Origin of the sequence: Pantoea ananatis PA13 (assembly GCF_000233595.1) — a bacterium.
Lineage (GTDB): Bacteria > Pseudomonadota > Gammaproteobacteria > Enterobacterales > Enterobacteriaceae > Pantoea > Pantoea ananatis.
The window spans coordinates 1,722,905-2,645,650 of sequence record NC_017554.1; the positions used below are offsets into that span (position 1 = coordinate 1,722,905).

Genomic DNA, 922,746 nt, shown 5'->3' on the forward strand with positions numbered 1-922,746 from the left:
CAGCCTGAAATCGCGGTCCTGCCCGCCCGCGCAGGCCGTCAGCCAGTCGCTTGACGCGCTGCGCTGGCTGCAGGCGCAAGGCTGTGAGCGCTTTTATTTTAAATACTGCTCCACGTTCGACAGCACCTCCGCGGGCAATATCGGTCCGGTGACGGATGCGCTCATGGCCGCACTGGATGAGACGCTGACGGTGATCTGCCCGGCGTTGCCGGTGAACGGGCGCACCGTTTATCAGGGTTATCTGTTTGTGGGTGAACAGCTGCTGTCGGATTCCGGCATGCGCCATCATCCGGTCACGCCAATGACCGACAGTAACCTGCTACGGCTGATGGAGAGCCAGAGCACGGGAAAAGCCGGGCTCATCTCTGCGACCACGATAGAGCAGGGTGCAGGCGCGATATCACGGCAACTTGAGCAGCTGCGTGCTCAGGGAGTGAATTACGCGGTGCTTGATACGCTTACTGAGCAACATCTGCTGAACCAGGGCGAAGCACTCACCTCGATGCGGCTGGTCACGGGCGGCTCCGGGCTGGCGATTGGCCTGGCGCGCCAGTGGTCAACGACCCACCGCGATGACCCGCAAGCACAGCGCGCGGGTTACCCACAGGGCCAACGGGCGGTAGTGCTCTCGGGCTCCTGCTCACAAATGACCAACCGCCAGGTCAATGCCTATCGCCAGCAGGCATCCGCCCAGGAGATCAGCGTGTCGCGCTGCCTCAGCGACGAAAAGTACGCCGAGGCGTTATGCGACTGGGTCGCAGAGCATGCTGATGAGCCCCTCGCACCCATGCTCTATGCCACAGCGGATGCGCAACAGCTGCAGTCGATTCAACAGCACTATGGCGCACAGCGCAGCAGTGAGGCGGTGGAGCAGCTGTTTGCCCAGATAGCTCGCACGCTGAAGTCCCGGGGCTGGCAGCGCTTTATCGTCGCAGGCGGCGAAACCTCTGGCGTGGTCGCCCAAAGCCTGGGCGTGACTGCATTCCATATTGGTCCGGTGATTTCGCCCGGCGTGCCCTGGGTGAGAGATATCGGGCAGCCGTTGTCACTCGCGCTGAAGTCAGGCAATTTTGGTGATGAACAATTTTTCCGCCGCGCACAAACGGAGTTTTCCCATGACTGAACAACAGGCCCGTGAAGAGATGGTCAGGCTGGGCGCATCTTTCTTCCAGCGCGGTTATGCCACCGGATCGGCCGGTAATCTTTCGCTGCTGCTGGACGATGGCACCCTGCTGGCGACGCCCACCGGCTCCTGCCTGGGCGAACTGGATGCCCAGCGCCTGTCTAAAGTGACGTTACAGGGGGAGTGGATAGCCGGGGATAAACCCTCAAAAGAGATCGCCTTTCACCGGGCGCTCTACCTGAATAACCCCGACTGCCGGGCAGTGGTTCATCTGCACAGCCACTATCTGACCGCGCTCTCATGCCTGCAAAATCTGGACAGCCAGAACTGCATCCGCCCGTTTACGCCCTACGTGGTAATGCGGGTGGGCGATGTGCCGGTGGTGCCCTACTATAAACCCGGCGACGCGCGACTGGCGGAAGATCTGGCTCTTCTGGCGCCGCGCTACCGTGCTTTCCTGCTGGCGAACCATGGTCCGGTGGTGGTGGGCAAATCCCTGCAGGAAGCCGCGGACAATACCGAAGAGTTGGAAGAAACCGCACGCCTGATGTTTACCCTGGGCGACCGGGCCATTCGCTATCTTACCGCCGACGAAGTCGCCGAACTCAGGAGCCGATAATGCCAACGTTTGCAGCTAACTTATCTACCCAGTTCAATGAGGTGCCCTTTCTGCAGCGCTTTGCCGCCGCTGCACAGGCGGGCTTTGACGCGGTTGAATTTCTGTTTCCTTACGACTATCCGGCTGAGCAACTGAAAACGCTGCTCGATGACAACGGGCTTAAACTGGTGCTGTTCAATACCGCACCGGGCAACGTGGCTGCGGGGGAATGGGGGGTTTCAGCCATTCCCGGCCGGGAAGCGGAGGCAAGAGCCGATATCGACAGGGCTCTGGACTACGCGCTGGCGCTGGATTGCCCACAGGTGCACATCATGGCGGCAACCGTCCCTTCCGGTGCCGATCGCCAGCAGTATGTTGAGACGTTCATCGGTAATATGCGTTATGCAGCAGAACGCTTCGCCCCACACAACATCCGGTTGTTAATCGAAGCGTTAAATCCCACCACCAAACCCCATTATCTCTATGCCAGCCAGTATCAGACGCTGGAGATGGTTGAGCTCATCGATCGTCCCAACGTCTTTACCCAACTGGATCTGTTCCATGCCCAGATGGTGGACGGCAATCTCAGCCACCTCATTCGCCACTACGCCGGGCGTTATCAGCATGTGCAAATCGCCGCCGCGCCCAGTCGCCATGAACCTGACGAGGGCGAGATCAACTATCCCTGGCTGTTCAGCCTGCTTGATGAGGTGGGTTACAAGGGCTGGATCGGCTGCGAATATTTCCCGCGCGGGGACACCGTGGAAGGGCTGAGCTGGCTGGCGCCCTGGGCGAAAAACCGCTGAGTTAAGGTTAAAAAATCACACCGGTGCTGCGGCAGCGGTGCAGTTCTGGTCGTCTTTAAAACGGACCAGCACCAGGTAGAGCTGTAGACAAAAAACGCTAAAAAAGATAACTATTCCAGAGGTTTACTATGACGACTGCGTTGCTGTTAGCCATTGCGACCGCCAGCATTGTGATTTTGCTGTTGCTGGTCATTAAAGCCAAAGTCCATCCCTTTGTCGCCCTGTTGATTGTCAGCCTGCTGGTGGCGATCGCCACCGGTATTCCGGCTGAAAAAATCATGGAAACCATCATCAGCGGTATGGGTGGACTGCTGGGGCACATCACCATCATTATCGTGCTGGGAGCCATGCTCGGGGCGATTATCGAAGCTTCGGGCGGCGCCGAGTCGCTGGCCCAGCGCTTCAGCAAAACGCTGGGCCTGAAACGCACTGTTGCTGCACTGACCATGGCCGCCTTTATTCTGGGCATCCCGGTGTTTTTTGAAGTGGGTTTTATCATTGTTATCCCGCTGATCTACGGCTTTACCAAAGTGGCGCGGGTTTCTCCCCTGAAGTTTGGCCTGCCAATGGCCGGTGTGATGTTAACGGTACACGTGGCGCTGCCCACCCATCCGGGTGCCGCGGCCGCTGCGGCCATTTTGCACACCGATATGGGCTGGCTGATGATGTTGGGGATTCTGGTCTCGGTGCCGGTCGGCATTTTAGGTTATTACGTCGCAAAGGTGATGAACCGTCGCCAGTATCATCTGTCGGTCGAGGTGCTGGAGCAGCTGCAGATGGCGAAGCCGGAAGGCGCGCAGAAGAAAAATGAACCTGCACCGCCGGGTGCGCTGACCATCAGCGGTTTGATCGTGGTGCCGATTGTGCTGATTGTATTAGGTACGCTGTCTCACTCGCTGCTGGCGCAGGACAGCCTGCCAGGTAAAATCATGACGGTGATTGGCACACCGCCCATAGCGCTGCTGATTGCGTTGGGCCTGGCCGCCTGGCTACTGGGCATCCGCCGTGGCTGGAGCAAAGATAAGCTGGAAGATCTGACCGGCCGGGCCATCCCCGGATCGGCGAGCGTGATTCTGGTGGCGGGCGCGGGTGGGGCCTTTGGGAAGGTGCTGGTGGAGTCCGGCGTCGGTAAAGCGCTGGCGCTAGCGCTGGAAACGCTGCACCTGCCATTAATCCCCGCGGCCTTTATTCTGTCGCTGGCGCTGCGCGCCTCGCAGGGGTCGGCTACCGTCGCGATTCTTACCACCAGCGGACTACTGACGCAGGCCGTGACCGGCATTGATGATATGCACCGTGTTCTGGTCACGCTGGCAGTGTGCTTCGGCGGGCTAGGACTGTCTCATGTCAACGATGCGGGCTTCTGGGTGGTGACGCGCTATCTGGGCCTGTCGGTAGCGGATGGATTAAAAACCTGGACGGTACTGACAACCCTGATGGGGATGACCGGTTTTGTTCTGACGTGGGCGCTGTGGTTTGTGATTTGATATGTTGGCCGGGAAAGGCGATTCGCGTTTCCCGGCCAGTCTGAGCGTCAGGACACCAGTTCCTGCGCATACAGATACAGCGCTTTTAACTGGGCCAGCTTTTCCTGATCGCTTTCATGCAGGCTGGCCAGCGATTCCAGCTCCATCAAAAACGACTGCACCTTATCCGGATTCAGTACTTCGCGACGGTGCTGCAGCCAGCGCTGTTGTTCAGCATCATCCAGGGTGCCGGGGAAGTTCCGCGCCCGATAACGAAACAGCAGCTTCGCCACGCGCGGACTGTCAAACGTCAGATCCAGCGCGGGCAGGTTAGCCGGCGCCGTCTGGCGAATAATGTTCATGCCCGCCCGATCGGCATCGCTAAAGAAGCCATCGTAGAGCTGGGTATCCACATCATCCGACGGCGTAAAGGGTTCCGCATCGGCAAATATCGCCACCAGCTTTTCACGTATTTCAGGATGCTGACGCAGCGTCGCCAGATTATCCAGACAAGACTTGCGATCGATGCCCAACCGCCCGGCATCTTCAGGCCGCAGGGTATTCGCCGGAGCCAGCACGGGGCACTTATTGATGTGCACCAGCTTAACGGGAATGGCTGATTGATCGCCCAACTCGCTTTTGCGCGTGTAGAGACGTTCGCGCAGGCTGTCGGCATCCAGTGTCAAAAGCGGCGTCATATCCCCGGCCAGGTCGACCACGATTAGCGCATTGCGGTTATCCGGATGCCAGGCAAGCGGCACCACCCAACTGGTATTGCCGCGTGCTGCGCCAAACATGCCGGAAACGTGCACCAGCGGCTTCATCTGTGGAATATCGATCAGGGTCATGAGTTTGTTTTTGTTGCGATGCGTAAACAAAAACTCGAACAGCTTAGGCTGTTTCTCTTTCACCAGTTTCGCCATGGCGAGTGTGGCATAGACATCCGACATCGCATCGTGGGCGTTTTCATGGGCTACGCCGTTGGCTTTGGTCAGGTGCTCCAGCCGGAAGCTGGGAAAACCGTCTTCATTTTCGGGCCAGTTGATGCCTTCGGGCCGCAGCGCATAGCAGGCACGCATCACGTCCAGCAAATCCCAGCGAGAGTTACCGTTTTGCCAGCTCCAGCCATAGGGATCGTAGAAGTTGCGGTAGAAAATATTGCGTGTCACTTCATCGTCGAAGCGCACGTTGTTGTAGCCCACCACGCAGGTTTGTTCGGCGGTGAACAGGGCATGAATGCGGGCGGCAAACTCGGCCTCGCTGACGCCCCGCGAGGCGGCAATTTGCGGCGTAATACCGGTAATCATTACCGCTTCAGGCTGGGGCAGATAGTCGTCCGGCGGACGGCAGTAAAACACCTCTGGCTCGCCAACCGGATTAAAGTTGCTGTCGGTACGTAACCCGGCAAACTGCGCCGGACGATCCCGTGACGGACTGGTGCCGAAGGTTTCGTAATCATGGAATAAGAAAGTGAATTCAGAGGCGGGCACGTCGCTGTCCTGTCTGCAAAAAAATCAACGTTCAGGATAGTCTTCTGCGCTCGCCAGCACAACCGTACTGACCAAAGCTGCGTGGTGGCACCCGGCAGTTCATATTTTTTTTCAATTTAATTAAACCTTCTTAAGGCTTTTGCCGTAAAACGTCCGGCTGTTCCCGTCTGTTTTATTTGTGCAACTAAGGATGAAGTGTTGAAAAGGCGTCTGTTAATTACCGTAACTGTTTTTTGGGCTTCGCTGGCACAGGCCGACGATATGCCGTTTCCCGTGACGCCACCAGCGATCGATGCCGCATCATGGGTGCTAATGGATGCCACCACGGGGCAGGTGCTTACGGCGGGCAATCCCGACGAACGCCGCAATCCGGCCAGCCTGACCAAGTTAATGACGGGCTATGTCGTTGACCGCGCCATCGATCAAAAGAAAATTACGCGCGACGATATGGTCACCGTGGGGAAAGACGCCTGGGCCGCAGGCAATCCGGTCTTTAAAGGTTCATCGCTCATGTTCCTGAAACCGGGCGATAAGCTGAGCGTGCGCGACTTAAGCCGCGGTGTCATTATCGATTCGGGTAACGATGCCTGCGTGGCGCTGGCCGATTATGTCGCGGGCAGCCAGGACAACTTTGTGAAGTTGATGAATCATTACGTAGAGAAACTGGGCCTGACCAATACCCATTTCGAAACCGTCCACGGTCTGGATGCGCCAGGACAGTTCTCCAGTGCGCTGGACATGGCAAAGCTGTCTCGCGCCATCATCGACGGCGAGCCGGATTTCTATGCCATGTACCGTGAGAAAACCCTGACCTGGAATGGCATCACTCAGAACAACCGCAATGGTCTGCTGTGGGATAACAGTCTTCACGTGGATGGTCTGAAAACAGGTCATACCGAAACCGCAGGATTTAATATCATCGCCTCAAATGTGGTCGGTCAGCATCGCCTGATTGCCGTGGTGATGGGCGGTAAAAGCGCGAAAGGGCGCGAAGAGCAGGCGCGTAAACTGCTGGTCTGGGGCCAGAATACGTTCGACACGGTCCAACTGTTCCATGCGGGCAAGAAGATCGGCAGCGAACACGTGTGGTACGGCAATCCGCATCAGGTTGAGGTGGGCACGGCAAATGATGTTTACCTGTCGCTCCCGCGCAGTGAAATTCCGAACGTGAAAGCCAAATACGTGATTAACCGTAGCGATCTGGAAGCACCGCTGAAAGCCAATGAGAACATTGGTGAGATTCAGGTTATGGATAAAGACAAGCAGATTGCCAGTTATCCGCTGGTGGCGCTCAGTGCCGTTAACGAAGCCGGCATGTTTAGCCGCCTCTCCGACTATCTGAAACGTAAGTTTTAATCTCAGGCCACGCGCACCTGCCTGCCGGGCAGGTGCCGCGAGGGCTCGCATCGCAGGACCCTATTGCCACCTGAACGTTTTATTTTGCTGATTTACCGCCACAGGTTGGTGATAATGGCCCAATGTGTCACGTATTGACTAAAATATTGACGGCGCGCCAGGACTCACACGGTGCATCGCGTAGAATCACCTCTTTACCCGCGGACAGCTATCTTGCGCTCTGATAAGCCCATCTCTAATCTGGAATTCTGGTTATATCGCCATTACCGTAGCGTGCACGGCTTGCGCATCGCGGTGGCGTTTCTTTTTGCCTTTTTGTTTGTGCGGATGACCGGCATTCCCGAAGGCACCTGGCCGCTGATTACGCTGGTGGTGGTGATGGGGCCGATTTCCACGTGGGGCAATGTGTTTCCCCGCGCCATTCAGCGCATTGGCGGCACGATTGCCGGGTCAATTTCGGGATTGATTGCGCTCAAGCTGGAGATGATTTCGCTACCGGGCATGCTGGCCTGGTGCGCGCTGATTATGTTTATCAGCGGCTATCTGACCCTGGGAAAGCATCCCTATATGGCGCTGTTGATTGGCATCACGCTCTGCGTAGTGGTCGGCGCACCAATGGGGGATTTCACCGTCGCCATGTGGCGTGGCGGCGATGTGATTTTAGGCTCGCTGCTGGCGCTGATATTTACCGCTGTCTGGGCACAGCGCGCCTACATTCACTGGCGTATACAGCTTTCGGATACGCTGGGCGAGATGGCAAAAATCTATCATGCAGGGTTTTCCGCTAACCTGGTGGAAAAGCCGCGACTGAATAAGCCCTTTGGGAAGTTGCTCTCCAGCGTCATCAAAATGCGCGCGCTGCTGGAGCCGTCCAGCAAAGAAACGCGTATTCCTAAATCGGTATTTGAAGCGATTCAGACCATAAACCGTAATATGGTGTACACCATTGAGATGCAAATTAATGCCTGGTGGGCATCGCGGGAAAGCCATTTGATTATGCTGAATGCGCCGACGCTGCGCCGTACCCAGCAGATGACGGAAAACGCGCTACGAACGTTGTCGGAGATGGCGGTGAAAGGGGAAACCTATGACATCATCGCGGCCAACCATGAGTTAACGGAAATCGTCAATGAACTTAAGCAGTTGATCGCCAGCGGCAGTGACCGTCTGGAGGAAACGCCAATTTATGGCTATGTCTGGTTGAGTCTGGAGCTGGCGAAGCAGCTGGAGCGCATGACGGACTTACTGCGTCTGGCGCTGCGTAAATAATCACCTCAGACAATGACTTAATGCGAAACCCGGTTTTTTTGCGCTAAGATAAGAGCCAGTCCGAATTTAGCTGTGAGAATTGCCCTTAAGGCTGGCTAGCCGCTAAGCTGATCGTTTTGACTCTCTCCCTGCTTTAGCAGGCTTAAAGAAAGGTGCCATCATGGAAAATGCCAAGCAATCATTTCAGGACGTACTTGAGTTTGTCCGTACGTTTCGCCGCAAGAACAAACTGCAGCGTGAAATTGTCGATAATGAGAAGAAAATTCGTGACAACCAAAAGCGTGTTCTGCTGCTGGACAACCTGAGCGAATACATTAAACCCGGCATGAGCGTGGAAGCGATTCAGGAAATCATCGCCAGCATGCGTGCGGACTATGAAGATCGCGTGGATGAATACATCATCAAAAACGCCGACCTCTCGAAAGAGCGCCGTGAGCTGTCTAAAAAGCTCAAGACCATGGGCGTGGGTGAAACCAAAGCGCCGTAAGGGTGCGCGAATAACGGAAACCCTTCGCTGCTGATAACCGGCCCGCGCAACCTTCAGGTTGGGCGGGCTTTTTTTATGGCTGAGAGACGTCGGTGAAGACTTAGCGGGTCAGCTTACGTGCAATCTGCTGGAGTTGACGCGCCAGATCCGATAAGTCCAGGTTTTGGCTGGCGGGCGCTGCGGTGGTTTCTCTGATCACCAGCATCGGCTCCAGGGTACGTGACGCCACCGCTTCACCCCGCAGTTCGGCCAGCACCTGATCCACGCTATGGGTGCCGAGCTGCTGAAGATCCTGGCGAATGGTGGTCAGTGGCGGCTGGTACCAGGCGCTTTCTGCCGTGTCATCGTAGCCGACAAGAGAAATATCGCCCGGAATCGCCACGCCGTGCTGATGTAGCGCCCGCATCGCGCCCAGCGCCATCTCATCATTCGCCACTAAAAGCGCCTGGGGCAGGGCATTCGGGAGTTGCGCCAGCATCGCCTGATAGCCGGATTTGGCGCTCCAGTCGCCGCGCAGGACGCAGCAGGGAGATAACTGATGCTCTGCCAGCGCCTGACGCCAGACCGCTTCGCGCTGACGAGCCGACACTGAGCGCACCGGGCCATTCAGCAGGCCAATTTGCCGGTGCCCGAGCGCAATCAGATGTGCAACGGCGGCACGCGCCCCTTGTTCGTTTGAATACTGGCAATGAGATACGAGAGCATGGGGATCGGCATCCAGAAACAGTACCGGCTTTTTACCGCACATCACGCGGATTTTTTCCGCCTCGGCCGCCTCTAACGGCATATTGATCAGCACCGCATCCACGCGCTGGGCCATCAGTTCATTCACTGTCGCTTCCGCATTATCCTCACTGTCCATCGCGATCACCAGGTGATAACCGGCGCTGGCGGCGCGCTGCTGAATGGCCGAAGCAATCTGCGCCGGGGCCATCAGGGCCAGGTTACTGGTTGCAAGGCCTAAGGTTCGGGTCGCTTTTCCCGCCAGCTGCTGTGCGACCCGATTGGGCACATAGTTAAGCTGCTGCATCGCCGCTTCAACTTTTTCACGGGTGCGGGGGGAAACCTGCTCAGAGCGGTTAAGCACGCGAGAAACCGTTTGATAGGAAACGCCAGCCAGTTGGGCAACATCATCAAGGGTCACAGAGCGGGACGTCATTATTCCTCCAAAAGATGAGGCAGCGAGTGTAACAAAATTCCGTTACTCGCGCGTCCTGCGACGACGCGGCTGCTTTCCCATCACATCCGTGTTTAACGGTTCTGTTGATAGATTTGCAGGTTAACATTCACCGCATTCAACAGTGGCACAGTCATACTATGATGGCTGGCTCGTCGTAGCAGGTCGCCAATGATCGTATCGGCTTCAATAGCAAAACCCTGGGTCAAATCACGATACATGGAGGAGGTCATCGGCGTCGACGGATCGTTCAGCAATTCATAAATTTTTGCGGTAACGGCAGGGCGGGGCTGATAGCCCTCCGCGCAGATAACCTGAAGCACCTCGCTGTAAATGCCCTGAAGCAGCATCTCGCCACCGGCCTGGGCCAGTATCTGTTGCGTGTTCCCCCGCGCCAGACAACACACCGCGCCGAGCGTGCTTAACAGCAGCCATTTTTCCCATAACTCACCGATAATATTGTCGGAAAAAAACGTTTCCACGGCACTACCACGTAGCGCGGCATCGACCTGCTGCAGTCGGTCATCGTTGTTGCCATCCAGTGCGCCGTAATAGATCTGGTGTAAGGGCGTCAACTGCACCACATGGCCTTTATCGTTCAACGTGGCGTTGATTTTGCACAAGCCACCGATCACCCGATCGGCACCGAAGTGGGTGAGCAAGGTGTCAATATGTCGCATGCCATTCAGAATCGGCATGATCAGGGTTTGTGGCCCGACAGCCGGCTGGATGTCGTGAATCGCCTGCGCCAGGCCGGTACTTTTAACCGTTAAGATGATTAAGTCGTAATGCGCGTCAAGCCTGGCGGCGGTGACCAACTGGGGTTCAAGCGTTTCCTGCCCTGAGCGGGTTTGCAACACCAGGCCGGTTTGTTGTAACTGATTAAAACGGCCTTCACGGACCAGGAAGGTCACATTCTGCCCGGCCTGTATCAGCCGCGCGCCAAAATAGCCGCCGGTTGCCCCCGCACCTACAATCAAAATACGCATCCCTTCTTCCTCCATTGAACGCATCTGCCCAGATGCAGGGCAGTGATTTACGTTATGCGTTAAAACCCAATCTGCCCGCAAGCATTATTACAATTTGCACCCACACAGAATAGTGCACTGACCGCAGTCAGGTCAGCGCAAGCTATGTCAAAATTCTTGAATGTAGCGCTTAAGGATATTCACTATCCGTCACGGCGCGGCTGGCGTAACCTTATTTCATTGAGGTTTATCACGCGAAAGCATTGTTCTTTCGTCAGGAGACGTTACAGATGAAAAAGATTGGTTTTCTCTCATTCGGCCACTGGACGCCATCATCGCAGTCCGCCACGCGTTCTGCTCAGGACGTGTTGCTGCAGTCTATAGATTTAGCGGTAGCGGCAGAAGAACTCGGGGCCGATGGTGCCTATTTCCGTGTGCATCACTTCGCCCGCCAACTTAGCTCGCCGTTTCCACTGCTGGCAGCGGTCGGCGCACGCACCAAAAAAATTGAAATAGGTACTGGCGTTATCGATATGCGCTATGAAAATCCGCTCTATATGGTGGAGGATGCCAGCGCTGCCGATCTGATTTCCAACGGTCGCCTGCAGTTGGGCCTGAGCCGCGGCTCGCCAGAGCAGGTGATTGAGGGCTGGCGCTATTTTGGTTATACGCCGCAGGAAGGCGAGACGGATGCGGACATGGGCCGTCGCCACACAGAAGTTTTCCTGGATGCGCTGCGTGGCGAAGGTTTTGCCAAACCGAATCCACAGCCGATGTTCCCTAATCCACCGGGCCTGCTGCGTCTTGAGCCGCTGTCTGAAGGCCTGCGCGATCGCATCTGGTGGGGTTCGGGCTCCAACGCCACGTCAGTATGGGCGGCGAAGATGGGCATGAACCTGCAAAGCTCGACGCTCAAAGATGATGAAACCGGCGAGCCGTTCCACATCCAGCAGGCAAAACAGATCCGCGCCTACCGTGAAGCATGGAAAGCGGCGGGGCACTCGCGTAAGCCACGGGTTTCCGTCAGTCGCAGCATTTTTGCGCTGGTGAACGATATGGATCGGGCTTACTTTGGCCGCAGTGGACAGGATCAGGATTCAGTCGGTTTTCTGGATGAGAAAACCCGCGCCATCTTTGGTCGCAGCTATGCCGCCGAGCCGGAAAAACTGATCAAACTGTTGGCAGAGGATGAGGCGATTGCCGAAGCGGATACACTGCTGCTCACTGTACCGAATCAGTTGGGCGTGGACTACAACGCACACGTCATTGAATCGATTCTGAAGTACGTGGCACCGGAGCTGGGCTGGCGTTAAGCCTGCTTGATCTTGCCAGATTAACAACCCCACACAGTCATCGCTGCGTGGGGTTTTTACTAAAATAATAATGCCTCTTCTACTGTAATATTTCTCACATTCCCCGCCGATAATATTGCTGGCCAGTGCAGCGAGATGTTTAGCGTTATTAACCTCTGAAACTATCAGCCGCTGAAAACATCAGCTTTCAGATTTATCTCAATAATACATTGTTAGTTGTAAATTAATTGACATGAAGTTGTGTTAATTTTATTAATGTATAAAGGCCTTCAAGGTTAACTGTATTCTGGTTACCTGACATATTCATATTTACTGAGAAAATTCTCAGGCGTTACTATTTCTGTTAGCACGATGCAACAGCATTGATATGCTGCTGCCTGTTTCTTAATGCAAATGGCTCTAAATTCTGTCTGAACCTGCCGAATATAACGGATTGCAACACCCGTTTCATCATTATCACAGCGTAATCGGAAAAAATTAATGGCGATTGATATTTATTTGAAAGTTGAAGGGACTACTGGAGAATCACAGGACAGCAATCATAAAGGATGGACCGACGTGCTCTCATTTAACTGGGGGGCTTCGCAACCCGGTAATATGGCGGTAGGTGGCGGTGGCGGCTCAGGAAAAGTGAATTTCAACGATCTGCGTGTTAAAGCGTTAATCGACAAATCCACTGCTGCCATTCTTAAATACTGCTCCAGCGGAAAGCATGTTTCAAAGGTAGAACTGTCGGTTTGCAAAGCCGGTGGCAACCAAATTGAGTACACGAAGATTGTGCTGGAAGATGTACTGGTTACGGCAACGGATTTTAACGGAGTAGGGCAAGGTGACACCATTGTGGTGGACTACGCCTTTCAGGCATCCAAAGTGTCTACCAGCTACTGGGAACAAAGTGCCAGCGGTACCAAAGGGGCGGAAAGCAAAGCTGGTTGGGATATTAAACAAAATAAAGAGAGCTGAGTTAATCCGCCCTTAAAATAAAGGTGAAAAATGGCTATTGATATCTTTTTGAAAATAGATGGAATTGAAGGTGAGTCGCAAAATGCAAACCATAAAAAATGGATAGATGTTCTGTCATTTAACTGGGGCGCGCAGCAACCAGGTAATATGTCCGTTGGCGGTGGTGGCGGTGCGGGAAAAGTGAATTATCGCGATTTAAGCGTTGAGGCATTGATCGATAAGGCCACACCGGCGTTAGTGAAATATTGTGCCAGTGGTAAACATCTGCCAAAAATTCAGCTGTCTGTTTGCAAGGCAGGCGGGCAGGAAGTGGAATATACTCGCATCACGCTTGAAGATGTGCTGGTTACGCAGACTGACTTTACCGGCATTGGTCACGCGTCCACGCTGGGTATGCAGTATTCCTTTCAAGCCAGCAAGGTTGCGCTGGAATACTGGGAACAGGCTTCTCAGGGAACGAAAGCCGCTTCTGTGCAGATGGGTTGGGATATCAAGCAAAATAAAGAAAGCTAATCAAAGGAACTGTTACATCTTAAAAAGAGGTTATTATGGCATTTCCAGGCATACATGTGATTGAGGGACTCACGACGAATCCCAGTTTAAATTCTGATACTTCAGGCAGCTTTTTACCCTCTGAAATTCTCAAAGAATCATTGATTCTGATGAGTTCGCTTGAGCCGATGGAAATTGCCAGTCTTTCTAAAAGAGAAACCAGTGTTATTGCCAGTGCGTTGAACGATTATAAAAATAACAGTAACAGTCGTTTTAAAAATCCTCCCACAGAGCAGGCTACAGGGCGGCGGCCGAATGGTGAGATAAAGCATATTAACAATCGCATACTCGGCATTCCTGTACAGCATTATAATACCACTTCAATGGGAGCCGTTGCGTTAAGTTCAGCCACCTTATTGGCAATCTTTTGGACCTCAACTGCAGGTTTATTTAGCATCGTTGGACGAAGTATCGTCCCTGCTGTGGCGAGTCTTGGCGGAATTGGTTTATCGTACCATTCAAATAACCGCACCCTGTCAATTAATCAATTAGCTGCGCATTTGAAAAATCTGGCAGACAATTTTAACAGCGCGCATGATGCGCTCGTTGCTTTTTCTCAGAAGGCAAAGTTGAAAAAACATAATTTTAAACCCTCCAAAGACACAGAGCCGACTTTTGCAGGGGAGGTCATATCTAAAAACCCTATTCCAGCAGCACACCGTGAAAGAATGTCGTATATTTTAAATCAATTTACTTTTACAGAGTATCAGCGCGTCGAGCTCATTGGTGATAGTGCGAATTTTGTGAAGCTGTTTTTTAATCAGAATGAGCAATTGACTTTAACAAAGATTGAATATGGCTACCTGACTGCGATGGATATTCCCTAATTCCGCGCCCGTCAATCTAAACCTCCAGATGGTGCATTTTAACGCTTCGGCAACCCGGATGAATGATCCTTGATAAAAGGGGCATAAGTCAAATTGTGCGAGCCGGGTTCCAGCACCTGGCTTGTTATCATCTACTTTAGGCGCTATGTTTTATCTGCTTTGTAAAAGCAGATAACGGGACGCTAAAAACGCTACTGGCCAGACAGCCAGCATAAATTTTTAACAGATATGCTTTTAATTTTTTACAGCCATGGCTGGCGCATTGTGTAAATACACCATCATCAAATAAGGGAGATTATTCAATGTCTGTTACCACGCTTAATCTTGTTCAGAAACCGTCTTCCGCGATTTCAAAAACTCAGCGCCGGTACAAAGTCGGCTACGTACCTAATTTTGGCGACACCAGCACGCCTGCGCTGAATATCAGCGGCAAATGGTTGCGTGAAGCCGGATTTGATACCGGCACGCGGGTCTCGGCAGAAATTAGCGAAGGATGCATTGTGCTGCGGGTCGATAAGTCATAAAACGGAAAGGTGTGATTGATTGCTCACTTCTCAAAGGCAGCGTTGCGGGTTGCCCCTTGAATTCAGGTCAGGTGAGCATAAAACCGCCTGGCCTACTTTATTGGCAGAACAAGCAGATAACGCGGTTTCCTTCACCGCGTGAATTCAGTTGCCAATAAGGAAATGCCATCCGTTTAACCTCCTCAGGGTGCGACCCGGCAGGGCCGCAAACCGCCGTCGTTAACACTGCAAATACACAACATGCGTTTGCAGATATTCCTCGAGCCCATGACGACCATCAGCACCGCCGATGCCAGATTTACGCCAGCCGGCATGGAATCCCTGCATGGCTTCAAAATTCTCACGGTTAACGTAGGTTTCACCAAACTTCAGCTGACGCAGGGCGGTCATTGTGGTGGTCAGGTTCTGAGTGTAGATTGAGGAAGTCAGGCCGTACTCACAGTCATTGGCCAGTGCGATAGCTTCTTCGAGCGTTTTAAAGGTCATTACAGGAAGCACCGGGCCAAAAATTTCCTCACGCATAATCTCCATCTCTTGGCGCACGCCGGTAATAATCGTGGGCTCGAAGTAAAAGCCCTCGCGACCCGCCCGTTTACCGCCCAACACAACCCTGCCGCCTTCTTCTACTGCCCTGGCAACTTTTTGCTCAACCCGCGCCAGCGCGGCGGCGGTGATCAGCGGCCCCATATCGATATCGTTTTTTTCAGCCGGATTGCCAAACGTCACGTGTTGCATCGCCTCTGTCAGTGCGCTGATAAAGCGGTCATAAATCCCTTCCTGCACATAAACCCGCTCTGCGCAGTTGCAGACCTGACCCGTATTAATGACGCGTGAGCTGACAATCGCCTTCACAGCCAGATCGAGGTCGGCGTCATCCATCACAATGGCCGGCGCTTTACCCCCCAGCTCCAGAGAGACTTTGGTAACGTTTTTTGCTGCCGCTTCCATGGCGGCAATCCCGGCATTAACGCTGCCCGTCAGGCTTACCAACCCCACTTTTTCGTTGCCAGCCAGCTCCTGACCGATCTCAGGGCCGTAGCCGTAAACAACATTGAACACACCTTTTGGCAGGCCGATATCCGCAACGATCTGTGCAAACAGGGCCGCGTTATTGGGCGTCAACTCACTCGGTTTTATCGCAATCGTATTGCCGGTAATCAGTGCCGGCGCCGCTTTACGCGCAATCAAAAAAAACGGGAAGTTCCACGGTAAGATGCCGGTAGTAACGCCAATCGCTTTTTTAAAGACGAAAATATTTTCATTAGGACGATCGCTGTTCACAATCTCACCTTCGTAGCGTCGCGCCCATTCGGACATGTAGTCCAGGTAATCAGCGGTAAACAGCACTTCGGTTTTTGCCAGCCCCTGGGTTTTACCGCCTTCTGCCACGATAGTGGCGCTGAGTTCGGGTTCACGCTGACGAATGGCTGTGGCAATTTTACGCAGCCAGCTGCCGCGCTCCACGGCCGGTAAGGCTTCCCAGCCCGGCTGCGCGGCATCGGCAGCGGCGATAGCGTCTGCGGCGTCCTGACGCGTGCCTTGAGGAATGCGTGACAGTAGCGCTTCGGTAGCAGGATTAATCACTTCAATCCACTTATCGCTGTGATTAGGCACAAAAACACCATTAATGAAATGTTGATGATGTGTTGTCATATGCAGGGCTCCGCTTTTAACTCGTTAACGTTATGTGAAAACAGAGTGAAACAGATTACGACGATACACCTTTTTATCTTTGCCAAAGCCACACTGCAGATGGCAGGGAAGGGAAGAAAGACACGACGAAGCCAGCATTTCCACGGCGTGTTTTGTTATCTGAGCGGTCAGCGTCTTATAAAAAGGGTCGACGGGCTGAAACCCTGTATTCGCCAGCAAATGCCGGAACGCCTGGGATGGCGATAAGCCCGTGCCTGCCCGCGCAGTCAATGACGAAGCGGTAGGCTTTTGACGGGAGGCATCCCCGGCCAATTGTCCTTTCGGTTTGCCCTGCCACGCAAACGTCTCATTGCGTGACTGCAGTTAATAACATGCGCAGCGACTACTGCGCTGAATCGTAGAGTGCTTATCCAACATCATGCGATCTCCCGCTGATCACAGTATCCCCACTAGCCTTGAGTCATATCACAAACCTTTTCTGCCGACCGTTTTCCCTCTTCGTCCGCCAAACCATCTTTGCAGCGAACCCGCAGCTCAACTTTATGTCATTGCCACGTTAATAAGCGTGCTGGCAGTAAGATTAAAACTGTGCCGATCAACACAACAAACAACAAAAATATCTCGAATAATAAGCGGGTTAGGTAAAACGTCCGGTTACTGTCCTTAAATGTGAATTTGTGATCTTTATGTTGAACATTCACCGGATTTTGCCAGCGACCTGTGTTTTCCGGCAGCCATTCAAAGGCTGAGTGAAAGCAGCTCCCACTAGACTGCTGCTTATCAGGAAACGTCGGTTTCCTGTTTGGCCTCAACCTTGCGAAGGAATAACAATGAACAGTGCCATTATTGCCGGTATTTTCTGGCATCTGGTGGGTGCCGCCAGTGCCGCATGTTTTTATGCGCCGTTTAAACAGGTCAAAAAATGGTCATGGGAAACCATGTGGGCAGTAGGTGGCTTGATGTCGTGGCTGATTTTGCCATGGGCAGTCAGTGCCGTGCTGCTGCCGAATTTCTGGGCGTACTACAGTAGTTTCAGTCTGTCACAGCTGCTACCTGTGTTTTTGTTTGGTGCAATGTGGGGCATCGGCAATATTAACTACGGCCTGACCATGCGCTATCTCGGCATGTCGTTAGGCATCGGTATTGCTATCGGCATTACGTTAGTCGTCGGGACACTCATGACGCCGTTGCTGCAGGGCCGTTTTGTCGCACTCTTTAGCTCGGCTGGTGGCCGTATGACGCTGCTTGGCGTTCTGGTCGCGCTGATTGGCGTGGCAATTGTATCGCGAGCCGGTTTGCTGAAAGAGCGCGCGCTGGGCATTAACGCCGAAGAATTCAATCTGAAGAAAGGGCTGATACTGGCGGTTATCTGCGGTATTTTCTCGGCCGGCATGTCCTTCGCTATGGATGCCGCAAAGCCGATGCATGTTGCGGCAGCTAATCTGGGTATTAATCCGCTGTACGTGGCGCTACCCAGCTATGTGGTGATTATGGGCGGTGGTGCGCTGATTAACCTGGCGTACTGCTTTATCCGCCTGGCGGTTAAGCCGGAGCTCTCCCTACGCCGGGACTTCTCCGTGGCAAAACCGCTGTTAATTGCCAATATCGCTTTCGCTATTCTTGGCGGCACCATGTGGTATCTGCAGTTCTTTTTCTATGCATGGGGCCATGCCAAAATTCCACCGCAATATGACTTTGTCAGTTGGATGCTGCACATGAGTCTGTATGTGCTGTGTGGTGGTCTGGTCGGACTGATGCTGAAAGAGTGGAAATCTGTCGGGCGTCGTCCGGTTAGCGTCCTGTCGATTGGCTGCATAGTCATTATCATCGCTGCCAATATTGTCGGGCTTGGCATGGCTGCCTGACTCCGCAGAGATAAAAGCCTGATGCGTTAACGCGTATCAGGCTTTTGCGTTATCAGTTAGCGTGGCGCATTGCGGTACAAAACGTTGCCGCCAGGCACTGGGCGTCATGCCGGTTTCACGCGTAAACACCACCGAAAAATAGTTACTGTCATCAAAGCCGCAGCGTGAAGCAATCTCGCTGATTAAACTTTCCTGGGTGCGCAGTAAGTATTTTGCCTGACAGAGTTGAAGCTGACGCAAATAGTGGCCAATTGTCATGCCGGTTTGCTGGCGAAACAGCTGTTTAAGCGCTCGCTCGCTGAGTTGGTGCTGCTCGCAAAAGTGGGCGAGGTCAAACGGACGGCTGATATCGGCCAGCAGCGACGACATCAGCAGATCAAGCTGTTCGCCTTCCGGTAGCGCCCAGGAACGATCGGCCGCGTAACCGTGGCGGCGCAGAATCAGCGCCAGCTGTAAAAACAAGGCTTCAGAAAGCTGAATGGACAAGGGATCGTTTTTGCGGCTTTCCCGCTCCAGTTGGCTGATGACGCCACGCGCCAGCGCCATACCGTGGGTGGTTAATCGCCAACCGGACTGAGCATTCTCTTCCTGAGGCGGTATAAGCTGGCTCCAGTCAAGATCGAGCCGAAAGCGATCGCGGCAATAAAGAATGTTGTCGAGCGCCAGGTCATGGACGCTGTCATAGCTATGGCAGTCGCTGTCGCGAATATAAAACACATCGCCGCAGGTAATCAGCCAGGGGCGATCGTTGAGGATGTGCAGCCCGTTGCCGCGCCAGACAATTACAATCTCGCTAAACCTGTGTTGATGAGGCGGGAAAGAGGGTTGTGGCATACGTTCGGCCACTGCAATGGGCAGGTTTCTGGCAGGAAAGTAGTCCTCGCGCGACAGAATTAGCGACATATTAAAAGCTCCAGTTACCACATCTGTTGACGCTCCATGCGGGGCGCGTAGCCAAATTCACGCCGGAACAGCGTGGAGAAGTGGTTGCTGTCACCAAACCCACACTGATAGGCGATGTCCGTTATACGCATATCGCTGTGGCGAAGCAGATGACGCGCCTGCAATAACCGCAGCCGATTCAAATAACGCTGTGGCGTACTGCCTGTCTGCTGCTTCATCTGGCGGTGCAGCGTACGCAGCGACAGTGAAAAGCTGTCGGCCAGCGCCTCCCATACGATCTCTTCACTGTAATGCTCATTCAGCCAGTCAAGCAATCGGTGCAGTCTGGCTTCCTGGTCCTGCGCGTTGTCATTGCGAGCGGCCTCACGTAGCAACACCAGCATTTGCAGAAAGAGTTGCTCCTGATGTGCCTGACGTTCCAGTGACCACAGAGGTTGCTGCTTCATCTGTGTCACCAACTGCGAAGCATGACCCATCACTTTTTGATTAATGCGCCAGTGCGACGCGTACCGTCCGTCCTCTTCACGCGGCAATAGTGCCTGCAGCCCGGAAAGAAAGCGGAACGCCCCCGGGCTTCGGTACAGCACATTGGTCAGGCACAGGTTGTCGGTTTTTTCATACAGATGGCGATCGTGGTCGCGTATAAAGCACACGCAACCGGCACTCAACGCCTGCGGCTGACCATTAAACACATGAATACCGGACCCCTGTTCAACCAGCACAATTTCATGGAAATCATGGTGATGCTCTGGAAAAGCCTGCTGTGGCACGCGTGGCTCGATGGCAATGGCGTAATTTCCGGCGGGAAAGAAATCCGCGCTATGCAGAACGGTCATGGCTTGCTCTCCGTTAACAATGTTGCAACTGAGTCTACGCAGGCGCTGCGGACATCACCTTGAATTTTGAACGGGGCGGCGCAAGAAAATGGCGAATTATTTAAGATCGCCTAAGTGATTGATAGAAATGCGGCAAAGCTCACAACTCTATCGTCACGCGGTTCTGTGAGCTGTCTCACGAACACCTTTGCAAACCTGCCAGCGAAGATCCTCTGCTGGCACTGCGCCTAAGGTGGCAGGCCTGCAGGCTTTTTATTCTGTAGCCATGTCATTTCAGGAAAACATGCCATGAATATGCGTAACATCGTTGCCATTGATTTAGGCGCATCCAGCGGGCGCGTCATGCTTGCGCAGTGGACGTCGGACAGCCAGAAAATCGCCCTGCGTGAAGTCCGTCGTTTCGCGAATCAGCGGGTTCAGCGCGGCGGCTATGACTGCTGGGATCTGGATCGTCTGGAGCAGGACATTCGCGCCGGACTGCAGCAACTGGATGATGAAGGCATCGTGCCGGACAGCATGGGTATTGATACCTGGGGCGTTGATTTGGTACTGCTGGATGCAGACGGACATCGCGTTGGCGAAGCCGTGAGCTACCGTGACAAACGCACCGAGGGCCTGATGGCCCAGGCGATTGACGATCTCGGCCAGCAGGCGATATACCAGCGCACCGGCATTCAGTTTCTGCCATTTAACACTTTATATCAGCTGCGCGCGCTACATCTGCAGCAGCCGGACTGGCAGTCGCAGGTGAAACATGCGCTGATGATTCCGGACTATCTACACTATCGTCTCACCGGCGAAATGAACTGGGAATACACCAACGCCACCACCACGCAGTTACTGAATATTCAAAGTGGTGAGTGGGATCGTGACTTGCTGGACTGGGCTGGCGTCGACTCCGCCTGGTTCGGCACACCGCATGCACCGGGCAATAACGTGGGTTACTGGGCCAGCGCCAGCGGCAAGCGGATCCCGGTGATTGCCGTAGCCACGCACGATACGGCCAGCGCGGTGCTGGCCACGCCACTGATGCACGACGATGCAGCCTATCTCAGTTCAGGTACCTGGTCGTTAATGGGGATTGAAAGTCTCCAACCCTATGTGAATGCGACTGCTTTACAGGCCAACATAACCAATGAAGGCGGCGCGGAAGGTTACCGGGTGCTGAAAAACATTATGGGGCTGTGGCTTTTACAGCGCGTCTGTAGCGAACTGAACATCCGCGACTTGCCCCTGCTTATTGCGGATGCCGCAAAACAGCCAGCCTGCCGCTCGCTCATAGATCCTAACCACCCTCGCTTTATTAACCCAGACAACATGGTGCAGGCAATCCAACATGCCTGTGCTGAACAGGCGATGCCGATACCGCACACTGCGGCCGAACTGGCACGCACCCTCTTTGACAGTCTGGCGCTCTTATATCGTCAGACAATCCTGGAACTCGGCCAGCTACGCGGCACACCGCTACGGCAGCTGCATATCGTGGGCGGCGGCAGCCAGAATCCTTTACTCAACCAGCTGTGTGCCGATGCCTGTCAACTGCCGGTGATTGCCGGTCCGGTAGAAGCCTCCACGCTGGGAAATGTGGGTTGCCAGCTCATCGCGCTAGGTGAACTGCGTGACGTCGCGGATTTGCGCCGCTGCATCAGCCGTAATTTCCCGTCAGACATCTTTGAACCGCTCGACAACAGCGCGTTTGCGGCCCATCAGGCGCGCTTCACCGCGCTGCTCCAACCTGCTAAGGAACTTGCATATGACAAAGCTGATTGAACAGGCCTTTGACCTGGCGAAACAACGTTATGCTGAGAATGGCGTTGATGTGGACCTTGTGATGGCGCAACTGGATGAGATCCCGGTCTCGATGCACTGTTGGCAGGGTGATGACGTGCGCGGTTTTGAAAATCCCAACGGGCAACTCACCGGCGGTATTCAGGCCACCGGCAACTATCCGGGACGGGCACGCAACGCCGACGAATTGCGCGCCGACATTGAAAAAGCCATATCGCTGATTCCGGGCGCCTTACGTCTGAATCTGCACGCGATCTATCTTGAGAGCAGCCAACCCGTTGAGCGCGATGCCATCGAGCCGAAACACTTCAGCAACTGGGTAGCGTGGGCAAAAAGCAACAGGCTGGGGCTGGATTTCAATCCCACCTGCTTTTCACATGAAAAGAGTGCCGATGGCTTTACGCTGTCGCACGCCGATTCAGGTATTCGCCAGTTTTGGATCGACCACTGTAAAGCCAGTCGCCATATTTCGGCTTACTTTGGTGAACAGCTCGGTACGCCTTCCGTGATGAACATTTGGGTGCCGGACGGCATGAAAGATCTCACCATCGACCGCTTTGCGCCGCGCCAGCGCCTTGCCAGCGCGCTTGACGCGATCATCAATGAGCAACTCAACCCGCAACACCATATTGATGCTGTCGAAAGCAAACTATTCGGGATTGGTGCGGAAAGCTACACCGTGGGTTCCAACGAATTCTGCCTTGGCTACGCCAGCAGCCGGCAGATTGCGCTGACGCTGGACGCCGGGCATTTCCACCCGACTGAAGTGATCTCCGACAAAATCTCTACCGCGATGCTGTACGTGCCGCGCCTGCTGCTGCATGTGAGCCGTCCGGTACGTTGGGACAGCGATCATGTAGTGCTGCTCGATGATGAAACTCAGGCGATTGCCCATGAGATCGCCCGCCAGAAACTCTTCGATAAGGTGCATATCGGTCTCGACTTTTTTGATGCCTCAATCAACCGCATTGCCGCCTGGGTCGTTGGTACGCGTAACGCCAAAAAAGCGTTGCTGCGGGCGCTGCTGGAGCCCAGCGATCGGCTGCGTAGGCTGGAGAGTGAAGGGGATTTCACCACACGGTTGGCCCTGCTGGAAGAGCAAAAGTCGCTGCCGTGGCAGGCGGTGTGGGAAGCATGGTGCCTGCGTCATGACGTTCCTGCCGATGCCAGCTGGCTGAGCGACGTCCGTCATTACGAACAACATACTTTGCGTCAACGCTAAGGGATAAACCATGCAAAACATTCTGACATCCTGGTTCGTACAGGGGATGGTAAAAGCCACCAGCGATATGTGGTTGAAAGGCTGGGATGAGCGTAACGGCGGTAACGTTAGCCTGCGCCTGCTTCCCGAAGAAGTGCAGGACTTCGCCAGCGACTTTTATGCCGAACCGCGCTGCATTGAACTGAGTAAACCGGCACCGGCGTTAGCTAACGACTGGTTTTTAGTGACCGGGTCTGGCAAGTTTTTTCGTAACGTGCAGCTCGACCCGGCAGACAGTCTGGTGCTGCTGCAGGTGGATGACCAGGGGTTGTCGTATAAAATTCACTGGGGATTAAGCAACGGTGGGCTGCCGACCTCTGAACTGGCGGCGCATTTCCAGTCGCACAGCGTACGCAAGCAGGTGACTCAGGGAAGCGATCGGGTGATTATGCACTGCCATGCTACTCACTTTATGGCGCTGAGCTACGTTGTAAATCTGGATTCGGCACGCTTTACGCGCCTGTTGTGGGAAGGCAGCACAGAGTGTCTGGTGGTGTTCCCGGACGGGGTGGGCATTTTGCCATGGATGGTGCCGGGCACTGACGGTATCGGTCAGGCAACGGCAGATGAGATGGCGATCCACAGCCTGGTCATGTGGCCCTTCCACGGCATCTTTGGCGCGGGTCCTAATCTTGATGAGACCTTTGGCCTGATCGACACCGCTGAAAAATCATCGGAGGTTGTCGTAAAAGCTCTATCTATGGGCGGTATTCGTCAGAGCATCACTACCGCGCAGCTGATCGCGCTGGGTGAACGCTTTAATGTTAAACCCTGGCAGGCAGCACTGGATGCGGAGCGCAGCGATGTTACGTAAAGCTTTTGTCATGCAGGTGCATGCTCACTGCCACGATGAATACCTGCGTCGCCATTCACCCATCTGGCCGGAACTGGAACAGACGCTAAAAGCGCATGGTGCCCATCACTATGCTATCTGGCTGGATGCAGATCGTAACCTGCTGTTCGCCAGTGTTGAGATTGAATCAGAAGCCCGCTGGCTCGCGGTGGCGCAAACCGAGGTTTGCCAGCGCTGGTGGGCATCGATGAAAGATTTAATGCCGTCTAATGCGGATAACAGCCCGGTGAGTTCAATATTAAAGCCGATGTTTTATTTGCCTTAGAGAGCTGATGAACAGAACGACACAATCCCGAACCGCGCATAACCAAACCCGCTAGCCATAACGCGCTAGCCAAATGGCAAAAAACATAAAGCCCGCTCGGGTTTCCCTGAGCGGGTTTATCGATACAGATCGTAAAACGCTAAATGTCCTCGTAGCCATTCACTTAAACAACCGAATGCGCCTTCAGCTTTGCAGCAATACCGTATGAACCCCTCATTCCTTCGCGCCATACTTCTCTTTATCGCTTTACACCTATATAGCATTTAACCTATATCCCGGAGTTGTGTGGCCGATTAAAACAACGGATACGTTTGACTGCTGGTTTACCTCGCTTAGCGATATCGACAGGGCTGACGTGCTTGCAGCATTGTTGGTCCTGCGGGAGAAGGGGCCGGGTTTGTCCAGACCTTATACCGATAAGCTCAAAGGCTCCCGCTATAGCAACATGAAAGAACGACGTATCCAGAGCCGGGGCTATCCTTTACGGGCATTTTTGCCTTTGAGCCGGCCCGAACCGGCATTGTGCTTTGTGCTGGAAATAAGGTCGGCAATGAAAAACGTTTTTACGACGCGATGCTCCCGGTTGCTGACCGGGAATTTACGAACTGGCTTAACGCATTAAAAAATAAGGAGTAACGCGATGGGCAGAACGCTGGAACAGCTTATTGCGGATGAAAAAAATGACGTCGTGGATGAAGCTCAGGCGATGGCGACGGACATCCTGCTCAATATTCACCTTGCCGAACTGCGTGAGAAAGTACAAAAAACGCAGGTAGAAATGGCGCAGGCGCTGGGCATCAAACAACCTACCGTTGCAAGAATGGAAAAACCGGGGCACGACCTGAAGCTGTCCACGCTCAAACGCTATGTTGAAGCGACCGGTGGCAAGTTTCGCCTTGATGTTGAACTGCCGGATGGTTCTCACTACGGTTTTGTGCTTTAAACCCGCAGGGCCGTTCAACGTAGCCAGCCGATCGTTTCTTAGGGTTTTGCACGATGCCTGCGCGACGGCCCCAACGCATTTTCCATTCGCGCGGCGACGCTCTCAGCCAGGTGTTGCTGCGCGAGACAGCTATTCTTTGTCAGTCGTTAACGGATAAACTCGCGCTGCTTGCGGGCACCGGAAACAAAGTAAAGCCTGCGGACGGGTACTCGCACAATATAGGGCTCTTTTCGGATGAGGCGATAGTTGAATACCAAAGACGTGAATCGCCTGAATCAACAAGCAGAGACGGACCATAAGAATCGGTCAGTTCAGGGGTTTTGCAAGACGTGATACGACGGATTTTCAGGGCTGAAAAGGGACAGGTTTGTCGTGCCATTATCGAAATGAAATAAAAGGAATCGTACAACGCATTTCGCCGGACGCGTAGGGTAGGTCGATACGCGTCGGGGAAGATTTTCACGCTAACTTACGGCAACCTGGCTGAGCAGGTACGTTTCAGTAGGCCTGAAAACAGGAAGATGGCTCCTCTGACTGGACTCGAACCAGTGACATACGGATTAACAGTCCGCCGTTCTACCGACTGAACTACAGAGGAATCGTTTGAACGGGGCGCATATTATCGACGTCCCGCAGGCTTGTCAAAGCTCTTTTTCACAAAACTGTCTAATTGCTGAAATACTCGCCAACTCCCGCGTTTTAACCGTTTCGCTTAGCGTACTGACGCAATCGAATAGCTGTAATTTTGCACCTTTTATTCAGTAAACAGAATCTCCGTTTCATTTTTATAAAGCTTTGCACGACATTCCCTCACGAATGTTCTTTATGTTCGTCACATTTATTTCATTTTTAAATTGAAATACTCATAAATGGAATTTAAATTTCATTTAATCCTTTCTCTGTCAGCCCGGAGTTAAAATGAACAAAGTCAGAATCGGCATGATCGGCAGTGGCTATATCGGTCGTTGCCACGCGATTGCCTATGCCCAGGCACCCGCGGTGTTTGCGTTAAAAGGGGAGATCGTGCGTGAAATGCTGGCAGAGGTTAATCCCGAACTGGCCGCAAAGCAGGCCGCCACCTTTGGTTTTTCCCGCTCTACGGGCAACTGGCGCGAGCTGGTGAGCGACCCGAATATTGATGTTGTGGACATCTGCGCGCCCAATTTCCTGCATAAAGAGATGGCGCTGGCCGCCATTGCTAACGGCAAACACGTGTATTCCGAAAAGCCGTTATCCCTGACGGTGGCCGATGCGCGGGAAATGGTTGAAGCGGCCAATACAGCAGGGGTTAAAACCCTGGTGGGCTTCAACTATATGAAGAATCCGACCAGTCAGCTGGCAAAAGAGATCATCGCGCGCGGTGAAATCGGCGAGGTGGTGCACTTTTACGGCACGCACAACGAAGACTATCTGGCGAAACCGGAAACGCCACTCGACTGGCACTGCCAGAAAGCGCTGGCCGGGTTAGGCGCGCTGGGCGATCTGGCGGCGCACATCGTCAATATGGCGCACTACCTGGTGGGCAATATTGCGGAAGTCAGTGGGGATATGATGACGGTGATTAAAACCCGTCCTGACCCAAAGGATCTCAGCCGTCAGTTGCCGGTTGAAAATGAAGATCAGGCCAGCGCCTTGCTGCGCTTTCACAACGGTGCGCACGGTGTGATTGAAACCTCGCGTATCGCCTGTGGGGCCAAGATGGGGTTGACCTATGTCGTGACCGGCACCAAAGGTACCCTGCGTTACACTCAGGAGCGCATGGCCGAGCTGGAGCTGTATATCCATGATGAACCGGCGGGGCGGCAGGGCTTTAAAACCCTGCTGACCGGGCCTGCGCATCCGGACTATGCTAACTTCTGCGTCTCAGCAGGTCATGGTATTGGCTTTAACGATCAGAAAACGGTAGAAATTCGCGATCTCATTAATGGCATTGCCGCTGGCGACCCTATGTGGCCTGATTTTGCAGAAGGATTGCAGGTGCAGAAGGTGCTTGAGGCCATCGCGCTGTCGGCGGCAGAAAGGCGCTGGATGGCGGTATAGCCTTTAAGTGACATTATACAAAACCAGTCCATGATCCGGATGTGGCCCCGGGCTTAGTGCCGGGGCCGGTTGATGCTGATCAGGCTGAGACTTTATCCCACCACAGTTTATCCATCGCATAATAGCGATCACGCTGACTAACAGGCTGAGACAGATCGCGCTGCCACGGCTTATCCAGAATGTAATGCAGGTTCTTCACCTCTTCACATTCCCACAGCTTATCGTGCTGGAAACGCAGCGTTTTTAGGGCATTGTAGACATAGGAGAGCGGCAGCCACTGGCCTTTAAAAGCCTCGTTCAGCAAATCCTGCTCTGAAAAGGCGTACTGGCTCAGGTCCTCTATAGCGGCAATGCGCGCTTCAAGTTTTTCAAAAACGGCGTTATCAGGCTCCAGCACCAGAAAGCCGCCGTTGAGGTAATAATCCACATGTGCGGGCGGCGACTCCTCACGTTCCTGCCAGGTGTAGTGGCAGAACTCGGGCTGCCAGCTGTCGGGATAGGCCTCGATCTGATTCGGATTGCAGCGGCAGGCGTGGCAGGCGGCCAGCGCATGGCCACCCAGATCCAGCGAGAACAGCTCATCCATGTTCTGAAGTACCAGCATATCGGCATCCAGAAAGACCACCCGCTGATAGTCGGTCAACTGCCAGGCGCGCAGTTTGGTCCAGACTTCACCAAAACGTTCAGATGCATACTGCGGGTTCAAATCGCTGTGCGGATAAAGCCCCTCCACATGTTGGATTAAGCAGCCTTCCTCTTCCAGGATCGCGCAGTCTTGCTCATCAATGGCAGCGGTTGCCATCACGACCAGGGGCCAACGCGTTTGACTTTGAGTGAGTGAACGGCGCAGCGCTTTTACGCCGACCAGATAATCCGGTTGCGTCAGTAAGGTTACCCAGGCAAACATATCATCCCTTATCGAATTGATTAAACAGTGCAGCGGTGTAGTCGTTGCTCAGACGGCCTTGCGGATCGAACTGCTCACGCAGAGCACGGAAGGACGCCCAGTGCGGGTAGAGATCCTGCCAGCGGTACAGCGAGGCGTCGTAATACTTGCCCCAGTGAGGGCGACCGCCTTCTTCTGCCAGAAGCTTCTCCACCTCACTTAAAAAGTGCAGGCCCGCTTCTGAAAGGGAGCCGTCGTCGGCGTAATACACCACAAAGCCAAAGAAGCAGGTGGGCTGGTCAAAGGCCGGGCTGAGCCATGCCGATGACGCACCTGTACAACGCAGGATGATGGGATAGTGCATATGCGGGCGATTGTCGGCGTACCAGCGTTTAATCTTGCTGATGACTGCTGGCGTTTTTTCCAGCGGTACGCCAATTTCGACGTTGATCTGCGGCACGGCGATACCGCGACAGAACAGCTGATAGATGTCGCCTGTCACATCGGTAAAATCCCGAAAGCGCGTTACGGTACGGAACTGTTTGCCGCCCTTGCCGTGAATTTGGGTGTCGCGATGCATGTGTTCCAGCGTCTGATCGATCGTGTCGTTGAGGCTGTCGTCGCCTTCATCGGCGTGTTCCATCACCTCACGATCGTTCTGCGCATAATGGTGGATCTCCTCCTCGCTGGCCTGATGTGCATTCCAGACGTGGATAAAATTGTCATCCACAAACCACCAGGCTTTGCTGAGTTCGTATTCATCATTCCAGCGCAGCAAATCACTTTCCAGGCTGTCCGCCGACACCGCATTTTTATGGCAGGTGAAAATACGAAACGGCTGCGTGCGCAGGGTCACTTCGGTCACAATGCCCAGCACGCCCAGCGACACCAGTGCGGCAGGAAAATCTGCATCGCCACGTGACAGCTCACGGATCGAGCCGTCGCTCAGCACCATGCGAATGTGCTCAGCCTCATCAGCAATGGAACTCTGGTGCAGGCCCTGACCGTGAGTGCCGGTAGCCATTGCGCCCGCCAGCGTCTGAACCGAAATCACGCCGGGTGAGGAGGCGAGCATACGATCCATTTCCGTTAAGGTACTGTAGATTTGTTCCAGCGGGGTCGCGCCGGCGAACGTGACGCTATGTGCATCACTGCGGATCAGGCCGGACAGTGCACTCAGATCCAGCAGCAAATCATCGGGGTGCACGGCCAGCATTCTGCCTGGAGAGTAGGTTTTACCGGTTACGCGCACCTTGCCGCTTGACTCACGCAGTAACTGCCGGAGTGCGGCCTCGTCAGCAGGACGTTTAACCTGCTGCTGCGCACCAATCTGTGCGTTTTGCGCCCAGTTCCAGACTGCATCATCTTGTGGATCAAGGTGGGTCTGGCGAAGCGGATAAAGGTTGGCGTCTTTGCTCAAACTGCTTTCCTTACTTAAGTGATATTAAGAATACCCCTTAAGCATAGACTATCGCTTTCAACGCCCTGTGAGCCTACTGATGCCGACAGATATAACGCAGCGTGGCCGTCACCGCTAACTGGCGATTGCGGCTGATAATATCCTCTTCACTTTTGTCCGGACTGAACAGCGTATTAAACGTGAACCGGTTAGAAACCTGATGTACGCAGATACTACTGATAAGGCGATGTACATCCAGCGTGTCCAGCGGCTGAATAAACAGCCCCTGCTGCTGACCGCGCGTCAGGATGTCATCCAGCAGATCCAGCGCGCTGCGGTTAAGCTGGCTCAGCCGCACGGATTGTGAGATGTAGCGTCCGCGAGAGAGGTTCTCCATGCAGATCAGCCGAATAAAATCAGGATGCGAAACGTGATAATCGAAGCTGGCCTCAACCAGTTTCGTAATGGCCTGTCCGGGTTCCATTGCCGCCAGATTCAGGCCGGTTTCATGTTCCCTGATCTGCTGATAAACCTGCTCCAGCACATCAATATAGAGCTGCTCTTTATTGCCAAAGTGGTAGACCACCATGCGTTTCGTCGTCTGAGCACTCTCGGCGATCTGCTCCAGCCGGGCGCCCTGCATGCCGAACTCAGCAAAGATTTTGAGTGCGCCAGCCAGAATGCGTTTTTTAAGCCCTTCAGGATCGTTTTTGCGTTTTGTCGTGTCCGTCATAGTGCTCAGTGGGTTGCCAGGTAACGAGAAGGTAAGGGGGCGATATTACCACAGCGTAACCATGCGGGTGGGGATACAGCAGTAAAATCCCCTTTAAGCAGGATTAATCAGCCTGTTCTGAAGCCCCGTTATCCACAAGGCAGCCGTCACCTACCTGTTATTTCACCTGGTCGCTCAATTACAGCGTTTTAACAATCATACCCATGGCGGCCAGCAGCATCATCACGCCCACGACCCGGTACATGATCCGCAGCGAGCGCGGGCGGGTCAGAAACACGCGGACTTTCACCGCCGCCAAAATAAACATCGCGCCCACGGCCAGTAATACGGCAGCGGTAACGGGAACCAGTACGGCACCCCAGAATTTCAGTGAAATTGCCTCCAGGGAAATAACGAGCGGCAGTATTGCCAGATAAAAGGCAATCGTTTTGGGGTTGCCCAGCGTAATACTCAGCCCCGACAGCCAGGCGGAGACCAGTTGCTGACGGGTAACCTTCTGGTCAATGCTGATAGCATGGGGTTGATAAGACCAGAACTGCCAGGCCAGATAGCCCAAATAAAGCGCCGCCGCCCAGTTAATCAACGTAAAGAGCGCGGTATAGGTCTTGGCCACAATGCCCAGACCAAATACGGCCAGGGTTAAATAAAACACATCGCCCATTATCACGCCGATAAGCGCAGCAAAGCCTGCCAGTGAACCCCCATTGATGCTACGCGCAACGATCGTCGTCATCCCAGGGCCCGGAATCGCGGCGGCCAGTCCCAGCGCCAAAATATAAGGCAGTAATTCAGTTTGAAGCGACATGATGTTTCCTTCATTCAATAGGGATAAGAACGTTGTTTACAGGCGTGATTGCGTTAACAGAGCGTGCATTCTGGAAAGAATGCGATGCCGCTTGCTCATCCCGCTTCTGAGCATAAGAACCTGCTCTGTGCCGTTTAATGCCATTCCTCTGCTGCGCAATACAGCCTGATTAAAGTATGCCTGAGCTGGGCAGAAATACGTTGTCTGAATATCGCTTCTGTGCCGTAATTATGGCAATAATTTGCCTGTAAAATAGGTTAAACAGAAAGGATATGACTGATATGCCGCTTGATAAGACAGAGGTGAAAATTTTAAGCATCTTGCAGGATGATGCCCGGATGACCAATCAGGAGCTTGCCGATAAGATCGGTATGTCTGCCTCGCCCTGCTGGCGCAAAGTCCGCAAACTGGAAGAGCAGGGCGTGATAAAGGGCTATCGGGCAGTGCTGGACCGTAAGAAAACCGGCTCGGGCGTTATGGTTTTTATTCGGGTGGTCATTGACTGCCACAGCGAAGCTGAAGCGGAAAAGTTTGAGCAGCAGGTGACCGCGCTGGAGGATGTTGTGGCCTGCTACAGTATCGGCGGCGATGCCGATTTTTTGTTACAGGTGGTGGCAACCGACCTCGACTCTTACGCCGAGTTTGCCATGTCGGTGGTGCGCAGGCTGCCGCGCATTAAAGAGATGCAAAGTATGTTTGTTTTGAAAGAGATTAAACCGCTGACGGCCTATCCGGTTAAAAACCCCCGATGAGATGATTGGCTCACGCTTATGCCGTGTTTGTCAGAAGGCCTTTGTTATTTTAATGCGATATTGCGACACGGCGCTTAACGTGCAGGTCTGTTTTAGCCGGTGAGTTATAATGTCCGGTTTTTGCACCCTAAAGGCCGGTAAAAGACGTTCGCCCTTTAGGGATTTGAATACGGCTAGCGCGTTTCTACGACAGGCAGGCGAATATCATCATTGCAAACTCACAACGCGATATCACCTGCCTTTGTCATTTAAATACGCCATTGACGATGACGTGTTAAAGGCTCGGAAAATCGCGGGCTGTTTTAAATGGCCCGCCCGATTTTTTTCGTGCCTTTCATGTAGTAAAGATTGTGATAGTGACCATTTGAATAAATCACCACGAATCTGCGCGCGCCAACATAGGCGCCAAAACTGTTTTTTGCGTTAATCACGCCCGGGATGACCCAGCCAAACATCAGTTCTTCTTTATCCTCGGGCACATTCATTACCCAGGTATACCCTTTAAAAGGTTTAAAAAAGCGATAATGCGCGCTGTAAGGATCTTTCAGGTGATAATAAAACGTATTTCTGACATCCGTTTTATAAGTGTCTGGCAGCGTACCGTAGTTGGCGAGCTGCACCTGGAGGGGATCGGGTTCATGGGAGCGTGCTACACATCCTGTCAACATCATGGTTAAAGCAAAATATAGAATGGGATTTCTCATCCATAGCCTCTTAGGGGGACGTTTTTTATTATAGAGCGAAACACTAGCACCCGGTTTATATTTCGGTCTATAAACCGTTGATGAACGGATAATTTATATTCAGTAATCAGTTGGTCATGTGCATGGATCAAATGGGAAAAAGCGAAGGGTGTACTGGCTTGTTCTGGGAACCTGATGTTGGCAGCAATCGTCGTTCAGAGGCGACTGGAGAGTATAAAGATCAACAAAAAGCCCGCTCAGGTTTCCCTGAGCGGGCTTCTTTAAATCTGGCTCCTCTGACTGGACTCGAACCAGTGACATACGGATTAACAGTCCGCCGTTCTACCGACTGAACTACAGAGGAATCGTGCTACAGGGCGCATAGTAATGGAGTCGGCATGCTGAGTCAAAGCGGTTTTACCCGCTTTCGGATCGTTTGCTGAAGGATTCAGCAGCCTGGTTGTTTCATCCACAGTTTACCGCATGGCAGGGCCGTTCAAATCGTCAGGAAAGGCCAGTTTAAGACGCCGAAACAGTCTTATATAGATCATGTTTTCTGCAGGTTAGCCACTGTGTCGCAGCGCCGCAATGTGCCGCCTGTTCCGTGATAAACGGCTATGGTTAAAGAGAGCAAACCCAACCATGGAGATGCGAATGAACGAGCAACTGAAAGCGCAGATAGCCTCAAGGCTGGCGATTACGGCCGGGCAAAGGCAGCAGACGCGCACTGCGCTCAGCCAGGGCCAGCAGGCGGAACCGGACTCACGACGAGCGCAGCGCTATGCGTTTCAACAGCGGGCCCGCCAGAGCGTCATTATGGGCGCTAACGACTTGCTGCCGGTGTCATTTTTACAGCAGGGGTTACGCGCAGCCCGCGCCGTCGCGCTGGTCAGAGAAGATGGCATACCTAAGGGAAGTGGATTTCTGACCTATGGCAACCTCTTCGTCACGAATCATCACGTGCTGCCTGAAGCCCCCATTTCGGGGCGCATCACGCTGCAGTTCGGTTATCGCCAAGACGAATCCGGCGAAATTCTTCCGGGACGTCTCTATGCGGTGGATGCCGACAGCTTCTGGCTTTCCAGCCCGACGGAGGCGTTCGACTGTACGTTAATAGCGCTTGGCGAGGCGCTTACCGACAGCGGTGAGCCACCGCTGCCGCTGGCACTTAACGATCGTAATGATAAACATGCGCTGGGCATCAGCCTCAATCTCATTCATCATCCGGGTGGTGCGCCACAGCAAATCACGCTGCGCAACAATGCCCTGTTAGCACGTCACGAACAGTTTCTGCACTATGAGGCCGACAGTGAAGGCGGCTCGTCAGGTGCACCGGTCTTCAACGACGGCTGGCAGCTGGTGGCCCTTCATCATGGCGCCACAGAAGACAGCGGAAAATGGGTTAACGAAGGCATTCGCATGAGTGCGCTCACCGACTGGCTGAAGGGCGAGTTGCCAGCGCTGTCCCCGCATGGGCAGGCAATCCTGATGCAGGCGCTCACGGCCGATAATGCACCGCTACTGCCTGAGTCCAGTGCCGCCGCGCCAGATGAAAACTACTCTAATCGCGACGGTTTTCAGACAGACTTTCTGGCGGACAATCCTGTCGATCTGGCACAGATTATCGCGCCGCGTGCAGGGGAAGTCGCCCCTCTGCGTGACGGGCGCAACGGCGCTGATGCCAGGCTGAATTACGAGCACTTTTCTCTGCTGATGAATGCCGAACGACGGCTGGCTTTTTTTACCGCCACCAATATCGATGGGGCACGTTATATCAACATTGACCGTGGCAGTGGGCAACCTTCGCTGTTGCCCGAAGGTGACCGCTGGTATGAAGACAGCCGCATCGACAGCCGCTATGTTACTGGTCAGTCGTTTTATAGCGCGTTCAGTCGCTGGTTCGATCGCGGTCATCTCACCCGCCGCAGCGATCCCACCTGGGGCACGGCGGCCGAGGCGGTGCGCGCCAATAAAGACACGTTCCACTTCACTAATTGTTCCCCGCAGCATTTTCGCTTTAACCAGAGCGTGCAGTATTGGCAAGGGGTTGAGCGCTATATCCTGGAATACGGCGTGTTAAAAACCAAACAGCAAATTAGTGTACTGACCGGCCCGGTACTGAACGATCAACATCGGCAGTACGGGGATTTGCAGGTCCCGCTGCTGTTCTGGAAGGTCGTTCTGCGCATCGGTCCACAGGGCACGCCGCAGGCCACCGCACTGCTGGTCAGTCAGGATAAGCTGCTGGATGAGCCTCGCCGCGTGTTGCCGCTTTTACAACCGGAAGCGGTGCCGCAGGTGGATGAATATCGCGTGGCGGTTCGTTCACTGGAAACCCTGACCGGGCTTGATTTCAGCGCATTTCGCGACTGGGACAGCTGGCAGCCCGATCCCAGCCTGCTGGCCGAGCCTGTGCAGGCAAAGCTGATTATGACGTGGCCGGAGCTATTGTAAACGCGAAGAAAACGTCACTGGCTGACGCCTTAAGCTGGGGCTGCATATTCCCAAGGCGTGCGGTATGGGGATCTGCGGCACCTGCAAGGTGAAATGCCTGGAAGGGGAAGTGGAGATGAACCACAACGGCGGCATCACAGATGAGGACGTGGAAGAGGGCTATATTTTGTCGTGCTGTAGCATTCCCAAATGCAATATTGTCGTCGAGTTTTAAACCCATGCAGACGAAGGCTTGCGGGGAGCATCCTCTTTTTTCCGACGTTGAGGCGTCAGTGAACAGCGAACCTCATCGAGATTCGCTGTGTAATGCCATTGTAAAAAGCAGGCGGGAGCGCGTGAAAGGGGGGCTACTCCGGGTGTGGCGATTGTTGTCATACGTGCGCAACAACGGCAGCAATGCCAGCCTGAACCCTGTGATTTTCTGTGCTGTGGATCAGGGCTTTATTCCTGTGCCGGCACCCGTTGAACCGGGATGCTCTACGAAAACAGAAAATATGCTTCACCATGAACCCACAACCCGTTCTCAGACATGAAACGCCGCTACCATACCGCGCAGCGCCTGCGCCTGTTCAGACAGCGAACGCGAGGCTGAAGACGACTCCTCGACCAGCGCCGCATTGTTCTGCGTCACGCCGTCCATCTGACTCACCGCCACGCTGACCTGTGAAATCCCCTGCATCTGCTCGGAGGACGCCAGAGAGAGGGAGTCCATGGCCTCCGCCAGCTCGCCGACCATCCCGACAATTTTGATGATGCTCTGCCCGGTCGAGGAGGCCACGGCAACGCCGCTTTCCACTTGCTCAACGGCCTGTTCAATCAGGATCTTGATATCGCGGGCCGCCGTGGCGCTGCGCTGCGCCAGCGTGCGCACCTCACCGGCCACCACGGCAAAACCGCGGCCTTCCTCGCCGGCGCGCGCCGCCTCCACCGCGGCGTTCAGGGCCAGGATGTTGGTCTGAAACGCGATGCTTTCAATGACCGAGGTAATGTCCCGGACTTTAGCGGCACTGACGGAAATATCCTGCATCGTGCCAGACATCCGCTGCACGTCGGCCTCACCCGAACGGGCCAACTGGGCCGTATCGCGGGCCGATTCAGCGGTTTGCTGCGCGCCAGCGGTGTTGCTCTTCACCGTGGCGGTCAGTTGCTCCATGCTGGCAGCGGTTTCCTGCAGGGCGGCCGCCTGCTGCTCGGTTCGTGACGACAGCTCGGTGTTGCCCTGGGCGATTTCGTCGGCCGCCAGCGCCACGGAAGTGGAAGCATCCTTTATCTGCGATACCAGGCCGCGCAGCCTGGCCTGCATGCTGTCCAGTGAGGCAAGCAGGCTGCTGGTGTCGTTGCGACGCAGCAGCACGGTGGAGGTGAGGTCTCCGGAAGCGATGGTCGCGGCCAGCGCCTGAGCCTGTGCAGGTTCACCGCCCAGTTGGCGCATCAGCTTCCTGCTGATGACGAGACAAATCAGGGCGCCGGAAATGACGGTTGCAATGATGAGAACAATAAAGGTTTTGATAACGCGGCTGGCGGATGCGTTACTTTCCACGGCGGTGTTTTCAGCAAAGGCACGCTGCATGTCCGTGAGTTCGTTGAGACTGGAGATAAGGATTTGCTGAGGGGGACGAACAACGTTGGTCAGATAATCTGCGAGGCCATTCAGTTGTCTCTGCCTGCCCATGTTTGCCGCCGTCGCGAGTGTCGTGAGCGCGGCCTGTTCATTCTGCTGTACTTTCCTGAGTAGGCCAATTTCCTGCTGGTTATGGTCGCGTTCGATCATGGATGCGAGCTCAGTGCGTTTCTGGGTATAAACCCCTTTCTGAGTTTCAAAGCGGCCCCACTCATTCTCAATTGCTTTTTGATCAGAGAAGAGCGCCATGTTTCTCACCTCAACAAGCATGTTTCTCAGCGCCGTACCTGCATCATTAGACAAAGTCACTTTTTTAAGGTTGGTGTTGACGATCTCATCAATATTCTGACGCGTCTCAAGCAGATTGCTGATTGCAACCGCTGAACTGATGACGAAAAGCAGTATCAAAAAAGCAAAGCCAGCAGACAGTCGTGTCGATACCTTCATCATTCTCTCCGGTTATGGTGTTGTCGTACCCATGTTGTTTTCGGCAAAGAACGAGTGAACCTAAGTGTCCTTTTCAGAAACCGCAGAACGACGCTTTTTTAAGACGGAGGGGATATCGGTAGGGGCTGACGCCATAAAAGCCATTATTTTTATATCAACACATGACTCAAGACTTCTGTTGCCTGTAAACATACCTGACCACGCCAGCGCTATGGGTAGCGCTTCCTTGCCCAATGCTGTCGCGGACAGCGCCACGCTTTACAAACAGAAAGCCTTAGCCTTGTAGACGTTAGCCAAACCGGGCGCAGAACAGCGCGGAAGAGCCCAGCTTTCAACAGGATACCTCCTTTTACTGCGCCAGCCTGCAGGTCGGAATCTGAACCAACTTTTCCAGTTTAGTGCGGTTATGCGGGATTGATCTTCTTTTTCAGCCAGTTACGCATAGCGTCGCGCGGATGGCAGACGGAGTCAGTGACGGGCACCTGATGCAATGCGGGATTCTTTTTGGTCGAGGCGCTCTCGGAGAGGACAGCGGCGTGAACCGTCAGGATGGACAAGCAGAGAAAGACGCTGTGAATCAGTCAGTATAAAAGGCGATCACAAGGGGGATGCTGAGGCTTTTCACGTAGGGCTGGGGAACAGATTTATGACGCTATTATCGAGCGGGAATGATGCCAATCAGACTTGCTGTTTTGCCGAATGCGCAGGTTAACCCCACTACGCATCGGAAAAATTTCTCACGCAGACGTAATAAAACCGGATTGAAAGGCTTTAAAGCATGCCTGAAAACAAGAATTTGGCTCCTCTGACTGGACTCGAACCAGTGACATACGGATTAACAGTCCGCCGTTCTACCGACTGAACTACAGAGGAATTGTCAGAACGGGGCGAATAGTAGCGGCGCCGGTTAGGGATGTCAAAGCCCTCTTTCATGGTTTGCGTTTAAGTGCTCGTAAAAGCAGCGTATTGGTGAATATCAGACACATTCGCTTGCTTTTCAAACTGCTAACAGGATCTCACTTTAACGCCATTTCTCAGTAGATGTTAGACGCATGTCAAAGTTTTGTTATTTGACGATATCAAAACGCTTGTTTCAGTGCTTTTATGATAAAAATTTCAAAAAAGAAATATATGGAATAAACAAACTGCTTGGCGCCTGAAAGTGGGATGGACGTACCAGCGCCAGGACGATACCGTCAGCATGTTAAGTAAAATCATGCGGATAAGAAAAGCAGTGGTGATTTTAGCAAAAGCATCAACGTAGTCGTCTTACCTCAAATTTTCCATAAAAACGCCGGCGAGGCGGTGTGAATGTAAAAGATATTTTTCATTCAAAACGTAAATCGCTAGCAAGTTAACAAATAAGAAGGGTCCCTATGAACATCAAAAAAACGATTGTTGCCTCACTGTTAGCCTGCATGTTGCCCGCCGCTGCGATGGCGAAAGATATTTCCGTGGGTGTTTCTATGGCGGTGTTTGATGACAACTTTCTGACGATTGTGCGTAACGCTGTACAAAATGAGATGAAAAAAGATGGCGTCAAAGGCCAGATCGAAGATGCCAAAGGCGATGTGGCCCAGCAGCTCCAGCAGGTACAGAACTTTATTGGACAGGGCGTTGACGCCATCATTGTTAACCCCGTCGACACTGACGCTGTAAAACCCATTATCGATCAGGCGTCCAAGGCCGGTGTGGCGTTGGTATTTGTTAACCGTAAACCCCAGGCCCAGCTAGGCGACAAAATGGCGTTTGTGGGCTCTGACTCTGAACTGGCGGGCCGTCTGCAGATGGAAGCCCTGGCGAAGGCGATGAACGGCAAGGGCAACGTTGCCATTTTATTAGGTGATCTGGCTAACGAATCGACCCGCGAACGCACCAAAGGCGTGGAAGCCGTAGTGGCGAAATACCCGAATATTAAAGTGGTGCAAAAGCAGACGGCGAAATTCAGCCGCAACGATGCGGTAGATGTCGTGAGCAACTGGATGACCGCTGGCGATGATATCAATGCCATCGCGTCAAACAATGATGAAATGGCGATTGGTGCCATTCAGGCATTAGGCAAGAACGATAAACACATTCTGGTGGCAGGCGTGGATGGCACACCGGATGCGTTGCAGATGATCAAGAACGGCAAGATGGTGGCCAGCGTATTCCAGGATGCAAAAGGGCAGGGTGAAGGCGCTGTTCAGACCGCAATCAAACTGGCAAACGGTGAAAAAGTGCAGAAGATTGTTGATATCCCATTCCAGCTGATCACCAAAGACAACTACACCAAATATACCAGCATGAACCAAAAATAAACGTCTGAACCCGTAGTACGGAGGTGATGTATGACCGCTTTTGCGCTTGAAGCCGAAGGCATCAGCAAGTTCTTTCCGGGTGTGAAGGCACTGGACAATGTGTCGCTGCGCGTCCGCTCTGGAACGGTACATGCTTTGATGGGTGAAAATGGCGCGGGCAAATCCACTTTAATGAAGTGCCTGATCGGGATTTACCGTCCCGATCAGGGCACCATCAAGATTAAAGGGGAGCCAGTGCAGTTCAGGGACACCATGGATGCGTTACGTTCGGGTGTGTCAATGATCCACCAGGAGCTGAATCTGGTGCCGCACATGACCGTGGCCGAGAATATCTGGCTGGGGCGGGAGCCGATGAAATTTGGTTTTGTCGATCATGCCCGGCTAAATAAAGACACGCAGGCGCTGCTTAACCGGCTCAATATCAAACTGAAAGCCGACCGCATGGTAGGCGAACTGAGCATCGCCTCACAGCAGATGGTGGAAATCGCCAAAGCGGTGTCCTGGGATGCCGACATTGTCATTATGGATGAGCCCACCTCCGCGTTGACGGAAACCGAAGTCGCACATTTATTTACCATCATTCGCGATCTGCGCGAACAGGGTAAAGCCATCGTTTATATCAGTCACAAAATGGATGAGATCTTTTCCATCACGGATGAGATCAGCGTGTTTCGTGACGGCAGTTGGGTGGGCAGCGACAGCACCAGTGCGTTCACGCGCCAGTCTCTGATCACTAAAATGGTCGGGCGTGAGCTGACACAGCTTTTCCCTAAATTCAACAATGCCATCGGGGAAGAGGTGCTGACCGTTCGTCATCTGAGCTGCAAAGACCGCTTCACCGACGTCAGTTTCGGTGTGCGCCGGGGAGAAATTCTCGGTGTGGCAGGCCTGGTCGGAGCCGGGCGCAGCGAAGTGATGGAAAGCCTGTTTGGCATGACGCATTTTGACAGCGGCGAAATTCTGATTGACGGCATCCCGGCGAATATTGACTCACCGTCGGTCGCCATCGAAAAGGGCATGGCATTTTTGACTGAAGATCGTAAAAAGTCAGGATTGTTTTTGGTGTTGTCGGTGCTGGAGAACATGAGCATTGTCAACATGCCGGAATACAGCGGCAAAAGCGGCTTTGTCAGCCATGTCAAAATGGCTCAGGACTGCATGGATCAAATTCGCCGTCTGAATATTAAAACCCCTACCATGGATCAAATCATCAATAACCTGAGCGGCGGCAATCAGCAGAAAGTGCTTATCGCCCGCTGGCTATTGGCTCAACCGAAAATCCTGATCCTGGATGAGCCGACGCGCGGCATTGATGTTGGGGCAAAAGCAGAAATTTATCGTTTGATTAGTGAGCTTGCCAACCGTGGCGTTGCCATCATTATGGTGTCCTCAGAGCTGCCTGAAATTCTGGGCATGAGTGACCGCATCATGGTGATGCATGGTGGGCGCATTACCGGCATCCTCGATAAAGAAGAGGCCGATCAGGAAACTATTTTGTCGTTAGCATCCGAATGAGGCGCGAAACCACGATGAGTAATATGAAAGCCACGGCCGCTCAGGCTTCTGAGCAACAACCCTCTTTCCTGGCAAGCCTGCGTCACCGGGTTCCAAAGGATACCGGCATCTTTGTGGTAATGGTGGGGATTGCCTTAATTTTTGAAATTTTTGGCTGGTATGTTCGCGATCAGTCGTTCCTGATGAACACGAACCGCCTGATTTTAATCGTATTGCAGGTCGCTATCATCGGTATCATCGCCGTCGGTGTAACCCAGGTGATCATTACGACCGGTATCGATCTCTCCTCCGGTTCGGTGATTGCGTTGACTGCGGTGGTGGCTGCCAGCCTGGCGCAAACCTCAGATACGCTGACGCCGATGTTTCCATCCCTGGTGAATATGCCTGCGGCCGTGCCGATTGCTGCCGGCATTGGCGTCGGTTTACTGTGCGGGTTGATCAATGGCGTATTGATTACCCGCACCGGCATCCCACCTTTTATTGCCACACTGGGCATGATGGTTTCTGCGCGCGGTCTGGCGCAGTATTACACCCAGGGTAACCCCATCAGTTTTCTGTCCGATGGATTCACCTCTATTGGTCAGGGTGCCATGCCGGTGGTGATTTTTCTGGTTGTGGCGCTGGTGTTTCACGTTGCGCTGAAACATACCCGTTATGGCAAATATGTTTATGCCATCGGCGGCAATATGACGTCGGCCAAAGTGTCCGGCATTAACGTCAACAAATACCTGATCATCGTTTACACCATTGCGGGTGCGCTGTCAGGCCTGGCAGGCGTAGTGCTGGCGGCACGCGTCAGCAGCGGCCAGTCAAGCATGGGCGTGGGCTATGAACTGGATGCGATTGCCGCAGCGGTGATCGGCGGCAGCAGCCTGATGGGTGGTGTGGGCCGTATTACCGGCACGCTGATTGGTGCGGTAATTCTTGGTCTGATTAAAAGCGGATTCACCTTTGTTGGGGTGGATGCCTATATCCAGGACATCATCAAAGGCATCATCATCGTCGCCGCAGTTACCATCGATATGCGACGCAATCGCGCTAAACGCTAAAATACGCTGCCGCCTTTGCGCCGTAGCGGCGTTGGCACCAGGCGCTTATCCCAGTCACATAGTTTACTATGCTCCTGGGCCTAAGCGCCCGGCGCCGCCTTGCTACAACACAAATGCGTTTGCGTATTCGCCTTTCTGACCTTTTTAAAAAAACGTGAGCGTATTGAGCGTTACAGGTGGGAAGACGTTTCGAATCGATCAACCGCTCAGGCAATAAACCTGTTTCTCCTCAGCCAACAGTCTTAGACTTTTACGCAGCCACGCAGCCACGCAGCCACGCAGCCACGCAGCCACGCAGCAACCTAGCAACGCATCTCACTCTCTTTCTGCTTTTTCTCCTGCATAACCGGGCCGGACGCTGGCACGTCGATAACCTTTGCTGGCACAGGGCCGACGCTGCACGCTGGTTTGACATGTTTCGCACTGTTGCGGTGCAGCTCACCCTGTGTTGCCGCCTGAATGCGGCGGTGCTCCCCGACTTACCTCTTTGGAGGTACAGAGAAACGCTGTTTATTCTGATGCTTAGCAATTATTTCCCGACATGTTTCGCGATCTGAATAAACCTGGTCTGCATATTGCAATTCATCTGTATACAGGCTGGTTGATACGGATCAGCCAGAAACCTTGACGTAGCAACGGAGGCAAGATGAATTTAAGACGGCTGAAATACTTTGTGAAAATCGTCGATATCGGTAGCCTGACGCGGGCAGCAGAAGTGCTGCATATTGCCCAGCCTGCGTTAAGCCAGCAGGTTGCTACGCTTGAAGGTGAGCTGGAGCAGCAGCTTCTGAATCGCACCAAACGCGGCGTAACACCTACGGAAGCCGGAAAATTACTCTACAGCCATGCGCGCGTTATTCTGCGACAGTGTGAGCTGGCACAGTCAGCGGTGATGAATGCCGGTGAAGTGGTGAAAGGGCAGGTTTCCATTGGACTGGCTCCCGGAACGGCCGCCTCCTCGCTGACGATGCCATTGCTGCAAACGGTACGGGAACAGTATCCGGATATCATTGTTTATCTGCATGAAAACAGCAGCAGCGCCCTGAATGAAAACATTATTAGCGGGCAGCTGGATATGGCCGTGCTGTATGACCGTGCGCCGACGGCAGGGATCAACAGTCTACCGCTGCTCAAAGAAGATCTGTATCTGGTCGGCACCACCGCCTGTCCGGGTACCAATGTGGATCTGGCTGAAGTGGCACAGATGAGCCTGTTTTTGCCACGCGATTACAGTGCCGTGCGTCAGCGCGTTGACGAGGCATTTTCACTGCGCCGCCTGAGTGCGCGTATTATTGGTGAAATAGAGTCGCTTTCCACGCTGACCGCCGCGATATCCAGCGGGATGGGCGTCACCGTATTGCCGGAATCCGCCGCCCGGGCGCTGGTGGGTTCCACCCAGGCATGGATGGCGCGTATTACCAGCCCGACGATCAGCCTGCCGTTATCGCTCAACCTTTCACATCGGTTACCTTTATCGCCCCCGGCGCAGGCCGTTAAAAATATCCTGCTGTCGCTGCTGAACAAACCGCTGACGGAAAAACGGGAACTCACCCTGGTCAGCTAGAACGCCTGTCCTGACCCACTTTCTCTGAAGCAGGGCGCGTAGATATCGCGCCGCTGCCCTTTCTGTGACTGTCCATCAGGATGCAGCTCAACGTCTCCCGCCCTGTTCTATATGCTTCAAATGCATAAATAAAACTTTTTTAGTATTTCCAGTTATCGAAAATCCTTTTTACCCTCTGTTTATCGGATTGTGTAAAGAGAGGTAAATAGTGTGAATTTCCAGCAACTTAAAATTATCCGCGAAGCGGCACGACGGGAGTTCAACCTTACAGAGGTCGCAAGCACGCTATTTACCTCGCAATCGGGCGTCAGCCGCCATATTCGCGATCTGGAAGATGAGCTTGGGGTTGAAATCTTTATCCGGCGCGGCAAGCGGCTGCTTGGCATGACAGAGCCCGGGAAAGCGCTATTAACCATTGCGGAGCGCATTTTGGACGAAGCCGGTAAAGTCCGCCGTCTGGCTGACGTGTTTACCAATGAATCCAGCGGTATCCTTTCCATCGCCACCACGCATACGCAGGCGCGTTACAGTCTGCCGCCCGTCATCAAGGCGTTTCGCCAGCTTTATCCCAACGTCAGACTTGAACTGAACCAGGGCTCGCCGCAGGAAATTGTGAACATGCTGCTGGCAGGCGAGGTGGATGTCGGAATTGCCAGTGAGATGCTGGTGAATAACAGCAGCCTGGCGGCGTTTCCGTGGTTTAGCTGGCATCATGCCCTGCTGGTGCCGCACGATCACGAGCTGGTGCAGCAACAGCCGGTATCGCTCAATGCGCTCAGTCACCATCCGCTCATTACTTATCGCCAGGGGATTACCGGGCGTTCACGTGTGGACCGGGCCTTCCAGGGGGCAGGCTTAAAGCCGGACATCGTGCTCAGCGCACAGGATTCCGATGTGGTGAAAACCTATGTCAAACTTGGCCTTGGTGTCGGTATTCTGGCCGATCAGGCCTGTGAAACCGAACCGGGCGGTGAGCTGGTCAGGCTGGATGCCACGCATCTGTTTGAGGCTAACACCGTGTGGCTGGGGCTGAAACGGGGCCAACTGCAGCGCAACTATGTCTGGCAATTTCTGGAGCTGTGCAACGCCAACTTATCGCTTGAAGAGATTAAAGAGCAGGCACTGTCCTCCGCGGGTGACGATGAGCCGGTTATCGATTTTCAGATTTAGCGACCCTGAACATCCAGCGCCCTGGCGCAACGGCATAAAATTTTTTTTCTGCCGTAAATCTTCACAGCGAACGCTTTCTGGCCGGCAATAACAACATCCTGCGCTTCTCCCCTCCCGATAAAGTGGAAAGATCTGAACAAGGGGGGATGCGATGTCACGTATACAACTAAAAGATCACACGCTGTTGCGTCAGCAGGCGCTGTTTGCGGGTCAATGGCAGAACGGTTATCAGGGCGAAACGCTGCCGGTTATCGATCCGGCAACCCGTGAGACGCTGGCGACAGTTCCGGCGCTGGGGCGGAAGGAAACCGAGGCGGCGATCGATCATGCGGAGTCGGTACGCCATGACTGGGCCAAAACACCCAATGCCACACGCGCCGCACTGCTGGAAAAGTGGTATCAGTTGATTGTCGATAACGCCGACGATCTTGCCATCATCATGACGGCCGAGCAGGGCAAACCGCTGGCGGAAGCCAGAGGCGAAGTCTTGTACGGCGCCAGTTTCGTTAAGTGGTTTGCCGAAGAGGCGCGTCGCATTTACGGCGATACCATTCCCGCGCCCACGTCCGACCGCAGAATCATCGTGTTAAAACAGCCGGTCGGCGTAGCGGCAGCCATTACGCCGTGGAATTTTCCCATTGCTATGATTACCCGCAAGGTGGCGCCTGCGCTGGCGGCGGGTTGTCCGATTATCGTTAAACCTTCTGATCTGACGCCGCTGTCTGCCCTGGCGCTGGCGGTTCTGGCAGAGCGCGCCGGCTTTCCGTCCGGTGTTTTGCAGGTGGTCACCGGTATGCCGACGGAAATTGGCGCCGCCCTGACTGAAAGCCGCCTGGTGCGTAAAATTTCATTCACCGGCTCAACCCGTGTGGGTCAGTTACTGATGAAACAATGTGCCGACAGCGTAAAACGGTTGAGTCTGGAACTGGGCGGCAACGCGCCGCTAATCGTTTTCGATGACGCCGATATTGAGATCGCGGTGGCTGGCGTCATGACCAGCAAATTCCGTAACGCCGGGCAAACCTGTGTCTGCGCCAACCGGATTCTGGTACAGCGCAACATCTATGAACGCTTTTCCGCCCGCTTACTGGAAGCCGTGGCCACCCTCAAGGTGGGCGACGGATTTGCGGCCGGTAGCACCCTCGGGCCCCTGATCAATACCGCCGCGGTTGAAAAGGTCAATGCACATATCGACGATGCCTTACAGAAAGGGGCGACGCTGTTAACGGGCGGCATCAGCAGCGGAGCGGGAACCTGGGTTCAGCCTACCGTTCTGGGGCAGGTGACGAGTGAGATGCGCATTGCGCAGGAAGAGACCTTTGGCCCGGTGGCACCACTGTTTGTGTTTGACGATGAGGCGCAGGCATTGGCGATGGCGAACGACACGCCTTATGGCCTGGGCGCGTATTTCTTTACGGAGAATATTCGACGCGCCTGGCGGGTAGCGGAAGCGCTGGAATTTGGCATGGTAGGATTTAATACGGGCGTAATCTCTTTAGAAGTGGCGCCCTTTGGCGGCGTTAAATTATCGGGAATCGGTCGTGAAGGTTCACGTTACGGAATTGATGAATATCTGGAACAAAAAACATTCCATCTCGGCAGTTTGTAATTTAAGACGTAATACCTGAATTCAGGCGCCAGCATAATCGTTATGCTGGCGCTTTTTTTTGTGCATCAGATCTGGTTTTTTGCGCCTTTTCTCCTTTTTAGTGCAAGTTTCATGCGCAATGCACCAAAGCAAGGCGGGTTTTTTGTGAGGTAAATCATCTGTTTAACGCTTCGGCAATTCCGCAATAAATCCGTCATTAATACGGCAGAAAAATTTTTTTGCGTCGTTTTAAACGCATTTTTATTTTTTTAACGGCTGGCATACTTTCTGCATTACCTAATTACTTATTCAGAAAAGCATTGCCGAAATTTAACCAATCCAGAGTGTGATGGGTGTAACAAATAAGGATTCTTCCATGTTGAGTTTCGACCCGGAAAGCGTGCCACTCCCGTTAGGCCATTATATCGGCGGGAAACATGTGCAAACACAAGGCGAATCTTTTGCCGTTAAACGCCCCTCAGATGGTCGTGTTTTTGCCACCCTGCATGAAGCCCAGGCGGACGATGTTGATCGTGCCGTGATGACGGCGCATCAGGCATTAAAAACCAGCGGCTGGTCAGGTTGTTCCCCCCGTGAACGCGGTCGGGTTTTGCGCCGCTGGGCGGACTTAATCGAACAGGATCTGCTGCTGGCCCAGCTTGAAGCACTTGGCTCAACGCGTCCGATCGCCGACGTGGTGCAGCATGAAATTCCCTTCACCGCCGAAGCCATTCGTTTCTATGCCGAATGTGCTGACAAATACAGCGGTGACCTGTTTCCCACGCGGGATAGCAGCCTGGGAATGCTGATTGCCGAACCCTATGGCGTGATCGGGGCGATTACGCCCTGGAATTTCCCCCTGTCGATGGCCTCGTGGAAATGCGGGCCGGCCCTGGCGGCAGGAAATGCGGTGGTGCTGAAACCCTCTGAACTCACGCCGCTTTCTACCGTGCGCATGGCAGAGCTGGCGGTTCAGGCTGGTTTACCCGCAGGCATCCTGAATATCGTGCAGGGCAGCGGGGCGGTAACGGGCAGCGCGCTCGTCAGACATCCGCGCGTGCGCAAAGTGTCTTTCACCGGTTCCACCCTGACCGGCGCGCGCATCATGAGCGATGCCGCACAGTTTGGCATGAAGCCCGTTACGCTGGAGCTGGGCGGTAAAAGCCCCCAACTGGTTTTCGATGATGCAGGGGATATTGAGGTGCTGGCGCAGCGTATTCTGCGCGGCTTCACCGCAAATGGCGGCCAGGCCTGCGTTGCGGGTACGCGCTTAATCGTGCAGCGCGGCATTGCCGATGCGCTGACGGAACGGCTGGCGGCGTTATGTCGTGAGGCCAGGCCAGGCGTTACATGGCAGGACACCTCGCGTTATGCACCGCTGATTGATGCGCGCCAGGGCAATAAAGTGCGTTCGGTCATTGAAGATGCCAAAGCGCAGGGCGCTGAGGTGCTGGTGGGCGGCGAACGCTTCGCGGATACCGATGAGGGCTGGTTCTGGCAACCCACGCTGTTAAGCCAGGTGAAGCAGGATAATCCGGCGGTACAGCAGGAAATTTTTGGTCCGGTACTGACCATTCAGACCTTCGACGATGAAGAGCAGGGGCTGGCGCTGGCAGCACATGATACGTACGGCCTGTGTGCCGGTGTGCATACGCTGAGCCTGCCACGGGCCATGCGGGCGATACGGGCGATTGACGCCGGTACAGTGTGGGTCAATCGCTATGGACGCTCCGGCGATTTCATCATTCCAACCGGCGGTTTTCTGGGCTCGGGTATTGGTAAAGATTTGGGACGCCAGGCGTTCCAGGCCTGCCAGCGCCAGAAAAGCGTACTTATCGATTTTTAAGCACCACACCTGACAATAACGAGGTTAATTCCATGGCACTGTTTAAACCCAAATTCATCACTTTTGATTGTTACGGCACGCTGATCTTTTTTGATATGGCAGGTGCAGCAAAGCGCTGTTTTGCGGAGCGGGTGGACGCGAATGCCATGGATGCCTTTGTCGCTGACTTTTCGGGCTATCGTCTGGATGAGGTGCTGGGTGCCTGGAAGCCTTACTACGACGTGGTCAGCAATGCGATTCAGCGCACCTGTAAAAAATGGGGCGTGAAATGGGAGCAGGCAGACAGTGATTTTATCTACACCGACTGCGCCACCTGGGGACCGCATCCGGATGTGCCCGCCGGATTAGCCAAAGTGGCGAAAGAATTTCCGCTGGTGCTGCTGACCAACTCGATGAACGACCTGATTCCGCATCACATTCCTCGTCTTGGCGCGCCTGTGCATATGGCGATTACGGCGGAAGAGGCCGGTGCCTATAAACCGCAGATGAAAGGCTTTGAATACATGCTGGAAAAACTGGACTGCCGTCCGGACGAAATTCTGCATGTGTCATCCAGTTTCCGTTATGACCTGATGACCGCGCACGACCTGGGCATTAAGCATAAGGTCTGGGTCAATCGCGGGCATGAACCGGCCAATCCCTATTATCAATACACCGAAATTAAAGATATTGGCGGCCTGCCTGGCGTCGTCGGTCTTTGAGGACACCGTCATGAAACTGGAATCGTACTGGCAAGCCACCGCCCCGTCGTTCAGCGCCGCCGCTAAAGCCCCCTTACCTGCACAGGCCGATGTGGTCGTGATTGGGGCGGGTTTTACCGGTGTGTCCGCAGCGCTGACGCTGGCGCGTAGCGGAATTAATGTGGTGGTGCTGGACAGCGGAGAGGTGATGAGTCAGGCCTCGTCACGCAACGGCGGCCATTGCAACACCGGCGTGGCGCAAAACTTTGCCTCGCTGGTTGGCAGCCACGGACTTGACCAGGCCAGTCGCTTCTACAAGGCATTTGACGATGCGGTGACCTATGTTGAGCAGTTAATTAAACAAGAGCAGATCGACTGCGATTTTCGTCTGTGCGGCAAGCTCAAACTGGCCAGCAAGGCATCCCACTTCTCCGGCCTGCAGGACGCCTGGACACTGATGCGCCGCACCGTGGATCCTGATATCCAGTTACTGAGCAAAGATGAGGTTCAGCGGGAAATTGGCGGTGGCGACTTTCATGGTGGACTCTTGCAACAGCATGGCGGCCAGATGCACATGGGCAAGTTTGGTGTGGGCCTGGCCGAAGCTGCGGTGCGCAGTGGCGCAAAAATCTATACCCATCATCACGTCACTCAGCTGGTACGGCTCGACGGCTATCGTCACCGGGTGGTCACCAGCCAGGGCGAAATCCTGGCCGACAAAGTGCTGATGGCAACCGGCTGCTCCAGCGAAGGCCCGTTCCCGTGGTTTCAGCGTCGTATTGTGCCGGTGGGCAGTTTTATTGTCGTCACTGAGCCACTGGATAACGCGCTGCTTCATGCGCTGCTGCCCGAAAACCGCAACTACGTGACCTCGATGAACATCGGTAACTACTTCCGTACCACGGCGGATAGCCGTCTGGTGTTTGGCGGCAGGGCGCGCTTCGCCATCAGCAATCCGACGTCGGATTCACGCAGCGGCGACATCCTGCATGCGGCAATGGCGAAAATGTTCCCCCAACTGGCTAACACGAAGATCGACTACTGCTGGGGCGGCATGGTGGATATGAGTGCCGATCGTCTGCCACATGCCGGTGAACAGGACGGGGTGTTTTATTCGCTGGGTTACAGCGGGCATGGCACGCAGATGTCGGTATGGATGGGCCGGGTGATGGCCGATCTGATAAGTGAGAAATCTCGCGATAACCCCTGGCAGCGCGAGGCATGGCCTGCACTGCCGGGCTATCACGGAAAACCGTGGTTTTTGCCGCTCGCCGGGCTCTACTACAAAGCAAAGGATCGCCTTTCATAAATTCACACTGTTTTTCAGGCCGCTCTGGGCGCGCAGTGAATGACGACTCGCCAGCCCGGCAGCGGAACGGCCAGCCAGTATGCGCCGTCTGAATGACGCAGGGGATGTTTCCATGTTCTCTCGAACACGTAATGAGGGTGTACAGATGAGTAAAATTGATAATAAAGAATCTGACGTAACCAATCCTGCTCTGACGCGGATGATCACGGAGGGCACGCTGTCCCGTCGCAGTTTAATGAAGCTGCTTTCCGCCGGTGCGGTGATGAGCACCGGACTGATCGGCTTTCCCGGCATGGCGCTGGCAGAAAGCAAACCGGTTCAGGGCGGAAAAATACGTGTCGGCATGTCTAACGCGTCTGCGACTGATACGCTTGATCCGGCAAAAGGTAGCAACAGCGCCGACTACACGCGCCAGTTTATGTTTTACAGCTGTCTGACAGAGGTCGACAAGTCAATGTCGGTTAAGCCCGGCCTGGCAGAGTCGGTGGATTCGGACGACGGTATCACCTGGAGCATCAAACTGCGCAAAGGCGTCACGTTCCACGACGGTAAGCCCTTTACCGCGAAAGACGTGATTTTCTCGCTTAACCGCCATAAAGATCCCGCCGTGGCCTCAAGTGCATTCAAGCTTGCCGAACAGTTCAAGACCCTTACAGCTGTCAACGACAATGAAGTTCAGCTTGTTCTCGTGGCACCCAACTTTGACCTTCCTTACATGCTGACGACATCTCCCTTCCTGATCGTTCAGGATGGCACCAAAGATTTCAGCAAAGGGATTGGCACCGGCCCCTTCGTGTGCAAAAGCTTTACGCCCGGGGTCAATACCGTGGGCACCAAAAACCCGAACTACTTTAAACCGGGGCTACCGCATCTGGATGAAGTGGAACTGCTGGGTGTGACCGATCAGGCCGCCCGCGTCAACGCGCTGCTGTCGGGCGATATCCAGGTGGCCTCGGGCCTGAAAGCGCCGGACAGTATGCGCATCAGCCGTACGCCGGATCATGCAGTGCTTGAAACCAAAGGTGGCATGTACACCAACCTGATTATCCGCACCGATATCAAACCCGGCAGCAACCCGGATTTCGTGCTGGCGATGAAATATCTGCAGCCCAGAGAAATCATCGTGAAAACCGTGCTGCAGGGCTTTGGCGACGTGAGTAATGACACGCCGGTTCCACCCTGGCATCCGCTGTTTAACGCCGACCTTAAACCGCGTCCGCTCGATCCCGAAAAAGCCAAATTTTATATCAACAAAGCGGGCATGACCGGGCAGACCATTGAGATTGTGACCTCTCCGCCGCTGGAAGGCGCAACGGAAGGGGCACAGCTGATTCAGCAGGTAGGACGCAATGCAGGCCTGAACGTCAACGTGCGTCGCGTGCCTTATGAAGGCTACTGGGGCACCCACTGGATGAAAGATCCGGTGGGCTACGGCTCGATCAACCCGCGCCCAACGCTCGATATGCTGTTCTCACAGTTCTACCTGTCAAGCTCATCCACCAACGAGAGCGGCTGGAAAAACCCTCAGTTCGATCAGTTGGTGATTGCGGCACGTGGCGAACGTGATAAAGCCAAACGCAAGCAGATGTACGGCGATATGCAAACCCTGATCTATGACCACTGCGGTACGCTCATCCCGGCATTTATCAGTTCCATGGACGGTTACAGCAAGAAGGTTAACGGACTTGAAGCCTGGCCATCGGGCATGCTGATGGGCTATCGCTTCCATGAGTTCGCCTGGCTTTCAGCCTGATAATCGTCTGAAGAAGGAGTTCGCCGATGAACCGATACATGATGTTCCTGATTGCCCGGCGCATTGGCGCTGGCATCCTGACCTTGCTTATCGTCTCGGCGGTGGTGTTTTTTATCACCAGCCTGCTGCCGGGCGATGCGGCGCAAATGATCCTGGGGCAAAACGCCACGCCGGAAACCGTGGCGGCCCTGCGCCAGCAGTTGGGCTTAGATCAGCCCCTGCTGGTGCGCTATTTCACTTGGCTTGGCGGTATGCTGACAGGGAATTTTGGCACCTCATTTGCCAGTCATCTGCCGGTAGCACAGCTGGTGGCGCAGCGCTTGCCTGCCACCTTTGAACTGGCTGCCACCACCACGGCAATTTGTGTCCCGCTGGCGCTGATTATTGGCATCGCGGCGGCCATGAATCGTGGCTCAAAACTCGATCGTGCCCTGGTGATTGGCACCATGGCAACGGTTGCGGTACCGGAGTTTCTGGTTGCAACCGTCGCGGTCCTGATTTTTGCGGTGAAGCTGCACTGGGTTTCGGCCATGTCGCTGGGCAGCCCCAATATGGACTTCGCCAGCTACCTTAAAGCCTATGCGCTGCCGGTGATGACGTTATGCTGCGGCCTGGTGGCACAAATGGCGCGCATGACCCGCGCGGCCATTATTAACCAGCTCGACAGCCCTTATCTGGAAATGGCCTTGCTGAAAGGCGTTTCCCCGATGCGGGCGGTGCTCCGTCATGCCTTACCGAATGCCGTTGGCCCTATCGCTAACGCCATTTCCCTCAGTCTTTCTTACCTGTTTGGTGGGGTCATCATTATCGAAACCATCTTCAGCTATCCCGGCCTGGCCAGTCAGATGGTCGATGCGGTCAGCAACCGCGATCTGCCGGTAGTTCAACTCTGTGTGATGTTGTTTGCCAGCTGCTATCTGCTTCTGCTGCTGGCGGCCGATATCCTGACTATCGCCTTTAACCCGAAATGGAGGAGCTGATGAAAATATTGCTTCCCTGGCGCATTTTTCAGTCACTGTCTTTATCGGGCCAGTTAGGCCTGGTGGTGACCTTGTTCTGGCTGATTATCGCGCTCTTCGGCACCTGGTGGGCGCCCCATAATCTCGACGACATTGGTGCGGGCCCGTTAATGGGGGGATTTACGCATGAAAACCTGCTGGGTACGGATTACCTGGGGCGGGATATGCTCAGCCGCATTATGTACGGGGCGAAATTTTCCCTTGGCCTGGCGCTGGGCGCTGCGGTGCTGGCCAGCCTGATTGGCACCCTGCTGGCGCTGTTAGCGGCGGTGACCGGGCGCTGGCTGGAAGAGCTGCTGGGCCGTATCAACGACGCCATGCTGGTGTTACCGGGGAAAATCCTGGCGCTGATGATCGTGGCAGTGTTCGGATCTTCATTGCCGATGCTGCTGATTACCGCGGTATTCACCTACTGGCCTGGCGCATTTCGTATCGCCTTTGCCCTGGCCAGCAACTTGCGCAATATGGACTATGTCCGCGCCTCCCGCCTGCGGGGAGAAAGCCGCTGGTACATCGCCATCCACGATATTCTGCCCAATATGGTGCACCCGGTCCTGGCCGATTTTGGCCTGCGTTTTGTGTATATCGTTTTACTGCTGAGCGGGCTGAGCTTCCTTGGCTTGGGCGTTCAGCCACCTTATGCCGACTGGGGAACATTAGTGCGTGAAAATATTCAGGGGCTGTTTGATGGTTCACCCGCCGTGTTGATGCCCGCGGTGGCCATTGCCAGCCTGACCATCGCCGTTAACCTGTTTATTGACAGCTTGCAAAGCATGCGTCCGTTGACGCTGGCAAAGGAGGGGGCATGAACGTGACGCAACATACGGCAATGCCTGTGATATCTGTCGATAACCTGCGCGTAACGGCGCATAACGACAACGGGGATGAGCTGGATATCGTGTCCGATATTCGCTTCACGGTGCAAAAGGGCGAAGTGCTGGCGCTGATTGGCGAATCCGGCTCGGGTAAAACCACCATTGCGATGGCGCTCATGGGCTATGCACGCCACGGCTGTAAAATAGCCGAGGGCAATATTCATGTTGCGGGGACCAACATCATGAATCTTACCCCCGCACAGTTGCGTGTTTTTCGCGGCAACAAAGTCGCCTACATTGCCCAGAGTGCGGCTGCCTCTTTTAACCCCGGCATGAAAATTATCGATCAGGTCATTGAACCGGTCGTGATTCACGGCACAATGACGCGCAAGGCGGCGAAGGCCAAAGCGCTGGCGTTGTTTCGTGAGCTGGCGTTACCCAACCCGGATACGATTGGCGATCGCTTCCCCCATCAGGTCTCGGGCGGGCAGTTACAGCGTTTGATGACGGCGATGGCGCTGATCAGCGATCCGGACGTGGTGATTCTGGATGAACCCACGACGGCGCTGGATGTCACCACCCAGGTTGAAGTGTTGAAAGCCTTTCGTCGGGTGGTCAAACAGCGCGGCGTAACGGCAATTTATGTCAGTCATGACCTGGCCGTGGTGGCACAAATGGCCGATCGCATCCTTGTTCTGCTGCAAGGTAAAATCGCTGAGTACGGCACCACTGCGCACCTGATTGGCGCGCCGCAAGCGGACTATACGCGCCTGTTGATGGATGCGGCTCAGCAGAAAGAGCGCCCCAGCCACTGGTGCCCGGCGAAAGCCGGTGAACTGCCGCTACTGGAAGTGCGCGATCTGTCTGCCGGTTACGGCCCGAAAGGCAGCGATGGCTTACCCAAAGTGCGCATCCTGGAAAACATCAATCTGACGCTCTGGAAAGGTCAGGCCATCGGCATTATTGGTGAATCCGGCTCGGGCAAAACCACCCTGGCTCACGCTATCGCTGGCCTCAATCCGGCCTGCCAGGGGCAAATCTTGTTTAATGGCTACACGGTGGCCGATCAGATGCAAAAGCGCACGGATAACGAGCTGCGCCGTATTCAGTATGTTTTCCAGATGGCGGATACGGCGCTCAATCCGGCGCACAGTGTGGAGCGGATTCTGTCTCGTCCCCTGACGCTGTTTCATAGTCTGAGCGGCATCGCCCGGCAGAACCGGCTGTATCAACTTCTGGATCTGGTGAAGTTGCCGCGCACGGTACTCTCGCGCCGTCCCTGGTCGTTGTCCGGTGGGCAAAAGCAGCGTGTGAATCTGGCACGTGCCCTGGCGGCAGAACCGGATGTCATTCTCTGTGATGAGGTGACCTCGGCGCTCGATACCGTAGTGGCCTCGGCGGTGCTGGATCTGATCAGTGAACTGCGCCGTGAGCTGGGATTGTCGGTAATGTTTATCAGCCACGATATGCACGCCGTGCGTGCCGTGTGTGACGAGATCGTTGTGATGCGCAATGGCGCTATCGTGACCCAGCTGGCACGCGGTAACTACGATCAACCGACCAGTGAGCTCTATTTCGAACGCCTGAAACGTGCGGTTCCTGAGCTACGTCAGGGCTGGCTGGACGAGCATGAAGAGATTCTGAAAGCCGAATAACCGGCACCGCCATTTTGGCAAGCAAAACTCATTTTGGGGCAGCTGAACCAGGGTCATTCTGCCCCAATACACGACGAGGTTGTGACGTCATGCCTGCACCGATTCGTTATGTACAGGACAGCCCGGACTTCCCGGATGCCGCTGATGTGGTGGTGATTGGTGCCGGTATCGCCGGTGCCGCTGCCACCTGGTATCTGGCAAAGCAGGGCCTGAAGGTGGTGCTGATTGAGAAGGGCCTGGTCGGGGCTGAACAATCCAGTCGCAACTGGGGCTGGTGCCGTCAGCAGAATCGCGATGAACGTGAACTGCCGCTGGTGATTGAAGCCTTACGAGGCTGGGAAGAACTCAGTGTGGAAACCGGTGAAGAGCTGGGTTTTCGCCGCAGCGGACTGGTTTACGCCACCCGCAATGAAGCGGACATCGCCGCCTGGGATACATGGGGCCAGATGGCCAAACAGTATGGCGTACGCAGCGACATATTAAATGCGCAGCAGGCGAAAGCCCTGACGCCGGGCAGCACTACAAACTGGCTGGGCGGCGTTTCGGCCCCCACCGACGGTGCAGCAGAGCCCAGACTGGCCGCGCCGGGTATAGTGATTGGCGCACAGAAAAAAGGGGCGCTGGTGTTTCAGCAATGTGCGGTGCGCGGGCTGGATATTTCAGCAGGACGCGTCAGCGGCGTGATAACCGAACGGGGAGTCGTCAAAGCCCCCCGCGTGATCTGCGCAGCGGGTGCATGGACGTCGATGTTTTGCCGTCGGCACGGCATCGATCTGCCGCTGGGGAATGTGATTGGCACCGCCTTTCGGACTCAGCCCATCGAGCAGGCCATTGCCGTTCCTTTTTATACCGAAAGCTTCGCCTGTCGGCCGCAGCTGGATGGCAGCTATACCGTTTCCGTATCGGGCCGTGGACGGCTGGAGCCCGGTGCTCAGGGCTTGCGATATCTGCGTCAGTTTTATCCCACGTTCAAAAGTCGTCGTAAAAATCTTACCCTGAATCTGGGGGTGAAGCCGTTCTTTCACGGCCCTGAGGCAATGGGGCGCTGGGATCTGGATGCCGTTTCGCCTTTCGAGCGGATGCGTATTCTGGATCCGGCTGCCGATGCCTGGGTCGTGGAAAGCGGACTGGCCGCCATGCGCCGCGAATTTCCTGCCCTGGCGAATCTCAAAGTCGCCCAGGCCTGGGGGGGAATGATTGACAGTACGCCGGATGCTATTCCGGTTATTTCAACGGTGGCAAAACTGCCTGGCCTGGTGCTGTCGGCGGGGTTCAGCGCACACGGTTTTGGTATTGGCCCCGGCGCGGGCCGCCTCGCCGCTGAACTGGCGACGGACGCGACGCCGGTGGTGGATCCCACCCCGTATCGTTACAGCCGTTTTATTGACGGCAGCGGACTTGATGCACCTGGCATGATGTAAGGAAAGCAAAATGACATTTGATATTCGTAGCATGACGACCGAAGACATTCCGCAGGTTTATGCGATGAGCCAGACGCTAAACTGGCCGCACCGCCATGAAGACTGGGCGATCGGCATTGAGCTTGGCGAAGGCGTGGTGATTGAAGATCAGGGTGAAGTGATTGGCAGCGCGATTCTCTGGCGCTGGGGCGACAAAGCCGCCACCATCGGTCTGGTCATTGTCGCAAACTCACATCAGGGGCGCGGGCTGGGCAAGCAGCTGATGCTGGCCTTGTTAGAGAAAGTTCCCGGCTACAATGTGCGTCTGCACGCCACCGAGATGGGGAAAGGCCTGTATGAAAAGCTCGGCTTCGTTGCCTGCGGTAAGATCCTTCAGTACCAGACGCCATCCCTGACGACGCTGCCCAGGGTCGCGATCCCGGCTGGGTTGACGTTGCGCAGCGCCACCCTTGACGACCGGGATGCGCTGGTAAACATGGACCAGGCCGCCCACGGGCTTTTCCGCCCGGCGCTGGTGGCGCATCTGATTACCGACAATCAGACCGTGATATTGCAGGATGATGAGCAACGCCTTAAGGGCTTTGCCAGCCTGCGCCGTTTTGGCCGTGGCTGGGTCATTGGTCCCGTTATTGCAGAAGATTTTCCGGTTGCGCAGGCGCTGTCGGCTGCGCTGATGCAGGGCATGAAGGGCGAGTATTTGCGCATGGATACGGATGCGGCTTTACCGCTGGCTCCCTGGCTGGAGAGCCTGGGCCTCACGAATGTTGATGCGCCCGTCACGATGGTGCGCGGTGAGGTCTGGGTAGCGCAAGGTATGCAGGCGTTTGGTCTGACCACGCAGGCCATGGCCTGATGCACGTTGTCTATAAATCTGAACCCCAGCGCGGCCTTTACTGGCAGCGCTGGCTGGCTGAACACGCGCCCGATATCCACTTACATCTCTGGCCGGAAACCGGTGATGCGGCTCAGGTTGATGCCCTGGTCGCCTGGTTGCCGCCGGATGACCTTATGGCCTGTTTTCCCAATCTGAAAGTCCTGTTTTCTGTGGGCGCAGGGGCTGAGCAGTTTGATCTGTCCACGCTGCCTGGCCACATCCCGCTGGTCAGAACGATTGAACCTGGCCTGACGCAGGGCATGGTGGAATACGTCACCTTTGCGGTGCTGGGGCTGCATCGCGACATGCCACGCTATTTCCAGCAGCAACGCCACCAGCAGTGGCAGGCGCATCTGGCGATGCCCGCCAGTCAGCGTCGCATCGGCATTATGGGCCTGGGCGAACTGGGCCGCGCGGCGCTGGCGCAGCTTCAGTCGATGGGATTTGACTGCGGCGGCTGGAGCCGTACGCCGCACCATATTGCGGGCGTGCCGTGCTGGCATGGTGACGATCAGCTGTCCGACTTTCTGGCGCGCAGCGATATTCTGGTGTGCCTGCTGCCGCTAACGTCCAGCACCCAGGGACGCCTGAATGCCGGGCTGTTCGGCCAGTTGCCTGCGGGAGCCGCACTGGTTCAGGTGGGACGCGGCCCTCAGCTAAATCATCAGGACCTGTTGGATGCGCTCGACAGCGGCCAGTTACGGGCTGCGGTGATCGATGTCACCGATCCCGAACCTTTGCCTGCCGGTCACGCATTTTGGACGCACCCGGCTGTGTGGTTGACGCCGCACATCGCCAGCCAGACGCAGAATGACAGCGCGATTAAGGCGCTTCTGGCTAACCTGCGTCGCTTTCAGCGCGGCGAGCCGCTGGTCGGCGTCGTTGATCGTTCACGAGGATATTGAAATGGACCCTTTAGTGGCATTGCGCCGTGATCTGCACCGTCATCCGGAGCTGGGCTTTCATGAAGCGCGGACCAGCGATATTGTCGCGCGGTTTTTAGAGGATCTCGGCATTGAGGTGCATCGCGGCATCGGTAAAACGGGCGTGGTGGGCGTACTGAAAAAAGGCAGCGGTTCACGCATGATTGGACTGCGGGCTGATATGGATGCGCTGCCCATGCAGGACAACGGCGAGGTGCCCTGGACCAGCCAGACGCCGAACTGCAGCCACGCCTGCGGTCACGATGGCCACACCATTATGCTGCTTGGCGCGGCAGCAAAGCTGACGCGCGAGGTCGAGTTTACCGGCACGGTCTGCTTTATTTTTCAGCCAGCAGAAGAGGGCCTGGCGGGCGCGAAGGCCATGATTGACGACGGTCTGTTCCAGCGCTTCCCCTGCGATGCGGTGTTTGCCCTGCATAACTGGCCTGAATTACCCTTGGGTGAAATTCAGACTCGCCCCGGTGCCATCATGGCCGCGGCAGACCGATTTGATATCACCCTGAAAGGGCCTGGCGGCCATGCCGCACAGCCTCATCTCACGCACGATACGCTGCTTGCCCTCAGTGAACTGGTGGTGCAGTTAAACACTCTGGTGCCCCGGGCGCTTGATCCCTGCGAACCGGCGTTGCTGACCGTGACGCGCATGCAGGGCGGATTTTCTCACAATATGATCCCTGCGGAAGCCAATATCACCGGCACGGTACGCACGTTCAACCCAGCGGCACAGGACATCATCGAATCACGTCTGCGGCACATGGCCGGGCACATCGCGGCGGCGCATGGATTGGACGCCGAGGTGAATTATTTGCGTTATTACCCAGCCACCATCAACAGCGAGTCTGAGGCAAGTCAGGCCCTCGCGGCCTTGCAGGCGGCAGGCATGACAGCCCGGCTGGCCCCTCAGCCTGCGCTGACCTCAGAAGATTTTGCTTTTATGTTACAGGCAAAGCCTGGCGCTTATTTGTGGATAGGATCGGCACCCAGCAAGCCGCTCCATCACGCCGCCTATGATTTTAACGACGCGCTCATACCCTACGGAATCCAGGCCTTTGTCACGCTGGCCTGTTATGCAACAGGGGCAACATTTCCCGGCTGAAATCCGTGGGATTTTGACACGAAATGCCGCGGCTGACGGAATTACGGCAGCGTCATTGACCAACAGATTGCGATACTTAAGCCAACCGAACACGACGTGGATGAGGTATAAAAATGCAGAATGTCCTGGCAGAGCAGCAAACCTATGCGGACAACAGCCAGTTGCTGGATGTCCGAGATCACAATGTGCCGCGTGGCATTATTACCGCTCATCCGCTGGTGATTGAGCGAGCCAAAGGCAGCGAAGTATGGGATGTGGAAGGCAACCGCTATCTGGATTTTGTGGGCGGTATTGGCGTCCTTAACGTAGGCCACAACCATCCGGCCGTGGTTAACGCCGTCACCCGCCAACTGGGCATGGTGTCCCATGCCTGTTTTCAGGTGGCGGCCTATCCGGGATACATTGAGCTGGCCCAGCGTCTGAATAAGCTGGTGGGCGGTGACGAGCACTATAAAAGCGTGTTTTTCACCAGCGGTGCAGAAGCGGTAGAGAACGCGGTGAAAATCGCCCGTTCTTATACGCAACGGCCGGGCATCATTGCGTTTGACGGGGCTTTCCACGGACGTACCCTGCTTGGCGTGACGCTGACGGGCATGTCTGCGCCATACAAACAGAATTTTGGTCCGTTCCCGGGGGATGTTTATCGCCTGCCGTTCCCGAATCCGTTGCACGGTGTGACTGAGGCCGACTGTCTGAAGGCACTTGATCAGCTGTTTTCTGTGCAGATTTTGCCGGAGCGCGTCGCCGCGATTATCATTGAACCCGTTCAGGGCGATGGCGGCTTCTTACCTGCAGGCCCGGCATTTATGCAGGCGCTGCGTCGTATTACTACCCAGCACGGCATTATGCTGATCTGTGATGAAATTCAGAGCGGCTTTGGCCGTACCGGTACCATGTTTGCCTTCCAGCAACTCGGCATCAAACCCGACATGATCACCACGGCGAAGAGCCTGGCCGGTGGCTTGCCGATTTCCGGCGTGGTGGGCAAAGCCGAGATCATGGACAGTCCGGCCCCGGGCGGGTTGGGCGGCACCTATGGTGGTAATGCGCTGGCCTGTGCGGCGGCACTGGCTGTACTGGATATCTTCGAGCAGGAAAACCTGCTGGCGCGCTCCTGCCAGTTGGGCGAGCAGTTAAACCAGCGTCTGCGCCAGCTTGCGGATAAATATGCCTGCATCGGCGATGTACGCGGCGTGGGCTTTATGCAGGCAGTAGAAATTCTGGATGTGGATACCCATAAACCCGACAGCGCGCTGACACAAAAGATCCTCGACAGCGCCTGTCAGGAAGGCCTGCTGCTGATCAAATGTGGTTTGCATCGCAACACCATCCGCTTCCTTGCACCGTTAGTGACCACCGATTCGCAACTCGAAGAAGCGCTGCATATCTTTGATATTGCGCTGGCGCGTGCGACCGGACGCTTAGGTTAGCCGCTCTCTCTCATTGGAAAGGCATCATCCCGGCAGTGCCGCCAGCGTGCGCGCAGCCGGGGTCAACGCTGGCGCATTTTTTGCAAAGCGTGACAGGCCGGGAATTTTTTGTGTTACAAAAAAGTGGCGCACTTGTTATTTTAAAGTGGCGTATTTTAAGTATTTCTAAAAGTGCGCTTTACGCTCGTGTACGCAGATTATCGCCGGGTAGGAGCGAACATCCAGTACAGCTGTAAACAATGAGGGGTGCTATGAACGGCTTAATGAAACTCGACCGCATCGATATCAATATTCTGGTGCAACTCCAAAAAGATGGCCGTATCAGCAACGTCAATCTCGCCGATGCAGTGGGGCTGTCCCCGAGTCCCTGCCTGCAGCGGGTAAAACGGCTGGAGCAGGCCGGCTTTATTACCGGCTACGAAGCGCACGTTAATATCACCAAAATTACCGATTCCGTCACCGTGTTTACCGAAGTCACCCTGAACGGACATCGTCGCGAAGACTTTATGAAGTTCGAAGCTGCGATGCGTGAAGTTGATGAACTGATGGAGTGCCACTTGATTACCGGCGGCTACGATTACCTGTTGCGCTTTATTACCCGCAGCATTGAGCATTATCAGGATGTGATTGAGAAGATGCTGGATGCGCAAATTGGTATCGATAAGTACTTCAGCTATATCGTGATTAAATCACCCGTCATGAAAAGCAGCGTGCCGCTGCGCTCACTGATTAGCAAGCATAACCCGATGGAGTTCGGCGTCTGACTTTTGGTTAAGCGCGCAGGAATCTGACAACCTCATTCCCTGCGCGCGCCTTGCCAGGGCTTATCAGGTTCAGAGCAGCTTAATACTGAGTCGTGTCGCGCTGCTGACAGGTCGAGCCTGATAGCCTTCGACAATGATGCGACTAAAGTGCGCCGCAAGTGAGCCTGCCTGCATCAACGGGATCAGATCGCCCGCTTCGGGACGATAGCCTTTGACAAACTTCACCAGCAGCGTCCCCCCCGCCACTAAAGGCCCGTTCACGATGAGACGGCCACCGCCCTGACCATCAATATCCAGTTCAAGACTGGCTTCGGGCAGCGCCGTGTAGCTCTTCACCTGTACCGGCGACAGGGCAGCAATACGCACGCGGCCCTGATTGCCCACATAGAGATCACCCACGCCAAAGGCGCGGGCTGAACCGGCTTCCAGCACGCCACCCTGAACCTCCGTACCGCCGCTGTAGCGGTTCGCGCCAGTCAGCCTCAGGGTGCCTGAACCCTGTAAGGTCAGCTTTCCCTGACCGCCGATCGCATTCCGCCAGCTGTCGGACTGATTAAAACCGCCTTTAGCGGCGTCCATTGCCACTTTAACGTTGCCGGTAAACTGACCATATCCGTCGGCGGCGGCCACAATGTTCAGGCGTCCCCAGCCCTCAGCATCGTCCATGATCGGGTAACCTGAGGCCAGCGCGGTAGTTTTTAATACCACGCGCCGTTGCAGGGCGCTCAGATAGGGAAACCGGGTTTCCAGCAAAATCTCGGCCCCTTTGGGCACCACGGGGGGACGGTGGCGAGGGCCGATGGGGGCGAAACCAAAGGTCATGCGCCGCAGCGCCTGAAGGCGGTTAAGGGTGGGATCGGCGAAGCGATCGGCGCTCGGCGGCGCGGCATGGGCATAGGCAAAGAAGGTGGCCGGTTGCGTCGCGGTGCGTTGCCATAATGCCTGATGCGCCTGGGTGAAGGCACGCCTGGCATCCTCATGATAAGCCGTCAGATTTGCGGTGGTCACCGCCAGCGCCAGCATGCGCCCGCCGATGACGTCAAGAGGCGAGTGCATTCCGGCCACGATCCGGTTTTCGCCCAGCTCCATACCGCGGCTGACCATCTCCTGATAGCGCTCCGGCACCAGCCACGCCATGGTAAGGGCATCTCTGACGGCTTCCGCCGTGTGGCCGCTGATAAATCCGCCGTCGGTGGCGGGCTGTGGATTTTCCGCAGGCACAAGGGCAGGAACAACCTCCACCGCCGAACGCCAGCGATACGGACGCGCATATTTATAGAAGCGCTTCACCGGTTCGGTCGAGGCGTTGTTGCCCATTTCATTGAGAAAATCCACCACCAGACCGAAGTCGCGATTGCCTTCCTGACTGCCCACGCCGGTATTGTTGCCCTTATCCACGTACAGCACGGTGGTGGCATCAGCCGGAATGCGTGTCAGGGTTGTGACCTGCTGGGCCGCACTGCGCCATGCGCCCGTCAGTGGCCCCATGCCATCTGTGACGCTGTAGCCTTTGCCACGACGGTCGTCGTAATAGGCCGCCTCAGCCTGGGCTGCCGTGCGGCGTCGTGTCGTTGTCACCACATACTGAACATTCGCGGCCAGGACGTGAGAATTAAGGATTGTGCCGCATACGGGGGCTTTGTCAGGCAGTCCCGTACAGTCAGAAGGCGTAATGGCTGCAAAACCCTCACGGGCCGGCGCGGTAACTCCCGCATCGACCTTCAGCGTGCGTGGGCGCCACAGGGCAAGAAAGCCGGATACCACGCGCACGCCGGCATTGGTGTCGAGCGTCGCAAACCGGGCATCACCACGTTGGTTGGTGGCGATATTGTCGATAAAAGCGGGCACGTCTGCCGCAGGCGCGCTGTCGGTGAAGCCCGGATCCCTCGGCGGGACAGGCCGTGCGGTAGCGGGCCGATCCTGACCCAAAACAGGCGTCGAAACCATGCCAGAAAACAGCGCCAGATAAATGCCAAAACGAACAGCAGCAGACATGTTGAAAACCTTCCGGGCGAATGATGGCCCGGTATTGTGGCCGCAAAGCGTTAATGACACATGACAATCCCGTGACGATCTGACGTGAAAATTGCTTTCCAGATGGAGTTATAAAGTTTCCCATTTGTTGTGCAGTCTGCCCCACAAGCGTGCCCTGAACCGCCGTGACGCTGCCGGGGGTTCAGCGCGTCTTATCATAAGAATTCGATCTTGTATCCAAGGCCGTATCCCGACGGGCATTTACGCCCCATGACGTCGCGGCGGCGATTCCTGGCATGCTTCATGCAGTTTCTGTCCGGTAAGCCCTATCCAGTAGAACACAGGCGTGGAAAACGGATTAACACCCCGGCAAGGCGGCACGTCAACGCCACGCAATGCACACATGTCGGCGGCGATACGGCACGTTTTTCGTCATAACGATGGCGAGTACAGGATGAAAAACAGTGCCCCAACGCGGCTACCCGTGGACTGACATTGACCAGGAACTGACAAATGAAAAAACAGGCTTCCCCAACGTTAGAACAGGAGTTTGAGCACGAACCTGTGCCGCTCTCACATCGCCATCCGACCCGGTCGGTTTCGGCCGTCTGGTTTGGTTTTCCTATGATCCTCACGAATGCGCTGTTTGGCGGCATCATCACCTGGCACCTTGGCTTCTGGCCTGCGCTGCTGGCGATTGTGATGGGCAATCTGGTGCTGTTTGCCTACGTCGGTGCGCTGAGCTGGTTTGCCGGTAATACCGGTATGAACTTTGCCCTGCAGGCGAAAAGAACCTTTGGCAGCAAAGGTTACATCCTCGTGTCGGGCTTCCTCTCGACCGTGGTGATTGGCTGGTACGCCTTTCAGACCGGACTGACCGGTACGGTGATTCATGAGACTTTCGGCTGGAATGCCCTGTCGGTGACGGCATTTGCCATGGTGCTGTTTACGGCCGTGACCTTCCTGGGCGTGCGCGCCTTGTCGGTGTTGGGCATGATTGCTGCGCCGATGTTTGTGATTCTGGGGTTTGTCGCGCTGTACTTCGTGGGGCAGACGCATGAATTTTCCAGCATGTTTCACTGGAAAGGCAGCCCGGCGGTGGCGGGGGCCATGAGCATGGGCACGGCGGTCACCATGGTGGTGGCGGGTTTTGCCGATTCCGGCACCATGACCGCCGATTTCACCCGCTGGTCGAAGAGTGGACGTGCTGCGGTCATTGCCGCCTTTTCGGCCTTTCCGGTCGCGAACCTGATCGCCTATCTGTTTGGCGTGGTTATCGTTTCGGTTGGCGCGGCGGTCGATCCGCTGACCAACGGCGGCAATTTTCTGCCCATGCTGATGGGCCATGGTGATGTCCTGACCCTGGTGGCTTTCCTGTTTGTGTTTATCAACCTTGGCTCGGTATGTACGCACTGTCTTTATAACGGTGCAGTCGGGTTTAGCCATCTCTTTAACAGCAAGATGCGCCGCTGGACCCTGATTCTTGGCGCCATCGGCGGTCTGCTGGCACTGGCAGGCGTCTGGTCATATTTTCTCGAGTGGCTGAGTCTGCTGGGCGTGGTGGTGCCGCCGTTTGGTGCGGTCATGATTGTTGATCTGATTTTTATGGCAAAGCTGAGTGAACAGCGCCCGGCGCAACGCTTCCATGGCGCGGCTTTCGCGGCCTGGGCGCTGGGAAGCCTGTGCGCGGTCGTCGCGCATCTGGCGTTCCCCCAGTTTGGCGAAGCGGTCATCGGTCTGGTGACGGCCGCACTCAGCTACACCCTGATTATTAAATTACGTTCCCCCACGCCGCGACTGGAGAAGAACAATGCCTGAGTACAGTGTGAATTCCACCCCTTATGCCTGGCCGTTTGATGGCCATTTTAGTCCGGCCGACACGGCTCTCCTCGTCATTGATATGCAAACCGATTTTTGCGGCCCGGGGGGGTACGTTGACAGGATGGGCTACGACATTGGCCTGACGCGTGCGCCTGTCGAACCCCTTAAAGTGTTACTGGCACGTATGCGTGCGCTTCAGTTTCCCATCATTCACACCCGGGAAGGGCATCGCGCGGACCTGAGTGACTTACCGGCAAACAAGCGCTGGCGTTCGGCCAGGATGCAGGCGGAGATCGGCAGTGCAGGGCCGTGCGGCCGTATCCTGGTGCGCGGTGAGCCGGGCTGGGAGATTATCCCCGAGCTCGCCCCCTTAGCAGGAGAAGTGATCATTGATAAGCCCGGTAAAGGATCCTTTTATGCCACAGACCTTGAGCTGGTCTTACGCAGTCGCGGCATTCGGAATTTAATTATTACCGGTATCACGACGGATGTATGTGTTCATACGACACTGAGAGAGGCCAACGATCGCGGATATGAGTGCCTGGTTTTGTCCGACTGTTGTGCCGCCACAGAGCAACGCCATCATGAAGCCGCGCTGAGCATGATCCACATGCAGGGCGGCATCTTTGGTGCCGTTGCCACCTCTGCCGCGCTGCTGGACACGCTCGGTCAGCCTTAGGTTGTTCTGCCAGCCTGTCGCCCTGAGCGGGACAGGCTGGCGCAAATTCATTTTTACGTCACCGTCTCGTCACCTCGCTGTCATCTGATCCCGTCACTCTGTTTCCATCCCGCAGCATCTTCGCTGTGAAATCCCTCTACTGATGTGAGGATTTAATTGTGATGGAGTTATCCAGACATCCGACCACTGTCTATCAGGCTGTTGCCGCGCAACTGGAGCAGGCTGTTCAGGAACGCTACCGCAGCGGTGACTATTTACCCTCTGAGCAGCAGCTGGCCGATCACTATGCGGTGAACCGCCACACGCTGCGTCGGGCGGTAGACGAACTGGTGAACAAGGGCCTGCTGCAGCGTCGCCATGGCGTCGGCATTTTAGTGCTGATGCGCCCCTACGACTATCCGTTACACGCTCAGGCTCGCTTCAGCCAGAACCTGATGGAGCAGGGCAGCGATCCCACCAGTGAACGTCTGCTGGCGGTGCTGCGCCCGGCCAGTGCCGACGTGGCCGCCGCGCTTGGCGTCAGTGAAGGCGATAACGTTATTCACCTGCGAACCCTGCGCCGTGTAAATGGCCTGCCGGTCTGCCTGATCAACCACTTCCTTGCCGATCTCAGCTGGTGGCCACAGCTGCAGCGCTTTAACAGCGGCTCACTTCATGACTATCTGCAGCTGTACACCGGTAAGCAGCTGGTACGCAGCCAGACGCGCATCAGCACCCGCCGGGCCCAGGCCAAAGAGTGTAAGCAACTGGAAATCGCGCTGCACTCTCCACTGTTGTGCGTGCGGACGCTGAATAAAACCACCGATGGCGCGATGGCGGAATACTCCGTCAGCCTCACGCGTGGCGACATGATCGAACTCACTCTGGAGCATTAATGAAACAGCAAACGGCCCGCCAGCACTGGCTTTCGGTGTTGGCACACAGCAGCGCAGCCGAGCTTGACGCGTACTGGCAGCCGCTCAACCTCAAGCCCGAATTTACCCTGATTCGCCCGGCCGAGATTGGCCTGACGCGTCTGCAGGCCCGCATGGGCGCCACCGGCAAACGCTTTGTGGTGGGCGATGCCACCGTGACGCGTGCGGTGGTGCGGCTGAACGACGGCACCCTGGGTTACAGCTATCTGCTCGGCCGGGATAAAGCCCATGCCGAACGCTGTGCCCTGATGGATGCCCTGTTGCAACAGGCCGACACCGCTGAACTGCTGCAGGAAAAAATGATTATCCCGCTGGCGGCCTCACGTGAAGAGCAGCGTCAGCTGCGCGCACGTGAAATCGCCAGCAGCAAAGTGGACTTCTTTACGCTGGTACGCGGAGACAATGAATGACTTTACTGGCAAGTTTTAATCACCCGGTTGCGGACGCGCAGCACGCCTTCCGCCGCATCCTGAAAGCCATGAGCGAGCCTGGCGTGATGGTTTCCCTGCCGCTGCAACAGGGCTGGGGCGCACTTTCGCCTGCCGCCACCGCCGTGCTGCTGACGCTGGTGGATCAGGAGAGCCCGCTGTGGCTGGATCCCCAGGTCGATAATCAGGAACTGCGCGATAACCTGCGTTTCCATACTGGTGCGCCCCTTACCGACAGCAATGACGCAGCCTTTGCGCTCAGCCACGCGACCGCTCAGCCCAATCCTGCAGACTTCGCCGCAGGCGACAATCTGGCACCGGAAAAAAGCACCACGTTGATTATTGAGGTGCCCGCACTGAACGGTGGGCTGGCGCTACGGTTGTCTGGCCCGGGCCTGCGTGAAGCGCGCGCCATTGCGCCCCAGTTGCCGGAAAGCGTGCTCGAATACCTGCGTGCCCGACCGCATCCGTTCCCTCAGGGCGTGGATCTCATCTTTACCTGTGGCGAAGCGATGATGGCGGTGCCACGGACAACCCATGTTGAGGTGTGCTCATGTACGTAGCGGTTAAAGGGGGCGAAAAAGCCATTGCCAATGCCCATCATCTTCAGGCCGATCTGCGTCGGGGCGACCGTGCGGTCGCGGAGTTATCCTGCGATCAGATCGCGCAGCAGCTTGGCCTGGCGGTAGATCGTGTGATGACCGAAGGCGGCATTTACGATCCCGCGCTGGCGGCGTTAGCCATTAAACAGGCCAGCGGCGATCTGGTTGAGGCCATTTTTTTACTGCGCGCCTATCGCACAACCTTGCCTCGCCTGGCGCAAAGCACGCCGCTGGACACCGGCAACATGCGGATCGAGCGGCGTATCTCCGCGGTTTATAAGGATTTGCCTGGCGGTCAGGTTTTAGGCCCAACCTATGACTACAGCCACCGGCTGCTGGACTTTACCCTGATGGCTAACGGGGAAACGCCTCTGCCGCCGCGCAGCGAGCAGGCGCTGCCCGAACACTGCCCGCACATGTTCAGCATGATGAGCGACGAAGGCTTAGCAGAGCGTGAAAGCGACGACGGCAGCGAACCCACCGACATCACCCGAGAGCCGATGGGCTTTCCCGCCTCACGTGCCGCACGACTGCAACAGCTGGTGCGCGGCGATGAAGGTTTTCTGCTGTCGCTGGGCTATTCCACCCAGCGCGGCTATGGCCGCACCCATCCGTTTGCCGGAGAAATCCGGACCGGTTATGTCAGCGTCAGCGTTTGCCCGGAAGAACTGGGATTTGAGCTGGAAATTGGGGAAATGCTGCTGACCGAGTGTGAAATGGTCAACGGCTTTACCCACGATGGGGAAAGCGCACCGCACTTCACGCGCGGCTATGGACTGGTCTTTGGTCGGGCAGAGCGTAAAGCCATGTCCATGGCGCTGGTGGATCGCGCCTTACAGACGCGCGAGCACAATGAACGTATCACCAGCCCGGCGCAGGATGAGGAATTTGTTCTGTCTCATGCGGATAACGTTGAAGCCGCAGGCTTTGTTTCCCACTTAAAACTGCCGCACTACGTCGATTTCCAGGCGGAACTGGAACTGCTGAAACGTCTGCGTCAGGACTATCAGGAGCAGCAAAATGGCTGAACTCAGCGGCTATAACAACGGCTACCTTGACGAGCAAACCAAACGCACTATCCGGCGCGCCATCTTAAAAGCGGTGGCGATTCCCGGCTATCAGGTGCCCTTTGCCGGACGCGAAATGCCGATGCCTTACGGCTGGGGCACCGGCGGGATTCAAATCACCGCCAGCGTCATTGGCGACAAAGACGTTCTGAAAGTCATCGACCAGGGCGCGGACGATACGACCAACGCCGTCTCCATCCGCCGTTTCTTCCAGCGAGTGAGCGGCGCGGCCACCACGGAACGCACGGTGGATGCCACGCTAATTCAGACGCGCCACCGTATTCCGGAAACCCCGCTGGAAGAAGATCAGATCCTGATTTTTCAGGTGCCGATTCCCGAGCCGCTGCGCTTTATTGAGCCGCGCGAGACGGAAACCCGCACCATGCATGCGCTGGAAGAGTACGGCATCATGCAGGTCAAACTGTACGAAGATATCGCCCGTTTCGGCCACATCGCCACCACCTATGCCTATCCGGTGAAGGTCAACGATCGCTATGTGATGGATCCGTCGCCGATTCCCAAATTCGATAACCCGAAGATGCACATGATGCCCGCCCTGCAGCTGTTTGGTGCCGGACGCGAGAAGCGCATCTATGCCTTGCCGCCTTACACCAAAGTTGAAAGCCTCGACTTCGACGATCATCCCTTCACCGTGCAGCAGTGGGACGAACCCTGTGCGCTGTGCGGATCGCGTCACAGCTATCTGGACGAGGTAGTGATGGACGATCAGGGAACGCGCATGTTTGTGTGCTCAGATACCGATTTTTGCCACCAGCAGCAGGAACAACAACATGCACAGTGAACAACCGCTGCTCGCGGTCAATAACCTCACGCACCTTTACGCACCGGGCAAAGGTTTCGAAGAGGTCAGCTTTGATCTCTACCCGGGCGAGGTGCTGGGGATTGTGGGAGAGTCCGGTTCGGGTAAAACCACGTTGCTGCGCAGCCTGTCTGCCCGGCTGGCCCCGCAGGCAGGCGCAATTCATTACCTGCAGCGCGATCTTTACCAGATGAGCGAAAGCGACCGTCGCCGCTTACTGCGCACGGAGTGGGGCGTGGTACACCAGCATCCGCTGGAAGGACTGCGTCCTCAGGTCACGGCGGGCGGCAATATCGGTGAACGTTTAATGGCCGTCGGCCACCGTCACTATGGCGAGATCCGCGCCGAGGCGAGTCACTGGCTGCAGGCGGTGGAAATCGCAGCGAACCGTATCGATGACCTGCCGACGACGTTTTCCGGCGGCATGCAACAGCGTCTGCAAATCGCCCGCAATTTAGTGACCCAGCCGAAACTGGTGTTTATGGATGAACCCACAGGCGGGCTGGACGTCTCGGTGCAGGCGCGACTGCTGGACCTGCTGCGTACGCTGGTGCGCGAACTGAATCTGGCGGTGATCATTGTGACCCACGATCTGGGCGTGGCGCGCCTGCTGGCGCATCGGCTGCTGGTCATGAAGCAGGGCCGGGTCGTGGAAAGTGGTTTAACGGACCGCGTGCTGGATGATCCGCATCATCCTTATACGCAACTGCTGGTTTCATCGGTGCTTAACTAATGGCGACAGCGACTATGAAGACGCAACTGCGCGTGGAAAATTTGTGCAAAACCTTTGTGCTGCACAATCAGAACGGGGCGGCTCTGCCGGTGCTGCAGGATGCCAGCCTGGAAGTCAGTGAGGGCGAATGCGTGGTGCTGCACGGGCATTCGGGCAGCGGAAAATCGACTCTGCTCCGTGCCCTGTATGGCAACTATCAGGCCAACAGCGGCAGTATCTGGGTGCAGCATCTGGGCGAATGGGTCGATATGGCACAGGCACCCGCCCGCCAGATTATTGCCATTCGCCGGGATACCATCGGCTGGGTCAGTCAGTTTCTGCGGGTCATCCCGCGCGTGCCGACCCTGGAGATCGTCATGCAGCCGTTACTGGAACGCGGCGTTGAGCGCAGCTTCTGCGAAGCGCGCGCCAAAGATCTGCTGACCCGGCTCAATGTCCCGCAACGCCTCTGGTCCCTGGCACCCTCGACGTTCTCCGGTGGAGAGCAGCAGCGCGTCAACATCGCCCGTGGCTTTATTGCCGATTATCCCGTGCTGCTGCTGGATGAGCCTACGGCATCGCTCGACAGCGTTAACAGCGCCGCAGTCGTGAGTTTGATTGAACAGGCGCGCGCGCGTGGCGCGGCCATTGTCGGTATTTTTCATGATGAAGCGGTGCGGGAGCGTGTGGCCGATCGCCTGCACGTGATGCAGCCCTTCAAAACAGGGGCAGAAGCATGATCATCAATAATGTAAAGCTGGTGCTGGAAAACGAAGTGGTAGAGGGATCGCTGGAGTTTCGTGAAGACCGCATTACGAACTTTAGCGAAACCGCCAGCCAGCTCGCCGGCGCGCTGGACGGAGAGGGCGCGTTTCTGTTGCCCGGCCTGGTCGAGCTGCACACGGACAACCTGGATAAGTTCTTCACCCCGCGGCCTAAGGTTGACTGGCCGGCCCATTCCGCCATGAGCAGCCACGATGCGCTGATGGTGGCCAGCGGCATCACCACCGTGCTGGATGCCATCGGTGTAGGTGATGTACGCGATGGGGGGCACCGGCTGGAAAATCTCAGCAAAATGATTGGCGCGATTCGTGACAGTAACCGCAAGGGGCTCAACCGCGCCGAGCATTTATTACATCTGCGCTGCGAACTGCCGCATCACACCACGCTGCCGCTGTTTGAGGCGCTCATCTCCTCACCAGAGCTGTCGCTGGTCTCGCTGATGGACCATTCACCGGGGCAGCGCCAGTACGCATCGCTGGAAAAGTATCGCGAGTACTATCAGGGAAAATATCAGCTCAATGACGAGCAGATGGACGAGTTTGAGCGCGATCAGCTGGCGCTGGCCAGAGAGTGGTCACAGCCCAACCGCCTGGCGATTGCCGCGCTGTGCCGGGAACATGGTATTGCGATTGCCAGCCACGATGATGCGACCGAAGCGCACGTGGAAGAGTCGCACGGCGTGGGCAGCGCGATAGCTGAATTCCCCACCACGCTGGAGGCGGCGAAGGCGTCACGTTATTGCAATATGCAGGTGTTAATGGGCGCACCGAATATTGTTCGCGGTGGTTCGCACTCTGGTAACGTAGCCGCCTGGGAGCTGGCATCACACGGGATGCTGGATATTCTGTCATCGGACTATTATCCCGGCAGCCTGTTGGATGCGGCCTTCCGCTTAGCGGCGGATGAGCGGAACACGCTGTCACTGTCCCAGTCTGTTGCGCTGGTCACCTGTAATCCGGCGCGCGCGTTGGGGCTGGAGGATCGTGGCGTGATTACGGAAGGCTGCCGCGCCGACCTGGTACTGGCGCATACCCAACATGGTCATCCCCACATCCGCCATGTCTGGAGCAAAGGCCGGCAGGTGTACTGATGGCCCGGCTTATCTGGCTCATCGGCCCGTCCGGCTCAGGAAAGGACAGCCTGCTGGACCTGCTGCGCGAGGCGCCGCCTGAAGGCCTGCTGATTGCGCACCGCTATATCACCCGCCCTCACGATGTGGGGGGCGAAAACCACGTGGCTCTGACGGAAGCGGAGTTTATCCGGCGCAAGGCGCTGGGGTTATTTGCGGTCAGCTGGCAGGCCCACGGTTTTCATTACGGTATCGGGAGTGAAATCGATGGCTGGCTGGCGTGCGGGCAGAACGTGCTGGTAAACGGCTCCCGTCAGCATCTGGAACAGGTTCGTGCGCGTTACGGCGCACGGCTGTTGCCGCTGTGTATTGAGGTTTCGCCATTGGTGCTGGCCGCGCGTTTACGACAGCGGGGACGTGAGAGTGAAGAGGAGATCGTTCAACGACTGGCGCGCGCGGCACAACATCAGCCAGAGGGCTGCCTGCGGCTAAACAATGATGGTGCGCTGGTGGATACGGTACAACAGTTACGACAGTTGCTGGCGGAATTCCCATGAAACTGACCTTGCTTGGTACCGGCGGTGTGACAGGCGCGCCGGTGTTCGGTTGTGACTGTCATGCCTGTTTGCGCGCCCGCGACGCTTCCCGCTATCGCCGCGCGCCCACCAGCGCGTTAATTGAGGCCGGACGCGAACGTATTTTACTGGATGCCGGTTTGCCATTGCTGGCCGAGCGCTTTCAGCCTGGCGAAATTAACCGAATTTTGCTGACTCATTATCATATGGACCATGTGCAGGGGCTGTTCACTCTTCGCTGGGGCGAGGGCGAATCTATTCCTGTGTGGGGACCGCCGGACGACAAGGGCTGCGATGACCTGTTTAAGCATCCCGGACTGCTGGATTTCCGCCCCGCTTTAACGCCTTACGTGGCACATCAGTTCGGTGAATTACAGGTGACACCCCTGCCGCTTCAACATTCACGACTGACCCACGGCTATCTGTTTGACTGGCATGGATCGCGTCTGGCCTGGCTGTGCGATACCTGCGGTCTGCCGCCGGACACCGCCGATTTCCTGCGTGGACAACGGCTGGATCACCTGCTGGTAGACTGTAACGATCCCCCCGGGCAGGGCGGACGCAATCATAACGATTTGACCGCCGCGCTAAACATCATTGATGAACTGAAACCGCACCAGGCCTGGCTGATTCATCTGAGCCATCACATGGATAACTGGCTGGCAGAGCACGCCTTACCCGATGGGGTTCGGGCAGCCTGTGACGGCTTGTCGCTGTCTCTGGGTGCCGATTTGCCTGTCACAGTTTAATCATCTAACCGTAATACAGCCTTCATCCCCCGTGTTCTTAATATAGCGGTCTCTCGTCAGGTTCCGGCGGCGTGAGCCACAAACGCAAGATAATGACTCTCGCCAGACAGTACCGACCAGATGGGTTAATGGGGCGCGGGTACAGAACGTAAACTGCAATAACGGAGAACATCATGGCACAGGCACTGCTTAAAACGGTGGTCGATAACGTCTCGTCATTGACCCAGTCAGGCGGGCAAAAAGTGTTATCTGTTCAGGGACTGAGCAAAGCTTACGGTAACAACAAAGTCCTCGATAATGTCAGTTTCGATTTGCATGCGGGTGAACTGGTAGCGGTAATCGGTCGCTCTGGCGCAGGCAAATCGACGCTGCTGCACATGCTGAATGGCACAATCTCCGCCTCACAGGGCGCCATCGTCAGCCTGCACCACGGCGAAGCCGATCGCGATGTGGTGAATCTCAGCAGCCGCCAGATGCGTGAATGGCGCACCCAGTGCGGCATGATCTTTCAGGATTTCTGCCTGGTGCCTCGCCTTGATGTGCTGACCAACGTGCTGTTGGGGCGTCTCAGCCAGACCTCTACGCTGAAATCGTTTTTCAAAGTGTTCTCTGACACCGACCGCGCCCGCGCCATTCAACTGCTTGAGTGGATGAACATGCTGCCGCAGGCGTTACAGCGCGCCGAAAACCTCTCCGGCGGTCAAATGCAGCGCGTAGCGATTTGTCGGGCGCTGATGCAGAACCCCAAAATTCTGTTAGCGGATGAACCCGTTGCCTCGCTCGATCCTAAAAATACCACCCGTATTATGGATGTATTGCGTCAGGTCAGCGATCAGGGCATCAGCGTGATGGTGAATCTGCACTCGATTGAATTAGTAAAAAGTTACTGCACACGCGTGATAGGTATTCAGCGCGGTGTGGTGCTGTTCGACGGTCATCCTTCCGCACTTACCGACGGCTTGCTGCATCAGCTGTACGGCGACGAATTTAACCAGATCCACTAACTATCACAGCAAGAGAACAAGGCTAATGAAAATGAAAGCTTTCGCGTTATTGACTACAGCACTGCTTACCTTTGGCGTTAACGCAGCGGACGCACCAAAAGAGCTGAATCTGGGTATTTTAGGCGGTCAGAACGCGACTCAGCAGATTGGTGATAACCAGTGTGTGAAAACGTTCTTTGATAAAGAACTGAACGTGGATACCAAAATCCGCAACTCTTCAGACTATTCCGGCGTGATTCAGGGGCTGCTGGGCGGTAAAGTGGATCTGGTATTAAGTATGTCTCCCTCCTCGTATGCGTCCGTGTATATTCAGGATCCCAAGGCCGTCGATTTAGTGGGCATTGTGGTGGATGACAAAGATCAGTCTCGCGGTTATCACTCCGTGGTGATTGTGAAAGCCGACAGCCCTTATAAGAAGCTGGAAGATCTGAAAGGCAAATCTTTTGGTATGGCGGATCCCGATTCCACATCCGGTTTCCTCGTGCCAAACCAGGCGTTTAAGAAAATGTTTGGCGGCAACATCGACAATAAATACAACAACTTCTTTTCAAGCGTGACCTTTTCAGGTGGTCATGAGCAGGACATCCTGGGCGTGCTGAATAATCAGTTCGACGGCGCGGTGACCTGGACCTCTATGGTCGGTGATTACAACACGGGCTACACCTCGGGTGCCTTTGGCCGCCTGATCCGCATGGACCATCCGGACCTGATGAAACAGATTCGGATTATCTGGCAGTCGCCGTTAATTCCTAACGGTCCTATCCTGGTGAGCAATAAACTGCCAGCGGATTTCAAAGCGAAAGTCATCGCCGCGATCAAAAAACTGGATAAAGACGATCACGCCTGTTTCACCAAAGCCGTAGGGGGCCAGCAGCACATTGGCAAGACCTCGGTAGCGGACTTCCAGAACATCATCGATATGAAACGCGAGCTGATGAAAGGCGCGCGCGGCTAACGGCAGGGCAGTTTGCTTGCACTCATCGTGCCGCCCTGAATAAGGGGGCGGCACGACCTCACCGGCGGGCTAGTCTGCGCGTCAACCTTGCCTGGATGGCTTTGTAACACATCAATCTGAGACACCTCACGTGACCGACTTCGAACGCTATTATCAACGTATCCGCCGCCAACAGAAGCGTGACTCGCTTATCTGGTCTTTGGTGCTGGTCGTGATTTATCTGGCGGCGGCCAATATGGCAGAGTTCAATCTGGTGACCATCTGGCAGTCGTTGCCGCACTTTTTCGATTATATCCGTGAAATCATGCCCGTTTTGCATCTGCCGCTCCTGTTTGCCGATGGCAAAACGGAAGGGTCGCTGGCCTACTGGGGCTATCGTCTGAATATTCAGCTACCGCTGATCTGGGAAACCCTGCAGCTGGCGCTGGCCTCCACGCTGGTTGCCGTGGTGATTGCCGGTATCCTGGCGTTTTTTGCGGCCGATAATACGCAAACGCCCGCCAGCCTGCGCATGGGCATTCGCGCCTTTGTCGCATTTTTACGCACCATGCCTGAACTGGCCTGGGCGGTAATGTTTGTGATGGCGTTTGGCATCGGGGCGATTCCCGGCTTTCTGGCGCTGGCCCTGCATACTATCGGTAGCCTGACCAAACTGTTTTATGAAGCCATCGAATCGGCGTCGGATAAGCCGGTACGCGGGCTGGCGGCCTGCGGAGCCAGCAAGCTGCAACGGATGCGCTTTGCGTTCTGGCCCCAGGTCAAGCCCACCTTTTTGTCTTACAGCTTTATGCGCCTGGAGGTTAACTTCCGCTCATCGACCATTCTGGGGCTGGTCGGGGCAGGCGGGATCGGCCAGGAGTTAATGACCAACATTAAGCTGGATCGCTTCGATCAGGTCAGCATGACGCTGCTGTTGATTCTGATTGTGGTGTCGTTACTGGATACGGTTTCTGGCCGCCTGCGCCGCCGTGTCGTGGAGGAATAAATATGGTTACTCTCGCGCCGGATATCACGGCGATGAAGCAGCAGCATCATGAACTCTTCGCTGCGCAGCACCGCTATCTGCGCCGTCTGGCCATGCTGGCGCTGGCGCTGGTGCTTTATTACGTCTTTTTCTTTATGGTCTACGGTATCGAGTGGGGCCGCCTGCTGGTTGGCTGCCAGCAGCTGGGACGCTACTTTCTGCGTATGTTTGTCTGGCAAGACTTTACCAACTGGCCCTTTGGCTACTATTTCTCTCAGGTCGGGATTACGCTGGCGATCGTGTTTGCCGGCACGATAACCGCCACGCTGCTGGCGCTGCCGCTGTCCTTTCTGGCGGCGCGTAATGTGATGCACGATAAAGTTGCCAGACCGATTGCTTTCCTGATGCGCCGCCTGTTCGACATGCTGCGCGGCATTGATATGGCGATCTGGGGCCTGATCTTTGTGCGTGCCGTCGGCATGGGGCCGTTAGCCGGGGTGCTGGCGATTATCCTGCAGGACGTTGGCCTGTTAGGTAAGCTCTATTCGGAAGGACATGAAGCGGTGGAGCGTTCCCCGAGTCGTGGGCTGGGTGCACTGGGGGCGAACAGCCTGCAGAAACACCGTTTCGGCATCTTCACCCAGTCGTTTCCGCAGTTTCTGGCGCTCAGCCTTTATCAAATCGAGTCGAATACCCGCTCAGCAGCGGTGCTCGGCTTTGTTGGGGCGGGCGGTGTCGGCCTGGTTTATGCTGAGAATATGCGTCTGTGGAACTGGGATGTGGTGATGTTCCTGACGTTGATTCTGGTGGTCGTGGTGATGATCATGGATGCCATCTCAAGCCGCCTGCGTAAGCGTTATATCATTGGGAAACCGGTGCCGTTGTGGCAGCCTGGCGGGCACGATTAAGCCTTGCACTCCGCTGCCAGGCGCGCTGCAGCGCCTCCACCAACTGTGCCGCCTGCCAGGGTTTCGCCAGCCGCTCACACAGCGGCAGCGTAACGGGCTGGTGGCGCAGGTCCTGGCCGCTGATCAGCAAGGTTGCCAGCTGTGGCCACTTTTGCTGCGCCTGACGAATGACCTCTGCGCCGTTTATCTCACCGGGCAACATCAAATCGCTGATTAACAGATCGATATCGGGTGTCTGGTGCAACAGCGCCAGCGCCTCTTCGCCGGTCGCGCACTCCAGCGTCAGATAGCCGAGTTGATGCAGGTGCTCGCACAGGGTTTGCCGCACCGCCGGTTCATCATCCAGTACCAGAATCAGACGATCGTCTGCAGCCGCGGGGTGAGACGGGGCATGGACGGGGGGCCGGGCGGCTGCGGCATCGGGCGCGCGCGGCAGCAACAGCCGCACCGTTGTGCCCTGACCGGGGGCCGTTTCCAGCTCCACCTGTCCACCCGACTGGCGGACAAAGCCGTACACCATCGACAGTCCCAGCCCGCTCCCGGTTCCGGTGGTCTTAGTGGTGAAGAAGGGTTCGAACACCTGAGCACGCACCTCGTCGGACATGCCGCAGCCGTGATCGATCACTTCGATGGTCACCCGGTCACGTTTTTCCCCTTGCTCGCTTCGCCGCTGATTCCAGATGCGCAGGCGGATTTCGCCGCTTTGGCCACCCATCGCATCCCTGGCATTGACCACCAGATTCATCACCGCATTCTCCAGCTGGCTGGCATCTATCCAGGCCGGCCAGCCGGGGCGCTGGGCATCGATGATCAGATGCTGACCGGGCAGCAGCGAATGCTGAAGCAGCCCCTGTAGATTCTCGATCAATGTCACCACGGAAACCGCGTGGGGATTCAGGGTTTGTTTGCGTGAAAAGGCCAGCAGCCGTTGGGTCAGAAGTGCCGCTCTGTCCGCCGCCTGGCGGGCTCGTTCAATCCGGCTGGCGACGGGGCCGGGTGCCAGTTGCCCCTCGGTTAACGCCAGGCTGCCGATGATAACGGCCAGCAGGTTATTAAAATCATGGGCGATGCCGCCGGTCAACTGGCCCACCACTTTCATTTTCTGACTGTGCACCAGCGCCTCTTCCAGCACCTTACGCGAAGTGCGCTCCAGCACCGTATTGACCATTCCGCGCCGTGGTACCGGGCTGAAACGCAGTTCCAGCGTGCGGCCGTCTGCCAGCCTCACTTCCTGGGGTTCCGCTAAATCGTGCAACTGCACATTAAGCGGCTCCAGCAAGTGCTGATAGTGCAAACCGCGATGCAGATCGCGGGGAGCGATGCCCAGCAGTGCCGGATACTGCGCATTCCATACCACGAGTTCTCCGCTGTTATCAAACAGGGCAAAACCGTCACGCATGGCCAGGAAGGTTGACTCCAGTTGGGTGCTTTTTTCTTTTAGCAGGCGAGAAGTCTGGGCCAAAGAGGCGGTATTTCGCGCAAAAACGTTAAACGCGCGCGCCAGTTCACCCAGTTCGTCCCGACGCTGTAATCCCGGCACGCTGACGTTCTGCTCTCCCTGTGCCAGCCGGGTCATCGCACCGGCAATGGCGGTAAGACTGGAGCCCAGATTGCGGTAAATGTAGTACCCGGTATAGAGGGTGATGGCCAGCGCCAGCAGGGCAGACAGCATGATAAAGCCGCTAACCGAGTCGAGTTGATGATGGGTGGTGATGTTACGCCTTTCCGTTTGCTGCGCGACCTGCTGGACGTAAGCGGTAATGTCATCATTCAGCGCCGCCACCAGCGCCTTGATACGGTAAGTCGCATAGGCAATCGCCAGGTCACTCTCCTCCAGCTCTGCGGCCAACGGGACCAGGCCGCGCTGTGTTTCCAGCAACTGCTGTACATTGTCGCCCAGTGCACCTGGCGCGACCACGCTGCGCCATTGCATCATCACCTGTTGCAGGTGCTCGATGACCGCCGTCGATGACGGCGTGCGAATCGCGATATCCAGTAGTCTGCCGGTTTGCTGGCGCAGCGTTAAATCGGGTGCTTTGATGCCGTCGCGCTGTGTCAGATCATTAATGCGTTCAAGCAGCAGTTGTGACTGCCACAAGCCGCTTAGCACCCTGTTGCGCTGTAAATGGCGTTCATGGCCTTGACGCAACAGCATACTCACCGACTGCTCAAGCATCAGGCTACGCGCACGCAGGCGCGCCACGCGCTCAGGCTCACGCGCGGCAAGTGGCGTGCTCGCCAGTAAAGAGAGTGAGTGCTGTAGGGCCTGTTGGTTCTGCTGTAAACGTCGTGATTCGCTCTGATACTCAAGCGCACCGACCACCTGGGACAACCGCACTGCCGTGATGGCCACATTGGAGGTATCGCGCGCCAGGGCAAGGCTGCCGTTCATATCAGCCAGCGTTTGCGCCTGGGCCTGGGCCTGAATGGTGCCCGCATGGCGAAAACTGGTCACCGCCACCACGCTCACCATTAAGGTGACGCACACCACCAATAAATGAGACAGCAACAGGCGACCGCGCGCCCCGACCTGCCACGGTGAACTGCGTTGCATAAAGACTCTCCGCTCGTGCGACGATGAGCCGAGTATAGGAGTGAGGACGAGGCGAAATATGACAAATATGAATGGCCTCTGACATTTTCCATTTATCTGACACTGCTTAACTCGCTGCTATCCATAACCAGCAGGAGCGGGTAGATGACAGCAAAGCCGATACTTGAAATGCGCGAGATCACCCGACGCTTTGGTAATTTTTACGCCTTGAAAGGGGTGGATCTCACGGTGTATCCCGGTGAGGTCCATGCCCTGATGGGCGAAAATGGCGCGGGTAAAAGCACCCTGATGAAGATCCTGGCGGGGGCCTATGCGGCCAGCAGCGGCGAGGTGCTAATTGATGGCAAACCCTGGCAGCTGAAAGGCCCTAAAGAGGCGTTAGCCGCCGGAATCACGCTGATCTATCAGGAAATCAATCTGGCGCCCAATCTTACCGTGGCGGAAAACATCTTTCTGGGCAGTGAAATTACCCGTGCAGGCATGGTGAAACGTCATCAGATGGCGGATGAGGCGCAGCAGGTGATCAACCGGTTGGGCGCGCAGTTTAGCGCCACCGACAAAGTCAGCAGGCTGAGTATTGCTGAGCAGCAGCAGGTGGAAATTGCGCGCGCTTTACACCGTAACAGCCGGATTCTAGTGATGGATGAGCCGACTGCCGCACTCTCGAACCGTGAAACCGAACAACTGTTTGCCCTGATCAAGCGCCTGCGTAGCGAAGGCATGGCCATTATTTACATCAGTCATCGTATGGCGGAAGTGTATGAGCTGTCAGATCGCGTCAGCGTGCTGCGTGACGGGCAGTATGTCGGCAGCCTGACGCGCGACAATCTGAATGCCAGCGAGCTGGTGCGCATGATGGTGGGGCGGCCGCTCAGCGACTTGTTCAATAAAGATCGCACGATAGCGCGCGGGGCCGTCCGGCTGGCTGTCAATCATCTGTCCGACGGCGACAAAGTGCATCCCAGCAGCCTTGAGGTTCGGGCGGGCGAAATCGTCGGCCTGGCCGGCCTGGTGGGCGCGGGACGGAGCGAGCTGGCGCAGCTGATCTTTGGCGTGCACCGGCTTAAACAGGGCGACGTCTGGATCGATGGTCAGAAGGTGGATATTCACTCGCCACGTGAGGCGATTGCGCACGGCATTGGTTTTCTTACCGAGAACCGTAAAGAGCAGGGGCTGTTTCTGGAGATGGCCGCGCAGGAAAACATCGTCATGGCCACGCTGGAGCGTGATGCCCGCTACGGCATGCTTAACCGCGGTAAATCGCGGAAAATTGCCAGCGAAGCGATCTCCTCGCTCAATATTCGCGTGCCCCACGCGCTGGTGCGTGCGGGGGGCCTGTCGGGCGGCAACCAGCAAAAGCTGCTGATTTCCCGCTGGATCGCCATCGGTCCCCGTATTTTGATTCTGGATGAGCCAACGCGCGGCGTTGACGTCGGCGCGAAAAGCGAAATTTATCGCATGATGCAGGAAATGGCGCGTCAGGGCGTAGCCATTCTCATGATCTCCAGCGAATTACCGGAGGTTGTTGGCATGAGCGATCGGGTTTATGTGATGCATGAGGGTGCCATCGCCGGTGAGCTGGCGGGCGATACGATCACTCAGGAAAACATCATGACGCTGGCAACCGGTGCGCACAGCGCATCACCGCTTGAAGTATGAGGATAAAACAATGACACAAACGGCACGTGTTAATCCACCGACGGTCAAACGCGCTCTGATGGGCGACATTATGCAGACCGTGGGCATTTTACCGATTTTGATTTTAATCGTGGCGGTCTTTGGTTTTGTCACGCCTAACTTCTTTACCGAAGCCAATTTGCTCAACATTACGCGTCAGGCCTCCATCAATATCGTGCTGGCCGCAGGCATGACCTTTGTCATCCTGACGGGCGGTATCGATTTGTCCGTGGGCTCGATGCTGGGCACCACGGCGGTGGTGGCGCTGCTGACGTCGCTGGACCCGATGCTGGCGTCGCTTACAATTCCGATGGCGCTGGGCGCCGGGCTGGTGATGGGATTGTTTAACGGCATTCTCGTGGCCTGGGCCGGACTGCCTCCGTTTATCGTCACGCTCGGCACCTATACTGCACTGCGCGGGGCGGCCTATCTGCTGGCCAACGGCACCACGGTGATCAATTCCGATATTAACTTTGAGTGGATAGGCAATGGCTATCTGGGGCCAGTGCCCTGGCTGATCGTCATCGCGTTCGCCGTTATCGCGATTTGCTGGTTCATTCTGCGTCGCACCACGCTGGGCGTTCATATCTATGCGGTGGGCGGCAATATTCAGGCCGCGCGACTGACCGGCATCAAAGTGGGCCTGGTGCTGATATTTGTGTACGGCATGAGCGGATTGCTGTCGGGGTTGGGCGGGCTGATGAGTGCTTCGCGGCTCTACAGCGCCAACGGCAATCTGGGCGTGGGTTATGAGCTGGATGCCATTGCCGCGGTGATTCTGGGCGGCACCAGTTTCGTCGGCGGTATCGGCACCATCACCGGCACGCTGATTGGGGCGTTGATTATCGCCACGCTGAATAACGGCATGACATTAATGGGCGTCTCCTACTTCTGGCAGTTGGTTATTAAAGGTGCGGTCATCATCATCGCCGTCCTGATCGATAAATATCGTACTCGTCATCATGTGGGCTGACAGCCCCCATGCGCAGAGCAAACAAAGCGCCATTCAGCAGTTGGCAGATAAATCACAGCAGGAGAAGATCTATGCGTTTTAATCCGATTGTAACCGGGCTGCTGGCGGCAACGCTGCTCAGTGCCGGTGTGGCTCAGGCAAAAGAACTGAAATCGATTGGCGTAACGGTAGGCGACCTCGCTAACCCATTCTTTGTGCAGATCACCAAAGGTGCAGAGATGAAGGCGCGTCAGCTGGCCGGGGATAACGTAAAAGTCACGCTGGTGTCGAGTGGCTACGATCTCGGGCAGCAGGTGGGACAGATTGATAACTTCATTGCGGCAAAAGTGGACATGATTATCCTGAATGCCGCCGACTCAAAAGGGATTGCCCCTGCGGTCAAGCGCGCGCGTGATGCGGGTATCGTTGTGGTTGCGGTCGACGTCGCCGCAGATGGCGCTAACGCCACCATCACCTCTGATAACACCCAGGCGGGTGAAATGGCCTGTAAATACATCGCCGATCGCCTGAAAGACAAAGGCAATGTGGTGATTATTAACGGCCCGCCGGTCTCTGCCGTACAAAACCGCGTGGAAGGCTGCATGACCGAACTGAAACGCCATCCGGATATTAAGCTGCTTTCCTCTAATCAGAACGCCAAAGGCAGCCGTGAAGGCGGGCTGGAAGTGATGACCGGCCTGCTGTCAGCCAATCCAAAAATCGACGCGGTTTTTGCGATTAACGATCCGACCGCGATCGGTGCCGATTTGGCGGCAAAACAGGCCCAGCGTAACGAGTTCTTTATCGTCGGCGTGGATGGTTCGCCGGATGGTGAGGAAGCGCTGAAACGTAAGAACTCGCTGTTCGCCGCTACGCCAGCCCAGGATCCGCAGGTGATGGCAGCTAAAGCCGTCGAGATCGGTTACGACATCCTTCAGGGCAAACCGGCACCGGATAAACCCGTGCTGATCCCGGTTAAATTAATCGATCGCAATAACGTCAGCAGCTACAAGGGCTGGACAGTGAAATAAAACCGGCGCGCGGCATCGTCGGGTGCCGCTTTAACGGGAGAGCTGACGATGCAACGCTCCGAAGTGAATGTGTTTTTGCAAAACACGCGGGACTTTTTTACACGCCAGGATATCAATCTGCCGCCCTGGGCTGATTACGACCTCAGTCAGTGGCGTCAGCAGCAGGGCGACATTGAGGAAATTATCGCGTTACGGCTGGGCTGGGACCTCACCAGCTTTGGCGCCGATGATTTTCTGCAAACCGGCCTGACGCTCTTTACGCTGCGCAACGGCTCGCCGGGCGGCAAGCCCTGGCACAAACCTTATGCTGAAAAAGTCATGCACGTGCGTGAAGGGCAGGTCACGCCGATGCATTATCATCCCCGTAAAATGGAAGACATCATCAACCGCGGGGGCGGCAATCTGATCGTCGAACTGTATAACCGTGAAGGCAATGAGAAGGCGAACTCGCCGGTGACGGTATCGCTGGATGGCATCACACAAACCCATGCGGCCGGTTCGCAACTCAGGCTGTCTCCAGGCGAAAGCGTGACGTTAATCGCCGGCGTCTGGCACAGCTTCTGGGGCGAAAACAGCTTTGGCGATGTGCTGGTTGGCGAAGTCTCGATGCCTAACGATGATGACAACGATAACGTATTTTTGACGCCGCTGGCGCGCTTTAACGCCCTTGATGAGGATCAGGAACCGCACCGGCTGCTCTGTAACGACTATTCCCACTGGCTCAATCTGAGGAGTGAATAATGGCTTTGATCTCTCTGGCACAGGGGCTGGCCCATGCGCAGAAGCAGGGGTACGCGCTGGGCGCCTTTAACGTTCTGGACACGCATTTTCTGCGCGCGCTGTTTGCGGCCGCAGAGCAGCAACGCTCGCCTTTTATCATCAATATTGCGGAAGTGCATTTTAAATACGTCACGCTCGACCAGCTGGTTGAGGCGATAAAGTTTGAAGCGGTGAAGCACGCGATTCCGGTGGTGCTCAACCTGGATCACGGTTTGCACTTTGAGGCGGTGATGCAGGCGATTCGTCTGGGATTCACCTCGGTAATGTTCGATGGCTCAACGCTGAGTTATGAAGAGAATATTCGCCAGACGCGTGAAGTGGTCAAAGCGGCACATGCCGTCGGCGTGTCGGTTGAGGCAGAACTGGGCGCGGTGGGCGGAGACGAAGGGGGCGCGTTATTTGGCGAAGCCGACAGCGAAAAATTTACCGATCCACGGCTGGCTGCTGAGTTTGTGCGTGAAACCGGCATTGATACGCTGGCGGTGGCTATCGGTAACGCCCACGGGAAATACAAAGGGGAGCCTAAACTCGACTTTGACCGGCTGGCGGCTATCCGCGAGCAAACCGGCGTACCGCTGGTGCTGCACGGTGGCTCAGGCATCAGCGACGCGGATTTCCGGCGGGCGATCTCACTCGGCATCCATAAAATCAACTTCTATACCGGCATGTCGCAGGCGGCACTCGACGCGGTGGAACGCAGTCTGGCCTCACGCAACACCCGCTATGACGAGTTTGCCGAACTGCTGATGGCGGTGGAGAACGCAATTTGTGAAACCGTGATGCAGCAGATGAAGATTTTCGGCAGCGTAGGGCAGGCGTAAATGGGCGCGCGGCGCGGCATTCTGGCCGCTGGCGTGATGCTGGTGGATTACGTTCATCGTATTAGCCACTGGCCGGAACAGGGCTGGCTGGCTGAGGTACAGCATAGCGAAAAAGCGGCAGGCGGCGCACCGCTGAATGTTTTACTTACCCTTTCGCGCATGCAGTGTCAGCTTCCGCTGGTGGCGATTGGCCTGCTGGGCAATGACGCCGACGGTGATTACCTGCTGGCTATCATGCAGGCGTCGCAGATCGATCATCGCTGGGTTCAACGTACCTGCGATAAACCCACCGCGATGACGCAGGTGATGACCGCACCGGACGGGCAACGAACGTTTTTCTTTTCCCCTGGCGCAAATGCCCTGCTGGACAGAACGCATTTCGCCGCTGTAGACGATGCGCAGCGCATCTTTCATCTGGGCTATTTACTGTTGCTTGAAACGCTGGACGGCGCGGACAGCGAATTCGGCACGCGCAGCGCCCGTTTGCTGGCCCAGATGCAGCAGCGTGGCTATTTTACCTCGCTCGATCTGGCGTCCCGGGCCGGGGATTACCGACCACAGGTATTGCCTGCGTTGCGCTGGTTAGATTACCTGGTTATTAACGAACTGGAAGCCCAGGCGTTGTCTGGCGTCGTTTTGCGGGATGATAACGGTATTCAGCCACCCGCAGCCTTTTCCCTGGCTGCGCAGTGGCTGGCCGGGCAGGGGGTGCGTCAGCGCGTGGTGATACACGCGCCCGAAGGCGCATGGGGGCAGGAAGTCGGCGGCGAGGGCATCTGGCAGCCTGCGTGGCAGCTGGCACCCAACGAGATTGTGGGCAGCGTTGGCGCAGGTGATGCATTTTGTGCGGGTGTACTCTATGCCAGCCATGAAGGGGATGACATGCTGTCAACGCTGCAACTTGCGCACACCTGCGCCCGGTTTAATTTGCGCGCGGCCAATGCAATCGACGGTATTCGCCCGTTGACCGACATGCGGCAGTGGATGGCTCAGGCCGTTTGCGTGGAGAGCCGCAAACCTTCAGGTTTGACCACGTCCGCCGAGAAAACATAACCCAGCCCACGAATCGTGCGGATCAGGCCGGGCTGATGGGGATTTGCTTCGATTTTGCGCCGCAACCGCATAATCAGCACATCGATGGTGCGGTCAAACACGTCCATCGTTTCGCTGTGGGTGAGTTCCAGCAACTGGTCGCGCGTCAGGACCTTACGCGCGTGCCGCACCATCGCACGCAGCAAGGTATATTCACCCTGCGTTAACGGCACGGTTTCTCGCTGCGGATTAAGCAACTGGCAGCGCGTTTCATCAAGCAGCCAGCCATTAAAGCGCCATCCCTCATGGTCAGTTTCCGGCAACACCACGCGCCCGCTGCGCCGGAGAGCCGCCCGCGCCCGGGCAACCACAACGCGTGGATTAAAGGGCTTGGCGATATAATCATCCGCCCCCATCTCCAGGCCTACCACCATTTCCGCTTCCGAACCCATACCGGTCAACATAATCACGAGAATATCAGGCCGCAGTCGCTGCAGCTGCTGCAAAACCAGTAAACCGTTGGTGTCGGGCAACATCATATCAAGCATAACCAGGGAAATATCCGGATGTTCGCACACCCTCGTCAGGGCATCTTTCCCTTGATGGCAGCGATAAACCAACAACGCATGTTCACTGAGTGCGTCCTGCAACAAATCGCAGACGGCATGATCGTCATCCACCACCAAAATTGCTGGCTTCATCGTGTGACCTCAATGTTACTGAAGGGTTAAATGCGAGTTTACACATTCCAGCATGGCCTGCTGATTGATGCAGCTGAAACGTGACCAGCGTCGCCTGACAAATTGCTGAAGCGTGCGGAAACGCATAATTTTGCCGGGCAGGGAGGTAAAAGGAAAACGATTGCGCATTTAGGGGGCAATGCACCATAATCGCGCCCTGATCTGGTTCAGAATTATCTTAAGGCTCGCTGACGCGTATCCAGGTAATCGATTGCGTATCGGGCTGGCACAGCAATTGCTTTAGCCTTTGCAATTGCTCATGTGACAAAGGAAAGCGAAAACCGTATTTCGGGTGGTCGGGCTGGCATGCGACAGCACTGGCGGCCCCTCAGTATCACAACAAACAGCATGACCATAACCTTGGCAAGAGAACGCGCACCTGAGTGACGTCTCTATCATCGAGAGATAATGATGTTAGAAAAACTATTTAAATTAAAAGCGCACAACACAACTGTACGCACTGAAATCATCGCCGGTATCACTACCTTCCTGGCGATGGCCTACATTCTGTTTGTTAACCCCAGTATTTTGGGTGCAACCGGCATGGATAAAGGGGCTGTTTTTGTCGCGACCTGTCTGGCAGCCGCAATTGGTTCGGTGTTAATGGGACTGATTGCCAACTACCCGATTGCGCTGGCACCGGGCATGGGGCTGAATGCTTTTTTCACCTATACCGTTGTCTTGCACATGGGCTACAGCTGGCAGATTGCGCTGGGCGCGGTATTCCTGTCCGCAGTGATTTTTTTCGCCTTATCGATATTTAAGATTCGCGAGTGGATTATCAAGAGCATTCCGCTGCCGCTGCGCGCCGGTATTGCCGCAGGGATCGGTCTCTTCCTGGCAATTATCGCGTTGGAAGGCGCGGGTATCGTTGTGGATAATCCGGCTACCCTGGTGGGGATTGGCGATCTGACGAAGCCGGGCCCCTTACTGGCGATGTTAGGGTTTATCATCATCGTGGTACTGGAAGCGCGTCGCGTCACGGGCGCGGTCTTAATAGGCATTCTGATCATCACCTTTATCTCGATGGGCATTGGTCTGACGAAATTTGGCGGTGTATTTTCTGCACCGCCTTCAATCGCACCAACGTTCATGCAGTTGGATATTGCGGGTGCATTTAACGTTGGCTTAATTAGCGTGATTTTCGCGTTCTTGTTCGTGGATGTGTTTGATAACACCGGCACGCTATTGGGTGTAACCAAACGCGCCGGGCTGGCTGACGAGCAGGGCAATGTGCCCAAAATGGGACGCGCGCTGGTTGCGGACAGTGCGGCTGCGCTATTTGGTTCGCTGCTGGGCACCTCTACGACCACCAGTTATGTCGAGTCTGCCGCCGGAGTGAGCGCAGGCGGTCGTACCGGCCTGACGGCGATTGTGGTTGCGGTGCTTTTCCTGCTTGCGCTGTTCTTTTCTCCTCTGGCGTCAAGCGTGCCGGTTTATGCCACCGCGCCAGCATTGCTGTTTGTTGCGGTTTTGATGACGTCCGGGCTGGCCGAAATTGACTGGAAAGACATCACCACTGCTGCCCCGGTAACCGTGACCGCGCTGACGATGCCGCTGACCTACTCCATTGCTAACGGTATTGCCTTTGGCTTTATTACCTGGACCCTGGTGAAGTTGCTCAGCGGACGCACCAAAGAGATTAATGCGGCACTGATTGTTCTGTCTGTATTATTTGTGATTAAACTCGGCTGGCTGAGCGCCTGATTAATCCAACCGTTACAGCATATTGAATATGCTGTAACGGTTTTAACATTAGAACTCAAAAAGCGTTTGCGGTTGTTTTCTCTGTTATTTTCCATCATTGTGCGCACCCTTCCAGAATATCGATCTACGCCCTTTTCTTCGCGCGGCCGTGCTTTTATTCTTTGACTCAACATTGTGAATAAAGGAAAAGAACAATTCCCATTTTATTTTTCCTTTTTATTCAATCAGGTAATGTTTATTGCGCAAGACTTTGCTTCAATAATGCTGAAGCAGGTTGCGACTTACGTTAATGGATTAAGTTAATCCGCCTGTCAGGAAAAGCTCATGGGCAATCTGTATGGAAAACGGAATCGCGGTAATCCGCATTTGACCCTCAGTCATCGCTGGACAGGAGGCAAAAAGAATGGAAAATTTTGAGACGCGCTTTGAGCGGCTTGAAGAAGACAACCATCAAATAAAAATCGACCTGGCGCTTTTTAGCGGGCAGGCTATGGCGTTTGCGACCAAAGCCGATCTTGAGCTTCTGCGTGCGGAACAGGCGGTGTTTCATGTTGAAAGGGTTCAGCGATTCACGCTGCTGGAAGAGAAAGTCCAACAGTTTAGCATTCGGTTTGACGATGTTGATGGCAGGCTGGTTAGCATCGAAGGCAAACTTTCAGCAATCGATGGCATCTTATTCAATTTTACTAATAAATTTAATGCTATCGAGGTAAGTTTTAACATTATCAATGCGAAGTTTGATGATGTTTACAAAGAATTCGCTGCTAATGAGGTGAGATTTAACGGCATTGACGCTCGGCTCGACGCAATGGATATACGGTTTGATGGCATCGATAAGAGGTTCGACGGCATCGACAAGAGACTGGACGGCATTGATATGAGACTGAATGGTATTGATATCAGGCTTGATGGTATCGATCGGCGACTGGATGCGATGGACCGGAGAATGGATGCCATGGATCAGCGATTCGACAGGATTGATGAACGATTCGATAAACTGGATTTACGCTTTGAAAGCCTTAATAACCGCCTTATCTGGACGCTCATGGTACCGGCTATTCTTGCGGTGTTTGCCTGGTTCATCAATACCGCCGTTCTGAACGCGGCCTGATTCGTAATATCGTCTTAATTAACGAGACGGTATTAACGGGAAGGTTTTTCGCATTAATACCGTCTTTTTCATTCATTATTGTTTAACGGAAAGGCGGTTCGTTAAACGTACGTAACTTACGTGAATGCAACTTATCACCTTCGGCGCGCAATAATTCAACCGCGCGAATACCAATCTGTAAATGCTCTGAAATCGCGCCGTCGTAAAAGCGGTTTGCCTGGCCCGGCAGTTTGATTTCACCGTGCAGCGGCTTGTCCGAAACACACAGCAATGTGCCATAAGGCACCCTGAAACGGTATCCCTGAGCAGCAATCGTTGCACTTTCCATATCGACAGCCACGGCCCGGCTCAGATTAAAACGCAGGGCAGAGGCTGAATAGCGCAACTCCCAGTTACGATCGTCTGTTGTCACAACGGTTCCGGTGCGTAGCCGTTCTTTTACCTCCTCGCCTGGCATACCGCTCACGGACTTGGTTGCGTCATACAAAGCCCGCTGAACTTCGGCAATGCTTGGAATCGGAATGTCGGGCGGCAGAACGCTGTCCAGCACGTGGTCGTCGCGCAGGTATGCATGAGCCAGCACGTAGTCACCAATGCGCTGACTCTCGCGCAGGCCGCCACAGTGCCCTATCATCAGCCAGGCGTGAGGACGAATGACCGCCAGATGATCGCAGATTGTTTTAGCATTGGACGGGCCCACGCCGATATTGATCAACGTAATGCCCCGGCGATTGGGTGAGGTCAGGTGCCAGGCTGGCATCTGATGCTTTTTCCAGGCCAGGTCAGACAGCATGGCTTCATTGTCTTCTGTACTCGCCGTCAGAACGACATCGCCCGCGCACACAAGGCTGTCGAAAGGGGTTGAAGGATCGCGAACCTGTTCAATGGCCCAGCGTACGAATTCGTCTACGTAGCGCGTGTAGTTGGTAAACAGGACAAAGGGTTGAAAATGCTCAACCGCCGTGCCGGTATAGTGGCGCAGGCGGGCAAGCGAAAAATCTGTGCGCAACGCGTCAAAGTGAGACAGAGGAAAGGTCGCATCGGCATGAAATAAACCATCTGCCGTTTCATCACCAATCTGCGACAGTTCAGTCGTTGGAAAGTGACGCGCAATCCCCGCACTCATGGTGCGATCCAGCGACAGATCGGACCCGTCTATGACGTAAGGATAGGGAATTTCCTGACGCGAAGGACCGACGTCGATCGTCACCTCATACTCTTTTTCTAGCATGGCCAGCTGTTCAGAGATGTAATGGCGCAGCAGAGCAGGGCGCGTCACCGTGGTGCTGTAACTGCCAGTATGGGTAAAGCGGCCCCAGGCTCGGGTGCGATTCTGCTGAGGCCCGTCGCCCTGCCACGTAATGCGTAGTTCAGGATAAACAAACAGACCTTGCGCGCGGGCAACGGGATCGGGTAGCGAGCCTTCTTCCGTATAGGCCTTAATTGATGCGCGCAGAGCGTTGACGGCTTCATCATACATCTGCTCAAGCGTATCAAGAGCCTGCTGGCGTGTCAGATTTTTCCGTTGGGCTGGCATAACCTCTCCTTTAACGTTCTTACGACAATTTCCCCAAGCTTAGCGGGTTTAACGCAGGATTTGGTGAAGAATCTATGATCAAGCGCATTTTGCTGCCGCCAGTTATGGGCGAGGCTTAGCGCTGGTGCGTGGGTTTACATCAAAATGCAGACAAACCTGACGCCTGCCTCCGCTTTTTGGTAAAGAAGAGGGCCGTTTCCGGGCATGATCGTGCGATGACATCGGCAACGCGATGATTCAACGAGGTGAGGAAAAAGGTAAAAAAAGTGTGTAACGATGATTTAACAGGAATGCAAAACGTTTTGCATATTTGCCCGCAGGCTACCATCATTAGAGCTCTTTCCCCGACTTCTTCATATTTGGTACTCCTTTGCAAAATCCCGGCGTAGCAGTGGTGCAGGCGATTAAGCGCACGGCGTGGTATCCCAAACGTCGTTCTTACCGCACGCTGTACTGGCGTGAAATTTCGCCTCTTGCAGTCCCGATCTTTTTTGAAAATGCCTGCGTGCTGTTAATGGGCGTGCTCAGTACCTTCCTGGTCAGCTGGCTAGGTAAAGAGGCGATGGCAGGCGTTGGCCTGGCTGACAGTTTTAATATGGTCATCATCTCCTTTTTTGCCGCCATCGATCTGGGCACAACGGTGGTGGTCGCTTTCAGTCTGGCAAGGCGTAATGGTAAACGGGCGCGTGCCGCTACGCGGCAGTCGCTGGCGATGATGACCATTTTGGCGCTAATTCTGGTCATTGCGATTGAGTTCTGGGGCCATCTGATTATTGACGCCATTGCCGGCGCTGCCGAACCGAAAGTAAAAGCGCTGGCGCTGAGCTATCTCCAGGTTTCGGCATGGAGCTATCCGGCAGCGGCCATCACGCTAATCGGCAGTGGCGCGTTGCGTGGGGCAGGGAATACCAAGATCCCGATGCTGATTAATGGCGGGATGAACATCCTCAATATCATGATCAGCAGCGTACTTATTTACGGCTGCTTTTCATGGGATGGACTGGGGTTTGTCGGCGCTGGATTAGGGTTAACCATCACCCGCTACATCGGCGCTTTCGCCATTATTTATGTGTTAATGATTGGATTTAATGCTTCGCTTAAAATCACGCTTTCCAGCTATTTTCGTCGCTGGAACAGCAGCATACTTTATGAAGTACTGAGCATTGGCGTGCCTGCCAGTATCGAATCTGTGCTGTTTAACGGCGGTAAATTGCTGACCCAGGTATTTGTGGCTGGCATGGGCACCAATGAGATCGCGGGTAACTTTATTGCGTTTTCTGTTGCCTCGCTGATTAACCTGCCGGGTAACGCGCTTGGATCGGCTTCAACCATCATCACCGGAAAGCGGCTGGGTAAATACCAGGTATTTCAGGCTGAACGACAGGCGAAGCATGTTTTTTGGCTGGCAACCATTTGCCTGTCGTGCGTTGCGGCCCTGACCGTTCCGCTGGCGGGCTTGTTGGCACGTTTCTATACCAGCGATCCTGAAGTGATAAATGTCACGAAACACCTCATCTGGCTCAATGCCTTGTTTATGCCGATTTGGGCAGCGTCGTGGGTTTTACCGGCTGGGCTGAAAGGCGCGCGTGACGCACGTTACACGATGTACGTCTCTATGTTTAGTATGTGGTGTGCAAGGGTCGTGGCTGGCTATTTGCTGGGCATTGAACTGGGAATGGGCGTCATCGGCGTCTGGCTTGGCATGTTCCTCGACTGGACAGTGAGAGGGCTGTTTTTCTGGGGAAGGTTCACCAGCGGTAAATGGCTGAATAATTACCGTAAAATGATCGCGAAAGCCGGGCCATCCTAATTCCTTTTCCTGATTTGTTATCTCTGTCGCCGCTTTAACCCGGGTGGCGACGATAAATACTGCCATTCAATGCCTGAGTGATTTCAGCCCATACCGCTGTTCACATCGGGCCATTGGCACGTCCTGCGCTTATGCAATCCACCGCGGCTTAGTCTCTGGCTGTATTAAAATCACTCACATTGCCTTTTATTGATCCAGCTTGCGGCTAAAACCAACACTGCTCCCCGATATATTACTTAAGATAATTCTTAATTTAGCAATACTTAAAATATTTAACTTTTTGTATTTATTGGTTTTTTAATAAATGACACGCTTCGTGTTTTCTAAAAATTTGACTTAATTACGATCTCAGACTTAAGAAAATCAGCTTCAGGGCGCTTCGCTGGCCGTTTTATCCCTTTTTACCATGATTAAATATTCGTACTACTAATGTTTAATTATCTAAACGAAGCGGCTGGCAGGGCTAAATCGGGGTTTTTTATCGCCTCGATAGCATTTGGTTAACAAGTGCCTGAAGTTTGAGATAATACTATACATTAATATTTTTACTATTTAAGCTCGCTCGGGGCTGTGTTGAATTTTTTAAGGCATTATGTAAAGCTGTGTAAGATGTTAAGAAATGGAAAAGAACTTTACACAGGCGAGCAGGATGTTGAGGCTCGTGCGGTAGCTATGGTGTTGCAGTTTAATTTGTAAGCCATTGATTTATTGCTATTTGTGTGAGATCGACTGGAATTTAAGCAGGATGTTGCCATTCTCCCCACACTTATAACGATTAATCAGCCTTATTAAACTTAACGATTCAGCTTTATGAATCGTTTTTGCGCAACGCTTAACCAGGCTGCCTTAATGACGTTTGCGTTTAGGAATTTGTCAGTTTGCTGAATGTTTAACCGCGAATTCAGCCGTCTTGTTCCGGTCATCAGGTTTCATGGGCAGTTTCACACCTGCTCACTCTCATCGAATAGAAAATTTTAAACTCACTACCTCATCTCATTCAGGCAAATTGTGTTGTTAATCAGTGTATTGGCTCCAGATGGCAGCCAGCATCGCTCGTTCTGCAACAGGGTTTGCTTAACACCGGCCAATGGCCACTTGTTTGGGTATTAATGGAACTAAATATGAAGAAAATGGTGAACTTTCGAATTGCATTAAGCCTGATGTTTGTCTTTGCTGTTGCAGGCTGTAAAACACCGCCAAAAATGACTGATGACACAATGGTGAGCAGCACCGTTGATGGCACAACCCTGATCCATCGTCATGCCGTTGCTGCGCCGGCGCAGTTCTCCGCATTAAATGAATCCTATCGCGCTTTATATCCTGCATCGGTGATGACGCGTCCGGACTTCGGCGGCAAAGTCGTCGAAACCCTGAAAACAGGTGAAACCTACACCGTTGTGGGTCAGGTTGAAAATAACTGGCTGGCATTAGGTGAAGAAGCGCAGGCTGAAGCGCCACCAGCAGCCAGCGATGCCAAAGCCACTGACAGCAAAGCGGCACCGGCTCAGGCCACAACCAGCGCGATAAAAGTTGTTGGTTATGTGCCTTTCCGCGCTGTGGTGAAAAGCGATTTGTACGATCAGACCGTTAAAGCCGATCAGCCGAAACGTCGTGCGCGTGCCGCCGCCAAGAAAAAAACCTGTGTTTCTGTAGATGGAAACAGCCAGGCGTGCCAGAACAAGAATAACGGTACCTGGATCATCAACTAAGTCAGGGGCAGGGAGGGACAGAAATGGCACAAACTTACTTTCGCGTTGGCCTGGCAAAATGGATCTGGCCCTTCCTGCTGCTTCTGCTAACGGCATGCAGTAGCAGTAAGCCTGATATTGCGCGATACAACCTGCACTTTCAGGCTCATCCTTCCATCAATTCGGGCGCACCTCTCAAAGTCCGGGTGATGTTGCTGACGTCTGATGCAGAATTTATGTCCGCCGACTTCTTCACTCTGCAGAATCAACCCGCTACCGCACTGGGAAATACGCTGCTCAACAATCAGCAGTTTTTCCTGATGTCCGGTCAGCTCAGTAAAACGCTGAGTGCCAAAAGCCTCCCCGACGCGCGCTTTATCGGCATCATGGCGGAATATCAAAAGCTGGATGGCAAGGTGTGGCGACTTGCGCTGCCTTTCCCAGACAGTGACAGCAGCTCGTTCTGGCAGTTCTGGAAAAGCAATGATGGTGAGTTAAACGCCAACATTATCGTTGACGATGCCGGCATGCGTCCCGTTAAGCAATAAAACCGTCTTCAAAGGATGATTATGAACAGAGCCGAAAAGGTTGTTTGGGCGGAAGGGATGTTTTTACGTCCTCACCATTTCCAGCAGGCAGAAAACTTTCTGCAAAGCTCGCTGCGTGAATGGGGCCAGTCGCAACGCCCTTATGTTTGGGGATTTTTCGATCTCGAATTTGATGAAGCGCTGTTGCGGCAGGGTAAACTGGCACTGAGCGCCGCCAGTGGATGCCTGCCGGATGGAACGTTTTTTGCCTTCAGTCAGCCACAACACGGCCCTGCGCCGCTGGACGTTCCCAGCAATACCGACCGCGCCAAAGTGGTTTTGGCCATTCCCGCTCGCCGCAATGGTCGCGAGGCGGTGACGTTTCAGGACGCGCCTGATTCGCTGGCTCGCTATCTGGCCTGGGAAGCGGAAGTTGAAGATGACAATGCGCAGGCTGTCGGAACGGCCACCGTTCAGTTTGGCAAGCTACGCCTCCGCTTGATGCTGGAGCAGGATCTCACGGCGGAATGGACGGCGATGGGCGTTGCTCAGATAGTTGAAAAGCGCAGCGACAACCATATCCGTTTAGACAATGATTATATCCCTCCCACGTTAACCCTTGCTGGCAGTCGTCCGCTTCAGAGCATGATGACCGACCTGCACGGCATGATTCAACAACGTAGCCAGCAGCTGAGCCAGCGCGCACCCGGAACGGGCCGCTTTAACAGCGCGGATATGGTTGATTTTATGCTGCTGGCGTTGCTTAACCGCCAGTTGGGCCTTCATGCGCATCTGCAGCATCTGCCGCTATTACATCCCGAAACCCTCTACAGCCACTGGCTGCAGCTGGCTGCTGAGCTGGCAACGTGGACAGAGGCGCGCACGCCGGATGCTTTCCCTCTCTATGACCACGACGACCTGCAGGGTTGCTTCTCCCGCCTGACGCTATTACTCCGTCAGGGCCTGTCGCAGGTGATGGAAGAGAGCGCCATTCAGTTGCCGCTGACGCAACGCTCACACGGCCTGAACGTGGCGACCGTGCCGGATAACAGCATGGTGCGTGAATTCGGTTTTGTGCTGGCCGTAAAAGCAAACGTCCCGGCCGACGCGCTGAAAACGCATTTTCCGGCGCAGATGAAAGTCGCCCCCGTCACCAAAATTCGCGATCTCGTCCAACTGCAGCTACCGGGCCTTGCCCTGAAAGCCATGCCGGGTGCGCCACCGCAGATCCCATGGCACGCAGGATACAGCTATTTTGAGCTGGATAAGAACAGCGAGCTATGGCAGGAGATGGAGCGATCGGGTGCCTTCGCGCTGCACCTTGCCGGTGAGTTTCCGGGCCTGAACATGGAGTTCTGGGCCATTCGCAGTCAGTCAGAATAATTCAAACTGAGCAGGCATGATGCAGGAACAAAATAAACCGAACAGTGATGCTTTTCAGCAGGATCTTAGCCACCAGAATAGTTTGGTGGCTGCAGCGAATCCGCTGATTAACGCGATTCCACAGATTCGTCACTCCGTCTCCCATGACGATCCCGCACGTTTACGTCAACAGCTTATTGACCAGATCCGCCGTTTCGAGCTGGCCTGCCAGCAGTCCGGACTGAGCTATGAGGTGATCGTTGGCGCGCGCTATTGTCTGTGTACGGCGCTTGATGAAGCCGCAGCACTGACGCCCTGGGGAAGCCGTGGCGTGTGGACCAGTAATGGCTTACTGGTCACCTTCCACAACGAAACCTGGGGCGGGGAGAAATTCTTCCAACTGCTGGCGAAACTGTCGCAAAACCCGCGTCAGCACATCCTGTTACTGGAGCTGATCTATTTCTGCTTACTGCTTGGTTTTGAAGGGCGCTATCGGGTTCTGGATAATGGACGCTCGCAACTGGATACGATTAAACAGCGTCTGTTGCAGATGATCAGGAGCGTCAGGGGCAGCTTTGCCGCCGCCTTGTCGCCGCATCCGACCGATCAGCCGGTTCTGCGTAAACTCTGGCGCCCCATGATTCCGCTGTGGGCCTGTGCGGCTCTGGCGGGCCTGGCTGCCTGCCTGTTCTATATCGTGCTGAACTGGCGTCTGGGGGATTACACCTCGCCCGTGCTGGCCAAAATCTACCAAACGACGCTGCCAGAAGTGCAGATTCGTAATCCGGCACCGCCGCCGCCGCCGTCACTGAACCTGAAGTCATTCCTGAAACCTGAAATCGACGAAGGCCTGGTGGCCGTGCGCGATGAGGCAGATCAAAGTGTGGTGACGCTGAAAGGCGATGGCTTGTTCGCATCCGGTTCGACAGAGGTTCGCGGACGTTATGATGCCGTTATCCAGCGTGTAGCTGAAGCCATGAATAACGTCAGCGGGAAAATCCTGGTGGTGGGCTACAGCGATAACGTACCGATTCGCAGTGCCCGATTTGCCTCCAACTATGAGCTGTCTCTGGCCCGTGCCCAGTCTGTTCAGACGCTGTTACAAAAACAGCTGGCAAAACCATCACGCGTTAAAGCGGAAGGGCGGGGTGAAACGCATCCGTTGGTGCCGAATACCAGTGCAGAAAATCGCGCGCGTAATCGTCGTGTTGAAATTACGCTGCAGGTTGCACCTGATACGACGCAAGCTGAAGTTAACGGCCTGGCGAGAGGGAACTAATCCATGCTGAATGTACTATTTGCGGTACTGACCAGCCGTCTGGCCTGGGGCTTTGTCGGTATCACCGCACTTTCGTTTATTATCTGGGTCATTGGCCCGGTGTTCTCGATTGTGGACTCCCGTCCGTTGGAGTCAGAACAGAACCGCGTAATCAGTATTGCGCTGCTCTATGTTGTCTGGGGCCTGAGCCAGGCGATTCCGCGTGTCTATAACTACTGGCTCAACCGTAAGCTGATGTCCAGCCTGGAAACCAGCAAATCGGATACGCCGGAAGAAGACCGCAAGCGACTGACCAGTGAAGATCAGGTGCTGGCCAGCCGCTTCTCTGAAGCGACTGAGATGCTGAAAAAAGCACACTTCCAGCGGCAGAGCAGCAAAGGTGCGCCTTTCTGGGCGCAGCGCTTCAGTCATCAATATCTCTATCAACTGCCTTGGTACATGATCATCGGCGCGCCAGGTGCCGGTAAAACCACCGCTCTGGTGAATTCTGGCTTGCAGTTCCCACTGGCGGACAAGTTCGGTAAGGCTGCGCTACGTGGGATCGGCGGGACGCGTAACTGTGACTGGTGGTTTACTAACGAAGCCGTGCTGCTGGATACGGCGGGGCGCTATACCACGCAGGAGAGCCAGCAGGAGCGCGATGCCGGCGAATGGCATCAGTTTCTCGATCTCCTGCGTAAATACCGTGGCCGTCAGCCGGTTAACGGCGTCATCGTCACCTTGAGCGTGGCAGACCTGTTATCACAGTCGCCCGAGGCCATGCGCAATCAGGCCGTGGCGCTGCGCCAGCGTCTGATGGAGTTACACGATCGGCTCGGTATTCGCTTTCCGGTGTATGTCCTGGTCACCAAAACCGACCTGTTAAAGGGGTTCCGCAGCTATTTTGCCAGCCTGGATAAGGCACAGCGCGAGCAGATTTGGGGCTTTACCTTTCCGTGGGCCAAAGCATCAACGGCTGAATTTGAACTCAGCAGCCAGTTTCAGCAGGAATATTCGCTGCTGCAGCAGCGCCTGGATGCCGGACTTGCCGATGTGCTGCTGGCGGAAAGTGATGCCCAGGCACGTGCCGAAAGCTACCTGTTTCCACAGGAGTTTGCGGCATTGCGCCCTCAGTTGGCTGAGGCGCTGGACATTCTGTTTGCGCGTTCCGATTTCGAAACGCAGTTCGCTCCGCGCGGCATCTACTTTGCCAGCGGTACGCAGGAAGGCTTACCCTTTGACCGCGTAATGGGTGAACTGACGCGCGCCCTGCATCTGCCAGGCCAGCAGCAGAGTGAGTCGGGCAGTTGGGACAAAGTGGATAAAGACGCGCCGATCCCTCAAAACAAAGGTCAGAGCTTTTTTCTTAAGGGCGTGCTGGAAAATGTCATCTTCCAGGAGTCCGGTCTGGCCGGCAGTAACCGCTGGTGGGAGCTACGTAACCGCGTGGGCCTGTGGTCGGGTTATCTGGCGTTACTGGTTATCGTACTCATTGCCGGTGCACTGTGGCTGGTGAGCTATAACAAAAACAAAACCTACCTGCAGGAGATGGCGGCGAAAAGCCCCCAGGTTGAGCAGCTCGGTGACAAGTTACAAAAAGAGGTGAACGGCAACCTCTTTGCACTGGTGCCTTACCTCAATACGCTGCTGCACCTGCCTGAAAGCGCCTCCTTTTCTCTGGAGCATCCGCCGCTCACGCGCCGGATGGGGCTATATCGCGGAACGGAAGTCAGTGATGCGACCCAGGCCTTGTACGAAAGGGCGCTGAAACAGCTGCTGATGCCGCAGGTTGCGCAGAATATCACCCGCTGGTTACGCAATGATACGGGAAGTGACGCTGACTACAGCTATGAGGCGCTCAAGGCTTATCAGATGCTGTACCAGCCAAAACACTATGACGGTAAGTTTCTTCAGGCGTGGATGATGTTAAACATCTCGCGTGAATTGCCGCAGGACGTGACTCAGGCAGAGGTGAAACAGCTGGCGTGGCATCTGCAACAGCTACTGGAAACGCAGATTCAGTCCTCGCCCTATGCGAAGGATGATGCGCTGGTAAAGCGCGAGCAGGCGCTGATTAGTCAGATGCCGCTGTCACAGCGCGTTTACGGACGCCTGAAACGCCTGCTGGAACGCGATGGCTCAATGTCACCGGTTACCTTGTCCGCGCTGGGTGGACCGCAAAGTGAACTGGTGTTTTCCCGTAAAAGCGGTAAGTCTGTCAATGAAGGTGTTTCCGGGCTCTTTACGCCAGACGGCTACTGGAACCATGTGGATAAACAGATCGCGCCAGTCACGGATGCGCTCTACAAAGACGATATCTGGGTGCTGGGTGCAGAGACGGCCCATGAAGACAGCAAACAAACCGACCTTGCGGTGCGCCAGCTCTATATTCAGGATTACATCCGCCAGTGGGAGCAGTTTCTCAGCGATATTCAACTCAACAGCAGCGCCGATTTGACCCAACGTATTAATACGGCGCGCCTGCTGTCAGGGAATCATTCGCCGCTGCGGCAGTTAGTGATTAACCTGAGCAAACAGCTCACGCTCACCCGGGCGCAGCCTGAAGACAAGAATGCCAAAGATACGGCCGCGTCATCGGATAACAGCGCCACACGAACGCTGCAGGCACTGTTTACCTCGCCGCGCGCAAACGGCGAGCAGGCGGTGGTGCAGCAAACGCCTGAGCAGGCGGTGACCGCGCACTTTGCACCTGTCATTGAGCTGGCACAGCCGTTACAGCAGGGCAGTAAGGTCCTGGCCGTTGATGATTTTCTTAAGCAGATCGACGATCTCTATCGCTATCTCACCGCCGTGCAGGATGCCGCGAATAGCGGTATGCCACCGCCGGCGAGTGATGCCATTAGCCGTTTGCAGGCCAGCGCCGGACGTTTGCCCGGTTCACTGCAAAATATGGTGTCAGGCATGGCAGTGGGCGCCAGCAGCGATGCACAGCGTCGCGACATGGATAACGTTCGCAAGCGCATCACCATGGAAGTCGGCAGCTTCTGCCGTCAGGCGATAGCAGGCCGTTACCCGCTGGTCCGGAATGCACGCAGCGAAGTCACGCCTGATGACCTGGCGCGCATGTTTGCGCCGGGAACCGGACTGATGGACAGCTTCTTCCGCGATAATCTGGCCAGCAAAGTGGACACCACGCGCGCGGCATGGCGCTTCACGCCCGGCATTGATGGCAAAACCTTGCCAGGTGGCGAAGCCTTGCTGCGTCCTTTCCAGCAGGCGCAGTCGATTCGCGACGCCTTCTTTGCCAATGGGGCCACTACGCCATCCTTCCGCGTCACGTTACGGACGGTGAAGATGGATAACGATATCCTGAATATGACGCTGGATGTCGATGGACAGATTTTGCGCTACAGTCATGGACCACAGGCAGTGCAGTTAGTCAGTTGGCCCGGACCAGGTGGAACCAGTCAGGTGCGCATGCAACTGGGGCTAACGAACGGCACGACCTCAACCCTGACCACCAGCGGCCCATGGGCGCTTAATCGCTTCTTTGATCGCGCACGGGTGACGTCGGTAGGTGGACTGACTCGCGAAGCCAGCTTTAGTGTGGACGGCCATAATGTGACGCTGTCATTCACGCCAGGCAGCATTCGTAATCCTTTCCAGCTACCCGCATTTAGCTGTCCCTGAAACAGGACCTGACTATGACCCATTACGCAGCACCTGGCTGGTACGGCAAACTGCCTAGTTCGGGTGATTTTGTTAAACGACGCTTTCCCGATACCTTGCAGCGCCAGTGGTCTAACTGGTTTCAGGTGGGATTGCACCACTGGAAGACCAGTGCTGAAGGCGAAAATGCGCCTTCTCGGGCTTTTCTTAAAGCCCCGGTGTGGAATTTTGTGGTACCACCGATGTTGGGCACGCAACTGATTCAAATGGGCTGTCTGACGGCCGCACGCGACAGCGTGGGTCGCCATTATCCCCTCTGTGCCCTCCGTTATTTTACCCCAGCGGAGTGGATGCCTTTGTTGCTGACGCGTTCAGGCGACTGGTATCACCAGATGGGAAATACCTTATTGCGGGCGGTTCAGGATGGCGGTACGCCCGAACAGTTCGATCAGGCGCTGTTGAGCATTCCACTGCCGCAGCCTCAGCAGGATGAGGCGTCATCAGATATTCTGGCGGTGATCGGCAACGGTGAACAGGATTCAACACTGAGCTGGCATCTGCCGTCCCAAAGCTTTGATCCGCAGTTCCAGACCAGTTTCTGGTGGACGAATCAGAGCGACGGTTTTCCGCTTTATACCCATGTCCACAGTGGAAACTTAACCGCGCAGTTATTTTCCCTGTTGTTTGATCCGGCAGGCGGTGCGAAGCCGGGACGAAACGGACTTTATCCCCCGATGTTTGAATCCTGAGGCGAAGCGGATGAGTATTGATATTGACACGTTGCTGATACCGGTAAGCCACGATAATCCGTGCGGTGAAAACCTGGAGTACGACGCGGACTTTCAGGCGATGGAGCAGGCCAGCGTGGGAAAAGCCGAACAGCAGTTCGGTAACACCATTATTCCGGCTGAGCCAGCGGACTGGAACAAAGTTGAAAAGCTCGCGCTGGAACTGATGAGCCGCAGCAAAGACCTGCGTGTCATGCTGACCCTGACACATGCCTGGACGCGCCTGAAAGGGTTACCGGGCTATGCACAGGGCCTGCAACTGATTGAACAGGCGATGTTGCAGTTCTGGGAACCGCTCTGGCCTCGCCTTGAAGAAGACGGTGAGCACGACCCGTTTTACCGCATCAACGCGCTGGCTGTGCTGGGCGACCAGTCGGCACTCACGGCCGCCGTTCGTCAGTCATGGCTCATGCGCTATGCGTCCGACGGTATTACGCTGCGTGATGCTTCGGCGCTGTGTGACGGCAGTAAAACAGAGGTACCAGATTATCCGGGTGGACTGCCGCGTCTGAATGACGAACTGGCACGAGGGGAACAACCGGGCATCGCAGCGATTCAAAACATTGCCGAGCGTTTGCAAAATATTCGCCGCATCGTGATTGAAAAGCTGGATGAAACGGCCTTGCCGGATATGAGCCAGCTGCAACGCAGCATGGCAATGCTGAATGAGCGCTGTCAGGCCACGGATATGGAATCGTTACACTCCCTGGCGGCGGCGATGCAATCCGCACCCGCAACTGAGCAGCAGCCCAGCGTCGCTGCACCACGTGCGGCTACCGACTGGCGCAGTGCCCAACTGAATTCGCGGGCAGAAGCCCAACTTATGCTGGAAAAAGTCAAACAGTACTTTAGTCAGCATGAGCCGAGCCACCCGGCACCGCTGATGATTGACCGGGTACAGCGCCTTATCGAACTCGATTTTATGGACATCATTCGCGATCTCGCGCCCGATGGTGTGCATCAGTTAGAAAACATTTTTGGACGCCGCGACTAAGCTAACAGTCAAGCCTTTACGCAGCGAGACCTGCGCGCCTCCTGCGAGCCTATACCCGCGCATTATTTATGGAGAGAACCATGCCAACAATGAAGTCCAGTGGGCAGAAATTTATCGCCCGCAATCGCGCGCCACGCGTTCAGATTGAATATGACGTGGAAGTCTATGGCGCAGAACGTAAAATTCAGCTGCCATTCATCATGGGTGTTTTGGCCGATTTAGCCGGTAAACCGCTGGAGCCGCAGGCCAGCGTTGACGACCGTAAATTCATGGAAATCGACATCGACAATTTCGATGAGCGTATGAAAGCCATGAAGCCACGTGCGGCATTCCAGGTAGACAATACGTTGAACGGTGACGGCAAACTGAACATCGATCTGACCTTCGAAAGCATGGACGATTTTTCTCCCGATGCCATTGCCCGCAAAGTCGATCCACTAAACAGCCTGCTTGAAGCACGTACCCAGCTCTCCAACCTGCTGACCTATATGGACGGCAAAAACGGCGCCGAAGAGCTGATCGGCAAGATTTTACAGGATCCGACACTGCTGCAGGCGCTGTCACACGTGCCTAAGCAAACGGATGCCCCTGAAGGTAAGGAGGAGCAGTAATGAACCAGACTTCTCAACAACCACAATCGCAGGGCGGCGCCAGCTTTAGTCAGGATGAGTTCAGCGCGTTACTGAACAAAGAATTCCGTCCTAAAAGCGACCAGGCACGCGAAGCTGTAGAAAGCGCGGTGAAAACGCTGGCGCAGCAGGCGCTGGAAAACACCGTGACCATGTCCAGCGATGCCTACCGCACCATTCAGGCACTGATCGCTGAGATTGACGAAAAGCTGTCTCAGCAGGTTAACCAGATTATTCATCACGAAGAGTTTCAGAAGCTGGAAAGCGCCTGGCGTGGTCTGAGCTATCTGGTGAATAACACCGAAACTGATGAGATGCTCAAGATTCGCTTTATGAGCATCTCCAAGCAGGAGCTGAGCCGCACCCTGAAACGCTATAAAGGCGTGGGCTGGGATCAGAGCCCGCTGTTCAAGAAAATCTACGAACAGGAATATGGCCAGTTTGGTGGTGAACCTTTTGGCTGCCTGGTGGGCGACTACTATTTCGATCACAGCCCGCAGGACGTCGAGCTGCTGGGCGAAATGGCGCGTATCGGTGCTGCAGCACACTGTCCGTTTATCACCGGGACAGCCCCAAGCGTAATGCAGATGGAATCCTGGCAGGAACTGGCGAATCCACGCGATCTGACCAAAATCTTCCAGAATACCGAATATGCTGCCTGGCGCAGCCTGCGCGAGTCTGAAGACGCGCGCTATCTGGGCCTGGTGATGCCGCGCTTCCTTTCTCGTCTGCCTTACGGTATTCGCACCAACCCCGTGGACAGCTTTGATTTTGAAGAGCAGACCGACGGTTCCGACCACAGCAACTACAGCTGGACCAACGCGGCTTATGCCATGGCGGCCAACATCAACCGTTCGTTCAAAGAATACGGCTGGTGTACATCCATTCGCGGCGTGGAGTCGGGTGGGGCGGTTGAAGATCTGCCTTGCCACACGTTCCCAAGCGATGACGGCGGCGTAGACATGAAATGCCCAACGGAAATCGCCATCAGCGATCGCCGCGAAGCCGAGCTCGCGAAGAATGGCTTTATGCCGTTAGTTCACCGCAAAAACTCTGACTTTGCCGCCTTTATCGGCGCCCAGTCGCTGCAAAAGCCTGCGGAGTACCACGATGCTGACGCCACCGCCAATGCGCGTCTGGCAGCGCGGCTGCCTTATCTGTTCGCCTGCTGCCGTTTCGCTCACTATCTGAAGTGTATTGTGCGCGACAAGATTGGTTCCTTCCGCGAGCGCGACGAAATGGAACGCTGGTTGAACGACTGGGTGATGAACTATGTCGATGGTGACCCGGCTAACTCTTCTCAGGAAACCAAGTCTCGTAAGCCGCTGGCTGCTGCAGAGGTGAATGTGGAAGAGCAGGAAGACAATCCAGGTTATTACGCCGCGAAATTCTTCCTGCGTCCGCATTACCAGTTGGAAGGGTTAACCGTTTCGCTGCGTCTGGTATCGAAACTGCCTTCGCTGAAGTCGAACGAAAACTAATCGTTGAAACGCTAAGCACGCTCTTCGGAGCGTGCTTCTTGCGAGCAAATGCACTAAAGCATGAAAACATGCCGTATATAAAACAATGGCTGATGTATGTCGTCCCTCATACTTTGATTATGCTGATGAAGCGGAATAAACCTTTTCCTAAAGTGATGTCTTTGGCGAATGGCTGGAAGCTTTCATCATAGATTTATCAGTATAATGATCGACCTGTGTTTAAAATATAAAAACGTCGACTTTGGCAAGCTGAAAATTATTTGGTCTTCTTTAATCGTTTTTTTTTGACTTTGTTCCAGCAGAGTAATTTTCTTGAAACAAAGTGCGCAACATAATCGGGTTGCCCCATAATTGTCGTGGCTTTTTGCACAATGACATTAATTTGAAATACGAATACAGCAAAAAAATCTCCTGCTATAGCGGTTAATTGTGGTGGGATACTTCGGAGAGCCTGTAGCAACCTCCCGAGTCGAGGCAAAAGTAAAATATGGACTGTTTTATTCAGCCCCATGCTTTTCTCTTTGCCATATAGATGCTTTTTCGAAAGCGACAACTTTTTCCATAACGAAGAGTAAATATTATGGCTATTGATATGTATTTGAAGGTAGACGGTATTACTGGTGAATCTAAAGATTCAAACCATACCGGCTGGATTGATATTACCTCTTTCTCCTGGGGCGCTAATCAGCCGGGTAATATGAGCGTGGGCGGCGGCGGCGGTGCTGGTAAAGTAAACTTCAACGACCTGCACATTAATGCCAAAATCGACAAGGCTGTCACTGCGCTGTTGAAAAACTGTGCCAGTGGTAAGCACGTCACTAAGGTTGAAGTTTCAGTTTGCAAGGCTGGCGGTACGCAAATCGAGTATACCCGCATCACCCTGGAAGACGTGCTGGTCACCAACGTACAGTTCGTGGGCTCTGAGCACGACGATACCCTGGGCGTGACCTATGCATTCCAGGCTGCGAAAGTGAAACAGCAGTACTGGGAGCAGAGCTCTTCCGGTGGCAAAGGCGCAGAAAGCAGCGCTGGCTGGAATATCAAAGAGAATAAAGAAGCGTAATGATATGGCAGCCCTGAAAGGGGCTGCTTTTTTAAATAAACTCAATTGCATGCAAAAGGAATTTTGATATGACGCTCTTACGCTTAGGCGATCGAGGTGATGCTGTTGCAGTTTTACAAAAAATGCTTGGAGAGAAAAATTATAAAGTCTCAATAGATAAGGTTTTTGGTAAAAATACAGAGTTAGCCGTAAAAAAATTCCAAACTGATAATAAATTATATGCAGACGGCATTGTTGGAAGAAAAACCTGGGAAGCACTAGGAAAAAGAGTTGTAGCTCCCGTTCCTCCGCCTCCGTTAAAAGGTGTTCAGGGACGGCAGTATGTTAGCGGAATGAAACTGTCGGAAAGTGGGATTCAGGCACTTTTTAAATTAGAGTCTTTGCGCGGCGTCAGTAATCACTTGCATTGGCCTGGAGGTAAAAGCGGTGTGACTTTAGGTGCTGGCTACGACATGCTTGAAAGAACACAAAGTGAGATAAAGCAAAAACTTATTTCTATCGGCATTGATGCAACTTCTGCTGCTAAAGCGGCTGAGGGAGCAACTAAAAGTCATAAAGACGCGTCCGATTTTGCTGTGCAAAACAAAAATCTTATAGATTTATCAAGGCAGCAAGAAACTGATTTGTTGAGATTGACTGTTCCACATTATGAAACATTAATAAAAAACAGGATTACAGTCCCCTTAACACAATATGAGTTTGATGCACTGGTTTCGTTTGCATACAACTCTGGCGGTGTTTTAAATAAAGTGACCAATGACATTAACAACGGAAATGTTGGTGATGCAATGGCGATGATTAAAAAAATAATCTATAGCGGTGGTAAAGTCTTTAAAGGTCTGGTTAACAGACGTAACTCTGAAGTTAAACTTTATCTAGAAGGGATTTATGACGTATGAACAATAATAAAGGTTTGCTTGTATCTACCCTTTTAGGTGGTTTAGTGGTTATGACGTCTTGCCACGCCAACGGAAATATAGAAAGCGATACAAATGGGCAGTGGGTTGTTAAAAACGTCTATGTGAACAGTAATAACGCCTCACGACCTGATATTATTAGTGATGATCCAAATCTAGTTGGCCGAATCATAAATTTCGACAAAAAAGGTATTTCTGGATCAATTCTGGTGGCGAAGGGGTGTGATTCACCTTCTTATAATAAAAAAGAATCTGTTACGGCAGGTCAGTTGCTTAATCTTACTGCAGGTGAGGATGAAAAGTCGAACAATAATCTTGCAAGTGATTACGGATTACCTTTATCGGCTAAAGATCCAGTAAGTGCTTATGAAGTCACCTGTAAATCAGGCATGTTTGGCCCTTCAGGTGAAAAAGTTGGTAACTGGATTATTGAGAAAAACAATAATGAACTTCTTACCAACTGGAATTCACAAACTTATTTGTTGTTAAAAAAACTGCCCTCTAATCCTAAACCAGCACCCTCATTCGACTGTGCGAAAGCCTCATCAGATACAGAGAAGGCTATTTGTAGCAACGTTGAGCTTTCCGGCTGGGATAAGAGTGTTGCACAAGCCTATAGCATCGCTGTAAAACAAATAAAAAGTATTGATGTTGATGTCAAAGACAAGCTCGCCACGCTTCGTTCTGCGCAAAGTAACTGGATCAAAAAGCGCAATGAATGTGGCGGTGACGCGTCGTGTCTCTCTGAAAAAATGCAGAGTCGGGTTTCTGAACTGGTTGAAGCCTCAAAATAAAGTATTAATCATTTCTTTACTCTCACATCATGCAATCATGATGACATTAAGGCTAAAAGGATTTATTCATAAATGAAAAGGGTGTATTGCAGAGCCACATCCTTTTCATTTTTATTGCTGGTTTTTAAAGTAAGAATCTTAATGTCTCATGATTGAATGTTTTGCTTATCAAAGAGCCTTTTCTTAAATAATGTCACGGCAAGATTTAAAAAAGAGCATGAGATGACAGGGTTTAATATTGACTCCCATTTGAAAAGTGAAAAATTGTAATGAAGTTTGAGGTAAAATATTCGGAATGTAGCTTTCATTTATCTGCTTTTTTTAACTTCATCTTATGCAGAAGTTATGCGCACACCGTATTTAATAACGAGTGCGTCGCCAGGCTTGATGAGTTACGCACGAAAGAATTATCAGAAATGCCCTACGATTAATTTTCACGGGGTGGCTATCTGCAACATTAGGGTTGCGTTTATCTTCCGTACCATTGACTACGCCTCTATATCCCGCCTTTCTCCCCGAGAGACGCGCGATATAGATGTCGAACAGCTAACCGCAGGAATCCGTGATGCGCTTTACGATAATAACCGCTAAACCCGGCCATGAACCGCCGCAAATCAGTTTCGATTTTCTTCCTCCAGGCGGCACTATTGGTCGAGGCGTGGATAATAATCTGATATTGCCCGACGACGATCGCACTATTTCTCGCCTGCAGGCTATCGTGCATATTACTGCAGAGGGTGAATGTCGCCTGACCAACCGCGGTAACGTTACGCGCGTGCTGCTGAATGACATCCCGCTTGAACGTGGACGTCAGGTGGAGTTGCAGGACGGAGATATTCTCGGCATCGACGACTATCGTCTGCTGGTTAACGATCTTAATGGCGAGCAGCAATCGCAGCAGCCTCCGTTGACCGCTGCAGCCGCACCTAAGCAGCAGCCCGTACCCAATGCGGTCCCTGTACAGGCGCCGGCTGCCAGCACGGCTGCCATTCCCAGCGAGATCTGGGACAGCCTTGCCAAAGAGTTTTCAATTTCTGATGATTTATCGAAACGTAAAAGTGCTGCGCAAGAAATGCCGGAGGCAAATCCGTTAACCTCTACAGCAGCAAACCGTAATCCCGAAGATCCGCTGGCTCAGTTAATGAGCGATAAACCGCTGGATATCGGTCAGCAACCTAAGACAAGCAGCCTGTTTGATGAAGAGGATGCACTGTTTGCTCAGGAAAGCATTTTTGATGACCGCACGCCCAGCACCTTGTCGGCAAAACAAAATGCGCAAGGGCAGCCCAAAATAGAGGAAACCTCCACAGACGTGGACCCGTTAAATCTGTTTGGCAGCCAGACCACGCCGGACCCGCGTCATCATGACGATCCGCTGGGGTTAATGATGAGCGGTGCCGTGCCGCTGGCTCAGCCAGATATGCCGGTTTCGCAACCTGTGGCTGCGCCATCGCAGCCGAAAGAAAACCATCAGTCTGCACCCTTGCAGCAGAAAGAGCCCCATCAAGCGGCGCCATTACAGCAGAAACCTCATCACCAGCCGATGCCTGATATCCTGGATACTGCACCGGTTGAGTTGGCTGATTTAAGCAGTTCACCGCTGTTTGATCACACTGAAACGCAGGTCACTCACGATCCCGCTTTCGATCCTCAACCGCAGCCTGCCCAGCCTGAAGGAGCGCAAAGCCCGATTGATTACGGCGGCATTACCTTGCCAACACCGCAGGCGGTGCAACGCACGCCTTCGCCCACGCCAAAAGGGCGGCTGCGCATCGATCCGGTTGCCTCGCACAATAACAGCGGTGGGACCGAGCAGAGTGGCAATGCCAGTAGCGGTGATGCCTTAAAGGGCGAGTTGCTGGATGCACTGCTGGAAGGTATGGGCCTGCAGGATCTGCAACCGACACCGCAGTTCGATCGTGAGCAGATGCGGCAGTTCGGCCAGATGCTCAGCATGTTCTCGCAGGGAACGGTGGCACTGCTGTCTTCCCGGTCGATTTTAAAACGCGGTGTAAAAGCCGACATGACCGTGATCCTGGATGATGCTAACAACCCGTTTAAGCTGCTGCCGTCAGGTAAAACCGTATTGATGCAGATGTTTGGCAGCCGTATGCCAGGTTTTATGCCGCCACGCCAGGCCGTGCGTGACGCACTGATTGACCTCCAGGCGCACCAGTTAGGGATGATTGCCGGTATTCGCGCCATTATTGCTTCCATGCTGCAGTCCTTTAACCCCGATCAGCTCGAAGAAGAAGCGCGTCAAAACGGTTCCGTATCGCGCATTGGACTACCCGGCAGCCGTAAAGCCGCGCTGTGGGAGCATTTTATCCAGCGCTATGGCGAAACTGCCGGTGAAATTGAAGATGACTTCCATACCTTGTTTGGCGAAGCCTTCTTGCACGCGTACGACATGGAAGTAAATCAGTATAAAGACTCACAAACCCACACGGATGACGCATGAATATCTCTACTGCTTCCACGTCGAATCAGGGCGACCGCGCCAGCAATCAGGATCAAACCGGTGAGAGCATCGGCGAGCGTTCGGCTTGCTTTGTGGTGTGTGATGGTGTGGCAGGGTTTCCCGGCGGTGACGTTGCAGCAAAAATTGCACGCAGTAGCCTGATGGAAGCCTTTGATGGCAATGCGCATCTCGATGCGCAAACCATTCGCGATTACGTGAATTATGCCAATGGCGCCATTCGGCAACAGCAAAAGGCAAACAGTCAGCACAGCCGGATGGGCACCACGCTGGTGAGTTTGTTTATCGACAGAGACTATGAACTGGCCTACTGGGCGCATGCAGGCGACAGTCGGCTTTACCTGTTTCGTCGGGGCTATCTCTACCACGTGACCACAGACCACAGCCTGATTCAGCAAATGAAAGATGCCGGGCACCAGACAGAAGGCATTAACAGTAACCTGCTCTATTTTGCATTAGGCATGGGCGATGAACAGCGGGATGCCAGTTACAGCGATGTGGTGCCTATTGAGGATGGGGATGCCTTTTTGCTGTGTACGGATGGTTTCTGGCATGGCGTGACGCTGGAACAAATGCAGCAATCATTGCATATGGTGAATACGCCAGAAGAGTGGCTGACCCTGATGCAACAAATTATCAAAAACAGCCAACCGCAGGGGGGTCAACAGGACAACTTCAGCGCCATGGCTGTGTGGGTAGGTTCACCAGAAGACACCACCTTATTGCACTCGCTGTCTGATGCGGCGCAGTTTTTCCCTCTTCGAGATTGAGAACGCCAACATGAAATATGGATTAGTGGGCCTGACTGCATTGCTGTTGAGTACACATGCCTTTGCAGAGAACTATCGCATTGTGCAGTCGCCAACTCAGAAACTGGATGTCTGGATTGATGATGTAAAAGATAACCAGCTGTCGAGCTGGTGTAAGAGCACCGTAAACCTGCGCATTGTGACGCATGGCGATAAAGATGCGTCGGTGCTGAGTGATTTCCTGCCGCGCGTTGCGGGCTTGATGGCCTCACAATGTAAGCCGTTACAGCAGCTGCACTGGCAATTAACCGATACCGAGGGCGCCGCACTGGCCAATGGTACGGCCGCGAAAGCGCAGCAGTGGAAATCGGTGGTGACTCCGCCTGCCGCTGCACAGCCCGTTCAACCGGTTCAGCCCGCCCAACAGGCGCCCGTCAGCCCGCCCGCCGCGCCTGTCGTGCTGAATTCGCCAGCGGCGGATACCACACCGTGGCTCCAGTTTAGCTTGCTGGACGGTTGCCATTTCCGCACCTGGTGGCATCAGCCCTCGCAGGCCAGCGCCCTGTTTGTGCCGGCTAAGCAGGGCGTCACCTGCGGCAAAGATGGTTGGTTAAGCGGGCACAGCACGCTGACCCAGACGGGCAAAGACGCGACCAAATCCGTTGCCGTGAGTTTTCTGCAGGGGTTCCCGGTTGCGGGCCTGAACGATAAACAGCAGGTTGATGAACTGACCATTACCACGGTTAACAGCGAACGCATGGTGCTGAGTGATGAAAAGTCACCCGACAGCTGGCTGGTGTTGCCATTTAGCCAGCAGTTTAACGGCTGGCAGGCGATAAACCAGGTGGTGGTTGAGATGCCCGCCAGTGAAGCGGCAGACGAAAATGCGCTGCGTGCGCGCCTGCAGGAAGTGCGTAAGATCTGGTCACCCTGGTTAAGCAGCCCTGCATCCATTAAGGTGCAGTTGGTGGAAAAACTGCATCCGGAACTCAAAGATCCGGCCGCAGCCGTGTATCGCACCATCAACTAAGGCATAAGGAGTTTGAATGGACTCACTACAACAGCGACTGGCCAATGCCACCCTGGCGGAAAACCTGTCCAGCATCACTGCACAAATCCAGGCGAATCCGGCTGATGCGGATTTACGGGCGGCATTTGTGCAACTCCTGTGCCTTGACGGTAACTGGAGCAGGGCGCAGACACAGCTGAAATCCTGGCTGGCCATGCTGCCTCAGGCGCAGCCCACCGTGACCTTGCTGCAACAGGCCATTGAGGGCGAACAGAAACGTGCAGCGGTTTTGCGCGGTGAAGCCGAGCCGCAACTGCCAGGAAGCGCCTGGCCGTGGTGCCAGGTCTTACTGGCCGCGCTGAAAGCGGACATAGCGGGCGATAAGGCCGTCGGTGCGGCACTGCGTGCTCAGGCGCTGGAAAGCGCAGAGGCGAGCGCCGGTACGGCCACAACCCAGGAGGGGGAAAGCCCGTTCGCCTGGATAATGGACGGTGACAGCCGCTTCGGACCGGTCTGTGAAGCCATCGCCAATGGACACTATTACTGGATCCCGTTTGCTGCCATCAGCGAAATAGAGTTTCAGGCTCCGGCAAGCGTCACGGATCTGGTCTGGCGCCATACTCGCCTGCAGCTGGTGGACGGAAGTGAGCAAATTTGTCAGATTCCGGTGCGCTACCCGCTTCAGGACAAGGCTGATGAACGCTTCCTGCGGGCAAGCGTAACGGAGTGGCAGGAATCAGGCAGCGATGACGGTCAGTTTATCGGTCACGGGCAAAAGATGTGGCTCAGCGATGAAGCAGATTATCCCTTACTGACGCTGCAGCAGCTTATTTTCAACGAAACTGAGTTACCTCATGAGTCGTAATGACAATTCGTCCGGTGACGGCTATTCGCAGCTGCATGGCGGCTATCGTGCGCGCAAAAATCGCGACACGCTGACGGCGCGTGACAAACTGCAGTCGTCCCTGCTGGACAGGCTGACAGACGACGCGCCAGATAAAACCACCGAGTCAGGCAACAGTTCGATTATTACCCACAGTACGCTGCGACGTAATGTTCTGCGCGATCTCCAGTGGTTATTCAACACCATCAATAACGAGGCGCAGCACGATCTGAGCGACCTGACGGAGGTCCAGCGTTCCGTGCTGAATTTTGGCGTGGCCCCCCTGGCCGGACAGAATATCTCGGACATCGAATGGCAGGATATGCAACGGAAAATGACCGATGCCATTCTGCACTTTGAGCCACGCATTTTACCCCAGGGCTTACAGGTTCGCTGCGTAAGCGACCTGACCTCTCTGAGTCTGCACAACGTACTATCGATTGAGATTAAAGGCCGGTTATGGTGCGTGCCGTACCCGCTGGAGTTTCTGTTCCGCACTCAGGTTGATTTAGAGAGCGGCCATTTTGAACTACAGGATGCAGGTTAATCATGGACAGCAAGCTGCTTGATTACTACAACCGTGAACTGGCCTATCTGCGCGAGATGGGCGCGGAGTTTGCTGCCCAGTATCCCAAGGTCGCCGGGCGGCTTGGTATGCGCGGCATTGACGTCGCCGATCCTTATGTCGAAAGACTTATGGAGGGTTTCGCGTTTCTGACGTCACGCGTGCAGTTAAAGATGGATGCCGAGTTTCCACGCTTTTCTCAGCGGATGCTGGAAATGGTGGCACCGGGCTACCTTTCACCTACGCCGTCGATGGCCATCGCCCAGCTCACGCCGGACAGCCGCAAAGGCGATATCAGCAACGGTTTCTTAGTGCCGCGCGGCACAATGATGGAAAGCCAGAACCTGAAAAAAACGGGCGTCACCTGCAGCTATACCACCGCGCACGATGTGATGTTACAGCCCCTGCGTATCAGCGATGTGTCGTTAGGTGGCGTGCCAGCGGATATCCCGTTAGGCGAGTTGAAAGCGGGCGGCTCGACGGCGGCGTCCAGCGCCCTCCGTATCCGCATCACCTGCGAAGGCATTTCATCGTTAAGCCAGCTCAGTCTCGATGACGTGATGTTTTTCCTGAGCGGACCCGATATCCAGGCCCTGAAACTGATGGAGCTGCTGATGCAGCATCGTGTCGGAATCATCCTGCAGTCCGTGGAAGCAAAACCGCAACGTCAGGTTCTGCCGGATGACGCGCTTCAACAGGAAGGCTTTTCGACCGAGCAGGCCCTGTTGCCCGACGATCTGCGTAATTTTGACGGCTACCGCCTGCTGCAGGAGTATTTTGCATTCCCGGCACGCTTCCAGTTTATCAGCCTGCGTCAGCTGGCGCCTTTCCTGCAGCGCTGCGATAACGCCCTGTCGTTTGACATCGTCATCCTGCTGGATAAGGCCGATGCGGCGCTGGAAAGCGTTGTCGACAGCGCCCATCTGGCCCTGCACTGCACGCCGGTCATTAACCTGTTCCCGAAAACCGCCGAGCGGCTTAAGGTCAGCGACAGTCAGCACGAGTATCACTTGGTGGTCGATAACATCCGTCCGCTGGACTATGAGATCCATTCGGTGAAGCGCTTGTTTGCCTCTGTCGAAGGGCAGCGCGAAGAGCAGATCTTCCGGCCGTTCTGGAGCACCTTCAGCCATGACGGCGGGGATTATGGCGCGTATTTCTCCCTGCGTCGTGAACAGCGCACGCTCTCTGAGCACGCGTTGCGCTATGGCACCCGAACAGGCTATATCGGTTCTGAAGTGTTTCTCTCCCTGGTGGATCAAAATCATACACCGTGGAACAGCGATATCCGCTATTTGTCTGCGGAAGTGATGTGTACCAGCCGTGACCTGCCTTTGATGCTGCTACAGCAAGAGCAGGCCAACTTTGTAATGCCGGATTCCATTCCTGTCGGGCAACTTAAATTGTGCAAAGGCCCGACGCCACCGCGTCCGGCGCTGGCTGAAGGGCTTTCAGCATGGCGACTCATCAGTCATCTGCAGATGAACTATCTAAGCCTGATGGACAGCAGCGATGGCGAAGGGGCTGCGGCACTGCGCCAGATGCTGAGCCTGTATGCCAGCCTGGCCGAAACGCCGCTAACGCGTCAGATTGACGGAATTCGGCACTGCAACCTCAAAGCCGTTCACCGCCGGGTGCCCGAGCCGGGCCCCGTGGTGTTTGCGCGCGGGGTCAGCATTGCGCTTGAGGTGGATGAGCAGGCGTTTTCAGGTGCCAGCCCCTGGCTGTTCGGCAGCGTGCTGGAGCGGGTCTTTTCTCGCCTCGTGGCGCTTAACAGCTTTACCGAATTCACCCTGAGCAGCCAGCAGCGCGGCGAAGTGGGCTACTGGCCGCCGCGCATGGGCAAAAAGGCGCTGCTATGAGTGAGACGGCGCACGTTATTCCCCTACAGCGGGCGGTGCGTCTGCCTGACGGTTTCTGGCAGGCCGTGATGGCCGCGCCCTGGCGCTATGATCTGTTTCAGTTGTTACGCAAGCTGGACGCCCAGAGTGGGCAGCGTTATGCCTTAGGTAAAGCGCCACTGCCCAAATTTGAAGCCGTGCGTATTGGGCAAAAGCCATCCCTGGCCTTTGCACCATCGACCGTGTCACAGGTTAAAGCGCGTGAGCAGGACGAACGCTACGACGTCTCCATTTACAGCTTTGGGCTGTTTGGTCCCAACGGTCCTCTCCCTACGCACCTGACGGAATATGTACGCGGACGTATCGATCACCATCAGGATCACAGCCTGAGCGCTTTCGCCGATCTGTTTCATCATCGTGCCACGCTGCTGTTCTACCGTGCCTGGGCTAATTCACAGCCAACCAGCTCCCTGGATCGCCGCGACGATCGGCGGTTTCAGGATTATCTGGCCTGCGTGGCCGGTATTGGGTTACCGGCCCAGCAGAAAGCCAGTTCGCTGAGTCTGCATGCGCGCCTCATGCTGTCAGGGCATCTCAGCCGCCACGGTCACGATGCCGAAGGGCTGGTACGCATTTTGCGTCACTACTTTGCCGTTCCGGTTAAGCTGCAACAGAACGTGCCGCAGTGGTTATCCCTGGACAGCCGCGATCAGGCCCGTCTGTCGGCCGGTCGCCATATGCCGCGCCTGGGTGAATCGGCCTTTCTCGGTGTGGCCGTTCGTGATGTACAGCATCGTTTTCGTCTGCGCATCGGTCCACTGAGCGCCGAGCAGTACGAACGTTTTTTACCCAACGCGCAGGGCGCTTGCGAAGTGCGTGACTGGGTGCGCCACTATCTGGGTATTGAGATGCAGTGGGATCTCAGCCTGATTCTGGCAGCCGATGCCGTTAAGGGCTTAACCCTTGGCGGTCAGGCGCGGCTGGGCTACACCAGTTGGCTTGGACAGCAACCGCAGCCTGTCGATCGTGAAGATTTTGCCTTTGAGGTTGAAGCTACGCCGTCATAGCCCAACCGCTTTCCCCGATAGTTAGCCCGCTTCTTTCAATAAAGAGAACCGATATGTCAGAGATCAGCCGTGCCGTGCTATTCGGCAAACTGGATACGCTGTTATTTACCTCGCTTGAGAGTGCGACCGCCTTTTGTAAACTGCGTGGCAACCCCTATGTTGAACTGGTGCACTGGTTGCATCAGCTCATGCAGCAGCAGGATGGCGATCTTCAGCAGGTGATTAAGCATTTTTCACTGGATGAAAACGCGCTGACGCGGGATATCGTCGCTGCACTGGACCGCCTGCCGCGCGGTGCGGGTGCGGTGTCCGATCTCGCAGAACACATCGACAGCGCCGTTGAGCGCGCCTGGGTTTATGCATCACTCAAATACGGTGCTACCCGTATTCGCGGTGGTCACCTGCTGATAGGTATGCTGAAGACCTTTACGCTCGCCAGCGTCCTGAAAGGCATTTCACCCCAGTTTTCACGCGTGAACGCCGATGCTTTACTGGAGCAGTTCGATACCTTGCTGGCGAACAGTAAAGAAGTTCAGCAGGCGCTGGTTCAGCCCGCAGGCGATGCTGCCGCCCCTCCGGCGGCGGGCGACAGCACGTTAGCGCAGTATGCGCAGGATCTGACCGCGCGAGCGCGCGACGGAAAAATCGACCCGGTTGCGGGCCGTGATGAAGAGATCCGCCAGATGGTGGATATCCTGATGCGCCGTCGCCAGAACAACCCGTTACTCACCGGTGAAGCTGGCGTGGGTAAAACGGCGGTGGTAGAAGGGCTGGCGCTGCGCATTGCCGCCGGTGATGTACCGGCACCGCTTCGTGACGTGCAACTGTGGCTGCTGGATATTGGCATGTTGCAGGCAGGCGCCGGCATGAAAGGCGAATTCGAAGCGCGTTTACAGGCCCTGATTAACGAAGTGCAATCCAGCCCTACGCCGATTGTGTTATTCATTGATGAAATTCATACCCTGGTCGGTGCAGGCGGTCAGCAGGGCACAGGCGATGCCGCCAACCTGTTAAAGCCGGCCCTGGCGCGCGGACAGTTGCGCACGATTGGCGCAACGACCTGGGCGGAATACAAGAAATACATCGAAAAAGATCCTGCATTGACCCGCCGCTTCCAGACCGTTCAGGTGCAGGAGCCGGATGAAGCAAAAGCGATTCTGATGCTGCGCAGCACCGTGAGCGCGCTGGAAAAACACCATCAGGTGCTGTTACTGGATGAAGCCGTCAGCGCCGCCGTTAAGCTCTCTCACCGTTACATTCCTGCCCGCCAGCTGCCGGATAAAGCCGTAGCCTTACTGGATACCGCCTGTGCACGCGTTGCCGTCAGCCAGGGCGCACAGCCTGCCGCGCTGGAAGACTGCCTGCACCGTCTGGCCGCGCTGGAAATCGAAGCGGAGATCGCCGAACGTGAAGTCAAAGTGGGGCTGGGTGATGAAACCCGCCAGGCCACGATTGCCGCCCAGCGCGCTGCCCTGGAAGCAGAGCGCGATGCGCTGGACGCCCGCTGGCAGCAGGAGCGTGAGCTGGTCGAACAGCTGATTGCCCTGCGCGCGCGTTGCGTGACCGAAGGCGAAACTTCCCTGCGCGAGCAGCTCGATGAAACCCGACAGAAGTTGCATGCGGTTCAGGGTGAAGCCCCGTTACTGTTTGCTGCCGTTGACGCCAGCGTCGTTGCCGCAGTGGTATCCGACTGGACCGGCATTCCGCTGGGCCGGATGGTGAAAAACGAAATTGACGCCGTGCTTAACCTCGCGGACACGTTGAATCAGCGCGTAATTGGGCAGCGTCATGGGCTGGATCTGATTGCCAAACGCGTTCGCACCTCACGCGCCCGACTGGACAATCCCAATAAACCGGTCGGTGTGTTTATGCTCTGTGGCCCGTCAGGCGTCGGGAAAACCGAAACCGCGCTGGCGCTGGCCGAATCGCTTTATGGTGGAGAGCAAAACATCATCACCATCAACATGAGCGAGTTCCAGGAAGCGCACACCGTTTCAACGCTGAAAGGTGCCCCTCCAGGCTATGTAGGTTACGGTGAAGGCGGTGTGCTGACGGAGGCCGTGCGTCGTCGTCCTTACAGCGTCGTGCTGCTGGATGAGATTGAAAAAGCGCATCCTGATGTGCATGAGCTGTTTTTCCAGGTATTCGACAAAGGCTGGATGGAAGATGGAGAAGGGCGCCACATTGATTTCCGCAATACCATTATCATCCTCACCTCTAACGTCGGTACGCAACTGATCAGTGCGCTCTGTGCCGATCCGGAACTCATGCCGGATCCCGACGCGCTCAGCACCGCTTTACGTAAACCCTTACTGGAGGTGTTCCCGCCTGCACTGCTGGGCCGTCTGCTGGTGGTGCCTTACTATCCCCTCAGTGACGAGATGCTGGCAGAGATTGTTAAGCTGCAACTGGGGCGCATTGTACGCCGCCTGGAAGAGAACCACGGTATTGAAGCCATTATTGACGATTCGGTCGTCAGCCAGATCGTGCAGCGTTGTACGGAAGTGGAGTCTGGAGGTCGCATGGTCGATGCCATCCTGACAAATACCCTGTTGCCGCAGATGAGCCAGATACTGCTCAGCGGCCATGCTCGTGATGAACGTTATCGTCGCGTGCAGGTCAGCTGTGATCAGGGCGAGTTTGTTTGCCAGTTTGCTGTCTAAAGCCGTTTGTTATCAGAGAGCTTTCGAATATGTCGGAAAATGATAATCACCAGAATGTACCCAATGCCCTCCCGATTGGTTACCGGTTTAATGAGTTTGAAATCAAAGATGTCATCGGCGGTGGCGGTTTCGGCATTGTCTATCGTGCCTGGGATCACCAACTGGAGCGCGATATCGCGATTAAAGAGTTTATGCCCGCGTCGCTGGCCGTGCGCAGCGACGACCTGAACCTGGTATTGCGGAGTGAGCGATTCAGTAAAACTTTCCATGCGGGCCTGAACAGCTTTATTCAGGAAGCCCGTCTGCTGGCACGTTTTAATCATCCGAACCTGCTTCACGTTCTGCGCTTTTGGGTGCAAAACGATACGGCCTATATGGGCACGGTGTTTTACAGCGGCACCACGCTGTCTAACATGCGTGAACGCCATCCCCATCTGATTGATGAGAACTGGATACGTCGCCTGCTGCCACCGCTGCTGGGTGCCATCAAGACCATTCATGATGCGGGCTATCTGCACCGCGACATCTCGCTGGATAATATTCAAATCCAGAGCAATGGCGATCCGGTATTACTGGATTTCGGCTCCGCGCGCAAAACCATCGGTAACCTTTCTGATGAAAGTGAAACCATGCTGCGTCCGGGCTATGCGCCGATTGAACAGTACAGCGATAACGATGAAAGCGAACAGGGCGCGTGGACGGACATTTACGCGCTGGGGGCCGTGCTGCACACGTTAATCACCGGCGCACCGCCGCCGGTCAGCGTGGTGCGCAGTATTGAAGATAATTATCAACCGCTCGTGCAACGCGCACCTGCGGGTTACAGCGCAACGCTGCTGGCAGCGGTCGATAGCGCCTTGTCCCTTAAGCCGGAAGATCGCCCGCAGAGCATTGATGCCTTCGCGGCCTCAATGGTACTGCCAGAAAAAGCGCCTGAACCACTGCCTGAAATGAAGCAGAGCGGGCCGGGGACCATGTTGGTACCGGTTCAGGAAGAGGATGAGGCGGCTGCCACTCCGGCAACACCGCTGAAAAAGCTGATGCGTCACCGCTTTGCTCTGCCGGGCCTGGTGGCTGCAGGTGTGTTGGTGGGGGTTTGCGTCGGTGTCCTGATGGCGGGCGGCGACAAAGAAGGTGATCCACCTGCCAATGTCGCACAGACCGAAACGGCCCCAGCCACTCAGGCACCGGCTGAACAACCTGCTGCAACGCCTGTGCAAACCCAGACCGCCCAGGCCGAGCCGGAAAAACCTCAGGAGCCGGTGGCACCACCGCCTGAACCTGTGGCGCAGGTTTATATTAAGCTCCAGCCCGGCGAGCGTGTTCAGGTGAATGGCAAGCCTCAGGCAGTGGTTCCGGCAGCCAATGGTTTTGCGGCACTGCAGCTGGCACCCGGCAACTACACGTTTTCTGTAACAGGTCAGGGTGGCGAACGTGAACAAACGTTGACCATTAATCAGCAAGGCGTCTGGTTACTTGATCCCCATAGTTAACAGGTATGTCTATGTTCTCACGTATTACTGTACAACTTCCCGCACAAGGACTGCTGTTCCGACGTCTGAGCGGCAGCGAAGCGCTGTCCCAGTCGTTCGTGCTGCAAGCGGAGCTGCTCTCCACCGACGCGCGCATTGATCGTAAGTCGTTGCTGGGCAAGCCGGTCACTTTCACGCTGCCGACGGATGGTCTGCTGAGCGCGGTGAATCCGCGCTACATCAACGGCAAAATTACTCAGATAGGCGTGCGCAGCGAGGAGCTGGGCGGCGTGCGCTACGCCGTTTACGGGCTGACGGTGGAGTCGGATCTGTGGCCGATGAAGCGCGACCGCAACCTGCGCATCTTCCAGAGCCAGACGGTGCCGCAGATTGTGCAGACGCTGCTGAAGGAGTACGGAGTGAACGTGGAAACGCGCCTGGCGGGCAGTTACCGGGTGTGGGAATACTGCGTGCAGTATCAGGAGAGCAGCTTCGACTTTATCAGCCGGCTGATGGAGCTGGAGGGGATTTACTACTTCTTCCGTCACGAGGCGGACAAGCACACGCTGGTGCTGTGTGACGCGCCGGACCAGCACCAGGCGTTCCCGGGCTACGAAACCATAGCCTACCACGTGACGCCGTCGGGCGGCAGCGTGACGGAAGAGGGCGTGAGCCAGTGGGCGCTGTCGGAAAGCGTGACGCCGGGGATGTACAGCACGGACGACTACGACTTCCGCAAGCCGAACGCGTGGATGCTGCAGGCGCGGCAGAACCCGGTGTCGCCGACCCCGGGCTCGGTGGACGTGTACGACTGGCCGGGTCGCTTCGTGGAGCACGGTCACGGCGAATACTACGCGCGTATCCGCCAGGAGGTGTGGCAGGTGGAGCACCACATGGTGAGTGGGAGCGGCACGGCGACGGGCATCGCGCCGGGCTACACTTTTTCGCTGCTGAACGCGCCGCACTTCAGCGACAACGGCAAATACCTGGTGACGTCGGCGCACTACGACTTTGAAGAGAACAGCTACGCGAGCGGCGACGTGGGCGCCACGCGGCACAACATCGACTTCACGGTGCTGCCGGCGGCGGTGACGTACCGTGCGAAGCCGGAGACGCCGTGGCCGAAGACGCACGGCCCGCAGACGGCGAAGGTGGTGGGGCCGAAAGGCGAGAGCATCTGGACGGACAAATACGGCCGGGTGAAGGTGAAGTTCCACTGGGACCGTCTGGCGAAGGGTGACGACACGAGTTCGTGCTGGGTGCGCGTATCGAGTGCCTGGGCGGGTCAGGGCTTCGGCGGGGTGCAGATCCCGCGCGTGGGCGATGAAGTCGTCGTCGATTTTATCAACGGCGATCCAGACCGGCCAATTATTACTGGCCGTGTCTACAACGAAGCCAGCATGCCACCCTGGGATCTCCCCGGCGATGCTACACGAATGGGCTTTATGACACGGAGTAAAGACGGACATCAGGCCAATGCCAGCTATCTGTTCTTTGAAGATAAGCCGGGCGGTGAACTGCTGAATATGCATGCTGAGAAAGACATGAATATTTCGGTGGAGAATGATAAGACCGTTGCCATTGATGGATCCCGGACCACCACTATTGGCAAAGAGCAGAATGACGAAGTAACAGGTGATGCGACTTTTCATTACAAACAAAAGCGGACGATAACAGTTGACCAGCTCGAGTCAAAAAATTTTAATAACGGTGAAAGTGTTAAAGTAAAAAATGGTCGCAAAACCATCATTTCTAGTGGTGGGAGCCACAGTGAAGTAACAGGTGATAAGTTTTTAAAACTCGACGGCCATTTTTCCAGAAAAATAAGTGGCAACGATGAAGAACACATTAAAGGTAGCAGAGCGGCCACTATAGATAACGGTGATACACTAACCATTACAAATGGAGGACTTAATGTTAACGTAAATGGCTTATGGCATCAGAGTGCAACCGCAGGTGTGAAAATTGAATCGCCGCAAGATATTACTATAAAAAGTAGTACTAAAGTTTTTATTGATTCACCTGTTTTTGAAAGAAACGATGTCCAAAAAAATAGCTTTGCACAAGATGCAATGGATTTTATTAGTAAGTATGTTTCATTTTCGGTAGGAAGTGTGGCTTTCAAAGGTGTCAACTATGGCATGACAGGTGTGAATATATCACATCAAGGGTTTGCTTTCGGTCGGACCATCATTAATGCTCAAAGAGTTGAAGCCGCTCGTGTTGACAGTGGAAGCCTGAGGACAGCATTGTTTGCTCTCCACATGATTATGTAAAGAGGATTTATGTCGATATCAGGTATTGTGAATGTTGTTTTAACTATTCTGGTTATTTTTGCATGTTATTATTTTGCGAATAAGATAGTGCGAGGCTCACAGCAGCGCGAACAAACTATTATTGAGAATGGCAGTGACGTGCAGATAACTATACTGTCGATGAAGCAGAACGGTCTTTTTCTTAATAATAATCCAGTAGTGGAAATGAGCTTGAGAGTAACGGACTTACATGGGAAAAGTTGGTTAGTCGAAAAACACGAAGAAACAGTATTGCTAATTGCGCTTGATAAATATCAGGTTGGCGATGTGTATGACGGTAAGTTCGATATAAAAACCAGTAGCATTTTATTTGTTAAAGATGAGAGCGGGAAACCAATAAGGGCTAAATAATAATATTAGGCTCTGGTTTTATTGATGCCTTTGTATCTTTACCTGGTCATGTATAAAAGCAGATTATGACTGATTTTATATGATTTTGCGCTGATATCTTTAATTTTTAAATGTTGTAATCATATTGATTTTTGTTTTTAGTGAATTATACCTTTTGATTAACGTAACGTTCATAATGGCTGAACTAATCAGGTTATATATATGACTTTTTTAACTGAGGCCCCTTTTTTGATTGGCGTTATCATTACGCTTTGTGCGATTGCGATATCATTCTCTGTGTTGAAGCCTGATAAATCACAATTGAAAGGGATTAAAGAGTGGGTTACTCGTGACGATTGGTCAGGTGACGTGATCATCGTATCTGCGTTAAATTGGTGTCAAAATGATACCAAGTACGGCGATGATTATTTTTATACTTTTTATTTTAATGCTACCATTTATGGTGTTAAGAAAAGATATTCTGCTATGTGTGCCGTTAAATCCAGTCAAATACATAAAATAAAAAAAGGAATTAAGCTTTCTGTGAAGTACAGTTGTGGTGATCCACCTAAAATGGCTGTGGTTAATCTCGAATAAGATTCATTGCCCTATAATTTTGACAGCCTTCAAGAATAACCTTCATGCGGTGAATGACTATGTTTGGGTATGAAAATATGCTTCAGAGGTTGTTATGAGTGCATCAGAGAAGGGATGGGCAATTTTTGCTGCAGCCGTTTCAGTCGTTGTTCTGTTTCGTATGGTAAACGTTTCCACCAGAATTTTTTTGCCGCTTATTAAAAATGGTTTCGTGCAAGCTAATATTATCAAAACAGGTATTGCCGCTAATGCTGATATTATCTCCACACAACAGACTACGGTTTGGAGTGGTGGTCAACCTGTTTATACAATTTGTGTTAAATTTAGAACCTTAGAAAATAAACAGATTGAGGCCAGTATAATGCGGAGCTTAACGTTTGAAGAGATTGAACGGTTTAAACCAGGAAATGGTACGACCATAAAATATGATGCTAAAAATCCCAAGAGAATTGCGCTCTATGATAAACCTCTCATATTGTAAAGGTAACTTTCATCAGGCTTTAAGAATTTTTTGTAATTAAAAATTCGCGTTTGTTTCCTAATTTTATAGCATGCTATGGGGTTGGCGTAAATTATGCAAAGACGCATAATGTTAGTGCGAGTTTGCCTTAGGTATAGGAAGTTGTGTTATTTGAGCGGAAAACTAACCGCTATAAAAAGTCGGTAATGAATTTAGCCTCATTGTAATGAAAAACAGCCAGGCATCATCAAACTGAATACCGTCGGTTTAACAGAGTAACAAAAATATCTTGGTTGGTTTTTGACTGACATCTCGTCCTGTTCTTTGACTGAAATCTTGGCCGGGATAGCCGGGTCTTAGTTCTACACGCTTTATATAAAGGAAACCCAGGCATGAAAATTATTAAACCTCTCCGCCTGAGCGTACTTAATCGTCCTTTTCGCTGGCAGGGTAAAAACCATCTTGGCGTCACCGTGCTGGCATTAGCCGATATGAGTGACAATCCTAAACTCCGCCCGGAAATGGAACTGTGGCAACTCGCCGCCAGCGAATTACAAACCAGCGGCGGCGTCCTCGATTTAGCCATGCCAAAAGTGTGCGCCGAATTTCTGGCGACCGGCCATGCCTACACGCATCATCAAAGCGATAAAACCGCCTGCGCAGCAAAGATCGAAGTCGATACGCTAAGCAAGTCGCTGGCGGTATTTGGCGATCGCTACTGGGTTGGAAATAACATCACAGCGCCGCAGCCCTTTGAACAGATGCGACTTGACTGGAGCCGGGCTTTTGGCGGCGAAGGGCACGATGACAATCCCTATGGCATTGGCATTCATCCCGAAATACATCAGGGCCATGAGTTCGTCCGCCTACCTAACATCGAAGCGATGAGCGGACGTCTTACGCAGCCTAAACAAAAGCCTGAACCTGCTGGATTTGGTCCGCTGGATATTAGCTGGCCACGACGTTTTAGTCGTATGGGAAAAAAATACGATTCCAGTTGGTTACAAAATGATTTTCCCGGTTTTGCGCGCGATATCGACTGGAAAGTCTTTAATGCTGCCAGTCCTGATCAATGGTGGGTAGATCGCGATACCTTACCTGAACAAGCCGCCTGGCGAATCTGGAATATGCATCCGCAAAAGCCGGTGCAGGAGGGCAAACTCCCTCCCTGGCAGGCACGCTGCTTTATTAATCGTCAGCGCGAAGATGAAACACTGTTTGAGGAAATTTCACTGCGGGCAACCACGGTGTGGTTCTTTCCTCATCTGGAGCAAATGGTTCTGTTATGGCAAGGGAACACGCGCATCAATGAAGATGACGCGGCTGATGTCTTGCAGTTGATGCCCGCGCTGGAAAAACGGGGTTCGCCGCGCTCGGTCAACCATTACCGCAAGGTGCTCACGCAACGCCTGGACAAGGAAAGCGGGGCGCTCTTTTCATTCCGCGAAAAGGATCTTATTCCAGATGACACGATCGGCCCCTGGATTGATAACCAGGTTGAGCAAACGCCCAGTCCGATGCGGGATAATATGCAAACGCGGGCAAAACTTCTTCGTGAGCAGCACCGTGCGCGTATTGAGGCATCCGGTGGAGATATAGGTGACTTACTCAACGAACCCGATGAGCCCGAACTGCCGAAGCTGGAAGACCTGCCGGAGTTTATCGAAAAAATGGAGCGCCAGGCCGAGGAGATGAAGGCACAGGCAGATCAACGTAAACGCGATATTGAGGCTCGTTATCCGCAAAATGAAGGTGACGAACATCAGCCGCGTGGTCCGGAAACGCTTTTTCGTATGCAGGAAATGCTCCAGCGCAACAAAGCGAGCTTAAGTGAGAAAAAGCTGGCACAGATGCGTGATGCTCTTCATCAAATGTACCTCATGTCCGTCAACAGTCAGCCACCCGCCCTGCGCCTGAAGGGCGACCTGGCACAGATCATTCGTCAACGTGCGGAAAGGACGCTTGCTCAGGGTGGAAACTTTAGCGGCATGGATCTGACCGGCGCGGACTTTTCGGGTATGGATCTTCGCGGTGCCGACTTTAGTAAGACGCTGCTGGAATGTGCCGATTTAAGTCACTGCCAACTGGACGGGGCCAATTTCAACAGCGCAATGTTGGCGCGAACCGAATTGCACCATAGTTCGCTACGCAACTGTAATTTTGAACGTGCCAGCTTTGCTTTAGCCCAGTGTTGCCAAAGTGATTTCTCGGGATCGTACTTTAAAGATACACAGTTGCAAGAAACGCTTTTCGATAACTGTACCTTTAATGAAGCGACCTTCTGTGAATTGTTGTTCCGGGAAACCTGGTTTACCCAATGCCGTTTTCAACGCGCCATCCTTCAGGCTTGCGTGTTTATGGAACTCGATTTGCCGGGTCTTGATTTTACAGAGGCGAAACTCAGTAAAACGACATTTATAAAATCCACACTGGAACAGGCTGTTTTTAACCGTGCTGAATTAGAGAGCTGCTCATGGGTGGAAACGCAGGCTGACCATGCAACTTTCAGCGGCTCAATATGGTTGACCTGTGCGGTGGCTTCCGGCAGTTCCCTTAATGATGCAGATTTCACGCACGCCACGCTGCGGCAAAGTAATCTGCGCCAGACACCCCTTAACGCTGCGGTGTTTATCCAGGCAAAACTGGAGAACAGTGATTTGAGTGAGGCAAGCTGTAAAGGGGCTAATTTTCAGCAAGCGAACCTAGCAGGCAGCCTGTTTGTGCGCACGGATTTTCGCGATGCAGACTTCACTGATGCCAATCTGATGGGCGCGATATTGCAAAAAAGCCAGTTAGGTGGGGCATGTTTTCGGGGCACGACGCTTTTTCGCGCCGATCTGTCTCAGGCTTTTACCAGCGAAACCACGGAACTTGATGGCGCCTTTACAAAGCGTATCAAAACGTTGCCGAAGCGTGATGGAGAAATTGTATGACAGCGCTCACTCCAGCGGAGCTGCATCGGCGAATCAAACAAGGTGAGGTCGTCAGCGAGTTAAACCTGAATGGCCTCAATCTGCAGGGATATGATCTTTCTGGTGGGATCTTTCAGGACGTGTCCTTAACAGGGGCGAATCTGCAGGGTGCCAATTTAAAAGAAACGGTTTTTACTGAATGTGAGCTTGACCAGGCTGATTTGCGCCAGGCAATAATTGAGCAGAGTGTCTTTAACCAGTGCGAAATGTCGGGGTTAATGGCAGATGAGACAAGCCTGAGCGAAACCGTATTTAACCAGTGTGCGCTTACCAATAGCAGTTTTGCGCGTAGCACCTTGTTGAGCACGCAGTTTATGCAATGCCCGCTCGCGCAAGCTCAGTTTAAACAGGCTCAGTTTGATCGCTGCGTCTTTTTTGATTCAGTGCTGGATGGAACAGACTTTGAGGGCTGCAAAAGTCTGCTGACGACCTTTTACAGCATTGACCTACGCCAGACAGTCCTGAGTGCGGGTGAGTTTGAACGCACGGTATTTTTTAAATGCGACCAACGCGAAAAGAATTATGCACAGCAACGGTTTATTGGTTGCCAGTTCATGGACTGCGCGCTGGATAAAGCGCTGTTTAATGGTGCTCAACTTTCGCAATGCAATTTTAAAGGCGCTTCGCTTAAAGCCGCTCAGCTTAATCAGGTAAACGCCAGCCAGGCGCTGTTCATGGAAGCCGATCTCACTGGAGCACAATGCAAAGGAAGCCTGTTTGATCAGGCCATTTTCGTTGGTGCCATGCTTGAGCGCACTGATTTTACAGGCAGTCGTTTTTTCCAGAGCATCCTGCACCAGGTAAAGGCCTCTCAGGCGCTCTTCATTCGCTGCGACCTGACATACAGCGACTTTACCGCAGCCGATATCAGCATGGCAGACCTACGCGGTGCAACCTTTTCCCGAACGCGCATGCATCGGGCGCGCCAGGAGAACGCGCAGTTCTCTGGTCGTCAGGGCATTCTTGAATTTGATGAAGAATTACTGGCAGCTGAAGCCTGGAGCGCGCAGCGCCAGAGCCGCAGTTGAGGAGATCAAACAATGAATAATGTCAATCATACGCTGGCAAAAGCCATTTTACCGCCGGTGCAGGCCGCGGGTGTTGTCACGCACTGCTTCGTCGATGGCAGCCTGACAGTTGAATGTGAAGGGCGAGGCTGGCATTGTCGCCGGGCAGCAAGTTGCGTCATTGTGCCGCAAACGGGTGACACAGTATTAGTTACCAGCGTCGAAAACCAGATTTGGCTACTGGCCGTGCTGGAGCGTAGCGATCCGCAAAAGGCCGAACTCAGCGTACCGGGCGATTTACATATCAATAGCGCCGGCGAGCTGAGCTTAAGCAGTGCCGCGCTGCGCGTCAGCGCTGAGCAAGGGGATTGCCATATCAACGAGATGAATTACAGTGGTGACAAACTGTCTGCCTGGGTCAGTCTTTCTCGTATCGTGGGCAAACGTGCAGAATCCGTATGGCAAACCATCACCCAGATTAGCCATAACCTGCTGCGTACCACGCATAACACAGAGCAGGTCCGTGCCGGGCAACTTGATATGAAAGCGGAAGATTACGCACGTTTGCATGCTCACAATACGGTAATCACCTCGAAAGCGATAACTAAAGTGGATTCTGAACAGATCCATATGGGTTAAGGAGAAACGATGTTTGCAAACTGTCAGCTTTTTGGTGTGGATCTGGCTTTCCCGGATGTGTGCCTGACGCCGACGCCCGCACCGGTGCCGATTCCTTATCCCGATATTGCGCTGGGGCCGACGGCAATCCCAAATGCGCTCAATATCCTTTTCATGGGAATGCCTGCGCATAATATGGCAACCGTAACGCCACTCACCAACGGCGATAACCCAGGCGTCGCAACCGGTGTGGCATCGGGAACGGTCATGGGACCTTCGCGTCACCTTACCGGTTCATTCACGGTGTTATTGAAAGGCACGCCGGCAACGCGGCTTACGAGCATGAGTCTGCAAAATTCAACGAATGCGATCGGCATGCGTATTGTTCCCAGCCAGTTCAAAGTATTGATGCTTGCGCCTTAACGCGTTAACCCTTTTTACCAACCCCTTTTCTGACAGGGATGAATTTTATGTTTTCACGTATTACAGTCCAGTTACCCGCACAAGGACTGCTGTTCCGACGTCTGAGCGGCAGCGAAGCGCTGTCCCAGTCGTTCGTGCTGCAAGCGGAGCTGCTCTCCACCGACGCGCGCATTGATCGTAAGTCGTTGCTGGGCAAGCCGGTCACTTTCACGCTGCCGACGGATGGTCTGCTGAGCGCGGTGAATCCGCGCTACATCAACGGCAAAATTACTCAGATAGGCGTGCGCAGCGAGGAGCTGGGCGGCGTGCGCTACGCCGTTTACGGGCTGACGGTGGAGTCGGATCTGTGGCCGATGAAGCGCGACCGCAACCTGCGCATCTTCCAGAGCCAGACGGTGCCGCAGATTGTGCAGACGCTGCTGAAGGAGTACGGAGTGAACGTGGAAACGCGCCTGGCGGGCAGTTACCGGGTGTGGGAATACTGCGTGCAGTATCAGGAGAGCAGCTTCGACTTTATCAGCCGGCTGATGGAGCTGGAGGGGATTTACTACTTCTTCCGTCACGAGGCGGACAAGCACACGCTGGTGCTGTGTGACGCGCCGGACCAGCACCAGGCGTTCCCGGGCTACGAAACCATAGCCTACCACGTGACGCCGTCGGGCGGCAGCGTGACGGAAGAGGGCGTGAGCCAGTGGGCGCTGTCGGAAAGCGTGACGCCGGGGATGTACAGCACGGACGACTACGACTTCCGCAAGCCGAACGCGTGGATGCTGCAGGCGCGGCAGAACCCGGTGTCGCCGACCCCGGGCTCGGTGGACGTGTACGACTGGCCGGGTCGCTTCGTGGAGCACGGTCACGGCGAATACTACGCGCGTATCCGCCAGGAGGTGTGGCAGGTGGAGCACCACATGGTGAGTGGGAGCGGCACGGCGACGGGCATCGCGCCGGGCTACACTTTTTCGCTGCTGAACGCGCCGCACTTCAGCGACAACGGCAAATACCTGGTGACGTCGGCGCACTACGACTTTGAAGAGAACAGCTACGCGAGCGGCGACGTGGGCGCCACGCGGCACAACATCGACTTCACGGTGCTGCCGGCGGCGGTGACGTACCGTGCGAAGCCGGAGACGCCGTGGCCGAAGACGCACGGCCCGCAGACGGCGAAGGTGGTGGGGCCGAAAGGCGAGAGCATCTGGACGGACAAATACGGCCGGGTGAAGGTGAAGTTCCACTGGGACCGTCTGGCGAAGGGTGACGACACGAGTTCGTGCTGGGTGCGCGTATCGAGTGCCTGGGCGGGTCAGGGCTTCGGCGGGGTGCAGATCCCGCGCGTCAACGATGAGGTTGTCGTGGACTTCATCAATGGCGATCCAGATCGTCCGTTGATCATTGGCCGCGTTTATAACGAAGCCAGTATGCCGCCATGGGCACTACCGGCTGCCGCCACACAAATGGGCTTTCTGAGTCGCTCGAAAGACGGCACTGCGGATACCGCGAACGCATTACGCTTTGAGGATAAGGCGGGCGAGGAGCATTTGTGGATCCAGGCGCAGAAGAACATGGATACACATGTTAAAAATGATTCCAGCCATTCCGTTGCCAACAACCACAGCCACTATGCAGGCGGTAACGAACTCTATCGCGTTGAAACCAACCGTGTACATGGCGTGAAAGGTGGAGAAGAGCGTTTAACGGGACAAGGGAAAATCGACAATGTTGTTGATACCTATGTACTGGGCTCAGGTACTAAGTTACGGCTTGAATGTGGCGAAAGCGCTATCGAACTTAATGCTAATGGTCATATCAATATTGTCGGTAAGGGCTTCAATCTGTTTGTGAACGGTGATGGACACATCACTACATCAGGCGGAAAACTCAATTTAAATACATCCGGTGCGCAGCCGGGTACGGGTGCACCTGGTGCTGGCCACAAAGGCAACATCAATCAGGCCGTTGTGAATCTTTTCCCCCCAAAGCAAAAGGGGCAGGCGGCCCCGGCAGCACCTAAAGCGAAGGTTGAGCATGCGAAATCCCCTTCCACACCAGTAAACAATAAAACTGAAAAGAAAGTGCGGCCGTTACCTCCCGAAAAACAAGCCTTTTTTGATAAGGTGTACGCCGCAGCTCAAGCTGATGAGAAAAAGACAGGCGTCCCTGCACAGGTAACAACTGCTCAAGCCATATTGGAATCTGACTGGGGAAAGAGAGTGCCGACTGACGTTAATACCAATAAGGTCAGTAATAATCTTTTTGGGGTAAAAGCACACGGCTCGCCAAATTATGTGGAATCATGGACTCATGAAAACATAAATGGCAAACGAGTACCTGTTTTAGACAAATTCGCGAGTTATGACTCAGTAGATGAAAGTATTGAACAGCATTCTCAATTTTTGATTAAAAATCAGAGGTATAGTAGTTTGTTTCAGTCATCGGATCCTGTTGAGTGGGCCAAAGGATTACAGGATAAAGGCTATGCAACGGATCCCAACTATGCTAAAAGCTTGATTTCAGTAATGAAAGGTAGAGGCCTCCTATGACCAGGACTTTAATTGCTTTACTTGTTGCTTTGCCCTTTTTTTCTTCAGCTAATGATATTTGTCAAGACCTTGATAGCACGGCAACAAAGAAAGGCATAAGTTTTGATAATACTGATAATGTTTTCAAAGTAGGTGGGGAAGGCCGGTTACAGTTTTACTCTGCTCCAGATAAGAAATGTTTGGAAAAAGGAGTTTTCGTCATTCCGGGTAATAGCCTATATGCCTACGTTGAATATCATGGTTATTACAGTGTCATGTATCTTTCTGATGACGGTGACCAAGTTACTGGCTGGGTTGAAAAAGACAGATTAATTGATATGCATAAAGGTATTGCTCCAGACTACAATCAGGATGCTCAGCAAAAAAAGAGTAATTAGCTGTAATTTAATAAACAAGGGTGCTTAAAGTTTAGTACCCTTGTTTTCTTGTTTGGTTTGCTGTGATGATGCTTTTTGATTAATATGAATTTTTATATTTATAAGGATTTAAGTTTTTTATTGATTAATGAAGGCGTTAGGTTTTATGTGACTGGCGCGAACGTGTAGTAATTTGTTTAAAATTTAATCATGATTGATTTTTTTGCTGCCTCAAGTCCTGATAATTCTCAACTTATACGGTGCGTCTTGATAATGCCTCGTTTTTCTTTAATTTTAATTTTTTCTTTATCTGTTTTTCTAATAAGTAGCACCAGCAAGGCTAATGAAAAAAATCACGTCACACTTAATGATGAAGGGCGCATTTTCTTGGTCTGCTTAAGTAAAAGTAGCGCAACGAATGAGAAATTAAGTAATTGCTACCGCAACGAAATCAAGCGTCAGGATGCACGGCTGAACCAAAACTACCAACATTTTTTGGCAACGCGCCGTGAAGATGCCAGGCAGCGTTATGTGGAGGCGCAGCGTCAATGGGTTAAATATCGTGATACTAACTGCAACGCGCAAATTGCTAACGCAGCAAACGAGGATGCTGAATTAATTGCAGGCGATCGCTGTTATTTAAAAATGACAATTAATCGTGCAGATGAGTTAGCTCCTTCAGCACCTTTAACGGGCAGTTGGTATGGAGAGAGCGAAAAGAACGGTACGCTTAATGTGACGCTGGTACAGCATGGCGATGATATTACCGGCACCTACTGTTATATGAATGGTACTGAGCAGATAGATTGTCCTGATGATGATAATCCCCATATATTGCACGGACGCGTGAGCGGTAACACTGCTATGCTTTCATTCCCTTCCTCGTCAGGTGAACCCGACCGCAGGAAAGCCAGAGTCACCTTAAAAGGGGCAAATCTTTCGTGGCAACTTGTTGAAGATCGTGATGGTAACCTAATGCCGACACCGGTTTCATTTGATACTCTCGTGCCTTTACCATGATAAAAGCACAATGTTCATAAATCGTCTTTTCAGCAGCTTATTGTTTGTGGCTGTCCTTATGTTGGTATCGTGCCTTGCCAGGGCTGAATCCACTGCAGAAACCGTAACTCCCGCTTTAAATGAGGGAGATTTTTCCGTTCTGCTCAACGACTACGCTTTCACCCCCGGCGACGCATGGAACAACCAAAGCTTCATACGCGCAGGCAAAGCCCTGAGTTCCGTTGTGGCCGGAGAAGTCGTCATCAATGAGCAGCGGTACAACTATTACCAACATACCTATGAAGGCTTTCAGTTATTCAGCGCGACGGCGGTAGGAAACGCCAGCCATGCAATTCTGGCAGAGATCCTATTGGACGGTGCCAGCGTGCCGACGGCTCGTAACATAATCGTCGGCGATAGCGTGGAACAGGTTCAGAAAGCCTACGGACCCGGAAAAGAAGATAACAGTGATAATCAGCACTGGCTTATCTATAAGATGGGTGAGAAGCAGTTGATGTTCGAAATTGACCAGCAAAAAGTCAGCCACATCATGTTGAATACCACCATGAGTGCAGAGCAACATGAAGTCAGCGCTGATCAGGCTATCGCCTTAGCGACGAACGCGATTCATACTTATCACCTCACCGCGCTTGATGATCAATGTCTGAGATACGACCTGGATGACACCAGCGAGAAGGCGTTCTACATCATCACGGTTCGTGAAGACAACCATGACGTCAGTTGCGGCGGGGACCCGGATATTTCTCCCCGGCTTTTTGATATCAAAGTTGCTCGTGATAACACACAGATACTCACAAATGCCGATAACGCGGATGGCGATTATCGTAGCCTGGTTCCACCCGCCACAAACAATCAATAAAACGGACATCCTATGAATTATCAGTTTAATGAAGGCGCTTTTGCGCTGTTTCCTGCCGCCTGGCAGGACACGACCATGAATATTTTGCGGGATGACGCCAGCGGACTGGCATTAGTGGTGAGCCGTGGTGTGATTCCTGAAGACAGCGATGCGGAAAAAGAGTTTCAGCGCCAGTGGGACACGTTGCGCAGCCAGATGGGCCATATTCAGCAGACGGAATTTGTTCGGGTTACGGCTGGCGCGGATAACGCTTTGCGTGCGCTAGAAGTTGAAACCGCCTTCGATCGTAACGGACAAGCCGTGTGGCAGCGACAGTTGGCGACCCGGGTTCCGGATAGCAACATCTTAATGATTTTTACCCTCTCCGCGATGCGCGCTTTCAATGAAGAAGACGGACAGCGTTGGAGTGCCTTCAAACAAAGCCTGAGTCTGAACAACCCACGGAAAGCATAAGCTATGGATAACCGTGCGGCCCGCGTGGGCGATGAGATCATTCATTCCAGCATTTTCGCTGATATCACCAGTATTGTCGCTGAGGGCGCAGCCTACGCGGTGATCGGTGCGGCGGTCGGTGCGGCGGCAACAGCAGCAGCACCATTGCTGGGGGCAGGAATGGCTGCGGCAGGCGTCGCAGCCATTGGTTCCAGCTGTCTGCTCAGCGGCATTATTGGCGGTGTATTAGCGAATGCTGCGGGCATTTCGGATGACATCACTAAAGCGGCCGATGGGCTGGGAGACATGATATTCCCGCCTTCTCCAGCCGGTGTGATCGCCAGCGGATCAGAGAATGTTCACGTGAATGGTCTTTTAGCTGCACGCGCGGCCGGGATGCTTACGCCCGGAGATACGCCGCCACCGGAACCGCAATCGCCCAAGAGTTTCGCAGACTATGGCGGCATGCTGCTCTCTGCGGTGGGTCAGTTTGGCAGTGCAATGTGGCAACCCACGGTAGCCTCCGCCGACGCTGGCACCTCTCCGCTGGAACAGGACAAAGTGGCCTGTGAAAAGCACAGCGCACCGCAATATCTGGCGCAGGGATCGAAAAGCGTCTTTATCAATGGCCAGCCTGCGGTGCGCGCAAAGGATAAAACCACCTGTGATGCCACCGTGAGTGACGATGTTTCCCCCAATGTCATCATTGGTGGTGAAACCGTCACTGTAAGAGAGATTAAAAGTGGCAAGGTGCCAGGTCTGGCCGTGATGATGATCGGCCTTTCCCTGATTCGTGGTCGCCCCAGCCAGATTCTGAAAAACATGCCCTGCGCACTTGCTGGCGCGGTCGGTGGGATGATGGCGGATATGGCGATCAACGCCGCCTTCTCATCGCTGTTTCCGGTTCATGCCTCCACGGGCGTCAAAGTGCTTAATGATGATGCCGAGCGCGATTTCTCCCTTCCTGGTCGCTTCCCGCTCAGTTTCCAGCGTAGCTATAACAGCCTGACCCAGCGCAGCGGATTATTTGGTCTGGGCTGGGCGACGGTGTTTGACAGCTATATAACGCTGGATGGCAATCAGGCGACCTGGTTTGATGACAACGGGCGCGAGCTGAGCTTTGCGGTTCCCGGTGAAAAAGAGGTGCTCTACAGCATCAGCGAAGGGCTGATGGTAAGGCGCAACGAACTGGGTGATGTCGCCATTGCCGACGACGACGGTGCGGTATGGCGTCTGTACAGACGTACGGCCGCTGATCCGCAAGTGCTGCGGCTGGCTTCTCTGAGCGACGAGTACGGCAATGCGCTGGAGATGGGCTGGGACGAGCAGGCTCGTCTGGTGCGCATTCATGACGCGCCGCTGGCTATTGATGTCACCCTGCATTACGACGACAAACAGCATGCACAGCGCCCGACCTCGGCCAGCCATTTTGATGGTGAGCAGCAGTGGCCATTAACGCACTGGACTTATAATGAACAGGGCCAGCTTGCCAGCGTCACCGATGCCGCAGGCGTTGTCTCGCGTCGTTTCCGTTACAACGATGACGGGTTAATGGTCTGGCATCAACTGCCGGGCGGGCTGGAAAGCGAATATCGCTGGCAGAAGCTGGATCACTGGCGCGTCGTTGAAAACCGCACCAATACCGGTGACGGCTGTCACATGCATTATGATCTTGATGCTGGCATCACGCGCGTATCGACCTATGACGGTCAGCAGCGAGAACATCACTGGAATGCTGCAGGGCTCATCACCTGCTTTATTGATGAGCGGGGCGAGACCTGGCGCTATGAGTGGGATGAAAACGAACTCCTGACGCGCCGTATCGATCCGCTGGGTAATGCGGTGAGCTTCACCTATGACGATCTCGGCAACCGTGTAGAGGAGAAAGATGCGGACGGCGGTGTACAGGCGGTGCAATGGCTGTCACACCGTTCTCTGCCCACGGTCGTTGCCGGGGCTGACGGTGCCACCACGAAATACTATTACGATCCCCATCATGGCCTTGAGCGCGTGGTTGATGCGCTCGGGCAGAGTACCTTCTATAAGCGGGATGAGTTTGGGCTGGTTGTCGAAGAGATTGACGCGGCAGGCAACAGCTATCGTCGTGAATTCAATGATGCCGGCCAGGTTATCCGCGAAACAGACTGTTCAGGGCTGACGACGCGCTACCGCTATCATCCCCTTGGCTGGCTCAGCTGTGTGACTGCGCCGGATGGTGAAGAAACCCGGTATCACTATGATGCAGCGGGCCGTCCTGTTCTGCTGGAGCGGGCAGAGGGCTGGGAAGAGCGATTGCGCTGGAGCGACAACGGCCTGCCACTGGCCCACGAGTCAGCGGATGGTAAACGTAGTGAATTCCGCTACGACAACGTCGGACGCTTAATCGCCAACCGTAATGCCCAGGGCGAGACGGTTCAGCGCAGCTGGGACAGCCGTGGTCGGTTGACAGCGCTGCAAAACGAGAACGGCGAGCAGTATCAGTTCGAGTGGGGCGCAGATTCCCTGTTGCTGGCCCAGGTTGGGCTGGATGGCGTTGCCACGCGATATGACTATGATGCGGCGGGCCGTACGGTATCACGCACCTTTGCCGCCGGACATCCTCAGTCCATTACCCATCGCTATCACTGGAGCCGGGCGGGACAACTGCTGGCGCGGACCACGCCGGAAGGCCAGACGCGCTATCACTACAGCGGTGGTGGGCAGTTAAGTAAAGTGTCGCAGCATCTGCCGCTGTCTGACACCGAGTGGAGCCAGCAGGCCGAGCAGGAGATTGCGTTTACCTATGATGCGCTGGGCCGCATCCTAGGTGAGCAGGGTGAACAGGGCGCGCTGGCCTGGGATTACGACGCGCTGGGTAACTGCACGGCCTTAACCCTGCCGGATGGTCGCAACCTGAAGCAGCTTTACTACGGCAGCGGCCATTTACTGAGCATCGCGCTGGACAACCTGCCGGTCACCGAGTTTACCCGTGACACATTGCATCGGGAACTCAGCCGCACGCAGGGCGGCCTGACCACGCGCAGTGAGTATGACCGGTTAGGCAGGCTGCGCCGCCGTGACGTTTTCAAAGGTGAAGCACAGCGTCCTGCGCCGCGCGTCTGGTCCCGTCGGCGGGACTTCGATTACGGCAACAACCTAATCCGTGAAGAGCGCGACGATAACCCGTTCAGCCAGACATTATGGCACTACGATAACGCCGGTCGGCTGCTGTCTCAGGAAGGCGCGCAGCCGGGTAATGAGCAGTGGCGCTGGGATGGCGCAGGCAACCCGCTGGATCGCCATGCCGCTTCCCATATCATGCATAACCGTGTCACTGAACTGAACGGTATCCGCTGGCAGTACGACATTCATGGCCGCACCACCGAAAAGGATGACGGCCAGACCCGCTGGCGCTACCGTTACGATGGTGAGCACCGCCTGACGGATGTCATCAGCGAACCGCGGGACCGCAATAAGCCACGTACTAAGGTGAGCTTCCGCTACGATCCGCTGGGTCGACGCATCAGTAAAACCCGCCAGCAACTGTTACAGGGCAGGCCGTCTGGCAAGGCCATCACAACGCGCTTTGTCTGGGAAGGCTATCGTCTGCTGCAGGAGATCCACGACGATACTCCACTTACCTATGTGTACAGCGACAGCCAGAGCTATGAGCCGCTGGCCCGTATTGATGGCGTGGAAAGCCCGGAGATATTCTGGTTTCACTGCGCCGCGAATGGTACGCCCGAGCTGCTGACCGACGTTGAAGGCCAGAAGACCTGGGAAGGTGTGAACAGCCCATGGGGCAAACTGCTGCGCGAGTCTAACCAGCGAATTCCGGTGGTGGAGCAGAACCTGCGTATGCAGGGCCAGTACCTGGACCGTGAAACCGGGCTGCACTATAATCTGTTTCGCTACTATGACCCGGACAGCGGCCGGTTTACGCAGCATGACCCGATAGGGCTGGCGGGCGGGATCAACCTTTACCAGTATGCCCCGAATGCGCTGGGCTGGGTGGATCCGTTGGGGTTGATGAAGTGTAAAAATCCTTCTAAGGAAGCAACAAAATGGCAAGGTCCAAAAAACCCCGATTACCCTGGAATTGACGTTTACAAGAATAGGAAGCTTAAAAAAGGTACAATTCTCTATGCTCTTTACCCTAACGGTGACCAGCAACCTGCATATGTAGTGACGTTCCCTACAGTTAATCAGTATAGAGGAGATCCGTTAGGTTATCATCAAGCATTGCAAGTTAAATTGGACCCACGCTGGCCTATGCGTACGAAATTAAGAGCATTTTATGTAAGCGAAGACATTGACGTTGCTTACGGTAGAGCTGCAGCGAATAAAATGTATGGCGATGGCGGGGGACTTCAGTTCTTCATACCAGAGGAATTGAGACATTTGTTAATCCCAGGGAAAATTATTGATATATGAAAAAATTAAAATTTGATCCAATTACAGGCGCAATGATTTTAGATGAATTAGGTTTGGATGTTACAGATGAAGACATTTTTTGTGAAAGCGATTTCTATAAAAAAATGAATAGTCATGGCTTTATAAAAAAAAACCTTCCTCATCATTATCTAATCGATTCAATAATTTTTTTTAACAAAGAATTTGAAATGCATATAAGGCCAATATGTTTTAATTTTCCGTTTATGGTGCAACTTATAGATAAAAAAAGTAAATATTACGATTCCTTAAGTAATTGGGATGAACGAACCAATATTGAAATGTTAAATGACTCAGTAAAAAACTTATCTAATTGGCTTTGTTCATCATTAGAGTTAAGAGAGCCTGATTTTATTTCAAATGATGTAGTAAGGTGGGAGTTCTCTTGGGGGGATATTTCAGTTTCCTATGAGACAAGATCATTCAACCATGGTATATACATGACATGGAATACTGGGGAGTAATAAAAACCACAATAACGATTAAGTTTATTTAAGGTTAACGGAAGCAAAGATATAGTCTTGCTACAGATGAAGAGATGGAAATCTGGAAACAGTTATTTAATATTTGGTAGTGAAACTTGAATTAATTAAATTTTATTTGAATTATGCATTGATTTTACGGTAGATATTATGACGAACTTAATAAAGGAAAAAATTATGGGAAGGTGTTAAGAGCACATGGAATAAACTTGCTGCCAAGTTGTAAAAATCAAGTGGAATCAGATGACTAATATATCACAATTTAAAGTTAAACCGGGTTCTGTAATCCTCGAAAGAAGGGCATCTGCTCAAGGTGCCGGGTTGCCAGGTGGTCAGACTCAAAAATACATAACTGATCTCGCAAACTTATTAGATTTATGAAATGACAAAATTAAATAAAGCAGTTGCAAAGATTCAGAAAGCTATAGATGAGCTTGATAAAGCTATCCTTACAAAAGATGAGAAGGTATTATCTGTAAGCTCAATAAACCAGCTCTCAAAATTTAAAGAAAGCTTTTTAACAGTATTAAGGTTGATTCAATCAGATAATACCCCCCCTAAAAATAAAAGAGTTTTAGGTATAGCAAGAGTCGTAGCTGATCAGTGGCCTTTTAACTTTGAGCTAGGAAGTATTATTATCGATGCAGAACAAGCTTATAAAGAAATATAATTAAAAAGCCGGAAGCAATCCCCGAACTCCTTCCGGCTTTTTACTTTTAGCCGCCGCCCGTCAGGCCAGCGCTGCCCTCATCCGTTGGAGCGCCTGTTCCAGTTCACTGCGCAGCGCCTTGTAAGCATCCCGGTAAACCGAACCATTCACTTTTAGAGATCTTCCGACATACTGATTATGTCCTGTGAGGAGATCACCATGCGTAAAGCCCGATTCACCGAACACCAGATCATTGCCGTTCTGAAGTCCGTCGAAGCCGGACGTACCGTTTAGGATGTCTGCCGTGAAGCCGGTATCTCTGAAGCCAGCTATTACAACTGGAAAGCGAAGTTTGGCGGTATGGAAGCCTCTGATATAAAAAAGATGAAAGACCTGGAGGATGAAAACCGTCGCCTCAAACAGATGTTTGCTGCTCTCAGCCTTGAATGCCGGGCACTTAAAGAAGTCATCGAAAAAAAGCTTTAAAACCAGCGATAAAGCGTGAGCTCGTCGGTTACCTGACTGCGCAATTTACCATGAGCATTCGCCAGGCCTGCAGGACGTTATCGCTGAGCAGGACGGTCTGTTTTTACCAGCCCGATACCCGGCGTGATGAACCGGTGATCCAGGTGCTGACTGAGCTGGCAGAGCGCTACCCGCGATACGGCTTCAAAAAGCTGTTCCAGCTGCTGCGCAGGCAGGGTAACACCTGGAACCATAAACGCGTTCACCGGATTTACTGCCTGCTGAAACTGAATTTTCGTCGCAAGGGAAAACAGCGTTTACCCGCACGTAACCCGGTGCCACTGGCTACGCCGGAAGCGCTTAACCAGAGCTGATCCATTGATTTTATACATGATGCGCTGGTCTGCGGCAGACGCTTTCGGACCTTTAATGTGGTTGATGACTTTAACCGCGAGGCCCTCGCCATAGAAATCGATCTGAATATCCCGGCACAGCGGGTGGTCAGGGTGCTGGACAGAATCGTGGCAAACCGGGGTTATCCACTGAAACTGCGGATGGACAACGGACCAGAACGGGTCTCACTGACGCTGGCACAGTGGGCTGAAGAGCATAGAGTGATGCCGGAATTTATCAAGCCGGGAAAACCAACGCAGAACGCCTTTATCGAACGGTTTAACCGGACGTACCGAACAGAAATCCTGGATTTTTACCTGTTCAGAACGCTGAATGAAGCCCGGGAAATCACAAGTCGCTGGCTGATGGAATACAACATCGAGCGGCCTCATTAATCCCTGAATAACCTGACGCCGGAGGAGTACCGGCTGATGGCCGAAAAACCGGAAACCTCAAAAAGTGCGTGGAACTAAAACGGGTGTGCTTGCAGTTCATTCATTTCTACAACAAGTGCAGATAGTAGTATTCAAGCTAAGATTGATGCTGCATTGCTACCAGCATGGAAAAATACCAGACAATGCGAACCTACAATATTGGTGCCTAGGGGGACTATATTACAGATTGGTGAGGTTGCACCTCAAGTAACAAAATCCGGTGCAATAATAGTTGCTGGGAAAGCTGATCAAATAATCCTTCCTCGAGACTGGGATCAGAGTTGGATTTTAAACATTAGAAGAATTAATACTCCATAGGTTGTCTACATGAATAAGAATGAAGTTATAAAAATATTAAAAGATACGCTGAGTTTAATCAAAAGTGAAGCTTTAGGGCATGGAAAAAATAAGCTTGATGACATCATTAAAAAATATGAATTAATAATTAAAAAGATAGAGGCTGACATCCTGGATCATAATGACATACACAATTCAGTAAAAGCTTATTTGGAAATTTATAATGATTACGATAATCCATTACTTTTTAAAATGTCAGATGCTGAAAAAGCAGTATCTACTTATCTTGAATTTTAGAAGTTATCGATGATTTTAATGAGACCTATAATAGCTTAAAAACTATTAGCTATATCAAATGCTTCTAGATAAGGTGGGGAGCTAGAAGATGTGGAGGATAGCACAGGTAACCGACTCAATTATTCTGTCGCCACATCATTTGATGCATAGTCACGTTATAGTACTCAATACTAAATTATGTAGGTAGCATCGAGATTAGAGAAACATTTTATACTCGGTTGTGGGCTCTTGAACATCCCTGTTTTTATTAGTATGCGCCAATTGCGCTGGGATGGTTGAACTGTGGGGGGTGAGTAGGTGTAAAGGTGATTATAAATAAGAAATGGTTAATAATCCGGGCCTTTGGCAAAAATTAATGGGAATTCAGCTTCTGATTCTGTACCAAAAGTACACATAGACCTAGCAGTAAAACCAAAATGGATAGATAAAAATGGTATATTGACAGACAACTTTCTAATTGAATCTGTATACAAGTTATTTATTCCTAAAGGGACAACTATTTATAAAGGGCCTGTACGCTATCAAGGGGAGTTTATCTGGGTGAATAGAATATAAATCAAATATTTGTTGAGCAACCGTGGCGACTAAGTGGAGTATAAGTGCTTGATAGTTGGCCGTTGAGGTAATTATATGGATTGTAGAAAGATATTTGCCGATTTATTGATTGAATTTGAAATTCTGAAAAAAATCCTTGAGAAAGAACATGAAAAAAATTGGATGAGAGGAGTGTTGGCAATAATTGAAAAACTTGATATTTGCTTAAACAAGGAAGGTACTTCTGAAAAAGAGAGCTTAGAGGAAGCTTGTGATACATGGAAAACAATGGAGCAGGGGAATGGTTCTTTTACTGATTTTTATATTTGGCGCGATGATGAAAAAGAAAGGAGTGAAGCTAATAAATTTTTGGATTCTGTAAAGAGTAAAATATGGAAAATAATAAATGATAATAATCTTTAAGTTTTAAATGAGTAAAAAAATTGTAAAGCCTAAAGTCAGACGTAAGTTATTATTGTGAGTGCTGATAGTGAGGAATACCCAGCAATATTAAAATGTTATTTGGCTATTTTCTCAAGATGGCGTGCAACTTGGTAAAGGTCACTGCTGCTGGGACAGTTCGGGCAACCCGCTGGATCGCCATGCCGGTTCCCACGACGAGCATAACTGCATAACTGCATAACTGCGTGACCGACCGGAACGGGATTCGCTGATGGTACGATATCTAGGGCTGTATCATTGAAAAGGATGACGGCCAGACCCGCTGGCGCTACCTACCTGTTGCAATAGTTCTGATGCTGTTGCTGATCGCCTTTGCATTTAATTTGCTGACATTTCTGCACGCGTTACCTCAGCTCAGCCCACAGGTACATGCGTTGAGTTTTTTTGTTCCCTCAATCGTCATTATTGGCGCGATACTCACGGCCAGTTACCTGCTTGCGCGGTGTTATACAACCGGTGTGGCGGGGTTAGTTTATCTCTGTGCGATGTTGATGATATCGACCATTTTACTACTGGCCTACAGCGTTATTTCGGGTAGTCACTCAGGCCTGTGGCTGCTTCTGGCACTCGCTGCTCTGGCTGGTGCTCGCTGGATACTTAACGGACAAGCTTTCATTCTGTTTGCCGTTTACTGCCGGACACAACGCCTCGCCAGAGTTGGCCGGCAGCGTCGCATGATATAGCCCGCAGGTTGGTCTGTGGTATCCTCTTTGCAGACCAACTCATTCCCCCATTCCGCCCACATCCCCTTTTTTATCCTCGCGTTGAATCGCACTCAACACGATAACGCTGTCTCCCGTCTTCTAAAATACACCACACATCTCCAAATATATCCCTTCCTGTCACCCTAAATAGGTTTCGGCCTTACTTACTTCTGTTAAACCTTCCCTTATCAAATCAAGTGATCTCACGCTCATAACGTTTTTTTATTTAGACAAAGCTCCCATTTCTGGCCCGCTCTGCCGCAGACATCTTCCGCACCATACCGGAAACCGCTTGTGTTTACATACCTTAGGTTTCGGTTAGGATTTTCATCAAGGTACGGAACAATCCGGCAAGAGGGAAAACATGCTTATTGATCGCGAAAGCATATTCTTAAATAAAGCATTTACCAGCAAAGACGAGGTCTTTGATTTTATTGCTTCGCACGCGGTTGCACAGGGATGGGCGCTGAGTGCAGATGACATTAAAACGGATCTCTGGCAGCGCGAGCATGAATATTCCACGGGTTTTGAAAGTCAAATCGCCATGCCTCATGCCAAAACGGACAACGTAATAAAAGCCGGCGTGATTTTTATTCGGCTGAATGACGCAATTGAATGGCAAAGTCTGGATGGCGAACCCATCAAAATAATCTTCGCACTTTTGGTACCAAAATCTGGCGCCAGTCTTCTGCATTTAAAAATCATAAACGCGCTGGCAAGCCAGATTGTTGATGATGATTTCAGGCGAGCCTTATTTACGCTCGAAAACAGGGATGCCCTGTTCCAGTTTATGGTGCAACGAATCCAGTTTAAGGAGGAAGCATGAATATCGTAGGCGTCACGTCCTGTATTGCGGGCTTAGCCCATACGCCAATGGCAGCCAAATCGCTTGAGAAAGAGGGAAGAAAGCAGGGCCATCAGGTGCATATCGAACAGCAAGGGGCGATGGGGATGATCGATAAATTAACCCCGCAACATATTGCTGAAGCGGACTTTGTGCTGATTGCCGCCGATCGCTCGATTGAAGAAGAAGAGCGCTTTGCCGGTAAGACCGTCATTAGGGTGAAAATCAGTCAGTGCGTCGGACATGCAGCCGAGGTCATTGCAAAATGCGTGGCGGCTGTCGAGGCGCGCCGTAACCCGTGATATTGGTGACACTATGAAAAAAACTATGGTCAATATCAAAAACCATTTAATGACAGGGATCTCTTTTGCGCTGCCCGTCATTATTGCCGGCTCGTTAGTCGTCGCCGTGGCTAAGATTATCGGCATCATCTTGGGTGAACCCAATCTGGACAGCTTTGCCCACAGTAGCGGGCTGGAAAAATGGCTGTATCTTGCCCAGGATATCGGCTTCAAAATCATTGGATTAATGAATTACGTATTAGGTGCTTACGTTGCCTATTCAATAGCCGGGAAAAAAGGGCTGGCGCCAGGTTTTGCGGCGGGGCTGATTGCCTCTGTTACCGGATCCGGTTTTCTGGGAGCGGTACTGGGCGGCTTACTGGCGGGTTATTCTGCGGAATGGGTATCACGAAAAATCCGCATCACCGGTTCTGCCGCTTCGTCCGTGCCCCTAATTATCCTGCCGTTTATTACCGTTGGGCTGCAGGTTGTCGTGATGCTGTTGCTACTGGGCGATGTCCTGCACTGGCTCAACAGTTCGCTGATGGCCTGGGTGCAGCGCATGACCGAAGACGGCACCAATACCGTTGTGCTGGCTGCGGTACTGGGTGGGATGATCTGTTTTGACCTTGGCGGGCCGGTTAATAAAGCGGCATGGGGCACGGGAAATGTGTTGTTTATGAGTGGCGTTTATTTACCGGCTATTTTGGTCAATGTCGCGATTATTATTCCGCCATTAGGCTATGCCGCTGCCCGCTTTATCCGGCCACGTAACTTCAGTGAAACCCTAAAAGAAGCCGGTAATGGCTCGGTGATTATGGGCATTCTGGGAATATCCGAAGGGGCAATACCGTTTACGTTAAAAAATCCCGCGCGATTAATTCCGTTAAACATACTGGCGGGCGCCATGGGTTCAATGACGGTGGCGCTGTTTAAAGCCTATCCCATTATGCCGCCGTTGGGGGGCTTGTACGGTGGTTTTACCGTCGGGAATCCGTGGGCCTATTTTCTTGGCGCGCTGGTGGGCACCTTGGTGATCGCAATAGGCGCTAACGTTTTAGTGAATTTTAATGAGACGGATGCGAACAGCGAGAGCATCAATACTTCCCCAGACGATATTGAAATTAAATTCGACTAAAGCGGTTTTTAGTAAGGTTAATAATATGAAAAAGCGGACAGTTCATCTCTATACGCACACGCACTGGGATCAGGAGTGGTATTTTACGTCTTCACGCTCGCGGATTTACCTGTATAACCATATTAAAAATCTTATTCAGGTACTGGAAACCCATCCTGAGTTTCCCTGCTATTTATTAGACGCACAAAGCTCACTTATCGAAAGCTATCTTCAGTGGGCTCCTGAGGATCGAGCCAGACTCACGAAACTGATCGCCGATGAACGTTTGCTGACGGGGCCGTGGTTTACCCAAACGGATCAGTTGGTGATTCATCAGGAGTCTGTTGTCAGGAATTTGTTTTACGGTATGGAAGTGGCTCAACGCCATGGCAACGTAATGAAGCTAGGCTATGTTCCGGACTGTTTTGGCCAGGGCGGCAATATGCCGCAACTCTATCGCCAGTTCGGTATCCATCATGCCTTATTCTGGCGCGGCATCGCCGATAATACGCTGCACGAAACAGAATTTTTCTGGCAGGGTGATAACGGTGACCGGGTTTTTGCCCTGCAGATGCCGTGGGGTTATCACTACGGCGGCTTGCTGGATGAAACGCCTGAAACCATGAAAGCCTTTCTTGATGAGAAGATGGCTGCAATAGAAGCGCGCAGTCATCGCCAGCACCTGCTGTTTCCTCATGGCTTCGACCAGGCTCCCGTGCGCCGCAACTTGCCAGAATTAGTCGAGCAGTTTAATGCCCGTGATGATAGCCGCGAGTACCTCATCAGCAATCCGCTGACTGTCGTTAAGATGCTGGAACAGGAAGCCGGTGCAGAGGCTCGAACGCTAAAGGGTGAACTGACCGAAGCTAAGCATTCGCGCGTGCACAAAACGATCTTCTCCTGTCGTGCCGACCTGAAACTGTTAAACAATGAAGTTGAATCGCTGCTGGTGAATACGCTTGAGCCTGTGCTGGCGATAAGTCAGAGCCTGGGCAATGCCTATCCCAAACATATTGTCGCAACGATATGGAAACTGATGTTTTACAACGCCGCCCATGACAGCATCGGCGGATGCAACAGCGATGATACCAATCAGGATGTCTTCTTCCGCTATAAAGAAGCCAAAGGGCTGGCGCAGAATTTACTGGAGTTACATACCCGACTGATCACACAGCGCATTCCGCGCCAGCATGATTTTACCTTCACCGCTTTTAATCCACTGCCGTGGAGTGTTGCTCCAGACATAACCTTTGAGGCCTGGCTGCCGGGGCTGCCGTTTACCTTGCGTGACGGCAACGGCAAAGCAATCCCCTGTGTTATCGAGTCGGAAGAAGACCTGACGCAATACGTACTTAATCAGACGATTCGCCTCGATCCGGGTAAAGCCTGGCATAAACCTGAAAAAGTCTGCCGTACGCGTCTGACCGTTAACAGCCCGGTATTACCGGCACTGGGCTATGACCGCTGGTACATTGATTTCAGTGAGGATAACGCCGCGAGGCCAGCGCTGAGCCAGGAGACAACGGCTGAAAATGACGTTTACCATATTCAGGCGGAAGCCGATGGCCTGTTAACCATTACCGATAAACGGAGCGGTAAACGCTATCCGCGGCAAATGCTGTTTGTGGAAAACGGTGATGATGGGGATTCATACAATTATTCGCCGCCTCGGGCCGACTGGATGATTACGTCTGAGGGCACCATGACGACCGTTCAGAAACAAAAGAGTACCGTCAGCCAGGGCCTGATACTTCGCTACGCGCTCAAGGTCCCGGCTGATTTAGCCGAAAGGGCGGCAGGCACTGCCACGACAACCCTGAACCTCAAGGTAAAAGTCGTTCTGCAGAATGACGATCTTATTCGCTTTAATGTGGAAGTGGATAACAACGTTCTGAGTCATCGTCTTTGTGTGCACTTTGCCACTGATATTGCGGCCCGGGTTTCCTGTGCCGATCAGCTGTTTGGCGCGGTCACCCGACCGGTGCAACTTGGCAAGGCGCTGCAGTGCTGGGAAGAAGAGCGCTGGCAGGAAAAACCGATCTCGATTGAACCGATGCAAAGCTACGTCAATCTCCACGATGAGCAGCACGGCTTTACGCTGCACACCAATGGTGTGCGTGAATACGAAATCGTCGGGGATGATTTCAATACGCTCTCGCTGACGCTGTTCCGCACATTTGGCTTTATGGGTAAAGAAAATCTGCTTTATCGGCCGGGCCGCGCGTCCGGTGAAAGTATCGTAGAAACGCCCGATGCCCAGCTGTTGAAAACTATGACCTTCTCATTTGGCTGGCGAACTTACCTCGGCACATTCGATGAGGCCCAACATGCGCGCGTGTCGAAAACCTGGCTGACCGAGTTTCCCGTTTATCAGGACAGCGACTTCCTGAACGGACGACTGCGTTTTTGTCTGAATGACGAGGTGCGGGATTATCCCGAAACTTATAGCGCGCTAAGCCTGCCAGCAACACACCGCGATGCCCTGGTCAGTGCGGTGAAATGTGCGGAAGACCACAGCGGAATCATCATCAGATTTTATAATCCCCATCTGGAAACCGATGTCGTGATTCCGCCTCTGCAGGACGCGCGCTGCGTAATGCTCGATGAGATGACGCCCATGCAGGCACGGCAGACGCTCAAGCCTAACGACGTGCAGACGGTGCTGATTAAACGGATATAACCATGAGACTGTTCACCAGCAAACGGGTCAGGGACATCTTCATGACACTCGCGCAGGGCGATATCACGCAGGCCGCCCTGGCAAAAGAGATGAAGGTGTCAACAAGAACCATCCGTACTGACCTCAAAGAAGTGGGTGACATCGTCAGCCAGTCTGGTAACCGTCTTATCTATTCGCGAAAAAACGGCTTCTCATTACAGATTAGCGAGCCTGAGGCTCTGCAGGTTTTACTGAATCAGTGCCAACGGCCATGGAATGAAACACGTTCGGGAGCACAACGTCGCGCTGCCATGCTGGAGGCACTGCTGTTTGATGAGCAGGGCGTGAGTCTTGCTGAGCGGGAAGCCGAGTGGTTTATCAGTATCTACAGCTTAAGAAATGATATTACGTTGCTGAAGCGTCACGTCTCTCTCTATCAATTGCGTATTGTGTCGGAGGGTGAGGACATCTTTACGCTTAAAGGCAGCGAAATTGCCTTTCGGCGTTGCATCTACGACCACCGACTGCGCCTGACTCAGGCAACTGACGAGGACAGTTATGTCGGCCCGGTTACGGCATACCCGGACTGCAAAAACGCATTGAGCCAGTGCCTTGCAGAGAAAAGGATTGCGATAAGTGACGCGAATCTTCGCTTTTTAAGCCTGATCACAGGGATTGCGCAAGAGAGGATGGCGCGAGGCAAATGGCTACGGGATTTTGAATTTTGCGATGCGGAACCTGGCTGGAAAACGCTGGCTGAAGCCGTACTCCAGTCTTTGTGCGCTAACCCGGCGATGCCGTTTTCGCAAAGTGAAATTGACTTCATGGCCATGAATCTTGTCGCCTTTTGTACCACAACCTCCAGCCACAATCTGGTCTCTGAACAATACGCTGTTGAACGCACGATAATGAATCACTTCCTGAGCTACGTGAGTACATCGTGGTTTATTCATGTCAATTATGACGCGCTGTCCCAGGCGACGCTGCTAAGCCATATCAGAGCCATGCGCATTCGCGTCAACAACGCGATTACCATTGTTAATCCCTTACTGGAACAAATAAAACGCCACTATCCGTTAATGTATGAATTAACGCTTAGTGCATTCAGCGAACTGGACCAGTTCTTCAAGGCGACCATCAGTGCCGATGAAATCGGTTACCTGGTCATGCATATTGGCGCCATTCTGGAAGACAGTATCAGCCATCAGAGTGGTCAGGGGATGCGGGCGCTGGTGGTTAGCGATCAGGGGATGGCCTCGACGCGAGTCGTGTGTCAAAAAATCCTTAGCATGTACCCGGGGTTAGATATCGTCAGGCAGATCTCCGTTGAGCAATATAGTCTGCTGCCTGAGGTTTACGAAGATATTGTCATCAGCCTGGTCAATATCGTTGAGAAGAATAAACGTATTATTCTATTGCCCCCGTTTCCAGAGAGAGGGCAGCTCGAAAATATAAAATATTATTTGGTGTCTGAAACACAGCCTGTCAACGCGATGCTAACGTATTTTTCTGCTGATAATTTTTTTGTATTAAATGCGAGAGATTATACCCGTTCATCATTAATTACGTTTCTTTGCGACAGGTTAACCGCGCAAGGGCGGGTTACCGATCATTTCTTATCGTCGGTATTAGATCGTGAAGCGCGGGCGTCAACGCTGCTGGATGATAAAATCGCCATCCCGCATCCGTTAGGGCCTGTTGCCCTACGCACCACAGTCTCTGTCGCCATCTTTCCCGAGGGCATTGAGTGGGATCGCGGTAAACAGGTAAAACTTGTTTTCATGTTGGCCATCAGTGAGGACCAGTTCATTGACAGTATGCTGATATATGACTTCCTCACCAATATTCTGGACGACGATATTATAGAAAAAATAAGTCAGTGTAAAAATTATAACGAATTTATTACAGCCTCAAAAAAGCACTTCCTTTAAGAAATTTATTCACTCAGGGTTATTTAGCATAAGGAGTTGGTTATGAAATACCGGCATTATGTCTGGGGACTGGTTTTTATCTCTTCCGCTTCATTTTCCTCGATAACGTTTGATACAGAACAAGGCGCGCTGAAACTCTATGGTGATGTTGAGTTCAATCTCGATGGTGCAAGCAGAACGGGCCAAATTACCTCATTAAAAACCCGTGCTGATAAAAACTGGAAGGCAGGAGAAGCGGAACGCTGGGACGTCAATGGCCGAATTTTAATCGGGCTGGACGGTTACCGAAGCATGGCGGATCAATCCTTTGCAGGCTTTACCGTGCAACCGCTTGCCGATCTCTCTGGCGGGCTTGAGTTAGACGACGCGGCTTTCTTCTTTGGTCAGGAAAAAGACTGGAAAGTGCAAGTAGGCCGCTATGAAGCCTTCGATATGTTTCCGCTCAATCAGGACACGCTTATCGAATATTCCGGCAACACGGCCAACGATCTCTACGAAGATGGCTATGGCTATATCTACATGATGAAAGAGGCGCGCGGACGGGGATCGGCGGGGGCTATTCAGCTAAGTAAAACATGGCAACGTTTTTATTTTGAATTAAATGCCATGGCGAATGACGGAACGAGGTTGTTCCAGAATGGGGAATACCATGGGAATACAATGGAGCATAAAAAGAATGTTATTTATTTGCGCCCGGTTATCGCCTGGCGCCATAGCGACGTCACGGCGGCTGTCGGCATGGAAAGCAACGTGGTGAACAATGCCTATGGTTATACCGATAACCGGGGGCAGTTTAAGGATCAGTCTAAGCGCAATGGATATGTCGCCACGCTGAGCTGGGACGGGCAACGTGCGAATCCAGATTCAGGGGCGGTCATCAATCTCAGCACGGCCTATATGGATGCGACGGAAGAACAAAACTTCAGTGCTGGGCTGAATGGACTATGGCGCGACTTTCAGCTTGGCTATATCTACGCGCGTAACGATGTGAAAGCCTTTACGATACAGTATATCAGCGGAGCCAGCCTGAGTGACTTTATCTTAGGCAAGTATGATATCCATACCATCCACTCCTCTTACCGTTTTCGCAATGTCATGAAGATGCAAAATTTCGATATTTACCTTGGCGCTTACTGGTCGCAGATTAATGCCGAAAGGCACAGTGGCGATAACGAACGTTACGGGGCACGCGTCCGGTTTAAATACCATTTCTGATAGGCAATAAGCCGCTCCCGGTTGAGATGACATGGCATTTTTACAGGGCGCGGCGCGTCACTCAACATCGTCAAAAAGGCACCAGGTTCTGGCCCGCCAGCTGCCAAAAAAATTTCGTTTTCATCCCTTGAAATCATCCAAAAAGATCCTATAAATTTTTGTGAGAAACGGGGAGGGTCCCCACTCAGATGAGCTTTTGAATGAACGATTAATTCAGGAGGTTATCACCATGGCATTACGTAATTTTCCACTGTTTCCTTCTGTTGCAGATTCTGCATTCTCAGACCGGTTCAACCGTATCGATCGGCTTTTCAGCCAGTTGACCGGTGATGCGCCCGTGTCGGTTTCACCCTCTTATGACCTCAGACAAACGGATAATGAGCACTATGAGCTCACCGTCAGTGTCCCCGGCTGGCAAGAACACGAGCTGGAGATCGAGGTGGCGGGCGGTCGCCTGACGGTTACCGGCCAGAAAGAGGTGGTTACAGATAAAGAGGCGGACAAAGAAGGCCAGAACAGCGGCTGGCTGCATCGGGGCATCAGTCGTTCAGACTTCCGTCTGAGCTACAGCGTGCCTGAACATATGAAAGTCACCACCGCACGGCTTCAGGATGGACTGCTGCGGGTCGGTTTGCATCATGAGGTGCCAGAAAGCGAGAAACCTCGCCGCATTCCGATTGAACACCGCACCTCAGAGGCGATTGAACATCAGGCTTAATGGCAGTTTGACCCGACAGCGGGGAGCGTGAACAGCGCTCTCCGCACTATGTTATCAAGCGGAGAATCAGGAGGCTGTTATGAGAGTCATCAGCGTGCCCGAAGATCGTAGCCTGTATCCTAAACTGGTCGGCGAGACCGTCATGGCTGCCAAACTGCAGCTAGGCAGGACCCGCTTGTCGGTGAATTACAATAAAGTGCCAGGCGGAATTCTGCCTGTGCTGGTGGTGGATTTTTACAACGAGAAGGGCAAGCTCTACACCCTGCGCTACAACCTGCCACCGGATACCCCAGAGCGTACCGATCGCCGGGTATCGTTGCTGATGCGCTTGATTGAGAAAGAGGCCAACGAGGAAAAGTTGGCTGAGGCAGTGTGACCGCTCAGGACAGCGGTAAACGCGAGGAAGTCGTTATGTTGAATACCTTTATGCTGCATAGCGCTCTGGGGGCAGGCATGTTAGCGATGACGGCCAGCCTGTTGCATAACCGATTTAAATAGCCTGTTCCGTCATTCGTTATCCCTGTCTTTAAGTGCCGCGTCGTCGGCACTTTTTTTCATGTCAACTGGGCGCTTGTTATTCTACCTTGCCATTGTTATGTTATAACGTAACATAAAATTGAGGTGATCTGATGCAGCCAGAAATACTACATGCCAGTGAATCAATATTGCGGGTGGGCATTGGGACGCTGTGCAAACCTGATGGCGGCTGCCTGCTCAATAACATCACTTTCGGCATCGGGACAGGGGAGCGCCTGGCAATTATCGGGCCGAACGGCAGCGGCAAAACCTCATTGCTGCGGGCGATCAGCCGTGAGCTGGCGGTGCAGAAGGATGAGATAACGCTAAACGGTCGCTGCATCAAAACTTACACACGGCAGGAGTTAGCCACATGTATCGCCGTCATGGCGCAAAACGACGTGCCTGACCTGAGGCTGTCGGTTGAGGATTACGTTGGACTGGGTCGTCTTCCTCATGTGCGCGCCTGTCCACATTCTGTCAATCAGCGCGTTGTGAGTGAGGTGCTAGAGGAAACAGGGCTGGCGGCGTTACGGCGACGTTCACTAGATGCGTTATCAGGCGGTGAACGGCAAAGAGCGGCCCTGGCGCGCGTTCTGGCCCAAAAGCCACAGCTGATTCTGCTGGATGAACCGACCAATCATCTTGATCCCCTTGGCCGACATGCGCTGCTGACGTTAATCAAAAACAAAGGCATCACGGCCGTGGCGGTCTTGCACGATTTATCACTGATAGATACGTTTGCCGACCGCGTGCTGATTCTGTCACAGGGGGAGCAGGTAGTATGTGATGCGCCCGCTCGCGCCCTGTCATCCCGCTATCTCCGGCCGGTATTCGGTTTAAACAGTTTTACCGTATCGCATCCCGCGAACGGGAGTCATTTACGCATTTTCGAGGTGCCAGACTGTGCCTGATTCGTTGTTAAGGCTCTGCTGCGCGGCATGGCTGGCGAGCATTCCTGTTGGACAAACCCTCGCGGCCGATTTCCCGGTCACCATTGAAAGCTGCGGTCAGCCGGTTACCTTTAATGCACCGCCTGAGCGGGCGGTCATTAACGACCTCAATATGTCAGAAATGGCCTTTGCGCTTCATTTGCAGGATCGCATCGTCGGGCTGACGGGCATTAGTGGCTGGTACAAGATGACACCGGAATTTAAGCAGGCGATGGGGGCCATTCCTGAGCTGGCGCCTAAGTATCCCTCTCTGGAAACGCTGGTGGCGGTGAATCCTGACTTCTTTTTTGCCGGCTGGAATTATGGCATGAAGGTGGGCGGCGACGTGACGCCAGCCTCGTTAAGTCAGTACGGCATCAAGACGCTGGTGCTGAGTGAAAGCTGCGTTTTTACCCAAAAGGACAAGCATAAAGCCAGCATGGATCTGCTTTATCACGATGAGCTGACGTTAGGTAAAATCTTTGGCAAACAGGCTGAGGCGCAGGCTTTAGTTGATCACTGGAAGGAGCGCCTGAGAATGATTCCTCAACGGCCCAGCGCGGTCCGGCCGTTAAAGGTCTTTGTCTACGACTCCGGGGAAGATAAGCCGTTTACTAGCGGAAAATATGCCATGCCAACCGCCATCATTGAAGCCGCCGGCGGAACCAATGCGCTGGAGGGGCTGGATATCAGTTGGGGCACCACGTCATGGGAAAGTGTGGCGGCAACCGAACCTGATTTCATTATCTTGCTGGATTATCAAACCGGCGGCGGGGCGGATGCCCTTCGGCATTTCCTGGAAAGTCATCCGCTGATGAAACTCACGCCAGCCGTCAAACATCATCGTTATCTGAAGCTGCAGTATGCTGAGCTGACGCCAGGCCCGGCTAATATTGCCGCGGTGGAGAAACTGGCGCGCGCCCTGTATTCAGGAACCGCGCCGTGAATGCTACACCTTACCGTTTTTATTGCATCTTGTGCTTTTGCGTCCTTCTGCTGGCAGTGCTGATGTTAATCAGCGTTGCCAAAGGCACGGTCGCGTTATCCCTGACGCAGGTGTTGGGCGCACTGGAACTGATCGCCATGCCTCAGTCTGAAATGATCAGCCGGATTGTGATCGATCTCCGCCTGCCGCGCACGTTGCTTGCAGCCTTGACCGGTGCCGGGCTGGCGATGGTGGGAGCGCTGCTGCAAACCACCACCCGCAACGATCTGGCCGATCCTTTTCTTTTTGGTCTCTCTTCCGGTGCTTCGGCTGGTGCGGTGCTGGTCATCACCCGTTTTGGTAACGGGTTAGGTGAGCTGACCTTGCCGGTTGCCGCCTTTGCGGGCGGGCTCTGTTCTGCCGCTGCGGTCATGTTGCTTTTCTACTTCAAAAAACTGCGCAGCCCAGCACACCTGATCATCTGTGGGCTGGCTGTGTCTTTTCTGTTTGGCGCGCTCACCAGCTATTTTATTTTCTCTGGCGATCAGCGAGCGGCCAGTTCGGTGATGTTCTGGTCGCTGGGTGGCCTGGGGCTGGCCAGCTGGCAGAATCTGCCTGTTGCGCTTGCTGGTGTTGTTCTGCTGAGTGGCTTTGCTCTGATGCGTCATCGCTCGCTGGACGGGCTGCTGGCGGGCGAACAAACGGCGCTGTCGCTGGGGATTAACGTCAGTCGTTTGCGGATTGAAGTCTTTCTTTGTTGCGCGCTGACGACCTCAATGCTGGTCGCGCTCACCGGGGTGATTGGTTTTGTCGGCCTGATGGTACCGCACCTGTGTCGACCGGTCACAGGGGTAAAGCACCGTCTGCTGTTACCGCTGTGTGGCCTGGGCGGCGCGGTTTTGCTCTGTGGCGGGGATATCATCAGCCGAACGCTGCTGGCACCGCAGGAGCTGCCGATTGGGATTATTACGGCAGGCATCGGGGGGATTTTTGTGATTCTGCTGCTGACCGGTGCATCGAATACCTGAAGCAAAACGAGGCCAGTTCAGCCCGGAATATACGGATGCTCACCGCCTGTCACTAAGTAGCAAAATTTCACTCTTCTCTCAGGCGTGACAATTGGCCTCTTTGCGCTATTAAGTGAATTAAAGGCTGTAAACCTCTTCGAATCAAAGATAACGAATACTGATATGTCTTATTCGAAAGTATCAGGAAGTATTAATAATAGTATTCTTGCGAATGTAGACTTTGAAAACGCGTGTTTAGATAGCGCTCTTTTATGCAAAGCAGAAATAAAAAGATGCAATTTTTCAAAAAGTAAACTAATAATCAATATGGATGATGCAGTGTGTGAAGAAAGTCATTTTGTCAAAGCAAAGTTTGTGGCTGGATCCTCCGGAATTGAGTACGGTGGTCGTCGCGTAAGATTTGTAGACTGTGATTTTACCGGCACTGTTTTTGATCGAGTTGAGTTTAGAGCAACGAAATATATTAATTGCACCTTTACTGATGCGAAATTAAAAAAATGTGACTTTCGTGGAGTTAAGTTTGAGGGTGGTATTTTACCAATAATAACCCAGTTTGATAATATGGATATACCTTCTCAGTTTATTTGATTTCGCAAATAAAGCCGAGAAAGAGAACTCAGCCTTACTCGGTTTTATTATTTAGTGTGGTTGGATCCTTTGAATATACCTGCACTTAATCTACTTAATCATCTGCTTAGTAAAATTAAAATACTCGCGCACTTCGTTGTTATCTGTCACTACACAGTGTATCTGCTAATATTTTAGCCCTACTTGCGGTTGGGCTATAGCGATAAAGCCTGCAGCATTCAATGTTGCAGCCAGGCTTTGCCAGTCAATAAGCGCATTTCTCAGTGCTGCAGCCTTCAACATCGCAATCACCCCACCGTTTCATTCTCAAGCTTCTGCCTTTTGCGCAGATTCGGAAACAGCGTCATCCAGAGCCCGACCACTACCAGCGTCCCGACGCCGCCAATCACCGCGGCAGGCACCGCGCCCATCCATGCTGCTAACAGCCCCGACTCAAACTCACCCAACTGGTTTGAGGTATTGATAAAGATGGCGTTAACCGCATTGACGCGGCCGCGCATCGTATCCGGTGTATCCAACTGAACCAGCGCGCCGCGAATCACCATGCTCACCATATCGAAACCGCCCAGCGCCGCCAGCGCCAGCAGTGAAAGCCACAGTTTGGTGGAAAGGGCAAACAGCAGCGTCGCCAGGCCAAAACCCGCAACGGAGCCAAACATAATCATGCCGACGTGCTTTTCCAGCTTGTTGCGGCTCAGCCAGACGCCGACCAACAGCGCCCCTACCGACGGCGCACCCCGCAACAGGCCAAGGCCCCATGGCCCGGTGTGCAGAATATCCTGGGCGAAGATAGGGAGCAGTGCAGTAGCACCGCCCAGTAGCACGGCAAACAGGTCGAGCGATATCACGCCGAGCACGTCTTTGCGTTCGCGAATAAAGCGCACGCCCATAAACATGTTCGACAGGGTCATCGGCATACGTTCCTGAGGAGGACGTTCGTAACGTAGGCGACTGACTAAGATTAGCGACAGCAAATAAAAGAGCGCTGAAACCCCGTAAACAACCTCGGGACCGGCCACGTAAAGCAGTCCGCCTAACGTCGGCCCGACAATCACCGCGGCCTGACCGCCGACGGAACTGGCCGCCATGGCGCGCGCCAGAATCGATGGCGGGACCAGCGCAGGTAGCATTGAGGTAATAGCAGGCCACTCAAGTGCTTTAGCCAGGGCGATCAGGAAGACCAACCCCCAAATTTCAATCTTATCTGCCCAGTGCAGTAGCGTCAGCGCCACCAGGGCGAGCAGGGCGGCCCATTCAATGAGTTGCCCAATCACCACGATACGACGACGGTCGAATTGATCTGCCAGATGCCCTGCGGGCAAGGCTAACAGCACCGAAGGCAGAAACTGCATCAGGCCAATCATGCCCAGTGCCATGGCGCTGTGGGTAATCGCATAGATTTGCCAGCTGACGGCCACGGAAAACATCTGAAAGCCAAACGAAGAACAGGTACGGGCCAGCCAGAAGGCCACAAATGACCTGTGTTGCAGCAACGCATCTTCGCCTGTAGAAACCCCTTTATGCATAATGATTCCTGTCCCGAACCGCCTGTTGGCGAAAGTGGTTGCATCAGTCTGATTCATGACCGTATTCGGTCTTATTTTGTCCTGGCTGAAGCACAGTGAATGTGCTGCATGATCCGACTCGCTCGCCAGACCTTTCTGAACTTAAGCGGAATCGGGCAGCACGAGCATAGACGTCTAAATATTAGCATGCTCAATATTCACTTTGATAAATCGAAATATCGACAAGATGTGATAGTTCCCCCCTGAATAGTCAGGGGATTACCCGATCGTTTTGTCATCAGTTATGGCGATAAAAAGCACGAACCGGCCTGGAGGGCGACAGGACTTATCAGAGCTATTGGTCGTTTGCCAGCAGGGCGATGGTAAGATACGACCCACTGTTTTTGACTCCTCAGGCAACGCAGAGTTAAAAACTAAAAAAGGCGGTGTCGCTGCGCGTGGTGGTATTCACTGCCTGAAAATGTATTGAAGCGCGGCGAGCCAGATTTACTTTTTTGCAAACTGTCAGGTGCGCTTGCGTGTTTTCATTGATGGCCTGTACCGACAGCCCGGGGCATATGGCCGTGTCGGAGACAGCAAAGGGCGTTGAACGTTGACTCAGCGGTCGGTGCCGATCCGAAGGGTGAGTTAAGCTGGTTTTCGTTTCGCCTCCGCGCACGCCAGCGGCCAGGACGGAGGTGATGATGTCCTTGAGTGTGCTACAGTGTTCAGGCACTTTTTTTCCATGGGTTTTCAGAGGTCCCAGCTAATGACGAATAAACAGGGTGTTTTAATTGTTAACCTTGGAACACCAAAAGAACCCACAACTGCTGCGGTTAAAACGTTTTTATCTAAATTTTTGCACGACTACAGAGTGGTCGATTTACCCAGGATCCTGTGGTGCCCAATCCTGCATGGCGTGATTATTCCGCTGCGCGCCAAACGCGTGGCCAAACTGTACTCCTCTATCTGGATGGACGAAGGTTCACCGTTGATGGTTTACAGCGTTCGCCAGGCTCGCGCACTCGAAGCGCTGACGGGCATGCCTGTCGAGTTAGGAATGAGCTATGGCGAGCCCAGCATTGGCGGCGCCATTGACAAACTGCTGGCCAAAGGTGTCGATAAAATTATCGTCATCCCGTTGTATCCGCAGTTTTCCTCGTCCACCGTCTCTTCCGTCTGGGACAGCGTCAGCCGTCACCTGCAGACGATGAAAAACCGTTACACGCCGGCGATCAACTTCATAAACGATTATGCCGATCATCCTGCCTACATCGAGGCGTTAAAAGCCTCTGTGCTGGAATCATTCGAGGCCAATGGCGTGCCGGATACGCTACTGGTCTCCTACCATGGCATACCGGTCAGGTTTTCTAACGAAGGGGATAAGTACCAGGATCGCTGTGCGTTAACCACCAAATTGCTCACCGAAGCCCTTAACATGCCATCGTTGAAGATTGTGATGACCTTCCAGTCACGATTTGGCAGAGAGCCCTGGCTAACGCCGTACACCGATGAAACCATCAAAAATCTTCCTGCGGAAGGGGTAAAAAACCTGCAGGTGATTAGCCCGGGTTTTGCGGCAGACTGCCTGGAAACGCTGGAAGAACTGGATGAGCAGAACAGAGAAATCTTCATGCATGCAGGGGGAACGTCCTTTACCTATATCCCTGCGCTTAACGATAAGCCTGTTCACATTGAGATGCTGCGACAGCTGGCAGAGGGCGCGAAATAGCCTCCGGCGCGTGCTGACATCAGCCCTCCGGCTCATAACGCCAGCCGTGACGGGGCCAGAATGTGTGCATTCTGGCCCCGGCTTTTTAGACGCGCAATGCCAGGAGGATACAGTCCGCCGATTCGCGTCGGAAATGCAGTGCTGGACGGTTCGTAACAAACCAGAACTTGAGTTTAGTGCGTAACGTTTCTACCGGTATTTTTTGTATAAGTGTTTTATAACGCGTGGCAAAACCTTCGATGGTTTTTTGTAACTGGTTGAAAGCCTTACCGTTGACATTCTCCCTGCGACCACTCCCCGTTTCGAGCCTGAATGTACGGAGCTTTGTCGTTACTGCCTTGCTATCACGCAAACTCTGTCGGGGCTGGGATTTGCCTCTGAAACGGAGAAGCACCTTAGCTGCCTGCTGTATGAACTGATCAACTATTTCGCTGCCGAAATGGAAGCCCCGCGCTGGCTCCGCACAGCCGACGGCGTGAAGTTTATCGGCGAGGTGACGGCATGACACAACAGGACTGGCATCCCGCCGACATTATTGCGGCCCTGAAAAACGGGAAACGTCGCTGGCGGCGGTTTCCCGTCAGGCAGGGCTAGCGTCCCCCACACTGGCTAATGCGCTTACCCGCCGCTGGCCCAAAGGCGAAAGATTGATTGCTGAAACGTTAGACGTCGAGCCTGAAAAAATCTGGCCTTCGCGCTATCGCTGATGTTCCTCCGGCGCAGCCCGGATACGGAAGCTGCGCCGCATTTCGTTTATCTGATCCGTCATAATCCTTTGAACCGCAAAAACAGTTTTCTATTATCGGCCTTCTTACCACGAACTAAGTTCCTGACTGCACGAAGTGCTTCATGATCTGAAAGAAGCACCTGATGTATCAGGATGGTCGCCGTTTTACCGGCAATGCCGCCTTTGAAAACTGCCGGATCTGTCCTCTGATGGATTAAGGTTTTCTTCACGCTTTATTACGTTAAGGAAATCACAATGAATCTGATGAATAATTGTGCATCGCCTGCCGCAGATGTTATATTAAAATATAATATTCGGAGGTGCTCTATGTATACCACTCGTCTGAAAAAGGTTGGCGGATCTGTCATGCTGGCGGTCCCTCCCGCCGTGCTGAAAACGCTGGGGCTGTCGACGGACAGCGAAGTGGGCATGACCATTGATAGTGGCTGCCTCATAATTGAACCTCAAAAACGTCCCCGCTATTCACTCGAAGAACTACTGGCGCAGTGCGATCCGCACGCTGAAATAAGCGAAGAGGGTCGGGAATGGATTGATGCGCCTGCGGTGGGCAAGGAGCTCCTGTAGATGGACAGAGGGGAAATCTGGCTCGTTTCACTAGATCCGAATGCCGGGCATGAACAAAGCGGAAGGCGTCCAGTACTGATTGTTTCTCCGGCGTCCTTTAATCAGTTTACGCGGCTACCTGTGGTTGTTCCCGTGACCAACGGCGGAAACTTTGCCCGCGCAGCGGGGTTTACTGTTTCACTGGATGGCGCAGGAACGAAAACAACGGGGGTAATTCGTTGTGACCAGCCCAGAACCCTTGATATGGAAGCCCGGAACGGCAAATATCTTGAACGAATACCTGAAGTTATTGTGAATGAAGTGGTGGCCAGACTGGAGGCCATTCTGAGCTGAGATTTTAGATGTAAAAGGTAAACGCAGAAAAGCAAAAAACCTGCTCAGTTTCCTAAGCAGGCTTCTTAAATCTGGCTCCTCTGACTGGACTCGAACCAGTGACATACGGATTAACAGTCCGCCGTTCTACCGACTGAACTACAGAGGAATCGTGTGAACGAGGCGAATAGTAACGAGGTCGCCTCAAGGTGTCAACTGTAAAAAAGCGTTTAGCATTCAACTGGCTAGCTTTAATGCAAAGCGTTCGCGAAGTAAACAAATCACCGATCAGTCATCTGGATTCTGCTTAACGGATCCTGCTGGTAAAATTGCTGGAGATGCCCATACATCGCGGGAAAGCGTTCAGCTAACAGAACCGGCGCGGTAAAAAAATACTCGGATAACACCGCGAAGCATTCCGCAGGATCGCTGGCGGCATAAGGATCGATACTGGCGGCCTGTTCCCCGACCAGCTCAACCTCATTTTCAACCTCAGCCATGGCCTCACGCAGGTCTTTTTCCCACTGGGCGACGCCACGCAGAGGAATCAGTGGAACGCCGCTGGTGTAGCCGCTACCGCGGGCATCCAGCTTGTGTGCCACTTCATGAATGACCAGGTTATACCCTGACAGATCGAAGGAATCCTGAATATCCAGCCAGTTAAGGATCACCGGGCCCTGCGTCCAGCTCTGGCCCGCATGAACGGCAGGCGCGTGATGCACAAGGCCGTTTTCATCCTGCCACTCATCCGCCACATTAAAGGGCTCAGGATAGATGAGCACTTCATGAAAGCCATCCAGCCAGTCGAGACCCAGTTTCAACACGGGTAAGCAGAACAGCAGGGCAATACGCACGCTACGTAGCGCATCAAGTTGGCAGCCTTCAAGCGGAACCAGCTTTTTTTGCTGCAGAAAGCGCTGGGCCAGTTCTGTCAGCGACTGCTGTTCATCCTGTGTGAGAAGGGTAAAGATGGGCTGTGCCAGACCGGCCTGCCAGGGCAATTCGGTGACGGCGGTATCGCTATGCGTTTTCCATGGCCATTTTAACATCGTAAGTTCCGCACTGAATGCTGCTGTCGCAGAATCCTGAGAGACCAGACAGGAAAATGCCAGCATCGAAACGTCATGCTGGCATTGTCGGGCTTCAGGGATGAAGACGGTATATTCAAACCGTTAGCGAGGAGATTGTCTGTGATTTAGCCCGCAAAGCGCAGGCTAAATTTACTCACGCCCGGCGCGCTCAAACTCAATGACCCACACCCACGGGTTTACCTGCCAGCTGGTTGCACCGTACTGTTTCTGCCATGCCTTGCGATAGGCTTCTTTTGGCATTTCTGAATTCACATTCATGGTGAAAAAGTTATTCAGAAAGTGCGAGTCGGTTTGGACCCCTTCAGCCATGATGTCATCTTCACTGATATCCTGAATCTGCTCCACACGCACATCGGTAATGAGCAGATTGATACGGCTGGCCCAGCGCGGCATATGAATGGCCGTCTGCCAGCCAAACTGCTCGTCATCCGGGCCGCTCAGCGTATGCTGACCCAGTTCATTGCTGTCAGCACGGTACTGGCAAAATTCCGGCGTGCGGAACGGTACGGGATCGCGCTCGTAATCCGCCAGGGCATCCTGCGGCACAATCGGCCCACGCCAGGTTTCGCGCACCCAAAGCACGTCGCCCGGCATACCGTACGGGCAGTGATAGCGAATGTCATTCATCGACATCATTTTATCGCCATGCAGGTGGTTAGCCTGAACGTCAAAAGCATGAACCCCTTCGTGGTGATCCTGCCCCGGGCCAAAAGCCTGCGTTTTCATTATGCGCCGGGTTTGCGTTTGTTGGCCAACTAACAGGGCACGAACCCGCTGTTCGGAAAAAAGAATCGGCCGCTCTTTCATGGATTACCTCTTTTTATTAGTAGAACCCGGTTACTGCTAAAACAACAAGGGCATCTAAATGGTGGCAATATCATAAAAACTATAAATCATTACCCTTAACAATTTGCCGTCTCATAGTCATCTGAGCATTGGTGATTTTTGTCCCGAAAAACGGGGGCGGATAAAAAATCAACAATGCTATTGTCAATGCGCGTTCCGGGACATCTGATAGTGAGAATACAGTACGTTATATCGGCAAAAATAGGAACCTTTTCAGATTTATCTGTGTGTAACTTTTGCCGATTTTAATGATAAGTGCGAACAGGTTATGTCATGTTTTTTGTTACTCCCCGAGAAAATGCCTATCATTAATCATTACATTTATTAAACTAATTAACCTGCCCGCAATTAAATCAGTCAAGGCTGAAAAAGCAGCAAACTGACGTTTTAATTACGGCAAAATGCTATAAAAATGATCAGCGTCGCATTTTTTTTCGAAATTATCCTGGGGCAAGGGCGATATTCCTCTGCTGTGTAAAGAAAATGTCATTAGCCATTCGCTATGATGGTCGGGCCTGAGCGCGTAATTCATCGTCAGTCAGGACGGACGTCAACCCAACAGGAAAGAGAATATGTCACTTACGCTTTGGCAGGCTCGCTATGAGACCTGGTTTGAAAACAACTGGATTCATGATGATGGCGCGCACGATATCGCACATTTACGCCGCGTATGGATGAGCGCTCAACGCATTATGGCCGGCACCCAGGCCGATCCGCTGGTGGTCCTGACCGCGTGTTATTTTCACGATGTGGTGAATTTACCGAAAAACCACCCTGAGCGTCACAAGGCATCCACCTATGCCGCCAGTGAAACGCAGCGCATTTTACAACAGGATTTCATCGATTTTCCTGAGGAATTGATCGAGCAGGTCATGCATGCGGTTCAGTCGCACAGCTTCAGTGCCGCCATTACGCCAAAAACGCTGGAGGCAAAAATTGTGCAGGATGCCGACAGGCTGGAATCGCTCGGTGCTATCGGTCTGGCGCGGGTGTTTTATACGGCAGGTTCCATGAATCGCCCCTTGTTTAACAGCGAGGATCCGCTCGGTAAAGATCGGGAACTCAATGATGTTAAGTGGACGCTGGATCACTTTCAGACCAAGCTACTGCGGTTGCCAGAAACCATGCAAACCGAAGCAGGGCGCAGGCTGGCAGAACACAATGCGGACTTTCTGGTGCACTATATGGCCAAGCTGTGTGCGGAACTGCAAGGCAACTTAGTCAGTCTGGATGAGTCAGTACTCCACGACTTTAGCCCTATACACGCTGAATATTAAATTTTTATGACAGTATAGGAATCGATACAGTCATCCGGTAGCGTGGCAGTAATAACAATAAAGGAGTGATGAAATGACCGAAACTGTTAATTTAACGATTAAAATTGATCCTGCACTGAAAGAACACATCAAACAGTTGGCGCTGGAAAATCAGGTGTCAATGAGTCAGGAAATCGTGCAACGGCTTCAGTCCAGCCTCAATGCGCCTGCTCAGCCTGTCATTGACAGCCAGAATACAGAGGAAGACACATCGGATGCATTAAGCTCCAGCGAAATCAAGCAGCTGCGCACGCTGCTGAAGAAGCAGAGCAAGAAAAAGAAATCGTAAAATTCGGTGTTTGTCCCCGCAAAACGATCAAAAGCCGCCTTTAACACTGGCGGCTTTTTTACATCCAAAGCTTAACGGCTACAGGGTGATACGGAACTGCTGCACGCTTTCGGCCAGGCGCGCGGCCTGCTGCTGTAGCGTATCGACCGTGCGGCCCTGGCGGGCGGTGAGGCTTTCGTTCGTCTGAAGCTGTTTATCCAGCGCCACCACTTCTGCAGCAATGCCCGTCACGCGGCGGCTTTGTGCGGTGGCGTTTTCCTGCAGCTCTTGCAACTGTGTCACAACGGCGCTGACCGACTGGCTTATCTGGTTAAACAGCGCCTCAAGCGATTTCACCTTATTGAAGCCCTCTGAAATGTGCAGTTGCGTATGATTAACGAGACCGTTGATCTGCTGCGCCGATTCGCCACTCTTGTTTGACAGGTTGCCCATCTCTTTCGCGACCACGCCAAAACTTCGTCCATACACGCCCGCATGAGCGGATTCGATGGCGGCATTGAGCGCCAGCAAACGCGTTTGCAGTGACAGGCCGTCCAGCATCTCAACGATACCCGCGATTTCGCCGGAGGAGGCGACGATATGGCGCATCTGAACCTCCATCTCATCCACCTGAAGCGTACATTGCTGCATCAGATCGTCGGCGAAATGCGCCTGTTCAGAGGCCTGCTGAGAAAACAGGGTGCTGTTTTCGACTTCTTCAGACACGCGATGCAGGCGCTGGGAAATATGGCTAAAGCTGCTGTTTTGCGCTTGATACTGTTCGCTGACCTGCTCATTAGTATGCTGCATTTCACGCGTACCTTCGGCCACGCTTGCCGCAATCGTGTTAATTTCAGCCACGATGGTGCGCAGCCCCTGGCGCATCTCCGCCACTGCGTTGAAGAGTCTGGACGTTTCCAGCGATTGCAAACGCGGTGGAACCGGGCAGTTGATTAAATCACCGGTTGCGATGTCCTGTAACTGTCGACTGGCCAGACGTAAGGGGACGATCACACCACGCAGCAGCAATATGCCGCCGGTCAGCAGCAGGACAAACAGCAGTCCTGTCACCATTAGCGCCAGGTTGCGGCTTTCCATGAGTGTCTGAAGGGTCAGGCTGTTAACCGCAGTGAGTTGTTTATTGGTCTGCGTAATCTCGTTAAACCAGGCGCTATTGAACTGCTGCTGGTAAGCCTGCATCGGTACCATAAAGAAGGCGTCAATGTTATTCCCCTCCAGACCTTTTAGCTGCTCCTCCAGTCCCTGTTTCAGCAACGTAAAGCCCTGCTGCAGTTCGCCGCCGGGTGCGGCGTGATAGCGAGCAAAAAGCTGTTCAGCATGAAGCAAAGACGATTTGGCTGTTTCTGCCAGACTTTTCCAGCTGTCAACCGATCCACTTTTCTGATCTTCCATTAAATACAGCCCGGCGCGGTGGCTGTTATCACTGGCCGTAAGCAGCTCGACGCGTGCGCGGTCCAGCAAGGCCAGCCGGTCACGCATGGCGCTGGCCTGGGTGAGGTTGACTTTGTTCTGGCTCACCTGAGCGGTCAGCAGAACAATCCCGATGGACTGCAGCAAACAAAACAGCACCACGAACAAAATAAAGTTCCCGCGCAGGCTGGTTAGCCAGGTGGGGATCGCCGGAAACCTAAAGCGGGAACGTCTTTTCAGCACGTGCCGCGACAACAAAGTGAGAGGTGACATCATTCTACCCATCCATTGAAAAAGCAGCAGTATTCTGGGCTTGCATGACGGCGTTGTGACAATCCCGCCGGACGGCAGGAAAAGAGAGGAATTGTTGCGCCTAAGCGCAACTTTTAGCGGGAATTATGCGTTCAACTGGCGGATATAGGGCGAAAGCAACTGCGCCACGGCGGCAAACACCGGTACCACCACCGAATTGCCAAACTGTTTATAGGCCTGCGTATCGGATACCGGGATGCGGAAGGGATGGCTGTCTGCACTATCAAATCCCATCAGTCGCGCGCATTCTCGCGGCGTTAACCGACGGGGCCGCCGCGCCATATTGGCGGCATCAAGAAAATCGGCTTCCCCTTTTTCCCGATCCCAACCGCGATCGATTAAAATTTCTGAGCCATCTTTATAGTATCGGGCTGACAGGGTGCGCACGCAGCAATGCACATTGTGTGGATCATTCAGGCCAAAGCCGAACCCGTTACCCCGTGCTTTATGCTTCTTAGCGTACTGGTAGAGGTAACGCCACAATACGGGTGACAGGATGTATTTGTCGTCGGGCTGCGGCTCCAGCAGGCTCTGTAGGCTGGGCACCTGGGCGGGGAAAAATTGGCGAATGTCGCGCAGGCTAAACTGCGCTGAGCCAGCAATATCCCGCCGGATGCCGACCAGAACGATACGTTCACGATGCTGCGGCAAAAAAAAGCGTGCATCAATCACCTTCGGATCGGGCGCGCCAGCCTGGGCATCCGCCACGTCATAGCCCAGCTCGTCCAGGGTTTCCATAATCACCGCAAACGTCCGGCCTTTATCATGGCTTTTGAGATTCTTCACGTTTTCCAGGACGAAGAATGGCGGTTTCTTTGCCGCCAGAATGCGGGCGACGTCAAAAAACAGTGTGCCCTGCGCCTTACATTCAAAGCCATGAGCCCGGCCCAGCGCATTTTTTTTACTGACGCCCGCCAGAGAAAAGGGCTGGCAGGGAAAGCCCGCCAGCAGCACCTGATGGTCGGGAATGGCCGCATCAATCGACTGATAGATCGCCTGTTCGTCAGTAAGGCCGGCTGGCTGCGTGACCTGGCGAATATCCGTATTAAAGTGGTGCTCTGCCGGATCGCTGTAGTGATTCGCCCGATAGGTGCGAATCGCCTCTTTATTCCACTCACTGGTAAATACACATTTACCGCCGATGCGCTCGAAGCCACGTCGAATACCGCCGATGCCGGCAAACAGATCGATAAAGCGGAAATCGGGAGAATCATAATGGGCAGGACGTGCAGGCAACAAATCCTGCAACAGCGATAGTTCTGCGGCGGCCAGCGAGGGTAACGCGCGCTTGCCCTGACGAATAGCGTTCAGCAGTGGCGGCGTCCAGTGCGGAAAGCCTGCCTGATGCAAACGTGCGACAACGTCCTTAACGGAATAGATCGACAGCACCTGTTGTAACATGTTCAGTTCATCGGAATGCAGAACAGCAGGGAGAAGAGGTTCAGCGGTTGCGACAGCGTGCATGCAAATATCCTTAACAGTGAAGCGCGTATGCTAACACTCCTTGCCCGAGGAGGAAATCTGCGGGCGCAGGTCAGAATAGTGTTTCAGTGTGCGCCAGCGTCAGAAAGGCACAATTGCCCGCGTCAGATCAAAACGGCGCGGGCTGGCGGTGAAAATATTTTCTCTGCTTTTATCTGGCCGACTTTCACTTTTCAGGGCGACGACTAAAGTTGAATAAGTCGCTATTAAGGAGGTGCTATGGCCGACGTTCACTCCAGCGAAACGCGCAGTAAAAATATGCGCGCAATTCGTCAACAGGACACTGCCATAGAGCAGCGAATCGCCTTGCTGCTCAAAGATCGTGGATTCAGCTATCGGGTACAGGACAAAAACCTGCCAGGCCGCCCTGACTTTGTCGTGACCTCGCATCAGGCGATTATCTTTGTGCATGGCTGCTTCTGGCACCGCCACCACTGTTATTTGTTTAAGATCCCCGCCACGCGCACCGAGTTCTGGACGGGCAAAATAAACAGTAATGTAGAACGGGATCGGCGTTATGTCCGGCAGCTGCGGGAGAGTGGCTGGAAGGTGCTGATTATCTGGGAATGCGCGCTACGCGGTAAACTCAAACTGGACGATGAAGCCCTGCTTGAACGTCTCGAAGAGTGGCTGCTGGCGATGAATGACAGCGCTGAAATCGATCATCAGGGAATTCATCATTACCGAGAGGATGAATGATCCCACCTTGCTAATCAGTAACATAAAATGTTAGATAGACGCTTTTCCGTGACCGGGAGCCCGCAATGAGCAGCATAAAACTGACGGTTAAACGCCTGTATCAGATTCGTGATGAGCGCATGGTGAATACCAAAGCGACCGCCAGAATCTATGCTGGGGAAACGCTGGTGGCCACGGAAGAGATAACCGGCATGACGGAAAGCCCGGTCAGTAAATATCTGCACATGGATGGACTCGCAGGACAAGCGGTGCGCGTCGAATGGGATTGTGAGGGCATCGCTGATATGACCGTGACAGAAATTGAACGATGCCCATGTTGTCAACATAACGAACCGGAATAGGCACGACGGGCTGCACTGTCACGCGCTTCGTCGAGGATGACGCGTTGCGGCTGATGCAGACATAACCCGTTGCTGATGACCGAATAAGGGAAATACTTTGGCAGGAACCAGTTTATTAACGTTGCTCGATGATATCGCCACGCTGCTGGACGATATCTCGGTAATGGGAAAAGTCGCCGCGAAGAAGACGGCAGGCGTGCTGGGTGACGATTTGTCACTGAATGCGCAGCAGGTGAGTGGCGTGAAAGCCAATCGCGAACTGCCGGTCGTATGGGGCGTAGCCAAAGGCTCGTTCCTCAACAAACTGATACTCGTGCCGCTGGCATTGATTATCTCTACGTTTGCCCCCTGGCTGATTACGCCACTGTTAATGATTGGCGGTGCGTACCTCTGTTATGAAGGGGTGGAAAAGGTCCTGCACAGTCTGCAGCATGATAAACAGCAGAACTCGCCAGAGGCGCGTCAGCAACGCCTGGATAAGCTGTCAAAACAGGACCCGCGCGATTTCGAAAAGAAAAAGATCAAAGGCGCAGTGCGCACCGATTTTATTCTGTCGGCTGAAATCGTGGCCATTACCCTCGGTATCGTCTCCGAAGCGCCCTTGCTGAATCAGGTGCTGATCCTGTCAGGTATTGCGATTCTGGTCACGATTGGCGTATACGGCATTGTCGCCGGCATCGTTAAAATCGATGATTTAGGGTTCTGGCTACGTGATAAATCGTCACGCGTGGCCCAGGCGCTGGGCGCAGTATTACTGGCCGCAGCCCCCGTATTGATGAAAGTGTTGACCGTTGTCGGTACGCTGGCCATGTTCCTGGTCGGGGGCGGCATTATCGTCCACGGCCTGACGCCGTTGCATCATCTGATTGAAAATGCGATCGCACCCTTCAGCGGCCTGGTTGCTGGCCTGCTGAGCAACGGCGCAAACCTGGTGATTGGTTTTATCATTGGGTCGATCGTGCTGTTAGTGGTTAACCTTATTGCCAAACTGCGTGAGTAATCGGTATAAAAGCGCATTCTTTAACGCGTTCAGGGGAGAAAACGATGAGCGATGACATGTTTGAATTTGATATTGATGCTCAGTTAGAGCAGGCCGAAGCGAAGGCAGAAAAAAAGGCGGGCGAAGTGCCAGAAGACCTGATTGATGATGCCGATTGTGAAGGCTGCAAAATCTAATCCACTCAGCGCCTCAGGCGGATAATTCTTATCCGCCTGATTTGTTTTCGACATATCTCTCTACGTTATTCTGAATTCGCCATTTTTATGCGCGTCTTAACAGCAGCAACTCTTTTACCATGCTATAAAGAAATGGTTTCAATGACAGTCATTTCTCAAAGAGGGCGCAACATGGTTTTTGCAATCAGTGATGAAGTACAGCATAAGGAAGGCGGGCAAACGATGGTGGTGACCGGACATGCCAGCGGCATGGTTGAATGTCGATGGTACGATGGTTATGCGGTCAGGAATGAGGCTTTTCGCACCGATGAGCTCAGCCATTCCAGCGAATCGCAGCTCCAGTTTACTTCCTGATTTCTGTCAGTCAGGCCGTTAACGACGGCGGCCTGACTGGATTTATTACACTCTCCATCCTCACTGGCGCGATGCCTGCAGCGTTATACGTTGCCGTCGTTGTCCTCTTCTACCGCTTTATAAATACGCTGCAGGATATCCGGAAAGGCCGACTGAACCCGACTCCAGCTGGGAATAAACGGCTTGTCGTTCGGGCGCTCGATAAAGGACTGACCGGCATCCAGAATCGACTGGGTGAACATTTCGACGGCCGCTTCTTCAACATGCTGGTCGAATTTCAGGCCGTTCATTGCCGCCTCATGGTTATAGATTTCCATCATATCCAGCGCATTACGGTAATAGGTCGCTTTCAGTACCCGGAATGAGTCACTGGTCAGCGGCACGCCCATGGTTGCCAGCTTACGCAGCAGCGACTGGACAATATCGTTGCTCATGCGCTTAAGGCCACCGGTGCCATCATCTTCTGCCAGCGGCTGATGCTTGTGATCATAGTGATCTGCAATCTCCACCTGACACGACTGGCGCGTGGTGTAGTTACGGTAAATTTCAGAGAGCACGCCAATTTCCAGTCCCCAGTCGCCGGGGATTTTAATGCCGTTGAGCACGTGCGTGCGCATCGCAAACTCGCCCGAGAGCGGATAACGGAAGCTGGACAGGTAATCGAGGTATTCGGAGTGGCCATAGACTTTTTGTAACGAGCGCAGCAGCGGGCCTACCAGCAGGCGGCCCACGCGGCCATTGAGTTTACCGTCAGCGACGCGTGCGTAAAACCCTTTGCAGAATTCATACTGAAAAGCGGGGTTAGCCAGCGGATAAAGCAAGCGTGCCAGCATGCCGCGTTCGTAGGTAACAATATCGCAGTCGTGCAGTGCAACACAGCTGGTGCGATCCGAGGCCAGCGTATAACCGGTACAAAACCACACGTTGCGTCCTTTGCCCGGATGGGTGGGCGACAACCCCTCTTTATCCAGTTCCGCGTCAATGGCTTTGAGTCTGGGGCCGTCATTCCACAGGATGCGGTGCCGTTGCGGCAGTCGGGAAAAAAACTCGCGGGCATGCAGAAACTGGTCACGGTCAGCCCGATCTAACCCGATAACGATTTCATCCAGATAGGGGACCTTAGCCAGTTCATCAACAATTTTTGTCAACGCCGGACCTTCCAGCTCGGAAAAGAGGGAAGGCAGGATCAATCCCATTTTGCGCTTACGGGCAAAACGCACCATTTCTTTTTCCAGCGACTCAACGCTGCGGTGCGTAAGATTATGAAAGTTAGTAATTACGCCATTCTGAAAGAAATCACTCATTGCATCATCCTTATGGTTTTGCGAGAGGAACAACAGCCTTTCATGGCTGAGTCAAAAAATGGTCCAGCCCTTCACGCCAGCCTTCAGGGCCGTGATGTGTCGTGCGGAATACGTTGGCATCCTCCGCGCGCTGTAAGGTAACCGGTGTTTTACTGAAGCCTTTGATCACCACGGCATAGTCAACCGCATCCAGCATCGGGGCATCGTTCGGGCCATCGCCCAGGCCAAGGGTGGTAACGCCTTCCCGGTCGGTGTGAGACAGCAGCCAGCGCAAGGCTTCTCCTTTGCCGCTTCTGGCAGGCATGACATGCCAGAAGCGGCCGCCCTGCGTCAGGGAAAGATGATAGTCGGCAAGTGCCTTGCGAAAGCGGTCAAAGGCCTCATCGGTATCCCGCCAGACAATCACCTCTGAAGCATCACGCTGACGGGCGAGGGCGGCATCCGCTTCACTCAGGCCGGTCATGGCGGAAACATCGACATCGCTGAAGTCATGGAAGCCGGTAAAGCGAAACTGCTGTTGTAACGCTGCCAGCACCCGGCAGATTGCGGCATAGTTCATCTTGTCGTCCGGAATGCGCACGCTTTTACTCTCGTTGAGGTACAGCACGGCGCCGTTTTCAGCAATAAAGGCGGTGCCGGCAATACCGAGCTTACGCTGCAGTGGCAGAATCTCAGCGGCGGTTTTGCTGGAGCAAATAATTAAGGGAATGGCGTGCGCGTTGAGTGTATCAAGCCAGTCTGCTGCGGCATCCCAGTTATAGTCGTGGTGGTCAAGCAGCGATCCATCGAGGTCGGTCACTATCATTAGCGATTCATTCAGATTCGGCATCCTGATCTCCTTCACTCCAGTTCGACATTAGTTTTAGTGTAGTTGAGTCTACAGCAGGCTTAGCATTGCGCACCGCAACCCCTATAACCAGGAGGATTCCTAAAACCCGAAGGATAAAATCGGCGATGCCGTCATTTCGTGCAGCGAATATCGCTGAAATAACAAGGCTCAGGGTGAAAGTGGCCAGTTTGAGTTAGGGCGAAATGAGTGAAACGCGCACGGGAAAGGCTTGTTTTGGCGAACGGGAAGCGTACTCTGAACGAGCAATATGAATTCCCTGGTGTAACGAATTGACTGCTTACCTGGCTCGCGCCGGGTATTTTTTTGCGCCAAATTCAGTGCTGCTGCGCTGCCTAGCGGTTTATCTCTGTATAACGACAATCATGAATATCCATTTCAAACTGCTCCGCAGGTTCACGGCACAGCCCTGGCCGAGGGGCATCCGCCCCCGTCACTGACTGCGAGTGTGGGGAAAAGTAGTCCTGCAGTTCACCGGTGCTACCGGGTTCAATAGCCTGCAGCAGGGCGTCCATTTCTTTATCCCGCTCATGCTTTTCGGCTGGGTGGGGAAGCGACATCGCAAACCTCCATCGGCTGGATTGGGTAATAAACATACAATTTAGCGGAAAATGAGAGGGCGGGACAGAAAAAAAAGCCCGCGCTGCGCGGGCAAATGATCCTTGTTACTTTGGGTGTGTTGTATTTCCTGGGGAGGAAAGCAACGAAAAAAAGTTTACCTGTTGTACCTGTTAAACGTCTCGCAGTGAAGTGTCAGGAAACTGAAAATGCGTATTACTCAGATTTACCTGACTTTCTCAGTAATCTGCTAAAAAGGGACTATATTTGATAACAAAACGGTTTTTTATCAATACCTAAAGGAATGGTTATGGACTTACTTCGAATTCTAATCGCAATCTTACTCCCCCCGCTTGGTGTTTTTATGCAGGTAGGTTTTGGGGGAGCATTCTGGCTTAACATCCTGCTGACCCTGTGTGGATACATTCCAGGCATCATTCACGCCGTGTGGGTCATCGCGCGTCGCTAACGCCTGCATTACCCAGGCTCTTCGATTAAACTGTTAACAGGAATGTATCGGGAGAGTGGTAAATGAAGGTAGACGATCGCGTCAGTGTGAAAACGGATGGTGGGCCCCGTCGTACAGGCACCATCCTGGCTGTTGAACCATTTAGTGAAGGCACCATGTTTCTGGTGGCCCTGGAAGATTACCCGCAGGGCATCTGGTTCTTTAACGAGAGCGGTCATCAGGACGGTGTGTTTGTCGAGCCTTATCCTGCCGACTGACCTTCATATTTAACTGCCAGACCATCACAAAATCGCCCTCTGGCCTGTTCGGCTCAGAGGGCGAGTGTTATTGACAGCGCCGTCAGGCAATGCGCTTCAGCGACGTCGCTGACTCACCGGTCTGCTTTGGCTAAAACGTTTCCCAGTTCTCATTGCCGCTTGTGGCGGCAGCGGGGCGCAAGACAGGCGCAGGCGCCTTAGGTGCGCTATCGGACTGATGAACAGGTTTTGCTGCTGGCGTATCCTGCAAACGGAAAGCCGCCACCGCCTTGGTCAACTTACCAGCCTGATCTTCCAGAGAGGCAGCCGCAGCCGAGGCTTCCTCAACCAGTGAGGCGTTTTGCTGCGTCACGTTATCCATCTCTGTAACGGCCTGGCTGACCTGCTGGATACCGCGGCTTTGTTCGTCGGACGCGGCGGCAATTTCCGACATGATATCGGTCACGCGACGCACGGCCTCAACAATTTCGCTCATGGTCGTCCCGGCCTCACCTACCTGATGTGAACCGCTGCTGACTAACTTCACTGATTCAGCAATCAGCGATTCAATTTCTTTTGCCGCCTGCGCACTGCGCTGAGCCAGGTTACGGACTTCGCTGGCGACCACGGCAAAACCGCGGCCCTGTTCGCCCGCGCGGGCAGCCTCGACGGCGGCATTCAGCGCCAGAATGTTCGTCTGGAAGGCAATACTGTTGATCACGTTAGTGATCTCAGCAATTTTCTTCGAACTACCGGAAATATCGTTCATGGTTTTCACCACGCCGCTTACCATATCGCCGCCGCTGCGCGCCTTGCCGGACGCATCTGCTGCCAGTTGGCTGGCGTGATGGGCGTTATCTGCGTTCTGTTTCACCGTCGCGGTGAGCTGTTCCATGCTGGCCGCAGTCTGCTCAAGCGCGGCTGCCTGTTGCTCGGTACGCGATGACAGGTCGGTGTTACCCGCAGAAATCTCACTTGATCCCTGGTAAATGGCGATAGCCCCTTCGCGGACGGTACCTACCGTTTTGATTAGCGACTGCTGCATACGTTGCAGGTTGTCGAGCAACAGACCTATTTCGTTACGGCCGTGCGGGACAGTGGGTGCCGTTAAATCCCCTTGAGCAATACGTTCTATGTGCGCCACTGAATTGCGCAGTGGGTTAATGACGACACGACGTAAAAACACAAAGGTGAGCAGCACCAGCACAAGAGCGGCAACAAACGCGGAGCCCATTGCGATAAATCCAATCCGTGACTGCTCTGCCGCCTGATCGTTGATCTGAGCGGAGCGAACATCACGAAGCTTAATCGCCTCCATCAGAACGGCTTTATAGGCGTTGTCCAGTTTGCGTGTCGTATCGGTTTCCTGAGCAATAATGCTTTCGAAGCTGCCCTGTTTACCCGATTCGATCATCGGCATCAAACCCTTCGTCACATACTCTTTGAAACGCGCCTGTAACTGCTCATCCAGCTTGATGCCTTCTGGTGTTTTGCTTTTACGATTCAGATAGATTTTAAGGCCGGCTTCAGCCTGCTTGATACGATCGGCCGTAGCCGCAAGATTGGCGTTGAATTCATCCATCTCACCGATACGCGCGGCGGCGCCTGCCTGAATGATATTCAAACGGGCAGAGCGCATATGCGATGAGCTGTCGATAAGCCCGTTTCTAACCTGGATCTCATCGGTAGCATCTTTAAGAGACTGATTACTGAGAATAAGAAAGTAGCTTGAGATAGCAATACAGAGTGCGAACAGAAACAATATCCCGCCGAATATTAAACTAAACAGAGGAACGAGGCGGATGTTTTGCCAAAGACTAAGTTTGGAATGCCCTTCATTAACCAGCGTTGTGTTCATTTCCTTGCTCTCTTAGGAGGTTATTCTGTTGAACAAAACATCGGCAAAAGAAGAGAAAGGTTTACACCCGAAAGTGAGATCTGGATCGCTAATCCATAAAAAAACCGGCCTTTTGGGCCAGTTCTTAGAGGGGAGGAGGTTACCTTACGTTGACATAGATACCGGACGTCACGTTATCGGTTAAACGCACCACATGATAGATCACTTGCTTGTTATGCGTTTTAATTTTTCGCTTTATATTGCCTTTATGCGAAGAAACGGTTTTCGCTTTGATTTGCATTTTATCTGATATCTGGATGGTATCATGGCCTGACATCCACATTTTCAGCATATTTGACTCTGTCTGGCTTAGCGTAAGAGGGTGGACATCAAGACCCGAAGAAATACGCGGCGACATATTGAGTTTTTTCTGCAAATAAGTACTTAACAATGAATCCAGCGTCGAAGGCTTAATTGCTTTGGATGTAATAATCAAATTTTTCCGAACATACAAATATTCTTCAAAATGAATATTACTAATGGCCATAAAAATAAAAAACAATGTTTCGGGATGCTGGTTAATAACGCTGCGAATGCGCTCGCTGGAGTCGGTTTCATGAATGAAACAGTCTTCGTTAATAAAGACGACGCCAGGTTTTAACTGCTCACATCTTTGCTGTAATTGCTCAATGTCAGATACAGAAGTAATATTTTTCTTCTTAACTCCCTTAGAAGACATATAATCTGATAATCCCAGGCGTGTGTAGTTGCAGGAATCCATAATAATCGTTGGCATGTTAGCGACCCTCACCAATTTGTTATCCGTTTAAATCAACGATGAATTACGCGTTGCGGTACGAGAAGATTTCCAAAGCGCTTTTTTTATTCTGCTGATGCAGCGTGGCAATGGGCAATAGCCCATAAAAGTCCTCTTCCCTGACCCGGTCTGCAAAAAATTTGTGTTGCTCTGACCTCACACCTGACCTGATATCAACATGATAAGTCGATACAAAGTCGGACTGAGCGAAATGCAGTTTTTTGGGAGCGCTGTCACTATCGCTGAAAACCCAGAGTTTTCTGATAGGACAAATCTTAAAAACATTTATTTCACGAAAGTGTGAAGTCGGTTAGCGAGTTGACAATGCCGGAAAAAACATTTTCTGACAAGAAAAATCACATAAAAATTTTTCTTTAGTAATTTCAACGCATTGCCGATTTTGTCACCAAAACAATCTTGTTGATGACTCGGTTAACCGCCTGACTAAAATACGCGAAGCGCGGTTTAATAAGAATAATTTTAAGACTTTCCGCACGTTTATCAGAATATCCTTAGTTGATTTCTGGGAAATGTGGTTTGAAAAATGTGCGGATAGTTATGCGTTTCTTAAGTATCAAATCAGGATAATAGTTAGATACTTAATGTTCAGACAGGGGACAGTTCTGTCAGGAACTGGGCCAGAAGATCGAATATTTCGCCGAACAGGTGCTCGCAGAAGGGGGCAAGGAGAGGCATCAGCAGGCTGATGGTCAGAATGCCTACTGATAAGGTAATCGGGAAGCCGATCGCGAAGATTGATAACTGTGGTGAAAGACGGTTTAACAAACCCAGGACCATATTTATCGTGAGTAGCAAAACGATCAACGGCAGCGCTAACATCATGCCATTAAGGAAAATCATGCTGCCGGATTTCACCAAAGCCATAAAGGCATTTGCCTGAAGAGGCTCGCCGCCGATAGGCAACGTATGAAAACTGTCCGACAGCAGGGAAATAAGCCACAGGTGACCGTTGAAAGTCAAAAATAAAAGCATCGCCAGCATGTCGAGAAAGCGCGCAAGAACGGGCATATTCAGTCGACTGGCGGGATCGAAAAAGGTGGCGAAAGACAGACCCATCTGCAATCCAATCAGTTCACCGGCGGTACGAACCGCGGCAAAGGCGAACTGCATGGTAAAACCAATGGCAATCCCAATCAGCATCTGCTGAATCAGCAGCATAAAGCCGGCAGGTGAAAACAGCGTCACGTTCACCGGGGGTAAATTTGGGATCAGTATCCAGGTGATCATGGCGGCAAGACCAATCTTCACGCGTTTACTCACCGCTTTTTCACTCAGTACCGGCGCGGTAGCAAGCAGTGCCAGAATACGCACCAGTGGCCAGAAAAACTGACTGACCCAGTGTACGAGTTGGCTACTGTCGAGAGTGATCATCAGCCGATGATATAAGGCAGATTAGAAAAGACGGTGCGGATGTAATCCAACAGCACGTTCAGCATCCAGGGGCCGGCAATGATACCCGTGGTGGCCACTGCAATAATTTTTGGAATGAAAGACAGCGTTTGTTCGTTAATCTGGGTCGCTGCTTGCAGCAAACTCACCAGTAAACCGCTGACCAGCGCGGCCAGAAGCATAGGGGCAGCCAGCAGCAGGGCAACGCGCATGGCTTCCTGTCCCATTACCATTACCGATTCAGGTGTCATGAATTTCTCCTGTGCAATAGAGAGGTCAGGAATAGAAACTTTGCGCCAGCGAGCCAACCAGCAATTGCCAGCCGTCCACCAGAACAAACAACATTAATTTGAACGGCAGCGCAATTGTTGCCGGGGGAACCATCATCATCCCGAGTGCCATTAACACGCTGGCAACCACCAGGTCGATAATTAAAAAAGGAATAAATACGGTAAAGCCAATCTGGAATGCGGTTTTTAATTCACTGGTCACGTAAGCCGGCAACAGAATACGCATAGGTACGGCTTCCGGACCCGCAATCGGCGCTGTATTTGCCAGGCGGGCAAATAACGCTAAGTCAGCCTCACGGGTTTGCCGCAGCATAAACTCCCGCAGCGGCTGTGCGCCTTTATCGATCGCCACATCCATGCTGATTTTATCCTGGCTAAATGGCAGGTAGGCATCCTGATAAATTTTATCGAAGGTCGGTGCCATAATAAAAAACGTTAAAAATAAGGTCAGGCCAAGTAATACCTGGTTAGGCGGCGCGGAAGGCGTGCCCAGCGCATTACGTAGCAGGCCGAAAACAATAATGATGCGGGTAAAGCTGGTCATCATTAACAGAATGGCTGGCAGGAATGTTAACGAAGTAATAAAGACCAGCGTTTGTACCGGCAGTGACCAGCTTTGGCCACCGTTAGCTAATGGCTGACTAACCAGGCCCGGCAACTGGGCATGGGCAACCGGTGCCAGCAACAGCAGCGGCAGAAGAGGGAGCAGTCGACGCATCATGGATTTTTTCCGGGACGTTTAACCAGATTTTGTAATAGCTGACGAAAATCCTGCGGCGCAGCTTTTACCGGTGCGGTTTCATCAGGTGCACCTGGCGGCAACGTATGCAGGTGAGTAATTTGTTGAGCTGTCACGCCCAGCACCAAACGCGCATCCGGCGTATCAACAATCACAACGCGTTCGCGCTGGCCGACCTGCACACTGGCCGTGAGTGTCAGCTCACGGCTGCCCACTTTCTTAGGGGCAAAACCCATGCGGCGTGCCAGCCAGGCACATGCCAGAATCAACAGAATAATGACGACCAATACGCCACTGACCTGGGTCAATACTGAACCTGCCGAAATGGGCGGTGCCTGAGGTGTGGCAGGTTGCAGCGTATGATTCTGGTTATTCATCTTAACGGCTCAGACGACGCATACGCTCTGACGGCGTAATGATATCGGTGATGCGAACGCCATATTTATCGTTGACCACGACGACTTCACCCTGTGCGATCAAATAACCGTTGATCAGGATGTCCAGCGGTTCACCCGCCAGCCCATCCAGGGAAACCACGGAGCCCTGCGTCAGACGCAGCAGTTCTTTAATGGTCATTTTGGTGCGGCCAAGCTCGACGGTGAGCTTCACCGGGATATCCATAATCAGGTCGATATCCTGCAACGAACCTGACGCATTACTCGTTTCAAAGCTTTTAAAAACGTCATCACTCTGTGAGGCAGTCGTAGCGGAGCCAACCTGCTCATTCATTGCTTCAGCCCACAGATCGTCCGCAGAGATAGTATCATCGGACGGTTTCTTGCTGTCAGTCATGGGGCTGTTCCTCGTTAAGCGAATTCAAAATCGGGTTAATCAAATGTTCAACACGCAGGGCATACTGGCCGTTAAGCGTGCCATACTGACTGGTTAAAACGGGCACACCGTCCACATGGGCAATAATGCGCTCTGGCTTTTCAATCGGCAGGACATCACCGGGTTTCAGCTGTAAAACGCGCGACAGGCGCAGCGACGTTTCGGCGAAATGGGCAATCAGTTCCAGCTCAGAGTGCTGAACCTGCTTCACCAGATTGTCGCGCCAGTGTGTATCTTCTGACCGCGAGTTTTCCAGCGGTGGATTCACCAGCATTTCACGCAGCGGTTCAATCATCGAAAACGGAATACAGATGTTGAACTCACCCACAAGGTTACCGATTTCAACCTGGAAAGGCGTATTCACAACAATATCGTTAGGTGATGTGGTGATGTTGGTGAATTTCACCTGCATTTCCGAACGCACATACTCCACATCCAACGGATAAATGGCTTTCCACGCATCGCTGTATCCGTCAAGCGCCAGCTTCAGCATGCGGCGAATGACACGTTGCTCGGTATGGGTAAACTCCCGTCCTTCAACTTTAGTCGGAAAGCGGCCATCACCGCCAAAAAGGTTATCGACCGCAATAAACACCAGGCTTGGCGAAAACACGACTAATGCCGTACCGCGCAGGGGCTTCAGATGGATCAGGTTCAGGTTGGTTGGCACCGGCAGATTGCGTGCAAACTCATGGTAAGGCTGAATCTTGATCGCGCCTACGCTGATATCCGGGCTACGACGCAGCAGGTTAAACAGCGCCATACGGAAACTACGGGCAAAACGCTCGTTAATAATTTCCAGCGCCTGCAGACGCTCGCGCACCACGCGACGCTGGGTATTCGGATCATAAGGGCGAATATCGCCCTCAGGTCCGTTTTGTTTCTTTTCTTCTTCCGCGCTGCCGCTGTCGCCGTTAAGTAGCGCGTCAATTTCAGCCTGGGAGAGAATGCTGTCGCCCATTGATTCACCTCAAAATGAAGGCAGTAAACAGTACGTCGTCTACGACCTGCGGAGGTTGACCTTTTACCAGTGGTGGTGCCAGCGCCTGTTTGATTTGATCAACAAGCGCTTGCTTTCCTTGCTCCGTCGCCAGTGCAGCTGCGTTCTGACGAGACAGCAGCAGTAACAGACGACTGCGAACCTCAGGCAGGTAGTCACTCATCCGACGACGCGTTTCTTCATCCGGCAGACGTAGCGTAAAGCCTACGTACAGTACGCGGTCTGGGTCGTTGTCGGGATTGACCAGGTTAACCGTAAATGTATCAAGTGCAAAAAAGACCGGGGCGGGAGGCGGTTCAACTTTCGCGACCTCCGGCTTATCACCCTCATGTTTATTCATCATTCGCCAGACTGCATAGCCTGCCACGCTGCAAGCGGCCAGCGCGACAATCAGTAACACTGGTATTAAAAGTTTTCGTTTGCGGCCTTTGGCTTTCGCGTTATCAGACATTTTTGCAGTAACTTCCTGTGAATTATGGGCAAGCCTCTCGGCTTGCCTGAACAGATTATCGCGTGTCTTAAGTCAAACAATGGCAAGAAAAGACACGGGTTTTACGCTTACCTTCAGCGTTTGTCGCTGTCAGGCAAATGTGTCGACTGCGCCTTTGCCGGTTAACCGGGCCTGAAGAGACTGCGGTACGGCAATGGGTGTAATGTCGCTATCACTGTCCTGGGTGAGGGAGAAGCTGCCGTGCTGTCCGTCGCGACGCGCCTCCTGTTGCTGCTGGAAGCTCTGTCCCTGCGAGAAACTCTCACTGCTTACCTGACTCTCACCCAGGTTAATCCCGCTTTCCGCCAGGGCATGACGCAACTGGGGAAGCGCAGCTTCCAGCGCGGCCCTGACATGGCTATGGCTGGAAACCATATTTAACTGTGCCTGATCGTTATTCAGTTTCAGGCTGATCTGAATCGCCCCCAGGTCTTCAGGATGCAATCGCAGCTCTGCATTCTGCTGGCCATTACGGCTGAACATCACAATTTGCTGCCCCAGTGCCTGCTGCCATTCGTTGCTGCCCAGGTGGGCATTCAGCGTCGGCGTTGACGGTGAGTTCATCGTCGCTGAGGCGCCAGATGACTGCAGCAAGCTACTGGTACTGCTCACCGGCGCGCTGAGAATGGCCTGGTTATCGCTGGCTGCCGCTAACGGACGATCGTCCTGCTTACTGACGCTGCTCAGTATCTGCTGAAAACTGCCGTCGGTGGTCAGAGCCGCAGGCGTCACCGCGGTGTTATGACTTGTCGCGGCGGTTGGGCCGGTCACGCTCTGGCTAACCAGACTGGCTTTATTGGCCAGGTTGCCGTCCTGCACCTTCGTGTTTTGGCTCTCTTTGCCATCACCTGTTAGTGCCGTAGTGACCGCCTGCGTCAGCGCTGACAGCGCTGAACGGGGCGCATCCCCTTGCAAATCCGCACCACGGTTCGCTGCGTTGTCTTTCACCGCCTGCTGCAGTCCCGTCGCGGGTAGCATGGCAAAGAGCGCCTGTATATTCTGCATGTCGCTATTGTTAAGGGCGGTGGCTGTCAGCTCATCTTTATCATCGGCTGATTTTGTGCCGGCTTTAATCTTTTCCGGTGTAAACAACGCACTAAGCGCAGTCGGCGTTTCCAGCGAAGAGAGTAATGCATTCAACGAGGTGGCCGTTTTATGCTCCGTCTCTGTTGTGACATTTTTATCTGTAGCCGCAGGGGTTTTACCGTGCAGCTTCGCCAGGGAAAGCAGCTGATTTCCCAGGGCGGTGATAAAGTCCTGTGGCAGCGTCTCACCACTGCTTAACAGGTCTGTGGTGCCTGATGTGTCAGCAGTGCCGATGGCTTTCGTCGTCAACGCGGTGTTTGGCAGCGTAATCATTCGCCTTTCCTCAGTGCGGCCCGTTGGGCAAATTCATCCATCCGTTTCTGGTCGAGACGGTTTTCTTGTCGTAATGCATTTTCCTCTGCCCGGGTGATCAGAGTTTGATAGGCGTTCAGGCGCTGCTGTTTCTCACGCCAGTTGACCAGCGCCTGTTCCAGCCGTTGGTTCCATTGCTGTAGCTGGCTGCGGTGTTGCTCAATCGCCTTCTCCAGCGTCTGGATAAACTGGTGATAGTTGGTCCAGCGATTGCTGGCAATTCCGCTGGACATGTCACTGTTCAGCTTATTGCGGTACTCGTCCTGGTAATCGAGCAACATGGAGAGCTGCTCGTTAGCCGCCTGCTGACCCCGGCGCATATCGCCCAACAACACGGCGGCGCGCTCCAGGTCCTGCTCCGCTAAATCGCGAAGCGTGTCAATAGCATTGGCTGTTTTCATTACGATGTCCTCGTATCAAACGCGCTGACTAGCCAAACAAGGCGTGCAAATGCAGGCAGGCGTCGTCGTACTCACTGCGTTCAAAAATGCCTTGTTGCAGGAAGGCTTCCATCTGCGGGTAAAGCTGAATAGCTTTGTCCAGCATGGGATCGCTGCCTGCGGCATAGGCGCCGACGCTGACCAGGTCACGGTTGCGCTGAAAACTTGAAAGCAACTGCTTGAACTGGCGTACGCGTGCATAGTGATTTTCATCAATCAGTGATGTCATGGCACGACTGATTGACGCTTCAATATCAATAGCCGGATAGTGTCCGGCCTCCGCGAGGCGACGTGACAACACGATGTGTCCGTCGAGGATTGCGCGGGCAGAGTCTGCAATCGGATCCTGCTGGTCGTCGCCTTCGGTCAGAACGGTATAAAAAGCCGTAATGGAGCCGCCGCCATCGATACCGTTACCGGCGCGCTCAACCAGGGCCGGGAGCTTAGCGAAAACAGACGGTGGATAACCTTTAGTGGCCGGTGGCTCACCGATTGCCAGGGCAATCTCACGCTGGGCCATGGCGTAACGCGTCAGGGAGTCCATGATTAACAGGACGTGCTTACCGCGATCGCGGAAGTCTTCTGCAATACGTGTGGCATAGGCTGCGCCCTGAAGACGCAACAGCGGGGAGACATCGGCCGGCGCCGCAATCACCACGGAACGGGCACGGCCTTCCGCGCCTAAAATGTTTTCAATAAAGTCTTTAACTTCACGACCACGCTCACCGATTAACCCGACAACGATCACATCGGCCTGGGTGTAACGCGCCATCATGCCGAGCAGCACGCTTTTACCCACGCCTGAACCGGCAAACAGGCCCATACGTTGACCACGGCCAACGGTGAGCAGGGCGTTGATAGCCCGAACGCCCGTATCCAGGACATCAGTGATGGGCGTGCGCTGTAAGGGGTTAAACGGCGGAGTATTTAGTGCCGCACGGTAGCCAGTTTCCGGTGACGGTAAGCCATCGAGCGGCCTTCCGCTGCCGTCAAGGACACGGCCCAGCAGTTGTGGTCCGAGTAAAAGCTGCTTTCCGGCCTGCGGGTTTTCACCGGTAGCCCGGGCATAAACGCGCGCCCCCGGCAGAATGCCGTCCACTTCTTCCAGCGGCATCATCAGCAGTTTCTGACCGTTGAAACCGACGACTTCACTTTCGATTTCGCTGATGCTCTTACCGTCGTTGCGCTCAATCACACAGGTTGAACCCAGGGGCAGCTGCAGGCCGGTCGCCTCCAGTACCAGGCCGGTGGCACGGGTCAAACGCCCATAACGACGAATCGGTTGTACCTGAGAAATACGACTCTCAAAGGCATCAAGCGAGCCAAGCCAGCGGTTCAAACGTGTGGTCATTAAAATTCTCCCGGCGCCGCCAGGCGACACAGTTCCTGCCAGCGAGTGGCGACGCTGGCGTCGAGATCGCCATCTTCGGCGCTGAGCTTGCAGCCGCCAGGGTGCAACGTGTTATCTGCCAGTAAACGCCAGCCGTGAAGATCAAGCGTCGGACCTAAGGTTTGTTCGATTCTCAGCAGATCGTCCGGATGAACGCGCAGTTGAGGTTTACCGCTAAACATCGGCTCCTGCTGAAGCAGGCCCTGGATCTGCCGAAGCAGGGCGCTGCCATCCACCGTTGTTGCCTGCCCAATGACTGAGCGTGCGGCTTCCAGCGCCAGCTGCATCAGACGGGCGGCGATCACGCTGTCCAGGGATTCCAGCGTGTTCTGGAATTCGGTAACCAGCTGCTGCATGCGTGCCTGTAAAGGCGCCTGCTGCTGCTGTGCATCGGCCAGACCTTGCTGAAAGCCCGCGTCGTAACCGGCCTTCTGGCCTTCAGCAAACCCCTGCAGATGACCTTCGCTATAGCCTTGCCCGTGCGCCTCTTTACGCAACTGCTGCTGCATATGTTCAAACTGCTGCTGTTGCTCATCTTCTTCAGATTCAAAGATGGTAACCTCGGCTGGCTCTGCTGACATGGCAACGGGCTCTTCTGGACGCCCCAGTTCAACCGGCTGCCACAGCTGCCATGGACGGGCAGAAAATGCATCAGACATAGGTTTCCTCGCCACCACCGATTACCATCTCGCCGGACTCTGCCAGGCGACGAACCACCAGCAGGATCGCTTTTTGTTCGTTCTCGACCGCAGACATACGCACCGGGCCACGGTTGGCAAGATCGTCGCGCAGAATATCTGCTGCACGTGCCGACATGTTTTTGAGGAACTTCTCGCGCAGAGGCTGCTCTGCACCTTTCAGGGCGATCAGCAACTGCTCGGACTCCACTTCCTGCAACAGACGCTGGATACTGCGATCGTCCACTTCCACCAGATTTTCGAACAGGAACATCTCGTCGATGATTTTCTGTGCCAGCTCGCCGTCGAAGTCGCGAACCGCTTCGATGACTGCTTCTTCCTGCTGCGTTTTCATCAGGTTGATGATTTCTGCCGCCGTTCTTACGCCGCCCATCTTCGCGCGCTTGAGGTTGGTGCCGTCGAGCAGGCTGTTCAGCACTTCGGTCAGTTCTGCCAGTGCGGCAGGCTGTACGCCACCAAAGGTCGCAATACGCAGCATAACGTCATGACGCAGGCGTTCATCAAACAGCGCCAGGATATCTGCAGCCTGACCGCGTTTGAGGTGTACCAGAATGGTCGCGATAATCTGGGGATGCTCGTCGCGAATAAGGTCGGCAGCCGCCTGCGGCTCCATGAAGTTGAGCGTTTCCATCCCGCTGGTGGTATCACGGGTTTCAAGGATATCTTCCAGCAGGCTTGAAGCACGTTCTTCACCCAGCGCACGGGTCAACACGGAGCGCAGGTAGTCGTTGGAGTTCAGGCTCAGCGCCGCGAACTGCTCGGCATCGGCTTCGAACTCACGCAGCACTTCAGTCAGCTGCTTATGGGATACCTGACGCATGCTGGCCATTGCCGAGCTCAGATGCTGCACTTCACGTTGGTTCAGATGCTTAAACACTTCCGCCGCGCGTTCTTCGCCAATGGTCATCATCAGAATGGCGCTTTTTTCAGTACCGGTCAGACTCATAGTTCGTTACCCATCCATTCACGAATAACCAGCGCCACGACGCGCGGATCGTTTTCAGACATGTCGCGGATACGCTGGCTCATGACTTCAGCGCTCATGCGGTTGTTAGTTTTGCGTTCCTGCTCCATCTCATCTTTGCTGAGCTGGACGCTGTAAGCTTCCTGATCGTTTTGCTGTGCAGCTCGGGCAGCCATCGCTTCTGCAGCCGCTTTCTCAGCTTCTTTCTTACGCAGTACATGTGGACGAACCGTTTTGCGATACAGGATGAAGGCAACCAGTGCCACCAGCAGCCACTTACCTGCACTTATCAGCTGGTCAAAGAAGGCCTGCTGTTGCCAGAAGGGCAGTTCGCTGACAGTAGGTTCGGTGGTATTGAACTGCGAGTTCACCACGTTGACGCTGTCACCACGCTGTTGTGAATAGCCCATGGCTTCACGCGTCAGGTCTTCAATCTGCTTCAGCTGCTGCTCGTTAAGTGCAAGCGCTTTGCCTTTATCATCTTCGCGATAGTTCACCACCACGGCGACGGACAGACGCTGCACATCTCCCACATTCATTTTGGTATGGCGAATGGTGCGATCCAGCTCATAGTTCACCGTGTCATCGCGGCGAGAGTTGGTTGGCACGCTGCTGGCCGAGGCAGTACTGGTACGCTGACCATTCGCGGCATTGTTCTGGCCATTCGCATTCTGCCCGTTGGCCGCGTTGGTGTTCGGCGCATTGACCGGCGCAGTATTCGCGGGCGCTGGCTGATTAGACAGCGCGCCAGGCACGCCGCCAGGATAAGGGCTGCCAGACTGCTCGCTGGTGCTTGTCTGCTGTGAGCGGATTGACGCATTTTTGGGGTCGCCATTTGGCTGATACTTCTCGTCTGTCTGCTCGCTGGTATCAAAGTTAATCTGCGCGGTAACCTGTGCATGCACGTTGCCCTGGCCCAGAATCGGATTCAGGATAGCTTCAATGCGTTGCTGATAACGGGCTTCCACTTCGGCAGCATATTTAAGTTGTGCGTCATTCAGGTCACGACCCACCGCATCAGAACGCGTTAACAGATGACCGCTCTGATCCACGACGGTGACGTTGCCCGGAGGTAAACCCGCCACGCTGCTGGAAACCATGTGGGTAATCGCCTGAATCTGACCTTCGTCCAGTGCGCGACCCGGTTGCAGCGTTAAGGTTACGGACGCAGAAGGGGCCTTTTGCTCACGCACAAACAGAGTAGGTTTAGGCATGGCCAGATGCACGCGTGCGGTTTTAACCGGTCCCAGTGATTCGATGGTACGTGCCAGCTCGCCTTCGAGGGCGCGCTGGTAGTTAACCTGCTCACTGAACTGGCTGATACCGAACTTCTCTTTATCCAGCAGCTCAAAGCCGACGTTGCCACCCTTAGGCAGGCCCTGTTCAGCCAGACGCAGACGCAGTTCATGCACTTTGTCTTCAGGGACCATCAATGCGCCACCGTTATCGGCAAAACGATAAGGTACATTCATCTGCGTCAACTGCGTGACAATGGCGCCGCCATCCTCGTTTGAGAGATTGCTGAACAGCACGCTGTAGTTAGGTGTCTTGGCCCAGAGGACCAATGCAAACACCACTGCAATAGCAGCGGCGGCGGCGACGATTAAAGGTATGCGTGGATTAGCACGCAGGCGAGCGAGAAGGTCACCGAAGCCTTTCTTGTCTTGATCTTGTGTGGCGGCTGCACTCGCATTCATGACCGATTCCTGCCTGACGTAATTGACCGGGTTAGTTGTGATGGCAAAACAGACTCCCTGACCTGCATAAATAAAATTTCCACTTCAATGCCTGGCATTATTTGATGAAACGCAAAATTCGATGGGTGAATAAGCCACGGTTTTTAGCGCCATTTAGGGGCTTTGTCTTATTGACAATGTGTTAACTTCTCCGCACATCAAAAATCTTCATCTCTTTTCAGTGAGGTAACAGCCATGTCAGTGCAGGCAATCGAGGGTGTTTTACAGCAGTTACAGATGACGTCGCTCCAGGCCAACAACAAGAGTAACGACGTCACCAGCCATATCGACTTCGGTGCGACCATGAAGGCCGCGCTGGATAAAATCAGCGAAACGCAGACTTCTGCACGCACCCAGGCGCAGGATTTCGAAATGGGTAAGCCCGGGATCGCGCTGAATGATGTGATGGTCGATCTGCAGAAATCATCCATCTCAATGCAGATGGGGATTCAGGTCAGGAACAAGCTGGTTTCGGCTTATACCGACATCATGAATATGCAGGTGTAGTCACGTCACTGACGGGGGAATATCAGGTTCGTGCAAGGTGGACTTTGGGTTGTGGTAGAGCCAGGGCAGAGTGCGTGTTTGTGATAGGGCATCCAGCGCTGCTTTTTCTTATCCTTATTCCTTATCCACGCCGTCATACACCTGATAACCCCTCAGTGAAGGAGTTTGCCGCGGCTGACTGGACAACAAATTCAAAAGTGTAAATCGATAAAAACAGACTGACCGACCTTTATACTGGCCAATAAGCTGGTTAACTCACGTCTGACAACCCGCCAAACGTACGCCTTAAAATTTATTGCCTCCGTAAGAGATAACCTTTATTTACATCACCTGTGCTATCGCAAAAAAAAGAATTTTTATCCTGACTGGAATTAACGCGCCTGAGTGAAAACAATTATCCTTCACAGGGTTTTGTTTAATTTTCATTTAACTTCCAAACTATTTTTCAAGAGTGTTGCCGCGGTATCTCGAACAGCAATATAAGGTTTTCTTCAGTTTCAATCCGATGACATCGCTGAGAACAGAAAGATATTTTTCGATAATAAATAAGAAGGGTCGCGGCGGTACGAATGAAAGATGGGCTTGGTTTATTTAAACTCCTTTCGATAAAAACGCCGTGTTAATGTGGGTGGCGGTATAGAGGTAAGGCTGTGAACATGTTGCCTCATCCCGCAGTGAAGGCACCTCTGGCAGGGCGTGAGCAGTAAGCCAGGCACGGCCTGTCAGCATAAAGTGAGAATGAGCAGGTTTATAAGAAATAATATCTGATTAAAAGATTTAACTTTTTAAAAAAAGTGCTCCGCGTTAATGTAATATCCTTGTTCACCCATCCTTTGGTTAAAATGAAATACTTGATTCAAACTCTGCTCGCTAACTCAAATAGCGGGGGGCAGATTAAATATGAGATTTATTCTGACGTTCAAGGCTCTGACTCTTTAAGCAAGATCCCTGAAGGCACATGCAGGGTGATTTCATATAAGCTGGTCAAGGGCTCTATTCAGTTACTGGATGACGATCTGGATTTGCAGGCGTTATTTGATGCTAACCGACCGGCGCAGGGCGTGTTTTATCCAGATGGCCCTCACCGGGTTAATCTTGAAATGCTGGTGGACTACCTTCATAAACAATCCTGAGTGACGGCGAGCCGTATTTACTTAAAAAGGCGTGATGGCATGCTAACGGGATGCAAACACATCGTTGCGCTTTTTTTTGGCTTTGTAATCTAAATTGCATGCCTCACTCTTCATGCATTTCCTGGCGATAAGGATTACGTCAGGCGAAGTTAAAAATGATACAGGTCTGTTACTGCAGGGACGATACGGATGTAAATATAGGGTATTCGATGACGTGCTTTTTAATGATGAGGCATTGATTGAGCAGGTAAAAGCATGCCCCGGCGCGGAACATGCTCGCGATAAAACCACTCAGGACGCTTTAAAAGGGTCTTTTTTATCATCCTGACTGTCATCATTTTTTCTCGGGACTTCCCCGTGATCCTTAGGTGCATCCTTAGCGGGATGATCGTCTTCCTCATAGGCATTGCCTGCATTAGGTGCCGCTTCGGGTAAACCTTTGCTGACATCGCCCTCATGTTTACGCTGTTCGTTACTGTGATGTGTATGCATGCTTCGCTCCTTTTTGAGTCTGTTAAGTCTAGTCCAGCTAAACCAGACCGTCACAATTCCCCTCAATCAGTGGGGCTCGCTCAAAAATGGGCACCCTTAATGATAACGACTAAGCTTACGCATTGACGCTTTGCTTTTATGGTGCTTACTCATCCTACCGTCTTCCGCTCATGTCACTCACGCTAGTGAGTTCCGATTATTCCTAATGCAAAGTCGCTATATTGTTCTACCTTTAAATCTCGAGGCGACATTTTCATTGGATAAACAACCATAAGGAAACACAGCATGACTGATTCAATCGAAACCAAAAGCAAAACAGATTATCTGCGTGACGTGGCATCTCAGCTGAAAGAAATGCGTCACTATGCACAGACGAACACTGAGACGCTTTCTGCACATTGGTTAGCCTTTGACGCCGGCGAGTATAAAGATGAAGGAAACGCAGCCCGCATTGACGCGCTGCTGAACAAACAGGGTACGTTACTGGAAGATCTGGAGACGGCCATTCAGGATATCGAAATCGAAATTAACCACAGCGAGCAGGAGAGTTAAGCGATCCCCCGCTGACTGAGGCGGTGGCGATTAACGGATTAATCAGCCACCAGCCAGAATTCTGCTTCATCAAACATCTCTTCCACGAGGCGCGCTATTGTCGCCTTCTCGTTCTTACTGAGATCGGTCTCTATCGCATTCCGCTCCATAGGCTTGACCTTAACCTCGATGTCAGGGAACACGCGATGCACCCGTTTCTCTAATTCTGCTAAAATCATCTCACGCGCTCCTGGCAGGCCCGCGACATTACGTTTATCGTAAATTAACTCTACAAACATGTTAACAATCCCTTAAGGGCAAAATCGCCTCGCCATTTTACTGTAAATAAAAACAGTATCAAGCTGATGTTTATCTTAATTCGTTTTTTCCGCGTCGCGTAGAAAAGCACCGTCATCTGGTTTACTCTGAGTGCGTTCACAACACTAAGTGCGCTCACTCACCAGGAGAAGTGCAATGCGACAATTGGTTATAGATATTCTGCTCAAACTAGCAAAAATGGATGTCGACGCTAAGGAACTGACTGCGCAGATAGAAGCACAGTCATTGTTGGTGGCAGCTTTATTGGTCCAGGCGAAACAAGATAACGCATTAACCATCTCCGAAACGGTTCAGGATGCGATAGTGACGGCTTCACGTTCATCATCTGAATTCATGCAGTCGGATATTGATTTACTGCTTACTCACATTAACCGGCTGCTGGCCGTCGCTAAGTATGTTGAAGTGAGAGGCAAAATGGCGCAGGAAGAGTAATGGCAAACGCTGGCGATAAGTGTGTTGTCTGTCGCCAGCGACGCCGAAAAAAGGAGAGGCTCAGCGAACCCATCCTGATGGTTAACAGGGCGATGACATCAGCGGTATTTTCATTGTCCCGCTAAGACCTGCTCACTACAGTTCATTTTTAATACAGAATTCTTCCCAGCTCATTCCCAGTGATTCCGCATGCGATCTGAGATAACGTTCTATGGCCTCGGCAGCGACGGCTTTATCCGGCTCAGCCAGCTGGATCGAGAAAATCATACCATCAAGGTTCTTCTGGCGTAAAAAAGCCGCGTAGATGCGTTCAGCATGCCATTCACGTAGTTCACGCAGTGACATATTGGCGGCGCGGGCATCGCTCTCGGTGAGTTCGTCTAATGCTGCCTGGAAATCCGCGTGGGCGGTAAAAAACAGGGCGCGAGCCTCGGCGTAATAAGCTTCTGGAGTTTTCATTGCAGGTTTCCTGATAGGTAGTGCAGGGCGACAGTGTAGCCTGTTGCGTCTGGCTTGTCAGGCTAAGCGGGGCAGGATGAAAAACGGTCAGTTCGCGGTGCTGATATTGATAAATGTTGCCCGTGCGCGATGAAAGCGTCAGAAAATGCAGTTTTACGCTGAGGGCAGCATTCAGATAGCTTGCGCACCTTACCGTAAAAATTATAACGTAGCCGCCATTGACCGGATTTTAGGGATTAAAAAATGAAAAACTGGATGCTGATTGCCACTCTGGCGCTGAGTGGCTGCGCACAAATCAATAGTTATGAGAGTGCGGTGCAAACGCCTGCTCCGGCAAATTTGCAGGGTAACTGGCAGACAGTAGGGCCACAAAGCGATCTGATTAGCGATAAGGCGATTGCCAGTCTGATCGTCAATGCCGATGGCAGCACTCTGGATTGCCGCCAGTGGCAGCGTGTCATTGCAAAACCAGGCAAGCTGACCCAACTCAATGGCGATTATGTCAATGTGACGCGTCAGGTGCGGGTGATGACGCTGGACGTCGATAACGGTGAGCTGGAATACGATGGTCTTACCCTGCGCAAGGTCGAAAAGCCGACCGTTGAATGCCAGAAAGCAGAGCAGGAAGTGGCAAAACAGCCTAATGCCGACGTTATTCAAAATATCGAGCCTGAAATTATGCGGCCGGCATTAGCAAAATAATTTGCTGAATGCGGTCCAGAGACCGCACTCAGCATAGTCACACGGGTGAATCAGTCAATCTGGTGGCGTTGGCAACCTCTGTTTATGCTTCAACAACCCAGACGCTCACGCTGCCACCATTACAGCTAAACAGCGCGCTGCCATTATCATCGGTGGTAATGGTCTCTGACTTATGCCCAAGATAGTCACGCCACACTTTTCCGGCATAGCCTTCACCCATCGCAATATGTTTTTCTCCCGCCTCACCGTTTGACATGATCACCACGCAACCAGGCTTTTCCGCCGTGCCGCTTCGGCTAAAGGCTACACAGTTTGGATGATCGAAATAATCGGTTTGTGCGCCCCAGCCAAATAGCTGGCGGGCTCGGATCAGACCTTCGAGTTCAGGAATAACGGGCATATCGACTTGGTGAACGTCGCCATCACCGCCCTCATCCTGATAGCTGGCACCGAAAAGATCGGGATAGAACACTGTCGGTACACCTTGCTCACGTAACAGAATAAGCGCGTAAGCGAGCGGTTTAAACCAGGCTTCAACAGGGGCTTCCAGCGACTGTAACGGTTGCGTATCGTGGTTTGCGACGATGGTTACGGCATGCCAGGGATCGGCCAGAACCAGTGAGTTATCAAAGATTTTGCTCAAGTCGTAGGCGCTGCCCGCTTTGGAGGCCTGATGAAAGTTCATATGCAGGGGTGCATCAAAGAGCATCGTTTTGCCGTCAACCTGGTGGATATATTCCTGCAGTTTGTCGGTTTCAAAAGACCAGTATTCCGCCACGATAAATAAAGGTTCGTTGGCGACTTCCTGAACGTGGTCGATCCACGCTTTATAAAACCACGCCGGGATATGTTTTACGGCATCCAGTCGGAATCCGGTGCAGGGCACCTGTTCCATCACCCAGCGCGCCCAGTATTTAAGCTCTTCGCTCACAGCATTATTACGGAAGTCAATATTGGCACCCATCAGGTAATCGAAATTACCGAGCTCGCTGTCTACCTGGTCGTTCCAGCCCTCTGCGGTGTAATCGTTGATGATCTTAAAAACGCCATTTTCATCGGGGTTTTCAATATGATCGACACCGCTGAAACATTTATAGTCCCAGATGAATTTAGAATACTGTCCTGCCCGGGCAGGGAAGTTAAATCGTGTCCAGGCTTCACACTCTATAACATCAGGGTATATTTCATCGCGATTATCGGGATTAACCCGATTGACCCGAATCTGCTCTTTTTCGTCAGCGCCCATTTTATGGTTCACCACAACATCCAGCAGTACGCCGATATCGTGACTGCGTAACGCATTTACCGCATCCAGTAATTGCTGTTTATCACCGTATTTTGTGGCTTTACTGCCTTTTTGTTCGAACTCGCCTAAATCGAACAAATCATAGCTGTCATAACCCACCGAATAGCCACCGGATTCACCCTTATAACAGGGGGGGAGCCATACCATGTTGATGCCTATATCATTGAGCAGTGAGGCTTTTTCCGTAACTTCCGGCCACAGTTTGCTGCCATCGGGATAATACCAGTGGAAAAACTGCAATAGGGTTGGGTTGTGCATGACGCGTTTCCAGTCAGAGGAGAGGGAACTGGAAGTATGGGATAAGAGTGGAGAAATTACGCGGGTGAATTAAAAATATAGTTTCCACCCGCTAAAGCCGGGCTTTACTGCTCTTTAGGATAAAGAATATTGCCTGCCATATTACCGTAAGAGGTCATGATGTTCTGTTGCTGCGTTGACGTCGTGACCAGAGAGCGCAGCTCTTGCATGCGCTCACCTAATAAGGTTTTCAGCGTAGTTTCGTTATTGAGAATTTGCTCAAGTACGGGGCGAATCTGTGCCCGTTGTAACGCCGAAAGCACACCGGCATCGTTATCACGAGCCACACGCTCGACGCTGCTAACATAGGTGGATTCACAACTCAGTAATGCCTCCCATTGCCCTTGTCTGGCATTTTCCAGCATAGCATTACTGAGCGTGAGTAATTCCTGATACTCTTTTAGCAGCGCGAGTGGGTGACTCATTAAAACGTATCCTGCTGTGGCTGATAGTTAGGACCAATCTGTTTCCAGGCATCGGCGATGTTATTCAGCAAGCCTTCGACTTCCGCAATGGCTTCAACGTCATTATTGAGGTTGGCCTGTAACAAACGGCGGGTCATATATTCATACAGGTTATCAAGGTTGGCAGAAATCTCACCGCCTACTTCATGATTCAGGCCTGCACGTAAGCCATTAGTGATGATATTAATGGCTTTAGATAAGGCGTTTCCTTTACCCGGGATATCGCCTTGCTCAATTAAGATAGCTGCTTTTTTCATGGCGCTCAGCGCGCCATCAAACAGCATCACAACCAGCTGGTGCGGGCTGGCGCTTAACACCGCGCTCTCCACGCCGACCTGGGCATAGGCCTGGGTACCGGACTTAGCGTACATGCTTACCACTCCTGTTATAGTTTAGCGAACTGCTGGGTCAGATAGTTGCCGGTCTGCGTCATAGAGCTGACGAGCGTTGACAGGCTGGTGAACTGCGTTTTGTAACGCGCCATCGTTGCAGCGATTTGGCTGTTCACATTGTCATATTGATCCGACAGCTTTTTCAGTGACGTATTAATGCCGTTGGTGGCATTTTGTACCTGTCCGTCGCTGGCCAGAATTTGTGTCAGCTTGTTATTGGTTTGGGTTGCAAAACCGGTGGTTTTACCGTCACCCGTCAAAAAGTTCAGAACATCTGTTGGCTGATTGGTCAGGGCGTTGTTCAGCTTAGTGCTGTCTACGGTCAGCTTGCCGTTGACATCCTGCGTGATGCCCAGCTGTGACAGGGTGGTCAGGCTGCCGCCAGACTGTGCGCTGGATAACTGACTGCGCAGGCTGGTCTGAATATTACGCAGCGTGTTATCCCCTAACAAATCCCCATTGCCCGTACTCTGCGTCTCACCCGCTTTAACGGCAGTGTATTTCGTTTGGTTACCGATCGTGGTCTGCAGCGAATTGTATGCATCAACGTAGGCCTGAATCGCCGCGGTCATGGGCTGATTATCCGTGGCCACCGTTAAGGTTTCTGGCGTATTCGCTGCGGTGGTTTTCGTCAGGTTGAGCGTGACGCCTTCGGGGGCATCAGTAATGGTATTGCTGCTGCGTGTGATGGACACGCCGTTAATCTTTAACTGTGCATCTTTTGCGGCAACCTGTTCGGTCATCGCGTTACTGCTGCCGCCCTGACTGTAATTAATATACTGCGACAGACTGCCATCATTTGAGCTTACCGTCATGGCATTCGCCGTGCCGCTGTCACGCGCAGTCAGGGACAGATAATAGGTATTATCATCGGCTTTAATGATGCTCGCATTGACGCTGCCTTGCTGCTTATTAATCGCATCGCGAATATCGGCCAGGCTGGTTTGATCTTTCGTCAGTGTCACGGTTAGCGGTGATTTTTGACCGGACTGCGAGATGGTAATGGTGCGTGAAGCCAGGCTCTGATCGCCCAGATCGGTATCTTTACTGGTAGCAGCTTTAGACAGCAGGGACTGAGAAGAGGCCAACTGGCTCACTTCTACAGAATAGTTACCTGCGGAGGCTTTACTCGCCAGCGTGGCAGTAAACGCGGTGTTTGTGCTGGTCACTTTAGTGGCGGCAATAGTCGATGCATTTTGCAATGCCGCAGCAGCGGTCTGGAATTTTGACAGGCCTGTTTTCACCACGCCCCAGGCGGTAAGCTGGGCATTGTAAGAGGACTGTTGCTTAGTAATTGGCGTCAGCTTAGTCTGTTCAGCTGTTTCCAGACTATTGTACAGAGTATTGAGATCGAGGTTAGTACCAGCACCGAGTGAACTTATACTTGCCATGGGTTAATCCTTTACGGGTTATACGCTAAGTAGATTGGGTATCGGCAGCGAGTGGCAAAAGATTAGCCTGTTTTTGATAAATTTAATGCGCCAATAAAGAACGCTTCTTTAATTGTCTTCGCGGGTTTGCCTGCCAGAAAATTCCTGAAATTTTTCCCTAAAGGTTGCTCAGAGGCTGACGATAATCAGGTTGTCGGTGAGCAAACCGAATTCAGACGCCTTAATCTGGCTCAATTTTTAAAGGAAAAACATCATGGCAGTGATTAACACTAACACCCTGTCTCTGGTTACTCAGAACAACCTGAGCAAATCTCAGTCTTCACTGGGTACTGCGATTGAGCGCCTGTCTTCCGGCCTGCGCATCAACAGCGCGAAAGACGATGCAGCCGGTGAAGCGATCGCTAACCGTTTCAGCTCTAACATCAACGGCCTGACCGTTGCTGCCCGCAACGCCAACGACGGTATCTCTCTGTCGCAGACCGCTGAAGGCGCGCTGACCGAAGTCAACAACAACCTGCAGCGCGTACGTGACCTGACCGTTCAGGCGCAGAACAGCTCTAACTCAGCGTCTGACATCGACTCAATTCAGGCTGAAGTTAACCAGCGTATGCAGGAAATCGACCGAGTCACCAAGCAGACCGACTTCAACGGCATCAAAGTACTGAACACCGGTTCAGGCAACACCACTTACAACTTCCAGGTTGGCGCCAAAGACGGCGAAACCATCGGTATCACCATCAGCGCAAGCGACGGTTTTGACCTGGCCGCTGCCGGTCAGTCTGGCACCACCCAGAACACCAGCTCAACAACCGGTCAGACCGTAAACGGTAACGCGCGTACCACTTCAGCGATCGGTTTCGACGTGCTGAAAGGTGCCGTCACCGGTGGTACCGGTGGTACTGCAGCAGGCACCACGCCGCTGGCCGATATCGATAAGGCGATCAAAGCGGTAGACAACCAGCGCAGCCTGCTGGGTGCGTCTCAGAACCGTTTTGAGTCCACCATCAGCAACCTGAACAACACCGTAACCAACCTGACCGCGGCCCGCAGCCGTATCCAGGATGCGGATTACGCAACGGAAGTGTCGAACATGTCCCGCGCGCAGATCCTGCAGCAGGCTGGTTCTTCTGTACTGGCCCAGGCCAACCAGGTTCCACAGACCATGCTGTCTCTGCTGCGTTAATCGCCGCAAAACCTGTATTAATAAAAACGCCCTCAGCAATGAGGGCGTTTTTTTATTGCCGCGGCAGGCTGATGACAACCTCAACGGATTAGGCGCGCGGTAAGGTATTGAACAGCGTTTTGAGGCTCTTTTTGTACGAAGTGATGTCCGCTTTAGCAGTACAGGCTTAGGTTTTTACGGCAAAGTAATAAAAAACGACACGAAGAATTAAAGTTTCAACCAGAGCGGGCGATAACAATATTGAAGGCAATAAAGCCGCAGGCCAAATACCTGACCCTGACTTTCTTATTAAAGGACATTCATCATGGCAGTCATTAATACCAATACCCTGTCTCTGGTTACTCAGAACAACCTGAGCAAATCTCAGTCATCACTGGGCACTGCCATTGAGCGTCTGTCTTCCGGCCTGCGCATCAACAGCGCGAAAGACGATGCAGCCGGTGAAGCGATCGCTAACCGCTTTACGTCTAACATCAACGGCCTGACCGTTGCTGCCCGCAACGCCAACGACGGTATCTCGCTGTCGCAGACCGCTGAAGGCGCGCTGACCGAAGTCAACAACAACCTGCAGCGCGTACGTGACCTGACCGTTCAGGCGCAGAACAGCTCTAACTCAGCGTCTGACATCGACTCGATTCAGGCTGAAGTTAACCAGCGTATGCAGGAAATCGACCGCGTCACCAAGCAGACCGACTTCAACGGCATCAAAGTGCTGAACACCGGTTCAGGCAGCAGCACCTACAACTTCCAGGTTGGCGCGAAAGACGGTGAAACCATCGGTATCACCATCAGCGCAAGCGACGGTTTTGACCTGGCCTCAGCCGGTCAGTCTGGTACCACCCAGAACACCCGCGCAATGACCACGGGCGACACTGTAAACGGCAACGCGCGTACCACTTCAGCGATCGGTTTCGACGTGCTGAAAGGTGCCGTCACCGGTGGTACCGGTGGTACTGCAGCAGGCACCACGCCGCTGGCCGATATCGATAAGGCGATCAAAGCGGTAGACAACCAGCGCAGCCTGCTGGGTGCGTCTCAGAACCGTTTTGAGTCCACCATCAGCAACCTGAACAACACCGTAACCAACCTGACCGCGGCCCGCAGCCGTATCCAGGATGCGGATTACGCAACGGAAGTGTCGAACATGTCCCGCGCGCAGATCCTGCAGCAGGCTGGTTCTTCTGTACTGGCCCAGGCCAACCAGGTTCCACAGACCATGCTGTCTCTGCTGCGTTAATCGCCGCAAAACCTGTATCAATAAAAACGCCTTCAGTTATGAAGGCGTTTTTCATTTGTGTCATATAAATATCCTTCTCAAACGAGTTTGCTCCCGTTTTGCTTTTACCTCATCCATTGCTTTTTGTGTCGGGCATTCATAGCCCAATGCGAAACAGCGCAATGGCTTTTATGTTGCTGATGAGGTTATTCAGCTACGCCTGAGATTCCATCTGAACAGGTTTTCCAACGGACGATTAAAAAAACCTGCGTCCTGCGTAAAGTTTTGCTCATGACGGGCGATAACAATATTGAAGGTGATGAAGCCGCAGGCCGAATCCAAACCCTGTAATTTTTATATAAAGGATAATTATTATGGCAGTTATTAATACCAATACCCTGTCTCTGGTTACTCAGAACAACCTGAGCAAATCTCAGTCTTCGCTGGGTACTGCGATTGAGCGCCTGTCTTCCGGCCTGCGTATTAACAGCGCAAAAGACGATGCAGCCGGCGAAGCGATCGCTAACCGCTTCAGCTCTAACATCAACGGCCTGACCGTTGCTGCCCGCAACGCCAACGACGGTATCTCTCTGTCGCAGACCGCTGAAGGCGCGCTGACCGAAGTCAACAACAACCTGCAGCGCGTACGTGACCTGACCGTTCAGGCGCAGAACAGCTCTAACTCAGCGTCTGACATCGACTCAATTCAGGCTGAAGTTAACCAGCGTATGCAGGAAATCGACCGCGTCACCAAGCAGACCGACTTCAACGGCATCAAAGTACTGAACACCGGTTCAGGCAGCACCACTTACAACTTCCAGGTTGGCGCCAAAGACGGCGAAACCATCGGTATCACCATCAGCGCAAGCGACGGTTTTGACCTGGCCGCTGCCGGTCAGTCTGGCACCACCCAGAACACCAGCTCAACAACCGGTCAGACCGTAAACGGTAACGCGCGTACCACTTCAGCGATCGGTTTCGACGTGCTGAAAGGTGCCGTCACCGGTGGTACCGGTGGTACTGCAGCAGGCACCACGCCGCTGGCCGATATCGATAAGGCGATCAAAGCGGTAGACAACCAGCGCAGCCTGCTGGGTGCGTCTCAGAACCGTTTTGAGTCCACCATCAGCAACCTGAACAACACCGTAACCAACCTGACCGCGGCCCGCAGCCGTATCCAGGATGCGGATTACGCAACGGAAGTGTCGAACATGTCCCGCGCGCAGATCCTGCAGCAGGCTGGTTCTTCTGTACTGGCCCAGGCCAACCAGGTTCCACAGACCATGCTGTCTCTGCTGCGTTAATCGCCGCAAAACCTGTATTAATAAAAACGCCCTCAGTGATGAGGGCGTTTTTTTATTGCCTGAAAACATGATGTCTTCATGGCTGTGGGTGAAAAAGTGAAACGCTTGCTTGAATGTTACAGGGATTCATACGGCATTTCACGTCGGTGAGTCTCTGGCAGGTCAGCTCACAGCGTTGAGTATCGAACGCTGACGTAAGGGAATAGACAGAAATATGCTGCGTTGAGGGCCTGGGCTAAAACAGGTGCATATCCTGATGCTGATTCGTTCCTGAAAGTGGTTCTGGCAGGCACGGCTATGACATCTTGCGTTATATCCGTTCATGTTCAGGCCGACTGGCTTTTAAAAGGGAAGCGGTTTGACATGAGATGATGAATAGCAATTATTAACGCAATGTTATTATCACGCCTTTCTGGGAATGGATTATTGAAGATGGAATGCTGAAACAGGTTGCCCGAACAGGCACTGAGATATCACGATGTTTCTTTATTGCAGAAATAACATTTTGTCTCGGTGGTGGCATCATATTAAAGCGGAGCCACTTTTCAATAAAACCGGTAAGTGAAAGGTTTTAATACGGAATAAATAGGCGAAAAAATATAACCGCCTATTTAATAACGTTTTTTAATACAGGGGAAAGTGAGCAGGGGAGCGCCTGCTGCCAGGAATACGGTAAGTTTACGCTTCAGTACGGCCCGACCTTGACCTGGGAAGCCTTTTGTAAACAAATTTCAGTTGTCCTCTTTGGTAAAAAAAAAGACTAAAGCATAAAGTTTTAAGCCAGGAGGGCGATAACAATATTGAAGGCGATGAAGCCGCAGGCCAAATCCGAACCCTATAATTCTTTTATGAAGGATAATTATTATGGCAGTTATTAATACCAATACCCTGTCTCTGGTTACGCAGAATAACCTGACCAAATCTCAGTCATCACTGGGTACTGCGATTGAGCGCCTGTCTTCCGGCCTGCGCATCAACAGTGCAAAAGATGACGCAGCGGGTCAGGCGATTGCCAACCGCTTCAGCTCTAACATCAACGGCCTGACCGTTGCTGCCCGTAACGCCAACGACGGTATCTCGCTGTCGCAGACCGCTGAAGGCGCACTGACCGAAGTCAACAACAACCTGCAGCGCGTACGTGACCTGACCGTTCAGGCACAGAACAGCTCTAACTCAGCGTCTGACATAGACTCAATCCAGGCTGAAGTTAACCAGCGTATGGAAGAGATCAACCGCGTCACCAAGCAGACCGACTTCAACGGCATCAAAGTGCTGAACACCGGTTCAGGCAGCAGCACCTACAACTTCCAGGTTGGCGCGAAAGACGGTGAAACCATTGGTATCACCATCAGTGCAAGTAACGGTTTCAACCTGTTCAATACCTCTGGTGCGACGTCTCAGACTACAGGTCAGACTATCAATGGCAACGCCCGTACTACCGCTGCAGAAGGCTTTGACGTACTGAGCGGTACCGTAACAAGCGGTGGCAGCACTGATGGTGCGCCGCTGGCCGATATTGATGCTGCCATTAAAGCAGTCGATAACCAGCGCAGCCTGCTGGGTGCGTCTCAGAACCGTTTTGAGTCCACCATCAGCAACCTGAACAACACCGTAACCAACCTGACCGCGGCCCGCAGCCGTATCCAGGATGCGGATTACGCAACGGAAGTGTCGAACATGTCCCGCGCGCAGATCCTGCAGCAGGCTGGTTCTTCTGTACTGGCCCAGGCCAACCAGGTTCCACAGACCATGCTGTCTCTGCTGCGTTAATCGCCGCAAAACCTGTATTAATAAAAACGCCCTCAGAAATGAGGGCGTTTTTTTGCTTAATCGCTTTAATTAGCCCGGTTTACTGTAGCTAATGTCCCGCTAAGTTAGTCGCTTACACTTCTACAATAGTCTGATATGGGTGATCTATGTGCGTGCAGATTTTGCTGATGCACAACCAGAGGATATCAGATGAGCAGGCTTTTAATTAGCATCGACAGATTCGAGCACTTTTCCATTCACGTTAATGAAGCGCTCGATATCATTGATGTTTTTTTGTCCTTAGGATGGCAGGTTGACGTTGTTACCAGTACGTACGGTAAGACGGTGTCATTTGAACTGGAAAGGCTCAGACAGAATCCAGACTTTCGCATCATCAGCGAAAAGCTGGGCACTTTGGCCGATGAGTATGGGCTTATCCTGGTTTACAAAGGTTTTTTTAGCCAGAAACTCCTGTCTTCTGTTGGGTTATTTTCCAGAACCGCGCCCGTTATTTTCCGGCATTTTTACGACTATCACGATGTTTATATGCCATGGGGCGTTGAGCTTGAGAATCAGCTTGCTTCACTCTCTCTCAGCCTGTCGCCGGCGATCTCTGAGCGATTACTCCAGAACGGCCTTCTACCCGGTCAGGTAGAGGTTTTACCCTATACTTTCTCCCCTGCATTCAATGCATTCGGGCAGCGTAGGATTCGCACAGAATTGAAAAAGGTGCTTTATTTTGCGCCTGATATTTCTGCCGAAATGTATGAACTGCAGCAGCAGCTCAAAGCACAAGCAATCAGCCTGGAATGGTTCGATTGCAGCCAGCCTGTTAGCCGTATTGAGCCTGAGTGGCTCAATAATTATGATGCCGTTATCGGTAGTGATGAGATTGTGGCGAAATCACTCATCCTCGGTATTCCTGTGTTTCTCGCCTCTACAAATTATGTTGAAGGCTATTTAGGCGAGCATAATTTTAGTGAGTTCGATAAATCACATTTTACTGTCGTTAACCTGCAGTTTTGTCCTGATGCGGATGAATGGATTGAATTACTCAAACGTGGCTTCAAGGATGCACTGCATTGGACGCTTGCAAATGAAGACCGCTTCCGGAATCAGTGGGACCTGTCTTGTGCCATCGACAAAATCATTAGCCTGCCACTTGTAGCCAAAAAATGGTCTATGGATGAACGCGCGCATCACGCTTTGCGTTTCCATAGCCAGTCAGTGTTGTCATGGGTAGACAAAAACTATTCTATAGAGCAGTGGCTTAAAGAGAGGCGTATTACGGACGCCCGTCGGGCAGCATTACTCTCGTTTATTGGAGCCGTTCCAGAAAGTGGTCACATCGGCGTCGTCATCGTTAATGAAAAAGGCAACGCAGCTGACTGCAAACGTTCTCTGGCTGCGGTCAGGGAGCAAACACTGCCGCCCTCGACAATAAGCTTATTAAGCGATGATGATGTCGTTTTAGATGAAGGAACTTTTGCGCGATGTGAAAAGGGCTGGCTGGCTGAACTTAACCACTTGCTCAAAGACACAAGCGCCCCTTCCGCATTTATTGTTGTCATGGCAGGAGATGAGCTTTTACCGGATGCCTTGTTGCTCATGGCTGAACACCGTTTGCGCTATCCTGATACCGCCTTCTGGTATTGCGATGAGAGCTTTAACGATGAAAACAATGAACCCGGCGTCATACTGCGACCCGCGCCTAATATCGATCTGTTAAGAAGCACGCCTTACGTGGGCCGCACGCTGATGTTTGACAAACATAAGGCGCAGGCAGCAGGGGGGATCACCGATGAAATGAATCCCCTCGGACTTTATCAACTTCTTTGGCAATGCATTGAACAGCAAGGGCCGGGTGCACTTGGTCATCTGTCAGAAGTGGTGGTAAAGAGCAGTAAAGATAACGGCCGCTGGTTCGAGGAAAGCCATTACAGCGCAGCCTATCAGGACGTTGTTAAAGCACATTTACAACGTTTAGGGATTACGGCATCACTTGACGCCGGAATGAATCTGGGCACGATGCGGGTGCGTTATCACTGGGATGCTAAACCGCTGGTTTCAATTATTATTCCCACCCGCGACCACGCCGCCTTATTACGTACCTGTATTGATACGTTGATGGAGAAAACGCGCTATCCCTATTATGAATTGCTGATTGTTGATAACCAGTCAGTGGACGAACAGGCGTGTGCATTTCTTAACGATCTTGAAAAATTAAATATCGAACAAATCAAGGTCCTACGCTACGACGCGCCGTTCAACTTTGCAGCCATAAATAATCGTGCTGCGGAACAGGCACGAGGCGACATACTGCTGTTTCTCAATAACGACTGCCAAATTACCCATCCGGACTGGCTTGATGCACTGCTCGAACATGCCTTGCGTCCGGAAATTGCCTTGGCGGGCGCTCGTCTGGAGTATCAGGATGGCCGGATACAGCATGGCGGCTTTCTGCTCGGCGTACAGAATGGTGTAGACAGCCCCTGGGATGGGGTTGATGGTAAAGCCAGAGGCTTCCAGCGTTATCTGCAAACTGAGCACAACCTGGCCGCGGTAAGCGCATCTTGCATGATGGTTCGCAAATCGGTCTTTTTTAGTCTGGGTGGATTTGCTGAACAAGAGTATCCCCTGTATTTCGCGGATGTTGATCTGGGCCTACGCGCTTTACAGCAAGGTTACCTGAACGTCTGGACACCATGGTCGCGCGTTCGTCATATGGGCGGAGCAACCCGACTGATGACGGAAAAATTCCATGTGCAGGAAAGACCTTTTCTTCACGATTACAGCAAGCTTCGCAGCCAATGGCGATCGATGCTCTTGCGGGATCCCAGCAATAATCAACAAATGCAGCGGGCAGGTAAAGCGTTCACGCTTGGCGCAGGAACGGCGCGTTTCCAGCAGCCGTTACCGGGGCGCCCCTTGCCGGTTGTGTTAGCGCATCACGTTGACTGGCAGGGATGTGGCAATCACCGTATCGTCCAGCCATTTAAAGCGCTGGAAAGTAATCTGCTGTTAGAAGGCGGTATGACCCAGCAGATTCCCGGCGTCATGGAAGTGGCGCTTCTGCAACCAGACATCATTTTGCTGGAGTCATTAAGTGGAAGCCGCTTCCCTTCAATTATGAAGCAGTATCGGGACGTCAGCGACGCGAAGATCGTGGTGGAATATGATGATTTCCTGCTGAACGTGCCGTTAAAAAATGGCAACCGCAACCACTTTCCCCAGCAGATCGTCAAAAATCTTCGCAAAGTGATGGAGTCCGCAGACTGGGTTGTCGTTTCCACGGCGCCACTGGCTGAGGCTTACAGCCGCTTTCACGCCGATATACGGATCGCGCAAAACCGACTGGCGGAAGCACAGTGGGGGCACTTATTGAGTCAACGTGGTGTCGGGCGTAAGGTGCGTATCGGCTGGGCAGGCGGCAGCACGCACACGGGCGATCTGCAAATTTTATTGCCAATTATCAAGGAACTGGAAGATAAGGTTGAATGGGTGTTCATGGGGATGAAGCCCCGGGGCGTTCACTGCGAATTCCATCCAGGCGTGCCTTTTGAGATGTATCCAGAAAAACTCGCCAGCCTCAACCTGGATCTGGCGCTGGTTCCTCTTGAAATCAACCAGTTTAATGAATGCAAAAGTAACCTTAGGCTGCTGGAGATTGGCACCTGCGGCGTGCCCATTATCGCGACCAGTATCGAGCCTTATCGCTGTGGATTGCCTGTGACCTTGGTTGAAAACCGCTTCAAAGACTGGATGGGCGCTATCCGCTCGCACTTAGGCGACATGGAGGCCACTTATCATCTGGGCGATCAACTCCGTGCTGCCGTCCATCAGGACTGGTATCTAAGGGAGAATGGATTAGATGAATGGCAGAAAGGTTGGCTTTCTGCCTGAAGCGGTTGCGGCGCGTCGTCTTGATGATGACGCCGTCGTTACATGACTGGACATAAGGTCTCCGTAGAGACACACGACTTTCAGGCAACGCCAGCTTTTCATTGTCGCGCCTGTAGAAAAAGAGGCTGTTATGCGTGGGTTCACCTTTCCATACTTACTTCTGGCACCTGATTACATCGAATCGTCATCCGGCGTTCAGGTTATTCATCAGCTCTGTCATATGATTAACGAACAGGGCGGTAAAGCCTGGATGGTTAATTGCCGGGTAAATCCAGAATGGAATACGCCGGTGATAAACAGTGAAGACTGGATGGTTATTCAAAACAGCGGACAACCCTGGATTGCCATTTACCCTGAAATCGTGTCGGGAAACCCTCTCTCCGCGCCCGTTTGTGTTCGCTATATGCTGAACCGGGAAGGCGTGATCATGAATAATCGGATACATGAAGGACCAGAAGATTTATTTTTCTGGTACCGCAACGAATTTGCTGAAAAAGCGGTTGATCCACAGATATTGGGAATTGAATCGTTTGATCTGCAATTATTTTGTGACGACAACCCGGAGAAAGACCTTAATATTCTCTACCTGAATCGTGTGCCTGAATCGGTTGTTGATTTCAGCCGACTCCCTGCAGATACCAAAATCTTGTCTATGGCAAACCCACTGCCTCTGAAAGAACTTGCCGTTGTGCTCAAGCGTACGCGCGTATTTTATTCGTATGAATCCTCGGGCACCTGCGCAATGGCGATTTTATGCGGAAGTCCCGTAGTTTCGTTAACCGCACCGGGTTATGAAAAGTATGCCATTACGCAGGAAACCGTGCGTGACAACGGTGGCGCTGGATTTTGCTGGGAAAACACCCAGGAAGCGATTGATAACGAGCGCCAGAATTTATGGAAGATGCGTGAATATTTTCTGGTCCGACGCGCGCGAAGTCAGCAACAGTTTGAAAACTTCGTTACGTTGACACAAGAAAAGGCCGAGCAACGTGCCGCGCATGATAAGCGACACGCTTTGAATGACTGGCTGTATAAGCGTCTACTTCCAGTTCCTGCTGAAAAGGTGCAGAGTATTGCGCCACCGCCAGGCCTCAGAATGCTGATTGCCGTGCAGTCAGGTCGCGCAGAAGACATGAACACGACGCTGAATACCTTACTGCCTCAGTTAGATCATGTAAAAGGATGCGCTGTTTTACTGGCGGCTCATCAGGAAACGCGACACGTTTCTGATGATCGTGTCGTTCAAATCGGGCCTGAGGTATGGTTGGGCGAAATTAATCGTTATCTGGAGCAGAACGTTTACGACTGGATATACGTCGTCCCTGCCGGATGCCAGTTTACTGCGGAAAGTTTACGACTCATGGCTGAAGCCTTGAGCAGCAGAACGGAATGCGCTTTTGTTTACGCGGATGAAGGCCTCTCTGACAATGAAGGGAAAATTCATCCCCATTTTAAGCCTGCATTTTGCCCGGATCTTTTTCTGAGTCAGCCTTCACTCTATCTCAAGCGCGGGATCTTCGCGCGAAACGCCATGATGGCTATTGGCGGGTTTAATGCTGATTTTTCGGAGTGCTATGAACTGGATGCGGTTACACGGTTGTTAGCCACGTACGATCGCAATGCCTTTGGCCATGTTTCAGAAGTCTTTACCGTGACTGCTCTGAACAGCTGTGTGACACAGGAACTTCAGCAGGAACATGCTGTGTTGCAATCTTATCTTCAGCAGCAGGGCTTCAGCCAAGGTGTAGTGGAGCACCAGCCGGGTAAGCCGTGGCGGTTAAAATACAGCATGGAGCCGGTTATTTCGCTCAGCATCATACTTGTCGCTGGCACGGATATTCATCAACTGCAGTGTTGCATCACCACGTTATTTGAACAAACCTATCAACCGCTATGCCAGTTGATTGTTATTGTGACGCCAGCGACCTCTGAGGCTATCACGGCCTGGCTGACGACAAATTTGTCAACAGCATCGGTTAACATCCACATCCTGAAAAGTCATGGTAGCCAAACCCAGGAAGCTGCGATTAATGAGGTAGCAGGGCAGGCTGAAGGCGAGTTTCTGCTGTTGTTGGATCCCAGTGTTTTATTTGTCAGCCGCGGCTGGCTGGAGGCGCTGGCATGTCATGCTCTACGGCATGACGTTGTCTGCGTCGCGCCTCATATTATCAACCTGGACAGTCAGATCTTATGTGCCGGAGAAATTCTTGGGGTTCGGGGCCTGGCCTTCCCCGTCGGTTATGCCGAAAGATGGGGCAATGCAGGCTACCTGTCACGTTATCAAAGCGACTGTAGTTATTCGACGTTGCCCACAGACTGTTTGTTAATCAGAAAAGACAGATGGCTGGAGATCGGCGGATTTGATACGGCTTACACACAACCTCTGCTGGCCAGACTGGACCTGAATCTGCGACTGGTTCAGCAGGGCGGTCGGGCAATATGCACACCCTACAGCGTCGTAGCGAAACAGGAAGCCGTGACGGACTTTCCGCCAAATTACGCGTTGTCGCCTTCACAGGACCTCGACCGTTTCTATCACACCTGGCTCCCTGTTCTGGCAGATGATCCGGCTTATAATAAAAATTTAAGCCTGAACAGAACCCTTTTTACCGCAGACAGAACGTTAGTCACGGGCTGGAATCCGCTCAAACATAGCGAAACACGCACCGTCATTTTTATCGCGCAGGATCAGAATGATACTGGCGTGCAGCGATTTATCACCGCTCTGGACAGGCTAACGAATGCCGGCGGCGTCAAAAGCGTGCTTCTTGAACAGATACCCTCCGCGCCAGAATTATTGCGGCATCATCCTGACGAGCTCGTTATCAGCGGCGAACTGTCGGATCTCGCCTGCCAGACAATCAGGCAACTCAAAAACGCCGTAACCTGTCGTGTTCATTATCTTATTCAGGACGATCCGAATGCGCGGAAATATAAAAAATTAATTGAAGATAATGTTATCGATAACTGGCTAACGTACAGCGATGCCCTGGCCAATTGGCTCAAAAAGCGCCATAAACCTGTCGTTATTCTTCCCAATGTTTTAGTGCAACCCTGTCAGGATAGGGTTAAGCAGAAAAAAGACAAATGCCGTGTCGTGTGTTTCACATACGATCTCAGGAAGAAAGAGTGTGAATTACTGACTTCAGCGATAATGGCAAGTGCTGAAAGGCTTGACTGGATTGTCATTGGGCATTGTCCGCCGGAATGGCTGCCTTATATCAGGGAAACGTACCGTTTTCAGACTGAGGCCCGCCTGGTCGCGCAGTTGCTGCATTGTGAAGCCGATATCGCCGTGCTTCCGCGCTGCAACAATGATGAAAACCGTTACAAAGATAACAACGTGCTCATGCAGTTAGCGGTTATGGGGATACCGGCGATATATAGCGATCATCCTACATTCGGTGAATCCGTTCCCGGCTGGAAAGTAAAGCATAACCCGAACGCCTGGAAAGAGGCTATCGCAACACTTTGTGCAGAGACGTCGCTCACTGACACGATGAGTCAGCAGTTGAAAGAAAAAGCTTATGACGAGGTAAACCAGAACGCGCTTATGACACTTTTCGGCCGGATACAGGCGTTATCTGAAGCAACTCAGGCATAAATGACGTGCAAAGACAGCGAGCCAGATAAAAGCCCTGTACGCATTCAACAATTATTTAAGGTCAGGAAGTTATCCGATGAAGATAAACAAGCCCTCATCAAATGTGCTGGTGACAAGTCCTCTTCTGCCGCCCTTGGAAGAGTTCCTGCCTTATTTAGAACGTATCTGGGACAGTAAACAGCTCACAAATGGTGGTCCCTATCACCAGGAGCTGGAACGGGCCCTTGCCGATTATCTCGGTGTCGAGCACCTCAGTTTGTTCGCGAACGGTACCCTGGCGCTGGTGACTGCGCTACAGGCGCTCAGAATCACGGGGGAGGTGATTACCACGCCATATTCTTTCGTCGCGACATCCCATTCCTTATTATGGAACGGCATAAAACCCATTTTCGTCGATATTGATCCTGTTACCTGCAATATCGATCCTGAAAAGATTGAGTCCGCCATTACGCCAACCACCAGTGCAATTTTACCCGTTCACTGCTATGGCATTCCCTGCGATGTTGACCGCATTCAACGTATTGCCGACAACTACGGTCTGAAAGTCATTTACGATGCCGCGCATTGTTTTGGTGTTAAACAAAAAAACGTCAGTATCCTAAATCACGGCGATCTGTCTGTTTTAAGCTTCCATGCAACGAAGGTATTTAATACGTTTGAAGGCGGTGCCATTATCTGCCCGAATGAAAAAATCAAACGACGTATTGATTATTTAAAGAATTTTGGCTTTGCCGATGAAACCACGGTGGTTGCGCCGGGTATCAATGGCAAAATGAATGAAGTTCAGGCGGCTTTTGGATTACTCCAGCTGAAGCATGTGGATTCAGCGCTGGCTAAGCGTAAAGTCATTTATCAAAAATATCAGCAGGCATTAGGGCATATACACGGACTTACGCTACTACCGCTCGTTGATGAAACCGACTGGAACTATGCGTATTGCCCGGTCTTTGTTCACGCGGGATTATTCCCGATGACGCGTGATGAACTGTATCATCACTTCAAAAGCCAAAATATTTATGTCAGACGGTATTTTTATCCGCTCATCTCCGATTTCCCGATGTACAAAGGCTATGAATCATCGGCTCCTTCAAATCTGCCGGTGGCCAGTCAAATTTCTCAGCAGGTGTTGTGTTTACCAGTGCATCCGAACCTGGCGGAAGAAGATCAGGATGAGATTATTAACATTATTATGCGCGCCAGCAATGTGAATGCTGCGTAAGTCATCAATCCGGATCTTTGCAAGCCCGTCATGCAAAAGTGAACATGCTTTTGCATGACGCTGCAGATCTCACATGCATTCCATCTGCACGATCTCGCTTTCTTAATCGGTTCTCATCTCAAAAATCGTTGCTGACAGCGGTACATTGACAGCAGCCTGAAAAAGAAACGGGAAGGGCACAGACGACGGATACAGGTAATGAGAATAACTCTGCCCGGTTGATACTCGAGAGCCGGGCTGATGCAAAGAAAAAATCAGGTAGGAATCGCGTACAACACCAGTTCAAAAGCATGAACAGGATGATGTGCGCGGAGATAAAACCGATACCCGGGCATAATGCTTTTAATATAAGCAGGGATCTTTATAAGATCATCCGGTTTATGATAGGCGCTGATTGCCAACAGTGGGTAACAGCGTTGAATACTGTTTTTCGCCCCCTCCAGCGCAGAAAGCTCAGCACCTTCAATATCCATTTTGATAAATGTCACCTTACTGTCCGCAATAACGCTATCGAGCGTGGTTAATACGATACTGTTAGTCGTGACCTTTTCGGTGATTTTTGAATCCAACGCTTTTCCTGATTCGAAATACAGCGTTGTCTCTTCACTCCATACGCCTGCCTGGTGGCATTCACAATACGCTTTATCCGCTGTAGCGGCACACAGCAACGGGTAATTGACCTTGTCTGGTTCGAAGGCAAAGATTTTTTTCGGCAAAGGGAGTCCGCGGGTTGCCAGTGCGGCTTCGAAAGCATTCACGCTGTCACCATTATAAGCGCCACAGTCAACAAAAACCTCGGACTTACTCAACGCGACAATGTCGATTGGGAAGTAATGGTTCTCATCATATACTGCTTTAATATAGTCAGAGCGTGCGCTAATACGCTGATTCATGAATGCGATAAACGTCTCGCGAGATTTATCATCACCAAGACTTTCATATAAGGAATGCAGTGCATCAGCATGAGTCTGACAAAAATCATAGGAGATAATTTCTTCGGTGTTCACGCCTGTGAAAGAGGGATCATAGACCAGGACTTCAGATTGAACGTCTGATAGTGAATTTAAAAACGTCTGATCGACATACTGTAGTGCAATAATAAAATTGTATTTCTTATTGGTGTTGAGCAAGTTTTCTAGAGGCACAACAGTCAGTTCGTTTAACGTTTGACCAGGAGAAAAATACATTTCATTGACCGCAACATAATCGATATGCAAGTGATTACGCGCCATATATTCACTGGTCTTAGTAGCCAGACAGCCTGCGCCAATGAGGACTACCGGATTGCTGTTTTGGTACATTTTCTCCAGCGTAACGAGAAAATGGTTATTTTTCTCGACTATTTCACTAAGAAAATTCATGAGAAACTCCGTTATATTTTATCTTTTTATTGTTTAAAGGGTACATTTTTGCAGACTTGTTGCACTTTTCGCGGCACTTTCGAGAAAGTGAAGCCCGCGAGCCGCAACGTCTGAACCCATCACGTAATCGTTAGGTTCCCCTCTCAATGCAGAGGCAATGTCAGCATAATAATTGGCAAATGCTTCAATAAAGCCAGCAGGGTGACCCGCTTTAAAACGGCAGTAACGTGCATCAGCAGCAACAATATTGTCATTGGCTGTGCGATCGATAACAGTACGACTGCCTTGCAAACCGCTGACATAAAGGAATTCAGGATCCATTTGGAGCCATTCTGCACTGCCCTGACTTCCCATGACGCGAATCCGCAGGCCATTTCGGTATCCCAGGGCGGCTTTGCCATACCAGTAATTACATGTCATACCGCTTTGATAACGCGATAAGAGATGTACGGTGTCGATGACGCCGGGGATTTTGGCGTACGTATCATGGATCGCATAAATATCGACTGCGTGATCCCCGGTGATAAATTCAATTAGCTGGTGAACATGAACGCCAAGATCGAGCGAAACGGTTGGAATGACGGCATCCTGCTGCCGCCATCTCTGCGGTTTTGGCACATCGCCATGTTGATTATGTCGTGCAAAACCTTCCTGAGGCATTTCAACCATGACTTGCTGAATGGCCCCGAAATCGCCCCGCTGTACGCGTTTTTGCAGTTCGCGCACCATGGGATAGCCACTGTAATTATAAGTGACAAACAATTTTGCCTGATGTTGGTGCTCGCTGTTCATCACGTGCAAAGCGCTTTGATGGCTTTCAACCATAGCCTTTTCGCAAATTACAGCCAGACCGTTTTCGAAACAGGCGGTGATAATTTCATGATGGTCAGGGGTGGGTGTTAACACCGCAACTGCGTCAAGATGGTGGCGCTCCTGCATAATAAATGCCTGAATACTGTCGTAGATACGTTCAGGATGAATATTCCAGCTCTCACCCGTGTGGCGATTCTGCTCAGGATTGCGGCTAAAGCAGCCCGCCACAAGTGTAAAATCCCCGTCGAGCTGTGAGGCAATTTTATGGGTAAGACCAATAGCCGAATTCGCGCCACCGCCAATAAAACCAAGTTGTAGTTGTTTTTTCATATCGGTTTCCTAGTACTTACTGAGCGTAAAAAAATTTTTTAATTGTGGTGTGAAGCTGGCCAGTTCATCACGTTGGTGGAATTCAGCAAAAATAAGCGCGGCGCGATCGTGAGGCGCGCGCTGGATTCTCTCGCCTGTTTTCTTCAGTGGCAGAAAGGAAAGGATATTGGCCGGTAATGCTGCGAAGTTGACGGAGGTAAAGGTTTCTTCCTGATCAACGGACAGGGTATGGCGAGCGATTAATCTGACGTGCCCGGGGCGCCGATTGGCTGGCGTAAAAGGTGTGCCGGTAAAGGCATGGGTGAACCAGAGTGAATAAGGCGTGTCTGTAGAATATTCAATAAGTTGATTATAAAGATCACCCGGGCATCGGCGTGTCATTTCTATTAGAGAAAAGTCTTTACCGTCCGAGATAAACTGAGTGTGCAGTAAACCATCACAAAGCCCGAGCTCATCAACGAGTGCCTGTATACAGTCGCTGACCTGGTCTTTTATCGACGCAGAAAGATTGAGGCTGAGACTACTACTGTTTACCTGCCAGGAGTAAACGGTACAAAATTCATCAACAAAATATTCGACCGCCACTTTTCCATTCACGATAAAAGCGGAGTGGCTGTGCAAATCACCGGCTATCCAGCGCTCTATAAGTGCCTGGCCACAGGATGATGCTGCACAGGCGTCTCGCCAGGCGGCGGAGATATGTTCGCGCTCAGTCACCAGTGAAATCCCTAATCCGCTGTATGAGTCGACAGGTTTTATCATCAACGGTAGCGGAAGTGGCGCCGCCTCTTCAGGACAGCTCACGGCCACAGGGACTGGATAACCCTTATTCTGTGCCCACTGGCGGAAAACGTCTTTTTTAAAAATAATTTCTGCTACATCAGGGCGATCAAAACCGCGTAAGCCCATTGCTTCAGCGACACTGGCACCCGTAAGGTAAGACACATCGGTAACACCAGGCAGAAGTGAAGTGATATTGAGTGATTTCGCCAGGGTCAGTACGTCCTGTACGTTGGCATAATTCAGGCAAAAAGAGTGGGCCGCGAGTTGATGACCCGGATCCTGCGGTTTGCCGCTGCATACGGCTGTTTCATAACCGGAATGCTTAAGTGCCATCAAAAGAGGCATGGCAGCAAAACCGGCATCCAGCATAAGTGCTTTTTTATTACTGCTCATTATGATTTGCCTGAGGTGGTGCAGCTAACACATTGTTTAGCTAGCGAAGTTTTTCCTGGTATGAATGGGGTGCCAGGCGCGCTTTTATAGCAGATTGTAATCCCGGCAGGCCGAACTGATGCCGTAAATAAAGCCCTTTTTAGTGTGTATTTAACGCAAACGGGGACAGGCAGGCACTCCAGGAACCGCGCTTCTTTCTGGCGTCAACCTGAGCGTTGTAAGCAGAATCATAATGACCGGAATGGCAGAGACAGGCCTGACGCAACAAAGCGATATAACGCTGTATTAATACGGTAAAGCAATATCGCTGTGTTTATTGCGCGGCCTGAACAATATCGTTTTCTGTGCTGATAAGCCTGATCGATAAGATGCAACTTCAGGCTTACAGCATAGCTCAGAGGTTTTGATAGCCGGATTTCAGACTGCGGTAATAGGTAGAACGCAGTAAGGCTTCTGAGAGTTGTTCACGCGATTGTGAAGAAAAGAAGTGATAGTTAATTTTACAGGCCAGAGAAAGCCCTGTTTCGCGCATCATAAAATAATGCTGTTCGCCACTGCCTACCTCTGGAACAATATAGTTTTTAAGCAAATCGTTGCCGCCCAGATCGAAGTTCTTATTCTCTTTAAATAAATCAAAAAAGATTGCACTAAAGAAAATGCTTAAATGTTTATTATTGGGGTGGCTTACCGTGCTGTAGCAACGTTTATCTTTTAACAGGGCATCCCGATAAAAGTCTGAATAATCAAACGCCACCTTCCCCTCTTTGAACAACCGCTGGTAGCGATTAGCGTCGTCCATGATCATGTTATGCTGCCTGGCAGCATCGTAACTGACATTGTGGTACGCAGCAACGGCATCCATACAGGCATGTGCGGTCAAATAAAGATGCAAAAAACGGTAATCAACATACACCATTAAATCGGGCACGGCAGCAGAATAATACCCTAGTTGCGGTGCTGATACGCTTGATTCCATTGTGGGTAATATGCGGATATCGAAATACTCAGTCAGTTTTACAGTTGAAAGCAAACCCCAGCGTTCAGAATGATACTGCATATAAATATGATCGCAGCTTTCAAGTTCGTGCATCAGATTGATAATGTCTCGCTGAGCATCAAGTTTATACAGAGGTGTATTAAAAACTTGTGTTATTGCGCCACGATGAAGCTCAGAATAATTACTTAATAACTGACCAACGACTTCGAGCTGACAGTTACCAATCGTTGCTACTTTCATTCAATTATCTCCTTATAAAGTATTCGCGTAGGGAAAGGGGGTCGCCAGGTGATTCAGACAGAGGCGAAGTTTATCCTGCCAGTCTGAAGGGTGGATGCCGATGGTGCTGAGAGCGTCGCTGTTCATCACACTGCGCGCAGGCCGAATCGCCGCAGACGGATAGTGCGAGCTGATAATGCCATGCACGACCACGTCCTGTTGCGCCGCGACAAATATTGTCTGAGCGAATTCGCACCAGCTAACGGCAACATCGCCACAATAATGGTAAAGACCGCGCTTTTCGGGCATGTCGGCGAGCGTGATCATGGCCTGGGCTAAATCACCCGCGTAGGTCGGACAGCCATACTGATCGTTCACCACATGTAACTCGGAACGCGTCTGCGCCAGACGAAGCATCGTACTCACGAAGTTATTACCGTATTCGCTGAACATCCATGAGGTTCTAATCACAATGGCTTCTGGCAATACCTCAAACACACGCTTTTCACCTTCCCACTTGCTTAAGCCATAGAAATTAATCGGGCAGGGCGGATCATTTTCGCTATAAGTCGTTTTCTTTAACCCATCAAAAACATAGTCAGTCGATATATGAATCAGGCGTGCGTTGACCAGTTTTGCTGCTTGTGCCAGATTTTCAGGACCAATCGCATTCACCTTCAGCGCGCGGGTACGATCGGTTTCTGCTTTATCGACGGCCGTGTAGGCCGCAGCATTCATGATGACATCAGGTTTGAATTTTTTGACGACGCGCATAACCGCACAGCGGTCAGTAATATCCAGTTCTGCCGAACCACACGCCAGCGTGATCCAGTCAGCGGGAAAACGATCCAGCAAGCAACGCCCTAATTGGCCATAAGCCCCTGTAAGTAAAACGCGCATTACACCAACTCCTGCAGTGATAGTCCTTGTTGATCTTTTACCGACAATATCGGCTGTTCTACAGGCCATTGAATTGCAAAATCAGGGTCATTCCACATCAGGCAGGCTTCATCCTTAGGATTATCATAGTGAGGACAGGTATATTCAAAATCAGCAATGTCCGGGCGCGAGACGAATGGATGCAAGTGCATCAAAAGCGAAAGGGGAAGAGAGAGCATGGGTTTGTCATAGAACGGTAGCAGTTGCTCAGAGACGCCGCAGGTTACAGGATGTAATCGAGAACCTGTTCCACCAGCCAGCACTATGCCTTTCATCATTCACTTCCTCTATACCCGATCTGCATCTGCAGAGTGATGGTGAAAGAATACGAGTGTGCAAGTGAAATTAATGGCAAGAATAACCGATAAAAAAGCAGGTAAAGTAAAGGATAAGAACGCCGCGCGCCCCTGAACAGAGAGGGAGATAAAACAAACAGGCGTGTTTTGTGTTGCACTAATGCAAATGTTGCAGAGCAAAACGAACGGATTTTGGTCTGGGCCGTAAACAATAAAAAAGTGAACTCAGCGTTACAGTTCATCTCCGCTATGCCGATAATTCCCTTCAGAATGGCTCTAATTTTGATATTACTTTTCATGTTCTGGGGTGGTTATGCGCTTTAACTATGACCTGCTACCGGGCGAACGTCTCTCATTTGAAGAGATCGCCCTACGTTATGCACAACAATACCCTGATGAGAAAGAACTGACCGCGCGTGCGTTGCTGAGTCCTTCAACCAGCTATCGGACGTTAAAAATTCGCGCTGTCTTTGCTCAGGAAGAGAGTAACAGTCCGCTGGAAGACCTGTTGTTCATTGCCAACGATAACGAACGAAAAAATTATCTGCGCCGTTTTGAGCACTATCTGAAACAGCAGCAGCCTTTTCACTATTTTCGTCGGGGACACGAGGATAAAGAGAACAACCGGTGGAAAGTGATTGGGCAGAGCTACGTCTATGCGATGGTCGATCCGCACTCCGCTCAGGCGCAAAACCTGATCAACAGCCGGGGCTATAAGCTGGTTCTGATGCGCGAGGACGAAGAGGATGCCTGGTGGCAGCTGTTCAACGTTCAGTCTAATCCTTGCTTTCCACAGTCACGCCGTATCCAGTTTATTGTGGTACTAAGCACGCCTGAGCACAGAACGCCCGCTGCAGTTATGCCTGGTACGGAAGTCGGGCGGCGGGTGAAAGCCAAAGTGTTGCAGAAGGCCAGCCAGTCAGAGTTTATGGCGGCGGTTAAGGCGCGCTATGGGGCCTGTATCATTACCGGAACCAGCCTTCTCGATCAGCATCAATGGCCCTGGGTCGAAGCCTGCCATATCGATACGCGCGAAAACGAAGAGGGATTTCTCGCAGACAATAGCGTGGATAATGGGCTGTTCCTACGCAGCGACTTACAGCGGCTTTTCATCAACAGAATGATTAGTATCGATGGTGATTCCGGGCAGGTCCGTTTTCACACGGATGATAAAACACGTGAAAGCATTAGCCCGTTTTATCAGGAGATGGAAGGCCGGGTTTGCGCGCTATGGGAAAACGTCCCCGTAGCCACACGGCAGCGTTTGCTGACATTACGTTAGCCTTCCTGTTCAGAGCGGAGACTTCCGCTCTGAAACATCACAAATTTGAAATAACCTCGGTTTATCCCGCCTATTCTGCCAATCAAAAGCCCTACAGAATTGCATAATCATGCCGATAACTTCATTAACGCAGGGTAGTCAACGTGAACGATCTCTATACCGCCGAAGGCGTGATGGACAAACATTCGCTCTGGCAGCGCTACGTACCACTGGTACGTCATGAAGCACTGCGCTTGCAGGTCCGCCTGCCAGCCAGTGTTGAACTTGACGATCTGCTTCAAGCCGGGGGCATTGGTCTGTTGAATGCGGTGGAGCGCTATGACGCACTCCAGGGTACCGCCTTTACCACGTATGCAGTACAGCGCATCCGTGGAGCCATGCTTGATGAGCTTCGCAGCAGGGACTGGGCACCACGTAGCGTCAGACGAAATGCTCGCGAGGTTGCGGGAGCCATGCATCAGGTTGAACAGATGCTGGGCCGCGCTGCCTCTGAGCAGGAAGTCGCGCAACAGTTGAATGTTTCGATAGAAGAGTACCGGCAGATTCTGTTGGATACCAACAACAGCCAACTCTTTTCGTACGACGAGTATCGGGAAGAACACGGTGACAGTGCGGAACTGGTGACGGAAGGGCACGAAGAGGCCAATCCACTTCATCAGTTGATGGAAGGGAGTCTGCGTGAACGCGTCATTGAAGCGATCGAGGCCTTGCCCGAACGCGAAAAGATGGTGCTGACACTGTACTACCAGGAAGAACTGAATCTGAAAGAGATTGGCGCGGTTCTTGACGTGGGGGAATCCCGAGTCAGCCAACTGCACAGTCAGGCGATAAAACGCTTGCGTGCCCGACTTACGGGAGCGCGCTAGAAGGCTCAGTTCCTGGCGATCTATAAATAATAAGAAATCGGGGACTCAACAGTGGGAGCCAAAACCAAAGCCAGACCTTTAAGTCGTTATCTTAAAGACTACAAACACAGCCAAACCAATTGTTCACACTGTGGCAAAGTTTTAGATCGTATGGCGCTGGTCTTCCGAGGTCAGATCATCAATAAAGAGGCCATCGCACGCATGGACCAAATGATTGATGAGCCGCTTTGGCTAAAACTTCAGCCTGAATTAACGGCGCTTTGCCGTTTTTGCAGCGATATTTTTTGTAATACACATCCTAACTACTTTGACATTATGGCGTTTAAACAATATCTGTTCGAACAGACGGAAATGAGCCCGAGCACGATTCGTGAATACGTGGTTCGCTTACGTCGGCTTGACGATATGCTGAAAGCCAGAAACTTTCCGGCTGAAAAACTGACAGGCAATAGCTGGCATCAATGCCTGGAAGAAGACTTACCTGATGCTGGCAATAATAATTATCGTATTGCGCTGCGAAAGTACGACCAGTTTTTAGGCTGGCAGCAACGTTAAGGGACACAGTGAAATGTCAGAGAGCGTTGCCACTGACATGATGTCTCCCACCCCCATTTTTCCCACTTCGCGGGGGAAAATGGGGATGTTGCGCTGCAGCAGGCTGACCTCTCTTTTCCCCCGCATTTGAATTCAGGATGATCCTTTCCGCATCTTCTGTAACACTGTAAAGATCACTGCCTTGTGCCCAACGGGAGGCCGCATTGTCCTTACATCTTATCCATCAGTTTCCTCGTATCGAACTTCTGGGCGCGCCGACGCCGCTGGAATATCTGCCCCGTTTATCTGACTATCTTGGTCGTGACATCTTTATCAAACGTGATGACGTGACACCGCTGGCTATGGGCGGTAACAAGCTGCGCAAGCTGGAGTTTTTAGCCGCGGATGCCCTTCGTGAAGGCGCTGACGTGCTGCTGACCGCCGGCGCCATTCAGTCTAACCATGTGCGTCAAACGGCGGCCGTTGCGGCCAAACTCGGCCTGAAATGTGTGGCCTTGCTGGAGAACCCGATAGCAACGCACAGTGAAAACTACCTGACCAATGGCAACCGCCTGATGCTGGATCTCATGGATGTCGAGGTGGTGATGGTCGATGCGCTGACCCAACCTGCCGCGCAACTGGCGGAACAGGCGGAGCGGCTTGAAGCGCAGGGCTTCCGGCCTTACATTCTGCCGGTGGGCGGTTCGAATGCGCTGGGGGCGCTGGGCTATGTGGAATGTGCCCAGGAGATTGCTCATCAGAGCGAAGGGGTGGTGGATTTTGCGGCAGTCCTGGTCGCATCAGGCAGTGCCGGAACGCATGCCGGTCTGGCGGTTGGGCTTGAACAGCTGCTGCCGGAAACTGAGCTGGTTGGCGTAACCGTATCGCGTAACGTCGCTGAGCAACGGCCTAAGGTTGACGCACTACGCCAGGCCCTGGCAACGCAGTTAGCCGTAGAGGCGAAGGCACCGGTCACGCTATGGGATGACTATTTTGCTCCGCGCTACGGCGAGCCGAATGAAGAAGGCATGGAAGCGATCAAACTGCTGGCGCGTCTTGAAGGGATTTTTCTCGATCCTGTTTATACCGGTAAAGCCATGGCGGGCCTGATCGATGGTATCAACCAGAATCGTTTTCGCCGGGAAGGGCCGCTGTTGTTTGTGCATACAGGCGGCGCGCCCGCGTTATTTGCTTATCACCCTTCGGTCTGAGACGCAGCGCAAAAAAGGGTTATAATTCAGCCGTTATTTTAACGCCTTAGGTAAAATAACGCCCATAATGACAGAGCGGCAGGCCGTGATGCGCCGCTCAACAGCTCACTTACAAATAATAAACGGGGTAAACATGGCTTTCTCACAGATTCGTCGCCAGGTGGTGACGGGAATGATGGCGGTCGCGCTGGTGGCAGGCTTCAGCGTTAAAACGTTTGCGGCAGACGATTTACTGGCGCAGGTTAAAAGCAAAGGCGAGCTGCGCGTCGGTCTGGAAGGCACCTATCCTCCTTTCAGTTTTCAGGATGAAAAGGGCAAGCTGACGGGCTTTGAAGTGGAGTTTGCTCAGGATCTGGCCAAACACATGGGGGTTAAAGCCGTCCTGAAGCCGACCAAGTGGGATGGCATGTTAGCGGCGCTGGATTCGAAACGCATCGATGTGGTCATCAATCAGGTGACGATCTCCGATGAGCGTAAAAAGAAATATGATTTCTCTACGCCGTATACGATTTCTGGCGTGCAGGCGCTGACGCTGAAGAAAAACGCGGGCAGCATCACTAAGCCAGAAGACCTCGCTGGGAAGAAAGTCGGTGTGGGCCTGGGGACCAACTACGAGCAGTGGCTGCGCGCGAACGTAAAAGGTGTGGATATCCGCACTTATGATGATGACCCAACCAAATATCAGGATCTGCGTTCTGGTCGCGTTGACGCGATTCTGGTGGATCGCCTGGCTGCTCTGGATCTGGTGAAGAAAACAGGCGATACCATGGCGGTAGCCGGTCCGGCATTCTCGCGTCTGGAAGCGGGCGTTGCGCTGCGTAAGGGCAACGAAGATTTACTGAAGGCGATCGATCAGGCCATTGCGGAAATGCAGAAAGACGGCACCCTTAAAAAGCTGTCAGAAAAATGGTTTGGCGCGGACGTTACTAAATAATGCAGGAAAGTTTACAACTGGTGCTGGACTCAGCACCCTTTCTTCTTAAGGGCGCGCTGTTCACGCTGCAGCTCAGTATTGGCGGTATGTTTTTCGGGCTGATACTGGGCTTTTTGCTGGCGCTGATGCGCCTGTCCCGCTTCTGGCCCGTGAACTGGCTGGCGCGTATCTACGTGTCCATCTTTCGTGGCACGCCGCTTATCGCCCAGCTGTTTATGATCTACTACGGTCTGCCGCAGTTTGGCATTGAGCTGGATCCCATTCCCTCGGCGATGATTGGGCTGTCGCTTAACATGGCGGCCTATGCCTCAGAATCGCTGCGCGGCGCGATTGCGGCCATCGAGCGCGGCCAGTGGGAAGCGGCGGCCAGTATCGGCATGACGCCGTGGCAAACGCTGCGTCGGGTTGTTTTACCGCAGGCCGCCCGTACCGCACTCCCGCCTTTGGGTAACAGCTTTATCAGTCTGGTAAAAGATACTTCGCTGGCTGCCACGATCCAGGTTCCGGAACTGTTTCGTCAGGCGCAGCTGATTACCTCACGCACGTTGGAGGTGTTCACCATGTATCTGGCGGCTTCGCTGATCTATTGGGTGATGGCAACCGTATTGTCAGCATTGCAGAACCGACTGGAAGCGCACGTTAACCGTCAGGATCAGGAGGCGAAATGAGTGCTATTGAAGTTCGCCAGTTGGTGAAAAAGTTTAACGGACAAACGGTACTGCACGGCATCGATCTCGATGTCGCCCCGGGCGAAATCGTCGCGATAATCGGCCCCAGTGGCTCAGGTAAAACCACGCTGTTGCGCAGCATCAACCTCCTTGAGGTCCCGGATGCTGGCCGCATTAAAGTGGGTGATATCACCATTGACGCCAGCCTGGGCATGAACAGACAGAAAGAGCGGGTGCGGATGTTGCGTCAGCAGGTGGGTTTTGTCTTTCAAAACTTCAATTTATTTCCGCATCGTTCAGTGCTGGAAAATATTATTGAAGGTCCGGTGATTGTGAAGCGGGAAGCGAAAGCGGACGCGGTTGCCCGCGCGCGCAGCCTGCTTGAAAAAGTTGGACTCAACGGCAAGGAAGACAGCTACCCACGGCGCCTGTCCGGTGGTCAGCAGCAGCGTGTCGCCATTGCCCGTGCGTTGGCGATGCAGCCAGAAGTCATTTTGTTTGATGAACCGACCTCTGCGCTGGATCCGGAACTGGTGGGTGAAGTACTGAACACCATTCGCGGACTGGCTCAGGAAAAACGCACCATGGTTATCGTGACGCACGAGATGAGCTTTGCCCGCGACGTCGCCGACCGCGCCATTTTTATGGATCAGGGCCGTGTTGTTGAACAGGGCCCTGCTAAGGCACTCTTCAGCGATCCTCAGGAGCCGCGTACCCGGCAGTTTCTGAATAAATTTCTTAATCAATAAACCCGGTGCCGCCAGAAGTTGGCGGCGCTTATTGCGCTGTCTCCCACCTTTATTCTTCTCAGTTTCTTCCGAAAATTTACATTTTGCATAGGTTTAATTAACTGATTTTAAAGGTTATTTGCCATCACCTCGCGTCCTGAGGTAACAGATTGTAACTTTTAAGAGCCGCCTGATTGAGACTTCCCGCTAAATATTAATAATTCTTCACAAATTCATTGCACGATCGGGAAGACATAATGAACCAACCCAGGAAGGAAATCCTCTGGATCAATACCCTAAAAGGGGGATGCATTTTACTTGTGGTACTGCATCACTCCATCATTACAACGTTCGCGCCAGCGCTTCATCATTTGACAGCCGGTATCGTACCGGCTCATGCGTGGGTGGCGTTTAATACCTGGCTTTCCCCCTTACGGATGCCGGCATTTTTCTTTGTATCCGGCCTGCTGGCCAGTAACTCGGTGATCAATAAACGCTGGAAAGCGGTCTTCACTAAAAAGTTCAGCAACATCGTTTACCTGTATCTGCTGTGGGGCGTAATCCAGTGGCTGAGTATCCACTACATTTCAACCCACCTGGGCGAGCGGCTGTCCAGCAGCAAAAACGCCGCCTATGCGGATTCGCCAATGGAGTTTATTAAACTGCTGATGCTGTCGATGACCAGCCTGTGGTACCTGTATGCTCTGGCGGGGTTTTTTCTGGTCACTAAACTTTTCCATCGGCAGAAGATGCTGCTGGTGGCTGCGGCAATAGCGGCAAACTACGCCGCGCAGTTTAGCCTGATCCCCGGATGGGGCCCGGCCAGCGTGGCACAGAACTATCTCTATTTCTTACTGGGCGTGTTTTTTAGCGCAACGTTAATCGAACTGAGCGGTTTAAAAGGTCGTCACTGGCTCTGGCTGGGCGCAATCGCCGCGATCGGCATTGCCCATCATCTGGGCGGGATATATAAAAACCCGTTCTACAGCCTGCTGACCATCGTCTTTGGTATTGTGCTGTGCCGTTTTCTTAATGCGCATTTCAATATGGCGTGGCTGAACTATATAGGGCGTAACACGCTGCAGATTTATGTTTTGCACCGTATCTTTATCGAACTGGTGGGGCTGAGCGCCATCTCACTGGCGCTGCACTACGGCTGGTTTGGCAACGCGGGTTTTAGCTGGGCATGGGCATTGCTGATGCCGTTAACCGGCGTGGCGGTCTGCACGCTCCTGTCTTTGATGGTCTGGTCGCTGCTGAACCGGGGGCCGGGACGGATGCTGTTTATTCATCCACGTTTAATCAGTAAACGGCAGCCAGAAACTCAAGCCTCATCATCCTGACGTACCGGGCCAGCATGCTGGCCCGTTTCGTATCCTTTCTCTGGCGGGCACCGCAGGGAGTGAGCATTTCTCCCCGGTTAGCCTGTTCCTGTCGCGTCAGCTGACAGGGCGAGAAGCCTCAGTCGCCTCTGGTCGGGGAAGGGACACTTCATGTTGAGGCTGCTCTTTGCGTGCCGTGTTATGCCGGGAGACAAATGCCTTTGATGACCAGGTGCTGAATCAGAATAATGGTTTTCGCGTCAATGATGATGCCGGCATCAATCATCGCAAGCGCCTCTTGAATCGGCACCTCAATGACTTTGATATCTTCACCTTCAGCAGCAAGGCCTCCGCCCTCGTTAATCCGCATTTCGCGGGTAAAAGGGGCGATGAAAAAGTGCAGACGCTCAGTGACGGAACCCGGGCTCATGAATATCTCGCCAATCTTAGTGACCTCATTCAGCTTATATCCGGTCTCTTCTTCGGCTTCACTTCTTATTGCCTGAATCGGGTCCCGCTCATCAAGCAAACCGGCGCAGGCTTTAATCAGTTCGTAGTGATGACCGATCAAAAACGCAGGCAGGCGGAACTGGCTGGTAAGGATGACCGTTCTGTCATCGCGGTTGTAGAGCAGAATAGTCGCACCGTGGCCGCGATCGTAAGCTTCACGCGTGAAACGCTGTTCTGTGCCATCGGAACGGACATAGGTCATATCGTATTTGGTCAGGGTGCCCCAGTCGTTTGCCAGTATCTGCTGGTTGTTAACGGTCGCGGTGGTGGAAACGGGCGTATAATGCGCATGCTTCATATTGAGATTCCATTGGTAAGTAAGTCTGGAAGAGCCATTCAGACACAGCGTGCCGAGTGGACATTGAAAAAATCACCCCTAAACCTAAACCTAAACCTAAACCTAAAAATGCACTTTTCACCTGTTAGCGATATTTCCGAAAGGAACACCTAAGCGAATAACGTTTAGCGGTGTTTTATCCACGCCCTGTCTTTTTTAAGGTGATATTCGAACCTGAAATAAAGATACAGGCAATAATGCAGGAAAAAATTAGCCGAAAAGGGCATGAACGAACGATTTTACCTGGCTGAATAAGTCACTCGCGCTAATCAAACACGCCCAGTAACGTTACCTGTACTTAAGATGAGTCACCTGACCTGACATAAAGCCAGAAATAAGGTTAAGCAAGCGTTGAGTGTGAAAATTCGCCGGGACGTCATCGTGCGGTGTGGCATCGCGCGATGAAACGTTTATCTGTTGCCGCAACGATAAAGTCATGGCACTGTTGGGGCAGTATACGCGGGGCCTTGGGGCCTTTGCGGCAGGATGCCTGCATAGCGCCGCACGGCTTTTGCAGCGCGCGTTCACGCAACAGCGTAGGGCCATGGGATAAAATACCTCGCCTGTCCTGCGCGACCCAGGCCAACTGATTTAATAAGTGACCTGATGCTTAACGGGCAGCAACACCTGGACATTTCTTATTTATTCAGATAAGAACACCTTATTTATTCCGTCGTCTGACAACAATTCCCTGCGTTGAAATTAAATCCGGGATAAATGTCAGAAAACATCCTGTATTGTAAAGTACGGTTTTAAACCCTTCCGGGAGGGGGACTTTAAGACTTTCGCTACATTCAGGAGTGCGAGCATAGGGAATACTTTTCGTATAACGATAACGTCGGCAGTTCGAATAACTTGTTTGTACATGACACAGCGACGGAAAAAGCCTGATGACGAAAAGTGAAAAAAAAGATATTGCATGGATTAATACCCTAAAGGGAATCTGTATCCTGCTGGTCGTCCTGTATCACACGGTGTTACCCGGTTTTGAAAGCCGGGTGAAAGATCTGGCCGCAGGTGAATGGGTGGCAGAGATGTGGGTGCAGTTTAATACGTTATTATCGCCGCTGCGCATGCCCGCGTTTTTCTTTGTGTCGGGTTTACTGGCCAGAAATGCCATCATTGACCGCCCCTGGAAACGTATCGCGACCAGCCGGATGACAAATCTGTTTTATCTCTATCTGCTGTGGGGAGCCATTCAGTGGGGGGCCATCACGGGCATTTCAACGGAAATTACCGGGCAGCGTATTTCACAAAATATCAATGCGGCCTATGCGGGAACCTTTTCTGAGTTCCTGACGCTGACGTTTCTGGCGATGAGTACCTCATGGTATTTATATGCCCTGGGGATCTACTTTCTCCTTGCCAAACTTTTTCAACGTTACAACCTGCCTTTGTTGCTTATGGCCGCAGTGCTTAATTATCTGGCGGTTGAAAAAATCATTCCCTACTGGGGCCCGCAGAGTCTGGCGCAGTATTTTGTTTTCTTCATGCTCGGCACGTTCTGGTGTTCGCAGATACTGCGTTTAAGCGAGTGGCGAAGGCAAAACGGACTGCCGTGGTTGTTACTGCTGCTGCTGGCGGGCCTGCCCGCTCTGTTCGATTTCGACAGAAGCCTCTTCTTATCTGTTCTTGCCATCCTCATCAGTGTGGCGGCCTGTCGCGGGTTAAATCAGGTCAGTAGCATGGCGTGGCTCAACTGGATTGGCCGTCACACCTTGCCTATTTACGTCCTGCATCGCATCTTTATTGAGTATTTCGGCATGACGGCCATTTTGTTTGCGCAGCGCCACCAGCTCTTTGCGCTGGCATGGTTTTCGTGGCTGTGGGCCTGCCTCTATCCGCTGGTCATTGTCGCCCTCTGCTCACTGGCGTCCGTTGCCGTCTGGTCGCTGACAAATCATGGCGTCGGGCGCGCGTTGTTTCGCTTCCCGACGCTGATAAAACGGCCTGTGTACCCGGCGGCGTAACCGGGGCAGGTGGCGCAGGATGCGGGAACAGAAAAAGGCGTGGTGTAAAAAGCGCAATGAAGCCGGCCGCTGATAGCGGGCCGGATTGCGGTCAGGCTTAGTTACGCGCGCGCATCACCTGATAGCGGCGCGTGAAATACTCGACCGGCGCGCTCCAGATGTGCACAAGGCGGGTAAACGGAAACACCAGAAAAATCGTCACTCCCAAAATCAGGTGAATACGATCAATCCCTTCCACCCCGTCAAGCCCGCGTGAGGCGTTGCCCCGCAACATGATCACCACCTGTGCCCAGCCGACCTGTTTCATCATGCCAGGGCCGTCCATATATCGCCCAATGCTCAGCGCAAAAAAAAGGTTCATGCCCGGGCATGAACCTTTAACGTAAGCGATCGGCCTGAAGGACGTTACCCGATTGTCATCAGGCTGGCATTGCCGCCCGCGGCTGCGGTGTTAACGCTGAGCGAACGTTCAATCAGCAGACGTTCCAGCAGCAGATTAGTTTCGCCGCGCGCAAAACCCTGCACCGAAACGATGGCACCTTCGCGCGCCGCAACCTGTTCGCACAGGTTGCGGAGCTGGTCGGCATCACCGTGATAGATAACGGCGTCAAAATGCGCAGACAGGGGATCGTTGGAGAGCGTAATGCGGTTTTTCACCGCCGCCGGTAAGGTGCCCAGCAGTGCGCGGTGCAGCTCATCGTCCTGCCACAGTGCCTGGCTGCCTACGCTGGTGACCGCCGCCAGTTGAATCAGAGCATCCTGCTCGTTATCCGCCAGACAGAGTACCTGCTCACGCGGCAGCAACAGGAAGGTATTGCGTTCGCCTGTTGGACCGGGCAGCAGGCGTACCGTGCCTGCCTGAGCCAGCTCGGCATAATGCTGGCACAGTGAAGACAGCTGAGGCTTATCTTTTGCCCACTCGCTCAATGCCTGATGCGCTGCCAGCAGCAGCTGACGCTGGGCATGGTCGGCCGGGCGCTCAGCATCCTGACGGGCGAGGGTGGTGCTGAGTGCGTTGTCCGGGCGATTCGCCAGCAGGCGATACAGATAAAGCGGGCCACCCGCTTTCGGACCGGTACCGGATAACCCCTCGCCGCCGAATGGTTGCACGCCCACCACCGCGCCAACCATGTTGCGGTTAACGTACAGATTGCCCACTTTGGCCGCTGCGGTGACCTGCATGATGGTTTCGTCAATGCGGGTATGGACGCCTAACGTCAGCCCATAGCCCGAGGCGTTAATCTGTTCGATCAACTGCGGCAGGCCACTGCGGGTGAAGCGTACAACGTGCAACACCGGACCAAATACCTCTTGCGTCAGATCGCTGACCTTATCCAGTTCAATCAGCGTCGGTTTCACAAAGGTTCCGGTTGCCCACTCTTTGCTGTCCTGTGGATGATCCTGCGCCGTTTGAAACACCTTAAAGCCTTTATTGCGCATGGCCTGAATATGGCGCTCAATGTTGGCTTTGGCCTCTTTATCGATCACCGGGCCGATATCGGTGGACAGGCGCTCCGGATTGCCCATACGGCACTCCGCCATCGCGCCACGCAGCATTTTCAACGTATGTTCCGCGACGTCCTCCTGAACGCACAGCAGACGCAGCGCAGAGCAGCGTTGACCCGCGCTGTCAAAGGCCGAGGCGACGATATCTATCACCACCTGTTCTGTCAGGGCGGATGAATCGACAATCATGGCATTCATGCCGCCGGTTTCAGCAATCAGCGGAGTGGGGCGGCCTTGGGGATCCAGCCGACCTGCCAGATTACGTTGCAACAGGGTGGCGACCGCCGTGGAGCCGGTGAACATCACGCCACGAATGCGTTCGTCTCCGGTGAGCTGTGCGCCCACGGTTTCACCGAGGCCCGGCAGCAGTTGCACGACGCCAGCCGGGACACCGGCACTCAGTAAGATCTCAACGGCCTGCGCGGCAATCAGCGGCGTCTGCTCGGCAGGCTTCGCCAGCACGCTGTTTCCGGCCGCCAGCGCGGCTGCGACCTGACCGGTAAAAATGGCCAGCGGAAAGTTCCACGGGCTGATACAGACCACAGGTCCCAGTGGGCGGTGCGTTTCGTTGTCAAAATCAAGGCGGACGATGCCAGCATAGTAATAGAGGAAGTCCACGGCCTCACGCACTTCGGCAATGGCGTTGCTGTAGGTTTTACCGGCTTCGCGCACCAGAATGCCCAGCAACTGCTGTAGCTGACCTTCCATTAACTGGGCTGCACGCTCAAGGATGGCCGCGCGCTCCTGCGGCGGAGTGGCAAACCAGATAGGACCGGCATTGACCGCCGCCTCAATGGCCTGGGAAACCTCCTGTTCTGAGGCATGGCGAACGGTACCGACGACGTCCGACGGCGCGGCCGGATTCACCACATTCTGGCTTTCTCCGCTACCAGCAGGGCCGTCAATAAGCGGTTGTGCCAGATAAGGCTCACTCGCGCCGCTCAGCAGAGCACTGGACAGGGAAGCAAGGCGGTGCTCGTTAGCCATATCCAGACCCGCAGAGTTAACCCGGTCGCTGCCATATAAGTCTCGCGGCAGCGGGATCTTTGGATGTGGCAGGCCCAGGGTGCCTTCGCTGGCACCCAGTTTTTCAATTTCACTCACCGGATCGGCGACCAGCTCGTCTATCGGCATGGACGTGTCGGCAATACGGTTAACAAAGGAGGTATTCGCACCGTTTTCCAGTAGGCGACGCACCAGGTAAGCCAGCAGGGTTTCATGTGTACCTACGGGGGCATAGATACGGCAGGGACGATTGAGCTTGCCGTCTGCCACTTTGCCTACCACCTGATCGTAGAGCGGTTCACCCATGCCATGCAGGCACTGGAACTCATACTGTCCGGGATAATAGTTATTGCCCGCCAGTTGATAGATCGCGGCCAGCGTGTGCGCGTTATGTGTGGCAAACTGCGGATAGATCAGATTGGGCACTGCCAGCAGTTTACGGGCGCAGGCCAGATAAGAAATGTCGGTGTACACCTTACGGGTATAAACCGGATAGCCTTCCAGCCCTTCCACCTGGGCGCGTTTGATCTCGCTGTCCCAGTAAGCGCCTTTCACCAGGCGAATCATGAGACGACGACGGCTGCGTTGGGCCAGATCTGTCAGCTCATCAATCACAAACGGGCAACGCTTCATATAAGCCTGAATCACGAAACCTATGCCGTTCCAGCCTTCAAGCTCGGGTTCAAAACACAACCGCTCCAGCATATCGAGAGACAGCTCTAAACGATCGGCCTCTTCCGCATCAATGTTAATGCCGATGTCGTAAGAGCGGGCCAACAGGGTCAGCGACTTCAGAATCGGATACAGTTCATCCATCACCCGATCATACTGCGCGCGGCTGTAGCGCGGATGGAGTGCGGACAGCTTGATAGAAATGCCCGGGCCTTCATAGATGCCCCGACCGTTTGAGGCTTTACCAATGGCGTGAATCGCCTGCTGATAAGAAACCAGATAGGCTTTGGCATCGCTGGCCGTCAGGGCGGCTTCACCCAGCATATCGTAGGAGTAACGGAAGCCTTTTTCTTCAAGCTTGCGGGCGTTGGCCAGGGCTTCGGCGATGGTTTCACCGGTCACGAACTGTTCGCCCATCAGGCGCATCGCCATATCCACGCCTTTCCGGATGAGCGGCTCGCCGCTCTTGCCAATAATTCGGTTGAGCGAGCGCGACAGGTTGACTTCATTGTGCGTTGAGACCAGACGGCCCGTAAACAGTAATCCCCACGTCGCGGCGTTCACAAACAGTGACGGGCTGCGGCCAAGATGTGACTGCCAGTTACCGTTGCTGATCTTGTCGCGGATCAGCGCATCGCGGGTGGGCTTATCCGGGATACGCAACAAAGCCTCGGCCAGGCACATTAATGCCACACCTTCCTGAGAGGAGAGTGAAAACTCCTGCAGCAGGCTTTGCACCATGCCGGCACGGCCGGTCGCCCCTTTTTGGTGCCTCAGCTTGTCGGCCAGCTGGTGCGCCAGCTGCTGCGTTTTTTCTGCCAGGGCGGCGGGAAGGCGCGCTTGCTCAAGCAACATGGGAACAGCATCAGTTTCAGGACGGCGCCAGGCGGCTGTCACCGCAGAGCGGGCGACCGACTGCGGCAAAATGTTTTCGGCGAATTCAAGGAAGGGCTGAACCATATCTTCCGGGGCAAGCTCATCGGACGCTGAGTCGTTAAGCTGCAGGGGGATCTCATCCACCGTTTCACCCGCATCTAACTGGGTCAGATAATTAAAGATCGCCTGTTTGATCAGCCAGTGTGGCGTGCGATCGAGTTTCTGCGCCGCCAGTTTAATACGGTTGCGGGTGGCTTCATCCAGCTTCACCCCCATGGTTGTTGTTCCCATGATTTTCTCTTCCTTAAAACGGTTTTGACCAGAGCATGGGCTGCACTATTACCCATGTTGCAACTTTGTGCAACCAGGTTAAATGTGACCTCGGTTGCACACTTTGAAACCCCTTTTTTAATTAACATTTAAAAGCGGCACAAATCTTGCTGCAAAAAACTCGCCAAAGTTGCAACCTCATTCAATTTAAAGGGTGAAATCATTGCAAAGGTGCAACTTTATTGTGAGCGGGCGCAACCTGTGAGCATTAAAAAGGGATTGAGAGGTGAAACTGATGTGACGGATGTGTTAAATGCATTGTGTGCGCCGTGCCTTTACGGCAGGATACCGCGCCTTAAGGGAAATCGCTTTCTCTTGATGCGGTAACAGCCTGACGCCTTCACGTTCCGAGGGGGGCAGGAAAAAGATTTCTCTCAAGAGATCGGATAATAACGGAGAAACAAATGACAGTAAGTACGCCAATGTTGGTGACCTTTTTAATTTATATCCTTGGGATGGTGCTTATCGGTTTTATTGCCTGGCGCTCAACGAAAAACTTCGACGACTATATTCTGGGCGGACGCAGCCTGGGCAGTGTCGTGACTGCGCTGTCCGCTGGAGCCTCCGATATGAGTGGATGGTTGCTAATGGGATTGCCGGGTGCCATTTTTCTTTCCGGTATCTCTGAAAGCTGGATCGCCATTGGCCTGATTATTGGTGCATGGTTTAACTGGAAGATTGTCGCGGGGCGCTTACGGGTTCAGACGGAACATCATGATAATGCCTTGACGCTGCCTGACTTCTTTACCAGCCGCTTTGAAGATCGCAGCAAAATCTTGCGGGTCATTTCTGCCGTGGTGATTCTGGTGTTTTTCACTATCTACTGCGCATCAGGCGTGGTAGCGGGCGCGCGTCTGTTTGAAAGCACCTTTGGTATGGATTACTCCACCGCCCTCTGGGCCGGTGCCGCCGCCACCATTCTGTATACCCTGGTGGGCGGATTCCTGGCGGTGAGCTGGACGGATACCGTTCAGGCCAGCCTGATGATCTTCGCGCTGATCCTGACGCCAGTCATCGTGGTTATCGCCGTGGGTGGCTGGAGCGATTCGATGGCGGTGATTGAGGCCAAAAACGCTGAAAACGTCGATATGTTCAAAGGCCTGAATTTCGTGGCCGTGCTGTCACTGCTGGGCTGGGGACTGGGCTATTTCGGTCAGCCTCATATCCTGGCACGTTTTATGGCGGCGGATTCACATCGTTCCATTCGTACCGCGCGCCGTATCGGCATGGCGTGGATGATTCTCTGTCTGGCGGGCGCGGTGGCCGTGGGCTTCTTTGGGATCGCCTATTTCCACAATAATCCTTCTCTGGCTGCGGGCGTTTCACAGAATGGAGAGCGCGTCTTTATTGAGCTGGCACGTATTCTGTTTAATCCGTGGATTGCCGGTATTTTACTGTCTGCCATTCTGGCGGCGGTCATGTCCACGCTCAGCTGCCAGCTGCTGGTCTGCTCCAGTGCGCTGACGGAAGATTTGTACAAAGGCTTTTTACGCAAGAATGCCAGCCAGAAAGAACTGGTTTGGGTAGGGCGCCTCATGGTGCTGCTGGTAGCGTTAGTGGCCATCGCGCTGGCGTCGAATCCCGAAAATCGGGTGTTAGGCCTGGTCAGCTACGCATGGGCCGGTTTTGGCGCGGCATTTGGACCGGTAGTACTGTTTGGCGTGTGCTGGAAACGCATGAACCGCAACGGTGCGCTGGCGGGAATGATTGTCGGTGCGGTCACGGTACTGGTATGGAAACAGTATGGCTGGCTCGGCCTGTATGAAATCATTCCGGGCTTTATTTTTGCCAGTATCGCCATTGTGGTCTTCAGCCTGGCAGGCCGGGAACCTTCTGCAGCGGCCATTGAACGCTTCGATGCTGCCGAGGCAGAATTCCAGACTAAATAAGGCGTGAACGTGTTGAAAAGCCTGCCCTGTAAAGGGCGGGCTTTTTTTTGGCCTGCGTCTGGCACAGACAGTTACGAAATTATTTCACGGAGGAACTTGTTTTTTTCTGAGTGGTAATGATAATCGGTATCGTTCGTTTTTACGTAAATTTACGTCCCATTTACGCTGCTTAACATTTAAGAGGTCGGCGATGTTTGTTCCCTTTCTCATCATGCTGCGTGAAGGCCTGGAGGCAGCGCTCATCGTGAGCCTTATTGCCAGCTACCTGAAAAGGACGCAGCGCACACAATGGTTCCCTGCCATGTGGGCGGGCGTGTTTATTGCCGCTGCGCTTTGCCTTGCGCTGGGCATCGTCATTAACCAAACCACAGGGGAGTTTCCTCAGAAGCAGCAAGAGCTTTTTGAAGGCATTGTTGCGGTGGTCGCGGTCGTCATCCTGACCTCAATGGTGTTCTGGATGCGCCGGGTGGCGCGCAATATCAAGCTGGAACTTGAGCAGGCGGTCGATCAGGCTTTACAGAAATCAGCCGGGGGCGGCCTGGCCCTGGTCCTGATGGTGTTTCTTGCCGTCGCCCGGGAAGGGCTGGAGTCAGTGTTCTTTTTACTGGCCGCCTTCACTCAGGACGTCGGTTATGCGCCGCCGCTGGGGGCCGTGCTTGGCCTGGCGACGGCCGTTGTGCTGGGCATGTTGATCTACTGGGGCGGGGTTCGTCTGAATATGGCGCACTTTTTCCGCTGGACCAGCCTTTTTATTCTTCTGGTGGCCGCGGGGCTGGCAGCTGGCGCTATCCGTGCCTTTCATGAAGCCGGGCTGTGGAACCATTTTCAGCAGGTGGCCTTCGATATGAGTAACACCTTATCGACCCATTCACTGTTTGGCACGCTGCTTGAAGGCATTCTGGGTTATCAGGAAGCCCCCAGCGTAAGTGAAGTGGCCGTCTGGCTGCTTTATTTGATTCCGGCATTATTACTGTTTGTTATGCCTGCACGTGCTGGAACCTCAGCCGCTGCGCGCTAACGCGTTTACCAGGCGCGTCAGGCGCGCCTCTGACTGAATAGGGAAAAATATGAAGAAGCGTTTTCGTCGTCACGCGGTGCTGGCTTCGCTGCTGGCGGTTTCCGGCTCCACACTGGCTGCAGCCATTCCACAGGTTAGCGTGAGTGTCACGGACAAGCAGTGTGAACCGATGTCACTGACGGTTCAGGCGGGCAAGACTCAGTTTCTAATCAAAAACAACAGCCAAAAGGCGCTGGAATGGGAAATCCTTAAAGGGGTGATGGTGGTTGAGGAGCGCGAAAATATTGCGCCCGGCTTCAGTCAAAAACTGACCGCCAACCTTGAAGCGGGCGAATATGAAATGACCTGCGGCCTGCTGACGAACCCGAAAGGCAAGCTGATTGTCCAGGGCGGCGCGGGCAAAAACGTACAGAAAGGTAAAACAGAACTGATGCAGCTGGCGGGGCCAATCAACGCCTACAAAGCCTACGTGACGGACGAAGTCAACCAGCTGGTGGCGGGAACCCAGGCCTTTACGGATGCGGTGAAAGCCGGAGATATCGAAAAAGCCAAAGCGCTGTTTGCCCCCACGCGCCAGCATTACGAACGTATAGAGCCGATAGCTGAGCTGTTCTCCGATCTGGATGGTCGCATTGACGCCCGTGAAGATGATTATGAGAAAAAGGCTGAAGACCCGAAATTCACCGGTTTTCACCGGCTTGAGAAAGCGTTGTTTGCCGATAATAGCACCAAAGATATGGCGGGCTATGCCGAGCAGTTAAACAACGACGTGCGCGATTTGCAGAAACGCGTTAGCGAGCTGGCGTTCCCACCGGCCAAGGTCGTGGGCGGCGCCGCAGGGCTGATCGAAGAAGTGGCTTCCAGTAAAATCTCCGGCGAAGAAGATCGTTACAGCCGTACCGACCTGTGGGATTTCCGGGCGAACGTGGATGGCGCGCAAAAAATTGTCGAGCTGTTGCGCCCCATCCTGAAGCAGGCAAATCCAGCGCTTCTGGCAAAAGTGGATGCCAATTTCGCGAAAGTTGACGCGATTCTGGATAAATACCGCAGCGGTCAGGGTTATGAATCGTATGAAAAACTGACGCCAGCCGATCGAACCGCGCTGAAAGGGCCGATTACTGCCCTGGCGGAAGATCTTTCTCTGCTGCGTGGCACCTTAGGCCTGGATTGATGATGGATAAGGATAAGGCGTTAAGCCAGCCATCGCGCCGCCGTTTATTGAAAGGACTGGGGATGCTGGGCGGCGCGGCGGCCGTCAGCGGTGGGTGTCCGTTTCATGCCGCGGCCGCCGAAAACCCGGACAGCTTTTCGCCCGGCACGGTAACGCCGAACGCGCGTCAGCAAGTGCAGCCCTTTTATGGCGTGCATCAATCCGGCATTACGACGCCACAGCAGGCGTCAATGATGCTGGTCGCGTTCGATGTGCTGACCCGCGATAAGCAGGAACTGCAGCGTTTGTTCAAACTGCTTACGCAGCGCATCGCGTTTCTGACCCGGGGCGGGATGGCGCCCGCGGTGACCAACCCACAGCTGCCGCCGCTGGATTCAGGCATTCTGGGCGCCGAGATTGCCCCGGACAACCTGACGATGACGGTTTCCGTCGGTCATTCCCTGTTTGATTCGCGCTTTGGTCTGGCGGCGCTTAAGCCGGCCAAACTGCAGGCCATGAGCCGTTTCCCTAACGACTCTCTGGATGCAAATCAGTGCCACGGCGATCTGCTGTTGCAAATCTGTGCTAACACGCAGGACACGGTGATTCATGCACTCCGTGATGTGGTGAAACATACGCCCGATTTGCTCGGCATTCGCTGGCGACGGGAAGGTTTTATTTCCGATCATGCCGCGCGCAGCGCGGGAAAAGAAACGCCCATTAATCTGCTGGGTTTTAAAGACGGCACGGCCAATCCCGATACGCATAACATGGCGTTGATGGATAAGCTGCTGTGGGTAACGGAAGAGCAGGCGGAACCCGCGTGGGCCCGTCACGGCAGTTATCAGGCAGTAAGGTTGATCCGTTTTCATGTGGAAATGTGGGATCGCACGCCATTGGGTGAGCAACAAACGATCTTTGGTCGCGAGAAATTAAGCGGCGCACCACTGGGCATGAAAAACGAGCACGACGTGCCGGATTATCGCCAGGATCCTGATGGCGATGTCATTGCGTTGGATGCGCATATTCGGCTGGCGAACCCGCGCACGCCTGCGACCGAAAGCAGCCTGATGCTGCGCCGGGGCTACAGTTATTCGGCGGGTATTTCAGCGTCAGGCCAGATGGAAATGGGCTTGCTGTTTGTTTGTTATCAACATGATTTAGAATTGGGTTTTCTGACCGTACAAAACCGTCTGAATGGTGAAGCGCTGGAAGAGTATATACGTCCCTTTGGCGGCGGATACTTTTTTGTATTACCCGGCGTTATCAATGAAAATCATTATTTGGGCCAGTCCTTACTTGAAAGCTGATTAAATTTTAATCACGGCATTCTGTGCCTGACCGCCCAGTGTGCCGTATTTCTGTCTCAGGTTTTTTATCTCCCGCCAGTGTTTTCGCGCTCCGTTTTAAACCGTTGATGCCGCATTGAAAAATAAACTAACTCTCTGTAATACTTGCGTAATTTAATTTAAGTAAGGTTGGCGATAACGCACGGTTGAATATTTATTTTTCAAGAAAGTGAAAATACTGTTGCAAAATACCAATAAGATGGTTCACTTTACTATGAAAGCGTAATCGGGCGTGTTGATGTCTCACACTGGAGTTCGCGCATGGATAGATGTTTTTACAGCCGTTCAGCAGTAAAAAATATCGCATTTACCCGTGAGGAGATTTCTTCCTCAACCGCTTTTACACCGCAATGTGTTTTCTCTTTTCAACCTCACTCCTTTTTTACCGGTATACGGCCTGGCTGTTTTGCTGCCGGATATCAATCGTCATGGCCTGTCACGGCTCTAAAGGAAGCCAACTGAAACCTCTAAAGCGTTCACGTAATCGCATCGGGCTTGTTGCCTGAGCGGGAAATGAAACCAACTGTAAGGTGCCACTATGGGAAGACAGAAAGCAGTGATCAAAGCGCGTCGAGAAGCAAGACGAGTGCTTCGCAATGACTCCCGCAGTCATCGTCAGCGTGAAGAAGAATCGGTCACTTCGCTGGTGCAAATGGGTGGGCTGGACTCGATTGGCATGGCGCGCGATGTGCGCGATCGTGCTCCGATTGAAGCCCGCAATGAAGCTCAGGCGCACTATCTCAACGCCATAGAATCAAAACAGCTTATCTTCGCTACCGGCGAGGCAGGCTGCGGCAAAACCTGGATTAGTGCTGCGAAAGCGGCAGAGGCCCTGATTCATAAGGATATCGACAGGATTATCGTTACGCGCCCGGTGCTGCAGGCGGATGAAGATCTGGGATTCCTTCCCGGGGATATCTCAGAAAAATTCGCCCCGTATTTCCGCCCGGTTTACGACATTCTGGTTAAACGTCTTGGCGCATCCTTTATGCAATATTGTCTGCGTCCCGAAATTGGCAAAGTTGAAATCGCGCCCTTTGCTTATATGCGCGGTCGTACCTTTGAAAATGCAGTGGTGATTCTCGATGAAGCGCAGAACGTTACCGCTGCGCAAATGAAAATGTTTCTGACCCGCCTTGGCGAAAACGTCACGGTGATTGTTAACGGCGATATAACCCAGTGCGATTTGCCCGCTGGGGTGCCTTCTGGTCTCGCGGACGCGCTGGCGCGTTTTGAAGAGGACGAGATGGTGGGCATTGTCCGTTTTGGCAAAGAGGATTGCGTGCGTTCCGCGCTGTGTCAGCGCACTTTGCATGCTTACAGCTAGCGTTCGATTGAGTCATGTAGCGACCAAAACCCGGCTTCGGCCGGGTTTTTTATCTCCGTGATGGGGCGCTATTCGCCGCTGCCGATTTGCCAGATAAAGGTAGGATCGCGCCCGTTGACTTCCCAGTCGCCCACGTTACGGCTTTTATAGATCACCGGATTGTGCGAGCCAATCGTTCGGGCATTGCGCCAGTGACGGTCCAGCGCTTTACTCACTCGCGTATCTGACGCGCCAAGCGCGTTAAACAGCTCACTGGCCGCACGCGTCACCCAATCCACGGCCACGACCTGCGCCTTCGCAGCCTCCACTTCTGCCTGGACGTTGGCGGCATGAATCTGCGTTTCATCTTGTCCCTGAACGTGCGTATCAAAAGCCTGTTGCAGCGCGTGCGTGGCCCGCTGCACGGCGGCATCGGTTGCCCATATCCAACTGCTGATCTGTCCCACCACCTGCAAGACCTGCACGTCCTGGCTGACGTGACGGGCATTACCGTGGCTGTAGATTCGTTTTCGGTTTGCTACGCCCTGTGACACGTCCCGCACGATAGCCCGGCCGATCCCGGCCAGCGTCGCCAGTAAGACATGCTGATAGAAGGCGGTTTGATATCGGAAGCGCTCGCTGAAATCATAGACATGGGCAGGTTCCACAACGGCCTGATGAAAACGCGTGGTTCCGCTACCGGTAAGACGTTGACCAAATCCGTCCCAGTCATCCTCTCGCACTACCGCATCCTGATGTGTACTGACCACCGCAATGACATCGCGCTGGTTGTCCGTACGCTTAGCGTAAACATCAATCCAGTCGGCATACAGCGTGCCGGTGCTGTAAAATTTTTCGCCCTCAAGCCGCCAGCCGTTGGCGGCGGGCGACACCTGCGTATTCACGTCTCCTAATCGAACGCTGCCTGTTTCACTCCAGCCGCTCCCGACAATATCACCGTCGATAAACCGATTAAACCAGCGCTGGCGCGCCTCACTGTCGGGCTGGTTAAGACGATCCTCGACAAAGGCCATGTGCGCGCGCAGCGCCTGAGGCAGGTTAGAATCCGCTTCTGCCAGCTCGGTCAGTAAGCGGAACAGTTGTGGCAGCGAGGCACCCAATCCGCCGTTTGCTTGTGGAATACGCAGTGTGCCAAAACCCGCCGCCTTCAGCCAGCGAACCGGCTCGTGAAGCAGGGTACGATTCCGTTCGCGATCGGCAGCGCCTTCGGCGATGCGGGCAAAGATGGGGCGGAAACGCGCCGCCAGTGAGGTGTAATCGGGCTCAGACATGGTGTTCTCCGTGTGTTGACTGGTCATCGATATCGTGACGAGTGGGTTCAAACCGGACGACTAACAGGAAAATGATGGGAATGAGGGCGGCTAGTGACACGATCCAGAACATATTGGTGCCATAAGCCGCCTGCAATATGGGCAGAATGAACAGCGCCAGCGCGCTCCCGATGCCCGAGACGGAACGACTAAAACCGACGCCGGTGGCCCGAATGTGCGTGGGATAGGAGAGGGCGGGATAGATCATTAACTGCGCTCCTGGCCCAAAGCCCTCAGCAAACAACCATAGCCCCAGCAGTAAAATGGCAAATACGACGCCGTAGGTTGCAACAGGATGGCCAATCAGAGCCAGTGAGATCAGCGCAATAAACTGCAGGGCAAATCCGGCAATCGCAACATGGCGTGACGGAAATCGCCAGGCCAGACGCATGCCAAGCAGGCCGCCGGTAAAGGCGAACAGCGCGTTAAGTCCTAGCGAGGCGGAGATCGTTTCAAAGACGCCCGCCCCCAGAAACTGCGCCAGGATAGAGGGCAGGAAAAAGGCGATCGCCGTATATTCGAATGAAATACAGGCGTTCATCACCGCCGCCACAACGGTGCGCTCCCGGTAAGGTTTTTGAAACAAGACGCGAAAACTGACCGCCTGGGCGACGGGTTTGGCCGCCGGCTCAGCGCGCTTATCTTCGTGCGCGTGAATGCCGTACGAATCGCGCAGGATTCGCGCTGCGCCGCTTAAATCCCCCTGGTTTGCGGCCCACAGCGGAGACTCATTCATAAACCTGCTGCGCACAGCAATGATGAGCAGGGCAGGCACTGCGCCAAACAGCAATGAAGCGCGCCACAGCCAGTCGAGGTGCTCTGCAGGCAGCAGAAAGTAAAGGCCAAAAATAATCAGAAAGCACACCGAAGACGCGGCATACCACATGGGGCACCAGGCGGCGAGCCGCGACGCTTTATTCCCCTTTCCGGAGAATTTCGAAAATTCGGCCAGATAGGCCATCGCGACAGGCAAATCGATGCCCACACCAACGCCCATCAAAAAGCGCGCGCCAATCAGTACCCAGACGTTCGGCGCCAGGCCGGCCGCAATAGCGGACACCACAAAAAAAAGCATGTCCGCCATAAAGACGGAATAGCGGCCATATTTATCCGTCAGCCAGCCCCCGACCAGATTACCGACAATGGTGCCAATCATAATGGATGAGGTGACCAGTCCGGTTAATGTGGGCGTTAAGCTGAATGTTTTCACGACATCATCAATGCCGTAAGACAGGGTGGTCAGGTCGTAGGCATCCAGAAATACGCCGCCTAACGCCAGAAACACGATCCAGCGTGCGTAGCTGTTTTTCTCACTTTGCGTATTAATCAACTTTGCAACGTCGCTGACGGAGCGAATGGGCGTTGAGTGAGGTAAGGGGATCGCGGCATCGTCATCGATATTTAATGTGCTCATTTTATCCTCGTTATTGTCTGTACAGGTGACGCCTTTATATGCAGGAATCGCGATGTAAACAAACAACAAAAAGTGATAACTATTACTTTAATTTCAATAAGTTAATTTGATTTTTGTAGATAAGGGAAATACCGGGTGCGCTGTGACGCATCCGGTAAAATTAGCGGGCAAGGGGACGTGATGTCAGTCTGCTCAGCGGCAGACGGGCTATCCGAGCAGATCGTTAAATCCCCTCATGATGCCTCCGCAGGCACAACCCGGCCTGATACCGAGGTTGTGCGTCGATATCCTGCGCCGGGATGAGGATGCTCAAGGCGGGCGCCCTTAGCAAACAGCTTCTCTCTCAGCGTACCGGGTTGGTAATCCTGTTTATAAACGCCACGTTTTTGCAGTTCCGGCACCAGCAGATCGACGACATCAGCAAAGGTTTCATGCGTGAGGGCATAGGCCAGATTAAAGCCATCCACGTCCGTCTCCTCCACCCAGCTTTGCAGTTCATCGGCAACGGTTTCTGTGCTGCCCACCAGCAGGGGGCCAAAGCCGCCAATGCCCACCCAGTCGGCCATGTTTTGCACCGTCCATTCACGCTGCGGATCGGCTGTGGAGAAGCTCTCTACAACAGACTGAATGGCATCGGTATGCAGATGCTTAAAAACCTGATCGGGTTGGTACTGACTGAAATCGATGCCGGTCCAGCCGGAGATCAGCGCCAGTGCGCCTTCATGGCTGACATAGCGTTTGTAATCCTGCCACTTGGCCTGGGCCGCTTTATCGGTTTCCCCCACAATGACCGTTTGCATATTGAAAATCAGAATACTGCGCGGATCGCGACCGGCCTCCTCTGCACGACGACGTATATCAGCCACGGTTTTCTTCAACAGCACTTTAGACGGCGCGGCAACAAATACGCACTCGGCGTGTTGTGCGGCGAAGGCTTTACCGCGGCTGGATGCGCCTGCCTGATACAGCACAGGCGTGCGCTGGGGCGAAGGCTCACACAGATGAATGCCCGGTACCTGGAAAAACGTTCCCTGATGATTAATGGGATGCACCTTATTGGGATCGCTGAAAATATGACGCTGGCGATCGCGTATCACGGCATCATCCTCCCAACTGCCTTCCAGCAGCTTGTATACCACCTGCAGATATTCGTCGGCGTAGTCATAACGCGCATCGTGGCTGGTTTGGCTGACCTGTCCCAGATTGCGGGCTCCGCTTTCCAGATAGGAGGTAACGATATTCCAGCCGATCCGACCTTTGGTCAGATGATCCAGCGTCGACATGCGCCGGGCAAACGGATAGGGATGCTCAAAAGAGAGTGATGCGGTCAGGCCAAAACCGAGGTGCTTTGTCACCATCGCCATCGGCGTAATCAGAGCCAGCGGGTCATTGACCGGTACCTGGGCGGCACTGCGAAGAGCAGCATCATTATTCCCGTTGAAAACATCGTAAATCCCCAAGACGTCGGCGATAAACAGGCCGTCGAACTTACCGCGTTCCAACAGGACCGCCAAATCTGTCCAGTATTCCAGATCTTTGTATTGCCACGAGCGGTCGCGAGGGTGCGCCCACAGGCCAGGTGACTGGTGACCCACACAGTTCATATCAAACGCATTAAGGCGGATTTCACGTTGTTTAGGCATAGCAAACTCCTGAGCGGATGCGGCACTGTCGGGCCGCCCACTTCGTTGGGATGAAAAAGGGGGGTAAATTAATTAGTCAGAGAAAGGGGACATCGCTCATGACGCGTGTCATCAGTGAGGTTGAGCAACTGGCGTGCGACGGCCTCAGCATGTGTGGCAACCTGCGGCAGGCCCATTAATTCACCAAAACGTCCGCGCGCCGCAGGCCCGACCACATACAGATGAGGATTCGCCTGGCCCTTGGGGTTTAGCGTCTGTGACCGGGCATTGACATGAATTCCCAGCGCCAGCGGATCGGACTGAATAACGCCATCCTGAGCCAGCTGGTTGAGTAACGCATCGCGCTCAATCAACGCGCCATGCGCAGGACCGGTGGTGACGATGATCTTGTCCACCTCCAGCGCCTGTACGCCGCCGAAACGCGGTTGCAGGCTGAGCCTGACGGCAGAGGGCAACGCCGCCGCCGCGGTCAGTCGTGCTGCGAGCACGCGGAGTGTGCCGCTGCGTTGGTGGTGTTTTAACACCTGCCCAACCTGGGGGGCAATCCGATAACGGTGAACGTCCCACCATGGCCGCAGATGCCGCAGGAAACGCCGTTGTTCATCCAGCGACAGGCTTTGCCAAATCGCCTGACCGTTGTGACGGACTTCATCGAACACCACCTGCCACGGGATGTGCCTGGCCGCCGCCTGGCGAATTTCCTGTCTGATCCGGCGTAGCCATGCGCGAACGCCCAGAGGTTTGCTGAAATCAATACCAAGATGCCAGCTGAAATTGTCCTCAGTGAGGCTGGAACGCGGAAGCTGACCGCGTCGGGAAAAGACGGTGACTGGCCCGCGATGTCCCTGACGGTCCAGGGTCGCAACCATGTCTGACATGGTTAAGCCGGTACCCACAATGGCAACCCGGTCGTCAGGCGCAATCTGTGACAGGGCACCTTCCCGCCAGGGATCGGCAATCAGTGCAGGGTGAGGTGCCAGCGAAGCCAGGGCTGAGGGAAGTTGAGGCGCGGGATGGCTGATGGCCAGTACCACGATATCAGCATCGAGATGCGCACCGGATGCGGTGCTGACCGTACCTTGTCGCAGCGCAACGGCGCGGTCCTGCACATGCAACAGCTCAACAGGAGAATGCTGTTTTACTGCATCAAACTGTTCACTGACCCACTGGCCAAACTGCCTGCGCTGCGGAAAAACCGTGCCGTCGTGCCATTCAGCCGCCGCATCCCTGGCAAATGCGGCAGAGGCACGGAACCAGCGCTCAAAGCTGCCTTCCTCGTCGCCGGCGAGTTGCATACGCGAGGCGGGCACGTTGGTGCGATGCGCCGGGTCGGTGGTCGAGTAAGCCACACCTTGGGCCAGCTGCGCGCGGGGTTCGATGACCGTGACGCGCAGGCCCGCGCCGCCCAGACGACCAAGATGAACGGCCAGCGCCGTTCCGCTGAATCCTCCACCCACAATGACAATATGCTGCTCGGACATACACTGCCTCTCTGATTAGCTTGCACTGGCCTGTTTTTCGGGACGACGGTCGCCTCCGATGGTTTCGCCAAAAGGACCGGTATTAACCGTGCGCTGTTTATTTCCCGCAGGGGTTGAAAGCGGCAACAGCGGCATCAGCAAATCGGCAACCCGGTGTGCTTCTTCGAGATGCGGATAACCGGACAGAATAAAGTTATCAATGCCCAGCGCCTGGTATTCCCGAATCCGTTCCGCGACCTGCTGCGGATTTCCCACCAACGCGGTACCCGCGCCGCCGCGTACCAGACCGACGCCAGCCCATAAGTTGGGACCGATGCGCAGTCCATCACGCGAGCCACCGTGGAGTGCGCTCATGCGAGCCTGTCCGGTCGAATCCATTCTGGCAAAGATTTTCTGGGCGGCGGCGATGGTGTCTTCATCCAGATGTGCGATCAGCTTATCCGCCGCGGCCCAGGCTTCTTCCTCGGTTTCCCGCACGATGACGTGCAGACGAATACCGTAGGAAAGCGTCCTGCCGCGTTCCTCTGCGCGCTTCCGCACCCCTTCAAGTTTAGCGGCAACCTGCGCTAAGGGTTCGCCCCAGGTCAGATAGGTATCAACCTGACGGGCTGCAACGTCAACCGCTTCATCGGATGAGCCACCGAAATAAAGCGGTGGACCTTCGGCCTGTACCGGTGGAAAGAGAATTTCAGCCCCTTCCACGTGAATATGTTCCCCGTGATAGTCCACTTTCTCTCCTTTAAGCAGGCGGGAATAGACATCAAGAAACTCACGGGTGACCTGATAACGTTCTGCGTGGCTGAGAAAAATGCCGTCGCCCTTGTTTTCAACCGGATCGCCGCCGGTCACCACATTGATCAGCAAACGTCCTTCAGACAGACGATCCAGCGTAGCCGCCATGCGCGCCGCCAGGCTGGGTGGCTGCAATCCCGGTCGGACGGCTACCAGATAACGAAGCTGTTTGGTAATCGGCACCAGCGCAGAGGCTACCAGCCAGGCATCTTCGCAGCTTTTTCCAGTGGGAATTAAAACGCCATAGAAACCCAGATTATCGGCGGCAAGGGCTACCTGTTGCAGATAGGGCAGGTCTACCGCTCTGCCGCCTTGGGTGGTTCCCAAATAACGCCCGTCACCATGTGTCGGTAAGAACCAAAAAAGATTGATGTTTTTTTCAGCGGTATCAGGCATTAGTAGATTCCTTTATAACGATATTTGAAATTGGCAATTAGAAAATTAATTTTCAGTTATATAGCTTTAAGCAGGATACGTGCCAACAGGTTAAGTGTTTTTTATTTTTTAATATCAATAAGATAGATTTTTATTGCGGCGGCGGCGACTGCTGCAAATGCAGCAATGTGTGACGGATGCTGCTGTATTTGCAGCAATTCACGCTGGGCAGCGGCTCGTTTCTGGCCGCAACAAGGGATATCTTTAGCGCTCTCTCACTCACTCAGCAGGAACGCGCTATGCAGCACGCTGGCCCCGATTTAATTGACCCTGCTTCCCTGGCGTTCAGGCATATTCTGGATCAGCTGGCGCCCACGGACGCGACCGTATTAATCATTGGTGAAACCGGCACGGGCAAAGAGGTGATGGCGCGCTATCTGCATCATCACAGCCCGCGCCGCCATGCGCCCTTTATGGCAGTGAACTGCGGTGCGCTAACGGAGAGCCTGGCAGAATCAGAACTCTTTGGTCATGAGAAGGGGGCATTTACCGGCGCGACCGACCGTCATCGTGGCTGGTTTGAGGCCGCGCAGGGCGGGACGTTACTGCTGGATGAAATCGGCGAGCTGAGCCTGCCGCTTCAGGTCAAACTGCTTCGCGTACTGCAGGAAAGGGAAATTACCCGCGTGGGGTCTTCTCGCGCAGTAAAGGTTGACGTCCGGGTGATTGCTGCGACGAACCGCGATCTGACGACTGCGATAGCCGAGCGGCGGTTTCGCGAGGATCTCTACTACCGGTTAAACGTCGCCAGCGTTGCCTTGCCGCCGCTGCGCCAGCGGTGTGAGGATATCCCGGTTCTGGCTAACTATTTTCTGCAAAGCTATGCGCGCCGACTGGGGCGACCGCAGCTGCGCCTGAGCGACGAGGCAATGGAAACGCTCAAGGCCCATTCCTGGCCAGGGAATATACGGGAACTGGAAAATACATTACACAACGCGGTGCTGCTCTGTGAAACACCGCAGGTAGAACCACAACAGCTGCGGCTGGGCACGGTGACGGGCACGGGGCGGGTACAAAAGCAGGATGCGCTTGATGATTTTATTCGCCAGCAGATCCAGTGCAGTGACACGCCACTTTATCCCCGCGTCATTGAGGCACTGGTGAGAAATGCCTATGAACTAAGCCAGGGCAACCAGTTACAGGCCGCGGCGTTGCTGGGGATTAGCCGTAACAGCCTGCGTACGCATCTTGGCCATTACGGCATCATCAAGCCGCGTCGCAGCCTGACGTCAACCCTTCGCACCGCGTCAACAACGGGCGCGCAGGAGCGCGAGTTGCGCATTGGTTATCAAAAGTTTGGCAACCTTGGCATCCTCAAAGCGCGCCAGCAGCTTGAACAGCAGTTGGCCGGGCAAAACGTCAGCATCCTGTGGAGCGAATTTCCCGCCGGGCCTCAGCTGCTGCACGCGCTGAGCCATCGGGAAATTGATTTTGGCACCACCGGCGAAGTGCCGCCGTTATTTGCCCAGGCCAGTCACTGTTCTCTGGTGTACGTTGCCTGGGAGCCGCCCGCGCCACGGAGCGTGGCGTTGCTGGTGGCTAAGCACAGTCAGATAAACCAGATGGCAGACTTAAGAGGCAAACGTATTGCCGTAAATAAAGGTTCCAACGTGCATTTTCTGCTGCTGCAAATCCTTGATGAGGCGGGGATGACGCCAGAGGACGTGCGGATTGTGTACGCGCCGCCTAAATACCCGCTCACGCCCAGCGATCTGAATGCCGTTGATGCATGGATGATGTGGGATCCTCTGCTGAGCGAGGCAGAAAAAGGGGAACAGCTCCGGGTCATTGCCGACGGCGTAGGGCGGGTGAATAACCATCAGTTCTATCTTGCCGATCGCCACTTCGCGAACCAGTCTCCAGACCTTTTAGAAATACTGGTAACCGCGCTGGAGCAGACGGGGCGCTATATTGATGCCCATCCTAAAGAGGCCGCCGGGCTGCTGGCCGGGGAGCTGGGGATGTCTGATCGCGCGCTGCGCCTGGCGCTGGCCCGGCGGAGCCACCAGACGCAACCAATGAATCTGGCGATCATTCGTGAGCAGCAAAGAATCGCGGATCGTTTCTACGCGCTGGGCCTGTTTCCCCGCGCGATTAACGTACGTGACGCGGTGTGGTCGCAATGACGTTTTATGACTAAAGATAGAAGTTTTACGCATTAAGGCGTTGAGGCCTGATTTGCTATGTTGCGCTGACGACAACACCACTCAGGAAAGAGACATGAAAAAAATCATATTCAGCGCACTGCTTGCGGTCGCGCACATTAGCAGCATCGTGACGGCACACGCAGAAGAGAAACCCAGGGTAGTGAATATCGGTTTTCAGAAAGCCAACATTTTTGCCTTACTGAAATACCGGGGCACGCTCGACAGTGAATTCAAAAAGCAGGGGATTGCCGTGCACTGGGTGGAATTTCCGGCGGGACCGCAAATGCTGGAAGGGCTCAACATAGGCAGCATCGATCTGGCCGCAACGGGTGATGCGCCGCCAACTTTTGCGCAAGCCGCGCAGGCTGACCTGGTTTATCTGGGCCATTCACCGGCAAATCCACAAACCGAAGCCATAGTGGTGCCTGCGGATTCGACGATAAAAAGTGTCAAGGATTTAAAAGGCAAGCGCGTCGCCCTGAACAAGGGATCGGATGTGAATTATCTTCTGGTATCAGCCCTTGAGCAGGCGGGGCTAAAATACAAGGATATCACGCCGGTTTATCTTCCTCCTGCTGATGCGCGAGCGGCTTTCCAGCGAGGCGCTGTAGATGCATGGGTCATCTGGGACCCTTACCTGGCGGAAGTAGAAACCACCGCCGGCGCGCGGCTGCTTAAAAATGCCGAGGGGCTGGTACCGCACTACACCTTTTATCTGGCCAGCCGCAAATTTGCGGAAGGTCATCCAGACGAGGCCAAAGAGGTTCTTTCAGAGCTGCAAAAGCTGAGCAGCTGGGCCAATAAAAACCAGGGCGAAGCCGCGAAAATTCTGTCTGGCTCGACTGGCCTGCCCGAACTTATCTGGCAGCGCGCGCTGGCAAGAATGCCCTTAGGGGCCGAGCGCATGACGCCGGATGTTTTCAAAGAGCAGCAGGCACTGGCAGATAAATTTACACAAATCGGTTTATTGCCGGTGAAGGTCGATGTCCGCAGCGCGACATGGTCGCTGGATAAAAAGTAACGGGTGAATATGTTAAAGGGCCTGCCGGGTACACCGGCAGGCCCTTTGTATTGGTAGGGGATACATTTCGTAGCGCGTAATTTTTTGGGGAGCGGCTCGCACTTCGCGTACGCAAGGCGTGAACAGGTGAGTGGGGAATCTGAATCGCTGATAGTGTGGGCGGGTGTTATTCATGGCCAGCGGTAATGGCGATGCGCACCGATTGGATTTCTTGCTTTTTTACAAATAGCTTTAGATCCATTTGGACGTAAGACCAGGGGCCTTTGGCTTGTGAAGTGTAGTAATCATTACTATAATTCTCGCCATAACGAAAAGGGACTTTTCATGGGTTTTACGCTTTATGTTCATAAACGTTTTGACAGAGTGTTTAAAAAAACGCGTCTGACAGACAGCGTCCTGTGTTACGCAGCAGGTGACGTTTTTACTGGCGTGTTTGAGGCTGACTTAGGCGGTGGCGTTATTAAAAAGCGTCTTGCTCTTCACCAAGGCAAGCGTGGCGGCGCGCGAACGGTCATCTTCTTCAGACAAGGCACCAACCTGGTTTATTACGATGGATGGGTCAAAAACTTGTCGAGGAAATACGCCAGGGAAATCGATGAAGATCAGCTGGATACCTACAGGGATGTGGCAAGAATGTTTTTCCGTGCAAATAGTGAAGTGATGAGCCTGCTCGTCAGAAGCGGAATGGTCAGAGAGGTTAAATGTAATGAAAACTGAACCCGCCGAATTGAGTGAACTACTTGAAGATGCGAAAGCGTTTCACGCGTTAGGACTGGCAACAGATGAAGAAGTGGAGTCCATAGCAAAGCGCGCAAAAAATCGTGAACTCCGTGCCCGTATTGCATCAGTAAAGCCCATGACAGCAACTGAAATCAAAGACGTGCGCATGCGTTGGGGAATGTCGCAATCGCTTGTGGCTCTCTCATTTGGCATGACGGTCGATAGCGTATCGAAATGGGAGCGAGGTGAAATCACACCGAGCCCACCGGTGATGCGGATGCTGCAACTCCTTCGCGATAACGGCCCTGAACTCTTTACCTCTAAGCATCAAGGTATCTAGACGCCGAACCCCGGTCGGGGCTTCTCATCCCCCTCGGCGGAGAATATATAAAAAAAAGCCTGAACGTGAGTTCAGGCTCTTCTTTGAAGATGGCGGTGAGAGGGGGATTCACTCGCTGCGCTCGCCCTTCGGGTGGCCTTGCGGCCATGCAAAACGGCGGGCCGTTTTGTCGAACCCCGGTCGGGGCTTCTCATCCCCCTCGGCGGAGAATATATAAAAAAAAGCCTGAACGTGAGTTCAGGCTCTTCTTTGAATATGGCGGTGAGAGGGGGATTCACTCGCTGCGCTCGCCCTTCGGGTGGCCTGACGGCCATGCAAAACGGCGGGCCGTTTTGTCGAACCCCGGTCGGGGCTTCTCATCCCCCTCAGCGGAGAATATGTAAAAAAAAAGCCTGAACGTGAGTTCAGGCTCTTCTTTGAATGTGGCGGTGAGAGGGGGATTCACTCGCTGCGCTCGCCCTTCGGGTGGCCTGACGGCCATGCAAAACGGCGGGCCGTTTTGTCGAACCCCGGTCGGGGCTTCTCATCCCCCTCGGCGGAGAATATGTAAAAAAAAGCCTGAACGTGAGTTCAGGCTCTTCTTTGAAGATGGCGGTGAGAGGGGGATTCGAACCCGCGAACAAACCGCCGCAATACATTGTAATAAATAGCATTTTTCATATCCCATTCTCCCACGTGCATTTTACGTGCACTTTCTTTTCCATAACCGTTTATTCGCTGCCTGACTTCAGTCCGGGCCGTGAAAGATTCCCGTCATAGTCTGCCAGGTACGAGCCATAGTTTCTGAATAGCATATCCGGTCCCTTATGCCCCATCTGCTTACACAACCAGAACAGGTTTACGCCCGCGCTGATATGCATTGTCGCGAACGTGTGCCGGGTTTGGTAAGGATTGCGGTACCGGATTTTTGATTCCCTCATGATGTGGCGCCACGCTTTCTGTCGAATGTCGCCCGAACCTGACCAGGGCTGGCCGTTGCTCGGATCCTCAAAGACAAATTCACTCTTCATCAGTGTGAACTGTTTTTGTTCGTTCAGTGCCTGGATTGCCTCGTCATTGAGTTCAATTTTGCGGGTACCGGATTTGGTTTTTGTCCCTTTGAAAATGCCTTCAACAATGGCGTTCTGAACAAAAGCAGTACGTTTCTGAAAGTCGATGTCTGCCCATTTCAGCGCGCACAGTTCGGATGGCCGGACGCCGGTATTGAATGCAAACTGAAACGTGGTTTTCCACTGCAGGTATTTGCAGTTCAAATAGATGATCCTTATCTCGTCTGGCGTGAAGGGGTCTACCTCATACTCTTCAGTATTGCCAGACTCGACCGAGAAATAGCGAGATGCGCTGATATGGGCAACTGGATTGTCAGGTATCAGGCCATCTGTAACGGCTTCATCGATGGCGCTGCGCAAAAATGACAGCCGGTTACGGATGGTCTTCAGTTTGGTTTTTCTGCTGGCCACCCAGTGTTTCAGTGCTGATGGCGTCAGGTCGGTTACACAGATTTTGTGTAGCTCACTGAGCGCGCGCAGGCATTTGCGATAACCGTCCATGGTGGAGGGTGAGAGATTCCGGTTTTCGCAGATCACCAGATACTCTTCCAGATAATCCTTCACTGTTTTTTTCTTTTTTTCATGACCGAAAAGAGCCGCTTTTTTGGAGCGGGGGAAATAACTCAGGTAGTGAAATTCCCCCGTAGCGATCCGGTTTTGTATTTCCCCCAGGTACCTCTCAGCGTATTTAATATTGCGTGGGTTAACTTCCATTCCTGAAAGGGGCTCACGGCACAGAACCCCTTTATAAGTGAATGTCAACTGAAGTGTGTCTCCGGTTTTGTGTTTCCGCACGGTTATTCCGCGCGGTAAAGCGGATCCCTGCTGTTTCTTGCCCATCTGTTCACCTCATCAAGATCAATCCAGCGTTCACGGACGCCGTCCACTTTTAATACGTGTACGCCCTCCCTCCAGATCTTCCTTTGTATCCGTTTGTTAATGGCTTCGATGGATTCGCCAGTGTTCTGGCAGTACGTTGAAATAGGCACGCAGTGAAGATTCATGCGATTTTCTCCTGTGAAAGAGGCGAACACATTTCCGGCAAATTAGCCCTTACGAGAGCCTCAGCTAAGGGTGGGGGAACGGCGTTGCCACATCGGGCAACCTGTTTATCTTTGGCATATTTGGTACCGCGATAATCCCGATCAATGACATACCAGGAAGGGAAGCCCTGTGCAGCATAGAGCTCATGCGGCTGGAGCATACGCATGCCGATATCGACAATCTGATAATCGGTGCCATCGACCGTGACCAGACCAAAGCGGTCGTTTGTTGTCACCGTTCCCAGCGGTTCGTCCAAGCCTACGCCGCCTTTTTCATTCCCGTAATACTTCATCAGGAACGCCCGAACCTCGCCCAGGTGATTACCGTTTGCCGTGATGGTGTGCGCCGGGCTGTCAGTTTTCTGGCCCGTATTGGTGCCGCGAAATTTAATCAGGTTGGATGTGACGACAGCATGGTGATTTCCGGTAGTCACGGTGTGAGCGGGTTCCTCAACGGAGCCGCCCGGCTGGCCCGTGTTATTAACCATGATGTTAGCTGTAACCAGAGCATGATGATCCGTGGTGGTGACGGTATGCGCTGGCCCATCAACCGCGGCGCCGGGGCCGGTATAGTTGCCGCCAAAATGCTTAGCCAGGAAAGCAGACACAAGCGCATGCTTACAGCCACCTGCAACAACAGTTCCGACCGGTTTATCCAGCCCCGGCACCCTGGGTTTCTGTCCAGGTCGCTCACCATAGCCCGTTTGAATCATGGTTGGCATAATCAGATCGCTTTTACCTCCGCCAGAAGCTGTCACGGTGCCTGATGGTGAATCAACAGAATGTCCGGTGCTTTTACCAAATTGTCTTACAACCACTGGCGTTATCAGGCAGGAGTGATTTGTGTTGACCACAGTATTCATCGGCTGATCTGTAGGCCGTGGTTTAGCTGAGTATTTCGGGCCACCTGCACCAATGATAAATGGTGTCAGGTGAGTTATTACCATGCCCAGCGCATGACCATTGCCGCCCGGTCGCTTTGAGGTACCTGCAGTAATGGTCGGTACCGGATCAGTAATTTCCTGCCCGGTTGCGCCTGTACGGAATTTTGTCAGATGAGGTGTGACTACTGCGTAACCATGGGTTTGCGTGATTGTCTTAAGCGGGGAATGAAGCGACTGGCCCCGAAAACAGTCGTACTTCGTCTTTGTGCTTGTGTGATTGCACTTGACGATAAACGGCGTCGGGTTATCCAGCACGAATCGCTGTATGCCGCGCGCAATCCGTTTCATCGTGTTCTCTGCCAGCGGCTTACTACGCCCAAATATGCTCGGGCAGGGGATAGACCAGTCGATACACTCTGCAGCTGTCCGCCATGGCTTGAGGTGTCCGGACTGCACCGCCAGGCTTTTCGGATCACCGTGTGATGGCTCCGGCCACGTTACTGGTTCCCCGTCACAGCGCATGACCATAAAAAAGCGTTTGCGGATGGTTGGCGCGCCGAAATCGCAGGCGCGCAACTCACGGTGCTGAACTGCATAGCCCAGGCCTTTAACCAGTTTTTGCGCGTCAGAACTGTGCCGGCCAATTTGCAGGAAGTCGCATACCTCATCCAGCGCAGGGTGATCCGCATGTACGCCGTTACCCAGCATGCCGACGAAGGCGGCAAAGGTTTCACCCGCGCGGGCCGGATCCGGTCGTTCCTCCGTGGGTAACAGTGGTCCCCAGGTTTTAAACTCTTCGACGTTCTCAAGCATGATGACGCGAGGCCGCTTTGCCAGAGCCCAGCGAACAACAATCCATGCCAGACCGCGTATTTCTTTTTTAACCGGCTTACTGCCTTTGGCTTTGCTGAAATGGCGGCAGTCAGGTGAGAACCATGCCAGACCTACGGGCGCGCCTGCGGTAGCTGCCACCGGGTCAATGTCGAATACAGACTCACAGTAATGAAGCGTGTCAGGGTGGTTGGTGGTGTGCATGGCGATCGCGTTTGGATCATGGTTAATGGCGATATCGACGCTGCGGCCGGTTGCCATTTCAATGCCGGTGCTGGCTCCGCCGCCCCCGGCAAAATTATCGACAATGATTTCTCTCACAGGGTTTGTTCTCCGAAAGTGGCCGTCAGCGACTGCGCTGCAGCAATGATTTCTGTTGAGGGCTGGCGCTCCAGCAGCATACGGTTCATGTGATGCATGACCTTGCGCTGGTGCTCGGTAGCGAGTGATTTAAGGTCTGGCAGTTGATCAGCTAATAGCTGTACTTCGGCTGGCCAGACATCATTCGCTGACTCTGGGATGGGGATCGGAATGCTTCTCGGCGCCAGACGTTGCGCTGCTCGTTCAATTTGAGCCATAAACGCGGCGCCGCGGGCTTCCAGCTGATCACGACTGATGTAATCGAACTTTGGCCCTCGCCATGATTTATCAAAAACAGCAACAGCAGCACCGAACCCGGCAGATGATTCACTGGGCTGGCCTTCCTCTGGCCGGTACCATGCGGGCAGGTCAAAACTGATTCGGCCTCGAATGAATGCGATATGTTCGGCGTCTTCGGGCCACCAGACTTCGCCAGTTGCCGCTTTAATCAGAAAGACGTAGCGACCGCCAGCCTCACGCATTGCCAGCGTATGGGCCATTATCTGGCGCATGCCGGTAATGTACTGCCCGTCGTACTGCGAGGCGCGGGAATAGGGTGGGTTAGCGTATGCTGCACCGTTTAGCTCTGCCAGGCGTTCCGACCAGTTCTGCGAAAGTGCGTTATCTTCGGCGCTGTAATACGCGTCGCATTTGGCATTACTCTCATCGGCGAAGAGGTCCAGCACGAACGGACCGAACATCGAATTTATTCCCCACCAGAGACGATCGGGCGAACGCCACTGATCGCCAATCTGTTTTAGCTGATGGGTAGGCTGGGCGCGCAAAGTTTCAAGCGCCAGGCAATATGGCGATAGTTGGGTTGGTTCCATACGTGGGATACCTCAAATCAGCGTTTGAATTTTCTTGATAAATCAATCTGGTAGTAAGAGCAAAAGTCCACTACGTGCGGGCATTCGGCGGGAGTTTCGGTTTCGTTCACTACGTCGCAGCCGCCTTCATGAAGGCAAATGCAGTTCAGGCAGCTGAGACGATTTTCAAAGCAGTTTTTTGCCATCTGGTAGCCATTGCATCGGCCTCCGCTAAAGCGATGCGGGAAATCATAGGTGGAACAGCAGCAGGTGACCTGCCGGCCGTTCCAGTAGGCTTTCCCTCAGGTGACTGAGTTTGCATTAGCTCACCTCACTGGAGATAAAGCTCAAGACAAATCATTGCCATGAGCAGCAGGATCCAGACGCATCCAGAAACGGACACGTCATAAAGGGGTTTGTGCCGCGCGTAATGCGCAAGGAATTTTGTTTTCATCGGGATAGGGGGATAAAAAAATCGCGTTCGCGGTTTAGGGTTGATCAGACACTTTTCCATCCAGGGAGAAGCCGATCTGTTTTACTCTGCTCAACAGAGAAATGGTCATATGCGAAGTTAAACGCTTCATTCTCTGAAGCAAACAAGCGGTCGCTGATGGGTTGCCACAGCCTTTCATCGCTACTGAGGATTAATGCCATCCACCCAGCATCGACAGGTTTTATCATGTACCCAGGAATGTAGAGATATTCCTTGCCTAAGTTTGGCTCAGTGTCACCCTGATCCAGAAAATAGAAGGTTAAACCGCCGCTGACAAACCTGCGCATACATACCACCAAATAACTGTTTATATATACAGTAATTTAGCGCCTGACTTCCGCACATTCAAGTTGAGAAATCGGCTCTCTTTTAAGCAACTGTTCTTTAACGTGTTCACATGCGGCCAAGGTTGGATAGATGTCTTCGCTTACAGGGACGGGCAGTACAGAAGAAATAATAAGGACGAAGCCGATCAGCATAGCGATTCCTTATTTTCTGGCGGCTTTACATAGCCCGCTCTCACCAGTTCTACCAGCGACACGCCCAGCGCATCAGCATATTTTTCACAGGTCGCGATGCTGGGCGAGTCACGGTTTATGTTTTGGTAAACTGCACGCTGTTTGTCACCACAGTTGACCGCCAACTGGTGGATAGAAAGGCCGTTTTTGCGGCAGATTTTTCGCACTGCTAGGTTGAGCGAAAATTTCTCAGTCATGCTGCGCGTTCCTTTTGATGCGATGCAGGATTAAGCTACAGAGATAAAGTTTCTCTAAGCTCATAAAGGTTTCGCATGAATTTTTAGCGTAAAAAAACCTGCCGGAGCAGGTTTCTGTTAATCTTCTTCGTCACTAAGGTCTTCATCATCACAATATCTAAACTCAAAAAATCTTCTACTAGCCGTCCATAATGAACTTGCCTCTATTTGCTCCATGGTTGGCTCTTTAGCGTCTATTGAAGCCGGCACCATGTCACACATATAGGCATTAACTTCCTCTGTAAGCTGATCGCGGAAGTACCTTATGTATTTTGAAGTTAGCTTTTTATCATCGGTCGATACCTCTAAGATTCTGCTTTTGGCAGAAGCTAGAGAATGCGCTACATTCGATGCTTGAGAAAAACTAAGTTCAGAAGGGTATCCCTGCCTCGCATTATCGTTAGCTCGCTCTGCATCGGCCCTGAGCAGTTCATATAGATGCTTCTCTCGCTCAAAATCATGTAGCTCTTTCTGGTGAATTCTAGACTCTTCCTGTAACAGCCTTGACTCCCTTGCACTTTTGTTACTTTGCGATGCGGCGTAAGCGGCTATGAAGGCTGCGGCGAGAGTGCCTGCTGCTGAGATAAGGTCTATATAATCTCCGTGATGCCAACTCAAACCTTATCCTCCTTAAAATAAACCGGGTCAGTGCCGCGTGGATACTGCAGCGAAGCGTTCCTGTAATGCTGCAATCTCTCTTTGAAATAATCCCTCATCGCTTCAGGCTGCTGCATCTCCACTTCCATGGGGATAACCGGCATATTCATACGTTCCTTGTACGCAACGCCAGACGCGGCTAAATCCACGTTAACTTTATCGCGTTCTTCTTTGCTTTTTGCTGCTATGTTGTGTGACATCGAATATTCCGGTATTTTGATTTTTTACTTAAAGAGATTATAAGCGTGAATAAATTTCCTTTCGATAAAAGATACGAATTAAAAGATGTTGATGGTGAAGATTACTTTATTGATTGTGACGAATATATCAGACGATCAAAAGATGCTATTCCAGCCTTTAGGCTAGAGGAGAATGAGGTGTATGTTTATGGAAAACCGACAAAAACCATTGGTTATCTCAAAGGTAAAAAAATATTAGACTTTGATGGAAATGAGATCATCCGTTTTATAAATGAGGATGAGTAAGTGTCACACTGCGCACACCTTTTTCTGTTGAGCTGCTGGATTAAGCCACAGACATTCGGTACGAAGCTTTGTCCCTCTGCCTGCGCTTATACGTGACGATTTTTCAGTCTTCTTCCAGCCTTTGAGCATGTCGTTGTAAACCGCGGAGTCATACCCGCTGATCATTACCATTCCCCCCAGCTATATTCGGAAGCAATTGGCCCAGGGGATTCACTGGCAAGGAATCGTGAATCGCCCGGCGCGCTAAGCACCTTTCCATCCTGAATGTATCCGGCGATGCTCAGCCCTTTCAGGCACATTTCGACTGTTTCGGCAGTCAGGCGAAGTCGGTTTAGCTGGTAGGTTTTGCGGTAAACGAATGCCCGCATCGCTTCTTCTTTCGACAGGTGGTAGCCAGAACGAGCGGCATGTTTAAGGCAGCGTTTAACCTGCTTGTCACCTGGTTTACTGCGATACGTTCTCATCTGCTCGATCGACATATACGGCATGTCATGTGTATGCCAGAAGGTTCTTTCCGTCTCGCGCAAAATCACGTTTTCCCAAAGCATGACGATAGGGCGTCCCTGGCTATCGTTGCCTTCGACGTAGCGATAGCAAAATTTTTTCTCTTCCATTATTCACCGTCCTTACCTTTCAAATCGTTGTAACGTTGAAGGAAAAGCACACGTGCCTGTCGTGGGTTTAGCGGGGCGATAATGAATGTGGTATCTGCTTCAACACCATCCAGCATGGGCCAATGCTTGCCATCGTCTAAATCAAGGTCACGGCGTTCTGTCGCGAGCATGACCATATCCGCATTCTTAACCGGGGCGCTCATTGCGTGGGGTAAGCCGAATTTATCCGCTATGGCTTCCTCAACCGATTTGATCATGAGACGGTAATCAGGCAGCAATTGCTTAAGCTGTGAATTTATGTCGCTGCAGTAAGCTTCGGCGGCATCGTGCAACAGGGCTTCGAGCGCGAACTCTGGCTTTACCAGGTAGCTGACGTGAACGGAGTGCTGCGCAACGCTGTAAAAGTCCTGCACGTGTCCGGTGAAGCGGCAGATATTGGAAAGGGCGCAGGCGATGTCTTCAATGCAGATAGCATCCGCTGTCACATTGGTGTAATCGAAGTGCTTGCCCGACTGAGTGGTTATCCATGACATAGTAAAATCTCATAAAAAAACCGCCTCAGATGCAGGCGGTTATGGTGAACGGTAATCAAAATTAAGAGCGTTTTTTGTACTTCGTTAGAACGGAATATCGTCGTCGAAATCAGGTAAAGGCTGAGGGGAATTATTGCGATTGGCAGCAGCCTGCTGGAGTTTAGATTGAGGTGCAGCGCCGGTGTTCTGATTTGCGTAACGGTTACCGGTTGGCGCGCCGCGCTGAGCAGTATTTTGCCCGTTACCAGCAACTGGCTGGCGCTTATCAACATCTTTTAGGCCCAGCATTAGTTTATCAATGGCTTCGGCTGGAAGTTTTTCTGCAAACTCGGCATAGGTCAGGCGCGTGCCTGGCTGGAAGACATGCCGGATATTCATCTGGTAAGTGTCTGAGCCATCAGACTGTTTAGTACGCAATTCTTTTTGAAGCACTAGGCCGGTTTTTTTGTTGGTCAGCGCAGGAAATACCCACGCAGTTCCCTCGCTTGTCTGCTGCTGTTCGGGAATAAGGTCGCGGACTCCAGCTGTCCACATCAGGGCGTTCACGAGGTCCATACCGAAAGTGGGTTCACCGTCGCGACCGATAAAGTTGATTCGCAGATAATCGGATTTGGCGCCGTTGGATTCGAAGCGTAATTCCAGTGACTGCGACTGACTATCGGTACCGAAACCAACCTGTGCATGAAGAATAATTCCTTCGTAAGCACCCGTTTCATTGATGATTGCTGCGGATCCAGCTTTTTTAGCTGCTTCGGGATCGAACTTAAAGCTCATAGGTTGCATTAAATGTCTCCTTCGGACATGAAGTTGCAAATGGCCTGGTCTACAGCGAACAGGTCATTTTCCATTTCGTTTTGATCGGGGAATAAGTCTGGTGGGGCTTTGGCGGTATCGTTGTCATCGCCCTTGATCAGAAAAACGTGTTTGCCATCTTTTTTTATGGCGCGGAGTACGATCGAGAAATAGCCTTCTGGCGTAAGCTTCTCATTCAGCATCTTGCCAGCCGTTTTCATCCTGATTTTCCCCTCCGATTCCTCGGTGTGAGCCAGAAAATAAACGCGGATATCATCGGGCAATTGAGTTGCTGCTGTGATAATTCGCCAGATATGGTCGGCCATCTCAGTGAATTTGGTGTAACCAGTTTGATAGGCCCGCAGCATGTTTTCGTGCTGCATCACTACCTGAAAATCATCGATGATCAGCACACGTCGATTTTTTGAAAGCACCATGCGCTGAATTTTGTCTTCAATATCAACCCAGTCATCTGTGCGAAAAACATTACCGCGCTGAGGATTGCCACCTTCGTCTAATTTGCCGTGGACTTTCCAGGTGCCTTTATGCCGGAAAGGCAGCATCTTGGGGATGCACTGAATAAGCAGGCAATCGTCTGGGTTGAAGTTTCTTAGGCTGTAGGACTTGCCCGCGCCGCTGTCCCCCAGAATCAATACAGGGGTTCCCATTCAGACCTCCAGATAATGTTGCATGGTAAATTTCTGGTCTTCATCCAGATCCATATTTGCCAGCGCCCAGCGGAGATAACCCTGGTCCTGTCCGGCAATCTCTTCGAAGGTTTTGCCCTTATGCTTGCCAAAGCGCATCGTGTGAAGCAGGGAAGGCCGCGCGGATATGTCGCGCATCTGGGCTATCGTCAGGCGCGCGTCACGGTTCAGTCGCAGCAGAAGCGCCGCCGTAACGTAACAGTCGTACAGCGCCCGGTGCGCGTGCAGGTTTTCAGGCACATCAACATCGAGCATGAAGTGATAACGCAAATACTGGTTGGAGTGGCTTTCCAGCTCCGGATAAAGCTTGCGGGCCAGCTTGAGCGTGCAGATCCACGGCGCGGTTATCTGTGGCAGCTTTGGCCGGTCAAACGCTGCGTTGTGCGCCACGTAAACGTCGGCACCCAGATAACGGTCAATTACATCGCTGAGCGGCGGGGCATCGGCAACCATCGCATCAGTGATGTGATGCACTGCCATGGCGCCAACGGTAATCGGCTCGGGCGGCTTAACAAAATCGCTCATCGGGTTACACAGCTTACCGCCAACGATGTCGATGCTGGCCAGCTCACACACGCCACCCTCAAAGCTGGTTGTTTCAGTGTCGATCACGCGAATGATGGTGGACATTCAAAGCTCCTGATTTAGCGTCCGCGTTTGCTTCACGCTGGGCCAGCTGGTGGGCCAGCATTTCCAGATCTGCCGGACTGATTTGATTTTGTTCGCACAGCGTGAGGATGGTGCTCAGCGCCAGCGAACGCATGGCCTCGTTGAGGGCGAATTCAGTGGGGATTGTTGTCACTGTCATAGCAAACACATTCCCGCCACCACACACAGTGCGATGAGCAACGGCGTCATCCAGTGGCGTGGCTTCGGGTGGAAATCAGCGCCCGTCAGGCGATGTTTGAACTGCAGGCGATCTACAGGGCTCATGAGATACGTCTCCTTGGTTTGCCCTGGCGCGCTGCCGGGACGCGGATTGTTTGCTGGTAAAGAAGGGCGCAGCCTTTGTCGCTGCAGAATGAACGGACCTCGCTGCGGTTCCAGAACCTGATAGCCACTTGATTTATGTCCGTTGGGTGCCGGAACCGGGCGCAGTATTCGCACAGTTCCGATTCAATAAATTCCGTGCCTGACTCGAGTAACAGCCATTCGAAATGGCGTTCCCGCTGGCCGTGCGCATTGATGTAATACACAAAGGTTTCATCCTCACCCTTGTAATTCGGCTCAATGCTGCAACCGTCGAAAATGACGACGCGGGCACCGATACGGATCGGCGTTCCCTCGGGCAGTTCGCTGATGCGCTGCCGGGTCAGTTTTGGGATGAAATGCATGGATACCTCGGAGCGCTGATAGGTAGTCAAAAAAATGCCCCCGAGGCGGGGGCCAAAGACTACACAGCAATGTAGGGTTGTGGCGCCAGGTGCTGATCTTCTGGTTGTCTCGATGGACTGCAATTCACCACAACGGATAGAGCACTCTTCGCCGGCTTAATGGTGCGCCTCCAAATGCTCTACCCTGTTGTGTGCTGGCCCCATCCTCCAGCTTCAAGCCCGCGTTTACTTTTTAGTCCAACTGCATATCTGCGGGATTCCGGACCTTGCCCTGGTGAGGCGTTAATCTTTTTTTGGCAGGGGCTAAAGCTTCGCAAAACTCGGCAAAGCTCAGCACTTCTTCGCCTTCTTTCAGGCTTTCAAAATATTCTTCGTAGGCTTTATCCATCGGTCAATCCCTCATTTGCAAAGGCGGTCAGTTCGTTTTGATGCTGCGCCTGCTATCTCACGCAGCTCAAAAAAAACTGAATCACCACACTGTCCGCCGCATGCCTGGGATGCCTTTACCCCGTGAGGTCAGGGAATGCCAGGGTGCTGAGTTCGGGCCTCTCAGCCACCAGCGCGGTGATTACATGTTCACTTGTTAAAGAGCAGAACAGCTCTCTGCGGTGGGCTGCGTCGTGCTGTGACTGCAATATAACAATAGGTATTTTATCAATCAATACCTTTGGGTATGAATATTTGAACTTAAAGTAATATGTTTTTGTAAAATATATGAATTTATTTTTTCTTGAGGAGGAGGGATGTTTATTGGTTGATGGTTGGAGATTTACCGTTGCGCTTTAGTTGGAAATTTTACTGTACTTATATACAGTATTTAGAAAATTAGCTAGGATTGTTCTAAACGAAAAGCGGGGGCTCTATGCAAGTCGGCTACATAAGAGGAGATAACGGGGGGTACGAAAAAATTCCGGCAGCATGTTTACATATCGCTACCGGATTAAACGTTTATCGATTGAATTTCTTAGAAATGTATACAACAACACCTATGATTTTTGCTGTCTCTCCCACTTTTAAAAGAGAGGCTCGGGGATCAGAAGGGGAAAGATAACCTCCCTCATCTCCGGGGAGAAATCTGTATACGCTGTAGGAACCATGAACACATGCAAACACATAATCATGCACTTTGGGCTGTTCATTTACATCAACAACCACGACAGAATTCAAAGTTGCTTCAGGAAATCCCGAATCATGATCGAGAAAAAAGGCACGACATGATTCCGCGTTCAGCTCTTTGGGAATTGCCTGTAAATCCTTAGTTTTCTCTTCTTCCTTCCAAATATGCACGAATTTCACATCTGGCGTTTGTGGTGGGGGGTATGGCGCGTCGTAATTACTCTCATGGCTTTTACGCATTGGTCCCTCGTTAAGCGCTAACCATTCAGGTCTTACCCCAAGCGCCTTAGATAAATGGACTATGTATCCAGAATTTTGAGATTTACCTGACAAAATTTTGAAAATGCTAGGCTGAGCTATTCCCACAGCTTCAGCGAGCTGTGCCTGACTCATCCCTGCTTCTTTCATTGCCAGCTTAAGCCGTTCGGCGAGAGTTTCTGTATTCATGCCCGCGAACATATAACTGTGGTTATCCACCGTCAAATATCCATGGGTATTTACTTTATTTGAACTCATAGTTATTATTCTCGCTTTACAGACTAAAGGGTATAAGCATGGTTAATAAAGCTATTCAAAAAGCGATCCAATCTGTTGGAAGCCAAAAAAAGCTAGCCATACACGTAGGTGTTAGCCAGCCAAACGTATGGAGTTGGTTGCATAACAAAAAAAGGGTTTCTCCTGAAAATGTTAACGCGATTGTAGAAGCAACTAACGGAGCAGTTAAAGCCTATGAGATTAGGCCAGACCTACCTCAACTCTTTCCACATCCTATAAACCTGAGCTCCAAATAAGGAAAAATTTAAATGGATTCAATCACAACGTCGCGCAACAAAGCGCGTGACATCGAGAGTGAGATCGTGAGCCGTATTGCCGCCGAGGGGGTAACGGCAGTTGCGAAGAAATTGGGGGTCGACAAATCACAGGTTAGTCGCTGGCAGAGTCGAGGCGGTTTGGTTGAGAAGGCCAGCCGTTTACTTGCTGCTTTAGATTTCCAACAACCAGCAGGCATGGTGATCATCAAGGGCGATGAAACCGGTGAATTGGCCCAATGCCTGATTGGCATGCTTGAGCATATTCGTTCTAAAGAGGGGGGCGCCGGTGGATGAAAGGTTTGTTGAAACCGACAAGCGCTTTCGGGATAAGCGCGGCGTTATCGTGCGCATCATCAGTTACGACAGGCAGGAGCGTAGGGTCATCTTCATGCGGCCTGATTACGAACATCTGTGCTGTGTGCCCAAATGGTACTTCGAGAAGTATTTCATTGAGGTGGGAAAGAGCGACTGAACAGCGCCAACTGTCCAGTCGTGTACAGCGTTGCTTTTGGGAAGCGAGGTTAATTATGCGACAAAAACGGCGTAAGCCGCAACAGGAAACTACTGTACATAAAGACATGGCGCGCGAAGAGTTAGTGCGCCAGCATTCCCCTGAAGTCGGACGTCAGCTGCGCCAGGTACTGGAGCAGGTAAAGCGCGAGAGGTCAGGGCATGAGTAATACTGCTGAAATTATCCATTTTCGTGCTCACAAAGAGCATGGGGAGCTACGCATGGCCGATACCGATGACGGTTATACACGGCTGGCTAATGAGCTGTACGAAGAGCTGATCGGCGCTAACCTCACCCGTAACCAGGCGAAGGTAGCGCATGCTGTTTGCCGCAAAACTTATGGCTTTAACAAGAAGCTGGACCGTATTTCTGATAGCCAGATTTCTGAGCTTACCAAGCTGCCACGCCAGAAGGTAAACAAGGCCAAAAATGAGTTGATCGCCATGCGCGTTCTGCTCCGTGTAGGGATGCATATTGGCCCAAATAAGCACCTGTCTGAATGGCAAATACCGCAATGTCACCAAGATGGTGTCACTGTCACCAAATCAGTGACAAAAAGTGTCACCAAAACAGTGACAGGGTTGTCACCAAAACAGGGACACACAAAAGACACTATTCAAAAGACAATAAATACAGATCCCCCTAAAGCCCCCAAGGGGGAATTTTCGGAGGAAGTTTTATCACTGGCAAAACAGGTCCTGGATTATTACAACGAGGTCACAGGCACCACCTGCCGCTCTGCAGAAGCCTTTGCCGTTTTACTTACTGAACGACCATCCCGCGAAGCCTACACCGTTAATGACCTCAAGCTGGTGGTGCGCTGGGTCGCGGAGACGTGGAAACGCCGCAACGGTACGGTCGCCAAGCCCACGAACATCTGCCGTGTGAGCCGGTTCGACGGCTATCTGGCTGACGCCACCCAGTGGGATGAAAATCAGGTTGAGGTTGATTGCGATGCCGTGATCGATGCTTACAACGATTTAGCGGCCGGCCGTCTGATGTATGCCGAAATTGACGAAGACAGAGTGAAGGCTATCCGCCGTCTCGCTACACACTTCCCCCGTGAAAAAGCTGCAAACGAGTGTTTCCGTAATTACTTCAGTGCTTTTTTCAATGAGGCCCGCGCTTCCTATTTCGGCAAAAGCAACAGCGGCTGGCATGCCAACTTCGACTGGCTGATGAAGCCTGACACATTGCTTTTGGTGCGGAGGGGTAACCATGTCTGATCTGTATCTTGAAGCCAGCGTGCTGGGTTGCCTGCTTCATTCCGGTTTAACGCCTGATGCCTACGACGTGCTGGCTACCGTCGAGCCAGCAGCATTCACGAACCCGTTTTACTCAAGGCTGTATACCGAGATTAAGCGCCAGGCGACGCAGAAAAAAATGATTGATGCGCTACTGGTGGCTGAGGCCATGGGCAGTGAAAACGGTATTTTTGCTGACGTTATGGAAACCATGAAGATGGTGCCCAGTGCGGCGAACATGAAGGGCTATGCGAAAAGCCTAAATGAAAAATACATGGTCCGTGGCTTTGTCAGCCTCATGGAGAGCCATTACGAGAAAATCACCAGCGCTTACAACCACGATACCGCGATGGAAGGTATCCAGGACTTTACGCGCCAGCTGATGAACATCAGTCGGCCAGATGAAGAAGTGTTGCCAATCCGAGCCAGTGAGTTGCTTAACGGGTATATGGACACGCTCGAAAAACGCGTTGCCGGTGATGAAGAGTCAAACACCATCAAAACGGGCATCGATGATCTGGACGAAATCACAGGTGGTTTAAACGACACGGACCTGATCGTTATCGCTGCCCGCCCGGGAATGGGTAAGACCGAGCTGGCACTGAAAATCGCCGAAGGCATAGCCCAGCGCACTGTTTCACTCGGAACTGAGCGGGTGCAGCGTGGCGTTCTGATTTTCAGTATGGAAATGCAGGCAGGCCAGATCATTGAGCGCCAGCTGGCGAACGCGTCCAACGTATCCGTTTCCAAACTGCGCAAAGCCAGCCACCTCGATGATGAGGACTGGGGCCGGATCTCCATGGGGCTGGCTGAGCTTGCCAATCTCGATGTCTGGGTTGTCGATGCGACAAACCTCAGCATTGAACAAATCAGAGCGGTGGCCACTCGTCACAAAAACCGTTATCCGGGCCTGTCTCTAATCCTGGCTGACTATCTGGGGCTCATCAAAAAGCCATCGGCAGAACGTAATGACCTGGCGATCGGTGAGATTACACGCGGCCTCAAAACCATGGCGATGGAGCTTAATACGCCCGTTATTTGCCTCAGCCAGCTGTCGCGTGAAGTGGAGAAGCGGCCGAACAAGCGTCCGTTAAATGCCGATCTGCGTGACAGTGGCAGCATTGAACAGGACGCAGACGGCATCTGGTTCATTTATCGGGATGGTGCCTATAACCCAGACAGCCCGGCCGCGCACCTGGCTGAAATCATTATTGGAAAAAACCGTCATGGCCCACAGGGCGGCGTGGTTTATCAGGAATTCCGAAACGGCCATTTCCGTGAAACGGATAAGGCTATAGCGGCGCAGCTTGCCCGCGAGAAACCGGCATACAAAGGCAACGAATCTATGGGGAAATTATTTTGATCAGAATTTATGACATCACGCCGCTGGGCAAGCCCCGCCAGACTCAACGTGACCGCTGGGCAAAACGGCCGGCTGTTCTCCGGTACCGGGCATTTTGCGATGAAGTGCGCTTTAACCAAATCCAGCTGCCTGACAGCGGCTGTCACATCACGTTTGTATTGCCCATGCCCGACAGCTGGAGCAAAAAGAAGCGTGCGCAGTTCAGCGGCCAGCCCCACCAGCAAAGGCCCGATGTCGATAACCTGCATAAAGCGTTGATGGATGCCGTGTTTGAAGAAGACAGCGCCGTATGGGATGCACGTATTACAAAAATCTGGGGAGAAAAAGGGCAGATAAGGATCGAGAGCATTGCCTGAAATTATAAACGCAGCAAAATTCAGTAAGGAGAATCACCTTGAACCTTGAAAGCACGATAAAATTTTTCGCACCTAAATCACCGATGTTCAGAGATTCTCCACGGGCAACGGCCAGTGACAGCCTGGATATTTCAGATGTGATGGCATCCTTCGGGCTGACTGGCGCGCAGGCTCGTTTCGGATTTGAATTATTCCTGTCCAAGCATGGCATCACGTCCAGTGATCGCGCCGTTAAAATGTTAACTGAATTTGGTTTGAGTAAGGCGGGGCTTTTCCGGGCAGTCGCCGAACTCGATGAGAATATTAAACGCGAATTTGTGCAATTGCTCGCAACGTTTGCCTACATGGACTATTCGCGCAGCGCCGCAAGCCAGCGCCCCTGTACCTGTTGTAATGGTACCGGGTTTATCGACACGGAGGTATTCAGCACCAAATCACATATGCCCTTCGCGGCGCGTGATCTGGTCAAAGCCTCTGTGCGCTGGGGTGTTAAAGATTTCATACCATCCAGTTATGAAAAGGTCAGAGAGGTAAAAGAGATTCAGCGTGTCCGTTGCGGCACCTGTGAAGGGAAGGGCGTGATCAGCAATGCATGTCGCTGTCATGGTAAGGGTAAGGTGCTGGACATTGAGCAGAGCGAGATTCAGGGCGTACCTGTCATGAAAACCTGCACCAAATGCACCGGCCGTGGCTATGCGCGCCTGCCTGCTGAAACTGTTCGCCGTGCTGTTGGGTATGCCGTTATGGCAGTAAGCCAGCCAACGTGGTCACGCAATTTTAAACCGTTCTATGAAGCGCTCATTACCCAGTGCCACAAGGAAGAGTCCATAGCGGGCGATATGCTGCAGCGCGTGACCGGAAACAGCGAAATCAGGCACACGAAGCAATAAGATTTATCTCATGTATTGACGGCGTGAATAAAATGGACCATTATCACGCCAATGATGGGATTTCTCCGCGCTGTTCATCAGCCCATGCTTTACGAAATCACCTCAAACCCTAAATTAAGGCTCGCCACTGGCGGGCCTTTTTCATTTGCGCCTGCCCGTCATTTCCCATTACACGCCTTGTAACGAAGGGGTGGTGCGCAATCCATAACTGACTGTGCAAACACAGTTTCCATTCATTGGCTACCCAGCGGCAGCGCGGTGCTTTTTCATTCGACACGAAAAAGGCTAACCGGGCTTGTCCAGTTCAGAAAGTAGACAATTCCTAATTGGACAAGTCCCCGCACGGGGGTGGATATGAAAATTATGCCTGACAAAATTGCATCAGGGGTTACCTACTGCGCGTCGGGTGGCCTGGTCTGTAACGGCCTTTTCAACTGGTACGACTGGGTTTATCACCTGGACTGGAATTTTATCGGTCTGGTCAGTGGCGTGATGCTCGGGATCGCGACCTTTGTCGTGAACGCGTATTACAAGCGGAAAGAGAGCAACCGGGAAGAACTGGCCAGAAAGTTTGAGGCGGAGCAGGAGAGTTTACGCACTGCGGCGATCCAGAGTTATTTAAACCGATCACCCTCGCATGACGAGGACAAAGCGCCAGAGGTGGTTGATACGGTCAACAAGGCTTTGAAGCTGGCGGAGAAAGCATAATGGCTATTTCACCCGCTTTGCGTAAAAGCCTCATCACAGCTGCTGGTGGCGGTGCGTTAGCCATCGCGGCTGTTCTGATCCCGAGCCTCGAAGGTAACTCTTACACGCCATACCGTGACGTCGGCGGCGTCTGGACTGTGTGTAACGGCATTACCGGACCGGATGTTATTCAGGGGAAAACCTACACGCAGAAAGAGTGCGATGCGCTTCTGCAAAAGCACCTGAAACCCTATGCCCGGTCGGTGGAAAGGTCCGTAAAGGTTCCGTCGAATGCATATCAGAAAGCCGCTCTTATCAGTTTTAGCTATAACGTCGGTGTTAATGCATTCGAGCACTCATCGGTACTGCGCAACCTTAATGCCGGCCACTATCAGCAAGCCTGCGATGGCCTTCGCAGTTGGGTATACGTTGACCGCGTGAGGATTCAGGGGCTGGCGAACCGCCGTGACGTTGAGCGGGAGATCTGCAACTGGAGCCTGAACCCATGACATGGCTACTGACTAACTGGCGTGTTGTGCTGGCGTTTCTGCTGGTGGTGCTCTTAGCCGGGTTGCTACTAGCTGTGGGGCGCTATCGCGATAACGCCGTTCATTTTCGCGATCAGCGCGATACACAAAAAGCAGTAGCGGACAGCCTCCAGGTGACCATCAATGACATGCAGCGCCGCCAGCTGTCTGTCGCGGCGATTGATGCCAGATACACGAAGGATTTAGCCGATGCGCAAAAAACCATTAGCGATCTGCGTAGGGATGTCGATTCTGGGGCTAAGCGCCTGCGCGTCTCAGCCAAATGTGATCGGCCAGTGTCCGGTAAATCCTCCGCCACCCGCGTGGATGATGATGACGGCCCCCGACTTACAGACGCCGCTCAACGGGATTATTTCACCCTCAGAGAGCGAATCGAAACCCTCACAAAGCAACTGACCGGCCTACAGGATTATGTGCGTCAGGTTTGCTTAACTCCCGCACCCTCAAAAGGTAAATAAGCCCATGTACACCACTACCGCACTCATTACGTGGGCGCTGATTGCGCTCGTCACTGGTTTTGCCGCTGGCTGGCTGGTGGGCCTGTTCCGCTGGAAAAACAGCCCTGTTAAAGCTGAGGTCGAATCCACTGCTATTCGTGACGGCTGGCACGATGTAGAGCAGCGCTTTCAGGCCCAGATTGACGAACTGAAAAGCAAACTGGATGAGCAGGCAATCGCTCAACCGCAGGAGGCGAAGAGTGAAGCGCCAAAAAAGATTTAACCGATGCCCTGTTGCAGATGAACAGGAAACTACCCATGAGAGAGGAAGTAAAGATGCCCGATGAAGTAATTGAAGACAGCACCCTGAATACCGCCGTACCGGCTCCAGTCATTGCATCGACCGATAACACCGATGCAATTCTGGCTAAGGTGAAAGAGCTGCTTAAGGTGGCTGGCCATGACGTCGAAGCGCTGTTCGACGATGTGGTGGCACTGGCTAAAAAGCTGGCGTAAGCATCACAAGGCGCATTTGCGAGTGCGCCTGATGATGATAATCGGGCAAAATACCTTCATTAAATAAATGGAGGTACAAGTGAATTATATCTATCAACTGTTGATTGGCCTTTTATCAGGGTCGTTCGCCGCATGGTTAACAACGTTTCTGGCCTTGAGACGTTTTTATAATGAAAAATGGTGGGAAAAACGAGCCTCCGCTTTCATAGAAATAACTGATGCAGTTTATAAAATTAAGACTGAGTATGAGTATTATTGTGACCGCACCGAGTTTAGGCGAGCGCCTGATGAGTTCCCAAATTTTATATTGTTAGATGAAACACGCATGGCTGAGATGCAAAGCGAATCATCTAAAGCAATGAGCGTAATAAATAAATATAGTCAGGTTGGTCCGTTGCTTATAACTCAACAGGTATCAAATCTGTTAAGCAACTATCTAAAAGCAGAGAGAAAAATTAATAATGAGGTTTACTTTGAAGGTTTAGACGCTGACGAGGCTGAGGCTAATTTGTTAGAGATAACGTCGAAGCTACTTTTAGATTTAGTACTGGCTTCCAAAAAAGAGTTAAAGTCAGACTAACCGCCTACGGGCGGTTTTTTATTGGAGTAAATATGTCGCGCCTTAAAGTCGAAATCTTCCCTCCAGCCAATGCAGACGTTAACGCAGTGCTGGATGAGATAGAACGTAAGTATGCCTGTAAAACTGCCGGGCCAGAAACCATTGCCGATATGGAACGCGAGGCCGCCAGGCTGATTCGCCGTCTCATAACCACCAAAGTGACTTTCGTCAGGAACTGATATGAGCGAACGACCCATGCCGCCAGAGCATTTAGTAGAGGAGTTTAAGCCGTACATTTCTCTCATTCCTGCTGATGAGGTCTGGTATTGGGTGCAGGAGCAAATCATCAGCAGTGATGGCCGGTTGCATAATTCCGATCATGCGCATCTGGCTGAGGCTGATATAGCGTTTTTGTGGGCCGCTACAGCATTCACCAAAAAAGGGCGTACCGTTCTGGGGCAGGCTGAGGAAGTGATGATGCGTGCCGGGGGCTGGCAAAAAGCCCGAATGGAACAGCAGATGTATGAATGGTTTGGCCGTAAGCCTGATTTCATTATTACCCTGGCTGCTGATTTCTGCATGAACTGTAGTGATCTGGAGTTTTGCGCGTTGGTTGAGCATGAGCTTTATCACATTGCACAAAAAACAGACGAATTTGGCGCGCCTGAGTTTACGCGCGACGGCCAGCCCAAGCTTTGCATGCGTGGGCATGACGTTGAAGAGTTTACAGGCGTTGTTCGCCGCTACGGCGCCAGCGAAGAAGTTAAGCAGCTTATCGACGCTGCCAGCCAACCAGCAGAGGTGGCATACATAGACATAGCCAGAGCGTGCGGTACATGCATGCTGAGGCTCGCATAAACCAGGACAGAGTAGGACGGATGGTAAACTATGGCGGCGCTTAAACCAGAAGTTAAAGCCTTTATAGTTCAATCCGTTGCGTGCTTTGATACACCTTCGCAGGTGGCAGAGTCCGTCCTGAAAGAATTTGGCGTGAAGATTAACCGCCAGCAGGTTGAGCAACACGACCCTACGAAGGCCAGCGGCAAGAAGCTGGCAAAGAAATGGGTGGACATGTTCAACGACACGCGCAGCAGGTTTCAGACGCAAATAGCTGACATCCCGATCGCCAATAAGGCTTACCGGCTTCGGACGCTTGACCGCATGGCGACGCGCACCGAAACCATGAAGAACTTTGCGCTTACTGCTCAGTTGATCGAGCAGGCGGCGAAAGAGGTGGGCGACGCGTACACCAACAGGCTGAAGGTGGAAAGCACCGGGGCTAATGGTGGGCCTATCAAAACCGAGAATGTTTCGCTGACCTCTGACGACGCCGCAGAGCTATACCGCAAGATGATGGGATAACTTCATGAAATAGCGGTTACGTTCCCTTTTTCGCCTATGCATTTTCGGGCCACTTTTATGCACCGTTTATGCAGTCCTTTTTCAGCATTTTCGCAATGAAATCATCAGGAAATACGCCTTTGGCAGCTAACTGCGCGTGAGTGCTGTTTCGCCAGGTCGGGTAATGTCCATTATGTTAAATAGGGCTGAATTCAGCCCTATTTATTATTTTCAATTATACGGTTTCATCACGGATGTCAGTTGTGGGGCCATTCCTTTGAACGGACGCAATACCGGTTTGACAATCCTGTTTTGATGAATACATTTTGCTTGTTGCGATAACATCATGGTCATCGGATTTTAAAACAAAATAATATTGGGGTCCGTCTCCCATCAGTACTTCACCCAGTAATGCTTCACCTAGTTCAGCGTTGCTTTTTTGTATAACGTAATAGCCCATGAGGTATCTCCTTATTCCGTCGCACAATGCGGCGGTAAAACAATATTCAATCATTCACAAAACTGATCAATTGATACACCTCAATATTTTAGGTAAATCTGATGCCGATCCCATTTCCGTTCGATTTCAAGAACCCTGACTATACGCAGGTGTTTGAATGGCGGATGGAAAGGCTACAACGCATCCGTGCTAAACCCGAAGTGCTGCCAGCGCTAAAAGCGTTCTACCGCGACAATCCTGCCCAGTTCATTATCGACTGGGGTATCACGACAGACCCGCGAAATCTTGATTACGGCCTGCCCGTGTCCATCCCGTTCCTGCTGTTTCCCAAACAGGAAGAGTGGATTCAATGGATTATGGACCGCCGCGGCAAACACGAAAACGGCATCACCGAGAAAAGCCGTGAAATGGGCCTTAGCTGGACCTCAATCGGCCTGGCCTGCTCAATGTGTCTCTTCAATAAAGAAATGGTGATCGGTTTCGGTTCGCGTAAAGAGGAATACGTGGACAGTACCGGCGACCCGAAGGCGCTATTCTGGAAAGCGCGTAAGTTCGTCGAAATGCTGCCCGTTGAGTTTCGCGGAGACTGGAGCGCGAAGAAGCATGCGCCCTACATGCGTGTTGAGTTTCCGACTACCGGCGCAGTGCTCAAGGGTGAGGCGGGCGACAATATTGGGCGTGGTGACCGTACCACGCTTTATTTCGTGGATGAGGCCGCGTTCCTGATGCGTCCCATGCTGATCGAAGCCTCTCTGTCACAAACCACGCGTTGCCGTATCGACCTTTCATCGGTTAACGGCATGGCTAACCCGTTTGCGCAAAAGCGTCATGGCGGGCGCATTCCGGTATTCACCTTTCACTGGCGCAGCGACCCGCGCAAGGATGACGAGTGGTACCGCAAGGAGTGCGAGAAGATTGATAACCCGGTTGTGGTTGCTCAGGAGCTTGACCTCAACTACGCCGCATCGGCTGAGGGCGTGCTGATACCGAGCGATTGGGTGCAGGCCGCTATCGATGCGCATATCCATCTGGGCATCCAGCCCACCGGGAAACGCCTGGGCGCCATGGACGTGGCCGACGAGGGCAGGGATAAAAACGCCTTCTCATCGCGTCATGGCTTCCTGCTGGAGAACATCCGCGAGTGGTCAGGCGTAGGCAGCGACATTTACGGATCGGTAGAGAAAGTCTTTGGCTACTGCGAAGAGGACCAGCTCGAAGAATTTCGCTTCGACGAGGACGGCTTAGGCGCGGGCGTGCGCGGTGATGCGCGTGCCATCAACGAACTGCGCAAAGTGGCTCGCCGGCCGATGATACTGGCCACGCCGTTTCGTGGCAGCGGTGGCGTGTTCGATCCGGATGATGAGGCGGTCCGCGGCGACAACGGCCAACAGGCCAGACTGAATAAGGATTTCTTTGCCAACGCCAAGGCCCAGAGCTGGTGGTATTTGCGCAAACTCTTCCAGAACACCTATCGCGCTGTAGTCGAGGGGATGGCCTACAACCCCGATGAAATCATATCGATCAGCAGCGCCATGCCGAACAAAGACAAACTGGTCATCGAATTGTCTCAGCCGACCTACTCAATAAACGGCGTGGGAAAAATCGTCGTGGACAAACAGCCTGACGGCACCAAATCGCCTAACCTGGCTGACTCAGCGATGATCAACTATGCCCCAATGAACAGCGATCTGGACATCTGGATGCGCCTGTAACGAGGAAACGATGGCACGTAAACAAAACAGCAGCGCCGCGCGAACTCCCCAGGCTACGGCGGACAGTTACGACAACTTCATGGCCCGTGTGGGCATGCAGCAGCAGAACCAGCATGCCGCATCGTCATACCGGGCTAACTTCACCAGCCGCAACCGGCTACAGATTGAATGGGCATACCGCTCATCGGCCATCATTGGCTCTGCGGTTGATGCGGTCGCTGATGATATGACCCGTAAGGGCATTCGCATCACCTCCGAGATTGAACCGAAAGAGCGTGGCGTAATTGAGTCATTGTTCGATGAGCTGGAACTGTGGGACCGCCTGAACGACACGATCAAATGGTCGCGCCTCTATGGCGGAGCGGTCGGCTTCATCATGATCGAGGGCCAGGCTCCGTTTACGCCTCTGCGGCTGGAGACTATCGGCGAAGGTAAGTTCAAAGGGATTCTGCCGCTCGACCGCTGGATGATTAACCCTAACCTGCAGCGTCGCATTAGGGATATGGGCCCGAATCTCGGGAAGCCGGAACGATACGACGTGGTGACTACTGCAACGGGGATACCCGCCTGGAGCATTCATCACAGCCGCCTGATCCGCTTCGATGGCGTAACACTGCCTTATCAGCAGGCCCAGACAGAAAACGAGTGGGGCATGTCCATCATCGAACGCATCTGGGACCGACTGACCGCGTTTGACAGTGCAACCATGGGCGCGGCTCAGCTTGTCTATAAAGCCCACTTAAGAACATACAAGGTTGATAAACTTCGAGAAATTATCGGATTGGGTGGTAAGGCGTACGAAAATCTGCTGAAAAATTTGGATCTCATACGCATGTACCAGAGCAATGAAGGCATGACCCTCATGGATGGTAAAGATGTCTTCGAGACTCACCAGTATTCGTTTGCTGGTCTTGATGACGTGATCAGCCAGTTCGCTGAGCAAATAAGTGGCGCGACGGGGATCCCGCTGGTGCGTCTCTTTGGCCAGTCGCCCAAAGGTTTTTCTACCGGCGATGCTGACCTGTCGAACTATTACGACACCATAGGTACGCAGCAGGAGCGCCGTTTGCGTCAGCCACTGCGTAAGCTGTTCGACGTGATGTATCGCTCTGAGCTGGGCAAGCCGTTGCCCGATGACTTCACGTTTGAGTTTAACCCGCTCTGGCAGATGTCGGACGTTGACCGTTCGACGGTCGCGACCAACACTGTTAACGCCATCGTGGCTGCCGTTGATGCCGGGCTGATGACCGTCAAGGCTGGCATGACTGATTTGCGTGAAAATGCAGACGTCACCGGCGTGGGCGCATCCATCACCGATGAGGATATCGAGAATGCGGAAGATGAAACGCCGCCAGGGTTCAGCGAACGGACTGACGACCCGGAGCCTGCCGAAGCAGGCGGAAAACCGGTACCGGACCAGCCTACGGCGGATAGCGCAGGCGGTGGGCGACATCGTAAATGGCCGCTACGATGGTTCAAATGACAGCGTTACCGACATCATGGACGCGCTTGAGCGCTACAGCGATATCATTGACGGCTGGGCCAACCGTGTTGCAACAGGCTTTGCTACGGATCTGGAACGCCACAGCGAAAGGGAGTGGCGGCGTAACAGCCTGCTAATCGGGAATGAGCTTCGCCACATTATCAGTAGTACGCCCACAGGCCAGGTGATGCAGAGCATCGTCGCTGAACAGGTGAAGTACATAAAGTCGCTGCCGCTTGAAGCCGCTGATCGCATCTACGATATCCAGAACAAAGCCATTGAGGCCGTTGCATCGGGCCGCCGTGCTGATTCTTTTGCGAAGGAAATAGCGGCATCCGGTGATGTGGCAATCTCCCGGGCAAAACTCATCGCACGGACCGAAACAGGTCGGGCGGTCACCGCCCTGACGCAGGCCAGAGCGCTTGCCAGTGGTTCAGCAGGCTACATCTGGCGCACGGCAGATGACGGTGATGTGCGTCACTCGCATCAGGAGATGGAGGGAAAGTTTGTTAACTGGACTGACCCGCCCACTCTTGATGGCATGACTGGCCACGCTGGCGCGTTACCCAACTGTCGCTGCTGGTGTGAAGTCATATTCCCACAAAATCAACAGGCCGCTGAATAGCGGCTTTTTTTATGCCTGAAATCCGCAGGTGAACAATGAAATACCTTTTTAATTCCCGTCTGGGTGAAACCCGCTTCCGGCTTGCTGACGGTTCATTGCTGTGCAAAGACGTCCCGATCGCCCGCACAGGTTCACAGCTTTACAGCGCGCTGGACCTGCCAAAGCTTGAGGCGGATTCAGACGGCGAAATTGTTGTCGAGCGCACCGATGATGAGGTGTTCAACCCCGAGACGCTCGCATCCTTCGAGGGTATGACCGTCACCATCCTTCACCCGGAGGATGGCGCAGGGAATATCAAATTTGTCGATCCGGAGAACTGGCGCGAACTGGCCGTTGGTCATGTTCAGAACGTACGGCGCGGTAGCGGCTCACAGTCAGACCTGATGATTACTGACCTCATCATTAAAGATGAAGAGGCAATCGACTACATCGAAAACGGGCTGCGCGAGGTTTCGTGCGGTTACGACGCCGAGTATCAGCAAACCGCCATAGGCAAGGCAAAGCAGTACCAAATCACCGGAAACCATGTGGCTCTCGTCCCAAATGGCAGGGCCGGATCACGTTGCGCAATTGGAGACAGAAACACGATGGCAACTAAACAAAACTGGTTCACTCGCTTAAAACGCGCTGTGAAAACAGGCGATGCAGACACCATGAATGAGCTTCTGGAGTCGCCGCCGTCGAGCATGACGGGCGATGAAGGTGGTGATTTACCGCAGGGCGTTAACCTCAGTATCAATCTGGCGCCACAGCATCCCATGCCGGACCGTGATCCGGAAATGGGTGGGCTCAAGACTGGCGACAATGAAGAGCAAATTCCGCCCTGGGCGGCGGCGATCATCGCGCGTCTCGACAAGCTGGAGGGTAAAACCGCAGACAGCAGCGATGACGAAGAAGATAAGCGCAAAACGGGTGACTCAGACGATGAGGACAAAGAGAAGCCAGTGACCGCAACGGGCGACTCTGCTTATCGTGCAGAACTCATCATGCCCGGTATCGACCTGACCCAGGCAATGAAGCCCACGGCGTTTAAACGTCATGTGCTGGCCTCAGCTGATCAGGCGCTGGTGCGTCAGATTGTGGGTGATGCGGCTATCAAACAGTTGCCGAAAGCGCACGTAGAAATGGCATTCACCGCCGTTTCCGAACTGGCGAAAGGGCGCAACACGCAGGCCATCCGCACCGGCGACAGCCTGCGCCAGTCAGGCAACTCGAATGCTGACCTCAATCAGCAGAATAAAGACTTCTGGAATAAACGCTGAGGCAACTCCCAATGAATAACACGATTCTTTACCGGATGCCTGTTGGCATCGCCGGTGCAATCTCACGCCCGCAGGATCTTACCGTTGAACCGGTAATTATCAGCGCTTCAAACGCGTTTTCGGCCTATGGCCTGGCGGGAAAATTTTCAGGTGGCCTTTTCGTGCCGCTGGCTGACGGTGATACCGCTGATTTGATTCAGGGGATCTACGTTCGCCCGTATCCGACCACCTCAACGCCCGATCTGGTCCGCCAGGTGGGTTCAGATAAAAACTTTGCGGGCGATGCGCTGAAACGCGGCTACATGAGTGTGTTTGTGGGTACCGATGCCACCGCCATTACAAAGGGCGCGCCTGTATATGTGGTGTTGAGTGCCGATGCCAGCATTACCGTTCCGCTGGGCGGTTTTATGGCGACGGCTGTCAACGGCAAAACGGCGGTGCTGCCAAATGCGCAGTTCACTGGTGCGGGCGATGCCAACGGCAACGCTGAAATTTCCTACAAGATTTAAGGACACAAAATGCAGACTTTTGACCAACGCACCATTGACGGCACCGGTGCTTTCCTGGTCGGCGAGCTTGAGCGTCTCGACCAGACGCTGAACGCGCCGCTGGTAAGCTACACCTGGACGCGTGACATTCAGTTACGCGAAGACGTTTCAATTGCAGATGACATATCGAGCTGGACCAATACCAGTTTTGCCGCAGCCGGTTCAGGCGCGAATCCCAACGGGAAAAACTGGGTAGGTAAAGACTCCACGGCGATCGCCGGTGTGAACGTCAATATCGACAAAGCCGGTAACCCCCTGAACCTCTGGGGCATGGAACTGGGCTGGACAGTTATCGAACTTAAGGCTGCTGAGCAGGTCGGGCGCCCGATCGATACCCAGAAGTATGAGGGTATGCAGCTGAAATGGCAGATGGACAACGACGAGCAGGTTTATATCGGCGACAGCGCGCTCAACCTCAAAGGGTTGCTTAATCTCGATGGCGTGACGCTGAACAATGCCCCTCAGACATGGGCAGCCTCCACCAACGACCAGATTCTGGACAGCGTGAACTCAGTGCTGACAGATGCCTGGAAAGCGTCGGCGTATTCGGTGGTTCCGACAGAACTGCGCGTGCCGCCAGAGCAGTATGCGCTGCTGGCCAGCCGTAAGGTGTCGGAGGCGGGCAACATGTCGCTGCTGACCTACCTTTCGACCAACACCATCGCTTTCCATAACAACGGCCAGCCTCTGGAAATCAAAGCCATCAAGTGGCTGAAAGGGCGCGGCGTGGGCGGCAAGGACCGTATGATCGCCTACACCAACGATAAAAAGTATGTCCGTTATCCGCTGGTGGCGCTGCGCAGCATCCCGATCCAGTATCGCGGCCTTTATCAGCTGGTGACCTACTACGGCAAGCTGGGCGCAGTCGAGCCAGTTTACCGTGAAACCATTGCCTATAAAGACGGCATCTGACCCCCTTTAACAAGCCCCTTCGGGGGCTTTACCGGAGCCTGACATGGCAAAGAAAACACAGGTAGAAATTCTGGTTCACACGCCGTTTGTCTTCACCGACGCGAAAGGGGAGCAGACGGGATTTCTCGTCGGCCGTCACAGCGTTGATAAAGACGTCGCTGAACACTGGTTTGTTGTGGCCCATTCTGACCAAACCGGCAATGTAACAACCTCGGGAAGTGACGAAGAGTTACTGGCCGAGATTGACGGCCTTAAAACGCAGCTGGAGCAGCAGACAAAAGTAATCGCTGACCAGACTGAAGAAATTCAGGCGAAAGGCAAGGCGCTGGAAATGCTGACTAAAGAGCTGGAAGCTCTTAAACAGCCGAAGGAAAAATAAAAAATGGCGAGAAATGTGTCACTTCCGACAGTGGCCGACTTTCGCCACGATTTTCCCCAGTTCGCTGACGAGGCGAAGTTTCCCGATTCCCAAATCACATTCCGCCTGAATCTTGCCGATCGCCTGCTCAATGAAAACGTTACGGGCCGCGAGCTTTTCCCGTATTTCACCGGGCTTTTCGTGGCGCATTATCTGGTGCTCTTTGCTGCCGATCGTCGTGCGTCACTCACGGGCGGTGCAGGCGGTTCAACCAACGGTGTGCAGGCGTCCAAGTCGGTGGACAAGGTGAGCGTGAGCTATGACACCGGATCCACGCTGAATGCCGATGCCGGTTTCTGGAACAACTCACGCTACGGTGCGGAGTTCTGGCAGTTGATCATGATGTTCGGCGCGGGGGGGCGGCAACTGTGAAATCCGGTCTTGTTCTCCGTGCGGACAATGCACAGGCGGTGCTTGATGCGCTCAAAACGCTGGGTAAGCGCGACGTGCTGGTGGGTATTCCGTCTGACCGCGCTGAGCGCACTGACGGGATGGAAATCAACAACGCCGAACTGGGCTACCTGCACAGTTTTGGCGGCACCATCCGCGTGCCGGAGCACATGACCACCGTTTACCGCCAGATTGATGATGACGGCAGCTTTAAACGCAACGGGCAGTTTGTGCAGCAGGCGAAAAGCAACTTTGCCACGCAGCATAAAGTCGCTGCCTACAGCGTGCAGCTGCCGCCGCGTCCGTTCCTGCACATGGGGGTGGCGCAGTCGCGCGAAAAGGTGGCTGCGCTGATGAAGCAGGCTGCTTTTGAAGTCCTGAGCGGTAATGCGTCCGCTGCCGAAGCCATGCTGAACCGCGCAGGGACTGAGGCGGTAAACGCTGCCAGAAACGTCATCACGGCAGGTGACCAGCTTACCCCGCTTGCCGAAGCCACGTTACGCGCCCGCCGCAGCCGGGGCCGCAGCGGCACAAAACCGCTCTATGACACCGGGCAGCTTTTACGCTCGATCACCTACGTCGTGAGGGATAAAAATGCCGGATCTTGACGTAACAGACATCCTTTTCGATCCCGACTTCTGCGACACCACCTTAGTTGTAAAGCGCCGCAGCATGGCCGTGAATGATGATGGGTTCGGGAAAAATACCGTCACCAGTTCCCCGTTTGCGGGCGTGGTAACGGTGGACAAGTCGCTGGAAAGCCGCAGGCTTGAGGCGGGGCAGGTGGTGCATGGTGCGATCCTGATCGTCACCACAGAACGCCTGACGCAGGGCCAGACCGGACGGGATGCGGACATTGTGACGTATCAGGGGCGCGATTACCGCGTGTCGTTTGTCGATCCGTACACCGCATACGGCGCGGGCTTCGTTCAGGCGCACTGCGAACTGTTGCCGTTTGACGGAGGTACGCCCGTTGAGCAGTAACACCACCGGCCAGCCCGGCTGGCTCACCCCGCAGCAGGCCACGACTGACTACGACACGCCGCTGGACGTGCACCTCAGCCAGTGGATCCGCAACGTTTCAGGGCTGGCAGCCGGTCGCGTCATTGCCCGCTGGCAGCCTGACCAGCCCGCCATTCCCCCTGCCGATGTTAACTGGTGTGCATTCGGCGTGACGGGCATTGCTGCCGATGCCGGTCCCGCGTTTATTAACCAGACAGAGTCTGACGCCGAACAGTGGCGGCATGAGCTGGTGGAGTGCCTGGCATCCTTTTACGGGCCAGCTGGCCAGCAGGTTGCTGCGCAGTTTCGGGACGGGCTCGCCGTGAATCAGAACAACGACACGCTGGGCCAGTGGGGATTAACCCTGGCGGACTGCGACAGCATCCGGCCCGCGCCGGAACTAATTAACAATCAGTGGGTACGCCGTTACGACGTGATGGTTCGCCTGCGCCGCAAAGTGATCAGCACCTGGGGTATCCAGTCGCTGACCGACGCCCCTTTCAGTATTTCAGGAGAATAACCCATGCCGCAGGGCTTACCCGTTTCAAACGTTGCCAGCGTGGACATTATTATGTCGCCGAGGGCGGCGGCGGGCCGTAACTTTGGCTCACTGCTCATCCTGGGTAGCGCAACCATCATTCCGCTGACCGAACGTATCCGCCTGTATACCTCGGCGGCAAGCATCGGAACCGATTTCGGCACCAATAGTGAGGAATACCTTGCTGCCGTGGCGTACTTCTCACAGTCGCCGACGCCTTCGCAGGTGTATGTCGGTCGCTGGGCGAAAACGCTGGCGGCGGCAGAGGTCGGTAAGGTTGAAACTTTACTCGATGGCGTGAACGCCTGCCTGGGCTTTACCAACTGGTACGGGCTCGGGGTAACGTATGACGCCGATCGTAAAGATGACGACCTGCTGCCGGTATGCGCCGCGATTGAGTCCTCATCGTTAAGCCGCATTCTCGCAGTCACCACGAAAAACACCGATGCTCTGCTCACTACAGTGAACACCGATATCGCGTCGAAAGTGAAAGCGGCGAAATACAGCCGCACGTTCGTGCAGTATTCATCCACCAGTAATTACGGGGCAATTTCGGCGTTTGGCCGTGCCTTTACCGTAGATTTTAACGGGTTCGGTACCACCATCACGCTGAAATTCAAGCAGGAGCCCGGCATCACCTATGAAAGCCTGACGCCCGCACAGGCGGCCGCGCTGGATGCGAAGAACTGCAACGTTTACGTGTACTACGCCAACGACACGGCCATTCTGCAGCAGGGCGTCATGGGCAACGGTGATTTCTTCGATGAGCGCCACGGCCTCGACTGGCTGCAGAACTACGTACAGACCAACCTCTTTAACCTGCTGTACACCAGCGGAACGAAGGTGCCGCAGACCGATGCGGGTAACACGCGCATCATGGCAAACGTGGAAGCCTCAATGGACCAGGCGGTGAACAACGGTCTGATCGCCCCTGGCGTCTGGAACGGCGGCCAGATTGGCCAGCTTTCCCCGGGCGATACCCTGACCAAAGGGTATTACGTCTACATGGCTGCGATTTCATCTCAGGCACAGGCTGACCGCGAAGCGCGTAAGTCGGTACCGGTTCAGGTGGCCTGCAAGCTGGCGGGAGCAATCCATTACGCCAGCGTTCAGATTAACGTCATGCGCTGAGGAAAATAATCAATGAGTGCATACAGCTTTATGGATATCACGGCCTCGCTGACGGGGCCGACCGGCATTATTGACCTTGGCTATGGCTCCGCAAACTCTGATGAGGGGATCGTGGTCACCATGTCTGAGGCCAAAAACACCATGACGATCGGCGCTGACGGCGAGGTAATGCACAGCCTGCATGCAGGCAAAGCCGGGACCGTCACCGTCAACCTGCAGAAAACGTCACCCGTGAACAAGAAACTGTCCCTGATGTACAACGCGCAGTCGGTTTCGTCCGCGCTGTGGGGCAATAACGTGATCGTCCTGCGTAACAAGTCGTCCGGTGACATCGTGACCGCACGCGCCTGCGCGTTTCAGAAACAGCCAGACTGGAACAACCCGAAAGTTGCCGGCAACGTCTCCTGGGTGTTTGATGCGGGCAAAATCGACGAAATCTTAGGGGAGTTCTGATTATGCAGTTTGAAATTAAAGGCATCCGCTACAGCGCCCACAAACTGAGTGTGTTCGACCAGCTTAAAGTGTCACGCAAGCTGCTGCCTGTGCTGGCCGGTTTGCTGGCTGAATTTGGCAGCATCCAGAACCTTTTGCCGAAATCTCAACCGGTGCAGGGTGCAGACACAGAAAAGGCGAGCGAATTTACCCGCTATGCCCCGGTGTTCGAAAAGCTGCTGCCAGTGGTGGCGGACAAACTCGCAATGCTGAGTGAAGAAGATACCAACGCGATCATCTTTCCGTGCCTGGCAGTGGTACAGCGTGCGCACGGTAAAGATCGCTGGGTACCGGTTGCGCAGGGCAACGACCTGGCATTCGACGATATTGACCTGTTCAGCATGCTGCAGATTGTCGGTCGCGTGGTGGGCGACAGCCTGGGAAATTTTTTGCCCGCACTCCCAGAGAAAGAGACGGAGGGCCAGCAGTCACAGGGCTGACGCTCGACACGTTGCCGGATGGCGAGGATTTTCTGATGCGCCCTGTCATTGAGGGCGTGTGTCGCTATGAATCCCTCACAGACGGCACGTTAGACCTCGCCGATTTTGCACGTATGAACGACTGGTTGGATTTAAAGGCCGACAACGAAGCCCGCATAGCCCGCTGGAGAGCCGCGAATGAACGCTGATGTTATCAAGGATTTTTTAATCTCCCTGGGTTTTCAGGTGGACGAGTCCGGCGCGAAGAAGTTTGACGCCACGATAGCGGCTACAACGCTGCAGGCGGTAAAGCTGGGCGCAGCGGTCGAGGCGGCGGCGCTGTCGGTGGTGGCGTTTACGGCCAAAATCGCCAGCGGGCTGGACAACCTCTACTGGATGTCGCAGCGCACCGGGGCAACGGTGGCGGGCATTCAGCAGATTGGTTTTGCCGTGTCGCAGCTGGGCGGTACCGTTGACGGGGCGCGGTCATCGCTGGAAAGCCTCGCCCACTTTATGCGCAACAACCCGGGCGCGGAGGGCTTTCTCAACCGCCTGGGCGTGCAGACGCGTGACGCCAGCGGCAACATGCGCGACATGGCCAGCATTTTTACGGGCGTCGGCGATAAGCTGCGCAATATGCCGTATTACCGCGCCAGCCAGTACGCACAGATGCTGGGCATTGATGAAAACACGCTGATGGCAATGCGCCGTGGCGTGGGCCAGTTCTCCGCGCAGTATACGCAGATGGCAAAGGCCATTGGCTATAACGCCGATACGGCCGCCGTGAGCTCTAACCGTTTCATGACCTCTTTGCGGTCGTTCGGTGAAATGGCGGGCATGGCGCGGGATAAAATCGGCTCAAACCTTGCGGGCGGTCTGGCGGGCTCCATCGACAGCCTGCGCAAACAGGTAATCGATAATTTTCCCAAAATCGAAGCGGCGCTGACGGGCGGGATAAAACTCATTCTCTGGCTGGCTGACACCATAGGAAAAGTGGTTTTCCGGCTCATCGAGGCGGCGGGCGACATCCGCGACTGGTGGAACACGCTGGACAAGAGCACGCGCCAGCTTATCGAAATTTTCGGCGGGCTGGTGGTTGCCTGGCGCGTGCTGAATTCTGCATTTCTGATGTCGCCGGTGGGGATCGTCACAGCGTTAGGCCTGGCAATCTTCGCGCTTTATGACGATTACAGGGTGTGGAAGGAAGGCGGCAAAAGCCTGATCGACTGGAAAAAGTGGCAGCCGGATGTTGACGCTGCCCTTAAAGCCATAAAGGAACTTAAATCATCGCTCAGGGACGCGGGCGATCAGGTTGCGCGCCTGCTCAACATCGACCTTAAAAACTGGACGCTGAAAAGTGATATTGCCAGCCTGACAAAGCAGTTTGGCGAGTTCGGTAAAATGCTGTCGATGATCGGCGACCTGCTCAGCGCCATTAACGAGGGCCGCTGGTCTGATGCCGCCCGCATTGGCAGTCAGATACTGCACCAGGGTAAAGAAAATCCCGATGCGATGCCTGTCGTGTCATCCAGCGCAAACAATGCCGCCGACTGGTTTAAAGACAAAACCGGCTTTGATCCGCGCAGCATAGGCCAGACCGTTAACGGCTGGTTTGGAGACGGCAAGCGTCCGCAGCCGACAAAAGACGGCGCCGCGCTGCTGGGCTGGATGCAGCCTGCGATGCAAAGGCTGGAACAGCTTTACCGGCTGCCGGAAGGACTGCTGCGGAGTGTGGCAATAGCCGAATCATCCGGTAATCCCAACGCCGTTTCCGGTGCCGGTGCGCAGGGGCTTTTTCAGCTGATGCCGGGTACCGGTCGCGATATGGGGCTGGGCCGTGGTGAAGCGTTCGACCCGATGAAGGCTGCACAGGCGGCGGCAAAGTACCTTTCTCAGTTGCTGAAAGCCAACGGCGGCGACCTGACCAAAGCGCTGGCCTCGTATAACTGGGGCCTGGGCAACGTCCAGAAGTATGGTATGGCACTGATGCCGCAGGAAACGCGCAACTACGTTCCCCGCGTGCTCAGCAATATGCCGGGCGGTGCCTCAATGCATCAGGAAACGGTCATCAATATTCACGGCGTTTCGGATCCGCGCGAGGCAGGTAACATTATTGCCGACAAACAGAACCAGGTTAATTCTCGCGCGACACAGCAGATGAACAGGGGCAACTGATGGACATTCTCTCGGTACTGCTGCACCAGCGGTCGCGGAAAATCGGCATCATCATCCCCGATGTTGTCATCAGCGAAAAGCACAGTGACGTGCTGGAGATAACCGAACATCCCGTTGAACGGGTGACATCTGAGGCCGCAGGCGCAAGCGCTGACGGCGCAGGATTTGTTGCCGATCATGCCTACCGGCGCGCCTCTGAACTGGTCATGGAAATTGGCTTTTCCGGTGGAGGTTCTGTACTTGATCTGCTCAACACCTCAGCTATCGGCCTCTCGCTGGGTAGCAGCCCTAAAGAAATCTACGCACAGTTGCTTGATCTGCAGCGCTCCCGCCAGCCGTTCGACGTGGTAACCGGTAAACGGCTTTACAGCAACATGCTGATCCGCGTGCTGGACGTCACCACGGACAAAGCAACGGAAAATGTGCTTATGGCCACGCTGACCCTTCGCGAAGTCATCACCACGCAGGCGCAGACCATTAAAGGCGCACCAAAAGAGAATATGGCGCTGGGCGTTAACACCAGCGCGGTTCAGGACAGCGGCGTCAAAACGCCTAAACAGCCGTCTGAATCCATCCTGAGATCGGCAGTATCCGCAGCGAAAGGGTTTTTTTCATGACCATTACCGAAATGCCGCTACAGCCTCAGAACCAGACATTCAGCACCACGATAGCGGGAAGCCTCTATAAGGTCACCGTTATCTGGCGCGCCGGTTGCTGGTATCTGGATTTAAGCGACAGCACGGGGGCGCTGATAGCGGGCGGCATACCGTTGGTGACCGGCGCTGACCTGCTGGCACAGTATGCGTATCTGAATCTGGGCTTTTCGCTGTTCGTGGTCTGCGATGCTGACGATCATGATTATCCCGGCGAGAACGACCTCGGGATCCGCAGTCACCTTTTTATCCGCACGGAGTAAAGAATGTCACAGAACTGGATGCGCCATTTTGAATTACAGCTGCTGAATGACAAGGGCGACGGGATAGCGCTTACCGATCTGAAAGTCACCTTTAATGTTCAGAAGATGCCCGCGACGATTTTTAACGGATTCGTGGGCGACTTTAAAATTTACAACCTGTCATCGGCCACGCAGAACCGCATCATGTCGCAGGAATTCACCCGCATTCAGGTAATCGCCGGTTATAACGGTAACCCTGATGAAGCGGGTAATTATCCCGACCGCAATGTCGGCATGATTTTTAACGGCGACATCCGTTTCACCGTGGCCGGTAAAGACAACGTTACTGACTCCTGGCTACTACTGCAGTGTATTGACGGCTGGCAGGGGCATTTATATGCTTCCGTCCGCACCACTGTGGCTGCCGGCTGGAAATATTCAGACCTGTTCGAAGCGGGGATGAAGACGTATCAGCCTTACGGCATCACAGCGGGATCGGTACCCGATTTCCCTGATACGGTTTTCCCTCGCGGGCGCGTGCTGGTGGGTAACACGTCTGATGTGATGTACGGCATCGCCAGAAAGTGCCAGGCCAACTGGTGGTATGAAAATAATCAGGTGAATATTGTTCCTGATTCGAAATACATCGACGAGGTGGTGGTACTTAACTCCAGTACCGGCCTGATCGGGATGCCACAGCAGACGATGGGGGCAGGGGTAAACGTCCGGTGCCTGATTAATCCAGCCATCAAACTGGGCGGTCTGGTTCGCCTCGATCAGGCATCCGTCTATCGTGTGGCTCTCAGTAATGAGCAAATCGGGATGTCACCCGCCAGGCTGAATGAAAGCGCCAGCGACGGCAATCTATATGTCGATGGCATTCCCGGTTCGCAACCGGCCGCAATAAATACTGATGGTGATTACACCGTAGGCAGTATTGATTATACTGGGGACACGCGCGGGCAGAACTGGTACATGGATTTGCTCTGCCTTGCAAAAGGCGCCAAAGAACTACAGAGCGTGTCAACCATTGCAAAAACAGGGAATATTTAATGATGCATCGCTTATTGATTGGTCTTTTTTTGCCTCTGAGTTTAGTTTCATGTAGCTGGGACCCTAACGGCATTAAGGCTCAGCAAAAATGGTTGGAAGAAAAAAAAGCTGAAAAAATAGCCTATGATAAACAGCTTGTTGAAAATCAAGCGCAAGCGGCAAAATCGCAAGCGCTTGAAAAAGAAAATTTTGAAAAATCTCATCCAGAAGTTTTGGTAAACAAAGAGAAATTTGGCACCGGTTCTTCAACAGGCGATGATCTCAAGAATGCTTTATACAGCTTTGATTTTGTCACCAGATACCCAAGTGCTACAACGGCAGATAACGCATATGTTCATGTAGGAAGAGCACTTCTCACCGCGCGGGCAGTATCGAATTCAATCACAGCATATATGGCACAATGTAATAGAGTTTCAGCTTACACAGGTGATAACTATAAGCAAACCTGTACCAGTGTGCTGGCTAAGGGAATCAATGATTTCACCTCGGTTTTGAAAGACAGAAAGATACCGGCACTAACCAAACAGGCCGCGCTGAGCGAAGCTACTTTTGGCGACTTAATAGACTTTGAACATGCAGCTAGATTAGCCAGAATGCATACTTCACTGTGTGAGCAGCAAGGAAACAAGGGGTATGTGTCGATGGTAACCATTTCAGCACCTTGCTCTGGTTACAAAGGGGCTGGCATCGAAAATTAAAACTTCAACGTCGAAGTAATCCGCAAGAACATGGACGAGCCTCGGCAGTTCTGGACCTATGACTGCGTAAAGTTAAATTAGCTCGTAGTAAGCCTGTTAATCCAATTAATACCCATTATTTTCAAGACATTATAAATGTAACGTGAATTAACACCGTTATCAACTTGCTTGTATACATATACTGTGTTTTCATACAGTATAACTACTGATCATAATCACATCTAACATATAAGCCTTTTTTAATAATAAATTAGATGTTTCTTATTACTTTGGGCAAAGATTTATGGTCAGCGAACAAGCAATTTTCACCTTTTATAAGGTACATAAAGCTGGATTTTATCGTCCGGGGGGCTCAGAACCATCCTTCGGTTCATTGGGGGAGATTTTAGCTGATCTTAACGGTTGGGCCGCACAAAAGACCCTTAAAGAAACTAAGACCTTTGAAGCAGATGAAGAAAGATTTCCTGCATATCTGGTTGATGCCAAAAGCGTGGGGGATGACTGGATAATGTTATTGTGGAACGAAGTCCCCAGTAACGGTCAGCGTATGCCCTCTTTGAGTGAAAACGCTAGATATGGTGCAGATCCCGAAGTGGTTATGAGCCCCATTCCTGAAGGTAATATTCCAGGATTTGCAACATATTTCTGGTTTATAGCCGACAGAAATTTGATGGCTACTGTTAGGCTTCACAACAAAGTAACAGCACAAGGTACGCTGCAAAAATATATTCGTTCATTTCTTAAACAGTCGTCTCAGCATGCAAAATCTGAGGTGGTGGAACTTGAAGACGGTTCACATGAATTGCAAGTTACAGGTTATATGCTCGATATTCATGATGATCAAGAAGAGAAAAAATATTATCAGCCTAGGTTTAATACTGGAATGCTTAAAAATCCAGGTAAGCATGAAGAGATAAGGCAAAAGGCGAATTTCATTACTAAAATCGAGCGTGTTTTAGAGCTGAATTTAAGCACGGTGCCTGATTTAGCTCTCTGGCAAAAATTATTGGATAAGTTAAATGCTCGCAATGCTCAGGCACCTAATGATACAACCAAAGTTAAGTACATTGTTTCGCCTGATGTAGGTCTACAAGATGTTAACGATATGATCACTCAATGGGAGCAAGACCCATCAGAAGTTAACGATTATGGATTCGTATTTAAAGGCGAGCCTGAAAAAATTTACTGGCTTAGTAACTCTCTTTCACGAACTAAATTTGAACTACGTATCGAAAGAGAGAATGATGAGATTGTAAACCTTCAGTCTTTACTTGCTGAAATTGTTAGCAAAAAAGATTTGATCTTTAGAGGTTCTGGATTGCAATGAAAGTTAAAGTGACGTTAATCATATGTATCTTGGCTCTGATAGGGAGTGCAGGATACTTTGGGCGTCACATTGCTTTTGCTCTGCAATGGCCATTGTTTGAAGCGCTTAGAACAACCGCATCAATAATATTCGCTGTAGTTGGTGCATGGTTCGCGATTATCTATCCTGAGAGATTGAAAAAATCTTTTCGTGGCGGGGATTCAGGAGGCGGTGGATCGGGGATTCATAATCTTTTTACACCAATCGTTCATTCGACCGCTATTCTTGCAGCTGTACTATTGGTAGGAATTGGAGCGCCATTACTCAAACAATTCGACTGGATTTTAGCACATCGCACAGTATTCAGAGGCATATCATACGGTTTGTTAGTATTCTTAACTATGTGGCAACTGTTGACTGTGGTTTTGAGTCTTACAGGCCCTGATATATTGAAGCGATTTACATCTAAGCAAGAAGCTTCTAAAAAAGCCGCTGAATCAATGCTGAATCCAAAAAATAAAAAAACATGATGCACCTGCTTGTTCGAGAAATGTAATTTTTTAATCCAAACCCGCTTAGGCGGGTTTTTTTATGACCGGAGAACCACAAATGCCTGTCTCATTGAATTCTCAGGTTGGCAGCAGTGAGCACATGAGTTCGCAGCTGTACAACACCATATTTTCTATGTTGCGCGTCTCTCTGCCCGGCATCGTTCAGTCATTCGAACCGGCGACATGCACCTGCACGATTCAGCCCGCTATTGCAGGTCAGGGAGTAGATGAAAAAGGGCAGATTCAGTCAGCGCCACTACCATTGCTTACTGATGTGCCGGTTATCTTTCCGCGTGGCGGCGGTTGCACCATCACTTTCCCGGTAAAAGCCGGCGACGAATGCCTGGTGGTGTTTTCCGATCGCTGCATAGATTTCTGGTGGCAGAATGGCGGCGTTCAGGAACCTGTGGATCCGCGTCAGCATGATTTGTCAGATGCTTTTGCCATCGTTGGCCCACAGTCACAGGCGCAGAAGATATCCGGCATCAGCACCACATCTGTGCAGGTTCGCACCGACGATGGCAGCAGCTTTATCGAACTGATGCAGGGCGGAAACGTGAACATCACCACGCCACTGCTTACAGTGAACGGCAACGTTCAGGTCAACGGTACCGTGACATCAACCGGCGATCAGGTGGCGAAAGGCATCAGCCAGACAGGACACGTTCACTCTGGCGTGCAGCCGGGCAATAGTCAGACGGGCGGCCCGCAATGAGATACCGACGCGAAGACGACGACGGCGACTATACGTTTGGCCGTGGCGATGATACCTGGCTGATTAACTCACCCGACGCGGTGGCGCAGGCAGTGAAAACGCGGTTTCTGCTCTGGTACGGTCAGTGGTTTCTTGATACCACTGCGGGAACCCCATGGATACAGTCGGTACTCGGTAAGCAGAAGCCGGAAACGTACAGCCTCGCCATACGCCAGCGCATCCTTGAGACACAGGGCGTTAAATCTCTCATCTCCTTCGATACCAACCTTGACACCACCAGTCGCCGGGTAATCTTCACCGCGACGATTGACACCATTTACGGGACGACCACCGTTACAAGCGAGGCTTAATGGCTCTCAACCTAGACACGCTGGGGCTATCGGCAACGGTAACCGCCCAGGGCATCAGTGCGCCTGCTTATCAGACCATCCTCACCACCATTACCGGCTACTTTCAGCAGATTTATGGTACCGACGCCTATCTGGATCCAGACAGTAAAGACGGTCAGATGGTGGCGCTGGTGGCGCTGGCCATTCACGACGCTAACAACACCGCCATTGCGGTTTACAACTCGTTTTCGCCGTCAACAGGTATGACCGACGCGCTTTCACGGAACGTTAAAATTAACGGTATCAGCCGCCGTGCGGCCACGAACTCAACCGCTGACCTGACGCTGGTCGGTACGGCGGGTACCACGATTACCAACGGTTCGGTTAAGGACGCCAACGGCATTATCTGGAACCTGCCTGCGAGCGTGACTATCGGCCCGGGCGGTACCGTGATCGCCACTTCCACCTGTGCGGTGTCGGGCGCTGTCGCCGCTGTGGCGGGCTCGGTCAGTAAAATTAACACGCCCACGCGCGGCTGGCTGAGCGTGACCAATGCGTCAGCCGCCACGGTGGGCAGCGCAGCAGAAACGGACTCAGAGCTACGTATCCGTCAGCGGCAGAGCGTTGCGCTTCCGTCCCTGACGCCTTTTGCAGCGTTAGATGGGGCAATTGCGAACGTCACCGGCGTGACACGTCACAAACTCTATGAAAACGACACCGGAAGTCAGGATGCAAACGGACTGCCCGCGCACTCCGTTGCGGCAATCGTGGACGGTGGAGACGTTAACGCCATTGCTCAGGTGATTCAGGGCAAAAAGGGGCAGGGCGTCGCCACGTTTGGCAGCACCTCCGTAACCGTCCCTGACGCGTGGCAAAACCCCCACACCATCAGTTTTTCACGATCATCACCGGTACCCGTGTTTGTGGCTATCACGCTAAAGGCGTTTCAGGGCTACACGACACAGGTCGGTAATGACATCAAAAAGGCGATTGCGGATTACGTTAATTCGCTGGATATCGGCGATGACCTGCTGCTGAGCCGCGTTTATTCCCCGGCAAATCTTGGCGTGGTGAGCGGAGGGGAAAGCCGGTATTACGACATCAACAGCCTGCAGATCGGGCGTTCGGCGGCGACGGTCGCACCGGCCAATATCGTGACGGCGTTTAACGAGGCGGTGACCTGTTCAGTGGATAACATCACTGTCACGGTGGCTTCATGAGCAAATACACCGACCTGATAACCAATTATCACCGGACAAAGCCACTTTTCACACAGCACGTGGATCTGTCCACAAGACCCCTGACGGATGCCGCCGGTGCAATGGACGGGCTACTGACGGCCTTCGATATCGATCAGGCCGCGGGCGTGCAGCTGGACATACTCGGGGAATGGATTGGCCGTAGCCGCACGGTGGCCGTGCCTATCTCAGGGGTTTATTTCTCCTTTGATACGGATGGTCTGGGCTGGGATCAGGGTGTCTGGCAGGGACCGTATGATCCGGACAGCGGTTATACCCGCCTCAGTGATGAAACCTACCGGATTATTCTCAAGGCCAAAATCGCCATTAACAACTGGGACGGCACCAACGGTTCGTTAAAAGGGATCCTGGATAACGCGCTGGACGGTTCCGGCCTGACGATGCAGATCGTTGACGGACAGGACATGACAGTCGGGCTGTGGGTGTTTCCTGAAAAGGATATCAGCCTGGTGTCGAGGGAACTTATCGCGGCCATCCGTCAGGGCTATCTGACAGTAAAAGCGGCGGGCGTATATGCAGGCAGCATTCAAATCCCCTCAGTAATTACGCCGTCTGAGGGAAGTACGTTTTTTGGGTTCGATATGGATAACCATTTTATATCGGGCTTCGACAGTGGTTCATGGGAGAAACAACTCTGATGGCAGCAAACAATTTTAAACCATTTGCGACCGGGGCAAACGCAAACGTCACGGCTCAGGCAGATTATGAAAATCTGGCTGCGCTGGCCACCGGGTTTCAGTCAGGAAAGGCATCATCCGCGCAGATCAACAAGGCAATCCGCCAGGCGTCGTTCGTGGCGGCGGCAATTGCGCAGAATATCGCGAGTAAAACCGGCTCTGACGTACTGGACAATGGTGATATTGGCGGATTTGTTCAGCTTTTTATTAATGCGCTGCAAAAGGATTTTCAGATCGTCAACGCGAACCTGAATTCGCTGTCGGGCCTGCAGTCGGATGCTAACAAACTCCCCTATTTCATCGGGAAGAACGCTGCTGCAATGACGGACTTCACGCAGACCGGACGGGATATCGTGGGGAAAAGCAGTATCGGCGACGTTATTGCCTATCTCGGACTGGGGCAGCTTTATCAGCCGCTCAACCAGAATCTAATCGCTTTATCCGGTTTACAGTCCGACACTGACACGCTGACTTATTTTTTTGGACCGAACAAAGCTGCTCTGACTGCATTTACTGCCTTTGCACGCGACATCGTAGGTAAAAAGAGTACAGCAGAACTGTTCAACTATCTGGGCATCGGCACGGCGGCGAACAAAAACGCGGGCAACGGCAGTGGACAGTTGCCGGATATGTCGTTTTTCGACAGCAACTTTGGCGTTAACGGATACCAGAAACTCCCGTCCGGACTGATTATTCAGTGGGGCAGCGCACCGGCCACAATCGGCACGCTGAGTACAAAAGCCTACCCTATTCAGTTTCCTAACGCCGCGTTGCATGTCGTGCTGACGCACAACGTTGCCAATGACGCGAACGGAATAGGCATCAGCGGCGCTGACGTGAGCTCGTCGAATACGAGCCAGTTCACCTATAAACCGCAGGGCATCCAGATCAGCGGTAACTCTGTGAGCGCGGCCTCAGCTGGTTCAGGCGCAATCACTTTTCACTTTCTGGCAATAGGATACTGATATGGGGAATATGTTTTTTAGCGCCAGTCGCATGGCATTCTGCCCGGAAGACATGAAGCCGGACTATGAGAAAGGAGTGGGCTGGCCACAGGACGCGGTAGAGGTGACGGATGATGCATGGCATGAATTTATATCGGTGCCGCCCGAGGGAAAAATCCTGGGTTCAACGGGTGAGGGGATGCCCTGCTGGGTTGATAAGCCTGCGCCCACGCAGGAAGAAATCCTTGCCCAGGCTGCAAATGACAAACTGGTAAAAATCTCTCAGGCCAATGACTTCATGAACACACGTCAGTGGCCGGGCAAGGCTGCGCTGGGACGTCTGAAAGGGGATGACCTGACGGCCTATAACAAGTGGCTGGATTATCTGGACGCCGTGAATGAGATAGACACATCCAAGGCACCCAACATCACCTGGCCGGACAAACCAATAAGCTGATTTTTTGTTACATATAGACACAAACAGAAAAGCCTCTGACGTTAATCAGAGGCTTTTTCTTTGAGCCCAAAGTGCGCGTGCATTTCACGTGCATTATTTTGTGCTTTTTTTGTAGTGCCGTTGTCTCTGTGTAGTCTCGGAAGCCAGTCTACACGGGACTTTGTCCCTGTAACGTCCTACTATATGTGGCGGTGAGAGGGGGATTCGAACCCCCGATACGTTGCCGTATACACACTTTCCAGGCGTGCTCCTTCAGCCACTCGGACACCTCACCGCAAATTGTTGCTGACCGCGCTGGGTCAACGGGGCGCTACTATAGGGAGTCGGCCTGAAACGGTCAAGCACTATTTTTCTCTTTTTTTCTATTCGCTTAAGCTCTGAACGAATCGCGTTAAGGCTGCGCAAATCGCGTTTTTTTGGCGCCAAAAACGCGATATTGCACAGCGTAACAGAAGGGGAGATTCGCTGGGTTGCCTGAGCTTACTGCGCGCTTTTTACGCGGTTGGCAAAACTCTTGCGCAGCTTTTGCAGTTTGGGGGGAATCACCGCCATGCAGTAACCGTTGCGCTGACCGGCGCCTTCCCAGTAATCCTGATGATAACCTTCAGCGGGATACCAGGCTTTTAACGGTTCAATGGTGGTCACAACAGGCTCAGCATGATCCTGTTGGGCACGCGCGATGGCCGCTTTGGCTTCGGCTTCCTGCTCCGGCGTCTCAACAAAAATCGCGGAACGATACTGTGTACCGATGTCATTGCCCTGACGATTGAGCTGGGTCGGATCGTGGGTCGCAAAGCTGATGTCCAGCAAATCGCCATAGCTGATCTTTTCAGGATCAAAACCAATACGAATGGCTTCGGCATGACCGGTTGCGCCGCTGCACACCTGCTCGTAGGTGGGATTAGGGCGCGCACCGCCGGTATAACCACTTTCCACTGACTCAACGCCGATCACATCTTTAAAGACCGCTTCTGTACACCAGAAACAGCCGCCTGCGATCACTGCATATTGGATAGCCATAAAATTACTCCTGTCTGGTCTGAAGGAAAGAGGTGGGGATGAGATCGATCGTTTTCAACGTCACACAAGGCATTTCAGGCCGTTGCCAGGTTTTAGCGGGGTGATGGCATGGCGTGAGACGAATGATTTAGCGTAGCAGGGATCGATCGCCTGCGCCTGGCGGGCAGCCTGAAGGCGCGGCAGGTTAATGTTTCCTTAATATAAGGAAGCGATACTGCATGAAACATCACTGGAGAGATCGATGAAAACCCCCACCGTATCCGTCAGTTCTGTTCCGTCTCGCAGCCTCAGCGAATATCTAGCCGTGATTATTGCCGCCGGCACAGTGATTGCGTTTCTGGTCTGCTGGTTCAACGGCTAAATCACGCAGTAGCGAAGTTTACCCTGGCGCGGCAGCCTGAACGATCTGGGCGATTTTCCAGCAGGAATTGTCCGCCATGGAGCTGGACAATCCGGCTGACAATGCTCAACCCCAGGCCAATGCCGCCGTAGCCGGTATCCATGCGTACAAAGGCTTTACTCAGTTCACCGCGCATACTTTCATCAATGCCGTTCCCTTCATCCTCAATGATGAGCGACAGCCCGGCTGTTGCCTCAATACGCACCGTAATGTTTCCGCCCGATGGACTGTAGCGATGAGCATTCTCTACCAGGTTACGCAGTAGCATTCTCAGCAAGATGGCATCGCCCTTCACCCGGAACATGTCCTCGACCTCCAGGGTCAGAGTCTGCTCGCGCGTCTCCAGCATGGCACTCAACTCAGCCTCCATCGGCAGGATGACTTCCTCTACTATCTCAACATTCTGATAACTGCCAGAGGTGAACTGCTGACCTGCACGCGTGAGTTGCAACAGTTGAGAGACATTGCCAGACATCTGATCAAGCCGCTGTAATAACGGTTGTGTATCGACGGCCTGGTTGCGCTGTAACAGTTCAAGATGTAAACGCAGCCCAGCGAGCGGCGTACGCAGTTCATGAGCAACATCGGCAGTAAAGAGGCGTTCGCGTTCAAGACTGGCGGTTAACCGCGCAACAAGTCGGTTAATGGACTGCGTGACGGCATCAATCTCCTGAACGGAGCCTTCAAAGATAATCGGCTCGAGGTTCACCTCACTCCGGCTTTCCAGCTCATGCTGCAGTTGATAAAGCGGGCGAGTGATCCATCTTACCGCCTGATAGCACAGCAGTAGCGTCAGGCTAATCATGACCAGGCTGGGCAGCGCCAGGCTCAGGATGGCTTCACGGACCTCTTTATCCACGTGCTTATCCATGTTGCGGTTAAGCAGGTTGGCTTCCACCAAAAACTGCACCTGCTCTTTACTCTCATGCCAGAGCCAGGCCACGCTGATCAACTGAAAAAACAGCATGATCATGCCAATCGTGAGCATCAGCCGGAAACGCATGGTATTGCCAGAACGGTAGGGATTCATTCGGGTGATGACTCGTTTTCTGCGCGCGGCTGAGATAAGGCATAGCCAAAACCGCGAACCGTTCGGATCGTGGCTTTGCCCACCTTGTCGCGCAGGTTATGAATATGGACTTCCAGCGTATTGGTGGAGGGCTCATTATCAAAGTTGTAGATGTCCTGATACAGCAACTCACGGTGAACCGGATGGCCTGCTTTCAACATCAACCGGGATAGAATGGAAAACTCTTTGGGCGTCAGGTCGAGCAGCACGTCATCCAGATGAATCTGGCGGTGGGTCATATCCAGTGACAGATTACCCACTTCGAGGCGGGAATCGCCCTGGTTGACGTGACGCCTGATCAGCGCGCGAATCCGTGCCAGCAACTCATCCAGCGCAAAAGGCTTAATCAAATAGTCATCAGCGCCGGCATCGAGTCCGGCTATGCGCTCTTCAATGGTATCGCGTGCGGTCAGGATTAAAACGGGCTGCATCTGCTTTTGACGACGCAGGCGTTGCAGTAAATGCAGGCCGTCTTCGTCCGGCAGGCCGATATCCAGCAGCACCAGGCTGTAAAGTCCGCTGGCAAGGTGGGCTTCGGCAGAACGGACCGTTGAAACACCATCGCACACGTAGCCTGCACCTTCCAGTGCCAGTACCAGCCCCTGAAGTAGCAGGGCATCGTCTTCAACAATCAATATTTTCATAAGTTCTGAAACCCTTTACGAATCGGCGCTGGCAGTGAGAAAGGCAGATAAAGCGTGTTTGAGTCCCCATCGCGGGGGTGAACAGGACAAGCGCCCCGGCTATTGTGACCGAAAACAACGTAAACGCCTATTGCGTCAGGGAATCTCACCCTGTTAATCGATGGCAAACGACGCGTAACCTTTACCGAATGCCGCGATAACGCTGAGAGATTGCCTGACGCAATGCCACATGGAGACGAATGGCAACGCCGTATGACGAAAACCTTGCCAGGGCAATAAAGCTGTCGCGATATAGCAAAACATAAAATGCCGCATTGCCAAAAGGACGTAATCAGTAATAGGGGAAAGAGACGCAAAAAAAATGATTTCATACGGAAAGGAATTATTAATCCGGGACGGATGAAAAGTCATTAATTACTATTATCACCGATTAAAAAGCGTTCATGAAACCAACAAAAGACCGTCCATCCGTGTACGCGCGAATGAGTTGACAATAATTTTAAACAGTCTGCTGATTAAAGATTAAGAAAACCTTAAACAGGGCCAATTATTACACTTTTATTTCACTGTTGAGCGCTTGATAAAAAGACGGGAAGCACTCAGGGATCGGTCCGGGCCAGTCCAGGGCATTGGAAAGCGAGACGGCTGGCACAGGAAATGCATATTTCTGGCAGAATGAAATTTAGCGACTACACTTTATGGGGCGACAATAGCAGCCAGCGGATTTATCAGCATCAAAACACATTTGTTTTTTGAAAAAGGGTTGTTGAATTGCAGGGTTTTACCACGCAGTCTCCTTACTTCACATGGCCTTGAGCCAACCTCTTGCTGAAACGTCCTCTGCTGTGATGTCCTGATGATGAACCTATTTACAGGAGAAGACACGTGACCCAGATGGCAGATAGTGATGCCTCATTTCCGTCATTGAGCGGCGGTCTGTATGCCTTCTTTTTTGATGTCGATGGCACGCTGGCAGCGATTCAGTCCCAGCCCGATGCTGTTTTCATTCCAGAAAATGTCGTCGCAGAACTGCAACGGCTCTCATCGTTATGCCATGGCGCACTGGCGCTGGTTTCTGGCCGACCTGTCGAACAACTGGATGCGCTGGCGGCGCCTCTGCGGGCACCGGCAGCAGGCGTGCATGGTGCTGAACGGCGTGATGCTACAGGCGAACTGCATCGGGTGACTTTGCCAGATGATGTTGAACGTCCGCTCAAACGCCTGCTTGAGGAGGCGATGGAGCAGTGGCCGGGTACGCAGTTGGAAGCCAAAGGCATGGCTTTCGCGCTTCATTACCGTCGCGCGCCGCAGCACGAACAGGATGTCATGCAACTGGCTCAGGCTGCGGTGGCGCGTTTTAACGGCCTTGCGCTGCAACCCGGCAAATGCGTTGTAGAAATCAAACCCTCCGGGATTGATAAAGGCGCAGCCGTCCATAAATTTATGCAGGAAGCCCCATTCTCAGGCCGTATCCCGGTGTTTATCGGGGATGACCTGACCGATGAAAAAGGATTCGCTGCGGTGAATGCCCTGCAGGGAATCTCTATAAAAGTGGGGGAAGGCCCCAGTCAGGCGCATTATCGTTTACATGACGTTACGGATGTCTATGCCTGGCTTGAAACAACACGATTACAATTAGAGCAAGACAACATTGGTAAGGAGTGTAGGTTATGAGTCGTTTAGTGGTTGTATCTAACCGTATCGCCATGCCAAATGGGAACAAAACCGGTGCTGGCGGCCTGGCCGTCGGCATTCTGGACGCGCTGAAGAGCACGGGCGGACTCTGGTTTGGATGGAACGGTGAGATCAGTGAGTTTTCAGGTGAAGAAGAAAATCCGGTATCGGTAATGGAACATGACGGTATTGAATATGCCTCTTTCCCTCTGAGCCAGAACGAATACGATCTTTACTACTGCCAGTTTTCAAACACCGTTATCTGGCCCGCCTTTCACTACCGGTTAGACTTAGTTCAGTTCCAGCGCGAAGCCTGGGAAGGCTACTGTGAGGTCAATGATGCGGTCGCGCAGCGATTAAAGCCGCTGATTAAGCCGGATGACATTCTGTGGATCCACGATTACCACTTTTTACCTTTTGCCGCTGCATTGCGTCGGGCTGGCATTAACAACCGTATCGGCTTCTTCCTGCATATTCCTTTCCCTACGCCGGAAATTTTCAACGCGCTGCCTCCTCATAAGGAACTGCTGGAGATGCTGTGCGAATACGATCTGCTGGGCTTCCAGACAGAATCAGATCGTGTGGCTTTCCTCGACAGTGTCAGCCAGTTGACCCAGTTGCAGAATAAGGGTGACAAGAAACACCGCGCCTATGGCAATACCTTTATGACAGAGGTCTACCCGATAGGGATTGAACCCGACAGCATTAAAGAGATGGCTGAAGGGCCGTTGCCACCGAAGATGGCCGCGATGAAAAAAGAGCTGGGCGATGCCCGCAACATCATCGCCTGTGAGCGTCTGGACTACTCCAAGGGGTTACCAGAACGTTTCCTGGCTTATGAGGCGCTGCTGGAAAACTTCCCTCAGCATCACGGCAAAATTCGCTATTCCCAGATTGCGCCCACGTCACGCGGTGATGTGCAGGCTTACCAGGATATTCGTCATCAGCTTGAAACGGAAGCAGGGCGCATTAACGGTAAATACGGGACACTGGGCTGGACGCCGCTGTACTACCTTAACCAGCACTTTGACCGTCGTCTGTTGATGAAAATCTTCCGTCTGACCGACGTGGGGCTGGTGACGCCGTTACGTGATGGGATGAACCTGGTTGCGAAAGAGTATGTTGCGGCACAGGACCCGGATGATCCGGGCGTACTGGTACTGTCCCGCTTTGCCGGTGCGGCGAATGAGCTGACCTCGGCATTGATCGTGAATCCCTATGACCGGGATGGGGTGGCCGCTGCGCTGGACAAGGCCATTACTATGCCGCGCACGGAAAGAATTTCTCGCTATAACGATATGATGGCCGTTCTGCGTAAGAACGACATCACCGCATGGCGCGAAAGCTTCCTACGCGATCTCGAAAAGATTGCGCCACGTAGCGCCGATCATGGAATGGCGAATAAAGTGGCCACATTTCCAAAACTCGCCTGATGCCGCAGCAAGCCAGGGATGGCTTGCTGTTTGTCGTATTTGGCCCTCGCTTGCCGTCTGCAAACTCTCCTTATGTTTTAATCAGTTACCCTTAACTCAAAGGCGGTCCCGTACCGCGGCAGGACACTATTCCGGCACTTTTGCTGTCAAAATGACCCATTAAAATGTCAAAACACTATTTTTACCTGGTTAAGCTAAAGTTTTGGCGATCCGCGCCGATACTCTTAGTGCACAAATCTATCTTGCCTGCAATTCATTCACGTTATTAATGTAACTCCTTGTTACATGGACGATCACACTCTAAACACCTTGCTGTCACCCTTTACAACGGATTGCCAGAACGCGCCTAATCCCCATCGCCTGCCGGACATGGCTGTTGCCCCTTATTCTGCAGTAAAACGCTAACTGACTAATTTAAAAACAAATAATTGTTTCTGTTGGCAGCACATTCCACTGCTTTTATGGTTTTGAATGGTTCTAAATAGGGTACAAATTGCATTCGTGAACATAAACCTGACCTCAACGGTCTGATTTGGCTTTTGCGGCGGTTTTGTTGCTAATTAAGTCCTGGTTAGGACAAATCCCTACAAAAAAAACGTAATTTCGCTCAAAAAACACACAGCTAAAATGTGATCGTAAAGTATTTCTGAAGAAAAAAGGCTCAAAAGTGTGACCTGTGTCACACTTTATCCAAAATTTCACTGAACTGTCGTTGTATGTGAGGATCAGACGATATAGATTTGCCTTGTTTTCGGATTAGTCTTAAAAAATGTATGAAGGCCTCACGGAAGAAGGTTGAAGACTTAAGAATAAGGTGGACTGAAAAAATTGACTTCTGACCCAAAACACAGGGTCGTAAAAAGAAGCAGCACTCAGAACCATTTGCCTTTTATGTTTAATTATTTTTGCCATCTTTAGATTTACCAACCAGCAGCTCGATACGCAGAGATGTTATCTGCGGTAAGTTACGTCGCGTCTCTCAGGATGGAAAAATGGGTACATCTGAATTACTAAAACATATTTACGATATCAACTTGTCATATTTACTGCTCGCGCAGCGATTAATTAACCAGGAAAAAGCTTCGGCAATGTTTCGCCTCGGGATTGATGAAAAGATGGCAGATGCGTTGTCAGAATTAACCTTACCTGAAATGGTAAAATTAGCTGAGACCAATCAACTTGTGTGTCAGTTTCGTTTTACCGATAGCACCGTTATTAATCGCCTGACGCAGGAATCTCGCGTGGATGATTTGCAACAGATCCACACCGGGATTTTGTTATCCAGCCGTTTATTACGCAGCGCGTCTAAAGACGCCGCGCCTACTAAAAAGAGGGCGGTATAATGGGTGAAAAAAGTATTGTTCAGGAAGCGCGCGATATTCAGCTCGCCATGGAGCTGATTACCCTGGGTGCGCGGTTACAAATGCTGGAAAGCGAAACGCAGCTGAGCCGCGGTCGCCTGATTAAACTGTATAAAGAGTTGCGTGGTAGTCCACCACCTAAAGGCATGTTGCCTTTCTCTACTGACTGGTTCATGACATGGGAACAAAATATTCATGCTTCCATGTTCTGTAACGCCTGGACTTTCTTACTGAAAACCGGTTTGAGCAAAGGTATTGATGCGGTAATCAAAGCCTACCGCCTCTATCTTGAGCAGTGCCCGCAATCGGACGAGGGCCCGCTGTTGGCGCTGACACGCGCCTGGACCCTGGTGCGATTCGTCGAAAGCGGTATGCTGGAATTATCGGATTGTAAAAGCTGCAACGGCAGCTTTATTAATCATGCACATCAGCCTGTTGGCAGCTTTGTCTGCAGCCTGTGCCAGCCACCATCACGTGCCGTAAAAAGACGTAAACTTTCTGCAGATACTGCCGATATCTTTCCACAACTGCTGGATGAACAGGTTAAACACGCCGTTTAAATTTGTTCGCAATGTGGAAGTCATCCAGCAGCGGTTAATCCCGCTGCTTTTTTTTTGCCTCCACGTGGTGAACATCACCTGGGTTTCTGGCTTAACGTCGACCAACACGTTACGGACGTAAGGATTTTTTGTGCTGATAATTTTAGGTTACATCGTTGTATTAGGTTCCGTGTTGGGCGGATACGCTTTAGTGGGCGGCCATCTTGGCGCGCTTTACCAGCCTGCAGAACTGCTGATGATCGCCGGGGCGGGCGTCGGTGCGTTTCTGGTGGGCAACAACGGTAAATCGATCAAGAAGACCCTGAAGGCCCTGCCGCTCCTGTTTCGTGGCTCGAAATACAATAAAGCGGTCTATATGGATTTGATGGCGCTGCTGTATCGCCTGATGGCGAAATCACGCCAGCAAGGCATGTTGTCACTGGAGCGCGATATTGAAGATCCCGCTCAGAGCGAAATTTTTGCTAATTATCCCCGCATCTTAGCCGATAAACAGTTAGTAGATTTCATCACTGACTATTTACGCCTTATGGTCAGTGGCAACATGAATGCCTTCGAAATCGAAGCATTGATGGATGAAGAGATTGAAACCTACGAACACGAGTGTGAAGTTCCTGCGCAAAGTATCGCAGCAGTGGGCGATGGTCTGCCAGCTTTCGGTATCGTCGCCGCGGTGATGGGCGTAGTGCATGCCCTGGCGTCAGCCGACCGCCCAGCCGCAGAGTTAGGTGCGCTGGTTGCCCATGCAATGGTGGGAACCTTCCTCGGGATTTTACTGGCATACGGTTTTATTTCGCCGCTGGCGTCAGTGTTACGTCAGAAATGTGCAGAAACAACCAAGATGATGCAGTGCGTAAAAGTGACGCTGCTTTCAAGCCTGAACGGCTATGCGCCACAAATCGCCGTCGAGTTTGGCCGTAAAACGCTTTACTCCGCCGAGCGTCCTTCGTTCAGTGAACTGGAAGAGCACGTACGCAACGCGAAGAACCCGGCTAAACAGACTTCGGACCAGACCTCATGAAACATGGCAATCGCCCAATTGTGCTGATTAGAAAGCGCAAACATAAGAAACATGAAGGAGGGCATGGTTCATGGAAAATCGCTTATGCCGACTTCATGACGGCGATGATGGCATTTTTTATGGTGATGTGGCTGCTGTCGATCGCCAGCCCACAGCAGTTGATTCAGATAGCGGAATATTTTCAGACGCCCTTAAAAGTGGCGCTGACGGGGGGACAACGCAGCAGCGACAGCAGCAGCCCTATCCCGGGTGGCGGTGACGACCCAACGAAGAAAGAGGGTGAAGTTAAGAAGGTTGTGGATATGGATGCGCAGAAACGCAAGCTGGATGAGATTCGCCTCAACCGGTTACGTGAAAAGCTCGACCAGCTGATTGAAGCCGACCCGCGCCTGAAAGCACTGCGTCCGCATTTGATCATCAACATGGTGGAAGAGGGGCTGCGTATTCAGATTATCGACAGTCAGAATCGCCCAATGTTTAAAACCGGCAGCGCAGAAGTTGAACCTTATATGCGCGACATTTTGCGCGCGATTGCCCCGGTTCTGAACGACATCCCAAACCGAATCAGTATCGCGGGGCATACGGATGATATTCAGTACGCCGGTGGTGATAAAGGCTACAGCAACTGGGAGCTCTCTGCTGACCGCGCCAATGCGTCACGTCGGGAACTGGTGATTGGCGGGCTGGATGGTGGAAAGATTCTTCGTATTGTCGGCATGGCTGACACGATGAAACTGAAAAACCGCGGGGGGGATGATGCCGTGAACCGCCGTATTAGTTTGCTGGTGTTGAACCACGATACCGAAGCCGCCATTGAAAAAGAGAATGCTGAAAGTGATGCCGTGCAGGTTAGCGATCCGGCTGCGTTTGAGAAAATTACCGAACCTTCAGCCTCCATCGGTACAGCAGCAGATAAAGCGGGTGCAGTGAAAACCGCAACCTCAGCACCGTCCGCCTCGGCAGGCGGTGCGATGAAAACGACAGCGTCTTCGCCGTCCGCCCCGGCGAAAGGCACAGTGAAAACAGGCACTTCCACGCAGCCCGCGTCTTCAGCGGGTGCGGTGAAAACAGCAACGTCCGCACAACCAGCGTCTTCGACTGGTGCGGTAACAACCGTATCTCCCGCGCCGTCAGCCTTATCGACGGGTACGGTGATAACAGTAACCTCTGCACCGCCAGCGTCATCGGCTGGTGCGGTTAAAACAACCTCCGCGCCGTCAGCTTCGTCGGCTGGTGCGGTCACTACAGCAGCCCCCTCACAGCAGAGGTGATTCCCGTGAGCATGGACATCAGCGATTTTTACCAGACGTTTTTTGATGAAGCCGATGAGCTGTTAGCGGATATGGAGCAACACCTGTTGGGACTCGATCCCCAGGAACCTGACTCTGAACAGCTTAACGCCATCTTCCGCGCCGCCCACTCCATTAAAGGCGGGGCAGGAACCTTTGGTTTTACGGTTTTACAGGAAACAACCCATATCCTGGAAAACATTCTGGATGGTGCTCGTCGCGGCGAAATGCAGCTCAGCACCGACATCATCAATCTGTTTTTGGAAACTAAAGATATTATGCAGGAACAGCTCGATGCTTATAAAACCGCGCAAGAGCCTAACGCGGAAAGCTTCAAGTATATCTGTGAAGCATTACGCCAGCTGGCGTTAGAGGCTAAAGGTCTGCCGGTTGAAGCGCCGGTGGTGGTTGCCCTTGATGCACCGGTCAGTCAGGCAGAGTCCGCGCAAGCAGGCGCCGATGGCGTTCATCTGCAACTGGTCGATCTGAAAGAAAAAGACATTGATTTGATGCTGGAAGAGCTGGGTAACCTCGGCACAATCAGCGATGTCAAGAAAGGCAGCAACTCGCTTGAGTGCCACATTACGGGCGTTGGCAAAGACGATATCGTCGCCGTGCTCTGTTTTGTGATTGATGAATCCCAGATTCGCTTCCCGGAGGCGGGCGACGCAGCCCCAGCCGCGACAGCGCGCGCCGCTGAGCCTGAGGTGGCCGAAGTACAGACCGCGACCGTTACCGAATTGCCCGTTGCCGCAGCCAAACGCGAAAGCAAGCGCGTTGCCGCACCGGCGAAGACCAGCGAATCCAGCAGCATCCGTGTTGCCGTTGAGAAGGTCGATCAGCTGATTAACCTGGTGGGTGAGCTGGTGATCACGCAGTCAATGCTGGCACAGCGCTCTGGCGAACTGGATCCGGTGGCGCACGGCGAGCTGCTGAACAGCATGGGCCAGCTGGAGCGTAATGCGCGTGACCTGCAAGAGTCGGTGATGTCGATTCGTATGATGCCGATGGAATACGTATTCAGCCGCTTCCCGCGTCTGGTTCGCGATCTGGCCAGTAAACTGGGCAAAGAAGTCGAACTGACCTTACTCGGCAGCTCGACCGAACTGGATAAGAGCCTGATTGAACGCATTATCGATCCGTTAACGCACCTGGTGCGTAACAGCCTGGACCACGGCATTGAATCGCCTGATAAGCGTATTGCCGCAGGAAAAGTCGCGACGGGCAACCTGACGCTGTCCGCAGAACATCAGGGCGGCAACATCTGTATCGAAGTCTCCGATGACGGTGCGGGCCTCAACCGTGAGCGTATTCTTGCTAAAGCACTGTCATCCGGTCTACCGGTTCATGAAAACATGAGCGACGAAGAAGTCGGCATGTTGATTTTCGCGCCAGGCTTCTCCACCGCAGAACAGGTCACGGATGTGTCCGGCCGCGGCGTGGGCATGGACGTTGTGAAACGGAATATCCAGGAAATGGGTGGTCATGTCGAAATTGCCTCTAAACAGGGCAAAGGCACCACAATCCGTATCCTGCTGCCGCTGACGCTGGCCATCCTTGATGGCATGTCTGTACGCGTCGCGGATGAAGTCTTTATTCTGCCGCTGAATGCGGTGATGGAATCATTGCAGCCTCGCGCAGAAGAATTGAAACCGCTGGCGGGTGGCGAATGTGTTCTGGAAGTCCGTGGCGAATATCTGCCGCTGGTTGAACTGTGGAACGTCTTTGATGTGAAAGATGCCAAAACAGAAGCGACACAGGGCATCGTGGTCATTTTGCAAAGCGCGGGCAAACGCTACGCCCTGTTGGTAGACCAGTTAATTGGTCAGCATCAGGTTGTTGTTAAAAACCTGGAAAGCAACTATCGCAAAGTACCAGGGATTTCAGCCGCCACCATCCTCGGCGATGGCAGCGTGGCGCTGATTGTTGACGTTTCGGCGTTGCAGTCACTTAACCGTGAAAAACGTGTGGCCGGCGCTGCCGCCTGATTGATAACGAAAGGGTAAATAACATGAGTGGAATGGCAACCGTGACAAAAATTGCTGGCGAAACCGTGGGCCAGGAGTTCCTGGTGTTCACGCTGGGTGATGAAGAGTACGGCATCGATATTCTTAAGGTTCAGGAAATTCGTGGTTACGATCAGGTAACCCGCATTGCCAACACGCCGGATTTTATTCGCGGCGTAACGAACCTGCGTGGCGTGATTGTGCCTATCATCGATCTGCGTGTGAAATTTGCACAGGCAGACGTTGAGTACAATGAGAATACGGTCGTAATCGTTCTTAATCTGGAAAACCGCGTCGTCGGTATCGTGGTTGATGGCGTGTCTGACGTGCTGTCGTTGACGCAGGAACAGATCCGTCCTTCACCTGAGTTTGCCGTGACAATGTCCACCGAGTACCTCACCGGTCTGGGTGCGCTCGGCGACCGCATGTTGATTCTGGTTGACATCGAGAAGCTGCTGAGCAGCGAAGAGATGGCGCTGGTCGACAACCTGCGTACGGCATAATCCTTCTTCACGGGTCAGTCCAGGCTGGCCCGTGAGGTTCTGTGTCTTGTGTACAGCCTGAATCAGTGTGATCCGCTTAACCCACGCATCGCTTCCACCTCTCATTTTTCCCCTGTTGTCTGTGACCTGGGCCACTAAAAAACACCCTCAGCTGATATCAATAATTACAAAAGCCCTAATTGCCGCTTTTTCACTGAAGTTGACTAAACCCTCTCTCTTTCCCGCCGATACAGCCCCTGCACTTTACTTTTTATGCTCGGGGAAAAAGATGTTAAAACGAATAAAAGTCGTGACCAGTCTTATCGCGGTACTGATGCTTTTCGGTGCCATGCAGCTGCTGTCAGGCAGCCTGTTCTGGTCAGCGCTGAATAATGATAAAGAGGCCTTTGCGCTGTCACAAATTTCCACCCGGAACGTTGCGGCGATGACCGATGCCTATATGGCGCTGAACCAGTCTCGTACCACCCTCAACCGCGCAATGTTGCGCCTGCAAACCAGCCTGGCGTCTCAAATGAACGGCGGCCAGCTGGACAGCCTGACAGAGAAAGCCGTTAACGAGGCGAATAAAGGTGAGCAGTACCTGGCAGAATTTAACGCGATTCCGGAAACACCGGGCGCAGATACGGAAATGCGCGATCGACTGCAAAACGATTTTAAGGCCTATCTGACCGGTCTGCGCGGCATGATCGCCAGCCTGAAAGCGAAAGATCTGGAAGGCATGTTTAAACAAAATATTGAACAGAAGCAGCAGGCGATGCAGGCCACCTATTCCGCATGGCGCCTGAAGCAAAGCGAACTGTCCGCACACGGCGCAGAGCAGAATCAACAGGCCTTCACGCAGATGATGTGGATGCTCGGCATGGTGGGCGTGCTGGTGATTGTGGTTATTCTGGGCTGCTGGTTTGGACTGCGTCAGCTCTTGATTCAACCGCTTCAACGTCTGCTGGTGGATATTCGCACCATTGCTTCTGGCGACCTGACGCAACCCATTCTGGTGGAAGGCCGCAATGAGATGAGCCAACTGGCCGCCGGTATCCACGAGATGCAGCATTCGTTGGTATCGACCGTGGGTGAGGTTCGCAGCGGGTGTGATGCCATTTTCACCGGCGCCAGTGAAATCGCGGCCGGGAATAACGATCTGTCTGCGCGTACGGAAGAGCAGGCAGCTTCGCTTGAACAAACGGCAGCCAGCATGGAGCAGTTAACGGCGACGGTAAAACAGAACGCAGATAACGCACGTCAGGCTTCTCAACTGGCACAAACCGCATCCGAAACCGCGCTGCAGGGCGGTAAAGTGGTGGATGGCGTGGTGACCACCATGCAGGAAATTGCCGGCAGTTCGAAGAAAATCGCAGACATTATCAGCGTTATCGACGGCATTGCTTTCCAGACCAATATTCTGGCGCTTAACGCTGCCGTAGAAGCGGCGCGTGCCGGTGAGCAGGGCCGTGGCTTTGCCGTGGTGGCGGGTGAAGTCCGCAGTCTGGCACAGCGCAGTGCTCAGGCAGCAAAAGAGATCAAAGGGTTAATCGAAGATTCAGTGGCGCGCGTTAACAGCGGCTCGCTTCAGGTTGAAAGCGCGGGCAGCACCATGAATAACATCGTGGGCGCGGTAACACGCGTGACAGATATCATGGGCGAAATCGCTTCTGCATCTGACGAGCAAAGTCGCGGCATCGATCAGGTGGGCCAGGCCGTAACGGAAATGGATCGCGTGACACAGCAGAACGCCTCGCTGGTCGAAGAGTCAGCCGCCGCGGCCGCCGCGCTGGAGCAACAGGCCAGCGCCCTGTCCCAGGCCGTATCCGTCTTTAAAATCTCGCGCGTTTAAGTTTTCCCAACCTCTTTTTACGGCCAGCGTGAACCTGTCTTCACGCTGGCCGTAAAGTTCCGCACGTCCGGGCCGATAAACAGAATCGAATTGCTAATGAATGAGGTTTCTATGTTTAGTCGAGTACGTGTTGTCTCCGGTCTTCTCTGTGTATTGGCACTGTTCGCGCTACTGCAAATTTTTTCGGGTGGCGTGTTCTATAAGACGGTGACAGAAGATAAAGAAAATTTTGCCTATAACCAACGTCTGAGTACGCTTCAACGCGCCATGGGCACCTCTTGGGTCGCACTGGTACAGGCGCGAAATACCTTAAACCGCGCCGGGATCCGTTATTTGCAGGATGGGCAAATGGCCGGCTCAGGTGCCACCGTTAAAGAGCTGGTGGCGCTGGCAGATAGTGAATTAAAGCGTGCGGAAGAAGGCTATGCCATGTTCAATGCCAATCTTTCTGAGAAAGGCAAAAGTGCAGAAAACGTACTGACGCTGCAGGCAAACTATAAGCAATTCCATGACGGACTCGCGGAACTGATCGTATTTCTTGGCAACGGTAACTTTAAAGGGTTTGTAGACCAGCCGACGCAGAGCTATCAGGACAAATTCCAGAAAGACTACGATGCCTGGCTTAACTACAACCTTCAACTCAGTCAGCAGGGCGTGGATGCCAACAATGCCGCCTATCAACGCATGATTATGCTGGTTGTAGGGACGCTGTTGGTCACGCTGTTGGTGATTGTGCTGGTCTGGAATCTGATGCGCAGCCTGCTTATTCGACCGCTCAAAGAGAGCATTGAACATATTCAGCACATCGCAGGCGGCGATCTCACGCAGCCCATCAACATTAGCGTACGTAATGAAATTGGCGATCTGCTGACCTCGCTGCAGGACATGCAACGTTCTCTGGTGCGCACCGTCAGCACCGTGCGAGACGGCGCAGATGCAATTTATACCGGGGCCAGCGAAATCGCCGTCGGTAATAACGATCTTTCTTCCCGAACCGAACAGCAGGCGGCATCGCTGGAGCAAACGGCGGCCAGCATGGAAGAACTTACCGCGACCGTAAAACAAAATGCGGAAAATGCCCGTCAGGCTTCAAAGCTGGCGCTGAATGCCTCTGAAACCGCGCAGCAGGGCGGCAAAGTCGTTGATGGCGTGGTCACGACCATGAAAGAAATTGCCGGCAGCTCACGGAAAATTGCGGACATTATCAGCGTCATTGATGGTATCGCTTTCCAGACCAACATTCTGGCGTTGAACGCAGCGGTTGAAGCCGCGCGAGCTGGCGAACAGGGACGAGGCTTTGCCGTGGTAGCTGGTGAGGTTCGTAACCTGGCCCAGCGCAGCGCACAGGCGGCAAAAGAGATTAAAGGCCTGATTGAAGACTCCGTTGGTCGCGTTAACACCGGCTCAGTGCTGGTTGAGAGCGCGGGCGATACCATGAATGAGATCGTCAGTGCGGTGACGCGCGTGACCGACATCATGGGTGAAATTGCTTCTGCGTCGGACGAACAGAGCCGTGGTATCGACCAGGTCGGTCAGGCGGTGACCGAGATGGATCGCGTAACACAACAGAACGCCTCGCTGGTGGAAGAGTCTGCTGCAGCCGCCGCGGCGCTGGAAGATCAGGCCAGTAACTTAAAACAAGCGGTTTCTGCCTTCAATATTGGTAAAGAAATTGTCACGCAGGCCGTTAACAAGACTACGGCGGCAAAAAATTTACGTTTAGAAAGTCCGTCAGAAGGCATTCGCCAGCCATCACCGCGCGGTGATGAGAACTGGGAAACCTTTTAATTGCCTGGATGGCCCAGCCGCTGAGACGCGGTTGGGCGTAGCAGCAGATGTTCAACAGGTTTAGTTCAGGCCAGGTGCAAAGATGAAGAAATCGACGTTATTAGATCAACCGGAAGCGACGACGCTGCTGTCACAAATGGTGCAGCGTCTGCCCCTGTCCGATACCCATTTTCGCCGTATCAGCCAGCTCATCTATCAGCGTGCAGGTATCGTGCTGGCCGATCACAAGCGCGAGATGGTTTACAACCGTCTGGTTCGTCGTCTGCGCACGCTGAATATCGATGATTTTGGTCGCTATCTGGCCCTGCTGGAAAATGATCCAAACAGTGCTGAGTGGCAGGCGTTTATTAATGCGTTAACCACTAACCTGACAGCGTTTTTCCGCGAGGCGCATCATTTTCCAATCCTTGCGGAGCATGCACGTAAACGTCAGGGAAATTTTAGCGTCTGGAGTACGGCAGCGTCCACCGGCGAAGAACCTTACTCTATCGCGATTACGTTGGCTGAAACCTTAGGCATGGGACCGGGTAAATTCCAGGTACATGCCAGCGATATCGATACCCAGGTTTTGGAGAAAGCCGTGGCGGGTGTTTACCGCCAGGAAGAGCTGCGTACGCTGTCGCCCGCGCAGTTACAGCGTTTCTTTTTACGCGGTACAGGTCCACATGCTGGCATGGTTCGTGTCCGTTCCGAACTGGCGAACATGGTGAACTATACCCAGCTTAACCTGCTGGCAAATGACTGGGCCTTACCGGGACCGTTCGATGCGATCTTCTGCCGCAACGTAATGATCTATTTCGATAAAGAAACACAAGAAAAAATTCTACGTCGTTTTGTTCCTCTGCTTAAGCCCGGCGGCATTCTCTTTGCCGGACACTCAGAGAACTTCAGCCAGATTAGTAAAGAGTTTTGGCTGCGTGGGCAAACCGTGTATGGACTGACGAAGGAAAGATGATGAGCAAAATTACCGTGATGTGCGTAGATGACTCTGCGCTGATGCGGCAACTGATGACCGAAATCATCAACAGTCATCCTGATATGGAAATGGTGGCTACGGCCCCGGATCCGTTAGTGGCACGCGATCTGATTAAACAGTTTAATCCGCAGGTGTTAACGCTGGATGTTGAAATGCCGCGCATGGACGGCCTGGACTTTCTTGAAAAACTGATGCGTTTACGGCCCATGCCCGTGGTCATGGTGTCATCCCTGACGGGACAGGGCTCCGAAATCACGCTGCGCGCGCTGGAGTTAGGTGCGATCGATTTCGTGACGAAGCCGCAGTTAGGTATTCGTGAAGGCATGCTGGCCTACAGCCAGATGATTGGCGACAAAATTCGCGCGGCGGCCCGGGCGCGCCTGCATGTTCGTAACGTTATGCCCGCGCCGGTCACGCTGAAAGCCGGCCCGTTGCTGAGTAGTGAAAAGTTGATTGCCATTGGTTCATCAACCGGTGGCACAGAGGCGATTCGCCACGTTTTACAGCCGTTACCGGCCACCAGTCCGGCACTGCTGATTACGCAACATATGCCACCGGGCTTTACCCGATCATTTGCCGAGCGGCTGAACAAGCTATGCCAGATAACGGTGAAAGAAGCGGAAGATGGCGAGCGTATTCTTCCCGGCCATGCCTACATTGCGCCTGGCGCAATGCACATGGAACTGGGGCGCAGCGGGGCGAACTACGTGGTGAAGCTGAATGAAGGCCCCCCGGTTAACCGGCATAAACCTTCAGTGGATGTCTTGTTTAAATCGGTTGCGATTAACGCCGGGCGTAATGCCGTCGGCGTCATCCTGACCGGTATGGGTAACGATGGGGCAGCAGGCATGCTGGAAATGCATCGTGCCGGCGCCTGGACCATCGCGCAAAATGAAGCAAGTTGTGTCGTTTTTGGCATGCCACGCGAGGCGATAGCCAGCGGCGGCGTGAGCGAAGTAGTAGATTTAAGCAACATCAGCCAGCACATGCTGGCGAAAATTAGCGCCGGACAGGCATTGCGTATATAACCAGGCCCGTCCTGCCGGGCGAGATAACACAGGAGTAGATATGGCTGATAAAAACATGCGCTTTTTGGTAGTGGACGACTTCAATACGATGCGTCGTATTGTACGTAACCTGCTGAAAGAGCTTGGTTTCAATAACGTAGAAGAAGCGGAAGACGGCGTTGATGCGCTAGGCAAGCTGAAAGCAGGTGGTTTCGATTTCGTTATCTCTGACTGGAACATGCCAAATATGGATGGCCTGCAACTGCTGCAGACTATTCGTGCCGATGCTGCCATGGCGAGCCTGCCAGTTTTAATGGTGACGGCAGAAGCGAAGAAAGAAAACATTATTGCTGCCGCTCAGGCGGGTGCAAGCGGCTATGTAGTCAAGCCGTTTACTGCAGCCACGCTTGAAGAAAAGCTGGGCAAAATTTTTGAAAAACTGGGTATGTAAGGAGATGTGATGAGCGACCTTCCGAAATCAGCTGAGCAAGCCGCGGCACACGATATCATTTCCCGCATCGGTTCACTGACCCGCATGCTGCGTGACAGTCTGCGTGAGCTGGGGCTGGATCAGGCCATTGCAGAAGCTGCTGAAGCCATTCCTGACGCCCGCGACCGTCTGGACTATGTAGTGCAAAAGACCGCTCAGGCGGCCGACAGGGCGCTGAACAGCGTCGAAGCAGCGCAACCGCACCAGGACAAAATGGAAGCGGGCGCGATTGCGCTGAAAGGACGCTGGGATGCGTGGTTTGAAAATCCAATTGAACTTGCCGACGCGCGGGAGCTGGTGACGGATACGCGTGAGTATTTAGGGGAAGTGCCTACGCACACCTCTTTTACTAACAAGCAGTTGCTCGACATCATGATGGCGCAGGATTTCCAGGACCTTACTGGTCAGGTCATCAAGCGCATGATGGATGTGATCCAGGAGATCGAGCGCCAGCTGTTGATGGTGCTGCTGGAAAACATGCCAGAAGTGAGCGCCGAGAAACGTCAGGTTGGCACAACGCTGCTCAATGGCCCGCAGGTAAACGCTGCTGCGCCGGGCGTCGTGGCGAATCAGGACCAGGTTGATGACCTGCTGGACAGCCTGGGTTTCTAACCGCGAGTCTGTCTGGTCATCGCCGATCCGTTAACGGTTGGCGATTGCCGCCCCTTCTAAGATGGCCTGTTTCTGACAGGCCACTTCTCTTTTCTCTTTTGCCATCCGTGAAAGAGCGCGCATTTTTCACGTTTTATCCACGCTTTAACCAAACCCAAATTTGGCATTCTATGCTCAGAATTCCTGCCAACCGAGGTTTGTGGTGTCAGAAAATAGCGACGAAGAAAAAACAGAATCGCCCACGGCCCACCGACTTGAGAAAGCACGTGAAGAAGGCCAGATTCCGCGTTCGCGCGAGTTGACCTCATTACTGATGCTGTTAGCCGGCATCATGATTTTATGGGTCGGCGGTGCCATGATGGCCCACCGGCTGGCCGCGATGGTGTCAACCGGATTACGATTTGACCATGCCATGGTGACCGATGACAAAATCATCATTGCGCATGTGGGCAATCTGATTATGCAGGCCATTGCGGCGCTGCTCCCGCTGCTGGGCGGGCTGGTTCTGGTCGCGATTGCCTCGCCAATGCTGCTGGGCGGCGTGGTGATCAGTGGAAAATCCATTAAGGTCGATTTTGGCAAACTGAACCCGCTGTCTGGTTTAAAGCGTATGTTTGCCGCTCAGGCCTGGACCGAACTGTTTAAAGGCATCCTGAAGACTATTCTGGTCGGTTGTGTTGCAGGCTGGTACGTCTGGAGCCACTGGCCCGATATGCTGCGTCTGATTGCCGAATCACCGACAACGGCACTGATTCACGGCATGGATATGATTGCCATCTGCTGCTCGCTGGTCATGCTCGGGTTGATCCCCATGGTGGGCTATGACGTTTTCTGGCAACTGTACAGCCATTTTAAAAAGCTGCGCATGTCGCGTCAGGAAATTCGTGATGAACACAAACAGCAAGAGGGTGATCCGCACGTGAAAGGGCGCATCCGCCAGCAGATGCGCGCAGCCGCCCGACGTCGCATGATGGCCGATGTTCCCAAAGCCGATGTTATCGTCACCAACCCAACGCACTACTCGGTTGCCTTGCAATATAACGAGAAAAAGATGAGCGCGCCGAAGGTCATCGCCAAGGGCGCAGGGGATATTGCCTTACGCATTCGTGAACTGGGCGCGGAACACCGTATTCCGGTTCTGGAAGCGCCGCCACTGGCGCGTGCGCTGTACCGACATACTGAAATTGGACAACACATTCCGGGTGCGCTCTATGGCGCCGTCGCGGAAGTGCTGGCCTGGGTCTGGCAGCTACGTCGCTGGAAGCGCGAAGGCGGCCTGATCCCGGTAAAACCTAAAGACCTGCCGGTCCCGGCAGAGATGGACTTTGCAGGAGAGAACACAAACGATGGCTAATCTGGCCGCTAAATTACGCCTACCGGGCAACTTCAAAGATATGCAGTGGCAGGTGCTTGCTGGCCCGGTACTGATCATCATGATTTTATCGATGATGGTTCTGCCGTTACCGCCATTCATCCTTGATCTGTTGTTCACCTTCAACATCGCCTTGTCGATCATGGTGCTGCTGGTGGCGATGTTTACCCAGCGCACGCTGGAGTTTGCGGCGTTTCCAACCATCCTGCTGTTTTCGACCTTGCTGCGCCTGGCGCTTAACGTTGCCTCAACCCGTATCATTTTACTGGACGGCCACACCGGGGCCGCCGCCGCCGGACGGGTGGTGGAAGCCTTTGGCCACTTCCTGGTCGGGGGCAACTTTGCCATCGGTATTGTGGTGTTTATCATCCTGGTGATTATCAACTTTATGGTTATCACCAAAGGTGCCGGCCGTATCGCTGAAGTGGGCGCGCGCTTTGTTCTTGACGGGATGCCCGGTAAGCAGATGGCCATCGACGCCGACCTGAATGCCGGTCTGATCGGTGAAGATGAAGCGAAACGCCGCCGTGCTGAAGTCACCCAGGAAGCCGACTTCTACGGTTCAATGGACGGTGCCAGTAAGTTCGTACGTGGTGATGCCATCGCCGGCATTTTGATCATGGTAATCAACGTGATTGGCGGGCTGTTGGTCGGTATCGTGCAGCACGGCATGGATGCAGGTCATGCGGCAGAAACCTATACGTTGCTGACTATCGGTGATGGTCTGGTTGCTCAGATCCCGGCGCTGGTTATCTCGACTGCGGCGGGTGTTATTGTGACGCGCGTGGCAACCGATCAGGACGTCGGCGAGCAGATGGTTGGCCAGCTGTTTAAAGATCCTCGCGTACTGATGCTGAGCGGCGGCGTAATCGGATTGCTGGGCCTGGTGCCGGGCATGCCGAACTTCGTTTTCCTGCTGTTTACGGCGGCCTTACTGGGGCTGGCATGGTGGTTACGCGGCCGCGAAATGCAGCCGAAAAAGAGTGTCGAATCACCCAGCAGCCTCACCAAATCTATGGAAACACCCGCATCGGCCGAAGCGTCCTGGACCGATGTACAGCTGGAAGATACCCTGGGAATGGAAGTGGGCTATCGCCTGATTCCGATGGTCGACCATAATCAAAACGGTGAACTGCTGGGGCGTATCCGCAGTATCCGTAAGAAGGTGGCGCAGGACGTCGGCTTCCTGCCACCGGTGGTGCATATCCGTGACAATATGGAATTACCGCCGGCCCGCTATCGCATTTTGATGAAGGGCGTAGAAATTGGCAGTGGTGACGCGTATCCGGGGCGCTGGATGGCGATTAACCCCGGCACCGCAGCGGGCACCTTGCCGGGTGAAGCCACCGTCGATCCGGCGTTTGGCCTGGCGGCCGTGTGGATTGATGGCGCGCTGAAAGAGCAGGCCCAGATCCAGGGCTTTACCGTGGTCGAAGCCAGTACGGTGGTGGCAACCCATCTTAATCATCTGATAGGTCAGTATGCCAGCGAGCTGTTTGGTCGCCAGGAGGCGCAACAGCTGCTAGATCGCGTCTCGTCTGAAATGCCTAAACTGACTGAAGATCTGGTGCCGGGCGTCATTACCCTGACAACCCTGCATAAAGTGCTGCAAAACCTGCTGGTGGAGCGCGTCTCTATTCGCGACATGCGCACCATCATTGAAACGCTGGCAGAGCACGCGCCGGTTCAAAGCGATCCGCAGGAGTTGACCAGCGTGGTGCGTGTCGCGTTAGGTCGCGCAATCACCCAACAATGGTTCCCGGGCAACGGTGAAGTTCAGGTTATTGGCCTGGATGCTACGCTGGAGCGCCTGTTACTGCAGGCTCTGCAGGGCGGTGGTGGGCTGGAGCCGGGCCTTGCCGATCGTCTGCTGGCCCAGACGCAGGAAGCCTTACAGCGTCAGGAGATGATGGGCGCGCCGCCGGTCTTACTGGTAAACCATCCATTACGTGCGTTACTGGCGCGCTTCCTGCGTCGCAACATGCCGCAGCTGGTGGTGCTGTCCAACATGGAATTAAGCGACAATCGTCAGATTCGCATGACCGCCACCATCGGAGGCAAACAATGAGATCGATGATGCTGTTTGCACTGCTCCTGCCGCTGTCTGCCCAGGCCGCTGACGGCGCCTGGAGCGCCAGCGCGGCGGGCCCGCTGATGGCCAATCGCGGTAGCTGGCAATCCTCACTGCCCTTAACGCCGCCGGGCGACGTAAAAGGGGTAATGACTGTGGTGAACTGGCGCTATCAGCTCACCCGGCCTGCGCCATCGGGCCTGCAGGTCCGGCTTTGTGCGGCGCAGCGCTGTACCGAACTGGACGGTGCCAACGGCGCGACGCGGGGTCTGACCGGCGTGACCGCGGATGAAACATTGCATATGGTGTTTGGTTTCGCTGGAAGCGGCAGCTTACCGCCCGGGCTGAAAGTGGTCAGCACAGACGTGACGGTTAATTACCAGTAAGCCTGATTATTTCATTGTTAAGACAGACCGGCAGCGATCGTGCAGGCGTGCACGATCGCTCCCGGTCTGCATAATGAAGTCATTTTCGCATTGAATCAGTCTGTGCTTCGCAGCAGAAAACGAGAGATCAACCCGCCAGCCACACCGCCCACCATCGGCACCAGCCAGAACACCCACAGCTGCTGCAAGGCCCAGGTTCCCTGGAACAGCGCCATCGCCGTACTGCGCGCCGGGTTTACCGACGTATTGGTCACGGGGATGCTAATTAAATGAATGAGCGTTAAGGCCAGGCCAATGGCGATGGGCGCGAAACCCGCGGGCGCACGTTTTTCGGTCGCCCCCTGAATAATGATCAGGAAAAAGGCGCTGAGTAGCAGTTCAGTGACCACTGCTGCACAAAGGCTGTAGCCCCCGGGAGAATGTTCGCCAAAGCCGTTAGCCGCGAACCCGCTGGTGGTGGCATCAAAATCAGACTGACCACTTGCAATCACATACAGCACGGCCGCCGCCGCGATACCGCCCGCGACCTGCATAATGATATAGGGCAAAATGGCCTGATATCCGATACGGCCGCCCGCCCATAAACCCAGCGTGACGGCAGGATTAAAATGGCCGCCCGAAAGATGACCCACAGCAAAAGCCATCGTCAGTACGGCAAGGCCGAAAGCCAGAGCCACTCCGGCAAAGCCAATCCCGGTTTGCGGAAAGGTTGCCGCCAGCAGGGCGCTTCCACAACCCGCCAATACTAACCAGAATGTGCCGATGAATTCGGCAAACGCTTTTTTAATCATCAACTTAGTTTCCTTTCTCGTTAACAGGTCAAGACCTGATGAAATGCGGGCTTATAGTAGAGCGCGCGCATCAGAAAGGAATAACCCCATGATCTTACGCAGATAAACAGGACATTATGGCAGCATGGGCCAGTTTGTCCGTTGCTATGCATCATGATGTCTGGTTTTCAGGCGATAGCGGGCCGATTCATATCGTGGGCAGAGCAGGCGGCGAAAACAGCGGTCGCGGAAATCATGACGCGGCGGCGGGGAAGGCAGGGAAGGCAGGCGCCGGGCCACGGTGGGCACTCAGCGCCTGAAGAGGTTACATGCGATCGACGGTTTTGATACCCAGCGTGTCCAGCCCCAGTTTCAGGGTTTTGGCGGTCAGGGCAGCAATCTGTAACCGGCTCTGACGGGTCGCTTCATCTTCGGCCGCCAGAATCGGGCAATGCTCGTAGAAGCCGGAGAACAGGCCAGCCACGTCATAGAGGTACGCACACATCACATGCGGCGTGCCGTCACGGGCAACCTGAGTAATGACTTCTTCAAACTGCAGTAGGCGTGTAGCCAGCAGGGCTTCACGATCGTCCGTCAGGGTGATGTCGGCCTGAATCGCGTCGGCTTCAATACCGGCCTTACGGAATACCGACAGGACACGCGTGTAAGCGTACTGCATATAAGGCGCGGTGTTACCTTCAAACGCCAGCATGTTGTCCCAGTCAAAGATATAATCCGTGGTGCGGCTCTTTGACAGATCGGCATATTTTACAGCGCTGACGCCGACGACTTCCGCAAGTGCACGCCGCTCTTCTTCGCTCATCTCCGGGTTTTTTTCGCTGACCAGCGAGTAAGCACGATCGTAAGCTTCATCCAGTAGATCCGAAAGTTTGATGGTGCCGCCGCTGCGGGTCTTAAACGGACGACCGTCTTTACCCAGCATCATGCCAAATGCATGGTGCTCAAGCGGCACAGATTCAGGCACATAACCGGCTTTACGCACGATGGTCCACGCCTGCTGTAAATGCTGATGCTGGCGCGAGTCGATGTAATAAATCACCCGATCGGCATGCAGCGTTTCGTAGCGGTATTTGGCGCAGGCAATATCGGTAGTGGTGTAAAGATAGCCGCCGTCTTTCTTCTGAATGATGACGCCCATAGGCTCACCTTCTTTATTCTGGTATTCATCCAGAAAGACCACGGTCGCACCTTCGCTCTCTACAGCTAACCCTTTCGCTTTGAGGTCGGCAACAATACCCGGCAGCATGTCGTTGTAAAGGCTCTCGCCCATGACATCTTTGCGGGTCAGCGTGACGTTAAGGCGGTCATAGATATGCTGGTTCTGGCTCATGGTGATATCAACCAGCTTTTTCCACATCTGACGGCAGTAGTCATCGCCGCCTTGTAACTTCACCACGTAGCGACGTGCGCGCTCAGCAAATTCCGGATCTTCATCGTAGGTGCGCTTGGCTTCACGGTAAAACCCTTCTAAGTCAGCCAGCGCCATTTCGGCATGGTTTTCGTTCTGCTGTTTCTCAAGGAAAGCTATCAGCATACCGAACTGCGTTCCCCAGTCGCCAACGTGGTTGGCACGGATGACGTTATGGCCCAGAAACGCCAGAGTGCGGACAGCGGCATCACCAATAATGGTGGAGCGGACGTGGCCGACGTGCATTTCTTTCGCGACGTTCGGGGCAGAGTAATCTACGACGATAGTCTGAGGTTCAACGCGGGCGACGCCGAGTCGCGGATGCTGCAGGGCATTCCTGGCATGTTCTGCCAGCCAGCCACGATCGAGAAAGATGTTAATAAACCCGGGTCCGGCAATCTCAACCTTGCTGGCAATACCGGTAAGATCCAGATGTTGAATAACAGTTTCAGCTAATTGTCGCGGCGCCTGGCCCAGTTTTTTAGCCACGGCCATGATGCCGTTTGCCTGATAATCACCAAACTGAACTTTGGCCGACTGGCGAACCTGAGGTTCGCAATCGGAGGGAGCACCAGCCAGCACCATAGCCTGACTGACTTTTGCGGAAAGAAGCGCCTGAATATTCACCGGGTTACCTTACATATGCTAAGAAAAGCACGCTGACAGCGCAGCGCGCTTCATCCTCATTCTGCCGGAGGCGATAACCAGAGTCATCACCAGGCAGAACGGAAAAAAATGAGGGGAAAAGTATACGTGAATTGTCAGCTTGAGTCAGTAACTGGATAAACGCGGAGAAACAGAGCTGAGAATGTTTCCGAAAGGATTAGCGGCGGCGCGCGCGGCGCGCATTTTTAACGCTTTTGTCTTCTCGCACCTTCCAGTGGCGCGCAAGGGCAAATCCCATCAGTGCGATCAATGTTGCCACTACGATGAGCATAGTCATAAAAACTTTCCTTATAATGGTATTGATGCAAATTTATAAGAAAGGTGACGCGGCTGCAATCATGTTGGCGGTAAATGGGAATTGTCTTATGGCATTAATTAACGTCAATTTAAACAGATGGTTAGGTGGTTTTTGTCAACTTAAGGGTGGATCTAAAAAGAAGATAAGTCTGAATTGAAAGCGTAATTTATCTGCTTTAATGGAAAAGAATCACGCAAATAAGATGAATCTCACCATTATGTCGTTTAGGATTTAATGCTAACAATGAGTTACGATATTTAAGTCTGTAAATTTTAGAGGGGCAGAGGCAACCGTGAGCACCACCTTTCCATCAGAACTGGACGATTTACGCGAAGATTTGGCCGCTTTCGAACAACGGTTACAAAGTTTTTCACAGCGACTCGGATTAGATAATGCCGGACTCGATGTCGATCATGTCGCGGTTCGCTGTCACCAGAACACCACCGCCGAACGTTGGCAGCAGGGTCTGGCGAAAATGGGCCAGCAATTTTCGGCAGCGATGATCAATGGTCGTCCTGTCTGCCTGTTCAAACTGCATCAGCCGCTCCAGATTGCCGGCTGGCATATCGACGTGGTGGAGTTACCCTGGCCCGGCGAGAAACGCTATCGCCATGAAGGCTGGGAGCATGTGGAAGTGGTATTAAGGGGCGAGCCAGAAACGCTTGGGATGCGAGCAATGGCGTTGCTGTCCGACCATGCGCTGTCCCAACCCGGTATTTCGTTCAAGACCAGCTCGCCAAAAGGGGAAAATGAACGTTTGCCTAATCCTACCCTCGCAGTAACCGACGGGGAAACCACGATAAAGTTTCACCCGTGGAGCCTGGAAGAGATCGTGGCCAGTGAGCAGTCCTAACCCAAGGCGTCAACCGCGCGTTTAAGCCGCTTTGCCGCTTCTTCCAGCAGCGCGCGTGGGCAACCGAAGTTGATACGCACGAAACGATCATCGCCAAAATCGCGACCCGGTGAGAAACCCAGCCCGTACTTTTCAAAATAGAGTGCCGGGCTGGCAACCGGCAATGCGCTGGCATCAATCCAGCCGAGATAGCTGCCTTCTGGTGACACCATCGAGAGTCCGGGGAGCGCATTGACCTGTTCAACCAGCCAGTCACGATTACCGCGCAGATAGTCCAGCTGTGCATCAAGCCAGTCATCATTGTCGCGCCAGGCAACCTCTGCGGCCACCAGTGCCAGAATATCAACCGAGGGAACGATGCCCTGGCGGACGGCGTTGAAACGTTCACGCAGTGCCGGGTCAGGGATGATGGCGACGGATGCGCCCAGGCCTGCGATGTTAAAGGTTTTCGAGGGCGAAAGCAGCGTGACGCTGCGCCGGGCGGCATCGTCGCTCAGGGAGGCGAACGGGATGTGTTGCAGGCCCTGTGTTAACAGCAGGTCGCAATGGATTTCGTCAGAACAGACAATCAGGTCGTGCTGCTGGGCAAACGCCAGCTGGGCCTCCAGCTCTTCCCGGCGATAAACCGTACCGCCAGGATTCTGGGGATTACACAGCATCAACAGCTTTTTGTCCTGCATTTTCCCTTCGGCCGCGCTCAGGTCCATGACCCAGCGCCCGTCCTGTAATATTAATGGCAGACTCAGCTGGTCGCGTTCCGCCAGTTTTGCGGCAGAGCGAAAAGGGGGATAAATCGGTAAGGGCGCCACGGTACCTTGCGGTGGCTGAGTAAAGGCGCGGACCGACAGATTTAAGCCGCAGACAACGCCGGGCAAGACAACAACCCATTCGGGATCGACCTGCCAGTGATAACGTGATGCACAGCGGGCGATAAGGGCCGCAATCAACCCCTGGGGCTTATCGCCATAGCCGAAAACGCCGTGGTCAACGCGGGCTTTAATGGCTTCAATGATACGCTCAGGCGATCGGAAATCCGTATCGGCGACCCACAGTGGCAGAATATCCTGACCCGCATATTTGTGCCATTTAAGACTATCACTGTGACGGCGGTCTATCCGTTGGTCAAAATTGAATGTCATAGTTAGTTTTCCACGTAAACTGTTCTAAGGGATAAGCGTACCTGACGAATTTGGCGTGAACAGGAAGCCATGTAAAGGAGAAGACAATGACGACACTGGAAATTTGTTGCTATGGGGTGGATTGTGCATTAACCGCCCAGCAGGCGGGAGCCGATCGCATAGAGCTTTGCGCCGCGCCGCGTGAAGGCGGGCTGACGCCTTCTGCAGGCATGCTGGAGGTCGCCCGTCGTGACATTTCAGTTCCGGTGCATCCTATTGTTCGCCCTCGCGGTGGCGACTTTTGCTATTCCAGCCGTGAATTTGAAACGATGAAGTCAGACGTGGCGCGTATCCGTGAGCTGGGTTTTCCCGGCATCGTTCTGGGCATGCTGGATGAAGATGCCAATATCCATGCCAGTCAGATGCGACAAATCATGGCCCTGTGCGACGGGATGGCGGTGACTTTTCACCGCGCCTTCGATCTGTGCCATCGGCCCAAGCGTTCGCTTGATGTGCTGACGGATTTTGGCGTCAGGCGCATCCTGACATCTGGCCAGCAACAAAGCGCGGAAAACGGAATTGCATTATTGAGGGAACTTAATGAATACAGCGCAGGTCCAATCATTATGGCCGGTGCTGGCGTTCGCCTCAGCAACCTGCAAAAGTTTCTGGATGCGGATATTCGCGAGGTACACAGCTCGGCCAGCCACCTTGTGGCATCCCCGATGCGCTACCGTAAAGTGGGTGTTTCCATGTGTTCCGAAGCCGAAATTGATGAGTTCAGCCGCTACTGCGTCGATGGCGATGTCGTTGAGGCAATGAAAAGTGTGATGCAAATGAATACCGCCCGGGTGGCTTGACTCATGACCAGTTTTGCCGCGCAGCACGCCGATTGATGACGTGATGTTTGCAAGTACCAAACCCCAGTAAATTTGCTGGGGTATTTTTTGCCCAAAATTCCTTCAGCGCCCTTTATCGTCGTGCCCGCGAGGCTGAATTCAGTCGCTGCTGGCGCTGAGAGAAGAATTCCGCTTTCCATCATCCGTCGGTTCCTGCTATTTAGGGTAAACCGTTTACGACATTGACGTCCGAGGTGCACACCATGCGATGCGTTCTGCTGTCCGCTGTGATTACGTTATTCTCCTTTCCCACCGCCTGGGCCGCAGCCTCATGTCAGCCATACAGTAAAGCGGTGACCAACAGCAATAACTGGATCCTGCTGGGCGGCAGTGCCAAAGGTCAGGTGCGTCAGGTGATCGCCGGCGAGTTTGGTAAAGACGTCAACTCACAGAAACGGGTACTGGGGCAGTTTGATCGCTGTGGCGATCTGCTGGTGGCGGACATCAGCTATGACAAAAATGAGCGTAACGTCATCCTGAGCATGGAACAGCACCTGGTTCGGGTTCAGGACGGCTGGGTTGCGGAATATGCCTATCTGGTTAAAGTCATCAAGCAGGGCAGTGAAGTGGTGGTCGATAACCGTCAGGGCACCATTCAGTGGCAGAAGGGCAAAAACGGCAACATCATCAGCGCATCGGATAAATTTATCAGCATGGGTAAAGACGGGTTTACGGATACGACTTACCGTTATGATAAACGTTTCCACTTACTAAAAAGTATTGCGCGAGGTACCGATCCCGTCAGCAACGGGGAATACCGTTATGAGTGGAATCCACAAGGCCTGGTCACCCGTTCGACCTCTGCCCGCCGCAAAGATACCTACACCTATGATAACCAGTGGCGGGAACGGCGCCTGAATGGCACCGCAACGACAGACGTCAGCACATTGCGCACCGTGGATGAATGCCAGTTCTGGGATGAGAAGGGCAACTGCACGCTGAGTTATCTGAATGAAACGGAAGTGTTCGAGAAAGGGACGATTCAACGCCACCTCAGCGCAGTCTATAAATACCAGTACTGGGATAAACCCGCTGAGGTGACGGAATAGCCGTTATTTTACCGTTTGACTGAACGCATCCAGCCCCAGCAGCGCATGGGCAATTTGCTCCGGTGCCAGGTTGGGGTTAAGGTTTTTCAGCGTATCGCCTTCACTGTTTGCCAGTGCGCCTATTTTCACCAGATTTTCCCAGCTTTCGCCCTCCAGATGCATCTCTTTCAGGGTGGTGGGCATCTTGATCGAGCGATAGAAACGGATGTAGCGTGCGATCTCCTCGTCCGGACGCTGCTCCAGCACCATCTGGGTTAAGGTACCGTAGGCCACTTTCTCGCCGTGGGTGAGATGATGGATATCGCCTTCAATAGCAGTAAAACCATTGTGAATGGCGTGCGCAGCTGCCAGGCCGGCATTTTCGAATCCCAGGCCCGACAGCAAGGTATTCGCTTCCACCACCGCTTCCACCGCCGGCGTCACGCGTTTTTCCGAAACGGCAACATAGGCACTGTAACCCCAGGTCAGCAGGGTTTCCTCACAGGCACGGGCGATGGCCAGCCCGGCAATGGTCGGATCGCCATTGACCATCGATTTGGCATGGCTGCGGGCTACCGCCTGGGCTTCCACCCAGGTTGCGAGGCCATCCGCAATGCCCGAGGCAAACAGGCGGGCAGGCGCAGCGGCACAGACGGCGGTATCCACCAGCACCAGATCGGGGTTCTTATTGTAGAAGCGGTAGCTCTCAAACACGCCGCTGTCAGAATAGATAACGGAGAGTGCGCTACAGGGCGCATCGGTAGAGGCAATCGTGGGAACGATCACCACCGGTTGTTGGATCTCATCAGCCACTGCCTTAACGGTATCCAGCGTTTTACCGCCGCCCAGCCCGATGACCACGTTGCAGTTCTGCTGTTGCGCCTGCTGGCTCAACCGGGTGATTTCATTACTGGACGCCTCGCCGTTGAACTGCTGGCGCACCACGTTCACGCCCGCCTTTGTGAGCGTGGCCTGAGCCCGTTCACCGATCAGTCCCCAGACGACATCGTCCGCGACCACAAAAGCCTGAGTACCCAGTTCGGTGACGTAGCTCCCCAGTTCATCGAGTACGCCTGCACCTTGCACATATTTGCGCGGTGACGAGAAAATAAATTTCATAAACGTTGCTCCTGATTGCATAAATCATGGCCGTGACCGGCCCGTTGATAAAGCCCTTAAAAGGGTAGCAGCTAATGGGGTTTTGCTGGCTGTACAGACAAAAAACCGCTTGTTATTGTGAGCGGATGTTTACCGGGGATACGCTTATGACGGCTTCGTTGCTCTCTTTCCTACTGGCTATTATTATTTTGACCCTGACGCCGGGCTTTGATACGGCGTTGATCCTGCGATCGGCCGCCGCACAGGGCTGGCAGCGTGCCAGTGCCACGGCGCTGGGCGTGGCAACCGGCTGTTTGCTCTGGGGCATTGCGGTAGGGCTGGGATTAGGCGCGCTGCTGCTGGCGTCGGAGATGGCTTATAACCTGCTGAAGTGGGCTGGCGCCGCTTACCTCCTCTATCTGGGCATTAGGCTGCTGTGGCATCCGCGCGCCCAAAGCGTGTCAATGCATGCCGAGGCCGCGGCTCAGCAACGTCATCTTGCCTGCTTCACGCGTGGATTATTGGGGAATCTGCTGAATCCCAAGGTGGGCGTTTTCTATGTGACTTTTTTGCCACAGTTCATTCCGCAGGGCGCCTCTATCCCGATCTGGTGCAGCCTGATGGCGTTGACGCACATGCTGGTGGGGTTGGCCTGGAGCACGGTGCTGATCGGCAGCAGCCACTATTTTGCTGAGCAGTTAAAACGGCCACGAATAGTCAAAATCATGGACCGTTTAACGGGCTGCGTCTTTATTGGTTTTGCGGCGAAACTGGCGCTGTCTCGCCGCTGAGGGTCAGGGTTTGGTGGCAACCAGAACGGCGCGCAGCGGTGCGGGATAACCTTCAACGGTTTTGCTGCTGTCGTCAGGATCCAGAAACTCGGCCAGTGATTCACTGGTCATCCAACTGGTACGACGTTGCTCTTCCGTCGAGGTCAGGGCAAAGTCGACAATGCGCACGTTAACAAAGCCACACTTCTCCAGCCAGCTTTTCAGCGCCTCGGCAGAGGGAATAAAATAGACGTTGCGCATCTGCGCATAGCGTTCGCCCGGCACCAGCACCTGGTTCACATCGCCTTCGATCACCAGCGTTTCCAGTACCAGCTCGCCGCCGCTGACCAGCTGATTTTTTAGCTGAAGGAGGTGGTCAAGGGGGGAACGGCGATGATACAGCACGCCCATCGAAAAGACCGTGTCGAACGCCTGGAGCGCCGGCAGTTGTTCAATGCCCAGCGGCAGTAAATGGGCGCGACGGTCATCATTCAACAGCTTACGCACGGCTTCGAACTGGCATAAAAACAGCTGCATGGGATCGATACCGACAACCAGATGCGCACCCGCACCGATCATCCGCCACATGTGATAGCCGCTGCCGCAGCCGACATCCAGCACGGTTCGTCCGGCCAGCGAGGAAATATGAGGCAGCACGCGCTCCCATTTCCAGTCAGAACGCCATTCGGTGTTAATCTCCGTTCCGTACAGGGAATAAGGGCCTTTGCGCCACGGCATCAAATTGCGTAGTAGTTTCTCAATGCCCTGACGATGACGATCGCTGATGTCATCCCGATCGGCGCTTACGCTGTTCAGCAGGTCCAGCCGCTGGGGTTCCAGCAGCGGTAAGTATTCCAGCGACTTGTACCAGTCACGGAAGTGCCCGTGCAGATTCTCCCGCTGCCAGTCGCTAATCTGTGCAGGCAGCACGTCAAGCCATTTTGCCAGGGGGCCAACGGCGATTTGCTGATAAAAACGGCCAAAGTCGATCATTTTAATGCCACCAACGAACCAAAATTAAAGCACTGAAACCATAATTCAGCGTGCGAAAAGCCCGCCTGCTTAAGACGAGCCTTATGCGCTTCCACACTGTCGGTCAGCATGACGTTTTCCAGCATGCTGCGCTTCTGGCTAATCTCCAGTTCGCTGTAGCCGTTGGCGCGCTTAAAGTCATGATGCATGTTAAACAGCAGTTCGCCGACGTCACGATCTTCAAAGCTGAACTTCTCCGAGAGAACCAGGGCTCCGCCGGGATTCAGCCCCTGCCAGATTTTACTGAGCAGCGTAAGACGGGCAGGCGGCTCAAGAAACTGCAGGGTGAAATTGAGCACCACCAGAGAGGCATTCTCAATCTCAATGTCACAGATGTCCGCTTCCACCACGGTAACCGGCGTGTCGGCGCGAAAGGCATTGATATGGCGGCGGCAGCGTTCGACCATGGCCGGAGAGTTGTCTACGGCGATAATCTGGCAGCCTGGCACGTGAATATTACGACGCACCGAAAGTGTGGCGGCACCGAGTGAGCAGCCCAGGTCAAACACCTGGCTGTTGGGCTGGACGAAGCGTTCTGCCAGCATGCCAATCATCGAAATGATATTGGAATAGCCGGGCACCGAGCGCTGAATCATGTCGGGAAACACTTCAGCGACACGTTCGTCAAAGGTCCAGTCGCCCAGTTTTTCAATGGGCGCAGAAAAGAGTTGATCGCGATCAGACATATCGAAAATCCGAAGAGACGGCGGAAAGGGCGCTATTCTGGCAGAAACTGCCGCGGCCTGCACCCTTTAAGCCGCAACATTAATGCAGGCTGAGCACCAGTTGCCAGGGGAGATAGATGAGGTTAAAAATCACCATTCCACTCAGGCCAAACAAGGTCAGCATCATACCGTATTTGCGTCCACTCATCACGTCTTTACGCAGGCCATAAGCATGCAAAAAACGGCCAACAAAAAACACGATGCCCGTCAGGTGAACCATCCAGACATCCGCCCCGTTCATCTCAAGCGTGATCAGCAGCAACAGCGCCAGGGGAATGGTTTCAACGGCATTGCCATGAATGCGGATGGCCCTGTTCAGGTCGTGATGACCGCCATCCCCAAAAGCAACATGATGTTGACGCCGAAAGCGGACGACATTGAGGGTGAACTTCATTATCAGTAACGCACCGATAACCACATATAACGCGCTAATCATCATTGTTTCCTTTTTTATTCATATCACCAGAGGGGGCGAGGCTGCCCATCGCTATCAGAATAGCGAATCCTGTTGCGGCCAGTCAGGTCCGGGACCGATGCTGGCATCAATTTTTTGTAATGCCGGCCAGAGCGCCTGCACCAGCGGAAACACCTGTCCCATATCGGGCGTGTGGATAAACACCAGAGGGTCACTTTGCGTGTGCCATTCGGCCAGCTTGGCCAGCCAGATTTGAAACAGTGGCAGGCTTTCTTCCAGGTTGTCGCTGCCGACAAAACGGATCATGGGGCGCGACCCGGTTAACAGTGCATGCGGCGGAACGCGAGGCTTTTGCTGGCGGGCGTGAAGTGCCGCCGGGCTTTGCGAGGTTGAGGCATGAACCGGACGGCTGTCCAGCACCACACGATTGACGCCGCGCTGCAGCAGGCCGCGATTCAGCGCGCGCTCAGCCTCGCCTTTGGCAAAAAAGGCGGCATGGCGGACTTCGACGCCGTAGGAGAAATGGGTGGGCAGGCTGTCCAGAAAGCGCCAGAGATCGTTCAGTTGCGCAGGGGAAAAGCTGGCGGGCAGCTGTAGCCAGTACTGACCCATGCGGTCGGCGAGCGGTGCCATCAGGCGAAAAAAATCCGTTACTAAGTCGTCGGTATTTTGCAGGGCGGCCTGATGGCTGATGCTGCTGGGAAATTTAAAACAGAAACGAAACTGGTCATGGGTCATATCCCGCCAGCGCAGGACCGTTTCCGCATCAGGCAGCGCATACAATGTGGTATTGCCTTCCACCGTGCCGAAATAACGCGCATAGTCAGCCAGGGTTTCGATTCCCCATCGCTTCCAGTGCGCGTGATGCCATTGTGGCAAACCAATACGAAGTGTCACGCCTGATTCCCGCCTTTGAGTGTGATGGTAATTATCCTGTAACGCAGTATATTGACGCAAACAGGTGAAAAGCGAACAGGAAATGCCGCGCTTTAACGTGGCTCCACTTATCCTGTTTGCCTTTTTCCATTATAATAGCGGCCTTTTTTGCGACAGCACCCCACAAGGTGACGCGGCCTGGTGCTGTCAGCTGCAGCGGCGAAGTTAAAAGGATAGTGTTATGCGTACAGAGTATTGTGGACAGCTCAATCTGTCTCATGTAGGTCAGCAAGTCACGCTTTGCGGCTGGGTCAACCGTCGTCGCGATCTGGGAAGCCTGATTTTTATCGATATGCGTGACCGTGAAGGCATCGCACAGGTTTTTTTCGATGCCGATCATCAAGACGCTTTCCAACTGGCATCTGAACTACGTAACGAATTCTGTATCCAGATTACCGGCACCGTGCGTGCCCGTGACGAAAAAAACAGAAACAGCGACATGGCTACGGGGGACGTAGAAGTCTTTGCCCACGCGCTGAACATCATCAATCGTGCTGAACCGCTGCCTCTGGATTCTAACCAGACCAACAGCGAAGAAGCACGTCTGAAGTACCGTTATCTGGATCTGCGTCGTCCTGAAATGGTTGAGCGCTTAAAGACTCGCGCTAAGATCACCAGTTTTGTCCGTCGTTTTATGGATGACGCCGGCTTCCTGGATATCGAAACGCCGATGCTGACGAAAGCCACCCCGGAAGGCGCGCGCGATTACCTGGTGCCGAGCCGCGTGCACAAAGGCAAATTTTATGCGCTGCCTCAGTCACCGCAGCTGTTTAAACAGTTGCTCATGATGTCGGGTTTCGATCGCTATTATCAGATTGTTAAATGTTTCCGTGATGAAGACCTACGCGCAGACCGTCAGCCCGAATTTACGCAGATCGATGTGGAAACTTCCTTCCTGACCGCACCTCAGGTGCGTGAAATTATGGAGCGCATGATTCGCGAACTCTGGCAGAGCGTGAAGGGCGTGGATCTGGGTGAGTTTCCGCAGATGACCTTTGCCGAAGCCATGCATCGCTACGGCTCAGACAAACCCGACCTGCGTAATCCCATGGAGCTGGTGGACGTGGGCGACCTGCTGAAAACCGTTGAGTTTCAGGTGTTTTCTGGCCCGGCTAACGACGAGAAAGGCCGTGTTGCCGCGCTGCGTGTTCCCGGCGGCGCGCAGCTGAGCCGTAAGCAGATTGATGAATACGGCAAATTTGTTGAGATTTACGGTGCCAAAGGCCTGGCCTGGATGAAGGTAAACGAACGTGCGAAGGGCTTGGAGGGCGTACAGAGCCCGGTGGCGAAATTCCTTAATGCCGATATCGTTGAAACCCTTCTCAGCCGCACGAGCGCGCAGGATGGGGATATCATCTTCTTTGGTGCCGACCGTGCCAAAGTGGTGGCCGATGCGCTGGGCGCACTGCGCCTGAAAGTGGGACGTGACCTGCAAATCACCGACGACAAAGCCTGGGCGCCGCTGTGGGTTGTCGACTTCCCGATGTTTGAAGAAGATGACGAAGGTGGGCTGGCTGCCATGCACCATCCGTTTACGGCACCGAAAGAGATGAGTGCGGAACAGCTGGCAGCCGATCCGACCCAGGCCGTAGCGAATGCTTACGACATGGTGATCAACGGTTATGAAGTCGGCGGCGGATCTGTGCGTATCCACAACGGTAACATGCAGCAGACCGTGTTTAGCATTCTGGGCATTGAAGAGCATGAACAGCGTGAGAAGTTCGGCTTCCTGCTGGATGCACTGAAGTACGGCACGCCGCCGCATGCAGGCCTGGCATTTGGTCTGGATCGCCTGACGATGCTGTTAACCGGTACCGACAATATTCGTGACGTTATCGCGTTCCCGAAAACCACGGCAGCGGCCTGCATGATGACGGAAGCACCAAGCGAAGCGAATCCGGCGTCACTGCTTGAGTTAGGCATTCAGGTCGTCAAGAAAGACAAGCTTGAGAATAAGTAATGCCGTATAAACATCCGGTTTCTGTGTTAGTGGTGATTGTGGCGCAGGACAGTGGCCGGGTGTTAATGCTGCAGCGCCGTGACGACCCGGATTTCTGGCAATCGGTCACCGGCAGCCTGGAAGCGGATGAGTGTCCGCTGCAGGCGGCCGAGCGAGAAGTCGGTGAGGAGCTGGGGATTGATGTAAAGGCCGAGCAGCTAACGATTGAAGACTGTCAGCGTGAAATCGACTTTGAGATTTTCCCGCACTATCGTCATCGTTATGCGCCGGGCACGACGCACAACCGTGAACACTGGTTCAGGCTGGCCTTGCCTACAGAGCGTGATCTGTTGCTCACCGAGCATCTTGCCGCGCGCTGGCTCGATCCCGCCGCCGCCGCTGCCCTCACGAAATCCTGGAGTAATCGCCAGGCGATTGAAGAATTTATCTGAATGCTCGCCGCTGCGCGTTTTTCCCGTGGCGAAGGCATTAGGTTTTATGAATCGGGTGGGTTTTTAATGAACGCACCGAACAATATCGACAGTCAGGCGTAATCGGCGCCGCGAGGGTGTCCACCGCCAGCGCACCGCAACGGATCGTACTTCTGTACGTGGGAATTGCGGGCACGGCCGCAGGACACGTTCGCACGTAAGATAGCCTGCACCCAGTAAAAGATCGGAGAAAATGCAACATGGCTGGACACAGTAAATGGGCGAATACCAAGCACCGTAAGGCCGCTCAGGACGCCAAGCGCGGTAAAATCTTTACGAAGATCATTCGTGAGCTGGTCACGGCTGCCAAACTGGGCGGCGGCGATCCGGGCTCCAACCCGCGCCTGCGTGCGGCAATGGATAAAGCGCTGTCTAATAACATGACGCGCGATACCATGAACCGTGCCATTGCACGCGGCGTAGGTGGCGAAGATGACTCCAATATGGAAACCATCATTTATGAAGGTTACGGTCCGGGCGGATCGGCCATCATGATTGAGTGCCTGAGCGACAACCGCAACCGTACCGTGGGCGAAGTGCGTCACGCCTTCACCAAAACGGGCGGCAACCTGGGTACCGATGGCTCCGTCGCCTATCTGTTCAGCAAAAAAGGCGTAATCTCCTTCGCACCCGGTCATGACGAAGATGCGGTGATGGAAGCGGCGCTGGAAGCGGGCGCAGAAGACGTGGTCGGTTACGATGACGGCGCGATTGACGTGTTTACCGCATGGGAAGAGATGGGCACGGTGCGCGATGCGCTGGAAGCGGCGGGCTTTAAAGCCGACTCCGCGGAAGTGGCCATGATCCCCTCGACCAAAGCCGAAATGGATGCGGAAACCGCGCCTAAACTGCTGCGCCTGATCGATATGCTGGAAGACTGTGACGACGTGCAGGAGGTTTACCATAACGGCGAAATCTCCGACGAGGTGGCGGAAACGCTTTAATGCTGTACCGCTGCACGCTCAGGCTGGAGACGCGTCATGTCGATTATTTTAGGGATTGACCCTGGCTCACGCGTGACCGGTTATGGGGTGATTCGTCAGACTGGCCGCCAGCTCACTTATCTGGGCAGCGGCTGTATTCGTACCAACACAACAGAGTTACCTGCGCGTCTGAAGCTGATCTATGCCGGAGTATGCGAAATCATTACGCAGTTCTCGCCGGATTTTTTTGCTATCGAGCAGGTGTTTATGGCGAAGAATGCCGATTCTGCCCTGAAACTGGGGCAGGCGCGGGGGGCCGCGATTGTGGCGGCGGTTAACCATGATCTGCCGGTGTTTGAATATGCCGCGCGCCAGGTCAAGCAAACGGTCGTTGGCACCGGTGGCGCAGAAAAAAGTCAGGTGCAACACATGGTGAAATCGCTGCTGAAACTGGCGGCGAATCCCCAGGCCGATGCCGCCGATGCGCTGGCTATCGCCATCACGCACTGTCACGTGGCCCAAAACGCGGCGCGCATGAGTGACAGCAAGCTGGTGCTGACCCGCGGCCGGTTGCGTCAGAGTTAACAACCCTTACGTCGTCATCGCTATCAGGCTGGATATTCATCCAGCCTTTTTTATGGTATAAATTCCGCCACATACTTTGGATAAGGAAGGCTTCAGGTGATTGGTCGTTTACGGGGCATTATTCTGGAAAAGCAGCCACCGCTGGTGCTGCTGGAGGCGCACGGTGTCGGCTATGAAGTCCATATGCCAATGACCTGTTTTTATGAGCTGCCCGATCTTAATCACGAGGCGGTGATCTTTACTCAGTTTGTGGTGCGCGAAGATGCACAGTTGCTGTTTGGCTTTAACAGCAAGCAGGAACGTGCACTGTTCCGTGAGTTGATTAAAGTCAATGGCGTTGGGCCTAAGCTGGCGCTGGCCATTCTGTCGGGCATGTCGGCACAGCAGTTTGTGACGGCGGTTGAAAAGGAAGAGATTGCCGCGCTGGTTAAACTGCCGGGCGTGGGCAAGAAAACCGCTGAACGTCTGGTGGTGGAAATGAAAGACCGCTTTAAAGGCATGCATGGCGATCTGTTTGGCGGCGATTCGGCCTTTACGCTGACCACGCCGGGCCCGGAGCCAGAGACCAACGATGCAGAATCGGAAGCGGTTGCAGCGCTGGTGTCGCTGGGGTATAAACCGCAGGAAGCGAGCCGCATGATCAGCAAAGTTGGCCGTCCTGACGCGGATTGCGAAACGTTGATCCGTGAAGCGCTCCGCGCCGCTATTTGAGGTAATTCATGATTGAAGCCGATCGCCTGATCTCCGCTGCCAGCATTAACGAAGAAGAGGGCCTCGACCGCGCCATTCGTCCTAAGATGCTGACCGAATATGTGGGCCAGCCGCAGGTGCGTGAGCAGATGGAAATTTTCATCAAGGCGGCACAACTGCGTGGTGATGCGCTGGATCATTTATTGATTTTTGGCCCTCCCGGGCTGGGCAAAACGACGCTGGCCAACATTGTGGCCAACGAGATGGGCGTTAATCTGCGCACGACCTCCGGCCCGGTGCTGGAAAAAGCGGGCGATCTGGCCGCGATGCTGACCAACCTCGAACCTCATGATGTGCTGTTCATTGATGAAATCCATCGTCTTTCACCGGTCGTGGAAGAGGTACTTTATCCGGCTATGGAAGACTATCAGCTGGATATTATGATTGGTGAAGGCCCGGCTGCGCGTTCCATCAAACTGGATCTGCCGCCCTTTACGCTGATTGGCGCCACCACGCGGGCAGGCTCGCTGACGTCACCCCTGCGCGATCGCTTCGGCATCGTGCAGCGTCTGGAGTTTTATCAGGTAAAAGATTTACAGCACATTGTGGGACGCAGCGCCGCCTGCCTTGGTCTGGCACTCAGTGAAGAAGCCGCCCTGGAAATCGCCCGCCGGTCACGCGGAACGCCACGTATTGCCAATCGCCTGTTACGTCGGGTAAGGGATTTTGCTGAGGTGCGCGCGAACGGTGTACTGAGTGGTGATGTCTCGGTGACGGCGCTGGATATGCTGAACGTGGACAGCGAAGGCTTCGATTATATGGATCGAAAACTGTTGCTGGCCATTATCGATAAATTCACCGGTGGGCCGGTCGGGCTGGACAACCTGGCGGCAGCGATTGGCGAAGAGCGGGAAACCATCGAAGACGTGATTGAGCCGTTTTTAATTCAGCAGGGCTTTATTCAGCGCACGCCGCGCGGCCGGATGGCCACGCAGCATGCCTATCGCCACTTTGGTATCACCAAAGAAGCCTGATCACAGCGCCGGTTTGCGCACCATGCTGAAGAGAAAAAGGATGGCGGCGCACAGCACGACGGAAGGGCCGGCGGGCGTGTCATAAAACGCCGAGAAGGTTAAGCCGCCGGTCACGGCAATCACGCCAATCAGTACGGCCACTGCCGCCATCATTTCGGGTGAACGCGCAAAGCGCCTGGCGGTGGCAGCCGGAATGATCAGCAGCGATGTGATGATCAGCGCACCAACAAACTTCATCGCCACACCAATCGTCAGTGCGGTTACCAGCATCAGCATCAGCCGGGTGCGTTGAATATTCACGCCGTCAACCTGTGCCAGTTCAGGGCTGATTGTCATCGACAGCAGTGCGCGCCACTGCCAGGCCATAACGGCCAGCACGAATATCACACCTGCAGCCATGGCCCAGAGATCGCTGGGCGTTACCGCCAGCAAATCGCCAAACAGGTAGGCCATCAAATCTACCCGGACGTTCGACATCAGGCTCACCACGACCAGTCCGAGCGAAAGCGCACTGTGCGCCATGATGCCCAGCAGCGTATCTATCGCCAGATGCGGGCGACGCTCAAGCCAGACCAGACCCAGTGCCAGACAGACCGTGACCAGGATCACGGCATAGTAAGGGTTGACGTTGAGCAGCAAACCAAAGGCGACGCCGAGCAGTGAGGCATGCGCCAGCGTGTCGCCGAAATACGACATCTTGCGCCAGACGACAAAAGAGCCCAGGGGGCCCGCCGCCAGCGCCAGCATCACGCCGCCCAGCCAGCCCGGAAGCAGTAATTCAATCATGATGGACCCGGTCCTTTGCGTAATACGATACGTCCCTGAAGGTCGTGACGGTGATTATGGTGATGACGATAGATAGCCAGTTCCTGCGCACCGCGCGGGCCGAACATGGCAATGAATTCGGGATGCTGCGACACCGCCTCAGGCGTACCTGAACAGCAAATGTGATGGTTAAGGCACAGCACCTCATCCGTTTTCGCCATGACTAAATGCAAATCATGGGAAACCATGAGCACGGCGCAGTTCAGCTCGTGTCGCAGTTGATTGATCAAATCGTAAAGCGCGACCTGCCCGTTGACATCCACACCCTGCGTCGGTTCATCAAGCACCAGCAACTGAGGCTGATTGAGCAAGGCGCGAGCCAGTAACACGCGCTGCGTTTCGCCGCCCGACAGTTTCTGCAACGGCGAGGTCAACAGGTGACCCGCCTGGACGCGTTTCAGGGCAGGCAAAATATCCTGATTGCGCGCACCGCGCGACAGGCGCATAAAACGTTCGACCGTGACCGGCAGCGTGGGATCGATATGCAGCTTCTGTGGCACGTAGCCGATGCGTGAGCCCGCACTGCGACTGACCCGACCGGAGGAGGGCGCAAGGAGGCCAAGCACCACCCGGACCAGCGTCGATTTGCCCGCGCCGTTAGGACCGAGCAGGGTTAAAATTTTACCAGGATGAAGTTCCAGACTCACGCCAGATAAGACCTGACGTTGATCAAAACTGATGGATACGTTTTCAAGTGTGACAAGTGATGGCATAAGATTTACAGGTTGCACAGAATTTCGAATGTTATAATATCACATCTAATCTGTTGATGACGAAGGAATGACGCATTATGTTACATAATAAAAAAGGGGGCTTTTTGACCCTGACGGCGATGGCTTTCGCCACCTCTGCTGCCTTGCCCGCTCACGCCGATATTGTGGCCTCCATTAAGCCCGTTGGGTTTATCGCCTCGGCCATTGCTGACGGCGTCACACCCGTGGAGGTTTTGCTGCCGGATGGCGCATCCGAACACGATTATGCCCTGCGCCCCTCTGATGTAAAACGCTTACAAAACGCGGACTTAGTTGTTTGGGTTGGCCCTGAAATGGAAGCCTTCATGACAAAATCTGCGGCGTCTCTGCCGGAAAAAAAGAATCTTGAGATCGTGCAAATTTCCGGCGTAAAACCCTTGCTACTGCGTGGAGGTGAAGACGATGATCATCACGACCATGATGACGCAGAGCACGATCATGATGAAGCGCATCATCACCATCATGGTGAGTTTAATATGCACTTGTGGATGTCACCAGAGATAGCGAAAAAAACCGCGGTTGCAATCCACGGAAAATTATTGGAACTTATGCCGCAGGATAAAGCCAAACTTGACGCCAACCTGCAGCATTTTGAGGCAGAATTAGCGGACACAGATAAGCGCATTATCTCACAGCTTGCCCCCGTTAAAGATAAAGGGTATTTCGTTTTTCACGACGCTTACACGTACTTTGAAAAACACTACGGTCTCTCGCCCACCGGGCATTTCACCGTTAACCCTGAGATTCAGCCGGGTGCACAGCGCTTACATCAAATTCGAACACAGTTGGTTGAGAAAAAGGCCGTTTGCGTCTTTGCTGAGCCACAATTCAGGCCGGCGGTCATCGATGCTGTTGCCCGTGGAACCCAGGTGCGTAAAGGCACGCTTGATCCGCTGGGTACAGACATCAGCTTAGGAAAAGACAGCTATGTGAAATTCCTCTCACAGCTGTCGAGCCAGTATGAGACCTGCCTGAAAGGAGCATAGAGGAATAGTTCAACGTGCAGCAGATAGCCCGCTCTGTCGCCCTCGCATTTAATAATTTGCCGCGCCCCCACCGCGTTATGCTGGGATCGTTAACCGTAGTGACTCTGGCCGTCGCCGTCTGGCGGCCTTACGTCTACCATCCCAGTAATGATGTGACGCCCATCGTCAAAACCATCGAACTGGACAAAAACGAATTTCGTACTCTGCTTCCCGAAGCCAGTGAACCCATCGACCAAAGTACTCCAGAGCCGGATGAAGAACTCCCTGCAGATGATGTCGATCAGGACGTCGCCGACAGTGCCGGCACGCATGAATACACGGTTTCTTCTGGCGATACCCTGAGCAGTGCACTTAATCAGTACGGCATTGATATGGGGGACATTAACGCCCTGGTCTCCAGCGATCGCGATCTGCGTAATTTGCAGGTCGGGCAGCAGCTCAGCTGGACATTAAACGATGACGGCGCGCTGAACACCTTTAGCTGGGAAATTTCGCGTCGTGAAACCCGCACCTATACGCGCACGGATAGCGGCGGCTTCAAAATGCAGTCGCAGATGCAGCAGGGCGAATGGCGCAACAGCGTGATGCAGGGTGAGATACACGGCAGCTTTGCCGCCAGTGCCCGTCGGGCCGGTTTAACCAGTGGCGAAGCCAGCAGCGTGATCAAAGCGATGCAGTGGCAGATGGATTTCCGTAAGCTGCGGGCAGGCGATAAGTTTAGCGTGCTGATGTCACGTGAAATGATGGACGGCAAGAGCGCACAAAGCCAGTTGCTGGGGGTGCGTTTGCGCAGTGGCGGTAAAGATTATTACGCCTTCCGTGCTGATGACGGCAAGTTCTATGACCGCAGCGGCGCAGGACTGGCGCGCGGCTTTATGCGCTTCCCCACCGTCAAACAGTATCGGGTGTCCTCTAACTTTAATCCCCGCCGCCTTAATCCTGTGACGGGTCGCATTGCGCCGCACAAAGGCGTTGATTTCGCCTTACCGATCGGTACGCCTGTACTGGCGGTCGGTGATGGTGAGGTCGTGGTGGCGAAAAACGGCGGCGCCGCCGGAAACTATGTGGCTATCCGGCATGGTCGTCAGTACATGACGCGCTACATGCACCTGAAGAAAGTGTTGGTGAAACCCGGTGAAAAAGTGAAGCGTGGCGACCGCATTGCGCTGTCAGGCAACACAGGCCGTTCTACTGGCCCGCACCTGCACTTTGAGATCTGGATTAATAACCAGGCGGTCAATCCCTTAACGGCTAAGCTACCGCGTATGGAAGGCCTGACCGGTAAAGAACGGACGCAGTACCTTACCCAGGTGAAAGGCTGGCTACCTCAGCTAGGGCTGAAGTAAGTTTTTCGCTAAAATCGACGGCATTGCCGTCGATTTTTTTATCTCTGGCGCAGGATGATTGCAAATTTACTCGTCGCCACTATCATTAGCCCGTCATTGATTGAGGCGAGTGCATGGAAACCCGTAAAAAAAATAACAGCGAATTTATTCCCGTTTTTGAACGATCTTTTTTAAAGCCTAAATACTGGGGCAGTTGGTTGGGTATTGGTGCACTGGCAGGCATCGCCCTGATGCCTGCCACCGTGCGCGATCCGCTTCTGGGGCGGCTGGGCAAAATGGCCGGAAAGCTGGCGAAAGGCGCGCGTCGTCGTGCGCTGATTAATCTCTATTATTGCCTGCCTGAATTAAGCGAATCTCAACGCGATGCGATCGTTGATCAGATGTTTGCCACTGCGCCACAGGCGATGGCCATGATGGCTGAGTTGGGGATGCGCGATCCGGCACAAATTCGTCAGCGCGTTGAGTGGCACGGTCGGGAAATTATTGACCAGTTGCAGGCCGAAAAGCAGAACGTTATTTTTCTGGTACCGCATGGCTGGGCTGTCGATATTCCTGCTATGCTGCTGGCCTCAGAGGGCCAAAAGATGGCAGCCATGTTCCACAATCAGAGCGATCCGCTGGTGGACTATGTCTGGAACCGTGTCCGTCGCCGCTTTGGTGGCCGTATGCATGCGCGCAATGATGGCATCAAGCCGTTTATCAGTTCGGTTCGTCAGGGCTACTGGGGCTATTATCTGCCTGACCAGGATCACGGTCCGGAGCACAGCGAGTTTGTCGATTTCTTTGCGACCTATAAAGCCACTTTGCCCGCGGTGGGGCGACTAATGAAAGTCTGCCGTGCCCGCGTTGTACCACTGTTTCCGGTCTATAACGGTGAAAGTCACAAACTGGAAATTTATGTTCGCCCTCCCATGGACGACTTACTTGACGCGGATGACCGCCAACTGGCGCGCAGGATGAATGAGGAGGTGGAGGTGTTTGTGCGTCCGCATCCGGAACAATATACCTGGATACTCAAGCTGCTGAAAACTCGCAAAGAAGGTGATATCGAACCTTACTCGCGCGACGAGCTTTATCCACGTAAATAATCATCAGGCCGCATTGCGGCCTGAAAGCTTCAGAGAGGCGTTACTTTGGCGTGACGTTTACGTTCACGCAGGAACATCAGCACCAGCCCAAACCACATCACGCCGCTGATAAAGTTGATCAGGCTAAACCAGATGACCCCGCCGTTGAAATAGAAGTGCTTCGCTAACTCAATGCCGATAGCCAGGGTCAGAATACTGACCATGCCCAGCATGGCCGCCACGCTGCCTTTTCCTTCATCACTGGCATACAGTGTCAGACGATAAAGTCCTGCATTGACCATGCCGCCGCCAAAGGCATACAAACTTAGTCCCGCCGTGATAAAGAGATAGCTGTGCGCGTCAATCAGGGTAGCTGACAGGGCAAGGCTCAGGCCCAGCAGTATCGGCCATGCCGCAAACTTTACTGGCTGCTCTATCGGCATGCGGCCTACCACCTTACTCAGCGTCACATTGCCCGCAATCATCGCCAGAAAAACCGGAAGCTGGAGCAGGGCATACTGCATGCGGGAAAGGCCCTCATCGCGCATTAAAATCACGGGTGACAAGGCAACCCAGGTCAGAATGGGAATGAATACCAGCCCGATAGCAAAGGAGCCATACATCACCTGGCGATCTTTCAAAAGACGGCCGTAATTACGTGCGAGCACGGGCAGCGCAACAGACTGAGTGCGATCGCCTGCGGTTTCAGGCATCACCCGCCATAAAACGAGAAAAGCCACGGCGCTGCAGGCGGCAAATAGCCAAAACATACTGCGCCAGCTGCCTACGGTTAGCCAGGCTGCACCCGCCAGGGGTCCGGCGAGCGGGGCGAGCAGGGCCACATTCGCCATGAGCGCCATAATCCGCACCGCTAAGGCTTCTTCAAACGCTTCCTGAATGGCGGCATAGCCCACCGCGCCGATGAAGCACAGACTGATGCCCTGCACAAAACGCAGGCTGACAAACTGCTGAATATCACTTACCCAGGTTGTGAGAATGCAGGCGGACGCAAAAAAGAGAATGCCGAATAGCAACACGGGCCTGCGGCCATATTTATCCGACAGCGGGCCGAGTAACCACTGGAGCACGACGCCGCCCAGTAAGTAGGCCGTCAGAGAGGTTGATACCCATTCTGCGCCAACGTTGAATTCGGCGGTGACCAGTAACATGCCGGGTTGGATCATGTCGTGCGCAATATAGGTTGCAAACTCGTAGAGCACCATAGCCAGTGGGAACAGCATTATGCGCCCCGTAAGCTGGCTGATGGGTTGATAACGGGCCATCTGGCCTCCTTGTGGAAAAACAAAAACGCGACTGCAGGGCAGTCGCGTTTCCAATGGTAATACAGGTGATGGGAAAAAGGCGGAATTAATCGACGCGCAGCACACGACCTGTGTTGGTTGTTCCGGTTGCGCCCATCACGTCACCCTGGGTGACCACGACAAGGTCACCCGACAGCAGAAAGCCTTTATCACGCAGCAGATTAACCGCGTCGTGCGCGTTTGCTACGCCCTCATTATTGCTGTCAAAGAAAACCGGCGTTACGCCACGGAACAGCGCCGTAATGTTCAGCGTGCGCTCGTGGCGCGACATGGCAAAAATCGGCAGGCCAGAGGTGATGCGCGAGGTCATCAACGGCGTACGGCCTGATTCCGTCATCGTAATAATGGCGGTCACCCCCTGCAGATGGTTGGCCGTGTACATGGCTGACATCGCGATGGCTTCTTCGATGTTGTCAAACTGCACGTCAAGGCGGTGTTTAGAGACGTTCACGCTGGGGATTTTTTCTGCACCCAGACACACTTTTGCCATCGCCGCGACCGTTTCAGCCGGGTACTGGCCTGCGGCGGTTTCAGCAGAGAGCATCACGGCATCGGTGCCGTCCAGCACGGCGTTGGCAACGTCCATGACTTCAGCGCGGGTGGGCATTGGATTGGTAATCATGGATTCCATCATCTGGGTTGCCGTGATGATGGTACGGTTAAGCTGACGGGCGCGGCGGATAAGCGCCTTCTGAATACCCACCAGTTCCGGATCGCCGATTTCAACGCCAAGATCGCCACGGGCCACCATGACCACGTCTGAGGCCAGAATGATGTCGTCCATCGCCTCCTGCGAGGCAACGGCTTCAGCACGTTCTACCTTCGCCACCATCAGCGCATCACAGCCTGCGTCGCGCGCCAGACGGCGCGCATAGTGCATGTCTTCACCACAGCGCGGGAAAGAAACGGCCAGGTAATCCACATTGATTTTGGCTGCGGTGATGATGTCTGCTTTGTCTTTTTCGGTCAGGGCTTCGGCTGATAACCCGCCGCCCAGTTTGTTGATCCCTTTATTGTTGGAGAGCGGGCCGCCTACCGTAACTTCAGTAAAGACTTTTACGCCCTGAACTTCCAGCACCTTTAACTGTACGCGACCATCATCCAGCAACAGAATATCGCCAGGCATCACGTCTTCAGGCAGACCTTTATAGTCGATGCCCACGCGTTCTTTGTCGCCTTCGCCTTTACCCATCGCCGCGTCCAGCAGGAAACGATCGCCGACGTTCAGGAACACTTTGCCTTCTTTGAAGGTCGAGACACGGATCTTAGGGCCTTGCAAATCGCCCAGAATGGCAACATGACGACCCAGTTTTGCGGCAATCTGACGGACTTTATCAGCACGCAACTGATGATCTTCAGCCGTGCCGTGAGAAAAGTTAAGACGCACGACGTTGGCGCCAGCTGCAATGATTTTTTCGAGGTTGTTGTCGCGGTCAGTGGCTGGGCCGAGGGTAGTTACGATTTTGGTTCTTCTGAAACGTCGAGACATAGGGATTCCTTTGGAGTTTGGAACTGAGCTGAATCGTTACATTTTAAGGTGTTAGCCCATCAGATACTGCTTACCACACAGAGGTATTATTATACATTCGAGTGTGTCAGAACTGTGGCACTGCGCCATAACCCTGTCGAGAAAGGGCGATTTTGTTAGATACAATACTGAGACTCATCAAGGAAGTCATCCCCCTCACGGCATTAGCGAAAGCTTAATTGACCAGGCGCATATGATGTCACTTTTCCGATCGCTTTTACGCGGTATCGGGAAAATGAACCCAGGGCGCAGAGATCAGACGCTATCGTTATCGGCAATGGCGGGTTTGTCGTAACGAGATGACTTTAGCGCCTCTTTTACCCGCTTCAGGTTCTGCCTGAAAGCGGGCCCCCGTTCCAGGGTAAAACCGGTCGCCAGCAGGTCGATCACGGTGAGTTGAGCCAGCCTGGACACCATCGGCAGATAGATATCGGTATCCTCGGGCACATCGACGAGCAGCGCCAGCGAGGCTTCATGGGCAAGTGGCGATCCGGCTGAGGTAATGGCGATAACGGTCGAGCCGTTGGCCTTTGCCATCTGCGCTAGCTCAACCATGTTGCGGGTACGGCCGGTATGAGAGATCAAAACAAACACCTCGTTGTCGCGGCTGTTGATACAGCTCATTCGCTGCATCACCACATCATCTGACCAGATAACCGGCAGGTTGAAGCGTAAAAACTTGTTGAAGGCGTCGTGTGCCACCACAGCGGAGGCACCTAAACCAAAAAAAGTGATTTTATCGGTATGCGTCAGATAGCTCACGGCCTGCTGCAGCGCGGCAAGATCGAGATGCTCCCGCACCCGCTGAAGCCCGGCCAGGGCAGAATCGAATATTTTCTCACTGTAACGCTCAACGCTGTCATCTTCCTGCACGTCCCGACTGAGCCAGTTAGGGGACTTGACCAGCGCCTGAGCAAGTTGAAGCTTGAAGTCGGGAAAACCCGCCGTGCCAAGATGGCGGCAAAACCGGTTGACGGTGGGCTCACTCACTTCCGCCGCCCGTGCCAGCGTAGCAATACTGGAATGTATCGCCTGCTCCGGAGAAGCAAGGATATGTTGTGCCACTTTACGCTCTGACTTACTGAGCGCACTCATCTGCACCCGAATTTTATCCAACATAGTCCTGACCTGATAAGCGTGGAATATCTGTTAATATGAATAATTACTGTTGTTACAGGAAATTAACGGAGAATATACCCCGCCTGACCGAGGTGGGCGCAAGGTCTGATAAGTCTGCGGCCCTTTTTTTTGCGATAATCAGGCCCGTACTGGATTTTAGCCAGACAATATTTGACACAGAAAAATAACTGAAAGCGCACGTGTCAACATACCCCAGACGCTAATTGGGTGCAGAGTTAGCGTCGTGACGCCGCAGGCTGGTTTACCTGGCCTGGGGAAAAAAGTACATTGTGCTGAAAGAAAATGACAACTTGGACCCGGTGCTCAGGACGCAACGCCACCGGGACAATCCTGCAACGAGGAGAGGAAAATGGCGGTAACACAAATAGCCCAGGCATGCGATCTGGTAATTTTCGGCGCCAAAGGCGATCTCGCCCGTCGTAAACTGTTGCCCTCGCTGTATCAGTTAGAGAAAGCGGGCCAGATTCATGAAGAAACCCGCATCATCGGCGTGGGCCGTGCCGAGTGGGATAAAGCCGAATACACCAAAGTGGTGCGTGAGGCGTTAGAAACCTTCATGAAGGAAAAGATCGATGAAGCACTCTGGGACAAGCTCAGCAACCGTCTCGATTTCTGTAACCTTGATGTAAACGATACGTCGCACTTCCCACGCTTGGGTAAGATGCTGGACCAGAAAAGCCGTACCACCATTAACTATTTTGCCATGCCGCCCAGCACCTTCGGTGCGATCTGTCAGGGACTGGGCACGGCAAAGCTGAACGCTAAACCCGCGCGTGTTGTCATGGAAAAACCGCTCGGTACCTCGCTGGAAACCTCAAAAGAAATTAACGACAGCGTGGGTGAGTACTTTGATGAGAGTCAGGTTTTCCGTATTGACCACTATCTGGGCAAAGAAACGGTTCTTAACCTGTTAGCGCTGCGCTTTGCTAATGCCATTTTTGTTAATAACTGGGATAACCGCACGATCGATCACGTGCAGATTACCGTGGCGGAAGAAGTGGGTATTGAAGGACGCTGGGGCTACTTTGATAAAGCGGGCCAGATGCGCGATATGATTCAGAACCATCTGTTACAGGTTCTGACGATGATCGCCATGTCACCGCCTTCCGATCTCAGCGCCGACAGTATTCGTGATGAAAAAGTGAAAGTACTGCGCTCGCTGCGTCCTATCGATCAAACCAACGTCCGCGAGAAAACGGTACGTGGTCAGTACACCTCTGGCTTCGTTCAGGGCAAGAAAGTGCCTGGCTATCTGGAAGAAGAGGGGGCCAATAAGACCAGCGCCACCGAAACCTTTGTGGCTATTCGCGTGGACATCGATAACTGGCGTTGGGCAGGCGTGCCGTTCTACCTGCGTACCGGTAAACGTCTTCCGACCAAATGCTCAGAAGTCGTGGTGTATTTCAAAAACCCGGAGATGAACCTGTTTAAGGATTCCTACTCCCAGTTGCCGCAGAACAAACTCACTATTCGTCTGCAGCCTGATGAAGGCGTGGATATTGAGATCCTGAACAAAGTGCCGGGTCTTGATCACAAACACAAACTGCAAACCACCAAGCTGGATCTGAGCTACTCAGAAACCTTCAATCAGTCTCATCTGGCCGATGCCTATGAGCGCTTATTGCTGGAATCCATGCGCGGTATTCAGGCGCTGTTTGTGCGTCGCGATGAAGTGGAAGCGGCATGGACCTATGTAGATTCCATCATCGATGCCTGGGCAGCCGACGGCGACTCATCCAAGCCTTATCAGGCGGGAACATGGGGGCCGGTGGCCTCTGTGGCAATGATTACGCGTGATGGCCGCTCCTGGAACGAATTTGAATAACCACCCAGCCCGCCGCGAGCGGGCTTTTTTTTGCACCAACTCTCAAAAATGAACTGCCGTTTTAAAAATCTTTCCCGGTCATAGACGGGCAAACGGCGGATCCTGTATGGTAGTAGCGCTGTTAACCGGGCTGACCTGGCGATGTCCTCGCCGTGCTGCTCCCAATGTTATCCATCAGGGGACGTGATGAAAAACTGGAAAACGAGTGCCGAACAGATTCTGAAAACCGGACCGGTCGTACCGGTGATTGTGGTTAACAAGCTGGAACATGCCGTTCCCATGGCTCAGGCCCTGGTCGCCGGTGGCGTCAAGGTACTGGAGGTCACGTTGCGCACCCCTGTGGCGATGGATGCCCTGCGCGCCATCATTAAAAACGTACCTGACGCCATTGTGGGAGCCGGCACCGTGCTTAACACCCAACAGCTGCAGGAAGTCACGCAGGCGGGTGCCCAGTTCGTCATTAGCCCGGGGATTACCGAGTCTCTGCTTAAGGCCGCCGTTGAAGGCCCGATTCCGCTGATTCCCGGCATTAGCACGGTGTCAGAATTGATGACCGGCATGGACTATGGTTTGCGGGAATTCAAGTTTTTCCCTGCGGAAGCGAACGGTGGAGTAAAAGCGTTGCAGGCCATCGGCGGGCCTTTCCCTCAGGTACGCTTCTGCCCTACGGGCGGTATCTCACCGGCAAATTACCGCGACTATCTGGCTCTCAAAAGCGTGCTCTGTATCGGCGGTTCCTGGCTGGTGCCAAACGATGCACTGGAAGTGGGCGACTGGCAGCGAATCACGCAACTGGCGCGCGACGCTGTCGCTGGCGCGGAGTAATCTCCGGCGGGAAGTCAAACGCGAGCGGTGAGTCACTGACTCACCGCAATGGCACTATCCCTGAACGCTGACAGCCGCCGCGCTGGCAACGGCACGCGCAACGGCTTCTTCAGTTGTATCCGCACAGGCCAGGGCAACACCTAAACGGCGCTGACCGTCGATTTCAGGTTTGCCAAAGAGGCGCAGCTGCAAACCTGAACCCAATGCCGCCTCCACATTGACGAACTGCACGTTCTGACTGGTCAACTGCGGCAGGATAACGGCTGACGCGGAAGGACCATACTGGCGAACGGTGCCAATCGGCAGGCCAAGGAACGCACGCACATGAAGCGCGAATTCAGACAGATCTTGTGAAATCAGCGTCACCATACCGGTATCGTGCGGGCGAGGGGAGACTTCGCTGAACACCACTTCGTCGCCGCAGACAAACAGCTCTACGCCAAACAGCCCATAGCCACCCAGCGCTTTCACCACGGTTTCCGCAATGTGCTGCGCACGCTGCAGCGCCAGCTCACTCATTTGCTGAGGTTGCCATGATTCACGGTAATCCCCGTCTTCCTGGCGATGACCAATGGGGGCACAGAAATGAATGCCGTCAACGGCACTGATCGTTAACAGGGTGATTTCAAAATCAAACTTCACCACGCCTTCCACGATAACGCGCCCGGCACCCGCACGGCCGCCCTGCTGCGCATAGTCCCAGGCTTTTTCCAGCTGGCTGGCATCCCGGATAAAGCTCTGACCTTTACCTGAAGAGCTCATCACTGGCTTCACGATGCACGGAAAACCAATTTCGGCGGCGGCAGACACGAAATTATCTTTGCTGTCGGCAAAACGGTAGTGGGAAGTGGGAAGCGCGAGCTCTTCTGCTGCCAGACGGCGAATGCCCTCGCGGTTCATGGTCAGGCGCGCCGCGCGGGCGGTCGGCACGACGTGCTGGCCTTGCTGCTCCAGCTCCAGGAGTTTTTCAGTCGCAATAGCTTCAATTTCGGGTACGACGAAGTGAGGCTTTTCCTGCGCAATCACCGCGGCCAGCGCGTCACCATCCAGCATATTAATCACGTGGCTGCGATGAGCAACATGCATGGCAGGTGCATCAGCGTAGCGGTCAACGGCAATCACTTCCACACCCAGGCGCTGACATTCCAGCGCAACTTCTTTCCCCAGTTCACCGGAGCCCAACAGCATTACGCGCGTTGCACCAGGGCGCAGCGCAGTTCCAAGAGTCGTCATAAATTCCCCTAAAATCGAAGCAGTCAAAATGCGCGCGCAGTATATACGAAAACGTTTGCGTTCTCACCCTTCAGCTTATTTGCCTGGGTTTGCGCTACTTTTCCTGCTCTGACGTTTCCTGACATCTTTTTGGTAATGATGTTGTTTCTGAATGGTAAAGGGAGATGATGATGAATAACTGGCTGCAACAGATTCAATCGGTACTGGCTAAAAAAAGCAGCGAGGGTAAATCCAGCGGAGGATTAAGCGATATGCTGGCGCCGGGGGCTTTAGGCGGGCTGGCAGCCATGCTGGTGGCCAGTAAGTCATCCCGAAAGTTGTTAACGAAATATGGCGGTCAGGCTTTGATTATCGGCGGCGGGGCCGCGGCGGGTGCCGTGCTGTGGAACAAATATAAGCAGCGGGTACGCGAAACGCATCAAAACGATCCCGGCTTTGGTGAGTTGCAAACGCCAGTGGATCAGCGGGCGGAGCGGCTGGTGACCGCGCTGGTTTTTGCTGCTAAAAGCGATGGCCATATTGACGATCGGGAACGCGCGGCGATTGAACATAATATTCACGAGGCTGGCTATGGTCAGGATGCCGAAAAACTCATCCAGCAGGCCATGCAGCGACCGCTGGACCCCGAGTGGCTCGCGGCGGACGTCAAAAATGAAGAAGAGGCGCTTGAACTCTATTTTCTGAGCTGCGCCGCCATCGATGTGGACCACTTCATGGAGCGCAGCTATCTTTCCGCCCTGGGCGATGCGCTAAAAATCCCGCAGGATGTGCGTGACGGCATTCAGCAGGATATCCTGCAGCAGAAAGCGGGCTAACCCGCACAGGGCCAGCGATATGGCCCTGCACAACCTCACATTACCTTCACTTTACTTGGCATCTCTTTACATTAGTGCCACGCTTAGTGTTCATTACATTCAGCGGGACGGATGACATGAAAGCACCGAGCGCAAAAAAAATCCCTTACGAATTATCGCTGCATGGCGAAACGCGCATCGACAATTATTACTGGCTACGTGACGACAGGCGTGAAAACAGCGAGGTGCTGGACTATTTACGCGCTGAGAACAATTACGGCCAGAAAATCATGGGCTCACAACAGCCCTTACAGAATCGCATTCTGCATGAGATTATCGATCGCCTGCCGCCGCAGGACCACTCAGTACCCTATGTGAAAAATGGTTATCGCTATCAAAGCCGGTATGAAAGCGGCAATGAATATGCCGCCTATTACCGACAGCCCGCTGACAGCGATGAGAGCGACCCGTGGACACTGCTGCTGGATGCGAATCAGCGCGCATCACACAGTGATTTTTATACTATGGGCGCACTGCACATCAGCCCGGATAACCGGGTGCTGGCAGTGGCAGAGGACTTCCTTTCCCGGCGGCAGTACGGCATTCGTTTTCGCAATCTGGACAGTGGGAGTTGGTATCCGGAAGTGCTTAACGATGCCTCGTCCAGCTTTGCGTGGGCGAATGATTCACGCACCCTCTATTACGTTCGTAAACATCCGCAAACCCTGTTGCCTTATCAGCTATGGCGGCATGAGTTGGGTACGCCCCAGCACGACGATCGGCTCGTGTACGAAGAAAAAGACGATACCTATCACCTCAGCATTCATAAAACCACGTCGAAACAGTTCATCCTGATCGTGCTATACAGCACCAGCAGCAGCGAGATTCAGCTGATCGATGCGGATTTCCCGGACGCCCTTCCGCAGGTTTTTTTGCCCCGGCGGCGCGATCATGAATACAGTCTTGATCATTATGATCACACGTTCTTCATCCGCTCGAATCGCGAGGGTAAAAATTTCGGACTCTACCGTAGCCATTATCTGGATGAAGCGCGCTGGCAAACCGTGATCCCCGCGCGCGACCATATCGTAATGGAGGATTTCCAGCTTTTTCGTGACTGGCTGGTGGTAGAGGAGCGCCAGCGTGGGCTGACCAGCCTGCGGCAAATCAACTGGGAGACGGGAGAAACCAGCGGCATTGCGTTTGACGATCCCACTTACGTTACCTGGCTGGCTTACAATCCTACGCCGCGCACCAGTAAGCTGCGCTATGGCTATTCGTCCATGACCACGCCCGCCACGCTGTTTGAACTGGATATGGATACGGGGGAACGTCGCATCTTAAAACAAAGTGCGGTCAAAGACTTCAATCCGGATGAGTACAAAAGCGAGCACCATTGGATCACCGTTTCTGACGGCACAGAAGTGCCGGTCTCGCTGGTGTACCACCGCACCCATTTTCAGAAAGGGCAGAACCCCATGCTGGTGTATGGCTATGGCGCCTATGGCAGTAGCATGGACGCTGACTTTAGCGTCAGTCGGCTCAGCCTGCTGGACCGCGGGTTCATCTATGCGCTGGTGCATGTGCGAGGCGGCGGGGAGATGGGGCAGCAGTGGTATGACGGTGGCCGCCTGCTCAATAAGATGAACAGCTTCACCGATTTTATCGACGTGACAAACGGGCTCGTGGCGCGTGGATTCGGGCACCCGGACCGGCTCTATGCGATGGGAGGAAGTGCAGGGGGATTGCTGATGGGCGCAGTCATGAATCTGGCACCCACGCGCTATCACGGTGTGGTTGCGCAGGTGCCTTTTGTTGATGTGCTCACCACGATGCTTGATGAGTCTATTCCATTGACGACCGGGGAATATGACGAGTGGGGCAATCCGAATGACGCAGAGTACTATCGCTATATCCGGCAATACAGCCCATATGACAACGTTGCGGCGAAAACCTGCCCCCACCTGCTGGTGACAACCGGCCTGCATGATTCACAGGTACAATACTGGGAACCGGCAAAATGGGTGGCTAAGCTGCGTGAATATAAAACCGATGATAACCTGCTGCTGCTCTGCACCGATATGGACTCGGGGCACGGCGGTAAGTCTGGGCGCTACAAGGCCTATGAAGGCGTTGCCCTGGAGCTCACCTTCATCATCGCCCTTGCTCAGGGCAGTTTGCCTCCGGCCGCGCTTACGGAAGCTGACTAAGGCACTTGCGCAGCGCCTGCCGTAACGGTGGGCGCAAATCTTTCACGTTATCCAGCATCCATTTCAGGTAACCCGGATCTTTTCGGGCCACCACGGCCAGCGCCTGACCACGATATTTACCAAACGGCAGCACATCATCACGCTGCGCGGCAGGCTGCGAGCGCAGACTCATTTCGTCCGCACGCCAGCCGGACAGATCCATAATTCGAATGAGCAGCGCGGCCGTCACGTAGCAGTCGTACAGCGCCCGGTGAGCATGCAAATCCGCTGGCGGCGTCACATCCAGCTTGAGGCTGTGCCGGAGCGCCTGATTACCGTATTTAATGCCGGGCCATAGCTGACGAGCCAGTGTCATGGTACAGATCCACTCGCCGTGCATTTCCGGCAACATCCGACGGTCAAAGCTGGCATTGTGGGCCACGTAAAAGGGACTGCCGTGGTAGCGCAGGATGGCCTCTTCAATGGGCGGTTTGCCCATCACCATGGCTTCAGTAATGCGGTGCACGGCCATGGCCTGACGACTGATGGGGCGATCGGGTGAGACAAGATCGCTCATTGGATTGACGATTTGGCCGTCGATTACATCTACCGATGCAACCTCAACCACGCCGCCCTGCAGTCCGCAGGTTTCCGTATCGATAACGCGTAGCATCATTATTTCTGTTTAGGCTCGTAGGGAAGGCGTGACAGGTTGAGAGAGGCCTGGCGGTAATGCATTAAACGCTGACGAAACCAGTCCCGCAGGGCTTCAGGTTGTTCGTTGGCGACCATTTCTGCCACGACAGGCATGTTGTAGCGCTCTTTAAAAGCAACGCCTGCTGCAGCCAGATCGACATTGACTTTGTCTTTCTCTTCCTGCGACAGCAAGGCAAGGTTGTGACTCATGATATTCTCCCGATAAGCGTGACCAAAAGTAATGTTTTCCTCCTCCTGGCGCAAGGGACAGGATAGCATTGCTGGCCTCGACAGTTAAATTTCAGCGGCGTATTCTTGCGCCACGTTCGTGGCCTTTGCCGCCGTTAACAGGATGAAGAGATGAAAAAAACCGCGATTTCACGTGGGGTGCTGGCTCTGATCGCCACCGGCACAATGGTGTTTAGTCAGCTTGCACTGGCGCACGCCCACTTAGCGTCGTCGGTGCCGGCAGCCAACGCGGCGGTAACGCCTGCGCCGCGACACATTACGCTGAGCTTCACCGAAGACGTTGAAGCCGCATTCAGTGGCGTTGACGTCATGAATGCACAGCATAAAGCCGTGGGTGAAAAGGCCCGGCTGGATGGCAAGCAGCACGACCGCCTGCGGGTTGATTTTGCCCAGCCGCTGGCGCAGGGCGCTTATCAGGTAAACTGGCACGTGCTGTCCGTTGACGGGCACAAAACGCACGGAAGCTATACCTTCACCGTGAAATAAAACCGTGACCCTGTTGTGGCTGGTGCTGCGCGCACTGCATTTCACGGCATTAATGTTGCTGGTTGGCAGTGCCTTTTACAGCAGGTTGCTGGCACCGGTTGCCTTTCGAACCTCGCTGGCCGCGCGATTATTTCCGCTAATGAAGTGGAGTACATGGCTGGCCCTGCTGTCGGCACTGGCGATGCTGGCCACACAAAATGTGTTGATGAGTGGTGACTGGCACAATTTATCAGAGACGGCTGTGTGGCTGGCGGTATTTACAACCCGCTGGGGGGCCGTGTGGCAATGGCAGCTCCTCTTTTCGTTGTGTAGCGTGGCTGCGATTGTCATGCGTGACCGCCTCCGTCAGCAGGTTTGGCTGTTAACTGGCCTGCTACAGACAGGCTGCCTGGCGCTAACGGGCCATGCCGCCATGCGCGAGGGTATCGCCGGGCTCCTGCAACAAAGCAACCAGGCCTTACATCTCCTCGCCGCCGCCTTTTGGGCGGGCGGGTTAGTGCCTGTGTTGGTGTTGATGCGCATGGCGCGTAACATCGAATACCGGACAGCCGCAATCCGCACCATGATGCGTTTTTCCCGTTATGGTCACGTTGCCGTCGCCTTAACGATAATTACCGGTGTCGTTAACAGCCTGCTGATTGCCGGGGCGCCAGCAAACTGGCATCTCAACGATTATGTTGTACTGTTGTTGTGCAAAGCAGGGCTGGTCATGCTTATGGTACTGATTGCGCTCTGGAATCGTTACTGGCTGGTGCCGCGCTTTCACATTGCGGGCCTTGCGGCACAACGACTGTTTATTCGCATGACCCAGCTTGAAATTGTGCTGGCATGCGGCGTAGTGGGGTTGGTCAGCGTGTTTGCTACGTTGTCACCAACCTGAATGATGAAAACCCCATAAAGGTAAGTTATGTTGCTGAAGAAAGCGATCCCCACACTGCTGTTATTAACGCTGGCTGGTCAGGCAGCAGCGGCACAAATCATCACCGTCAGCCGTTTCGAAATTGGTAAAGACAAGTGGCCGTTTAATCGTGAAGAGGTGATGCTGACCTGTGAGAAAGATGGATCGCTGTTTGCCATCAATCCCAGCACGCTGATGCAGTACCCGCTTAATGAGAAGGCGGAGGCTCAGGTCAACGCTAAGCGGGTGAAGGCACAGCCCATCAGCGTGATTCAGGCGCCGGATAAAGCGCATCCGGATCGTATGATGAGTCTGCAACCTGTCGTGGATCGTGCACAGGCGCTGTGCACAAAATAAGACGATGCAGGCAAGAGTGCGCAAATTTGTCTTACGGGTCACAAACCTGTCGGGTTTATGGTCTGAGCCGCGGCGCTGGCTGGAAAATCTGGCGCGTTGTCCTACGCTTTAGAAGCAAGGCGAAAGCCTCTATTAATGCCAACTTTTAGCGCACGGCTCCTTGAGAGCCATTTCCCTGGACCGAATACAGGAATCGTGTTCGGTCTTTTTTTGCCTTTCAACGCTCACCATGACGGCCCAGACAGCGGGGATGGTGTTCACCTGGCCGCACGCTACTGGCCCGGCTCACGCAACAGGATGGCAGAAACGAAACCGGCGCGATCGCGTTTCTCCCTCCTGTGCGAAAGGGCGTTTACACCCGGAACGCTTCAACCATACCGCGCAGCGCGTGTGCCTGCTCAGAAAGGGATTGTGAAGCGGACGATGATTCCTCAACCAGTGCGGCGTTGTTCTGAGTAACGCTGTCCATCTGGCCCACGGCGACACTCACCTGAGAAATCCCCTGCATCTGTTCGGAAGAGGCCAGCGAGATCTCATCCATAGCCGTTGCCAGTTCACCCACCATGTTAACGATTTTCAAGATACTTTGACCGGTTCCACTCGCGACGGTTACGCCGGTTTCAACCTGCTGCACGGCCTGTTCAATCAAGGTTTTAATTTCCTTCGCGGCGGTAGCACTCCGCTGGGCCAGATTTCTGACTTCGCCAGCCACCACGGCAAACCCGCGCCCTTGCTCACCGGCACGCGCGGCCTCAACGGCAGCATTGAGCGCCAGAATGTTGGTCTGAAAAGCAATGCCTTCAATCACGCCGGTTATATCACGAATCTTCGCAGCACTGTCTGAAATGTCTTTCATGGTTGCCGACATCCGTTGCATATCTGCTTCGCCGCGTTGAGCCAGATTGGCCGTTTCGCGGGCTGATGTGGCTGTATGCTGTGCCCCGGAGGCATTACTCTTCACCGTCGCGGTTAATTGTTCCATGCTGGCAGCGGTTTCCTGAAGCGCGGCAGCCTGCTCTTCGGTACGGGACGATAATTCGGTATTTCCTTGCGCGATTTCATCGGCGGCAAGCGCAACGTTAGCTGAAGAATCTTTGATTTCGACAACCAGGCCGCGAAGTTTAGCCTGCATTCCGTCAAGGGATGCCAGCAGACTTGACGTATCCTTAGGACGCAGGTGCACCGCCGAGGTCAGATCGCCGTTAGCAATGGCCGCCGCAATGAGTTGGGCCTGAGCAGGCTCGCCCCCTAACTGGCGCATCAGTAAACGGGTAATCATCCATCCGGTGGCGACAGAAAAAACGATGGAAAGCAGGCCCAGGATAACCAAAACGAGTGTTGAGGTTCGGGTTGAACGATTATTCTCTTCCACCGCGTTGCGACTGTTATTCAACTGAACGTTGGTCATTTCACCAAGTGAACTGAGTAACGCACGCTGAGCAGGACGCACCGTCACCATCAGATAATTTGTGGCTTCCTGAGGACGGTTATCCAGGCCAAACTGACCGGCCTTTTCCAGACCGGAAATCACCTGCGCTTCATTGGCCTGAAGTTTTTCCAGCGCAGCACGTCCGGCGGGCGTGGAATCCTCACGCATGATTGTTTCAAGCGCTTCACGATTTTTTAAGTAAGCTGCTTTTTGCAGTTTCAGCCTCTCCCACTCTGGCTGCATGGCTTTCGCATCGCTGAGAAGCGCGAGGTTTCTCGCGGCAATCGCCATGTCTCTCAGTTCATCTCGCATATCAACGGCGAGCTGATATTTTCGCATCTTAACATTGACCGCATCATCCATACCGGTGCTGGCGGAATGCAGTGCTTTAAAAGAAATAGTAATACAGATAATAAAAAGCAGAATTAACAGGCCAAAACCGATTGCCAGACGCGTGGAGATTTTCATCTTAGAATTCCTGAAAGTTAAGTTCAGCGTTCTTATCGGCAAAAGACGTGTAAAAAATTAATAAAATAGACATATTTCTGAAACAGTAAATTCCGCAAGCAGGGTGGAAGTTTCCAGAGTAATGGTCCTTTAAAAGGACTTATAAGTTCAATTAATCAATTGAGTGCAGGTAATCAGGAGAGGGTAATTGATATTTAAAATGCTTTTAGTAAACACAGCAGCGCGCTGGCGCGATATATGAACGGCGAGGGCAGCACTGCGCTGACCTTGATTTGAAATAAGTCTTGTCATTTTCCTAATGTGTGGCGTTTTTCGTAAATGCACAGATAAGACAACACGTTCACCCGTCGCCAATAAATATAGCGCCCTGCTGCAGGGTGTGAGCCAGATTCACTCTCACGCAAGGCACCTGTGATTCGAACGGGCGATTATATCACACCTGAGAGGGGCTCTGGTGCATTGATGAAGCGTACTGACATCTCTGATCACTCAACCCGTGCGTCGTAAATGGTAGTTAACCTGATAATCGTGGGTGTTTCTGTACATCACGGCGTAGTTGATAAAAGAGCCCGTATTGCTGTATGAAAGCGAATCGACTCTGAGTAGGAGGGTTTTCTCAGCGATATCCATCAGGTGCGACAGGCGCTTATCGGATAAAACCGGTCTTAATGACTCATAATTGCCCTCTAAAACAATGCCACACTCCTGCTCGATATAGTCAAATTTAGATTTTTCCAAATGGGCCAGGCTAAGGTCAGGGAATATTTTCACTGGCATATAACTTTCTTCGAGCATCAGCAGCTTTTCATCAACATAACGTAACCGACGTGAGAAAAAGAGGCGTTCACCACTGTTTATGCGTAACTGATCGGCTATGGCGGGAGGGGCGGCGATTAACTCGAACGCCAGTACCTTACTGATCACCTCTTTTCCCTGCAGACGTAAGACTTCTGCCAGCCCGGTGAGCGAACTGGTTTCATGACTGATATCCTTTGCGGACACGTAGGTTCCGCTGCCATGCCGTCGCTCCAGCAACCCCTCTCTGACCAGTAAATCTATTGCCTTACGCAAGGTCATTCTCGCCACGCCAAACTCTGTGGCGAGCACTTTTTCAGCCGGAATAGCACTCCCGACCGCGACAAAGGGCGAATTTAGCCGGAGACGCAGTTTGTCAGCGATAAATTTATAGATCACTTTTGTACCTCCTGAGAGGGAGACATAACCGTCAACAGGCCTTGCATAAAGTTAATGCGTGCAGGGGGATAAATAAATAGATTTTTTATTTCCTATAGCCGCGCTGTGAGATGTCTAGTTATTGCCATGAAAATAGACGTCATGATGAAAATTAAAACCATGAGGGCGCTCACGAAGTCGTTAATGTCCCACTCTGCCAGAGGCGTGACTGCCTTATTTTGGCTGCGTTTACATTGACTTTAACGATGTATCCTTAGAATCGTTACGTGAGGAACTTAAATGCTCAGTCAAATACAGCGCTTTGGCGGCGCCATGTTTACGCCGGTATTATTATTTCCCTTCGCCGGTATCATCGTTGGTCTTTCCATTATGTTACGCAACCCTTTATTTGTAGGGGAAGCATTAACGCATCCAGAGAGTTTATTTAATCAAATTGTCTTCATTATTGAAGAGGGCGGATGGACGGTTTTTAGAAACATGCCGTTAATATTCGCGGTTGGCCTCCCGGTGGGGTTGGCAAAACAGGCTCAGGGGCGAGCATGTCTGGCCGTTGTCGTCAGTTTTTTAACCTGGAATTATTTAATTAATGCCATGGGCAGCACCTGGGGCGATTTTTTTGCCGTCGATTTTTCCAAAGGAACAGAAGCCGGAAGCGGACTGGCCATGATCGCGGGGATAAAAACACTGGATACCAGCATCATCGGTGCCATCGTCATTGCCGGTCTGGTGACGGCTCTGCACAATCGTTATTTTGAAAAACCGCTTCCGGTTTTTCTGGGTATTTTTCAGGGATCATCTTTTGTCGTCATTGTTGCCTTCTTAGCGATGATCCCCTGTGCCTGGTTAACGCTGTTTGGCTGGCCCAAAATTCAAATGGGCATCGAGTCGCTTCAACAGTTTTTACGCGATGCGGGCGCGGTTGGCGTGTGGGTTTATACCTTTCTGGAACGTATCCTGATCCCGACAGGACTGCACCACTTTATTTATGGGCCTTTTATCTTTGGCCCGGCAGTGGTTGAAGGCGGCATCCAGGTTTACTGGGCAGAGCATCTGCAGGCGTTCAGCCAGAGTACGCAACCACTCAAACAACTGTTTCCTCAGGGCGGTTTCGCGCTTCATGGCAATGCAAAAGTCTTCGGCGCAGTGGGGATTGCGTTGGCGCTCTATTCGACAGCCTCAGCGCGTCACCGGGTCAAAGTCGCAGGGTTGTTAATTCCGGCCACGTTGACAGCCGTTCTGGTCGGCATCACTGAACCCCTGGAGTTTACCTTCCTGTTTATTTCGCCTCTGCTGTTTGCGGTGCACGCTGTGCTGGCCGCCAGCATGGCGACAGCAATGTATATGTGCGGCGTGGTAGGGAACTACGGTGGCGGCTTACTGGACCAGTTTCTGCCGCAAAACTGGATCCCAATGTTCCCTAACCATGCCGGCATGATCTTTACCCAAATCGGTATAGGCCTGGTTTTCACGGGGCTCTACTTCGTGGTTTTTCACCAACTCATCCTGCGGCTGAACCTGAAAACACCCGGTCGGGAGGACAGTGACGTCAGGCTTTACAACAAGGCCGACTATCGGGCAGCGCGAGCAGCGCCAGCTTCCCCGGGCGGGCATAACCCGCAACGCGATCAGGCTTGGGGTTTTCTGAATGCGCTGGGTGGGGCCAGCAATATAGCCAGCATCAACAACTGCGCCACGCGCCTGCGCATAACACTGCTCGATGAGGCCAAAACGCAGAACGATGCCGCGTTTATGGCGCTGGGCGCCCACGGTGTCGTCCGGCGTGGCAACAGTATTCAGGTCATTGTGGGCTTACAGGTCCCCCAGGTGCGCGAGCAACTTGAAAGCCAAATGAAAGACCCGGCCCGGTCTGAAGCAACACTTACCATGGAGAAACCTTTATGAAGACATTCTCAGTTTTAATTGCGGGCGGCGGTAGCACCTTTACGCCGGGTATTGTGCTAATGCTCCTGGCGAACCGGCACCGCTTTCCTTTACGCCAGCTGAAGTTTTACGACAATGACGCGGCCCGTCAGGAAACCATTGCCCGGGCCTGTAAGATTATCTTGCAGGAACAGGCACCTGACATTGTGTTCAGCTATACCACCGATCCGCAGGAAGCATTCAGTGACGTCGATTTTGTCATGGCGCATATTCGGGTGGGTAAATATCCCATGCGTGAGCAAGATGAAAAAATCCCCTTGCGTCATGGTGTTCTGGGCCAGGAAACCTGTGGGCCGGGTGGTATTGCCTATGGCATGCGCTCAATCGGCGGTGTCCTTGAGCTTGTCGATTATATGCAACAGTACTCACCCGACGCCTGGATGCTGAATTATTCCAACCCGGCCGCCATCGTGGCTGAGGCAACGCGACGCCTGCGACCTGAGGCTAAAATCCTGAATATTTGTGACATGCCGATTGGTATTGAAAGTCGGATGGCAAAAATTGTCGGTCTGCAAGACCGCAAGCAAATGCGGGTGCGCTACTACGGGCTCAATCATTTTGGCTGGTGGACCGCAGTTGAAGATTTGAAGGGGAATGATTTAATGCCACAGCTGCGTGAGTACGTGGCAAAGTACGGCTATGTTCCGCCCTCTGGATCGTCATCAGTGGAGTCCAGCTGGAAGGATACTTTCCTGAAGGCGCGCGATGTGCAAGCGCTGGATCCCCAGACGTTGCCCAATACCTATCTGAAATATTATTTATTCCCAGATTATGTGGTCGCGCATTCCAACCCTGAACGCACCCGCGCGAATGAGGTCATGGAGCATCGTGAAAAGCAGGTGTTCAGCGCCTGCAGGGCAATCACCGATGCCGGGGATTCATCCGCCGGAGAGTTGGAAATAGACGAACATGCTTCCTATATTGTCGATCTGGCGACCGCGATCGCCTTCAATACCCAGGAGCGTATGCTGCTCATTGTGCCTAATCAGGGCGCTATCCCCAACTTTGATGCGGACGCTATGGTGGAAATTCCCTGTCTGGTGGGGCGCAACGGTGCGGAACCCCTTCAGGTTGGCGACATTCCGACTTTCCAGAAGGGGTTAATGAGTCAGCAGGTTGCGGTCGAAAAGCTCGTGGTGGAGGCATGGGAACAGCGCTCCCGGCATAAGTTATGGCAGGCCATTACCTTATCTAGAACGGTACCAAGTGCCGCCGTTGCAAAAGCGATTCTCGACGATCTTATCGAGGCAAATAAAGCCTTCTGGCCGCCGTTGAGCTAGAGCGCCCGTCAGCCAGCTTGGGTTCGCGTTCAGGCTGGCTGTCTTCGCAGACAGGGCAAACCAGGAGAATCAAATGCCGTGAGGGATAACCCTGTGGATCGCGCGCGAGAGTCGTCAATATTCTAGTGTGCATTGCGCGGCAGTGCAGTCCTGAGCTCGGCGTGCCGGGACTGCACTGCCGCGTCATGCCTCTCCACCGTTGCGCGTGCTTGATTTTCAGCGCGCATCCCGCCACATTAGCTCCTCGTATCCTGCCGCTTGCAAAGGAGATGATCGTGTCGACTGTACCCCCACTGACCTTACTGAAGCGTATTGATGAACGCTACCGATCGCTCACCGGACATGGGCTTTACTGTCCTCATGATATCGATGACCGTTATCAGTGGCTGCATGAACAGGCGCCGTACAGCATTCTTGCCCACAGTACCGCAGCCGATCCCGTGTTTGTCTATGCCAATCGTTGTGCTCTGAACTGCTTCAAATACAGTGCGGAAGAGATACGGCAACTGCCGTCACGACTCAGTGCCGGGCCTTTCGACAGGGAAGCACGACAGCGCCTGCTGGATATTGTCAGACGCGATGGCATTGCCACCGGCTACAGCGGACCGCGTGTCGATAAGCAGGGCAAAAGCTTCATTATCTACGATGGCGAAGTCTGGCAGTCAGACGGACGCGATGAGGCGGGATGGGGCCAGGCCGCACTGTTCTGGCCCAGCCCCCGTCACGCGTTGGCAGCGTTCTGATCGGCGCGACGACGCCTTTCTGCCGTGTGCTGACAGGCTTATACCCGGAACGCTTCTACCATGCCGCGTAATGCGTGCGCCTGTTCAGAAAGAGACTGAGAAGCAGAGGATGACTCTTCAACCAGCGCCGCGTTGTTCTGGGTGACGCTGTCCATCTGGCTGACGGCGACGCTCACCTGAGAAATGCCCTGCATTTGTTCGGAGGAGGCCAGTGAGATCTCATCCATCGCGCTGGCCAGGTCGCCGACCATGCTGACGATTTTGAGGATGCTTTCACCTGTACCGTTGGCGACTTTGACGCCGCTGCCAACCTGTTCAACCGCTTGCTCAATCAGCGACTTAATCTCTTTTGCTGCGGTCGCGCTGCGCTGGGCCAGGGTGCGGACTTCACCTGCGACAACGGCAAAACCCCGGCCCTGTTCGCCAGCACGCGCGGCCTCTACCGCGGCATTGAGGGCCAGGATATTGGTCTGGAAGGCGATGCCCTCAATAACGCCGGTGATATCGCGAATTTTAGACGCGCTCAGCGAAATGTCGTTCATGGTTTCCGACATCCGGTGTACGTCGCTTTCGCCACTGCGCGCGAGCACGGCGGTCTCACGGGCAGTTGACGCAGTGCTTTGCGCACCGGCGGCGTTACTTTTCACCGTGGCGGTGAGCTGTTCCATGCTGGCTGCGGTTTCCTGCAAGGCGGCGGCCTGCTGTTCGGTCCGTGAGGACAGCTCCGTGTTCCCCTGGGCGATCTCTTCCGCTGCCAGCGCAACGTTACCCGAGGTCTGTTTGATCTCTGACACCAGAGCACGCAGTTTAGCCTGCATACCATCCAGTGAAGCCAGCAGGCTGGTGGAATCATTACGGCGGAGCGTGACGCTGGCGGTCAAATCGCCCGAGGCAATCGCGGCCGCCAGTTCCTGGGCCTGGGCAGGCTCACCGCCCAACTGGCGCATTAACACCCGGGTGATGACATAGCCGGTGGCGAGGGAGAACAGCACGGAAAGCACGGATAAAAACACCAGCGTCAAGGACGCCCGGCTGGTTGCCACGCTGTTAACTTCCACCGCGTTGCGGCTGTTATGCATGAGAATGTCTGTGGTTTTGTTTAGCGCATCCAGCATATTGCGTTGCAAGGGGCGCAAGGTCTCCATGAGATAACGCGTCGCTTCATCTCGCTCATTCTTCAGCCCCAGTTGCCCGGCAGCTTCGAAAGCGCTCATCACCGTGCCTTCCAGTTCTTTAATGTGGTTTAAGGCAGCCTGTTCTTCAGCCGTGGACTGGCTTTGCATGATCACCTCAAGCGTTTCACGGTTTTCCGCGAACAGTTTTTTTTGCGCTTCAAGACGCTCCCATTCAGGCTGCATTTCCTTAACGTCGCTCAACAAGGCCAGATTTCGCACGGCTATCGCCAAATCCCTGAGTTCGCCGCGCATATCAAGAATCAACTGGTACTTCCGCATTTTGACATTCACGACCTCATCCATTCCGGTTTTAGCGTTATGCAGCGAGTTAAGTGAGACAGAGGTGCAGATAATGGAAAGCAAAATTAACAAACCGAAACCGGTTGCAAGACGAGTGGAGATTTTCATGGATATGTTCCCGATGGATTGCTGTTTTGTTCTCTATCGGCACGCGTCAGGAAAATGATTAACAAAAAGGCCAAAATTTACATAAGTATTGTTAATATTATTATTTTGAATTTAAAAAATGATCTTAATCAATAAATGACGATATTTTTGTTATGTCTTGAATGTCGTAAGGTAATGGCCGAAAAATATGCAATGGGTTGATGTATTGAGTCAGATTGAGGAGGCGTTTTTTATTAAATCATAAATTTAAATGGTGGTTGCCACTAACCCGGATCGACGGGCAGCGAAGGGCAGACATGACCTCGTAGCGGGCCTGGATCTGCGCTCGCCACTCTGTTGCTCATCAGTGATCCCGTCACGCTACCCAACAGATCAAACCCTGAAGTGACGGCGTTGGGTAAGGTGTGCCTGTGCGACGAACACAGCGCGTATACGTCCGATAAATATGTGATCGGGGTAACAATCTTGACATGAATTTTAAGTTTATCAGACAGTTCATTACGCCAGTTTCTTCACTATAGCGACTCCATTCACAGCATGGGAAAGCACAATGAGGAAACCGTTAGCAGTGGCCTGGTTGTTTTTGATCATTTCATTCGGCGCAACGGCGCAAAGTCTGACGCACAGCAGGGCCGATCCCGCCCATTATGCGGGATTAAAGACGCACAGCAGCATCGCAGATACGCCGGAATCACCTGATGAGCATGTAAGGGAGAGGCAGCACGACGTGGGTAAAGCATTGTGAAGTAAAAAAATGGCTCGCCAGTGCGAGCCATCTTTTCATCAGCGTGCAGGCCTGGGCGCCAGAAACTTCTTGCCCAGTTTTATTCCCGGTTTTTCCACACAGTTAAACAGTAATGATGCCAGCGCGTAGGTCACCGGAATCGATACGGCACAAACAATCAAAAAACGCGTCAGATCATTTTGATACTCAATGTCCGTTTGATTGAGCAACAGCGCAATGGCCGGGATCACGATCAGCAGATGCAGCAAGTAAACCGAAAACGACACATCGCCCAGCCATGTACTCAGACGGTTGTTTAACACCTTACGCGGAATGCGGATCAGTTTTGCCATCAGGCTGCTTTCCTGATACTGCCAGAGCACGGCCGCCATACCGATAATCATAAAGGCTTCCAGCATCACCTGCAGCTTAATGGCACCCAGCCCAATCAGCACGCTTACGGCCGGTCCGGCAAGGGCAAACAGCACGTACAGCAGGGATTTACGGCGTACCGCTTCAGCCAGCAGCATGCCTGAAATAAACATATTCAGTTTAATCAGAATCATTGACGGCATTTCAAAGGCTTCATAGTAGTCGGGCAGCAGGTAACGGCCTGCGCAACTCAGCGCCATCATGCTTAGCAGGGCGGTCGCGTAACCGAAGCGCATCACCGCCAGCATCATAAACGGAAACAGCAGATAGAACTGCATTTCCAGCCCAATGCTCCAGTCGGGCAGCGTGGTATTGAATCCATAGGCGGGCAGCACGCCAAACAGGAATGACAGATGCGTCAGCACGTTCATGAACGACTGATCCGCATAGCGTGAGGATTCTGTTGCGGTCCCGGAATAAAACTGGGCAATGGTATCGCGCATCTCACCAAACCAGGGGCCATAGATCAGGGCAACCGCCAGCAGCAGATAATAAAGCGGGGCAATGCGGAAAAAACGGCGTAACCAGAATTTTTTAATGGTTTCCGCGCGTTGCCAGGGCTCCTTGTGCTGGCGTTCCACATAGTTTTTTGCCATCAGATAGCCCGAAAGCAGGATAAAGAGATCCACGCCAATGCCGGGTGAGGAGATCAAGGTAATATGGCAATGGATAAGCAGACTTATGTGGCCCAGCAGTACCCAAAGAGAAGCGATGCCGCGTAACCCCTCCAGTTCCGTGGACCAACCTCGTGTCGCAGACATGGTAAAACCCCGTTAATCAGTTAGTTATACTTGCACTAAGGCGGTAACTAAGCCCTAACGTGGTGGTTAAGTCCACCCGTTGAGAAAAAAGTGAGAGGATTCTGACGCTGTGGTTAATAATTAATCGGCGAGATAATGCGCTCGCTGATTATTTATGGCGGTTCAAACGGGAGCACGCAAGATGAATAAGCACGGCAATACATTGTTGATCACCGGTGGGGGAACGGGCATTGGGCGCGCACTGGCGCATCGCTGGCATGACGCCGGGAACAAGGTGATTATTACCGGGCGTCGTCAGGACGCGCTGGACGAAGCGGCGGCCGGACGAGAAGGCATAGCGACCTGGGTTTTAGATGTCACCGATGCGGATGACGTCAGTCACGCCATTCCTCTGCTGCTCCAGACGTATCCGCACCTGAATGTTTTAGTCAACAATGCTGGCGTCTTTAGCCCTGAGGACATCACTTCACGCCGCGACCTGAGCGATGTTGTGAGAATGACCGAAACCAATTTTATTGCGCCCGTCAGGCTCACTGATGCGCTAATCGATCACCTGAGTGCTCAGCCCGCTGCGGCTATTATTAACGTGTCGTCCGGGCTGGCATTTGTCCCTTTCCCTGCGTCGCCGACCTACAGCGCCACTAAAGCGGCACTTCACTCCTATACCGCAGCCCTTCGGCCGCTGTTAAAAGGGAAGGTTGAGGTGATTGAGATTATCCCGCCACAGGTGCAAACCGAGTTAGCGCCCGGGCAGTCTCAGGATCCTGACAGCATGCCGCTTGATGCCTTCGCCGATGAGGTTATGACCTTATTGCATAGCGGCACAACGCCTACCGAAGTCTGTGTGGAACGCGTGCGCTACTTTCGCGAGGCCGAAGCGAAAGGGCAGTTTGATGAGGCATTGCAGATGCTGGTGCAATACAGCTAAGCCCCGGCCAGGCGCGAGGCGACAACGCGAGCGACGATTACGCTGTTCCACTGATTTCGTGCAGCCAGTCTGTGAGGTCGCGCTCAAGCGTTCCTGCCTTTGCGACCTCAGGCGAGAACAGGCAATACTCTGAGCCATCTTCCACAAACCCCATTGGTGCGGCCAGTATGCCGCTTTGAATATCATCTTTAACGAGCGGCCAGGGTCCAATGGCTACGCCGATCCCGGCTACCGCCGCCTGCAGGCTAAAATAAAAATGTTCGAAACACTGCTGCACGTTAACGGGAGCCGGTATCTGCATCGCCGTCGCCCAGACCAGCCACGCCTCCGGGCGGCTTCTGGAGAGCAGTAAAGGCGCGTCCGGATTCAAACCCGGACGCTCGCTGTCGAACCAGACCGTGACGCGATCGGGGCGGCAGACCGGTCCCACCTTTTCCCTGAACAAGTGTTCGATATGGCAGGGCGATACGTGAGTAAAATCATTGCGGCGCAGCGCAAAATCAATCCCCTGATCAAACGAGAATGCGCCACTGGCCGCGACCAGATGGATTTCATTTTTACCGAAGCGCGCCTCAAAATCGCCCCAGCGTGGAATCAGCCAGCGCATTAATAACGTGGGCTCACATGACAGCACGCGCTGGCGCGTTCCCGCGCGTAAGCGGTTTACGCTGCGGGAGATCATGGCGAAGCCGTGACTGACCGCGTCAGCCAGCTGTTCGCCTGCTTCTGTCAGACAGACTTTCCGGTTACGACGCGCAAACAGCGCAACACCTAAATCCTCTTCAAGTACGCGCACCGCCCGGCTGACAGCACCGGGCGTAAGATGCAGTTCGTCTGCTGCACGGGCAAAACTTTCGAAACGCGCCGCCGCTTCAAAACAGCGCAGCGCCATTAACGAGGGCAGGCGGTTGCCTGCTACAGGTGAGTTTAACTCACCGTTTGGCGCAGAAATCATCGTTATATCTCGCGTTTTTTCACCATTAATATCAATCAAACCGAGAAGGGTTGGATATTTATATTACCAGGGGGTCAGTAACGTGGACTATATCATTCGGGAAGAAATACCGTCTGTAGAAACCTATCGCCACATCAGAGTGAGCGCAGGATTAAGTGACAAAACGGAACAGGCCGCAAAGACGGGGTTAAGAAACGGTTTGTACAGCGTGGTGGTTTGCCATCAGGACGCGCCGGTTGGCATGGGAAGAGTGATTGGCGACGGAGGCTGCTTTTTTGTCATTACCGATATTGCTGTGCTGCCACAACATCATAAAAAGGGGGTGGGCGATCGTATTATGACGGCGTTGATGGCCTGGATAGCGCGCCATGCGCCGCCCTCCGCCTACATCAGTTTGATTGCCAGTCATGGCTCGCCGGGTTTTTATGCCCGTTATGGTTTCGAACCGGCATTGCTGCCAGAACGTGCGGGCATGTTTTTGCGAATCCAGGGATAAAGATGAAAAAGGGGACGTCAGCGTCCCCCTGTTATCAGGCCAGTTTCAGAATGATCATGCCCAGCAATAACAGCACAAGCCCCGCCCAGCCCTTGAGGTTGAGCCGCTGACCAAACAGTATCCATCCTGCTGCCACGGTCGCGACGATACCAAAGCCGCCCCACAGGGCGTAAGCAACCGACAGATCGATGCCTTTAACCGCCTGAGACAGCGCGCTAAACGCCAGCAGCACGCAGGCCAGAGACAGCATTCCCGGGAGGATTTTTTTAAAGCCGTTGCTGTACTTAAGCAAAATATTTGCGGCTATCTCCAGCAGGACCGCCAGTGCCAGCCAGGCAAAATGGATCACATCAGGCAGGATCATGTTCTGCCTCCTTCACCTCACCGCTGCCGACTTTAATGAGCAGAATGCCCGTCATCAGCGTGATCAAACCGCAGATTTTCATTAACGACAGGGTTTCATCAAAAAGCTGCACGCTAAATAAGGTGATCAGCAGAATGCCAATGCCCTCCCAGAGCGCGTAAGCCACACCCAGCGCAATGCGCTTGATGGCGAAACTCAAAAAAAAATAAGAACAGGCAATCATCCCCAGCATGACCACATAACCCAGCTGACTCTGATTCAGGCTGGACCATTTCATAGTCAGGGTACCTATAATTTCCGTAACAATAGCGAGTACTAATAATCCCCAGGCGCGCATGGGTTTTCTCCATCAATCGACGTCATGGTTTACCGTGATGCGTAACGCAACGGCAGAAAAGAAGTTGGCTGGCAGAAAGGGGACTAAAGGGCGCTGCGCCAGTGCTGATCGACGGCGTTAACGCTGACAGGTGCGAGGGTAAAAAGGGGGGTAAAAAGAGTAATGAACATCCTGCTCATAATTAAACAATGCATCCACGTTGTTGCTTCTCTTCAGTGGACGGGGAAAGCCTCCGGTAATGAACACAGTAGCGTTATATCATTAAAACCGCCCCAGGCACAGCCTGTTTGTTCGGGTTTTTGACAAATATCAGGTCAATATTGCTGGGGTTTAGGCACGGTTGCGTTTCGGCAAAAAAAAAGCCGGACAGCAGTCCGGCTTTGATGTCGTAGAAAACCTTACGCTGGGCGCGCGGGTTCCGTACGAACGGGCGCTTCGCCCGCCACATAGTAGTCAGCCGTGCTGCGTGGCAGAGCATCAAGTCCACGAATGCAGTCGGCAATTTTTTCACCGATCATAATGGTGGTCGCATTCAGGTTACCGGTGATGATCAGCGGCATAATTGAGGCATCGACAACGCGTAATCCCTGGAGTCCGTGAACGCGGCCTTCACCGTCAACGACCGACATCTCGTCATTGCCCATTTTACAGGTGCCGCAGGGATGATAGGCCGTTTCGCCGTGATTACGGACAAACTCATCCAGTTCTTCATCGGTCTGGCATTCAATGCCCGGACTGATTTCACGTCCGCGGTATTTATCCAGGGCCGGCTGATTAATGATCTCACGCGTAATGCGGATGGCATCGCGGAATTCGTGCCAGTCCTGCTCATGAGACATATAGTTGAACAGGATCGCAGGATGGCGACGTGGATCGCGCGATTTCAAGCGCACATGACCCCGGCTCGGCGACCGCATAGAGCCAACGTGACACTGGAAACCGTGCGCATCTACCGCATTTGACCCGTTATAGTTAATCGCGACCGGCAGAAAATGGTACTGAATATTCGGCCAGCTAAACTCTTCGCGGCTGCGAATAAATCCACCTGCCTCAAACTGGTTGCTTGCCCCGACGCCGGTGCCGTTAAACAGCCATTCCGCGCCAATCTTAGGCTGGTTCCACCATTTCAACGCCGGATAGAGCGAGACCGGCTCTTTGCACTCGTACTGCAGGTACATTTCCAGGTGATCCTGCAGATTTTCACCCACGCCTGGCAGGTCATGTACCACCGGAATATCGAACTGGTTCAGCAACTCGGCTGAACCCACGCCGGAACGCTGCAGGATCTGAGGGGAGGCAATGGCCCCTGCACACAGCAAGACTTCACGGCGGGCGTGAACCGTATGCAGCGTATTGCTGTCGCCGATCAGGTACTCGACACCTATTGCACGCTTGCCTTCAAACAAAATGCGATCGGTCGTGGCATGCGTAACGATTTTCAGGTTGGCACGATTTTTCGCCCTGTCCAGATAGCCGCGCGCGGTGCTTGAACGACGACCTTCAGGCGTGACAAAGCGGTCCATTGGACCAAAGCCTTCCTGCTGATAGCCGTTAAGGTCATCGGTACGCGGATAGCCGGCCTGAACGCCTGCCTGAATCATCGCCTCAAACAGAACGTTATTGCCTTTCTTCGGCGTGGTCACGCTGACCGGACCCTCTCCGCCGTGGTAATCGTTGGCGCCCGTATCACGGGTTTCTGATTTACGGTAGTAGGGCAGACAGTCCAGGTAGCTCCAGTTTTCCAGACCGAGCATGGTCGCCCAGTTGTCCAGATCCATGGCGTTACCGCGGATGTAACACATGCCGTTGATCAGTGATGAACCGCCCAGGCCTTTGCCTCGGCCACACTCCATCCGGCGGTTGTTCATGTAAGGCTCAGGTTCCGTTTCGTAGGCCCAGTTATAACGTTTTCCCTGTAAAGGGTAAGCCAGTGCCGCAGGCATCTGGGTTCGGAAATCAAAACGATAGTCGGGGCCGCCCGCTTCCAGCAGTAAGACATTCACATTGCTGTCTTCGGTCAGTCGGGTAGCCAGGACATTCCCTGCGGATCCGGCTCCAATGATAATGTAATCAAATTCCATTCGTCGCTCCTCAGGTAGGGGGATTAAAATACAGACTGAAAACGCGTCAGTTCTACCTGAACCGACTTCACCTGGGTGTAATTTTGCAGCGTCATCAGGCCGTTTTCACGTCCCACGCCAGAGTGCTTATAGCCACCAACCGGCATTTCGGCGGCAGATTCACCCCAGGTGTTAATCCAGCAAATACCGGCTTCAATCTGATGGATCACGCGGTGCGCGCGGTTAAGGTCTTGCGTGACCAGGCCGGCAGCCAGACCGAATTCGGTGTCATTGGCCCGACGTATCACTTCGTCTTCAGAGGTGTAGCTCAGAATTGACATCACAGGACCAAAGATTTCCTCACGGACAATCTTCATCTCGTCACGGCAGTCGCTGAATACGGTGGGTTCAACCCAGGCGCCCTGATCAAAGCCTTCGCCCGTTAAGCGTTTTCCGCCACACAGCAGACGTGCGCCTTCTTCAACGCCAGAGGCGATAAAGCGCATGACGTTGTCGCGGTGGCTAAAGCTGACCAACGGGCCAAAGTTAGTCTCAGGATCGCGCAGGTCGCCCGCTTTGATGCGCGCAACGCGCTCAAGAATTTTGGCTTCAAACGCCGACTGCAGCCCGGCGGGAATAAACACGCGCGTGCCGTTAGTACACACCTGGCCTGAACTGTAAAAGTTAGCCATCATGGCGATATCCGCGGCGAGATCGAGATCGGCATCATCAAAGATGATCAGCGGTGACTTACCGCCCAGCTCCATCGTAACGTCTTTCAGCGTAGAACCGGCCGCGTTCGCCATTACCTTCTTACCACTGACGACGCCGCCGGTGAACGAGACTTTATCAATGCCAGGATGTTCGGTCAGCAGCTGGCCGGTCACCGCACCGGTTCCCGGCAGCACGTTGAACACGCCATCCGGCACGCCCGCTTCCGTGTAGATTTCAGCCAGTTTCAGGGCCGTCAGTGGCGTGACTTCACTGGGCTTGAAGATCATGGCGTTGCCGGCGGCCAGAGCAGGCGCTGACTTCCACAGCGCGATCTGGATCGGATAGTTCCAGGCACCGATGCCCGCAACAACGCCCAGCGGTTCGCGGCGGGTATAAACAAACGAGGTATCACGCAGCGGAATTTGCTGGCCTTCCAGCGCAGGGATCAGCCCAGCGTAATATTCCAGTACGTCGGCACCGGTCACGATGTCCACGCTGGAGGTTTCACTGAACGGCTTACCGGTATCAAGCATTTCCAGCTCAGCCAGCTCATCATTGCGCTCGCGCAGGATATCAACCGCACGACGCAGAATGCGTGAACGTTCCATTGCGGTCATCGCTGCCCAGATCTTTTGTCCTTTTCTGGCAGCGGCGACGGCACGATCGACATCCTCGCGTCCGGCGATCTGAACATCAGCCAGAACCTCACCGTTGACCGGATTGATGCTCTGGAAGGTTTCTCCAGAGGTGGCGGCAACGTAGGTACCATTGATGTAGAGTTGTTGCTCGTTGAATCGGGACATAATTTCTCCTGGTTCCGTTACTCGTGTTCGCCAGCTAACTGCTGACGAATGAATTGGGTGGTCAGTGTTCGGGCGGTGGCGGCGTCAAACGGCTTGCCACTCAACGCGGCGCGTAACCACAGACCGTCGATCATGGCCGCCAGCCCGTACGCGGCAAGACGGGCCTTTTCCTTTGGTAACTGGCGGCGAAATTCAACCGCTAAAGAGGAAAACAACCGCCGGTGGCTGACCCGTTCCAGACGTTTGAGCTGCGGCTGATGCATGCTGCTCGACCAGAAATCAAGCCAGGCTTTCATTACCGCACGTTCGATCTGACTTTCGTCGAAGTTGCCGTCAACGATAGCGCGTAGCCGGACCTCTGCGGAGGCCTCTGTCAGGGACGCCAGTCGACTCGCGACCGCCTCACGTAGCTGACGCGTCACATCGCGCATGGTGGCTTCCAGCAGGCCGTTCTTATCCTTGAAGTAATGACTGATGATGCCCGTTGAAACCCCTGCGCGCCGTGCAATCTGGGCAATGGTGGCATCATTAATACCCACCTCATTAATTGTTCCCAGCGTTGCATCGATCAGCTGCCGACGTCGTATTGGCTGCATCCCTACCTTTGGCATGACTCTCACTCCAGCCTGAAACCGAACCCCTATTTAAACTTTTTTTGATTGGATGTTCAATATAAATAGAATCCTTGTTAGGATGATGTGTCCTAAAAGTTGAGTAAGTGAAGCGGTAAGTGTGGCAGATTTGCTAGTTTTGACCAGAATGTAACAGCAGGAAACGAAGCGTAAAAACACACGACGCCGGGACGCCGGATTATCCAAACAGGATGATCCCTTGCAAAATTTACACGCCAACAACCAGAGGTAAACGATGACGAGTCCACCTAGTAGTGAAAAAGACAGAATCAATCCTGTAGTGTTTTATACATCGGCGGGATTGATTCTGACCTTTTCACTCATCACCATTTTGTTCAGTAACGAAGCCGCAGGCTGGATCCTCAAGGCAGTCAACTGGGTATCTTCCGCGTTCGGCTGGTATTACATGCTGGCGGCCACGCTCTACATTGTGTTTGTGATTTACATGGCCTGTTCCCGTTTCGGCTCAATCAAGCTGGGGCCGGAGCAGTCAAAGCCAGAGTTTAGTGTACTGAGCTGGTCGGCGATGCTGTTTGCTGCCGGTATCGGTATCGACCTGATGTTTTTCTCGGTAGCCGAACCTGTTTCGCAATATATGCAGCCGCCGGAAGGTGCAGGGCAGACCATGGAGGCGGCCCGCCAGGCGATGGTCTGGACGCTGTTCCATTACGGCTTAACCGGGTGGTCAATGTATGCCCTGATGGGGATTGCGCTCGGCTACTTTAGCTACCGGTATAATCTGCCGCTCACCATTCGTTCGGCGCTGTATCCCATTTTTGGCAAGCGCATCAACGGGCCGATTGGGCACACGGTTGATATCGCCGCCGTTATCGGCACGATTTTCGGTATCGCCACTACGCTTGGCATCGGTGTAGTGCAGCTCAATTACGGGCTGAAAGTGTTGTTTGATATTCCGGAAGGGTTAACTGCCCAGACCGCGCTGATCGTTTTATCAGTGGTTATCGCCACCATTTCTGTGACCTCCGGTGTGGACAAAGGTATCCGTATTCTGTCGGAACTGAATGTCGCCCTGGCGCTCTGCCTGATTCTGTTTGTTCTGTTTGCAGGCAACACCAGTTTCCTGCTGAATGCGCTGGTGCTTAATGTGGGAGACTACATCAACCGCTTTATGGGCATGACGCTGAACACCTTTGCCTTTGACCGGCCAACGCAGTGGATGAACAGCTGGACGCTGTTTTTCTGGGCCTGGTGGGTTGCCTGGTCGCCGTTCGTCGGCCTGTTCCTGGCGCGTATCTCTCGCGGCCGTACCATCCGTGAATTCGTTCTGGGTACGCTGGTGATTCCTTTTACCTTTACGCTGCTGTGGCTGTCCGTATTCGGCAACGCGGCCCTGTATGAAATTATTCACGGCGACGCCGGTTTTGCACAGGAAGTCATGACGCACGCCGAACGTGGCTTCTACAGCCTGCTGGCGCAGTATCCGGCGTTTAAGCTGAGCGCATCGGTCGCCACCATTACCGGCATGTTGTTCTACGTCACCTCAGCGGATTCCGGATCGCTGGTGTTAGGTAACTTCACCTCAAAGTTGAAAGACATTAACAGTGATGCCCCCAACTGGCTGCGTATTTTCTGGTCGGTAGCCATCGGCGTCCTGACGTTAAGTATGCTGATGACCAACGGCATTACCGCGCTGCAAAACACGACGGTTATCATGGGGCTGCCATTTAGCTTCGTGATCTTCTTTGTGATGGCGGGGTTGTATAAATCACTTAAGGTTGAAGATTACCGCCGCGCCAGTGCTTCACGGGAAACTGCACCCTATCTGGCCCATGCGACCGATCGTCTGACCTGGAAAAAACGCCTGTCGCGCCTGATGAACTATCCTGGCTCGCGTTACACGCTGAAGATGATGGAAGAAACTCTCTTCCCTGCCATGCAGGAAGTGGCGAAAGAGCTAGAGCTGCGGGGGGCTAAGGTTACGCTGGACAGGGTTGCGGCCAATGACGAACATCCCCTGGGTTATCTGGACCTGCGGGTGCAACTGGGCGAGGAGCAGGATTTCCTCTATCAGGTCTGGCCTCAGCAGTACTCTATACCGGGCTTTACCTACCGCGCGCGTAGCGGAAAATCGACCTATTACCGGCTGGAAACCTTCCTGCTGGAAGGCAGTCAGGGCAATGACCTGATGGACTACAGCAAAGAACAGGTGATTATTGATATCCTCGATCAATACGAACGCCATCTTAACTTTATCCATCTTCATCGTGAGGCACCGGGAAACAGTATTACCTTCCCCAACGCCTGAGTCAGCAGCCCGTAAGCCAGGTGGTTTACGGGCTTTTTTTATAGTCGGAATTGTCCCGACCTAAACCGTGACAAAATCAACTATGGTTAACTCTGACAGGACACCGACCAACGGGGTAGACAGGGAGTCGTATGCGAAAAATACTCAGAACATTTCTGCCGCTTTATACCACGACGCTGTTAATGCTGCTGGGTTCGGGCTTGCTGACCACCTATGTGTCACTTCGCCTGGCGCATGAAGCGGTAAACGGTGCCTTAATCGGCGCGATTATTGCCGCCTATTACATTGGCCTGGTGATTGGTGGAAAAGTGGGACACAACCTGATTGCCCGCGTCGGCCATATTCGCGCTTACGTCGCCTGCGCCGGGATTATCACCGCCTCGGTAATAGGGCACGGGCTGACGGACTTTATACCGCTGTGGGTTTTCCTGCGTTTGATTATCGGCCTGTGCATGATGTGTCAGTACATGGTGCTGGAGAGCTGGCTCAATGACCAGGCGGAATCTTCCCAGCGCGGCCTGATTTTTGGCTTCTATATGGTGGCGACCTACCTTGGCTTAAGCAGCGGTCAGGTGGTCCTGACGCTGCAAAGCGGGTTTGGTATTAACACGCTCCTGATCGTGGCGCTCTGCTTTGCGCTTTGTCTGGTGCCCATTGCGCTGACGACGCGCACGCACGTCCGGCCCATGTCGCCTGCACCGATGGAGCTGGGCTATTTTATTCGCACCATTCCTAAGTTGCTCAGTACCACCCTGTTAACCGGCATGGTTGTCGGCGCGTTCTATGGTCTGGCGCCGGTCTATGCCAGCAGCAAAGGGTTCAGCGACGCGCAGACCGGTATCTTTATGAGCCTGACCATCTTCGCCGGACTCGTCTCGCAGTTTCCGCTCAGCTGGCTGTCCGATCGCTATGACCGCCAGCGACTGCTGTTTTATATCTCACTGGTTTTGATGCTGGCCTGTTTGCCGCTGGTCTTGCTGCCAAATCTTCCCTTTAACTGGGTACTGGGTATCGCGTTTGTCGCCAGCATGGTGCAGTTTGCGCTTTATCCTTTACAGGTTGCCCTGGCTAACGATCAGGTGGCTGCCGAGCAGCGCGTTTCCCTGACGGCCTGTCTGCTGATGGCATTTGGCATCGGGGCCAGCATCGGTCCCTTACTGGTGGGTACATTGATGCAGCCCTTCGGCAGCAACCTGCTCTATCTGTTCTTCACCCTGTGTACGCTGCTGATTGCCGCACTGAGCTTCATGAAAACGCCGCAGCCGTTACCCACCACCGAAGTACCCCTGCCGCACGTGGTGTTGCCAGACAGCCTGGCGACATCGCCCTTAGGCGCGGCGCTTAATCCGGTGCTGGAAGACGAGGCGATTCAGGCGGCGATGGTCAACAGTGATGAGATAAACGAGGACGAGGAAGGCGGCGAAGATGATGGCGGGGACGAGAATGATGACGACCCTGCCACGAATAAGACGCTGACTCAGTCATCTCCGCCCCGATGAACAACGGCCCTGAACGTGCCGCTGGCACGATGAAAATCCTCGACAAGGTGCGCGGGTTTTGTCACGCTGAAAGCCGAAATCGCCGAGGAAGATGCCATGCTGGAACTGCGCCCTAACTGTGAACGCTGTGATATTGATTTGCCTGCGGCATCCCACGATGCGCGCATCTGTTCGTTCGAGTGCACGTTTTGCGCCGCCTGCGCTGAGCAGCACCTTAAAGGGCGGTGTCCGAACTGTGGCGGTGAACTGGTCCGGCGTCCTGTCCGGCCTGCCGCTAAGCTGCTGACGCACCCGGCCAAAACGCGTCCCGCCTGAGGTCGTGACATCACAACGCCGGCTTCTGCCGGCGTTCTTCCGTTCTCATTACCGCCTGTCTTGCCCGCTAACCACCACGAATCACCCCTTTTGCAGGGTGAAAATGGGATCATTTGGTGACAGTGTCACAAAAGGCGAGTGGGGCGATTACCGGAACAGCCTGCCGTCGCGTACCAGCTCGCGGGGATAGCTGTTTTTAATACGGCTGCCAACACGTTTAGCCAGCCCGAGCGGCTGATCCTGATAGGTCACTATCATTTCATCCCGCGTGGGGACGCTTTCAGGATAAATATCGCGACCGCGATACCACTCTTCAGCTTCAGCTTCGTTTAGCGCAAACGTCTGATCGGGGCGCGGGGAGGCAAGGGCAATGACGGCCTCGTGTTGCCAGCGATAGCCTTTTGCAAAGGTTTCGGCCAGCTTCAGGCCAATCCGCGAGAAACGGACCTTACCTAACAGCGGTGTCACACCGTCCGGGAACAGCCAGATCTCCTTATCGCGCTGCCAGAGCTGAAGGTTGTCATCCCACTGAATCGCCACCTGCGCCGCCGACTGTACAATCTCGCTTTCCAGTTTGCGACTGACGTGGCTGAACGGCAGCTTACCGACTTTATAGGTCGGTTCAGGTAGCCGTGTGACAGAGGCCGTTTTACGCAAGCAGGCGACAAAGAACCCTTCGCTGTCGAACAGGTGCGGGAAAACGTGAAGATAACCTTCAGGCGTCGCGGCCCGCTCCGCCCCGGCAAACAACCCATTCAACGGGGCGATTTCAACGGCGTCCGGATAGCGCGCCAGCAGCCAGGCGACAACCTGTTGGTTCTCAATCTGATTAAGCGTACAGGTAGAGTAAACCAGCGTACCGCCGGGCTTGAGTGCGTGGAACGCGCTTTCGATAAGGTCGCGCTGAGTCTGCGCGATAGTCTGCGTGCTGGTCAGCGACCAGTTTTTCAGGGCATCAGCATCTTTACGCATGACGCCTTCACCCGAGCAGGGCGCGTCCAGCAAAATGGCATCAAACTGTTCCGGCAGCGCAGGCCCAAAGACGCGGGCATCAAAGTGGGTCAGGGCGCTGTTGGTTACGCCGCAACGGGTTATGTTGGCATGAAGCACTTTGACCCGGCTGGCGGAAAACTCGTTGGCCAGAATAACGCCCCGGTTGTGCATGCAGGCGGCAATCTGGGTGGTCTTGGAACCGGGGGCAGCAGCCATATCCATGACGCTCATGGCATCGGGCTGGGCCGCAAACAGTGCTGTCACCGGCAGCATTGAGCTGGCTTCCTGGATATAAAACAGGCCGCTCAGATGCTCCGCAACGCTGCCCAGCGGCAGGCTTTCGTCCTCGCGATTTATCCAGAATCCTTCCGCACACCAGGGAACCGGCGTCAACTGCCAGCCGTAATGCGCGGTTTGTGTCAGAAAGTCACTAACGCCGATCTTTAAGGTGTTAACGCGCAGGCTGCGACGTAATGGCTGCAGGCTGATGTCAATAAACTGCTGCAGGTCAGTATCATCGGGCAAGCTCTGGCGTATCAGATCGAGGAATTCGGCAGGGAAGCGTGAGGCGGAGTCGGACACGGATAAGTTCTCTTTGAGGCAAAGGCGGCAGTGTAGCACGCCAAAAGAAAACGGGCAGCCTGGGCTGCCCGTATGGCTTAAGGTTGATTCGGGTCGGGGATCGCCGTTCCCCAGTTACGCCAGTCTTTAGGCGGTTCATCCTGCAGCAGGAAGTGTTTGTTTGACGTTGCCTGCGGTGCCAGCGGCACGGTCGGCGGCGTAGCAAACTGAATACCGCCACGGATAAACTGCTGGAAGGTGCCGGTTTTCACCACGCCGCCAATCAGGCCAAAGTCCAGGTTATAGCCCGAGGCCAGCCAGAACACCGAATTGTTGCGGACCAGGTGCTGGTATTTCTTACTGATACGCAGCGCGATTTGTACGCGGTCTGCCATATTCCCCAGCGATGTACCGGTCACCGTGCCTACTTCTACCCCGCGGAACAGCACCGGCGTACCCAGCGACAGGGAACCCGCTTCGGTCGCATCCACATAGATGTTCAGGCCGTTAAGGTAACGTGAATCCGTGATGGTGCTTTCCTGCAGCTCAAAGGTGCGCGCGCCACGGCCTTTACCCGGATCGACGTTGACATAAGGCTGGAGGATCGTTTCCAGATGATTTACACCTGCGGCAGAAATTTCTGGCGATACCACCGAGAAACGGCTGTCGACGCGGGCAAAACTCTGCACATATTCAGGGTAAAGTACGGCCTTCGCCACCACCTGATTGTTGTCATCGCTCAGCGACAGCGACTCGATTTGTCCCACATTGATACCGAGGTAACGAATTGGCATGCCGGCGGACAGCTTGCTGGCGTCATAGGTATGTAACGTAATCTGGCTGCCCACGGCCCGTGCAGCCGTTTCAGACGGATAAAGCACGCGCTTCGCGCCTTTATCAATTTTCGCGCCCGTCAGGTTGTCGAAGCTAATGGCGCCTTTCAACGCCCGGTTTAGCGGCGAGGCCTGCACGGTTAACCCACTGCCGTTAAGCTGAACGCGTGCGCCGCCTTCTGCCCAGAACACACTTTCAGCAGAGAGCAGTTTGCGGTATTCCGGTTTGATGTGGACCGCGATATCAAACGCATCAGCGCGCGGGGTGACTTGCGTAATTTCACCGACCTGGAATTTACGATAGAGCACAATTGAGCCGGCCTGAACGTCTGGCAGGCTTTTCGCCGTCAGCATCAGCGTGGTGGATGGGCCATCGCCGGTAATGCCTTCTTCCGCGCGTTCAGCATCGGCAAAGAGGGGATAGGCCGTCTTAGGTGCGCCTTGTTTACCCGGCTCCAGACGAATACCGCCATCGACCCACTCGCGGGCGCTGGCGCCCAGCACCTGCATGCCATCCAGGCCGAATTTCACGTCAAGGCGACTGTTCACAATGAATTTACTGTCGCCGTGGACCAGTTGGCGCTGGTCAGGATTGACCGCGACAACAAAATTAACGCCGTTTGCATCCAGATCCCGGGAAATTACCTGACCAATTTTTAGTCCGTGCAACATCAGGGGTTGGCCGGCATCGATGCCGTAGCTTTCGGGGGCGCTCAGTTTCACGGTGAGAACATTGGGTTGCTGCAGCAGCGTTTTATTGGGTGCGACCACCGTAAAATGCTGCTGCGGTGCACCATCGCCAGGCACCAGCTCAAAGGTGTTACCGGTCAGCAGGCTGCTCAGGCTGGTATCCGTGAGGCTGAGTTTGGGGCTGCGCATCTCAATACGCGTGCCTTCACGCATCAGTCCCACGACAGAGGGATCGATCGTCATCTCACCGGTCACTTTACCGCCATCCTGCAGATTCAGTTTGGTCAGGGTGCCGACTTCTAAGCCCTGATACATCAGCGGCGTACGGTTGGCTGAGAGATTATCCCCGCTGGGCAGATCCAGCGATATCAGCACGCCACGCTGGCTGTGAGCCAGGTCGGGATAGAGCTGATAGTTCTGATCGGTTTTGGCGGCTTCCGCGCCCTCAGGCGAGTCAAAGGCGATAGCGCCGTTGACTAAGGCTGACAGGCTTTCTAGCTGTACTCTGGCCCCGCTCAGGCTGACGTCTGCATTCATTCCTGACACATTCCAGAAGCGGCTGCTGGTTTTCACCAGGTTCACGAAGCGCCGCTCAATCAGGACGTCAATCGACACGCCGTTGTTCTGATTGTTAATGCTGTAATCGTAGACACGGCCCACCGGGATTTTGCGGTAATACACTAACGAGCCAGTGTTCAGCGAGCCGAGGTCGGATGAATGCAGGTGAATCATGAGCTCACCGGTATTCACGCGGTATTTCGGTTGGGTATCCAGCGCGGTAAAGGTGTCACTTTCTTTACCATCGCCTGGCATCATGCCGATGTAGTTCCCCCCCACCAGCGCATCCAGACCGGAAACCCCCGCCAGTGAGGCTTTTGGCGTGACCAGCCAGAACTGCGTATTTTCACGCAGCGCATCGCGCATGTCGCTCTTAATGCTGGCCTTGATCTGAATCTTTTTGTAGTCGTCGCTAAGATTGATGCCCTGCACAGTACCGACTTCCACGCCCTGATAGCGGATAGGCGTGCGGCCGGGCACGATGCCATCGGCCGTCTGGAAATTGATGGTGATGGTCGTGCCGCGCTCTTGAAAATTGGTCCAAAGCAGCCAGCCCGCAATCAGCATTGCGATAATGGGCAGAAGCCAAAAAGGTGAAATTTTACGCTTGTTGCGCAGCGTAGCATTAGTCGGTGTAGTCGGCGTTTCCTGTTGCATGTGCATCCCAGAGCAGGCGGCTATCCAGCCACTCAACGGCCATAATGGTCAGGATCACTGCCGCGCCAAAATAAAACGCAGCGGGTCCCATGGTAAAAGCCAGTAGTTGATCGCGATTGACCAACGACATGGTTAGTGAAATGACAAACAGATCCAGCATAGACCAGCGTCCAACCCAGGTCACAAAACGTAGCAGACGAATGCGGGTTTTCAGGCCTTGTTCGCAGCGGAAATGGATACTGAGCAGGAGCGCCAGCATCACCAGCACTTTGGTGAAGGGAACCAGAATACTGGCGATAAACACCACGGCTGCGACGGGCACGTTACCGGATGCCAGAGACAGGATGCCGGAGAAGATCGTGTCTTCACGGCGCGATCCGTTCAGGTACACCACCGAAATCGGCAACAGATTGGCGGGAATCAGCAGCACAATTGACGCGATAAGGGCGGCCCAGGACTTTTGTAAGCTGTGGCGGCGTCGAAAATCAAGCGGCGTATGACAGCGCGCGCAGCGGCCGCGGGCGTCAGGAATATCGGTGTAGTGGCAGTTAAGGCAGACCTGAAGATCGTCACGCCGCGTCACATGGTGCGACTGGGGATAAAAGTGCTCCCAAAGCTGCTCCATGTTCAGATGAATCAACGTAATGACGCTCAGCACGGTTAGCGCCACATAGGCGACCAGCCCATAGCCTAATTCGAGGTCGGCGTAATCCTGGACTTTTATGGAGGCGACGGCGATGCCAATCAAAAAAATATCCAGCATCACCCACTCTTTGAGCTTATCGAGCATCAGCAGCACCGGGCGCAGATTCATCCCTAAACGCTCACCCAGGGCCAGATAGCCAATGCCTGCCACCAGCGTCACCGGCGCGCCGATAGTACAGAACGCCACCATCGAGGCGGTCAGGACATTGCCCTGTAGCGTCATCTGAACGATACCTTCCAGTACGCTGGCGTCAATGCGCATGCCCAGCAGGCGAATGTCGATAAGCGGCATGCTAAAAGCAAAAGGCATCAGCACCAGCATCGTGGCCGCCATCGCCAGCAGACGTGTCATTGACCAGTCGCGGCCGCTCACAATTTGCGCGTTGCAGCGGGGACAGTGGGCTGACTGATACGATTTCACATCTGGTAAGGAAAAAAGGGTATCGCATTGCGGACAACGCTGATAACGTGCCTGAGGCAATGTCTGGCTGATAGCGTGAATTTTCATAAATTAGTGCATGTTTCGCTTATTGTGATTAACGCAAAGGGTCAGTAAGACATCGCCTGGGTACCTGTCTCGGGTATCACGCTTCGATCCACAGAATGTTAAGGTTATAGTAACTAACGCTATGATTCACCTTATGGCTATGGATTTTTAGTGCTTATTTTTAACAAGCGGAGTGGTTAGCCGCTCGGATGTCACTGGTAACGGTTGAATAATGAACAAAACTGCCTTTTACGCCGATTTAGATCGCGATATGCGCGCCTTACTGGCGGGAGAAACGGCGTTCCTCGCTGCAATGGGTAATTTTAGCGCGCTGTTGTATGAACGTCTCGAAGGCGTGAACTGGGCAGGTTTCTACCTGCTAACGGAAGCCGATACGCTGGTTCTGGGCCCGTTCCAGGGGAAAATCGCCTGCGTGCGCATTCCCGTGGGCAAAGGGGTTTGCGGCACCGCACTGGCGCAACAACAGGTGCAGCGTGTTGATGATGTCCATGCTTTCCCTGGCCATATCGCCTGCGATGCCGCCAGTAATGCAGAAATTGTGATTCCTCTGAAAATAAACGGTCAGGTTGTCGGCGTACTGGATATCGACAGTGTGGAATACAATCGCTTTGATAGTGAAGATGAAAAAGGGCTGGTCGCCTTGACTAACGGGCTTTGCGACGTGCTCGCGAACAGTGACTTAGAAAAATATTTGCAGCTGACGCGTAGCTAATCGACTGGATTGCATGGCATTTGGCGATGTTGTCATTATAATGTCGCCTGTTCATGCCTGCTCTGGTCGGCAAACCCGTAGTAATCAGGAAATTTCATGGAAAATCAACCTAAGTTGAATAGCAGTAAAGAAGTCATTAGCTTTCTGGCGGAGCGCTTTCCGCACTGCTTTAGCGCTGAAGGCGAAGCGCGTCCGCTCAAAATCGGTATCTTTCAGGATCTGGTAGAGCGCGTTCAGGGCGAAATGAACCTGAGCAAGACGCAGTTGCGTTCGGCCTTGCGTCTTTATACCTCTAGCTGGCGCTATTTGTACGGTATCAAAGCGGGTGCCACCCGTGTGGATCTCGATGGAAACCCCTGTGGTGTTCTTGATGAGCAGCACGTGGAACATGCCCGTAAGCAACTCGAAGATGCCAAGGCGCGTGTTCAGGCACAGCGCGACCAGCAGCGAGCCGCTCGTCGCGAAGCCGGTGAAGGCGAAGAGGGTGCCAGCGCACCACGTCGCCCACGCAAGCCTGCTCCGCGTAAACCGGCAGAAGGTGTGGCCGCGCGTAAGCCGCGTCCACAGTCTGCTGAGCGTCCTACTGCATCGCAGAATCGCAAACCGGCACCACGCCCGGAGCAGCAGGCTAAACCCATCACTGATACCTCAACTTTGCAACCCGGCCAGAGTATTAAAGTTAAAGCAGGCAAAAGTGCGATGGACGCAACCGTTCTGGAAGTGTCGAAAGACGGCGTCCGGGTACAGCTCGCTTCCGGCATGGCAATGATTGTGCGCGCAGAACATTTGCAGTTCTGAAACGGAGGCTGACCCCGGCATGAACACCCTTTTAAAAGTTGGATTGATTGCGGGCCTGCTGTTGTCAGGCCCTTCCTTTGCGGCCGAGAACATTACACGTGCCGATCAAATTCCACAGCTGCATGAAGATCCGCAGGATGCGACGGTAAGCGAGCGCGTGACGTCGCGTTTTACCCGTTCTCACTATCGTCAGTTCGATCTTGACGGCGCCTTCTCGGCCAAGATTTTTGACCGCTATCTCAATATGCTCGACTACAGCCACAACGTGTTGCTGGCGTCGGACGTTGCACAGTTTGCCAGCAAGAAGACCCAACTGGGTGATGAGCTGCGTAGCGGTAAGCTGGATATTTTTTACGATCTTTATAATCTGGCGCAAAAACGCCGCTTTGAGCGCTATCAGTATGCGCTTACGGTGCTGGCGCGTCCGATGAACTTTACCGGCAATGACACCATCGATATTGACCGTTCTAAAGCGCCCTGGCCGAAAGACCAGAGTGAGTTGAATGCGCTGTGGGACGCCAAGGTCAAATACGATGAGCTGAGCCTTAAACTCGCCGGTAAAGACGAAAAAGAAATCCGTGAAGTGCTGACCAAACGTTATAACTTTGCCATCCGTCGTCTGGCGCAAAGCAACAGTGAAGATGTATTCCAGCTGGCAATGAACGCTTTTGCCCACGAAATCGATCCGCATACCAACTACCTTTCACCGCGTAATACGGAGCAGTTCAACACCGAAATGAGCCTGTCGCTCGAAGGGATTGGTGCCGTGTTGCAGATGGATGATGACTATACCGTTATCAACTCTATGGTGGCCGGTGGTCCGGCGGCGAAAAGTAAAGCGATCACCGTTGGCGACCGCATCGTCGGCGTCGGTGAGCCTGGCAAGCCAATGGAAGACGTTATCGGCTGGCGCCTGGATGATGTGGTCGCCAAAATCAAAGGGCCGAAAGGCAGCAAGGTTCGCCTTGAGATTCTGCCTGCTGGCAAAGGCACTAAGACCCGTATTGTGACCTTAACGCGTGAGAAAATCCGTCTGGAAGATCGCGCGGTTAAAATGAGCATTCACACTGTCGGTAAAGAAAAAGTCGGCGTGCTCGATATTCCTGGCTTCTACGTTGGCCTGACCGATGATGTCAAAGTGCAGTTGCAGAAGCTGCAAAAGCAGAACGTTGACAGCATCGTCATCGATCTGCGCACCAACGGCGGCGGCGCACTGACCGAGGCGGTTTCGCTTTCTGGCTTGTTTATTCCAAGTGGCCCGGTTGTTCAGGTCCGTGATAACAATGGCCACGTGCGTCAGGATAGCGACAACGACGGCATCGTTTATTACAAAGGCCCGCTGGTGGTGCTGGTTGACCGCTTCAGTGCTTCTGCATCAGAAATTTTTGCAGCGGCAATGCAGGATTATGGTCGTGCGCTGATCGTCGGCGAGCCCACCTTTGGTAAAGGCACCGTTCAACAGTACCGGTCACTGAACCGCATTTACGATCAGATGCTGCGTCCGGAATGGCCTGCGCTGGGTTCGGTGCAGTATACGATTCAGAAGTTTTATCGTATCAATGGCGGCAGTACGCAGCGCAAAGGCGTGACGCCGGACCTGTTGATGCCAACCGGTGTTGAAGCGGCGGAAACGGGCGAGAAGTTCGAGGACAATGCGTTACCGTGGGACAGCATTACGGCCGCGACCTACACCCGCACAGGTGATGTCAAGGCGCTGGCGCCACAGCTGACCAAAGAGCACGATGAGCGCATCGCTAAGGATCGCGAGTTCCAGTACATCATGAAGGACATCGCCCGTTTTAACGCCATGAAAGACAAGCGCAACATTGTGTCGCTCAATCTTGCCCAGCGCGAGAAAGAGAACCACGAGGAAGATGCGCTACGTCTGGAACGCATTAACGCGCGCTATCAGGCTGAAGGTAAAAAGCCGCTGAAGAGCCTTGATGATTTGCCGAAAGACTATAAAGAGCCCGATCCTTATCTGGATGAAACGGTAAAAATTGCCAATGACCTGGCGCAGCTGGAGAAATCCTCACCTGAGGCACCGGCAGCCAAAACTAACTAACGGCATAACCCGGGTTACCCAAGCACCGCCCAGCGCGGTGCTTTTTTTTATCATTAATTTGGCAGTGATAAGCGTCGTTAATGTGTTCGTCTGAGCGGTTTCCGAGAGGTTGCGCGAAAGGTTGTGTCATATTGTAAAGTTATGTCTTTTTAGACACTTAAACGTTAAGGTCGCTTGAAAACCCGCACAATGCTCATAGGATATGTATCCGCGCATGAGCGCATGAACTACTGAGGAAGATTAACCGTTATGATGCGTATTGCTCTTTTCCTGCTGACCAACCTGGCTGTGATGTTGGTATTCGGGCTGATTCTCAGCCTGACAGGAATCCAGTCAAGCAGTGTTCAGGGCCTGATGATAATGGCAGGCTTGTTTGGCTTCGGCGGTGCGTTTGTCTCACTGCTGATGTCGAAGTGGATGGCGCTACGTTCAGTTGGCGGTGAAGTGATTGAGCAACCGCGCAACGAAACTGAGCGCTGGTTAATTGACACGATTGGCCGACAGGCACAGCAGGTCGGTATTGCTATGCCCCAGGTCGCTATCTATCACGCGCCGGATATCAACGCGTTTGCAACCGGTGCGCGCCGTAATGCCTCGCTGGTGGCGGTTTCTACTGGCCTGCTACAAAACATGAGTCGTGATGAAGCTGAGGCGGTGCTGGCGCACGAGGTGGCGCACATTGCGAATGGCGACATGATCACCATGACGCTGATTCAGGGTGTGGTGAACACCTTTGTTATCTTTGTGTCGCGTATCCTGGCACAGATTGCGGCGGGCTTTATGTCCGGCAACCGTGATGGCGAGGAGAGCAGCAACGGAAATCCGCTGGTCTACTTTGCTGTCTCGATGGTGCTTGAACTGGTATTCGGTATTCTGGCCAGCATCATCACGATGTGGTTTTCACGTCATCGTGAATTCCATGCCGATGCCGGCTCGGCCAAACTGGTGGGGCGCGAAAAAATGATTGCGGCTTTGCAGCGTCTGAAAACCAGCTATGAGCCGCAGGAACCCAGCAGCATGATGGCGTTTTGTATTAACGGAAAAGGAAAATCATTTAGCGAACTCTTTATGTCGCATCCACCGTTAGATAAACGAATCGAAGCGCTGCGCAGCGGTGAATACCTGAAGTAACCCTCACGAAAAAGGCGACGGCAACGTCGCCTTTTTTTATCGCTGAACTCAGGCTTTCATTCGTGACAGGCTGAGAAGGGCGGCGACGGTAGAGAATCCTCCCGCTAATAACAGCGAGGCATGGGTTCCGCCATTTCCCATCAGATTGAACATCAGCGCGACCAGCGCCGCGCCGCTGCTCTGGCCCAGTAATCGCGCCGTGCCTAACATACCGCTGGCACCGCCGCTGCGGTTGCGCGGCGCAGCAGTGACGATTGTATGGTTGTTTGGCGACTGAAACAGGCCAAAACCGGCTCCGCACAGCATCATGCGCCAGATAATATCCATGTCGTCAGGTTGGGCAGGCAGCCGGGCCAGCAGGAACAGCCCGCTGGCAAACAGTGCCAGACCAATGCCGCCGAGCAGACCGGCATGGACCCGCTCAATCAGGCGGCCCGCAATGGGTGAAAGCAGCATGGTAGCAAGAGGCCAGGGCGTCAGCAGCAGGCCTGTTGCGACTTCATCGCGACCCAGTACGCTTTGCAGATAAAAAGGCAGAGAGACCATCGCCAGCATTTGTGCACAGAAAGAGCAGACGGAAGTGCAGATCGACAGTGCGAAAATGGGAATACGCAGCAAGTCAACCGGCAGCAGCGGCACCTCCATCCTTAACTGACGACGGATAAAGAAATAACCGACCAGGATGATCACCACAATTTCGCTGGCGATCAGCCAGTGGGGCTGTCCCTGCGCAAATCCCCCCAGAGCCGAAATCAACAGCCCGAAAAAAAGCGCATTCATCACCGCACTGGTGATATCGAACTTCTGGGTTTTTGCCCGTTGTGGGTTATCGGGCAGATAACGCAACGCCAACCAGAGTGTCACTGCACCCAGCGGCAGGTTAATCAGAAATAACCAACGCCAGCTGGCAACAGAAAGAATGGCTGCCGCGACGGTGGGACCGGCAGCGGTTGAGATCGCCACCAGCAGTGCATTGATGGCAATGCCCCGACCCAGATAGCGAGGAGGATAGATAATGCGTATCAGCGCTGTATTAACGCTCATGACCGCAGCACCGCCAAGCCCCTGCAAGACACGCGCAACGGTCAGCATCGTCAGCGTGGATGACAGCGCGCAGAACACCGATGTCGCGGCAAAGACCACCAGGCCGAACTGATAAACGCGGCGGTATCCAACGATATCGCCCAAAAAGGACAGCGACAGCAGTGAAGCCACAATCGCGATCTGATAGGCGTTAATGACCCAGACCGACTGGGCCGGGCTGGCCTGCAGCTCACGTGAAATGGTTGGGAGAGCCACATTGGCAATTGAGCCGTCTAACACCGCCATGATGAGGCCAATGGCGATTGTCAGAATAGCCCAGTACCGTTGTGGCACAGGAAGTCCGCCGTCAGAAGAAGAGAGTGACATAGAGGCTAATATTAAAGAGTGTGAATATCATCATGCTAATCAATTGGCGGACAAAATGCACCGCGCCGGAATGAAAAATATATTTTACAGATGTTACAGACCTTGAAAGTTTGCCGGAGCGAGGCGCCGCAATCTATACTGCAACCCCGTTCCGTTTTTTTTGAAACACGTATTCAAGGTGAGCAATGGTTCCTGATTCAAAGGACAAACAACCTGATTCTGTCTCTTCGGTGCAAAAGGTGTTTGGCATTTTGCAGGCCTTAAGCGAAGAGCGCGATCACGGCATTACCGAACTGGCTCAGCGGCTGATGATGTCTAAAAGCACCGTATACCGTTTCCTGCAAACCATGAAATCACTGGGCTATGTCGCCCAGGAAGGGGAAAGCGAAAAATACTCACTGACGTTAAAACTGTTTGAGGTGGGATCGAAAGCGCTGCAGAACATTGACCTGATCCGCAGTGCCGATGTGCAGATGCGTGAACTGTCCCGGTTAACCAAAGAAACGATCCATCTGGGCGCGCTGGACGAGGACAGTATTGTCTATGTCCATAAGATCGATTCGCTGTATAACCTGCGCATGTCGTCACGTATTGGCCGCCGCAATCCGCTGCACTCAACCGCGCTGGGTAAAGTGTTACTGGCGTGGCGCAGTCGGGAAGACATTAACGACATTTTGCAGCGGATAACCTTTACCATTAATACCGCGAATACGCTTTCTGACGCCGGCGCGCTTATTGACGTCCTGAGTCAGGTCAGGAAGCAGGGTTATGGTGAGGATAATGAAGAGCAGGAAGAGGGCGTTTGCTGCATCGCCGTGCCCATTTTCGATCGTTTCGGCGTGGCCGTCGCGGGGCTGAGTATCTCTTTTCCTACGCTGCGCTTCCCGGCATCGAACAAGCACACTTACGTGGCAATGCTGCATGAGGCGGGACGCCGTCTTTCCGCTGAGCTTGGTTACCACGATTACCCTTTAAACTGAAAAAGCGGGCCGTGGCCCGCTTCAGTGCGATCAGTTATCAATCACGTCGCCACTCTTTTTCAACAGCGGGCAGTCGGTAACGCCCACGACGCCGCTGTCGGTGTGCAGATATTGTGCCGTGATCATGCCCCGTGCGGTCAGGTAGTTACACTTCAGGCCCAGACCTGCGGCATTCTTGTTACTTCCGGCCAGCACGCCATATCCGGTAAACAGCATGGCCAGCCAGATGATTCCCACAACAACAATTGCCCGAATGAACAGTTTCATTGTATCTCCTTATGATACCCAACGCAGTGTTCCAGTGACTGCTGCTTAACATGATGTACAGGGGCAGCATGCCTCGCTTTTAAAAGGGATGCGATCAGAGATAACTGAAAGAAGCAGATTGATACACATCATTTACGTCACCATTATCTTTTACTGCGCCACAGGGTAGAATGGCGGGTCGTCCCCTTTATTGTGATTTCACCTGGTATCTTGAGGCAGTTATGAATGAGTTAGCCGCTAATGCGGGTCCTGTGGTCAGCTTTGGCGTGATGGGAATCGTGCTGATTGTGGCATTGATGCTATGGTTCTATGTTAACCGCGCCAGCGTTCGGGCAAATGAACAGATTGCGTTGCTGGCGTCACTGTTAGAAGAGCAAAAGAAACAAAACGCGCTGCTTAAGCGGCTGATCGAGAGGCAAACGGGTGCCGCCGAGCAAAAAGCGGAAGAGCAGGCGGAAAGCAATGATTTTATTCGCCTGATCCCGGAACGTTAAATCCTGCATGGAGGCCGGATGGCCTGGAAAAATCCCTGGTATGACAGCAGTAAACCCCATCATACGCCGGAGGGGTTTCGCAACCCTGAACCTGATATGCGCCAACAGGGTGACCTGAAGCGCTGGCGTAAGGAACGTAAAGCGCAGGGATTACCGCATCCGCCTCAGCAGGGCTATGATGGTTTTAGGGCGCAGTGGTGGCAACCCGCCGACCTGAGCGGTGACGACGATCGCATCTGGTGGCTGGGCCATGCTGCGCTGCTGTTGCGGCTGAATCAACGCTATATTCTGATTGACCCCGCACTTTCCCGGCGGGCATCGCCATTGCCGTTTCTGGGGCCGGAACGCAAAACTCCTTCGCCGCTGACGATCGACCAGTTGCCACATCTGGATTACGTGCTGATCTCCCACAGCCATTACGATCATCTGGATAAGCCGACCATCAAGCAGATCGTACGCCACTTTCCAGAGGCGGTTTTTGTGGTTCCGCTGGGTCTGGCTGACTGGTGTCAACGCCGTGGCGTGAAGCAGGTACATCAGCTTGACTGGTGGCAGCAGAAAGCCTTCGAGGGTATTCAGTTTCATGCGGTTCCGGCCCGCCACTGGAGTATGCGCACGTTAACTGACCGCAACCGGTCATTGTGGTGCGGCTGGGTCATCCACACCGCGTCGCTGCGCTTTTGGTTCTCGGGGGACAGTGGCTACACTGAAAACCTTCATGCAATTGCCGCGCGTCTCGGGCCGTTTAATCTTGCCGCGCTGCCCGTCGGTGCCTATGAACCCCGCTGGTTTATGGCGGGGCAACATATGGATCCTCAAGATGCGGTGTCGCTCTGGCATGCAATAGGGCAGCCTCTCACGATCCCTGTCCATTGGGGCGTCTTTGAACTTGCTGATGAATCGCTCGATGCGCCCCCGGCAGAATTGCTGCGGGTCTTACAACAACGTGGGGAAGCAAGCAGGCATTTTACGCCCTGGCAGATAGGCGAGAGCCGCAGCCTGAGCTATATCGACCAGGCGTAGTCCGAGGTAATAACCTTTCCTTCTGACGCCACGGGATTCTGGCTGAAATCAATATTCCTTCACGGCCCCCGGCAGGCGTAATTCAAAAAACGCCTGCATGCAAGCTGTAAGTGATTGCGTTAACGCTCAACTTATGATTTTACTGGAAATAAAATTTATATTTGTACGAAATAGAATTTATTGTACAAGCCTGCTGCAATAGTTTACCCGCGCTTCACTTATCGGCTCCTTTATTTGGTGCAACTTTGCCATATTAGTGCAATGTTATTTTTTTAATGTTATCCCTCTGGCTGGACGGCCGAGACGGCGTCAGATATCACCCTGTCTGGGCAGAAAAGCATTATATTATAGGGTTGTTGTGACTATTAGTGGCGTTCAGTACACAGGCTTATGTACCAGAAAGTACATTCTCTGGGAGCTGTCTTGCAAATATGTGAAAAGCGCCGACCGTGTTTATAAAAATGGCTTGCCATTATTTAGCGGATATGTGATAACAATTCGTGGGTTAAACGAGGTACAGTTCTGTTTATGTATGGCATCTTCAGTAAAGAAGTTACGAGTAAAGACGTTGACGTTGAATACCGCTTCCTTGCCGAACTTTAATCAGTGCCTCATTCAGTAATGTCTCTGTTTTATCTGTAGGTTAGCCTCCGGGCAAAATAAACACTTTAAGGAATTAGTAAAATGGCAAAGATTAAAGGTCAGGTTAAGTGGTTCAACGAGTCTAAAGGCTTCGGTTTTATCACTCCAGCTGACGGTAGCAAAGATGTATTCGTACACTTCTCTGCTATTCAGGGCAACGGCTTCAAAACGCTGGCCGAAGGCCAAAACGTTGAGTTCGAAATTCAGGACGGCCAGAAAGGCCCAGCAGCGGTTAACGTTACTGCTATCTGATTTCGCCTCAGACGGGTGCCATGCACCACAGTCTCAGATATTAAAGCCTTGGCCAACTGGCCGAGGCTTTTTTTACGCTTTCGCTATTGTTTCCCGTCAAGTACACTTCCGCGCGTTAATCTTTGCCGGAGCGCCTGATGTCTTTGAACTGCCCACTTTGTCACTTCCCCCTGACCCTGACTGACCGCAGCTGGCGCTGTGAAAATCGCCATCAGTTCGATCAGGCGAAAGAGGGCTACGTCAATTTGCTGCCCGTTCAACATAAAGGTTCACGTGAACCGGGCGACAGTGCAGACATGATGCAGGCGCGACGTGCGTTTCTGCAGGCCGGTCACTACCAGCCATTGCGGGACAACGTGGTTGCCGTCCTTAACCAGCATCTGAACCAACCGGCTGCGCAGATTCTGGATATCGGCTGTGGAGAAGGGTACTACACGGGCGCACTGGCCAGCGAGCTCGCGCCTGAGGGCCAGGTTTATGGTCTGGATGTGGCGAAGATGGCCGTCAGGCTGGCGGCAAAGCGTTACGCCCAGGTTTTATTTTGCGTGGCATCAAGCCACCGCCTGCCGTTTGGTGATGCTTCGCTGGATGCGGTGGTCCGCATTTATGCGCCCTGTAACGAGACTGAGCTCAGCCGGGTCATTAAACCGGGAGGCTTTTTACTCACGGTCACGCCCGGGCCTCATCATCTTCAGCAGCTTAAGGCGCTGATATACCGCGACGTTCAACTCCACGCCTCGGAAGAGAAAAGCTACCAGGGATTTCGTCAACTCGCCCAGCATCGTTTAACGTATCCAATGGCGTTGAGCGGGCAGTCTGCCACCACCTTGTTGCAGATGACGCCCTTTGCCTGGCGCGCGCGACCTGATGTGTGGCAGAGCTTAGCGGAACGTACGCAGTTTCCCTGCGACGCAGACTTTATGATCACCCTGTGGCAACGCGATTAGCGTGCCTCCACCAGGGTCTGGTAAATGCGTTCCAGATCGTCAAGCTGTTGCACGGCGATAAGCAACCGCCGCTGCTCAAGCTGCATCACCAAAATACCGTCCTCGGAAAGATTGATGCTCTGTATCTGTGGATACGTTGTCCATCTGCCGGCATAAAACAGCCCCTGACTTTTCATCAGCAATTTGGGGCGGCGCACCCAGAAAAGCCAGAACGATAAAAAGCACAGCACCATCAAAAGCGTGGTTGTGAGTTTCGGCCCCTGATGGGTCAGATTGTTCCACAACAGAATGAGCAGTAAGCCAATAAAAATCAGGCTGTCTGCTTTGTGTTGGCGTTGGAGCGGGACACGTAAAAGCGCAGGGCCATGACGACGTGGCAGCACGGCTTCAACGTAAATAGCCAATAACAGAAGGGCAGCGATGCAGAGGGCGATTACGATGTCGGTCAATGACATTCTTCTTCCTTTACTGATTAAAGCCGGGCGTGAGTCACGCGACCACAATCTGAAAACATCGGGAGCCGCGGCTCCCGATGTGATGCCGGTTACAGCCCGAGCAAACCAATCCAGTAGCCAAAAATACCGATAGCAAAAAAGCCCACAATGATCCACAGGGCATTGACCTTACGGCGCAGCAGCCACATACAGGCGAAGGTCAGCAGGAGCGGTACGATCCCCGGCATCAGCTGATCCAGAATCGACTGCACGGTTGTCACCGTGGTTTTTCCGGTTTGATCGGTGATGCGTGAAACCACCAACGGAATGTTGACGTGCGTCCACTTATTGACCAGCGCCCCCATGACAAACAGGCCGAGTATGGATGCCCCCTCGGTCAGTTTTTGCAGGAAGCCACCGCCCATATCGCTGACGATATCAATCCCCTTACGGTAACCATAAGCGACGCCGTAATAACGGGTTAACAGACGCGCCAGGTTAAACAGGATAAAGAACAGCAGCGGACCGAGCAGACTGCCGCTCATTGCAATCCCCGCGCCTAATGCCGCAAACACGGGACGAACGGTTCCCCAGAAAATCGGGTCACCAACGCCAGCCAGCGGGCCCATCAGGCCCACTTTGATGCCGTTAATGGCACCGTCATCAATCGCGGCACCGTTGGCGCGCTGCTCTTCCATTGCCATCGTCACGCCCAGTACAGGCGCGGCGACGTAAGGATGTGTATTAAAAAACTCCAGATGGCGTTTGATCGCCTGCTTACGATCGTCATTATTTTCAGGATAAAGACGGCGAATGACCGGCACCATTGAGAAACAGAACCCCAGCGCCTGCATACGTTCAAAGTTCCAGGAGCCCTGAAAGAGGTTTGAGCGTAAAAACACAGCGCGTACGTCACCCGGCGTCAGTTTCTTTTCGACTTTTGTTATATCAACCATGTTGTCACCTGTTCCTTAATCGAGTTCGTTGTCGAGGTCGTTAGCTGACGGCGATGCCGCAGGCGCACCGGCTGCGCGGTTATATTTCGGGCTGAGCTGGATATAGAGCACCGCCATCACCACGCCAATCACGCCCAGTGCCACCAGGTTAAAGCTGGTAAACGCGGCAGTAACGAAACCCAGATAGAAGAACGGCATCAGGTAGCCTGCGCGCATCATGTTGATAACCATGGCATAACCCACCACCACGATCATGCCACCCGCGATGTTCAGGCCGTTGGTGACCACCTCCGGAATAGAGCTGAGCAGGGAGTGAACCGCATCCGTTCCTACCGAGATAGCCACAATCAGTGCCGGAATCGCGATGCGCATGGCCTGGAGCAGTAAGGCGGAAACGTGGATCCATGAAATGGCCGTGAGGTTGCCTTTCTCCGCCGCTTTGTCAGCGGCATGCTGGAAGGCTACGGTCAGCGTACGCACGATGATAGTCAGCACCTGACCGGCTGCCGCCAGCGGGATGGCCAGGGCGATACCGGCACCGACGCTCTGTCCACCGGCAATAACCAGAATGGTGGAGATAATCGAGGCCAGCGCAGCGTCCGGGGCAACCGCAGCACCGATGTTCATCCAGCCTAGCGCAATCATCTCCAGCGTACCGCCGATGATGATGCCCGTTTTCATATCACCCAGCACAATGCCAATCAGCGTACAGGCGACTAACGGACGGTGAAACTGGAACTCATCCAGGATCGAACCCATCCCGGCAATACAGGCAATGATAAAGATTAATACAATTTGAAGTGTGGTTATTTCCATCATACTGCTTGTCCTCTACAGGATAGAAAAAGACGGCTGGCGCGTTATGCGCTCACCTTTGCCACCAGATCCATCATTTTTAGTTTTGGATCGCCCGAAACTTTACGCACCTCAAGTTCGATGTTGCGCGCGTTAAGCTGGCGAAATGCGGCGATATCTTTTTCATCGACCGAGACGGCATTGTTGACCTGGGTTTTACCCTGGCGAAAAGCCATGCCGCCAATGTTAACGCTCTTGATATCAACTCCTTGCTCAACAATCCGCAGGACATCCGTCGGGTTGGTAAACAGCAGCATGACCCGATCCCGGGCATATTTGGGGTTATTCCAGACGCGCACCATCTTATCGACGCCCACCACATGCGCGGTGACGCCCGGCGGTGCCACCTGGGTTAACAGCGTTTTGCGCACGTTGTCGTTGGCCACTTCGTCGCTGACAACGATGATGCGGCTGACGTTGGTTTCCTTGGTCCAGCGTGTAGCGACCTGCCCATGAATCAGGCGGTCGTCGATGCGCGCCAGGCAAATATTCATATGGTCGTCGGGGGTGAGAGGGCGACTGGCATGCGGGGCGCTGGCCGGGGCGGAGGGCGAGGCGGCAACCGCTGCGGGTTTTTCTTCAGGTTGTGCTTTTAAGGCTCTGACGCCTTCGCGACCGGTTTCTACCGCAATGGCCACCAGCTCGTCAAAAGAGGGGTTATCATCCCGCGCCATCAGGGTTTCCACCAACATGGGAATGTTTACCCCGGCGACCACCTCATAATGTGTTTTATCAACGACCAGCCGGCTGGCTGCATTGAAAGGGCTGCCGCCCCAGGTATCAACCAGAAAAAGCACGCCCTGTGAGGTGTCCAGTTCTGTCAGTCTTGCCTGATATTTCTCAATCAGCGTGTCCGCGTTTTCTCCCGGGACAAAATCAATCCATCCCACATTTTCCTGTTCGCCTAAAAGCATCTCTGCCGTTTTTAGCAGCTGCTCCGCTGCCCAGCCGTGTGTACCAATTACAAGAGCAATGGTCACGTGCTACCTCCGTTCGCTTGTTAGTTCCTCAGAACCTGAGGAACCGTTAAGAATTATCGCGTTAACAATATCCAAATCTTGTTAATGTGATTTAACCTGACTTCAACATTGCAGGGATAACTAACTCACTACGTGATGCCGGATTTATTTTAGTGTCCGAAAAAATAAATTTTGTGACATTGGTTGGTTATTTGCAGCATGAAAGAGGGAAGTTGAGTTTTTATGTCACTCAATGCCGTCTGGCGAAAATGTAAAAACAGGAAAATTTTTTGACCTCGTGGTACGAACTGATACATTAGCGATCTGTTTATTATTCAGGAGTAGCGGGCAGCAGCCCACCCTTATGGATCGTCACCGACGTTGCTTAACCTTGTCTTTGCGCTCTTCAGCGCGCCAATTTACGCCAGACCGCGTTTTCTCTGCTTTTCCGGGCTTCTCTCTGTCACGTCCTTCGACGCGGGCATGCGTTAGCGTAATCACATCCTTTTTCTGGAGTCACTAATGGAATTTCTGTTCGACCCCTCAATTTGGGCGGGATTGCTCACGCTCATCGTGCTGGAAATCGTACTCGGCATTGATAACCTGGTCTTTATTGCCATTCTTGCGGATAAGCTGCCTCCTAAGCAGCGTGATAAAGCGCGGTTAATTGGTCTTTCTCTGGCACTGGTGATGCGCCTGGGGCTGTTGTCACTTATCTCCTGGATGGTAACCCTGACGCGCCCTCTGTTCAGCGTGGGGGATTTTAGCTTTGCCGGACGCGATCTGATTTTGCTGGCGGGCGGGATATTCCTGTTGTTTAAGGCCACCATGGAACTGCATGAGCGGCTGGAAAACCGTCAGCTGGAAAACAGCGGTAACCGTAGCTACGCCAGCTTTTGGGCGGTGGTGACCCAGATTGTCATACTGGATGCGGTCTTCTCACTGGATGCCGTGATAACGGCGGTAGGGATGGTGAATAACCTGCCGGTCATGATGACTGCGGTCGTGATTGCGATGGTGGTGATGCTGCTGGCTTCCAAGCCGCTAACCAAATTCGTTAACGCGCATCCTACTGTTGTGGTGCTGTGTCTGAGTTTCCTGTTGATGATCGGCCTGTCACTGGTGGCTGAAGGCTTTGGCTTTCATATTCCAAAAGGCTATCTGTATGCGGCGATTGGTTTCTCGATTCTTATCGAGTTGTTCAATCAGATTGCCCGTCGCAACTTCATTCGTCATCAGTCCCATCGTCCCATGCGTGAGCGCACCGCCGAGGCCATTCTGCGGTTGATGGGTGGACGTAACCGGGTGCAGAGCGCACCTGCGAGCACTGAAGAGCAGGCGATTGCCGTCGCGATGCCGCAGGAAGCGTTTAAAGATGAAGAGCGCTACATGATTAACGGCGTACTGACGCTGGCGTCACGTTCCATCCGCAGCATTATGACACCGCGCGGCGATATCTCGTGGGTGGATGCCAACCGTCCTGTAGATGAAATTCGTATTCAACTTCTGGATACGCCGCACAGCCTGTTCCCGGTGTGTCGGGGGGAACTGGATGAGATCATCGGCGTGGTCAGGGCCAAAGAGCTGCTGGTGGCGCTGGATCACGGCGTTGACGTCGCGACCTTTGCCGCCAGCACACCGACGATTATTGTGCCGGAAACGCTTGACCCAATTAACCTGCTCGGCGTGCTGCGTCGTGCCAAAGGTAGCTTCGTGATCGTGACTAACGAGTTTGGTGTGGTGCAGGGCTTAATTACGCCGCTGGACGTGCTGGAAGCGATTGCCGGTGAATTCCCGGATGAAGATGAAACGCCGGATATCATCATGGATGGCGACGGCTGGTTAGTAAAAGGCGGCACTGACCTGCATTCTCTGCAGCAGCTTCTGGACTTCCATGAGCTGGTGAAGCCGGAGGAAGATCATGCTTCGCTGGCTGGCTTGTTGATTGCGCAAAAAGGGCAGTTACCTAAGCCCGGCGACGTGATCGATATCGAACCGCTGCACTTCCAGATTATTGACGCGACGGAGTACCGCATTGATCTGGTCCGGGTAACCAAAGATCAGCGTGACGACGACGAAGAAGAAGGTTAAGGCCACACCTGAAGATAAAACGCATCACGGAGTGATGCGTTTTTTTTGCGCGGAATAACGCGATGGCACACTTTTATCGCATTACAGGCCGAGGGTAAGCTGGTGCTGACGCAACCATTCCGGGAAGTCCTCCAGCGGCATGGGGCGGGCAAAGTAATAGCCCTGTAAATGTTCCACGCCCCGATCCCTCAGATAGTGGGCCTGTTCCTCGGTTTCAACGCCTTCCGCAACCAGACTGATGTTCAGGCGCTGTGCCAGAGAAATCACCATATCCGTCACGATGGCGTTGATGGCATCTGTGCCAATTGACGCGGTAAAAATTTTATCCAGCTTTAACACGTCCGGCTGCAAATCTTTCAGGTAGGACAACGAGCTGTGCCCGGTGCCGAAATCATCAATCGCCAGACGCACCCCAATGTCGTGCAGTTGAGAAATTACGGCCTGATCGACGACGGGCAGCGCATCACGTTCGGTTAATTCAACAACCAGCGTGGGAACGGGCTCGGCGGGCCACCAAAGCGTTTGCAGGTCTTCCAGAATGGCGCGGTCGCGGAAGTGGCTGGCAGCCACGTTAATGGCAATGTGAAAATGAGGGCTATGCGGAAGGTCGGGTAAGGCTTCGACAACGCGGTTCAGTACAAAGCGGGTTAACGGCTTAATCAGGTTCTGACGCTCAACAAGAGGGATAAAGACGTCAGGCGGAATCCAGCCCTGCCGAGGATTGTGCCAACGCAACAGTAGCTCAATGCCTTCACACTCAGACGTACGGGCATTGATCAACGGCTGGCAGTAAACCATAAACTCCCTGGCCGTAATGCCGTAACTAATCTGCCAGCTCAGACTCATACGATTGGCGGTCGCCAGCCAGACCACGTAGCCAATCAGTAAACTCAGCATCAGCGCCAGCGGCAACTGCGAGGGTAAAGATTCCAGCGCCAGGCGGGAAGGTGACGGACCATAGAGCGTCACGGTGTAAGGATAACGCAGTGAGGCCTCGGTATAGGTGACTTCATCTTCAGAAGGCTGCGTGGACTCAATCAACGGATTACCGTATTCCAGGCTTTTACCGTTGACGTTAAAAATGGCCCGTTCAACCCAGGGCGCCTGCGGCTCCAGCAGGTAGCTGCTCATTAATTCAATATTAATGGCCTGAAGAATGCCAGAACGATTATCCAGCGTTGTTGGCGTCCACAGTAATAAAACGGGTGAACCTTTAAGCAGATACTCATCCGTGGATAACACCATGCGCCGATCGTTAAGGGCCAGTTCGGGGTAGGTCTGACTAAATGAGATGTCCCGGGTGCCAAAAATACTGGAACAGTAGAGCGTGTCCCCATCGACCAACAGAACAGCGCGCACCGTTTGTAGTGACGAAATCTTTTCAATTAATGGAAAACGGGCATCCTGGCAGGGCATACCCACCAGGCCCAGCATGTTGTTCGCTGAGACGTCGAGAGGTGAAAACATGCGATCGAAACGCGTGATCGCCGTGTCGGCAAAGCTGATTGCTCGCTTTTGAATACGTGATTTTTCTTCAAAATAGCGAAAAGCCAGCGTTAATGTAAGAACAATCGAAGCAATCACCAGCGCAATAAGCAATCGCTTACGTCTGTATTGTCCAACATATTGCTGGGCCATGAACATCAAGAATCACCTTCCCAAAACCAGAAAATAGATATAGCTGGGTTGTTATCGGCACGGCCCGAAGCAAATTTAGGACCTGAGCGTAAAATGAAAGGTCATAAAAAAAGGAGAGCGACCCGAAGGTCGCTTTAACATTGTTAATATTTATAGCAGGCAGGGCTGACTAATGCACTGGTTAAAAAGCAGAAAGTTAGAAACAAATCTCAAAAAATATTAGTCACACTGAACTTTTATCGCCAGTCCGCCGCGGGAGGTCTCGCGATATTTGGCATTCATGTCTTTTCCTGTCTCGTACATGGTTTCAATGACCTTATCCAGCGAAACGCGCGGCTCGCTGGTGCGGCGCAGGGCCATACGTGCAGCGTTGATGGCCTTCACGGAGGCAATGGCATTGCGTTCAATGCAGGGCACCTGGACCTGACCCGCCACGGGATCGCAGGTCAGACCCAGATTGTGCTCCATGCCGATCTCCGCAGCGACACAGACCTGCTCTGGACTGGCACCTAACAGTTCCGCCAGACCGGCTGCAGCCATAGAACAGGCAACGCCCACTTCGCCCTGACAGCCCACTTCGGCACCGGAGATAGAGGCATTCATTTTATAAAGAATGCCGATCGCGCCGGAGGCGAGAAAATAGCGAATAAAGATATCGGGCGTGACCGGTTCGATAAAGTGGTCATAGTAGGCCAGCACGGCTGGCACGATGCCGCAGGCTCCGTTGGTTGGTGCGGTGACCACGCGCCCCCCGGCGGCATTCTCTTCATTTACCGCCAGGGCAAACATGTTAATCCAGTCAATAACGACCATGGGATCGTTAGAGTGCTTGGCAGAGGAGATCAGCAGGCGGCGCAGTGACGCGGCGCGGCGCGGCACGCGCAAGGGACCGGGCAGCACGCCTTCGGTATTCAGGCCGCGATCGATACAGGCCTGCATGGTTTGCCAGATTGTTGCGAAATAGGCGTTAATGTCGTCACGCGAATGCAGTGCCAGTTCATTTTTCATCACCAGCCCTGACAGGGAAAGCCCGGTTTCACGGCAGTGCGACAACAACTCTTTTGCCGAGTGGAAAGGCCAGGGAACCGAAACTTCATCCAGCGCAGACTGACCAAAATGCTCTTCATCGACAATGAAGCCGCCGCCAACGGAGTAATAGGTTTTTGACAACACCAGCAGATCGCCCGAAAACGCCAGCAGGCGCAGGCCATTTTCATGCAGAGAAAGGTTCTCGCTGCGGAAGACCATGCCGCCTTCGCGAGGAAAATCGACTTCATGCGCGCCTTTCGCAACCAGCAGACGTTCCCGCTGCTGCACGTCTTTGATAAAGGCAGGAATGGAATCAATGTCTACGCTGTCAGGTGACTCACCCGCCAGGCCCATGATGATAGCGATATCGGTATGGTGACCTTTACCGGTCAATGACAGGGAACCATAGACATCGACGGCGATGCGTGTCACCTCATGCAGTTTGCCCTGTTCAGACAACAGATCCACAAACTGCTTACCCGCTTTCATCGGACCGACCGTATGAGAACTGGATGGGCCAATGCCCACTTTAAACATGTCAAAAACCGAAATCATGGGTGACACTCCTCACAAAAAAAACTTACCCTGCCGTGGCAGTTTATGGCGCTAATAGTAAACGGCGAAGCAGGATGAACGCGCTGCTTTTCGCATGAAATAAACTAATTAAAACCACGAAAAAAAATTATAGTGTGAGATCGCGCGGAAGCCCGTAAACAGTGTTAAAAATGAAAGCTGCGTCAACTAAAACGCAATTTGCTGACTCAGTGAACGAATAATGCCTGCTGTCATGCCCCAGACCAGGTAATCCTGATAGCGCGACAGCCACACAGGATGGCGAATACCGGCGCGGTAGTAGTCAAGCTCTGCGTAGCGGCTGAGGCGCAACGCTTCGGTCAGGGGCATTTCAAAAGTACTCACCACTTCCTCGGGGTTGATGCGCAGCGCGAGGCGGTCCGGGATGATGCCTAACACAGGCGTGACCTGAAATCCTGTGCTGCTGGTCACCGCAGGCAGGCAGCCCAAAACCTCCACCTGAGCGGGTGAAATGCCCACCTCTTCCTGCGCTTCCCGCAAAGCGGTAGCGACCAGCGAACCATCTTCGGGGTCCTGCATGCCACCGGGAAAAGCCACCTGACCGGCGTGCTTACGCAGCCCGTGTGAACGCTGGGTCAGCAGAAGACCGGGCTGCTGACGTGCAACAATGGGAATTAACACCGCCGCATGGCGCCCAGAAAGCGGCTGCGTAGGTTGCTGAGGGGGCTGCAGCAGAAAGCGGGTGCGGAAATCCGCCAGGGTCAACGCCATTCAGGCCCCTTTTTCCAGCGCGGGCAAAATGCGGCTGACCTTATCCAGGGTTTCCTGATATTCCGATTCCAGCTCGCTGTCGGCCACTAAACCGCCGCCAGCCGAACAGTAGAGGTGATGATCTTCGGCAATCAACGTACGAATCGTAATACTGGTGTCCATACGACCACACACACTCAGATATCCGATGCTGCCACACCAGGCGTTACGGCGTTGCGGTTCCAGTTCATCGATAATTTCCATTGCACGAATTTTCGGCGCACCCGTGATCGAACCGCCGGGAAAGCAGGCGCGTAACAGATCGCAGGCCTGCAGATTTTCGGGCAGCGTGGCGCGAACGGTGCTGACCAGATGATGCACGGCCGGAAAGGGCTCCACCACAAACAGTTCGGGTACGCTTACGGAACCGGCCACGGCGACCCGGCCTATATCATTACGCAGCAGATCGACAATCATCAGATTCTCTGCCCGGTCTTTGGCGGACGTCCGCAGACTTTCGGCCTGGGCGGCGTCCTGCACCGGATCGCTGTCACGCGGTCGCGTACCTTTAATCGGGCGGGTCGTAATGACGTGTTGATCCAGCGCCATAAAGCGCTCGGGGGAAAGGCTGAGAATGGCGCTCTCCGGCAGGCGTAAAAAAGCGCTGAAAGGCGCGCGATTAGCCTGATTCAGCAAGCAGAACGCACGCCATTCGTCACCCTGATAACCGGCCTTGAAGCGCTGTGACAGGTTGACCTGATAGCAGTCACCCGCCTGGATATAGGCCTGGACCTTGCGAAAACGTTCCGCGTAGTCATCAACGCTGAGGTTAGCGGACCATTCGCTGGTCAGTGAAAACGGCGCGCTTTCGCGTTTGGGCCAGCCTTCCAGCCAACTAAGCCGCTGCGCAACATCCTCTACAGCAACCAGGGTCAATGTCTGACGATGATGATCGGCAATTAACGCCCAGTTGTAGATGCCCACCGCCATATCCGGCGTCTGCAGATCGGCGGTGGCGATCTGAGGTAACTGCTCAAAGCGCCGTCCCAGGTCATAGCCAAACAGCCCCAGCGCGCCGCCCACAAAGGGTAAATCCGGATGGCGTGTTGGGGGGATGCCCAACGTGTTGCAGTAGTGCTGCACGAGAGAGAGAGGATCGTCCTCACTGTTTTCATGGCCATGTCCATGGCAAATTTCTGTTATCCTGCCACGCGTCGTCAGTGTGGTAAGGGGATCGGCGGTCAGGATATCAAAACGGTTATCGCTGTGATCGGCGTGCCCTGACGACAGCAGCATCGCCCATGGCAGATGCGCAATACGGGAAAAATAGTGCGTAAGGGCGTCAGGAGAATAACGTAGGTTATGAGTTTGAACGTTCATTGAGCACAAAATCTGACATCAGAAATGCCGTTAGACTGACATATTTTTTCCTGACTGGCACCTGTTTGTTCCCCATGAAATAATGGCAGCCCTAAAGCAGGAGTGAAACATGATTACAGGATTACCCGCACTTTCACACGACCAGCAGCAACGCGCGGTAGAACGCATTCAACAGTTAATGGCAGAGGGCATGTCCAGCGGCGAGGCGATAACCCTGGTGGCGCAGGAAATTCGTGAAAGTCACACCGGAGAACTGATTCGGGCGCGCTTCGAAGATGAAGACGACGAAGGCTGACGCCCGGAACCGGGGTTAACGCGCGGCGATAATTTTTATTTCGACTTTATACTTCGGATTCATTAAGGCTGCCTGAACCGTGCAGCGCACCGGGGCATTGCCGGGTGAAACCCAGGCGTCCCAGGCGCGGTTCATTGCCGCAAAATCAGCTTTATCGACCAGAAAAATGGTGGCATCCAGGATTTTGCTTTTGTCACTGCCCACGCGTGTAAGCAGGGCGTCAATCACCGCCAGCGCATTGGCGGTTTGCGCTTCGGCATCCGCATCAAGGTTTTCAGGCACGCTGGTATAATAAATCGTGTCGTTATGAACAACCGCTTCGGACATACGATGTTCGGGATCAATGCGCGTAATGCTCATCATCTTCTCCTTATTTTTTGGACGCCTAGCCTGACATATTCCCGATGCCATTGTCATCCATTGCAAACGCCTGCGGGCGTCGGTCGCGCATCGTGGCCGGAAAAATGGTATAAAACGTCGCTTATCAGTTCAGGACTCCTAGGAAGAAGGCATGGCGAATACGCAATATCTGTTTTGGGTGATGTTTGGCGCACTGGCGCTGCTGTCTGTGGTGGTGTCAACTTTTGTGGGCATGTCGCGTACGGCCAGACAGGGGTTTATCACGCTGGCGGTTTTATGGGTGATCCTGGCGGCGGGTGCGCTTTATATCAGTCATTAGCGGCATTCCCTGCATCCAGCTAGCATAATGGAGACGCCCGCGTCAGCAATTTCCTTAAGGCGGGAAAGACTGACATAATATACAGTGTTTTTTGCCGGAATTGAGAGGATACGTGGCAGACGATTTTGCATCAGATGGCGCGCTGGCAAAGCGTATTACGGGGTTCAAACCGCGTGAAGCACAGCGTGAAATGGCCCAGGCTGTCACCGAGGCCGTGCAGAGCAGCGGTGAGCTGGTTGTTGAAGCGGGCACGGGGACGGGCAAGACCTATGCCTACCTGGCACCAGCGTTACGCGCCAATAAAAAAGTGATTGTGTCCACGGGCTCAAAAGCCCTGCAGGATCAGCTTTATGCTCGCGATTTGCCCACCATCGCTAACGCGCTAAAATTTACCGGTAAAACGGCGCTGCTTAAAGGGCGATCTAACTACCTGTGCCTGGAGCGGATGGATCAGCAGTCTGCCACCGGCGGCGATCTGAGCGTTCAGTCGCTTACCGACCTGGTGACGCTGCGCGCCTGGGCCTCACATACCGTCGACGGCGATATTAGCGCCTGTGCAGACGTGACGGAAGACAGTCCGATATGGCCGCTGGTGACCAGTACCAACGACAACTGTCTGGGAAGCGATTGCCCGCAGTATAAAGCGTGTTTTGTCGTCAAAGCGCGCAAGAAGGCTATGGATGCCGATGTGGTCGTCGTCAATCATCATCTTTTTCTTGCCGATCTGGTGGTGAAAGAGGGGGGCTTCGGTGAGCTGATCCCTGAAGCGGACGTCATGATTTTTGACGAAGCCCATCAGTTACCGGATATCGCCAGCCAGTATTTCGGTCAGCAGATCTCCAGCCGTCAGTTAGCCGATCTGGCGAAAGACATCATTATTGCCTATCGCACCGAAGTGCGTGACGTTCAGCAGCTGCAAAAATCGGCCGACAGGCTGGCTCAGTGCGCTCAGGATTTTCGGCTGGCGCTGGGCGAACCCGGCTATCGCGGAAATCTGCGGGACTTGCTCAGTGATAACAACATCATGCGCATGTTCACGTTGCTCGATGATGCCCTGGAACTCTGCTATGACGTCATTAAACTCTCACTCGGGCGTTCTGCGCTGCTTGATGCGGCCTTTGAACGCGCAGCGCTTTACCGTACGCGACTGAAGCGCATACGATCCATCAGCGAACCGGGATTCAGTTACTGGTATGAATGCACATCGCGTCACTTTGTGCTGGCGCTAACGCCGTTATCCGTGGCCGAACGCTTCCGGGAAATGATGGATGACCGCAAAGCGGCATGGATTTTCACCTCAGCGACCCTGGCCGTCGATGAAAAGATGGACCATTTTGCCGATCGGTTAGGCGTGAGCAAGGCGAAGAGTTTGATTCTCAGTAGCCCGTTTGACTACTCACAGCAGGCATTACTGTGCGTTCCCCGCAATCTGCCGGAACCGAATCGTCCCGGTGGCGCACGCCAGCTGGCTAAAATGATGAAACCCTTGATCGATGCAAACAAAGGCCGCTGCTTCTTCTTATGTACCTCACATCTGATGATGCGTGAGCTGGCGGCCGAGTTCCGCGCCTCCATGACGTTGCCGGTGTTGGTGCAGGGCGAAACCAGTAAAGGGCAGCTGCTGAAACAGTTTATCGAAAAGGGCAATGCCCTGCTGGTGGCTACCAGCAGCTTCTGGGAAGGGGTGGACGTACGTGGCGATGCGCTGTCGCTGGTCATCATCGACAAGCTGCCGTTTACCTCACCGGAGGATCCGCTGTTAAAAGCCCGCATGGAAGACTGCCGTTTGCGGGGAGGCGATCCCTTCAGTGACGTGCAACTGCCCGACGCCGTGATTACGTTGAAACAGGGCGTTGGCCGTTTGATTCGCGATACTGACGATCGTGGCGTGCTGGTGATTTGCGACCAGCGTCTGGTATCCCGGCCTTATGGCGCGCTGTTTCTTAACAGCCTGCCGCCCACTCCACGCACGCGGGATATCGCGCAGGCTATTGCCTTTATTCGTCAGCAACCTGACGCGTAATTTTATGCTAAGATGCGCGCCGTTTTTGAATCCTCTGAGGTCGTTATGTCGGTCCGAATTTTAGCGCTGGATACAGCGACAGAAGCCTGTTCTGCAGCCCTGCTCAACGGGCAGCAGATTGATGCACGCTTTGAGATCGCGCCGCGCGATCACACCCAACGAATTTTACCCTTAGTGGCAGAACTGCTGCAGTCTCAGCAGTTGGAACTAACACAACTTGATGCGCTGGCATTTGGCCGCGGTCCGGGCAGCTTCACCGGCGTGCGTATTGGTATCGGGATCGCTCAGGGGTTGGCACTGGGCGCGGCGTTGCCCATGGCGGGGATCTCTACGCTGGCCACGCTGGCGCAGGGTGCCTGGCGGCTGCACGGTGCCACGCGGGTATTAACCGCGATAGATGCCCGTATGGGCGAAGTCTACTGGGCCGAGTATCAGCGTGATGAGCAGGGTCACTGGCAGGGTGAAGCGAGCGAGAGCGTACTGTCGCCCGCCGCGGCCTTGACGCGGATGCAGGCGCTGGAGGGCGAATGGTTTACTGCCGGAACCGGCTGGCAGGCCTGGCCGGATCTCCAGCAGGGCCATGCTCTTCAGCTGGTTAACAGCCATGTGGAACTGCCTGCGGCAGAAGATATGTTGCCGCTGGCCGTCGCCGCTTTGCAGCAGGGCGCGACGGTATTGCCTGAGAACGCAGAACCCACCTATCTGAGAAACGAGGTGGCCTGGAAAAAACTGCCTGGACGCTGAAACGTGACGCAACTTATTGTTATCGGAGCACTCTAAACAGCAACTTTCAGGAGAATACCCATGTCAATTCGTCGTCACGGTGTTGCCGGTCTGCTACTGGCCTGCGCCCTGGTTTTAAGTGGTTGTGTTTCAGTGCCGGATAATATTAAGGGCAATTCCGCCATGCCCCAGCAGGACTTATTGCGGGTGATGAAAGATCCGGCCATCTATGTCGGTCAGGAATCGCGCTTTGGCGGCAAGGTGGTTAACGTATTCAACCGTAACGGCAAAACCCGGCTGGAAATAGCAACGCAGCCGCTGGATGAGGGCGCGCGTCCCGTACTAGGCGCCAGCTCTGTGGGTCGCATCTATGCCGACATTCCCGGCTTTGTCGATCCGACGGATGTCAAAGATCAGTACGTTACGGTGCTCGGTACGATTAAGGGCACGGAGCAGGGCAAAATTGGCGAGGCCACCTATCAGTTTGTGGTCATCGACGTTCGTGGCTATCAGCGCTGGCATCTGACGCGCCAGATTGTTGCGCCTCCGCAGCCCATTGACCCGTGGATTTGGTATGGCCCGACGCGCCATCGTGGTGGCTACTGGGGACCTAACCCGTACTGGGGAATGTATAACAGCGGGCCCGCACAGGTTGAAACTATCCTGACACAGTAAGCATTACCTGTTTTATTCAGCCCGGTAGCGGTGCTCGCTGCCGGGCTTTTTATTTGTATTGTCTGCAAAGACGAAATTTAGTGATGGACTTCGCAACCTCAACATGACAAGAAGAGCAAACTGGTACAATCAGTTAAAATATTGTTAACAAATGCGATTGTCGAGGCGGCGATGAGTACACAACAAGATTATCGGGGTGAATCCTTGAATAAGGTTTGGCTAAAACGCTACCCGGCAGACGTCCCTGCCGAAATTAATGCTGATCGTTACCGCTCTCTGGTTGATCTGTTTGAGCAGGCCGTTGCACGTTACGCCGGGCAACCTGCTTTTTACAACATGGGTCAAAAGATGACCTATCGCCAACTGGACGAAAAAAGTCGGGCCTTTGCCGCCTATCTGCAACATGAGTTGAAACTGAAACAGGGCGACCGTGTTGCCCTGATGATGCCTAATCTGCTGCAATATCCGGTTGCGCTCTTTGGCGTTTTGCGGGCCGGAATGGTCGTGGTCAACGTCAACCCACTCTATACGCCGCGCGAATTAAAACACCAACTTAATGACAGCGGTGCCAGCGCGATCGTTATTGTCTCTAACTTTGCGCATACGTTAGAAAAAGTCGTCAGCGAGACCGCGATCAAACACGTTGTTCTGACCCGCATGGGCGACCAGCTTGCACCGGTCAAAGCCACCCTTGTGAACTTTGTGGTGAAGTATGTGAAGCGACTGGTACCAAAGTACCATTTGCCGGGGGCGATAGCGTTTCGCCACGTACTGGAAGCCGGAGAGAAAATGCCGTATCAGCGCCCGGATGTCAGTAATGAGGATCTGGCGTTTCTGCAATACACGGGCGGCACGACAGGCGTGGCGAAAGGTGCCATGCTGACGCACCGGAATATGCAGGCAAACCTTGAACAGACGAAAGCCACCTACGGCAAGCTGTTACGGGATGGCAAGGAGTGCGTTGTCACAGCGTTACCGCTTTACCATATCTTTGCGCTGACCGTTAACGGCTTGCTGTTTGTTGAGCTGGGTGGGCAGAATCTGCTGATCACCAATCCGCGTGATATTCCCGGTTTTGTTAAAGAGATCGCCAAATATCCGTTTACCGCCATTACCGGCGTGAATACGTTGTTCAACGCGCTGCTTAATGACGATGGCTTTACCAAACTCGATTTTTCTACCCTGCGCCTCTCTGCCGGGGGCGGCATGGCGGTTCAAAAGGCGGTCGCTGAGCGCTGGGAAAAACTCACCGGCCACTATTTACTGGAAGGCTACGGTCTGACCGAGTGCTCTCCGCTGGTCTCCGTCAATCCTTATGACATCAGCTGCCACACGGGCAGTATTGGCTTACCGGTGCCCTCTACGGACGTGATCATTCTGGATGAAAACGGCAATGAAGTGCCAACCGGAGAGCCCGGCGAATTGTGTATCCGGGGTCCGCAGGTGATGCATGGCTACTGGCAGCATCCGGAGGCCACGGCAGAAGTCCTGAAAAATGGCTGGCTCCACAGCGGGGATATTGTTACCGTTGACCACGAAGGATTTATCCGTATCGTGGACCGCAAAAAGGATATGATTCTGGTGTCAGGTTTCAACGTCTATCCGAATGAAATTGAAGACGTTCTGATGCAGCATCCCAAAGTGCGCGAAGCGGCTGCGATTGGCGTGCCCAGCGAACTGTCGGGCGAGGCGGTGAAGGTCTGTGTTGTGAAGAAAGATCCCTCGCTGACCAAAGAAGAGCTGCTCGATCACTGTCGTCGTCAGCTCACCGGCTACAAAGTGCCGAAAATCGTTGAGTTCCGCGATGAACTACCCAAAACGAATGTAGGAAAAATTCTGCGTCGTGAACTGCGCGACGAGGTGAAAACCCAAGCGGGTTGATTCACCGTCAGGATTCAGGTTGAACGCCGGCTCTGTCCGGCGTTTTTATTGCTTTTAACATGGAGCACCGCACGTTGTCGGCTGCGGTGAAAACTGAACGTGAACTATTCCCTGATCGATAACGATGATCGCCTGGCCGAGGTGTGCAACAAAGCACGCCAGCATACGGCCGTCGCCCTGGATACGGAATTTGTCCGTACCCGTACCTACTATCCACAGCTGGGACTGATTCAGCTGTTTGATGGCGAACAGCTGGTGTTGATCGATCCGTTACCTGTCCGTGACTGGTCACCGTTTATCGAACTGTTAACGGATACCCGCGTCACGAAATTTTTGCACGCGGGCGGCGAAGATTTGGAAGTCTTCCTGCACCGTTTTGCTGTACTGCCACAGCCGATGATTGATACACAGATTCTGGCGGCCTTTAGCGGTCAACCGCTTTCCTGGGGATTTGCCTCCATGGTGGCGCACTTTACCCAGGTCGAATTAGATAAGAGTGAGGCGCGCACGGACTGGCTGGCGCGTCCGCTGACGGAACGGCAGTGCCAGTATGCCGCTGCCGATGTGCATTACCTGTTGCCGATTGCTCATCAACTCATGCAACAGGTTGAGCAGGCAGGGAACATGGCGGCGGCGCTGAGCGAATGTGAAAACCTGTGCCAGCGTCGGCTGGATAGCTTAGCGCCGGAAGATGCCTGGCGCGATATCACCAATGCCTGGCAGCTGCGTCCGCGCCAGCTGGCGGCGCTGCAACGTCTGGCGGCCTGGCGGCTCAAGGTTGCCCGAGAAAAAGACATGGCAGTGAATTTTGTGGTGCGGGAAGAGAATCTGTGGAAAGTCGCCCGTTTCATGCCGGGCTCGCAGGGTGAGTTAGATCACCTGGGCTTATCTGGCCATGAGATTCGTCTTCACGGCAGGGCGATGCTGGCGCAGGTCGCAGACGCAGCCGGACTGGCTGAAAGCGAGCTGCCGCCGCCGTTAAGCAATCTGGTCGATCATGTGAACTATAAGCGGGCGTTTAAAGCGATCAAAGCACTGGTGCAGCAGGTAAGTGAGCAGAGCGGGTTTAGTCAGGAGCTGCTGGCATCGCGCCGACAGATCAATCAGGTACTGAGTCAGCACTGGGGGCTGAAGCCACAAAACCGCGAACCTGAACTGTTAACAGGCTGGCGAGGCGACGTGCTGAAACCCGGCATTATAACCATCCTTGCCGAGATGTAAGAAATTTCCCCTGCCAGTACAGCGCAGGGGAAAATCAGGAAACGGTCGACGTCATTTAGGCACGTCTTCCGTTTCAGGTAGCGTGACGTTCAGTTCCAGAATGGAGATATCATCCCCTTTCTGGTCGAGTTGAACCGTCACCATGTCCGGATCAATCTTCACGTACTTGCAAATCACTTCGAGAATGTCACGCTTAAGTTGCGGAAGATAGTGGGGCTCACTGTCGCCCCTTCTCCGTTCTGCCACAATAATCTGTAGCCTTTCCTTGGCTATGTTGGCAGTGTTCTTCTTCCGGGATAAAAAGAAATCAAGTAATGCCATGGTTTATCCCCCGAACAGGCGTTTCAGGAAACCCTTCTTCTCTTCTTCAATAAAGCGGAAGGGGCGACTTTCACCGAGTAACCGGTCAACGGTATCGGCATAGGCTTTACCAGCATCAGACTCACCATCGAGAATTACCGGCTCACCCTGGTTAGAGGCACGAAGAACCGACTGGTCTTCCGGGATGACGCCGACCAGAGGAATACGCAGGATTTCCAGAACATCTTCCATGCTCAGCATATCGCCACGATTCACGCGGCCAGGATTGTAACGGGTCAGCAGCAGATGCTCTTTAACCGGTTCCTGACTGGTTTCCGCACGGCGGGATTTGGAAGAAATAATACCGAGAATACGGTCAGAGTCGCGTACAGAGGAAACTTCCGGGTTCGTGGTGATGATGGCTTCGTCGGCAAAATAGAGCGCCATTAACGCACCGGTTTCGATGCCGGCCGGCGAGTCACAAACGATGAAGTCAAACGCCATCTCTGCCAGATCGTTCAGCACCTTCTCAACACCTTCGCGGGTAAGGGCGTCTTTGTCGCGGGTCTGCGAGGCAGGCAGAATATAAAGTTGTTCTGTGCGCTTATCACGAATCAATGCCTGGTTCAGCGTGGCATCACCCTGAATGACATTAACAAAATCATAAACCACACGGCGTTCGCAGCCCATGATTAAATCAAGGTTACGCAGGCCGATATCAAAGTCGATGACAACCGTTTTTTTGCCTTTCTGCGCTAAACCGGTGGCGATGGCCGCGCTTGACGTGGTCTTACCAACGCCCCCTTTACCGGATGTAACTACAATAATGCGTGCCATAAATGTTGATTTCCTTAACGAAAGAAAAGGGGCCTAATTAAGTGTCTGGATAGTCAGCGCGCCGTCCTGAAGGCAGAGGCGTGCCGCTTTAGCAAAAAACGCTTCGGGGATTTGATCCATGATCCAGTACTCCCCGGCGATAGAAACCAACTCTGCTGCCAGGTTGGTGCAAAAAATCTGGCAATCTCTGTCACCGCTGGCACCCGCCAGCGCGCGGCCGCGCATCATGCCATAGATATGAATATTGCCATCGGCAACCAGTTCCGCGCCGGCGCTGACGCTGCTGGTGACAATCAAATCCGCATTGCGGGCATAGATTTGCTGACCAGAACGCACCGGCGTGTTAACGATGCGTGTTTTCGCCACCAGCGCTTCCGTCGCAACGGGTTTTGACTCCGGCTCCGGCGCTTCGCGCTTGTGGCTCTCTTTACCTTCGGCCAGCACCGGAAGACCGACGCGGGCGATCATTTTTTTCAGCGCCTCGTCTTTGCATCCACTGACGCCGACGATACGGAGCCCCGTTGCGCTGACGGCCTGCTGCATCTGTTTCCAGTTTACGGCCGCATCAAGGGCCGCAACATTCAGCACCACGGGTGCGTTTTTCAGGAAATCTGGAGCCTGGTCAATTTTGTCCTGTAGCGCTTTGCGGATCACCTCTGGCTCATGGTGATGCAAATGAACAACGGACAAGGTAAAACTGCTTCCCTTAAATTCGATTGGCGATTGCGGCATCTGTCCCGACTCAGTCCTGTTTTACTACCCTGTGCTAAGCGATCATAAAAGCATCGTTAAAGCGCGATCGGCGAATATTCGAAGTACTGCAAGCATGTTATAGTTACCGCTATATTCAAACAAGCCTCACGGCTGGTTAATTCGAGTAAAAAATATGTTTTGTGTGATCTACAGAAGTCCCGTCCGCGACCAGACTTATCTCTACGTTGAAAAAAAAGACGATTTTTCGCGCGTTCCTGAGGCCCTGCTAAAAGGCTTTGGTAAGCCTCAGTTAGCGATGGTGGTGAACCTGGCCCAGCGCGACAAACTGGCCAATGCGGACATCAATAAAGTGAAGCAGGGGTTAAGCGAGCAGGGATATTATTTGCAAATTCCACCACCCATCGAAAGTTTGTTAAAAACGCATCTCGAACTGGATAGAAAAGATTAACTCGGATTGTTCCTTTAATATAAATTTTGCAGGGCCGTCATCAGCAAATTTATATTCCCGTGAGGCTGAATAATAATTGCACAGTCGCGCCGCTGCGGCGCGCTGTTTGCAACCTGACCGGTCAGATGAAGGCGGCGACGCACAAATAGCCTGGCTGACTTATTGACAATTCTCGCGCATCTGTCAGGTTTATGCATCTCAGTGATAGCTGGCAGGCTGGCTTTAGGTGTTGTCTGTCAGTAACGTCAATCCGCCGACATGACTGGCATTTCGGCACTCTAAGCAGGGGATTAGCATGTATCAGCATCGTAACTGGCAAGGCGCTTTGTTAGATTATCCCGTGAGCAAAGTGGTTTGCGTGGGCAGCAACTATGCGAAACACATCAAAGAAATGGGCAGTGCGACACCGACCGAGCCGGTTATTTTTATTAAGCCGCAAACGGCCTTGTGCGATCTGCGCCAGCCTTTATCTGTTCCCGATGCGTTTGGTGAAGTGCACCACGAAGTTGAGCTGGCCGTACTGATAGGCACCACCCTGAAGCAGGCTTCAGAAGCGCACGTGGCGCAAGCGATCGCCGGTTACGGTGTGGCGCTGGATTTAACCCTGCGTGACCTGCAGGCAGGCTTAAAAAAAGCCGGGCAGCCGTGGGAAAAAGCGAAAGCCTTTGATAACGCCTGTCCGGTCTCGGGATTTATTCCGGTCGCTGAGTTCTCAGGCGACCCGCAGAATACCGAGCTGAAGCTGGTGGTCAACGGTGAGGTTCGCCAGCAGGGCAACACCGCCGATATGATCCACAAAATTCTGCCGCTAATTGCACATATGAGTCAGTATTTTACCCTGCATGCGGGTGATGTCATCCTGACCGGCACGCCTGAAGGCGTGGGGCCGATGCGCTCGGGCGATACGCTTGAGGTTTCTGTTGCGGGCCACGGCATCAGCACGCGGGTACTCTAAAACTTGCATCATCGCGTCAATATCTTTATAAGGTGCGGTTTAGGCTAAATCTGGACAATCATCATGACTGAAACCCCTTTCTGGCAACATAAGCGCCTGGCACAAATGAGCGATGAGGAATGGGAATCCTTGTGTGATGGTTGTGGCCAGTGCTGCCTGAACAAATTACAGGACGCCGATACGGATGAAATCTATTTCACCAACGTCGCCTGTAATCAGCTCAATATAAAGACCTGTCAGTGTCGCAATTACGAACGTCGGTTTGAATTTGAAGAAGACTGTATCAAGCTGACGCGCGAAAACCTGACCACCTTCAACTGGCTGCCCCGTACCTGCGCCTACCGGCTGCTGGGCGAGGGGAAGCCGCTCCCGGCCTGGCATCCGCTGCGCGCGGGCTCCAAAACCGAGATGCATGCTCAACGTATTTCGGTGCGTTATATTGCGGTGCGGGAAAGCGAAGTGCGTGACTGGGAAGATCACATTATTGATCGGCCGGATCGTAACGGCTGATGCACATACATTAAAGGCTGCCAGTGGCAGCCTTTTTAACGTTAGCGGCCAAATAGATCCCGGCGCTTAGGTTTTAACGGCTGCGCGATCAGAACCAAAATGCCGACCAACAGATAGGCAGCGAAAACACCGATCATCCACTGTGGCATGCTGAGCGACAGGAATTCCCACCCACGATCTGAGCAGTCTCCGCTGGCGACGAACACCGACGGTAGCCATTTATCCAGCGGCAGCCACGTTGGAAAACGGGCCGCGAAATCACAGGTCACAAAAGGATTGGGATGCAGCAGGATCATCGTGTGTTCGTAAGACAGCCGCAGGCCTTCCCAGGCGCTGTAGATCCAGACCAGAATGGCCACCAGCCGTAACAGTGAACGTGGTAGAAGTAACCCGATAAGCCCTGCAGCCACTACGCCAAACAGCGCACAGCGCACATAAATACACATTACACAGGGTTTGAAGCCCAAACCATACTGGAACCACAACGCCGTAAGCTCCAAGGCCAGTGCAGAGAGGGCCAGTAATAACCAGGCCCCGCGACCACGCGAACATTGGTTTAAATATCGCAACATATTGCATTCCCTGTAAACGTTAATGCCCCGCAGTGTAAACCAAAAGTCGCTGCGCGCCATCCTGCGTTGGGTAAAAATTATGTACAAACATGACCTGGCACTGATCCAGATTAATGACTTAACAAAAATTCTGATAACCGCGTGATATTGATGTTCTTTTGCGCGTCACATCCCGCAAGCAAGGGAACCGCGTGGTGGCAATGCGCCCGCCCAAAACGCTGAGGTAAGGCTGGCGTAAATACGGCCATAATGATCGCGGTAATCTGTCTTAATTTTGTGCTAAACCGCGCTTTTAATCGTTGTGCAGTCTGTATCCGCTATAGGGCGTCTGGTATGATGAGTCCCCATTACGATCCAGAAAGCAATGAGAACACACAGTTATGGTTATTAAGGCGCAGAGTCCAGCCGGATTTGCTGAAGAGTATATAATTGAAAGCATCTGGAACAGCCGTTTTCCGCCTGGATCTATTCTTCCTGCTGAACGTGAGCTTTCTGAACTGATTGGTGTAACACGTACCACATTGCGCGAAGTGCTGCAGCGTCTGGCGCGTGACGGCTGGCTGACGATTCAGCACGGCAAACCTACTCGCGTGAATAATTTTTGGGAAACCTCGGGTCTTAATATTCTTGAAACCCTGGCGCGTCTCGATCATGACAGCGTACCCGCCCTGATCGATAACCTGTTATCTGTCCGAACCAATATTTCTTCGATCTTTATCAGTCGCGCCTTACGCCATTATCCAGAGAAGGCACGCGAGGTGCTGGAAGCCGTAAACAGTGCTGAAGACCAGGTAGACAGCTATACCGAACTGGATTACCGGGTGTTTCGCGGGCTGGCGTTCGCATCAGGCAACCCAATTTATGGCCTGATCCTGAATGGGCTGAAAGGGCTTTACACCCGCGTTGGACGCCACTACTTTTCTAACCCGGAAGCGCGTAAGGTGGCACGCGATTTTTATCAAACGCTGCTCAACCTGTGTGACAAAGAGCCTACCCAGGACGAAATCGTTGAATGTGTCCGTCGCTATGGTCGTCAGAGTGGCGATATCTGGCATTCGATGCAAAAAACGTTGCCGGACGATTTAGGCAGCAAACGTTAATAAAAAACCGGACATGGCGTCCGGTTTTTTTTATTCCGCATTCCGCTTAAAGCGGGGCGTTACGCGGTGGATTACGGTCCAGTAGCTCAACGCTCCCGTCTTCGTTTTGCTGTTCCAGAATAACGTCAAATCCCCATAGTCGTTGCACGTGTTTAAGCACTTCCCGGCGGCTTTTGTCCAGCGGCGCACGGCTCTGCGGGACATAGCGCAGCGTCAGGGAACGATCGCCGCGCAGGTCGACGTTGTAAACCTGAATGTTGGGCTCCAGGTTACTCAGGTTGTACTGAGCGGAGAGCTGTTGACGAATCGCACGGTAGCCCGCCTCATCGTGGATGGCAGCGATCTCCAGAAAGTTATTACGATCGTCATCCAGTACGGTAAACAGGCGGAAATCGCGCATAACCTTTGGCGACAGGAACTGACTGATAAAACTTTCATCCTTGAATTCCCGCATCGCGAAATGCAGGGTTTTTAGCCAGTCAGAACCGGCAATATCCGGGAACCAGTAACGATCTTCTTCGGTTGGCGACTGGCAAATGCGCTTGATGTCCTGGAACATCGCAAAACCTAATGCATAGGGGTTAATCCCGCTATACCACTGGCTGTTATACGGTGGCTGATAGATGACGTTGGTATGGCTGTGGAGAAACTCCATCATGAAGCGCTCGGACACTTTGCCTTCATCGTACAGGTGGTTCAGGATGGTGTAGTGCCAGAAGGTGGCCCAGCCTTCATTCATGACCTGGGTTTGTTTCTGGGGATAGAAATACTGGCTCACTTTACGCACTATGCGCAGAATCTCCCGCTGCCAGGATTCGAGCAGGGGCGCGTTCTTTTCCATAAAGTAGAGCAGGTTTTCCTGCGGCTCTGAAGGGTAACGCGCGGCCTCAACCAGCGTGGCTTCTTTCTCTTTGCGCGGCAGCGTACGCCAGAGCGTGTTCACCTGACTCTGCAGATACTCTTCACGGCTTTTTTGCCGCGCTTTCTCTTCCTGCAACGAAATTTTCTGGGGACGCTTGTAGCGATCAACACCGTAGTTCATCAACGCGTGGCAGGAATCAAGCAGGCGTTCCACTTCTTCAACCCCGTAACGCTCCTCGCAGTCAGAAATATAATTCTTTGCAAACAACAGATAATCCACGATGGAGCTGGCATCGGTCCAGCTACGAAACAGGTAGTTATTCTTGAAGAAGGAGTTGTGCCCGTAGCAGGCGTGCGCCATCACCAGCGCCTGCATGGTCATCGTGTTCTCTTCCATCAGATAGGCGATGCAGGGATTGGAATTGATCACGATTTCGTAAGCCAGGCCCTGCTGGCCGTGCTTGTAGCGCTGCTCGGTCTCAATAAATTTTTTGCCAAAAGACCAGTGCGAGTAGTTAATGGGCATCCCTACGCTTGAGTAGGCGTCCATCATTTGCTCTGAGGTGATCACTTCTATTTGGTGCGGGTAGGTATCCAGACCGTAGTGTTTGGCTACGCGGTCGATTTCAGCGAGATAGACATCGAGCAGGTCGAAGGTCCAGTCGGGTCCATCGCTGATGCGTTTGCTGTCCATGAGTGAATCGTCAAAGATTGTTGTCATAGCGCACCTCTGTTTTGGCGAACGGACTCACGCGGTGGGGTTGCCCGTTGCGATTTATTTAAGGCTCTTCCTGAGAAAGGGAACCCAAAAAAACTGAGTGAACATATCAATGATAGTTCACTGTCGCTTATCCGATCCGGGAACTCAAACGAATTCTTTGGCAGAAAAATCATTTCAGGTTTAAGGGGTTGGGATTAAATAGCTCTACCGACTACATTGCAGGTATTTATTAGCACAATATTCTGGAATTGGGCCAAAAGGCGCGCTTTGAATGATTCTCCTGAAAGTGGTGGAATTAACTATAGACAATGTCATTTATGCCTGATTTTTTCACTATTGGCGCATAACTCTCTGAATTTAAGTGGGTCAAATGATTTTAGTTACCTACGGATGAAAAAAGAGGTGAAATAGTTGAATTGTTTAGAGGATGTTTCCACTTTGTGATCACACTGAATGTAAACCATTGCACAGTGGATTATGCTTTTTAATTTCGCGGGGGACTTATGCACGTAGTGATTCTTGGGAGTGGCGTAGTAGGGGTAACGAGCGCATGGTATCTGGCGCGTGCCGGACACCAGGTCACCGTGATCGATCGTCAGCCTCAGCCTGCGATGGAAACCAGTGCCGCCAATGCCGGGCAAATCTCCCCCGGTTATGCTGCCCCCTGGGCGGCGCCGGGCGTGCCGCTTAAAGCGATGAAGTGGATGTTTCAGCGCCATGCGCCGCTGGCTATCCGTCTGGACGGCAGTCGCTTCCAGCTCGAATGGATGTGGAACATGCTGCGCAATTGCGATATGCGTCACTACCAGCAAAATAAAAGCCGTATGGTCCGCCTGGCCGAATACAGCCGTGACTGTCTCAAAGCGTTGCGTGCGGAAACCGGCATCGCCTATGAAGGTCGTCAGGGCGGCACGCTGCAGCTGTTTCGAACCCAGCAGCAGTTCGACAGCGCCAGCAAAGATATTGCGGTGCTACGCGAGGCCGGTGTGCCCTATGAATTGCTGGAGGCGCACCAGCTGGCCAGCGTGGAACCGGCACTGGCAGCAACACAGCATAAACTCACTGGCGGCTTGCGCCTGCCTAACGATGAAACCGGCGATTGCCAGCTTTTCACGCAGCGTCTGGCCAAAATGGCTGAAGAGGCTGGCGTTGTCTTCCGGTTTAATACGCCGATCGATCAGCTCCTGCGTGACGGTAATCGTATTTATGGGGTGAAGTGCGGTGAGGAAGTGATCAAAGGTGACAGCTATGTGGTCGCGCTGGGATCCTACTCAACCTCATTGATGAAAAACATCGTCGATATTCCTGTTTACCCGCTCAAAGGCTATTCCCTGACCATACCGGTGACCAATCCCGATGCCGCCCCGGTTTCAACGATCCTCGATGAAACCTATAAAGTGGCGGTGACACGCTTCGATAACCGTATTCGCGTCGGCGGTATGGCGGAGATTGTGGGTTTTAACACCAAACTGCTGGAGGCGCGTCGCGAAACGCTGGAGATGGTGGTCACAGATCTTTATCCTGAGGGAGGAGATGTCAGTCAGGCCAGCTTCTGGACCGGTCTGCGTCCAATGACGCCAGACGGGACGCCGGTAGTCGGTGCCACGCCGCTTTCGAATCTTTTCCTGAATACCGGCCACGGCACGTTGGGATGGACAATGGCGTGCGGCTCCGGTCAGTTACTGGCTGACGTCATATCCGGTACCTCATCCGCGATAGCCGCGGACGATCTTACCGTCTTTCGTTATTTACCCGGTTTTGCGGCGACCCGATCGCCGCTTCGTAACGTTAACGCAGTACGTTAAGCCTTCAGGGAGAGGAATATGTCACGTCCAATTGTCGCGACCATCGATCAACAGGCGTTGCGACATAATCTGGCGATTGTGCGCCGGGCGGCCCCGACGTCACGCGTCTGGTCAGTGGTAAAAGCCAACGCTTACGGTCACGGCATCGCCCGCGTATGGGAAAGCCTGTCCGCCACGGATGGTTTCGCGCTACTCAACATGGAAGAGGCCATTTTGCTGCGCGAGCAGGGTTGGAAGAAGCCGATATTGCTGCTTGAAGGCTTTTTTCACCCTGACGATCTGGCATTGATTGATCGCTACCGGCTGACGACCAGCGTGCACAGCAACTGGCAAATTCACGCCCTGGCAAACGCCACGCTCTCTGCGCCCGTTGATCTCTATCTCAAGATCAACAGCGGCATGAACCGGCTGGGGTTTCGTCCTGAACAGGTCAACGGAATCTGGCATAAGCTGCGTGCGCTCGAAAATGTCGGAGACATTACCCTGATGGCGCACTTTGCCGATGCGGAAAATCCTGACGGAATCGTCGAGCCGCTTAAACGCATCGCACAGGCTACGGAAGGGCTGGACAGTCCGGTGTCATTATCCAATTCGGCCTGCACGTTGTGGCATCCTGAAGCGCATTACGACTGGGTACGTCCGGGCATCATCTTGTATGGCGCTTCGCCAAGCGGGAACTGGCAGGATATCGCCAGCAGCGGACTAAAACCGGTCATGACGCTGAGCAGCGAGATTATCGGCGTACAGCAGTTGCAGGCCGGTGATGGCGTCGGCTATGGCTATCGCTATCATGCAACCCAGCCGCAGCGTATCGGCGTGGTTGCCTGCGGTTATGCGGACGGCTATCCACGTCATGCGCCGACAGGAACCCCGGTTGCCGTTGACGGGATAATGACGCAGGTTGTCGGCGCGGTTTCGATGGATATGATAACGGTGGATCTCACGCCGTGCCCGCAGGCTGGCATTGGTTCGTCCGTGGAGTTATGGGGGGAAAATGTCAAAATCGATCAGGTGGCGAAAGCAGCCGGAACGGTGGGCTATGAGCTGATGTGCGCGCTGGCCCCACGCGTTCCGGTTAAAATCAGTTAACGGCGGTAATCCGGCTTTGCATTTTCTTACTGCAGCGCCAGGCCAGGAAGGCCAGCGCTGCGCCCAGCAGCATCATCAACGTTAATGACAGTTTCTCCGCTACCGGCAGAGCCACCACGATCAGGCTGCCTGCTGCGCCTCCCGCCATCTGGATAAATCCCTGCAGCGCCGAGGCCACGCCTGCCTGCTGCTGATAGGGTTCCAGCGCATAGCTGGTGGCTGGCCCAACGGTGAAAGCCAGCCCGGCTACGGCGACCGCCACTGGGAACATATACAGCGCCCAATGGAACTGCAGGCTGTCAGGCAACAAGGTCATTCCCGCCACAAGCAGAACGGCACCCGTCAACATGGTGATAAAACCGATGGCAAGGCAAAATGGTCGGCCCGCTTTGCGAATCGCTTTATTCACCACCACGCTGACCAGCATGATCCAAAAACCATTTGCACCAAAGGCAAACGAGAAGGCCAGAGGCGAAAGTCCCCCTTCGGTCATTAATACCTGCGGGGCCAGCGAGACATAGGTCAGCACCATCCCCAGCGCGCCGGCATTGGCAAAGGCAAACGCCAAAAAGCGCGGCTGGCGGAGAATCGCGGCGTACTGGTTTATCGGAAGGCCCTTCACGCGCAGCGTATCCGCCGGACGCGTTTCAGGCAGCCAGATGATGACCATCAGCATCACGACTGCCGCATAGGCACACAGGAACCAGAACGGCGCGCGCCAGTCGAAGGCGCTGGCCAGAATGCCACCCAGCAACGGCGCCAGAGCAGGCACAATATTCAGTGCCCCGTTCAGGAAGCCGTAAGCCCGGGCGGCGTCATCACCACTGAGTCGGTCACGCACGCCGCTAAAAGCCACCACCGCGCTGCAGCAGACCGCGCAGCCCTGAACCAGTCGGGCAATTAAAAATAGCGGGAAAGTGGTCGCCGTCGCGGCAATGACGCTGCCGGCGATGTACAGCGCCAGGCCCAGTAAGGCGATGGGCTTACGGCCATAGTTGTCCACCAGCGGGCCACTGACCAACTGTCCCAGCCCCATAATCAGTAAGAAAAGCGGGATCGTGGTTTGTACCAGGGCGACGGGCGTCGATAAGCCTTCAGCAATCTGCGGCAGCGTGGGTAAATAGAGATCAATGCCTAAAGGTGCCAGCAGCACCAGGCTCAATAGCAATAAGGTATATTTTTGCATAGCAACCAGAGGGTAAACGTTCGATAAAGCGAGGAAAGAGGGTAATGATTAACAGCGAAAAAGGAAAGCAAATTACCGGGAGAAATGGCGATGCCTGCTGAAACAGGCATCGCATGCTAAATCAGTAGGCGCCGTCGCGGCGGAAAACCACACCGGCCGTTTTAAACAGGATGGCGATGTCTGTCCATAACGCCCAGTTTTTAACATACCAGGAGTCGAAATAGACGCGGGTGTCGTAATCGATATCATTACGTCCGCTGACCTGCCATAGCCCAGTCATACCCGGTTTCGCCATCAGGTAGTAATCCACATCGCCGGCGTAGCGCTCTAGTTCAGCCTCAATTACCGGACGCGGTCCCACCAGGCTCATCTCCCCGCGGATCACGTTCCACAGCTGCGGCAGCTCATCCAGGCTGGTTTTACGCAGGAAGCCGCCGATGCGGGTAATACGCGGATCCTTCTTGAGCTTAAAGTCTTTGTCCCATTCCCGACGCGCTTCTTCACTGGTTGCCAGCAAGCTTTCCAGCACCTCTTTGGAATTGGTCACCATTGAGCGGAACTTCAGACACTTGAACTTTCTGCCATCCTGCCCGATACGTTCGTGACCATAGATGGCATTGCCCCCATCACGCTTGACCATATAGCAGAGCAGGGCAAAGACCGGCGCCAGGAACAGCAGCAGTAACGACGCCACAACAATATCGAAACTGCGCTTCAGGAAACGTGACGAATGCTTTGCCAGGTTGTTACTGACGCGCAAAATCATCACTTCATGGCTAAAGATAAACGACATATCCGTGCCGTAAAGCGGGACGCCACGCAGGGTTGGGATCACCGACACTGACCGGCAGTTCATTTTTGACAGAAACTTCAACCAGCGATCGCGCTCCGGCTGCTGCTCGTACTCCATCGCGACAATAAACTGCACGTTGTCGCGATCGATGGTGCTCCAGTTAATATCGTTGGCAGAAATGACCGGTACGCCATTCACGCTCTGCTGCAGCGGCGCATCTTCTACGGAAATAAATGCCTGAACGTTATATCCCAGGATTTCTTCACTTTGTAATGCCGCATAGGCTTCGGTAGCGTTACGGCCAGAGCCAATAATGATGGTTTCTTTTTGCCACTGACCGGCTTTATTAATGGCACTTTTAACGCCTGCGCGCAGCAGCGGCAGCAGCAGCAGGGCATAGCTCCAGCTGAACACCCACACCATGCGGGAGAAGTCCCATTTAGAAAACGCGATTAATGCCAGATCGAGCAGGGAGAAAACAACCAGTGTTTTCACAATTTCTTTCAGTTCGAACCAAAAGGGTTTGCGGTAGGTGTAGTGACGCAGGCGCATCCAAAACCAGCCGGTACATAATACCGACATAATAAACTGCGCAATAAAACGGTTTTCAATTTGATGCGGCGGAATAAACGCATCCAAATCTCCCCAAATACCCTGCACGGTAGCGGCAGAGAGAAACAGCGCCAGGTTCAGCGCAATAAGGTCTGAAAAACTCAGTGCAAACTTTACCAGAATATTCTTACGAAGACCGCTCCATGAGCGACTCGCATTGTTTATTACCATTGTACTTGCCATAAAACCTGCTCTCTTAATTAAGTAAAAGATGGCCTGACCAGAATCAAGTACGCGTTCAGGGGTTAACGACTGAAAACCCGAAACCGGGATGTTTTCAGTTTGTTACAGTCATTAGAGCCATTGATGCTACAAATAAACCGTTACTAAGCGTGATTTGAGTCACGTAAAATTGCAGCACTGAAAGAGAGTATGCAGGAGATATTTGACGGAGTTAATACGGAAGAATTCTTAAAAAACCAGGTGAAAATTGCGCAGAATGGGCTTAAATGGCTGATTTGGAAAATAATATTTTAAAAGTATAACCTATAAGCCGTGCGGCCAGGGCCACTTTTTAGGAATTACCGCCAAATCAACTGACTGGCGGTAATACTCAGGCTCAGGCCGGTTCTTTTAATACCCACCGGTCTTGCTGCTTATCGTAGTGAGCGATATGTAAAATGACCTCTTTATCGTCGATCCATGCCGGAACGCTGGTGTCGTGATCCCAGCCGTCGAGCTGATAGCTCAGTCCGGGGTTGGTGTGGCAGGGAATACTCACTGTCAGCGGTTTTTCGCTGCTGAATTCTGCATCGACAATTTCGTAGCGACCAATTTTAACCACGTGACCCATGGATAACTCCCGTTTTCACTGAATGTTATAAAAGCGTAGTGCAATTCAGCCCATTTAACGCGCCAGCGAAGTAAGATTATTCTTTGTCTTCACTTGGGCGCACACCAATTTTCACAATCTGATTATCTTCTTTTTCCGCCACGGTCCAGGTCAGTTGATTCCATTCAACCTGATCGCCCACGACGGGCGTGCCACCCAGCATGCCAAGCATCAGCTGCCCGAGCGATTGTTGAGCATTGGTCTGTTCGTCCAGTTCAAGGCCGTAAATTTGCGCCACGTCGTTCAGGCGCGCGTCGGCATCCAGAATAAAGTCACCAAAGAAACGCTGGTCCAGCGCGACGGGCGGCGACTGACTGAACATTTTTCCTAGCGCAGGCAGGTCACGCTCACGTCCAATCACGCAGATAACGTCGTTTTCTTTTAATCGTGTCGCCCCGTTGGGATGCATCAGCACATTATCCCGAAACAGGGCAGCAATGCGGGTTTCACGCGGCATCTGTAAATCACGCAGCGCAGCGCCCACGCACCATTTGTCGGCACTGAGCTGGTAAACAAACTGCTCCCAGGGATTTTCCGGGTGGATATCTAAGCCAATTCGGCTGACAGGCGATGCCGTGGGCGGTACCACCACTTTGGCTTTTTTTGCCGCATAGCCCAGCGAGGTGCCCTGCAGCATCAGGGAGACCAGCACGACAAAGAAGGCGATGTTGAAATAGAGTGATGCGTTTTCAAGTCCGGCCATCATCGGGAATACCGCCAGGATGATCGGAACCGCGCCCCGCAGGCCGACCCAGCTGATAAAAATCCGTTCACGGCCTGTAAAACCGCGGAAGGGCAACAGGCCGATAAACACGGAGAGGGGGCGCGCAACCAAAATCAACCACAGGGAGAGGATCATTGCCGGAACCGCAATATGCCAGAGATCGGAAGGTGTGACCAACAGGCCCAGCACGATAAACATCCCTATCTGACTGAGCCACGCCATACCGTCAAAGGTTTGCAGAATGCCAAATCGGTTACGGATGGGGCTGTTACCCAGTAAAAAGCCGCACAGATACACGGCCAGAATGCCGCTGCCTTCCAGCACCGTTGTCAGGGCGAACACCAGAATCCCACCGCTGAGTGCCAACAAGGGATACAGGCCGGGTGCCAGGTTGATGCGGTTTATGAGCTGCTGCAGGGCCCAGCCGCCGCCCAGTCCAAGTACGATGCCCAGGCCGAACTGTTGGATGAGATGCACGAGAAACATCCAGTCAAGACCGGTTTTGCCCTGCTCGATCATTTCAATCAGCGTGATAGTGAGAAACACGGCCATGGGATCGTTGCTGCCTGACTCAATTTCCAGCGTTGAGCTGACGCGTTCGTTCAGGCCTTTATCCCCAAGCAGTGAAAAAACGGCTGCCGCATCGGTAGAGCCAATAATGGCACCGATCAGAAAGCCCTGCATCATATCCAGCCTGAAGAGCCAGGCCGCGGCCACGCCGGTCAGGCCAGCCGTAATCATTACGCCTACCGTTGCCAGTGACAGGGCCGGCCCCAGCGCCACCTTGAAGGAGCTGGCTTTGGTACGCATCCCACCGTCCAGCAGGATAATCGCCAGGGCAAGGTTAGAGATAAGGTAAGCGGCGGGATAGTTATCGAAGGCGATGCCGCCAATGCCATCCACGCCGGCCAGCATGCCCAGTGCCAGAAATATCACCAGAATAGGAATGCCAAGACGGGATGAAAAAGAGCTGAGTAAGATACTCGACGCAACCAGCACGGAGCCAATAATAAAAAGACTATAAACAATAGTGTGGTTCAAACGCGGTCTCCTGAGATTCGGCAGTCAATGTCAGCTAATGTGTAGAAACATCCATGCTATCTCTGCAAGATAATGTTTTATCAATGAGTTGTCATGGTCATTTTGCAATTTATATCAATTGCTAATGCCTTGGTTAATCCGGTTAAACGATATTAATAGAGGAGTTGGAGGAGTTGTTGCAGGAAAGGCCATGTTTTAACAGGTTATTACGCAAAAAAAAAGCCGACAGAGCGTCGGCTTGATGTGTCAGGCTTCCATCGCCTGCTTGTGAAACAGTTCACGGAAGACCGGATAGATATCCTCCGGCTCGCGAATGTGCTGGATCGCAAAGTTATCAAATACAGACTGCAGATGTTCATATTCGCGCCACAGTGTCTGATGCGCGCGACGCGTGATTTCAATGTAGGTGTAGTAACGGACGACCGGTAAAATGTTCTTTGCCAGAATTTCGTGGCACAGGGGGGAATCGTCGGCCCAGTTGTCGCCATCAGAGGCCTGCGCGGCATAGATATTCCACTGTGCCGGATCGTAACGCTCTTTCACCACGTCATCCATGAGCTTAAGGGCACTCGACACGATAGTGCCGCCGGTTTCCTGTGAGTAGAAAAACTCCTGCTCATCAACTTCTTTCGCCTGAGTATGGTGGCGAATGTAGACCACCTCGACATTTTTATAGGTTCGACTCAGGAACAGATAGAGCAAAATATAAAAACGTTTTGCCATGTCCTTGGTGGCCTGGTCCATTGAACCCGAAACGTCCATCAGACAGAACATCACGGCCTGGCTGGACGGTTCAGGGCGTTTTTCAAAATTTTTATAGCGTAAATCAAACGTATCAATGAAGGGCACCCGATCGATACGTGCTCGCAGCTCTGCAATTTCTTTGCGTAAGCGCTCCTCTTCGAGCAACTGAGCCGGTTCAGATTTTTCAACCGTCGTCAGCGCATCCTCAAGCTCATGCAACTGGCGGCGCTTACCTGCGGTCATCGCCGTACGGCGCGCCAGCGAGTTCTGTAGCGAGCGTACCACGCTGATGTTGGCCGGTACGCCATTAGACGTAAAACCGGCGCGGTGGGTTTTATACTCATTCAGCTGGCGATGCTGGTTTTTACGCAGGTTGGGCAGGGCCAGGTCTTCAAACAGCAGGTCCAGATATTCGTCTTTAGAAATCTGAAAAACAAACTCATCCTGACCTTCACCGTCCTGACCGGCGTTGCCCTGGCCTGAACCGCTGCCACCGCCGCCCTGCGGCCGCTCCACGCGGTCATTTTGCACAAAGTGATCGTTACCGGGATGGACGCGGTGGCGCTGCCCGCCGCGTCCCTGATGGAAAATCGGTTCGTTGATGTCATCAATCGGAATAGAAACGGATTCGCCACTGCTGACGTCGGTGACCGAGCGTTTGTTAATGGCCTCGGAGATCGACTGCTTAATCTGAGACTTGTAACGACGCAAGAAGCGCTGGCGGTTGACCGCGCTCTTGTTTTTACCGTTTAGTCGGCGATCGATAAAATAGGCCATGATGTTCCCCCAAACTACATTGCAAGCAGGCCGGGTTGTCCCGACCTTAAGAGACCGGTGCTATCCCGCACCGGTTTGCTTACAGACTCTGATCAGGACGATTTACGCACGCGCAGATACCATTCACACAGCAGGCGAACCTGTTTGCGGGTATAGCCTTTTTCCATCATGCGATCGACAAAATCATCGTGTTTCTTCTGCTCATCCGTAGAGGTTTTCGTGTTAAACGAAATAACCGGCAACAGCTCCTCGGTATTTGAGAACATTTTTTTCTCAATCACCGTACGCAGTTTCTCATAACTGGTCCAGTTTGGATTGCGGCCGTTATTGTGCGCACGCGCACGCAGCACAAAATTGACAATTTCGTTGCGGAAGTCTTTAGGATTACTAATCCCGGCAGGCTTCTCGATTTTCTCCAGTTCCGCATTGAGCGACTCACGGTCAAAAAGCTGTCCGGTGTCAGGGTCACGATATTCCTGATCCTGGATCCAGAAGTCGGCATAGGTAACATAGCGATCGAAAATATTCTGACCATATTCGGAATAGGATTCCAGATAAGCCGTCTGAATCTCTTTGCCAATAAACTCAGCGTATTTCGGAATTAAATAACCTTTTAGGTGCTCAAGGTATTTTTCCGCTTGCTCCTGTGGGAACTGCTCGCGTTCAATTTGCTGCTCCAGCACATAAAACAGGTGAACAGGGTTGGCTGCCACTTCAGTGTGATCGAAGTTGAAGACGCGGGACAGAATCTTAAAGGCGAAACGGGTTGACAGCCCGTTCATCCCTTCGTCGACGCCGGCGTAATCATGATACTCCTGCCAGGACTTCGCCTTAGGATCGGTATCTTTCAGACTTTCACCGTCATACACACGCATTTTTGAGTAGATACTGGAGTTATCCGGGTCTTTAAGTCGCGAAAGGATAGAGAATCTCGCCAGCGTTTCCAGGGTGCCGGGTGCGCAAGGCGCGGTAGACAACTCACTGTGGTTCAGCAGCTTCTCGTAAATCTTAATCTCTTCGGACACGCGCAGGCAGTAAGGCACCTTAACAATATACACACGGTCAAGGAACGCCTCGTTGTTTTTGTTGTTGCGGAACGTCACCCACTCCGATTCGTTCGAGTGGGCCAGAATGATACCGTTAAACGGCAGGGCGGAAATGCCTTCTGTACCGTTGTAGTTACCTTCCTGGGTGGCGGTCAACAGGGGATGTAGCACTTTAATCGGTGCTTTAAACATCTCCACAAATTCCATGATGCCTTGGTTAGCCCGGCACAGCGCGCCCGAGTAGCCGTAAGCATCGGGATCGTTCTGCGCATGGTTTTCCAGTTTACGAATGTCCACCTTGCCGACCAGCGCGGAGATATCCTGGTTGTTTTCGTCGCCCGGCTCTGTTTTAGCAATAGCTAACTGCTCCAGAATCGACGGCCACACTTTCACCACTTTAAAGCGGGTGATATCCCCGCCGAAATCATGGAGGCGTTTAGCCGCCCATGGCGACATAATGGTGCCAAGGTAGCGGCGCGGCACGCCGTACTCTTTCTCCAGAATATTGGCGTCTTCCTGAGGATTGAACAGGCACAGTGGATGATCGTTGACCGGGCTCCGTTCGCCATCGGCGCTCAACACATAGATAGGAACGCGTTGCATCAGGGATTTGAGACGTTCCGCCAGCGAGGATTTACCGCCCCCGACCGGACCCAGCAGATAGAGAATTTGTTTCTTCTCTTCAAGGCCTTGTGCCGCGTGTTTCAAATAAGAGACGATCTGTTCAATCGCTTCTTCCATACCGTAAAACTCTTCGAACGCCGGGTAACGGCCCATTACCCGGTTAGAAAAGATTCTGGAAAGACGTGGCTCCTGAGCGGTGTCCACCATCACGGGTTCACCGATTGCCATTAACAGTCGCTCTGCGGCGTTGGCGTATGCACTGCGATCCTGTTTACAGATTGTCAGAAATTCCTGCAGTGTGAACTCTTCGTCCTTGGCAGCTTCATAACGCTGACGATAATGATCGAATATATTCATAGCGATGCCCGTCCTTTCGTTTTTAGCACAGGTAAAGGAGCAATAATCAGTGCTCGTACAGCTCCCGGAAGATATTATCTGTTAGTACAGCAACCCTTATGCCAACCTGATCATTGTTATCGGGATGCACAACATTTATGACGACACTCTTGCAACAAAACCTCGGGTATTAAGTTTAACTGTAGAAGGCATTCAGAAAATTTCATCATAGATTTTTGATTAGTGAGCCACATATCAATAACAAAATCATTTTGTTGCGAAACCTTTTTGACAGGGTAATGGCGAATTTGTGATGCCTCCAACCCGGTTATGCCACATTCCGCCATAAATGCGGTAGATGATTTTCATATAAGGTTAATTCAGTCTGTAAAAAGCGTTAGACTGTATGAGTGATTGTTATATTTATGGAATGAATAAATTGTGAACCAATTCAAACTTAACACGCTTATCGCGCTTATCCCTTGTTATTTTCTGGGGCATTCAGTACAGGCCGCACCTTTATCGCTTGGCGCATCAGTGATTTATGCCCAGTCGCCTTACCGGGGTGGGCAGGACCGCTATTTGCCGGTGCCCATCATCAATTATGAAGGAGAAAACTTCTGGTTTAACACGCTGCAGGGCGGCTATTACCTGTGGAAAGACCCGCAGGATCAGCTGTCTCTGACCCTGCTCGGCTCGCCTCAGGAGTATGACCCCGGTGATAACGATCTGGGGGATATGAAAGGGCTGGATAAGCGCCGTATGACGCTGATGGGCGGGGCAACCTACCGACATACTGCAGACTGGGGGATTATCCGTACCTCACTGCTGGGCGACCTGCTCAACAACAGCAACGGGATCATCTGGGACCTGACCTATCTCTACCGCTTCAACTTCGGTGACTTTACCCTGACACCGGGCATCGGGGCGATGTGGAACAGCGCGAACCAAAACCGCTACTACTATGGTGTTTCCGGCAATGAGAGCGATCGCACCGGCATCAGCCGCTACCATCCTGATGACAGCTGGTCGCCCTATGCTGAGCTGAACGCCAGCTACAGTATTACGCCGCAGTGGAATGCCAACCTGTCCGGTCGCTATACGCGTTTTGCCAGTGAAATCAAAGACAGCCCTATGGTCGATAAAAGTGGGCAGTTCACAATCTGGACCGGCGTCAGTTATAGCTTCTGATTTGCACCCTAAGAGGGCAGGCGTTGCCCTCTGATCGTTTGTCTGCTCTACAACAGTGCAGGAGAGTCAAATGGCACAACGTCTCGATGTTGCGGGTCACCAGGGCATCCCGGCTATTGGCCTCGGAACCTGGTACATGGGCGAGGACAGCGCTCGCCTTCAGCAGGAAGTCACAGCGCTTCAGGCGGGTCTGGATGCAGGCCTGAAAATTATCGATACGGCAGAAATGTATGCCGATGGCAGAGCGGAAGAGGTGGTCGGCGAGGCATTAAAAGGGCGCCGCGATAGCGCGCTGCTGGTATCGAAAGTCTACCCATGGAATGCCGGTGAAGATGATGCGATAGCGGCCTGCGAAGCCAGCCTGCGCCGTTTGCAAACCGACCGTATTGATCTCTATCTGCTGCACTGGCGCGGCAGCGTCCCGTTGGAAGAGACGATTCGCGCCATGCAAAGGCTTCAGCAGCAGGGGAAGATTGTACACTGGGGCGTTTCAAATTTTGACAGCGACGACATGGACGAGCTCTGGGCGGAACCCGGTGGCGAAGCATGTGCGACGAATCAGGTCCTTTACCATCTCGCCTCTCGCGGTATTGAGTACGACCTGTTACCGCAGTGTCAGCAGCGTGCTGTGCCGATCATGGCATACTGTCCGTTGGCACAGGCAGGGCGGCTGCGCAGCCATTTGTTTTCTGAGCCCACGCTGGTCGCTTTGGCTCAGCAGAAAGGCGTGACGGTTGCACAGCTGCTTCTGGCGTGGGTAATCCGCGCTCCCGGCGTGATGGCTATTCCTAAAGCCAGTTCCCTTGAGCACGTCCGGGAAAATGCCGCGGCACTGGATATCACCCTGAGTGATGAGGCGTGTTTCCTGATCGACAAGGCTTTCCCGCCACCGCGGCATAAAATGCCCCTGGACGTGGTGTGAATTAAGCGTTAATTCACTTTCCCTTTCAGACGGATCGTGGTGGCCAGCCGGGCCGGTTTTTCGCCCGCGCTGCGTAACGGCTTGCTGATTCGCGCCGTTTCCACGCACACCATGGTTTTATACCCTTCGTTGGGCATGTCCGTCATACTGCAGGAGAGTTCGACGCCGGGGTTCCACGTGACAACGTCACTATGATGGTGGTGATAGACTTCAATCTGGCGCTTTCCAGCCTGATCGTTAATCACCGAACAGTCATTGGCCGAGGTGAAAATACGGTCAACCCGGGTGGTAAAGCGCTGTTTGCCGTCGCCCGTGCCTGGCTGATTGTCGTTAACCTTGTCGATATAGTGCTCACCCAGACCCGACACCTCTACGCCATTGATATCCGCCACGTTAAAGTAGCTGTGCAGGGCGGCGGTGGACGTGTAGTCGCCATAGGCTTCCAATTCGATCTCACAGTGCTGCCCCAGGCGGAAACGGGCGATTAACGTGAATTCATGTGGCCACAGCTTTAAGGTTTGCGGATTACTTTCCAGCACCAGCGTCAAGATAACGCCATCTTCGTTTTCGTCATGGGCGGACAGCGTCCACGACTGGTTACGGGCAAAACCGTGTGCGGGTTCACCTGCGGGGCCAAACCAGGGCCAGCAAATGGGAATGCCGCCTCGAATCGCTTTGCCTGGTGAGAAGGGGCTTTTGTCACTTAGCCACAGGACAGGTTTCTCCCCGCTGGGCTGCCAGGCGATGAGATGCGCGCCCTGTAACGTGATAGCTGCGCGCACGCGGGGATGACTGACGACGATAGCCGGAAGTTCGCCCACCTGACGCTGTGACAGGTAAGGCGTAATCTGTTTAATGACGGGAAGAGAAAAAAGTTTGTCTTGCATGCCCGACTCCTTACGAAAGGGATCAAAAAAAGGGTGACCGAAGTCACCCTTATTCTCTAGTGTCTGGCTGCCTTATTTAGCAGAAACCAGCGCAATCAGGTCGAGAACTTTGTTTGAATAACCGGTTTCGTTATCGTACCAGGAAACCAGTTTAACGAAGTTGTCATTCAGCGCGATACCCGCTTTCGCATCAAATACTGAAGTCAGCACTTCGCCGTTGAAGTCGGTAGAAACCACGTCGTCTTCAACGTAGCCCAGCACGTCTTTCATTTCGCCTTCTGCTGCTGCTTTGATCGCTGCACAGATTTCTTTGTAAGATGCGGCTTTTTCCAGACGAACGGTCAGGTCAACAACAGAAACGTTTGGCGTCGGAACGCGGAACGCCATACCTGTCAGCTTGCCATTCAGTTCTGGCAGCACTTTACCTACGGCTTTGGCCGCACCGGTAGATGAAGGGATGATGTTCTGAGACGCGCCACGACCGCCACGCCAGTCTTTGTGAGACGGGCCATCAACGGTTTTCTGCGTTGCAGTCGTTGCGTGAACGGTGGTCATCAGACCTTCCACGATACCGAACTTGTCATTGATCACTTTAGCCAGTGGTGCCAGGCAGTTAGTGGTACAAGAGGCGTTAGACACGATGTCCTGGCCCTGGTATTTGTCGAAGTTTGCACCACGAACAAACATTGGGGTGTCATCTTTAGACGGACCGGTCAGAACGACTTTCTTAGCACCCGCAGTGATGTGCTTACGTGCCGTCTCGTCGGTCAGGAAGATACCGGTTGCTTCAGCAACAACGTCAACGCCGACTTCATCCCACTTCAGGTTAGCCGGATCTCTCTCAGCGGTAACGCGGATTTTCTTACCGTTAACAACCAGAGCGCCGTCCTGTACTTCAACGGTGCCGTCGAAGCGGCCGTGAGTAGAGTCGTACTTCAGCATGTACGCCATGTAATCAGCGTCCAGCAGGTCGTTGATAGCAACGATTTCGATGTCAGAGCGCTGTTGAGCAGCACGGAAAACGATGCGACCGATACGGCCAAAACCGTTGATACCTACTTTGATAGTCATATATTCCACCAGCTAGTTGTTAGTGAATAAAAGGTTGGCTGTAAAATTACAAAAACCTTACCAGGCGTCAAGCGGAATCGTGTCAATTGTTGCGACAGGTCAATCCACCAGACAGGAATTATTGGGGCCGCAACCGCTTGCGCTCAGCGGTAAACGGCGTGCTCTGTTGAATCCTTCGCCGAATATATAGGGATATACCAGAGAAAAGGTGATCGAGTTCACAAATCCACCTTGTGAGATACTGACTGAAGGGTTGAGCACAAAAAAAGACCCGATTAATGTTGATCGTTTGTTAGAATACTAGTCGATTTTTACAGAATGACATCCCGGAATTGCTCAAATGCCTAAAGAAACCGCACCCGAAGCAAAAATTGCCCAACTGACTGAGATGCAACGCTATGTGACTCAACAGCGAGGAACGGAGCCGCCTTACAGCGGTGCCCTGCTGCATAACAAGCAGGAAGGAATTTATCACTGCCTGGTCTGCAATGCGCCGTTGTTTTTGTCTGATACCAAGTACGATTCAGGTTGTGGCTGGCCGAGTTTTTATCAGCCAGTAAGCGATGAGGCCATTCGCTATCTGGAAGATAATTCCCATGGTATGCAGCGCATCGAAATCCGCTGTGGCAGCTGTGATGCGCACCTGGGGCATGTTTTCCCGGATGGCCCCCAGCCGACAGGCGAGCGTTACTGCGTCAATTCTGCCTCGCTGAACTTTACAGATCAGCAAGGTGAGGAGACCCAAGGATAATCATGAAACAGCAACTTGAAGCCATGCTTGAAGCCCTGACGCCTGAAATTTATGAGCGTCTTGTTGTGGCCGTTGAAACCGGAAAATGGCCGGACGGTGTAGCGCTTACCCAGCAGCAGCGTGATAACAGCCTGCAACTGGTGATGATGTGGCAGGCACGTCATAACGATGCACCTCAGCATATGACCATCGGAAAAGACGGTGAGATGGTCACCAAATCGAAAAGGCAGCTGAAAGAAGAGTTTGGTATCGAACCAGACGTCACGCGTATCAACCTGCATTAAGTCTGATAAGGTGCTTCTGTCAGGGTGCTGACAGAAGCGTTTAGCGTGGATGACGGGCTGGCACGCTGCCAGCCCGGAGCACGTCAGACAATGACCGCACCCTGGGCGGCCATCTGGGCCAGTGCGATGTCGCTGTCTTCAGGATTCAAATTCACCCCGCGGCAGCCTTCGGCGACCACGTCCACCTGATAGCCCAGTTCCAGTGCATCCAGAACGCTGTATTTCACACAGTAATCGGTTGCCAGCCCCAGCATAACCAGATGGCTGATGCCGCGTTCACGTAACCAGCTGTCCAGCTCCGTTTTACGGCGATGGCCGTTATCAAAAAAAGCGCTGTAGCTGTCGACATCCTGATCCTGGCCCTTGTGAAAAACAGCATCAAACAGGCTGCGATCGAGACCAGGATGAAAATCAGCGCCCGCCGAATGCTGAACACCATGATCGGGCCACCAGATTTGAGGCAAACCGTTGAGCTCACCCAGGGTATAAACCGGCTCGCCCGAGACAGAAGCAAAGCTGCCATGATTGGCCGGGTGCCAGTCCTGCAAGGCCACTACGCATTCGCCTTTCTCATGAAAGGCACGGGCATAGCGATTTGCTACCGCGACGGTGTGATCGCCTTCTCTCACGGCCATTGGGCCGCCGGGGCAGAAGTCGTTCTGAATATCGATAATGATCAGTGCCCGTTTCATTCCCGTTTGCTCCGTTTTAGTCTTCTGTCAGTTCGCCACGCAGGTTTTGCTGCATTTTGGCACGGATTTGCTCGCTTGAAAGATCCTGACTTAACAGATAGTGAAGTTTGGTCAGGGCCGCTTCTACCGTCAGATCAAAACCGCTGATCACGCCTGCATGCTCCAGCGCATTGCCCGTCGCGTAGCCGCCCATGTTAACTTTGCCGGAAATACACTGCGTCAGGTTAACGACCACAATGCCGCGCTCGCTGGCCTGCTGCAGTTCAGAGAGAAACTCAGCGTTCTGCGGCGCATTACCCACGCCATAAGAGCGCAGAATAAGGGCTTTAACCGGCTGGCGCAGGAAGTTGCGCACCACATCGGCGGAAATACCGGGGTAAATGGTAACCACGCCAATAGGCTGTGGCGTAATGGTATGAACGATGAGTTCACCTTTCCCCTGTGGCGCGGGTGGCGTGTTCAGACGACGAATGTGGATGCCGGCTTCCAGCAGCGCAGAAAGGTTGGGTGAGGCAAAGGCATTAAACCCGTCAGCATGCGCTTTTGTGGTGCGGTTACCGCGATAGAGCGTGTTATTGAAAAACAGCGTCACTTCATTAACCGGATAGTTAGCGGCGACATAGAGTGAATTTAGCAGGTTTTGCTGACCGTCCGAGCGCAGTTCTGCCAGGGGGATTTGCGAGCCGGTTACGATGACAGGCTTGGCCAGGTTCTCCAACATAAACGACAGGGCGGAGGCGGTAAAAGCCATGGTATCTGTGCCATGCAGAATCACAAAACCGTCGTAGCGATCGTAATTACGCCGGATATCTTCGGCAATTGACTGCCAGTCCTGAGGCGTCATATCGGACGAGTCGATCAGGGGCTGATATTCGTGAATCGTAAAGTCAGGCATTTCCGGGCGATGGAATTCCGGCATTTTTGCCAGCTCTTGCTGCAGGTGACCTGAAACCGGAATATAACCTTGAGCGGAACGTTGCATACCGATAGTACCGCCCGTATAGGCAACGTAAATGTTTTTCTTTTGCATAGGTGTACTCAGACTTGCCGTAAAACGCGCAGTATAAGGGCAATGGCAGGGAAAAGCAGCCCGACCAGCGGTCGGGCTGAGAGGTTTATCGCACTTCGCCGCAGGTCAGGCAGAAGGCATAGCGGTTTTGTGGATCGTTAAGATGGTCGAACAGGCCAGGCTGACGTCGCATTGCACTCATTACGTCGAACATCGGCGCAGGCAGCCAGGCTTTGATCGGGTCAGGCAGAACAGCCTGCACGGAGGCATTCATTTGATTTAGCATCAAATCAATAAAGCCGGGATCTTCCTGGTACCAGTCAAGCTGCGGCTGGGAAACCTTCGCCAGTTCAGCGGCTTTTTTCACTGCGTCATCAAAATCCCCCAGCGCATCGACCAGGCCATTAGCTTTCGCATCACTGCCGGTCCACACATGTCCCTGGGCGATGGCGTCAATTTGCTCCGGCGTTTTGTGACGCGAGGCGGCAACCAGACCAACAAAGTTGTGATAGCCGTTTTCGATGGTCAACTGCATAAGCTGTTGAACCTCGGGGGGCAGCGCCTTAGTGCTGGCGACGTCCGCCAGAGGCGATGTCGCCACGCCGTCCGTGTGCACACCAATACTGGCCAGACTGTTCTCCAGGGTATTAATTACGCCGAAGATGCCAATAGAGCCGGTCAGGGTACTCGGGCTGGCGATGATGTAGCTGGCTGGCGTTGAAATCCAGTATCCACCGGATGCCGCCATGCCGCCCATTGACACCACTATCGGTTTCCCGGCCGCTTTCGCTGCAGCCAGTTCGGCACGGATGGCCTCCGAGGCCGTCACGCTACCGCCCGGGCTGTTGACCCGAAGAATGATCGCTTTGATTTTCGGATCCAGGCGTGCATCACGAATCTGCGCCGCCGTGGTATCGCCACCGACGTTGCCCGGCGTTTCATCGCCATCCATGATGGCGCCGCTGGCCATGATCACGGCAATATTGCCTTTCTGCTGAGTGGCGTCCGGTTTCACGTTGTAGTCATAAATACTGACGCTGCGATAATCGCTACTCTGCTTATCGAAACCAAAGGTCTTGATTAACATCTGATCGGCATCGGCCCGTGAACCCAGAACGTCGACCAGTTTGTTATCCAGCGCGTATTGACCCGTATCACCTTTAACAGCCTGCAGGCCGGCGATAATGGCCGTTGCACCAGGGAACAGCTGCTCAGGCGTAATCTGACGGTTAGCCGATACGGTGTTCAGGTAATTTTGCCAGAGTTGGCCAACCCAACGGGTATCCGCATCGCGCGCTGCAGGTGACATATCGTCGCGCAGGAAAGGCTCAACGGCAGACTTATAGGTTCCAACACGGAAGACGTGTGAATTGACTTTCAGCTTTTCAAGCAGCGTTTTGTAGTACAACCCGTTGGTGGCGAAACCATGCAGGTCAACCGTACCCTGAGGCGAGAGGTAGATTTTAGTTGCATAGCTTGCAAGGTAGTACTGAGCCTGGCTGTAGCTGTCGCCCAACGCATAAATCGGCTTACCGCTTTCCCTGAATTCGCGCAGCGCTTTGCCCACATACTGCAGCGAGGGCTGATCGCCACCGGCAAAGTCACGCAGGTCCAGCACCATGCCTTTGATATTACTGTCATCCTTTGCCTGACGAATCGCATCGACCACGTCAAACAGGGAGTTTTCCTGCAGTCGGTCGCTGCTGGTGCCTAACAGCTGACGGCCAATTTTGCTCAGGCGATTACTGACGGAAGGCTTATCGACCAGCACACCGGTCAGGTCAACTTTTAACGCACCTTGCTGTATGGGAGCAGAATGACTGCCTGAACCACTTACCTGAAGCCAGATCCCGACACACACGACAATTAAAAAAATCAGGAACAAATTAAGAATTAATTCCCTGATAAAGTTCAGCACTCGCCAGATCCCGCGGAACAGGCCAGCAATTATTCGCCACAATGTGCGCATCACACTCTCCATATTGATATAACCGGAAATCGCCGCTTAGCGGTCCAGGTCTCCGTTGACGACCTCATCCTAAAGAGCGGCGAAACAAAAGTCAGCAGGAAATCACCCTGGACTGTTACAAAAAATCCACCTGTGCCAGGATTACGCATGCTTTTACCCCACTGGAGAAAAACATGGATGCACTTGAATTACTGGTTAATCGCCGTTCGGCTTCCCGTCTGGCGGATCCGGCTCCCGGCGGCGAGGCGCTGGATAACATTCTGCGCGCAGCCATGCGCGCGCCCGATCACGGCACCTTACAACCGTGGCGCTTTATCATAGTTGAAAACAGTGGACGCGATCGCTTAAGCCAGCTTCTGGAAAAGGCGGCACGTGACAATCAACTGGATGACAAGGCCATCAATAAAGCCAGCCAGGCCCCGTATCGTGCCCCAATGATCATTACGGTTGTGGCCCATTGTGAACTGAACCACAAGGTGCCACGCTGGGAGCAAATTGCATCTGCAAGCTGTGCCGTGATGGCTATGCAAATGGCCGCGGTCGCACAGGGGTTTAATGGTATCTGGCGAAGTGGGGCCTGGACTGACGATCCCCAGGTACGCGAGGCCTTTGGCTGCCGTGAGCAGGACGCGATTGTGGGATTTCTCTATTTAGGCACGCCCCAGCTGAAATCCAACACCACCGTGATACATCCCGACACTGCGCCGTTCGTGCGCTATTTCTGATCGCCCCTGAGCGGGTTTGCGCGGTTATTGTGCGAACAGTTCAGCATTGAACCCGGCGCGCTTATCAGCCGCGCGCCGCCAGGCTACCATAGCGCTGCTTCATCTGGCAGCGCATACTCTCTTCCAGCCTGTGCGCATGATGTAACCGTTCTTTGGACTGAGGCGCAGGCATCATGTTGCCGACTGTTTGTTGACCGGTAGTGCGTTGTCATCATTGTTGTTTGCTGACGTTAAGGATTACCCGATTTAATGCGTTTGTTTATTGCAGAGAAACCCAGCCTTGGACGGGCCATTGCCGATGTACTGCCTAAACCGCACCGGCGTGGTGAGGGCTTTATCGCCTGCGGCAATGACCAGATTGTCACCTGGTGCGTGGGGCATTTACTGGAGCAGGCGCAGCCTGATGTGTACGACAGCCGCTATGCGCGCTGGTCGCTGGTCGATCTGCCGATTATTCCTGAAAAATGGCGTTTGCAGCCGCGTCCTTCGGTGGCAAAACAACTCAAAGTGGTGGAAGGCTTACTCGCCCAGGCCGATGAAGTGGTGCACGCCGGCGACCCGGACAGGGAAGGCCAGCTGCTTGTGGATGAAGTGCTGGATTACCTTCAGCTTCCCGCTGAGAAACGCAGTAAAGTGCAACGCTGTCTGATTAACGATCTCAACCCACAGGCTGTCGAGCGGGCTATCAACCGGCTGCGCGAGAATCGCGAATTTATTCCCCTCTGCGTGTCCGCGCTGGCGCGAGCACGTGCCGACTGGCTTTACGGTATTAATATGACCCGCGCCTGGACGCTGCTGGGCCGGAATGCGGGCTATGATGGCGTGTTGTCCGTTGGACGCGTACAAACGCCGGTGTTGGGGCTGGTGGTGCGACGGGATGAAGAGATCGCGAATTTCGTCCCGAAGGATTACTTTGAAGTGAAAGCGCACATCGTCACGCCGGATGAGAGCCGGTTTACCGCCAACTGGATCCCCAGTGAAGCCTGTGAACCCTGGCAGGATGAAGAAGGTCGCCTGCTGAAACGCTCACTGGCGGAACATGTGGTGGCGCGCATCAGCGGTCAGCCCGCTATCGTTACCGCCTACAGTGACAAGCGAGAAAACGACATTGCGCCGTTGCCGTTTTCACTCTCCAGCCTGCAAATCGAGGCGGCAAAGCGCTTTGGTTTGAGTGCACAGGCGGTGCTGGACATCTGCCAGCGGTTATATGAAACCCACAAGCTGATCACCTATCCACGTTCTGATAGCCGCTACTTACCCGATGAGCATTTTGCCGGCCGTCATGCGGTGCTCAATGCGATCCAGTCCCATCAACCCGATCTTACTCCACCAGCAGACTTTGATGCAGATCGAAAAAATCGCTGTTGGGATGACAAAAAAGTGGATGCGCACCACGCCATTATTCCTACCGCGCGCGCCAGCGCAGTGAAACTTAACGAAAACGAACAGCAGATTTATGGACTGGTTGCGCGTCAGTATTTGATGCAGTTTTGTCCGGATGCCGTGTTCCGCAAATGCACCATCGATCTGGATATCGCGGGCGGTAAATTCGTGGCTAAAGCGCGCTTTCTGGCGGAGGCGGGCTGGCGTGCGCTGTTGGGTGGCAAAGAGCGCGATGAAGAAAACGATGGCATGCCGCTGCCTGTTGTAGCGAAAGACGATGAGCTGCTGTGCGAGCGGGGTGAGGTGCTGGCGAAACAGACACAACCGCCACGCCACTTTACCGACGCGACCTTGCTTTCGGCCATGACCGGCATTGCGCGCTTTGTGCAGGATAAAGAATTAAAGAAAGTGCTGCGTGCGACCGATGGTTTAGGAACGGAAGCCACGCGCGCAGGCATTATTGAATTACTGTTCCGTCGTTCGTTTTTGCATAAGAAAGGGCGCTATATTCATTCTACTGATGCAGGCAAAGCGCTGATCCACTCGCTACCGGATCTCGCCGCCAGGCCGGACATGACGGCGCAATGGGAATCAACCCTGACGCGTATCAGTGAAAAGGCCTGTCGCTATGATGAATTTATGCAACCCCTGGTGCAGACGCTGAGCGGGCTTATTCAGCAGGCGCGACAGCAGCCCTCGGGACAGGCGTTTCGTGGTTTACCGTCCACCGGCCAAAAACGTCCACCGCGTAAAGCAGGGCGTAAAACGAAGGAAACTGAATAATGAGTAAATCAGCCTGGCTAATTCTGGTTGCAATGGCTGCCTGTAGCCCCGCGCATGCTAACTATCATCAGCAGGGCGCGGCAGGTGGCACCAATACCGATGTGATCGTGGATATGCCACCGGAAGTCTGGACGCAGGGGCAAAACCGTCAGCAAAACTGTCTGCAGTGCTGTATTTTTGAAAACCGAAATTACACAGAAGGCGCTGTGGTGAAATCGGAAGGTGTCCTGCTACAGTGCGCGCGCGATGAGAAGTCGTTGGGAACCAATAATCTGATTTGGAAAATAGTGAAATAAGGACGCGTGGCATTTCACCACGCGTCAGGATCCTGTCAGAAGTGGAAGGTTGACCAGACCGGCGCATGATCGGACGGTTTTTCCATACCGCGAATCTCGTAATCGATGCCTGTTTCAATACAGTGTGAGGCCAGCCCGGTGCTGGCCAGCAGCAAATCGATACGCAGACCGCGATTGTCATCAAAGCCTTTTGAACGGTAGTCGAACCACGAAAAGCGATCGTTAATCTCAGGGTTTTGTGCCCGCCAGGTATCAACAAGGCCCCAGCTGAGCAGGCGATCCATCCATTCACGTTCTTCCGGCAGGAAAGAGCATTTACCGGTACGCAACCAGCGCTTGCGACTGTCTTCTCCAATACCGATATCGAGATCGGTGCTGCTGATATTCATATCACCCATGATCAGCACCGGCTTATCGGCCGCCAGGCTGTCGCTCAGGTAGCTTTGCAAATCGCGATAAAACTTCTCTTTCGCCGGAAATTTTGTCGGATGGTCACGGCTCTCGCCCTGGGGGAAATAGCCGTTAATTACCGTAATATCGCCAATCGGGCTGGGGATCTCCGCCATGATCAACCGACGCTGAGCATCGTCGTCATCGCCCGGGAAGCCGCGTCGCACGGATACCGGCTGGACTTTTGTCAGCAGCGCCACACCGTAGTGCCCTTTTTGACCATGGTAAAACACGTTGTAGCCCAGCTTAGCCACGTCTTCTAAGGGGAACATATCGTCATGAACTTTGGTCTCCTGCAGTCCGATGACGTCCGGCTGATGTTTTTCTACCAGCGCTTCAAGTTGGTGAGGGCGAGCCCGCAAGCCGTTAATGTTGAATGAAATAAATTTCATGAGATGACCTTCAGCGAATGATAGGCAGGATGGTAGCGATTTTTACAGGAAAAGTCATGGCAGAGCAGGGCAATTTCAGCGAGTGGTGGACAGGCTCAGTCAGAAAGCGGGAAGCGGGTTCAAGAGGATGATTTCACCCTGCGGGCCGCGCTGATGCGCGTTGTCTCGCGATGCTCGACCCGAACCTTAGTCGAAGGTTCTCATCCCTCTCCCCAGATAACTATGATGGTTTGGTTTTTTTGGGCAGAAGGGCAGAATTTTCGTGATGGTGGTGGGAGAAGGATTATTCGGCGCGTTGCGCCTCACCCTGCGGGCCGCGCTGACGCGCGTTGTCTCGCGCTGCTCGACCCGAACCTTAGTCGAAGGTTCTCATCCCTCTCCCCGAAGAAGATGGTGATTGAGATTATCTTGGGCAGATCAGGAGAATATTTAAGATGGTGGTGGGAGAAGGATTATTCGGCGCGTTGCGCCTCACCCTGCGGGCCGCGCTGATGCGCGTTGTCTCGCGATGCTCGACCCGAACCTTAGTCGAAGGTTCTCATCCCTCTCCCCAGATAACTATGATGGTTTGGTTTTTTTGGGCAGAAAGGCAGAATTTTCGTGATGGTGGTGGGAGAAGGATTATTCGGCGCGTTGCGCCTCACCCTGCGGGCCGCGCTGACGCGCGTTGTCTCGCGATGCTCGACTCGAACCTTAGTCGAAGGTTCTCATCCCTCTCCCCAGATAACTATGATGGTTTGGTTTTTTTGGGCAGAAAGGCAGAATTTTCGTGATGGTGGTGGGAGAAGGATTCGAACCTTCGAAGTCTGTGACGGCAGATTTACAGTCTGCTCCCTTTGGCCGCTCGGGAATCCCACCGGGGATGATATGTGTGTTCAGGCAGCAGGTTCAGATGGTGGTGGGAGAAGGATTCGAACCTTCGAAGTCTGTGACGGCAGATTTACAGTCTGCTCCCTTTGGCCGCTCGGGAATCCCACCAGGGACTGAATTGTTGTGCTCTGAAGCGGGGCGCATCATACCAAATGCGCCATGACTGTAAAGCGACGACTGGCAAAAGGTGAATCGTTTGCCCACTTTTTGCCCGTAGCGCTGGAATGTCAGCCAATCCAGCGCCGTTTACGCTTAAAGAATAATCGTGCGGTTACCATAAACAAAAACACGCTGGCCCAATACTTTATCCAGCGCGCGGCTCAGCACGTTTTTTTCGACGTCGCGTCCGGCCCGCATCATCTCTTCGGCGGTGTAACTGTGATCGACATTAATCACGTCCTGCATGATGATCGGACCTTCATCAAGGTTATCGTTAACGTAGTGTGCCGTTGCACCAATGATTTTCACACCACGTTCGTAAGCCTGATGGTAAGGCCGTGCGCCGATAAAGGCCGGCAGGAAAGAGTGGTGAATGTTAATAATCTGATTTGGGTAGCGCTGCACAAAGCCCGGCGTCAGCACGCGCATGTATTTGGCAAGCACCACATAATCGGGCTGATAACGATCAATCTCGTCCGCCATGCGGTTGTCATGCTCTTCGCGCGACAAGCCTTCGTGGCTGACCAGAACAAACGGAATATCGAAACGCTCTACCAGCGAACGCAACGTGTCGTGATTACCGATAACGGCGGCGATTTCCATATCGAGGCCGCCAAACGCACTCTTCATCAGCAGGTCGCCAAGGCAGTGTGCTTCTTTGGTAATGAGAATAACAACACGGCGACGGCCTGCGCTATGCAGTTCACGCACGGAACCTTGCGGAAGGGCACTGTCGAGATCGGCCAGCAGGGTGGTGTCGTTAAAAATCCCCTCCAGCTCTGTGCGCATAAAAAAACGCCCGGTGCGATGGTCAACAAACTCATTGTTTTGCACGATATTCAGTTCGTGCTTGTAACAAATATTGGTGATTTTGGCGATCAGACCTTTTGCATCGGGACAAATGGTTCGTAAAACTTTTCTTTGCATGGTTTGCGCTTGCATCTCAATCAGAGTCCTGTCAAAGCATTAAGGGTAAAACCGTTACGCAGGCAACCGCCTTAGCCGCAACATTTTTTGTATTTTTTATCGGCGCCACAAGGACAGCGATCGTTACGCCCAATGGCGGGCGTCACTCCGTCTACATAGTACCAGCGTTGATCCTCGCGAAGAAAGCGTGAACGTTCGTACATTGCCCGATCGGCACCGTTTTCACGATAACGGGCGAAAAAAGTCACAAACGATTCGTCATCATCACGCCCCGGTTCACGCTGCGTGATGTTCAGGCTCAGCCATTCAGTACCAGCAAAACTTTCAGACAACAGTCCCGCAAGTGCCGGATCGCGCCGGGTAGGATGCCAGGTAGACACCAGGTAGTTGACGTCATGTTTGACATAAGCGCAGTAGCGAGAGCGCATAAGTTGTTCAGCTGATAAGGGAATTTCTGCTCCTTTAACAAAGGGCTGACAACATAGGCTATAATGCTTGCCGCTACAGCAAGGGCAAGATTCGGACACACTTTCTCCTGTTAATCACAGTCGTTGTTGATGATATCGTTTACTTTATCTGACCCATGCTTATGACGCTACGTATTGACGCCAGGAACCGAGCAAGATGAGAAAGCAAAAGATTGGATTGGCTCTGGGTTCCGGTGCCGCCAAAGGATGGGCGCATATCGGCGTCATCGAAGCGTTGGAAAGCGCAGGCATTGAAATTGATGTAGTCGCCGGGTGTTCAATCGGTGCCCTGGTCGGTGCGGCTTATGTCAATCACCGGTTGCCCCATATGAAAAAATGGGTCAGCGCTTTTAGCTACTGGGATGTGATCCGCCTGATGGATCTCTCCTGGCAGCGCGGCGGACTCCTGCGCGGTGAACGCGTATTTAACCATGTCCGCCAGTTGATCACGAATGATGCGCTTGAGTCATGCCATAAGCTCTTTGGCGTAGTGGCGACCAACCTGAGCACCGGGCGTGAATTATGGCTCACTGAGGGAGAATTGCATCAGGCGGTTCGCGCTTCCTGCAGTATGCCAGGTTTATTACCACCGGTCGGCTACAATGGATATTGGCTGGTAGACGGTGCCGTGGTGAATCCGGTGCCGGTTTCGCTAACGCGCGCACTGGGCGCTGATGTGGTTATTGCCGTCGATCTTCAACACGATGCGCACTTGATGCAGCCTGATTCAATGGTGCTGACGCCGCAGAGTTCTGAAGAACATGCCGCGGCTGTCGCACTGAATCTTGACTGGCGCGGAAAACTGCGTCAGAGGTTGGTCAGTTTTACCCAGCGACGGGCATCACAAGTGCCGGGCGCGATGGAGATCATGGCAACATCCATTCAGGTCCTGGAAAATCGCCTGAAGCGAAACAGGATGGCAGGCGATCCGCCCGATGTGCTCATCCAGCCGTTTTGTCCACAAATATCCACGTTGGATTTTCATCGTGCAGAAGAAGCTATTGCGGCTGGGAAGGTTGCCGTTGAGAAACAAATGGATGAATTATTACCGCTGGTCCGTAGAAGATAATCTGGTTGTTCACGCACAGATGTTACTTCGGTCTATTCTGAAAGGCGCAACTGCGTTTTATGAACCACTATTGAATTATCGGGTACGCAGGGGGATGGAATGGAAAAACCACTGATCGGCAAAAAGATACTCATTGTCGAAGATGAGGCCGTTTTCCGTTCGCTTTTAAACCAATTTCTGTCATCGATGGGGGCTGTCACAGTTGAGGCAGAAGATGGCCTCGAGGCTATTGAGCAGCTGAAGCAGCATGCCGTGGAGCTGGTGATTTGTGATCTTGAGATGCCGCGCATGAGCGGTATCGAATTCGTTGAACACGTGCGCAGCCGCGGTAACAGCGTACCGATTTTGATTATTTCCGCCACAGAAAATATGTCCGATATCGCTCAGGTTTTGCGTCTTGGCGTACAGGATGTGCTGCTTAAGCCGCTAAAAAACTTTGAACGTTTCCGTGAAGCGGTTTACGAATGCCTCTATCCCTCCATGTTTACCTCAAAGGTGGAGGAAGACGAGCAGCTGTTTCAGGACTGGGACGCTCTGGTTCGCGATCCCTCTGCGGCGGCAAAACTCCTTAAAGAACTTCAGCCACCCGTACAACAACGCATTGCTAACTGTCGGATCAACTATCGACAACTGACGATGGCCGAGCAGCCGGGTCTGGTGCTGGATATCGCGGCGCTTTCAGACAAAGATCTCGCCTTTTATTGTCTTGACGTTACTCGCGCTGGCGACAACGGCGTACTGGCCGCCTTGCTTTTGCGCGCCTTATTTAACGGACTCCTTCAGGAACAGTTATCTGGCCAAAAACAACGCTTACCTGAGCTGAGCAGTCTGCTCAGACAGGTTAATTTGCTGCTGCGCCAGGCAAATCTGACCGGTCAGTTCCCGTTGCTGGTGGGCTACTATCACCGCGGATTAAAAAATCTGGTACTGGTTTCAGCCGGATTAAATGCAACGCTGCACGTTCAGGCCCATCAAATACAACTCAGTAACGGTGTGCCACTTGGCACTATGGGCAGTACACATACTAACCAAATAAGCCAGCGCGCTGATGACTGGCAATGCCATATTTGGGGGGCCGGAGGCCGCATACGACTGATGCTATCGTCTGACCAGTAAACTTTGATTATTAATTTATTATTGTTCAGGAGACAGGGCCAGAAGTTAGCTTTACACTTGGGTAATAGTCTTAAATTCTAAGGATGGATGCCTTCCAGGATAAATCCGTCCGTGACTAACTGATATACTCATTTCCGAATTTAAACCGACATATCAAGCAGTAAAACTTGAACGGCCTATAAGAGAGGTATTTTGATGTCTGCCTATAAGACCAAAGTAAAAAAAGCGGTAATTCCAGTAGCGGGTTTGGGTACGCGCATGTTGCCTGCTACCAAAGCGATTCCAAAAGAAATGTTGCCGCTGGTTGATAAGCCGTTAATTCAGTATGTCGTTAACGAGTGTATTGCTGCGGGTATTAATGAGATTGTGCTGGTTACTCACTCCTCTAAAAACGCCATTGAGAACCATTTTGATACCAGTTTTGAACTGGAGTCTATGCTGGAAAAACGCGTTAAGCGCCAGCTGCTGGACGAAATTCAGTCCATCTGTCCTCCTCACGTGACCATCATGCAGGTCCGTCAGGGCATCGCGAAAGGTCTGGGCCATGCGGTCATGTGTGCACATCCTCTGGTCGGCGATGAACCTGTTGCGGTCATCCTGCCTGACGTGATCATCGACGAATACGAATCTAACCCAACCAAAGATAACCTGGCAGAAATGCTGAGCCGTTACGAAGAGTCTGGCCGTAGTCAGATTATGGTTGAGCCTGTCAGCGATGTGACGGCATACGGTGTTGTAGATTGTCAGGGTGCAGAACTGAATCCTGGTGACAGCGCGCCGATGGTCGGGGTTGTTGAGAAACCTAAAGCGTCTGAAGCGCCATCCAACCTTGCGGTTGTCGGTCGTTACGTTCTGTCTGCGGATATCTGGCCACTGCTGGCGAAAACGCCTCCAGGTGCCGGTGGCGAAGTTCAGCTCACCGACTCCATCGCCATGCTGATGGATAAAGAAACCGTCGAAGCCTATCACCTGAAAGGGGTAAGCCACGACTGTGGTAACAAACTGGGTTATATGCAGGCTTTCGTTGAATATGGTGTCCGCCATCCGGTATTGGGTAAAGAGTTCACTGAATGGCTCAACAATACTGTTAGCGATAAAAAGTAATTTTAAACACAGGATAGCTCAATGAAAGTCACTGTATTTGGTATCGGCTATGTCGGTCTGGTTCAGGCTGCGGTGTTGGCCGAAGTCGGACATGACGTTCTCTGCATTGATGTGGATGAAAACAAGGTCGAGAACCTTAAAAAAGGCAAGATCCCAATTTTTGAGCCGGGTCTGACTCCGCTGGTTATGTCGAATTACGAATCGGGTCGCCTGAAGTTCAGCACTGATGCTGCTCAGGGCGTGAACCACGGTGTAATGCAGTTTATCGCCGTCGGCACGCCGCCTGATGAGGACGGCTCGGCCGATCTGAAATATGTTACTGCCGTAGCGCGTACCATTGCTCAGCACATGACCGATCACAAAGTCGTGATTGATAAGTCAACGGTACCGGTCGGAACTGCTGACAGAGTCCGTGCTGTCATGACAGAAACGCTGCAGGCGCGCGATGCCAACATCAGCTTTGATGTGGTATCCAACCCAGAGTTCCTGAAAGAAGGCGCGGCCGTTAACGACTGTATGCGCCCTGAGCGTATCGTTGTCGGCACCGACAATGATGACGTGGTGGAACTGTTGCGTGAGCTGTATGAGCCATTCAACCGTAACCACGATCGTATGATTTTGATGGATATTCGCAGTGCAGAACTGACGAAGTACGCCGCTAACTGCATGCTGGCGACGAAAATCAGTTTTATGAACGAAATTTCCAATCTCGCAGAACGTTTAGGTGCGGATATCGAAAAAGTGCGCCAGGGGATTGGTTCTGACTCACGTATCGGCTATCACTTTATCTACCCAGGCTGCGGCTATGGCGGTTCCTGCTTCCCGAAAGACGTTCAGGCGCTGATCCGCACAGCGGAGTCTATTGGTTATACACCGCGCCTGTTGAAGGCGGTGGAAGACGTCAACGACAGCCAAAAGACAAAGCTGCCCACCTTCATTAAGCGCCACTTCGGTGACGATCTGAAAGGTAAAACGTTTGCGCTGTGGGGCCTGTCATTCAAGCCCAACACAGATGATATGCGCGAAGCATCCAGTCGCGTGTTGATGGAAACGCTATGGGAAGCGGGTGCCTCTGTTCAGGCGTTCGATCCTGAAGCCATGGACGAAGCGCAGCGCATCTATGGTCATCGCGACGATCTGAAGCTGATGGGAACCAAAGAAGCGGCGCTGCACGGTGCAGACGGCCTGGTGATTTGTACGGAATGGCAAAATTTCCGTGCACCTGACTTTGACGTGATTAAGAGCGCACTGAAAGAACCCGTGATTTTTGATGGCCGTAACCTGTATGATCCCGAGCGTCTCAACAAGCGAGGCTTTATTTATTATGCCATCGGCCGCGGAGCTTCTATTCAGGCTATATAATTAGTGAGGGATTTATGAATTTTCTGGTAACCGGCGCAGCAGGCTTTATTGGCTTTCATGTCAGTCAACGCCTGCTGGCCGCCGGTCACCAGGTTGTCGGCCTTGACAACCTGAATGACTACTATGATGTAAACCTTAAACAAGCTCGCCTTGATATCATCGGTGACAATCCATCCTTTACCTTTATCAAAGCCAATTTGGCCGATCGTCAGGCTATTGCCACACTTTTTGCACAGCACAATTTTCAGCGCGTTATTCATCTTGCCGCTCAGGCAGGGGTGCGTTACTCACTCGAAAACCCCCATGCGTATGCCGATGCAAACGTCATTGGGCACCTGAATATTCTTGAAGGCTGCCGCCACCATAAAATCGAGCATCTGCTTTATGCTTCATCCAGTTCGGTTTACGGCCTGAATAACAAGATGCCATTTTCAACAGAAGACAGCGTCGATCATCCCGTGTCATTGTATGCCGCGACGAAAAAGGCCAATGAGCTGATGTCGCATACCTATTCACATCTCTATCAATTGCCTACCACTGGCTTACGTTTTTTCACGGTCTATGGCCCGTGGGGACGTCCGGACATGGCGTTGTTTAAATTCACCCGCGCAATGCTTGCAGGCGAGGCGATAGATGTTTATAACCAGGGGCAAATGAAACGCGACTTTACTTATATCGATGATGTTGCAGAGGCGGTTATTCGCTTGCAGGATGTTATCCCGCAGGCGAACGCAGACTGGACCGTGGAAACGGGTTCTGCCGCGTCAAGCTCTGCCCCTTATCGCATATATAACCTTGGCAATAGCCAGCCGGTGAGCCTGATTCACTATATTGAAGCGATTGAGAAAGCGTTGGGTGTGAAGGCAAATAAAAATCTGATGCCCATGCAACCGGGGGACGTGCTGGCAACCAGCGCGGACACAACCGCATTATTTAATACCATTGGATTTAAACCCCAAACCGGTGTTGATGAAGGCGTAAGGCGCTTTGTAGACTGGTATCGAAATTTCTATTCAATCTGAAAATAAAAAAAGGAAGCGATCGCTTCCTTTTTTTTCTGGTGCGGATAATCGTAAAACTAAAGTAAAGCCAACAATAAGCGAAACAGGCTATGCATTACAGCAGGAAGTCGTCTAACTGCTTACCTTGTTCTTCCATGGCTTTCTTGATTGCTGCTGGCGTACGGCCCTGACCCGTCCAGGTTTTGGTTTCGCCATTTTCATCTACAAACTGATATTTAGCCGGGCGGGCAGCACGTTTGGCTTTGCCAGCCGTTTTTGATTCTGACAGGGTATTGAATAATTCGTTGGGATCGATACCATCCGCTAACAGCATCTCGCGATATTGCTCAAGTTTACGCGCACGCTCTTCGTTTTCAGCTTTAGAGTTTGACTCTTCGTCGCGACGTTCATTTACCACGACGTCCAGTTTTTCCAGCATTTCTTCCAGCGTTTCCAAAGAACACTCTCTGGCCTGGGCACGCAGCGTGCGGATATTATTAAGATTTTTAAGTGCTTCGCTCATTGTCCTGATCTCTGAATAATTAATAGGAGAGTTGTTCTGCCCGCTAATAGTAGTGGTGGAGAAAAATAAGTTCAACATTAAATTAATTTTTAGCTTAAAAAGAGTAAGCGAGGAATTTAATAAATTATTAATTCACCCCGATGAAGTGTGATGTCAGGTGGGTTGAATCAATGAAAAGATTAAGATCTTAGCTGAAAATGCGCTGATACATTATCGGTATAAAAATAATGTTTAATCACACATGTGCTTTAATATTTATCCTGACCTAAAGACCCAATGCCGCATCATATTAACCGCTGCATCATCAATGAGTGATGCTAATCTGAACAGCATAAGGTGAAAATCCCCCCAGCAGCAACCTGTAGATATGGTAAAATCGGCCCTGTTTTTTCATCGTATCCGAGAATCGGCGCAAATGGCTCAACTCTATTTCTACTATTCGGCAATGAACGCCGGTAAATCAACCGCATTATTGCAGTCATCCTACAATTATCAGGAACGCGGGATGCGCACGCTCGTCTATACCGCTGAGATCGACAATCGCTTCGGCGCAGGCAAGGTGAGCTCGCGTATTGGATTATCTTCTCCTGCGGTGCTTTATAATGCAGCCAGCCAGCTTGATGTGGAAATTGCCCAGGAACATGCGCGACAACCCGTTCACTGTGTGCTGGTGGACGAAAGCCAGTTTCTGACGCGTGAGCAGGTTAAGGCCTTGTCTGACGTGGTAGATAATCTGGATATTCCCGTACTCTGCTACGGGCTGCGTACCGATTTTCTTGGTGAACTCTTCACCGGTAGCCAGTATCTTCTGGCATGGGCCGATAAGCTGGTAGAGCTGAAAACGGTCTGTCATTGTGGACGTAAAGCGGGCATGGTGCTGCGTCTGGACAGTGACGGTAAACCTTTCAGAGAGGGGGAGCAGGTCGTCATCGGCGGCAACGAACGCTATATCTCCGTATGCCGTAAGCATTATAAAAAGGCGATAGAGCAGGGTTGTTTGCAGGCCATCCATGGGGCGCAAACCCCCGTGGGGGACTAAATAGCTCTCAATGAGCGCCAGGCTGCTTTTCCATGGCGCTCGTTAAGGGCGCAAGGCGATGCGATCACGGACTTTATTCCTTTTCCCGTCCGGCTCAGGTCGATATTCTCTTCACTACCCTGATTCACCAGGCAGCAGTGTTTATCGAAGCGAAAAATCCGCCATAAAAAACCCCTTGAGGCACGGGCCAGACAAGGGGTTTCGGCAGCCCGTTCATCGGGCGCGGAGCGGATTAGGCTTTTTTAGCTTTCTTCGCCGCTTTGCTGTCACTGACAGGTTGAGCCTGAGCAGCCTCGGCGGCACTGGCGAACGGCTCGACAAATTTACGTCCGTAGTAGCTGTCCAGCATCAGCTGTTTGAGTTCGGCAATCAGCGGATAACGTGGATTCGCGCCAGTACACTGGTCATCAAAGGCATCATCCGCCAGTTTATCAACTTTCGCCAGGAAGTCTGCCTCCTGCACACCGGCTTCACGAATCGAGGCCGGAATACCCAGTTCCGTTTTGATTTCATCCAGCCATACCAGCAGCTTCTCAATTTTCTGGGCAGTGCGGTCGCCCGGCGCGGTGAGACCAAGATGATCCGCAATTTCAGCATAACGACGACGCGCCTGGGGACGATCGTACTGGCTGAATGCGGTTTGCTTAGTAGGGTTGTCATTGGCGTTATAGCGAATAACGTTGGAAATCAGCAGCGAGTTAGCCAGTCCATGAGGAATATGGAACTCAGAGCCAAGCTTATGCGCCATTGAGTGACAAACCCCGAGGAAGGCGTTCGCAAAGGCGATACCGGCGATGGTGGCGGCATTATGTACACGTTCACGGGCAACCGGATTTTTTGCACCTTCTGCATAGCTCGCCGGTAAGTTCTCTTTAAGCAGCTTAAGCGCCTGCAGGGCCTGACCATCGGAGTATTCATTGGCCAGAACGGACACATAGGCTTCCAGCGCGTGCGTCACCGCATCCAGACCGCCGAAAGCACAAAGTGAACGTGGCATATCCATGACCAGGTTGGCATCAACGATAGCCATATCCGGCGTCAGCGCATAATCGGCCAGCGGGTATTTCTGTCCGGTCGCGTCATCCGTTACCACGGCAAAAGGCGTCACTTCTGAACCTGTGCCTGAGGTTGTCGTAATGGCCACCATGCGCGCTTTCACGCCCATTTTAGGGAACTTATAGATACGTTTGCGAATATCCATAAACCGCAGTGCCAGCTCTTCAAAATGGGTTTCAGGATGCTCATACATGACCCACATGATTTTGGCTGCATCCATCGGCGAACCGCCGCCCAGGGCGATGATCACGTCTGGCTTAAAGCTGTTCATCTGTTCTGCACCTTTACGCACGATGCTTAAGGTGGGATCCGCTTCAACCTCAAAGAAAACTTCGGTTTCGATGCCGTGAGATTTTAAAACGCGGGTGACCTGATCGGCATAACCGTTGTTAAACAGGAAGCGGTCAGTCACCACAAACGCGCGTTTGGCACCGTCAGTGGCGATCTCTTCAAGCGCAATGGGTAAAGAGCCGCGACGAAAGTAAATGGACTTCGGAAGTTTATGCCACAACATATTTTCAGCTCGCTTAGCGACGGTTTTCTTGTTGATGAGATGTTTGGGCCCCACGTTTTCAGAAATGGAGTTACCGCCCCAGGAACCACAACCCAGTGTCAGAGAAGGGGCGAGTTTGAAGTTATATAAATCACCAATACCGCCCTGAGAAGCTGGCGTGTTGATCAGAATGCGGGCTGTTTTCATCTTGTCGCCAAAATAGTGCACGCGCGCTATCTGATTGTCCTGGTCGGTATACAGGCATGACGTATGACCAATACCACCCATCGCCACCAGTTTCTCCGCTTTGCTGACGGCATCCTGATAATCTTTAGCACGGTACATCGCCAGTGTCGGCGACAGTTTTTCATGAGCGAAAGGCTCTGATTCATCGACCCGTTCAACTTCGCCAATCAGGATTTTGGTTTCACCAGGTACGCTGATGCCGGCCATCTCCGCAATCTTCACCGCAGGCTGGCCCACAATGGCGGCGTTAAGCCCACCGTTTTTTAGAATGATATTTTGTACCGCACTCAGCTCCTGTCCCTGAAGCAGATAGCCACCATGGCTGGCGAAGCGCTCGCGCACGGCGTCGTAGACGGCATCCACCACGATAACCGACTGTTCAGAGGCACAGATCACACCGTTATCAAACGTTTTTGACATCAGGATGGAGGCAACGGCGCGTTTAACATCAGCTGTTTCATCGATGACAACGGGCGTGTTACCGGCCCCCACGCCAATCGCCGGCTTACCTGAGCTGTAGGCCGCTTTAACCATGCCGGGACCACCCGTCGCCAGAATCAGGTTAATATCAGGGTGGTGCATCAACTGATTGGACAGTTCCACTGAAGGTGCATCAATCCAGCCTATAATGTCTTTGGGCGCGCCAGCGGCAATCGCTGCCTGCAGGACAATATCCGCCGCTTTATTCGTCGCATCTTTGGCTCGAGGATGGGGGGAGAAGATAATCCCGTTGCGGGTTTTAAGGCTGATAAGTGCCTTGAAAATCGCGGTGGAGGTAGGGTTAGTGGTGGGGACGATACCGCAAATCAGGCCGATGGGTTCAGCGATGGTGATGGTGCCAAACGTATCATCGGTGTCCAGTACGCCGCAGGTTTTCTCATCCTTATAGGCGTTGTAGATGTATTCAGAAGCGAAGTGATTTTTAATGACTTTGTCTTCAACAATGCCCATGCCCGATTCTGCCACCGCCATTTTAGCGAGTGGAATTCGGGCATCCGCGGCGGCCAGTGCGGCTGCGCGGAAGATGGCATCGACCTGTTGTTGAGAAAAATTGGCGAATTCTTGCTGGGCTTTTTTTACACGTTCAACCAGTGCATTGAGTTCAGCGACATTAGTAACGGCCATTGTGCTCTCCTGAGGAAGTTAAACTTTTTTTAGTAAACAAGCCTGAATCCCTGAGTATAGCCATGGTGCAAACGGCACGGTTTACGGGAATAAAGCAGCGGTTTTTCAATTGTTTACTAAAAGAGCTTCTCTCTGTTTCGAAATAATGAGACCTGCGTTACTGACAGAGAAAGAGTATCGGGTTTGGGAGAGAACAATGATGATTTAGATCAATTTAAACCCAAGCTGACTCCTTTCAGCTCTGCATTCAGGGGGGCCGGGCTGGGGGATAATAAACGGGGCGTAAAAGTAACATCTTCCACAAGATAGTTAATGCGTGGTTAAAGCCACTAAATTGTAAGTAAAATAACAGCATAAATAACTGCTTAGGCATCTGGCGCCCACGGCTTTTTTCACTTACATTAGGCGCGTTTTTCATCTGGGATGGGGAGTTAACCGTGAATCCTGCGTTATTAGATCTGTCTGGCTATATCAAGTTTTTCGTAGGCCTGTTTGCACTGGTTAATCCCATCGGCATCATTCCGGTATTTATTAGCATGACCCGCTATCAGGGCGTGGCAGAACGCAATAAAACCAACCTGACGGCCAACCTCGCGGTGGCGATTATTCTCTGGACCTCGCTGTTTCTGGGCGATGCAATCCTGCATGTCTTCGGTATCTCTATTGACTCGTTTCGCATTGCGGGCGGGATTCTGGTGGTGACCATCGCTATGTCGATGATTAGCGGCAAGCTGGGCGAGGATAAGCAAAATAAGCAGGAAAAAACGGAAACGGCAATTCGGGAAAGTATTGGCGTGGTTCCCCTTGCGCTGCCGCTCATGGCGGGCCCAGGCGCCATCAGTTCGACTATCGTCTGGAGCACACGTTATAACAACTGGCTCAACCTTTTGGGTTTTACCGTTGCTATTGCTGTTTTCGCCTTTAGCTGTTGGCTGCTGTTCCGCGCAGCGCCTTTAATGGTCAGGCTGTTAGGGCAGACAGGGATTAACGTGATTACCCGTATCATGGGATTGCTGTTAATGGCGCTAGGTATTGAATTTGTGGTGACCGGCATCAAGGCAATTTTTCCCGGTCTGGTTGGGTAAACCGACTTATTTAATCTCGCTTAAGAAGAAATGAACCAATAAGGTGCAAAAGACGATTTTTTTGCACCGTATTGATGCAATTATTTGCCTCTCTTCACATCCTTCTTCAGTTATCACTTCCGCTAATAACCTTTGCTGCAGCGCCAGTGCTGGCATCGCGGCATGTCACTATATTCACACTATATTCTGCTTCCGCAGCGGAAGTTGGCATGATTAATGCTGGTCTACGTCGCTTAAACCGTTTTTTAAATGATGTGACGGTGTGTATTCACACTACAACGACGCAACGCCAGGGTATAAATGTTGTTTTTTGGTTAAATTGACATCAATGTGATGAGATTGTTTATTAATCAGTCTGTTAAGCTATTTTTAGGGCAAAAATTAACACTTCCACTGGGAAAAATCTCATGATAAAAGAGAAACAGGTAACATTTTAGCGATTTATTTTTGGCGCCCCTCTGCAGCATCTGCTAATTTTCGGCGCATTAATAATGTTTTCCCAAACGTCAAAAGCAAAAGATTTATTCCTTATTGATGCTGGGATATCAGAATAAAAATTGGCATTTAACAAGGGTGTGGGAAATGAACGCGCAGCACTACCTGGCTTGTCTGGCACTAACCTTAACCGCATTGCCCACCTGTGCTGCCACCGTGCCATCAGACGTGACGCTCTCCGCCGTCCAGCAAATCGTGATTAATAACGGTTCGGAAGTTGCCTCGCTCGATCCGCATAAAGTCGAAGGTGTACCGGAGTCAAACATCATCCTCAACCTGCTGGATGGGCTGGTTAACACGGACAATAACGGTAATGTGGTGCCGGGTGTGGCTGAGCGCTGGGAAAACCAGCAAGGTAAAATCTGGACATTCACCCTGCGCGGCAATGCCAAATGGAGCAATGGGGAGCCGGTTACGGCACAGGACTTCGTTTACAGCTGGCGTCGTCTTGCCGATCCTAAAACTGCGTCGCCCTATGCCAGCTATCTGCAGGCTGCCCATATTGCGAATGTCGATGCGATTCTTGCCGGTAAAGTTGCCCCCGAACAACTGGGCGTGAAAGCCCTGGACGATCGCCATCTGCAAATTACCCTGACCGAACCGGTGCCTTATTTAGTGGCCATGCTGGCGCACACCGCGATGAAACCCGTTTACGCACCTGCCATCGAAAAGTGGGGTGAGGGCTGGACCCAACCCGGTCACTATATCGGTAACGGCGCCTATACGCTGAATGACTGGGTGGTGAATGAGAAAATTGTTCTGAAGCGTAATCCTCTTTACTGGAACAATGCTCAGACCGTTATTGAGCAGGGAACGTTTCTGGCCATCAGCTCGGAAAACAGTGATATCAATCGCTATCGCAGCGGTGGCATTGATATGACCAACAGCGCGGTTCCGCCCGACTTGTTTGCTAAATTGCGCAAAGATATGGGTGATGAGGTTAAAGTCAGTCCGCTGCTCTGCACCTTCTATTACGAAATTAATAACAAAAAACCGCCGTTCACCGATGCCCGCGTGCGCGCTGCGATCAAAATGACGCTGGATCGCGATATCATCGCTCGTAAGATCATGGGGCAAGGGCAAATTCCGGCCTACAGCTTTACGCCGCCTTACATCGCAGGCGCTGCGTTATCTTCCCCAGACTGGATGGCGTGGACACAGCCGCAGCGAAACGCGGCTGCGAAAAAACTGCTCGCCGAGGCGGGTTACAACGATAAAAATCCGCTGCGCTTTACGCTGCTCTATAACACATCCGATCAAAACAAAACCCAGGCCATCGCCGCCGCGTCCATGTGGCAACGCAATTTGGGCGCGCAGGTTACGTTGCAGAATCAGGAATGGAAAACCCTGCTGGAAACCCGGCATCAGGCACAATATGACGTTGTGCGCGCCACCTGGTGTGCGGATTACAATGAGCCCTCAACATTCCTGAATATGTTCCAGAGCCAGTCGTCGACCAATACCGCGTTTTACCACAGTGCGGAATACGACCGTCTGTTAGCCGCAACATTAACGGCTGAAAATGAAGCGGACCGCGCATCATTGTATCAGCAGGCAGAAACACAACTCGACAAAGACTCAGCAATTGTGCCAGTTTACTATCGCGTCAGCGTGCGGCTGGTTAAACCCTGGGTTGGCGGTTTTACTGGCCACGATCCGCAGGACATGACAGACCTGAAATACTATTTCATTAAAAAACACTGAGTCACGCGCTTAACCGGCGGCACAGTCGGGAAGGGCGTGGCCGTGCAGACCACACAACAGGGTCAATACGCCCCAGGTGGCAAACACCGGGGACCCGAATACGGGGAACGCTGAGGTCGCAAACACCCTCAGTGAAAATAAAAAACTGGAGTTAAGAATGAACAACATCACGAAAAAAACCTTGATTGCTGCCAGCGTCTTTGCAGCGATGAGTGCGCTCGCAGCGAACAGCGTTATGGCAGCCACAGTACCTGCCGGCGTAGAACTGGCCGCGAAGCAGGAGCTGGTTAAAGGAAACGGTAGCGAGGTTCAGTCACTGGATCCGCATAAAATCGAAGGCGTTCCGGAATCTAACGTGAGTCGTGATCTGCTGGAAGGTCTGGTCATCAGCGATACGGATGGTCATCCCATTCCTGGTGTGGCTGAAAGCTGGGATAACAAAGACTTTAAAGTCTGGACTTTCCACTTGCGTAAAAATGCAAAATGGTCAAATGGTGAACCTGTCACTGCTCAGGATTTCGTCTACAGCTGGGAGCGTTTGGCCGATCCGAAAACCGCATCGCCTTATGCCAGCTATCTGCAATACGGCCATCTGGCTAACGTTGATGATATTATCGCTGGCAAGAAGCCCCCAACAGACCTGGGCGTAAAGGCGATTGACGATCATACACTGCAAGTGACCTTAAGCGAGCCGGTGCCTTATTTCTATAAATTACTCATTCACCCCTCAATGTCGCCAGTTAATAAAGCTGCAATCGAAAAATTCGGTGACAAGTGGACTCAGCCAGAAAACTGGGTGGGTAACGGTGCGTTTAAGTTGGAATCACACGTCATCAACGAACGTATCACCGTTGTGCGTAACCCTGAATACTGGGATAACGCGCATACCGTGCTGAACAAAGTCACTTTCCTGCCAATCTCGTCGGAAGTCAGCGATGTAAACCGTTACTTCTCTGATAACGGCAGCGACATGACCTATAACAACCTGCCTATTGAGCTGTTTAAAAAATTGCAGCGTGACAATGGTAAAGAGCTGCATGTTGATCCGTATCTGTGTACCTACTACTACGAAATCAACAACCAGAAAGCGCCATTTAACGATCCGCGCGTTCGCGCTGCGCTTAAACTCGGCATCGATCGCGACATTATCGTAGACAAAGTCCTGGCGCAGGGCCAGAAACCGGCTTACAGCTACACGCCGCCAGCGACAGATGGAATGGAATTGGTGAAGCCTGAGTGGTTTACCTGGTCACAGGAAAAACGTAATGCCGAAGCGAAAAAGCTGCTGGCTGAAGCCGGTTATACGCCAGAAAAACCGCTGACCTTTAATCTGCTGTACAACACCTCTGACCTGCATAAGAAACTGGCCATTGCCGCGTCATCTATCTGGACGAAAAACCTGGGTGTGAAAGTGAAGCTGGAGAACCAGGAGTGGAAAACCTTCCTGGATACCCGCCACCAGGGCAACTTTGACGTTGCGCGTGCAGGCTGGTGTGCAGACTACAACGAACCGACATCGTTCCTGAATACCATGCTGTCTGACAGCAGCAACAATACCGCGCACTATAAGAGCCCAGCTTTCGACAAGCTGATGAAAGATGCGTTGGCCACTACAGATGATAAAGCGCGTTCGGCTGATTACGAGAAGGCAGAGCAGCAGCTGGATAAAGACTCTGTGATCGTGCCGCTTTACTACTACGTTAACACGCGCCTGGTGAAACCTTATGTTGGCGGTTATACCGGTAAGGATCCGCTGGATAACGTAGCAGACAGAAACCTGTACATCATCAAGCACTAATAAAACACCAAGAACAGCGGCGGCGCGTTACGCGCCGCCAGTACTTTTTTTAATGCAATGTGAAGCACCAGCCTGGTAGGTACGGCAATGTTAAAATTCATTCTGCGTCGGTTGCTTGAAGCAATTCCGACGCTTTTCGTTCTGATTACCATTTCCTTCTTTATGATGCGACTGGCGCCCGGCAGCCCTTTTACCAGCGAGCGCACCCTGTCGCCAGAGGTCATGGCAAATATCGAGGCGAAATATCACCTCAACGATCCTATCGGTAAGCAATACGTTGATTATCTGATTCAACTGGCGCATGGCGATTTCGGGCCCTCGTTCAAGTACAAAGACTATTCGGTCAATTACCTGGTCGGCCATGCCTTCCCGGTTTCAGCCAAACTCGGCCTTGCTGCCTTTATCCTGGCGGTGGTTCTGGGCGTCACGGCGGGCGTTATCGCGGCGCTGAAGCAGAACAGCCTGTGGGATTACGTTGTGATGGGGGTGGCAATGACCGGCGTGGTGATACCGAGTTTTGTGGTAGCGCCGCTATTGGTTCTGGTGTTCGCAATCACGCTTAAGTGGCTGCCGGGTGGCGGCTGGAATGGCGGTCAATGGAATTACATGCTGCTGCCGATGGTGGCGCTCTCACTGGCCTACATTGCCAGTATTGCGCGCATCACCCGCGGCTCGATGATTGAAGTTATGCACTCCAACTTTATCCGTACCGCGCGAGCGAAAGGGCTGCCGCTGCGTCGTATCGTGTTACGTCATGCACTGAAGCCTGCGCTGCTGCCGGTCATTTCCTATATGGGGCCGGCCTTTGTGGGCATCATTACCGGTTCTATGGTCATCGAGTCGATTTACGGACTGCCGGGTATTGGTCAGCTGTTCGTGAACGGTGCACTTAACCGTGACTATTCACTGGTGCTGAGCCTGACCATCCTGGTGGGGCTGTTGACCATCCTGTTTAATGCGATCGTCGATGTGCTGTATGCCGTTATCGACCCGAAAATCCGCTACTGATTCTGGAGTTCGCCATGATGTTAAGTAAGAAAAATAGCGAAGCTCTTGATGCATTCAGTGAAAAACTGGAAGTCGAAGGGCGAAGCCTGTGGCAGGATGCCCGTCGTCGTTTCATTCATAACCGCGCCGCATTAATCAGCTTGATGGTGCTGATGCTCATCACGCTGTTTGTGATTTTCGCGCCTATGCTGTCGCAATTCTCCTATTTCGATACCGACTGGGGAATGATGTCATCACCGCCCGATACCACCTCGGGACACTGGTTTGGCACCGACTCCTCGGGGCGCGATTTGCTGGTGCGCGTAGCCATTGGCGGGCGCATTTCACTGATGGTCGGGATTGCTGCCGCGCTGATCGCCGTGATCGTGGGGACCTTGTACGGTTCAATCGCGGGTTATCTGGGCGGGAAAACCGATTCCGTGATGATGCGTATTCTGGAAATCCTTAACTCCTTCCCGTTTATGTTCTTCGTTATCCTGCTGGTGACCTTCTTTGGCCGCAATATTCTGCTGATCTTTGCCGCTATCGGCATGGTGTCCTGGCTGGACATGGCGCGTATCGTGCGCGGGCAGACATTAAGCCTGAAGCGCAAAGAGTTTATCGAAGCTGCACACGTTGGCGGTGTTTCCACCTGGAAAATTGTGACGCGCCATATCGTCCCCAACGTTCTGGGCGTCGTGGTGGTTTACGCTTCGCTGCTGGTGCCCAGTATGATCCTGTTTGAATCTTTCCTGAGCTTTCTGGGGCTGGGAACGCAGGAGCCACTGAGTAGCTGGGGCGCACTGCTCAGCGATGGTGCGAACTCCATGGAAGTCTCGCCGTGGCTGTTACTGTTTCCGGCGACGTTCCTGGTCGTCACCTTGTTCTGTTTCAACTTTATTGGCGATGGCCTGCGTGATGCCCTCGACCCCAAAGATCGTTAAGGAGTTTCCCGATGACTATTCATGAATTTCAGCCTGCTCAGGCTGCGCGCGCGGGAAGCGAACTGCTGCTTGAAGTGAAAGATTTACGCGTAACCTTTGGCACGCACGATGGTGACGTCACCGCCGTTAACGATCTCAACTTTTCACTGCGGGCAGGTGAAACCTTAGGGATTGTGGGCGAGTCGGGTTCGGGTAAATCCCAGACCGCCTTTGCGTTAATGGGGCTGCTGGCCAGCAACGGGCGCATCGGTGGTTCGGCGTTGTTCAACGGTAAAGAGATCCTGAATCTGCCTGAGAAACAGCTGAACCGACTGCGTGCCGAGCAAATCGCCATGATCTTCCAGGATCCCATGACGTCACTGAACCCCTATATGCGGGTCGGCGAGCAACTGATGGAAGTGCTGAAGCTGCATAAAGGGATGAGCAATGCACAGGCATTTGAAGAGTCAGTAAGAATGCTGGATGCGGTTAAAATGCCGGAAGCGCGTAAACGTATGAAAATGTATCCCCACGAGTTTTCGGGTGGGATGCGTCAACGTGTGATGATTGCGATGGCCCTGATGTGTCGGCCTAAGCTGCTGATTGCCGATGAGCCGACAACCGCACTGGACGTCACGGTTCAGGCGCAGATCATGACCTTGCTGAATGAGCTTAAGCGCGAGTTTAACACCGCGATCATTATGATCACCCACGATTTGGGTGTGGTTGCGGGCATTTGCGATAAAGTTCTGGTGATGTATGCCGGACGCACCATGGAATATGGCCGCGCCCGTGATGTGTTTTATCAGCCCGCACATCCCTATTCTATTGGTTTGCTGAACGCCGTACCCAGACTGGATGCGGAAGGGGAAAGTCTGACGACGATACCGGGTAATCCGCCTAACCTGCTGCGTTTGCCGCAGGGTTGTCCTTTCCAGCCGCGCTGCCCTCACGCTATGGATATCTGCTCCAACGCACCGCCGCTGTTACCTTTTGCAGAAGGGCGTTTGCGCGCCTGCTTTAAGCCGGTGGAGGAACTCGTATGAGCAGCCTGGCAGAAAAGAAAGTGTTACTCGAAATCGCCGATCTGAAAGTCCATTTTGATATCAGGGATGGCAAGCAGTGGTTCTGGCAGCCGCCAAAATCTCTCAAGGCGGTGGACGGTGTCAGCCTGCGCCTGTATGAAGGTGAAACCCTGGGCGTCGTCGGGGAATCCGGCTGCGGCAAGTCTACGCTGGCGCGGGCCATTATTGGCCTGGTAAAAGCCACCGAGGGCCGCGTTTCATGGCTCGGGCGTAACCTGCTGGGGCAGAGTGAAGAAGAGTGGCGTAAGGCGCGAAGCGATATCCAGATGATTTTTCAGGATCCGCTGGCCTCGCTGAACCCGCGTATGACCATCGGCGACATTATTGCAGAGCCGTTACGCACTTATCATCCGGAGCTGTCGCGTCAGGATGTCAAAGATCGCGTCAAGACCATGATGATGAAGGTAGGGCTCCTGCCTAACCTGATCAACCGCTATCCACACGAGTTCTCGGGTGGACAGTGCCAGCGTATTGGTATTGCGCGCGCATTGATACTTGAGCCTAAGCTGATTATCTGCGACGAGCCGGTGTCGGCCCTGGACGTGTCCATTCAGGCTCAGGTCGTGAACCTGCTGCAGCAACTGCAACGTGAAATGGGCCTGTCGCTGATTTTTATCGCCCATGACCTCGCGGTGGTTAAACACATTTCCGACCGCGTGCTGGTGATGTATCTGGGGCACGCCGTGGAGCTGGGCACCTACGACGAGGTATATACCAATCCGCAGCATCCCTATACCAAAGCGCTGATGTCGGCGGTGCCGATTCCCGATCCGGACCTGGAGAAGAATAAGCAAATTCAGCTCCTGGAAGGGGAATTACCCTCACCGATTAATCCGCCCTCCGGCTGTGTGTTCCGGACGCGCTGTCCGATTGCCGGCCCTGAGTGTGCCAAAACCCGACCGCTGCTTGAAGGCAGTTTCCGCCATGCGGTGTCCTGCCTGAAGGTGGATCCGCTGTAAAATAAAAAGCCGGGCAATCGCCCGGCTTTAGATTCATGGTGTTACGCTATTCACGCCACAAAATATGGCACAGCTTGTGATCTTTTTCGCGACACAACAGCACGCGCGCAAAAACATCAGTAATAGGTTCGCCATCCGCTTCGCCCAGACCGATCACCACTTCTGAGAAAAAATCTGGATTCAAATCGAAATCCACATGATCCTGCCAGTCATCGGAAGGGTCAAACAGCTCTGCGCCACCACGCTCTTCAAACTGCAGGTTGAAAAGAATGATATCGGCCGGATCAAGATTATCGCCAGCCAGTTCAAGAAAAATGTCATAGGCCTGTTCCAGCGTTTCGTCTTCTGTCAGGCGGTTATTCAGATCCATGCTCAGTCCCGTTTATCTAAGGGCAGTTCGTAATTTCGCTCGTTTTACAGTAAAGGGCTGAAGAAGTAAAACAGTCGTTCGACAATCCGCTGCCACCAGGCACGTTTTGCCCAGCGTTTAGGATCGAGCAGACGCGAACGGGCAATATAGTCATCCTGCACGCAGGCCAAATCGCTGCCGAATCCGGCATCATCGACAGCCAGGGTAATTTCGAAATTCAGCCACAGGCTACGCATGTCCAGGTTAACGGTTCCCACCAGGCTCAGTTGACCGTCCACCAGCACGCTTTTGGTATGCAGCAGGCCATCTTCAAACTGGTAGATTTTTACTCCTGCCTCAAGCAGCTCGCCAAAGAAGGAGCGGCTGGCCCAGCCGACCAGCAAAGAGTCATTGTGAAGGGGAACCACAAGACTCACGTTAACGCCCCGCATGGCCGCCGTGCAAATGGCATGAAGCAGATCGTCACTCGGCACCAGATAGGGCGTGGTCATGATAAGCTGCTCACGCGCTGAATACACCGCCGTGAGCAGGGCCTGATGAATCAAATCCTCCGGAAAACCGGGACCGGAGGCGATAACCTGCACCGTGTGCCCACTTTCCTGTTCAAAGGGCATGATATTGCGGTCTGGCGGCGGCGGCAAAATACGCTTACCGGTCTCAATTTCCCAGTCACAGCTGTAGACAATTCCCATGGCGGTGGAAACCGGACCTTCCATGCGCGCCATCAGGTCAACCCACTGGCCTACGCCGGCCTCTTGTTTAAAAAAGCGCGGATCAACCAGGTTCATGCTGCCGGTGTAGGCAATATAGTTGTCGATCAGCACCATTTTACGATGTTGACGCAGGTCCATACGGCGCAGGAATACGCGCAGCAGGCTCACCTGGAGCGCCTCAACGACGTCAATGCCTGCATTGCGCATCATGCCCACCCAGGGGCTTCTGAAAAACGCCACGCTGCCCGCTGAATCCAGCATGAGGCGGCAGTGAACGCCGCGGCGTGACGCGGCCATTAACGACTCGGCGACCTCATCCGCCAGCCCGCCCGGATTCCAGATATAGAACACCATCTCGACGTTGTGGCGAGCCAGCTGGATATCGCGAATCAAGGCTTTCATGACGTCATCAGAGCTGGTCAGAAGCTGCAACTGATTGCCTTTAACGCCCGCAATGCCCTGGCGGTTGTTGCACAGTTGAAACAGCGATCGTGCGACGTCGCTGTAATCTGTCGCGAAAATTTCGCTGCGTTTCTTTAAATCATTTAGCCAGCGAGCGGTGGAAGGCCACATGGTACGTGCGCGTTCAGCGCGGCGCTTACCCAAATGTAATTCGCCAAAGGACAAGTACGCGATGATGCCAACCAGCGGCAGAATAAAGATAATCAGCAGCCATGCCATCGCTGAGGTAACGGCCCGTCGCTTCATCAGGATGCGCAGCGTGATCCCGGCAATCAGTAACCAGTAACCAAACAACAGTAACCAACTGATAAGCGTGTAAAACGTGGTCATTAAGTGGACATCCTGTTCGCGCTTGAGTCAGAGAAGTTTACGTGGAGATGAGGGGGAGCGAAACCCTTAATAATAGCGGCGTTTCGATGAGAGATCCGATTTGGCATTCGCTCAGAGATCTTTATAATGCGTGCGCGTGAGTTTGATGGCAGAGAGGAAGTGATGAGACGAAGCAGAAACGAAGTGGCCCGCTGGAGAATGTTACGTCAGGTACAGCGCAGACGTTCACGCTGGCTTGAGGGGCAGTCACGTCGCTATAAACGGATTCACGGAATTCGCCATCAACTGGCGCAGCAGCAGCGTCGTTCGATTCTGTTTATCACACAAAATCTGTAATCGATCAGCCGCCCGGCGCGGCTGAGACATTAATGCCCGGTCATCAATAACTTGACGTTCACCAGCTGTACCGCAGCGGCCAGGACGATCAGCATGACGATCAGGTGCTTTTTATTCCGCCAGCCGCGTTTTCGCCACAGATAAAGCGCCGCACCTACTAACAGCATAATCACCAGCAACAGGGTGATAATAATCCATTGCATAAAATATCATCTCGAAAAAAAAGCTTCTGAGCGGCTGCCCGGAAGCTCTTTTTTGGCTGCGGAGTTAAATCAGAAGACGCGCTTAAACGGCTTAACGCTAACCTGCTTGTAAACACCGGCGGCGATGTAGGGATCGTCTGCAGCCCAGGCCTGCGCCGTTTCCAGCGAAGGGAATTCGGCGACGACGGTGGAACCGGTAAAGCCCGCAACGCCCGGATCGTTACTGTCGACCGCAGGCATAGGACCGGCGACGATTAACCGACCTTCTTCATGTAACAGCTTCAGACGTGCCAGGTGAGCGGGGCGCACGGCGTTGCGTTTTTCCAGAGAATCGGCGTTATCTTCAGCATAAATGACGTAAAGCAATTGGGCGCTCCCATTAACTCTTAAATTTGGCAACACGGTAAGGGATAGTTAAGTAGAGTGCAAACGAAACCTTGCGTCAATGGCCTCTGCAGCATATTGGGCTAAACAGGCTTTTTTAGCCGCAAAACAAGGAGGTTATTGAAACTGATTGCTATTTGCATTTAAAATCGTGACTTGATTTCACTACTGCGATTGCTATGACCACGCTGACTATGCCCTTACCGAAACGCACGCCTGTCGCCATGATCTTGTCTGTTGCACTGCACGGTGCAGTCATTGCGGGTGTTCTTTATGCGTCTTTTCATCAGACCATTGAGTTACCTAAAGCATCACAGCCGATTAGCGTGACCATGGTTGCACCGGCCGTTCAGCCAGAACCTGCAATCGCCCAACCCGCGCCGCAACCGACGCCTCAGCCAGAACCGGAACCCGTACCGGAGCCTCAACCTGCGCCAGAGCCGCCAAAAGCCGAACCGGTGCCGATCCCCAAACCTGAACCTAAGCCTAAGCCAAAGCCCCGTCACGAGCCTAAGCGTGAACAACCCAAGCGCGAGGTGAAACCGCGTCAGGAGGTGAAACCGCAGGCAAATCCGTTCAGCCATGATACGGCCGCCACCCAAAGCAAGCCTGCCACCGCGCCAAAAAGTACACCCTCGGCAGCACCCACGCAAAGTGTTTCTTCCGGGCCCAAAGCGCTTAATATCAGCAAGCCGTCTTATCCGCCACGGGCGGCGGCCTTGCGCGTTGAAGGACGCGTCAGGGTAAAATTTGACGTAGACAGCGACGGCCGGGTCGATAATATCGAAATCCTTTCTGCCGAACCGCGCAATATGTTCGAACGTACCGTTAAGCAGGCCATGCGAACGTGGCGTTACCAGAGTGGAAAACCGGGCAGCGGCCTGACGATGAATATCGTATTCAAAATTAACGGCGGGGCCAGCATCGAATAGCCGGAGAAAGGCTGTCTGAAGGGCGCTTGTGGCGCCGTGAGCGATCGCAACCTGCGCGTCGCTCACGGCAACAGGGAATTATCTGCAGGGCAGATTCAGCACCGAAAACCTGTTATCAGGCAGGGTAGGACTGGTTATCCCGTCCTGCTGGCAGTTGGCGAGGATGCCCCTCGTTGTCCACCGCGACGTAAATAAACACGGCTTCGGTAGCACAATATGTCTGCCCGATAGGTTCAGATGACACCTTCTTGATCCATACCTGAACGTTAATCGTCATCGAGCTGTTGCCGGTGCGGATACAATGCGCATAGCAACTGACGACATCGCCCACTGCGACGGGTTTTAAGAAGGTCATACCATCAACGCGTACGGTGACAACGCGGCCTTCAGCAATCTCTTTAGCCTGGATCGCGCCACCCATATCCATTTGTGACATTAACCAGCCACCGAAGATATCGCCGTTAGCATTTGTATCCGCTGGCATCGCCAGGGTGCGCATCACCATTTCGCCCTTGGGCAATTTATGTTTATCGTCCATTGCTCTGGTTTCTTAAGTCTGAGAGAGACGTTGCCCGCCTGAGCGGACAACAGGTTTATTTTTGTTCTTGTTGCGGCATCTTACGCCAGATATAGACGCCGCTCAGCAGCGTAAACAGCAGCGTAAGGCCGGTCAGTCCAAACACTTTGAAGTTAACCCAGACTGACTGAGGTAACCAAAACGCAACATATATGTTTGCCAGGCCACAAATCAAGAAAAACAGCGCCCAGGCGATGTTGAGATTTCGCCAGACGTGGTCAGGCAGTTCCAGCTCTTTACCCAGCATGGTCTGTATTAACGGCTGTTTCATGAACCACTGGCTGAACAGTAACGCCAGGGCAAACAGGGTATAGATGACGGTGACTTTCCACTTAATAAATTCATCATTATGGAAAACCAGCGTCAGCGTGCCGAAGACCGCCACCAGAACGAAGGTGAAAATCGTCATTTTCTCAAGCTTGCGATACAGCACCCAGCTCGCGACCAGCGCCAGTCCGGTCGCGACAACCAGCGCGCCCGACGCCACAAAAATGTCGTACAACTTATAAAAAATAAAGAAAACAACAAGGGGGAGAAAGTCGAGTAGCTGCTTCATAGTCATTCCAGTTAAGGCTGCATGGCCTGCCAGTGCGCCGGAAGGCGCACGGACAATCAACGTAACAGCATATAAAGCCGGTACAAATAAATCACCAACAGGGTCGAAACCAGGTTACCAATGGCGGTGAAAATCACCGTTGAAACATTCATGGGCAACAGGGTTAATGAGGTAAAGAAAAACATCACGGCGAGCTTAGCCAGTAACCATACGATAATGGCAGGGGCAATCAGCTTCACGTTTTTCCATGCCATTCGCATGCTGGCGCGCATTGCGGCGATAACGCCGAGTTTTTCACTCGCCAGAATGATTGGCGACAGCGACAGCACAATGGTCAGCAATACGCCCGGAACCACCAGTACCATAAAGCCCAGCTGCGCCACCAGGGTAACGAGAAACGTCAGCAGCAGTAGCTTTGGCAGCAAGGGGGCAGAGGCGCCAATCGCTCGCAGCGCACTTACGCGTTGGCCTGACGAAACCAACGGAATCAGGCACAGCATACCGCCCAACAGCAGCGTATTCCCCACCAGCCCCGCAAACGTTCCCGCTGCAGAAGCGCGCAGCAGCACCTGTTGCTGTTCGGGTGACATGCTCTGCACCATATCGAACAGCGAGGTACTGCTAATTTCGCCTTGCTGCAATATCGCCATTTGATCGTCACCGGGCGTCAGAACGTGTAACAGCATGACCGTGACAAACGCGGTCAGCAGCGACATCAGCACCAGGGTGAACAATTGATGACGAAAAAAATTTCCAGTGTCACGGTATAACGAGCTTGCCGTGATAGACATGTACTCTCCTTGAAAGAACCGGGTTAATTAACCCGGCGATTGTACATGTTCTGACTGCTCGCTGGCACCCGCAACCCGATAACTTTCTGTCATATCAGGTAAAGATGGGTGAAAAAGTGCGGGAAGGCCAAAGCGCGCTCTGGCCCGGTCGCAGCCTTCGTTCCAAATCCCCTGTTCTCCAGACATCTCAAACTCACGGCAGGGCGAAGGCCGGTTTTCATAGATACTGCACGAAACACAGCCGCCAATATCGCCCTTGAGCGCGACACAGCGCGGTGTGCGATCGTTCGTGCCGCGCATATTCCGCATTAACAGACTCAGGGGCTCCGTTAATTCCGTGGGCACCAGCCCCCCGGCGTCATCGGCTTCTGCCCAGTAAAAAGAGACGCGAAAGTGGGCACAACAGGCACCACAGCTAATACAAGGGTTGAGAGTATCGCTCATTTGATCGCCCGCCACCTCTGAGGCATCGAAGCAAAACAGTCTGGGGAGATCAGCAAAGTAATGCGGCGTTACGGTTTCGGCAAGGGATATTTAGCGACCACCAGAGCACGCAAAATTGATTTGAATCAATTCATTGTTTTTTAAATCATTTTTCCGGGTTGATTTAGATGCAATTGACAATGAATCGCGCTAAATCTGTGCGGACAAAAAAATGATTCAGTGCAGGCATTCAATTTCTCACAGGAGTGAATATGAAACTGGCTAAATGCGCCATGCTGCTGGCGCTTGCATTACCGCAATTTGCGTTGGCTCACCAGGCGGGCGATTTCTTTGTCCGTGCAGGAAGTGCCACAGTCCGACCCACCGAAGGCTCAGACAATGTGCTGGGAATGGGGCCGTTTAGCGCAAGCAACGACACTCAGCTGGGCTTAACCTTTACCTATATGGCCACTGATAATATCGGGGTTGAGCTTCTGGCCGCCACGCCGTTTCGTCATAAAGTCGGGCTGGGCCCAACCGGCACCCTGGCGACGGTACGTCAGCTGCCGCCCACGCTGATGGCACAGTACTACTTTTTTGACAGCCAGAGTCAGGTGCGTCCCTATGTGGGCATCGGCGTTAACTACACCACCTTCTATGATGCCGATTTTAACCAGACCGGACGGGATGCGGGCTTGAGCGATCTCAGCCTGAAGGATTCGTGGGGCGTTGCCGGGCAGGTGGGGCTGGATTACCAGATCAACCGCGACTGGATGCTGAACGCTTCCCTGTGGTACATGGATATTGATACGCAGGTGAAATTCAAAGCGGGCGATCAGCAGCAGAATATCCATATGCGCGTGGATCCCTGGGTGTTCTTCTTTGGCGCAGGTTACCGTTTCTGATAAAAAAAAAGGGCCACGTCAACGTGGCCCTACATTTTTTTAACCGACGTTATTTAATTTGCATGTTATTAACGACGGATCTTACGCCTGCCACGCTGCGGGTAACCTGTACGGCATGGTTAGCCATCTGCGGCGAGCTGACAAAACCGCTGAGCTGCACTTTACCCTTAAAGGTTTCAACGTTGATTTCAGTCGATTTCAGCGACTCATCTTTTAACAGTTCTGCTTTTACTTTCGTGGTGATGACGGTGTCATCGATATAACCGCCGGTGCCTTCTTTAGTTGGCGTTGGCGCACAGGCGCTCAGTGTTAATGCAACAACAGCCGCGACCATGGCACTTGCCAGCACTTTAAACCATTTCATTGCTTCTCTCCCTGTCACAAATTGGATGCGACGTTACCATAACGGCGCCTGTTAATTGTGGCGCAGAAAATCCTAAATTAGCAAACCGGGAATGAAAAAAAACAGCGAAATCATGCCTTACCGGGCGGTAAGGCATGTAGGGAATTAGCGGGTGGCGGCTTTCATTCTTGAGACAAAGTCTTTTAATTCATTCAGCATCACTTCGGGCTGAGCCAGGTTTTTCTCGATAATTTTTACTACGGCAGAACCTGAAATCGCCCCAGCCACGCCGGCATCAATGACTTCTTTCACCTGAGAAGGTTCGGAGATGCCAAAACCTTGTAAGGATGGCGGCGCATTGTACTCACGCATTTTATCGATCAAATGCTTTAGAGGCAGGTTGGCGCGATTTTCAGCACCGGTAATGCCAGCTCGTGAAAGCACATAAATGTACCCACGACCATGTGAAGATATTTGTCTCAGAAGTTCATCATCTGCATTTGGCGGGCAGAAGAAAATAGGGGCGATGTTGTGGCGCATGGCAGCCTGGCGGAATGGGGCAGACTCTTCTACGGGAACATCGCCAATTAATACGGAATCAACCCCTGCTTGTTCACAGCGTGTATAAAACTCTTCGATGCCATTGTTAAAGACTAAATTCGCATACATCAGCAAGCCAATCGGCAGTTCAGGGTATTTCTGGCGTACGCTTGCAATTATCTCAAAGCATTGTGTTGTGGTGGTGCCAGCGGCAAAGGCGCGAAGGCCTGCGCCCTGAATAGTTGGTCCGTCAGCGAGCGGGTCAGAGAAGGGAATACCGAGCTCAAGAGCATCAGCGCCACCTTCAACAAGGGCATCAATAATGCGTAGTGATAGGTCTGGAGAAGGATCTCCCAGAGTAATGTAAGGCACAAATACGCCTTCTTTCTTCTCTGCCAGACGTGAAAACAGTCGATCGTAACGTTCCATCAGATTTCTCCCTGCGCAGTCAGAATATCGTGGACGGTGAAGATATCTTTATCACCGCGACCCGAAAGGTTGACGACAATCAACTGCTCTTTCTCGGGTTCTGCCTTAATCATTCTCAGCGCGTGGGCCAGCGCGTGCGCCGACTCCAGGGCAGGAATGATACCTTCGGCGCGGCACAGCGTTTTAAAGGCAGCAAGCGCTTCATTGTCGGTTACCGAAACATAGTCAGCCCGACCAATACTGTTGAGGTGAGCGTGCTGAGGACCGACGGAAGGAAAGTCGAGTCCGGCTGAAATTGAGTATGACTCTTCAATCTGCCCTTCGTCAGTCTGCATCATCGGGGCTTTCATACCGAAGTAAATGCCGACGCGGCCGTGCTTCAGTGGTGCACCGTGTTCGCCGGTTTCAATCCCGTGTCCGGCCGGTTCAACACCAATCAGCTTCACCTTCTCTTCGTCGATAAAGTCGGCAAACATACCGATGGCATTGGAGCCCCCGCCGACGCAGGCGATCACGGCATCCGGCAGGCGACCTTCCTTTTCCAGAATCTGCTTTTTGGTCTCTTCACCAATCATGCGCTGAAACTCACGCACAATCGTCGGGAACGGGTGCGGACCCGCCGCAGTGCCCAGCATATAGTGAGCGGTTTCATAACTGCCTGACCAGTCGCGCAGCGCTTCGTTGCAGGCATCTTTCAGCGTGGCAGAGCCGCTGTGCACCGGGATGACCTCGGCGCCCATCAGGCGCATACGAAAGACGTTTGGCGACTGCCGCTCTACGTCTTTGGCGCCCATATAGATGCGACATTTCATGCCCAGCAGCGCGCAGGCAAGGGCAGAGGCGACGCCATGCTGGCCTGCACCGGTTTCGGCAATGATTTCGTTTTTGCCCATGCGCTTAGCCAGCAGAGCCTGCCCTAACACCTGGTTGGTCTTGTGCGCGCCGCCGTGCAACAGGTCTTCGCGCTTTAAGTACAGGCGGGTTTTCGACCCTTTGGTCAGATTACTGCACAGGGTTAAGGCTGTGGGGCGGCCAGCATAATTTTTCAGCAGATCGGTAAATTCAGCCTGGAATTCCGGATCTTTTTGCGCGCTGACAAAAGCTTCTTCTAGCTGTTTCAAGGCCGGCATCAAAATCTGCGGCACATACATGCCGCCGAAGTCGCCAAAATAGGGATTAAGTAAGGTCATGTTTTGCTATCCTTTTTTTTGGCCCGTCAACACACGGGCCAGGTCAATCAGTAGGCGCGAAGCGTCCGGAATACCGAGGCAATTTTGCTGGCGTCTTTAATACCCGGCTCGCTTTCCACGCCCGAATTGAAATCCAGCCCTGCACAGCCTAACTGAGCGGCTTCGACGCAGTTGTCAGCGCTCAGTCCTCCTGCCAGCAGAACATTCTTCAGGTCCTGTCCTTTTAGCAGCGACCAGTCAAATGTCTGGCCCGAGCCACCGTTGCCGTTATCGAAGACATAGCGGTCAACATGGGGCCAGCGACGTTCGGGCAGGGCCGTCTGGATGCTGAGCGCTTTCCAGATTTGCACGTTTTCTGGCAGCGCCTGATAAAGCTCAGCCACATAGTCCGGGTCTTCATCGCCATGCAGTTGCACGGCACTCAGCTGTAACGCCTCTGTTTTGGTGACAATGTCACTTATAGCGGCATCACGGAACACGCCAACATACTTTAGCGGTGCGCCAGCCATGACCGCGCGCGCGCGCTCGGTATCAACCTGACGCGGCGAACCTTCAACAAAGATCAAACCACCAAAAATGGCACCTGCCTCGCAGGCCGCGCAGGCGTCTTCAGGACGGGTCAGACCGCAGACTTTATTGCTGCCCAGGGTGACGCGGCGCACGGCGGCATGAAGATCCTCTTCTTCCATTAGCGCAGAGCCGATGAGGAAACCATTCGCAAAATGGCTTAACTCGCGGACATCCCGATAGTTGTTGATGCCCGACTCGCTGATCACGGTGACGCCGGGGCCCAGGCGCGGGGCCAGTTCACGGGTCCGGTTAAGGTCGATGGAGAGATCGCGTAAGTCACGGTTGTTGATGCCGACCACTTTGGCTTCCAGCGCAATCGCGCGTTCCAGCTCCTGCTCGTTACTGACTTCAGTCAGGACGCCCATCTGCAGGCTGTGCGCAATGGCGGCCAGCTGGCGATACTGCTCGTCGTCAACCACAGAGAGCATCAGCAGGATGGCATCCGCCTGGTAGTAACGCGCCAGGTAAATTTGATACGGATCGATAATAAAATCTTTGCACAGGACCGGCTGCGTAATGGCCGCGCTGACGACGGGCAAAAAGGCGAAGTCACCCTGAAAGTATTTCTCGTCCGTTAATACGGAAACGGCAGAGGCATAGTGGCGATAAACCCCGGCTATCATCTCAGGATCAAAATCATCACGAATAAGCCCTTTGGATGGAGAGGCTTTTTTGCATTCCAGAATAAAGGCAGTGCGGGTGCCCTGCAGTGCGTCATAAAAACTACGGCTGGAAAGCGCCACTCGCTGCTGGAAACTCTCCAGAGGTTGCTGCTGCTTACGCGCCTCAACCCAAACGGCTTTGTCTTTCACGATTTTATCTAACACTGTACCCTGCATGATTATCCTCTTGCTGCCAGAGCCACCACGCGCTCATAAGCCTGACCGCTACGGATGGCATTGAGCGCACGCTGTGCATTTTCACGGAGATCTTCATTACCAAACACTTTGAGCAGCATCGCCACGTTGACGGCAACCGCCTCCTCGTGGGCCTGCTCGCCATTACCCTGGAGTAAACGTGTCAGAATGTCACGGTTTTCTTCGGGCGTGCCGCCGGCCAGCGCCTCTTTAGGATGGAAGCCGAAGCCGAAATCCTCTGGCGCCAGCTGATAGCGGGTAATCTCACCTTCACGCAGCTCCGCTACATGGGTGACATCGTGAAGGGCCACCTCATCCATGCCGCCCCCGTGTACCACTGCCGCGCGCTGGTAACCCAGAACTTTTAGCGTCTGCGCGATGGGCAACACCAGCTCGGGACTGTAAACCCCAATCACGGCCAGCGGTGGACGTGCAGGATTAATCAGCGGCCCCAGCACGTTAAACAGCGTGCGGGTTTTCAGCTGTTGGCGCACCGGCATGGCATGACGAAAGCCCGTATGGTACTGGGGGGCAAACAGGAAGCAGACATTAAGATCGTCCAGCGCTTTGCGTGCCCGCGCCGCAGGCATATCAAGATCGATGCCGAACGCCGCCAGCAGATCGGAAGAACCTGATTTGCTGGATACGCTGCGATTTCCGTGTTTCGCCACCTTCAGGCCGCAGGTTGCTGCAACAAACGCGCTGGCGGTGGAAATGTTAATGCTGTTACTGCCATCGCCACCGGTGCCGACAATATCGGCAAAGGCATAATCCGGGCGAGGAAAGGGTTTAGCATCTTCCAGTAAGGCACAGGCCGCCCCGGCAATCTCCTCGGGGTTTTCGCCACGCACCTTCATAGCAATCAGCGCGGCGGCCAGTTGAGTAGGTTCAAGCTGACCGGTGATGATGGCGCTAAACAACTGATGACTCTCGTCTTGCGTCAGGATGTGCGACTGGTAAAGTTTTTCCAGAATCGTGTTCATACCTTGCTCCCTGTTACTTCGCCAGCGCCCAGGCCAGCGTCTGTTCAAGCAGACGTGCGCCCTGCGTGGTTAAAATGGATTCCGGATGAAACTGGAACCCGCAAACGCGATCTTTCTCGTGACGGACCGCCATCACCATGCCGTTGTAGCTGGCATTCACCGTTAACTCATCGGGTGTATTACTGCCAACCAGTGAGTGATAACGGGCAACGGGAAGAGGATTGCTGAGCCCGGCAAACATCGCTTCACCGTCATGACTGATGGCAGAGGCTTTACCATGCAGAATTTCGCCCGCCTGGCCGACGTGGCCGCCGTAGGTTTCCACGATTGCCTGATGCCCAAGGCAGATACCAATAACCGGCAGCTTTCCGCGAACCTCGCGCAGCAACGCTGGCATACAGCCCGCATCTTTCGGTGCGCCAGGTCCGGGAGAGAGCATCAGCACCGGATTATTCATGCTGTGCAGTCGGTCGAGCAACAGCGACGCCGGCATCGTATTGCGATAAACCACCACGTTATGCCCGAAGGTGCGCAGCTGATCGACGAGGTTGTAGGTAAAAGAGTCGATGTTGTCCAGCAGCAGGATGTCAGCCATCAGAAAATCTCCTTGCAGTGATGAGCAGTGGCAATTGCGCGCAGCACCGCGCGGGCTTTATTACGGCTTTCGTCCGCTTCGGCCTGCGGGTTCGAATCCAGTACCACACCGGCCCCGGCCTGCACCGTTGCCACGCCGTCTTCCACATAGGCTGAGCGGATCACGATGCAGGTGTCTAAATCACCGTTAGCGGTGAAATAGCCCACTGCGCCGCCATAGGTGCCGCGACGGGTGCCCTCAGCTTCGGCAATCAACTGCATCGCTCTGACTTTTGGCGCACCACTAAGGGTGCCCATGTTCATGCAGGCGCGATAGGCATGCAGCACATCAAGATCATCGCGCAGCGTGCCGACGACGCGTGAGACCAAATGCATAACAAAAGAGTAGCGGTCCACTTTGGTCAGATCGGCAACATAGCGGCTGCCGGGGCGACAGATACGGGCTAAGTCATTGCGCGCCAGATCGACCAGCATCAGGTGCTCTGCCAGCTCTTTGTGGTCCGTGCGCATTTCCAGCTCAATGCGGCTGTCGAGATCGCGATCCAGGGAGCCGTCGGCGTGACGACCACGTGGACGCGTACCGGCTATGGGGTAAATTTCAATCTGACGTGAAGCGGCATCGTACTTCAGCGAACTTTCAGGCGAGGCACCAAACAGTGAAAAGTCCTGGTCCTGCATAAAGAACATATAAGGACTTGGATTACTGCGTTTCAGCGTGTCGTAAGCCGCCAGCGCAGATGGGCAGGGCAGCGAAAAGCGGCGTGAGGGCACAACCTGGAAGATTTCGCCAACGCGAATGGCTTCCTGCATTTTGCGCACCACCTCACAATACTCATCATCACTCTGGCTGGTGGTCAGCGTCATGGTTTCGACAGGCTGAACCGGCAATACCGGCGCAGCCTGTAACATCTGCCCATGCAGTTGCTCAATACGGCGCTGCAGACGCTGAAATTCAGAGGTGGAAGCGCTGAACAGACTGGCCTGCAGGCGTGCGCTGCGCGCCTGGTGATCCAGCACCAGTAGCGTTTCCGCCAGATAGAAGCAGTAGTCGGGGCAACGTTGCTCGCTGCTGAGCTCGGGTAAATCTTCGAAGCCTGCAACCAGGTCATAGGCGAACAGCCCGCCAACAAACACGGCTTCACGCTCTTCACTGGGTGAATTCACCAACTGCGGGATCAGACGCAGGGCATCAAATACCGACAGGGCGCGCAAGCGGGAATCTTCATCCTGCTGATCCTGAGGCGCAGGAAAGGTCAGAACACGGCCGTCAGGACGCGGTTCATTCAGAATGTCAGAGGGTAACGCGTCATCCAGCAGCGGCAGCAGTGCCCGACCATTGTCAGACAGCGCCTGAAAGGTGACGCGATTGCCCAACGCGCTAATGCGCAGGGCGCTGTCGACAATCATCAGGCTTTGTAAGTTTTCTTTGCTGTCAATGTCCGCCGATTCGAGTAACAGGGTGGCCGGACGCGCACCGCATAACTGGTGAAACACCGCGGCAGGATCTTCCCGATAGGGCGCGCTGCCGGTAATTAACTTCACTGTAGGTTTTGCATTGAGCATGATGATTTCTCTGAATATCGTCCAAAAAAAAGCCCGCTCGGTGGCGGGCTCAGGTATCTGCACAGTGTTTACGCTAGGTGTGCACGACAACGTCGCCCGTACTGGGAAACATTGCGCCACCAACCCATCAAAAGCGTAATAACAGTTTTCATGATCAAATACCCGTTTGCGGTGAACTTGTGTACTAGTTAACTGGTTCGCGACAAAAATGTCAATACACTTTTTCAGTGACCGATAAAATCGTTATTATGCTGACCCGAGCAGTAGCCAGCAGGAGTTGTTTTGAGCGATATCGCCCGTTTTCCGCTTTACGATCTTCATAGTCACACACGGGCTTCAGACGGATTACTGTCGCCGCAGGCGCTGGTTGAGCGCGCGGTCGACATGCGCGTCGGGGTGCTGGCCATTACCGATCACGACACCGTTGCGGGCGTGACCGAGGCGCAGCAGACCGTACGGGATCAGCAACTGCCCATTAGCGTTTTAGCCGGTGTTGAAATTTCCACGCTGTGGGAAAACCATGAGATTCATATCGTCGGCCTCAATATTGATATTCAGCATCCGGTCATGACTCAGTTCCTTGCCGGTCAGTATGCGACGCGGCTGGAACGCGCACATCGCATTGCTGAACGGCTTGAAAAGGCCCAGATCCCGGATGCGCTGGCTGGGGCTATGCGTTTGGCTGATGGCGGAATGATTACGCGTGGCCATTTTGCCCGCTACCTGGTTGAGGTGGGAAAGGCCAACAATATGGCCCAGGTGTTTAAAAATTATCTGGCACGAGGCAAAACCGGCTACGTCCCGCCCCTATGGTGTACAATTAATCAAGCTATTGATGCTATTCACCATTCTGGTGGATGTGCCGTGCTGGCACATCCGGGACGGTATGGATTATCGGCAAAATGGCTAAAGCGCCTGGTCGCGTTTTTTAGCGCCGCGGGGGGGGATGCTATCGAAGTGGCGCAGTGCCAGCAGGCACCTGATGAGCGAACGACGTTAGCGCAATACGCCCGAGATAACAGCCTGGCAGCATCGCAAGGTTCTGATTTTCATCAACCCTGCCCGTGGATCGAACTTGGCCGCAAATTGTGGCTGCCCGCGGGGGTTGAACCGGTGTGGGAACGTTTTCCCGCGCTGGCACCCGCAGTCGAATGTACGGAAAGGGGATAAGAGGTTTCTATGAGTCAACTGTTTCATATTCATCCAGATAATCCGCAACCGCGCCTGATTAATCAGGCGGTAGAGTACCTGAATAAAGGTGGCGTTATTGTCTACCCGACGGATTCGGGTTATGCCCTGGGGTGTCGGCTGGAAGAGAAAGGGGCGATGGAGCGAATTTGCCGCATCCGTCAGTTGGACGGCCATCACAACTTCACCCTGATGTGCCGTGATTTATCTGAGCTGTCAGTCTATTCTCAGGTCGGTAATAGCGCCTTCCGGCTTCTTAAAAATAACACGCCAGGTAATTACACCTTTATTCTCAAGGCGACCAAAGAGGTGCCGCGTCGTCTGATGAATGATAAGCGTAAAACGATTGGATTACGCGTACCTTCAAATCCGGTCGCGCTTGCGCTGCTTGAGACGCTAAACGAGCCAATGATGTCCACCTCGTTAATTCTGCCGGGTAATGACTTTACTGAATCCGATCCGGAAGATATTCAACAGAGTATTGGCAAACTGGTCGATTTGATTATTGACGGTGGCACGCTAGGACAGCAGCCCACCACCGTCATCGATCTGACCAGCGATGCACCTGAAGTCGTCCGTGAAGGTGTGGGGGATGTTACGCCTTTTCTGTAATACACTCAGGTTTTACGGGTGGCCGGAAGGGTCGCCTGTAACCAGTTTTTAAACTGGCCGTAAGGGATATACAGTGACACGTCTTTTAAAATCACTTTTCCGCTGCGGCCATTTTTAATGGCATCTGAATAACCTACGATAACCCCGCCCAGCGTATCATCACTGTTGTAAACACCGCCGCCGGACATGCCCTGAACCACACCGGCGTTAGACGCCATCGCGATACAAGGGCTTTTATTCCAGGTATTACGAATGGCTGTGCGCGCCAGGTTTACCCCTTTCGACTCCACCGGCATGGCGGAGATATAGCTGTATCCGTACATTTTCACCGCATCACCAATATCGGTGCTGCGGAACTGGGTCAGCGTATTAGGGGGATTCTTGTGATAAATAATCGCAAGGTCGCAATAAGGGTGGTAGGACTTCACGCGCTGCACGGCAAATTTAGCCACGTGCGCGGCAGTCAGGCTGTAGTCAGGCGTCAGAGGAATGCTGGTGCCCAGCGTCCCTAAACCGAGAATGGTAGGGATGCCTGTCACACTCATATCCACGTGTTGCATTGCCGTACGGCTGTACTCAGTGTGACCCACAGAACAACCGCTTAGCGCCAGCGTCATAAGCGCCAGGCATAAAAACTGTTTTTGCATAATGATGTCTTCAGGTGAGCATGTCAGTAAAATCCCTGGTGAAGATTCAAGACATGCAAATTAAAGCTCATCGTGAGCCGTATTAACGCAATATTCCTGATGCGCCGGTTTATAAATATTCAATAACAACCAGTTAGCTGTCGTTTCATACTGCTGCGATAAAGATACCGAAGCCTGTAAGGTTCTCAGAATTAGACGGCCAGAAAGGTCGTATAAGGGTTATCGGCTAAAATTCGTATTAGCCCAATTTTTTTAATTAACTTTTGCTTTATTGACAGAACGACTACATGAGCAGCAGGCCAACCCAATGAGGTCAACACAAGGGTATTATCGGACAATAATTAAAATTGTACAATTTTTTTATCTTTGTATAGCTTTGTCATGCAATTGCTGTTGTTTTACAAGGTAAAAAACGCAGCTGTCCGGCGAGAAAGGGTTGGATTTCGCGCATTCCTGTACAGGCTTAATGGCCACGCGGTTATTTGAGTTAAGTGAAATTTTGCCCGATTTTTATTTAACTCAAATTAAATGGGGTGCGCTAAATAACCTTCCTCATGGAACTTTTGTTGTCACCGCAGAAGCCGTTAGCGATCTGCTTAAATTGTTTGACGGTAAATCTATAGTACAGAAATCATTAAATACAAATCTGTTTTATAGCCATTTTTAAAAACAGATGACGCGTGAAGTTTTATAGTCGCTCATCTGAGAAACATTAGATAAAATTAAGTAACAAAGCGTTACATTTTGCGTTGAGGACAAATAAATCTCTGCCGGGAACCTGTTACAGAAAAGAGCGCGGACAGCCGTGAATCCAGACGACAGTATGCTGAGGATCTGAGGAGGCGCCTTTCTGATAATTATGCAGACAAGGTGTGGCGCGAGCCCGGCTTCAAAGACGACGTTTTCATTATTATAATAAAGGACAGGCTTCGCTTACCTTGCCTTCAGCCGCGTTGAGGCGTAACAGATGAACGGTTGGTTTCATCTGTTTTCATGCTGATTTTTACTTACCTGCGGCCCGCATCAGGGCAATGCCATAATACGGGTTACATTAAGAGGGACATCCTGTATAATGGGGCCAACAGGAAAATATAAACCATTGATTTTTAAGGTTAAATTCCTAATCCATCCGACGCCTGGGAAGGCGACAATGAGGTAGCTCCATGAGCGAAAAGTTACAAAAAGTCTTAGCGCGTGCCGGTCATGGCTCGCGTCGTGAAATTGAAGCGATGATTGCTGCCGGGCGCGTGAGCGTTGACGGCAAGCTGGCCACTCTCGGCGATCGTATCGAAAACAGCAAAGCCCTGAAGATCCGTATTGACGGTCATCTGGTGTCGATTGCTGAATCAGCAACAGAAGTCTGCCGTGTTCTCGCCTATTACAAACCTGAAGGTGAACTTTGTACCCGCAGCGATCCGGAAGGGCGCCCTACAGTCTTTGACCGACTGCCGCGCCTGCGCGGTTCGCGCTGGATCGCCGTGGGCCGCCTTGACGTCAATACCTGTGGATTGATGCTGTTCACAACGGATGGTGAACTGGCTAACCGCCTGATGCACCCCAGCCGTGAAGTTGAACGTGAATATGCGGTGCGCGTGTTTGGTCAGGTTGATGACGACAAAATTCGTCAGCTCAGTAAAGGTGTGCAGCTTGAAGATGGCCCCGCGGCATTTAAAACACTGCGCTTTGCCGGGGGGGAAGGGATTAACCAGTGGTATAACGTAACCCTGACCGAAGGACGCAACCGGGAGGTTCGTCGTTTGTGGGAAGCGGTGGGCGTTCAGGTGAGTCGACTGATGCGTGTTCGCTATGGCGATATCACGTTGCCAAAAGGCGTACCACGCGGTGGCTGGATGGAGCTTGATCTCCCTGCTGTTAACTATCTGCGCAATATGGTGGGAATGGACGATGAGACCGTCACCAAGCTGGCTGTCGAAAAAGATCGCCGCCGCACCAAAGCCAACCAGATCCGTCGTGCCGTTAAACGCCACAGCCAGACCAGTGGCAGACCTGCGCGTCGTAATCCGGGCAGCAAACGCAACGCGACCTGATATCAGGCTGAGCTGAAGCGCCGGATTAATAAAAAAGCCGCAACGTGATCGTTGCGGCTTTTTGCTGTCAGGGAGAGGTGATCTGAGCCGGTTTAGCGGTGGAACAGTGGAAACGCGCCGGTAATTAATCCCCCGGCCATTAGCACCAGACTGATTAAAATGCCCCACTTAATGGCAAAACGCTGGTGGTCACCAATATCGACTTTCGCCAGACCGACCAGGAGATAAACCGATGGAACCAGCGGGCTGAGCAGGTGGAAAGGCTGACCCACAATCGAAGCGCGGGCAATTTCCTCAGCAGAAATCCCATAGCTGGCCGCCGTTTGGGCAATGACCGGCAGGATGCCAAAGTAGAAGGCATCGTTGGACATAAAAAAGGTAAAAGGCAGGCTGATTAATGCGGTAAATACCGCGAGATAGGGGCCAAAGCTGTGGGGGATAAACGCCAACAGGCTCTTCGCCATGGCATCCACCATGCCGGTTCCGGAAAGGATGCCGGTAAAAATACCTGCGGCAAAAATCAGGGCTGTTACGGCGAGCACATTACTGGCATGGGAACCAATACGCGCCTTTTGCTCTTCCAGCGTAGGGTAATTCAGCATTACCGCAATCGCGAAGGCCAGCATAAACAGAATCTGGATAGGCATCGCGCCAATAACCAACAAAACCAGCAGCACCGTGGTAAGAATAAAGTTTGGCCAGAACATTTTGGGTCGACGATTCGCCGCGCACTCTTCCGCATCGCCCAGGCCCAGCTCAATATTATCCAGATGGTGATCGTTGATGCTCATGACCCCCAGGCGCTTACGTTCCTGCAGGCCAAACAGAAACGCCAGGCCGACAAGGGCCACGCAGGCGATAAAAATGGCCGGCAGCATGGGAATAAAAATGTCCAGCGCGTCAATGCGCAATGCCGCCGCCGCACGGGCCGTCGGGCCGCCCCAGGGAGAAAGGTTCATGATACCGCTTGCAAGGTTAACCAGACAGGTCATTGCCAGCACGTTCATACCCAGCTTGCGGTAAAGAGGAAGAAACGCGGCAATCGCGATCATGTAAGTCGTTGAGCTGTCACCATCCAGTGAGACCAGCAACGTTAACACGGCCGTTCCGACGAGAACCTTAAGCGGATCGCCACGTACGATTTTCAAAATAAACCGCACCAGGGGGTCAAACAGACCCGCATCGATCATCAGGCCGAAGTAGAGGATAGAGAAGGTGAGCATCACGCCCGTTGGAGCCAGCGTTTTCACACCATCGAGCATCATGGCACCCAGACCCTGGTAAAATCCCCCTATCAGGGCGAACAGTGTGGGAATAAGAATTAGCGCTATCAGCGCTGACATGCGTTTGGTCATGATTAAATACATGAAACAAACAACCATCGTAAAACCCAGTATGGTCAGCAAAATAACAGCCCTCTTATTGGCAAAAAGTTATTCAATTGTGAGTAAGTAAGGTAATAATTTATGGAATTACTTAGCGTGTTAATAGTTAACCTGTTGTTTTGATTAACCATGCACATAGAGATGATATTAAAGCTAAATTATTTTTATCATTTCTTTAACATAAAAGGGTGATCCCGATCGGTTTCCGGCCCGACTGGCCCGGCACAATGTGACTGTGATCAATGAATGCTGGCGCGGGAAAGGGTTAATTTCAGGCATCATTAACTGGAAAGGGCGCGTAAAACCTAAGCGAAAAAATGACATTGATCGCCAGTTGAATGGGGTAAGGCCGTGAGCAGCCTGCCCAAATTGCCCCGACAACCTTAACGCGACACAGGGAAGGGCGCGTGGTGGGTCATCTCGCGTTTGAGCAAGGGATGGGGATGACAGCTAGAGCAAAGTGATAACAGATTGATAATTTGATTAAGACAAAAAAGAGGCGGGTCAGACGGTTTCACGCCTGACCTTTATGGCATTGTGTTAATTAACGCTACCAGTCTATGCCCTGTTGGGCCTGGATACCGGCGTCAAAAGCGTGCCTGACGGGGCGCATTTCCGTTACCGTATCGGCCATATCCAGCAGCGTGCGATGGCAGCCCCGGCCAGTAACGATCACGCTCTGATGCACCGGTCGCTGTTTCAGGGCCGTTACCACCGCCTCAAGCGGAAGATAATCCATGCTGACCATATAGGTGATTTCATCAAGTATCACCAGGTCCAGCCGGGGATCGGCCAGCATGCGCTGAGCATGTTGCCACACGGCAAGGCAGGCATCGGTATCGGTCTGGCGATTCTGCGTTTCCCAGGTGAAGCCGGTAGCCATCACCTGAAACTCCACGCCGTGCTGTTCCAGCAGATTGCGCTCGCCGTTTGGCCACTCGCCTTTGATAAACTGAATGGCTGCGGCACGCTTACCATGCCCGCAGGCGCGGAGCGCGGTGCCAAACGCCGCCGTGGTCTTACCTTTGCCATTGCCGGTAAACACCATCAGGATGCCCCTGACTTCACTGGCTGCGGCAATGCGGGCATCGACGTGTTCTTTCAAACGCTGCTGTCGCTGTTGGTGGCGTTCATCCGTCATTACTCGGCCGCTCCGGGTTTTCTGCCAGGCTGGGCATCAAAGCTGATACCGGTTTTGCGACGACTGTCGTCACCCATCAAATACAGGTAGAGCGGCATGATATCGGCGGGGGTTTTAAGTTTGCTGGCATCTTCCTGCGGAAACGCACTGGCACGCATTTTAGTCCGCGTACCGCCGGGATTGATACAGTTGACCCGCAACGCATGATTTTTATACTCATCTGCCAGCACCTGCATCATGCCTTCGGTGGCAAATTTCGATACCGCATAGGCTCCCCAGCCTGCCCGGCCGGTGCGGCCTACGCTAGACGTAGTGAAGACCAGCGAGCCGCTATCTGATTTTAACAACAGCGGCAGCAGGGCCTGGGTGAGGAAGAAAGTCGCATCAACGTTAATCTTCATCACCTGTTGCCACACCAGGGGATCAAGCTCGGCCAGCGGCGTGATGTCACCCAGAATACTGGCGTTATGTAAGACGCCATCCAGGTGTGAAAACCGTTGTGCCAGTTGCCCGGCCAGTTGGTGGCAATACGCCGGCGTGGCCTCAGACAGATCAAAGACTACCGAGTGTGCCGGACATTTGTTTAACTGATTAATCGCCTCTTCTGTCTGCTGCAGCTTTTCGGCGCTGCGCCCCAGTAAGATGACTTCCGCACCAAAGCGGGCATAGGTTAACGCGGCTTCCCGTCCAATGCCGTCAGAGGCACCGGTCACGAGAATCAGGCGATTCGCAAGTAAATCATTTTTGGGTTGGTAATGCATGTTGGGAGCCTCCCGCAACGTGAGGGTTTCACGCTTTATGCCTCAATTCAGGGCATGACGCAATTAGCAACAGGTACATTCTGTGCCAGGTGCTGGCATTTCAGGCGACGAGCCAAAATAAACCAGTTAAACTAACCCTTTGTCAGTAATCCTCTGTTTAATAAGGCGACACGATGGAACTTCTTTTGAATTATGGACTGTTTTTAGCAAAAGCGGTGACGGTGGTGATTGCCATTGCAGCGATCGTCATGATCGTTGTGAACGCCGCACAGCGCAAACGTCACCAGGGTGGGCAACTCCGTTTAACCCACCTCGGTGATGACTACAGCAAAATGAAAGAGGATCTGCAGCTTGAGAAAATGAAACCTCAGGCACAAAAGCTGTGGTTAAAAAATAATAAGAAAGCCGAGAAACAAAAGGCTAAAGCAGAGAAACGCGCAGTGAAGCAGGGCAGCCTTGAGACCGCCAGGCCGACGCTTTATGTGCTCGACTTTAACGGCAGCATAGATGCCAGCGAAGTGAAATCATTGCGTGAAGAAGTCTCTGCCATACTGGCAGTGGCCCAGCCCGGTGACGAAGTCCTGCTGCGGTTGGAAAGCCCGGGTGGCATGGTGCACGGCTATGGTCTCGCCGCCTCTCAGTTGCAACGCCTGCGTGACGCCGGATTAACACTTACGGCTGCCGTTGACAAGGTCGCGGCCAGCGGCGGTTACATGATGGCCTGTGTTGCCAGCCAGATCGTGGCGGCGCCCTTTGCGGTCATAGGTTCAATTGGCGTTGTCGCGCAAATTCCTAACTTCAATCGCCTGCTCAAGCGCAACGATATCGATGTTGAACTGCACACCGCAGGCCAGTACAAACGCACCCTGACACTGTTTGGTGAAAACACGGAGGAAGGGCGTGAGAAATTCCAGCAGGATCTGAATGAAACACATCTGTTGTTTAAGCAGTTCGTTCACGAAATGCGCCCGTCACTGGACATCAACCGTGTCGCCACCGGTGAGCACTGGTACGGACGCCAGGCCCTGACGTTAGGCCTGATCGATCGTATTTCAACCAGTGACGATCTGATTATTCAGCACATGGATAAATTTACCGTGCTGGGCGTGAACTACGTGCGTCGCCGTTCAAGAATCGATCGCCTGACCCACAGTTCAGGACAGGTATTTGAACGCCTGTTGCTAAAGTGGTGGCAACGCGGTGATAAACCGATGTTATGAGTACAAACCCGGCTTCGGCCGGGTTTGTTGTTATTGCAGGTGGTAGCGGGGAGACAGCTCAACCGCCAGGTGTTTAAAGAGATTGAAGACCGCGGTGGTTTTTGCCGTTGGCAACCCTTCTTCATCCAAAAAAAGCGGGCCACGGAAGACCAGCACATCACCCTGCTGACTGACCGCCTCCACCGCGACACCGGCTAAATAATCATCATGTTGCCTGAGCAGAGCATTGGCAATCTCCAGTAGTGCCTGGGGCGAAATACCCTGAGTCGGGTTGTGCATGTGTCGGCTCCTTTTTGACAGTCTGACAATTCTTTCTATATTACTTGCGTATCGCATCGTTCGACAAACGGCTGTAGGGGTAAAAAGGGGCTTTACTCACAACAGATGCTAATTAAGTTGCGTAACAGATTTTATCAGGTACAGTGTGGGCGTTTCAGATTCCAGGGATATTGCACCGGGAAGTGCGATTAAGTCAGGCAGAAAAAGCGATTTTTATCATAAAGTTGCATTGGACTGTAATCACTGACCAGAGATTGAGCCCCTCGTCCTGAAATAAAAAACAGGCGTAGCAATATTGAACCCCGTGGGTTTTTGGGCATCCAATCTTCTCCCGTAGAGCAGGACGTATTCATTAGGTAAAGGTAAATATGGGTAAAGCACTCGTTATTGTTGAGTCCCCGGCAAAGGCCAAAACAATCAATAAATACCTGGGCAGTGGCTACGTGGTGAAATCCAGCGTGGGCCATATCCGGGATCTGCCGACCAGTGGTTCAACCGCCAAAAAAAGTGCTGAAACCTCGACAGATAAAAAAGTCAAAAAAGTAAAGAAGGACGAGAAGGCCGCGCTGGTCAGCCGTATGGGCGTTGATCCCTATCATGGCTGGGAAGCGGACTACCAAATCCTGCCAAATAAAGAGAAGGTGGTCGCTGAACTCAAAGCCTTGGCTGAAAACGCTGACCACATTTATCTCGCAACCGACCTTGACCGCGAAGGGGAAGCCATTGCCTGGCACCTGCGGGAAGTCATCGGCGGCGACGACAAACGCTTTAGCCGCGTGGTGTTTAACGAAATCACCAAAAATGCGATCCGTCAGGCGTTTGATACGCCGGGCGAACTGAATATTGACCGCGTTAATGCGCAACAGGCACGCCGCTTTATGGACCGTGTTGTGGGCTACATGGTTTCGCCGCTGTTGTGGAAAAAAGTCGCGCGGGGATTATCCGCGGGCCGCGTACAGTCGGTTGCCGTGCGGTTAGTGGTTGAGCGTGAGCGCGAGATCAAAGCGTTTGTTCCTGAAGAGTATTGGGAACTCAGCGCTAACCTGACGACGCCGAAGGGCGATGACCTGGCGATGGACGTGACTCACGCGGGTGATAAGCCTTTCCGTCCGGTCAATCACGAACAGACGCATGCCGCCCTGGCGCTGCTTGAAAAAGCCCGCTTTGCCGTTACCGATCGCGAAGATAAGCCAACCAGCAGTAAACCCGGTGCGCCATTTATTACGTCTACGCTGCAGCAGGCCGCGAGTACCCGCCTGGGCTTTGGCGTCAAAAAAACCATGATGATGGCACAGCGACTTTATGAAGCGGGTCATATCACCTATATGCGTACCGACTCGACCAATCTGAGTCAGGACGCGGTTTCCATGGTGCGCGGCTATATCGAAGGGAATTTCGGTAAAAAGTATCTGCCAGACAACGCCAATACCTTTGCCAGCAAAGAGAATTCACAGGAAGCGCACGAAGCGATTCGTCCTTCTGACGTGGATGTGGTGGCTGAGCAGCTCAAAGATATGGAAGCGGATGCACAAAAGCTGTATCAGCTCATCTGGCGTCAGTTTGTTGCCTGCCAGATGACACCTGCTCAGTATGATTCAACCACGCTGACGGTAACAGCGGGGGATTACAAACTGAAGGCCAAAGGGCGCACGCTGCGTTTTGACGGCTGGACTAAGGTCATGCCCGCCCTGCGCAAGAACGATGAAGATCGCACCTTGCCGCCGGTGAACGTGGGTGACGAACTGAGCCTGCAGGCATTGCTGCCAAGCCAGCACTTTACCAAGCCACCGGCTCGCTTCAGCGAAGCCTCGCTGGTGCGCGAACTGGAAAAACGTGGAATTGGCCGGCCTTCGACCTATGCCGCTATTATTTCCACCATTCAGGACCGGGGCTATGTCCGGGTTGAGAATCGCCGATTTTATGCCGAGAAAATGGGTGAAATCGTCACCGATCGCCTGGAAGAAAATTTCCGCGAACTGATGAATTACGATTTCACCGCGCATATGGAAAGCAGCCTCGACCAGGTTGCCAACAATCAGGCGGAGTGGAAAGCGGTGCTTGATCGCTTCTTCTCAGACTTCAGCCAGCAGCTGGAACAAGCGGAGAAAGATCCTGAAGAAGGCGGCATGCAGCCAAACCAGATGGTGTTAACCACCATTGACTGCCCCACCTGCGGCCGCAAAATGGGCATTCGCACGGCCAGTACCGGCGTTTTCCTGGGATGTTCAGGTTACGCACTGCCGCCGAAAGAGCGCTGCAAGCAAACCATTAACCTGATTCCAGAAAATGAAGTGCTGAATATTCTGGAAGGGGACGATGCGGAAACCAATGCGTTACGCGCACGTCGTCGTTGCCAGAAGTGCGGCACGGCAATGGACAGCTACCTGATTGATAACGGACGCAAACTGCACGTGTGTGGTAACAACCCTGAATGCGATGGCTATGAAATCGAAGAGGGCGAGTTCCGAATCAAAGGTTACGACGGTCCGGTGGTTGAGTGCGAAAAGTGCGGGTCTGAAATGCACCTGAAGATGGGGCGTTTCGGTAAGTACATGGCCTGTACCAACGATGACTGCAAGAATACACGTAAAATTTTGCGTAATGGCGATGTGGCACCACCGAAAGAAGATCCGGTGCCGCTGCCAGAACTGCCGTGTGAAAAGTCAGATGCCTACTTTGTGCTGCGCGACGGTGCGGCGGGTGTGTTCCTGGCCGCTAACACCTTTCCAAAGTCACGTGAAACCCGTGCACCGCTGGTGGAGGAACTGCAACGTTTCCACGATCGCCTGCCTGAGAAGTTGAAATACCTGGCCGAAGCGCCAGCAACCGATCCGGAAGGCAATAAAACGTTGGTGCGCTTTAGCCGTAAAACGAAACAACAGTACGTTGCCTCTGAAAAAGAGGGTAAAGCGACGGGCTGGTCAGCGTTTTACATTGACGGCAAGTGGCAGGAAGCGAAAAAGTAATCCTCAGAGGCCAGCACACGCTGGCCTTTTTTCTCGCCTTATATCAATCCGTTCTACATTGTTTCTTAAAATGCTATAGTGGTTATAGCATTTCCGAACCCTTCTTGCTGCTCAGCACTCCTCCACCGGCCGGGGCGACAGTACGTCATCCGGGGATGCGACTCTGTAACCGACCAGGATAAAAAAAGATATGAAATTACAGCAGTTGCGCTATATCGTAGAAGTCGTGAACCACAATCTTAATGTCTCTTCGACAGCGGAAGGTCTTTATACCTCGCAGCCTGGCATAAGCAAACAGGTGCGTATGTTAGAAGACGAACTGGGCGTGCAGATTTTTGCCCGCAGCGGTAAACATCTCACCCAGGTGACGCCGGCCGGTGAAGAAATCATTCGTATTGCCCGCGAAGTCCTCTCTAAAGTCGACGCAATCAAGTCTGTCGCCGGTGAACATACCTGGCCAGATAAGGGCTCCCTGTATGTGGCGACTACCCATACTCAGGCTCGCTATGCCCTCCCGGGCGTGATCAAAGGATTTATCGAGCGCTATCCCCGTGTTTCACTGCATATGCATCAGGGCTCCCCAACGCAGATTGCCGAGGCGGTCTCCAAGGGAAATGCGGATTTTGCCATTGCTACGGAAGCGCTGCATCTGTACGACGACCTGATCATGCTGCCGTGCTATCACTGGAACCGCGCCATCGTTGTCACGCCCGATCATCCTCTGGCAGCTAAAGCGCAGGTAACGATTGAGGAGCTGGCCGATTTTCCGCTGGTCACTTATACCTTTGGTTTCACCGGTCGCTCGGAGCTGGATACCGCGTTTATGCGGGCGGGATTAACGCCGCGTATCGTTTTTACCGCGACGGATGCGGACGTTATCAAAACCTATGTCCGACTGGGGTTAGGGGTTGGCGTTATCGCCAGCATGGCCGTCGATCCCGTTGCCGATCCAGACCTGGTCAGAATCGAAGCCTCTGAAATTTTCACCAACAGCACGACCAAGATTGGCTTTCGTCGCAGCACCTTCCTGCGTAGCTACATGTATGACTTTATCCAGCGCTTTGCGCCTCATCTGACGCGAGATGTCGTTGATACGGCTGTCGCACTACGCTCAAACGAAGATATTGAAGCCATGTTTAAAGATATCAAACTGCCGTTTAAGTAACAGAGATGTCCAATCCCTTAGTCTCAGGCTGCCTTGTGCAGCCTTTTTTTTGTTTGAATGTTAGCGCCATGCTTAGGTTGATAAGTTTTATTATTTTTTTGTTAATGCTGCGTCGATCACATGTTTAATGTTTGCTGTATCTTAAATGCGAAACACAACACATTTTTGACGCGATATCTTTGCGGGCTGCCAGGATAATTCCCATACTCCAGTTAAGCCTTGATGGAGAAGCGTTAATTAGGGGGTGATTAAAAGACGGATTTAGTAATGACTGGATCTAAAGTTAAATTAACTCAAATTTTTGTCACTGCCGTTTACGTTTATTTGGAATAAGTCATTAATCATCACTTAAGTAATTTTTACCATTTTGATAAATTGCGTTAATCGTTTTGTGCAATAAAAATTACTGGATTTTTGGCCTTAACGGGTTTAGGATTCGTCCTAAATCTTAATCGATGTTATCAATCGTTTTGTTGAGAGTGATTATCAAAAACTATGACTACGAGACTGACTGTAGACCCGGGTTTCCCGGCTAAAAGCACCAAGGTTAAGCGCTCCGGTAACACTCGTCGCAACGCCTGGTTAACTGTATTTGCTGCCTCAGCGCTGTTTTGGGTTGTTGTAGCGTTAATGATTTGGCGCATCTGGGGTTAAGCCATGTGGGCAAACGCACTCTGCCATAAGCACACAATGACCACTCGTCAGCATCGCCTCTCTGGCTACAAAGCTAAAGAGCCGGTTGCAAAGGTGGAAAAAGTGTCTATCCCGGAAAGCTGGGATCTCAACGAACATCAACGCAATTTCATCGAGTCGTTTCTGGACCCGAAAGTAAAATAATTAATTATCGTTCTTTTCTTTTCGACACATCTTCTGTCATTCGGCTGCTTAAAAAAGCCTTTCACACGTAGCATAAAAGATGTCATCCGTTAAAACGGTTGGTAGTGCGGCTTTCTATTGCCCATTCGGCGCAGGAGTAATCTTATGAATATGATTAAAATGACCTGGTTCAGTGCCTATGCTTTCTCTTTTAGCGTGTGGATGGCAGCACTTTGGGCAGCCTTGTAATATATCGTTTCCTGTTAATAAATAATGCCTCGTAATTTTACGGGGCATTTTTGTTTGCGTCAGATTGTAGCAATTGGTGTTGTAATCAAAACGTTAACAGAAAAGTGGTCTATCTTTAAGCTAAACCTTGTTGTCTCTGAGGTTTAAAGACCATGATTATTAAGGAGGAGCTATGTCGTCAACCCTACGCGAGCAGAGTCAGGAAACACTGCAGGTAGATAATCAAAACTATCACATCTTCAGTCTACCTCGCGCATCACAACATCTCGGCAACATTGATCGTTTGCCTAAATCCATGAAAGTTCTGCTGGAAAACCTGCTGCGCTGGCAGGACGGTGATTCAGTCACGGAAGAGGATATCCAGGCACTGGTCGACTGGCAGAAAACGGCCCATGGCGATCGGGAAATTGCCTATCGCCCTGCGCGTGTATTAATGCAGGACTTCACTGGCGTGCCTGCCGTGGTGGATTTGGCCGCCATGCGTGAGGCGGTGAGTCGTCTTGGCGGCGACGTCGCCAAAGTGAATCCTCTGTCGCCGGTCGATCTGGTTATCGACCACTCTGTCACGGTTGACCATTTCGGTGACGATAACGCATTTGAAGAAAACGTGCGGCTGGAAATGGAGCGCAACCATGAACGCTACGTTTTTCTGCGCTGGGGCCAAAAGGCTTTTGATCAGTTTCGGGTGGTACCGCCAGGCACAGGTATCTGTCATCAGGTGAACCTGGAATACCTGGGCAAAGCGATCTGGCAGCAGAACATTAACGGTGAACGTTACGCCTGGCCTGATACGTTAGTCGGAACCGATTCTCATACCACCATGATCAATGCCCTGGGTGTACTCGGCTGGGGCGTGGGCGGGATTGAGGCAGAGGCCGCCATGCTTGGCCAGCCGGTTTCTATGCTGATCCCCGACGTCGTGGGTTTCAAGCTAACCGGGAAACTGCGTGCGGGCATCACCGCAACCGACCTTGTACTTACCGTCACGCAAATGCTGCGTAAGCATGGCGTTGTCGGGAAGTTTGTCGAGTTCTATGGTGATGGCCTGGCTGATCTGCCGCTGGCCGACCGTGCCACCATTGCTAATATGGCACCGGAATATGGCGCAACCTGCGGGTTTTTCCCGGTTGATGAAGTCACACTCAGCTATATGACACTAACCGGACGCGATGCCGAGCAGGTGGCACTGGTTGAACACTATGCTAAGCGACAGGGCCTGTGGCGTAACGCCGGTGATGAACCGATTTTCACCAGTAGCCTTGCGCTCGATATGAATGATGTCGAGTCGAGCCTGGCCGGACCGAAACGTCCGCAGGATCGCGTCTCGCTGGGGGATGTGCCCGCCGCTTTCGATGCCAGCAATGAGCTGGAAGTGAACCATGCACAGAAACCGCATAAGCAGGTCGATTATACCGACAGCGAGACCGGCCTGAGCCACACGCTGACCGATGGCGCGGTGGCGATTGCGGCGATTACCTCCTGTACCAACACTTCTAACCCCAGCGTGCTGATGGCCGCAGGGTTACTGGCGAAAAAAGCGGTTGAGCGGGGATTAAAACGCCAGCCGTGGGTCAAAGCGTCGCTGGCTCCGGGTTCTAAAGTGGTCTCCGACTATCTCGCGGTCGCGCAGCTGACACCTCATCTCGATAAACTGGGTTTTAACCTTGTGGGCTACGGTTGTACGACCTGTATCGGTAACTCGGGTCCGCTGCCGGATGAGATTGAATCGGCCATCAAAGAAGGGGATTTAACGGTAGGGGCCGTCCTGTCCGGTAACCGCAACTTCGAGGGCCGTATTCATCCGCTGATTAAAACCAACTGGCTGGCATCGCCACCGCTGGTCGTCGCCTATGCGCTGGCAGGTAATATGAAAATCAACCTGCAAACCGACCCGCTCGGTCACGATCATCAGGGTAAGCCGGTATTTCTGAAAGACATCTGGCCTTCACCTGAAGAGATTGCGACCGCCGTCCAGCAGGTCACCAGCGATATGTATCACAAAGAGTACGCTGAGGTATTTAACGGCACGCCAGAGTGGCAGGCCATTAAGGTAAGTGAAGCGGCTACCTACGACTGGGATGAAGGATCAACCTACATTCGCCTGTCGCCCTTCTTTGACGACATGGAAAAAGAACCTAAGCCGGTTCAGGATATTCATGGCGCGCGCCTGCTGGCGATTCTTGGTGATTCGGTCACCACTGACCACATCTCGCCAGCTGGTAGCATCAAAGCGGAAAGTCCGGCCGGTCGCTATCTGCTGTCCCACGGCGTGGAGCGGAATGATTTTAACTCCTACGGTTCACGGCGCGGCAACCACGAAGTGATGATGCGCGGGACCTTTGCGAATATCCGTATTCGAAATGAAATGGTGCCTGGCGTGGAAGGGGGTTACACCAAACACTATCCCAGCGGTGAGCAGTTGGCCATTTATGACGCGGCGATGAAATATCAGGCTGACGGCATTCCCCTGGCGGTGATTGCGGGTAAAGAGTACGGTTCAGGATCGAGCCGTGACTGGGCGGCTAAAGGGCCGCGTTTGCAAGGCGTCCGCGTGGTAATTGCGGAATCCTTCGAACGTATTCACCGTTCCAACCTGATTGGTATGGGGATTTTGCCGCTGGAGTTCCCTCAGGGCGTAACGCGTAAAACGTTAGGTCTGAAAGGTGATGAGGCGATAGATGTGGAAAACCTGGCGCAGCTTAAACCCGGATGCACCGTTTCTGTCACGCTAACCCGCGCAGATGGCAGTCAGGAGAAGCTGGATACGCGTTGCCGTATTGATACCGGTAATGAACTGACCTATTACCGAAACGACGGTATTCTGCACTACGTAATTCGTAACATGCTGAACTGATAAATCAGCCGGGGAAACCCGGCTGTTTCATTCAGGACTTCGGCAGAAGATGACCCATTTTTTCTGCCTTGGTATCAAGATAGTGCGCATTCTCAGGATTGCGCCCGACAACCAACGGTACCCGCTCAACAATATTGATCCCGGCTTCACCCAGAATTTCCACTTTCCGCGGATTGTTAGTGAGCAGCCGAACTTCATTTACGCCCAGTAACTTAAACATATCGGCACACAGCGTGAAGTCACGTTCGTCAGCGGCAAAGCCTAACTGATGATTGGCTTCAACGGTGTCGTAGCCTTTATCCTGCAACGCATAGGCACGAATTTTATTCAGCAGGCCGATGTTACGACCTTCCTGGCGGTGATAGAGCATTACACCGCGGCCTTCTTCAGCAATGGCATTCAGGGCCGCTTCAAGTTGGAAGCCGCAGTCGCAACGCAGGCTGAACAGCGCATCGCCAGTCAGACACTCGGAATGAACACGAGCCAGGACTGGTTGATTATCGTTAATATCGCCAAAGACCAGGGCAACATGGTCATGACCGGTTGCCAGTTCTTCAAAACCTACCATCAGGAAATCTCCCCATGGCGTGGGCAGTTTGGCTTCTGCCACCCGTTTAAGCTGCATGTGACTCTCCAGAACCCTCAAAGGATGCACTATCATCATAATAGTGCACAGGCCGATGCGGCCCGACAAACGTGGAATATTGTGCCACAACCGCGAGGCAGGCTGTTAATCTGTGTAAACGATTGTTGTGATAAAGCACGATTATCTAATCTTAAAAGGTTATGTTATTCTTTTTTAAGCTAAAGTTATGCTTTCGCAACAGGTTTTTACCGGGAAAAAGGAAAAGGGATGATTAAAATCTTTCAACGGACGCTGGCGGGAATGCTGCTGCTGCTTATTATGCCGGTTGCAGTATGGTTATCCGGTTGGCAATGGCAGCCTGGCGAAAGTAATACCTCTCTTAAGGTCTTGTTCTGGATGACCGAAACGGTCACACGGCCGTGGGGAATGCTGACCAGCCTGATTTTAAGCGCGTGGGTGCTGTGGTGCCTGCGTTTCAGGCTCAAACCGGCGCTGCTGCTCCTGGTGATCATGAATGCCACCATCCTGGCCGGTCAATACACAAAATCCTTTATCAAAGAGCAGGTGCAGGAACCCCGGCCCTATGTCGTCTGGCTGGAGAAAACCCACGGGCTGGACGACAAGACCTTTTACCAACTGAATCGTGAGCAACGTGGCCAGCGCGTCACGGCGCTGATTGCGGATGAATCCCATATTCCGGGCTGGCTGAAAAAGCACTGGGCCTTTGAAACAGGGTTTGCCTTCCCGTCCGGACACACGATGTTTGCCGCCAGTTGGGCCTTACTGGTCATCGGTTTACTTTGGCCACGCCGGCATTACAAAACGATTGTGCTTGTCGGACTCTGGGCAACAGGCGTCATGGGCAGTCGCCTGCTGCTGGGCATGCACTGGCCGCGCGATCTGGCCGTGGCAACATTCATTTCCTGGGTGTTTGTCGTGGTGGCAACCTGGCTTGCTCAACGCTTCTGTGGGCCGCTCAGCCTGCCACCGGAAGAGAAGCAGGAGGTGGCTGAACGGGAACAAGGATTGTAATTGCGCCGTTCAGCACCATATCTTTATCTTGAAACTGAGCAAAAGCTCTTCGTCTGATGCGGCCGGGAGCAGTATTTTTGCCGTAATTTTGGCATAATTCTATTCGACAACCTCACAACGGGATGCACTGTGAAATATTTGCTGATTTTTTTAGTGGTTTTGGTCATTTTTATCATTTCCGTGACCCTTGGCGCGCACAACGACCAGGTTATCACCTTTAACTATCTGCTGGCGCAGGGTGAATTCCGTATCTCTACGTTACTGGCAACGCTTTTCGGCGTCGGTTTTTTGCTGGGATGGGTTATCTGCGGACTCTTCTGGTTACGTCTTCGGGTCTCTCTGGCCAATGCACAACGTAAAGTTAAGCGCCTGCAGACACAGATTGATCAGAGCACGCCAGCGCCTGTCGGTAAACCGCTACCGCCGGCCGCGCAGGAATAAGTCTCCATGTTAGAGCTGCTGTTTCTGTTACTTCCTGTCGCCGCTGCCTATGGTTGGTACATGGGCCGCCGAAGCGCGCAGCAGGATAAGCAACAGGAATCAAACCGCCTGTCTCGTGACTACGTCGCAGGGGTAAACTTTTTACTCTCCAACCAGCAGGATAAAGCGGTCGATCTGTTTCTTGACATGCTCAAGGAAGACAGCGGCACGGTTGAAGCACACCTGACCCTTGGCAACCTGTTCCGTTCGCGCGGTGAGGTTGACCGCGCCATTCGAATTCATCAGTCTTTAATGGAAAGCGCGTCGCTAAGCTACGAACAACGCTTGCTGGCCATCCAGCAACTGGGGCGTGACTATATGGCAGCAGGTCTTTATGACCGCGCCGAAGACATGTTCAAACAGCTGACGGATGAGACAGATTTCAGGATCGGTGCACTGCAACAGCTGTTGCTTATTCATCAGGCAACCAGTGACTGGGTTCAGGCTATCGAGGTGGCTGAGCGGCTGGTTAAACTGGGCAAAGACAAGCAGAAGGGTGAGATTGCCCATTTTTATTGCGAACTCGCGCTGCAGGCAATGAGCAGCGACGATCTCGACAGGGCGATGACCCTGTTGAAAAAGGGGGAGTCAGCCGATCGTCAGAGCGCACGCGTCTCGATTATGATGGGGCGCATCCTGATGGAGAAAGGGGAGCACGCCAAAGCTATCGAGCATCTGCAGCGTGTTCTGGATCAGGATAAAGAGCTGGTCAGTGAAACGCTGCCGATGTTAGAAACCTGTTTTCAGCGTCTTAATCAGCCCGACGCCTGGGCCGCATTTCTTAAACGCTGTGTGGAAGAGAACACCGGCGCCGCGGCGGAACTGTATCTTTCCGCGATTCTGGAGCAGGAGCAGGGCGCGGAAGCGGCGCAAAACTACATCAATAACCAGTTACAGCGTCACCCCAACATGCGCGTATTCCATCGTCTGATGGAGTTTCACCTGCATGAAGCGGAGGATGGTCGTGCTAAAGAGAGCCTGATGGTGCTGCGCGATCTGGTCGGCGAGCAAATCCGCACGAAACCACGTTATCGCTGCCAGAAATGCGGCTTTACGGCTCATGCGCTCTACTGGCACTGTCCGTCATGCCGGACCTGGTCATCAGTCAAACCGATTCGCGGACTGGATGGGCAATAACCTGTTGGTTATTGTCTTCGGTTTTCAATGCATTTTAGTTACAACATACTAAAATTGTTAATTGCAGAAATTGCCTGACCTCCGTGCGTTTATCGCCTGGCAGCGCAACAGGGATTGTGATGCGAAAAGCGGGCAGGTAGAATGCGTGCCGTTTGTCTAACGCGCCAGCAGGTGCCTACCGCAGAGGAAATAGCATGGCCTTATCCCAGACTTCACCGGTGTTAGTGGCGCTTGATTACCACGATATGAACAGCGCACTGCATTTTGTCGATCAGATAGAGCCGGGCAGCTGCCGCCTGAAAGTGGGCAAAGAAATGTTCACATTGTTCGGCCCACAGCTGGTAAAAACCCTGCAACAACGTGGATTTGAGATCTTTCTCGACCTGAAATTTCACGACATCCCTAATACCACCGCCCGCGCGGTCGCTGCCGCCGCCGATCTTGGCGTCTGGATGGTGAACGTTCATGCGAGCGGCGGGGCACGCATGATGAATGCCGCCCGTGAAGCGCTTCTTCCCTATGGTGAGCAGGCGCCGTTACTGATTGCCGTCACCGTCCTGACCAGCATGGATGCTGAAGATTTACTGGGTTTGGGCATCACGCTGTCTCCCGCAGAGCAGGCTGAACGCCTGGCAAAACTCACGCGCGAATGCGGTCTTGATGGGGTTGTCTGCTCCGCACATGAAGCCGCGCGGTTCAAACAGGCGATCGGTCATGATTTTAAGCTGGTTACTCCCGGCATTAGGCCTCAGGGAAGCGACGCGGGCGATCAGCGCCGCGTTATGACGCCACAGCAGGCCCGCCTTGCTGGCGTCGATTATATGGTAATAGGACGTCCTATTACGCAGTCAGCGGACCCCGCAGCGACGCTTAAGGCGCTGTTGCAGGATTTGGAGAGCGTAAAATGAGTCGCGATAATCCCTTGGTGTATTCAACCGACGCTGGCCGTATCACTCAGCCCGAACAAAAGGCGGAACGGCCCAAAGGCGACGGCATTGTTCGCATTCAGCGCCAGACCAGCGGACGCAAAGGCAAAGGTGTCTGCCTGATTTCTGGCGTCGATATGGATGAGGCAGCACTGAACCAGCTGGCCGCTGAACTGAAGAAAAAATGCGGTTGTGGCGGGTCGGTGAAAGAGGGCGTGATCGAAATCCAGGGCGACAAGCGCGATTTATTAAAAAGCCTGCTGGAGGCCAAAGGGATGAAGGTAAAACTGGCTGGGGGTTGAAAGAAGAAACCGGACTACAAGGTAGTCCGGTTTTTTATTATGTAGATGCGCTGCGTAGCCGTGATTTATTGTTATAGCGTGCTTAGTGAACCTGGTGACCGATAATACCACCCACAGCTGCACCACCCACGGTACCCAGCGCGCTGCCGTTGGTTAATACAGAGCCACCAATTGCGCCGGCACCTGCGCCAATCGCAGTGTTACGGTCGCGTTTAGACCAGTTCGAACAGCCGCTTAACGCCACAACCAGCGTGGTCGCCAGGACAGCGGCGGTCACTTTTTTCATTGTAATTGTCATGAACTTCTCCTTTATTGTGTATGCAGATGCAACACAGTAAGTATAGCTGTGAAATTTTTTCAGGCCGCCTGTGAGGCATGATTACCGCATCCTTTCAGTATAAAAATGCCAGACACCATGGACAATCTGCTTGTAGCGGCTGAAAAGCATCATTAACAGATGGACCTGTCTGATGCCTGACAGAATTCTATTCATTTTGCAGAATTTCCGAAGATGGAAAATTCTTAATTCGCGACACAATTTTTCATTCACAGCCATTTTCCGCTGCTTTTTAGCTATTTGCTCCATAACGTTTTTTCTGCCTGCTCCGCACACTATGAAAACCCTTCTCAGCAGGAGAAAAAAATGCTGGAGCACCTTAAACAACAGGTCCTGGAAGCCAACCTGGATCTCCCCAAATACAACCTTGTCACCTTCACATGGGGAAACGTCAGCGCGATTGACCGTGAGCAAGGTCTGTTAGTGATTAAACCTTCTGGCGTCAGTTACGATGTCATGAAAGTGGAGGACATGGTGGTGGTCAACCTGGCGACCGGCGAGGTGGTGGAAGGCGAAAAACGGCCTTCATCCGATACGGCTACGCACCGGGCACTCTACCTGGCCTGGCCTGAGGTTGGCGGAATCGTCCATACGCATTCACGTCATGCCACCATCTGGGCGCAGGCCGGACGTGCCATCCCCGCGTGGGGCACCACCCACGCGGACGACTTTTACGGTGAGATTCCCTGCACCCGAGCCATGCGCGATGAAGAAATCAAAAATCAGTATGAGTGGAATACGGGGGAGGTGATCATTGAAACCTTCGCCGAGCGCGGACTTTCTCCTTCGGCCATTCCTGCCGTGCTGGTGAATTCTCACGGGCCTTTCGCCTGGGGCAAAGACGCACATGCGGCCGTCCACAGTGCAGTGGTACTGGAAGAAGTGGCTTACATGGGATTGTTTAGCCAGCAGCTCACGGCCGGGCTGCCTCCCATTCAGCAGACCCTGCTTGATCTGCACTATTTGCGCAAACACGGTGAAAATGCCTGGTACGGCCAGAAATAATGCCTGGGGCGCAGCGGTGCCTGCGTCCCGAAATGGCTAGTGATGAGCGAGCCTTAAGGGAAGGATAGTCCCATCAATGCTGGTTATCGGTTCGCGCCTTTCTGTGGTAAAGGCTGGGTATATCAAGAAAGTCTACTAATCATTTAAAGGTGGTGCATCGGGGATCACTCTGGAATTTATGTTGTAAATCAATCTCTCATTTGGTCTGGCCTCACTCTGGATTAGGCTGATGTGGCGTAATTAGCGCATCAAAATAATAGAGGATGAGACAATGACCGTGATTAACCAACCCACATGCAGACTGTTTTCCGAAGCCGGACAAACCACGCAGTTAGTTGCCTATTACGAGGAAGGACGTCGCACCATGTGGATGATGTTGCGCGCCCAGCCACGACCCAGTTTTAATCATGAGTTGATTGAAGAGATCATGAATCTGAGTTACACGGCGCAGCGATCGGGCTTACCTATCGACTTCTGGGTCACCGGCTCGTTAGTCCCACAAATGTTTAATGCCGGTGGCGATCTGCGCTTTTTTGTGGAATGTATCCGCAACAACCGGCGCGAAGCGTTACGTGCTTATGCCCGTGCCTGCGTTGACTGCATCCACTCGGCGGCGCGCGGATTTGACACCGGCGCGGTAACGCTGGCGATGATTGAAGGCAGTGCGTTAGGCGGCGGTTTTGAAGCCGCGCTTGCCCATCACTTTATTCTGGCGCAAAACAATGCGCGGATGGGTTTTCCGGAAATCGCCTTTAACCTGTTTCCCGGAATGGGCGGCTACTCATTAGTCGCGCGGCGTTCGGGCATGAAACTGGCTGAAGAGCTGATTATGGAAGGCGAATCGCACAGTGCCGAATGGTATGAAACCCGTGGTCTGGTCGATAAGGTTTTCCAGCCGGGCGACAGCTACCGCGCCACCCGCACCTTTATCGATACGCTGCGACCTAAGCTCAATGGCGTACGCGCCATGCTAAAGGCGCGCCAGCGGGTACTGCAGCTATCACGCGCGGAACTGATGGATATCACCGAGGACTGGGTAGATTACGCATTCACGCTTGAAGCGAAGGATATTGCCTATATGGAACGTTTAGTCCAGTTACAGAACCGCCACAGCGCATCACTGCGTAAAGCGGGTTAGATAATTACACGCGGGCAGGATGCTGAGCCAGCCAGTGCCCAAACTGATCGGCGGGCATTGGTTTTGCGTAAAAATAGCCTTGCCGCCCATCGACGCCGCTTTTTAACACAAAGGCTTCTTCATCGACGGTTTCAATACCTTCGGCAATCACCTGCAAATCAAGCGCCTTCGCTACCGCAACAATCGCCCTGACGAGTGACTGAGAAACGGGACGTTTATTCACATTACGGATAAAGCTTTGATCCAGTTTAATAGCATTAATAGGAACGCGCGCCAGCTGTGAAAGGGAGGAATAACCGGTGCCAAAGTCATCAAGGTGAATCTGGGCACCCAGTTCCTGAAATTTACGCATCAGCTTGAGCGCTTCGGCTTCATTCTCAATCAGGCAGCTTTCCGTCAGTTCGATATCCACCGGGCACTCGGTTAAACCGGCATCCGTCAGGGCTTGTTTCAGGTCACTGTAGATTGTCTGGTCGAGTAACTGGCGCGCCGAGACATTAACCGCGACGCGCAGATAAATATTCTGCTCCCGCCAGGCAATAATTTGCTTCAGCACGTTAAGCATGACCCAGCGACCCAGTGGCACGATCAGCCCGGATTCTTCCGCGTAGGGAATAAATTCCCCGGGTGAAACCAGCCCGCGCTCGGGTGAGTTCCAGCGAACCAGCGCTTCCGCACTGCGCACTTTACCGTCAGCATCCACTTTGGGCTGGTAGTGCACTAATAAATGGTCTTGCTCCAGCGCTTTACGCAGGTTGGTGTCGAGCCAGAGATATTCAAAAACCCGGCGGTTCATCTCTTCGGCAAAAACACAATAGCTGCCACGGTTGTTCTCTTTGGCGTGATACATCGCCGTATCAGCGTTACGAATCAGACACTCACGGTCCTCTCCATGTAGCGGGGCCAGGGCGATCCCGACGGAGCAGCCGCTGTAAACCTCGATGAGGCCGATGCGGAAAGGCTGACGCAGGCGATCGAGAATGCGCGTAGCCATTGCTTCCAGCGCAGCCTGACTGGTGTGCTCAGCCAGCACCACAAACTCGTCACCGCCCAGCCGTCCAAGCGTCTGGTTCTTGCTCAGACAGCTCAGAATCGCCAGGGAAACGGCCTGCAACAGTTGATCGCCGAACATATGACCGTAGGCATCATTCACTTTTTTGAAATTATCTAAATCCAGGTAGACCACGCCGGTTTCACTTCCCTCAGCCCGCTCCAGCGCATGGCTGATTTGCTGGTGAATCGCGTGGCGATTGGGCAGGCCAGTGATGCCATCCGTGTTAGCCATCACGCGCAGGCGCTCCTGCGCACGGCGTTCTTCCGTAATATCCGTTCCTGAACAGATGAGGAAAATTTCATTTTTACCGCTGCCACTGTGAACAAACTTATTACGAAAAAGAAACAGTCGCTGTCCTTTCATCGTCTTGATCCAGCGTTCCACTTCGTAGGAATTTCCATCGCGAAAGAACCCTGCGATGTTCCTGCGTGAGGCCGCGGCTTCCTGTTTGGTCATAAACAGCTGGAAAACATTACGGCCGATCACATCCTGTTCATACAGGCCGGTATACTCTTCGCTGAGGCGGTTAAAGCGTTGAATGTTGCCGCGCTGATCAAGGATAACGATGACCGAGTTGGCCTCCGACACGACCTGTTCAGCAAATGACAGGCCCAGCGTCAGATCGCGCGCCACCGCCGACGTATCGCCCCATGCCGAAGCGGTGCCCGCCCACACGGACTGGTTGATCCGCCGGCCAACAAAATGCATGGCGACCTGCTCGCCGTGAATCGTTAACGTCAGATTAATACTGGAAGTAATAACGGGCATCGCGCGCAATAAACTGCACTGGCCGGGCGTCAGTGGCACAGCAACGCTGGTGTTCGATGATTCATCTAAGGCAAAAAGCAGCGCATCACTGTCTGCGGTTAATCGCCAATGAGGGCTGGTTGTACCAAACAAGGTATACAACAACGATTGCCCTTGTTCATCGGTCATGGTCACTCCCTCCAGGAAGTACATTGCTGGCGTTATCTCGTTATTTTAGCAACAGTATTCATCAACTGACGCCAGCACAAGACGAAACTGTATTTATTTTGCTTTCCAGAAAAAACGGGCAGAAAAAACCCCGCCGAAGCGGGGCACACTTTCTGTTCAGCACGGACATTTTCCCAGCTTACCGGCCTGGCTGGGGAAGCGGGCATCCAGACAATAACGATGAAAGTCCCGCTCGCTCATCGGCGCAATGTCAGGATGATGTTGCCGCATATGCTGCAGGTATTTCGGGTAATCCTGCACGCCGACCATCAAACGAAAACTTTGCTGAAGTCCCTGCCACAGCGCTCGCCAGCGAAAACCCACGGGTTTTGGCCTGGAAAGCAACGTGCAGCGCATTATATGCCAGCGACCCTGTGGGCGCGCTACGCGATGGATGCTGTCAACCATGACGAAGCTCCTTACGTAAGGATATGTCTGACTCATGCGTAGTGGGCACATCGCTACGCAGCGCGCGACGAATGACAAAGAAGGCCGCAATCAGCATCGTAACGGCAACCAGCATAAAGAACCCGCACAGGGCAGCATTAATCTGGTTACTGAATACGATGGTTTGCATATCGGCCACGGTTTTCGCGGGGGCGATGATCACGCCATCATCCAGGCCTTTTCGGAATTTATTGGCCTGAGCAAGAAAACCAATTGACGGTTTTTCGTGGAAAATTTTTTGCCAACCCGCTGTCATCGACGTAATAAACAGCCAGATAGTGGGCAGAATCGTCACCCACGCATAGCGCTGCTTTTTCATCTTAAACAGCACGACCGTGCCCAGAATCAGCGCCATCGATGCCAGCATCTGATTACCAATACCAAACAGTGGCCACAACGTGTTAATCCCGCCCAGAGGATCGATCACGCCCTGATAAACGAAGAAACCCCAACCTGCGACGGCGACGGTCGTGCCGGAAAGGTTGCCGAGCCATGAGCGGTTATTGGCCAGTGAAGGCACAACCGTACCGACCAGATCCTGCACCATAAACCGGCAAGCGCGCGTACCGGCATCCACGGCGGTTAAGATAAACAAGGCTTCAAATAAGATGGCAAAGTGATACCAGAAGGCCATCATCGCGCGGCTGTTGAACACCTCCGTAATGATGTGCGCCATGCCGACCGCAAAGGTTGGCGCGCCCCCGGCGCGTGACAGAATTGAGGCTTCTCCCACGTCTCTGGCGATACCGCTTAACATTTCAGGTGTGACGACAAAGCCCCAGCCGTTAATCACCTGAGCGGCATTTTCTACCGTAGTGCCAATCAGTGCAGCAGGGGCGTTCATCGCAAAGTAAACGCCTGGGTCCAGCACGGAGGCGCATATCAGCGCCATGATTGCCACAAACGACTCCATCAGCATCGCGCCGTAACCGATAAAGCGAATATGGCTTTCACGCTCAATCAGCTTCGGCGTGGTGCCGCTGGAGACCAGCGCATGGAAGCCGGAGATGGCGCCACAGGCAATGGTGATAAACAGGAACGGGAACAGGGCGCCGGAAAAAACCGGGCCTGAGCCATCAATAAATTTGGTCACAGCGGGCATTTTCAGTTCTGGCATGGCAAAGACGATGCCAACGGCCAGCCCGACAATTACGCCGATTTTCAGGAAAGTAGACAGGTAATCTCTGGGAGCCAGCAGCAGCCAGACCGGCAGCACCGAGGCGATAAAACCATAGATGACCAGTACCCAGGTCAGAGAGGTGCCTTTCAGTGTGAAGAACGGGCCCCAGTAAGGATGCTGAGCCACATCACCACCGTAGATAATGGCCGCCATCATCAGCACAAAACCGATCAAGGAGACTTCGGCGATCTTACCCGGGCGCAGAAAGCGCATGTAAATGCCCATAAACAGGGCGATAGGAATCGTTGCTGCAATGGTGAACAGCCCCCACGGGCTGTTCGCAAGGGCTTTAACCACCACCAGCGCCAGCGCGGAGAGAATGATGATCATCACGCCCAGCGCACCCAGCATGGTAATAACCCCGGCAAAGGCGCCCAGCTCCTGACGGGCCATTTCACCTAAGGAACGGCCGTCACGTCGCGTAGAGATAAACAGGATCAGAAAGTCCTGCACCGCGCCCGCCATCATAACCCCAATCAGGATCCAGATCGTGCCTGGCAGAAAGCCCATCTGGGCCGCCAGAATAGGGCCGACCAGCGGCCCGGCGCCCGCGATCGCCGCAAAGTGGTGACCGAACAGCACCCACTTATTGGTGGGAACATAGTCAAGACCATCGCTGAGGCGCTCGGCGGGGGTAAGACGGCGATCGTCCAGTTCAAAAATGTTGCGGGCGATAAACAGGCTGTAAAAACGATAAGCGATGCTGTAACAGGCTACGGCGGCAATCACCAGCCAGACTGCGTTGACGTGCTCGCCGCGGTTAAGCGCCAGCATCGCGAACGCACCCGCGCCAATTAACGCCACTGCCAGCCAGAGCACGCCGTTTTTGACGTTCTTCATAACTCACTCCTTGTAGAGACCGAATGGAAGGCGATCGGATACAACGAGCTAACGTTAATGTAATGTAATGTAAGTGGAAGTTAATAAAGATAAAACTGTGAAGCGTGGAGCAAATTTAACGCGAAGATACAGGGGCCGGCGGAGGAAAAAAGACCGTCGGAGCAGGCTGTGCTGTCCCGACGGTGGTGTCTTAGGCGGCAGGGCGTGCAACAACGCTGCGTGTTTCCATGCGAACTTCCGCAATGGTCACGTCAATCACGTCGGATACGCGGTAAACCACGTCACCTTTAATCTGTACCGTACCGCTTTCCTGGCTGCACACCAGCTCATCGCGCACGGCATGCAGGAACGGCGCAGGAATAAACGCGACGGCGCCATTTTCCAGCAGACGGACGCGCATGCCACCACGCGATACATCAATAATTTCTGCGCTAAACTTGCGGTCAGTTGCGGCAAACGGCGACAGATAGCGGGCATAGAGCCAGTCACCCACGTCGCGCTCGGCCATGCGGTTTAGACGACGACGCTCGCTCATGGTGACTGTCAGCGCATCGTCCGGACGGCCGATGGGTTCGCCGCGCACGATCGCCTTCAGCAGACGATGGTTGATCATATCGCCAAACTTACGAATCGGTGAGGTCCAGGTGGCATAGGCTTCCAGCCCCAAACCAAAGTGCGGGCCCGGCTCGGTGGTGATCTCTGCATAGGTCTGGAAACGACGAATGCGGCTGTCAAGGAACTGAGTAGGCTGCGCATCCAGCTCACGACGCAGTACGCGGAAACCGTCGAGCGTGGTGATAGCCTGCGGATCGGCCGTGATGCCGTGAGTTGCCAGGACAGCGGCGGCCTGTTCGGCGTTTGCTGCGTCAAAACCGGCATGGACGTTGTAGATACCAAAGCCCAGCTTTTCGCGCAGGACGTTGGCGGCACAGATGTTCGCCAGAATCATCGCTTCTTCAACCATCCGGTTCGCTATGCGGCGCGGTTCTGCGACGATTTCCAGCACTTCGCCTTTTTCGCCCAGCAGGAAACGATAGTCCGGGCGATCTTTAAACACCAGCGCGTGGTTTTGACGCCACTCGGCGCGTGACAGGCACAGGCGGTGCAGCAGACGAATCTGGTCAGCAATCGCGTCGCTCTGTGGTTGCCATTCGCCACTGTTTTCCAGCCAGTCTGAAACCTCGTCGTACACCAGCTTGGCTTTGGACTCGATCCAGGCCGCAAAGAACTGCACATCGTCCGCCAGGCTTCCATCCTGAGCCACGGTCACGCGGCAGGCCAGAACCGGCCGACGCACGTCAGGGCGCAGCGAGCAGACATCGTCAGACAGCTCGCGCGGCAGCATGGGAATATTGAAGCCCGGCAGGTAGTTGGTAAAGGCACGCTGCGCCGCCAGCTTATCCAGCTCGCTGCCTTCGGCAACATAAGCGGTCGGATCGGCAATGGCGATAGTGAGACGCAGGGCGCCATCGTCCAGCGCTTCAGCATACAGCGCATCGTCCATATCTTCCGTGCTGGCGCTGTCTATGGTCACAAAATCCAGCGCGGTCAGGTCTTCACGCGTCAGGCTTTCGTCCAGCATCTCGCCAAAGCCGATTTCTGGCGCTTCACGCTCCAGATTATGACGTGACAGTGTCACCCACCACGGTGCAAGGTGGTCGTCGGCTTTAACGATAAATTCGGTGAGTTCGGCATAAAAGCCACGGTCGCCTTTTAAGGGATGGCGACGCATTTCTGCCACGGCCCAGTCGCCGTTCTGGAAATCATGGCTCAGTCCACGGACCGGACGACACTGAATCGCGTCTTTGAGCAGAGGATGATCGGGCACGATAGAAAGGCGGTCATCTTTTTTCTGCACGCGGCCAACAAAACGGCTCAGAAAGGGCTCGACCAGCGTTTCAGGCTCGGCACTTTCGCGATCTTTATCGCTGTGGACGATGGCAACGATACGGTCGCCATGCATCACTTTTTTCATCTGTGGCGGCGGGATGAAATAACTTTTCTGTGCATCGACTTCCAGAAAGCCGAATCCCTTTTCGGTGCCTTTAACAACGCCTTCTGCACGAGGCGTTTGCGAGTGAAGCTTCTCTTTAAGCTGCGCAAGCAGCGGATTATCCTGGAACATGATTTTTACGTTTCGTGGCCTAATAGCGGCTGACAGTTTTACGCGAATCGGGGTCTCGCGGCAAGGCAAAAAGCCGGACGAACCGGCTTTTTGCCTGGAGAAAAACCTGAATCAGGCGATGCGTTGGGTTGCCAGCGCCTGCGTCAGTTCGAGCTTAACCGGCACGGATTTTGAGGTGGGCGTGCCGCTGATATCACCGAAGCTGTTTAACGGAACCAGCGGGTTGGTTTCAGGATAGTAGGCGGCCAGGTTGCCGCGAGGAATGTTATAAGGCACCAGCTTAAAGCCGCTGACGCGACGCGTGACGCCATCATTCCACAGCGTTTCGATATCCACATTCTGCCCTTCGCTGAACCCTAATTCAGCCATGTCATCGGGGTTGATAAAGACGACTTCGCGCTGACCGTAAACGCCGCGATAGCGGTCGTCAAGACCGTAAATCGTCGTGTTGTACTGATCGTGCGAACGCAGCGTTTGCAGCGTGAAGGGCACGTCCTGATCCAACTGCGGAAACAGCGAGTGGGGCAGCGCAGCAGGGCTAAACTCAGCCTTGCCTGTCGGCGTATTAAAACGCAGTTCTGCCGCCGCGTTGCCAAGATAGAACCCGCCAGGCTGATCGCATTTGGTATTGAAGTCGGCAAAACCCGGAATCGTTGCCGCGATATGATCGCGAATCAGGTTGTAATCCGCCGCCAGATCTAACCACTTCACCTTGTCATCACCGAGAACCGCGTGAGCAATACTCGCCACAATTGAGGTTTCAGAACGCTGCGTCTCCGCCAACGGAATCCCAACGCCTTCAGAGGCATGAACCATGCTGAAGGAGTCTTCGACCGTAATGAACTGGTTACCCGTAGCCTGCAGATCGCGCTCGGTGCGGCCCAGCGTAGGCAGAATCAGTCCTTCATGACCCGGCACGAGGTGGCTGCGGTTAAGCTTGGTGCTGATGTGCACCGTCAGACCACAGCGGGACAAGGCTTCTTCGGTGCGCGGAGAATCCGGTGCCGCCGCTGCGAGGTTGCCCCCGAGCGCGATAAGCACTTTGATTTCATCACGCAGCATGGCGTTGAGCGCTTCAACAGTATTGTGGCCTGCAGCACGCGGGGGTTCGAAGCCAAAGTGCTGACCCAGCGCGTCGAGGAAAGGCTTAGCCGGTTTTTCATCAATGCCCATGGTGCGGTTACCCTGAACATTACTGTGACCGCGAACAGGACACAGGCCCGCCCCTTTTTTGCCTAACTGCCCAAACAGCAGCTGCAGGTTGGTGATTTCACGCACGGTATCAACCGAGTGCTTGTGTTGGGTGATGCCCATCGCCCAGGTGCAAATAACCCGATCGGCACTCTGATAAATTGCCGCCGCTTCGCGGATTTGTGCCTCTGTCAGGCCGGACTGCGCCACAATCTGCATCCAGTCGGTGTTATCAACCGCATCAAAATAGGCCTCAACGCCATGGGTTTTGGCATTCAGGAAAGCCTGGTCGAACAGGCCGCTTTCGCCTGCCGCAAGGCGTGCACGATGCGTTTCCAGCAGGGCTTTCACCATGCCGCGAACGGCAGCCATATCACCGCCCAGATGCGGCTGGTAATAGGCAGAGCTGATGGTGCCCGCTTTAGACGTGACAATTTCCAGCGGCTTTTGCGGATCGGCAAAACGTTCCAGACCGCGCTCGCGTAGCGTGTTAAAGGTCACGATTTTTGCGCCATGGTCGGCGGCGTGACGCAGGCTGTGCAGCATGCGCGGATGGTTTGTCCCTGGATTTTGGCCAAAGACAAAAATGGCATCGGCATGGTCAAAATCGTCAAGACGGATGGTGCCTTTACCCACGCCGATGCTGCGTTTCAGGCCCGCACCGCTTGCCTCGTGACACATATTGGAGCAGTCCGGGAAGTTATTGGTGCCCAACATGCGGCCGAACAGCTGATAAAGCCAGGAGGCTTCATTACTGGCGCGACCAGAGGTGTATAGCTCCATCTGATCCGGGTTATCCATCGCTTTAATATGTTGTGCGATGAGCGCAAAGGCATCATCCCAGCTGATGGGTTCGTAATGATCGCTTTCGGCGTTGTAGCGCAACGGATGTGTCAGGCGGCCCTGATATTCCAGAAAATAGTCGCTTTGTGCATACAGGGTTGCCACGCTGTGTTTGGCAAAAAAGTCGGTATCAACAACGCGGCGCGTGGCTTCCCAGGTGACGGCTTTCGCACCGTTTTCGCAGAAGCTAAAGGTACTTTTATTGTCATCGCCCCAGGCACAGCCCGGGCAGTCGAAGCCGCGTGCTTTGTTCATGCGCATGAGGTTACGCAAATTTTTCAGCGCAGCTTTACTGTCGAAAACAAAACGTGTGGTGGCTTCCAGTGAACCCCAGCCGCCCGCTGCGGCACGGTATGGCTTAATTTGACGCTTAAATTTCATCATGTGTGCAGGCTTATTTTTATGTTGGACGAATGTTGCAAGGATATATCCTGATGGTAAAGATTAGTGTGCTATTCACGACAAAGCTTGTCTAATTGATTGGCTTAATGGTGCGATAGCTGGCGTTTATCGTGGGGCACGCCAAGTGTGATGGTGTTCATGTTTTACCTTTTCGTAACCTTGCCATAACGGGTGTTATCGGCACATCGCGCTAATACTTGCTGTTTAAAACAGAAAAGGGCGCGACACCATGAAACAACTGACCAGCCAGATCCATGCGTTTGGCAAGGCGTTGATGATGCCGATTTCGGTGATTGCGGCGGCCGGCATCTTTCTGGGGCTGGCAGCCGCCATGCAGAATCCCGCCGTCACCGGTGAAGCCTTCGCACAGATGCAGGTTGCCCAGCTTATCATCGGGTTTATTCGCAAAGTCGCAGGCGCGCTCTTTGCTAATCTGCCGCTGTTCTTTGCCGTGGCCAGCGCCATCGGGCTGGCAAAAGCGGAAAAGCCGACGGCAGCCTTTGCCGCAGTTATCGGCTATATCGCCATGAATGTCGGCATTAACGCCACGCTGGCCGCCAGGGGCATTACCGCCGCCACGACCACACCTCAGGCGCTGCAGCAGGCCGGAATGGATCAAACCACGGCCATGATGACCTCGGCGGAATATATCCAGATGCTGGGCATTTTCACCTATAACATGAGCGTGCTGGGCGGCGTGATTGCCGGACTGCTTACCGTCATGTTGCATAACCGCTTTTATACGCAGCAGCTCCCCACAGCGATCAGTTTCTTTGGCGGACGCCGTTTTGTCCCCATCGTGACGGTGGTTTTCCTGCCGCTGATCGGCGTGCTTCTGGCGCTCGTCTGGCCCACTATCGGTGAAGGTATTGCCTGGGTAGGACAGATGATCGGTCGGAGCGGGCAGTATGGTGCGTTCCTGCTGGGCGCTTCAGAACGTATTCTGATCCCGACGGGCCTGCATCATATCCTGAATGAAACCGTGCGCTTTACGCCCATCGGCGGTATGGCCATCGTGGACGGGCAGACGATTGTTGGTGCGTTGAATATCTTCAATACCTCGCTGACCCATCCCGGGATGATTCCTGATGCGACGCTCCGCACCGCCACGCAGTTTCTGGCGCAGGGAAAAATACCGGTCATGATGTTTGGCCTGCCGGCCGCGGCCCTGGCGATCTATCACACCGCAAGGCCTGAGCATAAACAGCGCGTTAAGGCGCTGGTCATGGCCGGCGCGCTGACGTCCTTTACCACCGGGATCACCGAACCGCTGGAGTTCTGCTTTATTTTTGTTTCGCCGGTGCTCTATCTGCTGCATGCATTTCTAACGGGCCTGTCATTTATGCTGATGTCGATGCTACATCTGATGATTGGTAACGTGCAGGGCGGCATTATCGATCTGGTGGTCTTCGGCGTGCTGGGTGGCAGTAAAACCCACTGGTGGTGGACGCTGGTGCTTGGGGCAATCTACGCACCTGTTTATTACTACGCGTTTCGTTATGTGATTACGCGCATGCATGTCGAAACGCCCGGGCGGGAAACGGACGATGAAAAACCCCAGCTTGTTGAAGCCAGCGAGCGCACTAACGTGATCATCAGCGGACTGGGCGGGGCGGCCAATATAGAGGATGTCGATTGCTGCTTCACGCGTTTGCGGGTTCGCGTCAAAGACATGAAAGAAGTGGTGGATCAGACGTTAATGCGTACCGGCGCGAATGGTATTAACCGCGTGAGCGAACAGGATGTGCAGGTGATTTATGGCCCACAGGTTGAGAAAATCGCACAAGAGGTGAAATCAGCGTTGGGCGTCGGATAATCCCCCTTCACCCGGCAAAGGTGCGAGCACGGTGCCTTTGCCGTTTGTCACTCCTGTGCGTTGCCCGCCTTCCTGCTCACTGTCCACTGTCCCCTTAAAGCGCGCCTCCGCGACAATCCGTACGCTTGTAACAAACTGGTCACAATATATAAGCGGGGCTTTATGTTTCATTTTGTGAACGGGGCTTGTACTTTACCGGTAACACTCTAAGGTAAGAGGTGAAGGTCAAATACACGCAATCAAAAGGGGGTTATTAATGGCTAAACATAGTCTGATTAAAATCGTTGAAATATCAGCAATTATATTCTTTGCGCTGGTGGTGATTTATTTACTGGCTACCGGCGTCCTGTCTTCCACAGGGATTGATCACGCCTGGCCGTATCCCACGAAGTGAGTGTCGCAATACCAGGGAAACACCAATAAAAATTACAAATAATACAATGTTAAGATCAACAATAACCCCAATCTATTGCCCACATGGGGCGTTCTCCACTTGATTGTCTGATGTACCGCCGTCTTAATAGCGCTTCCACACTACGCCGCATGCACGAAACCGCAAGCGCCCGCGATCTCTTTACCACAATGCTATCTCCGACTGGCAACCTGTTAACCCATCGGCACATTGACCGCTGCTGCCGATGTCACACCATCCTCACCTCAGAGGATAAGTATCACTACGGCGCTAACTGCGAATCCTGCGAGTGCGATATCGAATGGGAGAACCATGAGCGACATAACCCAATCAAGTCAGCCTACTGGCGATGGCGCGCAATCTGCTACTGCCTGCGTTGGCTGTGGAATAAGCCTCAAACCATTCGAGGTCTACTCCTGCACCGATTGCCTCAACTTCTGGCTGATGTCAGATCCAAACGGGCTAATGGGAGAAAATGATGAGTAAGTTACGCAATGAAGCGCGGGGCAGGGAATGCTAGGTCAGGTTGCCGGGCGTGTGTAATGGTAATCCTGAAACAGTCGTGCTCGCGCATTACCGCATGGTTTGCATATGCGGAACGGGAATGAAGCCAGACGATTTATTTGGCGCATGGGCCTGTTCATCATGCCATGACGAGATAGATAGGCGCACAAGGCGCTGCGAAGTAACGGAAGCGCGCATAGCTCATTTAGAAGGTGTGATACGAACCCAGGACGCGCTACTGAGAGAGGGGAAATAGAACTACCCTGGCCTCCCGGAAACAATCACCTCTTCTCAGTGTTTCGCGGTAGAAAGATAAAAAGCAAAAAGGGAAGGGAATACACCTCAGCAGTAGCCAGACTAATCGCAGAATCAAACCAGCAATACAATCTCACCGGCAAGCTCAAAGTAAAAATCAACGCATATCCACCTACACGCGCTCGGCGTGACCTCGATAACCTTCTCAAAGCACCTCTGGACTCATTAACCCAGGCAGGCGTCATAGCTGACGATAGCCTCATTGATGACGTGCGCATGGTTCGATGCGAAGTGGTTAAAGGCGGCCGGCTGGAAGTGATCATTACCGAGATGGAGGCATCATGAAACCACTTGATCATTATCGTCTGGCTATTTACCTGCACAGCAAAAAACAGCTCGAATCCCGGCTAAACGAAATCAACGCCAAGATTGAGCGCGTACAGTATCGACCCCATCGTAGCTGCCATTATGACAGCATTCGGCATTGGTCATTCCAAAGGGAAGTCCAAAGCAGAGCAGGCAGCTGTCGATCGGGAAACCCAGACCAATATCGAATCCATGAAGGCGGCCACACAGCGCCAGACAGAAGCAGCGAAAGGAGCATCTGATGTTCAGGAAAGTGTTTCCCGTATGCCTGGCAGTGCTGTTGATGACGAGCTGCGCAAAGACTGGCTCAACAAGGGTTGAGGTAGTGGATACTGCATGTAACTGGGTAAAGCCAATCATGGTGACAGAAGCTGACATCATGACGATGGATGAGCGCACTAAGCGCGCCATCCTGACCCATAACAAGACATGGAAAGCTAACTGCCAGCAGGACGCTAAATGAGTGGTTACTCGATTTACAACATCCTTTCAGGTATCTGCATTGGCGCTTTCATTATGACGTGGATCGGCATCTGGTTCTGGTCACGTCAGGAAAGCAGGCACCGAAACGAATTGAACCGACTGCAGCAGCAGATCGTTACCGAAGTAAAGAACAGCCTACGTAAATAAAACTATGAGAGGCGCGCCGAAACCTAATGTGCCGTGCCTCTTTATCGGTCCAATAATGTTATCCACTCGCGCAATCGCATGCGCAACTCAACGAGAGCCTTTCAGTAAGCGAGCCTGAGAAAAGCCGTTATAGGTGGTGACCTCTCTCGGGCGGCTTTTCTGTGCGAACAGGCTCACTTTCTAAAAGGTAGAAACGCAATGAATAATCCGTCAGTTATTCCAGCTTTTGACTTTAGCAATATGGTTCAGGCAGTAGACAACAAGGTAGTCACAACCTCACTAAAGGTTGCCGAGTACTTTGGCAAGCGTCATAAAGATGTGCTTCGTGCTATCAGGAGCATGCAATGCTCTGATGATTTCGCCCGGCGCAATTTTGCGCCCACTGATTTCATTGATAAAAATGGCGATGTTCAGCCGATGTATAGCATTACCCGTGATGGATGCATGATGCTTGTCATGAGCTTTACTGGCAAAACTGCGATGGCTGTCAAAGAGTGCTACATCAATGCCTTTAACTGGATGGCAGAGCAACTCAATCGCCGGGAAGCAATGGGCGAGGAGCTTCAGCATCGTTATGCCATTAAAGAGACGCGCTCAAAGCTCAAAGGCACCATTGGTAGCCGGCTGATGAATGAGCGTAAGAAAGAAAAGCGAGTGCTGACACTGGAGCATGAGCAGATTATGGCAATCACTCAGCCGCAGCTTATCCAGTAATCATCACAAGGCGCATTTGCGAGTGCGCCTGACGATGAAAATAAATCATTCCATGCTACCATAAGGCATTGCTTTAAGGGGGCTTTGTGACAGTATCAGATAAAATTGCTTTATGGGGTATGATAGGCTCGTGGTTGTCTGGAGTTGGGGCTTTGGTAGCTTCGATTTTTGCATGGAAAGCACTAAGTGGTTGGCGACTTCAAGAGAAGAGAAGCGATCGTAAAGCGCTGAAAATTGCCTTGGTTAAATACCGCAACCTTATTGCCGTTATGCCCGATAAGTTAGTTCCAAGCCCAGAATTTTCACAACCAGCCCTTACAATTCAGGATGCAATGAACCAAGTTTATCAGGCAATAGTTATCTTGGAAGTTAACTTGTTACACGATGATTTGGGCAAGAAGTTTGTTGAGCTAAATGATGTGCATTCCAAATTTATGCAAGGTAAGGCACACAGAGATGATATTGCTGAAAAAGTGATAATATTTATGTCTGCAAAGTTTTTAGATTCCTGAATATGCCGCTTCTATGCGGTTTTATTTTGCCATCCCAATAAGTAGGTACATGGTGATGACATAAGTAATTAGTAATTTTTTATTGCGTCTTCTAGACTCTTAATGAACTCTGGGGGCCTGCCCGAATCTTTAGCGAAGTTTTCATACATATCATCAACACTATCGTATTCAAATTTGTATGTCTTCTCAGGATCGTTTGGTGGCGGGGGGATGATAACGCTTCCTTGATCAATAATGGGAGGTGTGGCTATTGAAGGATTTTTATCTTTGGCGGTGACTTTGATAGAGAACTCGCCATCACTATCTTCATCTTCAAACCGCTCAACTTTAATTTCATCGCCCATAACAACGCCTTCAAAAATTTTCACCCAGCCCATTTTATTTTCCTTTTGAGAGAAACTCATGGCACTCACCGACAAACAAGAAATGTTCTGTCGCGAGTACCTCATCGATTTGAACGCCACGCAAGCGGCCATTCGGGCGGGGTTCAGCGAAAAGACCGCCCGGGCATCAGGGCATGAAAACCTCACAAAACCTGACGTCCAGAGCAGAATCGCCGATCTGAAATCACAACGCAACGAGCAAGTTAATATTGATGCTGCTTATGTGTTACGTCGCTTAGTTGAGATAGATGAAATGGATGTTATGGACATCCTACTTGCTAATGGAGAACTAAAGCCGGTAATGGACTGGCCCAAAGTCTGGCGGACTAGCCTGTCAGGAATTGATGACCTGCTGCAGCGTGTTCAGATCATCCTTGATGATTATCTGCTGGAAGGAGGCAGCAACAACTTATGGGCGTTGCAGTACGTCGCTGCAGAGTATGAGCGCGGTACTCATCAGGCATTCACCAATCTGTCGGTGCAGTCGCCAATCTACGAGCAGCAGACGACGCTTCAGCAGCTTCTCAGTTCGGCTGCATACCAGAATCAGGTGGCAGCAGCGTACGTATCAACGTATAGCGACTGGCTGCTTGAGTCCGACCGGGCGCGTGGTGACCTGGCGAATGTGATAGCCGATTCGATAGGTCGTGGCATCAACCCAAAAGAAACTGCTCGCATCATCAGTAAGCGACTCGACGTCTCAATGGCGCGCGCAAAGAACATGGCGCAGACAGAGCAGGTCGGAGCGTTGCGGGAGGCTCAATGGCAGGAAACGGATTGGGCGCGTGAGCGGCTGGGGCTAAACACAGCCTTGCTGCATCTGTCTGCGTTGAAGCCTACCACTCGAACCAATCATGCTTTCTGGCATGGAAAGACGCGCACGGTTGAAGAGGTTCGCGAATGGTATAGCCGCGATGGCAACCGCTATCACTGCTACTGCAGCCAGATACCTGTTGTTCTAGATAACAATGGCATGGTGCTTAATTCAGGGTTAATAGATAGGCTCTCCTCAGAAAGAAAGAGTTGGGAGAGCTCAAAAAACTAAACTAAGGGAACAATTGCTTCGATGTGATACTCAATTGAAAAAATTGGCTTTTCGACAGTAACCACATCTGAAAGTGCAGACATAACAGCCTTGATGACTTCTCTATCAGTTAACTTTGGTTCTTTCGAAGACTCAAAGACTGCATCAAGATTCTGTTTTTTCCCATTAATAATTCCATAAAAAATCACTTTGTATTTCATCAAGTCTCCTAGTTTTTTGATAAACGCCTTTCGATAGCATAATGAGGAAGCAGCATGAAGCGCAATCGCGTTAACGTGCTGACCGTCGTCAACTCCGCTTCTAATATCACCACAGAAACCATCGACGGGAAACCACATATTGTGGTTCGCGGCATCACGCCCGTTGTAGACGATATCGTGATGAACCGGAAGTTGTACCCGGCAGCAGAGATTGGAAAAGCATACAACACGCTGGAACGTAACCCGATGCCGTTGGGGCACCCAAAGGTGGACGGTAAGCACGTATCGGCGCGCGATGTTCGCGCAGTCAACAACTACCACGTTGGCGCGTGGTTACAGAACGTGAGTCATACAGAAGGCAAGGTAACCGGCGACATGTACGTTGACCGACGTTATGCCGAGTCCAGCGATAAGGGTAAGCGCCTGATCAACCGCCTGGATGAAATGGCCGCCGGCACTAACGCTGAGCCGATTCACATATCCACCGGCCTGCTTTATTCCGGCATCGCAGTCAACGGCGAATCGAAGGGCAAGAAGTACAACGAAATCGCCACCAACATGATGTTCGACCACGTTGCTGTTCTGCTCGATGAAGCTGGCGCCGGAACGCCGGAGGAAGGCGTAGGTATTTTCGTTAACTCCGATGGCACCGAGCAGGAACTGGAAGTCGTCAACCTGTCAGAAGGCCAGTCGCCAGATATCTATTCAACGCAAGACCCCGCTCTCAAATCAATTTTTAACCAGCTAAAGGCGTTTTTCAGCGCCAACAGCAATTCCGTCAAAGAGGAAGCAAACCCGATGAAAGAAATCATCACCAATGCGCTGAAAGCGAAAGGCGTCGACGTTGAAGGTAAGTCCGATGCTGAGCTGATGGACGCTTACAACCAGATGGCCGCAGAGGATGCGACAGCGAAAGCTGCAGCTGATGAAAAGGCCAGGAAAGAGAAAGAAGAGGCTGACAAAAAGGCCAAAGAGACCGCCACCAACAGCGATGAAGCTCCGGCGTGGTTCAAGCCATTCGCCGACAAACTGAACACCATTGAAAGCGGCCTGACTATTAACGCAGATAAAGAAAAGGGTGAAAAACGAGCTGCAGTAAAGGCAAAGTTTGGCCTTGATGATCTGGCAGTTAATGCACTGGATGGCCCAGCACTTGATGGTCTATATGCGCAATGTCAGTCATCAATTGGCCTGAACGGCGCGCGCCAACAGTCAACTACTAAAAATTCATTCAGCGACATGCCGGAGTAAGAAATGGCTAAAGACGGTAAGCACGTAATCCACGCGGGCGGCATCTTTGCCAATCCGCAACTCCATCGAGAAGGTGCTGCAGCGGCTGATACCAAGCCCGGGACCATTGGCTTCTTCGATAACACAACCAAGAAGTTCACCGCATCTGTTGCCGGCAATGAGCAGGCGATCCTTTATGTAGCCAACTATGACTACCTGCGCTGCAAAACTGTCGATGACACCATCGCAGCTGGCGATTGGGTTGTTGCAATGCACCCAACGCCCGGCGTGTTCTTCAACGTACCTGCTGCAACCGGCACCTACACAAAAGGCCAACCGCTGTCGATCGCTAATGGTCGAGTAAAAGCTGTTGCAACCGACGAGTCTGTCCGCGCATACGTGGAAGAAGACCGTCCATACACCATCGCGACAGCAGGTGACCTCCTGCGCGTTGTCATTAAGTAAGGAGCACCGAATGTTTGTATTTTCCACCAAAAAGGCGACCGAGACCGGCAATCTCGCGCACAACTCTGCGCAGTTCAAGCAGCTGAGTGCTGCACGTAACGCCAGCGCACAGGCTGCCGCTGATTTCTTGGCTCGCACTCAGTGGCGCGGTGATGCAGAAGACGCGCCAGCACTCGACGCCGTGAACGCAGTTGACGACATCCGTCGTTTGTATCGCGCCTATGACCAAACTGTTTTGGCGCAATTTGAGCCGAACACCGAGTTCACGCTGCTGAATGACCTGATGCCGCTGGCACGATCTGTTCGCCTTGAAGAGTCGGTGTATGAGTACGCTCGCACCGGCGGCCGTGGCTGCCGGTTTGAAGCGGTAAAGGATTAGGCTTATGATAAATCGCTGAAGCGGCCAAAAACTCATGGTGAAATTTTATTTAGTACAGGGGTTAGTACATAAAATTTTATCCGGATAAAATAATTAACCGTAAGTCATTGGTGGTAAAAGAAAATCGATATCAAGCAGCTCATCTATTTGTGTAATCTCGAACGCGAACGCCATTTTGGTCGTGCCGCCGAAGCCAGCTTTGTCAGCCAGCCAACCTTATCGATGCGGTTAAAAAACCTGGAGCGTGAACTGGGCCTGTCGTTGATCAACCGCAGTAACAACTTTGCCGGTTTCACGCCGGAGGGCGACAGGGTGCTGGCATGGGCACGGGAAATCGTTTCGGTTTATCAGGGGCTGAAGCTGGAGGTCGAGTCGTTAAAACACGGCGTGAACGGTACGCTTCGCCTCGGTGTGGTCCCGCAGTGCAGCGTTTCGTTGGCAGAGCTGTTAAAAGCGGTGCAGGCTCGCTATCCGCAGCTGGATTACCGCATTGCCGTGTTAAGTGCCGATCAACTGCTGGACGCGCTGAACAGCCACACGGTTGATGTCGGCATTGGCTTTTTTGAAATGGCGACGCTGCGGGAACTGCATTTTCAGGCATCGCTGCTGGCGGATAGCGGCGTTGAGGCGGTTTTTCATCCCGCCCATTTCCCCCCGTTATGCGCCCATGAAATGCTTGACCTGCCAACGCTGGCGCAGCAGCCGCTGTGTCTGGCGGAGCCAACCCGTTATTTTCGCCGCTATCTGGATATGACGTTTCGCGATGCTGCGCTGGTGCCGCGCGTGGTGGTTGAAAGCGCCTCTGTCATGCAGCTGTTGCAGTGTACCCAGGTCGGTCTGGGTGTTCTGATCTCGCCACGGGGCCATTTGCTGCCTGAATCCTTACACGGCCTGGAAAAGCGCACTATTTCGATGCCAAAAATGGCGCGTCAGGCCGCGCTGGTGATCGCCGAGCCTGGCCGGGCCACGCCGCTCGCACAGCATTTTTATGACGAAGCGCGAAGCTATCTTGCCAGCTAGCTGGCTTCACCGCAGGCATAAAACAAACGGCTGTTCCAGTTGGCCAGCGCGATAGCCTGTATCACGCTGAACTGCCTGGCATGCGACCAGCCAGCTTGCGCCAGCGGTTGCAGATCGAGCGCACTGACGCGCTCTGGCTGGCGGGTGAGCTGAGCGGTTAGTGTAATGACAGCCTGCTGCTCACTGTCGGTTTTCGCCTCGTCCGCCTGACTCATTCGCTTCTCTGCATCTGCAGCATGCTGCCAAATCCAGCGGCTGCCCAGTATCCGGGCGGCGGTCGCCTCCACGCTTGCGCTTGCGCCATCTTGCAGCTGTTGACGCAGGGCAAACCAGCTTTGCAGCAGCGCAGGCGCGTGAGCCAGCAGCCAGACTGTATCTTTAAGCACCGGCGCATGCTGACACGCGGCGACAGCGGCATGTTGCGCCTCGCTGGCATAGCGCGGCTCCAGCGGCGTCAGCACAGGCTGCCACGCGCAGGGCTGGGCAAACGTCGCCACATCGGCGTCAGGAGCCGGTGACATACCCGGCATCCAGCGCACCGGCCGTTCCAGCAGAGCATGAATCCCGGCGATGACGCGCGCCTGATAGCAGACAAAGCCCACCAGATGGTTGAGTGTGACGATATCGGCTTCGCTCAGCCCTACCGCATGCAGCGCGCGGATGCTCTCCGCCGTAATTAAGGCGGGCTGCATCGCCAGCAGGCGGGCATATTGCGTAATTTGCGTCAGGCGATTGTTGCTTTCACGAGAGGAATCAGGACCCGGCAGGGGATTGAGGCGGGCGGAATAGTGGTTACACAGGCGTTGAATGCCTGCCACCTGAGCCACCGTCAAGGCGGTGCTTAGCCGGTCATACAGCGTAAGCGTATGGGTCAGTGTGGTTTCAATCTGGTCGGGAAACAGCTGGTCAACAACGTGATGGGCGATCTGTATGGCGGGCTGGTCTGCCTGAAGTAAAGGCTGAATAACGGAAGCGTCCTGTGCTAACCCCAGCAAAAACCGGTCATCGACATGGGCGGCTTCTGGAAAAAGCGGGGCAGCCTGTACGCTGCGCGGACTGGTCTGACTTTCATAAAACCAGTGGTCCTGGCCGGGATAGCGGCGTTGTTGCATCATCAGTCCTTTTGCAAAATCTGATGCGGCGCATGCGGTGATTCAGTCGCAGGCCGCAGGGCTGACTTATCGTCGCCCACGGGCAGGTCAGGGCAAAAGACCAATCGGTGATAATTAATAGCGATAAGGAATAACGCGGGGATCGGGCAGGGGGCGCGCAGGGCGAGCAACGCTCGCCCGTGAGGAAACTTATTTCAGTTCCAGTTCATTCATCGCAGCGATGCTGAAACCGCCGTCAACGTGAACGATTTCACCGGTGATCCCACCCGCAAGGTCGGAGCACAGGAAGGCCGCAGAGTTACCCACGTCTTCAATGGTGACGGTACGACGAATCGGGGTGACCGCTTCACAGTGGGCCAGCATCTTACGGAAATCTTTGATGCCCGATGCCGCCAGGGTACGAATTGGACCCGCAGACACGGCGTTAACACGCACGCCTTCAGGACCCATCGCGTTCGCCATGTAACGGACGTTTGCTTCAAGGGACGCTTTCGCCAGGCCCATTACGTTGTAGTTAGGGATAGCGCGCTCTGCACCCAGGTAAGACAGCGTCAGCAGGGCGGAGTTAGGGTTCAGCATCGCACGGCACTCTTTTGCCATTGCAACAAAGCTGTAGGCGCTGATGTCATGTGCGATTTTGAAACCTTCGCGGGTTACGGCATTGACGTAATCGCCATCCAACTGGTCGCCAGGGGCGAAGCCAATGGAGTGCACGAAACCGTCAAATTTCGGCCAGGTTTTTGCCAGCTCAACGAACAGGGATTTGATGCTTTCATCTTCTGCAACATCACATGGCAGCACAATGTCAGAACCCAAATCTTTGGCAAACTCTTCCACACGACCTTTCAGTTTGTCGTTTTGGTAGGTGAAAGCCAGTTCTGCGCCCTGTTTGCGCATCGCCTGTGCAATACCGTAGGCGATGGAAAGTTTACTGGCAACACCAGTAATCAGAATGCGCTTACCGGAAAGAAAACCCATAGCTGTAATCCTTATGGTCATGGTAGTTGGCGGTCGCGTTGTTTAAATAATAGACGACCGACGTTAATCGACGTGCGGATTCTAGCACGTCTGCTTGAAATCAGGAAAACCGCTCAGCGTTTTCCACAATATGCCGCAAAATCAACGCTCACGCCGCCAGGCTTCGGCGGTCAGCGCCTCGCCAAAATGGCTGTTGATCAGGCGTTTGGTCATCTCGTGCAGCGGCGAAGCGAGCACGTCTGCCGTTCCGCCGCGTTCCACCACTTCACCGTGATGCATGACGAGTACTTTATCGCTGATGTGCTTCATCATGCCAAGATGCTGGGTCACATAAATATAAGCAATGCCGTGTTTTTCCTGGAGTTCCAGCATCAGATTGACCAGTTGAGAGCGCATGGTCATATCCAGAGAGGCCAACGCCTCGTCAGCCACAATCACTTTGGGCTGCAGGATCAAGGCCCGTGCCAGCCCAAGGCGCTGCTTTTGGCCCGGTGCCAGCATGTGGGGATAGTAACCCGCGTGATCGCGCAGCAATCCCACCTGACGCAGCGTTGCAATGATGCGTTTTTCCCGTTCCTCAGCATCCAGCCCGGTATTCAGGCGCAGCGGCAGATCCAGAATCTGGCTCACGCGCTGGCGCGGGTTGAGCGACGTTGACGGATCCTGAAAAATCATGCGAATGCGTTGGCTACGATAGCCGTAATCACCAAAGCTGAGCGGATGATCGTCAATGATGATCTCCCCGTCGCTGGGGGCAACGGTGCCGCTAAGCATTTTCGCCAGGGTCGATTTACCCGATCCGTTCTCGCCGATAATCGCCAGGGTCTGCTTTTCACGCAGCGTAAAGCTGACGGATTTAACGGCTTCAACGTGCTGGCGGCGAAACAGGCCGGTGCGGTAGCGAAAGGTTTTGCTGAGATTGCGGACTTCCAGCAACGTTTCCATGTTATTGGCCCTCAACGTTAAGCGGGAAGTGGCAGGCGTACAGGTGCGAGCGGGTGCCCGTCAGCCGCGGCGTTTCAATGCACTTACGCTGCGCGTAGGGACAGCGTGGTCCCAGGCGACAGCCAATCGGCAGGCTCTCCAGGGACGGAATCGCGCCCGATAAGGTGTTCAGTCGGCTTTTGTGCGGCAGCGGACGACCAAAATCAGGCATGGCGCGAATCAAAGCCTGAGTATAGGGATGATGCGGGGTCGTCATCAGGTCTTCGCTTTGCGCCGTTTCGACCGTCTGGCCGCAGTACATGACGTTAATGCGGTTAGCCCACTGGCTCATCGTGCGCAGATCGTGGCTGATCAATAAAATGGTGGTGTTGTTGTTCTGGTTAAGACGGCTCAGCAGGCGGAATATCTGCGCCTGGGTTGTAGGCTCCATCGCATTGGTTGGCTCATCCGCAATCAGCAGGCGGGGCTGATTCGCCAGCGCGATGGCGATCATAACTTTCTGGCACTCGCCCTCGGTTAACTCATAGGGAAAGCTGCGCATGATGTCTTTATGATCCTTAATGCCCACCCGATGCAGCAGTTCAATCGCCCGGGTTTTACGCCAGAACCAAAAACGCTTCATCCACGGGCCTTTATAGGTCCAGCGCGGAATCGCCTGCATTAGCTGACGCCCGACACTTTCAGAGGGATCGAGACAGGATTGCGGCTCCTGAAAAATCATCGATACGTTATGACCCACGATGCGGCGGCGCTCACGGGCAGACAGACGCAGCAGATCAACGTCATCAAAGACCATGCGGTCTGCGGTAACGCGCCAGTTGTCGTTAGTCACGCCGCAAATCGCCTTGGCCACCAGACTCTTGCCCGAACCGGACTCTCCGACCAGACCGCGAATTTCGCCTTCACTGAGGGACAAATTAACACGATCGACCGCTTTAACCGGCCCATCCGCGGTCATAAATTCAATCGTCAGATTACGAATATCCAGTAACGGCATTATTCCACTCCCGCCTCGACGGCCCGACGAATGCCATCACCGAGCAGGTTAACCACTAATACGCTTAGCATCAGCGCCGCACCGGGCAACATCACGGTCCAGGGGGCCACGTAGACCAGCTCCAGGGAATCGCCCAGCATCGCGCCCCATTCCGGTGAGGGCAGCTGCGCGCCAAGGTCAAGAAATCCCAGGGCGGCAATATCAAGAATGGCCATGGAGAGCGCACGCGTAATTTCGCTGATCAGCATCGGTAACACGTTAGGGAGAATCGCATGCCACATAATATTAATGCTGGTCGCCCCATCGAGACGCGCCGCCACCACATACTCTTTTTCCAGTTCATCATGAACGGCGCTGTAAATTTCCCGCACCAGCCGTGGCATGAGCGCCAGCCAGACCGCCAGCAACGCATGTTCAAGGCGTGGGCCGAGAAAGGCCACCACGATGATGGCCAGCAGGAGAGAAGGAATTGACAGTAACGTGTCCAGCACGTGATTCAGCACGGCAGAGCGCACGCCGTGCGTCATGCCCGCCACGATACCGAGTACCAGTGCCCAGAAAGTGGCAAACAGCGTAACGACAATGGCTGAACCCACTGTCGGGGCCACGCCATTGAGCAGACGGCTGAGTAAATCACGCCCTAAATCGTCTGTTCCAAGGAAGAACGACACTTCACCGTAGCGTGACCAGGAGGGCGGTAACAGCTGGTAGCCCAAAAACTGCTGGTCGATGGGATAAGGTGCCAGGAAATGCCCAAACAGACAGAGCAGCAGCAGTGCGCCAAAGCCGTACAGACCTATCATCGCAGGCATGTCGCTATAAAAATGGTGCCAGCTCTGACGAAATGCGCTCGGCAGGCGTTTTTCGGCGTAGATGTTATCGTAGGGCATACCATTCCTTATGTTTCAGCGGATTCAGCGCCGCACCGACAATGTCCGATAGCACATTCACCACAATCACCACGCCGCCGGTCACCATCACACCGGCCGATATCGCCGCATAATCCTGCTGGCGGATAGCGTTAATCAGCCAGCGCCCCAGGCCGGGCCAGTTGAAGACCATTTCCGTGATCATCGCCAGCGTTAACATGCTGGAAAACTGCAGACCCAGGCGTGGAATGACGGGCGGAAGGGCATTATGCAGAACGTGACGGCGAATCACGGTAAAACGGGATAACCCACGGGTGGCGGCCGCCTTCACATAGCTTTTATCCACGACATCAATGGTGCTGATGCGCAATAAACGCACGATCTCGGTCGTTGGCGCCATGGCCAGAACGGTCACCGGCAAAATCAGATGCATCAGCACGCTAATCATCATTTCATGCCGCCACGGCGAGGGGCTGAGCCAGGCATCGATCAAGGCAAAGCCGGTAATGTTCTGGACCGGATAGAGCAAATCGTAGCGGCCGGAAACCGGCAGCCAGCCCAGCGTTAACGAAAAAAACAGCGTAAACAACAGGGCAAGCCAGAACACAGGAATCGAGAATCCTAACAGGGCGAGAGCGCTGATCAGTTTATCCTGCCATTTATGCCGCATCGCACCGGCGCAAATGCCCAGCGGAATCCCGACGATCAGCGCTAAGCTAAAGGCCATCAGGCACAGCTCCATCGTAGCGGGAAACACCTCACGCAGCTGTACGCCAATTTCCTGGCCATTGGTGCTGGAAACCCCAAAGTCCAGCTGCAGCATGCCTTTAAACCAGAACCACCAGGCATCGAACAGCGATGCGCCTTCCAGGGGCGCGTTAGGGGTGAAATAGCTCAGGCTGAAACTCACCAGCGAAAGAAAAAACAAGGTAATCACCAGCAATACCAGGCGACGCAGGATATAGATGACCACTTAACGTTCCTCTCGCTCATCACGATACACGCCGGCAAATGACGCATTGCCAAACGGACTCAAAACCAGACCTTTAATATCATGCCGATAGGCTTGCAGACGCAAAGATGAAGCCAGCGGCAGAACGGGCAGCTCGCGCGCCAGAATCTGCTGGGCTTTATCATAATTTTCAATACGCCCCGACAGCTGCTGTGACAACAGGGCATTTTTCAGCGTGTCGTCAAACGTGGGTGAACACCAGTGAGCATAGTTGGTCTGCGAACTGATGGCGGCGCAGCTGAGCAGCGGACGAAAGAAGCTGTCGGGATCGTTACTGTCAGTTGCCCAGCCCGCCAGCGTCAGATCGTGGTTCATTGCCATCAGCTGTGCCTCCTGAAAACGCCCCTCAACCGGCACGATGGTGACCTGTACGCCAATTTGCGCAAGGTCAGCCTGGATAAGCTCTGCCGTTTTCAGCGGTGCAGGGTTCCAGGACTGCGAGGCCGCGGGCACGACCAGGCGCAGATGAAGATCGTGGACGCCAGCGGCTTCCAGCGCTTCTTTGGCCTTTTTGGGATCGTAAGGGGTAATGCTGGCATCGGTATCGTAAGCCCAGGACGCGCGAGGCAGTATGGATGCAGCCGTCTCGGCAGTGCCGTAATAGATAGATTCCATCAGACGCTCATTATTCATCGCCAGCGCCAGTGCGTGACGGACTTCCGGCCTGTCGAGCGGCGGTTTTCGGGTATTAAATGCTAAATAGGCGATGTTCATCCCGGGCCGCAGCGTCATGCGCAGTCGGGGATCGTCACGCAGAATGGATATTTGGCTGGCGGCAGGATAGGCGAGCACGTCGCATTCGCCGGTAAGCAGCTTCGATAAACGGCCTGTTCCGCCGGCTCCGAGGTCGATAACCACCTGCTGCAGGCGCGGCACGCCTTTCCAGTAATGCGGGTTACGCGCCAGACGAATATATTGCCCGCTGCGGTATTCACTCAACTGGAAAGGACCGGTGCCGACAGGTAAACGATCCAGCTCTTCCTGGCGGCCCACTTTATCCAGGCTGTCAGCATACTCTTTCGACAAAACGGGCGCGTAGTGCGTCGCCAGGTGCCAGAGAAAAGAGGCGTCCGGACTATTCAGACGGAATTCGACGGTATCGTTATCGATTTTTTTAATGCTCTGAACGGAATCGGCGAACTGCAGGCTGTCGAAATAGGGGTAATAGCCACCGTTGACGTTATGCCAGGGATGTTTGCGATCGAACATGCGGGCAAAGCTGAATACCACGTCATCCGCATTCATGGCGCGGGTGGGTTTAAAGGTTGCGGTGTGCTGGAACTGCACCCCATGACGCAGGTGAAAACGGTAAGTGGCACCGTTATCCCGCACGTCCCAACTGGCAGCCAGATCGGACTGCAACCGGTAGGTGTAAGGATCCACATCTAACAGGCGGTCGTACAGCTGCGCAGCCAGCGTATCCACCGTTAAACCACTGCTGGCCATCTGCGGATTGAAGGTATTCAGCGTGCCGTTAACGCAATAGACGAATCCGCTTTGACGGATATCACCCGCCAGCGTCGGCGCAGACCACACAGGCGCGCTCAACACGCTGAGACTCAGTAACAGCGAAGGAATTAGTTTTAACATAGAACTCAACGATTCTCAGGCATTAGGCAGAGTGTATCGCAAAGCGGGCCTGGCCCCAAATACGCATCAGCGATTGCCAGCTCTTTGCGCGCGCACCAGCGTAAAAGTGGGATTGGCTGCCGCTGCCGATCGCGATCAGTTTTTACTCAGGCAGAACCTGTTTGTGTCGATGGCACAGGAGGAAAGCACCCATGACTATTGATGAAGTGACGGAAAATAAAAAAATCTACCTGCCGCTATTGCTGTTGGCCGATGAACAGGAAGATATGATTGACCGCTATCTTGCCAGCGGACGCATGTTCAGGCTGTGGGATAACGGAGTGAAGTGCATTGCCGTGGTGACGCGTTTAAACGAGACGGAATGCGAGCTTAAAAATATGGCGACCTGCCCGGCAGATCAGGGTAAGGGCTAAGGACGCGCGATGCTGGCTTATCTTGCAGAGACGTTTTTAAAAGCGTGAAAGACGATGTACGTCGGCACCGGGGACGTGCCAGGCATACTCCGTTTTTATCATAAAAGCGGTTTCCGCGAGTCACACCGGGTCAAGGATTTTTTCACGGACAATGATGACAAACCGATTATCGAAGAGGGCGTACAGTTACGTGACATGGTCTATTTACGCAGAGACGCAAATGACGCGTAAGCACGCGGAGTTGCGTGAAAAATAAAGGCATAGCGTTGATGTGGAAATGAGAAAAGTTCTCAATAAGGCTTTACAGATGCGAACAGGAATGATTATTATTCAGTTGCGCTTCGACGGTGGCTCTACCGAAGAAGAGCACGACATTGCTCACATTGCTTCCAGTTGCCCGCTTCGGCGGGCCCTTTTTTAGGCTCCCGCCCGCTTTCTGTCTCACCCTCTTGTCCCAGTCGTTTCAAAGAATCGCCCACGGAAAATTCCGAAGAAAAACAATGCCTTGCCACGTATCGGAACCGGCCAGATCCTTTATGCTTGTCCATCTCGCGCCTGAATCCCGTGCTTTTTCATCATCGCTCTGAGCTGGTGGTAGGTCACACCCAGTAAGCTGGCGGCACGACGTTGATTGTACTTCGCCTGTTGTAAGCTGATTTCTACCACATCGTGCTCCTGCTGATTCTGCCACTGACGCAGGTCAAGCGGTAAAGAAGGCAGGGCCGATGCCGCGTCCGGCACGTGGGCAGGCGGCGGGGCATCTTCGGGGGCGGTGCGTCGTTCAAACGGGTTGATAATGATGTTATCCAGAGGTTCATCGCTGGTGTTATGGCGATAGACCGACCGCTCAACGACGTTTTTTAGCTCACGCACGTTACCCGGCCACGGGTGTTCCAGTAAGGTTTGCTGAGCCTGCTGAGTAAAGCCGGGAAACAGGGGCAAGGTCAACTCCCGGCACATCTGGATGGCGAAATGGTCCGCCATCACCAGAATATCGCTACGGCGCTCGCGGAGCGGCGGCAGTTGAACCACATCGAACGCCAGACGATCGAGCAGATCGGCACGAAACTTCCCGGCGGCGGCCAGCGCGGGCAGGTCTTCATTGGTGGCGCAAATCAGGCGCACATTCACCTGAAAAACGTGATTCCCGCCTACGCGTTCAAGCTGACCGTATTCAATAACCCGCAGGAGTTTTTCCTGAACCAGCATCGGGGCGGTTGCCAGCTCATCAAGGAACAGCGTGCCGCCGTCTGCCCGTTCAAAACGGCCCAGGTGACGCTTTTGCGCGCCGGTAAAGGCGCCTGCCTCATGTCCAAACAGCTCCGAATCCAGCAGGTTTTCATTTAGCGCGGCACAGTTGAGCGAGATAAAAGGGCCCTGCCAGCGATCGGACAGATAGTGCAGACGACTGGCGATCAGCTCTTTACCGGTACCGCGTTCGCCCACGACCAAAACCGGTTTTTCCAACGGTGCGAGTTTCGATACCTGCTCCAGCACTTCCAGAAAGTTGTTCGATTCGCCCAGCAGGTTATCGTTGTTAGGAGACATGATGAATTTCGCCACTGATTAATCAATTTAACTATCTTAGAACAGATAAAAAAAACTGCAAAGCCAGCAATGCAATAAAAATCAATAAGATAAAAGTTGGCACGCATCTTGAATTAACCCGTACAGCAAGTTGAAACTATGACAATCAAGAGGAACATCATTATGGGTATTTTTTCGCGTTTCGCTGACATCGTTAATGCCAACATTAATTCCCTGCTGGAGCGTGCAGAAGATCCGCAGAAGCTGGTGCGCCTGATGATTCAGGAAATGGAAGATACGCTGGTTGAAGTCCGCTCCACCTCTGCGCGCGCCCTGGCAGAGAAGAAACAGCTGGCACGGCGGATTGAGCAGGCAGAGCTTCAGCAGGCCGAATGGCAGGACAAGGCTGAACTGGCTCTGCGTAAAGACAAAGAGGATCTGGCCCGCTCCGCGCTGATCGAAAAACAGAAACTCACCGATCTGATCGCCACCCTGAAACAGGAAGTTGACCAGGTTGAAGAGACGCTGGCTCGCATGAAAGGCGAAATCACCGAGCTGGAGAAAAAGCTGAGCGAAACCCGCGCACGCCAGCAGGCTCTTACGCTGCGCCACCAGGCGGCATCGTCTTCACGCGATGTCCGCCGTCAGCTGGACGGCGGTAAAATTGATGAAGCGATGGCGCGTTTTGAATCCTTTGAGCGTCGCATCGATCACATGGAAGCAGAAGCAGAGAGCCACGGTTTTGGCAAACCGAAAACCCTGGATCAGCAGTTTACCGATCTGAAAGCGGATGACGAAATCAGTCAGCAACTGAACGCGCTGAAAGCCAAAATGAACCGCAGCGAATAAGACGCCGCTTTCTGCTGGACAGGATTAAGGAGAGTCAATGAGCGCATTATTTTTAGCCATTCCATTAACGATATTTGTGCTGTTTGTGGCACCCGTCTGGCTATGGCTACACTACAGTAACAAACGCAACGGGGGCACCGATCTGTCGCAGAGTCAGATGCAGCGCCTGCAACAGGTAACCAAAGATGCCCAGCGCATGCGGGAGCGCATTGAAGCGCTTGAAGCCATCCTCGATGCTGAACATCCTAACTGGAGGCAGCCATGATGAAAGGCCGCAAGTTATGGCGTAAGCCTGACGAAGGGAAGCTGATGGGCGTGTGTGCCGGTTTAGCCGAATACCTTGACGTTCCGGTACGACTGCTTCGCATCATCGTCGTCTTGTCACTGTTCTTTGGTCTGTTTGTGTTTACCGTGATCGCCTATTTCGTGTTGGGTTTTGTGCTGGACGTTAAACCGGCCGGCGTGGATAACGGAGAATACGCGCCCAGCGCCGGTGAACTGCTGGACCAACTGGAAACGACACTGCAACAGGATGAGCGTAATGTTCGGGATATTGAACGTTACGTCACCTCTGAAACCTTCAGCGTGCGCAGTCGTTTCCGTCAGATTTAATCGTTGTTCTGCAGCGGGCCAGTGTCTGGCCCGTTTGTGAACCGTTTGGAGGAAGTGATGACTGTTTCACGCACTGCGGCTTTTCGTCATCGTGCAACACCTGCGTTGAAGTCCGCCGCTAAATTTATCATTATCAATGCGATAACTTATGGTCCTGCGGGCGTGACCGGCTGGGCGGTGAAATCGGTGGCGCGTCGTCCGTTGCGTATTCTGTTAGGACTGGCGCTTGAGCCACTGCTAAAACGCGTGATGAACACTGTGGCATCACGCTTCATCAAGGAGAAAGATGAAAAGACTGCAAACTGAATTGCTGGCATTGATGAACCGCGGCGTCGATCGCCATCTTCGTCTGGCGGTAACCGGATTAAGCCGCAGTGGTAAAACGGCCTTCATTACCTCGCTGGTTAACCAGCTCCTGTCTGTTCACAGCGGTGCCCGACTGCCGCTGTTTTCCGTGGTGCGCGATGAGCGCCTGCTGGGTGTGAAACGCGTCCCCCAGCGGGACATGGGCACGGCGCGTTTTACCTACGATGAGGGGCTGGCGCAGCTTTACAACACACCGCCCGCCTGGCCAACCCCGACGCGAGGCGTGAGTGAAATGCGCCTGGCACTGCGTTATCGCCCCAACGATTCGTTACTCCGCCATCTCAAAGACACCGCCACGCTCTATCTTGAAATCGTCGATTACCCGGGTGAGTGGCTGCTCGATCTGCCTATGCTGGCACAGGATTATCTGACCTGGTCGCGGCAGATGAACGGCTTATTACAGGGCGATCGCGCCAGCTGGGCCGTGCCATGGCGTGCACTGAGTCAAACGCTTGATCCTTTTGCTCCGGCGGATGAGAACCGCCTGGCCGACATCGCTGCGGCCTGGACTGACTACCTGCATCAGTGTAAAGCGGAAGGGCTGCACTTCATTCAGCCGGGACGTTTTGTTCTGCCTGGCGATATGGCCGGTGCGCCAGCGCTACAGTTTTTTCCCTGGCCAGCTGACGATGAAGCCCAGGCGGCGAAGCTGGCGCAGGCCGATAAAGGCAGTAACTTTGCCATGCTGCAGCAGCGATTCAATTACTACTGCCAGCATGTCGTAAAAGACTTCTATAAAAATCATTTTCTGCGCTTTGATCGCCAGATCGTGCTGGTGGACTGCCTGCAACCGCTCAACAGCGGGCCGCAGGCGTTTAATGATATGCGGCTGGCGTTAACGCAACTGATGCAGAGCTTTCATTACGGGCAGCGTACGCTGTTCCGACGGCTGTTTTCACCCGTCATCGATAAGCTGTTATTTGCCGCGACCAAAGCCGATCACATCACCAGCGACCAGCACGGCAATATGGTCTCTTTGCTGCAGCAGCTTGTGCAGGACGCCTGGCAAAACGCCGCGTTCGAAGGCATCAGCATGGACTGTATTGGCCTGGCCTCGGTTCAGGCCACAAAAAGCGGGCTGGTCGATCACCGTGGCGAAAAAATCCCGGCACTTCGCGGTCATCGCCTGCAGGATGGCGAGGCATTAACCGTTTATCCGGGTGACGTTCCGCCCCGGCTACCGGGCAGCGCGTTCTGGCAGCAGCAAGGCTTTCAGTTTGAGCAGTTTCGCCCACAGCAGCTGGATATCGATCGCCCACTGCCGCATATCCGCATGGATGCGGCGCTGGAATTTTTACTGGGAGATAAATTGCGATGAGCGATCCGTTAAAACCGCGTATCGATTTTGCCCACCCGCTGGAGGATAAGCCCGAAAGTGTGCTGCGGCCTGCTCAAACGTTTGAAGACGATGCCCAGGCCGCTTTTTTGGCTGTGCAAGACAGCGACGCGACGGTTGAAGAAGAAAGCGCAGGGGAAAGAGCCGTCGAGGCTGCGCTGAAACCTAAACGCAGCCTGTGGCGCAAAATGGTGGGCGCAGGCCTGGCGCTGTTTGGCGTCAGTGTCGTGGCGCAGGGCGTGCAGTGGAGCCACAATGCCTGGCTGGCGCAGGACTGGTTTGCGCTGGGCAGCGGCGTCGCCGGCGGACTGATTGTTCTGGCCGGTGTGGGCGCGCTGACCCAGGAATGGCGCCGCTTATATCAACTGCGGCAGCGTGCGGAAGAGCGCGATCGGGGCCGGGAACTGCTTAACAGCCACGGCGTGGGCCAGGGGCGGGCTTTTTGTGAAAAACTGGCGCGTCAGGCCGAACTGGATCAGGCTCATCCGGCGCTGCAACGCTGGCATGCCTCGCTTCACGAAACCCACAATGATGGTGAAACGGTCCGGCTCTATGCCCAACTGGTGCAGCCGGTTCTTGATCGCCAGGCCCGGCGGGAAATCAGCCGCCATGCTGCCGAATCGGCGCTGATGATCGCCGTTAGCCCGTTGGCACTGGTCGATATGGCCTTTATCGCCTGGCGTAACCTGCGGCTGGTCAACCGCATTGCGGCCATTTACGGTATTGAGCTGGGCTATTTTAGTCGACTGCGCCTGTTCCGACTGGTGCTGCTTAACATGGCGTTTGCCGGGGCCTCAGAGCTGGTGCGCGAGGTCGGAATGGACTGGATGTCGCAGGACATCGCGGCCCGCCTGTCGACGCGTGCCGCGCAGGGCATTGGTGCGGGGCTGCTCACCGCCCGGCTGGGTATCAAAGCGATGGAGCTGTGTCGGCCTTTACCCTGGCTGGAAAATGATAAACCTCGTCTCGGCGATTACCGCCGGGAGCTGTTAGGGCAGTTGAAAGACGCGCTACAAAAGGGCGGGAATAAACATCCGCAAAACTGACTATAGATTGGGGCCGTTATTCAACGTTCCCTGTTTAGCGCGCCAAATCTGCGGGGGACCGTTCCGGGATACTGGGAAGATTAACTGCGAAAGACGTCGAAAACTCAAGACGTTATGGCGCGCCGCGTGCGAGGGATGTTTAAAAAAAACGCGCTTGCGTTAACGCTGTCAACTTTTCCTGACAGCCCCCTTTCTGCGGACGGGCTGTTTAGCGTATTATCGCGACATATCAAACGGATTAAGGCCCACGCAATGCGTTTAGAAGTGTTTTGTCAGGACCGTATCGGACTGGCGCGTGAATTGCTCGACCTGTTGGTGGCGCGCAGTATCGATCTTCGCGGCATTGAAGTCGCCGCCTCAGGCCGTATCTATCTCAATTTCTCCACGCTTGAATTCGAACAGTTCAGTAATCTGATGGCGGAAATCCGTCGTACACCCGGCGTCACCGATGTCCGCACGGTCCCCTATATGCCGTCTGAACGTGAACATCGGGTACTCAGCGCCTTGCTGGTTGCCATGCCAGAGCCGGTATTTTCGGTCGATTTGAGAACGAAGGTTGAGCTGGCGAACCCGGCGGCGCAAAACCTGTTTAATCTTGATGAAAACAAGATCCGCAATTTTACCGCCGACCACCTGATTAACGGTTTTAATTTTGCGCGCTGGCTGGAGAGCGATCGCGTTCAGGCGCAGGCGCAACATGTGGTGATAGAAGGGCGCGACTTCCTGATGGAAGCACACCCGATTTACCTGTCAGAGGACAACGACCAGGCCGACCAGCTCGTCGGCGCAATGGTGATGCTGAAGTCTACTGCCCGTATGGGGCGACAACTGCAGAACCTGGTGGTGACTGATGAAACCGAGTTCGATCATATTGTCGCCGTTACGCCCAGGATGCGGCAGGTCGTGGAACAGGCGCGCAAGCTCGCGATGCACGATGCACCGCTGCTGATTATCGGCGACACCGGCACGGGCAAAGACATGCTGGCGCGGGCCTGTCATTTACGCAGCGCACGCGGAAAGATGCCTTTTCTGGCGCTTAACTGTGCATCGCTGCCGGATGACGTAGCGGAAAGTGAGCTTTTTGGTCACGCAGCCGGGGCCTATCCCAATGCGCTGGAGGGCAAAAAAGGCTTTTTCGAACAGGCAAACGGTGGCTCGGTGCTGCTGGATGAAATTGGCGAGATGTCACCCACCATGCAGACGAAGCTGCTGCGTTTTCTGAACGATGGCACCTTCCGCCGCGTCGGTGAGGAGCATGAGGTACACGTGAATGTCCGCGTGATCTGCGCCACCCAGAAGAACCTGTTTGAGCTGGTTCAGCGCGGCGAGTTCAGGGAAGACCTTTTCTATCGCCTGAATGTGCTTACGCTGAATCTGCCGCCGCTGCGCGAGCGCGTTCAGGACATTATGCCGCTGACGGAAATGTTCGTGGCGCGTTTCGCCGATGAACAGGGCATTCCACGGCCGCGTCTTTCCTCACAGCTGAATGCTTTTCTGATGCGCTATAACTGGCCCGGAAACGTGCGGCAGCTAAAAAATGCCTTGTATCGTGCATTAACCCAGTTGGAAGGCCATGAGTTACGGCCGCAGGATATCGTCTTGCCGGAACAGGCGCTGGATGTGTCACTGGGGGAAGAAGCGATGGAAGGCACGCTGGATCAGATCACCAGCCGCTTTGAACGATCTATTTTGACGCGGTTATATTTGTCTTATCCGAGCACGCGCAAACTGGCAAAACGACTGGGGGTTTCCCATACCGCCATTGCCAATAAACTGCGAGAGTACGGTCTGGGGCAGAAGCGCGGCGACAACGAATAAAACGCAGCGGATAAGTCTGGCTTATCCGCTGTGGCCATTATTTCAGCGCAGCGAGTGCGGCATCATAATCGGGTTCAGTGGTGATCTCATTCACCAGCTGGCTGTAAAGCACTTTGTCATGCTCATCCAGTACGATAACGGCACGGGCCGTCAGACCCTGAAGGGCACCATCAGCAATTTCCACGCCAAAATCTTTTTTGAATTCCCCGCCGCGCAGCGTTGACAGCGTAACCACGTTGTTGAGGTTGTCTGCGCCACAAAAACGCGATTGAGCAAAGGGCAGGTCGGCGGAAATACATAACACCACCGTGTTATTCAGTTCGCCCGCTAACTGGTTAAACTTGCGCACCGAAGAGGCGCACACGCCGGTATCGACGCTGGGAAAAATATTCAGAATCTTGCGTTTTCCTGCATACTCAGAGAGTGAAACGTTAGACAGGTTTTTCGCCACGAGGGTAAAAGCGTTAACGCTATCGCCCGGCTGCGGGAACTGACCTGCAACCGCTACAGGGTTGCCCTGAAAGTGAACAGTCTGAGACATAAGAATTCCTTCTAATGATGTTATCTGACAGAAAAGAAAGCGTCAGTACAGGTATAGCCATTGTTTATGACATAAATTTTAAGGGTTTACGAGAGCATTTGTTGCCTAAAGTTAAATGGCGATGATGAATTCCAGAGAAAAGGAGAGGTAATGAGAACGGTAAAATGTTATCCCGAAGCATGGCCGCTGCATACGCCGTTTGTCATTGCTCGTGGCAGTCGCACCGAAGCCAAGGTCGTTGTCGTCGAAATCGAAGAAGAGGGCGTGAAAGGGATCGGCGAGGCCACGCCTTACACGCGCTACGGCGAAAGCGAAGCCCTGGTGCTGGAACAAATTGCGACCGTTATGCCTCAACTGCAGCAAGGGCTGTCGCGTGAAGCCTTGCAGAGCCTGTTGCCTGCCGGTGCGGCAAGAAACGCCATCGACAGTGCTCTCTGGGACCTTGCCGCTCGCCAGCAGCATGTGACGCTGGAGCAGTTAGTGGGCGCGGAACCGATCCAGTCTGTTGTGACTGCACACACGGTGAGCATTGATACGCCGGAAGCGATGGCCAGCAGCGCGCAGGCGTTGTGGCAACATGGCGCAACCCTGCTCAAAATCAAAATGGACAATAACTTTATTACCGAGCGCCTGATGGCGATTCGCGCTGCTGTTCCCGACGCGACATTACTTGTGGATGCGAATGAATCCTGGCATGCCGAAGGGCTGGCAGCCCGTTGCCAGCTGTTAGCCGATCTGGAGGTGGCCATGCTGGAACAGCCGTTACCGGCAGGTGAAGACGCGGCGCTGGCGAACTTTATCCATCCTCTTCCGATCTGCGCCGATGAAAGCTGCCACACGAGGGAAAGCCTGCCTGCTCTCCGTGGACGCTATGAGATGGTGAATATCAAGCTTGATAAAGCGGGCGGACTCACTGAAGCGCTTGCCCTGGCACATGCTGCGCTGCAGCAGGGCTTTACGCTGATGTCCGGCTGTATGATCTGTACCTCAAGAGCGATTCGCGCGGCGCTGCCGCTGGTACCGCTGGTGCGTTTTGCCGATCTCGATGGCGCAACGTGGCTGGCCGTGGATGTTGAACCGGCGCTTAAGGTACATGACGGGGCGTTAATGACGGCTGCCAGCGCAGCAGAGTAAGCATCGTCTCCAGATACGTTTCTGTGGCTTCGTCCACCGAGATAGCCGGCATCTCGGCAGTGACGCAGGGCAGACTCAGGTCGTGGCACCAACTGCCAAAGGAGCCCGGCGTGGCATAGCCCACGCTGCTCACCCGCGGTAATTGGGTCTGCGCCGCCAGCCAGGCGCCTACGTCTGTCTGTTCGGGGTCATCAATGCAGGCCAGAGGCTCGTGCCACGAGACGACCCAGGCCGGTTTAAGCTGATGAATGAGCGCGCACAGCGCCTGGGTTTCCGGCTCCGATGCCGGATGTGTCCCCGTTGACAGCTTAACGTCCCGCGCGTCTGCCGCGCTGTTCCAGCGGTAAACCGTTTCGCCCGACTGCCAGTTGGCGGCCGGAAAGTTTCGGTTCAGATCCACGCCATTCGCATTGGCACGCAGGCCCAGTTGACAGCCGTCGGGGTTCATCGCCAACACCACATGATGCCGACGCTGTGCCTCCGGCAAGGTCCGCAGCGCAGCGGAAAGGGCGGCTATCGCCGCGTTTTCATCACCGTGAGTGCCGGCCAGAATCAGGCCACTGTCGCCGTCCGCCTGCACGGCGGGAAACCAGAGTAGCGGGGCGCCCAGAACAGAGCGACCATACTGCTGCCAGGAAATAGCCAGTTTGCCGCGCAGCGGTCGCGGATGAATGGATGACATAGTGACGTTCTCCTGAGTTTATTTAAAAGTAGCGGAAAAGCCGGTCGGGGAAAATAGCTATTTATCAATCAGCAATTTGCGATAAAGTGGCCGTTAACAGGCTGAGTCAGTAATGCGCTGATCCAGCGCGTCTTTATTGCAAAGGGGTGATAATGGTAATCCGCTTTTCATTAACGCTAACGGCCCTGAGCCTGCTTAACGCGTTTGTGCCCGCGTTGGCCGCCGAGGTTCCTGCCGGTGCACAGCTCGCCGCGAAACAAGAGATTGTCCGCCATATCAAAGATGAACCCGCTTCCCTCGATCCGGCCAAAGCCGTGGGCCTGCCTGAAATCCAGGTGATGCGCGATTTGTATGAAGGGCTGACCAGTCAGGATGCCCACGGCAAAATTGTGCCTGGTGTCGCGCAGAGCTGGAGCAGCAGTGACAATAAGGTCTGGATACTTACTTTACGTAATAATGCCCGTTGGTCTGATGGCAAACCGGTGACCGCGCAGGATTTTGTATACAGCTGGCAGCGCGTTGTCGATCCTAAAACCTCATCGCCCCAGGCCTCCTTTATCGCACTGAGCGGCATGAGCAACGCGGGCGCGATTACCAAAGGCGAAATGACACCGGATAAGCTGGGCGTCACCGCCCTGGACAAGAATCGCTTGAAGATTACGCTGACCCGTCCGGTTCCCTGGTTTCCTGCGATGCTCTCTAACGTCGCGTTTTATCCAGTACCGCAGGGCGTGGTTGAAAACGCAGGTGCAGACTGGACCCAGCCGGGCAAACTGGTGGGCAATGGGGCTTATCAACTCAGCCAACGCGTCGTGAATGAAAAAATCGTTCTGGTGCGCAATCCCCATTACTGGGACAACGCCCACTCCGTTTTAACCAAAGTGACCTTTGTGCCCATCAACGAAGAATCGAGCGCAACTAAGCGCTACCGCGCTAACGATGTGGATATCACCGAATCTTTCCCCAAAAACATGTACGCGCTGCTGAAGAAAACGCTGCCCGGCCAGGTTTATACGCCGGATCAGCTCGGCACCTACTATTACGCGTTTAATACCCAGAAAGGGCCAACGGCCGACGTACGCGTGCGCAAGGCGCTGTCGTGGAGTATCGATCGCGCCGTTATCGCCGAAAAAGTCCTGGGCACAGGGGAAAAACCGGCATGGCATTTTACCCCTGACGTCACGGCCGGGTTCACACCGCTGCCCGCCCTACAGCAACAGCACAATCAAAAAGAGATGGATGCGCAGGCCAGAGCCCTGTTGGCAGCCGCAGGTTACAGCCCCGCTAAGCCGTTGAAGCTGACGTTGCTGTACAACACTTCTGAAAGCCATCAGAAAATCGCGATTGCGGTGGCGTCGATGTGGAAGAAAAACCTTGGTGTGGATGTGAAACTGGAAAACCAGGAGTGGAAAACCTATATAGACAGCCGAAACAGTGGCAACTTTGACGTTATCCGCGCCTCCTGGGTAGGGGATTACAACGAACCCTCGACGTTCCTGAATCTGCTCACCTCAGGCAACAGCAGCAACATTCCGCGCTTCAGTAATGCCGAATACGATGCCGTCATTGCCAAGGCAAGTATGGAAACCAGCGATAAGGCGCGCAATGCGGATTATAACCGGGCAGAGCAGATTATCGCTGACCAGGTCCCAATCGCGCCCCTTTATCAGTACACCAATGGCCGGCTCATTAAGCCGTGGGTCAAAGGTTACCCGATTACTAACCCCGAAGACGTTGCCTACAGCCGGGAATTGTGGATTGAGAAACACTAAGTCACAGCGGCCTGACATCAGGCCGTCTTTTGACATCTTTGTACACAGGCTCAGGATTGCAACTCAACAGCGCCACGCTAGACTGTATCGTATTGATTTTGATAGCGGGGTAACGGTGTGGACGGTGTAAAAGGAAAAGCGCTTCAGGTGACAGATGCCATTATTTCCTGCCAGTTGGATGGCAAGGGTGGCATGATCCCCATTGATGAAACGCAGGTGCTGCACGACGAGCATCCCTGCTGGTTGCATCTTAATTATACCCATCCCCGTAGCGCCGAATGGCTGCAGTCTACGCCTCAAATTCCGGATGCCGTGCGCGATGCGCTGGCTGGTGAAAGCATGCGTCCCCGTGTTTCCCGGCTGGGGGACGGTTTTATGATTGTCCTGCGCAGCGTCAACCATAACAGCGATGCACGACCTGACCAGCTGGTGGCAATGCGGGTGTTCATTAACGATCAGCTTATTGTCTCCACCCGCCGACGCAAAGTGTTTGCCGTGGATGAAGTGCTGACCGATCTCGAAAACGGCAACGGTCCGGTGAACTGTGGCAGCTGGCTGGTTGAAGTCTGCGATGCCTTAACCGGGCACACCAGCGAATTTATCGAAGACCTACACGATAAAATCATTGAGCTGGAAGATGCCTTACTTGATCAACGTATTCCGCCGCGGGGCGAGCTGGGACTGTTACGCAAACAGCTGATCGTAATGCGCCGTTATATGGCACCGCAGCGCGATGTCTTCTCGCGCCTGGCGAGTGAAAAATTGCCGTGGATGGACGATAGCGAGCGCCGCCGTATGCAGGAAATTGCTGACAGACTGGGCCGCGGCCTCGACGATCTGGACGCGGGCGTAGCCAGAACCGCCGTGCTGGCAGACGAAGTGGCCTCGGTCATGGCGGAATCCATGAACCGCCGAACCTACACGATGTCGCTTATGGCCATGATCTTTCTGCCAGCGACCTTTTTGACTGGCCTGTTTGGCGTCAATCTGGGCGGGATCCCCGGCGGCGCATGGCGCTATGGCTTTAGCGTCTTTTGTCTTTTACTCGTGGTACTGGCGTTAGGCGTGGCTGGTTATCTGCGCAAGCGACGCTGGCTGTAAGGCATGGGAGAGGAGCAGGGCGTCAGTCAGGAAAATTCCATTAACAGGACTAAAGCTGATCGACGTCAATATCTTCCAGACGCAAACCGCGCAAAATCTCTCTCGCAGGTGAATGCAACGTCAAGCGATGGGCGTTGCGCTCCATATTGTCTTACTTCCTTTTTTGAATTATTGCATAGCATATTTAATTCGAAATACGCCGGCTAACTAGCCGGCTTTTTTTTTGCCCGCTGGCTGAGATGTCAATTCTTTCCTAAGCTTAAAATCCATTCGCATAAGAGGAGAACGGCATGATGGCGATTCACAACAGCGAGCCCATTCCAACGGATCCGCCCCCCATTCCGCAGCCGCAGCCCGATCCGCCACCGGAACCGGAGTTTCCGCCGGTAATGGATCCGCCCCCTCACCGCAACGTATAAAAAAAGGGCACGCGAGTTGACGCGTGCCCTTTACTTTCATCGAACAGATAAGCGTTACTTAATTTCCAGCACGTTAAGACGTTCGCTGAGGTCAGGCGTTTCTTCTTCCTCGGCGCGCCAGCCAACCGGTGTGACCGGCAGCGTTTCGCGATCAAAGGCCAGATCGCCGCCATCGACCACGGCATCACCGTGTTGAATACCTTTAAAATCAAAGAGGTTGATATCTGCCATATGAGAGGGCACGACGTTTTGCATGGCGCTGAACATGGTTTCAATACGGCCAGGATAACGTTTATCCCAGTCGCGCAACATGTCTGCGACGACCTGACGTTGCAGATTCGGCTGAGAACCACACAGGTTGCACGGGATAATCGGAAACTGACGGGCTTCTGAGAAACGAATAATATCTTTCTCGCGGCAGTAAGCCAGAGGACGGATCACGATGTGTTTACCATCGTCACTCATCAGCTTGGGCGGCATGCCTTTCATCTTGCCACCGTAGAACATATTCAAAAACAACGTTTGCAGAATATCATCACGATGGTGGCCAAGGGCGATTTTCGTACAGCCCAGCTCCGTAGCGGTGCGATACAAAATTCCCCGACGCAGACGTGAGCACAGAGAGCAGGTCGTTTTACCCTCGGGAATTTTATCTTTAACGATTGAGTAGGTGTCTTCTTCAACGATTTTGTACTCAACACCCTGAGCATCAAGATATTCAGGCAGAATGTGTCCCGGGAATCCCGGCTGTTTCTGGTCAAGATTCACCGCCACCAGGCTGAATGACACCGGCGCGCTTTTTTGCAGGCTACGCAGGATTTCCAGCATGGTATAGCTGTCTTTGCCGCCTGACAGGCAAACCATAATGCGGTCGCCTTCCTCAATCATATTAAAATCGGCGATAGCCTCGCCAACGTTACGGCGTAAACGCTTCTGAAGCTTGTTGAGGTTGTACTGCTCTTTCTTGCTCGTTTCTTGATTTTGTTGCATTACGCGGTTTCTCAGTCATCAAAAGGGAAGTTCACAGAGTCAGTGTGCGGGTTAACCCGGCCCTGGCCCCGTGGGTCAATGCGCACAAACCTTTTACGCACTGCCGCGCCCCTTTGATTGGCTCTCTATGACGGCTTGCCGCCGGCAGTAAAAACCAGCGGACAAAAGTATGCCGCGTATGGTACGGATTACGCGTTCAATTTCCAATATCAATTTCTGCGTGCAGCAGAAAGTTCAAGGCTAACGATACAGCCACGACAGGTCTGTTAGCCCTGTCTGGCGATAACGATAAACAGGAAGACCTGGCTATTCTGCCTGCAAAGGTCAGGCCACCATCCAGAGGTCTGTCAGGCCTCTGTCATTTTCTATGCTGGCGCGGTTCATCATTCGCCCGGCAGGGCATCTTTATTCCCATAGCGTCCCGTTTATTCAGGCCCTGATCACATCATTTCCAGCGACTGCACGCCTTTGACTTCCATGATTTTGTCATACAGGTGCGCATCGCTGGATTTGCGCGATAAGGTAACCTGCACGCTTAATTCACACTGGCCGCTTTCTTCATCCCGGTTAATCACCGAAATATTGCCGTAGCGGATGCCTTCACGTTGCATCACCAGTAACACCAGCGGCACGCTCTTGGCTTTGAGGTAAACAATCAGCGTATGATGTTTACCAATTAATAAATGGCTCAGGCGGCGGAACACCTCCAGCACCACCAGTGCCAGCACCGTGCCGTAAATCCCAATCTCATACATACCGCTCCCGATCACCAGCCCGATAGCGGCGGTAACCCAGAGTCCGGCCGCCGTGGTCAGGCCTTTTACCACCTGCTTTTGAATCAGGATGGTGCCGGCACCCAGAAAGCCCATGCCGCTTACCACCTGCGCCGCAACGCGGCTGGGATCGAGCGCCACATGATCTTTCATCAGCATGTCGGCAAAACCGTATTTCGAAACCAGCATAAACATGGCGCTGCCGATACCGACCAGGATATGGGTACGTAACCCGGCTTCTTTGGCACGCATCTGGCGTTCCAGGCCAATCAGCCCGCCTAAAATGCCGGCCAGCGCGATACGAATCAGCATATCCATTAACATTGTTTTTCTCCGGTAATCATCATGTTCAGATAAGTGCAGTTACGTGACAGTGTGATAACAGGATAATTCTGCTTGCAATTAGCTGTGAGGTTTTTTGTAAAAAGCTGTTTCTTCTATCGACCCCGCGTCAGGGCTGACATATTCTTGCTAAGCCTTTAACTCACCTTCCCGGAGTCTGATTGATGAAAGCCGCTACTTTTCTGCTGGCTGGTGCCGCGTTGATACTGTCTGCCTGCAGCAGTAACAGCGATGACAACGAGCCACCACAACAAGCTACTGCCGCCCATGTTCAGCCACACGTGGTGATGTCGTCTATGGCAGAGGCAAACTGTGCCAATGCAGGAGGGACACTGGCGTTCTCAAGTCAGCTGGACGGATCGCGCATCGGGATGTGCCAGTTAGTTAACGGCCGCCGCTGCAGCGAACAAGCGCTGATCGGCGGTAACTGCGCACGCTAACGGGTTCAGGCCGGATAACACCGGCCGGATACGTCAGGCGGTAACCCGATTCTGACAGGTTTCGCCGCGGTTTAGCTGGCTGAGGTTTTCCAGCGTGGTGTCTGAAATCGCCGTCAGGGCTTCGGCGGTGAGAAACGCCTGATGACCGGTAAACAGCACGTTATGACAGGCTGACAGGCGGCGGAATACATCATCCTGAATCACATCATTAGATTTGTCTTCAAAGAACAGATCCCGCTCGTTTTCATAAACGTCCATGCCCAGCGCGCCTATTTTTTGCTGCTTCAACGCATCAATCGCAGCCTGAGAATCAATTAATCCGCCCCGACTGGTATTAATGATCATGACGCCGTCACGCATCTGCGAAAAAGCCTGTGCGTTGAGTAAATGATGGTTCTCCGCCGTCAGTGGACAGTGCAGGCTGATGACGTGCGACTCGGCAAACAGGGTTTTCAGATCGACATACTCCGCGCCGAGCGCTAAAGCCTGCTCGCTGGGATAAGGATCAAACGCCAGTAAACGCATTCCGAACCCTTTTAATATGCGCAGCGTGGCGATGCCGATTTTGCCGGTGCCAATGATGCCGGCCGTTTTGTTATGCATGTTAAAACCGGTCAGGCCGTCCAGCGAAAAATTGGCGTCGCGGGTGCGCTGGTAAGCGCGATGAATCCGGCGGTTCAGCGTCATCATCAGCCCCACGGCATGCTCGGCAACGGCTTCCGGGGAGTAGGCAGGCACGCGGACGACCTGAAGCCCCAGTTCGGCTGCCGCGTCGAGATCGACATTGTTAAATCCCGCACAGCGCAGGGCAATGTAGCGGACGCCCAGCCCCGCCAGCTCTTCGAGCACCGGGCGGCTGCCGTCATCATTCACAAAGATACTTACCGCATCGCAGTCTACCGCTGTCTTCGCCGTGCTTTCGCTGAGTAAAAAATCAAAAAAGACCAGTTCGAAACCATACTGTTGGTTGACCTGTTCAAGGTACTTCTGGTCATAGTGTTTAGTACTGTATACGGCGATTTTCATCGTTGTGCTCCTGAAAAGGGAATGTAACAAGAATAACGTTTTCTGTTGCTTTTTGCTGGTCGCTGTTTACCTTTCGCGGTGAAACCTTCACCTTCCGGACGTTACGTGCCATCATTATTCTCAGGATAGTGAGAAAAAAAGGATGCTTGTTTTCATGCCGCGGATTTTCCGTCGACGTCTCGCCGCTGTTCTGGCGCTGATTTTATTGCTGCTGGGATTACTACTGACGATCACACAGTGGCTGCCGCGCCTGGTGGGCATTTGGCTGCCTGCAGGTACGCGCGTCGAGCTGGAGGGCGCGCCACGCTGGCGGAATGCGCAGGTGCTGTTTCCCAACATCCATTACCTGGCGGATGACTGCCGTCTGGCGAGTGTCAAAAACGCCGCGCTGGGTTGGCATCACGCGCGCTGGGCGCTCAATGCGGATCAGGTCACGCTGGAAACTGAATGTCTGCAACAGCTACCTGAAACGCAAAACGATACGGCCGCGCCCAAAACTCTGGCCCAGTGGCAGGCGATGTTGCCGGGCGCCGACATTCATATTGGTAAACTGACCGTTTCCCCCTGGCAGGATTATGCTGGCGGGCTGGATCTGACGCTGGATAAATCGCGCCAGCAGTTACACTACCTCGGTGATAACCTGCAGCTCGACGCCACATTACAAGGACAGCAGCTCAATATCAGTCAACTGACGGTGACGCATCCCGCTTTACCCGAACCGCTCAGCCTCAATGGCCACTTCGAACTGCCCAAATATGCCAACGGCTTGCCGGTGAACGGTGAAATTACCGGCACGCTGGCGCTGGCGGCATTTCCGCAACCCGTGGACGCTGCGCTCAGTTGGGCGCATCAACGTGGTCTGCTTAATGTCACCACGGGGGGCAGCGATCGTCCTTTACTCCATCTTCCCTGGCAGGCCAGCCGAACCCGTATTGATATCGAAAAAGGTGAATATTACTGGCCACTGGCCTCGCAGCCGCTGTCGGGTTTCGTCAATCTGACGCTGAATAACTGGCAGGACGGGCTGGAGGCGACCCAAATCGTCGGTCGTCTCAATATGCTCACGCAGGGCCGGGGCGGTAAAGGTAACGTGGTGCTGGGGATGGGGCCGGGCCACCTCAGCCTTACGCAAAGCCAGCTGCCTTTGCAACTGACGGGCGAAAGCAAATTCGCGGCGATGCAGCTTTACGGCAGCATTCCCGGCGAGCTGAACGGCTCGTTGCTCAATCCGCAACTGACGATAAAACCCAAAGCACTTTTGCGCCTGCGCGGGCGTTTGCTCTCCACGCTGGAAGTCGATGAAGCGCGCTGGCCGCTGGCCGGCGTGCGCTTATCTTCGCAAGGCATCTCCGGACGCCTGCAGGCCATTCTCCGCGCTCACGATCCCAGCTTTGGCCGCTTTACGCTGCACCTGGATGGCGGCGCGCATAACTTCTGGCCGGATTCAGGCGTCTGGAACTGGCGTTACTGGGGCGAGGGAGAAATGCGTCCCTTACAGGCAAAGTGGGACGTCAATGGCACGGGCGGCTGGCGCGATACGCTGATTCATCTGGATAGCCTGTCTACAGGTTTCAATCAGCTGGAATACGGCAGCGTTCGGGTAGAGAAGCCGCGCTTAACGCTAACGGCGCCGGTGAACTGGCAGCGTGATGCGCACCACCCGTCATTTACCGGCCAATTCCAGATGCAGGCAGGAGAAACGCGCTTCAGCTACGGGGGCAGGCTGGCGGCCTCAACGCTGGACTTCGGTGCGACGGGCAGCGATCCCGGGCATTTCGTCTGGGGCGGACAGCTGAACGCGGGCAAGGTGGGGCCGGTACGTGTTAACGGCCGATGGGACAGCGAGCGTTTACGCGGACAGGCCTGGTGGCCAACGCAGTCGCTGACGGTATTCCAGCCGCTCCTCAGCCCTGAACTTAAAATGAAGATTCAGTCAGGTGAGTTACGCGCTCAGGTGGCTTTTTCTGCCGCCGCCAGACAGGGCTTTCAGGCTGGCGGTCACTGGACGGTGAAAAACGGCAGCGTCTGGACGCCGGACAGCCAGGTCAACGGGGTGGATTTTTCGCTGCCATTCCGACTGCAAAATCAACAGTGGCATTTCGGGTTACGCGGGCCGGTTTCGTTACGTATCGCCGAGATTAAAAATCAGTTTGCGATGCAGAACATTCGGGCCGACCTGCAGGGCGCTTATCCCTGGCGTGAAAACGATCCGCTGTGGTTACAGGATGTCAGTATGGATCTACTGGGCGGACACATTACCCTGCCATCCCTGCGCCTGCCTCAGCACAGCCCGGCGCGCGTTTCGCTCCGTGACATAAGCCTCAGCAAGCTCGTCAGCGCCATTAAACCTAAACAGTTTGCCATGTCAGGAAACGTGAATGGCGAGTTACCGCTGTGGATCAGTAATCCCCACTGGATTATTGAAAATGGCTGGATTGCCAACAGCGGGCCGCTGACTTTCCGTATGGATAAAGATATGGCCGATGCCATTACCCGCAACAATGTCGCCGCCGGTGCGGCGATGGACTGGCTGCGCTACATGGAGATTTCGCGGTCATGGGCCACGCTTAATCTGGACAATCTCGGGGAGCTGACGATGGAAGCCCAGGTAAAAGGCACCAGCCGCTTCAGTAATCGTAATCAGACCGTTAATTTAAATTATCGTCATCAGGAAAACCTGTTCCAGCTGTGGCGCAGCCTGCGCTTTGGCGATAATTTGCAATCCTGGGTGGAGCAAAATGCCACCTTGCCGTCAAAAAAGGATCAATCACCATGAGCCTCAGGGCCTTACTGCTGATGGTAGCCTGGCTACCGCTGATGGGTTGTGTGCCACGCATCGAAGTGGCTGCGCCAAAAGACCCCATTACTATTAATATGAATGTGAAAATTGAGCATGAGATCCACATCAAAGTGGACAAGGATGTCGAAGCCTTACTGAAAAACCAGAGCGGCCTGTTCTGAGGAGAGCCAGCATGAAACGCATTGGTCTTGCACTTTTACTGGCGACGACGATGAGCCAGCCGGCCTGGGCTCTGACGCTTGATGAGGCCCGTCAGTCGGGCCGGGTCGGCGAAACCCTGTCCGGTTATATTGCCCCTCGATCAGACGACAGCGAAACCCTCGCACTGGTTAAACGCATCAATGACGGACGGCGCGCAGAGTACCAGCGTCTTGCCGGGCAGAACAACCTGAAAACCGATGAGGTGGCCCGCATCGCTGGACAAAAGCTGGTCACGCGGGCGGGGACGGGGGAATACGTTCAGGGCATTAACGGGCAGTGGTTGCAGAAATAGCCCTATTGAGCAGGGCGATGCAGGCATAAAAAAACCGGGCTGATGCCCGGTTCCGCGTCAAACAGCATTATCACGCAGTAGCAATCTGCTTAATCGCGTCTTTGGCTTCGCTGGTTGCTTTCGTGGCTACTTCCGGGCCGTAAGCGATGCCTTCAGCCAACACGAACTCAACGTCGGTGATGCCGATAAAGCCCAGGAACAGCTTGACGTAAGGGGTTAGCAGGTCAGAAGGGCTGTCTTTATGAATGCCACCACGGCTCGACAGAATCACCGCACGTTTACCTTTCACCAGACCTTCCGGGCCCGCTTCGGTATAACGGAAGGTCACGCCAGCACGCGCGATCAGGTCGAAATAGTTCTTCAGCTGAGTCGGGATGTTGAAGTTGTACATTGGGGCCGCCATCACGATAACGTCGTGCGCCTGCAGCTCGGCAATCAGTTCATCAGACAGTGCCAGCGCTTCCTGCTGACGCGGTGACAGTGGCGCATCAGAAGGGCGCAGTGCGCCAACTAACTCACCGTCCAGTACCGGAACCGGGTTAGCAGCCAGATCGCGCACGGTGATCTGGTCGCCCTTAGCCTGTGCCTGCTCGATATAGAAGTCTGCCAGCTGGCTTGACTGAGAATAACCCGCAAGAATGCTTGATTTCAGAACGAGTACTTTGCTCATAGTAGTTTCCTGTCTGTTATGCGGAAGGCTTTCCGCTCAATGGTTTACACTTTACAAACATCGGCCTTAGGGTGAAAGCGCAATATTTCGAGAGCTATATTCGAATTAATTGAACAAGCCGGTTTTGCCGACCATCACGGCGTAAAAGGGAATGTGCTATGCTAGGCGCAATTATTAGCGTTAATCAGCGGGTTATCTTAGCACTGTACGCTGAATCCACACCGTCTGAGTAAGGTACGTCACTACTATGTCTTCTCCGGTTTCATCCCCATTAACGCCGCTCTGGTCGCGGCTTGATGCGTTAATGCTGCGTGACCGTCAACGCTTGCAGCGTCGGTTACATGGCGCCAAAAAAATCAAAAATCCCGACGCTCAGCAAAGCATCGCCGCCGAGCTTGAGCAGGATATCATTGTTGCAGAGCGCCGCGTTGCACAACGTGTTGCGGCGACGCCGCGCATCACGTTTCCGGAAAATCTGCCAGTCAGCCAGAAGCAGCAGGCCATCGCAGAGGCGATTCGTGAACACCAGGTGGTTATCGTCGCGGGCGAAACCGGATCGGGCAAAACCACCCAGTTGCCCAAAATTTGCCTGACGCTTGGACGCGGTATCACCGGTTTAATTGGTCATACCCAACCGCGTCGGCTGGCGGCGCGAACCGTTGCCAACCGCATCGCCGACGAGCTGGAAACTTCGCTCGGTGGCTGTGTGGGTTACAAAGTGCGGTTTAACGATCAGGTCAGCGAAACGACCCAGATTAAACTCATGACAGACGGAATTCTGCTGGCGGAAATCCAGCAGGACCGCATGCTGATGCAGTATGACACCATCATCATTGATGAGGCTCATGAACGCAGCCTGAATATCGACTTCCTGCTGGGCTACCTGCGGGAGTTACTGCCGCGTCGTCCCGATCTGAAAGTGATTATTACGTCAGCAACCATCGATCCCCAGCGCTTCTCTCGTCATTTCAACAACGCGCCGGTGATTGAGGTGTCGGGCCGCACCTATCCGGTAGAAGTGCGCTACCGTCCGGTGGTGGAAGAGGCGGAGGATGTTGACCGCGATCAACTGCAGGCCATCTTCGACGCGGTCGATGAGCTGGGGCGTGAAGGCCGGGGCGACATCCTGATTTTTATGAGCGGTGAGCGCGAAATTCGCGATACCGCCGACGCGCTGATGAAGCGCGATCTGCCCCATACCGAAGTGTTGCCGCTCTATGCCCGTCTGTCTAACAGCGAGCAGAACCGGGTATTTCAGTCGCACAGCGGGCGGCGTATCGTGCTGGCAACCAACGTCGCCGAAACGTCGCTGACCGTACCGGGCATCAAATACGTTATCGATCCCGGCACGGCGCGTATCAGCCGCTACAGCTATCGCACGAAAGTGCAGCGCCTGCCGATAGAGCCGATTTCGCAGGCCTCCGCGAATCAGCGTAAAGGACGTTGCGGGCGCGTGTCGGAAGGGATCTGCATACGGCTCTATGCCGAAGACGATTTCCTGAGCCGTCCTGCCTTTACCGATCCTGAAATCCTGCGAACCAATCTGGCCTCGGTTATTCTGCAGATGACCGCGCTGGGGCTGGGCGATATCGCGGCCTTCCCGTTCGTGGAAGCACCGGATAAACGTCACATTCAGGATGGCGTAAGGCTCCTGGAGGAGCTGGGGGCATTAACCCTCAATGACGACGGACATTACACACTCACCGGCTCCGGCCGCCAGCTGGCGCAGTTGCCTGTCGATCCGCGCCTGGCGCGCATGGTGCTGGCAGCACAGCAGTACGGCTGCGTGCGGGAAGTGATGATCATCGCTGCCGGCTTATCGATTCAGGACCCGCGCGAACGTCCTGCCGACAAAAAGCAGGCCTCGGATGAAAAACACCGGCGCTTTGCGGATAAAGAGTCAGATTTTGTGGCGTTTGTGAACCTGTGGAACTACCTGGGCGAACAGCAGAAAGCGCTGTCCGGTAACCTGTTCCGCCGTCAGTGTAAAACAGACTATTTAAACTATCTGCGCGTACGCGAATGGCAGGATATCTATACCCAGCTCCGTCAGGTAGTGCGCGAACTGGGCATTCCCGTTAACAGCGAACCAGCGGAGTACAGAGAGATTCACTGTGCCTTGCTGACCGGCTTACTGTCACATATCGGTCAGAAAGACGCTGATAAACAAGAGTTTACCGGCGCACGCAACGCCCGTTTTGCTATCTTTCCCGGCTCTGGGCTGTTTAAAAAGCCGCCTAAATGGACAATGGTCGCTGAACTGGTGGAAACCAGCCGGCTGTGGGGCCGCATGGCGGCGCGCATCGATCCCGAGTGGATTGAGCCGCTGGCGCAGCACCTGATCAAACGCAGCTACAGCGAACCGCACTGGGAGAAATCGCAAGGCGCGGTGATGGCCAGTGAGAAAGTGACTCTTTACGGTTTGCCGATTGTGGCTGCGCGCAAGGTGAATTACGGCACCATCGATCCCACGCTCAGCCGCGAGCTGTTTATTCGCCATGCGCTGGTTGAGGGCGACTGGCAGACGCGTCATGCGTTTTTCCGCGCTAACCAGAAACTGCGCAGCGAAGTCGAAGATCTGGAACATAAATCGCGTCGCCGCGATATTCTCGTGGATGATGAAACGCTGTTTGCTTTCTACGATCGGCGCGTGGGCAAGGATGTCGTTTCAGCCCGCCATTTTGACACGTGGTGGAAGCAGGCCAGCAAAACCAATGCTGAACTGCTGAACTTTGATAAGCAGATGCTGATCAAAGAGGGCGCGGATAAGGTCAGCCAGCTCGACTATCCCAACGTCTGGCATCAGGGAAACCTTAAACTCAAGCTGAGTTATCAGTTTGAACCCGGTGCGGATGCCGATGGCGTGACGGTCCATATACCTTTACCGCTGCTTAACCAGGTGGAGGAAGCGGGTTTTGAATGGCAGATCCCCGGCGTGCGGCGCGAGCTGATCATCGCCCTGATTAAATCGTTACCTAAGCCACTGCGCCGCAACCTGGTGCCTGCTCCTAACTATGCTGAAGCATTCTTAGGCCGCATTACCGCCATGGAGATGCCATTGCTGGATGCGCTTTCGCGGGAATTCCGCCGCATGACCGGCGTGACGCTGGAGCGAGACAACTGGCAGTGGGAACAGGTGCCCGATCATCTGAAAATGACGTTTCGGGTTGTCGATGAGCACAACCGCAAACTTCAGGAAGGCAAAGATCTTGCTGCGCTGAAACGCCTGTTAAAAGGAAAGGTGCAGGAAACGCTCTCTAACGTGGCGGACGATGGCCTGGAGCAGAGCGGTTTGCACCTCTGGAGCTTTGGCGATTTACCGCGCAGTTACCAGCAAAAGCGCGGCAGCTATGAGGTAAAAGCCTGGCCTGCTCTGGTTGACGAGAAGGACAGCGTGGGCATCCGCTTGTTTGACAGCGAGCATGAGCAGCAGAAAATGATGTGGCGCGGTCAGCGTCGCCTGTTGTTGCTGAATATTCCGTCCCCCGTGAAGTATCTGCATGAAAAGTTGCCGAACAAAGCCAAGCTGGGGCTGTATTTTAACCCTTACGGCAAGGTCATGGAGCTGATTGATGACTGCATTGCCTGCGGCGTTGACAAGTTAATCGCGGAAGCCGGTGGCCCGGCATGGGAGCAAACGCAGTTCGAAGCGCTAAGGGAAAAAGTGCGCGCCGAACTCAATGATACCGTGGTAGAGATCGCAAAGCAGGTTGAGCAGATTCTGACAGCGGTATTTTCGATTAACAAACGTCTGAAAGGGCGGGTAGATATGACGCTGGCGCTGGCACTGGCGGATATAAAAGCGCAGATGAACGGCCTGGTTTACCGGGGTTTTGTCACCCAGAATGGCTGGCAGCATCTGGCAGATACGCTGCGTTATCTGCACGGCATTGAGCGACGGCTGGAGAAGTTGCCGGTCGATCCTCATAGCGATCGCGCCCGAATGCTCAAAGTGCAGGCCGTCGAGCAAGCGAGGCAGGCATGGTGGAATAAATTGCCGCCGCAGCGTCAGGATGACGCGGACGTGCAGCATATCCGCTGGATGATTGAAGAGCTACGAATCAGCCAGTTTGCGCAACAGCTGGGAACGCCTTATCCGATCTCGGATAAACGCATCCTGCAGGCAATGGAGCAAATCGCAGGCTAGTTGCTGAGACAGCTCGCGTAAAAAAAGCCCGCACCTTGATGGATGCGGGCTTTTTTATGTGTTCAGATCGTGTAACCCCTCAGGCAACCTACTGGGCCAGTGCTTCAAGCCGGTCTTTGAAGGAGGTCACGGCAATCGCCCGGTTATCCGCAAGATAGCGATCTTTTGCGGCAGGTGCCGAACTCTGCACGGCAATCAGCTGCCAGCCTTTATCGCCTTTCAACAGTAGCGGCGAACCGCTGTCACCCGGCAGCGTATCGCACTGGTGCGATAACACGGCACGCTGCGCCCAGCCGGTGATGAGGCAGTCGCTGTGTGAATACAGGCTGTCAAGATGATCGGCAGGGTAGCCAGCCTGAGTCACTTTACGTCCGGCTTCTTTAAGCGCGTCCGTTAAATCACTGCGTGAGCCATCAAACAGCGGAATCGGCGTAATGGCAGAAGGGGGATTGCGTAAAATAACCAGACCATAGTCGAACGGTGCTGCGCTGCTGGGGACGATCCATCCTTCGCCATCGGCTTTTAGCCTGTGGACCAGAGAAGGTTCAACGCGGGCATCAATGTTGTGGATCTCGTAGCGCCAGCCTTTTTTGGTCGACATAAAGCGCAGCGCGACCGGCTTATCGAACTTGCCCGGTGGCGTCAGTAAACAGTGGCCTGCGGTCAGTGCCAGGTGTGGTGAAATAAGCGTTGCGGTGCACAGGTTACCACTTTCGGTTTCCAGTTGACCTATCGCATCCCAGGGCGCGTCGCTGACGTCGGTAATCGCCTGACGATGATCCTTACCAAAAAACAGCATTTTTATTTCGGCAGGCGTCGGTGAATCATCATTATCATCGGCATGAACAACGGCGGTGAAACTGAAAAGTCCAACGATTAACAGGGTAGCCAGGCGCATAGAACTCTCAATAGCGAGAAAAAGAAAACGTTTTTGTTATTACTGAAGTGACATAACTATAGTCAGTGAGCGGTAAAAAAGGGAGTCTTTTCAGTTAATCAGTACGCGACAGCGACTAAATAAAAAAACTGGCCGCGATAACGCCACATAAGATCATCACAATCAGAATAATTTCGAAGCGATAGCGACGGACCATATTAGCCACTCCAGTAAAGAAACACCCGGCAGAACCGGGTGTTTTAATTATTAACGCTTACTCGGAACCCTAAAGGGTGACCTTATTTTTTAGCGGCTTTTTTGTGGTGCTTTTTAGCAGCCTGGGCTTTCTGAGCTGGTTTAGCTTTGTGGTGTTTTTTAGCGGCCTGGGCTTTCTGGGCTGCTTTAGCTTTGTGGTGTTTTTTAGCAGCCTGAGCTTTCTGGGCTGGTTTAGCTTTGTGGTGTTTCTTAGCAGCCTGGGCTTTCTGGGCTGGTTTAGCTTTGTGATGCTTTTTAGCGGCCTGCGCTTTCTGAGCGGTATCTTTCTTAGCGACTTTCTTTTTAGCCGCCTGAGCTTTCTGCGCGGTGTCTTTCTTCACTGCTTTTTTCTTAGCAGCCTGAGCTTTCTGTGCAGCTTTATGGTGCTTCTTGTGAGCGGCAGCTTTGTGTTCGGTCTTAGCAGGTGCAGCGGTAGTAGTAGTGGTAGCAGCAGCGGCTGGAGCAGCAGTTGTCTCGGCAGCGAAAGCAACTGAAGACAGACCCATGGCAGCGGCGATTACCAGTGCAAATAATTTTTTCATTGCAAAACCCTCGGACTATTTTTTCATGTGTAGCCCACTGCGGGGCCGGTGAAATGACTATATGAGAAAATAACAGGCGCGTCCGTGGGTCATTGGTATCGCCGTGTAACCGATTGTACAAAGTGGGCGGGGGGAAGTGAAAGGCGGCCTTCAGGCCGCCTGCTACCTTAACTGTTCAGGTAACGCTGCTCAAGGTGTTTGCGGAAATAGTCCGGGTTCAGCGCCTCTCCCGTGGCATTGAGCATCAGCTGATCGGTAGAGAAACGGCTGCCGTGTTGCCATATATTCTGTTGGAGCCAGTCAAAAACGGGCTGCAGTTCGCCATGCAAAATCAGCTCTGCCGACTGTTGAATCGCTTTTTGCAAAGCCTGGAACAACTGAGCCGCGTACATCGCGCCCAACGTATAGGTCGGGAAATAGCCGAACGCGCCATCGGTCCAGTGAATATCCTGCATGCAGCCGTTGCGGTAATTCCCGCGCGTATCGATGCCCAGAGACTGCTGCATTTTCTCATCCCAGAGTGCGGGGATATCCTCGACCTCAATCTCACCTTCGATGAGCGCACGTTCAATTTCATAACGCAGAATCACGTGGGCCGGATAGCTCAGCTCGTCGGCATCCACGCGAATCAATCCGGGTTTTACCTGCTGAGCTAAACGCACAAAGTTATCAGCCTGCAGTGCCGGTTGCGCCCCCATCTTAGCGATCACCTGCGGCAGGATGCGTTGCAGGAACTGCGCGCTGCGGCCCAACTGCATTTCCATAAACAGACTTTGTGATTCATGAATGGCGGTGGAGCGCGCCAGTGCCACCGGCTGGCCCCGCCACTGTTTGGGCAGGTTTTGCTCGTAACGGGCATGGCCGGTTTCATGGATCACGCCCATCATGGCACTCAGAAATTCATCCTGATTGTAACGGGTGGTGATGCGCACATCGTCGGGGACGCCGCCGCAGAAAGGATGCGCACTGATATCCAGCCGACCATGGTTAAAGTCAAAGCCCAGCTCGGCCATAATGCTCAGCCCCAGCTCGCGCTGCGCCTCAATGGGGAATGGCCCCTGAGGGGTTAACTTGGGTTCTTGCGCCTGTTTTTCCACTACCTGTTGCAACAGCGCCGGTAGCCAGGTTTTTAACTGTCCAAACGTCTCATCCAGTCGGGCGCTGGTCATCCCCGGCTCAAAAACATCGAGCAGGGCATCGTAACGGGAACAGCCATTGGCTTGCGCGCGCAGTTGCGCTTCCTCACGACTTAAGCGCACCACCTCTTTCAAATTTGTGGCAAAGCCCGGCCAGTCATTGGCGGGACGCTGGCTGCGCCAGGCATGTTCACAGCGCGAACCCGCAATGGATTTTGCTTCGACCAGTTCGGCAGGCAGTAAGGTCGCCTGGGTCCAGGCGCGACGCATCTCGAGCAGGTTGGCGCGCTCTACATCATTGAGAGATTGCTGTTCTGCCTGCTCAAGCCAGTCACCCAGGCGCTTGTCTGTCAGGATCTGGTGCTGCAAAACACTCATCTCCGCCAGCGCTTCCCCCCGCGCCGCACTGCCACCTGGTGGCATCGTGGTCTGCATATCCCATCCGGCGATGGCGCTGACGTGGCTGAAACGCGACAGGCGCTGAAAAGTGGCACAAAGTTGTTGATAAGCTGAAGTCACATAATGCTCCTGAATGAGTTAACGTCGGGGCAGTTCCCGAAAGGGAAGATCCAGCGGCCAGCAAAAGCGAACGCTGGCCCCGCCTAGCGGGCTGGTTTCAATTGAAACCCGGCCACTTAATGCATGGGCAATAGAGTGAACGATGGCAAGGCCAAGCCCACAGCCCCCGGTGGCGCGGTCACGGCTTGGGTCGAGTCGTACAAAAGGTTCAAATACGCGTTCACGTTCATCAAGGGGAATGCCCGGGCCATCATCTTCGACCTGCAGGTTCCCCAGCGCACCATCAAACCACAGGCTAACCCGCAGGCGCTGACCGGCATAACGCAGTGCGTTATTGACCAGGTTATCCAGTACGCGCTCCATCAGTCGGGTATCTGAAATCCCGTAGTTTTCACGCTGGGGTAAATCAAGATCGATCTGTGTCTCCGGGTTTATCGCCCGGAAATCTTCCATGCGCTCACGTAACCAGTTCGCCAGATCCAGCGACTGCAAATTAAGATCGACGCGGGGCCGGTCAAGACGGGCATAGGTCAGCAGCTCTTCAATCAGGCTTTCTAACTGGCTGACATCGCGGTTCAATGCCGCTGACTCCGCTTCGGTCAGATTGTCGCTCATCTCCAGACGATAGCGCAAACGTACCAGCGGCGTTCGCAGTTCGTGGGCGATGCCGTCAATCAGCTGTTTTTTACTGGCGACCAGCGTATTAATGTTTTCCGCCATTTGGTTAAAAGCCACGCCGACCCTGAACAGGCTAGAGGTGCTGTCGAAGTGCGTGCGGACATCAAGCTGTCCCTGACCAAAACGCTGAGCCGCGTGCTCCAGCCGCAGCATCTCTTTCCAGTGCGGACGCAGCCAGATAAAAACCGGCAACCCCAGCGACATCCCGATAAACACCACCAGGGCCATATCCAGCAGGCGCATCTGATGCAGATAAAACAGGTAAGGGATTGGCCCAACGGTCAGAACGTAGTGGCTGCGCGGAATGTGCTGCAGGAAAGTGTATTTATCATCCAGCGCCACGATTTCGCCTGCGCGCAGCCGGCGCAGTTCATTTTCATCCAGTTCAAACTTACTCATTGGCTCAATATGCAGCTCAAACGACAAGCCGAGATCGAGACTCTTAATCGTCTTATTCCAGTCCCGTGGCGGGATCTCACGCAGTTCGCTGCGGATCAGATAGAGCGAACTGGCCATCAGGTCGTTCATTGACTGGCGACCGGCACGCTCGGCGGTAAATTTGTAAACCAGCCCGACCATTAGCGACATCACCAGGAAACAGACAAACAGCAGCAGGTAGAACTGAATAAAAAGTTTTTTCATACCGAACGCGTGTCCCAGGCCTGTGGCGCAAACAGATAGCCTTTATTACGGATGGTTTTAATACGAAATGGCTCGGTGGCGCTGTCGTGCAGCTTTTTGCGCAGGCGCGAAATCGCCACGTCAATGCTGCGATCCATCCCGTCGTAGCTGACGCCGCGCAGCGTTTTTAGCAGCGCGTCACGGTTCAGAATTTGCCCGGCATGGCTCGCCAGCACCCAGAGCAAATCGAAATCTGCCGTAGACAGGGCAATGTTTTCGTCAAACAGCACGACCTGACGATTGAGCGCATCAATCGTCAGAGAGCCAAAGCGTAACATGCGATTGTTTTTCGCTGGCGCCGGGGCTTCTTCGCTCTGGCCCTGCTGGGACTGGCGCAGATGCAGGCGCAGTCGGGCCAGCAACACCGCAGGGGGCGCCGTTTTCAGGATATAATCCTGGGCGCCCATCTCCAGCGCCAGGATATGGTTCATGTCGCTGTCGAGAGACGTGAGCAGGACAATCGGTCCCTGCCAGTTCGCGCGTAAGTCACGACAGATTGACATACCGTCTTTGCCAGGTAGCATGATATCCAGCATGACCAGGTCGGGCTGCTGCTCGACAATAGTGGCTTCCGCCCGATCGCCGCGCGTCTCCACAATCACTTCAATATCATGTCGTCCAAGGTAAGCGGCAATCAGCGAGCCCACTTCCGGTTCATCTTCAACGTAAACGATTTTGTGCATGATGCTTTCTAACGTAAAAAGGAGGGGTAAAGCATAACTTTTCCTGACGCAGAGCTCTATGCAATCACACGAAATATCCTTGAGTAACTGGGATATATTCCGCAAAATAGACAGTCATTAACCCTGCGTTTAACGTGTGTTCCGGATTCATTGTGATCACCTTGAGGAGCCAAAGTGTTTGATAAAGAGCTGGCATCAGCGGTATACCGCGATCGCATCTGCTTTAATTACAGTGATTTCCTGTCGGCATCCTGTAAAAAACGATGGAGCTTTGTGGATGCAATCTACGGCGTACTGCCTATATTTGGCATGGTGACACGCAAATCTGCGCACAGCTTACAGGCGAGTGAAGATCAGCTTAAAGAATTAGCATTACAAATCATTTCAACGCAGGTCAGCGATGAAATCAACATAGCCCGTTTGATCACGCTTGCCGAGCAGCAACACATTTCCCGCTTCGATATTCAGCTTCCGTACCCGCTGTCAGACAAGCAGCTTGAGGCTATTCATGAAGAATACCCTAAGCCTGTAGCACTGACACAGCAGGATGACCTGCTGTGTGTCGTACTGGATCAGGCGCACTAGGCAAGCAGTTCCCACATCGCAGGAAGGGTTGCCGCCACGATCAGCATCATGGCAACCCGTTCGACCGGTTTCAATGCCACCTCATGCCCGCGACGGCGCGCAAAAATAAACAGTAAAATACCCGGCGCATAGAGCACCACTGACGTAAACAGATGCAGCGGGCCTGACGCATACAACAGCCAGATGCCATACAGGCTGGCGCCCACACCGACGGCAAGCGCCCAGGGTTTTTGCTGTCCTTTCACCACTTTAATCAGATAAAGTCCGACCAGCAGATAGGGCACCAGAATCATTTCAGAGGCAATGGTGAGCAGCGTGTTGTAATCCGCGCCGGTCAGGGCAATGAGGATCAGGCAAACCTGAATACTGCCGTTTGTCAGCCATAACGAGGCGGCAGGCGCGTTGCGGGCGTTCTGCCGGGCAATACTGCGTGGAAACGCACCCTGCTGTGCGGCAATAAAGGGCACTTCAGCCGCCATGATCGTCCAGCTCAGGTAAGCCCCGCACACGGAAATAATCAGGCCCACCACAATAATGGCGTTACCCCAGCTCCCCGTCAGGCGCGTCATCAGGCCCGCCATGGAAGGATTCCGCATTTCCGCCAGCTCCGCACGGGGAACGATGCCCAGTGACAGCAGCGTCACCAGCAAATAGACCAGCAGGGCAGCCAGCACCGCCAACAGCGTCGCGCGTCCGACATCCTTTTTATGCTTTGCACGAGAGGATACAACCACCGCGCCTTCCACGCCGATAAACACCCACAGCGTGAGCAGCATGGTCTGCTTGACCTGTTCCCACAAGGGGACGCCCAAACTGAGTCCGGAAAAATCGAAGTGAAACCGGTCATAATTGAAGGCCAGAACGGCCAGCACAACAAACAGCAACAGTGGAACCAGTTTGCCAAGGGTTGCCAGCAGGTTGATGCTGGCAGCGGTTTGCACCCCGCGCAGCACCAGCCAGTGAACCAGCCACAGCAGCACCGATGCGCCCAGCATCGCCTGCCACGTGTTACCGTTGCCAAAAATGATCCGATCAGGCGTATCCGTAAAGAAGCTCAGCGCAGAAAAAACGATAACCAGGTAGGAGACGTTAGCGATAACCGCACACAGCCAGTAACCCCACGCGGAACAAAATCCGGTCAGTTCGCCAAATCCGGCGCGGGCATAGGTAAAAATCCCGCCGTCCAGTTCAGGTTTCAGCCGCGTCAGTAACAGCATCGCCAGCGAGAGGAAGATAATCCCCACGCCCGTGATCAGCCAGCCGATCAACAGCGCCGCCGGACCGGCGACCGCCGCCATATTTTGCGGCAAGCTGAAAACACCTGCGCCCAGCATAGAGCTGAGAACCAGCGCTGTCAGGGCACTGAGGCCTAATTTTTTCTCCAAAACGTTCTTCCTGCTAGCATAAGTGGCTGGATGACCAGCATAAACACAACGTTATATCGTCATTGTGTTACGTATAGCGCGTTAAATACTCTGAAAAACAGGCGGAGGATTTTACGGAGTGCGGTGAAGGATGGCAATGCGTGGCTATGCAAAATCGAGCAGGAATTATGCAAACAGACAACAGGGCGGCGGGCGCCGCCCTGCGGTATTTTATTTGAACAGATCGGCTGTCACGGTCAGGTTGCCACCGCTCTGGTTCTGCCACTGACGCGTCACATGGTAGAATTTAGCCCCTTTCTCAGCAGCGCGTTTCGCGGTTTCCTGTGAAACCTCGGTTGGCGTACCAAAATGTCCGCTAAAGGTTACGGTATCAAACGGCTGCATCTGTGCTGCCGTGACCGCATTCACTTCCTGGATCTCTTTGCCGTCCGGCAAGGTCACCGTATAGCGTTTACCGGTTGAGCTCTGCGTTTCAAAGAAGCGGCCTACCGTGTTGCTAGGGGTTTCTGAAGAGGCGACGCCAGGGATTTCCACTTTCTTAGCGGCTGCACCGCCTGCCGCCAGCGCTGCTTTGCCCGCCTGAGAGTCTGCCGGGATGGTGTCCGGACTCTGCACCACGCGTTGTTTCGCATCGGCCTTATAGATGTACGCGGTAATGAACTGGTTGCCGCCGGTATTGGCATCAACCTGACGCACGATAAAGAAGGAGGCTGCGCCTTTTTCTTTTGCGGCTTTGGAGATCGCGTCATTCACATCAGGCTGGCTCGGGAAGAAGCCGTTGACGGTCACGGTATCGAAGGGTTCCAGGCGATAAGCCTCTGCCTTGGGCAGCTCTTTCAGGCCATTGAACATCCGGTATTCAGTTTCCTGACTGGCTTTAGGCGCGTTGGCCTTGTACAGGTCTGCGGTCACGCGCCAGTTGCCGCTGTTACCGTTGCTGTCGTTAATGCCTTGAATGTAATAAGAATCTGCATTCAGTTCATCAGCACGTTTTGAAACGGCATCGGCCGCATCGCCAATTGCATTGAAACGACCGGTGATATTAATACGTTCGAATGGCTTCAACGCGGCCGCTTGTTCTGGCGTCAGCTCTTTAGCCGCAAATGCATTTGCCGCCAGCAGAGATAACAGGGTAGATGCCAGAATAGTGTTCTTCAGCTTCATAAAAATGATCCTTCGCCTTACGCAAAATGAGTACGAAAACGTGCTGGACTCTTGATGTATAACAGATTAGCCGCTGATTATTACATGTTATAAACACGCTGTCGCAGCCATTTTTTGCGATATATCTCTTGTTGTGAGCCAGATTATTCAATCCTGACCGCGCGCCGCGCGATTTTGCCTTACGCTTAAGACAATAAGATGAAATGCGCTGTGATAACAGTACGAAAATAGTTAATGCATTGTTAATTTTAGCTTTTTTTAAAAGGAATATCAGGGTGAAGCGCGCAACAGTCAGCAGATTGTTTGCTGCTAATGTCCCTGTACAGTGAGGTTATGCGGAATTGTGTCACTCCGGCTGGATATTACGGCGAATGTGACATAACTGCGCCTGTGCAGTAGATCGTCCGTAACAATTTCAGTAGCTTTAGAAACGATTAGGTTATTGCTTTTTATCACATTGCCTGATGGTCGGTATCGGCACGGCAATGTGTACCGCAAGGATCATCCTCCTTTAATCGATGAAAGGGAAAACTATGTTAATTGGAATACCCAAAGAGCGATTGGCTAACGAGTCACGTGTGGCAGCGACGCCCAAGACCGTTGAACAGCTAATCAAGCTGGGTTTTAGCGTGGCTGTAGAGCATGATGCAGGTAAGCGCGCCAGCTTTGATGATGACAGCTATCTTGCCGCGGGGGCCTCGCTGACTGACAGCCAGCAGGTCTGGCAGGCCGATATCGTGCTGAAGGTGAACGCACCCGATGATGACGAGACAGGTCTGACCCGCGAGGGCAGCACGCTGGTGAGCTTTATCTGGCCCGCTCAGCATCCCGAACTGCTTGCAAAGCTCGCCGCGCGACATGTCACGGTGATGGCCATGGACGCCGTTCCCCGTATTTCCCGCGCCCAGTCGCTCGACGCGCTCAGTTCCATGGCGAACATTGCCGGTTATCGTGCGATCGTCGAGGCCGCACATGAGTTTGGCCGCTTCTTTACCGGGCAGATCACCGCGGCGGGTAAAGTGCCACCGGCAAAAGTCATGGTCATTGGTGCCGGCGTGGCTGGCCTGGCGGCGATTGGTGCAGCCGGCAGCCTTGGCGCCATTGTGCGCGCTTTTGATACGCGTCCTGAGGTCAAAGAGCAGGTCCAGAGTATGGGCGCGGAATTCCTTGAACTCGATTTTGCAGAGGACGCGGGCAGCGGCGATGGGTACGCCAAAGTGATGTCCGATGCCTTTATTCAAGCTGAAATGGCGCTGTTTGCTCAGCAGGCACAAGAGGTCGATATCATCGTCACCACGGCGCTGATTCCGGGAAAACCCGCACCAACGCTCATCACCGAAGAGATGGTGGCCAGCATGAAGCCGGGCAGCGTTATTGTGGACCTCGCGGCGCAAACCGGCGGCAACTGTGCGCTGACGGTTGCCGATCAGGTTACCGTCACCGCCAACGGCGTGAAAATCATTGGCTACACCGATTTACCGAGCCGTTTACCCACCCAGTCTTCACAACTTTACGGCACTAACCTCGTTAATCTGATGAAGTTGCTGTGCAAAGAGAAAAACGGTGAAATTGCTATCGATTTCGCCGATGTTGTCATCCGTGGCGTTACCGTCGTGCGCGATGGCGAGGTGACCTGGCCTGCGCCACCGATTCAGGTCTCGGCTGCACCTAAAGCCACAACCACGTCTGCACCGGTGCAGAAAAAGAGTGAGGTTGCGACGGGATCGCCACGACGCAGCTATCTGCTGCTGGCGCTGGCCATCGTGCTTTTTGCCTGTCTGGCGAACGTCGCACCCCGTGAATTCCTGTCACATTTCACCGTCTTCGCGCTCGCCTGCGTAGTGGGTTACTACGTGGTGTGGAACGTGAGCCATGCGTTGCATACACCGCTGATGTCTGTCACCAATGCCATTTCCGGCATTATCGTGGTAGGCGCTGTGCTGCAAATGGGACATGGCGGTTGGGTCAGCTTCCTGTCTTTTATTGCCGTATTGATCGCCAGCATCAATATTTTCGGTGGCTTCACCGTCACGCAGCGCATGCTGAAAATGTTTCGTAAGGGGTAACACATGTCTGGCGGATTAGTGACAGCAGCATACATTGTTGCCGCAATACTTTTTATTATGAGCCTTGCCGGGCTTTCTAAACATGAAAGCTCAAGGCAAGGGAATCTCTTTGGCATCAGCGGCATGGCAATTGCGCTCATCGCCTCCATTTTTGGTCCCGATAGCAGCAATGTCGTCTGGATTTTGCTGGCGATGGTTATCGGCGGGGCCATCGGCATCCGGTTAGCCAGACGGGTTGAAATGACAGAAATGCCCGAGCTGGTTGCCATTCTGCACAGCTTTGTCGGGCTGGCTGCGGTATTGGTGGGGATCAACAGCTATATCGATCATGCCCCCGGACTGCCCGCAGTCATGGAAAATATCCATCTCAGCGAAGTGTTTATCGGTATCTTTATTGGTGCGGTCACCTTTACAGGATCGCTGGTTGCGTTTGGTAAGCTGTGCGGAAAACTGTCGTCCAGACCACTGATGTTGCCTCACCGGCACAAGCTGAATCTGCTGGCGCTGATCGTGTCATTCCTGCTGTTGCTGTGGTTCGTCAACACTGACAGTAGCGGCGCGCAGGGATTTGCCCTGTTTGTCATGATGGTCATTGCACTGGCTTTCGGCTGGCATCTGGTTGCCTCCATCGGCGGGGCAGACATGCCTGTCGTCGTTTCTATGCTGAACTCCTATTCAGGCTGGGCGGCGGCGGCGGCAGGCTTCATGCTCAGCAACGATCTGCTTATCGTAACCGGCGCGCTGGTGGGGTCATCGGGTGCCATCCTCTCCTACATTATGTGTAAGGCGATGAACCGTTCGTTTATCAGCGTCATTGCCGGCGGCTTTGGCAGCGACAGCAGCGCGGTAACGGACAGCGAAGAGGCTGGCGAACACCGCGAGATCAGTGCGGAAGACACCGCAGAAATGCTTAAGTCATCCACGAGCGTCATTATCACGCCCGGCTACGGGATGGCGGTGGCACAGGCACAGTATCCGGTGGCCGAGATCACCGAAAAACTGCGCGCCCGTGGCATCAAGGTACGCTTCGGTATTCATCCGGTCGCTGGGCGTTTACCCGGCCATATGAACGTCCTGCTGGCTGAGGCAAAAGTGCCTTATGACGTGGTACTGGAGATGGACGAAATTAACGATGACTTCAGCGACACGGATACGGTGCTGGTGATCGGTGCCAACGATACGGTCAATCCCGCCGCTCAGGACGATCCCGGCAGCCCGATTGCCGGTATGCCGGTGCTGGAAGTGTGGAAGGCGCAAAACGTGATTGTGTTTAAGCGGTCAATGAATACCGGCTATGCCGGTGTGCAAAACCCGCTGTTCTTCAAAGAAAACACCCAAATGCTGTTTGGTGATGCCAAAGCCAGCGTGGAAAATATTCTTAAAGCGCTGTAATAAACAAGGGCGACACATTGTGTCGCCCTTGTTGCGAACCTCGCCTGATTAGTCGTGCTCGTCATCCTCTTCAAGCGTAATCGGCGAAACAAAGTCATCCGGTTTTATCGCCAGCAGATCGCAGCGCAGGTGATCGATCACCTGTTCCGCCGTGTTGCCCAGGAAAGCGGCCGACAGTCCGGTTCGGCCAATAGTGCCTAATACCACAATCCCCGCGCCCAGATGCCCTGAAAGTTCGGGTATGACTTCTTCCGGTAAACCTTTCTCGACATGGGTGAACTCTTCACTGATAGAGAACTTCTGCCGTAGCGCTTTCATCGCCACCAGGTGCTGGCCACGAATCGCGTCGTTGTACACACTGGGATCAAAGTCGGGCAGCTCAATGGCAATATTGATCGGCGTGATGGGATAGGCGCCCACCAGATGAACTTCGGTATGGTTTACGCTTTCTGCCAGTTTAACGGTTTCACGAATGAGTTTCTGATTCAGTGCATCGTGGTGAGGTTCTTCGCTGGCGAGGTTAACCGCCACCAGAGCTTTGCCACCTTCGGGCCAGGGCTGATCTTTGACCATCCACACCGGACAAGGACATTTACGCAACAGATGCCAGTCCGTTGGCGTAAAGATCACCGCTTCCAGCCGATCGTGCTGGTGCGCCATCTTAAGCACCAAATCATGCTGATGAGCCAGCACTTCCTGAATGATGGCTTCGTAAGGACGGTTATGCCAGATCACTTTGATATCAATGTCCACGCCTGCATCCAGATAGGCCTGGGCCTGTTCGCGTATCCACTCTGAGCGCTGAGAGATCACGCCCTGACGCATTGAGGTGCGCTCATCCGGTGAGAGCAGGGTGGTCATCTCATATGAGAAGTCGTAGATAGGCAGAAAAGCTTTGATTTTGCCGCCGATAAGCTGGTTGAGATATACCGCACGTCGCAGAGCGGGCTGGTCATCCTGTTGAGGATCGATGGCGACCAGAATATTTTGATACTGGGACATAGGCTACTCTCCTTAAACCAAAGCGACTGGATTAAAGATAGCCTATGTTCAACGCAGTAAGAAAGTGAAAAAGATGTAGCCGGATCAATAAAATAACATTTATTAACCCGGCTTAACCATCAGGCTGCCTGATGGCTCTGGCCCGCCAGACCTTCCAGCATGGCGTGGTTCTCAATAGTGATGTATTTCCCTTTCACCGCCAGCATGCCTGATTTCTGAAAACGCCCCAGCAAACGGCTAATGGTTTCAACGGTTAACCCCAGATAGTTGCCGATGTCGCCACGCGTCATGGTCAAACGGAACTCACGCTGTGAGAACCCCCGCTGACCGTAACGGCGGGATAAGTTCCAGATAAAGGCCGCCAGCCGCTCTTCAGCGTTCTTCTTGGACAGCAACAGGATCATGTCCTGATCGCCTTTGATTTCGCCGCTCATCAGACGCATCATCTGCTGACGCAGGGCCGGCATTTTGCCCGATAAATCATCCAGCGTATCAAAGGGGATTTCACAGACCATCGCCGTTTCCAGCGCCTGGGCAAAGCTTGGATGGCTGGCATTCATGATGGCGTCAAAACCGACCAGATCACCCGCCAGATGGAACCCGGTAATTTGTTCATCGCCCTGCTCAGTGATGGTATAGCTTTTGATCGTGCCGGAACGGATAGCATAAAGGGAGCGGAGGTCGTCACCGGCTTTGAACAGCGTATGACCTTTCTGAATGGGTTTCTTTCGCTCAATAATGTTATCAAGCTGATCAAGCTCATGTTCGTTCAGTGTGAAAGGGATGCATAACTGGCTAATGCTGCAATCCTGGCAGTGAATCGCACAACCGCCTGACTGTATACGTTTTTCAGGGAACATAGTGGTTTGCTCGACGATAATTGACTGCGGTCAATTTTACCATTTTTCGCTCGCAAAGGAACTCATCCGAGCAGTTTTTAGGCATACAAAAAGTGTGGTCTGTTACACTTCGCTGAAGGCTGTTATTACTGGCTTTCTTGATGTCAAAGTGTAACGGCCGTCAATATATGTTTACGGTTTTATGATTTCAGACAGGATCTTTCTTTATCTTAAGGCCGGGAATAAGGGTTAAAAACGGGGTTAGCGCAGACTTTCCCGATTTTGCTACTATTCGGGTTAAGCACTATTTTGCGTCATATCATTTTACAGGGGCGAGCGATGAACCTTGACGATGACAATCTGTTCCGTGACGCGATGAATGACGTTACGCCACTCAGAGATGCGGACAACACGCGGTGGAATCCTCTCTCCGCCAGTAAAAAAGCACGTCAACTGCCGCCAGAACAGGAAGATGAAAACATCTTAACGCGCGGTTATCTGGATATTATCCCGCTGGATCAGCCTCTGGAATACAAAGCAGAGGGCATTCAGCAGGGCGTGTTAGATAAGCTACGCAAGGGGCAGTATACGCTGGACGCCAGCCTTAACTTACTGCGTCAGCCTGTAGAGGTCTGTCGCCAGAACCTGTTTAATTTCATTCGTGAGGTGCGGCAAGCCGGGTTTCGCAACCTGCTTATCATTCACGGTAAAGGGCGCGACAGTGAATCCCACGCCAACATCGTACGAAGTTATCTGGATCGTTGGCTACGGGAGCTGGATGAGGTGCAGACCTTCTGTGTGGCGCAAAAGCAGCACGGCGGGGCGGGCGCGCTTTACGTCGGATTACGTAAGACCGAAAAAGCGCGTCAGGACAACTGGGAGCGACATGCAAAACGCAGTCGCTAACTGTGAAATTTACGAATAGTACTCATCAGAACCTCAGCGCTCAGGCTTAAGGTATCGCCGGTCCGGGTGATAATACCGACCGGCTCGCCAGGGCCTGGAGAGGTAATGGGCAGCGAGAAAACGGCGTTATGACTGAGATCTTCTTTAATGGCGCCTGAAGGCACAAACCAGATGTAGTCATAGCGTAGCGCCAGTTGGCGGGCCAGCGAGGTGGAAGAGGTTTCAACGCAATGTGGCGGTAAACAGCAGCCCTGCTCGTCAAGCATCTGCTGGGCCAGGCGGCGCGGAGCCGTTCCTTCGGGGGAAATCACTACCGGCCACTGCATGGCGCGGGATAAGGTGACGTTGTCACTTAACAGGGGATGTTCCGGCCTGACAACCAGTTTTAATGATTCGAGGAACAGCAGCTCATAGGTTAAGCCGGTCATCATCTCTTTATCAGCCATACGACCAATGCCGATATCAAATTCGCCCGCGCGCAGTCCGGCCAGCAAGACATTGTTGTGCAACGTGGCAACCTGAATGGTGGTGTTAGGACGCAGTTGATGAAAGCGATCGAGAATCTGTGGCAGCATGCCCATCGCGGCAGTCGTAAGCGCGCCAAGCCGAATCACCGCAGGACGCTCGTTGATCTGTTCGTTAAAGCTCTGACCGGCATGGTTTAGTGCATCCAGCACCTTTACCGCATGCGTCAGAAACTGCTCTCCCATGGTGGTGAGCTGTGCGCCCAGTCGGCCGCGTTCGAACAGCCTGACGCCCGTCAGTTCCTCAAGTTCGTTAAGGGTTTTAGAGAGTGCAGGCTGGCTAAGACTTAACGTCTCGGCTGCACGCCCCAGCGTTCCCTGCTGCGCAACGGCAACAAAGGCATGTAAATGACGCAAGCGAATGCGCTGATTGAAAAGGATATTTTTTTCCATTTCCCAAACTTAATGACATTGCCAGGTAACTGGCAACTATTTAAGCTGGATTTTGTTAACTTTGCTGCAAATTTTTATTAACAATGTGTACTTTTTATCGGGTTTTCATTTAAGTTACTGATAAATAATGCTTGAGGCGCTATCGTCGGATAACGCAGCCGCCAGTCGTGACTGAAAAATCATTAACTTAACTAACCATTTTTTGAATGATTATTATTCTCGTGTAAAATTCACGCGTTTTATCGTTAACGATCGGCTATCATAAGCGCCGTTTTTTTTACCAAAACTGATAGTTATTTCGTTAAGGAGAGTACGTCCGTGAGCAGCGTTGAGTCGGTAGACGTTCGCCGGTTAATCAATCAGGGTGCCCTGAGCGGTGGCCAAATTCGATTGATTGTACTCTGTTTTATCGTCGTGGCGCTTGATGGGATGGATATCGCCATCATGGGGTTTATCGCGCCCTCGCTGAAAGCGTCCTGGAACGTTACGAACCATCAGTTAGGCGTCGTCATCAGTGCGGCGCTTATTGGCCTGGCGCTGGGCGCCATGATCGCCGGTCCACTGGCCGACCGCTTTGGTCGTCGCTTAATGATTATATTCAGCGTGCTGTTTTTTGGCTTATGGACGCTGGTCACCGCGTTTTCGCACAGCATTGAGCAGATGATCCTGTTCCGCTTTTTGACCGGGCTCGGATTGGGCGCAGCCATGCCGAACGTCAGCACCCTGGTCGCAGAATATGCCCCCGAGCGCCGTCGCTCATTCATCATCACAGTGGTTTTCTGCGGCTTTACCTTTGGCGCAGCCAGCGGAGGCTTTGCGGCATCCTGGCTGTTACCGCGTTACGAATGGCATTCTGTTCTGTTGCTGGGCGGTATTTTACCGCTGCTGGTGCTCCCGGTGCTGATACGGCAACTGCCAGAATCAGTGCGTTTCTTAATTAGCCGTGGTGCGCCGGCAGAACGCATCCGAACCATTCTGGAGCGTATGATTCCGGGCAGTACGAACCCGCACAGTCAGTTTCAATCTTCCGAAGCGGACGCCACTCAGCCAGACAAAAACGCAATCGCCACGGTTATCTCTCCCCGCTACCGTACCGGCAGCCTGATGCTGTGGGGCGGCTATTTTATGGGGCTCTTTCTGGTTTATCTGATAGGCAGCTGGCTGCCTTCGCTGGTGAGTAAACAGGGGATGACCGTGACCCAGGCCGCCATTATCACCGCCATGTATCAGGCGGGCGGCACCCTGGGCTCGTTATTTGCCGGCTGGCTGATGGACAGATTTAATGCCAACCTGGCGTTGGCCGTCATCTACTTTTGTGGCGGGATTGCCATCTTGGCATTGGGTTTCTCACCGGCGCAGGTCACCGTCATGAGCAGCATAGCCTTCTGTAGCGGCTTTTGCTTTAACGGTGCTAATACCGGAATGAATGCCTTATCAGCCAGCTATTATCCTACCCATGCCCGCGCGACCGGCTCCAGTTGGATGCATGGCGTGGGCCGAATCGGTGCCATCCTCAGCGCGTTTGTGGGAGCAGAAATGCTGTCGCTCGGCTGGTCTTTTAACCTGATCTTTTTGCTTCTGGCGATTCCGGCCGTCCTCACGACAGCGATGCTGGTGATTAAAAACCGTTATGGTTTTAAGCCGATCACAAATTCATGATTTTTTCCGCTGACGGCAACGCGTTGGATTACAGTAGCTGCAACGCTCATGCTTTCAGGTGGTGATTATGGATAACGTTATCAGTGCGGATGCCATCCGTACGGGCTTTTCAAAGGCAATGTCGGACATGTATCAGCAGGAAGTGCCGCTGTACGGCACGTTGATGCAGTTGGTCAAAGACGTTAATCAGGCCTCGCTGGCGGCGGACAGCGCCCTGCAGCAGCGCCTGGCGCAAGCCGATGAGCTGAGCCGTTTAAGCCTGGAACGCCACGGTGCAATCCGCGTTGGCAGCGCCGAAGAACTGGCCATGCTGCGTCAGATGTTCGCCGTTATGGGCATGTTCCCGGTCGGCTATTATGACCTTTCTCAGGCGGGCGTACCGGTACACTCAACCGCGTTTCGCCCTGTTGACGACGACGCGTTGCGTCGTAATCCGTTCCGTATTTTTACCTCATTACTGCGGCTTGAATTGATTGAAGACCCGGCGCTGCGCGATGAAGCTGCCGCAATCCTGGCCTCGCGGGACATTTTCACCGCAGGCTGTCGCGCATTAATTCAACAGCATCAACAGCAGGGCGGTCTGACTGAGACGCAGGCGCAGCGCTTTATTACCGAGGCGTTAGAAACCTTTCGCTGGCACTCGCATAGCCTTGTTGAAAGCCACACCTATCAGGCCCTTAATCAACAACACCGGCTAATTGCGGACGTCGTGTGTTTTCCTGCCTGTCATATCAACCACCTGACACCGAGAACCCTGGACATTGATCGCGTTCAGGCGTTAATGCCCGAACGTGGTATCGATCCCAAAAACGTTATTGAAGGCCCGCCTCGGCGCAAGGTGCCGATTTTATTACGCCAGACCAGTTTTAAAGCGCTGGAGGAACCTGTCGTTTTCAAAGATGGCTATCAGGGCACCCATACGGCAAGATTTGGTGAGATAGAACAGCGCGGCGCAGCCTTAACCCCACAGGGGCGCGCGCTTTACGATCGGCTGCTGACTGAGGCCGGAAGCGGCGCTGACAATCAACAGCATCAGCAACGGTTGTCTGCTGTATTTCAGGCTTTTCCGGATAACGAAACCGATCTACGCCGGGAGGCTCTGGCCTGGTTTCATTATCGCCTGAGTGATAAAGGCCGGGCTGAACCGCCTCAGCCCGGTGAACCGCTGGACGCCCTGATCGAACAGGGCCGCATTCTGGCCGATCCCATTATTTATGAGGATTTTCTACCGGTCAGTGCGGCGGGGATTTTTCAGTCCAACCTCGGGGATCACACCCAGGCGCGCTCGTCAGGCCAGGCAAGCCGCAGCAGCTTTGAAGCCGCACTGGGCTGCGCAGTACTGGACGAAATGGCGCTGTATGCCCAGCGTCAGGAAGCCTCATTACAACGTTGCGGCCTGGCATGCTAACCCACCGGGGCGGGATTGCCCCGGATTGCGCGACTATTGCAGCCGTGAATCACGTATCAGCGTGAATCTTCCCGCGCCCAGCAGCATGATCACCAGCGCACCCAGCAGAAACAGCGCTTCGGTCTCCAGCGACCAGGCGCCCACGCCGGTGCGATGCCATAGTGCCCCAGTTTTGACCAGCAGCGTTGCCACCACCATATTCACCGCCACAATGAACGCCGCAGGCCGCGTCATCAGCCCCACAATCAGCATCAGCGGGGCGATAATTTCCCCGATCCAGGCACCCCAGGCAAGAAATCCTGGCAGGCCGTGCTGGTGCAGCAGTTGGGCAATCCAGCCCACCCCGTGCACCAGCTTGAACTCACCGTGAAACAGCAGCAGTCCACCCAGTGTCAGACGCAATAACAGCTTGCCCAGGTCAGGATGATCGGTCATTCGAACAAAAAGCTGATTGATGCCACTGAACATTTTCTATTCCTCTCACGCGTTAAACGACATGCAGTACTAAAAACAGGTTCGCCGGGAGCGGTCAATCCCGGCGGACGTGCGCCGCACATTTTCGGTATTTTTACCCGCTGTGTTTCTGGACAAAGACAGATGGCCTGAAATAATGACCGCCTACGCAGACAAGGAATAATGCATGAAAAATGAGCACGGCCTGAAGATCGCTATCGCGGACGGTGAGCTGCAAGGCGGCATCGATGACGGGATCTTTGTGTTTAAAGGTATTCCTTATGCTGCGCCGCCGGTGGGGGACCAGCGCTGGCGCGCGCCCCAGCCCGTCATCCCCTGGCAGGGCGTGCGAAGCGCACTGCATTTTTCTGCCGCGAGCTGGCAGAACCGCGAATACTGCCTTGCGATTGGCGGCGGCGATCCCGGCGATTTCAGCGAGGACTGTCTTTATCTCAATGTCTGGACGCCTGAACTGCAGCCCGATAAGCCTCTGCCGGTGATGGTATGGCTGCACGGGGGCGGATTTACCCTCGGTTCCGGCGGGCTGGCTCCCTACAACGGCAAACCGCTGGCCTCACGCGGCGCGGTTATCGTCACGATTAACTATCGGCTGGGCCATCTGGGCTTTTTTGCCCATCCGGCCATGGAAAAAGAGCAGTCGGCGACCGGGACGCTTCACAATTTTGCCCTGCTGGATCAGATCGCGGCTTTACGCTGGGTTCAGCGCCATATTCACGCATTCGGCGGCGATGTCCGTAACGTAACGCTGTTTGGCGAGTCATCTGGCGCACGTAGCCTGTTATCGCTGTGCTGTTCGCCCCTGTCAGCCGGTTTGTTCCACAAGGGAATTGTGCAGAGTGCCTATAGTCTGCCAGACGTGACGCGTACCACGGCGCTTGAGAAAGGCGTGCAGGTGGCCAGACGTTTAGGTTTGCCCGCTGATGCCAGCATGGAACAGCTGCGCGCGCTGCCTGCTGAGGCCTTTTGGTCACTGGACAGCAGCTACGGGCTCGGTCCTGTTGCCATCGCGGGCGATGCGGTCCTTCCCGCGCCGGTACTGGAGACGTTTATGGCCGGACGTCAGCATCGTCTGCCGCTGATGGCCGGAAGCAACAGCGACGAAGCCAGCGTACTGGCGTATTTCGGTGTCGATGCCGCCACGGTGGTAGACCGGCTTCGTCGTCAAAACCGGTTCAGCTATCAGCTGTTGAAATGGATTTATCCGCTTGAGACGGATGCGTTGCTCGGACGTGCCGTGGCACGGGATATGACGTTTAGCCTGCTTCCCTGGCTGGTGATGCAGGCGCAGCAAAAAGTCGCTATGCCGGGCTGGCGCTACTGGTTTGATTACGTATCTGAACATTCGCGGGACCTTTTTCCGCACGGCACCTGGCACGGTAACGAAATCCCCTACGTCATGAATACGCTGCATAACCTGCCCGCTGTCAGCGACGATCGCCGCTTTACGGCCGCCGATTACGCGTTTGCGCAGCAGGTCAGTGACTACTGGTTTCTCTTTGCCCGCGACGTGGACACCAGCACGACGCAACTGGACGGGATCTTGCCTTGGCCTGCCTGGCAGGCGAATAATGACGTGACAATGTCACTCGGGTGCGAGGGAAAAGCGGGGCTCAGACTCATGCCGCGCTTTATGCGTCGGCGGCTGGCGCTGTTTCGTCTGATGATGTCGCGTATGGTTCGCTTGTAGTGCTCCCTCAGCCCTCAGCCCTCGTGCCGGGTGCCATCCTGCGCGCCCTCCAGGCTGATTTTTGCTGGAACGATGATCTGTCGCGGAGGCAGTGCACCAGCATAAAAAAGTTTAACAGCGCTGTTACATTTTCGGCCTTTCTGCCGATATATCCCATACGCCCGGTGTCACGGGTTAACGTTTAAGGGATTTCAGTATGGGTATGCTTAAAAATTTCACAATTCGCGCGGTAATGCTGACAATACTCGGGCTGTTTTGCCTGCTGTGGAGCGGAATCGGGCTGTTCAGTATTCATTCGCTCAATTCGTTGAGTGACGGCAACGATGTCGATCGCCATATCGTGGAGCAGATGACCGCGTTGAGTAAGGGCAACGATCAGTACTTTCGTATGATTACGCGCCTGTCGCGCGTCATGGAGAAAAAAGCGGCAGGCACAGCGCAAAACGATGAGGCTTTCGCGCCCGTACAGCAGGCACTGGACAGTATGTCTCAGCAACTGACCCTGTTCAAACAGCTCTCTCCCGGCCCAATGGATGCAGCCGTTGCCAATGACGTTATTGATAAATGGCAAAAACTGCTCGACCAGGGCGTGACGGTTCAGCTTCAGCGTGCCCGCCAGGATTCGCTGGACAGCTATCGCCAACAGGCAAATGACGTCACCCCCGCGCTGAGCCGTGCCTTTGGTGCCAGTACTGAAAACTTCAATAAAGTGGCAAGTGTCAAACTGGGTCAAACGCGGGTTGAAGTCGATCGCATGACCGCGATGACCAAAACCCTGATTTCAGTCACCGTGGTGATTGGCTTGCTGATTCTGCTGTTTACCGACCGTTATCTGGTAAAAATGTTGGTTAAGCCGCTGGAAAAAATTCGCGAACATTTTTCAGTCATCGCCAAAGGCGATCTCAGCAAGCCGGTTGAAGATATGGGCCGTAACTGCGTCGGCAAACTGGTGCCCTTACTGAGCGCCATGCAGGACAGCCTGCGCGAAGCCGTCAGTGCGATTCGTAGCGGCACGGAAAACATTTCACGCGGAGCCGCTGAGATTTCGATTGGGAATAACGATCTGTCTTCACGCACGGAAGAGCAGGCTGCCGCGCTGGAGCAAACCGCAGCCAGTATGGAACAACTGACGGCGACCGTGAAATTCAATGCGGAAAATGCGCGTCAGGCCAGTACCCTGACCGAAGCCGCAACGATCACGGCCAAACAGGGCGGTAGTCTTGTCGGTGAAGTGGTCACCACGATGAACGGAATCTCTGACAGTTCGAAGAAAATTGCAGAGATTACTAACGTCATCAACAGCATTGCGTTCCAGACCAATATCCTCGCGCTTAACGCCGCAGTAGAAGCCGCCCGCGCCGGGGAACAGGGCCGTGGCTTTGCCGTTGTGGCCAGTGAGGTCAGAAATCTGGCCCAGCGTAGTGCGGGTGCGGCAAAAGAGATCGCTGGCCTGATTGCGGATTCCGTTGAGCGCGTGGAAAAGGGGGCGCAACTGGTCAGCACGACCGGCGGCACCATGAGCGGTATTCTGAAATCGGTGCAGGATGTTGACGCGATCATGAAGCAAATCGCGGCCGCCTCAGAAGAACAAAGCAAAGGCATTTCGCAGGTTGGCACGGCGGTAACGGAAATGGACAGCGTAACCCAACAAAACGCCGCGCTGGTGGAAGAAGTCTCCGCCGCCGCCAGTGCGCTGGCGCTGCAGACGGAAGCCTTGCAGGCCTCTGTCGCACAGTTCCGCCTGTCCAGCGATGCGCCCCTGGCACCGACGTCAACGCGGAAGCCGCCCTCACAGCCGGCCAGCCCAACGACCTCATTCCAGCCTAAAGCCGCGTCGGCGGATAACGGCGATTGGGTAACTTTCTAAACCCGCATCTGACCACCGCCTTCATCGCGAAGGCGGTTTTTACTGCCTGTATCCCATCACTCCGCCGCCAGATAACACAGCTTCTCTGCCACCTGGTATGACTTCACAAAGGAGGTCACGGGCAGGAACTCAAAGCGCGAATGGAAGTTATGCGCGCCAGTAAAGAAGTTGGGTGTTAACAGACCTTTCGCCGACAAAGCCGCGCCATCGGTGCCGCCGCGCATGGGGATCACCTTAGGCGCAATATCCAGCGCTTGCAGGGCGGCGAAAATCAGATCAACCGCCCGACGATCTTCACCCATCGCATTGCTGATATTGCTGTAAATATCGCGAAGGGTTAGCTCAACTTTGCCCGTGGGATAGCGCGCGGCGATGATATCTCTGACCGCCTGCAACTGCTGTTTGCGTGCAGCAAAGCCTGCCAGATCAAAATCGCGAATCGAGGCGTTAAGCGTGGCAATGCTGGCGTTGGCCTGCATCTCGTTAAACCAGATATAGCCTTCGCGACCTTCGGTATGTTCCGGCGTCGCCTGCCGGTCGAAGTGGCTGATAAAATCGTGAGCCATCAGTAAGGGATTGACCAGCACGCCCTTGCCCGACATCGGATGCGCCGGCACACCGGTAAAGCGGATTTCCGCTGCGGCCGCGTTGAAGTTCTCATAAACGACTTCGCCCAGCTCGCAGCAATCAATCGTCCAGGCGAAATCCACATTAAAACGGGTTTCAAGATCCAGCGCTTTCGCGCCGCGCAGCCCGATCTCCTCATCCGGCACGAACGCCACCACGACGTCGCCGTGTTTGCCCTGTAAATTCTCCATCAGCGTCATGACGACGCTCACGGCCGCCTTGTTATCGGCGCCCAGCACGCTGGTGCCGTCGCTGAAAATAATCTGCTGGCCGATATAGGGCGCGATCTCCGGGTGCGCATCCCGACGTAACCAGATGTCCTGCTGTGGGTTCAGACAAAGGTCTTCACCCTGCCAGGTGAGGATCTGCGGGTGAATGTCAGGGGACAGCCCCACGTCAACCGTGTCGATATGGGTGATAAACCCCACGCGCGGCGCATCGGGGCAGTTTCCTCGTTTCAGCGCCGTTACCGTGGCATGTTCATCAATCACAACCTGCTCAAGGCCAAGGTCGCGTAATTCGTCCGCCAGCAGCTGCGCCATCGCGTGCTGGCTGGGGGTGCTGGGTAAGGTGCTGGACTTTGCATCACTTTGGCTGCTTACCGCCAGGTAACGAAAAAAACGCGTAATGAGTTGCGCCTGAAGTTTGTCGGTCATCACTAATCCTTATTAGTTGACGTACTGCGGGGTTCGCTATGGTGGTGATTCATGCTATCTATCAAAGCGCTAAATCATTCATTTAGATATTCAGACTAACGGAAGTCAACAGAAAGCGAGGACAATAATGAGAAACAGGTTTACGACCCTGGCACTGCTTACTGCAGGTGTGGCTCTGGCGGGCGGCGTCCATGCAAAAACGCTGGTGTACTGCTCCGAAGGCTCCCCTGAAAATTTTAATCCGCAACTTTACACCTCGGGAACCAGCGTGGATGCCAGTGCTGTACCGGTATTCAATCGCCTGGTGGACTTCAAACCGGGCACGACCGAACTGATTCCCAGCCTGGCAGAACGTTGGGATATCAGCCCGGACGGCAAGGTTTATACCTTTTATCTTCGGCACAACGTCAAATTTCAGAGCAATAAGCAGTTTACGCCCAGCCGCGATTTCAACGCAGATGATGTAATCTTCTCGTTTATGCGGCAAATGGACAGCAAAAATCCCTATCATGCGGTCTCTGGTGGAAATTATTCCAACTTCGACAGCCTGCAGCTGGCGACGCTTATCACCCATATCGATCGCATCGACGATCACACCGTTCGCTTCACCCTGGCCCATCCGGAGTCGCCGTTTTTGGCCGACCTGGCCTGGTACTTTGCCTCTGTCCATTCAGCGGAATACGCGGACAAGATGCTAAAGGCCGGCACGCCAGAGAAGGTGGATATGGACCCGATAGGCACCGGACCTTTCCAGCTAGTGCAGTATCAAAAAGATTCACGCATTCTCTATAAGGCGTTTCCTGACTACTGGCAAGGGAAAGCCAAACTGGATCGGCTGATTTTCAGCATCACGCCGGATGCCGCCGTGCGCTACGCCAAACTGGAAAAAAATGAGTGTCAGGTGATGCCATTCCCTAATCCGGCCGACCTGGACAAAATGCGACAGAATAAGGCGATCACGCTCAAACAGGCAGCAGGGCTGAATACCGGTTTTCTGGCATTCAACACCACTAAAGCGCCCACTGATAATGTGAAAGTCCGTCAGGCGCTGGCCATGGCGATAAACAAACCCGCCATTATTGAGGCCATTTTTAAAGGCACGGGCACGGTCGCCAAAAATATTCTTCCGCCTGGCGTCTGGAGCGCAGACAAGGATCTCAAAGACTACGATTACGATCCGGAAAAGGCTAAAGCCCTGCTGGCCGAAGCGGGTGTGAAACCGGGAACGGAAATCGCGCTGTGGGCGATGCCGGTTCAGCGCCCCTATAATCCGAATGCGCGCCGTATGGCGGAGATGATTCAGGCCGACTGGGCAAAAGTCGGCATCAAGGCCAACATCGTGAGTTATGAATGGGGCGAATACCTCAAACGCGTGCGCAACGGTGAACATCAGGCTGCTCTGATGGGCTGGACAACGGCGACGGGCGATCCGGATAACTTTTTCGGACCGCTCTATACCTGCACCGCGGCGAAAGGCGGTTCAAACTCATCAAAGTGGTGCTATCAGCCGTTTGAAACCCTGATCACCCAAGCCCGGGCCGAACCGGATCAGCGCAAACGGACTCACATGTACCTGCAGGCGCAGCAGATCATGCATGACCAGATGCCCGCCGTCATGATTGCCCACTCCACCATTTATGAACCGATACGCACGACGGTCAGCGGTTATGAAGTGGATCCCTTCGGCAAGCATATTTTTTATCAGGTCGATATCAAGCCGTAATCCATGATGCGGCGGCTCACAGGGACGTGTGCCGCCTTGCCTGCAAAATGTCAGATATGTTGTACAGTTAAGAGTGTGTTTGGTGTTCAGAAGGGAAATAACATGGCGAACGGTTGGGCTTCAGAAGGGGCGGTTCAGGAACAGATCGACAGTACCGTTAACGACGGGATCGAACGCGTGCGCCAGTCGATCGGTCAGGGCGAAAGCGCCACGGAATGTGAACTGTGCGGCGAACCGATACCGGCGGCGCGCCGTCAGGCACTGAAAGGCGTGCGCTACTGTGTCACCTGTCAGGAAAAAATCGATAAGCAGCAAAAAGAAACCAGCCTTTACAACCGTCGCGGCAGTAAAGACAGCCAGCTTCGCTGAATTATGATCCCGGCATGGCCAGGCCGCTGCCGATGAACCAGGCGAGAAAACCGATGCCGGCCACGATGATAGCAATGGGGAACAACAGACCAATTCTCATGTTTATCCTGTGAGTCTATTCAGGGATTAAGCCAGCCGTAACACGGCGTGATGGTTCTTCAGCAACGTAAACAGTTCAAACTGGGTCGCCTCATTTACCGCACGCCGTATCTCGCCTTTGGTGTAAATCATTGTGTGGATATGACCCAGTTGACGCCACACAACAATCGCCGAGGCCACAAGCGCGCAGGTATTCTCTGCCTGCACACATTCTACTGTGGCATGGCAGGCATCGTCTAAGTCATTGAGAAAAATTTTCACCCCATCAGTGGGCAAGATCGCCCGAATATCATCCAGCATGACCCGGCTGACGCTGCGTGACAAATATAGAGTTAACCACTTCCTCGTCATTATGACACCTGACGTTAACGATTTTCTCCGTTATACGGGGTAAACATAGGTAATGGAAGTGTTGAGAATAGGGTAATGATATTTAACGAACTTTTTTAGCTTATTAACAGCAAGCGAATTCCCAGATGTTTTATACCTTAACGATGCGGCTTAAATAACCAATTTACACGTGCCAATTTTATACCGGCCAATACGCTGTCTCAGGTTACGACGTTAAAAACGCGGGGGGCGGTGCGTATTCCGTTATTTAATGTTTAGGGTTGTCTGTGACCTTAATTCACAGACTCGTGCTGGCTAATGTCGGGCAGGCTGGTGACGCGGCGTGATCGATGACGCAGATAACCGCCAACGCGCGGCGGCATGATCCCGGTGCCGGTAGCCGAGCGGCTGTTTTCACGCATTGTGTCTGTGAGGAATAAACCAGAGCAGGCTCCGTCATCACGAAGCCTGCTGTTGTCATCCGTTGGAACGCAGTTGCGGATAACGTTTGAAAATATAAATACACCATAACAGCGCCGCGAGTCCGATGATCGCTCCCACATTACCCACATCAGACAGGCTCATGTAAGCGCTGACCTGGCTGCCTAATAGCGCGCCCGCACCAATACCGATATTATAAATACCGGACATCAATGACATCGCGACGTCCGTCGCGTCCGAGGCTAAAGACAGCACGCGGATTTGCATCGCCAGGCCAATCATCATCATTGCCATTCCCCAGACCACGCACAGGGTGATGATCGCGCCGGGCCGGACTGCGGCGAAGATTAACAGTCCCATGCACAGCGTCACCAGCGCGATAGCGGCAATCAGCAACGCAGAGGGGAATTTTTTCCCCAGCGAACTGAATAACAGGCTGCCAATAATGCCCGCCGAACCGAACAGCAGCAGCAGTAAGGTGGTGAACCCCTCGCTGGCATTAGCAACGAGCTGCATAAAAGGCTCAATATAGCTGTAGGCCGTATAGTGCGCGGTCACAATTAACGTCACCAGCAGGTACATCCCGACCAGCGCCGGTCGGCGGAACAGCAGGGGAACGCTGCTAAGCGAACCCGTGTGCTCGCTGGGCAACCGTGGCAGGATACGCGCCAGCATAATCATCAGCACCAGGGCGGACAGCCCGATCACGCCAAACGTTGTGCGCCAGCCCAGCGCCTGACCGACCACGCGTCCAATCGGCACGCCCAAAACCATTGCCAGCGCGGTGCCGGTTGCCAGCATGCTGAGTGCCTGGGTTTTTTTACCTGCGGGGGCAACACGAATTGCCAGCGATGCTGTAATTGACCAAAACACCGCATGGGACAACGCAATTCCCACACGGGATACGATCAGGGAGGTAAAACTCCACGCAAACGTAGAAAGCACATGACTGGCAATAAAGACGATAAACAGAACCGTTAACAGGAGCCGGCGTTCAATATTCCGCGTCAGCAGCATCAAAGGCAGTGACAGTAAGGCCACCACCCAGGCATAGATCGTCAGCATAATGCCCACTTCAGACGTTTTCATCGAAAAGCCTGCGGCAATATCGGACAGTAAACCGACCGGCACAAATTCGGTGGTATTAAACACAAAAGCGGCGATGGCCAACAGCACCACGCGTAGCCAGGCCGTTTTACGGGAAACAGTTGTTAATGGCATGAGAAGTTAAATCAGTCTGTGCGTCAAAAAGGAGTCAGGGCGATCACCCCATGATAGTGACCTGTGTCACACTTTAGCGGTTATTGTGGAGGAATTACGCGCCGGGTGGAACCACCAGGCGCAGATTAAGATGAAATTTTTTTGCCCGATACGGCCGTATGGCGTTTACGGCTCGCGATGACGCTGTCCGGGCATCATCCGCAGCAGCGTATTGTCCTTCAGGGCGTAATGATGAAACAGCGCCGCCGCCACATGTAAGCCAATCAGCCAGTAGCCAAGTGGGGCCAGCGTTTCGTGCCAGTCGGTCAGCGTATCCGACAGATCAAAGTCAGGTTCGGCCGCCACCGGCATCGGTATACCAAATAACTGCCACTCGCGACCTTTCAGATAACGCGATGCCAGTCCCAGCACCGGAAGCGTGATGAAAAGCGCATAAATCAGCGTATGCGTCAGGTGAGCCAGCCCGGTTTGCCAGCGCGGCACCGGAGGAACAATGGCGGGACTACGATGACGGAGTTTCAGCAGTAATCGCGACAGCATCACCACCAGAATCGTCGCCCCGGCGCTGAAATGCGTCACCATCATCGCAAAGCGCTGCCAGGAACCCCGCTCGACATAGCCGCGTAACTCCATCGTGGCATAGGCAATGATGAGCAGCAGAACAGTAAGCCAGTGAAGCGCAATTTGAGACGATGCGAATTTATTACGCATGGTAGAGCCCTGTATAAAAGTAAGGGTTCTAAGATAACGGAAAAAAATGAAAAAGCTTAACGAAATGACGACTCTGTGGGATGACAGACCAACCGCAGACAGCAGACTCGGGGGCAGAGAAGGCGAGGATAACCGGCACACGGGCTGGGCTGAGAATGGCGGCCAGCAACCGCCATACTGACGTCAAACGGGCGTTGCGTAATCAGAAATCCACACCGTGTTTAAGCGCCACACTGTCCTGAGTGTGCACATTTTTACCCGGGGCAACCGGGCAACACGCATCGCACCCTAATGAACCGGGATAGTACTTACGGGCCTGCTGAATGGCTGCGGTTGCGGAATAAAATGTGCCGAGAAACAGCCGACCTTCCAAATCCGGAAGATATTTACAGCCGCTTGCATGAACCACGTGATTATCGTTGTAGCCTGATTGTTTGTTGACGTAATAGTATCGCGCCATTAGGTCTCCCCCTTGCTGTGAATTCAAAGATGACATTAATCTTTGGGATCAAACCGATTATAGCGGGGAAACGCGTGCTTTAGGCAATCATACTGATAATACGGACAATTCTTGTACGGGCCGCATTCCGGGCAGTCAAACACCCGGAATATTCATTAAGTTTTGCTAGAGTTTGCGGCGGTGCAGCTGCCAGGCAACCCACAACGCTAACAGCAGTAAAGCGGAGATAAACAGTGTCAGGCCGCCCCAGCCAAACTGATGCCAGAAAAAGCCGCCAGCCGTACCCGCCACGCTTGAGCCGACGTAATAGCTGAACAGATAGAGCGAAGAAGCCTGACCTTTTGCCCGACGAGCGCGTGGGCCAATCCAGCCGCTCGCCACGGAGTGCGCAGCAAAAAATCCTGCCGTAAACAGCATCATACCAATGAAGATCAGCACGATACCGTTAAATGCCGTCAGCAGTAACCCCATCAGCATAATAAAGGTCGAGCCAAACATAACCGGGCCGCGCCCAAACCGGCTGGTTAACGCGCCGGCTTTCGGGGAACTCCATGACCCGGTCAGATAAACCACCGACAGCAAGCCCACCACAGCCTGACTTAAATGCCACGGCGCGCCCAACAGGCGATAGCCAATATAGTTGAACAGCGTCACAAAGGCGCCCATCAGCAGCAGGCCTTCGGCAAACAGCAGCGGCAATCCCGCATCGCGCCAGTGCAGACGGAAGTTTATGGTCAGATGGCGCGGGCGCAGCGAGGCCGGACGGAAATGGCGCGATTCCGGTAAGATTTTCCAGAACATCAGGGCAGCGGCGAGGGCAAAACAGCCAATGGCCGCAATGGCTATGCGCCATGAAAAGAAGTCAGTTAATACACCGCTTATCAGGCGGCCGCTCATGCCGCCAATCGAGTTTCCGCTGATGTACAGCCCCATCGAAAAGGCCACCACGCTGGGATGAATCTCTTCACTCAGATAGGTCATGCCCACCGCGGCCACACCGCTCAGCGATAAGCCGATCAAGCCCCGCATCAGTAAAATGCCGTGCCAGCTGGTCATAGTGGCAGAGAGCAGGGTACAGATTGCGGCCAGCATGAGCGCCGTTACCATCACGGACTTCCGTCCTATGGCATCGGACAGCGGGCCTGTCACCAGTAATCCCAGGGCCATCATGGCGGTGGAAATGGAAAGCGAAATACTGCTCGCGGCGGGAGAAATGCCAAACTGTGCAGAGAGCACCGGCAGAATAGGCTGCACGCAATACAGCAGGGCAAAGGTGGCCAGCCCGGCAGAAAACAAGGCGAGCGTGACGCGCATAAAAGGCCGGGTGCCGCGCACAATCCAGTCAGACGAGGAAGCCTCAGACTGCGCAGGCATATCGCTGTCCAGCGGCACCGCAGGTGAAGAGCGATTCACAGGGGGATCCTTATGAGTAAAAACAGAGTGTTACTGTAGAAAAGGTCTATTAGGTTGTCTAATATATTAATCATCTTAAATAAGACGTTTAACCTATGAATATTGAGCTGCGTCACCTGCGCTATTTTATTGCCGTTGCGGAAGAGCTGCATTTTGGTCGCGCAGCCCAGCGCTTACACATCTCCCAGCCGCCGTTGAGTCAGCAAATCATGCAGCTTGAAGCGGAAACCGGCGCGCAGCTGTTTAACCGCACCAACCGTAGCGTGCAGCTTACGCCGGCCGGCGCGCAGTTTTTACAGGATGCGCGGGCAATCCTGTTACAGGTCGAGCAGGCAACCCAGCGCGCCGCGCGTCTGCATCGCGGTGAAGAAGGAGAGCTGCGCATTGGATTTACCTCCTCTGCGGCTTTTATTGGCGTGATGTCAGATGCGCTTTATGTGTTTCGCCAGCGCTGGCCCAACGTACATGTTCAGATGCAGGAAATTAACACCCGTCAGCAGCTGGCTCCGCTGCATGAAGGCAAGCTGGACCTCGGCGTCATGCGTAACACGCCGCTCCCCGCCGATTTGCATCATCAGCTTTTGCTGCGCGAGCCATTGTGCGCCGTGGTGCATAAAGCCCATCCGCTGGCGACGGCAGGGCGGATCACCTTGCAGGCGCTGGCGCGGGAACCCTTTGTGTTTTTTGATCCTCAGGTGGGAACGGCACTGTACAGCGAAATCCTGGATTTGCTTCAGCGCTATCAGATCCGGCCCTACATTACCCAGGAAGTGGGCGAGGCCATGACTATTCTCGGACTGGTCGCGACCGGGCTGGGTGTATCTATCTTGCCTGCCTCCTTCAGCCACGCGCGTCTGGCGAACGTGGTGTGGTTACCGCTGGAGGAGCCTGATGCGCAGTCGGAGATGTGGCTGGTCTGGTCGGGCGAACGCGAAATGAGTGCGCAGATGGCGCATATGATGGCGTTACTGCGCCGTGAGTGACAATTTATCCGCCAAAGCCGGAAAAATTATGTGTGTTAAATCACATATCTAAGCAAATATTTGCCGCAAAAAGTGAATCTGCCGCACCATAGCGGATATTTATTTAGAAGCGCGAAAATAACCGGAGCAGGGTGTGAGTTCGGACAGTCAACCTGGCCATATTGACCAAATTAAACAAATTAATGCTGGCGTCGTTTACCGGTTAATCGATCAGCATGGGCCAGTCTCGCGTATTGAACTGTCCAAACGGGCCCAGCTGGCGCCTGCCAGTATTACCAAAATCGTGCGGGAAATGCTGGATGCCCACCTGGTTCAGGAAACCGAGTTTCAGGAGCCGGGCGCTCGCGGCCGTCCGGCGATTGGTTTAATCCTTGATACGGACGCCTGGCACTATCTGGCGATTCGTCTGCACCGTGGCATATTGACGCTGACCTTGCGTGACCTCAGCAGCAGGGCGCTGGTCGAAGACAACCTGCCGCTCATTGATGACGCCACGGAGCCGCTGCTGACGCGTTTGACCGACCATGTTGACGCGTTTTTTATCCGTCATCAGAAACGGCTGGAAAGGCTGACCGCCATTGCCATCACCCTACCGGGGCTGATTAATGCCGCATCCGGTGTGGTGCACCGTCTACCCGGCTATACCTGCCATGATATGCCGTTGGGCAGCACCCTGGCGGCGCGAACCGGCCTGCCGGTATTTATCCAGCACGATATCTCCGCCTGGACGCTTGCCGAGTCGCTGTTTGGTGCGTCACGCGGTGCGCAGGACGTGATTCAGATTGTGATCGACGAAACGGTAGGGGCTGGCGTGATCACTGGCGGTCAGCTGTTGCACAAAAGCGGACGCGCGCTGGTGGAAGTCGGCCACACACAGGTCGATCCTTACGGCCAGCAATGCTACTGCGGCAATCACGGCTGTCTTGAAACAGTCGCCAGTACCGGTAGCCTGCTGGCGCTGATTGCGCACCGACTTCCGGGTCAGCCCGACAGCCTGTTACACCATCAGCCCTTAACGCTTTCTGCCATTTGTGAGGCAGCACAGAGCGGCGACAGGCTGGCGCGGGATGCCATAGCGACAGTGGGGCATCATGTTGGCAGGATCCTCGGCATGATGGTCAATATCTTTAATCCTCAACAAATTCTTATCGGTTCGCCGCTAAATCAGGCGGCAGATGTTCTCTTTCCGGCAGTACAAAATACCATTCACCAGCAGTCTTTACCTGCATACAGCGCAGTGATTCAGCTTGCACCCACTGAATTTACTGAGCCAGGTACGCTGGGTGCCGCCGCGTTGATCAAGGATTCGCTTTACAGCGGCTACCTGTTAATTAAGTTACTGCAAGGTTAAGCAACACTAACCTTGCGCTAACGCAATCTGCTCCCCCTTTTCCTTCCTTAGAATGATCATTCGCATGAAAGCCGAATCGTCAGTGAGCTGACACCGCTTGTGAAGGAGAAGTAGAGTGAAAACGCTATTTATTACCGGAACCGATACCGAAGTGGGGAAAACCGTGGTCGCACGCGCCCTGCTGCAAAGTTTTACCCAGGCGAACGAGCGGGCTGCGGGCTACAAACCTGTTGCCCGCTGGGGCGTCAAAACAGAAGAGGGCCTGAGAAACAAGGATGGGTTGTTTTTGCAGAGCGCCTCTTCCCTTGCGCTGCCTTATCAGGCAGTGAATCCGGTCATTTTTGAGAAAGAAGAAATCTGCGGCTATCCGCCCAATAAGGTCGATTATGCGAAAATCACGCAGGGGCTTCAGCATCTCAATCAGCTTGCCGATCGCGTGGTGGTCGAGGGCACCGGGGGCTGGCGCAGCCTGATGAACGATGCCCAGCCGCTGTCGGCCTGGGTGATCGAGCAGCAACTGCCCGTCATCTTAGTGGTCGGGATTAAGTTAGGTTGTATCAGCCATGCGCTACTGACCGCTCAGGCGATCCAGGCCGACGGATTGCCGCTGGCCGGATGGGTGGCTAATCGTATTAATCCGGGGCTGGCGCACTATGCCGATATCATTTCCGTCCTGCGTGAACAGATTACGGCACCGCTTCTCGGTGAGTTGCCTTATTTGCCCCGCGCAGAGCAGCGCGATCTGTCCCGTTATCTGGATATCTCCCTGCTGAATAGCGATAACCTGCACTACGCCCGGACAAAAATGGCCTGAGAGAACCAGAGCAGGATGGCGCCACGCGCGCGTCGGTGCCATTCATCAGAGATAACTGACCAACAGTGATACGGAATGAGAGGCAGGATTAAGTGGGCCGCAACCAACGTGCGGCCCTGATTCATTATGGATTCAGGCGGCGACGGGTGCGCCCGGAGCTGAGATAATCAGCAATGTAGTCCTGGGAAATCTCGCCACTGTAACGGCCATCTTCGTCCACAATCGGCATCCAGACGGTGTTGTGTTCATAGAGTTTCGACAGGACCACACGCAGGTTTTCTTCTGCCTTGCCGGTCACTTTAAACGTATGCAGCATCTCTTCACAGCGCCCGCTCGCGTGACGCGCCTCACGGCGTTTCACAAATCCTAACGGCTTGCCGTCGTCGTCAACCACGGTGATGGAACGCATGTCGTTTTCGTCCATGGTGCCAAAAGCCTCCGTTAACGGCGTCGAGCGTTTTACTGTGATGGTGGGCTGTTGGTCGGTCACGTCGCCTGCCTGTACCAGCAGCAGACGTTTCAACGTACGGTCCTGGCCAACAAAGGAGCCGACAAAATCGTTAGCCGGCGTCGCCAGCAACTCATCGGGGCTGGCGCACTGGACAATTTTGCCCTGGCCGAAGACCGCGATGCGGTCGCCAAGTTTGAGTGCTTCATCAATGTCGTGGCTGACCAGCATCACCGTTTTCTTTAACTGACGCTGCATATCCAGAAACTCATTCTGAATAACTTCCCGGTTAATTGGGTCAACCGCGCCGAAAGGCTCATCCATCAGCAGTACCGGCGGATCAGCCGCCAGCGCGCGAATCACCCCAATGCGCTGCTGTTGTCCACCGGACATTTCACGCGGGTAGCGATGCAGAAACTTATTCGGATCCAACGCCACCATGCTCATTAACTCCGTTGCCCGCTCGCGGCACTGCTTTTTATCCCAGCCCAGCATGCGTGGCACCACGGTGATGTTCTCTTCAATCGTCATATTGGGGAACAGACCAATTTGCTGGATCACGTAACCAATATTGCGACGCAGGGTGGTGGTATCCTGAGTGCTGGTGTCTTCCCCATTGATGAGAATCCGCCCGCTGGTAGAGGGAATTAAGCGGTTAATCATTTTCAGCGTGGTGGTTTTGCCACAGCCCGAAGGCCCAAGCAGCACGCACATCTCGCCAGCAGGAACCTCAAGACTCACATTGTCCACAGCTTTCATCAGCGTGCCGTTTTTCTGGCTGAAGGTTTTCGTCAGATTTTCAAGTTTTATCATTATCGAATTCCCTTAGGAGTCAGCGCCAGCTGCAAACGGTGCAGCAGCCAGTCAAGAACAATCGCCAGCAGGCAAATCATCAGCGCCCCGGCAATCAGCATACGAATATCACTGCCGCTAATGCCATCCAGCAGCAGCATGCCCAGCCCGCCAGCACCAATCACGGCCGCGATAGCCATCACGCCAACGTTCATGACCACGGCGGTGCGAATACCACCAAAAATCACCGGAAGCGCCATTGGGATCTCAACCCAACGCAGGCGCTGCCAGAACGTCATGCCAATGCCACGACCCGCTTCACGCAGGCCGTCCGGCAGATTTTCCAATGCGGTATGCGTGTTGCGCACAATCGGCAGTAATGAATACAGGAAGACCGCCGTGATAGCCGGTAGCGCACCAATCCCTTTCCCAATCAGCGAGAAAAGCGGAATCATCAGGCCAAACAACGCAATCGTCGGGATGGTCAGTACAACGGTGGCAATGCCGAGCACCGGCGTGGCCAGCCATTTAAAGCGCACAATTAAAATCCCAAGGGGTACGCCAATAACAATCGCGCATCCTACTGCAACCAGCACCAGCCAGGTATGTTGCCAGGTCAGCGTGAGCAGGTTATTCCAGTTATCAATGATGTAATGAAGGGTATCCACGATGCCTCCTTACAGCATGTTTTTGGATTGAAGGAAATCGCGCGCCACCTGTTCAGGCGACTGGTGATCGATGTCCACGCGCTTGTTCATCTCGGTAATGGCCTCATCGGTGATCAGCGGGGAAAGCTGATTCAGGGCGGCTTCAAGACCGGGATGGCTCGCCAGCACGTCTTGACGCACAACCGGCGTCACGTTGTAGCTGGGGAAAAAGTGTTTATCGTCTTCCAGTACCTTGAGATCGAAACCTTTCACGCGCCCGTCCGTGGTGTAGATCAGGCCGGCATCCACAAAACCATCGCGCACGGCGTTATAGACCAGCCCCGGATCCATCTGGCGAATCTGTGGCCTGTCGAGCGTCAGGTTGTAGGTCTTCTGCAGTGGCTTCATGCCGTCTGAACGGCCATAAAACTCCAGGTCCAGCCCGAGTCGCCAGTTATGTTTCGGATCTGTTTTACGCACCTGATCCATTTTGGCCACCAGTTGCGACAGGGTCGAAATACCTTCTTTTTCCGCGCGCGCGCGCTGCATGGCAAAGGCATAGGTGTTATTCATCGGGGCGGGATTGAGCCAGATAAGACCCAGTTTGCCGTCCAGATTTTTCACGGTTTTATAGGCGTCCTCGGAGGACATCGGTTTATTAATATGGTTGAAGATGATCAGTGAGGTACCGGTATATTCCCAGGTCATGTCGATCTGCTTGTTAATCATGGCATTACGACTGATGGTGGTGGCGATGTTGCGTTTCGGGATGACCTCAAAGCCTTTCTTTTGCAGCCACATAACCGTCATGGCCGAAAGAATATGTTGCTCGGTAAAGCTTTTTGTCGCGAGCACCAGCGGCGTGGCCGCCTGTACGCTTTGGCTGAGTGCCATTGAGGCCACCAGTGCCAGGGTAGAGCTCTTAATCCAGCGCGTTAGCATTACAAACCCCTTATCGTTATGCCGCAGCGTGCGGACTAAGGTAGCGCCCTAATGACGCCAGTAGCATATCCAGCACCAGTGCAACCAGCGCCGTAGCAACGGCACCCAGGATAAGCACAGGGAAGTCATTAAGATAAATGCCGGGGAAAATCAGTTCGCCAAAGCTGCTGGCGCCAATCAGGAAGGCGAGCGGGGCGGTGCCCACGTTAATGGCGGTGGCAATGCGCACGCCCGCAAGAATAACCGGCAGGGCGTTAGGAATCTCAACCTGACGCAAGCGCTGCCATTTGGTCATGCCGATGCCGTTCGCGGCTTCGATCAACGAAGGCGGTACGGCGCTGAGTCCGGAGTAGGTGTTACGGACGACAGGCAACAGTGATGCCAGAAACAGTGCGACCAGGGCGGGCTTATCACCAATGCCAATGACAACCATCGCCAGCGCCAGAACGGCAAGAGGAGGCAGTGTATTACCGACGTTAAAGATTTGCATGACATATTCCGCCCAGCGCCGGGCAAAAGGGCGGCTGAGTAGAATACCGCTGGGTATACCGACCAGCAGGGCGAACAGCATCGACCAAAACACCAGAAACAGGTGCTGCTGTCCAAGGTAAATCAGATCGTCTTTGCGGGCGACCAGCGTATCCCAGCCAAGCCCCCATACCAGCGCACCTGCCACTGCGACCACAGCCAGCAGTGCCAGACCGGCACGCCTGGCCAGTGAAGCGTTATGCATACGGTTTCTCCCTGTTTACGGATCTGTTGTTATAGCTACCTAAACCAGCATGACAAAAGTGGCTATCGTCAGCGCCCCTTCCAAAACCATGCCGGTCGCTAAATGCGGCAAACCGCAGTGAATTTCTGCGTAATTTCACCAAGTGCGGAAAATACCGCTTTATTTCTATAGCAGCGGTAAGCGGAGCGCGCCAGCTTTTATCGGAAAAATCAGGAAGATAGCATGAGCCAAAAAACGCCTCAGCCCTTACAGCAACAGGTTTCAGAGTGAAACGACCTGAAAAGGCCTTTTTTAAGTGACGGTGTCACAATTTGGATTGAATCGGTTCCTGTCTGGTGAAATATGCGCTAGCCTTAGGGAACAAAAAAGGGAGCATCATGACCAACAGCACCTCCGCACCACGCCGTCGCCACTGGATTCTCTTTGCCTGTATGCTCGCCATGTTTATGGCTGCGATTGAAGTCACGATTGTGGCGACCGCAATGCCCACCATTGTGGCCGATCTCGGCGGTTTTTCGCAGTTTGGCTGGGTTTTCTCTGTCTATCTCCTTACCCAGGCGGTGAGCGTGCCGCTCTATGGCAGGCTGGCGGACCTGTGGGGCCGCAAAAAAATGCTGTTTCTGGGCATCGCGATCTTCCTTACCGGGTCGGTGCTCTGCGGTTTCGCCCACACGATGCTCTGGCTGATTGTCTTCCGGGCATTTCAGGGGCTGGGGGCGGGCGCGATCATGCCGCTGAGCTCCACCATCGTGGCAGACATCTATTCCCCCCGGGAACGCGCCAGCGTGCAGGGCTGGTTGTCCAGCGTCTGGGGCGTTGCGGCGATTGTCGGTCCGCTGTCCGGTGCCTGGCTGGTCCAGCACTTTAGCTGGTCCGTCATCTTCTGGGTCAACGTACCGATCGGCATCATCAGCATGCTGATGCTGGCAGCCTTGCTGCCTGCCTATACGCAGACACAACCCTCCCAGTCTTTGAATCTGACCGGGAGCGGCTGGCTCACGCTGTGTATCAGCGCCGTTCTGATTGCGCTGCTGCAGGCTGAACAGCTTGGCTACTGGCTGCTGCTGTTCTTAGCCATTGGCCTGGTGGCTGGCTGGCAGTTAACCCGTCATGAGCAGCGCACCCGCTCGCCGCTGTTCCCGCTCAGCCTGTGGAAAAGCCCACTGATTATCGCGGGCAATCTCGGCAACTTCATCATTGGTGCAACCATGATGGGCGTCAGCGCTTTTCTGCCGACCTGGATTCAGGGCGTGACCGGCGGTTCGCCGCTTCAGGCCGGGACTGCGCTGGCTATGATGTCTGTCGGCTGGCCGCTGGCCAGTACGCTAAGTGGCCGTCTGATGCTGTTGACCTCCTACCGTTTTACCGCGCAGCTGGGCGCACTGTTATTAATCGGCGGCAGCGCCTTGCTACTGCTGTTGCACACAGAAAGCACGCTGTTCCAGGCGGGATTTACCGCCTTTGTCATCGGAACCGGCATGGGAATGACCAGCACGACATTTCTGGTATCTGTCCAGAATCATGCCGACTTTAACGTGCAAGGCATTTGTACAGCGTCGGTCATGTTTAGCCGTATGATTGGATCGGCGCTGGGGACAGCGGTGATGGGCGCGGTGCTTAACCTGAACCTGCAATGGCGGTTGCCCCATGCGCAGGATCCGGTTCAGCAAATCATGTCGCAGGAAACGCGCGACCGCCTGGCACCGGACGTGCTTCAGCCTATGCTGCAGGCAATAGCCGCATCGCTACATTGGGTCTTTATTGTGGCACTGGTCATTGCGTTCCTCACCCTGTGGGTGGCGTGGAAGATGCCGCGTCAGCAGCCGCAACAAACGGAATAGTGCGCTGAAACCTCAGGCGTGATGGGCAGAGAAGGGCCAGCAAAAGGCAGGAAAAGACAGGGCGACATCATCGTCGCCCTGAACATTATTGTGTAGAGGAGTCTTGCGAGCTGCCTGCGCTGTCGGGCACGGAGGCGCCCTCATCACGGCCCAGCTTTTTATAAACAATTTTCTGTGTGTCGTTATCACAATGGCCGACGACCTGACCGCCAGCCTGATCAACCTGATCGTTGGCGACCACATCCAGGCTAAAGCCTGATTCAGGCACGCCGTTTTGAATGATTTTCTGGCTGATATCCGCTTTTACAGATTCGCAGGATGCCTGAGCCAGCAGGGGGAAGGCTAAAAACGTCGCTGTCAGTAATGCACTCTTGATCTTCATAACCCTTTCCTTTTGTCATGCGTCAGTCATTACTATAGCCGAAATTTACGGCAATACCGGGCGGCCCGTGCGGCGGTCTAAGCAGCGCAGCGTATTGGGTTCCCAATAGGCATTCAGATTAGCGCTCTGTTCACATTTGTCGCGCGTGTCGAATGCGCGATCGGCTTTATCGAATTCTTTCTCAACCCGGCTGTTCACTTTGTTGCGCAGCATGTGCGTATCATTCCACTGCTCTTTACTCTGACGTGCCGCTTCGTTGCTCAATGCGCTGCTGCCGTTTTCAATAATCACGTGTTCGGTGTTCGCACTGACACGCATCGCGGTGGCAGAAAGCAGGGCCACCATCAGAACCGGAACCAATTTTTTCATCGTAATATCCTTCGGTTAACACTGTTTTACTCTTGGGTAAAACTATTGCATCAAATGAGAATAGTATACCATTGCCGATTACTTGCTCACCAGCTGTGTGCATGTTGTTTACCTGTCAGAGAGATTATTGTGCTGCTTAAAACCACGCTGCTGTTTTTTATCACCGCGCTGGCGGAAATCATCGGCTGTTTTCTGCCGTGGCTGTGGCTAAAGAAGGGGGCGTCCATGTGGCTGTTGTTGCCTGCCGCATTGAGCCTCGGGTTATTTGTCTGGTTGCTGACCTTACATCCTGCGGCCAGCGGCCGGGTTTACGCGGCGTACGGCGGCGTCTATGTGCTGACGGCCATGCTTTGGCTGCGCGTGGTCGAAGGTGTCAAGCTGAGCGCATGGGACTGGAGTGGTGCGCTGATTGCGCTGAGCGGCATGCTGATTATCGTAGCGGGATGGGGCAAAGCGTAAAAGCCAGCCTTTGCGGCTGGCTTATCGGTCAGGGTTTATGCACTTTCAGCCCTGCCAGCGTCTGGCTGACAGGCATCATCTCAAGCGTATTGATGTTGACGTGCTTCGGCAGCGTGGCCACCCAGTAAACGGCTTCGGTAACGTCTTCAGGCGTCAGGGCCGTGGCGCCCTCGTAGACCTGTTCGGCCTTGCCATCGTCCCCTTTAAAGCGCACGTTAGAAAACTCCGTGCCGCCGACCAGGCCCGGCTCAATATCGGTCACACGCAGGGCCGTACCGTGTAAATCGGTGCGTAAGTTAAGGCTGAACTGGCGCACAAAGGCTTTGGTGGCGCCATAAACGTTGCCCCCGGCATAAGGCCAGCTGCCGGCAATCGAACCAATGTTGATAATGTGACCGACGTTACGCTCTACCATGGCAGGCAAAACCGCGCGCGTCATATAGACCAGCCCTTTGGTATTGGTGTCAATCATATTTTCCCAGTCGTTCACATCTGCCCGGTGCGCGGGTTCGATGCCCAACGCCAGACCGGCGTTATTCACCAGGACATCAATATTGCGCCACTCGGCAGGCAGCTGTGTGATAGCCTCTTCAATCGATGCCCGGTTACGCACATCTAACTGTACGGTATACAGATTCTCACCCAACTCCGTTTTCAGCGCCTTCAGGCGTTCAGCACGACGTCCACTGGCAATCACCTTGTGACCTGTTTCGATGAATCGGCGGGTAATGCTTTGGCCAAAACCGGCTGTGGCCCCCGTAACAAAAATAATCATCTCACTTTTCCCTCTTCCAGTTTCGTGATGTCTCCTCACCTTATCACGGCATTTTAGCCTGTGTCCGCTGAATTCCGTGGGGAGGCGCTTTTGCGCGCTTTTAGCGCACGCTGCCCCGAAATCGTGCAGAGAACGGGGCAGCAAGGTAACGTGGCAGGGGGCATTTTTACTGGCAACCGATTGCGTTGGATGAGCAACCGATTGCGTGGCGATTTTGTCAGCGAAAGCGTTGCGCAACAGGATGATATTCATAAATTATTGATAATAAAGTGATTTATCAGGTTCTGATCTGGCATGCGTCTTGCAGAGTGTTTAAAGAGAGTAGGAGATGAACAGGGCGACAACATCAGGCGCCCGGTAAGAGGAAACGATATGTCTACATGCCAGAACACGGCGATTCGTGCCAGTTTTTTTGATTTTGCCGCGGTGGCGAACGAGCCTGAGGCCATTCTGTCTCAGGCGCGTTATATCGAAGATGGTCTGCTCATTCTGCGTGAGGGCCGCGTAGTTGGTTTGCATCCCTGGTGTGATGTCAGCAGCAGTCAGGCAGCAGAGCGCGTTATCGATCTGCGCGGTAAGCTGATCCTGCCGGGTTTTGTCGACTGCCACATTCATTACCCGCAAACAGAAATGATCGGCGCCTATGGTGAGCAGCTTCTCGAATGGCTGAATCAGTATACGTTTCCGGTTGAGAGGCAGTACCGCTGTGCCGAGCATGCCGCGCAAATGTCAGCGTTTTTTCTCCATCAGCTACTGGCTAACGGCACCACCAGTGCGTTGGTTTTTGGCACGGTGCATCCGCAGTCGGTAGAGGCGCTTTTTAGCGCGGCCGAAGCGCTTGAGATGCGCATCATCGCCGGTAAAGTCATGATGGATCGCAATGCGCCTGATTACCTCACCGAAACGCCGGAAGAAAGCTATCAACATTCCCGCGATCTGATTGAGCGCTGGCACGGCCGCGGCCGACTGAGCTATGCCCTGACGCCGCGTTTTGCGCCCACCTCGTCACCCGACCTGTTAAAGAAAGTGCAGGCGCTGCGCACGGCTTACCCGGATGTCTGGCTCCACACGCACCTCAGCGAAAACCCACAGGAAGTAGCCTGGGTCAACGCGCTGTTTCCCGAACGCAATGGCTATCTGGACGTTTACCACCACTATCAGCTGACCGGCCGGCGAAGCGTCTTTGCACACTGCCTGCATCTGGAAAATCATGAATGGCAGTGTCTGCACGATACGGATTCCGCCATTGCCTTTTGCCCGACCTCAAACCTGTTTTTGGGAAGCGGCCTGTTTAATATCAAGCGCAGCTGGCAGCAGGGCATCAAAGTGGGCATCGGCACCGATGTTGGCGCCGGAACCACCTTTAATATGCTGCAAACGCTGGGCGAGGCTTACAAGGTCGGCCAGCTACAGCAATACAGGCTGAGTGCTGCAGAAGCCTTTTACCATGCCACGCTGGGCGGGGCCCGTGCGCTGGATCTTGACCAGCACATCGGTAATTTTGCACCAGGTAAAGAAGCTGACTTTGTCGTGCTGGATCCCGCCGTATCGGCGCTGCAAAAGCTGCGTATGGGGAACTGCAAGGATATCTGGGAAAAACTGTTCGTCTTGATGACGCTGGGTGATGACAGAAACATCGTAGAGACGTGGGTTAACGGCCGACCGGTCTGGCAATCCACCACAAAGGAGAATGCCGCATGATTCAGTTTCTGCTTAACGACCAGCTCGTCACAGAAGAACGTATCGATCCCAATCTGACGGTACTCTCTTATCTGCGCACGCATCAGCGTCGCTGTGGCACCAAGGAGGGCTGTGCGTCCGGCGACTGCGGTGCCTGTAGCGTCACGCTTGGGAGCGTGGTGGACGGCAGGTTGCACTATCAGACCGTTAACAGCTGCCTGATGCTGGTCAGTGGATTACAGGGCAGGCAGCTCATCACCGTCGAAGATTTACGTGAGGGGAAAACCCTGCATCCGGCTCAGCAGGCGATGGTGGACTGTCATGGCTCGCAGTGTGGCTTCTGCACGCCGGGCTTTGTGATGTCATTGTTCAGTTTGCAAAAAAATCACAGCGACTGGGACCGGCAGCAGGCAGAGCATGCGCTGGCCGGCAACCTGTGTCGCTGCACCGGTTATCGTTCCATTATGGCGGCGGCCGAACAGTTGGTGACGCGGGCACAGCCGGACAGCTTTGATCGCTGTGAGCAGGGCGTGGTTGAGCGCCTGCGCGCGCTGGAGAATCAGGAGGTCCGGGTAATTCAGGACAAAGGCCGTCACTGTTACCTTCCCACCACCGTCGCGCAGCTCGCTGCACTCTGTGTCGCGCACCCCGATGCCGCGTTACTGGCGGGCGGCACGGACCTGAGCCTGCTGATTACCCAACGCTACCAGGGCATTCCAGTGATGATTGCGCTGGGGCAGGTGGATGCACTGAAACACTGTTATGAGGACGACGCATCCTATCACTTAGGTGCCGCCGCCTCGCTCGACCAGATCGCAGCGTTTATGGCGACGCGCATTCCGGGAGTAACGGAGATGCTGACGCGTTTTGCCTCGCTGCAAATTCGCCAGCTTGGCACACTGGGCGGTAACCTTGCTAATGCTTCCCCGATTGGCGATGCATCGCCAACGCTGCTGGCATTAAACGCCTCTCTGCTGCTGCAGAAGGGCGACACGCAACGCACTTTGCCACTCAGCGCGTTTTTTACCGGCTACCGGCAGACCGTGCTGCAACCCGGTGAGTTTATCCATACCATCATCATTCCAAAAGTGACGGTGTCACCTGATTTTGTTGCCTGGAAGGTCTCGAAACGGCTGGATGACGACATTTCAGCCGTGTTTGCCGCTTTTAATATCCAAACCGATAACGGCATTGTGACAGCGGCACACATTGCCTTTGGCGGGATGGCGGCAACGCCGTTGCGCGCCACAGGCTGTGAGCAGGCCATGATTGGATCGGCCTTAACCGCACAAACGATAGCCACGGCCTGTCAGGCGCTGGAAGAGACCTTTGAGCCGCTCAGCGACTTTCGCGCCAGCGCCGGTTATCGCCTGCAGGTGGCGAGCAACCTGCTGCGCCGTTACTTTTACCGTCTCAACGGATTGTCCCTGACTGAGGTAAGCCGCTATGTCCCATAATCGTCCGGCTCTGCCCGATTCAGCATTACCCATTGCTCATGCGCGCGACATCAGCAGCGGCGTGGGGCGCAGCAATAAGCATGAAAGCGCCGATAAACACGTGTCCGGCGAGGCGATATATATCGATGACAAAGCGGAGCAGCCCGGTCTGCTGCATCTCTGTCCTCGCCTGAGCGATCATGCCCATGCCCGTATCACTCACGTTGATGTCCAGCCGTGCTACGACGTTCCCGGCGTCGTCCGCGTCCTCACCTGGCAGGACGTGCCCGGCGTCAACGATGTCGGCCCGCTGCAGCCCGGCGACCCGCTGCTGGCTCAGGACTGCGTCGAATATGTTGGGCAAATTATTATTGCCGTGCTCGCCGACTCGCCGGATGCGGCCCGACAGGGCGCGATGGCGGCGGTGATCGAGTATGAGGTATTGCCCGCGCTGCTGGATGTAGAACAGGCACTGCTGCAGGGCAGTTTTGTGCAGGAGCCCCATATCCACCAGCGCGGCGACGTAGAGGCGGCGCTGGCCCGTGCGCCGCACCGCATACAGGGCGCGTTTCATATTGGCGGGCAGGAACACTTCTATCTGGAAACCCAGACGGCCATGGTGATCCCGGGTGAGGACGACGCGCTGCAGGTGTTCTGCTCCACGCAAAACCCCACGGAGGTCCAAAAGCTGGTGGCAGAGGTCATGGGCATCAGCATGAACAAGGTCACGATTGATATGCGCCGAATGGGTGGCGGTTTTGGCGGTAAAGAAACCCAGGCGGCGGGCGTGGCCTGCCTGTGCGCCGTCGCGGCAGGCCTGACCGGCCGGGCGGTTAAAATGCGCCTGGCCCGACGCGATGACATGCGGATAACCGGCAAGCGACATCCTTTTTACGTGCGCTATGATGTGGGCGTTGAAGACGATGGCCGGTTGTGTGGGGTGAAAATCGATCTTGCCGGTAACTGCGGCTACTCGCTCGATCTGAGCGGATCGATAGTGGATCGGGCCATGTTTCATGCCGATAACGCCTACTATCTCGGTGATGCGCGTATCACCGGCTACCGCTGTCGCACCAATACCGCGTCAAATACCGCTTTTCGCGGCTTTGGCGGGCCGCAGGGCATGGTGGCGATTGAGCAGATCATGGATCACATCGCCCGCGAGCGCGGTCTGGATCCGCTTACGCTGCGAAAACGCAACTACTACGGCAAGAACGAACGCAATATCACCCATTACCATCAGCAGGTAAAAGACAACCTGCTGGATGAGATTACGGCGCAACTGCAAACCAGCAGTGACTATGATGCGCGCCGCGCGGCGATCGCAGCCTTCAATGCCAGCAGTCCCGTACTGAAACGTGGACTGGCGCTGACGCCGGTTAAATTTGGCATTTCATTTACCTCCAGCTTCCTCAATCAGGCCGGAGCGCTGATTCTGATCTACACCGACGGCACGGTGCAGCTCAACCACGGCGGAACGGAAATGGGTCAGGGGCTTAACACCAAGGTGGCGCAGATTGTGGCGCAGGTGCTGCAAATCGAGGTCGATCGTATTCAAATCACCGCCACCGATACCGGGAAAGTCCCTAACACTTCGCCCACGGCGGCGTCCAGTGGCACAGATCTCAACGGCAAAGCGGCACAAAATGCCGCCGAGATATTGCGTGAGCGCATGACAACCATGCTGTGTACGCTGCACGGATGCGGGCCAGAGGCGGTGATGTTCAGTAACGGTATCGTTCGGGCTGCCGAGCACTATTACACCTTCGCCCAGGTCGCGCAGCTTGCCTGGCTGAATCAGGTACCGCTATCGGCGACGGGCTATTATCGCGTCCCCGGCATCCATTACGACCGTCAGGCCGGTCGCGGCGAACCTTTTTACTACTTCGCCTATGGCGCGGCCTGTTGTGAAGTCATTGTGGACACGCTGACGGGCGAATACCGGCTGCTGCGGGCGGATATTCTGCACGACGTGGGCGCGTCTCTGAATCCGGCCATCGATATTGGCCAGGTAGAGGGCGGCTTTGTCCAGGGGCTGGGCTGGCTGACCTGTGAGGAACTGGTCTGGAATGACAAGGGCCAGTTGATGACCGACGGCCCCGCCAGCTACAAAATCCCGGCGATTGCTGACGTACCGGCCGATATGCGGGTTACGCTGGTGGAAAACCGCAAAAATCCGCAGGACACGGTGTTTCATTCCAAAGCCGTGGGTGAACCGCCGTTTATGCTGGGGATAGCCGCCTGGTGTGCGTTACAGGATGCGGTAGCCAGCGTCGCCGATTATCGTCTGCATCCCGCGCTGGACGCGCCCGCTACGCCGGAGCGAGTATTCTGGGGCGTCCAGCGCATGGCGGGAGGCACCCATGATTTATCATGACTGGATAGCAATTTTGCACGACCTGCGCCAGAAGCGGCAACACTGCGTGCTGGTCACCGTGTTGCGCGATCGGGGTTCAGTCCCGCGTGACGGCGGCGCGAAGATGGTGGTGACGGCCAACGAAAGTTTTCTGACCATCGGTGGCGGCCATCTTGAGTTTCAGTGCATTGCGCAGGCGCGCGCGCTGTTGGAAAGTGGAGAGCGTCGTCCTCATACCGAAGACTACAGCCTGGGCGCCCGGTTAGGCCAGTGCTGCGGAGGGATGACCACCATTCTGTTTGAACCGTTGATGCAGGCGCAGCCGGAAATCCTGGTTTTTGGCGCGGGCCACGTCGGGCAGGCTCTGGTCAGCCTGCTGGCTACGTTACCCTGTCACGTTAACTGGATTGACGGTCGGGACAATCAGTTTGCCTCTGTGCCACCCGGCGTCAGCGTGCAACAGCCCGACGATCCCCTGGACTGCGTGGCCGCGGCGGCGGCGGGGAGCTATTATATTGTGATGACGCACCATCATCCGCTGGATCTTGCGCTGTGTGAGGCTATTCTGCGGCGCGGTGATTTCCGCTACGTGGGCGTGATCGGTTCGCAAACGAAAAGTCAGCGTTTTCGCTACCGGCTGGAAGGCAAAGGCATTGCCGAAGACCGGCTGGCGCGGTTACGCTGCCCCATGGGCCTGCCCGATGTAAAAGGGAAACTGCCTGCCGAAATCGCCGTTGCGATTGCCGGGGAAATCATTGCGGTGTATCAGCAACAACGCGGTCAGGTTGTTCTGTAAGAGGCAACCTGCCACTATGAGACTCTGTGTTGTTCACCAGGAGCGCCTATGAACGCCCGTCAAAATCCTTTTTTTAACGTCAGCAGCTTGCCTTATCACACGCCACCTTTTGATCAGATTCAGGAAACCGACTTTCTGCCCGCGCTTCAGGCCGGAATGGAAGAAAAGCGCCAGGAAGTCCTGGCCATCGCCACCAATCCGGAAGCGGCAACCTTTTTGAATACCTGCGAGGCCCTGGAAAAAAGCGGTCAACTGTTGACCCGTGTGAGCCTGGTGTTCAATGCCATGACCTCCGCCCACACCAGCCCCTATTTACAGCAGGTTGACGAGGATATTGCGCCACAGCTCACCGCGCTTAACGACGAAATAATGTTGAACCGGCCGCTGTTTTCACGCATCGACCAGGTCTATTTGCAGCGCAACTCGCTTGATGCTGAATCGAAACGCTTGGTCGAGGTGCTGTGGCAGCGCTTTCAACTGGCGGGTGCCAACCTGCCGGAAACACAGAAGCAGCAGTTAAAGGCGCTGAATCAGGAGGCTGCACGACTGAGTACGCAGTTTACTAATAAGCTGCTTTCTGCAACCAAGGCGGGCGGTTTAGTGGTCAATGACGTGCAGCAGTTAGCGGGGCTGAGTCCGTCCGATCTGGCCGTTGCTCAAGCGGCGGCGGCGGCACGAGGCCTGGAGAATGCCTGGCTGCTGGTGCTGCAAAACACCACGCAGCAGCCTGCACTGCAGTCTCTGGAAGATCGCCCGACGCGCCAGGCGCTGTTCCAGGCCGCCATGACGCGCAGTGAGAAAAACGATGACAACGACACGCGAGCGTTAGTGCTGCGCCTGGCACAGGTGCGGGCAGAGCAGGCGAAGCTGTTAGGGTTTGCCAGCTTTGCCGCCTGGCAGCTACAGGATCAGATGGCGAAAACCCCCGATGCCGCCTTTGCGTTTATGCGCAATATCGTTCCTGCGGCCCGTGCGCGGGCCGAGCGGGAAGCCGCGGCCATTCAGCAAACCATCGACAGCCAGCAGGGGAATTTTACCCTTGGCGCGTGGGACTGGAACTTTTACGCGGAGCAGGTTCGGCGGGCGCAGTACGATCTCGATGAAAGCCAGATTAAACCCTATTTCGAACTGAACAGCGTGCTGGAAAAGGGCGTATTCTGGGCCGCGACTCAACTTTATGGCATCCAGTTTACCCAACGTCACGACCTGCCGGTTTATCACCCCGATGTCCAGGTGTACGAAATCTTTGATACCGACGGCAGCGGAATGGCGCTGTTCTATACCGATTTTTTCAAGCGCGACAGCAAAGGCGGCGGCGCATGGATGAGCAACTTTGTTAATCAGTCCACGCTGCTCGACGAGAAACCGGTGATTTACAACGTCTGTAATTACACCAAACCCGCCAACGGCGAGCCTGCACTGCTGAGCTGGGATGACGTGATTACGCTGTTCCATGAGTTTGGCCATACGTTGCATGGCTTGTTTGCCAGCCAGCGCTATCCCAGCCTCTCCGGCACGGAAACGCCACGTGATTTTGTCGAGTTTCCATCGCAGATCAACGAGCACTGGGCCAGTGAGCCACAGGTGTTTCGTCATTTCGCCCGTCATTATCAGACCGGGGAGGCCATGCCAGCGGCGCTGCATGAAAAAATCATCAGAGCAGGCAAGTTCAATAAAGGTTATGAGATGACCGAGCTGCTGGCGGCCGCGTTACTGGATCTCCACTGGCATAGCCTGGAGGGGAAAACCCCGGTGCAGTCGGTCGACGCGTTCGAACAGCAGGCTTTACGCAGCGATGATATTGATCTGGCTGCCGTTCCACCGCGCTACCGTTCCAGCTATTTTCAGCATATCTGGGGCGGGGGGTATTCTGCCGGCTATTATGCCTATATCTGGACCCAGATGCTGGCCGACGATGGCTACCAGTGGTTTGTCGAACACGGCGGATTAACCCGGGAAAATGGCGACATCTTTCGGCAAAAAATCCTGTCGCGGGGCAACAGCAGCGATCTTAAAGCGTTGTATGAGTCCTGGCGCGGCGGAGCGCCTCAACTGGAGCCGATGCTAAAAAATCGCGGCTTAGCCGAATAAGCGAAAGGGCGGTGATACCGCCCTTTTTGGCTATCCCAGCGGTCCACCTTCAATGGTTTCGCACAGTCCCGCCAGCACCCGTTCACCCGTTTCCGTTTTCAGCGACTGATACCATGCCGATGTCAGATGGGGATCTTTAGCATGCGTGATGTCGCAGCGTTTACGCGCTTTCAACACCAGATCCTTAACGCGTTCAACGCGGCGCATCTGGTAACGTAACAGCGCATCCTCAATGCCAAGCGAATGTGCAGACAATGCCGAGGCCAGTACAATCCCGTCTTCCATCGCCGCGCAACCGCCCTGACCAATATCCGGCGTGGTGCTGTGTGCCGCGTCGCCCAGCAAAACCACCCGGCCTTTTACAAAGCGGTGAAAAGGCTCGATGTCGTGAATCTCCACGCGGTTAGTGGTTTCCACATCAATTGCCGCGATGAGCTTCTGAACTGGTTCAGACCAGCCGCTGAAGTAGTGCTGCAAATCGTGCCGCATCGTTGAACGATCCTGCTCCAGCCCGGCGGGCAGCGGCACATCGAAAAAGAAGTAGAAACGGTTGCCGCTGACCGGCATGAGAGAGACGCGTTTACCCTCGCCCACAAAGGTGGTCCATTGATCGGCAGGCGCGATGGACTCATCAACGCTGACCAGGCCGTTCCAGTTCACATAGCCTGCGTAGCGACGGGGCAGTTTTTCCCCCAGTACGTAATCACGAATAACCGAATGCGTTCCATCGGCCGCAACCAGAAAGTCACCCTGGGCCTGACTGTTATCTTCGAAGGTCGCGATCACGCCGCTGGCATATTGCTCCACCTGCACGATACGCTTGCCAAAATTCACCCGATGGCGGCCGTAAGCATCCAGCAGCATGGCCTGAAGCTCGGCGCGGGCAATGGGATAGGGAAACTCGCCCACCTGCTGCACCAGGGGGGAAAGGCTGAAACGGGTGAGGGTTTCACCCGAAAAGGCCTCATTATAGGCCATATAGGCCATGTTGCCGCCGAGGGCGCGCACTTTTTCTTTCAGTCCCAATGCATTAAGGCATTTCACCCCGTTTGGCCAGACGGAAATGGCCGCACCAACGGGACGTATCGTTTTGACCGCCTCAAAAACCTCAGTGTCGAAACCTGCCTGTTCCAGAGCCAGCGCGGCGGTCATGCCACCCATCCCGCCACCAATGACGATCGCTTTCATATGTTATCTCCTGTGCACATATCATTTATTTGCAACTTTTGTACCAGAAGCGCGACGCGCGGAGTGCGCGTCTGAATGGGGGCATGAAGGGTGAAAATGGCGCAGATGCACGGTCGCTGTGCAACAGGCTGCACCTGTCGGGTGCAGAGAAATCTGTAAACCACAGTAATCACATGTTTTTAAGATGTTACCTATGATCTGTTTCATATTCAGCGTGATATAGATCACGTTCGCACTCACTACGACTTCGGAACCCTTCATGAAAATCGGCATAAGTAATAATCACTATCCGGAGCAGCGCAATATTTTGGTCAATCCGGAAAACGACTACATTAACCTGAAAAAACGTAACGTTTTCTATTTCCTCAATCCGCTGCGTACGCGTTTACTGAAAAAAAATAAACGTTTCGTCTTCTTACCTGTCCCGTTTGCAATGGGGCAGAAGCCCGACATTCTCCATCTGTTCAATGAAGTGGCAATAACGCAAATGAACTGGGTCACGACGTTTGAAACCGAGCTGCCGCGCGTTCTGCCGGTAGCAGGCGTGGCCAAACACGACAATCCAGAGTTGAAACAGCTGATCCCTTATTTGCTGAAAGATAACTGTTTCGGTCTGATTGCTATTTCAGAGGCGACGCTGCACATCCAGATGAAGCTGTTTAAACCGGATGTGGCGGCAAAAATTCGGGCTAAAACGCTGGTGATGCATCCGCCACAAACGCTGTTTACCCCGCAGAAAAGCGCACGTCACAGCGACAAAATCCGTCTGGTCTTTGTCGGCAATGAGTTTTATCGTAAGGGCGGGGCCGAAATTGTGCTGGCGCTGAGTGAGCTTGTCGAAGCGGGTCAGATCGATGCATCCCAGCTTGACGTGCAGCTTATCGGCGATTTGACTAAGCGTCATAACGTGGCACACCGTAAATTCCAGGACGACGAGGCTTTTTACCGAAATATCCAGGATCGTATCTCCCGCCTGAGCTTCGTCACCCATCATGCGCAAATGGCAAACTCGGCACTCCTGAAACTGTTCCAGAACAGTGACCTCGGTTTGTTACCGACCTGGCAGGAAACCTACGGGTTTTCCGTGCTGGAGATGCAGGCGAGCGGCTGTCCGGTGTTAACCAGTAATGTGCGTGCTCTGCCGGAAATCAACCCGGCCAGTGCAGGCTGGACGATCGGCGGCGAGCTGAATGACGATCGTGAATATCAGGTCAACAGCGAAGCCGATAAAGATCGCCTGCGCAGGGCGCTGATCGACGGCATAAAATCGACCCTGCTGGACATTCTGGCACACCCGGCCTGCCTGACGGAAAAGGGAGAAGGGTCAATTTTACGCATTAAACAGCAGCATGACCCGCGTCAGTACGGCGTCCGACTTAACGATATTTATCGTCGCGGCGTTGTGGAATGTGTTGAACATCCGCCCGCGCTCTCAATTTAACAAGATTTATCAGACGTTACGCGTCAGAGTTACCATACTTAACTGACGCGTATCTCTGGAGATCGGTTATGAAATGTCTTTTTGCTTTGCTGCTGTCCTGCCTGATGGCCAGCAGCGCACTGGCACAACCCGCACACAGCTTTCCGGCGCGCGCGCCGCTTCCTCAACTGATGCTCATCGCCGCAAAATGTGATCTCTCCAGCTGTCAGACTCGCTGTTATGTTGAGCAATCTCATTGTAATACGCGTAATTCCGGTGCCTGTAGTACCCAGGCGCAGCTTTGCGTGCAATCATGCGCTGCTCAGTGTCATTGACGGCTCCCCGCCCTGGGCGAGGATTCCCACTTCACCGAGCCGAACCTAAGCCGCGTTAAGCGATTTGGAATTTACAGGCTCTCCGTGAGCTAACACTGCCTGCCCGGCAGCTTTTCTATTACGGGCCGCGTTAATGTCGCGATCATGGTCGCGCGCTTATATCTCCGCCCGATTGGGCGAAGTCTTACGCGCAAACTGATGAACTGTCACCTGAATGAGTGCTGATGAAAATATATTTTACTACATTACTCTTCGCCCTTAGCGCCAGCAGCAGCGCGACGGATTTATCCTCACAGGAGATTGCCTCGCGGGTTAAGGACGTGATTACGCCATTAATGGCGGAGCAGGGGATTCCTGGCATGTCCGTCGCGGTCCTATATAAAGGCCGCCCGCAGTACCTGAACTTTGGCGTAGCGGATACCGCAACCGATCGACGGGTGACGGAAAATACGCTGTTCGAACTCGGTTCCGTCAGCAAAACCTTTACCGGCGTACTGGCTGGCGTGATGATACGTAACAGCGAACTTCGCCTGAACGATCCGGTACAAAAGTACTGGCCCGCGCTAAAAGGCCCGCAGTGGCAGGCGATCAGGATGGTGCACCTCGCCACCTACAGCGCAGGTGGCATGCCGTTACAGCTTCCTGCCAGCGTGGTCGATCAGGATTCCTTACTCCGTTACGCGCAGCAGTGGCAGCCCGGTGTCGCGCCGGGCATTCAGCGGCAATATTCCAATGTCAGTCTCGGCCTGCTGGGTTATCTCATGGTAAAGGGCGAGTTTGAAGAAGCCATGCAGAAGAACGTCTTTACACCGTTGCGGCTCACGCGCACTTTTTATACCGTTCCGGCGTCCATGATGTTCGACTATGCGTGGGGCTATAAAGACGGCCAGCCCGTGCGCGTCTCTCCCGGAATGCTGTCGGCAGAAACCTATGGAGTGAAGTCCACCGCGCGCGACATGATGACCTTTATGCAGGCCAATGCGAATCCCAACGGGTTATCGTCCGGCAATACGGTTTTACGCAACGGCATACTCACCGCACAGTCGCACTATTTAACGGCAGGTCAACTTTCTCAGGGGCTGGGATGGGAAATCTATCCATGGCCGGTGAAGGAGCAAACGCTCATCGACGCCAGCGACACGAAAACCGCGCTGGAGGCTCAGCCTGCCACGCTGGTGAACCCGGTAAAAGCCGCGGACCGCGCCAGCTGGATCCACAAAACCGGCTCCACAAACGGGTTTGGGGCCTACATTGCCTTTGTCCCTCAGCTCAACAGCGGCATCGTTATGCTGGCGAATAAAAACTATCCCAATCCGGAACGCATTAAGGCGGCCGTGGCGATTCTCGACGCGTTACAGTAATGCCGAAAAGCAGGCAAAAAAATGGCCGCGCAGTGCGGCCATGGCGTATTAAAAACGCTTACAAGGTTCCGGTTCCCCCGTCAGAGCACCATACCTGCCCGGAGGCAAAGCTGCACTCGTCCGACGCAAGGGTGACGTAGAGTGGGGCGATCTCTACGGGTTGGCCGGGGCGTCCCAGCGGCGCGTCTGCGCCAAACTGTTCCACTTTCTCCTGCGGCTGACCGCCGCTCGGCTGCAGTGGCGTCCAGTACGGACCCGGTGCGACCGCGTTCACGCGAATCCCTTCCGGGCCGAGCTGTTTAGCCAGTGCTTTGGTAAAGGCGACGTTGCAGGCTTTAGTCTGCGCGTAGTCCAGCAGGATATCGCTGGGTTTAAAGGCCTGCACGGAAGAGGTGTTAATGATACAGGCCCCGCGCGGCAAATACGCCAGCGCGGCTTTCGTTACCCAGAATGGCGCATAGACATTGGTTTTAAAGGTGGCATCGAAATCTTCTGTGCTCAGCGTACGGATGGATTCATTAAACTGCTGACGTCCGGCGTTATTGACAAGAATATCCAGCCCGCCCAGCTTCTCGGCCGCTTCGTTAACCAGCGTCTGGCAAAAGGTTTCAGAACGCAGATCGCCGGGGATGGCCACAGCTTTGCGCCCTTCGGCTTCAATCAGTTTAATCACTTCAACCGCATCGGACTCTTCTTCCGGCAGATAGTTAATGGCCACATCTGCACCTTCACGCGCATAGGCGATTGCAACCGCACGGCCAATACCCGAGTCGCCGCCGGTGATCAGCGCTTTACGGCCGGTAAGGCGACCATGTCCACGATAGCTTTTTTCACCATGATCGGGAGCAGGATCCATTTCACTGGCTAATCCGGGTGCCTGCTGCGGCTGCTGCCTGAACGGCGGCTTCGGAAAGCGATCCGGGTCTTGAATGTGGTTATTTGACGTCGTCATAGTGAACTCCTTGAACAGGGTGGTCAGAGAGTTTAAGCCTGGCACAGATGTGATATTTGTCACATTCAAATGCTTATTTAATCCGTACTGGCAGATGAAAACAGGCTTTATGGCGAGGGTTTACCGACGATATTGCAGATAAGCGCAGCGGAAGTAGCAGAATATGTTGATTTTTCCTTAAGGGGGAGCGCCATCAGGCTAAAAAGAGCGCATCCTCTTTCCTGGCGACACGCACAGGTGAAGGCTAACGCATTGAATAAAAGGCGCTTATGGCATGAAAGAAGAGGGGAGATCATTGCATATGATAAAGGAGGACAATCAGGTGTGGGAAAGCGAAGGTAAATGTTTGTACAAATGTTTCTGGGATGTTACTCTGAGTGTCCCGGCCAGCATCACTTTATAGTTTGTGAAGTCTGGCCGGAAAGTTTTTCCCTGGTGTTGGCTGTTTCAGCGACCTGGCCTTGCAGGTCAGGTTTTTTTTTACCGCTAAACAACTGAACCCATTGTAACCTCTGGCTGAATCATTGTAAGTTATTCTTAAGTATTATCTTACCTGTACTAAAGTGCAGGTTATGTCATCGTTAAGTAAAAGAAGCAGCATGGAGCCTGAATGTTTTCTTTTTTTCTTGAAAATCAAACAATAACGGATACGCTTCAGACTTACATACAGAGAAAGTTATCTTCGTTTGGCAGTCCTGAGTACGCTTACACTGTTGTGAGCAAAAAAAATCCTTCAAATGTTCTGATTATTTCCAGTTATCCTGACGAATGGGTTAGGTTATACCGCGCCAATAATTTTCAGTTAACCGATCCGGTTATCCTTACCGCCTTTAAACGCACCTCACCCTTTGCCTGGGACGAGAACATCACTTTGATGTCCGATCTCCGGTTTACTAAAATTTTCTCATTATCGAAGCAATACAACATCGTTAATGGCTTTACCTACGTGCTCCACGACCATATGAACAACCTGGCGTTGCTATCGGTCATCATTAAAGGCAATGACCAGGCCGCACTGGAACAGCGTCTTGCCTCAGAGCAGGGCACGATGCAGATGTTGCTGATCGATTTTAATGAACAGATGTATCGACTGGCTGGCGCAGAAGCGGAAAGAGCACCGACGGTGAATCAAAACGCCGATAAAACCATCTTTTCTTCGCGTGAGAATGAAGTGTTGTACTGGGCGAGTATGGGGAAAACCTACTCTGAGATTGCCGCCATTACCGGTATTTCTGTCAGCACTGTAAAATTTCACATCAAAAATGTGGTGGTTAAACTGGGCGTCAGTAACGCCCGACAGGCTATCAGACTGGGTGTTGAGTTAGATCTTATCAGACCGGCAGCGTCAGCGGCCAGGTAGTTACGGCGACGGGCGCGCAGCCCGTACGTGCAACAATATCCCCACCCAACTGCTGTTTATCGGCTTCCCCGGCTGGCAGCGTCAGCAGATAAATACGCTCTTTTTCCGTCAGAAAAGCTTCTTTGACCACGCTGATTTGCCATCCGGACCGTTTCAGTATTTTCAGCATTGCCCGGCTGACTATCGTGTAGATATGCGTATAAGCATTGTTCTGCGCCCAGTTAACCATAGCCAAAAACAGTACCTGGCTGACAGGATAGTGCTCACCCAGCAGTTCGCGCGCGCGGGCTTTATCAACAAAAAAACGGCTGGACTCGGTGCCGTAAGCGGGCAGGGGAACGTCGTCAAAACAGTGACGAAAGGTGTGGGTAATCATATTGGGGCGATCCAGGCAGGTAAAGCGGACACTGCACACTAACTGCCCTTCGCAGATACCCAGAATATAACGCGTCCCTGGGCCATCAAACTCATCTGACTCCATGCCCTGACTGCACACGACTTCCCATCCCAGGCGGTCGCTAAAAGTTTTTTTTCTGAGCTTATAAAGTTCTTCTGAACGTGTGGTTTGCAGCTCTTCATAACTGACGTCAAACAGTTCAAGCATTCCATTTCCTCTAAAAGTTACTGCAGCCCTCACGGCTATCCTGTACTGATTTTACTAACTTTTCACTCTGACGTTCAGCTAAATAACATTTTATTCATCTGAAAATAGGGCTGCTCAGTCGTTCAGTGGGCAGGATAACGCATCTCGGGCGGTAAAATTCTCCCTGAAGAGATATTATTTGCCATAACGCAACAGAAAACAATACAAATAGTAACAAGGCTGTACTATTTCAAGCGTGCATATTCGCCATGTCATAGCGATTTTATATGAGAACATTACAGGCTTATAACAAAGTAACCCCACCTGGTGTCAAAAATATTTCGTCAAAAATGTATTGATCGATAAGTTATCAATATGCACTGCATCACAAACCCGCAAAAAAACTAAATATCATAAATTGGCTGTTAATTTCTGGAATTGTTGCTACTCCTCCAGACTACTAATACTTGAGCCTGGCCTGCCTGTACAGGCAGCGCGTGGAAAGCTGACTGAACAGGTTTTTCACCTAATTATAAGGCTCATAACAATGACTATATCCTCTGTATCCTCTGTGCTCACGACAAAAGATAAAATGGGTTACGGCATCGGTGATGCCGCCAGTTCAATGGTGTGGCAAACCGCCACCTTGTTCCTCGCCTACTTTTACACAGATGTGTTTGGGTTACCGGCCGCCATTATGGGGACGATGTTTTTGGTGGTTCGTCTGGCCGATGCCTTTGTCGATCCCTGTATCGGCGCGCTGGTCGATCGCACCCGAACCAAGCACGGTCGTTTTCGGCCCTGGCTGATGTGGTTTGCGATTCCGTTTGGCGTCAGTTGTCTCATTACCTTTTATGTTCCGGATGTCGGCCCCACGGCGAAGATCGTCTATGCCTGTGTCACTTACACGATTCTCAGCTTTATTTACTCTGCGGTAAACGTCCCTTACTGCGCCATGCCCGGTGCACTGACGCTCGATCCCCGCGAACGCCATTCTTTGCAATCCTGGCGGTTTGCCTGCGCGTTTATCGGCGGACTGGTGGTGACCGTCATCGGGCTGCCGCTGGTGGATCTGTTAGGTCAGGGTGACAAGGCAAAAGGCTACCTCTTTGCCATGGGCTTCATGGGGTTCTTAGGGGTGGTTTTAATCTACTGCTGTTTCTTTATGACCCGGGAACGTTATTTACCCCGCAGTGACAGCGCAAACTCTATGTGGTCCGACCTCAAGGCGCTGAGTAAAAACAGCCAGTGGTGCATCATTGTTATTTTTAACATCCTGCTGCTCACGGCGGTGGTAACCCGTGGCTCCTCCACCATTTATTACATGAACTACGTTTTATTGCGTCCTGACCTCGTATTCACTTTTATAATTACCGGCATGATAGCGGCATTGTGCGGGGCCTTTTTTTCAGAGCGGTTATTGGGAAAATTTGATCGCGTCCGCACTTATCAGATTTGCCTTGCCAGTTTTGTTTTTTTTGTCACCACGATTTATTTTATTCCGCCTTCTCAGGTTTGGCTGATCATTGCCGTGAATATTGTTTTTGGATTTGTTCAGAACCTGACCACGCCCATTCAATGGAACATGTTCTCGGATGTGGTGGACTTTGAAGAGCAGCGCAGCGGAAGACGACTGGACGGCCTCGTATTTTCAACGGCGCTGTTTGCCATCAAATTTGGTCTTGCCATGGGCGGGGCTGTCGTGGGCTGGATTCTGGGACTGGTTCATTACCAGCCCGGCGTGGCCGCACAAACACCTCGCGTCATCACCACCATCAACCTGATGCACAACATTATTCCCGGCGTTCTGTTTACCTGCATGTTGCTACTGCTTTTTCTCTACAAACTGAACAGCGCGCGGGTGAATGCTATCGCCCTTGAGCTGGCTGCGAAGCGCGCCGCTGAAGAGAAAATGGACGCCAGCAAGACTATCTGAAATCTGCATAAAGGAGTGAAACATGACTGCAATCTATAAGGATCCTCATCGTCCGGTCGCTGAACGCGTCGCGGATCTGCTGCCGCGCATGACGACGGAAGAAAAGTTCGCGCAGATGCATGCTTACTGGCTCATTCTGGATGAAGAGGGCAATCACCAGGAACGCACAGATTTAAGCGATGAGTTTACTGGCGTCAGTGCCCAGACAGCACTGAAAGAAAGATTAACCCGCGGTATAGGTCAGATTACCCGTCCGCTGGGAACGCATATCGTTGACGCGCTGACTGGCGTCCGGGCGGCGAATCGCCTGCAGCGCGACGTGACTGAAGGCTCACGCCTGGGCATCCCGGCGCTGCTGCATGAAGAGTGCCTGGTCGGTTTGCTCTGCAAAGGCGCCACGTTGTTTCCCTCATCGCTCAACTATGGATCGACCTGGGATCCTGAACTCATCAGGCGGGCGGCACAGCGCATTGGCACAGAGGCGCGTTCTGTTGGCTGCAAGCAGGGGCTGGCGCCGGTACTGGATGTGTCCCGCGATGTCCGCTGGGGCCGGACGGAAGAAACCTTCGGGGAAGATCCCTGGCTGGTGGGCGTCATGGCTACCGCCTACGTCGAGGGCCTGCAGGGCGATACGCGCGATCTGTTAGCCACGCTGAAGCACTACGTCGGCCACTCATTCAGTGAGGGCGCCCGTAATCACGCGCCGGTACACCTGGGTTTCAGCGAGTTAAACGATATCTTCTTACTGCCGTTTGAAATGGCGGTCAAGCTGGCGAATGCGGGTTCAGTCATGCCGGCATACCATGACATCGATAATCAACCCGGCCACAGCGATCGTTTTTTATTGACCGAGGTCTTGCGGGAGCAGTGGGGATTCGACGGCATTGTCGTCGCTGACTACGGCGGCGTCAGCCTGCTTCATCAGCATCATGGCGTGGCGCAGGATGCGGCAGAATCTGCCGCGCTGGCTTTTAACGCCGGGCTGGACGTCGAACTGCCCAAAGATGACTGCGCTCGCCATCTGGCGGACGCCGTATCACGTAATCTGCTGTCGATGGAGAAGGTGGATGAAATTGTTGGCCGCATCTTAACCGAAAAGTTTCGTCTGGGCCTGTTCGAGCAGCCCTACATTAATGAAGAGACGATTTCACTGCAGGACGAGGAAACCCGTCAGGTCGCCCGGGAGGTTGCCACGCGGTCGATCACGCTACTGGAAAATAACGGCATTCTGCCGCTGCAACAAGCCAGTCGCGTTGGGGTTGTGGGCCCCTGTGCAGACGATCCACTTGCGCTACTGAGTGGCTACAGTTTTCCTGTTCACCTGATCATTAGCGATATGCTGGAGGAAACCTCGCAGGTAACGACGCCGCTCGCCGCCCTGCGCCATACGCTGGGGCAGCAAAACGTCAGCTATGCCAAAGGCTGCCATATTATTGAGAAACGCGCGGCAGGCGCTCCCGTTTTCCCCGGAGACAGCGGGGCGAAACCTGTGCAGCAGTCGCCTGTTTCACAGGATACGCATCTGATTGCGGAGGCGGTTCGCGTGGCACAAGAAAGCGATGTCGTTGTTGCCTGCGTAGGCGATCTGGCGGGCCTGTTCCAGAGCGGCACCGTAGGAGAAGGTTCTGATACCGACAGCCTGAATCTGCCAGGCGTGCAGCAGTTATTGCTGGAGGCCCTTGTGGACACCGGAAAACCGGTGATCGTGGTCATGACCGGTGGGCGACCTTATAACCTGCAGGGCCTGGAGAACAAGGTCGCCGCCTTTCTGCTGGCCTGGGCACCGGGACAGGAGGGCGGCTGGGCGATAGCGGATATCCTCACCGGCCGCGCAGAGCCGCAGGGCCGCCTGGTGGTGAGCGTTCCGAAGAACGTCGGTGCGATGCCGTTCTATTACAACCACAAACTGAAAAGCGGCGGCACGCCAATCGCCTTCCATTTTGGCGCACGCTATCCGTTTGGCTACGGTCTGAGCGGGACAACGTTTAGTTGGGGGACGCTCCAGTCCGAGCAGGACAGCGTCGCTATTGACGGCGAAATCCGCCTCAGAATGACGCTAACCAATAGCGGCCAACGGCAGGGCAGTGAAGTGGTTCAGCTTTATATCCGGGACAAGGTCGCCAGCATGGTGCGCCCGCTTCAGGAGCTCAAAGCTTTTCAGCGCGTCACGTTACAACCGGGTGAAACGGCTGAGCTGTGCTTTACGCTTCCCGTCGATATGCTCAACTTTACCCGTCGCGATGGCAAGCGCATTGTTGAGCCGGGCGAGTTTGAACTCCAGGTCGGATCGTCCTGTCGCGATATTCATGGCGTCAGCACGGTAACGGTAAGAGGCGAAACGCGTGTTCTGCCTTGCCACTGGCGCATGTTAAGCGACTGCAAGGTCAATATCATCTGATGCCTTAACCCTGTCCATTGAGAGATGGACAGGGGCAACCCTTGCGTTTTTGCAGCGTGAAGATCAGCGCGCTGCGCTTAACGCTTTCGTCAGATAATGACGTTGCATGCCCGGTTGAGGGAAATCCGTTAACGACATCTGCCGGGCATAACCCTGCTTCTGGTAGAAGGGCAGCGCCTGGAAACTAAAGGTATCCACCAGGGCACTGTGGCAACCCGCCGTGACAGCATCCTGTTCGGCTGCATGAACCAGCTGCTGGCCAAGGCCTGAACCGCGCACGGATTCACTCACCCAGAGAAACTCAATACAAAGCCAGTGCCCTTTTTGGCTACCAATCAGTCCGCCCAGCAATTTTCCCTGCGGATCACGACAAAATACCGCCAGCGGCCCCCATGTCGAAGTATCGATGAACGCGTTGTTATAGGCGCGCAGCCCGACCAGTAAATCCTGCTTATCATTCTCGGTGTAAGACCGCGTGACGGCCAGAGGAAAGTTACATTTGGTCATTGTACCTCCAAAATATCCGCTATCGGGGATAATTAAGTTATCAGGCGAAAGAGCAGCAAGTCTGATAATATCCTCTAACGGGGATAAATCCTCACTTATCAGGGAGCATACCGCATGATTTACAGTCCCCGCCAGTTGGCAAATCAGGTCAGGCTACTGCGGCAGCAAAACGGCTGGACCCAGGTCGAACTGGCGAAAAAAGTGGGCCTGAAACAGGCAACCCTGTCTCACTTCGAAAATGCCCCGGATACAACCTCACTGGCAACGTTGTTCAAAATCTTACAGGCGCTCGATCTTGCTCTGTTGCTTCATGAAAACAGCGCATCCTCAGCCCCGGCTGAGGATGCCTGGTAATGGCAAAGCTCATTGCCTGGATAAACGGCGAGCGTACGGGAACGCTGACGCTGCATCACAACGGCGCGCTGCATTTCCAGTATGACGCCAACTGGCTTCAGCATCCGCTTGCCAGACCTCTCTCGCTTTCGTTGCCCTTACAGCGCGCCGCGATGCATTCTGAGAAAGTCGTGCACTTTTTCGAAAACCTTCTCTATCCCAGCGCGTTGATCGAAAAGGATTTTTACCCGACTCACCCGATAAAATCCTGTGAGGTCTTTGCAACATTGCAGAAAGTGGGACACACATTACCCGGGGCGCTCAGTCTGCTGCCGGCAAAGCGGCAGCCCGTCGCGCCGGACCAGGCAACGCACAGCATCTTCACCCCCGCCGATGAGGCACAGCAGTTCGATATCGATAATGCGTATCTGTGTCTGTCCCTGGCCCGGGAGCTGACTATCCCGGTGCCGGATGCCGTATTAGTTCATGAGAACGGCATCCGTAAATTGAGAACAGAACGATACGATCGCCGTTGGCGTCACGACGGACAACACCTTTATCATCTTCCTGAAGAAGACGTGTGTCAGGCGCTCGGCGTGCCGCTCTCTGGCCGCGATGAGCAGCAGGGCGGTCCGGGAATTGATGACATCATGGCCTTGCTGATGGGCTCAAGCTCCGCCATGAAAGACCGTGAGGATCTGATGCGCTGTCTGGTATTTCAGTGGCTGACGGGCATCACGCGCGTCAACGCTAAACATCTCTCGCTGCTGATTGCTCGCGGTGGCAGCTTCCGGCTCGCGCCTTTTAAGCATCTCCTTTCCGCCTGCCCGGGCCTTTCTCTACGCACAACAGACAGACGGGATTTCCAGCTGGGGATGGGCCTGACAGGCCCTGAGGGCAAACAGCATCACATTGACGCGATTGGGCCCGCGCATTTTCTTGCCCTTGCGGGGAGCGTGGGGTTCAGTCAGGCAGCGATGCGGCAGATACTGGCGGCCTTTATTCCGGGCTTGCCTGCCGCGATTATTAAGGTGCGGGACAGCCTGCCCGATGATTATCCCCTGACGCTCGCCGATGCGGTTTTCAGCCACGCAATGATGATGCTGGAAAGGGTGCGCCAGGCGACCTGAGGTTAATGGCCTTCTGGTGCCCGGCGTCAGGGTTTTACTGCAACGTCAGGGTTTTACTGCAACATAGTTAAGATGGCCGACTACGCCGCCTTTGCCGCCATCCCGGGGATGATTATTGCCATCGGTGACGGGCACGGAGGCAAAATCGAAAGGCGAAACGCCCGTCAGACAGGCGGCATTCACGCCGTACTGTTCAGGATTGGACCGGCTTTGATGAAACGTGTAGATGCCACAAATGGAACAGAAGTAGTGGACTGCCTCACCCGAATTAAAACGGTACTCGCTTAGCGTCTCTTTGCCTTTCACCACCTCAAGCCCAGAGACCGGCGCAAACACCACGACCGCGCCGCGCATACGGCAGAAAGAGCAGTTACAGCGCCGGGCCGTGTTCAGGCCATCCAGCAGTTTTACGTTAAAGGCTACAGCGCCACAGTGGCACTGAGCCGATGTCGCATCAGACATGGTTTGCTCCTTTTTTCATCCTGCAACCTCTGGGGGTGTAACAGGGATGAAGCGTTGGTGGCACAGGTAAAACAGGGGATCCCGGCTGGTATTGTGACGGGTTAAAGTCAAAGACACCAGACGGGATCCCGCAGCCTACAGATTTTTCTTCAGCATCCTGCGTTTGGTGCGCTGATGAGGGCCGTTCTGCAAGTCAGCGTTGAGTTCATCGGGCACTATTGAACGCGATAGCCCGCGGCAGGCGGTACTTGCGCCACAGCCGCGCCTGCTGTCCCGTTATGCCTGTATGGGCATACATTTTGCCCGGCAAAGCCTGACGAGATCCAGGAGACGCGTGAAGAAGGCCGTTACGACGGGCGGTGAAAGGGTGCTGAACGCGAGCGGGGAACATGCGGGCTTCCTGACAAAAGAAAACGGCAGAGCCCGTGACGCGCTCTGCCGCAAATGCCCTTATCAGAACTCTTTTTGCCCGCCCAGTTCGATCACCCGGTTAGCCGGGATTCTAAACTGCTCATGCGCGCGTAGTGCATTGCGCTGGAAGAAGTGGAAGATAACGCCTTTGGCATGGGCCAGACCGCGGCGCTTTTTCATCACCAGCGTGTCGTGCGAGGTAAAAAACGACGCTTCATTTAACGTACAGCCAAAGCCTTCCAGCCCACAAAGATGCAGGACATCCTGCATCGACGGACGCTCATGCCAGCCATAGGTGGCCGTCACCTGCCAGAACGACGGGGACATCTGGCGCAACGCAATGCGCTGCTGATTGTGTACGCGGGGCAGATCGACCGTTTTGATATGCAGTAAGACAGTGCGCTCATGCAGTACCCGGTTATGTTTCAGGTTATGCAGCAGCGCCTGCGGAATTTCATACTCTTTACGCGTCAGGAAGATAGCCGTTCCCCCCACCCGCATCGGCGGAGAGGCTTCCAGGGAGCTAATCAGCGCTTTCAGCCGCACCGGATCGTCAGTGAGACGGCGGATAAGCCGGGAACGCTCACTGCTCCAGATAAGCATCAGCACCAGCATGGTCATCGCCAGCAGCACCGGCACCCAGCCGCCAGACAGGAGCTTCATCAGATTGGCGGCAAACAGCGGCACATCAATTAACAGCATGCAGAGCAGAAAAACCAACGCCACCGGCAATGGCCACTTCCAGTTTTTAAAGGCCACAATACCGGCCAGACAGGCCGTCAGCACCATCGTGCCCGTCACCACGATACCGTAAGCGGATGAGAGCGCTGAGGACTGGCGGAAAGCCAGGATGACGACAGTTACCGCCGCAAACAGCAGCCAGTTTACGACCGGGATGTAGATTTGTCCTGATTCCGTAGCAGACGTAAAGATCACTCGCATCGGCGGCAGAAACCCCTGGCGAATGGCCTGATGCGTCAGCGTGTAAACGCCGCTGATGATTGACTGGGCAGCAATGACCGTGGCCAGGGTTGACAGGACAATCAGCGGGATCTGTGCCCAGACGGGCGCGAGAATATAAAACGGATTTTGCACCGCGCTGGGTTCGGCAAGCACCAGGGCGCCCTGACCAAAATAGTTCAGCACCAGAGCGGGCAGGGCAATGATCAACCAGGCCAGCCTGATGGGGGTTTTGCCCAGATGTCCCATATCCGCATACAGGGCTTCAGCACCGGTGACGGCCAGCACCACCATGCCGAGCGCGGCAAATGACAGGGCTTCATGATGAAGCAAAAAGGTCAGGGCAAAGGCCGGATTGAGCGCATGTAAAACGTGCGGATTCATTGCGATGCCGCGCACACCGAGTATCGCCAGGGTAATAAACCACACCAGCATGATCGGGCCAAAAACGCGGCTGACGCGCTCGGTGCCGTGCTTCTGAATCACAAAGAGTACCGCCAGTATGACCATGGCCAGCGGCACAATAAAGCGATCCAGCGCCGGGGCCACGACTTCAATCCCCTCAACGGCGGAAAGCACCGAGATTGCCGGGGTGATAATGCCGTCACCGTAAAAGAAGGCTCCTCCTGTGAGGCCTGCCAGTACGATGATGCGGCTGAGCCGAGCGCCGACATTTTGCCGGGCCAGGGACATCAACGTCAGTATTCCGCCTTCGCCATCATGATCTGCACGCATGATAAAGATGACGTATTTCACCGTCACAATCAGCGTCAGTCCCCAGAATATCAGAGAAAGAAACCCCATGACCGCCTCTTCGGTCACCGCCCCAGAGGGAAGAATAGACAGACACTCTTTTAAGGTATAGAGCGGGCTGGTGCCGATATCACCAAATACGATCCCCGCTGCCGCCAGCATGCCTGCAGGAAGAGACTGTTTTTCAGACTGCGCCATTTAATATCCTGTTTTGCTTCACGTAATTATCCACCTTCGCCGGAAAGGTTATCCGGTCAGCGATCAGCACGAGATTACGCGGTTTAGCGTGAGTTAGGGAGTAGGTGGTTAAGTTATGAACTGCATTTTTACAGGTTTGTACCTTTTTTTTACGACATTTTTACACGACTGTCGATTAACTCAGCAGTTATTTCGCGCGAGAAGTGGCGTAAATCCGCCGTAACGACCAGGCTGTTTAAAACCGGTTTAGTCAGCGTGTTGCATTAAGCCAAATTATGTCTTTTGCTTTGTCAGCCATGCCGACCCGCGGCGTGAATGCGGCGAATGACAAGGCTGTGTCGCGGCGGAGACAGGGAAGCCAGCGCTATGCGGGTTTTTAACGCCCGGCCCGAACGAACGGAGAAGAACGTCCCGGCGTTAACAAAAAAATAAAAAAATTTTTAAAATAGTCCTTACTTATGATTAATTCGTTCGCGTTTGTTGCAGCGTTAATTTATTTCAAAAACGGCGGCATTAAACAACGGCGCAGCCGGTATATTCAGGCACAATTTTAAGCTGGCCTTAAGCGAAATTTTATTAATTAAACGCGCACGCCATTTTGAATAAAGATTATTCCCCTCCTCTTAAATAAAAATTGACTTTCCTCCATCCATTAAATCCATTTGTATTTTCTGAGTCATAAATCCCTACGTCTTTATTTATGCATTCAACGGGCTAATGCTTTTTAACGGTAATGCCGCGTCCGCCCCCATTATTCAGCGGATTTACCATTCAGCGCATTAATGCTCATTCACGCCCTGTCGATATCTTTATGGCTAGCGCGCTTCAGCATAACGTAATGAATAACGAACATAGTATTCGGGGAATTTAATATGACTATTACTCAGCGGCTTTTCCTGACGTTTTCACTGCTCTCGGCATCGATGATTGCCATGGTGGTGATCGTCATCATGGTATTGAGCGGCTTCCAGTCGCGCTTTCAATACGTACAAACCAATACGCTGCCTTCACTAGTTGACCTGGATAAAATGGTCAATGGCAGTAACCGGCTTAACGTCTCGCTTTACCGACATTTGAGTGCAAAAGATCAAGGCAAACAGGCCGAGTTCGAAAAGGAAATAACGACGCGGCTGGATACCGTTAAAGCGCTGACTGAATTTTATTTGAAAAATGAAACCACTAACGATCAGGACATCATGCTGAGTCAGCATGCCTTAGCGCTGATTAAGCAGATGGAAGACCGTTTGCCCGGTTTTATGGCGAATTCCCGTCTGCATGACGACGCTGCGCTGGCCGATCTGCAGGGCAATAGCGGGGTCGGGCAGTCTATTCGCGATTTAATTGAAAGTTACCAGAAACAGTTACAGTTTAATGTGGAGGTAGGGGCGGCATTTGAAAAAGATAACAACAAGGTTTACCGGCAAACGCTGGTGTGGTTAATTGCCGGTTCGGCCGCCATCATTCTGCTGCTGGGCGCGTTCTCCGTCAGAACGATTCTGGGGATCCGCAGGCACCTTAACGGTATGCGAATCACCATGGAACGTGCCAGCGAGCGACTGGATCTTACCCTGCGTGCGGATGACTCCCGTCAGGATGAAATTGGTCTTACGGCTAAAGCGTTTAACAACCTTATCGGGAATGTGGCCCATTCCCTGTCGTCCGTTGAACGTTCGGCCCATTCTGTCAGTTCTGCCACCTCGCAAATTTCGGCCGGCAACGAAGATCTCTCTTCACGCACCGAGCAGCAGGCGGCCTCGCTGGAACAGACGGCTGCCAGTATGTCAGAGCTGAGTGAAACCGTGCGCCAGACGGCTGAAAACACCCGACTGGCCAGCCAGCTGTCGAAAAACGCCCGGGACATTTCGGACGACAGCGCCACGAAAGTTCACACCATGCTCGGCACCATGACCGACATTAAACAGAGTTCTGAAAAAATCACCGCCATTATTAGCCTGATCGAAGGCGTGGCTTTCCAGACCAATATTCTGGCCCTCAACGCTGCCGTTGAAGCCGCCCGGGCTGGCGAGCAGGGACGAGGTTTTGCCGTTGTCGCCGGTGAAGTGCGTAACCTGGCACAGCGTTCTTCGGCTTCAGCGCGCGAGATTAAAGAACTTATCGAATCCTCGATGCGCTATGTGGAAACCGGCGTTAATCAGGCTGAACAGGTGGGTGACAATATCGGACGAATGAAGGACGCGGTGCGACAGGTAACCGACCTCGTTGACGAAATTGCCGTCGCGTCTCAGGAGCAGTCATTGGGGATTGGTCAGGTGCATCAGGCCGTCAATCAGATGGATGACGTGACACAGCAGAATGCGGCGCTGGTGGAGGAAGCCTCATCGGCATCCCGCTCGCTCATGGATCAGGCCTCAGCACTGAATCAGCTCGTCGCCACGTTCGTGCTGACCGATGCCGCGCCTGTTGCCCAATCCAGCCCCGCACGGGTTTCTTCCGCCTTTGTTCAGGCTCGTGCGGCCTATGCTAAGCAGGAAGATAACTGGCAACGTTTTTAGGGCTGTGCGGGGTGGGGCGATAACACGGGATAAAGGCATGCCATCGTCCCACCCGCTCAACCCGCAGCCCGAATGGCGTTATCCTGTCCTGCCACTGTAAAGCACCGGGCCGGTAGGCTGCCCGGTGGGTGAACCGCCCTGGGGCTCAAGGCTGACCGCAATCACCGCGTTTTTCAGCGTATCACGCGCGGCAAGTTTGAGCTGCGTGGTCTCCTGGACATTCAGCAGCCCCAAGGAAACGGGCTGTTGACCGGCAGGGATGAGCCACAGTTGCAGGCTGTTGTTTGCGCCAATAGCGACCGGCTGCAACGGTGTTACACGCAGCTGCGTCAACGCCTTATCTGCACTGACCACCCATTGCCCCTGTTGCTCCGCGCCCCGCATTACGGTCAGCGGGGTAAAGTCGGGCGTTCTGATAACCTGATACGACACCAGCGTCAGCGCGGCAAGGGCTGCGGCAACCAGCCAGCCTACATAACCGCGCCTGACGCGCGGCGTTATCTTTGTCGGCAGACTTAACGTTATTTTTTTCCAGACGTATTCCGGTGGAATCTGAGGCATCAGACTGCGATCCAGTCCGGCAAGCAGGGTTTGCCATTTGGCTACCTGCTCAGTCAGTTCCGGCTCACTCTGCAGACGCTTCTGAAAGCGTAACCGCGCATTGCCGCGCAGCGTACCCAGCGCGTATTCCGCAGAGAGCGCGTCGTCACGTTGGCGTTTATTCATAGTCCGACACACTCCCGAAGGTGCGCCATCGCCCGGCGGATCCAGCTTTTCACCGATCCAACCGGCTGCTGGAGCCAGTGAGCAATATCGCCGTGGGACATGCCCTGATAGTAGGCCAGCGTGATGCTCTGGCGCTGCTCACTGCTGAGGTTTCCCAGACAGCGCTGTAAGCGTGCGGCTTGTGCATCATCCTGTCTGTTATGCAGTTCGTCATGTTCAGCGGCCAGTAGGTCATCGTTATGGGCTTCTTCCGCGCTGGCAAGGCGTGCCTGTCCGCTGCGGAGCCAGTCGATACACCGATTACGAACAATGTGGGTCATCCAGGTCAACGGGGAGCTCAGCGCGGCATTATAGGTTTCCGCCTTGCTCCAGATGGTGATGTAGCAATCATGCAGCACCTCCTCAGCCCAGGGGCGATGCTGCAACATGCGCAACGCGATGGCAAAAAGGTGAGGCGATGTCAGCCGGTAAAGTTGTTCAAATGCCTGACGATCGCCGTCGGCGATTGCCTGCATCAATTTCACCTGCTCCACTGCCTGCACCTTGTCCATAAGCGTCCCGAATGATCTGTTTCCGTTCGAGTATAAATTATTACTTCGGCATTAATACGGTATCAATCACATCTATCACGCCATTTTTTTGGTTGACGTCATAGGTACTGATATTCGCGACGTTGCCCTGGCCATCTTTCAGCTGAATATTGTGGGGGCCATTGTTCATGATCCATAACGGCTGACCGTTAACGGTCTTCAGCTCGGCATGACCGCCACCTTGTTTGATTTTGGCTTCCAGCGCCTTCATATCGTACTTACCGGCAACCACGTGATAGGTGAGTACGCTGGTCAGTTTCGCTTTATTTTCCGGTTTGAGCAGACTGTCTACGGTGCCTGCAGGGAGCTTAGCGAACGCCGCGTTAGTTGGAGCAAACACGGTAAAAGGGCCTTTACCTTGTAAGGTATCAACCAAACCGGCTGCTTTTACCGCAGCCACCAGGGTGGTGTGATCTTTTGAGTTAACCGCATTTTCAACAATATTTTTTTGCGGGAACATGGCGGCACCGCCTACCATGACAGAACCCGACTCCATAGCGGCAAGAGAGGCAGTGGTAAACAGTAATGCACTTGATACAACAGTCACAGCGATTAGCTTTTTCATCGTAAATCCTCATTAGAGCGTGGAGTAAGTGGCTTTCAATGAGATATACGAGTAGGGGGACGAAAGTGGATGCAGAAAAAATTAAATATTTTTAACTCTGCGCTTAGCCTGCCCAATTCATCAGCCTGCGCGTGTTTTTCGGCCATGTGCGCACAGGCAAGCAGCGGCCATAATGAGAGACGTCCGTCCCTGTCCTCTGTCACACGACATCAAAGGTAAGCCGATAATGAAAATCATCAAAAATGCCGCCGTTCCCTCAGCGAAAGGTCCTGAGGTGTATTTTACCGGCCAGGTCCGCATTGATTCCCCTTTCAGCACAGCGGCCCCGGCACGGGTTGGCGGCGCTATCGTCACCTTTGAGCCCGGTGCCCGTACGGCCTGGCATACGCATCCACTGGGGCAGACGCTGATCGTCACCGCCGGTCAGGGATGGATTCAGTGTGAAGGCGAAGAGAAGCAGACGATTAATCAGGGCGATATCGTCTGGATACCGGAGGATGTTCGTCACTGGCACGGCGCCACCGACAGCCATGCAATGACGCATATTGCCATCGCGGAATCCCTTAACGGCAGTCCGGTGACCTGGCTTGAGAAGGTCACGGAGCACGAGTTTTTATCGTAAGCAACACCTGTTGAGCCGGTGCAACACCAGGGAGGCCTAATCGATCTCCCAAGGCGGTGCGCTGAAGGTGTGTTTCATCAGGTCGATAAAACCCTGAGTGCGGGGAAGCCGCTTTTTTTCCTGCAGGCTGGTCAGGGCGACGATATCGGCAGACGGCAAGGTAAACGCGGGCAGCAAGGGAACAAGAAGGCCCTGGCGGATCTCGCGGCTGATATCCCAGGCGGAGCGCACCATAATCCCTTTACCGCTCAGCGCCCATTTTTTAATGATACGACCATCATTGCTGGCGAGACGTGGCGTAATCCTTAGGGTCGTTTCGTCCCCGTTGTGGCTGAATGTCCAGCGCGTCACATCTTCCGCATTTTCCCGGATCACCAGACAGTGATGGTGCTGCAGCGCATCAGGATGCGTCGGCGTACCCTGCTGCTGCAGATAAGCCGGCGAGGCGCAGAGTAAACGCGGATTGGCGGCGAGCCGGGTGCTGTAGAGCGTGGAGTCGCGCAGATGGCCGATATAGATCACCACATCCCACTTATCGGCCTGCATCCAGTCGGGGTTATCAGAGAGGGTGAGATCAATACTGAGATCGGCATGGCTGTCGGCGTACTCCGCCAGCAGCGGGGCAATGTGTTCGGAACCAAAGCCCAACGGGGCCAGCACTCTCAGCGTTCCGCTGATGCGGTTTCGTGTCTGATCGATCACATCCTGCAACTGGTCTATCTCATGCAAAATCACCCGGGCGCGACCCAGCAGAGCTTCGCCTTCATCGGTCAGAATGATGCGTTTTGCCGGACGCAGGATCAGCTTCACCCCGATCTTTTGTTCAATACTTTGCAGGCGCTGCGTCACGGAAGGCGGCGTGATATCCAGATGGCGCGCCGCCGCTGCCAGCGTAGGATGCAGGGCAATGACCTGAAAAAAACGTAAATCTTCGCTGTTGATCATTAGGTTCAAACCTAATCATTAATTGGGCCTGACGGCATTTTAAACAGATTTAAACGATGAGAGCATCAATAAAACCTTACAGGAATTCGACGATGCTCAATCACTTAACCATAACCACGCCTTATCTGCTGTTAGATAAAGTTAAGTTTGAACGCAATATCAACCGCTTGTATCAGCGAATCGAAGGGCAACGCTGTCAGATTCGCCCGCATCTGAAAACGCTTCGCACTCTCCAGTCTGCGCCTTATCTGCTCAAAGCATCCTCTTCACCTGCCACCGTTTCTACCCTGGCAGAAGCCGAAGCCTTTGTCGCCGCTGGCTTCAGTAATGTGCTTTACGCCGTGGGCATTGCGCCCGCTAAATTGCCGCGTATTGCCGCCCTGCGGAGCAGCGGCAAACAGGTGCATGTGTTGCTGGACAGCATGGCGCAGGCACAGGCCATCAGCGATTACGCTTTACAGCATCAGGTGACGTTTTCCGTTTTCATTGAGATCGACTGCGATGGCCATCGCGGCGGCATTCGACCTGAAGACGAGACGTTGGCCGAGATTGCCGGTCATCTGCATCAGCACGGGATGGTAGTGGAAGGGGTGATGACCCACGCGGGCGAGTCCTACCATTGCCGCACGCCGCAAGACATTCAGCGGGCGGCGCAGCAAGAGTGCCAGGCTGCCATTACCGCTGCCCAGCATATCCGTGCCGCAGGGATCACGTGCCCGGTCGTCAGCGTTGGCTCCACGCCCACGGCGCATGCGGCTACGGACCTCACGGGCGTAACCGAGGTGAGGGCCGGGGTGTTTTCCACCTTCGATCTGTTTATGCACAATCTGGGCGTCTGCACCCAGGACGACATTGCGCTTTCGGTGGTGACAACGGTGATCGGCCACAACCACGACAAGGGCTGGGTTTTTGTTGATGCCGGCTGGATGGCCATGTCACGCGATCGCGGCACCGCCTCACAGGATACCGATTATGGCTACGGGTTGGTGTGCGACGACGCGGGTTGTCCGTTGGGATTGCTGCTGACAGCCACCAATCAGGAGCACGGAATTATTGCGTTGCCGCGCGACAGTGCGTATTCCACCGGAGATTTTCCACTGGGTACCCTGCTGCGCATTCTGCCCAACCACGCCTGCGCGACCGCCGCGATGCATACGCACTATCAGGTGATCGACACCCGAAACGGCGAACATGAGGTCTGGCAACGCATCGTTGGCTGGTAGCGTTTTTTCCATTCATTGTGAGAGGACATCATGTCAGATTTTGATCCCGATAAGGTCCGTCTTTCGACCGGGCATTTTATCAACGGCCAGTTTGTTTCGGCATCCGGCAAAACAATGGGGATTAAACGTCCCTCGGATGGCCAGCATTATGCCGACATCAACGAAGCGGGCGCAGAAACGGTCGGCGAGGCGGTAAGCCTCGCGGAAGACGCGCGCATTCGCAGCGGCTGGTCAAGCTGCTCGCCACGCGAACGTGGCGCGGCCATTTCCCGCTGGGCGGATTTGATCGATGCCGACAAAGATTATCTGGCGCAGCTTGAGGCGGTGGGCTCCACGCGTCCGATAACGGACACGATCAATATTGAAGTGCCTTTCACCGCCGCTGCTCTGCGTTTTTATGCAGAATGTGCAGACAAGTACAGCGGAGATGTGTTTCCAACCCAGAACAGTAGCCTGGGGATGCTGGTGCCGGAACCTTATGGCGTGATCGGCGCGATCACGCCGTGGAATTTCCCGTTGTCGATGGCGTCGTGGAAGTGCGGCCCGGCGCTGGCTGCGGGAAACGCGGTGGTGCTCAAGCCCTCTGAGCTGACGCCATTTTCCACCGCGCGGCTGGCTGAGCTGGCCGTGCAGGCCGGTATTCCGCCCGGCGTGCTCAACGTCGTTCAGGGCGGCGGACAGGTCACCGGCAATGCACTGGTGACCCATCCTCTGGTCAGAAAGGTGTCCTTTACCGGTTCAACCGCGACCGGGGCGGCGATCATGAGCCAGGCCGCGTTGCACGGTACCAAGCCCGTGACGCTGGAACTGGGCGGAAAAAGCCCGCAGCTGGTTTTTGACGATGCAGGCGATGCGGATGAAATCGCCGAGCGCCTGTTTCTGGGCTTCACCGTCAACGCCGGTCAGGCCTGTGTTTCAGGGACGCGTCTGATCATTCAGAAAGGTATCGCGGAACGGGTCATCGAAAAGCTTATCGCCCTGTGCAAAACACCGCTGCCCGGTATGACCTGGCAGGCCGCCACGCGTTACTGTCCGCTGATCGATCAACGTCAGGGGGAAAAAGTCGCGACGATTATCGCGCAGTCCGTGGCGCAGGGGGCCAGCATTCTGGCCGGCGGCCAGCGTTACGAAAACACCGCGCAGGGCTGGTTCTGGCAACCGACGCTGTTAGCCAATGTGAATCAGGATAACGTCGCGATTCAGGAGGAGATCTTCGGACCGGTGCTCACCATCCAGACGTTTAGCGATGAAGAAGAAGCCCTGGCGCTCGCACAGCATCGCGTTTTTGGCTTATGTGCAGGCGTGCATACGCTCAACATGCCACGTGCGATGCGGCTGATGAAAGCCCTGGACAGCGGTACGGTCTGGATCAACCGCTATCGTCGAACCTGGGACTTTATCATTCCAACCGGCGGCTTTCAGGGGTCCGGTTTTGGCAAAGATCTTGGGCGTCAGGCCTTTGAGTCATGTCAGCGTTACAAGAGTGTTTTAATCGATTTTTAACACCTTTACTGGAGATCACAGACGATGCCCGCACCGCTCAGGCTTGTTCAGGACAGTACGCATTTCCCCGATTCGGTGGATGTGGTGATTATCGGTGCCGGGATTGCAGGTGCAGCGACATGTTGGGAGCTGACCAAAAAAGGCTATCGGGTTGCCGTGATCGAAAAGGGCCTTGTCGGCGCAGAGCAGTCCAGCCGTAACTGGGGCTGGTGCCGTCAGCTTAACCGCGACGAGCGGGAAATTCCGCTTATTCTGCACGCCCTGCAACGCTGGCATGCGCTGAGCGACGAGATCGGGATGGACGTAGGGTTTCGCGCCAGCGGGCTGGTCTATGCCACGCGAACGGAGAAGGATATTCGCAACTGGGATAACTGGGGCAAGATGGCAAAGCAGTACGGCATTCGCAGTCGAATGCTGAGTGCCGCCGAGGCCAAAACGATGACGCCGGGCAGTACCACAAACTGGCATGGCGGCGTACATTCCCCTGACGACGGTTATGCCGACCCGGCTTTAGCCGCGCCAGGGCTGATGGAAGCCGCGGTGAAAAAGGGCGCGTTTCTGTTTCAGCGCTGTGCGGTTCGCGGGCTGGATATCTCGGCAGGACAAGTCAGTGGGGTGATAACCGAACGCGGCCTGATCAAAACCGCCCGGGTCGTATGCGCCACGGGCGCCTGGACATCGCTGTTTTGCCGCCGCCACGGCATCGATCTGCCCGCCGGTAACGTCATTGGCAGTGCGTTTCGTACCCATCCTGCAGAGCAGCCGCTCACTCTGCCTTTCTATACGGATGCCTTTGCCTGTCGTCCACGCCAGGACGGCGGTTATACCATTGCGCTGTCTGGAACCGGACGGCTGGAGCCGGGGTTCCAGGGCTTACGCTATGCCCGCGAGTTTTTCCCCTTATACAAAGCCCGCCGGTTAAATCTGGAAACCAAAATCCGGCTCTCATCGTTTTTGCATGGCCCTGAATCCCGGGCAAGCTGGTCTATGGATAGCCTTTCACCCTTCGAGAAACTTCGGGTGCTGGATCCTCAGGTTTCAGACGGCATCGTTGAAAAGGGGCTGGCGGCGATAGGCAGGGAGTTTCCGGCGCTGGCCGGGCTGCGGGTGACTCAGGCCTGGGGCGGCGTGATTGACTGCATGCCGGACGACATTCCGGTCATTTCTGCCGTACCGCAGCTTCCGGGGCTGATCCTGTCTTGCGGCTACAGCGGCCATGGATTTGGTATTGGCCCCGGTGCGGGACGTCTCACGGCGGACCTGGTCACCGGGGATGCGCCGATTGTCGATCCCACCGCGTTCCGCTATTCCCGTTTCCGCGACGGCACAACGCTGAAAAAGCCGGGCATGATGTAAAGAGGTGAAGATGCAACCATTAATACACGCGCGCGATATACAGGACACACCGCATCCGGGCCACTATTCGCACTATGCGCTGACCTCGGGATTGATGTTTATCTCCGGCCTGTTGCCAGTCACGCCAGCCGGAGAAATGCGTAGCACGGCCTCCTTTGCTGAGCAGACGTCGCAGGTGTTGGCCAATCTGGAGGCCTGCCTGCAGCAGGAAGGCCTCAATAAGCATCATCTGGTGATGGTGAGGGTTTATCTGGTGGATGTCGGGCTGTGGGTAGAATTTAACAGGCTGTATGCACAATGGCTCGGCGAGTGGAAACCCGCCAGAGCTATCGTGCCGGTGCCGGAACTCCACTACGGCGTGCTGCTGGAGGTTGAAGCAACGGCGGCAACGGGCCGCTAAAACGCCTGACGTGAGCCTGTCCGGCAGCCGTGGTGTGTAAAAAATAAAAACCGTCGCAGGCGCGCCCGCGACGGCAGAGGTCAGGCCGTGCCTTGCGGGGTTTCCGGCTGCACCTGCTCTTTCAGCGCCCGCACCGTCTGGTGGCGATGCCAGTAATAGTTGAGCGTGTATTTAACGTGTTCAATCTCTTTTTTCAGACCGGGCAGGCGGATTTTGCTGCGCTTTTTGCCCTGTGCATTGGGCTGAACATGCTGCACATACACACTGTCTCTGCCGAACTGACGCAGCACGTTAATATTTTTGACGTTATCCCACTCAAGCAAACCGGCTGAATGCGGCTGCACGATGCCTTGCCAGGTAATGATCATCTGCGAACCATCTTTGAGCGTAAAAGGCACATCCGGAAAATACTTTAAGACCAGCGCGGTCTCTTCTTCACCCGTCGGTTGGTAACGCCAGGCCAGGCTCTCTTCATGTTGCGAGGTGAAGTCTCGCTCATATTTTTGCCAGAGCCGCTGCTCTATCTGATCGGCGACCGGGATTACATCGACCCAGCTGTCCGCCGGTGATGTCGCGGCGATGACGGCGTAATCCGCCTCTTCCACGGCATAGTTAACGTTGCGCATTCTTTCAGACAATGGGGGATGGGAATCAAAGGGATGGGGGATATTCTGTTCACGCATCGTGCTGACAAAATCTGCGGAACTCACGTGTTGCGGCAGGCCAACGGCGATGGCCTGACTGATCCCGGGTGCATTTTCATACAGCGTTTTATTTGCAAAAAGCTTACGCTCAACTTCGTAACGATAGCTGGCATAGGCTGAGATTTTGATTAACGATTCAATAATCGCCGCAGAGGAGACGCGCGCGGCGGCGTTCCGGTCGGCGATAAATTCGCGTTCACGGCTGTTACGCTGCCACGCGAGTTCGAAGAACAGGCGATAAAGATAGAGCGGATAAAAGACAATAAGCGTGGACAGATTCTCGCTCATTAACTGCGTATACATATCGAACCGATGGAGCTTTGGACCCAGCAAGGCACCCGATGCCGTATCGCCTTCGTGCAGGTGTGTCAGTTCATGCACCATCACGCTGTCAGCCTGCGCGGTACTCAGCTGACGCAGCAGGGGAATACTGACATACAGTTTTCGGCCTTGCAGTGGCTGGTCGTTCACGCTCAGCGGTGCTTCTGTCACGAAGAAGTTGGTATCGATACCGGCGATGATGTGATCCGGCGGGATAGTGCCCACGCTGGCCGCCAGCGCGTCAACACGCGCCCAGAGTGCCGGGGCTGCTTCGCGGCTGACCACGTCGCCTTCAATGCTCTCCTCCGGCGGCAGCTTTTTAAAGATGCCTTTGACCATGTAATACATCGCAGCCAACACCAGCAGCGCGACCAGGATCACCAGCTTTGGATAGTATTTTTGCGTGAAAAAGGCGGTGCCCCAGAAAGAAAGCCACACCAACATGGCGCCCTGTACCAGCACCTGCAGCGAGCACGCCAGCATTAAAAAGGGACGCGCCAGGCGGAGGCTGAGTAACTGCCCCCGTCGGCTTTTAAATGCCAGCGCACTGAACAGAAGGATCATCAGCAGAATGACGCCGCTGAAAACCATCGTCCATAGAGCGACTTTGCCAATGAGATAAAATTGCGACAGTTCGGAACCCGGTCCACAGACGGCATTTTTATAGTCAATCAAATTATCGGCGACCGGTCCGCAGACGCTGGAAGGCGGATTGGCTTGCAGAAACTGCATTAATTTACCCAGACTTTGATTCTGCGCACGCGCATTATCGATAAAAATCTGGGTGTATTCCTGATCGAGTTCGTGACTGCCGTAGTGAGCAAAAACCAATGTAATCGCAGGGGTTAAAAACAGCGTGAGCAAAAGCCATAAGAAAACTTTTGCATATCCTTTTTTCAATGCCGTTAATTTATTCACAATAATTCGCTCGCTCATTGTCGGTGGGGGGGACAAGCTGTTTATTATCTGGCGATACTGACAGGGCGTTTCCGACATCAGGAAAATGGCGTGAGATCCGTCTCAGCATGCTTCAGCTTTGTGCGTGTCTTATTTGTGCGTGTCTTAGAAGAGCAAGATGGATTATATGCCAGCAATTACTTTACGTCTTCTTAACACTCGTGGCGTTCAGCGGCAAAAAGCCGATCTGTCAATGCGAGAGGCTCGCGGCGGGGCTCGCAGTAAAACGATCCTGTGGCAGGCTGGCCGCATGTTCATCAGTCACGCGATTTTCGTCTGATAATTTATGATTGAACCTGATTAATGCGGCGCGTTTCGTTTTAGATTTTTTCGCTGGAAGGGCTTACTGGCGCTCCATAAAGACCGGCAATTCAGGCACCGGTAACACGGATAAGACTTTCAGGCGCTGTAATGTTCTGACCTGCGCCCGCTCAAGGTGATCGCGCATACAGGCGGCCGCCAGTTCCCAGTTCCTTTTCAGTAAAAATTCATAGACCAGGCTGTGTTCATCCAGCATTGCGCTGTCGACAGGAATGCTGAGCCGCTCGTAGAAAATTCGGGTGACGATAAACGGCGATTGATTTTGCCGTAAAATTTGCATCATCAGCTTATTGCCCGCAGGCTCCAGGCTGCGAATGTGCAGATCTTCTTCCAGCATTTCGAGTTCCGCGGCATTAAGCTGTTTGCCCCGGCAGGTTTGCACGTTATCCAGCCGCGCGTTAAGCCAGGCAACACTTAACCGTTCCCCGGCTTTTCGTAATGCGGCCGGCTCCAGATGCGCCCTGATTTCAAAATGGTCAGCCAGTTCGCGCGCGGTTAACGGGCCTGTCAGCCACTGAGAATAGGGCTCTTTTTCTACCAGCCCCTTGTCGCGCAGGCGCATCAGGCTCTCACGTATCACCGCGCGGCTGGTGTTATAGTGCTTCGCCGCGCCCGTTTCATCCACCTGGTAGCAGCCGAATACCATCGCGGTAGACAGGATCCCCTGCAGATTTTCCAGCACTTTTTCACCCGTGCTGCGCGTATCAACCAGCTCGTCGCGCTGTTCAAGGCCGAACAGCTCGCGCGTTAGCGCAATGCGAACCGGCTCAACGTCCTCTTTATCGCGCGCAACGATAAATCCCCGACCTTCAAAACGGGCAACCCAGCCTTCATCATGCAGCATGCTTAACGCCCGCCGGACGGGAACACGACTGGTGCCAAACAGTTGCGCCAGCGGACCTTCCAGCAGCACAAGCCCTGCAGGCACGCTATTCTGCTGAAAAACCTTCAGTAAAACCTGGCGAATACTTTCGTAACGCGCAGAGCCTGCATCGTCCATGTCCGTTCCCGTCACCTTGTTTTGCATTGTTTCATCTTCTGCTCTCCGTCCTGCCAGCCACATTAGCATATCTGACAGCACTCCCGGTGCAGGCTATCAACAGCACTGATGTAGTGCACCTTGCCCAATAATGGATCACTTTTAAATTAATACATTTAATGTCTGCGTGCAATTTCATCTGTGACGTGACGAAATTATCGAAAATGCGGCAAATAACCCCTTGATAACACATCAAATTTAATTATAAGGATCGACATGATCACAATTATGCAACTTAACAGTGCTTTTTATGGCACCGTTATTGCTATCTTCAAATGTACATTGAAACGTAATATACATTTAAAGGTGATGCTGTGCAGGCCGAAAATGTTCGTCAGTTATTCATGGCTGGTCAGATTGATGCGCTGGGAATCAGTGCGCTCTATGCACAACAGCGCCTGTCGCCGCTGGCCTTTACCACAGCCTGTCTAAAAGCGGCTGAAAACGCGCCTTCCGTTTTCATCTCAATGACCGCCGCCCGTGCCCGCGAAGAGGCCGAAGCCTCAACGCTGCGCTGGCAAGCGTGCCGCCCGCTGAGCCCACTGGATGGTATTCCGGTGGCCTGGAAAGATCTGTTCGATATTCAGTCAAGCCAGACCTCCGCCGGGTCGGCTACGCGAAGCAATGTCCCTGTCGCACCACAGGATGCCGCGCTGGTGGCACAGTGTTCGGCAGCAGGACTGGTGACGCTGGGTAAAACCAACCTGAGTGAATTCGCGTTTTCCGGCCTTGGACTCAATCCCAGTTTTGGTACGCCGGCCATCCGGGGCACTACGTCGCAGCTTTTTGCACCCGGAGGATCGTCCAGCGGCGCGGGACGGGCAATTGCGGAAGGTCTCGCCTGTATCGCCTTTGGCACCGACACTGGCGGCTCAATACGGATTCCTGCCGCATTCAGCGGCACGATTGGCTATCGCGCCAGTCGCCAGCGCTATGTGACAACGGGCGTCTATCCTCTGGCGCACTCGCTGGACACGGTGGGGCCGCTATGCCGAAGCGTACGTGATGCTATTGCCCTGGATGACATTCTGTGCGGCGCGCAAAAAATGCGCTTTCCTGCGCCGCACTTTCGTGTCGACGAGGCCTTACTGGCCGCGTGCCAGCCGGCCGTGCGTGAGAACGCTTGTCGCCGGATAGCCCAGTTGACGGCCGCCGGGTTCAGAATTGATCACGCGCCACTTCAGGCCTTTAACCAGGCACTGGCCTGGATTGCCGATAAGGGCTGGCCGGGTGGACGTGAGGCCTGGCTGCTGCATCGCGAACTGTTAGCCTCGCCTGACGCGGCATTGATGGATGCGCGCGTACGGGAACGCCTGCTTGCCGCCAGCCATCAGGATCCTGCGGTGCTTGAAACGTTTCTGGCACAACGCAAGTCGTGGCAACAGGCACTGGCGGCAGAACTGGACGGGGCGGTGCTGATTACGCCTACCGTTGCCCACACCGCACCGGAACTGGCCCCCTTGATGCAAGACGACGATCTGTTTGCCCAGACCAATCTTGCCACGCTGCGGTTAACCATGCCGGGCAGTCTGCTGGATATGCCGGGAATCGCTTTGCCGACCGGCAAAGACGCAAACGGGCTGTATACCAGCCTGCTTTTTTCCCTTCCTGCTGGCGAGGATCGCCGGCTTCTTCACGCTGCCAGCACGGTCGCAGGCACGTTTACGGCAGACCATTCCGTCTGCGCTTAACTCCTTAGAGGAAAGACTCATGGCTAAAGAAATTTTGTGTGCATTTGGTGTTGATGTGGATGCGGTTGCGGGCTGGCTGGGTTCTTACGGCGGGGAAGACTCGCCGGATGATATCTCACGCGGACTGTTTGCCGGGGAGGTGGGTGCACCGCGCCTGCTGAAAATGTTTGCTGAACACCAGTTGCGTACCACCTGGTTTATTCCCGGTCACTCCATTGAAACCTTTCCTGAGCAGATGAAAGCGGTGGTGGACGCAGGGCATGAAATTGGCGTTCACGGTTACAGCCATGAAAACCCCATCGCCATGACACCCGCGCAGGAAGAAGCCGTACTGGACCGCAGCATTGAGCTGGTCACCCAGCTGTCCGGAAAACGTCCGACAGGCTATGTGGCGCCCTGGTGGGAATTCAGCAACGTGACCAACGAGCTGCTGCTGAAAAAGGGCATCAAATACGATCACAGTCTGATGCACAACGACTTTCATCCTTATTACGTTCGCGTCGGCGACAGCTGGACCAAAATTGATTACAGCCAGCATCCCGACAGCTGGATGAAGCCGCTGACGCGTGGTGAAGAGACCGATTTGGTCGAGATCCCCGCTAACTGGTATCTCGATGACCTGCCGCCAATGATGTTTATCAAAAAATCGCCAAACAGCCACGGCTTTGTGAACCCCCGTCATCTGGAAGAGATCTGGCGCGACCAGTTCGACTGGGTCTACCGCGAAAATGACTACGCGGTGTTTACCATGACCATTCATCCCGACGTTTCAGGTCGTCCGCAGGTGCTGCTGATGCTGGAACGTCTGATCAAGTACATCCAGAGCCACCAGGGTGTGCGATTTGTCACCTTCGACGAAATCGCAGATGACTTCTTAGCGCGCAAACCGCGTTAAGTTTCTTTCCTTTATCTTGCAGAGCGATCACGACATGAGCATCTACAAAAAAAAATCCGTTAACGGCTGGCAGCCACAGCAGTTAACCATCAGGGATGTGAAATTCGCCACATGGATTGCCTTCTTCGCCTGGATTTTTGCCGTTTACGACTTCATTCTTTTCGGCACGTTACTGCCGGAAATCGGCGGCCATTTTGGCTGGAGTGAAGTTGAGCAGTCGGAGATTGCTACCTGGGTCGCTTTCGGCGGGGCGGTCATCGCCCTGGCCATTGGGCCACTGGTCGACCGGCTGGGGCGTCGCATGGGCATCGTGATTACGGTGGGTGGCGCGGCGCTGTGCTCGCTGCTGACCGCAATTGGCGGCCTGTGGGGCAAGGGCGCGTTAACCGCTATTCGCTCCGTCGCTGGCCTGGGCTATGCAGAGCAGACGGTAAACGCCACCTATTTATCTGAGCTTTATACCGCACTCGACGATCCTAAACTCAACAAGCGCAAGGGCTTCGTTTACAGCCTGGTGCAGGGCGGATGGCCGGTGGGTGCGCTGGTCGCATCAGCCCTGACCGCGATTCTGCTGCCGATCATTGGCTGGCAGGGGAGCTTTATTTTCGCCGCGTTCCCCTCGCTGGTCATTGCGCTGCTGGCGCTCAGACTCAAAGAAACGCCACAGTTTGAAGTGCAGAAAAAAATCAAAACGCTGCGCGAGCAGGGCAAAGACAAGGATGCCCGTCAGGTGGCTGCCGACTATCTGGTGCCGTATGAAGATCAGCCTAAATCGGGTTTTGCTTCGGCGTTTCGTGGCACCGCCCTGCGTTCGACCTTAGTGCTCGGCATTGCCATTCTGCTGAACTGGTTCGCAATCCAGATCTTTAGCGTGCTGGGCACGACGGTCATCACCAAAACCCACGATGTGTCGTTCAATAACTCGCTGCTGATCCTGATTCTGTCGAATCTGGTGGGTTACTGCGGTTACCTGGCGCACGGCTGGCTCGGCGATCGGATTGGCCGCCGCAACACCATTGCCGGAGGCTGGATGCTGGGCGGTATTGCCTTTGCCGCCATGCTGTTCTGTCCGGACAACTTTGCCATCATCGTTGCGCTGTACAGCGTCGGTCTGTTCTTCCTGATCGGACCCTATGCCGCTGCCCTGTTTTTTATCAGTGAAAGCTTTCCTACCGCAATCCGCGCGACGGCGGGTGCCCTCATCATGGCGATGGGACCGGTCGGTGCCATCGTAGCCGGTATTGGTACTACCTCGGTGCTGAGCCAGGGCGGCCACTGGCAGGAAGCCGCTCTCTGGTTCGGTGCCGTACCCTGTTTTGTCTCCGGCATCATTATTCTGTTTGCACGACCGGCGGCGCAACTGGATACCCAGGTCAGCGCCACCTCGACCCAGCCTCAGGCTTAAGGACAGCATATGCAGAATGAAAACGGAACGCCGGTCGCCGCTATCAGCGGTGCCGCTAGCGGCATTGGTCTGGCGCTGGCCACGCTGTATGCGCAGCGTGGCGTGCGGGTGATTGCGGGTTATTACCCGCAGGATCCGCACGATCCGGCGCTGGCGTCAGCACAGGTTGAAGCCGCGGGCGGAGAGGCACTCTGGCTGCCGCTCAACGTTGGCTCCACCGCCTCCGTCGATGCATTTATCGCCCAGGGCGTTCAGCACTTTGGTCGGCTTGACTACGTGGTAGCCAACGCCGGCATTCTGCGCCGCGCAGGCATTGATGAGATGAGCGATGCGCGCTGGGATGAGATGCTGAATGTCGATCTGACGGGCGTGATGCGGCTGTTCCGCGCTGCCGCCGCGCATCTGCATTCCGGGGCCAGCCTGGTTGCCGTGTCATCGATTGCAGGCGGGGTTTATGGCTGGCAGGACCATGCTCATTACGCGGCGGCGAAAGCCGCCGTACCGGGCATTTGCCGGTCGCTGGCGGTGGAACTGGCACCGCGCGGCGTCCGCTGTAACGCCATTATCCCCGGCCTGATCGAAACGCCGCAGTCGCTGGATAAACACAACTCGCTTGGCCCGGAAGGGCTGGCGAAAGCGGCGCACGCGATTCCCCTTGGGCGAGTCGGCCGGGCGGACGAGGTGGCAAAAACAATCGCGTTTCTCACCAGCGAAGAAAGCAGTTATCTCACCGGGCAAAGCCTGATTGTCGACGGCGGGCTGACCGTCCGCTGGCCTGATTAAGGAGAGAGTATGCAGTTAGCAAGCAAACGCTGCGTTGTCAGCGGGGCGGCCAGCGGAATCGGGGCCGCCATCGCTACGCTGTTCGCCCGCGAGGGCGCACACCTGATACTGACCGACCGGAACAGTGAGCATCTGGAGGCCATGGTGACACGCTGTCGCGCCTTAGGTGTGCCCTGTTTTGGTGTGGTAGCGGATGTCGGGGAGGTCGACGGGGCCACGGCGGGCGTTGATGCCTGCCTGGAACGGTTCGATGGGATTGATATTCTGGTTAACAATGCCGGTATGCTCACGCAGGCCCGCTGCACGGATATCACGCTGGCCATGTGGGAGCAGATGATGGCGGTGGATTTACGCAGCGTCTTTCTCGCCACCCAACGTGCGCTGCCTTCCATGCTGGCGCAGCGCTGGGGAAGGGTGATCAATATCGCCTCGCAACTGGGAATAAAGGGCGGCGCAGAACTGAGCCATTATGCCGCCGCCAAAGCGGGTGTGATTGGTTTTACCAAGTCTCTGGCGCTGGAAGTCTCTGCCGATAACGTGCTGGTGAACGCGATCGCGCCGGGGCCAATTGAAACCCCGCTGATCGATGGCATCAATCAGGCGTGGAAAACCGCCAAGGCCGCTGAGCTACCGCTGGGGCGTTTCGGCCGGGCAGACGAGGTGGCACCGGTTGCGCTGCTGTTGGCCAGTGAGCCGGGCGGCAACTTGTTTGTCGGTCAGACGCTGGGGCCGAATTCTGGCGATGTAATGCCCTAAGGAGCACGCGATGTGTGGAATGTGCGGATTGCTGGATAATGGGCCGCAGTGGAGCGATGCGCTGGAAAACAATCTGCCCCAGCGTCAGCTCCGCCTGCAGCAGCTGGCGCTGCTTAACCGGGCGCTTAAGCCCTGGCGACTGAGCTTAACCGAGTTTCACACCAGTTGGGTGCTGTCCAGTCCCACGGGGCAGCAGGTCATGGTGAGCTCGCTGGACCTGCTGTGGAAAGAAGCCGAGAAGATGACCCGACGCACTCTCGATCCGCTGGATGAGACCTGGCTGGCGGCGCTTTGATGGCGAGTAACGGAGAGTCCGCGATGCGAAATGAAAAACTGCCGCTGCATATCCTGAGCGGCTTTCTCGGTAGTGGTAAAACCACGTTGCTAAAGGGCTGGCTGACGCACCAGAATCTTAACGATGTTGCGCTGCTGGTGAATGAGTTTGGTGAAGTCGGAATTGATCACCATCTGTTAAATGAAGTGGCACCGGATACGGTGCTGTTACCCAGCGGCTGCGTATGCTGCCAGATTCGCGGTGAACTGAAAACGGCGCTGCTGGACCTCTACGAACGCCGTACGCGCGGCGAGCTGCCACCGTTTAGTCAGGTGATACTCGAAACCACCGGGCTGGCCGATCCTGCGCCCATTCTGTCAACCTTGCTGCACGATCCGCAGCTTAAACACCATTTCAGTCAGGGCACGCTGGTGACGCTGGTCGATGCAGAGCACGCCCGTTTACAGTCGGCCCATCAGCCCGAATGGTTAGCCCAGGTGAGCGCGGCTGACAAACTCCTGCTCAGCAAATGCGATCGGATCGATCACGACGGTTTGCTCGCCCTCCAGACATGGCTTGGCGGTTTAAACCCCCTAGCGGAGCTGAGCGATACGCAACATGCGCTGGCCGAACCCGGGCAGTTATTCGCGCTTCGCCTCGCCAAAGGAACGCACGCACAGCGGTTTCGCTGGCTTGGTGCCGTGGGCGATGCCCGCTACAATCTGACTCCCGGACAAAAAACGCATCATCACCCTTTAACCCAGACCTGCGTCATCACTCTGGAAGACGAACTGAACTGGCCCGCGTTTGCTATCTGGCTGTCAATGCTGTTACATAGCCATGGGCAATCGGTCTTGAGAATGAAGGGCATTCTGCGTTTTAGCGGCACCAGTGCGCCGGTGGTGATTCACGGCGTTCAGCATACCTTGCATCCGCCCATACATATGAACGACTGGCCGGGGGATTTAGACACTTCCAAACTGGTTTTTATTCTGCGCGGACTCGACGCAGAGCGGCTGAAACAGGGATTTAACCGCTTCCAGCAGGCGTTAAAGGACAGGTAAAACGATGAATTCTGCAGCGAAGGTCAACGATCAACTCACTTTACGCGTGCTCGGGACCTCCGTCACGTTGCTCGAAATGCTACGCGTCAGCGCCGAGAAAGATCTGGGCATTCGCATTGAATATTTGCTGCACAGTGTGGAAGATGCGCAGCGCATTGCCGTCATGCAGCCTGAGAGCTATGACCTTTACGATCAGTGGTTTCACAATATTGATTTTGTCTGGCCCGCGCAGGCCATTCAGCCGCTGGAGATTAAACGACTCAAATACTGGGACGAGATCACCCCGCTGGCTAAAACCGGCAGGCTGCGTCCAGATCTGCCGCTCGCTGACGGCAGCGTGCCCTCTGAACGGCTTTATGTGCAGCGCGACAGGCATCTGGGCAGCCATGCCAGCGATCACATCAGCATGTTGCCGCTGACGCACAACGTTGACAGCTTTGCCTATCACGCCGACAGGCTCCCGGCCGCGTTACAGCAGCAGGAGGAAAGCTGGGGATGGCTGTTGCATCCTTCACTAACGGGCCAGGTTGCCTTACAGGAAGATGCGGCAATGGGCGGCATCGATGCGGCGCTTGCCATGCAGGGCGCAGGTCTGGCGCGCTTTGCCAACACGGGCAATCTTACGCTCGAAGAGATCGACCTGCTGACGCAGCAACTGGCGCGCCTCAATCGTAACGGGCATTTTGCGGCATTCTGGGCCTCCCAGGATGAAGCCTGCGACCTCATTGCCAATCAGCAGGTGGAAGTGCAGAGCCTGTGGGCGCCCATCTATTTCCGTCATCACTTTCATCAACGTGGCTATAAAATGGCACGTCCGCGTGAAGGCTACCGCGCCTGGTACGGCGGCATGTCGCTTTCGCGCTGCGCGACCGGCAGAATCAAAGACGCGGCCTACGACTATTTAAACTGGTGGCAGTCCGGCTGGCCTGGCGCAGTGATGGCGCGGCAGGGTTACTATATCTCCAACGCGGAACGCAGCCGGGCGCATCTGTCAGCTGCAGAGTGGGATTTCTGGTACGGCGGCCAGCCTGCGAGAGAGGTGCTACTGGATGCCTGGGGTGCACCGCTGATTCCCCAGGGTGAAGTGCGCGACGGTGGTAGCTACGACGCGCGCATGAGCCATATTGCCGTCTGGAACGCCGTCATGGATGAACATAACTACCTGACGCGCCGCTGGCAGGATTTTTTGCGGGCCAGTTGAAGGACTGTGCCAAGCTAAAACAGAAGGAAGAAGGCATGCGTACGCGCCGCTCGGCCCGACTACTGATCCTCAATGCTTCGCATAACCTATTGTTGTTCCGTTTTGTGCATACACAGGATGCACTCGCAGGCCATGCTTACTGGGCAACGCCGGGCGGCGGCGTAGAGAAGGGCGAATCCTTCGAGCAGGCGGCGCTCAGAGAACTTTATGAAGAAACCGGTATTCGCCGAAACGATCCTGGCCCGTCCCGAAGAGAGCGATGCTTTGTCATGACGCTGCCTTCGGGCGAACGCGTTCAGGCACATGAGCGTTTTTTTATCATTAATGTCTCGAGAGACGAGATTGATACCTTGGGTTGGAGTGAAAACGAAAAGTCGGTTATTGCCAGCTATCACTGGTGGTCGATTAGTGCACTTAATGCCACAACCGAAACGGTATATCCAGACAATCTCGTAGAAATGTTGACCAGCATGGATTCAGATTCCTCTGGGAAGTAGAAAAAATAAATGCTGGAAAAAACTGACTAAGCCAGAAGAAGGTCGGTTAACCCGTTTATAGCGATACGATCATGCAATTATCCAGCCCATAAATAAGACATATCGACGATACTTGAAAATTTAAATACATCATCTAATGATGTATTTATTAATTTCACAGGCTACGCATATAGGATGCTGAAATTACTTTTTATTGATCATAGCGCTAACCCACAGAGACATCATCAGGAAAACATCCCTTATTCGCTCTAAAAACACGCTTTCTCTATGCTAAGTGAATCTCGACAGAGCAGAGATGCTGATGCGCATTTCGAACCATGAACATGCGTCGCAAAAGTTCATCATCATTTAATCTCACTGAGTAAAGAGGAAAGTCGCAAAACGACAAAGCAGTTTTTTCGATAGGAAAACTTAAAGCCAGGGCGAAAAGAGACAGAAATGGCTTCGTATCCGAAAAAGACGGGCTAAACGGCCATATCAAAGTCTACCTGCAAAAGTGCGCATAATGTATATTATGTTAAATAATACATCCCGACACGTACCCGGTTACGCACCGGCACCTCACCTGCGTCCCCTCTGGACCTGAAGCCCGTAATCACCGGGCGCGCTACGTGAAAACTGGCGCACAGAACCCCTGCGGGTTATACAGAATTCACGTAGCGTTGCCTGTCATGATCTGACTATTGCCCACTTTCAGCTGCACGGCAGCGTCATCACACTCCGTTATTCATGCGTCATGCGCTTTGATCGTTCAGGCTGCTCTCGCACGTACTCATCAGCAAGCAATCATAACAACGCGAAGAATAATCACCCGCGCGCAAACTGCCGCTGCACAGATTTCGGCGTTGTAGTTTCAGCACTGTGTTTTCAGCTCTACGGCAGCAAGTTTTCCAGTTACGCACTCGCCAGCAAACCGCTTTGCGTTCTTCGCGTCAACTTGTTCGGTTCAACGTCACCTGCGCGCCGTATTCACGCGTCAGCCGGCGCGACTGGTAATAAACGGATTTCCAGTATGGGTTATCCAGTGACGAACGAATCACGCCTTTGCTGGCCGAGGCATGAATAAACTGATGGTCTGTGTCATAGAAGCCGACATGCATACCACCGCCGATACGGAAAAACACCAAATCGCCCGGCTGTAAATGTTCCGGTGCTACGCGTACGCCCATATGCAGCAGATCGGCGGTAGTCACGCGGTCCATCGGCAGATTAAAGCGGTCATGCAAAGTACGCCAGACGTAACCAGAGCAGTCCACGCCCGACAGCTGCGTGCCGCCCCATTGGTATGGCGTATCATGCCAGGTGTGCATTTGGTCGTGAAGTGCAGCAACAATGGGAATTAAATCAGGATTTTGAGCTGAATCCGATGCGGAAACGTCCTCTGGAGCTTCGGGACGAGGATGATGGCTGCAGCCGGAAATCAGCAATATAAGGCCGGAAAGTAAAAAGAAAGATGTTCTACGCTTCATCGAGTGATCCGCACAGTAAAGATAAAGAGTCAGCAAAGTTAAGGGATTTATAACCTATTCATTCGCTTATAGAAATATCAAAGCTCCGCTTTACTTAACCTTACACTTCGAGCGTCAGGCCCTCCTTATATAGCTCAAAATTTGTGCGATGGGAACAGAAATTAATAAACAAAATCACGCTACTACGCGAAATCTGACGGATTACTCCCCTGCCCGTTCCTCAGAATTCACGTAGCGACGCCTGTTTTTTGTTCTATCCGTTTTCACTCGGATCCAACCCGCACACCTGCCAGCGCACGGAACTGACACCTTTCTCCAGGCTGATGCGACTCACCAGACTTTCCAGCTGTCCGGTCATGCTGGGCTGTCCCATCACTTCAGCATTCACTTCCATACGATGTGGCGGATCCATATCTTCGCTATGGAGCGACTGCAGGCGCAAGCCGCTGTTGCCCAGGCTGTGCAGCATCAGGCTGCGTACCTGAACTTCATCCTGAGCCAGACAGACAATTTGTACTTTATAATGTTGCACCGCTTCGTCGGCGGAGACGATGGACTGACGATTAATGCCCAGCGCCAGCTCGCGCAGCAGGATATTGGCGCACAGAATCACCATGCAGCCAATCGCGGCTTCAAGCAATAATCCCATGCTGCACAGCACCCCAACGGCCGCGGTACACCACAAGGTGGCGGCAGTGTTCAGGCCACGAACGTTTAATCCGTCGCGCATAATCACCCCGCCGCCGAGAAAACCAATACCAGAAACCACATAGGCGGCAACGCGCGTCGCGTCGCTGGCAATGCCCGGCACACATTGGGTCATAAGAACAAACAAGCAGGCGCCGGTGCTCACCAGCGCATTCGTACGCAAGCCGGTCATACGTTGGCGCAGTTGGCGTTCGCTGCCAATCAGCGCGCCAAGAATCAGCGCAGCCGACACGCGCAGTAAAAAGATTTTCCAGTCCATGATAAACCTCTCTCCGCCACGCACGTATGCGCAGTACGGAAAAATAAAGATGAATAAAATGGATTACAGCGGGCGCTGATGCACAGAGCACATCACGTTATGGAGGGAAGATTGAGCCGCCATCTTAACGCGCAGTTAAGACAGCCAGAAGACTATCTTACTGCAGAAGCCAGGTGTAATCGTTCGGGACTTGTGTCCAAGGTTGATTGCCTCATGAGTAAAATTCCCGGCGATTATAGCCATCTGAGTAGAGATTTCCACTCAGATGGCCGTTCGTTAAGGTTTGGTTTAGACCAGCAGAAAACCGTTAGCGGCGCGTTGCGCCATCCGCCGGCGCCTCTGTCTGGGCCAGTTCCATCATTACCGGGGTGCTTTTATAGGAAGGAATACCGCTTTTCGTGTCGTAGCTGTCCAGCGGTATAAGTACGTTAGCCTCGGGATAATAAGCTGCGACCGAACCTTCAGCCATGTCATGTACGGCAATGGTGAGATTATCAATACGACGATGCGTTGGGTTTCCGTCAGGATCCAGCGCAATCACATTCACCCGATCGCCCATGCGGACACCGTTTTTTTCCGCCTCATTTTCACTGATAAACAACACATCACGGCGTCCTTTGATTCCGCGATAGCGGTCGTCAAGGCCGTACAGCGTGGTGTTATATTGGTCGTGGCTGCGCAATGTCGTCAACACCAGGTCGTGGCACTTCAGCGAGCGCGGATCTTCATTGATGCCTTCCATGACCAGGAACTGCGCTTTGCCCGACGACGTGTGCCAGACTCGCTCGGAGGCGCCGTTGGGTAAACGAAACCCGCCTGGCTGCTGGAGGCGCTCATTAAAGTTTTCAAAGCCCGGCACCACTTTCTCGATGGCGTCGCGAATGAGGCTGTAATCGGCGATCATGCTGTCCCAGTCCACTACCGTGCCCGGCAGCGTGGCTTTCGCCAGGCCGGCAACCAGCGCGGGTTCGGATTTCAGATGCGGTGAGGCAGGATCAAGGGTACCGCGTGATGCATGCACCATCGACATGGAGTCTTCAACCGTGACGCTCTGCGCGCCGGATTGCTGCCGATCGATCTCTGTGCGGCCTAACACCGGGAACAGATAGCTGTGTTTTGCCAGAAGCAAATGCGACCGATTCAGCTTGGTGGCCATATGCACGACCATGTCCAGCTTGCGCATGGCAGGGAACGTCACCTGGGGATCGGACATCGCTTCGGCCAGGTTACCACCGAGGCAGAGCAACGCGTTGATTTTGCCATCCCGTATCGCCTGAACGGCCTGTACCGCACTGTGACCATGTTTGGCCGGTGGTGTAAAGCCAAAAACCTTTTCAAGACTGTTCAACAGGCTTTCGGAGGGAATCTCAGTGATGCCAACGGTACGATCGCCCTGCACGTTAGAGTGACCGCGTAAAGGGCAGATTCCTGCGCCCTTCTTGCCCATATTGCCGCGCAACAGTAGCAGATTGGCAATCTGCTGAACATTTTGCGTTCCATACTGGTGCTGGGTAATCCCCATGCCGTAGCAAATGATTGTGCGTTCAGCATTGGCATAAAGGTGAGCAATATGCTGGATTTGCTCGCGCGTCATACCGGACACTTTCAGGATATGATCCCAGTCTGTCGCAGCCAAATCGGCTTTTAACGCGTCAATACCTTGCGTATGTTGTTCAATAAAGGTCTCATCGAAGATGCCAGGGTTGCCGTTCGCTTTAGCTTCATCATCCATCGCCAACAAACATTTCATCACGCCTTTCAGCATCGCGGCATCGCCGCCTACCCGAATTTTATAATAGGTTGAGGCGAGTTCCGTTGAGCTGAGGGTTATCATCTGAACCGGACTCTGTGGCGCGGTAAAACGTTCAAGACCGCGCTCGCGCAGTGGGTTGATGGCGACGATTTTGGCACCGCGTTTTGACACCTCCTGCAGGGTTGCCAGCATGCGGGGATGGTTGGTTCCAGGATTGTGACCGATGCAAATCACCAGATCACAGTGGTCAAAATCATCCAGCTCCACCGTGCCTTTGCCGATGCCAATGGATTCGGGTAAGCCTACGCTGGTTGGCTCATGGCACATGTTTGAGCAGTCGGGGAAATTGTTGGTCCCAAACTCGCGGGCAAACAGCTGCCAGAGAAACGCCGCTTCGTTAGAGGCGCGGCCGGAGGTGTAAAACTCCACGCTGTCGGGATCCTGGTAACTCCGCAGTCGCTCGCCAATTTCGTTAAAGGCCGTTTCCCATGCAATGGGCTGGTAGGTATCGCTGGCGGGATCATACTTCATCGGATGCGTCAGTCTGCCCTCGCCTTCAAGCTCATGGGCATTACGCCCCCATAGCTCGGTAACGGTATGCGCCGCAAAAAATTCAGGTGTGGTGCGTTTGCTGGTCGCTTCCCAGGAAACCGCTTTTGCGCCGTTTTCACAGAACTCAAACGATGAAGTATGTTTAGGATCGGGCCAGGCGCAGCCCGGACAGTCAAACCCTTCAGGTTGGTTGACCTTGAACAGCGCAATGACATCCTGGGTTACCGCCATCTGTCCGCGAATGGCACCGGCCACTGCTTTTAACGCGCCCCAGCCGCCCGCCGCACCGTCATAGGTATGAATGCCTGATGTGCTCTCTTGCTCTTTCATATTGCTCCACAATCACTGTTATTGGCTTTTCTTTAAGCCTGGTACAGTAATTGCGTTGGTGCGTGGGAACAGTGATGTAAAAGCCAGGATAACTTTTGCTAAATGTTACATGGCAGGTTATCGCAGGCAAAACCACAGGATTTTACCGGCTTTCAGGCATCGGCATTTGTGGCTCGCCGCTGCCGACGGCAGCGCTCGGAGCAATATTGCACCTCTTCCCAGCACTTTTCCCACTTTTTGCGCCAGGTCATCGGTTTCTGGCACTGTTTGCAATAGCGAACCGGCAATGACTGTTTATTGCCTTTAAATGTTTTCATTTATCGCTCCTTTGCTCAGGTTACGCCTCAGCATAAAAAGTTCAGGCGCCGGGTAAGGCAAACTGCGTGACCTGATGCTGGCAGGGCTGATTGACTTTGCGGCAAATAGGATCAGAATAGCCTGCATCAAGGACTGCGCTACACGGAGTTTATCATCATCAGCCTTCGCGATCTTTTCCGCCTTAACGCGGCGGTAAAACCCGGCCTGTTAGCCTCGGCTTTACTGCTGGTCAGCTGTGCCTCGACGCCGCCTAAGTCACTGGTTACGCCTTTTCCGCCCGCCAGCAAACCTGCGCAGCCTTCTCAACCGGTGTCGCATAACGCCCCCATGCGCGGCGTCTGGCTCACCACCGTTTCACGCCTCGACTGGCCGCCGCTCGCCTCGGTGAATATCAGCAGCGACGACGTGCGCATCCGGGTGCAGAAAAAAGCGTTGACGGATAAGCTGGATAAACTGAAAAGTCTGGGAATCAACACGGTGTTCTTCCAGGTTAAACCTGACGGAACTGCGCTCTGGGATTCAAAAATCCTGCCCTGGTCAGACATGATGACCGGGAAAATTGGGCAGAATCCGGGCTTTGACCCGCTGCAGTTCATGCTCGATGAAGCGCACCGGCGCGGTATGCGGGTACATGCCTGGTTCAATCCCTACCGTGTATCGGTGAATACCAAACCTTCAACGGTAGCCGAGCTAAACCGCACGCTGTCGCAACACCCTGCCAGCGTATTTGTGCTCCATCGTGACTGGATTCGTACAGCGGGGGATCGCTATGTGCTCGATCCGGGCATTCCCGATGCCCGTGACTGGATAACCAGTATTGTGGCTGAGGTGGTCAAGCGTTATGACATCGATGGTGTGCAGTTTGACGATTACTTCTATGCCGAGTCCCCCGGCTCTGCCCTGAACGACAGCCAGACCTTTATTAAATACGGTCAGGGCTTTGCGTCCAAAGCAGACTGGCGCAGACATAATACACAGTTGTTAATCGAGCAGGTTTCCCACACCATCAAGCAGCTCAAGCCGAATGTAGAATTTGGCGTCAGCCCTGCGGGCGTCTGGCGCAACCGCTCACATGATGCGGCAGGCTCAGACACGCGCGGCGCGGCCGCTTACGATGAATCTTACGCGGATACGCGCCGTTGGGTGCAGGAAGGGTTGCTGGACTATATCGCGCCGCAAATCTACTGGCCCTTCTCGCGCAGCGCTGCCCGCTATGATGTGCTGGCAAACTGGTGGGCTAACGTCGTCAAGCCGACCAAAACTCGCCTGTATATCGGTATCGCCTTATATAAAGTTGGCGTGCCGGCCAAAAATGAGCCTGAATGGACGATTAACGGTGGCGTGCCGGAGCTGAAAAGACAGCTGGATCTTAACGATTCCCTCCCGCAGATTGATGGCACTATCTTGTTTCGTGAAGATTTCCTGAATCAGCCGCAAACGCAGGATGCCGTGAATTATCTGCGCAGCCGTTGGGGGCAGACTCGATGATTCATACCGACATCGTCCCCGGCAGCGCACCCGCGCTACAGACGCTGACGGCCCGCCTGTCAGCCGAGCTGTTGGCAATAACCGGCGACAACGGAACCCATCACTTTACGCCATCAGACGGGGCGCTGTGGATACTTGCCACCGATGAAGTGGGTAACGCTGTTGGCTGCGGCGCACTCGTGCATGTTTCCGCTGAAACCGCCGAACTGAAACGCATGTTTTCAACCCGACAGCACGCGGGAACCGGCGCGGCGCTGCTGTCAGCCCTAGAGCAGCTTGCCCGGGCGCGCGGCTACAAGGCAATTCGCCTTTCTACCCGCGTCGTTAATACCCGTGCGGTAGTGTTTTATCAGCGTCACGGCTATCAACAAACCGCGCGCTATGGTGTGTACAAGGATAAGCCTGTGTCGGTTTGTCTGAGTAAAACGTTATGAGCATTAACAATTATTTTACTAATTTGCCATAAATAGCACGTTTGTCAGCACCGCCATTTTTTCGTGGAGTAAGATACGTCAATAAACGTAAAGCCTTAAGCGGAAATCTTCATGTCTGATTACACCAGTGACGTAAAATCAAGCCAGCCGGATCTGCCCCCCACCGTTGACGACAGCCAGAAGATTCTGGTGTCGATTCTTGGCGCGGTCGCATTTTCCCACTGCTGTAACGATTTTATCCAGGCCATGCTGCCATCGATTTATCCCTTGCTGAAAACCAACTTTACTCTGAGCTACGCGCAGATTGGTTTGATCACGCTGATCTATCAGATGACGGCGTCGCTGTTGCAGCCCTGGATCGGCCTGTACACCGACAAACATCCCAAACCCTGGCTGCTGCCGTCTGGCATGGTTTCGACCCTGATTGGCATCGGACTCCTGGCGATGGCCCCGCACTTCTCCGTGGTGTTGGTTGCTTCGGCGCTGATTGGCGTTGGCTCTGCAACCTTTCACCCGGAAGCCTCGCGGGTTGCAAGAATGGCATCGGGCGGCCGCTTTGGTACGGCACAGTCAACGTTTCAGGTCGGCGGTTATATTGGCACGGCGTTTGCGCCTTTAGTGGCGGCGATGCTGATTATTCCGCATGGACAGATAGCGGTCGGCTGGCTGATGATCATTGCGCTGTTTGCGGTCATTATTCTTTCCGGCATCAGCCGCTGGACGGTGAAACACGGCCATGCGCACATGAAAAAACACAACCTTCAGGCGCTGCGGTCGCTTTCTTCGCTGGATGTCAAAGTGGCGTTCTCCGTGGTTGGCGTGCTGCTGCTGGCAAAATTTACCTATATTGCCTCAATCAGTAACTACTACATTTTTTACCTGGTTGAGCGCTTTCAGCTCCCGATTCCGCAGGCGCAGATCTACCTGTTTACCTTTCTGGCCGCCGTCGCGGTTGGCACGCTGGCCGGCGGACCGATTGGCGATCGCATTGGCCGCAAAGCGGTTGTCTGGATCTCGTTTCTGGGTGTTATCCCGTTCTCGCTGCTGATGCCGCATGCCAATTTGTTCTGGACCGTGGTGCTGACCGTTTGTATCGGCCTGGTCTTTTCATCAGCATTTGCCGCGCTGGTTGTGTACGCGCAGGAAGTGTTGCCCGGCCGTACCGGGATGGTGGCCGGGATTATGTTCGGCACCATGTTTGGCATTGGCGGTATCGCCGCGGCGGCGCTGGGGAAACTGGCTGACGGGTACGGTATCACTACCGTGTATAACGCCTGTGGCTTTCTTCCGCTGCTGGGATTTGCCACGTTACTGATGCCTGATACACGTCGGGTTAACTAAACCGCGCGAACAGGCAGCGCGTCGCTGCCTGTTGCCTTTCTCAGACGTAACCCATCATTTTCAGCATCGACTGCGCCTGAGTCATCGCCTCAGCCCGATGCGTAATCCCCAGCTTCTGATAAAGATTCCGGATATGGGTTTTGATCGTGGTTGAGGCTACATCCAGCTCCGCCGCAATCTGCTCGTTGCTGTAGCCGGAATAGATCAGCCCCAGCACCTGCCATTCACGCTGCGTTAGCGGACTGGTACGAATCAGCTCGGGCACGTCAGGATGATTCAGCAAACGGCTGACAAAGCCTTCATCAAAATGGGCAAATTTGTGACGATGATACTTATTGATCTCGTTAAGGATGCGGCGCGCGCGGTGGTTATCCAGCTCATCAAGGGTATTCAACTGCAATAACTGACGCAGCTGTTGCGCCATGGATTCGCCCTGCACCACAAAGTGGCTAATGAACCCCGTGCTGCGGGCCAGCCGGAGCGCATCCAGCAACGCATGCTGCGCTTTTGCACGCTGATCGGTTTCCCAGTAAATCTGGTTCAGCAGCAGTACATTACGGTTGAGATCGCTCATCAACTGCAAGGGGCGCGCATTTTCATTAAGCTCGTCGAGAATCACTTCTGCCTGCGTGTAATGCCCGAGCAAAATCTGTGCCCGTGCCACGTTTCGCCACTGGCCCTGCAAAAAATGGTTATTGGCGCAGGCCGGTTTAGGTGTCTGACGCAGCCACTCACTGGCGCTTTGCGTATCGCCGGTCATTTGCCAGTACAGCACTCTGACCTTATCGGCATTGGCGAGCCAGTCATTGTGCCAGCGGCCGTTGTTTAGCAGGTTTTCCAGCCGGTTCAACAGGCTGCGTGCGTTGTCCAGGTTGCCCCGGGCAATTGCGCTTTGCACCAATAAGCCCAGGCACTGTATTTGCTGCTGAGGCTGATAACCCTGCAGCACTTTCATGCCCTCGCGTGCCGCCTGCTCGGCTTCATCCAGCCTGCCCCAGGCCCACAGCAGCTGGGCGCGGATACGCAACAGAAACTCATGCAGCGGAAAGTGTGAAAGATGCTGCTCTTTGACCAGCACGAAGGCCCGCTGCTGAGTCTCGTACGCCGTTTGCAGAAAGCCTTGAGCAAACAAAATTTCGCTTTGCTGGATCAGGCTCCAGAGCACATAGTGCCAGGCTTCATCCCGCCGCGCCATTTGCTCTGTCTGGCGCATCAACTCCAGCGAGTTACTCAGCTCGCCTTTACAGTGCATGACTTCGCCATGTACCGAGGTTGCCACGATACGGCTGTAGTGGCGGCTCTCAGGCAGCGTATTCAGCGCCAGCATCGCCAGGCGTTCCGCCTCATCGGCATTGCCATCGTTAATGGCGACCTGCGCCAGTAACGCGTTAAATTCACCGCGTAATACCGCATCAATTTCGCACTGGCTTTCCTGCTCAAATCGGGCCAGCAGGCTGTTCACCTCTGCGTAGCGGTGTTGGCTTTGCATCAGCCAGGCCTGTAACAACACCAGGCTGGGATTATCGAGCCGCATCGCCCAAGGCAGTGCATTCAGCGAGGACTCCAGTAAAGGCAGCTCGCTTTGATTAAACAGCGACCATGCGTGCTCGGTTAACACATCACGCAGCATCTCCGCGTCACCGGAAGCACGCGCATGATGAATCGCCTCGCTCGGGAAGCCCTGCGCCATCCAGCTGGTTGCCGCCGCCCGATGCAGCGCCGGAAGTTCGGCAGCCAATTCCCACTGGCAACGCTGTTGCAGGAAACTGCCAAACAGAGGGTGATAGCTAAACCACTGGCCGGAGTCATCCATCCGCTGCAGAAACAGTCCCTGCCGCTCAATGTCTTCCAGCCAGCACTGGCCGTTATCCTCGCCTGTCACCTGGGTAATCAGCGGCGCGTTAAGTGAACGCAACAGCGAACTTTTCAGCAGAAAATGGCGCGTGGTCAGACTGACGTTATCCAGCACTTCCTCAACCAGATAATCGGTTAAGTGGCTGGCATTGATCCCTGACAGGCGACGCGCGGAGTGCTGGGCCGCGCCCGCCCCCTGTCGGGCCGAGAGCGCGATAAGCTGCAGCGCCGTAGCCCAGCCTGCAACGTCATCACACAGGCGCCCCGCATCTTCGGACTCCAGCGGCGCAGGCAGTCGGGCATCAAAAAACTGCTGCGCCTCCTGATGGGTAAACGCCAGTTGCTGACTGCTCAATTCCATCAACTGCTCGCGAACGCGCAGGTTGGCGATCCCCAACTGGGGAAGATTACGCGAAAGCACCACCAGGGTAACGTTTTCAGGTTGATGGCGTAAAAAGAAACGCATCGCTTCATGAATCACCGGATTGGTGATGTGATGGTAATCATCGATAATCAGCCACAGCGGTTGATGCCAGGCATGAAGCTCATTGAAAATCTGCGTAAACAGCGCATTCAGATTCACGTACTGCCGTTTGTTTGCCAGCGCTTCGCTCCGGCTACAGCTGCCGTGCGTGGCCTGCTGCAGGGCGGCAATTAAATAGTCCGCAAAACGCTCTGGCTGATTGTCACTTTCATCCAGGGAGTACCAGCCCAAATCGGCTTTGTCTGCAGCCCACTGCGATATCAGGGTGGTTTTGCCATAGCCTGCAGGACTGGTTACCAGCACCAGGCGGTAGTTACCTGCAGCGGAAAGTTTTCGTATCAGCCGCTCCCGTTTCACCGTGGCTTCATGGCGGACAGGACGGCTGAGTTTAGAGGGGATTAACATGTACGCACGCTTCTCCGTTAACGTCTGGCGCATCATTTTTTTACGCTTCGTAATTATTCCTCACACGTTCAGCTATCCCTCCTGATAAAGCAAGCGGACGCTTTAGCGAATCTTCACAAAAGCGAGTCTAATCACACTTAAGTGAAATTTTCAGACTTGCCTCACCGTCTCCTCCCTTGCCCTCATCCTGACGGAACTTTTGCCAGGAGGATGAGCGATTCCGCGCGCAAGGGCAGACTCATCCTCATTCCCATTCTTTGTCGACAGGACAACCGGCTATGACACAGCACCCTTTTGATCGTTCCCGTTTTGACGCTGCGCTGACGCGCCAGTGGCAACGCTTTGGCCTGCATGATGCAGGAGAAATGACGCCATATCAGTGGTGGCAGGCTCTGAGCGGCGCGCTGGTAGAAATGCTCAACGCGCTGCCCGCCCGACCGGCATCCGGCGATTTGCGCCATGTGAATTACCTCTCTATGGAGTTTCTCACCGGGCGACTGACCGGCAACAACCTGCTCAACTTAGGGTGGTTCGACGGCGTTAATACGGCCCTGAAGCAGTGGGATGTTTCGCTGAACGAGGTGCTGGAAAGCGAGAGCGATCCGGCGCTGGGCAATGGCGGACTGGGCAGGCTGGCGGCCTGTTTTCTGGACGCGATGGCCACGGTGGGTCAGCCCGCAACGGGCTATGGCCTGAACTACCAATATGGCCTGTTTCGTCAGCGCTTTGTCGAAGGTGAACAGGATGAACTGCCCGACGACTGGCAGCGCGACCGCTATCCCTGGTTTACACATAATGCTGCGCTAACGGTGCAGGTAGGCCTGGGCGGCAAAGTCGTGGCAGAGAATGGCAAAGCGCACTGGCAGCCTGCGTTTCAACTGGAGGGCGAAGCCTGGGATCTGCCGGTCGTGGGCTTTGAGAATGGCCTCACGCAGCCTCTGCGGCTGTGGCAGGCAAAACATGCGCACCCTTTCGATCTCAAAACGTTTAACGGCGGCGCTTTTTTACGGGCGGAAAAGCAAGGCATTAATGCGGAAAAACTGACCAAAGTGCTTTACCCCAACGACAACCATCAGGCAGGAAAAAAACTGCGCCTGATGCAGCAGTATTTTCAGTGCGCCTGTTCGCTGGCAGACATTCTTCGTCGTCACCGTCTGGCGGGCCGTGCCATTGAAACCCTGCCGGATCATGAGGTGATCCAGCTGAATGATACGCACCCAACGCTGGCTATCCCTGAACTGATGCGGCTATTGCTGGATGACTATCAGCTCAGTTGGGAGGACGCCTGGCACCTTACCCAGCGCACCTTTGCCTACACCAACCATACGCTGATGCCGGAAGCGCTGGAGTGTTGGGATACCCACATCGTGCGCAGCCTGCTTCCGCGGCACATGGAGATTGTTAACGCCATCAATACCCAGCTCAAAGAGGCGGTTAACCGGCAGTGGCCTGGGAACAAGGCCGTGTGGTCGAAACTGGCCATCGTGCACGGTAAGCAGCTGCGCATGGCCAATTTATGCGTGGTGACCTGCTTTGCGGTAAACGGCGTGGCCGCCCTGCACTCGCGACTGGTAAAAGACGATCTGTTCCCGGAATACGTCACCCTGTGGCCGGAAAAATTCCACAACGTCACCAATGGCATCACGCCGCGCCGCTGGATTCATCAGTGTAATCCCCGACTGGCGGCGCTTATCGGAAAAACGCTTAATCAGCCCTGGCTCAACGATTTGGATGCGCTTCAGGGGCTGGAAAAACAGGTGGATAATACGGGGTTTTGCACGGCGTACCGCGAGATTAAACAGCGCAATAAAGTGGATTTGGCCTGCTGGATTGCGCAACGTACCGGGATTAAGGTGAATCCCGAGGCCCTGTTTGATGTGCAAATCAAACGGCTGCACGAGTACAAACGTCAGCATCTCAGCCTGCTGCATACCATCGCCCTATGGCAAACCCTGGTGAGCGATCCTCAGGCGAACCGCTGTCCTCGCGTCGTGATCTTCGGCGCGAAAGCGGCACCGGGCTATGCGTTGGCTAAAAATATCATTTTTGCCATCAACAAGGTGGCCGACGTCATCAACACCGATCCGCGCGTGGCCGATCGCCTCAAAGTGGTGTTTATTCCCGACTACAACGTCTCTGTGGCAGAACGGCTTATCCCGGCCGCAGACCTGTCAGAGCAGATTTCACTGGCGGGCAAAGAGGCCTCGGGCACCGGCAACATGAAGCTGGCCCTGAACGGCGCACTGACCATTGGCACGCTCGATGGTGCGAACGTGGAGATTTCTGAACAGGTCGGCGATGAGAATATCTTTATTTTTGGTCATACGGTAGAACAGGTTAACGCCCTCAAGGCCGCTGGCTATGCCCCGGGAAAATGGCGCGAAAAAGACGCCCTGCTCGACCAGGCGCTAACGTCACTGGAGGATGGTACGTTCAGCGCAGGCGACCGGCACGCTTTTGATCTGCTGTTGCACAGTCTGGGAGCTAAAAACGGCGATCCTTATCTGGTGCTGGCCGACTTCCGGCATTACCTCAACGCTCAGCAGCGCGTTGAAGCACTGTGGTCTGATAAAGCGGCCTGGACGCGCGCCACGATACTCAACACCGCTCGCTGCGGCATGTTCAGCGCCGACCGGTCGATTCGGCACTATCAGCAACGTATCTGGCAGCGTAAACGCTAAGGATCAGCATGAAACCACTTCATTATCCGGCCGGGATCGGCAGGGTAGCCACTGAATATGTTGATGCGCATGGGGCGGTCCGGCAGGTTTCTGCATCGACCCGCGATCGCTTGCTGGCGGCGATGCAGCCGGGCCCTGGCCCTGGCGTTATCCCACCGGTCGCCGTCTTTACCCAGGGTTTGCCCATTCGTTTAACGCCCTCTCTGGCTGGCCCGGCACGCTGGCACCTGGAGGGCGAATCGGGTGAACGCTGGTCAGGGCAATGCGAGCCTGAGGCGTCTTTGACGCTCCCGGCGCTGCCTGAAGGTTACCATCTTCTGACGATAAACGCGGATGCACAGCAATCGAGGTGCCAGATAATAGTGACACCGTCACGTTGCTATGAGCCGGAGGCCTTGCTACGGGGCGAGAAACGTTGGGGAACCTGTGTCCAGCTTTACGCTTTACGATCGGATCAGAACTGGGGAATCGGCGATTTTGCTGACCTGCGGGACATGGTGAAGGCGGTTGGCATGCGCGGTGGCGCTTTTGTGGGGCTGAACCCCCTGCATGCGCTTTTTCCTGCGTTACCTGATGATGCCAGCCCCTATAGCCCGTCTTCCCGGCGCTGGCTCAACGTGCTCTATATCAGCGTTCCTGAGGTTGAGGACTTTAACCTGAGTGCCGCTGCGCAGTGCTGGTGGCAGTCGGCAGAAACGCAACACAGGCTGCACCAGGCGCGTCACGCGCCCTGGGTCGATTATTCGACGGTGGCATCACTTAAGCTGGATGCCCTGCGGTTTGCCTGGCAGCAGTTTATGCAGCGTGAGAAAGAGGATAGTCAGGCCGAGGCATTTGAGGCGTTTGTGGCTGAGGGCGGTGAAAGTCTGCTGCATCAGGGATTGTTCGATGCCCTGCAGGCCTGGCTTCGCGAAGAAGATCCCCTGAGTCACGGCTGGCAAACGTGGCCCACTGCCTATCAACAACCCGATACGGCCGCCGTACACGCGTTTCGGATTGAACATGGCGATGAGATTCGTTTCTATCTCTGGCTGCAATGGCTGGCGGCGCGTCAGTTTGCCGCCTGTTGGCACCTGTGCCAGCAGCACCAGATGGCACCTGGACTTTATCGCGATTTGGCCGTTGGCGTCGCCGCAGGGGGATCGGAAACCTGGAGCCAACGCGGACTTTACTGTTTAGCGGCCAGCACAGGCGCCCCGCCGGATATTCTGGGCCCGCTTGGCCAGAACTGGGGGCTGCCGCCAATGGATCCGCAATCTTTGTATGATCGGGCATACGAACCCTGGATTACGTTGCTGCGCGCGAATATGCGCGATTGTGGGGCGTTACGTATCGATCATGTCATGGCTTTGCTGCGACTGTGGTGGATTCCGCAAGGAGAAACGGCCGCCGCAGGCGCGTATGTCGCCTATCCCATTGACGATCTGCTCGCTATTCTGGCGCTGGAAAGTCAGCGCCAGCGCTGCATGGTGATTGGTGAGGATTTAGGCACGGTGCCGGAGGCGATTATCGATAAACTCCACAATGCTGGCGTCTACTCGTATAAGGTGCTCTATTTTGAGCAAAACTCGCACAAGGGCTTTCGCCCACCTGCGGCATGGCCGCGTCAGGCGATGGCTGTAGCCACCACTCACGATATGCCAACGCTCCGGGGCTGGTGGCAAAGTGACGATCTGACACTGGGGAGCCAACTGGGGTTGTATCCTGATAAAGCGGTGCTTGCCGGGCTGTATCATCAGCGCCGGGCAGCCCGATCGGCGCTGCTTCAGACCCTGACGCGCCACGGTTACCTCAAGCCCAAAGGGCGGGTTCAGGCAAACAGTCCGCGCATGAGCCTGTTACTTAACCAGGTTATCCATCAGTATCTCGCGGACTGCACCAGCGCCCTGCTGGGTTTACAACCCGAAGACTGGCTGGATATGGCCTCGCCGGTTAATGTGCCGGGCACGGTAGAGGCTTATCCGAACTGGCGGCGTAAGCTAAACCTGTCGCTGGAGGCGATGTTTGCAGATAAGCGTATCACGGCATTGCTGGAGGAGATTTCCCGGCGTTGTTCGTGATTAATCAGGCGATCCAGGGATAAGTTTCAGGCGTGATCCCGGATCGCTGAAATCGTTGTCGCAGAGGCTGTTCAATGCGGTCAGCATGAAGAGCAGTACACCAAAATGGACTGGCGTGAGAAAACAAAGGCAGAACATAAGGTTTGCGTTTAGCTATCGATTCGTGTTTTTTACTCTGTAAAATGGACGCCATTCTGGCTTTTGAGTTAGCGTATGTTTTCGATTCCCTTTCCTGCTTTGACGTTATTTGCACTACTGATATTAATGATGATGCTCATTCGTTCTGGTAAGCGCGAATACCGTGGGGCAATGATGTTTATTGCAGCGTCGGCAGGACTAATGGCCTTGAGTATAATTAGGTGGGAATGGCATTTCTCTCTTCTTAAACCCCTGCAGGCTATACTGGCAACACTCTTACCCGCAGTAGCCTGGTCGTGCTTCAGCGGCCTTACGCATCAATCCCGTGCGCGTCGCCTGAAGCTGGCTGTTATCCCTGTTTATACTGCCATCATCATCCAGCTGTGTCTGCCCGTTCTGACCGATGCTCTGTTGTTTCTGATTTATGCAGGTTATGGCATCGCACTACTACGTGCAGCAACAAACGGAGCTGATTTTTTTGTCGAATCACGCTTCAGAGAAGCCTCCATAACGCAGAAAATGACCTTTTTTGCGGGGTGTTTTCTTTGCTTTTCGGCACTCACCGACGCGGTTATCAGCAGGATGATGAATATTGCCCCGCAATTAATTGCCCTGTTTCAGGGAATGACACTACCGTTACTTTGTATTGCCATTGTCCGGGCAGTAAAGAGCGTTCCTGCGGGTGAACCTCACGCCGAAGAAACGTCATCCCTTACCGATGATGAGGCAAAGGATGCGACGCTTGAGCCCTTATGCCTGCACATCGAAAACCTTGTCCGCGCACACGCTTACTATCTTGATACCGATCTTACGCTGAACAAGCTTGCACGCAAACTCGATATTCCAGCACGGCATATTTCTCGCGCGGTAAACGCTACACGGCAGTGCAACGTTTCGCAATGGCTCAATGGGTTTCGTATAGAAAAGGCGCAGGACATGCTGCGCCAGCCACAGCTAAAAATTACCGACATCATGCTTGAAACCGGGTTTATCAGTAAGTCGAACTTCAACCGGGAATTTATGCGCATTACGGGGAAAACCCCCACCGCATTTCGTCAGGCTATGGATGATAGTGAAGCGCGGTGTTGAGAAACGCACTGATTTTACCGATCAACATGTTGTGAAGTGCGTTTCTGTTCACGCCCTGTCTATCCCGGCAGACTTCCCCTTCGCCCGGCGCGCTTTGCTCAATCAGCGCCTCCCCCTGCGGTTTGCATTGCTGCATAAAGCTAAAATGGGTCGCGCCAGGGATAACACCATAAGTGACAACGTCACTCGACAGTGCCTTTGCCAGATACTGCGATTCAAGCGAGGCAGGCAGCGCCGGCGAATCTACACCTGCCGCTAAGATCAGCACGGGCAGCCGAATATGCCCCAGACTCTGCGTCGTGAGTCCGCGAGCTAACCCTAAATCCAGCGCCACTACTGCCTTAATACGCCGGTCTTGCAGGTCTGAGCTCAGGTGGCTGGCCCCTTGCCTGTTATCAAGGCCCAGTGTTGTCATTAGCCGACAGCTGGACAACTCAGCGTGTTGGATGCAGTCATGAGCAAATTGTTGAGGATTAAAACGCGCCCCCGCTAATTCCATTACCGTCCAGCCGCCAAGAGAATGCCCGACAGCGGCGATTCGTTTAACGTCAGCACGCCCTGCCAGCAGGGGATCGTTCAGAATCCGCTCCAGTGCCATGATTAAATCCTGAGGACGCCGCCAGAGCTGTCTTGCGTGTGCCGATGTTAAATCCGACGTCGTGGTACCGGGATGATTGGTCGCAATCACGATATATCCCTGTTCAGCCATCGCGTCGGCCAGCCATGCAAGGTTGCGCCAGCTCCCGCCATAACCATGAGATAACAGTAATACAGGATGTAAGCCGGGCAAGGGTTTAGCATTTCGCACCACGCTGACACCTGTAAACGCGGGATTATCCGCAATGTTTTCCTTGGGCGACGACGCTGCACTGGGATACCACACGGCAACTTCAACCGGGCGTTGCTGCTCGCCTGCTATGAACTGGCGAAAGCCGTTGCTGGCCATCGCAGAATGACTAAATACGATGAGGGAAAAAGAGATAATCAGACGTATTAACATGATGAAGGCTCCAGTTGTGATAGAGCCTTTTTTGTATCAGTGCCGACGGTTACGCGCGTCCTGGAACGCGATCGGGTACCTCAATAACATCATTTAGGCTGAGGATTGCGCAAAGCCTGACCAAAAGTATCAGCGTCTTTGAAAGAGATAGACGCGAATTTACGCCAGAACGGAACAGGTTAAGCGCGAGGGACAGGTCACTGACCTCATAAAAAAAGGTGCGCCTCAGCGCACCAGATGGAACAAATCAGCACTGCCGGAGTGATTACCCCTTGCCTTTAACACTGCTGATAAAGGTTTGCCGCGCAGACGTCGAGCCGAGCCGTTCGGCCTCATCCAGCAGTCTGAGCGCTTTATCAATATTGCCCTGCGCCGACGCCTGGCGAATAGCATCGTTAAAATAGCCTTCGGTATCCTGAACAATAGGCTGTGTTTTCGCTGCAGGAGCCGCAGTGGGCGCACGACTGGCTGCCGCTGGTTGACTGTTTCCGACCGTAACCGGAGCCGGGCCAGAGGATCCAAACAACGGCCCGACCAGTATTGAGGAATCCGAGCGGGTGCTCAGCTTTATTTTTACTGTGCCAGATGTTGTATGACGGGCAACCGGATCGGGAATATCGGGAACGGCATGGCCGGTGCCTTTGGCATAGGCTTTTGCCGGATCAACCAGCGTTGTGGTCTGAGCAAGATCCGTCTCTGTGGTGAATACCAACAGATAAATTTTTTGCTGTCCGGGAACCGGGGTCAACTTCATCACGCCTTCCAACCGGTCAGCGGCCATCACGCCAGGTTGCTGATAAGAAAACCAGCGGCTGGGGAACCAGGCGGCCGGACGCAGGTTTTCGTCCAGAATGAGCACGTTGGGCGCAAAGACCTGGTTCTGCTGTACCTCACTGCTTAAGGTGATTGTCAGCTCGCCCAGCGTGGCAGGCAGGCTGTAAGCGGCGACCGGCCCGGTGATACCGGCAACGTTTAGCGGACTGTGCCCGGCCGTTAACGTCGTTACCTGCGGCCGTGCGGTATCCAGGGGTTGCCAGTGCATGCTCTGCAGGCTGGTAAGCGGAATGGCGGGCGCTGCAGAGACATCCTGCGGCATCAGATTGATCGCGGCCCGTGCAGGCAGACTGTGTCCTGCCAGCAGGAGCGCGCTCAGGCAAAGTGCGGTGAATGTTTTGTACGTTTTCATTTTTAACCTCGAGAAACGGGCAGGCCGCGGCAACGCAGGCAATAGCCGCCGCGGCCTGAAACACAGTGCGAAACGGTCTACAGCGGTTTATCCAGAAAAGGGATCACCACCAGATTTCCATTTGCGCGCCAAAGGTCCACTCATCATTGTTGCCGCGGCTGTTGGTAAACAGGCCGTTTCCGGTGCTGTCCTGTGACGCGAAGGTGGTGATATCACCGGCCGCGTCTTTGTTATAACCCCACTTCTCATCCCATTTGGCATAGGTCGCGAAGAGCCGCAGCGCAGGACGTGACCAGATGCTGTCTCCCGCCTGCCACTGCTGCGCCAGCGTGATTTTGTACTGACCATTGCGTTCGCCGACCTGCTGTGACTTCACGTTGTCATAGCCCACTTCCAACAGGGTGCTCATGATCGGCGTCCATTTGTACATGGGCCGCACGCCAACGGTGTACCACTCATTACCCCGGTTGTTATCCAGATCGGTGTTTTGGTACATCGCGACGTACATCATGTCCCAGCGTTCCGCCAGGCTGATCGCCCCGTGGTCCAGAACCCGATACATCTTGCCGTTGTTATTGATATTCGTGCCCTGTGCCAGCCCTTTCCCCTGGGACGTCAACGCATCGGTCGCGTACTGCAGCACAAATTTGTTGTAGCCTTTGAGCATGCTCTGCGTATGCTCGGCGGTGAACAGCCAGCCGTCTCGGGATGCGCCATCTTCTAAGCGGTAGCCATCACGCGCATTGGCACGGCCGTAATCCACACCCAGTTCCAGAACGCCATTGGGGTTGGTTTCCAGCCCTGCCAGACGGACGTCAAACACATCATCTGCGGTACTGGTGGCGTAATTGCGAATGCGATCGTTAGAAAAGGTGTAAGAGCCGCCCGCTTCCGATGAGCGCGTTGCGGCAAACGACAGCTTACCAAATCCCAGATCGACATCTTCCAGACCCGCACCCGGGCCGGAAATATCCCAGTAGTAGAAATCGATCATGTGAACGTCATGGCGCTGGTAGAAACGTTTACCGGCCCAGATACTGGAACCCGGCAGGGCGTCGATCAGGTTTTTACCTTTGACGTTGGCTTCACGAAAAGCCGGTGAAGTGGATTCCCAGTCGTTTTGCTGAGAAACCGAGTACGCCACGTTGGTGTCAAAGTAGAAGCTCTTGTCGCCCTCTTTCCACACTTCCTGACCCAGCTTAAGTTCAGCATAGGTTTCGCACTCGTTACCCAGACGGTATTTACTTTGAGCACCGGTTGCCTGGAAGCATTGCTGCTCGCCGCCGCTGCCCGTCCAGCCAATGCCGGAGCGAGCATAACCGGTAAAATCCACCGCCATCAGCGGTGAAGACAGCGTGCCTGTCGCTACCGCTACGACAAGGGAAAGTTTGCGCAGAGTTAACATTTTCTATCTCCTGAGGTCATTGCTTTTATTGTTTTGCTGGATTAAACGCCGGGCTCCTGATGCAGCCTGCGACACGCGCTTCCGTCCTCTCGGAACAGATGACAACGCTCGGGTGGCAAGCCAATGCCCATCATGGCGCCCTCTTTTACCAACACCACGTCCTCCTGGCGGTACACCAGGTTTTGACGGATGGCGGGGATTTGGATGTGAATTTGAGTTTCGTGTCCCAGTTGCTCAACGACCTGCACTTCCCCCTCAAGGGTGACGTCAGCGATATCACTGGACAGCAGATGTTCCGGCCGGATACCCAACGACATATTGCTGCCGACCTGCACGTTGGCGCTGTCTACCGGTAGCCAGACCAGCTGATTATTGGGCAGGCGCACCTGCACCTGTTCAATCGCGGTGGCGGTGACCTTAACGGGGAGGAAGTTCATTTTTGGCGAACCAATAAAGCCTGCAACAAAGCGGTTTGCCGGATAGTGATAGAGCTCCAGTGGCCGCCCAACCTGCGCCACACGACCGGCGTCCAGTACCACAATTTTATCGGCCAGGGTCATGGCTTCGATCTGGTCGTGGGTTACGTAGATCATGGTGCGCCTGAGTCGCTTATGCAGGCGGGAGATCTCGATGCGCATCTGCACCCGCAGTGCGGCATCGAGATTAGAAAGGGGTTCATCCAGCAGGAAGACTCGGGGTTCGGCGACCAGCGTGCGGCCGATGGCAACGCGCTGGCGCTGTCCGCCAGAGAGCGCCTTTGGGCGGCGATCAAGCAGATGCGCCAGCTGCAGCACCTCAGCAACCTGGGTTACGCGCTGCTCTCTTTCCGCTTTTTTAACGCCGGCCAGCTTCAGGCCAAAAGACATGTTTTCTGCCACCGAGAGATGGGGATACAGCGCGTAAGACTGAAATACCATGCCAATGCCGCGTTCGGCAGGCGGCACCTCATTCATCCGTTTATCGCCAATCAACAATTCACCGCGGGTAATCGTCTCCAGGCCAGCAATCATCCGCAGCAGCGTTGATTTACCGCATCCAGAAGGCCCGACAAATACGACAAACTCGCCTTCACCAATCTCCAGATTGATATCGTTCGACACGACCGTGTCGCCCCAGGCTTTGGTGACATTGCGTAACACGACGCTCGCCATAGTACTTTCCTCTCCACTCGCTAATGCGGCCCGCACGTCAGCGGACAAATTCTGGCGTTCACTATGCGTAGCGTGACGCGTCGCCACATCCTCCACCGACGCGCTTTATCTGGGGGAGGAGACGGGAGGAGGAGAAAACATCAGCACACGAGAGCGGTCGCGCGCTGCACTGATTTTTGTGATCGGTAACGCAGTCTGGCACCCACCTTAGTGTGAGCCAGACCGTGATAATCCTGTCACTTTGTAACAGCGATCACACCTCGACGGCGGCAGGCGTAGAGGCCAGGAGGATGAGAAGCCGGTAAGAACACGCAGAATGTGCGGCAAGCAACATGTTCGTTTCCGCTAACAGGATGGAGTGTTAAAGATGAAAACTGGCGCAAAAATTTTGGCTCTGTCAGCCCTCTCGGCGGTGCTGTTCTCCGCTTCCGCAGTCGCAAAGATTGAAGAAGGAAAACTGGTTATCTGGATCAACGGTGACAAAGGCTATAACGGTCTGGCCGAGGTGGGTAAAAAGTTTGAACAGGAAACCGGTATTCACGTTACGGTCGAGCACCCGGATAAAATGGAAGAAAAATACTCGCAGGTGGCCGCGACCGGTGACGGTCCGGACATTATCTTCTGGGCGCACGACCGTTTTGGCGGTTACGCCCAGTCCGGCCTGTTAGCCGAGGTGTCACCGGACAGCAGTTTCCAGCAAAAAATCTTTCCTTTCACCTGGGACGCCGTGCGCTTCGACGGCAAGCTCATTGGCTATCCGGTATCAGTTGAGTCGCTGTCGCTAATCTACAACAAAGACCTGCTACCCACGCCGCCGAAAACGTGGGAAGAGATGGCCGCCCTGGATAAGTCGCTGCGCGAGAAAGGCAAAAGCGCCATCATGTTTAATCTGCAGGAGCCCTACTTTACCTGGCCGCTGCTGGCAGCCGGCGGCGCTTATGCCTATCAGTTGACGGACGGACACTATGATGTCAAAAACACCGGCGTTGATAATGCCGGAGCCAAAGCCGGCATGCAGTTCCTGGTCGATCAGGTCAAAGCCAAGGTCCTGAATGCCGATACGGATTACTCCATTGCCGAAGCCGCTTTTAATAAAGGCCAGACGGCGATGACCATTAACGGCCCCTGGGCCTGGAGCAATATCGATAAGAGCGGTATTCACTACGGCGTCGCGCCGCTGCCGACGTTAAACGGCAAGCCCACCAAACCTTTTGTTGGCGTACTCAGCGCCGGGATCAATGCGGCCAGCCCGAACAAAGAGCTGGCTAAAGAGTTTCTGGAAAACTATCTGTTAACGGATGCCGGGCTTGAGGCCGTGAACAAAGATAAACCGCTGGGTGCGGTGGCGCTGAAGTCCTTCCAGCAAAAGTTGGAGAAAGACTCGCGTATTGCCGCCACCATGAACAATGCACAACGCGGTGACATTATGCCCAACATCCCACAGATGGCCGCGTTCTGGTACGCCATGCGCACCGCCACCCTTAACGCGCTGAGCGGCCGTCAGTCCGTTGATGCCGCGCTCAAGGATGCGCAGTCACGTATAAGCAAGTAAATCATTCAGCGCAGGCCAGTTTGCTGGCCTGCAACCTGCCGTTAAGGAAATCGGGTAATGTCAGAAAAACCGCAAACGGGACGGCATCGTTCTCTGTTTAAAGGCGCACTGGTGGGCATCTGTTGTTTGCTGGTCGGTTATTTACTGGTGCTGATGTATGCTCAGGGGGAATACCTGTTTGCCCTGCTGGCGCTGGTCATAAGCGGGCTGGGCATCGGGATTTATGCCAATCGCAGGGCCTACGCCTGGCGTTATGTTTATCCCGGCATGGCCGGCATGATGTTATTTGTCTTGTTCCCTCTGGCCTGTACCGTGGGCATTGCCTTTACCAACTACAGCAGCACCAATCAGTTGACCCAGGAGCGGGCGCAGCAGGTTTTACTCAGCAGACAATATCAGGACGGTGCAGGCCTGAATTTCAGCCTGCTTCCCGAAGGCGATCGCTGGCGGCTGGTGCTTAGCGAGGGATCGAACAGTCAGACCTGGGTGTCACCGCTCTTCTCCTTCGACACTGCGGGCCCATTAAAGATGGTGAGCGCACCTGCTCCAGAGGGAGAACGGGCAAACTTACGCGTCATCACCACACATCGCCAGGCACTGGCAAAACTCCGCGCCGTGCTGCCTGACGGACGTGAACTGGTCATGAGTTCCTTGCGTCAGTTTTCTGGGACGCGCCCGCTCTATGTGGTAACGGATCATCAGACGTTAAGAAACCAGCAAAGCGGCGTGAGCTATCGCGCCAATCCGGATACCGGCTTTTATCAGGTGATTGACGCAAAGGGCCAGTGGGGAGAAGAACGTCTGAGTCCCGGATTTACCGTGGGCGCGGGCTGGCAGAACTTTATTCGCGTGTTCACCGACGAGGGGATTCAAAAGCCGTTCCTGGCCATCTTTGGCTGGACGATGATTTTCTCTTTGCTGACCGTGGTGTTAACGGTGGCGGTGGGCATGGTGCTGGCCTGCCTGGTGCAGTGGGAGGCGTTAAAAGGCAAAGCCGTTTACCGGGTAATGCTGATCCTGCCTTATGCCGTGCCCGCCTTTATCTCCATCTTGATCTTCAAGGGATTATTCAACCAGAGCTTTGGCGAAATCAACGTCATGCTCAACGCCCTGTTTGGCAGTAAACCGGCGTGGTTCAGCGATCCTACGCTGGCGCGTGCCATGCTGATCATCGTGAATACCTGGCTGGGTTATCCCTACATGATGATTTTGTGCATGGGGCTGCTGAAAGCGATTCCCGAGGATTTGTACGAAGCCTCTGCGATGGACGGTGCCGGGCCGCTACAAAACTTTTTCCTGATTACGGTACCGCTGCTGTTAAAACCGCTGACGCCGCTGATGATTGCCAGTTTTGCCTTCAATTTTAATAACTTTGTGCTGGTGCAGCTACTGACGAATGGTGCACCCGACAGGCTCGGCACGACCACGCCTGCGGGTTACACCGACCTGCTGGTGAACTACACCTGGCGTATTGCTTTTGAAGGCGGTGGCGGGCAGGACTTTGGTCTGGCAGCGGCTATCGCTACGCTGATTTTCCTGCTGGTTGGCGCACTGGCGGTGATCAATCTGAAAGCCGTGCGGATGAAATTCGACTAAGGAGTCATGATGGCGATGGTACAACCCAAATCGCAGAAGTTACGTCTGTTTATGACGCATCTGCTGCTGCTGGCGTTTATTGCGGCAATACTGTTTCCCTTACTGATGGTGGTGGCGATTTCGCTGCGCGCGGGAAATTTTGCCACCGGCAGTATCATTCCGGAACATATCTCCTGGGAACACTGGCGGCTGGCGCTGGGCTTCAGCGTTCAGCATGCTGACGGCTCAGTCACGCCGCCGCCCTTTCCTGTTTTGCTGTGGCTGTGGAACTCGGTCAAGATCGCGGCTATCAGCGCAATGGGCATTGTGGCGCTGTCCACCACCTGCGCCTATGCCTTTGCCCGGATGCGCTTTAAAGGGCGTGAGAGCCTGTTAAAAGGGATGCTGATTTTTCAGATGTTCCCGGCGGTGCTGTCGCTGGTTGCACTTTATGCCCTGTTCGACCGTCTCGGGCAATATCTGCCGTTTGTTGGTTTAAATACCCATGGCGGCGTGATCTTCGCCTATCTTGGCGGCATCGCGCTGCATGTCTGGACGATAAAAGGCTATTTCGAAACGATTGATAGCTCGCTGGAGGAAGCGGCGGCGCTGGATGGTGCAACGCCCTGGCAGGCTTTCCGGCTGGTTTTACTCCCGTTATCGGTGCCCATTTTAGCCGTGGTGTTTATTTTGGCGTTTATCGCTGCAGTAACGGAAGTCCCGGTGGCCTCACTGCTGCTGCGTGACGTCAACAGTTACACGCTAGCCGTGGGCATGCAGCAATATCTTAATCCGCAAAACTATCTGTGGGGCGATTTTGCCGCAGCCGCCGTTCTCTCTGCCATTCCTATTACCCTGGTGTTCCTGCTGGCGCAACGCTGGCTGGTTAACGGACTGACCGCCGGCGGCGTGAAGGGCTGATTGCGTCATCCGTCCCCTTTCAAGGTGATAATGCGAATATTGGCGGCCCGTCATGGCCGCCTTTTTTCAATCTTCACTAACCAGATCGTCGTAGACCGTCCGCAAGCGCATGCGCAGATACAGTACGGCTTTATGCTTGCGCGACAGCAAGGTCTGAACACTGACGCCGGTTAATTCTGACAGCGCTTTATAGCTGATTCCCTGCAGCTCCGTTTGGTCAAACACCTCATACTGCGCGGGCGGAAGTTCGGCTAGCGCCGCCTCCAGCGCCTCCCAGAGTAGCGCTCTGAGGTAATCATCTTCAGGGGTTTGCGGAATGCCAAACAGGGTTTCAGCCAGTTCGCTTTCAACCCCATCCTCCTCGTCGTTTTTCATGTAGCTGGCAAGTGGCAACTCCCGCTTCTTACGCGCCCGATCCGTCATTTCATTGCGTGCCGCCCGAAACAGCCAGGCGGAGATATTCTCAACCGGCTGTTCCACGCCGATCAGCTGACAGGTAATTTCCTGCAAAATATCTTCAGCCTCCTCCCGTGCTGGGGTACGGGCACGAATAAATCGCTGGAGTTTCGTTCTGCAGAGCGTAAGCGCTTTGACCCACGATGAGGCTTGCGATGCGCTGGCCTTCATCGTCTACTCAGTCCGGGCAGCATGGTTGTCATCTGACGACGGAGGCTGTTCGTCCCGGCGTTTATCACGGCAGTGTTGCCCCCGATGGCCAAAACCTTCCCGACGTTGCTTCATAAATGCGTCTCGTTGTTCCGGTGTCATCTGCATCCAGCGTTCATGCATACGACGCCGGGCATGGCCAAACATTCCCGGCCTGATACCCAAGCCGCCAAACAGAATCCGGCACAGTAGCAACAACCCTGCGGCCTGCCAGAAACCGATCGTTTTAACCCCGATAAGCGCGGGCAGCAAGGCATTCCACAGTGACATGACCAGCAGACATAGTGCGACAATAAAAACGGCGCCCACTATCAACGGCTTCGCCAGTCGGTTTCTGCCCCTGGCACGGGCATGGCGGAACGAAGGGTGATCAAAATCTCTCATATCAGAATGACCTCATCAGTGATAAACACACGTTTGTGATGAGGTAGACGAATGAGCCAGCAGAATATTGCTGACGGCGGAAAAAAAAGTGAAGGCATTGACGTGTTGTGCGGGTGACGGAGATAACACAGAGGTGCCGGTGAGCGAATATTCACCGGCACCGAGTACCTGATGCGGTCAGGAAGGCATCACGCGCCCTCTTTATTGTGACATTGTCACGTCAGGATTTACTGGCCTGCCCGGGCATAATTTTTTCAACGGCCTTTCCCTCCAGCGCGGCCTTTACGACGGTGAAAACGTCGGTATTATCAATGTAATCACCCTGATTGTAACCGACATATTTGGCATAGCCCGCGTCGTTACCGCGCACGCGTTCGGCGAAGGCTTCAGCGCCCACACCTTTTGCCCACAGCGGAACCAACGCGTTAGCGTGATTGCCGGTGGGACGGAAAGACACGCCTGGCATGGCGCCTTTGCCGTTATTGATGACGGGTTCAAATGCGCGAGTCTGCGCATCCGGCCCCATCGGCATGCCGTTATCATGATCCGTGGTAACAATCAGCAAGGTCTCGTTCCAGTTGCTGTTTTTCTCGACCCATTCAATGACAGAGGCCACGGCGTGATTAAAATCGGCGCTTTCTTCAATCAGACGGCCGTATTCAACGCCCACACAGTTGGGGTTATACGTGTTGCCCCAGTCTCCTTTACCACTGCAGGCATTGCTGGTATGGGCAGACCAGTCGGTTGCCCCACCTTCGACCATCATAAAGAAGCCGTTCGGATTTTTGCTCAGATGCTGAATCGCGCCACGGGTCATCAGGTTCAGCGTTGGCACCGTGGTAATAAATGCATCGCCTGATGGATTCGCCGCATCTTTACCAACAAATTCACCCTGCCGGCCCTGCTGTAACGTTCCGTTGGGGGCGACGTTGGGCGATCCCAGCAGCGGGCCATCATAGTTCAGCGAGCCGTTAGCCAACTGGGTAAACGCCTCCGTGCTGCGCACAATTTTCCACGGCTGACCGCCCGCTGGCGCCAGCTTACCCGCGCGGAGTAAATCCCATTCGGTTTGCGCCAGATAAAGGTTCGCATCTTTGCCACAGCCGGCGGTGGACTCATTTTTCGCCAGATGCTGACAATCCGTTCCATTCACGTTGAAGCCCGGCAGTCCGGTTCCCATAATCACGTCGAGCTTACCGGCGGTGAGCATTTGTCTGGCGATCGCGTGATAATCATTACGGGAAGCATTCTGCGCACCAAAGGCCGCTGGCGTGGCGTGCGAGAACGGCACACTGGTGACGACGCCCGTCGCCTTCCCCTGTGCCCTGGCTGTCAGAGTAATGAAGTCGACCGGTTTACCCATGTTATCGACGTTGATGGCATTGTTATAGGTTTTTACCCCGGATGCCAGCGCGGTGCCCGCCGCCGCACTGTCAGTAGGATTGATGGCCAGATATTCGTAACCCTTAAAGGGCAGTTCTTTGCTCTCGGTTTTTGTCGTGTCCCAGGCTTTCTGCGGGTCATAATTAACAAGGGATTCATTGCTGTGTGTGGCTTTTTTCGAGGCGTTGAGTGGATAGGTTGTCATGGCATACTTTACCGGGAATGCAGCATAAGGCGTTTTATCGCGCCCACCGTACTGCCAGTATGCGGTGGCATCCCATGTTCCCCAGCCTGCACCATCGTTAATCATGACAATGACGTTTTTCGCTTTGATGGCGTCGGCAAACGCAGAGGCACTGAGGGTCAGACCGCCCAGAGCCAGCAGGCACAGAGGAAGTTGACGCAGGGAAAACACAGTAGAGGAAGGGTGAATACGAGGTTGACGTGGCATAAAACTCTCCATAATGATGACAGCGACCGCCTGAACAAAGAAACAGGTTTCAAAGGATGTCGAAAGATGTCTTTTTGTTACTCCGTGGCTGTGCAGTATTGGGATGCGTTGTGACAGTTTTATGAAAATCCTGTGCCGATGGACGAGAGAATTCCCTAAGGCAAATTTCATCACGGGTAAGCATGTTACTTATCAATCTGTTACCCGAACAATGCGGCTGATTTCAATTTTTTCAATTAATGTAAACGTCTGTCAGCCCGACGCCGCGCGCCCTTTTATCCCACTTTGCTGTTCTTGCCGGCTTGATTGTTAAGTTCGTGTTGGCATTTTGTATCCAGATTTCACAACCTGTAAGCAGACACAAAAAACCTTCCATATTTCAGCTCAAGTGTGGCTGAAGCTTTCATAAGCATCTGATTAGCAAGAAAAGCCAAATTCGTTAACCGGAAAAGGTATTTTATAACTTTTGCCGACAGTCCTTAACATGACCGCGTTAATCGAACTCATGGCGAATGAATTAAAAAATCGATGGCGCTCAACAGGCGCGTGATGCCGTTATTTCAGATATTCAGGAGCACGAAAATGAAAGCACTTGTTCAGGATATTTTGTCTATCTTCTCTCCTCAGACCGTTAGCCCTGTGTTTATCCGTACAGGTTTGTCTCAGGATGAAAAAAATGCCATCAAGCCGATGGGCGTGACAACCGTCACCTGGGCGACATCGATGGAAGAAATCACGGATGCCCTGCTGCGCAAAGCAACGGAGGCCGGTGCTGTGGGCTATCACATTACCCACGTTGATTCCCATAAACCGGGTAACGATCAGCAGCATATTCTGGAAGCCACCGCGACGCTGTATGCGCTTGACGAGAAGGCGTTGCAGAGAGCTTGATTGTGACCGATCACTCTTCGCAATGCGTTATTAGCCACCCTGAACCCTGCTGTTATCTTCGGCAATAACAGCAGGGGTTCCCGTTTTCCCCTGCTTACGCAACGTTATCTCATTTTTTTCAGGCCGTGATCGCTTTACATATTCTGCCTGATCTTCATGTTTCTTATGTATGCTGTAACTAAATAAGGCTGTTCAATAAATTGTTACTCTGCCAGAAGTACGCGTTTGCTCATCAGCCACTATAGTTTTCAACACACTTTCCCCCTGCGCCGACAATGAGGTTTTTATGAGCAAGCTCTTTTCCCCTTTCTCTCTGGGTGAGTTAACCCTGGATAACAGGATAGTCATTGCGCCAATGTGTCAGTATTCGGCTGATGAAGGCAGTGCGACCGCCTGGCATCGTATTCATCTGGGCCATCTTGCCTTATCGGGTGCAGGCTTGTTGATTATTGAAGCTACCGCCGTTGAGGACATCGGCCGGATCACCTATGGCGATTTAGGCTTATGGGACGATGAAACAGAAACGGCGCTGAGCGAGGTTCTGCAGGATATTCGTCAGTACTCAGATATGCCGATCGGCATTCAGCTCGGCCATGCCGGGCGTAAAGCATCCTGCACCGTTCCCTGGGAAGGTGGCGAACAGATTGCGCCTCAGGATGGCGGCTGGCAAACCCTGGCCCCTTCTGCCCTGTCGTTCAGTGATGGCGAGCATCTTCCGCTAGAGATGCAGGCCAGCGATCTCGAGCGCGTTAAAAATGCTTTTGTCGCAACGGCAAAACGCGCGGTTCGTCTGGGAATAGAATTAATTGAAGTTCACGCCGCGCATGGCTACCTGCTCCACCAGTTTCTCTCTCCCTTATCCAACAAGCGAAGTGATGAATACGGCGGCTCGCTGGAAAACAGAATGCGTTATCCCCTGGAAGTGTTTCATGCGGTACGTGAAGCCGTACCCGCAGAGATTCCGGTTGGGGTGCGTATTTCGGCCAGCGACTGGGTAGAAGGCGGATGGGATGTCGGCCAGTCCATTGCCTTCTCTAAGCAGCTTGAATCCCTGAACTGTGCCTACATCCACGTATCCAGCGGCGGATTGTCGGAACAACAGCAGATTAAGGTCGGGCCAAATTACCAGGTTCCTTTTGCACGCGACATCCGCCAGCAGATTGGCATTCCGGTGATTGCGGTAGGCTTAATTACCGAGCCACAGCAGGCTGAAGATATTTTGCAACAGGAGGAAGCCGACCTGGTCGCCCTGGCGCGCGGCATGTTGTATAACCCACGCTGGCCATGGCACGCCGCGGCCGAATTCAATGCCAATGTCAAAGCACCGCCGCAGTATCTGCGCTCAGAACCCCATGGCGCGAAAGGAACGCTGACGCAGGACGAATAACTGACCCTGGCCGCAACCCGGTTGCGGCCTTAACGGTTAGCCTGCTGGTGACACTGCAGCAGCGCCAGATGCGGACCTGACAGGGGCTGACGTTCAGGCGGAAACTGCTGCGCAACCGGTGCCATCGAACTCTGTGCCAATACCACCCGCTCTGCGCCCTGCTGCCAGGCATGTTCCACCGCTGTACGTACGCAGTGAAAATATCCCGCTCCATCTCCCGCTTTAAAGCGCTGCCAGGCTTCGGGAATCAGGCGGATGTCCGGCGTTTGCCCATCGGTACAGAACAGCGCACGCGTTGCGCCAAGCGTGGATTCTGCCGCACAGAGCACCACCGTTTTCTTTGCGCTCTGATGCACGGCTTTTGCCAACATGCCGTCGGTACGCCAGACAGCGCAGGGTTGTCGGGATGAGGTAAAGGCTTCGGAAACCGGCCCTAATGTCGAGCAGGTGATCAGAATGACATCGAAGTGCGGTTGCAGATCCCGTAACAGAGCAACCAGCCGCTCGTGCAGTCCTGCGGTCAGGCCGCCGCTGGCTTCAGCTTCAGCCAGCAGGTGCGGCATGACCAGATGGCTGAGCTGCAGATGGCCCAGCTCAAGCTGACGGGCAGCATCGTCAAAAATGGCGATATTGCTGGCGGCGGTATGTAAGCAGGCAATATTGATCACGTGTTGGCTCTTACGCTGAAAGATGTCCCTCATCATGCCACGCGTTTACCCGGCCACCAAGCCCTTGCCAGCCTGACATATTTGGCGGTTTTGCGTCAGTCGTTCACGTTAACCGCACGCTCACTACTTGCCCCCTGTGACGTCAGGCAGGTTCAAGGGATGAGGCTGAAAAAGAGGACTACAATCGCCAGGTGCCGTGCTGAAGCACCGTACGATAACCGTCTTTATCCTGGAAGGTAGCGCCGTTTTCCGCCCAGTAGGGATTAAACGATGTTACGCGCGTAAAACCTGCGCGGGTCAGGCTGAGGCAGCGTTGCTGCCAGTCCGCTTCACTGGGCAAATACAGCACCAGAAGATCCTCGGCTGTTGAAGCCGGTTTGACGGGATGGTGATGGCAGTGGGTAAATTCCAGATGCCAGGAAAGGGTTTCATCGCCCAGCATCACCCCACTAAATCCCTCGTGATCGGTGAATTCCCCAATGGGCATCAGGCCCAGGCCCGAACAGTACATTGCGCTGCTCTCGGCTAAATCCGTAACGGGTCGGGCAATACGCAATTGCTGAATCGTCATCTCTTTTCCTCGTCGGGTAAACGCGCTAATAATATGCCATTCAGATGGCCTTACACTGAGGTTTATAGTGCATCTTCAGACCCCGCGTTTATTGCTCAGAGCTATGCGCCCTTCCGATGACAAGGATCTGTTCAGGATTTACGGTGATCCCGCGACCAATACGTTTAACCCGGCAGGCCCTTATCCTGACCTGGCTCACGCGCAAAAGGTGCTGGCCGACAGACTGCGATCGTACCAGCGTTATGGCTATGACAGCTGGGCGATAGCAACCCAGGATGCACCGGATACCCTTATCGGTTTCGGCGGGCTGAGCGTTCGCATTCACGGTGACGAAACCATTCATAATCTTGGCTATCGGTTTGCCACCAGCGCATGGGGTAAGGGCTACGCTACGGAGCTGTCGCGCTTTGCGCTGGAGTATGGTTTTCGCGAACTGGGGTTGGATATGATATCAGCCCGGGTAAGAAGCCATCATCAAGCCTCTATCCGCGTGCTGGAAAAAACCGGGTTGCGATTTCTTAAAGAGATTCATGATGTGGATAATGCGCCGCCCAGTCTGTTTTATTCGATCACACAGCAAGCATGGCAGGCGCTGGTGGCAGCAGATAATGCGGCTGATATTCACGCTCGTTGCCTTTGCAATGACGCACAGCGCCTTCCCTGACCATCAGGCTCAAAGCGGCCCGTCTCAATAAAGCCTTTCTTTTTGTTAAAGGCAACCCCCTGATGATTCTGTTCATCAACATCAAGTTGATTAACGCCCTGATCATGACTGGCCTGTTGCAGGAGTAATGTGTATCTCCCCCACGGGATGGCATCGACAAAGCGCATCTCTGCAAAATTTCCACTGGCTCTGGTAAACCCGATGATTGAGCCGTCATGACTACAGACGGAATACTCACTGACCCGAACCATAAAGGACTGGCTGGACAGAACGACAGATATGAAGTGGGCCAGTATAGATGCGGAGCGGCAGGTATCGTGATGATAAAGCCGAAGGAAAACGCAGGATGATTAAATCTCGCTAATTATAATTAAGCAAACATTAACTTTTTCAGCCCCTTAGTGCCCTTTTATATGGAATTTCGCGCCGGAACTCCATATAATTTATTAATAATGGTTAAGTATAAGGGTCTCTGATGCAACTTATAAAAACTGAATACTCTCTCAATTCCGGTTATCCGATTGTCAGGCGCACGCTGAAGGACAAAAAGAAACGAGTGGAACAACCTGGTTTCGGTCCTGAGTCTTGCTGTGCAGTAGTCGAGTACAGGCTTCGGGGGAATATTCGTTATGCGTTCGGAAACAGTCGGATGCAGGTAAGCATGCCACCAGGAATCTATACCCATAACTGGGTCAGGCTACATGGCGAAATGGCGGCGCTAGTTGCCGCGATAGACCGCATCGAGCGCTATTCCACCGATGATGTAATACCCATCACGGCTGCCTATATTGAATTGCGGCCCTGCGAGGCCAATTGTATGCAGGCACTGCGTAATATTCTGCCTGAGGATGCTCGCGTCTATTACTCTTTTGAACATCCCGCTCAGGTTGACGAATGGAAAGTAAGTGCCAACGAGCTTTGTCGCGTTTGAAATTTTCCACCAAAACATTTTCCGGGCAAATCAGAAACGATATCCCCATAATTTATGGTGACGTAGTGGGTGAATGAAAACGCAGACATTTCCATTAAGAGCTACCCCGCTGGTTGCTCTCAGACAAAATTGCACTGAATTCATGTCCGCTCTGTGTCAAGAGCGGACATGACTAAAATCGCGATGTATTTTCAATGAGAGTAGGTCACGACCGCCATATTAAGCCAGCTGAATTCTTTTAGAAATCATGCCAGCGACGTAGTAACGACCTGTTATTATACAAATTGCCAATTAACACAGCGCCATTGACCTGTTTGGAAACCTTGTCCTTAACTTAGTACAGTGTTTTATTTTCTCTAGCGAATAATATAATTCTTTCTCTTTCATATTAATTACCTTCAAATTCCTCAAGACCAAGAAAACAATTTAACCACATAATATTAAAAGAAAAAATAAAATGGTCCCATTTTTTTATTGGATACAAATTGTTAAAAATGAAAGTTAGTGAAACAGATTTTTACATTTATCCCTCCGGACTCGACGAATAAAGAATCACTTATTCAATGTATTTCGCCGAAGTTTCCGTCCACACTGTTGCATCATTAGCAATTTGAACGGCACGTCATATACTTTATGCATATTCTCATTCGGAATATAAAAAGATTTCAATTTATGGCAGCGCAAACGGCCCTGTGAGGGCGTCTGTGCAAGGAGAAAGTATTATGGATCAAACCGCATTTTTGATCGGGTTTTCGGTCATGGCACTTGCGTCATTGGTGATTTATGCCTCAGGCAAAAAAATATTCCCCCTCCGGCATCATACGTTAATGCATGCCTCGGTCCCTTTTATTGCGGCAACCGCTTATCTGGCAATGGCATTTGGTTTCGGTAATCTGGCGACCGAAAGTGGCAGCATCGTTTATCTCGCCCGCTATGCTGACTGGTCCGTCACTACACCTGTATTACTGGCGGGGCTGGTTATGGTCGCCTTTCATGAACAGAGTAAACCGGGTGAGATGGGTGGTTTTTTAACGGCTATCATCATTCTGGATGTGATGATGATTATTACCGGTCTGGTCTCTGCACTGGCGACAACGTTCGCCGCAAAATGGGTGTGGTATCTCTGGTCCTGTGCTGCGTTTCTTGGCGTGGTTTACCTCCTGTGGGGACCGCTGCGTACGATTGCCGCTGGGCGCGGCAGGGCGATGGCGGTCGCTTACAACAAAAACGTCGCATTGCTGACGGTGGTCTGGTTTATCTACCCTATCGTTTTCCTTGTCGGTCCGGAAGGATTAAAAGTCATCACCGACCCTGCGTCCGTATGGGCATTCCTGGTTCTTGATATCATCGCCAAGGTGTTTTACGCCTTTTACGCTGCATCCAGTCTTGAAAAAGCGCTGCGCCATTCCACATCAGATGGTGCTGTGCGGGTATGAGTCTGCGGCAAACTGCCAGCTGGACAGGACTGTGGGGGGCAGCGCTGGCTGCCTCTTTCAGTCCGCTGCGCGTACAGTTAATGTTTGCCATAGTAGCAATAGGTGTGATTGGCATGGCACACGGTGCCAGCGATCTGGCAATAGTAAAACGCGGGCGTAAGTTGCCATTCCTGGCGGCTTATGGCGTGATCATCCTGCTTTGCCTGTTCTGGTGGCACTGGTCGCCGGCACTGGCATTACCCGGTTTCTTGCTGGCATCTGCGCTGCATTTTGCCCTTGAGGATGCGCCAAAGGGAGGGATGTCAGAGCGCCTTGCCAGAGGAGTCAGCATGATAGCGACCCCAGCCTTCTTCCACCTGCGAGAATACAACATCATCCTTCACCAGGCAGGACTGACACCCTCACTGCTCAGTTCCGTGACGTTTTTCATGGCTAACGCGGGCGCACTTTGTACCCTTAGCCTGGTTATCACCGGATTGATTCGTCACGATGTGCGGCTCATTACCGGAACGCTGGCCTTGCTGATCCTTCCACCTTTTGTCGGCTTTTCCATGGGTTTTTTAATTCTGCATGCCCTGCCGCAAACCCGGTTACGTCGAATTCAGTTGGGTTATGCTCATTACACAGGTTACCTTTATGCGACCTGGCCGGTGCTTTTAGCGGCAATTCTGCTGGCGGCCGTGACAACCTGTATCATGTACCCCTCTAGTGACGCAGACATTAAATCGCTATTTGCTGCGCTCGCATCTCTCGCTATTCCTCATATGCTGATTACTCCGTACTTTGAGCCAGGTAACAGTGAATAATCTCAGAAGTAACAGGTACGCTTCGCAGTAAGCAGAGAGTTAACTGGCGTCAGCATATAAATGTCCGGTTTTGAGACATGATAACCAGGGGGTATCACTTTTCGATGTAACCACTGCGCGCGTTTCAGCGTTCCCCTGAATATCTCCAGGCCACGGCTCTGAACGTGTGCGTAATGACGGCGTAAGATTATGCCTCAGGAATTATGCAGCGGCAAAAGCGGTCAACGTGAGGGAGATGAGTGGGAAAAACGAGTATTGGGGTTCAGCCTGGCAGTCGTAGGGCATCAGTTCCCGGCTTTAGGGCCGAATAAAATACGAAGGAGTTCACAGTAGTGCTGCTCTTCTTCTGCACTTCCTGCCAGTTCCAGGCGACGGACAAGCTTGCTACAAATGGCCGTGCGGTTCAGGCTTTTTCCTGCGCGAAGGATTTCTGACGCAATGCTTCCCAGCGTTTCCTGCTGAGTAGGCAGTGACGCACTGTCGAAGTAGCGTGCAATGGCGCTCATGGCGTCGGGCTTGGAGGCGTTTTTGTACAATATCAGCTCTGGGAACGCGATTTAAGGGTTTACTGTTACTTGTTTATAAAGTTGTAGGCTTGATATCAGCTGTTGAAGTGTATTTTAGGAAACGATCGTTCTCTTTAGCAAAACGTGCCTTTACGCAATATGATTTAATCCCCTTTACCGAATCGTAAATGATCCCTGGCCTTACTGTGCAGGTAAACCCTGGACGGAATATCCGAAGATGAGCCATGGGTGAGTCAATACATATGAATTAGCAAATATGTTATTGACTCGCCGTAGACAGACAGCAACAATGTCTTCTGTTCCGTAATCAGGAGTCAGCATGCCTCAACTTCAGCCTCTTCAGCTTTTCAAAAATTTTTCGGATGAAACACGCCTCAGTCTGGTACTGCTGTTGCGTGAAAAAGGCGAGCTTTGCGTCTGTGAACTCACGTCAATCCTGAGGCAAAGTCAGCCTAAAATTTCACGGCATCTGGCACTGCTCAGAGACAGTGGTCTGCTTATTGACAGGCGTGACGGCAAATGGATTCATTATCGGTTGTCACCACACATGCCCGCATGGGCTGCTATGGTGATCGAGCAGGCTTACCTGTGTCAGCGCGATGACATTCTGCAACTCAGCCAGCAGGCTGAAAGGAATAACGCGACCACCAACGGCAAGCCTGTCTGCATTTAAAAATTTACTCAAACACATATGATTTTTCATATCTGTTTGCAGGGCTGTCTTACGTCCTGTTTACCAGACTTTGTATTAAAAGGAAAAAGTATGTTTCTGGCAGGCGCTATATTCGTCCTGACACTGGTACTGGTTATCTGGCAGCCAAAAGGGCTGAGTATTGGCTGGAGTGCTGTTATCGGGGCTGCGCTGGCCCTGCTGACGGGCGTAGTGCATTTCGGCGATATTACGGCCGTCTGGCAGATCGTTTGGAACGCGACGGCCACGTTTATCGCGGTGATTATCATCAGCCTGCTGCTCGATGAATCTGGTTTTTTTGAGTGGGCTGCCCTGCACGTTTCCCGATGGGGTGGCGGTAAAGGCAGGCTGCTGTTCACATATAGTGTTCTGCTGGGTGCGGCAGTGGCGGCCTTGTTTGCGAATGACGGGGCGGCACTGATCCTGACGCCTGTTGTCATTGCCATGCTGTTGGCGCTGGGCTTCAGCCCCGGCGCAACGCTGGCGTTTGTGATGGCGGCAGGTTTTATCGCTGACACATCCAGCCTGCCACTCATCGTATCGAACCTGGTTAACATCGTGACGGCGGACTTTTTTAAGCTGGGATTCAGCGAATACGCGTCTGTCATGATGCCGGTCAACATGGCATCCGTGGCGGCCACGCTGGTTATGCTTCACTTCTTCTTCCGTAAAGACATCCCGGTCGCCTATGACATGGCAAAACTAAAGGTACCACGGGAAGCCATTCGTGACGTGCGAACCTTTAAAGCCGGATGGCTGGTTCTTTGTCTGTTGCTGACCGGTTTTTTTGCTCTGGAGCCGCTCGGCGTTCCGGTCAGTCTGGTTGCTGCGGTCGCGGCATTTATTCTGTGGCTGGTTGCCCGTAAAGGACAGGTGATTGATACTCGTAAAGTCCTGAAAGGCGCGCCCTGGCAGATCGTCACCTTCTCGCTGGGTATGTATCTGGTGGTTTATGGCCTGCGCAACGCCGGACTGACGGATTACCTCTCGTCCGCCCTGAACGGGTTTGCAGAGCATGGTGTATGGGGCGCCACATTCGCTACCGGTTTCCTGACGGCCTTTCTGTCATCGGTGATGAACAACATGCCTACCGTCCTGATTGGCGCACTGTCCATTGATGGCAGCACGGCTGAGGGTGTGGTGAAAGAGGCGATGATTTACGCCAATATCATCGGTTGCGATCTTGGCCCGAAAATCACCCCCATCGGCAGCCTGGCGACCCTGCTGTGGCTACACGTTCTGGCGCAGAAAAATATCACCATCAGCTGGAGCAACTACTTCCGCGTGGGCGTTGTGATGACCCTGCCGGTACTTTTTGTCACGCTGGCGGCGCTAGCCCTGCGTCTTTCTGTTTAACCTATACAACGTGACTGCGCCAGCGCAGCCCCGTAACGGAGTGCCATTTATGACTGACATCACCATTTACCACAACCCGGCCTGTGGGACGTCGCGTAACACCCTGGCGCTTATCCGCAACGGTGGCGTGGAGCCGACAGTGATTTTATATCTGGAGACGCCCCCCTCCCGCGACGAGCTTAAAAAACGGATAGCGGATATGGGGATCCGCGTGCGCGATCTGCTGCGCAAAAACACAGAGCCGTATGAACATCTGGGGCTGGCCGAAGATCGGTTCAATGATGATGAACTGCTGGATGCTATGCTGGCTCATCCTGTCCTCATCAACCGTCCGATAGTCGTGACGCCGCTCGGCACAAGGCTCTGTCGTCCGTCTGAGGCCGTTCTGGGCATTCTGCCTGAGCCACAGAAGGGAGCGTTTACGAAAGAGGATGGCGAAAAAGTTATTGATGAGTACGGCAACCGGATCGGTCACTGATTTTTCAGCGTTTTGCCGACAAGCAGCAAAAACATAGCCGACGCTTTGTCCCGTATTTACCCTGTGGCGCACGACAAAACAACCCGATTCGCCATTTCAGGCAGAGGCGTTCGGTTAGGCATTCGTCGCCATCTGTGCCACCAGCCCCATCCGGTAACCGATATCGCTAAAGAGAGTGAAATTGGCCCCCCGTGACGGTGACGGATACCGGTGCCCTCCTCCCCGGCAGACAGCAAAGCCCGCCGAAAAGGAACGTTTACGCTTGGGTACAAGTCACGGGGCCACTCACCTGAAAAGGATGCCCGTAACGGCTTCACTATGATGGCCGCGAACGTCGGACGGCATTGTCGGCTCTGTCTTCTGCAATACTGATATCCGACGAGCACGGCACGTCACTGTAATGCTGATCGTCAGCCCAGCACATCCTCTACACAGGCCTTAAACACTTTCACTCCCAGCGCCAACGCATCGCGGTCAAAATGCATCTCCGGATGATGCAGGCCGGGCGTCAGGTTGGCGCCCAGTCCCCAGAAGCCGCCTTTGATTTGAGGCCGAAGACGCAGATAGTGGAAGAAATCTTCACTGCCTGGTGTCGATTTAGCCGCGGTGAGGCCGGTTTCGCCAAACACACTGCGGATAGCACGTGTGATGACCGCTGTTGCCTCGTCATGGATAATCGCGGCGGGCATCTCTTTCAGAATGCGAATTTCCGCGCGCGCACCATACGCGGCGGCGCTGCTCTCAATCGCGCGTATCACCTGGGGTTTGAGGCTATCCATCGCTTCGTTCTCTGCGGCGCGCAGATCCCAGCACACCTGCGCGCGATCAGGAATCGAGTTGGTCACGCCCGCATCGCAGAGAAAACGCGTCGCTTTCGCGCTCCATGTCAGCGAGGGCGCAAGATGAATGCCGTTTACCGCCTGCACCGCATGGGCGGCGGCATCCAGCGCGTTAACGCCTAAGTGCGGGCGCGCAGCGTGCGCCGCTTTGCCATGAAACATCACTTCCACCGTGGCGGACGCGGAGTAGTACATTGCCGGCACGGCCTGGCCCATCGGGCACTCCTCCAGCGGGCGCAGATGAAAGCCAAGCAACATATCAACATCATCCAACACGCCGCCTTCGGTCAGGGCTATCGCGCCGGTGCCTAACTCCTCAGCAGGCTGGAAGATCAGCTTCAGCCTGCCCTTTTTCACTCGCTCCTCAGCCATCACCTCCTGGGCCGTGGTCAATACGACGGTGGAGTGACCATCGTGCCCGCAGGTGTGGCGCGCCACATGTTTGCCGTCAATGATATGCCCCAGCGCATCCATATCGGCGCGCAGCGCTAAGGTCGGGCCGGGCTTACCGCTGTCCAGCACCGCGACAATACCGGTGGTGTTATTAACCTGGCGCGTGACCTGGTAGCCTGCCGCCTCCAGCACGCCCGCGATGTAGGCGGACGTCTTGTACTCTTCGAACCCCAGTTCCGGGATCTGGTGCAGGTAATTAAAGTGCTCAAGTGTAGGTGACACGTCTTACTCCTTAATGCTCAGGCAATAACGCGCATAATCAACATGGCGATTACGGCATTGAGAATGCTGACCGCCATCAGTAGCGGCCAGTACTTTTTCGGTACATCGGCCACGCCCAGCAGGCGCCCCATGTACTGGAGTTGCGAACCCATCAAAAAGATGGCGGGCGCAAGAATCGTGATCTGCCCGATATCAAGCTGGCCTTTGCTCAGCAGGCTGATGGCAACGCCGGTTCCGGCAGATGACGAGAGCCAGGCGGTTAACAACACAGTGATCGCCTCACCGGGCAGGCCGAATAGCCCCATCAGCGGTGCGCACACGTGGCCAATAATCTGCATCACCCCTAACAAATTAAGCATTTCGGCGATCACGTAGGCCATTAATACATTCGGCATCAAATTATTAATGGCAATATTAAAACCTTTGCGCGCACCAATTACGAAAATATCAAACGGATTACTGGAGACTTTTGCCTGATTACTCATTGTCGAAATCTCGCTTATAAACAGTATTTAATGCCAGTCGCACCACGGCTGCGCCAACGAATTTAAGCACAAACATTAAAACCAACGGAATAATAATCGGGATGGTGAGTGAAGCGAACATCGCCGAGCCGATAGAAAAATAGTTATTAATCAACCCGGCGCCGGAGTATTGCCAGGATCCCATAATCACCACGTCTTTGCGGGTGATCTTTTTGCTGTCATAGAGCTCTTTCGTTAATGCCGCGCCAGCATCGGTACTTTGCAGGTCGGTAATCAGCGCAAGGCCGGTATAACCCGGAAGGCCGAGCAGTGGTTTTAACAGCGGCGTGAGTAATTTATGTGCTGCGCGGATCGCGCCATAATGGGTGAAGATTTCCAGCAGGCCAAGTGCCAGCATCACCGTGGGCACCAGCGAAAGCGCGAAGAGGAAACCCGCTTTGGCACTGATGCCGCCGCTGCCGATAAAGGTGTTGGTTTCCGGCGTCTTCATGGTGCCGAACGCGCCGCCAAGCGTGGTGAAATCAAACGCGCCCAGCCATGCCATGCCGTCAACCTTGAAAAAGAAGCCTGAAAAGACAAGCAGCACGATGACCAGTGAGATCCACGCGCCAGGCCCGACGTTCCACGCCTCTGTGGCCTCTTTTTCTGGCTCATTCAGTGTTTTTGGTTCGCTCATATCATCTCTCTTTACATCTGTAAGGGAAAAGTCCTGATACTAAGCAGGATCCATGCCTGAATAGCCCAGCCGTAAAATAAATGCCTTTTATTAAGATTAATGGCGCAATAAAACCCCCTCGCTAAAACTCGCAAGAAATTTATTTTTTTGCCGGGAATTGCTATTTCATTACGCCTGCTTCGAATCGCAACAAAGTATTCCCTCACCCTTTTGGGGCGCATTGTTGGTGCAATAAGAGCACTTTTACTTTTTTATTTACGCTCTCTCAACGCCTGGCCATTAATTTGATTATCACTATTTAAACGGCTTGATAAATAGCCATCAAATGATGTTATTGTTGCTCTCTGGTCAACAGTAACGAGGAAGTGTGGCAGATGTTCCAGGATAAACAGGTGGGTTATCTGTATGAAGTCGGTAACCAGGGCGGCATTCGCCGCGCAGCAGATATCCTCGGCGTTAACGCATCCGTGGTCAGCCGGCAGATTGCCCAACTTGAACGTTCGCTGCAGCTTCCCCTGCTGGAACGGCGCGGGCGTAATGTGGTGTTGACCGAAGCGGGACGCCTGCTGGCGGCGGATTATTTTACCAGCCGTCAGCGGCGCGAAAAGCTGGAGAGTCAGCTTAAAGATCTGCGCCATATGCGCGGCGGGACGATTTCGGTGCGCATCGGCGGCGGCTTGATCACGGCGTTTATTGAAAGCGTCATGCGTGAGTTTGCCCAGTATTACCCGCAGGTGTTTGTCGATATTGTCGTGGGCAGCATGCAGGAGATGATGAACGATATCGTGAGCGGCGAAGCGGATATGGCGCTGGCCTTTGGCCCGATCGGCACACCGGAACTCAAGCGCCACAGCTTTCAGTGGGGGCCGATTTGTGCCGTCGTCGCGCCGCAGCACCCCATTGCCAATCGCGCCAGCATTACCATTGAAGAGTTGACCGCTCACCCGCTTATTGCCCTGACGGAGAACTTCGGCCTGCAGCGGCACATGAATGCGATGTTCAAAAGCCAGGGTTTGCAATTTCACCCGGCCTACCGATGCAACCTCTTCTCCACCGCTATGCACCTCAGCCAGGCGGGGCTCGGCGTCTCGTTTATGACGGCCTACGCCGCTGCCGATCCTATTCGCCAGGGCGCGCTTGTCGCCGTTCCACTCGACCACCCGATCGCCAGTAGCGCCCAGTGTCACCTGCTACGGAACTCGGACAGGCGCTTTACGCCCGCAGCTCATCATATGTGGCGACTTCTGCACAATGCGTTTCGTGACAAATAAATATTGAGATCCCTGTCTTTACTGAAGGCCACATTTTTTGAGATGCGTTCATGCTGATGGATGACTGTTGATAACAGAGATGTGCTTAACACCCAGCATCCACAGCGTCAGATAACAGACAGAACGTTACCCTATAAATGTTGCTCCCGATGTATTGAATGAAAAGTGCACATGACAGTTAACCTCAGGCTTCAGTTTGGCGACGCTGTGGGTCTGATGGTTATTTCTGTTGTGTCAACGTTTTCAGGCGCTTCAATAATGTGCCTTACGGCACGGGCAATATCCGCGGGTTTAAGGGCAACAGAACGGTAAGCGTCCATTGCCGCCATCGTTTCCGCATGGGTAATCGTCGACGCCAGTTCACTTTCTACCACCCCTGGATTGACACAGGTCACGCGGATTTTTGAGCTTTCCTGCCGCAGGCCATCAGAAATAGCCCGTACGGCGAACTTGGAGGCACAGTAGACCGCGGCGGTGGGTACGACAGAAAGGGCGCCAATCGAGCCAATATTGATTATCTGTCCGGAACCCTGCGCTTCCATCAACGGAAGTACGGCACCCATTCCCCACAGCACGCCCTTGATATTTACGTCAATGATGCGTTCCCATTCGTCCTGTTTTCCGGCTGCAAGCGGTGAAAGCGGCATAACGCCCGCATTATTGATGAGAACATCAACCCTGCCCCAGTTATCCAGCGCGGTCTGAACAAAGGCGGCCATGGATACCCGGTCTGTGACATCCAAGAAATGTGCTTGCGCGATACCGCCTGCGCTGCAGATTTCCGCTGCAATGGCTTCAATACGCGCCAGTCTGCGTGCTCCCAGTAACACCTTCGCGCCTGTCGCCCCTAACTCTCTGGCAATACCTTCCCCAATACCACTGGATGCGCCGGTAATTAATATAACCTTATTCATAACGTTCTCCTTCAAATGGGTTCGGAGAGAGAATAGGACGTTACGATAAGTTCAGGTATCCTGCTTTCAATGTACTCAGTGGTTAGCAGCATTAAACAATGAAAATCGATCTTAACCTTTTGCCCGTTTTTATCGCGGTAGCAGAAGAAGGTAATTTCAGTAAAGCCGCCGCACGGCTGGGTGTGACTCGTTCGGCGGTCAGTCAGGGAATAAGACGGCTTGAAGATACTTTCGGGACGATGCTTATCATGCGCACCACCCGCGCGGTTAATTTAACGGAAGCGGGAGAACGACTGCATAAATCGCTGTCATTACCTTTAACCGGAATTAACGCTGCGTTCGAAGAGATCGTTTCTGACCCTGCGCCACGTGGACTTCTCAGAATCGCGGTGACATCAATAGCGGAAGAATTCCTGTCAGGTCCGTTGATCGCTTCGTTTGCAGCGGCCAATCCGGCCGTGACGCTCGATATTGTTGTGACGGACGAAGAGTTTGATATCGTGGCTGCAGGTTACGATGCCGGCGTAAGGCTTGGAGAAGTCATTGAAAAAGACATGATTGCGGTTCCCCTGACCGGTGAGCAACGCGAAATGGTGGTCGCATCCCCTTCCTACTTCACTGCCAACGGCCTGCCTGTTCATCCGCGCGATCTTGTACATCACCAGTGTATCGGCTGGCGCCAGTCCCCGGATATTCCGCCTTATCGCTGGCCATTTGAAGAGAACGGAAGCGCGTTCGACCTTGCGATTGAGCCGCAAATTACCACTAATGATCTGCGTCTGATGTTGAGGCTGGCTCTAACCGGCGGAGGCATCACACTGGCCACTCAGGAAACGTTCAGGCCCTATATTGAGAGCGGTGAGCTTGTATCCGTACTTGATGACTTTCTGCCAACATTTCCAGGCTTCTATCTGTATTTCCCTCAGCGTCGCAATATGGCACCAAAGCTTCGCGCCCTGATTGACCACGTCAGGAAATGGCGGCAACAATCGACGTAAATTCCTGCACAGGTTCTGTTTCATATCAGACCCGCGTGTTGAAGAAGGGGCGGTGTTGGAGGTGGGTTGAATAACCCTTTACAGGGATGATGCTTCCGCAACGGCACCATAACAGGACGCAGTTTGTTCCATTCGACGTTTTCAGCGGCTCAAACCGGTCTTTGAGCTTGACCTAAACTTAACCTGAGCTTTTAGAATGCATGTTTTGCTACGCATTGGGCGGATTGGGTATATGAAAATAGTCGATGTTGGTTTTACGCACGTTGCATTCGCTGTCAGAGACTTAGATAAGAGCATTGCTTTTTATGAACGCTATGCCGGTATGGTTGTTGTCCACCGTCGCGAACCCAACGTTCCGGATGCACGTAAAGTGGCATGGCTCAGTGATCACAGCCGTCCATTTGCGCTGGTTTTGGTTCAGTCAGACAAGGTCACAGACACGCCCTTAGGTCACTTTGGGCATCTCGGCGTGGCATGTGCCAGCCGGGAAGAAATGGATAAGAAAATTAAAATGGCGCGCGCTGAAGGTGTTTTGCGTAAAGAGCCTGAAAATGCGGGTGATCCTGTGGGTTATTACGTTTTCTTCGCTGATCCTGATGGCAATACGCTGGAGCTTTCTTACGGACAGCGAGTGGGGCTTGAAGCCATTGGCAGCATGGCTTCTGATTAAAAGCCCGTGAACAAAAGCGATATTATTTCAGCAGGATGCGTGCCACCAGCTGTCCGGTGTCGTTCTCTGTCCACAAACGGTATTTGATGACTATGCTGAACGGATCATAAAGCCTGCATTCCCGGTGCTCAACATCGTTATTTTGCCAAAGAACGTCGCGCCATGATGTCTTGTGCATAACCTTCAATACCAATATGGTGATCATGACTGATCTGAGAGATAAAGCTCTGCAGGAATTCGGGTGTTGAGTGAAGCGTGTCGGCAACGAGGTTATCGAAATCGCGCTGGGTTAAGCGGTCATTTCCTTTTAGCGTCGAATGCTGAAGCACTGTATGCGCAGTAATTTCGAGAACGGCGCGTCGGTAATTATCAGTCAGCAGGACATCAAGATCTTCCCGCTTAATCTCAAATGCAAATTCATAAGTGATAAATCCCGAATCGACAGGGAGTGAGTAGACCAGTTTGCCCCCTTCCTGAACGACATGAGGTTCATAGCCTTCTCCCATAAGATGCACTGACTGCATTTCTCGCTCCTTTTTTGTCCTAAACTATTGAAGATGACTCGCTGAAATAACAACGTTTTTATGTCTTATCGGCTTGATGGCAGGCGGCAAGGTGCTCTGCATCCGTGCCCTTCACGCCCATAATGACACAGGTCTCCCGCAGCGTCGCAACACGAAGTCGCTACGCTTCATACGTCGAAGTGGAAACGGCTGTTCAGGCCTGCATTTACCCCTGCCCATGAGTATCAGCATCTCAAACGTAAGGCATGACGTTGTTAATGATTAAAAGATTTCTTTGAATGAAATACCGATAAATGCACGGGAATTTAACGAAATGACTTTCGCACAATATATTGTGGATGGGGCATAGCATGTAGATTTTTAAGACGTTGCGGTGCAACGTTATATCATTGGTGCTGCCAGGGTAGCCCTTTCGTCCCTGAGGCAATAAAAATTGAATACACTGTCTTCTGGACAACGATCGTCAAAAAAATGATAAGGAAGCCGATGAACGATGTAACCTGTGTACCTGATGGTGAGCTCTACGATGCCACTTACGATGAGCGCATTCTTCATCTCCGGGATCAGGCCAAGGCACTCTGTTATGACTATAACCTGAGTCGACCCGACAATAAGGAAGCGCGCCTGGCTATCCTGCAGCGGCTTCTTAAAAAGTGCGGCAACAACCCTGTTATTGAACCGCCTTTCTACTGTGACTATGGCGCTAACATCAGGGTTGGCGACAATTTTTATGCTAACCATCATCTTGTTATTCTTGATGGGGCGGACGTGGTGATCGGGGATAATGTTTTTCTCGCCCCAAACGTCGGTATTTATACCGCAGGCCATCCTCTGGATTCTGAACGCCGTAATCAGGGACTTGAATATGCGCTTCCCGTGACCATCGGCAATAATGTCTGGATCGGCGCAGGTGTCAGCATTGTTCCGGGCATTACCATCGGCAATGACGTTGTCATCGGGGCGGGAAGCGTCGTGGTCAAAGATATTCCGTCAGGCGTACTTGCTGCAGGCAATCCTTGTCGTATCATTCGCGAAATCAATGATGAAGACCGTGACCGCACCGCATTTTGCCCCAGGAAAACCCCAAGGTGAGATCGGCATTTTGCGTGATCGAACAGGAAATATCGCTATGGCCGAACAGGTCAGTCAGGCCGGGAAGTCAAAACCGGGGCAGGCTATTGCCGGTATTGCACCAGCGTCCTGAGCAGCGACGCTGGAGAGGGCTTACTGGCGAGCCTGGGCCAGAAGATAAGCGAGGCTGCCGCAGTGCTTTCTGCACACTGTGGCTGTTCGCCACTCTGATTCAGGCCTGACCGCGTCGGGAAAGCGGTAACACCGGCGAGGAATAACGATGCGTTTGTGCCAGGCGCCGATGTTGAGGTAAATCACGCGATAAACCGCCCCAGGGGCGTGCAGCTTTTAATGATAACCGCCAGGTCACGGCCTGGCGGTATCAGCGCGCGGCTTGTTCTTGACCGGCGTACAAATCAGTCAGCGGCCCGTTTTTTACCAATGGAGCCTCTCACGACCATCCAGCTTTCAAATACAGGTAGTGCTCCGGCGGGTTGCTGTCGAATGTGGCAAATCAATCTACGCGCAGCTTCCCTGCCCATCTCATAAACGGGCTGAGCCACGACCGTAAGTGCGGGCGTCATCAGTTCCGTCCAGGGAAAATCATCATACATGACGAAGGAGATATCCTCTGGCACGCGCAGCCCGCGCTTTGCCAAGCCGCGCAATATTCCCATGGCGATAAGATTGTCAGAAGCAATCAACGCGCTGGGCGGTTCAGGAAGGGCGAACAGCTCCGTTAATAGTTGCTCAATACCGTCGTTGTTAATGGCATTCAGGCGAACCAACGCCGGATCCAGAACTTTTCCGGCTTCATGATGCGCATCGATCATTCCTTTTACACGTTGCGCGACGGGCGTCGGCCCCAGCGGCACGCTGTGGGAGTAAGCTGTAGCGATACGCATACTCGAAAGATAAGCAATACGCTGGTGACCGGCGTTCAGTAGCAATTGCGTGGCCTCTTTCGCCACGGTCAAAAAGTTTGCCTGAATAGTTTCCACCTCCAGCCCTTCTACTGAGCGGTCAAACGTCATCAGTGCACGCCCTTCTGCCAGTACCTGCTTAAGATGGTCGTTGTCATGGGCCAGGGAGCTACAGGGGGCCACGATGATCCCATCGACCCGTTTATCCAGCATCACACGTACGGCTTCCCGCTCCTCTTCCACGGTTTCGTCGCTGTTACTCAGAAGCAAATGAAAACCCGCCTGGCGTGCAACGTCGGCCATACCGCGTAACGCCAGGCCAAAATGGGGGTTTTCGATATCGCCCACGATGACCCCAATCGTGTTTGAACGCCCGGTATTCATACTGCGCGCCAGCTCGTTTGGCCGGTAGCCCAGCGTTTCAGCCGCCTGGGTCACGCGGGTTTGCACCTCCTCGCTGACGGAACCGTAGCCCCCTAAGGCTCGCGCTGCCTGGGCTTTTGAAACGCCTGCCTGACGTGCGACATCCGCTACCGTCGCTCCCCGTAACGGGTGCTTTTTTGTCGTCATAATAAATTCGAATCACAAGTTGATAACATCTGGATTGACGCTGTTTAACGCGTGTGCTTAATATCATTGTATCCACTTGAGACCGGTCTCACAACATGTACCAGTCTTATTTCGCCCCTCACTGAGACCGGTCTCAAAATAACGTGACCGACTGAGTGGACTCTGAAGTTTCACCTGCAAAATTGGAAGAGCTTTATGACATCGCATAAACGTTTTCCCCCTCTACCCGCAGCCCTGTTCGGCATGGCGTTAACGCTCTTAGCCAGCTTCAGCGCCCACGCGGCAAGTGATAATAATCCCTATGGCCTGATCGAACCGGGACAGCTGCGAGTCGCCAGCCTGGGGGATGCTAAGCCCTATACCTTTACTGATAAAAACGGCAACTTCACTGGATTTGACGTCGAATTTTTTAGAAATGTCGCCCATCGGATCGGTATCGATAAAGTGGACTTTGTCGGACAGGATTTCTCGGCCATCCTCCCTGCCGTTGCCAACGGGCAATATGACGCAGGCGTAGCCGCAATTGGCATCACGCCCGCCCGTGAAAAGACGGTCGATTTCTCAACAGGTTATCTGGCGGGTTACCTGACGGTGTTAACGCGTAAGGATTCCGGCGTGAAAAACGTTGAGACGCTGGCCCACAAGCGCCTCGGCGTCATTCAGGGAACGCTGCAGGAAAGCTATGCACTGCAGCACTTTACACAAACCGATCTGGTTCGCTTTCCCGATAACAACGCTGCCGTATCTGCGCTCAATAACGGCACGCTTGACGCCATGTTCCTGGATTACGAGGCCGCCAAAGATTATGCCACGCGCTTTTCCCTGGTGACCGCCGCTGACATCCCCTCTTTTGATGCGCCTGCTGGCGTGGCGATTGCGAAAAACAAACCCGCCTTCAAAGCGGCTCTGGATAAAGCCATTAAAGACGCAATGCAGGATGGCACCTGGAAGCAGCTTTATGAGAAGTGGTTCCCGGGTTCGCCGATGCCAAAACAGTATCTGCCTCAGCATCAATAATCCCCGCGCATCCTGTGCGTGTGAATGCATCCGGTGATGGGCTCGGCCTGTCACCCGTAACAGAGAGTCGGCTATGGATCTGATCACTATTCTTTCGCGTACCTTCTTCGATATCCCTGCGATGATGGACGTTCTGCCGCAGCTGCTGGCAACAGGTCTGGTTAATACCCTTATCATCTCAGTCGCGGCCACGCTGCTTGGCACCTTGTTTGGTCTGATCCTGGCGCTAATGGGGATCTCACCGTCGCGCTGGCTGCGCGTACCGGCCCGGCTTTATACCGATTTGTTTCGCGGCTTGCCCTCTATCCTCACCATTTTGCTCATTGGTCAGGGGCTTGCGCGTTTCAGTTATCAGCTGTTCGGCCCCACGCCTTATCCACTCGGCATCTTTGCGCTGAGCCTGATCGCAAGTGCCTATATGGGCGAAATCTTTCGTTCAGGCATTCAGAGCATCGAACAGGGACAGATGGAAGCCTGTCGGGCGCTGGGGATGAGTTATGGCCGGGCAATGCGGCTGGTGATCATTCCACAGGGGATTCGGCGCGTACTGCCCGCCATCGTTAACCAGTTTATCGCCATCATCAAAGACTCTTCACTGGTCTATTTACTGGGGCTGATGAGCAGTCAGCGAGAGCTGTTCAGGGTTGGTCAGGACGCGGCAGTACTGAGCGGTAATCTTTCTCCCCTGATGCTGGCTGGCCTGTTTTATTTGGTGATTACCGTGCCACTCACCCATGCGGTAAACCATATTGATGTTCGTTACCGCACCGGACGCCGACGTGCTTCAGCTCCTCAGAGTGGTCTGAAGGAAATTGATGAAGTCGATGTGAAACGGGCGGTGGCACCCACGGCCTCGCTGACCAGCGGACAAGGACACTGATATGGCAACGTCTTCTGCTTTTCATGGTGCCAGCCTTGAGCTGCGTAACCTGACCCTGGCTTATGGCCCGATTGAAGTGCTACGCAATGTGTCGTTAACCATCGCGCCCGGCACCACCACCTGCATCATCGGCCCTTCCGGGTCGGGAAAGTCAACCTTGCTGCGGGGCATTAACCGGCTGCACGAACCCAAGAGCGGCGATGTGTTGCTTGCCGGCCGTTCGGTATTAAAGGACAAACCCGATGCGCTGCGTTTACGCATCGGCATGGTGTTTCAACACTTTAACCTGTTTCCCGATCACAGCGCGCTGGAAAACGTGGCGCTGGCCCCCTGGAAAGTACAAGGCCGCTCTAAAGCGGAGGCACAGGCTATTGCCCTGCAACGTCTGGCCGAAGTGGGATTAGCGCAACGTACCGATCATCGCCCCCGCGACCTTTCCGGTGGTCAGCAACAACGTGTGGCTATCGCGCGTGCATTGGCGATGGAGCCCGAAGTGATGCTGTTTGATGAAGCAACCTCGGCGCTCGATCCGGAGCTGGTGAAAGGCGTCCTGACGTTAATGGCCGAACTCTGCCAGCGCGGCATGACGATGGTGGTAGTCACCCATGAAATGGGATTTGCCCGTCGGGTTGCCGATCAGGTGGTGTTTATGGATGAAGGCGAAATTGTCGAAGCCGGCACGCCCGAGCAACTGTTCGAACGTCCGCAGTCTGCACGTTTACAGCGTTTTTTATCGGAGGTGCTCTGATGGCACATCATCACGTTTCAGGCCCCGTTCGCACGGCGCTGGTGGGTTTTGGTATTGCGGGGAGTGTTTTTCACGCCCCGCTGATTTCGCATAATGCAGATTACCGGCTTGAGGTCATCGTCAGCCAGGATCCCCAACGCGTGGCAGCGGCACAGCAGCGCTATCCGCAGGCAAGAATAGTGCCGGACTGGCCCTCACTGCTGCAGCTTATCGACAGCGGAGAAGTCGCCCTGGACCTTGTTGTGCTGGCCACGCCTCCCGCCCAGCATCGCGATCAGGCTTTAGCGGCGATCCGCCGCGGTCTGCATCTGGTGGTGGACAAGCCCTTCGCACCTGACGCGGCGGCGGCAGAGGCAATGATTGCCGCCGCCCGACAGGCCAATACGCGACTGACGGTCTTTCACAATCGCCGCTGGGATGGGGATTTTCTGACGCTTAAACATCTGGTGCAGGAAGCGGCATTTGGCACGGTTAGAAGTTTTGAGTCACGCTTTGAGTGGTGGCGACCTGAAGGCTTTGGTAACTGGCGTGACAGCGTTTCACTTGAACAAGGTGGCGGCCTGCTGCTGGATCTGGGCAGTCATCTGATTGACCAGGCCATGCAGTTATTTGGTCCCGTACAGGAAGCCAGTGCCGAGCTGGCCCGCTATTCAGGTCAGCAGTCGGACAGCGATGAAGATTGCTTTGTCTCCTTACTGCATAAAAACGGCGTACGTTCACGGTTGTGGATGAATGGTCAGGCCGCACTGAATGCGCCGCGCTTCCATCTGCTGGGCAGCAAACGCGGTTTTACCCACTGGGGGCTGGATAATCAGGAACCCCAGCTTGCCGCGGGCTTGTCACCAACTGACAGCCAGTACGGCGTTACGCCGCCCGAAAAATCTGCCAGAGCAGGCACAGCGGGCGAAAGCGATGCCGTTGTCATGCAACGCGGTAACTATCCTGCATTTTATCAGCTGCTTGCCCGGGCACTTTTACATGGCGGCCCTCTGCCTGTTGAGACGGATGAGGCGCTTGCGGTACTGAAGCTTATCGATCAACTCCATCGGCAAAACCACGTACGTTTGGCCTGACTGGCGAAACGTTTAACAGAAGGAATCAATGATGACTGAAAAATCTGAGGTCAAACGCGTTGTTGTGCTGGGCGGCGGTATCTTGGGTGTATCTGCAGCATGGCAACTGGTCAGCGCCGGGGCCAACGTCACGCTGGTCACCGAAGCCGAACTCTGTTCAGGTGCCTCGGGACGTTCACTGTCCTGGCTCAACTCTGCCGGTGAACGTTCGCAACCTTATCATGCGTTAAGAATGGCCGGTATTGATCGATACCGGACCCTGTTTGCGCGCTATCCCGATCGCGACTGGTTGCGTTTCGATGGCGCGCTGTTCTGGGCTGCAGACGATGATGCCGGGACAAAAGCACGCCATGATTATGAAAAAGCGCATGGCTACGCATCTCATCTTCTCGATCGAACCACAGTGAATCAGGTTGATCCTCAGGTGAACAGCACCGCGCTCGCCAGCGTAGCCATTGCTAATCCCGGTGAAGGTTGGGTCAGTCTGCCCCATCTTATGGACCATCTCATTGAGGCATTCAAGGCATCAGGAGGCGAAGTTATCGAGCACGCGGGAAAAGCAAGCGTGCTGACGGCCGCCGGACGGGCGACGGGCGTACGCAGCGAGAAACGGGGCGAATTCCATGCAGACCAGGTGCTCGTCGCCTGCGGCCCCTGGACACCAGAGGTCATTGCCCCGCTCGGGGTGCGTATTCCAAACGCGTCCCCTGTCTCCATGCTGGTCACCAGCACCGCACAGGATCATGCGCTGCAGGTGGTGATGAACACCCCACGTGCAGCAATACGGCCTAATCCGGGAAACACGCTGGCGGTCGATCATGACTGGTACGAAGAGGATATCGTTGCACATGCCGATGGTCAGTACAGTATTGATCAATCGGTTATCCGTGAGTTAATGACGGAGGCGGGGAAACTGATTGGCGATGGCGCATCGCTCGAAGCCAGAAGCTGGAAAATCGGGCTGAAGCCTGTTCCGGGTGATGGAGAACCCGTGGTGGGCGAATTAGAGAAAGTACCGGGATGTTTTGTCGCCTTCACCCATTCAGGCGCAACCCTGGCGCTGATCCTGGGCGAGCTTCTTACGGAAGAAATGCTCCACGGTGCGAAACATCCCATGCTTGCCGCTTTCCGCCCGGAAAGGTTCAGTTAAGCTTTCCGCCAGCGCCACGAAAGTTGTGGCGCTGCAGATCCTCTGCTCTCGCCGCTGTCGCTGATCATTCACCCCGGCACACGCGAAAGCCAATCCTGCAAAGGATGCGTTCGATGACGGCCGCCATCATCTCCTGCAAAAACAGCCGCCAACCGGCGCAGTGCACTCGCACCACCGCCTCCGCGCCGTGGATTCAGAGCAATCCGAATGCCCTGTCAAAGACGCGCCGCGCTTAGTGGCGCGCCCTTCTGGCCCTTTCCCGCCGGCACGTTAACCGCCAGCAGGGTTAAGCATGCTTTTATCACTCATCTACACTTTAGCCATTCATTCCCGGCAAGCCTCAGCGGTTTGCCCATGCAAAGGACGACACTATGACTGAACAATCGACAACAAATCACGCCTGGCTTTTGGCTTCACGCCCACAGGGTGAACCAACGGAAGATAATTTCCGTTATGTTGCGCAGCCAACGCCTGAGATCAAAGAGGGCGAGATCTTACTGCGGACGATTTATCTGTCACTCGACCCTTACATGCGTGGACGCATGGACGAGGGAAAATCTTACGCGCCACCGGCCGAGCTGGATCAGCCGATGGTGGGCGGTACGGTCTGTCAGGTCGTTGCATCAAAAAACGGTGAGTTTAAAGAAGGCGACTGGGTACTTTCACAGAGCGGCTGGCAGGAATATGCCGTTTCCAGGGGTAACGATGTTGCCCGCCTGGATAACGATCTGCCCCATCCTTCCTGGGCGCTGGGTATTCTCGGTATGCCCGGCTTTACGGCCTATATGGGATTAATGGATATCGGTCAGCCGAAAGAAGGTGAAACCCTTGTGGTTGCCGCCGCAACGGGTCCGGTGGGCGCCACCGTGGGCCAGTTAGGTAAAATGAAAGGCTGCCGCGTGGTCGGCGTGGCTGGCGGTGAAGAGAAATGCCGCCATGCCGTTGAAAATCTGGGGTTCGATGCCTGTATCGATCACCACAGTCAGGACTTCGAAGAGCAGTTGAAAAACGCCTGCCCGGACGGTATTGATATCTATTTCGAAAACGTGGGCGGTAAAGTGTTCGATGCCGTGTTCCCGCTGTTGAACACTGCCGCGCGCGTGCCGGTCTGTGGGCTGGTTTCCGCCTACAGCCAGAAAGAGCTGCCTGCCGGTCCGGACAGAACCTCGCTGATTATGGCAGGCATTTTGAAACGCCGTATTCGCATGCAGGGTTTCATTATTTTCCAGGACTACGGCGATCGCTATCCGGAGTTCCTGAAAGCCATGACCCCGCTGGTAGAGAGCAAGAAAATTCAGTATCGCGAGCACGTTATTGAGGGCCTGGAAAATGCCCCTAAAGCCTTTATTGATATGCTGAACGGCAAAAACTTTGGGAAAACGGTCGTTAAAGTGGCCCTGTAATCTCGCTATGGCTGGCAAAATGCAACGTCACTGACGTTGCATTTTTTTTATCAGGCCGGGCGGGAAACGTGATCTGCCGCCGCATTGTTGGCTTTAGCGACGGCGCCCGCAAGTTTATCGCCCTCGTTAAGCGCCTGACACAGCACGCCCATGAAGCAGTCGCCCGCGCCATGGGTGCTGACCAGGGTGACCTGACGGGCAGGAAAAGCCTGCGTTTCCCCTGCTTCACTGAAGGCCACGCCGTGCTCTCCGGCAGTCACCACCACGCGGTCAAAACGCAGTGCCAGCTCTGCTGCAGCCTGCCTGGCTGAGGCCAAATCGGTCACCGCGATGCCAGTCATATCCCGGGCTTCAACCCCATTTACCACCAGCAAATCAATGCAGCGCGCAAATTCGGGCGAGAGTGGCCGGGCCGGCGCCGCATTAATGCACACCGGAATCCGCTGCTGCCGCGCCGCCTGCGCCGCGACCAGATTAATGGCTTCCGGCACCTCATTCTGCAGCACCAGCATCGACACATCCTGCCAGAAACCGGCCTGCATGAACGGCTCGGCAGCGATATGTTGATTGGCGTTGGACACCACCACCGCGCCGTAATCGCCTTCAGCATCGGTAATGGCAACGCTCATACCAGACGCCATATCGTCAATCCTCGTGACCGCGTCGGTATTCACCCCTGCCTGGCGCAGCGTTTTCAGCAAAAACGCGCCCTGCTCATCGGCCCCTACCGCACCAATAAAACGGACATCTGCACCTGCTTTTGCGGCCGCTATCGCCTGATTGCCGCCCTTGCCCCCAAACTTGAAGTGGCAGGCGGTTCCCATAACCGTTTCGCCTTTTTCAGGCCGATGATGCGCATCCAGCATAATGTCGTAGTGAAGACTGCCGGTAACTGCAATTTTACTCATGCTCAGAATTCCCGCAGATCCTGAACCGCATGCTGGGTTTTCATCAGGTTTTTCTCCGCACGCGTTAAATCCTTTTTCGCGATGGCCACGAACAGCGCATCCAGTATATTCAGCTGGGCAATTCGTGATGCGGCATTTTCACCTAACAGATGCGATCCCTGAGAAGTTGAATTAAGTACCACATGCGCATGACGCGCAATAGGCGACTCGGCGTAATTCGTAATCACAATCACTCTGGCACCGTTACGTCCGGCTAATTTAACCGGATCGTTAACAGCACGCGTTGCACCGGAGTGACTAATCGCAATCACGACATCATCGTCAGATAACACGGCGGCAGACATCAGCATAATATGGGCGTCATCGTAGGCGGTGGACTTAATGCCGATCTTCAGCATCTTGTGGGAGAGATCGCGGGCAACCGTGGCCGATCCCCCTACCGCATAAAGATCAATATGACGCGCTTTAAAAATAATATCTGCTGCGCGGTTAAATTCAGATACATCTAAAATCGACAACGTTTCTTCAATAGCCTGAATAGATGTTCTGAAGACTTTTGCCAGTAATTGTTCCGATGAATCATCGGGCTCAATTTCCGCATGTAAACCTGCCACTTCAGAGGCGTTATAATAAATTAAACTGCTTCTGAAATTCCTGAACCCCGTGAAGTTAAGCTTTTTAGTGATCTTAACTATCATGGCTTCCGATACGCCGTTTTCCTGCGCAATCTCTTTTAAAGACGTGTGTTCGGTGATATCCGTTCTGGCAATGATTGCCTCAATGACTCGCCGTTCTAACGGCGTCAGTTGGGGTAATCGCATACGAATTTGAGCGCCAATGGCTCGCGGATCTTGCTTCATTACTTGCCTCGGGTCGCTCGGTCAATCAACATCGCTATGATAATAATAAGACCCGTAGCGAGCAATTGATAAAACGCCTGAATATTAAGCAAGGTCAGGCCGTTACGTAACGCCCCGAGAATAATCACGCCAATCAGGGTGCCAAAGATACTGCCTTTGCCGCCCATCAGTGACGCACCGCCGATGGCAGCGGCCGCAATGGCATCCAGCTCCCACAGGTTGCCGATGGTGGGTTCCGCCGCACCCAGACGGCCAATCAGAATCAGCGACGCCAGAGAGGCCAGCATGCCAGAGATCACGTAAACCGTGACTTTGGTACGTTTAACCGGCACACCTGCCACGCGGGCCGCTTCTTCATTACCGCCAATCGCCAGAATGTACTCTCCCAGCGGGGTTTTATTCATGACCGTCCAGAGGCACAGCGCAATCACGGCGACCACGACGATCGGCGTGGGCACGCCGAACACCGTGCTGTTGATCAGGCTACGGAACGACATGGGAATACCGAATACGGGATTACCGCCGGTGGAGATCAGCGCGATAGCACGAAACAGCGACAGGCCACCCAGCGTGACGATAAAGGGTTGCAGCCCGGCATAAGCGATAAGCGTCCCGCTAAATATCCCGCTGACTGCGCCGACGCAAAGCGTGGCCATGATGGCCAGCGGCACCGGCACGCCAGACACCATCAGCGTGGCGCCCAACACGGCAGAGAGCGCAGCCGTTGGCCCAACCGATAAATCAATTCCGCCTGAAATGATCACCAGCGTCATGCCCAGCGCAATTAAGGCATTAATGGAGGACTGCTGCAGAATATTGAGCAGATTCGGAACGGTAAAAAATACCGGCGACAGAAAAGAAAATGTCACCACAATAATCAGTAATCCAATTAACGTGCCGGCATCGCGCAGATTAAATTTTAACAGCGGTGAGGCGCGGCTCACCGGCTGCATGTTCGTTTCAGTCGTCATGGTTATCGCCTTTATATACAGGTATGAGATCAGGCAGTTTCAACATCTTTAATGGCAAAACGGGCAATATTGTCTTCGGTGATAGCCTCGCCCTTTAACTCTTTGGTTATTTTCCCTTCACGCATCACCAGTACACGATCGGAGATACGAATGATTTCCGTCATTTCCGATGAGACAACAATAATGGCTTTACCTGCCTTCGCCAGTCGTTCAATTAAATTATAGATTTCTGACTTGGCACCAATATCAATGCCGCGCGTGGGTTCATCGAATAAAAAGACTTTTGCGTCAGCGGCTACCCAGCGTCCGATAATGACTTTTTGTTGATTACCGCCACTGAGCGTACCGATGGTTTTTTCAATATCCATGGGGCGCAGTTTAAGATCGCTCATCACCTCATGTGCTGCCCTGTTTAACCGCTGTTTATTGATCACGCCGCCCAGGGTGAACTGACGCATGGACGGCAGCGCCATATTCATTTTCACCGGGCGGGCTTTAATGATCCCCTCTTTTTTACGATCTTCCGGCACCAGACCAATCCCCGCTTTTATGGCCGCGCTGATATTATGGTTTGGAACGGAATACCCATTGACCTTCACCGTGCCGCTGCTGCGCCTGTCGATACCGGCAATCAGCTTAAGCAACTCGGTCCGTCCTGCGCCGACCAGCCCCGCAATGCCCAACACTTCCCCGGCGTTGACGCTAAAATTAGCGGGCGATATTTCATTGCCACGCGCCAGATTTTCAACGCGTAATACTTCCTGAGCGGTGACAAAGGCGTTGTGATCGAGCCGTTCTATTTTGCGCCCGACCATTTTAGCCACGATGCTTTCTTCATCTTCATCGCAGATGTTCACCACCCCAACCTGTTTGCCATCGCGCATGATCGTCGCCCGATCACAGACTCTGAAAATCTCGTTCATCTTATGTGATACATAGATTAAAGAGACGCCCAGCGATTTGAGGTCGGCGATCAGTTCAGCCAGCCGGTCAAACTCGCGCGGCGTCAGACTGGAAGTTGGCTCATCCATCGCGATGATTTTGGCGTCATCCAGCAACGCACGGGCTATTTCGACAATCTGCTGCTGCGAAACCTTAAGATGTTTAATCGGGCTGTTGGGATCGATCGTCGGATCGAGCCGTTTCAGAATCAGCGCGGCACGCGACAGCTGGGCTTTTTTATCCACCCACCAGCCTTTTGCTTTGGTCAGTGGGCGGCCCAGAAACATATTCTGCGCGACCGAGAGCTCTGGAACATGCTGCAGTTCCTGATGGATCATCGCGATCCCCGCATGACGCGCGCTGAGTGGGCTTTTCATCTGCACCGTCTGGCCGTTGACGCTGATTTCGCCACTGTCCGCGCCGCGCACGCCGGAGAGAATGTTTAACAGCGTAGATTTGCCCGCGCCATTCTCACCGATCAAGGCATGCACTTCACCGGGCTTCACAAAAAAGTCGACATTTTGTAAAGCTGCGGCGCTGCCGTAGGTTTTGTTGATGCCGCGCATCATTAAACGATACTGTTCCATACGCTCTCCGCCAGGCTTACTGTTTAGCTAACAGTTGACGCAGCTTTTCCATGTCCTGAGTGGAAAACGCATCCGCATTCTCTTTGGTGATCAGCGCCTGCGGTGTGGACACCACGCGTGAGATTTTCTGGCCGTTAATCAAACGCAGCATCACATCCATCGCCACTTCACCCGTCAGCACCGGGAAGCTGTCCACGGTACCGGTCAGTTCGCCGCGCTTGATGGAGGCATAGGCATCGGAGATCCCATCGGTTCCGAATACGGCCACCTGTTTGGCTTTGTCCATGGCGCGTACCGCTTCCACCACGCCCAGCGCCATCGTGTCGTTATTGGCATAAAAACCGATCAGGTCAGGATGCTGTTGCAGGATAGTGCTCGCCGCATTAAAGGCCTGCTCACGACTCCAGTTAGCCGGTACGCTGGCCACCACATTGAATTTGCCGTTGGCCTTGAGCGTTTCTTTAAAGCCGCTGGTGCGCTGACCGGCAGCATAGACGCCAGGCTGTCCTTCGATCACCGCAACCTTGCCGCCCTGCGGATGGTGCTCAATAAACCATTTCGCTACGCGCACGCCGTTGTCTTTCTGGACATTACCGACGTAGTGTTCCGCATTCGGCATCACCGCGTCATTGACGTTCACAACCGGGATTTTTTTACTGTTGGCGCTTTCCAGTGCAGGCTCAAGGTTAATGTCGGTTTGCGGAGAGACCAGCAGGCCGTTATAGCCCTGAGAAATCATGGTTTCGGCAATCGACAACTGGCCCAGTTGATCGTCTTCATTTGCCGCAGCCTGATAAGCCACGGTGATGCCATATTTTTTGGCGGCGTTCTGGTAGCCTTCGCCCAGCAAACGCCAGTATTCATTGGTCAGGGTTTTGGATACGCCACCGATTTTGAGCGATTTATCGACTTTCGGCATCGCGCCATAGCGACTGTCGAGCGTTGACCAGTCGGTGCGGTCCTGTTCCGTGTCGGACTTAAGCGGTGCCAGATCGGCGGCATAAACGCTGGCACACAAGAGCGATGAAGCGATAACGGCGAGTAAACGTTTTTTCATTTTTTCAGCCTTTTATTCTGCGTTTGTAGGGTAAGAAATTGCTGTTCTGCAGCCGGCGGCCTGCGTTAACGCGCCAGCATAATGTCGTTGACGATTTGCTGTGAGGCGACCGCATCCTGACGGCTGATCGCCGCTGCCAGCGCCGGATTATCATTAAGCTGGTCGCAAAGCTTGAGTAATCGCGTCACGGTGGCAATGTTGGTTTCGGCTTCACGTACCGGATCCAGTCCGCTGGCATCCGGGAAGGTGTCAAAATAGTAGGCGCCCTGATATCCATCACGCTGCATCTGCCACAGAAACTCCAACGTGGCGCGCGGATTAACCGATGCCGCCATCAGTCCGTCGTCACGTTTGCCCCAGCCGTCGTTTAAATCCAGCCCCAGCAGCCGGGAACGACGCGCCACCATGGCCGCCGCCCAGGCAGGAATTTCATTGGCGAACAGGACATGGGCAAAATCCAGCGTGATGCCGAGGTTCGGGCTTCCGGCCTCTTCGACGGCCAGCAGGCAGGTGGTCACGTTGGGAAAAATGCTGTAGGCACGCGGCTCGTTGGGTTTGTATTCAATGCTCACATCCACGTCCGGCGCGTAGTCGGCGATTTCACGCACCGCGCTGACGGCGTCTTCCCAGATTTTTTTGTAATCGACCTGGAAGCAGTAGTCGAAACCGTCCTGACCCATCCATAACGTCATTAAGCGGGAGCCAAATTCCCGTCCGGTATCGATTCCCCGCTTGGTCAGGTCAATCGCCTCACGGCGAATTTTTGGATCCGGATGGGTAAATGCGCCAATTTTGAACTGCGGTGCATCCCACCGCATCTGCATGCCGTTGACCGCCAGCCCGGCATCCTCAATAGCCTGGCGCAGCGTTTTACTGTCACTGGTGAGGTGCTGGGGATAGTTGAGATCCAAATGCGTTAAGCCTTTAACCTTGCCTGCGCGCGCCACCATTTGCAGTACAGAGGGCTTGCCCTGCAAATCTGGCCAGTAGAGATGTGCCCCCGAAGCAAAGGAGTTAAGACGAGTAGCAAACTTTAAATCTGACATGAGGCTCAATCCTTAGTAACAGGGTTGTAATGTACTTTCCTTTTTCACAACTAACTGTGAAGTTATATTAGAATTTACACTTCTCGCGTGAACACGCAATCCTTGTTGTCGCTGAAATAACCAAAATGCGAGAGCGGTCACGGATTAATCAGCGCGGGCAACGACCTGCGGGAGCAGCCAGTAAAACGTGGACGACTGCGCCAGGTCAGCCATGGCCGGCAGCAGTAAATGTGAAAACCTGGGAGGATTAGCCGATGCAATGGCCAGATATGCGCTACGCTTAATCCATGCATTACCCTTATAAAAATGGAGACTATTTCGATGAGTCATGATGAGCGTAAACCCACCACAACCGATGCCGGTATTCCGGTGGCCAGCGATGAGCATTCCCTTTCCGTCGGTCCCGATGGCCCCCTGGTGCTTCACGACCATTACCTGATTGAGCAGATGGCCAACTTCAACCGGGAACGCATTCCCGAGCGGCAGCCCCATGCGAAAGGAAGCGGCGCATTTGGCTTTTTTGAGGTGACTGAAGATGTGAGTCGCTACACCAAAGCCAACGTTTTTCAGCCGGGCACGAAAACTGACGTGGTGATGCGTTTTTCAACGGTGGCTGGCGAGCGCGGCAGCCCGGATACCTGGCGCGATCCGCGCGGATTTTCCATTAAGTTTTATACCCGCGAAGGCAATTACGACATGGTGGGCAACAATACACCGGTGTTCTTTATTCGCGATCCCATGAAGTTTCAGCACTTCATTCGCTCGCAAAAGCGCCGCGCCGATAACAATCTGCGTGACAATGATATGCAGTGGGATTTCTGGACGCTGTCACCCGAATCCTCGCATCAGGTCACCTGGCTAATGGGCGACCGTGGGATTCCTAAAAACTGGCGTCATATGAATGGGTATTCCAGCCACACTTATATGTGGGTCAATGAACAGGGTGAAAAGTTCTGGGTGAAATACCATTTCCACACCGACCAGGGCATTGAATACCTGACGCAGGAGCAAGCCGATAAACTGGCAGGCGAAGATGGCGATTACCATACGCGTGACCTGTTTATGTCGATCAAAAACGGCCAATTCCCGAGCTGGACCCTGTACATGCAGATCATGCCGTTTGCTGAGGCTGACAGCTATCGTTTCAATCCTTTCGATTTGACCAAGGTGTGGCCGCACAGTGATTATCCGCTGATCAAAGTTGGCAAGCTGACGCTGAACCGCAACCCAACGGACAACCATGCGCAGATTGAACAAGCCGCATTTGAACCGAATAATCTGGTCCCTGGCATCGGGCTCAGCCCGGATAAGATGCTGATTGGTCGCGTGTTTGCCTATGCCGACGCCCATCGCGCACGGCTTGGAGTGAACTATAAACAGATCCCGGTTAATGCCCCGCAGTCGCCGGTGAACAGCTACAGCAAAGACGGGGCGATGCGGATGAATCCGGTATCCGACCCGGTTTACGCCCCCAACAGCAAAGGCGGCCCGGTGGCAGATGGCGACCGCTATCCCACCGACTCGGTCTGGTCAGCCAGCGGCGACATGGTTCGTGCCCCTTACTCACTGCGTCAGGACGATGACGACGTGGGCCAGGCAAATACCCTGATCAACAAGGTAATGGATGATGCCGCGCGCGACAGGCTGGTCAACAACGTTAGCGGTCATCTGCTGAACGGGGTTGAAGAGCCGGTGCTTTCGCGAGCGTTTCAGTACTGGCGCAACATCGACCAGACCATTGGCGATCGTATAGCCAGCAAGGTGCAGGAAGCACGCGCTAAGCGATAACCCGCACATCTGACGGTGGCGTAAGCCACCGTTACTCTTTTGCGCAAACGCGCTCAGCCATGTCTGGCACAAAACTGCTCAATATCCCCTGACTGAAAATCGGCCAGGTTAGCCATGATTTTTTCCAGCGGCCAGTTCCACCAGGCAATGTGCTGTAGCCGGGTTGCAATCGCCGGATGAAAACGAACGCGGATTGGTTTAGCCGGCACGCCACCCACGACGGTATAGGGTGCCACATCTTTGGTCACCACCGCACCTGCCGCCAGCACCGCACCATCGCCTACCGTCACGCCAGGCAGGACAATCACGCCATGACCTATCCAGACATCGTTGCCAATGATCACCCGGTCTTCGCGGCGGGCGCTGAAAAAACCGTGGTCGCGCGTGGCCGTAGCATCGTAATACTCCGGACAATAGGTAAAGCGGTGTTGCGACGCCCGATCCATCGGATGGTTAGGTGCACCGATGCGTACCTGATTGGCAATGGCGGTGAAGCGGCCTATTGCGCTGTCTGCGATGCAGCAGTGTTCACCGACGTAAGAGAAGTCGCCAAGGGTGCTGTATTCAAGGTAACTGTGCGCCAGAATTTCACACTGTGAGCCAATCTGGGTTTCGCGCATACGTACGCTGGCGTCAATTTCGGTCTGCTGGAGTTTGGCGGGTTTGACAATGGCAAGTGACATGAAAAGGCTCCCGGAACTGGTCTGATGTCTGGATAAGTTGTGCCTTTCAGGCACCCGATTGCCGCGCCACTGTAGCCGGGAAAGATGACAGGCAATTGACAACGAAAAAGGCGGAGTGGTTAGCTCCGCCTTGGTCAAAGTTCCGGTTAATTTGCATGACCGGTCAGTTGCATAAGGGCAACGATGATCTGCAAGATGATCCGGATGATTTCCAGAATCAGCTTCGTCAGTTCCATCACTTTCCTTCTCCCGCAACAGGAGCGCGCTGTTCAGCAACCAGGGCCTTACCGTTACCCGCCAGGTGCCTGAGCACAACTTTGTGGAGAGGGCTGAGCGGCACTCGGGGTTTAAGCCACAGGTCAGCACCACCTGTTACCTGCCGGGATTTGCATTACCGAGCTCCCCTGGAAGCAATCAGTTAACCCTGCGGCGATACCCAACACTCAACACATGTATAAATATACAGTATTTTCGCCAAACTTGAAGTCTTGCGCAGCCCTCTTTACAATCAATTTGTGGAGAGTGCTGAGCACCTCGTTCGCCATCCGGTTACCCGCCGGGCAACGAACGCATAAAAAAAGGATTTGGCGTAATGCCAAATCCTTTTTTTTGTACCTGCAGTTTAGCCTTAGTTCGCCGAACTCACGCGCCAGATCGTATCACCGGCGTCATCCGCAATGATCAGACCGCCCTGTTTGTCGCTGGCCAGACCGACCGGTAAGCCACGCACCTGTTTCTCGTCTTGGGTTAAGAAGCCGGATACCACGGTTTGCGGTTGCCCTACCGGTTTGCCGTTCTCAAACTTCACCCAAATCACTTTGTAACCGTTGAGGGGTTTGCGGTTCCAGCTGCCGTGCTCACTGATAAACGCGCCACCGCGATACTGCGGCATGTTCTCAGCGCCATAGAACAGCAGTCCGAGCGGTGCGACATGCGAACTCAGCGCATAGTCAGGCTTAATCGCCTTTTCAACCAGATCCGGCCGCTGTGGCTGCGCCCGCACGTCAACATGCTGGCCGAAATAGCTGTAAGGCCAGCCATAGAAGCCGTTCTCTTTAACCGAGGTCAGGTAATCAGGCACCAGGTCAGAGCCGATTTCATCACGCTCATTAATCACCGCCCATAGCTGCTTCGTCTGGGGTTCCCAGTCAAGGCCGGTGGGATTACGCAGCCCGCTGGCGTAGATCCGGCTGGCGCCGCTGGCGGCATCCACTTCCAGAATCGCGGCGCGGCGATATTCGGCGCCAATGCCGTTCTCGGTAATGTTGCTGTTGGAACCGACGCCGACATAGAGCTTGCTGCCGTCCGGGCTGGCCAACAGCGCTTTCGTCCAGTGGTGATTAATGGGCCCGCCAGGTAACTCGGTGACCCACTGGGGCGCGGTGCGAATTTCGGTTTGCCCTTCACTGTAGGGGAATTTCACCAGACTGTCTGCGTTAGCCACGTACAGCGTGTTCCCCACCAGCTGCATACCAAAGGGGGCACTCAGGTTTTCAATAAAGCGATGCTGTTCCCATTTACCGTTTACGTTGCGCAGCAGCGTGATGCGGTTGCCGCCCTTGCCCCCTTTGCCCGAGGCATTTTTGACCAGCCCGGTGATCAGCTCTTTGGGCTTGGTGGTCGGTTTTGGCATGCCGTTCGATTCGGCGATCAGGATGTCGTTATTCGGCAGAACATAAACCTGACGCGGATGCTGAAGATGGTCGGCAATCTTTTCAATTTTCAGCCCCTGCGCCACCGTTGGCTTTTCACCGTTCTTCCAGGGTGCGCCTTCCGGTACCTGCATGGGCGGCACCATAAAGTTTTTGGCTTCCGGTAACTCGGGATTGGCACCGATTTGCTTTTGCGGATCGATAGTCGCACCGGTATCACAACCCGCCAGCAGGGCCATCATCGTCAGCGCAATAAGGGATTGTTGCGGCATTTTCATTATGGCTTCTCCTTAAGCAGTACGTTGACGTAGCGCAAGTTGCACGTTCGCCAGCAGCAGCAGTATCACGACCAGGGTCGACAGAATCGCCGCCGTTGGCACCACGGCATACGCATCACGGCTGTGAATAAAGGCATTGGCAATGGCCAGAATGATGGCGACCAGAGAGAGCCAGAAATGGGTTTTCTCTGGCGCAGTGCTGCCGCGAAACATATAAATCAGACTAATTATTCTGGGCAGGATGGCAATCACAAGGCCAATGGCGATTAACCAGCTGGCACTGATTGACCAGAGAATGATAAAGGTTTTCATATAGATGATATCGAACAGCCAGGCCGCCACGAAAAAGCCAAGCGGTACAGGCTCCAGAAGAGCATACAGCGTCACGGCGACGGCCGAACGTCCAGAGGTATTGCGCATGTTTTTCTCCATTTTGAATAATATTACAGCTCAAGCACAGCGCATTACTTTTCCATCACGCCGTAAACCTACCTGTAAAATATTAGTAAACCTGAAGAAAAATGACGGTTTTAATTCACATTATCGCGGATTTAACCTGACCCGCACCGCTGTCAGGCGGCGATGAGAGAAAACGCCCCGGATAATCGGCCGTAATCGCCTGTTCCAGGGTATGGCGCCCGAAAAGCCTGTAGCGGTTGAGCGCGATACCGTTGTAGAAAAAATTACTGATGGGGTCGGGAAACGCGCGCAGGACGCTTAGCGCCCGCCACGGCAGCGGTAACTGCTGCATCACCCGCAGCACCGCCTGGGCACGCAGCCAATGACCATCGTTACGGATGTAGACGATCGTATTGATATTATCCTCGGGCAGGCCGGCCCATTTCAGCAGCCCTTTGCCCTGTTCACTTTGCACGGACGCAAAACGAACCTGCCGCGCCAGCCGATGGCGCAGCAGAAAACGCACCCAGCCCGTACAGAGTTTACATACGCCATCATAAAGCACGACGCTCTCGCCCGTTTGCAGATAGGGTGGCTGTGGCATGCTGCTCTTCCTCTGTTTCATCCTTAACAGAAGCAGTATAGCCTGCCCACCTCAGATGTTGAGCCAGCCACTGGCCCACCGCGTGCTCGTCAATGGCACTGGCATTGACTTCCAACAGCGGCCCCAGCGCCATCGGCTGCGCCTCCTCCGCCAGGCGACGCAGCTCGGGAAGGTACTCTGCGCCCGGATGGCCCGGCATGCGCTGCGTGAGCCGTGACTGATAGCGCGCGACGGCGGCGTCCGGTGCTATCTGCATCCAGACCTCCAGCACCTCGCTCACGCCAGCCCGCTTTAATCCCTGCTCCAGTACGCTTTTGGGCTGAAACCCAAACCATGCATCGATCAGGAAGACGCAATCAGCCGGCGACTGAGCGACAATGTTCCAGATAGCCTGATACGCTGCACAGCCCAACTGCCGGTTACGCTGGCGATCGACCGGCGCAAAGCTGGACATAAAAGGCTCCTTCAGGCTGTCCAGCGTGAGAACCGGCAGGGAAAAACGCCGTGACAGCGCACGGGCCAGCGTGCTTTTGCCTGAGGCGGGAATGCCGTTAACCAACACCACCCGCTTGGTGACAGTTTCACTGGTCATAGGATCTCCATCACTTCCGCGACGCTGCTGGCCTGACGTAACCTGACCAACGTTTCTTCATCCTCTAGCAGGGTGACAATCGCGCGAATCCCCTCCTCTATGTGGGCATTACTGTCACGGGCGCCAAACATGATCACAATATCCGCCTTGTCGCTGCCGTCAAACGAGACCGGCTCCGAAAGCAGTACCATGCTGAAGCAGTCGCGAATCACGCCCGTTTCTGGGCGGGCATGCGGGATGGCGATACCTTCTTCAAACACGTAATAGGCACCGTGAGTCAGCGTATTCTCGATCACCGCCTGAGGATAAGAGGCCTGAATATAGCCGCCCTCCACCAGCGGCCTGGCCGCCATGGCGATAACCTGCTGCCAGTCCCTGGCGGCAATACCTACCTGAACAGCATTGGCTTCCTGTAATAACTGTTTAATGGTCATTACTGCTCCTTAAACTGATTTACGCACCAGATTGCGTAATTCATCAATTTTCACAAAAAGAGGATCAATGTCATCCCGGTAAAGGCGACTTTTCGCAAACAATGATAATGCACGGTTATATTCCAGCATTAATTGTTTTTGCGTTTCAGTGTCGCCTGAATTCGCTGCCAGCTTTGCTTCCAGCGCCGTTATTTTTTGACTGACCTGCTCTGCCTGACGATCGCGTTCTGCATCCTCTGAGGCCGTATTTTCCACTTTCTTTTTCATGAATCCAAACATAGCGTCTCCTGCCCCGAAAAGCGCCAGGGCACTTCAGGTTTATTCACGTCGGGATAATAAAAGTGCTTAACGGAACAGCTGCATTTTTTCTACTAATACATTGGTCACTGCATTATTCGCAGGCACGAGGAAATTACGCACGCTGTCGTTAACTTTGCCTTTTTCAAACGTTGCCTTGCATTGGGCGACCCACTGCACATTCATTTCCGTTCCCACGTTCACTTTTTCGATACCGCTGCCCACCGCCAGGCGCATGTCCTCGTCACTGACCCCGGTACCACCGTGCAGAACCAGCGGCGTAGCCGTGGCAGCCGTAATCTCCGCCAGCCGTTGATGCTGAATATGGGCTTTGCCGGTGTAGAGCCCGTGAACCGTGCCGATGGAAATGGCCAGCATATCCACGCCGGTTTCATTCACAAAACGTTTGGCATCCTCTACCGTGGTGAACGCAATATCGCTCATTTCCACACATTTCCCGTCTTCAGAGCCGCCAATTGCGCCCAGCTCCGCTTCCACAGAGACATTTACGGGCCGGGCCATATCAATCACCCTGCGGGTATTGGCAATATTCTCATCAAGCGGTAAATGTGACCCGTCATACATGACCGAACTAAACCCGGCTTGAATTGCCGTCTGAATCGCGTCTAAATCGGAACAGTGATCCAGGTGCAAACAGGTCGGAATATTTTTACTCTTTGACAGCGATTTAATTGCATCCACCAGTAATTCATGTCCCAAATATTTCGCTGTACCGGTTGAAATTTGAATCATCAATGGGCTGTTGGTATTTTCGGCGGCTTTAAAAAAAGCCGGTAACATTTCCAGGCAGTGTAAATTAAATGACCCTACCGCTTTAAATTGGCGTTCTTTGGCAATTTTCAGCAATTCGGTAAAGTTATAAAGTTTCATGCACGTTTTCCTCACGGGGTTTAGTGGATTTTCCGTTAACAAACCAGGCGATAGCGGTAACAAAAGCAATGAACACAGCAACGAACAACCAGTTATTCTGGAAAGCATGTCCCAGCACCAGGCCGGTACTGATGACGTCGGAATCGCTGAAGGTCACGCCGGTAAAGCCATAGCTTTCCAGCATCGGCACCAGAATGGCGGGCAGGAAGGTGATAAACAGGCCGTGGACGAATCCGCCGATCATCGCCCCGCGTCGTCCGCCCAGCGCGTTACCGAACACGCCTGCCGTTCCGCCGGCAAAAAAGTTAGTCAGCAGACCGGGCAGAATCATCGCCAGACCAAACATCGGGAAAACCAGCATCCCCACCACAGAGCCCAGCGTTGTAGCGAGAAAGCCGACAATGACCGCGTTTGGCGCATAAGGGAACATAACGGGACAGTCGAGGGCGGGTTTCGCATCCGGCACCAGCCGCATGGCAATACCGCGGAAAGCCGGCACCAGTTCGTTCAGCAGCAGTCGCACGCCGCTGTAGAGCACAAACACGCCTGCCACAAACTGGATGGATTGCATAAAGGCATACATCAGATAGTTGGTGCCGCTACTGTACTGGGCGATAAAAGCCGGGCCTGCCGCCACGGCAGGAATCAGGTACATCGGCACCATCACCACCGCCATGGACAGATAGGTGTCCTGCAGAAACTTAAAGTTATCGGGCAGCTTTAAGTCTTCAGTCGAGCGTGAGCCTTTTCCGACCACCTTCGCCACTGCCGCAGTGAGCAGGTAACCAATGGTGCAGAAGTGACCGAGCGCGACATCGTCCGAGTCGGTGATACGACGCACCACCGGCTGCGCCAGCGCTGGCATCACGACCGCCATCACGCCGCCAAAAATACCGCCGGTTAAAATGAGCGGTAATCCGGTGAGGCCGGCTTTATAGCCGATAACCGCGCCAATGGTGGCCATCCACAGTAGCGCCTGGCCGGTCAGGAAGATGTATTTGAACGGTGTCAGGCGGGCAATGATGATGTTGACGATGAAGATCACCAGCAGCGTCATGGCCACTTCCGATCCCAACTCGCGGTTTGCCAGTCCGGCAATCGCCGCCACGTCGGTGATGTAGCCCTGCATCCCAAAACCATGGGTGAAGATGCTGTTAAGGAAGGTCAGCGCGCCCACGATGATGTTGATGCCGGCCATCATGATTAAGAACCCCAACAGGGTTTTAAACGTGCCTTCTACCACCTTGCCGGCAGATTTTTTTTGCAGGACCAGTCCGATCAGCGCAATAAACGCGATCAGAATGGATGCCTGCCCCAGTAAGTCTTTAACCAGAAAATTAATTACACTATTCATGATTAGCAACCTTCACATTACGCTCTTTTAAGAAAGCCACGATTTTTTGCTCAATTTCAGCTTTATCGGTGAGTCTATTTAATATAATTACGCGTTTAATCTGTTCTGGTGTGGCGTCGGCATTTAAGACATCCGCAAAGGCTTTTTGCGTCAGGATCATGTCGGATTTAAATGCGTTAGCTTCTGAAATCGTGGTGTGATCGATGTCGGCATCAATCTCCAGTTTTTTTAAAACGGCTTTCGCACTCATTTCGATAGCGAAACTTGACCCCAGACCACAACCACAGACACATAAAATTTTCAGCATGTTTTCTCCTCACAATATATGCAGTTGTTTAGCGAGTTTATAATGATGCCCTTCTGTATCGACCAGGCGTTTTTTCATGCTTATTAAGTCAATCGGAATAGGCTTATTACTGCCGTTAATAATCACGGCTTTATTGCGCATTCCGGATTGAATACAACGAACCACTTCACTTGCCATAATGGTGCCCTGATAAATTTCCTCACAGGTGGGATCGCCATTTCGCAGTCCATAGCCGACGATCGTTTTGCGAATGCGCACGCCGATCAACGGTTCAAGCTGCTTAATTAATGTGTCAATCGCCCCCTGAAAGCCCGGTGAATATTCCCGTGTGTAACCTTCTGAGCAGAGGATTACCACGCTGTTTTGTTCGCTGAGGCGCTGAGTGATGCGTTCTGCCAGAACGTTTGTGGGGATCTGGCATTCCGGGATCAGCGCAAAGTCGGCGTTGGATTTGAGCGCTGACTGGAGCGTCAATTCGCCACAGTAGCCGCCGAGCAGTTCCACCATAAATACCCGGCCCGTTAATGCCCGACCGGTGTTTCTGAGCTTTGCCACCTCTTTTAATACCTGCTCACAGGCGGTGGAAAAGCCCACCGTGTAATCACTGCCGTAGACATCGTTGTCAATCGTCATGCCGATGCCAAAACAGTTCACACCAAATTCACTGAGCGTATGCAGAAATTGCAGCGATCCGTCGCCTCCAGCCAGAATTAATACGTCGATGCGTAATGCTTTTAACTGCCGGGCGATCGTTTCATATTCGCTACGAATTAATTTTCGCGCGGTTCGGCCTGACTGCATTACCGGAAGAGAAGTAATGGAAAAATCCACTAAATCGCGCTGAGAAATTTCCTGGCAGACATTATCCAGCAAGCCTGGAATGCCGCCGTTAAATAATATCATCTCCGCCTGCGTCATCCTGGCTATCTGGAAAATGAAATTATTAATGCCGGTGACGTCGCCGCCGCTAATGACCATTCCGATTCTCATCCTGACATCCTTCTGGCTTAATGCGTCTGAAGCTATTGTTTCGGGATATCAGCTTGGTATTTGCAAGTGAGATCACAAAAACGAGAGGAATTTATGCAGGCAATATATTGACAGCCCCTTGAACCAGCTTATTTATGTGAAACAAATCACATTTACTGATTCAGGAAAGACGATTAGCTTCACGTTATAAAACAACAGGTTAAATACAGGGATCGGAATAACTTTTCTGTCAATACGGCATCACGCCGTTGCCAATAAAATCTCGATGTGAATTTGTGATTCTGACCTCATTTTTTTAGGTTCGGCAGGCGATCTGTTATTTCCGAAACAGATGATGGCGTGGTGAATCCGCAGGAACACCATGATGAGATGCATTTTTTTGCTTGTACTGTCGCAGGGCGAAAGGATGCCGAGGGGTGAGTGGAAGGACGACGAATGGCGCTTAGCCTGGCCGGCGGCGGCGTAATCTGCTGCAAAAAAAAGCCCGACACCTGGGTGCCGGGCCGGAAAAGTAAACGGAATTTACTTGGCGTACGCTTCCGTAGAAATAGTCAGTGTCACGTCATCACTGACTGCTGGGACATATTTGTCCAGTTTGAAGTCAGAACGCTTAATGGTACCGGTGGCGTCAAAACCAATCGCCTGCTTCTTGACCATCGGATGCTCACCCTGCTTATTCAGCGTGGCATGCAGCGTCACAGGTTTGGTAATGCCTTTCAGAGTGAGGTTCCCTTCAACATCAAATTTGTTATCGCCTTTGGCAATAACTTTGGTGCTGCGGAAGGTTGCACTGGGATACCTCGCCACGTCGAAATACTCCGCGCCTTTGAATTCCTTGGTCAGGGCAGGAACATGGCTGTCGATTTTGCTAACCGGTAACGTGACGTCAACGCGCGACTGCTCAGGCTTGCTGCTGTCAAAAACCAGAGAACCTGTCGTGTCTGGAATGTCAGCAGTGGGATGGGAGAAGCCGAAGTGCTCCCAACTTACCACAACAGAGGTATGTTGCGGGTCGAGTTGATAATGCATGGCTTCAGCCTGAGAAACCGGAACATACAGTGCAGCAGCTGCGAGCAGTGGCAGCGTGAAACGTTTTACATTCTTCACTTTTACTTCCTTATTTTATGACATCACCTTGAGTCTGAGCCATATAAGCAGGAAGTAAAAGTGAACAGATTTGGCGTAAACAATCAAAATTATTCAGCAATATCAGTGTGTGATTATTCTAATTCTTACCTTTAGCATACAGGATCTGCCAGCGGTGCCGATCGGTCAGTAACTGTTGCTGTAACTGCTTCACCTCTCCCTCAGTGAGTGCGGCTATCTTCTCCGCCTCCAGGTTTGGCAACCCATTCGCCTGGCGTAACGCCACTTCACGTGCATCTTCTTTCACCTGCAAAAGCGGCGTTTTGAGCGGATCGATTGCCTGCTGGGCGATGTAGATCGCTATGTCACGCAGAAAGTCTTCGCAGTATTGGATCAGGGTCGATGCCGGACAATCCGGTGACTGAAGCGCAAAGAGAAGACCATCGCTATCCGTACTGCGATGGTAGCGGCAACTGACGACGTAGCCGATCGGCTGTTCTACCCGGTAGCGCTGATAAAAGCGCGGCTCACAGATCAGCGCCAGCGCGCGAAGTGCGGCTACCTGCTGCGGGTCGCCCAGGGGAATAAACAGCAGAACGGCACTGTCATCGCTGGGATGGGGAATACAGGTTTCACCGCCTACGCAGCGGTACTCAGGGCGCGTAGGGGAATTCACCGTCAGCACACTCAACTGCCGGGACACGAGCCGATGCTGTTCGGCATTGCCCCCTAGCAGGACGGCACGCCAGCATTGCGGATTGAGTGACGTCGCCAGCCGCTGCGGAAGCTGGCGCAGCAGTTCGCGTATCGCAATGCCCGGTATCACCGGCGTGGATACGCTGTGTGTCTGCATCAGGCATTGCACAAGCTGCCCCAGTGCCGCACTGAGCAGCGTCTTGTCTGACGGCAGGCGCAGGGTGAGTTGCCAGACGCCCTGCACCTCACGCCACTCTCCGCTGCCGGAAAAATGCCGCAGCACCGCAAACACGGGGCGTAACTCAGGCTCGCAGGCCGCGCCGGCTGCCCATGTTGTATAAAGTTCAGGACGCAGCACCAGCGTGCCCTGCGTCTCATCCGGTGTGATATGGGGTAACACGGCCTGACCGGTCGGCTCTGCACGCAGCGGCAAGAGATTCGGCTGCGGGTAAAATGTCCACCTGACGGGCGGGCAATTCATCACGGGCTTTTGCCAGGCTGTCAGTGACAGGTCATAACCCTGAACCCTGTGCGTTTCACCTTTAACCTCGGCGGCGCACATCAGCGTGGTCGCCGTGGCGGCGTGCATTTCGTTCAGTAAGGCGTCCAGGTCGGGACAGTCGCCCACGGCCGCAAAGCCCAGCGCGCGCGCCTGAAGTTGCTGCAGGGGCGACTGTGCGGCCAGGCGCTGCTGCGCCAGCTGCCAGTAGTGCTGCCGCTGCACCGGCGTGGTATGGCGCAGCGCCTCAAGAAAGGACGCGATCAGGGGCGGAACAGCGGACGGCTCCTCCGTGACGAACGTGACCGCCACCCACATGTCCGCGTCCGACTGATAAAGCCATTTCACGTCAGGCTGGCTGGCGCGCGTGCGTGCATACAGCGTTTCCAGCAGCCCGCCTGGGGCATCATCAAGCAAAAACTCGCGCAGTAAAGTGACGCCGTCACGAAATTGCGCGGGTAAAATCCAGCTTTGCCAGAGTACTGATGGCCCTTCCTGCTGTAACGCCAGCGCCCTGTTGGGCGAAAGCGTTACCGGGGCATCGGGCCGCCTGGCACTGTTGCGTGGCTGAAACGCAGCGGCAAACGCCTTCGCCAACGCGGTGAGCTGTTCCAGCGACTGTGGGCCCTGCAGCCACAGCGTCAGGTTGTCTGAGTGAAAGAAGCGCTGATGAAAAGCCCGAAGCGCCGCCTGCAAATCAGTGACGCTGTCACCGAACGACATCCTGTTCCCTACATGAAAGCGTTTAAACTGCGCCGGAGACGTCACTGGCGTAAACATGGCGGCTTCCGCGCGGGCCGCAGCATGGCGCTGCAGCAGGCGGTACTCTGCATCAATCACCGCGATTTCCTGGCTGATGGCCTCGCGGGTCAGGCTCGGCGCACTCAGCATATCCTGCAGGCGCAACAGGCCTTCACTGAAGTTGTCGGGGGTGACCTCAAAAAACCAGGCGCTTTCGCGTGCCTGGGTGGTAGCATTCACCTGTCCGCCGTTCGCCTGAACCCAACTCATCAGCCGCCCATCATGCGGCCAGCGCTGACTGCCGGTAAAAAGCAGGTGCTCCAGCAAATGCGCGAGTCCAGGCCAGCGCTCTGGCTCGTCATGGCTGCCTGCCGCCACTTTGACCAGCGCCGCCGCCTGGGTGGCGTCCGGCTGGTGGCACAGCGTTACGTTCAGTCCATTGAGTTGCAGGCAGCGTGAATGCATTACAGAATCCGCGTTTTATAGATCAGCTGAGAATTGCTGCGATTGCGGAACTGAAGCTGACCAATTTTAATGTCGCTGCAGTCGGCTTCACGGCGGGCATCAAGGATTTTGCCATGGTGCGGCGATTTGCTGCAGACCGGATCGGCATTGTCTGCATCGCCGGTAAGCATAAAGGCCTGACAGCGACAGCCGCCAAAATCTTTCTCTTTTTCGTCACAGGAGCGACAGGGTTCCGGCATCCAGTCATAGCCGCGATAGCGGTTGAAGCCAAACGAGTGGTACCAGATATCCTCCAGGCTCTGTTCAAGCACAGAGGGAAAAGCCACCGGCAGCTGGCGTGCGCTGTGGCACGGAAGCGCGGTGCCATCGGGCGTGACGCTCAGGAAGATCGCGCCCCAACCGCCCATGCAGGGCTTGGGACGTTCTTCATAATAGTCAGGCGTCACGAACAGCAGATTGGTGAGGCTACCGCTGTCGCTCATGCGCGCACGGTACTGATTCACGATGCCTTCGGCCCGGGCGATCTGCTCACGGGTAGGCAGCAATCCCTCACGGTTTAACTGCGCCCAGCCGTAAAACTGACAGGTCGCCAGCTCCACATCATCGGCTTCAAGCTCGATGCACAGGTCGATAATCTTATCGATCTGATCGATATTGTGACGATGCAGCACGAAGTTCAGCACCATGGGATAGCCGTGGGCTTTGACCGCGCGCGCCATCTCCAGCTTCTGCTGAAACGCCTTCTTAGAGCCGGCCAGCGCCGCGTTAAGGGTTTCATCACTGGCCTGGAAACTGATCTGAATATGATCCAGTCCCGCGTCGCTGAAAGCCTCAAGCTTTTTCTCCGTCAGGCCAATCCCGGAGGTGATCAGATTGGTATAAAAACCTAAGTCACGTGCCGCTTTGATCAGGTCGGGCAGGTCTTTGCGCGTTAACGGCTCCCCGCCGGAGAAGCCGAGCTGAACGCTACCCATGGCGCGTGCCTGGCGAAAGACGTCGATCCACTGTTCAGTGCTCAGCTCTTTTTCCTGCTGGGCAAAATCCAGTGGATTTGAGCAGTACGGGCACTGGAGCGGACAGCGGTACGTCAGCTCGGCCAGCAGCCACAGGGGCGGATTGACGCCGGGTTTATGCTGGTTCACGGAACTGTATCCACTTCTGTTCATAGGCTGACTGCAGGAATTCTTTGACATCCTCGCCCACACCGCCTGCCTCGGGGAAACGCGCATCCAGAATGGCAATGATCGCGGCGATATCCTGCTTGCCGTCAACCAGCTCCAGAATGGCGGCGGCGGTTTCATTGAGTTTCGCCATGCCTTCCGGGTAAAGCACGACGTGGCTGTCCTGTGCCGCTTCCCATTGCATACGGTAGCCCCGGCGAAAGGCGGCAATTGTGTGTTCGTTCATCGTTATACCAGTCGGGTTGTGTGCCAGGCCGCTTTATCCGTCACGCTATGATAAGGCGGGCGTTGAAGTTCGTAAGCCATGGTCATGGCATCCAGCATGGTCCACAGAATGTCCAGCTTGAACTGCAGGATCTCCAGCATGCGGTTCTGTTTTTCGGCGGTGTCGCAAAACGCCAGCGCCAGTGCCAGGCCGTGCTCCACGTCGCGGTTGGCCTGACTCAGGCGGCTACGGAAATAGAAGTAACCTTCTTCTTTGATCCACGGATAGTGCTGCGGCCAGCTGTCGAGCCGGGACTGATGTATCTGAGGCGCAAACAGCTCGGTCAGCGAGCTGCAGGCCGCTTCCTGCCAGTTCGCGCGACGGGCAAAACTGACATAGGCATCAACCGCAAACCGGACGCCCGGCAGGACATGCTGCTCCGAGACCAGTTCATCCCGGCTTAAACCCACCGCTTCGCCCAGGCGTAACCAGGCCTCAATGCCGCCATCTTCGCCCTGGCTGCCATCATGATCCAGGATGCGTTGTACCCATTTACGTCGGGTTGCCGGATCGGGGCAGTTGGCCATGATCGCCGCGTCTTTCAGCGGAATGCTGGTCTGGTAGTAAAAGCGATTCGCCACCCATCCCTGAATCTGCTCAGGCGTGGCCTGACCTTTATGCATCGCAATATGGTACGGGTGATGAATATGGTAGTAGGCGCCTTTATCACGCAGCGCCTGTTCAAAGGCCTGCGGCGACAGGGTTTCCGTAATCAGCATCGTTTAGTCCTGAAGATGTATCGCCATCCCGTCGTGACTCACCTCAATGCCCTGTTGTGTCAGGTACTGCCGCTGAGGTGACTGTTCGTTGAGAACGGGATTCGTGTTGTTAATATGGATTAAAATCTTTCGTTTTGCTGGCAGACGGGCGAGCAGTGCCATCAGCCCCTGCTCTTCGGCCAGCGCCAGGTGGCCCATGGCCTTGCCGGTATTTTTACCCACGCCCGCGGTCAGTAATTCATCATCCTGCCATACCGTACCATCAATCAGCAGGCAGTCGGCCTGCTCAAGCCAGGGCAGGATCACCGCATCCGGCTCCCCAAGCCCCGGGGCATACAGGAGCGTCTGGCCGTTGGCGCGGTTTTCAATAAACAGCGCGACGTTGTGGCCCGGTAACGGACGGTCACGGTAAGGGGAATACGGCGGTGCATTGCTGAGGATCGGGATAGCGGTAAACTGGAGATCCGGACACACATCCACGTTAAACGGCGTTAACGGACGAATGGGCCGGTGTTGAAGTCCGCCATTCCAGTGTTTCAGCATGGTAAACACCGGGAAACCGGTCGTCAGATCGTCATGCACTTCGGGTGTACACCACACCTGATGCGGGCAGCCCTCACGCAGGCTGAGCAGCCCGGTGGTGTGGTCAATCTGACTGTCGGTAAGAATAATGCCGCCGATCGCGGTCCCGCGCAGAACGCCCTTTTTCACTAATTCAGGCGTGTGCAGTATTTGCTGGCTGATGTCAGGTGAGGCATTGCAGAGAACCCAGTCTTCACCGTTATCACTGATGATGATGGAGGACTGGGTACGCGGGCTGGCCTGCAGAGTCCCGTTACGCACACCATCACAGTTGGGGCAGTTGCAATTCCACTGAGGGAATCCACCGCCTGCAGCCGATCCAAGGACTTTAATAAACATGAAAGGAACCAGGTGTTGAAACAAAATGCCCGCACAGACGGCGGGCAAGTGATTAGCGGTTGGAGATGTACAGCGTCACTTCCAGACCGAGGCGCAGGTCAACAAACGTTGGTTTTTTCCACATAACTTTCTTCCTTATAGATTGAGATAAACAGACAAATAAATGACTGCAAGACAGCATTGTGACAGGGGTTAAAATGCGAACCTTGTCACACTATTTTCACGCAGACGGCCAGGTGAAATCAATGAAAAGCCCGTAAGAAAACGTGTTAGTGCAGTCCGGTGTGTTGCAAAACCCGCAGCCAGTTTCCCCACGTTAATTTTTCCAGCATGCGTTGATCATAGCCCGAGTCGCGAAAAACGGCGAGCAATCGCGGCAGACCGCTGACGTCACCTAACGCCTCAGGCGGCGAGATCCCGTCAAAGTCTGAACCGAATGCCACGTGATCTTCGCCCATTATGTTAATTAAGTGATCGCAATGTTTGACGATTTCTGTCAGATCGGTATCGCTGTCGCGTTTTCCATCAGCACGAAGGAACGCATTGCCAAAGTTTATGCCAACCAGCCCACCGCTGGCATGGATCGCCTTAAGCTGGTTATCGGTCAGGTTGCGCGGCTGAGCACATAAAACGTGAGCATTAGAGTGGCTGGCCACCAGCGGCGCATCGGAAAGCCGGACCGTATCCCAGAAGGCTTTTTCATTCATATGCGACACATCAATCATCATGTTTAAGGCAGCGGCCTGCCTGATAAGCGCTTCCCCTTCTGCCGTCAGGCCTGGCCCCGTATCCGGCGAACCTGGAAAACTGCCGTTAACCCCTTCGCCGAAGCGATTTTTCAGATTCCAGAATGGGCCGATAGAGCGAACACCTGCCTGGTAGAAGGCGTTTAGCGTTTCGCCCTCCGCATCCAGCGCGTCGGCCCCTTCAATATGCGCCACCAGCGCCAGCACGCCCTCAGCACGGCAGGCTTCAATCTCTGCAGCGCTGTGGCATAGCCTGGCACGGCCCGCTGACTGCGCAGCGATCTGCTGCAGTATCGCCAGCTGCTGCCACATGATTGTCAGCGGATCATAGGGTTCTTGCGCGGCGCGAGCCGGGGCGACCTGAGCGAGATAGTCCTGCGGCGGCACAAAAACAGCAAACAGCCCACCGGCAAAACCGCCCTGCTGCATACGAGGAAAGTCGAGGTGACCTTTTGGCACGCCCGCATAGAAAGCCTCTGCGGGCGCATCGCGATGGTACAGCCACAGATTGAGTAACAGATCGTTGTGCCCGTCGAAAACCAGCATAGGGGAACCACCTTGAGAAACATCAGGTTATGCTACCGCTCTCTTTCCCCTTCAGCAAACGCCTGCGCACTCAGCGCCACAAGGCGTCAACAAAATTGTCACTTTTGCGCTTCAGGTTGTCAGTTTTCCGCGCGCGGCGGGCGTAACGCCACGCCACACTGGATTAACACCTACAAGGAGATGACTATGTTGATGCATCCGGCTGAGAAATATCGTCCGTTCCCGTCCGTTGATCTGGCCTCTCGACAGTGGCCTTCACAGCAGATCACCCGCGCGCCGCGCTGGCTGTCTACCGACCTGCGGGATGGCAATCAGGCCCTGGCAGAACCGATGAATCGTGCGCAGAAACTGCAGTTCTGGCAATTATTACTGGACTGCGGCGTTAAAGAGATTGAAGCCGCCTTTCCTTCTGCCTCGCAAACGGATTTTGACTTTGTGCGGGATCTTATCGAACAAAAGCGCATTCCTGATGACGTGACGTTGCAGGTGTTAACGCCAGCACGTCACGACCTGATTGACAGAACATTCTGCGCACTGGAGGGCGCACCGCGCGCCATTGTGCATTTGTATAATGCCACCGCCCCCTTATTTCGCGAACGCGTGTTTAATCAGAGTAAAACACAGATCGTGGCGCTGGCGACCACGAGCGCAAGACAGATTCGTGCTGCATGTGAGGCCGCGCCTGACACACAGTGGAGCTTTGAATATTCACCCGAAACCTTCTGTTTTACAGAGCCGGCCTTCGCGCTGGAGATATGTGAGGCGGTAGCAGAGGTCTGGCAACCCAGCCCGGAACGTCCCATGATCATCAACCTGCCCGCCACTGTTGAAGTGAATACGCCCAACGTCTATGCCGATCAGATAGAGTTTTTCTGCCGTCATTTTAGCCGACGCGACGCGGTATGTATCAGCGTTCATCCTCATAACGACAGAGGAACGGGCGTCGCCTGCGCGGAACTGGCCCTGCTGGCAGGCGCGGATCGGATTGAAGGCTGCCTGTTTGGCAATGGTGAACGTACAGGTAACGTTGATTTGGTGACGTTGGCGTTAAATCTTTATACCCAGGGCATTGCGCCGGGACTGGACTTTAGTGATATGGCCCGGGTTATTGAGGTGGTGACCGACTGCAATAAACTGCCGGTCCATCCCCGTCATCCCTATGCCGGTGAGCTGGTATTTACCGCTTTTTCCGGCTCGCATCAGGATGCGATTAAGAAGGGATTCGCTTACCGCCGCCAGCATAAGGAAACGCAGTGGCAGATCCCCTATTTGCCGCTCGATCCTGCCGATATCGGCTGCAGTTACGAAGCTGTGATTCGGGTAAACAGCCAGTCGGGTAAAAGCGGGGCCGCCTGGTTGCTGGAGCAAAATCATGGCCTGCAACTTCCCCGCCCTCTGCAGCAGGATTTCAGCCGTTGCGTTCAGCAGGAGAGCGATCTGCACGGTAAAGAAATGACGCAGCACGCTGTCTGGCAGCTTTTCTGCCGTCACTATCAGATTGAGCAGCCCGCTCTGCGCCTGATGGAAGCGCACAGTCAAAGCGAGTCCGGCGAGCAGACGCAACTGCGTGCCCACGTCCATCATCAGGGCCGCACTCTGCGTCTGACAGGCCGCGGTAATGGCCTGCTTTCCGCCGCTGTGACGGCACTCCGTCAGTCCCTCGACCTGGCGCTGACCATTGAAGATTATCATGAACATACGCTGGGAAAACGTAGCGACAGCCGCTCAGTTGCCTATGTCAGCTGCATCAACCTTCAGGGCGAACGCCACTGGGGCGTCAGCATCGACAATGATACGTCGCGCGCCGCACTGCAGGCGTTGCTTAACGCGGCAAGCCACTTTCTGCCGCAGGAAAATAGTCCGTTGGCGATACACCCAGCAGACGGCGAAACATGGCGCTAAAGGCACTCGGGCTTTCATAGCCCAGATCCAAAGCCACGCGCAATACGCTGTCGCCCTGCGCCAGACGCGTCAGGGCAACAGCCACGCGCGCCCGCCGGACCCAGTCACTGAACTGCAGGCCGGTTTCACGCACGAAATGGCGAGCCAGCGTCCGGCCAGACAGGTTGAGCCTGGCGCTGGCCGCCGCCAGAGACCAGTCGCCCGCCAGATCGGCCTGAATCTGCATGCACAGCGCCCGTAAACGTGGGCTCTGTGGCAGGGGCAACGCATAAGGCAGCGCATCCATGCCGCGAATTTCATCCAGAATCAATTCATAAATCCGTTCGCTACGGCTGGCTGGCGCATAGGACACGGGCAAATCGATGGCGTGGATGATCAGCTCGCGCAGCAGCGCTGAAATCTGCACGACCTGGCAGCTGGCGGGAAGATCGGCCCTGGCAAGGGGATCGATAAACAGCGTGCGTGCGGCGACTGCGCCGGTAATGTACAAGCGATGACGGGTTAAAGCGGGCAGCCAGACGCCACGACTTGGCGGTACGGTCCAACTGCCCTGTTCTGTTTCCACGCGCACGACGCCGCTCAGCGTATGAATAAGCTGCGCGCAGCTGTGATGGTGCCAGGGTTCTGTCGCACCATGCGAATAGTCGTGCGCCAGCGGCACCAGCGGGCGCGTGCTGAAATCAAAACTGACCCTTGAACTCATTGCGACTTAAGATATTTATAGATCACGGCTAAGTCCTCTTCACCATGACCGGCTTCCACGGCCTGCTGCCAGACGCTGGCGATATTTTCCAGCGCGGGCAGTGAACTGTCTGAGGCGTCCAGTGCCAGCTTCGCGTCTTTAAGCGCCCATTGCAGATGCATCTGCGGGGTATAATCATCGCTGGCCATCATGCCCAGCTTCATTTTGGCATAAGGCGCCGCCAGCGGGCCACCGTCCAGCACCTGCCACAGATCGTCGGTTGAGAAACCAAACTGGTCGGCAAGCCGGGTACTTTCGGCCAGGCTCTGCATCAGACCAATCAGCCAGCTGTTGATGACCAGCTTCATGCGCGAGCTCTTGCCCGCCTCACCCAGCCACTGCGTGCCTTTACCTATCGCGTCGAAGACGGCCTCTGCGGCCTGAGCACGGGACCGATCGCCACTGGCCATCACCAGAATCTGGGCGTTCTCTGCGGGCGCCTTGGTGCCGGAAACCGGCGCGTCGATAAACACCACATCGGGACGAGCCTGAGCAAAGAAAGTGATCAGCGCATCCGTTTTTTCAACGCCGATCGTGCCCATCTGGCACAGCGTTGCGCCCTGTTTCAGCGCCGCTTTCGCCTCGTGCAGGACCTGCTCTGTGGTCTCGCCGTCGGACAACATGGCAATTACCACGTCCGCCTTCTGAACGGCTTCCGCTGCGGAATCGGTTAACGTCAGCCCCGCCGCAATCAAATCTTCCCCCCGCGCACGGGTGCGGTTCCAGCCGTACACCCTGAACCCCTTTTTCAGTAAATTAGCGGCAAAGGCATGCCCCATCGCCCCTAATCCCAGTACTGCAACATCAGGTTGTTTCATGCTGATTTCCTTCGTTCTGATTATGGGTATCCGTCTTCTGTGTACCTGACGGCGCAGGCTAAAATGTAGCATCTGTTACCCGGCGCGTCCCGTCGGCACGCCGTGACCCGCGCGTACCGGGCCATGAAGACACCGTTTCCCGACAGGCCTCTTCGTGGCGTCGAGCCGGTCAGAGAATAACAAGGTTGGCGACGATGCGATCACATAAACCGGCCAATCATTTACGCTTTCCAAACCTCTGACAAAACCAGTAACATGTGTCGCGATTGTTCCAGTTGGTTCATTTAGTACCACCATTTTCGCGACCTGCCGATAGCCACCGTTGTTTTCGTCACTCTGGCAGGCGACATATACCCAGGGATCCACGCTTTCAGGCCAAATACAGATGAATATTAAGCGATCACGCCAGGCAAGCCTGCCGTTATTAGTGCTGCCTGCCCTCTTTCCGCTGCCGCTGTTTGCGGCAGATGGCGGTAATACCCTTGTTGTCAGCGCCGCGCCGCCAGCAAAAGGCCTTAATGAACTTGATACGCCTGCCGCCGTGAGCGTGGTAAACGGCGACGATATGCGCCAGGCCGCCCCGCGCGTTAACCTGTCAGAAAACCTGACCAGCGTACCGGGGTTGCAGATCCAAAACCGACAAAATTATGCACAGGACCTGCAGTTGTCCTTGCGCGGCTTTGGTTCCCGTTCGACTTACGGGGTCCGTGGCCTGCGCATTTATGTCGATGGCATTCCGGCCACCATGCCGGATGGTCAGGGACAAACGTCCAATATTGATATCGGTTCGGTCGATCGGGTGGAGGTGCTGCGTGGGCCGTTTTCTGCGCTGTATGGCAATGCCTCCGGCGGCGTCATTAACGTTACCACTCAGACCGGTCAGCAGCCCCCCACGCTTGAAGCAGGCAGTTGGTTTGGCAGCTACGGTAGCTGGCGCAACAGCGTGAAAGCCAGCGGCGCCACCGGCGACGGCACCAAAGCCGGCGATGTCAATTACACGCTTTCCGCCTCGCGCTTTACCACTCACGGTTATCGCGACCACAGCGCCGCGCAAAAAAATCTGGGTAACGCAAAGCTGGGCGTACGCATTGATGACGTCAGCACCCTGACCTTACTGTTTAACAGCGTACATATCGACGCGCAGGACCCGGGTGGGTTAACGCCTGACCAGTGGCGCGCGAATCCCCGTCAGGTTGTCAGTAATGTCTCACTTTACAACACCCGCAAAACCGTCGATCAAACCCAGGGCGGCCTGCACTATCAGCGTCGGATGAGCGAAAACGACGATCTGAGCGTGATGATGTATGCCGGGATGCGTGAAACGACGCAGTTCCAGTCCATTCCTGCCAACTTTCAGCAAAGCCCATCGCATCCCGGCGGCGTGATCGCGTTGACCCGCCACTATCAGGGCATTGATACCCGCTGGACACACCGTGATGATCTGTTTTCGGTTCCGGTCACGCTGACTGCCGGGCTGGATTACGAAACCATGAGCGAACAGCGCAAAGGTTTTGAGAATTTCACTACGGCCAACGGCGTGACGCAGTTCGGTGAGCAGGGAAATATGCGGCGCAACGAACGTAACCTGATGTGGAATCTTGATCCCTATTTGCAGACCACCTGGCAGCTCAGTCAAAAATGGTCGCTGGATGCAGGCGTCCGTTTCAGTACGGTCAGTTTTGACTCCAACGACTTTTACATCACGCCAGGCAACGGCGATGACAGTGGCGATGCCCGTTATCACAAATGGCTGCCCGCCGCCGCGCTGAAGTATGCGTTTGACGACAGCTGGAATGCCTATTTATCTGCCGGCCGTGGATTTGAAACCCCGACGATTAATGAGCTGTCCTATCGTTCAGACGATCAGTCCGGCCTGAATCTGGGGCTGAAACCCGCGACCAGCGACACGGTTGAGTTAGGCAGCAAAAAACGTCTGGGCAATGGCCTGCTCAGCGCTGCCGTTTTCCAGACCGATACTCAGGATGAAATTGTTGTCGACAGCAGCAGCGGCGGACGCACCACTTACAAAAATGCCGGAGAAACCCGTCGGCGTGGCCTCGAACTGGCGTTCGATCAGCAGGTTAACTACGACTGGCGACTGAAAATGGCCTATACGCTGCTGGATGCGCGCTACCGCAGTAATGCCTGCGGCAACGCCAGCTGCGACGGCAACCGTATTCCGGGCATTGCGCGCAATATGCTGTATACCGGGCTGGCTTATGCGCCTGAAGAAGGCTTTTATGCCGGAGCGGAATGGCGTTATATGAGCAACATCGCAGCGGATGACAGCAATGCGGTCCGTGCGCCTCCCTATGCCATCACCTCGGTCAACAGCGGCTATAAGTGGCTTGTCGATGCCTGGACGCTGGATTTGTTTGGTCGGGTGGATAACCTGTTTGACCGCAACTACGTTGGCTCGGTGATCGTCAATGAAAGCAACGGTCGCTACTTTGAACCGGCTCCGGGGCGCAACTACAGCGTGGGCCTGACGGTCAGTTACGCTTTCCAGTAGTGAACATGGCCGCCGCGTGAGCACAACGCGGCGGCGCAGCGTGGCGACCTCTCAGGTTATTCTCATCGCGCCTGGCACAATCCCCTAACTCATTACCCTCTTTCGCCGTCAACGTCGGCCTCCAGAATACCTATTTGCGAAAGCACTCGAATTTTTGTTCAAAACTCGCTCAAACAAAGTCCACGCTCCTAAAATCCATGCAGTAACGTAACGACATCATAAGGAGCACGCACGTTGAGCAGTAAAATCTGTTTCAGTCGTGCCTTTAATCGGGATGTTACCAAGGCGAAAAAAGGGCGGAGGAAGGTCCAGTGTACATCACCGATCACGATAAACCCGCTCATGTCCTGTTAACGGTTGAGGCATATCCGAGGTTAACGGGCGGTAAAAAAATCTGGCCACGACGCTGGCAATGCCTGAAACGGCAGATACTGATTTCGAACCTGAACGGCCTGTCATCACCGGACGAGATGCCGGCTTCTGATGCGTTATCTGCCGGATAACCCGATCCTTTCTGGGTTGCGTAAGGCAGGCACGCCGCGTATTGCTCCCGATGTCCTGGCATGGGCTAATGCTATTGACCTTGACAGCACGTTCATTTCAGCGCTGACGCGGCTGGAAACAGAGACAGGTATTTTGCGTCTTGAAGGGCTGAATGGGGAGCAGGCACAACGTTTGCGCCACGGGTATCAGACGCAGGGGCTTGAGGCGGATCGCCAGCGAAGGTTGCCGATTGATGGCCTGTTCGCAGGCAGGTGCGCCATGCTGCACCTGCCCGACCGGCGTTCCGCAACCGATGCGCTGATTGCGGCAACGGCGCTACAGCGCGATGTCATTCAGGTCACGCGTAACCTGAAAGATTTCCAGGGACTGAGCGTGATGCTGCTCAATCCCTGGCCTGCATGACAGGGTTTACAGCGCGTTCAGTTTGGCAATCACATCATTATAGCTGCCCGTTTCACCCAGGCGGGGAAAGACGCGCTTGATGCTGTTTTCGTGCGTATCACTATTGAGATCGGTCATCGCATCCACTGCAAGCGTGACGTTGTAACCTGATGCGTACGCCTCACGCGCCGTAGATTCCACGCCAATACTGGTGGCAATGCCGCAAATGACCACCTGGGTAATGCCACGCTTTTGCAGTTCATCATGCAGCGCGGTGTCATGAAACGCGCCCCAGGTTTTTTTGGTGATGGTCAGATCGTTATGCTGCGGTGTCATGGCGGGCACCAGGGTCGCCCAGTTTGCAGGCAGCTCGCCTTCGTGACGCGGCTGTTCATTGCGACCAGGCGCACCGCCTGCCACGTTGACGAGCACGACGGGCAGATCCTTTTCACGGAAAGCGCTGGCAAGCCGCGCGCAGCGTTCAATCACCGGCTGTGGCTCGTGCACAACTGGCAGCGCAACAATCCCCTCTTGCAGATCGATGACGATCAGAGCGGTTTTCGCATCAAGTGTGGTTATAGCCATAGTCATTCCTCACAAATCGGTAACAGATAAAGCGTCAGTATGGCGCAGACGGCGGGCGTTGATACCGCCTGCAAAGCGCGCCATACAAGGGAAACGAAGTATACAAATGCCGGTCGGGCCTGAACAGACGCGGCTGGTTTCAATTTGTAAGCTCAGGTTCGGCCCAGATAGTGGATCAGGCTGTGAAACCGCAGTCGGCGGTCAAGGGGATTACGATAGCTGTGAGCGACGTCGGCCCGGAACTGAAAGGCTTCGCCCTGTTTAAGCCGTCGCCAGGTCTCTTCCACGCCTAACAACAGTTCCCCTTCCAGTACCACCACCTGCTCAATCACCCCTTTCTCATGGGCAGTGGAGTCGCTTTGCGCACCCGCTGCCAGCTCAACCGCCAGTAAATCAAAACGCAACCGGGCGTCGTAAGGCAGCAGCGGCGTAACCGCCATCTGCGCATTCTGCTGCCGGTAACAGGTCACCTCGCCCGCGGAATGTGTCCCAGAATGAACAAAAAATGAGAACGGAACGTTGAAGCCGGTCGCTATTTTCCACAAGGTCGCGACCGTGGGGCTGGACTCGCCGCGTTCAATCTGGCCCAGCATCGCCTTACTGACGCCCGTTTTTTCTGCGGTTAAGCTCAGGCTCCAGCCATTGGCCTGGCGCAATTGTTTTAGCCCATCGCCAAGATATTGATGCAAATTTTCCATGTTATCTCCTGCTTTACCGCTCTAGTGTAACACTTGTGCGTTATAACGCCCTGTGCGAGGATGTGCGCTATAACGCACAAGAGGGTTACACCATGTCAGCACGCCGCGCACCCTTTCCCGTTACCCTGCCCATGGCCGTTTCCGGCCTGGTGGCGGTATTAGTCGGCTACAGCAGTACCGGTGCGATTATCTATCAGGTTGCCCTGTCCGCGGGCGCCTCATCCGCGCAAATTGCCGGCTGGCTTTCCGTCATTGGCCTGGCGATGGGCATTGCTTCAGCGGGGCTCTCTCTGGCGTACCGGATGCCGATCTTAGCCGCCTGGTCCACGCCGGGCGCGGCATTACTCGCCACCAGCCTTCAGGGCGCATCGATACACGAAGCCGTCGGCGTGTTTGTTTTTGCCAATGCCCTGATTGTGTTGTGCGGGGTGACGGGCCTGTTTGCCCGACTAATGAACTACATCCCTGCCTCGCTGGCCGCCGCCATGCTGGCCGGAATTTTACTGCACTTTGGCCTGCAGACGTTTAGCGATTTAGCGGTAAATTTTACCCTGGCGGGCGCAATGTGCTGTGTTTGGCTGCTGGCACGCAGGTGGTTGGCTCGCTACGCCATTCTGATCGCGCTGCTGGCAGGCCTGGCTGTCGCATACGGGCAAAACAGTCTTCATTTTCCCGCGCATGCGGCGAGTTTTAGCCTTCCCGGCCCTGTCTGGCCGACCTTTTCATGGCCTGTGCTTATCGGTGTGGGCCTTCCCTATTTTCTGGTGACCATGGCGTCACAAAATGCACCGGGCATCGCCACATTGCACGCCCATGGCTACCGCCCTCCGGTCTCCGCGTTGATGAGCTGGACAGGACTGCTGGCCCTGGTCTTGTCACCGTTTGGCGGGTTTTCGGTCTGTGTGGCGGCGATTACGGCGGCCATTTGCATGGGAGAAGATGTGGATGTCGATCCCCGTCGCCGCTGGATAGCTGCCGCGCTGGCCGGTTTTTTTTATCTGCTGGCTGGCTTTTCCGGCGCGTTAATTGCCGTGTTATTCAGCGCACTGCCTGCGGTAATGGTGCAGGTGCTGGCGGGGCTGGCACTGCTTGCCACGCTCGGCGGCAGTCTGCAACGGGCGCTTGAGCAGCCCGAGGAGCGGGACAGCGCCCTGATAGCCTTTTTGATCACCGCATCCGGGGTAACACTCTGCGGCATCGGCGCGGCGTTCTGGGGCCTGGTCGGCGGTGTGGTTGCACATCTGTTATTAAAGCGTAAAACAGCGTAACATCATCTGGGCATTGGTTATTTTCCCGCCAGCGGGTCAAAAAACCACGCATTTATCCCCTTTTTCAGCGGTTTGATTTGCCATTGTCCCACGTAAAATCACCGTAAACGACGATAACACGCGATCTTCTGCCTCAGACAACGACCGATAAGGGCTTAACAGTTGGCAAAAACTTTTCTGCGCAGCGGCAATCTGGATGCGGTTCTGGCTTTGGGCGAGAACGGCCAGCCTGTATATGCGTCCGCCCTGCAAATCCGTGAAACCCTGCGTTTGCGCCGTCAGAGCGCGCTGGCAAATTGCCTGGCGATTCCACAAACGAACGAACGTGGCGACCGGCTTGACTGGTACTCGCCCTTCCCGGGCAAGGTTAAGTCCTGGATGGGCGCCAGCGATTATGAACGCCGCCAGGCTTTACAACATCTCACAGCCTGTCAGCAGGATCTGCAAGCCATCAGCGCCAGTGCCAGCGGTGCGGCCAATCCGGCAATGCGCCTGTTCGGCGCGCTGTTAGGCAAAAGCTTGCAGTTTCCCAATCAGCAATATGTTTATCTGGTCAACGGCAAACCCGTCATTACCTTTTGGGGATTTGTTGACGCGCAGGAGCGGAATCGCGACGATGCGCTGGCCTGCCTGCGAGACAGTCTTGAAGAGTCGCTGCCAACCGTGCTGGTTGAACCGCCGCCTGGACCGGTGACGATCGCTGCCGCCTCCGAACCCGAACCTGTTGTCGAACCGGAGCCGGAGATCGTGACGCCGCCGGTCCAGGAAAGCACGGTTCAGGCCCCAGAACCTACGCCCACGGCGACAGCGCGTCGTCGGCCTTTCCGCCTGTGGTATTTACTTCCAACCCTGGCGGTTGCCGCGGCAGCAGCGACCGCTGTGATATTGCATCTGCCTCAGTCAGAACCGGTGACGGTCACGCAACCGGTCGCGCAAAACACGCCGGCTCCCGCGCCGGTTACCGCCACTAAGCCACCGGCGGTCGTCGCGTCTGCTGCAAAACTGTCTGCCACGCTGCCGCAGAAACCGGCGGCGGTGGTCGCAAATGCATCAACTGCGGCTGCACCGGCTTCCGCTGCGCCCGCGCCCTCAGCAACCCTTTCAAATGTGGTGGTGCCTGCTGTGCCCGCAAAACCCGACGATCTGGTGGTGACGCCGGATGCCGTGCGCGATGGACAGGTACAGGTCATTGATGGCCGCTGGCGTGTGGATATCGAACAGATCAAAACCCCGACCGGTAAACCGCCGGTGATGCGTTTCCAGTTCAATAAAGGGAAAGGCAGCGTGCAGATCAGTCAGGGCAATACCACCTGTAAGGCCGACGTGACGGCCGCGATGACCAGCGCAGGAAACCTGGTGATTGAGAGCCGCTTTACTGCCCGGTGCGCGGACAAATCCCGTTACCGTATGCCATTGTTAGTGTGTCATTCCAGCATTGGCGCGGCCGTCTGTGAAGCGCAGTACAGTGCGGATCGTGTGTATCCCATTACGATTAAGCGTGAGAGTAAGTAACTATGTTGGCTCCCCTGATCGATGATAAGCAGAAAATTTCTCTGATTGAGAACAGCGGCGTGCAGTTCCTGGATTTTGGTCTGCAGCTTTCCGCGCCTCAAGCGCGTCGCCAGTTTGTGCGCCAGACGGCAAACGGCCCATTGCTGCGACTGAACGTGGACGGCAACAGCGGCAAATTTTTACTTTACCCACAGGACGGTGGCGCGCCTGAAGTGGTTCGCCCTGAAACCGACATCGCCCTGTCAGACTCGCTGACGCTGCTGGAAGCCTGCTGGTTGCCCCTGCCGATGCTGCGTTGCGCATCGGGCCGCCGCTTTATTGGCGGCCCTGAAAACTGGGCGCGCATGCGTCTGGTGGCCCTGGATAAACCCGACAGCACCGGCAATACGCACCGCGTCACGCTGGCTTTCGATACCCGCTGCGTCGCTGATGAAGACGGCGGCGAGCAACTCGGACTCACGCCTTCCGATGCGCAGAACGGCGTGACCTTTGCGCTGGCCTGGCATAACTACGAGCTAGGCGAATTCCTTGACCATACCTGGGTTGATGGCTGGTTGCGTGAGTCCTTCACCGACCGCGTAGCCGATCGCCGGGAGCAGGCAATCAGCCAGGCACTGCGCGAGTTTGAATATCAGGCGCATTACCTCAACCTGCTGGAATTACTGGGCGAGCAGCTTAACCTGACCGAGATCCACATTCAGGCCGCCACGCTGCAAACCCCGGCGGTCAACGTCGATATTATTCTCGACGTAGGGAATTCCCACACCTGCGGCATTCTGGTGGAAGACCATCCGGAAGAGAGCAACGGCCTGAAGCAGACCTATGAACTGCAAATGCGCGACCTGTCTCAGCCGCATCGGGTATATAACGAACTGTTCGACAGCCGGCTGGAATTTGCCGAAGCGCGTTTTGGTAAAGCCAATTTTTCACTGGAAAGCGGCCGCGAGCAGGCTTTTATGTGGCCCTCGTTAACCCGCGTCGGGCGTGAAGCCAGTCGCCTGGCCCTGCAACGCGCCGGTCTGGAAGGCAGTACCGGCCTGTCCAGTCCACGCCGTTACCTGTGGGATGAGGCACGCTATCAGCCGGGCTGGCGCTTTAATCAGCAGAGCCCGCAGGGGGAACCTCAGGCCTGCGCCGCGCCGTTTACCTCGTTAATGAATGATGAAGGTCAGCCGCTGTACGCCCTGCCCGTGGATGAACGCTTACCGGTGTTCTCCGCCCACTACAGCCGCAGTTCGCTGATGACCTTTATGTTGTGTGAGTTGCTGGCTCAGGCGCTAATGCAAATGAACAGTGCGGCACAGCGCCAACGTATGCCGCAAAGCCATGCCCCGCGTCAGCTGCGCCACGTTATTTTGACCCTGCCGTCCGCCATGCCAAAACCTGAACGGGAGATCTTCCGCCGCCGCATGCAGGAAGCCATCGCGCTGGTGTGGAAAGCCGAGGGCTGGCACCCGGCCGATGAGGATTTTACCGAGCAGAGCCAGGCCCAGAGCAGCAAGCCCGTTCCGGATGTGCAGATGGAGTGGGACGAAGCCACCTGTGGCCAGATGGTGTGGCTGTTTAATGAGACACAGGTGAACTTTGCCGGACGGGCAGAAGATTTCTTTAGCAGCATGGCACGTCCCGACCGCCCGCGTGAAGCGGATGAACTGCCGGGCAAGAGCCTGCGTATTGCCTCTATTGATATAGGCGGCGGCACCACCGATTTAGCGATTACCCAGTATCGTCTTGACGACGGCCAGGGTAATAACGTCAAGATCACCCCGCGCCTGCTGTTCCGTGAAGGCTTCAAAGTCGCCGGTGACGATATTCTGCTGGACGTGATCCAGCTGTGGATTTTACCCGCTCTGCAACAGAGCCTGCAAAAAGCCGGGCTGACCCTGGCGGAGCCGCTGATCAACAAGCTGTTTGGTCACGACAGCCGCATGGACGGACAGGCCACGTTACGCCAGCAGGCGACGCTGCAGCTGTTTATCCCGCTGGCTCAGGCGGTGCTGGAGCGCTACGAAAACTGGGATCCGCTGGAAAGCCACGCCGAGATCAATGCGCTGTTCGGCGAACTGGTCGATCAGCGCCCTGCCGATGCGGTGCTGGCGTTTGTTAACGGTGAAATTCAGCGTGAACTCGGCGGCAACAGCCGTTTTGATCTGCTTGAGGTGCCGCTGGTGGTCAGCATGGCTCAGTTGCACGGTGAGTTTATGCAACATCGCATGGCAATCATTCCGGCGCTGCGCTCTATGTGTGAAGTGGTGTCACTCTACCAGTGTGACGTCCTGTTGCTGACCGGACGTCCTTCGCGCTTCCCCGGCATTCAGGCGCTGGTGCGTCATCTGCAGCCGCTGCCGGGCAGCCGTATTTTATCGCTTGAGGGCTATCACACCAGCGACTGGTATCCGTTTAATAAACATGGTCGCATTGATAACCCCAAATCGACCGCCGCGGTCGGCGCAATGCTGTGCCTGCTGGCGCTGGATTTGCGCCTGAGCAGCTTTTGGTTCCGCGCAGGCGACTTTGAGCCTTATTCAACCATTCGTTATCTCGGTATGCTGGACGAAAATCAGGCGCTGACGGACGAAAACCTGTGCTACAGCGAAATCGACCTCGACGATCAGCAGTTTTCGCTGGATCGCAAAACCAGCTTTCGTATTCGCGGCAACGTGTGCCTGGGATTCCGCCAGTTAGATAATGAGCGCTGGCCTGCCTCGCCGCTCTACAGCCTGACGCTCAATGATGCAGCGCTGGCGCGTAAGGTTGCGGGGGAAAGTGTCCTGCGCGTCAAGCTCGCCGTGAAGGCCGGTCCGGGTGCGCCCGGCCCTGAAAATCTGGTGTTAAGCGAGGCTAAACTGGATGATGGCACGCGTGTTCCGCTTGAACATCTGAGCCTCAAACTCAATACTCTCTCCGCCACGGGCAATGCCAATGCGCAATACTGGATTGACAGCGGGAGTGTGTGTAAACGATGAGATCGGTAAAACCCCGCCAGCCGCAGACGCTGGCAAAACGCCTGAGTTTATTGCAGGACGCCCTGAACGGCAGCCTGGCCTGGATTGAGAATACCCGCGAGCAGTCGCCCCGTCTGGCTCTGGAAGCCGAAACCCTGACCCTGCAGCTACGGCAGGCTCGTGTACAGGCCCAGGCCCTGGCGCAGCAGGTTGCGCGCCCGGTGACGCTGGCGCTGTTTGGCCAGTCCCAGGCGGGTAAAGCCTGGCTGTTGACGGAAATGGTGGCCGATGCACAGGGCCAGTTGATCACCGCGTTAAGTGATAAACCGGTGAATTATTTTCAGAATGTGAATCCCGGCAATCTCGACTTCGCCACCGCAACGCGTTTTACCCACCAGCGGGAACCCCTCTCTTCAGAGTGGCCCGTTGAGCTGACGCTGCTAAGCGAGGCCGACGTGTTGCGCCTGGCCATCTCCTGTGGTGGCGGTGTCACCCAGCCCGACACCGCAAAAATTGACAGCGTGTTGCAACGCCTGCAACGCCATCGCTTAACCACGCCACTGCCGGGCCTGGAGAGCGACGCGCTGGTCACGCTCTGGTCCTGGTGCCGTCGTCATCACCTGTATGACGCACAGCTTGATCGCCACTTCTGGCCACAGGCTGTTGAACTGGCACCCTGGCTGAGCGTTGACGACCGCGTGCAGCTGTTTTCACTGCTGTGGCCAGCCGAGCCCGCCCTGAATGAGCTGGTGCGGAGTTTACTGCATCTGCGCCATCAGCTTCGTAACAGCACCCGGGTACTGGCTCCGCTTAGCCTGCTGACGGATAACGCCCTGTTGCCCGCGGAGCAGCTGATTGTTCCCGCCAGCGAGCAGGATCAGTCGCTGCCGATCGAGGTTTGCCCGTTAAACGGTAATCGTCTGGGTAAACCGCAGAACGTGGCGTTGGGATTACTTGCCCTGCTCACGCTTGAGGTCACTATTCCCCTTAGCTCCACCCCGCGCACCGCGCTCTATGATGACGCAGACATGCTGGAGCTGCCCGCACCGGGTACGCCCAGCGATCCGGCCCTGCGTGAAGAGCGCCAGCGCCTGCAGCAGCAGGATGCATTACGCGCACGCCTGCTGGAGCACAAACGTACACTGATACCGGGCATTTATGCCGCCCGCCAGAGTATCGATTTGCTGTTAATCTGCACCGCCGCCAGCCAGCGTCAGGATGTTGACGTCGCCAGTCAGGCGTTACGGGAATGGCAGCGTCACCAGCCGGTCAATGAGGCGGGCGAGAAACCCCGTCTGATTTGGGCTATTACCCCTTACGATGCGCGGCATCAGCAGATCAACGTCGACGAGGCAGTGCAGCGTCAGGTGGGGCAGCCGGGTCAGCAATGGGGTTCCATGCTGGCACTGGATCGCGCAGGCGTGGACCGGATGTCTGACTGGCTACAGGAAGAAATGCAGCCTGAAGCCCGTCGCGATATGCTGATCGCCCAACTGGCACAAATTCAGCACACCGTTGTCGAGCGTCGCCTTCAGCCCTGGACGGAAGCGGGTGCATCGCCCGACCAGGCGGCACGCAAGCAAAGCATCGCCGATACACTGCTGAAGTGTTTACAACACCGCACCGGTTTACATGGCGAACTGCTTGAGCGCTTACAGCCCTCCCGCGAGGCCCTGCGTCAGCTCTGGCTCAACCAGTCCACCTCATCCGTTCCGGCGGCGACGTCCAGCATTCAGGCCCCGGAAAATCAGTTTGGTATTGGCTTTGAATTTGATTTGTTCAGCGATAACGAAGTTGAACAGCCCGCCCCGAAGCAGACCAGCTTCGGTCAGGGATCGGCACAGTTCCCGCGTCAGGTGTTTAGCCTGTGGCTTAACCACCTGCGTCAGCTGCCGGAAAATCAGAGCCTGCTGGCTTTACTGAATATTGATAAAGCCACGATGGAGTGGTTGATCGAAGAGTTGATCACGGCCAGCTTTCGTACCGGTATTCTGCAGTCCCTGCAGCAGGCGCTGCATGAACCCGATGCGCAGAGCATGACGCATGAATCACGTGCTGACCGTCAGGTCACGCGCGCGATGACGGTGCTGGGGGATTTTGTGGCCTGGCTGGGCTTCCTGCAGCGTCCGGAATCGGAACGTCCTGGCAGCCGGGTCAATCGCGGGCAGCCTGTTTTCTCGCGCCCGCCGGCACCCAGCGTTAATTTCAGTGCAGGACAGCGCCTGACGAAGCTTTCCGCCGCGCCAGCAAACCATACGGCCTATTATATTTACGACTGGCTGGTGGGGCTTAACACAGTGATTATCGAAAACAATGGCTATACCGGTGGGGGCGACTTGCCGGTTGCAGCGCGAGAGTCACTTACAGCCCTGCTTAAGCCACTGCGCCACTAACCGTAAATCAGGCGCAGCTCGCCCGCCAGCGACTGCGCCGCCTCTTCCAGCAACGCCACCACGGGGGCCAGTTCCTCATTGCGCCGTTCTGCATGCAGCAGATGAATCGTGGCGGGCAACGCCATTCCTCCGGTCAGCCAGTCCCATAGCGCATCCAGATTATTGCCAAATCCGGCAGGACAATCGCTCTGCGCCGCAAACGCATGATAGAAAGCCTCGCGATCGATGAGCTGGCGCAGATCAAAGCTTAAGGTCAGCATGGTTACTGAACCGGCTTAAAGGTGCGATAGTGGTCGGTCGAGAGGAAAACCAGACCATCAGAGGAGTAGACCAGCCTGTCAGCCTCACGGTGACCACAGCGGTAGTTCACATCCGCCTCGAACCACTGGCGATCGGCGCGTTCAGGCAATTTTCGTTCCCGGTTGGAAAAGCGATCGCCGCCGATGGCCCGCCCCGGCAATACCTCACACAAGTCCCCTTTCGCTGGATTCCAGCCAAGGCGACGCGCCTGCTTTTTGGTAATGTAGTAATCGGGCAGTTGCTGATGCTGCAGCACCCAACGGGCGACCGTTCGCACATCCGTTAAGGCAGCGATATCCGAGGCCGACGTTTTGGCTGGTGCAGACGTCAGATAAGGTCTTAACCCCACCCAACAGAGAACAAGGATCAGAACCAGTCCAACCCACAGTTTTTTTGACATGATGGCATCCCTTTAAACAGGATGCAGATGATAACAGCTTTAGCGGGCGATAAAAAAGCGCGGGCCAGATTGCCTGGCCCTGGCGGTAAACTGCTTTTACTGCATGGCTGACTGCGAAGGCACAGTGTGACGGCGCCATGCACCCGGGGCAACACCGTACTGACGCTTAAAGCTGCGGTTAAAAGACTGTTGCGAGTCAAATCCCAGCGATATCGCTACATTCAGGATAGGCTCGTTGGTGCTGGTCAGACGGTCGGCCGATTTTTTCAGCTTCTTCATGCGAATGTATTCACCCAGTGGATAGCCGGTGTGCTCTTTAAACATCCGTTGCAGGTGCCATTTTGAATAGCCAGCGCGCTCAGAAACAGTGTCGAGATCGAGACGTGCTTCGATATTGTTATCGATCCAGCTAATCAGGTCGTGAATAAAAGCGTTACTCATCATGTTTATTCTCCCGTCGCGGCGCGAACAGTATTAGTATCAGTTGCAGTTACACTTAAAGCGTGGCTGACAATGCCATTGAATGCAAGTTTAATTAATACATTAAATGCCGCACTTTTTATGGGGCTTATTTTTGGCTGCTGTCAGGCACCGATCGCGGCATTGAAAACCGCACATAAAGTGTATCAGTAATTCTTGCAGTTCTTAGTCGCACAAGCCTACACTCCTCGCGATAAATTGCAACCATAGAAGTTGCAAATATTGGCCTTCGGGCCTTATTTCACTGTCATCGCGGGATTACAAAAATGATTACTCACTGGGTTCGTCAGGGATCTTCCCTGCTGGGAATGGGGCTGCTGGTTAGTCTGCTGAGCGGTTGTGACACGGGCCAGGCTAAAAATGCCCCGCCGCCGCCGCCCGACGTCAGCGTTGCGGATGTGTTGGTGAAGCCTGTCAGTCAATGGGACAGCTTCAACGGGCGCGTTGAAGCCGTAGAAAGCGTGCAGCTCCGGCCTCGCGTTTCGGGTTATATCGACAGCGTTAATTATCATGAAGGCGACGAGGTCAGGAAAGGTCAGGTCCTGTTTACCATCGACGATCGCAGCTACCGTGCCGCACTGGAACAGGCAAAAGCGACGCTGGCCCGCGCGCGCAGTCAGGCCAGCCTGACACGCAGCGAATCGGCTCGCACCGAGAAGCTGGTGGGTACACAGGCGGTGTCACGCGAGATGTGGGAACAGCGACGTTCAACAGCCAGTCAGGCTCAGGCTGATGTGCAGGCCGCCGAATCCTCTGTCGACATGGCTCAACTCAATCTGGATTTCACCCGCGTCACCGCGCCGATCGACGGACGGGCCAGCCGGGCCATGATTACTGCCGGTAATCTTGTCACCGCTGGCGACAGCGCCAGCGTACTGACCACACTGGTTTCGCAGGACAAGATGTTCGTCTATTTCGACGTCGATGAGACCACCTTCCTGCACTATCAGGCAATGGCACGTCAGGGACAACAGCGGCATGCCCTGCCCGTTGAAATCGGCCTGGCCGGCGAACAAGGTTATCCACATCGCGGCAACGTCGATTTTCTTGATAACCAACTTAATGCCAGCACCGGTACGATCCGCATGCGCGCCCTTCTGGACAACCGCCAGCGCACCTATACGCCCGGCCTGTTTGCCCGCGTTCGCCTTCCCGGTAGCGCGCAGTTTAATGCCGTGTTAATCGACGACAAAGCCGTGCTGACCGATCAGGACCGCAAGTATGTCTATGTGGTCGATGCACAGGGTAAAGCCCAACGTCGTGATGTTCATCCCGGCGCGATGGCGGACGGATTACGCATCGTTACCACCGGTTTACAGGCGGGCGATCGGGTTATCGTTGCCGGCCTGCAAAAAGTGTTTATGCCTGGTATGCCGGTAACGGCAAAAACCGTCGATATGGCCGCGACTGCCGCGCGATAACCTGAGGTTGTTATGGATTTTTCCCGCTTTTTTATTGATCGGCCGATCTTTGCCGCCGTGCTGTCCGTCTTGATTTTTATGACCGGGCTGATCGCCATCCCGCTGCTGCCCATCAGTGAGTATCCGGACGTGGTGCCGCCCAGCGTGCAGGTGCGTGCCGAATATCCCGGCGCTAACCCGAAAGCCATCGCCGACTCCGTGGCAACGCCGCTGGAAGAGGCGATTAACGGCGTTGAAAACATGATGTACATGAAGTCCGTGGCCGGTTCTGACGGTGTGCTGGTGACCACCGTGACCTTCCGCCCGGGTACCGATCCGGATCAGGCCCAGGTTCAGGTGCAAAACCGCGTAGCCCAGGCCGAGGCGCGGTTGCCGGAGGACGTGCGCCGTCTCGGGATCACGACGCAAAAAATGTCGCCGACCCTGACCTTAGTGGTGCATCTGTTTTCCCCTAATAACACCTACGATTCGCTCTATCTGCGTAACTACGCCACGTTGAAAGTCAAAGATGAGCTGGCCCGTCTGCCGGGCGTGGGGCAAATCCAGATTTTTGGCGCGGGTGAATACGCGATGCGCGTCTGGCTCGATCCCAACAAAGTGGCGGCGCGCGGCTTAACCGCCTCGGACGTTGTGAAAGCGATGCAGGAGCAGAACGTACAGGTTTCTGCGGGGCAACTTGGGGCGGAACCGTTAAAAAAACAGAGCGATTTTCTGCTGTCCATTAATATGCAGGGACGGCTGGAAAACGAGCAGCAGTTTGGCGATATCATTCTGAAAACGTCAGAGGACGGCTCACTGGTCCGGCTGCGTGACGTGGCGCGCATTGAAATGGGTTCAGGCAGCTATGCCCTGCGTTCGCAGCTCAATAACAAAGACGCCGTCGGTATTGGTATTTTCCAGGCACCGGGCGCCAATGCTATCGATCTGTCAAACGCGGTGCGTGCCAAAATGGATGAACTGGCCACCCGTTTCCCCAACGATGTGAAGTGGGCTGCGCCTTACGATCCTACCGTGTTTGTTCGCGACTCCATTAAGGCTGTGGTGCAAACCCTGCTGGAAGCGGTGTTTTTAGTGGTGCTGGTGGTGATTCTGTTCCTGCAAACCTGGCGCGCTTCCATTATTCCCCTGCTGGCGGTTCCGGTATCCGTAGTCGGCACCTTTAGCGTGCTGTATCTGCTTGGGTTCTCGCTCAACACGCTAAGCCTGTTCGGACTGGTGCTGGCCATCGGTATCGTGGTGGACGATGCCATCGTGGTGGTGGAAAACGTTGAACGCAATATTGAGATGGGACTCTCACCCAAAGCCGCTGCCCATCAGGCGATGCGTGAGGTATCCGGCCCGATCATTGCCATCGCCCTCGTGCTGTGCGCGGTGTTCGTGCCCATGGCGTTTCTGTCGGGCGTGACCGGCCAGTTTTACAAACAGTTCGCCACCACGATTGCGATTTCAACCGTGATCTCCGCCATCAACTCACTGACCCTGTCACCCGCACTGGCCGCGATGTTACTGAAGGATCATCAGGCCCCCAAAGATATGCCGACGCGCCTGATCGACAGGCTGTTTGGCTGGATTTTCCGGCCGTTTAACCGCTTCTTTCAGCGTAGCGCGCACGGCTATGAATCGATGGTGGGGAAAACCCTGCGTCGTCGCGGCGCGGTGTTTGGTGTTTACCTGGTGTTACTGGCTGGCGCGGGCTGGATGTTTCATGCGGTGCCGGGCGGGTTTATTCCCACTCAGGACAAGCTTTACCTGATCGGCGGCGTCAAAATGCCGGAAGGCTCGTCGCTGGCGCGCACCGATGAAGTGATTCGTCAGATGAGCGAAATCGGCCTGCAAACGGAAGGCGTGGCCTATGCGGTGGCCTTCCCCGGCCTGAACGCGTTGCAGTTTACTAATACGCCGAACAGCGGCACGGTCTTTTTTGGCCTGAAGCCGTTCAGCGAACGTAAACAAACGGCGGCGCAGATTAACGCGGAGATCAATGCGAAAATTTCCCGCATTCAACAGGGATTTGGCTTTTCAATTATGCCACCGCCTATCCTGGGGCTAGGCCAGGGTTCGGGCTATTCCCTTTACGTTCAGGATCGGGCCGGACTGGGCTATGGCGCACTGCAGACCGCGATTAACACCCTCTCGGGCGCGGTTATGCAGACGCCGGGCATGCACTTCCCGATCTCCTCTTATCAGGCCAACGTGCCACAGCTGGAGGTGCAGGTTGACCGCGATAAGGCGAAAGCACAGGGCGTAGCGTTAACCGATCTGTTCAGTACGCTACAAACTTATCTGGGTTCATCCTACGTTAACGACTTTAATCGTTTTGGGCGCACCTGGCGCGTCATGGCGCAGGCCGACGGGGAATTCCGCGACAGCGTTGAGGACATCGCGAACCTGCGTACCCGTAACGACCGCGGTGAGATGGTGCCGATTGGCAGCATGGTGCACATCACCACGGCCTACGGCCCCGATCCGGTGATTCGTTATAACGGCTATCCGGCGGCTGACTTGATCGGCGATGCCGATCCACGCGTGCTCTCATCGGCCCAGGCGATGCGTCAACTTGAAACGATGTCGGGTCAGCTGCTGCCGAACGGCATGAATATCGAATGGACCGATCTCAGCTATCAGCAGGCGACGCAGGGTAATACGGCCCTGATTGTTTTTCCTGTCGCTGTCCTGCTGGCGTTTTTAGTGCTGGCTGCACTGTATGAGAGCTGGACGCTGCCGCTTGCGGTGATCCTGATTGTGCCGGTGACCATGCTGTCTGCCCTTGTGGGCGTCTGGTTAACCGGTGGGGATAACAACGTATTCGTGCAGGTTGGACTGGTCGTGCTGATGGGGCTGGCCTGTAAGAACGCCATTCTGATTGTGGAGTTCGCCCGCGAACTGGAGATTCAGGGCAAAGGCATTACAGAAGCGGCGCTGGAAGCCTGCCGTCTGCGCCTGCGTCCTATCGTAATGACCTCTATCGCCTTTATTGCCGGCACGATCCCCCTGATTCTGGGTGAAGGTGCGGGTGCTGAAGTGCGTGGCGTTACCGGCGTTACCGTGTTCTCCGGTATGTTAGGCGTTACGCTGTTTGGCCTGTTCCTGACGCCGGTGTTCTACGTGACGCTGCGCAAGCTGGTGACGCGTAAAGCCGCTGAGCAGCGCTTACAGAACGCGCCATAACGGAGTCGACAGCGGGCGATTGAACACCGCCTGCTGTCATCCCTCCGGCTTCATGCTTTCCCACCTGCTTAGCGCACCGCTTTTGCTTTTAAAAATAAAACCCTGTTAATGGGCGAGGCAGAATTTCGCCGTCGCATGCATGACATAGTTATGGCTGATAATGTGACGGACGCGATATCCCGCATGATTGATAATCTGTCGCCCGCTCTTGTGACCTCCAAAAGCAAAAAGCAAAAGGAAATGTTCAGAATGCCGTTTCGTTTTCAGCGCAATATGATGATTCTGTGCCTGCTTGTGATTTCACTTCCTTCCATTAGCTTGCCCCTTTCGCCATACCAGCAATTTGATGGACTGATTAGAGAGCCCCTTACCCTTGAGGTGACGCTGAGCAATGGCCAGTTCGCTGAGCTTGATGCCTTTGTCACCCGACCCAGCGCAACCGGTGCCGCACCGCTGGTCTTGATAACTAACGGGACTGAAGGCTCCCGGGCCTTTGATCGCGGCATCATGAATCCAAACCGTATGTCAGGCACGGCTCTGGCGTTTGCACGCCACGGCTATGCTGCAGTGGTGGTGTTACGCGAAGGCTATGGCCACTCAAGCGGAAACGCAGAATATGCGGGCGGTTCATGTGAACAGCCGCGCCATCAGCTGGCCGGGCAGCGAGATCGGATGGATCTGCTGGCCGCGCTGGCTGTACTGCAAAGACAGCCCTGGGCATCGCGGGAAAACGCGATTCTGGCTGGCATGTCTTCCGGCGGCTTTGCCGTTCTGGCAACCAGCGCGGCGAATCCGCCTGGCGTTAGCGCGGTCATTAATTTTGACGGCGGCCGGGGCGCGAATAAAGATAAATCGCTTTGTGATGGACCGGGTCTGCTTACCGCATTCGAACGCTACGGTGCAACGGCACGTCTCCCCTCGCTCTGGCTCTACTCTGCCAACGATCAGGATTTCTCGCCTGACGTGGGAAGAACGTTTTATGACGCCTATCGACGTCAGGGCGGCAGCGCTGAATTTCGTGAAATGCCCCCCTTTGGTAAGAATGGGCATGTTTTCATGGATAGTGCGCCTGAAGCATTTTGGTGGCAGACGGTTTCCGCGTTTCTACAGGCGCATCATCTGCCTTACCAAGAGGTTGTCTCTCTTCCCGACACCACCTTGCCCGTGCCTGCGGCGTTAAATAAAGCCGGGGCGGAGGCGTTTAAACATTACACCTCGTCCCGTCTGTATGAAAAAGCCTTCGCGATCGGTCCGGAAGGCGCATGGGGAAGCGCCTATTGGGCCAGAACCGGCGACGATGCGGCCAGCATCGCCCTCGAATATTGCAATACCTTTAACCGTGGTGATAAAGGCAGTTGCAGGCTGTATGCCATCGGTGATGCGGTTGTTTTACGCTAAGCCTGCACGCTAAAAAAAATGATGGGCCGGGCAGAAAGGACAGTGCCCTGTAACAGGGGGGATAATCATGGTGACGGGCAAAATGTGACGCGCGGCAAAGCGCTGTTTCCTTGAGGGATAATCAACACATAAAAAAAGCCGCATCAGCGGCTTTTTTTGCACTCGCTTTCAGGCTCTGCCACATCCGGTTCCGGTACGGCGGTGCAGTTGCTGGTATCGTGGGTTTTCAGCTCATTTAAGGCATCGGCCACCGTGCGTTTGGCCAGGACCGCGAGTGAGGCCTGCTCGGCTTCTTCTGCGATGGATTTAAAATACCAGCACAGGTTGGCGCTGACCAGGCAACGCGGCGCGACGTCCGGGCGCGCAGCCCAGAGTTTTTTATCATCAGTGACGGAAACATAAATATCACGCAGGGTGATGTCTGCCGCCGGTCGGCCAAGATGAATGGAGCCGGTGCGTCCCAGCGTAGACACAATAATGCCGTCACGCGTTAATGGCACCATCAACTTGCGGATAAAACTCGGGTTTGCTTCAAGCCCGTAAGCGAGAATCGCGCTGGTAGAGCGTTTTCCCATTTGCTCCGCCATCGCCACGCTCAGAACCATTTGCAAAGCTGTCGGGAAGCGATAATCAAGCATCTTTGTATCCTGAATTGCGGTGCGTTTTTGTTGTTGTATTGCCGCATGAGTGAACAATGAATCAGCTGTAAATATAACAAAGGCGGTGGGTTTTTAGAAGCAAGAGGCCCGCGACAAGGCACATATTCACCACACTGAAGCCGTCAACAGCACAAGGTGCTTACCGCCATTCTGCTTGCCGATTCGCTTAAGGCGCTGCGTTGACCTGTGCGGGAAGCCGTTTTTTTAACGCCACCACCAGCAGCAGGTTCAGCACGGCGAGCGTGCAAAGCAGCCATAAGGTGGCGTCTGCGCCCAGGGTGGCAAACACATAGCCAAACACCAGCGGCGTTATTGCCTGGCCCATTAGCGCCGGGCGCGCCATTCTGCCTGCGAGCACGGCATAGGCTTCCGGTTTGACCATCACCAATGGCAACGTGCCCCGCACAATCGCACGCAGGCCGTTGCCTGCACCGTAAAGGATCATGCTGAACAACGCCGTTTGAGGAAACAGCGCCAGCAGCACCAGGCCCAACGCGACGAATCCAACAGAAAAAAACGTGGTCCAGATGGGGTGACTCCCTTTGAAAACCATATCGATAATCCGCGAAGCCACCTGGCACGGCCCCAGTATGGCGCTGATCGCCAGCGCCGAGGCCAGGCTGTAACCGCTCGCTTCCAGCAGGGTAATAAGCTGCACGGAGATGGCCGTCATGATGACCGATGCCAGGGTGAAAATGGCACACAGCAGGCGAAACAGTACCACAGGCAAATCGGTCTCAGCGGCAGGCAGGCTTTGACGTTTAACCGCTACGGGCAAACTGCTCTGCGGCAGTGCAAAGAGATAAACGGGCAGAACGCAAACCAGTAACAGTCCGGCGATGGCAAAACAGGCGCCGCGCCAGTCAAGCCAGTGGATCAGCAGTGCCGTTCCCGGCCAGACCAGGCTGGTGCAGAAACCGGAAATAAGCGTTATGCCGGTTATCGCGCTGCGCGCGTGTCCGCCATAGCGAGTGCCCAGGGTGGCAAAGAGCGCATCGTACAGCCCCATAGCCATGCCCACGCCAATGATGACCCAGGCCAATAAAAACACAGGTAAATGATGGCTGAACCCCATGAGGATCAACCCTGCCGCCATCACAAAGCCATTTAACGCCAGCATCAAACGCCCGCCGGTCCGGGCAATCATGTGCCCACAGCGCGGGGCCAGTAGCCCGGAAACCAGAATGCCTAACGAGAGCCCACCATAAACCCACTGTTGCGACCAACCGGTCTCCGCCACGATGGGCGCGGCCATCACCGCCATCAGATAAAAGGATCCGCCCCAGGAGAGGATCTGAACCAGCCCCATAAGGACAATGCTGAATGAACCGGGCTTTTTGATTACGTCCATGTCGGGAATCCGTTAGCGAGCGAAGCGTTTTTATAACATGTTAATGCAATGGAAAAAACGGGGGCCACTTTTTCCTGCCTGCGCCGAATGGCGGCACGGTTTTAACAACACGACTAATAGTATGTTGTAACTACATTCGCTATTGCAGCGCCTTGCGACTTCTGCCACATTGAGCATGTTGTAACTATGGAGAACAGAATGGCGCGCTACGATTTAGTGACTGACATGCAGCAATGCGTAAAAGATCTTGAACAGGCGTTAGGTGCCTTGCGGCAGCAGATTGAGTCGCTACCGCTATTGATTGCCCGGGTCTTTCGTTTACCGCCCGTCGAAAAAGGTCATGAGCACGATCCTGTGACGCAACTTGCCGTTGAGCAGCTGCTTGGCATTCAGGCGCGAGACATGGCCATGAATCACTACTGCCGGCTGTTTATGCAACATCAGTCGGAAAAGCTCAGTACTAAAGCCGCCGTGCGCTTGCCAGGTGCGCTTTGTCTTGCGTGCAGCGAACAGGAAGAAACGGAGCTCACTGAGCGCATCGCGGGAATCAATCACCTTAAAGCCCGGCTGGAGCACCTGATTACGGTGGAGTCCGGCCTGCCCTCTGAAGCCCGCTTTGAGTTTGTCCATCAGCATTTACGAGGGCTAATCACCCTGAATGCCTACCGGACCATCACCGCGATCCCGGCACCGGAAAGTGTACGTTTTGGCTGGGCCAATAAGCAGGTGATTAAAAACGTGAAACGGGAAGAGATCGTTGCCCAACTGGAAAGAAGCCTGAAAGCGGGCCGCGCCCAGGCGCCCTGGACACGAGAACAGTGGGCAGAAAAGGTTCAACAGGAGCTGGCAGATGTCCGCGCCCTGCCCGCCTCAGCACGTCTTAAGATTAAACGCCCGGTGAAAGTGCAGCCTATTGCGCGCATCTGGCGCGCAGAAGAGAAAAAGCAAACCCAGCTGGCCTGCCCGTCACCGATTCTGGTGCTGTGCCGCGACCGCAGCCAGGTGCCGCAGTTGGGTGAGCTGCTGAATTATGATGCCGACAATATTACGCATCGCTATAAGCCAGCCGCCGAACCGCTGTCTTTGCTGATCCCCCGGCTGCACTTATGGGTTGATTGTCTGGTGTGATATCAGGGCCGTGAAGGCCCTGACGTGCCTGATTCACTGCTTCATGCTGCCAACCATCTCTTCCGGGCGAACCCAGGCATCAAACTCGTCTTCAGTCAGATAACCCAGTTTCAGCGCCGAGGCTTTAAGCGTTAAGCCTTGCTTGTGAGCCTGCTTGGCAATTTCCGCCGCTTTGTCATAACCGATGTGGGTATTTAACGCGGTAACCAGCATGAGCGATTCGTTGAGTAACTGTTCAATTCGCTCACGCACCGGCTCAATACCGGTCGCGCAGTGGTGGTTAAAGCTGTCCATGCCGTCGGCCAGTAAACGAACCGATTGCAGGAAGTTATGAATAATCATCGGACGATAAACGTTCAGCTCGAAGTTGCCTGACGCACCGCCCATGTTAATCGCTACATCATTTCCCATTACCTGGCAGCACAACATTGTCAGGGCTTCACACTGGGTTGGATTCACTTTGCCCGGCATAATGGAGCTGCCCGGTTCATTTTCCGGAATAGCGATTTCACCGATACCACAACGTGGGCCCGATGACAGCCAGCGCACGTCGTTGGCAATCTTCATCAACGACGCCGCCAGCCCTTTAAGTGCGCCGTGCGCATGCACCAGCGCATCGCAGGTTGCCAGCGCTTCAAATTTGTTGGGCGCGGTCACGAAGGGTTGTCCGGTCAGGTCGGCCAGTGCTTTAGCCACGCGAACGGCATATTCAGGATGCGTATTCAACCCGGTTCCTACCGCCGTTCCACCCAGCGCCAGTTCTCCAAGGTGCGGAATGCTCTGTTCGATGTGCCTGAGGTTATGCTCAAGCATGGCAACCCAGCCCGAGATTTCCTGTCCCAGTGTTAACGGCGTGGCGTCCTGGAGATGGGTGCGGCCAATTTTAACGATGTCTTTAAACGCCTCAGATTTGGCGCTCAGCGTTTGTTTAAGCACGTTCAGCTGTGGGATCAGATGTTCACGCACCGCAATGACGGCCGCCACGTGCATGGCGGTGGGAAACACATCATTCGAACTCTGGCTCTTGTTAACATCGTCGTTAGGATGCACGAGGCGCGACATACCGCGCTCTCCGCCGAGCAGCTCACTGGCCCGGTTAGCCAACACTTCATTCATGTTCATGTTGGTCTGGGTACCTGAACCGGTCTGCCAGATTGCCAGGGGGAATTCGTCACTGTGCTTGTCCGCTAACACCTCATCGGCGGCGTTCACGATCGCTTCCGCCCGCTCGGCCGGTAATAAGCCCAGATCCCGGTTAACGCTCGCGGCGGCGCGCTTGGTCATTGCCAGCGCATGAACCAGCGCGACAGGCATTTTTTCTGTCGAGATGCGGAAGTGCTCCAGTGAGCGCTGTGTCTGAGCGCCCCAAAGTTTCTCAGCCGGTACATCAATTGGCCCCATTGAATCTTTTTCAACGCGATTGGCTGCCATGATTCTCTCCTTAGCACAGTTTTAGATAAGACTTAGCGTCATCGGTTGTCGATTAGCCCCTGTCTGACGCGGTTAAACTTACACAATTTTTTAACATCCTCCGAGCTTAGCATCCTTCTTGCGCGGGATATGTATTTTCCATGGCGGTTTCTGGTTTAATAAGCGCAGTCTTTTTCCGCCAGTAAGGCAATTAAAAAAATGAAAAAAATGATTAACTCCCTGCAAAACTATGCATGGGGCAGTAAAACCGCTTTAACCTCGCTGTATGGCATAGCCAATCCAAAGCAGTTACCGATGGCTGAATTGTGGATGGGTGCGCACCCTAAAAGCCCATCGACTGTGGAAGAACATGGCAAGCCCCGTTCGTTACGTGATGTGATTGCGGCCAATCCGCAGCAGATGCTGGGCGATGCCGTTGCTAAGCGCTTTGGTGAGCTGCCTTTTCTGTTTAAAGTGCTGTGTGCCGATCAGCCGCTGTCCATTCAGGTGCATCCCAGCAAACGCGCCGCCGAAGAGGGTTTTGCGCGTGAAAATGCCGCGTCAGTCCCTCTCAATTCCGCAGAACGCAATTATAAAGACGCTAATCACAAGCCCGAACTGGTCTATGCGCTGACGCCCTTCAAAGCCATCAACGGTTTTCGCGAACTGAACGAAATGGTTTCGCTGCTGGAGCCGGTTGCCGAGGCACACCCGCAGATCGCCCAGTTCCTGCGCCAGCCCACTTTGGCGAATCTTGCCCAGCTGTTTTCCACCCTGCTTTCCCTTGAGGATGATGAAAAAACGCAGGCGCTGCGCGTACTGATGACCGCCGCACAGCAGCATCATGGCGAGCCATGGCAGACTATCAACGACATTGCGGAAGTGTATCCGCAAGACAGCGGCCTGTTTTCACCGCTGCTGCTTAACGTGATCACGCTGCAACCCGGCGAAGCCATGTTCCTGTTTGCCGAAACCCCGCACGCCTACCTGCACGGCGTCGCGCTGGAAGTCATGGCCAACTCTGATAACGTGTTGCGCGCGGGCCTGACGCCGAAATATATCGATATCCCAGAATTGATGGCCAACCTTGCATTTAAAGAAAAGCCGGCCAGTCAACTGCTCACGCAACCCGAGCAGCACGAAAACAGCCTGCATTTCCCCGTACCCGTGGAGGATTTTTCGTTCTCTATTCATGCGCTTACTGATGATCCGCTTTCTGTCCATCAGGACAGCGCTGCGTTGCTGTTTTGCGTTGAAGGCGAGGCGACGCTCGTCTGTGGTCAGCAGCAGCTGGTGCTCAAACCTGGCGAATCCTGTTTCGTGGCAGCCAGCGATCCGTCTCTGACCATTGCAGGTCACGGCCGTGTTGCACGCGTATTTAATGAGTTAAGCTGAGACGGCTGACGTCACCGCGCTTAACTGCTATTATTTCAATCTATTAGCTAAAAATGCCTGTGGGCGCTTTTTCATCCGCCGTTTGGCGCGGTCTGTCAGGCGGGTGAAATCAAGGATAAGGACGATTCAGCAATGAAAAAGACTCAAGTTGCCGTTGGTGTGGTAGTTGCTCTGGGCGTAGTCTGGACAGGTGCGGCATGGTTTACCGGCAAAAAGCTGGAAAGCAATATGGATCAGATGATCCAGAACGCCAATGCCCAGTTAACGGCGATGGCCCCGAACAGTCGTCTTAAAGTGAGCTATCAGGATTATCAACGCGGCATTTTCAGCAGTAAAATGAATGTGGTTATCCAGGCGAGCTCGCAGACGGAAGACAACCCGCTGCTAAAACCCGGCCAGAGCATCATTCTGAATGAACAGATCGATCACGGTCCTTTCCCGTTTGCCCAGCTGAAAAAATTCAACCTCATTCCCAGCATGGCCTCTGTTCACACCACGCTGGCAAACACCGATGCGGTAAAAAAACTGTTTGAGCTGACCAACAACCAGTCGTTTATCAATGCTGAAACGCGCGTGGGATACAGTGGAAGCACCGATACCGCGGTAAATATTCTGCCCATCGATTATCAAAATGCACAAACGGCGCAGCGCGCGGCCACCAGCGGCGGCACGGTGAATATCAGCGCAGATAACAAAGGCGATAAAGTTTCGCTGGACAGCGACATCGACAGTATTGCGATCACCAGCAAAAACCAGGTCGATCAGCCGGTCATGTTTACGTTAAACGGACTGAAGCTTAAAGCCGATACGCACCTGACCAGCGAAGGCGTTCGCATTGGCGATCAGTCAATCAGCGTGGATAAACTGGCTGCCGCCGTTAACGGACAGGACGCGGTGATCCTGAATAAGATGGTCGGTGATTCTGCTTTTGATAATAAAGCGGGCAAAATCAGTGGCGACATCAACTATAAAATTGATGGCGTGGAAGTGCAGAAACAAAATCTGGGCCAGTTCGCATTAAAAATGAAGCTGTCTCAGTTCGATGCGCAAAGCGTAAAAACCTTCTCTGACAACTACAACGCACAGCTGACCACGCTGATGAATCAGCCGGGCGTGGAAGATGATCCGGTTCGTTTCCAGAACGGTGTTCGTGCCATTCTGCTGAATAATCTGCCTACCCTGTTAAAAGGTGCGCCTACCGTTAGCGTTGCACCGCTGAGCTGGAAGAACGATAAAGGCGAAAGCACCTTTAATCTGAACGTTAATTTTAACGATCCGTCGACGGTAACGGGCGAGCCGCAGACGCTGGCCGCATCGGTTGATCGCGTGCTGAAAACGCTGGATTTAAAACTCTCTGTGAATATGCCAATGGCAACCGAAACCATGCGCCATATTGGCCTGGCTGAGGGCTATCAGGCGGACGACGCGCAGAAGCTGGCGGATCAGCAGGTCAAAGGCCTGGCAGCGATGGGACAGATGTTCCGTCTGACGCAAACCCAGGACAACAATATCGTTACCAGCCTGCAGTATGCTAACGGCCAGGTAAATATGAACGGCGACAAAATGACGCTGGAACAGTTTATGTCGCGTTACATGCTGGGCGTGCCAACCAACGAAGGCATGCCAGAATAAGCGTTATCTTCTGGAATCAGGCGGCCTTTGGCCGCCTTTTTTATGCCAATGCCTGGCGGGTGTGCCGCTGCTGGTAAATTCATTCAGTGCTCATCACGCAACTTTGCGCAATTTATCAGCACCTGACTCACTTGTTGCGCAAATTGCTGGCGTTGTTGCGCAAGATATTTTTATAATGCTCTGCACTTTACAGATACCCGGACGAGTGCACTCCATGATTGATTCAAAACTTCCGCTTACCGACATTCATCGCCACCTTGATGGCAACATCCGTGCACAAACCATTCTTGATTTAGGCCGCCAGTTTAACCTGTCCTTGCCCGCCACTACGCTTGAAGCCCTGCGCCCGCATGTGCAGGTAACGGAAACACAGCCGGATCTGGTGAGCTTTCTGCAAAAGCTGGACTGGGGCGTAAAAGTGCTGGGCGATCTTGACGCCTGCCAGCGCGTGGCGCGGGAGAACGTGGAAGATGCCGCCAGAGCAGGCATTCATTACACCGAGCTGCGTTTCTCGCCGGGCTACATGGCGATGACCCATAATCTGCCGATTGCAGGCGTGGTCGAGGCGGTCATTGATGGCATAAAAGCCGGATGCCAGCAGCATGATATCGACGTGCGTTTAACCGGCATCATGAGCCGCACGTTTGGCGAACAGGCCTGTCTGGATGAGCTCAACGGTTTACTGGCCTTCCGCGACCATATCACCGCCGTCGACTTAGCCGGTGACGAGCTGGGTGCGCCGGGGAGTCAATTCCTCAGCCACTTTGCCCGCGCGCGTGATGCCGGTTTTCGCATTACGGTTCATGCTGGTGAAGCAGCAGGCCCGGAAAGCATCTGGCAGGCCATTCGTGAATTAGGCGCTGAACGTATCGGTCACGGCGTGAAAGCGATTGAAGATCGCGCACTGATGGATTACCTGGCGGAACACGCGATCGGCATCGAATCCTGCCTGACCTCCAATATTCAAACCAGTACCGTGGCCTCGCTGGCCCAGCACCCACTGAAAGTCTTCCTGGAGCACGGCGTTCTGGCTACGATTAACACCGACGATCCTGCGGTACAAGGCATTGAGCTGGCCCATGAATACCTGCATGCCGCCCCGGCGGCAGGGTTAAGCCAGGCACAGATGCGACAGGCCCAGGAAAATGGCCTGACGATTGCCTTCCTAAATGAGGCGGAAAAAGCGACCATTCGGGCGAAGGTGCAGTAAACAACAAGGCCGCTGATTCAGCGGCCTTTTTTTTGCGTATTGACTATTTTAAAGACACCGTCTGGCGTTTTTCTGCCGACTGTAGCCCTCGCTCAATCAGCTCCATCACCTGAATTGCCTCTTCAGCAGTGACCGGGTTCGCGCCTCGTCCGTTAATGGCATCACGGATCCCCGCATAGTAGGCCGGATAGTTGCCGGGCTGTGTCAGGCAGGTTTTCTCGGTCATGCTATCACCCTCAACCTGCGTTAGCGTGCCATCGCGCATATCGTAGCCCCACTCTTCGCTCGGCGGAAAATCACCGGCTTTGAGACGATCTTCCTGCGGGTCCAGACCGTATTTCACGTAGCTGCCTCGCGTACCGTGAACCGTATAGCGCGGTGATTCTGCCGCCGCTAACATGCTGGCGTGGATTACCACACGTCGCTGCGGATAGGTTAACGTGGCGTGGAAGTAGTCGGTCGTTTGTGCGCCGGGACGCAGTTCAGCTAAATCCACATTGATCGCCACCGGTGGTCCAAACAGCTGCAGCGCCTGGTCCAACAGATGCGGGCCTAAATCGAACCAGATACCGCTGCCCGGCCCTTTCATTTCACGCCAGCGTTGGCGAACCTCCAGCCGGAAGCGGTCAAAGTGCGATTCAAAATAGCGCACTTCCCCCAGCTCGCCCTCGGCAAGTAAGGCTTTTAGCGTCAGGAAATCGCTGTCCCAGCGGCGGTTGTGGAACACAGACAGCAACAACCCTTTGGCTTTGGCTAGCGCATCCAGCTCGCGCGCCTGTGACAACGTCACGGTAAAGGGCTTATCAACGACCACGTGCTTGCCCGCATTCAGTGCCGCTTTGGCCAGGGGAAAATGCGTATCGTTGGGGGTGGGGATGACAATCAGTTGTAGGGTGGGATCGTCCAACAGCGCCTGAGGATCGGCCACCACCTTTACGGAGGGCCAGTCGGCATTGACTTTGCTGGCATCGCTGCTGGAAATGGCTGCCAGCTCAACATCCGGCGTTCCCGCAATCAGCGGGGCATGAAATGTTTTACTGGCAAAGCCATATCCAATGAGTCCAACTCGCAGTTTCTCGCTCATTCCTTTTCCTCTCTATTCGCTAACCAGACTGATTTAAGACTAATAGTCTCGTCAGGACAAGGAGGATTGCCCTTAAAATCAGGAGACTGTGCTGCGGGCGACCGTCCAGGCGTGCTGACTGGCTAAATTATCGTGCACGTCCTGATTACGTCGACGAAAATCACTGGGGCTGACGCCCACACGTTTACGGAAGACGCGCGAGAAATAAAGCTGATCGTCATAGCCCACTTCGCGACCAATGCTGGCAATCGGCTCCTGCGTGGTCTGCAGCAGCAACTTGGCCCGTATCACCCGCTGATCTTCACGCCAGCGAAGCAGATTCACGCCCATCTGCTCACGGAACAGGTGCGCCAGCCGCGAAGGCGATAAGCAGACGTGGCGAGCCACTTCTTCAATTTTCACCTCGCTGGCGAGATGATTGTTCACATACTGACAGGCTTCGATGATGCGCGGATCGCGAATTTGCTGGTGATTCCGCGGATCTTCCTCCACCGCACGCAGCAACAGGCGCTCCAGCAAATTCATCGCCAGTTCTTCGGCAAAGCGGCGTGAGGAGTTATGGGTTTGTTCAATGGTGGCAAACAGGCGATCGAATTCGCCACGCAGGGATTCAGGCAACCGCAGGCGCCCTACACCTTCCTGCTCATCCTGCCAGCGCAGCCAGTCATGCCAGTAAGCGCGCGGCCGGAAATAGACCCAGCGGTGAAACCACTGCGGGCTGTCGGGGGCACGACCGTAATAGTGGGCGGTTTTCGGCTGAAACAGCAGCATTTCACCGGGTTCACAATCAAAGGCTTTTTCGCCATCGAATACCCGGCCTTTGCCTTTGATGGTCAGGTTAAGAATATAGCCCTTCATGCCGTGCGGGCGATCGATAAAGAAATCCAGCGGACCATCCGCGGTGATAGGCGTTAAACCCGCCACCAGCCAGGCATTAAACGCGTATCCGGGCAGCAGGGGATTTTGCTGCTCTGCCGGTAATTCACGGTGATACATAATGTCCTCACTTCGTCGTTGAGTGATCACCCGCGGACGCCTTTCGCGTCCGCGGGAAGGTTTCACGCCAAATCAGACTTTATTTTTTTGTTTGTAGCGGTCAAATATCACCGCGGCTAACAGTATCAAACCACGCACAACATACTGTGAGAATGGCGAGATATTTAACAAATTCATCGCATTCTCGACGGTGCCAAGAATAAGCACGCCCGCCACCACGTAGGAAATTTTACCGATTCCGCCCTTAAGGGAGACGCCGCCCAGGACGCAGGCAGAAATGACCACCAGCTCATAACCGATGGAGGTCATCGGCTGTCCGCTGGTCATACGGGACGCCAGAATGATGCCCGCCGCGGCGGAAACCAGACCTGAAAGGATAAAAATAATGATACGGGTCCGCACTACCGGCACGCCTGCCAGTCGCGCGGCTTCTTCATTGCCGCCGATAGCCAGCGTGTTGCGTCCAAACGTGGTTTTATTCAGCAGGAAGGCAAAAATCACCATGGTGGCCAGGGTGATCCAGATGGGTGCAGGTACGCCCAGCCAGTTGGCGAAGCCCAGTACAAAGAAGCGCTCGTCTTCGATGCCGACCGCTTTACCATCGGAGAAGATGTAGGCCAGACCACGCACGATCTGCATTGTCGCCAGGGTCGTAATCAGGGCGTTAATCTTCAGTCGTGCAATCACGAAACCGTTGATAAAGCCGGTCGCCATTCCAAGCAGCAGCCCGGCCCCCACGCCAATCCACAGGCTTTCGGTCATGTTAATGACCACCGCCGTTACCACGCCTGCACAGGCGATAACGGAGGCAACCGAGAGGTCGAAATCGCCGGATGCCAGACAGAACAGCATGCCGCAGGCGACCATGCCGGACATCGACATGGCCAGCCCCAGGCCTTTCATATTGATAAAGGAGCCGAAGTTGGGCACAAACACAGCACAGGCAATGAACAGCAGTGCAAAGACCACCAGCATGCCGAAATTGTCCCAGATGCGACCAAAATGCAGACCACGGCGTGGCGCTGCTGGCGGCGTATTAGATGTCGTGGATGAAGTCACGGTACTCTCCTGTCAGGCCACGGCGGCCGCTTGTGTCGTTTTAGGCATAGCCAGGCTCAGCGTCTGCTGCTCCGTAGCCTCGTCATGCAGTATTTCTCCGGCGATAGCCCCTTCACGCATGACCACAATGCGATCAGCAAGGCCCATCACTTCCGGAAGATCGCTGGAAGCAAACAGCACCGCAATGCCCTTGTTTGCCAGCGCATAAATCAGGTTATAAATTTCGTGCTTGGCCCCAACGTCAATGCCGCGCGTGGGCTCATCAAGCAGGATCACTTTCATCTCCTCTGACAACCAGCGCCCCAGAATGGCTTTTTGCTGGTTGCCGCCAGAGAGGTTCATGATCAGCTGATCGGCACTCGGTGTTTTGATGTTGAGCGAACGAATATGACGGTCAGCGTTCGTGGCTTCCCAGCCGTTTTTAATCAGGCATCCGGCGGTCAGGTTATGGCGACGGGCGCTGATATTGATATTGTCGCGGACCGAATGTACCGGAATGATGCCTTCGGCTTTGCGATCTTCCGGGCAGAGCATCACGCCAGCACGGATAGCATCGATTGGGGCGCTGAGCTTCAGCGGTTCGCCATCCAGCAGCACCTGACCGCCACGCAGTCGCGTTGCGCCAAACAGCCCTTTCAGCAGCTCGCTGCGCCCTGCGCCAACGAGGCCAAATAAGCCGACAATTTCGCCCGCGTGCACATTGAGCGAAATCGGCGTTCTGACGCCCTTCGCTTCCACATTTTGCAGTTCGAGCCGCACGGCGCCTTTTTCACGCGGCGAATACCCATAAATGTCGCCCAGATTACGCCCGACCATCGCCTGAACCAGATCGTCGTGATGCGTGTTGGCCATGTCGGTAAAGGTTCGAACATAGCGGCCATCTTTAAAAACGGTGATGGCGTCGCTGAGGGCAAAGATCTCTTCCATACGATGCGAAACGTAGAGCACCACGCGCCCTTCTGCCCGCAGTTGACGGATAACCCGGAACAGGTTATCGATTTCCCGTGCAGACAGTGAACTTGTGGGCTCATCAAACGCAATGATGCGCGCATTCCGCGCCAGCGCTTTGGCAATTTCCACCATCTGCCATTGCCCCAGAGACAGGTATTTCAGCGGCATGTCGGGATCAACGTCCATTCCTAAGTTTTTCAGTTGCAGTCCGGCTTCGTAACGCAGCAGTTTTCGGTTGACCAGCCCGCGCTTGTGCGGCAACTGACCGAGATAAATATTTTCTGCCACGCTCATTTCGGGGACTAAATGCAGTTCCTGGTAGATAATCGCCACGCCCGCGTCCAGCGCGTCAGTGGTGTGCTGAAAATTAACCGGCTTTCCTTTGATACGAATTTCACCGCCGCTCGGCAGATAGCTACCACTGAGGATTTTAAGCAGTGTCGATTTACCGGCACCGTTTTCTCCCATTAGCGCATGCACCTGACCACCGTGGCACTCAAAAGAGATGTCCTGTAACGCTTTGACGCCGGGAAAGGTTTTACTGATGCCATGAAACGACAGAAAGGCTGAATCAGTGTTCATGGTTTCTCCAAAAAATGGCGTTGATGATTCGGGCCACCGGCAGTTAAGGATTTATCCTGTTACCCCATTGGGTAACGCTGTAAAACCCCTGCTTTCTCTGTGGCCCGATAATGACTTTACCTGTGCTGCCTCAGCAGCCTGCTGTTACATCAACCCTTTCTTCGCCAGCTCGGCTTTAAAGTTGTCGCGGGTGATTAACACCACGTCGGTGACTTCAGTGAATTTCGGCGGTTCCTGACCTTTGCTCACCCAGTTGTAGAGCATCTGGCTGCTCTTATAACCGTGGATATCCGGGCTTGGCAGCAGAGATCCATAGAAGCCGGTTGCGTTGGCCTTCGACAGTTCACTCACCGCATCCACACCGTTAATACCGATACCGATGACGTCAGCGGCTTTAAAGCCCTGTCCTTCGGTTGCGCGCACGCCGCCCAGCACGGTGTTGTCGTTCATGCCGACAATCAACCAGTGTTTCACTTCCGGGTGCTGAACCAGCAGAGAGTTACCCGCATCGAATGCACCAGGGATATCATTGGACTTGGTAGGCACCTGGTAGATCTGTTTTTCCGGGAATCCTGCGGCTTTTAGCGCATCCATCGAACCCCCGGTACGACGACGGGCGGTATCCAGCTCGTTCGCCGTAATCGCCATCACCGCCGTGTCTTTTGCGTCCCAGCCGCGTTTTTGCATTTCTTTATAGAGTTCCTGACCCTGGCGCTCACCTATCTTGGTCGCCGCCATCATCACTAACGGCACGCTATCCATGGGTTTGCCTTTGGCGTTGACGAACTGGTCATCCACCGCAATCACTTTCAGTCCGTAGCCCCGTGCTTTTGCCATAATGGCCGAGCCCAGCTTGGGATCCGGTGTACAGATAACAAAACCTTTCGCGCCGCTTGCCGCAAGGCTGTCTATCGCATTGAGGGTTTTCTCACCGTCCGGAACGGCAATTTTGATGACCTCGAAGCCCAGATCTTTCCCGGCCTTATCGGCAAATTTCCATTCCGTCTGGAACCACGGCTCCTCGGGTTGCTTGACCAGAAAACCCAGCTTCATGGTCTCGGCGATAGCTGATTGTGACATAACCGCTGCCAGCCCAATGGCTGCCAACGCTTTAGTGAATTTATGCATGATGCTCTCCGGCGCTAGTTGTTTTATCGCTGTTAAAAACGAATTGGTGTAAACGCTACCAGTTAACTTTCTTTTAGGGGTACAGAAGTAAATCAGGACGTTAGCGCGAGCCGCGATGGTAGCCTGCTTAAACGTTGGCCTATTTTTAGCGGGAATGCAGAAGAAAAATGTAGAGCGGTATCACATCTTAAAATCACGACAGAATGATCCATATATTCAGCGAATTTAACCGTCTCTTAACTTTTGCAATGGATCACAATTTCACTGCTGATGGCAGAAAAGTGCATATTCTCAGCCAGCCGTGACTAACCGTTATTTCTTACACATCACAGGATAAGGAGGTTTATTCATAACAGGAGATTCAAATGCGTACTGAAGCCATCACCCTGGGACTGGACTTTGGTAGTGATTCGGTGCGTGCGCTGGCGGTGGATTGTCACTCTGGTCAGGAGCTGCAAAGTGCCGTGGCAAACTATGCACGCTGGCAGCAAGGCCTTTACAGCGATCCTCACAGCAACCGCTTCCGTCACCATCCACAAGACTACATTGATGCCATGGAGCAGGCGATGCTCGAGGTGTTAAATGCGTTGAGTGAAGAACAACGCGCTGCCGTCGTCGGTATCGGCGTTGACAGTACCGGCTCCACGCCCGCGCCTGTTGACCGTGACGGCAAGGTTCTGGCGCTGCGGCCTGAATTTGCTGAAAACCCGAACGCGATGTTTGTGCTGTGGAAAGATCATACGGCAATTGAAGAAGCCGAAGAGATCAATCAGCTGTGCCGTAGCGGCCGCTTTACCGACTACAGCCGTTACATTGGCGGTATTTACTCTTCTGAATGGTTCTGGGCAAAAATCCTTCACGTGACGCGTCACGATGCAGCTGTGCGCGAGGCCGCAGTCTCCTGGGTTGAACTGTGCGACTGGGTACCGGCATTGCTCAGCGATACCGTTGCCCCAGAAAAACTGCGCCGTGGACGCTGCGCCGCAGGTCATAAAGCACTGTGGCACGGCGACTGGAACGGCTTGCCGGATGTGGAATTTCTGAATGCGCTCGATCCCCATCTTACTCAGCAGCTTGACTCTCCCCTGTTTAAAGACACCTGGACCGCGGATTTGCCGGTGGGCACGTTGAGTCCCGAGTGGTCACAGCGCCTGGGATTATCCCAGAAGGTGACGATTTCAGGCGGTGCCTTTGACTGTCATATGGGTGCAGTGGGCGCAGGCGCACGGCCCTACACGCTGGTGAAAGTGATTGGCACCTCCACCTGCGACATTCTGATTGCGGATACTGAGAAGGTGGGCGACCGCGCGATCAAAGGCATTTGCGGACAGGTCGATGGCAGCGTGGTACCGGGCGCAATGGGTCTGGAAGCCGGACAGTCGGCGTTTGGCGATATTTATGCCTGGTTCAGTCGCCTGCTCGGCTGGCCGTTACAGCAGGCGGCGCAGCACCATCCTGAACTGAAACCGCAACTGGCAGAGATGCAAAAGTCGCTGATCAAAAACCTGACTGACGCCTGGGCCGCCAATCCGCAATTGGATCATCTGCCGGTGGTGCTGGACTGGTTCAATGGCCGCCGTACACCGAACGCCAATCAGCGCCTTAAAGGTGTGATCACCGATCTTAATCTCGGCACCGATGCGCCTGCCCTGTTTGGCGGCCTGATTGCGGCGACCGCATTTGGCGCCCGCGCCATCATGGAGTGCTTCGAGCAGCAGGATATTCCGGTTGAGAACATTTTGACCCTGGGCGGCATTGCCCGTAAGTCTCCCGCCATTATGCAGGCCTGCTGCGACGTGATGAATCGCCCGCTGGATATCGTCTCTTCAGATGAATGCTGCGCCCTGGGCGCCGCCATCTTCGCCGCCGTGGCCGCCGGTGTTCACCGCGACGTCGAGCAGGCACAGAACGTGATGGCCAGCCCGATTGACGTCACGCTGCAGCCCGATCCGCAGCGCGTCGCGCGCTATCAGGAACTTTATCAACGCTATCAACAATGGTGCGTGACGGCAGAACCTCATTATGCCGCACGTTCCGCTTCCGCTAAGTAAAGGAGTGGTTTATGCAACAGTTCAACGTGTGGTTTGTCATTGGTACACAGCACCTCTACGGAGCGGAAACGTTACGTCAGGTTGAGCAGAATGCCCGTCAGGTGGTGGAAGGTCTGAATCAGGCGGGGCTGCCTGTGCGCCTGGCACTCAAACCGCTGGTGAAATCGCCAGATGAAGCGCTGTCGCTGTGCCGTGACGCCAGTCACGATCAAAACTGTGTGGGCATCATTACCTGGCTTCATACTTTTTCGCCGGCCAAAATGTGGATCGGCGGTTTAAACGTATTAACGAAACCGTTATTGCAGTTTCATACCCAGTTCAATGCCGAAATTCCGTGGGACAGCATGGACATGGACTTCATGAACCTGAACCAGACCGCTCACGGCGGTCGTGAGTTTGGCTTTATCGGCGCACGTATGGGCCTGCAGCACAGCGTGGTGACCGGCCACTGGCAGGATAAACACAGCCAACAGCGCGTGGCCAACTGGATGCGCGCCGCGCTGGCCAAACAGGCCAGTCAGCACCTGAAAGTGGCCCGTTTCGGCGATAACATGCGTGAAGTGGCCGTAACGGAAGGCGATAAGGTCGCGGCACAAATCAAATTTGGCTATGCCGTCAATGGCTGGGGCGTGGGCGATTTGGTCGAAGTGATTAACGGCGTCAGCGATGGCGATGTTAATGCACTGGTCGATGAGTATGAGAGCCAGTACCGCTTCACCGATGTGGCCGCCGTCGGCGGTGAAAAGCGGCAAAACGTTCTGGATGCCGCGCGCATTGAGCTGGGCCTGAAGCGTTTTCTGGACGATGAAGGCTGTATGGCATTTACCACCAACTTCCAGACGCTGCATGGCATGACCCAGCTACCCGGCCTGGCGGTACAGCGCCTGATGGGCCAGGGCTATGGTTTTGCAGGCGAAGGGGACTGGAAAACGGCCGCCCTGCTGCGCATTTTCAAAGTGCTGGCGGGCGATCGTCCCGGCGGAACCTCCTTTATGGAGGATTACACTTACCACTTCTCACCGGGCAACGATTTAGTACTGGGTTCACATATGCTGGAGGTGTGCCCGTCCATCGCGCTGGAAGAGAAGCCGCTGATTGACGTTCAGTTCCTGGGCATTGGCAACAAAGCCGATCCAGCACGACTGATCTTCTCAACTCCGGCAGGCCGTGCCATCAACGCCAGCGTGATCGATATGGGTGACCGCTTCCGCCTGCTGGTGAACGTAGTGGACGCCATTGAGCAGCCCAAACCTCTGCCAAAACTGCCCGTGGCCCGTGCGCTGTGGAAAGCTCAGCCATCGCTGGCAACGGCCTCTGAAGCCTGGATCCTGGCGGGCGGCGCGCACCATACCGTGTTCAGTCAGGCACTGAGCCTGGATGATATGTATCTGTACGGTGAGATGCACGGCATTGAGGTGCTGGTGATTGACGAACATACCCAGTTGCCTGCGTTTAAGGATGCCCTGCGCTGGAACGATGCGTACTACCATATGAAGCGTTAAGATTGCTGAGACGTTGCGAACGGGTCAGATTGCTGGCCCGTTTTTTTATGGCTTGCCGCCGACCTTATCAACTCAGGCGGTCAACCGTGAATCACCCGAGGTAATACAATCGGATCAGTACGCCTTGAGTCACGGCTTTGCTTCTTCTTTTTTATCTGTTTCGTTATGAGGTTCTGCGTCAATTCGAGCCTGTTTCTGTGCAGTCAGTAGGCTGATGCAAAAGGGTTATCTGGCAGCAGAAATTAACATACGGGCTAGACGTTCTTTGTACAAAGGGCACAGGCCTGGATCACTCATTGCCTGCCACGTAACAGCGGCAGGCAGGCCTGGCATTTATTTTTTCAATAAACGTGGCAGTTGATTATCAAGCTCAAGAACACAGGCATCCATCAGCTTTTGCGTTTCCTGGGTCACTTTAGCGTAATTGTTGGCCTTCCAGTCACTGAGCGGTGCTGTCGCCGGTTTCGGTGCACACTCTGATACCACATAGGCGCTGAGAATATTGCCGCCTTCCGGACGTTTATAGAACAGCACGCGGTAGGTTAAATCGTAGTTGCTGTTATTGGCCGACATATCGCTATAAACCAGTGACCATTGCGCCGCGGCAATGAACAGCGGCTGTGTATAAGCATATCCGTTGCCATTTTTATCGAGCCAGCTTTTTATTTTCACTACGGCTTTTGGGGTAAAATAGTGCGCCGTAGGTTCGGGCAGCGCATCAACAGAGGTGCCTTTATAACTGTTTTTGTCAAAGGAGCCGGTGCTGATTCCCCCACCTAACACTGCCGTTAGCACAGACATGCCCACACCCGCACCCGTACTCACCGGTGTGACTTCGCGCAGTTTTACGTCTGAGTAGTGATTGTTATTCATATCCACTGGCGCATAAATCGTCTCAACAGTCAGCGTGCTGCCGTTATCGGCCTTAACGACCTGAGCATTATTTTTACCTGCGCATCCCACCAGAAAGACTAATGACAACGTACCCGTTATTAATAACTTGCTCATATTTATCGCATTCCCTTTACGTAAAAAGCCCTTGTTTCCGATTGTCTCTTTAAGGATTTCCAACCGGATTCCAGCTTCTATAACGGGTAAAAGGGAAAAAGCTTTAGGATTTTTTCATTAATTTTTGATGAATACTCATGGCTTAGTGTCGGTTAAGCATGATGGTACGCGGGAACCTTCAGGCAGCTGACGGGCACCTGTGGTTCAGCAGTGCCCACGGATGCCCTCACAGAAGAGGCCTGAATATCACCCTTTCCATCACTGAATGGCGGTTTACCACGTCACCGGCTTGCCAAAGCGATCCAGATACTCCAGCCCCGGTCGGCCCCGCTTGTGCTCGATGACGTTCACGATATCAGGCAGGGTTTCCTCAAGGCTAAAGGCCCCCTCTTCACCGCCCAGAGCCGTGCGGATCCAGCCCGGTGCCAGCAGTAATAAAGCCCGGTCCGGATGATAGCGCGCCTGCCGTGCCGCATAGCTTCGCATATATTGATTCAGCGCGGCTTTAGAGCCGCGATACACTTCTCTTCCCCCTTTCACATTATCCCCCACGCTACCTTGACCGGATGACATGACGCCAATCAGTCCGTTGGCTCTGACCCGATCCTGACAGGTTTCAACAACCCGCATTGGCGAAAGCGCATTCGTTACCATGACGTGAATAAAATCTTCGGTACTGACCTCTCCAATCGTCTCACTCTGGTTGGGATTCGCCGTTCCGGCATTCACAAAAAGCGCGTCATAGCAACGATGCTGCAACCGCGAATTAAGCTGAGAAATTTGATCGGTATCGTTGATGTCCAGTTGTTCAATGGTAAGTGCATGCGGATAACGTGCAGACAAATCCTGCATAGCCTCGGGATGGCTGTTACGCACCGTTGCCGTCACTTCCCAGCCGCGGCTGAGCAGCTCACTGGTCATGGCCAACCCGATACCTCGTGAGGCACCTATTAATAACATTTTGGGCTTGTCGGCCTGAGATGAATAAAGCGTCATAGACGTTACTCCTGCTGGTTGCGGAAATAACGACTTTAATGCGCAAAGAACAGTTGAGCCAGACGCACAGGATGCAATAATAGATTGCGTCTGATGCAAGGGTCTGACTTTATGCCTGATATTGATCTGAATTTACTCACTGCGCTGGATGCTTTGCTGACAGAGTGCAGCGTGACACGCGCAGCGAAGCGGTTGGGGCTCAGTACCTCCGCCATGAGCCGCACGCTAGGCCGCTTACGCCTGGCGACCGGCGATCCGCTTCTGGTTCAGGCCGGGCATAATATGGTTCCAACGCCCTATGCCACTGAACTGGCCACGCGCGTCCATGAGACGACTATGGACGCGTTCGCCCTGCTGCGCCCCGCAGATAAACGCCTCGATCTTTCTACAACCGCGCGCAGCATCGTCATACGGGCGAATGAAGGATTTATCGATTTAACCGCCGCCGCGCTGCTTAACGAGCTTCGCCAGACCGCGCCCAGGCTACGACTCATTTTCGTCAATAAATCAGATAAAGCGCCGCAGGCGTTGCGTGAAGGCAAGATTGATCTTGAAATTGGTGTGCTGGGTACGGATGCGCCGGAACTCAAAACCAGGCTGCTATTCAGCGACCACTTTGTGGGCATCTGCCGACGCGATCATCCGCTGCTGGATAACCCAGGCGTGACGGCAGAGCGCTATGCCAGCTTTTCGCATATCGTCATGTCCAGAAATAATGCCCGCTCTGGGCCTGTTGACGCCGCGCTTGATGCGCTTCAACTGCGCCGGGACATTCTGATGTCCGTTCCGACTTACAGCAGCGCCATCAATATTGTTTGCCAGACAGACCTCATTGGGCTGGTACCCTCATCCGCGCTGGTCGGGCCCAACCGGCGCGCCGACCTGGTGCATTTCGATCTGCCTGTGGCTACACCGGTGATAAAGGTGCTGGCTATCTGGCATCCAAGACTGCACGCGGACCCGGTGCACCGCTGGCTTCGTGATACGATCGTCGCCGTTTGCCGCCGGGAACAGGGTAAAACCAAATGAATAGCGCGATGTGATACCGGGTCGACACAGAGACTCGCGATCTTGCAAGCCGGTATCAGACTTTTTTCCTTTCCGGGCTGACGCTTATAGCGCCCCATTCGCCTGGGGGGTGAAAATTCGTTATCATCAGCGCCTGTTCACGCCCCTGGCACACTGATGTCTACGATTGTTGATACTTTTATTGCCCCGCCGTGCCATGAGGAGATACGCATTCTCTATCAGGACGACCATCTGGTGCTGATCGACAAGCCCAGTGGGCTGTTGAGCCTATCAGGCAAAAACCCCCAAAACCTGGACTCGGTACACTATCGCCTGGTGACGATCTTCCCCGGCTGCACACTGGTGCACAGGCTGGATTTTGGCACCTCCGGGTTGATGGTTGTGGCGCGTAACAAAACCATTAACGCGGCGCTCAGCCAGCAATTCAGCGCGCGCACGGTGGCTAAGCACTACAGCGCCCTGCTGTGCGGGCATTTACCGGATGAAGAAGGCATCATTGATGCTCCCATCGCGAAAGACCCAGCCCGGTTTCCACGGATGTCTATTTGCGCCGAATGGGGCAAGCCTGCCCGTTCCCGTTATCGGGTTGTTGAGCGTTTTAACCTTAAACGGGATGACGCCAGAGTGATTCCCCTGACGCGCGTGACGCTGATCCCAGAAACCGGTCGCACTCATCAGTTACGTATTCACTGCCAACTGCTGGGCCATCCGATTTTAGGCTGTGACCTCTACGGGGGGCTTTTGCTGCCGGGCATGGAACAGACGCCAAGGTTAATGCTTCATGCCAGTGAACTGCAGTTTATTCATCCCGTTACCGGTGAGCCCTTTCACATCGTCAGCCCCAGCCCGTTTTAACGCAACGCCTTCACATGGGCGCCAGGAACACGGCTGACATTGTTGTGCCGGGCCGCTCCAGCCCGCAAACGCCTCTTCTTGTCACGGCTCACGGCACCAGTTTACTTCAGGTGCAGGTTGTTCAGAAAGTCGGTAATAGCCGCAGCGATCGCCAGACCGTGCGTTTCCAGCGCAAAGTGTCCGGTATCATAGAAGCGAATCTCCGCATCGGGCAGATCCCGTTTCCACGCCTCGGCACCAGCCGGCAGGAAGAAAGGATCGTTTTTTCCCCACACCGCCAGCAAGGGGGGCTGAAACTGACGGAAGTAGTTCTGAAACGCCGGGTACAGCGCCACGTTTGATGCGTAATCCAGCAGCAAATCGAGTTGAATCTCCGCGTTACCCGGCTGAAGAATGTGCAAACCCTCAAGCGTGTAACCATCCGGTGAGACACGACTTTTATCGGGCACGCCCTCAAGATATTGCCATTTGATCGAAGCTGGCGTTGGGAAGTCTCGCAGCGCGTCACGGTTTTCCTGGCTGGGCTCCTGCCAGTAGCGCTGGATCGGTTTCCAGCCCTCACCCAGTCCTTCCTCATAGGCGTTACCGTTTTGAGAAATAATGGCCGTAATCCGTTCCGGATGACTGACGGCAAGCCGCCAGCCGACGGGGGCGCCATAGTCATGAACCATCAGCGCATAGCGCTCCAGCTTAAGCTGTTGCGTTAACTGTTCAATAGTGATTGCCAGCTGGCTGAAGGCGTAAACGTATTCGCCTCGTGCCGGAGATTCCGTGAAGCCAAACGCAGGCAGGTCGGGTGCAATCACGTGGTAGTGCCCGGCAAGATGCGGGATCAGGTCTCTGAACATAAATGAGGATCCCGCGAAGCCATGTAACAGCAGTATTGTCGGCCTGTTGGGATCGCCCGCTTCGCGGTAAAACACATTGACGTCGCCAACCTGTTCGTAGCGGTATTTTACGCCATCCCGTTGCTGTGCATCGTTAACGTCTTGCGTACGCAAACTGTCTGTCGTCGTAATGGATTTTGAAGCCGCCATGATGTTTCCTTATGATGTAACCGTTAAAGTTATTATTTGAAGGTTACGATCTGTTTTGCTAACCTGTCAAATATGTTTTTAACAGTTACAGGCAGCTATGAACCCCGATCTCAACACCCACGACTTCCTTTTCCTGGCGGATAACCTCGCACTGGACTTTATCAATAGTGAATACGGCGTGGACGAGCAGCGACATGACTGTTTCAGCGACGATCGACGCGTGATGCTCTGGCTGGAGATGGCAGGGATCTTGCCGGATGGCGCGCCTTTGCAGGCACCTGATGGGTTGTTACATGAAGCGCGGGCGCTCCGCGACAGTGCACGTGCACTTGTCGATGCTGCGATGAATGGCTTATCTGCGGATCTGACTGTTCTTAACAGGCTCTATAAGGACGGGCGCCCGACGAAGCGACTGGCGTGGGATGATGACGCGCAGCGATACCAGATCGCGGTTAGCCACGAGGAGATAAGCATAGCCATCCTGCTTTGGCCGGTGGTCAACGCACTGGTCGAGCTTGTTGTCAGTGACAGCTTTACGTACGTGCGCCAGTGTGAAGCACATGACTGTATCCTGCTTTTCCATGACCTCAGTAAATCGCACCGCCGCCGCTGGTGCAGCATGGCGACCTGTGGCAATCGCATGAAAGTCGCTGCGTTTCGATCCCGAAAGCGATCGGATCAGGTTTGATTATGGCTGCAAACGGCACGAGCCCTGCGGCGAAAGTGCGCAGCACTTTGCAGCAAGGCTCAGCGGTTATCCCGCCTGATTGCAATCATTACCACATCAGATCATCGGGTACTTTGAAATCGGCATAGGGATCGTCTTCATCCTGGGCTTCCTGACTCAGCGCACTGTTTAAGACAATACTGTTGGCATCACGTTGGGCAATTTTATCAGCAACGCTCGCGGGAATAATGGCGTAATGGCTCTCTTCGCTGTTATCCACCTGCAAACGTGCGATCGCCAGACGGCCATTGATAAGTTGTGCCTGGGTGGGCTTATCCACCATGATTTTTTTAATCAGGTTGTTATCTGTGAAGTTAAAACCGATATCACCTCGGGAAATGTCGATTTTGTTCATGTCAATCAGCTGCTTCACCTGCGCCTTGTACTCTTTTGAAAGCACAGCCTGCCGTTGTTGTTCATTGAGCTGCTTGTCACGCTCTTGCTGGGCTTTTTTGTTCTCTTCTACAGCTTCGCGCGCCTCGCGGGCCTGAACACGCGATTTTTTGGCCGTTCTCTGGACCTTGTCCATTTTCTTACTGGTGACCAATCCTGCTTTTAACAGCTGCTCTTGTAAGGTGAGTTTTGCCATCTTGTTCTCTGAATCTGATGAGGAATGGGCGGGATTATACCTGAGGCGATAGCAGATTGCAGACGCTGATGTGGTGCGCACTTAAGATTCGAGCGGACGTTGTATGCGCGATGTCGTGACGTTCCCACCGTTGGGTCCGGTATCCGTCAGTCGCTCATCCCCGGGTTAGCGTCCTGTAGATGCTGGCTGAGAGGGAGCCGGTGGTTCGCTAACGCAATCGGCTATGCGCAACAGAGACGACGTTGAAGGAAGTCTGTAAGCTCATCAAGACGCGCACTGGAATATAACAAACCTGTTAGTCACAGGCGGGAAGGCGCGAAGAGAGATAAAAGAAGGCATAAACGCCGCCAGCGCCCTGTCTGGCGAGCACTGGCAGACAGGTCTGATGATGTCAGACCTTGAGCATTTTTACCGTGGCATCAATGTCTATCTCATCTTCAGAGAAGATTAAGGTTGCGCCCTGAAAGGTGGTGATGGCCAGTTTTTTCAACGTACGCATCTCATCGGCCTGGGCTGCGGATTTAGGTTTGATATTGTTCATTAAGATGCCCACAGACAGCACCGTATTTTCTTTATCGATACGGCTGCTGGCAGGCACTTCCTCGCTGAAGACCACATAAGACTTGATGGCAGTGAGCTTGATTCGCTCACCCGCGATAAAAATGTATTTGCTTTCGGGCAGGACTTTCACCGCAAAGGCCGACAGCCCTTTATTGTTGGTGGTGGGTTCAAACGTCACCGCCGCATCTTTCTTAATCAGATCAGGGTTGGCGACCTTAATCACGTGAAAATACCGGTTATCACCGTTTTCATCTTTGATAAAGCCAAAGCCTTTATCCTGAAACCAGGTTGTGATTGTTCCATTCATCGCCATTACCGCCTACCTAATCGTTTATCTACTCAATTTTTTCAGCGCGCAGTGTAAAACACAATGCGGGTGCAAACTACGTCTTTGGGCTAAGTGTGGCCGATAAATTTCTGCTCTGCACCTAAGCTTTTCGGGCAGAGAGGTCGGGAAGACCATGAGGGCGTGGCTGGCGGCAGATGAATAATGCCGCCCCCCACTGTGAATTGAGCAAAAACCACTCCGTTACCGGGTCAATAAGAAATTATCTGTTCGGTCACAGCGATATACTTCTTTAAAACAAATTAAAGAGGTTAATCGCATGATTTATCAGCCAAAATTTATCAGCTTCGACTGCTACGGAACGCTCATAAACTTTGAAATGGGGCCGACCGCTAAGGGGCTTTTTGCCGACCGGATTGCAGAACAGCGAATGCCTGCGTTTCTGGACAGCTTCCGTTTCTACCGGCTTGATGAAGTGCTGGGTGACTGGAAGCCGTTTTTTCAGGTCGTTGAAAACGCTATTCAGCGGGCCTGTAAAGCGCATGATGTGGAGTACCGCGATTCTGATGCACTCACTCTCTATAACGCGGTGCCGACCTGGCAGCCACATCCTCACGTTGTGGAAACGCTGGAATTGATCTCTCAACATATTCCGTTAGTGATTTTGTCGAATTCGATGGTGGATCTTATTCCCCACAGCGTCGCCCATCTTAAAGCGCCTTTTCATGCGGTGTACACCGCTGAAGCGGCTCAGGCTTATAAGCCGCGTGCACAGATTTTCGAATACATGTTTGACCAGTTGGGCTGCGGACCCGAGCAGATGATGCACTGCTCCTCCAGCTTCCGTTATGACCTGATGACGGCATCCGACTTTGGCTTTATGGCCAAAGCGTTTATCGATCGTGGGCATGAACCCGCCTTAGAAGGTTATGGCGTTGATCGGCTCACCGACTTCCGCCAGCTTGCCGGCCTGCTTGGTCTTTAATGCGTCTCTGGGTGCGGAGAAACGAGGAAATATGATGCCTGATGAACAGAGGCCCAAGGCGGTCGCACTCAGCACAGCTGCGCCAGCGCTTTCGCTGCCGGCTATCCAATCTTTAGTGTCTGAAAAATATGGCATTGAGGGCACCGTCCTGCCGCTGGCCAGTGAGCGCGATCAGAACTGTTGCATCGAGCAGGCCGACGGCACGCGCTATGTGTTAAAGATCAGTAATCCCTCTGAAGCGCTGTCCATCGTGGATTTTCAGATTGCCGCGCTTAATCACATCGCCGAGGCTGCGCCCGGGCTGTCCACGCCGCGCGTCGTGCGAACGCTAGAGGGCTCCCTGCGTGACAACGTCACTCTTGACGGAGGAGAAATAACGACCGTCAGAATGCTGACCTATTTAGACGGTATACAGGTTAAGGATACGGAGAGAACCCCAGCACAGCGTTGCGCGATGGGCACCTGTCTGGCCCGGCTTGACCTGGCTTTACAGGCATTCAGCCATCCCGCTGCCAGCCACGATCTTCTCTGGAACGTTTCAGCCGCGCATCGCCTGATGGATAAGCTGGAAGACCTCGTCGATCCCACCCGTCGCAGGCTGGCTGAAAAATTTATGACGCGTTTTATCACCCATATCCTGCCGCGCCTTCCGGCGCTGAGGGCACAGGTTATCCATAACGACTTCCATCTCTACAATGTGATGGTTGCGCCAGAGGCGCAGGATCGTATTACGGGCATTATCGATTTTGGCGACATGCTTTATGCCCCCCTGGTCGGCGAAGTCGCAACCGCGGCTGCCTTTCAGATGACAGGCAGCGTCGATCCTTTTGCCGGCGCCGCCCAGTTTGTCGGCGCCTACCACCAGACGCTCCCGCTTACCGATCTGGAGCAGGCGCTCGTGACCGATCTGATGGCGACCCGTCATCTGATTACCGTTTTGATTACCGAGTGGCGCGCGGTTCGCTATCCACACAATCGCGCCTATATCATGCGGCACAACCCAGCCGCGTGGGAGGCGCTGTCTTTAATGGCGGATCTGTCTCGCGATACGGCACGTGACCGACTGCTGGCTGAACTCTGAAACCGGAGAATTGTATGAAAAGCACGACAGATCTCAATATGGTAAACGCCTATATCCCCGGCCAGGTCGACGTGGGACCGGTCACCGCCGCGATGATTCAACGGCGCGATGCGCTGCTCGGCCCGGCCTATCGCCTGATGTACGAGCATCCCTTACATATCGTACGCGGTGAAGGCGTGTGGCTCTTCGATCCTGAGGGCCGTCGCTATCTGGATATTTATAATAATGTCACCTCGCTTGGGCACTGCCATCCTGCCGTCACCGAGGCCATCTGTCAGCAGGTTCAGACGCTGGCAACAAATACCCGCTACCTGCACGACACCATTCTGGAACTGGCCGAACGCCTGCTGGCCACCGTGCCGGAAACCGCGCTTGCGCACCTGATGCTGACCTGCACAGGCAGTGAGGCCAATGACCTGGCTTACCGTATTGCCAAAGTTCGTACCGGGGGCACCGGCATTATTGTGACCGAGACGGCCTATCACGGCATCACGGACGCGGTGTCTCAGTTCTCGCCCTCTTTAGGCACGTCGGTGGATCTTGGCGCCCATGTGCGCCTGATTCCTGCCCCACGGCTTTATCATGCTGAGGGAGCCGATCTTAGCGAGCGCTTCACGCGCGACGTGGAAAACGCAATCGCCGACCTGCAGCGTCACGGCATCAAACCCGCCGCGCTGATCGTCGATTCCTTGTTCACCAGCGATGGCATCTTGCCTGGTCCGGTGGGCTTTATGAAAGGTGCCGTTGAAGCCATCAAGCGGGCCGGTGGCGTGTTTATTGCCGATGAAGTTCAGCCCGGCTTTGGGCGCACAGGCGAGACAATGTGGGGCTTCCAGCGCCACGGCGTTATCCCGGACATGGTGACGCTGGGCAAGCCGATGGGCAACGGTCAGCCGATTGCCGGTCTGCTGGCCACCGCTGACGTGCTGGCGGAGTTTGGTCAACGCTCACGGTATTTCAATACTTTTGCGGGCAATACCGTTTCCTGCGCAGCCGCACTGGCCGTTCTGAAAACCATTGAAAGGGATGGCCTGGTTGCCCATGCGCGCGATGTAGGCAAACAGCTGCTTGATGGCATAACCGCGCTGGGTAAACAGCATGAGGAGATCGGTGATGTTCGCGGTGCCGGCCTCTTCGTTGGCGTGGAACTGGTTTCCGATCGTCTGTCGCGCACCCCGGATCGCTGGCTGACCAGTCAGGTGGTGAACAGAATGCGTCAAAAAGGCGTGCTGCTGAGCGCATGCGCAATGGGCCACAACGTGCTGAAAATTCGCCCACCACTGGTCTTGACGGCAGATCAGGCGGGAATGATAATCGATGTCCTCGATCAGTCGCTGACAGAAGCGACGGCCGCCAGGGCTTCCCAGTCTGTTCTGAGGTAATCACCTGACCATGACGCACACTAAACCCCTCGATCGTACCGATATCAGAATACTTGAGCATCTTCAGCGCGAGGGGCGGTGTTCGATAGTGGAACTGGCTGAGGCGATCAGCCTCAGCCCCAGTCCCTGCCTGGCGCGCACCCGACGCCTGGAGCAGAGCGGAATTATTTCGGGTTACGCAGCCAGGGTTACGCTGAACAAACTGGGTAATAACCTGGTCGTGTTTTCCGAAATCACCCTGAACAGTCATTACCCATCCGATTTTATCAAATTCGAATCCGGCGCCTGTAAGTACCGGGAGATTGTAGAGTGCTACAACATCAGCGGAGGCTATGACTATCTGTTGAAAATCATCGCCCCGAATCTTCACAGGTTTCAGGACCTGATGGATCGTTTGCTGGACGATGAGATCGGTATTGCCAAATTCGCCAGCCGGGTCGTTCTTCGGCAACCCTGGCAGTGGCGCGAAGAGCCACTGAGCGAGATTGCAACCGGGCAGGCAAGCTGGTCGTAGGGACTTATGGAGGCTGACGGCACGTCAAATCACAGGAAATGCGCCTGACCGTTACCCGCCTGTCGATAAGACCCGAGTTCAGACCAAAAACGCGATTTGCCCCTCATCAGGGGCTGACATTTCTGTGAGGGGTGCCGACTGTACTGGACGGTTGTTCCCACTTCCCGGTCCGGCTTTGAAAACATCCTGTTTGTCCACGTGCCCCTGGTGTAAGCCGACTGCCAGGCACTGCGAAACAGCGCGCCAGCAGCAGAACGGTGTTGCGACCTGTCCATGTGGTAATGCGATCAGAGACATTGCCGTACGGCGCCCTGAAGCATCCAAACGGACCACCCTGCAACGCATCTTTTCTGGCTGCACGCCATGCATCACACCGTCTCACGAGGCTTAAGGCCAGCATCGCCAACGGGATCACCGCGCCCGGTTTCTACGCCGTTTTTGGCTGATAAGAGGCCCTGTTGGAAGAGGGAGTGCAGTGCTATAGTGCCCTTTACGCTCAGCGCAGCAGAGACTGACGTAAAGGCGCTGATCGGCTTTCTGCACCCTGTTAACCCCGGCTTTTCGACCGTAGCTGAGGGTGACTTTAGGGATGAGCCTGATGCAGCGGTATTATCCGCAATAAACCAGGCCGAACGTTAAGGCTTTGAGCGGTGAAAATGATCATGCGATATCAGATGGCTGTCTTGTTGTTTGCAGGAACAACCGCTGCGCTGGCAGCGCCCCCCGTTGCCAATGTCTGGCAGATCTATCAGGCTGAACTCGCTCGCCAGTGCCCGGCTAAACATCTTGAATGGCTCGCACCGGCTGACATTCGTGATGCGCTTGATGACTATCAATCCCATCTGAGTACCGGTTTACAAAGTGCGATGACGACCGCCGAACGTCACCGCTGCCGCGATGTGTCGGCAGGTGTGACATGTGACAATGTCGGTGACCTGGATATTGCCTGGAAAAACGATTTAATGCCCGCTGTTGCGGCCTCTTTTTGTCGCCGTTTTACGATGTGCAGAAAACAGTCGGACTGCGACAACCTTGCTGCACCTTAGCGCTCGCCTACCCGCCACCGACGCGAAACCTAAGCCCATGCCGGACGGAATCCGCAGAAGCCTTGCGATCCTTTTTAAGACAATCAATAACTGCGCGCAACGGCGCAGACATCAACCGGCGGGGAAAATAGCGCCAGGAGCCTGCAAAAAAGGCCCACCACGCGTCATGCAGCGGCGTGAGTTCGCCTGTCTTAACGTGAGGCTACAGCCCGTTTTCGAACGTCGCGGTCACGCCCTGACCTTTTAGGGGCAGATCGCTCGCACCAGATACACCGTTAACCCCAATAGTCAGGCGTCCGGGCGCATCCATGCGAACCGTTTCTCCGTTGCGCGCAAACGTCGCGGGGACGTGTGCAACGTGGGGAAATTGTAGATTGATGCCGCCTGCCCCGGCACCGCCATTCAACTTGGGGCGCACTGAGGTCAGGCAAGGATGACAACGTGAGATAACCCAACCGGCTCAGACAAAACGCCATTCAAAGCCGTTTGCCGTTTTATTGATATGACCGGCGGAACTTCGGGCAAAGTGAGCGCTGAACCATAGCGCCTGATTCTCGACAGCCCATTCCATCGCCCAGCGGCGTTGAACTTCAGCCTGCTCTGCGTTGGCACAAAAGCGTGAGGCCAGATGAGGCTGCCTGACCTGAAGCTCGTTATGCATCAGGTCACCGCTGAATAAGGCATATTCCCCCGCACTGTGCAGGATAATCGACGCATGATCGTGGCTGTGCCCCGGTGTCGGGACAACGCGTAACACTTCTGCGAAATGCGGCGTTTGACTCACATCGAACGTCTCAAGTAACCCGGCATCGATCACCGGGTTAAAGCTGTCTTCTAAAACCGTTTTTCTTGCCGGATCGTTTTGCCAGCTTTTCAGGCCAATAGCGGAACAGTGATAGCGCGCATTTTTGAAAAATGGCGTCCACTTGCCTTCAACCTGATGGGTATTCCAGCCAACATGGTCGCCATGCAGATGGGTGAGCAAAACGACGTCCACCTCATCGGGATCAATGCCTGTCTCGCGAAAACGTTGTTCATAAGGCGTATCCAGTTGGTGGGAAAGCGGAGAGCCGGGGCGCTCACGTCCATTACCACTCGCTGTATCAATGACAATGACGTTATCTGGCGTTCGGACAATCCAGCTATGCACCGAAAGCGCGATATTTTCAGGAGAAAGACCGTCCAGCTGCTGGTCTGGATATAGCATGCTCACAGATAATGACGCCTCAAGTTCCGAAACCTTGAAGACGTCACAGTCACCCACGCGATAGTTCGATTTCTGTTTCACAGTAGCCCCTAAGACAGGATGAAATGATGCTTTTGATGAGTATGATTGAATCGTATCAGCTGGAAGAGGTTATCCCTGCAAAAATCTCATCGCCCCGCCCTCTGTGCTAATCCGTCACCAGCCGGGCTATGTTTTCGCCTAAATCTAAAAGAAAGGCCTCCCGCGACGGATGTGAATCGGTTACCTGCGGAGGCAAGGTATTCATGAAGGTAAAATGCCCGGCCTCTTCCATCACACAGAGATAAGTCTGCGTGTAACCCTCCAGTGCCTGTTTAAGAAAGCAGGCCTGGGACGGGGGCGTCAGGCTGTCCTTTTCACCTGCCCAGATGTGAACAGGTACGTTCACCGCTGCCAGCGCAGACGGAGCCTGGAAAAAATCGGCGGGCGGTGCCAGTAAAATAAGTCGATGCAACATCCGGTCGCCGGCGAAAACAACCGATTCCCCTGTGCTTGTCATCGCTACAGCCCCAGCATTAAGCAATAAAATCACGCTACCCAGGGAGTGGCCAACACCGGTAACCGACGCATAACCGCTACAAAATTCATTCTGAGCCCGCGCAAGCCGCTGGCAGCGTTCCAGTAATTCAGCTCTGGTGGGCACGGGTGAGGTCAACCGTTCAAAGTGTGGCGCGACAACGGAAACGCCATGGCGGGCAAAGGTCTGGAGAAGTTCAAGATGGCGCAGCGGACTGCCGCCCAGCCCCGCAGCAAAAAGGATACAGCGCGTCGCCCCCTTAACCTGCAATAAGGTGACGTCAAACGCCTCTTCCCCATGTTTGATCCGAGACGTTTCCGTGAGATCACTTTTGTCCATCAAAACGCATCCCTCTTAACCGATTGTCAAAAATATTAACAGGCTATCGCCACCTTTACGCGTTGGATGCCGTTCTGCCACACAGCAAACCCCGGCTTCGTCAATTATGACTGGTCAGGACATTGAGATGAAACGTCATTGAGCCCCTCTGCATCCTGAGTAAATGATTTGAAGTGCTGGCGATCGTCAATTTTTACCACATAAATTGAATCAAAATCCGCTGACGGCCAGTCAGGTACAAGCCCCGCATCTCCGCCCGTTTTTTCAACAAGTGTTCGGGCAGCAATGACCAGATTTTTATGCTCCCAGGCGATCATGGTCAGCGGAACGCGTTTCTCATTGAGAAGGTCAGAGACCAGTTTACGGGGTTTATCCGCGTGAAAGCGCAGTATTACAGGCCTGGAAACCTGCACCGCCAGAGGGATCAGCGTGGAGAGTGGCCGCAGCGAACTCCCTGTTTTATCCTCTTTTGGTGCAGAGGCGTAAAGCGCATCCGGGTTTCCATAACGGCTCAGCAACACTGCAGGAAGTTTCAAGGCCCGATTAAGACCTTTGCAGGTCAGTTGACCACTTGCGTTGTCGGGTTTTTCGCCATGACGAAAAAAAACATAGGTACTGTCGGCCTCAGCACTCAAGGGGACAAGGACAGTACACGCAAACATTAAAGCCAAAAATTTCTTCATCATGACGTCCTGTGAGTCATAAATTCGCCAGTAAGGGCCTGATTTCAGAGCAGTTCACCAACAACAGATTAACGATTGATGAACGAATGAATCCGCTGACTGGCTGCACAAGTGCGCCAGACACAGGCACAATAGCGCTTATGCCCCGTCCGGCGCATCTGTATTCTGTGCGCTGTCACCCAAGCGAGCCCGGTTGCGACCTGGCCTCCTGGCCGTTCATCTCCGAATCGGTCAGCGTCGCTCTGACATGCGGCAAACTCTGCGGATAATGTTGCTGAATAAACTCAATCATTTTCTCACGTACGTAACAGCGTAAATCCCAGGCCGTGGGAGAGTTCTGTGCGGTCATTAACAACCTGATGGTCATGGTTTTTTCGCTGGTATCGGTGACCTGGAGCACCTGCGTCTGCTGATCCCAAAGCCTCGTTTCACTGAGTACTTTTTCAAAATGCTGACGGAGAGGTTCCAGCGGCATGGAATAATCCACGTAAAGAAAAACCGAGCCGAGTATTTGCGCGTTATTCCGCGTCCAGTTCTGAAAGGCATTTTCGGTAAAGTAGGTAATGGGCAGAACCAGTCGGCGCAGGTCCCAGATACGCACGACAACGTAGGTCAGATTGATCTCCTCAATCCAGCCCCACTCTTTTTCCACGACCACGGCATCGTCAATTTTTATCGGTTGCGTGAAGGCAATTTGGATTCCGGCAAACAGATTCACCAGCGACTTCTGCAGTGCAAAGCCAATGATGATTCCGGCTACGCCAGCACCCGCCAGAATCGTCGTGCCAAATTTACGCACACCCGGAAAGCTCAGCAGAATCATGGACAGACAGAATAACACCAGGATGACGATGGCGACCTTTTTGACATACATTAATTGCGTACGAATCTTGCGGGCGCGAAGGTTATTCGACAGATTAATGTCATAACGGATGAAGAGCATATCCTGCGCCACATTCGTCAACCGAATCAATACCGAGCAGACCGACAGGATAATAAAAATATTGGCGGTGGCGGTGATAAAATTCAGGGATTTTGGGGGGATATTAATATAATTCACCCCAATATTGATGAGCAGTAGGGGAATAAAAAGAAACAGGGATCCACGTAGATGCTTTTCAAGCGATTTGAACAGTTTTCTGTCGCGATTTTGCCAGTAGCGAATAAACACAAAAAGAACAAATCGGGACAGAAAGCCCACAATTAACGAAAAGATAACCAGTAAAACCGCAGGCACCCAGGTTGGCACCCCTGAGAACTCATCAAAGATCAACGACATCATTTTCCCTTCTCAAGCAATCGACAGCCTTCGGCTGTATGAAAGGTCACTAAAATCAGTAACCGCTGTTTTCTCGGTTATCTGCGAACGACGTGATTACGTATAGTAGTCTATGAAAAATTTGACCCACTGCCTCTTTAATCGGATAAAAACCGCGTAAGGCGGCCATTTTTAGCGGCGTTGTGTTCATAACCGACTGAAAATAAGACTTATTTACTTTCGGGCAAGTAAGATATCGCCATCGGTTTCACTCAACCGACATGCTCTGCTGGTAGCGTGGGAAATACGCGAAAGCGCAGCAAGGCCTGGCAGGCCAGGCTTCGATGCAAAACATGCCGAGCGAGACAGGCACGATTGCCGCACAACCGCCACGTCAAACACAAAGCCGCCACCTTGCAGAGGGCAAACACTCCTACCCGTCAGTTTAAAAAGGTGTTTTCCCCGGGGAAAGCACACCACCTGGCCGCCTGCGGTCGGCGACGCGCAGAACGATGTCGCTTTGGCAGGGCATGTTACGTTGAGCAGGCCTACTTAGGGTGCAGCGGACCTGGCAGAGCAGTGTCGTTATCCCTTTAACGCAGACGAACCTGCTCAAGGTCAGCCAGTAAGCCGGGCCCCTGTGGTTTCCAGTCCAGATCCCTGCGGGTGATTGCAGCCGAAGCAGACATGTCCTCTGCAACAAATTTGCTCAACGCGCCAAAGTGTGCTGATGCTTCACTCGCCCCAATGCGTACCACCGGCACATTAAGCACCTGTCCAATCGTTTCGGCAATGCTGCGCAGGGGAATACCTTCTTCTGCTACGGCATGATAGCGCCTGCCCGCCAGATTTTTTTCAAGGGCGAGGACATAAAGCCGTGCAGCATCACTGATATGTACTGCCGACCAGCGGTTCTGACCCTCGCCCACCCAGGCCGAGACGCCCTTTTGCCGGGCCGTTTCAATCAATGAGGTCACTAGCCCTTGTTTCAAGGGATTATGCACCTGAGAGAGCCGGATGACGGCAACATTGATCCCTTTTTCTAAGACCGCCATTGCGCCCCGTTCTGTCGCCTTACGCGGATTGCGGTGTTCAACGTTAACGTGGTTTTCAACTGCCAGGCTGCCAGGCCCTGCAGAGCCCAGCGCGACGGCGGACGTGACGATCAGCGGCCGCTGCGTTCCCGCCAGGGCTTCACCCAGCGCCTCAACCACCAGCCTGTCTTTTTCGCATTGGGCGACAAACGTGGAAAAATCATGATTAAACGCTGTGTGAATAACCCCGTCGCTTAGTGACGCGCCGCGCCGCAGGCATTGAAGATCGTTAATGTCGCCCAAAAAGGGTTCGACACCCGCAGCAGCCAGCACTTCCGCGCCTTTTTGGCTGCGGGTCAGCCCTGCAACCTGGTAGCCGGAGGCAATAAGCTGAGCGGCAACCGCGGTGCCGATAAATCCCGTCGCGCCGGTAAGAAAAATTCGCATCCTGTTCGTCCTTACTGTGAATCAGCCATCATTTAACAACCCGATGCAGCTAATTTAGACGGGAGGCGTAATACATTCTATGCTGGAACGTCGCTGTTTTATGTCCGATCGTCCGGAGCAGACTATGGACCCGCTATCACAGTTGTTATCGCTACTCAAAACTGAAAGTTACGTTTCAGGCGGTGTTGTTCTCGATCCTGCGCAGGCAGTCCAATGGCCCGCTCATGACGGGGTCAAATGCTATGCCGTCGTGTTTGGATCCTGCTGGCTGTCCGTTGAGGGACTGGCAGAGCCCGTCAGGCTCACCGCTGGAGAGTGTTATCTTTTACCTCCCGGCCCCCCTTTCAGACTGGCAACAGACTTAACGCGAAAACCGGTCGATTTTCAGACCGTCCGGACTGAAATGATTTCCGATATCGCAAGCAAAACGCACGAAACGTCAGGTTGTTTTCTGGTAGGCGGGCATTTTTTACTGGCTGGCCGCGCTGCACGCCTGCTTTTGCATTCCTTATCACCCGTGGTGCATGTTCACAGAGACGCAGATAAAAAGGCGATGTATTGGGCACTTGAACGGATGGCTCAGGAAGTGCGCGCCCCTCAGCCGGGCAGCGAGCTTATCGTGCAGCAACTGGCTTTTATGCTGGTCATACAGGCCCTGCGATTGCACGCCGATGACAGCACAACTCCCCGCACTGGCTGGCTCTTTGCTCTCCGCGATAAAAAGCTGAGCGCGGCGATAGCCTGTATGCACGATGCCCCCGGACAGGGCTGGACAGTGGAAACGCTCGCCACGCAAGTGGGAATGTCACGTTCGGCGTTCGCACAACACTTTAGCCAAACCGTCGGTATGGCTCCTGCTGCCTATCTCACCCAGTGGCGAATGCTGTTGGCCTGCGACCGCTTACAACAGACTGATGACTCTGTACTGCATATTGCCACCTCGCTGGGATACGAGTCAGAAAGTGCATTCAGAAAAGCCTTTAAGCGCGTCATCGGCTGCACACCTGGAAAATTCCCCGCAGGGTAACAGGTTCAAGCCTGCCCTGGCAGACGGCGACAGACGGGAATGTTGGACATGATGCGAGACAATCGCCGCGGTTGGCGATCGTCTCGCGGTTATTCGGCCGGGCAGACAGACGCTTCAAGTTTGCCCCGCCGATCCCACCGGCAGGCAAGCAGCCACAGCAGCGCCGTCACAATCCAGCCGATGATCCACGAGATGTCGTTGCCGGCAAAGATCCAGGTCAGCGAACCATGATAAAGCGGGTTATCGATAAACGGCAGTTGCACCAGCACGCCCAGAAAGTAGACCGAAATACCGGCCCCGTTCCAGCGCCCATAGCGCCCGTCTGGCTGCGACAGCGCCGGGATATCTACTTTGCCATGGGTGATGAGATAAAAATCAGTCAGGCTTATCGCGCTCCAGGGCACAAAGAAAGCCAGCAGAAACAGCAGGAAGTGCGTAAAGGATTTCAGGAAAGCCGGTTCACTCAGCAGGGCAATCACGCAGGCCAGCGTCACCATTGAGGTGACAAACATAACGCGCCCCGCCCGACTGAGCGAGGTTTGCTGGCGAAAACCCGACACAATGGTCGTCAGAGACATAAAACTGCCATAGGCATTTAACGTGGTGAACGTAATTTTGCCAAAGCAGATGGCGAAATAGATCACCATCGCCATGGTGGCGCTGCTGCCCAGACTCACAATATAGCCAACCTCATTGCCTGAAAAGGCCTTACCGGCGATCGCGGCAACGATCACGCCCAGGGTCATTGATGCCTGGGTGCCGGTCATGCTGCCAAAGAACACCGAGCAGAACAGCGTCCTTGCGGAAACATCGGCGGGAAGATAGCGCGAATAGTCAGAGACATAGGGGCAAAACGCAATTTGCCAGGAGGAAGACAGCGAGACCGCCAGCAGAAAGTTAGCCAGCGTAAAATGGCGATTCTGCCATACCGCCGATAAGTCGTGAGTGGTGAGCAGCGTGATGAACAAATAGGCAAAGGCCAGGACGCCGATCACGCTCGCCAGTTTCCCCAGTTGATGAATCACACGATAGCCCAGCACCGCAATCACCACAATAAGGGCGCTAAACACCACCATTCCGGTCGCGTTGCTGACGTGAATAAGCTTCGCCAGCGCCTGTCCCGCCAGCACCGTACCACTGGCAGAAAAGCCGACGTACATTATACAGACCAGCACCAGGGGAATGACCGCACCGAATACACCAAACTGCATGCGGCTGGTGATCATCTGCGGTAACCCCAGGCGCGGGCCCTGAATGGCATGTAACGACATGATGCCCGCCCCGATGATTTGGCCGACCAGCAGCCCAACCAGCGACCACACCACATCGCCGCCCAGAACCACAGCCAGCGCGCCCGTGACAATGGCGGTGATTTGCAGATTACCGCCAAACCAGAGGGTAAACTGGCTGAAAGGCTGCCCGTGACGTTCGCGCGGCGGGATGTAATCAATCGAACGGGTTTCTGACAGGCGCGGTTTCTCTGCGCCTGAATAATCTGCTGCAGGTGATTCAGCTGGCATAGTTTCCTCACTGGAACACAGCATACGCGGTGCGTTGAGACCTATTGTTGAACGGATGGATGCGTAAACGGTAGTACATGTATATACATGTAACGATACTGTCACGCGAGTTGAGAAGTTACAAGATGACGCGTCATTGGAAAATGTGATGGTGCAGGCAAGCCTGACAGGTGACCGCGCATCGCTTGCTAGCATGTCGGGCGTGAAAACGAACAATTGCGCTGGCTCCTGCCCTCAACCCGTCAGATTGACGTATTGAAGGCAAAGCCGAGTACAGGCGAAACGCGCCACATGCCTTACCAGGTGTTAAATCCACAACAGCCAACACGGGAAAATTGCGATATGAATCTCCGTCTGGCTCCGTTCACAAACTGACAGGAGCCCTTATAAGGAGTCAGCCTAAACATAACGTTTGCCCGTTAGCCGCCCACCCAGCACACCGCCTCTGCGTGACTGGCGTCCGTAACAGCCCGATGCTCAAAGTCGCTGCCTGGCCTTGAGTTGATGATCCCTTCAATCAATGGCCTTTGGGCGATACTGTTCGTTAAGCGCCTGGGCAATTGCCTCTGTTTCCGCATCAGGTATGCCGTTATCAAGCGCCGGTCTGAAGTGCATTTGAAACGCCTGAATGGTTTTTATAGTCTCCTCGTCCAGCACACCCGTTTGTGGAATAGCATCATATCCATAGGTTTTAAGTAGCACCTGCATTTTATGAACATTCACAGGTGCGGTTGGTAGACGACCGTTGAGATATTTTTTTATTTTCTCTGCTTCCGGCCAGGCCCCGATCCCCTGAGCAGCCAGTTGTTTCCAGGGAAACAGCTTACCGGGGTCTTGTTTTCGCAGGGGGGCGATATCACTATGACCGACTACGTTATCAGGGGTAATATTATAACGCTGGATAATACGCCTGGACAACGCGACAAGCGCCTTGATTTGTTTTTCATCGTAGGGATACCAGGTTTTATGTCCCAACATATTTTCTGAAAAACCACGATTAACAATCTCAATACCGACAGAAGAATCATTGAGATTGACACGCCCATTCCAGTTACTGACACCGGCGTGCCAGGCGCGCTTATCTTCATGGACCAGTGGATAGATGAGGGGTTTATCTGCTGTATTGTCAGGCGACTCAGGAATAAGGTAATGGGCGCTGACATTATTACCTGTAAGAAGTTTTAACGATGTCGCGTTATCAGCGGCCGTGTAATGAAAAACCAGGAAACGAATACGTTCGTTTTGGGCGAGTGAAGAATAATCATGGCTCAGCGTATAGTCTTGCCTGTTTGCTTTTGACGAAATGCTATGGCTACAACCTGTAAGTGATAACAGTAAAAACAGGCTGGTAAGGATGCATCTTGCATTCTTTTTAATTCCCATATCAATTAAATCCTTTTGCAACATTTACTTTATCCTGATCGCTCTTTTATTCTGACGGAGGATAGAAAATTCAATTTCGCTCCTCTGATAAGAAAGCCTGTTTTCCAAAAACCACATAATGAATTCATTATCATTCTTCACGCCGATCTTTTTCATCACTCTCCGTTTATAATAACTGACTGCTTTCTCCGGCAGATTCATCCATTCGGCTATTTGCCTTACTGTCATCCCGGTCATAAAAAACCAGGTAACCGCCACTTCATTTTCAGTAAATGTCAGACAACGTTTTGCATTATCCATAAAAGTCACAACCCCTCCACTGGAGCAATAATTTTTTATCTCTCCACAAATAACCAAAAAAAATATTTAATTAACAATCAACTTCAAATCCCAACCTGTCATTCATCATCCCAACGCCATATAAAAATGCCACCTTCCCTAACCTGGTGGCATTCAGTGAACGACTAGCTAAGATAATTCCGGATTGTACGTACCGGATTAACATGCCTCCCTCAACCCGGCATCATAATTTCTAAAAACGCCGCATTTAATTGATAGAAACCCTAAGCACGAAGCCACACAGAACAGATTTCCATTCTCAGAATATCGGATGTACTGTTTTTTATTCGCCTCTCGCTATTTTCATATTCAATAAAGCGTTCAGCTCAGAACATTGAGATAACAATTTTAGGACGTTACACAACCAGAAAGGGTATTATCTGCGCCTGTCTGTAACTCATCCCCGCCAGTTACAGAAAGGCGCAGAATCCTCCGGCAATATCTTTCCCCCCTACAGCGGCCAAAAGCCCCCTTTTCCTCGCAACGTTTTGCCAGCACCGCCTCCAACGCCATAAACCTTCCCTGCACCTGCCCACTTACATTGCGGAGAGGAAGGCATATCGCCGGCACAGTGCCGAGAGCGTTCAGCCAAAATATTCAAACCACGTACACCCGTTGGTTATTAATTGGATGAATCCTCGTTTTGCACTAACCCTCCCTCTCCTCAAGACTAAAAGAGGGACGGTTGGCGATGAACCAGAGAATAAGTTCCTTATTGTTTTTCACACCTAATTTACGCATCACCCTGCGTTTGTGGTAACGAATTTTCAGCACATCCATGCCTGTCCGGCACGCAATCTGCTGTAATTTCATTCCGGTCATGTAAAACCCTATTACGGCAATTTCTTTGTCCGTTAAAAAAACATTTTCTCCATGTTTCCCGATAACCCTAAGCACATGTTATCTCCATAGCGAATCAGTAAACCTCAAAGGCGCGCCTGCAATAAACTACAGGGTGACTTTATTTGTTTTTAACTGATAATTATAATCACTGACGCTGGTGATGCTCAGATGCATACCCTTTGAAAGTGGATGAGAAGGTGTAGCGCACAACGTCTCCTGCGGAAGAACATAAGGCTTCGTAAAAGTGATTTTCGATCCGCCTTCATCTGTATTAACCAAAGGTGAGAAACGGAACACTTTAGCGCTGGGATTACTTATACAGAGATCGCCGCGGACTAACTGATATTGTACGCGCTGCCACATATCTTTTTGCTCGATATCTTTTCTGACGTTAACTACGACCGGCAGATCTTGCCCAATGAGAATTTTCACCTTTCCATCGCTGACCTCATCCTTAGGTGGTAATCCTGTAAATACGACGCGCGCGATATGCTCTTTTACATCCGGCGTATTGGTACGGTAAATTACCCGAATGCTCTGGATGTCGCCCGGACCTATTACAATAGCCTGAGGTTCAGTATACAGTGTGCCACCGGCAAGATTATCGTCTGGTAGACGCCGGATTTTGCTGTAAAGCAGCACACTTTTATCGCCATTATTCTTAATATCAATAGTCGACTCCTGCTTACCTGACTCGATCAACACCGCTGATGATGAAGGTAGAATTTCGGCACTGGTATCATGAATAAGACCTGTAAATATGAAAACACTCATAGAAACGTTACGAAGCATGACAGTTGAAAATAACATTTTTAATACTCTCCTGTTGATTCAGACGACGAGATGAAAGTTTACATTGCATATTTAAATGCGTAGGTGACGACATACCTTCTGATTCCAGCTTTCCGATATCTTTTTCATCGATTAAAAGAATATCTTTGTCGATGAAACGGGCAATTAATTTTCCAGAACCGTCATAAAAAAGATCACTCTGATGAATGTCAGAAGGTTTGTGGCTCCATTTCAACAGCATTGAACGGTTATCCGCTATGCCAAATTTAAAGAACGGCACCGATCCGCGAACAGCTGAAAAATCTCTGACGTTGTTTTTAATGATTACACCTGATGGCAGACCTTCCGGGCTAACGCGAATAAAATCATTTCGTCCTTCAGCGACAGGCGTAATTATGGCTTTTCCATCATGATTGGTGACCGCACTACTTTGTAATGAGGCGACATCAAGATAATGATGGACGCCTGTGTCGACCACCGCCCAGGTATTGCCAATACGGTTTGGTGAGAAAATAACGCCTTCTTTACTAATGGCAACAGCACCGGATAAATATGCCGCGGTGGTCTGCGATACGCCTCCGGCATCTCGTCCCTGGGAAAGCGAGACATCCGCAGTGGTGTAAGGTGTAATGACGGCATTATCCAGCGAGTAGCTTTCTGACCGACCCGCGCCCGACGTACGCATCTGGCTGGCAGTCACGGTATAGTTTTTAGATACCGGCGCACTGAGCGAATTCGACAGGCGCGCTCTGTTACCGTACGTGTAGTACTGACTTCGCCAGTTAGCGCTGTGTTTGTTGAAACTTAGTGGAAGGCTCAAGAAAAGATTGAGGCTGATCTTATCTTTTTGCGTTTGTCCGGGGCTTAAAGACATGTAGGAGACACCTACGCCCAACGAAGCTTTTCCCACAGGTAAGTTCAGACTGCCTGACAATGAATTGAAACCAGGCGCATCGTAGAAACGATAATGTGTTAACGAGATACTTCCTGTCACGCCATAGGAAAACTGCTGCGTCTGCGTTAAACCAATGCTGCTCCGCTGTGCATTGTAATTCCCGAGTCGTGCCTGGCCAATATAGCTAAAATGCCGGCTGTTACGACTAAAATTAAGGCTGGTATTTTTATAGCTGCCTGAAACATCCAAACTCAGGCCCTTCTGGTTTTTCTCATTTTGTACGCTTGTCAGGCTGGAGCGAAAGCGAAAATCTTTTTTGAAAGCCGTATTGCTGACCGTAAGCCCGCGATAGCCTGACGCAGTGACCATAGCGACCGATGGGGCGAAGATTGAATTTAGCGTTCTGGAGAAACCGGCGCCGCTTACCGTGCTTCTGCTGCTGCTAACGGTACGTCCCGTAAAAGCATAATAGCCCGCGTTACCATCCTGGTCAGAGGTGATTTGCGCGCGTGAGATGATGCGCGAGTCAACGATCTGCCCGTCTCGCTTAACCAATACCCTGACGTCATCACTAAAGCCAGCTACCGGAATATTACGCAGTTCCGCATGGCCTTTCTGAATGATTTGTTTCCAGAGAAGCAAGTTATTTTGCCAGAACTCGACAGTCAGCGTTTCTGCAGCTTCATAATTAAAGTTCACAAATGCCGTCGCGTTGCCGTTGGCGGAGGAGATGATGGCACCATCAATATAGCCAGTGCCAAACCCACCATCGCTAACGATTGTTCGTCCTGCGCGGACGCGAACATTTTGATAGTCTCGCTCAATATAGCCATCACGTATCGTGTTAACCGCCGTACGTGCGTTACGGCTGCTAAAGGAACTGTAGTAACCATGTGAGCGAATAATCGTATTGTTCATATTAATTCCGGCTTCATAATCTGTATTGATACTGTTGAGGGAGGTTTCTCCTCCTGAAAAGCGATAGGCATAGGTATTGTAATTTATAAATGCCCCGTTCCCGCCACTCAACCTTTGCTTCCCCTCTGGATTAATCAGATATTTTACAGGGACTAACAACCGTAAGGTATTATTAGCCCGATCAAATTCAGCCTGAATCTGTTTATCCAGATAAAAATATTTACTGCCATTTCTGGCTTTGTAGGGCGACCATGCTAACGCTTTTATTCCTGCTTTTGATTTTATGTCTTCCGAATAAACCGCTGCATTTTTAACCGAAAAGACCCTTCCTGATAAAATATATTTTCCATTGATGTAAATATCAGATTCCGTTTCTCGCTCTGGCATTACATGCTGATTAAGTGCATTATCAAGCTGCGCAGAAGTGATACCATTCGCAGCCATCAAATTAGAATCAAAATGTAGCGTTTCACTCCGCACTGGTGCTATAAAAATTAAAAAGAAAATAACAGTAACAACATAATATATTTTTTGCATGTCAAAATCAGGCACCTCATAGGGAGATGCCTGCTGTCGCTCTCAAAAAAATAAATTAGAAATAACGTACGTTAATCTGTGCAGTACCCTGCCATTCAACCTGTTGTGCATTGGTTATCATATTTCCGGCGTTTAATTGCGGTTCGATGTCAAACACCCATGAAATAACTTTCCCTGAGGCTGGTGCACTGGTCGTTTCATCCCATGGTGTCCAGTCTTCCGTTTTCTTATAACTCCAATTGGCATTTAACACACGACCAAACGCAGTACCACTGTGCGAACCACTATTCTGATAACCGAAAGAGGTCGTATTGGTCACGCCGTCTACCGTTGATGAAACAGGGCTGATGGTAAAATTCCCCAATTTATTTCCCGTTACCGGATCCATCCCTAAACCAAAAATACGCGTACTATCTGCATGCCCACTTCTGTTATTGGTATTCACACCCACCATAGCACTGCTTTCATTGGGGTCGGTCGCCCAGAATGCCACTTTCTGCGCTGAGGGACAACTTACCTGTAATGTCACTTGTTTCGCTGCAAAGGTATTGACCGCGGTTTGATTAAGATCTTCGTGCTGAGTAATCCCCCAGTCAAGAGCCTCACCGCCTACAACATTTGCTGTACAGGCGTTCGGCGCAATGATGCCATGAACATTAATGTCGGTTCCCGCCATGGCTGAATGGCAAAATAATGCACTGGTGGTGAAACTCAACGCTAATACTGTTTTATTAAAAGACACGTTATTCTTCCTTATCTCTGTATAAAAAAATCGACACAAGCCGCTCAGGCTTAATGCGGTGAGAAATATAACGTTAAACATTGAAATCGCCATATGAATTAATCTCTTTTTTTATAAAATAATCTTTTGTTTTTTATTGTTAAAAATCAATAAGATAGACACATACCCTATGCCACATTTAAAGCAATGTTTTTTTGATTGATTTATAAATAAATTCAGAAAAGAACATACACATCAACTCCCAATATTTACTTATCACTGCGTGAAAACCCGTCTTTTAAAGATTGCAATGGACACCTGCCGGATTAGCCTGCCCTCTCCAGTTCCTTTTCATACTTTTTTCTGTGTCGAAGCGTCAGTACACACAACGCCATGCCGTCACATCTGATTGACGCTGTTTCATTGCCCTACTAATCACGTTTAAAATAGACAAACGTTCAGCCTGACGCTGTCGTTAGTCACTCAACCTGAATGCATTACTTAAGATGTTTCATTCCTGACCATTTTCATTCCTTTAGTTCATTACTGGTTTACATTGACTCACAGCCATATCTTTTAGTCAGATAGTCGTACCAGAAAAGCTTACCGTTTTATCCTACCTTCCCGTTAAATCAGCAATATGTTTGAAAAAGAAAGTGCGGTGCAAACCGTGACGCTCTTAGAACATTGGGCCTCAGGCCTGGGTAGCGCACTTTTCGATACTTAACGTCAGGAGATCAGGAAACGACAGACATTCTGTCAGGTCGATGAGAGTGGTGTTTGTTACAGCGGGATATTGATTACATGATGTCTACGATGCGTTGCTAAGCCATAATGTCGCAGGTATGGATAAATACAGCATGACACAGGTAAGTGAGGACAGTTAAAAACATCATCAACGCCCCATTGAAATGCAATACCTTAACGTTAAACGAAGCAACGTAAGATTCTGTGATGCCCACCTGGAATTCTCGCGTGATTTACTTAAACAACGGCTGATGCGTGATCTCAGGCTGCAGTGACGATGAGTATCATTGAGGTAGAGGTTCTTTGAAAATGGAGGGTGTATTCGTTCCGCTCAGTCTGCAATCTGGGCTTAATCTGGTTGGTTTAACAACCCTGCACATTATTTTCTTGCAGATTTTATCCTCGCCCAACCCCCCTGGTCGCATGATGTCTGTCTGCGCGACCTGAGGATTGCGCGCATGCAGCTACGCCTACCTCTGATGTGGATAGAGCTGACGGCTTATTAAAAGACGTATGTATGTGCGTTTTTCATATGAGTGCGTATGCTGACAACAACGTCTGTTTTGAATGATGCAGTGAACGGCAGCAAGCGCGTAAACCAATGAGAGTTCAAATGAATCTGACACCTGCCGTTGACCAGAACGCCTGACTGACAGGGCAAATGAGAATGTATATAATTACTATTAGAGAAATTTTTGAGAAGTTAATTGCGCGTTTTAACATCGTTATCTGCTGTCTTTCGCGTGCGACAGCGGGCTACATAAGAAGCCTAAACCCGCTTCAGGTTCCCTCTAAAAACATTACTATTTTTTATTAAATTAAATTTAAAATTATAAACAATAAAATCAATTACTTACAACTTAAATCATGTATTTTATATTCCACTTAAATTAAAAAAGCCAAAGGCATGCAAATAAAACTCTTTTATTTAATTTGATTTGAAAATTATTCAGCACTATGCTGATGTCGATTCAGATAACAAATTTTTATCTATTAATTCCTTTCAATAGATGGGTATTCATGTCCATTTCTTTTGGTACAGATGGAGAGCACTTTGAGCCGAAAGATTACACTTAATCACTTTCTGGTTTTTGAACCCGAGAAAAAAAGAATTACTGGCAGAGGCAATCCGGCGATCATTAGTGCTTCAGCATCACTATGCTTCGAGTTGCTCATTGAAAATGTCGGTGAGTTAGTCACTCATCAACAGTTTTTTGACTATGCATGGCGTCGTTTTGGCATGGAGCCGACCTCTACGTCCCTCTATCAGAATATATCCAGCCTCAGGCGCGCACTGAGTAAAGCCGGACTGCAGGAAGACATCATTCGAACGATGCCCCGGCGTGGTTTTATTCTGTCACCACAAACCGTGGTGATGAAAGAAAATACCGTTACAGCCTCTTCAGCAACTGTCTTGAGTGAGAAAAATTATGAACCTCTTTCGTCAGAAGAAAACACAGAATCGCACGAGGGAGCATCTCCAGCCGTGTTACAGCACGCAGATGTCGAGGATGATAAAGATGATAAGACGGTTTTACCCTCAACACGTCAACGTGATCACTCGCCATGGCTACCCACAACAGAAATGTTGTTAGCACGACTCTCTTTTAAAAATGTGTTTTTTACCGCCATCACTTTCGTTTCTTTTTGCTGTATTTTTATTTTTATCAAAGTCGAACCGCAATCGGCAGAGCCCGTTTTCGCTCACAGCATGGACTATAAAGGCTGCGTGATTTTTAATAACTCAGACGCCTGGCTCAATAGCGCTGAGTTAAAAAAACGCGTAGATGATTTGGATATCAATTGTAAAGACAGTCAATATATCTATATGACATCTTTTAAAAATGCTGACAGACTCTCTTACTTTCAATGCCAGCACCCCTTGCACGCTACAATTCGAGCAAACTGTCTCTCTCATTATTATGTTAAGAATTTCAATGATGAATAAAATTCTGGTTCTGACAGGGCTATGCTTTATCGCTCTTTTATTGTATCCATTTAGTGGAAACCGGGAACACCGTATATCATGTAAAGCGGATATTTCTTATCAGTGGCAAGATAGCACGCTAAATTTATTCATTTCTCAAAACATCCAGAATGGCAAAGGGATACTGGCTCTCTCTGGTACGCTTCATGAAAAAAATAAAGCCGATGGTTATTTAAGTAAAACCATATCTTTCTCCTATCGAGAACAGGGCTATTATTATCACCTTAACTCAGATTTGGTCATCAACTCGCCACAAATGACCATGAGCGTTCAGGATCAAAGAAAATGGTTACCTGATTTCTTTATTGAAAAAGGGAAGCCTCTGCTGCTGAAAATCAGGCCTTACGGTGATAAAGCCTGGCTTTTTTACTCTGAGACTACGCCACTTTTCGTCTGTGAAAGAAGTAGTTAGCTTTTTTAACGATTTTTCACCCTTGTCCACTGCACGACGCTGAGATCTCAATGTTGATAATCTTGACGTCGTGCAGTGCATTTTTTTACGACGAAATCAGTTTACTTCTGGCAGAAACAACTCTGTTTCGCCCCTCATGCTTTGCCTGGTACAACCATTGGTCAACGGAAAGCAATGTTTCCTCAATATCGTTGTTATGGTGAGCTAAACTCTCCACGCCAGCTGATATTGTCATTTTTCCTACTTCGCTAAATTGCGCACATGCGATATGTTCACGGATACGATTTGCAATAGATTCAGCCTCTGAGATTTGTGTATTCGGAAAGAAAACAACAAATTCTTCGCCACCAAACCGACAAACAATATCGTTAGTGCGGCAGCCTTTTTTTAAAAACATCGCGACGGCCACTAACGTTTTATCACCGATATCATGCCCATAGTGATCATTAATGCGCTTAAAGTAATCGATATCGAAAGAGGCAAGACTATGTTCGTTTTTAGCAGAGAGGTAAGGCGCGGTAAGTTGCTCAAATCCACGTCGGTTATACAGTTTGGTCAGATGATCGGTTATTGCATCATCACGTAATATGGCCAACGTTTTATTAATTGTGTTCGAATAAGCCAAAAAAGATTTTTTCAGCCGGTCAGATTCTTTATACCACGTTTTTATACCCTTGATTTTGGGAGGCAAATCCTTCGTTGTAGTAGACCGGGTCAGGCCAGCGAGTCTTTCGAGCGGTTTGGAAATCTGCGTGGAAACAAAGATGCTCACACCGACCAATAGCAATGCTATCACCAGTCCATAAACCAACACATCTTTAGCGATAAGCGTGAGTGTCGTGCTGACCACGTCAGGCGAAACGCATACGAATACGTGCCAGTTGGTTTTGATAACGTCTGAATAGCCTAACAGGCAGTCGCGTTGTTCTAACGTTGTCTTTAATCCACCGCTGCTGGCCTGATTCAGCCGCGTCGTCAGGCTGGTAGTCAAAGGATTGTTTTTTCCTGTAAGCATCTCATCAGGTGAATAAATGACTTCTCCAGTATCTGAAACAATGCTGATCGTTGTTTTATCAGTGTAAAAATGATGGCTCATGAGGCGGCTTAAAATACTTTTTCTTTTCAGGTAGATAGATCCTGCAATATAACCCAGATACGCCCCCGAAGAGGAATAGATCGGGTTCGACAAAAAAATGAGATAGTTACCTGTGGAAGGTGTAAAGGGTTCTGATACGAACGCCCCCTTTTTTACCGCCATCAACTGTTCAGGGGCAACATTCAAAGACGTACCAACAGGCAGTAAACCTGGTGGAGAGGATGCCGCAACGTAACCGTCTGGCGTTAGCATCACGACTGAACTGAACATATCCGATTGCAGTCTTAATCTGTCAGCTTCTTGCTGTAGTGCCTGTTTGTCTTCAAAACGTTTAATCTGAGTGGCACTGTATGCAAGCTCTTTTTGTGCCGTTCTGAATGTACTGTCGGTCATATCAGCAAGCTTACGGGCATAGGCGGTGTTAGATTCAATAATTCTTTTTTCAGTCAGAACCTTAAGAACAACGCCCACCACCAATATCAGCATGAGTGCAGTAATGACTATGCAACCAACAGAATGCAGGCACAGAAGCCCTTTTAACGAGGGTTTATAGGTTTTATTCATTCCCACAGCAGGTCTCTGTTATTTGCCATCATTATTTCAAAGATATTAGCACTGCCTGGAAAAAACAAAGCGTTTCACGGCTAAACGTCACCCTCTTACTCTCGCTAATCAGCGACATCGCGCTGTTAAAGGCGTAAATCCAGCGCTTGCCAGACTGGCAATCCGGTGACGCAGTTATACCGCTGGCACCCTCTTCTCCATCATTAACCTTATTCTGCCGTGAAAAAGAGGCGGGCCGTCGTTAACGTCTTCTGAAACAGGCCAAATACGTACAGGACAGGCATTCATTGCAAATGCGTTATGACCTGCTAGCAATAATAAACCGACATAACGCAGAGGGAATGGACATGCTTTATCCGTGATTGAGAAAGCATGCAGGCTGGCATGATGTGATACAACGCATGCACCCGCACGATGAATAATCCCTGTTCAGGCAATGCTTATTCACTCACGCTCTCTCACCTACCATTACCGATTATGGGTTGCGCCACCTGCTACTCAAAAAAGCGGCGCATCAGCGCCGCCCTTAGCTTATTGAATCAGCCGTTTCACCGGCGCGTTCCGTTGACGATCCCACATCACCGTCAGCAGGCGCTGTAACGCGATAAACGCAAACAGCAAAATGCCAATAGCAATCTTGGTCCACCAGGAACTGAGCGTGCCGTCAAAGTTGATCCAGGTTTGAATAAGCCCCTGAATTAACACGCCGAACAAGGTGCCCAGCACCGTGCCTACGCCACCCGAGAGTAAGGTTCCGCCAATCACTACAGAGGCAATCGCATCCAGTTCCACGCCCAATCCAGCCAGGGCATAGCCCGCCGAGGTATAGATGGAAAACACAATGCCGGCCAGCGTCGCCAGGGTAGTCGACAGCATGTAGATCTTAATGGTGGTGGCGCGGGTTGAAACGCCCATGAGTTGCGCGGAGGTCAGGCTGCCGCCAATCGCATAAACCTGATTACCAAAGCGAGTGCGGTGCGCCAGAATGATCCCGCCCGCCACCACCACCAGCATGATCAGCGCCAGCAAACTGAGCCGCCCGCCCCCCGGAACCTTCCATGCCATGCTGGACAGCGTGGCGTAAAGAGGATGATCGATCGGAATAGAATTCTCAGAGACCAGGTAACTGCAGCCGCGCAGAAAAAACATGCCCGCCAGGGTGATAATAAATGCGGGAATTTTCAGCGCATCAATCAGCCAGCCCATCATGGCACCAAACATCGCTCCCATACTCAGGATGAGGGCAAACGCCAGGACGGGGTTGAGGTGATAGTCACCGATAACCTTTGCCAAAAATACACCCGAAAAGGCAATGACGGCCCCCACTGAAAGATCGATGCCGCCCGATAAAATCACAAAGGTCATACCGACAGCGATAATGCCGAGGAAGGCGTTATCCGTCAAAATGTTACAGATCACCCGCGTGGAAGCAAAGCCGGGAAACTGGCTCAGGCAAAACAGATAGCCCATGACGAACACCAGTAGGGTGATCATTAGAGGCAGATGACGTTTAATCATGATGGACGTCTCCGTTTAAACATCGCAATAAAGCGCGGGGATTGCAGAAGCAGAACGCACATGACCACTATCGCCTTCACCACCTGATTCAACTCTGGCGGAAAGCCAGAGAGTAGAATACCGGTGTTCATCGACTGAATAATCAGCGCACCTATCAATGACAGCACGATGTTAAACCGGCCGCCCATCAGGGACGCTCCGCCGATGACCACGGCGAGAATCGCATCCAGTTCCAGCCACAATCCGGCATTGTTAGCATCTGCGCCACGAATATCCGCCGCCACAATCAGGCCGGCTACCGCCGCGCAAAGGCCGCTGATGGCATAGGTGGACATCACCACCAGCCAGCCATTTACGCCTGCATTGCGCGCGGCGCGCAGGTTAATGCCCACGGCTTCGATAAACAGCCCCAGGGCGGTTTTGCGCGCCAGTAGCCAGACCAGCAACGCAACCGCCACCGTGATCCAGACCGGCACCGGTAACAACCACAGCGCCCCATTCCCAAACCAGCCAAGGCTGTCATTATTAAAGGTTACGATTTGCCCCTGAGTAATAAGCTGAGCAATACCGCGTCCGGCGACCATTAAAATCAGCGTGGCAACAAACGGCTGGATACGGAGTAAGGCCACCAGAATGCCGTTCCATATGCCGCAGGCCAGACCGCTGGCCAGCGTCACCATAATGATAAAGGGTACACCGTGCCCGGCGACGGTCAGCGTAGCGGCGGTGGCGCCGGCAATCGCCATCACGGCGCCGACCGACAGGTCGATCCCGCCGGTGGCGATGACCAGCGTCATGCCGATGGCCAGTAAAGCAACGGGCGCGGCGCGGTTGATAATGTCGATCGGACTGCCAAACAGCCGTCCGTCCTGAAGATGAATCGCAAAAAAGTTATTCGCGACCAGGCTGTCAACTAACAGCACCAGCAACAGGGCAATAATCTGCGGCATGCCGGGCGGCAGCCTGAACTTGCGACGTTGAGGTTTGGTCGCGGTGACCGGGGATTCAAGCATGCTGCGTACCTCCGTCAGCAATAGCGTTAACGATTGCCGCCACTGAAAGCTGCTCCAGTGGAATTTCAGCCACCTGTTTCAGATCACGCATGATCAATACACGATCGGCGTAGCCGACCAGCTCTTCCAGCTCTGAAGAGATAACCAGCAGCGCCAGACCATCAGCACACAGCGACTCGATGAGGCGGATAATTTCCGCATGAGCGCCCACATCAATGCCGCGCGTCGGTTCATCCAGGATCAGGAACTGCGGTTTTGTCACCAGCCAGCGTGACAGCAGAACCTTTTGCTGATTGCCGCCCGATAACAGCTCAACGGGCTGCTCTGCATGCGGCGTGCGAATACCCAGACTTTTAATAAAACGTTCGGCAATCGCCTGCTGTTCCCGTTTTTTAATCGGCCGTAACCAGCCGCGCTGCGCCTGCAGGGCCAGAATAATATTTTCCCGCACCGAGGCCGCACCAATGATACCGTCGGTTTTGCGGTCTTCCGGACAGAACCCCATGCCCAGGCGTGAGGCCTGAGCAGGCGTGCGAATGTGTTCAACTTTGCCTTTGATTTTTGCCGTACCGCGATCGGCGCGACGAATACCAAATAACACTTCGGCCGTTTCAGTGCGTCCGGACCCCAACAGTCCGGCCAGCCCCACCACTTCGCCGGGCCTGACCTGCAGGCTGAAAGGCTCGATGGTGCCTTTCTTGCCGTAATCTTCAAAAGACACCACAGGCTGATTACTGCGTAGCGTGCTGCCCTGACGCTGCAGCGCGGTCGCCATCAGCTCACGGCCAATCATCAGTTTCACCAGTTCAATCTGCGGCAGCGTTGCCGTGTCATGCGTGGCGATGAATTTACCATTGCGCAGTACGGTGATGCGGTCGGTGATGCGATAAACCTGATCCAGAAAATGCGTGACGAAAATCAGGCTCATGCCGCGATTTTTCAGCTGCGTCATGAGGGTAAACAGCATTTCAACCTCGCTGGCATCCAGGCTGGCAGTAGGTTCATCCAGAATCAGGACCTGCGCAGAAAGATCGACAGCCCGGCAGATGGCAATGATCTGCTGCATGGCGACTGAATAGTGGCCAAGGGGCTGGGTGACATCAAGGGCAAAACCGTAATTACGCATCAGGGCATCGGCATCGCGAACCATGCGCTTACGATCGATCATGCCAAAACGACGCGGTTCACGCCCGATATACAGGTTATCTGCCACCGACATGTTGGGCAGCAGGTTAACTTCCTGATAAACCGTACCGATACCGATATCCTGGGCTTCGGCGGTGCTGTGCGGCGAAATCGCCTGGCCGTTTAGCGTTACGGTGCCGCTGTCCCGGGTGTAAACGCCGGTCAGGACTTTTATGAGTGTGGATTTTCCGGCGCCGTTTTCACCTAACAGCGCCATGATCTCGCCTTTACGCAGGCTGAAAGACACATCGTCCAGCGCTTTGACGCCGGGGAAGCCTTTACTGACGCCGCTGATGGCTAAAAGAGGTTGTTCGTTGTGTGTGGTCATGCTGTCAACTCCGCCCTACATCATGGAAAACCGCCCCGAAGGGCGGCCTGCGGCTTAGTAACCCATGTTCTTTTTCTTATCTAACTCGGCCTGCGCGTCAGCAGGTAAAAAGAGTTTTGATTGCGTTCTGATAATTTTTGGCGGCAGCGTGCCGTCTTTTTTGAATTTTTCCAGCGCGTCAAACGCCGGGCCTGCCATGTTTGGCGTTAATTCCACGTTTGCGTTGGCTTCGCCTGCCAGCATGGCTTTATAGATATCAGGTACACCGTCAATCGAACCGGTCAGGATGTCTTTACCCGGTTTCAGGCCGGCCTCTTTGATGGCCTGAATGGCACCGATGGCCATGTCATCGTTATGGGCGTAAACCATGCAAATGTTTTTGCCGTTATTCTCTGCTTTGATAAAGCTTTCCATGACTTCTTTACCTTTACTGCGGGTGAAGTCGCCAGACTGAGAACGGATGATTTTGATATTAGGATGACCGCTAATCGCTTCGGCAAAGCCTTTTTTGCGGTCGATGGCGACGCTGGCGCCTACCGTGCCTTGAAGTTCAACGACGTTACACTTCTTGTCGCCCACCGTTTTCACCAGCCAGTCACCGATAAGCTTACCTTCCAGCACGTTATCTGCCGTTACGACAGCCTGGTACAGCGAGTTGTCTTTCACCACAATGGCGCGATCCAGCAGGTAAACCGGGATTTTCGCGTCTTTAGCTTCTTCTAATACCGGCTCCCAGCCCGTCTGAACCACTGGTGCGATAAAGATGGCATCAACGCCCTGCGCAATAAATGAACGCACGGCCTTGATTTGGTTCTCTTGTTTTTGTTGTCCATCGGCAATCTTCAGATTGATGCCGCGTTTTTTGGCTTCGCTTTTTGCCACATTGGTTTCAGCGGAGCGCCAGCCGGATTCAGAACCTACCTGTGAGAATCCCACTGTCATTTCCGCCGCTAACACTGAGCCACTTAATGCGGCGCTGACCAGCGTGGTCAGGAGTAAACGTTTCCACATAGTTTTTATTCCTCTGAAGGGCGTTCGCTGTATAGGGTAAAGTGCCCATTAAGACTGACGTAAAAAAAAGTAAATTAGGGCGACACGCTTCACAAAATCGAGCGATTTAAAGGAGTTACGCGTTTCATGAGGGGGCATTTCATCAGGGGTTATGGACAAAACGCCTGTGTGTTTTTTCAACTTATGATAAATAAATGTAATAAACAGAATCGTTTAAGTGTAGGCCAGTTGAAAACGATTACAGGGAGGCGTACAGAATGAGTTACGGCAATTATTCGGCGACAAAAAGTGCATTTTGTGATTTCCAGCACATCCCTACACGGCCCTGTATATCGAATGAAACGATTCCGCTATAAGCCTTTGTTGAGGGTTTACTGACGTTCTCTTCATCTGACGCGGGAAACGGGAATTAATGGCAGTCGATTCGTACATATAAACAAATAAAAAGTTACCTGGTCTGATCAACCCAAACAACATACGCCCTGTACAGCACCTGACCTGATAACGGCGGCGACGTTTACTGTGCACGAAAATGTTGAAAAGGGTTGTTTAGCGATCAATCTCTCGTGATTGTCTGATTTTTGCTTTTTTTAAGTGGCAGAACTGGACACGGCCGGGTGTCTCCCTATACTTGGCACTCTTTCCCATCCATCCGTTACGATAAAAATGACTGCGCACGATTATCTTTTAAAATTCCGCAAAGTGAATAACCTCGACAGTCTGGAAAAACTCTACGACCATCTGAATTATTCCCTTTCTGACAACACCGATATCATCAATATGTACCGGGCTGCAGATCATCGTCGCGCAGAGCTGGTATCCGGTGGTCGTCTGTTTGATCTGGGCTGCGTACCTAAATCGGTATGGCGCTACGTGGTATAATTCTGAGGTTCAGAATATTGTCTGAAAGCGCTTAGCCATAATGTTTCCCTTCTGTCTTAACATGCTATTCTGAGCCGCTTCTGACATTGAGACAGGATTAACCGCAATGAACACACAGGATGCCGCACCTCGTATTGGTGGCTGGCTTTTAGTGCCGCTGGCATGGTTGCTGATGACGCTGCTCACCACGGCGCTGGTGATGGCCATGTATCTGACACCGCTGTTTGATACACAATGGCGCGCCACCCTGTTTAATCACAGTTCGCTCGTCACCACCTACTGGGCCATTTCGCTTTTCACCGCCACCGCGCTGTGGGCTTACAGCATGTGGGTTGTGTGGATTTTCTTTAAGCGCTCTTCCCGGCTGCCACGCCACTATATTGTCTGGTTGCTGATTACCGTGCTGCTGGCCCTGAAAACGTTTGCCTTTACGCCGGTTTCTGACGCCCGGGCGATTCAGACGTTACTGCTGTCTCTGGCGGCAGCGGCAATTTTTGTGCCTTATTTCAAGCGTTCAGCACGGGTAAAAGCGACGTTTACTCAGCGGTGAGGCCAAAATTATCGCCAACAGTTTAATCCTGAGTGCGGTTGTCCGTAGACAATGTTGTGTCACAGTTGTGATACCGCGTTTTATCAATGATAATAAGCCGCTTTCTGGTATTCAGGCGAAAAAATGACCGATTATCTCCTTCTCTTTGTGGGTACTGTGCTGGTGAATAACTTCGTTTTGGTGAAGTTCCTCGGCCTGTGTCCCTTTATGGGCGTTTCCAAAAAGCTGGAAACGGCGATTGGCATGGGCCTCGCCACCACATTTGTTATCACACTGGCCTCTATTTGTGCATGGCTGGTGAACCATCTTATTCTGGTGCCACTGGACTTAGTGTACCTGCGCACCATGGCCTATATTCTGGTGATCGCCGTGGTTGTGCAGTTCACCGAAATGGTGGTGCGCAAAACCAGCCCGTCGCTTTACCGACTGTTGGGTATTTTCCTGCCACTGATTACCACCAACTGCGCGGTGCTGGGCGTTCCCTTGTTGAGTGTTAACCTCAACCACACCTTCCTGCAGGCGGCGCTGTATGGATTCAGCGCCTCGCTGGGCTTCTCGCTTGTCATGGTGCTGTTTGCCGGTATGCGTGAGCGCCTGGTTCTGGCAAACGTGCCTGCCCCATTCAAAGGAAACTCGATTGCGCTGATCACCGCAGGCCTGATGGCACTGGCGTTTATGGGCTTTACCGGTTTGGTGAAATTCTGATGAGTGCGATTTGGATAGCGGTTGCGGTATTAAGCGCCCTGAGCCTTGTGTTTGGCGCCCTGCTGGGTTACGCCTCACGACGCTTTGAGGTTGAAGAAGATCCCATTGTTGAGCAGATCGACGCTGTTCTTCCGCAAAGCCAGTGCGGTCAGTGCGGTTATCCTGGCTGTCGTCCTTATGCCGATGCGGTGGGCAATAACGGTGAAGCCATCAACAAATGTGCGCCCGGTGGCGAACAGACCATGCTGAAGCTGGCGGCCCTGCTCAACGTTGAGCCGCAGCCGATTGATGGCGACGAAGAAGCCAAAGCGCCCGTGCGCACCGTAGCATGGATAGATGAAGCGAACTGTATTGGCTGCACGAAATGTATTCAGGCCTGCCCGGTTGATGCCATCGTTGGCGCAACACGCGCCATGCACACCGTGCTGAGCGACGTGTGTACGGGCTGCGACCTGTGTGTCGCGCCTTGTCCTACCGATTGTATTGAGATGCGTCCGGTTGCCACCACCACGGCCAACTGGAAATGGGATCTTGAAACCATTCCTGTTCGGGTGATCCCGGTAGAGAGTCATGCTTAATCTGCTAAATTTTTTTAAAAAAGAGAAAACCTGGGATTTTCAGGGCGGCATTCATCCGCCTGAAATGAAAACCCAGTCTAACGGTACGCCGCTGGCCGAGCTGCCGCTGCCGCACCGGTTTATTATTCCGCTGAAACAGCATATTGGTCATGAAGGTGAGATCTGCGTATCGCCCGGCGATCGCGTACTGCGCGGTCAGCCACTGACGTTTGGCCAGGGCAGAATGCTGCCGGTGCACGCACCGACGTCCGGCGTCATCGAGGATATTGCCCAGCACATGACGGCTCACCCTTCGGGCCTGTCAGAGCTGTGTATTTTCCTGACGCCGGATGGTGAGGACCGCTGGATGCCGCTGGAACCGCTGCCGGACTACCGCCAGCATGAACGAGCCGTCATCCTGAAACGCATTCACGATGCCGGCATCGCCGGCCTGGGCGGTGCAGGCTTCCCGACCGCCACTAAGCTGAAAGGCGGCCTGCGGGGCGTTAAAACGCTGATTATCAATGCCGCCGAGTGTGAGCCCTATATCACCGCTGACGATCGGCTGATGCAGGATTACGCAGCCGAAGTGCTGGAAGGCAGCCGGATTCTGGCCTGGGTCTTACAGGCAGATCGCGTTTTAATTGGCATCGAAGATAACAAACCTGAAGCCATCGCCGCTCTGAAGCAGGCGCTGGGCGGTGAGCGCGATCTCCAGATTCGCGTCATTCCCACCAAGTATCCTTCGGGCGGTGCCAAACAGCTCACCAAAATTCTTACCGGTATGGAAGTGCCGCACGGCGGACGCTCGACGGACATTGGCGTGCTGATGCAAAACGTCGGCACGGCCTGGGCGGTTAAGCGCGCCATCATTAATGGCGAGCCCATCACCGAGCGCGTGGTTACGCTGACAGGTGAAGCCATCGCCCAGCCACGTAATGTGTGGAGCCGATTGGGTACGCCAATCAGTCATCTGCTTCATCAGGTCGGTTTTCATCCCTCGCCACGCCAGATGGTGATTATGGGCGGCCCGCTGATGGGCTTTACCCTGCCGTCACTGGATGTTCCGGTGGTTAAAATCACCAACTGTATTCTGGCTCCGTCCAGCACGGAAATGGGCAACGACGAGCAGGAGCAGTCCTGTATTCGCTGCTCTGCCTGTGCTGATGCCTGCCCGGCTAAGCTGCTGCCGCAGCAGCTTTACTGGTACAGCAAGGGCGGCGATCATGATAAAGCCCGTGCGCACCATATTGATGACTGTATTGAATGCGGTGCCTGCGCCTATGTTTGCCCCAGCAACATCCCGCTGGTGCAGTATTACCGCCAGGAAAAAGCCGAGTTGCGGGCTATCGATCTGGAAGCCAAACGGACGCTGGAAGCGAAAGCACGGTTTGAAGCGCGTCAGGCACGACTCGAACGGGAAAAACAGGCACGTGAAGCACGTCATGCAGAGGCGAAGCAGCGCGTAGCGCGCAGCGACAGTGCTGAACTGGCTGCGGCTCAGGCACGCGCGAAAGCAAAACCTGGTGGAAACGAAGAGGCCGTCGCCGAGGCTCGCCATGCTCAGGCTCGCCTGCGCCAGGCTGAAGCCCAGTCGGAAACCCAGGCACTGAGCCGCCAGACGACCGATCCGCGCAAAGCGGCGGTTGAAGCCGCTATTGCGCGTGCTAAAGCAAAAAAATCAGCCGTTCCGGACGCGTCTGAAGAGGTGGCGGAGGATCCACGCAAGGCCGCCGTAGCCGCCGCCGTGGAGCGAGCCAAAGCGAAGAAAGCCGCGCAGGCCGCCAGCGCTGAAGGTACTGAGGATGTGCAGCCCGCCCCACCGGAGGATCCACGCAAGGCCGCTGTGGCCGCCGCCGTAGAACGTGCCAGAGCGAAGAAAGCCGCGCAGGCCGCCAGCGCTGAAAGTACTGAGAATGTGCCGCCCGCCCCGCCGGAAGACCCGCGCAAGGCCGCCGTAGCCGCCGCCGTGGAGCGCGCCAAAGCGAAGAAAGCCGCGCAGGCCGCCAGCGCTGAAGGTACTGAGGATGTGCAGCCCGCCCCGCCGGAGGATCCACGCAAGGCCGCCGTGGCCGCCGCCGTGGAACGCGCCAAAGCGAAGAAAGCCGCGCAGGCCGCCGCCGCTGAAAGTACTGAGGATGTGCCGCCCGCCCCGCCGGAAGACCCGCGCAAGGCCGCCGTGGCCGCCGCCGTGGAACGCGCCAGAGCGAAGAAAGTCGCGCAGGCCGCCGTCACTGAAAGTACCGAGGATGTGCAGCCCGCTCCGCCGGAAGACCCGCGCAAGGCCGCCGTGGCCGCCGCCGTGGAGCGTGCCAAAGCGAAGAAAGCCGCCGCCGCCCTGGCTCGCGCGGAGGACGCTTCCCGCGATGCTGCACTGGCTGCAACAGAGGCGCACCGTGACGTCGAGCAGGCGGAAATGGCGCAAGAACAAGCCAATAATGCGAATGCTGAAGCCGAACAGGCGCCGGAACTTGAGCACCCTACTGACGCGCGCAAAGCCGCTATTGCGGCTGCTATCGAACGTGCCAAAGCGCGTAAAGCGCAATCGACATTGACACCTGAGGACTAAATGGCTTTTCGTATAGCAAGTTCACCTTATACCCACAACCGGCGCAGCACCGGCAACATCATGATGCTGGTGGTGCTGGCTGCGCTGCCGGGCTTTGCAGCGCAGTGTTATTTCTTTGGCGTGGGCACGCTGTTGCAGGTGATTCTGGCCTCGGTAACGGCGTTGCTTACCGAAGCGGCCATCCTGCGTTTACGCAAAAGCCCGGTTGCTGCCAACCTTGCGGATAATTCAGCCCTCTTGACGGCCATTCTGCTGGGAATCAGCATCCCCTCTCTGGCGCCCTGGTGGCTGGTAGTGATCGGTACAGTCTTTGCGATTGTGATCGCCAAGCAGCTTTACGGTGGACTGGGACAAAATCCCTTTAATCCGGCGATGGTAGGCTATGTGGTGCTACTGATCTCGTTTCCGGTACAGATGACCAGTTGGATGCCGCCGGACGCGTTACAGATGATTAAACCGGGGATGCTCGATTCACTCAGTATGATTTTTACCGGCCATACTCTTGCGGGCGACACGATGCAGCAGCTGCAGCTCGGTGCCGATGGCGTCAGCCAGGCCACGCCGCTCGATACATTTAAAACCGGCCTGCGCGCGGGCCACAGCGCCGCGCAACTTCTGGCACAGCCCATTTACAGTGGTGTGCTCGCGGGTCTCGGCTGGCAGTGGGTTAACCTGGGTTATCTGGTGGGCGGTCTGTTCCTGCTATGGAAAAACGCCATTCGCTGGCATATCCCGGCTGCCATTTTGCTGTCGCTGGCCTTCTGCGCAACGCTGGGCTGGCTGTTCTCGCCCGCTTCGCTCAACAGCCCAGTGATTCATCTGTTCTCAGGTGCCACTATGCTTGGGGCATTTTTTATTGCTACCGATCCGGTCACCGCTTCCACGACCGACCGTGGTCGTTTACTCTACGGTGCGCTGATTGGGCTGCTGATCTGGTTAATTCGCAGCTTCGGCGGATATCCGGACGGCGTTGCTTTCGCTGTATTGCTGGCTAATATATGCGTACCGCTGATTGACTATTACACTCAGCCGCGTGTTTACGGCCATCAAAAGGATTAAATGATGCTGGACACGATACGCAAAAATGGCGTGACACTGGCGCTGTTTGCCGCCATTACGACCGGCGTGACGGCCATAGTGAATACGGTCACTAAGCCAACCGTTGAGCATCAGACGCAACTGCAGCAGAAAAATTTGCTGGACCAGGTGGTGCCGACCGATATGTACGACAACCACATTCAGCAGGAATGTTACGTTGTCACTGATCCGGCGCTGGGTAACACCAATCCTCACCATCTTTATCTGGCACGTAAAGGCAACCAGCCTGTTGCCGCGGCGCTGGAAACGACGGCACCGGACGGCTATTCCGGCGCGATACAGATGCTGGTCGGGGCTGACTTTAACGGTAAGGTGCTGGGCGTCCGCGTGATTGAACATCATGAAACGCCCGGTTTAGGCGATAAAATAGAACTGCGCATTTCTGACTGGATTAACAGCTTTAATGGCAAAGTGGTAACAGGTCCGGATGATAAAGCGTTTGCCGTTAAAAAAGACGGTGGCGAATTCGATCAGTTCACCGGCGCCACGATTACCCCACGAGCCGTCGTGAATGCCACCAAACGTACGGCATTATTAATTGAATCCCTGAAAGGGAAACTCTCTTCGTTACCCGAATGTGGAGACGCAAATGAGTGAAGCTAAAAACCTGCTGGTAGGCGGGCTGTGGAAAAATAACTCGGCGCTGGTGCAGCTGCTGGGCCTGTGTCCGCTGCTGGCGGTGACCGCCACCGCCACCAATGCGTTGGGGCTGGGGCTGGCCACCACGCTGGTGCTGACCCTGACCAACAGCTTTATTTCCGCCTCGCGCCGTTGGGTGCCCTCGGAGATTCGCATCCCCATTTACGTGATGATCATCGCGTCCGTGGTGAGCTGTGTACAGATGCTGATTAATGCTTATGCCTATGGCCTGTATCAGTCGTTGGGCATTTTTATTCCGCTTATCGTGACCAACTGTATCGTGGTAGGCCGTGCCGAGGCCGTCGCATCGAAAAGCAGCATCCCTCTTGCAGCCCTTGATGGTTTTGCCATTGGGATGGGCGCAACCTGCGCAATGGTGGTGTTGGGTTCCCTCCGTGAAATTATTGGCAGCGGGACGCTGTTTAACGGTGCAGACCAGCTGTTAGGCCCGTGGGCAAAAGCATTAAAAATTGAGGTGATTCATCTGGATTCACCGATGCTGCTGGCGATGTTACCACCAGGCGCCTTTATTGGTCTGGGCATGATGCTGGCGGGTAAATACCTGATCGATCAAAAAATGAAGCAGCGTGCTGTGCGCCGTGCTGAAGAGCAGGCGCTGGCTGCACCGCAAGGCAATACCGGAAAAGCCGTGTGAACCAGACAAAGCGTACCGAGATCCTCAGCCGTTTGCAGCAGGCTAATCCTCATCCTACGACCGAGCTGCAGTTTAGCTCGCCGTTTGAATTATTGATTGCGGTTCTGCTCTCTGCCCAGGCCACCGACGTCAGCGTGAATAAAGCCACCGCAAAGCTCTACCCGGTCGCGAATACGCCCGCTGCGATGCTGGCGCTGGGCGTGGACGGTGTGAAGGAATACATTAAAACGATCGGACTGTTCAACAGCAAGGCAGAGAATGTCATCAAAACCTGCCGCATTCTGCTGGAACAACACGGCGGAGTGGTGCCCGAAGATCGTGCAGCCCTGGAAGCGCTGCCCGGTGTGGGCCGTAAAACGGCAAACGTGGTGCTCAACACCGCCTTTGGCTGGCCCACCATCGCAGTGGATACCCATATTTTTCGCGTCTGCAACCGGACAAATTTCGCCCCCGGCAAGAATGTCGAGCAGGTCGAAGAAAAACTGTTAAAGGTTGTGCCCAAGGCATTCAAAGTGGACTGCCACCACTGGCTGATTCTGCACGGTCGCTATACCTGTGTGGCACGTAAGCCGCGCTGTGGCGCCTGTCTGATTGAGGACCTGTGCGAATACCCGGATAAAGTGGAATAACGCGAAGGTGTTGTCTGATAAAGCCTGTGAACACACAGGCTTTTTATTTTCTGATCTAACGCTGATCCAGAGCCGCCTGCATCCAGGCAATCACCAGCGGAGAATCCTTATCCTGTAAGGCTGCACGCTCGGACTGGAAGAGCGTGGCGACGTAAAAAGGATGATCGGTCAGTTCTATGCCGCGTACATCGCCATTGAGATCCCAGGCGGTGATACGCAAATTGTTGCCTTCCAGCGCTGCACTGAAGTCCGGGTTAACGCCAAAGTTGCAGTGATAGCCTTCATCGCTGGAGAGGCTGTCGTAGGCGGTGGCAATACGTGAACCGGGTTCAAATGTCACCTCACCGCGCTGCTCCACCAGCGAGCAACTTAACGGCGCAATCACCATCCGCCCTTCATCGCTGGTTTCTGCATGATTCGCATCATGCCAGCCCAGTACGTGACGTGCATAGTCGATCACGGCATACTGAAAACCGCCACAGGAACCCAGAAAAGGTTTTTCCCCTTCCCGTACCCAGCGCAGCATACTGAAGACGCCCTCATCATTTTTATAGGGACTTCCCGGCACCAGCCATACGGCATGGCTTTGCCTGATGGCGGTTAAATCGCCCAGCTCAGGTGTTGGGATCCACTCAGGTTCAATATCGATAGCAAGATGGGCAGCGGCACGGGAAAGCGCCAAGGGAATAGCCTGATGCGCAACGGCTTCCGGACGATAGTCGCCGACTAACGCGAGACGTAAAGGTAACGGCATAGCAAAATTCCTCTTAACGAAATAAGGATGCTACGGCAGGGGGCAACGGATGTCGAGTCCCGAAGTGCGGCTCTGTCGTGTCTCCCACCCGATACAGCGAAGCGCTACGGGCACGCCGTACCCAGATAAGCTTTTTTCTCTGCCTGAATTAACAGGCAAAAATGTGACCTTAATCAACCTTTTTACGCCTTTGGTGGAGATTAACGTCATAATACGCAGACTATTTCATCAAATCGGCGTCAAAACCTGCTTTATAGCCAGATTGTCCTGAGAAAATATCACTTTCCGTTGTAAAGCTCGGCGTAACGCCGTTTTAGTAGTTAATGTCATTATTAACACTCCTGAAACCCTAACGTGACGCCATTACTTCACAGTAACGCTTAAAATCAGAATTAAATTCCAACTAATAATATTTATTTAGGTTTTCACGCCACACGATCGCTTTCCGGCAGAAGGTAGAAAACGCTTGCCCTGTCGCCTTTATTCAGCCAAATTAGTCGCCGTTTTTCCCATCTAATAAAAATCTGGCCCATGGTCTGATCACATGGCGCGGACTTAATTCCTGTCGCGACACAGGATATGAAATAACAGAGGTACAAGTGTCAACTGCAAACAAACACACCGACGAGGCCGTCAGCCTTAACGCGTTCAAACAGCCCAAAGCGTTTTACCTGATCTTTTCTATCGAATTATGGGAACGTTTTGGTTACTACGGCCTGCAGGCCATTATGGCGGTTTACCTGGTGAGACAACTGGGGATGTCGGAGTCCGACTCTATTACCCTGTTCTCCTCATTTAGCGCCCTGGTATATGGCCTTGTCGCCATCGGTGGCTGGCTGGGTGACAAAGTCCTCGGGACCAAACGCGTTATCGTTCTTGGCGTGCTGGTTCTGGCAATAGGTTATGCCCTGGTGGCCTTCTCGGGCCACAACGTCAGTATCGTTTATATTGGTATGGCGACCATTGCCGTGGGAAGTGGCTTGTTTAAAGCTAACCCCTCTTCGCTGCTCTCGACGTGCTATGACAAAGACGATCCACGTATTGATGGGGCCTTCACCATGTTCTACATGTCCATCAATATCGGTTCGCTGTTTTCAATGATGCTGACTCCGTGGTTAGCGGAGAAGTACGGCTACAACGTGGCGTTTTCGCTCTCGGTTGTCGGCCTGGTCATCACGCTGCTTAACTTCCTGTTCTGCAAACGCCTGGTGAAAGACTTCGGCTCTAAACCGGACTTTGCCCCACTTCAGTTCGGCAAACTGTTGATGACTCTGGTGGGAATTGTCGTCCTGGTCGCCCTGGCAAACTGGATGCTGCACCACCAGTCAATCGCCCGCGTGCTGTTAGGCGTGATAGCGTTCGGTATCTTTGTCATCTTTGCCAAAGAAGCCTTTGCCCTTCACGGCGCAGCCCGTCGTCGTATGATTGTTGCGTTCCTGCTGATGGTGGAAGCCATCGTGTTCTTCGTGCTCTATATGCAGATGCCAACGTCGCTTAACTTCTTTGCGATTCGCAACGTTGAGCACAGCATTTTGGGTATCACCTTTGCCCCTGAGCAATTCCAGGCGCTGAACCCGTTCTGGATCATGCTTGCCAGCCCGATTCTGGCAGCCGTCTACAACAAGCTGGGCGATAAACTGCCCATGCCGCACAAGTTCGCCATCGGTATGGTGCTGTGTTCAGCAGCCTTCCTGGTGTTACCGGTCGGCGCGAAGTTTGCCAGCGATGCGGGGATTGTGTCTGTTAACTGGCTGATTCTCAGCTATGGCCTGCAGAGCATTGGTGAACTGATGATTTCCGGTCTTGGCCTGGCGATGGTGGCGCAGTTGGTTCCGCAGCGTCTGATGGGCTTTATCATGGGTTCATGGTTCCTGACGACGGCGGGCGCTGCGGTCATTGCCGGTAAAGTGGCAAACCTGATGGCCGTTCCTGAAAACGTTACCGATCCGCTGATCTCCCTGGCCACCTACGGCAGAGTTTTCCAGCAGATTGGTATCGCGACGGCGGTCATCGCCGTGCTGATGCTGATTACCGCCCCTCTGCTGAACCGCATGACTCAAGATACGGCAGCAGACAAAGCCTGACTGACGTCATGACTTTTCACGAAAACCGGGCCTGCCCGGTTTTTTTTGTTTTTGTCGCCGATCAATGCCTCGCACATTCCTGCGCCTTATTACTGGCAATTCCGCGCCATGAGATTACTATGCAAACACGATTCGCAACATGGTGGCCTCATTATGAAACTGTTTTGTAAAGCTGGTGCCTGTTCCCTTTCACCGCATATCGTCATGCGTGAATGTGGTCTGGACTTTACGCAGGTTAATGTTGATCTGCAGACTAAGCTCACCGAGCGCGGTGAAGATTTTCGCCAGATCAACCCCAAAGGTCAGGTGCCGGCCCTGCAGCTGAGCGATGGGAATGTATTAACGGAAGGCGCGGCGATTGTGCAGTATCTGGCCGATCTTAAACCCGATCGTCACCTCCTGGCCCCGGTGGGGAGCCTGACGCGTTATCACACCATTGAGTGGCTCGGCTATATCAGCAGCGAGTTACACAAAAGCTTCTCTCCCCTGTTTCGCAACGATGCGCCTGAGGAGTACAAAGCGTTGGTGCGCCGCCAGCTGGAGGCGAAATTTGCCTGGGTAAACGATGAGCTCAAAGACAAACAGTGGCTGATGGGCGTGCACTTCAGCGTCGCGGATGCCTATTTATTTGTGGTTACCCGCTGGGCAAAAGCGCTGAACCTGGATTTGGCCGCGCGGGACCACCTGCAACACTGGTTTGAACGCGTTGCAGAGCGGCCGTCGGTTCAGGCCGCGCTCAAAGCGGAAGGACTTAACTGATACGATGAGGGCCGTAACCGGCCCTTTTTTACAGCTTCTCAGCGGGGAAGACGTGCGTCGGTCGGACAATGGCATCCTGAGCGGCAACCAGTTGCAGTTCATACTCGCCCATCTCATGCGTTTTCAGCATCACTTCATAGACCGCAGCAGTGACGTGTTCCAGCGCCGCCTGCAGCGACAGCCCGTGCAGTAGATCGACCAGCAATAAGCCACTGGTCAGATCGCCCACGCCCACCGGTTGACGAACGCCAAAATCCACCAGCGGACGGCTGATGTGCCAGGCTTCACCGGCGGTCACCAGCAGCATCTCAAACCGATCGCTGCGGCGCCCTGCGCGCGCCAGGTGCTTAATCAGCACGACTTTCGGCCCCTGGCTAATCAGCATACGTGCCGCGTCAACCGCCGTTTCTACGCTGGTTACGCTGCGTTCGCTGAGCATTTCCAGCTCCAGCAGGTTGGGGGCGATGATATCGCTGGCGGGAAGCGCCAGTTTGCAGTGGAACTCCGCCACGCCGGGTGCAACGATGCAGCCCTTTTCCGGGTGCCCCATAACCGGATCGCAGAAATACCAGGCTTCCGGGTTCGCGGCTTTTACCTGGCGCACGATTTCCAGAATGTTTTCGCCCTGCTCGGCCGAGCCCAGATAACCGCTGAGTACCGCATCACAGGTTTTCAGGCGGTCAATATCGGCAATGCCTTTGACGATATCGGTTAAGTGCGTGGCCGGCATCACGGTACCGGTCCAGTGGCCATATTGCGTATGGTTAGAAAACTGCACGGTATTCAGCGGCCAGACGTTCACACCCATACGGCGCATCGGGAACTCTGCCGCCGCGTTGCCCGCGTGACCAAACACCACGTGCGACTGAATTGCTAAAACGTTTTTCACTTTTTTGCCCTGTAGTGCCTTGCCATAAAAAAGGGCCGGAAACCGGCCCTGAAAGGTTACTGCCAGTTAATCAGGCAGTAATGCTTTTTACCGCGACGCAGCAGCGTGAAGCGGTTGAACAGCTTATCGCTGTCACTGAAACGGTACTCAGCATCAGACTGCTTTTCACCGTTCAGCGACACGGCATTCGAACCAATCATGGTGCGAGCCTGACCACGTGAAGGCACCAGCTCAGCTTTGACCAGAGCCTGTTGCAGATCGTCTTCGGCGCTTAGCGTGATGGTCGGCATACCATCCTGCGCCAGCTGTTCGAAGTCGGCCTCTGTCATATCGCTCAGCGCGCCAGAAAACAGGCTCTCGGTGATTCGTTTCGCGGCAGCCAGCCCTTCTTCGCCGTGCACCAGGCGCGTGACCTGCTCGGCCAGCACGTACTGCGCGCGCGGCGCGGTTCCGCTGTTTTTATCTTCTTCTTCCAGGGCATGAATCTCTTCAATGCTCAGGAAAGTGAAGAATTTCAGGAAGCGGTAAACATCCGCATCTGCGGTGTTGATCCAGAACTGGTAAAACTTGTAGGGACTGGTTTTCTTCGCATCCAGCCAGACCGCGCCGCCTTCGGTTTTACCGAACTTGGTGCCGTCCGATTTGGTGATCAGCGGAACGGTCAGACCAAATACCTGGTTCTGGTGCAGACGACGCGTCAGATCGATACCGGAGGTGATGTTACCCCACTGGTCAGATCCGCCAATCTGCAGGGACACGCCGTGCAGCGCATTCAGACAGGCGAAGTCGTAACCCTGCAGCAGGTTATAGGAGAATTCGGTGAACGAGATCCCCTGGTCGTCACGGTTCAGGCGCTGTTTAACGGCTTCTTTATTGATCATCTGGTTAACAGAGAAGTGTTTACCGATGTCACGCAGGAAAGTCAGCACGTTCATATTGCCAAACCAGTCATAGTTATTGGCCGCAATCGCGCTGTTGGCGCCACAGTCAAAGTCCAGGAAGGGTGCGACCTGCGTCCGGATTTTTTCTACCCACTCACCGACGGTTTCGCTGGTGTTGAGTTTACGCTCTGCAGCTTTGAAACTGGGATCGCCAATTAAGCCCGTGGCGCCGCCTACCAGCGCAACCGGCTTGTGCCCGGCATCCTGAAAACGTTTGAGGCAGAGCAGTGGAACCAGATGGCCCAAATGCAAGCTGTCAGCAGTGGGGTCAAAGCCGCAATAGAGCGAAATTGGCCCTTGCGCCAGTTTCTCTACTAACGCGTCTTCGTCCGTCACCTGGGCGATCAGGCCCCTCTCTTGCAATTGTTGTATCAGGTTACTGCTGGTCATCACTGACTCCAAATTGATCAGGCTGCACCTATGCTGGTACACAGCTTTCCGCTGAGTTGCGGAAGGAAAAATTAAGGGCTATAGCATAAAGCGCTGACGCCTTCTGTGCCAGCGCTGATGAGGGGGAAAACGCAGTTTTACGGCGCGAGTCGGTCAATTTTCCAGCCGTCGTTATCTCGCTGATAGAGGAAACGATCGTGAAGACGATGTTCGCCCCCCTGCCAGAACTCCATCGTATTAAATTTCACCCGATAACCGCCCCAGAAACTGGGCAGCGGCACGTCACCCTGTTGAAATTTTTGCTTCAGCTCCAGAAACTTGCCTTCCAGAACGCCGCGGGCAGAGATCCGGCTCGACTGTCGGGAAACCCAGGCGCCAATCTGGCTGTCACGGGGACGGCTGCTGAAATATTTCAATACCTCCAGCGGCGACAGCTTCTCGACTTCGCCCAACACCATCACCTGACGCTCTAAAAAGTGCCAGGGAAAATGGAGGGAAATACGCGGGTTGTGACCCAGCTGCTGTGCTTTACGGCTGCCGAGGTTGGTGTAAAACACCATGCCCTGCTCATCGTAGTGCTTGAGCAGCACGATACGTTGATAAGGCTGCCCTTGCTCGTCCACCGTGGCCACCGTCATGGCGGTGGGATCGGGAAGTTGCGCCTCACAGGCCTGCTTTAGCCAGCTTTCGAACAGCGCCAGCGGATTATCGGGTAGATCCTTGCGACGCAGCCCACCTCGCGTATATTCACGGCGCAGATGGGCAATAGTTTGTAGCATGTCACTGTCACTCATGATGCACATTCACTCCGGTAACGTTAACGGGCAGGTTGCAACTCGCAATCGTTTACAACGATCTTATCATTGCGCTCAATAAAGGCGCCGTTTCCTTTGGACCAGAAAACATAGTGACCGTCGCTGTAGCGAGCGCCGGAAGCGGAAACCGTTTGTGTCAGGGTCAGCGGCTTGCCGTCCATGATAAAGCTTACCTGCTGTTTGGCATTATCCAGCGTCACGGTGAGCGGCAATGTGCCACAGCGGTAGTGTAACGTTTCTGGCGCGGGCGACGACTTGTGCATCAGGCTACAGCCCGACAGCACTAACACAGCAGCCACGGTTAATCCTTTTAACATCAGCGATTCTCCTGTACGGAAAGCAGGGCATGGGGCGTTCTGCTTGATTAGGTGTCATTGACCTTCGCCGGAGAGCCACGCGGGCGCACCGACCTGTCAGGGCAATTTAACCGATGATAGCCTGGGCATCAGCAAAAGTGTTTAAATAAGGCAGTGGAATAAAGACGAATACGGCGGGCGCGTTCCGCCACCCTGCAGGAGACGCAGGGCGGCAGGTAGAGGGTCAGCAGCGGCATGCTGCCTACGCGAAGTGCCCCTCACTGGGCCGGCAGTGCCTCTGAGCAGTGACGCTGCCGGGTGAAATTAGTTACCGCGATAGGTTGAATAGCCATAGGGACTCAGCAGTAACGGAATATGGTAATGAGGCTCGCTGCTTTCCATGTGGAATATCACCGGAATTTCCGGGAAAAAGGATTTGTGCTGAACTTTCTGGTAATAATCGCCTGTTTTAAAGACGACTTTGTAATCGCCTGTTTCAACTTTTTTCCCTTCGGGGAACAGCGCACTAATTCTGCCGTTTTTATCGGTAACACCGGAGGAAAGTTTTACCCACTTATCCTGCTCTTTATGTTCAAGGTCAACGGAAATACCCGGCGTTGGCGTGCCCGACTCCAGATTTAATACATGAACGCTCAGGGGATTTTTCATGCTGTCTGATTGTGCTGCATAAGCACTCACTGAACCCATTAATAACGCTGCGACTGCACTCATTTGCCATTTCATTGTCGATTCCTTTATTTAGTTAACCTGTTACCAAGGTTACAGAGCGCCCGATGAAATACCTAACGACAGGCGCTAAATGTGAATTTTCTGAGAGACAGGATGCTTTCCTGCTCTGTTTTAGCTATTCGCGCTATTTTCTTTTCATCATTTATGTCGTTTCGCGCTTTGGCCTGCAAAAATCTCAAAAGCGTCTATGCTGTTTAATTCAAGGTCCACTTCAAGGAGATGAAATGCATACTAAATCCTTCTCAGCTGCCGTTTTACTTGCCCTGTCCCTGGCAACGTTAGTAGGTTGCTCTTCAAACCAATCTATTAAAACATCAGACGGCCGCACGATAGTGACCGACGGTAAGCCTCAAATTGACAGCGATACGGGGCTGGTTTCTTATCGTGATGCACAAACAGGCAAAACCGAACAAATTAATCGCGATCAGATCAGCAACATGAGTGAACTTGATAACTAATTAATTCCATCATGGATATAAGGTGAAGACTATGAAGAAGACGCTGATTTTACCGCTGGCCGTTTTGATCGGCATGGCCGCATTAAGTGGCTGTACTCGTACCAGCTATGCCATTCACACTAACGATGGCCGTACCATTATTAGTGACGGCAAACCTTCTGAATCTGACGCCGGTTTACTGGGCTACACCGATGCAAACGGTGTGAAACAGCAGATTAATAAAACCGACGTTAAAGCCGTTTCAGAAGTTCCAAACTAATAAACGCGCCGCCCCGAACAGGGCGGCTTTTTTATTGCCCGCAGCCCTGTTCTGTTTCCCCTCGCCTTATCGTCTCCCCTGCTCGTTAATACGCCGCTCACGCTCCAGTTTATTCTGATGTCAGAATCGAATGTAAACAGGGTGACGTCAGACCCGTTCTGTTTTCTGCTATCGGCTTCAGCTTAAGGTGACTTTTCATCTTGCGTCTGACTTTTCGCCGTTCTGGCGATCTTTTTTTAACGCTTTTAGGGCCTCATAACAGGTTTATTTTACCTGCTACGATCCGAATAGTGCCGCAATTTCGGCCTTTAACTGTCAAGCACCTATCTTAATTTCAGGCCAATGACCGCGTATCTAGTGCTTTAATCACTTCAATTTCTTTCTGGAAAATCTCTCTGATTGCGCTTTTTCCTTGCTTTTTAAGAGCTTACCGCGCTTATCACAAAGTTCACTTTTTTCACGGCTTTATTTGATAGGTAATGCCTAATGAAATTAGGCTTTCACTATGCATTTCTTTTACTAGACTAATTACTGGGTCGACGACATTCTCACTCACTCAGGAGGTGCATATGTATTTTCACGATGAAGCTACCGGCCATAAGATTATTGGTGAAGCTGCGGTGAACCTGGCCCTACAGGATGAGGAGATAACTGTGGTTTCGCTGATCCGTCAGCTGAGCGTTATGGCGGATAATGAAATCGACGACGAGCGGGTCATTCAAATCGCGGATGCCCGTAAATGGCTGAAGAGCTTTATTAACGTCGCGACACGGGAGCGGGCAGAGCTCAACTGGATGGCCGTTACTGGCCAGGTGCCTGCCAACCTGACCGAACACTAACCCTCCGGTCAGGGGTTATCCCTCTACGCGGGCGCGCTGTGCGTCCGCGTTACCCTGGTCCGGCCCTGCTCTCTTCTTTGTTTTCCCTTTTCAACGGGCTGTTGCAGCCTGCTTTTTCCCTCTCCGCCAGCAACCGTTCATTTTTACATCGAAATAGCTGTACAAGTTTTATTTTATTGTATAACTTTATGCTACTTTCAACTGACGACTTTTGGACCACTGCGAGAGCACCTATGCAACACAATCATCGCCTACCTCAGAGCGCCGACGATATCTCACGTTATTTTTCTGCGGCGAACCTGCCTTCACAGCAAGAGCTGCTGGGACAGATCGTTGTTGATATTTTACGCGCAGGTCAGAACGTAAACCGTAAATCTATCTGTACTAAACTGCTGCGCCGCCTTGAGCTGTCGGCAAGTCAGGAAGAAGAGCGTCTTTGTCGTGAATTGATTGGGTTGCTGTTTGGGCGGTGACACGGCAACTGACTGCCGTTATTCGGGCGGGTCATCTTTGTCAGAGCAGTAGCGGCATAACCGCTGTTACTGCTTCTGGTGCTGTTTCTGTTGTTTTTACTACTTTTACTGTTTCTGTTGTTTCTACTACTTTTACTGTTTCTGTTGCTTCCGCTACTTTGCAGAACCCTGTCCGGCAAATGATCCTCACACGTTAGTGAAGTTTATGCGCCAGGATGCGGATGGCCTGTTCGCAAGTCAGCCTGGTCTTTTCGCACGCCGTCTGAAGACTTTGCTGGTGCAGCGCGCTGATAATGTCCTGTACCGTCACCGCTTCTCCGGGCTGAAGAATACCTGACACAATCCTTCCTAAAAGCGCGTGTATTTCTTCACCAATCTCTGTCCTGTTTTGTTTCACGCATTTTCCTCAAACTTTACTTTTCATTTAATATTCATTCGTTTATCAAAATGGCGCTTTTCCACTCATCCTGGCAGCGCATCAGATCTCATGCGTTAGCTGTCATCTTCGCGCTATAATTTAGGAAATATTCGCTTCCTAAATAGACAAATGTTAATCCAGTATTTTCAAGGCCAGGGCGATGGTCGCTTGCTCATTGGCAACATCGGCGACCTTGCCCGTGACGCGCATGCCAAATGCGATACGCAAAATCAGGCCTGCGGCCGTTTCAATATCAAGATCGGCGGATATTGAGCCATCGTGCTGCCCTTCTTCCAGTAATGACATCAGAAAGTGCTTATTGCGGTTGATCACCTGGGCAACCAACTGCGACAGCTCTGCGTCGAGCACCTGTAGCTCAATGGCACTGCCGACCACGAGACAGCCGGTGCGCCCTTCACCACCACGAGAGGAGTCCAGATAAAACTGCAACAGCTCGCTTAGCTTCGCGCGGCCGGTGGCGTATTGAGCAAGCCGCTCCCGCAAATCCGCATTGCGAACGGCGATATAGCGCTGAAAGACCAGCAAAAACAATGAACGCTTATCCTGGAAAGCCTTGTAGATGCTGCCGACAGAGAGGTTCATTGCTTCACCGAGATCGGCCAGCGATGCGGCATGATAGCCTTTTTGCCGAAACACAATCATTGCCTTGTCCAGAGCCTGTTCCATATTGAACTCTCTGGGCCGACCGCGTTCTCTGTGTTTACAGGCTGTAGATAGCTGGCTGTTCATGACGACCAATGTGAAAGGCGACATCTTCGGCACTGGCCGAAAACGATATGCACCCGTGATTGTATCTCAGGCGTGGATCACAAGTATACCCCGAATCCCAGCCCTGATGCAGAAGCCTGCACGAAGGCATTGCAGGCGACCGCTCAGGGCGCAGGTGCGAGCCTTTAGCGGTTAGCGTTAAGTAATGCTTCTGCAGCCAGTTTACCCAACGCATTGGCGGCAAACGGGCTGTCGCCGGTTAATACCCGACGGTCTTTATGTACGGTGCCTTTGATATCACTGTTGACCAGCGTGAGCCCCATTGCCTGAAGCTTCTCGCCAAAATACCAGGTTAAATGCCCCGGCATATAGCCGATATCGGGCGTTTGCTTATCCGCTGAATCCGGGAATGCGCAGATAGCGTAGCCGTTAAGCGGGTTTTCCCCTTTACCCAGCGCAAGAAACGCTGCCGGGCCATGGCATAGCGATATCAGATGACGATCGTTTGCCAGCGTCCAGCGAATCGCCTCTGCGACCGCCTCACTTTCTGGCAGCCCAATCAACGCACCGTGCCCCCCCGGAATAAACACACCGGCATAGTCTGAATGAGGCGTAAGTGATGCCACCACGTCGCTTAGCGTTAAAGGTGAACGGAACAGCGCCAGGCAATGGTTGTAAAATCCGACCACCACCTCATCCTGTTGGGGCATTGCCCAGTGTTCAAACTTCACCATCTGTCCGGACAGCGTGGCCACGTCAAACTGAAAGCCGGCCTGATACAGGTGGTACAGCGGCAGCAGGGTTTCAATGGGATGATTCCCGGTTGAAAACAGCGTGTCGTTATCCAGCGGCAGATAGCGCTCGTCAGCGCAGATGACCAGAATTTTTTTGTGCCCTGAGTACGGTTGCGCGTATTCAGCATCGCTCAGATCGGATTTAGGGCTGGTGAACTGGTCAAGAGAATAGGCTGACGGGAAAAACGCGTTATGTTCAGCCTGATCGGCCACTGGAGATTTACTGGGTTCTGACATGACAATGCTCTCCTTAAGGGCGAATGAATACCTGTTTCATCCTAGACCAGAAAGCCTGGTTTACGCAGAGCGGCAGCACAAAACGGACCCTTTATGAGAGCATTCCGTCTTATGACCGCGCCTGAAACCGATGTCACGACGGCCGCCGTCACTTCACCACGGGCAAATCGCTGAGGCGGGTGGTGTAAGCCGGCGACAGCATCTCGCGCTTCATGGCCCAGCGTTTTTCCGTCCCCTGCCCGGCAAACCACATCTTTCCTTTGCCCTCTTTGTGAATCAAATCGATCACCTGCATCAGATCGTTACGGCCGGGGTTAACCGATCGTTCGTCGAACAGATCCAGCTGCGTTACGCCATGGTCGAAAAAATCACTCAGGACAATGCCGGCCTTGATATAGCGATGCCCTTCTATCCAGATATAGTCGAGCATCTCGGTCGCCACCCGGATGATGTCGCGCGTATCGTGAGACGGCGTCAGGAGTTGCCCCGTGGCCTGATTACCGTAAAAATTTTCGCCGGGCGCGTGTGGACTGGTGCGCAAAAACACACCGATTTGTCTGCAGTACTGTTTTTCTTTGCGAAGTTTTTCGGCCGCACGTTCGGCGTAGGTGCAGACGGCCTGCCGCACCTGCGCATAGTCTGACAGGCGACTGCTGAAGGAGCGTGAGCACATAATCTGTTGTTTGGTGGGTTCGAGCGCCTCCAGATCCTGACAGGGTTCGCCGCGCAACTCTCTTACGGTGCGCTCCAGCACCACGCTGAAATTTTTACGAATCAGGCTGGTGCTCTGGCAGGCTAAATCATCTGCCGTTTTAATCCCCATTTCCTCAAGTCGCTGGCTGAGCCGTCTGCCAACGCCCCATATATCGGCGACTGGCACAAGTGAAAGCAACTTTTTCTGTCGATCTCTGTTGGACAAATCCAGAACACCGCCTGTCTTACTCCACTTTTTTGCGGCATGGTTAGCCAGCTTTGCCAGCGTCTTGGTGGGGGCAATGCCGACGCACACATTGAGATGAACTTCTTTTTTTATTCGGGTTTTGATCTCGCGGCCGAAGGTGTCGAGCGACATACAGTGACTGACGCCCGTCAGATCCAGAAAGGCTTCGTCAATGGAATAAATCTCTACCGAGGGCGCCATTTCCTCCAGCAGCGTCATCACTCTGGTACTCATATCCGCATAAAGGGCGTAGTTGGAACTAAAAACCTGCACGTTGTGACGGGCAATAATCTCCCGCATTTTGAAAAAGGGCACGGCCATCGTAATGCCCAGGGCTTTTGCCTCCGCATTGCGTGCAATCACACAGCCATCGTTGTTAGATAACACAATAATGGGTTTTCCTTTGAGATCGGGCCGAAACACCGTTTCACAGGAGGCATAAAAGTTGTTCACGTCCACCAGCGCAAACATGATTAATAAACCGACTTGATCACATAGGTCACCACACCAAATACTTCCAGCGCATCCTCCGTGCTAATCGCAATCGGTTTAAACTGCCGGTTCATCGGCATCAGTTGCAGACAGGGCTGAAGCTGAAGACGCTTAACGGTAAATTCCCCCTCGACAGAGGCGACCACGATATCGCCATGCGAGGCTCTTAGCGCGCTGTCCACCACCAGCATATCGCCGTCATTAATGCCTGCGCCGGTCATCGACTCTCCACTTACCCGTACAAAGTAGGTCGAACTGGGGTGCTGAACGATCAGCTTGTTCAAATCAATACGTTGCTCTACGTAGTCCTGAGCCGGCGATGGAAAACCACATGGCACCCGCTCCATAAACAGCGGCAACGCGAGTAACGCACTGACGTTTGCTGGCCTGATAAGCTCCACATTTACCTCCCTTCCAAAATAACTGTATATAATTACAGTAATCGCGATCAACGGGTTTGATCAAGTGAAATGGCAAGGGTTTATATGAAGCGGTTGATGTGGATACAGATTTTTTTGCAGCCGCGCCGGGCAGGTTTTACGCAACTGTTCAGCAATCCTGCATTCAGGTCATTCTTTCACCTGCGGCTTTCTCTGCGCCTTAACCTGTTTCGTTCGTGGCGCGCTTTTTGTCTGACGCCGTGGCTGCGTCATGTTCACGACCCTGAAACGGTCACACGCACGGTATTTCAGTGGGCCGTTCACCTGCATGTTTGCCGTTAATTAACGCGCTTTTCTGTTTGGTCCCGATGAACGGCAGCGTCAACATCGACAGCATTTGTATTCTGGCGCTGACTGATTTAATTTTCTGCCAAGAATAAACTGCAAATAATGATTGTCGTTATGCCTTATATCCATGCCGACGTATCGCTATTCAGATAGCGATTTGATGAAAGACACAACATGAAAGACACAAAGCGCCGCCTGTTGCGTTAACCTCCGGCCGTTTTTATTATTCTTCCCGGCCTGATGCCAGGACAGGGTATTTATCCCCGCACGCACAGCACACCGTTCGATAAAGCGGAATCACAGAAACCTGGCCCGTCAGTGATAAGCCGTTTCAGCTGGCCCCCGGCGGGGCGCGCCCGATATCGCGGTGCGGTAAGAGACGCTTTTCCTGACTGCTTCTGATCATGCCTGCGTAGATCAGATCTGATGAAGACATATAAACATCTGATTTAACTGTTAATATAATTATTAAGATAAGTAAAGAATACGTGAAGTGTTCTCACCGCCGCCCAGCGCTATGATGCGCCCTGACCTGACAGCCTTATAAGGGAAAGGAGCACAGCATGGAATTAAAAAACCGTCACGGACAGAAAGTATCTTTAACAACCGATGAAATTTCATTAACGTGGTTTTTTATGACGGGAATGGAAATGAATAAAATAGCAGACTGGATGGCGCTTCCCGTGCACGCTGCATATTATATTAAGCAACGTGTCATGAAAAAACTTGGCGTGAAAAATAACAGTGAGTTTATCATCTGGTTTCTTAATTACCGGGAAACCAGCGAAAATGAAAAAGCGGCGCAGAGCATTCCTGAACGCAGAGTGGGCATAATAAAATGAATCCCTGTTTTTTTACACCTGTGACGAAGGGGGCCAGTGAAAAAACCGCTGGCGGCTCACAGGCCGCCTTGCTCTCTTAATCCGGTTAACGCGGGTTACCTCGACCCGAGTAATGTTATTCACAACAGGCTGTCGGGCTTATCCGGCTATTCGCCTTCGCCTGTTGCCCGCCGCCCTATCCATTCACGGAATATTTCCATCGATGGCGTCATCTTCTTTGAACGGAGCCAGGTTAGCCAGTAGCTGCCGACATCAATCTCTAGCGCAAAAGGACGGGCCAGCGTACCGGCATCCAGTTCACGCTGGAACATGCACGCCGGCACCAGCGCAACGCCGCCCGTATGAAACGCGGCCTCAATCATCAGACGTGACGAGTCAAATACCGGGCCGGTGATCCTGGGCGGTGTGATCCCCGCTGCCGTAAACCAGCTGTCCCACTCATCAGCCCGGTAGGAACGTAACAGATTTTCCCGTAACAGGCAGGCGGGTTGTTGCAGGCGGCGGGCAACGTCGGGGCGACAGAGCACCGTAAGCGGAGCCGTAAACAGCCGTTCATTCTGCGTGGCGGGCCAGGCGCCAGAGCCAAACCGAATCGCATAGTCCACGCCCTCGCCCGCCAGGTTGACCACGTTATTGTTGGTGCGTACGTTCAGTTCCAGCGCCGGATGCTGCTGACGGAACGCCTCAAGCCGGGGTAACAGCCAGCCCAATGCAAAAGTCCCCACGCAGGCGACAGTCACCACCTCTCGGTATTCGCCCCCTTCGAAACGACGCCAGGCGTTTTCAAGCTGCGTGAAGGCTTCTGACACTTCAGCAAACAGCAGCCTGGACTCATCCGTCATCTCCAGACCGCGCGGCAACCGGCGGAATAAGACGACGCCCAGTCGTTCTTCCAGCAGTCTGACCTGCTGACTGACGGCGGCCTGAGAGACAAACAGCTCCAGGCCCGCGCGGGTAAAATTCAGGTGGCGGGCGGAGGCTTCGAAAGCCCGAAGTGCGTTAAGCGGAACATCATGTTTCACATTTACCCCCAGAAATTCTTTTGGCTCCTCTCAAATTATCTCGCTTGTCGGAATTTTGAAATCCCCTACCATCTCCTCCGCTAACGCTTTTCTTCAGAAAAAACGTGCTATAGCAGGATGCAGGCCTCAGCGGACAGCTTCCCAGGCGCGAGACATCTTTTAAATCGACATAAGTTTAACGAGGGGCTGAAGGGCAACTTTTCGTTTAATCCTGACCGCGCAACGATGCGGCTAACCGTTATGCCTTGCCTCTGTTCAGCGAGGCGGGCATTCATCAGTGGAGATTGACTATGACTCATCTGTTCAGACGACGCGCCAGCACGGCCGTTACCCTGCTGGCACTCGCGATGCCGCTTGCCGCCCAGGCCGGCTTTGACGAGGCCGCACTGCAACGCGGCATCCAACAGCTGGAAAAAAACGCGGGCGGACGACTGGGTGTGGCGGTAACCGACACCGCCGATGGCACCGTTTTCACCTACCGGGGAGATGCGCGCTTTCCGCTATGCAGCACCAGTAAAGTTTTCGCCGTTGCGGCCATCCTGAAAAAAAGCGAAAGCGCGGACGGATTGATGAGTGAAAAAATCGCCATTCATAAAGCCGACCTGGTTAACTATAACCCCATCACTGAAAAACACGTCGGCGCCACCATGACGGTAGCAGAACTCAGCGCGGCGGCGCTGCAATACAGCGATAATACCGCCATGAACGCACTGCTGACCTGCCTGGGTGGCCCGCAGCAGGTCAATGCGTTTGCACGTAGCATTGGCGACAGCACCTTTCGGCTCGATCGCAAAGAACCGGAGCTGAATACCGCTATCCCGGGTGATAAGCGTGATACGACATCGCCTGATGCCATGATGCAAAGCCTGAAAAAGCTGGTGCTGGGCAAGGCGCTGGCACCCGCGCAACGTCAGCAACTGACCGACTGGATGAAAGGCAATACAACAGGTGCTAACAGCATACGCGCAGGCCTGCCCGCCAGCTGGACGGTTGCAGATAAAACCGGAAGCGGTGATTACGGCACCACCAATGATATTGCCGTCATCTGGCCACCGCATCATGCACCGCTGGTGCTGGTAACCTATTACACCCAGCCTGATAAGCACGCCGCTGCGCGTAAAGATGTGCTGGCGGGTGCAGCGAAAATTGTCGCCTCAGGGTACAACAAATAAGGGCGTTCAGCGCGCGACTGCGCACACCGCCACCCCGCTGGCGGCGGTGTGCTCAAGAGCCTCGTCGGCCAAAAGGGTTAGTGCGGGATAATCACCGCCCTGAATTGAGCATTTGCTCAAGAACATCAGATTGCGGTATGTTGATGTCGGCCTGGCACGCTGCCTGAGCCAACCTGCTTTCCGTTGCGGCAGCGGCCGTTACGGAAATCGTCTCTTTCTTTTTCTGACAGGAAATGCAACATGCGCCTCGCTTCTGACGCATTACAACATGTCCGCTATCGACGCGGGATTTTCACCGCGATGCTGTTTGCATTGAGCGTCGCATCCGGCGTTAGCCTGGCGGCACAGGCTCCGCTAAACGTTGCCGTTTATCGCGGTGCGGCAGGCTGTGAGGGCTGTTCTGAAATGGTGGTGAAAGCGCTTCGTGGCGTCGCGATGCCACTCAGCATTGCCTATATCGGTGAGCACGAAAAACGAAAGCTGAATGCACAGAACCTGAGTCAGTTTGATCTTTATATCCAGCCCGGCGGCGGCCAGGACATCCCCGCTGCCTATGACGCGCTCGGTGATGAAGGGGCCCGTGCCGTGCGGGATTTTGTCCGCAGTGGCAAAGGCTATCTCGGTCTGTGCATGGGAGCCTACCTGGCGGACAGTAACTGGCTGGGGCTCATCGCCTCGCCACTTGACTCTGAAGTGGGACGTCCGGGCTCACACATCGCGGATGAGGGTGATTACACGATCGCGGTGACCTGGGATCACAGGCAAGAAACCTTTTATTATCAGGATGGCCCTTATCTTGTTGGTCAGACACAGCAGGACGGTTTTACACCTGTGGCTTTTTACCGTAATGGCGATGTGGCGATGGCGCGTTACGTCTACGGCAAAGGGACAGTTGTGTTAACCGGGCCGCATCCGGAAGCGGATGAGCGCTGGATGGGCGACGTCAGCGACAGTGGCGCAACTGACACCTCACCCCAGCAAAAGATGACGCGCCTGCTGGCTTATTTCTCCACACAACGCGCGGCGAAATAATGCGGATCGCCGTCAATGCCTGACGGGCTGCGCCGCCCGGACAACCTGAGCCCCGGCGGCTAATCCAGGGGCCGGACGCTGCCCTGACGACAGCGCACTGACACCGTTATACTTCGTTATCGGACTCCAGCGCGTCCTGAATCGCATCGGCCAGATTGGCGATTTCGTTTGCCACGGCCTGCAGATCCCACGCCGCTTTCGAGCCATTCGCAGACGTTGAAGCGCTGACGGACTCTTTTGCCACCGCCAGTGCCGCCGCCACCGCCACCGTACGTTTATGCTGTTCCTGTGTCATGCCTGCCGGCGGCAGCGAAAAATAGTCGTTAACCATTATCATTTCCTTCTGATTCGAGAGGCGTAAACCTTAACGCCCTGCGGGGGCAGAAGGAAGTGAATTATTGCAACGCCGCCCACAAAGCCAGCGTCAGGCCCCTGTAACGCACAAACAGAGTTGTTACTGCCCTCTTTCTGATTTCTGACGCGCATGCAACATGGACGTCATCTCTGACGCTATCTCGCCACCCGGCAGCGCAGCGCCATCCTGTCGCTTTGACAGATTATCTCACCGGCCAGCGGACAGGGATCGCGCTCAACGCGGCTTTATCAGCGCAATGTTGTACAGATTTTTCCTGGCGGGCAGCGTTTTGATGCCGTTTTATTCCAGGTTATACAGCTCAATCTGTACAACTTTGTACAACTTTGTACAACTTTGTACAACTTTGTACAACTTTGTACAACTTTGTACAACTTTGTACAGTCTTGTACAACAGCGAGGAGGAAAAAGAAACGCGAAAATATGAAAAAAAATCCTTATAAATCAGAGTAAAATACCTAACAGAGCCATTACAAAGCGTTGCTGACGGTGAAAAAACTCCTCCGACCACCGATTTTTTTTCGCAAAAAATTGTACAAAGGTAATTTTTTTGTATAACTTTACGGCGTGATGTTAAGTCACTTGTAACGAAAGGTGCCTTGCACCGCATCTGAAGGTGAGTGGATTTCCACCTTCAGATGCAAAATTTTTCTCTGCCACGGGCAGAAACGGTTTCCACGATTTTGAGGCTACTATGCAAACGACAACCAATACCGAGTCTCAGATTTCTGAATATTTCATGAATGCGGGTGAGCATTTCACCAGTGAAAAAGATGTGATTGCAGAGACCTGGTCAGAACTCGCGGCCTTTAAAGCACACGTTTCTGAAAAAGATATGGTGCTGGGCTTAATCCATAAACTGGAAAGCGAAACCGACGCGACCAAACAGGATATCTATCGTCAGGCCCTGGAGATTGTGCTTCAGCGTACGCCGGGCGAGGCTCGTTTTTAATTTTGTTGTGATGACACGCTACTTAGCAAGGACGCTTTGCCTTCCCTAAAAATTTGCCCCTGATTCAGGGGCTTTTTTATGCCTGTCTGGCAATCTTTTCACGACAATAGTTGAGCAAGAGGGCGTGATAACCCTGCTCGTCGCGCGTTAGCTTTCGCCCGTTTCTGTGAATTTTCCTGCCGTTGGGTTTAATCACGTCCGGGAGAAGCATGTTTCGTCACTCATCAAGCTGTACGAAGAGTAATCGCCACCTTCGTTAGGCTGCCAGTCGGGAAACGCCAGCGAAGGACACACTCGCTGGCGGCAGAAACCCATCCCGGATCCTCTCATCGGCCCTGCCCGTCAAGGCGAACGGCAGGCCTTTTGATATGCGCCCTTAGCCAATGGGATCTGCCGGCAGAGGTTATCGCCGAAGCAACAGGTCAGGTGCTGGCTACGCGGCGTTATCCTCAGACAAAGGATACCGGCCTGAACGATTTTCTGGCGTTCCCGATCGCGCTGCGACCGTCGCGATCAAAGCGCAACAGCCACTACGGGCTGCTGGCCGGGTAAGCCGGTGCCCGCCGCTGACGTCACTTCAGACCCGCAACGGGCACGTCTCAGGCAATCAGGCTATTACGCCTGCCCCAGTCATACAGTTGTTCACGCGCCAGGTTTTTCATTTTTACCTCACACATGATATCGAAGTCGCCGAAGGACAAGGCCCAGCCGTTGAGCGTGGCATTGAAATAGTAATCAGAATGCGCACGCAGTTTGGTTTTCGGCACACTGAGATCCTGCTGGTCCGGAAAGCCTTCGGCCGGAATAATTCCCTCCTGCGAAATCGAGTAGTGCATCACCGGGCGTACGCCGCGCCAGGAGTCGATAATCTGCGCCATCCTTGCATCACTGGCCTGAATAAACTGATTCTCTTTAACCCAGTGATGATGAATATCCAGCACCACAGGGCAAAGCGACCGGGCCTGCAGCACATCATCCAGCGAACACGATATCTCATCGTTCTCCACCGTCAGCATCAGCCGGGCTTCGGGGCTGAGCCGCTGAAATGCCTGCCTGAACCCTTCAAACCCGAGTTTGCCATTCATATGAATGTTGATTTTAAAGTCCTGAAAGGTTTTGCCGTAGCCCATCAGGCAGGCACACAGAGCATGATATTCCACATCCTCTAAGGCACGTGACACGACATCAGGATTATCCGACGCCAGCACGCTGTACTGTCCCGGGTGGAATGACAGCCGGATATGATGCGTCCGCGCCAGCTCGCCGCAGCGGGCGAACAGCGGATACAGCTCGGGTAAAAACGTTGCAAATAACGGCTTTGCCTGCGGCACCGTATACAGCGGCAGTAAATCACTGCCAATGCGCATCATCCTTAACGCCTCTGGCAGTGCCGCAATAGCTTCCAGCGTCAGATACAGGTTCTGCAAATTTGTCTTTGAAATCTCGTAAATCAGCGCGGTGCGCTGGGCCTCATCCAGACCGAGAAAACGGGTACGCGTGGTCGCGCGGAAGGGAAAATATTGCTTGCCCTGTTCGTTTAAGTACTTACATGCAAAGCCTAATTTCATAAACACTCCTGAACGGTATTCAGAAAGTGTAACAGCTAATTCAAATTTCGCCATTTAGAGCATAACTATCAATAAGTTAATGCTTGATTTTACCAATAATTTCGCACTGACGGGCAGAGTGTAACGGATGACGTATAACAGCACATTGCGGCGCCCGACCTGTTCAGCCTGCGGGCAGAATTTATTCACTGATTTTACAAGTAAATACCCTTAGATTTCGTCCAGGAACAAGGGATGACAAAGTGGCATAATTTCGTATCAGAACTAAACTTACCGCTGTGACTAGCTAGTCCTTCTTATCTAAGGAACCCTGATATGAGGTCTTGTCTATGACACAACAGAAATACAGAGGTGGTGCCGGTAATTTTGCCAACGATCCTGAGCGAGCCAGTGAAGCGGGCAGTGCAGGAGGCAAAGCCAGCGGAGGTAATTTCAAAAACGATCCTGAAAGAGCCAGGGAGGCCGGTCGGAAAGGAGGCAAAAACAGCCGTCGCACCTCTAAGTAGTTCTGAGTAAGGCGCCTTAAGGAAGTAATACGCCATGGACTGGCGATTTTCACCCTTTCTCACCCTTGCCTGTTATTCCCGTTAAGGATAACGATCCCCATGTTTAAATACCGATTGCTCAAGGATAATATCGGCTTCGCTTGCGCGTTAATAAGCGCAACGGAAAAAATAAAACTCAGCCGACTTTAGCGAAGCGTAACCGAATCAATCCCCGCCTTTTCAGAAAAGGCCTGGTTTGATAAAACAGCTTCACGCCATCAATACACAATAACCGCCCCGACCAATAAATAACAAACCAATAAATATCAATAGATTAAGCCACACCCGCCGCGCTTAAATAACCATTTAGTTTCATCATTAAATTATTTTCTCCTTTCTTAACATCTCCCTGATTTTGCGTTACGCCATCCGATAATTATTTTACCAGCGCCATTAAACGCAATATTTATAAGCTTATTAATTAAGTTGTTCTATATTTACTGGCACCTCAAGTAGTAAAAAAAAGCTGGAGCAACGTGTCATGTCGAATGAGAAAAAGAATAATCCTCTGAATCACCCAGCCCCCACAACGGGTCCGGAATCCTCACAACCCGGACTGGGCTCGCTGGCACCTAAAGAGGGTTCACATCAACCCCCAGCCGAACCGACGCCGCCGGGTAAAAAACCCACCGCGCCGGGTAGCCTTAAAGCACCCGACACGCACAGCACGAAACTCGATCAACTGGAAGCGAACCGTAAAAACGGAACGGACAGCCCGCTGACGACCAATCAGGGCACCCGTATTGCAAATGATCAGAACACATTACGCGCCGGCTCACGTGGGCCGACGCTGCTTGAAGACTTCATCATGCGGGAGAAAATCACGCATTTTGACCATGAGCGCATTCCGGAGCGCATCGTGCATGCGCGCGGTTCAGCCGCCCACGGCTACTTTCAGCCCTACTGCTCACTAAAGGATGTAACTAAGGCGCACTTCCTGAGTGAGCCAGAGCAAATCACGCCGGTATTTGTGCGCTTCTCGACGGTCCAGGGCGGCGCGGGGTCAGCGGATACGGTGCGTGATATTCGTGGTTTTGCTACCAAGTTCTACACCGATGAAGGCGTTTTTGACCTGGTCGGTAACAACACACCGGTGTTCTTTATACAGGACGCCCACAAGTTTCCCGATTTTGTACATGCGGTAAAGCCTGAGCCGCATAATGAAATCCCTCAGGGACAGAGTGCTCACGACACGTTTTGGGACTATGTGTCGCTACAGCCTGAAACTCTGCACAACGTGATCTGGGCGATGTCTGACCGGGGTATTCCGCGCAGCTACCGCACGATGGAGGGGTTTGGTATTCACACCTTCCGCCTGATTAACGATGAAGGCAAAGCGACATTTGTTCGTTTCCACTGGAAACCGCTGGCAGGCAAAGCCTCGCTGCTGTGGGATGAATCCCAGAAGCTGACCGGTCGCGACCCCGACTTCCACCGCCGCGATCTGTGGGAAGCGATTGAAGCGGGAGATTTCCCGGAATTTGAGCTTGGCCTGCAGATGATCCCGGAAGAAGATGAGTTCCGGTTCGACTTCGATATTCTGGACGCCACCAAGCTTATTCCGGAAGCGCTGGTGCCCGTCGTGCGCGTCGGCAAAATGGTGCTGAACCGCAATCCGGATAACTTCTTTGCTGAAACGGAACAGGTTGCCTTTCATCCGGGGCATCTCGTCCCGGGACTCGATTTTTCTAACGATCCGCTGTTACAGGGCCGTCTGTTCTCCTACACCGATACGCAAATCAGCCGCCTCGGTGGGCCAAACTTCCACGAAATCCCGATCAACCGCCCGGTTTGCCCGTACCACAATTTCCAGCGCCAGGGCATGCACCGGATGGATATTGATACGAATCCGGCCAACTACGAACCCAACTCCATCAACGACAACTGGCCACGGGAAACACCGCCTGCCGCAAAAGGGGGCGGTTTCGAAAGCTATCAGGAGCGCGTTGAAGGCCACAAAGTTCGCGAACGTAGCCCCTCGTTTGGTGAGTATTATGCCCAGCCGCGTTTGTTCTGGAACAGCCAGACTGACATTGAACAGCAGCACATCATTGCCGCCTACTCTTTTGAGCTGAGTAAGGTGGCCCGCCCTTACATCCGTGAACGCGTGGTGGACCATCTGTTGCGCATCGATGTCAAACTGGCCCAAGGGGTGGCCGCCAACCTCGGGATTGATCTCAGCGATGAGCAGCTCAACACCGCCCCGCCAAAAGACGTCAATGGCCTGCAGCGCGATGACAGCCTGAGCCTGTATGCAATTCCCGATGCCGACATCAAAGGCCGTCAGGTCGCGCTGCTGCTGAGCGAAGGCGTAAAAGCCGACGACGTATTGGCTATTCTGCAGCATCTCACCGCTGCTGGCGTGCACACCAAACTGCTGGCGGCGCATATGGGCCAGGTCAGCGCGGACGATGGTTCTTTGTTGCCGATCGATGCCACGTTTAACGGGCTACCTTCGCTGACCTTTGATGCGGTGATCGTCCCCGACGGTAACGTGGATGCCCTGCTGAAAAGCGGAGATGCACGCTACTTCCTGCTGGAGGCTTACAAACATTTGAAAGTCATTGGCCTGAGTGGTGAAGCACGCCGTTTCAAAGCGCAGTTTGATCTGGATGAAAATCAGCAGGAGGAAGGCATCGTGGAAGCCGATAATGCTGAAATCGCGCTGATGAATGATTTTACTGCTGCGATGGCAGAACACCGCGTCTGGTCGCGTAGCCAGAAGGCCGAATCCATTCCGGCCTGATGACAGGAGCAGCCCGCCCTGCCACGGGAGGGCTGACACCTTAAACGCACGCAGAATGGGCGTCCACCTGGTCTGTTTGCGTCAAAACCGCTGTTAAAGGCGGTTTTTTTCTGCCTGATGCCCGTGCTCTTTTTCTGATTTCCCCTGTGCAGAGGCAAATGGAGTCCGGGCTCATCGGACAGCCCGGCCTCGCTGGGGGGAAAAGCCACAGGGTACATTGCGCGCGGCGGCAGTAAATGTTGGAACCTGGTCTATGATTATTTGTTGAGAGTGTTGTGTGAAGCAGGCACTGCCGGGTGCCTCATGCGGTATTACACATAACAATATCTGAATAATGGCACGGGGAAAGGCTGTTAAGGCGCACCGACCTCCCGGGCTCCTGATCTCGCTAACATCATTTTGCATTCGCATCATCGGCTTACCGATAGCGTGGTGGTGCTTATTGCGTACTTTCTGGTTAAAGAGGCAACGGAATGGTATCTACATCTTTTTTTAAGAGTTGGGGAAGCGAATATCTGGCCGATGGCAACGTGCGTTTCCGCGTCTGGGCAACGGGTCAACAGCAGGTTAGTTTACGACTTTCGGATAAAGATCTTGCCATGACGCCCGCCGGAGACGGCTGGTTTGAGCTGCAGGTCAGCGATGTACAGGCGGGGGCAACCTATAACTTTGTGCTGAACGATGGCACGGTGATTCCCGATCCCGCTTCACGCGCGCAACAGAATGACGTTAACGGCCCGTCTCTGGTCGTCGATCCTGCTCACTACCGCTGGCAGAACACCACCTGGCAAGGCCGCCCGTGGCAGGAAAGCGTGGTTTATGAAATGCATATGGGCACCTTCACCGAAGAAGGCACGTTCCAGGCTGCGATAAAGAAACTGCCTTATCTGGCGGAAACCGGCATTACCATGATTGAAGTCATGCCCGTTTCTCAGTTTGGCGGGCAGCGCGGTTGGGGCTACGATGGCGTGCTCCTGTACGCGCCACATGCCGCTTACGGAACGCCCGATGACTTTAAAGCGTTTATTGACGCGGCTCATGGCTATGGCATGGCGGTTGTTCTGGACATCGTGCTTAACCACTTCGGCCCGGAAGGGAATTATCTGCCCTTGCTGTCACCAGACTTCTTCCATAAAGACCGGATGACGCCATGGGGCGCCGGCATTGCCTATGATGTGGATGCGGTGCGACGTTATATTGTTGAAGCCCCGCTCTACTGGCTGCAGGAATACCACCTGGACGGCCTGCGCTTCGATGCCATCGACCAGATTGAAGACGTTTCCGACACGCCTGTTTTGATCGAAATCGCTGAACGCATTCGCGCAGATATTCCCGAGCGCCAGATCCATCTCACCACCGAAGACTGTCGCAACGTGATTTTCCTGCATCCCAGAGCGGAAGATGGCACCGCCCCACTGTTCACCGGCGAATGGAATGATGACTTTCATAATGCCGTTCATGTGTTTGCCACAGGTGAAACGCATGCCTATTACAAAGATTTTGCCGATCGGCCGGAAAAACGTGTGGCACGCGCGCTGGCTGAAGGGTTTGTCTACCAGGGCGAGGTCTCAGTGCAGTCTGGTGAAGCGCGCGGTGTTGACAGTACCGGACAGCCGCCGGTGGCCTTCGTGGACTTTATCCAGAACCACGATCAGACTGGCAACCGTGCGCAGGGAGAAAGGCTGATTTCTCTGGCCGGTGCCGAACGTACTCAGGTGCTGCTGGCAACGTTGCTGCTGTCGCCCCATATCCCTTTGTTGTTCATGGGGGAAGAGTACGGCGAAACCCATCCTTTCCTGTTCTTTACAGATTTCCATGGCGATCTGGCGAAAGCCGTGCGGGAAGGCCGGGCGAAAGAGTTTGAAGGACATGCCGGTCATGAGGGCGAGAGCGTTCCCGATCCTAACGATGAAGCGACCTTTACCCGTTCAAAACTGGACTGGAGCAAGCTGGAGAGCGAAGAAGGAAAACGCTGGCTGAAGCTGACCCGCTCACTGCTGGCACTCCGGCAGCAGCATATTGTGCCGCTGCTGGCGACGGCGGGTGGAAACAGCGGAAAGGTACTGGACACCGCAGAGGGATTTGTTGCCGTGAGCTGGCGTTTCCCGGCGGGCACGTTATCAATGGCATTCAACATCGGCGAACAGGATCGCGCCCTGCCGGCGATGCCGGGCGAGACAATCTTCGCCTGGCCAGAATCAACCGATGCGCTCCCTCAAAACGCGATCGTTGTTCGTCTGGCTGCCGGAGAACCTAAATGAGCATTCCAACCGCCACCTACCGTATTCAGTTCCGCAATGGCATGACCTTCGATCGCGCTGCAGCGCTGGTACCCTATCTGAAAAAAATGGGGATCAGCCATCTCTATGCCTCACCGATCTTTACCGCCACCCGTGACTCCACTCACGGTTATGACGTGACCGATGTTAATGAAATCGACCCGGCGATTGGCGGACGCGCGGGGTTTGATCGTCTGGTCAGCACGTTAAAACAGGCCGGACTGGGGCTTATCATTGATATCGTCCCCAACCACATGGCGGCATCGCTGGAGAACGGCTGGTGGCACGACGTGCTTGAACACGGTAAAGACAGTCGCTATGCCGACTACTTCGACATCGACTGGTCACGCCGTCTGACGCTGCCGTTTCTGGGTGATGATATTGATACCGTTCTGGAGAACGGCGACCTTGCCGTTAAACGCGATCCCCAGACCGGCAAGCCTGCGCTGGCCTATTTTGAAAGTTACTATCCGCTTACGCCGGAAAGCTGGCAGGGACAGGAAGAAGCCGTGCTCCAGCTGCGCAGCAAAGCCGGGCTGGATGCATTGCATCAACAGCAGCCCTGGCGGCTGATGTCGTGGCGCGATGCCGCACGGGACCTCTCCTACCGCCGCTTTTTTGAGGTGACCGGGCTGGTTGGCGTACGGGTTGAAGATCCCACTGTCTTCAGGGATGCGCACCGGCTTATTCTGGAACTGGTCCACAGCGGCGCGGTTGACGGCCTGCGCGTCGATCACGTTGACGGACTGGCCGATCCTAAAGGTTATCTGACGCAGTTGCGTCGCGAGGCCGGCGAGGCATGTTATATCACCGTTGAGAAAATCCTGGGTGAAGGCGAGCAGATCCCCAGCGACTGGCCAATTTCCGGCACCACAGGCTATGAGTTTATCGCCGCGCTGTCGCATGTGCTGGTTGATAATCACTCTCTCAACGCCCTCCGCCAGGCCTGTGAAAGCGTCAGCGGCCAGGTCGTGCAGATGGACGACGAACTTCGTAAGGCAAAATGCCTGATGGCAGATCGCAATTTTGCCGGGGAATTTTCGCGCCTGATGGACCTGGCCAGCGCCATTGCCGAGGGGGAACACATCGCGGTTGATCCCGAGCGGCTCCGCAGCGCACTGCGCGAACTGCTGGTGGCGTTCCCGGTCTATCGAACCTACGGCAATGCGCACGGCCTGCCTGCCAACGACCAACAACGTCTTCAGGCCGTCGCTGACGGCGTCAGGGCGTCGGAACATGCACCTGACAGCCACATGCTCGATTTCCTGCTGCAGATCATGCAGGGCGACGTCGCCAGCCAGTCCACCGCGCTGGCGAACAGCTTCCGGACCCGCTTCCAGCAGCTCACCGGTCCGCTGATGGCGAAATCCATCGAAGACACGCTGTTTTACCGACAGAACAGCGCGCTGGCGTTAAATGAGGTGGGCGCGGAACCCTTACAGACGCAGTTTTCCCCGCAGCAGTTTCACCATGAGATGGCAACGCGTCTTGCGCGCCAGCCGGACGCCCTTTCCGCCAGCTCGACGCATGATACCAAGCGAGGCGAAGACGCGCGCGCGCGGCTTTACACGTTGACGGAAGCCCCCCAGCGCTGGGCCGAGAACGTGGCGCGCTGGCGCGAACTCAATCGCCAGGCCGTGGGTGCCCTTGAGGACGGCCCTGCGCCGGAACCGTCCGTGGAGTGGATGCTGTATCAGGCGCTCGCCGGTGTCTGGCCGCCCACCTTAGATCCCCGGGACAGTGCAGGGCTGGATGCCCTTGCCAAACGCTTCGCAGGCTATGTCGAAAAAGCCCTGCGTGAAGCCAAACTGCGCACTGACTGGACCGAGAACAACACCGCGTACGAGCAGGCCGTGCTGGGCTACGCGCGTCACCTGCTCTCACCTGCAAATCAGCCTTTCCTGCAGGATTTCGTTGAGGCGCTGCAACCCTTTATCCGTGCCGGCCTGGTGAACAGCCTGAGCCAGAGAGTCATTAAGCTGACCGCGCCCGGGGTGCCGGATGTGTATCAGGGAAGCGAAGCACTGGACTTCAGCCTGGTCGATCCTGATAACCGACGTGAACCGGATTATGCCGCCCTGGAAGCGATGTTACGTTCTGCGACGACGGCCCTGCCCGGTAGCCATGATAGCTGGCTCAGCGGCCAGGTTAACCAGCTTGCCACCCTGGCGCTGCTCAATTTACGCCGGGACGCGCCTGAACTCTTTGCCCGGGGCAGTTATCTGCCGCTTACGGCTGAGGGCGCGCAGTCCGACAGGCTGCTGGCGTTTGCGCGAACCCAGGGCAGTGAGGCCTTTATTGTGGTGACATCCCGACTTGTGTTCGACGCGCAGCTCAAACTGGAAGCGCCCCCAGCGACGCACTGGGCCGCCACCGAGATCGTGCTGCCGGATGAACTGGCACATCGCCGTTATCGCAATGTGCTGAGCGGCGAAACGATCAACCTGACCGACCGTATTTCGTTGGAAAAGTTAAATAACTACTGGGCACTGGCATTGTTAGCTTGCTGAAAGCAGGTCAGTACATGGATTGAAACACCGTAACGGGGTTCGTTAATTGAGAGGGACAGATGTCAAATCATCGTTTTGAAATTACGTCGGGATCGGGCCAGCAACTTGGGGCGAACTTTGATGGCAAAGGCGTAAACTTTGCGCTGTTTTCTGCCCATGCAGAACGCGTGGAGCTGTGTCTTTATGACCCAAGCGGAAAAAATGAAATAGCCAGACTGGATTTGCCCGAGTTCACACATGAGATTTGGCACGGTTACGTGCCCGGTTTGCAGCCCGGCGCGCTCTATGGCTATCGCGTTTACGGTCCTTACGATCCGGAAAACGGCCATCGGTTTAACCCGAATAAACTCCTTGTCGATCCCTATGCCCGCGAACTGGCCGGGGACATCGCATGGAATGAGGCGCACTTCGCTTATGACCTGTATCACGAAGACAAAGATCTGACGTTCGACGATCGCGACAGCGCCCCCTTCACGCCAAAATGTCGCGTGATCGACCCCAACGAATTTGACTGGCAGGACCAAAACCGCCCGCAGGTTCCCTGGTCTGAAACGATCGTCTATGAAACGCATGTGAAAGGCTTTACCCAGTTGAACATGGCGCTGCCGCCTGAAATGCGCGGGACTTACGACGGCATGAGTCATCAGTCCACGGTGGGCTATATCAAGAGCCTGGGTATTACCTCCGTCGAACTGTTACCGGTGCACTGGTTTCCGGACGATCAGCACCTGCTGGATAAAGGGCTGAAAAATTTCTGGGGTTATAACTCGCTGAACTTTTTTTCTCCGGCGACACGCTATTTTGGTCCGCGAGGCATTCAGGGTTTCCGGGATATGGTCCGCGCCTTCCACGACGCGGGCATTGAGGTGATCCTTGACGTGGTTTATAACCATACTGCGGAAGGCAATGAACTGGGGCCAACGCTGTCCTTTAAAGGTATTGATAACTTCTCTTATTACCGCACCTTACCCGATCAGCATCGCTATTACATTAACGATACCGGCACAGGAAACACCGTAAACACCTCTCATCCGCGTGTGTTACAGATGGTGACGGATTCACTGCGCTACTGGGCGGACTCTATGCATATCGATGGTTTCCGTTTCGATCTTGGCACCATTCTGGGCCGTGAACCGGAAGGCTTCGATCCCCGCGGCGGCTTCTTTGACGCCATTACGCAGGATCCCCTGCTTTCACGCTTAAAACTGATCGGTGAGCCTTGGGACATTGGCCCCGGTGGTTATCAGGTCGGCGGCTTTCCACCGGGCTGGGCGGAGTGGAACGATCAGTATCGCGATACCGTGCGCGATTACTGGAAAGGAAACAATGTCCCGACCGATTTTGCCGCCCGTCTGCTTGGCTCTGGCGATCTGTACGATCAGCGCGGACGTCGTCCCTGGGCCAGCGTTAACTTTATCACCGCGCACGATGGCTTTACGTTGAACGACCTGGTCTCCTACAACGAGAAGCACAACGCCGACAATGGTGAAGACAACAACGACGGTCACAACGATAACCGGTCTTATAATTATGGCGTGGAAGGCCCCACTGACGACGAAGGCATTAACGCCGTTCGCGAGCGCCAGAAACGTAACTTCCTGGCCACGCTGTTTTTCTCCCACGGCACCCCGATGCTGCTGGCAGGCGATGAGTTTGGCCGCAGCCAGATGGGAAATAACAACGGGTACTGCCAGGACAGTGAAATTTCATGGGTTCACTGGGATAACCTGCCCGCTTCGGCCGAAGCCCTGCGTGAATTCACCCGTCATGTGATTTCACTGCGCAAAACCCAGCCGCTGTTACGGCGTGAAAGCTGGCGCGACGGGATGGAAATCAAGTGGTTCAATGCCGGCGGCGGCCTGCAGCAGGCTGAGCAGTGGGACGAAGGTTCAACGCTCGGTGTCTACATCGGCCGACCCGATCTGCAACATCAGGATGGCGTCTGGTATGACGTGCTGATGCTCATCAACCCGTTTGAAGGTAATGTGCCCTTCCAGATCCCTCAGTTCGGTGAGGGCGGCTGGGTGCTGGAACTTACCACCAGCGATACCAGCAAACACGGGATGGTGATCACCAAAGAGAAGGACTTTGAACTGGAAGGCCGCAGTATGGCGCTGTTCAGAAGGCCTTAAGGACGCCCGGCGCGGCGCGAACCGGATGCGTAACGGTTAAACAATACGCATCCGGTACCGTTGCGCTTGACCTGGGCCGCAGGGCTGCCAGGCTGAACAGGGTTAAAACAGTAAGCGACGCCATTAAGGAGGCAAAATGTCCAGATTTACAGGTAAAATCGTTGTAGTGACAGGAGCCGGATCAGGAATTGGTGAAGCAAGCGCCAAACGCTTCGCACAAGAAGGCGCATCTGTCGTGTTGGTTGGCCGTAATCAGGATAAGCTGCAAAAAGTCCTGGCACAGTTGCCCGGCGATGGCCATATGGCAGCGGCCTGCGACGTGGCTGAGGCCGATCAGGTAAAAGCGCTGGCCGCCCGCGTTGAAGAAAAATATGGCCGCATGGACGTGCTGGTTAACAATGCCGGGATTATCGTTCAGGGACGCATCCACGAGATCGAACCCGCTGACTGGAAGAAGCTGATGAGCGTCGATCTCGACGGCGTATTCCACTGTGTGCACTTCTTTATGCCTGCCCTGCTGAAATCGAAAGGCAACGTGGTGAATATTTCGTCGGTATCAGGATTAGGTGGCGACTGGGGCATGAGCGTCTATAACGCGGCCAAAGGCGCCGTTACCAACTTCACTCGGTCACTGGCCATGGATTATGGCGCGGACGGCGTGAGAGTGAATGCGATTTGCCCGGGCTTTACCTTCACCGAGCTGACGGAAGCGGTGAAAAACGATCAGGCCCTGCTTGAGCGTTTCTATGACCGCATTCCGCTTAAACGCGCAGGTGAGCCTGAAGATATTGCTGATGCCATTGCCTTTATCGCCAGCGATGACGCACGTTATATTACCGGCGCAAATCTGCCGGTTGATGGCGGCCTGACCGCTTCGAACGGACAGCCTAAACAGGCGTAATCATCACAGCGCCGTAGTTTTCGGCGTTAAGCTGTAATTTTCGGCGTTAATATTAACAGGCGTGAGCGTCACGCCTGTTAACCAGGTAATAATGTGCACCCTTCTTCGCGGTTATTATTATTTCACCTTCACACATTATTTCTTTATATCGCGCTCACGCCTCAGGCGCAGTAAACCGATATCTCCGCCGCGCGTAACGTTGGCGCTGACGTCCGTAATATTCAGGAAGACTTAGGTGTATGTCGCGTCGGCATGGCCCGATTGCGCGATGCCAGACTCCGCCCGGCAGTGGGACAGACGAAAGGGCTAAGGCAGGCGGTGCAGAGAATCGCATCCGGGTGATGGATTTTCGCGACCGTTAAGGCCTGTTGCCGGGTGTAGAGTGAACCGATAAATTCACTTCCACGGCTGTTATCCAGCTGGCTACAACCTTCTTTATGAATTATCCATCCGCCTCGGGTAAAAGGACATACGTAATAGTAGCTTGATTTAAGCATAGGACTGCCCCTGCTGGTCGCTGTGTCAATCAGGACGATAAAAAGAGTGATGTAAGGTTTTATTTAATAATGTAGCGTTGTTAACCCTAGCTGAGAATTATCCCTAAAACCACAGGGATAATGACAAAACAGGGGTTTTGAGATTTATTCGCAGCGGGGTCACTGACTTACGTTAGCATCTTATCAGACTCTGGCTGCTGAAAAAGGCGCCAGGTGCAAGATCAGAGTTGATACTTTAATCATTGTGTTTACCTCTCTCCTTCGACGTTTTGGTTAAAAAAACATGCCAAATCAGGCTACTGCTGTTTTCTTTTCAAGAGTAGCAGTCAGGGAACGAGGATAATTTGATTACCCCAGGTAACCTGAGAATAATACTCATCGGTGTCATTTATTAACGGACCATAACCTGCAAAAAAGATACGTCTATTCAATACCTAACCACTGAAGTGCTGATATAATAGAAACAATGCGTAACACGCTGGTAATGAACAGAATAATAAAAAACCTGTTTGCCCCCGCCATGGTCTGTTATCCACCCCATGGATCGATCGTGTTAAACCTTCTGTGACAACGGAACATCACAGGTAAGCGCCCCCTGTGCCGTGCTGGAGAAATGCACGGCAAGGACACATTTTGCGATGGTATTACAGCAGGATTAGGCTCCGCCTGATAAGCGATCTGGCAATGTGTGCGGTAAAAAAACAAGAATCTGGAAGACTTTATGTTGTCTACAATTATCTATCGCAGTCACATCGCTGACCATGTTCCGCTTAAGATGCTGGAGGGATTAGTCACCAAGGCTAACAAAATTAATGAATCATCCAGCGTCACCGGTATTTTATTGTTTAATGGCACCCACTTTTTTCAGCTCCTTGAAGGTCCTGAACGTGATGTGCTGGCGGTTTACGAACGTATTTGCCGCGATACCAGCCATCATAATATTGTGGAATTAATGCGCGATTATGCCCCTGCGCGACGTTTCGGCAACGTGGGCATGGAGCTGTTTGACCTGCGGCAATACGATAAAACCACGGTGCTTAATGCGGTGCTGGAAAAAGGCACCACCAAATACCAGCTGACCTATGAAGATCGGGCGCTTAAATTCTTGCGTACCTTTGTTGAAGCGCGCGAGAAAGAAAATTATTTTGAAATTCCCTCAGCAGACAGCTGGGATTTTATTCAGGATGAGGCCGAAACCCGCGAAGGTGATGTTGCCATGCTGAATCAGGAAGGCGTAAATTTTGCTTTTCAGGCCATTATTGATCCCTTTGCACGCAAAATTGTTTCCCTTGAAGCGCTGCTTCGCGGCAATCAGGGTGAAACGCAACAGCACTATTTTTCCCGCCTTGATCCGGATGATATCTACCGCAACGATTTGCACTCTAAACGCACGGCCTTTGCACAGGCAAAGGCGCTCGGCCTGGATGATATGGTGCTGTCGATCAATCTGCTGCCGATGTCGCTGGTGCTTGTTCCCGACGCGGTCGACTTTCTGCTGACGGAAATTCATGCCCACCAGCTGGTGCCGGAGCAAATTGTCGTTGAGTTTACCGAGAATGAGATCATCTCTCGTCCTGACGAATTTGCCGCCGCGCTGAAACAGCTCAAAGCCGCCGGTATCAGCGTCGCGCTCGATGATTTTGGCGCGGGTTATGCCGGGTTATCACTGCTTACCCAGATCCAGCCCGATAAAATTAAAATCGACCGCAGTATTATTAGTAACGTGCACAAGAGTGGCCCGAAGCAGGCTATCGTCCACGCGATTTTAAAATGTTGTTCATCGCTGGAAATTACCGTGATTGCAGAAGGGATTGAACAGCCCGAAGAGTGGATGTGGCTGGAAGCCGCCGGCATTTCACAGTTTCAGGGATTCCTGTTTTCCTGGCCGAAATTAAATGGCGTATCTTCCGTTTCCTGGCCCGAGCTTAAATAAACCCTGGCTCCCGCAACACAATAAATTTTCATTCTCTCTTGCCGGACATAAAACGTGCTGCTAAATATTAGTAGCACGTTTCAGATTGTGTCATTGCGCTGCAATATTAGACGTGCACGCTGTTTTTTAAATTATCGATGATGTTAAGCAGTCAGATGTTCAGTGTTAAAGACCGACGCAACGCGCCCTGTTAAGGCGTGCCCCACAGGTATAGCATTTGAGGGACTGAATGAAGCAAATCATCCGCGGTGATAAAGAACCCGTCCATATCGTTGCCGCCTCGCGCGCGCTGGAAGCCCATATGTCTCGTTATGGTGAGGGAAATAAATACCATCCGGTTATCTATTCAATTGCCTATCGCAGCAAATACTACCAGGTTGAAGTCATTACCCGGCGTGAAACCATCGTGGCAACCGTCATCACGGGCGTGCGCAAGTTAACGCATCTGCCTGGCGTGGCCTGATTCGTTTTACGCTGTTCTAAAAGGGGACAGATTCAGTCCCCTTTCCCCTGTCGCATGAACAACGGATTGGCGGGATAAATGGCGCCAATCACGCTTTTTTCGCGTGCGCCGGTGACCGCAGGCAAATTTCCGGGCAGGCCGGACAGGGTGCGAAACGCCAGCCAGGCAAACGCCAGCGCTTCCATATCATCCCCGTTGATACCGATCGTATCGGTTGTCGTCACTTCGGTACCCGCAAGATGCGCCGCCAGTCGCGCCATCAGTAACGGATTGCGGCTTCCCCCACCACAGGCCAGTAAACGATCGCATCCGTCATTGAGTTGCACCTGTTGCGCGATGCTGACGGCGGTAAATTCATTAAGCGTAGCCTGAACGTCCTGTGCGGCGATGCCGGGAAAATGACGCAGATGTTGTTCAAGCCAGCCCAGGTTAAACAGCTCCCGTCCGGTGCTTTTAGGCGGCGGCAACGCGAGCCAGGGCTCGCGCAGCAACGTATCAAGCAGGGCATGACTGACTTTGCCACTCAGCGCCCACTGGGCATCTTTATCGTAAGCTTTGCCCTGATTGCGCCATATCCAGGCATCAAGCAGCATATTGCCAGGCCCGGTATCAAACCCGCGAACAGGCTGCCCCGGGATGAGTAAGGAGAGATTCGCAATCCCGCCGATGTTCAGCACCATGCGACGTTCGGTGGCATCCATCATCAAGGCCTGATGGAAGGCCGGCACCAGCGGTGCGCCCTGCCCGCCCAGCGCCATATCACGCCGCCTGAAATCCCCCACGACCGTAATGCCGGTCGCGGCAACAATCTGATTGTGATCGCCAATTTGCAGCGTATTCGGCGCTGCGCTCTGCGGCTCATGCCATACGGTTTGCCCGTGACAACCGATCGCCGTGATATCGCCAACTTCAAGGGATTCACGGCGCATCAGGGTCAATACCGCCTCAGCAAACAGCTGCCCCAGCCGCGTATCAAGCTGCCCTAACTGCGACAGCGTCAGGGCCTGTCCCTGGCAAATGGCCAGAATAGCCTGACGCAAATCCGGTGGCATGGGATGACAGTAGCTGGCCTGCTGAGCCACCATATTTTCGTCAATGGCCGCCAGAACCACATCCACACCATCAAGACTGGTGCCCGACATCACGCCGATGTAGCGTCCTGATTTCATAGCCGTTCCTTTTCATTAAGGTGAAAATGGTGTTACGCGCGTTAAGCCTGACAAAAAATTGCGGTTAAATCCATGATTAATTTGTTTTTAATCAATAAATTGCCTGTGAGTTAACGCCTTAGAAATTTTTTTCTCATCGATTGAATCATTGTTAAAATTTAACGGTCTATGCTGGCGTCAGCCATGTTTTATACCGGCAAAGGTCAATTCTCCAGTTTTCTGTCTTATACTGTTTACAGGATTTCGCGAGAGATAGGCGCATTCTTGAATAAAGGAGTTTTCAAATGATTAAGCGTGTAATTGTGGTCGCTTTGACTGGAGTGATGCTTGCAGGTTGTAGCAATACCGATACGTTGTCGGGCGATACCTACAGCGCCAGTGAAGCCAAACAGGTCCAGAGCGTTTCATACGGTACCTTAGTGTCCGTACGTCCGGTTAAAATTCAGGGCGGCGATGACAGCAATATCATTGGCGCTATCGGTGGTGCCGTACTGGGTGGATTCCTGGGCAACACGATTGGCGGCGGTGCGGGACGCAGCCTGGCAACAGCCGGCGGTGCCGTACTGGGTGGCGTTGCGGGCCAGGGCGTGCAAGGTGCGATGAACAAAACAGACGGTGTTGAACTGGAAATCCGCAAGGATGACGGCAACACCATTATGGTGGTGCAGAAACAGGCCGCCAGCCGTTACTCTGTAGGACAGCGCGTAGCGATGGCGACCGATGGCAGCCAGGTCACCGTTTCTCCACGCTAATACAGTCACCCACCGACGCTGGTGACGGGCACTGTGCGTCGGTATTACTTTTCTTTGTTCTGTAGTTCGAGAATATTCTTCTCAAGGCGCGCAATCAGCGAGACCATCTGATTGATCTCATCGCGGCTGATACCGGTGAGAATATCGTCACGGGTAATGTCAATCACGTGTTCGACCTGCTGAATAACCGGCTCAGCCTGTTGTGTCAGCTTAATGCGTTTGGCACGGCGGTCATGTGCGCAGGTGGTTCGGGTAATCAGCCCTTTTTCTTCAAGCTGATCTAAGGTTCTGACCAGCGAAGGTTGTTCGATACCGATGGCTTTGGCTAACTGAATTTGTGACTGCTCAGGCGGTAACTGATGGATATTGTGCAGCGTAACCCAATGCGTTTGGGTTAAATCGAGTGGCTTCAGGCGTTGATCGATCAGAGCCCGCCAGATGCGCACCAGTCTGGACAGGTCCGTTCCGAGTGGGGTATCCATGTTATCTCCTTATAATTAGTCGGCTAGCTATCAGGCTGCATTGTATAGTATTTTGCAAGCCGGAAGTTAAATTACTAATCACTAAGTAGACAGTTTCGGCTGAAAATATTTCACTAACCTGTTCCAGAGTGCATCCCCATAATGGATATCATCAGCAACGGATTTCTCAGTGTTCACCCGCTTACGGAACTGATTTTCGGTGCGTCACTTTACTTTCCTCCCCTGTTTAAAGCGGTGCTGGCCGGTTTTTTTCTCTGGCTGCTGATTCACCCACTGCTGCGCGGCTGGCTCGCCTCTGGCGACGTCTGGCATCCCACACTGTTTGATCTTTCCTTATTTGTGCTGTGCGTGACGGCCTCACTCTGGCTGATGGATCACGGATGAAAACGATGAAATTTTCCGGATTAAAGTACTTTTCAACGCTGATTGTTTTTACCCTTGCGCTGCTCAGTGCCTGGTGGGCCTGGAATTACTACATGCAGTCGCCCTGGACACGAGATGGAAAAGTGCGTGCCGAGTTAGTGGATATCACGCCGCAGATTTCAGGACGCATTGTGGCATTGAAGGTGACAGATAATCAGTTTGTTCACAAAGGCGAAACGTTGTTGACGCTGGACCCCGTCCCCTGGCAAATCGATCTGAATAAAGCCGATGCGCAGCTTAGCCAGGCAAAAGCCGATCTCGCTAAAGCGCAAAACGAGTTCAGCAGGCGAAGCCGGCTGCCGCGCAATACCATTTCAGGTGAAGATCTGGATGTTGCCCGTCTGAACGCCGATGCCGCACTGGCCAGCGTGAAGGCGGCACAGGCACAGCGTGATCAGGCGCAATGGAACCTGCAGCAAACCACCCTCACCGCCCCCACGGACGGTTGGGTGAGTAATTTAACCCTGCGCCCCGGCAACTACGCCAGCGCCGGTACGCCGCTTTTTGCCCTGGTCGACAACCACTCTTACTACGTCGTCGGCTACTTTGAAGAAACCAAGCTGCGCCACATTCATCCTGGCGCCGCAGCCAACGTGGTGCTTTACAGCAGCGGCGCGCAGTTGACCGGTCAGGTAGAAAGCATCGGGCGGGCTATCTACGATCAAAGTCTGGAGGCAGATAACGGTTTACTGCCCGATATTAAACCGAACGTGCCCTGGGTTCGTCTGGCGCAACGTGTCCCTGTCCGTATCCGCCTCACATCGCTTCCCGATCGCGCGCTGTTGATCGCCGGTACAACCTGCACGATTACGATAGCACCATGAATCTCAACGGGCTGGCCTGGGGAAACCTTCCCTGGGTAAAGGCGGATCGCAATCAATGGCGCTATGCGTTACGCAATGCAGGCGCGATGTGCCTTGCGCTGAGCATTGCCTATGGTTTGAACCTGGACGAGCCTTACTGGGCCATGACCTCAGCAGCAGTGGTAAGTTTTCCTACCCTTGGCGGCGTGATCAGTAAAAGCCTGGGCCGCATCGTGGGCAGCCTGTTGGGGGCGGCCGCTGCGCTGTTGATTGCCGGCCATACGTTAAACGAGCCTTGGCTGTTCACCCTGTATATTGCCGGCTGGCTGGCGCTGTGCACCTGGGTGGCAAACCACTATCAAAACAATGTGGCCTATGGTTTTTCGCTGGCGGGTTATACCGCAGCCATTATTGCCTTCAGCTGTGTCAACCTGACGGACATCACCAGCCTGTGGGAGATTGCTCAGGCGCGGGTATGTGAAGTGATTTCCGGGCTGCTGTGCGCGGGCTTTATGATGATGCTCTTACCCAGCACCTCTGACGGCGATGCACTCATCCACGCGCTAAAACAGATGCACGCCCGCCTGCTGGAACATGCCACGCGCCTGCTGCAGGACACCCGTAATGACGAGATACGCAGCGCCCATGAAACGGTGATTGGTCAGATCCTGACCATGAACTTATTACGCATCCAGGCCTTCTGGAGCCATTATCGCTTTCGCCGCCAGAATAACGTGCTGAATTACATCCTGCATCAGCAGCTGAGACTGACCAGCGTGCTGTCCAGTCTTCGTCGTATGCTGCTGAACTGGCCCGATGCACCTGAGGCGCTGTTTGAGGTACTGAAGGCTATCATGCAGGAACTGGCCAAACCCGACTGCAATAAGTATCGTCTCGCGGCGTTGTTGCGCACGATTACGCCTGCCAGCGAAGGGGATTATCGACAGCGGGCGTTCTGTCAGCGGCTGCGCTACTTCTGCTGGATGTACCTGAACGTATTGCGCTGGATACGACTGCTGGAGCACGCCGAGGCGGATACCCGCTTTCAACCACCGGCCGTATCTGCGCTGGCCAGTGAGAGCGATAGCGCAGAGGCAGGCTGGAGTGCACTGCGCACTTTTACTGTCGTGGTCGCGGGTTGCGCATTCTGGATTACGACGCAGTGGTCTTCGGGCGCATCGGCGCTCACCTTCACGGCGATCGCCTGCGTGCTTTACGCCTCGGCTCCCTCACCCACAGGCAGCATTACGTTATTACTGAAAACGCTGTTGTGGCTGTTTGCATTTAGCTTTGTGTTTAAATTCGGGCTGATGGTGCAGTTTAATCAACTATGGCAACTGCTGGCGGTGTTATTTCCGTTGTTGCTGACCCTGCAACTGTTCCGGGTGCAGCAGAAACAGCGGGCCGCAATGTGGGGACAGTTTATTGTTTTTCTGGGATCGTTTCTGGCCGTGACCAATCCACCAGACTGGGACTACCAAACGTTCTTTGACAGCAATATCGCCAAAATTTGCGGCGTACTGCTCGCCTGGCTGGCGTTTCAGCTGCTGCGCCCCAGTTCGGATAGCCGCCGCAGCCGACGCCATATTCAGTCTCTGCGCATGGCTTTTCTCGATCAGCTTCGCCCCCGGCCCCATTTGAGTCAAAACCGCTTCGAGTCGCTGATCTATCACAAGATCGGCCAGCTCAGCAGCAGTCGGGATGAAAAAGCGCGCGTCTGGCTACTGCGCTGGGGCGTGGTCTTGCTCAACTGCTCACACCTCGTCTGGCAGCTGCGCGACTGGCCCACCGAATCCGCAGTTCTGAATCAGTATCGCGTGCGCGCGATGCAGGATCTGCAACATGTGATGAGCCTTCGCGGTGTTCAGCACCGGCAACTTGATGCGGCACTGGATGCGCTACAGACGATGACAGATGAAACGATCAGGGAAAATACCCGGGAAGCCGAAACGCTTGCCGGATTGTTGTGGCGCTTACGTTGTTCGCTGGAACAGCTGAAACAGGCCATTCCCGACTGACTACTGACAGTACTGCTGATGCTGGCGGTTAAAATCATCCTGCAGTTGCTGTACCGTTTTTTGTCCTTCGAATCGCGTCTTATCCGCCTCAGAAACCGGCTCAATAACCAGCGCTTTTTCATCCGGGGAGAAAATAAAGCGCCGGGAAATGAAGGTGCCAGTGAAGCTTTTCCCCGTGATGCCGCCGCAAATCATCACCGTATTGTGGTGATAGATCGTGGTATCTGTGAAATTGGTTTCCGTGGCGCTACGCAGAACATTTTGGCAATGCGATGCTTCAAGTTTTTGCACCACGTCCCGACTCAGCCGCTCACGGCCTTTCGCGATATGTTCACACCGAATCCGTGCAGGATTGGTATCAATGGTACGCTGAAGCTCTCGCCCGGTTTCGGTTACCAACTGCGTATCATTGGGTTTATCACAGCCTGCCAGCAGCAGGCACAGTAACCATGCGCCCTTCCATTTCATTTACCCTGCTCCTCAGGTTGTCAGGCTTTATGACGGGAATCAGTATCATAGGGGGGAATGAAGGCATGATGCTACAACAAATCTTCAACGTACGAAAAGCCATGCTGGCGGCAACCGATACCGCCAGACTGTCTGATCAGATTACGCCGCAGGCAAAGCGTGCCCCGCCGCCGCCGAGCGGTTTCGGGTGATCCGCGTGATTATCGCCGCCCACGTGAACCATCAGTGCCTTGCCTTTTATCTCACTCAAGTTTTTGATCCGGGGTGCCAGCACGGGATAGCTGGCCTTGCCCTGGTCATCCACGTAGAGCGCTGGCAGGTCCCCTAAGTGACCTTCACCGTAGGGTCCGAGATGTTTACCGGTATTATCCGGGTCCAGATGACCACCCGCCGCGCCCGCGGCCACCGTTTTCCCCTCTGATTCACCTGGTTCACAGCTGCCTTTTGCATGGACATGGAAGCCGTGGATGCCCGGTTTTAGCCCCGCCAGCATGGGCGTAAACTGCAAACCATATTGCGTTTCTTCGATCTTCACCGTGCCAACAGATTTGCCGATACCCTGCGGCGACACCTCATGAATCGTCACCTCTTCACTGGCGGCCTGGGCTGCGCCGCAGGTTAACAGCGTCAACAACGCGATAGTTTTCACTTTCATTGTGGCTCCTTAGTGCTCTGGGTTCAGCTTAAGCCTGGCCTCAGTGCGCAAAGATTGCCGCAAATTGACGAATGTTTACGCTCAGGGTACGTCGTAGCCCAGCGCTGCCTTACGAATACGGAACCACTGTTGGCGACTGAGCGACAGATCCACGGCCCCCGCCGCCTCGGTGACGCGCTGGGTTTTGCCGGAGCCGATGATAGGTAACGGCTTGCTCGGCAGGCGCATCACCCACGCGTAGACAACCTGTTCCAGACTGGATGCGCCTGTCTCCTCTCGGACCCGCGCCAGCTCGTCACGTAACGGCTGGAAATGGGGATCGCTGAACAGACGTCCGCCCCCGAGACAGGACCATGCCATAGGGCGCAGGCGCTGCTGCTGGCAGTGATCCAGCGAACCATCCAGCAGCACGTTTTGCTGAACGGGAGAGATTTCAAGTTGATTAGTGACCAGGCTAAAAGGCAGACGCGACTGCAACAGGGCAAACTGCGCAGGTGTAAAATTGGACACGCCGAAATGAAGCACTTTACCGGCCTGATGCAGTTGAAGAAACGCATCGGCAACGTCATCGGCGTCCATAAGGGGATCGGGCCGATGAATCAACAGGAGGTCGAGATAATCGGTGTGAAAAGCCTGCAGCGAACGCTCTGCGCTGGCAAGAATGTGTGCGGTATCGGTGATGTAATGGCCAATCTGATGTTCGGGTTTGGCGCGCGTCGCAATGCCGCATTTCGTGACAATCTGAAGCCGCTGGCGCAGCGAGGGTGCCTGTTTTAATGCTTCACCAAACGCCGCCTCGCAACGGTAATCACCATAAATATCGGCATGATCGACCGTGGAAATCCCCAGTGAAAGATGGTGTTCAATAAAGGCGACCCGTTGCTTTGGAGTCATGTCCCACTCCATCAGGCGCCAGTAGCCCATAATCAGCGGGGAAAAGTGAGGGCCCTGTGGCGCAATAGCTTGCGGTTGTAACATCGTGTTCTCCCTGTGACACAAAAGCGGCTGGTTGTCTGTCAGGGAGTATAACGGAAATTGCGCGGGGGTCAGAACAAGGTCGGTTGCTGGGGTTCCTGAGGCTCATCCTTATGCTGCTGACGCAGCATACGCAGGCGGCGCTGATGGCAAAGGCGCAGCACGTCACGTTTCTGGCTGTCGGTATAGCGCATCCAGTTAAAACGCTCGTCGCGGCTGCGCAGGCAACCGAGACAATAGCCACGTGAATCTGTCTGACAAATACTCCGGCATGGACTGGGAACCGGAAAAAACTCAAGCTGCTCTGCCACAACTGCCCCCGCTAAAACGTGCATCCCTCTATTGAAGACAGACTGGTGCGATTGTGCAAGAAATAATCACAACACGAACAATTTATTCACTTTCAATACGTGATGATTTAACACTCTGTGCCTGTCCCGCGATTAAAATTTGCATTAGACCGATTGGTCTACCAGGATAAACCCCATGAACAAGATGCCACAACGTCATGAAACACGTGAACACCTGCTGATAACGGGCGAGAAGCTTTGCCTGCAGCGCGGATTTACCGCCATGGGGCTGAGTCAGCTGCTGACACAGGCGGCCATTCCGAAAGGGTCGTTTTATCACTATTTCCCGTCAAAAGAAGCGTTTGGCGTTGCCCTGCTTGAGCGCTACTTTGTCCGCTACCTGCATGAGGTAGAGCAACAGTTGTCTCAGCCAGCGGGCACGGTGAGAGAACGATTGTTAGACCATTTCAGACATGCGCTTGCGGTGTTTGAACAACAGGGGCACATCGTCGGTTGTCTGAGTGTGAAACTGTCGGCTGAAGTTTGTGACCTGTCTGAACCCATGCGCGGTGCCCTGCAGCACGGTGCCAGTCATGTTATCGCGGCTTATAGCCGCGCCTTAACGACGGCACAGCAGGAAGAAGGACTGATATTGCCGCATCCGCCTGAACAGCTGGCAGAGCTACTCTATGTCTTGTGGCTCGGTGCCAGTTTGCAAAGCAAGCTTTCCCGTAAGGCACAGCCCCTGCGGCTGGCGTTTATTACCATCGAACAGTGGCTGAAAGCGCCACTGGTTTAAAAAAACCACAATTTGTAGACGACCGGTCTACTTAAAAGGAGTTGTTATGGCGAGTACTCAGCTGTTTCGTCCGCTAAAAGTTGGCGCAATTACCGTGCCTAATCGTGTCTTTATGGCCCCGCTGACGCGCTTGCGTAGCATTGAGCCAGGCGATATCCCGACGCCGTTGATGGCCGAATACTATCGTCAGCGCGCGGGGGCGGGCCTGATTATTACCGAAGCTACCCAGATTTCTTTCCAGGCCAAAGGTTATGCGGGTGCGCCGGGTTTACACACCCAGCCGCAAATCGCCGCGTGGAAAAATATTAACGAAGGTATCCACCAGGCAGGCGGACACAGTGCCGTACAGCTGTGGCACACCGGCCGTATTTCACATAACAGCGTCCAGCCGGAAGGTAAAGCGCCGGTTGCGCCTTCGGCGATACCTGCAGGCACACGCACTTCCCTGCGTGCCGAAGACGGCAGCGTGTATCGCGAAGATACCTCAGTGCCGCGCGAACTGAGCATCAGTGAAATTCAGCAAATCGTTGCCGATTTTGGTCAGGCCGCTGCCAATGCGCGGGAAGCAGACTTCGACATGCTGGAACTGCACTCCGCTCACGGCTATCTGATGCACCAGTTCCTGTCACCGTCCTCGAATCAGCGTACCGATGAGTACGGCGGCAGCGTTGAGAAACGCGGACGTTTTGCGCTTGAAGTGGTCGATGCCGCGATTGCCAACTGGTCAGCGGATCGTGTTGGTATCCGTGTCTCTCCTGTCGGCAGCTTCCAGAACCTGGATAATGGCCCGAACGAAGAAGAAGATGCACTGTGGTACATCGCTGAACTGGCGAAACGCAAGATTGCCTATCTGCATATGTCAGAACCTGACTGGGCAGGCGGTACACCTTACAGCGACGCCTTCCGTCAGAAAGTCCGTGATACCTTCCCGGGCGTAATTATTGGCGCTGGCGCTTACACCGTTGAGAAAGCGGATGATCTTATCAGCCGCGGCTTGATCGATGCCGTTGCCTTTGGTCGGGATTACATCGCTAACCCGGATCTGGCCCAGCGTTTACAACAAGATGCACCACTGAATCCACAGCGTCCCGAATCCTTCTACGGTGGCGGCGCTGAAGGCTATACTGACTATCCTGCACTGTAAAACGCAGGCAGCCGTGAGTCTTTCACGGCTGCGGTTATTCTTTGGCGATTATCGTCGCTATACTGAGTGTTTGTGTCATCCGGGGATGACGTTTTTCAAAAGAGGAAGCTATGCGTTTACTTCATACCATGCTGCGCGTTGGCGATTTGCAACGCTCCATTGATTTTTACACTCGCGTGCTGGGCATGCGCCTGCTTCGCCAAAGCGAAAACGCTGAATATAAATATACCCTGGCGTTTGTGGGCTACACCGAAGAGAGCGAAGGTGCCGTTATTGAGCTGACCTACAACTGGGGCGTTGACAGCTACGATCTCGGTAACGCTTATGGTCACATCGCGTTGGGCGTTGATGATGTTGCCGCAACCTGCGAGCGCATCCGTAACGACGGCGGTAACGTGACGCGTGAAGCCGGCCCGGTCAAAGGTGGCACCACGATCATTGCCTTTGTTGAAGATCCAGACGGTTATAAAATCGAACTGATCGAAAATAAACATGCCGGACACGGCCTCGGCAGCTAAGCCGTGAACATCAGCCCGCGCAACGCGGGCTGATTCTCGCTTCCCTTACCTGTACCTGCTGCAGACGGGGCGCTTTTTTGGCATACTACGCGCTGCCCTTTTTCTGCAATGAGATCCTGATGTCTGAATCGTCTTCCCCCAACGCACTCAATCAACGCTTTCGTGGTTTCTATCCCGTGGTTATCGATGTGGAAACGGCGGGCTTCAATGCGCAAACCGATGCGCTGCTGGAAGTCGCGGCCATTACGCTGAAAATGGATGACGAGGGTTGGCTTCATCACGACCAGACACTGCATTTTCATGTTGAACCTTTTGTCGGCGCTCTGCTGCATCCGGAAGCCCTTGCCTTTACCGGCATCGATCCCAGCAATCCGTTACGGGGCGCGGTGAGCGAATACGAAGCCTTGCATGCCATTTTTAAACTGGTGCGCAAAGGCATTAAAGATACCGGGTGCAATCGCGCGATCATGGTGGCGCATAATGCGACCTTCGATCTTAATTTTATGAATGCCGCCGCCGAACGCGCCAGCCTGAAACGGAATCCGTTTCATCCTTTTGCCACTTTCGACACGGCCGCCCTGAGCGGGTTAGTGCTGGGTCAGACGGTACTGGCCAAAGCCTGCAAAGCGGCAGGGATGGAATTTGACAGCAGTCAGGCGCACTCTGCGCTGTATGACACGCAGCAAACGGCCACGCTGTTCTGCGAACTGGTCAATCGCTGGAAACGTCTGGGAGGCTGGCCGCTGGCTCTAGCGGAAGAGGCAACAGAATATCAGGGCGCGGCGGAGTAAACGCCCGTTAAACGAAGAAAAGGCCGACGATGTCGGCCTTTTTTATTATTCCGCTTCTTTAAACTTCTCTGCGGTTTCTTTGACCAGCGGTTGTAATTCGCCACGCTGGAACATCTCAACAATAATGTCGCAGCCGCCAACCAGTTCGCCATCGACCCACAGCTGAGGGAAGGTTGGCCAGTTAGCATACTTTGGCAGCTCTGCGCGAATATCCGGGTTCTGCAGAATATCCACGTAAGCGAAGCGCTCACCACAGGCAGACAGCGCCTGAACCGCCTGGGCAGAGAAACCGCAGCTTGGCAGTTTCGGCGAACCTTTCATGTACAGCAGGATCGGGTTTTCTGCGATCTGGCGCTGAATTTTTTCTACAGTACTCATTATTGCCTTCCTTAATTCGTCACTTCGTGTTTCTTTATTGTAGCGACTTCCCTTCAGGACTGAAAATGAGATTTTCTTCCCGTTAGGGCAAACCGCCATGTTTGTTAAGTCCGCTTGCGCGCTATCCACCCGCTCATCGGGACCCAAAAGGTGAATGCATTAATAATTTGCAATAATTTTGCTGAGTTAACCTGCTGAAATTACTTATTTATGCCTGCTTTTTACCCAAGTTATTAATTAATAAAAAAAGGACTTACTGTTTTAAAAAAAACTGGACTAGAATGTCTTCGGCGCTGATCGTTGATCAGATTTTTCTTAACCTTGTCAGATATCTGTTGAACCTGACAGCTTAACCAGTAAACGGACTATGCGTTCAATTATTACGCTTCTTATTCTGGCTTTTGCGCAACTGTTCTTTAATGTCGCCTCTGCATCACCGCAGGCGCCGGTTAAGGCCAGCTTGCATAAGGTAGAGAAAAAAAGTGCGCGCGAAGATGAGCGGCGCAAGCGACGCACGGTTAAAGCTTCGGCGAAAAAAAGCCGTTCCTCCGCAGAGCAGAAATCCAGCAAAACGCTTAAAACCAGTAAAAATCCCTCTCACGCGGTTGCCTCTCACAAAACCCTGACCAAAGCGACTGATTCACACAAGAAGCTCACCAAAAAAGTGGCCGCCAACGCCACCAGCAAGAAACGCTATGGTCATCAACGCGCGGTGAAGGTGGCGAAAGCGGACAGCAAGGATACCGGCACCATCAAAATGAGCAACGCACACCGTCAGCGCTATCAAAAAGCACGTGAAACGGCGATGGCGAAACTGATGGGACAGCTGGGCAAGCGCTACCAGTGGGGCGGAAAATCGCCGCATACCGGTTTCGACTGCAGCGGCCTGGTGTGGTACGCCTACAAAGATGTGGTGAAATTTAAAATTCCGCGTACTGCAAATGAAATGTATCACCTGCGGGATGCCGCGCCGGTGAATCGGGAAGCGCTGGAGAAAGGCGATCTGGTGTTTTTCCGCATCAACGGACGTGGCACGGCCGACCACGTGGGTGTTTACCTGGGTAACGGTAAATTTATTCAGTCACCGCGTACCGGAAAGGACATTCAAATCAGTGCGTTAAGCGAAGATTACTGGCAGCGCCACTATATTGGTGCGCGTCGCGTCATGACGCCAAAAACCGTTCGCTAAACGTCACTCCTCCGTCATACCGACGGAACGCAGCCGGGACAGGGAAACCTTCCCGGCTTTTTTATTAGTTCAGAATGGCGGTAAAGCTGAACGCAATAATCATCAACAGTGCAGCCGCCGTGGTCATCAATGACAGTTTCAGATCGGTACTCATCACAACTCCTTAGGCACAATTTTAGTAGGGGTTAAGCATTTTCCCACACGCGTGGGTAAAAATCTCGTTTTATCCGTGCAGCCTTGTTAGAATCCCCTCTTTGTTGCGCAACAGCGCGCAACATCGGTTGCGTCAGCACCCTTTTCAACCGTTATTTCCTGCCCCGATGCCCCATAACCGGTCAGAAAAACGATTTTTTTGCAGAAATAACCGTCCGCTGACGCAAACGTTTAACAACATGCTTATCAACAGGTTAGATAAGCCCGGGAGTTCGATTTTCATGGCAACAATTAAAGATGTGGCGAAACGTGCAGGCGTCTCTACCACAACCGTTTCTCACGTCATCAATAAGACGCGCTTTGTCGCAGAAGATACCCGCGAAGCGGTCTGGGAAGCGATTCGGGAATTACATTATTCACCCAGCGCCGTAGCACGCAGCCTGAAGGTGAATCACACCAAAACGCTGGGCCTTTTGGCCACCTCCAGCGAGGCGCCCTATTTCGCTGAAATTATTGAAGCCGTGGAGAATCACTGCTTTGATAAAGGCTACACCCTGATTTTAGGCAACGCGCATAACGACCTGCAAAAACAGCGTGCCTACCTCTCGATGATGGCGCAGAAGCGCGTCGATGGGCTGCTGGTCATGTGTTCTGAGTACCCGGATGATTTGCTGCAAATGCTGGAAGCCAACCGCAATATTCCCATGGTGGTCATGGACTGGGGCGAATCCCGTGCCGATTTTACTGACACGGTGCTGGATAATGCGTTTCAGGGCGGTTATCTGGCCGGCCGCTACCTCATCGAACGCGGGCATCGCGATATTGGCGCCATTCCAGGGCAAATGGAACGTAACACCGGTGGTGGCCGTCATGCCGGTTTCCTCAAGGCGCTGGAAGAAGCCGGTATTCAGCCGCGTTCAGAGTGGATTGTGCAGGGCGATTTCGAGCCTGAATCCGGGTATCAGGCTATGCAGCAAATTCTGTCGCAGAAGCAGCGCCCAAGCGCGGTGTTCTGCGGTGGCGATATTATGGCCATGGGCGCTATCTGTGCCGCCGATGAAATGGGCCTGCGCGTCCCGCAGGATATTTCGGTGATTGGCTACGATAATGTGCGCAACGCACGCTATTTCACGCCTGCACTCACTACCGTGCACCAGCCAAAAGCGCAACTCGGGGAGAAGGCTCTGGAAATGTTGCTGGACCGCATTACCAGCAAGCGTGAAGAGTCGCAAACCATCGAAGTGCATCCGACACTGATTGAGCGACGCTCTGTAGGCTACGGTCCCTATCGCGACTACCGTCGTTAATCCTCGCTCAACCACTCCTGATTGAGCGTTTGCGCATCACCCAGGTAATTGAGCAACCAGCCCAATGCCGGTGATGCGCGATCTTCCGCCCAACTGACGCAGCAGGGACTTTCTGGAAAAGGCTGGGGCAAGTTAAGTTCGGTCACTTCGCCGCTGTCCAGTAGCGGGCGGGCTAAGTGCCCCGGCACCATTGCGACGCACAGCCCGGCCCGGACGCAGTCCAGCCCGGTCTGCCATTCAGGCACCACCAGTCGGCGTTGATTATCCAGAGCCCAGGTCATACGACGCGGTAACGCACGCGAGGTGTCTTCCAGCACCAGCGAAGGCCAGTTGCGCAACGCCTCATCATCTAGCCGGGCGACCTGGGTTAACGGATGTTCCCGCGCGACGATGCAGCGCCAGTTCAGAGTTCCCATATCGCGGAAAGCAAACCGCCCGCCCACCGGAATCGCCTGAGTCGCGCCTATTGCGACCTCGACTCTTCCGTCAGCCAGCGCATCCCATACGCCGTTAAACACTTCATAACTGATGTGGAGCTCCATATCCGGAAAGTGGCGATAGAAATCCCTGACGAACTGACGGGTTCGGTGCGGTTTCACAATGCAGTCCACCGCAATCGCGATTTGCCCTCGCCAGCCGTTGGCCAGTTGCTGGCACTGACGGCGCGTGGCATCCATTTTTTTGATGACGCTGCGGCCTTCTCGCACAAAATGTTCGCCCGCAGGTGTCAAAACGACCTCCCGGTGCTGCCGTTCAAACAGCGGTACCGCCAGCCAGGTTTCAAGCTGGCGAACGGTATAGCTGATGGCAGAAGGCACACGGTGCAACTCCTGGGCCGCAGCACTGAAACTGCCGCCACGCGCGACCGCATCAACCACTTCAAGCGCATATTCAGACCACATATCCTGCCTTTAAATTTTTTAACAGCAACAGGCAAATTTTACCGTTTCACAGTATGAAGTACAGCTTTTACACTGCCCCGCGTTTATCCTGCAAAAAATGAGAATCAGATGTCAGCTTCTAAAGGATTCATTCCCTATCTTGCCGTGCTTAGTATGCTGGGCTTTCTGGCCACCGATATGTACCTGCCCGCCTTCGGGGCCATGCAGCAAAGTTTTAACACCTCCGCCGGGATGATCAGCGCCAGTATGAGCCTGTTCCTGGCGGGTTTTGCCTGTGGTCAGCTGGTATGGGGACCGCTGTCAGATCGTATTGGCCGCAAACCGGTATTGCTGGCAGGACTGAGCCTGTTTGCGCTGGGTTGTGCGGGGATGCTGTGGGTGGACGACGTGGTACTGATGCTGGTGCTGCGCTTCATTCAGGCCATCGGCGTGTGCGCGGCTGCCGTGAGCTGGCAGGCCCTGGTGGTCGATCGCTATCCTCAGTCGCGCGCGAATAAAGTCTTTGCCACTATTATGCCGCTGGTCGCGCTGTCTCCTGCGCTGGCCCCGCTGCTGGGTGCCTGGCTGATTAGCCATTTTCACTGGCGCTCAATTTTTGTCGTTCTGACCGCGATTGCCGCGGCCCTGATCCTGATTACGCTGCGCCTGCCATCGGTACAAACAGCGCGCCGCCCGGCCCCGTCACAGCCCGGTTTTATGACGCTGCTGCGTTCACGCGTCTACAGCGGTAACGTCCTGATGTATTCTGCCTGCTCGGCCAGCTTTTTTGCCTGGTTGACCGGATCACCGTTTATTCTGGCAGCGATTGGCCTGTCGCCTGCTGATATCGGCTTAAGCTATATTCCGCAGACCATTGCTTTCTTAGTCGGCGGTTTTGGCTGCCGTGCGCTCCTTAACCGTTTCAAAGGGGCGCAGTTGCTGCCATGGCTGCTCATCGTCTATAGCCTTAGCGTACTGGCCCTGTTTGCCGTCGCCCTGTCAGGCTCGGTTTCACTCACCGCTTTGCTGGTGCCGTTTTGCGGCATGGCGCTGGCGAACGGGGCGATTTATCCCATCGTCGTATCCAGTGCACTTCTGCCCTTCCCCCATGCGACCGGCAGAGCCGCCGCCCTGCAGAACACGCTGCAGCTGGGCCTGTGCTTTGTCGCCAGCCTGGCCGTCTCGGCGGGCCTGACCCAGGCGCTGTTCACCACAACGCTCATCATGGCGGTGACGATTGTACTGGCGCTGGCAGGCTATCAGATGCAGCGCCGCACCGGCGCACAAACTGATATTGCCTCAACGGCACATCCCTGCCAGGATAATCACTGAGGCAACGACTTTTGTCGTCTGAGTGATCAACACGTGACGGGCCCGCCAGCGCCTCCTGTGCCGGGCCCTGATTCGCCGTACCATCATAATAACAATGTTTCACGCAGCCTCATCGCTGTGAAGGTGTCTTTGTGGGCAAATGCACTCTGCTGGCCCCTGCATTGCACCCTTTCTCTGTACGCTTAAGGTTGTCTGGCGCAAGGCGTCATCTGTGACTTTTCTCATAATCCTGAGTAACGGCTCCTGCTCTTTCTCAGGTTCTGACAGTTCTGGTGATGGAGTGGCTATGAGTTCAACATGTGTAGCAGAAGTGAATATCGAACGAAACCATTGGTACCGTATCGTTCATGAGTTATTGCAAAAAGCAGACATCGAAATCAACGGTTCCCGCCCATGGGACATTCAGGTTAAACATCCCGACTTTTTTAAACGCGTCCTGCAAAAGGGCTCCCTGGGGCTGGGCGAAAGTTATATGGACGGCTGGTGGGAGTGCGAGCGGCTGGATATGTTTTTTCATCGGGCGTTGAAACATAAGCTTGATGAGCAGCTTCCTCATCACGTGCAGGATATCGTGCGCATTGCGCTGGCGCGCCTGGTTAACCTGCAGTCGAAAAAACGGGCCTGGCAAGTCGGCAAAGCGCACTATGATCTGGGTAATGACCTTTTTACCCTGATGCTCGATCCTTACATGCAATACTCCTGCGGCTACTGGAAAGACGCCACGACGCTTGAGGCGGCACAGGAAGCCAAACTGGACATGATCTGTCGCAAGCTGCAACTGAAACCCGGTATGACCTTGCTGGATATTGGCTGTGGCTGGGGCGGTCTGGCGGCTTATGCAGCAAGAAACTATGGCGTCAGCGTACAGGGCGTGACGATCTCTGCAGAACAACAAAAGCTGGCGCAGCAACGCTGCGAAGGGCTGGATGTCACTATCCTGCTTCAGGATTATCGCGATCTGAATCAACAGTTTGACCGCATCGTCTCGGTGGGGATGTTCGAACACGTGGGGCCGAAAAACTACCCAACCTACTTTGCCACGGTCAATCGCAACCTCAAGCCGGACGGGATTTTTCTGCTGCATACCATTGGCGCGCTCAAAACGGATATGCACGTCGATCCGTGGATCGGCAAGTATATTTTCCCGAATGGCTGCCTGCCTTCTTTACGCCATATTGCCGACGTCAGCGAACCGCATTTCATTATGGAAGACTGGCACAACTTCGGCGCTGACTACGACACCACGCTGATGGCCTGGCATGAGCGTTTCCAGCGTGCCTGGCCTGACCTGGCCGGACGTTATGAAGAACGTTTCCGACGCATGTTCTCCTACTACCTGAACGCCTGCGCCGGCGCGTTTCGCGCCCGTGAGATTCAGCTCTGGCAGATTGTCTTCAGCCGTGGCGTTGAGGGTGGATTGCGGGTGGCGCGATGATTGCGCAACGCGCCGTGGCAAGGTCAATACTGTCCGGACCGAACGCGGACGGCAGCCGGTAACCCCGGTTGCCGCGTTATCTGCCTGCCCCCACCTTCGCAGACGGGAAAATGGCGATCTTAAACCGCAGTCCAGGGCTGCAGCACATTCGCGCCGGGCGTCTTCGCCCGGGCGGTTGACAATGCACAGCCGTCAGTCGTCCCGGAAAACGGCGGGCGACACGGCAACCTGCTGGCCTGTGGGCAACGCTTTGGTCACGGCTGGCGTTATTTCCCGCTATTCATCCCTATCCGTTTCGGGCTGATCGGCCTGCTCTGCCAGTGCCCTGAGCGCGGCATCTTCACGCTGGGCGAGGACGCGCTCCACCGTGTCCACAATAGCCTGAGTATGGGGATCGATTTCGATGTTAACTCTGTCGCCGAAGGTTTTGGCGCCGAGAGTGGTTCGCTCCAGCGTCTCGGGGATAAGATAAACGCAGAATTTTGTTTTGGTCACGTCGCCTACGGTCAGGCTGATACCGTCGATGCCCACAAATCCTTTGTGCAGGATATATTTCATCTGCAAAGGATCCTGAATTTTAAACCAGACTTCGCGGTTGTTTTCAGAGCGGACAATTTTGCAGATTTCAGCCGTGGTCATGATGTGGCCGGACATCAGGTGGCCGCCAATTTCATCGCTGAATTTTGCCGCCCGCTCGATATTCACCACATCGCCCTGCTTGAGATCACCAAGATTGGTCACGCGCAGAGTTTCTTTTATCAGGTCAAAACTCACCAGATCGCCGTTGATTTCGGTGACGGTCAGGCAGCAACCGTTATGGGCAACCGATGCGCCCAGCGCTAAACCCGGCAACAGGTCAGCAGGAAGCCTGGCCACATGGGTGCGAAACAGACCTTTATCTTCAATGGACACGATTTCTGCGGTGCCCTGCACAATACCGGTAAACATAGTCTTTGCCTCTACGAAATTTGTGCCAGTTTAACACAGCCATGCTTAAGTGTTAGGTTTCAACAGCCTGAGAGACAGGCGGCACAAGTCCAAAACGCATTGCGTGACAAAGATTGGAGAAATCGGTCGCGCCAGTTACACTAAGCCCTGCTTCGTCTGAAGCAGTCCTCATTTCTTTATTAATCAGATAAGTCAGGTGTTTACGTGCAGAAGTATTTAACAGAAGCGCGTCAATTGCTGGCCCTCGCGATCCCCGTTATCCTGGCTCAGGTGGCGCAAACCGCGATGGGATTTGTAGATACCATTATGGCCGGCGCCGTCAGCGCCACGGATATGGCCGCCGTTGCTGTTGGCACGTCCATTTGGCTTCCCGCCATCCTGTTTGGTCATGGTGTTTTACTGGCATTGACGCCCACCATTGCGCAACTTAATGGTTCAGGTCGCCGTGAGCGAATCGCTGAACAACTTCGTCAGGGCTTTTGGCTGGCGTTTTTCCTTTCTCTGCTCATCATGCTGGTGCTGTGGAATGCCGGGTATGTTATCCGCTCGATGCATGATATCGATCCGCTGCTGGCAGAAAAGGCCGAGGGCTATCTGCATGCCCTGCTGTTTGGCGCGCCAGGCTACCTGTTTTTTCAGGTTATGCGTAACCAGTGCGAGGGGCTATCCAAAACCAAGCCCGCGATGGTGCTGGGTTTTCTTGGGCTGATGCTCAATATCCCGCTGAACTACATCTTTATCTACGGCCATTTCGGCATGCCGGCGCTGGGCGGCGTAGGCTGTGGCGTGGCGACGGCCTCGGTGTACTGGGCCATGTTCTTCTGCATGCGTTTTTGGGTACGACGGATGCGCAGTATGCGAGACATTCGCGTCGAGAGCCGCTGGTCAGCGCCTTCACGCGTTATCCTGCAACGTCTCACAGGGTTGGGTTTGCCGGTCGCGCTGGCGCTGTTTTTTGAAGTGACCCTGTTTGCCGTGGTGGCCCTGTTAGTCTCGCCGTTGGGGATTGTTAACGTCGCCGGGCACCAGATTGCCCTGAACTTCAGTTCGCTGATGTTTGTCCTGCCGCTGTCGTTGGGCGTTGCCGCCACCATTCGCGTTGGCTATCGGCTGGGTCAGGGCTCGACAGAGCAGGCGCGGGTCGCCGCATGGACCGCGCAGGGCGTTGGCGTCAGCATGGCGGTGATTACGGCCATTTTTACCGTTACCTTTCGCCATCAAATTGCCCAGCTTTATAACGACAATCCCGCGGTGGTCACGCTGGCTGCGCAACTGATGATGCTGGCTGCGATTTACCAGATTTCGGATTCTATTCAGGTGATCGGCAGCGGAATTTTGCGCGGTTATAAAGATACGCGATCGATTTTCTTCATTACCTTTATCGCTTACTGGTTGCTGGGTTTACCTTCTGGTTACATCCTGGCACTGACCGACTGGGTGGTGCCGCGCATGGGGCCAGCCGGCTTCTGGTGTGGATTTATCGTTGGCCTGACGTCGGCCGCCGTTATGATGCTGTGGCGCGTGCGACGTTTGCAGCAGCTTCCTGCGGAATTAATTCTTACGCGCGCGTCTCGCTAACTCGCTGAACGGGCCCGAAAAGGCCCGTTACGTTCAAAAAAACGGCGCATCGCGCAGATGATGTCCATTCATTGGCAAATTTGCGTTTTTCCCCTTGCCAGCCTCTTACGCTGCCGTTAATATTCGTCCCCGCTGTCGCCCTGACAGCGTGTTGCGCTCTTAGCTCAGTTGGTTAGAGCACCACCTTGACATGGTGGGGGTCGATGGTTCGAGTCCATTAGAGCGCACCAAGTGCGTCCGTAGCTCAGTTGGTTAGAGCACCACCTTGACATGGTGGGGGTCGGTGGTTCGAGTCCACTCGGACGCACCAAATTTGATATGCGCTCTTAGCTCAGTTGGTTAGAGCACCACCTTGACATGGTGGGGGTCGATGGTTCGAGTCCATTAGAGCGCACCACTCTTTTTACGTCCTTTCTTCTTTTGCGCAACAACCCTTTTCTTGATTTACATTACCTTTACGTACTGTTTTTCGATTGGTTTTCGCATACTTAGTGATTATACTGGCCGCGTTGTCCTACTTGAAAGGTTTCAGCGACTACGTGCTTATGACGATAATAAAGATTGTTTGCGCAACAACGTCCCGGTGGTTAACCAAGCTAACCACGCAACTTCCCTGCACGCCTGGCCTTCGTCACCTATTCTTATCCTGTACTGCCCTTTTCGATTTCAACCAGAGTTCTCATTTCGGTGCACTGTCATCGAAATCCTGTTTTTCATCCATCACAACTTACAGATAACCCGTCATGAAAAAGACTAAGATCGTTTGTACAATCGGCCCAAAAACCGAATCCGAAGAGATGCTGACTCAGCTGCTTGAAGCAGGCATGAACGTCATGCGTCTTAACTTCTCTCACGGTGACTATGCAGAACACGGTCAGCGTATTACCAACATGCGTGCCGTGACGAAAAAAACCGGCATTCCTGCGGCTATCCTGCTGGATACCAAAGGGCCGGAAATCCGCACCATGAAGCTGGAAGGTGGCAACGATGTGTCACTGAAAGCCGGTCAAACCTTTACCTTTACCACCGACCAGAGCGTGATTGGTAACAACGAGCGTGTTGCCGTGACCTACTCAGGCTTCGCGAACGATCTCAAAATTGGTAACACTGTACTGGTCGACGATGGTCTGATCGGCATGCAGGTCACCGAAGTCACTGAGAACAGCGTTGTGTGTGAAGTGCTGAACAACGGCGATCTGGGCGAAAACAAAGGCGTTAACCTGCCTGGCGTTTCCATTCAACTGCCTGCCCTGGCAGAGAAAGACAAGCGCGATCTGATTTTTGGTTGTGAGCAAGGCGTGGATTTTGTTGCAGCCTCGTTTATTCGTAAACGTTCAGACGTGCTGGAAATTCGTGAACACCTGAAGCAGCACGGTGGCGAAAACATTCAAATCATCTCCAAGATTGAAAACCAGGAAGGCCTGAATAACTTCGACGAAATCCTCGAAGCCTCGGACGGCATCATGGTTGCGCGTGGCGATCTGGGCGTTGAAATCCCGGTTGAAGAAGTGATCTTCGCGCAGAAGATGATGATTAAAAAATGTAATAAAGCCCGCAAAGTTGTCATCACCGCGACGCAGATGCTGGATTCCATGATCAAGAACCCGCGTCCAACCCGCGCTGAAGCTGGCGACGTGGCTAACGCCATTCTGGATGGAACAGATGCGGTGATGCTGTCTGGCGAGAGCGCGAAAGGCCGCTATCCGCTGGAGTCGGTCACCATCATGGCGACCATCTGTGAGCGTACCGACCGCGTGATGAAGCCACGCATCGACGGACAAAATGACAGCCGTAAGCTGCGCATTACCGAAGCCGTTTGCCGCGGTGCCGTTGAGACAGCCGAGAAACTGGAAGCACCACTGATTGTAGTCGCCACAGAAGGCGGTAAATCAGCCAAGGCCGTGCGTAAGTATTTCCCTAATGCAACCATCCTGGCACTGACCACCAACGCCACCACGGCGCGCCAGTTGATTCTGAGCAAAGGGATCGAGACCCGTATGGTCAGCGAAATCGCCTCTACCGATGATTTCTATCACCTGGGTAAAGAAGCGGCGCTGGAAAGCGGTTTTGCTCAGAAAGGTGATGTTGTTGTGCTGGTTTCAGGTGCGCTGGTACCCAGCGGAACGACCAATACGGCATCGGTACACGTTCTGTAATATCGCGTTTAACGCCTCTTTTTTAAAAAGCGCCTTCAAAGGCGCTTTTTTATTGTCTTCATAATACAGATTCAGGAAAAAGCCAGCGCGTAATGACAATAAAAATGCGCTGCAAATTAAGGTTAATCCGATTAAATCTCTCTGTTTTAGCTAAATTTTTTTATGTTGTTCTTCAATTCGCTGCTTCTTTGAGCGAACGATCATGTTTAAGCATGTTCTTATCAAAAAATTATTCTCAAGTTAAAAAGCTTTGTGTAATACTTGTAACGCTACATGGAGATTAACTCAATCTAGAGGGTATAAATAATGAATCGTACTAAACTGGTACTGGGCGCGGTAATCCTGGGTTCAACTCTGCTGGCTGGTTGCTCAAGCAACGCTAAAATCGACCAGCTGTCTTCAGACGTTCAGACTCTGAACGCTAAAGTTGACCAGCTGAGCAACGACGTGAACGCAGTGCGTTCTGACGTTCAGGCTGCTAAAGATGACGCAGCTCGCGCTAACCAGCGTCTGGACAACCAGGCTCACTCTTACCGTAAGTAAGAGTTCTGGTTTTAAAAATGGTGCCCTTGTGGCACCATTTTTTTTGTCTGCAGTTCGGGATAACGACGTCCGCCCTACTCGCCCACAGCGCGCTGGGATGACGCAGAGGCCGCAGCCTCATCCTGTATCGGCTCACCCGCACTGACCAGCACAGGCATGCCTGAGCGACGCGTCAGCGTGGCTTTAATCAACGCTCTGTCACTCTTCTCGCTCTTCATAAAGGATCTGAAGTCCGCACTGAGCGCTAACGGAGCCGTTTGCGGATCCTCCTTCTCATTACGTGACAGCGGCTGATGCACCTCAACGTAGCGCTTACCATCCGGTTCAACGCTGAACTTTACCGGTTGGTTAATAATCTGTACCCGCGTCCCTACCGGCACGCTATTGAACAGCGCTTCGATATCCTCGGTACGTAAACGAATACAGCCTGAACTGACGCGCATACCGATACCAAAATTGGCATTGGTGCCGTGGATAAGATACTGGCCTGTTCCACGCGCCATACGCAGCGCATGCAGCCCCATGGGGTTATCCGGGCCTGCTGGCACGACGGCGGGCAGCGTGATGCCCTCTTTGGCATAGCGCTTGCGGATATTCGCCGTGGGCGTCCACGTAGGATTGGGTATTTTCTGGCTGATGCTGGTCACCATAATGGGCGTGACGATCCCCATCTGACCAATGCCAATGGGGTACACGATAACCTTGTCTTCGCCCTTTGGATAATAGTACAACCGCAGTTCGGCCAGGTTCACCACAATGCCTTCACGCGGCGTGTCCGGAAGAATCATCTGCAGAGGAATGGTCAACTGGGTGCCCGGTTTCGGTAACCAGGGATCGGTACCGGGATTCGCTTCCAACATGCCCAGCAGCCCGACCTGATAACGCGCAGCAATCTCTTCAAGAGGACGTTTGTTATCCGGTACCTGGGTCACCACATTCTCACCAATCAGGCGGCTGTCGGCGGGCGGTAACGGGTATTCCGTGGCAAAAACGGGTGCAGAGAGCCCAAAACAGGTCAGCAGCAATGCACCAGCTAAACGCAAAGCAGGTTTCATGCGGTTTTTCTCGTCAGATAGTAAAAAGACGCCGGATGGCGTCTTTGAAGTGTATCTTAGCTGAGGTTCTGAGCGGTATGGCGAATTGACTTAATCATCGCTTCCAGCCCCTGCGAACGCGTTGGCGTGAGGTGCTGAACCAGGGCCAGTTCGCTGAACCAGTGGCGCACATCCAGCGCCACAATGTCAGCGGGCTGCAGGTTTTGATAGAGACTAAATACGATAGCTATCAATCCCTTAACAATGGCTGCATCACTGTCACCTTCAAAGCCGATGGTGCCATCTGCCTGCGGTGTCATCTTGATCCACACCTGGCTCTGGCAGCCCGTAATGGCATGTTCGGGCTGATGCAGTGTTTCAGATGATTCCGGAAGTTTGGCACCCAATTCAATGATGTAGAGGTACTTCTCTTCCCAGTTGGCGCAACGGTTGAAGTTGCGCACCAGTTTCTCTTTTTCTGGCAACGTCGCCATTAATCACTCCGTTTACTCTGCTCAACCGCCCAGCAGACGATGAATACGCGTCAGGCCGGCCGCCAAGCGATCGACCTCTTCTTCACTGTTGTAGAAGGTGAAGGAAGCACGGCACATCGCCGGCACCTGATAGTGGCGCAGTAACGGCATTGCGCAATGATGTCCGGTGCGAATCGCAATACCGTACTGATCAAGGAAGCTGCCAACGTCAAACGCGTGGTGTTTGCCAAGGTTAAAAGCAATCACGCCTGCGCGCTGCTGCGGACCGTAAATCTGAATATCAGGTACGGATGAGAGTTTATCAAGGGCATAGTTCATCAATGCGGTTTCACGCTGATGAATCGTATCCAGACCCAGCGCCTGCACATAGTCCAGCGCCGCACCCAGCCCAATAATGCCGCCGGTGTTTGGCGTACCGGCCTCAAAACGCCATGGCGCCGTATTCCAGGTGGTGCCGGTTGGCAGCAGGACTTCACCAATCATCGAGCCACCGCCTTCCCATGGCGGCATGGCATCCAGAAGTGCCTTGCGGCCATAAAGTACGCCAATGCCATTCGGGCCATAGAGCTTATGGGCGGAGAAGACATAGAAGTCGCAGTCGATGTCCTGCACGTCAACGGTGTTATGCATCACAGCCTGAGCCCCGTCAATCAGCGTGACGACGCCAGCCGCTCTGGCCTGCGCGACGATCGCTTTCACCGGGTTAACCGTGCCCAGCACGTTTGAAACGTGCGTCACCGCCAGTAAGCGGGTCCGGCTGTCGATCAAACCAGCCAGTTGGTCCAGCGCCAGCTCACCGTTGTCGGTCAGCGGCAGCACCCGGATCTCGGCACCGCAGCGCTCTGCCACCATCTGCCAGGGCACGATATTCGCATGGTGCTCCATCTGCGTGATAATCAGATTATCACCGGGCTGAAGCTGACTGCCGCCCCAGCTGTTGGCGACCAGATTGATCCCTTCCGTCGTTCCCTTTACAAAAACAATCTCTTCCGATGATGCCGCATTGAGAAAACGTGCCACCTGTTCGCGAACGTTTTCCATATCGCTGGTCGCCTGCTGGCTGAGCGTGTGAATACCGCGGTGCACGGCCGCGTAGCCGTGCTGGTAGAAATGACTTTCGGCATTGATGACCGACAGAGGACGCTGTGCGCTGGCGGCGCTGTCAAGGTAGGCCAGCGGATGACCGTTGACCTCACGCTTCAGGATGGGAAAATCCGCCCTGATACGCTCGAGATCGAAGTTCATCATGAGTCGCCTCCCGGGAAGCGCTGCGCGATGCGCTGCAGCACAGCCTGGCGCAGAATTGGATTATCCAGCGTTTCGGTTAACTCGGCAGCAAAGGCATGGATGATCATGGTCTGCGCCGCGTCCTGTTCAATGCCGCGAGAACGCAGGTAGAACATCTGCTCGTCATCAATACGGCCTACGGTCGCCCCGTGGCTGCACTTCACGTCATCCGCGTAAATTTCCAGCTGCGGCTTGGTATCCACTTCCGCCAGACGGCCTAACAACAGGTTGTTATTGGTCATCTGTCCGTCAGTTTTGAGTGCGTGCTGCGCGACTTTGATGTGACCGTTAAACACCGCACGGCCTTTGTCACGCACGATGGTTTTATGCATCTGGCGACTCAGGCAGTGGCCTTTGTTGTGTTCAAGATAGGTGCGGGTATCCGCCACTTCCTGATTCACCGGCAGCACCAGGCTGTTCAGGGACAGCTGAGTATTTTCACCATTGAGCTGCGTACTGGTATTGTGACGGCTCAGGCCAGCACCCAGTAAGAAGCTGGTGCTGGTCACCTGCGCATCGCGGTTGATCACTATGTCGTTATGGGCAAAGTGATAGCTTTTGCTGCTCTCAAAAGCCAGCTTGGTGTGACGAAGCCTGGCATTGTCCGCAACGGCAAAGGTGAAACGGGCGCCGGTAAAATGCGCGCTGTCGTTTAGCGTGACAAAGTGCTCAATCACTTCCGCTTCTGCGCTTTCTTCCAGTTGCAGATGATGACGATGATGAACCGTGTTCATGCCGTCGTCTTTGCCGCTGGTGATATGCAGCAGATAAAGCGGACGTGCCGCCGCCTTGCCACGCGCCAGCCGAATATGCGTGACTTCTTCAGCCAGGCTTTCGGTCAGGTGCAGAAAAATCTCCGGCTGCACGGCGGCAGGCAGGTCGCGGCGCTCGGCCGCAACGCTGTGCTGAATCTCGAACAGTTCGGTATCGCCGCTACTCAGCCCAGGCTGGAATCTTCCGTCGACAAAAACCAGACGTACGGCATCCAGCGGGAGCGACAGCGCATCAACCTGCGTAGCGCTGAGCTCGTGCGCCTCAGGCAACACGAAGTGATGTGCCAGCAGGCCATCCAGCGGCGTGTATTTCCAGTTTTCATGTTTGCGGGTGGGCAAGCCCAAACGCATTAACTGCTGCCAGTGCTGCTGAGCCTGCATTGAACGCATTTCACCGCGTGATTCAAACAGGTGGTGCCACTGTTGCAGCGCGGTATCACTCTTCGTCGGTAAGCCAGCCATAGCCCTGCTCCTCCAACTGTTTCACCAGCGAGAAATCGCCTGATTTTACGATTTTACCCTGATACAGCACGTGTACGAAGTCTGGCTTGATGTAGTCCAGAATACGCTGATAGTGGGTTACGATGATAAATGCACGCTTTTCGTCACGCAGGCTGTTTACGCCATTGGCGACGATTTTCAGGGCATCGATGTCCAGACCGGAGTCGGTTTCATCCAGAATGCAGAGATCCGGTTCCAGCGCCGCCATCTGCAGAATATCGTTACGCTTCTTCTCACCACCGGAGAAGCCTACGTTAACGGAACGCGTCAGCAGATCTTCTGGCATTTTCAGCAGATCGATTTTTTCTTCAATGAAGTCTTGGAAATCAAAGCGATCCAGCTCGTCCTGCTGACGGTATTTGCGCACCGCATTCACGGAGGTCTGCAGGAAAAACTGGTTGCTGACGCCGGGGATTTCAACCGGGTACTGGAAAGCCATAAAGATGCCTTCGCCTGCACGTTCCTCAGGTTCCAGCTCCAGCAGATCCTTGCCCTTAAAGGTTACGGAACCGCCGGTGACTTCATAGTCTTCACGTCCGGCCAGGGTCGCAGACAGCGTACTCTTACCCGAACCGTTCGGTCCCATGATGGCATGAACTTCGCCGGGCTTAATCTCAAGGTTCAGACCACGTAAAATCGCTTTGTCTTCAACGCTAACCTGTAAATCTTTAATACTTAACATGCTTATTCCTTCACATTGCTTCCGGCAACGCGTGTGACGGCGTCAATCAGCCCACACTGTGCTCAAGGCTGATGGCTAACAGTTTTTGCGCTTCCACTGCAAATTCCAGCGGCAGCTCAGAGAATACGTCTTTACAGAAACCGTTCACGATCATCGAAATCGCATCTTCTTCACTGATGCCGCGTTGCAGACAGTAGAACATCTGATCTTCGCCGATACGTGAGGTGGTGGCTTCGTGCTCCAGCTGAGCGGTATTGTTACGGGTTTCAACATACGGGAACGTATGCGCGCCACAATCCGGACCAATCAGCATGGAATCGCACTGCGTAAAGTTACGTGCGTTGGTGGCCGTGGGCATGATTTTTACCAGGCCACGGTAGGTATTCTGGCTTTTCCCGGCGGAAATACCTTTAGAGATAATCGTCGACTTCGTATTTTTGCCGATGTGGATCATCTTGGTACCGGTGTCCGCCTGCTGGCGTCCGCTGGTCAGTGCCACCGAGTAGAACTCGCCCACGGAGTGATCGCCACGCAGGATACAGCTTGGATATTTCCAGGTAATGGCCGAGCCGGTTTCCGACTGCGTCCACGACATTTTGCTGTAATCCCCTTCGCACAGGGCGCGCTTGGTGACGAAGTTGAGGATACCGCCTTCGCCTTCACCGCCCGGGAACCAGTTCTGAACGGTGGAATATTTCACTTCCGCGTTCTTATGAATGATGACCTCTACCACCGCAGCGTGCAGCTGGTATGTGTCACGCACGGGCGCGGAACAGCCTTCGATGTAGCTCACGTAGCTGTCTTCATCTGCAATCAGAATCGTACGTTCGAACTGACCGGTTTTCGCAGCGTTAATGCGGAAATAGGTAGACAGCTCCATCGGGCAACGCACCCCTTTCGGGATGTAGACGAAAGTACCGTCGGAGGCTACCGCAGAGTTCAACGCGGCAAAAAAGTTATCATTGGGTGGCACCACGGTACCCAGGTACTTTTTCACCAGCTCTGGATGATCGTGGATCGCTTCGCCAAAGGAGCAAAAGATAATTCCCTGCTCGGCCAGCTTGCTGCGATAGGTCGTGGATACGGATACGGAGTCGAAGATGGCGTCAACGGCCACTTCTTTACCTTCACGTACCGGAACGCCCAACTGATTAAACGCGTTCTCAACTTCCTGCGTCAGATAATCACTGGCCGGGGCGCTGCCCGATGCCTGGGTCGCGCCCGGTTCAGACGCACAGGTGTCATCGCAGTTTCCGCACGATGGCGCGGAGTAGTAACTGTAGTCCTGATAATCCAGCTTTTCGTAATGCGCTTTCAGCCAGTGCGGCTCTTCCATTTCCAGCCAGGCACGAAAGGCTTTAAGACGAAACTCCAGCATCCACTCTGGCTCGTTACGCTTAGCCGAAATTGCCCGTACCACATCTTCATTGATGCCGTTGGCAAATTCTTCGGTTTGCAATTGGGTAAAGAAGCCCTCTTTATAATTGAGCTTACCTTCCCACATTTGTACATCGTCAGATGTTTCGCTGTGTCGTGACATATTTCACTTACTCGACGCCAAAGCTTTCACCGCACCCGCAGGCGTGCTGAGCTTTAGGGTTATTGAATTTAAAAATCTGATTCAGGCCTTCGCGAACATAATCCACTTCGGTGCCATCGATAAACGGCATTGCCTGAAGCGGCACAAACAAGGTTGCGCCGTAGTAGCTAAACTGCAGATCATCCTCTTCTGGCTGCTTCACCAGATCCATTACATAACCAAAACCGGCACAGCCGGATTGTTTAATTGCTAAACGCAGGCCCTTGACTTCTGGGTTTTCTGCGGCCAGATTTAGAATTTGTTTCGCTGCGGTTTCAGTCAGCGTTAACCCTTTCCACACATACTCGTCGGGTGAGAAAGAGTCTGCATTCACGGATGACATGTTGATACCTCTTGAGTCCGGACCTTTTCAGGCTATCCCCCTATGGTAGTGATCTGACAAATCACTTCAACCTCTTGTTTTGCAGGGATAATCATAAGATGCTATTTTTACAGCTCATTTCTTAAGCATAGTCGCTGCAGCCAGGCTTGCATCGGCGAGCGTCCACTGAATTCGGGTTCTGTAACCTGTTAATAAATCGTAAATTTTTAAATGGCACCTTTACGATAATGCCTGTATTGATAGGTTACGCCTTTCTGGCATGTAAACAGATTGTTATTTCCGATTATACCGACAGGTGAGATAAATCGAAAAAAATTTCTTGCCGGGGAATTGCATTCCCGCTCCAGTTGAATATGATAATTATTATCATTCAACATTGAGGCGCGTTATGTCGTTATCGGTTTCAGCCTGGCTTCAACATAAACTCGATGAATACCGTTTTTCGGTTCGCGATCTCACCGTTGATTTTTACCTGGCACAGGCCAAACTCAACCGGGCTGAATGTACGATTCAGCAACTGCGTCAGTTTAACGATACCTGTTTAGACATGGCAGAGATCTGCCAGTTGAACGGCGATGACCTGAGTTATCTGCATGCCATGGGCAAACTTCACCACCGGCTGGTCCAGGAGATGCAAAACCCGGATCGTGACCGGCTGTTTCGCATCCAGGCTTACCAGTTGGCGCGACTCTCCCTGACTCAGCTGTGTCATCAACTCGCGATAACCGGTGAATGGGAACAAGCCACCGTATTGCAGAGTGAATTCGTCAGGCACGCAGGCTGGATATTCTAATCCAACCTGCGTCCGGCGTCGCCTCACCTTTTCAGATTAACTCTAGCAGTGCCTGAAGAGGATGACGCATGCCGTTGCCCTCCACGCGCTTGACCTGACTGCGGCAGGAAAAACCGGTTGCCAGGCAGCGCTGGCGCGGCAGTTTCTGCAATTGCGGATGCCATGACAGCGCATAAATTCCCAGGGAGTTCTCCAGGTTCTGGCTCTCATGACCGTAGGTGCCGGCCATGCCGCAACAGCCCACATTGATGTTTTCGAGCTTTGCGCCGAAGCGTGAGAAGATCGCCTGCCACTGACCGGGCGTGCCCGGCAGAGCGGTCACTTCGGTACAGTGAGCAAACAGATACCATGCTTCTCCGCTGGTGACCTGCACCTCACGTTCCTGCAGCGCCTGATGGAGCCACTCATGTACCAGAAGCACGTTGAAATCGCCACGGGCCTCGCCCAACATCTGGTGATACTCATCGCGGTAACAGAGCACCGTTGCCGGATCAATCCCCACCATCGGCATGCCCAGCTTTGCCACGCGATTCAGGAAATCGGCTGTTTTACTGGCCGTACGCGCAAAGCGTTGCAAAAAGCCTTTCACATGCTGCGCTTTGCCGTTGGGTGAGAACGGCAGCAGAACGGGCTGGTATCCCAGTTTCTCAATCAGTCGGATAAAATCATGTACCAGTTTGGCTTCATAGAAACTGGTAAAGGGATCCTGCACCACCAGCACTTTTTGGGCTCGCTGTGTTTCACTGAGCGCTTCGAGCTGCTCCAGCGTCATATTCATCGCCGGATGACCACTCAACTGCTGCTTGAGCGTGGGCGAGGACAATAAAGGCAGGTCGACCATGCCAATGTGTGTCTTACTGAATGAGGTCGCCCAGGGCTGTTTCAGGAAAAAGTTAAACACCCCCGGTGCTTTCGCCATCAGGGGCGCGTAGCTTTCTACGCCTGCCACCAGATGGTCGCTGAGCGGGCGCAAATAGCGTGTATGGTAAAGCTGTAAAAAACGCGAGCGGAAGGCCGGAACGTCAATTTTTATGGGGCACTGAGTCGAGCAGGCTTTACAGGCCAGGCAGCCGGACATCGCCTCTTTCACCTCATGAGAAAAATCATATTCCCCTTTATTGGCATACCAGGTATTGCGCATTCTGCTTATCAGCGCGCGAAGCGACAGGGAACTTTCCGGCAGCTTTTTCTCCAGCATCACCGGATCGGCGCCCTGCTCTGCCAGCAACCGAAGCCATTCCCGCGTTAAGGTCGCGCGCCCCTTCGGCGAGTGAATGCGGTTACGGGTGATTTTCATTGACGGGCACATCGGACTGCGGGCATCGAAGTTAAAGCACAACCCGTTTCCGTTGCACTCAAGCGCACCGCGCCAGGTTTCTCGTACCTGAAGGGGGATCTGACGATCGTAGCTGCCCCGTTTCGTCGCATCTACCTGCATCATTGCCGCCTCGCTGTCGAAAGGCGTACAAATCTTACCGGGATTGAGACGATTGTGGGGATCGAAGGCCGCTTTAATGCGGCGCAGCTCGTTAAACAGCGTTTCGCCAAAAAAGGCCGGACTGTACTGCGCGCGGAATCCCTTGCCATGTTCTCCCCACAGCAGGCCACCATAGCGTGCAGTTAAGGCAACCACCTCATCGGAAATTTGCTTCATCATCATTTCCTGATGGGGATCGCACATATCCAGGGCCGGACGGACATGCAGCACGCCGGCGTCCACGTGACCGAACATGCCATAACTCAGACCATGGCTGTCCAGAAGCGCGCGAAACTCAACAATATAGTCGGCAAGGTGTTCAGGTGGAACGGCGGTATCTTCAACAAAGGGGATCGGTTTGGCACGGCCTTTGGCATTACCGAGTAAGCCCACCGCCTTTTTACGCATGTTATAGATGCGTTCAATACCGTCCAGATCGTCACAGAGTTGATAGCCGATCACCCCGCCCTGCTGCTGCGTCATCAACGTATCCAGACGGGCGCAAAGCTGTGTGATCTGCCGATCGATTTGCCCGGCATCATCCCCGGCAAACTCAACGATATTCAGCCCTAACATTTCTTCATCCGGGATAGCCGTAATCAGCTCGCGCACGGAGTGCCAGACAATATCTTCCCGTGCCAGATTGAGCACTTTCGAGTCAACCGTTTCCACCGACAGCGCCTGCGCCTCGACCATCAGGGGGGCATTGCGAAGCGCAGAATCGAAGGTGTCATATTTAATATTAACCACGCGCCGGACTTTGGGCAGCGGCGTGATATCCAGACGAGCTTCGCTGATAAACGCCAGCGTTCCCTCTGCACCACACAGCAGCCGCGTCAGGTCAAAGGTCTGCATGTCATCGCTAAACACGTGGCGCAGGTCGTAACCGGTCAGGAAGCGGTTGAGCTTAGGAAACTTCTCCAGAATCAGTTCGCGATGCTCACGGCAGCGGGTGAGCACCTGCTGATAAATTCGGCCTTCAGGCGTGGGCGTTTGCGCCAGATTTTCAGCCAGCGCGGTAGGCACCGGTCGGGTATCCAGAATATCGCCGCCGAGCAGCACGGCCCTGAGCCCTAAAACATGGTCAGAGGTTTTACCGTAGACCAGCGAGCCCTGACCGGATGCATCCGTGTTAATCATGCCGCCCAGGGTGGCGCGGTTACTGGTGGAGAGCTCCGGTGAAAAGAAGAAACCAAAAGGTTTCAGGTACGCATTAAGTTGATCTTTGACTACCCCAGCCTCGACGCGCACCCAGCGTTGTTCGGTATTGATTTCCAGGATGCGGTTCATGTGGCGCGACATATCCACAATGATGCCTTGATTGAGCGACTGACCGTTGGTCCCGGTGCCGCCACCGCGCGGGGTGAAGACCAGACTGGAGAACGCCGCTTCACCCGCCAGTCGGGCTATCAGTGCCACGTCTGCCGTCGAGCGCGGGAAAAGCACCGCATCGGGCAGGAGTTGATAGATGCTGTTATCGGTTGAAAGCGAAAGTCTGTCGGCGTAGCTGGTGGCGGTATCGCCGGTGAAACCCTGCGCTTTGAGGGTTTCAAGAAATGTCAGCACCCGCTGGATAAGACCCGGTGCCTGAGAAATCTGTGGGATCATGGAGTATGTGACCAAAGATGTTGTGTAGGTTTGCGTCTGTATCTTGCTTTAATTCTCAGTTTTATCACATTTCCCACCGCGCTGTCGTTTTTTCAGGAAGGGCTGAAACCTTTTCTTTACAAGCCTGTTTAAACGCCCTGAAATAGCCCATGATTACGGGGCAGCGTCATCCCCTGAGTTGACGAATTCCAATGAGGTAACGCACAAGATGAAAAGCCTGGAACGGCAGATTGATCTTCCCCAGATGTTATTTACCCTGATTTTTATTTTACTCCTGATCGCCGCGTGCTTGTGGGTTGTCCAGCCATTCATATTGGGCTTCGCCTGGGCAAGCATGGTGGTTATTGCCACCTGGCCCCTGATGCTGAAGATACAGCGCCTGCTGTGGGGGCGGCGTTCGCTGGCGGTCATTGTGATGACTATCCTGCTGCTCCTGCTGTTTATCATCCCGGTTGCCCTGCTGGTTAACAGCCTGATAGATAACAGCGCACCGGTCATCGCCTGGGCGACTCAGGGACATATGTTACCCACTCTGAGCTGGCTCAACGATATTCCCATGGTGGGTGAGAAACTGTATGCCAGTTACCAGAAACTGGTGGCGGGCGGCGGCGCAGCGATCATGGCGAAGTTACAACCTTATGTTGGCCGTACCACCGGTTTTTTTGTGGCGCAGGCCGGGCACTTTGGCCGTTTTATGATCCACCTGGCCGTGATGCTGTTGTTCAGCGTACTGCTCTACTGGCGCGGTGAGCAGGCTGCACAGGGCATCCGGCATTTTGCCTGGCGCATGGCTGGCCGACGCGGTGATGCTGCCGTATTGCTGGCCGGACAGGCAGTACGCGCGGTGGCGCTGGGCGTTGTCGTCACTGCGTTGGTGCAGGGCGTACTGGGCGGTATCGGGTTAGCCGTTTCCGGTATCCCCTACGCCACCTTGCTGACCGTGTTGATGATCCTCTGCTGCCTGGTGCAGATCGGCCCGCTGCTGGTGCTGGTGCCCGCGATTGTTTATCTCTACTGGAGTGGAGACACCACCTGGGGCACGGTACTGCTGATCTGGAGCTGTGTTGTGGGCACGCTGGACAATATTTTGCGGCCGGTGCTGATTCGTATGGGCGCCGATCTGCCGCTGATTCTGATTCTGTCCGGCGTTATTGGGGGATTAATCGCGTTTGGTATGATCGGCCTGTTTATCGGGCCGGTTGTGCTGGCTGTCTCTTACCGACTGGTCTCTGTCTGGATGCATGAAGTGCCTGCGCCGCAGGCCGATCCGCTAAGCGTGGTAAGTGAATCACCGGAGCAAAAGCCCTGATCCCTCCTTTTATATGATTAGTACTCGTTAAGTGGGCTGGCTGATTAAGATATCGCCAGCCTTTTTTTCATTAGCGTACTTTAAGATAAAACGCATGTTTTACGCCTTTAGCCCCTCTCCCGCCTTAAAATGATTACTTTCTAAACATAATAACGGTCCGAAACGCTCTCCCTAGCCGTCAAAATATTATTTCCTTTAAACTAATAAGAGGATTCTTAAAGACGCCAGCGAGCCGTGTGAATACCATGTTTCCTATGTTGGAAATCAAGTTACTGATTTCTAAACGCCCTAATTTCCCCTGAGTAGCGTAAAGAATTGCTGTGTGTAGTCTTTGCCCATCCCCTGTGATGGGCTTTTTTTTGCCTGTCAAAAAGCAAAAAAAAAAGCCAGCTTGCGCTGGCCTTCTGGCATCGGAGGTTATCCATCACCTCAGGCGGGTTTGTTTAGCGCCGCCAGGCTTAACCAGGTTTCCACCACGGTGTCCGGATTCAGAGACAGACTGTCGATGCCCTGCTCCATCAACCAGGCCGCGAAATCCTGATGATCTGACGGCCCCTGACCGCATATTCCTACGTATTTGCCCTGTTTTTTCGCCGCCTGAATCGCCATGGACAGCAGCGCTTTGACCGCCTCATTACGCTCATCAAACAAGGCCGATACCACGCCAGAGTCGCGATCCAGCCCCAGCGCCAGCTGAGTCATATCATTGGAGCCGATAGAGAAACCATCAAAGTGTTGTAAAAACTGCTCGGCCAGCAGGGCATTCGAGGGGATTTCACACATCATAATGACCTTGAGCCCGTTCTCGCCGCGCTTCAGTCCCTGGCGACCCAATTCCTCTACCACCGCCTGAGCCTGATCGACCGTACGCACAAAGGGCACCATGATTTCCACGTTGGTCAGCCCCATCTCATTGCGTACGCGCTTCACCGCTTCGCACTCCAGCGCGAAACAGTCGCGGAAACTCTCGGAGACATAGCGGCCTGCGCCACGGAACCCCAGCATCGGGTTTTCCTCTTCGGGTTCGTAACGTTCCCCACCCACCAGATTGGCATATTCGTTCGTTTTAAAATCCGACAGGCGGACAATAACGCGCTTCGGCGCGAACGCCGCGCCCAGCGTCGCGATCCCTTCGGTCAGACGGGCGATGTAAAACTCAACCGGATCGTCGAAACCTTTCATCATCTGACGAATCTGCTTCTGCAGTTCAGGGGTTTGCTGATCGAACTCCAGCAACGCTTTTGGATGGACGCCGATCATGCGGTTGATAATAAATTCCAGCCGCGCCAGACCAACCCCTTCGTTTGGCAAACAGGCGAAATCAAACGCGCGATCCGGGTTGCCCACGTTCATCATGATTTTAAGCGGCAGGTCCGGCATGGTATCAACCTGTGAACTGGTGACGTCGAAGTCGAGCAGTTCATCGTAGACATAGCCGGTATCGCCCTCAGCACAGGATACGGTAACGGTATGTCCCTCTTTCAGCCGCTCGGTGGCATCGCCACAGCCAACCACCGCCGGGATGCCCAGCTCACGCGCGATAATCGCGGCATGGCAGGTACGGCCGCCGCGGTTCGTCACAATGGCGGAGGCTTTTTTCATGATCGGTTCCCAGTCGGGATCGGTCATATCGGTCACCAGCACGTCACCTTTTTCGATGCGGTTCATTTCGCTGATATCGTGAATGACCTTGACGGTACCGGCGCCGATGCGGTGACCAATCGCACGGCCTTCAATCACCACCTTGCCCTGTCCCTGCAGGCTGTAACGCTCCATGACCTGACCGTTGGAACGCACGGTTTCAGGGCGCGCCTGGACAATAAATAACTTCCCGGTGTGGCCGTCTTTGGCCCACTCAATATCCATCGGGCGCTTGTAGTGTTGCTCAATCAGTACCGCCTGATGGGCCAACGCCTCCACTTCGGCATCGCTCAGACAGAAACGATCGCGCTCGGCTTCCGCCACATCTTCGATGCGCACCTGCTCGCCATGTTCACGCGAGTCGGCGTAAACCATCCGCACCTTTTTCGAGCCCATGTTGCGGCGAACGATAGCAGGACGTTTCGCAGCCAGCGTCGGCTTGTGCACATAAAACTCGTCCGGGTTCACCGCGCCCTGTACCACCATTTCGCCCAGGCCCAACGCGGCGGTAATGAACACCACCTGATCAAAGCCCGATTCGGTATCAATGGTGAACATGACCCCTGAGGACGCCAGATCGGATCGCACCATGCGCTGGATCCCCGCCGACAGCGCCACGCCGCGATGGTCGTAACCCTGATGGACGCGATAGGAGATAGCGCGATCGTTAAACAGTGAGGCATAAACGTGTTTCACTGCCACCATGACTGACTCGATGCCCTGCACGTTCAGGAAAGTTTCCTGCTGGCCGGCAAAGGACGCGTCAGGCATATCTTCGGCGGTGGCGGATGAGCGCACGGCGAAGGATGCCTCAGCATCGTCGGCAGAGAGCTGCTCGTAGGCCGAAAGAATCGCGGCTTCCAGTTCAGGCTGGAACGGGGTTTCGACTACCCACTGGCGTATCTGCTTACCCGCCTTCGCCAGTTGATCCACATCATCAATATTGGTGTCATCCAGCAAAGCATAAATACGCTGGTTCAGACCGCTCTGCTCAAGAAACTGATTAAAGGCCCAGGAGGTGGTCGCAAAACCGTTGGGAACGGACACGCCCAGAGATGACAAATTGGTAATCATCTCACCCAGAGAAGCATTTTTGCCTCCCACCCGATCAACATCATGCATGCCAAGCTGGTTGTACCAAAGTACTAACGGCTGTTCGCCTTTATTGGACATTGAACTGATCCTTTATTAATGAATGGGCACATGGAAAATCCTGCTATTAACAAATCCAGCCTGGCATAACGTCTGATTAAACACGATCTGTTGAATCGTTAAAGCAGATTCTCAGACACAGTTTCAGAATTGCGCCTGGTTTTTTTCAGCGTTGCGCAAGGCCCTTATTTTTTGCTAATACGCTGATAATTCGCTCATTATTTTTTTTACTGCCTGTTATGCGGCGTTTTTGTTGCGCAACAAACACAGGCGTTGTCTGTCACCTGAGGCGGTGTTAATGGCGCAAAAAAGAGGGAACAGGTGACGTCATGATGCAAAAGCGAGAGGGAAACGATGCCCCAGACTACACTTGCCCCTGAAGGCATGCTTATATTATCTCACTTGTTTTTACGACTTCCCTGCCCGAGGCACGACTTATGACCACCGACAGAAGCGTTTTCTACATTTCCGACGGGACAGCAATTACAGCCGAAGTATTAGGCCATGCCGTGTTATCTCAGTTTCCGGTTAACACCACGAGCGTGACCCTGCCGTTTGTTGAAAACGTACAGCGTGCGCAGGCCGTTAAGGCGCAAATCAATGCGCTTTATCAGCAAAGCGGCGTGCGCCCACTGGTGTTTTTTTCCATCGTTACGCCTGAAGTCCGTGACATCATTGTGCAGAGCGAAGGCTTCTGCCAGGACATTGTGCAGGCACTGGTCGCGCCGCTTCAGCAGGAGTTGGGGTTGTCACCGGCACCGGTTGCGCACCGCACCCACGGGCTTGATGCCAGCAATCTCGGCAAATACGACGCCCGTATTGCGGCAATCGATTACACGCTGGCGCATGATGACGGCATTTCGTTGCGCGGCCTGGAGGATGCGCAGGTGATCCTGTTAGGCGTTTCGCGCTGCGGCAAAACACCCACCAGCCTGTATCTTGCCATGCAGTTCGGTATCCGTGCTGCTAACTATCCGTTTATCGCCGACGACATGGATAATCTGAAATTGCCTCCCGCCCTGCGTCAGCATCAGCACAAGCTGTTTGGCCTGACGATCGATCCGGAACGCCTGGCGGCCATTCGTCAGGAGCGCGCAGAAAATACCCGCTATGCCTCTATGCGCCAGTGTCGACTGGAAGTGGGTGAAGTTGAAGCGCTGTTTCGCACTCACCAGATTCGCTACCTCAACAGTACCAACTACTCTGTGGAAGAGATTGCGACGAAAATCCTCGATATTATGGGCCTGACGCGCCGCATGTATTAGTCAATTGCCGACGGCGGCGCTGTAACGTCCCGCTGCCGTCATTTTGACTTTCATTATCATGTTGTCGCTTGAATTCGCAGGTTAATGGTTTATTGTGACCATCATCACTTCCCGGTATTTCACCGCTGCGAAGAAAAAGCCTAGAGAACACCATGAACAAAACTGATGAACTGCGCACCGCGCGCATTGGCAGCCTGATTTCCCCTGCCAGTCTGGCAGCTGAACACCCGCTTTCGACTACCATGGCCGATAACATCACCGCCGCACGCAAGCGCATTGCCCGCATTCTGACCGGAGAAGATCCCCGTCTGCTGGTGGTGATTGGCCCCTGTTCGCTGCATGACCCGGTCGCCGCGCTGGACTACGCTCAGCGTTTGGTCGCCCTGCGTGAGCGTTATCAGGATCGGCTGGAAATCGTGATGCGCACCTATTTCGAAAAACCACGCACGGTTGTGGGCTGGAAAGGCCTGATTTCCGATCCTGATCTGGACGGCAGCTTTGATGTTAATCGCGGCATCAGCATCGCCCGCAAGCTACTGATTGATATCAATGCGTTGGGTTTACCGACCGCCACCGAATTCCTGGATATGGTGATCGGCCAGTTTATTGCCGATCTGATTAGCTGGGGGGCAATTGGCGCCCGGACCACCGAAAGCCAGATCCATCGTGAAATGGCCTCGGCGCTCTCCTGCCCGGTCGGTTTTAAAAACGGAACAGATGGAAACGTCCGCATTGCCGTGGATGCCATTCGTGCCTCCCGTGCCAGCCATATGTTTCTGTCGCCCGACAAACAAGGTCAGATGACGATTTACCAGACCAGCGGGAATCCGCACGGCCATGTGATTCTGCGTGGCGGCAAACAGCCTAATTATCATGCAGGCGACGTTGCCGAAGCCGCTGCCTGTTTAGCTGAGTTTGGTCTGCCGCAGCAGTTGGTGATTGATTTCAGCCACGGCAACTGCCTCAAGCAGCATCGCCGTCAGCGCGATGTTGCACTGGACGTCTCCGGGCAGATTAAAAGCGGCTCTCGCGCCGTTGCCGGGGTAATGATTGAAAGTTTTATTGAGGAAGGCAATCAAAAAGTGGTGAGCGGTGAACCCCTGACTTACGGTCAGTCGATCACCGATCCCTGCCTCAGCTGGCAGGACAGCGAAGAGGTCCTTGCGCTGTTAGCTGAGGCGGTTTCTCACCGTCTGTAAATCAGCTTGAGCAGCTGACCTCCAGTGTCTTGCCCCAGTCCGGTGGCCGTTGACGATATTCAGCGGCCGCCGCGTCACTAAAAGGCTGCTGAAGCGCCTGATGTAAACGCGCCAACGCGCCGCTCTCTCCCTTCTCCGCCTCGTCTATCACCTGTTGAGCAAGGTAGTTACGCAGCACCACGGCTGGATTGGCGGCTTTCATCACCTGCTGCCTTTCGGCATCGCCAACCCGCTCCTGCAGCAGGCGTTGACGGTAGCGCTGATACCAGCGATCAAAAGCAGAACGATCGATAAATTCATCCCGCAGTGGCGAACGGCTCTCCGCCTGCTGCGTATCACTTAACAGACGGAACGTGAGCGTATAGTCGCTGCGTTCCTGACTCATTAAGCTGAGTAATTCGGTAAGAATCTCATTATCCCCGGCATCGGCCGTCAGCAGGCCCAGCTTCGCCCGCATCCGCTCTCCCCAAACGCGCATCAGCGCATTCTCATAGCCGCTTAAGGCCTGTTTGAGCTGTTCGGTAGTCATTAACCCCGATAACGCATGGGCCAGACGGTTGAGGTTCCATAAGCCAATCATGGGCTGATTCTCGAAGCTGTAGCGGCCCTGATAATCGCTGTGATTGCAGATATAATCCGGCTGATAGTCATCCAGAAAACCATAGGGACCATAATCGAGGGTCAGGCCGAGGATCGACATGTTGTCGGTATTCATTACGCCATGAGCGAAGCCCACGCTTTGCCACTGGGCGATCAGTCGCGCAGTGCGCAGCACGATATCGGCAAACCACAGCTGATAACGATCGGCCTCATCCACCAGCTGCGGCCAGTGGTGGCGAATGGCATAGTCTGCCAGCTGTTTGACCTGTTCCGGCTGCTGGCTGTAAAAAAAGTGTTCGAAATGCCCAAAGCGCAGGTGACTCGGTGCAATACGCATCAGCATCGCGCCACGTTCGGCGGTCTCGCGGTAAACGGGCTCGTCGCTAACGGCAAGGGTGAGTGCGCGCGTGGTGGGAATGCCTAAATGATGCAGCGCCTCAGAGGCGAGAAATTCACGCACCGTGGAGCGTACAACGGCACGACCGTCGCCCATGCGCGAATAAGGCGTTAGCCCGGCACCTTTCAGGTGCCAGTCGAGCCTGCGACCGTCTTCCTGCCGCTGTTCGCCCAGCAGAATACCGCGGCCATCCCCCAACTGACCGGCCCAGACGCCAAACTGATGCCCACTGTAGACCTGGGCCAGCGGTGCCATGCCGGGTAATAACGCGGCACCATACCACACGCCATGGCCCTGCCCGGAAAACAATGCGCTGTCCAGTGCCATTGCCTTCGCCAGCGGCGCGTTGTGATACAGCAGTCGGCCGCCCGCAAGTGGCGTAGGGTTTAACGCGGTATAGCTGCCAGGAAGCTCACGAAACCAGCTGTTATCAAAGATCATCAATTCTCCCAACGACACCGGGTATCGTGTGATAAAACCCACAGTGTAGCGTTGATGACCAGGATTGGACAGGCGGCAGGCGTGCGAGTATCAGGGAGTGTGCAGGAATTGCTCAGAGTAGATTAACGTCTCAAAGGCGTCTGATTTAACCACTGGAAACAGCGCGCCCTGAAGGTGGACGTTACTGAGCTGGCTAACTTTATCCAGTAAAATTTCATCATCCACACCACAAATAATCATCCGATCGCAATGGCTGCGGAAATTATCGATGATGCTCTGCATAAATGGTAAAAAAGAAGCACGTTTAGACAGTGAGTGAATAAAGTGTTTATCCAGTCTGATACAGCTAAACAGATTATCGTAAACGGCTGTCGTGGAGGATTTCCCTGCGCCAAAATGGGACAGAGACAATTTAAACTCACGATTTAACGCGGCGATTAATGGGTTATTTTTTCCCAAATTGAGCGAGAGAAACGTTTCGCTGATATCCAGCATTATAAAAGGAAGCTGTTTTATTTTGCGCGTCAGAAACTCACTCTCGAGAATGGTGTTCGCCATGCCCTCATCGACAGGCATAAAAGCCAGCAGGTGATGGGTTTCAAAAAACGTCTGGTGTTTTTCCAGCAGCGAGATTTGGCGCTGCAGCAGGCGCAGGCGCTGTGTCTCATCAAGCTGAGGCAACAGAACATCCTGCGGCAACGTGATCGGCGCACTCTCGTGCACGAACTGCGTAGCCAGCTCAATGGCGGTTAAGTGCCCTTCCTGAGAACAGGCGGCATAAAACCAAATTTCCGACTGGTAGTCGGCAGACAGGTGAATTTTCATTTTACAGCCAGAATATGTGGCGATAGTGCATCGTATATGATTAAAAACATACTGGCAATAGTAGCAAAGGACTGATGAGATGGATATTTTTATCGCTTCATTACCGTTAGGCTAAAAAAATAAACTTTAAGCCAAATAATTCCAGGAACAATTCTGTTAACCGTGAAAAACATTCTTAGGTCCGGTGTTATAAATAAAACGAACCGGTTAAATCCGAATTAAGAATATTTTTCCAGGTCCGTTTTTTTTCTGATTTAATCCGCACAAACCCACTGGTTTTCCAGCGGAGAAATTAGATGCGGCGCGCCTGCCAAAAGACCTTCCGCCAGTAGACATTATCCAGCGAAGAGCGAATTACGCCCTGACTGGTGGACGCATGGATGAAAGCGTTATCCGTGTCATAAATGCCCACATGCAGGCCATTTTCACCACTCCCCGTTTTGAAGAACACCAGATCACCGGGCAAGAGATCGTCTTTGCTGATGCGGGTGCCGATATCGCTTTGTGCGGAAGTGGTGCGGGGAAGTTGCAGATCAAACCTGTCGCGAAACGTCAGGTAGACAAAGCCTGAACAGTCCACCCCGCCGCGGCTCATGCCACCATAACGGTAAGGCGTGCCCCGCCAGCTTCCCAGTTGATCTCTGAGTTGCGCTATCACGGTGATGGAGTCAGAGAGGCGACTGTTAATGGGCGGTGCATGATGGCTACAGCCCACCAGCAATAAAACGAATAACAGCAACCCCATGCGCATCACAGCTCATCCTTAATAAAGAGTAACGGGATTAATGTAGCGGCAAAGCGCGCCAGGTGGCAAGTCTCAGGGCAAAACGGTCAGCAGAGGCCGTCCTTCTAAGATGAGCTGACGAAACGGAATGCCGTACAGGGGCGAAAGCTGTTCTGGCCGAAGGACATCCGCAGGCTCGCCCTGCAACACCACCTGGCCCTGATGTAACAGCCAGACCTGATTGGCATACCATAAGCTATGGTTAAGATCGTGACTGCTGGCGACAACGCAAACTCCTGCGGCACAGAGTTCACTAATCAGATCGTCCACCGCTTTTTGTTGAGCAACATCCAGCGCCGTCATGGGCTCATCCAGGATCAGTAATTGCCCTCTGGCGTTGATCTGCGGATCGATTTGCATCATTACCGCGCCAAGCCGCACCCGCTGCCACTCACCACCGGAGAGCTGGGTCAATGGCCAGGCTAATTTATCATCCAACTGCAACCGCGACAGTATCGTGGCGAGTCGGGCTTCATCTGGCGAGGTGGAAGACGAAAGATGCAGCCGCAGATAGTGGTAAACCGGCATCTGCCCCGGAGGAAGCTGTTGCTGAGGCAGCCAGCTGCGCACGCTGGCCAGCGCCGGGCCTGTCCAACTGGCGAGGGCGGTATTCAGTAGCGTGGCGCGGCCGGTAAAGGGTTCCAATCCCGCCAGGGCTGACAGCAGTGTGCTCTTCCCTGCGCCATTCGGCCCCACCAGATGCACCCGTTGCCCGGCCTGCATCGTGCCGCTTACGGGTTGCAGCCGTCCGGGAACGGCTGCATTTTCCAGCCTAAGCAACACTTACTTTGCCAGCGCCTGTTTGATCGTTTCCAGAATAATGGGATCTTCTGGCGACATGTCCGGTGAGAAACGCTGAATAACGCTGCCATCACGCCCTATCAGGAATTTTTCGAAGTTCCACAGAATATCGCCCGGCGCTTTGGGAGCCCGTCCTTTGCTGACCATGCGCTCATAAAAACCACTCTCTTCCGGACGCACGGCCTCGGGTTTCGCCGCGACCAGCTGTGCATAAAGCGGATGACGATGCTCACCATTGACCTCACACTTTTCGAACATCGGAAACGTCACACCGTAGGTCGTGCTGCAAAACGTTTTGATTTCTTCGCTACTGCCTGGCTCCTGCTCCAGAAACTGGTTGCAGGGGAAACCCAGCACGCTGAAGCCCTGCTCATGCCAGGCTTTATGAATATTTTCCAGCGCTTCATATTGTGGGGTTAAGCCGCATTTAGAGGCCACGTTGACCACCAGCAGCACTTGTCCCTGCCAGGAGGACAGCGCCGTTTTCTCACCATCCAGTGTAACCAGTTCAGTTTGATAAATGCTCATACGGAGTTCCTGTGGTTAATGCATGTATGTCAGCTAAAGCTGACGTGACGATTTGACTAACAAGATGATAAACAGCGGTGCGCCGAGCGTTGCCGTGACCACGCCGATGGGTAACTCAGCGGAGGCCAGCGCCAGGCGGGCAATAATATCCGCGCCGAGCAATACGCTGGCTCCCGCCAGCGCCGAAGCCGGCAGCAGCGCACGGTGGTCATTCAGACCCACCAGCCGCAGCAGGTGCGGAATCACCAGGCCCACAAAGCCAATTGCGCCGGCGAGCGCCACGCTGACGCCAACCAGCCATCCCGTGGCCAACACCAGCAGATTACGCCAGTAAAACAGTGACAACCCAAGCTGGCGGGCTGACGTTTCCCCCAGCGCCAGTAAGTTAAGCACCCTGCTCGCTGTGGTGAGCGCCAGGATAACCGGCAGCAGCGCCAGCATCATCCAGCCATAGCGCCAGTCGATACCGCTGAAGCCGCCCATCATCCAGTACATGAGTTGGCGCAGATCGAGGCTGCTGCTGAAATAGACGGCCCACGTCATGATCGCGCTGCAAATAATCCCCAGCGCAACGCCAGTGAGCAGCAAACGCGTGACGGATAAATGACGCCGGGCAAAATGCAACAGAATCAGGGTAACGACCAGCGCACCGGCCATTGCCGAAAAGCTGAGGCTCCATAGCGAACCGCTGCTCAACAGAACGCCCGCGACCAGGCCAATGCCGGCCCCGTTGGAAACGCCAAGCAGCCCGGGTTCGGCCAGTGGGTTGGTAAACAACGCCTGCATGACAACGCCGCTCAGAGCCAGCGCGCTCCCCACCAGGATAACCGCAAGGCTGCGCGGCAGGCGAAGCTGGCCGACAAAAAGCCTGCCGCTGTCGCTGAACCATTGTGTGGGGCTTATCCAGCGCTCACCCGCGCACAGGCTGAGGATAAATAACACCAGAAGCAGGCTCCCGAGACCCAAAAGCCAGGCTTTACTGCGGCGATCGCTGTGCAGAGCAAGTTGTTCAAGCTGGGACATAAGCAGAATTAGCCAGAATGACAGAGGATTGATTGTAAAAGGATTGCGAAAAAAAGAAATGAAAAAGGCCGCTTGCGCGGCCTTTTTGAAACACTGGGATCAGTCACTGTCTTTTGGTGTGGCGTTTTCAACGCGACTTTTAAGCTTCTGCCCTGGACGGAAGGTCACTACGCGACGCGCAGTAATGGGAATATCTTCTCCCGTTTTTGGGTTTCTGCCCGGACGTTGGTTTTTGTCACGCAGGTCAAAATTACCAAACCCCGACAGTTTAACCTGTTCTCCATTTTCCAACGCGCGGCGAACCTCTTCGAAAAACAACTCCACCAACTCTTTTGCGTCACGTTTGCTCAGCCCGAGTTTCTCAAACAGGTATTCTGACATCTCAGCTTTTGTAAGCGCCATAGGTTCAATCCCTCAAGGTTGCCTGGAATCGCTCTTTTAATGCCGCAACGCATTTGGCAACCGTCGCGGCAATCTCCTCTTCTTCGAGTGTCCGGCTGGTATCCTGCAAAATCAGGCTGATTGCGAGGCTCTTATAGCCCTCGGAAACACCCTTACCTCGGTACACGTCAAACAAGTTTACGCCAACTACCTGATTTACGCCAACTTTCTTACACTCTGCGATGATATCTGCTGCCGGCACATTTTCGGCCACAACAACGGCGATATCACGGCGGTTTGCCGGGAAGCGTGAAACCTCTTGCGCATCAGGCAGGACGCGGTCTGCGACCTTATTCCAAAGCAGTTCAAAGACTAAGGTACGACCGTTGAGATCCAGCTTACGTTCAAGCTCGGGATGAACCACTCCGATAAATCCGATTCGTTCATCCTGTAAATAAATTGCCGCACTTTGTCCAGGATGGAGCGCTGGATTCGCCTCTGCACGAAAGCTAATCGCATTCAACTTGCCGGTTAAATCCAGCAATGACTCTAAATCACCTTTCAAATCATAGAAGTCAACGGTCTGACGCGCCAGATCCCAGTGTTCTTCATAGCGGTTGCCACTCAGCACGCCTGCCAGCATTAGATCCTGACGAATACCGAGATCCGCCTGAGTATCAGGAACAAATCGCAGACCGCTCTCAAACAGACGCACGCGGCTCTGCTGACGGTTCTGGTTATAGACCACCGCGCTGAGTAAGCCAGTCCACAGTGACAAACGCATGGTGGACATGTCGCTGGAGATCGGGCTGGGCAGCAGCAGCGCCTCTTCACCCGGATGCAGCAACTGCTGTACTTTCGGGTCCACGAAGCTGTAGGTGATGGCTTCCTGGTAGCCTTTATCCACTAACAGCATTTTTGCACGCTTCAGCGACAGGTTAGCTTCACGGTGCTTTGTCATGACCAGACCGGCCTGAACTGGCACATCCGGGATATTGTTGTAACCATAAATGCGGGCAATCTCTTCTACCAGATCCTCTTCGATAGCCATATCGAAGCGCCAGGCGGGGGCGACTGCCTGCCATTCCCCAGGGGTTACGCTGACCTGACAACCCAGGCGCGTCAGAATATCCGTGACCTGCTCATCGCTGACAACATGACCAATCAGCCGATCCAGCTTTTCACGACGCAGCGTGATCGTGGCCGGTTGCGGCAAGGCGTCCGCCGACGTCTGATCGATAACCGGGCCCGCTTCACCGCCGCAGATGCTCAGCAGCAGCTGAGTCGCGCGTTCCATCGCCTTGTGTTGCAGTGCAGAATCCACACCGCGCTCGTAGCGATGTGATGCATCGGTGTGCAAACCATGACGGCGTGCGCGGCCCGCAATCGCCAGCGGTTCGAACCAGGCACACTCCAGCAAAATATTTTGCGTTTCGCCGTTTACACCGGAATGTTCACCACCAAAAATGCCGCCCATCGCCAGGGCTTTCTGATGATCGGCAATCACCAGCGTATCGCTGCTGAGCTTCACCTCTGTGCCATCCAGTAGCGTGAGCGCCTCACCATCTTTCGCCATCCGCACGACGATACCGCCGTCAATGCGGTCCAGATCGAACGCGTGCATTGGCTGGCCCAGTTCGAGCAACACGTAGTTGGTGATATCAACGACCGGATCGATAGAGCGAATACCACAGCGACGCAGCTTCTCTTTCATCCACAGCGGCGTTGCTGCGCTGACGTTGATGCCTTTCACGACACGGCCCAGATAGCGTGGGCAGGCAGCGGTGGCTTCGACATTAATCGGTAACGTATCAGCAATCGTCGCCGCAACCGGCTCAATGACCGGCGCGTTAAGCGGCAGGCTGTTCAGCACCGCCACATCGCGGGCAATCCCGATAATGCCCAGGCAGTCTGCGCGGTTAGGCGTGACGCTGATTTCAATGGTGTTGTCGTCCAGCTGCAGGTAGTCACGGATATCCGTGCCAATCGGCGCATCGGCGGGCAGTTCGATAATGCCGCTGTGGTCGTCGGAAATCCCCAGCTCAGAGAACGAGCACAGCATGCCTTCGGACGGTTCGCCGCGCAGCTTAGCCGCTTTAATTTTAAAATCGCCCGGCAGCACGGCACCCACGGTGGCGACTGCGACTTTCAGGCCCTGACGGCAGTTTGGTGCGCCGCAGACGATGTCCAGCAGCCGATCGCCGCCGGTATTGATTTTGGTCACACGCAGTTTGTCGGCATTAGGGTGCTGACCGCATTCCACTACCTCACCGACCACGACGCCGTGAAACGCGCCCGCAACGGGTTCAACGCCGTCCACTTCCAGGCCGGCCATGGTGATTTGCTCAGATAAGGCCGCACTGTCAAGGGCTGGATTTACCCATTCGCGTAACCAGAGTTCACTGAATTTCATTGGATAACCTGCCCTTACTTAAATTGTTTGAGGAAACGTAAATCATTTTCGAAGAATGCGCGTAAATCGGTCACGCCGTAGCGCAGCATGGTCAGGCGCTCCATGCCCATGCCAAAGGCGAAGCCTGAATAGACTTCCGGATCGATACCGACATTGCGCAGAACATTGGGGTGCACCATGCCGCAGCCCAGCACTTCCAGCCACTTGCCGTTTTTACCCATCACATCCACTTCAGCGGACGGCTCGGTAAACGGGAAATAGGAAGGACGGAAGCGGATCTGCAAATCTTCCTCAAAGAAGTTGTTCAGGAAATCGTGCAGCGTGCCTTTCAGGTTGGTGAAGTTGATATTCTTATCGACGATCAGCCCTTCCATCTGGTGGAACATCGGCGTGTGCGTCTGATCGTAATCGTTACGGTACACGCGGCCCGGCGCAATAATGCGCAGAGGCGGCTGCTGGTTCTTCATGGTGCGAATTTGCACGCCTGAGGTTTGCGTGCGCAGCAGGCGCGTGGCATCAAACCAGAAAGTATCATGATCGGCACGCGCCGGGTGATGGCCCGGAATATTGAGCGCATCGAAGTTATGATAATCGTCTTCAATTTCCGGACCGGTCACTACCGCAAAGCCCAGCTCGCCAAAGAACGTTTCAATACGATCGATGGTGCGGGTCACCGGATGCAGGCCGCCGTTTTCGATACGGCGTCCCGGCAGGGAAACGTCGATGGTTTCTGCCGCCAGACGGGCATTAAGGACCGCAGACTCCATCTCCTCTTTACGCGCGTTCAGACGATCCGTTACCTGCTGTTTAGCCTCGTTAATCACCGCACCGGCCGCAGGACGCGCTTCCGCTGGCAATTCACGCAATGTGGTCATCTGTAATGTCAGATGCCCTTTCTTCCCCAGATATTCGACGCGCACCGCGTCAAGGGCGGCGATATCGGTCGCCCCGTCGATGGCCGCCGTGGCGTTCGCCACCAGTTCTGCTAGTTGGGACATGTTTTCCTCTTTTTCCAGTCAGGCTGGTTAGTACTTGTTGGGACCTGCCGGTCCAATATGCCAGCGCCAAAAACAAAAAAAGCCTCCACGTGGGAGGCTTTCAGCGCGATTTTTCGTTTCTTTTCTTATGCGCAAAAGCCCCTGATTGTCAGGCGCTAAAGTAAAAAAAGAAACGGAAAATAGCAGCATTCATGCTTGCGTTACCTTGTCATGATTTCCAACGGCACTATTGAAATGCGCAGCGGCGAAAAAGTCAATCTTTTGCTCAGGTTACAGGTAATAAAAAAGGGAGCAAGCTCCCTTTTTCAACTGACTTACGCCAGCGCTGATTTCGCTTTTTCTACCAGTGCAGTGAATGCCACTTTGTCGAATACGGCGATGTCGGCCAGGATTTTACGGTCAATTTCAATGGCTGCTTTTTTCAGACCATTGATGAAACGGCTGTAAGACATACCGTTCTGACGCGCTGCTGCGTTGATACGCGCGATCCACAGCTGACGGAACTGACGCTTACGTTGACGACGGTCGCGGTAAGCATACTGACCAGCTTTGATAACAGCCTGGAAGGCAACGCGGTAAACACGTGAACGTGCACCGTAGTAACCTTTAGCTTGTTTTAAGATTTTTTTGTGACGTGCGCGAGCAACTACACCACGTTTTACACGAGCCATTTAGCTCTCCTGTTTAATATTCTGAATTAATTAAAAAAATTTACTTATGCGTACGGCAGGCAGGCAATAACCAGACCCAGATCGCCTTTAGACACCATGCCTTTCGGACGCAGGTGACGTTTACGCTTAGTAGATTTCTTAGTCAGAATATGACGCAGGTTTGCGTGTTTACGCTTGAAGCCGCCAGAAGCGGTCTTCTTGAAGCGCTTAGCCGCGCCACGTACAGTTTTAATCTTTGGCATTTTAAAAAATATCCACTTCGCATTGTTGATAACATGACCCAGACAGGCGAACAACAAACCGCACAACGCAAGCGCTGCGCGGTCATTGCTACTTGAATGCCTACTGTTTCTTCTTAGGAGCGAGCACCATGATCATCTGGCGGCCTTCGATCTTCGAAGGGAAGGATTCGACAATGGCCAAATCCAGATCTTCACACAGGTCTTTACGGACGCGGTTAAGCACTTCCATACCGATCTGCTGGTGCGCCATCTCACGACCGCGGAAACGCAGCGTGATTTTGGCTTTATCGCCTTCTTCCAGAAAGCGAATCAGGTTGCGTAGTTTGACCTGATAGTCGCCATCATCGGTTCCAGGACGGAATTTGATTTCCTTAACCTGAATAACTTTTTGTTTCTTCTTCTGTTCCTTAGAAGATTTACTTTTTTCATAGAGGAACTTGCCGTAGTCCATGATGCGGCAAACCGGCGGTTCGGCGTTCGGGCTGATTTCAACTAAATCTACACCCGCTTCCTCAGCTTTTTCCAGAGCTTCGCGTAGACTTACAATACCAAGTTGCTCGCCTTCAACGCCTGTTAAGCGCACTTCTGTTGCGCGAATTTCACTGTTGATGCGATTCGGACGCGTAGGTTGTACTCGTTTTCCGCCTTTAATACTTTATTCCTCCAATTGGTGAAGATTGCGGCTGCGAATCTCTTGCTGCAGCTTCTCAACAAACACATCGACGTCCATCGACCCAAGGTCTTTACCACGGCGGGTGCGAACGGCCACTTTGCCAGCTTCCACCTCTTTATCACCACAGACCAACATATAAGGGACGCGACGTAATGTGTGCTCGCGGATTTTAAAGCCTATCTTCTCGTTTCTCAAGTCCGCTTTCACACGAATGCCAGCATTCTGCAATTTACGTGTCAAAGTCTCAACATATTCTGCCTGACCGTCGGTAATATTCATTACCACAGCCTGCATCGGCGCCAGCCAGCTTGGGAAGAAACCGGCGAACTCCTCGGTCAAAATACCGATGAAGCGCTCCATCGAACCCAGAATCGCACGGTGAATCATTACCGGCGTCTGACGATCGTTGTTTTCACCCACGTAGGTGGCATCCAGACGCTTAGGCAGGGAAAAGTCTAGCTGAACCGTTCCACACTGCCAGGCGCGGTCAAGGCAATCGTATAGTGTAAATTCAATTTTAGGGCCGTAGAACGCGCCCTCACCCGGCTGGTACTCAAACTCAATGTTGTTTTCATTGAGCGCCGCAGCCAGATCTTCTTCTGCACGATCCCAGGTTTCGTCAGAACCAATACGCTTTTCAGGACGGGTGGACAGTTTCACCACAATCTTTTCAAAGCCAAAGGTGCTGTACATGTCATAAACCATGCGGATACAGCTGTTCACTTCGGTACGCAGCTGATCTTCCGTACAAAAAATATGCGCATCATCCTGGGTAAAGCCCCGCACACGCATCAGGCCATGCAAAGCACCTGAAGGTTCATTACGGTGGCAGCTACCGAACTCAGCCATACGCAGCGGCAAATCGCGATACGATTTCAGCCCCTGGTTAAAAATTTGGACGTGCCCTGGGCAGTTCATCGGTTTGATGCAGTACTCACGGTTCTCAGAAGAGGTCGTGAACATCGCATCCTTATAGTTTTCCCAGTGGCCGGTCTTTTCCCACAGCACCCGATCCATCATGAACGGGCCTTTAACTTCCTGATACTGGTACTCTTTTAGCTTACTGCGGACGAACACTTCCAGCTCACGGAAAATTGTCCAGCCGTCATTATGCCAGAAAACCATGCCCGGCGCTTCTTCCTGCATATGATAGAGGTCGAGTTGCTTACCAATTTTACGGTGGTCGCGCTTCGCCGCCTCTTCCAGACGCTGTAAATAAGCCGCCAGCTGTTTCTTATCTGCCCATGCTGTACCGTAAATGCGCTGCAGCATTTTGTTGTCGCTGTCGCCGCGCCAGTATGCGCCGGAGATTTTCTGCAGTTTAAAATGGTGACAGAAACGCATGTTCGGTACGTGCGGACCGCGGCACATATCGACATATTCTTCATGATGATACAGCCCGGGGCGATCGTCATGACTGATGTTCTCATCCAGGATGGTGGTCTTGTAGACTTCACCTCGCGCCGCGAAGACATCGCGCGCTTCCTGCCAACTGACTTTTTTCTTCACAACATCGTAGTTGGTCTCGGCCAACTGATGCATGCGTTTTTCCAGCAGCTCAATGTCTTCCTGGGTCAGGGTACGATCGATATCGACATCATAATAGAAGCCGTTGTCGATCACCGGACCGATCGCCATTTTGGTATCTGGCCACAGCTGCTTAATCGCATGGCCTAACAGATGCGCGCAGGAGTGGCGGATGATCTCCAGACCCGCTTCGTCTTTGGCAGTGATAATGGCAACAGACGCGTCGTCGGTGATGGGATCGACCGCATCAACCAGTTCACCGTTAACTCGTCCGGCGATGCAGGCTTTTGCCAGACCGGGACCAATATCAAGCGCGATATCCATGACGCTGACAGGGCGGTCGTATGAGCGCTGACTGCCATCAGGAAGCGTAATTACAGGCATAGAATGTCCTTAGTTGCAGTGGTAAGCCACACGAAAGCTTACATACAAAATTGAGTAGTGTTATTGACCTGGCGTTATGTCAGACCCACATTGTCGGAATGTCGCCAGGAGTGTAATGCGGGACGGATAATAGCAGTTTTCAGGCGCGAGCAAAACCCATGCGTTTGTCGCTAAGCCTCAGAGAGATCGAAAAAAAGCGGCCAGGCACTGTGCCAGACCGCGCTTTTTCAGACATCCTGACGCCTGTTACATCGCGTAGGTCAGCATGACGGAAGTTCGGGTATCGGTACGGTCTGGTGCAGAAGCCGGTGGGTTGTTGTTCCAGGTCACGTTGTAGGCCAGCTTGAGGGCAAAGTGATCGTTAATAGCAACCTGTAAACCCGTTTCTGAGTTCACCGTGGTGTCTTCTCCCAGCGAGCTCAGCACGGAAACACCCTGAATGAACTTAGTGGTGTCGGTAAGTTGCCACTGATAGCTCACAGCGCCGTAAGCCAGCCCCTGCGTTTTATGATCGCCGTCGCGGTAATCGTCGTAACGCACACCCGGACCGAATTCAGCACGCAGTGAATGCACCGGGCCGTTCAGAATCTGGCGACCATAACCGGCGGTCAGCACATCACGAGAATCATAGCCGTTATAACGATCGCTCAACCAACTTGCCTGACCAAACAGGTAGTCGTAGGCGCTCATGTTGTAACGCGAACGGGCACCCAGGTTGTAGGTTTCCGAAGAACGCTCATCGTTGGCAGAGGTGTTTGCGGCGTTACCCCACAAGCTGTAGGCCATTGATTCTGTGTACCAGGTCATATTGGTTTGCGCGGTCAATGATGAACTGGTGGTGTTACCGGTTTGTGCCAGGTAACCCGCAGAAGCAGAACCTTCAAAAGGCTTTTTCGCCGTTGAAGGGTCATCCATTGCGGTAAAGACAGCATTATCGGCCAGCGCCTGGTGACAAAACGCTCCGGCAGAGAGCAAAAGAACAGCAGACAGCTTGTTAAAGGCTTTCATTAAATGTGATCCGTGCAGCAGTTTTAAAAACGAAGATTCTGAAGGGTTTCCCAATGCGATCAATGCAATTTACGGTAACTTTTGTAAAAAAACATGAATTCGCTCAGAACGGCATACTTTAGCGTAACGCCGCGTATTCACTAGGCGTTAACCTGATTTCGGCGCGCATTATAGAGCCATTTTTGGCAAATGGCATCTTTTCATTTACAAGATTTACACAGGATTTTGCCTGGAATATCAGCGAAATTTGCACACAGATTGATCTGATTTTACGCCTCATCTCCTTCATTATTCGCCTGTTTTTTCACCCTGTACTACGCTGTGTATTATTTGAGCATACCGAGGTGCAGAATGAGCAACGGGAATTTACACCGCTATGTCGTCACGTTTCATTACCGGGAAACCGGTCTCAGTGACGTGCTGACGTTAACCGGGGCGATGACCTCCGGCGGCTTTTCTACCACGCTGATGGATGACAAGGGAAACCCGCATGAGCTTGGCACCAACAGTTTTGGCATTGTGACTACGCTTACGCAGGAGGATTTAAAACAGCAGGTCATTGCCGCGGGCGAAAGCGCGCTGGGACAAACGCCCGACGTGACGCTCACCACGCTTGACGATTTTCTGCGCGACGCAGCACGTTCAACAGAGTAGTCTGTGCGCAGGCGCAGACTTTGCGCAGTGCTAACGCGTTACAATCGAATTCAGGCAGCGAATAAAGAGGATAACCCGATGTGGTCAGCCATTAGTCGTCTGTTAAGCGAGCAATTTGGTGACGCCGATATTACCCAACGCCACGAGCTCCCCGGTGGCGATGTGCATCCCGCCTGGCTGATTCGCTATGGTGAGCAGGATGTCTTTGTAAAATCCAACAGCCGCGATAAGGTTTCGCTGTTCAGTTGGGAAGCCGATCAACTCGCCCTGCTGCGCCGAACGCAGACCGTCCGCGTCCCCGAGGTTTACGGGGTGGGCAGCGATCGCGACTACAGCTTTCTGCTGCTGGAATACATCAAGCCTCAGCCTCTCGACGCTCACAGCGCACTGCAGCTGGGCCAGCAGCTGGCACATCTGCATCAGTGGAGCGAACAACCGCAGTTTGGTCTTGATTTCGATAACAACCTGACCACCACACCTCAGCCAAACAGTTGGCTGCGGCGCTGGTCAGTCTTTTTTGCAGAGCAGCGTATCGGCTGGCAGCTGCAAATTGCCGCCGAGAAAGGCATTCTCTACGGCAATGCCGAGCTGATTGTCGACTGTGTGCAGCGCACCCTGGCCTCCCATCACCCGCAACCTTCCCTGCTGCATGGCGATCTGTGGCCCGCCAACTGCGCAGCCAGCCAGAACGGGCCATGGATTTTTGATCCGGCCTGTTACTGGGGCGACAGAGAATGTGATCTGGCGATGCTGAGCTGGTTTAACGATCTGCCCAGAGAAATCTTCGACGGCTATAATCAGGTCTGGCCGCTGCCGGATGGCTTCTCACAGCGCCAGCCGGTTTATCAGCTTTATTATCTGCTAAACCGGGCCAACGTGTTCGGCGGCAACTGGCTGGGTGCCGCGCAGTTTGCCGTAGGTCAGTTACTGGACGACGACGCGCTGGCGGCCGGCCAGGCTAAACCGGCCTGACCGGTTAGAGAAAACCGAGTAACGAAAGCAGAAAATATCCGGCGATGACAATCACGATGGGCAAAATATAGAGCGGGAAAATCTGCAGAAAAATGGTGTGACGAGGTATGCGCACCTTCTCTTCCACCTGCTGACGCGTGCGCCCTTCGCTGCCTTTCGCCTGTTCGAGGATCATCTGGTCTTCAATGCCTTCGCGGACATGGCGAACCTGCCTCCCCATACGCGCACCTGACGCTTCCAGGGCCAGCCCGATGAAGATCAGAATATAGATCAGCCAGAACCCCAGGTTCATCTGGCCGTTAAACTCCGGCACGGGCGAGTTGTGCCAGAAAACGTTCAGAAACGGCGTGTTAAAACGAATCATATCGACCATGACATGAATAAAATCGAGCATCACGGCATCAATGCCGGGTTTCTTTTCACTGTGTTTAAAGAGAAAACTCAGCAGTGAGATGATCGTGGAGAGCAACGCCAGTAAAAAAACTATCCAGCCGACAACGCGTTTAAGGATGGCAATACGGCCAGCCTGTTGATAGGTCATGATATCTCCTGAACCCAAAATCCTGTTAGCCTTCAGTCTAACCTGCCCTCAGGGAATTTTCCCAAAAAAAAGAGCAGGCTGCGCCCGGCAAGGCTCTCGTTAACCCCCGCCTGCGTTCGTGGTAAGGTAGCGGGATTATTTACAGGGGAGCGCCTTATGTCTTACCACCGCCCGGTTTACGCGGCTTTATTTGATATGGATGGATTACTGATTGATTCGGAACCACTCTGGGATCGGGCCGAAATGGATATCTTTTCCACCCTGGACGTTGATTTAACGCGCCGTCATACGCTGCCCGATACGCTCGGGCTACGCATCGATCAAACCGTGCGCATGTGGTATGAAACGCTGCCCTGGACCGGTCCGTCGCAGCAGGAGATTACCCAGCGCATTATTACCCGCGTGATGGAACTGATTGCGACAGAACGCCCTCTGCTGCCCGGTGTTGAATCGGCCCTGAGGTTATGTAAGCAGCAGGGGCTAAAAACCGGCCTGGTCTCGGCCTCGCCGCTGTTTATGCTGGAAGCCGTGCTGGAGATGTTCAACCTGCGGCCCTGGTTTGACGTGCTGTCTTCGGCGGAGAACCTGCCTTACAGCAAGCCGCACCCTCAGGTGTACCTTAATGCGGCGGAGGCGCTGGGCATCGATCCGTTAAACTGCGTCGCGCTGGAAGACTCCGTTAACGGAATGGTGGCGAGCAAAGCGGCACGGATGCGCGCCATCGTCGTGCCGGCTGCCGTCCATCAGGAAGATGCTCGTTGGGCACTGGCCGATGTTAAACTCGGCAATCTGACACAGCTGATGCCCGCCCACTTACTGGGGTAATCGTGCCTGTGTTGTAACCTGTTGCACAGGCTTAAAAAATTAACGCTTCGTTACAGCGTCACAGGTTCTCATTTACTGGATAAATCCCTATACTGGATGCATCGACAGTTTTTGCAGCCAGGTTTTATCATGACGGCCGAGGGCCATATCTTTTTTGCGGTTGCCAGCGCTATTTTTGCCAAACGGGCCGAACTCACGCCGGTGATGGCGCACGCAGACTGGTGGCATTTGATCCCGGCCACGTTACTGACCTGCCTGCTTCCCGATATCGATCATCCCAAATCTCTGTTAGGACAGCGGCTTCGCTGGCTGTCCCACCCTATTGCGCGGGCCTTTGGTCACCGGGGATTTACCCACAGCCTGCTTGCGGTGGCGGCCAGCCTGTGGCTGTTTCAGATTAACGTACCGAAAAGCTGGCCCCTCCCGGCCGATGTATTGCAGGGCATGACGCTCGGTTATCTGAGCCATATTGTGGCGGATATGCTTACTCCCGCTGGCGTTCCACTACTCTGGCCCTGCCGCTGGCGTTTTCGCCTGCCGGTACTGAACAGCCAGAAAGGCAATCAACTGGAGCGAGCGCTCTGTTTATGCCTGATCGGTTACGCTCTGTGGTTCCCGGTAGGGATGCCTTCATTTGGCGAAAATGGCTGGCCCGCCCAGGTATTCGACACCTTACAAAATGGCGTTAGCCGTCTCATTTCTGCGCAATCTGAGCGTTAATTGCCCGGGAAAAGGGTAAGGTTATAAGCTATTCCATTTGGATATAAGATTGCGCGATTTCTAACTGTTACCATTTCTGGATACGTATCTTTACGATCAAACCTCTGCTGCTCTCCTGACCAGGGAATGCTGCATTACATCGGAGTTGCTATGGATATTCCTCTTACGCTTAACGTCGTGGCATTTGTGCTGCTACTGCTTTTGCTGTCGCGCCTTGGCCGGGCAAACTGGAGCCTGTCGAAAAAGGTTCTGACTGGCCTGGTGCTGGGTGTAGTGTTTGGCCTCGCGCTTCAGCTGATTTATGGCGGCAACAGCGATATCGTTAAAGCCTCTATCGGCTGGTTTAACATCGTTGGTAACGGTTATGTTCAGCTGTTACAGATGATTGTGATGCCGCTGGTGTTCGTGTCGATTCTCAGCGCCGTGGCCCGCCTGCACAATGCCTCCTCACTGGGAAAAATCAGTTTTCTGACCATCGGCGTACTGCTGTTTACAACGGCAATTTCTGCCCTGATCGGCGTTTTTGTCACCGGCCTGTTTCACCTTAACGCGACCGGTCTGGTACAGGGCGCCCAGGAAACGGCTCGCCTGAGCGCGATTCAGAGCAACTACGTTGGTAAAGTCGCTGATTTGACAGTGCCTCAGTTAATCCTGTCATTCATTCCTAAAAACCCGTTTGCCGACTTAACCGGTGCCAGCCCGACGTCCATCATCAGCGTGGTCATCTTCGCCGCGTTCCTGGGTGTGGCTGCCCTGCAGTTGCACAAGGATGATGAGGTAAAAGGCCAGCGGGTACTGACCGCCATTGATACGCTGCAGTCGTGGGTGATGAAGCTGGTTCGCCTGATTATGAAGCTGACACCTTATGGTGTGCTGGCGCTGATGACCAAAGTCGTTGCCGGCTCCAACGTGCAGGACATCATCAAGCTGGGCAGCTTTGTTGTGGCATCCTATTTGGGCCTGACCCTTATGTTTGTGGTTCATGCGCTGCTCCTGTCGGTCAACGGCATCAATCCTATGCGCTTCTTCCGCAAAGTGTGGCCGGTATTGACCTTTGCCTTTACCAGCCGCTCCAGCGCCGCCAGCATTCCACTGAACGTGGAGGCGCAAACCCGCCGCCTTGGCGTACCTGAATCGATTGCCAGCTTCTCGGCCTCATTTGGTGCCACCATTGGACAGAACGGCTGTGCCGGTCTTTATCCGACGATGCTGGCAGTGATGGTCGCCCCAACGGTCGGCATCAATCCTTTTGATCCGCTGTGGATTGCCACGCTGGTCGGCATTGTGACATTGAGTTCAGCAGGCGTAGCCGGTGTCGGCGGCGGAGCGACCTTTGCCGCGCTGATCGTCCTGCCTGCGATGGGGCTGCCGGTCACGCTGGTCGCGCTGCTGATTTCCATTGAGCCTCTGATTGACATGGGACGAACCGCGTTAAACGTCAATGGCTCAATGACCGCAGGATCGCTTACCAGTCGCTGGCTGGGCCTGACCGATAAACGCGTTTTAGAGCGCAGCGAACACAGTGAATTAGAGCACAGCTAATCACGCCAGACCTGGCGTCCGCCGCCAGGTCTTTCTCTCTGTTTTTGTCTTATCTTCTCCTTATTTCTTCATCATCATCCTGTTCCCGTTAAGAAAACGTTAAGCGTGGTAAACGGGCAATAATGCACAGCATTTCCCCTTGTCTTTACGCAGCAAAAAGAGAATTCTGCAGGTAATAACTGCAGGAGAATGCTCATGAAAACGGTTATCGCCTCATTACTGGCGCTAGCAATTGTCGCGCCCACTCACGCGTTTGCTCGTCCCGGCGACTGGGGCCCGGGTCCACACTGGCGACCCGGCCCAGGCTGGCATGGTCCGGCACCGCGCTGGCACGGCCCCGATCACTTCCATGTTCTGCCGCTGGCCGCAACGGCGGTATTGATTGGCGGATTAACGTATTACCTGCTTAACGGCAGTTATTATCAGCGTCACGGAGAAGAGTACGTGGTGGTTGAGCCGCCTGTGCAAACCTACGAAACGGGCATGAGAGTGCTGGATTTTAACGGCAGGCGCTTTTATGTGCAGGACGGGCACTACTATCAGCGGGAAATTAACGGCAGCTACATTGAAGTGCCCCGACCGGCAGGATTGTAGCTATAAAAAAAACGGCTCACCCAATGGCGAGCCGTTTCTTATTTAAAGCGGCTAATTACTGCTTAACCTGCGGGTCTGTGTCGTATTCAGCACAGCTCTGGAAGCCGTAGTTCATCACGCGGCCTACATCGTTGTAACTGACGAAATAGGTTTGGGCTTTACCGTCACGCTCGCCGATAACGTAGGTCTGGCAGGTACCACGTGCATGCACCATGGTGATTTCAGTGGAAGCTGGGCCAGCAATCTGGCGTACCTGCTCGCGGGTCATGCCTTTTTTGACGTCCTTAACCACCGGCTTAGTCACGTAGCTTTCGGCACGATCGTAAGTCGTACAACCAGAGAGCGCAGCCAGCGTCAGCGCCGCAGCGATACATCCCATCACTTTATTCATCTTGTTGTTCCTCGTTTTTTGTCCATGTGCTGAAAAGCCTGGAACATAAAACGGTTTTTTTCAAGTTAATGACAGACTTAAACTCAACTCGCTCAGGATGCTTTGATAACATGCCCCGAGATGACCTTTGCGCAGCCGCCAATAAGTGAGACAGCACGCTTGCCGGGCCTGCCCTGGTAACAACCCTTAAAAGTGACAATGTCACATTTTACCTACAGAGGATACATGAAGCTTTCATCACCAAACCGCCTGGTTTATGCCATTACACTGGGATTGCTTGCCGCGCTGGGGCCGTTGTGCATTGACCTGTACCTGCCCGCGCTGCCCCAGTTGGCAACGGATCTTCAGACATCGACCTCAACGGCACAGCTCAGCCTGACGGCCGGGCTGCTCGGTCTGGGAGCCGGGCAGCTGTTTTTCGGGCCGATGAGCGATAAATTTGGCCGCCTGCGCCCACTGACGTTGTCCCTGGTGCTGCTGTTTATTGCCTCGGTGGGCTGCGCGCTGGCGCAGGACATTAACCAGTTGCTACTGGCTCGCCTGTTTCAGGGACTGGCAGGCGCAGGCGGTGCGGTGCTCTCACGGGCAGTTGCTCGTGACATGTACAGTGGTCATGAACTTACCCGCTTTTTTGCCCTGTTAATGCTGGTAAACGGCCTGGCACCTGTCGCTGCGCCTGTACTGGGCGGCGCACTCATGACCTTTCTGAACTGGCGCGGTATCTTTGTGGTGCTGGGCTGTATCGCGGTTTTACTTATCCTGCTGGCGCGCGGAAAGCTGCATGAAAGTCTGCCCGCCGGGCGACGCAGTCAGGGATCGGTCTTTTCTGCCTATGCGGCGCTGGGCCAGGTTATTACCCATCGCCCTTTTATGGGATTTTGTCTGACGCAGGGGCTGATGATGTCTGGCATGTTTGCCTATATTGGCTCCTCGCCGTTTGTTCTGCAGGAACGTTATGGCCTGTCACCGCAGGCGTTCAGCCTTTGCTTTGCCGCAAACGGTTTCGGGCTAATCATCGCCTCTCAGACCAGCGCCCGGCTCTGTCCGCTGTGGGGGGAGTTTCGGGTGCTAAAAGGCGGGCTGACGTTGGCAGGCGTGGCATCCAGCCTGTTGCTGATCGCGGGAATAAGTCATGCTCCCCTGCCGCTGTTACTGCTGGCCCTGTTCTTTACCGTTGCCAGTAACGGCGTGATTTCCACGACGGCGGCCTCACTGGCGATGCAAAGCCAGGGGCAGCGCGCCGGTAGCGCTTCAGCCGTGATTGGCGTGACGATGTTTACCCTGGGGGCCATTGCCGTACCGGTGACGGGCATCGGAGGAACATCAGTAATCAGTATGACGCTGACCGTTTTTGGCTGCTACATGCTGGCTATACTGACGTTTATGGCTTTGGCGAAAAAACCGGCATCCGGTGCAAAAACCCTGTGATTCCGCCTGCCCTGATAAAAACAGCTGTCGCTTTGGCTTGTTGTTTACAGGGATGCGCGTTAGCTTTAAAACAGGCGTTGTATTGTGCCAACGAGCGACAGACTTGAGGAGATGTTGATGTCACTGCAGCAGGAAATCATTACCGCACTCGGCGTTAAGCCGACTATCGATCCACAACAGGAAATCCGCACTAGCGTTGATTTCCTAAAAGCGTACTTAACCCGTCACAGCGGTGTTAAGACGTTGGTACTCGGTATCAGCGGCGGACAGGATTCAACCCTGACCGGCAAACTGGCCCAAATGGCAATAACGGAACTTCGGCAAGAAACGGGCGATAAAGACTATACCTTTATCGCGGTGCGCCTGCCTTATGGCGTGCAGGCCGATGAGCAGGACTGTCAGGATGCACTGGCCTTTATCCAGCCGGATCGCTCGCTGGTGGTCAACATTAAAGAAGCGGTGCTGGCCAGCGAGCGGGCGCTGAAAGACGCGGGCATCGTCCTGTCCGATTTTATCCGCGGTAATGAAAAAGCCCGCGAACGTATGAAAGCGCAGTACAGCATTGCCGGCATGACCAAAGGTGTGGTGGTCGGTACCGACCACGGCGCAGAAGCCGTTACCGGTTTCTTCACCAAATATGGCGACGGCGGGAGTGACATCAACCCAATCTTCCGCCTGAATAAACGTCAGGGAAAACAGTTGCTGAAAACCCTGGGCTGTCCCGAGCATCTCTATCTGAAAAAACCCACCGCCGACCTTGAAGACGATCGTCCTGGCCTGCAGGATGAAGTCGCGCTGGGTGTGACATACGACATGATCGATGACTATCTGGAAGGCAAAACCATTGCGCCGGAAAGCGCGAAGATCATTGAAGGCTGGTACCTGAAAACCGAGCACAAGCGTCGTCCGCCTGTGACCGTTTTCGACGATTTCTGGAAATAATCCCCCCTCGTCTTTATCCGTTGTCATCGCGCCCGGTCAGCTCAGTAGCCGGGCGCTGCCATGTAATAGGTTCCCGATTAAAAACGCTGCCAGTCAGCGTCACTCGCCGCTGCCATCGCGTTGCGGGCAGGAAGTGGCACGCGGTCTGCACGTCCGACCCTGCTGCTTTGGATCGGTGCCTGGCGCTGCGTTTTGGCGAGCGTGAAGGTAGCAACCAGCTGGTTGAGGGTTGAGGCCTGATCCATTAATGAACGGGATGCAGAAGACGCTTCTTCAACCAGAGAGGCATTTTGCTGCGTCACATCATCCATCTGGTTTACGGCCAGGTGCACCTGATTAATCCCTTGAGACTGCTCGTTTGCAGCAACCGAAATCTCATCGACTAAATCGGTCACCTGACGGACCGCGTCTGTCATGCGCGTAATATTGTTACCCACGCCTTCTGCCTGATTCGAGCCGGCTTCCACATGGAGCATAGAAGCTTCAATAAGCGCTTTGATCTCCCTGGCAGAAGAAGACGATCGCTGAGCCAGATTGCGCACCTCCCCTGCCACCACGGCAAAACCACGCCCCTGTTCGCCTGCCCGTGCCGCTTCAACCGCCGCGTTAAGCGCCAGGATATTGGTCTGGAATGCAATACCTTCAATCAACGCGATAATATCGGTAATTTTTGTCGAGCTCGTCCGGATATCGCCCATGGTCATCAGCATCGCCTTCACGCGTGACGCACTGTCTTCAGAGATATCACGCGCGTTTTGGGCAAGCTGGCTGGCAAGTCGTGTATTTTCTGCCGTCTGACGCACTGTTTCACTCAACTCAGACATGCTGGCAGCCGTCTGTTCCAGGGAGGCAGCCTGCTCTTCCGTACGGGAGGAGAGATCTTCGTTGCCCGCAGAAATTTGTGCGGAAGCCGTGCTGACCGACTGCGCCGCGCTTTCTACTGCGCTGAGGGACAGGGCAACGTTTTCCACCAAATGGTTAAATGCCTTTGCCGTCAGGCCGATTTCATCTCTGCGAGCGTCATCTGCACGTAATGTCAGATCCAGATTTTCGCTCGCGGCTTCCATTGTGTGGCGCATCGCGTTGAGCTGACGACGAATAGCAAAAATGGTTTTAAGCGTAAAAAAGCCCAAAAGCAGTATGGCTGAAGCTGAGCCGGCAATCAGAATGAGTAAAGTATGACGATAGGTGCTGTCATTTTCTTTACGGAGTTGATTACCAATATCCACATTGAGTTGCAGCTGTTTCTGATAATCGTTAATCAGCTGTCGGGTTATCGCACCGATACCGCTATTACCCTGCAGCATCGACAAAGAAACCGCATCGTTCTGTGCGCGTGAGGCGGTGAGAAAAGCAGGCAGATCAGCCTCAATTCTTTTAATGGTGACAAATGCCTTTTCGGTCATCTGTCGATCTTCCTCACTGGAAATATCGTTCTTAAGGTAATTCTGGTTGAGCAGCGAAATATGGTTTAAGACACCGTTGATTTCTTTCTCAATCTGCATCTGCTTAGCGGGATCGGTCATGCTCTGATGATGGTAGAGCGCGATGATAATGGCGTTGCTGCCGTCAACCATTTTGGCAATATCAGTAATAGAAGGAAGGGTATTTTCCTGCACATACTGGAAACGGTATTGAAAACCGTCCGCCACAGAAACCGCCACGATAACCATGGTTATCAGCGCCATGCAGAGAAGAGAAAAGGTCAGTAAAAGCCGCTGTGTTATAGTCATATTTTTCACCTGGTTGTAATTAAAACAGTTAATTCGTCTAAAAATTTCAGACGCAGACCTTAACTATCGACATAAAAAGGTGATAACAGCGCCCAAAACAGGCATTGTTTATTAAGCATTTAACGTGGATGAATTATTTTAAAAACAATAAGTTATTATTATGATGACGCATAAAAAAACACATCGTTACTCACTGTAATAAATCCTTAACCAATTCTTAACGCTCCACCCTGTTCTGGCGCTCGCGGACGGAAATCTATGAAACCTAATCCTGTGGTCATCCCCCTTTGCCTGCGCGGGGTTGATGCGCTTGCGAGGCTCGTCAATAGAGGGAAAGCCACAAGGGTTGGATTGCGATCGGCAAAAGGCGTTATGCAACCTGTTAATCAGGCCATTCATGAAGGGCGTTGAGGGAAAAACGTTGCTCCGCACAGGGCCTGTTACTGGTTCCCCTGGCGGAATACCTGATGGACAGGCTACATGCTTACCGTTAGCATACTTCGCGCTCGCTGCCCGCTGGCGGCTCCTTTAAACGTTGAGTTTTATGCCTGCTAACTTATCACGCGCAACCTTAATCGGTTTGAGTGCGATTCTGCTCTGGAGCACCACCCTTGGCCTGTTGCGCAGCGTCAGTGAGGCGTTTGGCCCGACCGGCGGCGCCGCGCTGATTTATTCCACGACAGCGATTTTACTGTGCCTCACGCGCGGCATCCCCCATCCGCGTTCCCTGCCAGGGCGCTATCTGCTTGTGGGCGGCACCCTGTTTGTCGGCTATGAAATTTGCCTGGCGCTGGCGATTGGTCTCGCCAGCAACCGTCAACAGTCGCTGGAACTAGGGATGATCAACTATCTCTGGCCATGTCTGACCATCCTGCTGGCCATTCCGCTTAATCAACAGCGTTTTCGCCTGTGGCTGTGGCCCGGACTGCTGCTTTCCCTGTGCGGAATCATCTGGGTGATGAAGGGCGCCAACGAAGATGTACTGGGCCAGATGACGCAGAATATGACCCGCAATCCCACAGCCTACCTGCTGGCGTTTATTGCGGCATTAACGTGGGCACTCTACAATAACATCACGCGCCGCTTTGCACGTGGCAGCAACGGCGTCACCCTGTTTTTTGTGGTGACGGCTCTGGCGCTGTGGCTCAAATTCGCGTTGTTCACCCCTCAGGAAACCATGCAGTTTAGCCTGACGGCTGCTGCAGAAGTGCTGTTTATGGGCGCATCGACGGCGCTTGCCTATTCAGCCTGGAACTATGGTATCCAGCATGGCAACCTGACGCTGCTGGCGACCGCATCCTACTTCACGCCGGTGCTCTCGGCGCTGCTGGCCTCGCTGTGGCTGGACCTGGTGCCGGCGGTGAGTTTCTGGCAGGGCGTCGCCCTGATTACCGCCGGGTCGCTACTTTGCTGGCTGGCGACCCGACGTTTATAAATCTCAGACTGGCGAACGTTTAACCTGCCTGTTACACTGTATGGACAACCAGTACAGGAGTCCGTTTTGGTAAGACGTGCAGCGACCCATCGCCTCGAATTTGACGCGGCAACCATTTATGAATACCCGGAGCATTTGCGTGAATGGCTGGAAGGCCTGCCCAATCAGCCCGGCGTTTATACCTTTCATGGCGACAGCGAGACCTTGCCGTTGTACATCGGCAAAAGTGTGAATCTGCGTTCGCGTGTGATGTCCCATTTTCGTACGCCTGACGAAGCAAAGATGTTGCGACAGTCGCGGCGCGTCAGTTGGATCTCTACGGCGGGCGATCTCGGTGCGCTGTTGCTGGAAGCGCAGATGATCAAAACGCAGCAGCCCCTGTTTAATAAACGTCTGCGCAAAAACCGCCAGCTCTGTTCGCTGCGCATTACTCCAGAGGGTAAACCGGACGTCGTCTATGCCCGTGACGTCGATTTTAGTCAGTCACCGAATCTGTTTGGGCTTTACCGCAGTCGTTTTGCCGCGCTGGAACGCCTGAAACAGCTCGCCGATGAATATCAACTCTGCCACGGTTTACTCGGTCTGGAAGCGGTGAGTGCCAGCCGGGGCTGTTTCCGCTCTGCCCTGCGCCGTTGTGCCGGGGCCTGCTGTGGCAAGGAGCCCGTCAGCGATCATCAGGACAGGCTGCTGTCTGCGCTGGAGAGCGTGCGGGTATTCTGCTGGCCGTGGCAGGGTGCCGTGGCGCTGGTGGAGGAAGGCAAACACATGACGCAGATCCACGTTATCGATCACTGGTTTTATCTGGGCTCGGTAAACACGATCGAAGAGGCAAAAGCCCTTAAACGTGGCAAAGGTGGATTCGATCATGACGGCTACAAAATTCTCTGCAGCCCGGTGCTGTCTGGCAACTACCCTGTTATTCCCCTCTAACATAAAAAAAACCGCCGACACTGCCCACATCACGTGGACAAGGCCGGCGGTCTTCAACCGTGTTTACTGATTAACGTACAGCTTATTGCGCGGGTGCAGGTGCAGGCGCCAGTTTGCCGTGCATCGGACGTTTTTCAGTCAGGTGCTTTTCAAAATTGGCGTTGTACTGTTTTTTCTGCTCCGGCGTCAGCACGTTATACAGCTTATTCTGCGTTTCCATCATGGCAACCGCGTTTGCTTTCGCGTTGGCCGTCATTTTGTCTGCCTGGGCTTCAGCCTGGGCTTTATCAAAGCTGTCAGAGGCGATGATGGCATGGGTTGCACGACGCTCATCCAGTGACGGACGCTGCATTTCACCACGGCGCTCTTTCATAATTTCATGCATTTTGGTTTTTTGATCGGCGGTCAGATTCAGACCGCCGAACATCATATCCATACCGTGCCGCATTGGTTTATGCATCGGCTTTTCCGTGCCTGCCGGTGGCGGTGTCAGATTATCTGCCTCAGCATGAACAACCGATGCCGCGCCAAATGCCAGAGTAGAAGCCAGTAACAGAGAAGTTAATTTACGCATCACAGTGTCCTTTTTATTCACTTGTTCAGTTTCGTAACGACAGCACTCTGTCGCGTCTTCGGAAACAAGCATACGACGCTGAACGTCAATTACTGCGAGCGAGAGTAAAAGCGTGAAAGCGCAAAAGCCACAATTCAGGCAATCATGGAGGGATTAAGAAGAAAGAGGAGAGGAATTGAAAAAGAGTATGAATAATCAGGCGATTTCGGATAAATCGTGGAGAATTGTAATGCCTTTAGCAGTAAAGCGGAAGGTGTCTTCCGCCTTTTTGTTTGGATAAGTTCAGAGAGGCAATGCCTGGGTTTGTTCGCTTTCTTCAATCAACATCAGGCCCGCCCGCAGCCCCAGCGCAACACGCGGGTTAGGAAACAATACATACTCCCGCGCCTGCTGCACGAAATAGCGTTTTTCCCCGTCTTCAGCCAGTAAGGCCCCCTGCGGGAAGGCGGTGAAGTTTTTGGTGTCATCACTCATATGAAGCTGAAAGTTCTCGCTGTGGCGGGTGATCTGCTGGCTTACCCGATAGCGGCGCGGAACGGATTGCGCTTCCGGTAAGGTCTCGCCATACAACAATGCTGCCAGCGCCTGGGCAGCCGCGCTAAACTGGGTTAAATCGTTTTCGCCAAAGGGCCGGGCCTGCCCCAACTCCAGCGTACAGCTGGCTGCGCCGAAATGCTCACAGCTGAAATGGGTGAAGGTGCCCGCTGGCGAACGGTGGAAAACCAGCGCCTCCAGTCCGGCTACCGCCAGCCAGTGCAAAAACGCCGCCGGCCATGGCCGATCGTTCCTGGGCATTACGCCAAAACGCGTATGATAAGAACCGCGCAGGGCCGTATGCATGTCGAGGTGCCAGCGGGTTTCATCACACTCGCCCAGTTGCCAGAAATTCTCCAGCGTTTGTTCCAGCCGCAGCACTCGCCGTGCCTCATCCCCGTCATCAATCTGTTGCCAGCGTCCGCCGAACAGTCGGTTAATGTCGTAGGCCACATAGCGTTTTCCTGCGCGCAGCGCCGAGGGATTACCCAATACCACCAGCATGCGCTGCTGAAGCGGCTTCTCGCCCTGAAGTAAGGGCGTGATGAGCTGGTTAAGCATTTCTACAGGGGCAGTCTCATTGCCGTGAACCCCTGCAGAAAGCACCAGCGCCTGTTTAACCGGCGTTTTGGGCTCCATGAGAAGAATACCGTGATACAACCACTGCCAGCGAAGATGCGCCGTCTCACCTTTACGCTTACGCGGTGCTTCACCAGACAGCGTCTGCTGTAAAAAGTCCTGCATCGTTCCTCCTTAAAACCGGAAGCGGGCAGCCCTCATGGCAGCGCCTGCTTCACTGCTGAAATGCATACACATTTCCTAAGTCTAGCAGTCTGGTCAATTCATCAAGGGCAACCCGCCCTTCCTGCAGCAATTGCGGATCGGTTAAATCGTCTTGCGTTAGCCTGTCGCGGTAGTGACGGTCGACCCACTGGTTGAGCATGGTGAACAGGCGATCGTTCATCAGTACCGCAGGATTCACCGCCCGTTGCTCATCTGGCGTTAACGCCACGCGCAGACGCAGGCAGGCCGGTCCACCGCCATTATGCATGCTTTCCCGCAAATCAAATACCTGTAATGACTGCAACGGTCCATCGCGTTCTACCTGCTCGCTCAGGTAGCGCCATACGCCAGGATGCTGGCGGGACTCTTCAGGCAGCACCAGCATCATGCTGCCGTCGGCACGGGTCAGAAGCTGGCTGTTAAACAGGTAGGTGCTCACCGCATCCTGCACGGAAACCCGGGAGGTTGGCACTTCAAGCGCGACAAACCCCGGAACACATTCGTGCAAACGACGCAGCAAAGCGGGCTGATCGACAAACGCCTGCTGATGGCAGAACAGCATTTGCTGATTGCTGACCGCAATGACATCGTTGTGGAAAACGCCCTGATCGATGACCTCCGGATTTTGCTGAGCAAAGATTACCTTGTCGGAGGCAAGCTGATGAAGACGGGCGACGGCTTCGCTGGCCTCGCGGGTTTGCCGGGCAGGATAACGCTGCGGGGCCGAGCCAGACTGGTTATCACGACCGTAAATAAACAGTTGTACGCCAGCATCACCATAATCGCCCCCCAGACGATTATGGTTGGCGGCGCCTTCATCGCCAAACAGCGCGACCTGAGGCAGCGCATCATGCACGGAAAAATGGGCCGGATCGCGAAATATGGCCCGCAACAGCGCCGCCGTTTCCGGGGCTTCAATCGCGCGATGAAATTTATTATTGAGGTTGGCAACGGTAAAATGCACACGACGATCGGCGCTGTCGGCAGAAGGCGAAACCGTGGCGGCATTTGCCACCCACATCGCCGAGGCTGAACTCGCTGCGGACAGCAGCGCCGGTGCGGTTTTCCCTGCTTTTTCCAGCACCTGTGCGTCGCTGCCGCTAAAGCCCAACTGACGCAGCACGGCGATATTAGGCCGCTCATGGGGCGGTATCACGCCCTGAACGAATCCCATATCGGCCAGGGCTTTCATTTTCAACAAGCCCTGCTTTGCCGCCAGGCGCGGGTTCGACGGCTGTCGCTGGTGACGCGTGGAGGCTTCGTTGCCAAATGACAAGCCCGCATAATGGTGAGTCAGTCCGACCAGACCGTCGAAATTCGCTTCAATCGCTTTCATTAACGGGCTCCTTGCGGCGAGAAGTCGAGGCCCGGCGACAAGGCTTCAGGAAGGCTAAGCTCAGGTGATTCCAGCGAGGCCATCGGCCAGGCACAGTAATCCGCCGCATACCACGCGCTGGCACGGTGGTTGCCCGATGCACCAATACCGCCAAAAGGTGCCGTGCTGGCGGCGCCCGTCAGGGGTTTATTCCAGTTCACGATCCCGGCCCGCGCTTCCAGCAGCAGTTGTTCAAACTGTGCACGCGAGGGCGAAATCAAGCCGCATGACAGACCATAGCGCGTCTGGTTGGCCAGACGAATTGCCTGAGGATAATCGTCATAACGGATCACGCCCAGCAGCGGCCCGAACACTTCCTCATCAGGCAAACCGTCCACCGCCGTCAGATCAATAATCCCCGGGGTTAATAATGCCTGTTGGCGATCGGGCCAGCGCATCGTCAGCAGCACCTTGCCGCCCGCCGCGACGCGCTGCTGCCATTCGGCATAAATTTTTTCGGCGGCGGCGCAGGAGATGACGCTGCCCATAAAAGGTTGGGGACTGGCGTTCCAGGCGCCCGGCTGCAGCCTTCCTGCCACCTCGATCAGCCGCTGCAGGAAGGCATCGCCTGCGGCACCGCGCCTGACCAGCAAACGTCGGGCGCAGGTACAGCGCTGACCTGCGGTAATAAACGCCGACTGAATCGCAACATGCACCGCGCCCTCAATATCCGCCGGATCTTCAACGATCAGTGCATTGTTACCGCCCATTTCCAACGCCAGCATTTTTTCCGGCTGCCCGGCAAACTGGCGATGTAACTGATAACCGGTATGCGCGCTGCCGGTAAACAGCAGCCCGTCAATCTCCTGTTCCGCCGCCAGCGCCTGACCGGTTTCACGGCCGCCCTGGACCAGCCCGATGACGCCGGCAGGCACGCCCGCCGCCTGCCACAGCTGCACTGTTTTTTCTGCGGTCGCAGGCGTAAGTTCGCTGGGTTTAAACACGACACAGTTTCCCGCCAGCAAGGCCGGCACGATGTGCCCGTTGGGCAAATGTCCCGGAAAGTTATAGGGGCCAAATACCGCCAGCACGCCATGAGGACGATGACGCAAGGCGCTGTCGCCCTGCTGCTGTTCCCCGGTGCGCTGATGATAGGCCTTCACTGAAATACCAATTTTATTGATCATTGCGGTGACTTCGGTCAGGGCTTCCCAGCGCGGCTTGCCCGTTTCCTGCGCGATACACTCGGCCAGGGCCGTTTTATGTGCCTCAAGCTCTGCCGCAAAGCGTTCGACCAGGGCCTGACGCGCGGCAAACGGCTGTCTCGCCCATGCCGGAAATGCCGCCCGCGCCGCCTGGCAGGCCGCGCTCACCTGCGCCGTTGAGGCCGCTGAACCTTGCCACAGGATTTCACCGCTGACCGGATCCTGTTTGGAAAAATGCACCGACTCGCCATTGAGCCAGTGTCCGTTAATCAGGTGCGTCATGCTTTTTTCTCCTCGCTCCACAGCGTCACGACGCGCAGGCTGTCGCCCGGCTGGCAGTGTAACGCCTGCAGCTGTTCATCATTGAGCTGAACACTTTTCGCCATGGGTTCGACAGGTAAAAGTGCAACACGAAACTGGTGATAATCGCTATTCGCGACTAAACAGAGCGGCGCATCCTGTGGCGCATCCCCCCGTTGAGCCGTCAGTACCCGGCTTTCGCGCACCGCACGAATGTCGTCGATATCGCACTCCAGCGTGGGGCCACCATCGAAGATGTCGATATACTGGCGATAGCGAAAGCCTTCGGCTTCCAGCACCGCACGCGCGGGGGCCGTTTTGGGATGTACCTGACCAATAACGGCCTGAGCTTCTGGCGTCAGATAGTGCAGATAAAGCGGGTGCTTGGGCATCAGTTCGGCGATAAAGGCTTTTTGCCCGGTGCCACTCAGAAAATCGGCTTTGCGAAATTCCATTGAAAAGAAGTGAATGCCCACGCTGTCCCAGAACGGTGAATGCCCCTGCTCATCACTGACGCCGCGCATTTCGGCAACCACCCGCTCCATAAAGTATTCGCGGAAGTTCGCCATAAACAGAAAACGGGATTTCGACAGGAGATAACCGTTTTTGCCATCGCGGTAATCGGCATCCAGGAACAGCGTGCAGAGTTCGCTGCTGCCGGTATGATCGTTACTCAGCGATAAGGTCGGTAAGGCGGCGTAAACGTTCAGCTCTTTCGAGGCGTGCACCTGTGTTCCTACACGAAAGTTATACCAGGGTTCCTGCAGCCCAACCGCAACCTCAATGGCGCAGATCCCCACCGCACGATTATCCTGGCTGTCGGCCAGTACAAACACATAGCCCTGCTCGGCCCGCGGCAAACTGCCCTGCCAGGTTTGCAGCGATCGCTCAATTCGGGCCTGTAAGGTGGCGCTGTCAACCGGCAACGAGGTCAGCCCGCCGCCCGTTTTCGCCGCCAGTTCCATCAGTTGGCTGAGATCGTCCCGTTCGACCGGACGGATCACCATCATGATGCCTTTCCTTGTAGCAGGTGTTCACACGCCTGGGCAAAACGCGCCATGCCGGTCTTCACTTCCTGCTCGCTGATGTTGAGCGCAGGCGCGAAGCGCACCACGTTGGCTCCGGCAATCAGCACCATGACGCCATATTCCGCGGCGATAAGGTTGATCTGTTTCGCCTTGCCCGCAAAGTCGTCGCTGAGCACGGCACCGATCAGTAACCCCAGCCCGCGCACCTCTTTAAACAGGTGCAGACGCTGATTAAGGTCGTTTAGCGCCGCGACAATCCAGTCATGACGTTGCGTGACACCGGCCATCACTTCAGGCTGGTTAATCAGTTCCATGACTTTTCCGGCCACTGCGCCCGCCAGCGGATTGCCGCCATAGGTCGTTCCGTGGGTACCTACGCCCATGACCTGAGCCAGATCCTCGCGCGTCAGCATCGCCCCTATAGGAAACCCGCCGCCCAGCGCTTTAGCACTGGTTAGCACGTCCGGCGTCACGCCATAGTGCATATAAGCGTAAAGCGCGCCGGTCCGGCCCACGCCGCTCTGCACTTCGTCGAAAATTAACAGCGCGTCATGTTTATCGCACAGTTCACGCAGCCCACGCAGGAAGGCGGGTTCGGCGGGCACGACGCCGCCTTCCCCCTGAATGGGCTCGACAATCACGGCGCAGGTGCTGTCGTTGATCAGGTCTGCCGCAGAGGCAAGGTCATTAAAGGCGGCGTGCTGAATGTCCGCAGGGAGCGGCGCAAAATCCCGTGAATAGGCGGGCTGGCCACCCGCTGAGACCGTAAACAGCGTACGGCCATGAAAGGCATTTTTAAACGCCACGATGCCGCTTTTATGCTGCCCGACTCTGTCATGTGCCACTTTACGGGCCAGCTTAAGCGCCGCCTCGTTAGCCTCGGCACCGGAGTTACAAAAGAAAACCCGATCGGCAAAGGTGGCATCAATCAACTGCTTCGCCAGGCGTAAAACGGGTTCATTGGTGTAGCCGTTGCCCGTGTGCCAGAGGCGTGAGGCTTGATCCTGAAGTGCCTGCTGGAGAGCGGGATGCGCATGCCCGAGCGCATTAACGGCAATACCCCCGGCAAAATCGATATAGTCTTTTCCCTGCTGATCCCAGAGGGTTGAACCTTCAGCACGGACGGGTACAAAGCTGGCGGGTGCATAAACGGGCATCATCCATTGATCAAAATCCTGACGCGAAACCTGCAGTGACATAGCCCTTCTCCTGTTCCCCAGCGGGTAACGTATTTGTATGTTAATTGTTAAAAATATAATAAATCTCGCCCTACTCTAGTTTGCAGATAGCGTGCCAGCCAAGGACTAAAATGCATAAAACAAGCTGGGTTTAGTAATATCAACAGGTTACGAAAGGTCACCATTCACTTATTTTGCATAAATAGTGAATAGTTATCTGACAAAGGCGGGATGGCAGAGCTTTTTAAAGCAGAATTATGCATTCGCGGGATGAAATATCGCTTTTGTGATCGCTGATAAACTATCTGCTCAAAATAGTGCAGCAACCGCCTTAAATCAGGGCAGTTGCACGGCTGTCGTGCAGAGGAGGATAAGTATTAGAGATAACGTTAATGCGACAGACATGATTTTTATCGGCGTAATTTAAAAAAGTGATAAAAAAATACTCACCCTCTCAATTTAAATATATTTATATGAAACTGGTAATATTGTTTCGCAGGTTATCATCAGAGCGTTAATAAATTACCGATCGCCGATTTAATTATCACTAAGCAACCTAATGGTTAACCATCAAACCTGTTTTGTTCATTTATTGCACGAGGTGTGTTGATTATTTAGACAGAAAGGCTAGCAATATCATTTTTTTGCCATATTGCATTTCCCCTTTCTATAAAAATCACTAATCATCTGTTTTATATGCTTTTCTTGCATTTACATTGCTGGCAGGGTCATAAGAAAAAGCACTGACAGGTAGCACCATCGCCGCCAGACTGGCTTGATTGGGATTTAGTTCCTTAAAATACACAATTAGTTACACTTATTGCGCTAGGCTGAATTAACAATTTGTGTCATTTTCTTTTCACCCCAACAGAGGGGAAATAATAATATAACCACAGGGTAAATAATAAATGATGAAGCGCACATTAGTGGCGGCATTAATGCCGTTACTGATCGGTCTGTCTACTGCTCAGGCCGCACAGATTTATAATAAAGACGGGAATAAGCTGGATATTCAAGGCAAGGTTAACGTATTGCGTTATTTTTCCGACGATAATAGCAACAACGGTGACGCCAGTTATGCACGTTTAGGTTTTAAAGGTGAAACCGCGATTACCGATCAACTCACTGGTTACGGTTTCTGGCAGTACCAGTACAGCCTGAAAAACTCTGAAGGTAGTGATGCTAACAACGGTAACAAAACCCGTCTGGGCTACGCCGGTCTGAAATTCGGCCAACTGGGTTCTGTGGACTACGGCCGTAACTACGGCCTGGTTTATGACGCACTGGGTTATACCGATATGCTGCCTGTGTTTGGCGGTGATTCAGCGAACTCTGATGCGTTTTTAAGCCTGCGTTCGGGCGGCCTGCTGACCTGGCGTAATAAAGACTTCTTTGGTCTGGTTAAAGGCTGGAACGTTGCGGCGCAGTATGAAGGCAAAAACGATCGCACCAGCACCACTGATACAGGCCTGGAAGTGCGTCGCTCTAACGGCGATGGCTTTGCCCTGTCTACGTCCTATGACTTTGATTTTGGCCTGAGCTTTGTGGGCTCCTATGCCAGCCTGAATCGTATTGCGGCGCAAAACACTGCAGCCTTCGGTCGGGGTGATAAAGCACAACTGTGGGCAACAGCAGCCAAATATGACGCCAATCAGATCTATCTGGCAGCCATGTACGGTGAAACCCTCAACGCGACTCCAATTAACGGTGGTTTTGCGAATAAAACGCAAAACATGGAAGTTGTGGCACAGTACCAGTTCCTGAACGGCTTCCGACCCTCTATTGGCTACGTCGCCTCGAAAGCGAAAGATCTTGAAGGAATTGGCGAGGCTGATCTGTACAAGTATACGGCAGTTGGTGCGACCTATTACTTTAATAAAAATATGTCAGTGTATGCTGAGTACAAAATTAACCTGCTGAAGAAAAACAACCCGCTGGGTCTGGCAACAGACGACATTACGGGCGTAGGTATGACCTACCAGTTCTAATCGTTTACCCTCATTGCAAAACGGCCCGGCCTGTGTCTGACGGGCCGTTTTTTCATCCGCCAGCCTAAGCCCGATCTTCCCACTCACACTTCAACCCCCTTTAACAGCGCCAACGCTGGGAGTGAGGAATCACGTCGACGTTCAACAGCCTGCGGGTTCAATAATCACCCGCGCTGTCAGTTCGCGGATAAGATTTTCGATGATCTCAGCGCGTGCACTTCCGTCTGAAGATATCGCCACAATCCCGAACGGGATCGGTAAAAGACACAAAATGTCGCCTCGAGTCTGACCCGAGAAGGTGAATACGTCTGTGCATCCAGGCTGGCAGCAAGAAGAAGCAAGGCCACCCATTAACCGCCATTTTTAAAAGATCGCAGGCACTTACCCGCACGACAACATACTCTCTCTCGCTCTGTAACCTTGCTTATTCGCTAAAACTCAGGCTGTTACTGGACGAGGGCATCTGGACAGCACCCTCAACCGCGGGCTCATCCATCGACAATGGCGCTTGCACTTTCAGGGTGATCCAGTTTGAAGTGACGCGCTGCTGTTTACTGTCTTCCACCGTGACCGACAGACGGTACTCATTGCTGGCGCCCGGCGTGCTGTCCCAGGGGGGAACGATCACGCTCCAGCCATCAATGGCATTATTGTTCGGCGGTGATGTCAGGCTCAGTGCCTGAGTATCGCCCTGCCAGCTCAGCGCCTTAATGCTATGACTGGCGCGCAGTTGCAGCTTGAGCGGTACGCTCTCACCGGGATTAAGCTGCCACGGCGGCGTCGCCAGGAATACAGACAGCGTTTTACGCTGCCTGTAGGCCATCACCGGGTTTTGGCTGCGCGTCACCGTGTCGTAGCGGCTGCCCCGTAGGGAGCGCGCTTCCGCGACGTTATTGGCATCCAGCTGCTTGCTCAGCGCGACCCCAAAGCGGTAATTGAGTTTGAGGCCAAGCTGATCCTGGCTCTCTCCGGCACTGCTGGTTTTGTGGCTGGCCGAAATGGTCACCAGCGGCACGGGCGTATAAGACAACCCCAGCGAGAGCGCCGCCGGGTTATGGTAACGGTTGCCGCTGTTAAACAGGTCAACCTTTTCCCCCAGATATTGCTGATAGCTGAATGATACGCCCAGCTGACGATAGAACGGCAAATAGCTTTGGGTGGTGATGTCGTAACCTTCGGCCATGCGGGACTGCTGGCTGTCACCGCGATTACGCCATCCGGACAAGGGATGATAGTAGTTAGCAGAAAAGCGCAGATTGTTGCTCCAGGCCTCAGTGCCCACCGAGGCGCGCTGAAGTCCAGTGCGAAAGCTACGATCGATAAAACTGTTGTAACCCAACAGCCAGTTGCCTGCGTCCCAGCGCTGACCCAGCCCGGCATTACCTACAACGCCTTCAACAGAGTCGTGCAGCCCAAGCTGACTGAACGTAAGGTAGCGATTCTCATCAGCCAGCGGGCTGAACAGATTGCCGCCGGTGCCGTCAAAGTTGCCGGCCATGTCCACGTTTAAGTTGAACTCGGCGTTGCCATAAGGCGAGAGTAAAGACTGCCCTTCACTCTCAACCCGCGTCGCCACTTCGTCGCGCAGTCGGTCAAAAGCCCACTGCCCGGCCTGCTCGCCCAGGGTCAGATCACTGCTGCTTTCATTGGCTTCCGCAATACTTTTGGCCGCCTTCGCCAGCTTTTTGCTCCAGTCATGGTTATCTTCGACGTTGCCAAGAGAAGGAAGATCGTCCAGTGACTGGCGAAAACGCGTGGGATCGCTAAAAGGGGTTTCCGACACCTGATGATCCGTTTGCAGCGCACCGGCGGGCAGCGCCAGAAGCGCTGTAAGAGCAGCGAGAGAGAAAGTCACAGGTCTAAACATCAAATCATTACGTCCGGGCATAAAAATCATCAGGTGGTTTCTCAATGAGAATGATAAAACCAGCGCTAATTATTTTAGCATAATGTGACCCAGATTCATGACTTAACTCGATATTTGTGCATCTGCGAGCCACCTGGCCGCATGTCGCGGCCAGACAACCCGCTTGTTTCAGGAAAAAATTAGCCCGCCATCAACATTAACGGTTTGTCCGGTAATGTAGCGCGCATCATCCGATGCCAGAAAGGCGACCAGCCCGGCAACGTCCTGTGGCTGCCCGGCCCGTTTAAGGGGAATGTTCTCTACCCATTCCGCCATCAGCTCGCCTTTACCATAGGTTTTTTGTTGCGTGCTCAGAATTTCGCCCCAGACGCGATCGTTGTAATCCCACATTTCGCTTTCGATGATGCCAGGGCAAAACGCATTAACCGTGATATTCCAGCGGGCCAGCTCCAGCGCCAGACTTTGCGTAATGCCAATGACGCCCATTTTGCTGGCAGCATAGTGTGGCGTGTAGATAAATCCTTTACGCCCCTGCCCTGAAGACGTGTTAATCAGGCTGCCGCCGTTTTGCTGCACCATGTATTTAGCGGCTTCACGACAGCACAGCCAGACGCCCGTGGTGTTCACCGCCAGCACCCGTTCGAAATCGCTTTTGGGCATATTCCCGAAGGTATCAATCGTGATAATGCCCGCGTTCTGAACCGAAACGTCAATGCGGCCAAAGCGCTCAAATGCCTGCTGATACACCTGCTGCACATCGTTCTCATCGGTTACATCCGCCTGCAGGGCCAGAATCGCGTTGGCGATGGGCCGCAGGCTGTCCGCCGTGGCAAAAACACGTTCAGAATTGGATACCATCACCAGGTTTGCGCCGTCCTGGGCAAACCTGGCGGCAATGCCTGCGCCAATACCGCGACAGGCGCCGGTGATGACGACCGTTTTCCCACTAAAATCCCGGTTCATTGTGTTCTCCTGTTATCCATGACGAATGTCAGCATGGGGCACCGCCGGCGGCTGCTTATCATGGCGGCGCAGTAGTATCACTTTGCTTTGTAAACGCTGCTGGAACTGGTCAATCACCACGGCGGTGACAATCACCACGCCCTTGATCACCATCTGCCAGAAATCACTGACGCCCATCATCACCATGCCATCGGCCAGAAAAACAATCACGAAGGCACCGATAATGGAACCGGACACGCGGCCACGGCCGCCTGCCAACGCCGTGCCACCCAGCACCGTGGCACCGATGGCATCCATCTCAAACATGTTGCCTGTCATGGGGTGCGCGGTCTGCAGCTGAGAAGCCACCACCAGCCCAACTAATCCGGCACACAGCCCGGAAAAAGCGTAAACAAACACTTTGACTTTGATGATGGGCACCCCCGCCAGCCGCGCGGCCGACTCATTGCCGCCGGTGGCATAGATATAGCGCCCAAGCGGCGTTTTCCGTGTCAGGTACAGGCCAAGGAGTAAAAAGCCGATCATCAGCCAGATGGGAATAAAAACCCCCAGTACGGTGCCGGAACCCAGCAGTGCGAAACCGGTATTGCCCAGCGCGGGCATGCCAACCAGATTGGCGTAGGTGGCGCCATCGTTAAACAGCAGCGCTGCGCCACGGGCCACATACATCATGCCCAGCGTACAGATAAAAGGGGCAACGCCGAGGCGAGTAATTATCGTGCCGTTGACGATGCCCACCAGCGTGCCAAACAGCGCGACCGTGAGGATCACCTCCGGCACATTAAGAAACAGTCGCGCGCCATTCCACAGCGGCACGCCCGACGTCAGTAACGCGCCCGCCACCATGCCGCAGATCCCGGCGACGGCACCGACAGACAGATCGATACCTCCGGTCAGGATCACCAGGGTCATGCCGATAGCCAGCAGCCCGGTAATCGCCACGTGCTGGGTCATAATCAGCATGTTCGACGGCGTCAGGAAAT

Annotated in this window: 870 protein-coding genes, 10 tRNA genes, 8 other RNA genes, 11 pseudogenes and 2 other annotated features (2 of these 901 only partly in view); of the genes and pseudogenes, 514 read left to right on the forward strand and 385 right to left on the reverse strand. The window is 53.7% G+C overall.

Annotated elements, in window-relative coordinates:
* The 4 genes from otnK to PAGR_RS08095 all read left to right on the forward strand — a co-directional run.
* Positions 1-1,123, forward strand: the 3' portion of a protein-coding gene (gene otnK, locus PAGR_RS08080) for a 3-oxo-tetronate kinase (RefSeq protein ID WP_013026337.1). The gene continues 140 nt to the left of window position 1, outside the view; only the last 1,123 of its 1,263 coding nucleotides appear in the window; the start codon falls outside the window, past its left edge; its stop codon occupies positions 1,121-1,123.
* On the forward strand, positions 1,116-1,742 hold the full coding sequence (gene otnC, locus PAGR_RS08085; RefSeq protein ID WP_014605475.1) for a 3-oxo-tetronate 4-phosphate decarboxylase: 627 nt from the start codon (positions 1,116-1,118) through the stop codon (positions 1,740-1,742). The genes otnK and otnC overlap by 8 nt, the downstream gene beginning before the upstream one ends.
* Complete coding sequence (locus PAGR_RS08090; protein ID WP_014605476.1) at positions 1,742-2,527, forward strand: HPr family phosphocarrier protein; 786 nt, start codon at positions 1,742-1,744, stop codon at positions 2,525-2,527. The genes otnC and PAGR_RS08090 overlap by 1 nt, the downstream gene beginning before the upstream one ends.
* Before the next feature lie 128 nt (positions 2,528-2,655).
* On the forward strand, positions 2,656-4,011 hold the full coding sequence (locus PAGR_RS08095; protein ID WP_014594048.1) for a GntP family transporter: 1,356 nt from the start codon (positions 2,656-2,658) through the stop codon (positions 4,009-4,011).
* Positions 4,012-4,058: 47 nt separating this feature from the next.
* Here the strand turns inward: PAGR_RS08095 and sbcB are convergent, their stop codons facing one another.
* The gene (sbcB, locus tag PAGR_RS08100) at positions 4,059-5,480 is read right to left on the reverse strand and encodes an exodeoxyribonuclease I (protein WP_013026333.1); all 1,422 of its coding nucleotides are present in this window, start codon (positions 5,478-5,480) and stop codon (positions 4,059-4,061) included.
* Between the two features lie 198 nt (positions 5,481-5,678).
* On the opposite strand from sbcB, the gene dacD reads away from it, so the two are divergent.
* The 3 genes from dacD to tmaR all read left to right on the forward strand — a co-directional run bounded on the left by dacD (position 5,679) and on the right by tmaR (position 8,592).
* Entirely contained in the window at positions 5,679-6,836 is a 1,158-nt protein-coding gene (gene dacD, locus PAGR_RS08105) for a serine-type D-Ala-D-Ala carboxypeptidase DacD (protein ID WP_014605477.1), read from the forward strand.
* Positions 6,837-7,049: 213 nt separating this feature from the next.
* Positions 7,050-8,105, forward strand: coding sequence for an FUSC family protein (locus PAGR_RS08110; protein ID WP_024471873.1), 1,056 nt, complete (start codon positions 7,050-7,052; stop codon positions 8,103-8,105).
* A gap of 160 nt (positions 8,106-8,265) precedes the next feature.
* Positions 8,266-8,592 carry a PTS system regulator TmaR gene (gene tmaR / locus PAGR_RS08115; RefSeq protein ID WP_013026330.1) on the forward strand — a complete coding sequence of 109 codons (327 nt, stop codon included), beginning with the start codon at positions 8,266-8,268 and terminating at the stop codon, positions 8,590-8,592.
* A gap of 100 nt (positions 8,593-8,692) precedes the next feature.
* On the opposite strand, the gene PAGR_RS08120 is transcribed toward tmaR, so the two are convergent.
* Both PAGR_RS08120 and PAGR_RS08125 read right to left on the reverse strand, forming a co-directional pair.
* Positions 8,693-9,751 (reverse strand): LacI family DNA-binding transcriptional regulator, encoded by a 1,059-nt coding sequence (locus tag PAGR_RS08120; RefSeq protein ID WP_014594044.1) that lies wholly within the window; start codon positions 9,749-9,751, stop codon positions 8,693-8,695.
* Between the two features lie 92 nt (positions 9,752-9,843).
* The gene (locus tag PAGR_RS08125) at positions 9,844-10,758 is read right to left on the reverse strand and encodes a ketopantoate reductase family protein (protein WP_014605478.1); all 915 of its coding nucleotides are present in this window, start codon (positions 10,756-10,758) and stop codon (positions 9,844-9,846) included.
* A 269-nt stretch (positions 10,759-11,027) separates the two neighbouring features.
* On the opposite strand from PAGR_RS08125, the gene PAGR_RS08130 reads away from it, so the two are divergent.
* The 5 genes from PAGR_RS08130 (at position 11,028) to PAGR_RS08150 (ending at position 14,916) form a co-directional block, all read left to right on the forward strand.
* Complete coding sequence (locus PAGR_RS08130) at positions 11,028-12,050, forward strand: LLM class flavin-dependent oxidoreductase (RefSeq protein WP_014605479.1); 1,023 nt, start codon at positions 11,028-11,030, stop codon at positions 12,048-12,050.
* A 480-nt stretch (positions 12,051-12,530) separates the two neighbouring features.
* A complete protein-coding gene (locus tag PAGR_RS08135) occupies positions 12,531-13,013 on the forward strand; it encodes an Hcp family type VI secretion system effector (RefSeq protein WP_013026326.1) in 483 nt (160 codons plus the stop codon).
* Between the two features lie 30 nt (positions 13,014-13,043).
* Complete coding sequence (locus PAGR_RS08140) at positions 13,044-13,526, forward strand: Hcp family type VI secretion system effector (RefSeq protein WP_013026325.1); 483 nt, start codon at positions 13,044-13,046, stop codon at positions 13,524-13,526.
* A 35-nt stretch (positions 13,527-13,561) separates the two neighbouring features.
* Complete coding sequence (locus tag PAGR_RS08145) at positions 13,562-14,392, forward strand: hypothetical protein (RefSeq protein ID WP_013026324.1); 831 nt, start codon at positions 13,562-13,564, stop codon at positions 14,390-14,392.
* Positions 14,393-14,694: 302 nt separating this feature from the next.
* Positions 14,695-14,916, forward strand: a complete 222-nt coding sequence (locus tag PAGR_RS08150) for a SymE family type I addiction module toxin (protein WP_013026323.1) — start codon at positions 14,695-14,697, stop codon at positions 14,914-14,916.
* 219 nt (positions 14,917-15,135) lie between these two features.
* Here PAGR_RS08150 and aldA read toward each other — a convergent pair whose 3' ends face one another.
* Positions 15,136-16,569 carry an aldehyde dehydrogenase gene (gene aldA / locus PAGR_RS08155; protein WP_014605480.1) on the reverse strand — a complete coding sequence of 478 codons (1,434 nt, stop codon included), beginning with the start codon at positions 16,567-16,569 and terminating at the stop codon, positions 15,136-15,138.
* An 830-nt stretch (positions 16,570-17,399) separates the two neighbouring features.
* On the opposite strand from aldA, the gene rhaT reads away from it, so the two are divergent.
* On the forward strand, positions 17,400-18,434 hold the full coding sequence (rhaT, locus tag PAGR_RS08160) for an L-rhamnose/proton symporter RhaT (protein WP_014594040.1): 1,035 nt from the start codon (positions 17,400-17,402) through the stop codon (positions 18,432-18,434).
* Between the two features lie 36 nt (positions 18,435-18,470).
* Here rhaT and rhaR read toward each other — a convergent pair whose 3' ends face one another.
* Together rhaR and rhaS are read right to left on the reverse strand one after the other, a co-directional pair.
* On the reverse strand, positions 18,471-19,337 hold the full coding sequence (rhaR, locus tag PAGR_RS08165) for an HTH-type transcriptional activator RhaR (RefSeq protein WP_014605481.1): 867 nt from the start codon (positions 19,335-19,337) through the stop codon (positions 18,471-18,473).
* A gap of 14 nt (positions 19,338-19,351) precedes the next feature.
* Entirely contained in the window at positions 19,352-20,173 is an 822-nt protein-coding gene (rhaS, locus tag PAGR_RS08170; protein ID WP_014605482.1) for an HTH-type transcriptional activator RhaS, read from the reverse strand.
* A 288-nt stretch (positions 20,174-20,461) separates the two neighbouring features.
* Here rhaS and rhaB point away from each other — a divergent pair, with 288 nt between their 5' ends.
* The 6 genes and pseudogenes from rhaB (at position 20,462) to proR (ending at position 25,283) form a co-directional block, all read left to right on the forward strand.
* Positions 20,462-21,943, forward strand: coding sequence for a rhamnulokinase (gene rhaB / locus PAGR_RS08175; RefSeq protein ID WP_014605483.1), 1,482 nt, complete (start codon positions 20,462-20,464; stop codon positions 21,941-21,943).
* Positions 21,927-23,183 carry an L-rhamnose isomerase gene (locus PAGR_RS08180; RefSeq protein WP_014605484.1) on the forward strand — a complete coding sequence of 419 codons (1,257 nt, stop codon included), beginning with the start codon at positions 21,927-21,929 and terminating at the stop codon, positions 23,181-23,183. Before rhaB ends, PAGR_RS08180 begins: the two co-directional genes overlap by 17 nt.
* 10 nt (positions 23,184-23,193) lie before the next feature.
* Complete coding sequence (gene rhaD / locus PAGR_RS08185; protein WP_013026315.1) at positions 23,194-24,036, forward strand: rhamnulose-1-phosphate aldolase; 843 nt, start codon at positions 23,194-23,196, stop codon at positions 24,034-24,036.
* Positions 24,026-24,340 carry an L-rhamnose mutarotase gene (rhaM, locus tag PAGR_RS08190; protein ID WP_014605485.1) on the forward strand — a complete coding sequence of 105 codons (315 nt, stop codon included), beginning with the start codon at positions 24,026-24,028 and terminating at the stop codon, positions 24,338-24,340. Before rhaD ends, rhaM begins: the two co-directional genes overlap by 11 nt.
* A 283-nt stretch (positions 24,341-24,623) precedes the next feature.
* A pseudogene (locus PAGR_RS23030) lies at positions 24,624-24,976 on the forward strand (type II toxin-antitoxin system RelE/ParE family toxin).
* Positions 24,977-24,980: 4 nt separating this feature from the next.
* The gene (gene proR / locus PAGR_RS08195; RefSeq protein WP_014605486.1) at positions 24,981-25,283 is read left to right on the forward strand and encodes a transcriptional regulator ProR; all 303 of its coding nucleotides are present in this window, start codon (positions 24,981-24,983) and stop codon (positions 25,281-25,283) included.
* Between the two features lie 522 nt (positions 25,284-25,805).
* Here the strand turns inward: proR and PAGR_RS08200 are convergent.
* Positions 25,806-25,881: transfer RNA gene (locus tag PAGR_RS08200), tRNA-Asn, on the reverse strand.
* A gap of 320 nt (positions 25,882-26,201) precedes the next feature.
* On the opposite strand from PAGR_RS08200, the gene PAGR_RS08205 reads away from it, so the two are divergent.
* Positions 26,202-27,323 (forward strand): Gfo/Idh/MocA family protein, encoded by a 1,122-nt coding sequence (locus tag PAGR_RS08205; protein ID WP_014605487.1) that lies wholly within the window; start codon positions 26,202-26,204, stop codon positions 27,321-27,323.
* Between the two features lie 79 nt (positions 27,324-27,402).
* Here PAGR_RS08205 and PAGR_RS08210 read toward each other — a convergent pair whose 3' ends face one another.
* The 4 genes from PAGR_RS08210 to PAGR_RS08225 form a co-directional block, all read right to left on the reverse strand.
* Positions 27,403-28,230: a glycosyltransferase family 8 protein gene (locus PAGR_RS08210; protein WP_014605488.1), complete on the reverse strand. Its 828-nt coding sequence runs from the start codon at positions 28,228-28,230 to the stop codon at positions 27,403-27,405.
* 1 nt (position 28,231) lies between these two features.
* On the reverse strand, positions 28,232-29,629 hold the full coding sequence (locus PAGR_RS08215) for a D-arabinono-1,4-lactone oxidase (protein WP_014605489.1): 1,398 nt from the start codon (positions 29,627-29,629) through the stop codon (positions 28,232-28,234).
* A 73-nt stretch (positions 29,630-29,702) separates the two neighbouring features.
* Positions 29,703-30,341, reverse strand: a complete 639-nt coding sequence (locus PAGR_RS08220; RefSeq protein WP_013026308.1) for a TetR/AcrR family transcriptional regulator — start codon at positions 30,339-30,341, stop codon at positions 29,703-29,705.
* Positions 30,342-30,519: 178 nt separating this feature from the next.
* Positions 30,520-31,146, reverse strand: coding sequence for a LysE family translocator (locus PAGR_RS08225; RefSeq protein ID WP_014605490.1), 627 nt, complete (start codon positions 31,144-31,146; stop codon positions 30,520-30,522).
* A gap of 281 nt (positions 31,147-31,427) precedes the next feature.
* Here PAGR_RS08225 and PAGR_RS08230 point away from each other — a divergent pair, with 281 nt between their 5' ends.
* On the forward strand, positions 31,428-31,898 hold the full coding sequence (locus tag PAGR_RS08230; RefSeq protein ID WP_014605491.1) for an Lrp/AsnC family transcriptional regulator: 471 nt from the start codon (positions 31,428-31,430) through the stop codon (positions 31,896-31,898).
* A gap of 302 nt (positions 31,899-32,200) precedes the next feature.
* On the opposite strand, the gene PAGR_RS08235 is transcribed toward PAGR_RS08230, so the two are convergent.
* Both PAGR_RS08235 and PAGR_RS08240 read right to left on the reverse strand, forming a co-directional pair.
* Complete coding sequence (locus PAGR_RS08235) at positions 32,201-32,602, reverse strand: hypothetical protein (protein ID WP_014605492.1); 402 nt, start codon at positions 32,600-32,602, stop codon at positions 32,201-32,203.
* Between the two features lie 267 nt (positions 32,603-32,869).
* Positions 32,870-32,945 (reverse strand) — tRNA-Asn (locus PAGR_RS08240).
* A 290-nt stretch (positions 32,946-33,235) separates the two neighbouring features.
* Here PAGR_RS08240 and PAGR_RS08245 point away from each other — a divergent pair.
* Entirely contained in the window at positions 33,236-35,035 is a 1,800-nt protein-coding gene (locus PAGR_RS08245) for a DNA/RNA non-specific endonuclease (protein WP_014605493.1), read from the forward strand.
* A gap of 31 nt (positions 35,036-35,066) precedes the next feature.
* Positions 35,067-35,249 (forward strand): annotated as a pseudogene (locus PAGR_RS08250) (2Fe-2S iron-sulfur cluster-binding protein); the annotation flags it as partial.
* 309 nt (positions 35,250-35,558) lie between these two features.
* Here the strand turns inward: PAGR_RS08250 and PAGR_RS08255 are convergent.
* Together PAGR_RS08255 and PAGR_RS08260 are read right to left on the reverse strand one after the other, a co-directional pair.
* On the reverse strand, positions 35,559-37,103 hold the full coding sequence (locus tag PAGR_RS08255; protein ID WP_014605495.1) for a methyl-accepting chemotaxis protein: 1,545 nt from the start codon (positions 37,101-37,103) through the stop codon (positions 35,559-35,561).
* A 797-nt stretch (positions 37,104-37,900) separates the two neighbouring features.
* Positions 37,901-37,976, reverse strand: a tRNA-Asn gene (locus PAGR_RS08260).
* A 503-nt stretch (positions 37,977-38,479) separates the two neighbouring features.
* Here PAGR_RS08260 and PAGR_RS08265 point away from each other — a divergent pair.
* The 19 genes from PAGR_RS08265 to PAGR_RS08355 all read left to right on the forward strand — a co-directional run bounded on the left by PAGR_RS08265 (position 38,480) and on the right by PAGR_RS08355 (position 61,895).
* Entirely contained in the window at positions 38,480-39,403 is a 924-nt protein-coding gene (locus PAGR_RS08265; protein ID WP_013026300.1) for a sugar ABC transporter substrate-binding protein, read from the forward strand.
* Between the two features lie 30 nt (positions 39,404-39,433).
* The gene (locus PAGR_RS08270) at positions 39,434-40,918 is read left to right on the forward strand and encodes a sugar ABC transporter ATP-binding protein (RefSeq protein WP_013026299.1); all 1,485 of its coding nucleotides are present in this window, start codon (positions 39,434-39,436) and stop codon (positions 40,916-40,918) included.
* Positions 40,919-40,941: 23 nt separating this feature from the next.
* The gene (locus PAGR_RS08275) at positions 40,942-41,967 is read left to right on the forward strand and encodes an ABC transporter permease (RefSeq protein WP_024470980.1); all 1,026 of its coding nucleotides are present in this window, start codon (positions 40,942-40,944) and stop codon (positions 41,965-41,967) included.
* 646 nt (positions 41,968-42,613) lie between these two features.
* Positions 42,614-43,531: a nitrogen assimilation transcriptional regulator NAC gene (gene nac / locus PAGR_RS08280; RefSeq protein WP_013026297.1), complete on the forward strand. Its 918-nt coding sequence runs from the start codon at positions 42,614-42,616 to the stop codon at positions 43,529-43,531.
* Positions 43,532-43,741: 210 nt separating this feature from the next.
* On the forward strand, positions 43,742-44,701 hold the full coding sequence (gene cbl, locus PAGR_RS08285; protein WP_013026296.1) for an HTH-type transcriptional regulator Cbl: 960 nt from the start codon (positions 43,742-43,744) through the stop codon (positions 44,699-44,701).
* Positions 44,702-44,852: 151 nt separating this feature from the next.
* Positions 44,853-46,310, forward strand: coding sequence for an NAD-dependent succinate-semialdehyde dehydrogenase (locus tag PAGR_RS08290; protein WP_014605497.1), 1,458 nt, complete (start codon positions 44,853-44,855; stop codon positions 46,308-46,310).
* Positions 46,311-46,665: 355 nt separating this feature from the next.
* The gene (locus PAGR_RS08295; protein ID WP_014605498.1) at positions 46,666-48,135 is read left to right on the forward strand and encodes an aldehyde dehydrogenase family protein; all 1,470 of its coding nucleotides are present in this window, start codon (positions 46,666-46,668) and stop codon (positions 48,133-48,135) included.
* Between the two features lie 32 nt (positions 48,136-48,167).
* A complete protein-coding gene (locus tag PAGR_RS08300) occupies positions 48,168-48,836 on the forward strand; it encodes a haloacid dehalogenase type II (protein WP_013026293.1) in 669 nt (222 codons plus the stop codon).
* Between the two features lie 10 nt (positions 48,837-48,846).
* On the forward strand, positions 48,847-50,124 hold the full coding sequence (locus tag PAGR_RS08305; RefSeq protein ID WP_014605499.1) for an NAD(P)/FAD-dependent oxidoreductase: 1,278 nt from the start codon (positions 48,847-48,849) through the stop codon (positions 50,122-50,124).
* Between the two features lie 145 nt (positions 50,125-50,269).
* Positions 50,270-51,877: an ABC transporter substrate-binding protein gene (locus PAGR_RS08310; RefSeq protein WP_014605500.1), complete on the forward strand. Its 1,608-nt coding sequence runs from the start codon at positions 50,270-50,272 to the stop codon at positions 51,875-51,877.
* 26 nt (positions 51,878-51,903) lie between these two features.
* A complete protein-coding gene (locus PAGR_RS08315) occupies positions 51,904-52,857 on the forward strand; it encodes an ABC transporter permease (RefSeq protein WP_014594019.1) in 954 nt (317 codons plus the stop codon).
* Positions 52,857-53,705, forward strand: coding sequence for an ABC transporter permease (locus PAGR_RS08320; RefSeq protein ID WP_014605501.1), 849 nt, complete (start codon positions 52,857-52,859; stop codon positions 53,703-53,705). The genes PAGR_RS08315 and PAGR_RS08320 overlap by 1 nt, the downstream gene beginning before the upstream one ends.
* A complete protein-coding gene (locus PAGR_RS08325; RefSeq protein ID WP_014605502.1) occupies positions 53,702-55,366 on the forward strand; it encodes an ABC transporter ATP-binding protein in 1,665 nt (554 codons plus the stop codon). The genes PAGR_RS08320 and PAGR_RS08325 overlap by 4 nt, the downstream gene beginning before the upstream one ends.
* 89 nt (positions 55,367-55,455) lie before the next feature.
* Positions 55,456-56,787 carry an NAD(P)/FAD-dependent oxidoreductase gene (locus PAGR_RS08330; RefSeq protein ID WP_014605503.1) on the forward strand — a complete coding sequence of 444 codons (1,332 nt, stop codon included), beginning with the start codon at positions 55,456-55,458 and terminating at the stop codon, positions 56,785-56,787.
* A gap of 10 nt (positions 56,788-56,797) precedes the next feature.
* Positions 56,798-57,640 carry a GNAT family N-acetyltransferase gene (locus PAGR_RS08335; RefSeq protein ID WP_014605504.1) on the forward strand — a complete coding sequence of 281 codons (843 nt, stop codon included), beginning with the start codon at positions 56,798-56,800 and terminating at the stop codon, positions 57,638-57,640.
* The gene (locus PAGR_RS08340) at positions 57,640-58,566 is read left to right on the forward strand and encodes a 2-hydroxyacid dehydrogenase (protein ID WP_014594016.1); all 927 of its coding nucleotides are present in this window, start codon (positions 57,640-57,642) and stop codon (positions 58,564-58,566) included. Before PAGR_RS08335 ends, PAGR_RS08340 begins: the two co-directional genes overlap by 1 nt.
* Before the next feature lies 1 nt (position 58,567).
* Positions 58,568-59,701 carry a M20 aminoacylase family protein gene (locus PAGR_RS08345; RefSeq protein ID WP_014605505.1) on the forward strand — a complete coding sequence of 378 codons (1,134 nt, stop codon included), beginning with the start codon at positions 58,568-58,570 and terminating at the stop codon, positions 59,699-59,701.
* Between the two features lie 113 nt (positions 59,702-59,814).
* Positions 59,815-61,131, forward strand: a complete 1,317-nt coding sequence (gene gabT, locus PAGR_RS08350) for a 4-aminobutyrate--2-oxoglutarate transaminase (protein ID WP_013026283.1) — start codon at positions 59,815-59,817, stop codon at positions 61,129-61,131.
* A 251-nt stretch (positions 61,132-61,382) separates the two neighbouring features.
* Positions 61,383-61,895: an Lrp/AsnC family transcriptional regulator gene (locus tag PAGR_RS08355; protein WP_014605506.1), complete on the forward strand. Its 513-nt coding sequence runs from the start codon at positions 61,383-61,385 to the stop codon at positions 61,893-61,895.
* Between the two features lie 69 nt (positions 61,896-61,964).
* On the opposite strand, the gene PAGR_RS24295 is transcribed toward PAGR_RS08355, so the two are convergent.
* Positions 61,965-63,890, reverse strand: coding sequence for a phosphatase PAP2 family protein (locus PAGR_RS24295; RefSeq protein ID WP_014605507.1), 1,926 nt, complete (start codon positions 63,888-63,890; stop codon positions 61,965-61,967).
* A gap of 492 nt (positions 63,891-64,382) precedes the next feature.
* On the opposite strand from PAGR_RS24295, the gene PAGR_RS08365 reads away from it, so the two are divergent.
* The 16 genes from PAGR_RS08365 (at position 64,383) to phnE (PAGR_RS08440) (ending at position 77,919) form a co-directional block, all read left to right on the forward strand.
* Complete coding sequence (locus tag PAGR_RS08365) at positions 64,383-65,687, forward strand: purine-cytosine permease family protein (RefSeq protein ID WP_013026280.1); 1,305 nt, start codon at positions 64,383-64,385, stop codon at positions 65,685-65,687.
* A complete protein-coding gene (gene biuH, locus PAGR_RS08370) occupies positions 65,680-66,369 on the forward strand; it encodes a biuret amidohydrolase (protein WP_014594012.1) in 690 nt (229 codons plus the stop codon). The genes PAGR_RS08365 and biuH overlap by 8 nt, the downstream gene beginning before the upstream one ends.
* A 161-nt stretch (positions 66,370-66,530) precedes the next feature.
* Complete coding sequence (gene phnF, locus PAGR_RS08375; RefSeq protein WP_014605508.1) at positions 66,531-67,244, forward strand: phosphonate metabolism transcriptional regulator PhnF; 714 nt, start codon at positions 66,531-66,533, stop codon at positions 67,242-67,244.
* Positions 67,244-67,693: a phosphonate C-P lyase system protein PhnG gene (gene phnG / locus PAGR_RS08380; RefSeq protein ID WP_013026277.1), complete on the forward strand. Its 450-nt coding sequence runs from the start codon at positions 67,244-67,246 to the stop codon at positions 67,691-67,693. Before phnF ends, phnG begins: the two co-directional genes overlap by 1 nt.
* Complete coding sequence (gene phnH, locus PAGR_RS08385; protein ID WP_014594010.1) at positions 67,690-68,274, forward strand: phosphonate C-P lyase system protein PhnH; 585 nt, start codon at positions 67,690-67,692, stop codon at positions 68,272-68,274. Before phnG ends, phnH begins: the two co-directional genes overlap by 4 nt.
* Complete coding sequence (locus tag PAGR_RS08390; protein ID WP_014605509.1) at positions 68,265-69,341, forward strand: carbon-phosphorus lyase complex subunit; 1,077 nt, start codon at positions 68,265-68,267, stop codon at positions 69,339-69,341. Before phnH ends, PAGR_RS08390 begins: the two co-directional genes overlap by 10 nt.
* Positions 69,334-70,182, forward strand: coding sequence for an alpha-D-ribose 1-methylphosphonate 5-phosphate C-P-lyase PhnJ (locus tag PAGR_RS08395; protein WP_013026274.1), 849 nt, complete (start codon positions 69,334-69,336; stop codon positions 70,180-70,182). The genes PAGR_RS08390 and PAGR_RS08395 overlap by 8 nt, the downstream gene beginning before the upstream one ends.
* On the forward strand, positions 70,172-70,933 hold the full coding sequence (gene phnK / locus PAGR_RS08400) for a phosphonate C-P lyase system protein PhnK (protein WP_014594006.1): 762 nt from the start codon (positions 70,172-70,174) through the stop codon (positions 70,931-70,933). Before PAGR_RS08395 ends, phnK begins: the two co-directional genes overlap by 11 nt.
* Complete coding sequence (gene phnL / locus PAGR_RS08405) at positions 70,933-71,652, forward strand: phosphonate C-P lyase system protein PhnL (RefSeq protein WP_013026272.1); 720 nt, start codon at positions 70,933-70,935, stop codon at positions 71,650-71,652. The genes phnK and phnL overlap by 1 nt, the downstream gene beginning before the upstream one ends.
* A complete protein-coding gene (gene phnM, locus PAGR_RS08410; protein WP_013026271.1) occupies positions 71,649-72,785 on the forward strand; it encodes an alpha-D-ribose 1-methylphosphonate 5-triphosphate diphosphatase in 1,137 nt (378 codons plus the stop codon). The genes phnL and phnM overlap by 4 nt, the downstream gene beginning before the upstream one ends.
* A complete protein-coding gene (gene phnN, locus PAGR_RS08415) occupies positions 72,785-73,321 on the forward strand; it encodes a ribose 1,5-bisphosphokinase (protein WP_014605510.1) in 537 nt (178 codons plus the stop codon). The genes phnM and phnN overlap by 1 nt, the downstream gene beginning before the upstream one ends.
* A complete protein-coding gene (gene phnP, locus PAGR_RS08420) occupies positions 73,318-74,088 on the forward strand; it encodes a phosphonate metabolism protein PhnP (protein WP_014594004.1) in 771 nt (256 codons plus the stop codon). Before phnN ends, phnP begins: the two co-directional genes overlap by 4 nt.
* Before the next feature lie 173 nt (positions 74,089-74,261).
* On the forward strand, positions 74,262-75,092 hold the full coding sequence (gene phnC, locus PAGR_RS08425; protein WP_013026268.1) for a phosphonate ABC transporter ATP-binding protein: 831 nt from the start codon (positions 74,262-74,264) through the stop codon (positions 75,090-75,092).
* Positions 75,093-75,123: 31 nt separating this feature from the next.
* Entirely contained in the window at positions 75,124-76,047 is a 924-nt protein-coding gene (phnD, locus tag PAGR_RS08430; RefSeq protein ID WP_033766002.1) for a phosphonate ABC transporter substrate-binding protein, read from the forward strand.
* Positions 76,048-76,177: 130 nt separating this feature from the next.
* Positions 76,178-77,032, forward strand: a complete 855-nt coding sequence (gene phnE / locus PAGR_RS08435) for a phosphonate ABC transporter, permease protein PhnE (RefSeq protein WP_013026266.1) — start codon at positions 76,178-76,180, stop codon at positions 77,030-77,032.
* 2 nt (positions 77,033-77,034) lie between these two features.
* Entirely contained in the window at positions 77,035-77,919 is an 885-nt protein-coding gene (phnE, locus tag PAGR_RS08440) for a phosphonate ABC transporter, permease protein PhnE (protein WP_014605511.1), read from the forward strand.
* On the opposite strand, the gene PAGR_RS08445 is transcribed toward phnE (PAGR_RS08440), so the two are convergent.
* The gene (locus PAGR_RS08445) at positions 77,873-80,473 is read right to left on the reverse strand and encodes an ATP-binding protein (RefSeq protein ID WP_014605512.1); all 2,601 of its coding nucleotides are present in this window, start codon (positions 80,471-80,473) and stop codon (positions 77,873-77,875) included. The genes phnE (PAGR_RS08440) and PAGR_RS08445 overlap by 47 nt on opposite strands.
* Positions 80,474-80,617: 144 nt before the next feature.
* Between PAGR_RS08445 and PAGR_RS08450 the strand changes: the two genes are divergently transcribed.
* The 6 genes from PAGR_RS08450 to PAGR_RS08475 all read left to right on the forward strand — a co-directional run bounded on the left by PAGR_RS08450 (position 80,618) and on the right by PAGR_RS08475 (position 86,787).
* Positions 80,618-82,132, forward strand: coding sequence for a sugar ABC transporter ATP-binding protein (locus PAGR_RS08450; protein WP_014605513.1), 1,515 nt, complete (start codon positions 80,618-80,620; stop codon positions 82,130-82,132).
* A gap of 10 nt (positions 82,133-82,142) precedes the next feature.
* Positions 82,143-83,123, forward strand: coding sequence for an ABC transporter permease subunit (locus PAGR_RS08455; protein WP_014593999.1), 981 nt, complete (start codon positions 82,143-82,145; stop codon positions 83,121-83,123).
* A 71-nt stretch (positions 83,124-83,194) separates the two neighbouring features.
* Entirely contained in the window at positions 83,195-84,133 is a 939-nt protein-coding gene (locus PAGR_RS08460; protein ID WP_013026261.1) for an ABC transporter substrate-binding protein, read from the forward strand.
* 48 nt (positions 84,134-84,181) lie between these two features.
* Entirely contained in the window at positions 84,182-84,874 is a 693-nt protein-coding gene (locus PAGR_RS08465) for a D-lyxose/D-mannose isomerase (RefSeq protein ID WP_014605514.1), read from the forward strand.
* Positions 84,874-85,734, forward strand: a complete 861-nt coding sequence (locus tag PAGR_RS08470) for a ketose 1,6-bisphosphate aldolase (RefSeq protein WP_014605515.1) — start codon at positions 84,874-84,876, stop codon at positions 85,732-85,734. The genes PAGR_RS08465 and PAGR_RS08470 overlap by 1 nt, the downstream gene beginning before the upstream one ends.
* Positions 85,735-86,787 carry a carbohydrate kinase family protein gene (locus PAGR_RS08475; RefSeq protein WP_014593995.1) on the forward strand — a complete coding sequence of 351 codons (1,053 nt, stop codon included), beginning with the start codon at positions 85,735-85,737 and terminating at the stop codon, positions 86,785-86,787.
* On the opposite strand, the gene PAGR_RS08480 is transcribed toward PAGR_RS08475, so the two are convergent.
* The gene (locus PAGR_RS08480; protein WP_014605516.1) at positions 86,724-87,467 is read right to left on the reverse strand and encodes a response regulator; all 744 of its coding nucleotides are present in this window, start codon (positions 87,465-87,467) and stop codon (positions 86,724-86,726) included. The two genes, PAGR_RS08475 and PAGR_RS08480, sit on opposite strands and share 64 nt — an antisense overlap.
* 447 nt (positions 87,468-87,914) lie before the next feature.
* Here PAGR_RS08480 and PAGR_RS08485 point away from each other — a divergent pair, with 447 nt between their 5' ends.
* Both PAGR_RS08485 and PAGR_RS08490 read left to right on the forward strand, forming a co-directional pair.
* Positions 87,915-89,213, forward strand: coding sequence for an NCS2 family permease (locus tag PAGR_RS08485; protein WP_014605517.1), 1,299 nt, complete (start codon positions 87,915-87,917; stop codon positions 89,211-89,213).
* A 403-nt stretch (positions 89,214-89,616) separates the two neighbouring features.
* Positions 89,617-90,324 carry a hypothetical protein gene (locus tag PAGR_RS08490; RefSeq protein WP_014605518.1) on the forward strand — a complete coding sequence of 236 codons (708 nt, stop codon included), beginning with the start codon at positions 89,617-89,619 and terminating at the stop codon, positions 90,322-90,324.
* 82 nt (positions 90,325-90,406) lie between these two features.
* Here PAGR_RS08490 and PAGR_RS08495 read toward each other — a convergent pair whose 3' ends face one another.
* Positions 90,407-91,861 carry an AMP nucleosidase gene (locus PAGR_RS08495; RefSeq protein WP_014593991.1) on the reverse strand — a complete coding sequence of 485 codons (1,455 nt, stop codon included), beginning with the start codon at positions 91,859-91,861 and terminating at the stop codon, positions 90,407-90,409.
* Between the two features lie 394 nt (positions 91,862-92,255).
* Between PAGR_RS08495 and PAGR_RS08500 the strand changes: the two genes are divergently transcribed.
* From PAGR_RS08500 to tssC, 10 genes are all read left to right on the forward strand, one after another.
* The gene (locus tag PAGR_RS08500; protein ID WP_024470994.1) at positions 92,256-93,671 is read left to right on the forward strand and encodes an EmmdR/YeeO family multidrug/toxin efflux MATE transporter; all 1,416 of its coding nucleotides are present in this window, start codon (positions 92,256-92,258) and stop codon (positions 93,669-93,671) included.
* 1,109 nt (positions 93,672-94,780) lie between these two features.
* A complete protein-coding gene (locus PAGR_RS08505) occupies positions 94,781-95,380 on the forward strand; it encodes a hypothetical protein (protein WP_014593989.1) in 600 nt (199 codons plus the stop codon).
* Between the two features lie 23 nt (positions 95,381-95,403).
* Positions 95,404-95,907 carry a type VI secretion system lipoprotein TssJ gene (gene tssJ, locus PAGR_RS08510; protein WP_013026251.1) on the forward strand — a complete coding sequence of 168 codons (504 nt, stop codon included), beginning with the start codon at positions 95,404-95,406 and terminating at the stop codon, positions 95,905-95,907.
* 21 nt (positions 95,908-95,928) lie between these two features.
* Positions 95,929-97,269 (forward strand): type VI secretion system baseplate subunit TssK, encoded by a 1,341-nt coding sequence (gene tssK / locus PAGR_RS08515; protein ID WP_014605520.1) that lies wholly within the window; start codon positions 95,929-95,931, stop codon positions 97,267-97,269.
* A gap of 16 nt (positions 97,270-97,285) precedes the next feature.
* Positions 97,286-98,527: a DotU family type VI secretion system protein gene (locus PAGR_RS08520; protein WP_013026249.1), complete on the forward strand. Its 1,242-nt coding sequence runs from the start codon at positions 97,286-97,288 to the stop codon at positions 98,525-98,527.
* A gap of 3 nt (positions 98,528-98,530) precedes the next feature.
* Positions 98,531-102,157: a type VI secretion system membrane subunit TssM gene (gene tssM / locus PAGR_RS08525; RefSeq protein ID WP_013026248.1), complete on the forward strand. Its 3,627-nt coding sequence runs from the start codon at positions 98,531-98,533 to the stop codon at positions 102,155-102,157.
* Between the two features lie 14 nt (positions 102,158-102,171).
* A complete protein-coding gene (gene tagF, locus PAGR_RS08530) occupies positions 102,172-102,885 on the forward strand; it encodes a type VI secretion system-associated protein TagF (RefSeq protein WP_013026247.1) in 714 nt (237 codons plus the stop codon).
* Between the two features lie 10 nt (positions 102,886-102,895).
* Positions 102,896-103,918, forward strand: coding sequence for a type VI secretion system protein TssA (gene tssA / locus PAGR_RS08535; protein ID WP_014593987.1), 1,023 nt, complete (start codon positions 102,896-102,898; stop codon positions 103,916-103,918).
* 80 nt (positions 103,919-103,998) lie between these two features.
* Positions 103,999-104,529, forward strand: coding sequence for a type VI secretion system contractile sheath small subunit (gene tssB / locus PAGR_RS08540; RefSeq protein ID WP_014605521.1), 531 nt, complete (start codon positions 103,999-104,001; stop codon positions 104,527-104,529).
* Positions 104,529-106,028: a type VI secretion system contractile sheath large subunit gene (gene tssC, locus PAGR_RS08545; protein WP_013026244.1), complete on the forward strand. Its 1,500-nt coding sequence runs from the start codon at positions 104,529-104,531 to the stop codon at positions 106,026-106,028. The genes tssB and tssC overlap by 1 nt, the downstream gene beginning before the upstream one ends.
* A gap of 256 nt (positions 106,029-106,284) precedes the next feature.
* Here the strand turns inward: tssC and PAGR_RS23880 are convergent, their stop codons facing one another.
* Positions 106,285-106,539 (reverse strand): hypothetical protein, encoded by a 255-nt coding sequence (locus tag PAGR_RS23880; RefSeq protein WP_155676327.1) that lies wholly within the window; start codon positions 106,537-106,539, stop codon positions 106,285-106,287.
* A 69-nt stretch (positions 106,540-106,608) separates the two neighbouring features.
* Here PAGR_RS23880 and PAGR_RS08550 point away from each other — a divergent pair, with 69 nt between their 5' ends.
* The 44 genes and pseudogenes from PAGR_RS08550 (at position 106,609) to PAGR_RS23050 (ending at position 157,358) form a co-directional block, all read left to right on the forward strand.
* Complete coding sequence (locus PAGR_RS08550) at positions 106,609-107,091, forward strand: Hcp family type VI secretion system effector (RefSeq protein WP_013026243.1); 483 nt, start codon at positions 106,609-106,611, stop codon at positions 107,089-107,091.
* Between the two features lie 68 nt (positions 107,092-107,159).
* Positions 107,160-107,990 (forward strand): glycoside hydrolase family protein, encoded by an 831-nt coding sequence (locus PAGR_RS08555; RefSeq protein ID WP_014605522.1) that lies wholly within the window; start codon positions 107,160-107,162, stop codon positions 107,988-107,990.
* Positions 107,987-108,802: a lysozyme inhibitor LprI family protein gene (locus PAGR_RS23035; RefSeq protein ID WP_014605523.1), complete on the forward strand. Its 816-nt coding sequence runs from the start codon at positions 107,987-107,989 to the stop codon at positions 108,800-108,802. Before PAGR_RS08555 ends, PAGR_RS23035 begins: the two co-directional genes overlap by 4 nt.
* Before the next feature lie 565 nt (positions 108,803-109,367).
* On the forward strand, positions 109,368-111,263 hold the full coding sequence (tagH, locus tag PAGR_RS08565; protein ID WP_014605524.1) for a type VI secretion system-associated FHA domain protein TagH: 1,896 nt from the start codon (positions 109,368-109,370) through the stop codon (positions 111,261-111,263).
* A complete protein-coding gene (locus PAGR_RS08570) occupies positions 111,260-112,051 on the forward strand; it encodes a PP2C family protein-serine/threonine phosphatase (RefSeq protein WP_013026239.1) in 792 nt (263 codons plus the stop codon). The genes tagH and PAGR_RS08570 overlap by 4 nt, the downstream gene beginning before the upstream one ends.
* A gap of 10 nt (positions 112,052-112,061) precedes the next feature.
* The gene (locus tag PAGR_RS08575; RefSeq protein WP_014605525.1) at positions 112,062-113,060 is read left to right on the forward strand and encodes a hypothetical protein; all 999 of its coding nucleotides are present in this window, start codon (positions 112,062-112,064) and stop codon (positions 113,058-113,060) included.
* A gap of 16 nt (positions 113,061-113,076) precedes the next feature.
* A complete protein-coding gene (locus PAGR_RS08580) occupies positions 113,077-113,904 on the forward strand; it encodes a type VI secretion system accessory protein TagJ (RefSeq protein WP_013026237.1) in 828 nt (275 codons plus the stop codon).
* Complete coding sequence (gene tssE / locus PAGR_RS08585) at positions 113,894-114,469, forward strand: type VI secretion system baseplate subunit TssE (protein ID WP_013026236.1); 576 nt, start codon at positions 113,894-113,896, stop codon at positions 114,467-114,469. Before PAGR_RS08580 ends, tssE begins: the two co-directional genes overlap by 11 nt.
* A gap of 2 nt (positions 114,470-114,471) precedes the next feature.
* A complete protein-coding gene (gene tssF / locus PAGR_RS08590) occupies positions 114,472-116,349 on the forward strand; it encodes a type VI secretion system baseplate subunit TssF (RefSeq protein ID WP_013026235.1) in 1,878 nt (625 codons plus the stop codon).
* Positions 116,346-117,395, forward strand: coding sequence for a type VI secretion system baseplate subunit TssG (gene tssG / locus PAGR_RS08595; RefSeq protein WP_014605526.1), 1,050 nt, complete (start codon positions 116,346-116,348; stop codon positions 117,393-117,395). Before tssF ends, tssG begins: the two co-directional genes overlap by 4 nt.
* Before the next feature lie 53 nt (positions 117,396-117,448).
* The gene (tssH, locus tag PAGR_RS08600; protein WP_013026233.1) at positions 117,449-120,058 is read left to right on the forward strand and encodes a type VI secretion system ATPase TssH; all 2,610 of its coding nucleotides are present in this window, start codon (positions 117,449-117,451) and stop codon (positions 120,056-120,058) included.
* 29 nt (positions 120,059-120,087) lie between these two features.
* On the forward strand, positions 120,088-121,551 hold the full coding sequence (locus PAGR_RS08605; RefSeq protein ID WP_014605527.1) for a serine/threonine protein kinase: 1,464 nt from the start codon (positions 120,088-120,090) through the stop codon (positions 121,549-121,551).
* A gap of 11 nt (positions 121,552-121,562) precedes the next feature.
* Positions 121,563-123,806, forward strand: coding sequence for a type VI secretion system Vgr family protein (locus PAGR_RS08610; RefSeq protein WP_014605528.1), 2,244 nt, complete (start codon positions 121,563-121,565; stop codon positions 123,804-123,806).
* Positions 123,807-123,815: 9 nt separating this feature from the next.
* Positions 123,816-124,196 carry a hypothetical protein gene (locus tag PAGR_RS08615; RefSeq protein ID WP_014605529.1) on the forward strand — a complete coding sequence of 127 codons (381 nt, stop codon included), beginning with the start codon at positions 123,816-123,818 and terminating at the stop codon, positions 124,194-124,196.
* A gap of 201 nt (positions 124,197-124,397) precedes the next feature.
* Positions 124,398-124,772: a hypothetical protein gene (locus PAGR_RS08620; protein WP_014605530.1), complete on the forward strand. Its 375-nt coding sequence runs from the start codon at positions 124,398-124,400 to the stop codon at positions 124,770-124,772.
* A 94-nt stretch (positions 124,773-124,866) separates the two neighbouring features.
* Positions 124,867-125,253: a DUF3592 domain-containing protein gene (locus tag PAGR_RS08625; protein WP_014605531.1), complete on the forward strand. Its 387-nt coding sequence runs from the start codon at positions 124,867-124,869 to the stop codon at positions 125,251-125,253.
* A gap of 371 nt (positions 125,254-125,624) precedes the next feature.
* Positions 125,625-128,165 carry a DUF2169 family type VI secretion system accessory protein gene (locus tag PAGR_RS08630; RefSeq protein ID WP_014605532.1) on the forward strand — a complete coding sequence of 847 codons (2,541 nt, stop codon included), beginning with the start codon at positions 125,625-125,627 and terminating at the stop codon, positions 128,163-128,165.
* Positions 128,162-129,232: a pentapeptide repeat-containing protein gene (locus PAGR_RS08635; RefSeq protein WP_014605533.1), complete on the forward strand. Its 1,071-nt coding sequence runs from the start codon at positions 128,162-128,164 to the stop codon at positions 129,230-129,232. The genes PAGR_RS08630 and PAGR_RS08635 overlap by 4 nt, the downstream gene beginning before the upstream one ends.
* Before the next feature lie 12 nt (positions 129,233-129,244).
* Positions 129,245-129,850 (forward strand): DUF3540 domain-containing protein, encoded by a 606-nt coding sequence (locus PAGR_RS08640; RefSeq protein ID WP_014605534.1) that lies wholly within the window; start codon positions 129,245-129,247, stop codon positions 129,848-129,850.
* 9 nt (positions 129,851-129,859) lie between these two features.
* On the forward strand, positions 129,860-130,252 hold the full coding sequence (locus tag PAGR_RS08645) for a DUF4150 domain-containing protein (RefSeq protein ID WP_014605535.1): 393 nt from the start codon (positions 129,860-129,862) through the stop codon (positions 130,250-130,252).
* A gap of 47 nt (positions 130,253-130,299) precedes the next feature.
* A complete protein-coding gene (gene tssI / locus PAGR_RS08650) occupies positions 130,300-132,789 on the forward strand; it encodes a type VI secretion system tip protein TssI/VgrG (protein WP_014605536.1) in 2,490 nt (829 codons plus the stop codon).
* On the forward strand, positions 132,786-133,166 hold the full coding sequence (locus PAGR_RS08655) for a hypothetical protein (RefSeq protein WP_014605537.1): 381 nt from the start codon (positions 132,786-132,788) through the stop codon (positions 133,164-133,166). The genes tssI and PAGR_RS08655 overlap by 4 nt, the downstream gene beginning before the upstream one ends.
* 189 nt (positions 133,167-133,355) lie before the next feature.
* Complete coding sequence (locus PAGR_RS08660; protein WP_231858603.1) at positions 133,356-134,165, forward strand: lysozyme inhibitor LprI family protein; 810 nt, start codon at positions 133,356-133,358, stop codon at positions 134,163-134,165.
* 10 nt (positions 134,166-134,175) lie between these two features.
* Complete coding sequence (locus tag PAGR_RS08665) at positions 134,176-135,024, forward strand: hypothetical protein (protein WP_014605539.1); 849 nt, start codon at positions 134,176-134,178, stop codon at positions 135,022-135,024.
* A gap of 12 nt (positions 135,025-135,036) precedes the next feature.
* Positions 135,037-135,477, forward strand: a complete 441-nt coding sequence (locus tag PAGR_RS08670; RefSeq protein WP_014605540.1) for a DcrB-related protein — start codon at positions 135,037-135,039, stop codon at positions 135,475-135,477.
* Positions 135,478-135,480: 3 nt separating this feature from the next.
* Positions 135,481-139,869 carry an RHS repeat-associated core domain-containing protein gene (locus PAGR_RS08675; protein WP_014605541.1) on the forward strand — a complete coding sequence of 1,463 codons (4,389 nt, stop codon included), beginning with the start codon at positions 135,481-135,483 and terminating at the stop codon, positions 139,867-139,869.
* Positions 139,866-140,351 (forward strand): hypothetical protein, encoded by a 486-nt coding sequence (locus tag PAGR_RS08680; protein WP_014605542.1) that lies wholly within the window; start codon positions 139,866-139,868, stop codon positions 140,349-140,351. Before PAGR_RS08675 ends, PAGR_RS08680 begins: the two co-directional genes overlap by 4 nt.
* Positions 140,352-140,751: 400 nt before the next feature.
* On the forward strand, positions 140,752-141,039 hold the full coding sequence (locus PAGR_RS08685; RefSeq protein WP_014605543.1) for a hypothetical protein: 288 nt from the start codon (positions 140,752-140,754) through the stop codon (positions 141,037-141,039).
* A gap of 198 nt (positions 141,040-141,237) precedes the next feature.
* A pseudogene (locus PAGR_RS23495) lies at positions 141,238-142,349 on the forward strand (IS3 family transposase).
* A gap of 288 nt (positions 142,350-142,637) precedes the next feature.
* Positions 142,638-142,904, forward strand: a complete 267-nt coding sequence (locus tag PAGR_RS08705) for a hypothetical protein (protein WP_044042318.1) — start codon at positions 142,638-142,640, stop codon at positions 142,902-142,904.
* Between the two features lie 630 nt (positions 142,905-143,534).
* Positions 143,535-143,861 carry a hypothetical protein gene (locus tag PAGR_RS08710; RefSeq protein ID WP_044042320.1) on the forward strand — a complete coding sequence of 109 codons (327 nt, stop codon included), beginning with the start codon at positions 143,535-143,537 and terminating at the stop codon, positions 143,859-143,861.
* 413 nt (positions 143,862-144,274) lie between these two features.
* Entirely contained in the window at positions 144,275-144,583 is a 309-nt protein-coding gene (locus tag PAGR_RS08715) for a hypothetical protein (protein ID WP_237711080.1), read from the forward strand.
* Positions 144,584-144,968: 385 nt separating this feature from the next.
* Positions 144,969-145,430, forward strand: coding sequence for a PTS sugar transporter subunit IIA (locus PAGR_RS08720; RefSeq protein WP_013026224.1), 462 nt, complete (start codon positions 144,969-144,971; stop codon positions 145,428-145,430).
* Entirely contained in the window at positions 145,427-145,750 is a 324-nt protein-coding gene (locus PAGR_RS08725; protein WP_013026223.1) for a PTS fructose transporter subunit IIB, read from the forward strand. The genes PAGR_RS08720 and PAGR_RS08725 overlap by 4 nt, the downstream gene beginning before the upstream one ends.
* A gap of 13 nt (positions 145,751-145,763) precedes the next feature.
* The gene (locus PAGR_RS08730; protein ID WP_029570208.1) at positions 145,764-146,867 is read left to right on the forward strand and encodes a PTS fructose transporter subunit IIC; all 1,104 of its coding nucleotides are present in this window, start codon (positions 145,764-145,766) and stop codon (positions 146,865-146,867) included.
* Positions 146,868-146,892: 25 nt separating this feature from the next.
* Positions 146,893-149,526, forward strand: coding sequence for a mannosylglycerate hydrolase (gene mngB, locus PAGR_RS08735; protein ID WP_014605545.1), 2,634 nt, complete (start codon positions 146,893-146,895; stop codon positions 149,524-149,526).
* 2 nt (positions 149,527-149,528) lie between these two features.
* Complete coding sequence (locus tag PAGR_RS08740) at positions 149,529-151,436, forward strand: BglG family transcription antiterminator (RefSeq protein ID WP_014605546.1); 1,908 nt, start codon at positions 149,529-149,531, stop codon at positions 151,434-151,436.
* Between the two features lie 42 nt (positions 151,437-151,478).
* Positions 151,479-152,651, forward strand: a complete 1,173-nt coding sequence (locus tag PAGR_RS08745; protein WP_014605547.1) for a carbohydrate porin — start codon at positions 151,479-151,481, stop codon at positions 152,649-152,651.
* Positions 152,652-152,880: 229 nt separating this feature from the next.
* Positions 152,881-153,369 (forward strand): Hsp20 family protein, encoded by a 489-nt coding sequence (locus PAGR_RS08750; protein WP_014593966.1) that lies wholly within the window; start codon positions 152,881-152,883, stop codon positions 153,367-153,369.
* 79 nt (positions 153,370-153,448) lie between these two features.
* Positions 153,449-153,745 (forward strand): hypothetical protein, encoded by a 297-nt coding sequence (locus PAGR_RS08755; protein ID WP_013026217.1) that lies wholly within the window; start codon positions 153,449-153,451, stop codon positions 153,743-153,745.
* Between the two features lie 253 nt (positions 153,746-153,998).
* Positions 153,999-154,799: an ABC transporter ATP-binding protein gene (locus PAGR_RS08760; RefSeq protein ID WP_014605548.1), complete on the forward strand. Its 801-nt coding sequence runs from the start codon at positions 153,999-154,001 to the stop codon at positions 154,797-154,799.
* Positions 154,800-154,830: 31 nt separating this feature from the next.
* Entirely contained in the window at positions 154,831-155,763 is a 933-nt protein-coding gene (locus tag PAGR_RS08765) for an ABC transporter substrate-binding protein (RefSeq protein ID WP_170934927.1), read from the forward strand.
* Positions 155,760-156,770: a FecCD family ABC transporter permease gene (locus tag PAGR_RS08770; protein WP_013026214.1), complete on the forward strand. Its 1,011-nt coding sequence runs from the start codon at positions 155,760-155,762 to the stop codon at positions 156,768-156,770. The genes PAGR_RS08765 and PAGR_RS08770 overlap by 4 nt, the downstream gene beginning before the upstream one ends.
* Before the next feature lie 162 nt (positions 156,771-156,932).
* A complete protein-coding gene (locus tag PAGR_RS23050) occupies positions 156,933-157,358 on the forward strand; it encodes a pentapeptide repeat-containing protein (RefSeq protein ID WP_014605549.1) in 426 nt (141 codons plus the stop codon).
* 287 nt (positions 157,359-157,645) lie between these two features.
* Here PAGR_RS23050 and PAGR_RS08775 read toward each other — a convergent pair whose 3' ends face one another.
* Positions 157,646-158,884 (reverse strand): MFS transporter, encoded by a 1,239-nt coding sequence (locus PAGR_RS08775; RefSeq protein ID WP_014605550.1) that lies wholly within the window; start codon positions 158,882-158,884, stop codon positions 157,646-157,648.
* A 748-nt stretch (positions 158,885-159,632) separates the two neighbouring features.
* Between PAGR_RS08775 and hemH the strand changes: the two genes are divergently transcribed.
* The 5 genes and pseudogenes from hemH to PAGR_RS08800 all read left to right on the forward strand — a co-directional run bounded on the left by hemH (position 159,633) and on the right by PAGR_RS08800 (position 162,240).
* Positions 159,633-160,595, forward strand: a complete 963-nt coding sequence (gene hemH / locus PAGR_RS08785; RefSeq protein WP_014605551.1) for a ferrochelatase — start codon at positions 159,633-159,635, stop codon at positions 160,593-160,595.
* Between the two features lie 253 nt (positions 160,596-160,848).
* Positions 160,849-161,100, forward strand: a pseudogene (locus PAGR_RS24105) (hypothetical protein); the annotation flags it as partial.
* Positions 161,097-161,302: pseudogene (locus PAGR_RS23060) on the forward strand (helix-turn-helix domain-containing protein). The pseudogenes PAGR_RS24105 and PAGR_RS23060, both read left to right, overlap by 4 nt.
* 347 nt (positions 161,303-161,649) lie before the next feature.
* Positions 161,650-161,907: an AbrB/MazE/SpoVT family DNA-binding domain-containing protein gene (locus tag PAGR_RS08795; RefSeq protein ID WP_014605554.1), complete on the forward strand. Its 258-nt coding sequence runs from the start codon at positions 161,650-161,652 to the stop codon at positions 161,905-161,907.
* Positions 161,908-162,240: a type II toxin-antitoxin system PemK/MazF family toxin gene (locus PAGR_RS08800; RefSeq protein WP_014605555.1), complete on the forward strand. Its 333-nt coding sequence runs from the start codon at positions 161,908-161,910 to the stop codon at positions 162,238-162,240.
* Positions 162,241-162,312: 72 nt separating this feature from the next.
* Here the strand turns inward: PAGR_RS08800 and PAGR_RS08805 are convergent.
* The 3 genes from PAGR_RS08805 to PAGR_RS08815 all read right to left on the reverse strand — a co-directional run bounded on the left by PAGR_RS08805 (position 162,313) and on the right by PAGR_RS08815 (position 164,117).
* Positions 162,313-162,388, reverse strand: a tRNA-Asn gene (locus PAGR_RS08805).
* 112 nt (positions 162,389-162,500) lie between these two features.
* Positions 162,501-163,268 (reverse strand): DgsA anti-repressor MtfA, encoded by a 768-nt coding sequence (gene mtfA / locus PAGR_RS08810; protein ID WP_227022858.1) that lies wholly within the window; start codon positions 163,266-163,268, stop codon positions 162,501-162,503.
* A gap of 171 nt (positions 163,269-163,439) precedes the next feature.
* Positions 163,440-164,117, reverse strand: coding sequence for an ASCH domain-containing protein (locus PAGR_RS08815; protein WP_013026204.1), 678 nt, complete (start codon positions 164,115-164,117; stop codon positions 163,440-163,442).
* 611 nt (positions 164,118-164,728) lie between these two features.
* On the opposite strand from PAGR_RS08815, the gene PAGR_RS08820 reads away from it, so the two are divergent.
* Positions 164,729-165,433, forward strand: coding sequence for a phosphohydrolase (locus tag PAGR_RS08820; protein WP_014605556.1), 705 nt, complete (start codon positions 164,729-164,731; stop codon positions 165,431-165,433).
* Between the two features lie 73 nt (positions 165,434-165,506).
* Positions 165,507-165,761: an Arc family DNA-binding protein gene (locus tag PAGR_RS08825; RefSeq protein WP_013026202.1), complete on the forward strand. Its 255-nt coding sequence runs from the start codon at positions 165,507-165,509 to the stop codon at positions 165,759-165,761.
* Positions 165,762-165,839: 78 nt separating this feature from the next.
* Here PAGR_RS08825 and PAGR_RS08830 read toward each other — a convergent pair whose 3' ends face one another.
* Together PAGR_RS08830 and dcm are read right to left on the reverse strand one after the other, a co-directional pair.
* Positions 165,840-167,456 (reverse strand): methyl-accepting chemotaxis protein, encoded by a 1,617-nt coding sequence (locus PAGR_RS08830; RefSeq protein WP_013026201.1) that lies wholly within the window; start codon positions 167,454-167,456, stop codon positions 165,840-165,842.
* 111 nt (positions 167,457-167,567) lie between these two features.
* Positions 167,568-168,947 (reverse strand): DNA (cytosine-5-)-methyltransferase, encoded by a 1,380-nt coding sequence (gene dcm / locus PAGR_RS08835; RefSeq protein WP_014605557.1) that lies wholly within the window; start codon positions 168,945-168,947, stop codon positions 167,568-167,570.
* Positions 168,948-169,184: 237 nt separating this feature from the next.
* Between dcm and PAGR_RS08840 the strand changes: the two genes are divergently transcribed.
* The 5 genes from PAGR_RS08840 (at position 169,185) to PAGR_RS08855 (ending at position 171,535) form a co-directional block, all read left to right on the forward strand.
* A complete protein-coding gene (locus tag PAGR_RS08840; protein ID WP_014605558.1) occupies positions 169,185-169,664 on the forward strand; it encodes a very short patch repair endonuclease in 480 nt (159 codons plus the stop codon).
* Positions 169,665-169,729: 65 nt separating this feature from the next.
* Positions 169,730-170,005, forward strand: coding sequence for a hypothetical protein (locus tag PAGR_RS08845; protein WP_013026197.1), 276 nt, complete (start codon positions 169,730-169,732; stop codon positions 170,003-170,005).
* A gap of 97 nt (positions 170,006-170,102) precedes the next feature.
* Positions 170,103-171,005, forward strand: a complete 903-nt coding sequence (locus PAGR_RS08850) for a DUF808 domain-containing protein (RefSeq protein ID WP_013026196.1) — start codon at positions 170,103-170,105, stop codon at positions 171,003-171,005.
* Between the two features lie 44 nt (positions 171,006-171,049).
* Positions 171,050-171,181 carry a hypothetical protein gene (locus PAGR_RS24240; protein ID WP_014605559.1) on the forward strand — a complete coding sequence of 44 codons (132 nt, stop codon included), beginning with the start codon at positions 171,050-171,052 and terminating at the stop codon, positions 171,179-171,181.
* Positions 171,182-171,352: 171 nt separating this feature from the next.
* A complete protein-coding gene (locus PAGR_RS08855; RefSeq protein ID WP_014605560.1) occupies positions 171,353-171,535 on the forward strand; it encodes a YodC family protein in 183 nt (60 codons plus the stop codon).
* Between the two features lie 83 nt (positions 171,536-171,618).
* Here PAGR_RS08855 and PAGR_RS08860 read toward each other — a convergent pair whose 3' ends face one another.
* The 3 genes from PAGR_RS08860 to PAGR_RS08870 form a co-directional block, all read right to left on the reverse strand.
* Positions 171,619-172,839 carry a glycosyltransferase family protein gene (locus tag PAGR_RS08860; protein ID WP_014593955.1) on the reverse strand — a complete coding sequence of 407 codons (1,221 nt, stop codon included), beginning with the start codon at positions 172,837-172,839 and terminating at the stop codon, positions 171,619-171,621.
* A 40-nt stretch (positions 172,840-172,879) separates the two neighbouring features.
* Positions 172,880-173,668 carry a mannosyl-3-phosphoglycerate phosphatase-related protein gene (locus PAGR_RS08865; RefSeq protein WP_014593954.1) on the reverse strand — a complete coding sequence of 263 codons (789 nt, stop codon included), beginning with the start codon at positions 173,666-173,668 and terminating at the stop codon, positions 172,880-172,882.
* Between the two features lie 353 nt (positions 173,669-174,021).
* Entirely contained in the window at positions 174,022-174,246 is a 225-nt protein-coding gene (locus tag PAGR_RS08870; protein WP_014605561.1) for a DUF2525 domain-containing protein, read from the reverse strand.
* 308 nt (positions 174,247-174,554) lie between these two features.
* On the opposite strand from PAGR_RS08870, the gene PAGR_RS23075 reads away from it, so the two are divergent.
* Entirely contained in the window at positions 174,555-174,713 is a 159-nt protein-coding gene (locus tag PAGR_RS23075; RefSeq protein ID WP_014605562.1) for a YqaE/Pmp3 family membrane protein, read from the forward strand.
* Between the two features lie 62 nt (positions 174,714-174,775).
* Positions 174,776-174,970 (forward strand): protein DsrB, encoded by a 195-nt coding sequence (dsrB, locus tag PAGR_RS08880; protein ID WP_014593953.1) that lies wholly within the window; start codon positions 174,776-174,778, stop codon positions 174,968-174,970.
* A 130-nt stretch (positions 174,971-175,100) separates the two neighbouring features.
* Here dsrB and PAGR_RS08885 read toward each other — a convergent pair whose 3' ends face one another.
* The 15 genes from PAGR_RS08885 to fliF all read right to left on the reverse strand — a co-directional run bounded on the left by PAGR_RS08885 (position 175,101) and on the right by fliF (position 188,950).
* Complete coding sequence (locus tag PAGR_RS08885; RefSeq protein ID WP_013026188.1) at positions 175,101-176,807, reverse strand: methyl-accepting chemotaxis protein; 1,707 nt, start codon at positions 176,805-176,807, stop codon at positions 175,101-175,103.
* A 139-nt stretch (positions 176,808-176,946) separates the two neighbouring features.
* The gene (rcsA, locus tag PAGR_RS08890) at positions 176,947-177,582 is read right to left on the reverse strand and encodes a transcriptional regulator RcsA (protein ID WP_014593952.1); all 636 of its coding nucleotides are present in this window, start codon (positions 177,580-177,582) and stop codon (positions 176,947-176,949) included.
* A 627-nt stretch (positions 177,583-178,209) separates the two neighbouring features.
* Positions 178,210-178,995: a flagellar biosynthetic protein FliR gene (gene fliR / locus PAGR_RS08895; RefSeq protein ID WP_014593951.1), complete on the reverse strand. Its 786-nt coding sequence runs from the start codon at positions 178,993-178,995 to the stop codon at positions 178,210-178,212.
* Positions 178,995-179,264: a flagellar biosynthesis protein FliQ gene (gene fliQ / locus PAGR_RS08900; RefSeq protein WP_014605563.1), complete on the reverse strand. Its 270-nt coding sequence runs from the start codon at positions 179,262-179,264 to the stop codon at positions 178,995-178,997. The genes fliR and fliQ overlap by 1 nt, the downstream gene beginning before the upstream one ends.
* 25 nt (positions 179,265-179,289) lie before the next feature.
* On the reverse strand, positions 179,290-180,021 hold the full coding sequence (gene fliP, locus PAGR_RS08905; protein ID WP_033765984.1) for a flagellar type III secretion system pore protein FliP: 732 nt from the start codon (positions 180,019-180,021) through the stop codon (positions 179,290-179,292).
* A complete protein-coding gene (gene fliO, locus PAGR_RS08910) occupies positions 180,021-180,419 on the reverse strand; it encodes a flagellar biosynthetic protein FliO (protein WP_014593949.1) in 399 nt (132 codons plus the stop codon). The genes fliP and fliO overlap by 1 nt, the downstream gene beginning before the upstream one ends.
* A gap of 1 nt (position 180,420) precedes the next feature.
* Complete coding sequence (gene fliN / locus PAGR_RS08915; protein WP_013026182.1) at positions 180,421-180,834, reverse strand: flagellar motor switch protein FliN; 414 nt, start codon at positions 180,832-180,834, stop codon at positions 180,421-180,423.
* A complete protein-coding gene (gene fliM / locus PAGR_RS08920) occupies positions 180,827-181,834 on the reverse strand; it encodes a flagellar motor switch protein FliM (RefSeq protein ID WP_013026181.1) in 1,008 nt (335 codons plus the stop codon). Before fliM ends, fliN begins: the two co-directional genes overlap by 8 nt.
* A 4-nt stretch (positions 181,835-181,838) precedes the next feature.
* Positions 181,839-182,324, reverse strand: coding sequence for a flagellar basal body-associated protein FliL (fliL, locus tag PAGR_RS08925; RefSeq protein ID WP_013026180.1), 486 nt, complete (start codon positions 182,322-182,324; stop codon positions 181,839-181,841).
* Positions 182,325-182,453: 129 nt separating this feature from the next.
* Positions 182,454-183,722, reverse strand: coding sequence for a flagellar hook-length control protein FliK (locus PAGR_RS08930; protein WP_014605564.1), 1,269 nt, complete (start codon positions 183,720-183,722; stop codon positions 182,454-182,456).
* Positions 183,719-184,162: a flagellar export protein FliJ gene (gene fliJ / locus PAGR_RS08935; protein ID WP_013026178.1), complete on the reverse strand. Its 444-nt coding sequence runs from the start codon at positions 184,160-184,162 to the stop codon at positions 183,719-183,721. Before fliJ ends, PAGR_RS08930 begins: the two co-directional genes overlap by 4 nt.
* Positions 184,163-184,190: 28 nt before the next feature.
* Complete coding sequence (gene fliI / locus PAGR_RS08940) at positions 184,191-185,552, reverse strand: flagellar protein export ATPase FliI (RefSeq protein ID WP_014593947.1); 1,362 nt, start codon at positions 185,550-185,552, stop codon at positions 184,191-184,193.
* The gene (gene fliH / locus PAGR_RS08945; RefSeq protein ID WP_014593946.1) at positions 185,552-186,250 is read right to left on the reverse strand and encodes a flagellar assembly protein FliH; all 699 of its coding nucleotides are present in this window, start codon (positions 186,248-186,250) and stop codon (positions 185,552-185,554) included. The genes fliI and fliH overlap by 1 nt, the downstream gene beginning before the upstream one ends.
* Positions 186,243-187,235 (reverse strand): flagellar motor switch protein FliG, encoded by a 993-nt coding sequence (gene fliG / locus PAGR_RS08950; RefSeq protein WP_013026175.1) that lies wholly within the window; start codon positions 187,233-187,235, stop codon positions 186,243-186,245. The genes fliH and fliG overlap by 8 nt, the downstream gene beginning before the upstream one ends.
* Positions 187,232-188,950, reverse strand: a complete 1,719-nt coding sequence (gene fliF, locus PAGR_RS08955; RefSeq protein ID WP_014605565.1) for a flagellar basal-body MS-ring/collar protein FliF — start codon at positions 188,948-188,950, stop codon at positions 187,232-187,234. Before fliF ends, fliG begins: the two co-directional genes overlap by 4 nt.
* Before the next feature lie 234 nt (positions 188,951-189,184).
* Between fliF and fliE the strand changes: the two genes are divergently transcribed.
* Positions 189,185-189,496 (forward strand): flagellar hook-basal body complex protein FliE, encoded by a 312-nt coding sequence (fliE, locus tag PAGR_RS08960; protein WP_013026173.1) that lies wholly within the window; start codon positions 189,185-189,187, stop codon positions 189,494-189,496.
* 965 nt (positions 189,497-190,461) lie between these two features.
* On the forward strand, positions 190,462-190,629 hold the full coding sequence (locus tag PAGR_RS23970; protein WP_019106601.1) for a hypothetical protein: 168 nt from the start codon (positions 190,462-190,464) through the stop codon (positions 190,627-190,629).
* A 291-nt stretch (positions 190,630-190,920) separates the two neighbouring features.
* Here PAGR_RS23970 and PAGR_RS08965 read toward each other — a convergent pair whose 3' ends face one another.
* Complete coding sequence (locus tag PAGR_RS08965; protein WP_013026171.1) at positions 190,921-191,121, reverse strand: hypothetical protein; 201 nt, start codon at positions 191,119-191,121, stop codon at positions 190,921-190,923.
* A gap of 285 nt (positions 191,122-191,406) precedes the next feature.
* Between PAGR_RS08965 and PAGR_RS08970 the strand changes: the two genes are divergently transcribed.
* Complete coding sequence (locus PAGR_RS08970) at positions 191,407-191,673, forward strand: hypothetical protein (protein WP_013026170.1); 267 nt, start codon at positions 191,407-191,409, stop codon at positions 191,671-191,673.
* 38 nt (positions 191,674-191,711) lie between these two features.
* Here PAGR_RS08970 and PAGR_RS08975 read toward each other — a convergent pair whose 3' ends face one another.
* On the reverse strand, positions 191,712-191,951 hold the full coding sequence (locus PAGR_RS08975; RefSeq protein WP_013026169.1) for a DinI-like family protein: 240 nt from the start codon (positions 191,949-191,951) through the stop codon (positions 191,712-191,714).
* Between the two features lie 175 nt (positions 191,952-192,126).
* On the opposite strand from PAGR_RS08975, the gene iraP reads away from it, so the two are divergent.
* Complete coding sequence (gene iraP / locus PAGR_RS08980) at positions 192,127-192,423, forward strand: anti-adapter protein IraP (RefSeq protein ID WP_014605567.1); 297 nt, start codon at positions 192,127-192,129, stop codon at positions 192,421-192,423.
* 135 nt (positions 192,424-192,558) lie between these two features.
* On the opposite strand, the gene PAGR_RS08985 is transcribed toward iraP, so the two are convergent.
* Positions 192,559-192,882 (reverse strand): DUF6388 family protein, encoded by a 324-nt coding sequence (locus PAGR_RS08985; protein ID WP_014605568.1) that lies wholly within the window; start codon positions 192,880-192,882, stop codon positions 192,559-192,561.
* A gap of 243 nt (positions 192,883-193,125) precedes the next feature.
* Here PAGR_RS08985 and yedD point away from each other — a divergent pair, with 243 nt between their 5' ends.
* Positions 193,126-193,584: a lipoprotein YedD gene (yedD, locus tag PAGR_RS08990; RefSeq protein WP_013026165.1), complete on the forward strand. Its 459-nt coding sequence runs from the start codon at positions 193,126-193,128 to the stop codon at positions 193,582-193,584.
* A gap of 82 nt (positions 193,585-193,666) precedes the next feature.
* On the opposite strand, the gene amyA is transcribed toward yedD, so the two are convergent.
* The 4 genes from amyA to fliD form a co-directional block, all read right to left on the reverse strand.
* Positions 193,667-195,148, reverse strand: a complete 1,482-nt coding sequence (amyA, locus tag PAGR_RS08995) for an alpha-amylase (RefSeq protein WP_014593942.1) — start codon at positions 195,146-195,148, stop codon at positions 193,667-193,669.
* Between the two features lie 104 nt (positions 195,149-195,252).
* A complete protein-coding gene (fliT, locus tag PAGR_RS09000) occupies positions 195,253-195,612 on the reverse strand; it encodes a flagellar protein FliT (RefSeq protein WP_013026163.1) in 360 nt (119 codons plus the stop codon).
* Complete coding sequence (gene fliS, locus PAGR_RS09005; protein ID WP_014605569.1) at positions 195,612-196,022, reverse strand: flagellar export chaperone FliS; 411 nt, start codon at positions 196,020-196,022, stop codon at positions 195,612-195,614. The genes fliT and fliS overlap by 1 nt, the downstream gene beginning before the upstream one ends.
* A gap of 14 nt (positions 196,023-196,036) precedes the next feature.
* Positions 196,037-197,434, reverse strand: a complete 1,398-nt coding sequence (gene fliD, locus PAGR_RS09010) for a flagellar filament capping protein FliD (protein WP_014605570.1) — start codon at positions 197,432-197,434, stop codon at positions 196,037-196,039.
* 253 nt (positions 197,435-197,687) lie between these two features.
* Between fliD and PAGR_RS09015 the strand changes: the two genes are divergently transcribed.
* The 7 genes from PAGR_RS09015 to PAGR_RS09045 all read left to right on the forward strand — a co-directional run bounded on the left by PAGR_RS09015 (position 197,688) and on the right by PAGR_RS09045 (position 211,612).
* Entirely contained in the window at positions 197,688-198,617 is a 930-nt protein-coding gene (locus tag PAGR_RS09015) for a flagellin N-terminal helical domain-containing protein (protein WP_014605571.1), read from the forward strand.
* 304 nt (positions 198,618-198,921) lie between these two features.
* A complete protein-coding gene (locus tag PAGR_RS09020; RefSeq protein WP_014605572.1) occupies positions 198,922-199,854 on the forward strand; it encodes a flagellin N-terminal helical domain-containing protein in 933 nt (310 codons plus the stop codon).
* A gap of 353 nt (positions 199,855-200,207) precedes the next feature.
* Positions 200,208-201,137: a flagellin N-terminal helical domain-containing protein gene (locus tag PAGR_RS09025; RefSeq protein ID WP_014605573.1), complete on the forward strand. Its 930-nt coding sequence runs from the start codon at positions 200,208-200,210 to the stop codon at positions 201,135-201,137.
* Between the two features lie 864 nt (positions 201,138-202,001).
* Positions 202,002-202,907, forward strand: a complete 906-nt coding sequence (locus PAGR_RS09030) for a flagellin N-terminal helical domain-containing protein (RefSeq protein WP_014593938.1) — start codon at positions 202,002-202,004, stop codon at positions 202,905-202,907.
* A gap of 189 nt (positions 202,908-203,096) precedes the next feature.
* On the forward strand, positions 203,097-206,789 hold the full coding sequence (locus PAGR_RS09035) for a glycosyltransferase (protein ID WP_014605574.1): 3,693 nt from the start codon (positions 203,097-203,099) through the stop codon (positions 206,787-206,789).
* A gap of 130 nt (positions 206,790-206,919) precedes the next feature.
* On the forward strand, positions 206,920-210,393 hold the full coding sequence (locus PAGR_RS09040; protein WP_014605575.1) for a glycosyltransferase family 2 protein: 3,474 nt from the start codon (positions 206,920-206,922) through the stop codon (positions 210,391-210,393).
* A 76-nt stretch (positions 210,394-210,469) separates the two neighbouring features.
* Positions 210,470-211,612: a DegT/DnrJ/EryC1/StrS family aminotransferase gene (locus tag PAGR_RS09045; RefSeq protein WP_014605576.1), complete on the forward strand. Its 1,143-nt coding sequence runs from the start codon at positions 210,470-210,472 to the stop codon at positions 211,610-211,612.
* A 254-nt stretch (positions 211,613-211,866) separates the two neighbouring features.
* Here the strand turns inward: PAGR_RS09045 and PAGR_RS09050 are convergent, their stop codons facing one another.
* The 7 genes and pseudogenes from PAGR_RS09050 to PAGR_RS23665 form a co-directional block, all read right to left on the reverse strand.
* On the reverse strand, positions 211,867-212,973 hold the full coding sequence (locus tag PAGR_RS09050; RefSeq protein ID WP_014605577.1) for an FkbM family methyltransferase: 1,107 nt from the start codon (positions 212,971-212,973) through the stop codon (positions 211,867-211,869).
* A gap of 33 nt (positions 212,974-213,006) precedes the next feature.
* Positions 213,007-214,116 carry a Gfo/Idh/MocA family protein gene (locus tag PAGR_RS09055; protein WP_014605578.1) on the reverse strand — a complete coding sequence of 370 codons (1,110 nt, stop codon included), beginning with the start codon at positions 214,114-214,116 and terminating at the stop codon, positions 213,007-213,009.
* 9 nt (positions 214,117-214,125) lie between these two features.
* Complete coding sequence (locus PAGR_RS09060; protein ID WP_014605579.1) at positions 214,126-215,292, reverse strand: ATP-grasp domain-containing protein; 1,167 nt, start codon at positions 215,290-215,292, stop codon at positions 214,126-214,128.
* A 394-nt stretch (positions 215,293-215,686) separates the two neighbouring features.
* Entirely contained in the window at positions 215,687-216,529 is an 843-nt protein-coding gene (locus PAGR_RS09065; RefSeq protein WP_014605580.1) for a WcbI family polysaccharide biosynthesis putative acetyltransferase, read from the reverse strand.
* Positions 216,530-216,541: 12 nt separating this feature from the next.
* Complete coding sequence (gene rfbD / locus PAGR_RS09070) at positions 216,542-217,408, reverse strand: dTDP-4-dehydrorhamnose reductase (RefSeq protein WP_014605581.1); 867 nt, start codon at positions 217,406-217,408, stop codon at positions 216,542-216,544.
* On the reverse strand, positions 217,408-217,599 hold the full coding sequence (locus PAGR_RS23660) for a dTDP-4-dehydrorhamnose 3,5-epimerase family protein (protein ID WP_227022877.1): 192 nt from the start codon (positions 217,597-217,599) through the stop codon (positions 217,408-217,410). The genes rfbD and PAGR_RS23660 overlap by 1 nt, the downstream gene beginning before the upstream one ends.
* A pseudogene (locus PAGR_RS23665) lies at positions 217,597-217,725 on the reverse strand (sugar phosphate nucleotidyltransferase); the annotation flags it as partial. The pseudogene PAGR_RS23665 and the gene PAGR_RS23660, both read right to left, overlap by 3 nt.
* A gap of 331 nt (positions 217,726-218,056) precedes the next feature.
* Here PAGR_RS23665 and PAGR_RS09080 point away from each other — a divergent pair.
* The 8 genes from PAGR_RS09080 to PAGR_RS09115 all read left to right on the forward strand — a co-directional run bounded on the left by PAGR_RS09080 (position 218,057) and on the right by PAGR_RS09115 (position 225,309).
* Positions 218,057-219,025 carry an HNH endonuclease signature motif containing protein gene (locus PAGR_RS09080; protein WP_014593927.1) on the forward strand — a complete coding sequence of 323 codons (969 nt, stop codon included), beginning with the start codon at positions 218,057-218,059 and terminating at the stop codon, positions 219,023-219,025.
* Positions 219,026-219,168: 143 nt separating this feature from the next.
* On the forward strand, positions 219,169-219,891 hold the full coding sequence (locus tag PAGR_RS09085; RefSeq protein ID WP_006118887.1) for an RNA polymerase sigma factor FliA: 723 nt from the start codon (positions 219,169-219,171) through the stop codon (positions 219,889-219,891).
* Positions 219,892-219,942: 51 nt separating this feature from the next.
* Complete coding sequence (gene fliZ / locus PAGR_RS09090; protein ID WP_013026139.1) at positions 219,943-220,446, forward strand: flagella biosynthesis regulatory protein FliZ; 504 nt, start codon at positions 219,943-219,945, stop codon at positions 220,444-220,446.
* Positions 220,447-220,649: 203 nt separating this feature from the next.
* Entirely contained in the window at positions 220,650-221,636 is a 987-nt protein-coding gene (locus tag PAGR_RS09095; RefSeq protein ID WP_014605582.1) for a D-cysteine desulfhydrase, read from the forward strand.
* 133 nt (positions 221,637-221,769) lie between these two features.
* The gene (tcyJ, locus tag PAGR_RS09100; protein WP_014605583.1) at positions 221,770-222,570 is read left to right on the forward strand and encodes a cystine ABC transporter substrate-binding protein; all 801 of its coding nucleotides are present in this window, start codon (positions 221,770-221,772) and stop codon (positions 222,568-222,570) included.
* Positions 222,570-223,238 (forward strand): cystine ABC transporter permease, encoded by a 669-nt coding sequence (gene tcyL / locus PAGR_RS09105; protein ID WP_013026136.1) that lies wholly within the window; start codon positions 222,570-222,572, stop codon positions 223,236-223,238. Before tcyJ ends, tcyL begins: the two co-directional genes overlap by 1 nt.
* A complete protein-coding gene (tcyN, locus tag PAGR_RS09110; RefSeq protein WP_014593924.1) occupies positions 223,235-223,987 on the forward strand; it encodes an L-cystine ABC transporter ATP-binding protein TcyN in 753 nt (250 codons plus the stop codon). The genes tcyL and tcyN overlap by 4 nt, the downstream gene beginning before the upstream one ends.
* 236 nt (positions 223,988-224,223) lie before the next feature.
* On the forward strand, positions 224,224-225,309 hold the full coding sequence (locus PAGR_RS09115) for an acyltransferase family protein (protein ID WP_014605584.1): 1,086 nt from the start codon (positions 224,224-224,226) through the stop codon (positions 225,307-225,309).
* Between the two features lie 178 nt (positions 225,310-225,487).
* Here PAGR_RS09115 and PAGR_RS09120 read toward each other — a convergent pair whose 3' ends face one another.
* Positions 225,488-226,096: an NUDIX domain-containing protein gene (locus PAGR_RS09120; protein ID WP_014605585.1), complete on the reverse strand. Its 609-nt coding sequence runs from the start codon at positions 226,094-226,096 to the stop codon at positions 225,488-225,490.
* A gap of 929 nt (positions 226,097-227,025) precedes the next feature.
* Between PAGR_RS09120 and PAGR_RS09125 the strand changes: the two genes are divergently transcribed.
* The gene (locus PAGR_RS09125; RefSeq protein WP_014605586.1) at positions 227,026-228,105 is read left to right on the forward strand and encodes an acyltransferase family protein; all 1,080 of its coding nucleotides are present in this window, start codon (positions 227,026-227,028) and stop codon (positions 228,103-228,105) included.
* Between the two features lie 97 nt (positions 228,106-228,202).
* Here the strand turns inward: PAGR_RS09125 and narI are convergent.
* Both narI and putA read right to left on the reverse strand, forming a co-directional pair.
* Positions 228,203-228,436, reverse strand: a pseudogene (narI, locus tag PAGR_RS09130) (respiratory nitrate reductase subunit gamma); the annotation flags it as partial.
* Positions 228,437-228,510: 74 nt separating this feature from the next.
* Positions 228,511-232,455 (reverse strand): trifunctional transcriptional regulator/proline dehydrogenase/L-glutamate gamma-semialdehyde dehydrogenase, encoded by a 3,945-nt coding sequence (putA, locus tag PAGR_RS09135; protein ID WP_014605587.1) that lies wholly within the window; start codon positions 232,453-232,455, stop codon positions 228,511-228,513.
* 443 nt (positions 232,456-232,898) lie between these two features.
* Here putA and putP point away from each other — a divergent pair, with 443 nt between their 5' ends.
* The 5 genes from putP to phoH all read left to right on the forward strand — a co-directional run bounded on the left by putP (position 232,899) and on the right by phoH (position 239,227).
* Positions 232,899-234,383 (forward strand): sodium/proline symporter PutP, encoded by a 1,485-nt coding sequence (gene putP / locus PAGR_RS09140; RefSeq protein ID WP_014593920.1) that lies wholly within the window; start codon positions 232,899-232,901, stop codon positions 234,381-234,383.
* 190 nt (positions 234,384-234,573) lie between these two features.
* On the forward strand, positions 234,574-235,401 hold the full coding sequence (gene efeU / locus PAGR_RS09145; RefSeq protein ID WP_013026128.1) for an iron uptake transporter permease EfeU: 828 nt from the start codon (positions 234,574-234,576) through the stop codon (positions 235,399-235,401).
* A 49-nt stretch (positions 235,402-235,450) separates the two neighbouring features.
* On the forward strand, positions 235,451-236,572 hold the full coding sequence (gene efeO / locus PAGR_RS09150) for an iron uptake system protein EfeO (RefSeq protein WP_014605588.1): 1,122 nt from the start codon (positions 235,451-235,453) through the stop codon (positions 236,570-236,572).
* Entirely contained in the window at positions 236,572-237,861 is a 1,290-nt protein-coding gene (gene efeB / locus PAGR_RS09155; protein WP_014605589.1) for an iron uptake transporter deferrochelatase/peroxidase subunit, read from the forward strand. The genes efeO and efeB overlap by 1 nt, the downstream gene beginning before the upstream one ends.
* 577 nt (positions 237,862-238,438) lie before the next feature.
* A complete protein-coding gene (gene phoH / locus PAGR_RS09160) occupies positions 238,439-239,227 on the forward strand; it encodes a phosphate starvation-inducible protein PhoH (protein ID WP_013026125.1) in 789 nt (262 codons plus the stop codon).
* A 68-nt stretch (positions 239,228-239,295) separates the two neighbouring features.
* Here phoH and PAGR_RS09165 read toward each other — a convergent pair whose 3' ends face one another.
* The 5 genes from PAGR_RS09165 to ssuD all read right to left on the reverse strand — a co-directional run bounded on the left by PAGR_RS09165 (position 239,296) and on the right by ssuD (position 246,263).
* Positions 239,296-240,498: an acyl-CoA dehydrogenase family protein gene (locus tag PAGR_RS09165; protein WP_014605590.1), complete on the reverse strand. Its 1,203-nt coding sequence runs from the start codon at positions 240,496-240,498 to the stop codon at positions 239,296-239,298.
* Positions 240,491-241,951 (reverse strand): MFS transporter, encoded by a 1,461-nt coding sequence (locus PAGR_RS09170; RefSeq protein ID WP_014593915.1) that lies wholly within the window; start codon positions 241,949-241,951, stop codon positions 240,491-240,493. Before PAGR_RS09170 ends, PAGR_RS09165 begins: the two co-directional genes overlap by 8 nt.
* 233 nt (positions 241,952-242,184) lie before the next feature.
* Entirely contained in the window at positions 242,185-243,594 is a 1,410-nt protein-coding gene (locus PAGR_RS09175) for an LLM class flavin-dependent oxidoreductase (protein ID WP_013026122.1), read from the reverse strand.
* 68 nt (positions 243,595-243,662) lie between these two features.
* Complete coding sequence (locus PAGR_RS09180; protein WP_014605591.1) at positions 243,663-245,075, reverse strand: FAD/NAD(P)-binding protein; 1,413 nt, start codon at positions 245,073-245,075, stop codon at positions 243,663-243,665.
* A gap of 15 nt (positions 245,076-245,090) precedes the next feature.
* Positions 245,091-246,263 carry an FMNH2-dependent alkanesulfonate monooxygenase gene (ssuD, locus tag PAGR_RS09185; protein WP_013026120.1) on the reverse strand — a complete coding sequence of 391 codons (1,173 nt, stop codon included), beginning with the start codon at positions 246,261-246,263 and terminating at the stop codon, positions 245,091-245,093.
* Positions 246,264-246,541: 278 nt separating this feature from the next.
* Between ssuD and PAGR_RS09190 the strand changes: the two genes are divergently transcribed.
* From PAGR_RS09190 to PAGR_RS09205, 4 genes are all read left to right on the forward strand, one after another.
* On the forward strand, positions 246,542-248,428 hold the full coding sequence (locus PAGR_RS09190; RefSeq protein WP_044042534.1) for an aliphatic sulfonate ABC transporter substrate-binding protein: 1,887 nt from the start codon (positions 246,542-246,544) through the stop codon (positions 248,426-248,428).
* A 94-nt stretch (positions 248,429-248,522) separates the two neighbouring features.
* Complete coding sequence (locus PAGR_RS09195; RefSeq protein ID WP_014605593.1) at positions 248,523-249,470, forward strand: sulfonate ABC transporter substrate-binding protein; 948 nt, start codon at positions 248,523-248,525, stop codon at positions 249,468-249,470.
* 324 nt (positions 249,471-249,794) lie between these two features.
* Positions 249,795-250,187, forward strand: a complete 393-nt coding sequence (locus tag PAGR_RS09200; protein WP_014605594.1) for a type II toxin-antitoxin system RelE/ParE family toxin — start codon at positions 249,795-249,797, stop codon at positions 250,185-250,187.
* Entirely contained in the window at positions 250,177-250,530 is a 354-nt protein-coding gene (locus tag PAGR_RS09205) for a helix-turn-helix domain-containing protein (RefSeq protein ID WP_014605595.1), read from the forward strand. The genes PAGR_RS09200 and PAGR_RS09205 overlap by 11 nt, the downstream gene beginning before the upstream one ends.
* A 90-nt stretch (positions 250,531-250,620) precedes the next feature.
* Here the strand turns inward: PAGR_RS09205 and PAGR_RS23080 are convergent.
* The 12 genes from PAGR_RS23080 to PAGR_RS09250 form a co-directional block, all read right to left on the reverse strand.
* Positions 250,621-250,745, reverse strand: a non-coding RNA gene (locus PAGR_RS23080) — RtT sRNA.
* 41 nt (positions 250,746-250,786) lie between these two features.
* Positions 250,787-250,911, reverse strand: a non-coding RNA gene (locus PAGR_RS23085) — RtT sRNA.
* A gap of 42 nt (positions 250,912-250,953) precedes the next feature.
* A non-coding RNA gene (locus PAGR_RS23090) (RtT sRNA) lies at positions 250,954-251,078 on the reverse strand.
* Between the two features lie 162 nt (positions 251,079-251,240).
* Positions 251,241-252,419 (reverse strand): Arm DNA-binding domain-containing protein, encoded by a 1,179-nt coding sequence (locus tag PAGR_RS09210; protein ID WP_014605596.1) that lies wholly within the window; start codon positions 252,417-252,419, stop codon positions 251,241-251,243.
* Positions 252,377-252,583 carry a hypothetical protein gene (locus PAGR_RS24110; protein WP_014605597.1) on the reverse strand — a complete coding sequence of 69 codons (207 nt, stop codon included), beginning with the start codon at positions 252,581-252,583 and terminating at the stop codon, positions 252,377-252,379. The genes PAGR_RS09210 and PAGR_RS24110 overlap by 43 nt, the downstream gene beginning before the upstream one ends.
* Positions 252,580-254,658: a DNA cytosine methyltransferase gene (locus tag PAGR_RS09220; protein WP_014605598.1), complete on the reverse strand. Its 2,079-nt coding sequence runs from the start codon at positions 254,656-254,658 to the stop codon at positions 252,580-252,582. Before PAGR_RS09220 ends, PAGR_RS24110 begins: the two co-directional genes overlap by 4 nt.
* The gene (locus PAGR_RS09225; protein ID WP_014605599.1) at positions 254,655-255,527 is read right to left on the reverse strand and encodes a phage N-6-adenine-methyltransferase; all 873 of its coding nucleotides are present in this window, start codon (positions 255,525-255,527) and stop codon (positions 254,655-254,657) included. The genes PAGR_RS09220 and PAGR_RS09225 overlap by 4 nt, the downstream gene beginning before the upstream one ends.
* 477 nt (positions 255,528-256,004) lie before the next feature.
* Complete coding sequence (locus PAGR_RS09235; RefSeq protein WP_044042326.1) at positions 256,005-256,286, reverse strand: hypothetical protein; 282 nt, start codon at positions 256,284-256,286, stop codon at positions 256,005-256,007.
* Between the two features lie 36 nt (positions 256,287-256,322).
* The gene (locus PAGR_RS23975; protein ID WP_193372488.1) at positions 256,323-256,478 is read right to left on the reverse strand and encodes a hypothetical protein; all 156 of its coding nucleotides are present in this window, start codon (positions 256,476-256,478) and stop codon (positions 256,323-256,325) included.
* Complete coding sequence (locus tag PAGR_RS09240) at positions 256,472-256,714, reverse strand: helix-turn-helix domain-containing protein (protein ID WP_044042327.1); 243 nt, start codon at positions 256,712-256,714, stop codon at positions 256,472-256,474. The genes PAGR_RS23975 and PAGR_RS09240 overlap by 7 nt, the downstream gene beginning before the upstream one ends.
* 117 nt (positions 256,715-256,831) lie before the next feature.
* Positions 256,832-257,371: a hypothetical protein gene (locus tag PAGR_RS09245; RefSeq protein ID WP_014605601.1), complete on the reverse strand. Its 540-nt coding sequence runs from the start codon at positions 257,369-257,371 to the stop codon at positions 256,832-256,834.
* Positions 257,368-257,610, reverse strand: coding sequence for a DNA polymerase III subunit theta (locus tag PAGR_RS09250; protein WP_014605602.1), 243 nt, complete (start codon positions 257,608-257,610; stop codon positions 257,368-257,370). The genes PAGR_RS09245 and PAGR_RS09250 overlap by 4 nt, the downstream gene beginning before the upstream one ends.
* Before the next feature lie 45 nt (positions 257,611-257,655).
* Between PAGR_RS09250 and PAGR_RS09255 the strand changes: the two genes are divergently transcribed.
* Positions 257,656-257,895: a hypothetical protein gene (locus PAGR_RS09255; protein ID WP_014605603.1), complete on the forward strand. Its 240-nt coding sequence runs from the start codon at positions 257,656-257,658 to the stop codon at positions 257,893-257,895.
* A 164-nt stretch (positions 257,896-258,059) separates the two neighbouring features.
* Here the strand turns inward: PAGR_RS09255 and PAGR_RS09260 are convergent, their stop codons facing one another.
* The 10 genes from PAGR_RS09260 to PAGR_RS09295 form a co-directional block, all read right to left on the reverse strand.
* The gene (locus PAGR_RS09260) at positions 258,060-258,509 is read right to left on the reverse strand and encodes a hypothetical protein (RefSeq protein ID WP_014605604.1); all 450 of its coding nucleotides are present in this window, start codon (positions 258,507-258,509) and stop codon (positions 258,060-258,062) included.
* Positions 258,509-259,042, reverse strand: a complete 534-nt coding sequence (locus tag PAGR_RS09265) for a hypothetical protein (protein WP_014605605.1) — start codon at positions 259,040-259,042, stop codon at positions 258,509-258,511. Before PAGR_RS09265 ends, PAGR_RS09260 begins: the two co-directional genes overlap by 1 nt.
* Before the next feature lie 84 nt (positions 259,043-259,126).
* Positions 259,127-259,825, reverse strand: a complete 699-nt coding sequence (locus tag PAGR_RS09270; RefSeq protein ID WP_014605606.1) for a single stranded DNA-binding domain-containing protein — start codon at positions 259,823-259,825, stop codon at positions 259,127-259,129.
* Positions 259,825-260,502 (reverse strand): AAA family ATPase, encoded by a 678-nt coding sequence (locus PAGR_RS09275; protein WP_014605607.1) that lies wholly within the window; start codon positions 260,500-260,502, stop codon positions 259,825-259,827. Before PAGR_RS09275 ends, PAGR_RS09270 begins: the two co-directional genes overlap by 1 nt.
* Positions 260,503-261,171 carry an exodeoxyribonuclease X gene (gene exoX / locus PAGR_RS09280; protein ID WP_014605608.1) on the reverse strand — a complete coding sequence of 223 codons (669 nt, stop codon included), beginning with the start codon at positions 261,169-261,171 and terminating at the stop codon, positions 260,503-260,505. It lies immediately after the preceding gene.
* Positions 261,140-261,349 carry a hypothetical protein gene (locus tag PAGR_RS09285; protein WP_014605609.1) on the reverse strand — a complete coding sequence of 70 codons (210 nt, stop codon included), beginning with the start codon at positions 261,347-261,349 and terminating at the stop codon, positions 261,140-261,142. Before PAGR_RS09285 ends, exoX (PAGR_RS09280) begins: the two co-directional genes overlap by 32 nt.
* Complete coding sequence (locus PAGR_RS24245; RefSeq protein ID WP_258170270.1) at positions 261,346-261,474, reverse strand: hypothetical protein; 129 nt, start codon at positions 261,472-261,474, stop codon at positions 261,346-261,348. The genes PAGR_RS09285 and PAGR_RS24245 overlap by 4 nt, the downstream gene beginning before the upstream one ends.
* Complete coding sequence (locus PAGR_RS09290; protein ID WP_237711081.1) at positions 261,471-261,905, reverse strand: hypothetical protein; 435 nt, start codon at positions 261,903-261,905, stop codon at positions 261,471-261,473. Before PAGR_RS09290 ends, PAGR_RS24245 begins: the two co-directional genes overlap by 4 nt.
* Positions 261,906-262,107: 202 nt before the next feature.
* On the reverse strand, positions 262,108-262,263 hold the full coding sequence (locus tag PAGR_RS23885) for a hypothetical protein (protein WP_158307927.1): 156 nt from the start codon (positions 262,261-262,263) through the stop codon (positions 262,108-262,110).
* A gap of 560 nt (positions 262,264-262,823) precedes the next feature.
* On the reverse strand, positions 262,824-263,507 hold the full coding sequence (locus tag PAGR_RS09295; RefSeq protein WP_044042329.1) for a helix-turn-helix domain-containing protein: 684 nt from the start codon (positions 263,505-263,507) through the stop codon (positions 262,824-262,826).
* Positions 263,508-263,545: 38 nt separating this feature from the next.
* Here PAGR_RS09295 and PAGR_RS09300 point away from each other — a divergent pair, with 38 nt between their 5' ends.
* The 17 genes from PAGR_RS09300 to PAGR_RS09375 all read left to right on the forward strand — a co-directional run bounded on the left by PAGR_RS09300 (position 263,546) and on the right by PAGR_RS09375 (position 272,276).
* Positions 263,546-263,782, forward strand: coding sequence for a transcriptional regulator (locus PAGR_RS09300; protein WP_044042330.1), 237 nt, complete (start codon positions 263,546-263,548; stop codon positions 263,780-263,782).
* A gap of 12 nt (positions 263,783-263,794) precedes the next feature.
* Complete coding sequence (locus PAGR_RS09305; RefSeq protein WP_014605612.1) at positions 263,795-264,097, forward strand: CII family transcriptional regulator; 303 nt, start codon at positions 263,795-263,797, stop codon at positions 264,095-264,097.
* A complete protein-coding gene (locus PAGR_RS09310; protein WP_014605613.1) occupies positions 264,090-264,275 on the forward strand; it encodes a DUF4222 domain-containing protein in 186 nt (61 codons plus the stop codon). Before PAGR_RS09305 ends, PAGR_RS09310 begins: the two co-directional genes overlap by 8 nt.
* Positions 264,276-264,330: 55 nt before the next feature.
* Positions 264,331-264,483 (forward strand): hypothetical protein, encoded by a 153-nt coding sequence (locus PAGR_RS23890; protein WP_158307928.1) that lies wholly within the window; start codon positions 264,331-264,333, stop codon positions 264,481-264,483.
* Positions 264,476-265,540, forward strand: coding sequence for a replication protein (locus PAGR_RS09315; protein WP_014605614.1), 1,065 nt, complete (start codon positions 264,476-264,478; stop codon positions 265,538-265,540). Before PAGR_RS23890 ends, PAGR_RS09315 begins: the two co-directional genes overlap by 8 nt.
* Positions 265,533-266,921, forward strand: coding sequence for a replicative DNA helicase (locus PAGR_RS09320; protein WP_014605615.1), 1,389 nt, complete (start codon positions 265,533-265,535; stop codon positions 266,919-266,921). The genes PAGR_RS09315 and PAGR_RS09320 overlap by 8 nt, the downstream gene beginning before the upstream one ends.
* Positions 266,918-267,277, forward strand: a complete 360-nt coding sequence (locus PAGR_RS09325; protein WP_014605616.1) for a RusA family crossover junction endodeoxyribonuclease — start codon at positions 266,918-266,920, stop codon at positions 267,275-267,277. The genes PAGR_RS09320 and PAGR_RS09325 overlap by 4 nt, the downstream gene beginning before the upstream one ends.
* 38 nt (positions 267,278-267,315) lie before the next feature.
* Positions 267,316-268,167, forward strand: a complete 852-nt coding sequence (locus tag PAGR_RS09330; protein ID WP_014605617.1) for an antitermination protein Q — start codon at positions 267,316-267,318, stop codon at positions 268,165-268,167.
* Between the two features lie 354 nt (positions 268,168-268,521).
* A complete protein-coding gene (locus PAGR_RS24350; protein WP_014605618.1) occupies positions 268,522-268,875 on the forward strand; it encodes a class II holin family protein in 354 nt (117 codons plus the stop codon).
* Complete coding sequence (locus PAGR_RS09340) at positions 268,875-269,363, forward strand: lysozyme (RefSeq protein ID WP_014605619.1); 489 nt, start codon at positions 268,875-268,877, stop codon at positions 269,361-269,363. The genes PAGR_RS24350 and PAGR_RS09340 overlap by 1 nt, the downstream gene beginning before the upstream one ends.
* Complete coding sequence (locus tag PAGR_RS23515; protein WP_014605620.1) at positions 269,360-269,860, forward strand: lysis protein; 501 nt, start codon at positions 269,360-269,362, stop codon at positions 269,858-269,860. The genes PAGR_RS09340 and PAGR_RS23515 overlap by 4 nt, the downstream gene beginning before the upstream one ends.
* A gap of 4 nt (positions 269,861-269,864) precedes the next feature.
* Positions 269,865-270,122: a hypothetical protein gene (locus PAGR_RS09350; RefSeq protein WP_044042331.1), complete on the forward strand. Its 258-nt coding sequence runs from the start codon at positions 269,865-269,867 to the stop codon at positions 270,120-270,122.
* Positions 270,123-270,175: 53 nt separating this feature from the next.
* Complete coding sequence (locus tag PAGR_RS09355; protein ID WP_044042332.1) at positions 270,176-270,355, forward strand: hypothetical protein; 180 nt, start codon at positions 270,176-270,178, stop codon at positions 270,353-270,355.
* A 79-nt stretch (positions 270,356-270,434) separates the two neighbouring features.
* Positions 270,435-270,935: a hypothetical protein gene (locus tag PAGR_RS09360; protein WP_014605621.1), complete on the forward strand. Its 501-nt coding sequence runs from the start codon at positions 270,435-270,437 to the stop codon at positions 270,933-270,935.
* A gap of 32 nt (positions 270,936-270,967) precedes the next feature.
* On the forward strand, positions 270,968-271,153 hold the full coding sequence (locus PAGR_RS09365) for a hypothetical protein (RefSeq protein ID WP_014605622.1): 186 nt from the start codon (positions 270,968-270,970) through the stop codon (positions 271,151-271,153).
* 1 nt (position 271,154) lies between these two features.
* The gene (locus tag PAGR_RS09370; RefSeq protein ID WP_014605623.1) at positions 271,155-271,772 is read left to right on the forward strand and encodes a putative metallopeptidase; all 618 of its coding nucleotides are present in this window, start codon (positions 271,155-271,157) and stop codon (positions 271,770-271,772) included.
* A gap of 30 nt (positions 271,773-271,802) precedes the next feature.
* On the forward strand, positions 271,803-272,276 hold the full coding sequence (locus PAGR_RS09375; RefSeq protein WP_014605624.1) for a DUF2280 domain-containing protein: 474 nt from the start codon (positions 271,803-271,805) through the stop codon (positions 272,274-272,276).
* A 214-nt stretch (positions 272,277-272,490) separates the two neighbouring features.
* On the opposite strand, the gene PAGR_RS09380 is transcribed toward PAGR_RS09375, so the two are convergent.
* Entirely contained in the window at positions 272,491-272,715 is a 225-nt protein-coding gene (locus tag PAGR_RS09380) for a YegP family protein (protein ID WP_014605625.1), read from the reverse strand.
* A 101-nt stretch (positions 272,716-272,816) separates the two neighbouring features.
* Here PAGR_RS09380 and PAGR_RS09385 point away from each other — a divergent pair, with 101 nt between their 5' ends.
* The 29 genes and pseudogenes from PAGR_RS09385 to PAGR_RS09525 all read left to right on the forward strand — a co-directional run bounded on the left by PAGR_RS09385 (position 272,817) and on the right by PAGR_RS09525 (position 294,706).
* Positions 272,817-274,427, forward strand: coding sequence for a phage terminase large subunit TerL (locus PAGR_RS09385; protein WP_014605626.1), 1,611 nt, complete (start codon positions 272,817-272,819; stop codon positions 274,425-274,427).
* A 10-nt stretch (positions 274,428-274,437) separates the two neighbouring features.
* Positions 274,438-275,910: a DUF1073 domain-containing protein gene (locus PAGR_RS09390; protein ID WP_014605627.1), complete on the forward strand. Its 1,473-nt coding sequence runs from the start codon at positions 274,438-274,440 to the stop codon at positions 275,908-275,910.
* Entirely contained in the window at positions 275,870-276,535 is a 666-nt protein-coding gene (locus PAGR_RS09395) for a phage head morphogenesis protein (protein ID WP_014605628.1), read from the forward strand. The genes PAGR_RS09390 and PAGR_RS09395 overlap by 41 nt, the downstream gene beginning before the upstream one ends.
* 35 nt (positions 276,536-276,570) lie before the next feature.
* The gene (locus tag PAGR_RS09400) at positions 276,571-277,797 is read left to right on the forward strand and encodes a DUF2213 domain-containing protein (protein ID WP_014605629.1); all 1,227 of its coding nucleotides are present in this window, start codon (positions 276,571-276,573) and stop codon (positions 277,795-277,797) included.
* Between the two features lie 11 nt (positions 277,798-277,808).
* Positions 277,809-278,306, forward strand: coding sequence for a structural cement protein Gp24 (locus PAGR_RS09405; protein WP_014605630.1), 498 nt, complete (start codon positions 277,809-277,811; stop codon positions 278,304-278,306).
* 9 nt (positions 278,307-278,315) lie between these two features.
* Positions 278,316-279,257 (forward strand): DUF2184 domain-containing protein, encoded by a 942-nt coding sequence (locus PAGR_RS09410; protein ID WP_014605631.1) that lies wholly within the window; start codon positions 278,316-278,318, stop codon positions 279,255-279,257.
* 43 nt (positions 279,258-279,300) lie between these two features.
* Positions 279,301-279,636 (forward strand): STY1053 family phage-associated protein, encoded by a 336-nt coding sequence (locus tag PAGR_RS09415; RefSeq protein WP_014605632.1) that lies wholly within the window; start codon positions 279,301-279,303, stop codon positions 279,634-279,636.
* A gap of 3 nt (positions 279,637-279,639) precedes the next feature.
* A complete protein-coding gene (locus PAGR_RS09420) occupies positions 279,640-280,047 on the forward strand; it encodes a DUF4054 domain-containing protein (RefSeq protein ID WP_014605633.1) in 408 nt (135 codons plus the stop codon).
* Entirely contained in the window at positions 280,044-280,673 is a 630-nt protein-coding gene (locus tag PAGR_RS09425) for a hypothetical protein (protein ID WP_014605634.1), read from the forward strand. The genes PAGR_RS09420 and PAGR_RS09425 overlap by 4 nt, the downstream gene beginning before the upstream one ends.
* Complete coding sequence (locus tag PAGR_RS09430) at positions 280,660-281,049, forward strand: hypothetical protein (protein WP_014605635.1); 390 nt, start codon at positions 280,660-280,662, stop codon at positions 281,047-281,049. Before PAGR_RS09425 ends, PAGR_RS09430 begins: the two co-directional genes overlap by 14 nt.
* On the forward strand, positions 281,039-281,587 hold the full coding sequence (locus PAGR_RS09435; protein ID WP_014605636.1) for a phage neck terminator protein: 549 nt from the start codon (positions 281,039-281,041) through the stop codon (positions 281,585-281,587). Before PAGR_RS09430 ends, PAGR_RS09435 begins: the two co-directional genes overlap by 11 nt.
* Positions 281,588-281,590: 3 nt before the next feature.
* The gene (locus tag PAGR_RS09440) at positions 281,591-282,736 is read left to right on the forward strand and encodes a DUF3383 family protein (RefSeq protein WP_014605637.1); all 1,146 of its coding nucleotides are present in this window, start codon (positions 281,591-281,593) and stop codon (positions 282,734-282,736) included.
* A 12-nt stretch (positions 282,737-282,748) separates the two neighbouring features.
* The gene (locus PAGR_RS09445; protein WP_014605638.1) at positions 282,749-283,189 is read left to right on the forward strand and encodes a DUF3277 family protein; all 441 of its coding nucleotides are present in this window, start codon (positions 282,749-282,751) and stop codon (positions 283,187-283,189) included.
* Between the two features lie 2 nt (positions 283,190-283,191).
* Positions 283,192-283,668: a phage tail assembly chaperone gene (locus PAGR_RS09450; RefSeq protein WP_014605639.1), complete on the forward strand. Its 477-nt coding sequence runs from the start codon at positions 283,192-283,194 to the stop codon at positions 283,666-283,668.
* A gap of 35 nt (positions 283,669-283,703) precedes the next feature.
* Complete coding sequence (locus PAGR_RS24115) at positions 283,704-283,856, forward strand: DUF6889 family protein (protein ID WP_014605640.1); 153 nt, start codon at positions 283,704-283,706, stop codon at positions 283,854-283,856.
* The gene (locus tag PAGR_RS09460) at positions 283,846-285,822 is read left to right on the forward strand and encodes a transglycosylase SLT domain-containing protein (RefSeq protein ID WP_014605641.1); all 1,977 of its coding nucleotides are present in this window, start codon (positions 283,846-283,848) and stop codon (positions 285,820-285,822) included. Before PAGR_RS24115 ends, PAGR_RS09460 begins: the two co-directional genes overlap by 11 nt.
* On the forward strand, positions 285,822-286,439 hold the full coding sequence (locus PAGR_RS09465; protein WP_014605642.1) for a phage baseplate protein: 618 nt from the start codon (positions 285,822-285,824) through the stop codon (positions 286,437-286,439). The genes PAGR_RS09460 and PAGR_RS09465 overlap by 1 nt, the downstream gene beginning before the upstream one ends.
* Positions 286,436-286,738, forward strand: coding sequence for a phage baseplate plug family protein (locus tag PAGR_RS09470; protein WP_014605643.1), 303 nt, complete (start codon positions 286,436-286,438; stop codon positions 286,736-286,738). The genes PAGR_RS09465 and PAGR_RS09470 overlap by 4 nt, the downstream gene beginning before the upstream one ends.
* 3 nt (positions 286,739-286,741) lie before the next feature.
* Positions 286,742-287,770 carry a hypothetical protein gene (locus PAGR_RS09475; RefSeq protein ID WP_014605644.1) on the forward strand — a complete coding sequence of 343 codons (1,029 nt, stop codon included), beginning with the start codon at positions 286,742-286,744 and terminating at the stop codon, positions 287,768-287,770.
* Positions 287,770-288,468 (forward strand): hypothetical protein, encoded by a 699-nt coding sequence (locus PAGR_RS09480; protein ID WP_044042333.1) that lies wholly within the window; start codon positions 287,770-287,772, stop codon positions 288,466-288,468. Before PAGR_RS09475 ends, PAGR_RS09480 begins: the two co-directional genes overlap by 1 nt.
* A 6-nt stretch (positions 288,469-288,474) precedes the next feature.
* Positions 288,475-288,549, forward strand: a pseudogene (locus tag PAGR_RS24120) (hypothetical protein); the annotation flags it as partial.
* A gap of 202 nt (positions 288,550-288,751) precedes the next feature.
* Positions 288,752-289,795 (forward strand): hypothetical protein, encoded by a 1,044-nt coding sequence (locus tag PAGR_RS09485; RefSeq protein ID WP_014605645.1) that lies wholly within the window; start codon positions 288,752-288,754, stop codon positions 289,793-289,795.
* Positions 289,792-290,304: a hypothetical protein gene (locus tag PAGR_RS09490; RefSeq protein WP_014605646.1), complete on the forward strand. Its 513-nt coding sequence runs from the start codon at positions 289,792-289,794 to the stop codon at positions 290,302-290,304. The genes PAGR_RS09485 and PAGR_RS09490 overlap by 4 nt, the downstream gene beginning before the upstream one ends.
* Positions 290,305-290,383: 79 nt before the next feature.
* A complete protein-coding gene (locus tag PAGR_RS09495) occupies positions 290,384-291,040 on the forward strand; it encodes a Gp138 family membrane-puncturing spike protein (protein WP_014605647.1) in 657 nt (218 codons plus the stop codon).
* Positions 291,037-291,390: a contractile injection system sheath initiator gene (locus PAGR_RS09500; protein WP_014605648.1), complete on the forward strand. Its 354-nt coding sequence runs from the start codon at positions 291,037-291,039 to the stop codon at positions 291,388-291,390. The genes PAGR_RS09495 and PAGR_RS09500 overlap by 4 nt, the downstream gene beginning before the upstream one ends.
* On the forward strand, positions 291,390-292,589 hold the full coding sequence (locus tag PAGR_RS09505) for a baseplate J/gp47 family protein (RefSeq protein WP_014605649.1): 1,200 nt from the start codon (positions 291,390-291,392) through the stop codon (positions 292,587-292,589). The genes PAGR_RS09500 and PAGR_RS09505 overlap by 1 nt, the downstream gene beginning before the upstream one ends.
* Entirely contained in the window at positions 292,586-293,266 is a 681-nt protein-coding gene (locus PAGR_RS09510) for a baseplate wedge 1 family protein (protein WP_014605650.1), read from the forward strand. Before PAGR_RS09505 ends, PAGR_RS09510 begins: the two co-directional genes overlap by 4 nt.
* Positions 293,266-294,270, forward strand: coding sequence for a gp53-like domain-containing protein (locus tag PAGR_RS22800; protein ID WP_014605651.1), 1,005 nt, complete (start codon positions 293,266-293,268; stop codon positions 294,268-294,270). Before PAGR_RS09510 ends, PAGR_RS22800 begins: the two co-directional genes overlap by 1 nt.
* A gap of 1 nt (position 294,271) precedes the next feature.
* The gene (locus tag PAGR_RS09525) at positions 294,272-294,706 is read left to right on the forward strand and encodes a tail fiber assembly protein (protein ID WP_014605652.1); all 435 of its coding nucleotides are present in this window, start codon (positions 294,272-294,274) and stop codon (positions 294,704-294,706) included.
* Positions 294,707-294,892: 186 nt separating this feature from the next.
* Here PAGR_RS09525 and PAGR_RS09530 read toward each other — a convergent pair.
* From PAGR_RS09530 to pmrA, 4 genes are all read right to left on the reverse strand, one after another.
* Positions 294,893-294,980 (reverse strand) — tRNA-Ser (locus PAGR_RS09530).
* Positions 294,981-295,186: 206 nt separating this feature from the next.
* Entirely contained in the window at positions 295,187-295,726 is a 540-nt protein-coding gene (gene msrA, locus PAGR_RS09535) for a peptide-methionine (S)-S-oxide reductase MsrA (protein WP_014605653.1), read from the reverse strand.
* Positions 295,727-296,088: 362 nt separating this feature from the next.
* On the reverse strand, positions 296,089-297,156 hold the full coding sequence (gene pmrB / locus PAGR_RS09540; protein ID WP_013026114.1) for a two-component system sensor histidine kinase PmrB: 1,068 nt from the start codon (positions 297,154-297,156) through the stop codon (positions 296,089-296,091).
* Positions 297,153-297,839, reverse strand: a complete 687-nt coding sequence (gene pmrA, locus PAGR_RS09545; protein ID WP_014593911.1) for a two-component system response regulator PmrA — start codon at positions 297,837-297,839, stop codon at positions 297,153-297,155. The genes pmrB and pmrA overlap by 4 nt, the downstream gene beginning before the upstream one ends.
* An 885-nt stretch (positions 297,840-298,724) precedes the next feature.
* Here pmrA and otsB point away from each other — a divergent pair.
* From otsB to flhE, 17 genes are all read left to right on the forward strand, one after another.
* Positions 298,725-299,513 carry a trehalose-phosphatase gene (otsB, locus tag PAGR_RS09550; protein ID WP_014605654.1) on the forward strand — a complete coding sequence of 263 codons (789 nt, stop codon included), beginning with the start codon at positions 298,725-298,727 and terminating at the stop codon, positions 299,511-299,513.
* The gene (otsA, locus tag PAGR_RS09555) at positions 299,510-300,946 is read left to right on the forward strand and encodes an alpha,alpha-trehalose-phosphate synthase (RefSeq protein WP_014605655.1); all 1,437 of its coding nucleotides are present in this window, start codon (positions 299,510-299,512) and stop codon (positions 300,944-300,946) included. The genes otsB and otsA overlap by 4 nt, the downstream gene beginning before the upstream one ends.
* A gap of 992 nt (positions 300,947-301,938) precedes the next feature.
* Positions 301,939-302,289, forward strand: coding sequence for a flagellar transcriptional regulator FlhD (gene flhD, locus PAGR_RS09560; protein WP_006120236.1), 351 nt, complete (start codon positions 301,939-301,941; stop codon positions 302,287-302,289).
* Positions 302,289-302,867: a flagellar transcriptional regulator FlhC gene (flhC, locus tag PAGR_RS09565; protein WP_013026109.1), complete on the forward strand. Its 579-nt coding sequence runs from the start codon at positions 302,289-302,291 to the stop codon at positions 302,865-302,867. Before flhD ends, flhC begins: the two co-directional genes overlap by 1 nt.
* A gap of 130 nt (positions 302,868-302,997) precedes the next feature.
* The gene (motA, locus tag PAGR_RS09570; protein ID WP_006120238.1) at positions 302,998-303,885 is read left to right on the forward strand and encodes a flagellar motor stator protein MotA; all 888 of its coding nucleotides are present in this window, start codon (positions 302,998-303,000) and stop codon (positions 303,883-303,885) included.
* Positions 303,882-305,156 (forward strand): flagellar motor protein MotB, encoded by a 1,275-nt coding sequence (gene motB / locus PAGR_RS09575; RefSeq protein WP_014605656.1) that lies wholly within the window; start codon positions 303,882-303,884, stop codon positions 305,154-305,156. The genes motA and motB overlap by 4 nt, the downstream gene beginning before the upstream one ends.
* Positions 305,157-305,167: 11 nt before the next feature.
* Complete coding sequence (gene cheA / locus PAGR_RS09580; RefSeq protein ID WP_029568857.1) at positions 305,168-307,162, forward strand: chemotaxis protein CheA; 1,995 nt, start codon at positions 305,168-305,170, stop codon at positions 307,160-307,162.
* A gap of 23 nt (positions 307,163-307,185) precedes the next feature.
* Complete coding sequence (cheW, locus tag PAGR_RS09585; protein ID WP_013026106.1) at positions 307,186-307,683, forward strand: chemotaxis protein CheW; 498 nt, start codon at positions 307,186-307,188, stop codon at positions 307,681-307,683.
* 268 nt (positions 307,684-307,951) lie between these two features.
* The gene (locus tag PAGR_RS24440) at positions 307,952-309,514 is read left to right on the forward strand and encodes a methyl-accepting chemotaxis protein (RefSeq protein WP_014605658.1); all 1,563 of its coding nucleotides are present in this window, start codon (positions 307,952-307,954) and stop codon (positions 309,512-309,514) included.
* Between the two features lie 111 nt (positions 309,515-309,625).
* Positions 309,626-311,302, forward strand: coding sequence for a methyl-accepting chemotaxis protein (locus tag PAGR_RS09595; protein ID WP_014605659.1), 1,677 nt, complete (start codon positions 309,626-309,628; stop codon positions 311,300-311,302).
* 82 nt (positions 311,303-311,384) lie between these two features.
* Complete coding sequence (gene cheR, locus PAGR_RS09600) at positions 311,385-312,257, forward strand: protein-glutamate O-methyltransferase CheR (protein WP_013026103.1); 873 nt, start codon at positions 311,385-311,387, stop codon at positions 312,255-312,257.
* On the forward strand, positions 312,257-313,306 hold the full coding sequence (locus PAGR_RS09605) for a protein-glutamate methylesterase/protein-glutamine glutaminase (protein ID WP_014605660.1): 1,050 nt from the start codon (positions 312,257-312,259) through the stop codon (positions 313,304-313,306). Before cheR ends, PAGR_RS09605 begins: the two co-directional genes overlap by 1 nt.
* A 40-nt stretch (positions 313,307-313,346) precedes the next feature.
* Complete coding sequence (gene cheY, locus PAGR_RS09610) at positions 313,347-313,736, forward strand: chemotaxis response regulator CheY (RefSeq protein WP_013026101.1); 390 nt, start codon at positions 313,347-313,349, stop codon at positions 313,734-313,736.
* A gap of 9 nt (positions 313,737-313,745) precedes the next feature.
* Positions 313,746-314,387, forward strand: a complete 642-nt coding sequence (cheZ, locus tag PAGR_RS09615; RefSeq protein ID WP_014593904.1) for a protein phosphatase CheZ — start codon at positions 313,746-313,748, stop codon at positions 314,385-314,387.
* A gap of 202 nt (positions 314,388-314,589) precedes the next feature.
* Positions 314,590-315,741 (forward strand): flagellar biosynthesis protein FlhB, encoded by a 1,152-nt coding sequence (gene flhB, locus PAGR_RS09620; RefSeq protein WP_014605661.1) that lies wholly within the window; start codon positions 314,590-314,592, stop codon positions 315,739-315,741.
* Positions 315,734-317,827, forward strand: a complete 2,094-nt coding sequence (gene flhA, locus PAGR_RS09625; protein ID WP_014593902.1) for a flagellar biosynthesis protein FlhA — start codon at positions 315,734-315,736, stop codon at positions 317,825-317,827. Before flhB ends, flhA begins: the two co-directional genes overlap by 8 nt.
* Positions 317,824-318,216 carry a flagellar protein FlhE gene (flhE, locus tag PAGR_RS09630; protein ID WP_014605662.1) on the forward strand — a complete coding sequence of 131 codons (393 nt, stop codon included), beginning with the start codon at positions 317,824-317,826 and terminating at the stop codon, positions 318,214-318,216. Before flhA ends, flhE begins: the two co-directional genes overlap by 4 nt.
* Positions 318,217-318,311: 95 nt before the next feature.
* On the opposite strand, the gene aqpZ is transcribed toward flhE, so the two are convergent.
* Positions 318,312-319,007, reverse strand: coding sequence for an aquaporin Z (aqpZ, locus tag PAGR_RS09635; protein WP_014605663.1), 696 nt, complete (start codon positions 319,005-319,007; stop codon positions 318,312-318,314).
* 304 nt (positions 319,008-319,311) lie between these two features.
* Positions 319,312-321,042, reverse strand: a complete 1,731-nt coding sequence (gene argS, locus PAGR_RS09645; protein ID WP_014605664.1) for an arginine--tRNA ligase — start codon at positions 321,040-321,042, stop codon at positions 319,312-319,314.
* Between the two features lie 629 nt (positions 321,043-321,671).
* Between argS and PAGR_RS09650 the strand changes: the two genes are divergently transcribed.
* Positions 321,672-322,232: a VOC family protein gene (locus tag PAGR_RS09650; RefSeq protein WP_013026094.1), complete on the forward strand. Its 561-nt coding sequence runs from the start codon at positions 321,672-321,674 to the stop codon at positions 322,230-322,232.
* Here the strand turns inward: PAGR_RS09650 and PAGR_RS09655 are convergent.
* Positions 322,229-323,371, reverse strand: a complete 1,143-nt coding sequence (locus PAGR_RS09655) for a MalY/PatB family protein (RefSeq protein WP_013026093.1) — start codon at positions 323,369-323,371, stop codon at positions 322,229-322,231. The genes PAGR_RS09650 and PAGR_RS09655 overlap by 4 nt on opposite strands.
* 86 nt (positions 323,372-323,457) lie before the next feature.
* Between PAGR_RS09655 and cutC the strand changes: the two genes are divergently transcribed.
* Both cutC and PAGR_RS09665 read left to right on the forward strand, forming a co-directional pair.
* Positions 323,458-324,210 (forward strand): copper homeostasis protein CutC, encoded by a 753-nt coding sequence (cutC, locus tag PAGR_RS09660; protein ID WP_014593898.1) that lies wholly within the window; start codon positions 323,458-323,460, stop codon positions 324,208-324,210.
* A 242-nt stretch (positions 324,211-324,452) separates the two neighbouring features.
* Complete coding sequence (locus PAGR_RS09665; protein ID WP_014605666.1) at positions 324,453-325,298, forward strand: hypothetical protein; 846 nt, start codon at positions 324,453-324,455, stop codon at positions 325,296-325,298.
* Positions 325,299-325,301: 3 nt separating this feature from the next.
* Here the strand turns inward: PAGR_RS09665 and PAGR_RS09670 are convergent, their stop codons facing one another.
* The gene (locus PAGR_RS09670; protein ID WP_014605667.1) at positions 325,302-326,396 is read right to left on the reverse strand and encodes a glycerol dehydrogenase; all 1,095 of its coding nucleotides are present in this window, start codon (positions 326,394-326,396) and stop codon (positions 325,302-325,304) included.
* 146 nt (positions 326,397-326,542) lie between these two features.
* Between PAGR_RS09670 and PAGR_RS09675 the strand changes: the two genes are divergently transcribed.
* Positions 326,543-327,166: a LysE family translocator gene (locus PAGR_RS09675; protein ID WP_033775260.1), complete on the forward strand. Its 624-nt coding sequence runs from the start codon at positions 326,543-326,545 to the stop codon at positions 327,164-327,166.
* 3 nt (positions 327,167-327,169) lie between these two features.
* Here PAGR_RS09675 and cmoB read toward each other — a convergent pair whose 3' ends face one another.
* The 4 genes from cmoB to PAGR_RS09695 form a co-directional block, all read right to left on the reverse strand.
* Positions 327,170-328,138 carry a tRNA 5-methoxyuridine(34)/uridine 5-oxyacetic acid(34) synthase CmoB gene (gene cmoB, locus PAGR_RS09680; RefSeq protein ID WP_014593894.1) on the reverse strand — a complete coding sequence of 323 codons (969 nt, stop codon included), beginning with the start codon at positions 328,136-328,138 and terminating at the stop codon, positions 327,170-327,172.
* Positions 328,135-328,863, reverse strand: a complete 729-nt coding sequence (gene cmoA, locus PAGR_RS09685; RefSeq protein WP_014605669.1) for a carboxy-S-adenosyl-L-methionine synthase CmoA — start codon at positions 328,861-328,863, stop codon at positions 328,135-328,137. Before cmoA ends, cmoB begins: the two co-directional genes overlap by 4 nt.
* A 79-nt stretch (positions 328,864-328,942) precedes the next feature.
* Positions 328,943-329,338, reverse strand: coding sequence for an MAPEG family protein (locus PAGR_RS09690; RefSeq protein ID WP_014605670.1), 396 nt, complete (start codon positions 329,336-329,338; stop codon positions 328,943-328,945).
* 54 nt (positions 329,339-329,392) lie between these two features.
* Positions 329,393-330,214 carry a DUF72 domain-containing protein gene (locus PAGR_RS09695; protein WP_014605671.1) on the reverse strand — a complete coding sequence of 274 codons (822 nt, stop codon included), beginning with the start codon at positions 330,212-330,214 and terminating at the stop codon, positions 329,393-329,395.
* Between the two features lie 220 nt (positions 330,215-330,434).
* Here PAGR_RS09695 and aspS point away from each other — a divergent pair, with 220 nt between their 5' ends.
* The 6 genes from aspS to ruvB all read left to right on the forward strand — a co-directional run bounded on the left by aspS (position 330,435) and on the right by ruvB (position 335,915).
* Positions 330,435-332,213 (forward strand): aspartate--tRNA ligase, encoded by a 1,779-nt coding sequence (gene aspS, locus PAGR_RS09700; RefSeq protein ID WP_014605672.1) that lies wholly within the window; start codon positions 330,435-330,437, stop codon positions 332,211-332,213.
* Complete coding sequence (gene nudB / locus PAGR_RS09705; protein WP_013026082.1) at positions 332,213-332,644, forward strand: dihydroneopterin triphosphate diphosphatase; 432 nt, start codon at positions 332,213-332,215, stop codon at positions 332,642-332,644. Before aspS ends, nudB begins: the two co-directional genes overlap by 1 nt.
* 239 nt (positions 332,645-332,883) lie before the next feature.
* On the forward strand, positions 332,884-333,627 hold the full coding sequence (locus tag PAGR_RS09710; RefSeq protein ID WP_013026080.1) for a YebC/PmpR family DNA-binding transcriptional regulator: 744 nt from the start codon (positions 332,884-332,886) through the stop codon (positions 333,625-333,627).
* Between the two features lie 36 nt (positions 333,628-333,663).
* Entirely contained in the window at positions 333,664-334,191 is a 528-nt protein-coding gene (gene ruvC / locus PAGR_RS09715) for a crossover junction endodeoxyribonuclease RuvC (protein WP_013026079.1), read from the forward strand.
* Between the two features lie 96 nt (positions 334,192-334,287).
* A complete protein-coding gene (gene ruvA / locus PAGR_RS09720; RefSeq protein WP_013026078.1) occupies positions 334,288-334,902 on the forward strand; it encodes a Holliday junction branch migration protein RuvA in 615 nt (204 codons plus the stop codon).
* Positions 334,903-334,910: 8 nt separating this feature from the next.
* Positions 334,911-335,915, forward strand: a complete 1,005-nt coding sequence (ruvB, locus tag PAGR_RS09725) for a Holliday junction branch migration DNA helicase RuvB (protein WP_013026077.1) — start codon at positions 334,911-334,913, stop codon at positions 335,913-335,915.
* On the opposite strand, the gene znuB is transcribed toward ruvB, so the two are convergent.
* Positions 335,916-336,701 carry a zinc ABC transporter permease subunit ZnuB gene (gene znuB / locus PAGR_RS09730; protein ID WP_014593886.1) on the reverse strand — a complete coding sequence of 262 codons (786 nt, stop codon included), beginning with the start codon at positions 336,699-336,701 and terminating at the stop codon, positions 335,916-335,918. It lies immediately after the preceding gene.
* Positions 336,698-337,453, reverse strand: coding sequence for a zinc ABC transporter ATP-binding protein ZnuC (gene znuC, locus PAGR_RS09735; RefSeq protein ID WP_014605673.1), 756 nt, complete (start codon positions 337,451-337,453; stop codon positions 336,698-336,700). The genes znuB and znuC overlap by 4 nt, the downstream gene beginning before the upstream one ends.
* A gap of 77 nt (positions 337,454-337,530) precedes the next feature.
* On the opposite strand from znuC, the gene znuA reads away from it, so the two are divergent.
* The 3 genes from znuA (at position 337,531) to lpxM (ending at position 340,912) form a co-directional block, all read left to right on the forward strand.
* Positions 337,531-338,478, forward strand: a complete 948-nt coding sequence (gene znuA / locus PAGR_RS09740) for a zinc ABC transporter substrate-binding protein ZnuA (protein ID WP_013026074.1) — start codon at positions 337,531-337,533, stop codon at positions 338,476-338,478.
* Positions 338,479-338,492: 14 nt separating this feature from the next.
* Positions 338,493-339,824, forward strand: coding sequence for a murein DD-endopeptidase MepM (gene mepM / locus PAGR_RS09745; RefSeq protein ID WP_013026073.1), 1,332 nt, complete (start codon positions 338,493-338,495; stop codon positions 339,822-339,824).
* Positions 339,825-339,937: 113 nt separating this feature from the next.
* Entirely contained in the window at positions 339,938-340,912 is a 975-nt protein-coding gene (gene lpxM, locus PAGR_RS09750; protein WP_014605674.1) for a lauroyl-Kdo(2)-lipid IV(A) myristoyltransferase, read from the forward strand.
* A gap of 29 nt (positions 340,913-340,941) precedes the next feature.
* Here lpxM and PAGR_RS09755 read toward each other — a convergent pair whose 3' ends face one another.
* From PAGR_RS09755 to PAGR_RS09765, 3 genes are all read right to left on the reverse strand, one after another.
* Positions 340,942-342,174, reverse strand: a complete 1,233-nt coding sequence (locus PAGR_RS09755; protein WP_014593881.1) for an MFS transporter — start codon at positions 342,172-342,174, stop codon at positions 340,942-340,944.
* An 85-nt stretch (positions 342,175-342,259) separates the two neighbouring features.
* Positions 342,260-343,702, reverse strand: coding sequence for a pyruvate kinase (gene pyk / locus PAGR_RS09760; RefSeq protein ID WP_014605675.1), 1,443 nt, complete (start codon positions 343,700-343,702; stop codon positions 342,260-342,262).
* 294 nt (positions 343,703-343,996) lie between these two features.
* Entirely contained in the window at positions 343,997-344,860 is an 864-nt protein-coding gene (locus PAGR_RS09765; RefSeq protein WP_014605676.1) for a MurR/RpiR family transcriptional regulator, read from the reverse strand.
* A 370-nt stretch (positions 344,861-345,230) separates the two neighbouring features.
* Between PAGR_RS09765 and zwf the strand changes: the two genes are divergently transcribed.
* Positions 345,231-346,706, forward strand: coding sequence for a glucose-6-phosphate dehydrogenase (zwf, locus tag PAGR_RS09770; RefSeq protein ID WP_013026068.1), 1,476 nt, complete (start codon positions 345,231-345,233; stop codon positions 346,704-346,706).
* Between the two features lie 186 nt (positions 346,707-346,892).
* Positions 346,893-347,531 carry a bifunctional 4-hydroxy-2-oxoglutarate aldolase/2-dehydro-3-deoxy-phosphogluconate aldolase gene (locus PAGR_RS09775; RefSeq protein ID WP_014605677.1) on the forward strand — a complete coding sequence of 213 codons (639 nt, stop codon included), beginning with the start codon at positions 346,893-346,895 and terminating at the stop codon, positions 347,529-347,531.
* Between the two features lie 54 nt (positions 347,532-347,585).
* On the opposite strand, the gene purT is transcribed toward PAGR_RS09775, so the two are convergent.
* Positions 347,586-348,764 (reverse strand): formate-dependent phosphoribosylglycinamide formyltransferase, encoded by a 1,179-nt coding sequence (gene purT / locus PAGR_RS09780; RefSeq protein ID WP_014605678.1) that lies wholly within the window; start codon positions 348,762-348,764, stop codon positions 347,586-347,588.
* A 170-nt stretch (positions 348,765-348,934) separates the two neighbouring features.
* On the opposite strand from purT, the gene PAGR_RS09785 reads away from it, so the two are divergent.
* Positions 348,935-349,579 (forward strand): tellurite resistance TerB family protein, encoded by a 645-nt coding sequence (locus tag PAGR_RS09785; protein ID WP_015700169.1) that lies wholly within the window; start codon positions 348,935-348,937, stop codon positions 349,577-349,579.
* A 116-nt stretch (positions 349,580-349,695) separates the two neighbouring features.
* Positions 349,696-351,768: a prolyl oligopeptidase family serine peptidase gene (locus tag PAGR_RS09790; protein WP_014605680.1), complete on the forward strand. Its 2,073-nt coding sequence runs from the start codon at positions 349,696-349,698 to the stop codon at positions 351,766-351,768.
* On the opposite strand, the gene exoX (PAGR_RS09795) is transcribed toward PAGR_RS09790, so the two are convergent.
* On the reverse strand, positions 351,752-352,423 hold the full coding sequence (gene exoX, locus PAGR_RS09795) for an exodeoxyribonuclease X (RefSeq protein WP_014593875.1): 672 nt from the start codon (positions 352,421-352,423) through the stop codon (positions 351,752-351,754). The two genes, PAGR_RS09790 and exoX (PAGR_RS09795), sit on opposite strands and share 17 nt — an antisense overlap.
* On the reverse strand, positions 352,423-352,653 hold the full coding sequence (locus PAGR_RS09800) for a DNA polymerase III subunit theta (RefSeq protein WP_019105100.1): 231 nt from the start codon (positions 352,651-352,653) through the stop codon (positions 352,423-352,425). The genes exoX (PAGR_RS09795) and PAGR_RS09800 overlap by 1 nt, the downstream gene beginning before the upstream one ends.
* Positions 352,654-352,803: 150 nt before the next feature.
* On the opposite strand from PAGR_RS09800, the gene copC reads away from it, so the two are divergent.
* Genes copC through PAGR_RS09815 form a run of 3 tightly spaced genes read left to right on the forward strand, consistent with a single transcriptional unit; the run spans position 352,804 to position 354,433 of the window.
* Positions 352,804-353,178, forward strand: coding sequence for a copper homeostasis periplasmic binding protein CopC (gene copC, locus PAGR_RS09805; protein WP_014605681.1), 375 nt, complete (start codon positions 352,804-352,806; stop codon positions 353,176-353,178).
* Between the two features lie 4 nt (positions 353,179-353,182).
* Positions 353,183-354,058, forward strand: coding sequence for a copper homeostasis membrane protein CopD (gene copD, locus PAGR_RS09810; protein ID WP_014605682.1), 876 nt, complete (start codon positions 353,183-353,185; stop codon positions 354,056-354,058).
* A 27-nt stretch (positions 354,059-354,085) separates the two neighbouring features.
* Positions 354,086-354,433: a YebY family protein gene (locus PAGR_RS09815; RefSeq protein ID WP_014593872.1), complete on the forward strand. Its 348-nt coding sequence runs from the start codon at positions 354,086-354,088 to the stop codon at positions 354,431-354,433.
* A 352-nt stretch (positions 354,434-354,785) separates the two neighbouring features.
* Here the strand turns inward: PAGR_RS09815 and PAGR_RS09820 are convergent, their stop codons facing one another.
* A complete protein-coding gene (locus PAGR_RS09820) occupies positions 354,786-356,330 on the reverse strand; it encodes a methyl-accepting chemotaxis protein (protein ID WP_014605683.1) in 1,545 nt (514 codons plus the stop codon).
* Positions 356,331-356,819: 489 nt separating this feature from the next.
* On the reverse strand, positions 356,820-357,524 hold the full coding sequence (locus tag PAGR_RS09825) for a GntR family transcriptional regulator (protein WP_013026057.1): 705 nt from the start codon (positions 357,522-357,524) through the stop codon (positions 356,820-356,822).
* Positions 357,525-357,803: 279 nt separating this feature from the next.
* Here PAGR_RS09825 and PAGR_RS09830 point away from each other — a divergent pair, with 279 nt between their 5' ends.
* From PAGR_RS09830 to PAGR_RS09840, 3 genes are all read left to right on the forward strand, one after another.
* Positions 357,804-359,426: an alpha-glucoside-specific PTS transporter subunit IIBC gene (locus tag PAGR_RS09830; protein ID WP_014593869.1), complete on the forward strand. Its 1,623-nt coding sequence runs from the start codon at positions 357,804-357,806 to the stop codon at positions 359,424-359,426.
* Positions 359,423-360,745, forward strand: a complete 1,323-nt coding sequence (locus PAGR_RS09835; protein WP_014605684.1) for a 6-phospho-alpha-glucosidase — start codon at positions 359,423-359,425, stop codon at positions 360,743-360,745. The genes PAGR_RS09830 and PAGR_RS09835 overlap by 4 nt, the downstream gene beginning before the upstream one ends.
* A 269-nt stretch (positions 360,746-361,014) precedes the next feature.
* Positions 361,015-361,488: an MEKHLA domain-containing protein gene (locus PAGR_RS09840; protein WP_029568844.1), complete on the forward strand. Its 474-nt coding sequence runs from the start codon at positions 361,015-361,017 to the stop codon at positions 361,486-361,488.
* Between the two features lie 38 nt (positions 361,489-361,526).
* Here the strand turns inward: PAGR_RS09840 and PAGR_RS09845 are convergent, their stop codons facing one another.
* A complete protein-coding gene (locus tag PAGR_RS09845) occupies positions 361,527-363,071 on the reverse strand; it encodes a methyl-accepting chemotaxis protein (RefSeq protein WP_014605686.1) in 1,545 nt (514 codons plus the stop codon).
* Between the two features lie 550 nt (positions 363,072-363,621).
* On the opposite strand from PAGR_RS09845, the gene PAGR_RS09850 reads away from it, so the two are divergent.
* Positions 363,622-363,816 carry a hypothetical protein gene (locus tag PAGR_RS09850; RefSeq protein ID WP_014605687.1) on the forward strand — a complete coding sequence of 65 codons (195 nt, stop codon included), beginning with the start codon at positions 363,622-363,624 and terminating at the stop codon, positions 363,814-363,816.
* Between the two features lie 38 nt (positions 363,817-363,854).
* On the opposite strand, the gene PAGR_RS09855 is transcribed toward PAGR_RS09850, so the two are convergent.
* Positions 363,855-364,988: an acyltransferase family protein gene (locus tag PAGR_RS09855; protein WP_014605688.1), complete on the reverse strand. Its 1,134-nt coding sequence runs from the start codon at positions 364,986-364,988 to the stop codon at positions 363,855-363,857.
* Positions 364,989-365,169: 181 nt separating this feature from the next.
* Between PAGR_RS09855 and PAGR_RS09860 the strand changes: the two genes are divergently transcribed.
* Positions 365,170-365,916, forward strand: a complete 747-nt coding sequence (locus PAGR_RS09860) for an SDR family oxidoreductase (protein ID WP_014605689.1) — start codon at positions 365,170-365,172, stop codon at positions 365,914-365,916.
* A gap of 37 nt (positions 365,917-365,953) precedes the next feature.
* Here PAGR_RS09860 and PAGR_RS09865 read toward each other — a convergent pair whose 3' ends face one another.
* Positions 365,954-366,871: a LysR family transcriptional regulator gene (locus PAGR_RS09865; protein WP_014605690.1), complete on the reverse strand. Its 918-nt coding sequence runs from the start codon at positions 366,869-366,871 to the stop codon at positions 365,954-365,956.
* A gap of 82 nt (positions 366,872-366,953) precedes the next feature.
* Here PAGR_RS09865 and PAGR_RS09870 point away from each other — a divergent pair, with 82 nt between their 5' ends.
* Positions 366,954-367,367 (forward strand): GNAT family N-acetyltransferase, encoded by a 414-nt coding sequence (locus PAGR_RS09870; protein ID WP_013026048.1) that lies wholly within the window; start codon positions 366,954-366,956, stop codon positions 367,365-367,367.
* A gap of 34 nt (positions 367,368-367,401) precedes the next feature.
* Here the strand turns inward: PAGR_RS09870 and mdtI are convergent, their stop codons facing one another.
* The 5 genes from mdtI to betI all read right to left on the reverse strand — a co-directional run bounded on the left by mdtI (position 367,402) and on the right by betI (position 372,256).
* Complete coding sequence (gene mdtI / locus PAGR_RS09875; protein ID WP_014605691.1) at positions 367,402-367,731, reverse strand: multidrug/spermidine efflux SMR transporter subunit MdtI; 330 nt, start codon at positions 367,729-367,731, stop codon at positions 367,402-367,404.
* Positions 367,718-368,068 (reverse strand): multidrug/spermidine efflux SMR transporter subunit MdtJ, encoded by a 351-nt coding sequence (gene mdtJ / locus PAGR_RS09880; RefSeq protein WP_014593863.1) that lies wholly within the window; start codon positions 368,066-368,068, stop codon positions 367,718-367,720. Before mdtJ ends, mdtI begins: the two co-directional genes overlap by 14 nt.
* 398 nt (positions 368,069-368,466) lie before the next feature.
* Complete coding sequence (betA, locus tag PAGR_RS09885; protein WP_014605692.1) at positions 368,467-370,149, reverse strand: choline dehydrogenase; 1,683 nt, start codon at positions 370,147-370,149, stop codon at positions 368,467-368,469.
* A gap of 23 nt (positions 370,150-370,172) precedes the next feature.
* Entirely contained in the window at positions 370,173-371,645 is a 1,473-nt protein-coding gene (betB, locus tag PAGR_RS09890; RefSeq protein ID WP_013026044.1) for a betaine-aldehyde dehydrogenase, read from the reverse strand.
* A gap of 17 nt (positions 371,646-371,662) precedes the next feature.
* Entirely contained in the window at positions 371,663-372,256 is a 594-nt protein-coding gene (gene betI, locus PAGR_RS09895) for a transcriptional regulator BetI (protein ID WP_014593862.1), read from the reverse strand.
* Positions 372,257-372,512: 256 nt separating this feature from the next.
* On the opposite strand from betI, the gene PAGR_RS09900 reads away from it, so the two are divergent.
* The 3 genes from PAGR_RS09900 to PAGR_RS09910 all read left to right on the forward strand — a co-directional run bounded on the left by PAGR_RS09900 (position 372,513) and on the right by PAGR_RS09910 (position 376,357).
* A complete protein-coding gene (locus tag PAGR_RS09900; RefSeq protein WP_014593861.1) occupies positions 372,513-374,543 on the forward strand; it encodes a choline transporter in 2,031 nt (676 codons plus the stop codon).
* A 131-nt stretch (positions 374,544-374,674) separates the two neighbouring features.
* Positions 374,675-376,042: an MFS transporter gene (locus PAGR_RS09905; protein ID WP_013026041.1), complete on the forward strand. Its 1,368-nt coding sequence runs from the start codon at positions 374,675-374,677 to the stop codon at positions 376,040-376,042.
* Positions 376,043-376,138: 96 nt separating this feature from the next.
* On the forward strand, positions 376,139-376,357 hold the full coding sequence (locus tag PAGR_RS09910) for a DUF1272 domain-containing protein (RefSeq protein WP_013026040.1): 219 nt from the start codon (positions 376,139-376,141) through the stop codon (positions 376,355-376,357).
* Positions 376,358-376,504: 147 nt separating this feature from the next.
* Here PAGR_RS09910 and rsmF read toward each other — a convergent pair whose 3' ends face one another.
* The 3 genes from rsmF to yebS all read right to left on the reverse strand — a co-directional run bounded on the left by rsmF (position 376,505) and on the right by yebS (position 381,862).
* Positions 376,505-377,932, reverse strand: coding sequence for a 16S rRNA (cytosine(1407)-C(5))-methyltransferase RsmF (gene rsmF / locus PAGR_RS09915; protein ID WP_014605693.1), 1,428 nt, complete (start codon positions 377,930-377,932; stop codon positions 376,505-376,507).
* Between the two features lie 77 nt (positions 377,933-378,009).
* On the reverse strand, positions 378,010-380,649 hold the full coding sequence (locus PAGR_RS09920; protein ID WP_015700191.1) for a PqiB family protein: 2,640 nt from the start codon (positions 380,647-380,649) through the stop codon (positions 378,010-378,012).
* On the reverse strand, positions 380,618-381,862 hold the full coding sequence (gene yebS, locus PAGR_RS09925) for a membrane integrity lipid transport subunit YebS (protein WP_014605695.1): 1,245 nt from the start codon (positions 381,860-381,862) through the stop codon (positions 380,618-380,620). The genes PAGR_RS09920 and yebS overlap by 32 nt, the downstream gene beginning before the upstream one ends.
* A 211-nt stretch (positions 381,863-382,073) precedes the next feature.
* On the opposite strand from yebS, the gene msrC reads away from it, so the two are divergent.
* From msrC to htpX, 4 genes are all read left to right on the forward strand, one after another.
* Positions 382,074-382,574, forward strand: coding sequence for a free L-methionine (R)-S-oxide reductase MsrC (msrC, locus tag PAGR_RS09930; RefSeq protein ID WP_013026036.1), 501 nt, complete (start codon positions 382,074-382,076; stop codon positions 382,572-382,574).
* Between the two features lie 96 nt (positions 382,575-382,670).
* Complete coding sequence (gene proQ, locus PAGR_RS09935; protein WP_014605696.1) at positions 382,671-383,372, forward strand: RNA chaperone ProQ; 702 nt, start codon at positions 382,671-382,673, stop codon at positions 383,370-383,372.
* Between the two features lie 19 nt (positions 383,373-383,391).
* Positions 383,392-385,437 carry a carboxy terminal-processing peptidase gene (gene prc, locus PAGR_RS09940; protein ID WP_014605697.1) on the forward strand — a complete coding sequence of 682 codons (2,046 nt, stop codon included), beginning with the start codon at positions 383,392-383,394 and terminating at the stop codon, positions 385,435-385,437.
* A gap of 249 nt (positions 385,438-385,686) precedes the next feature.
* Positions 385,687-386,568: a protease HtpX gene (gene htpX / locus PAGR_RS09945; RefSeq protein WP_013026033.1), complete on the forward strand. Its 882-nt coding sequence runs from the start codon at positions 385,687-385,689 to the stop codon at positions 386,566-386,568.
* A gap of 48 nt (positions 386,569-386,616) precedes the next feature.
* Here the strand turns inward: htpX and PAGR_RS09950 are convergent, their stop codons facing one another.
* Complete coding sequence (locus tag PAGR_RS09950; protein ID WP_013026032.1) at positions 386,617-387,978, reverse strand: MFS transporter; 1,362 nt, start codon at positions 387,976-387,978, stop codon at positions 386,617-386,619.
* Between the two features lie 185 nt (positions 387,979-388,163).
* Between PAGR_RS09950 and kdgR the strand changes: the two genes are divergently transcribed.
* Positions 388,164-388,958 carry a DNA-binding transcriptional regulator KdgR gene (kdgR, locus tag PAGR_RS09955; RefSeq protein ID WP_013026031.1) on the forward strand — a complete coding sequence of 265 codons (795 nt, stop codon included), beginning with the start codon at positions 388,164-388,166 and terminating at the stop codon, positions 388,956-388,958.
* Between the two features lie 30 nt (positions 388,959-388,988).
* On the opposite strand, the gene PAGR_RS09960 is transcribed toward kdgR, so the two are convergent.
* Positions 388,989-389,225: a YobH family protein gene (locus tag PAGR_RS09960; RefSeq protein ID WP_013026030.1), complete on the reverse strand. Its 237-nt coding sequence runs from the start codon at positions 389,223-389,225 to the stop codon at positions 388,989-388,991.
* Between the two features lie 221 nt (positions 389,226-389,446).
* On the opposite strand from PAGR_RS09960, the gene PAGR_RS09965 reads away from it, so the two are divergent.
* From PAGR_RS09965 to rlmA, 5 genes and pseudogenes are all read left to right on the forward strand, one after another.
* Positions 389,447-389,719, forward strand: coding sequence for a YebO family protein (locus tag PAGR_RS09965; protein WP_044042541.1), 273 nt, complete (start codon positions 389,447-389,449; stop codon positions 389,717-389,719).
* Positions 389,720-389,737: 18 nt separating this feature from the next.
* Positions 389,738-390,742 (forward strand): MBL fold metallo-hydrolase, encoded by a 1,005-nt coding sequence (locus PAGR_RS09970; RefSeq protein WP_014605699.1) that lies wholly within the window; start codon positions 389,738-389,740, stop codon positions 390,740-390,742.
* 528 nt (positions 390,743-391,270) lie between these two features.
* Positions 391,271-391,389: pseudogene (locus PAGR_RS23675) on the forward strand (DUF2627 domain-containing protein).
* Between the two features lie 37 nt (positions 391,390-391,426).
* Entirely contained in the window at positions 391,427-391,636 is a 210-nt protein-coding gene (gene cspE / locus PAGR_RS09975) for a transcription antiterminator/RNA stability regulator CspE (RefSeq protein ID WP_001062678.1), read from the forward strand.
* A gap of 137 nt (positions 391,637-391,773) precedes the next feature.
* The gene (rlmA, locus tag PAGR_RS09980) at positions 391,774-392,583 is read left to right on the forward strand and encodes a 23S rRNA (guanine(745)-N(1))-methyltransferase (protein ID WP_014605700.1); all 810 of its coding nucleotides are present in this window, start codon (positions 391,774-391,776) and stop codon (positions 392,581-392,583) included.
* Here the strand turns inward: rlmA and PAGR_RS09985 are convergent.
* The 4 genes from PAGR_RS09985 to manX form a co-directional block, all read right to left on the reverse strand.
* Complete coding sequence (locus tag PAGR_RS09985) at positions 392,580-393,038, reverse strand: DUF986 family protein (protein WP_014593854.1); 459 nt, start codon at positions 393,036-393,038, stop codon at positions 392,580-392,582. The two genes, rlmA and PAGR_RS09985, sit on opposite strands and share 4 nt — an antisense overlap.
* Positions 393,039-393,127: 89 nt before the next feature.
* Entirely contained in the window at positions 393,128-393,973 is an 846-nt protein-coding gene (locus PAGR_RS09990; protein ID WP_013026024.1) for a PTS mannose transporter subunit IID, read from the reverse strand.
* A gap of 15 nt (positions 393,974-393,988) precedes the next feature.
* A complete protein-coding gene (locus PAGR_RS09995) occupies positions 393,989-394,789 on the reverse strand; it encodes a PTS mannose/fructose/sorbose transporter subunit IIC (RefSeq protein WP_026020938.1) in 801 nt (266 codons plus the stop codon).
* 44 nt (positions 394,790-394,833) lie between these two features.
* On the reverse strand, positions 394,834-395,808 hold the full coding sequence (gene manX / locus PAGR_RS10000) for a PTS mannose transporter subunit IIAB (RefSeq protein WP_014605701.1): 975 nt from the start codon (positions 395,806-395,808) through the stop codon (positions 394,834-394,836).
* 501 nt (positions 395,809-396,309) lie between these two features.
* Here manX and PAGR_RS10005 point away from each other — a divergent pair.
* Entirely contained in the window at positions 396,310-397,878 is a 1,569-nt protein-coding gene (locus PAGR_RS10005; RefSeq protein WP_014593852.1) for a TerC family protein, read from the forward strand.
* Between the two features lie 81 nt (positions 397,879-397,959).
* Here PAGR_RS10005 and pdeD read toward each other — a convergent pair whose 3' ends face one another.
* The 4 genes from pdeD to pabB form a co-directional block, all read right to left on the reverse strand.
* A complete protein-coding gene (pdeD, locus tag PAGR_RS10010) occupies positions 397,960-399,522 on the reverse strand; it encodes a cyclic di-3',5'-guanosine monophosphate phosphodiesterase PdeD (protein ID WP_014593851.1) in 1,563 nt (520 codons plus the stop codon).
* Between the two features lie 213 nt (positions 399,523-399,735).
* Positions 399,736-401,100: an L-serine ammonia-lyase gene (locus PAGR_RS10015; RefSeq protein ID WP_014593850.1), complete on the reverse strand. Its 1,365-nt coding sequence runs from the start codon at positions 401,098-401,100 to the stop codon at positions 399,736-399,738.
* A gap of 186 nt (positions 401,101-401,286) precedes the next feature.
* The gene (locus PAGR_RS10020; RefSeq protein WP_014605703.1) at positions 401,287-401,850 is read right to left on the reverse strand and encodes a CoA pyrophosphatase; all 564 of its coding nucleotides are present in this window, start codon (positions 401,848-401,850) and stop codon (positions 401,287-401,289) included.
* Positions 401,851-403,209, reverse strand: coding sequence for an aminodeoxychorismate synthase component 1 (pabB, locus tag PAGR_RS10025; protein WP_014605704.1), 1,359 nt, complete (start codon positions 403,207-403,209; stop codon positions 401,851-401,853).
* Between the two features lie 109 nt (positions 403,210-403,318).
* Here pabB and PAGR_RS10030 point away from each other — a divergent pair, with 109 nt between their 5' ends.
* The gene (locus tag PAGR_RS10030) at positions 403,319-403,504 is read left to right on the forward strand and encodes a YoaH family protein (RefSeq protein WP_013026016.1); all 186 of its coding nucleotides are present in this window, start codon (positions 403,319-403,321) and stop codon (positions 403,502-403,504) included.
* A 15-nt stretch (positions 403,505-403,519) separates the two neighbouring features.
* Here the strand turns inward: PAGR_RS10030 and PAGR_RS10035 are convergent, their stop codons facing one another.
* A complete protein-coding gene (locus PAGR_RS10035; protein WP_014605705.1) occupies positions 403,520-403,864 on the reverse strand; it encodes a RidA family protein in 345 nt (114 codons plus the stop codon).
* 151 nt (positions 403,865-404,015) lie between these two features.
* Here PAGR_RS10035 and PAGR_RS23980 point away from each other — a divergent pair, with 151 nt between their 5' ends.
* The 6 genes from PAGR_RS23980 to rnd all read left to right on the forward strand — a co-directional run bounded on the left by PAGR_RS23980 (position 404,016) and on the right by rnd (position 410,706).
* Positions 404,016-404,183 (forward strand): hypothetical protein, encoded by a 168-nt coding sequence (locus PAGR_RS23980; RefSeq protein WP_013026014.1) that lies wholly within the window; start codon positions 404,016-404,018, stop codon positions 404,181-404,183.
* Positions 404,184-404,295: 112 nt separating this feature from the next.
* Entirely contained in the window at positions 404,296-406,206 is a 1,911-nt protein-coding gene (yoaA, locus tag PAGR_RS10040) for a DNA repair helicase YoaA (protein ID WP_014605706.1), read from the forward strand.
* 45 nt (positions 406,207-406,251) lie between these two features.
* Complete coding sequence (gene tsaB, locus PAGR_RS10045; RefSeq protein WP_015700197.1) at positions 406,252-406,950, forward strand: tRNA (adenosine(37)-N6)-threonylcarbamoyltransferase complex dimerization subunit type 1 TsaB; 699 nt, start codon at positions 406,252-406,254, stop codon at positions 406,948-406,950.
* 60 nt (positions 406,951-407,010) lie between these two features.
* A complete protein-coding gene (locus PAGR_RS10050) occupies positions 407,011-407,604 on the forward strand; it encodes a Slp/YeaY family lipoprotein (RefSeq protein WP_013026011.1) in 594 nt (197 codons plus the stop codon).
* 204 nt (positions 407,605-407,808) lie between these two features.
* The gene (gene fadD, locus PAGR_RS10055) at positions 407,809-409,485 is read left to right on the forward strand and encodes a long-chain-fatty-acid--CoA ligase FadD (RefSeq protein WP_141118334.1); all 1,677 of its coding nucleotides are present in this window, start codon (positions 407,809-407,811) and stop codon (positions 409,483-409,485) included.
* Positions 409,486-409,584: 99 nt separating this feature from the next.
* Positions 409,585-410,706, forward strand: a complete 1,122-nt coding sequence (gene rnd, locus PAGR_RS10060; RefSeq protein ID WP_014605708.1) for a ribonuclease D — start codon at positions 409,585-409,587, stop codon at positions 410,704-410,706.
* A 51-nt stretch (positions 410,707-410,757) separates the two neighbouring features.
* Here the strand turns inward: rnd and minE are convergent, their stop codons facing one another.
* Genes minE through minC form a run of 3 tightly spaced genes read right to left on the reverse strand, consistent with a single transcriptional unit; the run spans position 410,758 to position 412,575 of the window.
* Complete coding sequence (gene minE / locus PAGR_RS10065; protein ID WP_010616394.1) at positions 410,758-411,027, reverse strand: cell division topological specificity factor MinE; 270 nt, start codon at positions 411,025-411,027, stop codon at positions 410,758-410,760.
* 3 nt (positions 411,028-411,030) lie between these two features.
* Entirely contained in the window at positions 411,031-411,843 is an 813-nt protein-coding gene (minD, locus tag PAGR_RS10070; RefSeq protein WP_014593844.1) for a septum site-determining protein MinD, read from the reverse strand.
* A gap of 33 nt (positions 411,844-411,876) precedes the next feature.
* Entirely contained in the window at positions 411,877-412,575 is a 699-nt protein-coding gene (minC, locus tag PAGR_RS10075) for a septum site-determining protein MinC (protein ID WP_013026006.1), read from the reverse strand.
* Positions 412,576-412,729: 154 nt separating this feature from the next.
* On the opposite strand from minC, the gene PAGR_RS10080 reads away from it, so the two are divergent.
* The 3 genes from PAGR_RS10080 (at position 412,730) to ycgN (ending at position 414,470) form a co-directional block, all read left to right on the forward strand.
* On the forward strand, positions 412,730-413,005 hold the full coding sequence (locus tag PAGR_RS10080; protein WP_013026005.1) for a YcgL domain-containing protein: 276 nt from the start codon (positions 412,730-412,732) through the stop codon (positions 413,003-413,005).
* A gap of 295 nt (positions 413,006-413,300) precedes the next feature.
* Positions 413,301-413,960, forward strand: coding sequence for a fumarylacetoacetate hydrolase family protein (locus PAGR_RS10085; RefSeq protein ID WP_014593843.1), 660 nt, complete (start codon positions 413,301-413,303; stop codon positions 413,958-413,960).
* A 63-nt stretch (positions 413,961-414,023) separates the two neighbouring features.
* Positions 414,024-414,470 carry a cysteine cluster protein YcgN gene (gene ycgN, locus PAGR_RS10090; RefSeq protein WP_013026002.1) on the forward strand — a complete coding sequence of 149 codons (447 nt, stop codon included), beginning with the start codon at positions 414,024-414,026 and terminating at the stop codon, positions 414,468-414,470.
* Positions 414,471-414,511: 41 nt separating this feature from the next.
* Here ycgN and dsbB read toward each other — a convergent pair whose 3' ends face one another.
* The gene (gene dsbB / locus PAGR_RS10095) at positions 414,512-415,042 is read right to left on the reverse strand and encodes a disulfide bond formation protein DsbB (protein ID WP_014605709.1); all 531 of its coding nucleotides are present in this window, start codon (positions 415,040-415,042) and stop codon (positions 414,512-414,514) included.
* Positions 415,043-415,422: 380 nt separating this feature from the next.
* Here dsbB and fadR point away from each other — a divergent pair, with 380 nt between their 5' ends.
* A complete protein-coding gene (fadR, locus tag PAGR_RS10100; RefSeq protein WP_013026000.1) occupies positions 415,423-416,142 on the forward strand; it encodes a fatty acid metabolism transcriptional regulator FadR in 720 nt (239 codons plus the stop codon).
* Positions 416,143-416,188: 46 nt separating this feature from the next.
* On the opposite strand, the gene PAGR_RS10105 is transcribed toward fadR, so the two are convergent.
* A complete protein-coding gene (locus PAGR_RS10105) occupies positions 416,189-417,724 on the reverse strand; it encodes a SpoVR family protein (RefSeq protein ID WP_013025999.1) in 1,536 nt (511 codons plus the stop codon).
* A 503-nt stretch (positions 417,725-418,227) separates the two neighbouring features.
* Between PAGR_RS10105 and PAGR_RS10110 the strand changes: the two genes are divergently transcribed.
* Both PAGR_RS10110 and dadX read left to right on the forward strand, forming a co-directional pair.
* Positions 418,228-419,529: a D-amino acid dehydrogenase gene (locus PAGR_RS10110; RefSeq protein WP_013025998.1), complete on the forward strand. Its 1,302-nt coding sequence runs from the start codon at positions 418,228-418,230 to the stop codon at positions 419,527-419,529.
* 18 nt (positions 419,530-419,547) lie between these two features.
* Positions 419,548-420,618, forward strand: coding sequence for a catabolic alanine racemase DadX (dadX, locus tag PAGR_RS10115; RefSeq protein WP_014593840.1), 1,071 nt, complete (start codon positions 419,548-419,550; stop codon positions 420,616-420,618).
* Here dadX and PAGR_RS10120 read toward each other — a convergent pair.
* The 6 genes from PAGR_RS10120 to yeaG all read right to left on the reverse strand — a co-directional run bounded on the left by PAGR_RS10120 (position 420,611) and on the right by yeaG (position 429,354).
* Positions 420,611-421,804 (reverse strand): multidrug effflux MFS transporter, encoded by a 1,194-nt coding sequence (locus PAGR_RS10120; RefSeq protein ID WP_013025996.1) that lies wholly within the window; start codon positions 421,802-421,804, stop codon positions 420,611-420,613. The two genes, dadX and PAGR_RS10120, sit on opposite strands and share 8 nt — an antisense overlap.
* Positions 421,805-421,925: 121 nt before the next feature.
* Positions 421,926-423,392, reverse strand: a complete 1,467-nt coding sequence (gene wbaP / locus PAGR_RS10125; RefSeq protein WP_014605710.1) for an undecaprenyl-phosphate galactose phosphotransferase WbaP — start codon at positions 423,390-423,392, stop codon at positions 421,926-421,928.
* A 376-nt stretch (positions 423,393-423,768) separates the two neighbouring features.
* Entirely contained in the window at positions 423,769-424,002 is a 234-nt protein-coding gene (locus PAGR_RS10130; RefSeq protein ID WP_013025994.1) for a DUF1480 family protein, read from the reverse strand.
* 76 nt (positions 424,003-424,078) lie between these two features.
* Positions 424,079-425,806 (reverse strand): potassium/proton antiporter, encoded by a 1,728-nt coding sequence (locus PAGR_RS10135; RefSeq protein ID WP_013025993.1) that lies wholly within the window; start codon positions 425,804-425,806, stop codon positions 424,079-424,081.
* A gap of 246 nt (positions 425,807-426,052) precedes the next feature.
* Positions 426,053-427,327: a YeaH/YhbH family protein gene (locus PAGR_RS10140; protein WP_013025992.1), complete on the reverse strand. Its 1,275-nt coding sequence runs from the start codon at positions 427,325-427,327 to the stop codon at positions 426,053-426,055.
* Positions 427,328-427,419: 92 nt separating this feature from the next.
* Positions 427,420-429,354 (reverse strand): protein kinase YeaG, encoded by a 1,935-nt coding sequence (gene yeaG, locus PAGR_RS10145; protein WP_014593835.1) that lies wholly within the window; start codon positions 429,352-429,354, stop codon positions 427,420-427,422.
* A gap of 420 nt (positions 429,355-429,774) precedes the next feature.
* Here yeaG and PAGR_RS10150 point away from each other — a divergent pair, with 420 nt between their 5' ends.
* Both PAGR_RS10150 and PAGR_RS10155 read left to right on the forward strand, forming a co-directional pair.
* A complete protein-coding gene (locus tag PAGR_RS10150) occupies positions 429,775-430,524 on the forward strand; it encodes a MipA/OmpV family protein (RefSeq protein WP_013025990.1) in 750 nt (249 codons plus the stop codon).
* A 70-nt stretch (positions 430,525-430,594) separates the two neighbouring features.
* Positions 430,595-431,446, forward strand: coding sequence for an aldo/keto reductase (locus tag PAGR_RS10155; RefSeq protein WP_014605711.1), 852 nt, complete (start codon positions 430,595-430,597; stop codon positions 431,444-431,446).
* An 8-nt stretch (positions 431,447-431,454) separates the two neighbouring features.
* On the opposite strand, the gene PAGR_RS10160 is transcribed toward PAGR_RS10155, so the two are convergent.
* Together PAGR_RS10160 and gapA are read right to left on the reverse strand one after the other, a co-directional pair.
* A complete protein-coding gene (locus PAGR_RS10160) occupies positions 431,455-432,333 on the reverse strand; it encodes a D-hexose-6-phosphate mutarotase (protein WP_014605712.1) in 879 nt (292 codons plus the stop codon).
* 72 nt (positions 432,334-432,405) lie between these two features.
* Positions 432,406-433,404 (reverse strand): glyceraldehyde-3-phosphate dehydrogenase, encoded by a 999-nt coding sequence (gene gapA, locus PAGR_RS10165; protein WP_014593833.1) that lies wholly within the window; start codon positions 433,402-433,404, stop codon positions 432,406-432,408.
* Positions 433,405-433,744: 340 nt separating this feature from the next.
* Between gapA and msrB the strand changes: the two genes are divergently transcribed.
* Both msrB and PAGR_RS10175 read left to right on the forward strand, forming a co-directional pair.
* A complete protein-coding gene (gene msrB, locus PAGR_RS10170; RefSeq protein ID WP_013025986.1) occupies positions 433,745-434,155 on the forward strand; it encodes a peptide-methionine (R)-S-oxide reductase MsrB in 411 nt (136 codons plus the stop codon).
* A gap of 2 nt (positions 434,156-434,157) precedes the next feature.
* Positions 434,158-434,439, forward strand: coding sequence for a YeaC family protein (locus PAGR_RS10175; RefSeq protein WP_013025984.1), 282 nt, complete (start codon positions 434,158-434,160; stop codon positions 434,437-434,439).
* Between the two features lie 83 nt (positions 434,440-434,522).
* Here the strand turns inward: PAGR_RS10175 and pncA are convergent, their stop codons facing one another.
* The 3 genes from pncA to sppA all read right to left on the reverse strand — a co-directional run bounded on the left by pncA (position 434,523) and on the right by sppA (position 438,109).
* Positions 434,523-435,131: a bifunctional nicotinamidase/pyrazinamidase gene (gene pncA / locus PAGR_RS10180; RefSeq protein ID WP_013025983.1), complete on the reverse strand. Its 609-nt coding sequence runs from the start codon at positions 435,129-435,131 to the stop codon at positions 434,523-434,525.
* Between the two features lie 16 nt (positions 435,132-435,147).
* Positions 435,148-436,161 (reverse strand): asparaginase, encoded by a 1,014-nt coding sequence (ansA, locus tag PAGR_RS10185; protein WP_013025982.1) that lies wholly within the window; start codon positions 436,159-436,161, stop codon positions 435,148-435,150.
* Positions 436,162-436,246: 85 nt separating this feature from the next.
* Complete coding sequence (sppA, locus tag PAGR_RS10190; RefSeq protein ID WP_014605713.1) at positions 436,247-438,109, reverse strand: signal peptide peptidase SppA; 1,863 nt, start codon at positions 438,107-438,109, stop codon at positions 436,247-436,249.
* Positions 438,110-438,282: 173 nt separating this feature from the next.
* On the opposite strand from sppA, the gene PAGR_RS10195 reads away from it, so the two are divergent.
* The 3 genes from PAGR_RS10195 to PAGR_RS10205 all read left to right on the forward strand — a co-directional run bounded on the left by PAGR_RS10195 (position 438,283) and on the right by PAGR_RS10205 (position 441,296).
* Positions 438,283-438,834 carry an NAD(P)H nitroreductase gene (locus tag PAGR_RS10195; protein WP_013025980.1) on the forward strand — a complete coding sequence of 184 codons (552 nt, stop codon included), beginning with the start codon at positions 438,283-438,285 and terminating at the stop codon, positions 438,832-438,834.
* Positions 438,835-439,083: 249 nt separating this feature from the next.
* A complete protein-coding gene (locus PAGR_RS10200; protein WP_014593831.1) occupies positions 439,084-441,000 on the forward strand; it encodes a DNA topoisomerase III in 1,917 nt (638 codons plus the stop codon).
* Positions 441,000-441,296 (forward strand): YnjH family protein, encoded by a 297-nt coding sequence (locus PAGR_RS10205; protein WP_013025978.1) that lies wholly within the window; start codon positions 441,000-441,002, stop codon positions 441,294-441,296. Before PAGR_RS10200 ends, PAGR_RS10205 begins: the two co-directional genes overlap by 1 nt.
* Before the next feature lie 35 nt (positions 441,297-441,331).
* On the opposite strand, the gene xthA is transcribed toward PAGR_RS10205, so the two are convergent.
* The 9 genes from xthA to PAGR_RS10230 all read right to left on the reverse strand — a co-directional run bounded on the left by xthA (position 441,332) and on the right by PAGR_RS10230 (position 444,621).
* Positions 441,332-442,138: an exodeoxyribonuclease III gene (xthA, locus tag PAGR_RS10210; RefSeq protein WP_013025977.1), complete on the reverse strand. Its 807-nt coding sequence runs from the start codon at positions 442,136-442,138 to the stop codon at positions 441,332-441,334.
* A 112-nt stretch (positions 442,139-442,250) separates the two neighbouring features.
* Positions 442,251-442,363: non-coding RNA, RtT sRNA (locus PAGR_RS23105), on the reverse strand.
* A 41-nt stretch (positions 442,364-442,404) separates the two neighbouring features.
* Positions 442,405-442,532: non-coding RNA, RtT sRNA (locus PAGR_RS23110), on the reverse strand.
* Between the two features lie 41 nt (positions 442,533-442,573).
* Positions 442,574-442,701, reverse strand: a non-coding RNA gene (locus PAGR_RS23115) — RtT sRNA.
* Positions 442,702-442,742: 41 nt separating this feature from the next.
* A non-coding RNA gene (locus PAGR_RS23120) (RtT sRNA) lies at positions 442,743-442,870 on the reverse strand.
* A gap of 41 nt (positions 442,871-442,911) precedes the next feature.
* Positions 442,912-442,996: transfer RNA gene (locus tag PAGR_RS10215), tRNA-Tyr, on the reverse strand.
* A gap of 35 nt (positions 442,997-443,031) precedes the next feature.
* Positions 443,032-443,116: transfer RNA gene (locus PAGR_RS10220), tRNA-Tyr, on the reverse strand.
* 144 nt (positions 443,117-443,260) lie between these two features.
* Positions 443,261-444,109, reverse strand: a complete 849-nt coding sequence (gene purU / locus PAGR_RS10225; protein ID WP_013025975.1) for a formyltetrahydrofolate deformylase — start codon at positions 444,107-444,109, stop codon at positions 443,261-443,263.
* Positions 444,110-444,165: 56 nt separating this feature from the next.
* Positions 444,166-444,621, reverse strand: coding sequence for a YchJ family protein (locus PAGR_RS10230; protein ID WP_014605714.1), 456 nt, complete (start codon positions 444,619-444,621; stop codon positions 444,166-444,168).
* A 97-nt stretch (positions 444,622-444,718) separates the two neighbouring features.
* On the opposite strand from PAGR_RS10230, the gene rssA reads away from it, so the two are divergent.
* From rssA to PAGR_RS10255, 5 genes are all read left to right on the forward strand, one after another.
* Positions 444,719-445,630 carry a patatin-like phospholipase RssA gene (gene rssA, locus PAGR_RS10235; protein ID WP_014605715.1) on the forward strand — a complete coding sequence of 304 codons (912 nt, stop codon included), beginning with the start codon at positions 444,719-444,721 and terminating at the stop codon, positions 445,628-445,630.
* Positions 445,631-445,729: 99 nt separating this feature from the next.
* A complete protein-coding gene (gene rssB / locus PAGR_RS10240) occupies positions 445,730-446,746 on the forward strand; it encodes a two-component system response regulator RssB (protein ID WP_014605716.1) in 1,017 nt (338 codons plus the stop codon).
* A gap of 195 nt (positions 446,747-446,941) precedes the next feature.
* Entirely contained in the window at positions 446,942-447,850 is a 909-nt protein-coding gene (galU, locus tag PAGR_RS10245) for a UTP--glucose-1-phosphate uridylyltransferase GalU (RefSeq protein WP_014593827.1), read from the forward strand.
* A gap of 21 nt (positions 447,851-447,871) precedes the next feature.
* Positions 447,872-449,212 (forward strand): UDP-glucose dehydrogenase family protein, encoded by a 1,341-nt coding sequence (locus tag PAGR_RS10250; protein WP_014605717.1) that lies wholly within the window; start codon positions 447,872-447,874, stop codon positions 449,210-449,212.
* A gap of 14 nt (positions 449,213-449,226) precedes the next feature.
* The gene (locus PAGR_RS10255; RefSeq protein ID WP_014605718.1) at positions 449,227-450,234 is read left to right on the forward strand and encodes an NAD-dependent epimerase; all 1,008 of its coding nucleotides are present in this window, start codon (positions 449,227-449,229) and stop codon (positions 450,232-450,234) included.
* A gap of 94 nt (positions 450,235-450,328) precedes the next feature.
* On the opposite strand, the gene hns is transcribed toward PAGR_RS10255, so the two are convergent.
* Positions 450,329-450,736 (reverse strand): histone-like nucleoid-structuring protein H-NS, encoded by a 408-nt coding sequence (gene hns / locus PAGR_RS10260; protein WP_014605719.1) that lies wholly within the window; start codon positions 450,734-450,736, stop codon positions 450,329-450,331.
* A gap of 415 nt (positions 450,737-451,151) precedes the next feature.
* Here hns and tdk point away from each other — a divergent pair, with 415 nt between their 5' ends.
* Together tdk and PAGR_RS24250 are read left to right on the forward strand one after the other, a co-directional pair.
* Positions 451,152-451,775, forward strand: a complete 624-nt coding sequence (tdk, locus tag PAGR_RS10265) for a thymidine kinase (protein WP_028715226.1) — start codon at positions 451,152-451,154, stop codon at positions 451,773-451,775.
* Between the two features lie 32 nt (positions 451,776-451,807).
* A complete protein-coding gene (locus PAGR_RS24250) occupies positions 451,808-451,942 on the forward strand; it encodes a hypothetical protein (protein ID WP_258170271.1) in 135 nt (44 codons plus the stop codon).
* 65 nt (positions 451,943-452,007) lie between these two features.
* Here PAGR_RS24250 and adhE read toward each other — a convergent pair whose 3' ends face one another.
* Positions 452,008-454,695 (reverse strand): bifunctional acetaldehyde-CoA/alcohol dehydrogenase, encoded by a 2,688-nt coding sequence (gene adhE, locus PAGR_RS10270; protein ID WP_014605721.1) that lies wholly within the window; start codon positions 454,693-454,695, stop codon positions 452,008-452,010.
* A gap of 437 nt (positions 454,696-455,132) precedes the next feature.
* Between adhE and PAGR_RS10275 the strand changes: the two genes are divergently transcribed.
* The 7 genes from PAGR_RS10275 to oppF all read left to right on the forward strand — a co-directional run bounded on the left by PAGR_RS10275 (position 455,133) and on the right by oppF (position 463,731).
* Positions 455,133-455,780: a YchE family NAAT transporter gene (locus tag PAGR_RS10275; protein ID WP_013025965.1), complete on the forward strand. Its 648-nt coding sequence runs from the start codon at positions 455,133-455,135 to the stop codon at positions 455,778-455,780.
* 582 nt (positions 455,781-456,362) lie between these two features.
* A complete protein-coding gene (locus PAGR_RS10280; protein ID WP_014605722.1) occupies positions 456,363-457,979 on the forward strand; it encodes an ABC transporter substrate-binding protein in 1,617 nt (538 codons plus the stop codon).
* A 157-nt stretch (positions 457,980-458,136) separates the two neighbouring features.
* On the forward strand, positions 458,137-459,777 hold the full coding sequence (oppA, locus tag PAGR_RS10285) for an oligopeptide ABC transporter substrate-binding protein OppA (protein WP_014593821.1): 1,641 nt from the start codon (positions 458,137-458,139) through the stop codon (positions 459,775-459,777).
* Positions 459,778-459,864: 87 nt separating this feature from the next.
* On the forward strand, positions 459,865-460,785 hold the full coding sequence (gene oppB / locus PAGR_RS10290; protein ID WP_013025963.1) for an oligopeptide ABC transporter permease OppB: 921 nt from the start codon (positions 459,865-459,867) through the stop codon (positions 460,783-460,785).
* A gap of 14 nt (positions 460,786-460,799) precedes the next feature.
* Complete coding sequence (oppC, locus tag PAGR_RS10295; RefSeq protein ID WP_013025962.1) at positions 460,800-461,708, forward strand: oligopeptide ABC transporter permease OppC; 909 nt, start codon at positions 460,800-460,802, stop codon at positions 461,706-461,708.
* A gap of 11 nt (positions 461,709-461,719) precedes the next feature.
* Positions 461,720-462,733 carry an ABC transporter ATP-binding protein gene (locus PAGR_RS10300; RefSeq protein ID WP_013025961.1) on the forward strand — a complete coding sequence of 338 codons (1,014 nt, stop codon included), beginning with the start codon at positions 461,720-461,722 and terminating at the stop codon, positions 462,731-462,733.
* On the forward strand, positions 462,730-463,731 hold the full coding sequence (gene oppF, locus PAGR_RS10305; RefSeq protein WP_013025960.1) for a murein tripeptide/oligopeptide ABC transporter ATP binding protein OppF: 1,002 nt from the start codon (positions 462,730-462,732) through the stop codon (positions 463,729-463,731). Before PAGR_RS10300 ends, oppF begins: the two co-directional genes overlap by 4 nt.
* A gap of 46 nt (positions 463,732-463,777) precedes the next feature.
* On the opposite strand, the gene PAGR_RS10310 is transcribed toward oppF, so the two are convergent.
* Both PAGR_RS10310 and cls read right to left on the reverse strand, forming a co-directional pair.
* A complete protein-coding gene (locus PAGR_RS10310) occupies positions 463,778-464,107 on the reverse strand; it encodes an HI1450 family dsDNA-mimic protein (RefSeq protein ID WP_196492568.1) in 330 nt (109 codons plus the stop codon).
* 38 nt (positions 464,108-464,145) lie between these two features.
* Positions 464,146-465,606, reverse strand: a complete 1,461-nt coding sequence (cls, locus tag PAGR_RS10315; RefSeq protein ID WP_013025958.1) for a cardiolipin synthase — start codon at positions 465,604-465,606, stop codon at positions 464,146-464,148.
* A gap of 162 nt (positions 465,607-465,768) precedes the next feature.
* Here cls and PAGR_RS10320 point away from each other — a divergent pair, with 162 nt between their 5' ends.
* The gene (locus PAGR_RS10320; protein WP_006119368.1) at positions 465,769-465,942 is read left to right on the forward strand and encodes a YciY family protein; all 174 of its coding nucleotides are present in this window, start codon (positions 465,769-465,771) and stop codon (positions 465,940-465,942) included.
* Positions 465,943-465,971: 29 nt separating this feature from the next.
* On the opposite strand, the gene PAGR_RS23985 is transcribed toward PAGR_RS10320, so the two are convergent.
* Complete coding sequence (locus tag PAGR_RS23985; protein WP_014605724.1) at positions 465,972-466,145, reverse strand: hypothetical protein; 174 nt, start codon at positions 466,143-466,145, stop codon at positions 465,972-465,974.
* 69 nt (positions 466,146-466,214) lie between these two features.
* The gene (locus PAGR_RS10325) at positions 466,215-466,511 is read right to left on the reverse strand and encodes a YciI family protein (RefSeq protein ID WP_014605725.1); all 297 of its coding nucleotides are present in this window, start codon (positions 466,509-466,511) and stop codon (positions 466,215-466,217) included.
* Positions 466,512-466,708: 197 nt separating this feature from the next.
* Between PAGR_RS10325 and tonB the strand changes: the two genes are divergently transcribed.
* Positions 466,709-467,461: a TonB system transport protein TonB gene (gene tonB / locus PAGR_RS10330; protein WP_014605726.1), complete on the forward strand. Its 753-nt coding sequence runs from the start codon at positions 466,709-466,711 to the stop codon at positions 467,459-467,461.
* 115 nt (positions 467,462-467,576) lie between these two features.
* Here the strand turns inward: tonB and yciA are convergent, their stop codons facing one another.
* Genes yciA through PAGR_RS10350 form a run of 4 tightly spaced genes read right to left on the reverse strand, consistent with a single transcriptional unit; the run spans position 467,577 to position 469,829 of the window.
* Positions 467,577-467,999 carry an acyl-CoA thioester hydrolase YciA gene (gene yciA, locus PAGR_RS10335; RefSeq protein ID WP_013025953.1) on the reverse strand — a complete coding sequence of 141 codons (423 nt, stop codon included), beginning with the start codon at positions 467,997-467,999 and terminating at the stop codon, positions 467,577-467,579.
* Positions 468,000-468,054: 55 nt separating this feature from the next.
* Positions 468,055-468,594 (reverse strand): septation protein A, encoded by a 540-nt coding sequence (locus PAGR_RS10340; RefSeq protein WP_014605727.1) that lies wholly within the window; start codon positions 468,592-468,594, stop codon positions 468,055-468,057.
* 56 nt (positions 468,595-468,650) lie between these two features.
* A complete protein-coding gene (locus tag PAGR_RS10345; protein ID WP_013025951.1) occupies positions 468,651-469,385 on the reverse strand; it encodes a YciC family protein in 735 nt (244 codons plus the stop codon).
* Positions 469,386-469,412: 27 nt separating this feature from the next.
* The gene (locus tag PAGR_RS10350) at positions 469,413-469,829 is read right to left on the reverse strand and encodes a YkgJ family cysteine cluster protein (RefSeq protein WP_014605728.1); all 417 of its coding nucleotides are present in this window, start codon (positions 469,827-469,829) and stop codon (positions 469,413-469,415) included.
* 251 nt (positions 469,830-470,080) lie between these two features.
* Here PAGR_RS10350 and ompW point away from each other — a divergent pair, with 251 nt between their 5' ends.
* Positions 470,081-470,713, forward strand: a complete 633-nt coding sequence (gene ompW, locus PAGR_RS10355) for an outer membrane protein OmpW (protein WP_014593818.1) — start codon at positions 470,081-470,083, stop codon at positions 470,711-470,713.
* Positions 470,714-470,762: 49 nt separating this feature from the next.
* Here the strand turns inward: ompW and PAGR_RS10360 are convergent, their stop codons facing one another.
* From PAGR_RS10360 to PAGR_RS10390, 6 genes and pseudogenes are all read right to left on the reverse strand, one after another.
* Entirely contained in the window at positions 470,763-471,077 is a 315-nt protein-coding gene (locus PAGR_RS10360; protein WP_014605729.1) for a BON domain-containing protein, read from the reverse strand.
* Between the two features lie 144 nt (positions 471,078-471,221).
* Positions 471,222-472,025, reverse strand: coding sequence for a tryptophan synthase subunit alpha (gene trpA, locus PAGR_RS10365; protein WP_014605730.1), 804 nt, complete (start codon positions 472,023-472,025; stop codon positions 471,222-471,224).
* Positions 472,025-473,215: a tryptophan synthase subunit beta gene (gene trpB, locus PAGR_RS10370; protein ID WP_013025946.1), complete on the reverse strand. Its 1,191-nt coding sequence runs from the start codon at positions 473,213-473,215 to the stop codon at positions 472,025-472,027. Before trpB ends, trpA begins: the two co-directional genes overlap by 1 nt.
* A gap of 47 nt (positions 473,216-473,262) precedes the next feature.
* Positions 473,263-474,624, reverse strand: a complete 1,362-nt coding sequence (trpCF, locus tag PAGR_RS10375) for a bifunctional indole-3-glycerol-phosphate synthase TrpC/phosphoribosylanthranilate isomerase TrpF (protein WP_013025945.1) — start codon at positions 474,622-474,624, stop codon at positions 473,263-473,265.
* A gap of 2 nt (positions 474,625-474,626) precedes the next feature.
* Positions 474,627-476,220 (reverse strand): annotated as a pseudogene (gene trpD, locus PAGR_RS24125) (bifunctional anthranilate synthase glutamate amidotransferase component TrpG/anthranilate phosphoribosyltransferase TrpD).
* Entirely contained in the window at positions 476,220-477,782 is a 1,563-nt protein-coding gene (locus tag PAGR_RS10390; RefSeq protein ID WP_014605732.1) for an anthranilate synthase component 1, read from the reverse strand. Before PAGR_RS10390 ends, trpD begins: the two are co-directional and overlap by 1 nt.
* 23 nt (positions 477,783-477,805) lie before the next feature.
* Positions 477,806-477,910 (reverse strand) — a sequence feature (Trp leader region).
* 154 nt (positions 477,911-478,064) lie between these two features.
* Between PAGR_RS10390 and rnm the strand changes: the two genes are divergently transcribed.
* Together rnm and PAGR_RS10400 are read left to right on the forward strand one after the other, a co-directional pair.
* Positions 478,065-478,952: an RNase RNM gene (rnm, locus tag PAGR_RS10395; protein WP_014605733.1), complete on the forward strand. Its 888-nt coding sequence runs from the start codon at positions 478,065-478,067 to the stop codon at positions 478,950-478,952.
* 9 nt (positions 478,953-478,961) lie between these two features.
* Positions 478,962-479,582 carry an L-threonylcarbamoyladenylate synthase gene (locus tag PAGR_RS10400; RefSeq protein ID WP_014605734.1) on the forward strand — a complete coding sequence of 207 codons (621 nt, stop codon included), beginning with the start codon at positions 478,962-478,964 and terminating at the stop codon, positions 479,580-479,582.
* 5 nt (positions 479,583-479,587) lie between these two features.
* Here the strand turns inward: PAGR_RS10400 and PAGR_RS10405 are convergent, their stop codons facing one another.
* Positions 479,588-480,229 (reverse strand): hypothetical protein, encoded by a 642-nt coding sequence (locus tag PAGR_RS10405; RefSeq protein ID WP_014605735.1) that lies wholly within the window; start codon positions 480,227-480,229, stop codon positions 479,588-479,590.
* Positions 480,230-481,392: 1,163 nt separating this feature from the next.
* On the opposite strand from PAGR_RS10405, the gene rluB reads away from it, so the two are divergent.
* Positions 481,393-482,277 (forward strand): 23S rRNA pseudouridine(2605) synthase RluB, encoded by an 885-nt coding sequence (rluB, locus tag PAGR_RS10415; RefSeq protein ID WP_014593812.1) that lies wholly within the window; start codon positions 481,393-481,395, stop codon positions 482,275-482,277.
* Positions 482,278-482,369: 92 nt separating this feature from the next.
* Here the strand turns inward: rluB and PAGR_RS10420 are convergent, their stop codons facing one another.
* The 3 genes from PAGR_RS10420 to PAGR_RS10430 form a co-directional block, all read right to left on the reverse strand.
* Complete coding sequence (locus PAGR_RS10420; protein WP_013025938.1) at positions 482,370-483,683, reverse strand: CitMHS family transporter; 1,314 nt, start codon at positions 483,681-483,683, stop codon at positions 482,370-482,372.
* Between the two features lie 529 nt (positions 483,684-484,212).
* Positions 484,213-484,803, reverse strand: coding sequence for a cob(I)yrinic acid a,c-diamide adenosyltransferase (cobO, locus tag PAGR_RS10425; protein WP_013025937.1), 591 nt, complete (start codon positions 484,801-484,803; stop codon positions 484,213-484,215).
* Entirely contained in the window at positions 484,803-485,564 is a 762-nt protein-coding gene (locus PAGR_RS10430) for a YciK family oxidoreductase (RefSeq protein WP_014605736.1), read from the reverse strand. The genes cobO and PAGR_RS10430 overlap by 1 nt, the downstream gene beginning before the upstream one ends.
* A 173-nt stretch (positions 485,565-485,737) precedes the next feature.
* Between PAGR_RS10430 and sohB the strand changes: the two genes are divergently transcribed.
* Complete coding sequence (gene sohB / locus PAGR_RS10435) at positions 485,738-486,784, forward strand: protease SohB (protein WP_014605737.1); 1,047 nt, start codon at positions 485,738-485,740, stop codon at positions 486,782-486,784.
* A gap of 30 nt (positions 486,785-486,814) precedes the next feature.
* Here sohB and PAGR_RS10440 read toward each other — a convergent pair whose 3' ends face one another.
* The gene (locus PAGR_RS10440; RefSeq protein WP_014605738.1) at positions 486,815-487,063 is read right to left on the reverse strand and encodes a YciN family protein; all 249 of its coding nucleotides are present in this window, start codon (positions 487,061-487,063) and stop codon (positions 486,815-486,817) included.
* A 368-nt stretch (positions 487,064-487,431) separates the two neighbouring features.
* On the opposite strand from PAGR_RS10440, the gene topA reads away from it, so the two are divergent.
* The 5 genes from topA (at position 487,432) to acnA (ending at position 495,113) form a co-directional block, all read left to right on the forward strand.
* Complete coding sequence (topA, locus tag PAGR_RS10445) at positions 487,432-490,029, forward strand: type I DNA topoisomerase (RefSeq protein ID WP_013025933.1); 2,598 nt, start codon at positions 487,432-487,434, stop codon at positions 490,027-490,029.
* A gap of 190 nt (positions 490,030-490,219) precedes the next feature.
* Complete coding sequence (cysB, locus tag PAGR_RS10450; protein WP_013025932.1) at positions 490,220-491,194, forward strand: HTH-type transcriptional regulator CysB; 975 nt, start codon at positions 490,220-490,222, stop codon at positions 491,192-491,194.
* Positions 491,195-491,689: 495 nt separating this feature from the next.
* Positions 491,690-491,848: a YmiA family putative membrane protein gene (locus PAGR_RS23125; protein ID WP_013025931.1), complete on the forward strand. Its 159-nt coding sequence runs from the start codon at positions 491,690-491,692 to the stop codon at positions 491,846-491,848.
* 36 nt (positions 491,849-491,884) lie between these two features.
* Positions 491,885-492,031 (forward strand): YciX family protein, encoded by a 147-nt coding sequence (locus PAGR_RS10455; RefSeq protein ID WP_237711083.1) that lies wholly within the window; start codon positions 491,885-491,887, stop codon positions 492,029-492,031.
* Positions 492,032-492,431: 400 nt separating this feature from the next.
* Positions 492,432-495,113 (forward strand): aconitate hydratase AcnA, encoded by a 2,682-nt coding sequence (gene acnA, locus PAGR_RS10460; protein ID WP_014605739.1) that lies wholly within the window; start codon positions 492,432-492,434, stop codon positions 495,111-495,113.
* A 31-nt stretch (positions 495,114-495,144) separates the two neighbouring features.
* On the opposite strand, the gene ribA is transcribed toward acnA, so the two are convergent.
* Entirely contained in the window at positions 495,145-495,738 is a 594-nt protein-coding gene (gene ribA / locus PAGR_RS10465; protein ID WP_014605740.1) for a GTP cyclohydrolase II, read from the reverse strand.
* 228 nt (positions 495,739-495,966) lie between these two features.
* On the opposite strand from ribA, the gene pgpB reads away from it, so the two are divergent.
* The 5 genes from pgpB to yciH all read left to right on the forward strand — a co-directional run bounded on the left by pgpB (position 495,967) and on the right by yciH (position 499,576).
* The gene (gene pgpB / locus PAGR_RS10470; protein WP_014605741.1) at positions 495,967-496,731 is read left to right on the forward strand and encodes a phosphatidylglycerophosphatase B; all 765 of its coding nucleotides are present in this window, start codon (positions 495,967-495,969) and stop codon (positions 496,729-496,731) included.
* A 129-nt stretch (positions 496,732-496,860) separates the two neighbouring features.
* The gene (locus PAGR_RS10475) at positions 496,861-497,172 is read left to right on the forward strand and encodes a LapA family protein (RefSeq protein WP_014593805.1); all 312 of its coding nucleotides are present in this window, start codon (positions 496,861-496,863) and stop codon (positions 497,170-497,172) included.
* Between the two features lie 6 nt (positions 497,173-497,178).
* Positions 497,179-498,348 carry a lipopolysaccharide assembly protein LapB gene (gene lapB, locus PAGR_RS10480; RefSeq protein WP_013025926.1) on the forward strand — a complete coding sequence of 390 codons (1,170 nt, stop codon included), beginning with the start codon at positions 497,179-497,181 and terminating at the stop codon, positions 498,346-498,348.
* A gap of 194 nt (positions 498,349-498,542) precedes the next feature.
* Positions 498,543-499,256, forward strand: a complete 714-nt coding sequence (gene pyrF / locus PAGR_RS10485; protein WP_014593804.1) for an orotidine-5'-phosphate decarboxylase — start codon at positions 498,543-498,545, stop codon at positions 499,254-499,256.
* Positions 499,253-499,576, forward strand: coding sequence for a stress response translation initiation inhibitor YciH (gene yciH / locus PAGR_RS10490; protein WP_014593803.1), 324 nt, complete (start codon positions 499,253-499,255; stop codon positions 499,574-499,576). Before pyrF ends, yciH begins: the two co-directional genes overlap by 4 nt.
* Positions 499,577-499,658: 82 nt before the next feature.
* Here yciH and osmB read toward each other — a convergent pair whose 3' ends face one another.
* The gene (gene osmB, locus PAGR_RS10495; protein WP_014593802.1) at positions 499,659-499,874 is read right to left on the reverse strand and encodes an osmotically-inducible lipoprotein OsmB; all 216 of its coding nucleotides are present in this window, start codon (positions 499,872-499,874) and stop codon (positions 499,659-499,661) included.
* Positions 499,875-500,219: 345 nt separating this feature from the next.
* Between osmB and araD the strand changes: the two genes are divergently transcribed.
* Together araD and PAGR_RS10510 are read left to right on the forward strand one after the other, a co-directional pair.
* Positions 500,220-500,918 carry an L-ribulose-5-phosphate 4-epimerase gene (gene araD, locus PAGR_RS10505; protein WP_014593801.1) on the forward strand — a complete coding sequence of 233 codons (699 nt, stop codon included), beginning with the start codon at positions 500,220-500,222 and terminating at the stop codon, positions 500,916-500,918.
* 271 nt (positions 500,919-501,189) lie between these two features.
* Entirely contained in the window at positions 501,190-502,056 is an 867-nt protein-coding gene (locus tag PAGR_RS10510) for a crotonase/enoyl-CoA hydratase family protein (protein ID WP_013025921.1), read from the forward strand.
* A 4-nt stretch (positions 502,057-502,060) separates the two neighbouring features.
* Here PAGR_RS10510 and pdeR read toward each other — a convergent pair whose 3' ends face one another.
* The 5 genes from pdeR to PAGR_RS10535 all read right to left on the reverse strand — a co-directional run bounded on the left by pdeR (position 502,061) and on the right by PAGR_RS10535 (position 511,092).
* Positions 502,061-504,046: a cyclic di-GMP phosphodiesterase gene (gene pdeR / locus PAGR_RS10515; RefSeq protein ID WP_014605742.1), complete on the reverse strand. Its 1,986-nt coding sequence runs from the start codon at positions 504,044-504,046 to the stop codon at positions 502,061-502,063.
* Positions 504,047-504,202: 156 nt separating this feature from the next.
* Positions 504,203-504,493 (reverse strand): YbdD/YjiX family protein, encoded by a 291-nt coding sequence (locus PAGR_RS10520; RefSeq protein ID WP_014605743.1) that lies wholly within the window; start codon positions 504,491-504,493, stop codon positions 504,203-504,205.
* The gene (locus PAGR_RS10525) at positions 504,486-506,552 is read right to left on the reverse strand and encodes a carbon starvation CstA family protein (protein WP_013025918.1); all 2,067 of its coding nucleotides are present in this window, start codon (positions 506,550-506,552) and stop codon (positions 504,486-504,488) included. Before PAGR_RS10525 ends, PAGR_RS10520 begins: the two co-directional genes overlap by 8 nt.
* 190 nt (positions 506,553-506,742) lie before the next feature.
* On the reverse strand, positions 506,743-508,677 hold the full coding sequence (locus PAGR_RS10530) for an exoribonuclease II (protein WP_014593800.1): 1,935 nt from the start codon (positions 508,675-508,677) through the stop codon (positions 506,743-506,745).
* A 111-nt stretch (positions 508,678-508,788) separates the two neighbouring features.
* Positions 508,789-511,092 carry an FdhF/YdeP family oxidoreductase gene (locus PAGR_RS10535; RefSeq protein WP_026020940.1) on the reverse strand — a complete coding sequence of 768 codons (2,304 nt, stop codon included), beginning with the start codon at positions 511,090-511,092 and terminating at the stop codon, positions 508,789-508,791.
* A 250-nt stretch (positions 511,093-511,342) separates the two neighbouring features.
* On the opposite strand from PAGR_RS10535, the gene PAGR_RS10540 reads away from it, so the two are divergent.
* The 9 genes from PAGR_RS10540 (at position 511,343) to PAGR_RS10565 (ending at position 516,322) form a co-directional block, all read left to right on the forward strand.
* Positions 511,343-512,929, forward strand: a complete 1,587-nt coding sequence (locus tag PAGR_RS10540) for a PTS transporter subunit EIIC (RefSeq protein WP_013025915.1) — start codon at positions 511,343-511,345, stop codon at positions 512,927-512,929.
* A 256-nt stretch (positions 512,930-513,185) separates the two neighbouring features.
* Positions 513,186-513,323: a hypothetical protein gene (locus PAGR_RS23990; protein WP_014605744.1), complete on the forward strand. Its 138-nt coding sequence runs from the start codon at positions 513,186-513,188 to the stop codon at positions 513,321-513,323.
* Between the two features lie 544 nt (positions 513,324-513,867).
* Complete coding sequence (locus PAGR_RS23135) at positions 513,868-514,101, forward strand: DUF1364 domain-containing protein (RefSeq protein ID WP_237711084.1); 234 nt, start codon at positions 513,868-513,870, stop codon at positions 514,099-514,101.
* Positions 514,098-514,445: a RusA family crossover junction endodeoxyribonuclease gene (locus PAGR_RS10550; protein ID WP_044042337.1), complete on the forward strand. Its 348-nt coding sequence runs from the start codon at positions 514,098-514,100 to the stop codon at positions 514,443-514,445. The genes PAGR_RS23135 and PAGR_RS10550 overlap by 4 nt, the downstream gene beginning before the upstream one ends.
* Positions 514,446-514,568: 123 nt before the next feature.
* Positions 514,569-514,787: a hypothetical protein gene (locus PAGR_RS23140; RefSeq protein WP_014605746.1), complete on the forward strand. Its 219-nt coding sequence runs from the start codon at positions 514,569-514,571 to the stop codon at positions 514,785-514,787.
* Between the two features lie 4 nt (positions 514,788-514,791).
* Positions 514,792-514,929 carry a hypothetical protein gene (locus tag PAGR_RS22805; protein ID WP_014605747.1) on the forward strand — a complete coding sequence of 46 codons (138 nt, stop codon included), beginning with the start codon at positions 514,792-514,794 and terminating at the stop codon, positions 514,927-514,929.
* The gene (locus PAGR_RS23995) at positions 514,926-515,096 is read left to right on the forward strand and encodes a hypothetical protein (protein WP_193372489.1); all 171 of its coding nucleotides are present in this window, start codon (positions 514,926-514,928) and stop codon (positions 515,094-515,096) included. Before PAGR_RS22805 ends, PAGR_RS23995 begins: the two co-directional genes overlap by 4 nt.
* Positions 515,097-515,294: 198 nt before the next feature.
* Positions 515,295-515,810 carry a Rha family transcriptional regulator gene (locus PAGR_RS10560; protein WP_014605748.1) on the forward strand — a complete coding sequence of 172 codons (516 nt, stop codon included), beginning with the start codon at positions 515,295-515,297 and terminating at the stop codon, positions 515,808-515,810.
* An 86-nt stretch (positions 515,811-515,896) separates the two neighbouring features.
* Entirely contained in the window at positions 515,897-516,322 is a 426-nt protein-coding gene (locus tag PAGR_RS10565; RefSeq protein ID WP_044042341.1) for a hypothetical protein, read from the forward strand.
* Positions 516,323-516,390: 68 nt separating this feature from the next.
* Here PAGR_RS10565 and PAGR_RS10570 read toward each other — a convergent pair whose 3' ends face one another.
* Positions 516,391-516,726: a hypothetical protein gene (locus PAGR_RS10570; protein WP_151243570.1), complete on the reverse strand. Its 336-nt coding sequence runs from the start codon at positions 516,724-516,726 to the stop codon at positions 516,391-516,393.
* On the opposite strand from PAGR_RS10570, the gene PAGR_RS10580 reads away from it, so the two are divergent.
* Positions 516,725-517,750 carry a terminase small subunit gene (locus PAGR_RS10580; RefSeq protein ID WP_014605749.1) on the forward strand — a complete coding sequence of 342 codons (1,026 nt, stop codon included), beginning with the start codon at positions 516,725-516,727 and terminating at the stop codon, positions 517,748-517,750. The genes PAGR_RS10570 and PAGR_RS10580 overlap by 2 nt on opposite strands.
* Here the strand turns inward: PAGR_RS10580 and PAGR_RS10585 are convergent.
* A complete protein-coding gene (locus PAGR_RS10585) occupies positions 517,747-517,950 on the reverse strand; it encodes a hypothetical protein (RefSeq protein WP_044042345.1) in 204 nt (67 codons plus the stop codon). The genes PAGR_RS10580 and PAGR_RS10585 overlap by 4 nt on opposite strands.
* Before the next feature lie 54 nt (positions 517,951-518,004).
* Between PAGR_RS10585 and PAGR_RS10590 the strand changes: the two genes are divergently transcribed.
* The 4 genes and pseudogenes from PAGR_RS10590 (at position 518,005) to PAGR_RS10605 (ending at position 521,044) form a co-directional block, all read left to right on the forward strand.
* Positions 518,005-519,201, forward strand: coding sequence for a hypothetical protein (locus tag PAGR_RS10590; protein ID WP_014605750.1), 1,197 nt, complete (start codon positions 518,005-518,007; stop codon positions 519,199-519,201).
* A gap of 3 nt (positions 519,202-519,204) precedes the next feature.
* A complete protein-coding gene (locus PAGR_RS10595; protein WP_014605751.1) occupies positions 519,205-519,645 on the forward strand; it encodes a hypothetical protein in 441 nt (146 codons plus the stop codon).
* Between the two features lie 10 nt (positions 519,646-519,655).
* Positions 519,656-519,997, forward strand: a pseudogene (locus PAGR_RS10600) (major capsid protein); the annotation flags it as partial.
* A gap of 150 nt (positions 519,998-520,147) precedes the next feature.
* Positions 520,148-521,044 (forward strand): LysR family transcriptional regulator, encoded by an 897-nt coding sequence (locus tag PAGR_RS10605; RefSeq protein ID WP_044042346.1) that lies wholly within the window; start codon positions 520,148-520,150, stop codon positions 521,042-521,044.
* Here PAGR_RS10605 and PAGR_RS10610 read toward each other — a convergent pair.
* The 7 genes from PAGR_RS10610 to sapA all read right to left on the reverse strand — a co-directional run bounded on the left by PAGR_RS10610 (position 521,041) and on the right by sapA (position 528,547).
* The gene (locus tag PAGR_RS10610) at positions 521,041-522,156 is read right to left on the reverse strand and encodes a carboxymuconolactone decarboxylase family protein (protein ID WP_014605754.1); all 1,116 of its coding nucleotides are present in this window, start codon (positions 522,154-522,156) and stop codon (positions 521,041-521,043) included. The two genes, PAGR_RS10605 and PAGR_RS10610, sit on opposite strands and share 4 nt — an antisense overlap.
* A 189-nt stretch (positions 522,157-522,345) precedes the next feature.
* Positions 522,346-523,134 (reverse strand): enoyl-ACP reductase FabI, encoded by a 789-nt coding sequence (gene fabI, locus PAGR_RS10615; RefSeq protein ID WP_014605755.1) that lies wholly within the window; start codon positions 523,132-523,134, stop codon positions 522,346-522,348.
* A gap of 141 nt (positions 523,135-523,275) precedes the next feature.
* The gene (gene sapF, locus PAGR_RS10620) at positions 523,276-524,079 is read right to left on the reverse strand and encodes a putrescine export ABC transporter ATP-binding protein SapF (RefSeq protein ID WP_014605756.1); all 804 of its coding nucleotides are present in this window, start codon (positions 524,077-524,079) and stop codon (positions 523,276-523,278) included.
* Position 524,080: 1 nt separating this feature from the next.
* Positions 524,081-525,076 carry a putrescine export ABC transporter ATP-binding protein SapD gene (sapD, locus tag PAGR_RS10625; RefSeq protein WP_013025910.1) on the reverse strand — a complete coding sequence of 332 codons (996 nt, stop codon included), beginning with the start codon at positions 525,074-525,076 and terminating at the stop codon, positions 524,081-524,083.
* Positions 525,076-525,966, reverse strand: a complete 891-nt coding sequence (gene sapC / locus PAGR_RS10630; RefSeq protein WP_013025909.1) for a putrescine export ABC transporter permease SapC — start codon at positions 525,964-525,966, stop codon at positions 525,076-525,078. Before sapC ends, sapD begins: the two co-directional genes overlap by 1 nt.
* Positions 525,953-526,918, reverse strand: a complete 966-nt coding sequence (sapB, locus tag PAGR_RS10635) for a putrescine export ABC transporter permease SapB (protein WP_014605757.1) — start codon at positions 526,916-526,918, stop codon at positions 525,953-525,955. The genes sapC and sapB overlap by 14 nt, the downstream gene beginning before the upstream one ends.
* Positions 526,919-528,547, reverse strand: a complete 1,629-nt coding sequence (gene sapA / locus PAGR_RS10640) for an ABC transporter substrate-binding protein SapA (protein ID WP_014593795.1) — start codon at positions 528,545-528,547, stop codon at positions 526,919-526,921.
* 31 nt (positions 528,548-528,578) lie between these two features.
* Between sapA and PAGR_RS24000 the strand changes: the two genes are divergently transcribed.
* On the forward strand, positions 528,579-528,749 hold the full coding sequence (locus tag PAGR_RS24000; RefSeq protein ID WP_022623206.1) for a hypothetical protein: 171 nt from the start codon (positions 528,579-528,581) through the stop codon (positions 528,747-528,749).
* Positions 528,739-528,960: a hypothetical protein gene (locus PAGR_RS24130; protein ID WP_233266578.1), complete on the forward strand. Its 222-nt coding sequence runs from the start codon at positions 528,739-528,741 to the stop codon at positions 528,958-528,960. Before PAGR_RS24000 ends, PAGR_RS24130 begins: the two co-directional genes overlap by 11 nt.
* A gap of 534 nt (positions 528,961-529,494) precedes the next feature.
* Here PAGR_RS24130 and pspF read toward each other — a convergent pair.
* Entirely contained in the window at positions 529,495-530,508 is a 1,014-nt protein-coding gene (gene pspF, locus PAGR_RS10650) for a phage shock protein operon transcriptional activator (protein ID WP_014593794.1), read from the reverse strand.
* Positions 530,509-530,670: 162 nt separating this feature from the next.
* Between pspF and pspA the strand changes: the two genes are divergently transcribed.
* The 7 genes from pspA (at position 530,671) to tyrR (ending at position 536,514) form a co-directional block, all read left to right on the forward strand.
* Complete coding sequence (gene pspA, locus PAGR_RS10655; protein ID WP_014605758.1) at positions 530,671-531,336, forward strand: phage shock protein PspA; 666 nt, start codon at positions 530,671-530,673, stop codon at positions 531,334-531,336.
* A 37-nt stretch (positions 531,337-531,373) separates the two neighbouring features.
* Positions 531,374-531,601 (forward strand): envelope stress response membrane protein PspB, encoded by a 228-nt coding sequence (pspB, locus tag PAGR_RS10660; RefSeq protein WP_013025903.1) that lies wholly within the window; start codon positions 531,374-531,376, stop codon positions 531,599-531,601.
* A complete protein-coding gene (gene pspC / locus PAGR_RS10665) occupies positions 531,598-531,948 on the forward strand; it encodes an envelope stress response membrane protein PspC (RefSeq protein ID WP_014593793.1) in 351 nt (116 codons plus the stop codon). The genes pspB and pspC overlap by 4 nt, the downstream gene beginning before the upstream one ends.
* Positions 531,949-532,005: 57 nt before the next feature.
* Positions 532,006-532,254 (forward strand): phage shock protein PspD, encoded by a 249-nt coding sequence (pspD, locus tag PAGR_RS10670; RefSeq protein WP_014605759.1) that lies wholly within the window; start codon positions 532,006-532,008, stop codon positions 532,252-532,254.
* The gene (locus PAGR_RS10675; RefSeq protein ID WP_014605760.1) at positions 532,235-533,632 is read left to right on the forward strand and encodes a YcjX family GTP-binding protein; all 1,398 of its coding nucleotides are present in this window, start codon (positions 532,235-532,237) and stop codon (positions 533,630-533,632) included. The genes pspD and PAGR_RS10675 overlap by 20 nt, the downstream gene beginning before the upstream one ends.
* A complete protein-coding gene (locus tag PAGR_RS10680) occupies positions 533,629-534,696 on the forward strand; it encodes a YcjF family protein (protein WP_013025899.1) in 1,068 nt (355 codons plus the stop codon). Before PAGR_RS10675 ends, PAGR_RS10680 begins: the two co-directional genes overlap by 4 nt.
* 252 nt (positions 534,697-534,948) lie before the next feature.
* Complete coding sequence (tyrR, locus tag PAGR_RS10685) at positions 534,949-536,514, forward strand: transcriptional regulator TyrR (RefSeq protein WP_044042545.1); 1,566 nt, start codon at positions 534,949-534,951, stop codon at positions 536,512-536,514.
* A 37-nt stretch (positions 536,515-536,551) separates the two neighbouring features.
* Here tyrR and tpx read toward each other — a convergent pair whose 3' ends face one another.
* On the reverse strand, positions 536,552-537,055 hold the full coding sequence (gene tpx, locus PAGR_RS10690; protein WP_013025896.1) for a thiol peroxidase: 504 nt from the start codon (positions 537,053-537,055) through the stop codon (positions 536,552-536,554).
* 150 nt (positions 537,056-537,205) lie between these two features.
* On the opposite strand from tpx, the gene ycjG reads away from it, so the two are divergent.
* Positions 537,206-538,189: an L-Ala-D/L-Glu epimerase gene (ycjG, locus tag PAGR_RS10695; RefSeq protein WP_014605762.1), complete on the forward strand. Its 984-nt coding sequence runs from the start codon at positions 537,206-537,208 to the stop codon at positions 538,187-538,189.
* Here the strand turns inward: ycjG and mpaA are convergent.
* Entirely contained in the window at positions 538,140-538,871 is a 732-nt protein-coding gene (mpaA, locus tag PAGR_RS10700; RefSeq protein ID WP_013025894.1) for a murein tripeptide amidase MpaA, read from the reverse strand. The genes ycjG and mpaA overlap by 50 nt on opposite strands.
* A 152-nt stretch (positions 538,872-539,023) precedes the next feature.
* Here mpaA and PAGR_RS10705 point away from each other — a divergent pair, with 152 nt between their 5' ends.
* From PAGR_RS10705 to PAGR_RS24255, 3 genes are all read left to right on the forward strand, one after another.
* Positions 539,024-540,643 (forward strand): peptide ABC transporter substrate-binding protein, encoded by a 1,620-nt coding sequence (locus PAGR_RS10705; protein ID WP_014605763.1) that lies wholly within the window; start codon positions 539,024-539,026, stop codon positions 540,641-540,643.
* 117 nt (positions 540,644-540,760) lie between these two features.
* Positions 540,761-541,744, forward strand: coding sequence for a zinc transporter ZntB (gene zntB, locus PAGR_RS10710; RefSeq protein WP_013025892.1), 984 nt, complete (start codon positions 540,761-540,763; stop codon positions 541,742-541,744).
* Positions 541,745-542,034: 290 nt separating this feature from the next.
* Positions 542,035-542,163 (forward strand): hypothetical protein, encoded by a 129-nt coding sequence (locus PAGR_RS24255; RefSeq protein WP_022623200.1) that lies wholly within the window; start codon positions 542,035-542,037, stop codon positions 542,161-542,163.
* Positions 542,164-542,217: 54 nt separating this feature from the next.
* Here PAGR_RS24255 and ttcA read toward each other — a convergent pair whose 3' ends face one another.
* Together ttcA and PAGR_RS10720 are read right to left on the reverse strand one after the other, a co-directional pair.
* A complete protein-coding gene (gene ttcA, locus PAGR_RS10715) occupies positions 542,218-543,153 on the reverse strand; it encodes a tRNA 2-thiocytidine(32) synthetase TtcA (protein WP_014605764.1) in 936 nt (311 codons plus the stop codon).
* Between the two features lie 440 nt (positions 543,154-543,593).
* Entirely contained in the window at positions 543,594-544,250 is a 657-nt protein-coding gene (locus tag PAGR_RS10720; RefSeq protein ID WP_013025890.1) for an MgtC/SapB family protein, read from the reverse strand.
* 182 nt (positions 544,251-544,432) lie between these two features.
* On the opposite strand from PAGR_RS10720, the gene PAGR_RS10725 reads away from it, so the two are divergent.
* A complete protein-coding gene (locus PAGR_RS10725; protein WP_014605765.1) occupies positions 544,433-544,708 on the forward strand; it encodes a putative hemolysin in 276 nt (91 codons plus the stop codon).
* A gap of 33 nt (positions 544,709-544,741) precedes the next feature.
* On the opposite strand, the gene PAGR_RS10730 is transcribed toward PAGR_RS10725, so the two are convergent.
* Positions 544,742-545,734 (reverse strand): 2-hydroxyacid dehydrogenase, encoded by a 993-nt coding sequence (locus PAGR_RS10730; RefSeq protein ID WP_014605766.1) that lies wholly within the window; start codon positions 545,732-545,734, stop codon positions 544,742-544,744.
* Between the two features lie 142 nt (positions 545,735-545,876).
* Here PAGR_RS10730 and PAGR_RS10735 point away from each other — a divergent pair, with 142 nt between their 5' ends.
* From PAGR_RS10735 to PAGR_RS10745, 3 genes are read left to right on the forward strand one after another with little or no spacing between them, the layout of a single operon-like run.
* A complete protein-coding gene (locus tag PAGR_RS10735) occupies positions 545,877-548,510 on the forward strand; it encodes a YdbH family protein (RefSeq protein WP_014605767.1) in 2,634 nt (877 codons plus the stop codon).
* Positions 548,507-548,695, forward strand: coding sequence for a YnbE family lipoprotein (locus PAGR_RS10740; RefSeq protein ID WP_014605768.1), 189 nt, complete (start codon positions 548,507-548,509; stop codon positions 548,693-548,695). The genes PAGR_RS10735 and PAGR_RS10740 overlap by 4 nt, the downstream gene beginning before the upstream one ends.
* Before the next feature lie 11 nt (positions 548,696-548,706).
* Positions 548,707-549,027 (forward strand): YdbL family probable chaperone protein, encoded by a 321-nt coding sequence (locus PAGR_RS10745; protein WP_013025885.1) that lies wholly within the window; start codon positions 548,707-548,709, stop codon positions 549,025-549,027.
* 70 nt (positions 549,028-549,097) lie between these two features.
* On the opposite strand, the gene azoR is transcribed toward PAGR_RS10745, so the two are convergent.
* Complete coding sequence (azoR, locus tag PAGR_RS10750; protein ID WP_013025884.1) at positions 549,098-549,697, reverse strand: FMN-dependent NADH-azoreductase; 600 nt, start codon at positions 549,695-549,697, stop codon at positions 549,098-549,100.
* A 247-nt stretch (positions 549,698-549,944) separates the two neighbouring features.
* Here azoR and hrpA point away from each other — a divergent pair, with 247 nt between their 5' ends.
* Positions 549,945-553,844, forward strand: coding sequence for an ATP-dependent RNA helicase HrpA (gene hrpA, locus PAGR_RS10755; RefSeq protein ID WP_014605769.1), 3,900 nt, complete (start codon positions 549,945-549,947; stop codon positions 553,842-553,844).
* 88 nt (positions 553,845-553,932) lie between these two features.
* Here the strand turns inward: hrpA and PAGR_RS10760 are convergent, their stop codons facing one another.
* From PAGR_RS10760 to rstA, 6 genes are all read right to left on the reverse strand, one after another.
* Positions 553,933-554,742, reverse strand: a complete 810-nt coding sequence (locus PAGR_RS10760; RefSeq protein ID WP_014605770.1) for a trypsin-like serine peptidase — start codon at positions 554,740-554,742, stop codon at positions 553,933-553,935.
* A 115-nt stretch (positions 554,743-554,857) separates the two neighbouring features.
* Entirely contained in the window at positions 554,858-554,938 is an 81-nt protein-coding gene (gene ydgU, locus PAGR_RS24470; protein WP_013025881.1) for a small membrane protein YdgU, read from the reverse strand.
* An 82-nt stretch (positions 554,939-555,020) separates the two neighbouring features.
* A complete protein-coding gene (asr, locus tag PAGR_RS10765) occupies positions 555,021-555,518 on the reverse strand; it encodes an acid resistance repetitive basic protein Asr (protein WP_013025879.1) in 498 nt (165 codons plus the stop codon).
* Positions 555,519-555,685: 167 nt separating this feature from the next.
* Positions 555,686-557,173: a carboxypeptidase M32 gene (locus tag PAGR_RS10770; RefSeq protein ID WP_014605771.1), complete on the reverse strand. Its 1,488-nt coding sequence runs from the start codon at positions 557,171-557,173 to the stop codon at positions 555,686-555,688.
* 18 nt (positions 557,174-557,191) lie between these two features.
* Positions 557,192-558,493, reverse strand: a complete 1,302-nt coding sequence (rstB, locus tag PAGR_RS10775; protein WP_013025877.1) for a two-component system sensor histidine kinase RstB — start codon at positions 558,491-558,493, stop codon at positions 557,192-557,194.
* Complete coding sequence (rstA, locus tag PAGR_RS10780; protein WP_014593781.1) at positions 558,490-559,215, reverse strand: two-component system response regulator RstA; 726 nt, start codon at positions 559,213-559,215, stop codon at positions 558,490-558,492. Before rstA ends, rstB begins: the two co-directional genes overlap by 4 nt.
* Positions 559,216-559,389: 174 nt before the next feature.
* Between rstA and PAGR_RS10785 the strand changes: the two genes are divergently transcribed.
* Complete coding sequence (locus PAGR_RS10785) at positions 559,390-559,800, forward strand: hypothetical protein (RefSeq protein ID WP_013025875.1); 411 nt, start codon at positions 559,390-559,392, stop codon at positions 559,798-559,800.
* Here the strand turns inward: PAGR_RS10785 and PAGR_RS10790 are convergent.
* Both PAGR_RS10790 and ydgH read right to left on the reverse strand, forming a co-directional pair.
* Positions 559,797-561,185, reverse strand: a complete 1,389-nt coding sequence (locus tag PAGR_RS10790) for a basic amino acid/polyamine antiporter (protein WP_014605772.1) — start codon at positions 561,183-561,185, stop codon at positions 559,797-559,799. The genes PAGR_RS10785 and PAGR_RS10790 overlap by 4 nt on opposite strands.
* Before the next feature lie 210 nt (positions 561,186-561,395).
* Positions 561,396-562,349: a DUF1471 family protein YdgH gene (gene ydgH / locus PAGR_RS10795; protein ID WP_013025873.1), complete on the reverse strand. Its 954-nt coding sequence runs from the start codon at positions 562,347-562,349 to the stop codon at positions 561,396-561,398.
* Between the two features lie 533 nt (positions 562,350-562,882).
* Between ydgH and pntA the strand changes: the two genes are divergently transcribed.
* Together pntA and pntB are read left to right on the forward strand one after the other, a co-directional pair.
* Entirely contained in the window at positions 562,883-564,415 is a 1,533-nt protein-coding gene (gene pntA, locus PAGR_RS10800) for a Re/Si-specific NAD(P)(+) transhydrogenase subunit alpha (protein WP_029568811.1), read from the forward strand.
* A gap of 3 nt (positions 564,416-564,418) precedes the next feature.
* The gene (gene pntB / locus PAGR_RS10805) at positions 564,419-565,807 is read left to right on the forward strand and encodes a Re/Si-specific NAD(P)(+) transhydrogenase subunit beta (RefSeq protein ID WP_013025871.1); all 1,389 of its coding nucleotides are present in this window, start codon (positions 564,419-564,421) and stop codon (positions 565,805-565,807) included.
* Between the two features lie 48 nt (positions 565,808-565,855).
* On the opposite strand, the gene uspE is transcribed toward pntB, so the two are convergent.
* Both uspE and fnr read right to left on the reverse strand, forming a co-directional pair.
* Positions 565,856-566,809, reverse strand: coding sequence for a universal stress protein UspE (uspE, locus tag PAGR_RS10810; protein WP_013025870.1), 954 nt, complete (start codon positions 566,807-566,809; stop codon positions 565,856-565,858).
* Between the two features lie 119 nt (positions 566,810-566,928).
* Positions 566,929-567,669, reverse strand: a complete 741-nt coding sequence (fnr, locus tag PAGR_RS10815; protein ID WP_013025869.1) for a fumarate/nitrate reduction transcriptional regulator Fnr — start codon at positions 567,667-567,669, stop codon at positions 566,929-566,931.
* Between the two features lie 318 nt (positions 567,670-567,987).
* Here fnr and smrA point away from each other — a divergent pair, with 318 nt between their 5' ends.
* Positions 567,988-568,554, forward strand: a complete 567-nt coding sequence (gene smrA, locus PAGR_RS10820) for a DNA endonuclease SmrA (protein WP_014593778.1) — start codon at positions 567,988-567,990, stop codon at positions 568,552-568,554.
* Here smrA and PAGR_RS10825 read toward each other — a convergent pair.
* Positions 568,551-569,471, reverse strand: a complete 921-nt coding sequence (locus tag PAGR_RS10825) for a LysR substrate-binding domain-containing protein (RefSeq protein WP_013025867.1) — start codon at positions 569,469-569,471, stop codon at positions 568,551-568,553. The two genes, smrA and PAGR_RS10825, sit on opposite strands and share 4 nt — an antisense overlap.
* A gap of 318 nt (positions 569,472-569,789) precedes the next feature.
* Between PAGR_RS10825 and PAGR_RS10830 the strand changes: the two genes are divergently transcribed.
* Both PAGR_RS10830 and hglS read left to right on the forward strand, forming a co-directional pair.
* Positions 569,790-571,130: an MFS transporter gene (locus PAGR_RS10830; RefSeq protein WP_014605774.1), complete on the forward strand. Its 1,341-nt coding sequence runs from the start codon at positions 569,790-569,792 to the stop codon at positions 571,128-571,130.
* 67 nt (positions 571,131-571,197) lie between these two features.
* A complete protein-coding gene (gene hglS, locus PAGR_RS10835; RefSeq protein ID WP_014605775.1) occupies positions 571,198-572,538 on the forward strand; it encodes a 2-oxoadipate dioxygenase/decarboxylase HglS in 1,341 nt (446 codons plus the stop codon).
* Positions 572,539-572,571: 33 nt separating this feature from the next.
* Here hglS and PAGR_RS10840 read toward each other — a convergent pair whose 3' ends face one another.
* On the reverse strand, positions 572,572-573,006 hold the full coding sequence (locus PAGR_RS10840) for a DoxX family protein (protein WP_014605776.1): 435 nt from the start codon (positions 573,004-573,006) through the stop codon (positions 572,572-572,574).
* Between the two features lie 172 nt (positions 573,007-573,178).
* Here PAGR_RS10840 and PAGR_RS10845 point away from each other — a divergent pair, with 172 nt between their 5' ends.
* Both PAGR_RS10845 and PAGR_RS10850 read left to right on the forward strand, forming a co-directional pair.
* Positions 573,179-574,699: a carboxylesterase/lipase family protein gene (locus PAGR_RS10845; RefSeq protein ID WP_014605777.1), complete on the forward strand. Its 1,521-nt coding sequence runs from the start codon at positions 573,179-573,181 to the stop codon at positions 574,697-574,699.
* Positions 574,700-574,895: 196 nt separating this feature from the next.
* Positions 574,896-576,566, forward strand: coding sequence for a methyl-accepting chemotaxis protein (locus PAGR_RS10850; protein ID WP_013025862.1), 1,671 nt, complete (start codon positions 574,896-574,898; stop codon positions 576,564-576,566).
* Positions 576,567-576,622: 56 nt separating this feature from the next.
* Here PAGR_RS10850 and pepT read toward each other — a convergent pair whose 3' ends face one another.
* Positions 576,623-577,849, reverse strand: coding sequence for a peptidase T (pepT, locus tag PAGR_RS10855; protein WP_014605778.1), 1,227 nt, complete (start codon positions 577,847-577,849; stop codon positions 576,623-576,625).
* Between the two features lie 127 nt (positions 577,850-577,976).
* On the opposite strand from pepT, the gene PAGR_RS10860 reads away from it, so the two are divergent.
* A complete protein-coding gene (locus PAGR_RS10860) occupies positions 577,977-579,572 on the forward strand; it encodes an ABC transporter substrate-binding protein (protein ID WP_014605779.1) in 1,596 nt (531 codons plus the stop codon).
* 102 nt (positions 579,573-579,674) lie between these two features.
* Positions 579,675-579,941, forward strand: coding sequence for a DksA/TraR family C4-type zinc finger protein (locus PAGR_RS10865; protein WP_014605780.1), 267 nt, complete (start codon positions 579,675-579,677; stop codon positions 579,939-579,941).
* Position 579,942: 1 nt separating this feature from the next.
* On the opposite strand, the gene PAGR_RS23680 is transcribed toward PAGR_RS10865, so the two are convergent.
* The 6 genes from PAGR_RS23680 to ynfM all read right to left on the reverse strand — a co-directional run bounded on the left by PAGR_RS23680 (position 579,943) and on the right by ynfM (position 584,616).
* Positions 579,943-580,041 (reverse strand): YoaK family small membrane protein, encoded by a 99-nt coding sequence (locus tag PAGR_RS23680; protein WP_015700245.1) that lies wholly within the window; start codon positions 580,039-580,041, stop codon positions 579,943-579,945.
* A gap of 26 nt (positions 580,042-580,067) precedes the next feature.
* Positions 580,068-580,391 (reverse strand): hypothetical protein, encoded by a 324-nt coding sequence (locus PAGR_RS10870; protein WP_013025858.1) that lies wholly within the window; start codon positions 580,389-580,391, stop codon positions 580,068-580,070.
* A gap of 456 nt (positions 580,392-580,847) precedes the next feature.
* Positions 580,848-582,032, reverse strand: coding sequence for a sugar transporter (locus PAGR_RS10875; RefSeq protein WP_014605781.1), 1,185 nt, complete (start codon positions 582,030-582,032; stop codon positions 580,848-580,850).
* Between the two features lie 165 nt (positions 582,033-582,197).
* Positions 582,198-582,743, reverse strand: coding sequence for a cytochrome b561 (cybB, locus tag PAGR_RS10880; RefSeq protein WP_014593771.1), 546 nt, complete (start codon positions 582,741-582,743; stop codon positions 582,198-582,200).
* A 202-nt stretch (positions 582,744-582,945) separates the two neighbouring features.
* Entirely contained in the window at positions 582,946-583,203 is a 258-nt protein-coding gene (locus tag PAGR_RS10885) for a hypothetical protein (RefSeq protein WP_014605782.1), read from the reverse strand.
* A 165-nt stretch (positions 583,204-583,368) separates the two neighbouring features.
* Positions 583,369-584,616, reverse strand: coding sequence for a multidrug efflux MFS transporter YnfM/SxtP(Kp) (ynfM, locus tag PAGR_RS10890; RefSeq protein WP_014605783.1), 1,248 nt, complete (start codon positions 584,614-584,616; stop codon positions 583,369-583,371).
* 95 nt (positions 584,617-584,711) lie between these two features.
* Between ynfM and PAGR_RS10895 the strand changes: the two genes are divergently transcribed.
* From PAGR_RS10895 to bioD, 3 genes are all read left to right on the forward strand, one after another.
* The gene (locus PAGR_RS10895) at positions 584,712-585,599 is read left to right on the forward strand and encodes a LysR family transcriptional regulator (protein WP_014593769.1); all 888 of its coding nucleotides are present in this window, start codon (positions 584,712-584,714) and stop codon (positions 585,597-585,599) included.
* A 133-nt stretch (positions 585,600-585,732) separates the two neighbouring features.
* Complete coding sequence (mlc, locus tag PAGR_RS10900) at positions 585,733-586,950, forward strand: sugar metabolism global transcriptional regulator Mlc (protein WP_014605784.1); 1,218 nt, start codon at positions 585,733-585,735, stop codon at positions 586,948-586,950.
* A 115-nt stretch (positions 586,951-587,065) separates the two neighbouring features.
* Positions 587,066-587,764, forward strand: coding sequence for a dethiobiotin synthase (bioD, locus tag PAGR_RS10905; RefSeq protein ID WP_014605785.1), 699 nt, complete (start codon positions 587,066-587,068; stop codon positions 587,762-587,764).
* Between the two features lie 124 nt (positions 587,765-587,888).
* On the opposite strand, the gene osmV is transcribed toward bioD, so the two are convergent.
* From osmV to PAGR_RS10925, 4 genes are all read right to left on the reverse strand, one after another.
* On the reverse strand, positions 587,889-589,025 hold the full coding sequence (osmV, locus tag PAGR_RS10910) for an osmoprotectant ABC transporter ATP-binding protein OsmV (RefSeq protein ID WP_013025850.1): 1,137 nt from the start codon (positions 589,023-589,025) through the stop codon (positions 587,889-587,891).
* Complete coding sequence (gene osmW, locus PAGR_RS10915; protein ID WP_013025849.1) at positions 589,025-589,672, reverse strand: osmoprotectant ABC transporter permease OsmW; 648 nt, start codon at positions 589,670-589,672, stop codon at positions 589,025-589,027. Before osmW ends, osmV begins: the two co-directional genes overlap by 1 nt.
* 9 nt (positions 589,673-589,681) lie before the next feature.
* The gene (locus PAGR_RS10920) at positions 589,682-590,545 is read right to left on the reverse strand and encodes a glycine betaine ABC transporter substrate-binding protein (RefSeq protein ID WP_227008738.1); all 864 of its coding nucleotides are present in this window, start codon (positions 590,543-590,545) and stop codon (positions 589,682-589,684) included.
* Positions 590,546-590,609: 64 nt separating this feature from the next.
* A complete protein-coding gene (locus tag PAGR_RS10925; RefSeq protein ID WP_013025847.1) occupies positions 590,610-591,326 on the reverse strand; it encodes an ABC transporter permease in 717 nt (238 codons plus the stop codon).
* A 377-nt stretch (positions 591,327-591,703) separates the two neighbouring features.
* Between PAGR_RS10925 and PAGR_RS10930 the strand changes: the two genes are divergently transcribed.
* Positions 591,704-593,167: an MDR family MFS transporter gene (locus PAGR_RS10930; protein WP_014605787.1), complete on the forward strand. Its 1,464-nt coding sequence runs from the start codon at positions 591,704-591,706 to the stop codon at positions 593,165-593,167.
* 85 nt (positions 593,168-593,252) lie between these two features.
* Here PAGR_RS10930 and PAGR_RS10935 read toward each other — a convergent pair whose 3' ends face one another.
* Both PAGR_RS10935 and PAGR_RS10940 read right to left on the reverse strand, forming a co-directional pair.
* Complete coding sequence (locus PAGR_RS10935; protein ID WP_013025845.1) at positions 593,253-593,549, reverse strand: DUF1161 domain-containing protein; 297 nt, start codon at positions 593,547-593,549, stop codon at positions 593,253-593,255.
* A gap of 45 nt (positions 593,550-593,594) precedes the next feature.
* Positions 593,595-593,918 (reverse strand): DUF1283 family protein, encoded by a 324-nt coding sequence (locus PAGR_RS10940; RefSeq protein WP_013025844.1) that lies wholly within the window; start codon positions 593,916-593,918, stop codon positions 593,595-593,597.
* Between the two features lie 132 nt (positions 593,919-594,050).
* On the opposite strand from PAGR_RS10940, the gene PAGR_RS10945 reads away from it, so the two are divergent.
* Positions 594,051-594,377, forward strand: coding sequence for a YnfA family protein (locus PAGR_RS10945; protein WP_028715174.1), 327 nt, complete (start codon positions 594,051-594,053; stop codon positions 594,375-594,377).
* Between the two features lie 28 nt (positions 594,378-594,405).
* On the opposite strand, the gene ydfG is transcribed toward PAGR_RS10945, so the two are convergent.
* Positions 594,406-595,152, reverse strand: a complete 747-nt coding sequence (ydfG, locus tag PAGR_RS10950) for a bifunctional NADP-dependent 3-hydroxy acid dehydrogenase/3-hydroxypropionate dehydrogenase YdfG (protein WP_014605789.1) — start codon at positions 595,150-595,152, stop codon at positions 594,406-594,408.
* A gap of 372 nt (positions 595,153-595,524) precedes the next feature.
* Here ydfG and guaD point away from each other — a divergent pair, with 372 nt between their 5' ends.
* Genes guaD through dcp form a run of 5 tightly spaced genes read left to right on the forward strand, consistent with a single transcriptional unit; the run spans position 595,525 to position 603,511 of the window.
* Entirely contained in the window at positions 595,525-596,853 is a 1,329-nt protein-coding gene (gene guaD / locus PAGR_RS10955) for a guanine deaminase (RefSeq protein WP_014605790.1), read from the forward strand.
* The gene (xdhA, locus tag PAGR_RS10960; RefSeq protein WP_014605791.1) at positions 596,850-598,289 is read left to right on the forward strand and encodes a xanthine dehydrogenase small subunit; all 1,440 of its coding nucleotides are present in this window, start codon (positions 596,850-596,852) and stop codon (positions 598,287-598,289) included. Before guaD ends, xdhA begins: the two co-directional genes overlap by 4 nt.
* Positions 598,279-600,645, forward strand: coding sequence for a xanthine dehydrogenase molybdopterin binding subunit (gene xdhB, locus PAGR_RS10965; protein ID WP_014605792.1), 2,367 nt, complete (start codon positions 598,279-598,281; stop codon positions 600,643-600,645). The genes xdhA and xdhB overlap by 11 nt, the downstream gene beginning before the upstream one ends.
* The gene (gene xdhC / locus PAGR_RS10970) at positions 600,632-601,420 is read left to right on the forward strand and encodes a xanthine dehydrogenase accessory protein XdhC (protein WP_013025839.1); all 789 of its coding nucleotides are present in this window, start codon (positions 600,632-600,634) and stop codon (positions 601,418-601,420) included. The genes xdhB and xdhC overlap by 14 nt, the downstream gene beginning before the upstream one ends.
* Before the next feature lie 48 nt (positions 601,421-601,468).
* Positions 601,469-603,511, forward strand: a complete 2,043-nt coding sequence (dcp, locus tag PAGR_RS10975; protein ID WP_014605793.1) for a peptidyl-dipeptidase Dcp — start codon at positions 601,469-601,471, stop codon at positions 603,509-603,511.
* Between the two features lie 30 nt (positions 603,512-603,541).
* Here dcp and hpxO read toward each other — a convergent pair whose 3' ends face one another.
* A complete protein-coding gene (gene hpxO, locus PAGR_RS10980; RefSeq protein WP_014605794.1) occupies positions 603,542-604,699 on the reverse strand; it encodes an FAD-dependent urate hydroxylase HpxO in 1,158 nt (385 codons plus the stop codon).
* 259 nt (positions 604,700-604,958) lie between these two features.
* On the opposite strand from hpxO, the gene PAGR_RS10985 reads away from it, so the two are divergent.
* The gene (locus tag PAGR_RS10985) at positions 604,959-606,140 is read left to right on the forward strand and encodes a glycosyltransferase (protein WP_014605795.1); all 1,182 of its coding nucleotides are present in this window, start codon (positions 604,959-604,961) and stop codon (positions 606,138-606,140) included.
* A 532-nt stretch (positions 606,141-606,672) separates the two neighbouring features.
* On the forward strand, positions 606,673-607,815 hold the full coding sequence (gene ampC / locus PAGR_RS10995) for a class C beta-lactamase (protein ID WP_014605797.1): 1,143 nt from the start codon (positions 606,673-606,675) through the stop codon (positions 607,813-607,815).
* A gap of 58 nt (positions 607,816-607,873) precedes the next feature.
* Here the strand turns inward: ampC and PAGR_RS11000 are convergent, their stop codons facing one another.
* Entirely contained in the window at positions 607,874-608,767 is an 894-nt protein-coding gene (locus tag PAGR_RS11000) for an SDR family oxidoreductase (protein ID WP_014593760.1), read from the reverse strand.
* Positions 608,768-609,377: 610 nt separating this feature from the next.
* On the opposite strand from PAGR_RS11000, the gene PAGR_RS11005 reads away from it, so the two are divergent.
* The gene (locus tag PAGR_RS11005) at positions 609,378-610,127 is read left to right on the forward strand and encodes a helix-turn-helix transcriptional regulator (protein ID WP_013025833.1); all 750 of its coding nucleotides are present in this window, start codon (positions 609,378-609,380) and stop codon (positions 610,125-610,127) included.
* Here PAGR_RS11005 and PAGR_RS11010 read toward each other — a convergent pair.
* Positions 610,099-610,731 (reverse strand): acyl-homoserine-lactone synthase, encoded by a 633-nt coding sequence (locus PAGR_RS11010; RefSeq protein WP_014593759.1) that lies wholly within the window; start codon positions 610,729-610,731, stop codon positions 610,099-610,101. The two genes, PAGR_RS11005 and PAGR_RS11010, sit on opposite strands and share 29 nt — an antisense overlap.
* 526 nt (positions 610,732-611,257) lie before the next feature.
* On the opposite strand from PAGR_RS11010, the gene PAGR_RS11015 reads away from it, so the two are divergent.
* Together PAGR_RS11015 and PAGR_RS11020 are read left to right on the forward strand one after the other, a co-directional pair.
* Complete coding sequence (locus tag PAGR_RS11015; RefSeq protein ID WP_014605798.1) at positions 611,258-612,646, forward strand: MFS transporter; 1,389 nt, start codon at positions 611,258-611,260, stop codon at positions 612,644-612,646.
* A 22-nt stretch (positions 612,647-612,668) separates the two neighbouring features.
* Positions 612,669-615,044, forward strand: coding sequence for a glycoside hydrolase family 3 N-terminal domain-containing protein (locus tag PAGR_RS11020; protein WP_014605799.1), 2,376 nt, complete (start codon positions 612,669-612,671; stop codon positions 615,042-615,044).
* A gap of 63 nt (positions 615,045-615,107) precedes the next feature.
* Here the strand turns inward: PAGR_RS11020 and PAGR_RS11025 are convergent, their stop codons facing one another.
* Entirely contained in the window at positions 615,108-615,551 is a 444-nt protein-coding gene (locus tag PAGR_RS11025; RefSeq protein WP_014605800.1) for a GNAT family N-acetyltransferase, read from the reverse strand.
* 114 nt (positions 615,552-615,665) lie between these two features.
* Here PAGR_RS11025 and hipB point away from each other — a divergent pair, with 114 nt between their 5' ends.
* Both hipB and PAGR_RS11035 read left to right on the forward strand, forming a co-directional pair.
* Positions 615,666-615,905, forward strand: a complete 240-nt coding sequence (gene hipB, locus PAGR_RS11030; protein ID WP_014605801.1) for a type II toxin-antitoxin system antitoxin HipB — start codon at positions 615,666-615,668, stop codon at positions 615,903-615,905.
* Positions 615,905-617,014, forward strand: a complete 1,110-nt coding sequence (locus tag PAGR_RS11035) for a HipA domain-containing protein (protein WP_014605802.1) — start codon at positions 615,905-615,907, stop codon at positions 617,012-617,014. Before hipB ends, PAGR_RS11035 begins: the two co-directional genes overlap by 1 nt.
* Before the next feature lie 45 nt (positions 617,015-617,059).
* Here the strand turns inward: PAGR_RS11035 and PAGR_RS11040 are convergent, their stop codons facing one another.
* The gene (locus PAGR_RS11040; RefSeq protein WP_014605803.1) at positions 617,060-617,476 is read right to left on the reverse strand and encodes a GFA family protein; all 417 of its coding nucleotides are present in this window, start codon (positions 617,474-617,476) and stop codon (positions 617,060-617,062) included.
* A gap of 453 nt (positions 617,477-617,929) precedes the next feature.
* Entirely contained in the window at positions 617,930-619,798 is a 1,869-nt protein-coding gene (gene kup, locus PAGR_RS11050; RefSeq protein WP_013025825.1) for a low affinity potassium transporter Kup, read from the reverse strand.
* 872 nt (positions 619,799-620,670) lie between these two features.
* Between kup and PAGR_RS11055 the strand changes: the two genes are divergently transcribed.
* Positions 620,671-622,311, forward strand: coding sequence for a methyl-accepting chemotaxis protein (locus tag PAGR_RS11055; protein ID WP_014605804.1), 1,641 nt, complete (start codon positions 620,671-620,673; stop codon positions 622,309-622,311).
* Between the two features lie 78 nt (positions 622,312-622,389).
* Here the strand turns inward: PAGR_RS11055 and PAGR_RS11060 are convergent, their stop codons facing one another.
* Genes PAGR_RS11060 through PAGR_RS11070 form a run of 3 tightly spaced genes read right to left on the reverse strand, consistent with a single transcriptional unit; the run spans position 622,390 to position 624,192 of the window.
* Positions 622,390-623,037 (reverse strand): anti-sigma factor, encoded by a 648-nt coding sequence (locus PAGR_RS11060; protein WP_014605805.1) that lies wholly within the window; start codon positions 623,035-623,037, stop codon positions 622,390-622,392.
* The gene (locus PAGR_RS11065) at positions 623,034-623,588 is read right to left on the reverse strand and encodes an RNA polymerase sigma factor (RefSeq protein WP_013025822.1); all 555 of its coding nucleotides are present in this window, start codon (positions 623,586-623,588) and stop codon (positions 623,034-623,036) included. Before PAGR_RS11065 ends, PAGR_RS11060 begins: the two co-directional genes overlap by 4 nt.
* Positions 623,589-623,628: 40 nt before the next feature.
* A complete protein-coding gene (locus PAGR_RS11070) occupies positions 623,629-624,192 on the reverse strand; it encodes a fasciclin domain-containing protein (protein ID WP_014593752.1) in 564 nt (187 codons plus the stop codon).
* 226 nt (positions 624,193-624,418) lie between these two features.
* Between PAGR_RS11070 and PAGR_RS11075 the strand changes: the two genes are divergently transcribed.
* Positions 624,419-624,814 carry a (R)-mandelonitrile lyase gene (locus tag PAGR_RS11075; protein ID WP_014605806.1) on the forward strand — a complete coding sequence of 132 codons (396 nt, stop codon included), beginning with the start codon at positions 624,419-624,421 and terminating at the stop codon, positions 624,812-624,814.
* Between the two features lie 36 nt (positions 624,815-624,850).
* On the opposite strand, the gene PAGR_RS11080 is transcribed toward PAGR_RS11075, so the two are convergent.
* Complete coding sequence (locus PAGR_RS11080; RefSeq protein ID WP_014605807.1) at positions 624,851-625,759, reverse strand: LysR family transcriptional regulator; 909 nt, start codon at positions 625,757-625,759, stop codon at positions 624,851-624,853.
* Between the two features lie 92 nt (positions 625,760-625,851).
* On the opposite strand from PAGR_RS11080, the gene PAGR_RS11085 reads away from it, so the two are divergent.
* Genes PAGR_RS11085 through PAGR_RS11100 form a run of 4 tightly spaced genes read left to right on the forward strand, consistent with a single transcriptional unit; the run spans position 625,852 to position 630,241 of the window.
* Entirely contained in the window at positions 625,852-626,982 is a 1,131-nt protein-coding gene (locus PAGR_RS11085; RefSeq protein ID WP_014605808.1) for a DSD1 family PLP-dependent enzyme, read from the forward strand.
* Between the two features lie 30 nt (positions 626,983-627,012).
* Positions 627,013-628,485, forward strand: a complete 1,473-nt coding sequence (locus PAGR_RS11090) for an aldehyde dehydrogenase family protein (RefSeq protein ID WP_014605809.1) — start codon at positions 627,013-627,015, stop codon at positions 628,483-628,485.
* Between the two features lie 24 nt (positions 628,486-628,509).
* Complete coding sequence (locus PAGR_RS11095; protein WP_014605810.1) at positions 628,510-629,841, forward strand: NAD(P)/FAD-dependent oxidoreductase; 1,332 nt, start codon at positions 628,510-628,512, stop codon at positions 629,839-629,841.
* Between the two features lie 10 nt (positions 629,842-629,851).
* On the forward strand, positions 629,852-630,241 hold the full coding sequence (locus PAGR_RS11100) for a RidA family protein (RefSeq protein ID WP_014605811.1): 390 nt from the start codon (positions 629,852-629,854) through the stop codon (positions 630,239-630,241).
* 80 nt (positions 630,242-630,321) lie between these two features.
* On the opposite strand, the gene PAGR_RS11105 is transcribed toward PAGR_RS11100, so the two are convergent.
* On the reverse strand, positions 630,322-632,202 hold the full coding sequence (locus tag PAGR_RS11105) for a M48 family metallopeptidase (protein ID WP_014605812.1): 1,881 nt from the start codon (positions 632,200-632,202) through the stop codon (positions 630,322-630,324).
* 364 nt (positions 632,203-632,566) lie between these two features.
* Complete coding sequence (locus PAGR_RS11110) at positions 632,567-633,613, reverse strand: GntR family transcriptional regulator (protein ID WP_014605813.1); 1,047 nt, start codon at positions 633,611-633,613, stop codon at positions 632,567-632,569.
* Between the two features lie 284 nt (positions 633,614-633,897).
* On the opposite strand from PAGR_RS11110, the gene PAGR_RS11115 reads away from it, so the two are divergent.
* From PAGR_RS11115 to PAGR_RS11155, 9 genes are read left to right on the forward strand one after another with little or no spacing between them, the layout of a single operon-like run.
* Entirely contained in the window at positions 633,898-635,274 is a 1,377-nt protein-coding gene (locus PAGR_RS11115; protein WP_014605814.1) for an amidase family protein, read from the forward strand.
* 19 nt (positions 635,275-635,293) lie between these two features.
* A complete protein-coding gene (locus PAGR_RS11120; RefSeq protein WP_013025811.1) occupies positions 635,294-636,169 on the forward strand; it encodes a polysaccharide deacetylase family protein in 876 nt (291 codons plus the stop codon).
* Between the two features lie 34 nt (positions 636,170-636,203).
* The gene (locus tag PAGR_RS11125) at positions 636,204-637,574 is read left to right on the forward strand and encodes an MFS transporter (RefSeq protein ID WP_014605815.1); all 1,371 of its coding nucleotides are present in this window, start codon (positions 636,204-636,206) and stop codon (positions 637,572-637,574) included.
* A gap of 9 nt (positions 637,575-637,583) precedes the next feature.
* Positions 637,584-638,357 carry an SDR family NAD(P)-dependent oxidoreductase gene (locus PAGR_RS11130; RefSeq protein WP_014605816.1) on the forward strand — a complete coding sequence of 258 codons (774 nt, stop codon included), beginning with the start codon at positions 637,584-637,586 and terminating at the stop codon, positions 638,355-638,357.
* A 9-nt stretch (positions 638,358-638,366) separates the two neighbouring features.
* Positions 638,367-639,113, forward strand: a complete 747-nt coding sequence (locus tag PAGR_RS11135) for an SDR family NAD(P)-dependent oxidoreductase (RefSeq protein WP_014605817.1) — start codon at positions 638,367-638,369, stop codon at positions 639,111-639,113.
* 10 nt (positions 639,114-639,123) lie between these two features.
* Positions 639,124-639,408, forward strand: a complete 285-nt coding sequence (locus PAGR_RS11140; RefSeq protein WP_014605818.1) for a hypothetical protein — start codon at positions 639,124-639,126, stop codon at positions 639,406-639,408.
* A gap of 23 nt (positions 639,409-639,431) precedes the next feature.
* Positions 639,432-640,451: a CobW family GTP-binding protein gene (locus tag PAGR_RS11145; RefSeq protein ID WP_014605819.1), complete on the forward strand. Its 1,020-nt coding sequence runs from the start codon at positions 639,432-639,434 to the stop codon at positions 640,449-640,451.
* A 4-nt stretch (positions 640,452-640,455) separates the two neighbouring features.
* Complete coding sequence (locus tag PAGR_RS11150) at positions 640,456-641,652, forward strand: ABC transporter substrate-binding protein (RefSeq protein ID WP_013025806.1); 1,197 nt, start codon at positions 640,456-640,458, stop codon at positions 641,650-641,652.
* Between the two features lie 35 nt (positions 641,653-641,687).
* Complete coding sequence (locus tag PAGR_RS11155; protein WP_014605820.1) at positions 641,688-642,149, forward strand: NUDIX hydrolase; 462 nt, start codon at positions 641,688-641,690, stop codon at positions 642,147-642,149.
* Positions 642,150-643,081: 932 nt separating this feature from the next.
* Here PAGR_RS11155 and PAGR_RS11160 read toward each other — a convergent pair.
* The 4 genes from PAGR_RS11160 to PAGR_RS23145 form a co-directional block, all read right to left on the reverse strand.
* A complete protein-coding gene (locus PAGR_RS11160; RefSeq protein ID WP_014593738.1) occupies positions 643,082-643,618 on the reverse strand; it encodes a C40 family peptidase in 537 nt (178 codons plus the stop codon).
* 253 nt (positions 643,619-643,871) lie between these two features.
* Positions 643,872-644,585, reverse strand: coding sequence for an MgtC/SapB family protein (locus PAGR_RS11165; protein ID WP_014605821.1), 714 nt, complete (start codon positions 644,583-644,585; stop codon positions 643,872-643,874).
* A 307-nt stretch (positions 644,586-644,892) separates the two neighbouring features.
* Positions 644,893-647,220 (reverse strand): FdhF/YdeP family oxidoreductase, encoded by a 2,328-nt coding sequence (locus PAGR_RS11170; RefSeq protein ID WP_014605822.1) that lies wholly within the window; start codon positions 647,218-647,220, stop codon positions 644,893-644,895.
* A 152-nt stretch (positions 647,221-647,372) separates the two neighbouring features.
* Positions 647,373-647,537, reverse strand: a complete 165-nt coding sequence (locus tag PAGR_RS23145) for a DUF2256 domain-containing protein (RefSeq protein ID WP_013025800.1) — start codon at positions 647,535-647,537, stop codon at positions 647,373-647,375.
* 154 nt (positions 647,538-647,691) lie between these two features.
* On the opposite strand from PAGR_RS23145, the gene PAGR_RS11175 reads away from it, so the two are divergent.
* The 3 genes from PAGR_RS11175 to PAGR_RS11185 all read left to right on the forward strand — a co-directional run bounded on the left by PAGR_RS11175 (position 647,692) and on the right by PAGR_RS11185 (position 650,801).
* Complete coding sequence (locus PAGR_RS11175; protein WP_193372495.1) at positions 647,692-649,026, forward strand: glycoside hydrolase family 10-like protein; 1,335 nt, start codon at positions 647,692-647,694, stop codon at positions 649,024-649,026.
* The gene (locus PAGR_RS11180) at positions 649,023-649,460 is read left to right on the forward strand and encodes a GNAT family N-acetyltransferase (protein WP_014605824.1); all 438 of its coding nucleotides are present in this window, start codon (positions 649,023-649,025) and stop codon (positions 649,458-649,460) included. Before PAGR_RS11175 ends, PAGR_RS11180 begins: the two co-directional genes overlap by 4 nt.
* 111 nt (positions 649,461-649,571) lie before the next feature.
* On the forward strand, positions 649,572-650,801 hold the full coding sequence (locus PAGR_RS11185; protein ID WP_014605825.1) for an MFS transporter: 1,230 nt from the start codon (positions 649,572-649,574) through the stop codon (positions 650,799-650,801).
* Between the two features lie 40 nt (positions 650,802-650,841).
* Here the strand turns inward: PAGR_RS11185 and malT are convergent, their stop codons facing one another.
* The gene (gene malT / locus PAGR_RS11190; RefSeq protein ID WP_029570015.1) at positions 650,842-653,544 is read right to left on the reverse strand and encodes an HTH-type transcriptional regulator MalT; all 2,703 of its coding nucleotides are present in this window, start codon (positions 653,542-653,544) and stop codon (positions 650,842-650,844) included.
* Positions 653,545-653,822: 278 nt separating this feature from the next.
* Between malT and malP the strand changes: the two genes are divergently transcribed.
* From malP to PAGR_RS11205, 3 genes are all read left to right on the forward strand, one after another.
* Positions 653,823-656,225, forward strand: a complete 2,403-nt coding sequence (gene malP, locus PAGR_RS11195) for a maltodextrin phosphorylase (RefSeq protein ID WP_014605827.1) — start codon at positions 653,823-653,825, stop codon at positions 656,223-656,225.
* A gap of 8 nt (positions 656,226-656,233) precedes the next feature.
* Positions 656,234-658,285: a 4-alpha-glucanotransferase gene (malQ, locus tag PAGR_RS11200; RefSeq protein WP_014605828.1), complete on the forward strand. Its 2,052-nt coding sequence runs from the start codon at positions 656,234-656,236 to the stop codon at positions 658,283-658,285.
* Between the two features lie 213 nt (positions 658,286-658,498).
* The gene (locus PAGR_RS11205; protein WP_014605829.1) at positions 658,499-659,512 is read left to right on the forward strand and encodes a helix-turn-helix domain-containing protein; all 1,014 of its coding nucleotides are present in this window, start codon (positions 658,499-658,501) and stop codon (positions 659,510-659,512) included.
* Here the strand turns inward: PAGR_RS11205 and PAGR_RS11210 are convergent.
* The 4 genes from PAGR_RS11210 to malK form a co-directional block, all read right to left on the reverse strand.
* A complete protein-coding gene (locus tag PAGR_RS11210; RefSeq protein WP_014605830.1) occupies positions 659,484-660,512 on the reverse strand; it encodes an alpha/beta hydrolase family protein in 1,029 nt (342 codons plus the stop codon). The genes PAGR_RS11205 and PAGR_RS11210 overlap by 29 nt on opposite strands.
* 265 nt (positions 660,513-660,777) lie before the next feature.
* Positions 660,778-661,698, reverse strand: coding sequence for a maltose operon protein MalM (gene malM, locus PAGR_RS11215; protein WP_014605831.1), 921 nt, complete (start codon positions 661,696-661,698; stop codon positions 660,778-660,780).
* Positions 661,699-661,801: 103 nt separating this feature from the next.
* Entirely contained in the window at positions 661,802-663,103 is a 1,302-nt protein-coding gene (locus PAGR_RS11220) for a maltoporin (RefSeq protein WP_014605832.1), read from the reverse strand.
* Between the two features lie 41 nt (positions 663,104-663,144).
* Complete coding sequence (malK, locus tag PAGR_RS11225; protein WP_014593717.1) at positions 663,145-664,254, reverse strand: maltose/maltodextrin ABC transporter ATP-binding protein MalK; 1,110 nt, start codon at positions 664,252-664,254, stop codon at positions 663,145-663,147.
* A gap of 367 nt (positions 664,255-664,621) precedes the next feature.
* On the opposite strand from malK, the gene malE reads away from it, so the two are divergent.
* From malE to malG, 3 genes are read left to right on the forward strand one after another with little or no spacing between them, the layout of a single operon-like run.
* Positions 664,622-665,806 carry a maltose/maltodextrin ABC transporter substrate-binding protein MalE gene (gene malE, locus PAGR_RS11230; RefSeq protein ID WP_014605833.1) on the forward strand — a complete coding sequence of 395 codons (1,185 nt, stop codon included), beginning with the start codon at positions 664,622-664,624 and terminating at the stop codon, positions 665,804-665,806.
* Between the two features lie 57 nt (positions 665,807-665,863).
* Positions 665,864-667,402, forward strand: coding sequence for a maltose ABC transporter permease MalF (malF, locus tag PAGR_RS11235; protein WP_014605834.1), 1,539 nt, complete (start codon positions 665,864-665,866; stop codon positions 667,400-667,402).
* Between the two features lie 9 nt (positions 667,403-667,411).
* On the forward strand, positions 667,412-668,302 hold the full coding sequence (gene malG / locus PAGR_RS11240; RefSeq protein ID WP_014605835.1) for a maltose ABC transporter permease MalG: 891 nt from the start codon (positions 667,412-667,414) through the stop codon (positions 668,300-668,302).
* 66 nt (positions 668,303-668,368) lie between these two features.
* On the opposite strand, the gene PAGR_RS11245 is transcribed toward malG, so the two are convergent.
* The 3 genes from PAGR_RS11245 to PAGR_RS11255 form a co-directional block, all read right to left on the reverse strand.
* Complete coding sequence (locus tag PAGR_RS11245) at positions 668,369-668,929, reverse strand: RNA polymerase sigma factor (RefSeq protein WP_014605836.1); 561 nt, start codon at positions 668,927-668,929, stop codon at positions 668,369-668,371.
* 3 nt (positions 668,930-668,932) lie between these two features.
* Positions 668,933-669,352 carry a hypothetical protein gene (locus PAGR_RS11250; RefSeq protein ID WP_014605837.1) on the reverse strand — a complete coding sequence of 140 codons (420 nt, stop codon included), beginning with the start codon at positions 669,350-669,352 and terminating at the stop codon, positions 668,933-668,935.
* A gap of 220 nt (positions 669,353-669,572) precedes the next feature.
* Positions 669,573-671,186 carry an alkaline phosphatase gene (locus tag PAGR_RS11255; protein WP_014605838.1) on the reverse strand — a complete coding sequence of 538 codons (1,614 nt, stop codon included), beginning with the start codon at positions 671,184-671,186 and terminating at the stop codon, positions 669,573-669,575.
* A gap of 582 nt (positions 671,187-671,768) precedes the next feature.
* Between PAGR_RS11255 and PAGR_RS11260 the strand changes: the two genes are divergently transcribed.
* Complete coding sequence (locus PAGR_RS11260) at positions 671,769-672,077, forward strand: YdgH/BhsA/McbA family protein (protein ID WP_013025782.1); 309 nt, start codon at positions 671,769-671,771, stop codon at positions 672,075-672,077.
* 286 nt (positions 672,078-672,363) lie between these two features.
* Positions 672,364-673,464, forward strand: coding sequence for an NADH:flavin oxidoreductase/NADH oxidase (locus tag PAGR_RS11265; protein ID WP_014605839.1), 1,101 nt, complete (start codon positions 672,364-672,366; stop codon positions 673,462-673,464).
* Positions 673,465-673,493: 29 nt separating this feature from the next.
* On the opposite strand, the gene PAGR_RS11270 is transcribed toward PAGR_RS11265, so the two are convergent.
* Together PAGR_RS11270 and PAGR_RS11275 are read right to left on the reverse strand one after the other, a co-directional pair.
* Positions 673,494-674,168 carry a hypothetical protein gene (locus PAGR_RS11270; protein WP_014605840.1) on the reverse strand — a complete coding sequence of 225 codons (675 nt, stop codon included), beginning with the start codon at positions 674,166-674,168 and terminating at the stop codon, positions 673,494-673,496.
* Between the two features lie 142 nt (positions 674,169-674,310).
* On the reverse strand, positions 674,311-674,703 hold the full coding sequence (locus PAGR_RS11275; RefSeq protein ID WP_014605841.1) for a VOC family protein: 393 nt from the start codon (positions 674,701-674,703) through the stop codon (positions 674,311-674,313).
* A gap of 67 nt (positions 674,704-674,770) precedes the next feature.
* Here PAGR_RS11275 and PAGR_RS11280 point away from each other — a divergent pair, with 67 nt between their 5' ends.
* The 4 genes from PAGR_RS11280 (at position 674,771) to PAGR_RS11295 (ending at position 678,540) form a co-directional block, all read left to right on the forward strand.
* Positions 674,771-675,367, forward strand: a complete 597-nt coding sequence (locus PAGR_RS11280) for a GNAT family N-acetyltransferase (RefSeq protein WP_014605842.1) — start codon at positions 674,771-674,773, stop codon at positions 675,365-675,367.
* 475 nt (positions 675,368-675,842) lie between these two features.
* Complete coding sequence (locus PAGR_RS11285; RefSeq protein WP_014605843.1) at positions 675,843-676,298, forward strand: hypothetical protein; 456 nt, start codon at positions 675,843-675,845, stop codon at positions 676,296-676,298.
* Between the two features lie 722 nt (positions 676,299-677,020).
* Positions 677,021-677,734, forward strand: coding sequence for a bacteriorhodopsin (locus PAGR_RS11290; protein ID WP_014593707.1), 714 nt, complete (start codon positions 677,021-677,023; stop codon positions 677,732-677,734).
* Positions 677,731-678,540, forward strand: a complete 810-nt coding sequence (locus PAGR_RS11295) for a Brp/Blh family beta-carotene 15,15'-dioxygenase (protein ID WP_013025775.1) — start codon at positions 677,731-677,733, stop codon at positions 678,538-678,540. Before PAGR_RS11290 ends, PAGR_RS11295 begins: the two co-directional genes overlap by 4 nt.
* A gap of 284 nt (positions 678,541-678,824) precedes the next feature.
* On the opposite strand, the gene ycgZ (PAGR_RS11300) is transcribed toward PAGR_RS11295, so the two are convergent.
* Positions 678,825-679,076 carry a regulatory protein YcgZ gene (gene ycgZ, locus PAGR_RS11300; protein ID WP_013025774.1) on the reverse strand — a complete coding sequence of 84 codons (252 nt, stop codon included), beginning with the start codon at positions 679,074-679,076 and terminating at the stop codon, positions 678,825-678,827.
* A gap of 310 nt (positions 679,077-679,386) precedes the next feature.
* Here ycgZ (PAGR_RS11300) and PAGR_RS11305 point away from each other — a divergent pair, with 310 nt between their 5' ends.
* The 3 genes from PAGR_RS11305 to arsC all read left to right on the forward strand — a co-directional run bounded on the left by PAGR_RS11305 (position 679,387) and on the right by arsC (position 681,592).
* Positions 679,387-679,740, forward strand: a complete 354-nt coding sequence (locus PAGR_RS11305) for a metalloregulator ArsR/SmtB family transcription factor (RefSeq protein ID WP_013025773.1) — start codon at positions 679,387-679,389, stop codon at positions 679,738-679,740.
* A gap of 90 nt (positions 679,741-679,830) precedes the next feature.
* Complete coding sequence (locus PAGR_RS11310; RefSeq protein ID WP_014605844.1) at positions 679,831-681,114, forward strand: arsenic transporter; 1,284 nt, start codon at positions 679,831-679,833, stop codon at positions 681,112-681,114.
* 49 nt (positions 681,115-681,163) lie between these two features.
* Positions 681,164-681,592 (forward strand): glutaredoxin-dependent arsenate reductase, encoded by a 429-nt coding sequence (arsC, locus tag PAGR_RS11315; protein ID WP_014605845.1) that lies wholly within the window; start codon positions 681,164-681,166, stop codon positions 681,590-681,592.
* A 410-nt stretch (positions 681,593-682,002) separates the two neighbouring features.
* Here arsC and PAGR_RS11320 read toward each other — a convergent pair whose 3' ends face one another.
* From PAGR_RS11320 to PAGR_RS11330, 3 genes are read right to left on the reverse strand one after another with little or no spacing between them, the layout of a single operon-like run.
* The gene (locus PAGR_RS11320; protein WP_014605846.1) at positions 682,003-683,106 is read right to left on the reverse strand and encodes a M20 peptidase aminoacylase family protein; all 1,104 of its coding nucleotides are present in this window, start codon (positions 683,104-683,106) and stop codon (positions 682,003-682,005) included.
* Positions 683,107-683,123: 17 nt separating this feature from the next.
* Positions 683,124-683,591 (reverse strand): YjiG family protein, encoded by a 468-nt coding sequence (locus tag PAGR_RS11325; protein WP_013025769.1) that lies wholly within the window; start codon positions 683,589-683,591, stop codon positions 683,124-683,126.
* Complete coding sequence (locus tag PAGR_RS11330) at positions 683,584-684,267, reverse strand: nucleoside recognition domain-containing protein (RefSeq protein ID WP_014593702.1); 684 nt, start codon at positions 684,265-684,267, stop codon at positions 683,584-683,586. The genes PAGR_RS11325 and PAGR_RS11330 overlap by 8 nt, the downstream gene beginning before the upstream one ends.
* Positions 684,268-684,641: 374 nt before the next feature.
* On the opposite strand from PAGR_RS11330, the gene PAGR_RS11335 reads away from it, so the two are divergent.
* Positions 684,642-685,538 carry a LysR family transcriptional regulator gene (locus PAGR_RS11335; RefSeq protein WP_014605847.1) on the forward strand — a complete coding sequence of 299 codons (897 nt, stop codon included), beginning with the start codon at positions 684,642-684,644 and terminating at the stop codon, positions 685,536-685,538.
* A gap of 191 nt (positions 685,539-685,729) precedes the next feature.
* Here the strand turns inward: PAGR_RS11335 and PAGR_RS11340 are convergent, their stop codons facing one another.
* Positions 685,730-686,452 carry an SDR family oxidoreductase gene (locus tag PAGR_RS11340; RefSeq protein ID WP_014605848.1) on the reverse strand — a complete coding sequence of 241 codons (723 nt, stop codon included), beginning with the start codon at positions 686,450-686,452 and terminating at the stop codon, positions 685,730-685,732.
* A gap of 98 nt (positions 686,453-686,550) precedes the next feature.
* Between PAGR_RS11340 and PAGR_RS11345 the strand changes: the two genes are divergently transcribed.
* Positions 686,551-687,450, forward strand: coding sequence for a LysR family transcriptional regulator (locus tag PAGR_RS11345; RefSeq protein ID WP_014605849.1), 900 nt, complete (start codon positions 686,551-686,553; stop codon positions 687,448-687,450).
* Positions 687,451-687,646: 196 nt separating this feature from the next.
* Positions 687,647-688,120, forward strand: coding sequence for a VOC family protein (locus PAGR_RS11350; protein ID WP_014605850.1), 474 nt, complete (start codon positions 687,647-687,649; stop codon positions 688,118-688,120).
* Positions 688,121-688,257: 137 nt separating this feature from the next.
* Here PAGR_RS11350 and PAGR_RS11355 read toward each other — a convergent pair whose 3' ends face one another.
* Positions 688,258-688,644: a hypothetical protein gene (locus tag PAGR_RS11355; RefSeq protein WP_014605851.1), complete on the reverse strand. Its 387-nt coding sequence runs from the start codon at positions 688,642-688,644 to the stop codon at positions 688,258-688,260.
* A 486-nt stretch (positions 688,645-689,130) separates the two neighbouring features.
* Here PAGR_RS11355 and PAGR_RS11360 point away from each other — a divergent pair, with 486 nt between their 5' ends.
* Positions 689,131-689,736, forward strand: a complete 606-nt coding sequence (locus PAGR_RS11360; RefSeq protein WP_014605852.1) for a sugar O-acetyltransferase — start codon at positions 689,131-689,133, stop codon at positions 689,734-689,736.
* 395 nt (positions 689,737-690,131) lie between these two features.
* Here PAGR_RS11360 and PAGR_RS11365 read toward each other — a convergent pair whose 3' ends face one another.
* Positions 690,132-691,208, reverse strand: a complete 1,077-nt coding sequence (locus PAGR_RS11365; RefSeq protein WP_014605853.1) for a LacI family DNA-binding transcriptional regulator — start codon at positions 691,206-691,208, stop codon at positions 690,132-690,134.
* 195 nt (positions 691,209-691,403) lie between these two features.
* Between PAGR_RS11365 and PAGR_RS11370 the strand changes: the two genes are divergently transcribed.
* From PAGR_RS11370 to curA, 6 genes are all read left to right on the forward strand, one after another.
* Positions 691,404-692,225: an ABC transporter substrate-binding protein gene (locus PAGR_RS11370; RefSeq protein ID WP_014605854.1), complete on the forward strand. Its 822-nt coding sequence runs from the start codon at positions 691,404-691,406 to the stop codon at positions 692,223-692,225.
* 73 nt (positions 692,226-692,298) lie between these two features.
* A complete protein-coding gene (locus PAGR_RS11375; protein WP_014605855.1) occupies positions 692,299-693,105 on the forward strand; it encodes an amino acid ABC transporter permease in 807 nt (268 codons plus the stop codon).
* Between the two features lies 1 nt (position 693,106).
* Entirely contained in the window at positions 693,107-693,853 is a 747-nt protein-coding gene (locus PAGR_RS11380) for an amino acid ABC transporter ATP-binding protein (RefSeq protein ID WP_014605856.1), read from the forward strand.
* A complete protein-coding gene (locus PAGR_RS11385) occupies positions 693,853-694,926 on the forward strand; it encodes a Gfo/Idh/MocA family protein (protein WP_014605857.1) in 1,074 nt (357 codons plus the stop codon). Before PAGR_RS11380 ends, PAGR_RS11385 begins: the two co-directional genes overlap by 1 nt.
* Positions 694,927-694,957: 31 nt before the next feature.
* The gene (locus PAGR_RS11390) at positions 694,958-696,076 is read left to right on the forward strand and encodes an NAD(P)/FAD-dependent oxidoreductase (RefSeq protein WP_014605858.1); all 1,119 of its coding nucleotides are present in this window, start codon (positions 694,958-694,960) and stop codon (positions 696,074-696,076) included.
* A 371-nt stretch (positions 696,077-696,447) separates the two neighbouring features.
* Complete coding sequence (gene curA, locus PAGR_RS11395; protein ID WP_014605859.1) at positions 696,448-697,479, forward strand: NADPH-dependent curcumin/dihydrocurcumin reductase; 1,032 nt, start codon at positions 696,448-696,450, stop codon at positions 697,477-697,479.
* 50 nt (positions 697,480-697,529) lie between these two features.
* Here curA and PAGR_RS11400 read toward each other — a convergent pair whose 3' ends face one another.
* The 6 genes from PAGR_RS11400 to PAGR_RS11425 form a co-directional block, all read right to left on the reverse strand.
* Positions 697,530-698,387: a PfkB family carbohydrate kinase gene (locus tag PAGR_RS11400; RefSeq protein WP_014605860.1), complete on the reverse strand. Its 858-nt coding sequence runs from the start codon at positions 698,385-698,387 to the stop codon at positions 697,530-697,532.
* A gap of 2 nt (positions 698,388-698,389) precedes the next feature.
* Positions 698,390-699,247, reverse strand: coding sequence for a MurR/RpiR family transcriptional regulator (locus tag PAGR_RS11405; protein WP_014605861.1), 858 nt, complete (start codon positions 699,245-699,247; stop codon positions 698,390-698,392).
* Positions 699,247-700,218 carry an ABC transporter permease gene (locus tag PAGR_RS11410; protein ID WP_014605862.1) on the reverse strand — a complete coding sequence of 324 codons (972 nt, stop codon included), beginning with the start codon at positions 700,216-700,218 and terminating at the stop codon, positions 699,247-699,249. Before PAGR_RS11410 ends, PAGR_RS11405 begins: the two co-directional genes overlap by 1 nt.
* A gap of 29 nt (positions 700,219-700,247) precedes the next feature.
* The gene (locus PAGR_RS11415) at positions 700,248-701,747 is read right to left on the reverse strand and encodes a sugar ABC transporter ATP-binding protein (RefSeq protein WP_014593689.1); all 1,500 of its coding nucleotides are present in this window, start codon (positions 701,745-701,747) and stop codon (positions 700,248-700,250) included.
* A gap of 16 nt (positions 701,748-701,763) precedes the next feature.
* Positions 701,764-702,804 (reverse strand): sugar ABC transporter substrate-binding protein, encoded by a 1,041-nt coding sequence (locus PAGR_RS11420; RefSeq protein WP_014605863.1) that lies wholly within the window; start codon positions 702,802-702,804, stop codon positions 701,764-701,766.
* Positions 702,805-702,869: 65 nt separating this feature from the next.
* Positions 702,870-703,850, reverse strand: coding sequence for a TIM barrel protein (locus PAGR_RS11425; protein ID WP_014605864.1), 981 nt, complete (start codon positions 703,848-703,850; stop codon positions 702,870-702,872).
* Positions 703,851-704,171: 321 nt separating this feature from the next.
* Here PAGR_RS11425 and PAGR_RS11435 point away from each other — a divergent pair, with 321 nt between their 5' ends.
* A complete protein-coding gene (locus PAGR_RS11435) occupies positions 704,172-705,638 on the forward strand; it encodes a catalase (RefSeq protein WP_014605865.1) in 1,467 nt (488 codons plus the stop codon).
* A gap of 53 nt (positions 705,639-705,691) precedes the next feature.
* Here PAGR_RS11435 and PAGR_RS11440 read toward each other — a convergent pair whose 3' ends face one another.
* The 19 genes from PAGR_RS11440 to PAGR_RS11525 all read right to left on the reverse strand — a co-directional run bounded on the left by PAGR_RS11440 (position 705,692) and on the right by PAGR_RS11525 (position 721,984).
* Positions 705,692-706,321: a DapH/DapD/GlmU-related protein gene (locus tag PAGR_RS11440; RefSeq protein WP_014605866.1), complete on the reverse strand. Its 630-nt coding sequence runs from the start codon at positions 706,319-706,321 to the stop codon at positions 705,692-705,694.
* Between the two features lie 628 nt (positions 706,322-706,949).
* Positions 706,950-708,251, reverse strand: a complete 1,302-nt coding sequence (locus tag PAGR_RS11445; RefSeq protein ID WP_014593685.1) for a PQQ-dependent sugar dehydrogenase — start codon at positions 708,249-708,251, stop codon at positions 706,950-706,952.
* A gap of 12 nt (positions 708,252-708,263) precedes the next feature.
* Positions 708,264-708,671, reverse strand: a complete 408-nt coding sequence (locus tag PAGR_RS11450) for a DUF2231 domain-containing protein (protein ID WP_014605867.1) — start codon at positions 708,669-708,671, stop codon at positions 708,264-708,266.
* Positions 708,672-708,786: 115 nt separating this feature from the next.
* Positions 708,787-709,254 carry a thiol-disulfide oxidoreductase DCC family protein gene (locus PAGR_RS11455; protein ID WP_014605868.1) on the reverse strand — a complete coding sequence of 156 codons (468 nt, stop codon included), beginning with the start codon at positions 709,252-709,254 and terminating at the stop codon, positions 708,787-708,789.
* Positions 709,205-709,846: a P-loop nucleotide/nucleoside kinase family protein gene (locus tag PAGR_RS11460; protein WP_014605869.1), complete on the reverse strand. Its 642-nt coding sequence runs from the start codon at positions 709,844-709,846 to the stop codon at positions 709,205-709,207. The genes PAGR_RS11455 and PAGR_RS11460 overlap by 50 nt, the downstream gene beginning before the upstream one ends.
* On the reverse strand, positions 709,843-710,280 hold the full coding sequence (locus PAGR_RS11465) for a PTS sugar transporter subunit IIA (protein ID WP_013025742.1): 438 nt from the start codon (positions 710,278-710,280) through the stop codon (positions 709,843-709,845). Before PAGR_RS11465 ends, PAGR_RS11460 begins: the two co-directional genes overlap by 4 nt.
* 9 nt (positions 710,281-710,289) lie before the next feature.
* On the reverse strand, positions 710,290-710,559 hold the full coding sequence (locus PAGR_RS11470; protein ID WP_013025741.1) for a hypothetical protein: 270 nt from the start codon (positions 710,557-710,559) through the stop codon (positions 710,290-710,292).
* Between the two features lie 66 nt (positions 710,560-710,625).
* Entirely contained in the window at positions 710,626-711,468 is an 843-nt protein-coding gene (locus PAGR_RS11475) for a class II fructose-bisphosphate aldolase (protein WP_014605870.1), read from the reverse strand.
* Positions 711,455-712,822, reverse strand: coding sequence for a PTS sugar transporter subunit IIC (locus tag PAGR_RS11480; protein WP_014593681.1), 1,368 nt, complete (start codon positions 712,820-712,822; stop codon positions 711,455-711,457). Before PAGR_RS11480 ends, PAGR_RS11475 begins: the two co-directional genes overlap by 14 nt.
* Positions 712,815-713,129, reverse strand: coding sequence for a PTS sugar transporter subunit IIB (locus PAGR_RS11485; protein ID WP_014605871.1), 315 nt, complete (start codon positions 713,127-713,129; stop codon positions 712,815-712,817). The genes PAGR_RS11480 and PAGR_RS11485 overlap by 8 nt, the downstream gene beginning before the upstream one ends.
* 9 nt (positions 713,130-713,138) lie before the next feature.
* A complete protein-coding gene (locus tag PAGR_RS11490) occupies positions 713,139-714,119 on the reverse strand; it encodes a 6-phosphofructokinase (RefSeq protein WP_014593680.1) in 981 nt (326 codons plus the stop codon).
* A gap of 522 nt (positions 714,120-714,641) precedes the next feature.
* Positions 714,642-715,226 (reverse strand): YceI family protein, encoded by a 585-nt coding sequence (locus PAGR_RS11495; protein ID WP_014605872.1) that lies wholly within the window; start codon positions 715,224-715,226, stop codon positions 714,642-714,644.
* 118 nt (positions 715,227-715,344) lie between these two features.
* Complete coding sequence (gene pqqF / locus PAGR_RS11500) at positions 715,345-717,606, reverse strand: pyrroloquinoline quinone biosynthesis protein PqqF (RefSeq protein WP_014605873.1); 2,262 nt, start codon at positions 717,604-717,606, stop codon at positions 715,345-715,347.
* Positions 717,606-718,748, reverse strand: coding sequence for a pyrroloquinoline quinone biosynthesis protein PqqE (gene pqqE / locus PAGR_RS11505; protein WP_013025734.1), 1,143 nt, complete (start codon positions 718,746-718,748; stop codon positions 717,606-717,608). The genes pqqF and pqqE overlap by 1 nt, the downstream gene beginning before the upstream one ends.
* Positions 718,735-719,013 (reverse strand): pyrroloquinoline quinone biosynthesis peptide chaperone PqqD, encoded by a 279-nt coding sequence (gene pqqD, locus PAGR_RS11510; RefSeq protein ID WP_013025733.1) that lies wholly within the window; start codon positions 719,011-719,013, stop codon positions 718,735-718,737. The genes pqqE and pqqD overlap by 14 nt, the downstream gene beginning before the upstream one ends.
* A 2-nt stretch (positions 719,014-719,015) precedes the next feature.
* Positions 719,016-719,771, reverse strand: a complete 756-nt coding sequence (gene pqqC, locus PAGR_RS11515; RefSeq protein ID WP_014605874.1) for a pyrroloquinoline-quinone synthase PqqC — start codon at positions 719,769-719,771, stop codon at positions 719,016-719,018.
* A gap of 3 nt (positions 719,772-719,774) precedes the next feature.
* Positions 719,775-720,692, reverse strand: a complete 918-nt coding sequence (gene pqqB / locus PAGR_RS11520) for a pyrroloquinoline quinone biosynthesis protein PqqB (RefSeq protein ID WP_014593676.1) — start codon at positions 720,690-720,692, stop codon at positions 719,775-719,777.
* A 52-nt stretch (positions 720,693-720,744) separates the two neighbouring features.
* The gene (pqqA, locus tag PAGR_RS23685) at positions 720,745-720,816 is read right to left on the reverse strand and encodes a pyrroloquinoline quinone precursor peptide PqqA (protein WP_009090272.1); all 72 of its coding nucleotides are present in this window, start codon (positions 720,814-720,816) and stop codon (positions 720,745-720,747) included.
* 145 nt (positions 720,817-720,961) lie between these two features.
* Positions 720,962-721,984 carry a dipeptidase gene (locus tag PAGR_RS11525; RefSeq protein WP_014605875.1) on the reverse strand — a complete coding sequence of 341 codons (1,023 nt, stop codon included), beginning with the start codon at positions 721,982-721,984 and terminating at the stop codon, positions 720,962-720,964.
* A 186-nt stretch (positions 721,985-722,170) separates the two neighbouring features.
* Between PAGR_RS11525 and leuA the strand changes: the two genes are divergently transcribed.
* Entirely contained in the window at positions 722,171-723,886 is a 1,716-nt protein-coding gene (leuA, locus tag PAGR_RS11530) for a 2-isopropylmalate synthase (RefSeq protein WP_014605876.1), read from the forward strand.
* Here leuA and PAGR_RS11535 read toward each other — a convergent pair.
* Together PAGR_RS11535 and PAGR_RS11540 are read right to left on the reverse strand one after the other, a co-directional pair.
* Positions 723,807-724,589 carry an AraC family transcriptional regulator gene (locus PAGR_RS11535; RefSeq protein ID WP_013025728.1) on the reverse strand — a complete coding sequence of 261 codons (783 nt, stop codon included), beginning with the start codon at positions 724,587-724,589 and terminating at the stop codon, positions 723,807-723,809. The genes leuA and PAGR_RS11535 overlap by 80 nt on opposite strands.
* Positions 724,586-725,446 carry an NAD(P)-dependent oxidoreductase gene (locus PAGR_RS11540; protein ID WP_014605877.1) on the reverse strand — a complete coding sequence of 287 codons (861 nt, stop codon included), beginning with the start codon at positions 725,444-725,446 and terminating at the stop codon, positions 724,586-724,588. The genes PAGR_RS11535 and PAGR_RS11540 overlap by 4 nt, the downstream gene beginning before the upstream one ends.
* 385 nt (positions 725,447-725,831) lie before the next feature.
* On the opposite strand from PAGR_RS11540, the gene pqqU reads away from it, so the two are divergent.
* The 3 genes from pqqU (at position 725,832) to PAGR_RS11555 (ending at position 728,864) form a co-directional block, all read left to right on the forward strand.
* Positions 725,832-727,958, forward strand: a complete 2,127-nt coding sequence (gene pqqU / locus PAGR_RS11545; RefSeq protein WP_014605878.1) for a TonB-dependent receptor PqqU — start codon at positions 725,832-725,834, stop codon at positions 727,956-727,958.
* Positions 727,959-728,269: 311 nt separating this feature from the next.
* A complete protein-coding gene (locus PAGR_RS11550) occupies positions 728,270-728,461 on the forward strand; it encodes a hypothetical protein (RefSeq protein ID WP_029568766.1) in 192 nt (63 codons plus the stop codon).
* Entirely contained in the window at positions 728,442-728,864 is a 423-nt protein-coding gene (locus tag PAGR_RS11555) for a PIN domain-containing protein (protein WP_014605879.1), read from the forward strand. Before PAGR_RS11550 ends, PAGR_RS11555 begins: the two co-directional genes overlap by 20 nt.
* A gap of 6 nt (positions 728,865-728,870) precedes the next feature.
* Here PAGR_RS11555 and PAGR_RS11560 read toward each other — a convergent pair whose 3' ends face one another.
* Both PAGR_RS11560 and PAGR_RS11565 read right to left on the reverse strand, forming a co-directional pair.
* Positions 728,871-729,428, reverse strand: a complete 558-nt coding sequence (locus PAGR_RS11560; protein WP_014605880.1) for an isochorismatase family protein — start codon at positions 729,426-729,428, stop codon at positions 728,871-728,873.
* 152 nt (positions 729,429-729,580) lie between these two features.
* Complete coding sequence (locus PAGR_RS11565; protein ID WP_014605881.1) at positions 729,581-730,126, reverse strand: helix-turn-helix domain-containing protein; 546 nt, start codon at positions 730,124-730,126, stop codon at positions 729,581-729,583.
* Positions 730,127-730,218: 92 nt separating this feature from the next.
* On the opposite strand from PAGR_RS11565, the gene PAGR_RS11570 reads away from it, so the two are divergent.
* The 4 genes from PAGR_RS11570 (at position 730,219) to PAGR_RS11585 (ending at position 738,244) form a co-directional block, all read left to right on the forward strand.
* Positions 730,219-731,394: a benzoate/H(+) symporter BenE family transporter gene (locus PAGR_RS11570; RefSeq protein ID WP_033774466.1), complete on the forward strand. Its 1,176-nt coding sequence runs from the start codon at positions 730,219-730,221 to the stop codon at positions 731,392-731,394.
* 162 nt (positions 731,395-731,556) lie between these two features.
* Positions 731,557-732,906 carry an SrfA family protein gene (locus PAGR_RS11575; RefSeq protein ID WP_014605883.1) on the forward strand — a complete coding sequence of 450 codons (1,350 nt, stop codon included), beginning with the start codon at positions 731,557-731,559 and terminating at the stop codon, positions 732,904-732,906.
* A 2-nt stretch (positions 732,907-732,908) separates the two neighbouring features.
* Positions 732,909-735,872 carry a virulence factor SrfB gene (locus PAGR_RS11580; RefSeq protein WP_014593666.1) on the forward strand — a complete coding sequence of 988 codons (2,964 nt, stop codon included), beginning with the start codon at positions 732,909-732,911 and terminating at the stop codon, positions 735,870-735,872.
* Complete coding sequence (locus PAGR_RS11585; RefSeq protein ID WP_014605884.1) at positions 735,869-738,244, forward strand: virulence factor SrfC family protein; 2,376 nt, start codon at positions 735,869-735,871, stop codon at positions 738,242-738,244. Before PAGR_RS11580 ends, PAGR_RS11585 begins: the two co-directional genes overlap by 4 nt.
* Here the strand turns inward: PAGR_RS11585 and PAGR_RS11590 are convergent.
* The 3 genes from PAGR_RS11590 to PAGR_RS11600 form a co-directional block, all read right to left on the reverse strand.
* Positions 738,241-738,504, reverse strand: a complete 264-nt coding sequence (locus tag PAGR_RS11590) for a barstar family protein (RefSeq protein WP_014605885.1) — start codon at positions 738,502-738,504, stop codon at positions 738,241-738,243. The two genes, PAGR_RS11585 and PAGR_RS11590, sit on opposite strands and share 4 nt — an antisense overlap.
* A 2-nt stretch (positions 738,505-738,506) precedes the next feature.
* Complete coding sequence (locus PAGR_RS11595; protein ID WP_014605886.1) at positions 738,507-738,944, reverse strand: ribonuclease domain-containing protein; 438 nt, start codon at positions 738,942-738,944, stop codon at positions 738,507-738,509.
* A 96-nt stretch (positions 738,945-739,040) separates the two neighbouring features.
* On the reverse strand, positions 739,041-739,388 hold the full coding sequence (locus PAGR_RS11600) for a helix-turn-helix domain-containing protein (protein ID WP_013025716.1): 348 nt from the start codon (positions 739,386-739,388) through the stop codon (positions 739,041-739,043).
* Positions 739,389-739,690: 302 nt separating this feature from the next.
* Between PAGR_RS11600 and PAGR_RS11605 the strand changes: the two genes are divergently transcribed.
* The 3 genes from PAGR_RS11605 to PAGR_RS11615 all read left to right on the forward strand — a co-directional run bounded on the left by PAGR_RS11605 (position 739,691) and on the right by PAGR_RS11615 (position 745,411).
* Positions 739,691-740,845, forward strand: a complete 1,155-nt coding sequence (locus tag PAGR_RS11605; protein WP_014593664.1) for an efflux RND transporter periplasmic adaptor subunit — start codon at positions 739,691-739,693, stop codon at positions 740,843-740,845.
* Between the two features lie 12 nt (positions 740,846-740,857).
* Positions 740,858-744,013 carry a multidrug efflux RND transporter permease subunit OqxB gene (gene oqxB, locus PAGR_RS11610; protein WP_014605887.1) on the forward strand — a complete coding sequence of 1,052 codons (3,156 nt, stop codon included), beginning with the start codon at positions 740,858-740,860 and terminating at the stop codon, positions 744,011-744,013.
* 108 nt (positions 744,014-744,121) lie between these two features.
* Positions 744,122-745,411: a dienelactone hydrolase family protein gene (locus PAGR_RS11615; RefSeq protein WP_014605888.1), complete on the forward strand. Its 1,290-nt coding sequence runs from the start codon at positions 744,122-744,124 to the stop codon at positions 745,409-745,411.
* A gap of 143 nt (positions 745,412-745,554) precedes the next feature.
* On the opposite strand, the gene PAGR_RS11620 is transcribed toward PAGR_RS11615, so the two are convergent.
* On the reverse strand, positions 745,555-746,049 hold the full coding sequence (locus PAGR_RS11620) for an RrF2 family transcriptional regulator (protein WP_014605889.1): 495 nt from the start codon (positions 746,047-746,049) through the stop codon (positions 745,555-745,557).
* 187 nt (positions 746,050-746,236) lie between these two features.
* Complete coding sequence (locus PAGR_RS11625) at positions 746,237-747,421, reverse strand: MFS transporter (protein WP_014605890.1); 1,185 nt, start codon at positions 747,419-747,421, stop codon at positions 746,237-746,239.
* A gap of 198 nt (positions 747,422-747,619) precedes the next feature.
* On the opposite strand from PAGR_RS11625, the gene tus reads away from it, so the two are divergent.
* Positions 747,620-748,549 carry a DNA replication terminus site-binding protein gene (tus, locus tag PAGR_RS11630; protein WP_014605891.1) on the forward strand — a complete coding sequence of 310 codons (930 nt, stop codon included), beginning with the start codon at positions 747,620-747,622 and terminating at the stop codon, positions 748,547-748,549.
* A gap of 33 nt (positions 748,550-748,582) precedes the next feature.
* On the opposite strand, the gene fumC is transcribed toward tus, so the two are convergent.
* Positions 748,583-749,980 (reverse strand): class II fumarate hydratase, encoded by a 1,398-nt coding sequence (gene fumC / locus PAGR_RS11635; RefSeq protein WP_013025710.1) that lies wholly within the window; start codon positions 749,978-749,980, stop codon positions 748,583-748,585.
* Between the two features lie 198 nt (positions 749,981-750,178).
* Here fumC and manA point away from each other — a divergent pair, with 198 nt between their 5' ends.
* The 3 genes from manA to add all read left to right on the forward strand — a co-directional run bounded on the left by manA (position 750,179) and on the right by add (position 754,196).
* A complete protein-coding gene (gene manA / locus PAGR_RS11640) occupies positions 750,179-751,354 on the forward strand; it encodes a mannose-6-phosphate isomerase (RefSeq protein ID WP_014605892.1) in 1,176 nt (391 codons plus the stop codon).
* Positions 751,355-751,486: 132 nt separating this feature from the next.
* Positions 751,487-752,986, forward strand: a complete 1,500-nt coding sequence (locus tag PAGR_RS11645; RefSeq protein WP_013025708.1) for a YdgA family protein — start codon at positions 751,487-751,489, stop codon at positions 752,984-752,986.
* A 214-nt stretch (positions 752,987-753,200) separates the two neighbouring features.
* Positions 753,201-754,196 carry an adenosine deaminase gene (add, locus tag PAGR_RS11650; protein ID WP_014605893.1) on the forward strand — a complete coding sequence of 332 codons (996 nt, stop codon included), beginning with the start codon at positions 753,201-753,203 and terminating at the stop codon, positions 754,194-754,196.
* Between the two features lie 43 nt (positions 754,197-754,239).
* On the opposite strand, the gene PAGR_RS11655 is transcribed toward add, so the two are convergent.
* The 5 genes from PAGR_RS11655 to PAGR_RS11675 form a co-directional block, all read right to left on the reverse strand.
* A complete protein-coding gene (locus PAGR_RS11655; protein WP_014605894.1) occupies positions 754,240-755,280 on the reverse strand; it encodes an oxidoreductase in 1,041 nt (346 codons plus the stop codon).
* A gap of 78 nt (positions 755,281-755,358) precedes the next feature.
* Positions 755,359-756,276 carry an arabinose operon transcriptional regulator AraC gene (gene araC / locus PAGR_RS11660; protein WP_014593654.1) on the reverse strand — a complete coding sequence of 306 codons (918 nt, stop codon included), beginning with the start codon at positions 756,274-756,276 and terminating at the stop codon, positions 755,359-755,361.
* Between the two features lie 72 nt (positions 756,277-756,348).
* Positions 756,349-757,335 (reverse strand): L-arabinose ABC transporter permease AraH, encoded by a 987-nt coding sequence (gene araH, locus PAGR_RS11665; protein WP_013025704.1) that lies wholly within the window; start codon positions 757,333-757,335, stop codon positions 756,349-756,351.
* Positions 757,336-757,347: 12 nt separating this feature from the next.
* Positions 757,348-758,868 (reverse strand): L-arabinose ABC transporter ATP-binding protein AraG, encoded by a 1,521-nt coding sequence (gene araG, locus PAGR_RS11670; RefSeq protein ID WP_013025703.1) that lies wholly within the window; start codon positions 758,866-758,868, stop codon positions 757,348-757,350.
* Between the two features lie 144 nt (positions 758,869-759,012).
* On the reverse strand, positions 759,013-759,996 hold the full coding sequence (locus PAGR_RS11675; protein ID WP_013025702.1) for an arabinose ABC transporter substrate-binding protein: 984 nt from the start codon (positions 759,994-759,996) through the stop codon (positions 759,013-759,015).
* Between the two features lie 365 nt (positions 759,997-760,361).
* Here PAGR_RS11675 and PAGR_RS11680 point away from each other — a divergent pair, with 365 nt between their 5' ends.
* Together PAGR_RS11680 and araA are read left to right on the forward strand one after the other, a co-directional pair.
* Positions 760,362-762,047 (forward strand): ribulokinase, encoded by a 1,686-nt coding sequence (locus PAGR_RS11680; RefSeq protein ID WP_013025701.1) that lies wholly within the window; start codon positions 760,362-760,364, stop codon positions 762,045-762,047.
* Positions 762,048-762,058: 11 nt separating this feature from the next.
* Positions 762,059-763,549 carry an L-arabinose isomerase gene (araA, locus tag PAGR_RS11685; RefSeq protein ID WP_014593649.1) on the forward strand — a complete coding sequence of 497 codons (1,491 nt, stop codon included), beginning with the start codon at positions 762,059-762,061 and terminating at the stop codon, positions 763,547-763,549.
* A gap of 333 nt (positions 763,550-763,882) precedes the next feature.
* On the opposite strand, the gene PAGR_RS11690 is transcribed toward araA, so the two are convergent.
* Both PAGR_RS11690 and PAGR_RS11695 read right to left on the reverse strand, forming a co-directional pair.
* On the reverse strand, positions 763,883-764,620 hold the full coding sequence (locus PAGR_RS11690) for a hypothetical protein (RefSeq protein ID WP_014605895.1): 738 nt from the start codon (positions 764,618-764,620) through the stop codon (positions 763,883-763,885).
* Positions 764,621-764,830: 210 nt separating this feature from the next.
* Positions 764,831-765,553: an SDR family NAD(P)-dependent oxidoreductase gene (locus PAGR_RS11695; RefSeq protein WP_014605896.1), complete on the reverse strand. Its 723-nt coding sequence runs from the start codon at positions 765,551-765,553 to the stop codon at positions 764,831-764,833.
* Positions 765,554-765,664: 111 nt separating this feature from the next.
* On the opposite strand from PAGR_RS11695, the gene PAGR_RS11700 reads away from it, so the two are divergent.
* The gene (locus PAGR_RS11700; RefSeq protein WP_024471576.1) at positions 765,665-766,582 is read left to right on the forward strand and encodes a LysR family transcriptional regulator; all 918 of its coding nucleotides are present in this window, start codon (positions 765,665-765,667) and stop codon (positions 766,580-766,582) included.
* Between the two features lie 156 nt (positions 766,583-766,738).
* A complete protein-coding gene (locus PAGR_RS11705; protein ID WP_014605898.1) occupies positions 766,739-767,437 on the forward strand; it encodes an RluA family pseudouridine synthase in 699 nt (232 codons plus the stop codon).
* Between the two features lie 101 nt (positions 767,438-767,538).
* On the opposite strand, the gene PAGR_RS11710 is transcribed toward PAGR_RS11705, so the two are convergent.
* Complete coding sequence (locus PAGR_RS11710) at positions 767,539-768,474, reverse strand: alpha/beta fold hydrolase (protein ID WP_014605899.1); 936 nt, start codon at positions 768,472-768,474, stop codon at positions 767,539-767,541.
* Between the two features lie 97 nt (positions 768,475-768,571).
* Here PAGR_RS11710 and PAGR_RS11715 point away from each other — a divergent pair, with 97 nt between their 5' ends.
* Positions 768,572-769,162 carry a CGNR zinc finger domain-containing protein gene (locus tag PAGR_RS11715; RefSeq protein ID WP_013025694.1) on the forward strand — a complete coding sequence of 197 codons (591 nt, stop codon included), beginning with the start codon at positions 768,572-768,574 and terminating at the stop codon, positions 769,160-769,162.
* Positions 769,163-769,250: 88 nt separating this feature from the next.
* On the opposite strand, the gene PAGR_RS11720 is transcribed toward PAGR_RS11715, so the two are convergent.
* The gene (locus tag PAGR_RS11720; protein ID WP_014593642.1) at positions 769,251-769,790 is read right to left on the reverse strand and encodes a DUF2058 domain-containing protein; all 540 of its coding nucleotides are present in this window, start codon (positions 769,788-769,790) and stop codon (positions 769,251-769,253) included.
* Positions 769,791-770,181: 391 nt separating this feature from the next.
* Complete coding sequence (locus tag PAGR_RS11725; RefSeq protein ID WP_013025692.1) at positions 770,182-770,664, reverse strand: cold-shock protein; 483 nt, start codon at positions 770,662-770,664, stop codon at positions 770,182-770,184.
* Positions 770,665-770,956: 292 nt separating this feature from the next.
* On the opposite strand from PAGR_RS11725, the gene PAGR_RS11730 reads away from it, so the two are divergent.
* The 5 genes from PAGR_RS11730 to PAGR_RS11750 all read left to right on the forward strand — a co-directional run bounded on the left by PAGR_RS11730 (position 770,957) and on the right by PAGR_RS11750 (position 775,645).
* Complete coding sequence (locus tag PAGR_RS11730; RefSeq protein WP_014605900.1) at positions 770,957-771,622, forward strand: haloacid dehalogenase type II; 666 nt, start codon at positions 770,957-770,959, stop codon at positions 771,620-771,622.
* 115 nt (positions 771,623-771,737) lie between these two features.
* Complete coding sequence (locus tag PAGR_RS11735) at positions 771,738-772,703, forward strand: phosphotransferase (RefSeq protein WP_237711066.1); 966 nt, start codon at positions 771,738-771,740, stop codon at positions 772,701-772,703.
* A gap of 14 nt (positions 772,704-772,717) precedes the next feature.
* Entirely contained in the window at positions 772,718-774,085 is a 1,368-nt protein-coding gene (locus PAGR_RS11740; protein WP_014605902.1) for an aspartate aminotransferase family protein, read from the forward strand.
* A gap of 10 nt (positions 774,086-774,095) precedes the next feature.
* On the forward strand, positions 774,096-774,599 hold the full coding sequence (locus PAGR_RS11745; protein ID WP_014605903.1) for an Lrp/AsnC family transcriptional regulator: 504 nt from the start codon (positions 774,096-774,098) through the stop codon (positions 774,597-774,599).
* Positions 774,600-775,261: 662 nt separating this feature from the next.
* Positions 775,262-775,645, forward strand: coding sequence for a hypothetical protein (locus PAGR_RS11750; RefSeq protein ID WP_202631234.1), 384 nt, complete (start codon positions 775,262-775,264; stop codon positions 775,643-775,645).
* A gap of 202 nt (positions 775,646-775,847) precedes the next feature.
* On the opposite strand, the gene PAGR_RS23690 is transcribed toward PAGR_RS11750, so the two are convergent.
* The 6 genes from PAGR_RS23690 to PAGR_RS11780 all read right to left on the reverse strand — a co-directional run bounded on the left by PAGR_RS23690 (position 775,848) and on the right by PAGR_RS11780 (position 781,169).
* Positions 775,848-776,063, reverse strand: a complete 216-nt coding sequence (locus PAGR_RS23690; protein WP_141653841.1) for a type 2 periplasmic-binding domain-containing protein — start codon at positions 776,061-776,063, stop codon at positions 775,848-775,850.
* Between the two features lie 42 nt (positions 776,064-776,105).
* Complete coding sequence (locus PAGR_RS11760) at positions 776,106-776,933, reverse strand: MBL fold metallo-hydrolase (RefSeq protein WP_014605905.1); 828 nt, start codon at positions 776,931-776,933, stop codon at positions 776,106-776,108.
* A 106-nt stretch (positions 776,934-777,039) separates the two neighbouring features.
* Positions 777,040-777,747, reverse strand: a complete 708-nt coding sequence (locus tag PAGR_RS11765) for an alpha/beta hydrolase (protein ID WP_014605906.1) — start codon at positions 777,745-777,747, stop codon at positions 777,040-777,042.
* A 104-nt stretch (positions 777,748-777,851) separates the two neighbouring features.
* The gene (locus PAGR_RS11770; RefSeq protein ID WP_014605907.1) at positions 777,852-778,433 is read right to left on the reverse strand and encodes a histidine phosphatase family protein; all 582 of its coding nucleotides are present in this window, start codon (positions 778,431-778,433) and stop codon (positions 777,852-777,854) included.
* A 172-nt stretch (positions 778,434-778,605) separates the two neighbouring features.
* Complete coding sequence (locus PAGR_RS11775) at positions 778,606-779,709, reverse strand: mechanosensitive ion channel family protein (RefSeq protein WP_015700371.1); 1,104 nt, start codon at positions 779,707-779,709, stop codon at positions 778,606-778,608.
* A gap of 572 nt (positions 779,710-780,281) precedes the next feature.
* Positions 780,282-781,169, reverse strand: a complete 888-nt coding sequence (locus PAGR_RS11780) for an SDR family oxidoreductase (protein WP_014593635.1) — start codon at positions 781,167-781,169, stop codon at positions 780,282-780,284.
* A gap of 124 nt (positions 781,170-781,293) precedes the next feature.
* Here PAGR_RS11780 and PAGR_RS11785 point away from each other — a divergent pair, with 124 nt between their 5' ends.
* A complete protein-coding gene (locus PAGR_RS11785) occupies positions 781,294-782,196 on the forward strand; it encodes an AraC family transcriptional regulator (RefSeq protein WP_015700373.1) in 903 nt (300 codons plus the stop codon).
* Positions 782,197-782,285: 89 nt separating this feature from the next.
* Here PAGR_RS11785 and PAGR_RS11790 read toward each other — a convergent pair whose 3' ends face one another.
* From PAGR_RS11790 to PAGR_RS11820, 7 genes are all read right to left on the reverse strand, one after another.
* A complete protein-coding gene (locus PAGR_RS11790) occupies positions 782,286-783,716 on the reverse strand; it encodes a purine-cytosine permease family protein (protein ID WP_014605908.1) in 1,431 nt (476 codons plus the stop codon).
* 513 nt (positions 783,717-784,229) lie between these two features.
* Entirely contained in the window at positions 784,230-785,099 is an 870-nt protein-coding gene (locus PAGR_RS11795; RefSeq protein ID WP_044042549.1) for an N-acetylmuramoyl-L-alanine amidase, read from the reverse strand.
* A 24-nt stretch (positions 785,100-785,123) separates the two neighbouring features.
* Positions 785,124-785,399, reverse strand: coding sequence for a helix-turn-helix transcriptional regulator (locus tag PAGR_RS11800; protein ID WP_029568750.1), 276 nt, complete (start codon positions 785,397-785,399; stop codon positions 785,124-785,126).
* A 687-nt stretch (positions 785,400-786,086) separates the two neighbouring features.
* Positions 786,087-786,335 carry a helix-turn-helix transcriptional regulator gene (locus tag PAGR_RS11805; RefSeq protein ID WP_013025676.1) on the reverse strand — a complete coding sequence of 83 codons (249 nt, stop codon included), beginning with the start codon at positions 786,333-786,335 and terminating at the stop codon, positions 786,087-786,089.
* A 51-nt stretch (positions 786,336-786,386) separates the two neighbouring features.
* Complete coding sequence (locus PAGR_RS11810; protein ID WP_014605911.1) at positions 786,387-787,091, reverse strand: fimbria/pilus periplasmic chaperone; 705 nt, start codon at positions 787,089-787,091, stop codon at positions 786,387-786,389.
* The gene (locus PAGR_RS11815; protein ID WP_014605912.1) at positions 787,063-789,423 is read right to left on the reverse strand and encodes a fimbria/pilus outer membrane usher protein; all 2,361 of its coding nucleotides are present in this window, start codon (positions 789,421-789,423) and stop codon (positions 787,063-787,065) included. The genes PAGR_RS11810 and PAGR_RS11815 overlap by 29 nt, the downstream gene beginning before the upstream one ends.
* A gap of 55 nt (positions 789,424-789,478) precedes the next feature.
* Positions 789,479-790,258, reverse strand: coding sequence for a DUF1120 domain-containing protein (locus PAGR_RS11820; protein ID WP_014605913.1), 780 nt, complete (start codon positions 790,256-790,258; stop codon positions 789,479-789,481).
* Positions 790,259-791,945: 1,687 nt separating this feature from the next.
* Here PAGR_RS11820 and PAGR_RS11825 point away from each other — a divergent pair.
* Both PAGR_RS11825 and PAGR_RS11830 read left to right on the forward strand, forming a co-directional pair.
* Positions 791,946-792,839, forward strand: coding sequence for a winged helix-turn-helix domain-containing protein (locus PAGR_RS11825; RefSeq protein ID WP_014605914.1), 894 nt, complete (start codon positions 791,946-791,948; stop codon positions 792,837-792,839).
* Positions 792,829-793,290: a YqeJ family protein gene (locus PAGR_RS11830; protein ID WP_014605915.1), complete on the forward strand. Its 462-nt coding sequence runs from the start codon at positions 792,829-792,831 to the stop codon at positions 793,288-793,290. The genes PAGR_RS11825 and PAGR_RS11830 overlap by 11 nt, the downstream gene beginning before the upstream one ends.
* Before the next feature lie 85 nt (positions 793,291-793,375).
* On the opposite strand, the gene PAGR_RS11835 is transcribed toward PAGR_RS11830, so the two are convergent.
* The 5 genes from PAGR_RS11835 to ytfQ all read right to left on the reverse strand — a co-directional run bounded on the left by PAGR_RS11835 (position 793,376) and on the right by ytfQ (position 800,005).
* The gene (locus PAGR_RS11835; RefSeq protein WP_014605916.1) at positions 793,376-794,956 is read right to left on the reverse strand and encodes a sensor domain-containing diguanylate cyclase; all 1,581 of its coding nucleotides are present in this window, start codon (positions 794,954-794,956) and stop codon (positions 793,376-793,378) included.
* A gap of 525 nt (positions 794,957-795,481) precedes the next feature.
* A complete protein-coding gene (yjfF, locus tag PAGR_RS11840) occupies positions 795,482-796,468 on the reverse strand; it encodes a galactofuranose ABC transporter, permease protein YjfF (protein WP_014605917.1) in 987 nt (328 codons plus the stop codon).
* Complete coding sequence (ytfT, locus tag PAGR_RS11845) at positions 796,465-797,481, reverse strand: galactofuranose ABC transporter, ATP-binding protein YtfT (RefSeq protein ID WP_014593626.1); 1,017 nt, start codon at positions 797,479-797,481, stop codon at positions 796,465-796,467. The genes yjfF and ytfT overlap by 4 nt, the downstream gene beginning before the upstream one ends.
* A complete protein-coding gene (locus tag PAGR_RS11850) occupies positions 797,474-798,994 on the reverse strand; it encodes a sugar ABC transporter ATP-binding protein (RefSeq protein ID WP_014605918.1) in 1,521 nt (506 codons plus the stop codon). Before PAGR_RS11850 ends, ytfT begins: the two co-directional genes overlap by 8 nt.
* A gap of 54 nt (positions 798,995-799,048) precedes the next feature.
* The gene (gene ytfQ, locus PAGR_RS11855; protein ID WP_013025666.1) at positions 799,049-800,005 is read right to left on the reverse strand and encodes a galactofuranose ABC transporter, galactofuranose-binding protein YtfQ; all 957 of its coding nucleotides are present in this window, start codon (positions 800,003-800,005) and stop codon (positions 799,049-799,051) included.
* A gap of 666 nt (positions 800,006-800,671) precedes the next feature.
* On the opposite strand from ytfQ, the gene ydgT reads away from it, so the two are divergent.
* The 9 genes from ydgT (at position 800,672) to nth (ending at position 808,289) form a co-directional block, all read left to right on the forward strand.
* Positions 800,672-800,887, forward strand: a complete 216-nt coding sequence (gene ydgT, locus PAGR_RS11860; RefSeq protein WP_014605919.1) for a transcription modulator YdgT — start codon at positions 800,672-800,674, stop codon at positions 800,885-800,887.
* Between the two features lie 106 nt (positions 800,888-800,993).
* Positions 800,994-801,437 (forward strand): DUF2569 domain-containing protein, encoded by a 444-nt coding sequence (locus PAGR_RS11865; protein WP_013025664.1) that lies wholly within the window; start codon positions 800,994-800,996, stop codon positions 801,435-801,437.
* A gap of 123 nt (positions 801,438-801,560) precedes the next feature.
* Complete coding sequence (rsxA, locus tag PAGR_RS11870) at positions 801,561-802,142, forward strand: electron transport complex subunit RsxA (protein WP_013025663.1); 582 nt, start codon at positions 801,561-801,563, stop codon at positions 802,140-802,142.
* Complete coding sequence (gene rsxB / locus PAGR_RS11875) at positions 802,142-802,720, forward strand: electron transport complex subunit RsxB (protein WP_013025662.1); 579 nt, start codon at positions 802,142-802,144, stop codon at positions 802,718-802,720. Before rsxA ends, rsxB begins: the two co-directional genes overlap by 1 nt.
* A complete protein-coding gene (rsxC, locus tag PAGR_RS11880; protein ID WP_014605920.1) occupies positions 802,713-805,268 on the forward strand; it encodes an electron transport complex subunit RsxC in 2,556 nt (851 codons plus the stop codon). The genes rsxB and rsxC overlap by 8 nt, the downstream gene beginning before the upstream one ends.
* Positions 805,269-806,327 (forward strand): electron transport complex subunit RsxD, encoded by a 1,059-nt coding sequence (gene rsxD / locus PAGR_RS11885; RefSeq protein WP_014605921.1) that lies wholly within the window; start codon positions 805,269-805,271, stop codon positions 806,325-806,327.
* A gap of 3 nt (positions 806,328-806,330) precedes the next feature.
* Entirely contained in the window at positions 806,331-806,963 is a 633-nt protein-coding gene (rsxG, locus tag PAGR_RS11890; RefSeq protein ID WP_164886586.1) for an electron transport complex subunit RsxG, read from the forward strand.
* The gene (locus PAGR_RS11895) at positions 806,956-807,660 is read left to right on the forward strand and encodes an electron transport complex subunit E (protein WP_014605923.1); all 705 of its coding nucleotides are present in this window, start codon (positions 806,956-806,958) and stop codon (positions 807,658-807,660) included. The genes rsxG and PAGR_RS11895 overlap by 8 nt, the downstream gene beginning before the upstream one ends.
* Positions 807,657-808,289, forward strand: a complete 633-nt coding sequence (nth, locus tag PAGR_RS11900; RefSeq protein WP_013025657.1) for an endonuclease III — start codon at positions 807,657-807,659, stop codon at positions 808,287-808,289. The genes PAGR_RS11895 and nth overlap by 4 nt, the downstream gene beginning before the upstream one ends.
* Positions 808,290-808,344: 55 nt before the next feature.
* Here nth and PAGR_RS11905 read toward each other — a convergent pair whose 3' ends face one another.
* Positions 808,345-809,043 (reverse strand): CTP synthase C-terminal region-related (seleno)protein, encoded by a 699-nt coding sequence (locus PAGR_RS11905; protein WP_014605924.1) that lies wholly within the window; start codon positions 809,041-809,043, stop codon positions 808,345-808,347.
* Between the two features lie 599 nt (positions 809,044-809,642).
* On the opposite strand from PAGR_RS11905, the gene dtpA reads away from it, so the two are divergent.
* Together dtpA and gstA are read left to right on the forward strand one after the other, a co-directional pair.
* On the forward strand, positions 809,643-811,127 hold the full coding sequence (gene dtpA / locus PAGR_RS11910) for a dipeptide/tripeptide permease DtpA (protein ID WP_014605925.1): 1,485 nt from the start codon (positions 809,643-809,645) through the stop codon (positions 811,125-811,127).
* A 153-nt stretch (positions 811,128-811,280) separates the two neighbouring features.
* On the forward strand, positions 811,281-811,886 hold the full coding sequence (gstA, locus tag PAGR_RS11915) for a glutathione transferase GstA (RefSeq protein ID WP_014605926.1): 606 nt from the start codon (positions 811,281-811,283) through the stop codon (positions 811,884-811,886).
* Between the two features lie 28 nt (positions 811,887-811,914).
* On the opposite strand, the gene pdxY is transcribed toward gstA, so the two are convergent.
* The 5 genes from pdxY to uraH form a co-directional block, all read right to left on the reverse strand.
* Positions 811,915-812,775, reverse strand: a complete 861-nt coding sequence (gene pdxY, locus PAGR_RS11920; RefSeq protein ID WP_013025653.1) for a pyridoxal kinase PdxY — start codon at positions 812,773-812,775, stop codon at positions 811,915-811,917.
* Between the two features lie 56 nt (positions 812,776-812,831).
* Positions 812,832-814,106 (reverse strand): tyrosine--tRNA ligase, encoded by a 1,275-nt coding sequence (tyrS, locus tag PAGR_RS11925; protein WP_014605927.1) that lies wholly within the window; start codon positions 814,104-814,106, stop codon positions 812,832-812,834.
* A gap of 137 nt (positions 814,107-814,243) precedes the next feature.
* Positions 814,244-814,900, reverse strand: a complete 657-nt coding sequence (pdxH, locus tag PAGR_RS11930; RefSeq protein WP_015700385.1) for a pyridoxamine 5'-phosphate oxidase — start codon at positions 814,898-814,900, stop codon at positions 814,244-814,246.
* 23 nt (positions 814,901-814,923) lie between these two features.
* Positions 814,924-815,238: an MliC family protein gene (locus PAGR_RS11935; protein WP_013025650.1), complete on the reverse strand. Its 315-nt coding sequence runs from the start codon at positions 815,236-815,238 to the stop codon at positions 814,924-814,926.
* 303 nt (positions 815,239-815,541) lie between these two features.
* Positions 815,542-815,961 carry a hydroxyisourate hydrolase gene (uraH, locus tag PAGR_RS11940; protein ID WP_013025649.1) on the reverse strand — a complete coding sequence of 140 codons (420 nt, stop codon included), beginning with the start codon at positions 815,959-815,961 and terminating at the stop codon, positions 815,542-815,544.
* Between the two features lie 230 nt (positions 815,962-816,191).
* On the opposite strand from uraH, the gene PAGR_RS11945 reads away from it, so the two are divergent.
* From PAGR_RS11945 to ycgZ (PAGR_RS11960), 4 genes are all read left to right on the forward strand, one after another.
* Positions 816,192-816,425 (forward strand): YgdI/YgdR family lipoprotein, encoded by a 234-nt coding sequence (locus PAGR_RS11945; RefSeq protein WP_014605928.1) that lies wholly within the window; start codon positions 816,192-816,194, stop codon positions 816,423-816,425.
* Between the two features lie 31 nt (positions 816,426-816,456).
* Positions 816,457-816,684: a YgdI/YgdR family lipoprotein gene (locus PAGR_RS11950; RefSeq protein WP_014605929.1), complete on the forward strand. Its 228-nt coding sequence runs from the start codon at positions 816,457-816,459 to the stop codon at positions 816,682-816,684.
* A gap of 569 nt (positions 816,685-817,253) precedes the next feature.
* On the forward strand, positions 817,254-817,523 hold the full coding sequence (locus tag PAGR_RS11955) for a hypothetical protein (protein ID WP_014605930.1): 270 nt from the start codon (positions 817,254-817,256) through the stop codon (positions 817,521-817,523).
* Positions 817,524-817,756: 233 nt separating this feature from the next.
* Complete coding sequence (gene ycgZ / locus PAGR_RS11960) at positions 817,757-817,996, forward strand: regulatory protein YcgZ (protein ID WP_014605931.1); 240 nt, start codon at positions 817,757-817,759, stop codon at positions 817,994-817,996.
* Positions 817,997-818,189: 193 nt separating this feature from the next.
* Here the strand turns inward: ycgZ (PAGR_RS11960) and PAGR_RS11965 are convergent, their stop codons facing one another.
* The 5 genes from PAGR_RS11965 to umuD form a co-directional block, all read right to left on the reverse strand.
* A complete protein-coding gene (locus PAGR_RS11965) occupies positions 818,190-818,393 on the reverse strand; it encodes a hypothetical protein (protein ID WP_013025644.1) in 204 nt (67 codons plus the stop codon).
* A 153-nt stretch (positions 818,394-818,546) separates the two neighbouring features.
* A complete protein-coding gene (locus PAGR_RS11970) occupies positions 818,547-819,188 on the reverse strand; it encodes a TetR/AcrR family transcriptional regulator (protein WP_014593623.1) in 642 nt (213 codons plus the stop codon).
* 140 nt (positions 819,189-819,328) lie between these two features.
* Entirely contained in the window at positions 819,329-820,174 is an 846-nt protein-coding gene (gene hchA, locus PAGR_RS11975; RefSeq protein WP_014593622.1) for a glyoxalase III HchA, read from the reverse strand.
* A gap of 148 nt (positions 820,175-820,322) precedes the next feature.
* Positions 820,323-821,585, reverse strand: coding sequence for a translesion error-prone DNA polymerase V subunit UmuC (gene umuC, locus PAGR_RS11980; RefSeq protein ID WP_014605932.1), 1,263 nt, complete (start codon positions 821,583-821,585; stop codon positions 820,323-820,325).
* A gap of 2 nt (positions 821,586-821,587) precedes the next feature.
* Complete coding sequence (umuD, locus tag PAGR_RS11985) at positions 821,588-822,007, reverse strand: translesion error-prone DNA polymerase V autoproteolytic subunit (protein WP_014605933.1); 420 nt, start codon at positions 822,005-822,007, stop codon at positions 821,588-821,590.
* A gap of 890 nt (positions 822,008-822,897) precedes the next feature.
* Between umuD and PAGR_RS11995 the strand changes: the two genes are divergently transcribed.
* Positions 822,898-823,176 carry a helix-turn-helix transcriptional regulator gene (locus PAGR_RS11995; protein WP_014605934.1) on the forward strand — a complete coding sequence of 93 codons (279 nt, stop codon included), beginning with the start codon at positions 822,898-822,900 and terminating at the stop codon, positions 823,174-823,176.
* A 146-nt stretch (positions 823,177-823,322) separates the two neighbouring features.
* Here PAGR_RS11995 and PAGR_RS12000 read toward each other — a convergent pair whose 3' ends face one another.
* Complete coding sequence (locus tag PAGR_RS12000) at positions 823,323-824,210, reverse strand: LysR family transcriptional regulator (RefSeq protein WP_196492566.1); 888 nt, start codon at positions 824,208-824,210, stop codon at positions 823,323-823,325.
* 278 nt (positions 824,211-824,488) lie between these two features.
* Here PAGR_RS12000 and bla point away from each other — a divergent pair, with 278 nt between their 5' ends.
* Positions 824,489-825,370: a class A beta-lactamase gene (gene bla, locus PAGR_RS12005; RefSeq protein ID WP_014605935.1), complete on the forward strand. Its 882-nt coding sequence runs from the start codon at positions 824,489-824,491 to the stop codon at positions 825,368-825,370.
* A 240-nt stretch (positions 825,371-825,610) separates the two neighbouring features.
* Positions 825,611-826,402, forward strand: coding sequence for a BPL-N domain-containing protein (locus PAGR_RS12010; RefSeq protein WP_014605936.1), 792 nt, complete (start codon positions 825,611-825,613; stop codon positions 826,400-826,402).
* A gap of 106 nt (positions 826,403-826,508) precedes the next feature.
* Here PAGR_RS12010 and PAGR_RS12015 read toward each other — a convergent pair whose 3' ends face one another.
* Positions 826,509-826,733: a hypothetical protein gene (locus PAGR_RS12015; protein WP_014605937.1), complete on the reverse strand. Its 225-nt coding sequence runs from the start codon at positions 826,731-826,733 to the stop codon at positions 826,509-826,511.
* Positions 826,734-827,469: 736 nt separating this feature from the next.
* Here PAGR_RS12015 and PAGR_RS12020 point away from each other — a divergent pair.
* Positions 827,470-827,727: a biofilm development regulator YmgB/AriR family protein gene (locus PAGR_RS12020; protein WP_014605938.1), complete on the forward strand. Its 258-nt coding sequence runs from the start codon at positions 827,470-827,472 to the stop codon at positions 827,725-827,727.
* A 363-nt stretch (positions 827,728-828,090) separates the two neighbouring features.
* Positions 828,091-828,279, forward strand: coding sequence for a hypothetical protein (locus PAGR_RS12025; protein WP_044042363.1), 189 nt, complete (start codon positions 828,091-828,093; stop codon positions 828,277-828,279).
* Between the two features lie 47 nt (positions 828,280-828,326).
* On the opposite strand, the gene PAGR_RS12030 is transcribed toward PAGR_RS12025, so the two are convergent.
* Positions 828,327-829,295, reverse strand: coding sequence for an apurinic/apyrimidinic endonuclease family protein (locus PAGR_RS12030; protein ID WP_014605939.1), 969 nt, complete (start codon positions 829,293-829,295; stop codon positions 828,327-828,329).
* Positions 829,296-829,624: 329 nt separating this feature from the next.
* On the opposite strand from PAGR_RS12030, the gene PAGR_RS12035 reads away from it, so the two are divergent.
* From PAGR_RS12035 to budC, 6 genes are all read left to right on the forward strand, one after another.
* Entirely contained in the window at positions 829,625-829,801 is a 177-nt protein-coding gene (locus tag PAGR_RS12035; protein WP_014605940.1) for a con-10 family general stress protein, read from the forward strand.
* A gap of 520 nt (positions 829,802-830,321) precedes the next feature.
* Complete coding sequence (gene katE, locus PAGR_RS12040) at positions 830,322-832,586, forward strand: catalase HPII (RefSeq protein ID WP_013025630.1); 2,265 nt, start codon at positions 830,322-830,324, stop codon at positions 832,584-832,586.
* 473 nt (positions 832,587-833,059) lie between these two features.
* Positions 833,060-834,847 carry a malto-oligosyltrehalose trehalohydrolase gene (gene treZ, locus PAGR_RS12045; protein ID WP_014605941.1) on the forward strand — a complete coding sequence of 596 codons (1,788 nt, stop codon included), beginning with the start codon at positions 833,060-833,062 and terminating at the stop codon, positions 834,845-834,847.
* Positions 834,844-837,375 (forward strand): malto-oligosyltrehalose synthase, encoded by a 2,532-nt coding sequence (treY, locus tag PAGR_RS12050; protein ID WP_014605942.1) that lies wholly within the window; start codon positions 834,844-834,846, stop codon positions 837,373-837,375. The genes treZ and treY overlap by 4 nt, the downstream gene beginning before the upstream one ends.
* Positions 837,376-837,434: 59 nt before the next feature.
* Positions 837,435-839,507 (forward strand): glycogen debranching protein GlgX, encoded by a 2,073-nt coding sequence (glgX, locus tag PAGR_RS12055; protein ID WP_013025627.1) that lies wholly within the window; start codon positions 837,435-837,437, stop codon positions 839,505-839,507.
* A 136-nt stretch (positions 839,508-839,643) separates the two neighbouring features.
* Positions 839,644-840,408 (forward strand): meso-2,3-butanediol dehydrogenase, encoded by a 765-nt coding sequence (gene budC, locus PAGR_RS12060; RefSeq protein WP_013025626.1) that lies wholly within the window; start codon positions 839,644-839,646, stop codon positions 840,406-840,408.
* A 221-nt stretch (positions 840,409-840,629) separates the two neighbouring features.
* Here budC and PAGR_RS23160 read toward each other — a convergent pair whose 3' ends face one another.
* Positions 840,630-840,905 (reverse strand): hypothetical protein, encoded by a 276-nt coding sequence (locus PAGR_RS23160; RefSeq protein ID WP_014605943.1) that lies wholly within the window; start codon positions 840,903-840,905, stop codon positions 840,630-840,632.
* Between the two features lie 721 nt (positions 840,906-841,626).
* On the opposite strand from PAGR_RS23160, the gene PAGR_RS12065 reads away from it, so the two are divergent.
* Both PAGR_RS12065 and PAGR_RS12070 read left to right on the forward strand, forming a co-directional pair.
* Positions 841,627-842,838: a diguanylate phosphodiesterase gene (locus PAGR_RS12065; protein WP_014593617.1), complete on the forward strand. Its 1,212-nt coding sequence runs from the start codon at positions 841,627-841,629 to the stop codon at positions 842,836-842,838.
* A gap of 229 nt (positions 842,839-843,067) precedes the next feature.
* Positions 843,068-843,301 (forward strand): DUF4060 family protein, encoded by a 234-nt coding sequence (locus tag PAGR_RS12070; RefSeq protein WP_006119000.1) that lies wholly within the window; start codon positions 843,068-843,070, stop codon positions 843,299-843,301.
* A gap of 32 nt (positions 843,302-843,333) precedes the next feature.
* On the opposite strand, the gene anmK is transcribed toward PAGR_RS12070, so the two are convergent.
* A complete protein-coding gene (anmK, locus tag PAGR_RS12075) occupies positions 843,334-844,470 on the reverse strand; it encodes an anhydro-N-acetylmuramic acid kinase (protein ID WP_014605944.1) in 1,137 nt (378 codons plus the stop codon).
* 284 nt (positions 844,471-844,754) lie between these two features.
* Here anmK and slyB point away from each other — a divergent pair, with 284 nt between their 5' ends.
* Positions 844,755-845,222, forward strand: a complete 468-nt coding sequence (slyB, locus tag PAGR_RS12080; protein WP_013025623.1) for an outer membrane lipoprotein SlyB — start codon at positions 844,755-844,757, stop codon at positions 845,220-845,222.
* Positions 845,223-845,266: 44 nt separating this feature from the next.
* On the opposite strand, the gene slyA is transcribed toward slyB, so the two are convergent.
* On the reverse strand, positions 845,267-845,704 hold the full coding sequence (gene slyA, locus PAGR_RS12085) for a transcriptional regulator SlyA (protein ID WP_013025622.1): 438 nt from the start codon (positions 845,702-845,704) through the stop codon (positions 845,267-845,269).
* A gap of 141 nt (positions 845,705-845,845) precedes the next feature.
* Between slyA and PAGR_RS12090 the strand changes: the two genes are divergently transcribed.
* Genes PAGR_RS12090 through PAGR_RS12100 form a run of 3 tightly spaced genes read left to right on the forward strand, consistent with a single transcriptional unit; the run spans position 845,846 to position 848,948 of the window.
* Positions 845,846-846,088, forward strand: a complete 243-nt coding sequence (locus PAGR_RS12090; protein ID WP_013025621.1) for a DUF1656 domain-containing protein — start codon at positions 845,846-845,848, stop codon at positions 846,086-846,088.
* A 5-nt stretch (positions 846,089-846,093) separates the two neighbouring features.
* Positions 846,094-846,951 (forward strand): HlyD family secretion protein, encoded by an 858-nt coding sequence (locus PAGR_RS12095; protein ID WP_196492565.1) that lies wholly within the window; start codon positions 846,094-846,096, stop codon positions 846,949-846,951.
* Complete coding sequence (locus PAGR_RS12100; RefSeq protein WP_014605946.1) at positions 846,948-848,948, forward strand: FUSC family protein; 2,001 nt, start codon at positions 846,948-846,950, stop codon at positions 848,946-848,948. Before PAGR_RS12095 ends, PAGR_RS12100 begins: the two co-directional genes overlap by 4 nt.
* Here PAGR_RS12100 and PAGR_RS12105 read toward each other — a convergent pair whose 3' ends face one another.
* From PAGR_RS12105 to PAGR_RS23165, 4 genes are all read right to left on the reverse strand, one after another.
* Entirely contained in the window at positions 848,949-849,416 is a 468-nt protein-coding gene (locus PAGR_RS12105; RefSeq protein ID WP_014593614.1) for a hypothetical protein, read from the reverse strand.
* A gap of 136 nt (positions 849,417-849,552) precedes the next feature.
* Entirely contained in the window at positions 849,553-850,071 is a 519-nt protein-coding gene (gene sodC / locus PAGR_RS12110) for a superoxide dismutase family protein (RefSeq protein ID WP_014605947.1), read from the reverse strand.
* An 81-nt stretch (positions 850,072-850,152) separates the two neighbouring features.
* Complete coding sequence (locus PAGR_RS12115; protein ID WP_014605948.1) at positions 850,153-851,049, reverse strand: aldo/keto reductase; 897 nt, start codon at positions 851,047-851,049, stop codon at positions 850,153-850,155.
* Between the two features lie 68 nt (positions 851,050-851,117).
* The gene (locus PAGR_RS23165; RefSeq protein WP_071785158.1) at positions 851,118-851,357 is read right to left on the reverse strand and encodes a DUF1289 domain-containing protein; all 240 of its coding nucleotides are present in this window, start codon (positions 851,355-851,357) and stop codon (positions 851,118-851,120) included.
* 175 nt (positions 851,358-851,532) lie between these two features.
* Between PAGR_RS23165 and PAGR_RS12120 the strand changes: the two genes are divergently transcribed.
* From PAGR_RS12120 to rnt, 4 genes are all read left to right on the forward strand, one after another.
* Positions 851,533-852,135, forward strand: a complete 603-nt coding sequence (locus tag PAGR_RS12120) for a TetR/AcrR family transcriptional regulator (RefSeq protein ID WP_014605950.1) — start codon at positions 851,533-851,535, stop codon at positions 852,133-852,135.
* A 46-nt stretch (positions 852,136-852,181) separates the two neighbouring features.
* Positions 852,182-853,279, forward strand: a complete 1,098-nt coding sequence (locus tag PAGR_RS12125; protein WP_014605951.1) for an alkene reductase — start codon at positions 852,182-852,184, stop codon at positions 853,277-853,279.
* A 110-nt stretch (positions 853,280-853,389) separates the two neighbouring features.
* Positions 853,390-853,797, forward strand: coding sequence for a lactoylglutathione lyase (gloA, locus tag PAGR_RS12130; protein ID WP_013025612.1), 408 nt, complete (start codon positions 853,390-853,392; stop codon positions 853,795-853,797).
* A gap of 119 nt (positions 853,798-853,916) precedes the next feature.
* A complete protein-coding gene (gene rnt, locus PAGR_RS12135; RefSeq protein ID WP_013025611.1) occupies positions 853,917-854,588 on the forward strand; it encodes a ribonuclease T in 672 nt (223 codons plus the stop codon).
* A gap of 45 nt (positions 854,589-854,633) precedes the next feature.
* Here rnt and PAGR_RS12140 read toward each other — a convergent pair whose 3' ends face one another.
* The gene (locus PAGR_RS12140) at positions 854,634-854,969 is read right to left on the reverse strand and encodes a Grx4 family monothiol glutaredoxin (protein WP_170934913.1); all 336 of its coding nucleotides are present in this window, start codon (positions 854,967-854,969) and stop codon (positions 854,634-854,636) included.
* A 364-nt stretch (positions 854,970-855,333) separates the two neighbouring features.
* On the opposite strand from PAGR_RS12140, the gene PAGR_RS12145 reads away from it, so the two are divergent.
* Entirely contained in the window at positions 855,334-856,155 is an 822-nt protein-coding gene (locus PAGR_RS12145) for a C40 family peptidase (protein WP_014593610.1), read from the forward strand.
* 64 nt (positions 856,156-856,219) lie between these two features.
* Here the strand turns inward: PAGR_RS12145 and cydH are convergent, their stop codons facing one another.
* Entirely contained in the window at positions 856,220-856,309 is a 90-nt protein-coding gene (cydH, locus tag PAGR_RS23695; protein ID WP_019105306.1) for a cytochrome bd-I oxidase subunit CydH, read from the reverse strand.
* A 280-nt stretch (positions 856,310-856,589) separates the two neighbouring features.
* Between cydH and purR the strand changes: the two genes are divergently transcribed.
* The gene (purR, locus tag PAGR_RS12150; protein ID WP_014605954.1) at positions 856,590-857,615 is read left to right on the forward strand and encodes an HTH-type transcriptional repressor PurR; all 1,026 of its coding nucleotides are present in this window, start codon (positions 856,590-856,592) and stop codon (positions 857,613-857,615) included.
* Here the strand turns inward: purR and punR are convergent.
* Positions 857,612-858,517 (reverse strand): DNA-binding transcriptional activator PunR, encoded by a 906-nt coding sequence (gene punR, locus PAGR_RS12155; RefSeq protein WP_013025606.1) that lies wholly within the window; start codon positions 858,515-858,517, stop codon positions 857,612-857,614. The two genes, purR and punR, sit on opposite strands and share 4 nt — an antisense overlap.
* A 108-nt stretch (positions 858,518-858,625) precedes the next feature.
* On the opposite strand from punR, the gene punC reads away from it, so the two are divergent.
* A complete protein-coding gene (punC, locus tag PAGR_RS12160; protein ID WP_014605955.1) occupies positions 858,626-859,828 on the forward strand; it encodes a purine nucleoside transporter PunC in 1,203 nt (400 codons plus the stop codon).
* A 286-nt stretch (positions 859,829-860,114) separates the two neighbouring features.
* Positions 860,115-861,263, forward strand: a complete 1,149-nt coding sequence (gene cfa, locus PAGR_RS12165) for a cyclopropane fatty acyl phospholipid synthase (protein WP_014605956.1) — start codon at positions 860,115-860,117, stop codon at positions 861,261-861,263.
* Between the two features lie 276 nt (positions 861,264-861,539).
* Here the strand turns inward: cfa and PAGR_RS12170 are convergent, their stop codons facing one another.
* Positions 861,540-862,211, reverse strand: coding sequence for a riboflavin synthase (locus PAGR_RS12170; RefSeq protein ID WP_014605957.1), 672 nt, complete (start codon positions 862,209-862,211; stop codon positions 861,540-861,542).
* A 204-nt stretch (positions 862,212-862,415) separates the two neighbouring features.
* Here PAGR_RS12170 and PAGR_RS12175 point away from each other — a divergent pair, with 204 nt between their 5' ends.
* From PAGR_RS12175 to PAGR_RS12200, 6 genes are all read left to right on the forward strand, one after another.
* Positions 862,416-863,789 carry an MATE family efflux transporter gene (locus tag PAGR_RS12175; protein WP_014605958.1) on the forward strand — a complete coding sequence of 458 codons (1,374 nt, stop codon included), beginning with the start codon at positions 862,416-862,418 and terminating at the stop codon, positions 863,787-863,789.
* A gap of 153 nt (positions 863,790-863,942) precedes the next feature.
* Positions 863,943-864,019 (forward strand) — tRNA-Val (locus tag PAGR_RS12180).
* A gap of 3 nt (positions 864,020-864,022) precedes the next feature.
* Positions 864,023-864,099 (forward strand) — tRNA-Val (locus tag PAGR_RS12185).
* A gap of 10 nt (positions 864,100-864,109) precedes the next feature.
* Positions 864,110-864,186 (forward strand) — tRNA-Val (locus PAGR_RS12190).
* A gap of 346 nt (positions 864,187-864,532) precedes the next feature.
* On the forward strand, positions 864,533-865,945 hold the full coding sequence (pykF, locus tag PAGR_RS12195; protein ID WP_013025600.1) for a pyruvate kinase PykF: 1,413 nt from the start codon (positions 864,533-864,535) through the stop codon (positions 865,943-865,945).
* A gap of 306 nt (positions 865,946-866,251) precedes the next feature.
* Positions 866,252-866,488 carry a major outer membrane lipoprotein gene (locus PAGR_RS12200; protein WP_006118977.1) on the forward strand — a complete coding sequence of 79 codons (237 nt, stop codon included), beginning with the start codon at positions 866,252-866,254 and terminating at the stop codon, positions 866,486-866,488.
* A 74-nt stretch (positions 866,489-866,562) separates the two neighbouring features.
* On the opposite strand, the gene PAGR_RS12205 is transcribed toward PAGR_RS12200, so the two are convergent.
* Genes PAGR_RS12205 through sufA form a run of 7 tightly spaced genes read right to left on the reverse strand, consistent with a single transcriptional unit; the run spans position 866,563 to position 873,181 of the window.
* Positions 866,563-867,543 (reverse strand): L,D-transpeptidase family protein, encoded by a 981-nt coding sequence (locus PAGR_RS12205; protein ID WP_013025599.1) that lies wholly within the window; start codon positions 867,541-867,543, stop codon positions 866,563-866,565.
* 56 nt (positions 867,544-867,599) lie between these two features.
* Entirely contained in the window at positions 867,600-868,016 is a 417-nt protein-coding gene (gene sufE / locus PAGR_RS12210; protein WP_013025598.1) for a cysteine desulfuration protein SufE, read from the reverse strand.
* A gap of 21 nt (positions 868,017-868,037) precedes the next feature.
* Positions 868,038-869,261: a cysteine desulfurase SufS gene (gene sufS, locus PAGR_RS12215; RefSeq protein WP_041455905.1), complete on the reverse strand. Its 1,224-nt coding sequence runs from the start codon at positions 869,259-869,261 to the stop codon at positions 868,038-868,040.
* Positions 869,261-870,538 (reverse strand): Fe-S cluster assembly protein SufD, encoded by a 1,278-nt coding sequence (sufD, locus tag PAGR_RS12220; RefSeq protein ID WP_014593600.1) that lies wholly within the window; start codon positions 870,536-870,538, stop codon positions 869,261-869,263. Before sufD ends, sufS begins: the two co-directional genes overlap by 1 nt.
* Positions 870,513-871,259, reverse strand: a complete 747-nt coding sequence (gene sufC / locus PAGR_RS12225; RefSeq protein WP_013025595.1) for a Fe-S cluster assembly ATPase SufC — start codon at positions 871,257-871,259, stop codon at positions 870,513-870,515. The genes sufD and sufC overlap by 26 nt, the downstream gene beginning before the upstream one ends.
* A gap of 46 nt (positions 871,260-871,305) precedes the next feature.
* Positions 871,306-872,799, reverse strand: coding sequence for a Fe-S cluster assembly protein SufB (sufB, locus tag PAGR_RS12230; protein ID WP_013025594.1), 1,494 nt, complete (start codon positions 872,797-872,799; stop codon positions 871,306-871,308).
* Positions 872,800-872,806: 7 nt separating this feature from the next.
* Positions 872,807-873,181 carry a Fe-S cluster assembly scaffold SufA gene (sufA, locus tag PAGR_RS12235; protein WP_013025593.1) on the reverse strand — a complete coding sequence of 125 codons (375 nt, stop codon included), beginning with the start codon at positions 873,179-873,181 and terminating at the stop codon, positions 872,807-872,809.
* Between the two features lie 388 nt (positions 873,182-873,569).
* Here sufA and PAGR_RS12240 point away from each other — a divergent pair, with 388 nt between their 5' ends.
* The gene (locus PAGR_RS12240) at positions 873,570-873,974 is read left to right on the forward strand and encodes a hypothetical protein (protein ID WP_014605959.1); all 405 of its coding nucleotides are present in this window, start codon (positions 873,570-873,572) and stop codon (positions 873,972-873,974) included.
* Positions 873,975-874,005: 31 nt separating this feature from the next.
* On the opposite strand, the gene ydiJ is transcribed toward PAGR_RS12240, so the two are convergent.
* The gene (gene ydiJ / locus PAGR_RS12245) at positions 874,006-877,059 is read right to left on the reverse strand and encodes a D-2-hydroxyglutarate dehydrogenase YdiJ (RefSeq protein ID WP_014605960.1); all 3,054 of its coding nucleotides are present in this window, start codon (positions 877,057-877,059) and stop codon (positions 874,006-874,008) included.
* Positions 877,060-877,267: 208 nt separating this feature from the next.
* Between ydiJ and ydiK the strand changes: the two genes are divergently transcribed.
* Both ydiK and rprA read left to right on the forward strand, forming a co-directional pair.
* Positions 877,268-878,368: an AI-2E family transporter YdiK gene (gene ydiK, locus PAGR_RS12250; protein WP_014605961.1), complete on the forward strand. Its 1,101-nt coding sequence runs from the start codon at positions 877,268-877,270 to the stop codon at positions 878,366-878,368.
* Positions 878,369-878,622: 254 nt separating this feature from the next.
* Positions 878,623-878,731: antisense sRNA RprA (rprA, locus tag PAGR_RS23170), an RNA gene on the forward strand.
* A gap of 66 nt (positions 878,732-878,797) precedes the next feature.
* Here rprA and ppsA read toward each other — a convergent pair.
* On the reverse strand, positions 878,798-881,182 hold the full coding sequence (gene ppsA / locus PAGR_RS12255; RefSeq protein WP_013025589.1) for a phosphoenolpyruvate synthase: 2,385 nt from the start codon (positions 881,180-881,182) through the stop codon (positions 878,798-878,800).
* A 416-nt stretch (positions 881,183-881,598) separates the two neighbouring features.
* On the opposite strand from ppsA, the gene ppsR reads away from it, so the two are divergent.
* Both ppsR and PAGR_RS12265 read left to right on the forward strand, forming a co-directional pair.
* Positions 881,599-882,426, forward strand: a complete 828-nt coding sequence (gene ppsR / locus PAGR_RS12260) for a posphoenolpyruvate synthetase regulatory kinase/phosphorylase PpsR (protein ID WP_013025588.1) — start codon at positions 881,599-881,601, stop codon at positions 882,424-882,426.
* A gap of 152 nt (positions 882,427-882,578) precedes the next feature.
* Positions 882,579-883,625 (forward strand): 3-deoxy-7-phosphoheptulonate synthase, encoded by a 1,047-nt coding sequence (locus tag PAGR_RS12265; RefSeq protein WP_013025587.1) that lies wholly within the window; start codon positions 882,579-882,581, stop codon positions 883,623-883,625.
* Between the two features lies 1 nt (position 883,626).
* Here the strand turns inward: PAGR_RS12265 and PAGR_RS12270 are convergent, their stop codons facing one another.
* The 15 genes from PAGR_RS12270 to PAGR_RS12335 form a co-directional block, all read right to left on the reverse strand.
* Positions 883,627-885,063 (reverse strand): protein adenylyltransferase SelO, encoded by a 1,437-nt coding sequence (locus tag PAGR_RS12270; RefSeq protein WP_014605962.1) that lies wholly within the window; start codon positions 885,061-885,063, stop codon positions 883,627-883,629.
* Positions 885,064-885,153: 90 nt separating this feature from the next.
* Positions 885,154-885,888 carry an EAL domain-containing protein gene (locus PAGR_RS12275; RefSeq protein ID WP_014605963.1) on the reverse strand — a complete coding sequence of 245 codons (735 nt, stop codon included), beginning with the start codon at positions 885,886-885,888 and terminating at the stop codon, positions 885,154-885,156.
* A 292-nt stretch (positions 885,889-886,180) separates the two neighbouring features.
* The gene (locus PAGR_RS12280; protein WP_014605964.1) at positions 886,181-886,639 is read right to left on the reverse strand and encodes an NlpC/P60 family protein; all 459 of its coding nucleotides are present in this window, start codon (positions 886,637-886,639) and stop codon (positions 886,181-886,183) included.
* Between the two features lie 66 nt (positions 886,640-886,705).
* Positions 886,706-887,455 (reverse strand): vitamin B12 ABC transporter ATP-binding protein BtuD, encoded by a 750-nt coding sequence (gene btuD, locus PAGR_RS12285; protein ID WP_014605965.1) that lies wholly within the window; start codon positions 887,453-887,455, stop codon positions 886,706-886,708.
* Positions 887,456-888,001: a glutathione peroxidase gene (locus tag PAGR_RS12290; RefSeq protein ID WP_013025582.1), complete on the reverse strand. Its 546-nt coding sequence runs from the start codon at positions 887,999-888,001 to the stop codon at positions 887,456-887,458.
* A 33-nt stretch (positions 888,002-888,034) separates the two neighbouring features.
* A complete protein-coding gene (gene btuC, locus PAGR_RS12295) occupies positions 888,035-889,024 on the reverse strand; it encodes a vitamin B12 ABC transporter permease BtuC (protein WP_013025581.1) in 990 nt (329 codons plus the stop codon).
* Between the two features lie 99 nt (positions 889,025-889,123).
* Complete coding sequence (gene ihfA, locus PAGR_RS12300) at positions 889,124-889,426, reverse strand: integration host factor subunit alpha (protein WP_006118960.1); 303 nt, start codon at positions 889,424-889,426, stop codon at positions 889,124-889,126.
* Between the two features lie 4 nt (positions 889,427-889,430).
* Complete coding sequence (pheT, locus tag PAGR_RS12305; protein WP_014593594.1) at positions 889,431-891,818, reverse strand: phenylalanine--tRNA ligase subunit beta; 2,388 nt, start codon at positions 891,816-891,818, stop codon at positions 889,431-889,433.
* 14 nt (positions 891,819-891,832) lie between these two features.
* The gene (pheS, locus tag PAGR_RS12310; RefSeq protein WP_013025578.1) at positions 891,833-892,816 is read right to left on the reverse strand and encodes a phenylalanine--tRNA ligase subunit alpha; all 984 of its coding nucleotides are present in this window, start codon (positions 892,814-892,816) and stop codon (positions 891,833-891,835) included.
* Between the two features lie 72 nt (positions 892,817-892,888).
* Positions 892,889-893,014, reverse strand: a sequence feature (Phe leader region).
* Positions 892,965-893,009 carry a pheST operon leader peptide PheM gene (gene pheM / locus PAGR_RS23900; protein ID WP_106120997.1) on the reverse strand — a complete coding sequence of 15 codons (45 nt, stop codon included), beginning with the start codon at positions 893,007-893,009 and terminating at the stop codon, positions 892,965-892,967. Its footprint overlaps the feature before it by 45 nt.
* A 116-nt stretch (positions 893,015-893,130) precedes the next feature.
* On the reverse strand, positions 893,131-893,487 hold the full coding sequence (gene rplT / locus PAGR_RS12315) for a 50S ribosomal protein L20 (RefSeq protein WP_006118956.1): 357 nt from the start codon (positions 893,485-893,487) through the stop codon (positions 893,131-893,133).
* 44 nt (positions 893,488-893,531) lie between these two features.
* On the reverse strand, positions 893,532-893,729 hold the full coding sequence (rpmI, locus tag PAGR_RS12320; protein WP_004157374.1) for a 50S ribosomal protein L35: 198 nt from the start codon (positions 893,727-893,729) through the stop codon (positions 893,532-893,534).
* A gap of 100 nt (positions 893,730-893,829) precedes the next feature.
* Positions 893,830-894,381, reverse strand: a complete 552-nt coding sequence (infC, locus tag PAGR_RS12325; RefSeq protein ID WP_026020952.1) for a translation initiation factor IF-3 — start codon at positions 894,379-894,381, stop codon at positions 893,830-893,832.
* Between the two features lie 3 nt (positions 894,382-894,384).
* Positions 894,385-896,313 carry a threonine--tRNA ligase gene (gene thrS, locus PAGR_RS12330; RefSeq protein WP_014593593.1) on the reverse strand — a complete coding sequence of 643 codons (1,929 nt, stop codon included), beginning with the start codon at positions 896,311-896,313 and terminating at the stop codon, positions 894,385-894,387.
* Positions 896,314-896,559: 246 nt separating this feature from the next.
* Positions 896,560-897,321: a DUF481 domain-containing protein gene (locus PAGR_RS12335; protein ID WP_014605966.1), complete on the reverse strand. Its 762-nt coding sequence runs from the start codon at positions 897,319-897,321 to the stop codon at positions 896,560-896,562.
* Positions 897,322-897,672: 351 nt separating this feature from the next.
* Between PAGR_RS12335 and ghoS the strand changes: the two genes are divergently transcribed.
* Together ghoS and PAGR_RS12345 are read left to right on the forward strand one after the other, a co-directional pair.
* A complete protein-coding gene (gene ghoS / locus PAGR_RS12340; protein WP_014605967.1) occupies positions 897,673-897,975 on the forward strand; it encodes a type V toxin-antitoxin system endoribonuclease antitoxin GhoS in 303 nt (100 codons plus the stop codon).
* 78 nt (positions 897,976-898,053) lie between these two features.
* Positions 898,054-898,947 (forward strand): fructosamine kinase family protein, encoded by an 894-nt coding sequence (locus PAGR_RS12345; RefSeq protein ID WP_014605968.1) that lies wholly within the window; start codon positions 898,054-898,056, stop codon positions 898,945-898,947.
* A 4-nt stretch (positions 898,948-898,951) separates the two neighbouring features.
* On the opposite strand, the gene PAGR_RS12350 is transcribed toward PAGR_RS12345, so the two are convergent.
* Positions 898,952-899,488 carry a YniB family protein gene (locus tag PAGR_RS12350; protein ID WP_014593590.1) on the reverse strand — a complete coding sequence of 179 codons (537 nt, stop codon included), beginning with the start codon at positions 899,486-899,488 and terminating at the stop codon, positions 898,952-898,954.
* A gap of 156 nt (positions 899,489-899,644) precedes the next feature.
* On the opposite strand from PAGR_RS12350, the gene hxpB reads away from it, so the two are divergent.
* From hxpB to PAGR_RS12370, 4 genes are all read left to right on the forward strand, one after another.
* Entirely contained in the window at positions 899,645-900,313 is a 669-nt protein-coding gene (gene hxpB, locus PAGR_RS12355; protein ID WP_013025571.1) for a hexitol phosphatase HxpB, read from the forward strand.
* 129 nt (positions 900,314-900,442) lie between these two features.
* Positions 900,443-901,033, forward strand: a complete 591-nt coding sequence (locus PAGR_RS12360) for a metal-dependent hydrolase (RefSeq protein ID WP_015700429.1) — start codon at positions 900,443-900,445, stop codon at positions 901,031-901,033.
* Positions 901,034-901,183: 150 nt separating this feature from the next.
* Positions 901,184-902,575 (forward strand): L-cystine transporter, encoded by a 1,392-nt coding sequence (locus PAGR_RS12365; RefSeq protein WP_014605969.1) that lies wholly within the window; start codon positions 901,184-901,186, stop codon positions 902,573-902,575.
* A gap of 195 nt (positions 902,576-902,770) precedes the next feature.
* Positions 902,771-903,169, forward strand: a complete 399-nt coding sequence (locus PAGR_RS12370; RefSeq protein WP_014605970.1) for a DUF6515 family protein — start codon at positions 902,771-902,773, stop codon at positions 903,167-903,169.
* Between the two features lie 55 nt (positions 903,170-903,224).
* Here the strand turns inward: PAGR_RS12370 and osmE are convergent, their stop codons facing one another.
* On the reverse strand, positions 903,225-903,560 hold the full coding sequence (osmE, locus tag PAGR_RS12375; protein ID WP_013025567.1) for an osmotically-inducible lipoprotein OsmE: 336 nt from the start codon (positions 903,558-903,560) through the stop codon (positions 903,225-903,227).
* Positions 903,561-903,785: 225 nt separating this feature from the next.
* On the opposite strand from osmE, the gene PAGR_RS12380 reads away from it, so the two are divergent.
* Both PAGR_RS12380 and nadE read left to right on the forward strand, forming a co-directional pair.
* The gene (locus PAGR_RS12380) at positions 903,786-904,988 is read left to right on the forward strand and encodes a multidrug effflux MFS transporter (RefSeq protein WP_014605971.1); all 1,203 of its coding nucleotides are present in this window, start codon (positions 903,786-903,788) and stop codon (positions 904,986-904,988) included.
* A 117-nt stretch (positions 904,989-905,105) separates the two neighbouring features.
* Positions 905,106-905,930, forward strand: a complete 825-nt coding sequence (gene nadE, locus PAGR_RS12385; protein WP_014605972.1) for an NAD(+) synthase — start codon at positions 905,106-905,108, stop codon at positions 905,928-905,930.
* Positions 905,931-906,007: 77 nt separating this feature from the next.
* On the opposite strand, the gene PAGR_RS12390 is transcribed toward nadE, so the two are convergent.
* Complete coding sequence (locus PAGR_RS12390; RefSeq protein ID WP_014605973.1) at positions 906,008-907,663, reverse strand: methyl-accepting chemotaxis protein; 1,656 nt, start codon at positions 907,661-907,663, stop codon at positions 906,008-906,010.
* 544 nt (positions 907,664-908,207) lie between these two features.
* Here PAGR_RS12390 and yddG point away from each other — a divergent pair.
* Both yddG and cho read left to right on the forward strand, forming a co-directional pair.
* Positions 908,208-909,098, forward strand: coding sequence for an aromatic amino acid DMT transporter YddG (yddG, locus tag PAGR_RS12395; protein ID WP_014605974.1), 891 nt, complete (start codon positions 908,208-908,210; stop codon positions 909,096-909,098).
* 66 nt (positions 909,099-909,164) lie between these two features.
* Positions 909,165-910,028: an excinuclease Cho gene (gene cho / locus PAGR_RS12400; protein ID WP_014605975.1), complete on the forward strand. Its 864-nt coding sequence runs from the start codon at positions 909,165-909,167 to the stop codon at positions 910,026-910,028.
* 82 nt (positions 910,029-910,110) lie between these two features.
* On the opposite strand, the gene spy is transcribed toward cho, so the two are convergent.
* From spy to PAGR_RS12430, 6 genes are all read right to left on the reverse strand, one after another.
* Positions 910,111-910,602, reverse strand: coding sequence for an ATP-independent periplasmic protein-refolding chaperone Spy (gene spy, locus PAGR_RS12405; RefSeq protein ID WP_014605976.1), 492 nt, complete (start codon positions 910,600-910,602; stop codon positions 910,111-910,113).
* Between the two features lie 282 nt (positions 910,603-910,884).
* Positions 910,885-911,880, reverse strand: coding sequence for a succinylglutamate desuccinylase (gene astE / locus PAGR_RS12410; RefSeq protein WP_014605977.1), 996 nt, complete (start codon positions 911,878-911,880; stop codon positions 910,885-910,887).
* Between the two features lie 49 nt (positions 911,881-911,929).
* Positions 911,930-913,255 carry an N-succinylarginine dihydrolase gene (astB, locus tag PAGR_RS12415; protein WP_014605978.1) on the reverse strand — a complete coding sequence of 442 codons (1,326 nt, stop codon included), beginning with the start codon at positions 913,253-913,255 and terminating at the stop codon, positions 911,930-911,932.
* A complete protein-coding gene (gene astD, locus PAGR_RS12420) occupies positions 913,255-914,721 on the reverse strand; it encodes a succinylglutamate-semialdehyde dehydrogenase (protein ID WP_014605979.1) in 1,467 nt (488 codons plus the stop codon). Before astD ends, astB begins: the two co-directional genes overlap by 1 nt.
* Positions 914,718-915,749 (reverse strand): arginine N-succinyltransferase, encoded by a 1,032-nt coding sequence (gene astA, locus PAGR_RS12425; protein WP_014593580.1) that lies wholly within the window; start codon positions 915,747-915,749, stop codon positions 914,718-914,720. Before astA ends, astD begins: the two co-directional genes overlap by 4 nt.
* Complete coding sequence (locus tag PAGR_RS12430) at positions 915,746-916,966, reverse strand: aspartate aminotransferase family protein (protein WP_014605980.1); 1,221 nt, start codon at positions 916,964-916,966, stop codon at positions 915,746-915,748. Before PAGR_RS12430 ends, astA begins: the two co-directional genes overlap by 4 nt.
* 887 nt (positions 916,967-917,853) lie before the next feature.
* On the opposite strand from PAGR_RS12430, the gene PAGR_RS12435 reads away from it, so the two are divergent.
* Complete coding sequence (locus PAGR_RS12435; RefSeq protein ID WP_014593579.1) at positions 917,854-918,933, forward strand: porin OmpC; 1,080 nt, start codon at positions 917,854-917,856, stop codon at positions 918,931-918,933.
* 424 nt (positions 918,934-919,357) lie between these two features.
* On the opposite strand, the gene PAGR_RS12440 is transcribed toward PAGR_RS12435, so the two are convergent.
* The 3 genes from PAGR_RS12440 to PAGR_RS12450 form a co-directional block, all read right to left on the reverse strand.
* A complete protein-coding gene (locus tag PAGR_RS12440) occupies positions 919,358-920,830 on the reverse strand; it encodes a YchO/YchP family invasin (RefSeq protein WP_014605981.1) in 1,473 nt (490 codons plus the stop codon).
* A gap of 138 nt (positions 920,831-920,968) precedes the next feature.
* The gene (locus tag PAGR_RS12445) at positions 920,969-921,763 is read right to left on the reverse strand and encodes a glucose 1-dehydrogenase (RefSeq protein WP_013025553.1); all 795 of its coding nucleotides are present in this window, start codon (positions 921,761-921,763) and stop codon (positions 920,969-920,971) included.
* Positions 921,764-921,775: 12 nt separating this feature from the next.
* Positions 921,776-922,746: the 3' portion of an ABC transporter permease gene (locus PAGR_RS12450; protein WP_014593577.1), read on the reverse strand. 97 nt of this gene lie beyond the right edge of the window; the window shows 971 of its 1,068 coding nt (coding positions 98-1,068); the start codon falls outside the window, past its right edge; it ends in the stop codon at positions 921,776-921,778.

Bases quoted from the DNA above. Each gene is read 5' to 3' on its own strand.
- PAGR_RS09920 (WP_015700191.1), bottom strand. From the start codon at position 380,649: ATGCAACAGGAAACGCCGACTACACCGACTAATGCTACGCTGCGCAAC.
- ydgH (WP_013025873.1), bottom strand. From the start codon at position 562,349: ATGAAGCTGAAGAACACTATTCTGGCATCTACCCTGTTATCTCTGCTG.
- gapA (WP_014593833.1), bottom strand. From the start codon at position 433,404: ATGACTATCAAAGTAGGTATCAACGGTTTTGGCCGTATCGGTCGCATC.
- sapF (WP_014605756.1), bottom strand. From the start codon at position 524,079: ATGGAAACGTTGCTGGAAGTCCGCAATCTCAGCAAAACCTTTCGCTAC.
- punC (WP_014605955.1), top strand. From the start codon at position 858,626: ATGTCAGCTTCTAAAGGATTCATTCCCTATCTTGCCGTGCTTAGTATG.
- yciH (WP_014593803.1), top strand. From the start codon at position 499,253: ATGAGTCGCGATAATCCCTTGGTGTATTCAACCGACGCTGGCCGTATC.
- PAGR_RS08305 (WP_014605499.1), top strand. From the start codon at position 48,847: ATGAAACTGGAATCGTACTGGCAAGCCACCGCCCCGTCGTTCAGCGCC.
- phoH (WP_013026125.1), top strand. From the start codon at position 238,439: ATGGGAAGACAGAAAGCAGTGATCAAAGCGCGTCGAGAAGCAAGACGA.
- malM (WP_014605831.1), bottom strand. From the start codon at position 661,698: ATGAAAACGTACAAAACATTCACCGCACTTTGCCTGAGCGCGCTCCTG.
- PAGR_RS08555 (WP_014605522.1), top strand. From the start codon at position 107,160: ATGACGCTCTTACGCTTAGGCGATCGAGGTGATGCTGTTGCAGTTTTA.
- PAGR_RS10390 (WP_014605732.1), bottom strand. From the start codon at position 477,782: ATGCTCAATGCAAAACCTACAGTGAAGTTAATTACCGGCAGCGCGCCC.
- PAGR_RS09755 (WP_014593881.1), bottom strand. From the start codon at position 342,174: ATGGCCCGTTATCAACCCATCAGCCAGCTTACGGGGCGCATAATGCTG.
- PAGR_RS11715 (WP_013025694.1), top strand. From the start codon at position 768,572: ATGAACCCCGATCTCAACACCCACGACTTCCTTTTCCTGGCGGATAAC.
- glgX (WP_013025627.1), top strand. From the start codon at position 837,435: ATGTCAAATCATCGTTTTGAAATTACGTCGGGATCGGGCCAGCAACTT.
- PAGR_RS10255 (WP_014605718.1), top strand. From the start codon at position 449,227: ATGAATTTTCTGGTAACCGGCGCAGCAGGCTTTATTGGCTTTCATGTC.
- PAGR_RS12445 (WP_013025553.1), bottom strand. From the start codon at position 921,763: ATGAACCGGGATTTTAGTGGGAAAACGGTCGTCATCACCGGCGCCTGT.
- PAGR_RS12125 (WP_014605951.1), top strand. From the start codon at position 852,182: ATGGCGAGTACTCAGCTGTTTCGTCCGCTAAAAGTTGGCGCAATTACC.
- PAGR_RS08775 (WP_014605550.1), bottom strand. From the start codon at position 158,884: ATGCATAAAGGGGTTTCTACAGGCGAAGATGCGTTGCTGCAACACAGG.
- PAGR_RS09655 (WP_013026093.1), bottom strand. From the start codon at position 323,371: ATGACATTCAATTTTGACCAACGGATAGACCGCCGTCACAGTGATAGT.
- PAGR_RS08490 (WP_014605518.1), top strand. From the start codon at position 89,617: ATGGAAAATTTTGAGACGCGCTTTGAGCGGCTTGAAGAAGACAACCAT.
- phnF (WP_014605508.1), top strand. From the start codon at position 66,531: ATGGAGTTATCCAGACATCCGACCACTGTCTATCAGGCTGTTGCCGCG.
- PAGR_RS11020 (WP_014605799.1), top strand. From the start codon at position 612,669: ATGACTGCAATCTATAAGGATCCTCATCGTCCGGTCGCTGAACGCGTC.
- PAGR_RS09305 (WP_014605612.1), top strand. From the start codon at position 263,795: ATGGATTCAATCACAACGTCGCGCAACAAAGCGCGTGACATCGAGAGT.
- PAGR_RS09315 (WP_014605614.1), top strand. From the start codon at position 264,476: ATGAGTAATACTGCTGAAATTATCCATTTTCGTGCTCACAAAGAGCAT.
- PAGR_RS11110 (WP_014605813.1), bottom strand. From the start codon at position 633,613: ATGCTAATGTGGCTGGCAGGACGGAGAGCAGAAGATGAAACAATGCAA.
- trpCF (WP_013025945.1), bottom strand. From the start codon at position 474,624: ATGCAGGGTACAGTGTTAGATAAAATCGTGAAAGACAAAGCCGTTTGG.
- PAGR_RS10845 (WP_014605777.1), top strand. From the start codon at position 573,179: ATGAAAAATGAGCACGGCCTGAAGATCGCTATCGCGGACGGTGAGCTG.
- PAGR_RS10525 (WP_013025918.1), bottom strand. From the start codon at position 506,552: ATGAAGAACGTCAAAAACGGCGTGCTCTGGCTGGCAGTGGCGTTAATT.
- PAGR_RS11260 (WP_013025782.1), top strand. From the start codon at position 671,769: ATGAAAGCACTTGTTCAGGATATTTTGTCTATCTTCTCTCCTCAGACC.
- smrA (WP_014593778.1), top strand. From the start codon at position 567,988: ATGAACCTTGACGATGACAATCTGTTCCGTGACGCGATGAATGACGTT.
- fliR (WP_014593951.1), bottom strand. From the start codon at position 178,995: ATGATCACTCTCGACAGTAGCCAACTCGTACACTGGGTCAGTCAGTTT.
- PAGR_RS08885 (WP_013026188.1), bottom strand. From the start codon at position 176,807: ATGAACACAACGCTGGTTAATGAAGGGCATTCCAAACTTAGTCTTTGG.
- PAGR_RS11675 (WP_013025702.1), bottom strand. From the start codon at position 759,996: ATGCATAAATTCACTAAAGCGTTGGCAGCCATTGGGCTGGCAGCGGTT.
- PAGR_RS10840 (WP_014605776.1), bottom strand. From the start codon at position 573,006: ATGTTCAGTGGCATCAATCAGCTTTTTGTTCGAATGACCGATCATCCT.
- PAGR_RS11005 (WP_013025833.1), top strand. From the start codon at position 609,378: ATGTTTTCTTTTTTTCTTGAAAATCAAACAATAACGGATACGCTTCAG.
- PAGR_RS11105 (WP_014605812.1), bottom strand. From the start codon at position 632,202: ATGAGCGAGCGAATTATTGTGAATAAATTAACGGCATTGAAAAAAGGA.
- flhE (WP_014605662.1), top strand. From the start codon at position 317,824: ATGAGATCGATGATGCTGTTTGCACTGCTCCTGCCGCTGTCTGCCCAG.
- PAGR_RS11440 (WP_014605866.1), bottom strand. From the start codon at position 706,321: ATGTCACTTGCCATTGTCAAACCCGCCAAACTCCAGCAGACCGAAATT.
- nac (WP_013026297.1), top strand. From the start codon at position 42,614: ATGAATTTAAGACGGCTGAAATACTTTGTGAAAATCGTCGATATCGGT.
- PAGR_RS08705 (WP_044042318.1), top strand. From the start codon at position 142,638: ATGAATAAGAATGAAGTTATAAAAATATTAAAAGATACGCTGAGTTTA.
- PAGR_RS12280 (WP_014605964.1), bottom strand. From the start codon at position 886,639: ATGCGCATGGGGTTGCTGTTATTCGTTTTATTGCTGGTGGGCTGTAGC.
- PAGR_RS08255 (WP_014605495.1), bottom strand. From the start codon at position 37,103: ATGAAGGTATCGACACGACTGTCTGCTGGCTTTGCTTTTTTGATACTG.
- PAGR_RS24240 (WP_014605559.1), top strand. From the start codon at position 171,050: ATGAGCGATGACATGTTTGAATTTGATATTGATGCTCAGTTAGAGCAG.
- amyA (WP_014593942.1), bottom strand. From the start codon at position 195,148: ATGCACAACCCAACCCTATTGCAGTTTTTCCACTGGTATTATCCCGAT.
- leuA (WP_014605876.1), top strand. From the start codon at position 722,171: ATGTTGATGCATCCGGCTGAGAAATATCGTCCGTTCCCGTCCGTTGAT.
- PAGR_RS09300 (WP_044042330.1), top strand. From the start codon at position 263,546: ATGGTTAATAAAGCTATTCAAAAAGCGATCCAATCTGTTGGAAGCCAA.
- PAGR_RS11310 (WP_014605844.1), top strand. From the start codon at position 679,831: ATGTTTCTGGCAGGCGCTATATTCGTCCTGACACTGGTACTGGTTATC.
- yeaG (WP_014593835.1), bottom strand. From the start codon at position 429,354: ATGAATATATTCGATCATTATCGTCAGCGTTATGAAGCTGCCAAGGAC.
- PAGR_RS08620 (WP_014605530.1), top strand. From the start codon at position 124,398: ATGACTTTTTTAACTGAGGCCCCTTTTTTGATTGGCGTTATCATTACG.
- PAGR_RS08125 (WP_014605478.1), bottom strand. From the start codon at position 10,758: ATGCGTATTTTGATTGTAGGTGCGGGGGCAACCGGCGGCTATTTTGGC.
- dcm (WP_014605557.1), bottom strand. From the start codon at position 168,947: ATGCACGCTGTCGCAACCGCTGAACCTCTTCTCCCTGCTGTTCTGCAT.
- PAGR_RS08825 (WP_013026202.1), top strand. From the start codon at position 165,507: ATGACCGAAACTGTTAATTTAACGATTAAAATTGATCCTGCACTGAAA.
- cspE (WP_001062678.1), top strand. From the start codon at position 391,427: ATGGCAAAGATTAAAGGTCAGGTTAAGTGGTTCAACGAGTCTAAAGGC.
- PAGR_RS10580 (WP_014605749.1), top strand. From the start codon at position 516,725: ATGGCACTCACCGACAAACAAGAAATGTTCTGTCGCGAGTACCTCATC.
- PAGR_RS08615 (WP_014605529.1), top strand. From the start codon at position 123,816: ATGTCGATATCAGGTATTGTGAATGTTGTTTTAACTATTCTGGTTATT.
- PAGR_RS08205 (WP_014605487.1), top strand. From the start codon at position 26,202: ATGAACAAAGTCAGAATCGGCATGATCGGCAGTGGCTATATCGGTCGT.
- PAGR_RS09365 (WP_014605622.1), top strand. From the start codon at position 270,968: ATGTCGCGCCTTAAAGTCGAAATCTTCCCTCCAGCCAATGCAGACGTT.
- sppA (WP_014605713.1), bottom strand. From the start codon at position 438,109: ATGCGCACATTGTGGCGAATAATTGCTGGCCTGTTCCGCGGGATCTGG.
- sapD (WP_013025910.1), bottom strand. From the start codon at position 525,076: ATGCCGTTACTGGATATTCGTAATCTGACGATTGAATTTATGACCGCG.
- PAGR_RS23985 (WP_014605724.1), bottom strand. From the start codon at position 466,145: ATGCAATGGATTATTATCACCCTGTTGCTGGTGATTATGCTGTTAGTA.
- azoR (WP_013025884.1), bottom strand. From the start codon at position 549,697: ATGAGCAAAGTACTCGTTCTGAAATCAAGCATTCTTGCGGGTTATTCT.
- PAGR_RS09080 (WP_014593927.1), top strand. From the start codon at position 218,057: ATGCGCTTTAACTATGACCTGCTACCGGGCGAACGTCTCTCATTTGAA.
- PAGR_RS10140 (WP_013025992.1), bottom strand. From the start codon at position 427,327: ATGGCCTATTTTATCGATCGCCGACTAAACGGTAAAAACAAGAGCGCG.
- PAGR_RS11865 (WP_013025664.1), top strand. From the start codon at position 800,994: ATGAACACACAGGATGCCGCACCTCGTATTGGTGGCTGGCTTTTAGTG.
- PAGR_RS10440 (WP_014605738.1), bottom strand. From the start codon at position 487,063: ATGCACAACCCGACTCAGGGTATTTCGCCCCAGGCACTACTGGAGATT.
- katE (WP_013025630.1), top strand. From the start codon at position 830,322: ATGTCGAATGAGAAAAAGAATAATCCTCTGAATCACCCAGCCCCCACA.
- lpxM (WP_014605674.1), top strand. From the start codon at position 339,938: ATGGAAACCCGTAAAAAAAATAACAGCGAATTTATTCCCGTTTTTGAA.
- guaD (WP_014605790.1), top strand. From the start codon at position 595,525: ATGTCTACATGCCAGAACACGGCGATTCGTGCCAGTTTTTTTGATTTT.
- PAGR_RS11155 (WP_014605820.1), top strand. From the start codon at position 641,688: ATGCGTACGCGCCGCTCGGCCCGACTACTGATCCTCAATGCTTCGCAT.
- exoX (WP_014593875.1), bottom strand. From the start codon at position 352,423: ATGATGCTACGCGTTATCGATACGGAAACCTGCGGACTGCAGGGCGGC.
- tsaB (WP_015700197.1), top strand. From the start codon at position 406,252: ATGTCGGTCCGAATTTTAGCGCTGGATACAGCGACAGAAGCCTGTTCT.
- ruvB (WP_013026077.1), top strand. From the start codon at position 334,911: ATGATTGAAGCCGATCGCCTGATCTCCGCTGCCAGCATTAACGAAGAA.
- PAGR_RS08140 (WP_013026325.1), top strand. From the start codon at position 13,044: ATGGCTATTGATATCTTTTTGAAAATAGATGGAATTGAAGGTGAGTCG.
- tssF (WP_013026235.1), top strand. From the start codon at position 114,472: ATGGACAGCAAGCTGCTTGATTACTACAACCGTGAACTGGCCTATCTG.
- PAGR_RS11205 (WP_014605829.1), top strand. From the start codon at position 658,499: ATGTTTTCGATTCCCTTTCCTGCTTTGACGTTATTTGCACTACTGATA.
- PAGR_RS23125 (WP_013025931.1), top strand. From the start codon at position 491,690: ATGACTACGAGACTGACTGTAGACCCGGGTTTCCCGGCTAAAAGCACC.
- punR (WP_013025606.1), bottom strand. From the start codon at position 858,517: ATGTGGTCTGAATATGCGCTTGAAGTGGTTGATGCGGTCGCGCGTGGC.
- PAGR_RS11100 (WP_014605811.1), top strand. From the start codon at position 629,852: ATGCAACCATTAATACACGCGCGCGATATACAGGACACACCGCATCCG.
- PAGR_RS11605 (WP_014593664.1), top strand. From the start codon at position 739,691: ATGATTACTCACTGGGTTCGTCAGGGATCTTCCCTGCTGGGAATGGGG.
- PAGR_RS09055 (WP_014605578.1), bottom strand. From the start codon at position 214,116: ATGAAAAAACAACTACAACTTGGTTTTATTGGCGGTGGCGCGAATTCG.
- PAGR_RS09475 (WP_014605644.1), top strand. From the start codon at position 286,742: ATGTCACAGAACTGGATGCGCCATTTTGAATTACAGCTGCTGAATGAC.
- PAGR_RS10080 (WP_013026005.1), top strand. From the start codon at position 412,730: ATGTTTTGTGTGATCTACAGAAGTCCCGTCCGCGACCAGACTTATCTC.
- PAGR_RS08275 (WP_024470980.1), top strand. From the start codon at position 40,942: ATGAAAGCCACGGCCGCTCAGGCTTCTGAGCAACAACCCTCTTTCCTG.
- PAGR_RS10530 (WP_014593800.1), bottom strand. From the start codon at position 508,677: ATGTTCCAGGATAATCCGCTGCTTGCGCAGCTTAAAGAGAAGCTTCAC.
- PAGR_RS09045 (WP_014605576.1), top strand. From the start codon at position 210,470: ATGAAGATAAACAAGCCCTCATCAAATGTGCTGGTGACAAGTCCTCTT.
- araD (WP_014593801.1), top strand. From the start codon at position 500,220: ATGCTGGAGCACCTTAAACAACAGGTCCTGGAAGCCAACCTGGATCTC.
- PAGR_RS10540 (WP_013025915.1), top strand. From the start codon at position 511,343: ATGAAACAACTGACCAGCCAGATCCATGCGTTTGGCAAGGCGTTGATG.
- PAGR_RS09845 (WP_014605686.1), bottom strand. From the start codon at position 363,071: ATGAAAATCTCCACTCGTCTTGCAACCGGTTTCGGTTTGTTAATTTTG.
- fliQ (WP_014605563.1), bottom strand. From the start codon at position 179,264: ATGACACCTGAATCGGTAATGGTAATGGGACAGGAAGCCATGCGCGTT.
- yddG (WP_014605974.1), top strand. From the start codon at position 908,208: ATGCCTGCTAACTTATCACGCGCAACCTTAATCGGTTTGAGTGCGATT.
- PAGR_RS11385 (WP_014605857.1), top strand. From the start codon at position 693,853: ATGGCACATCATCACGTTTCAGGCCCCGTTCGCACGGCGCTGGTGGGT.
- thrS (WP_014593593.1), bottom strand. From the start codon at position 896,313: ATGCCTGTAATTACGCTTCCTGATGGCAGTCAGCGCTCATACGACCGC.
- PAGR_RS08725 (WP_013026223.1), top strand. From the start codon at position 145,427: ATGAATATCGTAGGCGTCACGTCCTGTATTGCGGGCTTAGCCCATACG.
- spy (WP_014605976.1), bottom strand. From the start codon at position 910,602: ATGCGTAAATTAACTTCTCTGTTACTGGCTTCTACTCTGGCATTTGGC.
- PAGR_RS10680 (WP_013025899.1), top strand. From the start codon at position 533,629: ATGAGCGATCCGTTAAAACCGCGTATCGATTTTGCCCACCCGCTGGAG.
- mdtI (WP_014605691.1), bottom strand. From the start codon at position 367,731: ATGATCCTGCCTGATGTGATCCATTTTGCCTGGCTGGCACTGGCGGTC.
- PAGR_RS09240 (WP_044042327.1), bottom strand. From the start codon at position 256,714: ATGACTGAGAAATTTTCGCTCAACCTAGCAGTGCGAAAAATCTGCCGC.
- PAGR_RS08870 (WP_014605561.1), bottom strand. From the start codon at position 174,246: ATGTCGCTTCCCCACCCAGCCGAAAAGCATGAGCGGGATAAAGAAATG.
- osmB (WP_014593802.1), bottom strand. From the start codon at position 499,874: ATGACAATTACAATGAAAAAAGTGACCGCCGCTGTCCTGGCGACCACG.
- PAGR_RS10345 (WP_013025951.1), bottom strand. From the start codon at position 469,385: ATGTCTATCACGGCAAGCTCGTTATACCGTGACACTGGAAATTTTTTT.
- PAGR_RS11060 (WP_014605805.1), bottom strand. From the start codon at position 623,037: ATGAATAAACGCCAACGTGACGACGCGCTCTCTGCGGAATACGCGCTG.
- pyk (WP_014605675.1), bottom strand. From the start codon at position 343,702: ATGTCTCGACGTTTCAGAAGAACCAAAATCGTAACTACCCTCGGCCCA.
- ytfQ (WP_013025666.1), bottom strand. From the start codon at position 800,005: ATGTGGAAACGTTTACTCCTGACCACGCTGGTCAGCGCCGCATTAAGT.
- PAGR_RS11590 (WP_014605885.1), bottom strand. From the start codon at position 738,504: ATGCTGACCTTAAGCTTTGATCTGCGCCAGCTCATCGATCGCGAGGCT.
- tpx (WP_013025896.1), bottom strand. From the start codon at position 537,055: ATGTCTCAGACTGTTCACTTTCAGGGCAACCCTGTAGCGGTTGCAGGT.
- PAGR_RS10895 (WP_014593769.1), top strand. From the start codon at position 584,712: ATGAATATTGAGCTGCGTCACCTGCGCTATTTTATTGCCGTTGCGGAA.
- sufC (WP_013025595.1), bottom strand. From the start codon at position 871,259: ATGTTAAGTATTAAAGATTTACAGGTTAGCGTTGAAGACAAAGCGATT.
- PAGR_RS08120 (WP_014594044.1), bottom strand. From the start codon at position 9,751: ATGACGTCCCGCTCTGTGACCCTTGATGATGTTGCCCAACTGGCTGGC.
- PAGR_RS09765 (WP_014605676.1), bottom strand. From the start codon at position 344,860: ATGTTGGATAAAATTCGGGTGCAGATGAGTGCGCTCAGTAAGTCAGAG.
- PAGR_RS11350 (WP_014605850.1), top strand. From the start codon at position 687,647: ATGCATGTTTTGCTACGCATTGGGCGGATTGGGTATATGAAAATAGTC.
- PAGR_RS11780 (WP_014593635.1), bottom strand. From the start codon at position 781,169: ATGCGAATTTTTCTTACCGGCGCGACGGGATTTATCGGCACCGCGGTT.
- astA (WP_014593580.1), bottom strand. From the start codon at position 915,749: ATGATGGTGATCCGTCCGGTCGAACGGGACGATCTCAGCCAACTGATG.
- PAGR_RS09050 (WP_014605577.1), bottom strand. From the start codon at position 212,973: ATGAATTTTCTTAGTGAAATAGTCGAGAAAAATAACCATTTTCTCGTT.
- znuC (WP_014605673.1), bottom strand. From the start codon at position 337,453: ATGCCATCACTTGTCACACTTGAAAACGTATCCATCAGTTTTGATCAA.
- phnE (WP_014605511.1), top strand. From the start codon at position 77,035: ATGGTTACTCTCGCGCCGGATATCACGGCGATGAAGCAGCAGCATCAT.
- PAGR_RS12095 (WP_196492565.1), top strand. From the start codon at position 846,094: ATGAAATTTTCCGGATTAAAGTACTTTTCAACGCTGATTGTTTTTACC.
- PAGR_RS11210 (WP_014605830.1), bottom strand. From the start codon at position 660,512: ATGTTAATACGTCTGATTATCTCTTTTTCCCTCATCGTATTTAGTCAT.
- astE (WP_014605977.1), bottom strand. From the start codon at position 911,880: ATGCAGGACTTTTTACAGCAGACGCTGTCTGGTGAAGCACCGCGTAAG.
- PAGR_RS08755 (WP_013026217.1), top strand. From the start codon at position 153,449: ATGAGAGTCATCAGCGTGCCCGAAGATCGTAGCCTGTATCCTAAACTG.
- malK (WP_014593717.1), bottom strand. From the start codon at position 664,254: ATGGCGAGCGTCGTGTTACGCAATGTCACCAAAGCCTGGGGCGACACG.
- PAGR_RS08820 (WP_014605556.1), top strand. From the start codon at position 164,729: ATGTCACTTACGCTTTGGCAGGCTCGCTATGAGACCTGGTTTGAAAAC.
- tssB (WP_014605521.1), top strand. From the start codon at position 103,999: ATGCCAACAATGAAGTCCAGTGGGCAGAAATTTATCGCCCGCAATCGC.
- PAGR_RS10870 (WP_013025858.1), bottom strand. From the start codon at position 580,391: ATGACGAGGAAGTGGTTAACTCTATATTTGTCACGCAGCGTCAGCCGG.
- PAGR_RS12120 (WP_014605950.1), top strand. From the start codon at position 851,533: ATGAACAAGATGCCACAACGTCATGAAACACGTGAACACCTGCTGATA.
- bla (WP_014605935.1), top strand. From the start codon at position 824,489: ATGACTCATCTGTTCAGACGACGCGCCAGCACGGCCGTTACCCTGCTG.
- PAGR_RS08450 (WP_014605513.1), top strand. From the start codon at position 80,618: ATGACAGCAAAGCCGATACTTGAAATGCGCGAGATCACCCGACGCTTT.
- PAGR_RS09510 (WP_014605650.1), top strand. From the start codon at position 292,586: ATGAGCAAATACACCGACCTGATAACCAATTATCACCGGACAAAGCCA.
- PAGR_RS09970 (WP_014605699.1), top strand. From the start codon at position 389,738: ATGGCCTGGAAAAATCCCTGGTATGACAGCAGTAAACCCCATCATACG.
- flhC (WP_013026109.1), top strand. From the start codon at position 302,289: ATGGGTGAAAAAAGTATTGTTCAGGAAGCGCGCGATATTCAGCTCGCC.
- PAGR_RS23035 (WP_014605523.1), top strand. From the start codon at position 107,987: ATGAACAATAATAAAGGTTTGCTTGTATCTACCCTTTTAGGTGGTTTA.
- PAGR_RS11435 (WP_014605865.1), top strand. From the start codon at position 704,172: ATGAGTCATGATGAGCGTAAACCCACCACAACCGATGCCGGTATTCCG.
- tssE (WP_013026236.1), top strand. From the start codon at position 113,894: ATGAGTCGTAATGACAATTCGTCCGGTGACGGCTATTCGCAGCTGCAT.
- PAGR_RS09190 (WP_044042534.1), top strand. From the start codon at position 246,542: ATGCAGCACGCTGGCCCCGATTTAATTGACCCTGCTTCCCTGGCGTTC.
- PAGR_RS10940 (WP_013025844.1), bottom strand. From the start codon at position 593,918: ATGAAAAAATTGGTTCCGGTTCTGATGGTGGCCCTGCTTTCTGCCACC.
- PAGR_RS11460 (WP_014605869.1), bottom strand. From the start codon at position 709,846: ATGACCAGTGAAACTGTCACCAAGCGGGTGGTGTTGGTTAACGGCATT.
- PAGR_RS10005 (WP_014593852.1), top strand. From the start codon at position 396,310: ATGGAATTTCTGTTCGACCCCTCAATTTGGGCGGGATTGCTCACGCTC.
- PAGR_RS08365 (WP_013026280.1), top strand. From the start codon at position 64,383: ATGAAAAAACAGGCTTCCCCAACGTTAGAACAGGAGTTTGAGCACGAA.
- PAGR_RS08445 (WP_014605512.1), bottom strand. From the start codon at position 80,473: ATGCAACGCAGTTCACCGTGGCAGGTCGGGGCGCGCGGTCGCCTGTTG.
- PAGR_RS09415 (WP_014605632.1), top strand. From the start codon at position 279,301: ATGGCAAAGAAAACACAGGTAGAAATTCTGGTTCACACGCCGTTTGTC.
- PAGR_RS09440 (WP_014605637.1), top strand. From the start codon at position 281,591: ATGCCGCAGGGCTTACCCGTTTCAAACGTTGCCAGCGTGGACATTATT.
- PAGR_RS10175 (WP_013025984.1), top strand. From the start codon at position 434,158: ATGAAACAGCAACTTGAAGCCATGCTTGAAGCCCTGACGCCTGAAATT.
- tus (WP_014605891.1), top strand. From the start codon at position 747,620: ATGGCGCGCTACGATTTAGTGACTGACATGCAGCAATGCGTAAAAGAT.
- PAGR_RS08090 (WP_014605476.1), top strand. From the start codon at position 1,742: ATGCCAACGTTTGCAGCTAACTTATCTACCCAGTTCAATGAGGTGCCC.
- PAGR_RS09465 (WP_014605642.1), top strand. From the start codon at position 285,822: ATGGACATTCTCTCGGTACTGCTGCACCAGCGGTCGCGGAAAATCGGC.
- PAGR_RS11945 (WP_014605928.1), top strand. From the start codon at position 816,192: ATGCATACTAAATCCTTCTCAGCTGCCGTTTTACTTGCCCTGTCCCTG.
- PAGR_RS10520 (WP_014605743.1), bottom strand. From the start codon at position 504,493: ATGGTTGACAGCATCCATCGCGTAGCGCGCCCACAGGGTCGCTGGCAT.
- msrA (WP_014605653.1), bottom strand. From the start codon at position 295,726: ATGGCTATCCAATATGCAGTGATCGCAGGCGGCTGTTTCTGGTGTACA.
- PAGR_RS09205 (WP_014605595.1), top strand. From the start codon at position 250,177: ATGAAAACTGAACCCGCCGAATTGAGTGAACTACTTGAAGATGCGAAA.
- PAGR_RS08220 (WP_013026308.1), bottom strand. From the start codon at position 30,341: ATGACGGACACGACAAAACGCAAAAACGATCCTGAAGGGCTTAAAAAA.
- phnP (WP_014594004.1), top strand. From the start codon at position 73,318: ATGAAACTGACCTTGCTTGGTACCGGCGGTGTGACAGGCGCGCCGGTG.
- PAGR_RS08395 (WP_013026274.1), top strand. From the start codon at position 69,334: ATGGCTGAACTCAGCGGCTATAACAACGGCTACCTTGACGAGCAAACC.
- PAGR_RS11450 (WP_014605867.1), bottom strand. From the start codon at position 708,671: ATGCGCAATACCTCTGGACGTTCGGCCGTCGCCGTGACGCTGTATGCT.
- PAGR_RS10610 (WP_014605754.1), bottom strand. From the start codon at position 522,156: ATGCAACAACGCCGCTATCCCGGCCAGGACCACTGGTTTTATGAAAGT.
- PAGR_RS09990 (WP_013026024.1), bottom strand. From the start codon at position 393,973: ATGGTTGATATAACAAAAGTCGAAAAGAAACTGACGCCGGGTGACGTA.
- PAGR_RS11565 (WP_014605881.1), bottom strand. From the start codon at position 730,126: ATGGAAAATTTGCATCAATATCTTGGCGATGGGCTAAAACAATTGCGC.
- PAGR_RS10360 (WP_014605729.1), bottom strand. From the start codon at position 471,077: ATGAAATGGTTTAAAGTGCTGGCAAGTGCCATGGTCGCGGCTGTTGTT.
- PAGR_RS12335 (WP_014605966.1), bottom strand. From the start codon at position 897,321: ATGAAAGCCTTTAACAAGCTGTCTGCTGTTCTTTTGCTCTCTGCCGGA.
- uspE (WP_013025870.1), bottom strand. From the start codon at position 566,809: ATGTCCCAGTATCAAAATATTCTGGTCGCCATCGATCCTCAACAGGAT.
- xdhB (WP_014605792.1), top strand. From the start codon at position 598,279: ATGTCCCATAATCGTCCGGCTCTGCCCGATTCAGCATTACCCATTGCT.
- PAGR_RS11415 (WP_014593689.1), bottom strand. From the start codon at position 701,747: ATGGAACAGTATCGTTTAATGATGCGCGGCATCAACAAAACCTACGGC.
- PAGR_RS08745 (WP_014605547.1), top strand. From the start codon at position 151,479: ATGAAATACCGGCATTATGTCTGGGGACTGGTTTTTATCTCTTCCGCT.
- mngB (WP_014605545.1), top strand. From the start codon at position 146,893: ATGAAAAAGCGGACAGTTCATCTCTATACGCACACGCACTGGGATCAG.
- PAGR_RS08720 (WP_013026224.1), top strand. From the start codon at position 144,969: ATGCTTATTGATCGCGAAAGCATATTCTTAAATAAAGCATTTACCAGC.
- rhaR (WP_014605481.1), bottom strand. From the start codon at position 19,337: ATGTCGCTAATTCTGTCGCGCGAGGACTACTTTCCTGCCAGAAACCTG.
- PAGR_RS11615 (WP_014605888.1), top strand. From the start codon at position 744,122: ATGGGCGAGGCAGAATTTCGCCGTCGCATGCATGACATAGTTATGGCT.
- znuA (WP_013026074.1), top strand. From the start codon at position 337,531: ATGTTACATAATAAAAAAGGGGGCTTTTTGACCCTGACGGCGATGGCT.
- mtfA (WP_227022858.1), bottom strand. From the start codon at position 163,268: ATGTTAAAATGGCCATGGAAAACGCATAGCGATACCGCCGTCACCGAA.
- phnN (WP_014605510.1), top strand. From the start codon at position 72,785: ATGGCCCGGCTTATCTGGCTCATCGGCCCGTCCGGCTCAGGAAAGGAC.
- PAGR_RS08270 (WP_013026299.1), top strand. From the start codon at position 39,434: ATGACCGCTTTTGCGCTTGAAGCCGAAGGCATCAGCAAGTTCTTTCCG.
- PAGR_RS11170 (WP_014605822.1), bottom strand. From the start codon at position 647,220: ATGAAAGAGCAAGAGAGCACATCAGGCATTCATACCTATGACGGTGCG.
- PAGR_RS11055 (WP_014605804.1), top strand. From the start codon at position 620,671: ATGACTATTACTCAGCGGCTTTTCCTGACGTTTTCACTGCTCTCGGCA.
- fabI (WP_014605755.1), bottom strand. From the start codon at position 523,134: ATGGGTTTTCTTTCCGGTAAGCGCATTCTGATTACTGGTGTTGCCAGT.
- PAGR_RS09985 (WP_014593854.1), bottom strand. From the start codon at position 393,038: ATGTCATTGACCGACATCGTAATCGCCCTCTGCATCGCTGCCCTTCTG.
- PAGR_RS23995 (WP_193372489.1), top strand. From the start codon at position 514,926: ATGAGTGGTTACTCGATTTACAACATCCTTTCAGGTATCTGCATTGGC.
- efeU (WP_013026128.1), top strand. From the start codon at position 234,574: ATGTTTGTTCCCTTTCTCATCATGCTGCGTGAAGGCCTGGAGGCAGCG.
- manA (WP_014605892.1), top strand. From the start codon at position 750,179: ATGAAAAAAATGATTAACTCCCTGCAAAACTATGCATGGGGCAGTAAA.
- PAGR_RS10760 (WP_014605770.1), bottom strand. From the start codon at position 554,742: ATGCGCCTGGCTACCCTGTTAATCGTTGGACTTTTCAGTTTCACCGCC.
- PAGR_RS11785 (WP_015700373.1), top strand. From the start codon at position 781,294: ATGGACCCGCTATCACAGTTGTTATCGCTACTCAAAACTGAAAGTTAC.
- rlmA (WP_014605700.1), top strand. From the start codon at position 391,774: ATGTCTTTGAACTGCCCACTTTGTCACTTCCCCCTGACCCTGACTGAC.
- PAGR_RS11065 (WP_013025822.1), bottom strand. From the start codon at position 623,588: ATGGACAAGGTGCAGGCAGTGGAGCAGGTGAAATTGATGCAGGCAATC.
- PAGR_RS11180 (WP_014605824.1), top strand. From the start codon at position 649,023: ATGATTCATACCGACATCGTCCCCGGCAGCGCACCCGCGCTACAGACG.
- PAGR_RS09995 (WP_026020938.1), bottom strand. From the start codon at position 394,789: ATGGAAATAACCACACTTCAAATTGTATTAATCTTTATCATTGCCTGT.
- PAGR_RS24255 (WP_022623200.1), top strand. From the start codon at position 542,035: ATGATGGCGATTCACAACAGCGAGCCCATTCCAACGGATCCGCCCCCC.
- PAGR_RS12290 (WP_013025582.1), bottom strand. From the start codon at position 888,001: ATGAGCATTTATCAAACTGAACTGGTTACACTGGATGGTGAGAAAACG.
- minE (WP_010616394.1), bottom strand. From the start codon at position 411,027: ATGGCATTACTTGATTTCTTTTTATCCCGGAAGAAGAACACTGCCAAC.
- rpmI (WP_004157374.1), bottom strand. From the start codon at position 893,729: ATGCCAAAGATTAAAACTGTACGTGGCGCGGCTAAGCGCTTCAAGAAG.
- fliP (WP_033765984.1), bottom strand. From the start codon at position 180,021: ATGCGTCGACTGCTCCCTCTTCTGCCGCTGCTGTTGCTGGCACCGGTT.
- PAGR_RS11480 (WP_014593681.1), bottom strand. From the start codon at position 712,822: ATGAATAGTGTAATTAATTTTCTGGTTAAAGACTTACTGGGGCAGGCA.
- PAGR_RS10720 (WP_013025890.1), bottom strand. From the start codon at position 544,250: ATGTTAATGGATATGCTGATTCGTATCGCGCTGGCCGGCATTTTAGGC.
- PAGR_RS08335 (WP_014605504.1), top strand. From the start codon at position 56,798: ATGACATTTGATATTCGTAGCATGACGACCGAAGACATTCCGCAGGTT.
- PAGR_RS11790 (WP_014605908.1), bottom strand. From the start codon at position 783,716: ATGCCAGCTGAATCACCTGCAGCAGATTATTCAGGCGCAGAGAAACCG.
- PAGR_RS12020 (WP_014605938.1), top strand. From the start codon at position 827,470: ATGCAAACGACAACCAATACCGAGTCTCAGATTTCTGAATATTTCATG.
- PAGR_RS10920 (WP_227008738.1), bottom strand. From the start codon at position 590,545: ATGGCACTCAGCCAAAGCGTACAGGCGGCCACGCCGCTGGTGCTCGCG.
- flhA (WP_014593902.1), top strand. From the start codon at position 315,734: ATGGCTAATCTGGCCGCTAAATTACGCCTACCGGGCAACTTCAAAGAT.
- pqqU (WP_014605878.1), top strand. From the start codon at position 725,832: ATGAATATTAAGCGATCACGCCAGGCAAGCCTGCCGTTATTAGTGCTG.
- PAGR_RS09025 (WP_014605573.1), top strand. From the start codon at position 200,208: ATGGCAGTTATTAATACCAATACCCTGTCTCTGGTTACTCAGAACAAC.
- malT (WP_029570015.1), bottom strand. From the start codon at position 653,544: ATGTTAATCCCCTCTAAACTCAGCCGTCCTGTCCGCCATGAAGCCACG.
- xdhC (WP_013025839.1), top strand. From the start codon at position 600,632: ATGATTTATCATGACTGGATAGCAATTTTGCACGACCTGCGCCAGAAG.
- PAGR_RS09195 (WP_014605593.1), top strand. From the start codon at position 248,523: ATGAAAAAAATCATATTCAGCGCACTGCTTGCGGTCGCGCACATTAGC.
- oppA (WP_014593821.1), top strand. From the start codon at position 458,137: ATGAACAACATCACGAAAAAAACCTTGATTGCTGCCAGCGTCTTTGCA.
- ompW (WP_014593818.1), top strand. From the start codon at position 470,081: ATGAAACTGGCTAAATGCGCCATGCTGCTGGCGCTTGCATTACCGCAA.
- PAGR_RS10035 (WP_014605705.1), bottom strand. From the start codon at position 403,864: ATGAGCATTACGCGCATTGATCCCGAACATCGTATGTCCGAAGCGGTT.
- PAGR_RS09710 (WP_013026080.1), top strand. From the start codon at position 332,884: ATGGCTGGACACAGTAAATGGGCGAATACCAAGCACCGTAAGGCCGCT.
- oqxB (WP_014605887.1), top strand. From the start codon at position 740,858: ATGGATTTTTCCCGCTTTTTTATTGATCGGCCGATCTTTGCCGCCGTG.
- kup (WP_013025825.1), bottom strand. From the start codon at position 619,798: ATGGCGCAGTCTGAAAAACAGTCTCTTCCTGCAGGCATGCTGGCGGCA.
- PAGR_RS10105 (WP_013025999.1), bottom strand. From the start codon at position 417,724: ATGACAACAATCTTTGACGATTCACTCATGGACAGCAAACGCATCAGC.
- PAGR_RS11135 (WP_014605817.1), top strand. From the start codon at position 638,367: ATGCAGTTAGCAAGCAAACGCTGCGTTGTCAGCGGGGCGGCCAGCGGA.
- PAGR_RS08570 (WP_013026239.1), top strand. From the start codon at position 111,260: ATGAATATCTCTACTGCTTCCACGTCGAATCAGGGCGACCGCGCCAGC.
- rhaS (WP_014605482.1), bottom strand. From the start codon at position 20,173: ATGACCGTTCTGCATAGCGCGGATTTCTTTCCCGCCGGAAATTACGCC.
- pyrF (WP_014593804.1), top strand. From the start codon at position 498,543: ATGGCCTTATCCCAGACTTCACCGGTGTTAGTGGCGCTTGATTACCAC.
- PAGR_RS08635 (WP_014605533.1), top strand. From the start codon at position 128,162: ATGACAGCGCTCACTCCAGCGGAGCTGCATCGGCGAATCAAACAAGGT.
- aldA (WP_014605480.1), bottom strand. From the start codon at position 16,569: ATGACAACACATCATCAACATTTCATTAATGGTGTTTTTGTGCCTAAT.
- PAGR_RS10725 (WP_014605765.1), top strand. From the start codon at position 544,433: ATGAAAGCCGCTACTTTTCTGCTGGCTGGTGCCGCGTTGATACTGTCT.
- ycgN (WP_013026002.1), top strand. From the start codon at position 414,024: ATGACTGAAACCCCTTTCTGGCAACATAAGCGCCTGGCACAAATGAGC.
- ydiJ (WP_014605960.1), bottom strand. From the start codon at position 877,059: ATGATCCCACAGATTTCTCAGGCACCGGGTCTTATCCAGCGGGTGCTG.
- rssB (WP_014605716.1), top strand. From the start codon at position 445,730: ATGGAAAAACCACTGATCGGCAAAAAGATACTCATTGTCGAAGATGAG.
- PAGR_RS12365 (WP_014605969.1), top strand. From the start codon at position 901,184: ATGGATATTCCTCTTACGCTTAACGTCGTGGCATTTGTGCTGCTACTG.
- PAGR_RS09175 (WP_013026122.1), bottom strand. From the start codon at position 243,594: ATGCCTAAACAACGTGAAATCCGCCTTAATGCGTTTGATATGAACTGT.
- PAGR_RS11485 (WP_014605871.1), bottom strand. From the start codon at position 713,129: ATGCTGAAAATTTTATGTGTCTGTGGTTGTGGTCTGGGGTCAAGTTTC.
- PAGR_RS09790 (WP_014605680.1), top strand. From the start codon at position 349,696: ATGAAAGCACCGAGCGCAAAAAAAATCCCTTACGAATTATCGCTGCAT.
- fliL (WP_013026180.1), bottom strand. From the start codon at position 182,324: ATGTCTGATAACGCGAAAGCCAAAGGCCGCAAACGAAAACTTTTAATA.
- cmoA (WP_014605669.1), bottom strand. From the start codon at position 328,863: ATGTCTGATCGCGATCAACTCTTTTCTGCGCCCATTGAAAAACTGGGC.
- cheZ (WP_014593904.1), top strand. From the start codon at position 313,746: ATGAGCGACCTTCCGAAATCAGCTGAGCAAGCCGCGGCACACGATATC.
- cybB (WP_014593771.1), bottom strand. From the start codon at position 582,743: ATGCGTAATAAATTCGCATCGTCTCAAATTGCGCTTCACTGGCTTACT.
- PAGR_RS11465 (WP_013025742.1), bottom strand. From the start codon at position 710,280: ATGACCATTAAACAGTTATTACAGGAAGCCAATGCTGTTCAGGTAGGT.
- PAGR_RS08320 (WP_014605501.1), top strand. From the start codon at position 52,857: ATGAAAATATTGCTTCCCTGGCGCATTTTTCAGTCACTGTCTTTATCG.
- pqqD (WP_013025733.1), bottom strand. From the start codon at position 719,013: ATGAACGAACACACAATTGCCGCCTTTCGCCGGGGCTACCGTATGCAA.
- PAGR_RS09040 (WP_014605575.1), top strand. From the start codon at position 206,920: ATGCGTGGGTTCACCTTTCCATACTTACTTCTGGCACCTGATTACATC.
- PAGR_RS08675 (WP_014605541.1), top strand. From the start codon at position 135,481: ATGGATAACCGTGCGGCCCGCGTGGGCGATGAGATCATTCATTCCAGC.
- PAGR_RS09960 (WP_013026030.1), bottom strand. From the start codon at position 389,225: ATGAAACTGTTCATTCGGGCAATTGTTGTTGTGGGAATCATCTGGCTG.
- tssA (WP_014593987.1), top strand. From the start codon at position 102,896: ATGAGTATTGATATTGACACGTTGCTGATACCGGTAAGCCACGATAAT.
- PAGR_RS12275 (WP_014605963.1), bottom strand. From the start codon at position 885,888: ATGAAAATTCACCTGTCTGCCGACTACCAGTCGGAAATTTGGTTTTAT.
- hchA (WP_014593622.1), bottom strand. From the start codon at position 820,174: ATGTCAGAACCCAGTAAATCTCCAGTGGCCGATCAGGCTGAACATAAC.
- PAGR_RS08290 (WP_014605497.1), top strand. From the start codon at position 44,853: ATGTCACGTATACAACTAAAAGATCACACGCTGTTGCGTCAGCAGGCG.
- PAGR_RS08865 (WP_014593954.1), bottom strand. From the start codon at position 173,668: ATGCCGAATCTGAATGAATCGCTAATGATAGTGACCGACCTCGATGGA.
- rhaT (WP_014594040.1), top strand. From the start codon at position 17,400: ATGAACAGTGCCATTATTGCCGGTATTTTCTGGCATCTGGTGGGTGCC.
- wbaP (WP_014605710.1), bottom strand. From the start codon at position 423,392: ATGGCAAGTACAATGGTAATAAACAATGCGAGTCGCTCATGGAGCGGT.
- PAGR_RS24115 (WP_014605640.1), top strand. From the start codon at position 283,704: ATGCGCCCTGTCATTGAGGGCGTGTGTCGCTATGAATCCCTCACAGAC.
- PAGR_RS10400 (WP_014605734.1), top strand. From the start codon at position 478,962: ATGAGTCAACTGTTTCATATTCATCCAGATAATCCGCAACCGCGCCTG.
- cydH (WP_019105306.1), bottom strand. From the start codon at position 856,309: ATGAGTACCGATCTGAAACTGTCATTGATGACCACGGCGGCTGCACTG.
- PAGR_RS09370 (WP_014605623.1), top strand. From the start codon at position 271,155: ATGAGCGAACGACCCATGCCGCCAGAGCATTTAGTAGAGGAGTTTAAG.
- fliE (WP_013026173.1), top strand. From the start codon at position 189,185: ATGTCAGTGCAGGCAATCGAGGGTGTTTTACAGCAGTTACAGATGACG.
- nudB (WP_013026082.1), top strand. From the start codon at position 332,213: ATGCCGTATAAACATCCGGTTTCTGTGTTAGTGGTGATTGTGGCGCAG.
- PAGR_RS08245 (WP_014605493.1), top strand. From the start codon at position 33,236: ATGAACGAGCAACTGAAAGCGCAGATAGCCTCAAGGCTGGCGATTACG.
- arsC (WP_014605845.1), top strand. From the start codon at position 681,164: ATGACTGACATCACCATTTACCACAACCCGGCCTGTGGGACGTCGCGT.
- PAGR_RS08710 (WP_044042320.1), top strand. From the start codon at position 143,535: ATGGATTGTAGAAAGATATTTGCCGATTTATTGATTGAATTTGAAATT.
- PAGR_RS09270 (WP_014605606.1), bottom strand. From the start codon at position 259,825: ATGCAACCTATGAGCTTTAAGTTCGATCCCGAAGCAGCTAAAAAAGCT.
- PAGR_RS09420 (WP_014605633.1), top strand. From the start codon at position 279,640: ATGGCGAGAAATGTGTCACTTCCGACAGTGGCCGACTTTCGCCACGAT.
- PAGR_RS11265 (WP_014605839.1), top strand. From the start codon at position 672,364: ATGAGCAAGCTCTTTTCCCCTTTCTCTCTGGGTGAGTTAACCCTGGAT.
- PAGR_RS12100 (WP_014605946.1), top strand. From the start codon at position 846,948: ATGAATCTCAACGGGCTGGCCTGGGGAAACCTTCCCTGGGTAAAGGCG.
- PAGR_RS08970 (WP_013026170.1), top strand. From the start codon at position 191,407: ATGACTGATTCAATCGAAACCAAAAGCAAAACAGATTATCTGCGTGAC.
- PAGR_RS11075 (WP_014605806.1), top strand. From the start codon at position 624,419: ATGAAAATCATCAAAAATGCCGCCGTTCCCTCAGCGAAAGGTCCTGAG.
- PAGR_RS11955 (WP_014605930.1), top strand. From the start codon at position 817,254: ATGTATTTTCACGATGAAGCTACCGGCCATAAGATTATTGGTGAAGCT.
- PAGR_RS11120 (WP_013025811.1), top strand. From the start codon at position 635,294: ATGGCTAAAGAAATTTTGTGTGCATTTGGTGTTGATGTGGATGCGGTT.
- PAGR_RS08460 (WP_013026261.1), top strand. From the start codon at position 83,195: ATGCGTTTTAATCCGATTGTAACCGGGCTGCTGGCGGCAACGCTGCTC.
- PAGR_RS11705 (WP_014605898.1), top strand. From the start codon at position 766,739: ATGTCTACGATTGTTGATACTTTTATTGCCCCGCCGTGCCATGAGGAG.
- PAGR_RS09595 (WP_014605659.1), top strand. From the start codon at position 309,626: ATGTTTAGTCGAGTACGTGTTGTCTCCGGTCTTCTCTGTGTATTGGCA.
- betA (WP_014605692.1), bottom strand. From the start codon at position 370,149: ATGGAATTTGATTACATTATCATTGGAGCCGGATCCGCAGGGAATGTC.
- flhD (WP_006120236.1), top strand. From the start codon at position 301,939: ATGGGTACATCTGAATTACTAAAACATATTTACGATATCAACTTGTCA.
- ghoS (WP_014605967.1), top strand. From the start codon at position 897,673: ATGAGCAACGGGAATTTACACCGCTATGTCGTCACGTTTCATTACCGG.
- PAGR_RS08505 (WP_014593989.1), top strand. From the start codon at position 94,781: ATGGAACTAAATATGAAGAAAATGGTGAACTTTCGAATTGCATTAAGC.
- PAGR_RS12435 (WP_014593579.1), top strand. From the start codon at position 917,854: ATGATGAAGCGCACATTAGTGGCGGCATTAATGCCGTTACTGATCGGT.
- PAGR_RS10320 (WP_006119368.1), top strand. From the start codon at position 465,769: ATGAGACGAAGCAGAAACGAAGTGGCCCGCTGGAGAATGTTACGTCAG.
- PAGR_RS11275 (WP_014605841.1), bottom strand. From the start codon at position 674,703: ATGACGATTCAGCAATTGCGTATTGCCCGACCCGTTACGGATTTAGCC.
- PAGR_RS10735 (WP_014605767.1), top strand. From the start codon at position 545,877: ATGCTTGTTTTCATGCCGCGGATTTTCCGTCGACGTCTCGCCGCTGTT.
- tssG (WP_014605526.1), top strand. From the start codon at position 116,346: ATGAGTGAGACGGCGCACGTTATTCCCCTACAGCGGGCGGTGCGTCTG.
- PAGR_RS09500 (WP_014605648.1), top strand. From the start codon at position 291,037: ATGAGATACCGACGCGAAGACGACGACGGCGACTATACGTTTGGCCGT.
- malQ (WP_014605828.1), top strand. From the start codon at position 656,234: ATGAAACCACTTCATTATCCGGCCGGGATCGGCAGGGTAGCCACTGAA.
- adhE (WP_014605721.1), bottom strand. From the start codon at position 454,695: ATGGCCGTTACTAATGTCGCTGAACTCAATGCACTGGTTGAACGTGTA.
- PAGR_RS11325 (WP_013025769.1), bottom strand. From the start codon at position 683,591: ATGAGTAATCAGGCAAAAGTCTCCAGTAATCCGTTTGATATTTTCGTA.
- PAGR_RS09350 (WP_044042331.1), top strand. From the start codon at position 269,865: ATGTACACCACTACCGCACTCATTACGTGGGCGCTGATTGCGCTCGTC.
- ribA (WP_014605740.1), bottom strand. From the start codon at position 495,738: ATGCAGCTTAAACGGGTGGCAGAAGCCAAACTGCCCACGCCATGGGGA.
- PAGR_RS11220 (WP_014605832.1), bottom strand. From the start codon at position 663,103: ATGTTAACTCTGCGCAAACTTTCCCTTGTCGTAGCGGTAGCGACAGGC.
- PAGR_RS11410 (WP_014605862.1), bottom strand. From the start codon at position 700,218: ATGACGACTGAAACGAACATGCAGCCGGTGAGCCGCGCCTCACCGCTG.
- PAGR_RS11765 (WP_014605906.1), bottom strand. From the start codon at position 777,747: ATGGACAAAAGTGATCTCACGGAAACGTCTCGGATCAAACATGGGGAA.
- malE (WP_014605833.1), top strand. From the start codon at position 664,622: ATGAAAACTGGCGCAAAAATTTTGGCTCTGTCAGCCCTCTCGGCGGTG.
- uraH (WP_013025649.1), bottom strand. From the start codon at position 815,961: ATGAAATGGCAAATGAGTGCAGTCGCAGCGTTATTAATGGGTTCAGTG.
- rstA (WP_014593781.1), bottom strand. From the start codon at position 559,215: ATGCACAAAATCGTTTACGTTGAAGATGAACCGGAAGTGGGCTCGCTG.
- cutC (WP_014593898.1), top strand. From the start codon at position 323,458: ATGACGACACTGGAAATTTGTTGCTATGGGGTGGATTGTGCATTAACC.
- tcyJ (WP_014605583.1), top strand. From the start codon at position 221,770: ATGGCTTTCTCACAGATTCGTCGCCAGGTGGTGACGGGAATGATGGCG.
- acnA (WP_014605739.1), top strand. From the start codon at position 492,432: ATGTCGTCAACCCTACGCGAGCAGAGTCAGGAAACACTGCAGGTAGAT.
- PAGR_RS11680 (WP_013025701.1), top strand. From the start codon at position 760,362: ATGCGTACTGAAGCCATCACCCTGGGACTGGACTTTGGTAGTGATTCG.
- pspA (WP_014605758.1), top strand. From the start codon at position 530,671: ATGGGTATTTTTTCGCGTTTCGCTGACATCGTTAATGCCAACATTAAT.
- add (WP_014605893.1), top strand. From the start codon at position 753,201: ATGATTGATTCAAAACTTCCGCTTACCGACATTCATCGCCACCTTGAT.
- dcp (WP_014605793.1), top strand. From the start codon at position 601,469: ATGAACGCCCGTCAAAATCCTTTTTTTAACGTCAGCAGCTTGCCTTAT.
- proR (WP_014605486.1), top strand. From the start codon at position 24,981: ATGGGCAGAACGCTGGAACAGCTTATTGCGGATGAAAAAAATGACGTC.
- PAGR_RS24245 (WP_258170270.1), bottom strand. From the start codon at position 261,474: ATGAGCCCTGTAGATCGCCTGCAGTTCAAACATCGCCTGACGGGCGCT.
- PAGR_RS23980 (WP_013026014.1), top strand. From the start codon at position 404,016: ATGGCGAATACGCAATATCTGTTTTGGGTGATGTTTGGCGCACTGGCG.
- PAGR_RS08665 (WP_014605539.1), top strand. From the start codon at position 134,176: ATGTTCATAAATCGTCTTTTCAGCAGCTTATTGTTTGTGGCTGTCCTT.
- btuC (WP_013025581.1), bottom strand. From the start codon at position 889,024: ATGTCCCAGCTTGAACAACTTGCTCTGCACAGCGATCGCCGCAGTAAA.
- PAGR_RS12105 (WP_014593614.1), bottom strand. From the start codon at position 849,416: ATGAAATGGAAGGGCGCATGGTTACTGTGCCTGCTGCTGGCAGGCTGT.
- PAGR_RS24440 (WP_014605658.1), top strand. From the start codon at position 307,952: ATGTTAAAACGAATAAAAGTCGTGACCAGTCTTATCGCGGTACTGATG.
- PAGR_RS09285 (WP_014605609.1), bottom strand. From the start codon at position 261,349: ATGACAGTGACAACAATCCCCACTGAATTCGCCCTCAACGAGGCCATG.
- PAGR_RS09505 (WP_014605649.1), top strand. From the start codon at position 291,390: ATGGCTCTCAACCTAGACACGCTGGGGCTATCGGCAACGGTAACCGCC.
- betB (WP_013026044.1), bottom strand. From the start codon at position 371,645: ATGTCCCGATTCAACGAGCAACAACTCTACATCAATGGTACCTACGTT.
- yebS (WP_014605695.1), bottom strand. From the start codon at position 381,862: ATGAAAATTCACGCTATCAGCCAGACATTGCCTCAGGCACGTTATCAG.
- minD (WP_014593844.1), bottom strand. From the start codon at position 411,843: ATGGCACGCATTATTGTAGTTACATCCGGTAAAGGGGGCGTTGGTAAG.
- minC (WP_013026006.1), bottom strand. From the start codon at position 412,575: ATGCCGCAATCGCCAATCGAATTTAAGGGAAGCAGTTTTACCTTGTCC.
- cysB (WP_013025932.1), top strand. From the start codon at position 490,220: ATGAAATTACAGCAGTTGCGCTATATCGTAGAAGTCGTGAACCACAAT.
- PAGR_RS09820 (WP_014605683.1), bottom strand. From the start codon at position 356,330: ATGAAAATCTCCACGCGTCTGGCAATCGGTTTTGGCCTGTTAATTCTG.
- PAGR_RS09165 (WP_014605590.1), bottom strand. From the start codon at position 240,498: ATGTCTGAGCCCGATTACACCTCACTGGCGGCGCGTTTCCGCCCCATC.
- PAGR_RS12265 (WP_013025587.1), top strand. From the start codon at position 882,579: ATGAACAAAACTGATGAACTGCGCACCGCGCGCATTGGCAGCCTGATT.
- PAGR_RS08630 (WP_014605532.1), top strand. From the start codon at position 125,625: ATGAAAATTATTAAACCTCTCCGCCTGAGCGTACTTAATCGTCCTTTT.
- PAGR_RS10590 (WP_014605750.1), top strand. From the start codon at position 518,005: ATGAAGCGCAATCGCGTTAACGTGCTGACCGTCGTCAACTCCGCTTCT.
- rnt (WP_013025611.1), top strand. From the start codon at position 853,917: ATGTCTGAATCGTCTTCCCCCAACGCACTCAATCAACGCTTTCGTGGT.
- PAGR_RS08210 (WP_014605488.1), bottom strand. From the start codon at position 28,230: ATGTTTGCCTGGGTAACCTTACTGACGCAACCGGATTATCTGGTCGGC.
- fliT (WP_013026163.1), bottom strand. From the start codon at position 195,612: ATGAGTCACCCACTCGCGCTGCTAAAAGAGTATCAGGAATTACTCACG.
- PAGR_RS08740 (WP_014605546.1), top strand. From the start codon at position 149,529: ATGAGACTGTTCACCAGCAAACGGGTCAGGGACATCTTCATGACACTC.
- PAGR_RS11775 (WP_015700371.1), bottom strand. From the start codon at position 779,709: ATGTCGTTGATCTTTGATGAGTTCTCAGGGGTGCCAACCTGGGTGCCT.
- PAGR_RS09125 (WP_014605586.1), top strand. From the start codon at position 227,026: ATGACGAAAAGTGAAAAAAAAGATATTGCATGGATTAATACCCTAAAG.
- PAGR_RS11970 (WP_014593623.1), bottom strand. From the start codon at position 819,188: ATGTCGCCTTTCACATTGGTCGTCATGAACAGCCAGCTATCTACAGCC.
- PAGR_RS08965 (WP_013026171.1), bottom strand. From the start codon at position 191,121: ATGCATACACATCACAGTAACGAACAGCGTAAACATGAGGGCGATGTC.
- PAGR_RS11335 (WP_014605847.1), top strand. From the start codon at position 684,642: ATGTTCCAGGATAAACAGGTGGGTTATCTGTATGAAGTCGGTAACCAG.
- PAGR_RS08475 (WP_014593995.1), top strand. From the start codon at position 85,735: ATGGGCGCGCGGCGCGGCATTCTGGCCGCTGGCGTGATGCTGGTGGAT.
- mdtJ (WP_014593863.1), bottom strand. From the start codon at position 368,068: ATGCGCGCCTGGGGATTATTAGTACTCGCTATTGTTACGGAAATTATA.
- PAGR_RS09905 (WP_013026041.1), top strand. From the start codon at position 374,675: ATGCGAAAAATACTCAGAACATTTCTGCCGCTTTATACCACGACGCTG.
- PAGR_RS10875 (WP_014605781.1), bottom strand. From the start codon at position 582,032: ATGCCATTAACAACTGTTTCCCGTAAAACGGCCTGGCTACGCGTGGTG.
- yciA (WP_013025953.1), bottom strand. From the start codon at position 467,999: ATGGACGATAAACATAAATTGCCCAAGGGCGAAATGGTGATGCGCACC.
- PAGR_RS12370 (WP_014605970.1), top strand. From the start codon at position 902,771: ATGAAAACGGTTATCGCCTCATTACTGGCGCTAGCAATTGTCGCGCCC.
- PAGR_RS08830 (WP_013026201.1), bottom strand. From the start codon at position 167,456: ATGGGTAGAATGATGTCACCTCTCACTTTGTTGTCGCGGCACGTGCTG.
- slyB (WP_013025623.1), top strand. From the start codon at position 844,755: ATGATTAAGCGTGTAATTGTGGTCGCTTTGACTGGAGTGATGCTTGCA.
- PAGR_RS10675 (WP_014605760.1), top strand. From the start codon at position 532,235: ATGAAAAGACTGCAAACTGAATTGCTGGCATTGATGAACCGCGGCGTC.
- PAGR_RS11130 (WP_014605816.1), top strand. From the start codon at position 637,584: ATGCAGAATGAAAACGGAACGCCGGTCGCCGCTATCAGCGGTGCCGCT.
- PAGR_RS10280 (WP_014605722.1), top strand. From the start codon at position 456,363: ATGAACGCGCAGCACTACCTGGCTTGTCTGGCACTAACCTTAACCGCA.
- tagF (WP_013026247.1), top strand. From the start codon at position 102,172: ATGACCCATTACGCAGCACCTGGCTGGTACGGCAAACTGCCTAGTTCG.
- ycgZ (WP_014605931.1), top strand. From the start codon at position 817,757: ATGCAACACAATCATCGCCTACCTCAGAGCGCCGACGATATCTCACGT.
- PAGR_RS11015 (WP_014605798.1), top strand. From the start codon at position 611,258: ATGACTATATCCTCTGTATCCTCTGTGCTCACGACAAAAGATAAAATG.
- PAGR_RS08670 (WP_014605540.1), top strand. From the start codon at position 135,037: ATGAATTATCAGTTTAATGAAGGCGCTTTTGCGCTGTTTCCTGCCGCC.
- PAGR_RS08235 (WP_014605492.1), bottom strand. From the start codon at position 32,602: ATGAGAAATCCCATTCTATATTTTGCTTTAACCATGATGTTGACAGGA.
- PAGR_RS09405 (WP_014605630.1), top strand. From the start codon at position 277,809: ATGAATAACACGATTCTTTACCGGATGCCTGTTGGCATCGCCGGTGCA.
- sufE (WP_013025598.1), bottom strand. From the start codon at position 868,016: ATGGCGACGTTGCCAGAAAAAGAGAAACTGGTGCGCAACTTCAACCGT.
- PAGR_RS08680 (WP_014605542.1), top strand. From the start codon at position 139,866: ATGAAAAAATTAAAATTTGATCCAATTACAGGCGCAATGATTTTAGAT.
- rsxD (WP_014605921.1), top strand. From the start codon at position 805,269: ATGGCTTTTCGTATAGCAAGTTCACCTTATACCCACAACCGGCGCAGC.
- tonB (WP_014605726.1), top strand. From the start codon at position 466,709: ATGACCACGCTGACTATGCCCTTACCGAAACGCACGCCTGTCGCCATG.
- PAGR_RS10015 (WP_014593850.1), bottom strand. From the start codon at position 401,100: ATGATTTCGGTTTTTGACATGTTTAAAGTGGGCATTGGCCCATCCAGT.
- rhaD (WP_013026315.1), top strand. From the start codon at position 23,194: ATGCAAAACATTCTGACATCCTGGTTCGTACAGGGGATGGTAAAAGCC.
- PAGR_RS12170 (WP_014605957.1), bottom strand. From the start codon at position 862,211: ATGTTTACCGGTATTGTGCAGGGCACCGCAGAAATCGTGTCCATTGAA.
- PAGR_RS08330 (WP_014605503.1), top strand. From the start codon at position 55,456: ATGCCTGCACCGATTCGTTATGTACAGGACAGCCCGGACTTCCCGGAT.
- PAGR_RS08580 (WP_013026237.1), top strand. From the start codon at position 113,077: ATGGACTCACTACAACAGCGACTGGCCAATGCCACCCTGGCGGAAAAC.
- PAGR_RS09265 (WP_014605605.1), bottom strand. From the start codon at position 259,042: ATGTCATGGATAACCACTCAGTCGGGCAAGCACTTCGATTACACCAAT.
- hemH (WP_014605551.1), top strand. From the start codon at position 159,633: ATGACGAATAAACAGGGTGTTTTAATTGTTAACCTTGGAACACCAAAA.
- rcsA (WP_014593952.1), bottom strand. From the start codon at position 177,582: ATGCCAACGATTATTATGGATTCCTGCAACTACACACGCCTGGGATTA.
- PAGR_RS10930 (WP_014605787.1), top strand. From the start codon at position 591,704: ATGACCAACAGCACCTCCGCACCACGCCGTCGCCACTGGATTCTCTTT.
- PAGR_RS09065 (WP_014605580.1), bottom strand. From the start codon at position 216,529: ATGAAAGTAGCAACGATTGGTAACTGTCAGCTCGAAGTCGTTGGTCAG.
- PAGR_RS10195 (WP_013025980.1), top strand. From the start codon at position 438,283: ATGGATGCACTTGAATTACTGGTTAATCGCCGTTCGGCTTCCCGTCTG.
- PAGR_RS09260 (WP_014605604.1), bottom strand. From the start codon at position 258,509: ATGGAAGAGAAAAAATTTTGCTATCGCTACGTCGAAGGCAACGATAGC.
- PAGR_RS09060 (WP_014605579.1), bottom strand. From the start codon at position 215,292: ATGAGCAGTAATAAAAAAGCACTTATGCTGGATGCCGGTTTTGCTGCC.
- slyA (WP_013025622.1), bottom strand. From the start codon at position 845,704: ATGGATACCCCACTCGGAACGGACCTGTCCAGACTGGTGCGCATCTGG.
- PAGR_RS11035 (WP_014605802.1), top strand. From the start codon at position 615,905: ATGGCAAAGCTCATTGCCTGGATAAACGGCGAGCGTACGGGAACGCTG.
- exoX (WP_014605608.1), bottom strand. From the start codon at position 261,171: ATGTCCACCATCATTCGCGTGATCGACACTGAAACAACCAGCTTTGAG.
- PAGR_RS10730 (WP_014605766.1), bottom strand. From the start codon at position 545,734: ATGAAAATCGCCGTATACAGTACTAAACACTATGACCAGAAGTACCTT.
- PAGR_RS12090 (WP_013025621.1), top strand. From the start codon at position 845,846: ATGGATATCATCAGCAACGGATTTCTCAGTGTTCACCCGCTTACGGAA.
- PAGR_RS09850 (WP_014605687.1), top strand. From the start codon at position 363,622: ATGAGGAAACCGTTAGCAGTGGCCTGGTTGTTTTTGATCATTTCATTC.
- PAGR_RS09965 (WP_044042541.1), top strand. From the start codon at position 389,447: ATGAATGAGTTAGCCGCTAATGCGGGTCCTGTGGTCAGCTTTGGCGTG.
- putP (WP_014593920.1), top strand. From the start codon at position 232,899: ATGACAGTAAGTACGCCAATGTTGGTGACCTTTTTAATTTATATCCTT.
- astD (WP_014605979.1), bottom strand. From the start codon at position 914,721: ATGACGCACCTGATTAACGGACACTGGCTCAATGGCGAGTCGGTGCAT.
- pspD (WP_014605759.1), top strand. From the start codon at position 532,006: ATGACTGTTTCACGCACTGCGGCTTTTCGTCATCGTGCAACACCTGCG.
- PAGR_RS11270 (WP_014605840.1), bottom strand. From the start codon at position 674,168: ATGATGAGGGACATCTTTCAGCGTAAGAGCCAACACGTGATCAATATT.
- treZ (WP_014605941.1), top strand. From the start codon at position 833,060: ATGGTATCTACATCTTTTTTTAAGAGTTGGGGAAGCGAATATCTGGCC.
- PAGR_RS09295 (WP_044042329.1), bottom strand. From the start codon at position 263,507: ATGAGTTCAAATAAAGTAAATACCCATGGATATTTGACGGTGGATAAC.
- PAGR_RS09460 (WP_014605641.1), top strand. From the start codon at position 283,846: ATGAACGCTGATGTTATCAAGGATTTTTTAATCTCCCTGGGTTTTCAG.
- PAGR_RS08975 (WP_013026169.1), bottom strand. From the start codon at position 191,951: ATGTTTGTAGAGTTAATTTACGATAAACGTAATGTCGCGGGCCTGCCA.
- PAGR_RS24295 (WP_014605507.1), bottom strand. From the start codon at position 63,890: ATGTCTGCTGCTGTTCGTTTTGGCATTTATCTGGCGCTGTTTTCTGGC.
- hipB (WP_014605801.1), top strand. From the start codon at position 615,666: ATGATTTACAGTCCCCGCCAGTTGGCAAATCAGGTCAGGCTACTGCGG.
- PAGR_RS09225 (WP_014605599.1), bottom strand. From the start codon at position 255,527: ATGGAACCAACCCAACTATCGCCATATTGCCTGGCGCTTGAAACTTTG.
- PAGR_RS10130 (WP_013025994.1), bottom strand. From the start codon at position 424,002: ATGGGTCACGTGGTTAAAATTGGTCGCTACGAAATTGTCGATGCAGAA.
- PAGR_RS09605 (WP_014605660.1), top strand. From the start codon at position 312,257: ATGAGCAAAATTACCGTGATGTGCGTAGATGACTCTGCGCTGATGCGG.
- PAGR_RS08730 (WP_029570208.1), top strand. From the start codon at position 145,764: ATGAAAAAAACTATGGTCAATATCAAAAACCATTTAATGACAGGGATC.
- PAGR_RS23890 (WP_158307928.1), top strand. From the start codon at position 264,331: ATGCGACAAAAACGGCGTAAGCCGCAACAGGAAACTACTGTACATAAA.
- PAGR_RS11580 (WP_014593666.1), top strand. From the start codon at position 732,909: ATGTTGGCTCCCCTGATCGATGATAAGCAGAAAATTTCTCTGATTGAG.
- osmV (WP_013025850.1), bottom strand. From the start codon at position 589,025: ATGATAAAACTTGAAAATCTGACGAAAACCTTCAGCCAGAAAAACGGC.
- motB (WP_014605656.1), top strand. From the start codon at position 303,882: ATGAAACATGGCAATCGCCCAATTGTGCTGATTAGAAAGCGCAAACAT.
- PAGR_RS08390 (WP_014605509.1), top strand. From the start codon at position 68,265: ATGTACGTAGCGGTTAAAGGGGGCGAAAAAGCCATTGCCAATGCCCAT.
- PAGR_RS09950 (WP_013026032.1), bottom strand. From the start codon at position 387,978: ATGTCACTCTCTTCTTCTGACGGCGGACTTCCTGTGCCACAACGGTAC.
- phnK (WP_014594006.1), top strand. From the start codon at position 70,172: ATGCACAGTGAACAACCGCTGCTCGCGGTCAATAACCTCACGCACCTT.
- PAGR_RS08660 (WP_231858603.1), top strand. From the start codon at position 133,356: ATGATTGATTTTTTTGCTGCCTCAAGTCCTGATAATTCTCAACTTATA.
- fliO (WP_014593949.1), bottom strand. From the start codon at position 180,419: ATGAATAACCAGAATCATACGCTGCAACCTGCCACACCTCAGGCACCG.
- cheA (WP_029568857.1), top strand. From the start codon at position 305,168: ATGGACATCAGCGATTTTTACCAGACGTTTTTTGATGAAGCCGATGAG.
- PAGR_RS09690 (WP_014605670.1), bottom strand. From the start codon at position 329,338: ATGATTAGCGCGTTATATGTGGTTATCGGTGCGTTACTGATAATGAAG.
- PAGR_RS11700 (WP_024471576.1), top strand. From the start codon at position 765,665: ATGCCTGATATTGATCTGAATTTACTCACTGCGCTGGATGCTTTGCTG.
- PAGR_RS09170 (WP_014593915.1), bottom strand. From the start codon at position 241,951: ATGAGCACATTAAATATCGATGACGATGCCGCGATCCCCTTACCTCAC.
- PAGR_RS08265 (WP_013026300.1), top strand. From the start codon at position 38,480: ATGAACATCAAAAAAACGATTGTTGCCTCACTGTTAGCCTGCATGTTG.
- PAGR_RS08485 (WP_014605517.1), top strand. From the start codon at position 87,915: ATGATGTTAGAAAAACTATTTAAATTAAAAGCGCACAACACAACTGTA.
- znuB (WP_014593886.1), bottom strand. From the start codon at position 336,701: ATGATTGAATTACTGCTTCCGGGCTGGCTGGGCGGCGTGATGCTGGCG.
- PAGR_RS23140 (WP_014605746.1), top strand. From the start codon at position 514,569: ATGACAGCATTCGGCATTGGTCATTCCAAAGGGAAGTCCAAAGCAGAG.
- PAGR_RS09855 (WP_014605688.1), bottom strand. From the start codon at position 364,988: ATGTCTGCGACACGAGGTTGGTCCACGGAACTGGAGGGGTTACGCGGC.
- PAGR_RS09430 (WP_014605635.1), top strand. From the start codon at position 280,660: ATGCCGGATCTTGACGTAACAGACATCCTTTTCGATCCCGACTTCTGC.
- dsrB (WP_014593953.1), top strand. From the start codon at position 174,776: ATGAAGGTAGACGATCGCGTCAGTGTGAAAACGGATGGTGGGCCCCGT.
- aqpZ (WP_014605663.1), bottom strand. From the start codon at position 319,007: ATGATTAAAAAAGCGTTTGCCGAATTCATCGGCACATTCTGGTTAGTA.
- pqqC (WP_014605874.1), bottom strand. From the start codon at position 719,771: ATGCTGATTACGGAAACCCTGTCGCCGCAGGCCTTTGAACAGGCGCTG.
- PAGR_RS10405 (WP_014605735.1), bottom strand. From the start codon at position 480,229: ATGCAAAAACAGTTTTTATGCCTGGCGCTTATGACGCTGGCGCTAAGC.
- PAGR_RS08520 (WP_013026249.1), top strand. From the start codon at position 97,286: ATGATGCAGGAACAAAATAAACCGAACAGTGATGCTTTTCAGCAGGAT.
- PAGR_RS10570 (WP_151243570.1), bottom strand. From the start codon at position 516,726: ATGAGTTTCTCTCAAAAGGAAAATAAAATGGGCTGGGTGAAAATTTTT.
- PAGR_RS11345 (WP_014605849.1), top strand. From the start codon at position 686,551: ATGAAAATCGATCTTAACCTTTTGCCCGTTTTTATCGCGGTAGCAGAA.
- PAGR_RS11585 (WP_014605884.1), top strand. From the start codon at position 735,869: ATGAGATCGGTAAAACCCCGCCAGCCGCAGACGCTGGCAAAACGCCTG.
- PAGR_RS11455 (WP_014605868.1), bottom strand. From the start codon at position 709,254: ATGCCACAGCCACCCTATCTGCAAACGGGCGAGAGCGTCGTGCTTTAT.
- PAGR_RS11535 (WP_013025728.1), bottom strand. From the start codon at position 724,589: ATGAGTTCAAGGGTCAGTTTTGATTTCAGCACGCGCCCGCTGGTGCCG.
- malP (WP_014605827.1), top strand. From the start codon at position 653,823: ATGACACAGCACCCTTTTGATCGTTCCCGTTTTGACGCTGCGCTGACG.
- prc (WP_014605697.1), top strand. From the start codon at position 383,392: ATGAACACCCTTTTAAAAGTTGGATTGATTGCGGGCCTGCTGTTGTCA.
- PAGR_RS08180 (WP_014605484.1), top strand. From the start codon at position 21,927: ATGACAAAGCTGATTGAACAGGCCTTTGACCTGGCGAAACAACGTTAT.
- PAGR_RS09120 (WP_014605585.1), bottom strand. From the start codon at position 226,096: ATGAAGCATGCGCATTATACGCCCGTTTCCACCACCGCGACCGTTAAC.
- fliM (WP_013026181.1), bottom strand. From the start codon at position 181,834: ATGGGCGACAGCATTCTCTCCCAGGCTGAAATTGACGCGCTACTTAAC.
- PAGR_RS10560 (WP_014605748.1), top strand. From the start codon at position 515,295: ATGAATAATCCGTCAGTTATTCCAGCTTTTGACTTTAGCAATATGGTT.
- pmrA (WP_014593911.1), bottom strand. From the start codon at position 297,839: ATGAAAATATTGATTGTTGAAGACGATGCCCTGCTACTTCAGGGGCTG.
- PAGR_RS11800 (WP_029568750.1), bottom strand. From the start codon at position 785,399: ATGGATAATGCAAAACGTTGTCTGACATTTACTGAAAATGAAGTGGCG.
- phnL (WP_013026272.1), top strand. From the start codon at position 70,933: ATGGCGACAGCGACTATGAAGACGCAACTGCGCGTGGAAAATTTGTGC.
- pdeR (WP_014605742.1), bottom strand. From the start codon at position 504,046: ATGACCGATGAACAAGGGCAATCGTTGTTGTATACCTTGTTTGGTACA.
- PAGR_RS12205 (WP_013025599.1), bottom strand. From the start codon at position 867,543: ATGAAACCTGCTTTGCGTTTAGCTGGTGCATTGCTGCTGACCTGTTTT.
- PAGR_RS08130 (WP_014605479.1), top strand. From the start codon at position 11,028: ATGAAAAAGATTGGTTTTCTCTCATTCGGCCACTGGACGCCATCATCG.
- PAGR_RS11405 (WP_014605861.1), bottom strand. From the start codon at position 699,247: ATGAAGCAAGATCCGCGAGCCATTGGCGCTCAAATTCGTATGCGATTA.
- gabT (WP_013026283.1), top strand. From the start codon at position 59,815: ATGCAGAATGTCCTGGCAGAGCAGCAAACCTATGCGGACAACAGCCAG.
- PAGR_RS11305 (WP_013025773.1), top strand. From the start codon at position 679,387: ATGCCTCAACTTCAGCCTCTTCAGCTTTTCAAAAATTTTTCGGATGAA.
- PAGR_RS09865 (WP_014605690.1), bottom strand. From the start codon at position 366,871: ATGATTTCTGCGCCAAACGGTGAGTTAAACTCACCTGTAGCAGGCAAC.
- PAGR_RS11445 (WP_014593685.1), bottom strand. From the start codon at position 708,251: ATGAAAATGCCGCAACAATCCCTTATTGCGCTGACGATGATGGCCCTG.
- PAGR_RS09840 (WP_029568844.1), top strand. From the start codon at position 361,015: ATGATCGTGTCGACTGTACCCCCACTGACCTTACTGAAGCGTATTGAT.
- dsbB (WP_014605709.1), bottom strand. From the start codon at position 415,042: ATGTTGCGATATTTAAACCAATGTTCGCGTGGTCGCGGGGCCTGGTTA.
- phnH (WP_014594010.1), top strand. From the start codon at position 67,690: ATGACTTTACTGGCAAGTTTTAATCACCCGGTTGCGGACGCGCAGCAC.
- PAGR_RS09410 (WP_014605631.1), top strand. From the start codon at position 278,316: ATGCAGACTTTTGACCAACGCACCATTGACGGCACCGGTGCTTTCCTG.
- PAGR_RS08225 (WP_014605490.1), bottom strand. From the start codon at position 31,146: ATGTCGCTTCAAACTGAATTACTGCCTTATATTTTGGCGCTGGGACTG.
- efeO (WP_014605588.1), top strand. From the start codon at position 235,451: ATGAAGAAGCGTTTTCGTCGTCACGCGGTGCTGGCTTCGCTGCTGGCG.
- biuH (WP_014594012.1), top strand. From the start codon at position 65,680: ATGCCTGAGTACAGTGTGAATTCCACCCCTTATGCCTGGCCGTTTGAT.
- tssJ (WP_013026251.1), top strand. From the start codon at position 95,404: ATGGCACAAACTTACTTTCGCGTTGGCCTGGCAAAATGGATCTGGCCC.
- PAGR_RS12035 (WP_014605940.1), top strand. From the start codon at position 829,625: ATGACACAACAGAAATACAGAGGTGGTGCCGGTAATTTTGCCAACGAT.
- PAGR_RS11770 (WP_014605907.1), bottom strand. From the start codon at position 778,433: ATGATGAAGAAATTTTTGGCTTTAATGTTTGCGTGTACTGTCCTTGTC.
- PAGR_RS11645 (WP_013025708.1), top strand. From the start codon at position 751,487: ATGAAAAAGACTCAAGTTGCCGTTGGTGTGGTAGTTGCTCTGGGCGTA.
- PAGR_RS11185 (WP_014605825.1), top strand. From the start codon at position 649,572: ATGTCTGATTACACCAGTGACGTAAAATCAAGCCAGCCGGATCTGCCC.
- PAGR_RS11895 (WP_014605923.1), top strand. From the start codon at position 806,956: ATGAGTGAAGCTAAAAACCTGCTGGTAGGCGGGCTGTGGAAAAATAAC.
- PAGR_RS10030 (WP_013026016.1), top strand. From the start codon at position 403,319: ATGATTACAGGATTACCCGCACTTTCACACGACCAGCAGCAACGCGCG.
- PAGR_RS11340 (WP_014605848.1), bottom strand. From the start codon at position 686,452: ATGAATAAGGTTATATTAATTACCGGCGCATCCAGTGGTATTGGGGAA.
- PAGR_RS09670 (WP_014605667.1), bottom strand. From the start codon at position 326,396: ATGAAATTTATTTTCTCGTCACCGCGCAAATATGTGCAAGGTGCAGGC.
- pspF (WP_014593794.1), bottom strand. From the start codon at position 530,508: ATGTCTCCTAACAACGATAACCTGCTGGGCGAATCGAACAACTTTCTG.
- PAGR_RS09200 (WP_014605594.1), top strand. From the start codon at position 249,795: ATGGGTTTTACGCTTTATGTTCATAAACGTTTTGACAGAGTGTTTAAA.
- PAGR_RS10110 (WP_013025998.1), top strand. From the start codon at position 418,228: ATGCACGTAGTGATTCTTGGGAGTGGCGTAGTAGGGGTAACGAGCGCA.
- pdxH (WP_015700385.1), bottom strand. From the start codon at position 814,900: ATGAGTGACAGTGACATGCTACAAACTATTGCCCATCTGCGCCGTGAA.
- tssH (WP_013026233.1), top strand. From the start codon at position 117,449: ATGTCAGAGATCAGCCGTGCCGTGCTATTCGGCAAACTGGATACGCTG.
- PAGR_RS09030 (WP_014593938.1), top strand. From the start codon at position 202,002: ATGGCAGTTATTAATACCAATACCCTGTCTCTGGTTACGCAGAATAAC.
- pmrB (WP_013026114.1), bottom strand. From the start codon at position 297,156: ATGAATCCCTACCGTTCTGGCAATACCATGCGTTTCCGGCTGATGCTC.
- astB (WP_014605978.1), bottom strand. From the start codon at position 913,255: ATGAAAGCGATTGAAGCGAATTTCGACGGTCTGGTCGGACTGACTCAC.
- pdeD (WP_014593851.1), bottom strand. From the start codon at position 399,522: ATGTTCATGGCCCAGCAATATGTTGGACAATACAGACGTAAGCGATTG.
- PAGR_RS11160 (WP_014593738.1), bottom strand. From the start codon at position 643,618: ATGAAGCGTAGAACATCTTTCTTTTTACTTTCCGGCCTTATATTGCTG.
- PAGR_RS11095 (WP_014605810.1), top strand. From the start codon at position 628,510: ATGCCCGCACCGCTCAGGCTTGTTCAGGACAGTACGCATTTCCCCGAT.
- PAGR_RS09400 (WP_014605629.1), top strand. From the start codon at position 276,571: ATGAAATACCTTTTTAATTCCCGTCTGGGTGAAACCCGCTTCCGGCTT.
- PAGR_RS10535 (WP_026020940.1), bottom strand. From the start codon at position 511,092: ATGAAATTTAAGCGTCAAATTAAGCCATACCGTGCCGCAGCGGGCGGC.
- rsxB (WP_013025662.1), top strand. From the start codon at position 802,142: ATGAGTGCGATTTGGATAGCGGTTGCGGTATTAAGCGCCCTGAGCCTT.
- PAGR_RS10160 (WP_014605712.1), bottom strand. From the start codon at position 432,333: ATGCAAGACAAACTTTTTTCTCTTCCCGTCATTAAACAGATTACGCCT.
- sodC (WP_014605947.1), bottom strand. From the start codon at position 850,071: ATGAAAGTGAAAACTATCGCGTTGTTGACGCTGTTAACCTGCGGCGCA.
- PAGR_RS24250 (WP_258170271.1), top strand. From the start codon at position 451,808: ATGGCGCTCGTTAAGGGCGCAAGGCGATGCGATCACGGACTTTATTCC.
- PAGR_RS10595 (WP_014605751.1), top strand. From the start codon at position 519,205: ATGGCTAAAGACGGTAAGCACGTAATCCACGCGGGCGGCATCTTTGCC.
- purR (WP_014605954.1), top strand. From the start codon at position 856,590: ATGGCAACAATTAAAGATGTGGCGAAACGTGCAGGCGTCTCTACCACA.
- PAGR_RS11080 (WP_014605807.1), bottom strand. From the start codon at position 625,759: ATGATCAACAGCGAAGATTTACGTTTTTTTCAGGTCATTGCCCTGCAT.
- mpaA (WP_013025894.1), bottom strand. From the start codon at position 538,871: ATGTCATCCATTCATCCGCGACCGCTGCGCGGCAAACTGGCTATTTCC.
- tssC (WP_013026244.1), top strand. From the start codon at position 104,529: ATGAACCAGACTTCTCAACAACCACAATCGCAGGGCGGCGCCAGCTTT.
- galU (WP_014593827.1), top strand. From the start codon at position 446,942: ATGTCTGCCTATAAGACCAAAGTAAAAAAAGCGGTAATTCCAGTAGCG.
- PAGR_RS23885 (WP_158307927.1), bottom strand. From the start codon at position 262,263: ATGGATAAAGCCTACGAAGAATATTTTGAAAGCCTGAAAGAAGGCGAA.
- cheW (WP_013026106.1), top strand. From the start codon at position 307,186: ATGAGTGGAATGGCAACCGTGACAAAAATTGCTGGCGAAACCGTGGGC.
- tyrR (WP_044042545.1), top strand. From the start codon at position 534,949: ATGCGTTTAGAAGTGTTTTGTCAGGACCGTATCGGACTGGCGCGTGAA.
- budC (WP_013025626.1), top strand. From the start codon at position 839,644: ATGTCCAGATTTACAGGTAAAATCGTTGTAGTGACAGGAGCCGGATCA.
- pepT (WP_014605778.1), bottom strand. From the start codon at position 577,849: ATGACCGACAAACTTCAGGCGCAACTCATTACGCGTTTTTTTCGTTAC.
- anmK (WP_014605944.1), bottom strand. From the start codon at position 844,470: ATGAAATCAGGACGCTACATCGGCGTGATGTCGGGCACCAGTCTTGAT.
- ttcA (WP_014605764.1), bottom strand. From the start codon at position 543,153: ATGCAACAAAATCAAGAAACGAGCAAGAAAGAGCAGTACAACCTCAAC.
- PAGR_RS10705 (WP_014605763.1), top strand. From the start codon at position 539,024: ATGGTAATCCGCTTTTCATTAACGCTAACGGCCCTGAGCCTGCTTAAC.
- PAGR_RS08845 (WP_013026197.1), top strand. From the start codon at position 169,730: ATGAGCAGCATAAAACTGACGGTTAAACGCCTGTATCAGATTCGTGAT.
- PAGR_RS09210 (WP_014605596.1), bottom strand. From the start codon at position 252,419: ATGGGCAAGAAACAGCAGGGATCCGCTTTACCGCGCGGAATAACCGTG.
- PAGR_RS10205 (WP_013025978.1), top strand. From the start codon at position 441,000: ATGAGTAAATCAGCCTGGCTAATTCTGGTTGCAATGGCTGCCTGTAGC.
- PAGR_RS11370 (WP_014605854.1), top strand. From the start codon at position 691,404: ATGACATCGCATAAACGTTTTCCCCCTCTACCCGCAGCCCTGTTCGGC.
- PAGR_RS09785 (WP_015700169.1), top strand. From the start codon at position 348,935: ATGAATAACTGGCTGCAACAGATTCAATCGGTACTGGCTAAAAAAAGC.
- trpB (WP_013025946.1), bottom strand. From the start codon at position 473,215: ATGACCTTACTTAATCCCTATTTTGGCGACTTCGGCGGCATGTATGTG.
- PAGR_RS11070 (WP_014593752.1), bottom strand. From the start codon at position 624,192: ATGAAAAAGCTAATCGCTGTGACTGTTGTATCAAGTGCATTACTGTTT.
- msrB (WP_013025986.1), top strand. From the start codon at position 433,745: ATGCCTAAAGAAACCGCACCCGAAGCAAAAATTGCCCAACTGACTGAG.
- PAGR_RS11290 (WP_014593707.1), top strand. From the start codon at position 677,021: ATGGATCAAACCGCATTTTTGATCGGGTTTTCGGTCATGGCACTTGCG.
- PAGR_RS11490 (WP_014593680.1), bottom strand. From the start codon at position 714,119: ATGAGAATCGGAATGGTCATTAGCGGCGGCGACGTCACCGGCATTAAT.
- cfa (WP_014605956.1), top strand. From the start codon at position 860,115: ATGAGTTCAACATGTGTAGCAGAAGTGAATATCGAACGAAACCATTGG.
- sufS (WP_041455905.1), bottom strand. From the start codon at position 869,261: ATGAACTTCGATCTCGAGCGTATCAGGGCGGATTTTCCCATCCTGAAG.
- fliD (WP_014605570.1), bottom strand. From the start codon at position 197,434: ATGGCAAGTATAAGTTCACTCGGTGCTGGTACTAACCTCGATCTCAAT.
- pheS (WP_013025578.1), bottom strand. From the start codon at position 892,816: ATGTCCCAACTAGCAGAACTGGTGGCGAACGCCACGGCGGCCATCGAC.
- malG (WP_014605835.1), top strand. From the start codon at position 667,412: ATGGCGATGGTACAACCCAAATCGCAGAAGTTACGTCTGTTTATGACG.
- rsxG (WP_164886586.1), top strand. From the start codon at position 806,331: ATGCTGGACACGATACGCAAAAATGGCGTGACACTGGCGCTGTTTGCC.
- tssK (WP_014605520.1), top strand. From the start codon at position 95,929: ATGAACAGAGCCGAAAAGGTTGTTTGGGCGGAAGGGATGTTTTTACGT.
- PAGR_RS08230 (WP_014605491.1), top strand. From the start codon at position 31,428: ATGCCGCTTGATAAGACAGAGGTGAAAATTTTAAGCATCTTGCAGGAT.
- yedD (WP_013026165.1), top strand. From the start codon at position 193,126: ATGAAAAACTGGATGCTGATTGCCACTCTGGCGCTGAGTGGCTGCGCA.
- PAGR_RS08310 (WP_014605500.1), top strand. From the start codon at position 50,270: ATGAGTAAAATTGATAATAAAGAATCTGACGTAACCAATCCTGCTCTG.
- PAGR_RS10085 (WP_014593843.1), top strand. From the start codon at position 413,301: ATGTATCAGCATCGTAACTGGCAAGGCGCTTTGTTAGATTATCCCGTG.
- PAGR_RS11425 (WP_014605864.1), bottom strand. From the start codon at position 703,850: ATGTCAGATTTAAAGTTTGCTACTCGTCTTAACTCCTTTGCTTCGGGG.
- rplT (WP_006118956.1), bottom strand. From the start codon at position 893,487: ATGGCTCGTGTAAAACGTGGTGTAGTTGCTCGCGCACGTCACAAAAAA.
- pgpB (WP_014605741.1), top strand. From the start codon at position 495,967: ATGATTAAAATCTTTCAACGGACGCTGGCGGGAATGCTGCTGCTGCTT.
- putA (WP_014605587.1), bottom strand. From the start codon at position 232,455: ATGGGAACAACAACCATGGGGGTGAAGCTGGATGAAGCCACCCGCAAC.
- PAGR_RS11375 (WP_014605855.1), top strand. From the start codon at position 692,299: ATGGATCTGATCACTATTCTTTCGCGTACCTTCTTCGATATCCCTGCG.
- PAGR_RS11555 (WP_014605879.1), top strand. From the start codon at position 728,442: ATGCGTTATCTGCCGGATAACCCGATCCTTTCTGGGTTGCGTAAGGCA.
- ydgT (WP_014605919.1), top strand. From the start codon at position 800,672: ATGACTGCGCACGATTATCTTTTAAAATTCCGCAAAGTGAATAACCTC.
- PAGR_RS09835 (WP_014605684.1), top strand. From the start codon at position 359,423: ATGAAGACATTCTCAGTTTTAATTGCGGGCGGCGGTAGCACCTTTACG.
- PAGR_RS11285 (WP_014605843.1), top strand. From the start codon at position 675,843: ATGCAACTTATAAAAACTGAATACTCTCTCAATTCCGGTTATCCGATT.
- PAGR_RS11250 (WP_014605837.1), bottom strand. From the start codon at position 669,352: ATGAGAGATTTTGATCACCCTTCGTTCCGCCATGCCCGTGCCAGGGGC.
- oppC (WP_013025962.1), top strand. From the start codon at position 460,800: ATGATGTTAAGTAAGAAAAATAGCGAAGCTCTTGATGCATTCAGTGAA.
- efeB (WP_014605589.1), top strand. From the start codon at position 236,572: ATGATGGATAAGGATAAGGCGTTAAGCCAGCCATCGCGCCGCCGTTTA.
- proQ (WP_014605696.1), top strand. From the start codon at position 382,671: ATGGAAAATCAACCTAAGTTGAATAGCAGTAAAGAAGTCATTAGCTTT.
- rluB (WP_014593812.1), top strand. From the start codon at position 481,393: ATGAGCGAAAAGTTACAAAAAGTCTTAGCGCGTGCCGGTCATGGCTCG.
- cheR (WP_013026103.1), top strand. From the start codon at position 311,385: ATGAAGAAATCGACGTTATTAGATCAACCGGAAGCGACGACGCTGCTG.
- PAGR_RS12430 (WP_014605980.1), bottom strand. From the start codon at position 916,966: ATGTCACTGCAGGTTTCGCGTCAGGATTTTGATCAATGGATGATGCCC.
- hxpB (WP_013025571.1), top strand. From the start codon at position 899,645: ATGTCTTACCACCGCCCGGTTTACGCGGCTTTATTTGATATGGATGGA.
- PAGR_RS09675 (WP_033775260.1), top strand. From the start codon at position 326,543: ATGACGGCTTCGTTGCTCTCTTTCCTACTGGCTATTATTATTTTGACC.
- PAGR_RS12010 (WP_014605936.1), top strand. From the start codon at position 825,611: ATGCGCCTCGCTTCTGACGCATTACAACATGTCCGCTATCGACGCGGG.
- PAGR_RS09445 (WP_014605638.1), top strand. From the start codon at position 282,749: ATGAGTGCATACAGCTTTATGGATATCACGGCCTCGCTGACGGGGCCG.
- yjfF (WP_014605917.1), bottom strand. From the start codon at position 796,468: ATGATTAAACGTCATCTGCCTCTAATGATCACCCTACTGGTGTTCGTC.
- sufA (WP_013025593.1), bottom strand. From the start codon at position 873,181: ATGTCATCCGTGAATGCAGACTCTTTCTCACCCGACGAGTATGTGTGG.
- gloA (WP_013025612.1), top strand. From the start codon at position 853,390: ATGCGTTTACTTCATACCATGCTGCGCGTTGGCGATTTGCAACGCTCC.
- PAGR_RS11830 (WP_014605915.1), top strand. From the start codon at position 792,829: ATGATGAATAAAATTCTGGTTCTGACAGGGCTATGCTTTATCGCTCTT.
- PAGR_RS11010 (WP_014593759.1), bottom strand. From the start codon at position 610,731: ATGCTTGAACTGTTTGACGTCAGTTATGAAGAGCTGCAAACCACACGT.
- purT (WP_014605678.1), bottom strand. From the start codon at position 348,764: ATGACGACTCTTGGAACTGCGCTGCGCCCTGGTGCAACGCGCGTAATG.
- fliF (WP_014605565.1), bottom strand. From the start codon at position 188,950: ATGAATGCGAGTGCAGCCGCCACACAAGATCAAGACAAGAAAGGCTTC.
- PAGR_RS23660 (WP_227022877.1), bottom strand. From the start codon at position 217,599: ATGCACTTGCATCCATTCGTCTCGCGCCCGGACATTGCTGATTTTGAA.
- PAGR_RS12030 (WP_014605939.1), bottom strand. From the start codon at position 829,295: ATGAAATTAGGCTTTGCATGTAAGTACTTAAACGAACAGGGCAAGCAA.
- PAGR_RS08325 (WP_014605502.1), top strand. From the start codon at position 53,702: ATGAACGTGACGCAACATACGGCAATGCCTGTGATATCTGTCGATAAC.
- osmE (WP_013025567.1), bottom strand. From the start codon at position 903,560: ATGAATAAAGTGATGGGATGTATCGCTGCGGCGCTGACGCTGGCTGCG.
- PAGR_RS10455 (WP_237711083.1), top strand. From the start codon at position 491,885: ATGACCACTCGTCAGCATCGCCTCTCTGGCTACAAAGCTAAAGAGCCG.
- oppF (WP_013025960.1), top strand. From the start codon at position 462,730: ATGAGCAGCCTGGCAGAAAAGAAAGTGTTACTCGAAATCGCCGATCTG.
- pykF (WP_013025600.1), top strand. From the start codon at position 864,533: ATGAAAAAGACTAAGATCGTTTGTACAATCGGCCCAAAAACCGAATCC.
- pqqF (WP_014605873.1), bottom strand. From the start codon at position 717,606: ATGCATTCACGCTGCCTGCAACTCAATGGACTGAACGTAACGCTGTGC.
- PAGR_RS10300 (WP_013025961.1), top strand. From the start codon at position 461,720: ATGACTATTCATGAATTTCAGCCTGCTCAGGCTGCGCGCGCGGGAAGC.
- PAGR_RS10430 (WP_014605736.1), bottom strand. From the start codon at position 485,564: ATGCATTACCAACCCAAAAATGATTTACTTGCGAATCGCCTGATTCTC.
- PAGR_RS08550 (WP_013026243.1), top strand. From the start codon at position 106,609: ATGGCTATTGATATGTATTTGAAGGTAGACGGTATTACTGGTGAATCT.
- PAGR_RS24110 (WP_014605597.1), bottom strand. From the start codon at position 252,583: ATGAATCTTCACTGCGTGCCTATTTCAACGTACTGCCAGAACACTGGC.
- PAGR_RS09665 (WP_014605666.1), top strand. From the start codon at position 324,453: ATGCGATGCGTTCTGCTGTCCGCTGTGATTACGTTATTCTCCTTTCCC.
- PAGR_RS11820 (WP_014605913.1), bottom strand. From the start codon at position 790,258: ATGGCGATTTCAATGTTTAACGTTATATTTCTCACCGCATTAAGCCTG.
- PAGR_RS10935 (WP_013025845.1), bottom strand. From the start codon at position 593,549: ATGAAGATCAAGAGTGCATTACTGACAGCGACGTTTTTAGCCTTCCCC.
- fliJ (WP_013026178.1), bottom strand. From the start codon at position 184,162: ATGAAAACAGCCAATGCTATTGACACGCTTCGCGATTTAGCGGAGCAG.
- PAGR_RS08610 (WP_014605528.1), top strand. From the start codon at position 121,563: ATGTTCTCACGTATTACTGTACAACTTCCCGCACAAGGACTGCTGTTC.
- sapA (WP_014593795.1), bottom strand. From the start codon at position 528,547: ATGTTAAAACTAATTCCTTCGCTGTTACTGAGTCTCAGCGTGTTGAGC.
- araG (WP_013025703.1), bottom strand. From the start codon at position 758,868: ATGAACACTGATTCAGCCTTTCTGTCGTTTCATGGCATCAGTAAAACC.
- PAGR_RS11750 (WP_202631234.1), top strand. From the start codon at position 775,262: ATGCGATATCAGATGGCTGTCTTGTTGTTTGCAGGAACAACCGCTGCG.
- ydgU (WP_013025881.1), bottom strand. From the start codon at position 554,938: ATGGTCCGTCGCTATCGCTTCGAAATTATTCTGATTGTGATGATCTTA.
- PAGR_RS08345 (WP_014605505.1), top strand. From the start codon at position 58,568: ATGGACCCTTTAGTGGCATTGCGCCGTGATCTGCACCGTCATCCGGAG.
- PAGR_RS11090 (WP_014605809.1), top strand. From the start codon at position 627,013: ATGTCAGATTTTGATCCCGATAAGGTCCGTCTTTCGACCGGGCATTTT.
- rsxC (WP_014605920.1), top strand. From the start codon at position 802,713: ATGCTTAATCTGCTAAATTTTTTTAAAAAAGAGAAAACCTGGGATTTT.
- PAGR_RS08150 (WP_013026323.1), top strand. From the start codon at position 14,695: ATGTCTGTTACCACGCTTAATCTTGTTCAGAAACCGTCTTCCGCGATT.
- ydiK (WP_014605961.1), top strand. From the start codon at position 877,268: ATGAAAAGCCTGGAACGGCAGATTGATCTTCCCCAGATGTTATTTACC.
- PAGR_RS10865 (WP_014605780.1), top strand. From the start codon at position 579,675: ATGGCGAACGGTTGGGCTTCAGAAGGGGCGGTTCAGGAACAGATCGAC.
- cls (WP_013025958.1), bottom strand. From the start codon at position 465,606: ATGACCACGTTTTACACGCTTATCAGTTGGTTACTGTTGTTTGGTTAC.
- PAGR_RS09490 (WP_014605646.1), top strand. From the start codon at position 289,792: ATGAAAGTTAAAGTGACGTTAATCATATGTATCTTGGCTCTGATAGGG.
- PAGR_RS11850 (WP_014605918.1), bottom strand. From the start codon at position 798,994: ATGACCACACACAACGAACAACCTCTTTTAGCCATCAGCGGCGTCAGT.
- PAGR_RS23075 (WP_014605562.1), top strand. From the start codon at position 174,555: ATGGACTTACTTCGAATTCTAATCGCAATCTTACTCCCCCCGCTTGGT.
- PAGR_RS11795 (WP_044042549.1), bottom strand. From the start codon at position 785,099: ATGGGAATTAAAAAGAATGCAAGATGCATCCTTACCAGCCTGTTTTTA.
- sapC (WP_013025909.1), bottom strand. From the start codon at position 525,966: ATGCCCTACGATAACATCTACGCCGAAAAACGCCTGCCGAGCGCATTT.
- PAGR_RS08575 (WP_014605525.1), top strand. From the start codon at position 112,062: ATGAAATATGGATTAGTGGGCCTGACTGCATTGCTGTTGAGTACACAT.
- PAGR_RS08455 (WP_014593999.1), top strand. From the start codon at position 82,143: ATGACACAAACGGCACGTGTTAATCCACCGACGGTCAAACGCGCTCTG.
- PAGR_RS11255 (WP_014605838.1), bottom strand. From the start codon at position 671,186: ATGCCACGTCAACCTCGTATTCACCCTTCCTCTACTGTGTTTTCCCTG.
- sufD (WP_014593600.1), bottom strand. From the start codon at position 870,538: ATGGCTGGCTTACCGACGAAGAGTGATACCGCGCTGCAACAGTGGCAC.
- htpX (WP_013026033.1), top strand. From the start codon at position 385,687: ATGATGCGTATTGCTCTTTTCCTGCTGACCAACCTGGCTGTGATGTTG.
- ydfG (WP_014605789.1), bottom strand. From the start codon at position 595,152: ATGATTATTTTTGTTACGGGGGCCACAGCCGGTTTTGGCCAAAGCATT.
- PAGR_RS11995 (WP_014605934.1), top strand. From the start codon at position 822,898: ATGGAATTAAAAAACCGTCACGGACAGAAAGTATCTTTAACAACCGAT.
- fliG (WP_013026175.1), bottom strand. From the start codon at position 187,235: ATGAGTCTGACCGGTACTGAAAAAAGCGCCATTCTGATGATGACCATT.
- topA (WP_013025933.1), top strand. From the start codon at position 487,432: ATGGGTAAAGCACTCGTTATTGTTGAGTCCCCGGCAAAGGCCAAAACA.
- PAGR_RS08465 (WP_014605514.1), top strand. From the start codon at position 84,182: ATGCAACGCTCCGAAGTGAATGTGTTTTTGCAAAACACGCGGGACTTT.
- pabB (WP_014605704.1), bottom strand. From the start codon at position 403,209: ATGAACGTTCAAACTCATAACCTACGTTATTCTCCTGACGCCCTTACG.
- PAGR_RS11740 (WP_014605902.1), top strand. From the start codon at position 772,718: ATGAAAAGCACGACAGATCTCAATATGGTAAACGCCTATATCCCCGGC.
- PAGR_RS09910 (WP_013026040.1), top strand. From the start codon at position 376,139: ATGCTGGAACTGCGCCCTAACTGTGAACGCTGTGATATTGATTTGCCT.
- PAGR_RS09815 (WP_014593872.1), top strand. From the start codon at position 354,086: ATGTTGCTGAAGAAAGCGATCCCCACACTGCTGTTATTAACGCTGGCT.
- fnr (WP_013025869.1), bottom strand. From the start codon at position 567,669: ATGTTCCCTGAAAAACGTATACAGTCAGGCGGTTGTGCGATTCACTGC.
- PAGR_RS12270 (WP_014605962.1), bottom strand. From the start codon at position 885,063: ATGATCTTTGATAACAGCTGGTTTCGTGAGCTTCCTGGCAGCTATACC.
- PAGR_RS09340 (WP_014605619.1), top strand. From the start codon at position 268,875: ATGGCTATTTCACCCGCTTTGCGTAAAAGCCTCATCACAGCTGCTGGT.
- PAGR_RS10885 (WP_014605782.1), bottom strand. From the start codon at position 583,203: ATGGCGCGATACTATTACGTCAACAAACAATCAGGCTACAACGATAAT.
- PAGR_RS12115 (WP_014605948.1), bottom strand. From the start codon at position 851,049: ATGTTACAACCGCAAGCTATTGCGCCACAGGGCCCTCACTTTTCCCCG.
- PAGR_RS08095 (WP_014594048.1), top strand. From the start codon at position 2,656: ATGACGACTGCGTTGCTGTTAGCCATTGCGACCGCCAGCATTGTGATT.
- PAGR_RS10925 (WP_013025847.1), bottom strand. From the start codon at position 591,326: ATGCATAACGCTTCACTGGCCAGGCGTGCCGGTCTGGCACTGCTGGCT.
- PAGR_RS10985 (WP_014605795.1), top strand. From the start codon at position 604,959: ATGAAAATCGGCATAAGTAATAATCACTATCCGGAGCAGCGCAATATT.
- xthA (WP_013025977.1), bottom strand. From the start codon at position 442,138: ATGAAATTTATTTCATTCAACATTAACGGCTTGCGGGCTCGCCCTCAC.
- PAGR_RS12070 (WP_006119000.1), top strand. From the start codon at position 843,068: ATGAAGCAAATCATCCGCGGTGATAAAGAACCCGTCCATATCGTTGCC.
- PAGR_RS11025 (WP_014605800.1), bottom strand. From the start codon at position 615,551: ATGACCAAATGTAACTTTCCTCTGGCCGTCACGCGGTCTTACACCGAG.
- PAGR_RS12145 (WP_014593610.1), top strand. From the start codon at position 855,334: ATGCGTTCAATTATTACGCTTCTTATTCTGGCTTTTGCGCAACTGTTC.
- PAGR_RS08645 (WP_014605535.1), top strand. From the start codon at position 129,860: ATGTTTGCAAACTGTCAGCTTTTTGGTGTGGATCTGGCTTTCCCGGAT.
- PAGR_RS11600 (WP_013025716.1), bottom strand. From the start codon at position 739,388: ATGATGAGTAACGCTTTTATTCACGACCTGATTAGCTGGATCGATAAC.
- rsxA (WP_013025663.1), top strand. From the start codon at position 801,561: ATGACCGATTATCTCCTTCTCTTTGTGGGTACTGTGCTGGTGAATAAC.
- PAGR_RS23145 (WP_013025800.1), bottom strand. From the start codon at position 647,537: ATGAAAACATTTAAAGGCAATAAACAGTCATTGCCGGTTCGCTATTGC.
- ruvC (WP_013026079.1), top strand. From the start codon at position 333,664: ATGTCGATTATTTTAGGGATTGACCCTGGCTCACGCGTGACCGGTTAT.
- ytfT (WP_014593626.1), bottom strand. From the start codon at position 797,481: ATGCTTGAATCCCCGGTCACCGCGACCAAACCTCAACGTCGCAAGTTC.
- ssuD (WP_013026120.1), bottom strand. From the start codon at position 246,263: ATGCCTGATACCGCTGAAAAAAACATCAATCTTTTTTGGTTCTTACCG.
- PAGR_RS10350 (WP_014605728.1), bottom strand. From the start codon at position 469,829: ATGAGCGATACTCTCAACCCTTGTATTAGCTGTGGTGCCTGTTGTGCC.
- PAGR_RS23050 (WP_014605549.1), top strand. From the start codon at position 156,933: ATGTCTTATTCGAAAGTATCAGGAAGTATTAATAATAGTATTCTTGCG.
- PAGR_RS11730 (WP_014605900.1), top strand. From the start codon at position 770,957: ATGATTTATCAGCCAAAATTTATCAGCTTCGACTGCTACGGAACGCTC.
- lapB (WP_013025926.1), top strand. From the start codon at position 497,179: ATGTTAGAGCTGCTGTTTCTGTTACTTCCTGTCGCCGCTGCCTATGGT.
- PAGR_RS10825 (WP_013025867.1), bottom strand. From the start codon at position 569,471: ATGGAAAAAAATATCCTTTTCAATCAGCGCATTCGCTTGCGTCATTTA.
- pntB (WP_013025871.1), top strand. From the start codon at position 564,419: ATGTCTGGCGGATTAGTGACAGCAGCATACATTGTTGCCGCAATACTT.
- ppsA (WP_013025589.1), bottom strand. From the start codon at position 881,182: ATGTCCAATAAAGGCGAACAGCCGTTAGTACTTTGGTACAACCAGCTT.
- otnC (WP_014605475.1), top strand. From the start codon at position 1,116: ATGACTGAACAACAGGCCCGTGAAGAGATGGTCAGGCTGGGCGCATCT.
- PAGR_RS09775 (WP_014605677.1), top strand. From the start codon at position 346,893: ATGAAAAACTGGAAAACGAGTGCCGAACAGATTCTGAAAACCGGACCG.
- umuC (WP_014605932.1), bottom strand. From the start codon at position 821,585: ATGTTTGCGCTGGTGGACGTGAACAACTTTTATGCCTCCTGTGAAACG.
- PAGR_RS08855 (WP_014605560.1), top strand. From the start codon at position 171,353: ATGGTTTTTGCAATCAGTGATGAAGTACAGCATAAGGAAGGCGGGCAA.
- PAGR_RS22800 (WP_014605651.1), top strand. From the start codon at position 293,266: ATGGCAGCAAACAATTTTAAACCATTTGCGACCGGGGCAAACGCAAAC.
- PAGR_RS11475 (WP_014605870.1), bottom strand. From the start codon at position 711,468: ATGAAACTTTATAACTTTACCGAATTGCTGAAAATTGCCAAAGAACGC.
- copC (WP_014605681.1), top strand. From the start codon at position 352,804: ATGAAAAAAACCGCGATTTCACGTGGGGTGCTGGCTCTGATCGCCACC.
- rstB (WP_013025877.1), bottom strand. From the start codon at position 558,493: ATGAAAAAACTTTTTATTCAGTTCTACCTGCTGCTGTTTGTCTGTTTC.
- fliH (WP_014593946.1), bottom strand. From the start codon at position 186,250: ATGTCTGATGCATTTTCTGCCCGTCCATGGCAGCTGTGGCAGCCGGTT.
- PAGR_RS08815 (WP_013026204.1), bottom strand. From the start codon at position 164,117: ATGAAAGAGCGGCCGATTCTTTTTTCCGAACAGCGGGTTCGTGCCCTG.
- PAGR_RS12065 (WP_014593617.1), top strand. From the start codon at position 841,627: ATGTTGTCTACAATTATCTATCGCAGTCACATCGCTGACCATGTTCCG.
- PAGR_RS11400 (WP_014605860.1), bottom strand. From the start codon at position 698,387: ATGAGTAAAATTGCAGTTACCGGCAGTCTTCACTACGACATTATGCTG.
- PAGR_RS10510 (WP_013025921.1), top strand. From the start codon at position 501,190: ATGACCGTGATTAACCAACCCACATGCAGACTGTTTTCCGAAGCCGGA.
- otsA (WP_014605655.1), top strand. From the start codon at position 299,510: ATGAGTCGTTTAGTGGTTGTATCTAACCGTATCGCCATGCCAAATGGG.
- PAGR_RS23515 (WP_014605620.1), top strand. From the start codon at position 269,360: ATGACATGGCTACTGACTAACTGGCGTGTTGTGCTGGCGTTTCTGCTG.
- PAGR_RS11420 (WP_014605863.1), bottom strand. From the start codon at position 702,804: ATGAAAAAACGTTTACTCGCCGTTATCGCTTCATCGCTCTTGTGTGCC.
- PAGR_RS10585 (WP_044042345.1), bottom strand. From the start codon at position 517,950: ATGAAATACAAAGTGATTTTTTATGGAATTATTAATGGGAAAAAACAG.
- PAGR_RS09275 (WP_014605607.1), bottom strand. From the start codon at position 260,502: ATGGGAACCCCTGTATTGATTCTGGGGGACAGCGGCGCGGGCAAGTCC.
- cobO (WP_013025937.1), bottom strand. From the start codon at position 484,803: ATGACGGATGAACGCCACCAACAGCGACAGCAGCGTTTGAAAGAACAC.
- PAGR_RS11815 (WP_014605912.1), bottom strand. From the start codon at position 789,423: ATGCAAAAAATATATTATGTTGTTACTGTTATTTTCTTTTTAATTTTT.
- PAGR_RS11165 (WP_014605821.1), bottom strand. From the start codon at position 644,585: ATGGACTGGAAAATCTTTTTACTGCGCGTGTCGGCTGCGCTGATTCTT.
- PAGR_RS11360 (WP_014605852.1), top strand. From the start codon at position 689,131: ATGAACGATGTAACCTGTGTACCTGATGGTGAGCTCTACGATGCCACT.
- ihfA (WP_006118960.1), bottom strand. From the start codon at position 889,426: ATGGCGCTTACAAAAGCTGAGATGTCAGAATACCTGTTTGAGAAACTC.
- PAGR_RS11000 (WP_014593760.1), bottom strand. From the start codon at position 608,767: ATGACGACGTCAAATAACCACATTCAAGACCCGGATCGCTTTCCGAAG.
- PAGR_RS08760 (WP_014605548.1), top strand. From the start codon at position 153,999: ATGCAGCCAGAAATACTACATGCCAGTGAATCAATATTGCGGGTGGGC.
- PAGR_RS23975 (WP_193372488.1), bottom strand. From the start codon at position 256,478: ATGCTGATCGGCTTCGTCCTTATTATTTCTTCTGTACTGCCCGTCCCT.
- PAGR_RS12360 (WP_015700429.1), top strand. From the start codon at position 900,443: ATGACGGCCGAGGGCCATATCTTTTTTGCGGTTGCCAGCGCTATTTTT.
- msrC (WP_013026036.1), top strand. From the start codon at position 382,074: ATGAACAAAACTGCCTTTTACGCCGATTTAGATCGCGATATGCGCGCC.
- PAGR_RS09800 (WP_019105100.1), bottom strand. From the start codon at position 352,653: ATGAGTCACAACCTTGCCTTGCTGTCGCAGGAAGAGAAAGACAAAGTC.
- PAGR_RS11525 (WP_014605875.1), bottom strand. From the start codon at position 721,984: ATGCTGGTTTTCGACGGGCACAACGATCTGTTACTCAATCTGTGGCTG.
- PAGR_RS11810 (WP_014605911.1), bottom strand. From the start codon at position 787,091: ATGTTATTTTCAACTGTCATGCTTCGTAACGTTTCTATGAGTGTTTTC.
- PAGR_RS11150 (WP_013025806.1), top strand. From the start codon at position 640,456: ATGAATTCTGCAGCGAAGGTCAACGATCAACTCACTTTACGCGTGCTC.
- PAGR_RS10155 (WP_014605711.1), top strand. From the start codon at position 430,595: ATGGCACAACGTCTCGATGTTGCGGGTCACCAGGGCATCCCGGCTATT.
- rhaM (WP_014605485.1), top strand. From the start codon at position 24,026: ATGTTACGTAAAGCTTTTGTCATGCAGGTGCATGCTCACTGCCACGAT.
- PAGR_RS08800 (WP_014605555.1), top strand. From the start codon at position 161,908: ATGGACAGAGGGGAAATCTGGCTCGTTTCACTAGATCCGAATGCCGGG.
- PAGR_RS09180 (WP_014605591.1), bottom strand. From the start codon at position 245,075: ATGTCCGAGCAGCATATTGTCATTGTGGGTGGAGGATTCAGCGGAACG.
- PAGR_RS11655 (WP_014605894.1), bottom strand. From the start codon at position 755,280: ATGAGCGAGAAACTGCGAGTTGGACTCATTGGATATGGCTTTGCCAGT.
- pspC (WP_014593793.1), top strand. From the start codon at position 531,598: ATGATGAAAGGCCGCAAGTTATGGCGTAAGCCTGACGAAGGGAAGCTG.
- PAGR_RS11540 (WP_014605877.1), bottom strand. From the start codon at position 725,446: ATGAAACAACCTGATGTTGCAGTACTGGGATTAGGGGCGATGGGGCAT.
- PAGR_RS11625 (WP_014605890.1), bottom strand. From the start codon at position 747,421: ATGGACGTAATCAAAAAGCCCGGTTCATTCAGCATTGTCCTTATGGGG.
- PAGR_RS12380 (WP_014605971.1), top strand. From the start codon at position 903,786: ATGAAGCTTTCATCACCAAACCGCCTGGTTTATGCCATTACACTGGGA.
- purU (WP_013025975.1), bottom strand. From the start codon at position 444,109: ATGCAAGCGCAAACCATGCAAAGAAAAGTTTTACGAACCATTTGTCCC.
- PAGR_RS09495 (WP_014605647.1), top strand. From the start codon at position 290,384: ATGCCTGTCTCATTGAATTCTCAGGTTGGCAGCAGTGAGCACATGAGT.
- PAGR_RS10850 (WP_013025862.1), top strand. From the start codon at position 574,896: ATGGGTATGCTTAAAAATTTCACAATTCGCGCGGTAATGCTGACAATA.
- phnD (WP_033766002.1), top strand. From the start codon at position 75,124: ATGAAAGCTTTCGCGTTATTGACTACAGCACTGCTTACCTTTGGCGTT.
- phnC (WP_013026268.1), top strand. From the start codon at position 74,262: ATGGCACAGGCACTGCTTAAAACGGTGGTCGATAACGTCTCGTCATTG.
- PAGR_RS11140 (WP_014605818.1), top strand. From the start codon at position 639,124: ATGTGTGGAATGTGCGGATTGCTGGATAATGGGCCGCAGTGGAGCGAT.
- PAGR_RS08135 (WP_013026326.1), top strand. From the start codon at position 12,531: ATGGCGATTGATATTTATTTGAAAGTTGAAGGGACTACTGGAGAATCA.
- phnG (WP_013026277.1), top strand. From the start codon at position 67,244: ATGAAACAGCAAACGGCCCGCCAGCACTGGCTTTCGGTGTTGGCACAC.
- PAGR_RS09485 (WP_014605645.1), top strand. From the start codon at position 288,752: ATGGTCAGCGAACAAGCAATTTTCACCTTTTATAAGGTACATAAAGCT.
- PAGR_RS11950 (WP_014605929.1), top strand. From the start codon at position 816,457: ATGAAGAAGACGCTGATTTTACCGCTGGCCGTTTTGATCGGCATGGCC.
- treY (WP_014605942.1), top strand. From the start codon at position 834,844: ATGAGCATTCCAACCGCCACCTACCGTATTCAGTTCCGCAATGGCATG.
- dadX (WP_014593840.1), top strand. From the start codon at position 419,548: ATGTCACGTCCAATTGTCGCGACCATCGATCAACAGGCGTTGCGACAT.
- PAGR_RS09015 (WP_014605571.1), top strand. From the start codon at position 197,688: ATGGCAGTGATTAACACTAACACCCTGTCTCTGGTTACTCAGAACAAC.
- PAGR_RS11365 (WP_014605853.1), bottom strand. From the start codon at position 691,208: ATGACGACAAAAAAGCACCCGTTACGGGGAGCGACGGTAGCGGATGTC.
- fliS (WP_014605569.1), bottom strand. From the start codon at position 196,022: ATGTACGCTAAGTCCGGTACCCAGGCCTATGCCCAGGTCGGCGTGGAG.
- PAGR_RS11935 (WP_013025650.1), bottom strand. From the start codon at position 815,238: ATGTTAAAAGGATTAACCGTGGCTGCTGTGTTAGTGCTGTCGGGCTGT.
- gstA (WP_014605926.1), top strand. From the start codon at position 811,281: ATGAAACTGTTTTGTAAAGCTGGTGCCTGTTCCCTTTCACCGCATATC.
- PAGR_RS08470 (WP_014605515.1), top strand. From the start codon at position 84,874: ATGGCTTTGATCTCTCTGGCACAGGGGCTGGCCCATGCGCAGAAGCAG.
- PAGR_RS24130 (WP_233266578.1), top strand. From the start codon at position 528,739: ATGACTATTGATGAAGTGACGGAAAATAAAAAAATCTACCTGCCGCTA.
- PAGR_RS24350 (WP_014605618.1), top strand. From the start codon at position 268,522: ATGAAAATTATGCCTGACAAAATTGCATCAGGGGTTACCTACTGCGCG.
- tcyN (WP_014593924.1), top strand. From the start codon at position 223,235: ATGAGTGCTATTGAAGTTCGCCAGTTGGTGAAAAAGTTTAACGGACAA.
- ycjG (WP_014605762.1), top strand. From the start codon at position 537,206: ATGAGAACGGTAAAATGTTATCCCGAAGCATGGCCGCTGCATACGCCG.
- PAGR_RS09900 (WP_014593861.1), top strand. From the start codon at position 372,513: ATGACGAGTCCACCTAGTAGTGAAAAAGACAGAATCAATCCTGTAGTG.
- pqqB (WP_014593676.1), bottom strand. From the start codon at position 720,692: ATGTTTATTAAAGTCCTTGGATCGGCTGCAGGCGGTGGATTCCCTCAG.
- PAGR_RS08295 (WP_014605498.1), top strand. From the start codon at position 46,666: ATGTTGAGTTTCGACCCGGAAAGCGTGCCACTCCCGTTAGGCCATTAT.
- PAGR_RS12440 (WP_014605981.1), bottom strand. From the start codon at position 920,830: ATGATTTTTATGCCCGGACGTAATGATTTGATGTTTAGACCTGTGACT.
- asr (WP_013025879.1), bottom strand. From the start codon at position 555,518: ATGAAAAAATTATTTGCACTGGTAATCGCCGCTGCCATGGGTCTGTCT.
- PAGR_RS08860 (WP_014593955.1), bottom strand. From the start codon at position 172,839: ATGAGTGATTTCTTTCAGAATGGCGTAATTACTAACTTTCATAATCTT.
- PAGR_RS09035 (WP_014605574.1), top strand. From the start codon at position 203,097: ATGAGCAGGCTTTTAATTAGCATCGACAGATTCGAGCACTTTTCCATT.
- cheY (WP_013026101.1), top strand. From the start codon at position 313,347: ATGGCTGATAAAAACATGCGCTTTTTGGTAGTGGACGACTTCAATACG.
- zwf (WP_013026068.1), top strand. From the start codon at position 345,231: ATGGCGGTAACACAAATAGCCCAGGCATGCGATCTGGTAATTTTCGGC.
- PAGR_RS12015 (WP_014605937.1), bottom strand. From the start codon at position 826,733: ATGGTTAACGACTATTTTTCGCTGCCGCCGGCAGGCATGACACAGGAA.
- PAGR_RS08355 (WP_014605506.1), top strand. From the start codon at position 61,383: ATGAACGGCTTAATGAAACTCGACCGCATCGATATCAATATTCTGGTG.
- PAGR_RS09380 (WP_014605625.1), bottom strand. From the start codon at position 272,715: ATGGGCTATTACGTTATACAAAAAAGCAACGCTGAACTAGGTGAAGCA.
- PAGR_RS10745 (WP_013025885.1), top strand. From the start codon at position 548,707: ATGAAACGCATTGGTCTTGCACTTTTACTGGCGACGACGATGAGCCAG.
- PAGR_RS08985 (WP_014605568.1), bottom strand. From the start codon at position 192,882: ATGAAAACTCCAGAAGCTTATTACGCCGAGGCTCGCGCCCTGTTTTTT.
- tyrS (WP_014605927.1), bottom strand. From the start codon at position 814,106: ATGACCAGCAGTAACCTGATACAACAATTGCAAGAGAGGGGCCTGATC.
- tagH (WP_014605524.1), top strand. From the start codon at position 109,368: ATGCGCTTTACGATAATAACCGCTAAACCCGGCCATGAACCGCCGCAA.
- PAGR_RS08340 (WP_014594016.1), top strand. From the start codon at position 57,640: ATGCACGTTGTCTATAAATCTGAACCCCAGCGCGGCCTTTACTGGCAG.
- curA (WP_014605859.1), top strand. From the start codon at position 696,448: ATGACTGAACAATCGACAACAAATCACGCCTGGCTTTTGGCTTCACGC.
- xdhA (WP_014605791.1), top strand. From the start codon at position 596,850: ATGATTCAGTTTCTGCTTAACGACCAGCTCGTCACAGAAGAACGTATC.
- PAGR_RS08840 (WP_014605558.1), top strand. From the start codon at position 169,185: ATGGCCGACGTTCACTCCAGCGAAACGCGCAGTAAAAATATGCGCGCA.
- PAGR_RS10860 (WP_014605779.1), top strand. From the start codon at position 577,977: ATGAGAAACAGGTTTACGACCCTGGCACTGCTTACTGCAGGTGTGGCT.
- PAGR_RS11745 (WP_014605903.1), top strand. From the start codon at position 774,096: ATGACGCACACTAAACCCCTCGATCGTACCGATATCAGAATACTTGAG.
- PAGR_RS08480 (WP_014605516.1), bottom strand. From the start codon at position 87,467: ATGAAGCCAGCAATTTTGGTGGTGGATGACGATCATGCCGTCTGCGAT.
- PAGR_RS08795 (WP_014605554.1), top strand. From the start codon at position 161,650: ATGTATACCACTCGTCTGAAAAAGGTTGGCGGATCTGTCATGCTGGCG.
- PAGR_RS11720 (WP_014593642.1), bottom strand. From the start codon at position 769,790: ATGGCAAAACTCACCTTACAAGAGCAGCTGTTAAAAGCAGGATTGGTC.
- PAGR_RS09470 (WP_014605643.1), top strand. From the start codon at position 286,436: ATGACCATTACCGAAATGCCGCTACAGCCTCAGAACCAGACATTCAGC.
- pspB (WP_013025903.1), top strand. From the start codon at position 531,374: ATGAGCGCATTATTTTTAGCCATTCCATTAACGATATTTGTGCTGTTT.
- fliN (WP_013026182.1), bottom strand. From the start codon at position 180,834: ATGACTGACAGCAAGAAACCGTCCGATGATACTATCTCTGCGGACGAT.
- PAGR_RS11085 (WP_014605808.1), top strand. From the start codon at position 625,852: ATGCTCAATCACTTAACCATAACCACGCCTTATCTGCTGTTAGATAAA.
- PAGR_RS11380 (WP_014605856.1), top strand. From the start codon at position 693,107: ATGGCAACGTCTTCTGCTTTTCATGGTGCCAGCCTTGAGCTGCGTAAC.
- PAGR_RS11725 (WP_013025692.1), bottom strand. From the start codon at position 770,664: ATGGCGATGAATGGAACAATCACAACCTGGTTTCAGGATAAAGGCTTT.
- ppsR (WP_013025588.1), top strand. From the start codon at position 881,599: ATGACCACCGACAGAAGCGTTTTCTACATTTCCGACGGGACAGCAATT.
- pheT (WP_014593594.1), bottom strand. From the start codon at position 891,818: ATGAAATTCAGTGAACTCTGGTTACGCGAATGGGTAAATCCAGCCCTT.
- PAGR_RS11470 (WP_013025741.1), bottom strand. From the start codon at position 710,559: ATGTTTGGATTCATGAAAAAGAAAGTGGAAAATACGGCCTCAGAGGAT.
- tssM (WP_013026248.1), top strand. From the start codon at position 98,531: ATGCTGAATGTACTATTTGCGGTACTGACCAGCCGTCTGGCCTGGGGC.
- PAGR_RS10120 (WP_013025996.1), bottom strand. From the start codon at position 421,804: ATGCAAAAATATACCTTATTGCTATTGAGCCTGGTGCTGCTGGCACCT.
- PAGR_RS09375 (WP_014605624.1), top strand. From the start codon at position 271,803: ATGGCGGCGCTTAAACCAGAAGTTAAAGCCTTTATAGTTCAATCCGTT.
- fumC (WP_013025710.1), bottom strand. From the start codon at position 749,980: ATGGCAGCCAATCGCGTTGAAAAAGATTCAATGGGGCCAATTGATGTA.
- PAGR_RS09250 (WP_014605602.1), bottom strand. From the start codon at position 257,610: ATGTCACACAACATAGCAGCAAAAAGCAAAGAAGAACGCGATAAAGTT.
- hns (WP_014605719.1), bottom strand. From the start codon at position 450,736: ATGAGCGAAGCACTTAAAAATCTTAATAATATCCGCACGCTGCGTGCC.
- rfbD (WP_014605581.1), bottom strand. From the start codon at position 217,408: ATGCGCGTTTTACTTACAGGGGCTTATGGCCAATTAGGGCGTTGCTTG.
- trpA (WP_014605730.1), bottom strand. From the start codon at position 472,025: ATGGAACGTTACGATCGACTGTTTTCACGTCTGGCAGAGAAGAAAGAA.
- PAGR_RS08655 (WP_014605537.1), top strand. From the start codon at position 132,786: ATGACCAGGACTTTAATTGCTTTACTTGTTGCTTTGCCCTTTTTTTCT.
- PAGR_RS11040 (WP_014605803.1), bottom strand. From the start codon at position 617,476: ATGTCTGATGCGACATCGGCTCAGTGCCACTGTGGCGCTGTAGCCTTT.
- PAGR_RS08625 (WP_014605531.1), top strand. From the start codon at position 124,867: ATGAGTGCATCAGAGAAGGGATGGGCAATTTTTGCTGCAGCCGTTTCA.
- PAGR_RS11355 (WP_014605851.1), bottom strand. From the start codon at position 688,644: ATGCAGTCAGTGCATCTTATGGGAGAAGGCTATGAACCTCATGTCGTT.
- sohB (WP_014605737.1), top strand. From the start codon at position 485,738: ATGGAACTTCTTTTGAATTATGGACTGTTTTTAGCAAAAGCGGTGACG.
- PAGR_RS11390 (WP_014605858.1), top strand. From the start codon at position 694,958: ATGACTGAAAAATCTGAGGTCAAACGCGTTGTTGTGCTGGGCGGCGGT.
- PAGR_RS10250 (WP_014605717.1), top strand. From the start codon at position 447,872: ATGAAAGTCACTGTATTTGGTATCGGCTATGTCGGTCTGGTTCAGGCT.
- PAGR_RS11695 (WP_014605896.1), bottom strand. From the start codon at position 765,553: ATGACGCTTTATTCATCTCAGGCCGACAAGCCCAAAATGTTATTAATA.
- oppB (WP_013025963.1), top strand. From the start codon at position 459,865: ATGTTAAAATTCATTCTGCGTCGGTTGCTTGAAGCAATTCCGACGCTT.
- hglS (WP_014605775.1), top strand. From the start codon at position 571,198: ATGGATAACGTTATCAGTGCGGATGCCATCCGTACGGGCTTTTCAAAG.
- PAGR_RS10200 (WP_014593831.1), top strand. From the start codon at position 439,084: ATGCGTTTGTTTATTGCAGAGAAACCCAGCCTTGGACGGGCCATTGCC.
- PAGR_RS09390 (WP_014605627.1), top strand. From the start codon at position 274,438: ATGGCACGTAAACAAAACAGCAGCGCCGCGCGAACTCCCCAGGCTACG.
- hrpA (WP_014605769.1), top strand. From the start codon at position 549,945: ATGTCTTCTCCGGTTTCATCCCCATTAACGCCGCTCTGGTCGCGGCTT.
- PAGR_RS11295 (WP_013025775.1), top strand. From the start codon at position 677,731: ATGAGTCTGCGGCAAACTGCCAGCTGGACAGGACTGTGGGGGGCAGCG.
- aspS (WP_014605672.1), top strand. From the start codon at position 330,435: ATGCGTACAGAGTATTGTGGACAGCTCAATCTGTCTCATGTAGGTCAG.
- tmaR (WP_013026330.1), top strand. From the start codon at position 8,266: ATGGAAAATGCCAAGCAATCATTTCAGGACGTACTTGAGTTTGTCCGT.
- sufB (WP_013025594.1), bottom strand. From the start codon at position 872,799: ATGTCACGACACAGCGAAACATCTGACGATGTACAAATGTGGGAAGGT.
- PAGR_RS09020 (WP_014605572.1), top strand. From the start codon at position 198,922: ATGGCAGTCATTAATACCAATACCCTGTCTCTGGTTACTCAGAACAAC.
- PAGR_RS11905 (WP_014605924.1), bottom strand. From the start codon at position 809,043: ATGCCGTTACCTTTACGTCTCGCGTTAGTCGGCGACTATCGTCCGGAA.
- PAGR_RS10740 (WP_014605768.1), top strand. From the start codon at position 548,507: ATGAGCCTCAGGGCCTTACTGCTGATGGTAGCCTGGCTACCGCTGATG.
- PAGR_RS11245 (WP_014605836.1), bottom strand. From the start codon at position 668,929: ATGAAGGCCAGCGCATCGCAAGCCTCATCGTGGGTCAAAGCGCTTACG.
- PAGR_RS09385 (WP_014605626.1), top strand. From the start codon at position 272,817: ATGCCGATCCCATTTCCGTTCGATTTCAAGAACCCTGACTATACGCAG.
- PAGR_RS08930 (WP_014605564.1), bottom strand. From the start codon at position 183,722: ATGATTACGCTGCCAAACACCGCGTTGACGACGAAAGCCATCGGCACT.
- phnM (WP_013026271.1), top strand. From the start codon at position 71,649: ATGATCATCAATAATGTAAAGCTGGTGCTGGAAAACGAAGTGGTAGAG.
- PAGR_RS08640 (WP_014605534.1), top strand. From the start codon at position 129,245: ATGAATAATGTCAATCATACGCTGGCAAAAGCCATTTTACCGCCGGTG.
- ansA (WP_013025982.1), bottom strand. From the start codon at position 436,161: ATGCAAAAGAAAAACATTTACGTTGCCTATACGGGCGGTACTATCGGT.
- PAGR_RS11595 (WP_014605886.1), bottom strand. From the start codon at position 738,944: ATGTCAAAAAAACTGTGGGTTGGACTGGTTCTGATCCTTGTTCTCTGT.
- PAGR_RS09830 (WP_014593869.1), top strand. From the start codon at position 357,804: ATGCTCAGTCAAATACAGCGCTTTGGCGGCGCCATGTTTACGCCGGTA.
- kdgR (WP_013026031.1), top strand. From the start codon at position 388,164: ATGGTTCCTGATTCAAAGGACAAACAACCTGATTCTGTCTCTTCGGTG.
- tdk (WP_028715226.1), top strand. From the start codon at position 451,152: ATGGCTCAACTCTATTTCTACTATTCGGCAATGAACGCCGGTAAATCA.
- cmoB (WP_014593894.1), bottom strand. From the start codon at position 328,138: ATGATCGACTTTGGCCGTTTTTATCAGCAAATCGCCGTTGGCCCCCTG.
- pntA (WP_029568811.1), top strand. From the start codon at position 562,883: ATGTTAATTGGAATACCCAAAGAGCGATTGGCTAACGAGTCACGTGTG.
- PAGR_RS11145 (WP_014605819.1), top strand. From the start codon at position 639,432: ATGCGAAATGAAAAACTGCCGCTGCATATCCTGAGCGGCTTTCTCGGT.
- PAGR_RS08605 (WP_014605527.1), top strand. From the start codon at position 120,088: ATGTCGGAAAATGATAATCACCAGAATGTACCCAATGCCCTCCCGATT.
- araC (WP_014593654.1), bottom strand. From the start codon at position 756,276: ATGTATCACCGTGAATTACCGGCAGAGCAGCAAAATCCCCTGCTGCCC.
- PAGR_RS12345 (WP_014605968.1), top strand. From the start codon at position 898,054: ATGTGGTCAGCCATTAGTCGTCTGTTAAGCGAGCAATTTGGTGACGCC.
- PAGR_RS23880 (WP_155676327.1), bottom strand. From the start codon at position 106,539: ATGGGGCTGAATAAAACAGTCCATATTTTACTTTTGCCTCGACTCGGG.
- PAGR_RS11620 (WP_014605889.1), bottom strand. From the start codon at position 746,049: ATGCTTGATTATCGCTTCCCGACAGCTTTGCAAATGGTTCTGAGCGTG.
- tcyL (WP_013026136.1), top strand. From the start codon at position 222,570: ATGCAGGAAAGTTTACAACTGGTGCTGGACTCAGCACCCTTTCTTCTT.
- pncA (WP_013025983.1), bottom strand. From the start codon at position 435,131: ATGAAACGGGCACTGATCATTATCGATATTCAGAACGACTTCTGCCCC.
- PAGR_RS12350 (WP_014593590.1), bottom strand. From the start codon at position 899,488: ATGACCTATCAACAGGCTGGCCGTATTGCCATCCTTAAACGCGTTGTC.
- PAGR_RS08750 (WP_014593966.1), top strand. From the start codon at position 152,881: ATGGCATTACGTAATTTTCCACTGTTTCCTTCTGTTGCAGATTCTGCA.
- PAGR_RS09115 (WP_014605584.1), top strand. From the start codon at position 224,224: ATGAACCAACCCAGGAAGGAAATCCTCTGGATCAATACCCTAAAAGGG.
- PAGR_RS23160 (WP_014605943.1), bottom strand. From the start codon at position 840,905: ATGCTTAAATCAAGCTACTATTACGTATGTCCTTTTACCCGAGGCGGA.
- fliI (WP_014593947.1), bottom strand. From the start codon at position 185,552: ATGACCACACGTTTGAACCGCTGGCTTGGCTCGCTTGATGCCTTTGAG.
- PAGR_RS08315 (WP_014594019.1), top strand. From the start codon at position 51,904: ATGAACCGATACATGATGTTCCTGATTGCCCGGCGCATTGGCGCTGGC.
- PAGR_RS09525 (WP_014605652.1), top strand. From the start codon at position 294,272: ATGGGGAATATGTTTTTTAGCGCCAGTCGCATGGCATTCTGCCCGGAA.
- PAGR_RS09320 (WP_014605615.1), top strand. From the start codon at position 265,533: ATGTCTGATCTGTATCTTGAAGCCAGCGTGCTGGGTTGCCTGCTTCAT.
- rhaB (WP_014605483.1), top strand. From the start codon at position 20,462: ATGAATATGCGTAACATCGTTGCCATTGATTTAGGCGCATCCAGCGGG.
- PAGR_RS08145 (WP_013026324.1), top strand. From the start codon at position 13,562: ATGGCATTTCCAGGCATACATGTGATTGAGGGACTCACGACGAATCCC.
- PAGR_RS11570 (WP_033774466.1), top strand. From the start codon at position 730,219: ATGTCAGCACGCCGCGCACCCTTTCCCGTTACCCTGCCCATGGCCGTT.
- PAGR_RS08300 (WP_013026293.1), top strand. From the start codon at position 48,168: ATGGCACTGTTTAAACCCAAATTCATCACTTTTGATTGTTACGGCACG.
- PAGR_RS11710 (WP_014605899.1), bottom strand. From the start codon at position 768,474: ATGGCGGCTTCAAAATCCATTACGACGACAGACAGTTTGCGTACGCAA.
- iraP (WP_014605567.1), top strand. From the start codon at position 192,127: ATGCGACAATTGGTTATAGATATTCTGCTCAAACTAGCAAAAATGGAT.
- betI (WP_014593862.1), bottom strand. From the start codon at position 372,256: ATGCCAAAGGTAGGGATGCAGCCAATACGACGTCGGCAGCTGATCGAT.
- malF (WP_014605834.1), top strand. From the start codon at position 665,864: ATGTCAGAAAAACCGCAAACGGGACGGCATCGTTCTCTGTTTAAAGGC.
- PAGR_RS10340 (WP_014605727.1), bottom strand. From the start codon at position 468,594: ATGAAGCAGCTACTCGACTTTCTCCCCCTTGTTGTTTTCTTTATTTTT.
- PAGR_RS11330 (WP_014593702.1), bottom strand. From the start codon at position 684,267: ATGAGCGAACCAAAAACACTGAATGAGCCAGAAAAAGAGGCCACAGAG.
- PAGR_RS09355 (WP_044042332.1), top strand. From the start codon at position 270,176: ATGCCCGATGAAGTAATTGAAGACAGCACCCTGAATACCGCCGTACCG.
- PAGR_RS09480 (WP_044042333.1), top strand. From the start codon at position 287,770: ATGATGCATCGCTTATTGATTGGTCTTTTTTTGCCTCTGAGTTTAGTT.
- fadR (WP_013026000.1), top strand. From the start codon at position 415,423: ATGGTTATTAAGGCGCAGAGTCCAGCCGGATTTGCTGAAGAGTATATA.
- PAGR_RS23680 (WP_015700245.1), bottom strand. From the start codon at position 580,041: ATGAGAATTGGTCTGTTGTTCCCCATTGCTATCATCGTGGCCGGCATC.
- nadE (WP_014605972.1), top strand. From the start codon at position 905,106: ATGTCACTGCAGCAGGAAATCATTACCGCACTCGGCGTTAAGCCGACT.
- PAGR_RS12240 (WP_014605959.1), top strand. From the start codon at position 873,570: ATGTCGTTATCGGTTTCAGCCTGGCTTCAACATAAACTCGATGAATAC.
- PAGR_RS11125 (WP_014605815.1), top strand. From the start codon at position 636,204: ATGAGCATCTACAAAAAAAAATCCGTTAACGGCTGGCAGCCACAGCAG.
- PAGR_RS08495 (WP_014593991.1), bottom strand. From the start codon at position 91,861: ATGCCAGCCCAACGGAAAAATCTGACACGCCAGCAGGCTCTTGATACG.
- PAGR_RS08685 (WP_014605543.1), top strand. From the start codon at position 140,752: ATGACAAAATTAAATAAAGCAGTTGCAAAGATTCAGAAAGCTATAGAT.
- PAGR_RS09450 (WP_014605639.1), top strand. From the start codon at position 283,192: ATGCAGTTTGAAATTAAAGGCATCCGCTACAGCGCCCACAAACTGAGT.
- PAGR_RS12390 (WP_014605973.1), bottom strand. From the start codon at position 907,663: ATGACTATAACACAGCGGCTTTTACTGACCTTTTCTCTTCTCTGCATG.
- PAGR_RS11560 (WP_014605880.1), bottom strand. From the start codon at position 729,428: ATGGCTATAACCACACTTGATGCGAAAACCGCTCTGATCGTCATCGAT.
- PAGR_RS23990 (WP_014605744.1), top strand. From the start codon at position 513,186: ATGGCTAAACATAGTCTGATTAAAATCGTTGAAATATCAGCAATTATA.
- PAGR_RS10050 (WP_013026011.1), top strand. From the start codon at position 407,011: ATGTCAATTCGTCGTCACGGTGTTGCCGGTCTGCTACTGGCCTGCGCC.
- hpxO (WP_014605794.1), bottom strand. From the start codon at position 604,699: ATGAAAGCGATCGTCATTGGTGGCGGGATGGGTGGCATGACCGCCGCG.
- PAGR_RS09235 (WP_044042326.1), bottom strand. From the start codon at position 256,286: ATGCGCAGGTTTGTCAGCGGCGGTTTAACCTTCTATTTTCTGGATCAG.
- PAGR_RS12200 (WP_006118977.1), top strand. From the start codon at position 866,252: ATGAATCGTACTAAACTGGTACTGGGCGCGGTAATCCTGGGTTCAACT.
- PAGR_RS10020 (WP_014605703.1), bottom strand. From the start codon at position 401,850: ATGGCGTTGACCCTGGCGGATTTCCGCACCCGCTTTCTGCTGCAGCCC.
- araA (WP_014593649.1), top strand. From the start codon at position 762,059: ATGCAACAGTTCAACGTGTGGTTTGTCATTGGTACACAGCACCTCTAC.
- rssA (WP_014605715.1), top strand. From the start codon at position 444,719: ATGAGAAAGCAAAAGATTGGATTGGCTCTGGGTTCCGGTGCCGCCAAA.
- PAGR_RS09860 (WP_014605689.1), top strand. From the start codon at position 365,170: ATGAATAAGCACGGCAATACATTGTTGATCACCGGTGGGGGAACGGGC.
- tssI (WP_014605536.1), top strand. From the start codon at position 130,300: ATGTTTTCACGTATTACAGTCCAGTTACCCGCACAAGGACTGCTGTTC.